Source organism: Streptomyces sp. CG4 (genome assembly GCF_041080655.1).
GTDB lineage: Bacteria > Actinomycetota > Actinomycetes > Streptomycetales > Streptomycetaceae > Streptomyces.
Genome location: NZ_CP163525.1, coordinates 5,354,335 through 6,268,033, shown reverse-complemented (window position 1 = coordinate 6,268,033; position 913,699 = coordinate 5,354,335). Strand labels below are relative to the sequence as shown.

Here is a 913,699-nt window from a genome sequence, read left to right as displayed (position 1 = left end):
CGTCCAACGCGCTCAGCACCGCGGGCAGGTCGGGTGTGGCATGGCGCGGATCCGGCACATAGGGAAGCTCGCCGGTCAGCAGGATCCGGTCCGCGATCTCCAGTTCCCGCGCGACGCGGAGCAGCGTCCGCTCCTGGGGCCCCGCCCCGATCAGCAGCAGCCGTACGTCCGCGGGCAGCAGCGCCAGCGCGCGTACGGCGACCTCGAAACGCTTGGTGGGGACGAGCCGGCCGACGCAGCCCACCACATACGCGTCCTCCGGCAGTGCGTAGAACGCGCGCACCTCCTTGCGGCGCACCTCGTCGAAGCGGAAACGACAGGCGTCGATGCCGTTCGGAACGATGCGGACGCGCCGGTCGGGCACGCCCCAGCCGCGCAGCAGCCCGGCCACCGTCGGGGACACGGCGACGGTGACCCGGCCGAGGCGTTCGGTGGCCAGGTACAGGGCCCGGATGCCCGCGTTCAGGGTCCGGCCCTCCAACTGCCGTGCGCCCAGGGAGTGTTCGGTGGCCACCACGGCCCGTACGCCCGCGAGGCGGGCCGCGATCCGGCCGTACACGCAGGCCCGGTACAGATGGGTGTGCACCAGGTCGTAGCGGCCGGCGCGGATGTGCCCGGCCAGGCGGAACAGGGCGGCGACGTCCCGGTTGCCGCCCATGCCGAGGTCGGTGACGCGGACGCCGTCGGCGACCAGCCCGTCGGCGACCTGTCCGGGCCGGGTCAGGGTCAGCACGTCGCACCGCGTGGGCAGATGGCGCAGCAGCAGGCGCAGTTGCTGCTCGGCGCCGCCCGCCTCAAGGCCGGTGATGATGTGCAGCACTCTCATGAGGCCTCCACGGCACGTCCCCAGGGGCGCGCCAGTCGCCGCTTCACTTCGAGCCGCACCCCGGTGTCGGCCCGTCCGATGTGGATACGGGGCAGCGCCAGGTCGCCGGCGTTCTCGGGGCCCGGTGCGACGGCGCAGGCGTAGCGGTAGCCGGCGGCGTGCACAGCGGCGCCGACCCGCGCGTCGAGCCGGCCGTACGGGTAGCAGAAGCCGCGGATGTCCTGGCCGGCCAGCTCGGCGAGCAGGGCGCGGCTGCCGTGCACCTCCGCGTGCAGCACGTCGTCCGGGAGCCGGGTGAGGTCGGAGTGGGTGAGGCCGTGCGAGGCGACCTCGATGCCCAGGGCCACCAGCTGCCGGATGTCGTCCGCGCCGAGCAGCCGCTTGCGCGGGCCGGACAGCTCCCAGTCGTTCTCGCCGCCGAGCCGCCCGGCCACCACGAACACGGTGGCCCCGCAGTGCCAGCGGCGCAGCACGGGCAGCGCGCAGGTGACGAAGTCCGCGTACCCGTCGTCGAAGGTGAGCCCGACCAGCCCGCGCTCCTGTCCCTGGGCGCGGGCGGCCAGCAGGTCACGCACGCTCACCCCGCGCAGGCCGCGGCCGCGCAGCCAGGCGAGCTGGCGGGCGAGGCGGGAGGCGGGGACGGTGATGTTGAACGGGTCGTCCCAGGAGTCCGAGACGGAGTGGTACATGGCCACCCAGGCGGCGGGCCCCCGCCGGGACCGTCCCCCTATGCCAGGGGCCTTCTGCCCGGCCGCACGGTGAGCTTCGGAAGCGTCAACGACCACGGCTCTTCCTTCGCGTCGGGAACCGTCGGAGGGTTCGGAGGGTGCGGAGTGCCGCGGGCGTCAGTGAGCGGGCTCCGGCCACGTCGAGGAGCCAGACCAGCGGCAGATAGACCGCGGTGACGCCCAGGCAGCCGGCGGCGAGGCCGGCCAGGGGCGAGGCGAACGGCAGCGTGCAGAGGTAGCCGGTGCCGGCCGCACCCAGCGCCGCGTCCACCGTCATGGCCAGTTCGGCCCCGACGCGCCGGATCCGCACGGCGACGCTGCGGCCGCCCAGCCCACGCAGCAGGAGCAGCGCGGTCACGGTGATGCCGACCGAGTTGGCCGCGGCGATGCCGGACGCACCCCAGGTCCCCACGGTGCACGCGCTGATGACGGCGGTGGCGACCATGCCCACGGCCATCACGCCCGTGGGGTACCAGGTGGTGCGGCCCGCCGAGAAGTACGACCGGACCAGCGCGCCCACCAGCGTGTGGCCGAGCAGCCCGAGCGTGTACACCCGCAGGACGGTGGCGGTCGCGGCGGTGTCCTGCGCGGTGAAGGCGCCGCGCTGGAAGAGGACTTGGACGATCTGCGGAGCACACACCGAGATGACCGCGGCCCCCAGCAGCACGATGCCGGTCACCATCACCAGATCCCGCTCGATCCGGTCCCGGGCCCGCACTGTGTCGCCATCGGCCATGGCCCGCGCCAGCACCGGGAAGGTGACGACGCACAGCATCAGCGCCACGGACATCGGCAACTGGCCGATCTTCTGCGCGTAGTTGAGGTGCGAGATGGCACCGGCGGGCAGCAGGGAGGCGAAATGGCGCTCGATGAGGACCTGCGACTGACGGCACAGGGCGAAGAGCAGGACCGCGAGGACCAGAGCGGGGGCGGGAGTGAGCGACTGCTCGCCGTCCCGGCGGAACGCGGCGGCGGGCTGGTCGGGGCACTTGGCGATCCGCCGCCACAGCGACGGCGCCTGCACGGCGCCCATGAGGCAGCCGCCGAGGGCCACGCCGAGGGCGGCGGACCGTACGCCCCAGTGCGCGCCGAGGGCGAACATCGTGGCGATGATCGTGGTGTTGTAGGCGACGTAGATCGTCGCCGGGGCGAGGTAGGAGCGGTGGGCCCGGAGTGCGGAACTGCAGTACCCGGCCAGCCCGAAGGTCAGCACGCAGGTCGCGGTCAGCCGGGTGCAGGCGATGGCGAGGGCGGGGTGCGGCAGGCCGGGCGCGAGGACGCCGACCAGCAGCGGCGCCCCGGCCACGAGTACGGCGGCCACGGCGGCGAAGGCGAGACTCAGCCGGGGCAGCGAGGCGGCGACCAGCGCGCGCACCGGATCCGGGGACCCGCGCCCGCCCGCCCGCCGCGCCAACGCCCCGCTGAACGCGGGCACCAGCAGGAACGCCATCCCGTCCTCGATCAGCAGCGTCGCCGCCATCTCCGGGACGGTCCACGCCACCAGAAACGCATCGGTGGCCACCCCGGCCCCGAACAGCCGCGCAAGCGCCTGATCCCGCCCAAGCCCGAGCAAGGCCCCGGCAACGGACAGCACGGCCGTGACGAGAGTCGCCCGCGCGAGAAAACCACCGGAAGAAGGGTGCGGGGACGCGCCGGGGGCAGGGGGTGAGGCGGGACCGGAGGAAGGGACGGGGGAAGGGACGGGGGAAGGGACGGGGGAAGGGACGGGGGAGGCGGTTGCGGTGGAGCCCGGGGAAGGGGCGGGGGGAGCGATCGAGGGCGCGCTCGGGGAAGCGCCGGAGGAAGAGGCCGGGGCAGCGCCGGGGGAAACGGGCAAGGACGCGCTCGCGTCAACGACCGGGCAGGCGCCCGAGGAGCCGTCCGAGGAAACGACCAAGGTCGCGCCCGGGGAAACGCCTGACGAAACGTCGGAGGAGACGGCCGAGGCCGCCCCCGCAGAAGCACCTGAGGAAACGACCGAGGTCGCGCTCGGGGAATCGACCAAGGTCGCGGGCGCCGGAACGCCGGGGGAAACGGCCGAGCTCGCCACCGCGGAAGCGCCTGAGGAGGCTCCGGAGGAAACACCGGAGGAAACAGCCGAGGCAGTGCCGGGGGAAGCGGTCGAGGACGTGGCCGAGGAAGTCGTCGAGGCTGCGGACGAGGAGGTGCCGGGGGAAGCGGACGAGGAAGTGTCCGGGGAGGCGCTCGAAGTCGCAGCCGGGGCAGTCGTCCCGGGCGTGGGTGAGGAAGCGTTCGGGGAAGCCGCCGCCGCTGTGCCCGAGGCTGTGTCGGTCGTCTCGGTCGTCTCGGTCGTCGTCGGGGCTTGGTCGGCCTTGGTCGGGTGCCCGCCCTCCGCGCCGGGCTCGTCATCGGCGGTCCCTCTCGGCGCAGCGGATGGGGATCTCATCGCACGCCCGCCTCCGCAGCCGGAGTCGTGGTCGCCCCGCGGGCCAGCGCCCACCAGGCGCCGAGGCCGAGGCACACGCCCGTCAGCACGGTGGAGGGTCCGCCGATGTCGGCGTAGAGGTAATCCACGTACTGCCACAGCAGCAGCCCGCAGGCCGCGACCGCGCAGTCCCGGGCCCGCCCGGCCCGGCGCAGCCGCCTGGTCGCGCACACCAGCAGGGCCAGCCAGCTGCCGACCACGGTGAGCGCGCCCAGCAGGCCCTCCTCGCTGAGCACCAGCAGATACATGTTGTGCGGGCTGAGCAGGGGCCGCCGCCGAAAGCCCCAGCCCGCCGCGTCCGTGTCGCTGCCCGAGGACAGCGCGACCGAGGCGTGCCCGTCCCGGTACGCGGGAAAGGCCTTCAGCCCGACGCCCGTCATCGGGTGCCCGCGCCACATGTCGGTGGCCGCCGCCCACAGGCTGTAGCGGTCCACGACCGACTGGTCCGGCGCGTCGGCGATCCGCGTGATGCTGGTCAACCGTTCCTGCAGTACCGCCGCGCCCACGCCGACGCCGCCCACCAGCACCACCACGGCCGCGACTCCGACCGCGAAGGTCTTCGCCGCACGTCGTGGGCCGGCCGTGAGCAGCTGCGCCCCGCACGCCACGGCCGTGGCGATCCAGGAACCCCGGCTGAAGGACACGACGAGCGGCAGAAACAGCGCCAGCGCACAGGCGGTCGCCACGAGCCGCTGCCGCCGGGCCCCCGACCCGAGGGCGATACCGACCGCGGCCACCAGACCGAGCGACACAGCGGTGGCCATCCCCATCACGTCGGCCGGCCCGAACGTACCCACCGCCCGGATCTCGGCCCCCTGGTACGAGGCCCCGGTCCCGGTGAGGTACTGGTGCACCCCGACCCCGCCCTCCCACAGCGCGAGGCCGACCAGCGACCAGAGCACCAGCCGGGCGTCGCGCCGGTCCCGCACCAGCAGCACCACGGCGACCGGGACGAGCACGAACACCTGCAGATAGCGGGCCAGTCCGGTGACGGCGTCGGCGGGCGTCATCGCCCCGCTCGCGGATACGGCGAGGCCCACGACCGGCAGCCCGAGCACGAGCGCGGCCGTCCGCGTCAGCGGGCGCCGCGCCTGCCGCACGGTGTGGACGACGGCCCACAGCACGACCAGCGCCGACATCGCGTCGGCGGGGGTGGCGTTGCTCTCCGGTGCCACCGGCAGCCCCAGCAGGACGACGATCGCCACGACGGGCAGAACCGGCGCGAGCCGGCGCAATGCCGGCGGCGCCAGGGACAGCACCAGCGGAGGCGAGGCCGTCGAGGGAGCGCTCACCTGCTCAGCTCCCCGTGGGCCGTACGAACAGCATCGCCGTACGCGTCAGGATGCAGATGTCCTGCCACAGCGACCAGTTGTCGATGTAGGCGTTGTCGAAGCGGCACCGGTCCTCGATCGAGGTGTCGCCGCGCAGACCGTTGATCTGGGCGAGTCCGGTCATGCCGGTCGGCATCCGGTGGCGCGCCGGGTAGCCGGGCAGGGTCTGGCTGAACTTGGTGACGAAATAGGTGCGTTCGGGCCGCGGTCCGACCAGGCTCATGTCGCCGCGGAAGACGTTCCACAGCTGCAGCAGCTCGTCCAGCGAGGTACGGCGCAGGAATTGGCAGAAGCGGCTCATGTCCTCCGCGTCCGCCACGCTCCAGCGGGTCGCGGCCTCGTGGTCGCTGGCGGGCCGGAAGGTGCGCAGCTTCAGCATCGTGAACTGCCGCCCGTCCTTGCCGATCCGCTCCTGCCGGAACACCACGCCCGGCCCCTCGGTGATCCGCAGCACGGCCGCGCACACCCCGAGCACCGGTGCGGCGAGCAGCAGCAGCACGCCGGACAGGACCAGGTCGAGCAGCCGCTTGCCGATCCTGCCGCCGCGCGGCCCGGAGCCCGGCCACAACAGCCTGCGGGAGAAACCCACGAGGTGCCCCGCCCGGCTGCGCCGCCCGCGCAGTCCGTACGCCGGGGTGTCCGCGTCGAGCTCCCACAACACGCAGCCGAACGCGGCCAGTTCGCGCAGCATCGGGGCCTTCTGCACGCGTGTCGCGGGCCCCACGACGAGTACCGTCTCCACACCGTTCTGAATGAGCGCGCGATGTGCCTCCTCGCGCGAGGTGAGGACCGGCAGCGCGGGCCGGTCCCCGGGGACGGGGACGGGCTCCGGTGCGTCGGTGACCAGGCCCACCGGCCGCGTTCCGCACTGCGGGCTGCGCTGCAACGCGGCCGCGACCCGCAGGGCCGCCGGGAACGGCCCCACCACCAGAGCGGGACGAGGACGGCGACGAAACGCCCTGCGCCGCCGTCCGTGCACTGCCTCGCGGCCCACGCAGGCCACCAGGCAGTGCACGGCGCACGCGGTGCCGAGCACCGTCATCGGCAGCTGCCGCAGCGAGGTGAGCGCCGCGACGACCGCCCAGCCGACGGCGACGCGCCCGCAGACGGCGGGGAGTTCCTCCAGCACGCCGGGGACGTCCGGGGTGTCGTAGAGCAGGGCCTGTCGGTTCAGAGCCAGCACGGACAGGCCCAGGAAGGCGATGAGCAGCGGATACCGCTGGGCCTCCGGCACGGCCAGGGCGCCCAGCAGGGTGCCGCTGAGGTCGGCGATCAGCAGGGGGGTCCAGGAGATCCGCCGCGCGCGACGGGACGGCCGCCCGGTGGACGGTGTGGTCCCGGTGGCGGCACCGGGCGGCGCGAGGAGGGAGACGGCACCGACCGCCGCCCGGGACCCCCCGGCAGGAGGAGGAACAGTGCTTTCCGCAGTCATGTGGTGATGGACTCTCTGCTCTGGTTGGGTACCACGACCGGCGTGGTGACGATGCCGAGCAGTTCGCGGTACACATCGGTCACGGCGTCCGCGGTCTGCTGTACGTCGTGGGCGGCGAGCACATGGGCGCGGCCCTGAGCGCCCAGTGCCGCGCGGAGCGGTCCGCGGAGCAGCAGCGCCGTCAGCGCGCGTGCCAGCGTGTCGGGGTCCTCCGGCGGCACCACGCAGTGCGGCAGATGGCCGGGGGGCAGGCTCTCGCGCGCCCCGTCCACGTCCGTGACGAGGATCGGCCGGGCGCACGCCATGGCCTCCAGCGGGACGAGCGCCATGCCCTCCCAGCGGGACGGCAGGACCACGACGTCGGCGGCCCGGTACCAGGGGGCGGCGTCGACCGCCGGGCCGGCGAACTCCACCGACGCGGGTGCGCCGGCCCGCAGCCGGCCCGCGTCCGGACCGTCGCCGACCAGCACCAGCCGGGCGGTGGGCAGTTGCCGCAGCACCGCGGGCCAGGCCTCCAGCAGCACGTCCTGGCCCTTCTGCCGGCACAGCCGTCCCACGCACACGACGAGCGGGCCGGGCGCGGACCGGGCCACGCTCCCTTCCGGCTGGAACCTGATCGTGTCGACGCCATTGGGGATCACATGCCAGCGGGCGGCGATGCCGTGCTGCTCCCCGGTACGCCGTTCGGCCTCGCTCACGCACAGCACGCGCGTGGCCCAGCGGGCCGCGAACTGCTCCCACTTCAGCGCCGCGTGGGCCGTTACGCCGTCCACGGCCTCGAACGACCAGGCGTGCGGCTGGAAGACGGTGGGGAGCCGGCCGCGCAGCGCGAGCCGCGCGGCGAGCCCGGCCTTCGCGCTGTGCGCATGCAGGACATCGGGCCGCACCTCGCGCACGAGCCGCGCCAACCGCCCGACCTCACCGGGGAGTCGAAGCCCGGGAGAGCGGGTCGCTTCCCAGGGCAGCACCCTGCAGCCCGCCGCGCGCAGTGCGTGCGTCAGCGTGCCGCCCCGCGGGCAGGCCACGGTGACGCGCAGCCCCGCGGCGAGCTGCGCCGTCGCCAGGTCCGTCACGAATCTGGCGACACCGCCGTCGACCGGCTGGGCTACGTGCAGGACGTGCGGCTCGCGTGCGGCGGACCGCGTGGCACGGTGGGGGACGGAACCGAGGGGAATGCGCATGACCGAGGCTTCCCTTCCGAAGAAACATTCCGAACCCAGCACCATGGGTGTGATCGTAGGTTCGGCATAAAACGCGTCGGATTCGGATGCAACACTAGCCGCTTATCCGTCTTTTTCTACTAACTCGTCACCTGTGTCGGAATGCGGGCCGTCATCAGAGTGATATTTCCCGTACCGATTCACCCACTTGGCTCCACCGCACACCCATGAGCAGCCTGACAGATAATCCGATGAGAATTCCGCACGGCCTTTCAGGATGTATGAGTTCCGAGAACTTGTCAGCGGCGGAGTTTCCCGTGGCGTCCGTCTCTCGTTAGCCCAGGAGAAGCGAGAGCCCAGACACTCGCGATGCCTCGAGGTGCGAGTCCCCTCCGGTGACCCGAGCTGCGTACGAAAGGAACACAATGAAGAATCTGAAGGCTGCCGCCCTCATGGTCGGCACCCTGGCCATCGTCGGTGCCGCGGCGGCGCCCGCCGTCGCCGCGGACGTGCCGGCACAGGGCCTTCTTGAGGACGGGAAGTCGGTCGCCCACTCGCTCCCCAACGCAGCCGCGATTCCGATGGGCGGCGTGTCCGACAACGTCAGGAGCACGGCGGAGGGCGTGAAGGAATCGGGCATCATCCAGACCCCCGTCTTCGGCCGCACCCTGCCGAATCCGCTGAACGGCAAGAGCCCCGCCAAGCTTCCGAGCAAGCTCCCGGCCAAGCTCCCGGCCAAGCTTCCGGTCGTCAGGTAAAGACGCACACCTCGCTGGGCCATTCGGGTCGGCTCCGTTCCGCGGAGCCGACCTTCGGCGTTCTCCGGGCCCACACCCGTATGCAGAAATGCAGACGTACGCAGAAATGCAGAAAAACAGCTGGCGGCCCGCCGTAGTTCGGCGGGCCGCCAGCTGGGGACTGCTCAGAACAGCAGGCCACCGGTGTAGGGAGCCTGCTGCGACTGGTCGACCTTCTCGGTGTTGCAGGCAGCGTAGTGCGAGTTCGGCACGACGGTCCCGGCGCCGCCGAGGACACCGACGGCGCCGTTGGACCACGGCGCGATGCAACGGCCGTCGACCAGCACGCCGTTGGAAACGACAAGGCCCTGCTGCGGCGAGTTCACGACGACCGGGGACTCCGAGAAGCCGTTGCCGCCTGTGGCGGTGGTGGTGTTGTCGTCTGCCGCAGCGGTGCCACCGGCCGCCAGGACGAGACCCGCGGCCAGGACGGACAGGGCCGTAACCTTCTTACGCATAAGATGCGCCTTTCGGGTGGGAGGGGCGGTTCGGGCGGGGGTCGTCGGCCGACGGCCCCCGCCCTACTCCGGATGGACCGGAGCAAGGGGGGGTCAGAAGAGCAGGCCGCCGGTGTACGGAGCCTTCTGCGACTGGTCGACCGCCGCGGTGTTGCAGGCGGCGTAGTGCGAGTTCGGCACGATGGTCGCGGCGCCGCCGAGGACACCGACGGAGCCGTTGGACCACGGCGCGACGCAGCGCAGGTCGGCGAGCGTGCCGTTGGAGACAACGGCGCCCTGCTGCGGGGCGTTCACGACAACCGGGGCCGACGAGAAGCCGTTGCCGCCGGTGACCGTCGTGCAGTTGTCGGCTGCGGCAGTGCCGGCGGCCGCAAGGACGACGCCCGCGGCGAGGGCGGAGACGGCCGTAACCTTGTTACGCATGGAGTGTCCTTTCCGGACTGCAAGGGGGTTCATCTGCTCGGAATGACTCGAAGCAGGGGTCAGAAGAGCAGGCCGCCCTGGTAACCGGCCTTCTGCGACTGGTCGACCGCCGCGGTGTTGCAGGTGGCGTAGTGCGAGTTCGGCACGATGGTCCCGGCGCCGCCAAGGACACCGACGGAGCCGTTGGACCACGGCGCGATGCAACGGCCGTCGACGAGCGCGCCGTTGACGACAAGCACCCCCTGCTGAGGGGCGTTCACGACGACCGGAGACTCCGAAAAGCCGTTACCGCCAGTGGCGTTGGTCGTGTTCCCATCATCGTGGGCGGAGGCAATGCCGGCGCTGCCGCAGAGTGCGCCAAGGGCGAGTGCAGTGACGACCGCGAACTTCCTGGTCAACTCGGTTCCTTCCTGGATTCACGGTAAGCCGCGCTTACATAGCAAGAAACCGAAATATGTGGCGAAAAGTCACGCGGACACTATCTATACCGCACGGATTCCACCGGATGGCGGAACGATGCTGCGCGCTCTTTCACCTGGGTCACACGCAGCCGGAAGGAGCGCCGACGTGCGTCCGGCCCACTGGCAAGGAGGAATCCAGTGGGCCGGACAGGTCTGTGCGATCGAGGCGCCGGACGTGGGTCGTACCAGGAGGGACACCGCGGGTCCGTCCCGCGGTGCCGCCGTGTCGGTCTGCGGCGGACGAGAACCGGATCAGAGTGTCAGAATTCGGGTCACCTCTGGTTGAGCAGGCTACCGAGACCGGCACTCGTCGGACCGTTCAGTGGGTGAAGCTGGACGGCACCGGATCCCACGGGATTCTTCAGCGGAATTGCAGGCTTCTTATTGCTGCCCCGGCCCATCCCGTCCAGGTATACACCGGAGACTTTCGCCGCCTTGTTGGTGCCGGTGACCGTCGACGACTGGTTCTGGTCGAACGCATTGCCCTTGGTGAGGCTTCCCTGCTTGGCCACTCGCATCACGGTGTCTGCCGCCGGCACGAGAGCCGGGGTCACCTCGGTCTGGGACATGAGGCCGAGCGGGCCGGTTTCGTGGGCAGGCGCCTTGCCGGCGCCCGTAGCCGCGACGGCGGAGCCACCCACGAGACTCGCGCCGATAGCCAACGCCGCAGTTGTGAAAACTGCCTTCTTCATGATTCACCTCACTTGAAGTTACCTCTGATCCGACAGACGCAGAACATAGCAGTCCGCAGTGCGCCCAAAGCGATGCACTACTCCATACGCATGAATGCCGCGGGAGTGAAGAAGCGCATTTCACGGAATTCCCCAGAGGGATTTGCATCCGGTCGGCGAATCGATTGATCGTATGGTGTTCCAAGCGTGAGAAAGTCAATGTGCCGGACGAAAAGCAGCTGACCGGAAAACTAGGACACCACGTCCTTGCGGGCGAATCCCCGGAAGGCCAGGGCGAAGAGCACGCATGCATAGGTGAGGGATATCGACATCCCCTGGACCATGCCGGACCACTCGGGGTGCGGCTGGACGATGTCGGCCCAGGCGAACTGCCAGTGCGCGGGCAGGAAGTCACGCCAGTGGCCGAGCGCGGTGACGGCGTCCAGGACATTGCCGACGATGGTCAGGCCGACCGCGCCGCCGACCGCGCCCAGCGGGGCGTCCGTCTTCGTCGACAGCCAGAACGCGAGCCCCGCGGTGACCAGCTGGGACACGAAGATGTACGCCACGGTCACCGCGAGCCGCTGCACCGCCGTCCCGGAGTCGAGCGCACCACCGGTGGGGATCTGCAGCGGGCCCCAGCCGTAGGCCGCCGTACCGACCGCGAGGGCGACCACCGGGAGCAGGACCATCGCGGCCAGGCTCAGCCCGAGCGCCACGACCAGCTTGGACCACAGCAGCCGGGCGCGCGGCACGGGTGCGGCGAGCAAATAGCGCAGGGAGGACCAGCCGGCCTCCGAGGCGACCGTGTCCCCACAGAACAGGGCGACCGGGATCACCAGCAGAAAGCCGGCCGAGACGAACAGGTTCACCGCGACGAAGTTGGCGCCGGACGCGGTCGCCGTGTTCATCAGGGTGATCTGGCCGTTGCGGGCGGCCGGATCGCCGCCGATCGCGAAGGCGATCAGCAGCACGAACGGCAGCAGGACCAGGACGGCGCCCATGATCAGCGTGCGCCGCCGCTTGAGCTGGCGCACCAGCTCGACCCGCAGGGGCAGCGTGTGCCGCGTCTGGTATCCGGAGGCGACCTCGGTGAGCACGCTCATGCGGAACCTCCTATCAGGGTGAGGAAGGCGTCTTCCAGGCGCCGGTGCGGGCCGACCGAGGCGACGGGCACCTCCAGCCGCACCAGCTCCACGACCAGCCGCTCGGCCGTACCGCCGGCCTCCAGCCGGACCAGCAGCCCGTCGTCGGTGCGGACGGCGGAGGCGACGCCGGGCAGCGCGGCCACCTTCTCCGCGACCGGCTCCTCCACGGGTGTGGCGGTGCCCACGAGCAGGGTGTCGCCGGAGCCGATGATGTCCCGGACGGGACCCGCCTGGACGAGCCGGCCGCGGTCCATCACCACCAGGTGCGTGCAGGACTGCTCGACCTCGGCGAGGAGATGGCTGGAGACGATCACCGTACGCCCGGCGGCCGCGTAGCGGATCATCACCTCGCGCATCTCGCGGATCTGGGGCGGGTCGAGGCCGTTGGTGGGTTCGTCGAGGATGAGCAGGTCGGGCAGGCCGAGCATGGCCTGGGCGATGGCGAGGCGCTGGCGCATGCCCTGGGAGTAGGTGCGCACCGCGCGGGCGAGCGCGTCGCCGAGCCCGGCGATCTGCAGGGCCTCGTCCAGGTGGGCGTCCTCCGGCGGGCGGCCGGTGGCCCGCCAGTACAGCTCCAGGTTCTCCCGGCCGGACAGGTGGGGCAGGAAGCCCGCGCCCTCCACGAAGGCGCCGACCCTCGACAGCACGGGCGCGCCGGGCCGGATGGCGTGGCCGAAGACACGGATCTCGCCGTCGTCCGGGGTGATCAGGCCCATCAGCATGCGCAGGGTCGTGGTCTTGCCCGCGCCGTTGGGTCCGAGCAGGCCCAGCACCTGGCCCTTCTCGACGCGGAAGGACAGCTCGCGCACCGCGTACCGGTCGACGGACTTCGCGTACCGCTTACTCAAGTCCTGGATCACCAGCGGGACTTCGGCGAGATCGGGGTCCGGCGCGGGGGTGGCCGTGCGGCGGCGGGCGGTGAACAGCAGGGCGAGCGCGGTCGCCGCGCCGGCCGCCGGCAGCCACCACACCCAGGCGGGCAGGGGGACCGCGGCGGTGGTGACGGCGGGCGCCGTCGGCACGCTCAGGTCTCCCTTGAGGGAGACGGTGTAGGTGGCCGGGGCGGCCGGTGAGGCGTAGCCGAGGTCGGTGGCGGCGAGGGCCAGGCGGAGCCGGTGGCCCTTCTGCACCTCGTGGTCGATCGCCGGGAGGGTGACCGTGACGTCCTTGCCGGCCCTGGCGCCGGTCACCCGGAACGGGGCGACGAGCTGGCTGGGCAGCACCTGCTGGGTGCCGTCGGGCCCGACGTCGTAGACCTTGCCGAACAGGACGGCGTCGTCGGTGGTCGAGGTGACGTGGACGGTCGCGGTCGGGGTGCCGGTGATCTGCAGATCGCGGTGGAGCGGTGCGGAGTCGAATCTCGCGTACTGGCCGGGGAAGTCGAGGGAGACACCGACACCGAGCGCGGACAGCTGCGTCAGGCCGCCGCTGCCGCCGAGGCCGGGCAGCGCGGAGACGCCGGGCGGGCTGGCCCCGGCCGGGTTGGTGACGTGCTGGGTGCCGCCGGTCAGGGCGATGGCGCGCGGGTGGTCGCGCAGGCCGGGGTAGCCGGCGGCGCTCGCGCCGCGCAGCTGGGCCGTACCGTCGCCCGAGTTGACGCCGCCGGTGCGGGTGATCCGGAAGGCCGGGCCGGTGGCGGCGCTCTCGTCGCCCCGCAGATAGCGGTCGAACCACGCACGCACGCGTGCCTGGACCCGGCCGGCCTCCATGTCGCCGCCGTCATGGCCGCCCGCGATCCAGTCGACGTCCACGGGGGCGCCGTTGGCCCGGATCGCCCGCTCGGCCGCGTCGGACTGGGCGAAGGTGAACAGGGAGTCCGTCTGGCCCTGCAGCAGCAGCGTGGGCACCTTGATGCGGGAGCCGACGGCAGACGGTGAGCGCTCTTCGAGGAGTGCCCGGGCGGCCGCGTCCGGGGTGCCGGACTCGGCGACCCGGTCGTACATCCGGCACAGCGCGGGCTCGAAGCGGGCGCAGCCGCCGCCGGTGTTGAAGAAGATGCCGGTCCACAGCTTCTTGAACACGCCGTTCGGGAACAGGGCGTCCGCGAGGTTCCAGTAGGTGATGGCCGGGGCGATGGCGTCGACCCGGTGGTCGTACCCGGCGGCGAGCAGGGAGATCGCGCCGCCGTAGGAGCCGCCGGCCAGCCCCACGCGCGGGTCGCCCGGTTTGTCGAGCCGGACCTCGGGGCGCTTCGCCAGCCAGTCGATGAGCCGGGAGACGTCGGCGACCTCGGCCTTCGGGTCGTTGAGCCCGATCTTGCCGGTGGACCTGCCGAAGCCGCGCGCGGACCAGGTCAGGACCGCGTACCCGTCCCGGGCGAGGTCCTCGGCCTGGCCGCGCACGTCGTTCTTGCTGCCACCGAAGCCGTGCGCCAGCAGCACGGCCGGGTGGCGGCCGGCGCCCGCCGGGGTGAAGAACGAGGTGTCCAGGCGCACGCCGTCGACCGCCATGACCTGGTCGCTCACGCGGACCGTGGGAGTGTCGGCGGAGGCGACGGCCGCGGTCCATGTCCCGGCGCCGACGAGCACCACGGCGGCGGCCGCGGCGGCGACCAGCCTGCGCGGCCCCTTGAGCACCCCCCGCACCGAGGGCAAGCGCTTCCTCAAACGCCCCCGGAGGGGCGGGCGAAGATCCATGCCTCAACGGTACGGGCCGCCACCGACAACCGATGGCGCCGCTGGGCTGAACGCCCGCCCCTCCTCCAGGCGTACGGGGTCTGCCCGGTGTACACCAACCGTGGTACGAAGACGCATGGACATCCGCCGGGCCGCCACCGTCGCCGAAGTCGTCGCCGCCGAGCACCTGTTCGACAACCCGGCGCGCTCCGCGTGGGCGGAGCGTTTCCTCGCCGCTGCCGGGCACCATCTGCTGCTGGCGTACGCCGACGGCGGGCCGGTCGGCTTCGTCAGCGGGGTCGAGACGGTCCACCCCGACAAGGGCACCGAGATGTTCCTGTACGAGCTGGCCGTGGACGAGCCGTACCGGCGCCGGGGCATCGGGCGGGCGCTGGTGGAGCGGCTGGCCGCGCTGGCCCGGGAGCGGGGCTGTTACGGCATGTGGGTCGGTGTCGACACCGGGAACGACGCCGCCCTTGCCGCCTATCGCAGTGCGGGCGGCAAGGACGACGGGACGTGCACGGTGCTGGCGTGGGACTTCGCTTCGGCTGAGGCCTGAGAGCGAGCCCCGCACCCCGCCCGGGGCCTACGCCTGGGCCGGCTCGCTGGTCCGGACGTCCTCCGGGAGGGAGACCAGCCAGCGGGTCGCGCGGCGCGGGCGGAGGTAGAAGGCCCAGTAGAGGGTGGCGACGGCGGTGATGCCGCCGGTCCACAGCAGGTACGAGGGGTCCTGCTCGACCAGGATGTAGAGAAGGACGGCGATCAGCAGGATCGGCATCGCCGGCCACAGCGGCATCCGCCAGGCCTGCTTGCCGCCGTGCGCACCGCGCCGGCCGAGCAGCGCGGCGATCGCGACCAGCAGGTACAGGCCGGTGACGGCGACGCCGGTGACGCCGTAGAGGGTGTCCAGGTTGACGAAGCAGAGGAACGCGCCCGGGACGCCGACGACGAGGGTGGCGACCCACGGGGAGCCGAACCGGCCGAGCTTGGCGAGGGCGTTGTTGACCGGGGCGGGCCAGGCCTTGTCGCGGGCGGAGGCGAACAGGACGCGGGAGTTCTGGATGACCATGACGATGCCCGCGTTGATGATCGCGAGGGCGACGCACAGGCTGACGAAGGTGCCGACGGCCGAGTTGCTCCAGGCGATGACCATGCTGGAGATGTCGCCGCCGGTCAGGGCCTTCAGGTCACCGGCGCCCAGAGTGATCGCGACGACCGGCACCAGGATGACGACGCTGGAGATGGCGAGCGTGGCGAGGACGGTGCGGGCGACGTTGCGGCGCGGGTTCTCCAGCTCCTCGGAGAGGTAGACGGCGGTGGAGAAGCCCTGGGTGACGAAGAGGGCGATGGCGAGCCCGGAGACGACCATCATGGCCGTGACGGCGCCCACGTGCGCGTGTTCGCCGGCGACCTGCAGGGAGCCGAGGCTGCCCATGCCGCGGTGCGCGTGGCTGAAGCCGAGGAGGGCGACGACTCCGGCGGCGACGACCTCCAGGACCAGGAAGATGCCGGTGATCCAGGCGTTGGCGCGCAGGTCCAGCAGGCCGGCGAGGGTGGCCGCGAGCATCACGCCGGCGCCGGTGAGGGACGGGTCGAGGTGGATGACCGGGGCGAGGTAGTCGGCGGTGCCCATCGCGATGACCGGAGGGACGATCATCACGACGAGCAGCGACATCACGAAGGCCAGCCAGCCGGCGAGCCGCCCGGCCAGGGTGGAGACCATGGCGTACTCGCCGCCCGCGCTGGGGATGAGGGTGCCCAGCTCCGAGTAGCAGAACGCCACGGGGATACAGAGCAGCGCGCCGATCGCGATACAGAGCGCGGTCGCCGTGCCCAGGCTGGAGAACAGGTCGGGCACGATCACGAACAGCGTGGAGGCGGGCGTGACGCACGACAGTGTCAGCAGGGTGCCGCCGACGACACCGATGGAACGCTTCAGGCCCGGCGCAGCGGCGGGCGCGGTTTCGACCACGGACTTCGGGAGCGTGTCGGTCATGCGGCGGTTCCGATCGTCGTACGGCTGAGGGTGGGGTCGGGAGCGCTATCGCCTCCGGCGGATCGTCGTGCGTTCGTCTCGTCCGCTCCCGGCCCGCATAGAGAACCCCGACGAAAACCGACACGTCAATGGCCGTTTACCTTCGAAATCCGCACCTGCGGAAACCCTTACGCCGCATCACATTCCCAGGCCGTGAAGCCCTATAGGTGCATCCATCAAGCCCTGGGTGAATGTGACCTTGCTTTCAAAGGTCATCTACATGTAGCCCCTTCGTCATCCGTTTCGTCCGGGCTGAACGGGAACCGAAGCCGGCGCGTCAAAAAAATGTCAGGCCGTCCGGACTCCGGACGGCCTGACGACGGGTTCTGGCTGCGGTCAGTGGTTGCGCGGGAAGCCCAGGTCCACGCCCGTGGGGGCGTCGGCCGGGTCGGGCCAGCGGGTGGTCACGACCTTGCCGCGGGTGTAGAAGTGCGTGCCGTCGTTGCCGTAGATGTGGTGGTCGCCGAAGAGCGAGTCCTTCCAGCCGCCGAAGGAGTGGTAGCCCACCGGCACCGGGATCGGCACGTTCACGCCGACCATGCCCGCCTCGATCTCCAGCTGGAAGCGGCGGGCCGCGCCGCCGTCCCGGGTGAAGATCGCGGTGCCGTTGCCGAACGGCGAGGCGTTGATGAGGGCCACGCCCTCGTCGTAGGTGTCCACGCGCAGCACGCACAGCACCGGGCCGAAGATCTCGTCCTGATACGCCTTGGCGCTGGTGGGCACCTTGTCGAGCAGCGAGATGCCGATCCAGTGGCCGTCCTCGAAGCCCTCGACCGTGTAACCGGTGCCGTCGAGCACGACCTCCGCGCCCTCGGCGGCCGCGCCCTCGACGTAGGAGGCCACCTTGTCCCGGTGGACCTTGGTGATCAGCGGGCCCATCTCGGAGGTCGGGTCGTTGCCCGGACCGATCTTGATCTTCTCGGCGCGCTCGCGGATCTTCTCCACCAGCGTGTCGCCGATCGCGCCCACGGCCACGACCGCGGAGATGGCCATGCAGCGCTCGCCCGCGGAGCCGTAGGCGGCGCTCACCGCGGCGTCCGCGGCCGCGTCCAGGTCGGCGTCCGGCAGGACCAGCATGTGGTTCTTGGCGCCGCCGAGGGCCTGCACGCGCTTGCCGTGGGCGGAGGCGGTGGTGTGGATGTAGCGGGCGATCGGGGTCGAGCCGACGAAGGAGACGGCCTTGACGTCCGGGTGCTCCAGCAGCCGGTCCACGGCCACCTTGTCACCGTGGACGACGTTGAAGACGCCGTCCGGCAGACCCGCCTCGGACAGCAGCTCGGCGATCTTGATCGACGCCGAGGGGTCCTTCTCGGACGGCTTGAGCACGAAGGTGTTGCCGGTCGCGATGGCGATCGGGAACATCCACATCGGGACCATCGCCGGGAAGTTGAACGGCGTGATGCCGGCGACGACACCGAGCGGCTGGCGGATCGCGGCCACGTCGACGCGGCTGGCGACCTGCGTGGACAGCTCGCCCTTCAGCTGGACGTTGATACCGCAGGCCAGGTCCACGATCTCCAGACCGCGGGCCACCTCGCCCAGGGCGTCGCTGTGCACCTTGCCGTGCTCGGCGGTGATCAGCTCGGCGATCGCGTCCCGGTTGGCGTCCAGCAGCGCGCGGAACTTGAAGAGGATCGAGGTCCGCTGCGCCAGCGAGGACTGACCCCAGGTCGCGAAGGCGTCCTTGGCCGCCGCGACGGCCGCGTCCACCTCCTCGACCGACGCGAACGCGACCTTCGTGGTGACCGCGCCGGTCGCCGGGTCCGTGACCGGCCCGTACGTGCCCGACGCGCCTTCGGCGGTCTTGCCGCCGATCCAGTGGTTGACGATCTTCGTCATGCCCAGAGACTCCTTATTACAGATGGCGGCGTCGGGTCGAGACGTGCCGTTCGTACAGCTCACGTGCCTTGACCGCCGACGGTCGGGTCGCGGTCTCGGCCACAGGAACATCCCACCAGGCCTGCGCCGGGGGCGCGCCCGACACAGTGTCGGACGTTTCGGTCTCCACGTAGACACATGTGGGAGTGTCGGCGGCGCGTGCCTCGGCGAGCGCCGCGCGCAGCTCCCGTACGGTCTTCGCGCGCAGTACCCGCATACCCAGGCTGGCCGCGTTGGCGGCGAGGTCGACGGGCAGCGGGGCGCCCGTGTACGTCCCGTCCTCGGCCTGGTAGCGGTACGCGGTGCCGAACCGCTCGCCGCCCACCGACTCCGAGAGCCCGCCGATGGAGGCGTACCCGTGGTTCTGCACCAGCAGGATCTTGATCGCGACGCCCTCCTGCACGGCGGTCACGATCTCGGTCGGCATCATCAGATACGTGCCGTCGCCGACCAGCGCCCATACGTTCCGCTCCGGCGCGGCGAGCTTGACCCCGAGCGCGGCCGGGATCTCGTAGCCCATGCAGGAGTAGCCGTACTCCAGGTGGTACTGGTCGCAGGACCGTGCCCGCCACAGCTTGTGCAGATCGCCGGGGAGCGAGCCGGCCGCGTTGATGATGATGTCGGACTCGTCCACCAGGGCGTCCAGGGCGCCGATGACCTGCGGCTGGGTCGGCCGTACGTCGATCTCCGCGGCCTCGAAGCAGGCGTCGACGCGCTGCTCCCAGCGCTCCTTGTCCTCGGTGTACTCGGTGACGTACGGCTCCGGCACCCGGTGACCGTGCATCACCAGCGCCTCGGTCAGCTCGCCCAGGCCGCTGCGGGCGTCGGCGACCAGCGGGAGGCCGGACAGCTTGTGGCCGTCGAAGGGCGCGATGTTGAGGTTCAGGAATCGGACGCCCGGATGCGCGAAAAGAGTGCCGGAGGCCGTGGTGAAGTCGGTGTAGCGGGTGCCGACGCCGATCACCAGGTCCGCCGTGCGGGCCAGTTCGTCGGCGGTCGCGGTGCCGGTGTGGCCGACCCCGCCGACGTCCTGCGGGTGGTCGTAGCGCAGGGAGCCCTTGCCGGCCTGGGTGGAGGCGACCGGGATGCCGGTGGCCTCCGCGAACTCGGCGAGAGCCGCCTCGGCGCGGCTGTGGTGGACGCCGCCGCCCGCGACTACCAGCGGCCGGCGCGCGCCCCGAATCGCCCGGACCGCCTCGGCCAGCTCGACGGGGTCCGCGCCGGGCCGGCGTACCGTCCACACGCGCGTCGAGAAGAACTCCTCCGGCCAGTCGAAGGCCTCGGCCTGCACGTCCTGCGGCAGGGCGAGCGTGACCGCGCCGGTCTCGACCGGGTCGGTGAGCACCCGCATGGCCTGCAGGGCCGACGGGATCAGGGCCTCCGGGCGGGTGACGCGGTCGAAGTACCGCGACACCGGGCGCAGGCTGTCGTTGACCGACACATCGCCCGCGTACGGCACCTCCAGCTGCTGCAGGACCGGGTCGGCGGGGCGGGTGGCGAAGACGTCGCCCGGCAGGAGCAGGACCGGGAGGTGGTTGATGGTCGCGAGGGCGGCGCCGGTGACGAGATTGGTGGCGCCGGGGCCGACCGACGTCGTCACCGCGTGCGTGGACAGCCGGTTCGCCTGGCGGGCGTAGCCGACGGCGGCGTGCACCATGGACTGCTCGTTGCGGCCCTGGTGATACGGCATCGCCTCGGCGTACTCGATCAGGGCCTGGCCGAGCCCCGCGACATTGCCGTGGCCGAAGATGCCCCAGGTGGCACCGATCAGCCGCCGGCGCTCGCCGTCGCGTTCGGTGTACTGGGCGGCGAGGAAGCGGACGAGCGCCTGGGCGACGGTCAGCCGGATGGTCATCGGTACCCCCCTGTGCCTTCTACGTGATCCGGGTGGAAGCAGATCCGCCACTCCCGGGTCGCGCCCGGACCCGCCATGACGTTCAGGTAGTACATGTCGTGCCCGGGCTGGGCGATGGACGGTCCGTGCCAGCCGTCCGGGACGAGGACCGCGTCACCGGACCGGACCTCGGCGAGCACGTCCGAGCCGCCCTCCCGCGAGGGGAAGACGCGCTGATAGCCGAGACCGCTCGGGCCGTCGATCTCGAAGTAGTAGATCTCCTCCAGCTCGGACTCCTGGCCCGGCCGGTGCTCGTCGTGCTTGTGCGGCGGGTACGAGGACCAGTTGCCGCCCGGGGTGATCACCTCGACGGCGATCAGCCTGTCGCAGTCGAAGGAGTCGGCGGAGGCGAAGTTGCGCACTCTGCGGGCGCAACTGCCGCTGCCGCGCTCCTCGACGGGGACCTCCGGCGCGGGGCCGTAGCGGGCGGGGAGTCGTCGCTCGCACTTCGCTCCTGCCAGGGCGAAGCGGCCTCCCGCGCCGGAGGCGATCTGGACCCGGGCGTCCCGGGGAACATACGCGAAGTCGGAGACGTCCGCGAACACGCTGTCCCGGCCCAGGAGTTGGAACTCGGCCTGCTCGGATGACGCCGTCTCAATTTGTACGGTACATCCGCCTTGCAACGGAAGCACGATCCACTCACTGTCGCCGGTGGTGAACGTATGGCTGCCGCCGGGCGCCAACTCGACGACACGCAGGCTGCTGTGTGTCCAGCCGGCCAACTTGGGGTCGATGTCGACGACGTACTGGGCGTTCGCGGTCGCGCCCTTGGGCAGATGCAGGTCGGTGCTGGTCATGCGGCCCTCACAGCAGTCCTACGGCGGTGTCCACGGCGGCGGCCACATCGCCGTCCGCCGGGTACAGCAGCGAGCGGCCGACCACCAGACCGCGCACGGTGGGGAGTTGGAGCGCGCCGCGCCACTTCTCGTACGCGGCGACCTGGTCCTCGGGCGAGTCCCCGATGTCGCCGCCGAGCAGCACGGCCGGCAGGGTCGAGGTCTCCATGACCCGGGCCATGTCGTCGGGGTTCTCGGTGACGGGCACCTTCAGCCAGGTGTAGGCGGAGGACCCGCCGAGGCCGGAGGCGATGGCGATGGACCGGGTGACCGCCTCGGCGGACAGGTCGTTCCGCAGCCTTCCCTCGGGGGTGCGGCGGCTGATGAACGGCTCCACGAAGACCGGCAGCCGGCGTGCGGCCATCTCGTCGATGGCGCGGGCGGTGGACTCCAGGGTGGTCAGCGAACCGGGGTCGTCGTAGTCGATGCGCAGCAGCAGCTTGCCCGCGTCGAAGCCGAGCCGCTGGATGTCCTCGGGGCGGTGCCCGGTGAAACGGTCGTCCAGCTCGAAGCGGGCGCCCTGCAGACCACCGCGATTCATCGAGCCCATGACGACCTTGTGGTCGAGGGCCCCGAGCAGCAGCAGGTCGTCCAGGATGTCGGCGGTGGCGAGGACGCCGTCGACGCCGGGCCGGGACAGCGCCAGGCAGAGGCGTTCCAGCAGGTCGGCGCGGTTGGCCATGGCCAGCTTGCGGTCGCCGACGCCGAGCGCGCCCCGGGCGGGGTGGTCGGCGGCGACGATCATCAGCTTGCCGTTCTCCTTGAGGAGCGGCCGGCGGGCCCGGCGGGCGGCGGCCTCGGCGATCGCCTCGGGGTGATGGGTACGGACCCGGACGAGCTCGGCGACGTCGACACGGGGGCTCCGGCCGGCGTCCCCGCCCTCGGTGTGCGTGCCCGTGACCCGGCCGGCCCTCACAGCACCGCTCCCGCCTCGAGCGCGGCGGCCACCTCGTCCGGGGTGGGCATCGCCGAGGAACATTCCAGGCGGGAGGCGACGATGGCACCGGCCGCGTTGGCGTGCCGCATGATCGTCTCCAGGTCCCAGCCTTCGAGGAGGCCGTGGCAGAGGGAGCCGCCGAAGGCGTCTCCGGCGCCGAGTCCGTTGAGCACGGTGACCGGGAGGGGTGGCACCTCGGCCGAGTCACCGTTGCGGCTGACGGCGAGGACGCCCTTGGGGCCCTGCTTGACGACGGCGATCTCGACCCCGGCGTCGAGGAGCGCGCGGGCGGCCGCATGGGGCTCGCGCACGCCGGTCGCGACCTCGACCTCGTCGAGATTGCCGACGGCGACGGTGGTGTGCCTGAGGGCCTCGGCGTAGTAGGGGCGGGCCTCGTCGGGGTGGGCCCAGAACATGGGCCGCCAGTCGAGGTCGAAGACCGTCGTGCCCGTCTTCGCCCGGTGGGCGAGGGCCGCGAGGGTGGCCGTACGGCTGGGCTCCTCGCACAGGCCGGTGCCGGTGACCCAGAAGATACGGGCCGCACGGATGGCGTCGAGGTCCAGGTCGTGGGCGTCGATCTCCAGGTCGGGCGCCTTGGGCTGCCGGTAGAAGTAGAGCGGGAAGTCGTCCGGCGGGAAGACCTCGCAGAAGGTGACCGGGGTCGGCAGCCCGGGGACGGGAGTGACCCAGCGGTCGTCGACACCGAAGCCGCGCAGCGCCTCGTGCAGGTAGGTGCCGAACGGGTCGTCGCCCGTCCGGGTGATCACGGCGGTGCGCCGGCCGAGCCGGGCCGCGGCGACCGCGACGTTCGTCGCCGACCCGCCGAGGAACTTGCCGAAGGACGCCACCTGGGCGAGCGGCACACCGGCTTGCAGCGGGTAGAGGTCCACTCCGATCCGCCCCATGGTGATCAGGTCGTAGGCCATCGGCTTCCCTTCGTCACGACTCTCCCCGGTGTTGTAGTCCCGCATGCCGAGCCCTGTCAATAGTTTGTCCAGACATTCGGACCAGTGAGGTCGCTTCGCCCCGGCCGCCTCCTCCTCACTGTCCCGTATCCGGATCGCATCGGCGCCTGGCAGCCGGGGCGGGGGCGCCTGCCGGGGGGCCGGGTTCCGCGGGTGCGCGCGTGCGGATCGTTCGCGGGCATGGCGTCGCGGGACAGGAGGGAGTTTGACGACAGGGCCTAGGGGGTTGCCCGCGTCGCTCGTAGCATGAGAGCCGTGTTGACCGTGCCGGCTCGGCCGCATCCGGCGTTGCGGCCGGGAGTGATCAGTTATCGCGGGATACGGGTGGCCCTCGACCGGCCGCGGCGACGGCTGGAGACACCGATCGGTGCGGCCACGCTGCTGCTGGGCTTCGAGGCGCCGGTGCGGATCACGCGGGCGGGGCGGGCCCCGGTGAGCCTGGTATCCGTGGTCAACGGGCTGACCACCGCACCCGCCGTCGGTGAACACGGGGGCCGGCTCTCCGGGATCGAGGTGCTGCTCGCGCCGTGGGCCGCGTTCACGCTGTTCGGCACCCCGCAGTACGAGCTGGCCAACCGCTCGCTGGATCCGGCCGAGTTGGCCGACTCCGCGGGCGTACCGCTCGGCGAACTCGCCGCCGCGCTCGCCGCGTTGCCCGGCTGGCCGCAGCGGTTCGCCCTGCTCGACCGGGTGCTGCTGGCGCGGCTGGACGCAAGCGTGCCGGCGTCCGACCGGGTGGTGCACGCCTGGTCACTGCTGCTGCGCACGGCCGGCCGGATCCCGGTTCCCCGGCTGGCCGAGGAAGTGGGCTGGAGCGTACGGCACCTGGAGAACCGCTTCCAGGAACAGATCGGCCTCCCGCCGAAGGCGGCGGCCCGGGTGCTGCGGCTGCAACGGGCACGGCGACTGCTGGCTGCGGGCCACGGGCAGGCGGAGACCGCGGCGATGTGCGGGTACTACGACCAGGCGCACTTCAGCGGCGAGTTCAAGACCATGACCGGCTGCACGCCGGGCGAGTTTCTGGCGGCCCGGCGGCTGCCGGACGCGAGCTCCGCTACCGACCGTCTGACGGGCGAGCCGACGAGCCTGCTGCTCAACTCCGGCCGCGGTGCGCTTTTTTCCAAGACCCGCAGGCCCGGAACCGGGCACGCTGATCGCCCGGCCGGCAGGTTCCCAGGGCGAGCGGGGGCGTCCGGCGGCCAGGGGGAACCGTCCCGGGAGGCGCCCTGACCGGGGCGGTGGCCCCCCTGGGGAGGCGGCCGTCGGGGATGCGGGGAGGCCGGCGGGCCGGGTCCGACGCAGCGGACCCGGCCCGTCCTCGGATGTCGATGCGCCCTGTTCCCAACGGCCCTGGATCGACTTGGGAGCAACGCATCGACTCGGGAGCAACGCGCCGTGCCGACGCACCGGCGTGCGCCTTTGTGGTGGCTGTGTCACAAACACCCTCTCCGTGTCACGTGTGTCCCGTGTGCGCGGGTTGTGCGTCACACCATGTCGACAGGCCCTGTCCTCTGGTCACTGTGAGTCGTTCACCGGACACAGGCTTGGTGATCGCCAGCGCTCGTCCGGCTCCCCCGACGGCCACCCCCGGCCGCCGCTGTGGCGCGCGCAGGGAGGTACGACTCATGACCGACCAAAGACTCTGGTCCTACAAGGAGATCGCGGCACACATCAAAGTGCAGCCGGACACCGTACGGTCCTATCGCAAGCACGGGCTGCTGCCTCCGCCCGACCATGTGGAGGGCGGCAAGCCCTACTGGTACGCCGACACCGTCCGCGCCTGGGTCGCCTCCCGGCCGGGCAACCGCGGCCGCCAACTGGACTGACCCCGGCCGGTCCCCCGGCCGGCGGAAGAAGTCCTCTGTGCCCCACCGACCGTGTGGGGCACAGTCGTTCCATGAGCTTGGGCCGCTCTCAGGTCCACGGCTCGACGACCGTGACGCCGGCCTCTCCTGCCCTACCCATCGCCGCGAGGGCCGCCGGTGTCGCGTCGAGTGTGATCGTGGACGTCACCAGCAGTTCGGGGCGCAGGACGCCGGAGCGGACCAGGCGGAGCATGCCGGAGTAGGCGTGGGCAGCCATGCCGTGGCTGCCGAGGAGTTCCAGCTCCAGGGCGATGGCGCGGGCCAGCGGGACGGCCGTGGTGCCGTCCGGTGAGGGCAGCAGGCCCACCTGGACGTGCCGGCCCCGCCGGCGCAGGCCGTGCACGGAGGCCGCACAGGTGGCGGGCGAGCCGAGCGCGTCGAGGGAGAGGTGGGCGCCGCCGTCGGTCAGCTCACGGACGGCGGCGGCCGGGTCGGCCACACCGGTGGCGTCGACGCACTCCGCGGCGCCGAATGTCCGTGCCAGGTCGAGGGCTCGGGGTGCCACGTCGACGGCGACGACGCGGGCCCCGGCCGCTACCGCGATCATCACCGCCGACAGCCCGACCCCGCCGCAGCCGTGCACCGCGACCCACTCCCCCGCCGCCACCCGGCCCTGCTGCACCACCGCGCGGAAGGCGGTGGCGAAACGGCAGCCGAGGGCGGCGGCGGTGGCGTACGCCATCTCGTCCGGGACCGCGACCAGGTTGACGTCGGCGTGGTCGAGCGCCACGTACTCGGCGAAGGAGCCCCAGTGGTGGAAGCCCGGCTGGGTCTGGCGTTCGCACACCTGCTGGTCGCCCGCCACGCAGGCCGGGCAGGTGCCGCAGGCGCAGACGAACGGCACGGTGACCCGGTCGCCCGGCCGCCATCCGGTCACCCGGGACCCCACCGCCTCGACGACACCGGCCAGTTCGTGCCCCGGTACATGCGGCAGCGTGATGTCGGGGTCGTGGCCCATCCAGCCGTGCCAGTCGCTGCGGCAGAGGCCGGTGGCCTCCACCCGGACGACCACGCCGTGCTCCGCAGGTTCCGGGTCGGGGACGTCACGCACCTCGGCCGGCTTCCCGAACTGCTCGAACACCAGGGCTCTCATGGGCCCACCCTGCCACGGCGGCCGACGACCTCACACCCCCGCCGGCTCCTTCTTCTCCACCGGTGCCACCGGCTCGCCCTCGCTCAGACCGAACCGTGCGTGCAGCCGCCGCAGCGGCGCCGGCGCCCACCAAGTCGCCCTCCCCGTCAGCCGCATGATCGCCGGGACCAGGAGGCTGCGGACCACCATCGCGTCCATCAGCACGGCGAGCGCGATGCCCAGGCCGAGCATCTTGGTGTTGGTCACCCGTGAGGTGCCGATGGCGACCATCACCACCGCGAGGATGACCGCCGCCGCGGTGATCAGCCCGCCGGTGCGCTGCAGTCCGTGCCGTACCGCCGCGTCGTGGTCGCCGGTGCGGTCGTACTCCTCCTTGATGCGGGAGAGCAGGAACACGCCGTAGTCCATCGAGAGCCCGAAGGCCACGCAGAACATCAGCACGGGCAGGGTGGTCTCGATCGAGCCGGGGCTGGTGAAGCCGAGGGGGCCGGACAGATGGCCGTCCTGGAAGACCCAGACCACGGCGCCGAACATCGCCGTCAGGCTGAGTGCGTTGAGGACCACCGCCTGGACCGGTATCAGCACGCTGCCCGTCAGCAGGAAGACCAGCAGCAGGGTGACGACGGCGATGAACACGGCCGCCCAGGGCAGGCGCTCGGCTATCGCGTGCTTGGTGTCGACCAGGACGGCCGCCGTGCCGGTCACCTTCGTGGCGAAGGGCGGGTGGAGGCCTCGTACGGCGCCCACCAGGCGCTGGGCCGCGCCGTCCACGGCCTCCCCCTTCGGCTGCACCGTGAAGTAGGCGGCGTCGCCCTTGACCAGCGGGCCGTCGACGCGGACCACCTCGGGCAGGGCGGCCAGCCGCTGCTTGTAGGCGGCGTACTGGGCTGCGGTGGCCCTGCCCTCGGCGAGGACCTCCAGACCGCCGCCGGGGCTGCCCGGGAAGCCCTCGCGGATCTGGTCCTGCACCACATGGGACTGGGCGGTCGAGGGAAGCTGGCGGTCGTCGGCGGTGCCGAACTTCACCCCCAGGAAGGGCAGCCCGAGGACCACCAGCAGAACGGTGGTGCCGAGGGCGAAGAGCGGGGCGCGGCGCATCACCAGGCGGGCGGTCCGTGCCCAGGCCGTCCCCTCGGCGGGCTTCGGCTCGCGGCCCCGGCGGAACAGGCGGCGCAGGTCGAGGGAGTTGACCCGGTGGCCGAGCAGGACCAGGGCGGCCGGGAGCAGGATCAGGGCGGCGGCCGCGGCGAGCAGGACCACGGCGATGCCGGCGTAGGCGAAGGAGCGCAGGAAGTACTGCGGGAAGACCATCATGGCGGCCAGGGACACCGCCACGGTGAGGGCGGAGAACAGGACCGTGCGGCCGGCCGTGCGCAGGGTCGCACCGACCGCCGTCAACGGGTCGGCGCCCGTGGACAGTTCCTCGCGGTAGCGGCGGACGATGAACAGGGCGTAGTCGATGGCCAGGCCGAGGCCGAGGGCCGTGGTGAGGTTGAGCGCGAAGACGGAGACGTCGGTGAAGGTCGTCAGACCGCGCAGGACGGCGTTGGTGCCGAGGATGGCGACGATGCCGATGCCGAGCGGCAGCAGGGCGGCGACCGCGCTGCCGAAGACCATCACCAGCAGCACGAGCGTGATCGGCAGGGCGATCATCTCGGCGCGGGTCAGGTCCTCCTTGATGATCGTCTGCATGTCGTGCCGGACGGCGACGATGCCACCGACCTTGACCCGGACCGAGCCGTGCGTGCCACGGTAGTGGGGCGCTATGCGGTCCAGGGTCTTGCCCATCGCGTTGTCGTCGCCGGTGATGCGGGCGGCGATCAGCGCCTCGTGGCCGTCCTTGGCACGCAGGGCCGGTGACCCGCTCTGCCAGTAGGAGCCGACGCCGGTCACGCCCTTCTCCCGCGCCAGCCGGCCGGCCAGGTCGCGGGCCTGGGCGGCGACCGCCGGATCGTCGACCGAGGCGCGGCCCGAGTCGACCAGGAGCAGCAAGTTCGGCTGGGAATCGGGGAATTGCCGCTCCAGGGCCTTGGTGGCATACGTCGACTCGGCGGCCGGGTCCTCCCAGCCGCCGCCGCCGAGACGGTCCGCGACACCGCTGCCGGCCAGCACGGCGAGCGCGGTGAGCACCAGGGCCACCAGCAGCGACAGGCGGGGACGGGCCGTCACGAATCGGGTCCAGCGGCCGGTCCGGGGCGGCGCCCCCTCCGGCGCCCTGCCCCCCGTCGACAGTGGCGTGTTGACTTCGGTCATCCTGCGGTGTCCCCTTCACCAGGAGCCGTGCCCGCACAGACAGGCGGCACGGAGGAGCCGTTGCCATAGACTGGCAAACACGAGAGATCGCTCGCGTTTCTCCAGAATGCGAGCGACCACTCGCGTTTGTCAATCGCCTTCTGGAGAGCTGGGGATAACGCGTGTCCGACACCTCGGAGCAGGAGCAGCCGCAGGCGAAGGAGCAGCCGCGCCGCCGGCAGGCCCGCGGGGAGCGCCGCATCGCCCAGCTGCTCGAAGCGGCCGCCCGGGTCTTCTGCACCACCGGCTACGCCGCCGCCAGCACCAACGCCATCGCCCGCGAGGCCGGCGTCTCACCGGGGACGCTCTACCAGTTCTTCCCGAACAAGGAGGCGATCGCGGTCGAGCTGGGCGACCGGCTCGTCCACGAGATGCGGGAGACCTACGGCGAGGCACTGGCCCCGGTCGCCCCCGCCACCCCGCTGGAGGAGGCGATCGGTTCCGCCATCGACCGGTTCATCACCTTCAACACCGAGCACCCGGTGTTCTTCACGCTGATGCACGGCCCCGACATCCCGGGCCGGATGGCCGAGACGCACGACCAGCTGCACACCACGCTGGTCAGCCGGATCGAGGGCCTGCTCGCCTCCCTCATGCCCGGGGCCACCCCGGCCGACGTCACCCGCACGGCGCACGTCTGCCTCGGCATCTACAAGGCCGGACTTGAGCTGGTCCTCGCCCACGACGGCATCGAGCGCACGGCCTATGTCCAGGAGATCAAGGACGTCCTGATCCGCTACCTGGAACCGCTGGTGGGCGCCCGACTCGGCCACGAGTGACCCGGCGAGCCCCCCGGACAGCGCCCCGGATCCAGGTCATCGACGGAACCCTCCCGGACTGCGACACCCGGCACATCTGCCTACAGTGCGGATAAATCGCCCAGCAGCTGTCCGAGGGGACCGACGTGAGCCACTCCCCGCCTCCCGGCACGCCCAAGGCCCGCATACCCGGCCCCCAGCAGCCGCCACCGCCGTACCCCCGCATCGGGGCCGGCCTGTGGCGGCGCTGTCTGGGCGGTGGGCTCGCCCTGTGGTCGCTGATCGCGTGGGTCACGTACGAGACACGGAACAGCGCACTGCTGCCGACCCTGGTCCTGCTCGGCAGCTTTCTCGTACCGGTCGCCTTCGTGCTGTGGGCGTACGAGCGGCACGGCCGCGACCTGGGCGTCAGCGCGGTTCTCGGCTGCTTCCTGGCCGGCGGGACCCTCGGAGTGCTCGGCGCCTCGCTGACGCGGCCGTATCTGCTGCACCCCTCCCCCGGGATGTTCGTCGGCGTCGGCCTGATCGAGGAGGCGGCCAAGCTCGCGGCGCTGGTGTTCGTGCTGCGCCGGCAGCCGTACCTGCGCGGGACGCGCGCCGGACTGGCGCTCGGGGCGGCCGTCGGCTTCGGCTTCGCGGCCCTGGAGAGCGCCGGGTACGCCTTCGAGGCGGCCGTCTCCGGCGAGGGCATCGGGCTGCGCGCCCTGCTGCAGACGGAGCTCCTGCGCGGGGTGCTCGCGCCTTTCGGGCACGGTCTGTGGACCGCGATCGCCGGCGGAGCGCTGCTGTCCCGGCGCCGCCTGAACGGGGACTTCCGTCTCACCGCGCCGGTACTCGGCACGTGCCTGGGCGTGTCCCTGCTGCACGCCCTGTGGGACTCCACGCACAGCCTTGCGATCTGGATGGTCGCGCGGCTGACCGGCACCGGCGCGCAAGGGCGGCCGTTCGCCCAGGAGTACCTCGTCCGGCCGAGCGCCGAGCAGGAATACCTGTTCACGCTGTTCTCGGTCGGCGGGCCGGCCCTGGTGGCACTGGCCGGGGTCGGCTGGGTGCGGTCGCTGACTCGCCGGGGCACCTCTTGGAGAAATACCCCCTAGGGGTATAGTGTTTGAAGAACGTGGGGTTCCCTCGCGGGCCCCACCGGCCCCACACGCCTCGACGAGGAGTAACGACATGACCGCCCACACCGACACCCAGGGCTCCGTCACCACGGTCTACAAGGTGACCGGCATGAGCTGTGGCCACTGCGAAGGCGCCGTCTCCGGCGAGATCTCCGAGATCCCCGGCGTCAGCTCGGTGAAGGCCGTCGCGTCGACCGGCGAGGTGACCGTGGTCTCCGAGGCCCCGCTGGACGACGAGGCGGTGGGCGCCGCCGTGGACGAGGCCGGCTTCGAGCTGGCCGGCCGGGTCTGAGCCGCAGCGGCCCGTACGACCGGTCCCGCACCCGCGCGCGGGAACCGAAACCTTTCCCCGATCGGGCCGTGCCGACCAGCTGATACTGGATCCGCACGGCCCGGTCCGATGTCTGGAGTCCGGACATGACCAGCACCACCACAGAGACCGGGCCGGCGAGCCCGATAGGCGACACCTCCGAAGCCGGCACGTCCCGGGTCGAGCTGCTCATCGGCGGGATGACCTGCGCCTCCTGCGCCGCCCGCGTGGAGAAGAAGCTCAACGGCATGGACGGCGTCAGCGCCACCGTCAACTACGCCACCGAGAAGGCGAAGATCGCCTTCGGTGCGGGCGTCGGGGTGGCCGACCTGATCGCCACCGTGGAGAAGACGGGCTACACCGCCGAGGAACCCGCGCCGCCCGCGCCGGAGCCCGAGGCGGCCCCGGAAACCCCCGAGCGGGATCCCGAACTCGGCGCCCTGCGCCACCGGCTGCTCGTCTCCGCGCTGCTCGCCGCGCCCGTGGTGCTGCTCGCGATGATCCCGGCGCTGCAGTTCGACAACTGGCAGTGGCTGTCGCTGACCCTCGCCGCGCCCGTCGTCGTCTGGGGCGGCGCGCCCTTCCACCGGGCCGCGTGGAGCAACGCCCGGCACGGCGCCGCCACCATGGACACCCTGGTCTCGGTCGGCACACTGGCCGCGTTCGGCTGGTCGCTGTGGGCCCTGTTCTTCGGCGACGCGGGCATGACCGGCATGCACGACGAGTTCCGCTTCACCGTCGCGCGCAGGGACGGCGCCTCCACCATCTACCTGGAGGTCGCCGCCGGAGTCGTCGCCCTGATCCTGCTCGGCCGCTATCTGGAGGCCCGCTCCAAGCGCCGCGCGGGCGCGGCCCTGAAGGCGCTGATGGAGCTGGGCGCCAAGGACGTCGCGGTGCTACGGGACAGCCGTGAGGTACGCGTGCCCGTGTCGGCCCTGGCCGTCGGCGACCGGTTCGTCGTACGGCCCGGCGAGAAGATCGCCACCGACGGCACGGTGATCGAGGGCGTCTCCGCGGTCGACGCGTCGATGCTGACCGGCGAGTCGGTGCCGGCGGACGTCGGTCCGGGCGACCGGGTGACCGGTGCCACGGTCAACGCGGGCGGCCGGCTGGTCGTGGAGGCCACCCGGGTCGGCGCGGACACCCAGCTGGCCCGGATGGCGCGGCTCGTGGAGGACGCGCAGAACGGCAAGGCCGAGGTGCAGCGGCTCGCGGACCGGATCTCCGCGGTCTTCGTGCCCGTGGTCATCCTCATCGCCGTCGCGACCTTCGGCGTCTGGCTGGGCTTCACCGGCGACACGGTCGCCGCGTTCACGGCCGCCGTCGCGGTCCTGATCATCGCCTGCCCCTGCGCGCTCGGCCTCGCCACGCCGACCGCGCTGATGGTCGGCACCGGACGCGGCGCCCAGCTCGGCATCCTCATCAAGGGCCCCGAGGTACTGGAGTCCACGCGCCGCGTCGACACCGTCGTCCTGGACAAGACCGGCACGGTCACCACCGGCCGGATGACGCTCCAGGCGGTGTACGTCGCCGAGGGCGAGGACGAGCAGGAGCTGCTGCGCCTCGCCGGCGCCCTGGAGCACGCCTCGGAGCACCCGGTCGCCCGCGCGATCGCCGCCGGCGCCGAGGAGCGCGCCGGAGCACTTCCCGCGGTCGAGCGTTTCGAGAACGTCCCCGGGCGAGGCGTACGCGGGCGCGTGAACGGCCGCGAGGTGGCCGTGGGGCGCCTCTACGACGTGCTGCCGCAGGAGGTGGTCCGGGCAGCCCGCGAGGCCGAGCAGGAGGGTCGTACGGCCGTCGTGGCCGGCTGGGACGGGCGGGCCCGCGGGGTCCTCGCCGTCGCCGACGCGATCAAGGAGACCAGCGAGGCGGCGGTGGGCGAACTGCGCGCCCTCGGGCTCACGCCGGTGCTGCTCACCGGCGACAACCGGACGGTCGCCGAGGCGGTCGCGAAGACCGTCGGCATCGACGCCCGGAACGTGTACGCCGAGGTGCTCCCCGAGGACAAGGTGGACGTCGTACGACGGCTGCAGCGCGAGGGGCGGACCGTGGCCATGGCCGGCGACGGCGTCAACGACGCGGCCGCCCTCGCCACCGCCGATCTGGGCCTCGCCATGGGCACCGGCACGGACGCCGCGATCGAGGCGGGCGATCTGACGCTGGTGCGCGGGGACCTGCGCGTGGCCGCGGACGCCATCCGGCTGTCCCGGCGGACGCTGGCCACCATCAAGGGCAACCTGGCCTGGGCCTTCGGCTACAACGTGGCCGCGCTGCCGCTGGCCGCCGCCGGGCTGCTCAACCCGATGATCGCAGGGGCGGCGATGGCCTTCTCCTCGGTGTTCGTGGTGACCAACAGCCTGCGGCTGCGCCGCTTCCGCTGAAGTCCCGCGGGGTTACCGGCGGTTCGCCACAAGCCGAAGTGAGAGACCCCCTAGAGTCCGGCGCGAGCCTCACATAAGCTCTTCACAAGGCTCGCGCATCTTCCTTACGCTTGGGCTCCGATCGCCGTATCGGGGCTCTTGCGTACCTAAAGGACATATGCAAGAGACGCAGATCACAGTGATGCGAACGTAACCATCGAAGGGGTTCGAAGGTCTAAGTTGGCGATGTCGGTTCGGCGTCTTGGGGGGCGTCGTCCGGCGTCTGGGGATGTCTTGGGGGACTTCCTCAGAGATGCGTTGCCGGGGCACGTACACCGGGGAGCTTTGAGCGGCCCTCCCAGCGTGCGTTGTCCCGGCAGATCGCACCGCATCACTGGGGCAGGACGAGTTTTGCTCATTCTGCTCACCGACAGCGATTCAGGCGCTGTCCTCTCCGAGCGCCCGGCCGGATCCCGTGGGGGGAATCCGCACCGGGACATGGGAAGGCGCCCTGATCGTCGGCCCGTGGGGGGACCGGCGACAGGGCGCCTTCCGCTTTTCGCTTGTCGGCTTTCCGCGTCTCAGCTGCCAGCTTTCCGCGTGTCAGCGCCGATTCCCGGCGCTGCTACCGGGCCCGCCGACCGGGCAGGCCCTTTGGCACTCGGCGCGCTCAGTGCTCCTCGACCGGCAGGAAGTCGCGCCGGGCCGTGCCCGTGGGACGCGGCATCCGCCCGTGGGGCGCGGCATCCGGCAGCGGCTCAGCCGGCGGCCGGACCCCCGGCCGGACCCGGGGCCGTCGCCGACCCGAGCCCAAGAGGCCGACCGACGCCACCGGCGAGGGCAGAACTGGCCCACCGAGCACCGGTGAGAGCCCCCACCGGCAGGTGTCAGCGCTCCTCGACCGGCACGAAGTCGCGCTCGACGACGCCCGTGTAGATCTGGCGCGGGCGGCCGATGCGGGAGCCCGGCTCCTTGATCATCTCGGTCCACTGGGCGATCCAGCCCGGCAGCCGGCCGAGGGCGAACAGGACCGTGAACATCTCGGTCGGGAAGCCCATGGCCCGGTAGATCAGACCGGTGTAGAAGTCGACGTTCGGGTAGAGGTTGCGCGAGACGAAGTAGTCGTCGGAGAGGGCGTGCTCCTCCAGCTTCAGCGCGATGTCCAGCAGCTCGTCGGACTTGCCGAGAGCGGACAGCACGTCGTGCGCGGCGGCCTTGATGATCTTGGCGCGCGGGTCGAAGCTCTTGTAGACCCGGTGGCCGAAGCCCATCAGACGGACGCCGTCCTCCTTGTTCTTCACCTTGCGGATGAAGGAGTCGACGTCTCCGCCGTTGGCCTGGATGCCCTCGAGCATCTCCAGCACGGACTGGTTGGCACCGCCGTGCAGCGGGCCCCACAGGGCGCTGATGCCGGCCGAGATCGAGGCGAACATGTTCGCCTGCGACGAACCCACCAGGCGGACCGTCGACGTCGAACAGTTCTGCTCGTGGTCGGCGTGCAGGATCAGCAGCTTGTCCAGCGCGGAGACCACGACCGGGTCCAGCTCGAACTCCTGCGCCGGGACCGAGAAGGTCATGCGCAGGAAGTTCTCGACGTAGCCGAGGTCGTTGCGCGGGTAGACGAACGGGTGGCCGATCGACTTCTTGTACGCGTACGCCGCGATCGTCGGGAGCTTCGCGAGCAGCCGGATCGTGGAGAGGTCGCGCTGCCGCTCGTCGTGCGGGTTGTGGCTGTCCTGGTAGAAGGTGGACAGCGCCGAGACGACCGAGGACAGCATGGCCATCGGGTGGGCGTCGCGCGGGAAGCCCTTGTAGAAGTTCTTGACGTCCTCGTGCAGCAGGGTGTGCCGCGTGATCTCGTTCTTGAACGTGGCCAGCTCGTCGACGGTGGGCAGCTCGCCGTTGATCAGCAGGTACGCCACCTCGAGGAAGGTGGAGCGCTCGGCCAGCTGCTCGATGGGGTAGCCACGGTAGCGGAGGATGCCCGCCTCGCCGTCGAGGTAGGTGACAGCGGATTTATAGGCGGCCGTGTTGCCGTACCCGCTGTCCAGAGTCACCAGACCGGTCTGGGCGCGGAGCTTCCCGATGTCGAAGCCCTTGTCGCCGACGGTGCTGTCGACCACCGGGTAGGTGTACTCGCCGTCGCCGTACCGCAGTACTACAGAGTTGTCGCTCACGTCTTCCCTCACCGACGTAGTGCCTCATCTTCGAGGTGCCCTGACTGTCTCTACCATCCCCCATTTGGCTCAGGAGAGTGCACTCGGGGTCGACCATTGGGCTCATTGGCGGCACTGAGTGCCGCCAACTTGCCCATCCTGCCCCCTCCGAACGGCATCTGGAAGTGCTCTGTGACCTTCACGACTCATTTGATCGATCATTTTTTGTGATGCAGGTCGCCACGTCTGCCCAGCGCCAGGTCAGGCGCCATGCAGCCGGAAGTCCAGTGCCGTGCAACGCCGCCCCGCGGACACCGTGCGCACCGCCTGTCCGATCGCTTTGCGTGAACCGACGAGGACGACCAGCCGTTTCGCCCGTGTCACCGCCGTGTACAGCAGGTTCCGCTGCAACATCATCCATGCGCTGGTGGTGACGGGGATCACGACGGCGGGATACTCGCTCCCCTGCGAACGGTGGATGGTCACCGCGTACGCATGGGCCAGTTCGTCCAGTTCGTCGAATTCGTACGGAACCTCCTCGTCCTCGTCCGTCAGCACCGTCAGGCGCTGGTCGACCGGATCCAGCGACGTGACGACGCCGACGGTGCCGTTGAAGACACCGTTCTTCCCTTTCTCGTAATTGTTGCGAATCTGGGTGACCTTGTCGCCGACCCGGAAGACCCGGCCGCCGAACCGCTTCTCGGACAGGTCCGGGCGGCCCGGGGTGATGGCCTGCTGGAGCAGCCCATTGAGGGCGCCCGCCCCGGCCGGCCCCCGGTGCATCGGCGCGAGGACCTGCACGTCCCGCCGCGGATCCAGCCCGAACTTGGCCGGAATCCGACGAGCCGCCACGTCCACGGTGAGCCGCCCGGCCTCCTCCGTGTCGTCCTCCACGAAGAGGAAGAAGTCCTTCAGCCCGTCGGTGAGCGGATGCTGCCCGGCGTTGATCCGGTGCGCGTTGGTGACGACACCGGACTGCTGGGCCTGCCGGAAGACCCGGGTGAGCCGCACGGCGGGGACGGGGCTCCCGTCGGCGAGCAGATCGCGCAGCACTTCGCCGGCACCGACGCTGGGCAGCTGGTCGACGTCCCCGACGAAGAGCAGATGGGCGCCGGGGGGCACGGCTTTGACCAACTTGTTGGCGAGGAGCAGATCCAGCATGGAGGCCTCGTCGACGACGACCAGGTCGGCATCGAGCGGCCGATCCCGGTCATAGGCGGCATCGCCACCCGGTTTCAGCTCCAGCAACCGGTGCACGGTGGAGGCTTCCGCCCCGGTCAGCTCGGCGAGTCGCTTGGCGGCCCGCCCGGTCGGCGCGGCGAGCAGCACCTTGGCACGCTTGGCGCGGGCCAGCTCCACGATCGACCGGACCGTGAAGGACTTGCCGCAGCCGGGCCCGCCGGTGAGAACGGCGACCTTCTGGCTGAGCGCCAGGCGTACGGCGGCCTCCTGTTCGGGCGCGAGATCGGCCCCGGTGCGCGTCTTCAGCCAGCCGAGGGCCTTGTCCCAGTCGACGTCCTGGAAGCCCGGCATACGGTCCTGGTCCGTGCGGAGGAGGCGGAGGAGCTGGGCGGAGAGGGAGAGTTCGGCCCGGTGGAAGGGCACGAGGTACACGGCCGTGACGGGCTCGGAGTCGCCACCGTCCACCCCGGGCACCTTCTCCCGTACAACGCCCGGGTCCGCGCCGTCCTCTCCCGGCTGGGCCAGCTCGGCGAGGCACTCGATGACAAGTCCGGTGTCGACGGCGAGCAGCTTCACGGCGTCGGAGATCAGCCGCTCCTCGGGCAGGAAGCAGTGCCCTTGGTCGGCGGACTGGGACAGCGCGTACTGCAGACCGGCCTTGACCCGCTCCGGGCTGTCGTGCGGAATCCCGACGGACTGGGCGATCTTGTCGGCGGTGAGGAAGCCGATGCCCCAGACGTCGGCGGCGAGTCGATAGGGATGGTTCTTGACGACGGCGATCGAAGCGTCCCCGTACTTCTTGTAGATCCGCACGGCGATGGACGTCGACACCTCGACGGTCTGGAGGAAGAGCATGACCTCCTTGATCGCCTTCTGCTCCTCCCAGGCGTCGGCGATCTTCCTGGTCCGCTTGGGCCCCAGCCCCGGCACCTCGATGAGCCGCTTGGGCTCCTCCTCGATGATGCGCAGGGTGTCGGTGCCGAAGTGCTGCGTGATCCGGTCGGCGAAGACCGGCCCGATCCCTTTGACCAGACCGGACCCCAGGTATCGCCGGATGCCCTGGACGGTGGCGGGCAGGACGGTCGTGTAGTTCTCGACGTGGAACTGCTTGCCGTACTGGGGGTGCGAGCCCCAACGGCCCTCCATCCGCAGCGACTCCCCGACCTGGGCACCGAGCAGCGCACCGACGACCGTGAGGAGATCGCCGGCCCCTCTTCCGGTGTCGACCCGGGCGACCGTGTAGCCGTTCTCCTCGTTGGCGTACGTGATCCTCTCCAGCACACCTTCAAGCACGGCCATCCGCCGCTCGCCACTCGTGGGGGTCCCCGCCTGTTGAGCCATGATCCGACGGTACCGGTGGGGTGTGACAGCGGGGGCGTCACGCTGCACCCGGTCCTCCGGATCAGCGGCAACGATCAGACGAAGTAGTCCTCCGCGTCGGGATCCGGCAGTCCCTGCAAGAACCGCGAGAATGCGTCGAACGCGCTGTCCCCCAAGTAATACCCACCGGTGTGGTGAAGGTGGAAGAAACGACCGTTCTCGTCCACCAACAGAATTCCGCACTCCGAGGCCTCATGTCCCACAGGGAACAGAGCCGTTCCGAGTCCCGCGGCCAGCTCCATGACGGCCGTCGCGTCTCCGTCCTAACCCACGGTCGGATCCATGACCCACGCGACACCCGGTGTATTCGGCCGTAGGTATGGATGACATGAAGTGCGGGCGGAACCGGGGACAGCGGGACACCTTGCCGCTCGGAGTCCTGCACCCGCGCCAGGACCAACTCTTCGGCCTCCTCGCCGATGTCACGGCCAGGAGACCAACCATGCGCCGTGAGCCATTTCCGTACGTCTTGCGCCAGCCGCAGCGAAGTCATGTCCCTCGTCGGTCGGTCCAACACTCCACCCTCGTCAAGCAGAAGGGCTCTGCGGGTTCGTGTGCATCGCTCGAATGTTTCCACCGCGCTCTTGGATCCATTTCTGCGGGTCCGCGCCCGACAGCTCCCGCGAGATCCCTTCCCCCCCCTCGACGCGGAGTGACTTAGATCTGCGGAGCGGAAGTCAACCCCCCAGCAGTGAGGATCCCATGATGCGCGTACCCCCAGGCTTGGCGTTCATCAGCTTGACGCCGTTGCACCATGATCCGGAGAAAACAGCGTGCGAGAGGTCCGCCCCGCCGAAGTCAAGGCCCATAGCGTCCAGACCACCTTCGCTGACGCCACCCCAATCCCGCAGTCGCTGGGCTGCGACGCCACCCGAAGGAAATAGAGCGGGAACCCATACGGGACACGAGACCGCCGGCCGATTTCACCATCTAGCTTCGACGAAATCGAGCACTTCCAGAAGTCGAGAATTCTCTACTGTCGGCACAGAATAAGCATTATCCCGGATTCTACGAAGGAACTCGTCCGGAAGCAGAACATGGTGAAGGTGCACGTAGCGCCAGAGATCAGCCCTCCACAGCCATTCCCCGTCTGTCAGGAGGGAATCCCCGCTAAGAAATTCCCGGTCAGGGTCGAGGACATCAGCAGCAGCACCCATAACGCTAAAGATTTCATGACCAGAGCGTAGATATTCGATAATCTTACCCTCGTCATCGTACGGAGCTGACGCCAGGAATCCATGGATGCTCCCGATCCGGGCACCAAAGGCCGGGGTCCATAGCTCTTGGAAGAATCCTGCAATCTTCACGGTGTACACCTGCCCTAATGACTGATGGGGAAGAAGGTTCGCCAGTAGCCGTTGTCAAAGATCTTCGGGGTCTGTCCTGGGCCCCTCAATCTGGACACCCCTACCTTATTCGTGGGCGCCATGACCGGGACGCCAAGTTCATTGGCCAACGCTTGCGCAGCAGGCACATCCAGAGATCCCTCGGCCACTGTCCCACTATGGCAGGAAATCAGCCTGACAGGTCCACCATCGTAGCCGGGGTTGTTCCTGATGGCTTCAGCAATGTGCGTGGGATGCGTCTCGCCGGCAGGGAAGCTCACGTCGGAGTGGTTCACCCGGCCAGGCACGAAGTGCCCCCGGTTGTTTCCATGCACCACAACATCGTGGTAACCCTCCAAAGGCTTGACCTTTTCAAAATTGGTCAACGTGCTGTCGTCATAACCAACCGCTGTTGAACCTTCCCGGAAGTACACATGGTCACCCGTTTCCAACACAATATCGCCCGGCACCTTGGGCGGGGCAGGGACCGTCGAATCCGTGCCCCATTTCGCCTCGTAATCCCGCCCATTCGCCATGTGGATCGGATCATCACCCGACATGGTTGGAGAGCCGCCCTCATGCGCAGCGGTCCCGTCATGGCTCATGCCGTCCGACACGTTTTCCGTGTGGTCGTGGCCTGGCGCCCCATCCGGTTCCGGATGATGGCTGGGCTCGCCTCCCGGGTGCGATCCGTGCGCGGCGTCACTGCTTGAATGTGACGTGTCGGGCACTCCATGACCGCTGTGTCCTCCACCGCCGACGGCATCGTGAACAACGTTCGTCGACGCATGCGAGGCATGTGCAGAGTGTGCTCCGTCAGTGATGAGGTTATCGGCGGAAGTTGCAGTCCCTCCGGCGGCGCTTTCACCCATGTGCCCAGAGTCGTCCCCGACGTGGGGGACTGCGCCGACCAGGGCGGGTTCCTTGGCTGGGGAGCCGGTATGCAGGACGTCCGAGCCATCCGGGGACTGCTTTGCGATGTCCTGGGAGCCGCCCTCGCGGTGCATCAGCGTGTTGCCGTGGTGATCGACGATGTTGCCGTGTTCGTCGGCGAACAGTGCCGGTTCGCCCTCGGGTGTGTGGAGGGGTTCGGTGCCCGCGGGATGCAGTGGGGCGTTGTCGGGCAACTTGACGTTGCCGTTCGGGAGTTCGACGCCGCCCTTGGGGATGTCCACCCCTTCGGGGAGGTGGACGGTCCCGTCGGGCAGGTGCACCGTGCCCTCGGGCAGGGTGATCGCGTTGTCGGGGATCTTGGGGATGTCGATCTTCCCGGCGCCCTTCAGGGCCTTGCCGATGTCGCCGATCTTGGACAGTCCGGCGCCGGCGCCCTTCATCACGTACGTCATCGGGTCGATGACCCTGCCGACCTTGCCCGCCACCGAGATCGCCTTGGCCACCGCGCCGGCCTTGCCCGCACCCGCCACCGCCGCACCCTCACCACCGGTGAACACCGTCGTCAGCACATTGAAGGTGACCCCACCCGCGGCGCGCGCGGGGTTCTTGCCCCACTCGTCCCACGCCAGCAACGCCTTACCGGTCTGCTTCATCGTGTTGCGCGACTCACGCAGCCACGAGGGCATGTACTTGTCCGGCACCAGCAAGAACGCCGCCGCCGTCACCGGATTGGCCATGAACTCCAGCGCCGTCGCCAGCTGCGCCAGACCCTTCCAGGCCTGCTTCATCGCATCCCAGCCATCGACACCCACCAGGGTCCCCAGACCCTTGATCGTGCCCCAGATCCCGTCCACACAAATGCCGTCCCACAGGAACGACTTCGCCCAGTGCCCGAACTCGTACCAGTGGTGCTTCTGCTCCACCGGATCACCCCACGGCAACCCCTTCGCACCCTTCAGGTCCGAAGCGTTGTAGCCGTACATGTCCGACCTGTTGGAGCCATCCCCGGCGACCATCTGCGTCCCGTGCCAGATCGCCGTGATCTTGTTGTGGCACGTCCGCTCCGCCGCCCAGAACGCCGCCACCGCCGCCGTCACATCATCACGCAGCTGGTTGTTCTTCTTGACCTTGTCCTCGTCGTACTCCCAGTCGTGATCACCCTTGACCGAGTCGACGAACGCCACCGCGTCATGCCTGAGCTGCTTCAGCTTCGCCACCAGCGGACGGATCTCCGCCGCATACCCCGACAACGCCGACGACACCGTCTCCAGATGCGTGGCGAACGCATCCGAACGGTCCGCCACCGGCCGCGTCGAGCCGAACAGCTTCTCCGCCTCCGGAGCCTGATAGAACCCCCGCAGCTTCTGGAACTGCCCATGCACATCCGCACCCGTGGAACGGACCAGCCCGGCATCCTTCTTCAGCGCACCGTAATCCTTCTCCAACTGCTCCAGATCACCAGTGAACTCAGGAATCTCCTCCGGCTTGATCACGCCTGGCCCACTCCCGGCATCTTCACCCCGGGCATCGACGCATCACGCTGCGCACGCGCGGCCATCGCCTCGTCCCCGTCCATGTACGCCTTCGTCGCATCCACCGCACCCTGCAACGACTTACCCGCCCGCGCCGCGATGAACTGCAAGTCCTTCGTCGCACGCTCCGCATACTGCGACAACGCCAACGCCACCAGACCGCCCGACGACTTCCCGCCGTCCTTGCCCTGGCCACCCTGACCGCCATGACCGCCATGACCGCCATGACAGCCATGACCACCGTGACCGCCGGAGCCGCCGTCCGCGGAGATCGTGCCCGCACTCGACGCCGCCGACTGCAGATGCGTACCGAAATCGTTCGCGTACGTCTCCAGATGCGACGCCGTCTTCTCCGTCGTCGTCAGCACATGATTGATGCCCTGCGGATGCAGATCCCAGCCCGTCATACCCACCCCCGTGAACCCGGCACCCAGCCGTCACGAACCATCAAGAACAAGCGATCAGGAACACACGGCCAAGACCGCCGTTCAGCCGATGTTGTCCACCGCGGACTTCGCCCTCGCCAGCGTCGAATGCGCCGTCGAGTCGTTCTTCTCCATCGTCGTCTTCAGCAGATGAATGATGTTCCGCACCTCCTGCGACGCATGATTCCAACGACGCTCCTTGCCGTGGTACTCATCCGCCACACCATCCGCCGTGAAGTCCGCCATCGCCTTCTTCACCTGCTTGTCCCGCGCCCCGATGACCGTCTCCAACTGAGCGATCACCCCCGCGAGATTCCCCTGCACATCCGCCGACGCCGACGTGTCGTACGACCGACGATCCGCATTCGCACCCGCCATCACACACCACTCCCCGAAAAAGTTCCGAAACGCACAGACACTCAGCGGCCCGAGAAACGCGCCGCGTCGAAGTTGGCCGAACCCATCTGCCGCTTCGCGTTGTCACCCTGCTCCTGGTCACCCGTACTGAACGCACTGTCCATCCCGGACTGACCACCCAGGATCGCCCCCAGCGACCCATTCAGCTCCTTCGCGATCCCGTCCGCCCGCGCCTTGAACTGATCGAACGCCGCACGACCCGCACCGTTGAACTTCCCCTCCAACGGCTCCGCCGCCTGCACCAACTGCCGGATCAACGTCCCCAGATCCTGACTCGACCCACGCGAATCACGCATCAACGTCGACAACGTCTGCGCACCCATGTCGAACTTCATATGGCCTCCCCCGGTACGGGCTGATAAGAAACGTTTCCGCCCTTGCCATGCTCACAGCTGGCGATCGCACCTGCAACCGTCTAACGTCACAGCCCCGCCACAGAGCCCTCGGCGCAAGCGAGTCCCTCCACACGACCGACGGTACTGGTGGGGTCTGACAATGGCACTGTTACCGTGCCTGCCCATGTGGGGAGCCAACAGGACCGACGCCGTCGGGGAGTTCCAGGCCCGTATCGAGGCCGCCGTCACGGACACGCCGTATCGCATGAGCCGTACAGGGCAGGGATTCGAGCTGACCGTTGACGTCCCCAGCCGGGAACGGCAACGGCAGGTGCACACCTACCGCGTCGTGCTGCGCCGGCAGGAGCGGGCATTCACCATGACGGACATCGTCCGCACCGTCGGATACGGGGCCGGCCCGGGCGGTGTCCGCCTGGGCAAGACGGTGTCCGCCGGGCGGATCCTGTATGTCGTCAAGGGCGGGACGCCGGACGGCACCGGGCGATACCGCTTCTCGTCGGCCGACGGCCATCGCCTGATCCGGGGCGTGGCCCAGGAACTGGGGTGGCAGGAACTGCGGCCCACGAGCGTGAAGGTTGGCATCGGCTTCGGCATCTTCGGCGGCCTCGTCGTCCTCGGCACGCTGATCGGCCTGGCCGTTGCCTTCTGGCCCTGAACAGGGCGATACGGCTGAGGCCTCGCGCCGGTGCGGGCGCAGTCGCAGGCGCTACGGTGTCACGTCCCGCTTCTTCAGGGCCCCGAGGAACGCGGTGAAGGAGGGGGCGGGGAAGGTGAGGGTAGCTCGGGTGGGGGTCTTCGAGTCACGTATGGCTATGTGGGTGGGGGTGGCGGCGATCTCCACGCATTCGTTGCCGTCGCCTTCGCCGGAATAGGACGACTTCCGCCAGTTGTCGAGTGGGCTCATGGGAGGCTTCACAGCTCCTTGGTCAGATCGCGCATGAAGTCCCGCGACCGGTCGGGGTCGAGCGATACGCGCTCCACCTTACGGAAGCGCGTTCGATAGGTACCGAGCTGAGCTTCGGAGTCGATGAACACGGAACCGTGAGGTGCATCCCGTACCACGGTGTCCAGCTTGGGCAGGGTGCCGCCCACATACGTCATCGCGCTGGAGGCTCTGGCGAAGCCGTCCAGATCGAAGGGGATGACGCGCACGGTGATGTGGTCGGCTTCGGAGAGCTCAAGGAGCCGGGTGAGTTGAGCCCTTGCGGTGGCACGGTCGCTGACTCTGATCCGAAGGGCCGCCTCATGGATCACCGCTTCGTACGGGATGCTGAACTCCTGGCGGGCCCTACGGTGCTGGATGCGCAACTCGACTTCCTCGCCGGTCAGTTCCGGCAGCCTGGACAAGAAGACGGCACGCGAGTAGTCCTCCGTCTGCAGCAGGCCCGGCACATAGAGGATTGCTACGTGGCGCAGGAATCGGGCGTGGTGCTCCAACTCGGACAGGTCCAGGAATGACGTAGGAAGCCGGCCCCGGTACTCCTCCCACCAACCTCGTGTCCGGTCCGTGGCCATCTCGACCAAGGCATCGATGAACTCCGCGTTTGTACAGGCGTAATGGGACGCGAGTCGACGCAGCCGCTCTTCACTGACTCCCGTGAGGCCTGATTCGATGTGGCTCATCTGGACCCTGTTCACCCCGAGTAGCGCCGCCGCTTGGACGGCGGTGAGTCCTGCCGCCTCGCGCAGCCTGCGCAATTCGACTCCCAGGCGCAGCTGACGGGCTGTTGGTTCGCGCCTCTGGACCATGGGGGGGTTGCTCCTCCTCTTTCGGGGGCGGATCGCGCGATCAGCTTGCCACGGGTTACACGTTACCCCTACCTTCGGTGACGTAGCGCACACGTAGCGGAAGCGCACCGCGCTGTCCTCCCATGACGGCTGCAAGGCCACCGCGCGCCAAATCCCTCTCTGTGTACTGGAGTTGATGACGCATGCCCGAAAACGAAGCCTGGGACTACACGCTCTACGTCCCCAACGACCTCAGAGCCGTCACGGTGTGCCGCCGCACCCTGCGCCTGATTCTGACCCTGCATGGGTTGATCGGGATCGTGGACACGGCGGAGTTGCTGGCGGCTGAGCTGGTGTCCAATGCCGTGCGGCATACGAAGGGGCCGGCGGCGTTGAGGGTGCGTCGTACCCCGGAGGGCACGGTGTGGATCGGGGCGTGGGACACCGATCCCGCTCCGCCGGATCCGCCGCGTCCGCTGGAGCAGGTGGCGGAGCTGGAGGACGGGCGGGGGCTGGGGCTGGTGAAGGCCTGTGCGGAGTACTGGGGGTGGCAGCCCACGGCACGGTTCGGGGACCGGGGAAAGTACGTGTGGTGTGAGCTGGGGGCCGCGTGATGGTCGGCTCGTCGCATGAGGCGTTGCATCGGATCTTTCAGAAGGATCCGACGCTGCTGACGAAGGCGTTACAGAAGGTGCTGCACGTGCCCTTCCCCGAGCCTCGGGAGATCGCCGCGCTGAACGTGGACCTCACCGAGATCGAACCGGTCGAGCGCCGGGTGGACACCCTGCTGCGGGCGGAGACGGACAAGGGCACGTACCTGCTGGTGGTGGAGTCGCAGGGGAAGGCGGACGAGCGGAAACGGGGCAGCTGGCCTTATTACCTCTCGTACTTGCATGAGAAGTACCGCTGCGAGCCCGTGCTCATCGTCATCACCCAGAGCAGCAGGACGGCGCAGTGGGCATCGAAGCCGATCCGGTTCGGCTTCCCGGGCTGGGACTCGATGACGGTACGGCCGCTGGTGCTGGGTCCGGACAACGTGCCGGTGATCTCGGACGAGCGGCAGGCCGAGCGGGACGTACCTCTTGCGGTGCTCTCGGCCATGACACACGGGCGTGGCCCGCAGGCTCCGGCCATACTGGAATCCCTGGCCGCCGCCCTGCGGACCATCGACCCCGACAGTGCCGCAGTCTTCGTGCAGTTTGTCGACTCCTGCCTGGCCGACCCCCAGGCGAAGCAGATGTGGAGGGACCTGATGACCGCGATCCAGTACTTCTGGCGACACCCGCTCGCGGAACAGGTACGCGCGGAAGGCCGCGATCAAGGCCTGGAAGAAGGTCTGGAACAAGGCCTGGAGCAAGGCCTCGAACAGGGCCGGGCCGAGGCCAAGGCCGAGATGGTGCTCCAGATTCTGGAATGGCGCCGCATCCCGGTACTTGACGCCGACCGCAAGCGAGTGGCGGCGTGCAGGGACCTCGCCCAGCTGGAGGCCTGGGCCCAGCGCGCCGTACACGCCACGAGCGCGGCGGAGCTGTTCGACGCGGAGTGACGAGGATGGCGATCCAGTACTTCTGGCGACACCCCCTGGCGGAGCAGGTGCGCGCGGAAGGCAGGGAACAAGGCAGGGAACAAGCCAGGGAAGAGGGCAGAGCCGAGGGCCGTATCGAGGGTCGCAGGGAGATGATCCTGCGCATCCTGGAGTGGCGGGGAATCCCGGTGGCAGATGGGACCCGCGAGCGAGTCACCGCCTGTACGGACCTCGCCCAGCTGGAGGTATGGGCCCAGCGCGCCGTACACGCCACAGACGCGGCGGGGTTGTTCGGCACGGAGTGAGCAGCCCGGTCCCTTGGGTATGCCGAAGGCCCGCGTCCGGGAAGACGCGGGCCTTCGTCCCTGGAAGCGGACGATCAGGGGCTCGGGTCAATGGGCCGGTGACAGTCCCTTCCGCAAGGGGCGGCTGACGGAAAAGGGGTGTGTCAGGCCGCCGCCTGGGCCATGACCAACGGGATCCGGGGAGAGCTGGGCGGCACGGGCGTCCTGGTCGTCGGCGTGCACTGCGGGTACATCGACACGGACATGGCCGCCCATGTCACCGGCTTGAAGAACACCCCGGAGTCGATCGCCGCGCAGGCCTTCGACGCCGTGGAGGCGGGCCGTACGGAAGTCCTCGCCGACGAGCGCACCCGGCGGGCCAAGGCGGATCTGAGCCGGCCCGGGCCCGGCACCGACCCCGCCTAGACCTCGCCTAGACCCCGCCCAGACCACGTCTAGACCCCGGTGCCGGCCCTTCCTGGCCTCCGGTCACGATTAGGTTTCGGTCAACGTTCAACCTCTTGCCTTCGCCCTGTGTAATCGATTCCAATCCTTCCTGCGGCACAACGTGGAATCGATTACACGCCTGGCCGCCAAGGAGTCTCACGAGGAGGTGAGTCCGGGGATGGCGAGCATCAAGGACGTCGCCGCTGCAGCCGGCGTGTCCGTCGCCACGGTCTCGCGTGTCCTGAACGCGCATCCGTCGGTCAGTGCCGACGCACGGGCGCGTGTGCTGGCCGCCGTCGAAGCGCTGGGGTATCGGCCCAACGCCGTCGCCCGGTCGCTGCGTACCGACCAGACCCACACCCTCGGGCTGGTGATCAGCGATGTGCTGAACCCCTACTTCACCGAGCTGGCCCGCTCCGTCGAGGAGGAGGCACGGGCGCTCGGGTACAGCGTGATCATCGGGAACGCCGACGAGCGGCCCGAGCTGCAGGACCACCACGTGCGGAATCTGCTCGACCGGCGGATCGACGGGCTCCTCGTGTCCCCCACCGATGGGGGGTCGCCGCTCATGCTCGACGCCGCTCGGGCCGGGACTCCCATGGTGTTCGTGGACCGGTGGATCCCGGGCCTGGACGTGCCCGTCGTACGCGCCGACGGGCGGGCGGCCGTACGGGATCTGGTCGCGCATCTGCATGGGCTCGGGCATCGGCGGCTCGCCATCATCGCCGGGCCCGCCGCCACCACGACCGGCAGTGAGCGTGTCGAGGCCTTCCGGGCCGCGCTCGCCGAGCACGGGCTTCCGCTTCCCGATGCCTACATCGGCCAGGGCGACTTCCAGGCCGAGAGCGGGCGGCGGGTCACCGAGGGGTTTCTGGATCTGCCTCGGCCGCCGGAGGTCGTCTTCGCCGCCGACAATCTCATGGCACTCGGTGCGCTCGACGCGGTACGCGCGCGTGGACTGCGCGTTCCGGACGACATCGCGCTCGCCGCGTTCGACGACATCCCCTGGTTCGTGCACACCGATCCGCCCGTCACCGCGATCGCCCAGCCGACCGGTGAGCTGGGGCGGGCCGCCGTACGGGCCCTCGTCGACCGCATCGAGGGGCGGGCGGCCGCGTCCGTCACCCTCTCCGCCCGGCTCGTCGTGCGCCGCTCGTGCGGCGAGCATCCCCAGAAGAACAGGAGCACGTCGTGAGCGACCCGGACGAGTTGCTGCGCATCGAGGGCATACGGAAGACCTTCCCCGGCGTGGTCGCGCTCGACGGCGTCGACTTCGATCTGCGCCGGGGTGAGGTCCATGTGCTGCTCGGTGAGAACGGCGCCGGCAAGAGCACGCTGATCAAGATGCTCTCCGGTGCCCATACGCCCGATGCCGGGCGGATCTGGGCAGGCGGCCGCGAAGTGCGTATTCATGGCGCCCAGGACGCCGAGCGGCTCGGGATCGCCACCATCTACCAGGAGTTCAACCTCGTACCGGACCTGACCGTCGCCGAGAACATCTTCCTCGGGCGGCAGCCCCGGCGCTTCGGGATGATCGACCGGAAGCGGATGGAGGCCGAGGCCGAGGCGCTGCTGCAGCGGGTGGGGGTCGCCGTGTCCCCACGCGCGCGTGTGCGTGAACTCGGCATCGCGCGACTGCAGATGGTCGAGATCGCCAAAGCGCTCAGCCTGGACGCGCGCGTGCTCATCATGGACGAGCCGACCGCCGTGCTCACCGCGGAGGAGGTCGAGAAGCTCTTCGGCATCGTGCGCCAACTGCGCGCCGACGGGGTCGGGATCGTCTTCATCACCCATCATCTGGAGGAGATCGCCGCCCTGGGGGACCGGGTCACCGTCATCCGGGACGGGCGTAGCGTCGGGCAGGTCCCGGCGTCGACTCCCGAGGACGAGCTCGTACGGCTCATGGTCGGGCGGTCCATCGAGCAGCAGTATCCGCGGCAACGGGCCGACCGCGGCGCCGCGTTGCTGTCCGTCGAGGGGCTCACCCGGGACGGGGTGTTCCATGACGTGAGCTTCGAGGTGCACGCCGGGGAGGTCGTCGGGATCGCCGGGCTGGTGGGCGCCGGGCGTACCGAGGTCGTACGGGCCGTGTTCGGAGCCGATCCGTACGACGGCGGGGCCGTCACCGTCTCCGGGACGCGGCTCAAGCGGCATGACGTGAACGCCGCCATGGCCGCCGGGATCGGGCTCGTGCCCGAGGACCGCAAGGGTCAGGGGCTGGTGCTCGGCGCCTCCGTCGAGGAGAACCTCGGGCTCGTGACGATGCGCGCCGCCACCCGGGCCGGGCTCGTCGACCGCAGGAGCCAGCGCGCGGCCGCCGAGCGGATCGCCGCGCAGCTGGGCGTGCGGATGGCCGGGCTGGGGCAGCAGGTGCGGACCCTGTCCGGTGGCAATCAGCAGAAGGTCGTCATCGGCAAGTGGCTGCTGGCCGACACCAAGGTGCTGATCCTCGACGAGCCGACGCGCGGGATCGACGTCGGCGCGAAGGTCGAGATCTATCAGTTGATCAACGAGCTGACCGCCGCCGGGGCCGCCGTACTCATGATCTCCAGCGATCTGCCGGAGGTGCTCGGTATGAGCGACCGGGTGCTGGTCATGGCCCAGGGCCGGATCGCCGGCGAGCTGCGAGCGGCCGACGCCACGCAGGACGCCGTCATGGCGCTCGCCGTCTCCACTCCCACCACTGACGACAACACCGCGAAGGAGGCCTCCCGTGGCCACTGACACGCTGGGGAGCCGGGCGGGCGCGAATGGCGCCCCGGGCGGCCTGCGCCGGCTGCTCCTCGACAACGGCGCGCTCACCGCGCTGATCGTCCTGGTCATCGCCCTGTCGGCGCTGTCCGGGGACTTCCTCACGACCGACAATCTGCTCAACATCGGCGTCCAGGCGGCCGTTACGGCCATCCTGGCCTTCGGTGTGACCTTTGTGATCGTCTCGGCCGGTATCGATCTCTCGGTCGGGTCCGTGGCCGCGCTGTCGGCGACCGTGCTGGCCTGGAGCGCCACGCAGCACGGGGTGCCGGTGGCGGTCGCCGTGCTGCTCGGGCTCGGCACGGGCGTCGTGGCCGGTCTGGTGAACGGATTCCTCATCGCCTACGGCAAGTTGCCGCCGTTCATCGCGACGCTGGCGATGCTGTCCGTGGGGCGCGGTCTGGCCCTGGTGATCTCCCAGGGCTCCCCCATCGCCTTCCCCGGCTCGGTCTCGCACCTCGGGGACACGCTCGGCGGCTGGCTGCCGGTGCCCGTGCTGGTCATGGTCGTGATGGGGCTCGTCGCCGCGCTCGTGCTGGGGCGGACGTACATCGGGCGCTCCATGTACGCCATCGGCGGCAACGAGGAAGCCGCGCGGCTGTCCGGGCTGCGCGTGCCGCGGCAGAAGCTCGCGATCTACGCGCTGTCCGGGGTGTTCGCGGCCGTCGCCGGTGTCGTGCTGGCGTCCCGGCTCTCCTCGGCGCAGCCGCAGGCCGCCGACGGCTACGAGCTGGACGCGATCGCGGCGGTCGTCATCGGCGGGGCCTCCCTCGCGGGCGGCACCGGCAAGGCGTCCGGCACGCTGATCGGCGCGCTGATCCTGGCGGTGCTCAGGAACGGCCTCAACCTGCTGAGCGTCTCGGCCTTCTGGCAGCAGGTCGTGATCGGTGTGGTCATCGCGCTGGCGGTGCTGCTGGACACCGTGCGCCGCAGCGCCGGGGCGACTCCGGTGGCAACCGGGCCCGGCGGAGGCGGCAAGGGCAAGCAGGCCGCCACGTACGCCCTCGCGGCCGTCGCGACCGTGGCGGTCGTGGGCGCGACCTCCTTCCTGCACGGCGGCTCGTCGTCCTCCACGACCCCGCGCATGGGCCTGTCGCTGTCCACCCTCAACAACCCGTTCTTCGTGCAGATCCGGGCCGGTGCCCAGGCCGAGGCGAAGCGGCTGGGCGTGGACCTGACCGTCACCGACGCGCAGAACGACGCCTCCCAGCAGGCCAACCAGCTGCAGAACTTCACCAGTTCGGGCCTGGGCGCGATCATCGTGAACCCGGTGGACTCGGACGCGGCGGGCAACTCGGTGAAGGCCGCCGGCCAGGCGAAGATCCCGGTGATCGCCGTCGACCGGGGCGTCAACAAGGCCGACGTGGACACGCTGGTGGCGTCCGACAACGTGGCGGGCGGTGAACTGGCCGCGAAGACGGTCGCCGAGAGGCTCGGTGGCAAGGGCAAGATCGTGATTCTGCAGGGCCAGGCGGGCACGTCGGCGGCCCGGGAGCGGGCGCAGGGCTTCGCGAACGGGCTGAAGGCCTACCCGGGCATCCAGGTGCTGGCCCAGCAGCCCGCCGACTTCGACCGCACCAAGGGCCTCGACGTGATGTCGAACCTGCTGCAGGCTCATCCGGACGTGCAGGGTGTCATCGCGGCCAACGACGAGATGGCGCTCGGCGCGATCAAGGCGCTCGGCTCCAAGGCGGGCAGCTCCGTGCAGGTGGTCGGTTTCGACGGCACCCCGGACGGGCTGACGGCGGTGAAGAACGGCACGCTGTACGCGTCGGTCGCCCAACAGCCGACGCAATTGGGGAGGATTGCCGTGGACAACGCGCTGAGCGCGGTCCAGGGCAAGAAGGTGGAGCCGACGGTGAAGGTACCGGTGAAGGTGGTCACGAAGGACAACGTGGCCGGTTTCAGCGGCTGACGACGGTCAGCCGGCAACGCACAGGTGTCCATGGGCGGGTCATCTCTCAGGGGAACAACAGGGGAACAAGGGGAGTCAACTGATGTACGGCTACGACCTGTTGGTCGTGGGTTCGGCCAACGCCGACCTGGTGATCGATGTCGAGCGGCGGCCGGCCGCCGGTGAAACGGTGCTCGGCGGCGACCTGGCCGTCCACCCGGGCGGCAAGGGAGCGAACCAGGCGGTCGCCGCCGCCCGGCTCGGCGCGGGTACGGCCCTGCTGGCCCGGGTCGGTGACGACACCTACGGCCGGCTGCTCCTCGACTCCCTGCGCGCGGACGGTGTCGACACGGTCGGCGTGCTGGTGGGCGGGGCGCCGACGGGCGTGGCGCTGATCACCGTGGACCCCTCGGGCGACAACAGCATCGTGGTGTCGCCCGGCGCCAACGCCCGGCTCGCCCCGGCGGACGTCCGGGCGGCGGTGAGCCTGTTCCTGGCCTCCCGGGTGGTGTCGGCGCAACTGGAGATCCCGCTGGAGACGGTCGTGGAGGTCGTACGGAATCTGGCCCCGGACAGCCGCTTCGTGCTGAACCCGTCGCCGCCGAGGCCCCTGCCCACGGAGGTGCTGGCGGCCTGCGATCCGCTGATCGTCAACGAGCACGAGGCACGGGTGATCCTCGGCGAGTCCTGTGTGAGCGAGGACCCGGCGGACTGGGCGCGGCTGCTGCTGGCCAAGGGCCCGCGCTCGGTGGTGGTGACGCTGGGTGCGGAGGGGGCGCTGGTGTGCGACTCCAGTGGTGTCCTTGCCGTGCCGTCGGTGAAGGTGGACGCGGTGGACACGACGGGCGCGGGCGACGCGTTCACGGCCGCGCTGGCCTGGAAGCTCGGGTCGGGTGCGCAGCTGCGGGAGGCGGCGGCCCATGCGGCCCGGGTGGGCGCGGCGGCGGTGACGAGGCGGGGCGCGCAGGAGTCGTATCCGACGGCGGAAGAGGTCGAGGAGCTGTGAAGAAGGCGGGGATCCTCAACCGCCATCTCGCGGGTGCCCTGGCCGAGTTGGGGCACGGTGACGGGGTGCTGGTGTGCGACGCGGGCATGCCGATCCCGGCCGGGCCGCGCGTGGTGGACCTGGCGTTCCGCGCCGGCGTCCCGTCCTTCGCCGAGGTCCTGGACGGCCTGCTGGCCGAGCTGGTGGTGGAGGGCGCGACGGCGGCGCGGGAGCTGCGCGGTCCCCATCGGGTTCTCCTGGACAGCCACTTCCCCGGGCTGGAGCTGGTCCCGCACGAACGCCTGAAGCAACTCTCGGCGGACGCCCGCCTGGTGGTCCGCACCGGGGAGGCCCGGCCGTACGCGAATGTGCTGCTGCGGTGCGGGGTGTTCTTCTAGGCGAGCGGGGCGCGGCGCGGGCCTGCGGACGGGCGTCGCCGCCCTCCGCGTGCAGGGCGGCGCGCTGTCGGCATCTCTGCCGGCGAGACACCCATGACCTTCGCCTCCTCAGAATCAGGTGAGATCCAGGGTGACGCGCAGGGCGGCGGAGATCCGGTCCATGGTCTCCGTGTCGACGGTGCCGAGAAACTCCCCGGCCTGAAGGCGCTTGTCGGTCAGCGCGGTGAGGTCAACTGCGACGGCCGCGCCGCGCACCGGGTGGGCCACAGGGATGGTGACGACGGTGTCCGGGGCACCCCGAGTCTCGTCAATCATCATGCACACGGCGGTACCGGGCAGGGCATCCAGAGCGGCGTCCGACTCGACGATGACCACCGCTCGGCTCTTGGTGGCCAGCTGGACACGCCAGACCTGGCCGCGAGCCAACGCCATCACGCGACATCCTCACCGAAGATGTCGGCGAGTTCCTCGGTGTCGTTCGCGGCCTGCTCGCGCCAGGCTCGCACGGCGGGCGCCGCGTCGCGCAGCTGCTGGGCCCGAAGCGCGTGCTCGACGTAGGCCGACAGGTTGCCGCCGGAGGCGGCACGGGCGTGGGCAACGAGATCGGCCGGCAGGCTGACCGTGGTGCGCATACGAGTCTTCATACAAACCAGCATACTCCTGTATGACGCACCCCGGGACCATTGACCCTGCGCGGCAGCGGGTGGGACAGTCACCGACTACTCTCGGCCGAGCCGTGCACCCCTGCTCTCCGCGACCCGCTTGACGTCCGTCAGGGACTCGCTGAGCCGTCGGGCGAGGTAGCGCAACTCGTCGCCGGTCAGCCTTTGCTCGGCGGGGAGTTCGGTCGCGTGGTCCAACAGACCCGCCGCCATACCGAGTTGCACGCTCTCGATCTGGTCCGCGAGCCGGGAGACGTATCCCGTGCCGTCACCCATCAGGTAGCAGGGCTTGCCGTCCGCACCGGTCCAGGGAAGCAGGCGCCCGCTCATGCGTAGGTCTCCACGAGGTCGAGATAGGGCCGGAGCAATGGCTCGACCAGCCGGGCGAGGAGATGTGTCATGCCGACCTGCTTTCTCACCTGCGGTGACTGCGTTCTGTGGCGAATTCCTCACAGAGTGGGGTCGGGGCTGGCTACGCTGCCAGGGGCGGGGACTTGACAGCGCCTTTGTCAGGAACGGGAGTTGGCCGGATGAGCGAGCGCCAGAAGCCTCGGACGCAACGCGAGAAGTACGGAGAGGAGCTGAGGCTGCGGCGGATCGCGGCCGGTCTCACCCAGGAACAACTGGGCGAACTGATCGTGTGCTCGCCCACGTTGATCAGTCATTACGAGGCGGGGAGACGGCTGCCGAGTCCCGATGACGCGCGGCGGATCGACCAGGCATTGTCGACGGACGGATTCTTCTCGCGGTGGCTGGAGGACCTGGAGTCGAAGTACATCGACCACTTCGCAGCCGTGGCCGAACTGGAGAAACAAGCCACGCTGATCCAGCAGTTCGCGCTCTCTCTGGTACCAGGCGTGCTCCAGACCGAGGGCTACGCGCGCGCCCTCTTCCGGGCGTACCGGCCGAATCACACGGCGGAGGAACTTGACGAAGCCGTTGTCATTCGAACAAAGCGTGCCCGGATTCTCGACGGGCCGTCGAAGCCGGTCGTCTGGACGTTGCTCGACGAGTCCGTGCTGCGGCGCCGCGTCGGTGGCCCGCAGATCATGGCCGAACAGCTGCACAAGATCGCGGACATGGCCGAGGCCGGGCGGCTCCGGCTGCATGTGCTTCCGTACGGTGTCGGGGCACACTCGCTTCAGCAGAGCCTGCTCACGCTCATGAGCTTCGAGGACTCTGCTCCAGTGGCCTATGCCGAAGGCTTTCTCACCGGCAATCTGATGGACGATCCGGCGCTGGTGGCCGCCAGCCAGACCGCCTACGCTCTTGCGCTGAGCGACGCGTTGTCGCAGCAGGAATCACTGGCCGCAGTCAGGGCGGCAGCGGAGGAACACGCACATGGTCAGCAGTGAGCACACCGTCTCCGACTCGTCCATGCTCACCGGGTGGTACAAGTCCAGCTACAGCGGCGGCGACCAAGGTGAATGCCTCGAAGTCGCACGCGGTCACGCCGTCGTCCCCGTCCGCGACAGCAAAGCCGTAACCGGCCCGGCACTGCTCTTCTCCACCGACGGCTGGCAGTCATTCGTGACCGCCGTCAAGGACGGTCGGATCGGCGACAGCTGAGAGAGGCATCTCGAACCCGAACATGATTGGATCTTCGCCGTCGCCCTTCGCGACAGGAAACCGATCAGGGAACGGGGAACATGCGTAGGACAGTTACCGGTGCGGCCGCCCTCGCCACGGCGGTGCTGCTGCTGACGGGATGCGGCGGCAGCGGCAAGGACTCGGGCCAGGGCCAGGGCAGCGACAAGGCGGCCTCGCCGAGCGCGCCGTCGGCGGCCAAGACGGCCGACAAGGCCACCCACACCGTGACGCTGCAGGTCACCGGCGAGGGCAGCACCATGGTGATGTACAACCTGTCGAGCGATGGCTCCGGGACGCAGAAGCTGCCGTGGACGAAGACGGAGACCATCCATCTCACCCCTGCTGAACAGCGGGTGGGATACCTGGTGTCGGTCGTCCCGGGCTCGGTCCAGGGCACCGGCGGAATGCTGAAGATGGCATCCTGCGTGATCAAGGTCGATGGCAAGCAAGTCGCCGACAACAACGGCGGCAAGACCAACAAGCCCTGCGAGTACAAGGTCAAGTAGGGCGAGCCCTGGCTCGACCCGGTGTGCCGGGTCGAGCCGCGGACTACGAGCGGATCACCCGCTCCACGAACCGCTCCGCCGTCTCCGCCAGCACTTCCCGGCCGTCCCTGGCCCATAGATCGTCGTTGAAGAGTTCGACCTCGATGGGACCGGCGTAGCCGGCCGCCTCCACATAGCCCCGCCACTCGCGCAGGTCGATCGCACCGTCGCCGATCTGGCCCCGGCCGGTGAGGACACCCTCGGGCAACGGGGTGATCCAGTCGGCGAGTTGGAAGGTGTGGATACGGCCGCCCGCGCCCGCCCGGGCGATCTGCGCCGGAGCCTGGTCGTCCCACCAGATGTGATACGTGTCCACCGTCACCCCGACCTGGTGCGCCGGGAAGCGTTCGGCCAGGTCCAGGGCCTGGGCCAGGGTCGAGACCACGCAGCGGTCGGCGGCGTACATGGGGTGCAGGGGCTCGATGGCCAGACGGACGCCATGGTTCTCGGCGTACGGCGCCAGTTCGGCGAGGGCGTCGGCGATGCGTTCGCGGGCCGCCCGCAGGTCCTTGCTGCCGGGCGGGAGGCCGCCGGAGACCAGGACCAGGGTGTCCGTGCCGAGCGTGGCCGCCTCCTCGATCGCGCGCCGGTTGTCCGCCAGCGCCGCCGCGCGGGCCTCCGGGTCGATCGCCGTGAAGAAGCCGCCGCGGCACAGGGTCGTCACCGTCAGGCCCGCCTCGCGGATCAGCTTCGCCGTCTCCGTCAGGCCGTACTCCTGGACCGGTTCCCGCCACAGGCCCACCCGGCCCACACCCAACTGGCCGCAGGCATCAACGAGTTCCGGCATCGACAGCTGCTTCACCGTCATCTGGTTGATGCTGAAGCGCGAGAGATCGGCCGTCATGAGGTCACCCCGTACAGCGACAGCAGCGTCTTCATCCGCTCCTCCGCGAGCTTCGGGTCCGGGAACAGGCCGAGGCCGTCGGCGAGTTCGTAGGCGCGGGCGAGGTGCGGGAGGGAGCGGGCCGACTGGAGGCCGCCGACCATCGTGAAGTGCGTCTGGTGGCCCGCGAGCCAGGCCAGGAAGACGACGCCCGTCTTGTAGAAGCGGGTCGGGGTCTGGAAGAGGTGGCGGGACAGCGCGACCGTGGGGTCCAGCAGGTTCCGGAAGCCGGCCGTGTCGCCCGTGTCCAGGACCCGTACCGCCTGCGCCGCCAGCGGGCCCAGCGGGTCGAAGATGCCGAGCAGGGCGTGGCTGAAGCCGTGCTCGTCGCCCGCGATCAGCTCGGGGTAGTGGAAGTCGTCGCCGGTGTAGCAGCGGACCCCACGGGGCAGTCTGCGGCGCAGGCCGATCTCGCGCCGGGCGTCCAGCAGGGACACCTTGATGCCGTCGACCTTGTCGGGGTGGGCGGCGATGACCTCCAGGAACACCTCCGTCGCCGTGTCCAGGTCCGTCGCGCCCCAGTAGCCCGTCAGCGCCGGGTCGAACATCGGGCCCAGCCAGTGCAGGATCACCGGCTCGGCGGACTGGCGCAGCAGCCGGCCGTAGATCTCCAGGTAGTCCTCGGGGCCCGAAGCCGTAGCGGCCAGGGCCCGGGACGCCATCAGGATCGCCTGGGCGCCCGACTCCTCCACCACCGCGAGCTGTTCCTCGTAGGCCGCGCGGATCTCCGCGAGCGAGCCGCCCGTGAGCTGGTCGGTGCCGACCCCGCAGGCGATACGGCCGCCGACCGACCGCGCCTCGGCGGCGCTACGGCGGATCAGCTCGGCCGCGCCCGCCCAGTCCAGGCCCATGCCGCGCTGGGCGGTGTCCATGGCCTCGGCGACACCGAGTCCGTGCGACCACAGGTGGCGGCGGAAGGCGAGGGTGGCGTCCCAGTCGACGGCGGCGGGGGAATCGGGGGACACGTCGGCGTACGGGTCGGCCACGACGTGGGCCGCCGAGAAGACCGTACGGGAGGTGAAGGGGGTGCCCGACGAGCACACCAGGGGCTCGCCACGGGGCTCGTAGGTGCGCAGGGTGCCGTCGGCGGACGGGAGGCGGACGGTCACAGGGCGATCTCCGGTACCTCGATACGGCGGCCCTCGGCCGAGGACTTCAGGCCCAGCTCGGCGAGCTGGACGCCACGGGCGCCGGCCAGCAGGTCCCAGTGGTACGGGGCGTCGGCGTAGACGTGCTTGAGGAACAGCTCCCACTGGGCCTTGAAGCCGTTGTCGAAGTCCCCGTTGTCCGGCACCTCCTGCCACTGGTCGCGGAAGACCTCCGTCGCGGGGATGTCCGGGTTCCAGACCGGCTTGGGGGTCGCGGAGCGGTGCTGGGCGCGGCATCGGCGCAGGCCGGCGACGGCCGAGCCCTCGGTGCCGTCGACCTGGAACTCGACCAGTTCGTCGCGGTTGACCCGGACCGCCCAGGAGGAGTTGATCTGGGCGACGGCGCCGCCTTCGAGTTCGAAGATGCCGTACGCCGCGTCGTCCGCCGTCGCGTCGTAGGGCTTGCCGCTCTCGTCCCAGCGCTGCGGGATGTGGGTGGTGGCGAGGGCCTGGACGGACCTGACGCGGCCGAACAGCTCGTGCAGGACGTATTCCCAGTGCGGGAACATGTCGACGACGATGCCGCCGCCGTCCTCGGCGCGGTAGTTCCAGGAGGGGCGCTGGGCCGGCTGCCAGTCGCCTTCGAAGACCCAGTAGCCGAACTCGCCCCGCACGGACAGGATCCGGCCGAAGAAGCCGCCGTCGATGAGCCGCTTCAGCTTCAGCAGGCCCGGCAGGAAGATCTTGTCCTGCACCACGCCGTGCCTGATGCCCTTCTCCTGGGCGAGACGGGCGAGTTCGAGGGCGCCCGCCAGTCCCGTCGCCGTCGGCTTCTCGGTGTAGACGTGCTTGCCGGCGGCGATCGCCTTCTTGATCGACTCCTCGCGGGCGGAGGTGACCTGGGAGTCGAAGTAGATGTCCACGGACGGGTCGGCGAGCACCGCGTCCACGTCCGTCGAGATCTCCGCCAGGCCGTGGCGCTCGGCGATCTCCCTGAGCGCGTGCTCGCGGCGGCCCAGCAGGACCGGCTCGGGCCACAGCACGGTGCCGTCGCCGAGGCCGAGCCCGCCCGCCTCGCGCAGGGCGAGGATCGACCGGACGAGGTGCTGGCGGTGGCCCATGCGCCCGGTCACGCCGTTCATGGCGATACGCACCGTCTTGCGTGTCACGTCAGTCCCCTCTTCAACACTGGCAGCAAGCGCTTTCTATCGTGAGAAGCTAGCCTCTTCACACTGGTCTGTACAAGACCGTGTCCCCTTCGAGTTGTTCGAGGGGGCGAACACCCCGGGTCCATGGCTTTAAGGTCTGGTCGACAGTTTCTCGGAACCAGTGGGCTGGCCTGGCTGTCTACGAGGGCGTACGACACGATGCGCGACCGGAGGACGACGACATGACGGTGACCCTGGCGGATGTGGCGGCCCGCGCCCAGGTCTCACCCGCGACGGTGTCGCGCGTGCTGAACGGCAACTACCCGGTGGCCGCCACCACGCGCGAACGGGTGCTGCGAGCGGTGGACGAGCTGGACTACGTCCTCAACGGCCCTGCCAGCTCCCTCGCGGCGGCCACCTCGGATCTGGTCGGCATTCTCGTCAACGACATCGCCGACCCGTTCTTCGGGATCATGGCGAGCGCGATCCAGGCCGAGATCTGCGGTCCGGGCGGCCGGGCGGGCGGTGAGCGGCTGGCGGTCGTGTGCAACACGGGCGGCTCGCCGGAGCGGGAACTGACGTATCTGACCCTGCTGCAGCGGCAGCGGGCGGCGGCCGTGGTGCTCACCGGCGGGGCCGTGGAGGACGCGTCGCACGCGGCGGCGATGACCGCGAAGCTGCGCCGGCTCACGGAGGCCGGCACGCGGGTGGTGCTGTGCGGACGGCCGCCGGCGCCCGAGACCGGCGCGATCGCCCTCACCTTCGACAACCGGGGTGGCGCCCGCCGGCTCACCGAGCATCTGCTGGGCCTCGGCCACCGGCGGCTGGGCTACATCGCGGGCCCGGAGGAGCGTACGACCACCCGGCACCGCCTGGAGGGTCATCGGGCGGCGCTGGCGGCGGCGGGCGTCGAGGAGGACCCTCGCTGGACGGTGCACGGGCGGTACGACCGCCAGTCGGGCTACGAGGCCACGCTGGAGTTGCTGCGCCGCGATCCCTCGCTGACGGCGGTCGTGGCCGCGAACGACTCCGTCGCGCTGGGGGCGTGTGCGGCGCTGCGGGAGTCGGGGCTGCGGATTCCCGAGGACGTGTCGGTGGCCGGGTTCGACGACCTGCCGTTCAGTGTGGACACGGTGCCTTCGCTCACGACGGTGCGGTTGCCGCTGGCGGAGGCGGGGGCCAGGGCCGGGCGCATCGCCATGGGGCGGGAGGAGGCGCCGCCCGGGGGTGTGGCCGCCGTTCGGGGGGAATTGATGGTGCGGGGGTCCACAGGGGTGCCGTCAGCCGGGAAGTGACCTGCCCAGCAGCGGCAGCGGGGCCTCGCCCCTGCGACGGTCGCGGTACCAGCGCCGGCCCGTGTCGTAGGCCCGCCGGGCCCTGCGGACCACGTCGATCTGGGTGGCCAGGTGGACCTGGTATTTCCAGGGGCTCTGCTGGCCGGTGCGGACCGACATGGCGTAGGCGAAGGAGACCGGGTCGCGGTCCAGGTAGTCGTCGAGCTGCTCGAACCAGGCCATGCTGGAGCGCGCTCCGGCCTGTACGGTGTGCAGCTCGGCGCGGCGGTGCCGGTCGTACTCGCGCAGCGCCGTGGGCAGGTCCGGGAACCGGGAGAGGCTGTGGGCCAGCACGATCGCGTCGATCATCGCCAGCCGGGTGCCGGAGCCCAGCGTGAAGTGGGTGGTGTGGGCGGCGTCGCCGGCCAGGACGACATTGCCGTCGACCCAGGTCCGGTTGGTGATGTGCCCGAACCGCTGCCACTTGGCCGGTTCGCCGCGTGATCGGCTGATGAGGGAGTGGCCGTCGAGGGCGCGATGGAAGATCTTCTCCAGCAGGGGTACGGCGTCCTCGGTGTCCAGCGTGTCGAGCCCCAGGCCCTGCCAGGTCTGCGGCGAGCACTCCACGATGCAGGTGCTGATCCGGCCCTTGATCGACGGGTAGGCGTGGAACCAGATCCAGCCCGCGGGGGTCTCCTCGAAGTCGAAGACGAAGCTGTCGAACTGCCGGTCCGTGCCGAGCCAGATGTAGGGATTGCGGCCGGTCTCCACGCGGGTGCCGAAGTGCTCGACGCGATGCTGGCGGATCCGGCTGTTCGCGCCGTCGGCGGCCACGATCAGGTCGGCCTCCGGCAGCTCGGCGGGGTCGTCGAGCTTCTGGCCGTGCCGGACGTCGACGCCGAGTGCCCGGGCGCGCCGGGTCAGGACGTCCAGCAGGGCGGCGCGGCCCATGCTGTAGCCGTAGCCGCCGAAGTACGCGGTGCCGTCGTGCCGGCCGCCGTGCAGGCGGATCTCCTGCTGCTGCCAGAGCACGGAACCGGCGCTCACCGCCCGCGCGCTCTCGGGGTCGGTGCGGTGCAGGATGTCCAGCAGATCGTTCCAGTACACGACGCCCCAGCCGTACGTCGCCTCGGGCGGGTCCCGCTCGATCACGGTGATCTCGTGCCCGGCGTCCCGCAGTTTCGCGGCGATCGAGAAGTACAGCCCGGCCGGGCCTCCACCCACGCAGACGATCCTCATCCGGTCACCGCCTCACCGTGTGGTCACATGGATCCGGGTGCCCTGGGGTCGGGCACCCGGATCCACCCTTTGCTCTCAGTGGGTGTCGATCACACCTGCTGACCTTCAGTCGCAGCCGCCATCGCCCCAACCCCAGCCGCCTTCGTCGCCCCAGCCGCCGCCGTGGTCTCCCCAGCCCCAGCCGCCGTGGTCGCCCCAGCCGCCGCCCCAGCCGCCTTCGTCGCCCCAGCCGCCGTCTCCCCAACCACCGCCGTCGGTGTGCGCGGAGGCAGTGACGTGGGTCGGAGCAGCGGTGGTGGCGGCGTGGGCGGCTCCGGCTCCGGCCGCGATGGCCAGGATCGGTGCCGAGCAGACCGCGATGGCCACTCTCTTGATACGGGTCGCGTGCGCGCGCATGATGAGCCCCTCTCCGAGGGTGTGATTGATTTTCCGGCGGCCTCGACGGGCCGACCGTTTGCGCCCCAGAGCCTGCGCGTAGCTCTGTGCGCCGTCGCCTCCCGCGATGCCCTGCGGGGGCGGCTCGTCACTTCCGTTGAATATCGGACTTATGTGACGTTTGTTTACAAACCTACGATGCGATCGCGCGGATGTCAAAAGCAGGGCCCGACGGAGAAAGAAAGAACCAGCAAAGGAAGTTGGGGCGCCGAAGAGGGGCGGACCGTGGACGCGGGCGGGCGCCGGGCCTAGGCTCGGAGAGACGGTATCTCTGACTGAGTCAAGCATCCGGGGGCGATCATGACCGTCCAGGACGTCCGCGCCTTCAACCGCTTCTACACGGGCCTCATCGGCGCCCTCGACTACGGTCGCCGGCTCTACGCCCCCTACACCCTCACCGAATCCCGCGTGCTGTACGAACTCGCCCAGGTGCCGCACCTCGACGCGGTCGATCTGCGCACCGGGCTCGACCTGGACGCCGGGTATCTGAGCCGCATCCTGAACAAGTTCGAGGACGCCGGGCTGATCGAGCGCGGGCCCTCGAACACCGATCCGCGCCGGCGGCGGGTGCGGCTGACCGCGCGGGGACGGGAGGCCGCCGGACTGCTGGACGAGCGGGCCCGGGACACGGTCGGGGCCCTGCTCGACACCGTGCCCCCGGCCGACCGGCCCCGGCTGGCGGAGGCCATGCGGACCATCCAGGACATCCTCGGCGAGCGGCGCGCCGGGTCCCACGAGGCCGTGCTGCGCGAGCCGCGCGCCGGCGACCTCGGCTGGATCGTGCAGCGCAACGCCGCGCTGTACGCCGCCGAGTACGGCTGGAACACCGACTACGAGGGGCTGATCGCCCGGATCGTCGCCGACTTCGCGCAGGACCACGACCCGCATCTGGAGCGGGTGTGGATCGCCGAGCGGGGGAGCCGGCCGGTGGGGTGTGTGATGTGTGTACGGGACGACGCGCCGGGTGCCGCCCGGCTGCGGCTGCTGCTCGTCGAGCCCGAGGCGCGCGGGCACGGCCTCGGCGACCGGCTGGTGCGGGCCGTGATCGACTTCGCGCGCGGGGTCGGCTACCGCGAGCTGGTGCTGTGGACCAACGACGTGCTGAGCGGCGCCCGCCGCATCTACCAGCGGCACGGCTTCGTGCTCGTCGCCGAGAAACCGCACCGCTCCTTCGGCAAGGATCTCGTGGGGCAGGACTGGCGACTGGATCTGCACGGATCGGGCGAGTGACAAGCGGGGCGAGGGGCGGGCAGGGCGAGTAGGGTCCGAGCCATGAAGCTGGCCTTCTCCACCCTCGGTGTCCCCGGCCTGCCCCTCCCGGAGGTCCTGACACTCGCCACCGAGCACGGCTACCACGGCGTCGAACTGCGCGCCCACCCCGAGGAGCCGGTGCACCCCGGCCTCTCCCCCGCCGAACGCACCGGGACCGCGGCCCTCTTCAAGGAGGCCGGGGTCGAGGTGCTGGGCGTCGCCGGGTACGCGCGCGTCGCCGCGCCCGGTGCGGACGCTCCCGTGCTGACGGAGGTCCGGGATCTCCTCCAGCTCGCCCATGACCTCGGCGCCCCCTTCGTCCGGGTCTTCCCCGGCGCCGACCCGGACCTCCCCCGCGCGGAGTCCGACGCCATCGCCGCGCGGCGGCTCGGCACCGCGGCGGAGGACGCCGCCGCGCTGGGGGTGCGGATCCTGCTGGAGACGCATGACTCGCACCGCACCGGTGCCGCCGCGATCCGGGTCCTCGGTCCGGTCGGGCATCGGCAGGTGGGGGCGCTGTGGGATGTGATGCACACCTGGCTGGGCGGTGAGCAGCCGTCCGACACGTATGCGGCGCTCGCCCCGCACCTGGGGTATGTGCAGGTCAAGGACATCGCCTCGGCCGAGGACCCGGAGCCGCTGCCGCTGGGCTCGGGGGTGCTGCCGCTCACCGAGTGCGTGGATGTGCTCTGCCGGCACGGGTGGGACGGGTGGCTGTGCTGGGAGTACGAGAAGCGCTGGCACGAGTCGGCTGCGCCGCTTGCGGGGCTGCTCGGTGCCGGGCGGGATCATCTGCTGCGGCTCTTGGGCGAGGCGGCCTAGTTCGGCTGCGGGCTCGGGAGTGCCGGCCGTTGCCGAGTGCGGGTGCGTTGGGGCTGGTCGTGCTCACGCGGCGGAGCCGCATATCGATACAGCCCCGCGCCCCTAGGGGGCGCAGCCGCCGCCCGCCCGGGGCGTCAGCGGGGTGGTTGCGGTCAGGCACCAGTCCAGGACCGCCGGCCAGGGGCCGTAGCCCGCGTCGAGGTCGAGGTGGGCCGCGGCCGGGAGGATGTCGGCGGGGATGCCCAGCGGGGCGGCGTAGACCTGGTTCGCGCCCTCGGGGCAGTAGGGGTCGTCGGCGCCGGCGACCAGCCGCGTGGGGGTGGGCAGGGGCGGGTTCGGGGCCGGCGGGGCGAAGGCCGCGATCTCCGGGATACCGGCGACGGTGGCCGGGGACGGCGGGGCGACCAGCAGGACCCGGTCCGCGTGGCGCAGCTGCTTCATGCTCCGGGCGGCGGCATGCAGCCACAGGACGGCGGACAGGCTGTGGGCGAGCACGACCCGCTCGCTCGCGCCGGGTTCGTTCAACTCCTCCAGGTGACCGGCGAGTTCGGCCAGCCACACCTCCAGCTCCGGCTCGTCCGGGGCGGGCAGCTGGGGATAGGAGACCCGGTGGCCGAGCTCGGTGAGGCGGGCGGCGAGCCAGTGCTGCCAGTGGCCCTCGGGGCGGCGGTTCTGCCAGCCGTGCAGGATCAGGTACGAGCGCGTGGTCATGGTGGCGATGATCGCCTGGGTCCAGTCCCTCGGTCCAGTTAATGTTTCCGGGTGGAACACTTAAGTGGGAACTTCACGATGGATCTGCGGCGGCTGACCGTGCTGCGCGAGCTGGAGCGCCGGGGCAGCCTGGCCCGTACCGCCGAGGCCCTGCACCTGACCCCGTCGGCGGTGTCCCAGCAGATCGCGGCGCTGGCCCGGGAGTTCGGCGCGCCGCTGACCGAGCGTGAGGGGCGGGGCGTACGGCTGACCGGGCAAGCCCGGATCCTGCTCGGCCACGCCGAGACCATCGCCGCCCAACTGGAGCGGGCGCGGGCCGACTTGGTGGCGTACGGGTCGGGCGGGCGCGGGCAGGTCACGATCGGCTGCTTCGGCAGCGGCATCCTGGGGCTGGTGCCGCCGGCCCTGCGCGCGCTGGCCGAGCGGCTTCCGCAGGTCCGGGTGGACGTGGTGGAGGCCGAACCCCCGGACGCGTTCACGGCGCTCGACGCGGGCCGGCTGGACGTGGTGGTGGCCGTCGACTTCGCGGCGACACCCCCGCACACCGACCGCCGTTACACCCGTACCGATCTGCTGACGGACCGCCTCGATGCGGCGCTCCCGGAGGACCATCCGCTGGCCGCCCGCGAGCGCGTCCCGCTGCGCGAACTGGCCGCCGCCGACTGGATCGTGGGCGCGGCCGGGAGCTGCTGCGGCGCGGTGGCCCGTGCGGTGTGCGCGGCGGCGGGCTTCACCCCGGACATCCGCCACCCGGTGAACGACTGGGGCGCCCTGATCGCCCTGGTGGAGGCGGGTGCCGGGGTGGCGCTGGTGCCGCGGCTGGTCCGGCCGCTGTACGAGCGGCGCCGCCTCGCCGTCCGGCCGGTCGCGGGCCAGCCGCCGTCCCGGAACGTGTTCGCCGCGGTCCGGGCGGGAGCGGAAAGGGATCCGGTACTGGCGGCGGTGCGGGATCAACTCCGGGTGTCCGCAGCCGAGTTGGCCGAGACCGGCTGAGCCGCACCGACACCGTGGACAACTCCCCCTGGTGTGACGCAAGTTGCTCCGATAGCTTCCGGCGCACATGTGTCTCACAAAAGTCACACAGGGGAGAGTGCGCATGCGCAAGGTGCTCAGATGGCTGCTGACGCTCGCGGTGCTCATCGGCACGCTGAGCGGCACGGCGGCGGGTGCGGCCACCGCCGCCCGGTCCGAGCCGACCGACATCAAGGACCGGCTGCTGTCCATACCGGGCATGAGCCTGGTCGAGGAGAAGCCGTACCCCGGCTACCGCTACTTCGTCCTGAACTACACCCAGCCGGTCGACCACCGGCACCCGGACCGCGGCACCTTCCAGCAGCGGATCACCGTGCTGCACAAGGACGTGAGCCGTCCGACGGTCTTCTACACCAGCGGCTACAACGTCTCCACGAACCCGTCCCGCAGCGAGCCCACCCGGATCGTGGACGGCAACCAGGTTTCCCTGGAGTACCGCTACTTCACGCCGTCCCGCCCCGACCCGGCCGACTGGTCCAAGCTCGACATCCGGCAGGCGGCCGACGACCAGCACCGCGTGTTCGAGGCCCTCAAGCCGATCTACGGTGGCCACTGGATCGCCACCGGCGGCTCCAAGGGCGGCATGACGGCGACGTACTACGAGCGTTTCCATCCGCGCGACATGGACGGCGTGGTCGCCTACGTCGCCCCGAACGACGTCGTCAACGACGAGGACTCGGCCTACGACCGCTTCTTCACCACGGTCGGCACCAAGGAGTGCCGGGACCGGCTGAACGCCGTCCAGCGGGAGGCGCTGGTGCGCCGGGAGCCGCTGGAGAAGCGGTATGCGCAGTACGCCGCCGGGAAGGGGTACACGTTCGACACCATCGGCGGGCTGGACAAGGCGTACGAGGCGGTCGTCCTCGACTATGTGTGGGGCTTCTGGCAGTACAGCCTGCTGAAGGACTGCGGCACCGTCCCGGCCGACGCGGCCACGGCGAGCGACGACGCCATCTGGAAGTCGGTCGACACCATCTCCGGTTTCTCCGCCTACACCGACCAGGGGCTCGCGCAGTTCACGCCGTACTACTACCAGGCCGGCACCCAGCTGGGCTCGCCGACCATCCACTTCCCGTACATCGAGCGGAAGTTGATCCGCTACGGCTACCAGCCGCCGCGCAACTTCGTGCCCCGCGCCATCCCGATGCGTTTCCAGCCGTACGCGATGCGGGACGTGGACACATGGGTACGGCACCACGCCACGCACACGCTCTTCGTGTACGGCCAGAACGACCCCTGGGGCTCGGAGCGGTTCCGGCTCGGCGCGGGCGCCCGTGACTCGTACGTCTTCACCGCGCCCGGCATGAACCACGGCGCGAATGTGGCGGGCCTGGTGCCGCGGGAGAACACCCTCGCCACGGGGCGCATCCTGCAGTGGGCGGGCGTTTCCGCGGCCGACACCGCCCGGGCCGAGCCCCTGGCCCGCTTCGACGCCAAGCTGGATGCCGGGGACACCGAGCGCGAGCCCGCGTCGAGGCCGTAGGAACTCATACCCGGCTTGCGCAACCCACCGGATCGCTCCCGCCCAGCCGGACGTACAGGGTCGTCGACGCGGGGCAGTCGTCCCGCGTCGGTGCCGCCTTGGTGATCCGGTACTGGGGCCGGTGGTCGCCGGAGCCGTCGCACGCGGTCTCGCGGACCTGGCCCTCGCCGGAGGTGTAGACGCAGTCGCCCGGGATCGTGCGGGGACCGCCCCCGCCGCCGGGGTCGCCGGGATGCGGGGGTTCCAGGTTGCGCATGCAGGCGTAGCCCGGGGTGATCGCGCGCTGGGCGCTGATGTGGAGGACGAAGTCGGTGGTCGCCGGGCACAGGGGGCCGTCGGTGACCGCGCCGTCGTAGCGGGCGACGACCCTGGCCGCCGCCCGCTCGCTGGTGCAGGGCACCTCGGTGAAGCTGACCGTGCCGAAGGAGCTGCACGCGCCGGTCTCCAGGAAATCGGCGCCGTAGTCATCGGTCGTGGCCGGGGTGGGGCGGGCGTCGCCGACGGGGGTGCCCGCCTGGCCCCGGCAGCCGGTCAGCAGGGCGGCCGGCAGCAGGCAGGCGAGGCACACCGCTGCGACGGCACCTTTCCCACGCATCGCCATCCCCCCTGACACACCCCGGTCCAGCGTGGCCCTGGGCGGCGTGGCCACGCCAGTCATTGGGGCGGGTTTCCTCCTGTTGGGGGTAGTACGCCGGGTGTGTGGCGTACGGCTAGTACGTCAGCCCGTGCCCGATCGGATACAGCACCTGCGTGGGGTCGTCGGCCCGCTGCACCGGCACCGGCAGCCTGCCGCGCGGCGCCACGCGTCCGGCGATCACCCGGGCGGCGGCGCGCACTTCGACGTCCGTCCAGCCGTAGGACGTCAAACACGCCTTCACGGAGGGGAATTGGGCCACGTCGTAGGGGTTGCGGACGGCGAGAGCCGCGAGGGGCCGGCCGGTGGCCAGCAGGTGTGACACCAGCGTGCGCTGCGCGTTGTCCGCCGTCACGTTGTACGTCGCCACGACCACCGCGTCCGCGTCCCGTGCGGCCGTGACCGCCTGGGCGACGGCGGCGGCGGTGGGCGCGGTGCCCGTGGACAGGGCGGTGGCGGTGAAGCCCAGCTCGGTGAGGGCGGCGGCCAGTACGCCGGTGGGCGGGCCGGTGGTGCCGGAGGGGGAGTCCGGGTCGGCGCCGACGACCAGGACGCGGCGCTCGGTGCGGGGGTCGAAGGGCAGGGTGTGGTCCTCGTTGACCAGCAGGGTCGTGCCGCGCTCGGCGATCCGGTCGGCGGCGGCCAGGTGCGCCGCGGTGCCCACCGTGCGCTCGATGCCCGCCCGGCTGGTGTGCGGGTGGCCGAAGAGTCCGAGCCGGGCCTTGAGGCGCAGGATGCGCAGGATCGATTCGTCCAGCCGGGACTCGGTCAACTCCCCGTCCTGTACGGCCTTCAGTACGGCGTGCCAGGCCACGTCGATCGAGGGCGGGTTGAGCAGTTGGTCGACCCCCGCCTTCAGCGCGAGCACCGGCACCCGGTCGTCGCCGTACTTGGTGCGGACGCCCTGCATGCCGAGCGAGTCGGTGATGACGACGCCGTCGTAGCCGAGTTCGCCGCGCAGGATGCCGGTGAGGATGGGGTGGGAGAGGGTGGCCGGGTCGCCGGAGTCGTCCAGGGCCGGGAACTGGATGTGCGCGGTCATGATCGAGTCGATGCCCGCGGCGATCGCCGCCCGGAAGGGGACGGCGTCCAGCTTCTCCCACAGGTCGCGGCTGTGGGTGATGACCGGGAAGCCGGTGTGGCTGTCGACGGCGGTGTCGCCGTGGCCCGGGAAGTGCTTGGCGGTCGCCGCGACCCGGGCGGCCTGATAGCCCTTCACCTCGGCGGCCACCAGTGCGCCGACGGCCTTCGGGTCGGCGCCGAACGACCTTACGCCGATGATGGGGTTGGCCGGGTTGACGTTGACGTCGGCGTCCGGGGAGTAGTCCTGGTTGATGCCCATCGCGCGCAGTTCGGCGCCGGAGATCCGGCCGAGGGTGTGCGCGTCGGAGCGGGAGCCGGCGGCGCCGACGGCCATGGCGCCGGGGAAGAGGGTGGCGGGCCTGCCGACCCGGCAGACCGCGCCGTGCTCCTGGTCGGTGGAGATGAGCACCGGCAGGCCGCGCGGCTGTTCCAGGGAAGCCTGCTGGATGCCGTCGGAGAGGTCCGCGATCTGGTGCGGGTCGCGGGTGTTGTGGGCCCAGGTGAAGTAGATGATGCCGCCGACGCGGTACTTCGCGATCAGCTCGGCGGCCGTACCGACGCCGAGTTCCTTGCGGTTGGCGTCGATGTCGGCCTGGTCGGGGGCGGTGGCGGAGTGGCCGTAGACCCGCATCACGAAGAGCTGGCCGACCTTCTCCTCAAGCGTCATCCGGGAGATCAGGGCGCGCAGCCGGCGGGGGTCGGGGGGTGCGGCGGGCTGCGCGCCGGCCGGGACGGTCAGCGCGGCGGTGAGGCCCGCGGTGGCGGCGAGGACGGCGCGTCTGGACGGTCTGCCGGTGTCGGACACGTGCGCTCCTTCCAGAGGAGAACCGTGAAGGAAACTTCCGAGGAGTCACCAATATCCGGGAGGTTTCTTTCCGTCAAGGGAGAGCACAGTAACCGGAAGAGGGGCCGCCACCGGCGCATTGAGGGGGGCGCGCCGATGGCGACGGGCTGCCGGCCGGATGCGGCGGAGAGGGTGAGTCGGCGCTCGCCGCCAGGCGTGCGGGCCGACACCGCACCACGGGGATTCGTCCGGCAACCCGCCGTTGGACGACCGCGGAACCGGTCCGGTTCCCGGCGCCCCGCCGGCCGTCAGGGACGCGGACGCCTCAGCAGAGGATCCAGCCCGAGCTGACCGACCCCGAGCCCACCGAACCCCTGATCCATACGCAGCGCTGGCCGGCGTGGACGGTGACCGGGCCCGCGTGGTGCACGTAGCGGCCCTGGTCGACGACCGGCCGGCCGCCGCGGGCCTGCACGCTGACGGCCATCGTCTGGGTGGTGCCGGGCTTGCGGGCGAGGGTGACGGCGCAGACGTAGCCGTCGCCGGTCCTGTACACGCGTGTGATCCCTGTGCTGAACGGCAGGGTCCGCACCTGGCTCCCGGCACAGCCGCCGCCGGCCGTGTCCGCCGCGGCGGTGCCGGATGTCACGAGGCCGAGCACTCCGGCCGCGGCCAGCACGGCCGCGCCGAGCGCCAGCCGCCTGCCTATTGCGCCACTGTCCACTGTTGTCCTCCCCCAGCCATGATCCTGTCCCCCGATTGCCGTACTGCTGTACGGACGCACGACGTATGTCGGATGGTTGCACGACCGTCAGAAGTACAGGTCGAGGCGCAGGTGACGGCAGGGGCGTCAGCGGGACGCGGTGACCGGCTCCTCGGGTTCGGGGCGGCCGACGAAGGTGCGCCACAGCTCGGCGTACCGGCCGTCGAGGGCGAGGAGCTCGTCGTGCGTGCCGTCCTCCGCGACCCGGCCGTGGGCAGAACCTCCCTCGGTCGCCCTCGCACTCCTCGGCCCTGGCGGGCCTCAAAGCCACGCCGCGGAAGCGGCATATCGATACTGCGGACGACTGGCCGGACTCCGTCCGGCACGCAAGTGGCCCGAGTCATGCCACGGCTTCGGCCTCTCCCACGAAGGTCCGCCACAGCGCGGCGTACCGTCCGCCCCTCGCCAGGAGTTCCTCGTGCGTACCCTCCTCCGCGACCCGGCCGTGGTCCATCACGACCACCCGGTCCGCGCGGGCCGCCGTGGTGAGGCGATGGGCGACCACCAGCGTCGTACGCCGCCCCGCCAGCCGGTCGGTGGCCTGGTTGACCTGCGCCTCCGTGGCCAGGTCCAGGGCGGCCGTGGCCTCGTCCAGCAGGAGTATGTCCGGGTCGACCAGTTCGGCGCGGGCCAGGGCGATCAGCTGGCGCTGGCCGGCCGAGAGGTTCCGGCCGCGCTCGGCGACCTCGTGCAGATAGCCGCCGTCGAGGGTGGCGATCATCTCGTGCGCGCCCACCGCCCGTGCCGCCGCCTCCACCTCGGCGTCCGTGGCGCCCGGCCGGCCGTAGGCGATGGCGTCCCGGACCGTGCCCGGGAAGAGGTACGCCTCCTGCGGGACGACCCCGAGGCGGTGCCGGTACGAGGTCAGGTCCAGGGCGCGCAGATCCGTGCCGTCGACCGTGACCCGGCCGCCGCTGGGGTCGTAGAACCGGGCCACCAGCTTGACCAGCGTGGACTTGCCGGCGCCCGTCTCGCCGACGAAGGCCACCGTCTGCCCGGCCGGGATCGTCAGGTCGATGCCGGTGAGAGCCTCTTCGTCGTTCCCGTACGCGAAGCGCACGTCCTCGAAGGCGAGGTCCCCGCGCAGCGACAGCACTTCCAGCGGCTCGTCCGCGGACTTCGTGGAGGTCGGCTCGCGCAGCAGCTCCTGGATGCGGCCCAGCGAGACCGTCGCCTGCTGGTAGCCGTCGAAGACCTGGGACAGCTGCTGGACCGGGGCGAAGAACAGGTCGATGTAGAGGAGGTAGGCGACCAGGGCGCCCGTGGTGAGGGTCTGCGCCTCCACCCGGTGTGCGCCCGCGATCATTACGGAGGCCGCCGCGACGGAGGACAGGAGCTGCACGAACGGGAAGTAGACCGATATCAGCCACTGGCCGCGGATCCGGGCGCGCCGGTAGCTGTCGCTGCGCTCGGCGAACCGCCGCCCGCCGTCCCGCTCGCGCCGGAAGGCCTGCACGATCCGCAGCCCGGCGACCGACTCCTGCAGATCGGCGTTGACCGTCGACACGCGTTCGCGGGCGAGTTCGTACGCCTTCACGCTCGCCCGGCGGAAGAAGAAGGTCGCGACGATCAGCGGGGGCAGCGTCGCGAAGACGACGAGGGCGAGCTGGACGTCGATCACCAGCAGGACGACCATGATGCCGAAGAAGGTGACGACCGAGACGAACGCGGTGACCAGGCCGGTCTGCAGGAACGTGGACAGCGCGTCCACGTCGGTCGTCATCCGGGTCATGATCCGGCCGGTCAGCTCGCGCTCGTAGTAGTCGAGCCCGAGCCGCTGCAGCTGGGCGAAGATCTTCAGCCGCAGCGCGTACAGCACCCGCTCACCGGTACGGCCGGTCATCCGGGTCTCGCCGATCTGCGCGGCCCACTGGACGAGGACGGTCAGCAGACCGAGCAGCGCGGCCGCCCACACGGCGCCGAGGGCCATCTTCGTCACGCCCGCGTCGATGCCGTGCCGGATCAGCACCGGCAGCAGCAGGCCGGCGCCCGCGTCCACGGCGACCAGCAGCAGGCTGAGCAGGAGGGGCAGGCCGAAGCCGCGCAGCAGGCGGCGCAGGCCGTAGGAGTCCTCGCGGCGGACCGCTCGGGCCTCGTCTATGTCCGGGGTGTCGACGGCCGGGGGCAGCGCCTCGACCTGGGCGAGCAGCTCCGGGGTGGCCGGGGTGCCGGAGAGCGCCTGCTCCTTCGGCTGCCGGTCGCCCGTCCACAGCCTCGGGGTCACGCCCCGCTCGGCGTCGAACTCGGCGTCCAGCTCCTCGCGGACGGAGGTGTCCTCCCGCGGTACGGCGGGCTCGACATGGCCCGGGGAGACCCCGCCCAGCTCGTCCGGGTCGGTCAGCAGCCGCCGGTAGAGCGCCGAGCGCTGCTGGAGTTCCTCGTGGGTGCCGAGGTCGGCGAGCCGGCCGCCGTCGAGGACGGCGATGCGGTCGGCGAGGTTGAGGGTGGAGCGGCGGTGCGCGATGAGCAGGGTCGTACGGCCCTGCATCACCTGCTTGAGCGCCTCGTGGATCTCCTGCTCGACCCGGGCGTCCACGGCCGAGGTGGCGTCGTCCAGGACGAGCAGGCGCGGGTCGGTGAGCAGGGCGCGGGCGAGCGCGATGCGCTGGCGCTGGCCGCCGGAGAGGGTCAGGCCCTGCTCGCCGACCTTGGTGTCGTACCCGTCGGGGAGTTCCCCGATGAAACGGTCCGCCTGGGCGGCGCGGGCGGCGGCCTCGATCTCCTCCCGGGTGGCGTCCGGGCGGCCGTAGGCGATGTTGCTGCGGACGGTGTCCGAGAAGAGGAACGAGTCCTCGGGGACGAGCCCGATCGCGGCCCTCAGGCTGTCCAGGGTCAGCTCGCGTACGTCGTGGCCGCCGATCAGGACGGCGCCGTGGGTGACGTCGTAGAAGCGCGGGAGCAGCAGGGAGAGGGTGGACTTGCCGGAGCCGGAGGAGCCGACGACGGCGAGGGTCTCGCCGGGGCGTATCTCGAAGGTCAGTCCTCGCAGGACGGGGCGCTCGTCGTCGTAGCCGAAGGACACGTCGTCGAACTCGACGGTCGCGGGCGCGTCGGCGGGGAGCGTCTTGGTGCCTTCGTGGAGCGTCGGCTCGGTGTCGATCAGCTCCAGGACGCGCTCGGTGCCGGCCCGGGCCTGCTGGCCGACCGTGAGAACCATCGCGAGCATGCGGACCGGGCCGACCAGCTGGGCGAGGTACGAGGAGAAGGCGACGAAGGTGCCGAGCGTGATGTGGCCGCGCACGGCCAGCCAGCCGCCGAGCGCCAGCATGGCGACCTGGCCGAGGGCCGGGACGGCCTGCAGGGCGGGGGTGTACGTGCTGTTCAGCCGTATGGTGCGCAGGCGCCCCGCGAAGAGCTTGCGGCCGACCTCCCTGAGCTTCCCGGTCTCCTGCTCCTCCTGCCCGAAGCCCTTCACCACGCGTACGCCGCTCACCGCGCCGTCGACCACGCCCGCGACGGCGGCGGCCTGCGCCTGGGCGTACCAGGTGGCGGGGTGCAGCTTGCTGCGGCTGCGCCTGGCGATCCAGGCGAGCGCGGGCGCGACGGCGAGCGCGACCAGGGTCAGTGGCAGTGACAGCCACGCCATGATCACCAGGGAGATCAGGAAGAGCAGGACGTTCCCGATGGTCATCGGGAGCATGAAGAGCAGGCCCTGGATGAGCTGCAGGTCACTGGTGGCCCGGCCGACGACCTGCCCGGTGGACAGCTCGTCCTGACGGCGGCCGTCGAGGCGGGTGATCGTGCCGTACATCTCGGTCCGCAGGTCGTGCTGGACGTCGAGGGCGAGGCGGCCGCCGTAGTAGCGGCGGATGTAGGTGAGGGCGTAGACGAGCAGGGCAGCGGCGATCAGGGCGCCGGCCCAGGGCGCCATCGAGCGGGTGTGGTTCCCGATCACGTCGTCGATGATCACCTTGGTGATCAGCGGTACGACGGCCATGACGGCCATGCCGACGAGCGAGGAGCCGAGGGCGAGGATCACGTCCTTGGGGTAGCGCCAGGCGTATCCCGCCAACCGTTTCGCCCATCCCCGTTGCGTTGCCACGCCGGTGCCTCCCTGTTGAGCTGCTCTGCCGGAAGGCACCAACGCACGCGTGAGCGGATTTCATCCCTCCGTAACAGAACGAGGGCGCGAGTCAGACCCGTACCCGCAAGTAAGAGAACCTCGTCGTCTGCGCCTGGTTCTGGTTGTCGTCGCTCACCAGCACCACCTTCAGGCGGCCGGTGCGGTCACGGCCGGTGATCGTCATCCCCTCGATGTTGTCCAGCAAGGGGTTCGGCTGGGGCTGCTTCGCCGTGGCGCCCAGGGACGGGCAGGCGGCGATGTCCGTCAGGAGGGTCTTCCTGATCAGGCGGACGTCCGGCTGACCGGTGAGCTTCTCGACGGTACTGGTGTCCGTGGCGTGGCGGGGGTCGGCGAGGTAGAGGCGGACGGTGTTGCCGACGCCGGCGGTGAAGCCGCGTTCCAGGACGAGGAGGCGGCCGTCGGGGGTGGCCTGGATCTCGGGGACGCCGAGGCCGGCGTCGATGCGGTAGGCGTACTGGTCGGCGAGCCGGAAGTGGTTGCCCCGAGTGCGGGTCCAGGTCTGGAAGCGGACGAGGTCCTTGGCGTCGCCCGAGAGGGGCTCCTCCATGGACGCGAGGAGCGTGTGCCCGCCGGGCAGCAGGGTCAGGCCCTCGAAGGTCTGGTTGGCGGTGGCGCGGCCGGCCGGGGCGACGAGGAGGGCGGGCGGGACCGGGAGGCGGTCGAGGATCCTGCCGTCGGCCGAGTAGCGGCGGACGGACGGCTCGGTCTCGGAGGTGATGAGCCGGGTGCCGTCCCGGTCGATGGCCAGACCCTCCGAGTCCAGGTCGGCGCCGTTCTCGTCGGCGAGGTGGACGGCGGACCTCGGCCGGAGGGTCCACGGGTCCAGGCGGAAGAGGGAGGAGCGGTCCTCCAGCGCGGCCAGGGAGCCGTCCCGGTCCACGGCGAGGGCCGAGAAGTTGCCGACGAACGTGCCGTCGTACGTCGTCTTGTCGAGCGCGTCGGAGAAGCGATCGATCGAGACCGACGGCGAACAGGCGTGGCCCTTCGCGGAGTTGGCGTCGGCGGGCCCGGCGGCGGCCAGCGAGGCGGCCGCCGCCAGGCCGGCGGTGAGGGTGGCGAGTACGGTTCTCAGGCGCATGCGCGTCACCGTAGGACGGGCGGGTGTCCTGCGGGAGGCCGCCTCGTGAAGCGAGCCCTGCGTCAGCCCCGCCTCAGCCCTGCGTCAGCCCTGCGGGGGCACCGCCACGAACGCCTCGCTCGGCCTGTTCGTCGGGACGTAGACCGCGGTCGACGGGGTGATCGGTACGAGGTCCTTGTGGATGACCCTGGCGACGTTCTGGATGGTGGTGACGCCGTAGTCCATGGTGCTGTTGTCCTGCGTGAGCACGGACATCGTGTAGTCGTGGCCGGCGCCGTCGAAGGTGCCGAGGCTGTGCACCCGCCAGCCGTGCGTCGCGCGCTGCAGCCAGCCGTTCTTGACGTGCACGGAGACGGTGGACGGCGCGCCGGCCGGGGTGCCCCAGCGCTGCGCCGGGACGACCTGGCCCATCAACTTCAGGATGTAGGCACGGGAGTTGTCGCTCAGCACGCCGTTCTTGGCGGTGATGAGCCCCAGCAGCCTCTGCTCGTCGGTGACGTTCTCCTGGGTCAGGCCCCAGTAACCGTTCGCGCCAGGCACGGTGTTCGTCATCCCGGCGGCGGCCAGGAAGCCCTTGATCTTGGCGAGGCCGAGCTGCTTCCACAGCCTGGTCGTCGCGTTGTTGTCCGACTGAGTGATCATGGCCTTGGCGAGCGAGGCCTCGGTGTCCGTCAGATAGCGGTTGTCCTTCTTCGCGTCCCACAACAGCGCCGCGAGCACGGTGACCTTGACGGTGCTCGCCGAGTCGTAGGAGCTGGTGGCGCGCAGCGTGCAGGTGGTGCTGGTGGCGCGGTCGTACACGCCGAGGGCGACGGTGCCCCGGCGGCCCGCGAGGACGGCCGTGATGTCCTTCTGCAACTTGGCGGCGAGCCCCGCCTTGCCCGACGTACAACTGACGGCGGGCGTGGCCGCGGCGGCCGGGGTGGCGGCCATGACGGCGGGTACGAGCGCCCCGGCGCCGACGGCTGCCGCCAGCACTTTGGCACGCCGGGATATGCGGTGGGTCATACAGGTCCCCCTCTTGGAACGTCACGTGGGCGCATTCCTGCGCCGACTGCTTGACGCGCCGGAGGGGCGGGGAGTTGTGCGCGCCGCCGGGTCTCGCTTTCTGTAGTGATCCACGGACAGGGAGTTCGCCGTCTGAGTACCCTCGGGCCGGCCGGGGCCCGAGGGTACTGTCACGCGGAAGCGGTGGCGTCAACCGGCCGTGGGCGTGCTCTTGAAGAACCATCCGCCCACTTGATTGGTGAGCAATTTGGCGCCCGCCCCCGTCCAGCCGCCGATGTTCTCTCCCAATTGCGCGTCGGCAGCGGCCCGTTCGGCCTTTCCTGCCTCGGTCTGTTCGCCGTAGACGTTCGGACCGACGGTGTAACGGAAGTCGTGCTGAGCGCAGGCGTCCGTGGTCCGCTGCGAGACGAATGAGCTGGGCACTCCCGTGCAGCCGTTGGAGTAGAAGCTTCGCTGCAGCTCCTGCTCCCGCTGCCGCAGCTCCGGATTCGACTCGTCGTCCGGATTCTGGCTCATCAGCGCGTTTCTGACCGTGTTGAACGACTGATTGTCCATCCCCGCGAAGGTCTTGTAGAGACCCTCGTCGAACTTCGCACCCGGGTGGGCCGCGTCAGGCGCGCCGGGCCCCTCGACGAACTGCCCGGCAGCGGGATCCACGGCGTCGTTCGTCGCCGCCTGCGCGGAGGTCGCGCTGAGGCCGAGGCCGGTGAGCCCGAGGGTCACGGTGGCGACGCCCATACCCACTCGCCGTCCAGTTGGCGAATGCGACGGCCTGCGGTGCTTTCCCATTTCTGGTCTCCGTTCGGTTGGTTGCGGGGGTGCTCCCCGTACCACCGAACGGCACCGCCGCCCAGCCCCACAACGATTTGTCGCTATTACTGCAGTGAAATCCACGGATCCGCCGGCGAATACCTACGGCACCCTTTGGCTCTTCACAGCCGAGCGCCAGCTTCGCCACAGCGGCCACCTACGCGCGCCGTGCAGGCTGCGCCCGTGACATCTGCCACCGATCCCCTCCCCCACACGACAGCCGTGAGCCCCGACCCACACCCCGCGACCGCGGCACCGGGCCCGGCACCACGCTGGTCGCCCCCCGCGCTGATCGCGATCATGCTCCTGGCGGCGGTGCTGTACTGCTGGAACCTGTCGGGCAACAGCCTCAACAGCTTCTACAGCGCGGCCATCTACAGCGGCACGCAGAACTGGAAGGCCTGGTTCTTCGGGTCGCTCGACGCCGGGAACTTCCTGACGGTCGACAAACCGCCGTTCGCCGACATGGTCATGAGCCTGTCGTGCCGGATCTTCGGCTTCGGGACCTGGCAGATGATGCTGCCCGAGGTAGCGGCCGGGCTCGGCGCGATCTGGATCCTGCACTCCTCCGTGAAGCGGACGTTCGGGCACGCGGCAGCCGCCGTGGCCGCGCTCGTCCTCGCGCTGACCCCGATCACGGTCGCCATCAACCGGGACAACAACCCCGACACGATCCTCGTCCTGCTGATGGTCGGCGGCGCGGCGCTCGCCCTGCGCGCCACGCGCAAAGGCACGCTGCTGCCGCTGCTCGGCTCGGCGGTGTGCTTCGGCCTCGCCTTCAACACCAAGATGCTGGCGGGCTACATCGCGCTGCCCGCCGTCTTCGCCGTCCATCTGCTCGCGGCAGGGCCGAAGCTCGTGCGGCGGATCGTGAACCTGCTGATCGCCGGCGTGGTCCTGGCGGTCGCCGGCTTCTGGTGGGCCGTCGCCGTGTCCCTCGTGCCCGCCTCCGAGCGGCCGTACATCGGCGGTTCGACGGACGGCACCGCCTGGAACCTGATCATGGGCTACAACGGCCTCGGCCGGATCTTCGGCGGCGAGGGCAACGGCGGCGGAGGCGGGGGCGGCGGCTTCTCCGGCTCCGCGGGGCTCGGCCGGATGTTCAACGACATCCTCGGCGGCCAGATCTCCTGGCTGATCCCGTTCGCGGCCGTCGCGCTCGTCGCCGGCCTGATCCTGTGCGGCCGTGCCCCGCGCACCGACCTCACCCGGGCCGCCCTCATCCTCTGGGGCGGCTGGACGGTCCTGCACTACGTCACCTTCGCGACCGCCGAGGGCACGATGCACCCGTACTACACCACCGCCCTCGCGCCCGGCATCGCGGCGCTGTGCGGAGGCGGCGGCGTCCTGCTGCTGCGCGCGTTCCGCGCCGACAAGCGCTGGGTGTGGGTGCTGCCGGTCGGCCTCGCCGGCACGGCGATCTGGGCCGTCGTGCTCCTCCGCCGGGCCTCCGGCTGGCACACCTGGCTGTGGCCGGCCGTCGGTGTGGTCATGGCGGCGGCGATCACCGGCCTGTTCGTCTTCCGCTCCGGCAACCACGTACGGCTGTTCGCGGCCTCCGTGGCGGCGGCGGTCGTCGCCGCGGTCGCGGGCCCGGCGGCGTACGCCTGGTCGGTGCCGTCCGGTTCGGGCGGCGGCATGAGCGGCGTGAACCCGACGGCCGGCCCCTCCACGGGAGGCGGCTTCGGCGGCCCCGGCGGAGGCGGCGGCCGGGGCGGCTTCGGCAGCGGCCGGAGCGGCTTCCCGGGCGGCGGTACGGTGCCGGGCGGATCGGCGAACGGCATGCCGGGCGGGGCGGCCGGTGGTGCGCCCGGTGGTGCGCCCGGCGGGGAGATGCCGGGCGGCGGACAGCAGGCCGGCAGCTTTCCGGGTGGTGCGCAGAACGGTGAACTGCCCGGCGGGCAGGGCGCGTTGGGTGGTACGGCACCGGGCGGTACGACTTCCGGCGGCGAGGGCGACCGCACGGGCGGTCGTACCGGCGCGGGCATGGCCGGTGGCGGCCCTGGCGGCATGGGCGGTGGCATGGGCGGTGCGAACAGCGAGCTGATCGCGTACCTGAAGAAGCACCGGGACGGCGCCACCTGGCTGCTCGCGGTCTCCCACTCGCAGAGCGCGGCCCAGATCGAGCTGAGCGCCAGGATGCCGGTCATCTCCATGTGGGGCTTCACCGGCACCGACCAGGCGATGACCGTCGCCAAGCTGGAGGAACTCGTGAAGAAGGGCGAGCTGCACTACGTCCAGATCGGCGGCGGTGGCATGGGCGGCGGCCCCGGCGGCGGCAACAGCCTCAGCACCGAGGTGTCGAACTGGGTGAAGAAGCACGGCACGGCGGTGAAGGAGAGCGCGTACGGCAAGACCGCAAGCTCTTCGAGCTCGAAGTCCTCCTCTTCCTCCTCCGCCAGCCAGTCCACGCTCTACCGACTGGACCCGTCGGACGTGAGCTGAACCCGCCTCGGCACCCTCGGGGCGGCGCCGCGACCGTCAGCCGAGGTGCGTCGGCGCGAACATGCGCAGCAGCGCCGGGAGTACGACCACCGAAGGGCCCGGCGTCGCCAGTGCCTTCGCCAGGTCCTCCTCCAGGGTCTCGGGGGTCGTACGGACCCCGGGCACGCCGAAGGACTCCGCCAGCGCCACATAGTCCGGGCGCGTCAGTTCCGTCGCCGTCGCCCGGCCGAAGGCGTCCGTCATGTACTCGCGGAGGATGCCGTAGCCGCCGTCGTCGACGATCAGCCAGGTGACCGGCAGGTCGTACTGCTTGGCCGTCGCCAGCTCGGCGATGGAGTACAGCGCGCCGCCGTCGCCGGAGACCGCCAGGACCGGGCAGCTGGCGTCAGCCACCGCCGCGCCCAGCGCCGCCGGGAAGCCGTAGCCGAGGCCGCCGGCGCCCTGTGCGGAGTGCATGGTGTTGGCGCCCCGGGGATCGAAGGCCGACCAGGCCCAGTACGCCAGGATCGTCATGTCCCAGAAGGACGGGGAGTCGGCGGGCAGGGCGCGCCGGACCGCCGCCAACACGTCCTGTTCCAGGGTGAGTTCCTGGGCCTCGATACGGGAAGCGACCTTGGTCAGCAGCTCCCGGACCCGCTCCGGCGCCGACGCGTCGTTGCGCTCCTCCACCGTCTCCAGCAGGGCCTGGAGCGCGAGGCGGGCGTCCGCGTGGATGCCGAGCGCCGGGTGGTTGGACTCCAGCTTTCCGAGGTCGGCCTCGATCTGGATCACCCGGCCGCGGGGCTTGAACGTGTGGTAGTTGGAGGAGAGTTCACCGAGGCCCGAGCCGACGACCAGGAGGACGTCCGCGTCCTCCAGGAAGTCCGTCGTATGCCGGTCCTCCAGCCAGGACCGGAGCGACAGCGGGTGCTCCCAGGGGAAGGCGCCCTTGCCGCCGAAGGTCGTCACGACCGGAGCGTCCAGCTTCTCGGCCAGCTGACGCAGCTTGCCCGAGGCGTCCGCTCGTACGACGCCGCCGCCCGCGATGATCGCCGGGCGGGCCGCACACGACAGCAATTCGGCCGCCACCGCGGTCAGTTCGGGGCGCGGGACCAGATCCTCCGGGGTCGCGTCCGGCGCCGTCACCACCGGCAGCGCGGTCTTCGCGAGGAGCACGTCCTGCGGGATCTCCACCCACACCGGGCCGTGCGGGGCCGTCAGCGCCGACTTCCAGGCTTCGGCGATCGCGGACGGGATCTGCGACTGCGTGCGGACCGTGTGCACGGACTTGACCACGCCCCGGAACGAGGCCGACTGGTCGGGGAGTTCGTGCAGATAGCCGTGGCGGCCGCCGCCCAGGCCCGCCGTCGGGATCTGGCTGCTGATCGCCAGCACGGGTGCGGAGGCCGCGGCCGCCTCCTGGAGCGCGGCCAGTGACGTCAGGGCCCCCGGGCCCGTCGACAGCAGCAGTGGCGCGGCCTCGCCGGTGATCCGGCCGTACGCGTCCGCCGCGAAGCCCGCGTTGTTCTCCACCCGCAGGCCGACGTACCGCAGGGACGACCGGCGCAGGGCGTCGAACATGCCCAGCGCGTGCTGGCCGGGCAGACCGAAGACGGTCGTCGCGCCCAGCCCGGCCAGGGTCTCCACGACCAGGTCTCCGCCGCCCCGCCCCGGGGGAGGGTTCAGGGCCGCGGTGATCTGCGCCTGTGTCGGGCGGAGTACCAGGTCGTGGTCGTGAGTCACTGCGCTTACGCGTCCTTCCGGGCCGCCGCGATCTGGCGGCTCATGATGGTGGTCAGCTCGTAGGCCGTGTGCGAGGCCGCGACCGAGGTGATCTCGGCGTGGTCGTACGCCGGCGCCACCTCGACGACGTCCGCCGAGACCAGGTTGCAGGAGGCCAGGCCGCGCAGGATCTCCAGCAGCTCGCGCGAGGTCATGCCGCCCGCCTCGGGCGTGCCCGTGCCGGGCGCGTGGGCCGGGTCGAGGCAGTCGATGTCGATGGAGATGTACAGCGGGCGGTCGCCGATGCGCTGGCGCAGCTGGTCGGCGACCTCGTCGGCGCCGCGGCGGTAGATGTCCGCGGAGGTGACGATGCCGAAGCCCATCTTCTCGTCGTCGGTCAGGTCCTGCTTGCCGTACAGCGGGCCGCGGGTGCCCACGTGGGACAGTGCCGAGGTGTCGAGGATGCCCTCCTCCACCGCGCGGCGGAACGGGGTGCCGTGGGTGTACTCGGCGCCGAAGTAGGTGTCCCAGGTGTCCAGGTGGGCGTCGAAGTGCAGCAGGGCCACCGGGCCGTGCTTCTTCGCGACGCTCCGCAGCAGCGGCAGCGCGATGGTGTGGTCACCGCCCAGGGTCATCAGCCGGGCGCCGGTGCCGAGCAGCTCGTCGGCCGCGGCCTCGATCGTCTCGACGGCCTCGTTGATGTTGAACGGGTTCACGGCGATGTCGCCGCCGTCCGCGACCTGGGCGAGGGCGAACGGGGAGGCGTCCTGCGCCGGGTTGTACGGGCGCAGCAGCCGGGACGCCTCGCGGATGGCGTTGCCGCCGAAGCGGGCGCCCGGCCGGTACGAGACGCCGGAGTCGAACGGCACGCCCACGACGGCGACGTCGGCGGTGCCGACCTCGTCGAGGCGGGGCAGCCGGGCGAAGGTCGCGGGGCCGGCGTACCGCGGGATGCGGGAGGAGTCGACGGGACCGCGGGGCGTCTCGTTGCTGCTCATGATGAAATGCCTTCTTTCTTGCGCTTCGTCGCGCATGCACTGCTTTCCCTACGACTCTACTGGTGAGCCGGGGCCGGTTCGGACGCGAGTTCGGGGGTGCGGCCGGCGAGGCGTTCGCGCCAGGTGGCGAGCACGGTCTCGTCGGTGGGCCTGGTCGCCAGGGAGACGGCGACGTAGGCGGCGAGGGAGGCGAGCAGGCCGTAGTAGACGGGCTCGCCCGCGAGGATGCCGTAGCCGGCCATCAGGCCGATCACTGCGAGGCCGCCGACGAGCACCGACGCGAGCGCGCCCTGGGCGGTGCCGCGCTTCCACAGCAGGCCGCCCAGGATGGGCACGAGCAGGCCGCCGACGAGCAGGTTGTACGCCACGGTCAGCGCCTCGACCACGTTGTTCAGGGCGATCGCCGTGCCGATCACCGCGACGCCCATGATCAGGACGAAGGCGCGGTTGCCGGCGACCTCGTCATGATCCTCGGAGGGCTTCTTGGCGATGCCCCGCAGCCGCGACCAGATGTCGTTGTTGGCGACCGTGGCGCAGGCGATCAGGGCGCCGGAGGAGGTGGACATCACGGCGGCGAGGGCGGCGGCCAGCACCAGGCCGCGCACGCCGACGGGGAGTTCGGCCTTGACGATGGTGGCGAAGGCGTCGTCGGGGCTGCCGAGCCTGGGGTAGAGCACCTTGGCGGCCGTGCCGATCACCGCGCCGGCGAGGGCGTAGGCGAGGCAGTAGGTTCCGGCGACCGTGCCGCCCCACCTGGCGGTCCGGTCGCTGCGGGCGGTGAACACGCGCTGCCAAATGTCCTGCCCGATCAGCATGCCGAACGTGTAGATCAGGACGTAGGTGAAGATCGTCTCGCCGCCGATGCCCAGTGGGTCGAAGTACGAGGTCGGCAGCTTGGCCTTCATCTCGGAGAAGCCGCCGGCCTTGACGACCGCGATCGGCAGGAGCAGGAGCAGCACGCCGATCGTCTTCACCACGAACTGCACCATGTCGGTCAGGGTGATCGACCACATGCCGCCCAGGGTGGAGTAGGCGACGACGATCGAGCCGCCGAGGACGATCGCGAGCGTCCGGTTCATGTCGAAGAGGACGTCGAAGATCGTGGCGTAGGCGATGGTGGAGGTGACGGCGAGCATCAGGGTGTACGCCCACATGACGATGCCGGAGACGACGCCGGCGCGGCCGCCGTAGCGCAGGTCCAGCATCTCGGAGACGGTGTAGACCTTCAGCCGGGCGATCCGGGCCGAGAAGAGGACCGACAGGGCGAGCAGCCCGAGCCCGATGGTGAAGACCATCCAGGCGCCGGAGAGGCCGTACCGGTACCCCAGTCCCACCCCGCCGATGGTGGACGCGCCGCCGAGGACGATCGCCGCCATGGTGCCGGAGTACATGGCGGGCCCGAGGCGGCGCCCGGCCACCAGGAACTCGCTCTTCGACCTGGCGCGGCGCATGCCCCACCAGCCCATGGCCAGCATCCCGGCGAGATAGACGACGATCACGGTGTAGTCGACGGCCATGAGGCCCTCCTTCACTCGAAGTCGCACTGGGGGTCGCCGGCGGGTGACGTGCATCGACACTAGGTGGCCGGAAAGCGACTGCGAAGTGTACGTTTCATCCATATGAACGGGGTGGAGTGGAGGAAACGCACACCATGCCGGAGACGACCGCCCCAGCAGTCCCACCGACCCCACCCGTACCGCTCTCGGCGCTGCTGGCCCGAGAGGATCTCGCCCTGCGCCAGATCGCGGGCCCGGCGGACCGGGGGACCGTGATCCACTGGGCGCACACCTCGGAGATGGCCGACCCGTACCCGTATCTGCTGGGCGGCGAGCTGCTGCTGACGGCCGGGGTGCACGTCCCGGAGGCGGCGGGCTCCGGCACGTACTTCGACGACTACGTCTCGCGGATCGTCGCGGCGGGCGGTGCGGCGCTCGGCTTCGGGTTGGCCCCGGTGCACGACACGGTGCCGCGCGCGCTGGTGGCGGCCTGCGAGCGCCATGGCCTCCCGCTCCTGGAGGTCCCGCCCCAGACGACGTTCTCCGGTGTGGCCCGCGCGGTGTGGCAGCTGATGGCTCAGGCCCGCCTGGCCGAGCTGCGGCGCGTCACGGAGGCGCAGCAGAGCCTCGCCTCCGCGGCCGCCCGCCCGGACCCGGTGCCGTCGGTGCTGCGGCGCCTCGCCCAGCACCTCTCCGGCCACGCGGTGCTCTTCGGCCCCGACGGCACGGCCCTCGCCGGCGCGGGCCGGGAGCCGTCCGAAGAGGTCCGCGCCGCACTGACCGACCTCACCGCGGTGGTACGCCCCACCGGCGCGCCCGCCCCCGGGGCACCGGCCATCGCCGCGGGCGGGCGCACGGCTGGCGGGACCGGCACGGACACCGCCGAGAACTCACCCACGGCCCCGGACCCCTCACACCCGACCGACGACCACTCCCCCACACCCCGGCCCGCCCCGGCGCCAGCCATCGCCGCGAGCCGACGCACAGCAGGCGGAACCGACACGGACACCGCCGAGAACTCCCCCACGACCCCGGACCGCTCACACCCAGCCGACGACCACTCCCCCACACCCCGGGCCGCTCCGCCGACCAACGCCGCAAGCGGGCGCACGGCGGGCCGGACCGGCACGAACACGGCCGAGGACTCACCCACGCCCCCGAACCGCTCACACCTGACCGACGACCACTCCCCCGCACCCCGCCCCGCCCCGGCGCCGGCCATCGCCGCCGGCGGCAGCACCGTCCCGGCGAGCGCGCGCCAGGTCGTACCCCCGGCCACCAGCCGCCCCGCCGCCACCCCGGCCGGATCCTCCCCCGCGCGGCCGCTCCCCGCCTCCGCCACCGCCACCGTCGGCTCCACCCACCTCGCCGCCTACGCCCTCGGCTCCGGTGAGGGATTCGTGCTCGGGGTCGCCACCGCGCGGCGCGAGCCCGGCGACCACACCATCGCCTCCGTGGCCTGTGTGCTGCTGTCGCTGCTGACCGGGGAGCATCACAGCGGGGCCGGGGCCGCGCGGTCCTCGGCGCTGGTGCGGCTGCTGCTCGGCTCGGTGCCCGAGGAAGTCGCTCCGCTGCTCGGCGCGGAGGCCTGGGTCGTCGTACACGCCCGGCCCGAGGCGCAGGTCCCGGACGCGGTCGCCGCCTCGGCGCTCGGCGCCGCGCTGGGCTCGCCGCTGGTCGACCTCGGGCGGGACGTCGTACGGGTGCTGGTGCCGGGCGGGCGGGTACCGGAGCCACAGCCCGGCTGGACGCTCGGGGTGAGCGCCGCCGTGCAGCCGCGCGAGTGGCCGACCGCCGACGCCCAGGCGGCCCGCGCCCTGGCCCGCGCCCGCGCCACCCGCACCGCGCTGATCCGGCACGGTGCCCGCCCGGGCCTCACGGACCTGGTGCCCCGCGCGGACGCCGAGGCCCACGCCCACGCCCTGCTCGCCCCGCTCGCCGACCGCCCCGAACTCATCGACACCCTGCGCAACTGGCTCGCCCTGCACGGCAGTTGGGACCGTACGGCGGTGGCGCTGGACGTACACCGCAACACCGTCCGCCAGCGCATCGCCCGCTGCGCCGCCCTGTTGGCCACCGACCTGGACGATCCGGACGTACGCATGGAGCTGTGGTTCGCCCTGCGCCACGGCTGACGGGGCGCGTGAGCCCCGTCCCAGCGGGCGATATGCCCGGGACGGTCGCCGCGGGCTGCCTCACAATGGGGGGCATGCCGATATCCGGGACGCCCAGCCGCGCTCAGCTCGTCGACCATCTGGTGAGGACCCGTATCGCGGGGGACGTCGCCACGCCCCGCGAGAACAACCTCTCCCACTACCGCCAGCTCGCCAACGGTGTCCGTAATTTCTGGCTCGGCCTGGAGCTGGGCGACCGCTGGACGGACGAGCAGGACGTGCTCGCGGTGATGGCCGAGCGGGTGGGGGTCAGCGACGACCCGGGGTACCGGTACGGGCAGGACACCATCGACCCCGAGCTGACCGTGGCCGCGCTGGAGCGGATGGCGGCACGGCTGCGCAAGGCGGCCGAGGGGCAGCAGCGGGTGCTGTTCGCGACCGGGCACCCGGGCGGTCTGCTGGACGTGCACCGGGCCACGGCCGCCGCGCTGCGCACCGCGGGCTGCGAGATCGTCGTCATCCCGGACGGGCTGCAGACGGACGAGGGTTATGTCATGCAGTTCGCGGACGTGGCGGTGCTGGAGCACGGGGCGACGCTGTGGCACACCCACTCCGGGGAGCCGATGCGGGCCATTCTGACGGGACTTGAGCGGGAGGGACGGCCGCTGCCGGACCTCGTCGTCGCCGACCACGGATGGGCCGGGTACGCGGGGCAGCGCGGCGTCGATTCCGTCGGGTACGCCGACTGCAACGACCCGGCGCTGTTCCTCGCCGAGTCCGAGGGCACGGTCCAGGTCGTCGTACCGCTGGACGACCATGTGCCCAGCCCCCGTTACTACGACCCGATGACGGCGTATCTGCTGGCGGCGGCCGGACTTTCCTGAGCGGCCGGGCCGGCGCCCGAACGGCACGTGCGGCCCCGCGTCGCGGAGCCGCACAGTGTGGGCGCTGCCGGCGCCGGATCAGCGACCGCCGTTGTCGCCGCCCTTGCCGTTGTCGTTGCCCTTGCCGTTGTCGTTGCCCTTGCCGTTGTCGTCGCCCTTGCCGTTGTCACCACGGCCGTTGTCGTCGTGGCCGCCGCGACCGTGGTCATGGCAGTGGTGGTGGCTGTGGTGATGACGACAGTGATGACGGCCATGGTGGTCGTGGGCAGGTGCTGCCGAGGCGGTGCCCGCCGCGCCGATGGCGGCTCCGCCCGCCAGCAGGAAGCCTGCCGCGGACATCACGACATAACGCCTGATGCGCTGTGCTCGCATGGGAAATTACCCTTTCGTTTCCATCATCCCTCGCTGGTTCATTGGGGACGCGCGGGATGGATGGCCGACGCCGTGCTCACAGAAGGGGGAAGGCACGGCGCGCTCTTCAGGTGGCACCGCAGAAGGTTGACCACACGGCTGTCACCGCCGACGTCTGCCGTTCCGGGGGCCCGGAAACCCATCGGCCGGTTACGCCGTGTGCTGCGGCTTTCACTCTTAGAGATTAGTGCCCCATGTGTCACTCGGCATCTCGGCGAGTCAGGCACGCGGAACGCGGACCACACCCTCCTGGATGACGGTGATGGCGAGCTGCCCGTCCTGGGTGTAGATCCGGGCCTGGCCGAGGCCGCGGCCGCCGTGCGCGGACGGGGACTCCTGGTCGTAGAGCAGCCATTCGTCGGCGCGGAAGGGCCGGTGGAACCACATCGCGTGGTCCAGGGAGGCCCCGACGACGTCTCCGACGGCCCAGCCGCCGCGGCCGTGCGCGAGCAGGATCGAGTCGAGAAGGGTCATGTCGGAGACGTAGGTGGCGAGGACGACATGCAGCAACGGGTCGTCGTCCAGCTTGCCGTTGGTGCGGAACCAGACCTGTGAGTGCGGCTCGCGCGGCTCGCCGAACTGCCCGTACGGCGGCTCCTCCACGTACCGGAGGTCGATCGCCTCGCGGGCCTCGAGGAACTTCTCGACGACCTCGGGGGCGAGGTGGTCGTAGCCGCGCAGCCGCTCCTGCGAGGTGGGCAGGGTCGCCGGGTCGGGCGACGGCGGCATCGGGGCCTGGTGTTCGAGGCCGTCCTCGGCCGTCTGGAAGGACGCCGAGAGATGGAAGATCGGCTTGCCGTGCTGGACGGCGACCACGCGGCGGGTGGTGAAGGAGCGGCCGTCGCGGATGCGGTCCACGGTGTAGACGATCGGCGCGCCGGGGTCGCCGGGGCGCAGGAAGTACGCGTGCAGGGAGTGGGCGGGGCGGTCGGCGGGGACCGTCCGCCCGGCGGCGACCAGCGCCTGTGCCGCGACCTGCCCGCCGAAGACCCGGGGGACGACGGCGGAGCGGGATGGGCCGCGGAAGATGTTCTCCTCGATCTGCTCCAGGTCGAGCAGATCGAGGAGATCCTGAAGTGCCTGGCTCATGGCGTCAGTTGTACCGGCCAGTGATTGCGGAGACCTTACAGACCCATGTCCTTGGCGATGATCGACTTCATGATCTCGCTGGTGCCGCCGTAGATGCGGTTGACGCGGTTGTCCGCGTAGAGGCGGGCGATCGGGTACTCGTTCATGTAGCCGTAGCCGCCGTGCAGTTGCAGGCAGCGGTCGATGACGCGGTGGGCGACCTCGGTGCAGAACAGCTTCGCGGAGGCGGCCTCGGCGGGGGTCAGCTCGCCGGCGTCCAGGGCCTCGGTCGCGCGGTCGGCGACGGCCTCGGCGGCGTCGACCTCGGCCTGGCAGGCGGCCAGCTCGAACTTGGTGTTCTGGAAGTGGGCGACCGGCTTGCCGAAGACGGTGCGCTCCTGGACGTACTGCTTGGCGAACCGGACGGCGGCCTTGGCCTGCGCGTAGGCACCGAAGGCGATGCCCCAGCGCTCGGAGGCGAGGTTGTGGCCGAGGTAGTAGAAGCCCTTGTTCTCCTCGCCGAGCAGGTCCTCGACGGGCACCTTGACGTCGACGAACGCCAGCTCGGCGGTGTCGGAGGTCTTCAGGCCGAGCTTGTCCAGCTTGCGGCCGACGGAGTAGCCCTCGGACTTGGTGTCCACGGCGAACAGGGAGATGCCGTGGCGGCGGTCCTCGGCGGTGGGCGCGGAGGTGCGGGCGCACACGATCACGCGGTCGGCGTGGACGCCGCCGGTGATGAAGGTCTTGGCGCCGTTGAGGACGTAGTGCGTGCCGTCCTCGGAGAGCTTGGCGGTGGACTTCATGCCCGCGAGGTCGGAACCGGTGCCCGGCTCCGTCATCGCGATGGCCCACATCTCCTCGCCGGTGACGAACTTCGGCAGGAAGCGCTTCTTCTGCTCGTCGGTGGCGAGCATCTTGAGGTACGGCAGGGCGAGCAGCACATGCACGCCGGAGCCGCCGAACTGGACGCCCGCGCGGGCGGTCTCCTCGTAGAGGACGGCCTCGAACTTGTGGCTGTCCAGGCCCGCGCCGCCGAACTCCTCGGGGACGTTGATGCCGAAGATGCCCAGCTCACCGAGCTTGTAGTAGAAGTCGCGCGGCGCCTGGCCGGCGGCGAACCACTCGTCGTAGACCGGGACGACCTCGGCCTCGATGAAGGCGCGCAGGGTCTCCCGGAACGCCTCGTGATCCTCGTTGAACACCGTACGGCGCACGGCTACCTCCACGTACCTCGGGACATCGGCGACATCGGCATGTCTAAGCGCTTGCTCAGAGCCAACCGTACCGGCGAGTACGGAATGCGTCCAGAGACGCAGGTCACTCCTCGCCCGCCGCCTCGAACGCCCCCCGCGCCATGCGGTGCAGCAGCGCCGCCGTGGCGCCCCGGCCCGGCAGGGTGCCCGCGCGGCCCAGGTGCGGGGTGGAGTTCAGCAGGCCGAAGACCGAGTGGACGGCCGAGCGGGCCGAGGGCTCGGAGAGGGCCGGGTAGACCTCGCGGACCACCTCCACCCACAGCTCGACGTACTGCCGCTGGAGCTGGCGCACCAGCTTGCGGTCGCTGTCGCGCAGGCGGTCCAGCTCGCGGTCGTGCAGGGTGATCAGGGGACGGTCGTCCAGGGCGAAGTCGATGTGCCCCTCGATGAGGGAGTCCAGCACGGACGAGGCACCGGTCTGGCCGTCCGCCTCCGCGAGGCGCCGCTTCGCCCCCGTCAGCAGCTGGCCGCTGATGCCGACCAGCAGCTCGGCGAGCATCGCGTCCTTGCCCGGGAAGTGCCGGTAGAGACCGGGGCCGCTGATCCCCACCGCGGCGCCTATCTCGTCGACGCCCACGCCGTGGAAGCCGCGCTCGGCGAAGAGCCGGGCGGCCTCCTTCAGGATCTGCTCGCGGCGGGTCGGGGCGTCGGTTCTGGTGACCATGCAGGCAATTCTAGACAGCGAGGTTAGCGGTCGTTAACCTGAAGGAAATGGTTAACGCTCATTAACAGCGGATCACAGGTTCGATCACCGGGTGAGGGGACCGCAGAATGCAGGAGGCACCGGAGCTGACGAGCGCGGCAGATCCCGCGTCGGAGGCCTGGCGGGCCAATGAACAGGCGCATCTCGCGCTGGTCGGGGAGCTGCGCGGCAAGCTGGCCGCGGCGGCCCTCGGCGGCGGCGAGAAGGCACGGGCCCGGCACACCGCGCGGGGCAAGCTGCTGCCGAGGGACCGGGTGGACACGCTGCTCGACCCCGGGTCGCCGTTCCTGGAGCTGGCCCCCCTCGCGGCCGAGGGGATGTACGACGGGCAGGCCCCGGCCGCCGGGGTGATCGCCGGGATCGGGCGGGTCAGCGGGCGCGAGTGCGTGATCGTCGCCAATGACGCGACCGTCAAGGGCGGCACGTACTACCCGATGACCGTGAAGAAGCACCTGCGCGCGCAGGAGGTGGCCCTCGACAACCGGCTGCCGTGCGTCTATCTCGTGGACTCCGGCGGCGCCTTCCTGCCGATGCAGGACGAGGTCTTCCCCGACCGGGACCACTTCGGGCGGATCTTCTACAACCAGGCCCGGATGTCCGGGGCCGGCATCCCGCAGATCGCCGCCGTGCTCGGGTCCTGCACGGCGGGCGGGGCGTACGTCCCGGCCATGAGCGACGAGGCCGTGATCGTCCGCAATCAGGGGACGATCTTCCTCGGCGGCCCGCCCCTGGTGAAGGCCGCCACCGGCGAGGTCGTGACGGCGGAGGAGCTGGGCGGCGGCGAGGTCCACTCGCGCGTGTCCGGTGTCACCGACCACCTCGCCGAGGACGACGCGCACGCGCTCAGGATCGTGCGGAACATCGTCGCCACGCTCCCGGCCCGGCAGTCCCTCCCCTGGCAGGTCGCGCCCGCCACGGAGCCCAAGGCCGACCCGTACGGGCTGTACGGCGCCGTCCCGGTCGACTCCCGCACCCCCTACGACGTCCGCGAGATCATCGCGCGCGTGGTCGACGGCTCGCGGTTCGCCGAGTTCAAGAGCGAGTTCGGGCAGACCCTCGTCACCGGCTTCGCCCGGATCCACGGCCACCCGGTCGGGATCGTCGCCAACAACGGCATCCTGTTCTCCGAGTCAGCCCAGAAGGGCGCCCACTTCATCGAGCTGTGCGACCAGCGCGGCATCCCGCTGGTGTTCCTGCAGAACATCTCCGGGTTCATGGTCGGCAAGGACTACGAGGCCGGCGGCATCGCCAAGCACGGCGCCAAGATGGTGACGGCGGTGGCGTGCACGCGCGTGCCCAAGCTGACCGTCGTCGTCGGCGGCTCGTACGGCGCGGGCAACTACTCGATGTGCGGCCGGGCCTACTCCCCCCGCTTCCTGTGGATGTGGCCCAACGCCAAGATCTCCGTCATGGGCGGCGAACAGGCCGCGAGCGTCCTCGCCACGGTCAAGCGCGACCAGCTGGAGGCGCGCGGCGAGCAGTGGCCCGCCGAGGACGAGGAGGCCTTCAAGGCGCCCATCCGTGCGCAGTACGAGCGCCAGGGCAACGCCTACTACGCCACCGCCAGGCTTTGGGACGACGGGGTCATCGACCCGCTGGAGACCCGTCAGGTGCTCGGCCTCGCGCTGACGGCCTGTGCCAACGCGCCGCTGGGAGACCCCCAGTTCGGCGTCTTCCGGATGTGAGGAGGGGAACCGTGTTCGACACAGTGCTGGTCGCCAACCGGGGCGAGATCGCCGTACGCGTCATCCGTACGCTCCGCTCGCTGGGCGTGCGCTCGGTGGCGGTCTTCTCCGACGCCGACGCCGACGCGCGGCACGTCCGGGAGGCCGACACGGCGGTACGGATCGGCCCGGCACCGGCCGCCGAGAGCTATCTGTCGGTGGAGCGGCTGCTGGCGGCCGCCGCCCGCACGGGTGCACAGGCCGTGCACCCGGGGTACGGCTTCCTCGCCGAGAACGCGGGCTTCGCGCGTGCCTGCGCGGAGGCGGGGCTGGTCTTCATCGGCCCGCCGGCGGACGCGATCGCGCTCATGGGCGACAAGATCCGCGCCAAGGAGACGGTGAAGGCGGCCGGGGTGCCGGTGGTCCCCGGCGGCCGTGACCCCGAACTGGCCGAAGCGGCCCGCGAGTTGGGCGCACCCGTGCTGCTGAAGCCGTCCGCCGGCGGCGGTGGCAAGGGCATGCGGCTGGTGCGGGACCTGACGGCCCTGGAGGAGGAGATCGCGGCCGCCCGCCGCGAGGCCCGCGCCTCCTTCGGCGACGACACCCTGCTGGTGGAGCGGTGGATCGACCGGCCCCGGCACATCGAGATCCAGGTGCTGGCCGACGGCCACGGGAACGTCGTGCACCTCGGCGAGCGCGAGTGCTCACTGCAGCGGCGGCACCAGAAGATCATCGAGGAGGCGCCCTCAGTCCTGCTGGACGAGCGGACGCGCTCGGCGATGGGCGAGGCGGCCGTGCAGGCGGCGCGCTCCTGCGGGTACCGCGGCGCGGGCACGGTGGAGTTCATCGTGCCGGGCAACGACCCCACCCAGTACTTCTTCATGGAGATGAACACCCGCCTCCAGGTGGAGCACCCGGTCACCGAACTCGTCACGGGCCTGGACCTGGTGGAGTGGCAGCTGCGGGTGGCGGCCGGGGAGAAACTGGGCTTCGCCCAGGACGACGTACGGCTCACCGGGCACGCGATCGAGGCCCGGATCTGCGCCGAGGACCCCACGCGCGGCTTCCTCCCCTCCGGCGGCACCGTCCTGCTGCTGAACGAGCCGCAGGGCGACGGCGTCCGCACCGACTCCGGGCTCAGCGAGGGCACCGAGGTCGGCAGCCGGTACGACCCGATGCTGTCCAAGGTGATCGCCTACGGCCCCGACCGCGCGACGGCGCTGCGGGGGCTGCGGGCGGCGCTCGCGGAGACGGTCACGCTGGGCGTGCCGACCAACGCGGGCTTCCTGCGGCGGCTGCTGGCGCATCCGGCGGTCGTGGCGGGCGAGTTGGACACCGGGCTGGTGGAGCGAGAGGTGGACGGGCTCGTCGGGGACGGGGTGCCGGCCGAGGTGTACGCGGCCGCGGCACTGCTGCGGCAGACCGCGCTCGCGCCCGCCGCCGGCTCCGGCTGGACGGACCCGTTCGCCGCCGCCGACGGCTGGCGGCTGGGCGGGGAGCGGGCCTGGACACCGCATCATCTGCGGGTGCCGGGGCACGAGCCGGTGACGGTGCGCGTACGGGGCACGGCGGACGGCGGGACGGAGCTGCTGCTGCCCGGGGCGGACGAGCCACTCCGGGGGGCCGGGGTCATGCCCCCGCGTCCGGGCGCCGAGCACCGGTTCTCCTTCCTGCTCGACGGCGTCTGCCACACCTTCACGGCCACACCGGACGGCACCTGGCTCGGCCGGGACGGTGACGCCTGGCAGGTGCGGGACCACGACCCGGTGGCCGCGTCCCTCGGCAGGTCCGGCCACGCGGGCGCCGACTCCCTCACCGCGCCCATGCCCGGCACGGTCACCGTGGTCAAGGTGGCCGTAGGCGACGAGGTGGCCGCCGGGCAGAGCCTGCTGGTGGTGGAGGCGATGAAGATGGAGCACGTCATCTCCGCCCCGCACGCCGGCACGGTCGCCGAACTGGACGTGACGCCGGGTTCGACGGTCGCCATGGACCAGGTGCTCGCCGTGATCGCACCGCACGAGGAAGAGGAGGTGGCGGAGTGACTGCCGAGGGTCTCCCCATGGTCGTACCGGCCTCGGACCTGCCCGCGCGGGTGCGGATCCACGAGGTCGGCGCGCGCGACGGGCTGCAGAACGAGAAGCGGGCCGTTCCGACCGAGATCAAGGCGGAGTTCATCCGCCGGCTCGCCGACGCGGGCCTGACGACGATCGAGGCGACGAGTTTCGTGCACCCCAAGTGGGTGCCCCAACTGGCCGACGCCGAGCAGCTGTTCCCGTTGATCAGCGGCCTGCCGGGGGTCGAACTCCCGGTGCTGGTGCCCAACCAGCGAGGCCTGGACCGGGCGCTGGCGCTCGGCGCCGACCGGGTCGCCGTCTTCGCCAGCGCCACCGAGTCCTTCGCGAAGGCCAACCTCAACCGCACGGTGGACGAGTCGCTGGCCGTGTTCGCGCCGGTGGTGCGGCAGGCGAAGGACGCGGGCGCGCACGTACGCGGCTATGTGTCCATGTGCTTCGGCGACCCCTGGGAGGGGGCGGTCCCGCTCCACCAGGTGGCCCGCGTCTGCACGGCGCTGCGCGACATGGGCTGCGACGAGCTGAGCCTCGGCGACACCATCGGGGTCGCAACGCCGGGCCACGTACTCGAACTGCTCTCCCTCCTCAACGAGGAGCGCGTGCCGACGAACATGATCGGCGTCCACTTCCACGACACCTACGGCCAGGCGCTCGCGAACACCTACGCGGCCCTGGAGCACGGCGTGACCACCGTCGACGCCTCCGCCGGCGGCCTCGGCGGCTGCCCGTACGCCAAGTCCGCCACCGGCAACCTCGCCACCGAGGACCTCGTCTGGATGCTGCACGGCCTCGGCATCGAGACCGGGGTCGACCTCGGCCGTCTGACCGCCACCAGCGTGTGGATGGCCGCCCATCTGGACCGGCCCAGCCCGTCCCGTACCCTCCGCGCTCTCTCCCACAAGGACCAGTGATCAGCATGGACCACCGTCTCAGCCCCGAGCTGGAGGAACTCCGCCGTACGGTGGAGGAGTTCGCGCACGATGTCGTGGCGCCGAAGATCGGCGACTTCTACGAGCGGCACGAGTTCCCGTACGAGATCGTCCGCGAGATGGGCCGCATGGGCCTGTTCGGGCTGCCGTTCCCGGAGGAGTACGGCGGCATGGGCGGCGACTATCTGGCACTCGGCATCGCCCTGGAGGAGTTGGCGAGGGTCGACTCGTCCGTGGCGATCACCCTCGAAGCGGGCGTCTCCCTCGGCGCCATGCCCCTCCACCTCTTCGGCACGGAGGAGCAGAAGCGCGAGTGGCTCCCCCGCCTCTGCACGGGCGAGATCCTGGGCGCGTTCGGCCTGACCGAGCCGGACGGCGGCAGCGACGCGGGGGCGACCCGTACGACGGCCCGCCTGGACCCGGACACGAACGAATGGGTGATCAACGGCACGAAGTGCTTCATCACCAACTCCGGTACGGACATCACGGGACTGGTGACCGTCACCGCCGTGACCGGCCGCAAGCCGGACGGCAGGCCGGAGATCTCGGCGATCATCGTCCCGTCAGGCACCCCCGGCTTCACGGTGGCGGCTCCCTACTCGAAGGTCGGCTGGAACGCCTCCGACACCCGCGAGCTGTCGTTCGCCGACGTCCGGGTGCCGGCGGCGAATCTGCTCGGCGAGGAGGGCCGGGGCTACGCCCAGTTCCTGCGCATCCTCGACGAGGGCCGCATCGCCATCGCGGCGCTCGCGACGGGCCTGGCGCAGGGCTGCGTCGACGAGTCGGTGAAGTACGCGAAGGAGCGCCACGCCTTCGGTCGCCCCATCGGCGCCAACCAGGCCATCCAGTTCAAGATCGCCGACATGGAGATGAAGGCCCACACGGCCCGCCTGGCCTGGCGCGACGCGGCGAGCCGCCTGGTGGCGGACGAGCCCTTCAAGAAGGAGGCGGCCCTGGCCAAGCTGTACTCCTCGACGGTCGCCGTGGACAACGCCCGCGACGCCACCCAGATCCACGGCGGCTACGGCTTCATGAACGAGTACCCGGTGGCCCGCATGTGGCGCGACTCCAAGATCCTGGAGATCGGCGAGGGCACGAGCGAGGTCCAGCGGATGCTGATCGCGCGGGAGCTGGGGCTGGTGAGCTAGGTGAGCCAGGGGTACGGGGGCGTCGTCGGACGAGTCGGTCCAACGACGCCCCCTGGCCCCTTCTGACGCTGCTGGGCGAATCAGGTGGTTCTCTCGCGGCCGGGCATTGCGTGACGGGTGTGCGGGACGTTGATCAGCGCGTCCGTCATCTGCCTGGAGGTAACCGTGAAAGCCGCGAAGTATGCGACCGGACTGACGTTGGGACTGGCGGTGACGGCCACGCTGGTCACCACAGCCGCTTCCGCCGCACCGCACTCCGCTCCGCCCGACCCTCACGTCCTCACCGAATCCGACAACGGCCACATCGTGGCCCGGTCGGTCGGTGACGACACCGTGATCCGCCTGAAGGCCACCCGCGACCAGGGCTTGACGTACACATGGAGCATGCCGAGCGCCGGCGACGCCCACGTCCTGACGCGGACTGTCGGCGGCACGAAAGCGGCCGGTGACTCATACGCGGTCCTGCACGCGCAAAACCCGGGCACCAGCACCGTCTCCGCCGTGCGTCAGTGCCACCCCGACCCCGGGCACAAGTGCCCCCGCGCCATCGCGCCATGGACGGCCACCATCAAGGTGAGCTGAGACCGTGCACTGAGACGCCGCGCGGCGTCGGCATTCAAGACGCGCTGATGCCTTGAAGTCCGACGCCGCGCATCGCTCTCCGCCGCTCCCTCCATGCCTGCCGCGGGCGCCGGTCAGCGGATGGGGCGGAGCATCACCGCGAGGACCGGCTCACTCGCCACGTCCTGCTCGACACGACGGGAAGGGCGTTCGAGGGGTGCGACCCTGCCCCTGAGGTCGCCATGAGGGTGCGTCAGCCGGACGTCCGCGCCGGCACCAGGGCGAGGACTCATGGCTGCTCGGCGCGCAGGTTCTCGTAGTGGTCGCACAGGGCTTTGACGCAGCGGGCGAGCTTCCGCGCCACGGCAACACGGACGGGCGGCGTGCAGCCGTCGCCGAGTCGCAGCTTTCTGGTCGCCTCGCCGACGCAGGCGAGCGCGCAGTAGCGAGGGACACGTGGCTGCCGCTCGTCTGGCCGAGCCGTACCCCGAGCTGCTGGCGGCGAGTTCACATCTCCTGGCGGTCGGCCGACGACCGAGATGAGCGGCCCAGCCGACTGCGGAAAAGCGAAATCCCCCGCCCGCACCGTGTGCGTCGGCGGCGTGACGTACTTCTCGCGGGAGAGCCCACTCGGGTCAGTGCTGCCCGACATGTTCCACGAAGACCACTGGCGGCCCGAGTTCTGCTCCCCGAGGCGGACTCCACGCGCCACCAGGTCGACCACGCCCTGACCCTCGCGAACAAGTACCGGGACCGGCCGCTGTTCCTGTTCCTCAACTCTCGGCCACCCACGTCCCCCACGGGCACCTGTGGCCGTCGCTGTCATACGCCGTTCCGCTGCCGGAGGGTGTCGTGGAGCCGGTCGACGAGGTGGCCCTTGCGCTCGATGGTGAGGTCGAAGTAGGCGGCGCTCGATGGTGAGCGGCACACACGGTGCACGGCCTCCTTCGCGGCGCGCTTGCGTTCCACCGCCTCGGCCGCGAGGGCGAGCAGCGTGCGGTCGAGGTCCGGGTGGCCGAGGGCGTGAGCGCGCAGCCGTTCGCCGGACGGGGCGTGGCGGGTGTCGGGCGGTGCGGAGTCGAGGAGTTCCAGCAGGACGCGGTTGCTCAGCGCGTCGAAGTCCTCGTGGGTGTTGGCGCCGCCGAGTTCCGGTACGAAGTCGGTGACGTCGTTGAACAGCTGGCTGGCGAGCCCGAGTTGGCGCATCGCCTCCTCCAGGGCGGCGCGCTCGTCGGCGACCACGCGGAGGGCGGCGAGCGCCGCGTCCAACGGCATCCGGAACAGCGTGCCCGTCTTGAGCGCGGCCATCGACTCCCAGAAGCCGATCCGCTCCGCGTGTGGGGCCCCGGTCAGCTCGGCGCGGGTGCGGTCGGAGCGGGTCGCGAGGTCGACGGCCTGGCCGGTGAAGCCGTTCGTCACCGCCGTGAGCAGGCTCTGGGTGACGGCCGGGTCGGCCGCGTGCGCCAGTGCGGCCGTGATCAGCCAGGAGCCGGTGTTGAGGGCGAGCGGGACGCCGTGGGTGAGGTGCAGCGCGGGTTCGCCGTAGCGGACGGCGCTGCCGTCCTGGATGTCGTCGACCACGACCGCGGCCTTCAGCAGAACCCGCACGGCCACGGCGGCCCGGCGCACGGCGGCGAGGGAACCGTCACCGGCATCGCCTCCCGCGGAGGCCACGGTCGCCTCGGAGATGTCCCCGAAGCCCCGGTAGTTGCGGTACGCCCAGTACACCATCGAGGGCCGCAGCGGAGCCCCGCCCCCCGGCGCCCCGGGCCGCGGCCGCAGCGCCTCCTGGCCCGCCTTGGAGCCGAGGGCGTCGGCGGCCGGCAGGTGCAGCGCGCGGTCGAGCGCGGCGGCGTAGGCCGAGCCGTATCCCGCGGCGCCGGGCGGCCGGCCGGTCAGCGCCCCGAGGAACCGGGCCAGATCCTCCTCCAGCAGCGCGGCGTCCGCACGGACGACACCCTCCACCGCGCTCACGTCTCCAGCCACCGTCGCGGTCACTCCTTCCCCGTGCTCGATCGTCTTCAAGCAGCGGTCAGCGCGCGGATCAACATAACCGCGCGTGATCACAACAGCCAGGCGGAGAAGGGGGGTTGAGAGGCGCGAGCGAGGCGAATGGCCGATTCCGCCCCCGTGGCGCCGGACGCCCGGGGCCGCCCCCGACCCTGGACGCCGAGTGAGGTTAGGCTAACCTACTTTCGAACCTGTCCGGCGGGCACCCGCCCCCGTTCGAAAGCAGTCATACCCATGTCCCAAGCCCGTGCCACCCACCTCACTCGCCGCGGCCTCCTCGCCGCGGGCGGCGCCGTCGGACTCGGTGCCGCGCTCGCCGCCTGCGGGGACGACAAGGGCAAAGGCAGTGGCTCGGGCAGCGGGGCGAAGGCCGCCAAGTCCGGCCCGTGGTCCTTCAAGGACGACCGCGGTACGGCCGTGAAGCTCGACAAGGTCCCGGCGAACATCGTCGCCTTCACCGGCGTCGGCGCGGCCCTCTTCGACTACGGCGTCCAGGTGAAGGGCGTCTTCGGACCGACGAGGACCAGCGCAGGCAAGCCCGATGTCCAGGCCGGTGACATGGACATCAGCAAGGTGACGATCCTCGGCAACACCTGGGGCCAGTTCAACATCGAGAAGTACGCCTCCCTCGCGCCGGACGTGCTGATCACCACGATGTTCGACGGCGCCGGGACGCTCTGGTACGTCCCCGAGGAGTCGAAGAAGAAGATCGCGCAGCTCGCGCCCAGCGTCGGCATCTCCGCCTACGACCGTCAGCTCACCGAGCCGCTGCAGCGGATGTGGGACCTCGCCGAGTCGCTCGGCGGCGACATGAAGGCCGCCAAGGTGACGGACGCGAAGAAGCGCTTCGAGGCCGCGGCGGCCCGGCTGCGCGCCGCCGCCAAGGCCAAGCCGGACATCAAGGTGATGGCCGGCAGCGCGAGCGACCAGCTCTTCTACGTCTCCGGCACCAACCTCTCCGTCGACCTGGAGTACTTCAAGGCCCTCGGGGTGAACTTCGTGGAGCCCCCGGAGAGCGCGAAGAAGCAGGGCGGCGGCTGGTTCGAGTCGCTGAGCTGGGAGAACGTCGACAAGTACCAGGCCGACATCATCATGATGGACGACCGGTCCTCGGCTCTCCAGCCCGCCGGCATCGCCAAGCCGACCTGGAAGAAGCTGCCCGCGGTGAGGGCCGGTCAGGTCATCCCCCGCTCCCCCGAGCCGATCCTGTCGTACGACAAGTGCGTGCCGCTGCTGACGAATCTGGCGGAGGCCCTGGAGAAGGCCAAGAAGGTCGGCTGACCCTCCCGCACGGAAAAGTCCTGAATCCCACCCCCCCTTCAGGAGTCACCCATGACGACGGCCGTAGCCGCCCCGTTCCGGTTCTTCGCTCTGCAGGTCGTACGGACGAGGCGGCTGGGGCCGTCTCTCGTCCGACTCACCTTCGGCGGCGCCGAACTGCGGGACTTCCACTCCGACGGGCGCGACCAGTCCCTGTCGCTGTTCCTGCCGCACCCGGGCCAGCCCGAGCCCGTCGTCCCGCTGGAGCTGGGTGACGGCTGGTGGCAGGGCTGGCGGGAACTGCCGGACGACATACGGGCGGTGATGCGCTCGTACACGCTGCGCGCCCTGCGCCGGGACGCCCTGGGCCACACGACCGAGATCGACATCGACTTCGTACTGCACGGCGTCGAGCCCGGTACGTCCGCCGTCGCCGGCCCCGCCTCCCGCTGGGCCTCCCGGGCCACTCCCGGCGACCGCGTCCTGCTGCTCGGACCCGCGCTCGCCGACAACCGCGCGATCCGCTTCCGCCCGCCCGAGGACACCGACCTCGTCGTGCTGTGGGGCGACGAGACCGCCGTACCGGCCGCGACCTCGATCCTGGAATCCCTGCCGGCCGGCACCCGCGTGCACGCCTGGCTGGAGGTGCCGCAGGCCGGCGACATCCAGGACATCGCCACGGACGCGGACGCGGAGATCACGTGGCGCGTACGGCACGACGGCGCCCCCATGGCCGTCGACGCCGTACGGGCCGCGCGACTGCCCCTCGCCGAGCGGCCGTACGTATGGATCGCGGGCGAGTCGGGGCAAGTGAAGGCGCTGCGGCGGCACTTCGTCGGTGAGCGCGGGGTCGACCGGCGGCGGGTGACCTTCGTCGGGTACTGGCGGCAGGGGATGACCGAGGAACAGCTGCGGGCCGCGGAGTAGCTCCCCGGGCGTGACACCGCTCACGGGTGACGCATGCCTTGATCCAGAAAACTTAGGTTAGGCTAACCTTAGTTGAACGAGGAACCCGTTCACGCCCGAAGCGGTTCACACCCCAAGCCGTTCACACCCGAACCCGTTCAAACCCCGCACGGACTGTCCCCTCGGAGGACCCCCACATGCGTTCGCACCTGCTCAATGGCCTCACCACGGAGCACTACCGCAGCTCCGTGACCGAAGGAGTCGAGCGGGTGGCGGCCAAACTCGCCACCACCGAACGTCCGTTCACCGGCATCACCGTCGACGCCCTCACCCCTTGCGTCGACGCCATCGACCTGGACCGGCCGCTCGGCGACACCGCCGCCGTCCTGGACGAGCTGGAGGACGTCTATCTGAAGGACGCGGTCTACTTCCACCACCCCCGCTATCTCGCCCACCTCAACTGCCCGGTGGTCATCCCGGCGGTGCTCGGCGAGGCCGTGCTCTCCGCGGTCAACTCCTCCCTCGACACCTGGGACCAGTCGGCCGGCGGCACCCTCATCGAGCGCAAGCTCATCGACTGGACGACCGCCCGGATCGGCCTCGGGCCCGCCGCCGACGGCGTGTTCACCTCCGGCGGCACCCAGTCCAACCTCCAGGCGCTGCTCCTCGCGAGGGAGGAGGCCAAGACGGACTCGCTCGCGAAACTGCGCATCTTCGCCTCCGAGGTCAGCCACTTCAGCGTGAAGAAGTCCGCGAAACTGCTCGGCCTCGGGCAGGAGTCCGTGGTCGCCCTCCCCGTCGACCACGACAAGCGGCTGCAGACCGTCGCCCTCGCCCGCGAGCTGGAGCGCTGCGCGCGGGACGGCCTCGTCCCCATGGCGGTCGTCGCCACCGCCGGCACCACCGACTTCGGCTCCATCGACCCGCTCCCGGAGATCGCCGAGCTGTGCGCGCAGTTCGGCGTGTGGATGCACGTCGACGCGGCCTACGGCTGCGGACTGCTGGCCTCCCTGAAGTACCGGGACCGGCTCGCAGGCATCGAGCGCGCCGACTCGGTCACGGTCGACTACCACAAGTCCTTCTTCCAGCCGGTGAGTTCGTCCGCTCTCCTGGTCCGGGACGCGGCCACCCTGTGCCACGCCACCTACCACGCCGAGTACCTCAACCCGCGCCGCATGGTGCAGGAACGAATCCCCAACCAGGTCGACAAGTCCCTGCAGACCACCCGCCGCTTCGACGCCCTCAAGCTCTGGATGACACTGCGGGTGATGGGCGCCGACGGCATCGGCGCGCTCTTCGACGAGGTCTGCGACCTGGCGGCCGAGGGCTGGCGGCTGCTCGCCGCCGACCCCCGCTTCGACGTCGTCGTCGAACCCACCCTGTCCACCCTGGTCTTCCGCTACATCCCGGCGGCCGTCACCGACCCGGCCGCGATCGACCGCGCCAACCTGTACGCCCGCAAGGCCCTGTTCGCCTCCGGCGACGCCGTGGTCGCGGGCACCAAGGTCGGCGGCCGCCACTACCTGAAGTTCACCCTGCTCAACCCCGAGACCACGCCGGCCGACATCGCCGCCGTCCTCGATCTGATCGCCGGCCACGCCGAGCAGTATCTGGGAGAGTCCCTTGACCGCGCTTCCTGAAGCCAGCCGCACCCATGACTTCGTGGGGATCGGGCTCGGCCCCTTCAACCTCGGCCTCGCCTGCCTGACCGAGCCCATCGACGGCCTCGACGGCGTCTTCCTCGACGCCAAGCCGGACTTCGAGTGGCACGCCGGAATGTTCCTGGACGGCGCCCATCTGCAGACCCCGTTCATGTCGGACCTGGTCACCCTCGCCGACCCGACCTCGCCGTACTCCTTCCTCAACTACCTGAAGGAGAAAGGCAGACTGTACTCGTTCTACATCCGCGAGAACTTCTATCCGCTGCGGGTCGAGTACGACGACTACTGCCGCTGGGCGGCGGGCCGGCTGAGCAGCGTCCGGTTCAACACGACCGTCACCGAGGTGACGTACGAGGACGAGGACGAGCTGTACGTCGTCCGCACCGAGCGCGGGGAGACGTACCGCGGCCGGCGTCTGGTCCTCGGCACCGGCACGGTCCCCTTCGTCCCCGAGGCCTGCCGGGGGCTCGGCGGCGACTTCGTGCACAACTCCCAGTACATGCACCGCAAGGCGGAGCTGCAGGCGAAGAAGTCCATCACGATCGTCGGCAGCGGCCAGAGCGCGGCCGAGATCTACCACGAGCTGCTCGCCGAGATCGACTCCTACGGCTACCAGCTCAACTGGGTCACCCGCTCCCCGAGGTTCTTCCCGCTGGAGTACACCAAGCTGACCCTGGAGATGACGTCCCCGGACTACGTCGACTACTTCCGCGCGCTGCCCGAGGAGACCCGCTACCGGCTGGAGAAGCAGCAGAAGGGCCTGTTCAAGGGCATCAACTCGGATCTGATCGACTCGATCTTCGACCTGCTCTACCAGAAGAACGTCACCAGCGGCGACCGTCCGGTCCCCACGCGGCTGCTCACCAACTCCAGCTTGACGAGCGCCCGTTACGACGCCGACGGCGGCTACACCCTCGGCTTCCACCAGGACGAGCAGGACAAGGACTTCGAGATCGGCACCGAGGGCCTGCTGCTGGCCACCGGCTACCACTACGAGCCGCCGGCCTTCCTCGCCCCGATCCGCGACCGGCTGCTCTTCGACGGCCACGGCCGCTTCGACGTCGCCCGCAACTACGCCGTCGACGTCACGGGCCGCGGCGTCTTCCTGCAGAACGCCGGCGTCCACACCCACAGCATCACCAGCCCCGACCTGGGCATGGGCGCGTACCGCAACTCGTACATCATCCGCGAGCTGCTCGGCACCGAGTACTACCCGGTCGAGAAGACCATCGCGTTCCAGGAGTTCGCCGTATGACGCGTATGACCCGCATGACCTTCACCTTCCGTGCCGTGGATCCGCTGCGGGACGCCGAGCTTCTGCACTCCTGGGTCACCCACCCCAAGGCGGCCTTCTGGATGATGCAGGACGCGAAACTGGAGGACGTCGAGCGCGCGTACATGGAGATCGCGGCCGACCCGCACCAGCACGCGCTGCTCGGGCTGCGGGACGGCGAACCCGCTTTCCTCGTGGAGCAGTACGACCCGGCGCACCGCGAGCTGGTCGGCCTGTACGAGGCACAGCCCGGGGACATCGGCATGCACTTCCTCACCCCGGCGACCGACACGCCCGTGCACGGGTTCACCAGGTCCGTCATCACCGCCGTCATGGCCCACCTCTTCGAGGATCCGGCGACCCTGCGGGTCGTCGTCGAGCCGGACGTGCGCAACCAGGCCGTACACGCCCTGAACGAGGCGGTCGGGTTCGTGCCCGAGCGGGAGATCCAGAAGCCGGAGAAGACGGCGCTGCTGAGCTTCTGCACGCGTGAGCGGTTCGTCGCCGCGACGGGGGTGGCCGCATGAGCCCCGCCGACGCCGTGGCCCATCTGTCCCCCGAGCGCTGGGCGAGGGCCAACCGGCTGCTGATACGCAAGGCGCTCGCGGAGTTCGCCCACGAGCGCCTGATCACGCCCGAGCAGGACGGTGACGGGTACGTCGTCCGCAGTGACGACGGACTGACCTCCTACCGCTTCTCCGCCGTCCGGCGCGCCCTCGACCACTGGCAGATCGAGACCGACTCCCTCACCCGGCACCGCGCGGGCGACGAACTCCCGCTCGCCGCCCTGGACTTCTTCATCGAACTGAAGACGTCCCTGGGCCTGAGCGACGAGATCCTGCCGGTCTATCTGGAGGAGATCTCCTCCACCCTGTCCGGCACCTGCTACAAGCTCACCAAGCCCCGCATCACCTCCGCGGAGCTGGCGGGCAGCGGCTTCCAGGCGATCGAGACCGGGATGACCGAGGGCCACCCCTGCTTCGTCGCGAACAACGGGCGGCTCGGGTTCGGCATCCACGAGTACCTGTCGTACGCCCCGGAGACCGCGAGCCCCGTCCGGCTGGTGTGGCTGGCCGCGCACCGCTCCCGGGCCGCGTTCACGGCGGGCGCCGGGATCGAGTACGAGGAGTTCCTGCGGGAGGAGCTGGGCGAGAAGACGCTGGACCGTTTCCGCGCCACGCTCACCGAGCAGGACCTCGACCCGGCCGACTATCTCCTCATCCCGGTCCACCCCTGGCAGTGGTGGAACAAGCTCTCCGTCACCTTCGCGGCCGAGGTGGCCCGCCGGCACCTGGTCTGCCTCGGCGAGGGCGGCGACGAGTATCTGGCCCAGCAGTCCATCCGGACCTTCTTCAACTCCTCCCACCCGGAGAAGCACTATGTGAAGACGGCCCTGTCCGTGCTCAACATGGGCTTCATGCGCGGTCTTTCGGCCGCCTACATGGAGGCGACGCCCGCCATCAACGACTGGCTGGCCCAGCTGATCGAGAACGACCCGGTGCTGAAGGCGACGGGCCTGACGATCATCCGCGAGCGGGCGGCCGTCGGCTACCGGCACCTGGAGTACGAGCAGGCCACCGACCGCTACTCGCCGTACCGCAAGATGCTGGCCGCGCTGTGGCGGGAGAGCCCGGTGCCCTCGCTGCGGGACGGCGAGTCCCTCGCGACCATGGCCTCCCTGCTGCACGTCGACCACGCCGGCGCCTCCTTCGCGGGCGCGCTGATCGAGCGGTCCGGTCTCACGCCGGTGGAATGGCTACGGCAGTACCTCCGGGCGTACTACACACCCCTCCTGCACAGCTTCTACGCCTACGACCTCGCCTTCATGCCGCACGGTGAGAACGTCATCCTGGTGCTGGAGGACGGGGTCGTACGACGGGCGGTCTACAAGGACATCGCCGAGGAGATCGTGGTGATGGACCCGGACGCCGTACTTCCGCCGGAGGTCCGCCGGATCCGGGTCGAGGTCCCCGAGGACACGAAGCTGCTGTCCATCTTCACGGACGTCTTCGACTGCTTCTTCCGCTTCCTCGCCGCGCATCTCGCCGCCGAGGGGATCCTGGCCGAGGACGACTTCTGGCGCACGGTCGCGGAGGTCACCCGCGCGTACCAGGACGCGAACCCCGAACTCGCCCACAAATTCCGGCAGTACGACATGTTCGCCCCCGAGTTCGCCCTGTCCTGCCTCAACCGGCTCCAGCTGCGCGACAACCGGCAGATGGTGGACCTGGCAGACCCGTCGAGCGCCCTCCAGCTGGTCGGAACCCTGAAAAATCCCATCGCGGGGTTCTGATCCGGACCGACGGGCACCCCGGAGTACGGTCCTCCGGGGTGCCCGTCCGCAGGGGGCGGCTGGTCGTGGTCAGCTGGTCGGCCAGGGGACCTGCGGCGACTTGTAGTAGCCGATTCCGAGGGCGTCCCAGCGTGGGGCCTGGGCGGCCAGCCGGACCTTGTAAGCGTTCCAGTCGTGTGTGGCCGCCGGGGACCAGCCCAGTTCGGCGGCGCCCGGCAGGCGCGGGAACGCCATGTAGTCGATGTCGGCGTTCGTCTTCAGGGTCTCCGACCACAGGGGCGCCTCCACACCCCGGACGGCGGAGGCCGGAGCGCCGGGCAGATAGGCGCCCGGATTCCAGTCGTACGACCGCTGCACCTCGACCAGGCCCGCCCAGTCCAGGCCCAGCTTGGTGTCCTTGGTGTACTTCATGTCGAGGTAGATGCGGTCGGCCGGGGACAGGATCAGCCCGGTGCCGTTCTGGGCGGCCTTGGCGACCTGGGCCTTGTCGGCCGCGCTGGTGCTGTCCAGGCCCCAGTACTGGGCGACGGCCCCCTTGACCGGGTGGGCGCCGGTGAGCTGGTGCCAGCCGATGACCGTCTTGCCGTACTTGGCCACGATGGGCTGTACCCGGTCCATGAAGGTCACGTAGTCGGTGTGGCTGGTGGAGTGGGCCTCGTCACCTCCTACGTGGAGGTAGCGGCCGGGGGTGAGGGCGGCCAGCTCACGGATGACGTCGTCCACGAAGTCGTACGTCGCCTGCTTGGGCACGCACAGCGAGCTGAAGCCGACCTCCGTGCCGGTGTACAGCGGGGGTGCCTGGCCGTTGCAGTTGAGCTGGGCGTAGGAGGCGAGGGCCGCGTTGGAGTGGCCGGGCATGTCGATCTCGGGGACGACCTCCAGATAGCGGGAGGCCGCGTAACGGACGATCTCCCGGTAGTCCGCCTTGGTGTAGAAGCCGCCCTTGCCGCCGCCGACCTCGGTGGAGCCGCCGTAGTCGGCGAGACGCGGCCAGGAGTCTATGGCGATGCGCCAGCCCTGGTCGTCGCTGAGGTGCAGGTGCAGCTCGTTGATCTTGTACATCGCCAGCTGGTCGATGTACCGCTTGACCTGGGCGACGGTGAAGAAGTGCCGGGAGACGTCCAGCATGGCGCCCCGGTAGGAGTAGCGGGGGCGGTCCTCGATGGTGCCGCCGGCGATCTGCCAGGGGCCGCTCTGCACGGTCTTCTTCTCGATGGCGGCCGGGAGGAGCTGACGCAGCGTCTGGACGCCGTGGAAGAGGCCGGCGGGGGCGCTCGCGGTGAGGGTGACACCGCCCGCGTCACTGTGCAGCCGGTACCCCTCGGCACCGAAGTCGCCCCGGGCGAGGTGGAGCCGGATGCCGCCGGTGCCGTGGTCGGTGAGCGGCAGCGGGTAGCCGGTGGCGGGCCGCAGGATGCCGGTGAGGTAGCCGCCGATGCGGCGTACCTCGGCGGAGTCGTCGACACGGACCCCGGTCGCACGGGTGATGCGGTACGGCAGCCCGCCGGGTGCGACCGAGGCGGGGGCCGGGACGACCTGGTCCAGAGGTGTCGCGGCCGCGGCGTGTGCGGCGGGGGCCGCACCGAGGGTGAAGACGCCGGCCGCCGCGACGAGCAGCAGCGATCCCAGAATGCTCGGTGTTCGGGGAGTCTTGCTGTGGTTCCGTCTCACATGCGCTCCCTTCAAACGTGGTCGAGACCACTCTCCCGCAGATCCGATGAAACAATCCCTCCATGGCAGAAATCATCCAGAAGGACGGCACCTGGACCTTCGAGGGTGACGCCCTGCGGCTCACCCCGGGCCGGGACAAGAACGTGAGCCCCCTCCGCCGGGAGCTGGGCGAACTCGTCGTTCCCCTGGGTGCGTTGGCCGGTATCTCCTTCGAGCAGGGGAGAAAGTCGGGGCGGCTGCGGCTGCGGCTGCGCGACGGCGCCGATCCGCTGACCCAGGCCACCGGCGGCCGGCTCGCCGAACCGAACGACCCGTACCAGCTGGCGGTGGAGTCCGACCGGTACGGCGTCGCCGAGTACTTCGCGGACGAGGTGCGCAACGCGCTGCTGCTGGACGGGGTTTCACCGGATCCGGTCGCCGAGTATCTGCTGCCGGGACCCGCACTGCCGGTGTCCGCCTCCGCCGGGGACGGCACGGCGGGCTTCGACGGGGAACGGTTGCGGCTGGAGTGGAACTGGAAGACCGAGGACGCCAAGGCCGCCGGCGGCCCTCGCACGATCCCTCTCGCCGACGTCCTCGGCGTGGAGTGGCAGCCCGCGGCCGGGCTGGAGAACGGCCATCTGCGCTTCCTGGTGCGCGGCGCCCCGGTCACGGCACCGCCCAAGTACGACCCGAACGCGGTCGAGCTGTGGGGCTTCAAGAAGGACCCGCTGATGGCCCTGGTGGCGGCCGCCGTACAGGCGCGGCTGCCGCATCCCGCGGCGGCGGAGCAGGAGGTACGGCAGGATCCGCCGGTGCTCGGCAAGGCAGACGGTGGGGACGGCCACGACGCCCTGCTGCGCCGCCTGCGCGAGCTGGGCGACCTGCACCGCGACGGGATCCTGACGGCCGAGGAGTTCGCGCTGGCCAAGCAGGCGGTCCTCAAACGCTTGTGAGGACCGCCTGTGGCTCTCGTCCGGGTGCGCCCGCCTGCCGAGCACACCGGTGACTACTTCGCCGTGCGGGACACCGTGAAGTGGTCGATGCGGTCGCCGGTCTCGGCGATGCCCGACACCGTCAGCGTGGTCTGCCGGCCCTTCGGCGCGGGGGTGACGTCCACGCGCAGGAAGGAGTAGTTGAGGTAGCGCACCCGGGACCAGGTGACGGTCTCGTTGACCTTGCCGTCCTTGGTGTTGATGAAGGACGCGACCGAGTCGACCTCGTGCTCGTGGCCCTCGTAGGAGTCCGGGGCACTGAACGCGTACAGGCTGCGACCCGCCGCGCCGGCGGTGACGTAGACCACACCCTCGGTCTCGGGGTAGGCGGTGCCGCCGATCGGGAGCTTCTTGGTGACGGCGCCGGCCTTGATGACGTCGGTGCGCTCGTACTGGTGGTTGTGGCCGTTGATGACCAGGTCCACCTGGTACTTCTCGAACAGCGGCACCCACTCCTGGCGCACGCCCCCCTCCGAGGCGTGCGCGGTGGAGGTGCAGTACGCGCAGTGGTGGAAGAACACGACGACGAAGTCGATGTCGTCGCAGGCCCGGAACTTCTTCAGCTGAGCCTCGAACCACTTGGTCTGGGTACCGCCGGATATGCCCAGGTTCGCCGGGATCTCGAAGGAGATGTCGTTCGGGTCCAGGGAGATGACCGCGGTGTTGCCGTAGACGAAGGAGTAGACGCCGGGCAGGTTCTTCGGGTCCGGGCCGTTGTCCGGGAGGGTCCAGCGGGCCTCCTCGCCGCCGTAGCCGTTGGGCGAGTACCAGGCCTCCATGTCGTGGTTGCCGTACGAGACCATCCACGGGACCTGCTTGGCGACCGACTCGGTCTGGTACAGGAACTGGTCCCAGGTGCGCGAGTCGAAGCCGGTGTCGGTGGACTTGCCCTGGCCGGCCGGGTCGCCGTAGGCGATGTCGCCGGCGTGCAGGTGGAAGGCCGGGTTCTGGCCGAGGATCAGGGCGTTGTTGGCCAGGCCGTGGTAGCCCACGCCCTCGTCGCCGAAGGCGGTGAAGGTGAACGGCGCCTTGCGGGCGGGAGCGGTGGTGAAGGTGCCCAGGGTGCCCAGCAGGTGCCGCTCGGCCGGGTCGAAGCCCTCGTGGCCGACGCCGTAGTAGTAGGTCCTGCCCGGGCGCAGATGGGTGAGCTGGGCGTGCAGGTAGTACTGCGTGTGGTCGCCGCTCGCGCCGACGCCGGCCGGGGTGTAGAGGCTGCGGACCTCGGCCTCGATCTTGCGGGAGAGGTCCCAGGGGTGGGCGCCGATCCGGATGAACGGGTTCTTCACGGCAACCGGGACCTGCCAGGAGACGGTCATCTCCCTGCTCGGGTCGTTGCCGTAGGCGAGGTGGCGGCCGAAGGGGGCGACGAGGGCGCCGTCGACCGTCTCGGCGGCCGGGGCGGTGCGCTGCGTCGGCACCGCCGCCTGGGCGGTGGCGCCCGGCACGAACGCGCCACCCGCGACGGCGCCCAGCGTGACGGCGCCGCCCCTGATCATGGTGCGCCGCGAGAATCTGGCGCGCAGGTACTCATGCTGCTCGGCCATGCTCATGCGCTCGGCCAGCTTCTCGGGTACTCCCATACGAGGAATGTCCATGGCGTCTGAAAATGGTCCACATCTCCAACGAGACGCAAGACACAGGATGGACAGCCGGAGAACAGAGATCCACGAGAGACCCTCACCAAGGGGTTGCCCGAAATCGGGCAGGATTCTTGCGAAACCCGCGCCGGTACCCCAGGATCTACCGGGTGCACGACGAACTCGTTGATCATCTGACGCGGTCCACGCCCCTGAACCGGGGCGAGGCACTGCGGGTGGTCCAGGACGTGCTGGCCTACTTCGACGAGTCGACGGAAGCCTACGTCCGGCGCCGCCACCGCGAGCTCCAGGCCCAGGGCCTGGTGAACGCGGAGATCTTCGAGCGGATCGGAGCGGACCTGCACTACCGAGCGGTGGCACCGCCCGAGCTGACGCTCAGGCAGCTGCGCCGCATCGTCTACGGCTAGGAATACGGAATACCTATATATGTGCGGAATTGTCGGATACATCGGAAAGCGTGACGTGGCCCCCCTCCTTCTGGAGGGCCTGCAGCGGCTGGAGTACCGCGGCTACGACTCCGCGGGCATCGTCGTCACCTCCCCGAAGACGCCCGGCCTGAAGATGGTCAAGGCCAAGGGCCGGGTGCGCGACCTGGAGGCCAAGGTCCCGGCGCGCTTCAAGGGCACCACCGGTATCGCCCACACCCGCTGGGCCACCCACGGCGCCCCCTCCGACGTCAACGCCCACCCGCACATGTCGGCCGACAGCAAGGTCGCCGTCGTGCACAACGGCATCATCGACAACGCCGCCGACCTGCGCCGCAAGCTGGAGACGGACGGTGTCGAGTTCCTCTCCGAGACCGACACCGAGGTCCTCACCCACCTGATCGCCCGCTCCTCGGCCGAGAAGCTGGAGGACAAGGTCCGCGAGGCCCTCCGGGTGGTTGAGGGCACCTACGGCATCGCGGTCATGCACGCCGACTTCTCCGACCGCATCGTGGTGGCCCGCAACGGCTCCCCGGTGGTCCTCGGCATCGGCGAGAAGGAGATGTTCGTCGCCTCGGACATCGCCGCCCTGGTCGCCCACACCCGGCAGATAGTGACGCTGGACGACGGCGAGATGGCCACCCTCAAGGCCGACGACTTCCGCACCTACACCACCGAGGGCACCCGCACCGCGGCCGAGCCGACCACCGTGGAGTGGGAGGCCGCCTCCTACGACATGGGCGGCCACGACACCTACATGCACAAGGAGATCTTCGAGCAGGCCGACGCCGTGGACCGCGTGCTGCGCGGCCGCATCGACGACCGCTTCTCCACCGTGCACCTCGGCGGCCTCAACCTGGATGCCCGCGAGGCCCGGCAGATCCGCCGCGTGAAGATCCTCGGCTGCGGCACCTCGTACCACGCGGGCATGATCGGCGCCCAGATGATCGAGGAGCTGGCCCGCATCCCCGCCGACGCCGAGCCGGCCTCGGAGTTCCGCTACCGCAACGCGGTCGTCGACCCCGACACCCTGTACGTCGCCGTCTCCCAGTCCGGTGAGACGTACGACGTCCTCGCCGCCGTCCAGGAGCTGAAGCGCAAGGGCGCGCGGGTCTTCGGCGTCGTCAACGTGGTGGGCTCGGCGATCGCCCGCGAGGCCGACGCCGGGATCTACGTCCACGCCGGTCCCGAGGTCTGCGTGGTCTCGACCAAGTGCTTCACGAACACCACGGTCGCCTTCGCCCTCCTCGCCCTGCACCTCGGCCGCACCCGTGACCTCTCGGTCCGCGACGGCAAGCGGATCATCGAGGGCCTGCGCAAGCTGCCGGACCAGATCACCGAGATCCTCAAGCAGGAGGAGCAGATCAAGGAGCTGGCCGAGCTGTACGCCGACGCCCGCTCGATGCTCTTCATCGGCCGCGTCCGGGGCTACCCGGTGGCCCGCGAGGCCTCCCTGAAGCTCAAGGAGGTCTCCTACATCCACGCCGAGGCCTACCCCGCCTCCGAGCTGAAGCACGGCCCGCTGGCCCTGATCGAGCCGGCCCTGCCGACGGTCGCGATCGTCCCCGACGACGACCTCCTGGAGAAGAACCGCGCGGCCCTGGAGGAGATCAAGGCCCGCAGCGGCAAGATCCTCGCGGTGGCCCACCAGCACCAGGACAAGGCGGACCAGACGATCATCGTCCCGAAGAACGAGGACGAGCTGGACCCCATCCTGATGGGCATCCCGCTCCAGCTCCTCGCCTACCACACGGCCAAGGCCCTGGGCCGGGACATCGACAAGCCGAGGAACCTGGCCAAGTCGGTGACGGTGGAGTAGGAAATCCACCCGACCACCGAAGCGATAATTGAGCAACCCCCGCGGCGAGCAACCCCGTCCGCGAGAGCGGCGCCGGTTCAGGCGCGAAAAAAGGGACCCCCACGTGTGCCACCAAGCACGTGGGGGTCCCTTCGGTGCCGCTGGGAATCAGCCGGTGGCCGTCACCCCCCGGCCGGCGGCACGCCCCGGAAGCGTCGTCGGCCAGTGCGCCAGCACAGCCGTGGCCGCGTACCAGGCCACCGCACCGGACACCGCCGCGACCCAGCCCCCGACCTTGGCCAAAGAGGAACTGTCGGCGAAGGACGCCACGGCCAGCACCAGCATCGCCAGGAACAGCAGCCCGTGCATGACCTGACCGAGGCTGTCCCCGCCCGCGAGGGTCAGGGTGAGCGCCACGAGGGCGAACAGGAGAAGGAAGAGTCCGGCCGCGTCGGCCGACGCGTGGTCCCCGACAGCCCAGGTGAACCACAGGGCGCCGAGAGCCACGAAACCCGTACCGGAGGACTTGTCGCCGCCCCGGAAGGCCAGCAGGCCGACGAGGAACAGAGCGACTCCGCCCACATAGTGGGCCACTGACACGGCGTCGGACGCTGCCACGCCGTGAATCACGCCAGTCGTACCGAGGCCGAACGCCAACAGGGTGATTCCCAGGGCGAGTCGTCCGACCACGGTGGTGCTTCCGCTTCCCGCAGAGACTTCGCTGTCCACGGCGGGCTCCCTTCGTGCTGCAGTTGCGCGGTGACCGATATATGCCCTTCACAAGGGCACAAACCACCTCTACGCGCGAGTAGTTTCGCGCTGCACAAAGGGAGTTGGAGCAGTCAGGGAAGGACGATCACGGGATGACCATCACGGGATGACGATCACGGGCCGTTGCGCCCGCTTGGCGAGCCGCCCCGCGACGGAGCCGAAGATCCGGCCGACGATGCCGTGCGTGGATCCGACGACGATCGCGTCGGCCTCGTACTCCCGGCCCACCTCTTCGAGTTCGTGGCAGATGTCCCCGCCCCGCTCGACCAGGATCCACGGCACCTCGGCCAGATAGTCCGCGCACGCCAGCTCCAGCCCGAGGACCTCGGTGCGATGGTCCGGCACGTCGACGAAGACGGGCGGTTCGCAGCCGGCCCACACGGTGGTCGGCAGCCGGTTGGCGACATGGACGATGATCAGGCCCGACTGGGAGCGGTGGGCCATACCGATGGCGTAGGCGAGGGCGCGCTCACTGGAGGTGGAGCCGTCGAAGCCGACGACGACTCCGTGCCGGAAGGCTGGGTCGCAGGAGGGGCGTGACTCTTCCGCCGCCAGGGGCTCGGACGCCGTGGGATCGGCGACGGGCCGCTTGCGGTCCGCGGGTTCGAAGAATTCGTGACCGGCCATGGCTGTCTCGGCGTTGTGATCCTTTATGGGTGGGACGACAGTGTGCGCGGAACTGTGTCACGGAGCTGTGTCCGGGAAACATCTTCCCAACCCCATACCCCCAAGGGTACGGCGGCACGCCTCCTGAGCCCAGATCCCGCGCACGCTCCGTAAGCGGTCCCCCGACGTCCGTAGGGGTTCACCGGAGCATGCACGAGCGGCGCCCGTAACGCAATGGTTGCTGCCCCGTACAGGCGGTTTGCACAGGATTCACAGACGTACGGCCGGTGACCGACGGGTCGAACAGACGTTGAACCCGGGTGACCCACCGCCACAGGGAGTACGAGTGATGCCCGGTCCCCGACCCACCTCCGAGTCGCATTCCGCGCCGGACACCGTGAGCGATGTGATCCGCTGGGCCGCCTTCAGCTGCGTTCTCGTCCCCGTGGTGCTGGTCTGGTACGGCTCCTCGCTGGCCGGCGCGGCGGGCGCCGCACTGGGCCTGGCCGCCGTGACGGCGGTGTGCCGGATCCTGCTGCGCCGCTCCGAGCGGTGTGCCGAGCGGCACGTGTGTTCCGCAAAGCGTTGCGCGGTGCAAAGAGGGGGACGTCACACCCGCCGACGGACACCGGTCGACTGACCTGTTTCCATACCCCACACCGCTTGTTTTCAGCCAACTTCTCAATGCCGCCCCAGGAGGCCCCCGACCACCCCTCAACCCCCGTTTGACCTGCACGGAAAGGGTCCAGGGGCGGCTGCGCACCCTACGCGGTTCGGCCACCGCCACAAGGCGCACTTCCCTACACCCCCCACGAGTGCAACGCTTCGTGATCGAATGCTTCACGCCAAGTTGTCATGTCGACAATCAGGGGCGTGTGGAACTGGTCACCGTGAGACCGCGGGAGCCAGTAGATTCGATCTTGACTGTCTTACGGCGGGGGACTCGTGCAGGACCGAGGGGAAACGTGCAGGAGCGACACAACCGAGGAGCCGCGACCACCGAGGGGGGCTTAGCAGTATGAGCCACGACTCCACTGCCGCGCCGGAGGCCGCCGTCCGGAAACTTTCCGGACGCCGCCGCAAGGAGATCGTCGCGGTGCTGCTGTTCAGCGGCGGCCCCATATTCGAGAGTTCCATTCCGCTGTCGGTGTTCGGAATCGACCGCCAGGACGCCGGAGTGCCGCGCTACCGGCTGCTGGTGTGCGCCGGCGAGGAAGGCCCGCTGCGGACCACAGGGGGCCTGGAACTCACCGCGCCGCATGGACTGGAGGCGATCTCGCGCGCCGGGACGGTCGTCGTACCGGCCTGGCGTTCGATCACCGCGCCACCACCGGAAGAGGCGCTCGACGCGCTGCGCCGGGCGCATGAGGAGGGGGCCCGCATAGTCGGGCTGTGCACCGGGGCCTTCGTCCTCGCGGCGGCGGGCCTGCTGGACGGCCGCCCGGCGACCACCCACTGGATGTACGCACCGACGCTGGCCAAGCGCTATCCGTCGGTGCACGTCGATCCGCGTGAGCTGTTCGTGGACGACGGCGACGTGCTCACGTCAGCCGGCACGGCGGCCGGAATCGATCTCTGTCTCCACATCGTGCGGACGGACCACGGCAACGAGGCGGCCGGCGCGCTCGCCCGGCGCCTGGTGGTCCCACCGCGCCGCAGTGGCGGTCAGGAGCGCTATCTCGACAGGTCTTTACCAGAGGAGATCGGCGCCGACCCGCTCGCCGAGGTCGTCGCCTGGGCGCTGGAACACCTCCACGAGCAGTTCGACGTGGAGACCCTGGCGGCACGCGCCTATATGAGCCGCCGTACGTTCGACCGCCGGTTCCGCTCGCTGACCGGCAGTGCGCCGCTGCAGTGGCTGATCACGCAGCGGGTGCTGCAGGCACAGCGGCTGCTGGAGACGTCGGACTACTCCGTGGACGAGGTGGCGGGCCGGTGCGGCTTCCGCTCCCCCGTCGCGCTGCGCGGCCACTTCCGCCGCCAGCTCGGCTCGTCCCCGGCCGCCTACCGGGCCGCCTACCGGGCCCGTCGGCCGCAGGGCGACAAGCCGGCCGACGCGGAGCCGGCGCTGCCCGCGCCCGGCCAGCCGGGCCCGCCACCGGGCCTGCCGGGCGTCGGCTCGATAGGTCACCCACCCACGATGCTGCACCCGGACCGCGACAACGGTGTCCCGATGCAGACCCGCCGCCAGGCGGCGGGCGCGGTGGGACTGCTGCCGGGGCCGCGGAGCGGTAGCTGAGAGAGATGGGAGGGGGCGAGCACACTCGCCCCCTCTGTCCTTTCAGTCTGTCTTTTCAGCACAGGCCGGCCCTTTCAGCACAGGCCGGAACCAGTACAGGGGCATCCAAAAGCGCAGGCCCGCTTTAGGGTGGTCGCATGAACGATCGCATGGTGTGGATCGACTGCGAGATGACCGGCCTCTCGCTGTCCGACGACGCTCTCATCGAGGTGGCCGCCCTCGTCACCGACTCCGAGCTGAACGTACTCGGCGAGGGGGTGGACATCGTCATCCGCCCGCCGGACCAGGCCCTGGAGACGATGCCGGACGTGGTGCGTCAGATGCACACCGCTTCCGGGCTGCTCGCCGAGCTCCCGAACGGCACGACGCTGAAGGACGCCGAGGACCAGGTCCTCGCGTATGTGAAGGAGCACGTGAAGGAGCCCGGCAAGGCCCCGCTGTGCGGCAACTCCGTCGGCACCGACCGCGGCTTCCTGGAGCGGGACATGTCGGCCCTGGAGAGCTTCCTCCACTACCGGATCGTGGACGTCTCCAGCATCAAGGAGCTGGCGCGCCGCTGGTACCCGCGGGCGTACTTCAACAGCCCGGAGAAGAACGGCAACCACCGGGCCCTCGCCGACATCCGCGAGTCGATCGCCGAACTGCGCTACTACCGCGAGGCCATCTTCGTCCCGCAGCCCGGCCCCGACTCCGACACGGCGAAGGCCATCGCCGCCAAGCACGTCCTGCCTGCTCAGTAAGTCTTCGGAGGTCCCGCGCAAGGGTGCCGTAAAACGTGTGCGCGAGCACCCCTGCGGACCCTGTAGACTTCTTCTCGGCCGGTCGGGGAAACGACTTCCACCGCCGGTCATGGTGGGTGTAGCTCAGCTGGTAGAGCACCTGGTTGTGGTCCAGGATGTCGCGGGTTCGAGTCCCGTCACTCACCCTGATGATCAAGGCCCCTGACCTGGGAAAAGGTCAGGGGCCTTGTCGTTTGCCGCCTCGGCTGAGGGCGAAGAACTGCCGCCGGGGCACGAAGCTGCCGAGGGCGGAGGACCACGTCGTCCAGGATGCGGCATGGTGTGGTTCGGCACACGGCCGACGGGACCAATCGGTAACTCGACGTCGCCGCAGGGGTGTCAGACGTCCGGATGCTGTTCACGGCTGGGCCGGGCAGAGTATGGCCGTCGGCCTGCCCGCTTCCGGCACCCCCCTGACGGACGTCAGCGCGGTGCATGCCCACAAGAGAACCGCCGCGTGTCGCGCGACGGCGGTTTCCGTCTGCCAGGCTGGGGCGATGACCATGACGACCACGCCGGAGTGGGAACAGCGGTGCGCAGCCCTGTGGGACGCCTTCGAGGACTGCGACCCGGCGGAATTCCGCTCGAGGATCGAGGCGTTGGCCGCCGAGCTGCCGGCGGGGCACGCCGTCGCCGCCTTCGAGCTGGCCTCCGCCTACGACGCCACCGACCTCGGCGAACGCGCCGTCGCGCACTACCGGAAGGCGCTGGACGGCGGACTGGACGGCGATCGCCGGCGACAGGCCGTCATCCAGCTGGCGAGTACGCTGCGCGCGCTCGGCGACCCGCAGGCCGGCGCCGACCTACTGCTCGCGGAGCGCGAGCAGACCTCGGACCACCTCGACGACGCGGTCACCGCGTTCCTCGCCCTGGCGCTCGTCGACCTCGGCCGGGAGCGGGAGGCCGCGGCGCTCGCGCTGGGCGCACTCGCCCGGCACCTGCCGTGCTACAACGTCTCGCTCGCCCGTTACGCCGCGGCCGTGGCCGACCCGGCCCCGAACGGCTGAGCCGGGCGGGACCGGCCCGGTTCGCCCTCCGGCGACAGGGGCCGGTCCCTCCACCGATGCGGCATACCGGCCGGCCCGGGCTCGCGCGCGGTCAATGCTGCGCAGGGTGTCCCGGGCCCTCCCCCTGGGCCACGGTGTGCGTCGCGCCCTCGGGTCCGGCCAGGGCGCCTGCCCCGAGCGCCAGCGCCAGTGTCATCGCGAGAGCCCCGGCCAGCTTGATCACTTTGCTGAGCATGCCCCACCCCTTTGTCACGGTCTACTCGGGTCGCTTTCGACATCTCCGATGCTGCCCGCCCCGGTTCCCGCGGCCCTCCTCCGGCCCTCCCGTGCGACGGGAACGGCGCAGGAACCGCATCTCAGGAGAGAACGGGCGCCATGAGTGTCAGGCCACCGGGGGCGCCGCCACCTGGGACTCCCTCCGTTCGGGCGCCGGCGCCCCGGCCGTTTCCACGGTCTGCCCCGGCGCTGCCTGCTCCCCGGCCTCCCCCGGCGGCTTCAGCGCGGTCAGGTCCACCCACCGCAGCGTCGCCAGTGTCAGCAGCACCGGCAGCGTCCCGCCGAGCACGAAGAGGGCCGCCACGAACGCCCGGCCCGAGCCCACACCCGCGAGCACCGCCGACAGCGGGACGAGCGCCAGCGAGCCCAGCCAGTCGATGCTGATGACGCGGCCGCGCACCGCGCTCGGCACGGAGGTCTGGATGAGCGTCGACCAGTACACGTTGCCGACGGTCGAGAAGTAGCCGTACACCGCCGCCATCGGGAGCAGCATCCAGAACGCCGGCACGAAGACCATCAGCGCGAGCGGCGCGGCGCCCACCGTCCAGGCGAGCAGCATCTTGCGGGCGTAGTCCCGGGGGGCCTGGCGCGCGCCCAGCACGAGGGACGCCACTACGGCCGCGACCCCGGTCACCGCGATGAGCAGGCCGTAGTCGCGGGCGTCGCCGTGGAGCCGGTCGCTGATGAGGAAGGGCAGGAGCACCTGCCGGGGGCCGGACTGGAGCAGCAGCACCACGCCGGACCACACGATCAGCACCCACAGCCACCGCTCCCCGAACAGATAGCGCAGCGCCTGACGGTACGGGACGGGTTCGGCCGGCTCGGCCTCCTGCGCCTTCTCGGGTACGGCACCGGCGGACGCGCCCGGCCGGATGAGGGCCACGCACATCGCCGCCACCCCGAAGCTGACCGCGTTGAGCACGATGACGCTGAGGGAGTCGAGCAGCGAGATCAGCATGCCGCCGAGCGCGGGGCCGATCATCCTCATGGTGAGCGAACGCACCGTGGATTCAAGGGCGTTGGCGGAGTGCAGCTCTTCCTCGGGTACGAGGTCGGGTGTGAAGGCGTCCGCGGCGGGACCGCTGATGGCGGCGGACGCGCCGAGCACCAGGGCGGCGCCGACCAGGTGCCACACCGTCAGACGACCGACGGCATGGACGACGACGAGCACACCCAGGGCGGCGAAGCTCGCCGCGAACGACCAGCCGATGACCCGCTTGCGCGGGAAGCGGTCCGCGAGCACACCGCCCACCAGGACGCAGGAGATCAGGCCGACCGACTCGGCGCCCACCACCAGGGCGAGTCCGGAGCTGTCACCCCCCAGCTCCATGGCCACCCAGGGCAGGGCGACCAGCCAGACACCGTCGCCGAGCATGCTGATGAGGTACGAGACGAAGAGCAGCCGGTAGTCGCGGTGCCGCAGGGGCGCCAGCGAGCGGGACAGGGAACGGGACAGGGACGACATCGGATTCCCAACTCCGGATACGGCAGGGGAAGGAAGTGAGAGGAACGGAGGACGTGCGGATACGACACCGGTGCGGCGGCCGGGGTGGCCGCCGCACCGGTGGAGCTCGCTCAGGAGCCGGTCATCGCCACCTTCTTCCGCAGCGCGACCCTGATCTCCTTGCCGTCCTTGCCCTTGATCATCATCACCGAGGGGGTGGAGTGGGTGACGGGCAACGCCCGCAGGGCCTTCTGGTCCGAGACCCGGGCCTCGTAGTACTCCCGGCTCGCTGGAACGGTGTTGGCCCGCAGCGACGGGATCGGCCGCTTGGCGACCGGCCAGTCGATGACGTCGTTGCCCGGCTGGTACTCGCTGCCGTCCTCGGGCAGCAGGGTGCGCGGCCGGTTGACGGTGTACACGTTCTCCAGGTGCTCGAAGGCGTGGCCCACGCCCGGCGGGATGAGCAGATACCGCTCGGGGTCGGGGCGGAAGGTGTACGTGACGTCCGCGCCGTAGGTCGGCGAGTCCACCCGGGTGTCGATGAGGTGGAGGGTGACGTCCTGGTCGCGCGGTCCCACGAAGGTGAGCCGGTCCTCCTGGCCGAGGTGGATGCCGTAGGCGTCGTGCGTGTAGCCGGTCTCGCCGTGGTCGATGAAGTAGAGCGGGTGGCGGTCCAGGAGCGCGGAGAAGCCGGACTCGGCGCCGCTGCGGATCACCGGGTGACGCACCCAGCCCATACCGAAGACGTCTGCCAGCGGCTCCCAGTTCCTCCGGTCCTCCTTGGGCAGCGGGCGGCGCAGTTCGACTCGGCGCACGGTGCCGTCGGCGAGCTTCACGTCCCGGGTGACGGGGTATTCGTAGGCAACCTTCGGGATCATGGCGCGCTGCTGGGCGGCGACCATGTCGTACCAGAGTTCGCTGGCGGGGTGGGAGTTGGGCCGGTAGCGGGGGACGTCCTCGTCGGTGATGTCGAGGGGGATGTTGATGATGTCCGCATCGGGCTGCCAGTCGAGGCTGCCGTGGACCCATTCGGTGGGGTCGGGCAGGAACAGTTCGTAGGAGTTGATGGTGTTGACGAACTCCAGGCCGTCGAAGGTGTGGGCCACGCCCGGCGGGACGTACAGGGCGCGGGCCGAGGTCGGCGACCAGGTGTGCTTCTCACGCACCCCGGCGGTGGGCGAGCCCTCGCGGCAGTCGATGAACCAGCCGGTGATCGTGCCGTTGCTCGGGCCCAGGAAGGTCAGGACGTCCGCCTGGCCCAGGTGGATTCCGTAGTGACCGTAGCTGAATTCGGTTTCTCCATGGAAAACCAGGGTGGCCGGCCGCAGTGTCGGGAAGGGGACGACGTAGGAATCGTTCCCGTTCTCGATCCGCCAGTTCTCACGCCAGCCGAGCCCCTCGATGGAAAACGACTCACTCACGACTTTCCCTTTCCTTTTCTGCGTGACGGTGGGAGCGGGGCGGGGTTTTTCCACGGGGCGGTCCGGTCCCCGGAGACGAGTTCCGGGGACCGGACCGCATCGCCCCGCGTCGAAGGTCAGGCGAGGATCTCGACCTCGTAGCCGGCGGCCTCGGCGGCGGCGCGCAGGTCGTCGATCGAGGTGGTGGGCAGCTCCTCGAAGATCTCCGCGACGGCCGCCTGCTTGATGCCGGCCAGCGAGGCGGAGAGACGCGCGGCCTGCTCGGCGCCCTCGAACTTGGTGAACGCCAGGCTGGTGAGGAGCGACTGCAGCGCCTCGTCACCGGAGGCGGCGGCCTCGCGCAGCTGGGTGAGGGTGGCGTCGTCGACCTTGCTCCAGTCGGCGTCGAACTGGGCGCCGTCGGCGTACAGGCTGTTCATCATCTGCTGGGCCGGGGTGACGGAGACGTTGCTCATATCCAGCTCCTTTTGATTGTCCGCCCCCTTGTCTCGCTTTTCCGGGGGCTTCTCTGTTGGTGATTTGATTTCATCAGGCCCAGTCGACACGGTCAATGAATTCCCGATCGGCTTATCTGTCACGGGAATTCGGACAAGCCGATGGGTCGGCTCTCATCAGGCCGCGAGCTGGTCGTTCTCCTCGGCCATCAGGGTGCTGACCCGGTCGATGAAGAGCCGCATCTCGCGGCTGAGCGGGGTGCGCCGGCGTCGTACGAGCTGCGTGTACACGGCGGACGGCGGGCGCCAGTCGAGCGGTACGAGCACACCCGCCGCGATGTCCTCGACGACGGCGACCTCGGGCAACAGCCCCACGCCCAGGCCGGCCGCGGCCCACCGCTTGGTCGACTCGACCGTGCCTGACTCCAGCAGCGGCGCGGTACGGCCGTTCCACTCGCGCTCCAGGAGCCGCCGGTAGCCGCGGCCGGACTCCGGCGCCAGGATGGGCACGTCACGCAGCCGCTCACCGGTGCCGGACCGCAGACCGGCCAGTGCGTGGTCGGGTGCTACGACGGCGACGAGCGGCTCCGGTCCGAAGACCGTGCTCTCCAGGCCGGGATGACGGGTGTCGGTGTCGATCAGCAGCACCAGGTCCAGGGCACCCTGGCGCAGGCCGTCGAGGATCTCCGCCCCGCTGCCCGGCCGCAGGACCAACTCCAGCTGCGGGCAGCGGTGGTGGAACAGCTCGAGGAGCGGTGGCATGCGGTACGTCGCGATGCTCTCCATCGTCCCGATCACCAGCCGCCCCGACGGCTCGGGGGAGCCCAGGGTCACGCTGCGCGCCTCGTCGGCCAGCAGGAGCAACCGTTCCGCGAACGGCAGCAGCCGCAGGCCGGCCGGTGTGAGCCGCACCCTGCGGCCGGAGAGCCGTTCGAACAGCGCCACACCCAGGGCGTTCTCCAGGCCCTTGATCTGCCCGGTCACACTTGACTGCGCGTAGTTGAGCTCGGCTGCCGTGCGGCTGAAGCTGAGCAGAGTGGCGGCCTTGTGAAACGTCCTGAGCTGACGCATGTCCACGTGTCCTGTCCTCCTGGTGCGGGAGATGGGGTTCACCGGCGGCGCGTACGAGCGCGTGAGCCGTGCGGTGACACGGGCGCTCGGTGGGTGGGGGGGGTCAGGGTGCGGGTTCGACCTCGACTCCGGTGTGCAGCAACTGCCGCGCGGTCGCCAGGCGTTCGGCGGTCGCGTCCGCGTCCGCGCCGTCGACGACGACATAGCCGTGCCGGGTCGCGCTGTTCGTCGTGGCGCGGACGACATCCCCGGGGCGGAACGGGAAGCGCACCGCGTGCACATGGGGCAGAGCGCGCAGTTCGTCCAGAGCGGTCACGGCAGTCAGGCGGCCGGGCGGCAGCCGGAAGAAGCCGGTCGCGGCGATGCCCGCCGGGTCGGCGTGCGGCAGACATCGGCCCAGCGCGAGGCTCTGGAAGAACGCCGCCTCCAGGTCGATCCCGCAGGTGACCCGGAGCAGCAGGGGTATCCCGTCCCGGGCGAACCGGGGATGCGAGGAGACGATGCGCGGGCCGGTGGCGGTCAGCACGACGGTGGTGTCGGCCGGGCCGCACTCGAATCCCGCGAGGTCCAGCAGCGCGCACACCGCGGACCGGATCTCGGCGCCCGCACGCGCGCCGAGCCGGGCCGGGTGCACATGCTCCGTCGCCACGAAATGCGGCGGCCCCCCGGTCACCGTGGCCGTGATGCCGACGACTTGGTGCATGCCGTCGACGCTGAGGGTGGTGACGTTGTACTGCGGCCCGGCCAAGAACTCCTCGACGAGGTAGGGCCCCGGGGTGCGTAGGGCCCAGGCCGTCAGGGCACCCAGGTCGGGGGCGAGGACGGGACGGCGGTCGGCGTCCCGGGCCAGGGAGCAGACGACGGCCGGATGACCGCCCGACTCGCGTACGGCGCCCGGGAGTTCGGACCTTCGCTCCACCCGCCGGTAGCGCACGCTCAGCCGGTCGTGGCCGCTCAGCAGATCGCGCAGGGCGCCACGGTCCTCCAGGAGCCGGTGGGTGTCGGGCGAGTTGACGCCGAGGCCGAGCTTGTGAGCCTCTTCCAGTACCGGCCGCCTGCCCGCCCCGCCGCCCAGGTACAGCACGTGCCCGATGCGATGCTCCTCGGCGGCTCGTACGACGAGTGCGCGCAGAGCCGGCTCGTCGGTGAGGTCGGCGGTCAGCACCTGTGCGGAGTGCCGGACCACGTCGGCGTGCTCGGTCGCCGGGCGCAGCGCCGGGTCCCACACGGACCAGACCCGATACCCTGCCGCCACGGCCTTGCGGACCGTCCGGGCGCGTGGCAGAACCATCAGCAGGCGGTCGGGTCGGGTCTGCATGGCGAGGCTCCTCGTGGACTGAACGTTGCCTGCCGGGAGCATCCACGCATCAGTTCCCGTTGAGTTCCCGCGCACGTCCGCCGGTGCGGGAACCGGGTCCTCCGCCGAATCGTTACTCCGCTTCGCTCTCCCCTTCCGTCTTGCCTTCTCTCTCCCCGATCCCCAGCTCCGCCGCCAGGACCCGCGCTCGATCCCGGTACTCCGCCGCCGCCTCCTTCTCCCCCAAGTCCGCCGCTGCGGCGCTCAGCCCGGTCAGGGCGTCGAGGATCTCGGCCCGGTAGTCCAGGGCGGTCGCACGGTCGAGGGCGAGCCGGTGCAGGCGCAGGGCCGCGGCGGGGTCGCCGGCCCTGCGGTGGACCCGGCCGACGATGTTCTCGATCTCCGAAGCGCGCAGTCGTACTCCGGAGCGGCCGACGGTCTCGCGGGCGTGGTCGGCGTCGCGCAGCGCGCGCTCGTCGTCGCCGAGGAGCTGGCGGGCCTCCGCCGAGAGGGCGAGGGCCAGGGCGTGGTTCTCCGTGGCCCGGGCCTCGTCACCGGGTGTGAGGCAGGCGTCGAGGACCGCCAGCGCCCGTTCGGGTTCGCCCATGCCCAGCAGCCCGGCGGCCAGGTCGTTCAGGACGAGTCTCTCCTTGTCGAGGACGCCGAGGCGGCGGTTGATCCGCAGCGCCTCCTCGGCCGCCGCGACGGCCTCGCGGTGGCGGCCGAGCCGGCGGTATGCGGAGGACAGGTTGGCCCAGCTGTCGGCTTCGCCGGTCGCGTAGCCGCTCTCGCGCCGCAGCACCACGGCTCGCTCCAAGTGGCTTACCGCTTCGGCCAGTTGACCGGTGTCCAGGTAGAGCAGCCCGAGCCGCCCGATGCTCATCGCCTCACCGACCTCGTCACCCAGCGAACGGGCGATCCGCAGAGCCTCGGAGACGCTGTCGATGCCGTCGTGGAAGCGGCCCGCCCGCCACTGTGCCACGCCGAGGTTGTTGAGGCTGAGGCACAGCAGCCGCTGGTCCCCGAGCCGGCGCGAGGCACGTACGGCGGTGATCCCCTGCGCGAGCTGTTCGTCCGGTTTGCTGCGCGAGTACAGGTAGAAGGCCAGGTTGCGGGACAGGTGCACCACACAGGCCGGGTCGGCGGTGTCCCCGTCCCGGTCGATGAGGAACTGGATCGTGTGGTACTCGCGGTCGAACCAGTCCATGGCCTGCGCCGCCGTCCGCAACGCGGGCAGTTCGGTCGCCGACGGGACCGCGACGTCGAACGCCATGGGCAGCCGGTCCGGGAACAGCGTCGCACAGGCGGCCTCGGTCGCGCCGAGGTAGTACGGCAGCAGCCGCTCGGCCGGTGCCCCGTTCTCGGTGTCGTCGCCCGGCAGCGAGCGGGCGAAGCTGCGCACCAGGTCGTGGAAGCTGTACAGGCCCAGCGTGTGCTGCTGCAGCATGTGCGCGTCCAGGAGGTGTTCGAGGAGATCCTCGGCCTCCTGCACGGTGGTTCCCGCCAGGGCGGCCGCGGACCAGACGTCGATCTCGGTGCCGGGGTGCTGCCCGAGGAGCCGGAATCCGCTGCGCACGCTCGCGCTCAGCGCCTGGTACGAGAGTTCCAGGGTCGCCGTGACGCTGCGCCGGCCGGTGCTCAGCTCCTCCAGCCGGCGCGTTTCGTGGCTGAGCCGCTCCACGAGGTGCGCCACCGTCCAGCGGGGCCGGTTGCGCAGCCGGGCCGCCGCGATGCGCAGGGCGAGCGGCAACCGGCCGCACAGCTCTCCGAGTTCGGCCACCGCGTCCGGCTCGGCCGCGGTGCGCTCGGCGCCCAGCGTCTCCGCGAGGAGGGTGGCGCTCTCCGCCGCGGTGAGCATGCCGAGGCCGATCCACTCGGCGCCGTCGAGGTCGACCAGCCGGCCCCTGCTGGTGATCAGCACCAGGCAGCCGGAGGAGGCGGGCAGCAGCGGGATCACCTGGCTCGGGTCGGCGGCGTTGTCGAGCAGGATCAGCACCCGCTTGCGCGCGACCGTGACCCGCCACAACGCCGTCCGCGCCCCGGTGCCCTCCGGTATCTGCTCGTCCGGTACGCCCAGCGACCGCAGCAGGCTCTCCAGCGCCACGGCGGGCCGCAGCGGCTCCTCACCAGGGGTGAAGCCACGCAGGTCCAGGAAGTGCTGGCCGTCGGGGTAGTGGTCGGCGAGCCGGTGCGCGGCCCGTACCGCGAGGGTGGTCTTGCCGGAGCCGCCCATACCGTCCAGAGCGAGGATCCGGGTGCCCTCGCCGCCGGGCTCGCGGGCTTTCGCCAGCAGCAGCCGAAGTTTGTCATCCCGGCCGGTGAAGTCGGTCACGTCGTACGGCAGTGTGCACACGCCCCGGTCCACCGGACCCGGCTCGGCCACCGAGGTCAAGGGGGCCGCCGGGGGCACAGTGGTCGCCGCGGTCGCCTGGGCGGGCTGCGGAGCGGTGGCCGGCGGGGCCAGTTCGGGGTCCTCGCGAAGGATGCCCTCGTGCAGGCGCATGAGCGGGGCGCCCGGGTCGATGCCCAGTTCCCCGGCGAGGAGGGAGCGCGCGGCCGCGTACTCCTCCAGCGCCTCGGCGCCGCGCCCGGAGCGGTACAGGGCGAGCATGAGCTGGCCCCGCAGGGTCTCGCGCAGCGGGTGCCGGGAGACGAGGTCGCGCAGGTCACCGACGAGTTCGGGGGCCGCGCCCTGCGCCAGGCGCAGTTCGAAGTACTGCTCGGCCGCGGTCAGCCGGCGTTCCTCCCACGCCGTCGCCGCCGCCTCGATGATCCGGCCGCCGCGGCCGGCCAGGACGGGGCCGCGCCACAGGGCGAGCGCCCGTCGCAGGACCGACACCGCCTCGGCCGTACGGTTCGCGTCGGCCGCGGCACGGGCGGTGCGCAACAGGTCGGCGAATTCGTCGAGGTCGAGTCGGCCGTCACCGAGCTGGACGCGGTAGCCGTAGTCGTCCGTGACAACGGCGCAGGCGCCGCCGGGTATCCGTCGGCGCAGCTCCGACACGGCCTTGCGCACCTGGTGTTCGGCGCTCGTGGGCGGTTCCTCGTCCCAGGCGGCCTCGACCAGACGGCTGACCGGTACGGCCTTGCCGGGCTCCAGGAGCAGGGTGACGAGCACGCGTTCCTGGATCGCTCCCCCGAACCGCAGCAGGGTCTGCCCGGCCCAGACCTCCAGCGTGCCCAGGATGTTGAACCGAAGCCGGTCCGGCTCTTCCCCCATCACCGCGCCCCCTCCGTCAGGCAGAGCCCTCGCTCCGGGCGCTGCCTCGACAAACGGGCGCAGGGCAGTCGTTCTGAAGCCGTTGCAAGGTACCTCTGCTCCCAAGAGATTATAAAAGTTTTACTCCGCAACAAGCCCGAGTCGGAGGAACACCAGCCCCCTCCCCAATCGAGTCACCGGCGATCAAGCAAAGTCGTCGCTCACGATCGTGTCGCGGTTCCGCACTCCCCTTGCCTGGCCTCCCGCATGCGGGCGTCCATCGGCGTGCTCCGGTCGTACGGGTCGACCTCGGGGCCGTCTTGCAAGCCTGTCGCGGCGCGCTCGGCTCTGAACGCGGGGGTGAAGTAGCCGGTGAAGGTGTTGCAGCCGCCGTTGGTGGTGTCTGCCTTGTAAGAGACAAGGGAGAACGTCCCCGGTTCAATGTCCACCTTTGCCGGGTTGTCCCAGCTCATCACGATCTCGCGGCGCACGATGGTGCGCGCGACTTCGTCGCTTCCCGTCGCGGCGCGTACGACCGGATAGACGTAGGTGACATCGGCCGTCACCTCGAGCGCGCCGCGCGCACCCTCTCGGTAGGTGATCCGGCCCCGCGTCTTGACCACGTTCCCGACAAGCCGCACCTTCGCCTCTGCGAAACGGCTGAACAGCAGCAGGGGATCGTTCTCCCGGCTGGGCGTGCGGAACGCGGCCGCCAGGTAGTCCTGGACGTCATGCTGACGCGGATTGATCAACGCGATCGCCTTGCTGGGGTGCTCCCCACGCAGCACACCGGGATCCAGGCTGGACCCGGTCAGGAAGTCCCGGCTCCGGGCAAGCGCCTGCGCGACCTGCTCCTGGCTCATCCAGCCGGTCGCCCGCGCTCCGGGCAGGTGGATCCCTGCCGCCCCGTCGCCCCACCGGGCCGCAGGTGATCCCCTGAACGGCTCCTCCATGGTGGGCTGTTGCCCCGGAGCCTCCGCCGTCGGCGGCGCCTTCGTGCTGCTCCCGTCGCCGAACCAGCCGACCACCCGGCCCGGGGCCAGCGCCACGACCAGCAATCCGACCGCAGCCAGCAGGCCGACCACGGTCCAGCCGGTGCGCCGTCGTCGCCGGGCCGGCCGGTACGTCCGCCAGCCCTCCGGTTGGCCGCTCTGCTCGCGCAGCTGCCGTGCCACCATCCGGGCCCGTGCCGATGGTTCCTCGGGCGCTCCCGCAGTCCCGGCCTCAGCCTCCTTGAGGAAGCGTTCCCACTCCTCGTCCGGTATGGACGCCCCGTCCTTGCTCACGATCCTTGTCCTTACTTCCGTGCCCGTACCTGTTCAGGGACGGGTATCACTCGTACGTCCGCACCGCTCCGCCGCACCCTCACGACCCCAAGCCCCGCATGGCCCATCCCTCAACCCGCTGATCCTTTCGGTAGGTCCGGTCGAGCCAGCGTTCGCAAGGTGATGTGAGGGGAGGGCCGGGCGGCCCGGCACTCCTGCTTGACCCGGCCTTCGCTGTAGAAGTACATGGCGCCGAGGTCATCTCGGCCGTCACCGCTGTAGTCACCGGGGACGACACGCCCTGGCCGAGGCGATCGCCGTCGTCACCGGCGCCCCCGCCGACGACCCCGCCTGCGCCGCCCTGACCCATCTCGCCCTGGAGGCCCGGGCCCTCGCGGCGACGGCCCCGGACCGGGTCGCCGCCGTCAACGCGGCCTTCGACCTGCTGGAGCGGGGCTGGGAGGCGGTACGGCCGTAAGCCTCAAAGGCCTCAAAAGACTTTAAAAGATCTCAAGAGGCCTCAAGAGGCCTCAAGAGCGGCCGTCGTCACCTCTTCGGCAGGCGGGCAATGTCCGACACCGGGCCGAGGTGGCCGAGTTTGTCGGGGTTGGACACCGAGTGGATCGCCCGGATCGCGCCGTCGGCGATGTCGAGTTCGACCACGCTGGCCACGCGGCCCTCGGCGTCGTGGATCACGGCGCCCGGCCGGCCGTTGATCCAGGCCGCGCGGAGGGAGGCGCCGAGTATCCCGACCCGGCGGAGGCCGCCGACCATCAGCTGTGCCACGTGGCGCGGCTCGGTGACCGACCTCGCGAGCGCCCGCGCCTTGCCGCCGCCGTCGCCCTGGAACACCACCTCCGGGGCGAGCATGCCGAGCAGCGCGTCCATGTCACCGCCCTCGGCGGCCGCGAAGAACTTACGGGCCAGTTCCTCGCCCTCGGCCCGCCGCACCGGGGGCGGCGGCGCGAGGTCGGCCGGCTGCCTGCCGGGGGCGATGCGCTTTCCGGCGCGGGCGAAGATCTGCCGGCAGTTCGCCTCGGACTTGCCGACGATCCTCGCCACGTCCGGATAGCCGTACCCGAACACCTCGCGCAGCACGAACACCGCGCGCTCCGCCGGGGCGAGGGTCTCCAGCAGCACGAGGAACGCCATCGACAGCGAGTCGGACAGCTCGGCGTGCTCGGCCGGTCCGGGCCGTTCGGTGGACACCACGACCGGCTCGGGCAGCCAGTCGCCCACATAGGTCTCCCGCCGTACCCGGGCCGAACTCAGGTGGTTGATGGCGAGCCGTGTCACCGACGTGGTCAGATACGCCTTCAGATTCCCGACTGTCGTCCCGGCCTGGCGCGCCCGGGTCAGGTTGAGGAAGGCGTCCTGCACGAGGTCCTCGGCGTCGCCCACCGACCCGGTCATCCCATAGGCGATGGAGAAGAGCAGCGACCGGTACCGGTCCGCGTCCGTCCCCACGTCCGTCCCCACTGCTGATCCCGCCACGGATTCCCCCTTCACACATCCGCACGACGTCCAGCAGCGTATCCGCTCGTGTCACAGCGCGCCGGGCTGCCCTGTCTCAGAGGGGTGACAGCGAACGACACAACGAACGACAGCGAACGACAGGAACAAGGAGACAGCGGATGAACCTCGCTCTGTGGACCGTCACCGGACTGCTCGCCGTCGCCTATCTGCTCGGCGGTGGCGGCAAGGTGGTCATGGCGAAGGAGAAGATCGCGGCGTTCGGGCCGAGTTCGCGATGGGTCGACGACTTCGGCGACGGCAGCGTGAAGGCCATCGGCGCCCTGGAGGTGCTGGCCGCGGTGGGGCTGATCCTGCCCGCCGCGCTCGACGTCGCGCCGGAGCTGGTGCCGCTGGCCGCAACCGGCCTGGTGCTCCTCATGATCGGGGCGGCCATCACTCGATACCGGCGGCACGAACTCAAGTTCATGGCGGTGGACGTGCTTTACATCGTCCTGGCAGCCTTCGTGGCGTGGGGCCGCTTCGGCCCGGAGTCCTTCGTCCACTGACAACAGTCCGCTGACGAGAGTCCACCGGCAAGAGGAGATCGCTTCATGGGCTTGTCTACGGCCTTCACGCGGCTGTTCGGTGTGGAGCATCCGATCGCGCTGGCGCCGATGGGCGGTTCGGCGGGCGGAGCCCTGACGGCAGCCGTCTCGCGCGGTGGCGGGCTCGGGCTGCTGGGCAGCGGGAACGGCGACCGGGACTGGCTGGCCCGCGAACTGCCCGTCCTGACCGCCGAGAACGCCGGACGGCCCTGGGGCGTCGGCTTTCAGGCGTGGGCGACCGATGTCGGTGCGGTGGAGTGGACGCTGGAGCGCGGTCCGGCTGCCGTGATGCTGTCCTTCGGTGACCCGAGGCCCTTCGCGGAGCGCGTCCGCGACGCGGGTGCGGCGCTGATCGTGCAGGTCACCGATCTGGAGGAGGCCCACAGGGCGGTGGACGTCGGCGCCGACGTGATCGTGGCGCAGGGCACCGAAGCGGGCGGGCACGGGGCCCGGCACGGGCGGTCCACGCTGCCGTTCGTGCCCGTCGTGGTGGACCTGGCGGCGCCCGTCCCGGTGCTCGCGGCCGGCGGGATCGCCGACGGGCGCGGTGTGGCCGCCGCCCTGGCCCTGGGCGCGGCGGGGGCGCTGCTCGGCACCCGGTTCCAGGCCACCACCGAGGCCCTGGTCGACCGCGCGACCGCCCATGCCATCGTGGCCGGCCGCAGCGAGGACACCGAGCGCAACCGCGTGCTGGACATCGCCCGCGGCTCGCGCTGGCCAGCGAAGTACACCGCCCGCACCCTCCCGCACCCCTTCCTCGACCGCTGGCGGACCCGGGAGGCGGAACTCGCGACCGACGCCCAGGCCCGGCAGTCGTACCAGGAAGCCGTCGCACGCGGCGAGATCCCCGCGCTCCCGCAGTGGGCCGGCGAGGCCGTCGACCTCATCGACGACCTGCCCTCCGCCGCCGGCCTGGTCGCCGACCTGGCCGCCCAGGCCGAGGCGGCGCTGAAACGGGCCTGCGGGGGCTGACGGGTACGAGCGCTACGACGACGCTCGCGCCACCAACTCCGTCGGCAGTACCGCGTGTTGCCGCTCCAGCCCCCGCGACACGGGCGGGCGGCGGTCGGCGATCTCCGTGAGGAGCAGGTCGAGCATCGCGCGGCCCATCTGCTCTATGGGCTGGCGGACGCTGGTCAGCGGCGGGTCCATGTGGCGGGCGATGGCGGAGTCGTCGTAGCCGACCAGCGCCACGTCGGCCGGGATACGGCGGCCCGCCTCGCGCAGCACCTGCCGGGCGCCGGCCGCCATCACGTCCGAGCCGGCGAAGACGGCGTCCAGGTCCGGGTGCCGGTCCAGGAGTACGGACATCGCCCGCCGGCCGCCCTCCTCCGTGAAGTCCCCCGGCTCCACGAGGAGTTCGTCCACCTCGCGGCCCGCGTCGCGCAGGGCGTCGCGGTAGCCGTCGACGCGGCACTGGGCGCCGTACACGTCGAGGCGGCCGGTGATGTGCGCGATGCGGGTGCGGCCGCGGGAGAGCAGGTGCTCGACGGCCGAGCGGGCACCGCCGTAGTTGTCCGAGTCCACCGAGGTGAGCGTCTCGCCGGCCGAGCGGGGGCCGCTGATCACGGCCGGGATCTCCAGCTGGGCCAGCAGGTCGGGCAGGGGGTCGTCGGCGTGGACGGAGACGAGGAGTACGCCGTCGACCCGGTGGGCCGCCAGGTACTGGGCCAGGCGCCGGCGCTCCCGGTCGCTGCCCGCGAAGATCAGCAGCAACTGCATCTCGGTGTCGGAGAGCTGGGAGCCGACACCGCGCAGCATGTCCGAGAAGTAGGGCTCCGCGAAGAAGCGGGTCTCCGGCTCGGGGACGACGAGGGCGATGGCGTCGGTGCGGTTGGCGGCGAGGGCGCGGGCGGCCGTGTTGGGGACGTAGCCGAGTTCCGCGACCGCCGCCTCGACCGCGGCGCGGGTGGCGTCGCTGACCCGGGGCGAGCCGTTGATCACCCGCGAGACCGTGCCCCGGCCGACCCCGGCCCGGGCGGCGACCTCTTCGAGCGTGGGCCGGCCTCCGCTGCGGCCCCGCGCTCCCTGGCTTGCCATGGGCTCCGCCTCTCTCGACCGACTCCTGGTGCCGGCCTGGAATGTAACAGCACCGTTCGCCGTCCTCGCCCACCCTGCGGCTGCCGCCCCCGGACAGGCTCAGGCGGGTCCAGCTAACGACCCAATAAACGAACGCGGTTGCCGTCGTCCGCTCCCTTGACACCCCGCCCCGCACCGACGACTCTTCAACACATCACTTATGGGAGCGCTCCCACACTACCTGACACCTACACATCCCGCACGTTCCCCGCCCGAGCCGCAGCGAAGACGAACGGGCCCGATTTCCATGCAGTTGGCCGGGGGGTCGGCACGTCAGGCAACAGGAGGACGCAATGCGCACGAGCATCCGCCGGTCCCAGCGGCTGATGGCCCTCGCGGCCGTGGCCGCCCTGACCACGGGGCTGCTGGCCGGCTGCGCCAAGGACTCGAACGACGGCTCGTCGGACAACTCCGGCGGCGGCGACGGCAGCGGCAAGGGCAAGATCACGCTGACCATCGGCACGTTCGGCGTCTTCGGCTACCAGCAGGCCGGCCTCTACGACGAGTACATGAAGCTGCATCCGGACATCAGCATCAAGGAGAACGTCACCACCCGTACCGATGTGTACTGGCCGAAGGTGCTCACCCGCCTCCAGGCCGGCTCCGGCACGGACGACATCGAGGCCATCGAGATCGGCAACATCACCGAGGCCGTGCAGACCCAGGCCGACAAGTTCGTGGACCTCGGCAAGGACGTCGACAGGTCACAGTGGCTGGACTGGAAGAACGCCCAGGCCACCACCAAGGACGGCAAGCTCATCGGGCTCGGGACCGATGTCGGGCCGATGGCCGTCTGCTACCGGAAGGACCTGTTCCAGAAGGCCGGGCTGCCGACCGACCGGACCAGGCTCGCGCAGCTGTGGAAGGGCGACTGGTCCAAGTACGTCGATCTCGGCAAGCAGTACATGCAGAAGGCACCCCAGGGCACCAAGTTCGTGGACTCGGCCTCGTCCGTCTACAACGCGGCGGTGGGCGGCGCGAGCGAGCGGTACTACGACAAGGGCGGCAATGTCGTCTGGGACAGGTCCGAGGGCGTGAAGAAGGCCTGGGACGCCGCCATGACCGTCGCCACCAGCAATATGTCGGCGAAGCTGAAGCAGTTCGACCCGACCTGGGACCAGGGCTTCGCCAACGGCAGCTTCGCCAGCGTCGCCTGCCCGGCCTGGATGATCGGCTACATCGAGCAGAAGTCCGGCGACTCGGGCAAGGGCAAGTGGGACGTGGCGGCGGCGCCGGCGGCGTCCAACTGGGGCGGCTCCTTCCTCGGTGTGCCGACGGCGACCAGGCACCAGAAGGAGGCCGTCGCGCTGGCGAAGTGGCTGACCGCGCCCGAACAGCAGGCGAAGGTGTTCGCCAAGCAGGCCAGCTTCCCGTCCACCCCGTCGGCGTACCCGGGTCTGCGGCCGCAGGCCGACACCACGGCGTACTTCTCGAACGCGCCGCTCACCCAGATCTTCTCCGACGCGGCGAAGACCATCCCCGCGCAGCCCCTCGGCCCCAAGGACAAGCCGATCGACAACGCGATCAGCGACATCGGCATCCTCCAGGTGGAGCAGAAGGGCAAGTCGCCGTCCCAGGGCTGGGACGCGGCGAGCAAGGAGATCAAGGACGTGCTCGGCCAGTGACCAGCCCCAAGCAGGTTCTCGCGCACTCCGCGTCGAGCACCGGTGCCGCGTCCGGCAGCTCGCCGGGCGCGGCACCGGGCGCTCACGGTCGCGGTTGGCCGGCGGGCGCCGACTCCTGGCGCAGCCGGCTGTACCGCTGGGACATGAAGGCGTCGCCGTACGCGTTCGTGTCCCCGTTCTTCGTCCTGTTCGCGGCGTTCACGCTGGTCCCGCTGCTCTACACGGCCTGGTACTCGCTGCACCATGTGCAGCTGTCCGCGCTGGACCACCAGACCTGGGCGGGCCTGGACAACTACAAGAACCTTCTGTCCTCGGACTTCTTCTGGAACGCGCTGCGGAACACCCTGGCCATCGGCGTCATCTCGACCGTGCCGCAGCTGCTGGCCGCGCTCGGGCTCGCGCACCTGCTGAACTACCGGCTGCGCGGCTCGACCGTGTGGCGGGTGGTGATGCTGACCCCGTACGCCACCTCGGTGGCCGCGGCGACCCTGGTGTTCACGCTGCTGTACTCGTGGGACGGCGGCATGGTCAACTGGATCCTGCACTTCTTCGGGGTGGATCCGGTCAACTGGCGTGAGTCCGACTGGGGTTCACGGTTCGCGGTGTCGTCGATCGTGATCTGGCGGTGGACCGGCTACAACGCGCTGATCTACCTGGCGGCCATGCAGGCGATCCCGGCCGACCTCTACGAGTCGGCGGCGATCGACGGTGCGAACCGCTGGCAGCAGTTCCGGCATGTGACGGTTCCGCAGCTGCGGCCGACCATCCTGTTCACGGTCGTGGTCTCGACGATCGGCGCGACCCAGCTCTTCGGTGAGCCGCTGCTGTTCGGCGGGGTGAGCGGGTCCAAGGGCGGTTCCGAGCACCAGTACCAGACGCTCGGCCTGTACATGTACGACCAGGGCTGGATCATCGGCAACCTCGGCAAGGCGTCCGCGATCGCCTGGTCGATGTTCCTGGTCCTGCTGCTCGTCGCCGCGGTCAATCTGCTGCTCACCCGACGGCTGAGGAAGGCCCAATGACGACCGGTGAACTGACGCTGCCCCCGAGGACGGTCCGGCGCCGGGGGCGGACCGGCGCGGGAAAGCAGCTGCACGCGGGCCCGGTGACGTACGTCGTGCTGACCGTCTTCGCCCTCGTCTCCCTCGCCCCGCTGGTGTGGACGGCGATCGCCGCCTCCCGCACCGACCGGCGGCTCGCCGAGACCCCGCCGCCGCTGTGGTTCGGCGGCAACCTGTTCAAGAACCTGCGGAGCGCCTGGGACCAGGCGGGGCTCGGCACCGCGATGCTCAACTCGGTGATCGTGGCGGGCACGATCACCGTGAGCACGGTGCTCTTCGCCACGCTGGCCGGCTTCGCCTTCGCCAAGCTGCGGTTCCGCTTCTCCGGCCTGCTGTTGCTGCTCACCGTCGGCACGATGATGATCCCGCCGCAGCTGGCCGTCGTACCGCTGTACCTGTGGATGTCCGACCTCGGCTGGTCGAATCAGCTGCAGACGGTGATCCTGCCCAGTCTCGTCACCGCCTTCGGCACGTTCTTCATGCGGCAGTACCTGGTGCAGGCGCTGCCGACCGAGCTGATCGAGGCGGCCCGGGTGGACGGGGCGAGCAGCCTGCGGATCGTCTGGCATGTCGTCTTCCCGGCCGCGCGTCCGGCCATGGCGGTGCTCGGCCTGCTGACGTTCGTGTTCGCCTGGAACGACTTCCTGTGGCCAATCATCGCCCTGAACCAGCAGAACCCGACCGTGCAGGTGGCCCTGAACTCGCTCGGCACCGGCTATGTCCCGGACCAGGCGGTGATCATGGCGGGCGCACTGCTCGGCACGCTGCCGCTGCTGGCCGCCTTCCTGCTGTTCGGCAAGCAGATCGTGGGCGGGATCATGCAGGGGGCGATCAAGGGCTGACGCCCCGCCTCCCGGGGGCCGGATCACCGCCGCTCCGGCCCCCTGCCCCTCGCCTCGCCTGCCCTCCCCTCACCTCTCCGTTTCGCCGGTCCGGCTACGACCTCTATGGGAGCGCTTCCATGTCCGAACCCGATGTCTCCGTCACCTTTCCCCCCGCCTTCCTCTGGGGCACCGCGACCTCCGCCTACCAGATCGAGGGGGCGGTGCGGGAGGGCGGCCGTACCCCCTCGATCTGGGACACCTTCAGCCATATGCCAGGCCGGACGGCCGGCGGTGAGACCGGTGACATCGCCGCCGACCACTACCACCGCTACCGCGACGACGTGGCGCTCATGGCCGAGCTGGGCGTGAACGCGTACCGCTTCTCGGTGTCCTGGCCCCGGGTGCAGCCCACCGGGCGGGGCCCGGCGATCCAGGTGGGCCTGGACTTCTACCGCCGCCTGGTGGACGAACTCCTCGCCCACGGCATCAAACCCGCGCTCACCCTCTACCACTGGGACCTGCCGCAGGAGCTGGAGGACGCGGGCGGCTGGCCGCAGCGGGACACCGCGTTCCGGTTCGCCGAGTACGCACAGCTGGTCGGCGAGGCGCTGGGCGACCGGGTGGAGCAGTGGATCACCCTCAACGAGCCCTGGTGCAGCGCCTTTCTGGGCTACGGCTCCGGTGTGCACGCCCCCGGCCGTACCGAACCGGAGGCCGCCCTGCGCGCCGCCCACCACCTCAACCTCGCCCACGGGCTGGCGGCTTCGGCGCTGCGCTCGGTGATGCCGGCCCGCAACGAGATCGCGATCAGCCTCAACTCCTCGGTGGTACGGCCGCTTTCCCAGGACCCGGCCGATGTCGCGGCGGCCCGCCGGATCGACGACCTGGCCAACGGCATCTTCCACGGCCCGCTGCTGCACGGGGCGTACCCGTCGTCGCTGCTCGCGGCGACGGCCCCGGTCACCGACTGGTCGTACGTCCGCGAGGGCGACCTCCGCGCGATCAACGTGCCGCTGAACGCGCTGGGCCTGAACTACTACACCCCGTCCCTGGTGTCGGCCGTGGCCGGCGAGGCACAGTCGGGCCCGCGGGCGGACGGGCACGGCGCCAGCGACCACTCCCCCTGGCCGGGCGCCGACGACGTACGGTTCCACCAGACGCCGGGCGAGCGCACCGAGATGGGCTGGACGATCGATCCGACGGGCCTGTACGACCTGATCACGCGGTACACGAGGGAGGCACCCGGCCTGCCGCTGTACGTGACGGAGAACGGCGCGGCCTACGACGACAAGCCCGACCCCGACGGCCGCGTCCACGACCCCGAGCGCATCGCGTACCTGCGCGGCCATCTGTCCGAGGTCCGCCGCGCCCTCACCGACGGCGCCGACGTGCGCGGCTACTACCTGTGGTCCCTGATGGACAACTTCGAGTGGTCGTACGGGTACGGGAAGCGGTTCGGGGCGGTGTACGTGGACTACGGGACGCTGGAGCGCACGCCCAAGTCGAGTGCCAGGTGGTACGGGGAGGCGGCGCGGACGGGGGTGTTGCCGGAGGTGTGAGGGACGAAGGGGCGCGGCACCCGACTGCGGTGCCGCGCCCCTTCAGGGGGGTGGCGTCAGTTGAAGGCGGCGAAGGCCTTCGAGAAGGCGTACTTGTCCTGGACGATCGAGCTGCAGGTGGCGTCGGCGGTGGGCTTGGCGCCGCCGTCGCACTGCTTGTCGCGGGTCGCGGACCACATCGACAGGCCGCCGAGGCCCTTGGACTTGGCGAAGTTCGCCAGCTGGGTGGCGTCGTCCACCTTGAAGATCTCGGAGGAGACGTCGTTGACGCCGATCATCGGGGTGACCGCGACCGCCTTCCAGGCGGCGGAGTCGGACAGGCCGAGGACGCCCTTGACCTGGGCCTGGGTGGCTGTCGCGGCCTGCTGGGCGTAGTCGCCCATGTCGCCGCTGTACGAGGCGCCGTAGTCCATCGCCATGATGTTGACGGTGGAGATCTTCGCGCCGTTGGACTTGGCGTTGGACAGCAGGTTCACGCCGTCCTGGGTGAGGCCCTCGGGCATCACCGGAAGGGTGAAGGAGACGTCCAGGTCCGGGTGGAGCGCCTGGAGCTTCGCTATCGCCTTCGCCCGGAGGGTGTTCGCCGCCGTGTTCGGCAGCGCCCCGCCCTCGACGTCGAAGTCGACCTTGGTCAGCTTGAACGCGTCGACCGCCTTGCCGTACGCCGCCGCCAGCGCGTCCGCGGAGGAGCAGGTGGTGGCGAGTTCGGAGCCGGAGGCGCCGCCGAAGGAGACCCGGACGTCACCGCCCTTGGCGCGCAGCGAGCCGATCTGCTGGGCCACGGCGTCGCCGGTCAGGTCGGTCACGCCGCCCCACTTGGGGGTGCAGCCGCCGCCGTCGGTGACGAAGGCGAGGTTGTAGTTCTTCACGCCGGTCGCGTCGGCCGCGCCCACCAGGTCGAAGGCCGGGTAGAGAGAGGTGTCGACGTACGGGGCGAAGCCGGCGGCGGCCTTGGTGCCGCTGCCGGTGCTCTGGGAGGTGGTCGGCGTCGGGGTGGCGCTCCTGGTCGGGGTGGGGGTGGCGCTCTTGCTCGGGGTGGCGGTCGGGGCCGGCGACTGGGTCCCGGTGGGCCGGCCGCTCGGCTCGGGGGTGGCGCCGCCGTCCGCGGAGCACGGGGAGTTGTCGATACGACAGCCGGTCGGGGCACCGCCGCCGTCGACCACGAAGCCGACGGTCACCGACTTGCCGGGGGCGAGGCCCGCGGTGTCCCACTTCGGGGGCTTCACGGTGACGTGCGAACCGCTGACGGTCGACTCGCCGTTCCACAGCGAGCTGAGCTTGGCGCCCGCCGGGAGGTCGAACTCCAGGGTCCAGGTCTTCTCCTGCTGGCCGCTGTTGTTGGTGACGACGTACTGGCCGGTGTAGCCGGTCGACCAGTCGCTGGTCCTCGTGTACGCGGCGTTCACGTCGGCGGCGTTGGCGGTGCCGGTGAGCAGGACCGCGCCGCCGCCCACGACGGCCGCGGCGACGAGACCGCCTATCGCCTTGTTCCTGCCACTGATCCTGCGCCGGTGCGTGCTCATGCGCGTGCCTGCCTTCGCTGTTCACGGGGTGGGGGTGTGGCAGCACGCTAGCGATCCGGAATCGGGCAAATCACTTCATCGGGACGGCCGTTGCAGACCTTAGGGTTCGCTTAAGGAAGGGATCGGGGACGATTAATGGTCGAGACCAGCCGGGACCGTTTTGCCCGTTCGGCGTCTTCGCATCGACCCCCGGTGCCCGCGCCCTACCGGCTTGCGCCCGTCCAGCTGGAACCAGATCCGCACCTCCGTGCCGCCCAGCACCGAGGCGCCGATGCGCACATCACCGCCGGTGGCCTCGGCGAGCCGGCGCACGATGTCCAGGCCGAGACCGGTGGAGCCGGCGCTCCCGGAGCCGCGGCCGCGGGCCATCGCCGCGTCCGGGTCGGGTATGCCGGGGCCCGCGTCGGAGACCAGCACGATCACCGCGTCCTCGCCGTTGTGCACGTCGACCGCGAAGGCGGTGCCCTCGGCGGTGTGCCGGAAGACGTTGCCGAGCAGGGCGTCCAGGGCCGCGGCCAGATCGGCGCGGGCCACGGGTATGCGCACCGGCCGCTCGACGCCGGCCACCCGCCATTTGCGGCCCTCGTCCTCGGCGAGCGCGGACCAGAACTCCATGCGCTCACGGACCACTTCCGCCGCGTCGCACCCGGCGCCGGGTCCGGCCGCGGCGGTCTGCGGTTTGGCGTCCCGGGCGGTGCGGATGATGGTGTCGACCTCGCGCTCCAGCTGGGCGACGGCGGCCCGGGTCTGGTCGGCGGCCGGACCGGCGCCGAGGGAGGCCGTGTTCAGCCGCAGCACGGTCAGCGGGGTGCGCAGCCGGTGGGAGAGGTCCGCGGCCAGCTCTCTCTCGTTCGCGAGGAGCTGGACGACCTGGTCGGCCATGGAGTTGAACGCCACGGCCGCGAGCCGCAGTTCGGTCGGGCCGTCCTCCGGCACCCGGGCGCCCAGCTTGCCCTCGCCCAGTTCGTGCGCGCCCCGGACCAGCCGCTGGGCGGGCCGCACCATGCGCACCCCGAGCCGGTCGGCGATCGCGACCGAACCGAGGATCAGCCCGAGGCCGACGGCCGCGAGGACCGCCCAGGCCGTGCCGACGCCGTTGGTCACCTCGGACTCGGGGACGTAGACCTCGACGACCGCGATGTCACCGGAGCCGAGGGCGACCGGCTGGAGCAGGGTCGATCCGCCGGTCACGGTGGTCGTGGAGGCCCGGCCCAGTTTCCGCACGGCCTGGATGTCACGGCCGGCGGCGCGCTGCCGGCCGAGGTCGAGCGCGGACCGGCCCTCACCCGCGGGCAGATGCACGGCCATCCCGGAGTCGGCGCCGGCGGCGGCCACGACCCGCTCCAGTTTGTCCCGGTCGGTGGTGATGGACAGCGCGGGCGCGACCGCGGCGGCCTCCCGCTCGGCGTTCGAGAACGCGCGGTCGCGGGCCATCTCCTTGACGACCAGGCCGAGCGGCACGGCGAAGGCGACCACGACCATCGTGGTGACCGCCAGGCAGACCTTGACCAGAGCCCATCTCATCGCGCCGGCTCCCCGTCCATGGGCGGCTCCAGTTTCACGCCGACCCCCCGAAGCGTGTGCAGATAGCGGGGCCTTGCGGCGGTCTCTCCCAATTTCCGGCGCAACCAGGACAGATGGACATCGATGGTCTGGTCGTCGCCGTAGGACTGCTGCCAGACCTCGGCGAGGAGTTCCTTGCGCGGGACGACCACCCCGGGCCGGCCGGCCAGGAAGGCGAGCAGGTCGAACTCGCGGCGGGTCAGGTCGAGGCGGGCTCCGTCCAGCTCGGCCTGGCGGCGCAGCGGGTCGACGGTCAGGCCGCCGACCCGGAGCACGGACGAGGGCGCGGCCTCGGCGCTCACCGAGCGGGACCGGCGCAGCACGGCCGCGATCCGCGCGGAGAGGTGGTCGACGGAGAACGGCTTGGTCAGATAGTCGTCCGCACCGGCGTTGAGCAGCCGGACGATCTCCGTCTCGTCGTCCCGGGCGGTGGCGATGATGACGGGCACGTCGGTGATGCCGCGGAGCATCTTCAGCGCCTCGGAGCCGTCCAGGTCCGGCAGTCCGAGGTCCAGGATGACCACGTCGAAACGGAAATGGGCGACCTCGCGCAGCGCCTCCAGTGCCGTACCGACGCTGCGCACGGTGTGTGCGGCGTCGGTCAGATGCCGGATGAGCGCCGAGCGTACGAACTGGTCGTCCTCGACCACGAGCACACTTGCCATGCGCCGCACCGTACGCCATGCGGCCCACACCGGCCGGGGCCTGTGGATAACTCGGGGGGTGTGCGTACGGCGGTGTCCCTGAGGCAGTATGGCCCGCGATGCGCAGAGGACTCGTACACGTACTGGCGTGGCTGCTCGCGACGGGAGCGGCGGTCACGCTGTCGTGGTGGGGTGTGCACACGGTCATGGCCGGGACGGCGTACGACCCGCCGCGCGCGCTGCCGGTCCGGGCCGCCGACGCGTCCACGCAGGGCACGCAGGCCCTGGGCTCGCCGACGCAGCGCCCGAACCCGTCGGAGCGGCCGTCGACCAGTCCGGCGGCACCGGCCCCGTCCCGCACCACCCGGACGCCGAGCCACTCGCCCTCCGCCTCCGCTCCCGCGTCGTCCGGCCAGGTCAAGTCCTACGACACCGACGGCGGCCGGGCGGTGTTCGAGCTGGGCGGGTCCAGCGCCACGCTCGTCTCGGCGACGCCGGGGGCCGGCTGGTCGATGCAGGTGTGGAAGACCGACACATGGATCCGGGTGGAGTTCAGCCGGGGCACCGGCCGGGTCTCGGTGATCTGCACCTGGCACGACGGGCCGCCGCACGTGGAGGTCGGGAACTACTGACCGCCGCCTGCCGAACCGTCGCCGCTCAGCGGAACACCGAGGGCGGCGGGGCCGGTGAGGCCACGGCCGCCGCGTCCGTGACGGGCGCGGCGCCGCCGGTGAAGTCCGTGAGCGCTTTGCCGTGTTCGACCCGGGCCGGGTGCGGGTCGGAGGCGGCGCGGCGGGTGAGTTCGGCGAGCGGGAGCGGGGCGTCGCAGGCCACGAGGATCGCGTTGCCGAAGCGTTTGCCGCGCAGTACGGCCGGGTCGGCGATCAGGGCGAGCTCGGCGAACCGGGCGGCCGCGGTGGCGATCTGGCCACGCAGATGGGCGAGTGGCGGGCCGTCGGCGAGGTTGGCGGCGTAGACCCCGGACGGTTTCAGAGCCCGGCCGACCTCGTCCAGGAACTCGGTGGAGGTGAGGTGGGCGGGGGTGCGGGCGCCGCTGAAGACGTCGGCGATGATCAGGTCCGCCCAGCCGTCCGGCACCTTGGCGAGACCCTCGCGGGCGTCCGCCGACCGCACCCGGATCCGGGCGTTCGGATCCAGCGGCAGTTCCCGGCGGACCAGTTGGACCAGGCTCGCGTCCCGCTCGACGACCTGCTGGGTGGAACGGGGGCGGGTGTGGGCGGTGTACCGGGCGAGGGTGAACGCGCCGCCGCCGAGGTGCACGGCGTGCACGGGCTTGCCGGGCGGAGCGACGAGGTCGATGACATGGCCGAGGCGGCGCTGGTACTCGAAGGAGAGGTGGGCGGGGTCGTCCAGGTCGACGTGCGACTGGGGCGCACCGTCGATCAGCAGTGTCCATGCGCGGCCCCGGTCGGGGTCGGGTACGAGCTGTGCGAGCCCGCCGTCGACCGCCTCCACGACCGCTTCGGCGGCGGCCGATCCGCGCCGCCTGTTCCGGGTATTCCTGGACCTGCCCACCGCATCATTTTCGCAGGTCGTCCGGGACCGCGCCGCACCGGCGGCGGGCCGGCGCCCGGCCGCTGCCGCACCTGCGGCTGCTGACCGCCTCGGTGCACGTGCGCCGGCCGGCCCGGTTCACTTGCAGTTGTCGGCCGCCTCGATCAGCCGGGCCGCCTCCCCGAGGGCCCGGCGCAGCACCACCGGGTCGGTGGCGAGGTCGGCGTCGCCGGGCGGCAGCAGCCAGTCGGAGCCCTCGACGGGTGGCTCGGGGGTCAGCGTGAGTCCGCGTCCGTCCGTCTCCGTGCAGGTGCTGCCGGGCACGTCCCAGCAGGCCGCCGTGCCGGCCGGGACCAGAAAGCCGAGGGTGGCGCAGCCGCCGTCGTGGAGCACGGGCCCCACCGCGTCGCCGGCGCCGCGCCGCAGGATGTCGACCGCCTCGAGGCCCTGCCGGGCCGGCACCGTCACGAGGTCGCAGCTCGCCGGGTCCTCCTCGGACGACGGCGGCGACGGCGACGTACAAGGTTCGTTGCTCTGGCTGGTCTCCATGCCCGCCTCCACCACACAGCCCTGTTGCGGTCCATGGAGTCCAACGCGTGAACGCGTCAACGGCTACGGCACAAGTGCGCCGCAAAGGATGGCACTTCATGGCAGATCTTGGATGAGATATCCGGTTTGTAGCCAAACACAGCGTGGCGGGTCCTTCACAGCAGGTACGTTCATGCCCGCCGGAACCAGGTCGTCACTCGGACAACTCGTCCCGAATCCGTCCCGGATCCGGCATGGTTCGACGGTTCGCACGAGAGGACCCGGCCATGGCGTCGTCAACCGTGACCTCGTCACAGCCCGAACGGCCATCCCGGCCCAACCTCGCCTTCCGGCAACTGCGCGGCAGGCGTTCACCGGCCGAGTTCGCGGCGCTCGTACGGCGCGCCGCGCGCGAGATCGGTGAGCGGGTGAGCTGTGACGCCCGTTACGTCGGCAGGGTCGAGGCGGGCGAGATCCGCTGCCCGAACTACGCCTACGAACGGGTGTTCCTGCACATGTTCCCCGGTCGCACACTCACCGACCTCGGGTTCGCGCCCCGCTCGTCCGTGCGCGGCCGCGCGGCGCGTACGGCGGCGGACGCGCCCGAGGCGCTCATCACCGGTGGGCGTCCACGGGCGGGTGAGACACCGGGGGCGTGCGAACCGTATGAGACACCGGATGTGCAGGACCCGCACGAGCCGTACGCGAAAGACCACCTGAACCACGAGGAGAGCGACGTGCTGCGTCGCGCATTCATGACCGGCGGAGGCGCCACGATGGCCGCCGCCACGCTGAGCCCGCTGGGGCTCACCACGGACGCCGCGGCCGCGGTACGGGCCGCGCGCCGGCCCGGAAGCCCCGAGGCGGCCGCCCTGGAGGAGGCGGTCCGCCGGATCCGGCTGCTCGACGACCGGCACGGCGCGGACGGCCTCTACCAGCGCGCGGCGGCTCCGCTGCGCGCGGCATACGCGCTGCTGGACGCCGGCGCGACCCGGCAGACCACCGCCGACCGGCTGCACTCCGGCGCCGGTGAACTCGCCATCTCCGTGGGCTGGCTGGCGCATGACTCCGGCCGCTTCGACGATGCCCGCTCGCACTATGCGGAGGCGCTGGCCACGGCCCGGATGACGGGGGATCCGGCGCTGGAGGCGCATGCGTTCTGCAACACCGCGTTCCTCGCGCGGGACGCCGGCCGCCCCCGGGAGGCGGTCCGCGCGGCACAGGCCGCCCAGCGCGCCGCCCGCCCCCTGGGCTCCGCCCGGCTGATGTCGCTGCTCGCGCTGCGCGAGGCGGGCGGCTGGGCGGGGCTCGCCGACCGCACCGGGTGCGAGCAGGCGCTCGCGCGGGCGCAGGCCCTCTTCGTGCGGGGCCGCTCGGACGCCGACCCCGAGTGGATGAGCTTCTACGGAGAGGCCGAGTTGGAGGGGCTGGAGGCGCAGTGCTGGTCCACACTGGGCGACTGGCGGCGCGCGTCCCAGCACGCGCGCCGGGCGGCGCATCTGCAGGATCCGCACTTCACGCGCAACATCGCGCTGTACACGGCGGAACTGGCGGACGACCTCGCCCGTGAGGGCCGCCCCGACGAGGCGGCTGCCGCCGGCCTGCGGGTGCTGTCGTTGCTGGACCAGGTCCAGTCCTCCCGCATCCAGGGGATGCTGGCGGGGACGGCGAGGGTGCTCTTGCCTCACCGGCGGGCTTCGGGGGTGTCGGAGTTCCTGGACCGGCACGCGTCCGTGCCGAGGACCGGGCGGACGTAGCGGTCCGGGGTGGGGCACCGGTGCGCCCGAGCGCCCCCACCCCGCCACCCGTCAAGCAGCCAGATGCCCGAGGTCGTTCCAGCTCTCGATCGCCGGCTCCCCGTAGGCCCAGCCGAGGACCGACAGCGAAGTGGGGTTGAGGCGTATCCGCGCGGCGAAGTCCAGGGGCAGGCCCAGCCAGCGGGCGCCTATGGAGCGCAGTATGTGGCCGTGGGCGAAGACCAGGACGTCCCGGTCCGCCGACCGTGCCCACGCCACCACCTCGTCCGCGCGCGCGGACAGCTCGGCGATGCTCTCGCCCCCGGGCACTCCGTCCCGCCAGATCAGCCACCCCGGCCGCACGGCCTGGATCTCGGCCGGTGTCATGCCCTCGTAGGCGCCGTAGTCCCACTCCATGAGCGTGTCCCACGCGGTGGCCCGGTCGCCGAAGCCGGCCAGTTCGCACGTCTCACGCGCGCGTGCCAGCGGGCTGGTGCGCACCTCCACGCCCGGCAGCCCGTCCAGCGGAGCGCGATGGAGGCGCTCGCCGAGCAGCTTGGCCCCGCGCCGGCCCTCCTCCAGCAGCGGCACGTCGGTCCTGCCGGTGTGCTTGCCGGACAGCGACCATTCCGTCTGCCCGTGCCGGGCCAGCAGGATGCGCGGTGCCATGAGGGACCTTTCCGGGAGCGGGACGCCACACAGACGTCACGGAAACAAAGAAAGAGGACTTCTCCATCATCGCTCACACCCGATCGGGCATCGGTCACACCCGGGCCCGGGCAACCCGGCGGGCGATCTCGGCGTCTTTGTGGGCCGGAGGGCCCGCATGGGCGAGATACGGACGCCGTAAAGTGGCACGGTCGCCCACCTGGGCGCACCGCAACAGCACAGCCGAAGGGGGCGGGCGATCGGATGCCGCAGACCGAGACACCGGGCACCGAGGGGGCCCCGCGTACCCGGCTGCGGTGGTGGACCGAGCTGCCCCTGATCCTCCTGGTCTACGGCTGTTACTCGGCCGGCCGGCTCCTCGCGCGCGGTGATGTGCACAGCGCCGTCGACCACGGTCTGGCGATCCTGCGCCTCGAGAAGGCCCTGCACCTCAACGCGGAGCACCCGCTCAACCGGCTGTTCACCCGCGAGCCCTGGCTCGGTGTGCCGGCCGACTTCTGGTACGCCTCGCTGCACTACCTGATCACGCCCGCCCTCCTGATCTGGCTGTTCCGGGCCCGCGCCGAGCACTACCGGCGGGCCCGCACCTGGCTGATGACCTCCACGTTCATCGGCCTGATCGGTTTCACGCTGGTGCCGACCTGCCCGCCCCGGCTGCTCGCCGCCGGAAACGGCTTCGTGGACACCATGGCGCACTACAGCTCGTACGGCTGGTGGGGCGGTGACGCGAGCGCGCCGCGCGGCATGGGCGGGATGACCAACCAGTACGCGGCGATGCCGAGCCTGCACGTCGGCTGGGCGCTGTGGTGCGGGGTGATGCTGTGGCGGCACGGCGGTACGCGCCTCGCGAAGGTGCTCGGCGTCGTCTATCCGCTGGGGACCGCGCTGGTGGTCATGGGCACCGCCAATCACTACTTCCTGGACGCGGTCGCGGGTGTCGCGGTGATGGGTGTCGGCTTCCTGCTGGCGCCGCGCGTGACGCGGGTCCTGGACCTGCTCCGGTCCCGTCTCTTCCCGCGCACCGCAGCCGTCGCGGGCGGCACCGCCGCCCCGATTGTCAGTGGCGGATGCCAGACTTCCCCGGGTGAGCGAATTCCACGGCAGCGCGAGTCGCAGCTCGACGCCGGGGCCGAACCGGACGCCTCCCCCAGCGACGCGGGAGAAGGGGCTGCGGCACCGGCTCGCTGAGCTGCGCGGTCCGGACGTACCGGCCAAGGCCCTGGACGCGCGCGCCCTCGCGGCCCTCGCCGCCAACCCGGGGTGCGCGCGACGGGCGCTCCTGGACGGCGCCGGAGTGGACAAGGCGCGCCTCGCGAGCGCGCTGGGCGCGCCGTCCGGTTTCGGGCAGTCACAGTTCGCGCTGACCCGGGGCAACGCGTTCGAGGCCCGGGTGAAGGCCGACGGCGGCGCGGAGCTGCTGCGCCTCGCGCACGCCCGCCTCGACCCGGGTGCCGAACCACCGGCCGGGGCCGCCGTGCCCGACCTGACCGCGCACGGCCCCGAGGGACGCACGGCCCGTACGGCGCTGGCGTTGCGCGAGGCCACGCACGCGGGCGGCTGGACGCTGCTCGACCATCCGATGCTGGCGCTGGACGTGGCCGGCTCGCTCGCCTTCCTGGAGCCGGACGCGGTGGTGGTGCACCCGGACGGCAGCTGGTCGGTGGTGGAGATCAAGTCCTTCCCGATGCTGGACGGTTCGGCGGACCCGGCCAAGGTCGGCGCGGCGGCCCGGCAGGCGGCGGTGTACGTGCTCGCGCTGGAGGAGGTCGCCGCCCGGCTCACCCGGGAAGAGGCTCCCGCGCGCGTACGTCACCAAGTGCTGCTCGTGTGCCCGAAGGACTTCTCCAACCTGGCCACGGGCTCCGCCGTGGACGTACGCAAGCAGCGCGCGGTCACCGCCCGCCAGTTGGCCCGGCTCACCCGGATCGAGGACATCGCCGAGGCGCTGCCGGAGGGCACGTGCTTCGCACCGGACCGGAGCGCCGAGGAGCTGACGGCGGCCGTGGCGGCGGTCCCGGCGAGCTACGCGCCCGAGTGCCTGTCCGCCTGCGAATTGGCCTTCCACTGCCGGGAACGCTCCCGCGAAGCGGGCGCCGTCACCCGCCTCGGCCGGCCCCTGCGGGCGGAACTGGGCGGTCTGACCACGGTCGAGGACGTCCTCGCGGCGGCCCGCGGCGAGCTGGGCGACCCGGACGACCCGGCGGTCGCGGCCCTGCGCCGGGCGGCAGCCCTGCGCGCGGAGGCCCTCGGGGCGGCCGAGGCACGCGCGCGTACGGAGGCGGAGGTGGCGGCCCCGTGTCCCTGATCGCCACCCTCGCCCGGCTCGAGGCCGTCAGCAGCGGCCGGGCCCAGCCCGCCGCGACCGTCCGGCACCGGCATGTGTCCGAGCGCCCCATGGTGTTCGTGCCGCTCACCACCGCCGGTGAGGCCGGCGCCCCGCTCGGCGCGCTGGTCGGCACCGACCGGGAGCGCCCGCGCCTGCTGGTCGTACCGCAGCCGCGCGACCGCGATCTGCGCTTCACGTTCCTCGCCGAACTGGCCGACACCGTGCTGCCGTACGTCGACTCCTACGCCGAGTCCGTGGAGGCGGCCGAGCGCACCGAGACCGACCCGGAGACCGGCAAGCGGGTCAAGGTCGAGGCGGAGCTGTGCGCGGACGCTCCCCAGCTGATCGTGCCGAGCCGCGCGGGCCTGGACTTCGTCCGGCTGCTCGGCCGCTCGATGCGGTTTCGCCGTACGGCCGAGCAGGACCCGCAGGCGCCCTATCCGGCGCCGCCCCGGGTGCCGCTGCTCGGCCGCTGGCTGACCCACTACGGCGAGCGGTCCCGGGTCCCCGGCTCCGCCCTGCTGCTGGCGCTGACCGATGTGCTCTCCCGGCACTGGGCGACCGGCCAGTCCGGACTGGAGGACCAGCATCTGGGCGCGCTGCTCGCCTGGATCGACCCACCGGAGGGCACCAACGGTGCCGAGGCGGCGCGCCGGGCCGAACTCGCCCGGGACGCCACCGGCCAGCTGCTGTGCCCGCCGGCCGGTCCCGCCACCGACCCGGCGTTCGACAACAAGCTGCTGGCCCCGGCGATCGAGCGCTACGACCGCGCGCGCACCGCCCTCGCCGCGGCCGAGGACGCCCTGGCCGCCGACGACCGGCTGGCCGCGCTCACGGCGGCCGAGCGGGAGATCCGCGACCTGGTGGCGAGCCACACCAGGCCCACCTGGGACGCGGTGTGGCGGGGCCTGGATCTGCTGCGGGCGCTCCCGGCGGGGGCACATGTCGAGGAGCGCTGGACCCGCGACCGCTGGTCCTTCACCGGCCACCGCGACCGGGTGCTGGCGGGCGAGCCCCCGCAGCCGCGCCGGGACGACGCGGTGACGGCGGCGAACAAACTGGCCACGCGGGAGCGCGAGCAGGCCCGGCTGGAGGCGCAGGAGGCGCTGGACGACCCGCTGGTGATGGCGGGACGGCGGCTGGCCGGAGAGGCGTTCGCGGGCGAGGTCACCGACGTCGTCCTGGCGTACAGCGAGGGCAAACGGCCGAGCCCGCGCCCGCTGGTGACGGTCCGCACGGACGACCGGCCGCATCTCGCGGAGCGCGCGAAGGTGTATCGCTCGCTGGGCGGCAAGCCGCAGTCGGCGGAGTTCGTCGGGTACGAGGACTCCCCGGACGGGGGCGTGCTGGTCCTCCGGGTCCTGGACAAGATGGGCCGGGGCAAGGAGCCGGAGCCCGGTTCGGTGCCGGAGAAGGGCGACCGGGTGTGCTTCACGCTCTTCGAGCACGCGCAGCGCGGCGGCGCGAAGCTGCCCGACCCGGAGGAGACACCATGGACGCACGGCGGCCCGCCGGGTGAGGCCGTACCGGAGGCCCCCGACACCGTGACCGAGGAGGACGTCCTGTGACGACGGTCGACTTCGACCCCGGAGCCGCTGCCGCCCGCGCCACCGACGCGATCCTCCACGACACGCTGCACGGCACCGAGCGGGGTGTGGTCGTGGACTCCCCGCCGGGCGCCGGCAAATCGACGCTGGTGGTCCGCGCGGCTCTCGAACTGGCCGACGCGGGGCGCCCGTTGATGGTCGTGGCGCAGACGAACGCCCAGGTGGACGACCTCGTCCTGCGGCTCGCCGAGAAGAACCCGGACCTGCCGGTGGGCCGGCTGCACAGCAGCGACACCGACGCCTACGACAAGGCGCTGGACGACCTGCCGCAGGTCCGCACGTCCGCGAAGGCCGCCGATCTGAACGGCCTGCCGGTCGTCCTGTCCACGGCGGCGAAGTGGGCGCACGTGAAGGCCGACGAGCCCTGGCGGCACGCGATCGTCGACGAGGCGTACCAGATGCGCTCCGACTCCCTGCTGGCCGTGGCCGGCCTGTTCGAGCGGGCGCTGTTCGTGGGCGACCCCGGTCAGCTGGACCCGTTCGCGATCGTCGGCAGCGAGCAGTGGGCGGGCCTGTCGTACGACCCCTCGGCCTCCGCGGTGACCACGCTGCTGGCCCACAACCCCGGCCTTCCCCAGCACCGCCTGCCGGTCTCCTGGCGGCTGCCCGCGTCGGCCGCGCCCCTGGTCTCCGCCGCGTTCTACCCGTACACCCCGTTCCGCAGCGGGACCGGCCATGACGACCGCCGCCTTTCCTTCGCCGTCCCGTCGGACGGTTCCGGCCCCGACCGGGTGATCGACGAGGCGGCGGAATCCGGCTGGGGTCTGCTGGAGCTGCCCGCCCGGCACACTCCGCGCACGGATCCCGAGGCGGTCCGCGCGGTGGCGACGGTCGTACGCCGCCTGCTGGACCGCGCCGGCGCGGCGACCTCCGAGCGCTCCCCCAGTCCGACCCCCGTCACCCCCGACCGCATCGCCGTCGGCACCGCCCACCGCGACCAGGCGGCGGCGGTCCGCACGGCGCTCGCCGAACTGGGCGTGGCGGACGTCACGGTCGACACCGCGAACCGCCTCCAAGGCCGGGAGTACGACATCACGGTCGTTCTGCACCCGCTCTCCGGCCGCCCCGACGCCACCGCCTTCCACCTGGAGACCGGCCGCCTGTGCGTCCTGGCTTCCCGCCACCGCCACGCCTGCATCGTCGTCTGCCGCGCCGGCGTCGGCGCCCTCCTGGACGACTACCCGTCCACGGAACCGGTCCAGCTGGGCACGCTGGTCAAATTTCCGGACGGCTGGGAGGCGAACCACGCGGTGCTGGCCCACCTGGCAGAACACCGCGTGAGCTGGCAACCGTGACCGGAGCTGCGGGTGGGCCGGTGGCGGCGAGCGCGCTTTCGGGGTGCGGCCGGTGGCCGGGGCCGCGCTTTCGCGGTCGTCGGTCTCGGCGGCCGGCCCCTTGCGGGGGCGCGGGACAATGGACGGTGGCCCACCTGAAGGCGGTGCCCAGCGAACCGTACGAGGAGGACAAGACATGGCGGAGCCCACGCCGCGTCGTCACGAACCGCGGCTACGCCCCGCGCCCCTGATCTTCGAGCCCGCGGAGGCGGCCGGCGATCCCGAGCACTTCTTCGACCTGGAGTCGATCGAGGATCCACGGACGCTGCTGGCCCGGGCCACGGAGCTGACCCAGGCGTTCCGCGCGGCCGCCGACCGGGCCGCGGAGTTCCAGGCCATCGCGGCGGCCCAGCTCGCCGACCCGCGCCGATTCGACCGGTTGACCCCGGCGGGTATCGCCGAGCAGGCGGAGTGGACCGAGGACTACGCGAAGAGGATGGTCGAGTTCGGGCGGGACCTGATGAAGGGGAACGCCGAGGGCCGGACCACGGCCGACCCCGTGTGACACCGAGGGGCCGGACCGCCGCCAGCCCCGTGTGACACCGGGGGCCGGACCGTCGCCGGCTCCGTGTGACGCCTGAGCCGGGTCGCTCCGCGTCGCTTTCCCCGCACGTCACCCCACCCCGCTCGTCCCCCACGCAGCGCGGCAACCCCACACGTAAGCCCGCCTGGCATATGCCAGGCGGGCAAGATACTCCTCCCCCACCGCCCCTGTCTCGTCTTTCCGCAACTCAGAAGAACGGTCCGCTCACCCCCGGTACATGTAGGTGTCATGAGCTGCGCACCGAACGTCACCCGAGTCACCTCCGACGGCGCCGACTGGCTCGCCTCGGCAGGAACGTATCCGCGGAGCACGCTGGCCCTCTGGGAGGAGCACCCGGACGCCCCCGTCGTCCTGCCCTGCGGCACCGTCTTCGACGTGGTGAGCGCGCCGGCGATCTTCGGCCGCCGGATGCTGGACCGGTTGTGGGACGACGGCCCGGGTTCGGGCCCGGTCGCGGTGTTCCGCGGACGTGTGCTGATGTTCGCCGCGCCGGGTACGGCCCAGCGGCTGCCCTCGCTGCTGGCGTGGGAGGAGTGGGGCTCACACCGTACGGAGGCGGTGCCGCCGCTGCTGTGTCACGGCACGGGGGACGCGGTGACCGTCCCGGCGCCGGCCGGCGGCGACAGCCCCGGCGCGGCCCGCTGGCTGGTCGCCCCGGACACCCGCCACCCCTGGCTGCCGGGGCCGGAAGTCGTGCTCTGGGCGGCCGTGCGAGCCGCCCGCACGGCGGTGCGGATATCGATTTTTCCTCCCGCCGACCAGGATGCTAAGGTCTACGACGTCAGCAGGCGCCGCTAGCTCAGTTGGTTAGAGCAGCTGACTCTTAATCAGCGGGTCCGGGGTTCGAGTCCCTGGCGGCGCACGCGCATGTAGGACGGCGGGTCCGATTCGAAAGAATCAGGCCCGCCGTCTTCGTATACACGGGCACGTGCACCGGCACTCGCACCGGCACTCGGCATCAGCCCTTCACCCCCGGCGTGATCCGCACCGTCCACGCCCCCGATGCCGTCCTCGCCTGCACCTCCACCCGAACGCCCTCCCCGGGCACGGTGAAGCTTTCGCCGAGGGCGACCGGCGCGTCGGCGAGGGGCGGGTAGACCGAGTTCTCCCAGCAGGCCTCGGTGTGCGGGTGGGCGTCGACGACCTCCACCGGGCCGCCGCCGGACTCCGCCCCGCTCCTGATCCGGTACACCAGCACTCCCTGCCGGCAGCCGTCGCGGTCGTTCCCCGCCGGGCCGCGCGCCTCGAAGCCCAGGGCGCCGTCGGGCCCGGTGCGCACGATCGCCAGCTTCACTCCGTGCCCGAGCCCGAAGGCCGGGGCGCCCGCCGCGCCCTGCACCGGGATCCCCGGCCCGGCCTCCAGCGGCTCCAGGGTCAGCCGCGTCGAGCCCACGCCGCGCACGCACACCACCTGGCGCGGATCCAGCCAGCCGAGGCGCCATTTGTGCCAGGCGAACATGTCGGGAGCCAAACCGAACTGACTGCCCATCAGATCCCAGTCGCCGACATAGGTGTCCCAGTCGCCCTTGCCGTCGTCCGGGCGGTGGTAGAGGTCGGGCAGGTCGAAGACATGTCCGGTCTCGTGGGCGAGGACCAGCCGGTCCGGGGGGTGTTTCTCGAACACGGTGACGACCCGGCGGATGTCCGTGCCGTCCACATGCGCGGGCGTGTCGAGGTTCACGACCTTCGTGGCGTCGGAGTCGACGCCGGGTGCCTCCGGGTCGGCGACGAAGTACACGACCTGGTAGCGGGAGAAGTCGACCTCCTTGTCGGCGACGGCGAACGCGTCGCGCAGATAGGCGGCCCGGTCCGCCGCGCTCCAGTCCCGCTTCATGGCGTACGCCGTGGATGGCCGGGGCATCCGCAGCCAGTGCCGCAGCGGGTGCGGGCGGAGGGTGAACCTGCCGTAGGAGGCCTGTTCGTAGTAGCGACTGGTGGCCGGGAAGTGATCGGCCGTCAACTCGGCGGGCGTGACGTTCGGGACGGCGTCCGGGAAGGAGAGGAAGATCAGCACGGCGTCGAGCGGGTGGGTCGGGCGGGTGTAGTCCGGGTTCCAGGTGTCCACGCCCTCGGAGTGGTGGGCGTCGGTGCGGTGCAGGGCGCAGGGGGTGGTGGAGAAGGGCTCGGCGGCCGAGCGGCCGGGGGTGAGGATCGAGGTGGCGGCGAGCGCCGACAGCGTGGTGCACACGGCGGCGGTGCTGCGCAGCTTGGGCACGGACTCGACCTCCCGATGCGGTTCGCGGGACCCACATCCAGGTTGGTGTCATGTGTTGCGCTTTGCCCTGTTTATCTGCACCACTAGGGTGAGTGCGCCGTAGGGCGCGCCCGCGCGCTCCGGCGCTCGACATCCCGTAACACTCACGGAACGTCACAACTGGTCGAGGGCTTGAAGAACGGGCCCACGCGCGGGCAGAAACGATCTGTCAGAAATGGTGTCCGGTCCGGGACACTGGAGAGTGGCTGGAAGGGCCCGGGGCCAGCCTCTATGATCGGCACACTTTCCGGCACGGACAGAGATCGAGTGCACTGCGGGAGCGAGCGGTGAGCGGAACGTCCGAAGGGCCGACGCCCGCGGCAGACCTCGACCGGTCAGCCGTAACAGACAGTGATCACACCACCTACCACCGTGTCTTCGCGACTGCCCCGCTCGCCATGGCCGTCGTGGACCGCACCGGACACGTCGCCGCGGCCAATGCGGCCTTCGGCGAGCTGCTCGGCGGCGATCCGGACACGCTCATCGGGCGGGTCGCCGCCGACCTGGTGGACCTGGCCTCGGACACCCGGAGCTGGCACGCCTACCGCGAGGTCCTGCGCGGCCGGCAGGCCCGGCTGCGCTGCACCCGCCGGCTGAAACACCCGGAGGGCCACTCGGTGTGGGTGCAGGTCACCGTCGGCCCGCTCGGCGACGGCGAGCCCGGGGTGCTGCTGTCCGCCGCCGACATCAGCACCCGCCGCGAACTCCAGGCGCGGCTGAGGCACTTGCAGATGCACGACCCGGTGACCCGGCTGCCCAATCGCACCCTGTTCTTCGAGCGGCTGACGGCCGCGCTGGAGGCGGAGTCGTACGAGCAGAGCGGCACCGGCCGGATCGGTCTGTGCTACCTGGACGTCGACGGCTTCAAGGCCGTCAACGACACCCTGGGGCACCGGGTCGGCGACCGGCTGCTCGCGGCCGTCGCCGAGCGTCTGACCCGGGTGGCCGACGAGGCCGGCTACGCCCGGGCCGTCACCCCGCTGGTGGCCCGGCTCGGCGGCGACGAGTTCGCCCTGCTCGTGGAGGACTCCACCGGCACCGAACAGCTCGCGGAGCTGGCCGAGTCGGCGCTCGTGGCGCTGGAGGCCCCCTTCGATCTGGCGGGCCAGCGGCTGTCCCTGACCGCCTCCATCGGTGTCGTGGAACGCCATGCGGCGGGTACGACGGCCACCGGTCTGATGCAGGCGGCCGATACGACGCTGTACTGGGCGAAGGCCGACGGCAAGGCCCGCTGGACCCTGTTCGACCCCGAGCGCAACGCCCACCGGATGACCCGTCAGGCCCTGTCGTCCACCCTGCGCCCCGCCATCGACCGCGGCGAATTCGCGCTCGAATACCAGCCGTTGGTCGGCATGGAGGACGGCAGGCTCAGCGGGGTCGAGGCGTTGATCCGCTGGAATCATCCTCAGTTCGGCACACTGACGCCGAATCGGTTCATCGGACTGGCCGAGGAGGACGGCTCGATCGTGCAGCTCGGGCGCTGGGCGCTGCACACCGCCTGCCGCCAGGCCCGCCGCTGGCAGCTCGACCACCCCGGGGAGCCGCCCATCTTCGTCAGCGTCAACGTGGCCGTGCGGCAGGTGTGGGACTCCGACCTGGTGGCCGACGTGGCGCAGACCCTCGCGGAGACCGGACTCGCCCCGCATCTGCTGCAGTTGGAGCTGACCGAGTCGGCGGTGATGGGCTCGGCCGGCCGGCCCCTGCAGGCCCTGCAGGCGCTCAGCGACACGGGCGTCCGCATCGCCATCGACGACTTCGGCACCGGCTACTCCAACCTCGCCTACCTCAGCCGACTGCCGGTCTCGACACTCAAGCTCGACGGGTCCTTCGTGCGCGGCTTCCAGTACGAGGGCGACGCGCGGGCGCTCGCGCCCAACCCGGCCGACGAGGTCGTCGTCGAGGCGATGATCCAGCTCGCCCACCGGCTCGGCATCACCGTCACCGCCGAGTGCGTGGAGACCTCGGCCCAGGCCAGCAGGCTGCGCAGGATCGGCTGCGACACCGGCCAGGGCTGGCTGTACTCCCGCCCGGTGCCGCCGGACCGTATCTCCGAACTCCTCGGCGCGCGGGCCTACGCGGTGGGCAATCCGTAGGCGTCCGCGATCAACTCGTAGGAGCGCAGCCGCAGTTCACCGCGGTGGGCGTGGGAGACGAGCATCAGCTCGTCCGCGCCCGTGCGCTTGTGCAGATCGTCCAGGCCGGAGCGGACCTCGTCGGCGGCGCCGTGCACGATGTTGGACGTCCAGGAGGTGATGAACTCCTCCTCCGCCGGGCTGAACTCGTGCTTCTCGGCCTCGTCCGGGTCGGGGAACAGGCCCGGCCGGCCGGTGCGCAGCCGGAGCATGTTCAGGGCCATCGCCCGGGTCTGCCGGGCGGCCTCGCGCGGGTCGTCGGTGGCGAGGGCGGAGACGCCGATGAGGGCGTACGGCTCGTCGAGGACCGTGGAGGGGCGGAAGGTCTGCCGGTACAGGTCCAGGGCCGGGATGGTGTTCTGCGCGGAGAAGTGGTGCGCGAAGGCGAACGGCAGGCCCAGCATCCCGGCGAGGCGGGCACTGAAGCCGGAGGAGCCGAGCAGCCAGATGGGCGGCCGGTGCGGGGACTGGACGCCGCCGGGGGCGGTGGCCTGCACCGGCCCGGGGATCGCGTGGATACGGCCGTACGGATGCCCGTCGGGGAAGTCGTCGTCGAGGAACCGGGTGAGTTCGGCGAGCTGCTGCGGGAAGTCGTCGGCGCCCTCGTTCAGGGTGTCGGTACGGCGCAGGGCCGCGGCCGTGGCCCCGTCCGTGCCCGGCGCCCGCCCGAGGCCCAGATCGATCCGGCCCGGCGCCATCGCCTCCAGCGTGCCGAACTGCTCGGCGATCACCAGCGGGGCGTGGTTGGGCAGCATGACGCCGCCCGAGCCGAGCCGGATGCGGTCGGTGTGGGCGGCGAGGTGGGCGAGGATCACCGCGGGGGAGGAGGAGGCGACGCCCGGCATGGAGTGGTGCTCGGCGACCCAGTACCGGTGGAAGCCGCGCGCCTCGGCGAAGCGGGACAGCGCGACGCTGGTGCGCAGCGCGTCACCGGCGGTACTGCCCGCGCCGACGGTCACCAGGTCCAGTACGGAGAGGGGGACGGGGGCGGTCCCGTGCGTGGTGCCCCGGATCTCGTCTGCCGACACGGTGTGGGCCTCCTGTTTCGCGGCGTGGGGTGTTCTGCCGGGGCTTAACAGGAGACAGTCTCCGCTTATTCCCGCCTCAGACCTGAATGATCGGTTCCCTGGTGAACAGCGCCCCCAGCGCGGGCGCGTTCACCCGCCGGTCGGCCAGCCTGAGCCCCTCCCACACCGTCACCTGGTTCGCCGTGAGCACCGGCTTGGACAGCGCCTTCTCCAGCAGCGGCAGATGCGCCGCCGTGTGCAGCGCGGTGTCCGGCAGCAGTACGGCCTCCGCGTCGGAGGCGTCCGCGGCCCGCGCCAGCGTCAGCACGTCCTCCTCCCCCCACGTGCCGACCTCCGCGGCCGTGATGATCCCCGAGGGGCGCACCCCGGTCACCTCCAGACCGCCGGCTCGCAGGAAGTCCGCGAACAGCGCGGCGATGTCCTCCGGATAGGTCGCCCCGACGGCGACCCGTCGTACCCCGATCTCCCGGGCCGCGTGCACGAAGGCGAAGGACGTCGAGGACGCGGGCATCCCGGCCAGCCGGGCGAGCGTGCGCACCTGCTCCTGCGCGCCCTCCCAGCCGTGCACGAACCCGCCGCTGGTGCAGGCCCACACCACCGTCTCGGCGCCGGTCAGCCGCAGCGTCTCCAGGCCCGCCGCGAGCCGCTCGGCGGAGCCCATCTCGCGCAGCGCCGCCACCCGGTGCGCGTCCTCGCCGATGTCGGTGTGGACCAGGTCCACCCGGATGTCGCTGCCCAGGAGCTGCTCGATGCGTGGATAGTCGTCCTCGGCGGAGTGGCCCGGGTAGAGGAATCCGAGTGCGGTCATGTCCAGCCTTCCTGCGTCTCTTCCGGCGACTCCGCCGGCATCACGGGGGGCCAGGCTCGTGCCGACTCGTCCAGCAGCGCCTGATAGGGCCCCACGGCTGGGGTACCCAGCCGGCGCAGCGCCGCCCACATCGTGACCTGGTTGGCCGACAGCACCGGGATGCGCAGCTCGGCCTCCAGCTGGGGGATCACGTCGTACGTCGGCAGATTGGTGCAGGAGATGAAGAGCGCGTCGGCGCTGCCGGGCCGGACCGCCTCCCGTGCCATGGCGACGACGTCCCGGTACGGCACCCGCCAGATCTCCCCGGTCAGCCCCATGAAGGCGCACCCGGTGACCTGGACGCCGGCCTCGGCGACGAACTCCTCCAGCGCCCGCGTGACGGACACCGTGTACGGCGTGACCAGCGCGAGCCGCTCGATGCCCAGTTCGGTGAGCGCGTCCAGCAGCGCCCCGGAGGTCGTCACCGAGGGCGGGGCGCCGGCCAGGCTCATCGCCGCGCGCATCGCCCGCTCCCCGGTGATCCCGCCGACGAAGCTGCCGGAGGTGCAGGCGTAGGCGACGACCTCGGGCGTGACGGCGGTCAGCGCGCGCACGGCGTCGCCGAGCGTCTCGTGCTCACTGACCAGCCGGGCCAGGTCCAGGCTCACCTCGACCGGTACGAACGGGGTGCGGGTCAGATGCAGCGACACGTCGTCGGGCACCCAGCGCCACAGCTCACGGTCGAGGGCGAAGTCAAAAGGGGCGACCACCCCGACACCGCGCTGGGGGCGGGGGCCGCCGAGAAAGGTGACGTCCATGGCAGGTACCGCCTCACACGGGAACGACCAGGGGCAAAGGGCGGCGAGTACGCCCGTGTTGACGAAGGTAGATTCGGGTGCGAGCGTGGTCAATCCGCGCATGTCACCGCGCACGTCATCGCGTATGTCAGACGCCGGGAGCCGCCCCGTATGACGTCCCTGCCCACCCTCCTCGTGCTGGACGCCGAGCCGCCGCCCCGGCTCGGCCGGCTCACCGGCCGCGCCCGGATCATCCACACGGACGCGGCGCACCTGGCCGAGCGGCTGCCGACCGCGGACGCCCTCCTGATCTGGGACTTCACCTCGCACGCGGTGCGCGAGGCCTGGCCGGGGGATGGACCGCGGCCGCGCTGGGTGCACACGGCGAGCGCGGGCGTGGATCATCTGATGTGCCCGGAACTCGCCGCGTCGGACACGGTGGTGACCAACGCGCGCGGGATCTTCGACCAGCCGATCGCCGAGTACGTCGCGGCGCTCGTGCTGGCGGTCGCGAAGGATCTTCCGCGCACCCTGGAACTCCAGCGGGAGCGGACCTGGCGGCACCGGGAGGGCCGGCGGGTGGCGGGCACGCGCGCGTGCGTGGTCGGCTCGGGCCCGATCGGCCGGGCGATCGTACGGACCCTGAAGGCGCTCGGCGTGACGACGGCGCTGGCCGGCCGGGTCCCCCGGACGGGCGTCTACGGCCCGGCCGACCTGGACCGGCTGATGTCCCGCGCGGACTGGGTGATCGCGGCGGCGCCGCTCACCGAGCAGACGCACCGCATGTTCGACGCCCACCGCTTCGGCGTGATGCAGCCCTCGGCGTTCTTCATCAACGTCGGCCGCGGTCAGCTCGTCGACGAGGACGCGCTCGCCCACGCGCTGACCCGGCGCTGGATCGCGGGCGCCGCACTGGACGTGTTCACCACCGAACCCCTCCCCGAGCACAGCCCGCTGTGGGGTCTGCCCGGACTGATCGTCTCCCCGCACATGAGCGGCGACACGATCGGGTGGCGGGACGAACTGGGTACGCAGTTCGTGGAGTTGTACGAGCGGTGGGCGGCGGGCAGATCACTGGTGAACGTGGTCGACAAGAAACGCGGCTACGTCCCCGGCCACTGACCGGGCCACTGAACCACCAGGAGGGTGCATGCAACTCACCGACCTGACCGCCGTCCAGCTCCTCGACGGCTACCGCAAGGGCGAGTTCAGTCCGGTGGAGGCGACCGAGCAGACGCTGGAACGGGCCCGGCGGATCCAGCCGGAGGTGAACGCGTTCGTACGGCTCACCGAGGAGGACGCGCTGGCACGGGCCCGGGAGTCGGCGGAGCGCTGGCGGCGCGGGGAGCCGGCCGGGCTGCTCGACGGGGTGCCGGTGACGGTCAAGGACATCCTCCTCATGCGCGGCCACCCGACCCTGCGCGGCTCGAAAACCATTGCCGAGCAAGGGAGTTGGGACGAGGACGCGCCCTCGGTGGCCCGGCTGCGCGAACACGGCGCGGTGTTCCTGGGCAAGACCACCACGCCCGAGTTCGGCTGGAAGGGCGTGACGGACTGCCCGCTCACCGGCGTCACCCGCAACCCGCACGACCCCACCCGCACCGCCGGCGGCTCCAGCGGGGGCAGCGCGGCGGCGGTCGCGCTCGGCGCGGGCCCGCTGTCGCTGGGCACGGACGGCGGCGGCAGCATCCGCATCCCGGCCGCGTTCTGCGGCATCTTCGGCCTGAAACCGACGTACGGCAGGGTGCCGCTGTACCCGTCGAGCCCGTTCGGCACGCTGTCGCACACGGGCCCGATGACCCGGGACGCGGCCGACGCGGCCCTGCTGCTCGATGTCGTCGGGAGGCCGGACGCCCGGGACTGGTCGGCGCTGCCGCCCGCACCGGGCTCCTTCACCGAGGGCCTCAAGGGCGGTGTACGCGGACTGCGGGTGGCGTACTCGCCCTCCCTGGGCGGCCAGGTCGCGGTCCGGCCGGCGGTCGCGGCGGCCGTACGGCGCGCGGTGGCCTCGCTCGCCGACCTCGGTGCGTACGTCGAGGAGACCGACCCCGACTTCAGCGACCCGGTGGAGGCGTTCCACGTCCTCTGGTTCACCGGCGCGGCCCGGCTCACCCAGCGCTTCTCCCCGCACCGACGGCAGCTCCTCGACCCCGGTCTGCGCGAGATCTGCGTCCAGGGCGCCCGGATGAGCGCGCTGGACTATCTGGCCGCGGTGGACGTCCGCATGGACCTCGGCCGCCGCATGGGCCGCTTCCACGAGCGGTACGACCTGCTGGTGACCCCGACGCTGCCGCTGACGGCGTTCGAGGCGGGGGTGGAGGTGCCACCGGGCGCGGCATACCAGCGCTGGACGGGCTGGACCCCGTTCACCTACCCGTTCAACCTGACCCAGCAGCCCGCGGCGACCGTCCCGGTGGGCACGGACGGGTCCGGCCTGCCGGTCGGCATGCAGCTCGTGGCCGCCCGGCACCGGGACGACCTGGTCCTACGAGCGGCACACGCGCTGTACGAGGCGGGAGCGGTGTGACGCGGCCCAGGCGGTGATCCCGGCATACCGCGATCCGGCTGCCCCGGTCGGATCGCGGTATGCGCGGTGTGTGCTAGGCGTATGCAGGCCGCCGCGAGGGTCGGCCGAGCCGGTGCACCGTCCATCCGGCACCGACCCACCGCTCCGCGTCCAGGACGTTGCGCAGGTCGACGGCGATGCGCTGGGCCGCGACCGCGGCGAGCCGGGCCGGGTCGACCTCGCGGAACTGCGGCCACTCGGTGCCCGTCACCACGACATCGGCGCCGCTCGTCGCCTCTTCCACGGTGTCCGCGCACTCCAGCTCGGGGTGCCGCCGCGCAGCCGTCGGCAAGGCGTGCGGGTCGTGCACGGTCACGTGGGCACCCCGCTCGTGCAGCCGGCTCGCGACGGCCAGCGCCGGGGACTCGCGTACGTCGTTCGTGCCGGCCTTGAAGGCGGCGCCCCACAGGGCGACCCGGGCCCCCGCCACCGGACGCCCGAGCGCGTCCTCGATGAGCCGCACGGCCATGCCCGGCCGGCTCTCGTTGACGGACTCGGCGGCCAGCAGCAGCCGCTCGGCCTCGGCCGCACCGAGCTGCCGCGCCGACGCGGTGAAGGCCCGGACGTCCTTGGGCAGACAGCCGCCGCCGAACCCGATGCCGGGCATCATGCCCTTCGCGCCGATCCGCGGATCGAAGCCCAGGGCCTCGACGAGCGTCAGCACGTCGGCATCGGCGGCCGCGCACATGTCCGCCACGGCGTTGATGAACGACAGTTTCAGCCCGAGGAAGGTGTTCGCCGCGCCCTTGATCAGCTCCGCCGTCTCCGGGTTCGTCACGATCAGCCGGACGCCGTCGCCGAGGAGTGGCGCGTACACCTTGCGGACGGCTGCCTCGGCGCGCTCGCTGGTGACGCCGGCGACGATCCGGTCCGGACACAGCGTGTCCTCGACGGCGTGGCCCTCGCGCAGGAACTCCGGGTTCCACACCACGTCGACGTCTGCCCCGACCGGGGCCAGGCGGTGCACGAGGGAGGTCAGCCGGGCTGTCGTACCCACGGTCACCGTCGACTTGCCCATGATCGTGCAGGGCCGCGCCAGATGGGGGGCCAGCGCCTGTGCGGCACCGAAGATCTGCCCGGTGTCGTACGACCGGCCGTCCTGGGCGATCGGCGTGCCGACGGCGAGGAAGTGGACATCGGCGAAGTCGGCGGCCTCTTCCATGCTCGTGGTGAACCGCAGCTGGCCGGCGCCGGTGTGTTTGGCCAGCAGCTCGGGCAGTCCGGCCTCGTAGATCGGGGCCTCGCCCCGGTTGAGCTGGGCAACCCGCTCGGCGTTCAGCTCGACACCGAGTACCTCGTGGCCGAGATGGGCCATGCCGACGGCGTGGGGGATTCCCAGATGTCCACAGCCGATGACGGAAACACGCATGGGGTGGTTGCTCCTTCGAGCTGGTCGGCCCCCGGGTGGAGCCGCACGCGATTCGCCCGACGCTAGGTGCGTCGCGCGCGGCTCGTGGAAGACACGCTGGTCGCTCGGACAGAAGAACCTTCATACCCCGCCGGCGAGCACGCGCCCGCACGACCCGCCAGGAAAGAACCGCACGACCACCAGCCGCACGACCGCCGGACCTCACGCCCGCCGGAAGGACAGCGTCTCCCCCGCCGCCCCCGCGCGCCAAAGGTCGTTGCAGGCCTCGGTCATGGCGTCGAGGCCCTCCACCACCTGGCCCCATACGATCCCCGGCACCCAGCCCACGTCGCCGTTGAGGAGGAGGTTGTTGCGCTCGTAGAACAGGGCCAGGTCGACCACCGTGCTGCCGGGGCGGACCTCGCGGTCGTAGCCGTAGGCCTTCGTGGCCAGTTCGGTGCCGGCGAAGGAGAAGTAGCAGAGGTCGCCGGGGATCGGGGTGACCGTCGGGTTTTCCAGTGGGGGTTCCGTGGAGGCGAATGGCGGGAAAAGGGCGTAGATCTCGTTGCGGGCGTACTTGGCGTGGTAGACGTCGCCCGCGAGGGGGAGCGCCTCCCATACCGCCGTGCAGGTCAGGGGCGCACGGTCGGCCAGCAGCCGGGCCGTGCAGTGCACATTCCGCTTGTCGAGCGAGACGGTGACGAATCGATCGGCCATGAAAACAAGGGTGCATAGCCGGGATGCGCTTGGGTAGCCGCGCCGCCATGGCTCCACCACTTGGGAACGACGTACACACATTTCGGTCGGAACACAGACCCACCCGGCGCTCGGTGCTGGCGGGTGCCGCCGCCCTCGGTGTACTGGGCGCGGCGGGCTGCACGCGGGTGGCTGAGGCCTCCGGCAAGAAGGGTGGTGACCTGCTGGAACGGCTTCGCGCGCAGGGCATCGTGCGGCTCGGGATCGCCGGTGAGATCCCCTTCGGGTACATCGACAAGGACGGGCAGCTCACCGGGGAGGCGCCCGAGCTGGCCAAGGTGATCTTCAAGCGGCTGGGGGTCGGCAAGGTGCAGCCCGTGCCGACCGAGTTCGGGTCGCTGATTCCGGGGCTCAACTCCCAGCAGTTCGACGTCGTGGCCGCCGGGATGTACGTCAATCCCGACCGGTGCCAGCAGGTGATCTTCGCCGATCCGGACTATCAGATGCTGGACTCGTTCATCGTGCGCAAGGGCAACCCGCTGGGGTTGCACTCCTACAAGGACATCGTCGCGAAGAAGGCGAAGTTCGCCACCGGCACCGGGTACGCCGAGATCCAGTACGCCGTCGAGGCCGGGTACCGCCAGGGCGACATCCTCATCGTCCCGGACCAGGTCGCCGGGCTGAACGCCGTGGAGGCGGGCCGCGTCGACGTCTTCGCCGGTACGGCGCTCACCACGCGTGAAGTGGTGAAGAAGTCGGCCAAGGCGGAGGCCACCCAGCCCTTCGCACCGCTGGTCAAGGGGAAGCCGCATGTCGACGGCGGCGCGTTCGCGTTCCGGCCGACCGAGACGAACCTGCGCGACGCCTTCAACGTCGAGCTGCACAAACTGAAGCAGAGCGGCGAGCTGTTCCGGATTCTTCGGCCGTTCGGCTTCACCAAGGCCGAGATGACCGGCCTCACCGCGAAGGAGCTGTGCGGCGGATGACCCCGGGGCTGTGGGAACTCGTACTCAAGGGCGTCTGGACCACGATCCAGCTGCTGGTGTTCGGCGCGCTGCTGGCCACGGCGGTGTCGTTCGTCGTCGGCATCGCGCGGACTCATCGGCTGTGGATCGTGCGCTTCGTCGCCGGCGTCTACACCGAGGTGTTCCGTGGCACCTCGGCACTGGTGATGATCTTCTGGGTGTACTTCGTGCTGCCGATCGTCTCCGGCTGGCAGCTGGTGCCGCTGTGGGCGGGCACGCTGGCGCTGGGCCTGACGTACGGCGCGTACGGCTCGGAGATCGTGCGCGGCGCGCTGAACGCGGTGGACCCGGCGCAGAAGGAGGGCGGAATAGCGCTCAGCTTCACGCCCTGGCAGCGGCTGCGGCTGATCGTGCTGCCGCAGGCGGTGCCGGAGATGATCCCCTCCTTCTGCAATCTGCTGATCGAGCTGCTCAAGGGCACCGCGCTGGTGTCGGTCATGGGCATGGGCGATCTGACGTTCAGCGCGAATCTCGTCCGGCTGGCGTTGCAGCAGAGCGCGGAGATCTACACGTACGTCCTGCTGATCTACTTCGTGATCGCCTTCGTGCTCACCCGGCTGATGCGCGGCCTGGAGAAGCGGCTGAAGGCCGGGGTGGGCAAGGATCCCGGGACCGGGCGGGCGGCGCGTGAGCTCAAGCGGGCCCAGACGACGGGCGTGGGCGTCGCGGGCGGCGCGGGCCTGGGCGGAGGTGCCGCATGAAGTGGGACTGGAATGCCGTGAGCGGCTTCATGCCGCACTTCTGGGACGGGCTGCGGGTCACCCTGGAGGCCCTGGCCCTCGGTTCGCTGCTGTCCTTCACCCTCGGTCTGGTGTGGACGCTGCTGATGCGGACGCCCACCCGGTGGGTGCGCTGGCCGGTCGGGGTGGTCACGGAGTTCGTGCGCAACACCCCGCTGCTGGTCCAGCTGTTCTTCCTCTTCTATGTGCTGCCCGAGTGGGGCCTGACCTTCTCCGCGCTGACCACCGGTGTCTTCGCGATCGGCCTGCACTACTCGACGTACACCATGCAGGTCTACCGGGCCGGTATCGAGGCGGTGCCCGTCGGCCAGTGGGAGGCGGCGACCGCGCTGAACCTGCCCCGGCGGCGGACGTGGACCGCGGTGATCCTGCCGCAGGCGATCCGCCGCGTGGTGCCCGCGCTCGGCAACTACGTGATCGCCATGCTCAAGGACACACCGATGCTGATGGTGATCACCGTGTTGGAGATGCTCGGCCAGGCCCGGCTCTTCTCCCAGCAGCACTTCCAGTTCACCGAGCCGGTCACCGTGATCGGTGTGGCCTTCATCCTCATCTCCTATCTGGCCTCCCTTCTCATGCGAGCCCTGGAGCGACGTCTTGTCCGCTGACACTCCCCTGATGAAAGACCCCGAGCCGGGCCCCGGCGCGTCCGCGGCCGGCGGTGAGCTGATCCGGCTGGACGGCGTCACCAAGCGCTTCGGCTCGAACACCGTCCTCGACCACCTCGACTTCACCGTCGACCCGGGCAAGCACGTGACCCTGATCGGCCCGTCCGGCTCCGGCAAGACGACGATCCTCAGGCTGCTGATGACCCTCACCCAGCCGGACGAGGGCACGATCACCGTCGACGGGGAGCAGCTGTTCCCGGCGCCGGAGAAGCAGACCCGGGAGGTCCGCAAGAAGATCGGGATGGTCTTCCAGCAGTTCAACCTGTTCCCGAACATGAGCGTGCTGCGGAACATCACCGAGGCTCCGGTGCAGGTCCTCGGCATGTCCAAGGACGAGGCCGAGGAGCGGGCCCGGGGGCTGCTGGAGCTGGTGGGGCTGGCCGAAAAGTGCAACGCGCGGCCGACGCAGCTGTCCGGCGGTCAGCAGCAGCGGGTGGCGATCGCCCGGGCGCTGGCGATGCGGCCGCGGGTGCTGCTGCTGGACGAGGTGACCTCCGCGCTCGACCCGGAGCTGGTCGCGGGCGTGCTCGACCTGCTCAGGGACATCGCGCGCAGCACGGACATCACGATGCTCTGTGTGACCCACGAGATGGGTTTCGCCCGCGACATCTCGGATCAGGTGCTGATGTTCGACGGGGGCCGGGTGATCGAGTCGGGTTCCCCGGAGAAGATCTTCAGCGAGCCGGAGCAGGACCGGACCCGGGAATTCCTGAGCGCGGTGCTGTGAGCACGCGGCGCGGATCCGGCAGATGCCGAGGTCCGAGCGCTGGGTCATGACCAAGGCATATGCCATGGGGTTCCGGCGCAGTTGGGAGGGGCACGGCGAGCGCAACATTCTCGCCAACCCCCTCTCCCCGCACCGGGTTTGCCCGTTATCGTGGAAGCGATCCGCAGACCGGGTCCCGCGGCCCACACAGGCGAGCGCAGGGGGAAAACCGTGGCGCTGATGCACGAGCCGACCGCCCCGAATCACTCCGCCCAGGACGCGCTGCGTGTGCTGGAGACCGTGGCCCGGCACTCCGCCGGCGTCACCGACACCGAGCTGGCCCGCCGCACCGGCCTCGGCTCCGAGCGGCTCACCGCCCTGCTGCGCATGCTGCGCCGCGAGGGCTATGTCGAGCAGATCACCGACGGGGCATACGTCACCGGCGACACCCTGCGCCGCCTCACCTCCGCGCACGACCGTGAGCAGGCCCTGCACGAGAAGCTCCAGCACACCCTGGACCGCCTGCGCGACTCGGTCGGCGCGGCGGTCTACATCAGCCGGTACGTCGACGGCGAGGTCAAGGTCACCCAGTACGCCGCCGGGCCGACGACCCCGGCGGTGAACGAGTGGGTCGACTTCCGCTACTGCGCCCACGCCACGGCGGTCGGCAAGAGCCTGCTCACCCAGCTCGACCACAACGCCCGCCGCGACCATCTCTCCCGGCACCGGATGGCCCGCCTCACCTCGCGCACCATCACCAGCGACAAGCTGCTGCTGTCCCGCCTGGAGTCCCAGCCGCCGACGGTGCCGGTCCTGGACCTCCAGGAGTACGCGGTCGGCACGGTCTGCGCGGCGGTCCCGATCACGGCGGGCGCCTCGGTGGGCTGCCTGGCGCTGTCCCTCCCGGTGGAGCACGCGCACCGCCTGAAGCAGGCCGCGGACGCGCTCAACCGCAACGCGGGACCGGTGCTGCTGTCCCTGACGATCTAGGTCCGAGGGGGTGGTCACGACCACCCCCTCGGACCAGGTAGTATTTTCTTCGTCGCCAGCCGCGGAAACAAAAATCCGGGGAAGGCGAGAGTCATGCGCCGCTAGCTCAGTTGGTTAGAGCAGCTGACTCTTAATCAGCGGGTCCGGGGTTCGAGTCCCTGGCGGCGCACAGATGAAGGGCCCTTCGCAAAGGCGAGGGGCCCTTCGGCATCCCCCTCCGCAAGCCTCCGGTAGGTCCGCTCCCCCGGTGGCCGCCACCACACCGGATCGGCGCACCCGTATCCCTCCCGCCTGAGCAGCGCCCGGTGGATCTTGTTCGTGGCCGTCACCGGCATCCGCTGCACCACCCGCACGAACCGGGGCGCCATCTTCGTGCCGAGATCGGGCTGGGCGCGCAGAAAGGCCGCGAAGCCGTCGGGGTCGAAGGAGCCGGCGATGGCCGCCATCACCTGGTCCCCGGTCACCGGGTCCGGCACCCCGTACACGGCGACGGCCAGCGCACCCTCGTACCGGGCGACGATGTTCTCGATCACCGCGGCGGCCAGGTTCTCCCCGTCGACGCGGATGCGGTCGTCGCCGCGACCGGCGAAGTAGAGGTATCCCCGGGCGTCCCGGTAGAAGAGGTCGCCCGTCCAGTAGGCGCCGTCCCTGCGCCGCTCGGCCTCCGCCGCCGGATTGCGCCAGTAGCCCTCGAAGGGGTTCGGCGCCCGGTTCACCAGCTCGCCGATCGCCTCCTCCCCGTTGAGCAACCGCCCCGCGGAGTCGAAGACGGCCGGCGGGCACTCGCGCCCGGTGGCGGGATCGAGCACCGCCAGCCCCGGCCCGGCCGGTCCCACCGCGCCCTGCGGGGTGCCCGGCGCCCACTGGATCGCCGCGCCGCCCTCCGAGGAGCCGTACCCCTCCACCAGCCGCACCCCGAAGCGCCGCTCGAAGGCCGCCGCGTCCACCGCGCCCGCCTCGGTGCCGAAGCCCATGCGCAGCGGGTTGTCCCGGTCGTCCGGGCGCTCCTCGGTGGCGAGGACGTACTGGATGGCCCGGCCGACATAGGTGAAGTACGTCGCCCGGTAGCGGCGTACGTCGGCGAGGAACCCGGACGCCGAGAAGCGCCGGCGCAGCGCCACCCCGGCGCCGGCAGCCAGCGCGGGCGCCCAGTCGGCGATCACCGCGTTGCCGTGGAACATCGGCATGCAGATGTAGTGCACGTCGTCCGCGCCGACCCCGAACTGCCGGACCAGCGCCTGCCCGGCCGCCGCCAGCCGGCCCTGGGAGCACAGGGCCGCCTTCGGGGCACCGGTCGATCCGGAGGTGAAGTACAGCAGCAGCCGGTCGGCGGGGGCGGCCCGGGACGGGTCGGGCACGGCGTCGGCGTACGGGGCGAGGAGGGCGCCGTACTCCTCGTCGTCGGTCACGAGGATCCGCACCCCCGGCAGCTCCAGGCCGGCCAACAGGGGCAGCCGGGCCCGCTCGGTGACCAGGAGCGGGCACTCGGTGTGCAGGATGTCCCGGGCCAGTTCGGGGCCCCGGCGGGTGGGGTTGAGGCCGGCGACGGCCGCGCCGGCGAGGGCGGCGGCGCCGAGCCACAGCGGGAACTCCTCGGTGTTGTCGAGGAGTACGCCGATGTGCGCCACGGCACCGGGGGGCAGCAGGTCGGCCAACAGCGCCGCGCGCGCCGCGGCACCGGAGGCGACCTCGTGCTGGGTCAGCACGCGGTCCTCGCACCACAGCCCGGGCCGGTGGTCACCCCAGCGTGCCGCCACCTGGTCGGCGACCGTGCGTTTCTTGGACTCCATGAGGGCGCACGATAATTGAGGCATCGTCAGATGTGGAGAGCATTACGGCGGGAAGCCGTCCGTCGCCGAGAACATCAGATGGGCGCTGACGATGAAGGCCACGCAGCCCGCGATGAACACGCCCAGGAAGGCCACCACGCACCCCGATTCGGCCGCGAGCCTGCCGCGCGCCGGGGCGTGCGCGGTCGCCCGCTCGGGATGCTCGGCCGCGTAGTGCACGGTGACGACGTCACCCTCGACGACCGTCCCCCGCCCGCCCCGCTCCTCGAAGCGGACGGCACGGCCCTCGCGGGTGGTGAACTCGTACACGTGGTGGAGCGTCGTGCGCACGGAGGTCTCACCGCCGCCGCTGGTCGTGGTGTACGTCCGCAGACACCGCGCCTCGGCCGTCAGGCCACTGCTCCAGGCGCGGCGCATCTCCCGGGTGCGGCCGAGGATCCTGACCAGGGCGAAGACCGCCATCGCGATCATGAGGCCGGGTACGAGGTAGAAGAACAGCTCGGACATGAGGTCCCCCGAGGTCGGTACGCCGCTCCGAGTGATCGGCGTGCCGGGAACGTACCCGGCGCGCGGGGCACCCGGCCTCAAGGGAACCTCAGTTTCCGTGCTGTGGCGGAACGGACCTCAGAAGGTGACGTCCGAGCAGGCGTAGAACGCGTTGCCCGTGTCGGCGATCGTCCACACCGCGACGATCACATGGTGTCCGCTCAGCCCGGACGGCAGGGTGCCGCTGTGGCTGAGGGTGGCCGGCGGACGCCGGCCGTTGTACGGGACCGTCAGGAACGGGGTGAGGTCGAGGTCCGAGCGGGACAGGGCGTGGTCCTGGTTCCAGCCCTGCTTGGTGACGAAGTACCTGAAGTCCGTCGTGGCGTGCATGGCGGTGAACTGCCAGCGGAAGGTGTACGTCTGGCCGCCCGTCACCCTGGTCGTGGGCCAGGCCTCGCCGGAGGGCGGGACCGGCGAGCTGAGCTGGGCGAACCGGCTCAGTCCGCCGTTGCAGATCTGGCCGTCGGCGGGCCCGGCGGCCGGGAAGCCCTTGGGGCCCTCGACGCTCTGCGGCTCGTACTGGATGTCACCGCAGTCCGTCACCGTGCCGTTGGCGCAGAGCTTCTGCCTGCTGATGGGGAGGTCGGTGTAGCCGTGTCCGCTGGCGCCGCCGGTGGAGAGCACGAACGCTCCGGCGGTCACCACCCCGAGCAACGCCGCGGACAACGCCGGAAATCTGGTCTTGGTGCGCATACTGCCGCTCCTGGAGAACGTGGGGAGTTCGGTGAGCTGTGCAGGTAGGTCTAGACCAAGTCTCAGATTATTGCCGTTAATTGACTGTGTCCATACAAAAGACGTGTCCATGCGCCTCACGAGCCGCGCTACGACGGCTCCCCGCGCCCCGAGCAGAAGGCCACCGTCAGGTCCCGTACCAGCGCCTTGCGTTCGTAGTCGTCGAGTTCGACCAGTCCGCGCACGGTCAGCCGGGTCACCGTGTCCTCCACCGAGTCGACCACCGAGCCGAGCATGCTGGCCCGCTGCCGGGCGTCCAGTGCGGCGATCCGGCGCCGGTGCATCACCGCGGCGACCTCCGGGGCGTACTCCACCCGGACCGGCCGCACCGAGAACACCTCCAGGCCGACCGGTGCGGTCTCCTCGGCCACCAGCCGGGTCAGCGCGCCCCCGGCCGCCGTCGCGCCGCCCCGCGTCCCGCCCGCCGGCTCCACCGGCACCCGGGCCAGCGCCGCCTCCACGCACTCGGTCAGATACGCCTCGTGGTCCTCGACGCCGAGCAGCGCCCGCGCGGTGTCCCGCACCCGCCACACCACCAGCACGACCACCCGCAGCGCCATCCCGTCGGGATCCGCCGCCGCCATCGCCTCGCTGCGCCAGTGCCGCAGCCGCACATCGACCCGGCGGCGCCGCATCAGCGGGTTCACCCAGAGCAGCCCGGTCCGCCGGACCGTCCCCCGGTACCGGCCGAACAGGCCGAGCACCCACGCCCCACCGGTCCGCCCCCGGGCCAGCCCGCCGAACCCGCACCACCCGAGCGCCCCGGCCCCGGCGTACGCCGCCCACTGCGCCGGGCCGAACCCCGCGCCCACGGACGCGGGCAGCCGTAGCGCCTCCACCGCGCCGGACGGCAGCAGCCCCGCCCACCACGAGGTCGCCAGGCACCCGGTGATCCCGCACGCCCCGGCGAGCACCCCGGCCGCCCCCGGCAGCACCCGCGCCGGGCGCTCGGCCAGCTCCGGGTCGACCTCCGGCAGCGGCCGGCGGCGCACCGGCGCCCGGCGCCTCGGGAGCGGCTGCTCGCCGGTGTCCTGCCGGCGGGCCACCACGGCGGGCTTGAGCGACACCGTCACCGGGCCGAGCCGGTCACGGAAGAGCAGATGGACCGGGATCTCGGTGGTCGCCTCGTTCTGGATCGGCCGGCCCGGTCGCCCGCCCGGCTCCGGGGCGTCCTCCGGCCGTCCCTCGGACTCGGGCGGTGTGTGTGACGTGGTCGTACTCATGTCTGCTTCCAGCCTCCGCGCCAGATGCGTGCTGAACAGGGGGTGGGGTGGAGCGGTCAGGCGCCGGTCGCCCCGTCCGGGTCCGCGGCCGCGGCCGCGAACAGCCGGCGCCAGGTCTCCGGCCCCGGATAGCCGTCCGCCGCACCGCCGCGCCAGCCCTGGGCGCGCTGGAAGGCCTCCACCGCACGCCGGTCCGCGTCGCCCCAGCGCGGCCCGGGAGCGGTGGCATAGAACCTGCCGAATCCTTTCTTCACCAGCTGGCGGCCCAGCTGTGCGATGTACGCGTTCTCCGCGCCCGGACGGAAGTAGTTCCGGCCGGGATAGCCGGCCACCCCGTGCGAGCCGGTCTGCGCGACGGCCCGCACCGCTCCGGCCGCCCCCGGCGCGAGGTCCTTGCGCTTGCCCGCGACGTCTTTGCGCTTGCCCCCGACGTCCTTGCCCTGGCCCGCGATCTCCTTGCCCTTCCGCTCGACGCCCTTGCCCCGACCCGCGACGTCCCTGCCCTTGGCCCCGATGTCCTTCCCCTTCCCCACGATGTCCTTGCCCTTGCCTGCGATGTCCTTGCCCTTTCCGGTGATCAGCAGCTCCCAGGTGCGCGGGCCGGGCAGCCCGTCGGCGTCGGCGCCGCTCCAGCCCTGGGCGAGCTGGAAGGCCCGGGTGGCCTGCCGGTCCGCCTCGCTCCAGGCCGGTCCGGGCCCCTGGGTGTAGTACGCGCCACCGCCCCGGGCCACCAGCAGCCGACCGAGCCGGGCGACGTACTCGTTCACGGCGCCCGGACCGAAGGAGCGGGCGCCCGGGTAGCCGTCCTTCGGCTCGGCGCCGGCCGCCTGCGTGCCCGCCGTGTCGGGGGTCACGCCCTTGTAGCGGTAGGGGACGTACTTGTCGGCGTGGCTCCAGTAGGGGTACGGCGTCGGCTGCCTGCGGGTGTGCGGGGGCGACTGCTCGTAGACCGTGTACTTGGCGTGCGTGTGGTCCGTCCAGCCGCCGAAGATCACCACGTGGGAGCCTCCCTGGGGGTTGTCCGGGTTGTGGTAGAGCAGGATGTCCCCGGGTTTCAGCTCGCCCTTGGTGATCTTCACGGCGAACTGGACGAGGGTGCCCGTCCATTCGTTGCCGGGCAGGCCCCAGGCCATGGAGACATAGCCCGAGCAGTCCTGCCGGTATCCGTCGGACCAGAAGTCGCTCATGCTGTACGGCACCTGTGCGGTCACCCAGGTCTTGGCCCGGTTGATGATCTGGGTCCGGGTGCTCGCGGGGATCGGGGTGGCGCTGGGCCTGGCCGGCTTGCCCGCCGGGCGGTGCAGCGGGGCCTTGGGCCCCTGGGGGGTCTGCGGGTCGTCGTCGCCGGAGGCGTGCGGGCGCTGCTCGGCGGGCCGGCCGGGGGTGAGCGCGGCGGCCGGGGCGACCGTGCCGAGCACGGCGGAGGCGGCGGCCACGGCCACGATTCCGCAGGCGGCGGCCGGGGGGCCGACCGGGCGGGCGGACATCGGGCGGGGACCGGACCGTCGCTCCTGCACGCAGCCGGGGCAGTCGCAGTCGCTCGCGGGGTCGCATTCCTCGAACACCGGAGTCGTCATGCGATCTGTCTCACATGTGGATGGGATTTGTCCGCTAGTGTGCACGTTGGTCAGTTTCCCAACTGTCCACTCGACCGCCACTTTGACGGTCCGAATGATGTGTGGCGGCGGCCGTCGTTGGTCCCGGAGGTTTCGGAGGCACCAACAGGTAGAGTTATCTCGACCTAGCCACTGGTTGACGGTCCGACTCTTAATCAGCGGGTCCGGGGTTCGAGTCCCTGGCGGCGCACGATGACGATGGCGAGCCACGTCCGCAGAGAATGCGGATATGGCTCGCCATCTCTGTTTTTGCCGGAGGTGGTCCACCGAGGCACGCCCCGAAAGGTCGGCACCGAGAGTTCCCCCCGATTGGCCGGTTACCCTCTGGCCATGGCAGCCCGGGACCTTCAGGAGCGGATCAAGAAGCTGATCGTGGACCGGCGGCTGCCCTCGGGGGCCCCGCTGCCGACCGAGCCGGAGCTGATGGACCACCTCGGCGCCAGCCGGAACTCGGTGCGCGAGGCCCTGAAGGCGCTGCAGGCGATGGGGATCGTGGAGATCCGGCACGGGTTCGGGACGTACGTCGGCCCGATGTCGTTCGCGCCGATGATCGAGGGGCTGGCGTTCCGCACCGTGACCGGCCACTACCGGGGCGAGGACTCGCTGCTGCAGCTGCTGGAGCTGCGCGAGGCCGTGGAGACCGGGCTGGTCTCAAGGCTGGCCGGGCGGCTGCCCGAGGCGGACCTCGTCGCACTGGACGCCCTCGTGAACCGCATGGAACGGGAGGCCGCCGAAGGGGCGGGCCTCGCCGAGACCGACCGGGCCTTTCACGCCACCCTCTACCGGGGGCTGGACAACGTCTTGCTGAGCGAGGTGCTGGAGGCGTTCTGGGACGCGTTCCACCGGGTGCAGCGGGATCTGGTGGACGTGCCGCAGGACCCCGGGGTCACCTGCCGCCAGCACCGGGAGATCCTGGACGCGGTCCGGTCCGGCGACTCGATGCGGGCGGAGAAGGCCATACGAGACCACTTCGGCAACATCCGTGCCCGCCTCTCCACCACCGGCGCGCCCCGGCCTTCCGGGACCACCGGCGCACCCCGGTCTCCCGAGCCCCACACGCGCCACAATGAACGGGTTTGACCGGTAAACACCGCGTTTCGCGTCTTGCGATCATGCGGATCACCGTAGAAACCTGGACGTCCAAGCTGCCGCCGTTCGGCGGGAGTTGGGGGGAAACAACCGGTTGCCGACCGGCGGGGAGGGGGCCCCGCCCATGAACCGGTGCCGAGGGGGGCATCATGCAACCGGAAGGTCGCCGTCCCGTGTCCATGAGGTGGGGAAGACGTGGGGACTGCGTACTGCCACCGACCCGTGCGCGCGGGCTCAAGGGGGGCTTGCCGCACGCGGCACAGGACCGACGAAACACGCGGTGACCTGCGTGTGGGGGGAATGACTCATGACGTCGACGCCGCCGGGCGCCGGACCGGGCCACGTTCACGACGACCCGTCACAGACCACACAGCTCCGGGTGATCGGCCACCGGACGGGCCAGTTCCGCCGAATAAGGAAGAGCCTGCCGAGATACGACTACGAGCACTACAGCCGGCTCGCGGGCCCCCTCACCCAGCCCGACCCGACGGGGCCCTACAAGGTGCAGTACCGCTCGCTGCTCTCGCAGGAGCCGCATCGCGTCCGCGCCGCGCTCATGCTGGGCGCGGCCCCGGTGCTCTCCCTGGTCCTGCTGTTCTGGCTGCTCCAGCCCGAGCACTGGACGCAACGCGACTATCCCGCCTACGACTTCCTGCCGGCCCTCGACACCGTCATGCTCGTCTCGATCGGTCTGATCGAGTTCTTCCGCTGCATGAACGTACTGTCCAACGCGCATGCCACGCTGGTCGCCCGCGACCCGGTCCCGGTCGTGCCCGAGACCGGCACCCGCGTCGCCTTCCTCACCTCCTTCGTGCCCGGCAAGGAGCCGCTGGAGATGGTGACGAAGACCCTGGAGGCGGCGGTGAAGCTGCGCCACCGGGGCCTGTTGCACGTATGGCTGCTGGACGAGGGCGACGACCCGGCGGTCAAGGAGGTCTGCGCGCGACTCGGCGTGCACCACTTCACGCGCAAGGGCGTCGCCCGGTGGAACCGGGCCAAGGGCCCGCACCGCGCCAGGACCAAGCACGGCAACTACAACGCCTGGCTGGAGGCGCACGGCGACGGCTACGACTTCTTCGCCTCCGTCGACACCGACCACGTGCCGCTGCCCAACTACCTGGAGCGGATGCTCGGTTACTTCCGCGACCCGGACGTCGGCTTCGTCATCGGCCCGCAGGTGTACGGCAACTACGACACGTTCGTCACCAAGGCCGCCGAGTCCCAGCAGTTCCTCTTCCACGCCCTGATCCAGCGCGCCGGCAACCGCTACGGCGCCCCGATGTTCGTCGGCACCTCCAACGCCGTACGGATCAGCGCACTCCAACAGATCGGCGGCCTGTACGACTCCATCACCGAGGACATGGCGACGGGCTTCGAGATGCACCGCGCCAAGAACCCGGCGACGGGGCGGAAGTGGAAGTCCGTCTACACCCCGGACGTGCTCGCCGTCGGCGAGGGCCCGAACGCCTGGACCGACTTCTTCACCCAGCAGCTGCGCTGGTCCCGGGGCACGTACGAGACGATCCTCAAGCAGTACTGGAAGGGCCTGTTCACGCTGGGGCCGGGCAAGCTCTTCAACTACACGATGATGATCATCTTCTACCCGATGTCCGCCCTCAACTGGATCCTCGCGGCGCTGAGTTGTGCCCTGTTCCTGGGGCTCGGCGCCTCGGGCGTGAACATCGACCCGACCGTGTGGCTGATGCTGTACGGCAACGCCTCCGCGCTCCAGATCGGCCTGTACGTCTGGAACCGGCGGCACAACGTCTCCCCGCACGAGCCGGAGGGCTCCGGCGGTGTCGCGGGCATGGTGATGTCCGCGCTGTCCGCGCCGGTCTACGCGCGCTCGCTCATGGACGCCGTACTGCGCCGCAAGAGCAAGTTCGTGGTGACGCCCAAGGGCGAATCGGCGAGCCCCGACACATTGTTCGGGACGTTCCGGATCCACTGGTTCTTCATCCTGGTCTTCGCCGGCTCGCTCGCCGCCGGCTTCACGCTCGGGCACTCCCACCCCGCGATGATCACCTGGGCGTCCTTCGCCCTGCTGATCACCGCGTCACCGATCTTCGCCTGGCGGTACACGCTGCGGCAGGAGAAGCGGAAACCGAGGCCCGCGGCGGCCATTGCCGGGCCGCAGGCCGCGGTTCCGTACCCGGCCCCCGCGCCGCACCTCCCGCAGCAGCGGCCCACCTGGGCGGCCGCGGGGCCCGGGGAGCGGAGCGCGGGCCGGAGCGCGGAGACCGAACAGACCATGCAGATCGCCCTTGGCGGGCTTGGGGGACGTAAAGAATGAAGGACCAGGCCGGCCGCCGTCGTGCCCGCAGGCTCGCGATCGGTACGGTGGTGGTACTCGCGCTGGCCGGGATGAACGGGCCGTGGCTGTACCGCTTCGGGACCGCGCAGTACCACCAGTACAAGATCAACAGACCCGAGTACAAGGCCGAGAACGGGCACTGGGACATCGTCGAGTTCCCGCCGGAGTACCGCCAGGACACCATCCACGCGGCGCTCCTGCACACCGGAAAGATCCTGCTGGTCGCGGGCTCGGGGAACAACCAGGACAACTTCAACGAGAAGAAGTTCGACACCCGGATCTGGGACCCGGTCAAGGGCACGATCAAGAAGATACCCACGCCCAACGACCTGTTCTGCACCGGCCATACGCAGCTGGCCAACGGCAATCTGCTGATCGCGGGCGGCACCAAGCGGTACGAGAAGCTCAAGGGGGACGTCAAGAAGGCCGGCGGCGTCATGATTCTCTACAACGAGAACCCGGACAAGCCGATCACCCTGCCCGCGGGCACCAGGTTCACCGGCAAGTCCAACGGCAGGACGTTCGCCTCACAGGACTCCGTGCTCCTTCCGCGCGCCCGGAAGGTGTTCGACAGGACCGGCAAGTGGCTGCGGAACAACCCCGGTTACGGCCGTGTCTACGTCGAGGCGCCGCAGGAGGGCACCCAGTACGAGACCGGCACCCAGGACAACTACCGGATCCAGGGCCTGACCGGCGCCGACGCGCGCAACACCTATGGCATCGCGCAGAAGCTCGCCCTGGACAAGAAGGACTTCGAAGGGATCAAGGACTCCTACGAGTTCGATCCGGTCGCCGAACGGTACATCAAGGTCGACCCGATGAACGAGGCCCGCTGGTACCCGACGCTGACGACGCTGTCGGACGGGAAGATCCTCAGCGTCTCCGGTCTGGACGACATCGGCCAGCTGGTGCCGGGCAAGAACGAGATGTTCGACCCGAAGACCAGGACATGGACGTACACCCGGGCGATCCGGCAGTTCCCGACGTATCCGGCGCTGTTCCTGATGCAGAACGGGAAGATCTTCTACTCGGGGTCCAACGCGGGATACGGACCGGACAACGTGGGCCGCGACCCCGGTGTGTGGGACGTCGACACCAACACGTTCACCAAGCTGCCCGGACTCAGTGATCCGAACATGATGGAGACGTCCGGGACCGTGCTGTTGCCTCCGGCGCAGAACGAGACATTCATGGTGGTCGGGGGCGGTGGCGTCGGTGAGTCCAAGCTGTCGAGCAGGAAGACACGGATCATCGACCTGAAGGACCCGCATCCCAGGTTCGCGGACGGGCCGGAACTGGAGAAGGGGACCCGCTATCCGCAGACCTCGATCCTGCCCGACGACACCGTTCTGGTGAGCGGCGGATCGCAGGACTACCGGGGGCGTGGCGACTCCAACATCCTGCAGGCGCGGCTGTACCACCCGGACAGCAACAGCTTCACCCAGGTCGCCGATCCGCTGGTGGGGCGGAACTACCACTCCGGGTCGATTCTGCTGCCGGACGGGCGGGTGATGTTCTTCGGGTCCGACTCGCTGTACGGGGACAAGGCGAACACGAAGCCGGGGAAGTTCGAGCAGCGGATCGAGATCTACACGCCGCCCTATCTGTACCGGGATTCCCGGCCGACGCTGGGCGGAGGCCCGCAGACGATTGCGCGGGGTGCGTCGGGGACGTTCACGTCGGATCACGCGGCCGGCATCAAGAAGGTGCGGTTGATCCGGCCGAGCGCGTCCACGCATGTGACCGATGTGGATCAGCGGTCCATCGCGCTGGACTTCAAGACCGCCGGGGACAAGATCACGGTGACGGTGCCGAGGGACCGGAATCTGGTGCAGTCGGGGTGGTACATGCTGTTCGTGGACGACGATCAGGGGACCCCGAGCACGGCGCAGTGGGTGAAGGTGCCGTAGCGCCCCGCGCCGCGAGGGTCAGGGTCACGGTGACCGACCCGGCCGCCATCAGCGTCATCGCCGCGGCCGGGGAGGTCAGTTGGGCCACCGCGCCCGCGAGCGCCGCGCTGACGCCCTGCAGGGTGGACATGCCGACGAAGTGCAGGCCGAGGGCCTGGCCCGCGAGGTCGTCGGGGGTGAGGGTCATCAGGCGTTCCTGCAGGACCAGGCTCGCGGCGAAGCCGACGGAGGCGGCGGTGACGGCCACGGCCGCCGTCGCCGCTCCCGGCCGCAGGACGAAGAGCAGGTAGGGCACCGCCAGCAGCAGCCGCAGCGGGGTCGCGAGCCGGGGGCGCAGCGCGGGCGGTACCAGGCGGCCCACCGCCATGTCGCCGGCGAACATGCCCAGCGCCCCGCACGCGTACAGCGTGCCGGCGGCCGAGGGGCTGTAGGAGACGTAGAGCGATTCGCCGCCGACCACCAGGCCGTTGGGGATCCACAGGCCCAGGTAGGTGAGACGGCGCGGGCGCGAGGACCACAGGACGGCGTTGGTGCGCCAGGTCGCCGAGACGGACGGGCGGCCGGCGGAGCGCGGCGGGCGGGCCGTGAGGCCGAGGCGGGTGACGAGGGCCGATGCCACGTACAGCGCCGCCGCCAGGAGCAGGCAGGTTCTCGGGGTCAGCAGCGTCAGCAGCGCGCCGCCCGTCGCGAACCCGGCCACCTGCGTCAGGCCCCAGAGCATGTTGTGGACCGAACGGCCCAGGACATACCCGTCCTTGGGCAGGATCTCGTTCAGCAGTCCCCCGCGCACTCCCCCGCCCAGCGAGGCGGCCAGGCCCTGCAGGAGTACGACGGCGAAGAGCGCCCGGACCGGCAGTGCGGGCAGCGCCAGCACCGCCGTGGCCGTCGCGAAGGCGAGGCTCATGCCGGACAGGATCGCGCGCGGGGGCAGGCGGTCGGCGCCCGAGAGCAGGAACGCGGCTCCCAGCAACTGCGCGAGCTGCGGGCCGTACATGCTCACCGCCGACAGGAACGGGGAGCCGGTGGCCCGGAAGACCAGCGTGCCGAGGGCCAGGCCGCCGATCGTCTGGGCCGCGGCGTGGGCGGCGAAGGAGAGCAGGAACGGGGTGAACTCCGGGATGCGGAACAGGGTTCGGTAGCTGCGCATGGGTCGAAGTCTCGGACCGGCCCCGGGCCCGTGTTTATTGTTTCGCCGGCATGCGAAAGGTCGTACGCATGGGCTTGTGGCAGATCGGCACCGACACCCTCGTCCGCAGCCGGTTCGTGCTCTCGCCGTTCGCCGAGACCTTCGCGAGCCTGAAGCTGCTGCACGTGGGGACCGGCGCCCATCCGGGCGAGGCGGCCTGGCTGGGCGCGCACCTGCCCGGCTACCGGGCGCGCCTCGCGGCCGACCCGGTGACCGCGCTGCTCGTGCGGGCGGGACTCGGCACGTCCTGGATCGCCGACTTCTTCTGCCCCACCTCGTGCGTCGGGGAGGGCTTCGAGGAGACCGTGGCCCGGGTGCGGGCGGCCGGTGCCGGTCGGGCGCGCGCCGACCTCCGTGTCTCCCTGCGGGGCCCGCTCCCCGCCGGCCTGGAGCGGGACGACCTGCCCGAGCGGGCGACCGCGCTCCTGACGTACGTCTGGGAGGAGACCGTACGGCCGTACTGGGAGCGTCGGCGGCGCGTCCTGGAGGCCGACATGGTCGCGCGGACCGCGCGGGTGAGCCAGGGCGGCTGGGCAGCCGTGCTGGACTCGCTGACGCCCTGGATGCGCTGGATCGGGGAGAGCCGGTTCCAGGTCAATCAGCACGCCTATCCGCCCAGGGAGATCGCCGCCGGGGCCGAGCTGCTGTTCATGCCGGTGACGCCGAGGACCAGTTGGGTGTCGTGGGAGGGGCGGGAGCGGTACGCCGTCGTCTACCCGTGTCTCGGGGTACTCGCCGAGGACCACGACCGGCGGCCCGTCCCGGCCGGGCTCGGCGCGCTCGTCGGGACCGCGCGGGCCGGAGTGCTGGTGCTGCTGGGGACTCCCCTCAGCACGACCCAGCTGGTCGCCGTGACCGGACAGGGGCTGGGGTCGGTGGGCCGGCATCTGCGGGTGCTGCTGGACGCCGGGCTGGTGGAGCGGCGGCGGGCCGGGCGCTCGGTGCTGTACATGCGGACGGCGGCCGGGGAGGTGCTCGTGGAGGCGTCGGGAGCCGGTACCGGTGACCGGGAGCCGGAACCGGAGATGGGCTAGTCAGGGCCGGCTGTTCTTGGCGAGCGCGAGGGCGTACGTCGCCCACCAGTCCCCCGCCTTCGGCCCTCCCTTGCAGGTGCCGTCGGACTCGCCCGGGCGCTTGACCCACAGGTAGGCGTCCACCAGCGGATCCGCGGTCTTCGTCGTCGGGGTCTCGCCCAGGGCGCGGCCGGGCGGGTTGCACCAGCGCTGGCCCGGGTCGCCGGAGGTGTAGGGGCCGTTGCCGTTGCGGCTGGTGTCGATGACGAAGTGTTTGCCGCCCACCTTCGAGGCGAGCTGCCTGCCGTAGGCGAGGGAGTCCTGGGTGGAGTAGAAGTTGGAGACGTTGACGGAGAAGCCGTCGGCCCGGTCGATGCCGGCCTGCTGGAGGGGCTGGAAGATCTGGTCGGGGTGGCCCCAGCCGGCGTTGCCCGCGTCCAGGTAGACCTTGGTGTTCTTCAGGGACTTGAGCTTGGCGATCGCGCCCTTGAGGAGGTCGTAGCGCTCCTCGTGGAACTGGGCGGGCGTGCAGCCGTCCACGAGGTGGAGTACGGCGTCGGGTTCGAGGATCACGATGGCGGAGCGGTCCTCGATGCCCCGGGCCACGCCGTCGATCCAGGCGCGGTAGGCGTTGCCGTCGGCGGCGCCGCCCTGGGAGTACTGGCCGCAGTCGCGGTGCGGGATGTCGTAGAGGACGAGCAGAGCCGTGCGGTCGGACTTCGCGGCGGCCTCGGTGAAGCCGCGGGCCTCCTGCTCCGGGTTCTCCGGGCCGATCCACTCGCCCACCGGCTGCTCGGCGATCTTCCTGATCTGCTCCGCCCGCGTCGTGTCGCCGGACTTGGTGTAGGCGGCGAGCTGGCGGGCCGCGGTGCCGTCCGGGTTCACCCAGAACGGGTCGGCGGCCTTGGGCTGTTGGGTGATGCGGCCGCCGGAGTCCCCGTTCTTGTCCCCGCCGCCGGAGGAGCATCCGGCGAGCAGCAGTGCCGCCCCCAGCACCGCCGCCGCCGACGCTCGCGCGCAGGCACGGGCCCTCCTGCTGTCGTCCATGCGAAATCCCCCCTGGTCCCCCCTGGGCGAACTGGTCCCGGTGCCAATCGTGGCATATCCGGCCGGTCCGTCACGAGGTCGCGTGGTGGGGCGTACGAGGGTCAGCGGGTGGTTCCGGTGAGGTAGGCGGACACCACCACGTTGGCCGTGTAGCTGCGGCTGGCACGGTCGAAGGTGCCGCCGCAGGTGATGAGGCGGAGTTCGGCGCGGCCGGGCCGGTGCGGGCCGTAGGCCTGGCGGGCGTCGAAGCCGGCGCGGGGCAGGACGCGGACGTCGTCGACGGTGAACGCGGCGACCTGGCCGTCCGAGCGGACCACGCGAACCGTGTTGCCGGGCTTGAGGGTGCTGAGCTTGTAGAAGACGGCGGGCCGGGTCTCGGTGTCGACGTGCCCCACCAGGAGTGCCGCTCCCTCGGCGCCGGGTCTGGTGCCGGCGCCGTACCAGCCGACCACGCCCGGCTGGTCGAAGGGCGGCGGGTCCACGGCGCCCTGGGCGTCCAGGCCGCGGCTCACCACCGGTGCCTGCACGCCGAGCCGGGGGATGTCGACGCGCTGGGGCAGGGCGTCCCCGAGCGGCCGGGCGGCGCGGGGCAGCAGGGCGGGATCGACGGGGCCGAGGGCGAACACGCCGCCGGGGGTGGTGCTGTCCGCGCCCCGCGGTACGTCGGTCAGTGCGCGCCCCCACAGCCACAGCCCGAGCAGCAGCAGCGCCCAGGCGAGGCCGGTGATCAGCCGCGCGGTGCCGGTGGTGCGCGCGTGCTCGTCGGGCATGGTCCGCCCTCAGCGCGGGTCGCGGCCGCGGCGGGCGCGGAGCCCGACGGCGACCGCCGCGGTTCCGGCAAGGCCGAGCCCGGTCACCGCCTGGACGGTGTCGGGCCCGGACTCGGTGGTGGCCACGGTGGCGAAGTGCGCGGTGCCGCCGCCGCCCGCGCGGACGGGGGCGAAGGGCGAGGCGCCGTCGACGGGCTCACGGCCGGGCTTCTCGCTCTGCCCGTCCCCCCGGTCACTCCCTGTCCCCCGGCCGGTCCCCGCCCCCTGCACGGTGCCGGTCCCGCGGTCGCCCACCGTGATCCTCCCGCTGATCACGTAGTCGGCGCAGGTGACCCGGACGTCGTAGGCGCCGGGCTTGAGGGAGGAGCGGACCCGGGTCTCGCCGGACAGGCTGCCCTGGCCGCCGGTCAGCCGGGCGTCGGAGACGAAGGCGGGTGAGACGGCGGTGCCCTGCCGTCCGGAGCAGCCGCGGACCCGCAGGGCCACGTCGGCGCCGGGTGCGGGGGAGGCGGGGGTCACGGACACCGGGCCGGCGTCGGCCGCGTGGGCCGCGTGCGCCGCCGGGGCGAGGACGGCGGCGGCCAGGATTCCGGTACAGAGAGTGAGGCGTGCTGAGCCCATCGTGAACCTCCAGATACCAGGAGGCTCCCCCGGCCCGGGCGCCCCCGCATCCTCGGAGGGCGCCCGATTGCTCCGAATGGGTGGATCAGGGAATGAAAACCCCAGGTCAGACCAGGTCGACCAGATCGGCGATGGAGTCGACGACCTGGGAGGGGCGGAAGGGGTAGCGGTCGACGTCGTCGGGCTGGGTGACGCCGCTGAGCACCAGGAAGGTGCGCATTCCGGCCTCCAGACCGGCGAGGACGTCGGTGTCCATGCGGTCGCCGATCATCGCCGAGTGCTCCGAGTGCGCGCCGATCGCGTTGAGCCCGGCCCGCATCATCAGCGGGTTGGGCTTGCCGACGAAGTACGGCTTCTTGCGGGTGGCGGCGGTGATCAGGGCGGCGACCGAGCCGGTGGCGGGCAGATCGCCCTCGGTGGACGGGCCGACGTTGTCCGGGTTGGTGGCGATGAACCGGGCGCCGCCGTTGATCAGCCGTACGGCCTTGGTGAGGGCCTCGAAGGAGTAGGTGCGGGTCTCGCCGAGGATCACGAAGTCGGGGTCGTGGTCGGTGAGGATGTAGCCGATGTCGTGCAGTGCCGTGGTCAGACCGGCCTCGCCGATGACGTAGGCGCTGCCGCCGGGCCGCTGGTCGTTCAGGAACTGGGCGGTGGCGAGCGCCGAGGTCCAGATGTTCTCCACCGGCACCTCCAGGCCCATGCGGTTCAGCCGGGCGTGCAGGTCGCGGGCGGTGTAGATGGAGTTGTTGGTGAGGACCAGGAAGGGCCGCCCGGACTCACGCAGCTTCTTCACGAAGGCGTCGGCTCCGGGGATCGGCACCCCCTCGTGGATCAGGACGCCGTCCATGTCGGTGAGCCATGACTCGATGGGCTTGCGGTCTGCCATGTTGCGCGTCTCCTGGCATGCGTACGGTCAAGAAAGCGGGGGCGAGAAAGCGGGGGGCGCCGGAACCACGGCGTACCGACGCCCCCAGCCTAGCCATCACTGGCCTGATCCTGACCCCGGTCTGCTGCCGGTTGTCCAGGTCAGCTGCCGGTGGCCGACTTCCAGTCCTCGACGTACGACGTGAGGTTCTTGTTGATGTCGTTCCAGTCGGGCTCGAAGAAGTCGACGCCGTCCATGAGCTTGGTGAGGGCGATGGCGTTGGCGTCGGTGGCCTTGACGTCCTGGCGGGCCGCGAAGCCGCCGCCGATCCCGCTGACCTCCTGCTGCTGCTTCTGCGCGAGCATGAAGTCGAGCAGCTTCCTGCCGTTCTCGCTGTGCGGGGCCTTGGCGGCGAGGCCGGCCGCGTACGGCAGGGCGAAGGTGGTGCGCTTGCCGTTCTTGTCGGCCGGGAACCAGATACCGAGGCCCGGCATGGTCTTGGACTGGGCGTAGTTCATCTGCACATCGCCGTTGGCGACGAGCAGTTCGCCCTTGTCGACCTTGGGCGCGAGCTTGCCCGTGGAGGCGGACGGGCCGACGTTGTTGGCCTGCAGCTTCTTCAGGTAGGCGAGGGCCTGGTCCTTGCCGCCGAAGTCGTGCATGGCCTTGATCAGGACGGCGGTGCCGTCACCGGCGACGCCCGGGGTGGAGTACTGCAGCTTGTTCTTGTACTTGGCGTCGAGCAGTTCGTCCCAGGTCTTGGGGGCCTGCGCCAGCTCCTTCTTGTTGTAGACGAAGCCGAAGTAGTTGTTGACGACGGAGGTCCAGGTGCCGTCCGGGGCCTTGTCGGCGCCGCTGACCTGGTCGGAGTCCTTCGGCTCGTACTTCTCCAGCAGGCCCTTTTCGTCGGCCTGCTGGATGAAGGGCGGGAGGGTGACCAGCACATCGGCCTGCGGGTTGCTCTTCTCGCGGACGGCGCGCTGCACGATCTCGCCGGAGCCGCCCTCGACGTATTTGACCTTGATACCGGTCTGCCGGGTGAAGTCCGCGAAGACCTTGTCGTACCAGCCGTCGCCGTTCTCGCCCTTGAGGCCGTCGGCGCTGTAGACGGTGACTTCCTTGGCGTCGGAGGCGGAGGAGGAGCCGCCGCAGGCGGACAGCGCGGGGGTGGCGAGGAGAGCGAGGACTACGGCGAGCGTGATGCGGGTTCTGGGCATGGCGAGGCCAACTCCTGGCGTTCTCAAGGGGATTACAGGGGTTGTGGGGGGTGCGGGGGGGCTATTGCGGGGGGTGGGTCAGCGGTACGACGCCCGGGTGCGGACCCGGGAGACGGCGAACAGGACGAGCAGGGTCGCGGCCATCAGCACCACGGCGACGGCGGAGCCGGTGAACAGGGCGCCGCGGTCGGTGGCCGCGTAGATCAGGACGGGCAGCGGGGTCCAGTCGGGCGGATAGAGCATCATCGTGGCGCTCAGCTCGCCCATGGACAGGGCGAAGCAGAGGCCGGCGGCGGCGGTGAGCGAGGGCAGCAGCAACGGCAGCCGTACCCGCCACAGCACGTGGGACGGCCGGGCGCCGAGGGAGGCGGCGGCCTGTTCGTAGGCCGGGTCGAGGCGGGTGATCGCCGCCGACACGGACTGGTGGGCGAAGGCGGTGACCAGCACCGTGTGCGCGAGGATCACGATCCACCGGGTGCCGTTGAGCAGCATCGGCGGCTTGGAGAACGCCACCAGGACCGACAGTCCGACCACGACCGACGGTACGGCCACCGGCAGCACGAACAGCGCGTCCATGACCCTGCGGTACCGCTTCTTCAGCGCCGCCCCGGCCAGCGCGGCCCAGGTGCCGACGGCCAGCGCGAGCAGGCTGGCCGCGGTGGCGGTGAGCAGGCTGGTGGTGAGCGCCCGCAGGGCCTCGCCGCGGGTGGCGGCGCGGTAGTCGGCCATGGTCGGGCCCGAGGGCAGGACGCCGGACCAGTGCGTGGCGAAGGAGGCGCCGAGCACGACGAGGAGGGGAAGGGCGAACAGCGGCACGAAGAGCAGCAGGAACAGCGCCCATACGGCCCACTTGGTCCTGCGGCTATGCACCAGCACGACGGCTCACCACCCGGTAGAGGCCGTACAGGCCCACGGAGATCAGGACGTTGACGACGGCGACCACGCACGCGCCCGGATAGTCGGACTCCAGGATCGCCTTGCTGTAGACGAGCATCGGCAGGGTCGTGACCCCTTTCGCGCCGGTGAAGAGCACGATCCCGAACTCGTTGAGGCAGAGGACCAGGACGAGACTTCCGCCGGCGGCGAGCGCGGGCAGCGCCTCGGGAAGGATCACCTGCCGCACGATCCGCGGCGCCCGCGCCCCGAGCGAACTGGCCGCCTCCAGCTGTGCGGTGTCCAGCTGCGAGAACGCGGCGAGCAGCGGCCGCATCACGAACGGCGTGAAGTAGGTGACCTCCGCCAGCAGCACCCCCCAGGGCGTGGTGAGGAACTGGAAGGAGCCGATGATGCCCGTGGTGCCGTAGATGAACAGCAGCGCCAGCGTGATCAGGAAGGACGGGAAGGACAGGTAGACGTCGATGAACCGCGCCACCGCCTTCGCCCCGGGGAACGGCACGAACGCGATGACCAGCGACAACAGGAAGCCCAGGACCAGGCATCCGGCGGTGGCGGCCGGCGCCAGCCAGACCGTGGTCCACAGCGCGTTCCGGAAGCCTTCGGAGGCGAAGACGTCCGCGTACGGCTGCAGGGAGGTGCCTCCGCCGTCGGGCTGGAAGGACTGCTGGACGACGAGGGCGAGGGGATAGAGGAAGAAGAGGGCGAGGAGGGCCACGGGAGGAAGGGCCCACAGCAGTCGCCTACTCATGGCCGACCCCCGCGGGCAGCAGTACCGCGTCCTCGGCGGCGAAGTGCAGGCTCACCGGGTCCCCGAGCGCCGGTGGCTCCTTCAGCTCGCGCACGTCCGCCATGACGGAATGCCCGTCGACCTCGACGTACAGCCGATGTGTGGCCCCCCGCCACTGGATCTCCCGTACGACACCGTCGAGTCGGTTGGGACCCTGCCCCAGCCCGATGACATGCGGCCGTACACACAACGTGGCCCGCGCCCCCGCGACCACCTCCCCCGTGTCGACCTTCAGCTCGGTCCCCGCGAAGCCGACGCCCCCGGAACCCACGGTCACCGGCAGCAGATTCGCGCCGCCCACGAAGGAAGCCGTGAACTCGCTCTTCGGCGCCCGGTACAGCTCGCGAGGCGTACCGCACTGCTGAAGCCGCGCCGCGTCCATCACCGCGATCCGGTCGGCCAGCGTCAGCGCCTCGACCTGGTCGTGGGTGACGTACAGCATCGAGACGTCGGGCAACTCCCGGTGCAGCCGGGCGAGTTCGGCGAGCATCCCGGAGCGCAGCCGGGCGTCGAGCGCGGACAGCGGCTCGTCGAGGAGCAGGACGTCCGGCCGGATGGCGAGGGCGCGGGCGATGGCGACGCGCTGCTGCTGTCCGCCGGACAGCTCGCGCGGGTGGCGGCGGGCGTAGCCGGCCATGCCGGTCATCTCCAGCGCCTCGGCGACCCGCTGCCGTATCTCGCTCTTGGCCGTTTTACGGGCCCGGAGTCCGAAGGCCACGTTCTCGTCGACCCGCAGGTGCGGGAAGAGCGCGTAACTCTGCACGACCATGCCGATGCCCCGCCGGTACGGCGGCAGGTCCGTCACGTCCCGGCCGCCGAGAAGCACCCGCCCGGACGCGGGCCGGACGAACCCGGCGACCGCCCGCAGCGCGGTGGTCTTGCCGGATCCGGACGGCCCGAGCAGCGCCATGACCTCGCCCGGCTCGACGGTCAGGTCGAGCGAGTCGAGCACGATGTTGCGGTCGTAGGCGACGGTGACGGAGTCGAAGCGGATGCCCATCTCAGCGCGCTCCCGTAAGCAGGGCGGGCAGGCCGGCGACGGAGTCGAGGACGTGCGTGGCACCGGCGGCGCGGAACGCCTCGTCGCCGTGCGCCCCGGTGCGCACCCCGGCGACCAGCCCGGCCCCGGCCCGTACGCCGCTGAGCACGTCGTACGAGGTGTCCCCGACGACGGCGACCTGGCGTACGTCCTCGGCGGCCTTGGTGCGGACGAATGCCTCCAGGACCATGTCCGGGTACGGCCGTCCGCGCCCGCCGGCGTCGGCCGGGCACAGGGTGAGCGGGACGAGGTCCTGCCAGCCGAGGGCGTCGAGGATGGCGTCCTGGGTGACGCGGGCGAAGCCGGTGGTCAGGACGACGGTACGGCCACCGGCGGCGAGTTCCTCGACGGCCTCGCGGGCGCCCGGGACCGGGGCGATGAGACCGGCGTCGACGAGGTCGCCGTACGCCTTCTCGAAGGCGGTGTTGGCGCGCTGGGCGCGGTCCTCGGCGCCGAACAGGTGCCGGAAGACGGAGATCTTGGACTCGCCCATGGTGGCGCGGACGTAGGCGAGGTGTTCGGCGTGCTCGGCCGAGCCGGGTGCGACGCCCAGTTCGGCGGCGGCCGCCGCGAAGGCGCGCTCGACCAGTCCGCCGTCGGCGACGGTCGTGCCGGCCATGTCGAGGACGACGAGACGGATGTCGGTCAAGGTGGTCGAGGAGGTCGAGGAGGTCAACGTGCTCACCAGCCCAGTTCGTTCGCGGTGGTCTCGGCTATCGCGGGGGAGCAGGTCATGCCGCGCCCGCCGGGCCCGGTGACCAGCCACACACCGTCGCTCACCTGCTGCCGGTGGACGACCCGGCTCGTGTCGGTGCACTGCGCGTACACACCGGCCCAGCGGCGGCGGATGCGCGGCAGCGGCCGGCCGAGGAGCGACTCGACGACCCCGGTGAGGTGCTCGTACGGCTCCTCGACGGTGTCGAAGGCGAAGGGGTGCTCGTACTCGTGGGTGTCGCCGATGGTCAGTCCGCCGTCGGCGCGCTGCACCATGAGCAGCTGCATCTTGTGCTCGGCGGCGGTCCGCGCCTGAGCTTGGCCGGCGTTGAGCGCGTCCAGGGCCGGGGAGGCGTAGGCCGGGTAGTAGCGGAAGCTGTCGGCGTCCGCGACCGAGGTGGTGAGCGGCTCGCCCAGCGGGTCGGTCTGCATCATCTGCAGGCGCACGCGGCGCACGGGCAGGTCGGGCCCGGCCAGCTCGCGGACGAGCCCGCCGAGCCAGGCGCCGGTGCACAGGACGACGGCGTCGGCCTCGTGCACGTCCCCGTGATCGTCACGCACGCTTGCGGCGCCGGTCACCTCGCGCACCTCCCGCCCCGCCAGGAAGGTGTAGTTCGGGGACTTCAACAGTTCGGCGTGCAGGGCGAGTTGGGCGGTACGCGGCTCGACGGCCGCGTCCCGCTCGCAGTACAGGGCGGCGGTGAAGTCGCCGCGCAGAGCCGGGTTGAGGGTGCGGGCCTCGCCCGGGGTGAGGAGCTTGTAGCCGCGGGCGGCGGCGTCCGGGCGGGCCACGGCGGCCTCGGCGACGGCCAGTTCCAGGGCGCCGCGGACGGGGGTCAGGGACCCGTTCGCCCGGAAGCCCAGCGCCGGCACCCGCGCGCCGATGCCCTCCCACAGCTCCCGCGCCCGCAGCGCGGTCTCCAGCTCTTCTCCACCGGCGCGGCCGCTGACCCAGATCTGCCCGAAGTTGCGCAGCGAGGCGCCGCGCGCCTCGGCCTCGCGCTCGATCTGGACGACCTGGTGGCCGCGTTCCACTGCATGCCAGGCGTGCATGGTGCCCACCACGCCTGCTCCGACGACTGTCACTTTCACGACGTCAACGCTCCTCGGGATCGGGTAACCGGAAGGGTCCGGCTGACAACGAGAGCGTGAACGACCCATCACGTTTGGGCTAGACCCGTTATCTTTTCGTGATACTCATGATGACGTACGGGAGGTTGCCTTTCAGCCGCGCGGATGGGTGCGGATGGGTGGCGGTGAGGAGTGACGGTGAGGGGTGGCGGTCAGCCTTCGAGGTGGGCGGTGAAGGAGAACCGGTCGCCGCGGTAGAGGGTGCGCACGCGCTCCAGCGGCCGCCCCTCCGTGTCCCGGGACACCCGGTGGATCAGCAGCATCGGCAGGGCGGGCGGGGTGCCGATGAGCAGGGCCTCGCGGGGCGTGGCCAGCACGGTCTCGATGCGTTCGTCGGCGTCGCCGAAGTCGATGCCCTGGGCCTTCAGATAGGCGTAGAAGGAGGAGTCCGGGTCGAAATCGCGCTGCAGACCCGGCACGCGCCCGACGGAGACGTAGGTGCTCTCCAGCCCGACCCGCTCGTCGTCGGCGAGCAGCACCCGCTCCAGGTGCCAGACGGGTTCGCCGCGGGTGAGTCCGGTCTCGGCGGCGAGGGCCTCAGGGCAGGGGAAGCGGTCGAGGGTGACGAGCGTACGACCGGGCGTACGCCCCTGCCGCCGCACGCCCTCGGTGTAGCTGGCGAGGGACAGCGGCTGGGCCAGCTTGGGCCCGGCGACGACGGTTCCGCGCCCCTTTCGCCTCAGCCGCCCCTCCAGCACCAGCTCCCGTACGGCCTGCCGCACGGTCTCGCGGGCGACGTCGTACCGCTCGGCGAGGTCCCGCTCGGTGGGGATGACGCTGTCCTCCCCCAGTTCGTCCAGCAGCGCGGCGATCCGTGCCTTCACCGCGTAGTACTTGGGGATACGCCCGTGCTCGGGAATGCCGGAGCGGACGGGGGCGCCGGGGGCCTGGTCGTTCGGGTAGTCCACGCAGGGATCGTCGCAGACGGGGCGGGTGCCGGTCGTACGCCCCCTGGCTCAACGGCGCCTGCGGGCCAGCAACGCCACGCCCGCGCCGACACCGAACAGCACAGCCGTGGCCGCAAGCAGCCCGGAGGCGAGGCCGGGCCCGGTCCGGGCCAGCTCACCGGCCCGCCGCCCCTCCTCCGGCCCCGCCTCGACGAACGCCGGGGAGTCGGGGGTGGAAAGGGAGGTGGGGGCGGGGGTGGCCTGCGGGCTGCTGGATGCGCTGGGGGGCACGCTCGCGCCGTTCCGTGTGCTCTCCGGATCCGGCGTCGGGCCCGTCCCGTCCTCGCCGATCCCGAACCGATAGGGGTTGGACTCGCCGACCCAGTCCCCGTCGTCGCCCCGGCGCTGGACGACGGCCGCGTTGACGGTGACCCGCTCCGTCACGGCGTCGTCGGGCAGCGCGAGTCTGACCTTGACGCTGACGGTCCCGCCGGGCGGTACGGCGAACCCCTCGAACCCGGGGGCGTCCAGCACGCCGATCAACTCCTGCTCGTCGGTGCTCTCGAACTTCACCGGCCGGGCCGTGGAGCCGTCGTAGAAGTCCAGCCGGGGCTGGTCCGGGCGCAGCGCGCGCTTGTCGTCGACGAGCACGATCACCAGGTGGACGGCGGTGCAGGTCCGGCGGGTGGTGTTGGTGAGGTCGACATACCAGGTGCCGTATGCGCCGCCCGGCTCGTACCAGCCGGGTCCCCCGCGGATCCGGGTCGCGAGCGGGAAGGCGTGCGCGTCGGCGCCGACGCAGGCGGGGGGCGAATCGGCGCGGGCGGCGGCCGGCGACGCGGGAGCGAGTACGACTACGGCGACGGCGGCTGCGGTTGCCGTTGCGGTCGCAGTTGCGGCAAGGCAGGCGGGCAGAGATGTGCACAGTCGCATGAACATATGACCATGCCGGGTCTCCGGGGGTGCGCGGAGGTGCCACTCCGGAACCCCGGGGAACTCCGCTCGATCAGCGGAGCTCCCGGAGGGCGGGGGTGGTCAGCTGGTGTCATGCAGGCCGTCACCGGGTGCGGGTCCGTGGCGGGCTGGTCGCGCAGTTCCCCGCGCCCCTCAGGGAACTGCAGCCCCGTCGGCTTCACGGCACCGCCTCCGCTGCCACCGTAGCTGCGCCCAGCCACAGCACCGAGCAACTGCCCCCGCTGCAGCACAGCGCAGCGTCACGTATCGCCCCGTCCGAACACCGCCCCCAGCAACAACTGTGCCGCCCCCTCCGCCACGACCCGCTCCCCGCCGCCCGCCACCCGGACCGGCACCTCGCCGCCGAGCACGCCCTCGCGCCGGGCCCGGGCACCGAGCACGTCACCGACCCCCCGCACGAACACCTCCGGCGTCCGCGCGACCGTCCGCCCCCCGAGCAGCACCACATCGATGTCCAGCAGCCCCACCAGATTCGCCGCTCCCACCCCCAGCACCCGCGCCGCCTCCCGGGGCTCCCCGCGCCCCACCGCGGCCAGGCACAGCGCCTCCACGCACCCCCGGTTCCCGCACTCGCAGGGCGGCCCGTCCAGCTGGATCACCTGGTGCCCGAACTCCCCCGCCCCGGTCCGGGCCCCCCGATGCACGCGCCCGCCGATCACCAGACCGGCACCGAGCCCCGTACCGAGATGCAGATACGCGAAGGACCCGGATGCCGCCTCACCCCCGACGGCCAGCCCGAGCGCCGCCGCGTTGGTGTCCTTGTCCACCACGACCGGCACCCCCAGCCGCTCCCCGAGCGCGTCCCGCAGCGGAAACCCGTCCCATTCGGGAAACCCGGTCACCCGGTGCAACACCCCGCGAGCGTGATCGAGCGGTCCCGGAAGCGCCACGCCCACCCCGAGCAGCGTCCCGACCCCGGCGAGCCCCTCGTCCCCGAGGCCGAGGCCGTCCGCCACCAGCCCCTCCACGGCCCCGGCGACCACCCCGAGGACCGCCTCCGCCCCGGCCCCGAGATCCAGCTCCGCCCGCCGCTCCCCCACCACGGTCCCGTCCAGATCGACCAGCACCGCCCGCAGCTCGTCCCGGTCCAGATGCACCCCCACCGCATGCCCCGCCTCCGGGACCAGCCGCAGTACGGTCCGCGGCTTGCCCCCGGTCGACGCGCGCCGCCCGGCCTCCGCCGCGTACCCCTCCTCCCGCAGCCGTGCGGTGATCTTGCTGACGGCCTGCGGGGTCAGCCCGGTCCGCTCGGCCAGTTCCAGCCGGCTGATGCCGTCCGCCCCGGCGTCCCGCAGCAGCCCCAGCACCAGCGCGGCGTTGTGGCTGCGCACGACACCGAGATTGGCCCCCGCCGGCCCGCCGGGCCCACCGCCCGCCTGTCCCTGCACCGTCCGCGCCCCCGTCGCCGTCCTCGTCCTGTTCACGCCACCCATTCTCCCCACCACTTGCACTTTGGCAACAGCGTTGCGAAAGTAGGAGCCATGACTGCTTCCCCCCGCCGCGTCGGTCTGATCGGCTACGGCCTCGCCGGCTCCGTCTTCCATGCCCCGCTGATCGCCGCCGCCGAGGGCCTCGCCCTGGACACCGTGGTCACCTCCGACCCGGCGCGGCAGCGGCAGGCCCGCGCCGAGTTCCCGGACGTGACGCCCGTCGCCACCCCGGAGGAGCTGTTCGAGCGCGCGGACCGGCTGGACCTGGTCGTCATCGCCTCGCCGAACAAGACGCACGTCCCGCTCGCCACCGCCGCCCTCAAGTCGGGCCTGCCGGTCGTCGTCGACAAGCCGGTCGCCGGCACCGCGGCGGAGGCCCGTGACCTCGCCGCCCTCGCCGAGGAGCGCGGCCTGCTCCTGTCCGTCTTCCAGAACCGCCGCTGGGACAACGACTTCCTGACCCTCCGCCGGCTGATCTCCCAGGGGGATCTCGGTGACGTCTGGCGCTTCGAGTCCCGCTTCGAGCGCTGGCGCCCGCAGCCCAAGGGCGGCTGGCGCGAGTCCGGCGACCCGGCAGAGATCGGAGGTCTGCTCTACGACCTCGGCAGTCATGTCGTGGACCAGGCCCTGGTCCTCTTCGGCCCGGTCACCGAGGTCTACGCGGAGTCGGTCGTCCGCCGCCCCGGCGCCGAGACCGACGACGACACCTTCATCGCGCTCACGCACGCGAACGGCGTCCGCTCCCATCTCCACGTCTCCGCGACGGCCGCCCAGCTCGGCCCCCGCTTCCGGGTCCTCGGCTCGCGCGCGGGCTACGTCAAGTACGGCCTGGACCCGCAGGAGGCGGCCCTGCGCGAGGGCGACCGCCCCGGCACCACCGCCGACTGGGGCACGGAGGACGCGTCCCTGTGGGGTCGTATCGGCTCTGGGGAGTCCCCGGTGACCGGCGGCGGGACCGCCGTACCGACCCTGCCCGGCGACTACCCCGCCTACTACGCGGCCGTCGTCCGCGCCCTGGCCGGCGCCGGCCCCAACCCGGTGACCGCGCTGGAGGCGGCCGCCGCCCTCGACGTACTGGAAGCGGCTCGCCGGTCCGCCCGCGACAAGGTGACGGTGACCCTCCGATGACCCGGACCGCCCCTGAGTCAACCCCGTCCGTCGAGGAACTGGAGGCCCAGGAACGGCGCCTGGTCTTCCGGCAGTTCAGCCACGACGACGCCTGGGCCCTCGGCTCGCTCCTGGTCGAGCTGGCCCGGGACCGGCAGGCCCCGGTCGCGATCGACATCCACCGCGCCGGCCAGCAGCTCTTCCACGCGGCCCTGCCGGGCTCCACCCCGGACAACGACGCCTGGATCGCCCGCAAGCGCCGGGTGGTGGAGCGCTACGGCGCCTCCTCCTACCTGGTCGGCGCCCGCTTCCGCGCCAAGGGCAGCACGTTCGAGGACTCCTCCCGCCTGGACCCCGGCACCTACGCGGCGCACGGCGGCTCGTTCCCGATCCGTGTCGAGAACGTGGGCGTGATCGGCGCGGTGACCGTCTCCGGCCTGCCCCAGCTGCAGGACCACCGCTTCGTCGTGGCGGCGCTGGAGCAGTTCCTGGGCAGCTGACCGGGGATTACCCCGGGGCGCCCGCCGGTTGGCACAGATGTCACATGCGTCACGGCATCGCACCCGACCGGAGGAAGTCCCGCCCATGAGCGACACCGCAAGCCTTCTCAAGGAGTCCGTCGGCCGGTACGGCATCTGGAGCCACGGCCTGCGCGACGAGGATCCGTCCCGCCGGGCCGAGATCGGCGAGGCGGCGGCCGAGCTGGAAGAGCTCGGCTACGGCGCCGTCTGGCTGGGCGGCAGCAGTGCCGCCCGGCACGCCGTCCCCCTGCTGGAGACGACCTCGGCGCTTACCGTCGGCACCAGCATCCAGAGCATCTGGCAGTACGAGGCCGGCGCGAGCGCCGCGGCCTTCGCCGAGGTCGAGGCGGCCCACCCCGGCCGCTTCGTCCTGGGCCTCGGGATCAGCCACGCCAAGCTGCACGACCAGTACCGCCGCCCGTACTCGGCCCTGGTGGCCTACCTCGACGCCCTGGACGAGGCCGGGGTGCCCGCGCACCGCCGGGTGCTGGCCGCCCTCGGCCCGAAGACCCTCGGCCTCGCCGGCACCCGCGCGGCCGGCGCGATCCCGTACCTGGTCACCCCCGAGCACACGGCCCGGGCCCGCGAGATCCTCGGCGAAACCGCGCTGCTGGCCCCGGAGTTCAAGGTCGTCCTGGAGACCGACGCGGCGAAGGCCCGCGCCGCCGCCCGCGACACCCTCGCCCTCTACCTCGCCCTCCCCAACTACACCACCACCTGGCTGCGCCTCGGCTTCACCGAGGACGACTTCGCGGACGGCGGCAGCGACCGCCTGGTCGACACCTTCTTCGCCTGGGGCGACGACGCGAGGATCCGCTCCCGCATCGACGCCTTCCACAAGGCGGGCGCCGACCACGTGGCCCTCCAGGTCATCGACTCCGGCTCCCGCGAGGGCCTCCCCCGGGAGGCATGGAGGAGGCTCGCTGCCCTTTTGGAGGCGTAGCCGACAAAAAGGGGCGCGGGGAACTGCGCGACCAGCCACGAACCACCCGCAGCCGGCGACGAACCCGCAGTTCCCCGGCGCTCCCCAGCGGAGCGTCTACGCGTCCTTCAACTCCTGTCGCTGCCGACCGAGCCCAGCGATCTCCAGCTCGACAACATCCCCGGCCCGCAGATACGGCTTCGGCTCGGGCTGCCCCATCGCCACCCCCGCCGGCGTCCCCGTATTGATGACGTCCCCGGGATGGAGCGTCATGAACTGGCTGACGTACCGCACGACTTCCGCGACGGGAAAGATCTGCTCGGCCGTCGAACCGTCCTGCTTCAGCTCGCCGTTGACCCACAGCTTCAGCGACAGCCGCTGCGGATCCGGGATCTCGTCCGCCGTCACCAGCCACGGCCCGAGCGGGTTGAACGTCTCGCAGTTCTTGCCCTTGTCCCAGGTTCCGCCCCGCTCGATCTGGAACTCCCGCTCGGACACGTCATGGGCCACGGCGTACCCCGCGACATGCGCGAGCGCCTCCTCGGCCGACTCCAGATAGCGGGCCGTACGCCCGATGACGACGGCCAGCTCCACCTCCCAGTCGGTCTTCACCGACGCGCGGGGGACGAGCACGGTGTCGTTCGGCCCGACGACCGTGTCCGGCGCCTTGAAGAAGACGACCGGTTCGGCGGGCGGCTGGGCGCCCGTCTCGCGGGCGTGGTCGTGGTAGTTGAGCCCGATGCACACGATCTTGCCGATACGGCCGAGCGGCGGCCCGATCCGCAGCCCCGTCGGGTCCAGCGCGGGCAGCTCGCCGCTCTCGGCGGCCGCCCGTACCCGGGCGAGCGCGACCTCGTCGGCGAGGAGGGCGCCGTCGATGTCGTGCACGATCCCGGACAGGTCCCTGAGCGTTCCCCCGGCGTCCAGCAGCGCGGGCCGCTCCGCCCCCGCCGTGCCGACTCGCAGCAGCTTCATGGTCACATCTCCCTCGGTCGCGGGCGCCCGGCCGATGGGTGCAGCCATCGGAGGACTGGCCGATCCTCCAATCCCGCCGTCCACTCCGCAAGACCCTGTTCACGTACTGGACCGTAACCGGAGTTCTTTCGGCTGGTCAGCGGTAGAGGGCCGCCCTTTCCACCGCGCTCCATGTGGTGCTGGTGACGACGTACAGCGCGGCGGCGAGCGGTACGACCGCCACGGTGACGAGCGTGAAGAAGGACATGAACGGCATGACCTTGGTGACCGCGCCGAGCCCCGGCACCTGCTCGCCGTCCCCGGTGCCCAGGGTGACCGGGTTGTCCGCCGTCATCCGCCGGGTGCGCCGGTAGTTGAAGGCGGCGACGGCCGCGACGAGGACGAACAGCCCGAGGTAGACCAGCCCGGTGGCGCCGAACGGCCCGCCGGCGCCGAGTGCGTCGGCCCAGCGCCCGCCGAGCGGCGCCGAGAGCAGCTGGTGGGAGAGCAGGCCGTTGGTCTCACCGCCGATCGTGGAGCTGGAGAAGAGGTGGTAGAGCAGGAAGAACGCGGGCAGCTGGAGCAGACCGGGCAGACAGCCGGAGAGCGGCGAGACCTTTTCCTCGGCATGCAGTTCCATGACCGCCTTCTGCAGCCGCTCCGGATCCTTGCCGTGCTTCTTGCGCAGCTCGGCGATCTTCGGCTGGAGTGCGGTGCGGGCGCGCTGGCCGCGGGCGGCGGCGCGGGACAGCGGGTGGACGAGGAGTCGTACGAGCGCGGTGAACAGGACGATCGCGGCGGCGGCCGCGGAGGCGTGGAAGAACGGCTGGAGCAGGTCGGCGAGCTGCTCGACCAGGCGGGCGAAGACGGTGAAGACGGACATGGGTGAGCCCTCCGGGGGTCTCGTCGTGCCGGAAGCGTGCTGAAAGTGAGCAGGGCGGCATGACGACCCGCGCGGGGTCACGTACGAACCGTACGAGGCTGTACGAGGTGTGCGGTGAGACGTGTCCCTACGCGGCGGTCGCCGGAAGGGCGAGTCCGGGTGCCCTGGGCCGGCGTCGGCCGGCGGCGTCGGGATCGCGCTGGGGCAGGAAGGCCGTGCGCCGGGCCCGGTCGCGGATCGCCGTACGGACCCGGGTGGGCGGGACGGCGGGCGCGCTGCGGGCGGCGAGGACGGAGCAGAGGGCGAGCGCGGAACCGGCGGCGGCGGTCGCGGCCAGCGCCACGGTCGCGGTCAGGTTGCCGGTGTCGAGCAGCAGGAGCGGCAGCAGCAGAAGGAGCAGCGGGGCGAGCGCACGCGACCGCGCGAGACTGCGGACCACTCGGCTCCCCTCCCCACGGTCACAACGGCCACCATCCACCCGCCCTTTATACCTGACCAGCGCCGACACCGGGTACGGGGGCCGGTGCCGGCCGAAATCCACGGGTACCGCCCGCGCCCCTGACGGACAATGTGTGAGGCCGACCGGGCCGACCTCACCGCCGCCCCAGCCGAAAGGGCCCCGCGTGCCGCGCACTCCCACCTGCGTCCTGAGCGACTCCTCTCCGGCACACGTCGGTGACGGTCACACGCTGGACCGGTTCGTCGAGATCGGCTCCTTCACCAAAGTGCTCACCGGTACGGCGCTCATGCGCATGGCGGCCGCGGGCCTGCTCGACGTCGACGACCCCGTCGAGCGCTGGCTCCCCGCCGCACCGGGCACCGGCATCACCCTGCGGCACCTGGCCGCGCACACCTCCGGGCTGCCCCGCCTCCCACCCGGGACACAGGGCCGCGATCCGTACGCCGCGTTCGACGCCGACGCCCTGCGCCGGCTGCTCGGCCGGCTGGACGGGGTCGCGGTCCGGCCGCCGGGGCAGCAGGAGGAGTACTCCAACCTCGGGTACGCCGTGCTGGGCGCGGCGCTGGTCGTCGCGGCCGGCGCCTCGTACGAGGAACTGCTCGCCGAGCATGTGCTGCGGCCGCTGGACGTCCATGAGGTGAGCGCGCGCCCCGAGGCCGGCCGGCGGCTGCTCGCGCCCGGGTTCCTCGGCCGGGACCGCAGGCCCTGGACCATGGACGGGGCGATCCTTCCGGCAGGCGGCCTGTGGGCCACCCCGCGCGCTGTCGCCGATCTGCTGGTCCGGCTGGCGATGGAGCGCCGGCTGGGCGATCCCGCGCCCTCGTGGCAGACGGCCGGCCCGCTGCTGTGGCACAACGGCGCGACCCGCCACGCCTCCGTCTTCGCCGGGGCCATGGCGGACGGCCGGTGGGTGGTCGTCCACCGCCTGGGCGGCCGCTCGGACCACACCGACCGGATGGGGATCGACCTGCTCAGGGGCGACGGCTCACCGGCTTCCTGAGCGACACGGACCCGCGGTCAGGCGGGTTCCGTCTCCAGGGGCTCCAGCAGCCGCTTCGGCTTGAGCAGGGCCCGGCTGACCGGGTCCGCCGGGTCCTGGTCGAGGTCGGCACCGGGTTCCATGACGACGTCCTCGACCGGTACGACGGTCCGGCACGCGGGGCATTCGCCGTACGGGCCGAGTTCCGTGCCGCAGTCCACGTGCCGGAAGTACCGCAGCTGCGTCTCGGAGAAGTGCTCGCGCCCCCACAGGCCGAGGGAGCGCAGGGTGGGCCACAGGGCGATGCCGCGCTCGGTGAGGACGTACTCGTCGCGCGGCGGCGCGTGCTGGTAGCGGCGCTTTTCGAGGATGCCCTCGGCGGTCAGGGTCTGCAGCCGGGCGGCCAGGACGGCGCGCGGGATGCCGAGGTGGACCAGGAAGTCGTTGTAGCGCCGCACGCCGTACAGCGCGTCCCGGACGACGAGCAGCGTCCAGCGCTCGCCGACGATCTCGAGCGCGCGGGCGATCGAGCACTCCTGTGTCACGTAGTCCTTGCCCAGTGCCATGCCGTCCACTGTAGCCACTTTCCGACCTCTTGGTTCAGTGACCGAACCGATGGTGTTACGGTGGCCGGGACAGGTCGGTTCAATGACCGAACCCTCCCCTCGGCCGGCTGGGCGACCGCCGTACGTCGCCGCAGGCCCCGGAAGGACAGGACCACGCCATGACCGGGCTCGACTCCGCCACCACCCCCGCCGGCGCGGCCGTCCGCGGCGCCACCGCCCGGGACGCCCGCGCCCGCCCCCGGGCCACCCTCGCCCTGACCAGCGCGGCCACCGCCGTGACCCTGATGACGTACACCGCCCCGATGGTCACGCTCCCGGACACCGCGGCCGCACTGCACACCCCGCTCTCCGGCCAGGCCTGGCTGCTGAACGGCACCCCGCTCGGCCTCGCCGCCCTGCTGCTGGTGGCCGGCAGCCTCGCCGACGACTACGGCCGCCGCCGGATCTTCCTCGGCGGCACCCTGGCCCTCGGCCTCACCACCGCGCTCGGCGCCCTCACGACCTCGACCTGGCAGTTCACCCTCGCCCGCATCGCCCAGGGAGCGGCGAGCGCGGCCATCCTGGCCAGCAGTCTCGGCCTCCTGGTGGCGGCCTTCCCCGCACCGCGCGGCCGTCTCCACGCGACCGGCGTGTGGGGCGCCTTCGTCAGCGGCGGCATCGCGGTCGGCCCGCTGATCGCGGGCGCGCTGCCGACCTGGCGGGTGGCGTACGGCGTCCTGGGCGCCGCCGCCCTCGTGGTCGCCGCGCTCGGCACCCGTGCGCTCACCGAGTCCCGCGCCCCGCGCGGCGGCCGCCCGGACGTCCTCGGCGCCCTGACCTTCGGCCTGGCCCTGGTGGCCCTGGTCGCAGCCCTGACCCTGGGCCGCGACGGCTGGCTGCGCGCACCGGTCGGGCTCCTCTTCGCGGCCGCCGTCGTCCTGATGGCGCTGTTCGTCGCCGTGGAGCGCCGGACCGGCACTCCGATGATCGACCTCGGCCTGCTGCGCCACACCCCCTTCCTGGCCTCGGCCACCGGCGGACTGTTCACCGGCCTCGCCGTGATCGCCCCCTTCAGCTTCCTGCCCGCCCTGATCCAACAGACGCTCCGGCTGTCCCCCGTCGACACCGCCTGGCTGCTCCTGCTCTGGTCCGGGCTGAGCTTCACCGTCGCGCTCCAGGTCAAGCACCTGGCCGGCCGGATCGCCCCGCGCACCCAGCTCGCCGTCGGCTTCGCCCTGCACGCCGTCGGCGTCCTGACCATGCTCGGCGCCATCGGCTCCGGCTCCTGGACCCGGCTGCTGCCCGGCCTGATCGTCGGCGGAGTGGGCAGCGGTCTGCTCAACGGCGCGCTGCCCCTGCTCGCCGTGGACTCGGTCCCGCGCGAACGCGCCGCGATGGGCTCCGGCGCCCAGCAGACCTTCCGCTACATCGGATCCAGCGCCGGCGTCGCCCTGACCATCGCCCTCGCGACCTCGTCCGGAAATCTGGCCCACGGCGCGAACATCGCCCTGCTGGTGTCGGCGGGGCTGGCGGCGGTGGGGGCGGTGAGTGTGGTGGTGCTGCGGGAGCGGTGAGTGCGGGGATCCCCGGGCTCGCCTGAGCCGGTACCGGGTCGCTCACCTGGGCCGCATGGAGATGAGCTTCCCCCACACCACCATCCGGTAGCGCGAGGTGAACTCGGGGGTGCAGGTGGTCAGGGTGATGTAGTAGCCCGGCTGGTCGTACCCGTAGGACGGCCGGACGAGGGAGCGCGGGACGGGCCGGACGACCCCCGAGTCCGTCGCCGAGGTCTGCGGCAGGATCTGGTCGACGCCGTAGACGTACGTCGCCGTCCGCGTCTCCACCTCGATGTCGTCCCCGCGCCGCAGCCGGGGCAGGTACCGGAACGGCTCACCGTGCGTGTTCCGGTGCCCGGCGAGCGCGAAGTTGCCCGCCTGGCCCGGCTGTTGGGTGCCCCGGTAGTGGCCGACGTACCCCATGTTGAGGACGTCGGCCTTGCTCACGCCCTCGGCGACGGGGACGCGCAGCCCGAGCCGCGGGATGTCGAGGACCGCGTACGCCTGCGAGCGCCGGGGCAGGGAGGCGGGGACGTACGACGACTGCGGCGCGCGGGAGGCGGACCTGCCGGGGCCGGCCGCGGGAGCCGTGGCCGAGGCGGAGGGCGCGACCGCCGGACCACTGCCGGCACCCGCCTCCGGGTTGCCCCACTCCCGCTCCAGGGCCTCCACCTTCCGCTCAGCGCCGCGCCGGGCCTCCCGGTTGGTCCACCACAGCTGGTGCACGACCAGCAGCATGAGCAGCACCCCGACCGTGACGAGCACCTCGCCGCCGCCCCACAGCACCCTCCGACGCCGGACACGCCGACGCCGGTCGCCGTGCCGTACGACCCGCACGCCGGACCGAACCCGCATCCGCACCCACCTCCGCGCCGACCTCCGCGCCGACCCCCACGCCGACCTCCACGGGAGCCGCCCGCACCATAGGCCCGGAGCGCACAACAGGCCATAGCCGCACGCCGGAAGAAGAGCCACGCCTGGTTTCTCAACGGGTTAGAGAAAGGCCTGTCACAACCCTCGACAAGCCCACCCGCCACCCCCGATGCTTCCTGCTGCCGAAGCCGCAACGGAGAGGCCTCAAGGGAGAGGCGGAGAAGCCATGATCCGACGCAGAACACTGTTGGCCGCAGCGGGCGGCGGCCTCCTGGGCACCACCCTGGCCACGGGCACGGCACAGGCGGACGCGACGATTGCGATCAACCCGTCCACCACGTACGGCACTTGGGAGGGCTGGGGCACCTCGCTGGCCTGGTGGGCGAACGTCTTCGGCGCGCGGGACGACTTCGCGGACATCTTCTTCACGACAAGGACGACGACGTACAACGGCACGGCACTCCCCGGCCTGGGCCTGAACATGGCCCGCTACAACCTGGGCGGATGCAGCTGGAACAGCGTGGGCGGCGAGTCGATGACCGCCTCCCCGAACATCCCGTCCTTCAAGCAGATCGAGGGCTACTGGCAGGACTGGACGAACGAGGACCCGACCTCCTCGTCGTGGAAGTGGACGGCGGACGCGACGCAGCGCGCGATGCTGCAGAAGGCGGCCCAACGGGGCGCGACCACCGAGCTGTTCGCCAACTCCCCGATGTGGTGGATGTGCCTGAACCACAACCCGTCGGGCGCGTCGGACGGCGGCAACAACCTCCAGTCCTGGAACTACCGCCGGCACGCCTCCCATCTGGCGGCGGTGGCCCTGTACGCGGAGCAGAACTGGGGAGTGACGTTCTCGACGGTGGAGGCCTTCAACGAGCCGTCGTCCTCCTGGTGGACGGCGACGGGCACCCAGGAGGGCTGCCACATGGACGCGACGGTCCAGGCGGCCGTACTCCCGTACCTGAGAAGCGAGTTGGACCAACGAGGCCTGACGGCGACGAAGATCTCCGCATCCGACGAAACCAGCTACGACCTGGCCCGCACGACCTGGAACTCCTTCTCCTCGGCGACAAAGTCCTACGTGGACCGGGTCAACGTCCACGGCTACCAGGGCTCGGGCGGCCGCCGCGACCTCCTCTACACGGACGTGGTGACGACGGCGGGCAAGGGGCTGTGGAACTCGGAAACAGGAGACAGCGACGCGACGGGCCTGACCCTGGCCGGCAACCTCCTCTACGACTTCCGCTGGCTGCACCCCACGGCCTGGGTGTACTGGCAGGTGATGGACCCGAGCGCGGGCTGGGCGACGATCGCGTACGACGCCTCGACGCTCCAGCCGGGCGCAATACAGACGAAGTACTACGTATTGTCCCAATTCACCCGCCACATCCGCCCGGGAATGACCATCCTGGACACGGGGGTGAGCTACGCGGCGGCGGCGCTGGACCGACAGGCGAAACGCCTGGTGATCGTGGCGGCCAACACCTCGTCGTCGGCCACGACCCTGACCTTCGACCTGTCCCGCTTCTCGTCGGTGACCGGCGACTCGGCCGGCCTCGTCCCCCGCTGGAACACGGTGACGACGGGCGGAGCGGACCTCTACACACCGCACACGGACACCTACCTGTCGGGCAAGAAGGTGTCGGCGTCGTTCGCACCGAAGTCGATCCAGACGCTGCAGGTGGACGGAGTGACGGAGTGACGGCGGAGTGACCGTGTGACGACGGAGTGACCGTGTCACGACTTGAACGCCCGTTGACGCCCCCCGATGACGACCCCCTGACCAGCACTTACCCCCCTCCGTCCCGGCTCGGCAGTACGGTGTCCCCCATGCGCCCCGACACGCCTGCCGAGAACGTCGACCACGCCGCCGAAGCGGCACGCCTGGAGCGGACCGCCGGACTGTATCCCGAGGACGCCGAGGCCCTGCTGTTGAGGGCGGCGGCCCACCTGGAAGTCTCCGGCGACCGCACCGCGGCCACCGCGCTCTACGACCGCCTGCTGTCCACGACGGACGGCCTGGAGAACCCGCCCCTGATCCGCGCCCTGAAGGCGTCGAACCTCTGGGAGTACGGCCACGAGGCGGAGGCAAGGGCGATCATCGAGGGCATCCGCACGACGGCTCCCCGGGACCCGGCGCCGTGGGTGATCGTGGCGGAGTCCCTGGAGTCGCACGACGAGCTGGAGGCGGCGGAGGGGACGTTCACGGAGGGAGCGACCCTGCTCCTCCCGGAGGGCACGGAACCGATGCCCTCCATCCATCCCCTCCTCTACGGCCGCCACCGCGTCCGCCGCATGCTGGGCCTGCCGCACGACACCTGGGACACCCTGGCGGACTCGCTCCACGCATCCCCGGTATCGCTGGACGAACTCCACGACCCGAAACGCATCTGGTCCCTGGGCTCGGACAACCCGGCAGAACTCCAGGCCGAGATCTCCCGCCTCCGAGCCGAACTCGGCGCCTACCGCGAGGCCCTCTCCCGCCCCTTCCCGGTGGCGGTCCTGCACTGGCCGGCGGAGGAACTGACAGAACTACTGTCGGCGTACCCCACCCTGTCCTCGGAGTACCCGACCCACGAAACCCACCTCGCGACCATAGAGTCCTCCCTACGCGAGCTGTCCTCTTCCGGCACGGCCAACCTGGGCATCGTCACGGGCACGGTCCCGTCGTACGAGGCATTCGCAGCGTCGGAGGGCACGACACCGGAGGACATGACGCTGCTACCGCAGTATGCGACGACGCTGGCAGCGCGGGGGCGGGCGGTTGCCTGGCCGCCGCTGAGGGGGGCGGAGTGCTGGTGTGGGGCGGGCCAGGTCTACGAGGGATGCCACGGAGCATAAAGGCAGGGAGCCCTGGGCCCCACACTCCACCGTCAGCCGCCAGCCGGCCCGGCGTGCCGCCACGCGGCTGACGCACCCCTCACTCCGGCCCCCCTTCCGCCCCACCGAACGGCCATTTACCTGGATCCCCGCGTACCCGGGCCGCCCGCTCGCTTCTTCCCCGTGCTGGAGCGGCCCGGGTCAAGGGTGGCCCGAAGAGCCATCGGCGCCGGCCGACGCGGGAGTGAAGCGCAGCGGAACGGACGCGCCCTTGAGGCGGGCCGCGGAAGCACGACAATGCCGAGAAGCGGGCGGCCCTCACGGTACTTCCCAGTTCCGTCGACACGATCTACTGCGACCCCGGCGGCGTTGGAGAAAGAAGGCTCATGACTGATCACGCGGACCATAAGCAAGCGGGCGTCGCAGCCGCGATCGCGGTCCAGAGCGACGGCGTTCTCATGATTCGTCGTCGGGTCCCCGAGGGTCAGCTGTTGTGGCAGTTCCCGGCGGGTCAGATCGAGCCACGCGAGAGCCCTGAGCAAGCAGCCGTGCGCGAGACCCTCGAAGAGACCGGCATGTACGTGACTGCGCTCAAACTTCTCGGAGAACGGGTCCACCCCAAGACTGGCCGCAGGATGTCGTACGTAGCCTGCGCCGTGGAGTCGGGGACGCCATACGTCGCTGACGACGCAGAAGTGGCCGAGGTGGCGTGGGTCAGGCTTGCCCAGATCCCTGCGTACGTGCCGTATGGCCTTTTCGATCCTGTGCAGACTTATCTCGACGCCACGCTGAGCCAGTGACGCCTTGTCCAAGATCCGCCGTTGATCGGGGGGTACAGAGCGGAGTAGCCGGTCAGCTCCTACCGCTCCGCACCCACACGACGCAATGACCCCGGCTCTACTCAGCGCCGGGGTCAACCCGGCTCAGCCACCACTCGCGGTGATAGCGAATGTAGTCCAAGTGAATCTTGTGCTTCCGGTGCCTCTTGAGCTTCGGCCGAAGGTTCCCGCCCAAGGCTCCAGCCCGCACGATGATCGACCAATCGTCGTCAATAACGATGGCACCGATATCAAGTCGCACATGACAGTTGGGGCACAGGCACAGGACGTTCGGCTCCACGTCCGGGCCCTTGTGCGGCTTCCCCAGAGGACGGATGTGGGCACCTTCGCTATAGGGCTTCCCGCCTGGCCCCACCAGTCGGAGGCCGCACGCCTGGCACTCTCCATCGTGGAGCCTCTTGACGTTCCTTATCACCGCGTCGTCACGCACCAGGCGCTGGACCTCGGCACTACGCGTCTCAGGGAACCTCTCCCCCTCCGGTGCCTCCTCGTCCGAGTCCTCCTCGGCCTCTTCATCCCCCACTACCTCTGCATCTTCTTCCGGCGGCTCTTCCTGTGGGCGCTCTTCCCGCTGCTCCAACAAGTCGGATATCTGACGCTCTACCGAGGTTGGATCTTGGAGCTCATCGGGCAGACGCTTCAGGTCAAACTGGCAGATCTCGATCGGTGTGCCATCCGGTGCTGGCCACTTTGAGATGGCTGTGCGGATATCCGTGATCTCGTACAGGCCGTCGTACCTATAGCAGTTGATCGGGGAGTACCTCGAATCACCCTTCCATCCCCGTATGACCCGAATGAAATGCCCTCGGACATAGCTCCGCTTCAGCGCAGCATTGTCCTGATACTCCCAGGACTGACTACGCAGGAGCCTCTTAACCCCATCGACCTTCACCTTGTCCTTGTCAGGCGAGGCTCCCGTGTACCGGATCGTGGTCCAGTCATCGTGATCGTCCTCGTATCCCCCGTGCAGCACGATGGCGTCAGCGACTTCACTACCGTCCTCGTCATCGAGCCATGAGATGCCACGCACCGTGTCCCGATGGAGGTTGTTGTGCTTCACCTGTAGCCGTCGGTGGAACTCCGCGCCCGGGGCGATGCCATCGATGTGACCGATCTTTTGTTCTCCCACCCCGACATACTGAAGCGGCTCGATCAGTCATGTCACTTTCAAATCGCTACTTGACCGATTCGCTGCCGGTGTGCGATCGCGTTGGGCAGAGTCGGCAAGCTGCCACGGCTTGTCAGTGGTCCCTGTTACAACTGGTCATGCGGTCTGAGGGATCAAGGGGGGACACGCATGACTCAACCAGGGGATCTGTCGCAGCCCGTCTCGGGTGTGTACGAGCAGCTTGTTACCCGCCGCTTGCAGGCGCAGATGAGGCAGTTGGACGCACAGGGCTGGAAGGCCATCGATGCGGAGGTCAGTGAAGAGTCCACCCCACATGTGCTGGCCCGCCACATCGGTGAGGCCGTGAGGCTCAGACTGAGCCAACTGCCCCACAACAAGCAGGTTGCCCTCGCCAACGAGATCATGTGCTCGCTGGCCGCCAGCGCTCCGGATCCTGATATGGACGAGATGGGTAGCGCTATCACTGACGGCCCTCGGCAACTGCTCGCGCTTGCCGAGCGTGAAGCGCCAGGCGTCTACGCCATTCGTCCACTCACACCCCTGTCCGAGACGGCGTTGATCACGAACGCACCAGACGACCCCAGCCTGGGCGCAGAGTTGCGAGCGGAGCTGGCCACTGCGGACCGTATTGACCTGCTCTGCGCGTTCGTGAAGTGGTATGGCATACGGGTCCTCGAAGACTCACTGCGCGCGGCGAGGGAGCGCGGAGTCCCGATCCGGGTCATCACGACCACCTATATCGGCGCCACCGATCGTTACGCCTTGGACCGCCTAGTCCGTGAGTTCGGTGCCGAGGTGAAGGTCAACTACGAAGTCCGGTCCACGCGTCTGCACGCCAAGGCGTGGCTGTTCCGGCGCAACACCGGCTTCGACACGGCCTACGTGGGCAGTTCCAACCTGTCAAAGGCGGCTCTGCTCGACGGCCTGGAGTGGAATGTACGGCTGTCGTCGGTCGCCACTCCCAGGGTGCTCGACAAGTTTGAGGCAACCTTCGACGCCTACTGGGCCGACGCAGCATTCGAGACGTACGACCCCGTCCGCGACGGCGAGCGACTTGCGGAGGCGCTGGCCCAGGCGGGCGGTACCGGATCGGCTGGCGAGCTCAAGATCAGCCTGTCCGGCTTGGAAGTGCATCCGCTCCCGCACCAGAAAGACATCCTGGAGCGCCTCCATGTCGAGCGTCAGATCCGCGACCGTCACCAGAATCTCCTAGTCGCGGCTACCGGCACGGGCAAGACCGTCATGGCCGCCCTGGACTATCGGAACCTGCGCGACAAGTTCGGCGGAGCGCTCCCGCGACTGCTCTTCGTGGCCCATCGCAAGGAGATCCTGAGGCAGTCCTTGCGGACCTATCGTGAGGTCTTGGACAACGCGTCCTTCGGCGAGTTGCTTTACAACGGTCAAGAGCCCAGCGACTGGACACACGTCTTCGCCAGCGTGCAATCGCTCAACCTCCAACGCCTGGAACAGTGCGATCCCGAGCACTTCGACGTCATCGTCATCGACGAGTTCCACCACGCTACGGCGAACACGTACCGGAGGGTGATCGAGCACTTCAGACCAACCGAACTCCTCGGCCTCACGGCAACCCCGGAGCGCATGGACGGGCTTAACGTGCAGGACGAGTTCTTCGGCGGGCGCATCGCCGCCGAGCTACGGCTCTGGGAAGCACTCGAAAACGACCTACTCTGCCCCTTCCACTACTTCGGGCTCCCAGACGGCACCGACTTGACCAACCTTGGGTGGCGATCAGGCACCTACGACCGAGACGAACTCGGCAATCTCTACACAGGCGACCACGCGCGAGCTCGTATCGTCATCAAGCAGGTCAAGGACAAGATCGCCCAACCAGGCTCTATGCGCGCGCTCGGCTTCTGCGTAACCAAGGCGCACGCGCACTTCATGGCCAGGTGCTTCCGCGAGACGGGCTTCAAGGCCGAGGCCCTCGACAGCGACTCGGCTCCTGCCGTACGTGAACGCACGCTAGAGGATCTCAAAGCCGGACGCATCCAGGTGATCTTCTCCGTCGACCTCTTCAACGAGGGACTCGACGTCCCTGATGTCGACACCCTGCTCCTCCTGCGCCCCACGAACAGCGCGACGGTGTTCCTCCAACAGCTTGGGCGCGGACTGCGTCGTACGCCGAACAAGCCAGTGCTGACGGTGCTCGACTTCATCGGTCAGCACCGTGCGGAGTTCCGCTTCGAGGAGCAGTTCCGAGCGCTGATCAACCTGTCTCGCAACCGCTTGGTGGACAGCATCGAGCGCGACTTCCCCCAGCTGCCTTCCGGTTGCCAGATCCTCCTGGAAGGCAAATCCAAGGACCTCGTCCTCGACAACATCCGCACTCAGCTCAAGGCCACCATCACAACACTCGCGAAAGAGGCCAAGAGCTACAGCACACCCAGGTTGGCCGACTACCTGCGCGAGAGCCGTCGCGAGATCAGGGAGCTCTACAAGAGCGACAACTCATGGACCAAGGTGCTTCGCAAGGCCGGGTTCATCGAGGAGGCAGCACTGACAGGTGAAGCAGACCTCCTCAAACGTGTCCACGCGTTCCTCCACGTAGACGACCCCGACCGGGTCCGAGCCTATCTCCGCCTTCTTGAAGATGACGCCCCCGACTACGGCTCGTTGTCACCCCAGGACCAGGCGTACGCCCGCATGCTCTTTTTCAACCTGTGGGACAACGCCGGCGGCTTCAGCAGCTACCAACAGGGGCTCGAATCGTTGCGCACCCAGCGGCTTGTCCGGGACGAACTTCGACAGGTCCTGTCCTACGTGCTCGAAGAAGCCGACCACTACCCCATCCCTCTGGACAGCTCACTCAGCCACATTCCACTCAAAGTCCACAGCGCATACAACCGCTCCGAGATCCTTGCGGCCCTGGGAGTGGCACAGCTGGGCGGACAGATGCCGCGAGACTTCGGCCAAGGTGTGCGTTGGATCGAAGAGATAAAGACGGACGCACTGCTCATTACCCTGGAGAAGAACGAGCGGGACTTTTCACCCACGGTCCGCTACAGGGACTACGCACTCAGCCCCACCCGCTTCCACTGGGAGTCGCAGAGCACCACCCCGGAGAACTCCACAACAGGCCTGCGCTATCAACGACATGCCCAACAAGGCAGCCATGTCCTGCTATTCCTGCGCCGCTACAAGCGCAACAGCATCGGCAAGTCCGAGCCTTGGATGCTGCTCGGCCCAGCCACCTATGTGAAGCACACCGGCAGCAAACCCATGGCGATCACCTGGGATCTGCAGCATGACCTTCCCGCCGATGTGTGGTCGTACTCGGCCGCGATCTCTAGCGGATGAAAGTGCGGCCGCCTGTTACGCCGGGACGTCGGTCTCTGCCTCAAAGTGCACTTGAGCCCGGTCCAGCACATCGTCTGCATTGCGGCCGTGAGCGTGAAGCCAGTGGAGAAGGTCGGCGATGATGTTGATCGCCGCCTCCTCCGCGCAGGCCAGTCTCATCCTGCGTCCCCCGGCACTCGCCGCCCGCGGCGAGTGTTCGGCCTTGTAGAGGTCCAGCAATCCCTCTGCTCTGCTCAGGCGTGGACTGTCGTTCACAGGGCAGGGCGAGGCCGACTCGGTAGCGATCTCACACCACGTCGCCTTCCGATCGGCCCGGAGCTCAACACCCCAGCGGGCAGCGATGGACTCAACAAGTCGCATGCCACGGCCGCCTTCAGAGCCCAGTCCCGCCTCAAGCAAGGTGGGCAGAGCACAGGTGTCCGGATCGTGCACCTCGATCCGCAAGTGGGTGGCGTTCATGGAGACGGCCAGCGTGGTCGGGGTTCCGAAGCCCACATGCGTGATGACGTTGGTGACGAGCTCACTCACGCAGAGTTGTGCCGCCTCCACGACGTCCTCCAATCCCCACAGCCTCAGGTGAAGGCGCATCACTCGTCGAAGAGCCGCTACTTCCTCAGGTTCTGCCGTGAACTGGAGATCCCACGGTTTCCTCGGCGGACTGGCCTCGTTGTACCCCACGTCAACTCCCTCCCATGGATGCCACGTTGCGATCTGCAACTGATGATGCACCCAGAGTTGCAGTGGAACTCTCAAAATGGAACTCTCACATTGAGGTCATGGGGGCGCGAACGGAGCACACGCGCCCCCAGCGCACACCGTCTTGCCATGCCGTTACGGCACCAGGACGATCTAACGGATCGACGTGAAGGGCCAGGACATGCCAGTTGGACCGACTACTCGTAGGCGCCAGCTCGGCGCCGACCTCCGACGCCTTCGCGAGGTCAAAGGCCTAACCCTTGAAGAGGCAGGCGCCCGGGTCGGCATTTCGAAGGCAACGCTCAGCCGCTATGAGACAAAGGAAGGGACCGTCAAGTGGCCAACGGTAGATGCCCTTTGTCGTGAGTACGGCGCCTCAGACGAGGAACGCCTCGCGCTTGTCGAACTGGCCAAGGCGGCCAAGATCCAGGGCTGGTGGCGCTCGCTCGCCGACCCCATTCCCGAGTCCATGAACCTCATGCTGACCCTAGAGGACGAGGTCGTACGAGAAGACCACTACGCCTGCATGTACGTTCCCGGCCTCTTGCAGACCCGCGCCTACGCCGAAGCGGTCCACCGCGCCTCCGAAGTGGGCTGCCCTGAGCGGGAGGTGCAGCACATGGTCGACATCCGTATGAAGAGGCAAGAGCTCCTTGACCGCGATGAGCCTCCGCACATCTGGTGCGTGATCGACGAGGCCGCCATCCGACGCATCGTCGGCGGACGCGAAGTCATGCAGGAACAGCTACGGCACCTGCGGACGCTGAGCGAACGACCGCACATCACCGTGCAGGTGCTCCCGTTCTCAAGGGGCGCCCACGCAGCCGCCGTCGGCAGCTTCGCCGTCCTCCGTGGACCGAAGCGGGAACTGGACGTGGTCTACGTCGATCTCCTCGGCGGCGGGCTCTTCATGGAAAAGCCCGGGGAACTAGATCGCTACAGGTTGGCGTTTGAGTACCTGAGCGCCCAGGCGCTCGACCTGGAATCCTCAGCAGAGTTCATCACCCGCATAAGCAAGGAGTCCTGATGACCAGACCGTCCGCGCCCTCCTGGTTCACGTCGACTTACAGCGGGGGCAGTGGTACGGAATGTGTTGAATGCGCGCGGATGACTGAAAGCATCCTCATACGCGACTCCAAAGACAGAAGCTTGCCCGTGCTCTCCATCAGTGGCCAGGCCTGGCACGCGTTCACCGGGGCCTTGCGAAGGGGCCTGCTGGAAGGCTGACGGCCCTGTGCTCCGAGGCACCCCGGCACCCCACCCAGGCGGAGACACTCCCGGCTCACCCACCGCGCCTGCAAGGAGTTGCACATGACCGCCGGCCACCAGCCCGGTACCGCCCTTGTCTGGTTCAAGTCGTCGTACAGCGGCGGCAACACGACCGAGTGCGTGGAGACGGCCATCGTGCCGGGGAGTGTGCTCATACGGGACTCGAAACGCCCTGGCAGTCTCCGTCTCACTGTCTCAGCGTCCGCATGGACATGGTTTGTTGCGGGCGCTCGGTCTTCGTCTGGCAACGCTTCGGCGTAGCTTGACGGCGAGTGTCAATCCGTTGCGTCGTTGAAAGTCTTGATCAGTCCTGGCAGTTCCCCAAGGCTCTCGACTCTGAAGGTCGGGAGTCTCTCGGCTTCCGCCGAGCGCCACTGGATCGTGGCCCATGGTCCTCGATGGACCAAGGCAGTGTGCATGCCTGCAGCGGCGGCCGGCCGGATGTCGTTGTCGATGCGGTCGCCGGCGTAGAGGATCTCATCCTTGCTGAAGGGGACCACCTCGGCAACACGATGGAAGAAGGCCGGATCTGGCTTGCTGGCGCCCCAGTCATCCGAGGTTCCGATCAAGTCGACGTCCTCCGTGAACAGTTCCCGGAGGATCTCGCCGGCCCGGATCGTCTGGTTGCCTGCGATACCCAGCCAGGTGCCGTCCGCCCGCAGCCTGGTCAGCGCAGGCCGGACGTCTTCGTATAGGTCCTCTTCGCCGAACGCCTCCGGCTGCCCCGACGCGGCTCGCCTTTCGCGTTCCTCGTACAGATCGAAGCCGGGGCGGAACTCCTGGAAGACCTCTCGGTAGTCACGCCCCTGCGCGATGACTGCGCCGAACATGGCGTGGAAGGTGTGGCGGGCCACACCGAGCCAATCGGCCCAGGCACCGTACTCCCTGGTTTCGTCTACGAGGCACTCGCCGACGTCGAACACAACGGCACGAATCATGGGCGCAGCGTAGTAAGCAGGTCTTCTCGGCCGACAGTGCATCGGTAGGCACGGAGGCGGCAGCAGCCGAGCACAGGCCCGCTTCCTAGATCAACTACCCCACTACAGGAATATTCCCGTGGCGACATGGACGTCCTCCGCCCAGCCGTCCTAGCGTCGCCTCCGAGGCGGGGAACGTCCCTGCCCGACGCACAGGGGGCACAATGGCGCGTGGAGATCTGACCCGGTTGACCGGCAACGGGAACGGGAACGGGCAGTGCGGGGGCGACGACTGCCCCAACGTGTACCAGACCGGCTCGGGGTCGATCGTGGTCCAAGGGAACTTGTCACATGCCTTCGATCCGCCGGAGGGCGAAGCGCTCGTGGAGATCCCGGAGGCGGTCCTGAGGGAGGCTGTCCGTGCTCTTGGCTGGTGAGGACTGGCGGAGGGCGTTCGACGCCATGCAAAAAGAGGCGTGGCGTCTGGAAACTCTGCCCGTCTATCAAGTGCCGCAGGAGGAAGAGGCCGTGCGCCGATTCCTGGCCGGCGAGCCGGTGACGCGTGAAGCGACACAGCCTTGGTTCGATCGGGTCAAGGCGTACGTGGCGAGCGACCGCAGCGTTGGGCGAGTGCACATCGTCGCGCAGCCTCTCTCGGACTACCTGCGATTCGAGTTCGAGCACTACCGCCACAACGTCGAAGCCGGTGAGGCGATCCGCATCCTCGACGTGACCAACCGCCCCAACCCCCTGGACGGCGTTCAGGACTTCTGGATGTTCGACCGCTCTCGAATCGTGCTCATGAACTATGAGCCGGACGGGACTCAGATCAGTCGGGAAGTGTACGAAGGCGCCCCGGAGCCGTACCGGGAGTACCAGCGCATCGCCCTTGCGGAATCGGTGCCCTTCGAGGAGTACGTGAAGGGCCTTGACGCTTGATCCTGAGCAGCTGGGGCAGTCGAAGGCCGACCTGGCCGAGACCCTGAGAACGCTGCGCAAGCGAGCCGGACTGTCCCAAGTCCGGCTCGCCAAGCGTTGCAATGTTTCACAGTCCAAAATCAGTAAGATCGAAACTGCCGAGATTACGCCGAGCCTGGTCGATGTCGAACTCATCCTGCGGGCACTTGAAGCTCCCGAGCAACTAGTTGCCGAAATAACGTCGCTGGCACGGCTGGCGAACACCGAGTGGGAACCCATCCGATCGTCGTTCCGGCGTGGCCTGGAGAAGCGCCAGGCAGAGCTGGCCGGCCTGGAGGCTGAAGCCAAAGAACTCCGCTATTTCCTTCCTGCAATGATCACTGGGTTGTTGGCTACTCCTGAATACATCCGGGCCAGCCTTGAGTACTCACCAGGAGACACCTCAAAGACGGTGGCGCGGAAATTGGAACGGCAGGCCGCGCTCTACGACACCTCCAAGCACTTCACCTTCCTGATCACCGAGCAGGCTGTGCGCTGGGCTGTTCTCCCTCCGCCAGCCATGGCCGTGCAGATCGACCGCCTGGCTTCGCTGTCGCATCTCCCCAACATACGGATAGGGCTCATACCTATCGGGACGGTCATAAGCCGCGGCCCAATGAACACTTTCACGGTCTATGACGACAGGCTTGCCACGGTCGAGACCTTCACCGGGAGGACGGTCTTCCGTGACTCCCGTGACATTGCCGAACATCTTGACGTTTTCAAGCAGTACGAGCAGAAGGCCCAGTTCGGAGACGTATCCCGCACCCTTCTTCAAGAATGGGCGAGCCACTACCGTTGATCTTTAGTAGACAACGGGAATATGGCTCGGCTTCGCGCTCTCTTCGGTGAATCATGTGAGCGTCATGAAGCCAGGGAGGAGCAATGACGGGTATGCGCAAGCACGAGACGGAATTCGGGCTCTTTTCTAGTAGCCCGCTCATGACCATTCGTGTCTCGCGAGACTCCGGGAAGACCTGGGGGGCCGAGCGTGCGCTGTTCGCCACGGATGATCTTCCGCCCTTGACCACCACCGAGTGGCCGCCGTGTCTGTGTCGGCACTGCGGCGGGCGCGGTAAGGGCTCTGGGTTCTGAGGCGTCCGCCTTCCCCTCCCCCATGAACTCCCGCCCGTCGAGGGCGGCGGCGGTCGGTCATGGCCGCGATCAGTTGAGCAGAAAGGTGAAGTGATGCTGGACGGATCCAAGCTGTACGGGATCGACATCAGCGAGGCCTCCTTCGTGAAGGCGTGTGGAGGGCCCTGTACCGAGGGGTGCGTGACGCTCGCCCGGATCGGCGACGACGCCTGGGCGCTGGGTGACAGCAAGCGGCCGGATGTGGCGCCGCTGCGGTTCACGACGGAGGAGTTGGCCGTGGCGGGTATCGATCCGGCGAGGTTCGGGCTGTCCGTCTGATGTTCCCTGACCGGTCCCGGTTCCGGGTTGGGCCGGGGCCGGTCCCTCCGGCCTTCCACGTCTGCAGGGACCACTGGTGCACTACCACGGCTACCTATGGGTCGGGGCGAAAGAGCGTTTCGATCAGGAGGCTCTCCGGCGGCCTCCGTATCCCGAGCCGCCACCGGCCGGATGCAAGCCGGAGCTGATCCAGCGCTACCGGGAGGTCGCAGCGGAGTTCCCGATCGTGGACCTTCCTCCGCTGGAGACGGCGTACTGGCTCGTCAAACCGCGTTCCTTGGTACGGGGCACATGGGAGGAAGCCAAGGACGCGGGCGCCTGGCTCGGGGCGCGCGTGGCCGAGTATGCGCCCCGGTTCGCCTCCGAGTGGGAGCGGAACTTCGCCGATCCCGTAGGGCTGTTCAACTCTGTTGCTGCAAAACTGAATTCAGGTGGTGATGCGACGCTGGGGTTCTACCTCGAACGCCCCTCATACCTGTCCCTTGCTGTGGTGACGTGTTCTCCGAACAGTGCGAGACCTGAGCTGACATGTCCCGTCGAACGAGGAGAGACAGTATGACCAGCTTGATTCCCTGGCAGCAGCGGCTGTCCACCGGCACGGAAGACATCCAGGACGAAGTCATCCGCTGGTACCAGCAGACGCGGCACGGCAAGGCGTATGTGCCGCAAATGATCTGGGGCACGCTCCAGACCGAGGCCTACGCAAGCGTGATCCTCCGGAAGGTCGTCGATTTCCTCGACGTGCCGGATGACGTGGCGGCGGGTGTGGCCAAACGCATGGAGCGTCAGCAGGTCCTGTACGACGGGCAGCATCACTACGACGTGATCCTCGGCGAGCAGGCCCTGTACTCGAACGTCGGAGGGCCCGAGGTCATGCGAGGGCAGATGGAACGCCTGCTCCGCGACATCGAACTGCCCTCACTCACGCTCGGCATCCTCCCGACCACCGCCGAGACGATTGTGGTCCCGTTTCCCGGCTTCAGCATGTACGACGGCGGGCGAGCCCACTACGAACTAGTTTCGTCCGGCGCAGATATCACCGACGAGGACGAACTCGCCCTCCATGAGAAGGCGTTCGATGCCCTGAGCAGCACGGCCAGTTACGGCGATGCCGCCGGCAGTCTGATCAGCGAAGCCGTGGATTTCTGGAGCAGGGCCGACTGAAGCCCGCGCGGGACGTGGCGAAGCGGGTCATTACGGAGTTGGAGGGGCCGTCTCGGCGGTGTCGCGTCATTGCTCCAGTCGGGACATGTGCCGCTCGGTGCGGTCGCGCCGGCTGGGGGCGTCGTAGTCGATGGAGGCCGCCCGGCGGCACGGTGGGAGCGGCGGAGGCGGTGGGGTGGGTGGTGGGCTGGAGCAGGGATTATCGGTGTTATTACCTGCTTGTACTGGCTGTCGATGGTTTCGTCTTGCTTACATAACTTGATCACGAAATCGGCGTGCCTCTGTGATTTGCGGGGTATTTTCTCACTAATCTCCATAACTGCAAGCGGTCGACCTGACACTGACCGTATCCGTACGCACATCTGGAGATGACATGCACAAGCTTCACAAGACCGCCGTCCTGGTCGCCGCCCTCGGCAGCGTCGGGTTCCTGGCCTCGGGCACCGCCTACGCCGGCGGCCAGGGGGGCGGGGGCAGCAACAGCGTGCTGCAGAGCGCCAACTGCCGGTCGCACGACCTCAACCTCGACGTCATCGGCGAGCTCGGGATCCTCAACGGCGCGCTCGGCAACGCGCTCAACGGCGAGGGCGACCCGGGCGCTCAGGACACCCACATCGGCTCGACCATGGGCTGCAACAGCAGCGCCTGGTAAGCAGTCGGCCCGTACTCGCATACGGCGGACAGCGGCGGCCGGCCAGGCGTCCGGTGGGCCGGCCGGCTTGCCCGCCGCCGAGGCGGGAGACGCCGGCCTCGCCCTCGTACGGCCCGCGTCCCCGGTGAACAGGTGAACAACAGAACAGCCGACGAAGCCCCCCAGCAACGGGGGGCTTCTCGGCTTGGTCGGGGCGGGCGGGGCCGGCGGAGTCAGGGGAGTCAGAGGAGACTTGACTTGCCTCGACTCAAGTTTGAAACGGTCTCCCACCTGCGCGTTAGCCTCGGCGCAGACATAACGGACGCAAGGAGGCGCTCATGGCCAGGGTTCCCAGTGCGGTTGTTGCCGCTACCGGGCTCGTCGGTGGGTACGGCGTGGCCCGTTGGACCAAGAAGCGGCAGTTGGGTGGGGCCGTGCTGGCCGTCGCGGGGGTCGCCGCCGCTCAGCAGTGGCGTCAGCAGGCCGGCGGGAAGGCCGCGGGTGCGCTCAGCGCCGCCTATGTCGCCGCCTTCGCCGGATCCCACCCGCTCGCCAAGAAGGTCGGTGCCTGGCCGTCCGTCCTCGGTGTCGCCGGCGCCGTCGCCCTCGCCTCCTGGGCCGTCGCCGACCGCAAGGCTTAGGAACACCCGGCGCATCCCCGGCCGCAGAGTCCGCATCGCAAGGCCTGCGGACGTACCTGCCTGCTACCGCGCCCCCGCCCGGAACGCCCTGCGATACGCCTGCGGGCTCGTCCCCACGACCCTCCGGAAGCGTTCCCTGAAGGCCGTGGGCGAGCCGAAGCCCGTCTGGGTGGCGATGCACTCCACCAGGTACGGCGTTGTCTCCAGCAGATGTTGGGCCCGCCGTACCCGCGCCCGGTGCAGCCACTGCAACGGAGTCGTACCCGTCTGTTCGCGGAAGCGGCGGTTGAGGGTGCGGGTGCTCATGCCCGCCTGCGCGGCGATCTCGTCCACCGTCATGTCGCGGTCTTCGGGTTCGCCACCGCGAGCGAGATGGGCGTCCACAACTGGGGCCTGAGAAAGCCGAGTTACGGCCCCGCGGCCGTACCCTGCATCGCCTCCCTCACGCCCCCTCACGCCCTCCTCACGCCCTCCTCACGCCCCCAGCGTCCGCGTCACCACATAGATCAGCAGTCCCGCCAGTGATCCCACCACCGTGCCGTTGATCCGGATGAACTGCAGGTCGCGGCCGATGTGGGCCTCGATCTTCCGGGTGGTGTGCTCGGCGTCCCAGCCCGCCACGGTGTCGGTGATCAGCGAGGTGATCTCCCTGCGGTACGTCGTCACGACGTGCACCGCCGCGCCCTCGACCCAGCTGTCGACCTTCTCCTGCACCTTCGGCTCGCGCGCCATCCGCGTCCCGAGGGACAGCAGGGCGGCCCGCACGCGCAGCCGCAGCTCGCTGCGCTCGTCCTCGGCCGCTGCCACGATCATGGAGCGTACAGCCGTCCAGGCGGACGCGATCAGGTCCTGCACCTCGCCGCGGCCCAGCACCTCGCCCTTGAGCCGCTCCACCCGCGCCCGGGTGTCCGTGTCGGACTGCAGATCGGAGGCGAAGTCGGTGAGGAAGCGGTCCAGCGCGCCGCGCGCCGGGTGCGCGGGCATGTCCCGCATCTCGGCGCAGAAGCGCAGCAGTTCCTTGTAGACGCGTTCGCCGACCTTGCGGTCCACGAATCTCGGGGTCCAGCCCGGTGCGCCGCCCTCGACCGCCACCATCACCTCGTCCCGGTGCAGCACCAGCCAGTCGTGCGCCCGGGTCACCACCAGGTCCACCACCCGCCGGTGCCCGCCGTCGGCGACGATCCCCTCCAGCAGCTTGCCGAGGCCCGGGGCGATCTCCTGGGTGTTCGCCCGCCGGGTGACGGCCTCGGTCACGACCGCCTGCACGTCCGAGTCCCGCAGGACCGTCAGCGCGCCGCGCAGCGCGGTCGCCAGCTCCGCCGTCACGCGGTCCGCGTGCTCCGGTTCGGCCAGCCAGGCCCCGAGCCGGCTGCCGATGCCCACCGCGCGCAGCCGCTGCCGCACGACGTCCTCGGAGAGGAAGTTCTCGCCGACGAACTCGCCGAGCGAGACGCCCAGCTGGTCCTTCTTGGTGGGAATGATCGCGGTGTGCGGAATGGGCAGGCCGAGGGGGTGACGGAAGAGCGCGGTGACCGCGAACCAGTCCGCCAGCGCGCCGACCATGCCGGCCTCCGCCGCCGCGGCCACATAGCCGGCCCAGGGACCGGCTCCCTGGTGCCCGGCGAACTTGGCCAGGACGTAGACGAGCGCCACGAACAGCAGGAGGCCCGTCGCCATGAGCTTCATCCGGCGCACCCCGCGCCGGCGCTCCTCGTCGGCCGGAGTGAAGGCCGTCATGGTGCGGTACGACCCGCCCCGCGCCGGTGCTGTTTCCGTTTCGGTCGGTCCCATCAGCTCCACCCGTTCAGCTCCGCCCGTTCGGCTTCACCCGTTGAGCGATCCCATTCGCCTGTCCCGTCCAGTGATCCCATTCGGTGATCCCGTCCGGTGATCCCGCACACAATTGTCCCTGCCTGACCGACTCCCGGAACGGAACAAGAGTTCCCGGCGTCCGTGTGAACGGCGGTTTGGGCAGGGCCCCGACAGCTCTCCCCGGCCCATACCGCATCATGGGCTCATCGCGATCGGAGCCTCGGGCTCCATTCCCCGAGGAGAACACAACAGCGTGACCAGGCGACATGGCTATGCCGTGCTCAGTGCGCTCGTGGCACTGGTGGTGGCCGTGTCCGCCGCCATCTATCTCACCGTGGCGGCCGACCACGGCGGCGCGCGCGGCGCTCTCGCCGACGACCGCCCCCACCACGACTCCTCCGCCGCCCCCGCCTCGACCGGCACCTGGGTCGGCGCCTGGTCCACCGCCCCGGTCGGCGCCGAGCCCGGCACCGAGACCGAGGGCCTCGCGGGCCACTCGGTACGCAACATCGTGCACACGAGCACCGGTGGCACGAGCGCCCGGATCACGCTGTCCAACCTCTACGGCCAGGCTCCGCTGACCATCACGCACGCCTCGATCGCCCTGTCCGCGGGCGACGGCACCGCCGCCGCCGACCCCGGGTCGATGCGCCGCCTCACCTTCGCCGGCGCCACCAGCGTGGTGATCCCGGCCGGCGAACAGGTCGTCAGCGACGCCGCGCGCCTCGCCGTCCCGTACGACAGCGACGTGCTGGTCACCACGTACTCGCCCACCCCGTCCGGCCCCGTCACCTACCACCCGCACGCCCGGCAGACCTCCTACGTCGCCGACGGCGACCGCACCGAGGACGCCACGGGCACCCCGTACACCGAACAGACGCCGCACTGGCGGTACTTGACGGACCTGGACGTCCTCAGCAACGAGGCCGACGGCACGGTCGTCGTGTTCGGCGACTCCATCACCGACGGCATAACATCCACCATCGGCGCCAACCACCGCTGGCCCGACATCCTCGCGGGCCGGCTGCGCAGCGCGCTCCAGGGCGGACGGCCGGTGCCGCGCTACAGCGTCGTGAACGAGGGCATCAGCGGCAACCAGGTCCTCGCCGACGGGCTCGGCCGCCCCGCCGAGAACGAGAGCGGCCTCGGCCGCTTCGGCCGCGACGCCCTCTCCCACCCGAACGTCAAGGTCGTCGTCATCGACCTCGGCGTCAACGACATCCTGCGCAACCCCCGGCTCGCCGACCCGAACAGCATCATCACCGGCCTGCGCACCCTCGTCCGCGACGCCCACGCCCGCGGTCTGAAGGTCGTCGGCGCCACACTGATGCCGTTCCAGGGCCACCGCGACTACACCCCCGCCCGCGAGACGGTGCGCCGGCAGGTCAACGCGCAGATACGGGCCGGCGGCGTGTACGACGCGGTCGTCGACTTCGACAAGGCGCTGCGCGACCCCTACGCCCCGCGCCGGCTGCGTGCCGACTACGACTCCGGCGACCATCTGCACCCCAGCGACCGGGGCTTCGCGAAGATGGCCAAGATCTTCGATCTGACCGCCCTCAAGGGCGCCGGCCAGACAGAGCTGTAGCCGCTGTAGCCGCTGTAGCCGACGGGGGCGGGCGGTGCCGGTGACCGTGCGGGAGGAATACTGGCGGGCATGACCCGCCTGATCCTCGCCACCCGCAACGCCGGAAAGATCACCGAGCTGAGGGCCATCCTGGCCGCCGCCGGACTCCGCCACGAACTCGTCGGCGCCGACGCCTACCCCGACATCCCGGACGTCAAGGAGACCGGCGTCACCTTCGCCGAGAACGCGCTGCTCAAGGCACACGCCCTCGCGCAGGCCACCGGGCTGCCGGCCGTGGCCGACGACTCGGGGCTCTGCGTCGACGTGCTGAACGGCGCCCCCGGCATCTTCTCGGCCCGCTGGGCCGGCCGGCACGGCGACGACCGGGCCAACCTCGATCTGCTCCTCGCCCAGCTCTCCGACATCGCGGACGAGCACCGGGGCGCGCACTTCGCCTGCGCGGCCGCCCTGGCGCTGCCGGACGGCACGGAGCGGGTGGTGGAGGGTCAGTTGCGAGGTGTGCTGCGGCACGCCCCATCCGGCACGAACGGCTTCGGCTACGACCCGATCCTGCAGCCGGAGGGCGACGACCGGACCTGCGCGGAACTGAGCCCCGAGGAGAAGAACGCCATCAGCCACCGCGGCAAGGCATTTCGCGCACTGGTGCCGGTCGTACGCGAACTGCTCGGCTGACACACGGCAACCGCTCGGCCGGACTCTGGTGCGGCCGGAGGGACTCGAACCCTCACGGGAGTTACCCCACTGGGACCTAAACCCAGCGTGACTGCCAATTCCACCACGGCCGCGTGATGCTGCCCGGCCATGCTAGCGGCCGGGCAGCGGGTCCCGAAGGTCAGATGCCCAGATCCTTGATGATCTTGGCCACGTGGCCGGTGGCCCGGACGTTGTAGAGGGCCCGTTCGACCTTGCCCTCCTCGTCCACGACGATCGTGGAGCGGATGACGCCCAGGTACGTCTTGCCGTAGTTCTTCTTCTCGCCGTAGGCGCCGTAGGCCTCGGTGACCTTCTTCTCCGGGTCGGCGAGGAGGGAGACCTTCAGGGACTCCTTCTCGCGGAACTTCGCCAGCTTCTCCGGGCTGTCGGGGGAGATGCCGATGACGTCGTAGCCGGCGCCGGCCAGCAGCTCCAGGTTGTCCGTGAAGTCGCAGGCCTGCTTGGTGCAGCCGGGGGTCAGGGCGGCAGGGTAGAAGTAGACGATGACCTTGCGGCCCTTGTGGGCGGAAAGGGACACCTCATTGCCGTCGGCGTCCGGGAGGGTGAAGGCGGGGGCCACGTCCCCCGGCTGGAGTCGCTCGCTCATCGGGCCAGCGTAACCGGGGGGCCTTGCGGCGCGGTGCGGCCCGCAACTGACAAACTGTCCGGAACAGCATCAGGAGACTTCGGAGGCCGTACGGTGGCGGACACGTCGGACACCAGAACCCCGGCGCAGATCGAGGCGGACATCAAGCGCCGCCGTGAAGTGCTGGCCGAGACACTCGACGAGATCGGGGTGCGGGTGCATCCGCAGACGATCATCGGGGACGCGAAAGCCAAGGTCGCCGCCAAGGTCGACCAGACCGCGGGCCGGGCCTACGTGCAGGTCAACCGGGTGGTGAGTGAGGTCAGGGGGCAGTTCGTCGACGAGGAGGGCACCCTGCGGCTGGAGCGGGTCGTGCCGGTCGCGCTGCTGGCCGTCGGGGTCGTCGGGCTGCTCGCCCTGGGCTCCCGGCGGCGCAAGGGCTGACCCGGAGGCGTACGGGCAGGGCGAAGACAGGTAGGTTCGAGGCGTGAGCCCCAACAGAGACGAGCACCGCACCCCCCATCACGACAAGCTCCCCATCCGGATGCTGCACGACCGCGTTCTGGTCAAGCAGGACACCGGCGAGGGCGAGCGGCGGTCGGGGGGCGGCATCCTGATTCCCGCCACGGCCGCGGTCGGACGCCGGCTGGCCTGGGCCGAGGTCGTCGCGGTCGGCCAGAACGTACGGACCGTGGAGCCCGGCGACCGCGTCCTGTACGACCCGGAGGACCGGGCCGAGGTCGAGGTGCGGGGTGTGGCGTACGTGCTCATGCGCGAGCGGGACCTGCACGCCGTGGCCGCGGACCGCTTCGAGGGGTCGGAGGACTCCACGGGGCTGTATCTCTGAGCCCGTATCCCTGAATCTCCGAGTCCGTATCTCTGCGTCCGTATCTCTGCGACGGCATCTCTGCGTCCGTCTCGCGACAGGGGCCGGTGACCATCGTCACCGGCCCCTTTTGCGCTTCCTTTGCTATCTTCGAGAGCGAACCCGACGAGACGCGCCGTACCGGGATACAGGCAAAGACGACGCACCGAAGAAGAGTCGCCGAGTCTCGGAGGTGCCTGTCATGGCCTGGGTTCTGCTGATCGTCGCCGGTCTGCTGGAAGTCGGCTGGTCGATCGGGATGAAGTACACGGAGGGCTTCACCCGGCCGGTGCCCAGCCTGTTCACCGGCGCCGGGATCGTGGCCAGCATGTTCCTGCTGTCGTACGCCGCGAAGTCCCTGCCCATCGGTACCGCCTACGGCGTGTGGGTCGGTATCGGGGCGGCCGGTGCGGCGGTGCTCGGCATGGTGGTGCTGGGTGAGCCGGCCACCGCCGCCCGGATCTTCTTCGTCTGTCTGCTGCTGGTCGCCGTCGTGGGTCTGAAGGCGACCAGCGGTCACTGAGTCGTCGCCGAGCCGTCACCGGGGCATCAGACGCCCGGGTCGCCGCCTCCGGCGCCGGCGGCCGTGCCGGTCGTACCACCGGCGCCGCCGGTGCCACCGCCCGCGGCCGTGCCGCCGCCGGTGGTGTCCGTGCCGGTCGCACCGCCGCCCGTGGTGTCCGTGCCGGTGGTCGTACCCCCGCCCGTCGTGGTACCGCCTCCGGTGGTGGGGGTGCCGCCGGTCGTGGCACCGCCGGTGGTGGGGGTGCCTCCGTTGGTTGCCGTACCGCCGGTGGTGGGGCTGCCGACGGTACCGCCGGCCGGGCTCATGGTCGCACCGCCGCCGCTCGGGCTGGCCGTCGCGCTGCCGGTCGGGCTGCCGGACTTGCCCGGCTGGGCCGAGCCGGTCGCGGCGGGCGGCTGCGGTACCTCGGCGCCCTGCTCCAGCTGGAGGTCGAAGTCGGCGGCCGGCTGGTCCTGCAGCGCCTGCTGCGTGTACTGGGCCCAGATCTCGGTCGGCGGGCCGCCACCGTTCATCCGGTCCTGGCCGAGCGCGCCGTACAGCCCCATGTGCTTGGCCGTCACCGGGTCCTGGCCCATGACGGAGACCACCGTGGCCAGGTCCGGGGTGTAGCCCGCGAACCAGGCCGCGGTGTCGTTCTCGGCCGTACCGGTCTTGCCGGCCGCCGGACGCTCCGCGGCCTGCGCGGCGGTGGCGGTGCCGTTGTCGACCACGCTCTGCAGGATCGACGTGGTGGTGTCGGCGGCCTCCCGGCTGACGGCCTGCTGGACCGGCTGCTCGGGCAGCTTGACCTCGTTCGTGCCGTCCTTGGTGATCTTGTCGATCAGGGTGTACGTGCCGTGCTTGCCGTGGTTGGCGAGCGTCGCGTAGCTCTCCGCCATGTCCAGGACGCTGGCGGTCGCGGTGCCGAGCGCGATCGACGGGTACGGCTGCAGGTCCGGGGTGCCGGACGGGATGCCGAGGTCGATCGCGGTCTGCTTGACCTTGGACGGGCCGACGTCGACGGCCATCTGCGCGTAGACGGCGTTCACGGACAGGTCCGTCGCCTTGGTGACGTCGATCTGGCCGTACGACTTCTGGTCCTCGTTCTGCGGGGCGTAGGCGCCGCCGCTCCAGCCCTGTACGGGGCGCTCGTTGGTGCCGTCGTACATGGTGTTCGGGGTGATGGTGCGGCCGTCCTGGGTGGACGAGCCGTTCTGCACCGCCGAGGTGAACACGAACGGCTTGAACGTCGAGCCGACCTGGAAGTCACCGCGGGTCGCGCCGTTGGTGTACTGCTTCACGTAGTCGATGCCGCCGTACATGGCGACGACCTTGCCGGTCTTCGGATCGACGGAAGCGCCCCCGGCACGGACGTAGTTGTCCGCCTTGTTGTTCTTCTTGTCCAGCTTGGAGATCAGCTGGTCGTTCACCGCCTTGACGAAGGCGTTCTGCTTGTTCTTCTGGATGGTGGTGGTGATGCGGTAGCCGCCGGCCGCGAGCTGGTCGGAGTCGATGATGTTGTTCTTGGCCAGGTAGTCCTTGACCGCCTGCACGAGGTAGCCGCGCTGGCCGGACAGGCCGGTGGAGACCGTCTGCTCCTTCGGCATCGGGAACGTCAGGCCGGCGCGCTCGGACTGGCTGAGCCAGCCCTTCTTGACCATGCCGTCCAGGACGTAGTTCCAGCGGGCGACGGCCGCCGACTTGTTCTCGGGGTGGGCCACGACGTCGTACTCGCTGGGCGCGTTGACGAGCGCGGCGAGGTAGGCGGCGCGGGCCGGGTCCAGGTCCTTGGCGTCCTTGCCGTAGTAGGCCTGGGCGGCGGCCTGGATGCCGTAGGCGTTGCGGCCGAAGAAGCTGGTGTTGAGGTAGCCCTCGAAGATCTCGTCCTTGGACTTCTGCCGGTCCAGCTTGATCGAGATGAAGAACTCCTTGGCCTTGCGGGTGAGCGTCTGCTCCTGGGCCAGGTAGTAGTTCTTCACGTACTGCTGGGTGATCGTCGAGCCGGACTGCTTGCCCTTGCCCGTCGCGGTGTTCCACAGGGCGCGGACCATCGCCTTCGGGTCGACGGCCGACTCGGAGTAGAAGTCGCGGTCCTCGGCGGCCAGTACGGCGTGCTGGGCGTCCTTGGAGACCTGGGCGAGGCTCACGTTCTCACGGTTGATGTCGCCGTCGCGGGCCAGCTGCGAGCCGTCGGCGTACAGGTAGACGTTGCTCTGCTTCATGGCCATGGCGTTGGGCGGCGGGACGTTGACCATCGAGTAGCCCACGAAGAAGAGCCCGATGACGAGCAGCACACCGACGAAGAAGCCGCCGAGCACCATCCGCCAGGTGGGAATGACGCGCCGCCACCCGGTCCGCTTGGGCCGCTTCGGCTTCTTGCCGTCGCCGCCGGCGGGCTGGGCGGAGTCGCCGTGGGGGGTGTTGCGGGTGGCGTCGGTGCCGGGGCCGGTGCCGGTGCCGGGACGGGGGCCGCGGGTGGCGGCTCCGGCCGCGCCCGCTGCGGCTGCGGCTCCGGCGGGGCCCGCCGATGCCTGACCGGCGGCGCCCGCGGCACCGGCGGCGGCGCCGACGGCACCGACCGCGCCGGCTGCCTGGGCAGCGCGGTTCGCGCCGGTGCCGGTGCCGGTGCCGGTGCCGGTGGTACGAGACTGGCGCGGCGGGCGCGGAGTACTCGGGGTACGGCCGGTGGCGCCCGGCTCGGCCGCTCGGGGTGCGTTGACCCGCCGGAGGACCTGGGTGCTCTCGGGCGCCTGATCCGCACCGGAGCCCTGATCCGCCCCGGCCGCCTTGCCGGACTTGTCCTCCTGGGGCTCTCGGGGCGGCGTCACGCGCCGCAGCACCTGGGTGCTCTCGGCCGACTGCGCCTGCTCGGCAGCGTCCGACGCCCCCGGAACCTGCGGCTTCCCCGAGTCGCCACGCCGCGGGGTCGCCGCGCCGGCTCCCTCGGATGCCGCGGACGCCCCGCCCGCCGACACATCACTCGCAGCGTCAGTGGCCGCCGAGCCGTCACGAGCCCCCGGCACACCGCCAGCAGCCCCCGAGCCCGAGCCCTCGCCCGCACCGCCCGACGAAACACCACCGGAAACCGACGCACCGCGATCAGCTGAACCCTCACCAGAGCCCGAGGCCCCACCGGACGCCGAGCCCCCGCGAGCTGCCGGCACACCACCAGCCGCCCCACCAGCCGCCCCACCAGCCGCCGCAGCCTCGCCGGACGGCGTGTCGGCGCTCGACGCGGTCGTTCCCGGCTCCGTCCGGACGGCCTGGGCCGCCTGGCGGGCTCGGGCCATGGAGGCCGTCCGGTCCTGGGCGAAGGGGTCCGCCGGAGTCGACTGGCCGGCGGGAGCCGAGGGTGCCTGGGGCGCCGGACGATCACCCGTTCGGCCGACCCCGGCCTCCCGGTCCTGACCATCGCGCCCGTCCTGCCCGGCCCGTTCACCGGACCCTGCACGCTCGCCGGCTTCCTCGGATCCTGCACGCTCGCCGGCTTCCTCGGACCGTGCCGGTCTGTCGGCTCCCTCGGGCCGAGGCGGGTTGCCTGCGCCCTCGGGGCGGGACGGATCACCGGGCCCCTCAGCCTGCAGCGGCTCTGTCGGCGGCACGCCTTCGGTCGGCTGCTGCGGCTGCGGCTCGTCGCTCATCTCGTGCACGGACTCCTGTTTTCGCGTCGTACGTTCCCGTACGTCTCGTACGCTTCTGCGCCCCCGGTTGGAAGACTCTCGCACCTGGCGTTCCGTTCCCGGATTCCGGCACGCTTCGGGCACAAATTGCGTGGCCGGCGACCGGGCCTCCGGACTAGGCTCCTGCGCTTCGGTGTCGAGCGGTCTCGGGAGGTGGACTGGCGTGGGCGCGGGACGGTTGTACGTGGCCGTCGCGGCGGGGGGATTCAGACGGTACGCGACGTATCGGGCCGCCACTGCGGCAGGGGTGTTCACGAACACCGTCTTCGGCCTCATTCTCGTCTACACCTACCGCGCGCTGTGGGACGAGCGGCCGCATCTGGGCGGGTGGGACCAGGCGCAGGTCGTGACCTATGTGTGGCTGGGCCAGGCGTTCCTGTCGACGCTCGCGATCGGCGGCGGGGGCGTCGAGAACGAGCTGATGGAACGCATCCGTACGGGGGACGTGGCCATCGACCTCTACCGGCCCGCCGACCTGCAGCTGTGGTGGCTGGCGACCGACCTGGGCCGGGCGTTCTTCCAGCTGCTGGGCCGGGGCGTGGTCCCCTTCGTCTTCGGTGCCCTGTGCTTCCCGGCGTATCTGCCGACGAACCTGGGCACCTGGGCCGCCTTCCTCGTCGCCGTGCTGCTGGCGATGCTCGTCGGGTTCGGGATCCGGTATCTGGTCGCGCTGAGCGCGTTCTGGCTCCTGGACGGTGCGGGTGCGACGCAGATGGCATGGCTCGCGGGCTATTTCTGCTCGGGCATGCTGCTGCCGCTCAACGTCTTCCCGGGCGCGCTCGGCGAGGTCGTACGGGCCCTGCCGTGGTCCTCGCTGCTCCAGGCGCCGGCCCAGATCCTGCTGGGGCACGCGGATCCGCTGGGCACGTACGCGTTCCAGGGGGCGTGGGCGGTGGCGCTGCTCGGGGCCGGGCGGCTGGTGCAGGCGGCGGCGACACGGCGGGTGGTGGTCCAGGGTGGGTGACACGGGTGAGGTGCGTCACGTCGGCGGCAGCCGGGTGCGGGAGGGCGTGCGGGCCTATCTGCTGATCGCCGGGATGTGGGTGCGGTCCACGATGGCGTACCGCGCCTCGTTCGTGATGACGACGTTCGGCAACTTCGCGGCGAGCTTCTTCGACTTCGTCGGGATCATGCTGATGTTCTCGCGGGTGCACGCCCTGGGCGGCTGGTCGCTGCCCGAGGTGGCCTTTCTCTACGGCCTGTCCGGCGCGGCCTTCGGGCTGGCCGACCTGGTGATCGGGTCGATGGAGCGGCTGGGGCGGCGGGTGCGCGACGGCACGCTGGACACGCTGCTGGTGCGTCCGGCGCCGGTGCTGGCGCAGGTGGCGGCCGACCAGTTCGCGCTTCGGCGGCTGGGCCGGGTGGTGCAGGGCTCGCTGGTGCTGGGCTGGTCGCTGACCCGGCTCGACATCGACTGGACGCCGCTGAAGCTGCTGCTGATGCCGGTGATGCTGGTGAGCGGCTGCGGGATCTTCTGCGCGGTGTTCGTGGCGGGCGCGGCCTTCCAGTTCCTGGCGCAGGACGCCTCCGAGGTGCAGAACGCGTTCACCTACGGCGGCGGGACGCTGCTGCAGTATCCGCCGACGCTGTTCGCGAAGGAACTGGTGCGCGGGGTGACCTTCGTGCTGCCGCTGGCCTTCGTGAACTGGCTGCCCGCGACCTATGTGCTGGGGCGGCCGTATCCGCTGGGGCTGCCCGGGTGGGTGGCGTTCGCCTCGCCGCTGGTGGCCGTGGGGTGCTGTGCGCTCGCGGGGCTGGCCTGGCGGGCGGGACTTCGTTCGTACCGGAGCACGGGGAGCTGACAGATGGCGGACATCGACCGCGCCACGGACATCACCGCGGACATCAACACGGGCCTCACCACGGACTTCATCACGCTGGAGAACGTGGAGAAGGTCTTCGACGTGCGCAAGAAGACCGGGTTCCTGAAGCGGGAGCGGCGCGAGGTGCGGGCGGTGGACTCGCTCTCGTTCCGCGTGGCGCGCGGCGAGATGGTCGGGTACATCGGTCCGAACGGCGCCGGGAAGTCGACCACGATCAAGATGCTGACCGGCATCCTGACGCCGAGCGCGGGGCGGCTGCGGGTGGCGGGCATCGACCCGTCGCGGGAGCGGCGGCGCCTCGCGCACCGGATCGGCGTGGTGTTCGGGCAGCGTACGACCCTGTGGTGGGACCTGCCGCTGATCGACTCCTACCGGCTGGCGCACCGCATGTACCGGATCCCGGACGCCCGTTACCGGGAGAACCTGGACCGGTGCGTCGAACTCCTGGAGCTGGACGCCCTGTTGGACGTGCCCGTACGGCAGCTCTCGCTCGGGCAGCGCATGCGCGGCGACATCGCGGCGGCACTGCTGCACGACCCCGAGGTGCTGTACCTGGACGAGCCGACGATCGGCCTGGACGTCGTATCGAAGGCCAAAGTCCGGGGATTCCTGCGGGAGTTGAACGCCGAGCAGGGCACGACCGTGCTGCTGACCACGCACGACCTGCAGGACATCGAGCAGTTGTGCTCACGGGTGATGGTGATCGACCACGGCCGGCTGATGTACGACGGTCCGCTCACGGGACTGCACGAGGCCGGCGAGAGCGAACGCACGCTGGTGGTGGACCTGGAACGGGAGCTGCCGCCGGTCGAGGTGCCGGGCGCGCGGGTGGTGCGGGTGGCGGGGCCGCGGCAGTGGCTGGCGTTCCCGGCGGGGCAGTCGGCGGCGCCGCTCGTCGCGCATCTCGCGGCGCAGTACCCGCTGGTGGACCTGTCGGTGCGGGAGCCGGACATCGAGGCCGTCATCGCGAAGATGTACGCGGAGAAGGCCGTCTCGTAGGCTGCTGTCATGACCGACGACGCAGTCCCGGACCACCGGGCCTCCGCCCCCGCCCCGGACCTGCGGGCCTCCGACGCCGACCGTGAGCGGGTGGCCGAGGTGCTGCGGGACGCGCTGGCCGAGGGCCGCCTCGACATGGCGGAGTTCGAGGAGCGCCTGGACGCGGTGTACAAGGCGCGCACCTACGGCGAGCTGACGCCGCTCACCCGCGATCTGCCGACGGGCGGCACGGCGGCGCCCGCGCCGGTCTCGTTCACCAAGGCGCCTGTGGAGAGCGGGAGTTGGGCGTCCCGGATCGTCGGCGGCGAGGGGTCCTCGACCGGCGGGTTCGGGATCCTGTCCGGGTTCGAGCGCAAGGGCCGCTGGACGGTGCCGAAGCGGTTCAACTGCTTCGCGTTCATGGGCGGCGGCGAGATCGACCTGCGCGAGGCGAACTTCGCGGACCGCGAGGTCGAGATCAACTGCGTGGCGATCATGGGCGGGGTCCAGGTGATCGTGCCGCCGGGGGTCGAGGTCGTCGTCCGGGGCATCGGCATCATGGGCGGCTTCGAGCACCCTCGGGACGACGAGCCGTTCGAGCCGGGCGCGCCGCGGGTGATCATCGGTGGGTTCGCCTTCTGGGGCGGGGTCGGTGTGGAGCGCAAGGTCACCCGCGCCGAGCAGAAGCGTCTGAAGGAACAGCGCCGGCAGGAGCGGCTGGAGCGCAGGGAGACGCGGCACGAGCTGCTGCGTGAACGGCGCGAGGAACGGCGGGAGCTGTTCCGGGACCGGCGCGAGGAGCGGGAGCAGCGGCGCCGGGACCGCGGGTACTGAGCCGCTCCTGGGTTACTTGGTGCAGACCTTGGTCAGTTCGCCGGCGGCATCCGTCACCGGGCTCACGTCCGGTGTCTTGTCGCCGTTCTTGATGGACGTGCGGATATTGCCCACGGCCTGCTTCAGGTGGTCGACCGCCTTGTTGACGTCGGCGTTGTCGGTCTTGTCGCCGATCTTGTCGAGGTTCTTCTCGATGGAGTTCAGGGACTCGTCGGCCCGGGAGGGGTCGTTCGCGGCGTTCTCCACGGCCTGCTGCAGGCCGGTGACGCTGTCGGCGATGGAGTCGGCGGTGTGCACGCAGTCCAGGGCCTTGTTGACGGTGTCGCAGCCGGTGGTGAAGCCGGCGGTGAGCGCGGCGGTTGCCACGACGGCGACGGCGGTGAGACGGCGTCGGCTGACGGCGGCCATGGTGAAGGTCCCCTCCCCTGGTAAGGCTGTCCGTAGCTAGGACGCCGGGGAGGGCGCGCGGGTTGCCCGCGCGCGCCCGTCCTGTTGGCCTGCCCTTTACTTTCTCTCTTTCGCGTTGTGCCTTGTACTTTCGGCCCGTTGCTTTCCGCCCGTTACTTCCCGAGCGCGGCGTCCAGGGTCGCGCGCTGGATCGCGGCCAGCTCGTCGCAGCCGGTGACGGCGAGGTCGAGCAGGGCGTTCAGCTCCTCGCGGGCGAAAGGCTCGGCCTCGGCGGTGCCCTGGACCTCGACGAAGCGGCCGTCGCCGGTGCAGACGACGTTCATGTCGGTCTCGGCGCGCACGTCTTCCTCGTAGCAGAGGTCGAGGAGCGGGACGCCGCCGACGATGCCGACGGAGACGGCGGAGACGGTGCCGGTGAGCGGCTGCCGGCCGGCCTTGATCAGCTTCCTGCCCTGGGCCCAGGCGACGGCGTCGGCGAGGGCGACGTACGCGCCGGTGATGGCTGCCGTGCGGGTGCCGCCGTCGGCCTGGAGGACGTCGCAGTCGAGGACGATGGTGTTCTCGCCGAGCGCCTTGTAGTCGATGACGGCGCGCAGCGAGCGGCCGATGAGGCGGGAGATCTCGTGCGTACGGCCACCGATCTTGCCCTTGACGGACTCGCGGTCGCCGCGGGTGTTGGTGGCGCGGGGCAGCATGGCGTACTCGGCGGTGACCCAGCCCTCGCCGCTGCCCTTGCGCCAGCGCGGGACGCCCTCGGTCACGGAGGCGGTGCAGAACACCTTGGTGTCGCCGAAGGAGACGAGGACGGAGCCCTCGGCGTGCTTGCTCCAGCCGCGTTCGATGGTGACCGGGCGGAGCTGTTCGGGGGTACGGCCGTCGATGCGAGACATGGCGACGAGCCTAGCCGTACATGGTGAAGGGGCTCCTCCCGCCTCGGGAAGAGCCCCTTCACAGGTGAGCCGGCGGGGCTCACATCATGTCTTCGATCTCCGCGGCGATCGGGTCGGCGTCGGTGCCGATGACGACCTGGATGGCGGTGCCCATCTTGACGACGCCGTGGGCGCCGGCGGCCTTCAGGGCGGCCTCGTCGACCAGCGAGGCGTCGGACACCTCGGTACGCAGGCGGGTGATGCAGCCCTCGATCTCCTCGATGTTGTCCAGCCCGCCGAGCGCGGCGACGATCTTCTCAGCCTTGGTGGCCATGTCCTGTCTCCCTGACTTCCCTGATCCGAACCGCTATGTCGCAGTAACCCACAGTTGGCCCATCTTCGCGAGCGGTCCTGCCGTAGGTGCCGAATGATGGCGATCACGGCAGTGGAACCGTCCGCCGACTGGTCTACACCACCGTGGGGACGGTCGCCAAACCGCGTCCGACGAACCGCGTTCGAGCCGAGTGGCCGGAGGTCGCCCATGAGCGCCGGGAGCACACCCGCCGGCAGTACGGTCAGCCCGGTGCGGGAACGCTGGCACCATCTGTTCCAGGGCCTGCAGAAGATGGGCCGCAGTCTGCAGCTGCCGATCGCGGTGCTGCCGGCGGCGGGCATCCTCAACCGCCTCGGCCAGCCCGACGTGTTCGGCAAGGACGGCCTGGGCTGGACCGACGTCTCCAAGGTGATGATGGGCGCGGGCGGCGCCCTGCTCGACGGCTCGCTCGGCCTGCCGCTGCTGTTCTGCGTGGGCGTGGCGATCGGCATGGCGAAGAAGTCGGACGGTTCGACGGCGCTCGCGGCGGTGGCGGGCTTCCTCGTCTACTACGGCGTACTGCACCAGTTCCCCGAGTCCTGCCCCGGCGGCGCGAAGGCCGTCCCGCAGGTCGGCTGCCAGGTGACCGCCGGCACGGGCGCGGGTGCGGTGACGCCCTTCACCTTCCAGAACCCGGGCATCTTCGGCGGCATCGTCATGGGTCTGCTGGCCGCCTTCTTCTGGGCCCGCTTCCACCGCACCAGGCTGGTGGACTGGCTGGGCTTCTTCAACGGCCGCCGGCTGGTGCCGATCATCATGGCGTTCGTCGCCATCGTCTTCGCGGCGCTGTGTCTGTGGATCTGGCCGCCGATCGGCAGCGGCCTGGAGAGCTTCAGCCACTGGCTGCGGGACGCGGGTGCCTGGGGTGCGGGAGTCTTCGGGGTGGCGAACCGCGCGCTGCTGGTGGTCGGCCTGCACCAGTTCCTGAACGTGCCCATCTGGTTCCAGTTCGGCAGTTACACCAAGCCGGACGGCACGGTGGTGCACGGCGACATCAACATGTTCCTGGCGGGCGACCCGCATGCGGGCCAGTTCACCTCGGGCTTCTTCCCGATCATGATGTTCGCGCTGCCGGCGGCCGCGCTGGCGATCACCCACTGCGCCAAGCCGCACCGCCGCAAGGAGGTCGGCGGTCTGATGCTGTCGGTGGCGCTGACGTCGTTCGTCACGGGCATCACCGAACCGATCGAGTACTCCTTCCTCTTCATCGCGCCCCTGCTCTACGCCGCCCACGCCGTGCTCACCGGTGTCTCGATGGCGGTGACCTGGGCGCTCGGGGTGCATGACGGCTTCAGCTTCTCGGCCGGCCTCATCGACTACGTGATCAACTGGAACCTGGCGACGAGACCGTGGGCGATCATCCCGATCGGCCTGTGCTTCGCTGCGGTCTACTACGCCGTCTTCCGGTTCGCGATCACCAGGTTCGACCTGAAGACGCCCGGCCGCGAGCCGGAGGACGAGGTCGAGGACATCACCAAGGCGTGACCCCAGCAGGCCCGGGAACAGGGGCCGTTCGCCCCCTTAGCACATCGGCACGCCGCGTAGCGTGTCGGTAGCGGATTTCGTGGTTCCTTATCCCGCCTTCATCGTGCTACAACAGGTCTACACCACTGAGTGGTGTAGACCATCACCGATGGAGGACATCCACCATGACCACCGCGACCGCCACGGCGGCTCCCGCGAAGAAGCGGGGATCCGGCCTGTTCCAGGGCCTGCAGAAGGTCGGCCGCAGCCTGCAGCTCCCGATCGCCGTCCTGCCGGCGGCGGGCATCATGGTCCGGCTGGGCCAGGACGACATCTTCGGCAAGGACGGCCTGGGCTGGGACAAGGTCGCGACCGTCTTCAACGCCGCCGGCGGTGCCATCACCGGCAGCCTGCCGATCCTGTTCTGCATAGGCGTGGCCATCGGCTTCGCCAAGAAGGCGGACGGCTCCACCGCGCTCGCCGCGCTGGTCGGCTTCCTCGTCTACAGCAAGGTCATGCAGGCCTTCCCGGTGACCGAGGAGCACATCGAGAAGGGGAAGATCGTCGCGGCGACGTACAACGACCCCGGTGTCCTCGGCGGCATCATCATGGGTCTGCTCGCCGCCGTGCTGTGGCAGCGGTTCCACCGCACGAAGCTGGTGGACTGGCTCGGCTTCTTCAACGGCCGCCGCCTGGTGCCGATCATCATGGCCTTCGTCGGCACCCTCGTGGGCGTGCTCTTCAGCCTGGTCTGGGAGCCCGTCGGCAAGGGCATCACGCACTTCGGCGAGTGGATGACGGGTCTCGGCTCCGTCGGTGCCGCACTGTTCGGTCTGGTCAACCGTGGTCTGATCCCGATCGGCATGCACCAGTTCGTGAACACCGTGGCGTGGTTCCAGATCGGCGACTTCAAGAACTCCCACGGCGACCTGGTGCACGGTGACATCACCCGGTTCCTCGCCGGTGACCCGAGCGCCGGTATGTTCATGTCCGGCTTCTTCCCGATCATGATGTTCGGTCTGCCGGCCGCCGCCATCGCCATCGCGCACTGCGCCCGACCCGAGCGCCGCAAGGCCGTCCTCGGCATGATGGTCTCGCTCGCGCTGACCTCGTTCGTCACCGGCGTGACCGAGCCGATCGAGTTCACCTTCATGTTCATCGCCCCGCTGCTGTACGTGATCCACGCGGTCCTGACCGCCGTGTCCATGGCGGTCACCTGGGGGCTGGGCGTCCACGCGGGCTTCAACTTCTCGGCCGGCGCGATCGACTACGTCCTGAACTGGAACCTCGCGACCAGGCCCTGGCTGATCATCCCGATCGGCCTGGCGTTCGCGGCGATCTACTACGTGGTCTTCCGCTTCGCGATCACCAGGTTCAACCTCCCGACCCCGGGCCGCGAGCCCGAGGAGGAGATCGAGGACCTCACCAAGGCGTAGCGCGCCCCTTCGAAACGCGCAGAGGCCCCGGAACCCGACTGGTTCCGGGGCCTTCGTCAGGTGCGGACGCTAGACCTCGTACGTCGCCCGGGGCGCGGCCAGTTCGACGGGGCCGGTGAACACCTCGCGTGCGTCCCGGAGGTTGACCTGGGGGTCGGTCCACGGCGGGATGTGGGTGAGGATCAGGCGGCGGGCGCCCGCGCGGACCGCCGTCTCGCCCGCCTCGCGGCCGTTGAGGTGCAGGTCCGGGATGTTCTCCTTGCCGTGCGTGAACGCGGCCTCGCACAGGAACAGGTCGGTGTCCCGGGCCAGCTCGTCCAGCGCCTCGGTGACACCCGTGTCGCCGGAGTACGTCAGCGACCGCCCGCCGTGCTCGATCCGGATGGCGTACGCCTCCACGGGGTGCCGGACCCGCTCGGTGTGCACCGTGAACGGGCCCATCTCGAACGTGGACGGCTTGACGGTGTGGAAGTCGAAGACCTCGCTCATCGACGAGGCGGAGGGGGTGTCGGCGTAGGCCGTGGTCAGGCGGTGCTCGGTGCCCTCGGGGCCGTAGACCGGGATCGGGTCGGCACGGCCGCCGTCGTGGCGGTAGTAGCGCGCGACGAAGTACGCGAGCATGTCGATGCAGTGATCGGCGTGCAGATGGCTCAGGAAGATCGCGTCGAGGTCGTAGAGACCGCAGTGGCGCTGCAGCTCGCCCAGGGCGCCGTTGCCCATGTCGAGAAGCAGCCGGAAGCCGTCGGCCTCGACGAGGTAGCTCGAGCAGGCCGATTCCGCGGACGGGAACGACCCCGAGCAGCCGACGACGGTGAGCTTCATGAAGCAGAAACCTCCGTTGGCGGAAAGATCAGGCGGCGAAGATCAAAAGGGCAGGAAACGGGGGTCGTGCGGTTTGTCGAGCGTAAGGCGCGAAAGCACGGGTCGCTCCTCCGCAAAGGGCCGTTGTGGGCGAACTCACCTGTGCTGTCACCGGTTCGGCTGGACCCGGGGCGCAGAAGGTTCATCAGAGGGCGCGCGATCCTCGGCGCGCGCCGGTAACGTCGTCGTATGGACACGTCCTGGTGGCTGGCGCTCGCGGCGGTCGTACTGCTCGCGCTGGTCGCCACGCTCATAGACGGCTGGGGGCGCGGTCGCCGGCCCGCCGGACGCCGCCTCAGGCCGCTCGGCCGCGCGGGAACGCACCCGCGACAGGCCGCCCGGCCGGCCCCCGGGGACATCTGGTGGGCGGACGTCCCTTACGAGGACCACGCCGAGGTCAAGGACCGGCCCTGTCTGGTGCTGGCCGTGCGCGGGAACCGGGCCACGGTCGCGAAGATCACCAGCAAGTACCACGACGAACGCGCCGGGGTGATCCCGCTCCCGCCCGGCGCGGTCGGCGACGCCCGCGGCCGCCCCAGCTTCCTGGAGACGGACGAGCTGCGCGAAGTGCCCGTCGGCGACTTCCGGCGCCGGGTCGGGGTGGTCGACCCGGTGTTGTGGGACCAGGTGCGGCACCTGGCCGGCTGATCACTGCACGGTCACCGTGACTGTCCACTCCTGGATGCCCTTGCAGGAGAGCTGACCCGGAGCCGTCGGCTGGGCGCACAGGGGGCGGGAGGACGTCAGTTTCACGGTGCCGGCCGTCACGGCGTGGTACGCGGCGGTGGCGTCCCCGGGCTGGAGGACGAAGCCGGCGTTCATGCCCTTGAGCGCGCTGCCGCTCACCGCGACCGGCTTCCAGGGACGGGACTTGGTGCCCTTCAGGGTCAGGCGGACCTCGCCGCCCTTGGTCACGCACACGGTGCGGCCGCCGTCCGCGGCCTTCAGCTGCACGTCGGCCGCGCAGCCGCCCTTGGTCGGTGCGGGGGACGCGGGGGACGACGACGGCGACACCTTGCCGCTGCCGCTCGCGTTGTCCGAGCCGCTCTGCGAGCCGCAGCCGGCGAGGAGCAGTGCTGCCGCCGCGAGGGCGAGGGGGGTCGTGGTACGGCGCATGGGGTTCGCCTTTCTGCCGTGGCCGCGGGGGGTCGGCCGCCTGGTGCAGATGAGACGTAGCAGCACGACGAACGGATCCCGCACGCGGACTGTTTCCGCGTGCGGGATCACTGGGTGGTTCAGATGGTGGTTCGGACGGGACGGATCAGCTGGTCGTCAGGGCGGTGTCGTCCACGACGAAGCTGGTCTGCAGCGAGGAGTCCTCCACGCCGTTGAACTTCAGGGTGACCGTCTGGCCCGCCAGCGAGGACAGGTCGAAGGTCTTCTGCGCGTAACCGGAGCCCGCGTTGAGGTTCGAGTACGACGCCAGGGTGGTCGAACCGGCGGTCACCGTCAGCTTGTCGTACGCGGTGCTGCCGGTCTCCGCGGTGTCGATGTGCAGGTAGAAGCTGAGCGTGGCCTTGCAGCCGGCCGGGATCGTCACCGACTGGGACAGCGTGTCGGTGTGCGAGGAGCCGTAGCCGTCGAGCCAGGCGTAGTACGAGCCGCCGTGCGCCGCCTCACCGGTGTCGTTGGTGATCACGCCGCTGGTCGAGGTCCAGCCGGTGCTGCCCGACTCGAAGCCGGGGTTGGCCAGCAGCTGGGACGAGGTGCAGCCGCCACCGCCGGAGCCGACGGTCCAGGTGAAGGAGGTCGAACCGGAGGCGCCGGTGGAGTCCTTCGCGGTGACCGTGACCTGGTAGGTGCCGGCCGTGGACGCCGTACCGGAGATCAGGCCGGTGGAGCTGTTGATGGACAGGCCGGTCGGCAGGCCGGAGGCGCTGTAGGTGAGGGCCGCGCCCGCGCTGTCGCTGGCCTTGATCTGCAGGCTGACCGCGCTTCCGGTGGTGGTGGACTGGCTGCCGGGATTGGTGACGGTCACCGTGTTGCCGCTGCTGGAGCCGGCGGTGAAGGCGGCGGTGCCGTTCGGGGTGCCCCAGCCGGTCGGGCCGTCGTAGCCGGTGCCCGCGGTGCAGAAGTACGACGGGGAGCAGCTGCCGTTGTTGCCGCTGGTGACGTCGTACAGGTTGCCCGTGTGCTGGTACGGGTACTTCGCCGGGTAGTCACTGGAGCCCGGGGTGCCCGCGAGGGCGTAGACGCCGGCGACGATCGGGGCGGAGGCGCTGGTGCCGCCGTAGACCGCCCAGCCGGTGCCGCCGTAGGTGTCGTAGACCGCGACGCCGGTGGCCGGGTCGGCGACGGCGGAGACGTCGGCCTCCATGCGCTTGGAGCAGCCGCTGTCGGTCTGCCAGCTCGGCTTCGGGTCGTAGGCGGAGCAGCCGGAGCCGGTGCCCTCGGTGGAGCTGGTGTGCCACACCGACTCGCTCCAGCCGCGGGAGTTGGAGGAGGTGGTGAGCGCGGTGCCGCCGACGGCGGTCACGTACTGGGAGGTCGCCGGGTACTCGGCGCCGTAGGCGGAGTCACCGGAGGAGACGGTGATCGCGACGCCCGGGTGCTTGAAGTACTGGGTGTCCTCGCCGGTCTGGGCGGAGGACTCGGAGCCGCCCCAGCTGTTGGAGACGACCTTGGCGCCGAGCGCGACGGCCTCGTTCTCGGCGGTGCCGAGGTCGGAGTCGGTCGCGGAGTTGGCCTCGACCAGGATGATGTTGCAGTTCGGGCAGACCGCGCTGACCATGTCGAGGTCGAGGGCCTCTTCGCCGGCCCAGCCGGTGTCGTTGGTCGGCAGCGAGGTGGTGGAGCCGGTCTGGCTGACCTGCTTGAAGCAGCCGTTGGCCTTGGTGCAGGACGACAGGCCGTAGGTGGAGCGGTAAGTGCCCAGGTCCGACTCGGCGTTGGGGTCGTTGTAGGCGTCGACGATGGCGACGGTCATGCCGGAACCGCCCGTGGTGGGCAGGTTGTAGGCACTGTGCAGGTTGGCCGGGGAGAGGCCGGAGGGGGCCGCGGCGGCGAGCGCCGAGGCGAGGCGCTGCTTGATGTCGGTGCGGCGCTGGGCGAAGCAGGACGCGTGGCCCGGCTCGGCGGTGGCGCACAGGTGCGCCGTGGGCACCTTCTGGCCGGCCTTGCCGGTGGAGTGGTAGGTCTGCCGCTCGGGTGCGGTCAGCGCCTTGTTGTTCTGCGTGACCTTGGTGCCGTGCGGGTGGGCCGTGGCGCTCTGCGCGCCGGCCGTCGGTGCCGCGACGAGCCCGGCGACGGTGAGGGTGAGGGCGGGGAAGGAGACGACGAGGAGTCTTCGCAGGCTCCGTCTCCGCTTGCTCAGGCGTGACTCACGCATGGGGTACTGCCTCCGGTTGACGTGGGGATGCGCACTGGATTGGCAGCCCGTGACGCGCGTAGCGGCGGTGGAACCGCGCAGTCATGAGCATGACACTCACAGACACCCGTCATGGCACCGGGTGAGCGTGACATGACAGGGTGTGGGGAGGAACGTAGCTCCGGCTCCGGCACCACCGGCAGTACCGGGCGGTTTTCTTTGCCCTGCCATAGGAATGGTTTAGCCCCCTCATGAGAGAGGGGGCTGGATCACCGCTTGATGCGGAACGGACGGTTCTGATAACGGCGGCATCACGCCCAGAGCTGGCCCTGCAGCGTCTCGATGGCTTCCTCGGTGGTGGCCGCCGTGTAGACGCCGGTGGACAGATACTTCCAGCCACCGTCGGCCACGATGAAGACGATGTCGGCGCTCTCCCCCGCCTTGACCGCCTTCCTGCCCACACCGATCGCCGCGTGCAGGGCGGCGCCGGTGGAGACACCCGCGAAGATGCCCTCCTGCTGCAGGAGTTCACGGGTGCGGGTGACCGCGTCGGCCGAGCCGACCGAGAAGCGGGAGGTCAGCACGGAGGCGTCGTACAGCTCCGGCACGAAGCCCTCATCGAGGTTGCGCAGGCCGTACACCAGGTCGTCGTAGCGCGGTTCGGCGGCGACGATCTGGACGCCCGGCTTGTGCTCGCGCAGATAGCGGCCGACACCCATCAGGGTGCCGGTGGTGCCGAGGCCCGCCACGAAGTGGGTGATGGAGGGCAGGTCGGCGAGGATCTCCGGGCCGGTGGTGGCGTAGTGGGCACCCGCGTTGTCCGGGTTGCCGTACTGATAGAGCATCACCCAGTCGGGATGCTCCGCCGCCAGCTCCTTGGCCACGCGTACGGCGGTGTTGGAGCCGCCCGCGGCCGGCGAGGAGATGATCTCGGCGCCCCACATGCCGAGCAGGTCCCGGCGCTCCTGCGAGGTGTTCTCCGGCATCACGCACACCATGCGGTAGCCCTTGAGCTTGGCCGCCATGGCGAGAGAGATGCCGGTGTTGCCGGAGGTGGGTTCGAGGATCGTGCAGCCCGGGGTGAGCCGGCCGTCCTTCTCCGCCTGCTCGATCATGTGCAGCGCGGGGCGGTCCTTGACCGAGCCGGTGGGGTTGCGGTCCTCCAGCTTGGCCCAGATCCGGACGTCGGCGGACGGCGAGAGTCGCGGCAGGCGCACCAACGGGGTGTTGCCCACCGCGGCCAGCGGGGAGTCGTAGCGCATCGCTGCTCAGCGACCGGTCAGCGCATGCCGCCGGCGACGGCCGGCAGGATCGTCACGTTGTCGCCGTCGGACAGCTTGGTGTTGATGCCGTCCAGGAAGCGGACGTCCTCGTCGTTCAGGTAGACGTTCACGAACCGGCGCAGCTGGTCGCCGTCCACGATGCGGGCCTGGATGCCCGTGTGCCGGCGTTCGAGGTCGGCGAGCAGCGCGGCGAGGGTGTCACCGCTGCCCTCCACCGCCTTCTGACCGTCGGTGTACTGGCGGAGGATGGTCGGGATGCGGACCTCGATGGCCATGGCTCAGGGCTCCTGTCGGAAGGTGTCGTCGGTTCGGGCGTGCGGCGGCCCGCCGCGGCACACGGGCCGAACGGCGGCAGGGGGAATCAACAGATGGCGCTGTTCAGCCTGCACAGGTCGACGTGCAGCCGCGCCACGAGCAGCGTGCCCGGCGCCTTCTCGCTCACGTCGTACAGAACCATGGGCTCATCGTAACGATTCCCGGTCCCGGCATCGGAGTGTGATCTCGCATGCTGGATGAATTCTGACCGAATCGCGGGATCAGTACCCCTCTACGACCTTGACCTCCTCCTCGGTGACCTCGCCGTCCAGGATCCGGAACGAGCGGAACTGGAAATCGCCGAGGCCGTCGGTGTCGGCGGTGGAGACGAGGACGTAGTGGGCGCCGGGCTCGTTGGCGTAGGAGATGTCGGTCCGGGAGGGGTACGCCTCGGTCGCGGTGTGCGAGTGGTAGATGATCACCGGCTCCTCGTCGCGGTCGTCCAGCTCGCGGTAGAGCTTGAGCAGGTCCTGCGAGTCGAACTCGTAGAACGTGGGCGAGCGGGCCGCGTTCAGCATCGGGATGAACCGCTCGGGGCGGCCGGCGCCCGCGGGGCCGGCGACCATGCCGCACGCCTCGTCGGGGTGGTCCTCGCGCGCGTGGGCGACGATCTGGTCGTAGAGGGCCTGGGTGATGGTCAGCATGACGGTCAGGATAAGCAGAGGGGCCGCCCCGTACCGAGGTGTGGTACGGGACGGCCCACATGCTGGACGTCCTGAGCGGCGACCGGCGAGGATGCCACGAGTACCCTCGCCGGCCGGACGTCCTTTCCGTTGGCCTTATGGTGCTCAGCGCTTGCGGAAGGCCGCGGCCTCCGGGTTGCGGCGCTTGAGCGCCCAGTAGGAGACGCCGAGGATCGCGCCCCACAGCGGAGCACAGTACAGCGAGACCCGGGCATCCTTGTCGATACCCATGAGCACGATCACCATGAAGATGAACAGCAGCGCGAAGACGCTGGTGTACGGCGCGCCCGGCGCGCGGAACTCGCTCTGCGGCAGCTCCCCGCGGTTCGCCTTCGCCCGGTAGCGGATCTGGCAGATCAGGATGACGATCCAGGCCCACATGCCGGAGATGGTCGCGAAGGACACCACGTAGTCGAACGCCTTGCCCGGCCACTGGTAGTTGATCCAGACGCCGACCAGCATCAGCGCGGCGGAGAACGTGGTGCCGGCCAGCGGGGTGCCGCTGCGCGTCAGCTTGGTGAAGAACTTCGGGCCCTGGCTGTTGAGCGCCAGGTCACGCAGCATGCGGCCGGTGGAGTACATACCGGAGTTGCAGGAGGACAGGGCGGCCGTGAGGACGACGAAGTTCACGATGCCGGCGCCGGCGGCGAGGCCCATCTTCTGGAAGGCGGCCACGAACGGGCTGACACCCGGGTGGAAGTTGGTCCACGGCACGACCGACAGGATCATGATCAGCGCGCCGACGTAGAAGACGGCGATGCGCCACGGCACGGTGTTGATCGCCTTCGGCAGCACCTTCTTGGGGTCCTTGGACTCGCCCGCGGTGACACCGACCAGCTCGACGGCGAGGAAGGCGAACATGACCATCTGCAGGGTCATCAGCGTGCTGCCGACGCCGTGCGGGAAGAAGCCGCCGTCGTTCCACAGGTGGCTGACCGAGGCGGTCTTGCCGGCGTCGGAGAAGCCGATCGTCAGGATGCCGGCGCAGATCAGGATCATGCCGATGATCGCGGTGACCTTGACCATGGAGAACCAGAACTCCAGCTCACCGAAGAGCTTCACGGAGATCAGGTTGGCGGCGTACAGCACGATCGTGAAGATCAGCGCCGAGACCCACTGCGGGATGTCGAACCAGTACGTCATGTAGGCGGCCGCGGCCGTGACCTCGGTGATGCCGGTGACCACCCAGAACAGCCAGTACGTCCAGCCGGTGACGAAGCCCGCGAAGGGGCCGATGAACTCGCGCGCGTACTCGGAGAACGAACCCGACACCGGGCGGTACATCAGCAGCTCGCCGAGCGCCCGCATGATCAGGAAGATCACGAGACCCGCGATGGCGTACGCCAGGATCAGGCTGGGGCCGGCCTTGGAAATGCCCTTGCCGGCGCCGAGGAACAGGCCGGTGCCGATGGCACCGCCGATGGCGATCATCTGGATCTGGCGGGACCCGAGCCCGCGCTGATACCCCTCGCCGCCCTCGCCGTCCGCGGTCCGCACGGCCTCTTCGCCGTCGCGATGCTGGTCGACCTGCGCTGAGGTCATGTGTGGTGCGCCTTTCTCCATGCCGACCCGGGCCTTTCGTCGGCCTCGGATCGGGTTTCGATCCCCCCGGATGCTGGAGTTGTCTGCCTGGCCGACGGTCGTCGGCTCGGTGGCGCACCCGGCCGGACGTGGGTGGTGTCGGCCGGGCGATCGTGAAGATTTATCACGGCCGCAATACTGATCACCGGGACGGGTTGTGACCCATCACACAGGGAAAAGCGGACAAAGAACGCCCGAACGCGGCAAAACCGGCCGCAACGGTGACGGGATCGTTATCCGGATTTGAGCGTCCGCTGAGCGAACACTCGTGCACCGCAAAAGCCGTCTTCACGGCATCAGCGTGCCGACCAAGGTCTCCTGGAGCCCGCCCAGCCACAGATAGGCCATGACCATCGGCTTGCGGGGGTCCTCGTCGGGGAGCCGGTACAGGAGATCGGTGTCGTCCTCCTCGGTGATCTCCAGCCGGGTGCCGATCGCCAGCCGCAGGTCGTTGAGGGCGCTGAGCCACTGCCGGGACTCCTCGGGAGCCAGCTTCAGCACCGCCCCGCCCTCGTCCACCGGGGAGAGCGCGTCCAGGGTGCGGATCACCGCGAGTGCGTTCTCGCGCTTGCCGGCCCTCAGGTCGTTCTCGGTGTAGCGGCGGAACTCGGCGGAGTGGGCCAGCCGCTCCTCCGCGTCGGCGGGCGAGTCCGGGGCCTTCTCCGGGTCGCTGTAGGCATCCGGGAAGAGCCGGCGCAGCACCGGATCGGCGGGCGGCTCGCTCGGGCCCTCCGCGAACAGCTCGGCGAGCGGGTCCTTGGGGGAGTCGGCACCGGGGCCGGGACCGATCAGCTCCAGGAGCTGGACGGCCAGCGACCGGATGATGGAGATCTCGACGTCGTCGAGCGCGACGGCCGCGCCGCCGCCGGGGAGCGGTTCGAAATGTCCGGGCATGTAAATGGGTTCGCTACTTCCGGTCCTGCTGCAGGGTGGCCCACAGACCGTAGCCGTGCATCGCCTGCACGTCGCGCTCCATCTCCTCGCGGCTCCCGCTGGAGACGACCGCCCGGCCCTTGTGGTGGACGTCGAGCATGAGCTTGGTGGCCTTGTCCTTGCTGTAGCCGAAGTACGACTGGAAGACGTACGTCACATAGCTCATGAGGTTGACCGGGTCGTTGTGCACGATCGTGACCCAGGGGACGTCGGGTTCGGGTACGGCGAAGACCTCCTCCGCCGACTCGGTGCGTTCGATCTCTACGGGCGCGGGTGACGTCACAGTGCCCATGCTGCCACGCTCAGCGAAAATCGTCACACTGACGAAATGGGGGTAGCATCCTCGTCATGAACACAGCGGACCTTGGGCTGCCGGTGGATGTTCCCTCGACGGCGCTCTTCACGGACCAGTACGAGCTGACGATGCTGCAGGCCGCTCTGAAGGCCGGTACGGCCGAACGACGGAGCGTGTTCGAGGTCTTCACCCGGCGGCTGCCGAACGGCCGCCGCTACGGCGTGGTCGCCGGCACCGGGCGCGTCCTGGACGCGGTGGAGAACTTCCGTTTCGACGCGGGCGTCCTCGGCTTCCTGCGAGAGCGGAAGATCGTCGACGAGGAGACCCTGGCGTGGCTCGCCGGCTACCGCTTCAGCGGGGACGTCTGGGGCTACCCCGAGGGCGAGGTCTACTTCCCCGGCTCGCCGATCATGCGGGTCGAGGGCAGCTTCGCCGAGTGCGTGCTCCTGGAGACGGTCATCCTCTCCATCCTCAACCACGACTCCGCGATCGCCGCGGCCGCCTCCCGCATGGCCTCGGCCGCCGGGGACCGCCCGCTGATCGAGATGGGCGCCCGGCGCACCCACGAGCTGGCGGCGGTGGCCGCGTCCCGGGCGGCGTACGTCGGCGGCTTCGCGACCACCTCCGACCTGGCGGCCGGCTTCCGCTACGGCATCCCGACCGTCGGCACCTCGGCCCACGCCTTCACCCTGCTCCACGACCGCGAGCGGGACGCCTTCCAGGCCCAGGTCGAGACCCTCGGCCGGGGCACCACGCTGCTCGTGGACACCTACGACGTCGCCCAGGCCGTCCGTACGGCGGTGGAGGTGGCCGGCCCCGAGCTGGGCGCGGTCCGCATCGACTCCGGCGACCTGCTGCTCGTGGCGCACCGGGTGCGGCAGCAGCTGGACGAGCTGGGCGCCACGCACACGAAGATCGTCGTGACCTCCGACCTGGACGAGTACGCGATCGCCTCCCTCGCCGCCGCTCCCGTGGACGCGTACGGCGTCGGCACCCAGCTGGTCACCGGCTCCGGGCACCCGACCTGCTCCATGGTCTACAAGCTGGTCGCCCGCGCCGAGTCCGGCGACCCCGAGGCGCCGCTGGTGCCGGTCGCGAAGAAGTCCAGCGGCGGCAAGACCTCCATCGGGGGCCGCAAGTGGGCGGCGCGCCGGCTGGACGCGGACGGGGTGGCGGAGGCCGAGGTCGTGGGCACCGGGCCGGTGCCGGCGGAGCTGGCCGACCGCCAGCTGCTGGTCGAGCTGGTCAAGGGCGGCGACGTGGTCGCCCGTGAACCGCTGGACGTCCCCCGGGACCGGCACATCGCCGCCCGGGCGAACCTCCCGCTCTCCGCTACACAGCTCTCCCGAGGGGAACCCGTCATTCCGACGGAGTACGCCACCGGGAGGTCGGGTAGCTAGAGCGGGACCGCCCTCCGCCCCCTCGCCCGCCCCCTCCCGCGCGGGCCCGGAAGTCTCTAGGCTCAGTTACTTAACTCTTAGTCGAAGGACACCCGCCATGCGCCGCGCCTTGATCGTCGTAGATGTGCAGAACGACTTCTGCGAGGGGGGCAGCCTCGCGGTGGCCGGGGGTGCGGACGTGGCCGCCGCGATCACGGAACTGATCGGCCAGGCGGCGGGCACCGGATACCGGCACGTGGTCGCCACCCGGGATCACCACATCGCCCCCGGCGGCCACTTCGCCGACGATCCCGACTTCGTCCACTCCTGGCCCGCGCACTGCGTCGCGGGCACGGAGGGCGTCGGCTTCCACCCGAACTTCGCCCCGGCCGTCGCCTCCGGCGCGATCGACGCGGTCTTCGACAAGGGCGCGTACTCGGCCGCCTACAGCGGCTTCGAGGGCGTCGACGAGAACGGCGTCCCGCTGGCCGACTGGCTCCGCGCCCGGCACATCGACGAGGTCGACGTGGTGGGCATAGCCACCGACCACTGCGTACGCGCCACCGCCCTGGACGCCGCGCGCGAGGGCTTCCGCACCCAGGTCCTGCTGGACCTGACGGCCGGGGTCGCCCCGCAGACGACGGAGCGGGCGCTGGAGGAGCTGCGGGCGGCGGGAGTGGAGCTCACCGGCAAGCCGGTGGTAAGCGGTTAGAGCGGCCGGCCCGGGGGCGCGGGCCCCGGCACCGGACCCGCACCCCCCACCCGTCGACTTCGGCTAAACCACCGCTGACCTGCGAAGAAGCGCTCGGATGGGATGCCACAGCTCGTTCACGATGACACCGTTGTCGGCGGGAGCCGTACGCCATATCAGGCCGTCCGGATGGTGCAGCACCGCCGTGACCTCGTCGGGCGTCGGAGGCGCGGCGTTCCCCCGGAGGTAGATCGCGCGGAACCCCAGATTGCGGAGCCTGGTCAGGGCTCGGGCGCGGTTGTGGGCGTGCACCAGTACCCGCACCCCGACGGCGTCGTAGGGCAGATTCAGCGCCACCACGACCGTGCCGTTCGGCAGTTTGCAGAAGCCTCCAGCGGCCATGCGGTCACATCCCCGTTTCCGTCGGTGTCAATAAGCGATCCACAGGACGCACCTAAACACGATCGGCGGCAACCCGCCAAGGGGCTACCGCCGAAACGCGCGTGACCTGCGTAAATGTGGATTAGTTCACTGCTGGACCAATCTTGAGCATGATCGTCGAGCCGTTCTCGGCCTGCTTGACGATCGCGATCTTGGTGTTGGTGTCAGTGACCTTCACGCCCCCGGCGGGGTTCGCCGGGTCGTAGTAGGTGCTGGTGTGGTCGTTGAAGACCGGCACCCCCTTCGAGGCCCTGATCACCGTCGGGACGTCCGCCTTGTGCAGCGTGATGCCGTCCGTGCCGTACAGGCTGAACGGGGAGTCGTAGGCCTGCATGCGGTTGCGCAGCAGCGTGCCGTCGGACCACTTCAGAGCCTGCGGGTGGGAGTCGACCGGCAGGATCAGACCGGAACCCGGGTGGCCGTTGGTGCTGTTGGTGTTGTTGTCCGCCTGGGAGGTGTCCCACTTCCAGATCAACAGGCCGTTCTGGTACGGGTAGTGCTCCACCCAGCCGGGGCGCTGGGCCGAACCGTAGTTGTACGGGCCGGCCTTGAGCGTCTTGTCGTAGGACACGTACTGCCGGTTCTCGGCGAGGTAGTACTGCTTGTAGTCCTTGGTGAAGGACGCGCCGATGCGGGAGAAGCCGTTCGCGGTCCAACCGGCGTCCTGCGTCTCGGCGTTGTCCGAGAAGAGCGGCGTGCCGTCGGCGCTCACGGTGATCTCGTCGGCCGTGAAGCCGTTCTCCGCGACCCCGCTGTCGGTGGCGTAGCGGAAGCGCAGGTCGATCTTCTTGCCCGCGTAGGCGTCGAGCGCGTACGACAGTTTCTTGTGCGTCTTCGAGAAGCCGGTCAGCGCCGGCTTGCCGCCGCCGTCACGCGGGATGGCCTGGCCGTCCGCCGTGCCGTCCAGGGCGGTCCAGTTGGCGCCGCCGTCGGTCGACACCTCGGTGTAGACGAAGTCGTAGCCGTCCTCGGTGGCCCACCAGCCGTCCAGGTCCAGCTTGGCCGAGGACTTGCCGGTGAGGTCCACGGACCGGGTCAGCGTGTTCTTCAGGTCGTTGCCGCTGCCGCTCCACCACTGGGTCGCCCCCTGGGCCGGCTCGGTGATGGTGGTGGTGACCGCCTTGTCCGGCAGATCGACCAGGAGGGCCTGCTTGTCCCAGGTGTTGTACTCGGCGACGCCCAGCTTGTGCGTGGACTGCGTACCGGCCTTCGCGGTGTCGTAGTTGAGCCAGCCGAGCTGCAGCTTGTCCCAGGCGTTCATGTCGCCGGGCAGGTTGCCGATGGACTCCTTGCCGGTGCCGAGCCACGAGCCGGAGGACATCAGGGTCCAGAAACCGGTGGAGTTGTCGCCGCCGGCGGTGTCGTACTCGTCCGGCAGGCCGAGGTCGTGGCCGTACTCGTGGGCGAAGACGCCGAGGCCGCCGTTCTCCGGCTGGATGGTGTAGTCGCCGACCCAGATCCCGGTGTCGCCGATCTGGGCGCCGCCGAGCTTGTTGTCCGCGGGGCCGGTGACGCCCTTGTCGGTGCCGAAGGCGTACCAGCGGTGGGCCCAGATCGCGTCCTTGCCCTGCGCGCCGCCGCCCGCGGACTCGTCCTCGCCGGCGTGCACGATCTGGAAGTGGTCGATGTAGCCGTCGGGCTCGTTGAAGTTGCCGTCGTGGTTGTAGTCGTAGCGGTCCCACTGGTCGTACTGGGCGAGGTCCTTCTTGATGTCGGCGTCGGTCTTGCCGGCCGCCTTCTGCTGGGCGACCCAGGCGTTCAGGCCGTCGCTGACGATGTTCCACACGGCCGGGCAGTTGGTCTGGCCGCAGGCGTTGTTGCCGTAACGGGCCTCGTTGTAGGGGACCTTGACCCAGTCCGAGACCTCGCCGTCGACCGAGTAGCGGCCCGAGGACTGCTTCTCGTAGTACTTCTTCAGCGACTCGGTCTTCTTCCCCGTGCCGAAGTAGAGGTCCTGGTAATGCTTCTGGTTGTAGTCCTTCTGCCAGGCCGTGGAGTTGTTCTGCGTGCGGTCCGGCGCGGCGATCCGGTTGTGCAGCGGGCCCGCCGTGCCGCCGTACTTGGGGTCGGTCTTGTCCCCGAACTCCACCAGGATCGTGAAGATCTTGTCGGTCTTCTCGCGGCTCAGCTCGACGTACTTGCCCTTGCCCTTGCGGCTCTTGAGCTGGACCACCTTGGAGCCGCCCCGCTCCTGCGCCTTGGTCTTGCCCGATATGAGCTGGTTCAGCGCCTCCCGGCGCTGGGCTTCCTGGGTCTTGCTGAGCGGACCGTCCAGGTCGTCCGCCCGCTGTGTCACCGGAGCCGGATCGTGCCGGTGGACGGCGGCGGAGCGGGCCGCCTGGGTGCTGGCCTCCGCGACGGCGAAGGTGGCGAACGTGGCGGAAGCCGCCGCGAGCGTCACGCCGACCGCGGCCGCTCTGAACGTCCAGGATCTGCTGGTCACTTGAGTTCCCCTCTAGCGCTGCACGCAGGTGTGCATGGTCGTGCGCGTGTTTCAAGTGACGTAATTTGACTTGAGGTTTAGCAGAAAAGACAGACCTTGACTCAGCCACTTCGTGTGCACTATGCGGAGTTGACGTCCGCTTTACGTATGCCGTGCTTCCTGTGCGCCCCCCGTGCACCTGTACCGTGGGTTAGGTCACGCTTACCAGGGGGCCGGTTCGGGCATGCACGCGAAGAGAGTCGAATGGCACCCCCCACTCCGCCCGAAGACTTCCGAGGACACGATTGCCATGCCTCGTCCGACTGCCGCACAGCTCGTTTACGGTTCGTGCACCGTGATCTTCTCGACGCTCGCCATGCTGCTGCTGTCCCAGACGAGTTCGGGCCTCGGGGTCACCGTCATCGCCCTCGCCGCGCTGGCCCTGGGGCTGCTCGTCGCGATGACGGTGCCCTTGCCGAAGGCCCCGGCGGCCGAGGAACCGACCCGATCCGTCGAGTCCGCACCTCAAGAGCAGCCGGTGTCCACGGCGCTCTGAGCGGCTCATACGTGAGCGGAGAGCGGCGTCTCAATCGGTGGTGACCACCACCGTCTTGGCCGCCTTGTCGTGCAGGCCCTGTTTGTAGGGCTTGTCGAAGAAGCTCCAGCCGCCGCAGATCGCCGTCCAGATGCAGGCGCAGCAGAAGGCGAACGGCACCCAGAGCACCAGGGCGCGGATCAGGTTGGTCTGCACCGAGGGCGTGGCGCCGTTGTCCAGGTTCGCCACCCGCATGTTGAGCCACTTCTTGCCGAGGGTCTGGCCGTACTTGCTCATCATGGAGGTGTCGTACGCGACGTACAGCACGGCCGCGATCACGGACTGGCCCACGGACTTGCCGACCTCGACGTGGTCGCCGTTGACCTGGTACTCGCGCACGCCGAACGCCCAGGTGAGCAGCCAGACGACGATGCCGACGAGGATCATGTCGACGATCCGCGCGAGCGTGCGTCTGCCGCTGTCGGCGAGCGGGGGCATACCGGCCAGCGGGTCACCGGGATAGCCGCCCGGGCCACCGCCGTAGGGGCCGCCGCCGTAGGGAGGAGGCTGGCCACCGCCGTAGGGGGGTGGTGGCTGCTGGCCTCCGTAGGGGGGCGGGGGCGGTTGCGGGCCGCCGGGGGGCGGTTGCGGGCCCCCGCCGCCGGGTGGTGGGGGCTGCTGGGCGCCGCCGGACGGGGTGTCGTACGGCGAGCCCGACCCCTGGTCCGACGGGGGCCGCTTCCTGAACGGGTCGTCCTCGGGGGGCTGCTCTCCCGAGCCGGGGGGCGGTTCACTGCTCATGGCCCGAGTGGACCGCGAACGCCCCGGCTCCGCATCCGACGGGCGGCCGTACGGAGTACCGCCGCCTCGGAACCGCCGCCTCGTCCGGTCAGTCCGCGACGAAGGTGTGGGCCGCCTTGTCGTGCCAGCACTGGTGCCAGGGCCGGTCGAACAGGCACCACAGCACGCCCACGATCCCGATGCCGAGCAGGCCGGGCACGCTGTAGACCAGCCAGCGGCGCAGTGCCCGGCCGAAGGCCGGGGGCTCGTGCGCCTCGATGTCCCGCACCTGAAGCCCCAGCAGCTTCTTGCCGAGGGTGCGGCCCCACTTGGCGGTCGGCAGCACCTCGTACACCACGCCGACGAGCAGCAGGACGGCGAGCACGATGCCGAGGCTGGTGCCGGTCGTGCCGTCGAGCAGCCAGACGGTGACCTCACGGCCGGACAGCCTGGCCGCGTCGATCTTCTGCTGGACGTGGTCGACAGCCTTGGTGCCGAGCGGTACGGCGGCGGCGGCCGTCACCGCGCCCACCACCAGGGTGTCGATCAGCCGGGCGGCGAACCGCTTGCCGAGTCCGGCGGGACGGGCGGCGGCCTGGCGGCGCGCGGCCGCCTGGAACGGGTCCTCCACCACCGGCTTCCACGGCGCGACGGGCTGCTCGTCGGCGCCCCCGGCCAGCTGGTGCACCTGCTGCGCCCAGGACGTCTGACCGCCACCGGGTCCACTGGTCACCGGGGCGGCCGGGGCACCGCCCTGCGCGGGCACCGAGGGCACCACGGAGGCGGGCGCGGCCTGAGCGGACTGCAGGGGCTGCTGCACCCCTCGGGGTGCCTGCGCGGCCTGCGGCGCCTGGCTTGCCTGCGGCGCGCGGGCTGCTTGCGGTGCCTGCGCGGCGGCGGCACGTGACGCGGCGGCCTTTCCGGCACCGAAACCGGGACCCCCGGACTGCGGGGCGGGGATCGAGGGGTTCCCGGCGGCGGGCGGGGTGGGCGCGCCGACGGGCCCCTGCGGCCCGAAGCCACCGGACGGGCCGGGAGCGCCGGGCGTACCGGGAGCACCGGGAGTACCGGGAGCGCCGCCCGAGCCGTGCGGCCCGAAACCGGGGCCCGCCCCGGCCTCCGCACCGGCGGCCTGCGCGCCGGCCGAGGGCCGCGAGCCGTAGCCCGGGTCCACCGCACCCGGCCCTCCGGCCCGGCCGCCGGGCGCCTGCGCACCCGGCCGGCCCTGGCCCGGTACCGGGCGGAACGTCATCGTGCCCTCGTCCTGGACGGCCGCGGGCCCCGGGACCGGGCGGCGGAAGAGGAAGGTGCCGCTGGGATCCCGCTCGTCGTCCTCCGCCGGCGGGACCGAGGCCGCGCCGTCGGCATGCCCGGCCTGGCCGGCCTGCCCGGGCAGCTGGGCCGAACCCTCCGCCGGCACCCTGGGGTCGACACCCCAGGCGGTACGCCCGCCACTGTCGCCGGCGGCACCGGGCGGCCCGGCGGCCCGGCCTCCGGCACCGGCAGGAGGATGCTGACCGTCGGCGGACCAGGCGCCGGGCCGGTTCTGCCCGCCGGGCGTCGGCTGCGGGTCCTCGTCGAAGAAGTGCGGGCCCGTCTCCTCCACCGCGGGGGTCGCCGGGCGGACGCCGGGCGGCGGGGTGAGCGGTTCACCGTCCTTCGGCGCCGGCCGGCTGGTGCCGGGCACCCAGGAGGCGCCGTTCCAGTACCGGACGTAGCCGGGGATGGACGGGTCCGGGTAGTAGCCCTCGCGGGGCCTGTCGTCACCTGGGGCCGGGGTTGGGGCGCTCATGTCCGTCGTCCCGTATCTGCTCGGGGGTGGGAATAGGGGTCTCCACATCTATCAGACCCGGGCACCCCGCAGCGCCAGTCCCGCAGGACCCACTCCTTTCCGGGCAATGCCGTGCCCCACTCTCACAGGTCCGCGAAAGAAAATTCCCCGAACCCGCGTAATGGCGCAGCCCCTGCCCGCTCTCCCCTGGTGCGGGACCGTTCCGAGCGGCCCCGACCAGCGCGGACGAGGAAAGGAACGCAGGTCATGGAGCACACAGTGGTGGAACGCGAGCTGGAACTGAGGCTCATCCTGTCGCCGGAGCGCAGCATCCCGGTACCGGCCCGGCTGAGCTACCGCTCCGCCGATCCGTACGCCGTCCACATCATGTTCCACATCAACTCCGAGTCCCCCGTCAACTGGACGTTCGCCCGCGAACTGCTCGTGGAGGGGGTGTTCCGGCCGTGCGGGCAGGGGGACGTGCGGGTGTGGCCGACGAAGGTGGACGGGCGCAGCGTCGTACTGATGGCACTCAGCTCACCGGACGGGGACGCCCTGCTGGAGGCGCCAATCCCGCAGGTGTCGGCCTGGCTGGAGCGGACGCTGCGCGTGGTCCCGCCGGGAACGGAGGGCGGGCAACTCGGCATCGACGACGCGCTCGACCAGCTGCTCGCCCAGTGAGGGGCCGCGGTGAGAGACCGTACCGGGGAGGGCGAGCGGGCTTCAGAGGATGCCCGGATTGCTTCACAGGACCTTGCCGGGATTGAGGATGCCCAGCGGGTCGAAGGCGTGCTTCACGGCCCGTTGCATCTCGACGCCGACCGGGCCGATCTCCCGGGCCAGCCACTCCTTCTTCAGGACGCCGACGCCGTGTTCGCCGGTGATGGTGCCGCCCAGTTCCAGGCCGAGGGCCATGATCTCGTCGAAGGACTCGCGGGCCCGGCGGGACTCGTCCTCGTCCTGGGCGTCGAAGCAGACGGTGGGATGGGTGTTGCCGTCGCCGGCGTGGGCGCAGACGCCGATGGTCAGCCGGTATTTCCCGGCGATGCGCTCGACGCCCTCCAGCATCGCGCCGAGCTGCGAGCGGGGCACGCACACGTCGTCGATCATCGTCGTGCCCTTGACCGCCTCCAGCGCGGTCAGCGAGAGCCGCCGGGCCTGCAGGAGGAGTTCGGACTCGGCCGCGTCCTCGGCCGGGACGACCTGGGTGGCGCCGGCGGCCTCGCACAGGGCGCCGACGGCGGCGAGGTCGGCGGCCGGGGCCGGGGTGTCGAAGGCGGCCAGCAGCAGCGCCTCGGTGGTCTCCGGCAGGCCCATGTGGGCGAGGTCGTTCACCGCCTTGACGGTCGTGCGGTCCATCAGTTCGAGGAGGGAGGGGACGTGACCGCCCGCCATGATCCGGCAGACGGCGTCGCAGGCGGCCGCCGCGGAGGGGAACTCGGCGGCCAGCACCAGCTGCTGCGGCGGCTTGGGCCGGAGCGCGAGCACGGCCCGTACGACGATGCCGAGCGAGCCCTCGGAGCCCACGAAGAGCCGGGTGAGGTCGTAGCCCGCCACGCCCTTCGCCGTACGGCGGCCGGTGGACATCAGGCGGCCGTCGGCGAGGACGACGTCCAGGCCGAGGACGTACTCGGCCGTGACGCCGTACTTGACGCAGCACAGGCCGCCGGACGCCGTGCCGATGTTGCCGCCGATCGTGCACATCTCCCAGCTGGAGGGGTCCGGCGGGTAGTACAGGCCGTGTTCCTCGACCGCGCGGGAGAGGGTCGCGTTGATCACGCCCGGTTCGACCACGGCGACCCGGTCGACGGGGCTGATCTCCAGGATCCGGTCCATCCTGGTCAGGGACAGCACGATGCAGCCGTCGGTGGCGTTGGCCGCTCCGGACAGCCCGGAGCGGGCGCCCTGCGGGACGACCGGGACGCGTAGCTCGGTGGCGGTGCGCATGACGTGCTGGACCTGCTCGACCGTGCGGGGCAGCACGACCACGGCGGGCGCGCCGGCCGGGCAGAAGCTCGCCATGTCGTGCGCGTAGGAGGCGGTGACGTCCGGGTCGGTCAGGACGGCCTCGGCGGGCAGGCCGGCCAGGAGCCGGTCGGTGAGACCGCTCGTCTCCGCGGTATCTCTCGTCTCTGCGGTGTCTCTCGTCTCTGCGAGGTCTTCGGAGCGAGGCGCTTCGATACGGCTCATGATCACAGCTTGGCACTCGCGCCCATCGGTGTGAACCCCACCCATACCCGCCTTGGTCCGCCCGGATCAGCTGGTCGTACCGACGCAGAGTGAGGGCCATGGACAACCGAGTGCGCCGGCCGGGTACGGCCCTGCCGGCCGGGTCGCGGGCGCGGCGCCGCGCCCGGCGGTGGCCGCGCCGGGTCCTGGTGACGGCACTGGTCGCCGGTGTCGTCGCGGGTGCGGCGCTGACGCTGCTGTGCGAGAAGCCGCCGCACAGGACGGTCCGGCCGCCCGCCTCCGGTCCCCAGGCGCAGGCACAGACACAGGCGCAGGTGCTGACGGCGGTGGTCTCGGGGGAGACGGTCGCGCTGCCGCAGCTGATGGCGCTCGTCGGGCGACAGGAGGGCCGGGTACGGGCGCGGCCCCTGGACGCCGGGGCGTGGGCCGTGCTGGGGCGCGCGTATGTGGAGCGGGGGCGCCGGGCGGCCGACCCGGCGGACTTTCCGCGGGCCGAGCAGGCGCTGCTGACGTCCCTGCGGGTGCGGGCGGCGAACACCGAGGCGCTGCAGGGGATGGCCGCGCTCGCGCTGGCGCGCCGGGACTTTCCGGCGGCGAAGGAGTACGGCGAGCAGGCGCTGAAGGCGGCGCCGGACCGGTGGACGGCGTATCCGCCGCTGATCGACGCCTACACCGGGCTCGGCGACTACACGGCGGCCCGCACCGCCCTGGACAACCTGCTGGGGCTGCACGCCGACGCGGCGGCCCGGCCCGTGGTGATGGCCCGGGCGTCGGCGGTGTACCAGGACCGGGGCTGGCGCGAGGACGCGGTGGCCCAGCTGAGCGACGCGGCGGCCGCCGCCGGCACTCCCGCCGAGCGGGCCGCCTGCCTGGCCGGGCTCGGGCAGCTGGCCTGGGACCGCGGGGACCCGCAGGACGCGCTGCGGCACTTCGAGGCGGCCGTACGCCTCGATCCCGACCAGCGGGCGGCACAGGCCGGGCGGGGCCGGGCGCTGGCCACGCTGGGCCATACGGAACAGGCCTTCGCCGCGTACCAGGCGGCGCTCGCCCGGCATCCGAGCCCCCGGGACGCCTACGAGCTGGGCGAGCTGTACGAGGCACGGGGTATGACCCGGTCCGCGCGGGACGCGTACGAGCAGGTGAAGGCGCTGGTACGGCGGGAGGTGGCGGCCGGGGTCGACGAGGATCTGCTGATCGGCCAGTTCGAGGCCGACCACGGGGACCCGCGGGTGGCCGTGGCGCGGTTGCGGGCGGAGTGGCACCGCCAGCCGGGCACGGAGGTGGCCGACGCCCTCGGCTGGGCGCTGCACCGGGCCGGCGATGACAAGGAGGCGCTGACCTATGCCGGCGCCGCGACGGACACCTCCAGGGGCGGCGTCCGCAGCGCCCTGTACGCGTATCACCGGGCCCTGATCGAGCAGAGCCTGGGCCTGCCGGCCCCGTCCCGCCGCCACCTCCTGGAGGCCATCCGGATCAACCCGTACTTCTCACCCCTGCGGGCGCCGGTGGCAGCGGCGGCGTTGCGGGCGCTGGGCGACGTACCCGATGTGCCGCCGCCCGGCGCTGCCCCGTAGGCCTCACAGGTTCCCGCGCTTCTCCTGCTCCCTCTCGATGGCCTCGAACAGGGCCTTGAAGTTGCCCTTGCCGAAGCCCATGGAGCCGTGCCGCTCGATGATCTCGAAGAAGACGGTCGGGCGGTCCTGGACCGGCTTGGTGAAGATCTGCAGCAGATAGCCGTCCTCGTCGCGGTCGGCGAGGATCTTCAGCTCGCGCAGGGTCTCGATGGGCACGCGGGTGTCGCCGACCCACTCGCCGAGGGTGTCGTAGTAGGAGTCGGGGGTGTTGAGGAACTCGACGCCGGCGGCGCGCATGGTGCGGACGGTCTGCACGATGTCGTTGGTGTTCAGCGCGATGTGCTGGACGCCGGCCCCGCCGTAGAACTCCAGGTACTCGTCGATCTGGGACTTCTTCTTGGCGATCGCGGGCTCGTTGATCGGGAACTTGACCTTCAGGGTGCCGTCCGCGACGACCTTCGACATCAGCGCGCTGTACTCGGTGGCGATGTCGTCGCCCACGAACTCCTTCATGTTCGTGAAGCCCATGACCTTGTTGTAGAAGGCCACCCACTCGTTCATCCGGCCGAGTTCGACGTTGCCGACGCAGTGGTCGATGGCCTGGAAGGTGCGGCGGGCGGGGGGTTCGACCATCGGCGCGGCAGTGACGAAGCCGGGGAGGTAGGGGCCGTCGTAGCCGGAGCGGTCGACCAGGGTGTGGCGGGTCTCGCCGTAGGTGGCGATCGCGGCGAGGACGACGGTGCCGTGCTCGTCCTTCAGCTCGTACGGCTCGGCGAGCGAGCGGGCGCCGTGCTCGACGGCGTAGGCGTGGGCGGCGCGCGCGTCCGGGACCTCGATGGCCAGGTCGATGACGCCGTCGCCGTGCTCGGCCACATGGCGTTCGAGGAAGCGGCCCCAGTCGGTGCTCGGCTTGACGACCGAGGTGAAGACGAAACGGGCGGAGCCGTTCTCCAGCACGTAGCTGGCGGTCTCGCGGCTGCCGTTCTCCGGTCCGGAGTAGGCGGTCAGCTGCATGCCGAACGCGGTGGAGTAGTAGTGCGCCGCCTGCTTGGCGTTGCCCACGGCGAAGACGACCGCGTCCATTCCCTTGACCGGGAAGGGATCGGCCTGCCGGGCGGTCGTGACGGGAGTGTGGTGTGTGGTCTGCGTCATAGCGGAAGGGTGACCCCGCCCTGCAAGGTGCGCAATAGTTCGTGCTTTCACTGGGCAAACTGCTCAGTGGTACGCGCGTGCCGACGGTCTTTCTGTACAGGATGACCACCCCTGGAGGTGCCGTGGCGATCGATCATCTGGACGGGCGGATCATCGTGCTCCTCGCCCGGGAGCCGCGCATCGGCGTGCTGGAGATGTCCCGGCGGCTGGGAGTCGCGCGGGGCACGGTCCAGGCACGCCTGGACCGGCTTCAGTCGAATGGAGTCATCCGCGGATTCGGTCCGCAGGTGGAGCCGGCGGCCCTCGGATATCCGGTGACAGCCTTCGCCACGCTGCAGATCCGGCAGGGTCAAGGGCCCGATGTGCGGGCGCACTTGGCGACCGTTCCGGAGGTGCTGGAGCTGCTGACCACCACCGGCAGCGGGGACATGCTGTGCCGGCTGGTGGCCCGCTCGAACGCCGATCTTCAACGGGTGATCGACCGGGTCGTCGGTTTTGATGGCATCGTCCGGGCCTCCACGGCGATCGTCATGGAGAACCCGGTTCCGCTGCGCATCATCCCCCTGGTGGAACAGGCCGCCCGGGAGGCGAAGGGGACGTAGGGCGATCCGAGGTGAGTGCGGGTGACGTTCTGGGAGTACCTGGGCAATCGTCACCAGCAGCTGCTGGCGGACGCCTTTCAGCACGCCAGCGCGGTCTTCCAGTGCATGGTCCTGGCGACCGCCATCGGGGTGCTGACCGGGGTGGTCACCTACCGCTCGGACTGGGCGGGCAACCTCGCCACCACCGCCACCTCCACCATCCTCACCATCCCCTCGCTGGCGATGATCGGTCTGCTCATCCCGGTCGTCGGCCTGGGCGTGCCGCCCACGGTGGTCTCGCTGACGCTGTACGGGCTGCTGCCGATCGTGCGGAACGCGATCGTGGGCCTGCGCGGGGTGGACCCGACGCTGGTGGACGCGGCCCGGGGCATCGGCATGTCCCGTCCGGTGCGGCTGGTGCGGGTGGAGCTGCCGCTGGCCTGGCCGCCGATCCTGACCGGCATCCGGGTCTCCACGCAGATGCTGATGGGCATCGCCGCGATCGCCGCCTACGCCTCCGGTCCGGGCCTCGGCAACGAGATCTTCCGCGGGCTCGCCTCCCTGGGCAGCAAGAACGCGCTGAACCAGGTGCTCGCGGGCACCCTCGGGATCGTCATCCTCGCGCTCCTGTTCGACGCCGTGTACGTCCTCATCGGCCGGCTGACCATTCCGAGGGGGATCCGTGTCTGAGACGTCCGCCAGCCAGCGCCGCGAGAGCCAGGAGAGCCACGGCGCCTCCATCGAGCTGGAGAACCTGACCAAGCGGTATCCGGGCAGTCAGCAGCCCGCCGTGGACAACGTGAGCATGGAGATCAAGTCGGGCGAGACGGTCATCTTCGTGGGCCCGTCCGGCTGCGGCAAGTCCACGACGCTCAAGATGATCAACCGGCTGATCGAGCCGACCGGCGGCCGTATCCGGATCAACGGCGAGGACGTCACCGACATCGACCCGGTGAAGCTGCGCCGCAAGGTCGGGTACGCCATCCAGTCGGCCGGTCTCTTCCCGCACATGACCGTCGCCCAGAACATCTCCCTCGTACCGAAGATGCTCGGCTGGCCGCGGGCGCGGATCCGGTCCCGGGTCGAGGAACTGCTCGACCTCGTCGGGCTCGACCCGGGCGAGTTCCACGGCCGCTATCCGCGCCAGCTCTCCGGCGGCCAGCAGCAACGGGTGGGCGTGGCAAGGGCGTTGGCGGCCGATCCGCCGGTGCTGCTGATGGACGAGCCGTTCGGCGCGGTCGACCCGATCACCCGCGATCACCTCCAGGACGAGCTGATCCGGCTCCAGCACGAACTGCACAAGACGATCGTGTTCGTCACCCACGACTTCGACGAGGCGATCAAACTGGGCGACCGGATCGCCGTGCTGCGCGAACGCTCGCACATCGCCCAGTTCGACACCCCGGAGGCGATCCTCACCAACCCGGCCGACGACTTCGTCTCCGGTTTCGTCGGGGCGGGCGCGGCCCTGAAGCGGCTGAACCTGACCCGGGTGCGGGACGTGGAGATGCAGGACTACCCGACGGTGACCGTGGAGACCCCGCTCCAGGAGATCTTCACCGTGATCCGGGGCAGCGGCACGAACGAGATCCTGCTCCTCGACAAGCGCCGCCGCCCCTACAAGTGGCTGCGCCGCGGCGACCTGATGCGGGCCAAGGGCTCGCTGGCCCGCGCGGGCACGCTGGTGCACGACACGGTGACCCGGGACGCGACCCTCAGGGACGCGCTGGAGGCCGTACTCACGGACAACGCGGGCCGGGTCGCGGTGACCGGGCGGCGCGGCGAGTACATCGGCGTGGTCGACATGGAGACCCTGATGAACTCCGTGCACGAGCTGCTGGAGGCCGACCGGCTGGAGGCGATGGAGGCCCAGCACGAGCTGGAGGAGGCACGCGCCCAGCAGACCCACTTCGAGCAGGAGGGGCCCGGAGGGGTGACGAAGGCGTGAGCACCGAGCGACAGCCGCGGCCCGAGGGCGAGCACGAGGTCAAGGGGCTCGCCTTCCGCGACGAGGGCGAGGCGGAGCAGGAGGCCCCGCCGCCGGCCCCGCGCCCGCCCGCCCGGCGCCTGTCCTGGCCGCGGCTGACGGTCCTGCCCGGTTTCCTGGCGGCCGTACTCCTGGCGACCTGGCTGTGGTTCCGGCAGGCGCACCTGGACACGATCTCGCGCAACGCCCTGTCGGGCGGGCAGGTCTCCAAGGCACTCTGGCAGCACGTGGAACTGACCGTGATCTCCACGTTCTTCGTGCTGGTCATCGCGATCCCGCTGGGCGTCGTGCTCACCCGGCGGGCCTTCCGCAGGGCCACCCCGGTCGCGATGGCCTGCGCCAACATGGGCCAGGCGACCCCGGCGATCGGCCTGCTGGCCCTGCTGGTCATCTGGCTCGGCGTCGGCGTCAGGGCGGCCCTGATCGGCATCATCGTCTACGCGATCCTGCCGGTCCTCTCCAACACCATCGCGGGTCTCAAGGCCAACGACCCGACCCTGCTGGAGGCGGCCCGCGGCATCGGCATGTCCCCGCTCGGCGTGCTCGGCCGGGTCGAACTGCCGCTCGCCGTACCGCTGATCCTCGCGGGCGTCCGTACGGCCCTGGTCCTCAACGTCGGTACGGCGACCCTGGCGACCTTCGGCGGGGGCGGCGGCCTGGGCGTGCTGATCACCACCGGTATCACCACCCAGCGCATGCCGGTGCTGGTGCTCGGCTCGGTCCTGACCGTGGCGCTCGCCCTGCTGGTGGACTGGCTGGCCTCGCTGGCGGAGGTGCTGCTGCGCCCGCGCGGCCTGGAGGTGCGGGTATGAGACGCGGGGCATGCCTGCTGGCGGCGGGGCTGCTGATGGTCTCCGGCTGCGGCCTGACCAGCGGCTCCCCCATGGCCGACGCCGTCCGACCCGGCGCGGTCGGGGCGGGCGAGCCGCTGAAGGGGGCCCATCTCACCGTCACCTCCAAGGAGTTCACCGAGCAGCTGATCCTCGGCGCGCTCATGGGGATCGCCTTCCAGGCGGCCGGCGCGGACGTGCTGGACCGCACCGGCATCCAGGGCTCGATCGGCGCGCGGGAGGCGGTGAAGGGCGGGTCGGCGGACGCCATGTACGAGTACACGGGCACCGCGTGGATCACGTACCAGGGCAACAGCCACCCGATCCCCGACCCGGAGCAGCAGTGGCAGGCGGTGCGGGACGCGGACCTGAGGAACGGGCTGACCTGGCTGCCGCCCGCACGGCTGAACAACACCTACGCGCTGGCCATGAACCAGTCCACCTTCAAGAAGTACGGCACCCGGACCCTCTCGCAGGTGGCCGCGCTGGCCAAGAGGGACCCGGGCGCCGTCACCCTGTGCGTGGAGAGCGAGTTCGCCAACCGGGCCGACGGGCTGCCGGGTCTGGAGAAGGCATACGGGATGAGCGTGCCGGCGCGGAACGTCACGCAGATGGACACCGGGATCATCTACACGCAGGTGGCCACGGGGAAGTGCACCTACGGCGAGGTGTTCACCACCGACGGGCGCATCAGGTCGATGAACCTGGCGGTGATGGCGGACGACAGGAAGTTCTTCCCCAACTACAACGCGGCTCCCGTGATCAACACCAGGATCCTGCAGAAGTGGCCGGCTATCGCGAGCGTCATCGAGCCCGTCACGAAGAAGCTGGACAACACGGTGGCCCAGACCCTCAACGCCAAGGTGGACGTGGACGGCCAGGATCCCCACCAGGTGGCCCTGGACTGGATGAAGCAGGAGGGGCTGGTGAAGTAGGCGCGGGTACAAAGAAGTTGATGCAAAGGGAGCGTTGCAAAGGAGTTTTTGCATAGCTATCTTTGTACGCGTGACAGAGGAAGAGCAGCAGCCGGAACAGCGCGACATGCGCCAGCTCGATGCCCGTTCACTGCGCGGGCTGGCACATCCGCTGCGTATGGCACTGCTCGACGCACTGCGCCGCCACGGCCCGGCCACCGCGTCGATGCTCGCCGAACGGCTGGGCGAGTCCAGCGGAGCCACCAGCTACCACCTGCGTCAACTGGCCGCCCACGGCTTCGTCGAAGACGCATCGGAGCGCGGCAAAGGGCGCGAGCGGTGGTGGCAGGCGGTCAAGCAGGGCATCACCATGGGCGACACACTGCTCCAGGACACCAGCCCCGAGGTACGCGGCGCGGCCGACCTGCTCCTCCACGAGATCGCCGCCACCCGCGCCCGGGAGCTGACGACCTGGGTGGCGACGCGCGACGAGTGGCTCCCCGAGTGGGCAGACCACGCCACGGACCTGAGCGACTGGGAACTGCGGCTGACACCCGAGCGGAGCCGCGAACTCGTCCGCAGAATGCACGAGTTGATCCAGGAGTACGACGACCTCGAAGAGGTCGAGGACGACCCGGAGGCGGAGTACGTCCGCCTCCACTCGCACCTCTTCCCCATCAGGACGGACCGAAAGAGGCCCCGATGACCGACCCCAGGACCCAGCGCGCCCTGGCCCACATGCACATGACCGACCTACGAGCCCAGGCAGACGCTCACCGCCTGGCCACGGAGGCCAAGCCCCCGAGAAGTCTCCGCACCCGCGTCGGCTGGACCCTCGTCGAACTCGGCCTGCGCCTGGCGGCCGCCCCGCGGCCCGCACCGGCGATGGCCTAGGTCCTGACGCCGGGGCCTAGCAGCTCGGGACCGAGGCCTTGCCCTTCTCCAGGGCCTGTAGGGAGTTCACCGCGTCCTTCAGTGTGGTGACCGGGATCAGTCTGAGGCCCTTCGGCAGTTCCGCCTTGGCGTCGGTGCACTCGGCCTTCGGGACCAGGAACTCGGTGGCTCCGTCCCGCCGGGCGGCCTGTGTCTTCAGGGCCACGCCGCCGACCGCCCCGACCTTGCCTTCCGCGTCGATCGTGCCCGTACCGGCGATGGTGCGGCCGCCGGTGAGGTCGCCGCCGCTGCCGTCGCCGTGCAGCTTGTCGATGATGCCCAGGGTGAACAGCAGACCCGCGCTCGGCCCGCCCACGTCGGCGAGCTTCAGCGTGACCTTGACCTTGTCGGGGCTCAGCCCGAGATACTGCAGCGCCGCCTGGGTCGCGGCGTCCTGGGACTGCCGCATCTGCGCCACGTTGTGCTGCTCGATCTCCTTGACGGTGTCGCCGCTCGGGTAGACGGCGTCGTGCGGCATGACGGCCCGGTCGGTGCGGAACCAGTTGTGGAACACGTCGACCAAGGTGACCTTGGTGTCCGGGCCGGTCGCCACGATCGTGACCATCCGCAGCTGACCGCTGGTGCTCCGGGCGGTCGCGCCGGAGACGGTGATGACCTCGGTGCCCTTGTTCTCGCCGAGCACGTTCGCCGTCATCCCGGGCTGGGCCACCGCGAACGGCAGCGGCGCGAACGCCGCCGTGGCCAGCAGGGCCACGACGGGCAGCGCACAGACGGCTACGGCCTGGGAACGCGTGAGACGAGAGAGCACGACATCAATCTAACGTGACCACTGCCTGTGCCCTGTGCCGCGTACGGGTCAGGTCATCCCGTGTACAGGTCCCGTCGGTCCCGGGTGAACCGGCGCAGCGCCTCCGGAAGGGGCGCGATGCCGATGCCGGGGCCGGTCGGAACCGGCAGATGGCCCTCCCGCAGGACGAACGGCTCGGTGATGTCCTCGGCGAAGTAGCGGGACGAGGCGGAGGTGTCCCCGGGGAGGGTGCAGCCGGGGAGCGCGGCCAGGGCGAGGTTCGGGGCCCGGCCGATGCCGGTCTCCAGCATGCCGCCGCACCACACCGGGACGCCGTGCGCGTGCGCCACGTCGTGGACCCGGCGGGCCTCCAGATAGCCGCCGACCCGGGCGGGCTTGACGTTCACCACCCGGCAGGCGTCCAGCGCGATCGCGGCGGCGGTGTCGCGGGCGTGGTGCAGGGACTCGTCCAGGCAGACCGGCGTCCGCAGCCGCTGCTGGAGCAGGGCGTGGGCGTGCAGGTTGTTCTCCTCCAGCGGCTCCTCGATCAGCAGCAGCCCGAACTCGTCCAGCCGCCGCAGCCGCTCCGCGTCCGCGAGGGTGTAGGCGGTGTTGGCGTCGACCTGGAGGGGGAGCGCGTCGCCGAAGCGGTCGCGGACCGCCCGGACCGGGTCGACGTCCCAGCCCGGTTCGATCTTCAGCTTGATCCGGACGTACCCCTCGGCCAGGTAGCGCGCCACGTCGTCCAGCAGCTCCGGGACCGAGTTCTTGATGCCGACCGACACCCCGGCCGGCACCCGGTCCCGTACCGCACCCAGGTACGTCGCGAGCGGCATGCCGTACGACCGCAGCTCGGCGTCCAGGAGGGCCGTCTCCAGGGCCGCCTTCGCCAGCTCGTGGCCCTTGATCCTCGCCAGGGCGGGGGCGAGTGCGGCCGTGGTGAGGTGCGGCAGGGCGGCCGTGCGCGGGATCAGGAAGTCGCGCAGCACGATCTCGGCGCCGGCGACGAACTCCGAGCAGTACAGCGGCTCGGGGTCGGCGGCGAACTCCGACCAGCCCTCGGCCGCGTCCGTGACGACGTGCAGGAGGAAGGTGTCCTTCGTCGTCATCGTCCCGAAGGACGTACGGAAGGGAGTGGCCAGCGGAATCGCCACGTGCACGATCTCGACGCGCTCCAGCTTCATGCCCCGGCCTCCTCGGTCGGAAGGGTCAGCGTGTACCAGCCGTCACGGGACATCCCGGTGGCCCGGAACCCCTCCGCGAAGGCCGCCGACAGCACCTCGCGCACCGCGTGCCGCCAGCGCAGCGCCGGCACCGGGTCGGCGGCGCGCAGCTTCACCACGTCCTCGGGCACCCGGCACCACAGGTGCCGCCCGTCCCGGCGGGCCAGGGGATCGCCGTCGGGGGCGGTGGCGGTGACCGGCCCCCGCGGTGCGAGGTCGTACGACGGCCCCGGCGCGCTCGCCTCCCGGGTCGCACCCAGCTCCCAGGTCACCGTCAGCCGGTCGCTTTCGTCGCCGTCGTTCACCCCGTCGGTCATGGGGCCGTAGAAGTCGACCAGGTACTCCGTGCCGACGGCGCCCAGCTTGACCAGGTTGAAGCGGGCGTTGCGGCCGACCAGCGGGTCGAAGGTCCAGCGCATGGTGCGGGCGCCCAGGCCGACGGCCCAGTCCCGCTGGGCCAGCTTCACGGCGTGCCCGAGCCCCCGCCCGGCGGCGGCCACCAGCGAGTACGTGCCGTGGCCGGCGCCGAGCACGGCGACGGACGCCCCGGCGAGCCGCTGCCCGTCGTACGCCGCGTGCACCGCGCCGCCGGCGTGCACGAGGCTGCGCAGGACCTCGGCCGGGTAGGGCGGTGCGGTGCGGTGCGTCTGCCAGACGTCGCTGAAGTAGTCGGCGACGGCCGCGAGGGAGGCGACGTCGTGGACGGTACGGACGGTGACTCCTGCTGTCATGGCACGAGTCTCGAAGGAGCCGGGTGCCCGTGTGTTGTGCGAGCGGCCAAGGCATACGTAGGTTCGTTTCACCATCCGCCAACCGCCTGCTGGGGACCCTCATGGACGTCTGCACCCTCGGTGACCTCCTGGACGTCGTCGGCGGTCCCGCCCTGCGCCTGCACACGGCCCCCGCCGGACAGGCCGTACCGGTCACGGAGGCGGTCCTGTACGACGGTCATCTCCCGCTCCCCCGGCTGCCCGGCGCGCTGCTGCTGGCGGTCGGCGTGCCGGCGGCCCAGGCCGGGCCGCTGCTGCGGGCGGCGGCCGAGGCCGGGCTGACCGGGGTGGTGGTGCGCGGCGCGGACGGGCCGGTCGCGGAGGCGCGGGCGCACGGCGTGGCCCTGCTCTCCGTCGCCGAGGACGCCGCCTGGCATCACGTGCACCTGCTGCTGGCCTCGGCCATCGCCGCACGGCCCAGCGCCGCCGCCCCCTCCGACAGCGGGCTCGGCGACCTGTTCGCGCTGGCCGACGCGATCGCGACGGCGACCGGCGGGGCCACCGCCATCGAGGACCCCCGGCAGCGGATCCTCGCCTACTCGACCGTCCCCGGGCAGCCGGTGGACGAGGACCGCCGGCAGGGCATCCTCGGCCGCCAGGTGCCGGCCGGCGCGGAGAACACCGAGCAGTACCGGCGGCTGTTCGCCGCCGACCGCCCGATCGGGCTGCCCGCGCTGTCCGCCGGTGACCTGCCCCGCCTCGCGATGCCGGTACGGGCCGGCGGCGAGACGCTCGGCTCGGTGTGGGTGATCGACGGCGGCGCGCTCGCCCCGGACGCCGAGGACACCCTCGCCCAGGGCGCCTCCACCGCCGCCCTGCTCCTGCTGCGGGCGCGCGCGGCCCGCGAGCTGGCCCGGTACCAGGGCGGCGAACTGCTGCGCCGACTGCTGGACGGCACGGCGCCGGACGCGGCAACGGCCGCCGAACGGCTGGGAGTTGACGGGCCCGCCCGGGTGGCGGCCTTCGTGCTGGACTCGGCGGCGAGCGTCCCCGACACCGAGCGCACGGCGCTGCGCCTGCTGGACGTCGTACGACTGCAGTGCGAGGCCCGCTACGGGCGGCACGCGGGCGTACTGGTCGACGGGGTGGTGTACGCGGTGCTGCCCGGCCCCGGAGAGCGGCATCGCAGGCTCGCCGAGGACATCGTGGCGCGGGCCGGGCAGGCGCTGCGGGTGCCGGTGCGGGCGGCGCTCGGCGAGGTCGTACCGGACGCGACGGGCCTCGCGGACTCGCGGGCGGACGCGGATCTGGTGCTGCGGGTGCTGGACGCGGAGCTGCCGGTGGCCACGGTGGACGAGGTCCGGGCCCGCGTCACCCTGCTGCGCCTGTCCGAAGTGATGGGTGAGCGGCGGGAGTTGAGCGCGGGCGCCTGGCGGCGAGTGCTCGCGTACGACGCCGGGCACCGCACGGCATACGCGCGCACACTCGTCTCCTGGTTCGACGCGGGCTGCGACATGGCGGGCGCGGCGAAACTCCTCGCCGTGCACCCCAACACCTGCCGCTACCGCCTCAGACAGCTCCAGCAGCACGCCGGGGTCGACCTCGACGACCCCGACGAACGGCTGGTGCTGTGGCTGCAGTTGCGGGCGCTGGCCGGCCTCAGCTCAGCCACGCCCTGAGCCCGGCGTCACACCGCTCCAGGTGCGCGACCGGGACGTACTCCAGCGCCGTGTGGGCGAGGGACGGGTCCCCGGGGCCCTAGTTGAGCGCGGGCACGCCCAGCGCCGCGAACCGGGCGACGTCCGTCCAGCCGAGCTTGGGCCGCGGCTCGGCCCCGAGCGCGGCGACGAGCGCGCCGACCCGGTCGAGGTGGGGCAGCGCCCCGGCGACGGCTTCGGTGACGCGGACCTCGTACTCCGGGAAGAGCGCGCGCACGCGGGCCTCCGCCTCCTCCGTTGAACGGCTGGGCGCGAAGCGGCAGTTGACGGTGACGACACACTCGTCGGGTACTACGTTCCCGGCGATCCCGGACCGTACGGCGACGGCGCTGAGCCCCTCCCGGTACTCCAGCCCGTCGACCACGACCCGCTCCGGCCGGTGCGCGTCGAGCCGCCGCAGCACCTCACCGGCCTGGTGGGCGGCGTTGACGCCCTGCCAGGCGCGGGCGGTGTGGGCGCGGACGCCCCTGATCACGATGTCGGCGGTGAGGATGCCCTGGCAGCCCGCCTCCACGCCCGCGTCGGAGGGCTCCATGAGGATGGCCGGCCCGGCGTCGGCGAGCAGGTCGGGCCGCTCGGCCCCGATGCGGGCGAGCCCGTTCCGGTCCCCCTCGACCTCCTCGCACTCGTAGAAGACGTAGGTGAGGTCGCGGACGGGCGCGGCCACGGTGGCGGCCAGCCGCAGCGCCACGGCGACCCCGCCCTTCATGTCACAGGCGCCGAGCCCGTGCACCCGGCCGCCGGCGAGCCGGGAGGGCAGGTTCCCGGCGGCCGGGACGGTGTCCACGTGCCCGGCGATCAGGGCGCGTTCGGAGCGGCCCAGCCCGGTGCGGGCGACGACGGAGTTGCCGATCCGCTCGACGGTGAGGTGGGGCAGGGCGCGCAGGGCGGTGTCGACGGCGTCCGCGATGACGTCCTCCCGCCCGCTCTCGGAGGGCAGATCCACGAGGGCGCGGGTGAGGGTGACGACGTCGGCGGTGAGATCGAGGACGGGGGTGGCGGAGGTGACGGGGGTGGCGGGGGCGACAGGAGTGGTGGGGGCGGTCATGCGGGGTCTTCCTGGAGTGCGGGGTCTTCCTGGGGGCCGCTGAGGCTGGCTGTTGCGGCTGTTGAGGTTGGAGTGCCGGATGCCGTAGCCGCCGTAGACGACGAGTCCGGCCGCCAGCCACGCGCCGAAGGCGATCCAGGTGTCGGCGCCCAGGCTGCCCAGCATGTAGACACAGAAGCCGACGCCGAGGAGGGGCGTGACGGGCGAGAACGGCACCCGGAAGGAGCGCGGGGTCCCGGGACTGCGCCGGCGCAGCAGCACGACCGCCAGGTTGACCAGCATGAACGCGAACAGCGTGCCGATGCCGGTGGCGTCGGCGAGGCTGCCGAGCGGCACGAGGGCGGCGAGGACCGCGATGCTGCGGTGACGCCGGCCAGCACGAACGAGAGGACGACGGCGGGGCCGGCCTCCGGCACGGCCTGGCCGAGCACCACGAAGATCCCGGTGCCGAGGGTGGCACCCACGCTGAGCAGCGTGAGCTGAGCCACGCCCATGGTCCGCCGCAACCGGCTGCCGCCGGCTTCACCGGCCAGCGCGTCCACCGTTTGCCGCCGGGTGAGCCGACGTCTTGTTGCCTCCACCGCGCTGTTCCCTCCGCTCGGGGCTGTTTGGCCCCTGATGATGCGGAGGTATGGGTGCGGCGGGGTGAGCGGATCGGCCAAAGCTGCCGGTTGGCTTTTGACCGGATGAGCAAAGGGTGGGGTACCCCCACGGGGCCACGCGGTCAGCGCAGGGCCTCGGCGACCTCCCGGGCCGCTTCGACCACCCTCGCCCCCACCCGCTCCGGTACGGAGTCCGCCAGCATCACCACGCCCACGCTGCCCTCGACGCCCGTGACCCCGACCAGCGGTGCTGCCGCCCCGCTCGCCCCGGCCTCCAGTTCGCCGTGCGTGAGGGTGTAACCAGGTCCTTCGGACGGCGCCTGCCGAGCGGACAGGATCGCCCGCCCCGCGGCCCCCCGGTCCAGCGGATGCCGGAACCCGGCCCGGTACGCCACGTGATAGTCGGTCCACGTCGGTTCGACCACGGCGACGGCCAGCGCCTCCGTCCCGTCCACCAACGTCAGATGCGCCGTCGCCCCTATGTCCTCGGCGAGCGACCTGAGCGCCGGCAACGCGGCCTCCCGCACCAGCGGATGCACCTGGCGTCCGAGCCGCAGCACCCCGAGCCCGACCCGGGCACGCCCGCCCAAGTCACGCCGTACGAGCGCGTGTTGCTCCAACGTGGCGAGCAACCGGTACACCACGGTACGGTTCACGCCCAGCTTCATGGACAGCTCGGTGACGGTCAGCCCGTGGTCGGTGTCGGCCAGCAGCTTGAGGACGCGCAGTCCCCGGTCGAGCGTCTGAGAGGTCTCCGCGGTCACGACGCCCACTCCTTTGGTGGTGAGGCCGGCGGCCCCCTGAGCGACGGATGCGTCACCGAGTCCCGTCGGCGACGCGCTTCAGAGGCCGCCGATCGGCAGAACGGCCCGGCGGCTCCGGACCAAGTCGCTTCACGGCTGCGCTCCGCGGCGGCGCTGCCACGGGGCGTGTGCGTAGCGGGACAGTAGCGAAGCAGGTTCGCTGAGCGGAAGTCTCCGTCCAGAATCCGGGCAAGACCAGATCCGGCCTGCAGCAATTCGTCCGGATACGCACACGCCCCAGGAAGTGACACGCGCCATCCACCTGGGGGGTCCGGGGTGAAGCCCTGCGACAGCGAGCTCTCGCCTGCGGGTGTGCGGCTGGGCGGGTGGGCGGGTGGGCAAGTAATTCGCCGAACCCAGCGGAGCCTCACCGCATCCGCGTGGCCCACTCCTGCACCTTGGCGATCCGCTGCCGTAGCTGCCCCGCCGTGGCCTCCGCACTCGGCGGCCCCCCGCACACCCGCCGCAGCTCGGTATGGATCACCCCGTGCGGCTTGCCGCTCTGATGGACGTACGCGCCGACCATGGTGTTGAGCTGCTTGCGCAGCTCCATCATCTCCTTGTGGCTGACCACCGGCCGCCGCTCGGCGGGCAGCTCCAGCAGGTCGGCCTCGGTGTCCGGCTTCTTCCGGCTGTGCGCGATCTGCCGGGCCTGCCGCTTCTGCAGCAGCATCTGCACCTGGTCCGGCTCCAGCAGCCCGGGAATCCCGAGGTAGTCCTGCTCCTCCTCGCTGCCGGGGTGGGCCTGCATGCCGAATTCGGCGCCGTCGTAGAGGACCCGGTCGAAGACGGCGTCGGACTCCAGCGCCTCGAACGGCAGCATGTCCTGCTCGCCGGTGTCCTCGTCCTGCTGCTTGTTCGCCTCCTCCATCTCCTTCTCGGATTCGGCGTACGGGTCCTCCTCGCCCTCCTTCTTCGGCTTGTCGAGGGCGTGGTCCCGCTCCTTCTCCATCTCGTTGGCGAAGGTCAGCAGGTCAGGGACGGTCGGCAGGAAGACGGAGGCGGTCTCGCCGCGCCGCCGGGACCGTACGAAACGCCCCACGGCCTGAGCGAAGAACAGCGGGGTCGAAATGGTGGTGGCGTACACCCCCACCGCGAGCCGTGGCACGTCGACGCCCTCGGACACCATCCGCACGGCGACCATCCACCGGTCGGTGCTGTCGCTGAACTCGTCGATCCTCTTCGAGGCGCCGGCGTCGTCGGACAGCACGAGCGTGGCCTTCGTACCGGTGATCTCGCGGATCAGCTTGGCGTAGGCGCGGGCGGAGTCCTGGTCGGAGGCGATGACGAGAGCGCCGGCGTCCGGGATGGCCTTGCGGACCTCGGTCAGCCGCTGGTCGGCGGCGCGCAGCACGCTCGGCATCCAGTCGCCGCGCGGGTCGAGCGCCGTACGCCAGGCCTGGCTGACCGCGTCCTTGGTCATCGGCTCGCCGAGCCGGGCGGCGATCTCGTCTCCGGCCTTCGTACGCCAGCGCATGTTGCCGCTGTAGGAGAGGAAGATGACGGGCCGCACGACCCCGTCCGACAGGGCCGACCCGTACCCGTACGTGTAGTCGGCGGCGGACCGCCGGATGCCGGCGTTGTCCTCCTCGTACGTCACGAAGGGGATGGGGTTGGTGTCGGAGCGGAACGGCGTACCGGTCAGCGCGAGCCGGCGCGTGGCGGGCTCGAACGCCTCCAGACAGGCCTCGCCCCAGGACTTGGAGTCACCGGCGTGATGGATCTCGTCGAGAATGACGAGGGTCTTGCGCTGCTCCACGCGATTGCGGTGCAGCATGGGCCGCACGCCGACACCGGCATAGGTGACGGCGACCCCGTCGTACTCCCTGCCGAGCGGGCCCGCGCTGTACTCGGGGTCGAGCTTGATCCCGATCCGGGCCGCCGCCTCCGCCCACTGCTTCTTCAGATGCTCGGTCGGTGCGACCACGGTCACCTGCTGCACGACGTGGTGGTGCAGCAGCCAGGAGGCGAGCGTCAGCGCGAAGGTGGTCTTGCCGGCGCCGGGCGTGGCGACGGCGAGAAAGTCACGCGGCTGCTCCTGGACGTACTTCTCCATCGCCCCTTGCTGCCAGGCACGCAGCTTGCTGGCGGTACCCCAAGGGGCCCGCCCGGGGAAGGCGGGCGAGAGGTGGTGCGAGTGCGCGGAGGAAGCGGCGGTAGTAGTCACGGTCTCCGTTTTGTATGGGGTGCTCGGCTACGTATGACAACCGGGCCACCCTACCGGCGCCGCCCCACCCGCCACCCCCGGACGAGCCCGGGTACCCCACGGGTGGGACCCACGTCACAACCATCGGCCAGTGCACGCCTTTCATGAACGCCGTATGGCAGTCCCATTGCAGCCCCGCCGGTCCGCTTGAGCCGCCCCGCACCGGCCCCATAGCGTCGTTCCCACGAACACGGCCGTGTGCCCGAGTGGTTGAGGGGCTCGCCTGCAAAGCGAGTTACGTGGGTTCAATTCCCGCCACGGCCTCTGGTGGCTTGACCAGGCAAAACGAAAGGGCGGCATCCCTGGAGGGGTGCCGCCCCTTTCCTCGTCCGTCTCGGTTCCCGTCGCAGTCCCCGCGCGCCCAGGGCCGCTTCCTGGCTGACTGACTTGGTGACTGCGGCATTAGGGTTACCGCACATGTGGCCAGGACAGCAGCCGCCCGGGGGCGAGCAAATCCCGCAGAACCAGAACCCCTACCCGCAGCCGAACCCGTACCAGCAGCCGGGTTATCAGCAGCCGAACCCCTACCAGCAGCCCGGGCAGCCAGGGCAGCCGCAGTGGGGCGCACCCGCGCCCGTGGGGGCGCCCCAGCCGCCGAGCGGCGGAGGCAACCGGACCAAGGTCGTCGCGATCGGGGCGGCCATGGCCGTGGTGGTGGCCGCCGGCGTCACCGGTTTCCTGGTCCTCGGCGGCAACAAGGACGACAACGCCGCTGGCGGCAAGCCCAAGGCGTCGGCCGCGGCGCCGCAGAGCCCGACGGCCTCCGCATCCGGGTCGGACGACGACCCGCGCGGCTCCGGGGGCGAGAAGCCGACCATCCCTGGCTGGAAGGTCACCATCAACGCCAAGTGGGGCATCGCCTTCGACGTGCCGCCGGACTGGGAGGTGGAGCCCTCGACCGCCGCCATCGGTTACGCGGACAACAAGACGGGCAAGCCGATCGCCTACATGTCGGGCATAGCCTATGACAAGCCGAAGTGGTGCACGTCCGACGACGACAAGGACGGCCGGACGGACGACACGGCACTGGCCGCGACCGGCACCAAGGGCGCGGGCGGTGCCAAGAACACCGACGAGGTGGCGGTGCAAACCGTGGGCTGGTGGGTCTACGCACCTTATACACAGCCCGACAAGAAGAGCTTCACCGTCGACGAGAAGGCCCAGCCCTACAAGACCACCGCGGGAGTCCAGGGGAGCATCGCCTGGGCCCGGTCGACCAACACGCCCAAGAAGGGCAAGTGCGACAGCGACGGCAAGGCGCTCACGTTCGGCTTCAAGAACTCGGCCGGTGACTTCGTGGCGTGGACCTTCTACGGCGCCAAGGGTGTCCGCGACGAGGTTCCCACGGCCACCATCATGAAGATCCTCAGCACGGTCCGACTGCACGGCACCCCGACGGAGTCCTGAACCGCGGGGCATTGTCCGCAGGCGGGCACAGAGAACGGACCCGCGAGGCGAGTTACGTGGGTTCGATTCCCGCCACGGCCCCTGCAGAGGCGGCGCTCTCGGCAGGGTGTCGCCCTTCGGGGTTCAGAGGGCGCCGCCCGTCTCGTCGCGGAACTGTTCCGTCCAGTAGTGCCAGTCCGTCGCCGGGAGGGTGGTCGTGGGGTCGAGGGTGGTCAGGGTGTGGAGCATGGCGGCGGCCAGTTGGTCGTAGGCGCGGGTCGTCAGTTCGGCGCCGAGGTGCTCGTCGATCGTGCGCTCGTGGTGGAGGAGCCAGAGCGTGAAGGCGAGGGTGGAGACGTCGGTGTTGAGGGGGTGGAGCGTCGCCTCCGGCTCGCTGAAGGTCAGGACCGCGCCCGTTCTGCCGTCGATCACCAGGCTGTTGTCCCCGACCAGGCGGCCCAGGCGGATCAAGTGGTCCGCGTGGGCCGGGAGTTCGGCCAGAGGGACGGCGTAGTCCTCGGTGGCGTACTCCCGGAGCGTCGGCAGCGGGACGTCCGGGTCGGCGTGGAAGAGGACCGCCTCCTCCGGCAGCCCGGTCTCGCGCAGGAAGCGGCGGGTCGGCTCGTGCGTGAGCGTCGCGGGGAAGTCGACCTCCTCGAAGCGGGCCACCCGGCCGTGCCCGAACTCCTGGTCCAGCAGCCGGGCCGAGACGTCCAGGGTGAGCCCGGACGCCGTGCCGGGGCCCGCGACGAGGGCGAGCGGGCGGATCAGGGCCGCCGCCTTCCAGTACGGCGGGACCTTGCCGCCCGTGCCCTCCTCGAAGAGGGCGAGCAGTCGCCGGGTGGCCTCGGTCACCGTCCCGGGGCCGTACCGGCCCGCGAGGGAGGCGAAACGGCCGCGCAGGCCGGCCAGTTCCTCGGTGACCGCGGCGAAGCGCAGGAGGGCGTCCAGGGAAGGGGCGAAGGGGCGGGCGCCGGACGGGTCGAAGAGGTAGGCCGTCGTCAGCTCGCCGGTGCCACCGTCGAGCAGGATGGACTCGCGCCGCATGCCCGCCGGGTTGAGCAGCTCGCCTATCACCAGCCGGTCCCGCAGCTCGTCCGCGACGCGGAACGGGCCGTCCGCGGCGTCGGCGAGCGTGCGCAGGCCGTGCGTGCGGAGCGGGGAGAAGGTCAGCAGGTCGGTGGCCGCGGGCAGTCCGGAGCCGCCGAGCAGGCCGCGCGTCGGCGCGTGCGTGACATAGCGGTCCAGCTCCGCCTCGGTCAGCGTGATCGCCGGAACCCCGGCGTCGGTCGTGCTCATCGCTCCCCCGCGATCTTCCCGTGCGATCTGCGTGCGTGACCGCGTGCGTTGTCGTACGCGACCCACGCGACCCTGGCGGTTTCCCCCCACCGCTCAGCACACTACGCCGCCCCACTGACAACGGCCCTCACCAGGGAGGACGCCCGGCGCGTCGGGGGCGTTGCGCACCCGGGAGCATCACCCGCACCGCCGTACCGGGCACCTGTGAACAGGGCCCCGGTGCCCGCCGCTAGTCGCTCGTGCCGGGTGTGCTCACTGGGCCGTGACCACCGCTGCCTGCGGGCGGATCGGGAGCCGGTTGACCGGGCGGCCGGTGGCCGCGCGGACCGCGGAGGCGATCGCGGCCGGTGCCGTCACGACCGGGACCGCGCTGACGGACTTGGCGCCGAAGGGGGCGACGACGTCGCGTTCCTCGACGAGTCTGACGATCCGGATGTCCGGGGCGTCCAGCGCGGTCGGCAGGGCGTAGCCGGTCAGGTCGGGGTGGCGGATCAGGCCGCGGGGCGTCCGGAGGTTCTCCGTCAGCGCGATGCCCACGCCCTGGGTCACACCCGCCTCGATCCGGGCCGCCAGCTGCGTCGGGTTGAGGACCCGGCCCACGTCCTGGGCGACCGCCAGCTCCACCACGCGCACCGAGCCCAGCTCGATGTCGACATCCACCACCGCGCGGATCGCGCAGAAGGCCAGGCCCACGAAGGCGTCGCCCTGCCCGGAGGCGTTGAGCGGCTCGGTGGGATGGGGGCGGCACTGCGCGGTGGCCCACAGCTCCTTGCCGTCCAACGCCTCGGTGACCGTGGTCGACAGCACACCGTCGTACGAGGTGATCTTGCCGTCGGTGATCTGCAGCAGCTCGGTGGACATGCCGAACTTGTGCGCGAGGGGCTGCAGAAGCTGTGTGCGGACCATCTTCGCGGCCCGCTCCACCGCACCGCCCGACACCCACGTGTGCCGGCCCCGGCAGCCCCCGCCGGCCGGCGGCTGGTCGGTGTCGACGGGCGCCACATGGACTTCCTCGATGCCGAGGGTCTCCTGGACGATCTGCCGGGCCAGGGTGGTGAAGCCCTGGCCGGTCTCCACGGCGGCGCAGAGGACGGTCGCGACGCCGTCGTGGACCTTGACCGTCGCCGTGGACACCTCGTCGGCGCCCTCCGCGCCGAGCATGTGCACCATGCCGAGGCCGTAGCCGACGCCGCGGCGCACCGCGCCCGGCTCGCCCGCGCCCTCGGGCCCGCCGGGCAGCAGCCACTCCTCCTCGGGGGCGTCCTTGGGCAGCGCGGGCAGCGGGAAGTCCCGTACCGCCTGCAGGAGTTCGGCGACCGGCGCCGGGCAGGTCACCGTCTGGCCAATGGGCAGGACGTCTCCCGTCGCCAGGACGTTGCGCAGCCGCAGTTCGGCCGGGTCCAGGCCCAGCTTCTTCGCCAGCTTGTCCATCTGCGCCTCGTAGGCGGCGCACACCTGCATCGCGCCCTCGCCGCGCACATGACCGGAGGGCGGGTTGTTGGTGCGTACGGCCCAGCCCTCGATGAAGGCGTTCGGGACGACGTACGGGCCGCACGCGAAGGAGACCGCGGCGGCCAGGGAGTCGGCGGAGGTGTCCGCGTACGCGCCCGCGTCCAGCAGGACCTGCGCCTCCACCTTCACCAACTTGCCCTCGGCGTCCGCGTGGTGGCGGTAGCGCAGCAGGGTGGGGTGGCGGTGGGCGTGGCCGAGGAAGGACTCCTCGCGCGTGGCCGTGAGCTTGACCGGGCAGCCGGTCTTGAGGGCGAGCAGGCCGAGCGGCAGCTGGAAGCTCTGGTCCTCGCGGTCGGCGGTGGCGCCCGGCACCCCGGTGACCACGATCTTCACCCGATCCGGGGACAGGCCGTAGCAGGCCGCGGCCGTGTTGCGGTCGGCGTGCGGGTCGGTGGAGGCCAGGTACAGCTCGACGCCGCCGTCGGGACGGGGCACGGCGAGACCGGCCTCGGCACCGATCGGGGCCGGGTCCTGGCGCCCTATCCGGTACAGGCCCTCGACGACGACCTCGCCGACGGCGTCCTGATCGCCGTGGTGCAGCGGGATGTGCCGGATCAGATTGCCGTCGGGGTGCAGGGGTTCCGCCTCGAAGGCCTGCTCCGGGTCGGTGACGGGATCGAGTACTTCGTACTCGACGATGACGGCGGCGGCGGCCATCCGCGCGGTGTCCGGGTGGTCGGCGGCTACGGCGGCGATGGGCTCGCCGTGGTGCCGTACGACCTCCGAGGCGAACACCGGCCGGTCGGGGGTGCCCCGGCCGTAGCGCGGGGTGCCGGGCACGTCGTCGTGCGTGACGACGGCGCGTACGCCGGGCATCTCGCGCGCGTGGCTGGTGTCGATGGACACGATGCGCGCGTGCGCGTGCGGGGAGCGCAGCACGGCCGCCCACAGCAGGCCCTCGGCCCACAGGTCGGCCGCGTACGGGAAGGTGCCCTCGGTCTTGGCGCGGGCGTCGGCGTGCGGCAGGGAGGCACCGATGCCGTGCGGCGACGACTCCGCCTCCGGAGCGGGTTCCGCGGCGGTGGTCGCCGTGGCGGCTTCGTTGCTCACGCCTGGCCTCCGTCCTGGCCGTAGTGCGGGTCGTGCGGACCGTACTGGTCGCGCGGACCGTGCGGGTCGTGCGGTCCCGGTGTGCCGTGCGGGGGCGTGCCGTACGGGTCGGGCGCGCCGTACGCCTCCGGCGCGTCGCGGTAGCCGGCCGCGGCGGCCGGCGGCGTGTCGAACGCGCCCGGGGCCTCGAACGCCGACGGGTTGACGCCGCCGGAGCCGGGGCCCGCCTGGTGGGGAATACGGACCTCGTCCGCGTCCGTCTCGGCGTCGCCGGCGGCGGCGTGGGAGGAGGCGGCGTGGGAGGACGCCTCGCGTTCTTCGACGACCTCCTGGACGGCCTGCAGGACGCCCCGGTAGCCGGAGCAGCGGCACAGGTTGCCGCAGAGCGCCTGCCGGGTCTCCAGCTCGGTGGGCGCCGGGTTGCCCTCCAGCAGGTCGTGCACGGTCATCGCCATGCCCGGCACGCAGAAACCGCACTGCACGGCGCCGCACCGGGCGAGCGCGCGCTGCACGTCGGAGGGCTGTCCGTCGGCGGCCAGGCCCTCGACCGTACGCACCTCGCAGCCGGCCGCGGTGACCGCCGGGGCCAGGCAGGAGGCGACCAGACGGCCGTCGACCTGGACGTTGCAGGCCCCGCACTCGCCCTGCGAGCAGCCGTCCTTGGCGCCCGCCAGACCGAGCCGCTCCCGCAGGACGTAGAGCAGCGACTCGCCGATCCACGCGTCGGTGACGGGCCGGTCGACGCCGTTGACGCGCAGCACGTAGGACGCGAGCGGGTGGTCGTCGTGCGGCGGCAGCGGCGCGGAGTGCTCCTCGGCGGCGGCCGCCTCCGGCCGGGGCGCGGTGTCCTCGCCGGTGTCCTCGGCGCCGCTCCCGGGCGTGTCGTCAGCGTCCGGTACGGCTTCCGGTACGGCGGTCTCGGGCGCGTCGGCGGTGTGCTCGGCTACGGCTGCCGCGGCCGGGGGCCGAGGTTCCGCCGGGACGGCGGTCACCGGCGCGTCGGCCGAAGGCGGCGTGACGGGCGCGTCGGGCGCTGTGGCGCCCTGGGGGACTTCGGGGGGCCCTGCGGGGCCGTCGTGGCCCGCCGGGCCGTCAGCGGGGCGCCCAGGGGCCTCCGCGGGGCCATGGCCGTCCGTGTCCTGCGCCACGTCCGACACCGCGGCCGGTTCGGCACCCGGCTCCGCCGGCTCGGCGAACTCGCCCGGGTGACCGGCCTCGACGTGCGTATGCGCGTGCGCGGCGTCGGCGGGACCGGCGTCCGCCCGACCGGCCGGTGCGTGCCCGGCGTCCGCCGGGCCGGGCTCTCCCCGCCCGGCCGAATCGCGCCCGGCCGAATCGCGCCTGGCCGCCTCGTGACCAGCCCTCTCGTGACCGGCCGACTCGCGCCTGGGCTCTTCGTGGCCGACCTCGCGGCCGGCCTCTTCGCGACCGGTCAGGCCCTGCCCGTACCGCTCATCGTGGGCGTACTGCCTATTCAGCGCGTACTGGCCTTCGGCCGCGAACTGCCCATCCGGCGCGAACCGCTCATCGGACGCGAACCGCTCATCGGTTGCGTACTGGTCATCGGTTGCGTACTGGTCATCGGTTGCGTACTGCTCGTCCCGCGCGTACCCCTGCGCGGCCGCGCCGCCTGGCGCCTGTGCCCCCGTACCGCCCGGCGCCTGTGCGGCCGGAGCGCCCGCCGGGTGTGCGTCGGTGTGGTCGGGCAGGCCGGTGTGGTCGGTGTGGTCGGGATCCGCGGGGCGGCCCCAGGGGTGGCCCGCGCCCTCCGTCGCCCAGGGTGCGGGCGCGCCGCCGGGCAGCGTGGCCGGCGGGGTGCCGCCCCACTGCTCGACCAGGGAGGACGTGGTGAACTCGCCCGATTCGTCCGGAAGATCACCGCCGGCGACCGGGATGGACCACTGCCCGGTGACGTCGTGTCCGGGCGCGGCCGGGGCCGCCGCGGGCTCCTCGAAGGTCCACTGCTGGGTCGCGCCGGGCTGGTAGGTGAACCGGTCGTCGGCGGGCGGCGCCTGGGGCGTGGCGTTCGGGTCGGGCCACTCGACGCCGCTCGCGGGCGCCGTCCACGTGCCGGGCGCGGCGGGGTCGTCGGCGCCGGGGGCGACCGCTATCTGCGGCGGCACATAGCCGTGTCCGGGCGCGGCCAGCGGGCTGTCGCCGGACAGCAGGGCGTCGATGCCGCCCTCGGGGAGCTTGACGAACGCGGTGGCGCCGTCGTCGTAGTCGCCCTGGGGCAGCGGGTCCCAGCGCCCGCCGCCCCGGGGCGTGCCCTGTCCGTGCTGGTCGTCGGTCACGACAGCGCCCTCCCCAGTGCTCGTCGGGCCAGTGCGGCGACGGTGCGCCGCAGGTGCAGTACGGCGGGCGGAAGCGGGGCCACCGAACCGTCGGACTCCGGTGCCGGGTCCGGGATGCAGGCCGCGGCGACGTACTCGCCGAAGGCGTTCAGGGCCTCCGGCACGAGCGCGCGGTCGTTGTCCCAGTCGATCAGCTGCGCGACCCACTGCTCGGCCTCCAGGGGCCGCAGCGGCATCGGCGCTATGGCGCCCACGGCGCACCGCACTCCGCGCCGGGCGGGGTCGAGGACGAGCGCCACGGAGGCCAGTGCCCGGCCGGGGCCGGTGCGTCCGGTCGCCTTCAGGAAGACCTGCGGGGCGTGCAGCAGCGGCACGCGCACGTAGCCGATGAGTTCGCCGCCGCGCAGCATCTCCATGCCGGCCAGCAGGTGCGACACCGGGATCTCCCGGCGGGCTCCGCCCGAGCCCGCGATGATCAGCGTCGCCTCCAGGGCGGCGAGGACCGGCAGCGCGTCACCCGTCGGAGCGGCCGAGGCGATGTTGCCGCCCAGGGTGCCCGCGTTGCGGATGTGCGGCGGGCCCGCGGCGCGCGCGGCGGCGGCGAGCGCCGGAATCAGGGCCGCGAAGTCGGGGCGGCCCATGCGCGCGTGCGTGAGGCCCGCGCCGAGCAGCGCGTGGCCGTCCTGGTACTGCCAGCCGCGGATCTCGCTGATCCGCCCGAGGCCCACCAGGGCGGCGGGCCTGAGCTGGCCGGAGTTGACGGCGGCCATCAGGTCGGTACCGCCCGCGACGGGGACCGCGGCGGGCATCGCGGCGAGGGCCGCCACCGCCTCGTCCAGCGTCGTGGGCAGCGTGACGGCCTGCGCCGCCTGCGGTGCGTGCGTGGTCAAACCGGCTGCCCCTTCCCGCTGCCCCACCTGGTCCCACCTGTGTGGCCGTACGGTACGTGCTCACAGGGCGGACGTGGCAACTCTGGCACATCTTCGCAAGGGCCGAACGCGGGGGTCCGCTAGGAGGCATTCGCCCACCTCATCGCGGAGATGGTCCGTTTTCACACGGCATCACCGGTGCGCACCGATTGACACTCTTTGGTGATCCTTGGAGCGGTTTTCCGGCACTTGTTCGGGACAGGCGCCGGACGCCACGGTCACTTGTTCGGCGGCTGCCCCTCGATCGGGCGACCGGGCACACCGGGCCGCCGCTGCCACGGGCGGGGCCCGGTGGGCGGCCGGTAGGCGACGCCGAGGGCGTCAAGTCGCGGGTAATGGGCGGCCATACGGCGCTCGAAACCGGCGAAGTCCCGCTGCGCGGGAGCGGGCAGCCGGCTCCAGGCCACCTCGGCGAAGGCCGCGAGCCGGGGAAAGGTCTGGTAGTCCACGCGCGCGCTGTCCTCCAGCACCTCGGTCCAGACGTTGGCCTGCGTGCCCAGCACATGCCGGGCCTCCGCCTCGGTGAGGTCGTCCGGGACGGGTTCGAACCGGTAGACGTCCTCCAGGGTGCGCACGAACCCGATGGGCACCGGCTCGTCCTCGCCCGGGGCCTGACGGTGGTCCAGATACACGTACTGTTCGGGGCACATGACGACGTCGTGGCCGGCCCGCGCGGCCGCGATCCCGCCGCCGTAGCCGCGCCAGGACGACACCGCGGCGCCCTTCGCGAGCCCGCCCTCCAGGATCTCGTCCCAGCCGATGAGCCGCCGCCCGCGCGCGGCGAGCCACGCGTCGAAGTGGCCGATGAACCACGACTGCAGCGCGTCCTCGTCGGCGAGGCCGAGGTCCGCGATCCGGGTCTTGGCGGTCACCGACCCGGTCCACTGCTCCTTGCGGCACTCGTCGCCGCCGACATGGACGAACCGCGAGGGGAACAGCTCCAGGACTTCTTCGAACACCCCCTCGTAGAAGCGCAGGGTGGTGTCAGTGGGGGCGAGTACGTTGGCGGAGATCCCCCAGTTGTCCCAGACGTCGAGGGCGGTGGTGTCGATGACATCGGTGTTGCCGAGTTCCGGATACGCGGCGATGGCGGCCTGCGAATGGCCGGGTACGTCGATTTCCGGGACGACGGTGATATGCCGCTCGGCGGCATAGGCGACGATCTCCCGGATGTCGTCCTGGGTGTAGTAACCCCCGTGCGGTTTCTCCTCCCACAAGGGGGACGCGCGGTGACCGAATTTCGACCGCGCCCGCCAGGAGGCGGTTTCGGCCAGTTTCGGATACCGCCTGATCTCGATCCGCCAGCCCTGGTCGTCGGTCAGATGGAAGTGGAAGACGTTGAGTTTGTGCGCGGCCATCAGATCGAGATAGCGCAGCACGCCTTCCTTGGGCATGAAGTGCCGGGCCACATCGAGGAGAAGACCGCGCCAGCGGAATCTTGGGGCGTCGCGGACGGTGACGGCCGGGAACTCCCACTCGGTCCGGCCAGTGACCGGGGCGCGCCGGAAGGCCTCCGGGCCGAGCAGTTGACGGAAGGTCTGGGCGCCCCAGAACACCCCGGCCTCGCCGGCGCCGTCGATGCAGACGAGATGTCCGTCGGCACACAGCTGGTAGCCCTCGTCGCTGCCGAGTTCGTCCTCGAGCGCGGGGTTGATGCGCAGCAGGATGCGGGAGCCGCTGTGGCGGTGCGGGGCCAGCGGCAGCCCGGTCGCCGCGCCGACGGTCGCCCGCAGCCAGCGTGCGACCCGCTCGGTGCCTTCGGTGGCCTCGATCTCGGTGCCCGCGTCGATGACGAATCCGGTGCCGCCACCGGGCAGCGAGGCCGAAAGGCGACCCGGCGCGGGGATCAGTGCCACGTCGGGTTCCGGGAAGAGGGGTGTGTCGCTCATGTCGCCCGCCGCACCTCCGCCAGATGCGTTGCATCGAGTGCAACGACCGTTCCACCATGCACAACTGCGAGGGAGGCTACAGGTCTCGACCACTCATGGCCAGAGAACACGAAGGCCTCCGGCACGCGCGCACCGCGCACGCACCGGAGGCCTCACGACCTCGGACAGACGAATCCTCGACGGGTCCTCGACAGGTCCTCGACGGATCCTTACTTGTCGCCGCCCTTGCCGCCCTTGCCCTTGTCGTCGCCGCCGCTGCCCATGGACTCGTAGATCTCCTTGCACATGGGGCACACGGGGTACTTCTTCGGGTCGCGGCCCGGCACCCAGACCTTGCCGCACAGCGCCACGACGGGAGTGCCGTCGAGGGCGCTCGCCATGATCTTGTCCTTCTGGACGTAATGGGCGTAGCGCTCGTGGTCACCGTCGCCGTGGGACACCTGCGGCGTCGGCTCTACGAGGGTCCCCGTACCAGTCCCGCGCTCGGGCTCAAGAGTGCTCATACCAGCCAGGGTACTGAAGCGCCCACGTATCAGTTGAGTGAAGGGTCGTCCGGATATGTGGCCACCATCGCCAGTTCGTTGCGCTGGCGGCGCAGGACCTCGCGCCAGAGTCTTTCCGGGGCAGGCGAGGAGACGTCCCCGGGCTCCGACTCGACCACGTACCAGGCGCCCTCGACCAGCTCGTCCTCCAGCTGGCCGGGGCCCCAGCCGGAGTACCCGGCGAAGATCCTCAGGGAGCCGAGGGCCGCGGCGAGCAGTTCCGGCGGGGCCTCCAGGTCGACCAGGCCGATCGCGCCGTGCACCCGGCGCCAGCCGAGCGGGGCGAGGTCGCCGCCCGCGCCACCCGGGATGACCGCGACGCCGAGCGCCGAGTCCAGCGAGACGGGACCGCCCTGGAAGACCACCCCGGGCTCGCCGGCGAGGTCGGCCCAGCCTTCGAGGATGTCACCCACGTCCACCGGCGTGGGGCGGTTGAGGACGACACCGAGGGAACCCTCCTCGTCGTGGTCGAGAAGGAGCACCACCGCGCGGTCGAAGTTCGGGTCCGCCAGGGCGGGAGTGGCCACGAGCAGCCGCCCTGTGAGCGAGGACACCTCGGTCATGCCAGACATGATCCCGCATCTTCCCCCGAAGTGGGGAGCCGGTGAGGGGGCCGCAGTGAACGCAGCTCAGGGAGCACGGAAGCGCCCCGGGCGCACATCCGGGCACGGTGACCCCATGTGCCCGAAAGGGAACGGTTCGTGTTGTGACACAGCTATGACGTGGCTGGGTGGTACTTGGGCTTACGGGCCGGGGGTAATCGGCGATTACCCTGTCTTCCCGGCCCCTGCGCACAGTGATCGGCTGGCCGGCCCCTGCCCAACTCATCGGAACGCGAGATACATGACCGTCAACGACGATGTCCTGCTTGTCCACGGCGGAACCCCGCTGGAGGGCGAGATCCGTGTCCGCGGTGCGAAGAACCTCGTACCGAAGGCCATGGTCGCCGCCCTGCTGGGCAGCGCGCCGAGCCGACTGCGCAATGTTCCCGACATCCGTGACGTGCGGGTCGTCCGCGGCCTGCTCCAGCTGCACGGCGTGACGGTCCGTCCGGGCGAGGAGCCCGGCGAACTGGTGATGGACCCGACGCATGTCGAGAGCGCCAACGTGGCTGACATCGACGCCCACGCGGGTTCCAGCCGTATCCCGATCCTGTTCTGCGGTCCGCTGCTGCACCGTCTCGGCCACGCGTTCATTCCCGGTCTCGGCGGCTGTGACATCGGCGGCCGGCCCATCGACTTCCACTTCGATGTGCTGCGGCAGTTCGGCGCGACGATCGAGAAGCGCGCGGACGGGCAGTACCTGGAGGCTCCGAAGGGTCTGCGCGGTACGAAGATCCGGCTGCCGTACCCGTCCGTGGGCGCGACCGAGCAGGTGCTGCTGACGGCCGTACTGGCCGAGGGCGTCACGGAGTTGTCCAACGCGGCCGTCGAGCCGGAGATCGAGGACCTCATCTGCGTGCTGCAGAAGATGGGCGCGATCATCGCGATGGACACCGACCGCACGATCCGCATCACCGGCGTGGAGAGCCTCGGCGGCTACACCCACCGCGCCCTGTCGGACCGCCTGGAGGCCGCGTCCTGGGCCTCGGCCGCCCTCGCGACCAACGGCAACATCTACGTCCGCGGCGCCCAGCAGCGCTCGATGATGACGTTCCTGAACACCTACCGGAAGGTGGGCGGCGCCTTCGAGATCGACGACGAGGGCATCCGCTTCTGGCACCCCGGTGGCCAGTTGAAGTCCATCGCGCTGGAGACGGACGTACACCCCGGTTTCCAGACCGACTGGCAGCAGCCGCTGGTGGTGGCCCTCACGCAGGCCACGGGCCTGTCCATCATCCACGAGACGGTCTACGAGTCCCGCCTCGGCTTCACCTCGGCCCTGAACCAGATGGGCGCCCACATCCAGCTCTACCGCGAGTGCCTGGGCGGCTCCGACTGCCGGTTCGGTCAGCGCAACTTCCTGCACTCCGCGGTCGTCTCGGGCCCGACCCGGCTGCAGGGCGCCGACCTGGTCATCCCCGACCTGCGCGGCGGCTTCTCGTACCTGATCGCGGCCCTGGCGGCCGAGGGCACGTCCCGCGTGCACGGCATCGACCTCATCAACCGCGGCTACGAGAACTTCATGGAGAAACTCGTGGAGCTCGGCGCGAAGGTCGAGCTGCCCGGCAAGGCGCTCGGTTAACTGTTCTTACGGCCAACTGTTCTTACGACGATGGGGCGGCACCCGGAAATCAGGGTGCCGCCCCGTCGTCGTCATTCAGAATGTCCCCACACCGTCCCGTTGGCACAGAGACGGCAAGGTCACTTGCCCTTGGCCGCTTCCTTGAGCTTGCTGCCCGCGGTGACCTTCACGCTGTAGCCGGCGGGGATGTTGATCGGCTCGCCGGTCTGCGGGTTGCGCGCGGTGCGAGCGGCACGGTGGGTGCGCTCGAAGGTCAGGAAGCCGGGGATGGTGACCTTCTCGTCGCCCTTGGCGACGATCTCGCCGACGGTCTCGGCGAACGCGGCCAGCACGGCGTCGGCGTCCTTGCGGGTCACCTCGGCGCGATCGGCCAGCGCGGCCACCAGCTCACTGCGGTTCATGTTGTTACTCCCGTGTTTTTCTTGCCGTTGGGGTGTGCCACGCGGCGGATCCGCCCGAGGCACTGCGATGCCGATGCGCTCGCGCCCAGGGACGCATCCTGCCCCTACCTGCGGCGGTAAAGCCAATCCGGCACCCGTAGGAGTCGTGAGAACACCCTGGGGAGTCACACGAAAAGCGCCCGCTCGGCGTCACCCTAGAGCGCGCCCGGCATCAGCTGGTTCCACGACGCGCCGGTGCGGGGGCCGCCGTGGTGATCCTCACAGCCCCTGCACAGTACGACATGCCGTCATCTGGCGGACACGCGCCCGCCCCGACGGCGTCACCCGGCCGCCGCGGGGCGCCGCGGGCGGCACAGCCCCGGCGCACGTCCGCGACGGCTGCGACGACTCTGGGGGGCCTACTCGGCCGACGCCGACGCGCCCACGGCCTTCGCGGCCTCGCGGACCGCTCCGGCGACGGCGCCCGCGACCTTGTCGTTGAAGACGCTCGGGATGATGTAGTTCGGGTTCAGCTCGTCCTCGGTCACCACGTCGGCCAGGGCCTGCGCGGCGGCGAGCATCATCTCGGTGTTGACGGTGCGGGACTGGGCGTCCAGCAGGCCGCGGAAGACACCCGGGAAGACCAGCACGTTGTTGATCTGGTTCGGGAAGTCGGAGCGGCCGGTGGCCACCACGGCGGCCGTCTGACGGGCGATCGCCGGGTCCACCTCGGGGTCCGGGTTCGCGAGCGCGAACACGATGGCGCCGTCGGCCATCGCGGCCACGTCGTCGCCGTCCAGCACGTTCGGCGCCGAGACGCCGATGAAGACGTCCGCGCCGCGCACGGCCTCCTTCAGGGTGCCGGTGAGGCCCTCGGGGTTGGTGTTGTCGGCGATCCAGCGCAGCGGCGAGTCGGCCGGGGCGTTCACCAGGTCCTCGCGGCCCGCGTGGACGACACCGTGGATGTCGGCGACGACGGCGTTCTTCACGCCCGCGGCGAGCAGCAGCTTGAGGATGGCCGTACCCGCCGCGCCGGCGCCGGACATGACGACCCGGATGTTCTCGATGGCCTTGTCCGCGACGCGCAGGGCGTTGGTCAGGGCGGCGAGGACGACGATGGCGGTGCCGTGCTGGTCGTCGTGGAAGACGGGGATGTCGAGGGCCTCGCGCAGCCGGGCCTCGATCTCGAAGCAGCGCGGCGCGGAGATGTCCTCCAGGTTGATGCCGGCGAACCCGGGGGCGATCGCCTTGACGATCTCCACGATCGCGTCGGTGTCCTGGGTGTCCAGGCAGATCGGCCAGGCGTCGATGCCGGCGAAGCGTTTGAAGAGGGCCGCCTTGCCCTCCATGACGGGCAGCGCGGCCTTGGGGCCGATGTTGCCGAGGCCGAGCACGGCGGAGCCGTCCGTCACGACCGCAACGGAGTTGCGCTTGATGGTGAGGCGGCGGGCGTCCTCGGGGTTCTGGGCGATCGCCATGCAGACGCGGGCCACACCCGGCGTGTAGACCATGGACAGGTCGTCACGGTTGCGGATGGGGTGCTTGGACTGCATCTCGATCTTGCCGCCGAGGTGCATCAGGAACGTACGGTCGGAGACCTTGCCGAGGGTGACGCCCTCGATGCCGCGCAGCTTCTCGACGATCTCCTCGGCGTGGGCCGTGGAGGTGGCCGCGATGGTGACGTCGATACGGAGCTTCTCATGGCCGGACGCGGTGACGTCGAGGCCCGTGACCGAGCCTCCGGAGGACTCCACGGCGGTGGTGAGCTGCGAGACGGCGGTTCCGCTCGCGGGCACCTCCAACCGGATGGTCATCGAGTAGGAGACGCTGGGCGCCGTTGCCATGGCCGACTTCCTCTGCTTTCACCGTGTCGCGAGTTGTGCCGTCCGATCGTCGCACCTACCCGCGAGTACGTGATAGTCGCCCAGGGTTGTGGACGTTTTGTTCACAGGGATCGGCGAGCAGGTACGTGATTTCCGGAAGGTTTCGCAAGGTTTCGGAAAACTACTTCCACCATACGAGAAATGATCAGGCGGGAAAAGGGGTGCAGACCCCAAAGAAAGAGACCCACATCACGGTCGTGATGTGGGTCTCCCACAAGGTCATGACACCGACCCGCCATGCTCGCCTCGCGGCAAGTGGTCCCTCGCAGGGACAAAGGTTGGGCCCGGGGGCTTGGATCGGGCCGGTGCCACACCAAGGCTAACAAACCGATGCGGTACGGCCATTCCCCCACGGGATGTTCACAGGAAACTCAGTCGCGCAGCAGATCCGGCACCCCGGCCGCGTCCGGCTCGTCCCGCTCCCCCGACACCACCGTCAGCTGCTGGGTGGCCCGGGTCAGCGCCACGTAGAGCACGCGCAGCCCGGCCGGGGACTCGTCGGCGATCTCCGCCGGCGAGACGACGACGGTCGCGTCGTACTCCAGCCCCTTGGCCTCCAGGCTGCCGAGCGCCACCACCCGGTCGCCGAGCCCGGCCAGCCAGCGCCGGGCCTCCTCGCGCCGGTTCATGGCGACGACCACGCCGACCGTGCCGTCGACCAGGTCCAGCAGCCGCTCGGCCTCGGCCCGCACGGTCCGCTCGGCGGAATCCCGTACGACCGTGAAGCGCGGCTCGACCCCCGTGGACCGCACGGCGCGCGGCGACTCGGAGCCCGGCATGGCGAGCGCGAGCACCCGGGCGGCCAGCTCGGCGATCTCGGCCGGGTTGCGGTAGTTCACGGTGAGCTCGAAGCGGCGCCGGGGCCGGGTGCCGAGGGCCTCGTCGCGGGCCTCGGCCGCCTCGTCCGGGTCGGACCAGGAGGACTGGGCCGGATCGCCGACGACCGTCCAGGTGGCGTGCCGGCCGCGGCGGCCGACCATGCGCCACTGCATCGGCGTGAGGTCCTGCGCCTCGTCCACGATGACGTGCGCGTACTCGGTGCGCTCCTGCGCGAGCCGCTCGGCGCGCTCCCGCTGGCTCTCCTCGCGCACCGGCATCAGCTCCTCCAGGCCGGTGAGCTGGTCCAACGGGTCGAGCTCACGCTTCTTGCGCGGGCGGGCCGGGGCGCCGAGGACCGCCTGCAGCTCGTCCAGCATGGCGATGTCGTGCACGGTGTGGCCGTCCCGCCCGAGGGAGCGGGCGACCTTGCGGACCTCGCCGGGGTTGAGGATCCGGCGGGCCCAGCGGCCGAGCCGCTTCTCGTCGGCCATGGCGGCGAGGACCTGCTTCGGGGTCAGCTCGGGCCACCAGGAGTCGAGGAACGCGATGAAGGTGTCCTCGGTGGTGACGTCCTCGTCGAAGGAGGAGCGCAGCTCGGCGGCCAGCTCGGGGTCGGAGTGCCGGCCGGCCGCTCCGGACTTGGCCCACAGGGCGTCCAGGAGCAGCTTGCGGGCGCGCGGGCGCAGCAGGTTGACGGGCGCGGTGCCGCCGAGGGCGCTGCGGCGGATCCGTTCCAGCTCGGCGGCCTCCAGCTCCAGCCGGCGTCCGAAGGCGACGACGCGGAGCCGGGACGGCGGGCCGTCGAGGACCCGCGGCCCGGTGCCGGTGCCGCCGGTGGTGGCGTCGGTGGTGCCGTCGTCGATGTCGTCGATGTCGTCGTCGATGTCGTCGCCCAGGGCGAGCTGCCCGGCCGCGCCGGCGCCGGCCGGCCCCAGTTCCAGCGCGCCGCGGGCGGCCTTGCGCAGCACCTTCAGCATCCGGTACGAGCCCTTGGCACGGGCCACGGACGGGGAGTCGTACAGCGTGGCCTCGGCGCCGTCGACGAGCGAGCCGATCGCGCGGATCGCGACCTGTCCCTCCTCCCCGAGCGAGGGCAGCACGCCCTCGGTGTACGCCACGAGCAGCGGTGTCGGCGAGACGATGAGGATGCCACCGGCGTACCGCCGCCGGTCCTGGTAGAGCAGATAGGCGGCACGGTGCAGGGCGACGGCGGTCTTGCCGGTGCCCGGTCCGCCCTCGACGTACGTGATCGAGGCGGCGGGTGCGCGGATGACGAGATCCTGCTCGGCCTGGATGGAGGAGACGATGTCCCGCATGGTGTGGGTGCGGGCCTGGCCGAGGGCCGCCATGAGGGCGCCGTCACCGATGACGGGCAGTGTGCGGCCGTCCAGGCGGGCGGTCAGCTCGGGCCGCATCAGGTCGTCCTCGACGCCGAGCACCCGGCGCCCCTTGGACCGGATGACCCGGCGCCGTACGACCCGTCCCGGGTCCACGGGCGTGGCCCGGTAGAAGGGTGCGGCGGCGGGCGCCCGCCAGTCGATGACCAGCGGCGCGTAGTCCTCGTCGAGGACGCCGATGCGCCCGATGTGCAGGGTCTCGGCGATGTCGGCGGTGTTGTCGTCCCGCACGGCGCCTTCGGCGGGTTCCACGGCGGTGTAGGCCCCGTCGGGCCCCTTCTTCCCGTCCTTGCCGAGCAGCAGGTCGATGCGCCCGAAGAGGAAGTCCTCGAACTCGTTGTTGAGCCGGTTCAGGTGGATGCCGGCCCGGAAGACCTGCGCGTCCCGCTCGGCCAGCGCGCCCGGGGTGCCGACCTGGCCGCGCTTGGCCGCGTCGTGCATCAGGAACTCGGCCTCGTGGATCTTCTCCTCCAGCCGCCGGTACACCCGGTCCAGGTGTTCCTGCTCGACGCTGATCTCCCGGTCACGGACGGAATCGTGTGCGTCGTGTACCGAGCCGACCGCGGACTGCTGAACCTGAGCGGCCACCGGGCCCCCTTCTGACGTGCTGGGCAGCCGTCAACCGTACGCGAAGGGGGGCCTCAAAGCTACGGGACAGCGACACCCGAGGGTCGCGCGGCCGTGTCGATACGTGGCTCCGCCGCGTGGACACGACCAGCCACAACGCGACCAGCAGGTGTGTGCGGACCGGACCCACCCGGATCGGCGGGCCTGGGGGCGCAGCCCCCAGAGCCGCTACGCCTGCACCTGCACCAGCTTCTTCCCGTCGAAGGTCACGACCTCGAAGTGGTCGATCTCGTTCGGCTTGAAGGCCGCCGCGCCGCCGATGTACAGCGGCTTCCTGGCCTCCTCCGTCTTGGCGTTCGGGATGCCGTAGCCCCAGTCCGGCACGGACCACGAGGACATCGTCACGCGCTGCCCGTTCTTCGCGACGAGCACCAGCGAGCACTTGATCGGGCCCTTGGCGTTCTTCAGCTCCAGGACCGCCTGGGTGCCCCAGACCTTCTGCTGCATGCCGACGGTGGCGCTGATCTGGGACGACGGGTCGGTGGCCGACTTCTTGTCCGGCATGGACTCGAAGGTGGTCTGCGCGGCGGACGCGGTGACCTGGCCGCTGTCGCCCGAGGAGCCGCTGTTCACGGCGATCGCGGCGAGCGGGCCTGCGATGATCAGCGCGGCCGCCGCGGCGATCATGTAGAAGGAACGCCTTCGCTTCTGGGCGCGCTTCTCGGCGACCTCGTCGACCAGCTTCTCCACCAGTCGCGGGCTGGGCCTGGCGGACAGCGAGTCGCCGATCGCGGGGGTGCTGCCGGCGCCCGGCAGGTCCGCGAGCGCGGCCAGCATCGGCTCCATCCCGGCCAGCTCGTCCAGCTGCTGGGCGCACCACTCGCAGCCGGCGAGGTGGGCCTCGAATGCGGTCGCCTCGGCGTCGTCGAGAATGCCGAGGGCGTAGGCGCCGACGGTCTCGTGCTCGCTCGGCACCGAAGATCCCTGGTTGGGGCTCATGGGGCCAGACATACCCGGACCACCCGCGCCGAATCCCTGCATTCCCCCGTATCCGCTGCTCATCACGCCGTCACCCCCCGCTCTTCCAGTGCCAGCTTCATCGATCGCAGGGCGTAGAACACCCGGGAGCGCACCGTGCCGCTGGGTATGCCCAGCGTCTCGGCCGCCTCATTGACCGTACGCCCCTTGAAGTACGTCTCGACGAGCACTTCCCGGTGGGCCGGGGTCAGGTCGTCGAGCGCGTCCGACAGCGTCATCAGCCACAGCGCCTTGTCGATCTCGTCCTCCGCGGGGATGACCTCCAGCGGCGACGGATCGACCTCCTGCGGCCGGGCCTGCCGGCTGCGGTGGCCGTCGATGACGATGCGGCGCGCGACCGTCACCAGCCAGGGGCGTACCGATCCGGTCGCCCGATTGAGCTGACCGGCGTTCTTCCAGGCACGGATGAGCGTTTCCTGCACGACGTCCTCGGCGCGCTGCCGATCACCGGCGACCAGCCGCAGGACATACGCAAGCAAAGGTCCGGCGTGCTCTCGATACAGGGCACGCATCAACTCCTCGTCGGGTTCCGAGGGCTGTGAGGACATGCGATGTCGGGCCCTCGATCCACGTTCATTGGCCACGGCCGCATCCTTGCGCACGCCCACCTCCGGTGTCCGGGGGTTCCCCCAGTCGGTCGCTCGCCCACCCGTACGGAAAGGAACGGCGCGGTGTTCAAAGGGAGGTGACAGTTTTCTCGGGGACGACATGACGACCGGGACATGCGTGCACATTCCCCCCGCATGATCTTTGCATTTCCGACACATCGCCGAGGGGTGGGCCGGAGCGGCAGAACTGCCCGGCCGGGCCGGCCGGGAAACCGGGTGTTACGCAAATCACGCCCAGGCGCGTCGGGTTGTGCGGGTCGGGGCGGAGCTCAGGCGCGGGCGAGGGCGGCCCGCCGCCGATGCCGCGCCACCCGCTCCCGGTTCCCGCAGACCTCGCTGGAACACCACCGCCGGCGCCGCCCGCGGGACGTGTCCAGGTACACCAGCGGACAGTTGTCCCCTTCACACTCCCGTACGGCGGCCCGCGCGACGGGGTCGGTGAGCAGCTCCACGGCATCCCGGGCGACGAGGGCGAGCAGTTCGGCCAGCGTCGGCGGGCCGGCCAACTCCCTGACGAGGCGGCCGTCCTCTGCGGGTACGGCGAGCGGGGCCGGGGGCGCGGCGCGGGCGACCTCGTTGACGCGGGCGAGGGAGCGGTCCCGCGACGGAGGATCCACCGCGTGCGGAGCCCGCACCAACCGCCCGACGTGGGAGCGCAGTTCGCGGAACCCGACGAGCCACGGGCCGTCGGCGTGGACCAACGGCGTACCCTCCGGCACCAGCTCCGCCCCGCCGATCCACGCGCACAGCGCCTCGACGGAGTCCAGCCGTTCGGCCGGATGCGTGGTCGCGAGGAGATCGAGACAGATCCGTCCGGCGTCGAAACGCAGCTCGTACGCGGGCGTGGCCGTACCCAGTGCCATGTGCCTGTCACCGCCTAGGCAGGAAGCGCTCTTCTCTTCACAGTGCCTGCCCGGACGCCGGGCCGGAACCCCTCGTACCAGTGCTGGACGCACGCGTATGCGAACGCGCACCTCGACCATGTCCCCGCTGCCGCCGTACGGCCGCCCCGGCCGCCCCGCATGGCCGCCGACCGGTTGACGCAACCGATTGGTTGCCATAGCATCGCAATCAGTTGGTTGCTATACATACGGAGGCAGCTATGGGATTCCCCGATCGCATCGAGCGGACCGTCGAGATCGCGCACCCGCCGGCCAAGGTGTGGGCGGCGCTCACCACGGCCGAGGGGCTGAGCGCCTGGTTCGGCGACCAGGCCGGGATCGATCTGCGCCCGGGCGGCGCGGCATGGATGAAATGGGACGGCGGGCACTCCGCCGACATGCGGGTGGAGCGGGTGGAGGAGCCGAGGGTGTTCGGCTACACGTGGCGCATGGCCGGACTGCCCGAGGACGATCCGCGCCGCACCTATGTGGAGTTCACGCTCGAACCGGTCGCCACCGGCACCCGGCTGACGGTGGTCGAGACCGGCTTCGCCCAGCTGCCGGACGACGTCCACCGCACGGAGTACGACAGCCACACCGAGGGCTGGGCGCGCGAGCTGGGCGAACTGGTCGACCACCTCGATGCCGCAGCCTGACGTCGAGGCGATCGCCGAACAGGTCTTCGCCGCGCTGGCCGACCCGACCCGGCGCTCCATCCTGGCCGCGCTGGCCTCGGGGGGCCCGGCCACGGCCACGGACCTGGCCGCCCGGCTGCCGATCACCCGGCAGGCGATCGCCAAACATCTGGCCCTGCTGGCCGAGGCCGGCCTGGTGACGGCCGAACCGGGTGAGCGGCGCCGGGTGCGGTACCGGCTGCGGTCCGCTCCGATGCGGGTGGCGCAGCAGTTCCTGGCCGCGCTGGCGCGTGACTGGGACAGCCCGCTCGACGCCCTGAAGGATCACCTCGACGAGCAGGCACGCGGATCCGGGTGACGGGGTCCGGCGCCGCCCGCCATCGCGGAGGGAGCACCGACGGTGAACGCGGAATTCCACCGGCCGGCCGAGCCGGCGATCGCACTGGGGCTGACGCTCGCGACGGCCACGGCATGCTGGGCCGCCACGGTCCGGCTGATGCACGGCATGGACATGGGCGTGGCGACCAGCCCCGGTCCGCCGGGGTTCTTCGCCGCGACGTGGACGACGACGATGGCGGCGATGATGCTGCCGGGCGCGGCTCCGGCCGTCGCCCGGCACGTCCGCGCGACCGGTGGGCTGCGCACCGCGCTGCCGTTCGCCGCGGGCTACGTGGCCGTCTGGGCACTCGCGGGTGTCGTGGCGTACGCGCTGGACCGGCCGCACGGCTCGACGGCCGCCGGCGTCGTGGTGATCGCGGCGGGCGCCTATGAACTCACGCCGGTCAAACGGCACTTCCGGCGCCGCTGCCGGGCGGATGCCGGTTCCGGGCTCAGGTACGGGTGGTACTGCGCCGGCTCGACCGTCGGGCTGATGGCGCTGCTGGTGGCGCTGGGCGTGATGAGCCTGCTGTGGATGTCCGTGGTCGCCGTCCTCGCCTCCGCCCAGAAGCTGCTGCCCGCGAAGACCGCGGTCGACGTTCCCCTGGCGCTGGCGATCGCCGGACTCGGGCTCGTGATCGTGATCGCGCCTGCGCTGGTTCCGGGGCTGCTCATGCCACCAGGGACGTAACGACACCGAAGAGGAAACGGAACAAGAAACGGAGACGGGCCATGACCGGTCACAAGACGGGGACACGCGAGGAGTGGCTTGCCGCGCGGCTGGAGCTGCTCGAAGCGGAGAAGGAGCTGACCCGACGCGGCGACGAGCTGGCCCGGCGCCGGCAGGAGCTGCCCTGGGTCCGGGTGGACAAGGACTACCGCTTCGAGACGGAGGAGGGTACGGCGTCGCTCGCCGACCTGTTCCAGGGCCGCTCGCAGCTGCTCGTCTACCACTTCATGTTCGGGCCCGACTACACCGCCGGCTGCCCGTCCTGCTCGGCGATCGCCGACGGCTTCAACGGCTCCGTGGTCCATCTCGCCCACCACGACGTGATGTTCTGGGCGGTGTCCCGGGCCCCGCTCGCCAAGCTCCACGCCTACCGGCAGCGGATGGGCTGGAGCTTCCCGTGGGCGTCCTCCTACGGCAGCGACTTCAACTTCGACTTCGGGGTGGCACACACCGAGGAGGAGTGGGAAGCGGGAGTCGTCGCGTACAACTTCGGCGAGGAGGACCTGCGGCCGGCGACGGCCGACGAGCAGAGCTCCCGCGACGCCTTCACCCGGTCGATCGTCGGCACGGACTGGCGGACGTACCGGCGCGAAGGCCCCGGTGTGAGCGCGTTCGCCCTGCAGGACGGCGCGGTCCACCACACCTACTCGGCGTACGCGCGCGGGCTGGACGCCCTGTGGGGCATGTACCAGTGGCTCGACCGCGCACCCCTCGGCCGTAACGAGTCCGGCTTCTGGTGGCGCCGCCACGACGAGTACGACAGCCGGTGAGCGACGGGTGAGCGACTCGGTGCGCTACGCGTCCGCGTACTTCGCGTCCGCCGCCGGGTCCAGGGCCAGGCGGTAGCCCCGCTTCACCACCGTCTGGATCAGTTTCGGCGAACCCAGCGCCGTACGCAGGCGGGCCATCGCCGTCTCCACGGCGTGTTCGTCGCGGCCCGCGCCCGGCAACGCCCTCAGCAGCTCCGCCCGGGGCACCACCCAGCCGGGCCGGCGGGACAGGGCGCGGAGCAAGGACATCCCCGCCGGCGGGACCGGCCTGAGGTCGCCGTCGACCAGGACCGCGTGGCCCCGGATCTCCACCCGGTGCCCGGCGACCGGCAGCGAGCGGGCCCGGGCCGGGAGTTCCTGGCAGAGCAGCTGCACCAGCGGGCCCAGCCGGAAGCGCTCCGGCTGGATCGTGTCCACGCCGTGCGCCTGCAGCGGGATCGCCGTGACCGGACCCACGCAGGCCGGGAGGACGTCGTGGCACAGGGCCGACAGCAGGTCGGGCAGCAGGCCCCGGGTCTCCGCCCGGGAGAGCAGGGACGCGGCCGCCGGCGCGCTGGTGAAGGTGAGCGCGTCCACCGCTCGCGAGACGGTCGCGTCGAGGAGGCGGTCCAGCGGGGTGATGTCCTCCGGGGGCATCCACCGGTACACCGGCACCGGGACCACCTCCGCTCCCCCGGCCCGCAGGGACTCCACGAAGCCCGGGAGCGGTTCGCCGTGCAGCTGTACGGCGATACGGCGGCCGTCCACACCCTCCTCCAGGAGCCGGTCCAGGACCTCGGCCAGGGACTCCGAGCAGGGTGACCACTCCTCCGTCAGCCCCGCCGCGCGGATCGCTCCCTTGACCTTGGGGCCCCTGGCCAGCAGTTCCGCGCCGCGCAGCCGGCCGAGCAGCTGCTCGCCGAGACCCCAGCCGTCCGCGGCCTCTATCCAGCCCCGGAAGCCGATCGCCGTGGTGGCCACGACCACGTCCGGCACCTGGTCGATGATCCCCTTCGTGGCGGCGAGGAGTTCGCTGTCGTCGGCGAGCGGCACGATGCGCAGGGCGGGCGCGTGCAGCACGGCGGCACCGCGCCGCTGCAGCAGGGCGCCCAGCTCTTCCGCCCGGCGCGCGGCGGTGACGCCCACGGTGAATCCCGCGAGCGGACCGTGCTCGACGACTCCGGTTTGCTGCACTTCGTCGTACATGGGGCTCTCCTAGCTGACCGGCGCGCCGAACGAGCCTGTCAACGGCGCGTGACAGGCTCGGTTCGGCTTCATTGCGCCGGTGTTACGTCACACGTCGGCATAGCTGAGCTGCGGTTTTGTCTCCTGTACGGCCATGGTCTCAGCCTGCCGGGCCGGCCGGCGAAGGTATACGGCCCAGGTCACGGCGAAGCAGAGGCCGTAGAAGGCGAGGAAGGCGACGAACGCGCCGGTGCCGGAACCGTAGGAGAGGAAGGACTGGCGGAAGGCCAGGTTGATGCCGACCCCGCCGAGCGCGCCGACCGCGCCGATGAGCCCCATCGAGGCACCCGACAGCCGCCGCCCGTAGGCCACGGCCTCCTCCCCTTCCAGCCCCTTGGCCAGGGCCTTCGCCTGGAAGATGCCGGGGATCATCTTGTACGTCGAGCCGTTTCCGAGGCCGCTGAGCACGAACAGCGCCACGAAGACGCTGACGAACAGCGCCGGCGACTTCTGCCGGCTCGCGACGATGAGTACGGCGGTGGCGGCGGCCATGGCGATGTAGTTCCCCAGGGTGATGCGGGCGCCGCCGTACCGGTCGGCGAGCCGCCCGCCGAGCGGCCGGATCAGGGAGCCGAGCAGCGGGCCGATGAAGGTGAGGTAGGCGGCCTGCAGCGGCGTACGCCCGAACTGGATCGTCAGCACCTGCCCGAAAGCGAAGCTGTAGCCGATGAAGGAGCCGAAGGTGCCGACGTAGAGGAAGGACATGATCCAGGTGTGGGGGTCCCTGGCGGCGTCCTTGGCCGCGCCGGTGTCGTTCTGCACCGTCGCCAGGTTGTCCATGAAGAGCGCGGCGCACACGGCGGCCACGACGATCAGCGGGATGTAGATGCCCAGCAGCAGGCGCGGGCCGCCGCCGGCGCCGATGACCGCGAGGGCGACGAGCTGGATGACGGGCACGCCGATGTTGCCGCCGCCCGCGTTCAGGCCGAGCGCCCAGCCCTTCTTCCGTAGCGGGAAGTAGGCGTTGATGTTGGTCATGGAGGAGGCGAAGTTGCCGCCGCCGATACCGGCCAGCAGGCCGACGCACAGGAACGTGGTGAAGGACGTCCCCGGCTCCATGACCGCGTAGGCCGCGATCGTCGGGACGAGCAGCAGACCCGCCGAGATGATCGTCCAGTTGCGGCCGCCGAAGACGGCCACGGCGAAGGTGTAGGGGACGCGTACACCGGCGCCGACGAGGGTGACCATCGAGGTCAGCAGGAACTTGTCGGCGGGGGTGAGGCCGTACTTCGGGCCCATGAAGAGGACGAGGACGGACCACAGGGTCCAGATCGAGAAGCCGATGTGCTCGGAGAGGACGGAGAACCACAGGTTCCGGTTGGCGATCCGCTGCCCGGTCGCCTTCCAGAACGCCTCGTCCTCCGGGTCCCAGCGCTCGATCCAGCGGCCACTGCGCCGGGTTGGGGCTGGAGGGGCTGGTGTTGGGGCTGGGGCTGTCATCACGCCTCCACGGGGCTCCGGCTGCTCGGTCTGCCGTCGACCTGCCATCGACTGACTGAGCCCGAAGGTAGGGAGCACGCGTTTCCTGCCTGTGGCTGTGCATGACCGGAAGGGAACGTTGCTCTCACTCACGCGGAGGCGGACCGGTGAGGGGAGCCCGCCGGGGCCTCAGGACGCGATCCGGTACCGGTGCTCCGGACGGCCCGTCGCCCCGTAGCGCAGAATCAGCCGGACCATGCCCTCCTTGACGAGGTACGACAGGTAGCGCTGGGCCGTGGCCCTGGAGACGCCGGTCAGTTCCGCGGCCTCGGCGGCCGACAGATCGCCGTGGGCGGCCCGCAGGGCCTGCTGGACGAGGGCGAGCGTGGGCGCGGAGTGGCCCTTGGCCGGCACCCGGGGGACGGCCGGTGGCCGGACCGCGCTGAACAGGGCGTCCACATCGGCCTGTTCGGTGTCCGCGGTCTCCCCGAGGGTGTCGACGCGGTGCTGGAGTTCGCGGTACGAGGTGAGCCGCTCGGCCAGGTCGGCGGCGCCGAAGGGCTTGACCAGGTAGCCCACGGCGCCCAGCTTCATGGCGGTACGGACCGAGGCGATGTCCCGGTCCGCGGTGATCACGATGGCGTCGGGGCGGGCGCCGCCCGCGTCCCCGGTGAGCCGCCGCAGCACGTCCAGTCCGCTGCCGTCGGGCAGGAAGACGTCGAGGAGGAGCAGGTCGGGGCGGAGGTCGTGCGCCGCCGCCAGGGCCTCGGTCACGCTCGCCGCCTCGCCCACCACCTCGTAGCCCCGCACCCGGGACACGTAGTCGCAGTGGATGTGGCTGACCCGGAAGTCGTCGTCCACGACCAGGGTGCGGATCATCAGCGGTCGCCTCCCACGGGCAGCGCCTTCGTGAAACGTTCCTCGCCCGCCGGTGCGGGAACCGGCAGTCGTACGGTGAACACCGCCCCCGGGCCCTCGCTGACGGTGACCGTGCCGCCGTGCCGCGTCACCAGGCGGTGGACCAGGGCGAGGCCCAGGCCGCGCCGGGCGGTGCCCCGCTCGGGCCGGGTCGACCAGCCGTCCTCGAAGATCGACTCGCCGGCGCCGGGCGGGATACCGGGGCCGGTGTCCGCCACCCGCACGGTCGTGCCCTCCGCGTCCTCGGTGAGCATGAGCCGGACCGCGCGTCCCCCCGGCGGGGGCGGCCCGTCGCCCGCCGCGTCGATCGCGTTGTCCAGCAGGTTGCCGGCGATCGTCAGCAGCCGGCGCAGATGCGGCGGGTCCTCGCCCAGCGCCGAGTCGTCGTCGAGCACGACGCGCACCCCGCGTTCGGCGGCGACGGTGGTCTTGGCCACGACCAGGCCGACCATCAGCGGGTTGCCGATCCGCCCCCGCACCGCCTCGGTGAGCGCCTGCCCGGCGCCGGCCGACTCCACGGCCAGCTCGTACGCGTCGTCGTACGCCCCGATGTCCAGCAGCCCGGCGAGCGTGTGCAGGCGGTTGGTGAACTCGTGCTGCTGAGCCCGCAGCGCGTCGGTCAGGCCGCGCACGGAGTCCAGCTCCCGCAGCAGTCCGACCAGTTCGGTGCGGTCGCGGACGGTCACCACCGCGCCCAGTTCGCGCCCGCGCAGGGTCACCGGCATCCGGTTGACGACCAGACAGTGCCCGTCGGTCAGCACGCTGATGTCGGTGCCGGTCAGGGTCCCGTCCAGAGCCCGGCGCAGCCGTCCGTCGGGCAGCACCTCGGCCAGGGTGCTGCCGAGCGCGGTGCCGAGACCGAGGAGCCGGCGGGCCTCGTCGTTCAGCACCGTGATCCTGCCGTTCGGGGCGAAGGCGAGCACGCCCTCGCGGATGCCGTGCAGCATCGCCTCGCGGTCCTGGAGCAGCCCGGCGATCTCCTCCAGCTCCAGCCCGAACGTGATCCGCTTCAGCCGCCTGGCCAGCAGATACGCGGCCGCGGAACCGAGCGCCGTGGCGATCGCGGCGTACACGGCGAAGGTGGGCAGCTCGCGCCAGAGCTCGCCGAGGACGTCGTTCTCCGGGATGCCCACCGACACCTCGCCGACCAGCTCGCCCGTCGGCCCGTACAGCGGCACCCTGCCGTTGGCGGAGCGCCCGGTGGCGCCCTGGTCGGTGCCGACGTGCGGGCGGCCGTCCCGCGCCACGATCGGCTCGGTCACCGGCGAGCCGACCAGCTGCGGCATGGGGTGCGAGTGGCGGATGCCGTGCAGGTCGATCACCACGACGTACGACGCCCCCGACGACTGCCGGATGCGTTCGGCGACGGCCTGCACCACGTCCGACCCGCCTTGCTGCATGGCCCGCCGGATCTGCGGGTCCGCGGCCGTCGTCCGGGCGATGGCCACGGCCCGCTCCTCATAGGTGCGGTCGAGCGCGGAGCGCTGCGCGAAGGCGAACAGGAGGAATCCGATCACGCCCGTGAGCGCCAGGATGACGAGCTGGCTGGCCAGGATCCGCGCGGACAGTCTCCCCCTCCCGCCGCGCCCGATCCGTATGCGGATGGGTGTCACAGGTGCCTCATCGCCCCTGTTCTGGATGGTGCCGGGCCGGCCCTGCGCTGGACCCGTGGTGGCGTGATTGTGCCTGATGGCCGATTTTCTGCCCACCCCCGTATCGCTGAGCAGAACGAGCAGAACTCCGGTTTACGCGGCTATCGCGGGATACCTCGGAAACAGCGACGTAACAGGCGGTGGCTTCTAGCGTCTGCCTTCACCTCGACCTCCGAGGGCGAAAGGAGACGGCCCACCATGGCTTCGCGAAACGATGTCGCGACGAGCCCCATCGCCGGCGCAGCCGACCGCGAGGACGCGCGCATCGAGATATCCGGGCTCACCAAGCGATTCCTGACCCCCGCCGGTGAGGTGTTCACGGCGCTGCACGGCGTGTCGTTCACCGTGGAGCCCGGCCAGTTCTGCGCGGTGGTCGGCCCCACCGGCTGCGGCAAGTCGACCACGCTCGGCATGGTGTCCGGGCTCGACCGGCCCAGCGAGGGCTCGGTCAAGGTCGGCGGCCGCGAGGTGGACGGCATCACCGACGGCGTCAGCTTCATGTTCCAGGCGGACGCCCTGCTGCCCTGGAAGACCGTCCTCGGCAATGTGCTGATGGGGCCCGTCTTCCGTGGCGTACCCAAGCAGCAGGCCCAGGCCTCGGCCCGGGACTGGCTGCGCCGCGTCGGCCTCACCGGGTTCGAGGACCGCTACCCGCACCAGCTCTCCGGTGGTATGCGCAAGCGCGTGGCGATGGCCGCGGCGCTGATCAACGAACCCAAGATCCTGATCATGGACGAGCCGTTCGGCGCCCTGGACGTGCAGACCAAGGCGATCATGTCGACCGAGCTGCTGGGCCTGTGGGAGCAGATCCGTCCCTCCGTCATCTTCATCACCCACGACCTCGACGAGGCCGTGGCGCTCGCCGACCGGGTCGTCGTGATGACCTCCAGCCCCGGGTCGGTCAAGGCGGTCTTCGACATCGACCTGCCGCGCCCGCGCGGCTCCGTGCAGGAGATCCGCTTCCAGCCCCGCTTCATCGAACTCCAGCACCAGATCTGGGAAACGCTGCGCGAAGAGGTCGAGCGCGCGTACGCACGCACCGCAGGAGGCACGGCATGAGCACGCACGGCACGAGGACGACGCCCACCGCTTCCGCCGCGCCGGCCAAGGGCGGCGGGCGGACCTCGGCGGCGGCCGCCGCCAAGCGGGCCGCCCGGGGGCGCGTCATGCGGGTGTGGGCGGGCCGCATCGGCATCGCGGCCTTCGTCATCGGTGGCTGGCAGGCCTTCACCACCTGGGGCATCGTCGACCCGTTCTTCTTCGGGCAGCCGTCCGGAATCTGGCAGCGGCTGATCGATCTCTTCCAGAACGGCACCGAGTTCGGCTCCTTCTACGCGAACATCTGGACCACCATCCAGGAGGCGCTCCTCGGCTTCGCCGCCGGTTCCGTCGCCGGAGTCGTCGTCGGCGTGGCACTGGGCCAGAGCCGCTACCTGTCCGACGTCCTCGGGCCCTACATCAAGATGGTGAACGCGATCCCGCGGATCGTCCTCGGCTCGATCTTCATCGTCGCCTTCGGCATCGGCGTGACCCCGAAGATCCTGCTCGCCGCCGTGCTGGTGTTCTTCATCGTCTTCTTCAACGCCTTCCAGGGCGTCCGCGAGGTCGACCGCAACATCCTGGCCAACGCCCGGGTGCTCGGCGCCTCCCAGCTGCAGATCATCCGGCACGTCATCGTGCCCTCCGCGCTCACCTGGATCATCGCCAGCCTGCACAGCGCGTTCGGCTTCGCCATCGTCGGCGCGCTGGTCGGCGAGGTGCTCGGCGCGCAGAGCGGCCTCGGCCTCGTCATCAAGACCGCGCAGAACAACTTCGACCCCAACGGCGTGTTCGCGACGATGCTCGTCATCGCGGTCATCGTGCTGGGCGCGGAGTGGCTGATCGGCAAGCTCGAACACCGGCTGCTGGCCTGGCGCCCGCCGGCCCCCACCGAGGCCAACTCCCTCTGATTACCGCCCCGTTGCTCCCCTTCTGCTTCCCCTCCGCTTTCCCCGTCCCGCGAACGAAAGAGCCGCCATGTTCAAGAGAACCCTCACCGCATCGCTCGTCACCATCCTGTCCCTCGGCGCGGCCACCGCGTGTTCCAGCAGCTCCGGTTCGGGCGGCTCCGGCGGCACCCCGACCGTCAAGATCATGGTCGGCGGCATCGACAAGCAGATCTACCTGCCGTTCCAGCTCGCCCAGAGCCTCGGCTTCTACAAGAAGTACGGCGTCGACGTGACGCTGAGCACCGAGCAGGACGGCGGGACCGGTGCCGAGGACGCCATGGCCTCGGGGCAGGTGGACATGGCCGGCGCCTGGTACAACCACACGATCGACTTCCAGGTGAAGGGCAAGGCGGTCGAGGACATCGTCCAGCTGTCCGGCGCACCGGGCGAGCGGGAGATGTGCGCCACGAAGAGCGGCGTGCACTCGGCCTCCGACTTCAACGGCAAGACGCTCGGCGTGACCGACCTGGGCTCCGGCACCGACACCCTCACCCAGTTCCTGGCGGCCAAGAAGGGCGTCAAGACCAGCGACTTCCACCGGATCGGGGTCGGCGCGGGCTCCACCGCCATTGCCGCGCTGCAGAACGGCAAGGTCGCCTGTGTGATGACGACACAGCCGACGGTCGCCGCGATCCAGAAGAAGGGCGTCGGCTACTCCGCGGTCGATGTGGCCACCACCCAGGGAGCCACGACGGCGACGGGCGGTGCCTGGCCCGCCGCGGGTGTCATCGCCCGCAGCGACTGGGTCGACGCGCACAAGGACGCGGCCCAGAAGGTCGTCGACGCGCTCGTGGCCACCATGCACTGGATCAACACGCACAGCGCGGCCGACATCGCCGACAAGCTGCCGCAGTCGTTCGTGCAGAACCAACTCGTGACCAAGGCCGACTACATCGCGGCCCTGACCCAGGACAAGGGGCAGTTCCTCCCGGACGGCATCATGCCGGCGGGCGGCCCGAAGAACGTCCTCGCCACGGAGGAACTGGTCGGCCACGCCACCTCGAAGGTCGACCTCGGCACGACGTTCACCAATGACTTCGCCCTGGCGGCCAACAAGAAGGAGGGCTTCACCACCAAGACGGCACCGGCGGGTTCGGCGGGCTGATCCGCGGCACGCGCCCGCACGGGGCCGCCCGGGTGACCACCACCCGGGCGGCCCCGTGCCGTGAGCACATCACTGCCGGTCCGTCATCGTCGTCACGTCCGCCTCCGGGATCCAGCTCCCGCCCGGCCGCCGCAGCCAGCCCGCCGCCTCCCCGATCCCTCCCGCCGCCCGGCGCAGCGCGTCCAGCCCGGGATGGACCAGGCCCTTGCGCCACACCAGGGAGACCGGGGACAGCGGGACGGGCTCGACGAGAGGCCGGCGCACCGTGCGGGGCAGGGCCGGAAAGTCCACCACGGCCAGCACCGGATGGCCGGTCTTGGCCATGACCCGCTCGAACTCCTCGTCGCCGACGGCGAGCGGCAGGGGCGGCGCGAGCCGGATGCCGTGGCCCGCGAAGAGCCGGGACGCCAGATCGGTCCACTCCCGGGTACGCGGATTCCCGGCGCCGGCGTACACGGTCTCGCCGGCCAGCGCGGCCAGCGGCACCTCCGTGCGGTCGGCGAGCGGATGGTCTGCGGGAAGGACGACGGCCATGGGCTCGTAGCGCACCGGTTGCTGCTCCAGCCCCGAGCGCAGCGCCGGGTCCAGGCCGGCGAACCGGCCGAAGGAGGCGTCCAGCCGGCCGGCCAGCAGTTCGGCGGCGGCGCCGGTCAGGCCGCTCTCGTAGCGGGCCATCAGCTCGCAGTCGGGGGCGAGTTCGCGGGCCCGGTGCAGGACGCGGCGGCCGGTGACCAGGCCCGGGGAGTTGAGGTCCACGAGCAGGGGGCGGGCCTGGCCGAAGGAGGCGAGGAGTTCGTCCTGGGCGTCGAGCACGCGGCGCGCGAGCGGCAGCAGGCGTTCGCCGTCCGCCGTCAGCGTCACCTGCCGGGTCGTACGGACGAACAGCTCGGCGCCCAGCTCCCGTTCCAGCCGCCGGACGTCCCGGCTGAGCGCCTGCTGGGCGATGTACAGGCGGGCGGCGGCGCGGGTGAAGTGCAGTTCCTCGGCGACGGCGAGAAAGGCGCGCAGGAGGCGGGGGTCGATGGCGGAGGGGGCCGGCATGGCGGTGAATTTACAACGCGGGTGCGTGAATCGGCGCGGAGAAGGTGTTGGACCCGGTGATCCACTCCGGGCGACGGTAGGAACATGCCCCCGCACATATCAGCGACAACTCCCGGCTACCGCCGCCTCTTCAGCCTCCCCGGCACCCGTGCCTTCACCGCCGGCAACCTGCTCGCCCGCCTCCCCATGGGCATGTTCAGCGTCAGCGCGGTCGTGATGATCGCCGGTTCCCGCGGCTCGTACGCCCTGGCTGGTGCCGTCACCGCGACCGGGCTCGCGGCGACCGCGCTGGCCGGGCCCTGGGTCGCCCGGCTCGTGGACCGGCACGGACAGGCGCGCGTCGCCGTACCGGCCACGCTCGCCTCCGTACTCGGCAGCCTCGCGCTGCTGCTGTGCGTGCGCTACGGCGCCCCCGACTGGACCCTGTTCGCCGCCTACGCCCTCACCGCCACCACCCCCAACATCGGCGGCCTCTCCCGCGCCCGCTGGGCCCATCTGCTGCGGGAGGACCCCGCGGCGCTGCACACCGCGAACTCCTTCGAGCAGGCCGCCGACGAACTGTGCTTCATGCTCGGCCCGGTGCTCGCTTCCTTCCTGACCGGCACGTTCTTCCCGGAGGCCGGCACACTCGTGGGTGCGGTGCTGCTGCTCACGGGCATGCTGCTGTTCACCGGGCAACGGTCGACCGAGCCGCCCGTCCAGCGACGCGCCCGGGGCAAGGGGCCGTTGCGGGCGCCCGGGTTTCCCGCACTCCTGGCCGGATTCGTCGCCACCGGCACGGTCTTCGGGTCCATGGAGGTCGTCACGATCGCGTACGCCGACGCGCACGGGCACCGGTCGGCGGCCGGCGTGGTCCTCGCCCTGCAGGCAGCGGGCTCGTGCGCGGCGGGCCTGCTGTACGGCGCGCTGCGTCCGACCGGACCGGCCGAACGCCGGCATCCCTGGTGTCTGGCCGCGATGACGGCACTGATGACCCTGCCGCTGCTGGCCGCGCGCGGCATCGGGTCCCTGATCGCGCTGGCCGCCGCCCTGCTGGTCGCGGGCATGGCCACCGCGCCGACGATGGTGACCGCGATGACGCTCGTTCAGCGCCGCACCCCCGAGGGGCGCCTCAACGAGGGCATGAGCCTCGCCGTCACCGGCCTGCTGACCGGCATCGCCTGCGGCTCGGCGATCGGCGGCTGGACGGCCGACCACGCCTCACCCGAGTCGGGCTTCGCGGTACCGGTCGCGGCGGCCGGCACGGCGCTGGTCATCGGCGCGGCGGCCGTACTGCGGCCCTCGGGTCAGCGGGGACCGTAGCCGTGGGGAGGCTGCGGCTGCTGCGGGTACGGCTGCTGGGGCGCGTAGGGGCCGGGAGCCTGCTGGGGCTGCGGGTAGGGCTGGGGCTGGCCGTACTGCTGCGGCTGGGGGTGAGCCTGGGCCTGGGGGTACCCCTGGGGAGCGTACGGCCCCGGCGACGAAGGCTGCTGACCGTACGGACCCTGGCCGTAGGAACCCTGCTGGCCGGAAGGAGCATAGGCGCCCTGCTGGCCGTACGCCGCCGCACCGTACGGCCCCGCCTGGCCGCCGGCCCCGACTCCGACCCCCGGTACCTGAGCCCCCGGCGGCAGATACCGCACCCGCCCGGTCTCGTCCGTGACCGGTGTGAAGCCGGCGGCCTGGAGGCGGTTCGCGAACTTGGCGTTGCGTCCGCGTGTCACGGCGAAGCCGATGCCGAAGATCGCCATGAGGATCACCCACACGACACCGGCCACGAACATGGCGCCGACGCCTCCGCCCTTGCGCACCACGAAGAGGACGAGACCGACGGTGAGTCCGCCGGCCGCGAGCAGCATGCGCTTCTCGGCGCTCTTGCCGGTGAGGTCGAACTGGATGCGCGCCTTGAGGAGTTCGAACGCGTCGGGCACGACGGGCGGCAGCGACTCGCCGTCGGCCGCGTTCGGGTACTGGGCCCAGTTCTGCGCGGCCCGGTTGCGGGCCTCCGGGCTGGGATCGGGTACGACGAGCAGCTTGAGCACGTTGTTGCGCGAACCGGTGTACCGGGCGTCCGCGTACTCGTACCCGAACTGCTGGGCGACGAAGGCGAGCCGGGCGGCCTTCTTCACCGAGGCCCATGCGATGGTGAGCTCGGCGGGCTCGCCCCTCGCGATCAGGTCCAGCATCTTCCGTATCTGCCGCTTGCTCACGCAGCCCACTCCCCCTCGGACACATCACTCTGTTCACTTCAGCAACCGGGGCAGTCTTCCACGTCCACCACCACGCCGGAACAGCCACCCGACGGGTTGACCGGGGCTTGACCTGGCGCTACCGCCCGCCGGCTCCACCACCTGGCCTAGCGATTGACCGACTGGATCTCCTGGACCACGACGTCCTGGGTGGTCCCGAACGTGCCGTCAGGCAGGGGCTCGCCCGCGCCGTCACTGCCCTTCCAGCTGATCTTCCAGGTGATCGTGGCCCTGAGCTGATAGGAGCCATTACCGGAGGAGCGAAGGTACTTCACGCCGCAGGGCGGGGTGTCGTTGGCCCTGCCCGTGGCGTAGGGCTCGCCGATGTGGCCGTTGGTGATCTCGCAGACGCCGGAGGCCGGGTAGGTTTCGGCATCCGAGGTGCCGGGGTCGATCTTGAGCGAGACCGGTTCAGCCGTGGTCGTGGCAGAGATGCCGAGGACCGGAACCGATGCCGTCACCGAGACCGGCTTGAACTCGGCACCATCCAGCCAGGCCCAAGTGGGAAGGTTCACCTTGGTCTTGTCGGCCGGAGCGAGGGACACCTTCGTGCCGGGGACGCGGATCTCCTTGTACGCCAGTTCCCCGAGGATCTTCGTGGTGACGGCGTTCGGGACGTTCGCGGGCGGCGGATTGCCCTTGTCCACCCAGAAGATGGGCTCGTTGCACTTGTCCCAGCCCGGCGGGAAGCTCTTGTCGACGTACGAGTCCCACCAGTAGCCCTTGCCCGCCTTGTCCTTGTTGAAGTCCTTGTACGGGTGACCGTTCACATAGCGGTCCCGCTGCTTGGCGTCCCACTCGTACCCCGTCGACTCCGCCTCCCAGATCGGCTCCAGGTACGCCTTCAGCTGGTCGGGCGTGTACTTCGGGGCGTACCAGCAGGGCGGCGGGGTCCAGGTAGTGGCGGGGGTGACGGGACCGACCGAACTGCCGGAGCCGTTCTTCGAGCGGTCGTAGACGATCACGCCGACCGACGAGGAGAGGGTGCCGTCGTCAGAGGCGTTGCCCTGCTCCTGCGTCTGACCGCGGCTTCCATCGCCACCACGCCCGCCCGCGTAGGCCGGCGTGAAGCACCAAAGGGGAACGCAAGCGATGCAAATAATCGCCGCTCCCCTCACCACATTCCTTATGGCTGGCATTCTTTGGCCCCCCGGTTCGACACGACATCAGTGGTCTGCCATACACCCGCGGCGTTCTTGGTGAGCGCGGTGTGGTAAAGCACGTAACTGTCCGCAGTTGTCGGCGTGTTCTCGATCTTATTCGTCTTCTTGTGCTTGATGAAGGACTTGCTCTCGTCGGAGCAATAGGTGACGTACGCCTTGTCGGCCCCGGAGAGCGTCACACTTCGATCGAAGTATCGCGTCTCGCCGACCCACGTGTCGTGTTTGTTGATGTATCCCTGCGCGTAAGTGATCGATTCACCGAGCGCCTTGCCCGCGTTGTAGAAGCCGAGCGCCTTCGTGCTCGCACTCCCCTTGAAGATCGCCTCATCCACGGAATTGACACTCAAGGCACTGTCCGCGAGGACAGCATCCTTCGTCGCGTCACCTGTCTTCCCGCCCTCGAAGACGTTCTTGGCGTCGGACGGGAAGGTGATCTCAGGGCGACCGGTGGCCGCGGACGCCGAAGCGCTCGGCGACGCGGATGCCGAACCACCCGTGTCCGCGCCCGAGATCTTGTTCTTCGAGTTCGAGTCTCCGCCGCCGCCTCCTCCACACCCGGCGAGCAGAAGTGCGGCCGTCACACCGGCGGTGACTGTCGTGAGCAGACGAGAGCGGCGGGTCACGGTGGGCTCCTGGTGGGACGGTTGAGGTCTGAGAAGCAGCAAATACCGTATCGGGCTGGCCCGTAGGCACAAAGAGCGAATGGGGCTGCCCGCCTGGCACACAGCGCGCGCAATGGTGCAAAGAGGCACAACTGGCCGTGCCAGGACGGGCTTTGGTGCCGGGCCGTGACATGTCCGCCGGCTGGTGCACCTGAAGGGGGCGGCGATTGGCCTCTGCAGACCATGTGCCCAAGGGGACCACGGAACGCGTATACCTTGCGTATACTTGCGCCATGAGTGACGTCATGATCCGCGTCCCCGAAGAGGTACGCGACCAACTTGCCGCGGTTGCCGAGGCGCGAGGCACCAGCCTGCGGGCCCTCATGCAGGAGATCGCCGCACAGACCCTCACCCCCGATCAGATCCGCGAGCGGGGCGAGCGGGTCCGTGCGGTGCTGGCCGAGCTGTTCGGGCACGAGGTCACCGACGAGGAGTCGGCTGAGATACGACGCAGGGTGCGCGAGGCGGCCGCCGCCCATCGTGCGGCCCTGCAGGAGGCGGGGATCGGCCGGTGAGTCCGGTCGACGAACTCGTCCTCGACACCCCCACGCTCGTCACGCTCGGCGGGAACAAGCAGGTCTCCGGTCTCGTCCACACCGCTGCCACCACGGGCGACCTGCGGTTGTGGGTGCCGATGTTGTGCCTGCTGGAGGCCGAGCGGGAGCGCTCCGGGATCACCGAGCACGTCGGTCTCCTGCTCGACGCCCTGCATCTGGTCGACGACGACTACGCTCTCACCCTCACAGTGGCCGAACTCGGTCGGCGCGGGGTACCCCATGGCATGGCTGCCGCTGTACACATGTCCCGCCCGAACCCCGCCGTGCCTCTGGGAGCCCTGGTCGCAACGGTGGAGCCGGACGCCTACGGCGGGCTGGGCGTGCCGGTGTTCGACCTCAACCGCTGAGACGGCGCATGGCAAAGGCCCCGTCGCTCGAATCCAAAGAAGCGACGGGGCCTTTGCCCACATGGGGTACCCCCGGAGGGGTTCGTGGAGATGGCGGGAATCGAACCCGCGTCCAACGGTGCGGAATCAGGGCTTCTCCGTGTGCAGTTCGCTGCGATTTTCTCGGCCCCGGCGATCACGCGAACAAGTCGCCGACGGGCCCAGTCACTGTTAGGTTTCCCTTTTCACCCCGTGACCGGGATCAAGGTTTAGTTCCCTAGCTGATGCCAGGATCCGGGTCGGGAACAGCCCCGGGCTGACACTTCGCAAGTCGCTACTTAGGCAGCGAGGGCGAAGGAATCGCGCTTGGTGTTGGCGATTATTTTTTGCGACATATGGTTTACGAGATCATTGCCGCTTCCTCGACACGCTTCCCCTGCTTCGACAGCCGCTGTCGAAACCGATCATCCCCATGTTGTGTTTTCAATGCACACACCGGGTTCCACCGGTGTTGGTGCCATCGTACGTGACCAACGCACCCCGATGCCACCGTATTCCCGAGCTACGCGCCGCGCTGCCTCCGCTTCGCCGCCGCGATCGCGCGGTCCGACTCGCGCCGGTCCTGCTTCTCCCGCAGGGTCTGGCGCTTGTCGTACTCCTTCTTGCCTCGGGCGAGCGCGATCTCGGCCTTCGCGCGGCCGTCCTTGAAGTAGAGAGCGAGCGGCACGATGGTGTGACCCGTCTCCTGGGCCTTGGACTCCAGCTTGTCGATCTCCTCGCGGTGCAGCAGAAGCTTGCGCTTGCGGCGCGCGGAGTGGTTGGTCCAGCTGCCCTGGTGGTACTCGGGGATGTGGGCGTTGTGCAGCCACGCCTCGCCCCGGTCGATCTGGACGAAGCCGTCGGTCAGCGAGGTCCGTCCCTCGCGCAGCGACTTGACCTCGGTGCCGGTGAGCACGAGCCCGGCCTCGTAGGTGTCGATGATCGCGTAGTCGTGCCGAGCCTTCTTGTTCTGGGCGACGATCTTGCGCTTGCCGCCCTTCTCGCCGTCCCTGGCCTTGGCGGCCCCGCCGCCCTGCTTGGGCTGGGACTCCTTGGGTACGTACATTCCCTTGCTCATAATGCCGTCCATTTTCGCACTACGGAGGGGCTGTGCGTACAGCCGATTAAGGGGTTATGAAGGGTCGCCCAGACCGGTCAGGACCGTCTCGGCGCGGGTCAGGGCCTCCGGCCCCGCCTCCAGGTCCGGGGTGATGCCCCGGCCGTCGACCGCGTGGCCCGAGGGGGTGCGGTAGTGGCCGACGGTCAGCTCGGCCACCGAGCCGTCGGGCAGCGTGGTCGGCATCTGGATGGAGCCCTTGCCGAAGGTGCGCGAGCCGATCACCACCGCGCGGCCCCGGTCCTGCAGCGCCCCGGTGAGCATCTCGGCCGCGCTCATCGTGCCGCCGTCGACCAGCACGACCAGCGGCCGGGCGGTGTCGCCGCCGGGGCCGGCGTGCAGGGAGCGCGGGGCGCCGTCGACGTCGTACGTGGCGACCAGGCCGCCGTCGAGGAAGGCGGAGGCGGTCTCCACCGCCTCGGTGACCAGGCCGCCGGAGTTGCCGCGCAGGTCGAGGACGATCCCGGCGTCGGCCGGGGCCTGCCGCAGCGCGGCGCGCACGGCGTCGCCGGAGCCCTTGGTGAACGCGGCGATCCTGACGACGGTGACCCCGCCGACCAGTCTGCGTGCGGTGACGGAGTCGGTGGACAGGCTGGCCCGGCGCAGCTTCTCGGTCCACGCGCGCGTGCCGCGTTGCAGGCCGACGGTGACGGTCGTACCGGCGGCCGCGTCGTCGGCGTCGCCGCGCAGTAACGAGACGACCTCGGTGACCGGCTTCCCGTCGACCTTGCCGCCGTCGACGCTGCGCAGCCGGTCACCCCGGTGGATCCCCGCCACGGCGGCCGGCGAGCCGGGCTGCACCTTGGTCACCTCGATCCGGCCGTCCCGCTCACGCCCCGCCCACAGGCCGACGCCGGTGTACCGGCCGTCGAGGGCCTCCTGGAACTCCTGGTACTCGCCCTCGGAGTAGACGGCGCCCCAGCGGTCCCCGCTGCGGCTCACGGCCCGCTCGGCGGCCTCCATAGGGGACTTGCCGTCGGCCATCGCCTCGGCGGCGGCCTTCTGGACGTCCTCGTGCCGGGTGGCCGCGGGCGCCGGGCCGACGGCGGCCTTGCGCGCGGTGGCGTCGGGCTCCGGGAAGGAGCCGGTCGCCGCGCCGGTGACCAGGACGCCGGCGAAGACCAGTGTCAGGGCGGCCCCGCGGCGGATGCTGCGGGGCTGGGAAAACTTGTCACGGCCTGACATGGCGGTGAGTCTAGGACAAGGCGAAGGGCCGTACGGCCGGATGCCCGTACGGCCCTCTTGGGATGCGTCACACCTTCAGGTACTTGCGCAACGCGAAGAACGCCGCCAGCGACGGCATCAGCACGCTCGTGGCGAGGATCAGCGGCAGCTTGGTCAACACCGCGTCCCAGCCTACGAAGTTGATGAGCGTGAGCTTGTGGGACAGGTCCATGCCGTGGTCGATGGTGAAGTACCGCCCGACCACCAGGCCCACACAGGCGAGCCCACCGCCGATGAGCCCGGCGACCGCGGCCTCGGCGATGAACGGCGCCTGGATGTAGAAGCCCGAGGCACCGACCAGGCGCATGATCCCGGTCTCGCGCCGGCGGCTGAACGCCGAGACGCGCACCGTGTTGACGATCAGCAGCAGCGCGACGATCAGCATCATCGCCATCACGCCGAGCGCGCCCCGGTTCATCAGGTTCAGCAGCTGGAAGAGGTTGTCCAGAATGCCCTTCTGGTCCTGCACGGACTGCACACCGGCACGCCCGTTGAAGGCCGACGCGATGACCTGGTACTTCTGCGGGTCCTTGAGCTTGATCCGGTACGACTCCTGCATCTGGTCCGGCGTCAGCGAGCTGGCCAGCGGGGAGTTGCCGAACTGCTCCTTGTAGTGCTTGTACGCCTCGTCCTGCGACTCGTAGGACACCTTGTCGACGACCGGCATCTTGTGCAGGTCCGAGAGGATCTGGTTCTTCTGGTCCTCGGTGACCGCGCCCTTGGCGCAGTTCACGTCCGAGTCGGCGTCGTGCTTGTTGCACAGGAAGATCGAGACGTTGACCTTGTCGTACCAGTAGCCCTTCATGGTGCTCACCTGGTCGCTCATCAGCAGCGAACCGCCGAAGAGGGCCAGGGACAGGGCGACGGAGACGATGACGGCGAAGGTCATCGTCAGATTGCGGCGGAGACCGACACCGATCTCCGACAGGACGAACTGGGCGCGCATGGCGTCTGGTCGAGCCTTTCCGTCGTGAACTTGCTTAGTGCTGGTAGCCGTAGACGCCGCGGGCCTGGTCGCGGACGAGGCGGCCCTTCTCCAGCTCGATGACGCGCTTGCGCATCTGGTCCACGATGTTCTGATCGTGAGTCGCCATGATGACGGTGGTGCCCGTCCGGTTGATCCGGTCGAGCAGCTTCATGATGCCGACGGAGGTCTGCGGGTCGAGGTTGCCGGTGGGCTCGTCGGCGATGAGCAGCTTGGGCCGGTTGACGAAGGCCCGCGCGATGGCCACGCGCTGCTGCTCACCACCGGACAGCTCGCCGGGCATCCGGTCCTCCTTTCCGCCGAGCCCGACCAGGTCGAGCACCTGCGGCACGGACTTGCGGATCTCGCCGCGGGACTTGCCGATGACCTCCTGGGCGAAGGCCACGTTCTCCGCGACGGTCTTGTTCGGCAGGAGCCGGAAGTCCTGGAAGACCGTCCCCAGCTGGCGGCGCATCTGCGGCACCTTCCAGTTGGAGAGGCGGGCGAGGTCCTTGCCCAGCACGTGCACCTGTCCGTGGCTGCACCGCTCCTCGCGGAGGACGAGCCGCAGGAAGGTGGACTTTCCGGAGCCGGAGGACCCCACGAGGAAGACGAACTCGCCCTTCTCCACCTCCAGGGAGACATCCCTGAGTGCGGGGCGGGTCTGCTTGGGGTAGACCTTGGAGACGTTGTCGAATCGGATCACGGATGCACCACGGGTCGCCGGGGGTAGATGAGCGTGACCATACGCGAACCGGGTGTGCAAGTGCAGTCGCAGGTCGAGGTTGGGTAAGGCTTGTCGCTTTTGTGCCGGGCACTGCGGCCTGTCCGCCGGGCAGGACCCGGCGCGAGCTCCGCGGGAACCTGGCACAGTGGAGGGGGAACGTTCTCGTTCCCGTGAGCGTTGTACGACTGATGGCCGGAGCAAGGAGGGCGACCGCATGACGTACGACCGGTTGGTGTGCGCGAACTGCGCGGCGCCCGTGAGCGAGGGCCGGTGCCCGGTGTGCCGTGCCAACCGCGAGCGACTGCAGCAAGAGGGTTTTCTGGGCGGGGTGAACCCGATGGCGCTGATCGCGCTGCTGGCGGTGCTGATCGCCGCGGTGGCGCTGCTGGCGCACCAGACCGCGTGAGACGCGCGAAGAAGACGCCTCAAGGGCCCGGAGCGCCAAGCTCCGGGCCCTTAATGGTGCACATTGCGTGCGCTGTGTGACCTGACGGCTACGGTCAGGCGGCCGCGCCGCCCCGGCCGTTCACCAGCCGCGGCAGGACACGGAAGCCGATGCCGCCGGCGATCATCGTCGCGGCGCCGATGACCAGGAACATGGTCTCGCCGGCACCGGTTTCGGCGAGCTGCTTGTCGTGACCCTGGGGCTTGCTGTCGGAGCCCGTGTCGCTGAGGTTCGAGGAGCCCTGGTCCTGGGTGGCGTTGTTGTTGCCGCCCTGGGGGGTGTCGTTGTTGCCGCCGGTGCTGGAGGAGCCACCGGTGCTGCTGCCACCCGTGCTGCCGGAGCCGCCCGTGGTGCTGGAACCGCCGGTGGTGCTGCCACCGGTGGTGGAGCCGCCCGTGGTGGAGCCGCCGGTGGTGGAGCCACCCGTGGTGCTGCCGCCGGTCGTGGAGCCGCCCGTGGTGGAGCCGGTCGTGGAGCCACCCGTGGTGCTGCCACCGGTGGTGGAGCCGCCGGTCGTGGAGCCGGTGGTGGAGCCCCCGGTGGTGGTGCCGCCGGTGGTGCTGCCGCCGGTGGTGCTGCCGCCGGTGGTGCCGTTGTCTCCACCGGTGCCGTTGCCACCGCCGGTGGTGCCGTTGTCACCGCCCGTGCCGTTGCCGCCACCGGTCGTGCCGCCGCCGATGACGCCACCGATGGTGACGTCGCCGCCGGTGCCGTTGTCACCGCCGGTGGAGGCGCCACCGCCCGTGGCGTCGCCGCCGCCGGTGGTGTCGGTACCGCCGGTGGTGGAGGCGCCACCGGTGGCGTTGCCGCCGGTGCCGTTGGTGCCGCCGTCGGTGGTGCAGACGGCGATCGGGCAGCCGCCGTTGGTGCCACCGTCGTCCCCGGCAGTCGTGTGCACGCCCAGGTTGATCGGGCCCGCCTGGACATCGATGCCCGCGGCGGAGGCCGCGCCGGCGGCGGTCAGGGACGCACCGGCCGCGATCACGGTGCCCGCGGCTATCCGCGCGACCCGGATCCGCGTCTTCTTCGTCATATGGTTGCTACCCCCAGTAGCTGTTCGTCAATGAGGCGGCGCGTGGGGCGTTGCCGTGATCGACGGGAGGCAGCCGGTGACGAAGTCCGCGTCAACTCATTCCCCCGGTTCACATGCGCCCCTCTAAGTACGCATGCCGCGTGCCACCCTTCCGATTTTTCAAAGCAACGTCAAGGCCGTTGCGGGCGCAATGTCCCTTGGGTGGGCGTTTGGGGCGAGTTGAAGCCTGTGAGTGTGATGTAAAACCCAGACAAAAGACAAACTGCCGCCTCTCGGGCGGCAGTTGTCATGTCGACAAAGTTACTTCTCCTGCTGCTTGCGCCAGCGAATACCGGCCTCCAGGAAGCCGTCGATCTCGCCGTTGAACACGGCCTCGGGGTTGCCGACCTCGAACTCGGTGCGCAGGTCCTTGACCATCTGGTACGGGTGCAGCACGTACGAACGCATCTGGTTGCCCCAGGAGTTGCCGCCGTCGCCCTTGAGGGCGTCCATCTTGGCCTGCTCCTCCTGGCGGCGGCGCTCCAGCAGCTTGGCCTGGAGGACGTTCATCGCCGTGGCCTTGTTCTGGATCTGCGAGCGCTCGTTCTGGCAGGAGACCACGATGCCGGTCGGGAGGTGCGTGATGCGGACCGCGGAGTCGGTCGTGTTGACGCCCTGACCGCCGGGGCCGGAGGACCGGTAGACGTCGATGCGCAGGTCGGACTCGTCGATCTCGACGTGGTCGGACTGCTCGACCACGGGCAGCACCTCGACGCCCGCGAAGGAGGTCTGGCGGCGGCCCTGGTTGTCGAAGGGCGAGATACGCACGAGACGGTGCGTGCCCTGCTCGACGGAGAGGGTGCCGTAGGCGTACGGCGCCTGGACGGAGAAGGTGGTCGACTTGATGCCGGCCTCTTCGGCGTACGACGTCTCGATGAGCTCCGTCTTGTAGCCACGCTGCTCGGCCCAGCGCAGGTACATGCGCTGCAGCTTCTCGGCGAAGTCGGCGGCGTCGACGCCACCGGCCTCGGCGCGGATGTTGACCAGCGCCTCACGGGAGTCGTACTCGCCGGACAGGAGGGTGCGGACCTCCATCTCGTCCAGCGACTTCCTCACCGCGGCCAGCTCGGACTCGGCCTCGGCGCGGGTGTCCGGGTCGTCCTCCTCCTCGGCCATCTCGAAGAGCACGGCGAGATCGTCGATCCTGCCGCGCAGCGCCTCCGCCTTCCTGACCTCGGCCTGGAGGTGGGAGAGCTTGCTGGTGATCTTCTGCGCCTCGTCCGGGTTGTCCCAGAGGGAGGGCGCGGCCGCCTGCTCCTCGAGCACGGCGATGTCTGCCCTCAGCCTGTCGAGGTCCAGGACGGCCTCGATCGACTCCATGGTCGAGGAGAGGGACTTCAGCTCTTCGGATACATCGACGACTGCCACGCCTTCAAGCGTAACGGCTCCGCCGAGCGGCGAGGGTCTCCTGGGGGCTCTGCCCCCGGGCCTCCTGGGCGGGTCAAGGGGTCGAGGTGCTGTGGGTGTCCTGTGCCGGGTGATCGTCGCCGCCGGAAGAGGCCAGATACGCGCCGACGCCCACGACAGCCGCCACGGCCACCCCGGCCACGCCCAGCGTGATCCGGCGCCGTCGTACCGTCGCCCGGTGCCGGGCCGAGCCCGGTCGTGGCGTACCGGTGGGGCGGGGCGCGCGGGCCGTGCCGTGCGCGCCGCCCGCCAGCTCGTCCGCCCCCGGCACCCGCATCGACGTATGCGTGTCCCGGTTGGAGTCCGGCTTGGCCCCGGGGACGAGGGACACCGCGCCCCGCCGTCGTTCCGGCTCCCCCGCCGGTGCGTCCGTCGGTGCGGACTCCTCCACCGCCTCCTCGGCGAGGTCCGGCTCGTCCACGTCCAGCGGCGGCATCCCGGCCAGCATCGGCAGCTGCTCGCGCAGCCGCGCCGCCAGCTCCGAGGCGCGCAGCCGGGACGCGGGCGCCTTGGCCAGGCACTGCACGAGCAGCTGCCACAGCTCCTCGGGGATGCCGGGGAGGGGGACGACCGTCTCCGTGACGTGGCGGCGCAGGACCGCACCCGGGTGGCCCCCGCCGAACGGGGTGAAGCCCGCCAGCAGCTCGTACAGGACCGTCGCGAGGGCGTAGATGTCCACGGCCGCGCGCGGCGGCAGGCCCTCGACGATCTCGGGGGCCAGGTAGTCCGGCGTGCCGATGATCTTCGTGGCCCGGGTCCGCTTCGGCGAGTCGATCAGCTTGGCGACGCCGAAGTCGGTCAGCAGGGCGGGGTGGGCGCCGCCGGGGCCGAGCGGGCCCTGCATGTCGAGGAGGACGTTCTCGGGCTTGACGTCCCGGTGGACGACCCCGGCCGCGTGGGCCGCCGCCAGCGCGTCGGCGACGTCGGCGACGATCGCCACGGCCGCCTCGGGGGCGAGCCGCCGCTCGCGCTCCAGCCGGGTGCGCAGGTCGGTGCCGCGTACCAGGTCCATGACGAGGGCCAGGTCGTTGCCGTCGACGACCAGATCGCGCACGGTGACGATGTGCGGGTGCTCCAGTCCGAGCAGCGCGGTGCGCTCCTGGACGAAGCGCCCGACGAGCTCCTCGTCGGAGGCGAGGTCCTCGCGCAGCAGCTTGACCGCGACGGGGCCCTCGGGTCCCTCGCCCAGCCACACCGTGCCGGCGCTGCCCCGCCCCAGGATCTGGTTCGCGGTGTACCGGCTGCCGATCTTCCGTGCCAAGACTGCTCCTACAGACGCGTGTTGTCGCTAAAACTACGCGCCTGACGAGCCAACCTTCACTGCGGAGACGGAAATCACCCGTCAGATGTCGACAAAGCCGCAAACTCGCGGTCAGTTACCGCGAGTACGCCGGTTCGGTCGCCGCGAGTGCGCGGGGTCAGTTGCCGCCGCCTGAGGAGCCGCCCAGATCCTTGAGCCACTTGCTCGTCTGGCTGACCCAGTGGCTCACCTCGTGCCAGTAGCCCCGGCCCTGGCCGACCCAGGTGTGCAACGGGGTCAGCTCCCAGATCAGCCAGCTCGCCACGACGAGGATGACGATCGTGAACAGGCAGCCCTTCAGACAGCCGAGCCCCGGGATCTTCATGGGGTTGGCGCTGCGCTGCCGCGGCGCGCGGGGCTCGCGCGCGGGGCGCTGCGGCTCCGGGGCGGACGGCGCGTACCGCTGCGGCTGCTGCGGCGGGGCGTACTGCTGGGGCTGCTGCGGCGCATAGCCGTACCCCTGCTGGTATCCCTGCTGCCGGCCGCGCGGCTGCGGCTGCTGGGGGCGGGCCTGCGGGGCCTGGCGCGGCTGCTGTCCGGGCCTGGCGACCTGCCGCTGCGGCCGGTGGCGCAGCGGGTCGTCCTCCGGGGACAGGAACTGCTGGACCTGCGTCTGCTCGTTGCGGTCGCGGGCGGCGCGCAGCTGGGTCTGCCAGGGGTGCGGCTGCTCGGGCTGCTGCCCCGGCGGGCCGGTGTTCGGCAGCACCGCCGTCGGGTCCGCCGCGCCCGTGTTCGGCAGTACGGCGGTGGGGTCGGCGGCGCCGGCGGGACCGCCGGTGTGCGGCAGGAAACTGGTCGCGGCGTTCGGATCGTACGACCCCTGCGGCGCGTTCGTCGGCAGCACCTGCGTGGGGTCGGCGGCGCCGGGCACGCCCGGGACGGCGGTCGGGGCCGGGTCCGGGGCGAGCAGCGCGCCGACGCCCTCGGCGGCGGCGATCTGCGCGGCGTTCGCGTGCACCCCGATGCCCTCGGCGACGACCCGCAGACCGCGCGCGAGGTTCTCGGCGCTCGGGCGCTCGTCCGGGTTCTTGCGCAGGCAGCGCTCTATGACCGTCCACAGCGGGTCCGGGACGGTGGAGGGGCGGCGCGGCTCGGCACTCAGGTGCTGGTGCAGCACCTCGAGGGCCGTGCTGCCGGAGAACGGCGGACGGCCGGTGACCAGCTCGTACAGCAGGATGCCGGCGCCGTAGATGTCGACCGCGGAGGTCTGCGGGCGGCCCTCGGCGGACTCCGGTGCGACGTACGCGGGCGTGCCGACGAATTCCTGGGTGCGGGTCAGGCCCGGGGAGTCGGCGAGGCGGGCGATGCCGAAGTCGGTCAGCATCGGGTGCATCTGGCCGTCGTTCTGCGCGAGCAGTACGTTGGCGGGCTTCAGATCGCGGTGGACGACACCGTCGGCGTGGCTCGCGGCGAGCGCGTCGGCGATCTGCGCGGTCATCAGCGCGGCGGCGACCGGTGTGAAGGGGCCGCTCTCGCGCAGGTAGCGGTGCAGGTCGGGGCCGTCGACGAGGTCCATGACCAGCGCCAACAGATCGCCCTCGACGACCAGGTCGCGGACCCGGACGACGTTTGGGTGGGTCAGGCGCAGCAGGACGGAACGTTCGCGCAGGAAGCGCATCACGATGTCCGGATCGCTTGCCAGCTCCTCCTTGAGGACCTTGATCGCGACGGTCTCGCCGGGCTGCCCGGGTACGGCCGCCTCGGCGCCCGCGGTCTCGCGCTGGCGGGCACGCCAGACGGTGCCTGTGGCGCCGCGTCCGAGCGGCTCCTCAAGCAGGTACTTGCTGCCGACTGGCCGCACGTCACGCGCTCCCTGCTGCTTGCTGTTGCTTGCTTGCCTGCATTCCGGTGCTCCGCCCCACTGTAGTGCCGCCTTTCCAGGCACTACGCAAGCGTTACCGAGCCTGTTCGAGATGTCCGAAGGCTTCGGCGAGATGTCCGAAGGCTCCGGCCCGATTCGGCTTTTCCGGCCGTCTCCGACCGGAACGAACGGTTCGACGGGAAGACGCACGAGCCGGTCGGCTGGTTGCCGAAGCCGGACGTGACCGATCTCAACTGATCGCCCGCGGGTCATCGGTCAGGCACTTTTGGGGGCAGAGCCGACCAATCAAGATCACTTGTCACCGGGTCCCGGGCGCGTTGTCAGTGGCAGGTGCGAGGATGCCTTCCAGTACTGGCCGATGTGCTCGTGTGGGGTGGGGGGAAGTCCGTCCCGCGCAGACCCGCGCAGAAGGGACCGCTGACGCCGATGCAGATCCGGCTGACCGTCGTAGACCCGCTGGGCCCGTCCTCGCAGCGGGGCCGTGCCGCGAGCCGCGACGTGCTGGTCACGGCGCCCACCGGCACGGACCTGGGCGCGATCGCGTCGGCGCTGGCCGGGGCGGTCACCGGGGAGGGCGGCACGGGCCGCGACACCGGTGGCGCGGCCGTGGTGCTGTACGCGGGTGCCGAGCGCCTCGATCCCCGCCGCCACACCCTCGGCGAGCCTCCGCTGATCGACGGCGCCGTGCTGTCCCTGGCCGCCCCGGCGGCCCCCGAGCCGCATCCCGAGCTGGACGACGCGCCGGCCCAGCTGCATGTCGTCGCGGGGCCGGACGCGGGCGGAGTCCATCTGCTGCACGGCGGGCGGATCACCGTGGGCCGCTCCGGCGAGGCGGACGTACCGCTGGACGACCCCGATGTGTCCCGGCTGCACTGCGCGGTCACCGTCGGCGCGGACGGACGCGTCGCGGTCGCCGACCTCGGCTCGACGAACGGGACGGTGCTGGACGGGGGGCGGGTGGGGGAGCGGCCCGTGCGCTTCCCTGCCGGGGGCCTGCTGCGGATCGGGGAGTCCGCGCTCCGGGTTGCCGCGGTGGGGCCGGCCGCGGGGGCGCAGGTGCGGGTCGTCTCCGACGGGGAGGGGTGTGTGCGGGTTGTGCGGGGGGAGGTGGCGGGGGCGGGTGAGAGTACCGGTGCGGGTGCCAGTGCGGGTGCGTTGGGGGGCAACCGGCCTTCGGCCGGGTCTGGGTTCCCAGCCGTGCAGGCGTCGTCGTCGGGTGCGGGTGGCCCTGGTGGGGGCGGAGCACTGTCGGCGGCTGCCGGTGGTGTGTCCGGGGGGTACGAAGATGCTGCTCAGCACGGGTATGACTCCGGCGGGTGGGGGTCCTCCGGGGGTGGGGGGCTGGAGCATCGGCGTGGCGAGCCGGGGATCGTGCCGGGGCAGGGCGGGGCGCCGGCTGTCGAGAATCGGAGCGGCGGAGATACGCATGCCGGTCGCTTCGGCGTCGGAGGGGCGCGCCCGGCGGGATACGGGACCACCGACGGTGACCCGGAATCCGGCGGGGATCCGCTGGCGCACGGCCGCAAGGACACCCCCGGCCGAAGCGCCGAGGGCCCTCAGGGGGCACGGCGGCGCGGGCTCGGTGCGTGGGCGCGGCGGCTGGCCGGCGGGCGCGGGGAGCAGCCTGTCGCACCCGAGGTGTACGGCGGGACCGCGGCCCCGGCTCACGCCGCCCCGGCGGTCGTCGCGCCGCAGCAGCCCGAGACCTGGCCGGATCCGGCCGCACTGCTGCTGACGGCGCTCGGTCCCGGGCCCCGGCTGTGGGAGCGCGGGCCCGGTCACGCGGAGGCGCTGACCGTGCGCCTCGGCACCGCCGACCGGAGCGCGCCGGACGGCTCCGGCCTGCTGCCCGCGGTGCCTGTGACGGCGGCACTGCGCGAGGCGGGCGCGCTCGGCCTGGCCGGTCCGCGCCCCCGGCTGTCCGGTCTGGCCCGGGCCGTGGTCGCCCAGCTGGCCGCGCTGCACTCCCCCGACCAGCTGGAGATCGTGCTGATCAGCGCCGACCGCGCGCGTCCGGTGGCCGAGCGTACGGCCGAGTGGGCCTGGCTGGGCTGGCTTCCGCACGTCCGGCCCGGCCATGGCCAGGACTGCCGGCTGTTGCTGGCCTACGACCGCGAACAGGCGGCGGCCCGCGCGGAGGAACTGCTGCGCCGGGTGGACGACCACGCGACGACCGTCCGCAGCGCGGCCCACCCCGCCGCCCCCGCACACGGCGAGCCGCCCAGCACCGCCGCGCAGGGCTCCCGCCCGTCCGCCGCCGCCCAGGCTTCCGCGCGGGGAGCCACGGGCGCACTCGGCATGCCCGCCCCGGGCCCGGCGGCCCTCGGCAACCACGGCGCCGGTCCCGCCACCCCGGCCACGCCCGCCGAGGGGCACGTTTCCGGCCACCCCGGCACCACCACACCGGCCGGACCATTCGCCTCCGGCCACCCCGACAGCTCTGCCACACCGTCTCGGGTACCCGTCACCGGCCACCCCGGCAACTCCGCCGCCCCCGGGCTCGGGCACGCACCCGGCGCCCCCGGCGTTCCGCCCCGGACATCCGCCACGGGCCACCACAACCCCGGCCTCGGGCACGCCTCCGGCACTCCCGGCGCACCGGATCAGGCCCCCACCGCCGACCACTTCGGCGGCTACGGCAACTCCCCGCTGGGGCACACCCCTGGCACCCCTGGCGTACCGCCTCAGGCACCGGCCCCCGACCGCCCCGGCGGCTACGACAACTCCGCGCTCGGACACGCGCCCGGCACCGCTGGCCTACCGCCCCAAACACCCGTCACCGGCCACCCCGGCGTACCGCCCCAAAAACCCGCCCCGAGCCACCCCGGCACCCCCGCCGCGCCGCCCCAGGTACCCGTCACCGGCCACCCTGGCGGCTACGAGAACGCCGCGCTCGGGCACGCGCCTGGCACCCCCAGCCACCCGGGCAGCTCCGCCAACTCCGCACACCCGCACACCCCCGGCACCTCCAGCGCCCCCGGCACCCCCACCCAGAACCTCGCCCCCGTCCACGGCGCACACGCCGTCGCGGCCGCCCGGCGGCCCTCCTGGGCCAAGGGTGATGGTGAGGTCGCTGGGGGCGGTGGGTTCCCCGGGCCCTATACCGTCGTCGTAGTGGACGGGGATCCCGGTGGCGGTGCGCTGCGGGACGCTGTGGCGCGGCTTGCCGTGGCCGGGCCGCGGGTCGGGATTCATGTGGTGTGTCTCGCCGAGACGGAGCCGGCCTCGGCCGCCTCCCCCGTGGCGGGGACGTACGAGGCCGCGTGCGCGGCGACGCCGACGTTCCGGCACTGCGGTGCCGTGGCGCTGCTCAGCGGTGATGTGGCGACGGCTCTGCATCTGATGCGGGTGGCGCCCGGCGGGCCCGTCGGACCGGGCACGCTCGCCGCCGTGGACGCCGTCTCCCCCGCCTGGGCGGAGCGGTTCGCGCGCGCCTTGGCTCCGTTGCGGCCGGACGGCCCGGTCGGTGAGCGGGACACGCGTGTGGCCACGCCGTTGCCGCAGTCGGCGCGGTTGCTGGACGAGTTGGGGCTGGCCCGGGCCACCCCGGCGTCGCTGATGGCGCGCTGGGCGGACGCGGCCGACGACGCCCAGGCACTGGGCGGGCGGGCGCGGGCGGTGCTCGGCGCCGGGCCACGCGGGCCACTCGTCGCCGAGTTGGCGGCCGACGGGCCGCATCTGCTGGTCGAGGGGCCGGCCGGCAGCGGTCGTACGGAGCTGCTGCGGGCCGTGGTGGCCTCGTTGGCCGCCGCCGAGCGGCCGGACCGGCTGGGCGTGGTGCTGGTCGACGGCCGGGACGGGATCGGGACGGGCGCGGCGCGCGGCGAGGGTCTGCGGGTGTGCACCGACATACCGCATGTCACCACGCATCTCGTCGCCAACGACCCGGTGCGCATGCGGGAGTTCGCCCAGTCGCTGACCGCCGAGCTGAAGCGGCGGGCGGAGCTGCTGGGCCGCACGGACTTCGCGCAGTGGCACGCGGGGCGTGCCGTGCCGGGCCGGATCGTGGCGCAGCGCGCGCCCGGGAGCGGTGACATAGAGGCGCCGCCCAGCTCCACCCTGCGGCTGCGGCCGGGGGCAGCCGGGCGGCAACAGGCAGAGGCGGCACCGCCGTTGCCGCGGCTCGTGGTCGTCGTGGACGACCTGGACGCGCTGGTCTCGCCCTCACTCGGTTCACCGGGCCGGCCCGCCGCCGGGTCGGTGATGCGCGCACTGGAGGCGGTGGCCCGGGACGGCGAGCGGCTCGGGGTGCATCTGGTGGCGGCGGCCGGGATCGGCGGCCGTACGACGGAGACCGAGCCCGCGCGGCGGGCGTCCCTGCGGGTCGTGCTCGACGCCCCCGCCTCGGGTCCCGATGAACCGGCGCCGGGACGTGGGGTGTTGGCGTACGCGGACGGGCGGGTCGTCGGTTTCCAGGGTGGCCGGGTGACGGGGCGTATCCCGCGTACGGCGACCCAGCGGCCCACGGTCGTCCCGCTGGACTGGCAGCGCATGGGCGACCCGCCGGCCCGCCGGCCCGTGCGGGAGCTGGGCAACGGTCCCACCGACCTGGCCCTGTTGGCGAGCGCGGTGGAGCGGGCGGCCCGCGAGGTGTCGGCGGCACGGGTGCCGTCCCTCCTCTGACCGTCCCTCCTCAGACCCTCCCTGCGCCCCTCCCGACGGAACCGGCTCGCCCCTCTCACCGGAACCGGCTCGTCCCTCCCACCCGGAACCGGCCCGCATACACCCCCGGTCACGAGCCGGTCACGATGCGCGGGTTGACAGCGCAGGCGCTCTTGCCGCCCCTGAGCGGCCCGGCGTACACCGGACCGCACGGGACAGTGACACTCTTCTTGAGTTCGACGAGTTCGACGACGTACCACGACACACCGTGGCGTACCAGGCACGCACGGCGACATACCATGAGGTACCACGACGTTCAACGGAGAACGACGAACGGGGAAGTGATGCGCAGCAAGAGCAGCAGCACCATCCGGACACACAGAGCCGTCACCGCACTCGCCGCGCTGCTGGCCGGAGCCCTCGCGCTCAGCGCCTGCTCCAGCAGCGGCAACAAGAGCGGCACCAAGGAGCAGAGCGGCGGGGAGCAGACCCCGGCCGGCCCCTCCGTCACCCTGCCGAAGCTGAACGGCGCCCATCTGGAGGTGGCCGCCGTCTGGACCGGCGCCGAGCAGGACAACTTCAAGAAGGTCCTCGCCGAGTTCGAGAAGCGCACGGGCGCGACGGTCACCTTCGTGCCCGCCCAGGACCCGATCATCAACTTCCTCGGTTCGAAGATCGCGGGCGGCCAGCCGCCGGACGTGGCGATGCTGCCGCAGCCCGGCGCCATCAAGCAGGCCGTGCGGCAGAAGTGGGCCAAGCCGCTCGGCCCGGACGCCCTGAAGGAGCTGCAGCAGAACTACTCGCGGGGCTGGCAGGACATCGGCAAGGTCGACGGCAAGCAGTACGGCGTCTACTACAAGGCCGCGAACAAGTCGCTGATCTGGTACAACGCCAAGGTCTTCGAGAACGCGGGCGCCAAGGAGCCGGGGACCTGGCAGGACCTGCTGACGACGGCGCGGGCGGTGTACGACTCAGGGGTCACCCCGTTCTCGGTGCCGGGCGCGGACGGCTGGCCGCTGACGGACTGGTTCGAGAACGTCTATCTGTCCCAGGCGGGGCCCGAGAAGTACGACCAGCTCACCCAGCACAAGATCAAGTGGACGGATCCCTCGGTCAAGCAGGCCCTGACGACGCTCGCCCAGATCTGGGGCAAGAAGGACTATCTGGCGGGCGGTCAGGACGGCGCGCTGCAGACCGAGTTCCCGGCCTCGGTCACCCAGACCTTCACCGGCGGCGACCAGCCGAAGGCCGCGATGGTCTACGAGGGCGACTTCGTGCAGGTCAACATCGCCGAGACGAAGGCGAAGGTGGGCACGGACGCGAAGGTGTTCCCGTTCCCGGCCGTGGGCGCCACCGCGCCCGTGGTCTCCGGCGGTGACGCGGCGGTGATCCTGAAGGACTCCAAGGCCGCGCAGGCCCTGGCCACCTTCCTCGCCTCCCCGGACGCGGCGACGATCCAGGCGAGGCTCGGCGGCTATCTCTCGCCGAACAAGAGCGTGCCGATCTCGGCGTACCCGAACCCGGTGCAGCAGAAGATCGCCAAGGCGCTGATCGCGTCCGGCGACGACTTCCGCTTCGACATGTCCGACCAGGCCCCGCAGGCCTTCGGCGGCACCCCGGGCAAGGGCGAGTGGAAGGACCTGCAGGACTTCCTGAAGAACCCGGCGGACGTGGCGGGCGCGCAGGCGCAGCTGGAGAAGGACGCGGCAGCCGCGTACGGAAACGGGAGCTGATCCGGCGATGGCGTCGGCAGCGGCGGCCGGGGCCCCACCGGGCCCGGCCGCACCCCGCGGTCGCAGGAGCGTGACCGGCACCCGGAAGACCGTGGCAGCGCTGTTCCTGCTGCCCGCCCTGGTGCTGCTCGGCGCGCTCGTGGTCTACCCGATCGGGTACTCGGTCATCCGCAGCTTCTACGACTCCTCCGGCGACGGGTTCGCCGGCGTCGACAACTACAAGACCCTCTTCACGGACGACGGCATCCGCACCGCCCTGAAGAACAACGTCATCTGGGTGGTGTTCGCGCCCACGGTCTCCACCGCGCTCGGCCTGATCTTCGCGGTGCTGACCGAACGGGTGCGCTGGGGAACGGCGTTCAAGCTGGTCGTCTTCATGCCGATGGCGATCTCGATGCTGGCGGCCGGGATCATCTTCCGGCTGGTGTACGACCAGGATCCGCACAAGGGGGTCGCGAACGCGGTGTGGGTGGGGGTCCACGACACCTTCGCGCAGTCGTCGGCGTTCCCGAAGGCCCACCCGGGCCGCGAGTCGCCCCTCGTCGCGCAGAACGGCGGCTTCATCACCAGGGCCACCGTGCACGTCGGTCAGACCGTCACCCTTCCCCTTGTCGGCGTCGCCCCCGAGCAGATGCCGGGCAGTGCGAAGAAGGCCGTGGCGGCCAGGCCGGAGCCGGGGAAGATCACCGGCACCACCTGGCAGGACTTCACGCGCGGCAAGGGCGTGGGACAGCTCGGCGTGCCCGATCCGTCCGAACTGGGCTATGCCGGGATGCGGATCGAGGCGGTGAAGGACGGCAAGGTGGTCGCCGCCACCAAGGCGGCCGGTGACGGCACCTTCACGCTGCCCGCGTCCGCCGACGGGGCTCGACTGCGGCTTCCGGCAGACAACTTCAAGGAGCCGTACAACGGTGTCGAGTGGCTCGGCCCGGCGCTGGTCACCCCGGCGATCATCGGGGCGTACGTATGGATGTGGGCCGGTTTCGCGATGGTGCTGATCGCGGCCGGGCTCGCGGGCGTGCCCCGGGAACTGCTGGAGGCGGCGCGGGTGGACGGCGCCACTGAGTGGCAGGTGTTCCGCAAGGTCACCGTGCCGCTGCTCGCGCCGGTCCTGGCGGTGGTCACCGTCACGCTGATGATCAACGTGCTGAAGGTGTTCGACCTCGTCTACATCATCGCGCCGGGCTCCTCCCAGGCCGACGCGAACGTGCTCGCCCTGGAGCTGTACCGCAAGGGCTTCGCGGAGAACCGGCCCGGCGTCGCGAGCGCCATCGCGGTGCTGCTGCTGGTGCTGGTGATCCCGGTGATGGCATTCAACATCCGTCGGCTGAGGCGGGAGGTGCGGCGATGACGGCGACCGCCGGGAGCATCACGGAAGCCGGCCCCGGCCGGGCGGTGCGGGCACGGCAGTCGCTCGGTTCGAGGATCGCCGAGAGGCTGAGCGGCGGTCTGGTCCGGGCGTTCCTGATCGTGGTGGGCCTGTTCTGGCTGGTGCCGACGATCGGTCTGCTCATCTCCTCGCTGCGCTCGCCCGAGGACATGAGCGCGAGCGGCTGGTGGAAGGTGTTCGCCAAGCCGTCCCAGCTGACGTTCGACAGCTATCGGAAGCTCCTGGAGAACGGCGACATCACGCACTCCCTCTGGAACACCGTGCTGATCACGGTCCCGGCGACGGTGCTGGTCGTGGTGGTCGGCGCGCTCGCGGGCTATGCGTTCGCGTGGATGGAGTTCCCGGGCCGGGACTGGTGGTTCCTGGGCGTGGTCAGTCTGCTGGTGGTGCCGGTGCAGGTGGCGCTGATCCCGATCGCCGAACTGTTCGGAAAGGTCGGCCTGTTCGGGACGATCCTCGGGGTGATCCTGTTCCACACCGGCTTCGGTCTGCCGTTCGCGGTGTTCCTGCTGCGGAACTTCTTCGCGGAGATCCCGCGCGAGCTGCTGGAGGCGGCCCGGCTCGACGGGGCCGGTGAACTGCGGCTGTTCGCCCGGGTGGTGATGCCGCTCGGCGGGCCGGCGATCGCGAGCCTCGGCATCTTCCAGTTCCTGTGGGTGTGGAACGACATGCTGGTCGCGCTGGTGTTCACCAAGTCGGGCACCCAGCCGATCACGGTCGCGCTGCAGACGCAGGTACGGCAGTTCGGCAACAACATCGACGTGCTGGCGCCCGGCGCGTTCATCTCCATGGTGATCCCGCTGGCCGTGTTCTTCGCGTTCCAGCGGCAGTTCGTGTCGGGGGTGATGGCGGGCGCGGTCAAGTAGCCCGCGTACCCGTGTAGCCCGTGTGTGGTACGGCCCGTAGCCCGTATGGCCCTACGGGCCGTAACCAATTCACTCCATCGGCCGTTTCCGGTCAAAGTCCCCGCGCCGACCGACGACCCATGGATGTCCCTTGCCCAGGTTCAGTGTCATTGTCCCCGCGTACCAGGTCCAGGCGTATCTCTCCGAGTGCCTGGACTCGGTGCTCTCGCAGTCGTATCCCGATCTGGAACTGATCGCCGTGGACGACTGCTCGCCGGATGCCTGCGGCGCGATCATCGACGAGTACGCGGCCCACGACGCACGCGTGCGGCCCGTGCACCTGGCCGAGAACCAGGGGCTCGGCCGGGCCCGTAACGCGGGGATGGCCGTGGCGAGCGGCGACTATCTGGTCTTCCTGGACAGCGACGACACGCTCACCCCGGACGCGCTGCACTCGATCGCCGACCGGATCAAGGAGTCCGGCGAGCCGGACGTCCTGGTGTACGACTACGCGCGCACGTACTGGGACGGCAGCCAGGAGCGCAACCACCTCGCCGCCGAGCTCGCCGAGCAGGGCCCGGCGCCGTTCCGTCTGGAGGACCGGCCGGGGCTGCTGGAGGTGCTGATGGTGGCCTGGAACAAGGCCTACCGGCGGGAGTTCGTCGAGGAGTACGGCTTCGCGTTCCCGCCGGGCTACTACGAGGACACCCCCTGGACCTTCCCGGTGCTGATGACGGCGGGGTCGATCGCCACCCTGGACCGGGTCTGCGTGCACTACCGGCAGCGCCGCCAGGGCAGCATCCTCGGCACCACCAGCTCCCGGCACTTCGATCTGTTCGACCAGTACGACCGGGTGTTCGCGTATGTCGAGGAGCATCCCGAACTGGCGCGGTGGCGACCGGAGTTGTTCCGCCGCATGGTCGACCACTGTGCGACGGTGTTCACCAGGCCGGGCCGGCTGCCGCGCGGGAGCCACGGCGAGTTCCTGCGCCGGGCGCGCGCCCACTACCGCCGCTACCGTGTCCCGGGAGCCCGGCTGCGGCGGCGGAACGTCCTGGTCCGCTTCGGCCTGCACCGCACGTTCCGCGCCTGGCAGCTGTTCTCGGCCGCGCGGCAGCGCACGCTGAAGGCGGTGGTGAAGCTGGCCCGCGCCGTGCGTGCCGGCGCGCTGCGGCTGCACTACCGGATCCAGCTGCGGCTGCCCGTGCGCGCCGACCGGGCGGTGTTCGCCGCCGGCGGGGGCCGCGGCCACGGCGGCGATCCGGGCGCCCTGGAGGAGGCGTTCCGCACCCATGCCCCGCAGGTGCGGACCGCGTGGATCGCCCGCCCCGAGCACCAGCACGCGGTCCCGCCCGGCCCGCGCCGGCTGCGGCCCGGCACCGCCGCCTACTGGACGGCGCTGGCCCGCTCCAAGTACCTGGTCACGGACGACGTGCTGGACCGGCGGCTGCGCAAGCGGCGCGAGCAGATCGTGATCCAGACCCGGCAGGGCACCCCGCTCAAGCACATGGGCCTGGACCTGCAGGAGCGCCCGGCGGCGGCCCGCGGCACCGACTTCGCGGAACTGCTGCGCGGCGTCGACCAGTGGGACCTCGTCGTGTCCGGGAACCGGCACTCGACCCTGGTCTGGGAGCGGGTCTTCCCGGGCCGCTACACGACGCTGGAGTACGGCGCCCCGCGCAACGACGTCTTCCAGCGGGCGACCTCGGCGGACGTGACCCGGCTGCGCGAGGCGCTGGGTATCCCGGAGGGCGCGGTCGCGATCCTGTACGCGCCGACCTACCGCGACCATCTGCGCACCCAGCACCCGCAGCTGGACCTGGAGCGGATCGCGCTCCGGCTCGGCCCGCGCTTCGTGATCCTGGCCCGCCCCCACCCCACCCGCGGCGGCCCGCTCGGCACGGGCGCCCGGGTGATCGACGTCGGCGACCACCCGGACGTGGCGTCCCTCTGTCTGGCCTCGGACGCGCTGCTCACCGACTATTCGTCGATCATGTTCGACTACGCCGATCTGGACCGGCCGATCGTGGTGCACACCGGCGACTGGCAGGCCTTCCGGGCGTCCCGCGGGACCTACTTCGACCTGCGGGCCTGCCCGCCGGGCGCGGTCGCGCGCACCGAGGACGAGCTGATCGACATCTTCGCGACCGGCCACTGGCGCGGCTCGCGCTCGGCGCAGCTGCGCGCGGCGTTCCGGGACCGGTTCTGCCCGTACGACGACGGTCGCGCCGCCGAGCGGGTCGTACGGCATGTGGTGCTGGGCGAGCCGGGTCTGCCGTCGGTGGTGCCGGTGGCGGAGCGCAAGCCGGTGCCGTCGGCCTGTGCGCGCTCCCCGCTGGCCACCGTGCCGCAGCCTTCCGGTTCCCTTTCCGTCCCCGAGAGGCGGTGAACACCGTTGATCGCTTGGGGAGTTCCCCTGCCCCTCGGTTCGACGCGGCCCACCCCGAGCCGGCCGCCCACCTGGCGTCCGGCGGGACGGCCCGGCCGCGCGGCCGGCCAGGTCGGCCCGGTCGGCCCGGTCGGCCCGGTCGGCCCGGTCGGCCCGGTCGGCCCGGTCGGCCCGGTCGGCCCGGTCGGCCCGGTCGGCAAGACGACAGAAAGTACAGAATGCCCCGCTTCAGCATCATCGTCCCGTCCCCTGGGGCGGCCGCCCGGCTGTCCCAGGCGCTGGACTCGGTTCTCGGCCAGTCCTTCGGCGATCTGCAGCTGATCCCGGTCTGCGACGCCCCCGGCTCCCCGGCCGCCTCGGTGGCTGCCGGATTCGCGGAGCGGGACTGCCGGGTGACCCCGGTCGGCTCGCCGCCGTCCGCCGGCCCGAGCGGGGCGCGCAACGCCGGGCTGCGGGCGGCGACCGGAGCGTATGTGCTGTTCCTCGACGGCGACGACCTGCTGCTCCCGGGCGCGCTCGCGGCGCTGGACGCCCGGCTGACCGAGACCGCCTGCGTGGACGTGCTCTATGCCGAGCACGAGCGCGCCCCCTGGTGGGAGGGCGAGCCCACCAACCCGGCCGCGCCCCTGCTGGCCAGAGCCCCCAAGGGCGCCTTCACCCCGGCCGAGCTGCCGGAGCTGACCGGCGTCCGGCTCCCGGCGTGCAGCGCGGTCTACCGCCGCAGCTTCCTCACCGAGCACGAACTCACCTTCCCCGAGAGCCATTTCACCGACCTCGGCTGGGGCGGACTGACCACCGTCGCGGCCGGGCGGATCGCGGTGCTGCGCCGGGTCGTCGTACGGCACCGGCTGCGCCGGCAGGGCAGCCGGCTCCATCTGCCGGGGCCCCACCAGCACACCGTGCTCGACCAGGTGGACCTGGTGCTGACGACGGCCGCCGAGCGTGCGCTGCCCGCCGACCGGATCCGGGCGCTGTTCGAGCAGCTGTTCGCCGCTGTGCTGAAGACGGCGTCCCGGCCGGAGCGGCTGCCGTCCGGGCACCGGGCGTTCTTCCGCCGCGCGGCCCACCTTTACCGGCACCACCGGCCGCCGGGCTACCGGACGCCCGGTGGCAGCCTGGGGGTACAGCACCGGCTGCTGGCGTCCGGCGCGTACACCGCCTTCCGCGCGCTGCGCGGCGCCAACCAGGTGGCCACCAGGGCCGGCGAGCGGCTGCCCCGCCCGCGCGCGGTACGCAACCGGCTGCGCTACGCCCTCGCCCTGCGCCGCCCGCTCGACCCCGAACTGGCCGTGTACTGCGCCTACTGGGGCCGGGGTTATGCCTGCAACCCGGCCGCGATCCACGCCAAGGCCCGCGAACTCGCCCCGCACATCCGGTCGGTGTTCCTGGTCGAGGCCGGCCAGGCGCACACGATGCCGCAGGACGTGGACCACGCGGTGATCGGCTCCCGGCGCTACTGGGAGGTGCTGGCCCGCGCGAAGTACCTCGTCAACAACGCCAACTTCGCGGAGGGGATCGTCAAGCGGCCCGGCAGTGTGCATCTGCAGACCCAGCACGGCACCCCGCTGAAGACGATGGGCGTGGACCAGTCGACGTATCCGGTGGTGGCCGCCCGGTCGGGCAGCTACACCAGGCTGCTGGGCCGGGTCGACCGCTGGGACTTCAACCTCTCCGCCAACCGGCACTCCACCCAGATGTGGGAGCGCGCCTTCCCCGGCTCCTACGAGCACCTGGAGTACGGCTATCCGCGCAACGACGTCTACTGCACGGCGACCGGCGAGGACGTGCTGCGCATCCGGCGCGAGCTCGGCGTCCCGGAGGGCTCGACGGCCGTGCTGTACGCGCCGACCCACCGCGACCACCACACCGGCTTCGAGCCCGGCCTGGACCTGGCGGCGTTCTGCGACGCGGCCGGTGAGGACGTGGTCGTCCTGCTGCGCGCCCACTACTTCTACGACCGGGGCCGGATCCGGAGTTCCGGCGGCATCGACCGCATCATCGACGTGACCGCGCACCGCTCCTCGGAGGACGTCTGCCTGGCCGCCGACGCGCTGGTCACCGACTACTCGTCGATCATGTTCGACTACGCCAACCTGGACCGGCCGATCGTCGTGTACGCCGACGACTGGGACGTCTACCGGGAGACGCGGGGCGTCTACTTCGACCTGACGGCCGAGCCGCCGGGCCTGGTCACGCGCACCGCCGACGAGCTGGCCGCCGTCTTCCGCGACGGCTCGTACGCGGGTGCGGAGGCCACGGAGCTCAGGGCCGCGTTCCGGAAGAAGTTCTGCGAGTTCGACGACGGGCGGGCCGCGGAGCGCGTCGTACGGCGGGTGCTGCTCGGCGAGCCGCCGGAGGCGGTGCCGCCGGTGATCCCGCTCGCGGACCGCGTCCCCGCCCCCGCCGCCGCGACCCTCGTGAGGAGCTGACCCGCCGTGCCCCGCTTCAGTCTGATCGTGCCCTGTTTCCGGGCGCAGGGCTTTCTGCGCGAGTGCCTGGACTCGGTGCTGTCCCAGTCCTTCGGCGACTTCGAGCTGATCGCCGTGGACGACCGCTCCCCCGACGGCACCGGCGCGATCCTCGACGAGTACGCCGCACGCGACCCGCGCGTGCGGGTGCTGCACCTGCCGGAGAACGTGGGCCTCGGCCGGGCCCGCAACGCGGGCCTTATGCACGCCACCGGCGACTACCTGTTCTTCCTGGACAGCGACGACCCCCTCACCCCGGGCGCGCTGCGGGCCGTCACCGACCGGCTGGCGGAGGCCGCGGAGCCGGACGTGCTGGTCTTCGACCACGCGCGCACCTACTGGTGGGGCGGCACCCGGCGCGACGCCCTGGCCGAGGTGCTCACCGAGGCCGGCCCGGACACCTTCACCGTCGACACGTACCCGCGGATCCTGGACCTGCTGATGGTGGTGTGGAACAAGGTCTACCGGCGGGAGTTCGTGGCAGCGCGGGGCTTCGCCTTCCCGCCCGGCTCCTACGCGGACACCCCCTGGACCTTCCCGGTCCTGCTCAGCGCCCGGCGGATCGCCGCACTGGACCGGATCTGCCTGAACCACCGGCAGCGCCGGCAGGGCAGCATCCTGTCCACCACCAGCTGCGAGCACTTCGACATCCACGAGCAGTACGAGCGGGTCTTCGCGTTCGTCGAGCAGCGCCCGGAGCTGGCGCGCTGGCGGCCGTATCTGCACCGCAGGATGGGCGAGCACTGCCTGGACATCCTGGCCGAGCCGGACCGGCTGCCGCCCGCCGACAAGGCCGAGTTCTTCCGGCGTACGGCGGCGATGTTCCGCGCCCACAAGCCCGAGGGCGCCCTGGTCGACGGCGAGACCGGCGCGCTGGAGGGCTCCTGGACGGGGTACCGGATCCGGCGGCAGGCGGCGCGGGCCGGGCAGGAGACGGCACGCCGGGCCGGCCTGGTCCGCGACGCGGCCGGCGCGCGGGCCCGCTCCGGCTGGGCGGCCCTGCACGCGTGCCGCCCGCTGGACCCGAACCTGGTCGTCTACTCGGCCTCCTCGCACCGGGGCGTGCTCGGCGACCCGGCGGCCGTCCACGCCAAGGCCCGGGAGATCGCCCCGCAGCTGCGCGGGGTGTGGGTAGTGCGGGACGCGGAGACCGCCGCGCGGCTGCCGCCGGACGTGGAGCACGTGATCATGGGCTCGCGGCGCTATCTGGAGGTCACCGCGCGGGCGGCGTTCTTCGTCAACGACGTCAACTGGCCCGGCGCGCTGGCCAAGCGGCCCGGCAGCGTGCACATCCACACCCACCAGGGCACCCCGCTGAAGTACCTGGGCGCCGATCTGCGGGACAGGCCGGGCGCCCGGCTCGGCTTCGACGTGCCGGAGATGCTGCGCCGGGCCGACCGCTGGGACTACAGCCTGGTCGCGAACCGCCACTCCGAGCTGGTCTGGGAGCGGGCCTACCCCTGCCACTTCACCTCGGTGCGCACCGGCAGCCCGCGCAACGACGTGCTGGTGAACGGCGGCGACAGCGACTTCCGGCAGCGGCACGGCATCCCGGAGACGGACGTGGTGGTGCTGTACGCGCCGACCCGCCGGGACTACCGCCGCACCGGGCACGTGGAGCGCTTCGACCTCGCCCGGTTCGCGGCCGACCTGGGCAAGGGCCACACCCTCGTGGTCCGGCTGCATCCGTCGCTGGCGAACGGTCCGGCGCGCGGGCTGGGTCTCGCGGAGCTGGCCCGGCGCGGGATCGTGGTCGACGCGACCGACGAGCCGCACCTTACGGACGTGCTGCTCGCGGCGGACGTGCTGGTCACCGACTACTCGGCCGTGATGTTCGACTACGCCGGCCTGGACCGGCCGATCGTGGTGCACGCCGACGACTGGCCCGCCTACACCGCGAGCCGGGGCACCTACATCGACATCACCGCCGAACCGCCGGGCCATGTCACGCACTCCTACCGGGAGCTGGCCTGGCTGTTCGCCTCGGGCTGCTGGCGCGACGAGGAGTCGGCGCGGCTGCGGGCGGACTTCCGGGCCCGGTACTGCGAGTTCGACGACGGCCGGGCCGCCGAGCGGGTCGTACGGACGCTGCTGCTGGGCGAACCGATGCCGGAGCCGGGCGCGGTACGGATCCCGGGGCAGGCGACGGAGCGGGATGCGCTGACGTCGGCGTAGGGACGCGGGACGGACAAGGGGGCTGGTGCGGGCGTGGCACCAGCCCCCTCGGTATGCGCGTGTTACTCGATGACGAGGTCGACGTCGATGTTGCCGCGGGTGGCATTGGAGTAGGGGCAGACCTGGTGGGCGGTCTCGACCAGCTTGCGCCCGGTCTCCTGGTCCACGGTGTCGGGCAGCTCGACGCGCAGCGTCACCTTCAGCCCGAAGCCCTCGCCCTGCTTGCCGATGCCGACCTCGGCGGTCACGGCCGCGTCGCTGACGTCGACCTTCGCCTGCCGGCCGACGAGACCGAGGGCGCTGCCGAAGCAGGCGGCGTATCCGGCGGCGAAGAGCTGCTCGGGGTTGGTGCCCTCGCCGTTGCCGCCCAGCTCCACCGGCGGGGCCAGCTTCAGGTCGATCTTGCCGTCGGAGGAGACGGCGCGGCCGTCCCGGCCGTGGGTGGCGGTGGCGACTGCGGTGTAGAGCGCGTCCATGGTGACCCGTCCTTCTCGATCTTCTCGATGCGGTGTCCGTTGCGGGCTTGCGGGTACAAGTAGAGCACACAATTAAGTTGTGCACAACCAAATGGCTCGCAAGAGCTACCCTGGGAGGCATGACCGCCTCGCCCTCCTCTCCTTCCTCCCCCGCCGACACCGAGTGGCTGCGCCTGGACCGCCAGATCTGCTTCTCGCTGCATGCCGCGTCCCGCGCCTTCAACGGCGTCTACCGCGTGATCCTCAAGGACCTCGGGCTCACCTATCCGCAGTACCTGGTGATGCTGGTGCTGTGGGAGCACGGCGAGCTGCCCGTCAAGAAGCTCGGCGAACATCTGCGGCTCGACTCCGGCACGCTGTCCCCGCTGGTCAAGCGGCTGGAGGGGGCGGGTCTGGTGCACCGGGAGCGCAGCGCGCAGGACGAGCGCTCGGTACAGGTGCGGCTCACCGAGGAGGGCGCGGCGCTGCGCGAGCGGGCCCTTCGGGTGCCGCGCCGCATCATGGGGGCGACCGGCTTCGACCTCACGGAACTCGCCGACCTGCGCGAACGCCTCGACCGGCTCACGACGGCGCTGGACGCGGCGGCGGTGGCGGAAGCGGAGCGCGAGGCGGGCTGGGCCAGGGGTTAGGCCCTGTCGAAAGCAGTGGCCGGAGCATCTGCGTACGGACGTACAGCCGTACGACCGTCCCGTCCCGCAGGATCGTCTTCCGGCCGGTGAAGTCCCGGTTCAGCACGGCCAGTTCGGCCCGCTCGGCGGGCTTGCGCGGGGCCCGGTGCCCGGTGAGCAGATTCCCGTCCGCCACGACCCACACCCGGTCCAGCCGCCCCAGCCGCCGCCGCATCTCACGCACCCCGGCCTCGCGCCCGTACAGCGTCCCCGACTCGGACGCACTCTCCACCAGCGCCACATCCCGCAGCCCCCGGAAGGCCTCCGGATAGGCGAGGGCCGCATTGCGCACCTTGTCCGGCAGAAACACCACCGCGTCCCCACCCGCCGACTCCCGCTCCACGACCCGCGAAACCGCCCCCAGGTCATCGGCGCGGGCACCGGGGTCACGATCGGCCCGGAGAAGCGGCAGCTGGTGAAGGAAGCCGAGGGCGACGGCGAGGACACCGGTAAGGGTGACGAGAGACGACGGCGACAGGGGGGACCCGCTCGTCCGGCCACCGGCGCACAGCCGCCCCACCGCCCCCGCCACCCGCTCGGCCCCCGCCGCCACCAGCAACGGCGCCCCGCTCAGCGCGTACAGCACATACCGGTCGACATACAGCGGCGAGACCTGGGACGCCAGCATCAACACCGCAGGGGGGACCACCGTCAACGGCAACGCCACCCCCACGAGGGTGACTTCACCCCGCCGCCCCACCAGACCCACCAGCCCCACCAGGGCGAGCAGCAGACACACCTCGTACACCCCGCCCGCAGGCCCGAGGAACCTCCGCACCAGCTCTTGCGCCGTATCCGCCGTGGGCCTGCACAGCCACGCCACCTGCGCCGCCTGCCCCCGCGACACGAGCGCCATCGGCAGCAGCGAGACCCCGACCGCGCCCGCCGCACACAGCCAGCTCCGCCAGACCGGCGCCCGGGCCCGGACCAACGCCAGCGACACCGCGTGGGCGCACAGCAGCAGCACCGCGAACTCGTGCAGCCAGCAGGTGAGGCCGAGGACCGCGCCGTACGCCCGCCAGGCCCGCCGGGAGTTGCCCTGCACGGCCCGTACGAACAGCAGCGTCGCACCGGTGGCCCCGGCCGCCACCAGCGCGTACGAGCGGCCCTCCTGCGCATAGTGGCCGGCCATCGGCACACCGGCGTAGAGCAGCCCGGCCCACAGCCCGACGCACGGCCGGGCCAGCCGACTGCCGAGCGCCGCCACCAGGGCGGCCGTCACCGCCGCCGCGCACACCGACGGCAGCCGCAGCGCCACCTCGCCGGGGTGGACGGCGAGGACGGCGTGCATGAGGAGGTAGTAGAGACCGTGCACGGCGTCCACGTCGTGCAGCAGCCGCCAGATCTGCGGCACCGTACGCCGCGCGACCTGGAAGCTGACGGCCTCGTCGCGCCACATCCCGTCCCGGTCGAGCCCCCAAAGCCCGATCGTGAATATCACCGTTGCGGGTACGCCCACGGCAACCCGGCGGCGTGTCCGGGCCCGCCGGCTCTCCGGCACGTGCGTCGCCCCACCGGCCGGTGCGACGGCTGTGACGGCAGGCGCCCTGTGTGACTGCGGTTTCGGAGGAAGCCCGACGTTCACCACGGCCCGTTCTTTTACGATTAACCAACCTTTTAACCGCACCACGGCGTATCGGCATCGACACACCATCCCCGCCGCTTAGGCTGCCACGCGATGAACCGTCTCCGTGTCACTTCCGGTCCGGTCCGCGCCCTCGCCGCCCTCTGGGTCACCACGCGTGGCCTGATGCTGTGGCTGCTCCTCCACGACAGCGTCCCGCTGCTCGGCGGGGGCACGGTGGCGGGTGAGGTGTCACAGCTCTACTTCCACTGGTATGGCATCCTCGTCCACGGCTCCTTCCCGGTGCACGACACCCTGTGGCAGTACCCGCCGGGCGCGGGCGCGGTGCTGCTGGCGCCGGGCCTGCTGCCGTGGCTGACGTACTTTCAGGCGTTCGTGATGCTCACGCTGGCCACGGACGCCCTGGTCACGGCGGCTCTGGTGGCCGTGGGCACACGGCCCGGGCGCAGCCTGCTCGGCGCGGCCCTGTGGACGTGTGGTCTGCCGCTGCTGCTGCACATCCCGCTCGCCCGGTACGACGTGCAGGTCACCGCCCTGGCCGTGCTCTCCCTGCTGGTGCTCGGCCGCTCCCCGCGCGTCGGCGGAGTGCTCGCGGCGCTGGGCGCGCTGGTGAAGGTGTGGCCGGCGCTGGCACTGCTGGGCACGCCCCGGGGACGGGCCACGCGCGGGGCGTGGGGATGGGCGGCGGGCGCCGGATTCGCCACGCTCGCCCTCTTCGTCGTGACGTTCGGGCATCCGCTGTCCTTTCTGCGGGAGCAGGGCGGGCGCGGGGTGCAGATCGAGTCGCTCGGCGGTACGGCGCTGAGCCTGGCGCGGCACGCCGGCTGGTCGGGCGGGCCGCGCTTCCAGTACGGCGCCGTCGAGATGGTCGGCCCGCATGTGCACGCCGTCGCCACCGCCGCCCTGGTGCTGACGGCGGTCTCCTTCGCGCTGCTGGTGCTGTGGCGGGTGCGGGCGCGGCGCTGGAGTGCGGCCACGCCGTTCGACGCGGCGCTGTGCGCGGTGCTGCTGTTCACGGTGACCAGCCGGGTGATCAGCCCGCAGTACATGATCTGGCTGGTCGGTCTCGCCGCCGTGTGCGTGACCTCGCGCCCCACGAGCCAGCGGCCGGTGGCGGCGCTGGTCCTGGCGGCGACCGCGCTGACCACCCTGGAGTTCCCGATGCGCTACAACGATGTGATCGAAGCCACCTGGACCGGCTGTCTGCTGATGCTGGCCCGCAACGGGATCCTGGCGGCCGCGGCCGTGCTGTCGTTCGTCCGGCTGTGGCGGGCGACCCGGCCCGATGGAGAGGGCGCACAACTGACGGAACCCCGACCCGGTTCCGACCGCCTTCCGGACCGGGCGGCGCTGAGTCTCTCGTAACCTGGTAGTAGTAAAAATTCTCAGCAGCGTATGACCGAGTGTTTCTACGCTCCCGGCCCGTGGACCCGATGCGACCAGACCCGTCCGACACACCGGACACAACCGACACCCCCGATACAGCAGGTACCGCCGAGTCGAGCCCCGACACGGCGGGCGCCGCCGATGCGCCGCGCGCGGCGCAGGTCGGCGTCGTCGTCATCGGCTACAACGACCGCGCTCATGTGGGCGACGCCGTGCGTTCGGCGCTGGCCCAGGGGCCGGCGGTCGCCGAGGTCATCGCCGTGGACGACTGCTCCACGGACGACAGCGCCGACCTGCTGGACCGGCTGGCCGCCGACGAGCCCCGGCTGCGGGTGGTGCGCCGGGATGTGAACAGCGGCGGCTGCGGCAGCCCGCGCAACAACGGGATCGACGCGCTGACGACTCCGTACGTGATGTTCCTGGACAGCGACGACGTGCTGCCGCCCAGCGCGGTGGACGCGCTGCTGGCCGCGGCCACAGGGGCGCACGCCGAGGTCACGAGCGGGCTGTGCGTACGCCGGGAGCTGCCCTCGGGGCGCGAACAGCCCTGGCAGGAGCCCCTCTACACGGCGCACACCGTCCTCGCGCGTCCCGCCCAGCGCCCGCGCCTGGTCCACGACACGCTGTGCGTCAACAAGCTGTACCGCACCGACTTCCTGCGCGAGCACGGCATCCGCTTCCCCGACGGCCGCTTCCTCTACGAGGACATCGTCTTCACCGCGCGCGTGCTGGCCGCCGCGCCGCGCATGGCACTCGTACCGGACCGCGTGTATCTGTGGCATGTACGCAGGTCGGCCGAGCAGTTGTCGCTCTCGCTGGACCGGGATCGCATCGACAACTGGAAGGCGCGCGTCGCGGCGTGCACGCTGGCGTACGACACCCTGCTGGGCGCCGGGCAGAAGGAGCTGGCGCGCGCGGTGCGGGCCAAGTTCCTCGACCACGAGGTGCGGATGTACACGCGCGAGCTGGGGTTGCGCGACGCGGACTACCGGCGCGCGTGGTGGGAGCACACCCGTGAGTTCCTCGCGCGCTACGACGCCGCCGACTGGGAGCTGAACCCGAGCGCCCCGGGCCGGCTGCTCGGGCGGGTCGTCCTGGAGTCGCCCGAGCCCCGCGACCTGCCCCGCATGCGGGAACTGGCCGCGCGCCCGGCGCGCCTCCTGCCGCCGTACGCCCGCACCCCCGACGGCGTCCCCGTCTGGGCCGAAGACCTCCCCCAGATCACCCTCGCGCCGTACCTGACCCGGCCGATCGCCGAGCTCCCGCTCGCCTTCGACGCGGAACTGCAGCCACGCGCGCGTGCCTCGCGCCTGCTGCTGCGGCTGCACGAGCTGTACGGCAGGGTGGCCGAGGCGGACCCGCGCGAGGTGGACGTGGCGTGGCAGTGCCGGGACGACGAACGCGTCCGCGGGCGCACGACGGTCCCGCTCACGCCCTCCGGCACGGAGACAGGCACGGAGACAGGCACGAAGACGGGCCCGGAGACCGGCGCGGACAGCTGGTCGGCCGAGCTGCCCGTCGGCCTGGGCGCGCTCGGCGCGGGCACCTGGGACCTGCGGCTGACCGTGCGCTTCGCGGACGGCGCGGAGCGGGAGGTCACGGCGCACGCCCTGACGGGCGCCGGGCGGCTGCGCCGGAGCGCCGTCCCGAGCGCCCGGCACGGTGTGCTGCTGGTGCAGCCGTACGCCACGCACTCCGGTGCGCTCGCCGTCCGTGTGGCGTCCGGCGTGCGCGGGGTGGTACAGGTGGCACGCAGCCGGCTCCGCCGGTTGCTTCACTGAGAGAGCCCCGCTTCACTGACGCACGGGGACCGACTGACGAGGAGAGACGGGCCGCACCATGACCTGGCTGATCACCGGCGGTGCCGGATACATCGGGGCACACGTCGTACGGGCGATGACCGAGGCGGGCGAACGCACGGTCGTCTACGACGACCTGTCCACGGGCGTCGCCGAGCGCGTACCGGCGGAGGTCCCGCTCGTGCGGGGCTCCGTCCTGGACGCGGACCGGGTGGCCCGCACGCTCGCCGAGCACGAGATCAGCGGGGTCGTGCACCTGGCGGCGAAGAAGCAGGTGGGCGAGTCGGTGGAGCGCCCGCTGCACTACTACCGGGAGAACGTGGAGGGCCTGCGGGTCCTGCTGGAAGCGGTCACGGCGGCCGAGGTCCCGTCCTTCCTCTTCTCCTCCTCGGCGGCGGTCTACGGCATGCCGGACGTCGACCTGGTGACGGAGGAGACCCCCTGCGTCCCGATGTCCCCCTACGGCGAGACGAAGCTGGCCGGCGAATGGCTGGCCCGCGCGACGGGCAAGGCGACCGGGCTGTCGACCGCGTCGCTGCGCTACTTCAACGTGGCCGGCGCGGCGAGCCCGGAACTGGCCGACACGGGTGTGTTCAACCTGATCCCGATGGTCTTCGAGAAGCTCACCGAGGGCGCGCCGCCGCGCATCTTCGGCGACGACTACCCGACGCCGGACGGCACCTGTGTGCGCGACTACATCCACGTGGTCGACCTGGCCGAGGCCCATGTCACCGTCGCCCGCGCGCTGGCCTCCTCCCCCGGTACCGACCTGACCCTCAACATCGGCCGCGGCGAGGGCGTCTCCGTGCGCGAGATGATCGACCGCATCAACGCGGTCACCGGCTACGACCGCGCGCCGACCGTCACCCCGCGCCGCCCCGGCGACCCCGCGCGCGTCGTCGCCTCGGCCGACCGCATCGCCACCGAACTGGGCTGGCAGGCCAAGTACGACGTCCAGGACATGATCACCTCGGCCTGGGAGGGCTGGCTCCGCCACCACCCGGAGGCGGCCCGCTCGTAGGCACCCCGGAGTCGTAGGCTCCCCGGATGACCGGTCCCTCCCGCATCGAACGCGCCGTCGGCGCCGTGCTCGGTTCCGCCGTCGGTGACGCCCTCGGGGCGCCCTTCGAGTTCGGCCCCGAGGGCGCTCTCTCCGCCCGCTTCCCGTATCCGGGACACGGCGGGGAGATGTGCGGGGGCGGCGGCTGGGATCCGGGCGAGGCGACCGACGACACGCAGATGGCGGTCCTGACCGCCGAGTCTCTGCTGGAGCGCGGCGGGCTGGACCTGCCGGACGTCTTCCGCCGCTTCCAGCGCTGGGCGGCGTCCGGCCCGAAGGACATCGGCCTCCAGACGGAGGCGGTCCTGAGCGGCGGCGCCCCCTGGGACACGGCCGCCGCGCGCCACTTCCAGGTCAGCCAACGGGCCGCCGGCAACGGCGCGTTGATGCGGGCGGCCCCCTCCGCGGTGCACTTCGCCCACCGCGGCCGCGCCGCCACGATGACCGCCGCCCGCCGGCTGTCCGCCCTCACCCACGGCGACCCGGCCGCGTGGGAGGGCACGGCGGCGTTGCACGAGCTGATCCGCGTGGCCCTGACCGGGGCCGACCCGCTCACCGCCGTACCGGCGACCCTGACCGCCCTCCACCCCGACCACCGCGGGCGTTACGAGGCGGTCCTGTCCCCCGCCTGGCACCCCGACCAGGCGACCGAGTTCAACGGCGCGGTGTGGCCGTGTCTGGGCTCAGCGGTGTGGGCGCTGCGTACGACGGGGTCCTACGAGGAGGCGGTCCGCGCCGCCGTCGACCTCGGCGGCGACACGGACACGGTGGCGGCGGTCACGGGGGCGCTGGCGGGGGCGGTGTACGGGGCCGAGGCGGTACCGCTGCGCTGGCTCGAACCGTTGCATGTGCCGCTGCCGGGGTTCGGCGAACGTGTGCTGGGTGCGCAGGACCTGCGGGAACTCGCCGAGAGGCTTCTCGACAGTCCCGGCCGCGGGTAGCCGGAGGCCGGTCGCCCCCCGCGGCCCCTCCCCGGTGGTCGCTCCCGCGGCCCCTCCCCGGCCACGCCCTCACAGCGCCTTGAGCGCCCCCGCCGCGGCCCGGGCGAGGTTCTCCAGGTAGCCCTTGGGCAGCTTCGGGGAGCGGATCACCACCGCGCGCCAGTACAGGGGGCCCGAGATCAGGTCGAGGGCGAGGTCGGGGTCGACGCCCGGACGGACCTCGCCCCGCGCCTCCGCCGCCGCCACGATCTTGCTGGCCACGCCCTCCTGACCGTCCCGCAGGGCCTTCTGGAAGGCGTCGGCGATGTCGGGATTGCGGGCGGCCTCCGCCTGCAGGTCGGGGATGATCTGCGAGGCGACCGGATGGCGCAGGGCGCGGGACGTGACCTCGTAGAGCAGGCGCAGGTCGCCCTCCAGGGAGCCCGTGTCGGGGACCGGCAGGCCGAGCACCGCCATCGCCGAGACGACGTCCAGGACGAGGTGCAGTTTCGAGCGCCAGCGGCGGTACACCGCGGTCTTGCCGACCCCCGCCCGCCGCGCGATGCCCTCGATGGACATCCGGGCGTAGCCGACCGCCGCGAGTTCCTCGAAGACCGCGCCGCGAATGGCTTCGGTCACATCTTCCCGGAGTACGGCGGCCCCCGCGGGGGTCCGGCGGCGCTGGGGCGTCGGCGACTCGTCGGCGTTCGTCGTCATGACGTACAGCATAGGCCGTAACGACGATACGGTTGCGTTCCGACGTCGATTGGTTCTACTCTCACCGTTGCGACGATACGGTCCCGTCCCGGCGTAAGAGAACGTGAAGAGAAGCGTAAGGAAACGCGCGAAGCGGAGGAAACGCCGGACTTCGGACCGCAGGCGCACCCCGGCTGCTGCGGCCGGGGCGCGGCACCCCCTCCCCCCGAGCGAAAGCAGCGGATGTGAGCCAGGTCCTCGACACACCGCCCCCCACCCGGGCTCCGGCAGACGACGATCTCGCGGCGCTGGCCGCCCGGCACGGCCTGACGGTCAGCGGCGCGCGCCCCACCCTGCCCGAGTACGTCCGCCAGCTGTGGGCCCGGCGTCACTTCATCACCGCCTTCGCCACCGCCAAGCTCACCGCCCAGTACAGCGAGGCGAAACTCGGCCAGATCTGGCAGGTCATGACCCCGCTGCTGAACGCGGCGGTCTACTACTTCATCTTCGGTGTGCTGATGGGCACCAAGAAGGGCGTCCCGGACTACATCCCGTTCCTGGTCACGGGCGTGTTCGTGTGGACGTTCACCCAGAGTTCGATCCAGGTCGGCACCCGGGCGATCTCCGGCAACCTCGGCCTGGTGCGCGCCCTGCACTTCCCGCGCGCCGCCCTGCCGATCTCCTTCTGCATCCAGCAGCTGCAGCAACTGCTGTTCTCGATGGCCGCGCTGGTCGTCATCCTGCTCAGCCTGAGCGTGCCGATCTCCCTCTCCTGGCTGCTGGTGTTCCCCGCGCTGGTCCTCCAGTTCCTGTTCAACGCGGGCATGGCGATGATCATGGCGCGCATGGGTGCCAAGACCCCGGACATCGCCCAGCTGATGCCGTTCGTGCTGCGCACCTGGATGTACGTGTCCGGCGTGATGTGGAGCATCGGCCAGCTCACCAAGAAGGACCACCTGCCGCAGATCGTCACGATCCTGCTGGAGACCAACCCGGCCGCGGTCTACATCGACCTCATGCGGTACGCGCTGATCGCGAGCTTCCATGCCAAGCAGCTGCCCCCGCACGTGTGGTCGCTCGCCGTCGGCTGGGCCCTGGTCGTCGGTGTCGGCGGCTTCATCTACTTCTGGAAGGCAGAGGAGAGGTACGGCCGTGGCTGAGCAGACTCCCGAGACCCCCGAGATCCTCGACGAGACCGCCGAGGAGACCCCTGACGAGCGTGTGATGCGCGAGCGGCGCGAGCGCCTCGCCGACGCCGAGAAGATCCCCACCGTCGTCTGCGACGGCGTCGACATCGTCTACCGGGTCAACGGCACCGGCTCCGGCCGCGGCTCCGCGACCGCCGCCCTCAACCGCATCCTGCGCCGCAAGCAGGCCGAACAGGCGGCGGGCGTGCGCCGGGTGCACGCGGTGAAGAACGTGTCGTTCATCGCCTACAAGGGCGAGGCGATCGGCCTCATCGGCACCAACGGCTCCGGCAAGTCGACCCTGCTCAAGGCCGTCGCCGGCCTGCTGCCGGTGGAGAACGGCCACATCTACACCCACGGCCAGCCCTCCCTGCTCGGCGTCAACGCGGCCCTGATGAACGACCTCACCGGCGAGCGCAACGTCTACCTCGGCGGCCTCGCCATGGGCATGTCCCGCGAGCAGGTCAGGGAGCGCTACCAGGACATCGTCGACTTCTCCGGGATCAACGAGAAGGGCGACTTCATCACCCTGCCGATGCGGACGTACTCCTCCGGTATGGCCGCCCGGCTGCGCTTCTCCATCGCCGCCGCCAAGGACCACGACGTCCTGCTGATCGACGAGGCCCTGGCCACCGGCGACCGCCGGTTCCAGATGCGCTCGGAGGAACGGATCCGCGAGCTGCGCGAGAAGGCGGGCACGGTCTTCCTGGTCAGCCACAACAACAAGTCGATCCGCGACACCTGCGAGCGGACCATCTGGCTGGAGCGCGGCGAGCTGCGCATGGACGGCCCGACCGAGGACGTCATGAAGGAGTACGAGGCCTTCTCCGGCGACAACAAGAAGGCCGGCAACAAGAAGGCGGCCTAAACGTTACCGGGCGAGAAACCCCGGACCACGGAACCGCGTCTACCATCTAGAGCCCTCTTCTCTACCGCACGGGCGGTCATCCCTTTCACCCGCTGCGTGACAGTATGTTATGAAGAGTCTTTCCGCTTTGCCGAACCAAAAGGAGTCCCCTGCAATGCCCCAACTCAGCGTCATCGTCTACGGACCGAACGCACAGGGGCATCTGACAGAGCTGCTGGATTCCCTGGAGGCCCACCCGCTCTCCGACGCCGAGGTGATCGTCGCGGCGGTCGGCGACTGGGCGCGGGAAGCCGCCGCGGGCCACGCCCCCGAGACGATCGTCGTACCGCTGCCGGACGGCACCGGTGACGCGGCGGCCCGAGCCGCCGGCGCCGCCCGCGCGACCGGCCGCTGGCTGCACTTCGTGCACGCCAAGGACAGCCTTCCGGCCGGCACCCCCCGGCTGATCGTCGAGCGCACCGCCGAACTCGACGCCGCGGACGCCGAGGGCACCCCGGGGGCCACGGGCGCCGCCGTGGACGTCCTCCTCCTCGACCACGTCGCCACCACCTGGCAGACCGCAGCCAAGCCCTCCCGCGACGGCCGCCTCCTCGCCGCCGTCGGCCGCGAGGGCCTGCCCCTGGACGACTCCGCCGACCTGCTGCGCCTCACCCCGCTGCTCGGCAACCGCGCCGTGCGCACCGACTTCTGGCGCGCGCACGAGGAGCGGCTCACCACCGACGACGAGCCGTACGCCGCCCAGGCGGCGCTGCTGCGCGCCGGCCGTGTCGCCTGCCTGAACCAGGTGGCGTACGAGCACCGCGAGCTGCGCCCCGAGAGCCTGCCGCCGCGCGCCCCCGAGGACCGCTTCGCGCTGATCGAGCGCTACGAGTCACTGCTCGCGCTCGCCAAGGACCGCCGCGCCGCCCGCGTGGTGGTGTACGACCTGATGATGCGCGACCTCGTGCGCACCTTTGCCGGCGAGAACCTGCCGGACGCGGTGGCCCGCGAGTTCTTCCGCCGGGCCTCCCTCGCCGCGGTCCGCTGGCGCCCCGAACGCCACGAGCGCCCGGCGGGCGTGGAGGGCGTACGGCACGCCCTGCTGGAGGAGGGCGCGTACACCAAGTACCGCGCGTTCCAGGCCGCCAACCGCACCCGTCGCGCCGCCAAGAAGGCCGTACGGACGCGTAAGAAGCAGGTCGGCGCCAAGCTCCGCGACCAGCAGTACCACCGCGCCCTGAGCCGCCCGGTCAACCCCAACCTGGCCGTGTTCGCCGCCTACTGGGAGCGCGGAGTGGCCTGCAACCCGGCCGCGATCGCCGCCAAGCTCCGCGAACTCGCCCCGCACATCCACCCGGTGTGGGTGGTGTCGAAGAGCAACGAGGCCCTGCTGCCGCCCGGCACCGACCATGTGATCCCCGGCACCCGCCGCTACTGGGAGACCCTGGCCACCGCCAAGTACCTCGTCAACAACGTCAACTTCCCCAACGCGGTGGCCAAGCGCCCCGACGCGATCCACCTCCAGACCCACCACGGCACCCCGCTCAAGCGCATGGGCCTGGACCAGATGGAGCACCCGGCCGCCGCCAAGGGCCTGGACTTCGACGCCCTGCTGGGCCGCATCGACAAGTGGGACTACAGCGTCAGCGCCAACGGCCACTCCACCCGCATGTGGGAGCGCGCCTACCCGGCCCGCTACACCTCGCTGGACTACGGCTACCCGCGTAACGACGTCTTCTACTCGGCCACGGCCGACGACGTCCGCGCGGCCCGCGAACGCCTCGGCATCCCGCGCGGCAAGACGGCCGTCCTGTACGCCCCGACCCACCGCGACTACGAGGCCGGCTTCACCCCGCGCCTGGACCTGGCCGAACTCGCCGACCGGCTCGGCGAGAACACGGTCCTGCTGGTCCGCGCCCACTACTTCTACGGCGGCGCGGCCTCCCCGCTGACCGGGCTGCGCCGCTCCGGCCGGATCATCGACGTCTCCTCCTACGACCCCGTCGAGGAGCTGTGCCTGGCCGCCGACGCGCTGGTCACGGACTACTCGTCGATCATGTTCGACTACGCCAACCTCGACCGCCCGATCGTCATCTACGCCGACGACTGGGAGACCTACCGGACCACCCGGGGCGTCTACTTCGACCTGATGGCCGAACATCCCGGCCAGGTCGCGCGCACCCAGGAGGAGCTGACGGAGATCTTCGTCTCCGGCGCCTGGCGCAACGACAGCGCGGCCAAGGCACGAGCCGCCTTCCGGCGCCGGTTCTGCGAGTACGACGACGGACGCGCCGCCGAACGGGTCGTACGACGGGTGTTCCTGGGCGAGCCGGAGGAATCCCTGCCCCCGGTGCTCCCGCTCGAGGAACGCACCCCCGCCCCGACCCCCGAGGAGGCCTCGGCATGACGACCACGACCTCGACGATCCCTGACGTCACGGTCACGGTCATCGTCTTCAACGACGCGGAGCGCCTGCCCCGTGCCGTGGAGTCGCTGCGCGCGCAGACGCACGCGAACATCGAGATCATCATCAGTGACGACCACTCCACGGACGACACGCCGACGGTGGCGCGTCGGCTGGAGGCGCAGGACGACCGCGTCCGCTATCTCCGTCTCCCGGAGAACAGCGGCGGCTGCAGCGCCCCGCGCAACCGGGCCATCGACATCGCCCGCGCGCCGTATCTGATGTTCCTCGACAGCGACGACGAACTCCCGCCGAACGCGGTCGAGTTGCTGCTCGCCGCGCACCGCGAGCGCGACGTCGACTTCACCATGGGCGCGGTACGACGGGTACGGGTGGACAACGGCCGCCGTACGACGTGGATGCCGCACCTGGTGGCCGAGCGCCGCACGGTCGAGGGCATCGAGGCGGACCCGCGGCTGCTCTTCGAGCACCTGTCGACGAGCAAGATGTACACCCGCGCCTTCCTGGACCGGCACGAACTCCGTTTCCCGGAGGGCATCCACTACGAGGACCAGCTCTTCTCGGCGCAGGCGTACTGCCTCGCGAAGGCGTTCACGATCATCCCGGATCCGGTGTACATGTGGTACATCGACCCGTTCGCGGCCGCCGCCTCGGCGTCCATCTCCAACCAGCGGCACAAGGTCCAGAACGTGCAGGACCGGGTCAACGTCCAGCGCATGATCGACGACTTCCTGGTGGAGAGCGGACACGCGGGGCTGCGCGAGGACAAGGACTACAAGTTCCTCAAGCACGACTTCCGGATGTACGCCGGCGACCTGCCCTACCGCGACGAGGAATGGCTGCAGGCGTTCGCGGACATCATGAACCCCTACCTGGACACCCTGTCCCCCGGCGCGTACTCCCGCCTGCCCCGTGCGGAGCGGGTGGTCCTGGAGCTGCTGCGGGACGGCCGGCTGGAGGATCTCCGGCTCGCGGCGCGCGGGCTCGGGCACGGGGTGGCGCCGCGGCAGGTCACGGCCGACGCGTCCGGAGTGCCGTACTGGGGCGACAGCGTGCCGTCCACCGAGCGCGCCCGCGGCGAACTGAACGTATCGGACCTGGAGTTGGACACGCGTCCGTTCCCGAGCGCGCAGTTCCGCCACGAGATCACGGAGCTGACGCCCGGTCCCGGTGCCTCGCTCACCCTGGCGATCCGCACCTACGACCCGGGCCTGCGCCTGCCGGTCGGCCCGCAGCGTGCCAGCCTGCTCCTGTCCCCCGGCAACCGCCGGATGACGGTGCCCTTCCGCCTGAACCCGATCCGTCCCGGTCTCTTCGAGGGCGAGGTCCGCCTGGACCTGACCGAGGCCCCGCTCCCCCTCCAGGGTTTCGCGGGCGTACGGCACCCCCTGATCCGGCTCCAGCAGCAGGGCCTGTCCAACTCCGGCCTTCTGCTGGCCCCGCTGTCCTTCCCCACGCTCACGGCCCGCATCGAGTACCGCTCCGGCGTGGCCCCGCACGAGCTGACCATCGAACCGGAGAGCCGCAACCCCGGCCGCCTGCAGTTGCGCTGGCGCCCGGTGGGCGTCACGGCCCGCGTGATCCGTCCGGTGGTCCAGCGGGTGGCCCGCCCGAAGGTCCGCAAGGCGGCGAAGCTGCTGTCCAGCGTGCTCAGGTAGAACGCCACCGCGTTGCGAAGCGGCATGTGCGAAGGGCCCGTGGGTGACCACGGGCCCTTCGCAGTGGCATCCGGCAGACGCTGGTGGGCGCCCCCGGCCCCTCCCGGCTCAGTGCACGACTCGGTACAGGATCTGGTCGTCCGGACCGGCGGTCACCTTCTTGAGACCCGGGCCGGCCAGGCTGCTCGGCCCCACGACCCAGCGCACGCCGTACTTCCGCAGGATCCCCGCGCGCTCGGCCGCAGGCGTCCCCGCCGCGAAGTACCGCGTGACCGCCGCGTCCCTGCGCCCGGCGTCCGGAAGGAACACGTCCGGGTAGCCGGGCGCCACCGTGTACGCCCCGTACGCGGGAATCTGCCGCGCGGGAAACGTCCGGGCCATCACCACATCCCCGTACTTCACCCACGGCGTGATCCAGTGATACCCCACCCAGGGCTCCTGGTACTTCGCCGCCACCACGGACGGCAGCGCACCCTTCCCGGTGACGTACCCGAGCGTCCCGGCCTGCGTCCACGCCCCGACAGCCAGCGCGGCGCCCAGCACACACGCCCACCCCACGCGCACGGCCCGCCGCCCGGCCGCCACGGCCTCCAGCGCGGCGGCCAGCTGCGCCGGGATCAGCGCGGCCGGCATGGCACGGCCCCAGGAGTAGTGGCCGGTCAGCCCGCCCGCGGCGAACATCAGCGTCCCGAGGACGAAGAACAGGGCCAGGGGGTCCCAGCGGTCGCGCCGGAAGCGGAGCACCAGCGCCGCCACCCCGAGCAGCACCAGCCCGAACCGCGCGGCCAGATGCCCGTACAGCGGCCGGTGGATGGCCTCCAGATCCGCGCCGGCGGAGAAGAGCGAGAAGAAGTCGTAGTACGGCCACAGCCACAGCAGGGCCATGCCGAGGGCCAGGGCCGCGGCCAGGCGCAGCAGCACCGCTCGCGCCGGCCGCGCCGCGATCACCAGGGCCAGTGCCCCCAGCGACGCCACGACACCCGTGAACTGGTGGCACAGCAGGATCAGCGCCCAGAGCGCACCGAGCCACAGCCACCTTCCCCACGCGCTCTCCTCGCGCAGCGCCCGGGTGAGCCAGGCCCAGAAGTGGAAGGTGAGGCCGAGCGCGAGGGCGCTGGGGTACGACACCGTCAGCGCCAGTGAGTTCAGGCCCAGGAAGCCGGACCAGTTGAACAGCACCGGGCCCCAGAGGAAGAGCAGGCTCAGCAGGGCCAGCGCCGGTGCCGCGCGGTGCGCGCTCAGGGTGCGGACGTACCGCCAGACCCCGGTGACCAGCAGGGACAGCGCGACGAGCGCGCCGAGCCGCAGCACCACGAACACCGACAGGCCGGTCACCTTGGCGACCAGGCCCAGTACCAGCATCCACGGCGAGTAGTAGGGGCTCGGCGTGTCCGCGTCGACCAGCGGGTTGCCGGGATGGAACAGGTGGTGGCTCAGCCGCTGGATGGTGGCGGCGTGCATGCCGAGGTCGCCCGCCCACGGCAGACGGACGATCACCAGGAGCAGCAGCACCACGACGAGCGCGGCGGCCACCTGGGGCAGTACCCGGCCGGCCCGCGCGGCGCCGTCCTGCGGCTGTGTGCGGTTCACCGGCTCGGTGTCAGACGGTGCGATGCGCATCCTGCTGAAACACCCACGTGCGGTAGACGAGAAAACGGAAGGTGGAGGCGAGCACGACCGACGCCGCCTTCACCACGTTCGATTCCAGCACACTGTGCAGGCCGAGACCGTGGTACCCCACCCAGAAGAGGCCGGTTTCCATGACGACACCGAGGCCGCTGAAGACGAAGAACAGGATGATCTGGCTACGGGTGCGCGAGGTCCGGTCACGATAGGTGAAAAAACGGAAGCCCAGGTAATTGGTCCCCATCGCGACACAGCTGGCCAGGACGTTCGCCGTCATCGCCTGCCAGCCCAGACCGCGCAGCAGCAGGTTGAAGACCAGGAAATTGACGACGACACCGCTGCCCCCGACGATCCCGAACTTCACGACCTCCAGCGCGACGCGTGTGACGGGTCTGGCCGGAGCCGGCGCGGGGGGTGCTGCCGGGCGGGGCTCGATGAGGTCAACAGTCACAGCGCCGACCCTATCCGAATCCTGCCGATTAACAGGAAACGGTAAATTCAATGATCGTTTCGTACGAGGGGTCGGCAAGAAGCGGAACGCCCCGGGCCGTTTTCCCGTCGGCCCGGGGCGTTCTCACGGTCGGTACGGCTGCGGCCGCACGGTCGTACCGCTACGGCCGCAGCGTCGCACGGCTACGAGTGCGTGCGCAGCAGCGTCCGCATCGTGCGCATCGCCACCGAGAGGTTGGCGAGGTCGAACGTCTCCGAGCCGCGGATCTCCTCCAGGGTGGCGCGCGCCCGGCTCAGGATGGGCGCGTTCTTCTGCTCCCAGGACGTGAAGCGCTGCTCCGGAGTGGAGGTGCCGTTGCCGGCCGCGAAGACGTCCGCGGTGAGCGCCGCGTGCGCCGCGTACAGATCCTCGCGGATGGAGGCGCGGGCCATGGACTGCCAGCGGTCGGCGCGGGGCAGCTCGATGATGCGGTCCATCAGCTGGGTGATGTTGAGCCGGTCGGCGAGGTCGTAGTAGATCTCGGCGACGTCGAGCGGCTCCTTGCCCATGCGGTCGGCCACCGACACGATGTCGAGCGCCGGGAAGGCGGAGGAGAACCCGGCCACGCGCGTGGCGAGCTCGTCCGGGACGCCGGCCGCGGACAGCTCGTCATACACGTGCTGGTACCACTCCAGATCCGCGCCGCGCAGCAGCTTCGGCAGCTCCTGCCAGACCCGCTCGACCCGCTCGGCGAAGAACTCGACCGTCTTGGCGAGCTCCAGCGGCTGCGGCCGGTTGTTGAGCAGCCAGCGCGTGCCGCGCTCGACGAGCCGGCGCGAGTGCAGCCGGATCCGGGTCTGGACGGCCGCGTCGACCTTGTTGTCCAGTTCCTCCACCGCGTCCCACACCGGGGCCGAGCTGAAGATCGCGCGGGCCGCGGTCTGGGCCCGGACGATCTCCTCCAGGGAGGCGCCGGTCTCCTCGCGCAGCCGGTGCAGATACGTCGTACCGCCCGTGTTGACGGTGTCGTTGACCAGCACCGTCATGGTGATCTCGCGGCGCAGCGGGTGGTTGTCGATCGCCTCGGCGAACCGCTCGCGCAGCGCCGTCGGGAAGTAGGCGTGCAGCAGGCTGCGCAGGTACGGGTCGTCGGGCAGGGAGGTGGCCAGCAGCTCCTCGGCGACCGTGATCTTCGTGTACGCCAGGACGACGGCGGTCTCCGGGCCGGTCAGGCCCTGGCCCTGGCCGAGACGCTCGCGGATCTGACGGTCGGTCGGCAGGAACTCCAGCGCCCGGTCCAGATGGCCCTCACGCACCAGGTGGCGCAGGAACCGCTGCTGGGCGTGGAGCATGTCCTTGGCTTGGAACAGGGCGTTGGCCAGGGCGGTGTTCTGCGCGTAGTTGTTGCGCAGGACCAGCGCACCGACCTCGTCGGTCATCTCGGCAAGCAGCTTGTTGCGCTGCTTGACGGTCATGTCGCCGTCCCCGACCAGACCGTTCAGCAGGATCTTGATGTTCACCTCGTGGTCGGAGGTGTCCACGCCGGCGCTGTTGTCGATCGCGTCGGTGTTGATCTTGCCGCCGTGCAGAGCGAACTCGATCCGGCCGAGCTGGGTCAGGCCCAGGTTGCCGCCCTCGCCGACGACCTTGACCCTGAGGTCCTTGCCGTCGACGCGGATGGCGTCGTTGGCCTTGTCGCCGACGTCCGCGTTCGACTCCGCCGACGCCTTCACGTACGTGCCGATGCCGCCGTTCCACAGCAGGTCCACCGGCGACTGCAGGATCGCCTTCATCAGGTCGGCCGGCGTCATCTTGGCGACCTTGCCCTCGATGCCGAGGGCCTCGCGGATGTGGGCGTTGACCGGGATCGACTTGGCGCTGCGCGGGAAGATCCCGCCGCCCGCCGACAGCAGCTCGGTGTTGTAGTCGGCCCAGCTGGAGCGGGGCAGCTCGAACAGCCGACGGCGCTCGGCGTACGAGGTGGCCGCATCCGGGGTCGGGTCGATGAAGATGTGCCGGTGGTCGAAGGCGGCGACCAGGCGGATGTGCTCGGAGAGCAGCATGCCGTTGCCGAACACGTCACCGGACATGTCACCGATGCCGACGACCGTGAAGTCCTCGGTCTGCGTGTCCACGCCCAGCTCACGGAAGTGCCGCTTCACGGACTCCCAGGCACCGCGGGCGGTGATGCCCATGCCCTTGTGGTCGTAGCCGGCCGAGCCGCCGGAGGCGAAGGCGTCGCCGAGCCAGAAGTTGTACATGTTCGCGACGTCGTTGGCGATGTCGGAGAAGGTCGCGGTGCCCTTGTCGGCGGCGACGACCAGGTAGGTGTCGTCCCCGTCGTGCCGGACCACGTCCTGCGGCGGCACGACCTCGCCGGCGACCATGTTGTCGGTGATGTCGAGCAGCGCCGAGATGAACGTCTTGTAGCTGGCGATGCCCTCGGCCAGCCACGCGTCGCGGTCCTTGCCCGGGTCCGGCAGCTGCTTGGCGACGAAGCCGCCCTTGGCGCCGACCGGCACGATGACGGTGTTCTTCACCATCTGCGCCTTGACCAGGCCGAGGATCTCCGTGCGGAAGTCCTCACGCCGGTCCGACCAGCGCAGACCGCCGCGCGCGACCTTGCCGAAGCGCAGGTGCACGCCCTCGACACGCGGCGAGTACACCCAGATCTCGTACGCCGGGCGGGGCGCCGGGAGGTCCGGGATGGCCTGCGGGTCGAACTTCATGGAGACGTAGTCGTGCGGCCTGCCGTCGACCTTCTCCTGGAAGAAGTTCGTGCGCAGCGTCGCCTTGATGACGGTCAGGAAGGACCTGAGGATCCGGTCCTCGTCCAGGCTGGCCACCTGGTCCAGGGCCGCGTCCAGCTCCTCCAGCAGGGCGTCCGTGATCTCCAGTCCGGCCTTCTGCCGGTCCGGGGACATCCGCGCCTCGAACAGCGAGACCAGCAGCCGGGTGGTGTGGACGTTGTTGCGGAGGGTGTCCTCCATGTAGTCCTGCGAGAAGGTCGAACCGGCCTGCCGCAGGTACTTGGCGTAGGCGCGCAGCACCATCGCCTGCCGCCAGCTCAGCCCGGCGCTCAGCACCAGGGCGTTGAAGCCGTCGTTCTCCGCCTTGCCGGTCCAGGTGGCGGCGAAGGCCTCCTGGAAGCGCTCGCGGGCGTCGCCGCCGAGGTACTCCCCGCCGCCTGCCGCCTTCGGCACCCGCAGACCGAAGTCGTAGATCCAGGCGGTGGTGCGGTCCGAGCAGCGCAGCTCGTACGGCCGCTCGTCGGTGACCTCGACGCCGAGCCGGCTGAGCACCGGCAGCACGTGCGAGAGGGAGACCGAGCCGCCCTTCTGGTAGATCTTGAACCGGCGCTCCTCGGGACCCGCGCCCACCGGCTCGTACAGGCTCAGGCTGAAGGTCTTGTCCTCGCTGAGCTGCTCCAGATGGACCAGGTCGGCGACCGCGGCGCGCGGGGTGTGGTCGGCCTTGTAGCCCTCGGGGAAGGCGTGGTTGTAGCGGCGCAGCACCTCGGCCGCGCGCTCCTCGCCGCACTCGGCGGTCAGCGCCTCGGCGAACGCGTCGGCCCAGGAGCGGGCGGCCTCGACCAGGCGGGCCTCGATACGGTCCTTGTCGGCGTCGGACAGCTCGGGCAGCTCGGTGCCCGGCGGGACGCGCACGACGAAGTGCAGCCGGGAGAGGATCGACTCGGTGTTCCAGGCGGTGAAGTCGACGCTGACCCCGCCGAGCTCCTCCTTCAGGATGTCGATGATCCGCAGCCGGACACCGGTGGTGTAGCGGTCGCGCGGGAGGTAGACGAGCGCCGAGTAGTAGCGCCCGTACTCGTCCTGGCGCAGGTAGAGCCGCAGCCGCCGCCGCTCCTGCAGGTACAGGACGCTCGTGACGATGGACTGCAGTTCGGCGACGGGCGTCTGGAACAGCTCGTCGCGCGGGTACGTCTCCATGATCTGCAGCAGGTCGCGGCCGTCGTGGCTGTTGGGCGAGAACCCGGCGCGGTGCAGCACCTCGTCGACCTTGCGGCGGATGACGGGCACCCGGCGCACGGACTCCGTGTACGCGGCGGAGGAGAACAGTCCGAGGAACCGCCGCTCCCCCACCACATTCCCGTCCGCGTCGAACTTCTTGACGCCGACGTAGTCCAGGTACGACGGCCGGTGCACGGTGGCCCGGCTGTTGGCCTTGGTCAGCACGAGCAGCTTGTGCTCGCGGGCCTTGGCGCGGGCGTCGGCCGTCAGCCGCTCGAAGGAGGGGCTGACCGGGTGCTGGTCGTCCTCGGCGTGCTGCGGGTCGGAGCGCAGGATGCCGAGGCCGGTGCCGGGCACGGCGGCGAGCGTGTCGTCGTCGCGCAGCTGGTACTCGCGGTAGCCGAGGAAGGTGAAGTGGTCGTCGGCCAGCCAGCGCAGCAGCTCGCGGGCCTCCTCGACCTCGGGCCGGGGCAGGTCGCCCGGGACGGGCTCGCTCGCCAGATCGGTGCCGATCCGGGTCGCCGCCTCCCGCATCTTCTCCCAGTCCTCGACGGCCTCGCGGACGTCGGAGAGGACGCGCAGCAGATCGGCCGTGATCTGCTTCAGATCGGCGCGGTCGGTCTCCCGGTCGATCTCTACGTGGATCCAGGACTCGAAGTGCGCGTCGTGCGGCAGGTCGTCGCTCGACGAGGTCGGCAGGACCTCGATCAGCTTGCCGGTCAGGTCGCGCCGGACGACGAACTGCGGGTGGACGACGACATGGATGCCGCGCCCGCGCCGGGTCAGCTCATTGGTGACCGAGTCGACGAGGAAGGGCATGTCGTCGGTGACGACTTCCACGACCGAGTGGCTGCAGGTCCACCCGTTCTCCTCCACGGTCGGGGTGTGGACCCGTACGTTCGCCGTGCCCTGGGGGCGGTTCTCGGCCAGACGGTAGTGCGAGAGCGCGGCGCCGAAGACATCGACCGGGTCGCGGTCGGCAAGGTCTTCCGGTGCGGTGTGCAGGTAGTAGCGCTGGAGGAACGCGAGTACGGACTCGCTGTCCGGGGTGCCCGGGGAGCCCTCGCCCGCGGTCCCGGTCGGTAGGTGCCCCCCGACCGGGCTGTTCTCAGCTACCCGGGCAGCCCTCTCGAGCAGCTCGGCCTTGGCTTCGTCCAGCTTGGTCTGCATTGTCCTCTGACTCCTGTCGCGCGCCATTGCGTGACGTAGAAGGAAGTACGGTGTCTTTCCCTCCGGCTCGACGCCACGGCCCGGGGTGTCCGGTCCGCTCCGACGCTATGCCGCGAGGTGAGATACGCGGGGGGAATTCGGCCATTCTCGACACGCCTGTCGGATGTGACGCTGCTCTCGGCGCCGCCGTGTCCAGGGGTGTCCTCGGCGTCCCGGGGGCTTCTGTGGCCCCGCCCCGCCCGCGAAGAATCAGCGACTGCCGCCCGGTCACGGAGGTGCTCCGTGCAACCCGGGCGCAGGGCGGGGACAGGATCGCCCCCGCGGGATATCGCGCTGATCACGCCACAAGGCTATCGCTCCATACCCGGGGCCCGTCATGAGCCGTATGTGTACAAAACCCGGGTACGAAGTTTGACGTTCTGCACAGGGGCGGGGTGGGGGGTGGTGGCGTATTTGGTGGGGGTGGGGAGGGGGGCGGGGAGGGGGTTCGGAGGGGGCGGAGGGAGCCGATGGGGTGATGTGGCGCTTCAGGAGTGGGTTCAGTTGTGGTGGCGGTGGTGTGGGAATAGCCGGAGTGGCTGTGGCGTCCCGAGGGCCGGGTGCCAGTTGCGGGCGCGGTGGCGGGGGTGGGCGCCAGTTGCAGGGGGGCGGGGGTGGGCGTCACGTCCCGGGGGCTGGACGTGAGGTCTGGTCCGGGTTGGTCGGGGTTCCGGTGGGTGGCGGTGTGGGTTCTGGTGGGGCGACCAGCGGAGGCAGCCGGGTGGGGACTGGTGGAGGCAGACGGGTGAGGGCGTCCGGTCGCGGTGGGCGAGTCGTGACCGCACTCTGAGTACAGGGCACCCCGGCACCGGGTGGGGTCTCGGCGCCCCGGGCGGGCCGGAATCGCGACGGCCCTCTTGGCAAGCGGTCCCGGTGTTGGCACGTTGCCCTGGGACAGTGCGTCCCGCTCAGGAGTACAGGAGCACCTCGGAGTACCCGGAGGAGCCGACATGTCCGCGAAGATCCTGCTCGTCACCGGCGACGCGGCGGAGTCCCTGGAAGTCCTCTACCCGTACCAGCGCCTGCGCGAGGAAGGCTACGAGGTCCACATCGCGGCCCCCTCCCGCAAGACCCTGCGCTTCGTCGTCCACGACTTCGAACCCGGCTATGACACCTACACCGAGAAGCCGGGCTACACCTGGCCCGCCGACCTGGCCTTCTCCGACGTGGACCCCGGCGAGTACGTGGCCCTCGTCATCCCCGGCGGCCGGGCCCCCGAGTATCTGCGCAACGACCCCGAACTCCGCAAGATCCTCAAGGCGTTCTTCGACTCCGACAAGCCGGTCGCCCAGATCTGCCACGGCCCCCTGCTCACCGCGTCGATCGACAGCCTGCGCGGCCGCCGCGTCACGGCGTACCCGGCGCTGGAGCCCGACATGCAGGCGGCCGGAGCGAGTTTCCAGGACGCCGAAGCCGTGGTCGACGGCACCCTGGTCTCCTCCCGCGCCTGGCCGGACCACCCGGCCTGGATGCGGGAGTTCCTCAAACTGCTCCGAGCGAAGGCACCGGTGACCTGAGGGCCTGGGCGGCAGCGGTCGTCACCACGCGGCTGCGGGGAGCCGTATCGCTGTCGCTGGGGGCAGTCGTGTCTCCCCAGTGCCCAGCCACAGCACAGGGCACCTGTCCAACACAGGCGGCCCCCCATCACCCGGCACCCCGCACCCCGCACCCCGCACCCCGCACCCCGCACCCACGGCTATGCCGCTATTCGCTGTGCCTCCTCCACCGCTTCCGCCAGCGTGTCCACCACCGGCACCCCCACTTCCTCCAGGCTGGCCCGGCTGTGCGACCCCCCGGTGTAGAGAACAGCCCGCGCCCCGGCCCCCCGCGCCGCGACCGCGTCATCCGCCGCATCCCCGATCACCACGGTCCGCGCGGGCTCCACCACCCCGCTGAGCGCCTCCAGGTGCCGCACCATGTGCTGCGACTTGCTGCCCCCGGACGGCCCCGTACGCCCGTCGACCCGCAGAAAGTGCGGCTCTATCCCGAACCCCCGCACGAGCGGCACCAGTTCCTCGTGCACATACATGCTCAGCAGCGACTGGCTGTGCCCCGCCGACCGCCACCCCGCGAGCAGCTCCGCCGCCCCCTCGGTCAGCCCGCACCGCCCCCGATGCTCGGCGTAGTGCCGGTGGAAGACCGCGTCCATCAGCTCCCACTCGGCATCGGTCGGCAGGCGGCCGATCAGCCGCTCGTAGAACTTCGGCACCGGCACGCAGTACAGCGACCGGTACTCCTCCAGCGTGATCGGCGCGAGCCCCAGCTCGGCGAAGGCCGCATTCGTCGCCCCGATGATCGCGTCAGTGTCGTGGAACAGCGTGCCGTTCCAGTCCCAGACGATGTGCGAGCTTTCGTGCATCCCCATGCCAAAAACGTACCCGCCCCCACTGACAACGATGGCTGCCGGCCGATTTCACCAGGTCAGGCCAGGCCGGGCCGGGCCGGGTCGGGCCGGGTCGGGCCGGGTCGGGCCGGGTCGGGCCGGGTCGGGCCGGGTCGGGCCGGGTCGGGCCGGGTCGGGCCGGGCGAGCCAGAGGGTCGGCTCAGGTCAGGCACGTCACGCGAGCCCGACCAGGTTGGGGATCTCCTGCGTGGCGTACCACAGCAGCTCGTGATCGTCCGCACCGTCCACGACGAATTGCGCGTCGTCGTCCCCGCCGTCGGCCGCCTCCAGCACGTCCGCCGCCGCGGCCACGTCCCGCTCCGCGTCCTCGGCGTCGACATGCACCGCGGCCGCCTTGCCGAGCGGCACGCTCACCGTCACGGTCACCTCGCCGAGGGCGGACGGGTCGAGCCCACGGTCCGGATCGGCACTCGCGGCGCCGTCGGCCACGTCCACGGCGACCACGACCCGGCGCCGTACCGCACCCGGATCCGCCGCCAGCAGCCGCAGCGAGGCCAGCGCGGCCCGGCTGAGCGCGGCGTACTCCAGTTCCTCGATGTCCTCGGAGACGTACCACTCGCGCAGCGCGGGCGTGACGGCATACGCGACGAAGGGGCCGCTCCCCAGCTCACCCGTCTTGTGCGCCTCGGCGAGACCGGGAAGGGTCAGGGGGACGTAGACGCGCATGCTGGCCGCTCTTTCCTGTGCAAAGGCTCCGCTGTGGCCCCGGGGAGGCCGGCTGCCGCGTCTCCCGGAGGGCCTTCAGGATACGTGCGGCCGTCCCCTTTCGGGTCTGTGCCCACACCCCGGAAGCCGTCCACTTCGGGCCGTGGGTTCACCCGGTGCACCCGCCATATCGCGGGGACCGGCGCCCTCTTCATCCCTCTGATAGGTGAACCTCCGGACCCCTCCCGAGCACCTCCCGGCGTCCTTGCCACGCCGCTCCCGGCCCCCGTACAAGATCCCCATCAGCGAGTTACCGCCCGGTATCAGCCGGGCCCGCCGAACGGGGACCCCATGAACAAGGTCATGAGCCGCACCGCCCAGCCCCGCCCGCGTCACCGCCCGCCGACCCGCCACGACACCCGCCGCCCGGGCGGCGCCCCGCCCCGGAAGCCGTCCGTCAGGAGCAAGCGAGACATGCCACCAGCCGCACCCCGGGACGCAAGCACGGCCCGTACAGCGCCGGAGACCACCCAGCCGCCAGTACGCCCCACCGATGTCTTCGCCGAGCGTCTGCTGGCCGTCCTGAGCGGTCAGCGGCCCGTCCACTGGATGCTCCGGCACACCGTGGGCCGTGCCTATGACGACCTGGCCCTCCTAGCCGAACGCGGTCCCCTGCGCACCCGGGGCTCCCGCCCCGTCGTCCACGACATCGGCTACTACGTCCCCAGCGAGGGCACCCTCGAAGTCTTCGCCCGCATCGCCGCCGGAGACCGGCTCCGTGCCCTGGCCTTCCGCCTGGAGCTGGGCCAGGACCTCCGCTGGCGCTGCGCAGCAGTGGAAACCGGCCCTCGCCCCGCCGCAGCACAGGGCGTCTGAGGGCGCAGGGCACCTGAGGACTGGCCACGCAGAAGGGCCGGGTCCAGAACAGGAACCCGGCCCTTCGACACCGCTGGAGCGCCGCAGGCGGCCGCAGCGGCCTACTTCTTACGGCGCCGCCCGCCCTTGGCCTGCCGACGCCGCTCGGCCCGCGTCAGCCCGTCCGACTCGGACCGCACCGGCTCGTCGTCCTCGAGGTCGCGCTCGACGATGCCGCCCTCGCCGTCCACCGTCGGCGCCGAGAAGTGCAGATCCCGCCGCTGCGGAACGTCCAGCCCCTTCGCGCGGATCTCGGGACGCGCCCCGGCCTGCGCCGGAACCGTCTCCTGGACCCCCTCGCCGGCCGGCTCCGCGGCCTCGACCGGGACCTCCTCGACCTGCTGCTCGACTTGGACCTCCAGGTTGAACAGATAGCCGACGGACTCCTCCTTGATGCCCTCCATCATCGCGGTGAACATGTCGAAGCCCTCGCGCTGGTACTCGACCAGCGGGTCCTTCTGCGCCATCGCGCGCAGGCCGATGCCCTCCTGGAGGTAGTCCATCTCGTAGAGGTGCTCGCGCCACTTGCGGTCGAGGACCGACAGCACGACGCGGCGCTCCAGCTCACGCATGATCTCGGAGCCGAGCTGGGCCTCGCGGGCCTCGTACTGCTCGTGGATGTCTTCCTTGATGGACTCGGAGATGTACTCGGCGGTCAGACCGGCCCGGTCGCCGGCGGCCTCCTCCAGCTCCTCGATGGTGACCTTCACCGGGTAGAGCTGCTTGAAGGCGCCCCACAGCCGGTCCAGGTCCCAGTCCTCGGGGAAGCCTTCCGCGGTCTCCGCGCCGACGTAGGCGTCGATCGTGTCGTCCATGAAGTGCTGGACCTGCTCGTGCAGATCCTCGCCCTCCAGGACGCGGCGGCGCTCGCCGTAGATGACCTCACGCTGCCGGTTGAGGACCTCGTCGTACTTCAGAACGTTCTTACGGGTCTCGAAGTTCTGCTGCTCGACCTGCGACTGCGCGGAGGCGATCGCGCGCGTGACCATCTTGTTCTCGATCGGCACGTCGTCCGGCACGTTGGCCATGGACATCACGCGCTCGACCATCTGGGCCTTGAACAGGCGCATCAGGTCGTCACCCAGGGAGAGGTAGAACCGGGACTCGCCCGGGTCGCCCTGACGGCCGGAACGACCGCGCAGCTGGTTGTCGATGCGGCGCGACTCGTGCCGCTCGGTGCCCAGCACGTACAGCCCGCCGAGTTCCTTGACCTCTTCGAACTCGGCCTTGACCGCCCGCTCGGCCTTCTCCAGAGCGGCGGGCAGGGCCGCGGCCCACTCCTCGATGTGCTCCTCGGGGTCCAGGCCGCGCTGGCGCAGCTCGGCCTCGGCGAGGTCGTCGGGGTTGCCGCCGAGCTTGATGTCCGTACCACGGCCGGCCATGTTGGTCGCCACGGTCACCGCGCCCTTGCGGCCCGCCTGGGCGACGATCGTCGCCTCGCGGTCGTGCTGCTTGGCGTTCAGCACCTCGTGCTGGATGCCCCGCTTGGAGAGCTGCTGGGAGAGGTACTCGGACTTCTCGACCGAGGTGGTGCCGACCAGGATCGGCTGGCCCTTCTCGTGCTTCTCCGCGATGTCGTCGACGACCGCCTCGAACTTGGCGACCTCGGTGCGGTAGATCAGGTCCGACTGGTCCTTGCGGACCATCGGCCTGTTGGTCGGGATCGGGACCACGCCGAGCTTGTAGATCTGGTGGAACTCGGCGGCCTCGGTCATCGCCGTACCGGTCATGCCGGAGAGCTTGCCGTAGAGGCGGAAGAAGTTCTGCAGGGTGATCGTGGCGAGCGTCTGGTTCTCGTCCTTGATGTCCACCCCTTCCTTCGCCTCGATCGCCTGGTGCATGCCCTCGTTGTAGCGGCGGCCGGCGAGGATACGGCCGGTGTGCTCATCGACGATCATGACCTCGCCGTCGATGACGACGTAGTCCTTGTCGCGCTTGAACAGTTCCTTGGCCTTGATGGCGTTGTTCAGATAGCCGACGAGCGGGGTGTTCACCGACTCGTAGAGGTTGTCGATGCCCAGCCAGTCCTCGACCTTGCCGACGCCGGACTCGTGGATCGCGACCGTGCGCTTCTTCTCGTCGACGTCGTAGTCGCCGGTCTCCTCGATGCCCTTGAGCGGGTTGCCCGCCTCGCCCTTCTTCAGGCGCAGGACCAGCTTGGCGAAGTCGCCGTACCACTTGGTGGCCTGGTCGGCCGGGCCGGAGATGATCAGCGGCGTACGGGCCTCGTCGACCAGGATGGAGTCGACCTCGTCGACGATCGCGAAGTTGTGGCCGCGCTGCACCAGTTCGTCCTGCGACCACGCCATGTTGTCGCGCAGGTAGTCGAAGCCGAATTCGTTGTTCGTGCCGTAGGTGATGTCGCACGCGTACTGCTCTCGGCGCTCGGCCGGCGTCATGTTGGCCAGGATGCAGCCGACGCTGAGGCCCAGGAACTTGTGGACGCGGCCCATCATCTCGGAGTCGCGCTCGGCCAGGTAGTCGTTGACCGTGACGATGTGGACGCCGTCACCGGACAGGGCGTTCAGATACGCGGGGAGCGTGCCGACGAGGGTCTTGCCCTCACCGGTCTTCATCTCGGCGACGTAGCCGAGGTGGAGGGCGGCGCCGCCCATCATCTGCACGTCGTAGTGCCGCTGGCCGAGCACGCGCTTGGCAGCCTCACGGACGGTGGCGAACGCCTCGGGGAGCAGGTCGTCCAGGCTCTCACCATCGGCGTACCGCTGCTTGTACTCCTCGGTGAGGGCCCGCAGCTCGGCGTCGGAGAGGTCGACGAAGTCCTCTTCGATGGAGTTGACCTGGTCCGCGATGCGGTGCAGCTTGCGCAGGATCTTACCTTCGCCTGCACGCATGATCTTCGAGAGGACGGACACGGGGGTTTGTCTCCTTGCCGGTCGGGCCTGGGACGGTCGGTTTCCATTTGACTTACTGAGCAACGGCCATCGTATGCGAGGACCCGGCTGGGCCGGGAGGCCTGGCGGCCCGACGGCTGCCGTCATCCGGGACAACGGACGGCGCACGGCGATAGTGCCGCATCGGCGCGAGGAATTGCGCGAAATGTGATCGCGCGCTCACACGCAGCGAAAATCGATGGCCGCCACGCGGGCGGCCGAGCACAATCGGCCGATGGAACCCGTCACACTCACCACGGACCGCCTGGTCCTGCGCACGGTCGGCCCGCACGACACCCAGGCGGTGTACGGCGCCGCGCAGGACCCCGAGATCCAGCGCTGGACCACGGTGCCCTCACCGTATCTGCCCGAGCACGCGAGCGGCTTCACCGAGCAGCTGGTCCCCGACGGCTGGGCGCAGGGCTCGATGTTCACCTTCGGTGTCTTCCTGACCGGCGGGGAACTCGCCGGCATGCTCGGTCTCACCATGCGCTCGCTCGGCGTGGCGGAGGTCGGCTTCTGGGCGGCCAAGGAGCACCGCGGCCAGGGCTATGTCACCGAGGCCACGCTCACCGCCTGCCGGTGGATCTTCACCGAGTTCGGTGTCGACCGGGTCGAATGGCGTGCCGAGGTCGGCAACCACGCCTCCCGCTCGGTGGCCGAACGCGCGGGCTTCACCATGGAGGGCACCCTGCGCTCCGCGGTCAACAACAAAGGGGTCCGGCGGGACTGCTGGGTCGGCTCCCTGCTCCCCTCGGATCTGGGCCTGCCGTCCACGGCGCCGTACCTGCCCGCCCGCTCCTGACCGCCCGTTCCTGCCCGCCGAGAGGCGTTTTCCCAGGTCACCGCGGGCTGTCAGTGGCGCCGTCTATCGTCCGAGGCATGACGACCCTGCCGCGCCCGACCACCTCCCTCACCGCGGACGACGCCCGCCGTATCGCCCTGCGAGCCCAGGGCTTTCTCGGCGCCCCCGACCGGCGGGCCGGAGTCCGCGGAGTGCTGCGCCACCTGGGCGCGGTCCAGCTCGACACGATCTCGGTCCTCGCCCGCTCCCATGAACTCGTGCCCTACGCCCGGCTCGGCGCGGTAGGCCGCAAGACGGTCGAGTCCGCCTACTGGAAGCCCTCGTCCGTCGGCGTGTCGCCGGCCCGCCCGCACGCCTTCGAGTACTGGTCGCACGCGGCGTGCATCCTCCCCGTCGAGGAGTGGCCGCACTTCGCCTTCCGCCGCCGCGCCTACCGCGGCCGCCCGCACTGGAACCACGAGCTGCCCGACGGCACCTACGACCAGGTCATCAAGCAGCTGCGCGCCGAAGGCCCGCTGACCTCCACGGAGCTGGGCGGCGCGAAGAAGACCAGCGAGTGGTGGGACTGGTCCGGCACCAAGGTCGCGGTGGAGCGCGCGCTGATGTACGGCGAGGTGGTGTGCGTCGAACGCCGCGGCTGGAAGCGGGTGTACGACCTCGCCGAGCGCGCCGTCCCGGACGCGCTGCTGCACGACGAGCTGGACGACACCGAGTGCCTGCGCCGTCTGGTCCGGCTGGCCGGCGAGTCCCTCGGGGTGGGCACGCGCGCGGACATCGCCGACTACCACCGGCTCAAGGGCGAGCAGGTCGACGCGGTCATCGCCGACTCGGGTCTGGTCCCGGTCGAGGTCGAGGGCTGGGGCAGGCCGACCTGGGCCGATCCGGCGGCCCTGGCCACGCCGCCGCGCGGCCGTCACCGCACCACGCTGCTGTCGCCGTTCGACTCGCTGATCTGGGAGCGGGCACGCACGGAGCGGATCTTCGGCTTCGCCCACCGTCTGGAGGCGTATGTGCCCAAGCCGAAGCGGGTCTACGGCTACTTCGCCATGCCGGTGCTCGCGGGCGGCCGGCTGGTCGGGCGGGTGGACCCGGCGCGCGCGGGGCGCACACTGGTGGCCAAGCAGGTCAGCTTGGACGGCCCGAAGGCGGTTCCGGCGGTCGCCCAGGCCCTGGTCGAGGCGGCCACCTGGGTGGACTGCACGGACGTCCGCGTGGAGCGGGTGGATGCCCCCGAACTGCGCGATCCGCTGACGAGGGAACTGGCCCGCACGCTCGCCTAGCGAATCTCGAGGATCTTCTCCCGCATCGCATAGACCACGGCTTCCATCCTGGAGTGCAGCTGGAGCTTCTCCAGGATGTTGCGGACGTGGTTCTTCACGGTGTTCTCGGAGATGAACAGCTCCTTGGCGATGTCCCTGTTGTTCATCCCGGTCGCCACGAGTTTGAGGACCTCCAGCTCCCGGTCGGTCAGCCGCGGTGCGGGCACCAGCCGGCGCTCGTCGGTGCGCTGGATCATCGACTTGAACTCGGTGAGCAGCTTGGACGCCATGGACGGGCTGATCTGCGACTGCCCGTCGGCCACCGCGCGAATCGCGGTCGCCACCTCGTCCGTGGAGATCTCCTTGAGGAGGTAGCCGGTCGCGCCCGCCTTGATCGCGTCGTAGAGGTCGGCCTCCTCGTCACTGATCGTCAGCATGATGATCTTGGCGCTGGGGGCGACCTCCTTGATGGAGGTGCAGGCCTCGATCCCGCCGCGCTTGGGCATACGGACGTCCATCAGCACGATGTCGGGCAGCAGATCGGCGGCCTTGTCCACGGCCTCGGCGCCGTCCCCGGCCTCGCCGACGACCTGGATGTCTTCCTCGGCCGCGAGCACGATCTCCAGTCCCCGCCGGAAGAGGGCGTGGTCGTCCACCACCAGGACTCTGATCGGCTCCGGGCGTACGCAGTCGGCGTCCGGGCCCATGCCGATGACACCGTCGTCGCCATCCTCGTCCCGCATCGGTCCGAAGGTGTCCGCCATCGTTCCTCCCCCTGAGGCTGTGGCCTGTGGTCCTGTGCCATCGCCAACCCAAGGCAGCGGCCCACCGGTTGGGCCGGTCCGGCCATGATTTCATGCCCAGGCGACGCCGAGGTGACGTGCGGGGCGTGAAGTGGTCGCACACAGGTGCCCCTGGGGGCGCACAAGCGCTGCCAGGGGCACCGGCTCTACCTCGGCCGGGTGGGTCAGCCGCCCAGTGTGCCTCCCGCCTCGGGCGGCTGGGCCTTGGCGACCATCGGGTCCGAGTTGAGGTGGATCACGCCGTAGTCGTAGGCGTGGCGTCGGTAGACGACGCTCGGTTCCTTCGTCTCTGCGTCGACGAACAAGTAGAAGTCGTGGCCGACCAGTTCCATCTCGTAGAGGGCCTGGTCGAGGCTCATCGGTGCGGCGACGTGGGTCTTCTCGCGGACGACGAGGGGGCCCTCACCCTTGACCTCCAGCGAGCCGATCTTCTTCGTCGGCACCCCGTCGGTCTCTTCGTCATGGACGGGGAGGCCGTTGCCGTTCAGCGTGGCCGCGCCCGGGACGTGGTCGGGCACCTCGGCCGCCGAGATCCGCCGTGCGCCACGGCGCGAGAACCGCTTGTCGTGCTGCTTGCGCAGCCTGGCGTCCAGCTTCTCCGCCGCCAGATCGAGTGCGGCGTACGGGTCGCTGGCCGCCGCCTCCGCCCGGATCACCGGACCGCGGGAGCGGAGCGTGATCTCCACTCGGTCACAGCGGTCGGCCTGTCGGGGGTTGGGCTCCTTGGACACCTCGACGTCGAGGCTGATCACCTTGCCATCGAGCTTCTGGATCTTCTCCAGCTTCAGCTTCTCGGCCACGTGCTTGCGGAACCGCTCGGGCACCTCGGTCTTGCGGCCTTTGACGACGATGTCCACGCAGAACTCCGTTCCCGGATCGCTCCGCTCCAGCGGCGGAGCATCTCCCTTTTGCAGCAGGTCCGGTGAGCACCGGACCTCGGACTCGGTGACTTCCACCTCCTCCTCCCCCAACGGCGAGATCTCCACCCCACCGCCACAGGTTTGCGGAAAACCCGTGGCACGGCATTCCGATATGAGAGGTGTGGCCTGCGCCTTTCCTCACAACCGAACATATCTCGCCCGGACGGATGTCGTCACCCTCTACTCCGGCGTACCTCCGTTCAGGTGAATTACGCCTCTCGCTACCTGCAACGATGCAAGCGAGCAGTCAGTTCCTGTCTATTTCAAAAGAATCCCGCGGAGCGGCGATCACGGCCGCATGGAGAGCATGCCCGAGGGTGTTCAACGCTGCCTTTTCCGGTGCACCATGCACCCACTTCCTGCTCTCCGGTCGCGCCCCGATCCGTCGTTCATCCCTTCCTTCCCGAGTTACGGCCCCGTACACGGTGGTACCCCCTCCGGTTCGCTCTTCCGCCACCTTCCGTACAACTCTTGCCGCCTCCGCGAGGCTGGCGCCAGTGGTGATCAGGTCGTCGACGAGCACGACGTGTCCGGCGCGAAGCAGTTGGTCACCGCCTGCCGTCACCTCCAGCGCGCCCGCGAGGTTCGCAAGACGCTGCCGCGCGTCGAGCCCGGCCTGGTCCGCCACGGCCCGCCGCTGGCGCAGCACGGCCGCCACCCTGGCCGGCGTCCCCGTGCGCCGAAGCTCCCCGGCCGCAGCCAGCGCCATCCGCCGCACCGGGTCGTGCCCACGCGCCCGCACGGCCCACCGGGCGGAGGGGACGGGGACGAGCAGCACGGGCCGGAACCTCGCTGCGCCGCTCCGCCGGCCTCCGGTACTTGCACCGGCACAGCCGGCACCGCTCCCGTCGAGCCCCGCTCGCACGGCCCCCGCCAGGGCCGTACCCAGCGCTCCCGCGAGGGCCAATGCACCCCGTTCCTTGTGCGCGAGAAGCAGCGTGCGCACCTCCTCCGCGTACGGAGCGGCCGCGTGCACCACCGGCAGCCCGGCCGGCTCCGGCACCGGCCGAACCCGCCTCGGCCCACGCCCGGACAGCGCGGCCCGGCAGCGTGGGCAGAGCAGCGTACGAGGTGCTCCGCAGCCCGCGCAGTCGGTCGGCAGCACCAGGTCGGTGAGGTCCCGCCACCACCCCCGCATGGCACCACTGTGCCAACGCCGGAGCGGTCCGGCCACCCCTGTGGAAAACCCCCTGTGGACAACGCCGGGGAACCGCGCACGACCAGACGCTCGGACGCATGTCATCCACCCGCCCCTCACCCACACGAGTGAGCGGGGCGGTGCGCGGGGCGGTGCGCGCCGCGGCCCTCAGCCCGGCAGAGACGCGGTGTTCAGCCCGGACAGAGTCGTGGCACTCAGCCCGGACAGCAGCGCGGCACTCAGCCCGGATAGACGGGTGCCGTCCCGTCCTTGTCCACCTTCTGCCACTGCGCCCCGGACGGCAGCCGTACGATCCCGTCCTCCGAGCAGGCCACCAGCGGCACCCGCTCGTCCTCGGACGCGGCGATCGCCTTGACCCCGGGGAGCGCGCCCGGCGCCGGACCGTCGAGCGTGGAGCCGTCGACCTGGACGTACCGCATCTGCAGCACGCCGCCCTGCTCCCGGCCGGCGACGAGCAGCCTGCTGTCCCCGGCCCACGACAGGGCGCTGACCTGCTCCAAGTCGGGCGCGGCCGAGCGCAGTTCGACCACCGAGGTCCCCTGTCCGGTCCTGTCGTCGCGCTGGACGCGGCCGATGAGCAGGGACTGCTTGCCGCCCTTCTCCACGACCAGCGCGATCCGCACGCCGTCGGCCGCCACCCGCGCGTCCTGGATCTGGCCGGACAGGTCCGGGACCGCGACCTCCTCCGGTTTGCCGGCGCCCTGCTGCAGGGCGTACAGCCGCGGATGGCGTGGGTCGCGGTCGGCCACCCACAGGTCGCCACGGGCGTCCCAGCTCGGTGTCGTCAGCCGTTCGCCGACCGCGCCGTGGCTGGTCACCAGCGCGTCCCCGAGGGAAGCGCCCGCCACCAGCGACGTCATGTACAACGATCGGCCCTCGTCACCGACCCCGGCCGCGTAGTGCTCGTCCCGCGAGACCGCCACCGAATCGAGCGCCTTGGCGCCCTCACCCAGCGGGCCCGGCGCCGGCAGAGCGCTGGTGCTCGTGCTCCCCGTGGGTATCCGTACCAGCCGGTGCTTTCCGTCGAGGTAGTACAGGTTGTCGGGGGTCTTGGCCGACCCGTGCCAGGCGGCGGACTCGGCGCGCTCCTCGCTCAGGCCGCACAGCCGGTGGCCGCCGACGCCCTGCAGCTCGACGGACTCCAGCGTCGGCGCCAGGTTCCGCAGGGTGAACAGCACCTGCGTCGCCATTTCGGTGCACTTGGTCGGCGCGACCTGGGACTGCTTCAGGTTCAGCGGCACGGTCAGCTTGTTCTGGTCGTCCGGCGCCAGGCCCGACACGTCCTTCTGCAGGGCCGCGCCGGTCGGGAAGCTGGACCTGACGACCGGCCCGAGCCAGCCGGTGGGGCCGGTCAGCAGCGAGCGGACCATCTGCGTCATCGGGTCCACCTTGCTGCGCACGAACACCGGATCGGCGACCGCCACCGGCTGCCCCGTCGACCCGGCCGCCGTGCCGGAGGCGAAGTAGTACTTGTCGACGGGGGTGTAGTTGCGCTGGAAGTCGGACTTGCCCATGACGACGCCGTCGGACAGCTGGTCGATGCGCCACTGCCCGTTCTTGGGGTTCCGCGAGAGGTGCACCTTCTTGCGGTAGGCCCCGTCGGCCGGCTGGTACGCCTGCTGCCCGTCCACGGTCGCGACTTGGCTGCCCGCCAGGACGCAGGTGATGCTGCTGGGCAGGTCCGGGCTGCCACCGGCCCGGCAGCCGGGCTCGATGCTCGGCCCGCCCGCGAGGACCGTGGTCGACTGCTCCGGCCGCCACGCGCGTGCGGCGTCGTCCGTCAGGTACTTGCGGGCCGTGTCGTAGTCCGGGTCGTCGCTGGTCAGCGCCTCCAGAAAGCCCTGCATGATCTCGGCGGGCCCGGCGCCCTCGGCGGGCGGCATGGCGAACACCCGGACCGCGGTGTCCTGGCGCGGCGTGGACTCCACGTTCTTCAGGTCCCCGCTGTCGGGCATCGAGGCGCACCCGGCCAGCAGTACGGCCCCCAGGGCGGCGTACGCCACCGCGCGTCCCGGCCTGTGCCGGGCTCCCCCCTTGCGGTCAGCGCCCACGAAATGCCTCCCCTGGCTCCGTCGAGTCCTGCGCGCCGGTCGAGTCCGGCCGGTCCGCGCTCGCGCCCGCGCCGGGTGCCGGATCCGCGGCGGTCTTGTCGTCGGTGCGCCGCACGCCGCCGGTGGGCCGCGGCACCACGCGCGCGCCGTTGCCGTTACCGGGCAGTGCGGCCGGGTCGGCGGCGGGGGCGACGCCAGTGAGCCGCGGCGTGATCGGGGCGCGCGGCGGCAGCGCGGCCGTCTGGGCGCCGCCCTGCTGCACGGGCACGGTCGCCCGCTTCTCCTCGGCTCCGCCGGGCAGACCGGCCTCGTCGAGGCCGCGGTTGCGCCGCGAGTCCTTGGGCTCCAGCGGTATCGGCGAGCCTCGCAGCGGCTCGTCCGCGGTCCTGGGCAGCGTCAGCCGGAACTGGGAGCCACCCCCGGGCTCGCCCCAGGCCTGCAGCCAGCCGCCATGCAGCCGCGCGTCCTCCAGGGCGATCGACAGCCCGAGGCCCGTACCACCGGTGGTACGCGCGCGTGCCGGGTCCGCCCGCCAGAAGCGGCTGAAGACGCGCGTCGCCTCGCCGGGCTTGAGCCCGACGCCGTAGTCGCGCACGGCGACGGCGACCGCGCCGCCCGCCGAGGCGAGCTTGACGACGACGTCCTTGCCCTCGCCGTGCTCGACGGCGTTGACCACGAGGTTGCGCAGCACACGCTCCACGCGCCGGGCGTCGGCTTCGGCGACGACGGGCTGCTGATCACCGAGCACGCGTATGTGCGTGCCCTTGCGCTCGGCGAGCGGCTCAGCGCCGCTGACCACACGCCGGACGACCTCTCTGAGGTCTATCGCCTCGGCCTCCAGCGCCGCCGCGCCCGCGTCGAACCGGCTGATCTCCAGCAGGTCCGCGAGCAGCGACTCGAACCGGTCCAGCTGGTCGGCGAGCAGCTCGGCCGATCGCGCGGTCACCGGGTCGAAGTCCTCACGCGCCTCATGGATCACATCAGCGGCCATCCGGACGGTCGTCAGCGGCGTCCGCAGCTCGTGCGAGACGTCCGAGACGAACCGGCGCTGCATCCGCGACAGGTCCTCCAGCTGCTGGATCTTCACCTGGAGGTTCTGCGCCATCTTGTTGAAGGCTTCCCCCAGGCGTGCGATGTCGTCCTCGCCGGTGACCTTCATCCGCTCCTGCAGCCGCCCGGCGGAGAGCCGCTCCGCGATCCCGGCCGCCATCCGCACCGGCGTGACGACCTGGCGCACCACCAGCCACGCGATGGCGCCGAGCAGGACGACGACGAACAGCCCGGCGGTCGCGAGCGTGCCCTTGACCAGGCTGAGGGACTTCTCCTCCTGCGTGAGCGGGAAGAGGTAGTACAGCTCGTACGGCCGCCCGTTGGGGTCGTTGACCTGCTTGCCGATGACCAGCGCCGGCTGTGACTCCTTGCCGTTGGAGTAGACGATCCGGGTGTAGCTCTGCGCGGCGGTCGTACCGCTGTTGACCCGATCACGCAGGTCGGCGGGCACGCTGGAGGTCGGGTTGACGTTCCCGGAGCCGCGCGGGCTGCGTCCGCCGCCGCTGTCGTCACCGACAGGCAGCGTGACAACGTCGAAGGCGCCCGCGCCGCCGCTGGACAGCGACTCCACGAGGTCGCTCATCCACTGGATGACGTTCTGCGACTGGCGGCCGTCCGTGGTCGACGTGCCGTCCGCGGTGCCGCTCCCGGCGGCCGCGCCCGTACCGGCGCCACTGGCCGCCTCGTCGGCCTTCTGCTTGGCCACGGCGAAACCGCCGGTGGCCTGGCTCTGCGAGGCCTTCACTTTCGCGTCCAGCAGGCCGTTGCGCACCTGTCCGATCACGACGAAGCCCAGCAGCAGGACGACGCCCAGCGACATCACCAGCGTGGTGGCGACGACCCTCAGCTGGATGTTGCGCCGCCACAGCCGCATCACCGGCAGCAGCGGACGGCGCACCCAGCGCAGGAACAACCGGAGGACCGGGCTGCCCTGGACCCCGCCCTCGAGCAGCCCGCCCTCGAAGAAACTCCTGAACCGCGCACCCGCCGTCCGGCCGACAGCCCGCCCCGGACGGGCCCCGGACCGACCGGGGGCCGAAGCGGTGCTGTCCCCGGACATGTCAGCTCGGCCCGGCCTTGTAACCGACACCACGGACGGTCACCACGATCTCCGGCCGCTCCGGGTCCTTCTCGACCTTGGAACGCAGCCGCTGGACGTGCACGTTGACGAGCCGCGTGTCGGCGGCGTGCCGGTAGCCCCACACCTGCTCGAGCAGCACCTCACGCGTGAACACCTGCCACGGCTTGCGGGCGAGCGCGACCAGCAGGTCGAACTCCAGCGGGGTCAGCGCTATCGACTGCCCGTCCCGCTTCACCGAGTGCCCGGCCACGTCGATGACGAGGTCACCGATGGTCAACTGCTCCGGCGCCGGCTCCTCCGACCTGCGCAGCCGCGCACGGATCCGGGCGACCAGCTCCTTCGGCTTGAACGGCTTGACGATGTAGTCGTCGGCGCCGGACTCCAGGCCCACAACCACGTCGACGGTGTCGCTCTTCGCCGTGAGCATCACGATCGGCACCCCGGACTCAGCCCGGATCAGCCGACACACCTCGATGCCGTCCCGTCCGGGCAGCATCAGGTCGAGCAGCACCAGATCGGGCTTGGTCTCCCGGAAAGCGGCCAGCGCCTTGTCGCCGTCGGCTACAAAAGACGGCTCAAAACCTTCACCACGCAGCACGATGCCGAGCATCTCGGCCAGTGCGGTGTCGTCGTCGACGACAAGGACTCGTCCCTTCATAAACGACATCATCCCATTAGCTAATCGTTACCTGGCGTGACCTGGCACACAGCTCTGCGAGAGCCTCGGCCGTCACGGGTGAAACGGCTCCCTCCTCGGTGACGATGGCCGTCACCAGCTCGGGCGGCGTCACGTCGAACGCCGGGTTGTACGCCTGGGTCCCCAGGGGTGCCACCGGAATCCCGCCTCCTGCTCCCGTCACGGGCACCTGGGGTGCTGTGACCTCGGTCACCTCAAAGCCGGGTCGCTGCTCGACCTCGATGGACGCCCCGTCGGGGGTGTCCGGATCGACCGTCGTCACCGGCGCCACCACGATGAACGGCACATGGTGGTACCGCGCCAGCACTGCGAGCGGATAGCTCCCCACCTTGTTCGCCACCGAGCCGTCGGCGGCGATCCGATCCGCCCCGATCAGCACCGCGTCCACCTCGCCCGCCGCGAACAGCGATCCCGCCGCGTTGTCGGTGAGCAAGGTATACGCCATGCCGCTGCGGGCCGCTTCGTACGCCGTCAGGCGAGCACCTTGCAGCAACGGACGCGTTTCGTCCACCCACAGCCGTCGCAGCCGCCCCGCGCGGTGCGCCGCGAGGGCCACCGCGAAGGCCGTGCCCTCACCGCCGGACACCAGCGCGCCGCTGTTGCAGTGGGTGAGAATCCGGTGCCCGCCGCCGGGCAGCAACTCGTCCAGGAGCGCCAGACCGTGGGCCGCCATCCGGGCGCTGGCCTCGGCATCCTGCCGATGCAGCGTCCGCGCCGCGGCAAGAGCCGCCGCGGCCGCCTCGGTGGCGTCGCCGGTCTTCGCCAGCGCGGCCTGGTGCGCCGTCTCGGCCCGGCGTACACCGACGGACAGGTTCACCGCGGTGGGCCGGGCGCTCTCGAGCGCGCGGGCCGCCTCGGCGACGTCGAAGCCGCGTACGGCGGCGAGCGCAACGCCGTACGCCCCGGCGATCCCGAGCACCGGCGCTCCGCGCACGGCGAGCGAACGGATCGCCTCCACCAGCGCCGGCGCGTCCGTGCACACCAGCTCGACCTCCTCGGCCGGGAGCCGCGTCTGATCGAGAAGGACCAGCACAGGGCCTTCGGGTGGTTCCTCCCATCGAATCGTAGGTATTCCGGTCGGCCGCTTGTCCCCGTCGGTTCGCGCCTGCTGATCAGCCATGCGGTCAGTCTGCCCCGGATCCGGCGGACAATTGAAGGCATCCAGCGCCCATCGCGGCCGGTCTCCCCGTGACCACCCCATGGCACGATGGCTGCCAACCTGCCGCCGCGTCCGCGGAAGGGCACCGAGAAGGAGTTTCGATGACAGACACTCCGGGCTGGGCCTCGCCCGGATCCGCCCCGTCGAACGAGGGGCGGGAACCCGGCGCGTCCGGCCCCGCCGAACCCGCCGACCGCCCCGGCGACAGCGCACCCGCGCAGCAGCCGGACGCGGACGCGCAGCGCCCAGGCGTGAAGTGGGCCAAGGAGCAGCCGCCGGCCGGTCAATGGTCCGCACCCACCGGTGCCCCCAACCCGAACCAGGCCCCGCCCCCGCCGCCCGGCCCGGGCTGGGGCTCCCGGCCGCCCGCCGGCCCCGGCGGCGGGTACGGAGGTCCGCCCCCCGGCTACGGAGCCTGGGGCGGCGGCTGGGGCGGTCCCCCACCCGCGGCCAAGCCCGGCGTCATCCCGCTGCGCCCGCTCGGCGTCGGCGAGATCCTCGACGGCGCCGTCTCCACCATGCGCACCCATTGGCGCACGGTGCTCGGCATCTCGCTGGCCGTCGCCCTGTTCTCGGCGACCAGCCTCGTCCTCGTGCAGGGCTTCGTCCTGAACGACGCTCTCGGACAGATGCGGGTCAACAGCCCCGACGCCAACCCCGACGAGGTGTTCCGCGCCCTGCCCGACGTCGTGATCGGCACCGGCATCGTCTCTCTGATCTCCGGCATCGCAGTGGTCATCGCGACCGCTCTGCTCACCACGATCACCAGCCGTGCCGTTCTCGGCAGGCCGGTCAGCATCGGCGAGGCCTGGCGAGACGCCCGCCCGCAGCTCCCGAAGCTGTTCGGGCTGCTCATCCTGCTGGGCCTGATCGTCGTCGGTGTCATGTTCGCCGGGGCGCTGCCCGCCATTTTCGTCGTCCTCGCCGGTGGCAGCGACGCCGCGGGGGCGGGCCTGCTCGCGCTGGGCATCCTCGCCGGCATCGTCGTCTCTGCGTGGCTGGTGGTCCGCTTCTGCCTGTCGGCTCCCGCCCTGATGCTGGAACGACAGAGCATCGTCAAGGCCATGAGCCGCTCCGCGAAGCTGGTGCGCGGTTCCTGGTGGCGCACTTTCGGCATCCTGCTGCTCACTGGGCTCATCGTCAGGATCGTCCAGGCGCTCATCAGCATCCCCTTCACCGCCATCGGGGCCGCCGTGAGCGGCGACGGCATGGACAACCTGCTCGGCACCGGCGGTGGGCACATCGGCTGGGCATCCCTGATCATCCAGGGACTCGGCGCGCTGATCGGCAGCGCGCTCACCCTGCCGATCAGCGCGGGCGTCACGGTGCTCCTCTACATCGACCAGCGCATCCGCCGCGAGGCCCTCGACCTCGAACTGGCCCGCGCCGCCGGTGCCCAGGACGCCGGCACCGGCGCTCCCGGTCCCGTCACGGGGAGCTGATGCGGTGAGTCTCACGGGGGGAGTGCTCACGGCGGCGGCGCCGTCGGGCGTCGGCCGCACGGTCGTACACAGCCTGCTGCGCACGGCGTTCACGGCCGTGCGCGCAGCGGGCGGCTCGGGAGACGAGCCGCCCGCGACCCCGCCCGTGACGATCTCCCGCGACCCCGCACGGGAGGCGGCTCGCCGCGAGTTGTCCAAGCGGATGTACCACGAGAGCGACCCCGGGCTGTTCCAGCGCGCGCTGAAAGCGTTCTGGGACTGGCTCGACCGGCTGTTCAACTCGGCCGCCTCGGCGACTCCCGGTGGCACGGTCGGCCTGATCGTCGTGGTCCTGTTCGTCGCCGCCGTCCTGGCCGCCCTGTGGTGGCGCCTGGGCACCCCGCGCCGGCACCCTTCCGCCACCGCCGTCCTGTTCGACGACCGCCCCCGCAGCGCCGCCGAACACCGCTCGGCCGCCGAGGCGCACGCGGCCCAGGCGCACTGGAACCAGGCCGTACAGGAACGCATGCGGGCCATCGTCCGCTCCCTGGAGGAGCGGACCCTCCTCGATGTCCGCCCCGGCCGCACCGCTGACGAGGCGGCCGACGAAGCCGGCCGGGCCCTGCCCGCGCACACCGACCGACTGCGCGCCGCGGCCCGTGAGTTCGACGAGGTGACATACGGCGGACGCAGGGCGACCGAGCAGTCGTACCACCGCATCTCCGAACTCGACCGCGACCTGGAACGCACCAGGCCCGCGCTCGCCCACAGCACCACCAGCACGAACCACAACCCCCGCCAGGGGGCCGCCCAGTGACCGTCGAGGCCACGCTGCCGACGACCTCCACCGCGCCCACCGTCCGCCAGGTGTGGACCCGTACCCGGGGCATCGCGCTCGCCGTCGTACTGATCCTGGCGGGCGCCGTCGCCATGGCCGCCGTACGCTCCACCGCCCGGCACGGCGAACTCGACCCGCGCTCCGCCGACCCCTACGGCAGCCGCGCCGTCGCCCAACTCCTCGCCGACCGGGGCGTCACCACGCGCGTCGTCACCACGCTGGGCGAGGCACGCGCCGCCGCCGGACCGGACACCACGCTCCTGGTCGCCGTACCCGACCTGCTGACGGCCCGTCAACAGACCCAGCTGCACCAGGCCACCGCGGCCTCCGGCGGGCGCACCGTCCTCGTCGCGGCCGGCAGCCCGTCCGTCGAGCGACTCGCCCCGGGGGTCACCGCGGACCCCGCCACCAGCGCCGACGGCACACTCGCCCCCGACTGCACCCTGCCCGAAGCCCGGCGCGCGGGCAGCGCCGACACCGGCGGCATCCGCTACACCACCACCCACCTCGACGCCGACTCCTGCTACCCCAGCGAGCGACTCGCCACCCTGCTGCGCATCCCCGAGGCATCCAGGGACGGTGACACCGTCGTGCTCGGCGCGCCCGACATCCTCTACAACGATCGGCTCGACAAGCAGGGCAACGCCTCGCTCGCCCTCCAACTCCTCGGTTCCCGCCCCCATCTGGTCTGGTACCTCCCCTCGCTCTCCGACGCCTCGGCCACCGACCCCGGCGACCGGAAGAACTTCCTCGACCTGCTCCCCTCGGGCTGGCTCTGGGGCACCCTGCAGCTGTTCATCGCAGCGGCCCTCGCCGCCTTCTGGCGGGCACGCCGCTTCGGCCCCCTCGTGCCCGAAAGACTCCCCGTGGCGATCCGCGCCTCCGAGACCGCCGAAGGCCGCGCCCGCCTCTACCGCAAAGCCGATGCCCGAGACCGCGCGGCCTCCGCTCTTCGCTCCGCCACCCGCACCCGCCTCGCCCCCCTCATCGGCGTCCCCGTCACCCAGGCGCACACGCCCGAGGCCCTGCTCCCCGCCCTGTCCGCCCACCTCACGCAGGACGGACAGGCCCTGCATTCCCTCCTCTTCGGGCCGCCGCCCGGCGACGACACGGCCCTCATCGCACTGACCGACCAACTCGACGCCCTCGAAAGAGAGGTACGCCGTCCATGATGGACCCGACCACTGACAACGCCGGGACCACCGGGGACGCCGACAGCGCCCGTGCCTCCCTGGAAGCCCTGCGCGCCGAGATCGCCAAAGCCGTGGTCGGCCAAGACCCCGCCGTGACCGGCCTCGTCGTCGCTCTCCTCTGCCGCGGACACGTACTACTTGAAGGAGTCCCCGGAGTCGCCAAAACGTTGCTCGTCCGGACCCTGGCATCTGCACTCGAACTCGACACCAAGCGCGTCCAGTTCACCCCGGACCTGATGCCGAGCGACGTCACCGGCTCCCTGGTCTACGACACCCGAACCGCCGAGTTCTCCTTCCAGCCCGGCCCGGTCTTCACCAACCTCCTCCTCGCGGACGAGATCAACCGCACCCCGCCCAAGACCCAGTCCGCCCTCCTCGAAGCCATGGAGGAACGCCAGGTCACGGTCGATGGCACGCCGCACCCGCTCCCCGAGCCGTTCCTGGTCGCCGCGACCCAGAACCCGGTCGAGTACGAGGGCACCTATCCCCTCCCCGAAGCCCAACTGGACCGCTTCCTACTGAAACTGACGATCCCTCTGCCCTCCCGGCAGGACGAGATCGACGTCCTGACCCGACACGCCTCGGGCTTCAACCCGCGCGACCTGCACGCCGCCGGCGTACGCCCCGTCGCCGGCCCCGCCGAACTGGAATCGGCCCGCGCCGCCGTCGGCAAGACGGCCGTGTCCCCCGAGATCACCGCCTACGTCGTGGACATCTGCCGCGCCACCCGCGAATCGCCCTCCCTCACCCTCGGCGTCTCCCCGCGCGGTGCCACCGCCCTCCTGGCCACCGCCCGTGCGTGGGCATGGCTGACGGGCCGCGACTACGTCATTCCCGACGACGTGAAGGCCCTCGCCCTGCCCACCCTGCGGCACCGGATCCAGCTGCGCCCCGAGGCGGAGATGGAAGGCGTGACGGCGGACTCCGTCATCAACGCCATCCTCGCCCACGTCCCGGTCCCCCGCTGATGGCGCTCACCGGACGCGCCGCCCTCCTCGCGGCCCTCGGCTCGATCCCCGTCGGCATCCTGGAACCCGGCTGGACGGGCATCCTCGCGGTCAACGGTCCGCTGGCTCTGGCCTGCGCCTGCGACTACGCACTCGCCGCGCCCGTACGACGGCTCGTCCTGTCCCGCTCCGGCGACACCTCCACCCGTCTCGGCGAAACCGCCGACGTCACGCTCACGATCACCAACCCGTCCCGCCGCCCCCTGCGGGCACAGCTGCGGGACGCATGGCCGCCCAGCAGCTGGCAGCCCGGCACCGAGACCGGGGCCTCCCGCCACCGTGTGACCGTGCCCCCGGGCGAACGCCGACGCGTGACGACCAGGCTGCGCCCCACCCGCCGGGGCGACCGCCAGGCCGACCGCGTGACGATCCGCTCCTACGGCCCCCTCGGCCTGTTCTCCCGTCAGGGCACCCACAAGGTGCCCTGGTCAGTACGGGTTCTGCCCCCGTTCACCAGCCGAAAGCATCTCCCGTCGAAACTCGCCCGATTGCGTGAACTCGACGGCCGTACCAGCGTGCTGACACGTGGTGAGGGAACGGAGTTCGACAGCCTGCGCGAGTACGTCCCCGGCGACGACACCCGCTCCATCGACTGGCGGGCCACCGCCCGCCAGTCCGCCGTGGCCGTCCGCACCTGGCGCCCGGAACGCGACCGTCACATCCTGCTCGTCCTCGACACGGGCCGCACCTCCGCCGGCCGCGTGGGCGACGAACCGCGCCTCGACGCCGCCATGGACGCGGCACTCCTCCTCGCGGCACTCGCCTCCCGAGCCGGCGACCGCGTGGCGCTCCTGGCGTACGACCGCCGAGTACGCGCTCTGGTGCAAGGCCGCTCGGCAGGCGACGTATTGCCGGGCTTGGTGAACGCGATGGCTCCGCTGGAGCCGGAACTGATCGAGACCGACGCCCGCGGACTCACCGCGGCCGCTCTACGTACGGCACCTCGCCGTTCCCTGATCGTCCTGCTCACGACGCTCGACGCGGCTCCGGTGGAACAGGGTCTGCTCCCTGTGCTTCCACAGCTCACTCAGCGACACACGCTTCTGGTGGCCTCCGTTGCCGACCCGCACATCGCTCAGATGGCCAAGGCCCGAGGAAACACGGAAGCGGTGTACGAGGCCGCGGCTGCGGCTCAGGCACAGAGCGAGCGTCAGCGCACCGTTGAGCAACTGCGTCGTCATGGGGTGACGGTCGTGGACGCGACGCCGGAGGATCTGGCGCCGACACTGGCGGATGCGTATCTGGCTCTGAAGGCGGCGGGCCGGCTCTGATCCGCCTTGTCTCGCCCCTTTCGGGGAAGAGCACCTTCCCGTTGCTTTGAATTGCTTTGAGAAGTGCTCCAAAACGCAGAAAACCCCCGCACCATTCCCGGTGCGGGGGTTCCCTCAATATTTGTTCGGCGGTGTCCTACTCTCCCACAGGGTCCCCCCTGCAGTACCATCGGCGCTGTGAGGCTTAGCTTCCGGGTTCGGAATGTAACCGGGCGTTTCCCTCACGCTATGACCACCGAAACACTATGAAACTGTGAACGCCACACCACGCTGTGGCAACGTGGGGCTGTTCGTGGTTTCAGAACCAACACAGTGGACGCGAGCAACTGAGGACAAGCCCTCGGCCTATTAGTACCGGTCACCTCCACCAGTTACCTGGCTTCCAGATCCGGCTATCAACCCAGTCGTCTACTGGGAGCCTTACCCCATCAAGTGGGTGGGAGTCCTCATCTCGAAGCAGGCTTCCCGCTTAGATGCTTTCAGCGGTTATCCCTCCCGAACGTAGCCAACCAGCCATGCCCTTGGCAGAACAACTGGCACACCAGAGGTTCGTCCGTCCCGGTCCTCTCGTACTAGGGACAGCCCTTCTCAAGACTCCTACGCGCACAGCGGATAGGGACCGAACTGTCTCACGACGTTCTAAACCCAGCTCGCGTACCGCTTTAATGGGCGAACAGCCCAACCCTTGGGACCGACTCCAGCCCCAGGATGCGACGAGCCGACATCGAGGTGCCAAACCATCCCGTCGATATGGACTCTTGGGGAAGATCAGCCTGTTATCCCCGGGGTACCTTTTATCCGTTGAGCGACGGCGCTTCCACAAGCCACCGCCGGATCACTAGTCCCGACTTTCGTCCCTGCTCGACCCGTCGGTCTCACAGTCAAGCTCCCTTGTGCACTTACACTCAACACCTGATTGCCAACCAGGCTGAGGGAACCTTTGGGCGCCTCCGTTACCCTTTAGGAGGCAACCGCCCCAGTTAAACTACCCATCAGACACTGTCCCTGATCCGGATCACGGACCCAGGTTAGACATCCAGCACGACCAGACTGGTATTTCAACGACGACTCCACACACACTGGCGTGCATGCTTCACAGTCTCCCAGCTATCCTACACAAGCCGAACCGAACACCAATATCAAACTGTAGTAAAGGTCCCGGGGTCTTTCCGTCCTGCTGCGCGAAACGAGCATCTTTACTCGTAGTGCAATTTCACCGGGCCTATGGTTGAGACAGTCGAGAAGTCGTTACGCCATTCGTGCAGGTCGGAACTTACCCGACAAGGAATTTCGCTACCTTAGGATGGTTATAGTTACCACCGCCGTTTACTGGCGCTTAAGTTCTCAGCTTCGCCTGGACGAATCCAAGCTAACCGGTCCCCTTAACGTTCCAGCACCGGGCAGGCGTCAGTCCGTATACATCGCCTTACGGCTTCGCACGGACCTGTGTTTTTAGTAAACAGTCGCTTCTCGCTGGTCTCTGCGGCCACCCCCAGCTCACCGAGTAAATCGGATCACCAGGCGTGGCCCCCCTTCTCCCGAAGTTACGGGGGCATTTTGCCGAGTTCCTTAACCATAGTTCACCCGAACGCCTCGGTATTCTCTACCTGACCACCTGAGTCGGTTTAGGGTACGGGCCGCCATGAAACTCGCTAGAGGCTTTTCTCGACAGCATAGGATCATCCACTTCACCACAATCGGCTCGGCATCAGGTCTCAGACTTAATGGCGTGCGGATTTACCTACACACCGTCCTACACCCTTACCCCGGGACAACCACCGCCCGGGATGGACTACCTTCCTGCGTCACCCCATCACTCACCTACTACCAGATTGGTCCGGCGGCTCCACCACTTTCCATTCCCCGAAGGGTCCGGAACGGCTTCACGGCCTCAGCATCACTGGATTCGATGTTTGACGCTTCACAGCGGGTACCGGAATATCAACCGGTTATCCATCGACTACGCCTGTCGGCCTCGCCTTAGGTCCCGACTTACCCTGGGCAGATCAGCTTGACCCAGGAACCCTTAGTCAATCGGCGCACACGTTTCTCACGTGTGTATCGCTACTCATGCCTGCATTCTCACTCGTCAACCGTCCACGACTACCTTCCAGTGCCGCTTCACCCGGCAGACGACGCTCCCCTACCCATCCATACACCCGTTGGGGCTTACATATGAATGACACGACTTCGGCGGTACGCTTGAGCCCCGCTACATTGTCGGCGCGGAATCACTAGACCAGTGAGCTATTACGCACTCTTTCAAGGGTGGCTGCTTCTAAGCCAACCTCCTGGTTGTCTCTGCGACTCCACATCCTTTCCCACTTAGCGTACGCTTAGGGGCCTTAGTCGATGCTCTGGGCTGTTTCCCTCTCGACCATGGAGCTTATCCCCCACAGTCTCACTGCCGCGCTCTCACTTACCGGCATTCGGAGTTTGGCTAAGGTCAGTAACCCGGTAGGGCCCATCGCCTATCCAGTGCTCTACCTCCGGCAAGAAACACACGACGCTGCACCTAAATGCATTTCGGGGAGAACCAGCTATCACGGAGTTTGATTGGCCTTTCACCCCTAACCACAGGTCATCCCCCAGGTTTTCAACCCTGGTGGGTTCGGTCCTCCACGAAGTCTTACCTCCGCTTCAACCTGCCCATGGCTAGATCACTCCGCTTCGGGTCTTGAGCGTGCTACTAAAATCGCCCTGTTCGGACTCGCTTTCGCTACGGCTTCCCCACCCGGGTTAACCTCGCAACACACCGCAAACTCGCAGGCTCATTCTTCAAAAGGCACGCAGTCACGAGAACGTGCAAGCACGTTCCGACGCTCCCACGGCTTGTAGGCACACGGTTTCAGGTACTATTTCACTCCCCTCCCGGGGTACTTTTCACCATTCCCTCACGGTACTATCCGCTATCGGTCACCAGGGAATATTTAGGCTTAGCGGGTGGTCCCGCCAGATTCACACGGGATTTCTCGGGCCCCGTGCTACTTGGGTGTCTCTCAAACGAGCCGCTGACATTTCGACTACGGGGGTCTTACCCTCTACGCCGGACCTTTCGCATGTCCTTCGTCTACATCAACGGTTTCTCACTCGTCCCACGGCCGGCAGACCGCAGAAGAGAGATCCCACAACCCCGTATACGCAACCCCTGCCGGGTCTCACACGCATACGGTTTGGCCTCATCCGGTTTCGCTCGCCACTACTCCCGGAATCACGGTTGTTTTCTCTTCCTGAGGGTACTGAGATGTTTCACTTCCCCTCGTTCCCTCCACACTGCCTATGTGTTCAGCAGTGGGTGACAGCCCATGACGACTGCCGGGTTTCCCCATTCGGAAACCCCCGGATCAAAGCCTGGTTGACGACTCCCCGGGGACTATCGCGGCCTCCCACGTCCTTCATCGGTTCCTGGTGCCAAGGCATCCACCGTGCGCCCTTAAAAACTTGGCCACAGATGCTCGCGTCCACTGTGCAGTTCTCAAACAACGACCAGCCACCCATCACCCCACCAGAACATCCGGTGAGTGCACTGGGGCCGGCGAACTGAGGAAAGGTTCGTTCCCTCAGACACCCAACAGCGTGCCCGACACGACCAGCCGACCAGATCAGCGTTCCACGCCCCGAAGAGCAGTACTAGCGCCTGGTCCATCCTGGACCGTGCCGAATAATCAACGTTCCACCCATGAGCTGACCACCGCCAGACATTTGCTGGCGTAGTGGCTCTGGCTGCCTTGCGGCAGCTAGATGCTCCTTAGAAAGGAGGTGATCCAGCCGCACCTTCCGGTACGGCTACCTTGTTACGACTTCGTCCCAATCGCTAGTCCCACCTTCGACAGCTCCCTCCCACAAGGGGTTGGGCCACCGGCTTCGGGTGTTACCAACTTTCGTGACGTGACGGGCGGTGTGTACAAGGCCCGGGAACGTATTCACCGCAGCAATGCTGATCTGCGATTACTAGCGACTCCGACTTCATGGGGTCGAGTTGCAGACCCCAATCCGAACTGAGACCGGCTTTTTGAGATTCGCTCCACCTCACGGTATCGCAGCTCATTGTACCGGCCATTGTAGCACGTGTGCAGCCCAAGACATAAGGGGCATGATGACTTGACGTCGTCCCCACCTTCCTCCGAGTTGACCCCGGCGGTCTCCTGTGAGTCCCCATCACCCCGAAGGGCATGCTGGCAACACAGAACAAGGGTTGCGCTCGTTGCGGGACTTAACCCAACATCTCACGACACGAGCTGACGACAGCCATGCACCACCTGTACACCGACCACAAGGGGGACCCTGTCTCCAGGGTTTTCCGGTGTATGTCAAGCCTTGGTAAGGTTCTTCGCGTTGCGTCGAATTAAGCCACATGCTCCGCCGCTTGTGCGGGCCCCCGTCAATTCCTTTGAGTTTTAGCCTTGCGGCCGTACTCCCCAGGCGGGGAACTTAATGCGTTAGCTGCGGCACCGACGACGTGGAATGTCGCCAACACCTAGTTCCCACCGTTTACGGCGTGGACTACCAGGGTATCTAATCCTGTTCGCTCCCCACGCTTTCGCTCCTCAGCGTCAGTAATGGCCCAGAGATCCGCCTTCGCCACCGGTGTTCCTCCTGATATCTGCGCATTTCACCGCTACACCAGGAATTCCGATCTCCCCTACCACACTCTAGCTAGCCCGTATCGACTGCAGACCCGAGGTTAAGCCTCGGGCTTTCACAATCGACGTGACAAGCCGCCTACGAGCTCTTTACGCCCAATAATTCCGGACAACGCTTGCGCCCTACGTATTACCGCGGCTGCTGGCACGTAGTTAGCCGGCGCTTCTTCTGCAGGTACCGTCACTTGCGCTTCTTCCCTGCTGAAAGAGGTTTACAACCCGAAGGCCGTCATCCCTCACGCGGCGTCGCTGCATCAGGCTTGCGCCCATTGTGCAATATTCCCCACTGCTGCCTCCCGTAGGAGTCTGGGCCGTGTCTCAGTCCCAGTGTGGCCGGTCGCCCTCTCAGGCCGGCTACCCGTCGTCGCCTTGGTGAGCCATTACCTCACCAACAAGCTGATAGGCCGCGGGCTCATCCTTCACCGCCGGAGCTTTCCAGCCTCCACGATGCCGTGGAGGCTCGTATCCGGTATTAGACCCCGTTTCCAGGGCTTGTCCCAGAGTGAAGGGCAGATTGCCCACGTGTTACTCACCCGTTCGCCACTAATCCACCCCGAAGGGCTTCATCGTTCGACTTGCATGTGTTAAGCACGCCGCCAGCGTTCGTCCTGAGCCAGGATCAAACTCTCCGTGAATGTTTTCCCGTGATCGGGATGAACACCACGAGAGCGGAACAGTCGGATGGAATGACCCGACCGTTCACAGCGTCCTCGCTGTGTTTTTCAAAGGAACCTCGACCATCGGAATATTTCCGACGGACGGGGTATCAACATATCTGGCGTTGATTTTTGGCACGCTGTTGAGTTCTCAAGGAACGGTCGCTTCCTTTGTACTCACCCTCTTGGGCTTTCCTCCGGGCGCTTCCCTTCGGTGTTTCCGACTCTATCAGATCTTTTCTCGATCCGATTTCCTCGGTGCTTTCCAGGCTCCCGCGTTTTTCTCGCGGTTTCCTTTCCGGCGGTTCCGACTTTATCAGAAGTTCTTGGCCGGTCGAACCGGCCGCTCATTTCTGAGTAATCGGGGGTGCTCCTTCGAGATGTCATTCGCGACTTCTCAGGAAGCTTGTAGAGACTATCGGCTGCCCTGGATCTTGTCCACTTCTAGGCAACTGTTTGAATCTACCTCCCCACGCCATCCGTGTCAACGGCTTTGTGGGGCGAAGAGGAGACTAGCAGGTCACAGGGGTGGAACGCACATCAAGCGGCGGTGGGGACCGAGGCGCTGCGGTCAGCTGCTTCGAGATCGCCGGTCTCACCTGCGCGTACCGCTCGTCCGCCCAGGACATGGACGTAGGTCAGGAATGCCAGCTCGGCCAGGACGCCGATTCCTGTGCGGGCCCAAGTGGGCAACCCGGACGGGGTGACGAAGCCTTCGATGGCGCCGGAGACGAAGAGGACCAGGGCAAGGCCGATGGCCATGCCGACCGCTGCGCGTCCTTCCTCGGCGAGCGCGGTGCGTCGGGTGCGGGGCCCGGGGTCTATGAGTGTCCAGCCCAGACGCAGTCCCGTGCCGGCGGCGACGAAGACGGCGGTCAGTTCGAGCAGGCCGTGCGGAAGCACCAGCCCCAGGAACGTGTCGAGTCGGCCGGCGGAGGACATCAGGCCGAAACCGACGCCCAGATTGAGCATGTTCTGGAAGAGGATCCAGAGGACCGGCAGGCCCAGGAAGATGCCCAGGACCAGGCACATCGCTGCGGCCTGCGCATTGTTCGTCCACACCTGGGCGGCGAAGGCCGCCGCGGGATGGCTGGAGTAGTACGTCTCGTACTCTCCGCCGGGGCGGGTCAGCTCACGCAGCTGGCTGGGTGCCGCGATGGAGGACTGCACGTCCGGGTGGGTGCCTATCCACCAGCCCAGGAGGATCGCGATGGTGGTGGATATCAATGCGGTCGGTATCCACCAATGGCGTGCCCGGTAGACCGCGGCCGGGAAGCCCTGGACCAGGAAGCGCACGACATCGCGCCATGAGGCACGGCGGGTGCCGGTGACGGCGCTACGGGCGCGTGCGACCAGTTGGCTGAGCCGTCCGGTCAACTGCGGGTCCGGAGCGCTGGACCGGATGAGGGAGAGGTGGGTGGCGGTGCGCTGGTAGAGGGCGACGAGTTCGTCGACCTCGGCGCCGTTGAGGCGGCGCCGGCGACGGAGCAGTGCGTCCAGGCGGTCCCATTCGGCTCGGTGTACGGAGACGAAGACGTCCAGGTCCATCGGGTCTGCCTGCTCCTCGGCTGGTCGTCGGCTGCTCGTCGTGGATGCCCTTGATCGCTGTCAGCTTGTCGTACCAGGGCGCGATGCGCCCACAGCTTGGCAGACTTGCGCTTGCGGCGGCAGATCAGGGAAGGACGGCGGACGTGAGTGAGCTGGTGACGGGCGAGGCGGTGGCGCTCGAACTGCGTCCGGCGAAGTTGCCGAGCAGGGCGCTGGCTGTGTTGCTCGATGTCGTGGTGGCCGTGATCGGATACGTCGTCGTCACCACGGTGATGGTGATGTCGACCGCTTCTCTGGACGAGGCCGCGCAGGTGGCGCTGACGATCGCCACATTTCTGATGGTGCTGGTCGGCGGACCGATCGCGGTGGAGACGCTCAGTCACGGGCGTTCGCTGGGGAAGCTGGCGTTCGGTCTCCGGGTGGTGCGGGACGACGGTGGGCCGATCCGGTTCCGGCACGCGCTCGTGCGGGGCGCGATCGGTGTGATCGAGATCCTGCTGACGTTCGGTGTGGTCGCCTGCATCGCGTCGCTGGTGTCGGTACGAGGCCGGCGGCTCGGGGACGTGTTCGCGGGCACCCTGGTCGTGCGCGAGCGCATACCGGCCGACCGGGCCGCCTTCGTTCCGCCGCCGCCTCCGTGGCTCGCGGGGCGGTTCGCCGAGCTGGACCTGTCGGCTGTGCCGGACGGGCTGTGGCTCGCGGTCCGGCAGTACCTGACCCGGATGGGGCAGCTCGATCCGCAGGTGTCGCGGGGTTTGGCCCAGCGGCTCGCAGCCGACCTCGTGGCGTGTACGGGCGTTTCGGTGCCGCACGATCTTCCGGCGGCAGCCTTCCTGGCGGCGGTGCTGCACGAGCGGCAGTCGCGTGAGGCCCGGCGCGCGTTCGGCGCCGGTGGCTTCGCCCCGCCGGCGGCCGCGCCCGGCGCGCCGGCCGCGTATCAATCGCACGCTGCTGCGGCGGCCCGGCCGCCGCATCCCGGTGGGTCCGGCCACACCCAGGACTGGGCTGGGCAGCCGCAGGCGCCGCTCACGCCACCCGCCGTACCGCCGGGCGACCATCCGTCGGCCGTACCCCCGCACGATCACTCGCCGACCGACCGCCCGGCCACCGGTTTCGCGCCGCCGGCGTAGAACGGCGTCCGCTCGGCTCCCGCTCCGGCAGGCCCGTCGATCTCGTCTGGCCTGTCAGGCTCGTCGGCTTGTCCGTTCCGGCGCTCAGTCGAACCTCGACGGCGGTGACTGGAGGTCCTCCAGCTCGATTCCGGGTGCGGCCAGGACGACGTCGCCGGCGATGTGGACGGTGTGCCGCTCGCCGGTGTCCAGGGCTGTGACCTGGTACTCGTCCACGGTCAGGGGGCCGTTGTCAGTGGCGTGTGCTTCGCTGTTCACCAAGGCCCAGGACTGGTCCACGGTGAGGGGGGCGAGGACCGGGTCCGTGAACGCGACCAGGCGTACGCGGGTCGCATGGGAGGAGGGGGTGAGGCGCAGGAGACGGGCGGTGGCGACGAGGAACGCGGGGGACGTGCCGGTGAAGGCGTGGGCGCGCGCATTGCCTTCGGTGGCATGGGTTCCGGTGGGGTCGGTGCGGACCCAGGTGACGCCGTCGAGGGCGGCGCCGCGCACCTGCCAGTCGTTCGCGTGGAGTTCGAGACGGATGGGGCGGCCGAGGTCGTCCAGAGCGAGGTCGACCGAGCCGCGGTGATCGCCGGCGGGGCCGGTCAGCCGGGAGACGTAGCGCCAGCCGGAAGGGCCGGGCGCGCACTGGAAGTGTTCTTCGCCAAGGGGGGTGTGATCGTGCGGATCATGGAGCGAATAACGGCCTCGGGGCATGGGGGGTCCTGGGTTCTGACGGGGTGACGCTCCGGCCGGGCGCTGCTGGTGCGGTGCCGGTCGGAGACCAAAGGGGCAGGCCCCCGGCACGGGGGTGCGGGGGCCTGCCTCGGAGGACCTGCCGCCGGGGAGCGCTACGGTGCGCCGATGTGCTCCCCGGCGGGCGGGATCAGGAGATCGCCGGTTCAGTAGCGGTAGTGGTCCGACTTGTACGGGCCTTCGACCTCAACGCCGATGTACGCGGCCTGCTCCGGGCGCAGCTCGGTGAGCTTGACGCCGAGGGCGGCCAGGTGGAGGCGGGCGACCTTCTCGTCGAGGTGCTTGGGCAGCACGTAGACACCGGTCGGGTACTCGTCGGGCTTGGTGAACAGCTCGATCTGGGCCAGGGTCTGGTCCGCGAAGGAGTTGGACATCACGAACGACGGGTGGCCGGTGGCGTTGCCCAGGTTCAGCAGGCGGCCCTCGGACAGCACGATGATCTTCTTGCCGTCCGCGAAGGTCCAGGTGTGGACCTGCGGCTTGACCTCGTCCTTGACGATGCCGGGGATCTTGGCGAGGCCGGCCATGTCGATCTCGTTGTCGAAGTGGCCGATGTTGCCGACGATCGCCTGGTGTTTCATCTTCGCCATGTCCGACGCAAGGATGATGTCCTTGTTGCCGGTGGTGGTGACGAAGATGTCGGCGGTCTCGACGACCTCGTCCAGGGTGGTGACCTGGTAGCCGTCCATCGCCGCCTGCAGGGCGCAGATCGGGTCGATCTCGGTGATGATCACGCGGGCGCCCTGGCCGCGCAGCGACTCGGCGCAGCCCTTGCCCACGTCGCCGTAGCCGCAGACGACGGCGGTCTTGCCGCCGATCAGGGTGTCCGTGGCGCGGTTGATGCCGTCGACCAGAGAGTGGCGGCAGCCGTACTTGTTGTCGAACTTCGACTTGGTGACGGCGTCGTTGACGTTGATCGCCGGGAACAGGAGGACGCCGTCGCGCTGCATCTCGTACAGGCGGTGCACGCCGGTCGTGGTTTCTTCGGTGACGCCGAGGATCTCGGAGGACAGCTGGGTCCACTTCTGGGGGTTCTCGCCCAGGGTGCGGTGCAGCAGCTGGAGGATGACGCGGTGCTCGTCGGACTCGGCGGTGTCCAGGGCGGGGACCTCGCCGGCCTTCTCGTACTCGACGCCCTTGTGGACGAGGAGGGTGGCGTCACCGCCGTCGTCCAGGATCATGTTCGGGCCGCCGGTGGGGCTGTCCGGCCAGGTCAGCGCCTGCTCGGTGCACCACCAGTACTCCTCCAGGGTCTCGCCCTTCCAGGCGAAGACCGGGATGCCCTGGGGGTTGTCGGGCGTGCCGTTCGGGCCGACGGCGATCGCGGCGGCCGCGTGGTCCTGGGTGGAGAAGATGTTGCAGGAAGCCCAGCGGACCTCGGCGCCGAGGGCGACCAGGGTCTCGATGAGTACGGCGGTCTGCACGGTCATGTGCAGGGAGCCGGTGACGCGGGCGCCGGCGAGAGGCTGGGCCTCGGCGTACTCCTTGCGGATCGCCATCAGGCCGGGCATCTCGTGCTCGGCGAGGGTGATCTCCTTGCGGCCGAACTCGGCCAGCGAGAGGTCGGCGACCTTGAAGTCCTGTCGGTTGTCGACAGTCGTCATTGCGAGCTGCTCCTCGGGGTTGGGGCGAGGTGGGTACGGCTGGTCTGCGCGGCGGCGGACACACGGGTGCCCGAGAAGAGGACACAGGCATGCCCACGTACGCGCAGCGCAGTCCGTCGGAGGCCCTCTCTCCCTCGGTCGGCCCGCACGGGGACCGCCCGACCGCCATCAGCAGCGACGTCTGGCTCCGTCCCAAGCTACACCGGACGGCCCTGTCGGCCCCAGTCCGCATCGGCATGGTTCCCGGCGCACGGGAGGCGGTTTCGGGGCGTGGGGCGGGGGCAGAAGGGCGGCCGGTAGGGCCGCAGAATCCGTGGAGCGAGAGCCAACAAACCGGTGCGAACAGGAACTTTCGCACCTTGGGGCCGGGGGCGGGGTGGTGCAGGATGCACAAGGACCGGGGCCGTCCGGTTCCGTTCGCGAGGTGTCCGGGACGGTGCCTCGTGCGACTACGGCGTTAGGAGAACGACGTGACCAGTCCGGCCGGCCCTCCCTCCACGGGTGGCCGCGATGACGAGCGGCGGCAGCGGAAACTGGTGGCGGTGACCGCCTGCCCGACCGGCATCGCGCACACGTACATGGCGGCGGAGAAGCTCGCACAGGCCGCCGCGAGCCGTGGCATCGAGATGAAGGTGGAGACCCAGGGATCCATCGGGGCCGAGAACGTTCTCGATGACAACGATGTCGAAGAGGCGGACGGCATCATCATCGCTGCCGACAAGGACGTCGACCTGAGCCGTTTCGCGGGCAAGCGCGTGCTGATGGTGGGGGTCGCCGAGGGCATCCACCATCCCGAGCAGCTGATCGAGCGGGTGCGGTCGGCGCCGGTGCACGCGTCGGACGGGGCCGGAGGTAGGGCGGCGACCGCTTCCTGGGGTGGCGGCAAGGAGCGGGGGCCGGTGTACAAGGCGCTGATGAACGGCGTGTCGTACATGATCCCGTTCGTGGTCGTCGGCGGGCTGCTGATCGCGGTCTCGCTCGCGCTCGGCGGGCATGCGACGTCCAAGGGCTTTGTGATCCCGGACGGCACCTTCTGGGCACACGTCAACGCGATCGGCGGGATCGGCTTCCAGCTGATGATCCCGATCCTTTCCGGCTACATCGCCTACGCGATCGCCGACCGGCCGGCGCTGGTGCCGGGCATGATCGGCGGCTGGATCGCCAACACCGGCGAACTGTACGACTCCAAGGCGGGCGCGGGCTTCATCGGGGCGATCGTGACCGGGTTCCTCGCCGGGTATCTGGTGCTGTGGATCAAGAAGGTCCGGGTGCCGAAGTTCGTGCAGCCGATCATGCCGATCATCGTGATCCCGATCGTGGCGACGACGGCGCTGGGGCTGTTCTTCATCTACGTCATCGGCAAGCCGATCTCGTGGGTGTTCGAGCATCTGACGAGCTGGCTCGGCGGGATGACGGGGACGAGCGCGATCCTGCTCGGCGCGATCCTCGGGCTGATGATCGCGTTCGACATGGGCGGGCCGGTCAACAAGACGGCGTTCCTGTTCGGTGCCGGGCTCATCGCGAGCGGCAACCAGACCGTGATGGGTATGTGTGCGGCCGCGATTCCGGTGATGCCACTGGGGCAGGGGCTGGCCACGCTGATCCGGCGGCAGCTGTACACCGAGCAGGAGCGGGAGACGGGACTCGCGGCGCTGTTCATGGGGTGCTTCGGCATCTCGGAGGGCGCGATTCCGTTCGCGGCGGCGCGGCCGGCGCAGGTCATTCCGGCGAACATGCTCGGTGGGGCGGTGGCCGGGGCGGTTGCGGGGCTGGCCGGGGTGAAGGACGCGGTGCCGCATGGGGGGCCGATCGTGGCGGTGCTGGGTGCGGTGAGTGGGGTGCCGATGTTCTTCGTCGCTGTGGTGATCGGGGCGGTGGTCACTGCGGTGACGACCGTGGCGTTGGTGGATGTGAGTGGGCGACGGGGGTCGGCGAGGGCTGCGGGTTCCTTGTCGGAGGGTGCCGGGTCGGAGGGTGCCGGGTCGGAGGGTGCCGGTATGGCGTCTGCGGCGAGTTCGTCGGCGGCGGGCGCCAGTACGTCGTCGACGGCAGCTGCGGGGCTGTCGTCGGAGGCCGCGGGTTCGGCATCGAAGGGGGTCGGCGCGTCGTCGGCGGCGGCGAGTTCGTCGTCGGAGAGCGACAGGACGTCGGCGGCGGCTGCGGGTTCATCGTCGGAGAGTGCCGGTGCGTCGTCGGAGGCCGCTCGTTCGTCGTCAGAGAGTGCTGGTACGTCGTCGGGGGTGGTCGTGCCTGGGCAGGTGTCGCCCGCGGGTTCGAGTTCGGGTTCGGTGCTTGTTTCGCCGGATCGGGAGGCTGTGGCCGAGGGCGATCGGGCCGAGGTGCTCTCCGGGTATCTCACCGGGCGCACGGTGAAGGTTGGTCTCCAGGCCGGGGACAAGGGTGCCGCGATACGGGAGATGGCCGAGTTGCTCGGCCGCAGTGGGCGGGTCGGCGATGTGGACGAGTTGGTGGCCACCGCGTTGCGGCGTGAGGAGCAGGGGACTACCGGCCTCGGCGAGGAGATTGCCATCCCGCATGCCAAGACCGATGCGGTGACGGCGCCGGTCGTCGGGTTCGCGCGGTCCGACGAGGGCGTCGAGTGGGGGTCACTGGACGGTACGAAGGCCCGGCTGGTCTTCATGATCGCCGTACCGGAGGCGGCTGCGGGTGATGAGCATCTGCGGATCCTCGCGTTGCTCTCGCGCAAGCTGATGGATCCCGGGTTCCGGGAGCGGCTGCTGGCGGCGCAGGACGAGCGGGCGGTACTCGACGTGCTCGGTGAGGTCGGGTGAGCCGGCGCGGCTGACGGGGGTGGGGCGGATCCCGGTGGGGGTGGGGGCGCGAGTGCGGGTCCCTGGGCGGTGGGCCGGGGCCGCATCCCGCTCCTGCGGTCCGGGGGCATTCCTCCCCTGCCCTCGGCCCGGGGCGTGCCTTCCCTGCCCTCGGCCCGGGGCGTACCTCCCTGGCTTCTTCTCCGCGGACCACGGCGGGACCGTAGCGGTGGAGGCCGTGTGGGGCCGGGTGACGGGCGGGCGCTCGGCGGCGCTCGTGCTCGGTGCGGCCCTGCTGCCGGCCGTGGTGCTGGTCCTCACCGGCATCAGGCTCGGGATCGGGATCGGTTTCCTCGTCGTGCGGCGGCGGACGGCACCGTCCGCCGCCGCCGATGCCCTGGCCGGCGCAGCCGACGGGGAGCTGAACCAAGCCGCGGCGGAAGACCTCAGTGGCCGGCCGGATGCGGGGTCGGGCCGCCCGGGGTGGCCTCCGGGTCGGGGCCCTTGGCGGCCTCGGCCTCGCTGTAGATGTCCGGTTCGAGGTAGATGACGCGGGCGATCGGGACGGCGGCGCGGATGCGGGCCTCGGCGGCGTTGATGGCGTTCGCGACCTCGGCGGCCGTGTCGTCGTGCTGGACGGCGATCTTGGCGGCGATCAGCAGTTCCTCGGGGCCGAGGTGCAGCGTGCGCATGTGGATGACGCCGGTGACCGTGTCGCCGTCGACGATCGCGGCCTCGATGCTCTTGACCTCCTCGACGCCCGCGGCCTCGCCGAGCAGCAGCGACTTGGTCTCGGCGGCCAGGACGAGCGCGATGCAGACGAGCAGGACACCGATGCAGACGGTGCCGATGCCGTCCCAGACGCCGTCGCCGGTGAGCACGGCCAGGCCGACGCCGAGGAGGGCGAGGACGAGGCCGATGAGCGCGCCGAAGTCCTCCAGCAGGACGACGGGCAGCTCGGGGGCCTTGGCGCGGCGGATGAACTGCGCCCAGGACAGTCTGCCGCGCAGTTCGTTGGACTCCTTGATGGCCGTGCGGAAGGAGAAGCCCTCGGCGACGACCGCGAAGACCAGGACGCCCACCGGCCAGTACCAGTGCTCCAGTTGGTGCGGGTGGCTGATCTTCTCGTAGCCCTCGTAGATGGCGAACATGCCGCCGACGGAGAACAGGACGATCGAGACCAGGAAGGCGTAGATGAACCGTTCGCGGCCGTAGCCGAAGGGGTGCTGCGGGGTGGTCTCGCGCTGGGCTCTCTTGCCGCCGATGAGGAGCAGGAACTGGTTGCCGGAGTCGGCGAGGGAGTGGACGCCCTCGGCGAGCATCGAGGAGGAGCCACTGAACGCGAACGCCACGAACTTCGATGCCGCGATCGCGAGGTTGGCGCCGAGTGCCGCCACGATCGCCTTCGTACCGCCTGACGCGCTCATGTGTCCGCGTGTCCCTTCGCCTCTGTCGCCCTCGTACGCCCACGCCGGCCAGGCGTGCGCCCGGCTTTGCCCGGCCTTTGCCGGTGGGCCATTCTTGCAGCCCGGCCGGGCCCCGGCGCGTCAGGTATCCACAACCCCGGTCATATGATCCGCAGGCTGTCCACAGCCCTTGCGGTGCGAGCGGTCACACGAGCACAGTGGCACGGAAGACGGTGCCCGTGCCCGAGATCTCCGCCTTCTCGCCGGCCGGGAGGAAGACCGACTGACCCGCGTTCAGCTCCTGGTCGCCGGCGCGGACGGCACCGGCCGTGCAGAGCAGGATCTGCGGGGTGGCAAGGGTGACGTCGTGGGCGGTGCCGCCCTCGGGGAGGACGTACCGGGACAGCCGGAACTCGTCGATCGGCGTCTCGTAGACCTCCTCGCCGTCCGGGGAGGCCTCGGGGCGCAGCACGCCCGGGTCGCCCGCCTCGAAGCGGACGATGCGCAGCAGTTCGGGCACGTCGACGTGCTTGGGGGTCAGGCCGCAGCGCAGGACGTTGTCGGAGTTGGCCATGATCTCGACGCCGAGGCCGTTCAGGTACGCGTGCGGGATGCCGGCGCCGAGGAACAGGGCCTCGCCGGGCTGCAGGCGGACGTGGTTGAGCAGCATGGCCGCGATGACGCCGGGGTCGCCCGGGTAGTGGTGGGCGAGGTCGGCATAGGGGGCGTAGTCGCCGCCGAGGCGGGTGGCGGCGGCGGTGGCCTCGGCGACCGTGCGCGCCATGTCCTCCGGACCGGCGCTGAGGATCGCGGTGAGGACCTCGCGCAGGGCCGCGTCCTCGGGGTGGGCGTGCAGCAGGTCGACGTACGGCTTGAGGGAGTCGACGCCGAGTCCGGCGAGCAGGTCGGCGGCCTGGGCCGGGTCGCGGAAGCCGCACAGGCCGTCGAACTCGGTGAGCGCGCAGATGAGTTCGGGCTTGTGGTTGGCGTCCTTGTAGTTGCGGTGCGGGGCGTCGACCGGGATGCCGCGGCGCTCTTCGTCGGCGTAACCCTCCTTGGCCTGCTCGAGGTTGGGGTGCACCTGGAGGGAGAGGGGGGCGCCGGCGGCGAGGATCTTCAGCAGGAACGGCAGCCGCGGGCCGAACTTCGCGACCGTCTCGGCGCCCAGCTCGCCCTCGGGGTCGGCGTCGATGACGTCGACGAGCGTCCCGCGCGCGGTGCGCGAGGGGGCTCCGGGGTGCGCGCCCATCCACATCTCCGCCTGTGGTTCACCGGTCGGGTCGACGCCGAGGAGGTGCGGGATGGCGGTGGTCGAACCCCAGGCGTAGGGGCGGACGGTGTTGTCGAGGCGGTCCATGTGTCTTCTCTGTCTCCGTACGTACGGCTGCCCGGCCGGCGCCTGTGGTGCTGCCGGTCGCCGTGCTGGTGGTGGGCGGGGGTGTTCCGGCCCGTAGCCAGATCAGGCCCTCGAAGCGAGCGCCAGGTAAACAGCGGCGAAATCCGTGACGGCGATCAGTTCCGCGAGGGTCTCCAGCTCGCCGCCCTCCTCCGGTTCCAGCTCGCTGATCGGCGTGTCGTGGCTGAGGGCCAGGTCGCGGGCGGCGGAGGCGGCGGTGAGGCCGCTGCTCGGGCGGTCGCGAAGCAGCACCACGCGTGCGTGCAGTGCGGGCGGCTCCTCGACGCGGTCCCGGAAGAAGTCCTCGGGGTCGGCGCTGGCCGCCAGCGGGCCGGCCAGCAGCGCACTGTGCGCGGCGAGCGCCTCGGGTAGTTCGGCGACGAGTGCGGGGCGGCCGGCCAGCTCGGCGAGGGCGGCGGCGAAACGGTGCCCGGCGGGGCCCGCGGAGGGTCCCTCCGTCCACACCACGGGGAGCGCGTCGGCGAGTTCGGCGGCCAGGGTCTTGGCGGGGTTGCTGTAGGTCGCGATGGCGGGGCCGCAGCGCTCGGCGATGTGGTCGAGGCGGTCGGCGACCTTCTCCAGGACGTCCGGCGGCGCGCTGAGCAGGCCGATGCGGTCCAGCAGCGCCAGCAGTGGGGTGAGCAGCGCCCAGAAGACGCCCGGGGCGGACGCGGCGAGCGGTTCCTCCTGGTCGTACGGCGCTGTCGCCATCGGTACGAACATCCCGTGGGCGCCGGCGACCGCATCCGCGAGCGGGGTGCGGGGCGGGGCCACGGCGACCAGCGAGCAGCCGCGGCGGTAGGCCTGGTCGGCGAGGAGGGAGAGGCTGGGTTCGCTGCCGTCCGGGGTGGCGATCAGGAGCAGATCGACGGAGCCGGCCCAGCCCGGGAGCTCCCAACGCAGGGCGCCGGCGGCCGGGGCGACGCCGGTCGGGGTCAGCCGGACCACGGGGCTGCCGACACCGGCCAGGGTGTCGAGGAGGCCGGCGGTGTGGGTGGCGGCGGCGCCGGGTCCCGCGATGAGGACGGCGCGGGGGCGGCCGTCGGGCTTGAGGTCGGCGATGCCGGCCTCGGCGGCGTGCCGCGCGGCGGTGCGGACGCGGGCGCCGGCCTCGGCGGCGCCGCGCAGCAGGCCTCGGCGGTCGGCCTCGGCGAGGCCCTCCGGGGTGTCGAGCAGCGATTCATCCAGCATGGCGGCAGCCTCCGGTCGCCGGCGTCCTGTGCGGAGCCTTTCCAAGGGGGTGGGCGCCTCTTCGCTGCGCGGCGGGCGCCTTTTCGCTACGAGGGTTCTACGAGGGGATGGCCCCGTCACTGGGGGCGGCGGGCCTCGTCCACGAGGAGCACCGGGATGTCGTCGCGGACCGGGTAGGCGAGGCCGCAGTCCTGGCCCGTGCAGATCAGCTCGGTGTCCTGCTCCTTGAGGGGGGCGTGGCAGGCCGGGCAGGCGAGGATCTCCAGGAGGCCGGCTTCGAGCGGCATGAGGTGTCCCTTCGAGGGCGGAGTTTTCTTTGGCCGCTGGTCAGCGTACCGCTGCCGGGCGGGCTGAGCCGGGCCACGGGTACCGTCCAGGGGGCGGCGCCCCCTGGACTCCCGGGCCTGAGAAGTGGCCCCGTCGCCCGACTCGGTCGGCTGGTGGGGGCGGGTGTCAGGCCCTGATGATGGCCAGCGCCTCGTCCCTGATCCTCGCCATCGTGGCCTCGTCCTTCGCCTCCGCGTTCAGGCGGAGGAGGGGCTCGGTGTTGGAGGGGCGGACGTTGAACCACCAGTCGGCCGCGGCGACCGTGAGGCCGTCGAGGTCGTCCAAGGTGACGTCGGCGCGGCCCTCGTAGGCGGCGCGGATCGCGGCGAGACGGGCGGACTGGTCCGCGACCGTGGAGTTGATCTCGCCGGAGCCGGTGTAGCGGTCGTACTGGGCGACGAGGGCGGAGAGGGGGCCGTCCTGGGTGCCGAGGGCGGCCAGGACGTGCAGGGCGGCCAGCATGCCCGTGTCGGCGTTCCAGAAGTCCTTGAAGTAGTAGTGCGCGGAGTGCTCGCCGCCGAAGATCGCGCCGGTGCGGGCCATCTCGGCCTTGATGAAGGAGTGGCCGACGCGGGTGCGGACCGGGGTGCCGCCGTGCTCCTTCACGACCTCCGGGACCGTACGGGACGTGATCAGGTTGTGGATGATCGTGCCCTCGCCGCCGTGGCGGGCGAGTTCGCGCCGGGCGACCAGGGCGGTGATCGCGGACGGGGAGACCGGGTCGCCGTGCTCGTCCACGACGAAGCAGCGGTCGGCGTCGCCGTCGAAGGCGATGCCCAGGTCGGCGCCCTCCTGGGGCACCCGCTTCTGCAGGTCCACGAGGTTGGCCGGGTCGAGCGGGTTGGCCTCGTGGTTCGGGAAGGTGCCGTCCAGCTCGAAGTACATCGGGACGAGGGCCAGGGGCAGGCCGGCGAAGACCGTGGGGACCGTGTGGCCGCCCATGCCGTTGCCGGCATCGACCACGACCTTCAAGGGGCGGATGGAGGTCAGGTCGACGAGGGAGCGGAGGTGCGCCGCGTAATCGTCCAACGTCTCGCGGGTGCTCAGGGTTCCCGGCTCGGCGACCGGCTCGGGGGCGCCCGACTCCAGCCACCGCTCGACCAGTTCGCGGATCTGCGTGAGGCCGGTGTCCTGGCCGACCGGGGCGGCGCCCGCGCGGCACAGCTTGATGCCGTTGTACTGGGCCGGGTTGTGCGAGGCGGTGAACATGGCGCCGGGCAGGTTCAGCGCGCCCGAGGCGTAGTACAGCTGGTCCGTGGAGCACAGGCCGATCTCGGTGACGTCCACACCGCGGTCCGCCGCGCCGCGGGCGAAGGCGCGGGTCAGGCCCGGGGACGAGGGCCGCATGTCGTGGCCGACGACGATCGCCGAAGCACCCGTCACCTCCGCGAAGGCGGCGCCGAAGAGCCCGGCCAGTGACTCGTCCCACTGGTCCGGCACCACTCCGCGTACGTCGTACGCCTTCACGATCTGCGACAGATCAGCAGTCACGGCCAACCCTCCTGAAAGTCCTATGGGTGCCCACAAACTACCCGTTGGGGGTAAGGGCGAGGTGTGCGGACACCATGTGGACGCACAGTCGTGACCGGGGGCGGGGTGCTGTGCGGGGGCCGGCGAGGGTGCCGCGGGTGGTGCCGGGGCGTGACCCGCGGGGCGCAGGTCGCTTGTGCGGTGCGGGAGTTGGGCCGGTGGCCGGCTGTCCGGTGAGTCAGTTGTCCGGTGAGCGCAGGACGCGGAGGTGGCCGCGGCGGGCAACTTCCATGGGGTCCGCCGTACGGGCTCCGCCGCCGCCCGCCTCGGCCGCGCGCTCCTGGGGGCGGGCCGCCTCGCGTACCGCGTTGGCGAGCGCCTCCAGATCGTCTCCGCTGGGCCGCGCGGGAGCGGAGCCGTCGAGGAGGCGGACGACCTCCCAGCCGCGGGGGGCGGTGAGGCGTTCGGAGTGCTCGGCGCACAGGTCGTAGCAGTGGGGTTCGGCGTAGGTGGCGAGCGGGCCGAGGACCGCGGTCGAGTCGGCGTAGACGTACGTCAGCGTCGCGACGGCGGGTCGGCCGCAGGCGGTGCGCGAACAGCGACGTACAGGGCTCACGACGTTGGACGGTACCGCACTCTTGAGCGGGCCGCGACGACTCTCCACCACGTCACTCCACCGTGTCGTGCTGTGAAACACCCCACACACCCCTTCGGGGAAGCCTTGTTGACCTGCGAAGACAGGTTCTCGGCAAGTTTTGGGCGTGACTCGATAAGGTCATGAGTCCGTACAAACACCGTCAATTGCCTTGAGTACGGCGGTCTTGAACGGTTAGGGAAACGCGCCAGACGTTGGCCGGAATGGTCATCCTGCGACACGGGGGTGGAGGCGGCCGTTCGGGGCGGTGTGGGGCTGTTCGGGGGCGGGCTGATCGGTGGCGGGCCGATCGGCCGAGCGGGACCCTCCGGGGCCGTCCTGGGCCGTCCTGAACGCCGCTGACCGGCGGGGCGGCGGGCGCGGTGGGAAGTGGCTGGTTGGTACGGGGGTGCGGGGGCCGTCGCCGTGTGGGGCCGGGCGGGCCGGGCGTGCGGGGACTACGCTTCCCCAGTGATGGACAACCGTGTACCGCCCCTTGCCGCCGGCCCCGGGCCTCGTCGCCGTGATCGCCATGGGCGGGGCATGCGGGGGCCGATCGCACCGCCGCAGGTGCCGCTGGCGGCCAGCCGTGCGGATGTGTTCGCGGACCTGGTGCAGGACTCCGTGGAACGTCTGGAGCGGCGGTGGCCGCAGCTGGCCGACATCGATTTCCTCGTGCTGGAGGTGCCTCGGCTGGAGGGCCGGGGGGAGCAGGCGTGGAGCGACGAGGCCGTGCCGTTGGGCGGGGTCGTGCCCGCGCGGGACGGGCGGCGGGCGCGGGTGGTGGTGTATCGGCGGCCGGTGGAGATCCGGACGAAGGGGCGGGACGAGCGGGCCGCGCTGGTGCACGAGGTGGTCGTGGAGCAGGTGGCGGAGTTGCTCGGGTTGACTCCGGAGACGGTGGATCCGCGGTACGGGGAGGACTAGGCCAGGACTAGGCCGGAGCCTTGCGGGGATATGGGGGTGTGGGGTGCCGGGTGCTGCCGCTGGAGAGCAGGGCGATTCGCTCACCCGCGCTTGCCGAGTGCCCGCTGCTGCCACTGGACGTCGGGGCGATTCGCTCACCCGCGCTTGCGGGGTGCCCGCTGCGCCCACCCGTGCCGCCCCAGCGGCACGACTGCCCGCAGCTGGGTGGGTACGCAGGCCCGTAGCCACAGCGGCATGACGACCGCTACCAGGTCGGCGCCAGCCCAGCGGCACGGCGGACCGTAGCGGCGACCATGTGAGCGCCCGCAGCTACGCGGGCCCGGCGGACCGCAGCGGCATCAGTGAGAGCACCCGGGGCTGCGCAGGTGCGGCGGACCCTAGCGGCGACCGTGCGAGCACCCGAGGCTGCGTGGGTAAGGCGGGCCGTGGCTGCGGTGGCATGGCTGTCGCTGACGGGTGGGTGGTGGCCCGGCGGCGCGGTTGGCCGCCGGTGCAGGGGCTGCGGCGGGATACGGCTGCCCGCGGTCGCGGTGGTGTGTCGCCGCGGGCTGTTGTCGGAGGGGTGCGGGCTACTTCTGGAGGACCGACAGGTCTTGTGTCGTCTTCGGTACTGCGACCATTCCGCGGTCGTTCGGGAGGGTTTGGATGGTGAAGCCGGGGATGCCGGATTCTGTGGCGGAGAGGGTGCGGGCGGCGTAGACGGGGCCGCCGGAGACCGATTCGACGGTGAGGGCGTAGGTGCCCTGGAGGCCGGAGGGGACGGGGACCGGGACGTCCTCGGTGGTGCCGGATTTGATCGTGTACGTCTTTGTCGCCGGCGTGCCACCCTCGCTGCCCGCCGAGGCGGTGACCTTGACCGTGGCGGAGGCGGTGGGCGCCGTCAGGGCGAGGGACGTGCCCTTGGCGCTGTTGTCGGCCGAGGTCGCGCGCGTGCCGACGGGGGCGGTGGCCGGGATGAAGGCCATCTCCTGCTTGTCGCCCTTGCCGCGGACGACCTGGAGTGCCGCCACGACCGGGACCGACTGGTTGGTGGGGGTCAGGATCAGGGAGCCCGCCTCGCCGCGGGTCACGGCGCCGAGGTCGGCCGTGGTCGTCATGCCCGACTTCACGTGCAGCGTCTCGTTGCCCGCCGGGGTGATCAGGCCGTCCGGTGAGGCCAGGCGGAGCTTGAGGTCGGCGTCGTCGCCGCCTGGTGTGAAGGCGATCAGACGGACGTCGGTGGCGTCCTTCGGGATACCGGGCAGGACCAGGCTGCCCGCCGGGTCGGCGGCCGCGGCCAGCCAGTCGCCGCCCGCCTTGCCGTCCAGGGCCTGCACAGACGCACCGACCCGGCCGCTGCGCACGCTGACGTGCACGGTCAGGTCGGGCTGGCGTTGGTCGGTGAGCGTGGAGAGCAGGATCGGCTTGCTCGCGTGCGGCGGGACGGTGAGGTTCTCCCCCAGCGGGGACTTGATCGCGCCGTCCTTGCCGTAGAGCTCGATGTCGACGACCGCGGCGGAGCCGTCGGGGTTGGTCAGATGGACGTAGTCGGTGCGGCTCGCGGCCGTGCTGGCGCCCGGGAACCAGAACTCGGTGTCCGCTTCCGTGCAGGTGACGCCCTGCAGGCCACGGCCGGTGCCGGCGGCGACCGCGGTGGTCTCCTGCACGGTCCAGCCGGGCGCGAACTTCCCGTCTGCGGTGCCGATGAGCGCGGGGGTGTCGGCGCCGGAGCTGTCGCCGGTGACCGGAGTACCCGGCGCCTTCGGGGTGAGCAGCGGCTTGTCCGCCGTCTTCTTCGCGCCCTTGGCACCCTTGGGGTTCTTGGCGTCCTTGCCGGTCTGGGAGTTGTCCGTGCCGTCCACCGACTGCTCGTCTGCCGACTGGAGTTGGGCCTGGCCGCTGTTCGCCGTTCCCTCGGTGACGGGTGTGAACGACGTGTACGACGTGTCGGCGATGTCCGAGATGCTCGGCGCCGGGCACAGCAGACTGGTGCGCTCCACCGGGAGGTGCGCGGCTGCCTGGGTGGCGGCCCCGGAGGCGGACGGGCCGTCCAGTTGAGCGAACGCGGTGATGGCGGCCAGCCCGGTGGTGACGGCGATCAGGGACAAGGTGGTGCGGTTCACTGCTGGCTCCCGTCGGGGCGCTCACTGCCGGTGCCGTGGGGGTGCTGGGCCGGGTCGTAGCCCTGCTGGGCGGGGTCGTACGCCGGGTCGTAGCCCTGCTGGTAGGCCGTCGGGTCATAGGGCATCTGGTCGGCCGTGCCTCCGTAGGCGTACGGGTCGTACTGGCCCGTCTGGTACGGGTCGGCGGCCGGGTACGCCTGCTGGTCGTAGCCGGCGGGCTGGTATTGGCCGGTGTTCTGGTACTGGTCCGTTCCGTAGCCGGGGTACCCGGCGTTCATGTAGGCGGCCTGGTCCCACTCTTCGTAGGACTGCTGGTGCGGTACGGCGGCCGGGGGCTCCGTCGGCAGGGGCGCCGCGGCGGGCTGTTCGTCACCGGGCTGCTCGCCGGCGGCCTGTTCCTCGGCCTGGGCGCGCAGGCGGCGGGCGCGGCGGCCCTCGCCGGCGACGGCCTGGGCGGGCAGCGGCTCCTCGGCGGGCATGTCGTCGTCGACGTCGCGGCGGCGGCCGGGCAGGGCGAGGACGACCAGGACGACGGCGAGGGCGCCCTGGGCCCACAGCCAGGCGGTATGGGTGATCGGGTCGTCGTAGGCGACGTCCAGATTGCCGCCCGAGGAGGGCAGTTGGAAGCCCTGGGCCCAGCCGTCGACCGTGGTGCGGGTGAGCGGCTTGCCGTCCAGGGTGGCCGTCCAGCCGGCGGAGGCGGTGTCGGCGAGGCGCAGGATGCGGCCGTCCGCGCCGGACGGGACGGTCGTGTGGATCTCCACCGGTCCCGCGCTGACCGGCTGGGCGGTGCCCGAGCCGCCGGCGGGGACGATGGCGGCGCGGGAGACCTCCTGGTCGACCCGCCACAGCGCGCTGCCGTTCTGCTGGCTGAGCCGGGTCAGGCCGGGGGTGGTGTCGAGGACGCGGGTGATGTCGCGGGGCGCGCCCTTGTGGACGAGGACGTAGCGCACGGCGAAGCCGCCGAGTTCGTTCGCCTGGTCGGCGCCGGAACCGGCGATGAGGTTGGCGACGACCTTGTCCAGCCGGGTGTCCTGGCCGTCGGCGGCGCCGGCTTCGGCGTCGCCCATGCGGGCGCCGGAGCCGCGGACCAGGGTGTAGCGCACGCGCGCGGTGGAGTCGCTGTCCAGGATCAGGGTGCGGGCCCGGTCGCCGGTGGTGGAGTCCTCGGCGACGAACGCGGGCACCTGGGTCGGGTCGCGGCGCTTCAGGGGGCCGTCGGCGCCGCGGATCATCCAGCCGGCGGCGACCAGCAGCGGGCCCACGGCGCAGGCGAGGGCGATCAGGGCGGCGAGGGGCTGGCGCCAGCCGAAGCTCTGCTCGGCCACACGCGCGCGTGCGCCGTCCGCGCCGAGGGCGGCCGCGGCCAGCAGGGCGATGCCGTAGACGAGGGTGGCCGGTCCGGCCCAGACGGACCGGTTGGACAGGACGGCGAAGGCGAGGGCCACCAGGGCGACCGCCCAGGCGGTGCGGATGCCCAGCTGCCGCTGGGAGCGCAGCAGTGCGCCGAGGGCGGCGAGGACGATGCCGATGAGCATCAGGCCCTGCACGGTGCCGGGGCCGCCGGGGCTGGCGCCGAGCAGGTCGAGCGGGGAGGCGGCCGAGGTGCCGTAGGCCAGACCGGCTTCCTTGAAGAAGCCGGCCGGGAACAGGGTGAGTGACCAGGGGGCGAGGACCAGCAGCGGGGTGCCGACCTGGGCGAGGAAACGCAGGGCGTGGGCGACGAGGTCGCCACGGCGCAGGACGAGCACGCCGAAGCCGAGCAGCAGCGCGATCGGCCAGACGATCGGCGTGAAGGCCGTGGTGATGGTCAGCAGCAGTGCGTAGGCCCAGGTGGCGCGCCAACTGCCGCGCGCGCCGGACCGGTTCGCGAGGCCGCTCGCGGCGATGCCGGCGCGCGCGATGAGCGGCAGCAGCACGGCGAGGACGGCGGTGCCGATGCGGCCGCCGGCCAGGGCGCCGGTGGTGGCGGGCAGGAAGGCGTAGGCGATGGCCGCCCAGGCGCGCAGCAGCCGGGAGGTGACGAGCGGCCGGGAGGCGAAGTAGGCGGTGCATCCGGCGAGCGGCACCGAGGCGACCAGCAGGACGGTGACGGCGAGTCCGGTGGAGCCGAACAGGATCGCGGCGAGGGTCGCGATGAGCGCGAGGTAGGGCGGGCCGGACGGGGTGCCGCCCGCGCCGACCGGATGCCAGGAGTCGGCGAAGCGGGACCACAGCTCGCCGGTGCCGGCCGGGGCGGGCAGCAGGGCGCCGCCCGCGAGCGCGCCGCCGCCGAGCAGGGCGCGGCAGGCGATCAGGGAGATGACCAGCAGCGCGAGGAAGAGCACGGGTCCGGGCTTGCGGGCGATCCGCTTGAGCCGGGCGAACTGCTCGACCTCCAGGAACTCGGCGTCGTCGCCGCCGGGCCCGGACTCCACCGCGCCACCGTGCCGGCCCGCCGGGGAGGTGTCGTCGGAGCCGCTGGTGAAGTTGGCGGCGAGCTGTTCCACGGTGGCCCGGATGGTGGCGCCGGGCGGCGGGAAGAGCCGGCGCAGCTCGTCCTTGTCGATCTGCGCGGGTCCGCGGCGGCGGCGTGCGGCGAAGATCCGCTCGGGGCGCAGCAGGGTGCCGAGCAGGCCGCGGATCTCGTCGACGGCCTGGCCGGGCACCTTGCCGACGAGGTACGCGACGGTCCTCAGGAGGGTACCGAGGACGAGCCGCAGCATCACCCAGGGCAGTACGGCGCCGCGGGTGTTGACGAGGAGGGTGTAGACGGCGCCGGCCTTGTCGACCTTGTGCGGGGAGGCCGCGGTGCGGCCGACGCAGTCGACGGTGCGGCGCTCGCGGGAGGCGGCCTCGGCGTGCCGTACGACGGCGTCGGGGGCGATCAGGACGCGGTGGCCGGCGGTGTGGGCGCGCCAGCACAGGTCGACGTCGTCGCGCATCAGGGGCAGCCGGCGGTCGAAGCCGCCGAGCTGTTCGAAGACGTCGCGCCGGATGAGCATGCCGGCGGTGGAGACGGACAGCACGGTGCGGACGTGGTCGTGCTGGCCCTGGTCCTGTTCGCGGCGGTCCAGGCCGGTCCAGCGGCGGCCGGAGTTGGCGATGGAGACGCCGACCTCCAGCAGCTGCCGGCGGTCGTACCAGCCGCGCAGTTTGGGGCCGACGACCGCGACGTCGTCGCGGCCCAGTTCCCGTTCGTTGTCGACGACTCGCAGCAGCTCGGCGAGGGCGTCGGGGGCGGGGGCGCAGTCGTCGTGCAGCAGCCAGAGCCACTGGACGGGCTCGCCGTGCGGCAGTTCGGGCAGGTCGTAGGCGTCGTCGCGCCAGGAGCGGGTGACGGGGTCCCAGCCGCTGGGGCGCTTGAGATACGGCAGCTCTTCCGGGGTGAGGAGCGGAGCGGTGCGGCTCGCCTCCTCGACGGCCTGGCCGAAGCCGGTGCGGCGGGCGAGGTGCAGCACATTGGCGTCACCGAGGGCGTCGGTGAGCAGCCGGGCGGAGTCGTCCGCGCTGCCGGTGTCGGCGGCCACCGCGTACTGCACGGGGCGCTCCTGGCCGAGCAGCCCGGCGAGGGCGTCGGGCAGCCAGCGGGCGCCGTCGTGGGAGACGAGGACCGCGGTCACCACATGGCGCGGAAACTCAGGTGTGGCAGCGGGGTCTTGCTGGGCTGCCGTATGGCTGTGCACGGACATCGAGGTACGGGCCCCGGTTCGATGGACTGCGGTGGACGCCTGCGCCCTCTCGGGGGTCGAGGGGACAGCGGGGCGTCTCGGACGAGCGACCACACTATCGGCTGACCATGACGACGGCCCGCCCCCTGTGGATAACCCACCGGCGACGGGCCGTTCGTGACGTTTCGTGTGGATGTGTGGTCGGACGACCGCGGGACGTGAAGTCAGACGGCGGCCTTCTTCAGCCGGCGGCGCTCCCGCTCGGACAGGCCGCCCCAGATGCCGAATCGCTCGTCGTTGGCGAGGGCGTACTCAAGGCATTCGGAGCGGACCTCACAGGCGAGGCAGACCTTCTTCGCCTCTCTGGTGGAGCCGCCCTTCTCGGGGAAGAAGGACTCGGGGTCGGTCTGGGCGCACAGCGCGCGCTCCTGCCAGCCGAGTTCCTCGTCCGCGTCGTCGACCAGCAGTTGCTGCACCAGCTCGGTCATGTGCGCCCCTCGTCTGTCTTTCGCGTCCCCGTGCGTTGCCGTTACCGATTTCGGCTGAACGACACGAGTGAAATTACAAGTGTGCTGCTCCGGGCGAGTCAAGCCGAGATCTGCTATTGGGCCCGTTATTCACTCTGCGGAACCAAGGCCGTGCGGAAAGTGTTCAAATCGCCATAAACCTCAAGGCGCAGGCGAGACCCCCGGACCGGTCGGACCCGTACAGACCTCTGTACGAAGAAGGACGCCCCCGCGTTCGATCGCGTTGCACGGGGGCCGAGCGCCGGATGTGCGCCATGTGTCCCGGGATCCGCGTGAACAAACCTTTCGTCTGCGCGATCGACCGGAAGAGGTGAATCGCGTCCCACATATCGGGCGCCGAGTTGACAGCTCAAGTGTGAGCCGGTGTCCTTGTGGGCATGCTCGCGAACTTGGCACCCACCTCGACCCGCACCGCCGGGTCCCACGGTGCTGCCCGGTCTCGCTGTAGCTGTTGTCGCTGTTCCAGCTGTTGAGCCTGCCTCTCGCTCCGGCTGACGCCGAGTCCTCCCAGCCGACTCGGTCGCTCCCCCACGCAGAACCCTCCCTTCCGGGACCCTCTTCCGCTCTTTCGCAGAGGAACCACGCACCCCGATGAACAGCGACAACGACCTCCAGATCGCCGGCGACATCCTCGAAGTCCCGCACCTGCTCCAGCCGCCGCGCGAGCACCCGGCCACCGTTGCCGAGTTCGTGGGCCTGGCCCGCGCGATCGCCGCCGACCGCGCGCAGTGGGCGCACCTCGTCCGCTACGACGCGACCACCCGCTGGTACCACCGGCTGCGCACCGGCCCCGGCTACGAGGTGTGGCTGCTGAGCTGGGTACCGGGGCAGGGCAGCGGGCTGCACGACCACGGCCGCTCCTCCGGTGTCCTCACCGTCCTGGAGGGCACCCTCACCGAACGCACCGAGCGCGGCACGCGCGCGTTGACGGCGGGAACACAGCGGGTGTTCGCGCCGGGGTACGTCCACGAGGTCGTCAACGACGCGCTGGAGCCGGCGGTCAGCCTGCACGTCTACTACCCGGGCCTGACCGCGATGCCGATGCACACCGCGCAGCACTGCGAGGCACGCACCGAGCCGCGTCCGGTGACTGCCTGAGACCCGGGCAGTCCTGGTGCCCTGACCGCCTGAGACCCGGGCCGTCCGGATGCCGTGACCGCCCGAAATCCGATGGGCCCCGTCCGGTGACTGCCTGACGCGTTGTCGTACCCGCCTGCAAGACTTGTCCCCATGCACATTGTGGTTCTGGCAGGCGGCATCGGCGGTGCCCGTTTCCTGCGCGGTCTGAAGCAGGCCGTGCCCGACGCGGACGTCACGGTGATCGGCAACACCGGCGACGACATCCACCTCTTCGGGCTGAAGGTCTGCCCGGACCTCGACACGGTGATGTACACGCTGGGCGGCGGTATCAACGAGGAGCAGGGCTGGGGGCGGGTCGACGAGACCTTCCGCCTGAAGGAGGAACTGGCGGCCTACGGGGTCGGGCCCGACTGGTTCGGCCTGGGCGACCGGGACTTCGCCACGCACATCGTGCGCACGCAGATGCTCGGCGCGGGCTATCCGCTCAGCGCCGTCACCGAGGCGCTGTGCGACCGCTGGAAGCCGGGCGTGAAGCTGATCCCGATGACCGACGACCGCGTGGAGACCCACGTGGCGGTGGAGGTCGACGGCGAGCGCAAGGCGGTCCACTTCCAGGAGTACTGGGTACGGCTGCGCGCCTCGGTCCCGGCGGAGGCGGTCGTGCCGGTCGGCGCCGAGCAGGCCAAGCCGGCGCCCGGTGTGCTGGAGGCCATCGCCGCGGCGGACGTCATCCTCTTCCCGCCGTCCAACCCGGTCGTGTCCATCGGCACCATCCTCGCCGTCCCCGGCATCCGGGAGGCGATCGCGGACGCGGGCGTGCCCGTGATCGGCCTGTCCCCCATCGTCGGGGACGCGCCCGTGCGCGGGATGGCCGACAAGGTGCTCGCCGCGGTCGGCGTGGAGTCCACGGCCGCCGCGGTCGCCGAGCACTACGGCTCCGGCCTGCTGGACGGCTGGCTGGTCGACACCGTGGACGCGGCAGCGGTCGAGCGGGTCGAGGCGGACGGGATCCGCTGCCGCGCCGTACCGCTGATGATGACCGACGTCGACGCGAGCGCGCAGATGGCGCGGGAGGCGCTGGCGCTGGCCGAGGAGGTGCGGGGAGCGTGAGCGAGGAACGCTCCGAGCACACGGCGTACACGGTCCGGGCCCTGTCGGGCATTCCCGAGGTGCGGCCGGGCGACGATCTCGCCAAGCTGATCGCCGCCACCGAGCCGGGCCTGGCCGACGGGGACGTGCTGATCGTCACCTCCAAGATCGTCTCCAAGGCCGAGGGCCGGATCGTGCGGGCCGACGACCGGGAGGCGGCCATCGACGCCGAGACCGTCCGGGTCGTCGCCCGGCGCGGCACGCTGCGCATCGTGGAGAACCGGCAGGGCCTGGTCATGGCCGCAGCCGGGGTCGACGCCTCCAACACCCCCGCCGGGACCGTGCTGTTGCTGCCCGAGGACCCGGACGCGTCCGCGCGCGCGATCCGCGACGGCCTGCGCGCCGCCCTCAAGGTCGACGTGGGCGTGATCGTCACCGATACCTTCGGACGGCCCTGGCGCTCGGGGCTCACGGACGTGGCGATCGGTGCCGCCGGGGTGCGCGTACTGGACGATCTGCGCGGGGACACGGACGCGTACGGCAATGCGCTCCACGCGACGATCGTGGCCACGGCGGACGAACTGGCCGCCGCCGGCGACCTGGTCAAGGGCAAGGCGACGGGCCGGCCGGTGGCCGTGGTGCGCGGTCTCCCCCATGTGGTGACCCCGGCGGAGGACGGCGAGGGGGCGCGGGCGCTGGTGCGCGACGCGCGCGGCGACATGTTCCGGCTCGGCACGTCCGAGGCCGTCCGGGAGGCGGTGACCCAGCGGCGTACGGTCCGGGCCTTCACCGACCAGCCGGTGGACCCCGGATCGGTACGGCGCGCGGTGGCCGCGGCGGTGACCGCACCGGCCCCGCACCACACCACGCCATGGCGGTTCGTGCTGCTGGAGTCGGCGGAGTCGCGGACCCGGCTGCTGGACGCGATGCGGGACGCCTGGATCGCCGACCTGCGCGGGGACGGCAAGAGCGAGGAGTCCATCGCGAAGCGGGTGCGCCGTGGCGATGTCCTGCGCGACGCGCCGTATCTGGTCGTGCCGTGCCTCGTCATGGACGGTTCGCACCACTACGGGGACGCGCGGCGGGACGGCGCCGAGCGGGAGATGTTCGTCGTCGCGATGGGTGCGGGCGTGCAGAACCTGCTGGTCGCGCTGGCCGGTGAGCGGCTGGGCTCGGCGTGGGTGTCGTCCACGATGTTCTGCCGGGACGTGGTGCGCGAGGCGCTCGCGCTGCCCGCGGACTGGGAGCCGATGGGCGCGGTGGCGGTCGGGCATCCGGCCGAGGAGCCGAGACCGCGGCCGGAGCGGGATGCGGAGGCGTTCATCGATCTTCGGTGAGTTCGGCATACGCGGCCGTAGCTCTCGTACGACCGCCTAGTCTCGTAGGACGGCACCGGCACCACCGGCTTTCTGGGACCTGATTCGTGGCAGGACGATTCGTTCAGCAGCCCACGCGTACGACCGTGCGCGGCGGCCATGTCGGTGTGCCCGCGGGCCCGGCGGGCTCGGCGGCCGCCGGGATACCGCGGCAGGCGGCGGCGCCCGCGCGGGTGCGGCGGTGGGTGCCGGACGGGCCGCTCGACCTCGGGCTGGTCCTCGGACCGCTGCGGCGCGGACCCGCCGACCCCACCTTCCGCGCCACCGCGGACGGATCCGTGTGGCGGACCTGCCGTACGCCCGCCGGACCGGGCACCCTGCGGGTGCGGGCGTACGGCGGTGAGGTGCTCGGTGAGGCGTGGGGGCCGGGGGCGGAGTGGCTGCTGGACCGGCTGCCCGAATTGCTCGGCGCGGCCGACGAGCCGGAGGCGTTCGTGCCCCGGCACCGGGTGGTGGCGCTCTCGCGGCACCGGCAGCCGGGGCTCAGGCTGACGCGGACCGGGCTGGTGCTGGAGTCGCTGATTCCGTCGGTGCTGGAGCAGAAGGTCACGACCGACGAGGCGTATCGGGCGTGGCGGCTGCTGGTGCGGAGGTTCGGGGAGCCGGCGCCGGGGCCCGCGGGGGCGGGCGAGCGGCCGATGTTCGTGATGCCGGCGCCGCGTACCTGGGCGCTGATTCCGTCCTGGGAGTGGCACCGGGCCGGGGTCGACGACAAGCGGGCGTCGACGATTCTGCGGGCCGTGCGGGTCGCCGCGCGGCTGGAGCAGGCGGTGGGGATGCCGGCGGGTCAGGCACAGGCGCGGTTGGAGGTCGTGCCGGGGGTCGGGCCGTGGACGTCGGCGGAGGTGGTGCAGCGCAGTCATGGGGCGGCGGATGCGGTGACGGTGGGGGATCTGCATCTGCCGGGGATCGTGGGGTGGGCGTTGGCGGGGGACCGGGATGCCGACGATGCGGTGATGCTGCGCTTGCTGGAGCCGTATGCCGGGCAGCGGCATCGGGCGGTGCGGTTGATCTTGCTGAGCGGACGGGTGCCGGCCCGCCGTGCGCCGAAGATGCCTCGGGTGGACATCGGGTTGCTGTGAGGGGGGCTGGGCGGGGGCGGGTGCGCTTGCCCGCGCCTGCGGGGTGCCGCTTTCCGTGGGACGGGCGCCGCCTCAGCGGTACGACTGCCCGCAGCGGCGGCGGCACTGCGCAGCCGACGGCACCGCAGCTCCCCAAGGAGCGCGGGGAACTGCGCGCCCAGCCACTGCCGGACCCGCACGCGAACTGCTCGCGGCCCTGGCCCCAGCCCCGAAGTACCCCAGCCCCGAAGTATGGGGGCTGGGGGCGCAGCCCCCATGGGAGGGCGCCCCCAGCCGGCGTTACTGGTCGGACGAGAAGCGGAGCGAGGCCGGGGGGATGAGGGCGTCGCACCATACGCGGACTCCCTCGCGGAGTTCGTTGTCCGCGCCGATGGTCGCGCCGTCGCCGACGACCGTGCCCGTGAGGACCGTGCGTTCGCCGACGCGGGCCCGCGCACCGATGAGGGAGTCGGTGATGACGGCGCCGGACTCGATGACGGCGCCGGGGAGGATCGTCGAGCCGGAGACCCGCGCACCCTCGGCCACGAACGCCCCCTCGCCCACCACGGTGCCGCCCGTCAGCTTGGCGTCCTGCGCCACCGTGGCCGTGGGGAGGATCAGCCGGTCGCCGCAGCGGCCGGGGACGGCCGGGGACGGGACGCGGCCGAGGACCAGGTCGGCCGAGCCGCGGACGAACGCCGCCGGGGTGCCGAGGTCCAGCCAGTACGTCGAGTCCACCATGCCCTGGAGATGGGCGTCGGCCGCCAGCAGGTCGGGGAACGTCTCGCGCTCCACCGACACCGGCCGGCCCAGCGGGATCGTGTCGATGACCGAGCGGCGGAAGACGTACGCCCCCGCGTTGATCTGGTCGGTGACGATCTCCTCGGGCGTCTGCGGCTTCTCCAGGAAGGCGAGGACGCGGCCGGACTCGTCCGTGGGGACCAGACCGAAGGCGCGCGGGTCCGCGACCTTGGTGAGGTGCAGCGACACGTCCGCGCCGGTCGACGTGTGGGTGTCGACCAAGGCTCTGATGTCCAGGCCGGTCAGAATGTCGCCGTTGAAGATCAGCACCGGCTCGTCGGGACCGGAGTGCAGCCGCGAGGCGACGTTGCGGATGGCCCCGCCGGTACCGAGCGGCTCCTCCTCCGTCACGTACTCGATGTGCAGGCCGAGGGCGGAGCCGTCGCCGAAGTACGGCTCGAAGACCTCGGCCAGATAGCTGGTGGCGAGGACGATGTGGTCCACGCCCGCCGCCTTGGCGCGCGCCAGCTGATGCGTGAGGAACGGCACCCCGGCGGCGGGGACCATGGGCTTGGGCGTGTGCACCGTGAGCGGACGCAGCCGGGTGCCTCTGCCGCCGACCAGGAGGATCGCTTCTGTCACCTGTCGTCTCTGCTTCCTGCCGGGACCGGCCGAACTACTCGTATTCACTCGTATCACTCGTTTCGGCCGGTCAGTGTATGCAGACCGTAGCGGCGGCACCCTTGACGACCGCGCGGTTTCCCACGAGATCGGTAGGAGAACGGTGTGAGACCGGCGAGCCGCCTGGCGACGGCGCCGAACGCGCACCTCCCGACCGCTCAGCGCCCCTGAAAGTGCGCCGCGCTCGAACGAGCCGTACCGAGCTTGCCATAAAGCCGTGCGCCGGGGCACTCGGTGGCGAATCCGTCCCGATGGCCGGAGATTACGTTCAGTCGCACCTTCTTACCTTTGGCGTAACGGTTGCCTCCTGACGACGTGAGATATGTCTTGCCGCGTGGATTGCCCCCGTAAAGCCCGAGCTTCCACGCGGTGAGCCTGGCGATGGCCTTCACGGCGGCACCGGACGGCTTCGCCGTGCCGTAGGTGCCGATCACGGCGATACCCATGCTGTTGTTGTTGAAGCCGAGGGTGTGTGCGCCGAGGACCGCCTTCGCCACGCCGCCGGCCCGGCCCTCGTAGATGGTTCCGCACTTGTCGACGAGGAAGTTGTAGCCCATGTCCCGCCAGCCCATGCTCGTGACGTGGTAGCGGTAGATACTGCGGATGACGGAGCCGGCCTGGGAGCAGCTGTACTTGTTGCCGGAGGCCGTGTGGTGCACGAAGACCGCCTTGATCTTCTTCGTGTAGGCGAAGTCGCCGTCGCGCAGCGACTCGTCCGCGCCCCAGCCGCGGCGCGTGACGATCCGCGGCCGCGGCCCGATGTACGGCTTGCCCTTCACCGGCCCCTTCAGACGGGCGAGTTCCTGTTCGGTGGCCTTCTTGCCCAGCGCCGGAATCTCCCGGGCACCGAAGGGGGCGATGTCGGTGTTGGCGGTCGAGGCCGCCTTCGCCGCGTCCGTGTCCAGATCGGTGTGCGGCCTGTCGGCCGGTGCGCCGGCGGCCGACGCACCCGCGGGCGGCGCACCCGCGGACGGCACCTCCTTACCGGGGTCGACGAGTTCCAGGCGCAGCCCGGAGGGCAGCGGCGGCCTCGCCGACCCGGACGGATGCGACGCACCAGACGTCCCGAATGTTCCGGACGTCGCGGATGTTCGGGATGTCCCCGACGCCCCGGACTGCTGCGACGGCTTTGACGACCGGGACGGGTGCGACGGCTTTGCGGCCCTGACCGGGTACGACGACTTCGAGGCCCGAGCCGGGTGCGACGGCTTCGACGGCCGCGGTCCGCCCGTACCCGTGCTCCGCGCGCCCGTGTCGTCGGCGCGGACCCGCACGTCCACGCCCTCGGCGGCGCCCACCCACAGCGGTGCGGTCGCCCCGCGTACCCGCCGCGCGGTGCGTTCCGCCGTACCCGGGTCGGGGCCGTGGTCGGCGTTGTGCGTCTCGACGTCCTGCCAGCCGGACCACTCCCCCGTCGCGGCCGACCGGGTGCGCACCTGGACCCGGCCGCGCAGCTCGGTGTCCGGGTCGTTCCAGACGACCCCGAGCAGCGAGAAGTGCTCGCCGTCGGGCCGGTACAGCCCCTGCACCGGGGCGACGCCGAGAACGCGCCGGTCGGTGAGGGGGGCGAGGGGCAGTGAGCGGGTGCTCCCCCGGACCGTGCTCCGCGGGATCGCGGTCACCGCGGTCGCGAGCTTCGCGGCGGTCGCGAGCTTCGCAGCGGTCGCAAGGTTCGCAGCGGTCGAGGCATTCGCAGCTGTCGAGGCATTCGCAGCTGTCGAAGTCGAAGGCGCGGTCGCGGCATTCGCAGGTGTCGAAGTCGCGGTCGCGGCGGACGCGGTGGTCGCGGGCAGGGTCAGCGGAAGTGCGAGGGCCGTGGCGCAGGTGACGCCGATCGAGGAAGTCAGGAATCCACGCATGCTTATGATCTTGGACATAGTCCGACAAATCTGTCCAATGCTGAACTGATGGACCGTCGGCGACCGTTCCGCCGAACCGGTGGCGGCGGTGCGCGCGGCACGCGTCCGCCCGCGCGTACCCTTTTCCGGGTGAACGCCACCGATCGCACCCCTGCCGACCTGCTGGCTTCCGCGCTCGCCGCGGACCCCGGCCGCCCGCTGGTGACCTTCTACGACGACGCCACGGGCGAACGCGTCGAACTGTCCGTGGCCACCTTCGCCAATTGGGTGGCCAAGACCGCGAATCTCCTCCAGGGCGATCTCTCCGCCGGGCCCGGCGACCGGGTCGCGCTGCTGCTGCCCGCGCACTGGCAGACGGCGGTGTGGCTGCTGGCCTGTTCGTCGGTGGGCGTGCTGGCGGATCTCGGCGGGGATCCGGCCGCCGCGGATGTGGTGGTCAGCGGGCCGGACGCGCTGGACGCGGGGCGGGCATGCCGGGGGGAGCGCGTCGCGCTGGCGCTGCGGCCGCTGGGCGGGCGGTTCCCGCAGGCCCCCGAGGGGTTCATCGACTATGCCGTGGAGGTGCCGAGCCAGGGGGACCGGTTCGCGCCGTTCGCTCCGGTCGATCCCGAGGAGCCCGCGCTGATCGTCGCCGGGCGGGAGTTCAGCGGGGCGGAGGTCGTCGAGCGGGCCCTGGCGGAGGCGCCGTCGCTGGATCTGACCGGTCCTGGGTCGAGGTTGCTGTCGGGGCTGTCGTACGACACGTGGCAGGGGGTCAGCGCGGGGTTGTACTCGCCGTTGGCCGTCGGGGGGTCCGTGGTGCTGTGCCGGAATCTCGACCGGCTGGACGAGGACGCTCTCGCCCAGCGGATCGAGAGCGAGCGGGTGAGTTCGGTGCGCCGCTGAGCAGACCGCGGGTCCCTCTATTGGAGTAACAAAGGGCGCCTCCCGGCCCCTTCCGCCGCCATGGTCGTAAGAGCAGGACGTGACGCTCGTACGCCATGAGGGGGTGCCTCGGTCGTGAGCGACTCCGTGGGCAAGGCCCCCGGTCCTGGGCTCGGCGCCTCGGCCGCCGGGGAAGGGCTTCGGCTGCGGCGTCGGCGGCGGTGGGTGAAGGGGGCGGCGCTCGGGCTGGCCGTGCTCCTGGCGGCGGCCGGCGGAACCGGCTGGGCCCTCTACGCCAAGCTCAGCAACAACATCACCGCCGATGACGCGGCCGCCCGGGAACTGGCCCGGTACGAGCGGGAGCGGCCCACCGCGCTGGTGCGGGGCGCCCAGAACATCCTGCTGATCGGGTCCGACACGCGGGCCGGGGACGGGAACGCGCGCTACGGACGGGATCTGGGCAGTGAGCGCTCGGACACCACGATCCTGCTGCATCTGGCCGCCGACCGGCGCAGTGCCACCGCCGTGTCGCTGCCCCGGGACCTGATGGTGGACATCCCGGGCTGCCGGCAGCCGGACGGCAGCCGCAGCGAGCCGGTGTTCGCGATGTTCAACCACGCCTTCCAGGTGGGCGGTTCGGCGTGCACGATTCGGACCGTCGAGAAGCTGACGGACATTCGGATCGACCATCACGTGGTCGTGGACTTCAGCGGGTTCAAGGAGATGGTGGACGCCGTCGACGGGGTGCAGGTCTGTCTGAAGGAACCCATCGACGACAAGGCGGCCAGGCTCAAGCTGCCCGCGGGGAAGGTCGGGCTCGACGGGGAGCAGGCACTCGGTTATGTACGGGCCCGCAAGTCGCTCGGCGACGGCAGCGACACCGAACGGATGGAACGCCAGCAGCGGTTCCTCGCCGCGCTCGTCGACAAGATGCAGAGCAACGACGTCCTGCTGAACCCGGTGAAGCTGTATCCGGTGCTGGACGCGGCGACCTCCTCGCTCACCACCGATCCGGAACTGGCAAGTCTGCGCGGGATGTACCAATTGGTGCGCGGGCTGCGCGGTATCCCCACCGAACAGGTGCAGTTCCTGACCGTACCGAGGGAGTCGTACGTCTACGACGCCAACCGTGACCAACTCGTGGAGCCGGAAGCCGAGAAGCTGTTCGCGCGGCTGCGGGCCGACCGGCCCGTGGCGGTGGCCCGGAACACGCCGAGCAAGGCCCCACAGACGGGCGAAAAGGGCGAACTCTCCCCCGCGAAGGGCGATCCCGATCCCTCGAACGGCAGCACCCCGCCCGCGAAAGGCGATGCCTCCCCCGCGCCCACGTTCCACGGGAACACCGCCGCCGAACACACCTGTGAGTAATGCGCACATCAAGACGCCGAACTTCCCTCCAGGAAATGAGCCGGATTGCCCAGTTGTAGGCAAGGGAATTTGTCACCGGCGTCGCTTGGCGCTGAACTGGCCGGATAGTGTGAGCGATCCGGTGCACCCGGCCACGAGGTCCGTCCTGGGGCCGTGCACTGTTTCACCGAGACCCGAGCGCCTTTGAGGGGGAAGGCGCCGCGTGGCCCCGACGGAGGATTCGGACAACCGTGGACGCGCAAGGCCGTGGGCGGGCGGACAACATCGACCCCGCAGACCAGTGGGTACTCAATCCGAACACCGGCGAATACGAACTGCGACTGAGCCCTTCCGCACCGCAGTCGTCGGTCCCCCGCCCCCGCAGACCCGCCGCCCGGGACAACGCCGGCGCACCGCGCCGCCGTAAGGACTCGGCGCCCGGCGAGACCCGCGAGAAGGGCAAGGCGCGCGGCGGTACCGTACCGCCGCCACGGTCGGGCCGGCGCAAGGGCGGCGAGCCGGAGGCCGCGCAGGGGCGTCGGGCGACGCGGCGGCCGGTGAAGAAGAAGTCGAAGGCCAAGAAGGCCCTGGCGTGGACCGCCGGCGGCACGGCGTTCGTGGTGATCGCCGTCGGCACGGCCGGCTATCTGTACCTGAAGCACCTCGAGGGCAACGTCACCACGACGGACGTCGGCAGCGCGGCCAAGAACGGCTTCAGCAAGAACGACGCCTTCAACATCCTGATCATCGGCACCGACAAACGCACCGGCAAGGGCAACGAGGGCTACGGCGACAAGGGCAGCGTCGGGCACGCCGACACCAACATCCTGCTGCACGTCTCCAAGGACCGGACGAACGCGACCGCGCTCAGCATTCCGCGCGACCTGATCACGAACGTGCCGGACTGCCCCACCAAGCAGCCCGACGGCAGCGAGAAGGTCGTCCCCGGCACGGACAACGTCCGCTTCAACACCAGCCTGGGGCAGGACGGCCGGGATCCCGGCTGCACCATGCGCACGGTGCAGGCGGTCACCGGCATCATGCCGGACCACTTCATGATGGTGGACTTCAACGCGGTGAAGACGCTGACCTCGGCGGTCGGCGGGGTGGACGTGTGTCTCGCGCACGCGGTGGACGACAAGGAGTCGCACCTCAAGCTGAGCGCGGGCCAGCACAAGATCGAGGGCGAGCAGGCACTGGCCTTCGTCCGCACCCGGCACAGCTGGGGCAACCAGGGCGACCTCGACCGCATCAAGGTGCAGCAGCAGTTCATGGGCTCGCTGATGCGGAAGATGTCCTCCAGCGACACGCTCACCAACCCGTCGAAGCTGATCGACCTCGCCGAGGCCGCCACGAAGGCGCTGACCGTCGACCAGGGCATCGGCTCCGTGGGCACGCTCAAGGACATCGCGCTGGAGCTGAAGAAGGTCCCGACGAAGAACATCTCGTTCGTGACCGTGCCCGTGATCGACAACCCGGCCGACGGCGTCGTCCACAAGACGGTCGTCGTCAACCAGACCACCGCCCCCAACGTCTTCGACGCCATCAAGAACGACGTCTCCTTCACCGAGGTGAAGAAGAAGCAGAAGGCGGAGAAGGACGCGGAGGCCGCGCGCCTGAAGGGCAGCAGGTCCGCGCCCTCCGACGTACGGGTGCGGATCCTCAACGGCGGTGCCGAGGCGGGCAGCGCGCAGGAGACCCTCCAGTGGCTGCAGACCAAGGAGGGCGTGCTGAAGTCCGAGAACGCGGGCAACGCGGGCCCCGCGAGCAGGACCACGCTGGAGTACGCGCCCGACCAGGCCGCCCAGGCGCGGGAGCTGGCCCAGCTCATGGGGCTGTCCGGTTCCGCGCTCAAGCCGGGCAAGAGCGTGACCAACTCCCAGGGATTGCCGGCGATGACGCTGACCCTGGGCAAGGACTTCAAGGGTGCGGGTGCCTCGCTCACCGCACCGGCCAAGGCGCCCGCCGTCGACAAGTCCACGGCGGACACGGTGAAATGCGCCTCTTAGGAAATTCTTAGGTAACCAGGCGGGTCCGCCGTGCGTCTAACTGGACGCGGGGCGGGCCCGTTCGTACGCGCAAGGGTGGGGAGGGCAGGACGTTTGGCGCAGAGCGATGTACGCGGCAAGGAACCTGCGGTCGACGACACGATGTCACTCGCACCGCAGGACCGGGCGACGCCGGAAGAGGCCGGCCGGCACGGCGGAGGGCGGCGCACCGGCGGTCCCCGGACCGAGCGGCCGCCGCGCAGACGGCGGACGCTGCGCTGGTCGGCGATCGTCCTCACGGTGGTGATACTCGGCACCGCGGGCGCCGGTTATCTCTACTACCAGCACCTGAACGCCAACATCCAGAAGGGCCGGCGCAGCAGCGGCGACGACTCCAAGGCGCACAAGACGCCGGCGAACGCGGCCGGGCAGACGCCGGTGAACATCCTGCTGATCGGCTCGGACAGCCGTAACTCCGCGGAGAATCTGAAGCTCGGCGGCAGCAGGGACAGTGTCGGCGCCCCGGGGAACGCCGACGTGCAGATGCTCATCCACCTCTCCGCGGACCGCAAGAGCGCCGCCATGGTGAGCATCCCGCGGGACACCCGCGTCGACATCCCCAAGTGCACGGACCCGGACACCGGCAAGGTCTATCCGGCGACCAACGACATCATCAACACCACGCTGGGCCGTGGCGGTGCGGGCTGCACGCTGGCCACCTGGGAGAACCTCACCGGGGTCTACATCGACCACTGGATGACGATCGACTTTGCGGGTGTGGTGAGCATGGCGGACGCCATCGGCGGCGTCGACGTCTGTGTGAAGCAGAACGTCTGGGACCACTCGACGCCGGCCCAGCGCGGCGGCTCCGGGCTGAAGTTGACGGCCGGGACGCACAAGGTCCAGGGCGTGCAGGCCCTGCAGTGGCTGCGCACCCGGCACGCCTGGGGCAGCGACCTGATGCGGGCCCGCGCCCAGCACATGTACCTGAACTCGATGATCCGCACGCTGAAGCACCAGAACGTGTTCACCGACTCCGGTCGGCTGATGGACCTGGCCGAGGCGGCCACCAAGTCCCTGAAGGTCTCCGAGGAGATCGGCACGGTCAAGAAGCTGTACGACCTGGGCATGGAGATGAAGTCGGTGCCGTCGAACCGCATCACGTCGGTGACGATGCCCAACGTCAAGGACAGCGCGAACTCCGAGCATGTCGTGCCGGACCCGGCCGGCGCCGGCCGGATCTGGCAGATGCTCCGCGACGACGTGCCGTTCGACAAGAACGGCACGGCCTCGGACACGAAGCCGGTCGCGAGCAGGACTCCGGCGGCTGCGGCGGCCAAGTCGCCGTCCGTGGACCCGGGTCGGCTGGGCGTGCTGGTACGCAACGCGACCCAGAGTTCCACCGAGAGCGCGGTGCCGGGGCGGGCGAACGCGATCAGCCAGGTGCTGGCGCAGCAGGGCTACGCACGGGCGAGTGCCGACACCTCGGGAGCGGCGTCCGAGGACAGTACGGTCGTGCAGTACCCGAGCGCGGATCTGCAGGGGGACGCGCAGGCGGTGGCGAAGGCGCTCGGCATCCCGGTGAGCGCGGTGAAGAAGTCGACCGATGTGTCGGGGGTCACCGTGGTCGTGGGCGCGGACTGGCGCACCGGCACCGCGTTCCCCAAGCCGTCCAAGCCGAAGGCGGGCGACCTGCCCACCGGCTCCGACGCCCTCAACGGGTCGGACTCCTCGCAGTGCATGGACGTGTACCAGCCCTACCAGTGGTAGCCGCATGCCACAGCGGTAGCCGAAAGGCACAGTGGCCCCTCCCGGATCCGGGAGGGGCCGTCGAGGCCGGTGCGGTGCGCGCCTCAGTGCGAGCTGAGCACCGCGGGGCGCCGTGACGCGATGACCTTCTTGGCCAGCGACTTCGGGCTGGTCAGAAAGCCCCAGCCCCAGCACATGTGCATGGTGGCCAGGGCCACCGGGATCCGCAGCCGGGCCTTCAGGGGCAGCCCCCTGCCCGCCGGGACGGAGCCCGCGGCGATGGCCGCCAGATAGCCGCCGGGGACGACGAAGCCCCACGGGGTGAGCGCCGCGCCGACCACGATGCCGGCCGCTATCGCGCAGACCGCCGTGGGCGGGGCGAGATAGCGCAGGTTGATGGAGCCGGAGTGGTAGCGGGCGACGACGTGCCGCCAGCGGCCGTAGTCCTTGTACTGCTTGGCCAGCGCCCGCACCGAGGGCCGCGGCCGGTACGACACCCGCAGCTCGGGCGAGAACCAGATGAGCCCGCCCGCTTCCCTGATCCGGAAGTTCAGCTCCCAGTCCTGGGCGCGGATGAACTCCTCGTTGTAGCCGCCCTGTTGCTCCAGGGCCTCGCGGCGGAAGACGCCGAGGTAGACGGTCTCGGCGGGGCCCGCCTCGCCGCCGGTGTGGAAGGCGGCGTTGCCGACACCGATCTTCGAGGTCATCGCGGCGGCGACCGCGTGCTCCCAGTCGTTCTCGCCCTCGGCGTACATGAGGCCGCCGACGTTCTGCGCGCCGGTCTCCTCCAGGAGCCGTACGGCGGTGGCGATGTAGTTGGGCGAGAGCATGCCATGGCCGTCGACGCGGACCACGATCGGGTGCCGGGAGGCCTTGATCGCAGCGTTCAGCGCGGCGGGGGTGCGGCCGGTGGGGTTCGGGACGGTGTGCACACGCTTGGTGCTGGACGCGGTTTCCGCCACGAGCTGAGCCGCGATCTCGTCCGTGCGGTCCGTGGACGGACCGAGGGCGATGACGACCTCCATCTCGCCGGCGTACTCCTGCGCGAGGATCGCTTGGACGGCTCCGCGCAGATGCCGCTCCTCGTCGAGGACGGGCATGATCACGGAAACAGCGGGGAGTCGCACGTCGGGCTTGGCGTTCATAGGGCGCTCACGTTACCGCGAACGGGGGACACCGGTGCGCGCCGCCGGGGCGTATGACGCGGGCTGGAGATCGTATCGGCCTACGGTGCTCACGGATCCCACGTACGGCCTCGCCCGGAGGTGTCCTTCTTGGCCAGCCCGCCCCGGTCCCCTGCGCGTCCGCAGCGCCGACCGCAGCCGCCCCGCCGTGTGCCGCGCCCGCCCGAGCGGCCCGCGAGGTCCCTGCGGCCGCCGCGCCGGCCCCGCTGGGCGATGCGGGCGGCGACCACGCTGTCCGTCCTGGTGCTCGCCTCCGCCGGGATCGGGCACGCGGTGATCAGCAGCCTGGACGCGGGCATCGCCCGGGTCGACGCCTTCAAGGACATGAAGAACCGGCCCAGCGCGAGCCACGGCACGAACCTGCTGCTGGTCGGCACCGACGGCCGCGACAAGATCACCGAGCAGGAGCGGCGGCAGTTCCGGCTGGGCGGGGTGCCCTGCCACTGCACCGACACGATGATGATCGTGCACGTCTCGGAGAACCGGGACCGGGCCACGGTGGTGAGCCTGCCGCGCGACTCCTACGCCGAGGTGCCCGAGCACACCGACGACACCTCCGCGGAGCCGCACGCATCCCACCCGATCAGGCTCAACGCGGCCTACGCCGAGGGCGGCCCGGGGCTGACGATCCGCACCGTCGAGAACATGACCCATGTGAAGATCGACCACTATCTGGAGGTCGACTTCGCCAGTTTCATGAAGACCGTGGACGTCCTCGGCGGGGTCAGGATCTGTACGGCGACCCCGCTGAAGGACTCCTACACCGGCCTCGACCTCACGCCCGGCACCCACACCCTCACCGGCGGTCAGGCCCTGCAGTACGTACGGGCCCGGCACATCGACGGGGCGAGCGACCTGGGCCGGATGAAGCGGCAGCAGCAGTTCCTGGCCGCGCTGATCGAGCGGGCCACCTCCTCCGGGGTGCTGCTGAACCCGATGCGGTTCCGGGACGTGACCCGGGCGGTGCTCGGGTCGGTCCGCGCCGACGAGGGCTTCGGCGCGGACGAGCTGCTCGACCTCGGCCGGGCCATGCGGGACTTCTCCCCGTCCTCCTCCGAGTTCACCACCGTGCCCATCGCGCAGATGAACTACGACGTCAAGGGCATCGGCTCGACCCTGAAGTGGGACCAGACCAAGGCGGACCAGCTCTTCACGGCCCTGCGCGACGACAAGCCGCTCACCGCGGACCAGCCGCACCGCGCCCACACCCCCGCACCGGTGTCGGTGGACGTGGACCCGCGGCAGATCCGGGTCCAGGTGGCGAACGGCACCGCTACCGTCGGCCTCGCGGGACGCGTCGACGCGGCGCTCGCGGCGACCGGCTTCGCCACGACGCGCCAGCCGGTGACCGCCCCCGCCCATGTGCCGCACACGATGATCTTCTACGACCCCCGCTGGGACCGCTCCGCCCGCGCCCTGGTCGCGGCCCTGCCGGGCAGCGAACTGCACCCGGCTCCGGGCCAGGGCCCCCTGCTGAAGGTGACCGCCGGAGCCGACTTCAAGGACGTCCGCAAGATCCGCTTCGACGACCCGGCACAGCCCCAGCAGAACGTGCTGCGCGGGGACGAGGTGCTGTGCTGAACGCTTCGCTGTGAGTGCCGCGATCTGCCGTCGATCGTCTGCGGCGCCGTCGTGGCCGGTCGCGCAGTTCCCCGCGCCCCTTCCCGGCGCTGCCCCTCGGGGTGCTCAGTCCTGGAACCCCTCTGCCATCCTCTTCTCCCGCAGCTCGCGGATGGCGCGGCGGCGGGCCAGGCGGTGGGTGCGGCGGATCTGGGCCTCCTGGTGGCGGCGGCGGTCGCGGTCGGTCTCCGGGATCACCGGCGGTACCCGGCGCGGCGTGCCGTCGGCGTCGACGGCGGCGAAGACCAGGTAGGCGGAGCCGACCTGGGTGGCCGGGGTCGACTCGTTCCAGCGCTCGGCGAGGACCCGTACACCGACCTCCATGGAGGTCCGGCCGGTCCAGTTGACCTGCGCCTTCACATGGACCAGGTCGCCGACGCGGACCGGCTCCAGGAAGGCCATCTCGTCCATGGAGGCGGTGACGGCGGGACCGCCGGAGTGCCGGCCGGCCACCGCGCCCGCCGCGTCGTCGACCAGCTTCATGATCACCCCGCCGTGCACCGTCCCCAGCAGGTTGGTGTCACTGTGGGTCATGATGTGACTGAGGGTGGTGCGCGAGGCGGACGTCGGCTTGCCGGGGATGTCCGGTTCCGGGTCCGTGACCTGGTCTGTCATGCCGTCCACCTTATGCCGAGGTGACAGTCGCGGAATTTGTGTTGGCTTCGCAACAGGGCCGCTCCTATTTTCCGACAGCCCTTGTAAGGCATACGGCGGTGCCCTGCACACTGGGGCGCATGAATGACTGGCCCGAGGGATGGTCCGACAACAATGGCGGACCCCGGTACGGACGCGGTAGCGCCGGCGCGCAGCCGGAGGGCGCGCGTGCGATGCGTCAGGTGCGGCGCGGCCCGGCGGTACCGCCCGGGCAGCGCTCGTACGGCGACCCCGGCCCGGCGGCACCGCCGTACGGGACCGCTGTCCCGCAGCAGCCGTCCTACAGGGACGGCCAGGGATACGACGAGGGCGCCGACTACGACAGCGGCTACAACACCGGGCAGGTGTACGGCGGCGGCCGCCGCGGTGGTGGTGGCTTCGTGCCCAATGACAACGACCCGGACCCGGAGCTCGCCCAGTACCGGCCGCGCCCGAACTGGCGGCGCCGGATCAAGTGGACCGTGATCACGCTGGCGACCGTGCTCATCGTCACATCCGTCGCCACCTACTTCTGGGCCGACTCCAAGCTGCGCCGCGAGGTCGACCTGTCCCAGGTCATCGACCGGCCGGCCTCGGGCTCCGGCACCAACTACCTGATCGTCGGCTCGGACAGCCGCGAGGGCATGTCCAAGGCGGACGAGCAGCGGCTGCACACCGGTTCCGCCGAGGGCAAGCGGACCGACTCGATGATGATCCTGCACGTCGGTGACAACGGCGACACCCTGGTCTCGCTGCCGCGCGACTCGAACGTGACCGTCCCGTCGTACAAGGGCTCCACGTCCGGGAAGGTCTTCCCGGCGCGGGGCCGGCAGGAGAAGCTCAACGCGACCTACGCCGAGGACGGTCCGACCCTGCTGGTCCGCACGATCGAGGCCAACACCGGTCTGCACATCGACCACTATGTGGAGATCGGCTTCCAGGGCTTCGCGAACATCGTGGACGCGGTCGGCGGTGTCGACATCAACATCGACAAGGGCTTCAAGGACAAGTGGTCCGGCGCCGACTTCCAGGCGGGCGAGCAGACCCTGAACGGCCAGCAGGCCCTCGCCTTCGTCCGCACCCGGCACGCGTTCGCCACCTCCGACCTGCAGCGCACCAAGAACCAGCAGAAGTTCCTGTCGGCGCTGGCCCACCAGGTGGCCACCCCGTCGACGATCCTCAACCCCTTCACCTTCTACCCGGTGATGGGCGCGGGCCTGGACTCTCTGATCGTCGACAAGGACATGTCCCTGTGGGACCTGGCCTCGATGTTCTGGGCCATGAAGGGTGTCCAGGGCGGTGGCGGCACGTCCCTGAACATGCCGATCTCCGGCTCCGTCGGCGGCAACCTCGTCTGGGACAAGTCGAAGGTCAAGACGCTGGTGGACGAGCTGAACAACGACCAGAAGGTCACCGTCACCGGTAACTGACCGCTGTCGCAGCAGTCGCAGCATCGGTCGAGGGCACCCGCGCGGGTGCCCTCGACCGCGTTCAGGCGGGCCTCACATCTTGCCGGCGCCCGCCATGGCTCGGCACATCTCCGCCGAGCGGCGACACGCCTCCGCGCAGCGCATCATCTGCGGGTCGTCCGGCATCGCCATACACGCGTCGGCACACATGTCGCACGCCTTGGCACACATCGCGCACATGTCGCCCGCCATGGGCGAGCGGCGCATCATCATGTCGGCGCACATACGGGTCGTCTCGGAGCAGTCCATGAGCGCGCGCATGATCTGCATCTGGGCCTGGCCGCCCTTGTGCATGCAGGAGCTCATGGTCTCCTCGCACATGGTGTGCGCGGCCATGCAGGCGTTGACGCAGTCCTGCATCTGCTGGGTCATGGGCGTCATCGTTCCGGGCTGGGTCATGGCTCCTCCTCGGAGGCGGGGACCCGGGGCGGGCCCCGTGTGCTTCCGTCCTACGTCCCCGTGGCCCGCCCCGCATGTGACCGACCGGTCGGCAGGTACCCCCGGGCAGCGGAAAGGCGCCCCGGAGGGCGCCTTTCGACGAGCGGGTGACTCCCTTGCCGCTACGGCAGGTTGCGGGCCATGACGATCCGCTGCACCTGGTTCGTGCCTTCGTAGATCTGCGTGATCTTGGCGTCGCGCATCATGCGCTCCACCGGGTAGTCGCGGGTGTAGCCGTAGCCGCCGAGCAGCTGGACGGCGTCCGTGGTGACCTCCATCGCCACGTCCGAGGCGAAGCACTTGGCGGCGGCGCCCAGGTAGGTGAGGTCGGCGTCGCCGCGCTCGGAGGCGGCGGCGGCCTGGTAGGTGAGAGCGCGGGCCGCCGAGATCTTCATCGACATGTCGGCGAGCATGAACTGGATGCCCTGGAAGTCGGCGATCGCCTTGCCGAACTGCTTGCGCTCCTGGACATAGCCCTTGGCGTAGTCGAAGGCGCCCTGCGCGACACCGAGCGCCTGGGCGGCGATGGTGATGCGAGTGTGGTCGAGGGTCTTCATGGCCGTGGCGAAGCCGCTGCCCTCCTCGCCGATCATGCGGTCGGCGGGGATGCGGACGTTGTCGAAGTAGACCTCGCGGGTCGGGGAACCCTTGATGCCGAGCTTCTTCTCCGGGGCGCCGAAGGAGACGCCCTCGTCCGACTTCTCCACGACGAAGGCGGAGATGCCCTTGGTGCGCTTGTCCGGGTCGGTGACGGCCATGACCGTGTAGTACTCGGAGACGCCGGCGTTGGTGATCCAGCGCTTCACGCCGTTGAGGACCCAGTGGTCGCCGTCGCGCACGGCCTTGGTCTTCATGCCGCCCGCGTCGGAGCCCGCCTCCGGCTCGGAGAGGCAGTACGAGAACATCGCGTCGCCCTTGGCGAGCGGGGTCAGGTACTTCTTCTTCAGCTCCTCGCCGCCGGACAGGATCACCGGGAGCGAGCCCAGCTTGTTCACGGCCGGGATCAGGGAGGAGGAGACGCAGGCGCGGGCCACCTCCTCGATCACGATGACCGTGGCGAGCGCGTCGGCGCCGGCGCCGCCGTACTCCTCGGGGACGTGCACCGCGTGCAGGTCGTTGGCGACGAGGGCGTCGAGGGCCTCCTGCGGGAAGCGGGCCTCCTCGTCCACCGCCGCGGCGTACGGCGCGATCTTCGCCTCGACCAGGGAACGGACGACGTCGCGGAGCATGTCGTGCTCCTCGGACGGGCGGTACAGGTCGAAGTCAGCCGATCCGGCCACGGTGTCTCACGCTCCAAAGACGCAGTGATTCTGACGCTAATTACCGTTAAGTAACTCAAATTTTAGAGGCCGGCCCGCAGCACGCCTACGTGAGCTACGCGACAGCGGGGAAATTGCCCGGTGGACGGCCCGACTATGCTCGGCTCGGCATCCCCGACGTACCCGATCTGGAGCACACCCATGAGCCTGAAGATCACCGTGATCGGCACCGGCTATCTGGGCGCCACGCATGCCGCGGCCATGGCCGAGCTGGGCTTCGAGGTGCTGGGGCTCGATGTCGTGCCCGAGAAGATCGCCATGCTGGAGCGCGGCGAGACCCCGATGTACGAGCCGGGTCTCGAAGAGCTGCTGCGCAGGCATGTCGCGGGCATCGAGGGCGCCACCGGACGGCTGCGGTTCACCACCGACTGGGCCGAGGTGGGCGCGTTCGGCGATGTGCACTTCGTCTGTGTGAACACCCCGCAGAAGCACGGCGAGTACGCCTGTGACATGTCGTACGTCGACTCCGCGATCTCCTCGCTCGCCCCGCATCTGCACGGTCCGGCCCTGGTGGTCGGCAAGTCGACGGTGCCGGTCGGCTCGGCCGACCGGCTGGCCGGCTATCTCGCCGCGCACGCGCCGGCGGGCGGCGACGCCGAGCTGGCCTGGAACCCGGAGTTCCTGCGCGAGGGCTTCGCCGTCGAGGACACCCTGCACCCGGACCGGATCGTGGCGGGTGTGCGCAGCGAGCGCGCCGAGAAGCTGCTGCGGGAGGTGTACGCGACCCCGATCGGCGAGGGCACGCCGTTCGTGGTGACCGACTTCCCGACCGCCGAGCTGGTGAAGACGGCCGCGAACTCGTTCCTCGCCACCAAGATCTCCTTCATCAACGCGATGGCCGAGGTGTGCGAGGCCGGGGGCGGTGACGTGGCCAAGCTGGCGGAGGCCATCGGCCACGACGACCGGATCGGGCGGAAGTTCCTGCGGGCCGGGATCGGCTTCGGCGGCGGCTGTCTGCCCAAGGACATCCGGGCGTTCATGGCGCGGGCCGGTGAGCTGGGTGCGGACCAGGCGCTGACGTTCCTGCGGGAGATCGACTCCATCAACATGCGCCGGCGCGGTGCGATGGTGGAGATGACCCGGGAGGCGCTGGGCGGCGGCTCCTTCCTCGGCAAGCGGGTCGCGGTGCTCGGCGCCACGTTCAAGCCGGACTCGGACGACGTCCGTGACTCGCCCGCGCTGAACGTGGCCGGCCAGATCCACCTGCAGGGCGGTCAGGTCACCGTGTACGACCCGAAGGGCATGGCCAACGCGCGCAAGGTGTTCCCGACGCTCGGCTATGCCGACTCCGCGCGGGAGGCGGTGCGCGGCGCCGATGTCGTGCTCCACCTGACCGAGTGGCGGGAGTTCCGCGAGCTGGACCCGGCGGCGCTCGGCGAGGTCGCGTCGGCCCGCCTGATCCTGGACGGCCGCAACGCCCTCGACCCCGGGCTGTGGCGCCGCGCGGGCTGGACGTACCGGGCGATGGGCCGGCCCACCGCATAGCCGGGCGGACGGCGCCGGTTCGGCCGAGGCTCAGTCGGCCGAACCGGCGCCTTTCCGCATTCTGCACCACCGGACATGCGCGTGGCCGGTGAACTCCCTGTGTCTTATCGCTCTTTGGGCACCCGAATGGGGCACCCGAAGTGACGGCACCGCGGCTCCGTCAGCTTTCGCCGGCCGTGCGGATCACCTCGTCCAGGGTCTCCCGGGAGCGCTTGAGGTCGGCGATCATGCGGTCGATGCGGTCGCGTTCGGCGGTGAGGTCGGCGACCAGCCGGGGCGTGGCGATCGAGGAGGGTCCGCCGTTCCCGTCGCGCATGCAGGGCAGCAGCTGCCGGATCTTCTCGCTGTGCAGCCCGGCCGCGTACAGCTCCTGGATCCGGATGACCCGGTCGACGGCGCGCTCCGGGTAGTCGCGGTGGCCGCCCGGGGTGCGCTCGGCGGTGAGCAGCCCCTGGGTCTCGTAGTAGCGCAGCGAACGCTCGCTCACGCCGGTGCGCCGGGCCAGTTCACCGATCCGCATGTCCGCCTCCGCCGGGAAGAGGGCTCGAATCTGACATCAGTGTCAAGTTCTACCGTGCCGACATGACGCAGACAACGCACTCCACGGACTTCCTGGCCCCCGCCCGGCTCGGCCGGCTCGCCCTCCCCCACCACCTAGTAATGGCCCCGCTCACCCTCCCCCAGCTCTCGGCTTCGCTCGAGCCGGGGGGACCCCCATCCGCGCGGCGGCCGACGGCACCCCGACCGACCTCATGGTCACGCACTACGCCCAGCGCGCCTCGGCCGGGCTGATCATCGCCGAGGGCTCGACGCCGAACCTGGTCGGCCAGACGTACCCGGACATCACCGCGATCCACACCGACCGGCATCGAGAAGGCTGGCGACGGGTCACCGACGCGGTGCGGGCGGGCGGCGGGCGGATGTTCCTGCAGCTGCAGCACGGCGGGCGGGTCGGCCATCCGGCGACCACGGGACTCGACCCGGTCGCCCCGTCCGCGGTCCCGCTGCCGGAGACGATCTTCACGCCCGGCGGACACCAACGGGCCGTCGTCCCACGGGAGATGACCGGGGGCGACATCCGGTCCACGATCGCCGACTTCGCCGCCGCCGCGCGCCGGGCCGTCGAGGCGGACTTCGAGGGCGTGGAGGTGCACTCGGCCAACGGGATGCTGCTGCACCAGTTCCTCGCGGACAACACCAACCGCCGTACGGACGCCTACGGCGGCTCTGCCGGGCGGCGGGTGCGGTTCGCGGCGGAGGTGACCGAGGCGGTGGCCGACGCGATCGGCGCGGACCGGGTGGGCATCCGGATCTCCCCCGCCTCCACCGTCAACGGCGTCCGCGAGGACGACACCGAGAGCCTGTACGCCGCGCTCCTCGGCCGGCTGAAGGGGCTGGACCTCGCCTATCTGCATCTGGTGCGCTCCGACCCGGCCACCGGCTGGTACCGGCGGATCCGCGCCGACTGGCCCGGCGTCCTCATCGGCAACCCGGACCTGGCCGACCTGACCACCGAGGCCGTCACCCGGGCCGTGCGGGAGCTGCTGGCGGCCGGTGCCGACCTGGTCGCGCTCGGCCGGCCCTTCCTCGCCAACCCGGACCTGGTCGAGCGGCTGCGCCTCGGCGCACCCCTCAACCCGGTCCGGGACCGGTACTTCATGTACGTGGGCGGGGCAGCCGGCTACAACGACTACCCCGCCCTCGCGGATCAGGCCTCGCCGTCGAGCGACTCGATGGTCGCGTTGGACGGGCCCCGCGTGGCCTGAAGCTCGCGGGCCACGTCCTCCGCCGCGCCCAGCACCCGTACCGCGTTCTGCCAGGTCAGCTTGGCCAGGTCGGCCGTGGACCAGCCGCGGTCCAGCAGTTCGGCGAGCAGGTTCGGGTAGCCGGAGACGTCGTTCAGGCCGTCCGGGGTGAAGGCGGTGCCGTCGTAGTCGCCGCCGATGCCCAGGTGGTCGATGCCGGCCACCTCGCGCATGTGGTCCAGATGGTCCGCCACCGTCGACACCGTGGCGATCGGACGGGGGTGGCTCTCCTCGAAGGCCCGGTGGACCTTCATCGCCTCTTCCGTCGTGTCCAGGTGGTGGAAGCCGTGCGCGCGCATGTTCTCGTCGGCCGCCAGCGTCCACTCGACGGCCGCCTGGAGCACGAACTTCGGCACGAACGTCACCATCGCCATACCGCCGTTGGCGGGGAGGCGTTCGAGGACGTCGTCCGGGATGTTGCGGGGGTGGTCGCAGACAGCCCGGGAGGAGGAGTGGGAGAAGATCACCGGGGCGGAGGCCGTGTCCAGCGCGGCGCGCATGGTGGTCGCCGCCACATGGGAGAGGTCGACCAGCATGCCGAGGCGGTTCATCTCCCGCACGACCTCGCGGCCGAAGGCCGACAGGCCGCCGACGTTCGGCTTGTCCGTCGCCGAGTCCGCCCAGTCGTTGTTGTCGTTGTGGGTGAGCGTCATGTAGCGCACGCCCAGCTCGTACAGACCACGCAGGGTGCCCAGCGAGTTGTCGATCGAGTGCCCGCCCTCCGCGCCCATCAGGGAGGCGATACGGCCCTCCGCGCGCGCCGCCTCCATGTCGGCGGCGGTCAGCGCGGCCCGCAGGTCGGCGGGGTTGCGGGCGATCAACTGCCGTACGCAGTCGATCTGTTCGAGGGTCGCCGGGACCGCGCCCGGCAGATCCGAGCGCACATACACCGACCAGTACTGCGCCCCGACCTCGCCCTCGCGCAGGCGCGGGATGTCGGTGTGCAGATGGGCGTCCTGGTGTACGGAGATGTCGCGGGCGTCGAGGTCGTAGCGGACCTGTTCGCGCAGCGCCCACGGCAGGTCGTTGTGACCGTCGACGACGGGGAACTCGCGCAGCAGGGACCGTGCTTCGTCCAGAGAGGTCATTACGTCTTACTTCCCGAAGCCGAAGCCGCTCGACCCCTCGACCTTGGAGCGCAGCCGCTTGCCCTTCTCGGTGGCCTGGTCGTTGAGGTCCTGCTGGAAGTCGCGCATCTTGTGCAGCAGGTCCTCATCGTGGGTGGCGAGGATGCGGGCCGCGAGCAGGCCGGCGTTGCGGGCACCGGCGACGGAGACCGTGGCGACCGGCACGCCGGCCGGCATCTGCACGATGGACAGCAGCGAGTCCATGCCGTCGAGGTACTTCAGCGGCACCGGCACGCCGATGACCGGCAGGGGCGTGACCGAGGCGAGCATGCCCGGGAGGTGGGCGGCGCCGCCCGCACCGGCGATGATCACCTTCAGTCCGCGGTCGGCTGCCTGCTCGCCGTACGCGACCATCTCGCGGGGCATGCGGTGCGCGGAGACGACGTCGACCTCGTAGGCGATCTCGAACTCGTCCAGCGCCTTGGCGGCGGCCTCCATGACGGGCCAGTCGGAGTCCGACCCCATGACGATGCCAACAACAGGGCTCATTCGGTGATCGTGCCTCTCAGATAGCCGGCTGCGTGACGGGCGCGCTCCAGCACGTCGTCCAGGTCGTCGCCGTAGGTGTTGACGTGTCCGACCTTGCGGCCGGGCTTCACGTCCTTGCCGTACATGTGGATCTTGAGCTTGGGGTCGCGGGCCATGCAGTGCAGGTACGCGGAGTACATGTCCGGGTAGTCGCCGCCGAGGACGTTGACCATCACGGTCCACCGGGCGCGCGGGCGCGGGTCGCCGAGCGGGAGGTCGAGGACCGCGCGGACGTGGTTGGCGAACTGCGAGGTGATCGCGCCGTCCTGGGTCCAGTGGCCGGAGTTGTGCGGGCGCATCGCGAGTTCGTTGACGAGGATACGGCCGTCGCGGGTCTGGAACAGCTCGACCGCGAGATGCCCGACGACGCCCAGTTCCTTGGCGATGGTCAGGGCCATCCGCTCGGCCTGCAGCGCGAGGGCCTCGTCGAGGTCCGGGGCCGGGGCTATGACCGTGTCACAGACGCCGTCGACCTGCCGCGACTCCACCACCGGGTAGGCGACGGCCTGGCCGTGCGGGGAGCGTACGACGTTCGCGGCGAGCTCGCGGACGTAGTCGACCTTCTCCTCGGCGAGGACCGGGACGCCGGCCCGGAACGGGTCCGTGGCCTCCTCGGGGGTCTCCACGACCCACACGCCCTTGCCGTCGTAGCCGCCGCGGACGGTCTTCAGGACGACCGGGAAGCCGTCCCCCTCCGCGGCGAACCGGACGACGTCCTCCGGGTCGGTGACGATCCGGTGCCGCGGGCACGGGATGCCGATCACGTCGAGCTTCGCGCGCATCACGCCCTTGTCCTGGGCGTGCACCAGCGCGTCGGGCCCCGGACGGACGGGGATGCCGTCCGCCTCCAGGGCCCTGAGGTGCTCGGTGGGTACGTGTTCGTGATCGAAGGTGATCACATCGCACCCGCGCGCGAAGTCGCGCAGCGTGTCCAGATCGCGGTAGTCGCCGATGACGACATCACGCACGACCTGCGCCGCGGAATCCTGAGGAGTGTCACTGAGGAGCTTGAACCTGATGCCCAACGGGATGCCCGCCTCGTGCGTCATACGCGCGAGCTGCCCCCCGCCGACCATGCCGACTACCGGGAACGTCACACCCCTAGCGTATCGGCCACACCGGGGCGGCCGGATCGCGTCCCTTCGGCGATCTCTTACCCGCCACTTTCCGCCCTCTTCCCGACCTGTTTCCGGGTTATGACCCAGTCCCGGAGGCGTCGGCTACTCCGTCTGGTTAGCATGGCGGGGCTACGAAACCTACCGACGGGAGCTTGTACAGCCATGGAACCTCGTTCCTCGGGGCTACGACGGCTCGTACGCGAGGTGGCCAAGTTCGGCACCGTCGGCGTTGCGGGTATCTTCGTCAATCTCGGCGTGTTCAACCTGGTCCGGCACGTGTCCGATCTGCCGGTGGTGCGCGCCAGCATCATCGCGACGGTGGTCGCGATCGTCTTCAACTACGTCGGCTTCCGGTACTGGACGTACCGGGACCGCGAGAAGAGCGGCCGCACCAAGGAACTCACGCTGTTCCTCCTCTTCAGCGCGATCGGCCTCGTGATCGAGAACGGCGTGCTGTACCTGGCGACCTACGGCCTCGGCTGGGACAGCCCGCTGCAGAGCAACGTATCCAAGTTCGCCGGCATCGGCATCGCGACGCTGTTCCGTTTCTGGTCGTACCGCACCTGGGTCTTCCGTGTGCAGCCGTCGCAGGAGGCGGAGTCCATCCTGGTGGCCGAGTCGAAGCGGCCGCACGCCGAGCCCGAGCCGAAGTCCCAGCGGGTTCCGTAGCCCGGGGTTCCGCAGCCCGGCTCGCAGCCGGGCTCAGCGGACCGTCGGCCGGTCCTCCTCCGCCTTGCGCATCGGCGGCGTACGCGACAGGAACAGCCCGAACACCGGCGGCTGCGCCTGCAGCAGCTCCAGGCGGCCGCCGTCGGCCTCGGCGAGGTCCCGGGCGACGGCCAGGCCGATCCCGGTGGAGTTCCGTCCGCTGATCGTCCGCTCGAAGATCCGCGCGCCCAGGTCGGCCGGGACACCCGGACCCTCGTCGGTGACCTCGACCACAGCCTGGTTGCCGGTGACCCGGGTGCGCAGCGCGACCGTCCCGCCACCGTGCATGAGGGAGTTCTCGATCAGCGCGGCCAGCACCTGGGCGACCGCCCCCGGCGTGCCGACGGCCTGCAGATGCCGCTTGCCGGAGCTGACGATGGCCCGGCCCGCGCTGCGATAGGCGGGCCGCCACTCGGCGAGCTGCTGCTGGATGACCTCGTCCAGGTCGAAGGTGACGGCGGAGCCGGTGCGCGGGTCGCGGGAGTTCGTCAGCAGTCGCTCGACCACGTCCGTGAGCCGCTCGACCTGGGTCAGCGCGACGTTCGCCTCTTCCTTCACGATGTCCGGGTCGTCGGTGAGGGTGATCTCCTCAAGGCGCATGGACAGCGCGGTCAGCGGGGTGCGCAGCTGGTGGGAGGCGTCGGCGGCCAGCCGCCGCTCGGCGGTCAGCATGCGCCCGATCCGCTCGGCGGAGGAGTCCAGCACATCGGCGACCCGGTCAAGCTCGGGGACGCCGTAGCGCTTGTGCCGGGGGCGGGGGTCGCCGGAGCCGAGCCGCTCGGCGGTCTCCGCGAGGTCGGTCAGCGGGGAGGCGAGCCGGTTGGCCTGCCGTACGGCGAGCAGCACGGCCGCGACCACCGCGAGCAGCGCCACCAGGCCGATGATCAGCAGGGTCCGGCCGACCTCACGGGTCACCGCGGAGCGCGGCTCCGCCACGGTGACCGTCTCGCCCTCCTCGCCCTGCTGGGTGGCGTGAATCACGTCACCCTGCGGCTTGGTGCCGATCTCGATCGGGTCGTGGCCCGGCATGCGGATCACCGCGTACTGGTCCTTGCTGACCGGGTTGCTCAGCACCTCGGCGTTGATGTTCTCGGCGGCGAGGACCCTGCTGTCCACGATGCTGGCCAGCCGTACGGCCTCGGAGTCCACCCGCTCCTGGGCGCTGTTGCTGATCGTCCGGGTCTCGACGATCACCAGCGAGATGCCGAAGACAGCGATCACAACGAGGACGACGGCGAGGGTGGACTGGATGAGACGTCGACGCATGTTCCGTTACCTGGGGTGATCGCTGAGCCCCGGGGTGGGGCTCAGCTCTTTTCGAAGCGGAAGCCCACGCCACGGACCGTCGCGATGTACCGGGGGTTCGCCGCGTCGTCGCCGAGCTTCTTGCGCAGCCAGGAGATGTGCATGTCGAGGGTCTTGGTGGACGACCACCACGTGGTGTCCCAGACCTCACGCATCAGCTGGTCGCGGGTCACGACCCGGCCGGCGTCCCGCACCAGCACCCGCAGCAGGTCGAACTCCTTGGCGGTGAGCTGGAGTTCCTCGTCGCCCATCCACGCCCGGTGCGACTCGACATCGATCCGCACCCCGTGCGTGGCCGGCGGCTGCTGCGGCTCCGCGGCGCCGCGCCGGAGCAGGGCCCGCACCCGGGCGAGCAGTTCGGCGAGCCGGAAGGGCTTGGTGACGTAGTCGTCGGCGCCCGCGTCCAGGCCGACGACGGTGTCCACCTCGTCGGCCCGCGCGGTCAGGATGAGGATCGGCACGGTGTGGCCGTCGGCGCGCAGCCGGCGGGCGACCTCCAGGCCGTCCATGCCGGGCAGGCCCAGGTCCAGTACGACCAGGTCGACGCCGCCCTGCATTCCGGCGTCGAGCGCGCTGGGTCCGTCCTCGCGCACCTCGACCTCGTAACCTTCCCGGCGCAGGGCGCGGGCCAGCGGCTCCGAGATGGACGCGTCGTCCTCGGCGAGCAGTACACGGGTCATGAGGTGATGGTAGACCGCCCGCGTCCGGTGCTGGGGTGTGATCGCTTCCAGGACTTCTTACCTTCGTACGGCGCTGGTACGAACCATCACTCCGGGGATGCGATCGTAGAGAGACCTTCGAATCCGTTCCCGCGGTTCCCCCGACACCTGTGATCCGCGTCTCAAGTCCTTCCATATCCGGCAGTGTCCTGCCGTATGGTGACCTGAACGCCTGTAGTACACCGGGGACCTTTGGCGGGCAGTTGACGCTGAGGGTCTCTTTTGTGTGCGGGCTGGTGAACACCAGCCTTGAAAGGAATGACCTCTGGCCGGGCTCCGGACGCATCGTCGCGTCGGGGCGTGGATCCCGGTGGTCGCCGTCCGCCGCCTCCGTGATCCGGAGACGGACTCCCCCTGGGCGTGGGGGTGGGCGGCCGACCTGCCGGTGCCGGCCACACCCCCACCGGGCGCGCGACGCTCCAAACGCGCGTCCCGACCAGCAAGGAACGACCATGGCGTCCAGCCTGACGAAGGACTCGGTCCGCCCGGGCACCCCCGGCTCCGAGAAGACCTTCTTCGGCCACCCCCGCGGCCTGGCCACTCTCTTCATGACCGAGATGTGGGAGCGGTTCTCCTACTACGGCATGAGGGCCCTGCTCCCGCTGTACCTGGTGGCCCCGGGTGGCCTGCACATGAACGCGGGCACGGCGACCGCGATCTACTCGGTGTACGTGTCGCTCGTGTACCTGCTCGCGCTGCCCGGCGGCTGGTTCGCCGACCGTGTGCTCGGCCCCCGCAAGACGGTCGCCGTCGCGGGCCTGATCATCATGCTCGGCCACCTGTGCCTCGCACTGCCCGTGGCCGCCAGCTTCTTCGTCGGCCTGGGTCTCGTCGCCATCGGCTCGGGTCTGCTGAAGGCCAACATCTCCACGATGGTCGGCCACCTCTACAAGGGCCCCGAGGACCCGCGCCGCGACGGTGGCTTCACGCTCTTCTACATCGGCATCAACATGGGCGCCTTCGTCGCGCCGTTCGTCATCGGCACTGTCGGTGAGAACGTCAACTGGCACCTGGGCTTCGCGCTGGCCGCGCTCGGCATGGCGCTGGGTCTGGCCCAGTACCTGCTGGGCGGCCGCCACCTGAGCCCGAAGAGCAGCGAGGTCCCGACCCCGCTTTCGGCCCAGGAGAAGGCCGCCACGCTGCGCAAGGGCCTGATGTGGCTGGCCATCGCCGCGGTCTTCTACGGCGTCGTCGGCGGCACCGGCCACTTCACCCTGAACTGGGCGCTGATCCCGCTCACCGTCATCGGTCTGATCGTGCCGATCCTGGTCATCGCGCGGATGCTGCGCGACAAGGACCTGGACTCGACCGAGAAGTCGAAGGTGCGGGCGTACATCTGGTTCTTCGCCGCCGCCGCGGTGTTCTGGATGATCTACGACCAGGGTGGTTCGACCCTGTCGCTCTTCGCGAGCAGCTCGGCCAAGAACACGATCCTCGGCTGGGGCTTCCCCGTCTCCTGGTACCAGTCGGTCAACCCGGTCATGATCATGGCCCTTGCGCCGGTCTTCGCCTGGATGTGGCTGTGGCTGAACCGGCGCGGCCAGGAGCCGAGCACGATCGTGAAGTTCGCCTCCGGTCTGGTGCTGATCGGTGCGTCGTTCTTCGTCTTCCTCGCCCCGCTGTCGATCGCCGAGGGCGGTCACAAGGCCGCGGCGATGTGGCTGGTCGCGATCTACTTCGTGCAGACGATCGGTGAGCTGACGCTGTCGCCGGTGGGCCTGTCCGTGACGACGAAGATGGCGCCGAAGAAGTACGCCTCCCAGATGATGGGCGTCTGGTTCCTCGCCGTCACCGCGGGCGACTCGATCACCGCGCTGATGTCGAACCCGGCCGTCGGCGGGGTCAACCTCGACAAGATGGGCTTCGTCGCCCTGGAGGCCGTGCTCGCGGTGCTCGCGGGTGTCGCGGTCTGGATGTTCCGCAAGAACGTCAACAAGCTCATGGGCGACGTGCACTAGTCGCTGCCGCCCGGCTTGGCCGAGAGAGGGCCGCCGCATCCACGTGGATGCGGCGGCCCTCTTCCGTTCGTTGCTTCGTCCGGGCCGGATTCAGCGCGTCCTGCGTCCCGGCATGAACGTGAACACCGCGCCGCCCAGCAGGATGGCCGTGCCCGCCACCAGGCCCAGAGCCTTCAGGGCGCCGTGGTCGCTCGCGCCGGTCTGGGCGAGGCCGCCGGAGCCGCTGCCGCCGGTGCCGCTGCCGCCGGTCGAGCCGCCGGAGGTGGACGTGCCTCCGGACGAACCGCCCGGCTGCTGGCTGGTGTTCAGGGTGAGCGAGACCTCGGTCCTGGTCGGTGTGCAGGTCGTGGTCGTGCCGAGCGCCTTGACCGTCAGCACGCCCGGGGACAGGGTCGAACTGCCGCTCGCGCCGGGCTTGTAGGTGCCGGTGAGGTCCGGGATCTCGATCGGGTCACCGGACTTGATGGGCTTGGCGTTCGTCGGCCCCTCCACATGCACCGTGCCCTTGTCGGCGCCGCCCAGCACCACCTCCATGGACGGCTTCACGGAGTTCGCCGGGATGTCGGCGGGGCTGTTCATCACCGACTTCTTGAACTGCACGGTGATGCCGAAGTCCCCGCCGTTCTTCTTCGCGTTGATCTGCACCGGGGAGGTGGCGTTCTTGTCGCCGATCGGGGTCCTGCAGGCGTAGGGGATCTGCACCTCCTTGCCGGTGAAGTCGGTCTGGCCACCGCTGCCGCCGGAGGACGTGCCCGTGGGGGTGGCCGAACCGGTGGGCGTGCCCGACTGGGTGGGGGTGGTCGTCGGTGTCGGTGTCGGTGTCGGTGTCGTGGTGGGTGTACCGCCGCCACCGCCCGTCACCTGGATCGTCGCCGCCTTCTGCACGGTCTCCTTGGGCGTGCACTTGGTGTCCGTCGACATCGCGTTGACGGTGTACGCGTCCGGGGTCAGCGTCACCTCGCCGGCCGTCGTCAGCTTCAGGCTGCCCTTCATGTCGGACAGCACCATGTCGCCGCCCTTGGGGATCGCCGGGTTCTGCCGCGGTCCCTGCATCGCGATGTCGGCGACCTGCGCGCCGGCCGCCTTGAGCACGCCGGACGGCTGGACCGAGTTCGCGGGCAGGTCGATGATGTTCGGATTCTTGGACGCGGCCTGGACGAACTTCCACACGACGTCCACCGTGTCGCCCACCTTCGCGGTGGCCGGCGCGGTGATCTCGACCTTCGTGGTGCCGTCGACGGGGCTGATGCCGGCCGGCGGCACACAGTGGGTGGCGAACGCCACCTCGGCCGCCTGCGCCGGGCTCGCGGCGAGGCCCAGCAGGACGCCCGCACCGCTCAGCGCCAGCGCGGCGCCCGCGGCCGTACCTCTCCTTCGGATGCTCACGTGGGTCCCTTCCTGGTGGGAGTCGTAGGACTCGTCGGGCTGTCGGGGTGCGGTGCGGAGAGCCGGCCGGCCGGGTCGCCCGGGACGGAGCCCGGGGTGAACCACGGCAGGGTCGGGGTCGAGTGGGGCGTATCGGCGGTGCGGGAGCGCGGCAGCGGCAACCGCAGCCGCAGGGCGGGCCGGGGCAGCCGCCGGTGGGCGTTGCGGGAGGCGCCGCCCGGTCGGTGCGGCCGTACCCGGTCCACCACGGCCATGCCGATGCGGAACAGCGCGGCCGGTACGACCAGGCAGAGCAGGAGCCAGAACAGCGTCACGCCCCAGGGGCGGCCCACGCCCCATGGCTGTTCGGCGAGGACCTTGCCGTCGTACTTCAGGGACACGGTGTAGTCGCCGTGGGCCCCGGCGGACAGCTCGACGGGCAGTCTGACCTCGGCCTTCCTGCCGGGCGCCAGGGTGCCCTGCCACTGCCGGTCGTCCCACTGCGGAGCGAAGACGCCGTGCGCGGAGCCGACCTGGAAGACGGGGTCCTTGATCGTGCCGGTGCCGGAGTTGCCGACGGTGAAGACCAGGGTGCGGCTCGGCGGGGCGCCGAACCAGGTCAGCAGGGAGCCGGAGCCGGTCAGCCGGGTGTCCGACAGGACCGACAGCCGGCCCTCGGTGTCCTCGGCGGGCAGCGGGGCGACGGGATGCCCGGCGACCTCCAGGACGGCGTCCGCCTCCGCCTTCGCGCCGGTGACGGTGGCCACGTGCACCACACAGGGGCAGGGTACGGGCGGTTCGGCGACCGGGAGTTCCTTGCTGAAGGCGCCCTTGGCGTCGGTGGTCACGGCCCGGCCGTCGGCGTTGGCACAGGAGTTGGTGCCGCCGATGACACCCCGGGACGGTGTGGCCCGCCCACACACCAGCAGCATCAGCAGCGTGTGCGGCCGCCAGCCGGTGCCGCCGGCGGTGATCGAGCCTCCGGTGCCGGCCTGCGTCGCCGACAACGTCACGACCGGTCCGTCCGCCGCGGCCGCCGGGCCGACGAACGGCAGCAGGAGCAGCGCAAACACCGCCGCCACCGCCGCCCCCCGCAGAATCCGCACCTTCCCGCTCACGTCACCGCGCCTTCCGTGAACACACCACCGGGCCAGAGGTCCGCGGCAGCGGCAGCACCGCGAACTCCACCGGCCGACACGCCACGACTGCCGCCCACCTGGCCACCGGCCGTCCCACTGCCGTCAGCCGGAGCACCTTTCGTCACGCCACCGGTCGCCGGAGCACCGGCCGTCGGCCCGTCGGACCCCGAGCAGGCGGGGGTTGCAACACCGGCAGCGGCAGCGGCAGCACAGCGAACGCCACCAGCCGACACGCCACGACTGCCGTCCGCCTGGCCACCGACCGTCCCGCCGCCGTCCGCCTGGCCACCGGCCGTCCTACTGCCGTCGGTCGGGGCACCTTTCGTCGCGCCACCGGTCGCCGGAGCACTGGCTGTCGGGCCGTTGGACGTCGAGCAGGCAGGGGTTGCAGCACCGGCAGCGCCGCGAGCACCACCAACCGGCGCGCCACGGCTGCCGTCCAGCTGGCCACCGGCCATCCCGCCGCCGTCCGCCGGAGCACTGGCCGTCGGCCCGTCGGACGCCGACCGCGCGCCGGAGGCCGAGTCGTCCGGCGTCGGGTGCTCGGGCGTCGGGGTGTCCGGTCGTGTGCCGCGTCGGTGGCGGGCGGCGAGCAGCGCGGCCGTCGCGGTGAGCAGGGCGGCGGTCGCGCCCGTTGCCGTCGGCCACGGTATGAATCGGGCCGACGCGGTCGCCGTGGCGTGGGCTCCGCCGGGGGCCGTGACCGTCAGCCGTAGGTCGACGGCGTCCAGTGCGGGCCGGTCGGGCCAGGGTTCGGTGAGTTTCAGGCGGGCGCCGGGGCGCAGGTGCACGGGGAGGGTGCGGGGCGCGCGGTCCAGGACCCGGCCGAGCACACCGTCCGCGCGCACCGCGAGCTTCGGCACGAGGACGGTCGTACCCCGGTTGACCAGCTCGTACGTGATGCGGTCGGCGTGCACGGCGAGGTGCTCGACGGTCAGCGCGGCGAGCGCCGGGCCGCCGACCCGCAGCCGGATCGGCACGGTCGCCGTACGCCCCCGCGCGTCCCGCGCGACGACGGCACCCGAGCGGTCGCCGGGCGCGGCCCCGGCCGGCACCGTCACCGTGAAGGGCACCTCGGCGCGGGTGCGGGCCGGGACGCGTATCCCGTTCCCGGCCCGCTCGGCGAAGGCCGTCCGCAGGCCGGTGCCGGACAGCCGTACGACGACCGGCGCCCGCCCGGGATTGGTGACGGACACCGTGTCCTGCAGGACCGTTCCGGGCGGACCCTCGGCGTAGAAGGACGGGCGGCCGTCGCCCGTGGGCGCGACCGACCAGCCCGCGGCGGCAGCGGCATGGGCGAGGGGTGCGGTGCCCAGCACGGCGCACGACACGGCGCCCAGACACAGCGCCGCGGGCAGGGCGGCGCGGGCCGGGAGCGGTACGCGGCCCCGGGGCGGGCGCCGGTGGCGGATCAGGGCGCGGGCTGCGGACGGCATGGGCGGCTCCAGCGGTGGCCTGGGGGTTCGACGGGGACGACGGGGACGACGGCCGATGGTCGGTGGTCGGTGGCCTGAGAGGGGCGAGGGCCGAGGGCCTGGGCTCGACGGGTGTCGGTCCGGGGTCAGCGGCGGGCGGTCTGGCCGCGCCGGGTCAGCCAGAGTGCGCCCGCCGCGCCGGCGAGGAGCACCGTGCCGCCAAGGGTGCCGAGGGCGATCGCGGAGTCCTCCGGGCCGGTCTGCGGGAGCTGCCCGCCGGAGGACGACGTGGCGGAGCCGCCCGAGGACGACGAGGAGGACGAGGACGACGAGCCGCCGGCCGCGGTCACGTCCAGGGTCAGCCCCGGTTTCGGGTCGTTGGTCGGCGTGCACGTCGTCGTCGTACCGAGCGCCTTGATGACGAGCGTGCCCGGAGTGAAGGTGACCTTCCCGGTCTTCGCCGGCGTGTAGGTGCCGCTCAAGTCACTGATCTTGATGGGGGTGTTGGCGGGGATCGCGGCCGCGTTGGGCGGACCGCTGACCGGCAGCGTGCCGCTGTCGGCGCCGCCCAGCCTGATACTGGCGCTCGGGGTCATCGCCCCCTTGCCCAGCTCGACGGGGCTGGAGGAGACGCCCTTCTGCCAGGACATGGTGATCTTGTAGCCGCTGCCGCTCCGGACGCCCTGCATGTCGATGGGCGAGACGGCGCTCTTGACGCCGATCGGGGTCTGACAGCGGTAATTGACGTCGACGACATCGGCGTGGGCCGCCGGCGCGGCCAGCAGCACCGCCGCGCCGGCCAGCGCCGCGGCGGACGCGAGCGCGGCGGTTCGTTTCGGGTACGACACGTTCGGTCCACCCCATTCATTCCCGACGACAGTTCCTGACGGCGGCGCCGTACAGAATTCCTGACGACACATCAGATTTGGCCGTCAAGGTACGCCCGGCGTCGTGAGGAAGGAAGACGCGTCACACGCCGGAGTTGTGGCGATCCGGCGTGTGCGGCGGGTGGCTGGAGTGGAGGGTGGGCCCGGGGGCTACGGCCTGCGCAGCACCTCCGGCAGCCCCCAGCGCCGTAGCACCTCGGGGACCGCGACGGTGCCGTCGGGCCGCTGGTGCTGTTCCAGCAGCGCGGGTACCAGCCGGCTGGTGGCGAGGCCCGAGGCGTTCAGGGTGTGGACGTGGGCCGCCCTGCCGCCGCCGGCCGGGCGGTACCGGATGCCGCCGCGCCGGGCCTGGTAGTCACGGGCGTTCGACACCGAGCTGACCTCGGCGTAGGCGCCCAGGCTGGGCAGCCAGACCTCGACGTCGTACGTCTTGGCCTGCGCCGGGCTGGTGTCGCCGGCGGCGAGCCGGGTGACGCGGTGGTGCAGCCCCAGTCCGGCGACCAACTCCTCGGCGCGGGCGAGCAGTTCGAGCTGGGCCGCGTCCGAGTCGGCGGGCCGGGTGAGCTGGAACAGTTCGACCTTGTTGAACTGGTGGCCGCGCAGGGTGCCCCGCTCCGCGGTGCGGTAGCCGCCGGCCTCCTTGCGGTAACAGGGCGTGTAGGCCACGTACTTGAGCGGCAGCTCGTGCTCGTCGAGGGTCTCGCCCTGGTGCAGCGCGGCGAGCGCGGTCTCGGCGGTGGGCAGCAGGAACCGCTCGGGACGGCCGTCGGCCGCGCGGTCCGTGACGAAGACGTCGTCCGCGAACTTCGGGAACTGTCCCGCGGTGTACCCGGCCTGCCAGCCGAGCAGGTGGGGCGGCAGGACGAAGGTGTAGCCCGCCCGGCGGTGGGTGTCCAGGAAGTGGTTGAGCAGCGCCCACTCCAGCGCCGCGCCGTCGCCCCGGTAGACCCAGTGCCCGCTGCCGGCGAGCGCGGCACCGCGCCGGTGGTCGACCAGACCGAGGTCCTGGGTGAGCCGGACGTGGTCCCGGGGTTCGAAGCCGAACTCCGGGCGGGCGCCCGCGGTGCGGACGACCTCGTTGTGCTCCTTGCCGCCGGCGGGTACGTCCGGGTCGGGCAGGTTGGGCAGGGCGTCGAGGAACTCCCGGTGTTCCGCCTCCAGGCGGGTGTGCGCGGCGGTGGCCTCGGTGACCGCGTCGGCCAGGTCCGCGGCCAGGGCGAGCGGTCCGTCCACCGGTTCGCCCGCCCGGCGCCGGGCCGCGATGTCCGCCGAGACGCGGCGCCGCTCGCCGCGCAGCCGCTCCAGGGCCGTACGGGCCTCGCGCAGCCGTGCGTCGAGGGCGAGGAAGTCGTCGAGGTCCACGTCCAGACCACGTTTGCGCAGCCCGGCACGGACCCGCTCGGGGTGCTGCCGGATGAGGGTGACGTCGAGCATGGTGCTGTGCTCCGTGTGTGCGGCGGGGCGGCAGCGTCCGCCCCGGGGTCGTCCCTCGGGGCGCGGGCGAGAGGGTGCTCGCGGTGCCACCACGCCTTCGCCGTCGTACGACGGCCTCGTCGGGCCCGATGACGGGGGCCGGCCGGCGGGGCATGGGGGCCGCCATGGCGCGGCGGTCCGTTCCTCCCCGCACTCGGGAGGGGATTCACACCGGGGTGCGAGGCCGCCTTCACAGCGGCTGGCGGCTCTCTCGGCTCGCTGGCCCCGGGCTACTCGTCTCCGTCAGCGCGTTGCGCACAGCGTAGGGAGTGCCGCGTCGGACGGAAACCGGTTTTCCGCGCGCCGCCTGCGGGCGGACGCGCGCCACCTGCGGACTGGAGGCAGCAGGACAGACGCGGTGGGACCACCCCGACTACCCCGACTATCCCGGGGCGCCCAGCTCCGCCCACACCGTCTTGCCCGGCCGGCCCGTGGGGCGGACCACGCCCCAGTCCAGGCAGAGCCGCTGCACGATGAACATGCCGTGACCGCCGGGGCGACCGGCGCGGTGCGGGGTGCGGGGGGCCGGCTGACCGGCGCCGCGGTCCGAGACCTCCACCCGGATCACCTTGTTGTCGCAGGCCAGGAGCATTTCGTCGGGGCCTTCGGCGTGCAGGCAGGCGTTGGTGACGAGTTCGGAGACGACGAGCAGCACATCCTCGGCGGCGGCCCGCTGGTCGGCACCGGCCGCGGGCAGCCAGCCCCATGCGTACAGCGCCTGGCGCGTGAAGTCGCGGGCGAGCGGGACGACCCCGCTCTCCCCCTGCAGGCGGAGTCTGCGGACCTGCGGTCCGCCGATGTCCTGGGTGCCGTCGGCGGTCCCGGACGGCACGGACGGCGCGGCTGCCCCCGTGGGCACGCCGGCCGTCGGCGCACCCCCCTCGGACGCCCCGGAAGCGCCGCTCGGCTCCGGGCCGCGGTCGCCCGGCGAGCAAGGCCGGGTGGTGCTCATCAGCGCTTCACCTCACCGATTCACCGATTCACCAGTTCACGATTCAAAGGTCCGGCACCGCTCCGTGCCGGCCGGTCCGTACGTTGCCCGTACGTCCCACGGGCCGTCCGTCCGTCGTCCGCCCGTCGTCCGCGCGGGATGTGCGGGATGTACTGCTCGCCCGTCCGTCGCACGTACGTCCGTCCCGTCGTCGCGCCGGTCCCGGGGCGGTCCGGGCCGGCTGTCGTCAGGGTGTCGTCAGGGTGTGTCCCCCTTCCCCTGCCCTCTCCTGCCCGGCCGATCCGGCACAACACCCCTGATTTCGGCGTGCGGGATCCGGGCGGCCACGGCGGGCGGCGCGGGGAAGGCGGAGAAACACGGGGACGGCGGACTCAGTCGGCGCCGTCGGGCAGGGCCGCCTCCACGGAGTCGTGCACGGTGAAGACCGCCTCGGCACCCGTGATCTCGAACACGCGGGCGACCACCGGCTGCATGCCGGCCAGATGGACCCCGCCGCCGGCGGCCTCCGCCTTCAGCCGGGCGCCGAGCAGCACGTTCAGCCCCGTGGAATCGCAGAACTCCAGGCGTGTGCAGTCCACGACCAGGCGCGAGAAGCCTTCGGCCAGAAGGGCTTCGAGGGGTTCGCGCAAAAGATCGGCGGTGTGGTGATCCAGTTCACCCGCAGGTGTCACAACGGCGCTGGAGCCCGCTTCCCGCACCTCCACCAGAAGCCGGCCCGGAGGTGCGCTGCCGACCGTCCCGTGGTCCATGCCGTCTCTCTCCTGAGGTCGTGGACGCTGACTGCTCTCGAACATTACGCCTTCCATGCGCACTCCGGCACCCGAAGAAACTCACAGAATAGGACATACCTGAACAGAACGCACTTGCGATCGGCTCGGTGGAGCGGGTAGGGCTAGTAAGTACACCTGCCCCTACACGCCGGCTTCGGAGGCGCCGCACACCGCAGTGCACGTAATTGGCTTCGGCAGCCATATGCCGAGAACGATGGAGGACACCCATGTCACCCCGGCTCGACGCATCGCATACCCCGGTCGCGACGTCGACACCCCCACCGGAACCGCTGGATCATCCCATCGACGCCCTCGACCCCTTCGAGGGACTCCCGGAGATCCCCCCGTACGACGAGATCGGCCCGGTCGATGCGCGGGCCCTGTCCAAGACCCTCTTCGAGCGCCTCGAGTCGCTGGAGGAAGGGACGCACGAGTACGCGTACGTCCGTAACACCCTCGTCGAGCTGAACCTCGCGCTCGTGAAGTTCGCCGCCTCCCGCTTTCGCTCCCGCAGCGAGCCGATGGAGGACATCATCCAGGTCGGCACCATCGGCCTGATCAAGGCGATCGACCGCTTCGAGCTCGCCCGCGGCGTCGAGTTCCCGACCTTCGCGATGCCGACGATCATCGGCGAGATCAAGCGGTTCTTCCGTGACACCTCGTGGTCCGTGCGTGTGCCGCGCCGGCTGCAGGAGCTGCGCCTGGACCTGGCCAAGGCCGGGGACGAGCTGGCCCAGCGGCTGGACCGCGCCCCGACGGTCCCGGAGCTGGCCGAGCAGCTCGGCATCTCCAACGACGAGGTCGTCGAGGGCATGGCCGCGTCGAACGCCTACACCGCCTCCTCGCTGGACGCCCAGCCCGAGGAGGACGAGACGGAGGGCGCGCTCGCGGACCGTATCGGGTACGAGGACCACGGCCTTGAAGGCATCGAGTACATCGAGTCGCTCAAGCCGCTCATCGCCGAACTCCCGCCCCGGGACCGGAAGATCCTCTCCCTGCGTTTCGTGGCGAACATGACCCAGTCGGAGATCGGCGACGAACTCGGCATCTCCCAGATGCATGTGTCCCGGCTGTTGTCGCGCACGCTGGTACGGCTGCGCAAGGGGCTGACGCTCGAGGAGTGACCTCCGCGGTCCGGCGCCACCGACGGCGCCGGACCACCACCGCTTCCGAGCCGCGGGCGTCCCTCCGGCCAACCGGCCTTGTGGACACAACCGTTATGCGGTTACCCACAGTAACCTCTTTTCCCGCCCGTCCCCCTGGACCACCATGGGCCCCCAAACCGGCTGGTACGCCGGCCCGGGGCCGCAACGGCGCGACCGTCCGGGGGTACGAGGAGGCGGAACGATGGCTCAGGGGGACGGGGCCGGGACGGACGGAACCGGGGCGGGCGGAGCATACGGAGGCGGGAGGGGCGGAGCCGGGGCCGGTGGCGTCGGAGCCGGCGGACTCGGAGCCCACGGCACCGGGAACGGCCGAGCCGAGACGGGCCCAGCCGGGATGGACGGCCCCCGGCCAGACCGAACCGGGACCGGCGGAGCCGGAGCATACGAAGCCGGGACGGGCGGAGCCGGGGCCAGCGGAGTCGGGGCTGGTGGTGTCGGAGCCGGCGGAACCAGGGCCAGTGGCATCGAGGTCGGAGCCGACGGAGTCGGGATCGGCGGCCTCGGAGCCGGCAGAACCACAGCCGGCGGCATCGAAGCCGGCGGAACCAGGGCCAGTGGCGTCGGAGCCGGCGGAGTTGGAGCCGGCGGAGCCACGGCCCGTGGCGTCGGGGCCGGTGGAGTCGGGATCGGTGCGGTCCGGGCCGGTGGGGGCGAGGTGGGTGGGGCGGGTGAGGACGCGACGGACGTCCGGCTGGTCGATCTGCTGCGCTCCGCCACGCCGACGGCGTACCCCGCCCTGCAGGAACTGCGCCGCCGGCATCACCCGGCGGTCCTGGCCTATGCCCGGCTGTGTGTCGCGAGCGAGTCCGCCGCCCGCCGGCTGGCGGCCGAGGTCGTCACCACGGCGGCCCGCGAGTCGGCCCGGGGCGTCGACCCGGCCGTCCCGCTGCGCCACCGGCTCCTGCTGCTCACCGTCAGACTGGCGGCCGCCTGGGCACGCGACGAGCGCGCCGCAGGAATCGACCCAGGTCTCCTGCTCGTCCTGAACGCGTCCGGCCTGCCCGACGGCCCCACCCCGCCCCTCCTCCCCGCCTTCCGCTCACTGCCGTCCCGCACCCAGGGCCTGATCTGGTACGGCGTACTGGAGGAGGAACCGCAGGACCGGACCGCCGCCCTGCTCGGACTGAGCCGCACGGACGTGGCGTACGGCACCCCGCAGGCCCTCAAGGCCCTGGCCCAGGCCTGCCTCCGCGACCGCCTCGCCGCCTCGGACGACGCGCGCTGCGCCGACTTCCGCAGACTGATCGAGGAGGCGGTACGGCCGGACGGCCCGCGCTACAGCGCCGACCTGGACACCCACATGGCCGGCTGTCCGCACTGCGCGGCCGCGTTCGAGGACCTGCGGGCCCTGCGGGACACGCCCCGGCAGACCCTGGCGGAGGGCCTGCTGCCGTGGAGCGGAACGTCGTACATACGCGCCGAGGAGCCACCACCGGCCGCCCCCTTTCCCCCTGCCGCAGAGGCCTCAGACGCCGCGGGCGCGGCCTGGCCGCCCCGCCACCGCGTACTGCTGGCCTCGGCGGCCCTGGGCGTGGCCCTCACCCCGCTCCTGGTCTTCCTGCTCACCCCGGCGCACACCGACGACCAGCAGCCGGCGGCCGCGACCCCGGCACCTCCGCCAGTGACGGTGACGGCAACCGTCTCCGTCACCCCGTCCTCGTCCCCGTCCTCGTCCCCGTCCTCCACCCGTTCGCCGTCGAACTCCCCTTCCCCGACACCGAGTTCCCCGCACCCGACGACCACGCCCGCACCGTCCCCGCGCCCCACCCCCGACCCGACGCCGGCGTTCGTCCCCCCGGGCACCTCCTTCGCCCAGCTGGTGAACCTGGCGACGGGCCGTTGCCTGGACATCCGGGACGGCGACCTGTCGGAGGGCAACGACGTCGTCACGGCCCCGTGTTCCTCCGCCCCCACCCAGCGCTGGCGGGTCGACACCTATCTGGGCGTGCTGCGCTCGGGCGCCGACGACCACTTCTGCCTGGACAGCCGGGGCTCGGCCGACCGGGGCGTCGGCATCTGGGAGTGCGACGCGGTCTTCGGCGACAACGGCGACAACCTGCGTTTCACCGTCGACCCCGACGGCACGATCCGTCCGGACATCGCCATCGAAACGGCGGTGACGCCGGACGGCCGGGACGGGGTGGCCCTGTCCCCGCTGGGCGAGGGGCGGGACCAGCGGTGGCGGGCGGGGGCGCGCTGACCGCCGGCCGAGCGCCGAGCGGAGGCCTGCGCACCCGAGCCGACCCGTGGCGTCCGGGTCCGGTCATGGCCGGGCGCGGCCGTCGGGGAAGCGTTGTGCCGGGCGCCGCCGGGCAGAAGTCTGCTCTGCGTGACCACAACAGAGGCTGCGCAGACCGCAGCGTCCCCGCTCGTCCGTTCCTTCGGCCAGCTCGCGGACCTGGACCCCGACCGACCGGTCGTGACCCTGTTCAGCGGCGGGCTGGACAGCTCCTACCTGCTGCTCCGCCTGCGCCGCATGGGGCTGCGCGAGGTGCACGCCGTGAGCGTGGACATCGGCGAGGACGAGTCCGGGCCCTACAAACGCCAGGTGGCCGAGGCGCTCGGCGCCCGGCTCCACCTGTTCGACCGGCGCACGGAGTTCGCCGACCGCTTCGTCGCACCGGCCATCGCCGCGCAGGCCGTGTACCTCGGCATCCACCCGGTCAGTTCCACGCTCAGCCGCCCGCTCATCGCGGAGAGCGCCGTGCGGCTGGCCCGCTCGCTGGGCGCGCAGGCCGTCCTGCACACCGCCAACCGCTCCCAGAACACCCTGCGCCGGCTCAACGGAGCGCTGGCACTGCTCGGGTACGACGGCGCGTACGGCAGCCCGTACGACCTCGACCCCGTCACCCGTGAGGACAAGCTGACCGCCCTGCGCGCCGCCGGGGTCGATCTGCTGGCCGGACGGATCGTGAGCGGCGACTCCAACCTGTGGTGCCGGGAGTTCGAGTCGGGCATCCTCGACGATCCCGAACGGCACGAGGTGCCGGAGGAGATGTACGCGTGGAGCCGGCCCACCGCCGCGCCGGGCGCCACCGAACTGCTCACCGTCACCGTGGAGAACGGCCGCCCGGTCGCACTGGACGGGACCCGGCTGCCGCTCACCGAACTGATCGAGCTGCTCAACCGGCGCGTGGGCGCCTACGGGCTGGGCCGCTACTCGGGTCTGGAGCACCTGGACCACGGCGAGAAGGTCCTGGAGATCCGCGAGATGCCGGCCGCCTGGCTGCTGCTGAGCACCTACCGGCACATCGAGAGCGCCTGCCTCGACGCCGAACTCCTCCGCGAGAAGCGGCACCTGGAGCAGCTGTGGGTGCGGGAGGCGCTGGAGGGCCGGTGGTTCGGCGAACTGCGGCTGGCCGCCCAGTCGTTCGTCGACGCCTGCGCGTCCCGGACCAGCGGCAGCGTCACCTGGCGGCTGCGCACGGGCGGTGCCGACACCCGGTCCATCACCGCCGGCCGGCCGCTGTACCTGCGGGACCGGGAGGAGTGGGAGGAGCTGGCGATCGCCGCCGAGTCGGCACCGTTCGACTCCCCCACCGCCCCCGCGCCGCTGCCCGCGGCCGCCTGACCACACCCGCTTTCCCGACATCTACGGAGTTGCACCCCATGACCACGGCTCTCGCCCACCCCGCCGCCCTCGACGCCGTCGCCGCCCTGTCCGGGCCCGGCGGGCATCTGATGCCGTCGGCCGCGCTGTCCTCGCTGCTCGGCGCCGACGCCGCCGACTGGGCGCGGTTCGCCGCACACTGGGACGAGCTGACCCTGGACACCTACATGGCCGACGGGGGCACGTACCGCTTCCGCCGCTACGGCCAGTTCGACCTGGACCCGGCCGCCGGGGAGCTGACGCTGCTGCCGCACGAGCCGTACCGGCAGGAGACCGACGTCAATCCGCTCAACGGCGGCATCGAGCGGATCTTCGACCCGCTGACGGAGTCGTTCGTGAACGACCCGCTGCTGCGCTCGGTGCTCGTCGCGCTCGGCCGCATCTTCAGCGCCGCCCTCGGCCGGGACGCGGACGGCACCCGGCGCTGGAACGTCAAGCTGCACCCGTACCGGATCAGCGCCTCCGCCGGACAGGTGGGCCAGCCCGCGCCCGAGGGCCGGCACCGCGACGGGGTCACCTTCATCACCTCGCTGCTGATCGGCCGCACCAACGTCGGCGGCGGCGAGAGCGGGGTGTACGCCGACTCGGGCGCCCATCTGCTGACGACTACGCTGTCCGAGCCCGGTGACCTGCTGCTGGGCGACGACCGCCGCACGCTGCACTCGGTGACCCCGGTGCACCCGGTGGACCCCGCGCTGCCCGCACACCGTGACGTCCTGGTGATCGCGTACACGGCGCGCTGAGTGCCGACCGCCGCCCGCCCCCGACGCCTGTCCCCGCCGTAGCACCGCCTTCTTCGCAGCACCGCCTGCGCAGCACCGTCGTCCCCCGTTCCGTAGAGGAGTGCCCATGACCGCCACCGCCGCCCGCAGCGGCCGGCTGACCGATCTTCCCGTCCTGCTGGTGGCAGTGGTGTGGGGCTCCAGCTATCTGGCCGCCAAGGGCGTCACCACGGAACGGACGGTGCTGGCCGTACTGGTGCTGCGGTTCGCCGTGGCGCTGCCGGTACTGGTCGCCGCGGGCTGGCGGCGGCTGCGCGGCCTGAGCGCCGTGCAGCTGCGCGGGGCCGGGCTGCTGGGGCTGATCCTCGCCGGGATCTTCCTGCTGGAGACGTACGGCGTGGTGCACACCTCGGCGACCAACGCCGGGCTGATCATCAGCCTCACCATGGTCTTCACCCCGCTGGCCGAGAGCCGGGTGCGCGGCACCCGGCTGCCGGGCGCCTTCATGGCGGCCGCCGGGCTGTCGGTGCTCGGCGTGGCGCTGCTCACCCAGGGCGCCGGTTTCAGCGCCCCGACCGGTGGCGACCTGCTGATGCTGGGGGCCGCCGTCGCCCGTACCGTGCACGTCCTCGCCATGTCCCGCATGGAGTCGGTGCGCGGGGCGGACGCGCTGTCGCTGACCACGGTCCAGCTGGGCGGGGCGGTCGTCGTGTTCGCCGCGCTGGTGGCGCTGCCGGGCACCGGTGCCTCGCCCTGGGCGGCCGCGGCCGGCTTCGGCGCCGGGGACTGGCTCGGGCTGGTCTATCTGTCCGCGTTCTGCACCCTGTTCGCGTTCTTCGTGCAGATGTGGGCGGTGCGCCGTACCTCGCCGTCCCGGGTGAGCCTGCTGCTCGGCACGGAGCCGGTGTGGGCCGCGGCGGTCGGCATCGCCGTCGGCGGGGACCGGCCCGGCTGGCTGGGCCTGCTCGGCGCGGTCCTGGTACTCGCGGGCACGGCATGGGGGCGGTCGGTCGCGGACCGGGAGCGGGCGGCCGGATCGACCACGGAGGGGGCGACCGCGGAGGCAGCGACCGCGAAGACGGAAACCGAGGGCACGGAGGCCGAGGCCGCGGTGTGAGAGCAGGCCTGCGGTGTGAGATCAGGCCCACGGTGTGAGAGCAGGCCCGCCGTGTGAGATCAGGCGTCCAGCCAGCCGAGCCGGACGGCGCAGGCGCCAGCCTGGAAGCGGCTGGCGGCGCCCAGGCGTTCGGTGAGCTCGGAGACGAGACGGCGGACCGTGCGTTCGGAGACACCGAGCTTGCGGGCCATGGCCTCGTCGGTGAGGCCGCCCGCGAGCATCCGCAGCAGTTCCAGATGGCGCCCCTCGGGGCGCCATTCACCGTCCGGCCCGGCCGCCGCGTCGGTCAGTACGTTCGCCGCCGCCCAGCAGTGCTCGAAGAGCTCCCGGAATACCCCGACCAGCGTCTCTCCTCGCAGGATCACCGCCGTGATCTCGCCGATCGCGGACGGCGGCGCCGGCACCAGCGCGGTCGAGCTGTCCGCGACGATCAGCCGCAGCGGCAGCGTGTGCGCGGTGCGCACCTGCGCTCCGGCCGCGCTCAGCCGGCGCAGATAGGACGCCATGTGCGGCACGGCAGCCGCGGAACCCAGGTGGATCGTGCGCATGCGCACCCCGCGCCCGATCACGGCGAGGTCCCGCTCCAGGCCCGACTCGACCATCCGGGCGGGCAGCGCGCGTCCGGGGTGCAGCGACAGCACCTCCTCCTCGACGCGCCGGGACACGTCCTCCAGCGCCGCCGACACGTTCGCGGCACCGGTCACCACTTCCATCCGTACCGGGAGCAACTCCCGTGCGTGCACCGGCTGGAAGTCGGCGAGGATCCGCGTCAGCGCGGACCGCGTGCGCTGTACGGAGCTGAGCAGCGCGGACGTGTGCTGCTCCTCCTCCACGAGGAGGTTGCGCAGCGCGGTGTCGGGCGACAGTGCCGTCCACCCGTTCCCGCTGGCCGGAGCCGACACGAACAGCCTTAGCCTGTGGAGGAGTTGAAGGGCGTCGGCGAACTCCGCGTCGCTCCAGCCGCGCTCGCCGATCACGCTCTCGGGGTGCCAGTCCGCGTCCTCCAGCGCGATGCGATAAAGCTCCTGAGCACGCTCCTTCACATCCATCGGGCCCCCTCCAAGTCGTCCCCCGGCGCGACCTCCCCCGGCCGAGCGCCCCGTGGATCTTAGGAACGTCCCTGGTCAGCTGGCCAGACAAGGTCCGGCATACGGACGCGGCGGGCGCCGGACGGGCCGTCCGGGCCTGGCCATGGCCGGTCCCGGAACCAGCGCGGACATGGCCGTGGGTGACCGTTCCGGCACATGCTGACGGCGCACCTCGCGACTCGCGCACCGCACACCCAGCCCACCCTGATCCCGGAGGTTCGCCATGCCCGCTCCGTCCGCCATACCCGCTCCGTCCGCCGCGTCCGTCCTGTCCCCGGCGTCCGTCCTGTCCCCCGCGCCCGTCCTGTCCCCCGCGCCCGTCCGGCGTCGCGTCCGGCGTGTCACCTCAGCCGTCGCTTCCGCCGTCACCTCCGCCGTCGCCCTCGCCGCCCTGCTCGCGGCCGGCGCATCCGTCACAGGTGCCGCCCCGGCGGCCGGTACCACGGCCGTCGCCGCCGGCTCCGACTCCCTCATCTGGGGCTGACCGCCGTGCCCGTACCGGCCGTCGCCGTCGTCGCCCCGCTCACCGGGCCGCGGACGGCCGCGGGCACCGTCCTCCTCGCCGAGGTGGACCGGATCCGTGGCGGCGCCCCGGGAACGGCCGACTGGCAGGTGTTCCGCGAGACCCCGGATGTCGCGCACGCCGTGGCGGCCGGCGACTACTCCGCGGTCGTCGGCCACGCCGACCCGTCGGTCGCCGACGGCGCGCTGGACGTCTACCGGCGGGCCGGACTCACCTGCCTGCTGCCGCTGCTGCCCGGCCGCGCGCCCGCGCTGAGCTGGGCACCCGACGAGACCCGCCTCGCCCGCGCGCTGGCCGACGCCGCCCTCGCCCTCGGCGCGACGGCTCTGACAGTGGCGTACGACGACGACCACGGCAGCACCGCACTGGCCGGGCTGCTCGCCGCGCGGGCCCGGGCGACGGGGCTCGCGGTGCGCACCGACGGGGGCACGGCCGACGGGCCACCGGTGCCGTCGGCGGTGTCGGGCCATGACCCCGGCGGTGCCGGATCCGGTGCCGTCCTCGCCCTGCTCGCCCCGCAGCACCGGCTGCCCGCCCTCCTGCGCGCCCGGGAGGGGGAGCCGTGGCGGGCCGTGCTGGTGGTGGCGGACTGCGGGTTGCCGTCGTTCGACGCGCTCGTGGCGGCCGCCGTACGACTGCCCGTGTCGGCCGTCCATCCTGAGCCCTGTCTGGTCCGCCGTACCCGGGCGGCCGTGGCCGCGCTGGCCGCCGCCCTGGCCGAGGACCCCTCGCTGCGCGGCGCCCGGCTAGCCGCGCGGGTCCTGTCCCGCTCGGCGCTCCTGCTCGGTCCGGGCGGCGGCCTGCTCGGCGAGGGACGGCGCGTGTCACGGCTGTCCGCGGTGTGCCCGATCCGGGCCGCAGCCCGGGAGGACGCCCTGACCGCCCCGCACGCCCCGGCGCTCTGACTCCCGCTCAGACGACCCGTACGCCGCCGCGCCACACCCCGCTGACCAGGGGTACGCCCGGCCGGTAGGCCAGGTGGACGTGGCTCGGGGCGTCCAGGAGGGTCAGGTCGGCCCGGGCGCCGGGGGTGAGGCGGCCGATGTCGGTGCGGCGCAGGGCCGTCGCGCCGCCGGCCGTGGCCGACCAGACCGCCTCGTCCGGGGTCATCCGCATGTCGCGGACGGCGAGGGCGATGCAGAAGGGGACGGAGGAGGTGAAGGACGAGCCCGGGTTGCAGTCCGTGGACAGGGCGACCGTGACGCCCGCGTCGAGGAGACGGCGGGCGTCCGGCCACTCGGCTCGGGTGGAGAACTCGGCGCCGGGCAGGAGCGTGGCCACCGTGCTGCTGTTGGCCAGGGCGTCGACGTCGCCGTCCGTGAGGTGAGTGCAGTGGTCGGCGCTGGCCGCGTCCAGCTCGACGGCCAGCTGGACGCCGGGGCCGTAGGAGAGCTGGTTGGCGTGGATGCGGGGGTGCAGGCCCTTCGCCCTGCCCGCCGTGAGGATCGCGCGGGCCTGGTCGCCGTCGAAGGCGCCCTTCTCGCAGAACACGTCGATCCAGCGGGCGTGCGGCGCGCAGGCGTCCAGCATCTCGCCGGTGACCAGGGCGACATAGGCGGCCGGGTCGTCGGCGTAGTCGGGGGAGACGATGTGCGCGCCGAGGTACGTCACCTCGTCGGTGTGCCGCGCCGCGAGGCGCAGCGCGCGGGACTCGTCCTCGACGGTCAGGCCGTAGCCCGACTTCGTCTCGAAGGTGGTGGTGCCCTGGCGGAGGGCTTCCGCCAGGTAGTGGGTCAGGTTCGCCTCCAGTTCCGCGTCGCTCGCGGCCCGGGTGGCGGCGACCGTGGTGCGGATGCCGCCCGCCGTGTAGGAGCGGCCGGACATCCGGGCGTTGAACTCCTGCGTGCGGTCTCCGGCGAAGACCAGGTGGGAGTGCGAGTCCACGAAGCCCGGCAGCACCGCCCGGCCGCCCGCGTCGACCCGATTGTCAGTGGCGGGTGCTTTGCTGGATTCACCGGTCCACACGACGCGGTCGCCTTCGATGACGACGGCCGCGTCCTGGACCAGGCCGAGGGGAGAGCCGTCACCGAGGGAGGGGTCGTTGGTGACCAGCGTGGCGATGTTGGTGATGACGGTGCTGCTGCTCATGGTGTCCTCGTGGGTGGTGGTCAGGAGCGGAGGGCTTCGACTGCCCGCGCGAGGGCCTGAGGCACGTCGGGTACGAGCGTGTGCGCCCCGTCCCGTACGACATGCCGTCCGCCGACGACCGTATGCCGTACGTCCGCTGCCGTCGCGGCGAATACGGCCGTCTCGGCGCCCAGCCTGGGCAGCGGGCCCGCTGTCCTGACCGAGTCGAGGGCGACCGTCGTGAAGTCGGCGAGGGCGCCGGGTTCGAGGGTGCCGGCCTGGTCCCAGCCGAGCGCGGCGTGGCCGTCGGCGGTGGCGGCCCGCAGCAGGGCGGCGGCCGTCCAGTGGCCCCGGGTGCGGGTGCGCAGCCGCTCGTTCAGCTCCATCGCGCGCGCCTCTTCGAGCAGGTCGATGACGGCGTGGCTGTCGGAGCCGAGGGAGAGCGGGGAGCCGGCCCGCTGGAGGGCGGCGGCCGGGCCGATGCCGTCGGCCAGGTCCCGCTCGGTCGTCGGGCACATACAGGTGCCGGTGGCGGAGCCGCCGAGCAGGGCGATGTCCTCGTCCGTGAGGTGGGTGTTGTGCACACCGGTGGTGCGGGGCCCGAGGACGCCGTGGTCGGCGAGCAGCCGGGTGGGCGTGCGGCCGTGGGCGGCCAGGCAGGCGTCGTTCTCGGCGGTCTGCTCCGACAGGTGCACATGCAGCGGGGCCCGCCGCTCCTGCGCCCACCCGGCCACGGTCGCCAACTGGCTTGCCGGCACGGCCCGTACGGAGTGAATCGCCGCCCCGATCCGCGCGTGGTCCCGCTCCTTGAGAACTGCGCAGCGTGCGGCCCAGGCCTCCGCGCTGCCGTCGGAGAACCGCAGCTGGTGGGTGTTGGGGGCCTCGCCGAAGCCGGCGGACAGGTAGCAGGTGTCGAGGAGGGTGATCCGGATGCCGGCTTCGGCGGCGGCGGCGATCAGCGCCTCGCCCATCGCGTTGGGGTCGGCGTAGGGGGTGCCGCCGGGCGCGTGGTGCACGTAGTGGAACTCGCCGACACAGGTGATGCCGGCCAGGGCCATCTCGGCGTACACCGCGCGCGCCAGGGCGTGGTAGGTCTCCGGGGTCAGGTGGTCGGCGACGGAGTACATCACCTCGCGCCAGGTCCAGAAGGTGCCGCTGCCGACCTGGACGGTGCCGCGCAGCGCCCGGTGGAAGGCATGGCTGTGGGCGTTGGCGAGCCCCGGCAGCGTGAGCCCGCGCAGCACCTCGGCGCCGGGCGGCGGGGTGGGGACACCGGTGCGGACGGCGCTGATCCGGCCACCGTCCACATCGAGGGCCACGCCCGGCTCGACGTTGGTGTCGAGCCAGGCGTGCTCCAACCAGTAGGTCCGCGTGGTCACCTGCAGGCCAGCCCTTCCAGTACGTCGGCGAGCGCGCGCACCCCGGCCACGCAGTCGTCCTCGGCGGCGAACTCGGCCGGGGAGTGCGAGACACCGGTGGGGTTGCGCACGAACAGCATGGCGGTCGGAATGCTGCCGGAGAGGATTCCGGCGTCGTGTCCGGCACCGGTCCCGAGGACGGGGACCTTCAGGTCGGTGCCCTTGCCGAGGATGCGGCCGAGTTCGTCGCGCAGGGCGTGGTCGAACTCGACGACGGGGGTGAAGGACTCCCGTACGACGTCGAGATCGACGCCGTGGGCGTCCGCGTACTCCCGGGCCGCCTTCTCCACCCCGCCGACCACCGTGTCCAGTGTGTCCTGGTCGGCGGCGCGGGAGTCGAGCCAGCCGCGCACGAGGGAGGGGATCGCGTTGACCCCGTTGGGCTCCACGGCGATCTTGCCGAAGGTGGCCACGGCGCCGGCGAGCTGTGCCTCCCGGCGGGCGGCGAGCACGGTCTCGGCGTAGGACAGCATCGGGTCGCGCCGGTCGGCCAGCCGGGTGGTGCCGGCGTGGTTGGCCTCGCCCCGGAAGTCGAACCGCCAGCGTCCGTGCGGCCAGATGGCGCTGGCGATGCCGACCCGGTCGCCGGACAGGTCCAGCGCACGGCCCTGTTCGACATGCAGCTCGACGAAGGCGCCGATCCGGGCCAGCCGCTCCGGGTCGGCCCCGATGCCCTCGGGGTCGTACCCGGCGGCGGCCATGGCCTGCGGCAGGCTGACCCCGTCCCCGTCGGTGAGCCGATGCGCCTGCTCCACGGTCAGCTGCCCGGCGGTGAGCCGTGACCCGACACAGGCGAGTCCGAACCGGGCGCCTTCCTCGTCGCCGAAGTTGACGAGGGCGAGGGGCCTGGTGAACCGCACGTTCCTGGCGCGCAGTTCATCGAGCGCGGCGAAGGAGGACACGACCCCGAGGGGCCCGTCGAAGGCCCCTCCGTCCGGCACGGAGTCCAGATGCGACCCGGTGACCACGGCGTCCCCGGCGGCAGGATCCCCGAGCCAGGCCCACTGGTTCCCGTTCCGGTCGACCTCGTAGGTCAGCCCACGGTCTTCGGCCTGCTGCTGGAACCAGGCCCGGCATTCGGCGTCCGCGCCGGTCCAGGCGTAGCGCCGGTAGCCACCGGAGTCGGAGTGCCGCCCGATGGGAAGCAGCTCGCGCCACATCTCATGAAAGGAGGGCGCCTGCTGGGCGGCGGACCCGCCAGGCTGTGGGCAGTCGTTCCGCAGGGCGATGGGGGTCCCCCCGGTCGAGCGAAGCCGAGACTGGGGGCGGGTGGGCACAGCCGAACCCGCACCCGGCGACGAGACCTCAGCCTCCACCGGAGAGTTGCCGTGCCCAGCCTCACCAACGGTCACGCCTCGTCACCCTCACGCATAGGCACACGCACCCCGCGCTCCTGCGCAACGGACTCGGCACTGTCGTACCCCGCGTCGACGTGCCGGATGACACCCATACCCGGGTCGTTCGTCAGCACCCGCCGGATCTTCTCGCCACCCAGCTTCGTCCCGTCGGCCACGGTGACCTGCCCGGCGTGGATGGAGCGGCCCATACCCACACCGCCACCGTGGTGAAGGGAAACCCACGACGCCCCGGACGCCACGTTGACCATGGCGTTCAGCAGCGGCCAGTCGGCGATCGCGTCGGAGCCGTCGAGCATGGCTTCGGTCTCGCGGTACGGGGAGGCCACCGAGCCGCAGTCGAGGTGGTCGCGGCCGATGGCCAGCGGCGCGGCGAGCTCCCCGCTCGCCACCATGTCGTTGAAGCGCTCACCGGCCTTGTCGCGCTCGCCGTAGCCGAGCCAGCAGATCCGCGCGGGCAGGCCCTGGAAGTGGACGCGCTCGCCGGCCATCTTGATCCAGCGGGCCAGGGACTCGTTCTCCGGGAACAGCTCCAGGATCGCCTTGTCGGTCTTGGCGATGTCGGCGGGGTCGCCGGACAGGGCCGCCCAGCGGAACGGGCCCTTGCCCTCGCAGAAGAGCGGGCGGATGTACGCGGGGACGAAGCCGGGGAAGGCGAACGCCCGGCCGTAGCCGGCGAGTTGGGCCTCACCGCGAATGGAGTTGCCGTAGTCGAAGACCTCGGCGCCGGCGTCCATGAAGCCGACCATGGCCTCGACGTGCCTGGCCATGGACTCGCGGGCACGGGCGGTGAAGCCGGCCGGGTCCTTGGCGGCTTCGTCGGCCATGTCCTCGAAGGCCACACCCAGCGGCAGGTACGCCAGCGGGTCGTGGGCGGAGGTCTGGTCGGTGACGATGTCGATGGGGGCGTTCATCGCGAGCAGCTGCGGGAGCAGCTCGGCCGCGTTGCCGAGCACGCCGATCGACAGCGGGCGGCGGGCGTCGCGCGCCTCCACCGCCAGCTGGAGCGCGTGGTCCAGCGAGTCCGCCCTGACGTCGAGGTAGCGGTGCTCGATGCGGCGCTCGATGGCGCGCGGGTCGCAGTCGATACAGATCGCGACGCCGTCGTTCATCGTCACGGCGAGCGGCTGGGCGCCGCCCATGCCGCCGAGGCCGGCGGTGAGGGTGATGGTCCCGGCGAGGGTGCCGTTGAACTTCTTGGCGGCGACGGCGGCGAAGGTCTCGTAGGTGCCCTGGAGGATGCCCTGGGTGCCGATGTAGATCCAGGAGCCGGCGGTCATCTGGCCGTACATGGTCAGGCCGAGGGCCTCCAGGCGGCGGAACTCCTCCCAGTTGGCCCAGTCGCCGACCAGGTTGGAGTTGGCGATGAGGACGCGCGGGGCCCACTCGTGGGTCTGCATCACGCCGACCGGGCGGCCGGACTGGACCAGCATGGTCTCGTCCTGCTTGAGGGTCCGCAGCGTGCGGACCATCGCGTCGAAGGAGCGCCAGTCACGGGCGGCCTTGCCGGTGCCGCCGTAGACGACGAGCTTGTCGGGGTGCTCCGCGACCTCCGGGTCGAGGTTGTTCTGCAGCATGCGCAGGGCGGCCTCCTGCTGCCATCCCAGGGCGCTGAGCTCTGTGCCGCGCGGTGCTCGTACGGGGCGGGGTCCCGACATCGTCTGCCTCCTCCTGTTACTGCGTCTATTCACATCCTGTCCGCCTGAATAGAACTAGTCAACACCTCGGGGCGACCCTCTTCGCACGCCGGCGGTGTTTGGCTGGATGTACCGGAGGCGGAGACGAGGGGAGAGGCTGTGGAGCGGGACATCGAGGCCGAGGCCGAGGCGCGCGCCGCCCGGCGGGACGAGGCGGTGCGCGCCGCCGTGGAGCAGGGGCTGCTCGCTCCGGACGCGGCCGTGGTCGCGCTGCTGGACGTGACCGGGATCCGGGAGTCGGCACGAGCGCTGCGGGCGGCGTTCGACGCGGTCGTACCGTCCGGGACGCCGGTGCTGCACGCCTTCGCGGTGAAGGCGACCCCGCTGGTGCCGGTGCTGCGGCTGCTGCGCGAGGCGGGCCTCGGCGCCGAGGTGGCGAGTCCGGGCGAGCTGGCGCTGGCGCGGGCGGCCGGGGTGCCGGCGGAGCGGACGGTGCTGGACGCGCCCGCGAAGACCCCGGCCGAGCTGCGCGAGGCGCTGGCGCTGGGCATCGCCGTCAACGCGGACAACCCCCAGGAGCTGGACCGGCTCGACGCCCTGGCGCACGAGTCACCCACCCGGTCTCCGCTCGGCATCCGGATCAACCCGCAGATCGGCGGCGGCTCGATCGGGGCCACGTCCACGGCGACGGCGACCTCCAAGTTCGGGGTCGGCCTGCGCGACGAGGGGGCGCGCGAGTGGGTCGTACGGGCGTTCCTGGAGCGGCCGTGGCTGACCCGGCTGCATGCGCACACCGGCTCGCAGGGCATCCCGATGCCGCTGCTGGCGCGGGGCGTGGCGGAGACGTACGCGCTCGCGGAGGAGATCAACGCGCGGGCCGGGCGGCGGCAGGTCGACACGCTCGACATCGGCGGCGGGCTGTCGGTGGACTTCGCCTCGGAGGCGGCGGCGCCGACGTATGCGCAGTACGCGCGCGTACTGGCCGAGGAGGTGCCGGGGCTGTTCGACGGGCGGTACGGACTGGTGACCGAGTTCGGACGCTCGCTCATGGCCCGGCACGGGACGGTGGTGGCGCGGGTGGAGTACACCAAGAGCGCGGGCGGGCGGCGGATCGCGGTGACGCACGCGGGCGTGCAGGTGGCGACGCGCACGGTGTACGTACCCGAGGCGTGGCCGCTCAGGATCGCCGCGTACGACGCGAAGGGCCGGCCGAAGACGGGGCCGGAGACGGTGCAGGACGTGGCCGGGCCGGCCTGCTTCTCGGGCGACCTGCTGGCCGAGGGGCGCAGCCTGCCCCTGCTGGAACAGGGCGACTACGCGGCGGCGCTGGACACGGGCGCGTACTACTTCGCCCATCACTACGCCTACAACTCCCTTGTCCGGCCGGGTGTGTACGGCTTCGCGCCGGACGGTGCGGGAGGCGTGGCCTTCGCGGTCGTACGGGAGCCGCAGACCCTCGCCGAGGTGGTGGCGGAGTCCGGCGGGGCGCACGCGGACGCGCTCACCACGCTATGGGCGCCGGAGCACCGGTGACGCGCCCCGGCCGCCCTCTCGAACGCATACTTCCGATGCGGCTCGTCCACGAGGGGCCTGACGCCGATCTCAGCGTCGCATGTGGGTACGCGAATCGAATACGTGACCTTTTTGCAGGAGCGTCGTTGAACGGATGACGGCGCCACAGATGGGGAGAGGGGGTGCCGGTGAGCCGAAAACTGCCACTCGCCGACGGCGACACTTCCCGCACTGCCTGTGCCTGTGCCCTGATTCGGTCGGGCGTGGACGAGAAGACCGGCGAAGTCCTCACAGCTGCCGCCCTGGCGGAACGAATTGCCTGGTGCGTCGACTTGGTGGCTGGGATGGTCGGCACGCTGCTGGCCGAGCACTGGAACATCACCGATGTCGACACACTGGCCTCCGGCAAGGACGCCGGAGGTAGAAAGCTGCCGTCGAACGCGTGGATGGCGCTGCGTCGCCTGGGCTGGACAATCTCCCTGCCGGACGGTGTGAAGGTCAACGACCGGATCGTGCGCATGGCCCAGGAACAGGCCGGGCGCGCTCTGCGGTCGGCGAAATGGCGTGCAGACGCGGCCGCCGGGATCCTGGCCACCTGGCCTGCTGATCCGAACAAGCGCACCTCGCGAGAGTGGGATGCGGTACGCGAGGCGATACCGGGCGGCGAGCATCTGCCGTCCAGCATCATCCGCTCCCGCACGCGACAGATCACCGCTTTTGAGCGCGAGCACGGGCGTCTCGCGGCTGATCTGTGCGAGCTGGAATCAGCTCCGCGTGTTGCCCGCATGCTGCTACTGGCGGCCTGCGACGGGCAACAAGCGACCATCGGACGATCGGACGACGGGCAGCGAGCCCTGCTGCGCATACAGCTCCCCACCCGGGCCGACCCGCAGAAGTACGCGGACTGGACATGGGTTTCCTGCCCGATCATCCTGCCGCCGACCATCCCGGCGAACGCCGTGATCCACCTGCCTACCCTGCGCCTCGCAGGCGGCAAGGTGCGGGCCGACCTCGCCTACACCCACCCCGTACCCAAATCCCAGCGCACAGGACACACAGTCGCACTTGGCGTGGACTGGGGGCTGAATACCCTGCTCTCGGCCGGGGCAGTCCGGCTCCGCGACGACGGGCGCATCAGCGCCCTTGGTGCAGGCGCCGAGTTCCGGGCTGCTGGAGTACTCGCGAAGCAGTACCGGATACGCCGTCTCTCCGAGCGGCTGCACGGCAAAGCAGACCACTATGCCCGGCTCGCCGATCCCACGCTGAACGGAAAGGCGGAGGTGCTGGCCGAAGAGATACGACGCGTATCCGAGCGCCGCTGCAACCTCAACGACGCTCTTGCTTGGAGTGCGGCCCGGTGGGCTGTCGATCAGGCTATCGCTGCCAGGGCGACGGTGATCTATCTGGAAGACTTACGGTCAATGGAAGCGGGCGGCATGGGCCGCACCCACAACAGTCGCATGTCGCAGACTGTGCGAGGTGCGATTGCCCACCGCGTGCGGCACCTCGCCGCCGAGGTCGGTATCGCCGTAGTCACGGTGCCACCGCGCAACACCTCCAAGCACTGCCCCTACTGCTTGGTCCCACTGCGACACCGCAAGGCCCCCGACCGCCCCACCGTGGCAGGATGGAAGTGGGCTGTCTGCCCCAACCGTGAGTGCGGTTGGCAGGGCGACCGCGATCACGGCGCTTGGCTCCGCATCGCAGCACGCGGACTCGCCCACCAGTCCAACACTGTTGTCGACCGCAGCACTGGCACGATGGTGATCCGCTCGGTGGTCGACAAGTTCGAGTCCAAAGCCGTCATCGTGACGGACCGTAAAACCAGCCGGAAAGACCGGTCAAAGACCGGCGCCACCCGGCCTCACTCCAACCGCCTCGCGCCCAGGCGACGCGAGGTTCCCTCCCCAGCAGTCGGCCCGTGCGGTCCTGCTGGCCAGCGTCCGGAGGGACACGGACCAACGGGTCGGACCCGGCTGCCCCGAGCAGCCCACCGACACCAGGGCGTGATCACGTTCAGCAAACCCATCGCAGGCCATCGGCCACGAGGAGCAGTACTGGGCGCGGGATTCCATCTCCACGCTCATGCTTCCCCGCCCTGGTGGGCAGAACCCGCGCCGGACACCATGTCTCGCACGGGAACGCTTGGCTGATCAGAGACGCTCAGGGATGCGCTGGAGAGGCGCGGCGCTAGACCAGCGCCGCGGTACGGCGGCGGGCCCCGCCCGGGGCCGCGTCGCCGGCCGCGATGCCCGTACCGCGCAGGCCCTTCACGTCCTTGCCGGCCGGGCGCCCGCCGCGCCGGTCGAGCCAGTCGACGCGCACCCACAGCAGGGTCTGCGCGGCGCGCTCGCGCCGCCCGAGCCAGGCGGCCTTCAGCCACAGCCCGGCACCGAGTCCGGCCAGCAGCAGGCCGCCGGCCGCGGGCACCGCGAAGGACGAGCCGAGCGCGAGGGCGAAGGCCGACAGCAGCCACCAGCGGTGTCCCCGGCGCCAGGTGCGCACGGTCACCGCCCGGTCCTGCAGCACGTCGTACCTGCCCGCGCGGGCCGCGCCGTGCGCGAGGTCGGCGTACCGCGCCCGGTGCACCAGCGCCACGACCGCCGCGCCGAGCAGGAACAGTGCGGCCCCGGCGAGCACCCCGATCCGGCGGCCGGTCACCCCGGGCGGCAGCACCCCGATCCCCGCGGCGCACACCCCGGACCACCACAGCGGTGCGGCCCCGGCCCGTACGACGACGGCCACCCGGGCCAGGCCCTGCACTCCGCGTACTCCGCGCGCCACGATCCGCCTCCTCGCCGTTCCGGCACAGTGCTGTCGGCCGGGCACGGTAACGAGCGAACGTGAGACGAGTCTGAGAGCGCGCCGGGGCACGCGCGGGTCACTCGACGAACAGCCCGCGGGCCGCCGCCTTCGCGTCGAACTCCTCCAGCCGGGCCTGCGCCGCGGGCAGGTCGTCACAGACCGCCTCCAGCAGCACCCGGCCGAGCAGCATCGGCGCGCACGCGGTGTCGAAGGCGAGCCCGGTGCCGACGGCGGCGGGCAGCAGCAGGTCGGAGTACTTGGCGACCGGCGCGAACGCGGAGTCGGCGACGGTGACGGTGGTCAGGCCCGCGTCCTTGGCGTAGGCGAGGGTGTCGACGACCTCGCGCGGATGCCGGGGCAGCGCGAAGCACAGCAGCGCGGAGGCGCCCGCGCGGACGGCGGCGTCGATCCGGTCCTGGATCATCGTGCCGCCCTCGTTGAGCAGCCGGACGTCCGGGTGGACCTTGGCGGCGAAGTAGGCGAAGCCGTACGCCTGGGAGGCGGCCGCGCGCAGGCCGAGCACCGGCAGCGGGCGGGAGGCGGCGAGGATCCGGCCGGCCTTCTGCACCGGGCGCGGGTCGGCGAGCAGGTCGGCGAGGTGCCTCAGGTTCTCGATCTCGGCCTCGACGGCCTGCTGGTACTCGTTGAAGGCGCCCGCCTCGGCGGCCGGTTCGGCGGGGACGACCTCGCGCAGATGCCGGCGCAGCGCCGGATAGCCGTCGAAGCCGAGCGCGACGGCGAACCGGGTCACCGACGGCTGGCTGACCCCGGCCAGTTCGGCCAGCTCCACGCTGGACAGGAAGGGCACGTCGGCGGCCCGCCGCACCATGCTGTGCGCGATCCGGCGCTGGGTCGGCGTGAGCCGGTGCCCCTCGAACAGCGCCTGCAGCCGGTTCGCGGGACTGTCCGTGACGCCGAAGGCCCCTCCCGCAGCCCCGCCGGAAGCCGTACCCGGCGTCTCTTCGAAGGCCACACCGGTACTCCTGTCCACGCTCATGACGCGCTCCCCCTCCAGATGTCCGTGAACCGGTCGAGCAGTGCGGCCGCCTGTGTCACGTCGTCCGTGAGCGGCCGGTCGGCCGGGTCGGGGTCGAGGACCGACTCGGCGAGCGCGAACGCCTCTCCGGCCGGCAGCCCCTGGTCGGGCCGCAGGTCACGCTGGCGCAGCGCGCGGACGGCGGCGACGAGCTCGCAGCCGACCACCAGACGATACGCACCGCACGCGCGCAGGGTCTGCCGCGCGGCGAGCGAGGCGAAGCTCGCCTGTTCCTCGACGCCCCGGGAGAGTACAGCGTGGCCGAGCGAGGCGGGCGCGGAGAAGGCCCGTAGGTCGCCGAGGGCCGCGCCGGCCGCGTACTCCAGGATCATCACTCCGGAGGAGGCCGGCTCCTGGTCGGCGAGGAAGGGGCGCAGCCGGGTGTAGGCGGGCTCGTTGAGCGTGGACAGGCGGGACGTGGACAGCCGGGCCACCTGGGTCACCGCGAGCCTGAAGTGGTCGAGGGCGAGGGCCAGTTGGGCCTGGTAGAAGCCGCCGTGGTGGTAGGCGGCGAGATCCTCGGGGGCGATGAGCGGGTTCTCGGCGGCCGCGTTGATCTCCACGCACAGCACCTGCTCCAGGGCGTCGGCGGCATCGTGCGCGGGGCCGTGGATCTGGGGCAGGCAGCGGAAGCCGTACGGGTCCTGAATCCGGCCGAGCGGCGGGGTCGGCCGGTCGGCGGCGCCGATCAGCTCCCGCATCCGCCGGGCCGTCTCGGTGCTGCCCCGGTGCGGGCGGGCGGCGTGCACGGGGGCGGCGTAGGCCTCGTGGGAGCCGTCGACGGCGAGCAGGGACAGCGCCGCGACGACCTGGGTGGCGCCGATGAGCCCGCGCAGTTCGTGCAGGGCGAGCGCGGACTGGCCGAGGGTGAGGGCGTTGCTGCTGATCAGGGCGAGGGCGTCGTTGTTGTCGAGGGGCTGCGGCGCGGGGGCGCCGGGCGGTGATCCGGGGGCGCCGCGCCAGGGGTGCTCCCCGGCGAGCGCGAGCCCGAGCTGGGCCAGGGCGGCTATGTCGCCGGTGCCGACGGAGCCGAACTCGTTGACCACCGGGTACGCGCCCGTCTCCAGCGCCTCGCACAGGGCGGTGATCACGCCGGGCCTCAGGCCGGCGCCGCCGGCCAGCAGCTGGTTGGCGCGGACGGCGAGCATCGCGCGCACCTGGCGGGCCGGGAGGGGTTCGCCGACGGCACCGGCGTGGCTGCGCAGCAGCCGCAGGCCGTGGCCGGCGGCGGCCTCGGTGGGCACGTCCTCGTTCCGGTTGGCGCCGACGCCGGTGGAGCGGCCGTAGACGCGCCCGGTGGCCGCGATCTGCCGGGCGGCGTTCCAGGAGTGCTCCACGCGCCGCATCGCGTCGGCCGCGAGGACCGGATGCGCGGCGCGGTCGGCGAGCCGGACGACGTCCTCGACGCCGAGTCCGGACCCGTCCAGGACCACGGTCGCGGTCTGCGTGGCTGGAACGGACTGCGGCGCGTCCACAATGCGAGACGACATCACGTCCAAACTCCCCTCAACCCAGACATCCGATCTTGCCCTTCGGTCATCTGTTACAGCGGATTAACACCGACCCGTTGACAAGCTATTCACACACCAAGAACTCTGCATGACGTTATACAGCCGGGCAAGGGACATCTCATGATCCAGTTCGACGCGGTCCACAAGCGCTTCCCCAACGGCACCACAGCAGTCCACGACCTCAACCTGGAGATGCCGGAGGGCGGCCTCACCGTCCTGGTCGGATCCTCCGGTTGCGGCAAGACCACCACCCTGCGGATGATCAACCGGATGATCGAGCCGACGTCGGGCACCATCCGCGTCGGCGGCAGGGACGTCACCCGGCAGGACCCGGCCGAACTGCGCCGTTCCATCGGCTACGTCATCCAGCAGGCCGGCCTCTTCCCGCACCGCACGGTGCTCGACAACATCGCCACCGTCCCGCTGCTGCTCGGCTGGAACCGCCGGAAGGCCCGGGCCCGCGCCGCAGAACTCCTGGAGACCGTCGGCCTCGCCGCCGAAGCCGGCAAGCGCTACCCGCACCAGCTCTCCGGCGGCCAGCAGCAGCGGGTCGGCGTCGCCCGCGCGCTCGCCGCCGACCCGCCGGTGCTGCTCATGGACGAGCCCTTCGGCGCGGTCGACCCGGTCGTACGCACCCAGCTCCAGGACGAACTGCTCAGGCTGCAGCAGGAGTTGAGCAAGACCATCGTGTTCGTCACGCACGACATCGACGAGGCCGTCCGGCTCGGCGACCGGATCGCGGTCTTCCGCACCGGCGGCCATCTGGTCCAGTGCGCCCCGCCCGCCGAACTCCTCGCCCGCCCGGCCGACGACTTCGTGGCCGACTTCCTCGGCGCGGAGCGCGGACTGAAGCTGCTGTCCCTGAAGACCCTCGCCGACGTCCCGCAGGGCCCGGCACCACAGGGCGGCCCCTGGACCCTCGTCCGCGACGCGCAGGGCAAGCCCCTGCACTGGGCGTCGAAGGACGCCGAGATCCCCGTACGCCCGCTGACGGACGCCGACTCCCTGCTCTCCGCGCTCAACGAGTCGGTCGCCTCCCCCACCGGACTGATCGCCCGCGTCGACGCCGACGGCGTGCTCACCGGCGTCTCCTCCCGCAACGACATCCACGAGCACGCGGGACGCGCCCACGCCGAAGTGCGGGTGGCCGCATGACGATCGACTGGTCCTGGATATCCGCCCACACCGACGACCTGACGACTCTCACCCTCTCCCACCTCCAGGCCGCCCTGACGGCCGTAGCCCTCGGCCTGCTGATCTCGCTCCCGCTGGCCGTGATCGCCCACCGGCTCCCCCGCCTGCGCGGTGTGCTGCTCGGCGCTTCGAACGTCCTCTTCACGATCCCGTCGATCGCGATCTTCGTCCTGCTCCTGCCGGTCAGCGGCCTGACCCGCACCACCACCGTGACCGGCCTGACCGTCTACACCCTGGTCGTCCTGCTGCGGAACACCGTCGAGGGCCTCGACTCGGTCCCCGTGAAGGTGAAGGAGGCGGCGAAGGCGATGGGCACGCGCCCCCTGCGCACGCTCCTCACCGTCGAGTTCCCCCTCGCGCTCCCCGTGATCTTCGCCGGCGTCCGTATCGCCACCGTCATGTCGATCTCCCTGGTCTCCGTCGCCACCTACATCGGCGACGGCGGCCTCGGCCAGCTCTTCACCGACGGCTTCCAGCGCAACTTCGCGACCCCGGTGATCGCCGGAGTGGCCCTCACCCTGCTCCTCGCCGTCGTCGCGGACGCGGCGCTGGTCGCCGTCCAGTACGCCCTCACCCCCTGGACCAGGAGGCGAGCCTGAGATGTACGAGCTCCTCAAGAACCTCGGCGCCTGGCTGACCAGCGGCGCCCAGTGGACCGGCCCCGACGGCATCGCCCACCGCCTCGCCGAACACCTGCAGTACTCCCTGCTGGCCACGCTCATCGCCGCCGCCATCGGCCTCCCGCTCGGCCTGCTGATCGGCCACACCGGCAAGGGCGCGTTCGTCGCGATCAACCTCGCCTCCTTCGGCCGCGCGCTGCCGACGGTCGGCCTGGTCGTGCTGGTCTTCCTGGCCGGCGGTCTGTCGATGCTGCCGGTGTGCGTCGCGCTGGTGGCCCTCGCGGTCCCGGCGATCGTCACCAACACCTACGCCGGCATGACCGCCGTCGACCCGGATGTGAAGGACGCGGCGCGCGGGCAGGGCATGCGCGGCCACCAGGTCCTGTTCCGGGTGGAGTTGCCGCTGGCCCTCCCCCTGATCATGACCGGCCTGCGCCTGGCCCTGATCCAGGTGGTCGCCACGGCCACCATCGCCGCGTACGTCTCCTTCGGCGGCCTGGGCCGCTACGTCTTCGACGGCCTCGCCCAGCGGGACCTGGTCCAGGTGCTCGGCGGCGCGGTGCTGGTCGCCCTGGTCGCCGTCGTCCTGGACGTGGCCCTGGCCACCCTCCAGCGCTTCCTCTTCCTCCCCCACGCTCGACGGCTCGCGCGCGGGGGCACCCCCATCCGCACCGCGTAGGGAACTACCGACATGAACCGACGTACTCTCCTCGGCGGCCTGTTCGCGGTCGCCTCCGTCCCCGCCCTCTCCGCCTGCGCCAGCGGCATCACCTCCCTCAACGGCCAGGGCTCCGGCACCGGCGGCGGTGGCTCCAGCAAGGGCGGAGTCACCATCGGCACGGCCAACTTCACCGAGAACCAGGTGCTCGGCTACCTCTACGCGGCCGCCCTGCAGGGCGCCGGTGTGAAGGTGACCGTCCGCCCCAACCTCGGCACCCGCGAGATCGTCATCCCGGCGCTCAGGGGCGGCGACATCGACCTGCTGCCCGAGTACCAGGGCGCCCTCCTCAACTACCTCGCCCCGAAGGCCACGGCCTCCGAGTCCGGCGAGATGCAGAACGCCCTCACCCAGGCCCTCCCGGCCGGCCTCCAGGTGCTGCCCTACGGCATGGCGGAGGACTCCGACGCCTTCGTCGTCACCCGCGAGACGGCGAAGCAGTACGGGCTGACCTCCCTCGCCGACCTGAAGAAGCAGAACGGCAAGCTGGTCATCGGCGCCGCGCCCGAGGTGAAGAAGCGCCAGGTCGGCGCGGTCGGCCTGAAGGACGTGTACGGCGTGGAGTTCAAGGAGTTCAAGTCGCTGGACTCGGACGGGCCGCTGGTCAAGGGCGCGTTGAAGAAGGGCGACGTGGACGTGGCGAACCTCTTCACCACCGACACCGACATCCAGGCCAACGGCTGGGTGGTCCTCACCGACCCCGCGCACCTCATCCCCAGCCAGCACATCGTCCCGCTCATCGCCGACCGCAAGGCCGACGACACCGTCCGCAAGGCCCTCGCCGGGCTGGGCAACCTGCTGACCACGGCCCAGCTCACCGAGCTGAACCGGCAGGTGGACAAGGACAAGAAGGACCCGGAGGACGTGGCGAACGCGTACGCCAAGCAGCACGGGCTGGTGAAGTAGGGGGGTTGTCCCCAGTGCGGTGGGCGTGAGCGCTTCCTAAGGTGGAGCCATGAGCGCACTGGACTCTCGGGACACCGACCTGAGAAAAGAACTCGACGCCACCCTCCAGACCCGCAGGGAACTGGGCGAGGAGTACGAGCCGGCGCTGGTCGACTCCTTTCTGGAGAAGGTCGGGCAGCGGATCGACGAGGCGGTGGACCGCCGGGTGCGGCGGCAGCTGGCCGAGCAGCAGATGGCGAGCGCGCGCGGCACCCGGCGCCCGAAGGACGCCGACACCTGGCCGGAGCGCTTCGGGTTCGCGATCATCTCGCTGGTCCTGGCGATACCGCTGACCGCCGTCGGCGGCGGCATCGCGGGGACGACCGGGACGATCGTCACCTGGGTCGGCATCGTCGGCGTCAACTTCGCCCAGGCCGTGCGGCTCAACCCGGACCTGCTCGGCGGCCGCCGCGACCGCTCCCGCGAGGACGGCTGAGCCGCACGCCCGCCGGGTCGGCAGGACGATGATCTGGCGGAGGCCGGCGTGCCGGGGCCGGCTGGTGGCGTAGTCGACGAGGTGCGCGACCAGCAGGTCGGCGCCGAAGGCGCGTCCCCGCCGGCCACGGGAGCGACGGCAGCCGACCGCACCCCGTGTGCGCCCAGCGCCCAGATCCCGCTCGACGGCATGGAGCACAGCCCGGCGCGGCCGAACGCCTTGCGCTGCTGGGGAGTTGGGGATCCGGTACCGCCCACTGAGCCCCGCCGAGCCCCGCTGAAAAGGCTTGCGCGGGGACCGCCGCACCCCCGTTGCCGGGGGGCGGGACGACGGCGGTCCCCGCGAGGGACGCGGGCCGGGTCAGGGCCGGGCTTGCGCGTCCATGGCGTCCATGGAGGTCCGGGAGCCGCTCCGGAGGTCCTTGGCGCCGTTCGGCGCCGGCTTGGGCGGGAAGTCTCCCCAGTGCTCAACGCCTGGGAGGTACCCCCCTCGCCCCTGCCGACACCCACTACTGTGCCGGACCCGTGTTAAGCGGGTGCTGCGCGCACGTGACACGCTCGTACCACTTCCGCGAACCCCGCCTCACCTCAAGTGACTGCCGTAAACCCCCAGTTCACCGGGGGGTTGCCGCTACTTTCCGCCCTTGGCCAGGAAGGCCAGCAGGTCCTGCCGGCTGACCACGCCGGTCGGCTTGCCCTCGACCAGGACGATCGCCGCGTCGGCCGAGCCGAGCACGGACATCAGGTCGCCGACCGGCTCGCCGGAGCCGACCTGGGGCAGCGGGGCGGACATGTGCTTCTCCAGCGGGTCGTCGAGGGAGGCGCGCTTGTTGAACAGGGCGTCCAGCAGCTCCCGCTCCACCACGGACCCGACGACCTCGGCGGCCATCACGTCCGGGTGGCCGGCGCCCGGCTTGACGACCGGCATCTGCGAGACGCCGTACTCGCGCAGCACCTCGATGGCCTGGCCGACGGTCTCCTCGGGGTGCATGTGCACCAGGGAGGGGATGACGTCGCCCGCCTTGTGGCTCAGGACGTCGGCGACGCGGGCGCTCGGGCCCTCGTCCTCCAGGAAGCCGTAGTCGGCCATCCACTCGTCGTTGAAGATCTTGCTGAGGTAGCCGCGGCCGCTGTCGGGCAGGAGCACGACCACGACATCGTCGGGCCCGAGCCGCTCGGCGACCCGCAGCGCGGCCACGACGGCCATACCGCAGGAGCCGCCGACGAGCAGGCCCTCCTCCTTGGCGAGGCGGCGGGTCATCTGGAAGGCGTCCTTGTCGGACACGGCGACGATCTCGTCGGCGACGGTGCGGTCGTAGGCGGTCGGCCAGAAGTCCTCGCCGACGCCCTCGATCAGATACGGCCGCCCGGAGCCGCCGGAGTAGACGGACCCCTCCGGGTCGGCGCCGATGACCTTGACCTTGCCGTCGCTGGCGTCCTTCAGATAGCGGCCGGTGCCGGAGATGGTGCCGCCCGTGCCCACGCCCGCCACGAAGTGGGTGATCTTCCCCTCGGTCTGCTCCCACAGCTCGGGGCCCGTGGAGTGGTAGTGCGAGAGCGGGTTGTTGGGGTTGGAGTACTGGTCGGGCTTCCACGCGCCCGGGGTCTCACGGACGAGCCGGTCGGAGACGTTGTAGTACGAGTCCGGGTGCTCGGGGTCCACGGCGGTCGGGCAGACGACGACTTCCGCGCCGTAGGCACGCAGCACGTTGATCTTGTCGGTGGAGACCTTGTCAGGGCAGACGAAGATGCACTTGTAGCCCTTCTGCTGGGCGACGATCGCCAGCCCCACACCGGTGTTGCCACTGGTCGGCTCGACGATCGTGCCGCCCGGCTTCAGCTCCCCGCTCTGCTCGGCGGCCTCGATCATGCGCAGGGCGATGCGGTCCTTCACGGAGCCGCCCGGGTTGAAGTACTCCACCTTGGCCAGGACGGTCGCCTGGATGCCCTTGGTCACGTTGTTGAGCCTCACCAGCGGGGTGTTGCCGACGAGGCTGATCATCGAGTCGTGGAATTGCACCGTTGTCTCCGGTCGCTGCAAAAGATGTGGTCGTAGTGGTGTCGCCAGCCTAAGGCCAGCTGTGTGGCGGAGGCGGCCGTTCACTCCCCGTTGAGATTGGCGTACGGGTTGTACGGGGCAAGGAGTGGGTGTACGGCTACGAGGAGGTGGCGGCGACGCATGACGAGTATGTCGAGGGCGAGAGTGGCCCGGCGTATCGCGGCCGGAGCGGCGTACGGCGGTGGCGGGGTCGGGCTGATCGGGGCGGCCGCGGTCGGCGTGCTGCTGGCGGAGGTACGGCTGGCCCGCCGTCATGTGGGCAACGGCGGCGGCGACCGCGTCCCGGTGGCCGACGGGGTCTACGGCCTTGGGTACGACGTCCCCGGTGAACCTCCCCTCCGGCTGGCCATGCTCGGCGACTCCACGGCGGCCGGGCAGGGCGTGCACCGGGCGGGCCAGACGCCGGGCGCACTGCTGGCCTCGGGCCTGTCGGCGGTGGCGGAACGCCCCGTGGAACTACGCACCGTCGCCCAGCCCGGGGCCCAGTCCGACGTCCTCGACCGCCAGGTGGCCCAGGTCCTGTCCGGGTCCGCGCCCGTCCCCGACATCTGCGTGATCATGGTCGGCGCGAACGACGTGACGCACCGGATGCCGCCGACCCGTTCGGTACGGCATCTGGCGGCGGCGGTACGACGGCTGCGCACGGCCGGTGCGGAGGTGGTGGTCGGCACCTGTCCCGACCTCGGCACGATCGAGCCGGTGCAGCAGCCGCTGCGCTGGCTGGCCCGGCGGGCCTCCCGCCAGCTGGCGGCCGCCCAGACGATCGGGGTCGTGGAGCAGGGCGGGCGCACGGTGTCGCTGGGCGACCTGCTGGGCCCCGAGTTCGAGGCGAACCCGCGGGAGCTGTTCGGCCCCGACAACTACCACCCCTCCGCGGAGGGCTACGCGACGGCGGCGATGGCCGTACTGCCGACGGTGTGCGCGGCGCTTGGTCTGTGGCCGGCGGAGGAGGAACGGCCGGACGTGTCCCGTCGCGAGGGCTTCCTGCCGGTTGCCCGCGCCGCCGCCGAGGCAGCGTCGGAGGCGGGTACGGAGGTTACGGCGGCCATGCCGACGGGGCCGCGGGGACCGTGGGCGCTGCTGAAGCGGCGTCGGCGGCGCAGGGTGCCGGAGGCCGAGCCCGCGACTCCGTCGGTCTGATCCACCTGATCCACCGGTCACCAAGCAAGCGCTTAGTAAATTGCGGTCAGTGTCACACCACCACACCCGTGACCTGGACCATACGGAGCGGTAACTTCCCAAGCGGCCCTGCCCGAAAAACACCGCACTGGAGCCGTGATGCCCGAAGCCGTCATCGTCTCGACCGCCCGCTCCCCCATCGGCCGCGCCGTCAAGGGCTCCCTGAAGGATCTCCGCCCCGACGACCTGACCGCCACGATCATCCAGGCCGCGCTCGCCAAGGTCCCCGAGCTGGACCCCAGGGACATCGACGACCTGATGCTCGGCTGTGGCCTCCCCGGCGGCGAGCAGGGCCACAACCTCGGCCGTATCGTCGCCGTACAGATGGGCATGGACCACCTGCCGGGCTGCACGATCACCCGCTACTGCTCCTCCTCGCTGCAGACCTCCCGCATGGCCCTGCACGCCATCAAGGCCGGCGAGGGCGACGTCTTCATCTCGGCCGGTGTCGAGACGGTCTCCCGCTTCGCCCACGGCAGCTCGGACATGCCCGGCACGCACAACCCGCTGTTCGCCGAGGCCGAGGCCCGCACCGTGGCCACCGCCGAGTCGACCGGCTCCACCTGGCACGACCCGCGCGAGGACGGCCTGCTGCCCGACCCCTACATCGCGATGGGCCAGACCGCGGAGAACCTGGCCCGCGCCAAGGGCATCACCCGTCAGGACATGGACGAGTTCGGCGTCCGCTCGCAGAACCTGGCCGAGCAGGCCATCAAGAACGGCTTCTGGGAGCGCGAGATCACCCCGGTGACCCTCCCGGACGGCACGGTCGTCAGCAAGGACGACGGCCCGCGCCCCGGCGTCACCCTGGAGGGCGTCTCGGGCCTGAAGCCGGTCTTCCGCCCCGACGGCCTGGTCACGGCCGGCAACTGCTGCCCGCTCAACGACGGTGCCGCCGCCGTCGTCATCATGTCCGACACCAAGGCCCGCGAGCTGGGCCTCACCCCGCTCGCCCGCATCGTGTCGACCGGCGTCTCCGGCCTCTCCCCCGAGATCATGGGCCTCGGTCCGGTCGAGGCGAGCCGGCAGGCCCTGCGGCGGGCCGGCCTCACCATCGACGACATCGACCTGGTCGAGATCAACGAGGCCTTCGCCGCCCAGGTGATCCCCTCCTACCGGGACCTCGGCATCGACCTCGACAAGCTGAACGTCAACGGCGGTGCCATCGCCGTCGGCCACCCCTTCGGCATGACCGGCGCCCGGATCACCGGCACGCTCATCAACTCCCTGCAGTGGCACGACAAGCAGTTCGGCCTGGAGACGATGTGCGTCGGCGGCGGCCAGGGCATGGCGATGGTCATCGAGCGCCTCAGCTGACCCACCGTCCGTAGCGGGACGAGCACATCCCGTCAGGAACCGGCCCGGAACCGAGGAATCTCCGAGGTTCCGGGCCTTTTCGTGATCCAATCTCCCCCAGGATGTGACCTATCTCGCTCGCCGGACACATCCATGCAGGTCAGCGCGGGTCAGCACGGTGCACAGCAACATCACGAGCTCAAAGTCCTGTCCGTTTCGTGACGTTACGCACTGACAGCCTTCTAGTCCACCCTTCAAGCTGATGTAGGAAGTCGGGGGTCGACTTTGAACCGGGAGTACGTCAGTGAGCGCCATGCCGATCGCCCTGCTGCTCACCACGGCCGCCACCGGCGCCGTGGGCGTCGCCGTCCTGCGCACCGTTCTGAAGCTGCGCCGCCAGCTCGCGGACCTGCAGCAGCAGCTCGCCGACAACCAGGCGGCCACCACCCGTGCCCTGCTGCCGAGCGCCCGCACCCACGCCGACGCCGACCAGATACGCGCGGCCGTGACCGAGGCGCTCGCCGAGGAGCGGGAGCGGGAACTGGCCGAGGCGCGTGCCTTCTGGGCCGCGCAGGAGACCCGTGACGCCGCCGACTCCCCGTCGCTGCTGGGCCTGCCCGAGGCCGACCTGTTCCTGCCCCGGCAGAGCGACTTCGTCGGCCTGGAGCCGGTGTCCGAGCCGACCGCCGACACCGACGAGTTCGCCGGAGAGTCCCCCGAACTGGCCGCGGCCCGCCGCCGCCACCCCTCGCACCCCGACTTCGTCCCGGTGCAGTCCCCGGCGGTGAACGACCACGAGCGCACGGTGACCACGCTGGAGCAGCTGGCCGCCGGCCGCATCGAACTCTCCGACGTCCGCCCGGGCCCGCTCGGCACCCTCGACGTCTACGTCTTCGCCGACGGCACCACCCTGTGCATGACCCCGGGCCACCGCGAAACCGCCGAACGCCTGGCAGCAGCCGTGGAAGCGGGCGACTCCCCCTACCTCCTGGGCGGCTCCGGCATCTCCGGCGCCTACACCCTGACCTTCGCCTGCGGCGAGGACACGGTCTACATCCTGGCCGACAGGGTCATAGCTTCTCTCTGACGGCGCACCCGCACCCGTCCACGCACCTCACACCCCCGCCCGCTCCCGCGCCTCCTCCACCACCCGCACCGCGTCGGCGACTTCAGCCTCGCTCTTCAGCACCACGGCCAAGTCGTGCGCGGCCACCAGAATCTGATCAGCCGCGGCGAACATCCCGGCATCCGGCATCTCCCGAGGCTCGGCTCCGGGCTCGTCCACCAACTGAGCCCGCCGGGAAAGCTCCCTGGCCAGCGCCAGCGCCTCCGCGGCAGCGCCCCGCTGAAGCCGGCTCTGCGGCGCCGCTCGCAATCTGTCGGCGAAGTGATCCACTGCTTGGGTCAAGGGCGTCGTATCAACCACGCGCCGAGCGTAACGTGCCGCACTGTTGCCAATACGCGAACGCTCAGGCACGGTGACGTGAAGGACCGGCCTACATCCCCTTTGCGTTCGGAGGTGCCGATGTCCCAACTCTTCTCCGAGGAGACCCACCGCAACCTGCTCGCCCGCATTCCCCACTGCACCGGTCGTGAAGTCTCCGACTGGCTGCGCACCGTAGAAGAAGGCCCCGCCCTGTTCCGCTTCGAGGAGAAGGTCAGCTGGCTCCGGCACGAGTACGACCTCGCGTACGGCCACGCGAAGGCGATCGTCCACGAGTACGACCTGAGGAGGGCAGCCCGCAAGCTGCTCTAGACGACGAGGGGCCCCGGGTCGAAACCCGGGGCCCCTCTCACGTCACGGCCGGCGCGTGCGCTAGTCGTTGTTGGTGAAGATCGCCACCAGCCGCAGCATCTCCACGTAGATCCACACCAGGGTCATGGTGAGGCCGAAGGCGGCCAGCCAGGACTCGTTGCGCGGGGCGCCGTAGGCGATGCCGTCCTCGATCTGCTTGAAGTCGAGGGTCAGGAAGAACGCGCCGAGCAGGATCGCGATGATGCCGACGAGCGCGCCGAGCGGGCCGAAGCTGCGCAGACCGCCGTTCTCGGCGACGCCGAACACGACCAGCAGCAGGTTGACCGCCATGACCACCATGAACGCCATGGCGATGGCGATACCGATGCGGGCGTAGCGGGCGGTGACGCGGATCCAGCCGGCCTTGTAGACCAGCAGGGTGGCGCCGGAGACCGCCATGGTGCCGAGCACCGCCTGGAAGGGGGCGCCGCTCCAGCGGCTGTTGTACATCTCGCTGATGACGCCGAGGAAGACGCCCTCGAAGGCGGCGTACCCGAGGATCAGCGCGGGCGACGGGGTGCGCTTGAAGCTCTGGATCATCGCCAGGACGAACGCGACGATCGCGGAGCCGACGGCCAGGCCGTAGCTGGTCGTCGAGACCGGCAGCAGCGCCCAGGCGAGGACGGCGCCGACGGCGACGGTGCCGAGCGTGATGGCCGAGCGGACGACCACGTCGTCCATGGTCATCCGGTCGGTGGTGACCGGAGCCTGCGGCGGGGCGCCGTACTGGACGCCGCCCTGTGCGTACGGGTTCTGGGCGTAGGGGTTCTGCGCGTACGGGTTGCCCTGTGCGTACCCGGCCTGCGGTGCGGTGTTGAAGCCGGCGTAGCCGCTGTCGCGGCTGAACCCCCGTCGCGAGAAGACCGGGTTACTGCTCCTCATTTCACTCCTCCATGGCTGCCGTGCGCAGCCTTGGCTCAAGAGTAATGGATTGGCAAAGGACCGACCATGATACTTGAGGAGGATCTTTCCCCTGCCGTGCTTCCCAACACGCTACGCGTAACGGCGATTCCCGGCCAAGAGTGATCGCATTCCATGACGAACCTGCTACCCGACCGAGACGTGGCGCTACCCCAACGGAAACCCGGTGTACGCCTCGGCCAGCTCGGTCTCGGCCGCACGGGAGGAGGCGATCCGTTCCAGCCGGGCCCGTTGGAGGCGGTCGTCGAAGGGAGTGGCGTCGGGGGCCGGATGGAGCATCGCCGTCATGTCGCAGGAGAACCGCTGGGCCTGCCAGATGCGGCGCAGGCAGGTCGCGGAGTAGGAGTCGAGCAGTTCCGGGGAGCCGGTGTCCCTCTCGTGGACGAGGGCACGCGCGAGGGTGACGACGTCGCCGACGGCGAGGTTCATGCCTTTGGCGCCGGTCGGCGGGACGATGTGGGCGGCGTCGCCGGCCAGGAAGAGACGGCCGTGGCGCATCGGCTCGTGGACGAAGGACCGCATGGGCGTGACCGACTTGTGGGTGATGGTCCCGCGCTCCAGCCGCCAGCCGTCGTCGGTGTCCAGGCGCCGCTCCAGTTCCGACCAGATCGCGTCGTCCGTCCATGCGTCGGCGTCCGTGTCGGGGGGCACCTGGAGATAGAGGCGGGAGACGGACGGGGAGCGCATGGAGAGGAGGGCGAAACCGCGCTCGTGGCGGGCGTAGACGAGTTCGTCGTGCGAGGGCGGGACGTCGGCGAGGATGCCCAGCCAGGCGTAGGGGTACGTCCGCTCGAACACGCGGGACAGGGCGGCCGGGAAGGCTCCCCGGGACACGCCCCAGAAGCCGTCGCAGCCGACGGCGTAGTCGCATTCCAGCACGTCCTCGCGGCCCTGGTGCCGGAACCGGATGCGCGGCCGGTCGCCGTCCGCGCCCTCGACCGCCAGCGCCTCCGCCGCGAAGAGCAGGGGGCCGCCCTCCTTCAGCTGAAGGGCGATCAGATCCTTGCAGACCTCCGTCTGGGCGTACACCGTCACCGACCGCCCGCCGGTCAGGCCGGGGAAGTCGATGCGATGGCGGCGGCGGTCGAAGCGCAGCTCGATACCGTCGTGCCGCAGCCCCTCCCGGTCCATCCGCTCCCCGGCGCCGACGGCGTGCAGCGCGTCCACCGTGCCCTGCTCCAGGATCCCGGCGCGCTGGCGATGCTCGACGTAGGCGCGGTCACGGCTCTCCAGGACCACCGAGTCGATGCCGGCGCGGTGGAGCAGGCGCGCGAGCAGCAGTCCGGCCGGTCCCGCTCCGATGATCCCGACGGTGGTGCGCATCGGCTCTGCCCCTTCCCGCGGCGTCGTTGCCTCAGACCGAGATTCCCTGTTCGCCTGGTGAAGTTTTTTTCACCTGCTGGCGGCCGAGTCTGCGCCGGGGGGTATCCGATGTCAATGGGTAGGGCTGCGGCCAAGGCGCGGTTGGTGCCCGGAGCCGGACTTGAACCGGCACGCCCGCGAAGGGGCAGCGAGGTTTAAGCTCGCCGTGTCTGCATTCCACCATCCGGGCAGGCCATGGGCTCCGCTTCGAGGTTCGAGCCTATCGGGACGCATCCCCCGAACAGCGGAAGGGCGGACCGATGTTGTCTTATTTTATTGACGTCTGAGGGTGCATCAGCCCATGGAACGAGCCATCCGCACTTGCCAACAGCGTGACGTGACGTGGATACGCCCGTACGTGGAATGACGGAATTTCACCGTCCGAAGGAGGGTGTTCCACCCGTTCTTGACGCGGTTCGACACCGGTTCGACCGCGCCGTCCGCCAAGCCGTCCGCCAAGCCGTCCGCGGCGCCGTTCTCCACGCCCCTCGCCGCGCCGTCCGCCACGCCCTTCGCCGGGCCGTTCTCAGGGGCGGGTGTCCTCCCCAGGTATGACACGGCGCCCTTCCGTCCGACCCCAGTCGCGCCCCGGAACCGGAACAGCGACTGACTACACGGCGTCCCGGCGCCGGGACGATGGATCCGTCCCCATGGAACACGTCGTCCCGACAGGAGCACCTTCCCGTGACCACCACACCCACCGCCGCCCGGGCCACCGCCGTGGCCGCACGCGCCACGGAGCTGTCGAAGATCTACGGGCAGGGTGAGACCCGGGTGGTCGCCCTGGACCGGGTCTCCGTCGACTTCCGGCAGGCCGAGTTCACCGCGATCATGGGCCCGTCCGGTTCGGGCAAGTCCACGCTGATGCACTGCGTGGCCGGCCTCGACACCTTCTCGTCCGGGTCGGTGCGCATCGGCGACACCGAGCTGGGCTCCCTGAAGGACAAGCAGCTCACCAAGTTGCGCCGGGACAAGATCGGCTTCATCTTCCAGGCCTTCAACCTGCTGCCGACGCTGACCGCCCTGGAGAACATCACCCTCCCGATGGACATCGCGGGCCGTAAGCCCGACAAGGCGTGGCTGGACCAGGTGATCTCGATGGTCGGCCTGTCCGGGCGGCTCAGCCACCGGCCCGCACAGCTCTCCGGCGGCCAGCAGCAGCGCGTGGCCGTCGCCCGCGCCCTGGCCTCCAAGCCGGACATCATCTTCGGCGACGAGCCGACCGGAAACCTCGACTCGCGCTCCGGCGCCGAGGTGCTGGGCTTCCTGCGCAACTCGGTGCGCGAACTGGGCCAGACCGTCGTCATGGTGACCCACGACCCGGTCGCCGCAGCCTACGCGGACCGCGTGGTCTTCCTCGCGGACGGCCGGATCGTGGACGAGATCCACGGTCCGACGGCCGACTCCGTCCTCGACCTGATGAAGCAGTTCGACGCGAAGGGCCGTACCAGCTGATGTTCCGCACCGCCCTGCGCAACGTCCTCGCGCACAAGGCCCGGCTCCTGATGACCGTGCTCGCCGTCATGCTCGGCGTGGCGTTCGTGTCCGGGACGCTGGTCTTCACCAACACCATCTCCGACGCCTACCAGAAGAGCTCCGCCAAGGGCTTCGACCAGGTCGACGTCGCCGTACGGCCCACGTACCAGGACTCCACCGGCGACAAGGTCGGCAGGACGCCGGATCTGACCCAGGCCCTGCTGGACAAGGCCGCGAAGGTCCCCGGCGCCGCCTCCGCGACCGGTGTCGTCAGCGGCTTCACCGCCGTCGCCGACAAGGACGGCAAGCTGCTCGGCGGCGACTGGCAGTCCGCCGGCGGCAACTACTGGGGCGCCAAGGACGCCCGGTACCCGCTGGTCAGCGGCCACGCCCCGCACGGCAAGGGCGAGGTGCTGCTCGACTCCAAGACCGCGAAGCGGGCCGGCTACCAGGTCGGCGACACCGTGCGGCTCTCCGTCGACGGCCCGGTCCTCACCCCGACCATCAGCGGCATCTTCACCACCGACGACGGCAATGTCGCCGCGGGCGGCAGCCTGGCCCTGTTCGACACGCCGACCGCGCAGAAGCTGTTCGGCAAGAAGGGCGGCTACGACGAGATCGACGTGAAGGCCGCGGCCGGCACCAGCCAGTCCGCGCTGAAGTCCGCGCTGGACTCGGCGCTGCCCTCGCACCTGGTGGAGACCACCACCGGCAAGCAGCTCGCCGACGCCCAGGCGAAGCAGATCGCCGACTCGATGAGCGGCCTGAAGCAGTCCCTGCTGGTGTTCGCCGGTATCGCGCTGTTCGTCGGCACGTTCATCATCGCCAACACCTTCACCATGCTGGTCGCCCAGCGCACTCGGGAACTGGCCCTGCTGCGCGCGGTCGGCGCCTCCCGCCGTCAGGTCACCCGCTCGGTGCTCATCGAGGCGTTCGCGGTCGGTACGGTCGCCGGTGTGACCGGTCTCGCCGCCGGTATCGGCATCGGCGCGGGACTGCGCTCCCTGCTGGGCTCGTTCGGCGCGAGCGTGCCCGACGGGCCGCTGGTGATCAGCCCCGGCACCGTGGTGTCCGCCCTCGCGGTCGGCATCCTCATCACCATGCTGGCCGCCTGGCTGCCCGGCCGCCGCGCCGCGAAGATCCCGCCGGTGGCGGCGATGAGCAGTGTGCACGCCAAGGCCACCGCCAAGTCGCTGGTGCTGCGCAACACGCTCGGCTCGCTGTTCGCGGCGGCCGGCGTCGCGACGGTCGTCGGGGCCACGACGATGGACGCCGACTCCGCCCAGGGTCCGATGGGCCTCGGCGCGGTCCTGCTCATCATCGGCGTGTTCATCCTGACCCCGCTGCTGTCCCGGCCGCTGATCGCGGCCGCCGCCCCGGTGCTGCGCGTCTTCGGTGTCTCCGGCAAGCTGGCCCGCCAGAACTCGGTGCGCAACCCGCGCCGTACGGCGGCCACCGCCTCCGCGCTGATGATCGGCCTGACCCTGATCACGGGCATGACGGTGATGGCGGGCAGCCTGCAGACGGCGATCGACAAGATGGCCTCCTCGGCGATCCGCGCGGACTACGTCGTCTCGATGGCCAACCGCTCCCCGCTCTCCCCGGACGTGGCGCGGAAGGTCGCCGCCTCCGACGGTGTCACCGCCAGCAGCCCGCTGCGCAACGCCGTGTCCCGCATCGACGGCAAGTCCGAGTACCTGACCGGTGTGAACGGCTCAGCCATCGGGAAGCTGACGAACCTGAAGGTGGACAACGGCACCTTCAAGGTGGGCGGCTCGCAGGTCGTCGTGGACAAGGACCGGGCCAAGGAGTACGGCTGGACGCCCGGTTCGCACTTCACCGCGCACTTCGAGGACGGCAAGGCACAGACCCTGACGGTCGCCGGTGTCTACGAGGGCAACGACATGATCCACGGGATCATGCTCGACAACAAGGTCCTCACCCCGCACCTGAAGGACCCGGCCGACATGCAGGTCATGGTCAAGACGGCGAACGGCGCCTCCGAGGCAGCCAAGGACAAGCTCGTCCAGGCCCTCGGCGCCAACCCGGCGATCAAGATCCAGGACAAGCAGGACATCTCCAACAGCATCGCGCAGATCTTCACGACGATGCTCAACATGCTCTACGGCCTGCTCGGCATGGCGGTGATCGTCGCGATCCTCGGCGTCATCAACACCCTGGCCATGTCGGTCTTCGAGCGCTCCCAGGAGATCGGCATGCTCCGCGCGATCGGCCTGGACCGCAAGGCGGTCAAGCGGATGGTCCGCCTGGAGTCCCTGGTGATCTCCCTGTTCGGCGGGGTGCTCGGCATCGGACTGGGCGTGTTCTTCGGCTGGGCGGCCGGACAACTGCTGGGCACGAAGATGCCGACGTACGAACTGGTCCTGCCCTGGGGCCGGATGGCGATCTTCCTGCTGCTGGCGGGCGGGGTCGGCGTCCTGGCCGCCCTGTGGCCGGCCCGGCGCGCGGCGAAGCTGAACATGCTGGCGGCGATCAAGGCCGAGTAGCCGTACGGCATGAGCAGGGGGGCCTCGCGGTGGCGGGGCCCCCTTTGCCGTACCCGCTGTCAGGCGTTCCAGGTACGGGTGCGCGGCGGCAGCCCGGAGGCGCCGGACTCGGGAGTGCGGACGGCCAGGACCTGGTTCACGCCGATCCGGTTGCGTTCGAAGGCGAGCGCGCAGGCGGCCATGTACAGCTGCCAGACGCGGGCCCGGCCGGGGCTGGTGAGGCGGACGGCGCGGTCCCAGTCGGCCTCCAGATTGGCGACCCACTGGCGCAGGGTGCGGGCGTAGTGCTCGCGGATCGACTCCACGTCCCGGACCTCGAACCCGGCGCGCTCCAGTTGGGTGACGGTGGTCCCCAAGGGGGCGAGTTCGCCGTCCGGGAAGACGTAGGCGTCGATGAACTCGTCCACCTGGTACGCCGATTCGTCGCCCTGCGGGCGGCGCGCGATCTGGTGGTTGAGCAGCCGTCCGCCGGGGACCAGCAGCCCGTACAGCCGGCGGGCGTACTCCAGATACGGTTCGGCGCCGACGTGTTCGGCCATGCCGATGGAGGAGATCGCGTCGAAGGGGCCGTCCTTGACGTCCCGGTAGTCCTGGACCCGGATCTCCACCCGGTCGGTCAGCCCCTCGTCGGCGACGCGCTTGCGGGCGTACGCCGCCTGCTCGTGCGAGAGCGTGACCCCGACGACGTTCACGCCGTGCTCACGGGCCGCGTGGATGGCCATCGAGCCCCAGCCGCAGCCGACGTCCAGCAGCCGCTGACCGGGCGTCAGGCCGAGCTTGGCGCAGATGAGTTCGAGCTTGTCGCGCTGGGCGTCCTCCAGCGTCGCGCCGTCCTCCCAATACGCGCAGGAGTACACCATGGACGGGCCGAGGACGATCTCGTAGAAGTCGTTGCCGACGTCGTAGTGGTGGCTGATGGCCTGCCTGTCGGTGCGCCGGGTGTGCAGCCGCCGGCGCGGCCTGCGCACCTCCTCGCGCGGCGGGGCGGGCGGGATCGGCGGCCCCGCCAGCCTCAGCAACTCGCGGACGGCGGCCCGTACGGCGGGGTCGCGCAGGCTCTCGACGACACCGCGAGCGTCGTCTCCGCGCTCCCACACCAGTCCCGCCAACGCGTCCAGCGCGGCGTACAGATCACCCTCGACGCCCAGGTCGCCGGAGACCCAGGCGCGGACGAGGCCCAGCTCGCCCGGCTTGAACAACATACGGCGCAGGGCGCGGCGGTTGCGTACGACGAGCGCCGGTGCGTCCGGCGGCCCGGCCTGAGATCCGTCCCAGGCCCGCAGCCGGACCGGGAGCGGGGCTCCCAGTACCTGCTCGGCAAGACTCCTCAGCCGCGACGCGGCGTCGGTCATGGCGCACACCTCCAAGACGACGATCCCGGATGCCGGTAATCACGTAAACACCGTCTGCTGCCATGCGCAGTCCCGCAAAGGAGTCACAACTCGGCAAAACAGCTGTATGTGACACGTAGATGGCGGCCCAGAACGCCGAAAGACCCCCTGCACCACGGATGGCAGGGGGTCTTCCGGCTGGATCAGCGACCGGTGCGGATCAGGAAGCCTTGGCCTTCGCCTCGGCCTTGCTCGCGGCGGCGACCGGCGCGGGCTTGGCCGCCTCGTAGAACTCCTCGCGCGGGTTCTCCATCGCGCCGAGGGACACGACCTCGCGCTTGAGGAACATGCCGAGCGTCCAGTCGGCGAAGACGCGGATCTTGCGGTTCCAGGTCGGCATCGCCATGCCGTGGTAGCCACGGTGCATGTACCAGGCGAGGCGGCCCTTGAGCTTGATCTTCATCTTGCCCATGACGATCATCGCCACGCCCTTGTGCAGGCCGAGACCGGCCACCGCACCCTTGTTGGCGTGCTCGTAGTCCTTCTGCGGGAACCCCCGCATGCCGGAGACCACGTTGTCGCCGAGGACCCGGGCCTGGCGCAGCGCGTGCTGGGCGTTCGGCGGGCACCAGGCGTTCTCGTTGCCCGCCTTGCGGCCGACGAGGTCCGGGACCTGCGCGTTGTCACCGGCGGCCCAGATGTAGTCCGTGCCCTTGACCTGGAGCGTGGGCTCGCAGTCGACGTGGCCGCGCGGGCCGAGGGGCAGACCGAAGCGGGCGAGGGCCGGGTTCGGCTTGACGCCGGCGGTCCACACGATCGTGTTGGAGTCGACCTCCAGGCCGTTCTTCAGCACGACGTGGCCGTCGACGCAGGAGTCCATGGAGGTGGAGAGGTAGATCTCCACGCCGCGGCCCTCAAGGTGCTCCTTGCCGTACTGGCCGAGCTTGGGGCCGACCTCGGGGAGGATCTTGTCGGCGGCGTCGACGAGAACGAAGCGCATGTCCTCACGGGACACGTTCTTGTAGTACTTGGCCGCGTCCCGGGCCATGTCCTCGACCTCGCCGATGGTCTCCGCACCCGCGAAGCCACCGCCGATGAAGACGAAGGTGAGCGCCTTGCGGCGGATCTCCTCGTCGGTCGTGGAGTCGGCCTTGTCCAGCTGCTCCAGCACGTGGTTGCGCAGGCCGATGGACTCCTCGATGCCCTTCATGCCGATGCCCTGCTCGGCGAGGCCGGGGATCGGGAAGGTACGGGAGACCGCGCCCATCGCGATGACGAGGTAGTCGAAGGGCAGCTCGTACGCCTCGCCCACCAGCGGGGCGATCGTGGCGACCTTGCGGTCCTGGTCGATGGTGGTGACCCGGCCGGTGAGGACCTCCGCCTTCGGCAGCACGCGTCGCAGCGGGACGACGACATGGCGAGGGGAGATGTTGCCGGCGGCGGCTTCGGGGAGGAAGGGCTGGTAGGTCATGTACGACCGGGGGTCGACGACCGTGACGGTCGCCTCGCCGTAGCGCATCTTCTTGAGAATGCGCCGAGCTGCGTACAGGCCTACGTACCCACCGCCTACTACGAGGATCCTGGGACGCTCCGTGGTGCTCATGCCATCGAGTATCCACCCGCTCCCAGGGGGTCGCTCGTGCGCCCCTTCACAAGGTCCGGTAGGGCCTGTGCTACACTCCGCGACTCGCGTGACGCAGATCATGACCGGCCAGGGGAACCACAGCCCCCTTTGAGTCGTTGTCAAGGCCGCGTGAGCTGCCCCTCTCGGTGCCGGGCGAAGACGTGAGCCGCCCGGAACACGGTCGCCGGAACGCGATCCGCAGGTGTGGTACGACCCCCATCTGAACATGTTCAACGGCCTCTTCGCCCCCCGAAAGGGCCAACGGGCCGCCTTCCGTACGCCGGCCGGACCGAAATCCTTGTGAAGAACTTCACGAAGTTTTCCGGCGCCGCGTCATCACGGAGCCCAAAAGAGCCCCCGGAGGGCGCTCAAACGTTATCCGACCTGCTCAGCCAGAGGCTACCCACAAGTAACAAATGAGAGCCGGGCAACAGCCCGCGCCGGGAAAAACCACCCGGACGGATCGTTGGACGCCGCATCGTTCACCCATCAGCCACACACCGCGCGATATCGGACACGAGCGCCCATAACGTGCAGGCATGAGCACTTCACAGACGGCCTCCAAGAAGGCCCTTTCGCGAATATGCGCGGTCAGCGCAGTCCTGAGCATCGCTCTTGCCACGGGGACGGCCACGGCCGCGTCCGCCATGGCGACGACGCCCACGTCCCACATCACCAGAGCGGCCGCCCCTGCCGGCGGCCATGGCGAAGACGACGACGACGGCAACAACGGGTGCATCGCCCTCATCGCCCTTCTCTGCTGACTGACGGCCGGCCCGGGCTCAGGCGACGGCCCCGGTTCCTCGTGGGAGGAACCGGGGCCGCTCCATGTCACCGTGGGTCAGCGGCCGCCCTTGCCCGCTTCCGCCTCTTCCGCCACCTTGAAGGCGATGCCGTCGAGGATGTCGTGCTCGCTCACCACGACCTCCGCCGCGCCGATCCGCTCCATGATCGCGAGCAGCACGAGGGCGCCCGCGCCGATGACGTCGACCCGGCCGGGGTGCATGGACGGGATCGCGGCGCGCTCGGCGTGCGTGGAGCGCAGCAGCCACTCGGTGATCTCGCGGACGCGGTCGTGCGAGATCCGGGAGTGGTGGATGCGCGCGGAGTCGTACTCGGGCAGCTCCTGGGCGATCGCCGAGATGGTGGTGACGGACCCGGCGAGGCCCACCAGGGTGTGCGCCTCGCGCAGCGGCACCGTCTGCTCCGCGAGGTCCAGGGCGGCCTCGATGTCGGCCCTTATCGCGGCGATCTGCTCCGCGGTGGGCGGGTCGGAGACCTTGCCGTCCCGCACCAGGTGACGTTCCGTCATCCGCACACAGCCGACGTCCACCGACCGCGCCGCCCGGACGTGCTCCTCGCCCACGACGAACTCGGTGGAGCCGCCGCCGATGTCCACGACGAGATACGGCTCGGTCATCTCGCCCGCCCGTCGCCCACCACCACCCTCAATCGAAGGGCGCTTCGCGCCCCCCTCGTTGTGTCCCGCCAGCTCTCTGGTCGCGCCGGTGAAGGAGAACTCGGCCTCCTGGTCGCCGCTGATGACCTCCGGCTCGACCCCGAGGATGTCCAGCACGCCGCGCACGAAGTCGTCCCGGTTCGAGGCGTCGCGGGAGGCGGAGGTGGCCACGAAGCGGAGCCGCTCGGCGCCGTGCTCCTTGATGATCTCCGCGTACTCGCGGCAGGCGGCGAAGGTCCGCTCCAGTGCCTCCGGAGCGAGCCGGCCGGTACGGTCGACCCCCTGGCCGAGCCGCACGATCGTCATCCGGCGGTCCAGATCGACGAGTTCACCGGTCTCGGGGTGCACATCGGCGACGAGCAACCGGATGGAGTTGGTGCCGCAGTCGATGGCGGCGACGCGGGTCATGGTCAAGCCCTTCTTCTCTCTGCTACTCGCCGGCGGCGTCTACTCGCAGGCGGCGTCGGCGCCGGGAACGACACACGCCCCCTTGGCCCACCACTCCGGCAGCATCGCGATCGCCTCGTCCCCGAGCGGGTTCACACCGGGCCCGGCGGCCAGCGAGTGGGCCACCAGGACATGCAGGCACTTCACCCGGTCCGGCATACCCCCGGCGCTCGGAAACCCCGTCAGCTCCTCGATCTCGTCCCGCCGCCGGATGTAGTCCTCATGCGCGGAGCGATACGCGGCGGCCAGCTCAGGATCCGTCTGCAGCCGCTCGGTCATCTCCTTCATCACGCCGTTCGCCTCCAGCGTGCCGATCGCGGAGGACGCCTTCGGGCAGGTGAGGTAGTACAGCGTCGGGAAGGGGGTGCCGTCGGGCAGCCGCGGCGCGGTCTCCACGACGTCCGGCTGGCCGCAGGGGCAGCGGTGCGCGATGGCCCGCAGGCCGCGGGGCGGACGGCCGAGCTGCTGCTTGAAGGCCTCGACGTCCGCATCGGTGGGCTCGGTGCGCGGGGTGGGCGGCGGGGGCGTTTGCATGACTGCTTCAGGTTGGCTTTCTATCGATTGCTACTGGTCGGAGGCGTCGGACTTGTCGACCCCGTCCCAGATGTTCGCGTACCAGGGCCGGTGGGCGGCCTTGAGGTCGTAGCGGGACTGCCTGGCCGTGCCCGGGTCGACGACGATGAACCCGGTCTCCCCGGGCATCACATAGTGCAGCCGGAGCCGGATCTGCTGCTCGGCGTAGGAGTCGTCCTGCCAGCGCGCCTTGAGGTCGCGCAGCTGCTCGACCCGCTTGCGGGCCTGCTCCTGCTGCCGCTGGAGGTCGGAGATCTGCGCGCGCTGGGTGACGTACTGCCGCATCGGATAGGCGAGCGCGACGATCATCGAGCACAGCACGAGCGCGAGCAGCGCCGCCCGGCCGGTGAGCCGGGAGCGGCGGTCCTGCCGCTTGCTCTGCGAGCGGTAGACCCGGGCCGCCGTCTGCTCGCCGAGCAGCCGCAGCCTGGTCGCGGTGGAGAACCGGTCCCGGTCCTTCACGGCCATGTCCCGCCTCCCCTTGTCCTGTGCGCTGCACACATCGTCCCGTGTACGGCACACGCGCGTACGTCCCCGCACACGGTACGGGACCGGGTACGGGGACGTACGTACGACTGGCTAAGCCTTACCCTCTACGGGCTCAGCCTTTGAAGCGCGGGAAGGCGCTGCGGCCTGCGTACACCGCGGCGTCGTCGAGGATCTCCTCGATGCGCAGCAGCTGGTTGTACTTGGCGACGCGCTCGGAGCGGGCCGGGGCGCCGGTCTTGATCTGGCCGCAGTTGGTGGCGACGGCCAGGTCGGCGATGGTGACGTCCTCGGTCTCGCCGGAGCGGTGGGACATCATGCACTTGTAGCCGTTGCGCTGGGCCAGCTCGACGGCGTCCAGGGTCTCGGTCAGCGAGCCGATCTGGTTGACCTTGACCAGCAGGGCGTTGGCGGTGCCCTCCTCGATGCCGCGGGCCAGGCGCTCCGGGTTGGTGACGAACAGGTCGTCGCCGACGAGCTGGACCTTGTCGCCGAGCTTGTCGGTGATGACCTTCCAGCCGGCCCAGTCGTCCTCGAACAGCGGGTCCTCGATGGAGACCAGCGGGTACGCGGCGACGAGCTCCTCGTAGTACTCGGTCATCTCGGCGGCCGAGCGGGACTTGCCCTCGAACTCGTACTTGCCGTCCTTGTAGAACTCGGACGCGGCGACGTCGAGCGCGAGCGCGATCTGCTCGCCGGGTACGTATCCGGCCTGCTTGATGGCCTCGATGATGAGGTCGAGGGCGGCGCGGTTGGACTCCAGGTTCGGGGCGAAGCCGCCCTCGTCGCCGAGGCCGGTGGACAGGCCCTTGTTCTTCAGGACCTTCTTCAGCGTGTGGTAGACCTCGGCGCCCCAGCGCAGGGCCTCGGAGAAGGACTCCGCGCCGATCGGGGCGATCATGAACTCCTGGATGTCCACGTTGGAGTCCGCGTGCGAGCCGCCGTTCAGGATGTTCATCATCGGCACCGGCAGCAGGTGCGCGTTCGGGCCGCCCAGGTAGCGGAAGAGCGGGAGGTCCGAGGCTTCGGAGGCGGCGTGGGCGACGGCGAGGGAGACGCCGAGGATGGCGTTGGCGCCGAGCGAGCCCTTGTTGTCGGTGGCGTCCAGGTCGAACATGGCCTGGTCGATCAGGCGCTGCTCGGTGGCGTCGTAGCCGACCAGCTCCGGGCCGATCTGCTCGATGACGGCGAGGACGGCCTTCTCGACGCCCTTGCCCTGGTAACGGTTGGAGTCACCGTCGCGCAGCTCGATGGCCTCGAAGGCACCGGTCGAGGCGCCGGACGGGACGGCGGCACGACCCGTGCTGCCGTCGTCGAGGCCGACCTCGACCTCGACCGTGGGGTTGCCTCGGGAGTCCAGGATTTCCCGGGCTACGACGACGTCGATGGACGGCACGAGCATCTCCTTCTTGGATGTGACGCTGGAAGTGCGAGGTGGTGTGCCTTACGGCTGTGCCTTGCGACTAGAGCCTAACCGTCTCCGGGGGATCGGCCACCGACCGACCGACCCGTGGATGGTGAGGGACATGCAGACGGTACCCATTGTTCACCGACGGAACAAATGGGGGCTCCGGTGATGCCGGGCTGAAGAGTGGGGAAACGGGGCGAGACACAAAAGACCCCGCCCCGGCGCGTACGGGGGAACACGCGCCGGGGCGGGGGGCCCGTGGGGACGGGGGGACCCTCACGGGAGCCTCAGTGTGGGGGGGTGGGGATGTGAGGGCGCTGCGGATCCGGCCGGAGCCGGATGTGTCACTTCAGGTGCAGCTGCTGGCCCGGGTAGATGAGGTTGGCGTCCTCGACGATGTCCTTGTTCAGCTGGAACAGCTTCTGCCAGCCGCCGGCCACGTGGTGCTTCTCGGCGATGGAGCTGAGGGTGTCACCCGTGACGACCTTGTACTCGCCGTCGCCCTTCTTGACCTTCTTGCCGGTCGGGGTGGTGACGGTCTTGCTCTTCGCCGGGGCCGTGCGCTCGGTGGAGCGGGTGGCGGCCTGCTGGTCGGTGGAGCGGGTGGTGGTGCCGGTGCCCTGGCTCGACGAGGTGGTGCTCGGGGCGGAGCCGTTGTAGGCGGCGCTCGACAGGCCCGTGCCGCAGACCGGCCAGGCGCCCTTGCCCTGCGCACCGAGGACCTTCTCGGCGACGGCGATCTGCTGCGCCTTGGTGGCCTGGTTGGCGGTCGAGGCGTAGGCGGTGCCGCCGTACGCGGCCCAGGTGGAGGCGGAGAACTGCAGGCCACCGTAGAAGCCGTTGCCGGTGTTGATGGACCAGTTGCCGCCGGACTCGCACTGGGCGACGGTGTCCCACTCGGAGGCGGTGGCGGCAGAAGCGTTGCCGGCCGCCATCAGCGGCGCGGCGACGGCGGCACCGGTGACACCGGCGAGCGCGACGACGCGGACAGCCTTGGACGGACGACGGTGCTTGCCCTTGCCGGAGAACAGCATGGAGATCCCCTCACCGACGCCTGCGAGGTGAGCTGTCGGGTTCGGGCCGGTTGAGTTGCCCGGCCGCACGCCCGCTGTCGCGGGCCTGCGGCTTCACCCCAAGCCGGTTCCGGCATCAACTGCCGGTTCCGGCGCCTACCTTGGGTCCCCCGCTCCTGCCTACGGCGCATGACGCGACGACTGTTCCCGGGCAACCGCTGGCAGGACTCGGCGTTGCGGATGCCGGGGCTCGTGGTGACGAGCGGTCCTGACCGTAGACAGGTGATCGGCGGAATTTCAAAGACGATCAGGGCTTCTGAGACTCATCCCACACTTTCGCCAAACCGGACATTAAGCGCGAAGTGGGGCGCCAACTGCCGTTATTCGGCGTCCTTTTCGCCCCCGACTTTCAGGGTCTGACCGGCGGTGATGTGGTTCGGGTCGGCCCCGATGACGTTCTTGTTGCCGTCATAGAGCGCGTGCCATCCGCCGTCGACGCCAAGGGAGTCGGCGATCGAGGCGAGGGAGTCGCCCTCGCGGACGGTGTACGTGTCCCGTTCGCGCCCGGCGTGACGGCCGGACTGTGCGTCGTTCTGACCGTTTGCCGCGCTTTCGTCCGCACTCCCGCCACGGTGACGTCCACCGCTGCTGAGCGCGCCGGTGTCAATCAGGCTCCAAGAGCCGTCGGACTGCCGGGAATTGTCCGACTCGTCCGCGCCGGGCGTCGCCGTGGGCGAGCCCTCGCTCCCTTGCCGGCTCCCGTCGCCGTTCGAGTCGGACTTGTGAGCCTTGTCATCCTTGTCGGACTTGGGGGTGCTCGCACCTGTGGAGCCGTCGGTCGCCTCCGGGGTCCCGGTGGCGTCCTTGCCCGGGGTCGAGCCGGGGGCCGGCGTGGCGCTCGCGCCGGACGAGGAGGAGCCGGAGGCATCCGAACCGGGGGAATCCGAACCGGATCCGGAGCCCGAGCCCGAGCCTGCGCCCGACTCGGAGCCGGTGCCGGACGTGGAGCCGGTGCCGGAGCCGGAACTGGAACCGGAACTCGACCCGGGCGAGGACGAGTCCGCCAGACCGGACGGGCCGGAGCCGCCGGCGGAGCCGGACCCGTCACTCGCGCCACCCGACCCACCGGAGCCGCTGACGCCGGGGTCCACGTCGACCGAACCGGAGTGGGAGGTCAGACCGGCGGTCAGCGCACACATGGCCCATGGCGTGGTGCCCTGGTCGGCGAGGATCTTCTCGGCGACGGCGATCTGCTGGGAGCGGCTGGCCTGGTCGGCGCTGTCGGCGTACTGCGTGCCGCCGTACTTGTCCCAGTCGTCCTGCGAGATCTGCAGTCCGCCGTAGTACCCGTTCCCGCTGTTCGCGCTCCAGGAGCCGCCGCTCTCGCACTGGGCGACCCTGTCCCATGTGGTGCCGTCGGCCGCGTTGGCGTTCGCGGCGCCGAGCAGCGGGATGGCGATCGCGGAGCCGGTCACTCCGGCCGCGACGAGGAGGGCCGGAGCCTGACGGGGGCGACGGTGACGACCGTTCCCGGAGAGCATGCGGATGCCTTTCGTGCGACAGCGGGACCGGCGCGGCGCCGTGATGCACGTCGCCACGCCGATGGGTGAACGTATCGGCAGACGATCACTTGTCACAAGTTAATGCCGCGCAGATCACGTGAAGATCACAGAGTTGAACCCGCTTCGTGTTAACCCTGCTACGGCTTTGCCGGTTCTACGGCTGTGCCCGTGCTACGACTGTGCCCGTGCTACGGCTCTGCCGGCGGCCGGGGTGAACTCCACGGGCAGGGTGCGCAGGCCCCGCATGATGAGCCCGCCGCGCCAGCGCAGCTCGGCCTGATCGCCGGCGAGCCGCAGGTCGGGCAGGCGGGTGAGCAGGGTGGCGAGCGCGGTCTGGCCCTCCAGCCGGGCGAGCGGCGCGCCGAGGCAGTAGTGGATGCCGTGGCCGTAACCGAGGTGCTGGTTGTCACGCCGGGAGAGATCCAGCACGTCCGGGTCGGCGAACCGCTCCGGGTCCCGGTCCGCCGCCGCGAGCACCACGAGCACCGGATCCCCCTGCGCGATGTCCTGCCCGCCGACGGTGAGCGGCTCGGTGGCGAACCGCCAGGTCGCCAGCTCCACCGGGCCGTCGTAGCGCAGGAGTTCCTCCACTCCGGTCTCCAGCAGATCCTTGTCTCCGCCGGCCAGGGACCGCTGGAGCCGGGCGCGCTGCTCGGGGTGGGTGAGCAGGGCGTAGGTGCCGTTGCCGATCAAGTTCACGGTGGTCTCGAAACCGGCGAAAAGCAGGATGAAGGCCATCGCGGCGGCCTCGTTCTCGGTGAGGTGCTCGCCGTGGTCGGAGGCGCGGATGAGGCCGGAGATGAGGTCCTCGCCGGGCGCGGGCTCGGCGGGCAGCGCCTCGCGCTTCTTGTGGATCAGCTCGGCGAGGTAGCCGCGCATCTTCTTGACGGACCGTGCGACTCCGCCGCGCGGCCCGCCGCCGTGCCGGATCATCATGCCCGCCCAGTCCCGGAAGTCGTCCTGGTCCTCACGGGGGACGCCGAGCAGGTCGCAGATGGCGTAGATGGGCAGCGGGAAGGCGAACTCGTGGATGAGGTCGGCCGAGCCCCGCTCCGCGAACCGGTCGATGAGCTGGTCGGTCAGCTCCTGCACCCGGGGCGCGAACTCGGCGACCCGGCGCGGGGTGAACGCCTTGCTGACCAGTCGGCGCAGCCGGGTGTGGTCCGGCGGGTCGATGTTCAGCAGATGCGTCATCAGCTCGGCCTTGCGCTCGCCGGGAATGCCGGTCTTGCCCTTGGCGTGCGCGGGCTCGTCGTGATGCGCGGGATTCTTGCTCAGCCGCTGGTCGGCGAGGGCCTGCTTGGCATCGGCGTACCGGGTGACCAGCCACGCCTCGACCCCGCTGGGCAACCGCGTCCGATGCACCGGCGCGTGCTCCCGCAGCCAGGCGTAGGCCGGGTAGGGGTCGGTGGCGAACTCCCACGTGAAGAGGGCGGGCGCGGAGTCCGGCGCGGCGTCCGGCGCGGCGTCGGCGGCGGTCGGCGTGGCGTCGGCGGCGGTCGGCGTGGCGTCGGCGGCGGTCGGGGGGTGGTGCTGGTCGGTCACCCCTCGACGGTATCCGGCCACACCCGCTCCCCCTTTCTCCGGTACCGCTCCCCGTTTCGCCGGTACCGCGCCCTCGGCACCTGCCCGTTCCCTAGGCCTGCTCCGGCGCTCTCTTCTCCGTGCCCTCCGCCTGGCGTATCGCGTCCCGGTACGCGCGAGCCGCCGCTCGCAGTGCGGCCTCCGGGTCGACGCCGGAGGCTTCGGCGCGGACCGCGAGGGCGAGGAGTGCGTAGCCGACGTCCTCGCCTTGGGGGAGGGGGACGTCCAGGCCCGCCGTGCGGGCGCGGGAGGCGAGCTTGGCGGCGAGGGCCAGGCCGGGCTGGCCGAGCGGGACGCCCTCCGTGACCGAGGTGCGCCGCTTCTCCTCGGCCTTGGTGCGCAGCCAGTGCTCCTTGACGTCCTCCGGTGTCTCGGCCGTCTCGTCGCCGAAGACATGCGGGTGGCGGTGGACGAGCTTGGCGACGATGCCGCCGGCCACGTCGTCGATGGAGAACGGGGCGTCCGGGTGCTCCTCGGCGATCCGGGAGTGGAAGACGACCTGGAGCAGGACGTCGCCCAGTTCTTCGCGCAGTTCCTCGCGGTCGCCGGCCTCGATCGCCTCGACCAGCTCGTAGGCCTCCTCGATGCCGTACTTGGCGAGGCCCTCGTGGGTCTGCCGGGACGACCAGGGGCATTCCACGCGGATGCGGTCCATGACCTGCACGAGGTCCAGCAGCCGGGCGCCGGGCAGGTCGTACGAGGCCGGCAGGAGCTCCAGCTCCGGCATCGAGACGCGCCCGGAGCCGGCCAGCCGGGCCAGGCCGTCGGTGAGCACGGGCTCTCCCTCACCCGTGGCCACGACCACCACCGTCCGCCCGCCGGCGCAGGAGTCGACCAGCTCCTGTGCAGTGGGGGACGCCTCCGCCACCGCTATCCCGGCCTCGCGCAGATACGGCAGCTGCGGATGCGCTCCGTCGGCGCACAGCACGGCGTCGGCGGCACGCAGGGCCTGCCAGGCGGGCCAGGACAGCAGGCCGGGGGCGACGCGGTGGCTGGTGGTGAGCAGGACGATGCGACCGGGGTCGGCGGCAGGGGCGAGGTCGGAGCGGGATGCGTTCACGATCCGAACGTAACCCACGGCGGCAACGGACGGATTCGGTTATCCACAGGCCGGGGTGGATCGTGTGATCGTATGACCGGAGTTCGCTCGGTCACCCCGTCCCGCGCCGTGTCGCCGTACCGTTCCGGCGTCCGGCGCCGGGCCCGGCCCCGCGTCAAGCCGTGACCGGCTGCCCGCCGGCCGCCGACGTCGTGACCTCCCGCACCCAGGGCGTCTTGGTGTCCACGCGGCTGCTCTTCTGCACATCCCAGGCGCCGTAGCGCGGGTTGAGGTCGACGTGGAGCTCCTGGGAGGCCTTGGACAGGGCCTTCCAGAAGGCGGGCTGGCTGGTGTCGGTGCCGAGTCTCTTGGCCAGCTTCTGCGCCTCCAGCTGGAGCTGGAGGTTCTCGTCGAGGTGGGCGGGGGCGATGCCGTACTTCTGCAGCCAGGCCGTCTCCAGCCCCTTGGCGCCGCCGGCCTGCTGTTCCAGGCCCGTGCGCAGCTGCTGGACCTCCTTGCGGGTGACCGAGACGCCCGCGTCCTGTGCGGCGCGGTGCAGCACCCGGTCGAGGACCAGGTTGTGCAGGGTGTCGCGGGTGAGGCTGCTGGTGGAGGCGAGCACCTGCTGGTACTGGGTCTCGTCCGGTACCGCGGCCCGCTGTGCCCTGCGGATCTCGTCGACCCTGTTCTGCAGCTGGGCGACGGTGATCCGCTGCCCTCCGACGACGGCCGCGGCGCCCGGGTGCGCGTCGTCTCCGCAGGCGGTCAGCAGGGGTGCCGCGGCGGCGATCGCGGCGGTGAGGACGAGCGCGGTGCGACGGCGGCGGTGCAAGGGAACCTCCAAGGGGAGATTGTGCGACGGTGCACAAAGTCTTGCGGTGATCGATGGTAGGCAGTGGGCAGCCCGCGGCCAACCCATTCGACCAACGATTCGCACGCTCTTCGGGCACCGCCCCGCCCCGTGAGGTCACCGGCCTGGCCGCCGGATCAGCCCGCAATGGCCACCGGCGCCTCCCACACGTCCCGGTCGACGGTGAGCGTGACCCCGCCGTACGTCTCCTTACTGTTGACCAGGTACTGGCTGTTGACCAGGTACTGGTGGCCGCGGCGGTGCCAACCGCCCCCGCTACCCCCGCACCTGGCCCAGCCACTGCAGGGTGCGCCGGATCTCCAGGGCCATCGGAAAGCCGGGGCCGTGCAGTCGCTCCACGTCCATCAGCAGCCGTGCGAGGGTGTCGTGGGCGGACGGACGGTCGCCGACGGCGAGCAGGAGATGGCCGATGCGCCGGCGGACCTCGTGGGCGAGCTGCGGGTCGCCGGAGACGTACTGGTTCTCGTAGTACGGCAGCAGCGCGCGGTACCCGGCGAGCGCCGCGGCCGGTTCGCCGAGCTGTTCCAGGCACTGCGCGGCCTCGTAGCGGTAGCGCAGGCACTGCGGGTCGGCCTGGCCGGCCTCGGCGGCGCGTTCGTCGGCGAGCCGGCGCAGTTCGGGCAGCGCGCGCCGGTACTGGCCGTCGTCCATGAGCGTGGCCGCGTACTGCTTGCGCAGGGTGCGCACGACCGGGGAGTGCGCGCCGTGCTGTTCGGCGGCAGCGGGCAGGATCGCGCCCAGTGTGTCCACGGCCTGGGTGATGCGCCCCTCCCCCAGCAGCCGCTTGACCTCGTCCACGGCCGCGGCGACGTCGGGCCTCCCGGCCACCGGTGGCGCCGGCGCGACGGGGGCGGGCTGGGGCGCGGGGGTCCGCGCGCGGTCCGGCCAGGGAGCGTGCGGGCGCAGGAAGGGGCGCGTGGGGTCCAATGGCGCCCCGGTGGGCGTTCCGCGCGCGGGCAGGAGCAGCGCCAGGTCCTCGTACACCTCCTGCGCGGAGCCCGGGCGGTGCTGCGGGTCCTTGGCGAGCAGCCGCAGCACGAGGCGCTCCAGCGCTTCCGGGACCTCGGGGCGGGTCCGGCGCACGGGTACGGGAGGCTCGTACAGATGCCGGTGCAGCACACCGAGCGCCGTCGAACCCGCGAACGGCACGTCACCACTGAGCAGTTCGTGCATCAGCACACCGAGCGCGTACAGGTCGGTGTACGGGCCGACCGCGCCGCCCATCGCCTGCTCCGGCGCCATGTAGGCGGGCGAGCCGATCGGGGAGCCGGTGTGCGTGAGGCGGGTGGTGTCGGTGTCCATGACCGAGGCCACGCCCAGGTCGAGCACGGTGACCGTGCCGTCCTGCTTCACCATCACGTTGCGCGGCTTGAGGTCGCGGTGCACGATCGGCACGGCGTGCACGGCGCTCAGCACGGCGCACAGTTGCGCGACCACCGCGACCGCCCACGGCCACGGGTACGGGGCATGCTCGGCGAGATGGGCGGCGAGGTCGACGCCGTCGACGTACTGCATGACGAGGAACAGTTCCTCGCCCTCGCTGCCCGCGTCGTGCACGGTCACCAGACCGGGGTGATCCACCTGCGCGGTCACCCGGCACTCGCGCAGGAAGCGGCGGCGCAGCTCGTCCGCCTCCTGGCCCGCCACCTTGTCGGGGCGCAGCAGCTTCACTGCCACGCGCCGGTCCAGCCGCCGGTCGTACGCCGTCCACACCTGGCCCATGCCGCCCTGTCCGACGAGCGTGGACAGTTCGTACCGGCCGGCGACGACACGTCCTGTCGCCACGGTCACCTTCCGCTCTCGTGGCTGTCGTGCCGGCTGTCGTGCCGTCCGTCGTGCCGGCGCAGATAGTCGCTCAGCTCGTCCAGTTCGGCGCGCACCTGGTCGATGTGGGTGGGCGCCGGGCGCTGCGGCGGCGGGGGCACGGGCGTGTGCGGCACCGGGGGCGGGGTGTGCGGGCCGACCGGCATGGCCGGCGCGGGCGGTACGGTCGCCGTGGTGTACGGGCTCGCGGGACCGGGACAGGCGTACGCGGCCTGCGCCGGGCGCTGCGCCGCGTACGCCTGCCGGCGCCGCATGAAGTGGCGGGTCTCCGCGGTGAGGTAGTACACGATGGTGGCCACGAGCGTGCCGAGCAGCAGGAACATGGCGAAGTTGCCGGCCGCTGTGTGGATCTCGGCGCCGGGCTCGACGGACAGCAGCGTGATGCTGAGGATGTCGGCGGCCAGCACCGCGATGAACAGGCCCCAGTCCAGCGACCGGCGCGTGACGGCCGCCAGCCGCAGCATCATCGCCCAGGCCAGGAAGCCGATGCTGAACAACCCGATCGCCACGAACAGCACCCGCAGCAGAACCAGCCACGCGGTGTGCGGCGGCTGCTTCACCGGCTGTCCGTAGCCGTGGCCTTGCATGGCTGCTCCCGATGCGAATGTGGGCGTACGTGTCCGCCCGGCGTTCCGGAGAGCGGACAACGCCGGTCGTGCGGTGGTCGCTTCGAGCATATGACCCGCCACGGACAAGCGTCCCGGTTGTACCGAACCGTTGTCCGCCCCACGCACGAGACCGCCGGCCGGTCGACGGCCGGTCCGCGCTCGGCCCGTGCTCGGCCGGCGCGCGAACAGCCCTCGGCCGACGATCAGTCGGGCGCTTCAGGGCCGCCGCGCGACGGTCCTGCGCTCACAGCGGGTGCCGCATCCATACGTTGGGCTCGACGTAGACGGCGTATCCGCGCTCCGGTTCACAGCGCACCGGGACCAGTGCGCCGGGCACCTCGACGTCCTCGGCGGTGTCGAACGGCATCCCCGTCCAGCGGCGCCACTCCTCCAGCGAGGCGCCCACGGTCATGGAGGCCGGGGCGATGGAGTCGATGCGGGCGCCGGCGCGGGCGTGGACACGCAGCCACGGATCCTCGGGCAGGCCGTCGGGGCGGACCCGGTGGGCGTACTCGGTCATCGGGGTGTGCGGTTCGCGGTGCTTGGCGCTGGGGCGGACGGGGGCGACGACCTCCCGGAAGCCGTGCGCGCGGGCGCACGCACGCATCGCCGCGAGCATGACGGTGGACAGGCCGTGCCCCTGGGCGTGCGGGGCGATGGTGACGGAGACGGCGCTCACCGTGTCGGGGCGGGTGCCGCGGCGCAGGTCGGCGAAGGCCCAGAGCAGGATCTGGTCCCAGCCGCGCGCGGGCAGGGTGCGCCGGCCGTCGACGTCGAGGGCGAAGGGCACGCTGAAGGCGTGGGCGACGATCTCGCCGTGCTCGTCCTCGGCGAACAGCACGTACTCCGGCAGTTCGGTGGCGATCCGGCCGTAGTGGGCGGTGCCCACGGGGTCGTTGGTCACGAACTCGGGCCATGTGTCGGCCATCTCGAACACCGCCGGCAGCCGGTCGGGCCGCTCGGCGATGCTGCTCACCTTGACGTCCATGCCGTTCACGGTAGGTGGCGCGCACCGGCTCCGGTATCGGATTTCGCCGGTCAGCGGGCGCGGAAGCGGTCCGGTGCCTTCGTCGGGTTGCCGCCCGTGGGGAGCTTCTGGGCGGGGCAGCCGGCGAGGACCTTCTTCATGGCGGCCTTCTCGGCGTCGGTGACCCACAGGCCGTACTTCTTCTTGACGGCGACCTGGGCGGCCACATAGGTGCAGCGGTACGCACCGTTGGGCGGCAGCCAGGTGGCCGCGTCGCCGTCTCCCTTGCCGCGGTTGGTGCTCGCGTCGACCGCGATGAGGTTCAGCGGGTCGTTGGCCAGGGCTATGCGCTTGCTCGCGTCCCAGTACTCGGCGCCCTTCTGCCAGGCGTCGGAGAGGGGGACGACATGGTCGATGTCGACCTGGCTGGCGCCGCGCCGGTACGTGATGTCCTTGCCGGAGTAGGGGTCGGGTTCGAGCAGGCCGTAGGAGACCCTGCAGGTGCCGCCGGTGAACTTCACGTCCTTCAGGTCGCGTTTGAGTATGTCGTCGCGGGTGTCGCAGGAGTTGGAGTCGGTGTCCGCCCAGGCGGTGCCGAACCGTTCCCGCGAGTAACCGGTCTTCGGCGCCCGGCCCTTGACGGGCAGCGAGTCGACGGCGGCGAGCACCGCGCCGTTGCCGCCGCTCGGCTCGGGCCCGGAGGCTCCCTTCGCCTTGTCCTTGGTACAGCCGGCCACGGCGACCAGCACGACCGCGGCGGCGACCGCCCCGCCCCTCAGACGCGTCACGGTGCGTCCCCCCTCACTCGCCCTGGTCCGCCCTCGGACACAGGCGGAATCGTTCCGTCCCTCACGGTAACTGCCCCGCGGCCGACTGCAGATGAGGACCAAACCTACCTTTTCGGGCATATAGCTGCCGAGTTGGGGCATGCGGTGCCGAGCAGGGGGAGCACGGCCGACGCGCGTGTGCGCCCGCTCACATCGTGCCGCCGGGAGCTTGACCCTGACACCGGCGTCAGGGTCCGACGATCCCGGTATGAACGAGAGCGCGAACGAGACTGCGAAGAAGACTGCGAACGAGACCGGGGAGACGGCCCGGAAACCCCGTACGGTCCTTGAACCTCGTACCGTCCTTGTGACCGGCGCCGGCACCGGGATCGGCCGGGCCACCGCGCGCGCGTTCGCCGCCGAAGGCGCCCGGGTCGTCGCCGTCGGCCGCCGGGCAGCACCCCTGGCCGAGACCGCCGACGGGCACCCGGGGATCACTCCCGTGTCCGCCGACCTGACCGCCGAGGACGGCCCCGAGACCGTCGTACGGGCCGCACTGGAGCGGTACGGCCGGATCGACGTGCTGGTCCACAACGCGGCGGTCGTCAACTCCGAGTCCCTGCGCACCTACACCCGCGCCTCGGTACGGCCGCTGCTGGAGACGAACCTGCTGGCCCCGGTCCTGCTCACCCAGGCCGCGCTGCCCGCGCTGGAGGAGAGCCGGGGTGTGGTCGTGAATGTGACGACCGCCGTCGGCCAGCGCGGCTGGCCCGGGAACTCGCTGTACGCGGCCGGGAAGGCGGCCCTGGAGACGCTGACCCGGAGCTGGGCGGTCGAACTGGCACCGCACGGCATCAGGGTCGTCGCCGTGGCGCCGGGCGCCATCGAGACGCCGATCGCCGACCACTCCGGCTACACCCCGGAGCAGCGCGGAGCGATCCGCGCGTGGCAGCTCGCCCACACCCCGCTCGGCCGGATCGGCCGCCCCGAGGAGGTCGCCTGGGCCATCACCCGGCTGGCTTCGCCCGAGGCGTCGTTCGTCACGGGTGTCGTGCTGCCCGTGGACGGTGGTGCGGTCGTCGCCTGAACGCCGGGCCCCGACTCTCACAGGGGCTCAGAGGATCTCAACGGCCGCCTCCCGCAGTGCCGCCGCGAGGCGATCCCGTATCGCCGTCTGGGCCGCTATCCGGGCTTCGAGGACCGCCAGCCGGTCCTGGGCGACCCGTACGCCCTTGGCGGAGACGGGACCGGCGGAGACATCGCCGTCCAGGCACGGGAGGAACACCCGTACGTCGTCCAGGGTGAGCCCCGCGTCGAGCAGATACCGGATGTTGCGGACGCGGACGGCCGTACCGGCGTCGTAGACGCGATAGCCGTTGGCGGCGCGCTCGGACGCGATCAGGCCCGCCTGCTCGTAGTGGCGCAGGGCGCGCGGTGTCGCCCCCGTCGCCTCCGCCAGTTCACCGATCCGCACGCCGAGCGCCCCCCTCCTCGCCCTGACCGACCTTCTTCTTCTCCCTGCTTCTACGACCCCAGGACGGAGGCGAGGAACTCGCCCACCCAGCCCAGCAGTTCGCGGCCGACCAGCGGCTTGCCGCCCACCTTCGCGGTCTTCGGGCGCGGGACCAGTACCTGGTGCACGGCCGGCTTGATGACCGTGCCCGGGTAGAGCCGCTTGACCCGCAGCTCCTGCGACTCGCGCAACTCCACCGGTGCGAAGCGGATGTTGGTGCCCTGCAGGACGATCTCGCCGACGCCGCACGCGCGCGCGAGCATCCGCAGGCCGGCCACCAGCAGCAGGTTCTCCACCGGCTCGGGCAACTTGCCGTAGCGGTCGGTGAGTTCCTCGCGGACGGCCTTGATGTCCTCCTCGCTGTTGGCGGAGGCGATGGCCCGGTAGGCCTGCAGGCGCAGCCGCTCGCCGGGCGCGTAGTCGTGCGGGACGTGCGCGTCGACCGGCAGCTCGATCTTGACCTCGAGCGGCGGCTCCTCCTCCGCCTCGCCGGTCTCCAGCTGGCGCCGGTAGTCGGCGACGGCCTCGCCGACCATGCGGACGTACAGGTCGAAGCCGACGCCCGCGATGTGCCCGGACTGCTCGCCGCCGAGCAGGTTGCCCGCGCCGCGGATCTCCAGGTCCTTCATCGCCACGTACATGCCCGCGCCCATCTCGGTGTGCTGGGCGATGGTGGCGAGCCGTTCGTGCGCCGTCTCGGTCAGCGGCTTCTCGGGCGGGTACAGGAAGTAGGCGTAGCCGCGCTCGCGGCCCCGGCCGACGCGGCCGCGCAGCTGGTGCAGCTGGGACAGGCCGAAGGTGTCGCCGCGCTCCACGATCAGGGTGTTGGCGTTGGAGATGTCGATGCCGGACTCGACGATCGTGGTCGAGACGAGCACGTCGAACTTCTTCTCCCAGAAGTCGACGACCACCTGCTCCAGCGCGGACTCCGACATCTGGCCGTGGGCCGTGGCGATACGTGCCTCGGGGACGATCTCGCGGAGCCGGGCCGCGGCGCGGTCGATCGACTCGACGCGGTTGTGGATGTAGAAGACCTGGCCCTCGCGCAGCAGTTCACGGCGGATGGCCGCGCCGATCTGCTTCTCCTCGTACGGCCCGACGAAGGTGAGCACCGGGTGGCGCTCCTCCGGGGGCGTGGTGATCGTGGACATCTCGCGGATGCCGGTGACCGCCATCTCCAGGGTGCGCGGGATCGGCGTGGCGGACATGGTCAGCACGTCGACGTTGGCGCGGAGCTTCTTCAGCTGCTCCTTGTGCTCGACGCCGAAGCGCTGCTCCTCGTCGACGATGACCAGGCCGAGGTCCTTGAACTTCGTCTCGGAGGAGAACAGGCGGTGGGTGCCGATGACGACGTCCACCGCGCCTTCCTTCAGGCCCTCCAGGACACCCTTGGCCTCGGTGTCGGTCTGGAAGCGGGAGAGCGCCTTCACACTCACCGGGAACTGCGCGTACCGCTCGGAGAACGTCCCGAAGTGCTGCTGCACCAGCAGGGTCGTCGGTACGAGGACGGCGACCTGCTTGCCGTCCTGTACGGCCTTGAAGGCGGCCCGCACGGCGATCTCGGTCTTGCCGTAGCCGACGTCGCCGCAGACGAGGCGGTCCATGGGGACCGACTTCTCCATGTCGTCCTTGACCTCGGCGATGGTGGTGAGCTGGTCCGGGGTCTCGGCGTAGGGGAAGGCGTCCTCCAGCTCGCGCTGCCAGGGCGTGTCGGTGCCGAAGGCGTGGCCGGGGGCGGCCATGCGCGCGCTGTACAGCTTGATGAGGTCGGCGGCGATCTCCTTGACCGCCTTCTTCGCGCGGGCCTTGGTCTTCGTCCAGTCGGCGCCGCCGAGCCGGTGCAGGGTGGGGGCCTCGCCGCCGACGTACTTGGTGATCTGCTCCAGCTGGTCGGTCGGGATGTACAGCCGGTCGCCGGGCTGGCCGCGCTTGGCGGGGGCGTACTCGACCACCAGGTACTCGCGCGTGGCGCCCTGGACGGTGCGCTGCACCATCTCGATGTAGCGGCCGACGCCGTGCTGTTCGTGGACGATGTAGTCGCCCGCTTCCAGGGTGAGCGGGTCGATGGTCTTGCGGCGGCGGGCCGGCATCCGGGCGCCCTCGCGGCCGGTGGCGCGCTGGCCGGACAGATCGGTCTCGGTGAGAACCGCGAGCTTCAGGGCCGGGTCGACGAGGCCGTACTCGATCGAGCCGCAGGAGACGTGCACCACGGAGGGGCTCAGCTCGCCGAGGTCGGCGTCGAGGCGGGCGGCGATGCCCTCGCCGCCGAGCACCTCGACCGTGCGGGCGGCCGGGCCGTGGCCCTCGGTGACGAACACCGTGCGCCAGCCGTCGGCGAGCCAGCCCTTGGTGTCGGCGAGGGCTCGCGCGGTGTCGCCGCGGTAGGTCTCGGGCGCGTGCATGCCGAGCTTGAGGGTGTCCGCGTCGAGTTCGAGATCGGCCGCGAAGGGCGACACCGACCACCACATCATGTCCCGCTCGCGCGCGCGGTCGCGGACGTCGGCGATGGACCACAGGGAGGCGGCGCCGACGTCGATGGGGGCCTCGCCGCCGCCGGCGGTGGCCGCCCAGGAGGCCTGCAGGAACTCCTGGGAGGTGGCCACGAGATCGGCGGCGCGCGTGCGGACCCGCTCCGGGTCGCAGACGACGGCCATGGCGCCCTTGGGGAGGACGTCGAGGAGCAGCTCCATGTCGTCGACGAGGACGGGGGCGAGGGACTCCATGCCCTCGACGGCGATGCCCTCGGCGATCCTGTTCAGGAGTTCGCCCAGCTCCGGGTGTTCCTCGGCGAGGGCACGCGCACGTGCCCGCACGTCCGCGGTGAGCAGCAGCTCGCGGCACGGCGGGGCCCACAGGCCGTGCTCGGCGACTTCGAGGGAGCGCTGGTCGGCGACCTTGAAGTAGCGGATCTCCTCGACGTCGTCGCCCCAGAACTCCACGCGCAGGGGGTGTTCCTCGGTGGGCGGGAAGACGTCCAGGATGCCGCCGCGCACGGCGAACTCGCCGCGCTTCTCGACCAGCTCCACGCGCGCGTAGGCGGCGGCCGCGAGGGCTTCCACCACATCGTTCAGGTCGGCGGTCCGGCCGGTCTTCAGGGACACCGGTTCCAGGTCGCCGAGCCCCTTGACCTGCGGCTGCAGTACGGAGCGCACCGGGGCCACGACGACGGAGACCGGGCCGGTCTCGGGGTCGTCGGGGGTGGGGTGGGCGAGGCGGCGCAGGACGGCGAGGCGGCGGCCGACGGTGTCGCTGCGCGGGCTGAGCCGCTCGTGCGGGAGGGTCTCCCAGGAGGGGTACTCCACGACGCCCTCTGCGGGCAGCAGGGAGCGCAGGGCGGCGGCCAGGTCCTCGGCCTCGCGGCCCGTCGCCGTGACCGCGAGCACCGGGCGGCCTGCCTCGCGGGCGAGGGCGGCGACCGCGAAGGGGCGGGCAGCCGGGGGGCCGACGAGGTCGACGTGCATGCGGTTGCCGTCTGCGGCCGCCGTGATCGCTTCCGCGAGGGCGGGGTCCTTGACGACGGCGTCGAGCAGACCGTGCAGGCTCATGGGGGCTTTCCGTCCGGGGGATGGGCAACGCAGACCAGCCTACGACTCCGGCGGCCGTGCCGTCGGGCCTGTGGATAACCTCCGCATGCCGGTGCCCGGTGGCACGGCGGGCCTGCCACAGAGCGTCGGCTGAAAGGTGACCAAGCAAAGAACCCGGTGCCGGGAAGTCCCCCAAGACTCCCCGGCACCGGGTTTCCCCCGCAACCCCCGTATGCGGTGGTCGTCGGCCGTACGCCCCCTGTGCGGTGGCCGTCGGCCCAGCCTGCGCGGCTAGTCGGTGGCGATCGCGTTCAGGACGTTCATCCGGCCCGCCCGGAACGCCGGGATCAGTGCGGCGAACAGGCCCACGAAGGCCGAGGCGATGAAGACCGTGATGATCGTCGGCCAGGGGATGTCCAGGACGTTGAGGCCCTGCAGGGCGAGGAGCTTCTGGGCGGTCGCGCCCCAGCCCATGCCGAGGCCCAGGCCGAGCAGGGCGCCGAAGAGGGCGATCACGACGGACTCCAGGCGGATCATGCGGCGCAGCTGACGGCGGGAGAGGCCGATGGCCCGCATGAGGCCGATCTCCCGGGTCCGCTCGACCACCGACAGGGCCAGGGTGTTCACCACACCCAGGACCGCGACGATGATCGCGAGGGCGAGCAGGCCGTAGATCATGTTCAGCAGCTGGCCGATCTGGTCCTTCAGCGCCTTCTTGAAGTCGGTCTGGTCCCGCACGGTCAGCGCCGGGTCGTCCCGCAGCGTCGACTTCAGCGCCTTGTAGGCGGCCGCCTGCTGCCCGTCCTTGGCGCTGGCGAACACGATCTGGTCAAGCGGCATCCGGTCGGCCGGCACGTACTTCGCGGCCGTGGAGACGGCGGCGTACAACGCGCCCTTGTCGACCACGGCGTCGTCGCTGGTGATCGCGCGGACCGTCAGCCTGGCCGTGGCGCCGCCCTTGAAGGCGACCGAGACCGTGGAGCCGAGCTTGATGCCGTGCTTCTTGGCGAAGCCCTCGAAGACGGACATCGAGTCGGGCTTGTAGGCGTCGGCGAGATGGCCGGCGACCGTCTTGGTGCGCACGTCCTGCGCGTAGGTCGGGTCGGCCGCGTCGATGGTCCCGTCCTTGGTGACCCGGCCGTCCGGCGTCGTCAGGGAGGCGTCCACGAGCTTGTACTCGGTGACGCGCTCCAGGCCGGGCGTGTCCTTGATCTTCTTCACCATCTGCGGGTTGACGAAGCTGTACTGCTGGTCGCCCTGGATGATGAAGTCCGCGCCGACGGTCTTGTCGAGCTGGGCGGTGGCCGAGGCCACCATGGAGGAGCCGACCACCGACAGGCAGGCCACCAGGGCCAGGCCGATCATCAGGGCCGCGCCGGTGGCGCCGGTGCGGCGCGGGTTGCGCAGCGCGTTGCGCTCGGCCATGCGGCCGACCGGGCCGAAGATCCGCAGGATGACCGCGCCGAGGACGCGGACCAGGCCACCGGCGAGCAGCGGGCCGATGACGACGAACCCGATCAGTGTGGCCACCACGCCGAGGCCGAGCCAGCCCGAGCCGGCCTTGGCCTTGTCGGCCGTGGCGGCGACGTACAGGCTGAGGCCGCCGGCGCCGGTGAGGAGCAGGCCGATCACGGCCCGGACCACGCCGGCCTTGGCGTCGGCCGGGGCGCCCGCGTCGCGCAGGGCCGCCATCGGGGAGACCTTGCCGGCCCGCCGGGCGGGCAGGTAGGCGGCCAGGACGGTGACCAGGACGCCGAGGAGGATGCCGACGGCGGGTGTCGTCCAGGCGATGGTCAGGTCGTCGGTGGACAGGTGCATGCCCATCTTGCCCATGAGCTTCATCAGGCCGACCGCGATGCCGACGCCCGCGCCGACGCCGAGCACGGAGCCGATCAGGCCGAGCAGCAGCGCCTCGACCAGCACGGAGCGGTTGATCTGCTTGCGGGAGGAGCCGATGGCGCGCATCAGGCCGATCTCGCGGGTGCGCTGGGCGACCAGCATGGAGAAGGTGTTGATGATCAGGAAGATGCCGACGAGGAAGGCGATCCCGGCGAAGCCGAGCATCGCGTACTTCATGACGTTCAGGAAGCTCTTGATGCTCTTCTGGTTGGCGTCGGCGACCTCCTTGGCGGTCTGCACCTTGTAGCCGTGGCCGAGGGCGGCCGTGACGTTCTTCTTCAGCTGGTCGTTCGTCACGCCCTGGGCGGCGGTGACGTTGACGTTGGTGTAGACGCCGGTCCGGCCGACCAGCGTCTGCTGGGCCGTTTTCGTGTCCAGGTAGAAGATGGCCGCGCCCGGGTTGGTGACCTTGAAGGCGGCGATGCCGGACACGCGTGCGTGGTGCGTGCCGACGACCGAGATCATGCCGATGTCGGAGCCGATCTTCAGGTGGTGTTTGCCGGCGGTGTCCTCGTCGACCATGACCTGGTCCGGGCCCCCCGGCGCCGTACCGGAGGCGATCTTCATGGTGCGGGCGTCGTTGCCGTTCCAGCTGCCGACGATGGTGGGCGCGCCGCTGGACGGCGACAGCTTGTCCTTCTTGGCGTCGATGACGGTCACCGAGGTGGAGAAGACCGTCCCCTCGGCCTTCTGCACGCCCTCGGCCCCGCGGACCTTGCCCACGACGGAGGCCGGCATGACCGGCGGCTTGCCGGTGCGGGAAGTCGTCTGGCCGGTGTCGGAGGAGCCGTTCGCGCTGACCGTCACGTCCGAGGACGTGGCCTGGAACAGCTTGTCGAAGGTGGTGTTCATGGTGTCGGTGAACACCAGCGTGCCGCACACGAACGCCACCGACAGCAGCACCGCGACCGCCGACAGCGCCATACGGCCCTTGTGAGCGAAGAAGTTGCGCATCGAGGTCTTCAGGACGGTCATGACGTACGTCCCCGGGCGTCGAAGTCCTTCATGCGGTCCAGGACCTGATCGGCCGTCGGCTGGTACATCTCGTCGACGATCCGGCCGTCGGCGAGGTAGAGCACGCGGTCGGCGTAGGAGGCCGCCACAGGGTCGTGCGTGACCATCACGATGGTCTGGCCGAGTTCGTCGACCGAGCGGCGCAGGAAGCCGAGGACTTCGGCGCCGGCGCGCGAGTCGAGGTTTCCGGTCGGCTCGTCCCCGAAGATGATCTCCGGGCGGGCGGCGAGGGCGCGGGCCACGGCGACGCGCTGCTGCTGGCCGCCGGAGAGCTGGGTCGGCCGGTGCTTGAGCCGGCCGGCGAGGCCGACGGTCTCCACGACCCGGTCCAGCCACGCCTTGTCCGGCTTGCGCCCGGCTATGTCCATGGGCAGCGTGATGTTCTCGAGCGCGTTCAGCGTCGGCAGCAGGTTGAACGCCTGGAAGATGAAGCCGATCCGGTCCCGGCGCAGCCGCGTCAGCTTCTTGTCCTTCAGGCCGGTGATCTCGGTCTCGTCCAGATAGATCTGACCGCCGGTCACGGTGTCGAGCCCGGCGAGGCAGTGCATCAGCGTGGACTTGCCGGACCCCGAGGGGCCCATGATCGCGGTGAACTGACCACGTGCGATGTCCACGTCGACGTGATCGAGGGCGACGACACGGGTCTCACCGGACCCGTACGCCTTCACGACCTGCCGCGCCCGCGCGGCAACGGCCGTACGCCCTCCAGTACCCCCGTGCCTGGGAATGGTCACAGCCGATGTCACGGTATGTCTCCTATATCGGTTGGCAAGTCAGTGAGTGGCACCCGGCGCGGGCCGAGGTGCCGGGTGTCGGGTGCCGTCCTGAGTACGTCGTCGAGTCTCGCGGCCGGCGGGGTCGTCGCGCGCTGGTGCGAAGCCCCCTCTTTCCGGGGGGTAAACCCCACCCCGCCGGTGCGGTCGGCCGCCCCTCAGCGGCGTAAAGCCAGGTTAAGGAGCGGGGCCCGCCCTGCTCGTCCTCCGCCGGAACGAACCCTCCCCGAGCCGGAGTACGGAGGGCCCCCTAGGGGTCCTCCACCCTCGGGCGGAGCCTTTTCGGGGTCGTCTCCACCCTTCGACCCGGAAAGCGTCCACCCTCCGGTCGCGTCAGGGTCAAGTTCACGGGCGCGTGGCAAGCTGTCGTGGCGGAGATAGATGCAAGGGGCACGGGGCAGGGCCGGGCGGGGAGTCACAGGGAGGGGTTCGGGGTGGGGAGTACGACACCCGCGATACGCGGCGGCACGGCCGGGCGCGAGGACACCCGGCGGCGGGGCGCGGTGGTCGCCGCGCTGATGCTGGCGATGGCGCTGGCCGCGCTGGACTCCACCGTCGTCTCCACGGCCGTCCCGCAGATCGTCGGCGACCTCGGCGGGTTCTCGGTCTTCTCCTGGCTCTTCTCCGGCTATCTGCTCGCCGTGACCGTCACGCTCCCCGTCTACGGCAAGCTGTCCGACACCTTCGGCCGCAAGCCGGTGCTGGTGACGGGCGCGGCCGTGTTCCTGCTGGGCTCGCTGCTGTGCGCGGGGGCCTGGAACATGGCGGCGCTGATCGCGTTCCGGATCGTCCAGGGCCTGGGCGGCGGCGCGTTGCAGGGCACCGTGCAGACGCTGGCCGCCGATCTGTATCCGTTGGCGGAGCGCCCGAAGATCCAGTCCAAGCTGTCCACGGTGTGGGCGGTGTCGGCGGTGGCCGGGCCGGGACTCGGCGGAGTGCTCGCCGCCTATGCCGACTGGCGCTGGATCTTCCTGATCAACCTGCCGATCGGCGCCGCCGCGCTGTGGCTGATCGTCCGTCATCTGCACGAGCCCGAGCGGGAGAAGACGAAGCAGCCGGCCGAGGCGGAGAAGCCGGAGGACTCGGAAACCACGGCACGCGCGCGTGTGGACTGGGCCGGCGCGCTCGCGGTGTTCGCGTGCGGCGGGGTGCTGCTGACCGCGCTGGTCCAGGGCGGGGTCGCCTGGCCGTGGCTGTCGGCGCCCTCGCTGACGCTCTTCGGCACCGGTCTGGCGCTCGCCGGTGTGGTGGTCGTCGTGGAGCGGCGGGCGGCGCAGCCGATCATCCCCGGGTGGGTGTGGCGGCGCCGGACGATCGCGGCGGTCAATCTGGCCCTCGGCGCGCTGGGGCTGCTGATGGTGGCGCCGAGCGTGTTCCTGCCGACGTACGCGCAGTCGGTGCTCGGACTCGCACCGGTGGCCGCCGGTTTCGTGCTGTCGGTGTGGACCCTCAGCTGGCCGGTGTCGGCGGCGTTCAGCCAGCACATCTACCGGCGCATCGGCTTCCGGGACACCGCACTGCTCGGCATCGGCCTGGCCACGCTGATCCTGTGCGCGTTCCCGTTCCTGCCGTACCCCGGCTCGTGGTGGCAGCCGACGCTGCTGATGCTGCTGCTGGGCGGGGCGCTCGGGCTGTTCCAGCTGCCGCTGATCGTCGGGGTGCAGTCGACGGTGGGCTGGTCGGAGCGGGGCACCACGACCGCGTCCGTGCTGTTCTGCCGGCAGACCGGACAGACCGTGGGCGCCTCGCTGTTCGGCGCCGTCGCCAACGGGGTGCTGGCCGCGCATCTGGGCGGGGCGAGCGATCTGGACTCCGTCACGCGCGCGCTCGACGCCGGTACGGCTCCGGAGGCGACCCGGCGCGCCATCGCCGACGCGGTGCACGCGGTGTACCTCGGAGCGGCGGGCGCGGCGGCACTGGCCTTCCTGGTGCTGCTGCTGGTGGCGCCGCGACGGTTTCCGGTGCGGCAGGAGTGACGGCGCCGCGGCCTGCGCAAGGCCCGCTCCTGGTCAACGCGGGCAACGCCCGGGCCCGGACTGCGATTTCGCGTAGTAAGCGCATACCGACCGGCCAGTTCGGTGAAAACGCCGCGCGATCCCGAACTCGCGAGTAGCGTGCGTGGCTCCACTTCCCACCCCCCACCTCCCTGCGGTCCGCCGCCACGGACCCGAGCCACGCAAGGAGCCCCGGGATGTCCTACGACCCGCCGTACCCGCCGTACGACCCACCCCATCCGTTCTACGACCCACCCCGTCCGCCCCACGACACCCCGCGCCCCTCCTACGACGCCCCGCACCCGGCCTACGCCCCGCCCCACCCCGCCGTCGGCCCACCGCACCCCGCGCGCCTCACCTACCCCTGGCAACCCGCGCCTTCGCAGCCGGCGCCCCGGCCGGAGCGCCGGCCGTCCCGCGAGCCCCTCGGCCACCACAGCGACCTTCGCGTGCTGCGCGGCGCCTACCGCTGGCAGCGGCGCACGGCGACGCTCACCGCGCTGGGCTACTTCACCCTGTTCCTGGTCCTGTCCGCGAGCGCGCCCGGCGTGATGACGCGCACCGTCGCCGACGGCATCCCCGCCGGTCTGCTGCTCGCCCTGCTCCAACTCCCGGTCACCTGGCTCGCGATCGCCCTGTACGAGCGCACCGCGCGCCGGCACGTCGATCCGCTCGCGGACCGCATCCGCAAGGTGGCCGAACTGGACGCACGCCGAGGAGCGACCCGATGACCGGCGCCGCGGGCACCCCGGCCGTGGGCGGCTTCACCGGTTTCAGCGGCTCGGCCCAGTCCATGTCCCTGGTCGCCTTCTCCTCCGTCGCCACGGTGACCCTGCTGCTGTGCGTCATGACCGGCCCCGACCGCGACGACCTCGACGAGTTCTACACCGGCTACGGCTCCCTGTCCCCGCTGCGCAACGGCCTCGCCATCGCCGGGGACTACATCTCCGCGGCCACCGTCCTCGGCACCGGCGGAGTGATCGCCCTGTGCGGCTACGACGGAGTCGTCCTCGCCCTCAGTACGGCACTGTCGCTGATGCTGCTGATGTTCCTGCTGGCCGAACCGCTGCGCAACGCGGGCCGGTTCACGATGGGCGACGCGCTCGCGCGCCGGCTCCCGGGCCGCTGCGTGCGCATCACGGCCTGCGCGGTGACGATCGCCGCGCTGCTGCCGCTGATGGTGGTCCAACTCGCCGGAACCGGCCAGCTGATGGCGTTCATCCTGGGCTTCTCCAACGCCTCGCTGAAGACCGGATGCGTCGTGGGGCTCGGCGCCCTGATGATCGCCTACGCGGCGATCGGCGGCATGAAGGGCACCGCGCTCATCCAGATGCTGAAGATCGTGATGCTGGTCGGTTCGGGCGCCGTGGTCGCCGTACTGATGCTGCACCGCTTCGACTGGGACCCGGGCGCCCTGTTCACCGCCGCCGCGCGGCAGAGCGGGGCCGGGCCGGCCTTCCTGCACTCCGGGCTGCAGTTCGGCACCGGGCCGCGGTCCCGGCTCGACATGATCGCCTCGGAGTTGACCGTGGTGCTCGGCGGCGGCGTCCTGCCGCACGTCACCATGCGCATGTACACCGCCTCCAGCGCCCGCCAGGTGCGCCGCTCGATGTCCTGGGCGGTGTCCATCGTGGCCCTGTTCGTGCTGGTCATCACGGTGGTCGGGTTCGGCGCCACGGCCCTGGTGGGCCGCGCCGCGATCGCCGGCGCCGATCCGCAGGGCAACACCGCGTATCTGCTGGGCTCGCGGGCGGCGTTCGGCGCCGACGTGTCCACGGCGGAGACCTTCCTGTTCACCATGGTCACCACCGCGATCTTCCTGACCCTGCTCGCCTCGGTCGCCGGGATGATCCTCGCCTGCGCCAACTCCCTCGCCCACGACGTGTTCGCCGCGCGCGTGCAGGAGATGCCGGCCCGGCGCGAGATGGCCCTGGCCCGTGTCTCGGCGCTCGCCATAGGGGTGCCGACGATCCTGCTGGCCACGCTGGTGCAGCACCACAGCCTGCAGCCCTTGATCACGCTCTCCTTCTGCCTGGGCGCCTCGGCCATCGCGCCCGCCCTGGTGTACGGGCTCTTCTGGCGCCGCTACACCCGCAGCGGGCTGCTGAGCACGCTGATCGGGGGCTCGCTGACCGTGCTGCTGCTCATGCCGGGCACCAATCTGGTCTCCGGCTCCCCCGTCTCGGCCTTCCCGCACGCCGACTTCAACTGGTTCCCGTTCACCACCACCGGCATCGTCTCCATCCCGGCCGGCTTCTTCTTCGGCTGGCTCGGCACGGTCGCCTCCGGCCGCGCCAAGGCGGAACAGCAGCGACGCCAGTACGAGGCGGTGGAGGGGTGGATCCTGGCGGGGGCTGCGCGGAAGGGGGGGTGAGCGGGGGCGGGGCCGAGTAGGTGCGCGCGGGCGCGGGGCGTGCAGGTGCGCGTGGGCGCCGTGCGTGAGGGTGTTCGCGCGGGGCGACTCGGGGTGACTGAAGGAGTGTTATTCCAGGACCGCTCTGCCCGTCAGCGAGATCAGGCGGCTGCGGACGTGGTCCATGTGCGCCTGTACGTCGTCCCAGGTCTCGCCGTGCTCGCGCAGCACCTGTTCCGTCTCGCCGGCGATGCGTTCCTCGCGCACGCGCGCGTCGGCGACGATTTCGGCGGCACGCGCCTGTGCCTCCTCCTCGCTGCGGCGCGCGAAGTCCTCGGCTTCGGCGAGGGCCCGCTTGGCCTCGGACAGCGCGGCCTCGGCGAGGCTCGCCCGCTCGACGTGCCGGGCGTCCATCGCGGCGATCCGCTCGGCCTCCTCGCGCTCGGCGTCGGCCCACCGCTCGGCGTGCTCCCGGGACTGCTCGGTGAGCATGCCGGTGGTGCGCTGCCGTACCTCGCGCAACGAGCCGAGCGCCGTTCCGCGCGCTTCCTTCACTTCGCGCCGGGCGGCGACACGGAGGGCGTCGGCTTCGGCGCGCGCGGCCTGGAGCACCTGGTCGGCGTATTCGTCGGCTTCCGCGCGGAGCGCGTCCGCGGCTTCCTGCGCCTCCCGGCGCACGTCGGCGGCGCGCGCTTCGGCCTGCGCGACCTGCTCGCTCGCTTCGCGCCGGGTGCGCTCGCGAAGGTCCTCCGCCTCCTCCAGCACATGCTGGAACAGACCCTGCGCGCGCTCCCCGAGCGCCTCGTACGCCTGCGGTGCGATCTGCTCGACGACCTCCCGCAACCGCTCGGCTTCCGCCTCCATGTCCTTGGCCAGCACGGTCAGCCGTGCGGCCCTCTCCCACGCGGCGTCACGGTCGTACGACAACGCCTCCAGGGTGGCGTCGACCTGATCGGGGCGGTAGCCGCGCCCTCGGGCGGTCATGAAGCCGTCGGGCGAAATCGATGCGCTGCTCACCCTGGGAACCCCTCTCCACCGGACATACACGACACGACGATTTCGCGCACATCTTGATGGATCGGACGTAAGTGTTCATAACGCGACACTCCGCAGTCACATCACGCTCGAAATCCCGCACTTCGTGATCGGCGTGAACAAACTGGGGGCCGCCAGACCTTTCTTCTCCCTCAAGGGTGATGGCCGTACTCCAAACGGGCGTCACCCGCCCGGGAAAGGCCCTGGGAAGGACCTGGGAAGGCCCCGGGAAGGCAGCGCGTGACGCATGGCTCCCACCGGGACGTCGCCGGAAACGGCGCCGGCCCATCGTGTTCCTCACGCACGCGCGGAGGACACGATGGGCCGGCATCAGGGCGACACGACTACAACAGCCCGTCCCACATCTGCTCCAGCAGCACCGACCACCAGCTCTCCGGCGAGCCCAGCGCCGCCGGGTCCAGAGCGGCGAGCTGCGACTGGAAGTCGACGGTCCAGCGGCCCGCCTGTTCCTGGTTCAGCCCATACCTGAGGCGCCACATACGGCCCAGCAACGCCAGGCAGCGAGCGAACTCCGGCAGCCCGGTGTTCACGAACTGCGGCGGCACCGGAGCCCCGCCCGGCCCCGCCTCCACGGGCACGGCCACGATGTTCGCCGTCCCGTACTGCACACAGATCGCCTTGCCGAAGTCGGTCCCCATGACGAGGTACGAGCCCGCGTCCGACGCCGGCTGCACCCCGCGCTCGGCCGCCAGCTCCGCCAGCGTCGGCACCGGACGGCCCGGCTGGGCCTGCGCCCAGAAGAACGGGCTCATGTCCAGCGGCAGACCGGACACGACCAGCGTGTGCGCCACGATCGGCGGCACACCCTGCCGCGACACCGCCTGCTGGTCGAACCGGAAGATCCCCGGCCCGAACGCCGCCGCCAGTTCCTGCGCGATGCCCTCCGGCGGGACCGGCGGCGCGGCCTGCACCGGCTGCAGCGGCGCCCGCACCGGCGCGGGCCGCGCCGGCCCGTCCGCCACCTGGTGCAACTCGCCCTGGTGCACCAGCAGTTGCTGCATGCCCTGCTGCCGGCTCGCGTGGTCCGTGCCGTACGGCGCGATGCTCGTGATCCGCGCCTGCGGCCACTGCTCCCGCATCATCCGCGCGCAGTAGGCGCCCGGCAGCGCGCACGACTCCAGCTCCGTGTGCAGCTCCAGCACCTGGTCCGGCGGCACGTTCATCGCCCGCAGCTCGTGGAAGATCTGCCACTCCGGGTGCGGCATACCCGGAGCCGACCGCCGGATCAGCTGCTGCTCCGAACCGTCCTGAGCGCGGTAACGCAGCACGGCCTGATAACCCGGACCGACCGTCGGCTGCCCCTGCTGGGGATACCCGTACGCCGACGGCTGCCCCGGCATGGGCGCACCCGGAGCCATCGGCTGCGGTCCACCCGGGACGCCCGGCGGCATCCCGGGGGCACCCGGAGCGCCGAGTGCGCCGGGGGCGGGCGGCGGCGGAGGTGCGCCGGGACCGGCCACGGGGGGCGCGGCCAGCATGGTCTCCGCGTGGTGCACGGCCCCGCGCCCGCCCCCCGGAACGCCCGGGGCACCAGGCGCACCGGGACCGGCGGGAGCGCTCGGCGGCTGCGGCGCGCCGGGGACACCGGGCCCCGCGGGGGCGCCCGGAGGCTGTGGTGCGCCAGGCACGGGCGGCATGCCCGGGGCGCCCGGAGCCATGGGAGCGCCGGGCGGGTTCGGCATGCCCGGGGCGCCCGGAGGCTGTGGCACGCCCCCGCCCATCTGGCTGGGATCGGCCAGCATCGTGGCCGCGTAGTGCACGCCACCCGGAGGCGTGGCAGGCGGGTTGGGGGCGCCCGGAGCATGCGGCGCACCCGGCGCCTGCACCCCTTCCGCACCACCGGGACCAGCCGGACCACCCGGACCAGCCGGCGCGCCCGTACCGCCCTGCCCCTCGGGCCCCTCCGGCCCGAGCGCCGACATCAGCTGCGTCGGCACGTACCCACCTGCGGACGAACCTGGTGCGGGCGGCGTCGGTGCACTCCCCGGGCGCGCGCCCGGCGCGCCAGGGACGCCCGGCGGCGGAGGCGGCGTACCCACACCGCCACGGGCCTTCTTCGGCGGCGGCGCCGCCCTGCTGGTCGCGGCATCCGCGATGTCACCGGCGTTCGGCGCGAGCTGCCGCGCGGACGCGCCCGGGTCGGCCGGAGGCTGCGGCGCACCCGGCGCACCACCCGGCGCCTGCGGGTAGCCGTAACCCGGAGCAGCCTGGGGAGCGCCGGGCCCCTGCGGATAGCCGTACGTCGGGGCAGCCGGAGGCGGCGGGGGCGTACTGCCCTGCGCGACGCCAGGCGCTCCCGGCACACCCGGCGTACCGGGAGCAGCGGGGGGCGGGAGCGGAGCGCCGGGCGCCGCCGGCGGGTACGCGGGTGCGCCCGGCGGAGGCGTGCCGGGAGCTGCCGACGGCTGCGGGTAGCCGTGCGGGGGCGTGCCGGGCGGAGGAGGCGTGCTGCCCTGCGGCGTGCCCGGCGCACCAGGAGCGGCGGGCGCCCCGGGCACTCCAGGCACACCAGGCGCGTGCGCAGCGTCGGGCGCACCCGGCGCACCACCAGGGGCGGACGGCCCACCCGGCGCGCCCGGCGGAAAGCCCTGCGCGCCCTGTGAACCCGGCGCGCCCGGCGGAAAGCCCTGCGCGCCCTGTGAACCCGGCGCACCCGGCGCACCCGGCGCGCTCGTAGGGTCGAGCGCCGGCGCGACCGCAGTCCGCGGCAGCTGGCTGCCCCCCGACATCAACGCCGTCTTCGCATCCGGCGTGCTCGCCGGCTGCCGCGGAGCCTCGCCGCCGGGATCGCTCAGCGGTGGTGCGAACACCGTCGCGGGCAGCGGCACGGAACGGTCGTCCTCACCGGGGCCCGCGTTGGTGTCGGTACCGGCCCAGGGCGTCGCCCCCACCGGCACATCCGCGGGCGGCGCAGCCCCGGGAACAGGCGCCCCGGGAACAGCGGACGCGCCCGGCGCACCCGACCCACCCTGTGCCCCAACGGACCCAGCGGACACGCCGGGCGCCCCGGACACCCCAGGCGCCCCCGAAGCCCCCGCCGGCACCCCGGCCTGCGTCTCCGCCAACCCCGCCCCACCGGACGAAGCCCCGCCACCAGCACCAACACCGGCACCGGCACCGGAACCGGCACCGTGTCCAGAACCCGACCCGGCCCCCGAACCGCTCGCGCCCTCGGTCCGCCGCTCGCCCCCGATGCCCAGCTTGTCCGCCGCCTCCTGCAGCCACTCCGGAGGAGTCAGCAGGAACGACGTCTGGTTGAGGTCCATCCGGGCAGGTGCAGGCGCCGGAGCGGCGTCGCGTGGCACGTCGGGACGGCCGTACTCCTCCTCGTACCGGCGGATCACCTCGCCCACCGGCAGACCGGGCCACAGCGTCGCCTCCCCGCTGTCCCGGGCGATCACCAGCCGCTGCGCGCCCGCGTCCGAACGCGGGCCCTCCGCCCGGTCCTCGCCCCACACCACGAAGCCCAGCTCGAACTCCCGCACCCGCACCTCACGGTGCTGGTACGCGGGCACGTCACCGTTGATCCACTCCTCGGCACGCTCCTGCGCCTGCGCGTAGGTCACCATCGCCTGAAGCTCACTCCCCCACCGGGCCGGAAGACGCCGAGCCGGCGGACACCGGAACGACATGGGCGAAACCGCCGTCGACCATCAGATTCGCCACCGTCTCCAACTCCGGCGGATTTCCCGCCAGCCGCGACAGAAAGGCGTCGAAGTCGTCGCCGCACGGCAGCAGCAGACGCTCCACCCGCTCCGCCGGCGACCACGACGGATCCACGTCACGCACGTCGTCGTACGCACAGAACCACATCGAACCCGGCCGCTCGCCCTTCACCTTCACCGCGAGCAGACCGCCCTGCACGAACGCCACCGCGAGGTAATCCTTCGTCAAGTGGTCGCGCAGGCACTTGTTGACGTACACGAGGTCGTTCACGGCCGCCTCGTCCCGCACCGTGAAGAACGGCTGGTCCACCAGCAGACCCAGCTCGGCGTCCAGCGCCGTACCCACCGGCGCACAGCCGCCCGCCACCTTCAGGAACGAGCGATACGCGCCCGGAAGCCGGTAGCCGAGATCCTCCTCGACCCCCTGCACCTGCGCCTCCGTCACCGCCACACCCGACTTCGGCAGCCCGAAGTGCGCCGGTCGCGTCTCCTGCAACGGCCGCGTTCCCCGCTTGGCATGGTCCACCGGCGCCGTCGCCACGCCACCGTGATGCCGCAGCAGCGCCTTCACCTCGACCGGAATCAGCTCCAACCGCCGCGTACCGGCCACGTGGTGCCACGTCCAGCCGTGCGGCGTCGCCACGTCCGGCACCGTGTCCCACAGTTCGTGCCGCTCCGCCGCCAGTGCCGCGTTCGCCGAGACATGGTCCGTCAACCGCAGCTCGTCGACGCCGAAGCCGTCCGGCGGTTCGGCGATCTCCACCGCCACGCGCGCGTACGGAGCGAAATCCGGGTAACCATGCTCGTCGACCCGTACTCCTCTCGGGTGACGCGCCGCCCGGACCGGATCCGGGAAGTGCACGACCTGCCCGGCATAGGCCGCGTTCGGCGGCGCGGCTTGCTGCCCGAGCCGACCTGTCGTCATGGCGGTAGCCCCCTGCGGCGTTCTCTCTGGCCTCAATCGGCGGTGTCGATCGCGGATGGCGACAGCCTATGCGGTACGCGAACCCCGGTCACCGGCCCATCGCATCCCCGCGGAAACCACCCCTCCGCTTGCGTCACCAGCCGTCACCCCACCGTGACGACCTGCCCCTACTAGGGCGTGTCGCGCCGCCCCAGCTTCCGCACCGGCCACGGCATTTGGCACCCTGTGTCCTTCGAGGGGATGCCCGGGGAGGGAAAAACGATCATGAATGCCTTGCGAACCGGAGGTGCGGACGTGCGGGCCGGCGACCCTCGCATCGGCTGGAGCGGCACCGACACACCTCCCGCCCCCACCCTGCGCCACCGCCGCGACGGCATCCTGCCCACCGTCGCCGCCGCGCTCTCCGTGCGCGGCGCCACCCTCACCGGCACCGCCGCCCGCGGCGACCAACCCCCTCCCCTGCACCCCCTCGTCCAGGACTTCCTCGACACCCTCACCAGCACCCAACGCGACCGCTTCACCGGCCGCTGCGCCGAGACCATCCTCGTCTCCCGGCACATCACCGCCGCCGACGCCGCCCGCAGCAAACGCGCCGCCCGAAAACCCATGACCAACAGCGAAGCGCGCAAAGCCCTCAAACACGCCAAACTCACCGCCCGCCGCATACGCGAGGACGGCGACCCCCTGCACGGAAGCTTCGCCACCCCCTGCCGCGCCTGCACCGCCCTCAGCGCCCACTTCGGCGTCCGCATCGTCGACCCCACGGCAACCGACGGCTGAACACCACCGTCCACCCCAGTACGCCCCCGCCGGCACGACGAACGAAGGGCAGATGCACCCCGACCACGCCACCACCCCCAAGCCCCCTGCCCGCCACGAGCACGGGGCCACCCCGGCCCGCTTCCCCGTACTCGTCGACGCCGCCCTGCGCGCCGCCGGCTGGCAACCCGGACGCTGGGACATAAAGCAGGCCGAGATCTGGGCCGACGCCCTGCGCGAGCACGCCTCACCCGCCGGACACCGGCACACCGTCTTCCCCGCCGCCGTCGAGGCCTGGGCCGAATTCGGCGGCCTCCGCATCACCCCCAGCGGACCCGGCCGGCAGATCGCCCCGGCCACCCTCCACCTCGACCCCCTGCACGGCCTCCACCACGCCCGCACCCTCGGCGACCTCGGCCGCGCCCTCGGCACCGAGATCTGCCCCCTCGGCGAGGAGACCGACACCGCCGCCATCCTCGCCATCGACAACGAAGGCCGCGTCTACACCCTCGACCACACGGGCGACTGGTACGCCGGCCCCGACATCGACCACGCCCTCGCCACCCTCATCACCGGCATCGAACCGGTACGCCTCACCGCCGGCTGACCCCCAGGACCGCTACGACCCCGCCCCCGGCCGAAACACCCGGCACCGGAAGCAGAGCGGACCCGCGACCGCAACCCTCAACACACCCGGAGCGCACCCGGAACGCCCCCGGAGCCACGCGGAGCACACCCGGAGGGGCGGACAGCCCTACGCCGCCGGAATCACCGCCGACACCCGGAAACCCCCCGCATCCGTCGGCCCCGACACAAACACGCCCCCCAGGGCGACGACCCGCTCCCGCATCCCCACCAGGCCGTTCCCGCCCGACGGCAGCCTCGCCGCCGACGCCGAACCCGGCTCCGGCGGCGGCTCGTTCTCCACCTGCATCGCGATCTCCGACACCCGGTGCGCAAGCCGCACATGTGTCTTCGCACCCGCCGCATGCTTGTGGACGTTCGTCAACGCCTCCTGCACCACCCGGTACGCCGTCTGCTCGATCTGCGCCGCATACGACCGCACCTCCCCCTCCACCGACAGATCCACGACCATCCCCGCCGCCGCCGACTGCCCGATCAGTTCGTCCAGCTCCGACAAGCAGGGCCCGTCCTCCGCCACCGCCCGCGAAGCCGCCGCCTCAGCCGCCTCCCGGACCGCCGCCAACGGCACTCCGGCGGCACGCCGCACCAGATCCTCCCCGGCCCGCAGCACCCCGAGCATCTCCCGCAGCTCGGTCAACGCCTGCCGCCCCATGTCCCCCACCAGAGCAGCGTTCCGCACCGCCTTCTCCGGATCCTTCCGGGCCACCGCCTGCAACGCCGCCGAATGCACCACCATCAGACTCACCCGATGCGCGACGACGTCGTGCATCTCCCGGGCGATCCGCGTCCGCTCCTCGTTGCGCGCCCACTCGGCCCGCTCCTCCGCCCGCTCCGCGAGCAACTGAAGCTCCCGCTCCAGCGAGTCCGCCCGCTCCCGCAGGCTCTCCATCAACCGCCGCCGCGCCCCCACATACAGCCCCAGCAGTACCGGCGGAGCCGTCAGCCCGAGCGCCGTCGTCACCGCGGCGAACGGCACGAACCAGTCACCGAGCGTCAGATCGCCCCGCGCCATGTCCTGCCGCACCCGTACGAACGTCACGACCGCCGTCCCCACCAGCGACATCCCCGCCAACGCCCCGATGATCCGGCGCGGCAACTCGAACGAGGCGAGGGTGTACAGGCCGACGACGCCCAGCAGAAACCCCATCTGCGCGGGTGTGATCGCGATGGCGACGAGCACGACGGCGATCGGCCACTTCCGCCGCACCAACAGCACCGAACCGGCGATCAGGCCGAAAACGATCCCCACCGACACGGGGATCCCGGCATCCCGGGCGAACGGAACCCCCTCCGCACCGCACTCCACGGCGGACACCAGCGCGAGACTCCCGTCGAGCACCGCACTGCGCCACCTCCCCCACCACCACGGGCCGGTCAGGCCCCTGGCGTGGTCTTCCCCCGTCGTGGTCATGCATCCAGCCTACGGGCCACCGCCGGGGCTTTTCCGGTGACTTTCACCTACTGCCGTACACCACACTCCGTAACCGTACGGCCTCGAAACCCACCGGTATCACTCGAACTGGCGAACCCATCCCGTTCGACCCCGGAACGTTTCATTCCGGCCAGACGGTATGCCCATGGCACATCCATCAGGCAAATACGCCGACTTAGAGAGCCTCCGTGAGCAGGCTGTGGCCCTGCGCCGGGCCGGCCACAGCCTCCGGCAGATCCGCGACGAGCTGAAGATCTTCAACAACGACATCCTCAACCAGCTGGTCAAGGGCGAGCCCCCACCGGAGTGGACCAAGCGCCCGAACGCGAAGGACGACCTCCGGGCAAAGGCCCGGGAGCTACGGCTCCAGGGCTGGACCTACGACCAGATCGAGGCGGAGCTGGGATGCTCGCGCAGTTCTGTGTCGCTGTGGGTACGGGACCTTCCGAGGCCCGAACCCCGGTACACGCCGGAGGAGCAGCGGGCACTCATGCGAGAGGGCCTGACGAGGCGCCGCGCCACAGAGAGGGAAAAGCTCGAAATGACCAAGGTGGCCGCGCTGCGAGAGACCGGAGAACTCACCGATCGCGAGCTCTTCATGGTGGGCGTCGCGCTCTACTGGGCAGAGGGGTCGAAGAGCAAGCCGTACGACCGCCGAGAGCGCGCGATCTTCGTCAACAGCGACCCCGGAGTGATCAAGACCTACTTGGCTTGGCTGGACCTGCTCGAGGTGGACCGCGAGCGCCTGAACTTTCGGCTGCTCATCCACGAGTCGGCGGACGTCGATGCGGCGCACCGCTTCTGGGCAGCCGTCGCCGACGTCGACACGTCAGTCTTCGCCAAGCCGACCCTGAAGAAGCACAACCCCAAGACCGTCCGCAAGAACACCGGGGACGACTATCACGGCTGCCTGGTCATCGGCGTAGCCCGAAGCGCCCACTTGTACAACCGCATCGAAGGCTGGTGGGCCGGAATCGTGGCTCAAGCCGAGACACGTCTCGGGTAAGGTCTGAGGCGCTGTCCCCCGTGGTGTAACTGGCAGCACACTGGTTTTTGGTACCAGCAGGACAAGGTTCGAATCCTTGCGGGGGAGCCACAGCACACAAGACCTGGGTTCGGGCCCTGACCTCCCCGTCAGGGCCCGCTCTCATGTCCCCCACGAAACGCCCCGGTATCCTGCGGCTGTCACCCCCACTCACCCACAGCCGAAGGGCAACCCCGTGAGCGCCATCCGCCCGGCCGCCGTCGTCGTTCTCGCAGCGGGTGAGGGCACCCGTATGAAGTCGGCCACACCGAAGGTCCTGCACGAGATCTGCGGCCGTTCCCTGGTCGGTCATGTACTGGCCGCCGCCCGTGAGTTGGACCCGCAGAACCTGGTCGTGGTCGTGGGCCACGCCCGTGAGCAGGTCGGTGCCCACCTCGCCGAGATCGACCCGGCCACCAGGACCGCCGTACAGGCGGAGCAGAACGGCACCGGGCACGCCGTGCGCATGGGCCTGGAGGAGCTGGGCGGGGCCGTGGAGGGAACCGTCGTGGTCGTGTGCGGGGACACTCCCCTGCTCACCGCCGACACCCTGAAGCAGCTGGCCGAGACCCACGCCACCGACGGCAACGCCGTGACCGTGCTGACGGCCGAGGTGCCGGACGCGACCGGTTACGGCCGGATCGTGCGGGACGAGGCGATGGGTGCCGTCACCGCGATCGTGGAGCACAAGGACGCGACCGACGCCCAGCGGGCGATCCGGGAGATCAACAGCGGGGTGTTCGCGTTCGACGGGCAGTTGCTGGCGGACGCGCTGAAGAAGGTGCGGACGGACAACAGCCAGGGTGAGGAGTACCTCACGGACGTGCTCGGGATTCTGCGGGAGGCCGGGCATCGGGTCGGTGCGTCCGTCGCCGCCGATCACCGGGAGATCGCCGGGATCAACAACCGGGTGCAGCTCGCCGAGGCCCGCCGGATTCTCAACGACCGGCTGCTGACGGCCGCGATGCTGGACGGGGTCACGGTCGTGGACCCTGCCTCGACCTGGGTGGACGTGACCGTGACCTTCGAGCGGGACGCCGTCGTGCTGCCGAACACGCTGCTGACCGGGTCGACGCACCTCGGTGAGGGTGCCGAGGTGGGGCCGAACTGCCGGCTGAAGGACACGCGGGTGGGTGCGGGGGCGCGGGTGGACAACACCGTGTCGGATTCCGCTCACGTCGGTCCGGACGCGACCGTGGGGCCGTACGCGTATCTGCGGCCCGGTACGCGTCTGGGTGCGAAGGGCAAGATCGGGACGTACGTGGAGACGAAGAACGCCTCGATCGGCGAGGGGACGAAGGTGCCTCACCTGTCCTACGTCGGTGACGCGACGATCGGTGAGTACACGAACATCGGTGCGGCGAGTGTGTTCGTGAACTACGACGGTCAGGACAAGCACCACACCACCGTGGGGTCGCACTGCCGGACCGGTTCGGACAACATGTTTGTGGCTCCTGTCACGGTCGGGGACGGTGCCTACACCGCCGCCGGGTCGGTGATCACGAAGGATGTGCCGCCCGGCTCGCTGGCCGTGGCCCGTGGTCAGCAGCGGAATATCGAGGGTTGGGTGGCCCGTAAGCGTCCGGGGAGTTCGGCCGCGAAGGCGGCCGAGGCGGCCTCGCGGCGGGGTGAGGGCGAGGAGTGACCGGAAACGGGTGCGCCAAACACGGCGTACCGTGATAAGTGCACATCCGCACGTGTGCACCCCCGCACCCTTACCAGCTGATACGGCCTCTCATGCCCAGCCGAGAGGTCGCCGAGCAGCCGGCTGGCTGGCTGAGACAACCTCTGAGGAGACTGTGCTGTGACCGGGATCAAGACGACCGGCGAGAAGAAGCTGATGTTCTTCTCCGGCCGCGCCCACCCCGAGCTTGCCGAGGAGGTCGCCCAGCAGCTGGGTGTCGGGGTCGTCCCGACGAAGGCCTTCGACTTCGCGAACGGCGAGATCTACGTCCGTTACCAGGAGTCGGCGCGTGGTGCCGACTGTTTTGTGATCCAGAGCCACACGGCTCCGATCAACCAGTGGATCATGGAGCAGCTGATCATGATCGACGCGCTGAAGCGTGCGTCGGCTCGCTCCATCACGGTGATTGTGCCGTTCTACGGTTACGCGCGGCAGGACAAGAAGCACCGGGGTCGTGAACCGATTTCGGCGCGTCTGATCGCGGATCTGATGAAGACGGCGGGTGCGGACCGCATCCTGACCGTGGATCTGCACACGGATCAGATCCAGGGTTTCTTCGACGGTCCGGTGGACCATCTGTTCGCGCTGCCGCTGCTCGCGGACTACGTGGGCACGAAGGTGGACCGGGACAAGCTGACGATCGTGTCGCCGGACGCGGGCCGGGTGCGGGTGGCGGACCGGTGGTGCGACCGGCTCGGTGCGCCGCTGGCGATCGTGCACAAGCGGCGTGACAAGGACGTGGCGAACCAGGTGACCGTCCACGAGGTCGTGGGTGAGGTCAAGGGCCGGGTGTGTGTCCTGGTCGACGACATGATCGACACGGGTGGCACGATCTGCGCGGCCGCCGACGCGCTGTTCGCGCATGGTGCGGAGGACGTCATCGTCACCGCCACGCACGGTGTGCTGTCCGGTCCGGCGGCGGACCGGTTGAAGAACTCGCGGGTGAGCGAGTTCGTGTTCACGAACACGTTGCCGACGCCGGCGGAGCTGGGCCGGGATCTGGACAAGATCACGGTGTTGTCGATCGCTCCGACCATTGCGAGCGCGGTGCGTGAGGTCTTCGAGGACGGCTCGGTGACCAGCCTCTTCGACGAGCAGTGAGGATTCTGCGACCTCTCTTGGTGAGGTAGCGGAAGATCCTTTTGGGTGCGGCCTCCCTGTCCGAGTAAACTGGCGAAGTTGCTCGGCGAGGGAGGCCGTACGCGTGTGTACGGCGGTCCGTTATCGACGCGCTCTTCGTAGCAGGCCGTTCGTGGCCGGGTGACCACGTCCGTTCCGTTCCTGCGAGGAGTGATCGATATGTCCGAGGTGAAGCTCGCCGCCGAGACCCGTACCGAGTTCGGCAAGGGTGCGGCCCGTCGCATCCGCCGTGAAAACAAGGTTCCGGTTGTTCTCTACGGCCACGGCACCGAGCCGGTGCACCTGACCCTGCCGGGTCACGACCTGACGCTGGCGCTGCGTACGCCGAACGTCCTGATCTCCCTGGACATCGACGGCAAGACCAACGAGCTGGCGATCCCGAAGGCCGTCCAGCGTGACGCGATCAAGGGCTTCCTGGAGCACGTGGACCTGCTGCTGGTCAAGCGTGGCGAGAAGGTCACGGTCGAGATTCCGGTGCACACCGAGGGCGAGCTGGCCCCGGGTGGCAACCTGCTGGAGCACGTCCTGAACACGCTGCCGGTCGAGGCCGAGGCCACGCACATCCCCGAGGCCGTCACGGTCTCCGTCGAGGGTCTGGAGGCCGGTGCCTCCGTCCTCGCGAAGGACATCGCCCTGCCGAAGGGTGCGACCCTGGCCGTGGACGCGGACGCCGTCGTTCTGCAGGTCCTGCAGGCCCAGGCCGAGGAGGCCGCGGGCGAGGAGGCCGCGGGCGAGGAGGCGGCGGAGGCCTGATCCTCCCCGTCGTCATCGGCTGTTCAGCCGCTGCTTCCCTCTCCGGGGGCAGCGGCTGGCGCGTATCAAGGAGACATGGACGTGACCACCCCCGCCAGCGGTGACCCCTGGCTGATCGTCGGGCTCGGGAATCCCGGGCCGGAGTACGCCATGAACCGGCACAACGTCGGTTTCATGGTGGCGGACCTGCTCGCCGAGCGGATCGGGGGGAAGTTCAAGCGGGCGGGCAAGGCGCAGGCGCAGGTGCTGGAGGGGCGGATCGGTCCGGCGGGCCCGGCCAGCCGGCGGGTGATCCTGGCGAAGCCGATGTCGTACATGAATCTGTCCGGTGGTCCGGTGAACGCGTTGAAGGACTTCTACAAGGTGCCGGTGGCGAACATCGTGGCCGTGCACGACGAACTGGACATCGACTACGGGGTGCTGCGGCTGAAGCTGGGCGGCGGTGACAACGGGCACAACGGTCTGAAGTCGATGACGAAGGCGATGGGTGCGGACTATCACCGGGTGCGGTTCGGGATCGGCCGGCCGCCGGGCCGTATGCAGGTCGCGGATTTCGTGCTGAAGGATTTCTCGTCGGCGGAGCGCAAGGAGCTCGACTACTTCGTGGACCGTGCGGCGGACGCGGTGGAGTCTTTGGTGATCGAGGGCCTGGAGCGGGCACAGAGCACGTACAACTCCTGACCCCCGGCGCGTACAACTCCTGATCTGGCCCGTACAACTCGTGACTTGTACGGCTTTGGCTCCCGGGCGAGTTGACCGGTCGTGGCCGTATGGCCAATGATCCCGGCCATGCCTGCCACAGCCTCCGCCTCCGCTCGTCGCGCTTCCGTGACCGCTCTGCGGTTCGGGCGGGTCGCGGCGATGGGCACGGTCGCCGCGCTGATCCTGTTCGCCGGGGTGTGGGGTTCCTGGGGAACCGCGCAGCACGTGATGCTGGCGAAGGGGCGGGAGGCCGGCACGGTGCGGGTGACGCGGTGTGCCGGGGGCACCTGTACGGGGCCGTTCACGCCGACGTCGGAAGGAGCCCGGGCACGCGCGCGTGTGGAGCTCACGAAGTCCGTGGCGGTGCGTGAGGGGCAGACGTACGACGTCGTTTTGAAGCCGGGTACGTCGGACGCGGTGCGTTCGGGGCCGGCGGGGATCCTGTACGCCTGGGTGCCGCTGGGCGGGGCGCTGCTGCTGGCTTCGGTGGTGGTGGCGGGCGGGATGCGGCTGACGCGGGTGGCGTGGGTGCTGGGGCTTTCCGGCGTGGGGCTGCTGACGGCGGCTTTCGTGGCCTTGCAGTAGCCGGAGACGGGGGTGCCCCCGGGGTCGTACGACCTCGGGGGCACCCTTCTTGGTGTGGTGGGTGTCAGCCGGTGTTGCGCAGGCCCGCCGCTACGCCGTTGACGGTGAGGAGCAGGGCGCGGGAGAGCAGCGGGTCGGGGGTGACGTCGGCCGCGGCGGCGTCGCGCTGGCGCTTGAGCAGGGTGACCTGGAGGTAGGAGATCGGGTCCAGGTAGGCGTCGCGGATGGCGAAGGTCTGCTTCAGGTCGGGTTGGGCGTCGAGCAGTTCCTGCTCGCCGGTGACCCGCAGGATCTCGCGGACGGTCAGCTCGTGTTCGGCCTTGATGGTGTCGAAGACGTGCTTCAGTTCGTCGGGGACGAGGGTGTCGACGTAGTGCTGGGCGATGCGCAGGTCGGTCTTCGCGAGGGTCATCTCGACGTTGGAGATGAAGTTCTGGAAGAAGTGCCACTGCTGGTGCATCTCGTCGAGCACGGTGTCCAGCCCCGTCTCGCGCAGGGCCTTCAGGCCGGAGCCGACGCCGAACCAGCCGGGGACGATCTGCCGGGACTGGGTCCAGCCGAACACCCAGGGGATGGCGCGCAGTCCGTCGAGGCCGGCGCCGCTGTCGGGCCGGCGTGAGGGGCGCGAGCCGAGGTGCAGGTCGGCGAGCTGGTCGACGGGCGTGGAGGCGAAGAAGTACGCCGGCAGGTCGGGGTCCTCCACGAGGCGGCGGTAGGCGGCGTGGGCGGCGTCGGAGACGACGTCCATGGCGGCGTCCCAGCGGGCGAGGGCCTCGTCGGACTGGCGGGGGGCGGTGTGCAGGGCGGAGGCCTGCAGGGTGGCCGCGACCGTCAGTTCCAGGTTCTCCCGGGCCAGGGAGGGGATGAGGTACTTGTCGGAGATGACCTCGCCCTGCTCGGTGACCTTGATCTCGCCCTCCAGGGTGCCCCAGGGCTGGGCGAGGATGGCGTCGTGGGAGGGGCCGCCGCCGCGCCCGACGGTGCCGCCACGGCCGTGGAAGAGGCGCAGCCGTACGCCGTAGCGGTGCGCGACGTCGCGCAGCCGGCGCTGGGCGCGGTGGATCTCCCACTGGCTGGTGGTGATGCCGCCGAACTTGGAGGAGTCGGAGTAGCCGAGCATGACCTCTTGCACATCCCCGCGCAGCGCGACCAGGCGCCGGTAGGAGGGGTCGGAGAGCATGTCTTCGAGGATGGTGTCGGCGGCGCGCAGCTCGTCGGTGGTCTCCAGGAGCGGCACGATGCCGATCTTGGCCCAGCCGGCGTGCAGGTCGACGAGGCCGGCCTCGCGGGCGAGGACGGCGGCGGCGAAGACGTCGTCGGCGCCCTGGCACATGGAGATGATGTAGGACTCGACGACCTCGGGCCCGAAGACCTCCAGGGCCTTCTTGACGGTCTCGAAGACGCCGAGGGTCTTGGCGCCGGCCGCGTCGACGGGTGCCGGGGTGGAGGCCAGCGGACGGCGGGACCGCAGCTCCTTGGCGAGGAGCTTGCCGCGGTAGTCGCGGGGCATGTCGGCGTAGCGCCAGGATTCCTCGCCGAGGCGGTCGAAGAGCTGGCCGAGGGCCTGGTGGTGGGCGTCGGCGTGTTCGCGGACGTCCATGGTGGCGAGCTGGAGGCCGAAGGCGGCCAGGGTGCGGATGGTGCGGTTGAGGCGTCCGTCGGCGAAGAGTGCGCCGCGGTGTTCCCGCAGGGAGGTCTGGATGAGCCGCAGGTCGGCGAGGAGTTCGGCGGTGCCGAGGTAGTCGCGGCCCGCCTCGTGCGGGATGCCCTTGGCGAGGCGCTCCTTGGTGTTGACCAGCTTCTGCCGGATGCAGGTGGCCTTGAGCCGGTAGGGCTCCTCGGCGTTGAGGCGCTTGTAGCGGGGGCTGATCTCGGGGAGCAGTTCCAGGTCCTGTTGCAGGGACTGCAGCAGTTCCTCGGTGGCGCCGGTGTAGCGGATGGAGTTGGAGAGCAGTCCGCGCAGTTCGTCGATCATCTCCAGGGCGTCGTTGATGCCGTGTTCGTGCTGGAGGATGAGGACGTCCCAGGTCACCTGGGGGGTGACGTTGGGGTTGCCGTCGCGGTCGCCGCCGATCCAGGTGCCGAAGGTGAGGGGGCGGGTGTCGGCGGGGAGCTTGACGCCGACGCGCTCCAGTTCGGCGGTGAGGTCCTCCAGGACGTCGCCGACGGCGTCGGCGTGCAGCTCGTCGAGGTAGTAGATGGCGTTGCGGGCCTCGTCGGCGGGCTCGGGGCGTACGACGCGCAGTTCGTCGGTCTGCCACACCAGGTCGATGTTCTCGGCGAGGCGGACGTCGTGGCGGCGGCGGTCGGAGTCGAGGACGGGCAGTTCCAGGAGCGCGGCGATGCGCCGGAGCTTGTTCAGGACCGAGCGGCGCGCGGCTTCGGTGGGGTGTGCCGTGAACACCGGGCGGACGTTCAGGTGCTGGACGGTCTGCTGGAGGTGTTCGGGGTCGGCGTCCTTGAGCCGGTCGGCGGTGCGGGCGAGGAGTCCGCCCTCGGCGGCGCGCCGGGCGCGCAGCTCGCGGCCGCGGTGCACCTGCTCGGTGACGTTGGCGAGGTGGAAGTAGGTGGAGAAGGCGCGCACCAGCTTGGCCGCGGTCTCCAGTTCGGTGCCGCGCAGCAGCTCGGCGGCGGCCTCGCCGTCCTCGCGGGTGAGGCGGCGGACCTTCTCGACCAGGTCCAGGAGCTCGGGGCCCTCCTGCCGTACGAGGGTCTCGCCCAGGAGATCACCCAGCCGGCGGATGTCGGCGCGCAGCTCGCTGCTGGTCGTGGTGGTCTGGTCGTCGGCACTGCTCACAGGTGCGGCTCCTTGCAGTGTTGAAGCTCGACTAGGAGGGAACCCGGCCGGCCGGCAGGCGGCGGGCGCCGCATACGGGCCGGAGCGTCCGGGAAGGAAACTTCAGCGGACCGCGCTGTCCGACCGAGACCAAGGATAGGTGGCCATGTGGACGCGCAGGGTCTGGGGCTCTTGCCGCCGCACGCCACGCTGCCATACTTACGTCGCCGTAGGTTACGGAACCGTAGGGAAGTACCGCTCGCTTCCCGTCCCGTTCCGGCGGCCCGGCATCTGCCCCGACCCTCGACCCCACAGGGGACGCGCATGACCTCCAGTTCCGATGTGATCGAAGAAGCGCCCAAGGCCAACGACACGCCCTACCCCTCCGCCACGCTGGGTGGCGAGCAGAAGCGTTCGATCGAGCAGATCACGCTGCTCCTGTTCATCACCGTGCCGTTCCTGGCACTCGTGGCGGCTGTGCCGCTGGCCTGGGGCTGGGGGGTGAGCTGGCTCGATGTGGGCCTGCTGGTCTTCTTCTACTACCTGGGATGCCACGGCATCACGATCGGTTTCCACCGGTACTTCACCCATGGTTCGTTCAAGGCCAAGCGGCCCCTGCGGATCGCACTGGCGATCATGGGCTCGCTGGCGGTCGAGGGTCCCCTGGTGCGCTGGGTGGCCGATCACCGCAAGCACCACAAGTTCTCCGACGCGGAGGGTGACCCGCACTCTCCGTGGCGGTTCGGGGAGACGGTCCCGGCGCTGATGAAGGGCCTGTGGTGGGCTCACATCGGCTGGATGTTCGACGAGGAGCAGACCCCGCAGGACAAGTACGCACCGGATCTGATCAAGGACCCGGCGATCCGGACCATCTCCCGCCAGTTCGTCTACTGGACGGCTCTCTCCCTGGGTCTGCCGCCGCTGATCGGCGGTCTGGTGACCATGTCCTGGTGGGGCGCGGTCACCGCGTTCTTCTGGGGTTCACTCGTACGAGTGGCGCTGCTGCACCATGTGACATGGTCGATCAACTCGATCTGCCATGCGGTGGGCAAGCGGCCGTTCAAGTCGCGGGACCGTTCGGGCAACGTGTGGTGGCTGGCGGTGCTGTCGTGCGGCGAGTCGTGGCACAACCTGCACCACGCCGACCCGACCTCGGCGCGGCACGGGGTGATGCGCGGCCAGATCGACTCCTCGGCCCGCTTCATCCGGATCTTCGAGCTGCTCGGCTGGGCGTACGACGTGCGCTGGCCGTCACGCTCGCGTATCGATTCGCGCCGTAACACCCCGGATGACGGCTCCCGGCGCCGGAAGGTGGGCGCCGAGACGGCATGATTGACGCCGTGGCGACCGACTCCAGCAGCACCTCCAGCACCGACAAACCGCGGCGGACCCGCCGGACCCGTATGACCGGCGCCGAGCGCCGCCAGCAGTTGCTGGAGATCGGTCGCACCCTCTTCGCGGCGAAGGGTTTCGAGGGCACCTCGGTGGAGGAGATCGCGGCCAAGGCCGGGGTGTCCAAGCCGGTGGTGTACGAGCACTTCGGCGGCAAGGAGGGCTTGTACGCGGTGGTGGTCGACCGCGAGATGCGGCGCCTGCTGGACATGGTGACGAGCAGCCTGACCGCCGGCCATCCGCGCGAGCTGTGCGAACAGGCGGCCTTCGCGCTCCTCGACTACATCGAGGAGTACACGGACGGCTTCCGCATCCTGGTCCGCGACTCCCCCATTCCCCAGTCCACGGGCTCCTTCGCCTCGCTGATCTCGGACATCGCCACGCAGGTGGAGGACATCCTGGGCCGCGAGTTCAAGTCCCGCGGCTTCGACCCGAAGCTCGCCCCGCTGTACGCCCAGGCGCTGGTCGGCATGGTCGCGCTGACCGGGCAGTGGTGGCTGGACGTACGCCGCCCGAAGAAGGCGGAGGTGGCGGCGCACCTGGTCAACCTGGCGTGGCACGGGCTGGACGGCTTGGAGCCGAAGCCGCGGTTGATAGGGCACAGGAAGAGCTGAGGTTCACCGGAAAAGGTGCCGCTGAGGGGGGACTTGTACTCACCTGCGGAATCATGGCCGCATGACGCGGATCGCGATCAGCGCAGCCCGTTCCCCGCTCGGCGACCTGGTCCGCCGTGTGGCCCACAGCCGCGAGACCATCGCTCTCACCGAGCAGAGGTAGGCAGGCGACTGGGGCTCGAAACCGGCTCCAGGAACTCCAGCCGGTTGCCCACCGGGTCCTGCGAGTAGAAGCGCAGATGGCCGGGGAGGTTGTCGCCCCAGGTCACCGGGGCGCCGAGCGAGGTCAGCCGGGTCGCGTACGCCTCGATGTCCGTCACCCGCAGCCCCGGGTGCGCCTTCTTGGCCGGTCTGAAGTGACATTTTCCGCCTCCGGCGGGGGCGTCCTCGATGCCGAGGTGGAGCTGGACGGCACCGGCCTGGAACCAGCAGCCGCCGCGCGCGGCCAGTACTGGCGGCTTGGGGATCTCGGTCATGCCGAGGACGTCGACGTAGTACGACCGAAGGGCCGGCTCGGACCCGGGTGGCGCCGCCAGCTGCACATGATTGACCGCGGCCGGCATCCTCAGGCCTCCTTCACGGCGACCGCGAACAGCCGGCGGAACGGCATGACCGTGCCGTACGGCGCGCTCGGGTAGGCCTGCCGCAGCAGGTCCCGGTACTCGGCGAGGAACGCGTCCCGCGCCTCGGGGTCGTCGGCGAGCGCGGTCAGGGCGGGCCGCAGACCGGTCCCCTTCACCCAGTCCAGGACCGGGTCCTCGCCCCGCAGGACGTGCAGATACGTGGTCTGCCACACGTCGGTCGCGCAGCCGAGGCGCGCGAGGCGGTCCAGATAGGCGCCGGGGGTGTGCACCGAGTCGGTGTGGCGCAGGACGTCGGCGAGGCGGGACTTCCAGCGCGGGGTGCCGGCGAGTTCGCGCATCAGGGCGTGCAGCGGGGCGTCGATGTTGTCGGGCACCTGGAAGGCGAAGGTGCCGCCGGGCGCGAGGCCGGCGATCCAGTCGGCGAAGCGGTCGGCGTGCCCCGGCACCCACTGGAGCGTGGCGTTGGAGACGATCAGGTCGTACGGCTCCTCGGGCGTCCAGGTACGGACGTCGGCGTGAGCGAAGTCCAGCCGGCCGCCCCCGGCGGTGGGGCCCTCGTACTGGGTGTGGGCCCGGTCGAGCATCTCGGGCGAGTTGTCGTAGCCGGTGACACGGGCGGCGGGCCAGCGTTCGGTGAGCTGGACGGTGACATTGCCCGGGCCGCAGCCGAGGTCGGCGATGCGGGGCGCCTGCGCGGGCAGGCCCGGGACGCGGGCGAGGAGATCGGCGAAGGGACGGGCCCGGTGATCGGCGTGCCGCAGGTACTGACCGGGATCCCAGATGGCGTTCGTCATGTCTGCCACTTTCCCCGCCCAGATATCTCGATGTCAAGAGACTCGACATCAAGAGACTTCATGTCGACACAACCACTACACTGATCTCCATGGAGGACGAGGTCGATCGGCTGGTCGCAGCGTGGCGCCGGGAACGTCCGGACCTCGACGTCGAGCCGCTGGAAGTGCTCAGCCGGGTGAGCCGACTGGCCCGGCATCTGGACCGTGCGCGCCGGCTCGCCTTCGCCGAGCATCAGCTGGAGCCGTGGGAGTTCGATGTGCTGACCGCGCTGCGGCGCGCCGGCACGCCGTATCAGCTCTCGCCCGGCCAGCTGCTGACACAGACCCTGGTCACCTCGGGCACGATGACCAACCGCATCGACCGGCTGGCCAAGAAGGGCCTGGTGGAGCGGCTGCCCGACCCGAGTGACCGGCGGGGCGTGCTGGTCCGGCTGACCGACACCGGCCGGGACCGCGCGGACCAGGCGCTGGCGGGCCTGCTGGAGCAGGAGCGAGCGATCCTCGCGGAACTCTCCCGCGCCCAGCGCGCCGAACTCGCGGGCCTGCTACGCCAGTTGACCGCCCCGTTCGACAACATCCCCGGATAGGTCGGCCGGCCCGACCCCCGCGCGGCGGGCGAGCGCCACGGCGGCCAGCGTCGAGTGGACGCCCAGCTTGCCGAGGACGTTCTGCATATGGGTGCGCACGGTGTGCGGGGAGAGGAACAGCCGCTCGGCGACGGCCTTGCGGCCCAGCCCCGCGACCATGCAGCGCAGCACCTCCCGCTCCCTGGGCGTGAGGGACTCCACCAGCCGCTCGCTCTCGGTACGGTGCCGGCGGGCCGCGGTGAGTTCGCGCAGGACGCCCGTGAGGAGAGCGGGCGGCAGATGCGTCTCGTCGCGCAGCACGCCCCGGATCACCGTCAGCAGCCGGGACAGCGAGCAGTCCTTGGCGACCCACCCGGAGGCACCGGCCTGCAGCGCGAGCGCCGCCCGCCGGGGATCGTCCTTCTCGGCGAGCACGACGGTCCGTACGGCCGGCTGGGCCGTGCGCACGCCCGCGACCAGCGAGATCCCGTCGACCAGGCCCTCCTCGTCGCCGTCGTGCACGGGCACGGCCGGGCGGGTGCCGGGCACCGTGCCGCCGAGGTCGGCGTCGACCAGGAGGACGTCGAAGCGGCGACCCTCACCGGCCGCCCGCTCCAGGCAGCGCAGCGCGGCGGGGCCACTGCCGGCGGCGGAGACGTCCACGTCCGGCTCGGCGGCCAGAGCGGCGGCGAGCGACTCGGCGAAGATGCGGTGGTCGTCCACGACCAGGACTCGGATACGAACCACGAAACCTCCTTCCCCAGGCTCCGCGCGGAGCCGGGGCAACCAAGGTCCGGAAGAGCGTGTACGACACCCACGGAGCGTGTACGACACCCACGGCGAGGAAGCGCGCCGCACGGCCGCCGCCGTCGCGGAAACTGCTACCCCCACCGCGGGCGACGTACCCGCCTGTCTCGCCCCCTGATCGGCACCGGCCCCCACCGGTGCTGTTCCACAGAGTACGGATGAGAGCACGCAGCGGAAGCGGATTTACAGAACTGGCCGTCCGGCGCGTTTATCGTGTGCCGCATGTTTCGTATTGAGGCGGAAGTCGACAAAGGCCGACGTGATCTGCTCCGCGCGCGTCTCCGTGACACGAACACGGCGGCGTCCCCGGTCCTGGCGGCCCTGCGCGGCACGCCCGGCGAACGCGAAGTCCCCCTGCACGTCTGGGCCCTGGACTCCTCAGGAGACCTGGCGGGCGGCCTGGTCGGCCACACCTGGACGACCTGGCTGCACGTCACCTACCTGTGGGTCGACACCCCCCACCGCGGCACGGGCCTGGGCTCCCGGCTGCTGGCCGAGGCGGAACACCTCGCCACCACCGCCCGCGCCTGCACCGCCGCCCGCCTGGAGACCTGGGACTTCCAGGCCCCGCGCTTCTACGAGAAACAGGGCTACGACGTGGTGTGCGTGATCCCCGACTATCCGCCGGGGATCACGGAGTACACCCTGACGAAGCGCCTCGTCCCCCAGGGGGTCGTGTCGACTCCCTAGGAGGTGGTGTCGAGCCGCCGCGCCCCCGCCGAAGGCACCGCCTCGAAGATGCGCGGAGTCGTGAAGTCGGCCTTGAGGAAGGCCTCTTCGATGGCCTTCGTCAGGGTGTCCACCTCGGTGGCCTCCGTCAGGACGATCGCCGAGCCGCCGAAGCCGCCGCCGGTCATGCGGGCGCCCAGTGCCCCCGCCCCCAACGCCGTGTCGACGACCAGGTCCAGCTCCGGGCAGGAGATGCGGAAGTCGTCGCGCAGGGAGGCGTGGCCCTCGGTGAGGACCGGGCCGATGGCGCGGGTGTCGCCGGCCGTGAGGAGTTCCACCACCCGCTCCACCCGGTGGTTCTCCGTCACGATGTGGCGGACCAGACGGACGGTCTCCTCCTCCTCGTCGTCCTCGTCGCCGAGCCGGGCCAGCGCCGCGTCCAGGTCCGCGTACGGGATGTCCCGCAGGGCGTCGACGCCGAGCAGGGCGGCGCCCTTCTCGCAGCCGGCCCGGCGCTTGCCGTACTCACCGCCGCTGTGCGCGTGCTTGACCTGGGTGTCGACCACCAGCAGGCGCAGGCCTTCGGCCGCGAGGTCGAAGGGGATCTGCCGCTGGGACAGGTCGCGGGTGTCCAGGAAGAGGGCGTGGCCCTGCTCGCAGCAGGCCGACGCCGTCTGGTCCATGATCCCGGTCGGCGCGCCGACGTAGACGTTCTCGGCGCGCTGGCACAGCCGGGCCAGCTTCCAGCGCCGCAGGCCGAGGTCGTACAGGTCGTTCAGGGCGAGGGCGATCACGACCTCCAGGGCCGCGGACGACGACAGGCCGGCGCCGGTCGGGACCGTGGAGGACAGGTGGACGTCTGCGCCGGTGACCTCGTGGCCCGCCTCGCGCAGGGCCCAGACCACGCCCGCCGGGTACGCGGTCCAGGCGTCGTCGCTCTGCGGGGCCAGGGCGTCCAGGCGCAGCTCCACCACGCCGCCCTCGACGTCCGCCGAGTGCAGGCGCAGGATGCCGTCGTCCCGGCGCGAGACCGCCGCGACCGTCTCGTGCGGCAGCGCGAACGGCATCACGAAGCCGTCGTTGTAGTCGGTGTGCTCGCCGATCAGGTTGACCCGGCCGGGCGCCGCCCACACCCCCTCCGGCTCGGCGCCGTACAGCTCGGCGAAGCGCTCCGCGACCTGCTGTGCCCCCACTACCGCTCCCTTGTGATGTGCTGCGCGAACTCCCAGGCGTCCGCGACGATGCCCGCGAGATCCGCGCGGGTCGGGTTCCAGCCCAGTTTCTCGCGGGCGGTGTCCGCCGAGGCGACCAGGACGGCCGGGTCGCCGCCGCGGCGCGGGGCCACGATCTCCGGGATCGGGTGACCGGTGACCCGGCGGACCGTCTCGATGACCTCGCGGACGGAGAAGCCCTCGCCGTTGCCGAGGTTGCAGATCAGGTGCTGGCCCGGGAGCGCGGCCGTCAGGGCCAGCAGATGGGCCTCGGCCAGGTCCGCGACGTGGATGTAGTCGCGGATGCAGGTGCCGTCGGGGGTGGCGTAGTCGTCGCCGAAGACCGAGATCGCCTCGCGGCGGCCCTGGGCGACCTGGAGGACCAGGGGGATCAGGTGCGACTCGGGGTCGTGGCGCTCGCCGTAGGCGCCGTACGCGCCCGCCACGTTGAAGTAGCGCAGCGAGACCGCCGCGAGGCCGTGGGCGGCGGCCTCGCTGGTGATCATGTGGTCGACGGCCAGCTTGGAGGCGCCGTAGGGGTTGGTCGGCCGGGCCGGGGCGGTCTCCGGGATCGGGACCTGCTCCGGCTCGCCGTACGTCGCCGCCGTGGAGGAGAAGACGAGCGTGCGGACGCCCGCGTCGCGCATCGCGCCGAGCAGGGCGAGGGAGCCGGCGACGTTGTTGTCCCAGTACTTCTCCGGCTTCACCACGGACTCGCCGACCTGCGAGGACGCGGCGAAGTGCAGCACACCGTCGTAGGAGGCGTCGAGCCACTTGGCGGCGTCGCGGATGTCGCCCTCGACGAACGCGGCGCCGGCCGGGACGCCCTCGCGGAAGCCGGTGGAGAGGTTGTCGAGGACGGTGACCTCGTGGCCGGCCTCCAGCAGATGCTGGGCCACGACACTGCCGACGTAACCCGCGCCGCCCGTCACCAGGTACTTCATGAACTCGCTACCTCTCGCAGTCGCTCGGCCGCGCGCTCCGGCGGCACGTCGTTGATGAACACACTCATGCCGGACTCGGAACCCGCGAGAAACTTCAGCTTGCCGGAAGTGCGGCGGATGGTGAAAAGCTCTAGGTGGAGCGCGACGTCGTCCCTCGTCACTCCGTCGAACTCCGCCAGCGCGCCGAACGGGGCCTGGTGCCAGGCCGCGATGTACGGCGTCGGAGGCTCACCGGTGCCGAAGATCCGGTCGAAGCGCCTCAAGAGTTCCAGATAGACCTGGGGGAATTCTGTGCGTGCCGCCTCGTCGAGGGCGAGCAGGTCGGGGACCCGGCGCTTCGGGTACAGATGGACCTCGTACGGCCAGTGCGCCGCGTACGGCACGAACGCGACCCAGTGTTCACCCTCAAGGACGACCCGCTCGTCGGCCAGCTCCCGCTCCAGAACGGCGTCGAACAGGTTCTCCCCGCCGGTCGCCTCCTTGTGCGCGGCGAGCGAGCGGAGCATCAGCGCGGTGCGCGGGGTGGTGAAAGGGTAGGCGTAGATCTGTCCATGCGGGTGGCCGAGGGTCACGCCGATCTCCTCGCCCCGGTTCTCGAAGCAGAAGACCTGCTCGACGGAGGGCAGATGCGACAGCTCCGACGTACGGTCAGTCCAGGCGTCCAGCACGAGGCGCGCCTGCTCGGCGCTCAGGTCCGCGAAGGACGCGTCGTGGTCGGAGGTGAAGCAGACGACCTCGCAGCGCCCGGAGTCGCCGGCGAGCGAGGGGAACCGGTTCTCGAAGACGGCGACGTCGTACGACGAGTCCGGGATCTCGCTGAGCCGGTCGCCGTGTGTCGGGCACAGCGGGCACTCGTCGGCCGGCGGATGGTACGTGCGGCCCTGCCGGTGCGAGGCGATCGCGATCGAGTCGCCGAGCAGCACGTCCTGGCGGATCGCGGAGGTGGTGACCGTGCGGTCCAGGGGCCGCCGGTCGACCGCGTCCCGGACGGTGTCGTCCCGAAGGTCGTAGTAGATCAGCTCACGACCGTCGGCCAGCCGGTTCGAGGTCTTCTTCACGCCGGACTCCTCTACGTCCCGCAACCCAATCACTCAACACAATCAAACATAACAGACCACAACTCGACAACACTTCGGATCATCACAATCAAACAAAGAACACCAACAGAAGTGTTCAATTACTGAACGCGGAGACGTAGGTTCCGCTCAGGATCAGTTCGCGCAACGAAGCGAGTTCTCATGCAAACCCCCACAGACACCCCGCTCCAACTGGCGGCGGAGCTACGGCTCCCCACCAACTGGCTGGACTACACGATCCTGGCGATCTACTTCGTCGTCGTCCTCGGCATCGGCTTCGCGGCCCGCCGCTCGGTGAAGACCAGCCTCGACTTCTTCCTCTCCGGACGCTCGCTGCCCGCCTGGATCACCGGCCTCGCCTTCATCTCGGCGAACCTGGCGGCCACCGAGATCCTGGGCATGGCCGCGAACAGCGCCCAGTACGGCGCCTACACCGTGCACTGGTACTGGATCGGCGCCATCCCGGCCATGGTCTTCCTGGGCCTCGTGATGATGCCCTTCTACTACGGCAGCAAGGTCCGCTCGGTCCCCGAGTTCCTGCTGCTGCGCTTCGACCGGGCCGCTCACCTGCTCAGTTCGATCCTGTTCGCGTTCGCCGCCATCCTGATCGCGGGCGTCAACCTCTACGCCCTCGCGATCGTCGTCGAGGCGCTGCTGGGCTGGCCGCAGTGGGTCGCGATCGTGGTCGCCGGCGCGTTCGTGCTGGCGTACATCACCCTCGGCGGCCTGTCCTCGGCGATCTACAACGAGGTCCTGCAGTTCTTCGTGATCCTGGCCGCCCTCATCCCGATCACCGTCCTCGGCCTGAAGAAGGTCGGCGGCTGGGGCGGGCTGACCCACAAGCTCACCGCGACCCACGGCCACAACTTCACGACCGCCTGGGGCGGGACCGGCATCGGCAGCGTCAACCCGCTCGGCGCCAACTGGCTGACCATCGTCCTCGGCCTCGGCTTCGTGCTCTCCTTCGGCTACTGGACCACGAACTTCGCCGAGGTGCAGCGCGCCCTGTCCGCGAAGAACCTCTCCGCCGGGCAGCGCACCCCGCTGATCGCCGCCTACCCGAAGATCTTCATCGTCTTCCTGGTGATGATCCCGGGCCTGGTCGCCGCCGCGCTCGTGCCGAAGATCGGCTCCTCCGGCTCCGGCCTGCAGTACAACGACGCCATCCCGTACCTGATGCAGGAGCTGCTCCCCAACGGCGTGCTCGGCATCGCGGTCACCGGTCTGCTGGCGGCCTTCATGGCGGGCATGGCGGCGAACGTGTCGTCCTTCAACACCGTGTTCACGAACGACATCTGGGCCAAGTACGTGGTGCCGGGCCGCGAGGACGCGTACTACGTCCGCTTCGGCCGCCTGATCACCGCGATCGGCGTGGCCGCCTCGGTCGGCACGGCGTTCCTGGCGTCCTCGTTCTCGAACATCATGAGCTACCTGCAGACGCTGTTCTCCTTCTTCAACGTGCCGATGTTCGTCGTCTTCATCGTCGGCATGTTCTGGAAGCGCGCGTCCGCCAAGTCCGGCTTCTGGGGCCTGCTCGCCGGCACCGTCACCGCGATGGTCAACTACTTCGTGCTCTACAAGAAGGGCATCATCTCGATCCCCTCCGACCAGGGCGCCAACTTCGTCTCCGCGATCGCGGGCTTCGTCGCCGGCGCGGTCGTGATGGTCGCGGTGTCCCTCTTCACGAAGCCCAAGCCGGCCGAGGAACTCCAGGGGCTCGTCTACGGCACCCGCTCCCCCGGCATGGCCGAGCCGCCCGCGCCCGGTGACGAGGCCTGGTACCGCAAGCCGGCCCTGCTGGGCTGGGGCGCGGTCGTGCTGGCCGCCGCCTGCTACATCCCGTTCTCGTTCTGACGCGGAAGGACCGAGGAACCATGAGCGACCACTCCGAGCACCACCCCGACCGTCACGAGCACTGGACCGAGGAGGAGGTCGCGCGCGAGGTCACCGAGCTGGAGACCAAGTCCGCGACCGCGGCCCGCATCTTCGACCTGCGCCGCATCATCGGCGGCCTGTTCCTGGTGTACGGCGTCATCGTCACGATCACCGGCATCACCGACTCCCAGTCCGCCATCGACAAGGCCCAGGGCGTCAACATCAACCTGTGGACCGGCATCGGCATGCTGCTGCTGGGTGTCTTCTTCCTGGCCTGGCTCAAGCTCCGGCCTGCGGCGCCTCAGCCGCTTCCTCCGGAGGGTTCGCCGGAGAAGTGACCGTCGGCCGGGGGCCGGTGTCGCCGTAGAGGTGCGGGCCGTCCCCCGGCTGCGGGTAGGTGGGGGCTGATCGCGCAGTTCCCCGCGCCCCCAAGGGAGTTGCAGCCGCCGCACCCGCATCCGCGCCGCCGCGGATGCGCCCAAACGTGACCAGCCGCAGCACAGTGCGCCTACTCGGGCCCGGAACCCAAGGGACCCGCTCGGTCCAGGAGTCCCGTCCTCGCGGCCAGCGCCGCCGCCTCCAGCCGCGACCCCACGCCCAGTTTCATCAGCACCCGCTGCACATGCGTCCGTGCGGTGCTCGGTGCGATGCCCATCCCGGCCGCGATCAGCCGCGTGTCCTCCCCGTCGGCCACCCGCACCAGCACCTCCACCTCCCGAGGCGTCAGCATCCGCAGCAACCGCTGAGCCTCGTCATCCGGCTGCGCCGACGGATTGAGCAGCTCCCCGAACGCCCCCTGCAACAACTGCGGCGCCACCGCGGCCTCCCCGGCCCGCGCCTTCATGATCGCCCGCTCGACACCCTCTATACGCTCGTCGTGCCGCACGTAGCCCGAGGCCCCCGCGGCGAACGCCGCCGCGATCCCCCGCGGCGACGGCACGGGGCCGAGCACCACCACCGCCACCTGCGGCCGCTCCCGCTTGATCTTCGCCACCGGATCGAAGACCCCCGGTTCGGCCGGCGCCGCCGTACCCAGCAGACACACCTCCGGCGCCCGCGCGATCACCAGGTCCGCCGCGCCCGCGGCCGGCGCCGCCGCGGCGAGCACCCGGTGTCCGCGCAGCTTGAGCGCCGATGCCAACGCCTCCGCGAGCAGGCGATGGTCGTCGACGACCATGAGCCGTACTCCCATAGAGCAACCCCCCAGTCCCCCCCATGGATGCCCCACTATGGACGTCCACCGGTCCGCAAGGACAGAGGGCCCCCCGGCACCTCGTCCTTCATGCCCCCGGAAGCTACACGCTTGTTCGACGTATCGCTGCCCCTCTTGATGAGAAGTGCCCCGGATCGATGAAATCCGGGGCACTTCTTGGTAAGTCACCCATTCGGGCGAGAGGTGCGACGGCGTCGGCCGGCGGTCAGCCGTTCGTGCCGTACGCGACCGCCAGGTCCTCCTTGCCGTCCGACGACCAGCCCTTCTCCTTGGCGTAGATCTGCGACATGAACAGACGCCCGTCGCCGAAGAGGATCTCCGAGTCCTCCGGCAGCATGTTGGCCTCCGCGTTCTTCGAGTCGTCCACGGCCGGGTTCTCCAGCAGCTTGGTCGCCTTGAAGGACCCGCCGTCGATGCTGACGACCTGCCCGCCCTTGTCGTACGGCGGCTTCTTGTACGCGAGCAGGTTGCCGCCGTCAATGCGCAGCGGGCTCAGCAGATAGCCGTCGCCGGCCTCCAGGCGCTGGCCGGTCGGCTTGCCGGTGTTCAGGTCGAAGGAGACGATCTCGTTGGTGCTGTTCAACGCGCCGCTGGTGCCGTCGTGCTCCTCGGTCGGCACGTACAGCTTGCCGTTGCCCGCGACGATCGACTTGCAGGCCTCGATGCGGTAGATGCCGTCGCACTTGCCGCCGTAGGTCTTGCCCGGCGCGGAAATGTGGGCGAGCAGCTTGCCGGACTTGTTGTCGATGGAGAAGTAGTCCGAGACCTCACTGCCGTCACCGGCGCTCTCGCCCACGTCGGCGGCCACCACCAGCGGGTCGGTGGAGACGATGGAGGCGTACTGGATGCCCGAGTCCATCTTGTACTCGGAGATCACCTTCCCGGTCTTCGGGTCGAGCGTCTGGATGAGCAGCTGTCCGTTGGCGGAGTCACCGCATTTGCGCACCGCGACCAGCTTGTCGCCACCGCCGTAGCCCGCGTCGTAGCAGTTGTCGCCCGGCTTCGGCAGCCACAGCGGCTTGTCCGAGTCGATGTCGAAGGCGGCGCCGCCGTTGCTGTCGCCGAGCGCGACGGTGCGCTGAGCGACCGTCACATTCTGGTAACTGATGGGAGAATCACCGGACTTGACCGACTGCGTCCACAGCTTTTTGCCCGCGTTGAGATCGATCGCGGCGATCTGTGTGCACCCGGCGATGTCCTTCTTCGTGTTCCACTTCGGCTGGTAGACGATCGCGGTCTTGCCGTCGGCCGTGGCGTGCGGGCTGGCCGCACAGACCGGGCCGGGCAGCGGGATCGTCCACAGCTTGGTGCCCTTGGCCGGGTCGTAGCCGACGATCTCGGCGAGGCCGCTCTTGGCGTACACCTTGTCCGTCAGCCACGAACCCGCCGTGCTGACCGCGCCGTCCGCGGTGGGCAGCGGGACCTGGAACAGCACGTGGGCCGCGGGGTTGGCCGGGACCTTCTCCTTCCCGCCGCCCGTGCCACCGGTCCCACCGCTACCGCCGCTGCCGCCCGTGCCACCGGTGCCGCCGCTGGAGGAAGCGGTGTCGTGCTGCTTGTCGCCGCCTCCGGAGGAGTTGGCGTACCAGAAGCCTCCGGCCACGATCAGCGCGATGGCCACGACCGCCGCGACGACGACGAGCAGCGTGGTGTTGTTCCGCCCGCCGCCGCTCTGCCCCGGCTGCGGGTGCATCGGCACGGTCGGCGGCTGGCCCGGATAGCCGTAACCCGGCTGCGCGGGCTGCCCGTACGGGTTCTGCGGCTGGCCGCCGTAGGGAGCGGCGGGCTGCTGGCCGTACGCCGGCGGCTGCCCGCCGGGGTAGCCGTAGCCGGGCTGTGCAGGCTGCTGCGGCTGCGGAGGCTGAGGGGCCGGTGCGGGCTGCGGGTAGCCGTAGCCGGGCTGCGGCTGAGGGGCCTGCGGGGGCTGCTGCGGCTGAGGCGGCTGCTGCGGGCTCGGGGGGCCGAAACCTCCCTGCTGCGGGGGCTGGTTCGGCGGCGGAGGGGGCGGCTGGGTCATGGGACGGGTACCTCGATGAGGCTCGAAAGCCGGACGGCGAAGGGGACAAGGGACAGGGGACACGGGACAGGGGTATGGCGAACGGATTCGCCACGGACAGAACGGGCGACGGAAGGGAAGCCGGGACGGCGGCTCGGTCGGCTCAGTTGCCGAAGGCCATGATCAGCTTCTCCTTCGACTGGTCGGTGCCGTTCAGCCGGCCGGCGGAGATGAAGAACCGCCCGTCGGCCCAGTCCACGTCGGCGTCGAAGAAGGTGTTCTCGATCTCGGCCGTGCCCTGCGGGTTCTGCAGCAGCTTGGTGGTCTTGTGGGAAGAGCCGGTGACCGGGATCGACACCACCTGGCCGCCCGCGTCGTACGACGGCTGCACATACGCGACGAGCTTGCCGCCCCCGACCCGCATGGGGTACATCGGCTCGTCCGCCGGGGACTTGGCCCGCCACCGCGCCTTGCCGTCGGCCAGGCTGATCGCGACGATCTCGTTGGCGCTGCTGGTGGTGTCCGTCGGCAGATACAGCGTGTCGGCGTCCACGGCGACGCCCCGGCAGCCCTGCAGATCGCGTTCGAGAACCGCCCAGCCGCACCGCGGGGCGAACTTCTCGTCGACCTTGACCTCGGAGCGGAACGTGCCGTCCTTGGTGAGCGTCGAGATGTTCCAGGCCTTCTTGTCCGAGTTGGTCATATAGACCACCAGCGGGTCGACGGAGAACGCCCGGGTGACCTGCCAGCCCTTCTTGACCGGCTGCGTCCAGCGCACCTTGCCGGTGGCCGGGTCCAGTTCCTGGATCTCGTCGTGCGCGTCGCTGCCGCCCGCGCCGCAGGAGGCCACCTGGATCAGCCGGTCGGTGCCGCCCGCGAACGCGGCCGGGAAGCAGTCCGCGCCGTACTTCTCCTTGTCGTACAGCTTCCTGCCGCTGTCGATGTCGTACGCCGTGCCCGACTCCGAACGCCCCACCATCAGCGTCTTGCCGCTCACGGTCAGCTCGACGTTGAGCGCGCTGTCGAACAGCCCCGCGTCGGCGACCTCGTGCGTCCAGCCCTTCTGGCCGGTGGCCAGGTCGATCTCCTGCAGCTGGTTGCACTTGGCGTTGTCGCCGGCACCGCTCATGTACGCCACGACGGCCTTGTCGTCGGCCGACTTCTGCCGGGTGACCGCGCAGATCTTCTGCGGGAAGGAGATCGGGCCCCACACGGGCTTGCCGTCGCCGACGCCGTAGGCGAAGACCTGCTTGTACGCCGCCTTCACCGCCGCCTTGTCCGTGATCCACATACCGGGCGCGTCGGCGCCCGCACCCGGGGCGTCCGGTGCCGACTGGTACCAGAGCACCTTCGCCTCACCGGCCTTCCGGCCCTTGTTGAGGTCCTCCGGGTCGTCGCCCGCGCCGGTCGAACTCGACGCGCTCGGCGTGCCGGTGGCGGAGTGCTTGGGGTCGTCGCTCTGCTGGGCGACCGGCTTCTTCTTGCCGCCGCCACCGCTCGTGACCGCGTACACCGTGCCGCCGATGACGAGCAGCGCGGCCACCGCCGCGCCGATGATCAACGCGGTCCTCGTCTTGGGCTTGCCGCCCGGCGCGGCGCCGGGCATGCCCGGGTACGGGGGCTGCGGCCGGCCGAATCCGGGCTGGGGCGGCGCACCGTAGGGACCTGGCTGCTGCGGATAACCGTAGGCGCCCGGGGCGCCGTACGGGCCTGGCTGCTGGGGGTAGCCGTAGCCCGGCTGGGGCGGCTGCGGCGGGGCGGCGGGCGGCTGAGCCGGGGGCGGGGGCGTGGGAGGGACGCCGGGAGCGGCGGGGGTGCCAGGGGTGCCCGTCGGGGCGCCGAATCCGCCCTGGGCCGGAGGCGGTTGGGGGGCGCCGAATCCGCCGCCCGGTGGCGGCTGGTCCTGTGGTGGCTGGTCCTGCGGCGCTCCGAAACCGCCGTGCGGCGGCTGGTTGGGCGGCTGAGTCATCAGCGCTCTTCCCCCTCGTTCACTGATTTTTAGCCACGCCCTGAGGTTCTTGACGGACCCTGGGTCGTTTCTTAGACAGTTCTCAGACGGCCCTTTCTATCACCCGGTACTGACAGCGCACGGGCCCGGATCGACCGCTGTTCCCAAGGGACGACCGGCCCGTGATGCCGCCGTTACGCGCCTTCACGCCCCCTTCACGCGGCGCACGCAACAGCCCCGCGCGCCGTGCGAGGACACGGGCGCGGCGGAGGGGTGGAGAGGTGAAGTGCCGTCGCACGGTGGCTGATTCACGTCGCGGGGGCGGTGCGGGCGCGGGGCACAGCGCGCCTCACGCCGGTCGGCGCCCGCTCCCCGCGCTCGCGCCCCGGTCTCGCTACGCGTCCTCCGCCAGCTCCAGCCAGCGCAGTTCCAGGTCCTCGCGCTCGCCTGCGAGGTCGCGCAGTTGGGCGTCCAGGTCGGCGACCTTGGCGAAGTCGGTGGCGTTCTCGGCGATCTGGGCGTGCAGCTTGGTCTCCTTCTCGGAGATCTTGTCCAACTGGCGCTCGATCTTCTGGAGTTCCTTCTTGGCGGCGCGCTGGTCGGCGGCGCTCTTCTCCGGGCCGGCCGGCTTGGGGGCCGCGGCGGCGGCCTGCGCGGCGACCGCCTCCTCCATGCGCTGCCGCCGCTCCAGATACTCGTCGATGCCGCGCGGCAGCATCCGCAGGGTGCCGTCGCCGAGGAGGGCGAAGACGCGGTCCGTGGTGCGCTCGACGAAGAACCGGTCGTGGGAGATGACGATCATCGAGCCGGGCCAGTTGTCGAGGACGTCTTCGAGCTGGGTGAGGGTCTCGATGTCGAGGTCGTTGGTGGGCTCGTCGAGGAAGAGGACGTTGGGCTCGTCCATGAGGAGGCGCAGCAGCTGCAGGCGCCGGCGCTCACCACCGGACAGGTCACCGACCGGCGTCCACTGCTTCTCCTTGTTGAAGCCGAACGTCTCGCACAGCTGCCCGGCGGTCATCTCGCGCCCCTTGCCGAGGTCGACGCGCTCACGGACCTGCTGCACCGCTTCCAGGACCCGCAGGGTGGGGTCCAGTTCGGCGACCTCCTGGGAGAGGTAGGCGAGCTTGACGGTCCTGCCGACGGCGATACGACCGCCCGCGGGCTGCTCCTCGCCCTCGGTGCGGGCGGCCGAGGCCATGGCGCGCAGCAGGGAGGTCTTGCCGGCGCCGTTCACACCGACGAGGCCGATCCGGTCACCGGGTCCGAGCTGCCAGGTGACGTGCTTGAGCAGCACCTTCGGTCCGGCCTGCACGGTGATGTCCTCGAGGTCGAAGACGGTCTTGCCGAGCCGCGAGGAGGCGAACTTCATCAGCTCGCTGCTGTCCCGGGGCGGCGGCACGTCCGCGATCAGCTCGTTGGCGGCCTCGACCCGGAAGCGCGGCTTGGACGTACGGGCGGGGGCGCCGCGGCGCAGCCAGGCCAGCTCCTTCCTGATCAGGTTCTGCCGCTTGGCCTCCTCGGTGGCGGCGATCCGCTCGCGCTCGGCACGCGCGAAGACATAGTCGGAGTAGCCGCCCTCGTACTCGTACACGTCGCCGCGCTGCACGTCCCACATGCGGGTGCAGACCTGGTCGAGGAACCACCGGTCGTGCGTCACGCAGACCAGCGCCGAGCGGCGGTTCTGCAGGTGGCGGGCGAGCCAGGCGATGCCTTCGACGTCGAGGTGGTTGGTGGGCTCGTCGAGGACGAGGAGGTCCTGTTCCTCGATGAGCAGCTTGGCGAGCGCGATCCGGCGCCGCTCGCCACCGGAGAGCGGTCCGATGACGGTGTCGAGCCCCTTCGGGAAGCCCGGCAGGTCGAGCCCTCCGAAGAGCCCGGTCAGTACGTCCCTGACCTTGGCGTTTCCGGCCCACTCGTGGTCGGCCAGGTCGCCGATGACCTCGTGCCGGACGGTGGCGGCGGGGTCCAGGGAGTCGTGCTGCGTGAGTACGCCGAGCCGCAGGCCGCCGGAGTGGGTCACCCGTCCGGTGTCGGCCTCCTCCAGCTTGGCGAGCATCCGGATGAGGGTGGTCTTGCCGTCGCCGTTGCGTCCGACGACACCGATCCGGTCCCCTTCCGACACGCCGAGCGAGACGCCGTCGAGCAGGGCACGGGTGCCGTACACCTTGCTGACGTTCTCGACATTGACCAGATTGACGGCCATTTCACTCCTGCGTGCGGGGGTCGGTCAGCCTTCTAGCGTAGGGCCTCGGAGGGTGGGGGCGGGGCGCGAGGGTGTTGTCACTCTTTGTGATGACGTGATCGGGAAACGGCCGCTACCGTGGAGGGCAGGCAGCAGGATCCCGTCCATGGGAGGAACCATGACCGCCGAGTCCGTAGAGCACCGCGTCCAGTGGCCGGTGCCGCCGCTGGACGGATACACCGTGGACGACCTGTTCACGCTGCCGGATCTCCCGCCGCACACCGAGCTGATCGACGGGAGCCTGGTTTTCGTGAGTCCGCAGCGCGCCTTTCATGCCGATGCGATCGACCTGCTGGTCAACGGCCTTCGCCAGAGCCTGCCGATCGAGTTCAAGGTCAAGCGTGAGATGACCATCGTCCTCAACGAGCGCAACGGTCCGGAACCCGACGTGAGCGTCATCCGCGCCGACGCCATCAGCGGCCCTGGCCAGACAAAATACGAGGCCAAGGACGTAGTTCTCGCCATCGAGGTCGTCTCCCCGGACTCGGAGTCCCGCGACCGCACGACCAAGCCCCAGAAGTACGCCGCCGCCGAGATCCCGAACTTCTGGCGCGTCGAGGAAAACGGGACGAGCGGCAGGCCCGTCATCCACGTCTACGAACTCGACCCGATCACCAGGGCATACATCCACACCGGCATGCACCGCGACCGGATCAAGGTCGACAAGCCCTACTCCATCGACATCGACCTGACCGCCATCGACGCCCTCTGAAGCCCCTCAGAGAACCGTCGCCCCCGCCACCGGCCCCGCCGCCGTCCGCACCGACCTGCACGTGCCGGACGCCCGCAGGGCCGCCGCCACCTTCTCCGCCGACTCGGCATCGCGCGCGAGGAACGCCGTCGTAGGCCCGGAACCGGAGACCAATGCGGCCAGCGCGCCCGCTCCGCGTCCCGCCTCCAGCGTGTCCGCCAGCTCCGGGAACAAGGACAGGGCAGCAGGCTGAAGATCGTTGGAGACGGCCGCCGCCAGCGCGTCCGCGTCCCCCTTCGCCAGCGCCTCCAGCAGCTCCGCCGAGGCCACCGGCTCAGGAACGTCCCGCCCCTCCGCCAGCCGGTCGAACTCCCGGAAGACCGCCGGGGTCGACAGCCCGCGCTCAGCCATCGCGAAGACCCAGTGGAAGGTGCCGACGGTCTCCAGGACCGTCAGTCGCTCTCCCCGTCCGACGCCGAGAGCCGCGCCGCCCGCCAGGCTGAAGGGCACGTCACTGCCCAACTCGGCGCAGATGGCGAGAAGTTCGGCCCGCGACGCACCCGTACCCCACAGCGTGTTGCAGGCGAGCAGCGCGCCCGCGCCGTCCGCGCTGCCGCCCGCCATGCCGCCGGCGACCGGGATGTCCTTGGCGATGTGGATGTGGACGTTCGGTTCGATGCCCCGGCGCCCGGCGAGGGCGATGGCCGCGCGCGCGGCGAGGTTGGTGCGGTCCAGGGGGACCTGGGCGGCGTCGGGGCCCTCGCAGGTGATCCGGAGTTCGTCCGCGGGGGTCACCGTCACCTCGTCGTACAGGCCGACGGCGAGAAAGACGTTGGCGAGGTCGTGGAACCCGTCGGGGCGCGCGGCGCCGACCGCGAGCTGGACGTTGACCTTGGCCGGTACCCGTACCGTGACGCTCACTTGGCGCTCTCCTCGTGGTCGTTGATCCGCTCGCGCTCGGTCGTCCGCCCGGGCTCGGTACTCCGCGCGGCCTTGTGCTCGGCGATCCGTGCGAACTCCTCCACCGTCAGCGACTCGCCGCGCGCCTGCGGCGAGACACCGGCCGCGACCAGGGCGGCCTCGGCGGCGGCGGCCGACCCGGCCCAGCCGGCCAGTGCGGCCCGCAGGGTCTTGCGGCGCTGTGCGAAGGCGGCGTCGACGACCGCGAAGACCTCCTTCTTGGAGGCCGTCGTCCTGATCGGCTCGGTCCGCCGGACGAGGGAGACCAGCCCGCTGTCGACGTTCGGCGCGGGCCAGAAGACATTGCGGCCGATGGCTCCGGCACGCTTGACCTCGGCGTACCAGTTGGCCTTCACGGACGGCACGCCGTACACCTTCGAACCGGGCGCGGCGGCCAGCCGGTCGGCGACCTCGGACTGCACCATGACGAGGGTGCGCTCGATGCTCGGGAAGGTGTCGAGCATGTGCAGCAGCACCGGCACGGCGACGTTGTAGGGGAGGTTCGCCACCAGCGCCGTCGGCGGGGGGCCGGGCAGTTCGGCGACGTGCATCGCGTCGCAGTGGACCAGCGCGAACCGGTCTGCGCGCGCCGGCATGCGCGCCCCGACGGTCGTGGGGAGGGCCGCGGCGAGTACGTCGTCGATCTCGACGGCGGTGACCCGGTCGGCGACCTCCAGCAGCGCGAGCGTGAGGGAACCGAGCCCCGGGCCGACCTCGACGACCACGTCGTCGGGGCGGACCTCCGCGGTGCGGACGATACGGCGGACCGTGTTGGCGTCGATCACGAAGTTCTGGCCGCGCTGCTTGGTGGGACGGACACCGAGCGCTGCCGCGAGCTCACGGATGTCGGCGGGGCCGAGAAGGGCGTCGGGGGTGGGGCTGCTCACGGGACAAGGGTACGGGGACGAAGGTGGCTGGGTTGCCAGGTCCCGGTGCCGTGACCGGCCGGGGGTGGGATCGCCCACCGCCGCCGGCCGGGTGCCGCGCGCCTGCAGGTGCGGCGGCTGCACCCCCTGGGGGCGCGGGGCTGTATCGATATGCGGCTCCGCCGCGTGGGCGCGACAAGCCACGACGGACCCGCACTCGGCAGACGGGCCCGCAGGCCAACGGCGCAGTGCCGCAGTGGCCCGGGCTGCGCCGACTACCGGTCCTCAGTGGCCCAGGCAGCGCCGACTACCCGTGCCGCAGTGGCCCATGCAGCGCCGGCTACCCGTGCAGCCGCGAGCCGCAGGACGGCCAGGGTGTCGCCCCCCGCCGCGTGTACAGCTTCTTCGCGCGGAAGGTCTGTTCCTCCGCCGGAGCGTCCTGGGGGCGGCCGTTGCCGCCGAGGCTGTGCCAGGTGCCCGCGTCGAACTGGTACAGGCCGCCGAACGTGCCCGAGGGGTCGACCGCGTCCGGGCGACCGCCGGACTCGCAGGTGGCGAGACCGCGCCAGTTCAGATCGTCGGCACCGGACACGGACTGCGGCAGCGGCTTGGTGCCCACCTTCACGATCTGCTTCCGCGGTTTGCGCACCACCTCGGACTTCTCCCGGCGCGGCTTCTCCCGGACCCCGTTGACGATGCGCAGCAGATAGGTGTCGCGCCGCACTCCGGGCTGCCCGGCCTGCGCGACGACCTCGGTGCCCTTGAAGAGGGTGGGGTCGTCGGTGCGCTCGACGTCGAACGGGATCTGCTCCTCGCGGACCTCCCGGCTGCCCTTGACCCGCAGCACCGTCACCGTCTGCCCGTCGCGCGGGAAGCTGTCGGGCGGGACGGAGGTGGTGTCCTCGCCGTGCAGGCCGATCCCGGCCTCCGCCAGGGCCTCGCGGACGGTCGCCGCGTTGGTGCGGAGGGCCCGGCTGTGACCGTCGGCCATGATCGTGACGGCGCGTTCGGTGCGCACGTCGAGCGCGAGTCCGGCGCGTCCGATGCGCCGCGAGCCCGAGACGGACAGATACGCGCCCTCCGCGCGCACCCCCAGCTCGTCCAGCGCGCCCGCCACGGTCTGCGCCGTCGTCCACACCTCGTGCCGCCGGCCGTCCAGGGTGAGCCGGACAGGGCGCCCGTAGCGCACGGCGACCGCGTCCCCGCTGGCGAGTGGCGCGCCGGGCGCGGGCGCGATGATGTCGTGCGCCCCCGTGCTGACGCCCTCATCGGCGAGCAGCTCGCTCACATCGTCGGCGAAGGTGTGCAGGGTGCGCTGCTTGCCGTCGACGGTGAGCTCGACCGCTTTGTCCTTGGCGACGAACGCGGTGGTGCCGCCGGCGAGGAAGGCCACGACCAGCGCCTGCGGCAGCAGACGGCGCACGGCGGACTCGGGGCGCTCGGCGCAACGCGCCCTGCGCCGGCGCGCGGCCCTCCCGCTCGCTCCGGCGGGCTCCCCGGCGCCGTACGCCCTGCCGCCTCCGTCCGGCACACTCCCCGCGTCCAGCGCGCCCCCGGCCTCCGGCGCGCTGCGGGCCCCCGGCACGCTCGGGGCTCCCGGCCCGCGCCCGGCCTGCCGGGGCAGCACCGGCTCGGTGACGTAGTACGCCTGCGCTTCGTAAGCGGGCCGGTAGGTGTCCTCGTACCGCCCGTGCGGCAGGGTATCCGCGGTGTGCACGGAGGTTTCGGGGCCGTACGACTCGTACAGCCCATACGGCCCGTACGGCTCATACCACTCGTACGGTGCGTGTGCCTCGAACGTCTCGTACTGCGACTTGCTCACGCCGACACACTCCAGAGGTGCCAGAGGGGTCCGGATCGGGCCCCCAGAACCTAGCGGAGCGATCGTCACTCTCCAAAGCGACGCGACTACGCACTGTTGCCCGTCGAGTGTGCGCCCAGCAGTCGAACTGAGGGCTCAGTAGCCGAAGGCGCGGGCGGTGTTCGCGGCGAGGGCCGTGGCCAGGGCGTCCTCGTCGATGCCGCGCACGGCGGCCATCGCACGGACCGTGACCGGGACGAGATAGGGCGCGTTGGGCCGGCCACGGTACGGCGCCGGGGTCAGGAAGGGCGCGTCGGTCTCCACGAGGACCAGCTCCAGCGGGGCGACGGCGAGCGCGTCCCGCAGATTCTGGGCGTTCTTGAACGTGACGTTGCCGGCGAAGGACAGGAAATAGCCCTCGCGTGCGCAGATCTCCGCCATCTCGGCGTCGCCGGAGTAGCAGTGGAAGACGGTGCGCTCGGGGGCGCCTTCCTCCTTCAGGACGCGCAGGACGTCGGTGTGGGCGTCGCGGTCGTGGATGACGAGCGCCTTGCCGTGCCGCTTGGCGATCTCTATGTGGGCGCGGAAGGACCGCTCCTGGGCGGCCTTGCCCTCCGGCCCGGTGCGGAAGTAGTCCAGCCCCGTTTCGCCGACGCCCTTCACCTGGGGCAGTGCGGCGAGCCGGTCGATCTCGGCGAGCGCCTCGTCCAGCGCGGCGTCACCACCCGGCTCCCGGGCACCCTGCCGCGACCAGCCGTCGGGATCGCCGTGGACGATGCGCGGGGCCTCGTTCGGGTGGAGGGCGACGGCCGCGTGGACGCTGTCGTACGCGGCCGCGGTCTCGGCGGCCCACCGGGAGCCCTTGATGTCGCAGCCGACCTGCACGACCGTCGTCACACCGACCGCCGCGGCCTTCGCGAGGCCTTCCCCGACCGTGCCGGACTGCATGTCGAGGTGGGTGTGCGAGTCGGCGACCGGAACCCGCAGCGGCGGCGGAAGCGGCGGCGCTGCGTTCTTGTCGCCCTGGGCGTTCTGGCCGGCGTTCGAAGGCATGCCCCGATCCTACGAAAGGGGCACGCCCTCGGCGGACGCCGATCGGCTCAGCCGGCCTTGCGCTGGAACGCGTGCAGGAGATCGGACAGGTGCCAGTGGTGCGGCTCCTTGGGCTGCGCGGGCTGCACCGGAACCTCCGGCGCCTCGACCGGTCCCGCCAGCGGCACACTGTGGTGCTGGTGCGCGGTGCCGCGCACGGACGAGACCTGCCCCGCGCGCATGATCCGCACGACGTGGCCGTCGCAGTTGTGGCAGCTGGGCCGGCTCAGCGGCGACGGCACGACCCGGCCGTCGGCCACGTAGAGCACGAACTCCTGCCCGTCGGCGTCCGTGTGGTGCTCTATCTCGTACGACTGCTCCCAGCCGTGCCCGCACCTCATGCAGGCGAATGAATACGACTCGTGAACAACGGCTGTGGGCGTGCCACGGAGGCCGGTCTGCCCTGCGATCTCACTCATGCCAGCTCCTCTTGTCCGCTGGACAAGCGCCCCGCACGGGGTTCCCCCCGGAATCCCTGGGGCGAGGGACGGGTGCGTCCCTTCACCCAGTGGACGCCTTCACCAGCGCGAACGCAGCAGGGCTGTCGAGTGTTGGAAGCGATTTGAGCCTTCCTTGCCGAAACCGCCCCGTTCGGCCTCGTTTCCCTTTGCCATCGGCGACAGCCCTTTGCCCTCCCATGGCCCGTCTGCTCACCCGAGAACAGCCCTGCTCAGAGGCGGTGTGAATGCCGGTCGGGGGCAACGCCCGAAGGGCCGCGGGGAACTGCGCGAACAAGCCCCACAGACCCGCGGTCGCCGAACGACGCACGCCGCCGAGCTGTTGGGCGAGCAAACCCCTGTCACTCACCGGCTCGCTTCGCTGCAACCACCGCGTCGAAGACAACCCGCTTCGGAATACCCGCTTCCACCGCCACCGCGGCGATCGCCTCCTTACGCCGCTCCCCGGCCTCCTCCCGCACCCGCACCCGGCGCACCAGCTCCTCCGCGTCGAGCTCCTCCGGCCCGGCCTCGGGCGCCCCCTCGACCACGACGGTGATCTCCCCGCGCACGCCCTCCGCGGCCCACCGCGCCAGCTCGGCCAGCGGCCCGCGCCGCACCTCCTCGTACGTCTTGGTCAGCTCGCGGCAGACGGCGGCCCGTCGGTCCGCGCCGAAGACCTCGGCCATCGCGGCGAGGGTGTCGTCGAGCCGGTGCGGGGCCTCGAAGTACACGAGCGTGCGCCGCTCGTCCGCGACCTCCCGCAGCCGGGACAGCCGCTCGCCCGCCTTGCGCGGCAGGAAGCCCTCGAAGCAGAACCGGTCGACGGGCAGCCCGGACAGGGCGAGCGCGGTGAGCACGGCGGACGGCCCGGGCACGGCGGTGACCTTGATGTCCTTCTCCACGGCCGCCGCGACCAGCCGGTAGCCCGGGTCGGACACGGAGGGCATCCCCGCGTCGGTGACGAGCAGCACGCGCGCGCCACCGAGCAGCTCCTGGACCAGCTCCGGCGTGCGGGCGGATTCGTTGCCCTCGAAGTACGACACCACGCGGCCCTTGGGCGTGACGCCGAGCGCCTGGGTGAGCCGGCGCAGCCGCCGGGTGTCCTCGGCGGCGACCACGTCGGCACCGGCCAGCTCCTCGGCGAGCCGGGGCGGCGCGTCCGCGATGTCGCCGATGGGGGTACCTGCGAGGACAAGGGTTCCAGTCACGCCTCCATCCTCGCAGGGACCACTGACAGCCCGGCCGGCGACCGCGGCGGCGGGCCGGCCCCGGCAGCCCCGCCAGCCCCGCCGGCCCCGGGAAATCGGCCGCATCCCGACCGGTGGCGCCCATGCACGGGACTCGCACAGAACGGTTCCCTACGATGGCGCGGTGACCAGTACCGCGTCCTCCATGGACCTCCGGCAGGGCCAGGCGCCGCACGACCAGCGGCCGTCTTGGCAGCAGCGGCTGCGCCGATTCGGCTACGTACCGGCCGAGGACGCTCCCTCGGGCGACGTACGCGACCGGCTGGTACCCCCGTATGCCGAGCCGAGCCCCCGGCTGTGGCAGGCGCTCGGCGTGTCGCCGCTCCTCGCCGAGCGGATCACGCGCTGGTCGGGCTGGGGCGGTCCGCTGCTGGTGACGCTGATGGCGGGCCTGATGCGGTTCTGGAACCTGGGCAGCCCGCGCGCGGTGATATTCGACGAGACGTACTACGCCAAGGACGCCTGGGCGCTCGTCCACCGCGGTTTCGAGGTCAACTGGGACAAGAACGCCAACGACCTGGTGCTGCGGACACACGGTCACCTCACGATCCCGACGGACGCGGCGTACGTGGTGCATCCGCCGGTCGGCAAGTACGTCATCGGGCTCGGCGAACTGGTCTTCGGGTTCGACCCGTTCGGCTGGCGGTTCATGACCGCGCTGCTCGGCACGCTGTCCGTGCTGCTGCTGTGCCGGATCGGGCGCCGGATGTTCCGCTCGACGTTCCTCGGCTGTCTCGCGGGCACGCTGATGGCGGTGGACGGCCTGCACTTCGTGATGAGCCGGACCTCACTGCTCGACGGCGTGCTCATGTTCTTCGTACTGGCCGCGTTCGGCTGCCTGGTCATCGACCGGGACCGGGCTCGGGAGCGGCTGGCCGCCGCGCTGCCGGCCGACCCGGACGGCCGGGTCCGCCCGGACGCGCGCGTGGCCGACACGTTCCGCTTCGGCCTGCGCCCCTGGCGCTGGGCGGCCGGGCTGATGCTGGGCCTGGCCATCGGCACGAAGTGGAACGGCCTGTACATCCTGGCCGCGTTCTGTGTGATGACGGTGCTGTGGGACGTCGGCACCCGCAGGACGGCCGGTGCCCGGCACGCGTACGTGGCGGCCCTGAAGTACGACACGGGCATCGCCTTCCTCGCGACGGTCCCGGTGGCGATCGCCGTCTATCTGGCGTCCTGGACCGGCTGGATCCTTTCTCCGGCGGACGGCACCGGCGGCTACTACCGCAACTGGGCCGCCACCGACGGCAAGGGCGGCAGCTGGGCCTTCCTGCCGGACTGGCTGCGCAGCCTGTGGCACTACGAGCACGAGGTCTACAAGTTCCACATCGGGCTCACGCAACCGCACACGTACCAGTCCAACCCGTGGAGCTGGATCGTGCTGGGCCGCCCGGTGTCGTACTTCTACGAGTCCCCGAACCCCGGTGTCGACGGCTGCCCTTCGGACGCCGGGCAGAAGTGCGCCCGTGAGGTGCTGGCGATCGGCACGCCGCTGCTGTGGTGGGCGGCCTGCCTCGCGATCCTGTACGTGCTGTGGCGGTGGGCCTTCCGCCGCGACTGGCGCGCCGGTGCCATCGCGTGCGGGATCGCGGCCGGTTACCTGCCCTGGTTCATGTACCAGGAGCGCACGATCTTCCTCTTCTACGCGGTCGTCTTCCTGCCGTTCCTGTGTCTGGCGGTGGCGATGCTGATCGGTGCGATCGTCGGCCCGGCGGGCTCCTCCGACACCCGCCGGGTGGTCGGCGCCTCGTCGGCGGGCGTACTGGTACTGCTGATCGCCTGGAACTTCATCTATTTCTGGCCGCTCTACACGGGCACCGCGATCCCGATCGACAGCTGGCGGTCACGGATGTGGCTGGACACCTGGGTGTAGCTGGGCACAGACGCCATGAGGGCGCGGCCGGCTGCCGCACCCTCATGGTCGTTGTTGGTCGTCAGTGGTCATCGTCGGTTCCCCTCGGAGCGTCGACCTATGATCTCGGGCGAGGGAGACACCCAGAGCGGGAGGCAGGCGAGCGGTACGCATCGGCCCCCGAACACGGCATGCAGCGGGACCACACGTCAGGATCGCTTGACCTCGAATACGTCGACCTTGTCGTTCCAGTTGCCACCGCCGGGGTAGGCCATGTTCTTGAAATTGGCCCAGCCGTGCGGCGGAAGAAGGTCCCGCTGCCGGTCGTGCAGCAGCCCCGAACGGGAATCCCAGATCTTCGCGTACCCGTAGTTGATCGTCCAGCGGCCCACCCAGTAGTAGACCGAGCTGAGCTTGTCACGGAACCCGTAGTCGCCGAGGTTCTTCTTGCCACTGCTGGAGAACTGGAGTCGCCGGCCCCGGTAGTTGGCGTCCTGGTACAGGCACCAGTAGTCGGCGGCACAGTTGCCACGCGGGTCAGAAGCCCGGAGCGTGGACGCCTTGAGAGATTCCTGCCGGACCTTGGCGGGAAGATCTGGGTCCGCCAGGGACTCCTCGGTCGTGTCGTGGCAGTGAACCTCCCCGTTGGGAAGTTCGGTGCAGACGTCAGCGCCTTCCCAGGACTCGGCGAGGTTGATCTTCCTCCCGTCGTAGTCGGCGATCACCGGATGCACCGGCCCCGTCGACGGCTCTGCCGACGGCGTCGGATCCTGGCTCGCGGTGGCCGAAGGCTCCACGCCGGGTTCAGCCGCGAGCGCCGGCGGAACAGTCCCCACAAGGACGGCGCCGGCGCAGGCCACGGTCACGAAGGCGGAGGCAAGGGTCCTGCGTATCAAGAGTTGTTCTCCACGGTGGTGTCGAAGTGATGCAGTCTGGTCCCGTCAGGGCCATACACGTTCAGCACATAGCCCTGAGCGAGGCTGACACCCTCCCTGGTCAGGAGGGACGCCAGCGTCTTGTCGAAGGTGTCGATGCCACCGCCGTAGCCGGACCTTTTGCGGGTCCACACGGTCAGGGCCAGCACACCTTCCCGGTTCTTCGTATGCGTGAGCCCGTACACGTCGGCGTCTCCGCCGGCCTTTCGGTAGCGCGCCGCCAGGTCGCGGCCCGCACCTGCAGGGGACGCGCTGATGGTCGGCGGGCCGTCGGACGGCCGCGGACTCCTACTCTTCGCCGAGGGCTCCGTACTGCACCCCGTCAGCAGGATGAGCGCGGCCAACACGACTGAGGGAAGCGTTCGTTTCATCACGGCGGCCCGTCAAGCCTGCCGGCGGGCAAGCCGGTCCACTGCACGCTTACGAGCCGGCTGATACGGGTCCGGGCCGGTTCCCGCTCCCTCGCCCGGCGTCTCGTTCCAGCCACGTATCCTGCCCGCGATCTTCGCCAGCCGGACATCTCCGGGCTTGACGTCGATGGAGAACAACCCCTCGTAGGGGCGGCGGTCGTCACCACCCCAGCGGACAACGCCTTCGCATTCGGCGAGGATGTCCCGGACCGTGTCCTTCTGCACGTCGGTGAAGCCACCCTGCGCACCGGGCGTGTACCAGGTGGGGCGGCTCACGACCGCTGTACCGGAGGCCTGGTTGCTCTCCGGAAGAGCACTGTTGCGTACCTCGCCGGGGTGAGTCCATCCCAGGAGTGCCGGGGCTTCGTTCTTGGTGCCGAGTCCGTCGATCTCGTAGTTGAAGCGGCGGATCACGTGGGTAAGGACGGTTGCCACATCACCAGCGCGGACCGCCACGGTGAGCGGGCCTGGGGTGCCCGCGACGTCACAGGTCCAGATCGATCCGCCGGCGTCGGTCTCCTTCTCCATCTCCCACCCGTTGGCGGACGGGCGGCCCGTGAGGAGTCGTCGCCGCCGGGCTTCGAGGCTGCGCAGTGCCTCCTTCAGCTCATCGTTCTTCACGGGATCGGGGCCGGGCTGGGATGCGGCCACGGCCGGGACGGACAGGAAGCCGGCGGAGGAGAGGGTTGCGGCCGCGGTGACGCCCATCGCCGTGGTGAGGGCGTGTCTGCGGGTCGGTTAGGTGTGACTCAACGGATCAGTCCTTGGCCGATGCGCTGCGCTCGCCGGGACAGCAGGACGGAGACGGCTCCGCAGGTCAGGCCGAGCAGCAGCAGGACGAGAAGGGTCGGGTTGACGTAGTGCGGAATGAGGATGGAGTAGTCGCGGCCGTCCGCTGCCCGGCATACGAGCCGCAGGGGGACGAAGTCGCCTCGCATGCCGACGAGGTGCCGCACGTCCGGAGGGCGAGCCACCTCGCACGCCTGGCCTTCCTCCTCGCGGTCCATGAAGATGACGTGCAGACATCCCCAGAGGTAGAGCGCGAGTGACGCGGCAGCCGTCAGCAGGGACGCATCCCGCCAGACAGCCGGCGGAGTGCAGGAACGCAGGTTCCGCGGTGTGAGTCGCGAACACAGGTAGACGAGGAGTGCGAGCAGCGCCGCCGCTCCGCAGAGCGCGATGGCGAAGAGCGCTGGGAAGTTGTGCCCCTGCCATGGATCGGATGCGGTGATCATGGCCGGTCAGGACTCGCGGATGATGCGGTTGTACTTCTCGAAGATCGCGTACAGCGGCACACGCAACTTCGCGTCGGCCTCGGCCTGGTCGCCGAATCCCTGGTAGCGGCGGAGGATTTGACAGGTCTCGGCGTCGGTGTAGTCGAGTGCGGGGTGGCGGATCGGGGTCTCGTCGTGATCACCCTTCTTCCCGTCCGCCGCCCAGATGTGCATGTGTGGGACGGTTCCCACGTTGAATGAGGCCGGACTGGATGATCCTGCAGAAATCCGCCGACGGCATCGTGGACGCGTTCAGCTTCGGGTGTTTCGAGGCCGGCGTGGACAGCGTGGTGGGGCCGAAGCTGTTCGACAGGCTCTTGATGCCCAGTTCTCACTGAAGCGCCCTGGTGAGGCTGTACATCGTGGTCCAGCCGGTCTTGCCGTCTTCCTTGACGGTCATCCCGATGCGGGAACCATAGACTTTGTTGACGAACTGCCGGGCTTTGAGCACCATCGCATCGGCCATGCGTAAGCGTCCTCGTTCCCCCCGGTCGCCGGCTGACCTGTACGCACGACAGACAGGGTCAAGATCCGCCCATGTGCGAGTAAATACTAGGCATAGATCAACCAATTGACGCAAGGCGGGCTGGGCACGCTCGATATCGGCGATGTTCCCGGTGATGTCGATCTCGGATTCGCTGCCGTCCGCGTCCAGCTGGTGCCGTACCCGATCGGAGCGGGCACGAGATGTCGGGTGCGGCAGGCTTGGTCCTTCCTAACGTCGGTGTTCGAAAGGGAAGGAGGCCGGGGTTGCTGGATCGGCTGAACCAGGCCATGGAGCACATCGAGGGTCACCTCGACCAGCCCATCGAGGTGACCGCGCTGGCCCGGATCACGGTCACGTCGGAGTACCACTTCCGGCGGCTGTTCTCCTCGCTGGCGGGGATGCCGCTGTCGGAGTACATCCGACGCCGGCGGCTCACCGTGGCGGGGGCCGAAGTGCTGGCCGGGGAACCGACGTTGCTGGAGATCGCGATCCGGTACGGCTACACCTCGGGGGAGGCCTTCGCCCGGGCGTTCCGCGCCGTGCACGGTGTGGGTCCCGGCGAGGCCAGGCGTACCGGCGCGGCTCTGAACTCGCAGCCCCGGCTGTCCTTCCGCCTCATTGTCGAAGGGAACAGCACCATGCGGTACCGCATCGTGGAGAAGGAAGCATTCCGGGTCGTCGGCAAGAAGGCCCGCGTCCCGCTGATCTACCAGGGCATCAACCCGCACATCGCCGAGCACATCCAGAGCATCTCGCCGGAGACGATGCTGCGGATCGTCGGCCTCTCGGACCAGGACCCGGAGGGCGTGGTGTCGGCGACCGTGCGCCTGTCGGACGGCTTCGAGGAGGGCAGCGCACTCGACTACTACCACGCGGTGGTGACCACGGCCGCCGAGTTGCCCGAGGACCTCGACGTGCTGGACTGCCCGGCGGGCACCTGGGCCGTGTTCGCCAACACCGGGCCGTTCCCGCAGGCGCTGCAGCAGATGTGGGGTGACGTGGCCGCCCAGTGGATCCCGTCCAACCCGTACGAGTACCGTCCGGGGCCGGAGATCCTGCGCACCCGCCCGTCGCAGGACGACCCGACGCAGTCCGACGCGCAATTGTGGATCTCGGTGACCCGCACCACGGTCTGAGCAGCGCGGTCAGGGGCGGGGCGGCCACCGTCCGCCCCGCTTCGGCGTCCGGTCCGGCGGCAACGGCTCCGTCCGCGCCCACTGCCTGGTCAGGACCGTGGAGAGGCGAGGCAGCGGGCGGCGACTTCATCTCATTCCGGCTGCTTTGCACCGGTACCGCGTCGGGACACTGTTGACTCACCGGGTGGACGCTGTGCGGATTGTCGCAAGCTTGCTACGGATCGTCCGCAGACATCACCCTCGTAGGTGGGGACTTTATGGTGGGTGGCGTCGTTGAGGAGTGTGTGGGCCACGGGGACCCTGGGGAAGGCACGGAGGAACTGAGGCTGTGGGCAACAGAAGGCGCGTCGCCGAGCGACGGAAGACCACCAGGCCCGCCGTGGTCGGCGGCATGATCGCCGTGTTCGTCGGCGGCGTCGGGTTCGGTGCCTACGCACTGACCGACGGCGGCGCGGCGGCCGACGAGCGCACGTCCGCCTCGGCCGACCACAAGGCCGTCAAGTCCGGTCCCCTCAGTGCCGCCGAGGTCCGTACGGCCTCCACCCAATTCCTCACGGCGTGGCAGCAGGGCAGGATCGACGAGGCGGCCGCCGCCACAGACGACGCCTCCGCCGCCACCACACTCCTCGGCGGCTACGCCAAGGATGCCCGTCTGAAGGACGTCACGCTCACGCCCGGCACGCCCGCGGGCGCCAAGGTGCCGTTCACCGTCAAGGCGACGGTGTCGTACAAGAGGCTCAGCAAGCCGCTGGCGTACGGCAGTTCGCTCACCGTGGTGCGACGGGCGAGCGACGGCAAGCCGCTGGTCGACTGGCACTCCGCCGTCGTCCACCCGGATCTGAAGGACGGCGACACGCTCGTCACCGGCGAGTCCGGCACCCCGCCGATCAAGGCGCTGGACCGTGACGGCGACGAGCTGACGGCCGCGAAGTACCCCTCCCTGGGCCCGGTGTTGGACAGCCTGCGGGAGAAGTACGGCAAGACGGCGGGCGGCAAGGCCGGCATCGAGCTGCGCGTGGTGCGCGGCAAGGCCTCGCAGAAGGCCCAGCTGTCCGACAAGACCCTCGTGGAACTGAGCAAGGGCACGCCGGGCACGGTGAAGACGACGCTGAACCCGACCCTCCAGGCGGCCGCCGAGCAGCAGGTCGGCAAGCAGCAACAGGCGTCCGTGGTCATCGTGCGGCCCTCGACCGGCGAGATCCTCGCCGTCGCCAACAGCGGGCACGGCTTCAACGTCGCCTTCCAGGGCTCCCTCGCGCCCGGCTCCACGATGAAGGTCGTGACGTCGACGATGCTGTTCGAGAAGAACCTCATCACCCCGGACGCGTCGCACCCGTGCCCCAAGACGTACAAGCTGGCCGGCTGGACGTTCCACAACGACGGCGACTCCGAGATCAAGAAGGGCACGTTCAAGCAGAGCTTCGGCGCGTCCTGCAACAACGCCTTCATCGACTTCGCGCCGAAGCTGTCGAACGACGACCTGACCAAGGAGGCCCAGCAGGTCTACGGCCTCGGCATGGACAACTGGTCCATCGGCGTCCCGTCGTTCGACGGCTCCATCCCGGTTGAGAGCGGCGCGCAGATGGGCGCCTCGCTGATCGGGCAGGGCGGCGTGCGGATGAACCCGCTGAACATGGCGTCGGTCGCGGCGACGGTGGAGTCGGGTGTCTTCCACCAGCCGTATCTGGTGTCCCCCACGGTGGACAACCGCACGCTGGCGAAGGCGGCGCGCACCATGTCCGCCAAGACGCAGTCCGAGCTGAAGGACGTCCTGCGGTTCACCGCGGACTACGGCACCGCGGCCAAGGCGATGGCCGGCATGACCGGGGACTACGGCGCGAAGACGGGCTCCGCCGAGGTGGACGGGCAGAAGAAGCCGAACGGCTGGTTCACCGCCTACAAGGGCGACCTGGCCGCCGCGGGCGTGGTGCAGGCGGGCGGGCACGGCGGCGACACGGCCGGACCGATCGTGGCGGCTCTGCTGAAGACGGGCGGCTGATCAGCCCCGCACGGGCTCTGCGGTGTAGGTACGGCGCAGGAATCTGAGCAGCGCCTTCGACTCGAACTGCACCACCTCGACACCGTGGTCGGAGTGGAACTCCACGACCGCCTGGACGCGTCCGCACGGCCACACCCTTACGGCACCGCTCTCGGCCGGTGCCCGCAGTCCTCGTTCCAGCAGTGTGCGCGAGAAGGTCCACTCGTGCGTGCCGGGCACGGGCAGGTCGACCCGGACGGACCGTGGATCGGAGTCGGGGTCGTACCGAAGCAGCACCGGTACGGCCCCCGGGTCCTCCTCGTCCGTGACGATATGGGCGCGCGCGTACTGCTCGACCACAGACATCGGAACGCCCTTTCACGCTGAGTGACATATGCGAAAGCTGCGCTTCCGCTTTCTCTCCAATGTCGCACATTTCCCGGTTCACGCCCTCGGGAACACCCTGCGCACCGCTCTGCGACGAGGAGCCGATGCGAGCGCACAGGCTGGAGCTGCCGTTCGGTTTCGATCCGAAGTCCGTGACAATGGGCGCGTGACGAACGAGGACCGCACCGTCGAGGGGTCGCTGCTGCTGGACGACCAGCTGTGCTTCGCGCTGTACGCCGCACAGCGCGCCGTGACCGCCGCATACCGTCCCCTGCTGGACGACCTCGGCCTCACTTACCCGCAGTACCTCGTACTGCTGGTGCTGTGGGAGCGCGGCGAGACCAGCGTGAAGGAACTGGCGCGCGCCCTGCGTCTGGACTACGGGACCGTATCGCCGTTGCTGAAGCGGCTGGAGGGGGCGGGTCTGGTGCGCAGGGAGCGCGCGGCCGGCGACGAGCGCTCGGTGCTCGTCGCGTGCACGGGGCGCGGGGAGGAACTCAGGGAGCGCGCGACGCGCGTGCCCGGCGCGCTGCTCACGACTACGGGCCTCGGTGCGCAGGAGGTCGCGCGGTTGCGCGAGGAGTTGTGGAAGCTCACCGAGCGCGCCGACACGGTGGCCGACCGGCACTGACCGCGCGAGCCCCACGGCACCGGTCACTCGGTACCACGCCCTGATCTCGCGTTACCCGCGGTTGCCACCCCCGGGTACCGCCTGCTGACCTACCAGCCAGTACCTTGTGCACGATGTACTTGTGCGCCACTTTTCCCGGGGGAGGCCGGCCATGGCCGAGGACACCGCTGTCGACGCCCGTCCGACGAAGATCATGTATGTCGCCGAAGCCACCGCGCACGGCGGCCGCGACGGCTACGTCACCAGCCAGGACGGCCGGCTGGAACTGAAGGTCGCGATGCCCGTGGAACTGGGCGGCGACGGCAACGGCACCAACCCGGAACAGCTGTTCGCGGCCGGCTACAGCTCCTGCTTCCACAACGCGCTGATCCTGGTCGGCAACCGCGCGGGCTACGACCTGACCAGCTCGACGGTCGCCGCCAAGGTCGGCATCGGCCCGAACCGGCAGCGCGGCTACGGCCTCGCGGTCGCCCTCAGCGTCTCCCTGCCGGTCCTCGACGCGGACCTGGCGGCCCGGCTCGTGGACGCGGCGCACGAGGTCTGCCCGTACTCCAACGCGACGCGCGGCAACATCGATGTAACGATCCTGCTGGGCTGATCCCACCGAGGAATCCCAGGCACGCGACCCGTGTTCCACCCACTGTCGCAGGCGATGGGACAGCGAGAGAAAGGGCGGCGGGCGTGGACGTGAACGGCACAGTGGCCGAGGGCTTCGAGCCGGTCGAGGAGGCGTTCGCGGCGAACTTCGCGCTGCTCGGGGAGCGGGGCGCGGCCGTCGCCGTGTACCGCGACGGGCACAAGGTCGTCGACCTGTGGGCCGGCGCGAAGGACGTCGACGGCATGGCCGGTGCGCCCGGTACGGCCCCGTGGGAGCCCGGGACCGCGCAGATCGTGCGCTCCGCGACCAAGGGCGTCGCGGCCGCCGCGCTCCTGCTCCTGCACCAGCGCGGCGAACTGGACCTGGACGCCCCGGTCGGCACGTACTGGCCGGAGTACAAGGCGGCCGGCAAGGAGCACACCCTCGTCCGGCACCTGCTCGCCCACCGCGCGGGCGTGCCCGTGCTGGACCGCCCGCTGACCCCCGCCGAGGCCGCCGACCCCGACCTGGGCGCCGCGGCGGTCGCCGCGCAGGCGCCGGTGTGGGAGCCGGGCGCGGACCACGGCTATCACGCCCAGACCTACAGCTGGCTCACCGGCGAACTGATCCGGCGGATCACCGGCCGCCCGGTCGGCGAGTGGATCGCGCAGGAGATGACCGGCCCCGTCGGCGCGGACCTGTGGCTCGGCCTGCCCGGGTCGGAGCACGCGCGCGTGGGTCGCGTCGGCCCGGTCGAGGCGCCAGAGACGGCGGGCGGCCTGAAGACGCGCCCCAAGCGCGCGGTGGCCGAGGCGTACGCCGACCCGGAGTCGCTGACCCGGCGCGCGTTCGCCGCGATCACCCCGCTCCCCGACGAGAACGACCCCGCCTACCGCGCGGCCGCCCTGCCCGCCTCCAACGGCATCGCCACCGCCGACGGGCTGGCCCGCTTCTACGCCTCGCTCATCGGCGAAGTGGACGGCGGCACCCGGCTGTTCACCCCGGAGACGACGGAGCTGGCCCGCGCCGAGCAGTCCGCCGGGCCGGACCGGGTCCTGGTCGTCGGCACCCGGTTCGGCCTCGGCTACATGCTGCACGGCGCCGCGTCCCCGCTGCTCTCCCCCGGCTCCTTCGGCCACCCGGGCCGGGGCGGCGCCCTCGCCTTCGCCGACCCGGAGACCGGCATCGCCTTCGGCTATGTCACCAACGGCTTCCGGAAGAGCGTGACGGCGGACCCGAGGGCACAGGCGCTGGTACGGGCGCTCCGCACAGCGCTCGCGTAGCACCGCGCACCCCGAAGTGCACGCCTTGGCGCCCCGCGCGACATCACCGGCCGCGCGACCTCACACGTTGATCGCGACCTCACACGTTGATGGTGTGCGAGGTCCGCCCTGACTCCGCGTCGATCTCGTCGTGGGCCTTGGTCAGCAGTTGCATGGCCAGTTCGTTGAGGGCACGTGCGCCGGCTATCTCCTCGCCGACCCGGGGCTGGTTGGCGTCGACGCGGTGCCGGGTGGCGTGGCCGTGCGCCCGTACCTCGGTGCCGTCGGGCAAGCGCACTAGGGCCGCCGCATCCGTGTGCTGATCGTTCTCCTTGAACTCCAGCTCGACATGCCATCCGACAGCGGTGTGCATCATGACGATCACCTCCGAAAACCACTGCTTCCAGGGTGCGCCCCGACGCGCGGAACGTCACGTGGAGGCCTGGCGGCGGCCCTGCCGCTCGCCTGGCCGCTCGTCGAAGCTGGCGAAGTAGGCCGCCGCCATGTCCTCGTCGGCGTGCCCCTGGGCGGCGGCGCGGGCGAACCGTTCGGCCGCCGCCTCGGCGACGTCGAGCCGTACGCCTCCCTGCTCGGCGGCCTGCACGATGAGCCGCGCGTCCTTCTCGGCGGTGGCCACGGCGAACGACGCCGGGGTCAGCTTCCCGTCGAGTACCAGCGCGGACTTGGCCCGCAGGTACCCCATGTCGAGCGGTCCTCCGTCGATGAGGTCGAAGAAGCCCTGCGGGTCGACGCCGAGGCCCTTCGAGAGGGCCAGCACCTCACCGGTCGCCGCGGTGACGGCGAGCACCCAGCTGTTGGCCACCAGCTTCAGCCGGCTGGCGCTGCCCGCGGCCCCGTCCTCGCCGGTCCACACCGTCTTGGCGCCGACGGCGTCGAAGACCGGCGTGACCGTCTCCCGGCCGTCCTCGGGCCCGGCGGCCAGCACGGTCAGCCGACCGGCCTCGGCGGGCTGGCGGGTGCCGAGGACCGGGGCGTCGTAGAACACCAGGCCGTGCTCGCGGGCGAAGCCGGCCAGGTCGGAGACCAGCTCGATCCCGGCGGTGGTGCACTGCGCCCACACGGTGCCCGGACGCAGCGCCGGTGCGGCCTCGCGCATCACGTCCAGGACGGTGTTGCCGTCGTAGAGCATGGTCAGTACGGCATCGGCGCCCTCGACGGCCTCGGCGGGCGTGCCGGTGACCCGGATCCCGTCGACGGCCAGCGGTTCGGCCTTCTCGCGGGTACGGTTCCAGGCCCGGACCCCGAGCCCGGCGCGGGCGAGGTTGCGGGCCATGGCGGCACCCATGATGCCGGTGCCCAGGACGCTGACGGTCGGTTTGTCGGTCATGACGGCTCCCTCGTACGGTTCGTGACGGCCCCACGTCATCCTGCTACCCGGCGTACAGCATCAGTCCTATCCCCACGACCAGCAGTCCCGCCGCCGCGATCCGGGGCGCCCCGAAGCGCTCCTTGAAGAAGAGGGCGCCGATGGCCGCGCCGACGATGATCGAGGACTCGCGCAGCGCGGCGACGGGGGCGAGGGCGGCGCGGGTCTGGGCCCACAGGACGAGGGCGTAGGCGGCGACGGAGAGGAAGGCGCCGAGGAGACCGAGGACGGCATACGGCCGCAGCAGCCGTACGGTCCCGCCCCGCACGCGCGCGTACATGTACGCCGGGACGACGGCTCCCTGAACGGCCATCAGCCAGGCGATGTAGCCCAGCGACGACGGGGAGGCGCGTACGCCCAGGCCGTCGAGCACCGTGTACGCGGCGATCGTCAGCCCGGTCGCCAGGGCGGCACCGATCGCGGCCCAGTTGGGCCGGTGGCCGCGCAGTCCCCACAGGCTGACGCCGCCGAGCCCGAGGCACGACACCGCGATGCCGGCCGCCGACCACGCCCCGGGCACCTCGTGCGCGAACACCGCCGCCAGCACGGTCACCACGAGCGGTGCGCTCCCGCGCGCGATCGGATAGGCCTGCCCGAAGTCGCCCAGCCGGAACGAGGTCATGAGCAGCGCGTAGTAGGCGACGTGCACGGCGGCGGAGGCGAGGAGGTACGGCCAGGCCGCTGCCGCCGGAAACGCCACGAACGGCACCAGCGCGAGCCCGATGAGCAGTCCGCCGCCGGAGATCAGCGTGAACCCGACCAGCTTGTCGGTGATCTTGTGCGCTATGGCGTTCCAGCTGGCGTGCGTGACCGCGGCGAGCAGGACCGCGGCGGTCACCAGTGGCGTCACAGCGAGCCTTCGGGGCGGGCTCCGGACTCTTCGGCACCGGTGGCGGCTGTCGTGATCATGCAGGCACGGTAGCGGTCGTTGTACAGCGCACGCGACTGGGTTGCCGCGCCCGCGCGAGACGCCACGAACCCATACGGCCGCCGCACGACTGGCACGCGAATCGGGGCCTGAGGATGCTTGAGCGTGTGGTGTACGGCGCGACGGTGAGGGGAGCGGCTCCATGAGAGCAGCGAGCGGGAGGCGCACCACCGTCCGCGGCTGGTGTGTGCGCCACCTTCGGCTGCTGCCCGTCCTCCTGCTCGTCGGAGGCGCCCTCTTCGACTACAACACCGCTCCGCATGTCAGTGGAGAGGCCTTCTACACGGCCGCGCCGATGGCAGCCGCCGCGCTGCTGTCGCTTCGCGCGACGGTCCTGGCGGGCATCGGTGCCTGCGCCACCGACATCGCGCTGCTCGTCCACTTCGGCCTCCTGGGGGATTCCGGTGGGCAGAGCGAGCTGGCCGCGGTCGCGACGGTCTCGGCCCTCGCCGTCGTCGTCAACCGTCTCATGCACTACAGCAACCTGCGTCTGGAGTCCGCACGAAGAATCGCCCTGGCCGTCCAGCGCGCCGTGCTGCCGCAGCTGCCGTCCTCGATGGGCTCCCTGCGGATCGCCGTGCGCTACCAGGCGGCGGTGAAGGACGCGCAGATCGGCGGCGACCTGTACAGCGCCCAGGACACCCCGTACGGCGTGCGCTGTCTGGTCGGGGACGTACGGGGCAAGGGCCTGGACGCGGTCCATGCGGTGGACGTGGCCATGGGGGTGTTCCGGGAGGCCGCCGAGGAGGAACCCACGCTCGTCGCGATCACCGCCAGACTGGAGCGGGCACTGCTACGGGAAAGAGGGCGGCGGACGGGACCCGAGCGGACCGAGGGGTTCGTCACCGGCGTTCTCGTCGAGATCCCGCACTGCGGCGATGAACTGCGGCTGGTCAACCGCGGCCATCCGGCGCCCCTGGTCCTGCACGCCGGCCAGGTGCGCAGCGCGGAGCCGTCCGAACCGGCCCTCCCTCTGGGACTGGCGGAGCTGAGCACCGGCCAGGACCGGACCGACACGGTGCCCTTCCCTCCGGGAGCGACTCTCCTGCTGTACACGGACGGGCTGAACGAGGCACGCAACCGCGCCGGGGACTTCTACGACCCCGCGGCCGGGCTCACCGGACGCGACTTCGCCGGACCGGACGCACTGCTCGACACCCTTCTCACCGAGGTGAACCGCCACACCGGCGGCCGCATCACCGATGACCTGGCCCTGCTCGCGGTCACCCGAGACGGATGAGGAAATCGGCCCAGGCGGCCGGGGTGACCTTCAGCTGCGCGGTGTCGGGGGTTTTGGAGTCGCGGATGTGGATGGTGGTGGGGGTGGTGGCGACTTCGACGCAGTCGCCAGGCGCACTGCTGTCGCTGCAGCTGCTCTTGAACCAGTGAAGTTCGGAGGTGCTCATAGTCTCCCCAGCGTTCGCTCGATGAAGGCCAGTGACTCCCCCGGCGTGAGAGCCTTCCCCGTGCCATCGATGAACTTCAGCACCTGGACCAGGCCATCCATCCCTGCATGGCCCTCCCTGTCAGTCGGCATGACCTGAAGCGAAACATTCCGCAACTCCCTCACCTCCAGAAGGTGTTCGAGCTGTCGGCGCAGCACCTGAGCGTCGGGGCGGGCTCCCTCTCGAAGATCGGTTTACGTGCCATACGTGCAGCCGTCTCCCGCTCCACGTCGTCCGGCGAGTACGCGGGCTGGCGCGTCTCGTACAGTGCCCGCGCGTACTCCGGCGTCTGAAGCAACCCCTGGATGTTGTGGTTGCTGTACTGCATCAGCTCAACCGCCCCGGCCGCTTCCCGGCAGACCTTGAGCAGGCGACCCACCGCCTGCACCATCGGCTCGATCTCGTCGCCGGGTTCGACGTCCCAACCCGCCTCGTCCACGCCCTCGTTCACGCTCACGCACCTCCAACGCGCACCTTTACCCGTACAACGCCCGAGACAGCCAAGACAGCCGGGACAAACCCGGGACAGAAAAAGGCCGGTGAGAGTGCAAGCCCCGTCCCCACGGGCACTCTCACCGGCCGGTCCGCTACCGGAAGCGGTGCGTCAGGCGCGTACCAGCTCCCTCTCCTCGTCCGGATCGGCGTTCTTCTGGAGGCCCTCGCCCTCGACGTCCACGTTGGGCAGCGCGCGGTCGAGCCACTTCGGCAGCCACCAGGCCCGCTTGCCGAGCAGCGCGAGCACCGCCGGGACGATGGCCATGCGGACGATGAACGCGTCGAAGAAGACGGCGATCGCGAGGCCGAAGCCGATCATCTTGATCATCGCCTCGGTGGAGCCGATGAAGCCGGAGAAGACGGCGATCATGATGACGGCGGCGGCGGTGACGACCCGTGCGCCGTGCTTGAAGCCGGTGACGATGGCCTGGTTGGGCTTCTCGCCGTGGACGAACGCCTCCCGCATCCGGGTCACGAGGAAGACCTCGTAGTCCATCGCGAGACCGAAGACGACACCCACCATGAAGATCGGCATCATCGACATGACCGGGCCGGTCTGCTCGACGTTCATCAGGCCCGACAGCCAGCCCCACTGGAAGACCGCGACCACGGCGCCGAGGGCCGCGAGCACGCTGAGCAGGAAGCCGAGGGCCGCCTTCAGCGGGACGAGGACCGAGCGGAAGACCACGATCAGGAGCAGGAAGGCCAGGCCGACGACCAGCGCCAGGTACGGCAGGAGCGCGTCGTTCAGCTTCTGCGAGACGTCGATGTTCATCGCCGTCGAACCGGTGACCAGGACCTTGGAGTCGGTCTCCTTCGCGATGTCCACGCCCTTGTCACGGATGGTGTGCACCAGGTCCTGGGTCGTCTGCGAGGACGGCTTGGACTTGGGTACGACCGTGATCGTCGCGGTGTCGCCGGCCTTGTTGGCCATGGCCGGGGTGACCGTGACGACGTCCTTCAGGCCCTTGATCTCGTCGCCGACCTTGGTGAAGGCGGCCTTGGGGTCGTGGGCGTCCTTGGCATCGACCACGACCATCAGCGGGCCGTTGAAGCCGGGCCCGAAGCCCTCGGAGAGCAGGTCGTAGGCGCGGCGCTGGGTGGTGGAGGTGGGCTGGGAGCCGTCGTCGGGCAGGCCCAGTTCCAGGGAGGTGGCCGGGATCGCCGCCGCGCCGAGGCCGAGCACGCCGAGCAGCAGGACGGCGACCGGGCGTCGTACGACGAAGCTCGCCCAGCGGGTGCCCATGTTGGGCCGGCCCGGCTTCTTCGGCGTACGGCCGCCGCCGAGCAGCTTGCTCTTCTCGCCGGCCGGCTTGACCTTGCGGCCCGCGTAGCCGAGCAGCGCGGGGATCAGCGTCAGCGCGATCAGGACGGCGATGGCGACCGTGCCCGCCGCCGCGATGCCCATCTTGGTGAGCATCGGGATGTTGACGACCGACAGGCCGACCAGGGCGATGACGACGGTGAGGCCGGCGAAGACCACCGCCGAGCCCGCCGTACCGACGGCCCGTCCGGCCGCTTCCTCGCGTTCGCGGCCCTCGGCCAGTTCGGCGCGGAAGCGGGAGACGATGAAGAGGGCGTAGTCGATGCCGACGGCCAGGCCGATCATGGACGCGAGGGTGGAGGTCGTGGAGCCGAGGTCCAGGGCGCTGGCGAGCGCGGTGATCGTGGAGACGCCGATGCCGACGCCGATGATCGCGGTGAGCAGCGGGAATCCGGCCGCGAGCAGCGAGCCGAAGGTGATGACGAGGACGACGGCGGCGATACCGATGCCGATGACCTCGCTGGAGCCGGTCTTCGGGGCCGCGCTCAGCGCGTCACCGCCGACCTCGACGGTCAGTCCGGCGTCCCGCGCGTGCTGTGCGGCCTGCTTCAGGGCGTCCCTGGAGGAGTCCTTCAGCTGCATGCCGGAGACCTTGTACTTCACCGAGGCGTAGGCGATCGTGCCGTTCTTGCTGACGGCGTGCCCGGTGTAGGGGTCGGCGACGGAGGTGACCTCGGAGCCGCTGCCGAGTTCCTTGACGGTCTTCTCGACGGCCGCCTTGTTGAGTTGGTCGGTCATCTTCTCGCCGGCCGGCGCCTTGAAGACGACGCGCGCGGTGGCACCGTTGGCACTCATCCCGGGGAAGCGCTGTTCCAGCAGGTCGAAGGCCTTCTGCGCCTCGGTGCCGGGGATCGAGAAGGAGGTGTTGCCGGCGGCCGGCGCGGAGGCGGCGCCCACCCCGGCGAGGGTGAGCAGCGCGACCCATATCAGGGCGATGAAGTGCCGTCGCCGGAAGGCGAGACGGCCGAGTTTGTAGAGCATCGTGGCCACGGAGACGTACTCCCGGTCAGGTCGTGGGGTTCATCAGGGCAGGGGTGATCAGCCCGACGACGTGAGCGGTGACGTCAGGTGGTGGGCTTACTCGGGGATCAGAAGGTGATCAGGGTGATCAGGATGATCGGTTGGTGATCGGGTGGTGATCAGGTGGTGATCAGGTGGTGGGAGCGCCGAGGGCGGGGAGGACCACGGCGTCGATGTACGACAGAAGGAAGGCCTGCGTCGGCGGCTGCTCGTCGATGAGCGTGCGGGCGGCGAACCCGCCGATCATCATGTGCATCACGTAGTCGATCGCCGGGTTGTCCGCGCGGACCTCGCCCCGGTCGATCGCCCGTTGCAGCACCCGGCGGAACGCCGCCATCTCCGGCTCGATGAGATGGTCCTTGAACGCGCGCAGAAGGTCCGGGTTGCCGTGCATGGCCATCGCCAGACCCCGCATCAGCGCGGAGTTCTGCTCCATCTCGCAGTCGTCGGAACGCAGGGTGAGGGCGTGCAGATCGCTCCTGAGCGATCCGGTGTCGACCTCGTCGGCGGAGCCGCCCGGCTTGCTGTGCCGCACCGCCTTCGCCACCAGCTCGGCCTTGCCGCCCCACTGGCGGTAGAGCGTGGCCTTGCTGGACTTGGTGCGCGCGGCCACGGCGTCCATGGTGAGGGCGTCGTAGCCGACCTCCCGGAGCAGGTCGAGCACGGCCTCGTACAACTCGGCCTCACGCTCGGGCGTGATCCGGCTGCGGCGCCCCGGTGCAAGCACCGGCTCCACCGGAGCGGCCGACGCCGCGCCGCTGACCGACGCCTCGGTCATGCCACTCACCTTCCCACTCCGTCGCCTTCCGGTTTCGTACCACCATGAACATACCCTGAGAGCGTGCGAAACGAAACCGTTTCGTACGTGCTTTGGGTCACGAACGTGAGGGGCGCATAAGTTGCTGGGTCCCAGCGGGCGGAAAAGCATGGGGAGGTGAGCTATCTGCGCCTTCCCCACCTGAGCGGCGATCTGCTGTGCTTCGTGGCCGAGGACGACCTCTGGCTGGCCCCTCTCGACGCCCCGGGCCGGGCCTGGCGGCTCACGGCGGACCGTACGAAGACCGGGCACCCGCGTTTCTCGCCCGACGGCCGCCAGATCGCGTACACGACCTGGCGCAGTCTCGTGCCCGAGATCCACCTGGTCGGCGTCGACGGCGGACCGACGCGGCAGCTGACGTACTGGGGCAGCGCCGACACCCAGGTCTGCGGCTGGACGCCCCCGGAAGAGGACGGAAGGTGCCGCATCCTGGCGGTGGCCTCGCACAGCCAGCCCTTCTCCTACTTCACCTGGGCCTACAAGGTCCCCACCGACGGCGACCCCGGCGGGCGGCTGCCCTGGGGCCCGGTCGCCGACATCCAGGTCGCCGACGTCGCCGGCGAGCACAAGACCCTCCTGCTCACCGGCACCCCGCCGCACGAACCGGCCTCCTGGAAGCGCTACCGCGGCGGCGCCATGGGCCGGCTCTGGCTGCACGGGCGGCAGCTCGTGCCCGACATCGGCGGCCATCTGGCCTGCCCCATGTTCGTCGCCGGCCGGATCGCCTTCCTCTCCGACCACGAGGGCGTCGCCAACCTCTACTCCTGCGCCCATGACGGCACCGACCTGCGCCGTCACACCGACCACGACGCCTTCTACGCCCGGCACGCCTCCAGCGACGGCACCCGGGTGGTCTACCAGTGCGCGGGCGACCTGTGGCTGGTGGACGACTTCGCCCCGGATGCCGTACCGCGCAAGCTGGACGTCCGCCTCGCCGGGCCGGCCACCGGGCGCCGCCGGTACCAGGTGCCGGCCGCGCAGAACGTCGACGGCATCTCCGTGGACGAGACCGGCCGGGCCAGCGCCGTCGTCGTACGCGGCAGCCTGTACTGGCTCACCCACCGCGACGGCCCCGCCCGGACGATCTCCGACACGCCCGGCGTGCGGGTACGGCTGCCGGAGATGCTGGGCACGACCGGTCAGGTGGCCTATGTGACGGACGCCGAGGGCGCGGACGCCGTGGAGATCGCCCAGCTGCCCCGCGCGACGGGCGACCGCACGCCCCGCCGGCTCGCCTCCGGCGCACTGGGCCGCGTCCTGGAGATGGCCTCCGATCCGGAGGGCGAACGACTCGCGGTCGCCTCGCACGACGGGCGGTTGCTGCTGATCGATGTGCTCGATGCGTCGGAGGGAGAGGCTGGGGAGGATGGGGACGCCGCGCGCAGCGACGAGGCCACCGCAGCCGCGGCGGATACCGGCGAACAGGACACGGGAGCCACGGCAGGCGCGGGCGGACAGGGCGCGAGCGCCGCGGCCGTAGCCGACGGGCCGGGCGCCGGACCCGCGGAAGCCGCCGGAGGCCACGTCACCGAGCTGATCCGGTCCGTCAACGGCCCCGTCCGCGACCTCGCCTTCTCCCCGGACGGGGCGTGGCTCACCTGGTCCCATCCGGGCATCGGCCGTTCCCTGCGCAAGATCAAACTGGCCCGGATAAAGGACCGGCTGATCGTGGACGTGACCAACGGCCGCTTCGAGGACGAGAAGCCGGTCTTCACCCGCGACGGCCGGTATCTTGCCTTCCTCTCCTGGCGCGGCTTCGACCCGGTGTACGACGTCCACACCGGCGACCTGTCCTTCCCGCTCGGCTGCCGCCCGTACCTCGTCCCGCTGAACTCGGTGACCCCCTCCCCCTTCGCCCTCAACCCCGAGGGCCGTCCGGCGGCCGGCGGGCTGGACCCGGTCGAGGACGAGGAGACGGGCGAGGCCGGCACGGTGACGGTGGAGGTGGAGGGCCTGGCGAACCGGGTCACGCCGTTCCCCGTGATCGCCTCGAAGTACTCCGCGCTGTGCCCGGTCGCGGGCGGCGGACTGGTCTGGCTGCGCTGGCCGATCTCCGGCGCGCTCGGCGAGACCTTCGTCAACCCGGCCGACATCAGCGGTCGTCCCACTCTGGAGTACTTCAACATCACCAAGGCGAAGAAGGCCGAACTGGTCGACCACCTGGACTGGTTCGCGGTCAGCGGCGACGGCACCCGGCTGGTCGTCGTGGACGAGGGCGACCTGCGCGCGGTGCCCTCCACGGAGTCCGGCGACGCGGACACGACGGTCTGGATCGACCTGCGCCGCATCCTGCACGAGGTCGACCCGCCCGCCGAATGGCGCCAGGCCTACGACGAGGCGGGACGGATCATCCGCGCCTACTTCTGGGACCCCGGCATGTGCGGCATCGACTGGGACGCGGTGCTCGACCAGTACCGCCCGCTCGTCGAACGGGTCGCCTCCCCCGACGAGTTCGCGGATCTGCTGCGCGAGGTACTCGGCGAACTGGGCACCTCGCACGCCTACGTCACCGCCGCCCGCCGCAACGAGGGCCCGCCCCACTACCAGCGCTGGCAGGGCCTGCTCGGCGCCAACCTCGTACGCCGGGACGAGCACTGGATCGTCAAACGCATCCTGCCCGGCGACTCCTCCGACTCCAAGGCCCGCTCACCGCTGGCCGGCACGGGCATCCGCGAGGGCGCCGCCCTCACCCACGTCGACGGCCGCCCGGTCGATCCGCTGACCGGTCCGTTCCCGCTCCTCGCCGGTTCCGGGGGTACGACCGTGGAGCTGACGTTCGTCCCGGCGGACGGGGAGTCGGGCCGGGCCCGCCGGGTCGCCGTCGTCCCGCTCATCGACGAGCGTCCGCTGCGCTACCAGGACTGGGTCGCCAAACGCCGCGAGGTCGTACGGGAGTTGAGCGGCGGCAAGTGCGGCTATCTGCACATCCCCGACATGGGCGGCTCGGGCTGGGCCCAGTTCAACCGCGACCTGCGCATGGAGGTGTCCCGGCCCGCCCTGATCGTGGACGTGCGCGGCAACGCGGGCGGGCACATCAGCGAACTCGTCATCGAGAAGCTGACCCGGACGATCCTGGGCTGGGATCTGACGCGGGACGCCCAGCCGGTGTCGTACACCTCGAACGCGCCGAGGGGCCCGATCGTGGCCCTGGCCGACGAGGCGACGTCGTCCGACGGCGACATGATCACGGCCGCGTTCAAGCTGCTGAAACTCGGGCCGGTGGTCGGGCAGCGCACCTGGGGCGGTGTGGTCGGCATGACCGGCCGCCACCGGCTGGGCGACGGCACGGTCATCACGGTGCCGATGAACGCCGCCTGGTTCGACGCCTACGGCTGGTCCGTGGAGAACCACGGCGTCACCCCCGACCTGGAGATCATGCGCACCCCCCTGGACTGGGCGGAGGGCCGGCACGCCCAGATGGACGACGCGATCCAACTGGCCCTGGACCTCCTGGAATCCATCCCCGCCGCCATCCCCCCCGACTACACCGACGCCCCCAACCGATCCCGCCCGGAGCTTCCGCCTCGGGAGAAGCGGGGGGAGGAGTAGGCACCACCCCGAACAAACAAAAAACGTGGGGCGCCCTCCACAAGGAAGGGCGCCCCACACCGACCGGCCAAAGCCGAGCGCAGCGACTACGCGTCGTAGTCCCGGTTGAAACGGTCTTGCATCTCCCGGTCCGTGTCCTCGATGTCGCGCATGTTCTCGTGCTTCTGACCACGCTGAGGCTGCTGACCACGCTGGGGCTGCTGGCCCCGCTGAGGCTGCTGGCCACGCTGGGGCTGCTGGGGCTGCTGGGGCTGCTGGCCACGCTGGCCGGCCCGCTCACGCGCCTGGCCCGGCTTGTCCTTGCCCTTCTGCTGCGCCTCTTTGGCCTGGTCCTTGAACTGGTCCTTCATACCCATGTGGGTTCACTCCCGTGGTGAGTGAGGGTGGGGGTGGCCCTTGGCGAAGCCCCCTCGACGGGGCCCGGCGGGGCCTCGACCAGATTCACACGGGCGACCAGGGAGCGCATGTGGATCAGTTACGGCGCGTAGCCCGCGCCGCTTCGTCGGCCGCACCACCCGCGCCCACGAGCCCCGAACGCATCCCCTGCAGCCGGGGCGCGAACCGCTTCATCTCGCGCTGCCCGACCGTCCCGATGAGCCCCGGCAGATAACCGCGCACGCCCTGCATACCGCGCAGCCACCACTGTCCGTACACATGCGCCGAGCGCCGCTCGATCCCGGCGACCAGCCGGTCCACCGCCGGTCCCAGCGGGTACGTCTTGTTGGACGGCCACGGCAGCCGCTGCCGCAGCTCGCGCATCACGTCGTCCTGGTCGGCGCCGCGCACCATGTCGGTGTCGGTCCAGGACAGGTAGCCGACGCCGACGCGCACGCCCTGGTAGCCGACCTCGGCGCGCAGACAGTGCGCGTACGCCTCCACGCCCGACTTGGACGCGCAGTACGCCGTCATCATCGGCGCCGGGGTGATCGCGGCGAGCGAGGCGATCTGGAGCAGATAGCCCCGGCTCTCCGCCAGCACCGGCAGGAACGCCCGCGCGGTCACCGCCGAACCGATCAGGTTCACCTCGATCACCCGCCGCCAGGCCTGCGGATCGGAGTCGGCGAACGGCCCGCCCGTCGCCACACCGGCGTTGGCCACCACGATGTCGACCTTCCCGAACCGCGCCTTCACCTCCTGCGCGACCCGGCTCATCGTCTCGTGGTCCGTGACATCGGCGTACCAGTAGGCGCTGTCGCTGTGCAGACGCGAGGAGACCTCCTTGAGCGCCTCCTCCTCCAGCCCGACCAGCGCGACCTTCGCGCCGCGCGCGGAGAGCTTGCGCGCCAGCAGCTCACCGACACCGCGCGCCGCTCCGGTGACGACCGCGACCTGCCCTTCGAGGCTGACCCTGCTCATGCGCCCTCCTTGATCTGCGCGGGGGTGGCCCCCGTGACATACGTGGTGACGAGTTCCCGGATCCTGGCGGTCACCAGGTCGGGGGCCTCGATCGGGGTCATGTGGCCGACGCCGGTCAGCTCGGTGAGGCCGACGCAGTGCGGCAGCGCGGCGACCAGCGCGCGGGCGTGTACGGGGGGCGTGAGCCGGTCGGACGAGCCGTGCACGATCGCGGTGGGCGCGTGCAACTCCCGTACGCCGTGGTCGAGATCGAGCCCTTCGAGCACGTTGGCCCAGGCATGGCGCACGGCGCGCGGACAGGCGTGCACGATCCGCGCGCACGCCGCCACCATGTGCGGGGCGGAACCGGCACCCATGGTGGCGTACTTGAGGATGCTCTTCGCGACCGGCGTGACCGGCCCGAGCGGAGCACGCGAACCAAGAACGCGCCCGGTGATCCAGGTGCGCACGCGCCCCGCGCGCAACGGCACCACGAGCGCCTCCGCGACCAGCCGCGAGCTGCCGGTGCTGCACAGCAGAACGGCGGCGGCGTGTTCACGGAAGCGGGGGCGGGTGGCCGCGGCCATGACCGTCATCCCGCCCATGGAGTGGCCGACGATCAGCGCCTTCTGTCCGGGTGAGAGTGTCTGCGCGAGGACCGCTTCGAGGTCGTCCGCCAGCGCGTGGGTGGTGCACGCGGAGCTCGCGGGACTGCGCCCGTGCCCCCTCTGGTCGTATGCGATCACGCGGTGATCGGTGGCCAGGTCCCGTATCTGTGCGGCCCAGAAGGCGGTCGAGCAGGTCCAGCCGTGGGAGAGGACGACGGGGGGCGCGTTCTCGGGCCCGTGCACCTCGACATGCAGCCGCGCGCCGTCGGCGGAGACGACGGTGAGTTCGCGGGCGGGGGCGGGCGGGGCGTACGGTCCGGAGGCCACGGAGGCGGGACGGCTCATGCGGCGCCCTCGCTCTGCGCAGCGGCGGCCACCGTCTTCTGCTGCACGGCCGTATCGGCCGGCTTGCTGTCGGCCTTGCGGATGACCGTGTACTCCCCCAGATCCACCCGCCGGGTCGCGCGCCGGAACTCGGACGTCGTACCGGGCCAGATGGTGGTGTTGCGGCCGCTCGCGTCCAGGTACCAGCTGGTGCAGCCGCCGGTGTTCCACACGGTGCGCTTCATGCGCTCCTGGACCTTGCGGTTCCAGTCCTCGACGGCCGCGGGCTGGGCATCGAGGGCCGTACGGCTGCCCAGGACGTCCAGTTGCCGCAGGTAGTCGGCCATGTAGTTCAGCTGGGACTCGATCATGAGGATCATGGAGGAGTTCCCGAGGCCGGTGTTGGGCCCGATGATGGTCATCCAGTTCGGGAACCCGGCGGCCGCGGCGCCGCGCAGCGCCCGCATGCCGTTCTTCCAGGAATCGGCGAGGGTGATGCCCTCCGCCCCGATCACCCGCTCGGCGATCGGCATGTCCGTGACGTGGAAGCCCGTACCGAAGATGATCGCGTCGACCTCGGCCTCGGTGCCGTCGGCCGCGACGACGGTCGAGCCGCGGATCTCACTGAGCCCGCCGGCGACGACGTCCACATTCGGCCGGGCCAGCGCCGGGTAGTACTCGCTGGACAGCAGGATCCGCTTGCAGCCGATGCGGTAGTCGGGGGTGAGCTTGGCGCGCAGGGCCGGGTCCTTGATGGCGCGGGCCATGTTGCGCTTGGCGAGTTGCTCGACGAGTCCGAGTTCGTCGGGGTGCTTGGTGAACGCCTGCACCTGCAGCTCGCGGATGCCCCACAGCAGGCCCCGCCTCAGCCGGGTGGTGAACGGCAGCGACCGGTGCACCCAGCGCTCGGCGCCGCTGATGGCGCGGTCGACGCGGGGCATCACCCACGGCGGGGTGCGCTGGAAGAGGGTGAGCCGGCCCACCTCGCGCTGGATCGCGGGCACGATCTGGATGGCGGACGCGCCGGTGCCGACCATGGCGACGCGCTTGCCGCGCAGGTCGTAGTCGTGGTCCCAGCGGGCGGAGTGGAACACCTTGCCCGGGAAGGACTCCAGGCCCGGGATCTCGGGGATCTTCGGGTCGGACAGCGGCCCGGTCGCGGAGACGACCACGTCGGCGGAGAGCGACCCGCGCGTGGTCTCGATGTTCCACCGCAGGTTCTCCGCGTCCCAGGTCATCAGCTTGACCTCGGAGTCGAAACGGATGTGCCGACGCAGTCCGAAGAGGTCGGTGATGTGCTCCAGGTAGGCGCGGATGTGCCGCTGCCCGGAGAACGTGCGCGGCCAGTCGGGGTTGGGCGCGAAGGAGAAGGAGTAGAGATGGGAGGGCACGTCACAGGCGCACCCGGGATAACTGTTGTCCCGCCAGGTGCCGCCGACGCTGTCCGCCCGTTCCAGGACGACGAAGTCGGTGATCCCTTCGCGGCGCAGCCGCACCGCGGCCCCCAGACCGCCGAACCCGGACCCGATCACCGCCACCCGTACATGCTCGTGCTCGGCCATCCCGAAGCCTCCACGCATCACCTTGGACCCTGCCAGTGAACACTGGCGCAATGGGACTGTAGAGCAGCTCCCTACCGAGCGGTAGGGGTCGGCAAGGGAAAGTTACCGGCGGTACAACATAGGCTGCGGGCGTGGCAGAGGACGCAGAACACCCGGAGGTACGGCCGCAGGCACCGCGCGAGTACCGCATGGAGGAGCTGGCGCGCCTGGCCGGCATCACCGTGCGCACGCTGCGCTTCTACCGCGAGCGCAAGCTGATCCCGCCGCCCCGCCGTGAGGGCCGTATCGCCTGGTACGACGACCATCACCTGGCCCGTCTGCGCACCATCGCCGCCCTGCTGGAGCGCGGCCACACCCTCAACGGCATCGCCGAACTGGCCGAGGCCTTCGACCACGGCCGCGATGTCGCCGACCTCCTCGGCGTCGGCGGCCCCACCGAGGAGGAGCCGGTCCACCTCACCCCGGAGGAACTCGCGGCCCGCTTCGAGGGCGAGGTGACCCCCGAGAACCTCGCCGCCGCCATGGAACTGGGCTACCTGGGCACCGACGGCGACGAGATCGTCCACATCAGCCGCCGCCTGCTGGACGTCTCCTCCGCGCTGGTCCGCGAGGGCATCCCGCTCGGCGAGGTCCTCACGGCCGCCGCCCGCGTCCGCGAACACGCCGACGCCTTGGCTGCGCTCTTCTCCGACCTGATCCTGCGCCACGCTCCCGAAGAGGACCTCCACCGCCTGCGCCCCCTGGCCCGCAGCGTGGTGGAGGCGGAACTGTCCCTGGCCATGGACCGCCGCCTCAACAAGGAGACAGGCGCGCAGAACTCTTGAACGCGCCCCGGCGCATCGGACGAGGCGCACGTCTACAGCACGTATCTACAGGTCGTAGACGACCGTCACGGGCGCATGGTCGGACCAGCGCTCGGCGTGCGTGGCCGCGCGCTCGACCAAGCCCTTGACGGCCTTGCCGGCGAGACCGGGCGTGGCGACGTGGTAGTCGATGCGCCAGCCGGAGTCGTTGTCGAAGGCCCGCCCGCGGTACGACCACCAGGTGTACGGACCCTCGGCCTCGGGGTGCAGGGCGCGTACGACGTCGACGTAGCCGCCCTCCTCGGCGGCGAACACCCGGCCGAGCCACTCCCGCTCCTCGGGCAGGAAGCCGGAGTTCTTGGTGTTGCCGCGCCAGTTCTTCAGGTCGGCCTGCTGGTGGGCGATGTTCCAGTCGCCGCAGACGACCACCTCGCGGCCGTCGGCGGCGGCCCGCTCGCGCAGCGCCTGGAGATGGGTGAGGAACTCCCCCATGAAGCGGATCTTCTCGTCCTGCCGCTCGGTGCCCACCTCACCGGAGGGCAGATACAGGGAGGCGACCGTGACGCCGGGCAGGTCGGCCTCGACATAGCGTCCACTGCCGTCGAACTCGGCCGAGCCGAACCCGACCCGGACGCGGTCGGGCTCGCGCCGCATGTAGAGGGAGACGCCCGCGCGCCCCTTGGCGGCGGCCGGGGCGTGCACGACGTGCCAGCCGTCGGGCTGCCGCACCTGCTCGGGCAGCTGGTGCGGTTCGGCCCGCACCTCCTGCAGGCAGACGACGTCCGCGGAAGTCCGCGCGAGCCACTCCACGAAGCCCTTCTTGGCGGCGGCTCGCAGTCCGTTCACGTTCACCGAGGTCACAGTCAGCACCAGGGCACGATACCGGCACACTGGACCAGGTCCACCCGCACAGCCCGACGATCACGTCCTGCATAGAAGTACGATGCCTCGCATGAATATACGCCCGGTTCGCTTCGATCACCCCGACGCCGTCAAGCTCAACAACGAGGTCCAGGCCGAGTACCACGTGCGCTACGGCGACGGCGGCGACGCCACGACCCTCGACGCCACCGACTTCGACCCACCCCGGGGCGTATATCTGATCGCGTACGACGAGCACGACCGCCCCGTCGCGACCGGCGGCTGGCGCAGCCAGGACCACAACGGCGAGGGCAACAGGGACGGCGACGCCGAACTCAAGCGCATGTACGTGGTCGCCGAGATGCGCGGACGGGGTCTCGCGCGCCGCATGCTCACGGCCCTGGAGGAGGACGCCCGCGCCGCCGGCCGCCTCCGCATGGTCCTGGAGACGGGCACCAAGCAGCCGGAGGCCATCGCCCTGTACACCTCCAGCGGCTACGAACCCTGCATCAAGTTCGGCTATTACCGCCACTACGAGGAGAGCCGTTGCTTCGCGAAGGCACTCTGAGTCTGTAACTCGGATCACACCGGGCCCGCTTGAACCCCGGCGGGCCCGCCCCACGAGCCGCGAGCGAGCGCACAAACGATGGAGCCCCTGTCGGCTACTGCCGACAGGGGCTCCATGCTGCGTGGACCTGAGGGGATTTGAACCCCTGGCCCCCTCGATGCGAACGAGGTGCGCTACCGGACTGCGCCACAGGCCCTTGCAACGAGTGAAACTTTAGCATCCCGATCGGGGTGCTTGGAAATCCGCTCCCTCACTGGTCACGGCGAGGGTTTGCGCAGGGGGCACACGGTCCGGGGCGCACCGGGGAGGGCGGGAGCGGGGTCACTCGTTGGCCGCGCGCGGGCGGTCACCGTCCTCGTACTGATCGAAGAGGGGCGTGCGTCCGCGCTCGCGCGCCCGGCGCGCGGAGGCCGAGCGGCGCGCGTCGCTGCGGCCGCCGGCCGGGTTGCCCCCGGCCGCGGGCGCCTGCCCGTCCGCCTCGCCCGCCGGCGCCCGGCTCGCCTCGCGCTCCGGCACGACCGAGCTGGACCGCGCCGAACTCCATGTGTCGGGCGCCCCCAGATCCACGTCGGAGCTGGCACGCGGCGCGACCGGCGCGGTCACGTACGTCGGCAGCGGCACCGGCACCGGGTCCCAGCTGTCCCCGCCGGGCCGCCGCTGCCGCTCGCGCTGCTGGTCGACCCACTCCGCATGATCCGTCTGCTCGACCAGTGCGCGCCGGTCCGCGGCGAGCGCGGCCAGACCGGTGTCCGTCTCGGCCTCCGAGACGTCCTCCGATTCGTCCGCGCCGGGGCGCGTGTCGAGGGACGCGCGCCGACGCGGCTGACGCTCACGCTCCCGCAGCCGCTGGGCCGCCACCTCGGCGCGCCGGCGGTCCATCTGGTAGGCGAAGCGACGGCGCTCCTGGGAGCGCAGGTACGCGATGTACACGCTGAGCAGCACGGCCGGCACCGCGGGCACCCACAGGAAGGCGAGCCCGCCGACGGCGGCGACGACGGCGCCCAGTGTGAAGGCGAAGAAGAGCATCACGGTGGTGCGCCTACGGCGTGCGAGGACCTTCGAGCGCCGGGCACGCGCTGCGGCCGCCTGTGCCGAGGAAGCGCGCCGCTCGGACGGCACCTGCTTCGCCGCGGGCGCGGAGCCGGACGCGGACGCGGGGCCGGATGCGGACGCGGGGCCGGATGCGGACGCGGACCTGGGCGCCGGCGAGGCGGCCTGTTCGCGTGCCGGTTCCGCCCTCCCGGGCGCCTCCGGTTCGCCGTCCACGTGCACCTGACGGCGGGTCGGAGGCATGGCGAACGCCCGGACGTCCACCGAATCGGTGACGGCGTCCGGGTCACCGGTTTCCGGCTCCCCCTCCTGGGCGGAGCGCGCCCGCAGGTCCTTGGCGTACCGGCGCTCCATTCCCGCCCTTCCGGACAGCAGCCGGATGGCGGTGCTGAAGCGTTCCGTCGGACGGGCCTCGTTCAGCTCGTCCTGCCTACGGAGCCACATCGGCACCAAGTAGGCGGCCCAGGCCCCGACAATGACTGCGTAGATGAGGCCGCTGCTGCTCACGCCTCACACCGTAGAGGGGTTTGCGCGAGGCCATCCGCCAATTGGGCCGGTGTGTCGCACGATCTGGCTGATATTTCCAGCTTTTTTTGCGATCGATGCGATCAACGGGCTGCCGCAGCCGCCAATTCAGTGCCCCGAGACGGTCGACATCCGATCAATTTCGAACACATATTCAATTTCCGGGGCTAGGCGGGATTCCCCGGCGTGTTCTGCGGATTGCGCGCCGGGCCGGGTGCGCCCGGCGCCCCCGAAGCACCACTCGTGCCCCCTCCGTCGTCCGTACGCCCGGTGCGCCGCTCTCCCCGAGAGCGTGCCCGCTGCCACCGCGCGAGCAACCCGTCGGGCACCTCTTCCGCGGTGAGCGCGAACACCACGTGGTCGCGCCACGCCCCGTCGATGTGGAGATAGCGCGGCCGGAGCCCCTCCTCGCGAAATCCGAGTTTCTCCACGACCCGGCGGCTGGGCCGGTTCTCGGGACGAATGCAGACCTCGATGCGGTGCAGTCCCACGGTGTGGAAACAGTGGTCCACCACGAGCGCGACAGCCGTCGGCATCACCCCGCGCCCGGCCACCGCCTCGTCCACCCAGTAACCGATGTGCCCCGAGCACATCGATCCCCAGGTGATCCCGGCGACCGTCAACTGCCCGACGAGCCGCCCCTGGTATTCGATGACGAACGGCAGCATCCGGCCCGCGTTGGCCTCGGAACGCAGGTGCCGGACCATCTGGCGATAGGTCGGCCGGTGCGTTATCGGTCCGCTCGGCGTGGGCGGCGGAATGGTCGCCTCCCAGGGGCGCAGCCAGTCCCGGTTGCGCCGGTTCACCTCGCGCCAGGCCCGCTGGTCGCGCAGCCTTATCGGCCGAAGGACGACATCACCGTCCGCCAGCACGACGGGCCAGGATGGGGTGTTCAGCTCGCACCCCCGCTACTGGGTCTGGGGTGGTCGCCGCCGCGGATCTGGTCGACGGCGTGGATCAGCAGGGGTTCCAGCACGGCGAGGCCGTCCTTCACCCCGCCCGTGGAACCCGGCAGATTGACGATCAGGGTCCGCCCGGCCACCCCGGCCAGGCCTCGCGAGAGCGCCGCGGTCGGGACCTTCTCCCGCCCGAACGCCCGGATGGCCTCCGCGATGCCCGGCACCTCGCGGTCGATCACCGCGCGGGTCGCCTCCGGCGTGCGGTCGGTGGGCGAGATCCCGGTGCCGCCGGTGGTGACGATGGCGTCGTACCCGGCGTCGACCCCCGCGCGCAGGGCCGCCTCCACAGGGTCCCCGTCCGGGACGACCTGGGGGCCGTCGACGTCGAACCCGCAGCCCTTCAGGCCGCGGGCGATCAAGGGGCCGCCCTTGTCCTCGTAGACGCCCGCGGCAGCCCTGTTCGAGGCGGTGACCACCAGAGCACGGTAGGTCATGCCCGGCTCCAGTCGCCCGACTTGCCGCCCGTCTTCTCCTCCACCCGCACGTCCGTGATGACCGCTCCCTTGTCGACCGCCTTGACCATGTCGATCACGGTGAGCGCGGCGACCGTCACAGCGGTGAGGGCCTCCATCTCGACACCCGTACGGTCCGTCGTCTTCACGGTGGCCTGGATCTCCACAGCGTCGTCCGCGACCGACAGGTCCAGTTTCACACCGGACACCGACAACGGGTGGCACAGCGGGATCAGATCCGGGGTGCGCTTGGCGCCCATGATGCCGGCGATACGCGCCGTGGCGAGGGCGTCCCCCTTGGGCACTCCTCCGCCGCGCAGCAGCTCGACCACGCGGGGTGAGACGAGGACGCGCCCGCTGGCACGGGCGGTGCGCGCGGTCACGTCCTTCTCGGATACGTCGACCATGCGGGCCGCGCCCGCCTCGTCGATGTGTGTCAGTCCGTCCTGCGTACTCATGCTGTGTGCCGCTCCCGGTCCGGGCCCGTCACGGTGCGGTGCACGGGCCTGTTGTGCGCGACACGGTACCGCCATGTCCGCGCAGGCACCGGCCCAGGACCCCGGCGGGGGCCCGACGCACGCGCGCGTGCCTCAGCCGAGCAGCACGACCTCCACCTCGGCGCCGGGCTCGACACAGTCCACGTCCTCGGGGACGACGATCAGCGCATCGGCATGCGCCAGCGCCGCGATCAGATGCGAGCCGGAACCGCCGACGGGGGTCACGTCGCCGTCGGCGTAGGCACCACGCAGGAACTGCCGGCGCCCCTTGGGCGAGCGCAGCGCCTTGTCCGCCTTCAGGGTGGCCCGGGCCCTGGGCCGGTGCACCTCCGGCAGGCCCATCAGGGCGCGGATGGCGGGACGGACGAACAGCTCGAAGGACACGTACGACGACACCGGGTTGCCCGGCAGGGCCAGCAGCGGTGTGTGGTCGGGGCCGACGGAGCCGAAGCCCTGCGGCTTGCCGGGCTGCATGGCGAGCTTGCGGAACTCCACGCCGCTGCCCGCCTCGTCCTCGTCGCCGACGTGCGACAGCGCTTCCTTGACGACGTCGTACGCCCCGACGCTCACCCCTCCCGTGGTCACCAGCAGGTCGGCGCGGACGAGCTGGTCCTCGATGGTGGCGCGGAGGGTCTCGGCGTCGTCGGCGACCGCGCCCACGCGGTAGGCGATGGCGCCGGCGTCCCGCGCGGCGGCGGTGAGGGAGAAGCTGTTGGAGTCGTAGATCTGGCCGTGGGCCAGTTGCTCGCCGGGCTGGACGAGTTCGCTGCCCGTGGACAGGACGACCACGCGCGGGCGCGGGCGCACGCGTACCGTGCCGCGGCCGATCGCGGCCAGCAGCGCGATCTGCGGCGGGCCGAGGACCGTCCCGGCCTCCAGGGCGCGGTCGCCGGCCTTCACATCGCTGCCCTTGGCGCGCACGTGCGCGCGCGCCTCGGCGGGGCGGTGCACGCGCACGTGTCCCGCGGCGCCCTCGGGGGCCAGGCTGCCGGCCCGCATGCCGGTGACCGGACCCTCGCCGAGCCCGCCGTCGGTCCACTCGACGGGGACCACGGCCTCGGCGCCGGGCGGCAGCTGGGCACCGGTCATGATGCGGGCGGCCTGGCCGGGGCCGACCCGGACCGGGTCGGCCGCGCCCGCCGCGACGTCGCCCACGACCTCCAGGACGGCCGGGAACTCCTCGCCGGCGCCCGCGACGTCCGCGACTCGCACCGCGTACCCGTCCATGGAGCTGTTGTCGAACGGCGGCAGGGACACCGGCACCGTGACGTCGTCGACCAGGACGCAGCCCTGGGCGTCGAGCAGTTGCAGCTCGATGGGTTCGAGGGGGCGGACGGTCTCGAGGATGTCCTCCAGGTGTTCGTCCACCGACCACAGGTGGTCCGGGCCGGCGGGGCGGGTCGCGGCGCTGCTCAAGATTGCTGCATCTCCTCGGCTACGAAACTGCGAAGCCAGGTCCGGAAGTCCGGGCCCAGGTCTTCACGTTCGCACGCGAGTCTGACAATGGCACGCAGATAGTCGCCACGGTCACCGGTGTCATAGCGGCGGCCCTCGAAGACGACGCCGTGCACCGGGCCGCCGACCTTCTCGTCCGTCGCGAGCTGCTGGAGGGCGTCGGTGAGCTGGATCTCGCCGCCGCGGCCCGGCTCGGTCTTGCGAAGTATGTCGAAGATGTGCGGGTCCAGGACGTAGCGGCCGATGATCGCATAGGCCGACGGGGCGTCCGCCCGGTCCGGCTTCTCGACCAGCCCGGTCACCTTGACCACGTCGCCGTCGGCGGTCGTCTCCACGGCCGCGCAGCCGTAGAGGTGGATCTGCTCGGGCGCGACCTGCATGAGGGCGATCACACTGCCGCCGTGCCGTTCCTGGACCTCGATCATGCGCTGGAGGAGCGGATCGCGCGGGTCGATCAGGTCGTCACCCAGGAGCACCGCGAAGGGCTCGCGGCCGACGTGCGGGGCGGCGCACAGCACGGCGTGCCCGAGACCCCTGGGGTCGCCCTGGCGCACGTAGTGCATGGTCGCCAGGTCGCTGGACTCCCGCACCTTGGTCAGCCGGTCGGCGTCGCCCTTCTTCTGCAGGGCCGACTCCAGCTCGTAATTGCGGTCGAAGTGGTCCTCGAGCGGGCGCTTGTTGCGTCCGGTGATCATGAGGACGTCGTCGAGCCCCGCCGACACGGCCTCCTCGACCACGTACTGGATCGCGGGCTTGTCGACGACCGGCAGCATCTCCTTGGGAGTGGCCTTGGTGGCCGGCAGAAACCGAGTCCCGAGACCTGCTGCGGGAATGACAGCCTTACTGATCCTGGGGTGCGACTGAGTCATGTCCGCCACCATATCCGGTGTCTTTGTAGGAAAACTGTGACTCCGGTTGGTTGACCCTTTATGACCGCATTGAACAATCAAGAAGGGCGCGAGAAACGACCCGTGGAACACAACGGACGCACGAGCGAGCCTGACAAGCGCATGTTGCGGCGGGAGTTCCTCTCGGTGAGGAACAGGTTGACACAGGATGACGTCGACGCGACAGGGCGCGCACTGGCGGAGCGTGCGCTGGAGCTGCCCGAGCTGGCACGTGCGCGCACGGTGGCGGCGTACGTCTCCGTGGGGAGCGAGCCCGGCACGCGGGCGCTACTGGACGCGCTGCGCGCGCGGGGCGTACGGGTCCTGCTCCCCGCGCTCCTGCCCGACAACGACCTGGACTGGGGCGAGTACACCGGCCCGGACTCCCTCGCGCGGGTCCAACACGGCGGGAAAATGGCGCTTTTCGAACCCTCGGGCGCGCGCCTCGGCCCTGACGCCGTAACGGACGCGGACGTCGTCCTGCTGCCCGGGCTCGCGGTCGATGCACGCGGGATGCGCCTGGGGCGCGGCGGAGGGTCGTACGACCGCGTGCTGGCTCGTCTGGAGCGTGCGGGCGCACGCCCCCGGCTCGTGGTGCTCCTGTACGACGCGGAGGTCGTCGCGCACGTCCCGGCGGAGGCGCACGACAAGCCGGTGCACGCGGTGGTGACGCCCTCCGGCGTGCGCCGCTTCCCCAGCGCCTGACCGGACGCGGCAGGAAAACGGCCCTCCACGCGTGCGCGTGGAGGGCCGTTTTCCGAGCTGTGCCGTCAGTGGCTCATGGCTTGAGGACGAGTGTGTCGCTCGTGCTCTGGTCGACCGCCTGGCTCGAGAACGACCAGGGCAGCAGCTCGCCCTTGACCCACAGGCTCGTCTGGTCCGTGTAGTGCGCGCTGAAGGCGTGTCCGGAGGCGCCGGTCAGGTTGATCCACTTGGACTTGTCGAGGTCGGCGAGGTTGACGACCATCCGCATGGAGGGCACCCAGACGACGTTGTAGCCGCCGGCGGCGTTCCAGCCGGTCGCGTTCACCGTGGCCTCGCCGCCGCTGAGCTTCCAGGGACCGCGGTTGAGGATGTACTGCAGGACCTGGGGACCGTCGGTGCCGAGCGTCTGGTTCTTCAGGAAGAGGCGGTGCAGCCGGCCCCAGCTCCAGGTGTCGATGTCCTTGCCGAGCTTGGCGGTCAGCTCCCAGCGGGCGTCGATCATCGCGCGGGCGAAGAGCTGGTCCACGTTGTTCGCCGCGGGACGGGTGCGGGACTCGGGCGTCTTCCACCAGTCGCTGTCCGGCTTGTCCATCAGGGTGCGCACGACCTCGAACCAGCGGTCCCCGCCGTCCGGCTGCGCCTGGTCGGTGTCGCGCTCGCCGCACTCGCGCACCTTGGTCTTGTCGTCGACCGGGCCGGTGCTGTCGATCTTGGGGACGGACAGGCACTGTCCGTTGACGCGCAGCTCCTTGGGGAGCTTGTTGCCGAAGGCGAGCTTGAGGATGTTGCGCCAGACGGCGTTGAAGTAGGCGGCCGCCGCGGAGTCGGCGTCCTGGGTGTAGTCCCAGCCCTCCAGCAGCTTCTGCGCCTCGCGGACGTTCTTGTCCTTGAGGTTGATCTTCAGCAGCTTGGGCACCAGGAGCTTGGCGATCTCGCTGCTGTTGTCCAGCTGCATCTGCCGCATGTCGTCGGTGGAGATCTTGCCGCCGTCCTTGATCTTGGACTCGATCAGGTCGGTGATGCGCTGGCTGCGGGTGCCGTAGCCCCAGTCGGCGGTGAGCGCGTACGGGTACTTGTCCTTGTCGACCACGGCCTGGTTGGCGGTGACGATGTAGCCGCGCTCGGGGTCGAACTCGTAGGGCAGCTCGTTCTGCTTGACGAAGCCCGTCCAGCGGTACTTCGAGTCCCAGCCGGGCGCGGGGATGGAGCCGTCGTCGACGGAGGAGCGGGTGGGGATCTTGCCGGGCAGCGTGTAGCCGATGTGGCCGGCGGTGTCGGCGTAGACGAGGTTCTGCGAGGGCACGTCGAAGAGGGCGGCGGCCTGGCGGAACTCGCTCCAGTCGGCCGCCCTGTCGAGGGCGAAGACGGCGTCCATGGCGGTGCCCGGGTCGAGCGCAGTCCACCTCAGGGCGATGCCGTAGCCGTCGCCACGATCGGGCGCGGCGGTGTTGACCGTGGCCCGCTTGCCGACCTGGACGAGTTCGTCGTCACGGTCGGAGAGCAGTGGCATGCCGTCCTGGGTCTGGCGCACGACGATCGTCTTGGGCGAGCCGCCGGCGACGTTGATGGTCTCCTCGCGGGTCGTGAACGGCCGGACCTTGCCGTCGTACAGGTAGCCGTTCGCGCTCACCTTCTCCAGGTAGAGGTCGGTGACGTCGACCCCGGAGTTGGTCATGCCCCAGGCGATGTCGGCGTTGTGGCCGATGACCACACCGGGCATGCCGGCGAAGGTGTAGCCGGCCACGTCGTACTGGCACTTGCTGGAGACGCTGCGGCAGTGCAGGCCCATCTGGTACCAGACGGACGGCAGCGACGCCGACAGGTGCGGGTCGTTGGCGAGCAGCGGCTTCTTGGTGATGGTGTACTTCCCGGACACCACCCAGGAGTTGGAGCCGATGCCCTGGCCGTTCACGCCGACGGCGGTCGGGACGTTGTCCAGGACCTTGTAGAGGCCCGCCAGCTGGCTTGTGAGCGCCGATCCGGTCTTGGAGGAGGCGGAGGAGCCGGTCGCGCCCTTCGTGCCCCCAGAGGCGCTCGTGGCGCCGCCGGTCGTACCGGTCGCGCCCGTCGTACCGGTGTGCTGGGAGGTGCCCGTGCCGCCGCTCTGCTGGAAGGACTTGGCCAGCCGGCTGTACTGGCCTTCCTGGACGATCGGCTTGTTGCGGCTGTACGGGTACTCCGGGTACAGGTCCTGGATCTGCTGCGGGCCGAGCCGGCTGGTCATCAGCGCGCGGTCGATCTCGTCCTTCATGTTGCCGCGCAGGTCCCAGGCCATCGCCTTCAGCCAGGAGACGGAGTCGACCGGGGTCCACTTCTGCGGCTTGTAGTCGTTGGTGAAGCCCAGGGCGGCGTACTCCAGGGAGATGTCCTTGCCGTCCTTGCCCTGAAGGTAGGCGTTGACCCCCTTGGCGTACGCCTGGAGGTACTTCTTCGTGGAGGCCGACAGCTTGGTGTCGTACTCCTGCGTGGCGATCCGGTCCCAGCCGAGGGTGCGCAGGAACTCGTCGCTCTTGACCTGGCTCTTGCCGAACATCTCCGACAGGCGCCCGGACGTCATGTGCCGGCGCACGTCCATCTCGTAGAACCGGTCCTGTGCCTGCACATAGCCCTGTGCCATGAACAGGTCCTCGTCGGACGACGCGTAGATCTGCGGGATGCCGTTGCCGTCCCGCTTGACGTCGACCGGCCCCGACAGGCCCTCGATCGTGATCGTGCCCTTGGTCTGCGGGAAGGAGGCGCGCACGGTGCTGATCGACCAGTAGGCGCCGTAGGCGATGCCCCCGATGATGGCCAGTACCAGTACCAGCACGATCAATCGGGCTTTGCGCCCCTTCTTCCTGCCGGACTTGGCGGGCTTGTCACCCGTTGTGGCGGTGGTGTTGGGGGGCATCGCTGTCCTTGCTGTCCTAACGCGAGCGGCAGGTCGGGCTGTGACTTTGAATGAGCGCTGGAGCAACCATAGGCGCAGGGCCCTGTGCCGCTTGACGCGGAGTGGGGAACCAGCGCGTACGAGCGTTCGATCTTGCCTCCATGAGCGTCAAGAAAGCGTCAAGACTTAGGTAAGGTAACGAAGTACTTGGGTGCGGTGCGCCGCAGCCTCGGGTCTTGTGTACGTGAGCTCGCGCGCCCGGCGCGCGAGCCAAGGAAGGGAACCGCCGCTGACTGTTCACCACCTCAACCAGCTCTTGCTCGTCTGCTCCGTGGTCCTGCTCGTCGCCGTCGCGGCCGTACGGATCTCCTCCCGCAGCGGGCTCCCCAGCCTGCTCGTCTACCTGGCGATCGGCGTCCTCATGGGCCAGGACGGCCTCGGCGAGATCCACTTCAACAGCGCCGCGGCGACCCAGGTCATGGGGTACGCGGCCCTGGTCGTGATCCTCGCCGAGGGCGGTCTCGGCACGAAGTGGAAGGAGATCAAGCCGGTCCTGTCGTCCGCCTCGGTCCTGGCGACCCTCGGCGTCGCCGTCAGCGTGGGCGTCACCGCGGCCGGCGCGCACTATCTGGTCGGGCTGGAATGGCGGCAGGCACTCATCATCGGCGCGGTGGTGTCGTCGACGGACGCGGCGGCGGTCTTCTCGGTGCTGCGCAGAGTTCCCCTCCCCGCGCGCGTGACGGGCACGCTGGAGGCGGAGTCCGGCTTCAACGACGCCCCGGTGGTCATCCTGGTCGTCGCCTTCTCCACGGCCGGCCCGGTCGAACACTGGTACGTCCTACTGGGCGAGATAGCCCTGGAGCTGGCCATCGGCGCGGCCATAGGACTCGCGGTGGGCTGGTTCGGCTCCTGGGGGCTCAAGCGCGTGGCCCTGCCCGCATCCGGCCTCTACCCGATCGCGGTCATGGCGATCGCCGTGACCGCGTACGCCGCCGGCGCCCTCGCGCACGGCAGCGGCTTCCTGGCCGTCTACCTGGCCTCGATGACGCTCGGCAACGCCAAGCTCCCGCACTGGCCGGCCACGCGCGGCTTCGCCGAGGGGCTCGGCTGGATCGCCCAGATCGGCATGTTCGTCCTGCTCGGCCTGCTGGTCACCCCGCACGAGCTGGGCGACGACATCTGGCCGGCTCTCGTCATCGGGCTGGTCCTGACCATGGTGGCCCGGCCGCTGAGCGTGGTGCTCAGCCTGGCGCCGTTCCGCGTGCCGTGGCAGGAGCAGACGCTGATGTCGTGGGCGGGACTGCGCGGCGCCGTGCCCATCATCCTCGCCACCATCCCGATGGTGAACGGCGTCACCGACAGCCGTCGCATCTTCAACATCGTCTTCGTCCTGGTCGTGGTCTACACCCTCGTCCAGGGGCCGACCCTGCCCTGGCTGGCGCGCACGCTGCGCCTCGGCGAGGAGGGCGAGGCCTCCGACCTCGGCATCGAGTCGGCGCCTCTGGAGCGGCTGCGCGGGCACCTGCTGTCCATCGCGATCCCCGAGGGCTCCCGCATGCACGGCGTGGAGATCAGTGAGTTGCGCCTGCCGCCCGGCGCCGCCGTCACCCTCGTCGTCCGCGAAGCAAAATCGTTTGTTCCGCTCCCCACGACGGTGCTGCGCCAGGGCGACGAGCTGCTCGTCGTCGCCACCGACCCGGTACGCGACGCGGCGGAGCGACGCCTGCGCGCGGTCGCCCACGGCGGCAAGCTGGCGGGCTGGCTGGGGACGAACGGGGTGGGCAGCCCGCGTTAAGGGAGCGTTCACCAGATTCACATTCCGTGAAATCCCAGGTTGCCATCCCCATGGTGCTCGTTTTCACAGCTGAGGGACGCGATGCTCCCTGTAGCATGAAGGCGCATTCTGATCGAACCAACTCTGCCTGACGCAGAGCTGGCGCGACCGTATGGCGGCCGTGTCGCCCCACCCGCAGTGGGCGCCGGTATCTACCGCAGTCCGCGCAAGAGGACAGCTCTCGGCGCCTTGGCCCACACGGGGCCCGCGCTACCAGGCGGCAGAAAGGCACGGGCCGTGGGATCCACGGTCACCACCACCGAGCCGGAGAAGAACTCGCCGGTCTCGTCCCGCCCGGGATACGGACAGCTGCTGCGCACCCGCGGCGCCTGGACCTTCCTGGTCCCCGGCTTCGCGGCACGCCAGCCGTTCGCGATGCTCACCCTCTCCATCGTGCTGCTGGTGCAGCACACCACCGGCTCGTACGGCGCCGCGGGCGCCACCGCGGCCGCCACCGGCGTCTCCATGGCGCTGTTCGCGCCGTACAGCGGCCGCCTCGCCGACCGCTACGGCCAGCGCGCCGTGCTGATCCCCGGCGTTCTGGTGCACACGCTGGCGGGCCTGTCGCTGACGGCGCTCGCGCTGGCACACGCGCCCCTGTGGGCGCTGTTCCTGGCGGCCGTCCCCACCGGTGCCTCGGTGCCGCAGGTCGGCCCCATGGTGCGTGCGCGCTGGGGCGTGAAGCTGCAGGGTTCACCCCTGATGACCACGGCGGCGGCGTTCGAGTCGGTCACGGACGAGCTGACCTTCGTCTTCGGTCCGCTGCTGGCGACCGCGCTGTGCACCGCCGTGGCACCGGCGGCCGGCCTGATCACCGAGGGCGCGCTGACCCTCGTCGGCGGCCTGCTGTTCGCCGCACAGAAGGGCACGCAGCCGCCGGTAAGCGGTGAAAGCGGGCACGCACGCGTGCAGCACGCCTCGGCGCTGCGCGTACCGGGCGTGCGCGTGCTGGTGGTGACCTTCCTCGGGATCGGATCCGTCTTCGGCGGCATGCAGGTGTCGCTGGCGGCGTTCACGGAGTCGATCGGCGAACCCGGCCTGAACGGTGTCCTGTACGGCGTCTTCGCCGCCGGAAACATGCTGTCCGGCGTCGTCTGCGGCGCGATCGCCTGGAAGACCGCCCCCCAGCGCCGCCTGGTCGTCGGCTACACGGCGCTCGCGGTCATCGCGTCCGCTCTGTGGACGGCGCACTCGGTGCTGCTGCTCGCCGGGCTCGGCCTGCTGGTCGGCATGTGCATCGCGCCGGCGCTGATCACCGGTTACACGCTGGTCGAGGGCCTGGTCCCGGCCGGTGCCCGCACGGAGGCCTTCACCTGGCTGACCGGTGCGGTCGCGCTCGGGCAGGCGGCCGCCGTCACCGTCGCCGGACAGCTGGAGGACCGGCTGTGGGGCGGCGCGGGATTCCTGGTGCCGATGGCCGGCACCGTGCTCGCGCTGGTGACCCTGCTGGCGCTGCGGTCGCGGCTGGTCACACGGCAGCAGAACCGCACCGTTGCACGTGGCGTCGGTCACCGAGTGCCGGTGACGGTGGACTGATCCCCGGGAATGCGTCACTATGGACCGTCGTTAGCACTCATTGAGTGAGAGTGCCAGGAGGAAGACAGTGCCGACCTACCAGTACCAGTGCACCGAGTGCGGCGAGGGCCTCGAGGCGGTGCAGAAGTTCACCGATGACGCCCTGACCGAGTGCCCCAACTGCGCTGGCCGCCTGAAGAAGGTGTTCTCCGCGGTGGGCATCGTCTTCAAGGGCTCCGGCTTCTACCGCAACGATTCCCGCGGCTCCACGTCGAGCAGCAGCCCGGCGTCGAAGCCGTCGAGCACGGCGTCGTCGGCCGGCTCCTCCTCGTCCGACTCGAAGTCGTCCTCGTCGTCGTCCTCGTCGAGCTCCGCCAGCAGCTCCGCGGCCTGACATCTCCTCCCCGGGACCCTGCCGTCGTACGACGGCAGGGTCTTCGGCGTTCCCGGCACCGGCTCCCCCGCTGTTCCGCCGCCCGCTAGTGTGCTGGTCATGGCGAACGCAGAGATCGGCGTAATCGGCGGTTCGGGTTTCTACTCGTTCCTCGACGACGTGACCGAGGTCCAGGTGGACACCCCGTACGGACCGCCCAGCGACTCCCTCTTCTTCGGCGAGATAGCGGGCCGGCGGGTCGCCTTCCTGCCCCGGCACGGCCGCGGCCACCACCTGCCGCCGCATCGCATCAACTACCGCGCCAACCTGTGGGCGCTGCGCTCGGTCGGCGTGCGGCAGGTGCTCGGCCCCTGCGCTGTGGGCGGCCTGCGGCCCGAGTACGGCCCGGGCACTCTGCTGGTGCCGGACCAGTTCGTGGACCGTACGAAGTCCCGGGCGCAGACGTACTTCGACGGGTTGCCGCGTCCCGACGCCACCGTGCCGAACGTCGTGCACGTCTCCATGGCCGACCCCTACTGCCCCACCGGTCGGACGGCCGCCCTGAAGGCCGCCCGGGGACGGGACTGGGAACCGGTGGACGGCGGCACGCTGGTCGTGGTCGAGGGGCCGCGCTTCTCGACGCGCGCCGAATCGTTGTGGCACCAGGCGCAGGGCTGGTCGGTCGTGGGCATGACCGGTCACCCCGAGGCGGCGCTCGCCCGGGAACTGGAGCTGTGCTACACGTCTCTGACCCTGGTCACCGACCTGGACGCCGGCGCCGAGAGCGGCGAGGGCGTCTCGCACGAAGAGGTGCTGAAGGTCTTCGCGGCGAACGTGGACCGGCTGCGCGGCGTGCTGTTCGACGCGGTGGCGGCACTGCCGGAGACCGGGGCGCGGGACTGTCTGTGCGTGAACGCGCTCGGCGGGATGGATCCGGGCTTCGAGCTGCCGTAGCGCACCCGCGAGAAGTTCCCGTGGTGCTGTGCACCAGCACCCTGTGGAAAAACAGCGGACGAGCCGGTGGACGACCACGCGGAACTCCCCGTTCGGGTGGGCGAGTTGTCCACAACCCGTCCGTGATCCACCGGCTCCGGCAGGATTCGGCGCGAGGCCTCATCGTGGCACCGCAAGCCGAATTCCTCGTCGCAGGCGGTGATTCCCATGCCTCGGTCCGCGTCGCCCTCGCATCCTTCTCCGACTTCACCCTGGCCCTCTCCCCCTTTTCCACCTTCTCCGCGCTCTCGTCCCTCCCCCTCGCCCACCCGCTCTCCTTTCCCGCCTCCCCTCCGGCTCCCGCGCCCGCTGGGTACGGACGCCCCCGCCACCTGTGAGGTCCCGCAGTTCCCTCCGGTGCGTGTACGCGGCGGGCGTTATCAGCTGCAGCGGCTGGTACGGCACCGCAGGCGGGCCATCGCGGCCGGCCTTGCGGTGACCGCGGCCGCACTCGTCGCCGCGGGGCTACGCACCACGCCCGAAGCGCACCACGCGGAACAGGCCCGGGGCCACCCGATCACGGAGCCCGTACGCCGGCACGCGGCCGTGGAGACGGTGACGGCGCCGGTGCGGATCGCCGACGCGGCCGCGGTCCGGCTCCTGCGGCCCGGCGACCGCGTCGACGTCATCGCCGCCGAGGACCCGTCGGCCGGCGGCGTCGCCCGGGTGCTCGCGCGCGGTGCGCGGGTGACCAAGGTGCCCGAGCCTCTGGAGGGAGGAGCCGCCGAAAGCGGGGCGCTGGTCGTGCTGTCGGTGCCGCGTGCCACGGCAGCACGGCTCGTCGGTGCAAGCGCCACGGCGCGTCTGGCGGTGACGCTGTGCTGAACCGACTCGGACGCTTTCCCGGCGACTTGCGGTCAAGTCGCCGGATCGAGCGCAGGGACTGGACACAAGGGCCTCACCGTGCCGTAGGTTGCGGAGCGTTTCGTTCCACAACCTGTGCATGCGAGGAGAGTCCCCTAGGTGAGCGCAAAGCAGGAACCGAGCATCTGGCAGGGCTTCAAGGCCTTCCTGATGCGCGGCAACGTCGTCGATCTGGCAGTCGCGGTGGTCATCGGTGCGGCCTTCACGAACATCGTGAACGCGATGGTGAAGGGGATCATCAGCCCGTTGGTCGGCGCGATCGGCACGCAGAACCTGGATCACTACAGCTTCTGTCTGAAGGACCCGTGTCAGGTGGCCGCGGACGGCACGGTCAAGAGCGGTGTGCCGATCCTGTGGGGCTCCGTACTCGGTGCCACGCTGACCTTCCTGATCACCGCGACGGTGGTGTACTTCCTGATGGTCCTGCCGATGTCCAGGTATCTGGCCCGGCAGGCGGCCCAGAAGGCGGCGCAGGAGGGCACGAAGGAGGTCATCGAGGTGACCGAGCTGGAGGTGCTCAAGGAGATCCGCGACGCCTTGGTCGCGCAGCGCGGGTCCGGTCACGACGAGCGCTAGCCGCGCTCCTGCGGGCTGCTCAGAGGTGGTGGGGCGGCTTCTCGTCGAGGAATCGCTTCAGGTCGGCGGCGCTGTCGCCCTCCGTCCGCTCGCCCCACCCGCGATCGGTGTCGTCCGAGGACTGCTGGTCCAGCGGGTCGTCGAAGACCAGCGCGGGCTTCGGGCCGCGGGGCTCGGATTCGGGGGCGGTGCTCATGCCTCAAGGGTACGGCCCTGACCCGAGCGTCCGGGCGGAGTGCTCGGGCCAGGGCCTCTGCTCGACCTGTCCGGGGTTGTCGGCAAAGACGGAGCTTTGGACCCCCATGTTTTGTGAATTCGTTCACAAGATTTCGGGGCGGTTTTCTGCTGTTCTGGGAGGCATGACGTCGAGTTCCGCTCCGGCGCCCGCCTCCCCGGGCGCACCACAGTCGTCCGGACCGCTACGGCGGCTCACCGCGCGGGGGCGCGACGAGGCGCACCGGGTCTCCTCGCCGCTAGAGCTCTTCTTCGACCTGTGCTTCGTCGTGGCGATCGCGCAGGCCGGTGTGCAACTGGTGCACGCCGTCGCGCAGGGGCACGCGGGCGGCGGCATCCTCAACTACGCCATGCAGTTCTTCGCCATCTGGTGGGCCTGGATGAACTTCACCTGGTTCGCCTCGGCGTACGACAACGACGATGCGCTCTACCGGGTCGTCACCCTGGTGCAGATCGCCGGCGTCCTGGTGCTGGCCGCCGGAATCTCCGAGGCCTTTCAGCACCACGACTACCTGGTGGTCTGGCTCGGCTACCTGATCATGCGGCTGGCGATGGCCGCGCAGTGGCTGAGAGCCGCGAGATCGGCCGAGGGCACCGAGAGAACCATGGCGTTGCGGTACGCGTGCGGCGTGCTGCTGTGCCTGGTCGGCTGGCTCGGGCTGGTCGTGTTGCCCGGGCCCGCGCGGCCCTGGGTGTTCCTCCTGATGGCGATCGTGGAAATGTGCGTGCCGCTGTTCGCCGAGAAGAACTATGAGACCGCCTGGCACCCTCACCACATCGCCGAACGGTACGGCCTGTTCACCATCATCGTGCTCGGCGAGACGGTCGCCGCGGCGACCGTCGCCGTGAAGTCGGCGGTGGACGAGCACGACGCCCTGGGCGAGCTACTCCCGATCGCGGCAGGCGGGCTTCTGATCGTCTTCTCCGCGTGGTGGATCTACTTCGTCGTACCCATCCACGGCCATCTGCGCTCCAACGGTCAGGCGTTCCTGTGGGGCTACGGGCACTACCTGATCTTCGCCTCCGCGGCGGCGATCGGCGCCGGCCTGGAGGTGGCCGTGGAACACGCGGTCGGCAAGACACATATCTCCACGCTGTCCGCGTCCGCGGCCGTGACGCTGCCCACGGCGCTGTACCTGCTGACCGTCTGGGCGCTGCACTCAAGGCACTTCAAGGTCGGCATCGCTCAGCAGCTGGTGCTGCCGGTCACTGCACTGCTGGTGATCTGCTGCACCTTCCTCGGCGATTGGGCAGTGCTCGCGGCGGGCCTCGTGACCGCGGCCGCAGTCGCGACCGGAGTGACGCTGACGGCGCGCATGGCCGGCCGGGAGCGCGCGGCGAGCGCCACCGCGCCGGCCGGATGAGTCCTCGGCGGCGCCTGCGCGGGTGAGACTGGCGTACATGACAGTTGACGCAATCACGGACGTCGCCGGAGTGCGGGTGGGGCACGCCACCCGCAGCGGGGACGGCTGGCTCACCGGCACCACGGTCGTCCTCGCTCCGGACTGCGGCGCGGTCGTCGCCGTGGACGTGCGCGGCGGCGGCCCCGGCACCAAGGAGACCGATGCGCTCGACCCGCGCAACGTCGTGAACCGGGTCGACGCGGTGGTGCTGACCGGTGGCAGCGCGTACGGGCTCGACGCGGCGTCCGGTGTGATGGCCTGGCTGGAGGAGCAGCGGCGCGGGGTGCGGGTAGGGGCGGACCCGGCACACGTCGTGCCGGTCGTGCCCGCCGCGTGCGTCTTCGATCTGGGGCGCGGCGGAGACTTCCGCGCGCGGCCGGACGCGGGCACAGGACGCGCGGCCGTGGAGGCCGCGGCGGTGACTGCGCCGGGGGCGCGGGTGCCGGAGGGGTGCGTCGGGGCCGGCACGGGAGCCGTGGCGGGACGGGTCAAGGGCGGGGTGGGCACCGCGAGTACGGTGCTCGGCTCGGGGATCACCGTCGCCGCACTGGCGGTCGTGAACGCAGCGGGATCGGTGATCGAGCCCGAGACGGGGGCGCTGTACGGGGAGTTGTGTCAGGGGCGGGTGGAGTATCCCGAGGAGCGCGTGCACGAGGCCGCGCGCCGGCGCCTCGACGAAGCCGCCGCCGGACACGCGCCGCCCCCGCTCAACACGACCCTGGCGGTGGTCGCGACCGACGCGAACCTCTCCAAGGCGCAGGCGCAGAAGCTGGCGGGCACGGCGCACGACGGGATCGCGCGCGCTGTTCGGCCGGTGCACCTCTTGCACGACGGGGACACGGTGTTCGCGCTGGCGACCGGTGCGCGTTCCCTCGCCGGGCAACCGCTGGAGCTCAATGAGATCCTCGCCGCCGGCGCGGATCTCGTGACGCGGGCGATCGTGCGGGGGGTGCGCGCCGCCGAGTCGGTGGACGGGCCGGGCGGGACGTGGCCGTCGTACGGGGAGTTGTACGGGGTGCCGTAGGGGGTGCGGTAGGAGTGGTGAGGGCGCGGGGTCGCGGCCTCACCCCTGCGCGCGTCGCCCGCCGGGCCCGTCAACGGTCCGTGCGGCGGGCCACGTTGGGGCGGCGGTGTGCTCGGGCGGGAGCGGAACCTGCCCGACAGGCTTGAATTGTCGCGGTTCTGTCACGTGATGGCGTTCACGGGAGCGGCAGGGAACCCTCCCCGGCTCCAGTGCCCTCTTTCTCCACGCACTGGAACGGATCACGCACATCACACGAACCTGGAGCAGCCCGTGACAACGCCGGACATTACAGCGCGGCGCGCACTGGGGGCCTGTGCCGCCCTGATGGTCGGCGCCCTCACCCTGACCGCTTGTGGTGGCAGCGCCAATGCCACCAGCGACGGCAAGGGCGGCAAGGACTCCCCCAAGACGTCGACGGCGAACATCACGATTTCGGCCAAGGACGGTTCGACCGACGCGTCCATCAACGCGACCGGCGTGAAGGTCAGCGGCGGCAAGCTGACCGACGTGAAGATGACCGTGGCGGGTTCGGGGCAGGCCGTGGCCGGTGCGGTCTCGGCGGACGGCAGCAACTGGAAGCCGAAGCAGCAGCTGGACCGCGGGACGAAGTACCAGATAAGCGCGACCGCGAAGGACGCCGACGGGCGCACCGCGGCGGCCAACTCCATCTTCACCACCGTCACCTCGGCGAACAGCTTCATCGGCACGTACACGCCGGACAACGGCGCCACGGTGGGCGTGGGCATGCCGGTGTCGTTCACGTTCGACAAGTCGATCACTGATAAGAAGGCCGTGCAGTCGCACATCACGGTCGACTCCAGCGGTGGTCAGCAGGTGGTCGGGCACTGGTTCGGGGACCGCCGGCTGGACTTCCGGCCGCAGGAGTACTGGAAGGCCGGCTCCAAGGTCACGATGAAGATCGACCTGGACGGGGTCGAGGGCGCGAAGGGCGTCTACGGGGTGCAGAAGAAGACCGTCTCCTTCACCATCGGGCGGTCGCAGGTCTCCACGGTCGACGCCAACACGCAGACGATGACGGTGGTGCGGGACGGCAAGACGATCAAGTCGGTGCCGATCTCCGCGGGCAGCGCGCAGCACACCACGTACAACGGGCAGATGGTGATCTCCGAGAAGTTCACGCAGACCCGCATGAACGGCTCGACGGTCGGCTTCGGCGGCGAGTACGACATCCCGGACGTGCCGCACGCGATGCGACTGACGTCGTCGGGGACGTTCATCCACGGCAACTACTGGTACAGCCAGGGCAACCCGCCTTTCGGCCGTGAGGGCACCAGCCACGGCTGCATCGGCCTCGCGGACGTGCAGGGCGCGCAGGGAGCCACCTCGGCCAAGTGGTTCTTCGACAACACGCTGGTCGGGGACGTCGTGATCGTGAAGAACTCCCCCGACACCACGGTCTCCCCGGACAACGGGCTCAACGGCTGGAACATGTCGTGGAGCGCCTGGACCGCCGGAAGTGCCGCCTGAACGGGAGCTTTTACGGCAGCTTTTGAGGCCACGCGGGGCCGCGCGGGAATTTTTCGCGCGGCCCGCGCGTTTTCTCGCCATACGTTTTCTCGGTTCACGGACATGATGTCCGACCGAGGGGCTACGGTATGCACCCACTAGGTGACATGCAGCAACGCCGGGAGATGCCTTGAGCGTTCCGTACGAGACAGCAGCGTACGAACCAGCCGAGTCGCCCGAGTCTCCGGAGGAGCATCTCGCGCGGCTCCTCGGTCGCGCCCTGAACTCCTTCGAGCTGCCCGATGACGTGATACGGCGGCTCGACTGCGCGCTGGCGCACGACAGTTCGCTGCACTCGGCGTACCACAGCGCGGGGCTGCACCGGGAGACGTACCGGCACACCTGGCTGCTCGCCGACGGCAGTGCGGTCACGCTGTGGGAGCTCGTGCACAACCCGACGCCGGGCGCCGCCCCGGAGCACGAGGTGTACGTCGACGAGGAGGAGCTGCAGACGGCCACGGCGCGGCTCGGGCTGCCGCCGGACACGCCGGAGTTCGAGCTGCCCGCGCTGATGCGGCTGTGGGCGATCCCGGAGCCCCGGCACGTGTTCGCCTCCGACGACTCGGCGGACCACGCGCGCCGGCTTCTGCGCCGCGCGGAGAATCCGGACCGGCCCGGCGCGGAGACCGCGGCACTGCTGGCGACGGCGACCGCGCACGAGATCACCCAGGCATTCGGGCGCCCGGGGCGCGCCGGGCGCGCGGGACTGAGCTACACGCTGTACGAGCACGCGTTCCTGCTGCCGGACGACCGCGAGGTCTCCCTGTGGGAGGTCGAGCACACGGCGACGCCCGACGGGCGGCACATGTGCGAGGTGTACATGTCGGAGGACGCGGCCCGGGACGCCATGGAGCGGCGCGCGGCGCGGCAGGGGTAGCGCGCGCAGCGGTGTGCGCTCGGCGCGGAGTGCGCCCGGTGCAGTGTGCGCCCGGCGCGAAGGGCGCTTCGGCGGGCGTTTCGCCGTCAGCCGTTGGCGAGTTGCCGGGCCAGTCCTGCGAAGGCGTCCTGTTCCGCGGGGGTCAGCTCGACGGACTCCAGCGCGGGGCCCGACCGCCTCTGGCGCGGCAGGGCAGGGAGCGCGGTGGTGGTGCGCCGGACGGAGGCCTGGAGGCCCGTGCGGTGCAGCAGGCGCATCAGGACGACGACCCAGACGACGGCGGCCACGGCGAGGACGGCCATGCCGATCAGCTGGAGAGTCGGAGCGTGCTCAGGCATGCGTCCCAGTACACACCACGGTCCGGGACTTTGATCCCGGACCGTGACGTATCTCGCAGGTGCCGTGAACAACTCACAGCGAACTAAAGGGACAAGGCGTGACGGGGGTGGTGTGCCGGTCAGGCCGCCACGGGCTGCTTGGTCTCCTTCGTCGTGGTGGTCGCGTTCGTGGCGGGGTCGGTGGCCGGGCTCTCGGGAGTCTGCTTGCGCATGCCCTTGAGCAGGACGACCAGGGCCGTGGTGGCGCAGACGCCGGCCGCGATGGCGATGAGGTACAGGAAAGGGTTGCCGATCAGCGGGACGACGAAGATGCCGCCGTGCGGAGCGCGCAGGGTGGCGCCGAAGGCCATCGACAGCGCGCCGGTGAGCGCGCCGCCCACCATGGCGGAGGGGATGACCCGCAGCGGGTCCGCCGCGGCGAACGGGATCGCGCCCTCGGAGATGAAGGAAGCGCCGAGGACCCAGGCGGCCTTGCCGTTCTCGCGCTCGGTCTGCGTGAACAGCTTGCCGCGTACGGTGGTGGCCAGGGCCATCGCCAGCGGCGGGACCATGCCGGCCGCCATCACCGCGGCCATGATCTTCATCGCGGAGTCGCCGGGGTTCGAGACCGCGATGCCGGCGGTGGCGAAGGTGTAGGCGACCTTGTTGACCGGGCCGCCCAGGTCGAAGCACATCATGAGGCCGAGCAGGGCGCCGAGCAGGATCGCGTTGGTGCCCGTGAGGCCGTTCAGCCAGTCGGTGAGGCTCTTCTGGGCGGTGGCGATGGGCTTGCCGATGACGACGAACATCAGGAATCCGACGATCGCCGAGGAGATCAGCGGGATCACCACCACCGGCATGATGCCCCGTAGGGCCGCCGGGATGTCGATCTTCTGGATGGACATCACCACGCCGCCGGCGATGAGACCGGCGGCCAGGCCGCCGAGGAAGCCCGCGTTGATGGTCAGCGAGATCGCGCCGCCGACGAAGCCGGGGACCAGGCCGGGGCGGTCGGCCATGCCGTAGGCGATGTAGCCGGCCAGGACCGGGACCAGGAAACTGAAGGCCACGGCGCCGATCTGGAACAGCAGGGCACCCCAGCTGTCGGCCTGGGTCCACACGAAGTGGTCCATCACCGACGGCGCCTTGTTGATCTTGTAGCCGCCGATCGCGAAGCCCAGGGCGATGAGGAGGCCGCCCGCGGCGACGAACGGGACCATGTAGCTCACGCCGCTCATCAGCCACTTGCGGAGCCTGGTGCCGTATCCCTCGGTGGAGTCGCCCGCGCGCTCGACCGGCGTGCCGCCCGACGCGGGTGCCGGGGCGCTCGTCTCGCCGCGCGCCGCCTTCCCACGCACCTCCGCGATGAGTTCGGCAGGTCGGTTGATGCCCGCCTTCACTCCGACGTCGACGACGGGCTTGCCGGCGAAACGGTCCTTGTCGCGTACGGGGACGTCGTGCGCGAAGATCACGCCGTCCGCCGCCGCGATCACCGCCGGGTCCAGCCGGGTGAAGCCGGCCGAGCCCTGCGTCTCGGCGATGAGTTCGACGCCTGCCTCACGGCCGGCGTTCTCCAGGGACTCGGCCGCCATGTAGGTGTGGGCGATGCCGGTCGGACAGGAGGTGACAGCGACGATACGGAAGGGGCGCTCGCCGGCGTCCGAAGCGGGGCCGGCGCCCGCCGAGGTTGCCTGCGCCGGGGCGGATGCGCCCGGCGCAGGCGCGGTAGTGGCCGCTGCGGCGCCGGCGGAGGCCGCCACCGGCGCCGCAGCGGTGTCTTCGGAGGCGCCCGCCACGCCCGCGGCGCTCACGGCGCCCTGAGCAGCGCTCGCCGCGGCATTCGGACTCGCGCCCGAGTCCGCGCGTCCGGGGCTCGTCGAGCTGCCCGAGTCCGCGCTCACGTCTGCGTCCGCGCCCTCCCCCGAGGCCGCCGCCGGTGCCTGCGGCGCGCTCGGTGTCTCGTCCCCGCGGATCAGCGCCGCCGCCGTCTCCACGTCGGTCGCCGCGCGCAGCGCCGAGGTGAACTCGGTGTTCATCAGCTGGCGGGCCAGGGAGGAGAGGATCGTGAGGTGGGCGTCGTCGGCGCCGGCCGGTGCCGCGATCAGGAAGATCAGGTCGGCCGGGCCGTCCGGGGCGCCGAAGTCGATGCCTGCGGCGCTCCGGCCGAAGGCGAGGGTCGGCTCGGTGACGTGAGCGCTGCGGCAGTGCGGGATGCCGATGCCGCCGTCGAGGCCGGTGGGCATCTGGGCCTCGCGGGCGGCCACGTCGGCGAGGAAGCCGTCCAGGTCGGTCACCCGGCCCCGGGCCACCATGCGTTCGGCGAGGGCTCGAGCCGCCGCTTCCTTGGTGTCGGCGGACAGGTCGAGGTCGACCAGGTCCGCGGTGATCATGTCGCTCATCGCGGGCTCCTATGCACGCGTATCGCCCGGGGAGAGGGGTGGGCGGAGGTGGGGACAGGGGTGCTGTGGGGGGAAGCGGTGAGGGTGGCGGCCGTGGTGAGCGACGGGGAGTCTCGCCATGGTCGCGGCGGGGTGGGCGGACGGCGCCGGGCCAGGGCGGTCATGGCACGGGCTCCGTCAGTTCGCGGTCGAGGGGGATCTCGGCCGTGACGGTGACCGCCGCCGGGTCCAGGTCGGCGGGGGTCGGCATGACGCTGCCGGGGAGCTGGACGGCGGCGGCGCCATGGGCGACGGCGGAGGCGAGAGCCTCGGGGCCGGTGCCGCCGGCGATCAGGAAGCCGGCCAGGGAGGAGTCGCCGGCGCCGACGTTGCTGCGGACGGTGCGCACACGGGCGGTGGCGAACCAGGCGCCCGCGTCCTCCACGAGGAGCTGTCCGTCGGCGCCCAGGCTCGCGAGCACGGCGCGTGCGCCCATGCCGCGCACCTCCTCGGCGGCCTTCAGCGCGTCGCCCACGGTCGACAGGGGGCGCCCGACGGCTTCCGCGAGCTCCTCGGCGTTGGGCTTCACCACGTCCGGCCGCGCGCGCAGCGCCTCCAGCAGCGCACGGCCCGAAGTGTCCAGCGCGATGCGCGCGCCCCCGGCGTGCGCCTCTGCGACGACATCGGCGTACCAGGAGGGCGCGAGGCCCCGGGGCAGGCTCCCGCAGCACGCGATCCAGTCGGCATCGCGGGAGTGCTCGCGGACGGTGACCAGGAGCAGGGCCTGCTCGGCCGCGGACAGTTCCGGACCCGGCGCGTTGATCTTGGTGAGGACCCCGTCCGACTCGGCGAGTGCGATGTTGGAGCGGGTGGCTCCGGTGATCGGGACCGGCGCGACCTCGATGCCCTGCGCGTCGAGCAGATCGGCGATGAGCGCCCCCGGCGCACCCCCCAGGGGCAGAACGGCGACCGTGCGCCGCCCGGCGGCCGCGACGGCGCGCGAGACGTTCACGCCCTTGCCGCCGGGGTCCATGCGCTCGGTGTCGGCACGGATGACCTCGCCGCGCTTCAGGGCCTGGACCTCGTAGGTGCGGTCGAGGGAGGGATTGGGGGTGACGGTGAGGATCATGCGCGCACTACTTCCGTGCCGCCGCGCTCGATGGCGGCGGCGTCTTCGGGGCTCAGCCCGCTGTCGGTGATCAGCAGGTCCACGTCGCTCAGGTCACCGAAGCGGGCGAAGTGCTCCTGGCCGTGCTTGGAGGAGTCGGCCAGCAGCACCACGCGGCGGGCGGCGGCGACCGCGGCCCGCTTGACCGCGGCCTCGGCGAGGTCCGGGGTGGTCAGACCGTGCTCGGCGGAGAAGCCGTTCGCCGCCACGAACAGTACGTCCGCGCGGATCTCGCCGTACGCGCGGAGCGCCCAGGCGTCCACTGCGGCGCGCGTGCGGTGCCGTACGCGCCCCCCGACCAGGTGGAGCTGGATTCCAGGGTGGTCGGCGAGGCGGGCGGCGATGGGGAGGCTGTGCGTGACGACGGTCAGGGAGGACTCCAGCGGGATGGCGGCAGCCAGCCGTGCCACCGTCGTGCCGGCGTCGAGGATCAGCGTGCCCTCGCCCGGCAGTTCCGTGAGGGCCGCTTTGGCGATGCGGTCCTTCTCGTCGGCGGACGTGCCCTCGCGTTCGGCGAGGTCCGGCTCGAAGTCGAGGCGGCCGACCGGGATGGCACCGCCGTGCACCCGGCGGACGAGACCGGCGCGGTCGAGGGCCTTCAGATCGCGGCGGATCGTTTCCGCGGTGACCTGGAACTCCTCGGCGAGCGACAGCACGTCCACCCGGCCGCCGTCACGGGCGAGCCGGAGGATCTCCTGCTGCCGTTCCGGTGCGTACATGTCGTTGGCCTCCGCCTCGATGTCCGGTCCCGCTGTCCGTTCACTTCCGAGTAATGCCCGAACGTGTGGTTTCACTGCGAGGCTACGCCCAGATATCCGGAAAGTAAACGGGTTCGGATCCCAATCGGGCATGAACGGACTTCCGGCCCTGTGGAGCAGAGACCTGTGACACGGACTCACGGACAGCGCGAGGGCCCGGCACCTGGTCGATGCCGGGCCCTCGTCGTGTCTGGTCACGGAACCAGCTCGGGTTCCCTCTCCCACACCGGCGGCTCGGCGTCCGCCGCCCCCTCCATGTGCTGCGCGGGCCGCTTCGGCAGGGCTGACATCAGCAGGAAGATCGCGCCCATGATCCCGGCGACCCACCACAGCGCGTGCTGGAAAGCATGCACGAAGGCGGGGCCGACCTGCGCCGGGGCCAGCCGGTCGCCGATCTCGCCGAAGAACACCACCGACACGAGTCCCAGGCCGAGCGCGTTGCCCATCTGCTGCACCGTGTTGATCAGCCCGGACGCGGACCCGGCGTGCTCGCGGGGCACCTCCGAGAGCACCGCGTCGGTCAGCGGGGCGACGATCAGCCCCATGCCGACGCCCATCACGACCAGCGGCAGGGCCATCTGCCAGGAGGCGATGGCGAGGCCGTACCGGTGCGCCTCCCACAGGTAGAGCAGTACGCCCGCGCCCATCACCAGCGCGCCCGCCTGGAGCACCTTCCGCCCGAACCTCGGGACCAGTTTCTGCACCGACATCCCGGCCGCCGTCGACACCGCGAGCGAGAACGGCACACCGGTGAGCCCGGCTCGCAGCGGGCTCCAGCCCAGGCCGATCTGCATGTACAGCGTCCAGACCAGGAAGAAGATGCCGAGCGCGACACCGAAGACGGTCTGTACGGCGATGCCCGCGGCAAAGCTCTTCACCCGGAAGAGGGACAGCTCGATGAGCGGGGAACCGTCCTGGGCCGCCTTCCGTTTTTCGTACGACACCAGCGCCACGAAGACGACGAGCGCGCCGGCCATGCAGATGTACCCCCACAGCGGCCAGCCCAGCTCACGGCCTCGCGTGAGCGGGTACAGCAGCATCAGCAGACCCAGCGAGACCAGGGCGACACCGACGAGGTCCAGCTTCAGCGCCTTGGGGGCCTTCGATTCCGTGATGAAGCGACGGCCCAGGATCCAGGCCATGACACCGACAGGGAGGTTGATGAGGAAGATGGGCCGCCATTCGAGGCCGAACAGGTTCCACTCCGTCAGCAGCGCGCCCAGCAGCGGGCCGGAGACCGCGCCCAGACCGACGATCGCGCCGAACATGCCGAACACCTTGCCGCGTTCGTGGGCCGGGAAGGTGGCGTGCACGATCGACAGCACCTGCGGCACCATCATCGCCGCCATACCGCCCTGCAGGATGCGGGAGGCGACGAGCATCTCCGGGTTCGCGGCGAAGCCGCACAGAGCGGAGGCGAGGGTGAAGCCGCCGATACCGATCAGGAACAGCCGCTTGCGGCCGTGGATGTCGCCGAGACGGCCACCGGTGATCAGACCGGCGGCGAAGGCCAGGGCGTAGCCGGCGGTTATCCACTGGATCTGGCTGACCGAGGCGTTTGCGCTGCGCTGGATGGACGGGATGGCGATGTTGACGATCGTCACGTCCACCAAGTCCATGAAGGCTGCGGTCATGACGATGGCCAGGGCCAGCCAGCGAGCCCTGTCGGGGGGAGCCGTGGGAAGCGCCGTGGGAGCGTCGGCCGGTGTCCGGCCGCCTGTCGCTCGTAGCTGGTCGAGCTGGTCGTGCCCCGCGGCGGAGCCGCTGATGGACGCGGTCCCGCGCCCCTTGAGGGTGTTGTCGTCGCCGTAGGTCATGGCCTCACGCTAAGACCGCATTAGGTCAGATCGTGTCCTAGTCGTGCGGCATTCTCGTACGTATGACTACCGACACACCCGGCCGGGTGTTGCAGTTGCTCTCGCTCCTCCAAACCCCTCGCGAGTGGCCCGGTGGGGAGCTGGCCGAGCGGCTCGGGGTGTCGCGGCGTACCGTGCGGCGGGACATCGACCGGCTGCGGGAGCTGGGCTATCCGGTGCAGGCCACCAAGGGCGCGGACGGCGGGTACCGGCTGGTCGCGGGCAAGGCGATGCCACCGCTGGTGCTGGACGACGAGGAGGCAGTGGCGATCGCGGTGGGCTTGCGGGCCGGTGCCGGGCACGCGGTGGAGGGCGTGGAGGAGGCGTCCGTACGGGCCCTGGCCAAGCTGGAGCAGGTGCTGCCGGCCCGGCTGCGTCACAGGGTGTCCACGCTGCAGGCGGCGACCACATCGTTGACCAGCGGCGACGGACCGAGCATCGCGCCCGAGACGCTGACCGTGATGGCCTCGACAGTGGCGGGGCACGAGCGGCTGCGGTTCGCCTACCGCGACAAGGACGGCGGCGAGTCGCGGCGGCTGACCGAGCCGCATCGGCTGGTGTCGACCGGGCGGCGGTGGTATCTCGTCGCCTACGACCTCGACCGCGCCGACTGGCGCACCTTCCGGGTGGACCGGGTGAGCGAGCCGTTCGCGACCGGAGTCCGGTTCGCGCCACGGGAGTTGCCGACGGGGAGCGCCGCCGAGTATCTGCGGCGGTCCATCCACCGGCGGCAGGAGACGTACGAGTTCGCGGTGCGGTTCGCCACGACGGCGGCCCAGGTCGGCACGCGGGTTCCGGCCTGGCTCGGAGTGCCGAAGGACGACGGCGAGGGCGGTTGTGTCCTGCGAGGCACCTCCGGCGACCCCGTGGAGTGGCTGGCGGTGCGGCTGGCGATGGTGGGGTGTGAGTTCACGGTGCGAGGGCCGCGTGAACTGGTCGATTGTGTACGGGAGTTGGGGGGACGACTGAGTCGAGCGGGCGGTTGAGGCAGGCGGGAAGCAGGCAGAGTGAGGGGGTGAACAGGGCGGGGGGCGGGTCGGGCGGGCGCCCGACTGAGGCGAGCGGGGGCGGGTCGGGCGGGCGCGCGACTGAGGCGAGCGGGGGCGGGTTGGGCCGGGTGGCCGACCTTGGGGGTCCCCGGTAGTGGCGGCCTGGGGGGAGGTCCTCGGCGGTCGCGGCCTAGGTGTCGCCCTGTGCTTCCCCGCCCCAGCTGAAGCCTCGCAAGGACTTGAGGTTGTGCAGTGCCAGGGCCGCGGGGCCTTCGGGGCCGGTGGGTGGGGAGGAGGTGGCGGCCCAGGACTCCACGGCCACGCGGATGGCTGCGCCGGCGACGGCCGCGGCGAACCGGAGGTCCGGGGTGACCGGTGTGGGGGGCGTGGGGGGCGTGGGGGGCGTGGGGGCTACGGAGGCTATGGAGTGCGCGGCAACGTTCTCGGGCGCTTCGGCTCCTTCGTCCTGTTCGGAGCCTTCACGTCCCTCGCCTGCCTCGGCTCCAGCGGCCCCAGCGGCTCCTTCGCCTCCATCGGCTCCGCTGCCGCTGACGCCAACCCCGCCTCCCTTGAGGCCCGTTGACCGGGTCGTCAGGATCTCGGCCAGGGTCTGGTCCGACTCCTGGCACACCTCGGCCCAGACCTTGCGCAGGGCGGGGCTGGCGTCGGCCAGGCGGATCAGGGTGCGGACCCATTCCCAGGACGCCGCCGAGACGCCGAGACCGGGGGTGAGGGTGTGGTGGACGGCGTGTTCCAGAGCCTCCGGGACGGTGAGGTGGGCCGGGGCCGAGCGGACCGCTTCCGCCCAGCACTGGGCGCCCGCCGCGTAGAGAGGGGCGACCGCTTCCTCCTTGGTGGCGAAGTAGCGGTAGAACGTGCGCGGTGCGATGCCCGCGGCCTGCGCGATGTCCTCGGCACGGGTGGCCCGCAGACCCTGGCGGACGAACAGGGCGGCCGCCGCGCGGGCGATCTCCGTCCGGGTCTCCGCCTTCCGGCGCTCGGTCAGCGAGACCGGCGCGGAGGCGGAAAACTGCTGGTGGGCGGGGCTGGGGGTGGTGCTCATCCCGGCAGGCTATGCCCATGTGGCAGAATCTGCCATCCGGCGGTCCACCCCGGGGTTCAGGTACGGGGTGGGCCGCCTTTCCAGGTTCCGGCAGCGCCCCCTCACTCGCGATCGCCCACAGACTTGAGTCGCCCGTAAAGCTTGAGTCTCCCGTCAGGGGAGACCGGAAGGTGGGGCTCATGCACGGTGGCATCTCTCACTCGCACGGCGGCAGTTTGCCCTTCGGCGCCTCGTACTCGATCGGTGAGCCGGCCCGGTGTACCGGCCGCCTGACCGGGCCGGCCGGCCGCCGGGCTGGATGGGTCGGGTGCCTGGCTGGATGGGTCGGGTGCCTGTCGAATACGGTCCGCAACTTTGAGGCAGCGTTGGGAAGTTGGCCAGTAAGCCTTCCCTGGCCGACCGTTGTCCCCCTTGGCCGCCCCCCTGGCCGGACCTGGACCGACCGCGCAGAAGGAGTCGGGCTTCGGCGCCCGGGGGGACAGGCGCCGAAGCCCGACTCGGGAAGGTCCCGGCGCCGGGGGGGGGATTGCGTCGGGACGTGGCTGTGGGGGTAGGGGTAGAGCCGGCGGTGGATCGTGCAAGGGTGAGCGCGTGGGTCGACCGGTCTGTGTGATGCGGGGGGAGTGCGGTTCCCGGGGCCTGGCTGCTAGTGGGCCCGGAAGGGTTGTTCCCGTGGGTCCGGGACTTGAAGCGATGGGACCACGCCATGTTTGCGCCGTCTTTCGCCACCGGCGTGCGCGGCCCCCAGGCACCGTACGCCGCACTGTACGCCCACAGACGCCGCCCACCCCCGAGCACCGTAACGACACACCGCACGCCCACTGACGCCACAGCCGGCCGGGCACAGCGCACCCGCTCGACCACGGAGTCCCGGTCCCGGCGCCTCACATGCCCAACACACCGTCACCCGGCGTCCCGCGCGCACAGCCCACCACCCCTCCAGCGACAACCCACCCATCCGGCAACCCGCACACCCGGCGGGCCCGCCCCATCCGGCCGCTGCGACGCCGTGCCCATCCAGTCACTACGCCACCGCGCTCATCCGGCCGCTACGCCACCGCGTCGAACCCCGTGTCCCGCGCCAGCTTCTTCAGTTCGAGGAGCGCGTGCTTCTCGATCTGGCGGATGCGTTCGCGGGTCAGGCCGTGTTCCTTGCCGACCTCGGTCAGGGTGCGTTCGCGGCCGTCCTCGATGCCGTACCGCATCTTGATGATGGAGGCCGTGCGCTGGTCCAGGCGGCCGATCAGGTCGTCCAGCTCCTCGCTGCGGAGCAACGTCAGCACCGACTGCTCCGGCGACACCGCCGACGTGTCCTCCAGCAGGTCGCCGAACTGGGTGTCGCCCTCGTCGTCCACCGACATGTTCAGCGAGACGGGGTCGCGGGCCCAGTCGAGGACGTCGATGACGCGCTCCGGGGTCGTGGCCAGCTCCGCGGCGATCTCCGCGGGCTCCGGGTCGCGGCCGTTCTCGCGGTTGAACTCGCGCTGGACGCGGCGGATGCGGCCCAGTTCCTCCACCAGGTGGACGGGGAGCCGGATCGTGCGGGACTGGTCGGCGATGGAGCGGGTGATGGCCTGACGGATCCACCAGGTGGCGTACGTCGAGAACTTGAAGCCCTTGCGGTAGTCGAACTTCTCGACGGCGCGCACCAGGCCGGCGTTGCCCTCCTGGATCAGGTCCAGCAGGGGCAGGCCGCTGCGCGGGTAGCGGCGGGCGACGGCGACGACGAGGCGGAGGTTGGAGCGGATGAAGACGTCCTTGGCCCGCTCGCCGGCGGCGACCAGCGCTTCCAGTTCCTCGCGGGTGGCGTCCGAGGCGGACTCCTCCTCACCGTCGAGGACCTGCTGCGCGAAGACACCCGCCTCGATGGTCTGGGACAGCTCGACCTCCTTGGCGGCGTCGAGCAGCGGCGTGCGCGCGATCTCGTCGAGGTACATGCCGACCAGGTCGCGGTCTGCGATCTCGCCGCCATGAGCGCGAACACTGCTTGCCGAGTCGGCCGTCTCGCCGGTGGCGGACTGACGACGGGCGACGGCACGGGTTGCCATGCGTGCTCCCTTGCGATGGTGGGCTGGCGGGTGGTCCTGACGAACGCTCGGCACCGGGGGGAGTGTCTCTGGGACTCTGGACTCTCTCCGAGCACCCTGCATCCGTGGGAAACAACGACTGGAATCCGGACAGAATTCCCAACCCGCCCCCCGATTTTTCTGATCATGCAGTACCCTGTCCGCCACCCGGGGAGGCGGCATGCCGACAGAACGCACAGAGGTGCAGGTCAGGGCGGGAATCGAGGGGGATCTCGACGCCCTCACGGCGATCTACAACCACTACGTACGTGAGACGGCCATCACATTCGATACCGCGATCTTCACTTCGGAAGGGCGCCGTCCTTGGCTGCTCTCCCACCCGGAAGACGGCCCGCACCGGCTCTTGGTTGCCACGGAAGCGGAATCACAGCAAATCCTGGGGTACGCCACATCCAGTCCTTACCGACCGAAGCCCGCGTACACGACATCCGTGGAGGTTTCGGTGTACGTCGCTCCGGATTCCGGCCGGGGCGGCATCGGGACGCTGCTCTACGACGCCCTCTTCAAGGCGCTGGCCGACGAGGACGTGCACCGCGCCTACGCCGGGATCGCCCAGCCCAACGAGGCCTCGGAGCGGCTGCACGCCCGCTTCGGCTTCCGGCACGTCGGCACGTACCGCGAGGTTGGACGCAAATTCGGCCGCTACTGGGACGTGGCCTGGTACGAGAAGGAGCTGTAGCCCCGCCGAGAGCCACACCCTGCCTCGTCGAAGAGCCACAGCCCGCCTCGCCGAAGAGTCACACCCCGCCCCGCCGCGGCTCAGCCGAACTGCACCGACCGCTTCGCCATCCCCATCCAGAACCCGTCGATCACCGACTTCTGCGCGTCCAGTTCGGCGCTCGCCTCGGCCGCGCCCATGGTGACGAAGAGCGGGGCGAAGTGTTCGGTGCGCGGGTGGGCGTAGCGGCCGGCCGGGGCCTTGTGCAGGAAGTCCAGCAGGGCGTCCCAGTCGCGGGCCTCCAGGGCCCGTCGGCCCCAGTCGTCGAATTCGGCGGACCAGCTGGGGACGCCGCTGCCCGCGTACCGCAGGGCGGCCAGATTGTGGGTGAAGAAGCCGGAGCCGACGATCAGCACGCCCTCGTCCCGCAGTGGCGCGAGCTTGCGGCCGATGTCCATGAGGCGGACCGGGTCGAGGGTGGGCAGGGAGATCTGGAGCACCGGGATGTCGGCGTCGGGGTACATCTCGACGAGCGGGACGTAGGCGCCGTGGTCGAGGCCGCGGTCCGGGATGTCCTGGACGGGGATGCCGGGGGCGCGCAGCAGCTTGCGGACGGAGGCAGCCAGTTCGGGGGCGCCGGGGGCGGCGTACCGCACCTGGTAGTAGTGCTCGGGGAAGCCCCAGAAGTCGTAGATGAGCGGGACGGTCCGCACCGCGCCGAGGGCGAGCGGGGCCTCCTCCCAGTGGGCGGAGACCATGAGGATCGCCTTGGGGCGGGGCAGGCCGGCGGACCAGGCGGCGAGCTCGCCGGGCCAGACGGGGTCGTCGGCGAGGGGAGGCGCGCCGTGGCTGAGATAGAGGGCGGGCATGCGCTCCTCGGTGGCGGACATGGCTGTGGCGGCGGACATGACTACGGCTCCCGGTCATCCGAATGCTTTAACTCTCAAGCTCTACGGCGAACCGTACGCCCGACTTGTTCAAGTTTCAAGGAGCCGACTCGTACAGTGGGACACATGAACACGGCATCCGACTCCGCCGCACAGCCTCGCTGGCTCACCGACGAGGAACAGCGCGTCTGGCGCGCCTATCTGCACGCCACCACCCTGCTGGAGGACCACCTCGACCGGCAGCTGCAGCGCGACGCGGGTATGCCGCACATCTACTACGGCCTGCTCGTCGGCCTCGCCGAGGCGCCGCGCCGCCGGCTGCGGATGACCGAGCTGGCGATGCAGGCGAAGATCACCCGCTCCCGGCTCTCGCACGCGATCGCGCGGCTGGAGAAGAACGGCTGGGTGCGCCGCGAGGACTGCCCCTCCGACAAGCGCGGCCAGTTCGCGGTGCTCACGGACGAGGGCCTGGAGGTGCTCGAACGCACCGCGCCGGGCCATGTGAACGCCGTGCGGCAGGCGATGTTCGACCGGCTCACCCCGCAGCAGCAGAAGGCCCTCGGCGAGATCATGGAGATCGTCGCCGAGGGCCTCCAGCCCAACGAAGCGGGTGCGGACCTGCCCTGGCTCCGCTAAGCGGTCACCTGAGAGGTCGCCGTCAGTGGGCCACCACCGGGACCGGCACCTCATCCTCGACGCCCTCGCCGCGGATCACCTCGGTGCCACCCGGGCGGCCGGCGTTGACGAACGTGAAGGCGATCAGGGCGGCGAGCCCGAGGATGCCGACGGCGAACCAGATCGCGGTGCTGTAGCCGTGCACCATGGCCTGGAGCCCGACCAGCTGCTGCTGCGGCTTGCCGACCGCACCGGCGATGTGGTCCTTGAAGTACGACGTCTTCGCGGACGAGGCGATGGTGTTCAGCAGAGCGGTGCCGATCGCGCCGCCCACCTGCTGCGAGGTGTTGACCATCGCGGAGGCGACACCGGCGTCCCGGGGCTCGACGCCCATGGTGGCCAGGGACATGGCCGGCATGAACGCCGTACCCATGCCGAGGCCGAGCAGCAGCATCGCGGGCAGCAGGAGCATGCCGTACGAGGAGTCGATCTTCAGCTGGGTCAGCAGCAGCATGCCGACGCCGGCGACCAGGAAGCCGGGGCCCATCAGCAGCCGGGGCGCGACCCGGGTCATCAGGCGGGTGCCGATCTGGGTGGAGCCCGTGATCATGCCGGCGATCATCGGCAGGAATGCGAAGCCCGTCTTGACCGGCGAGTAGCCCTTCACGACCTGCAGGTAGTAGGTCAGGAAGAGGAACAGGCCGAACATGCCGATGATGGCGAGGCCGAGGGAGAGGTAGATACCGCCGCGGTTGCGGTTGCTGACCACGCGCAGCGGCAGCAGCGGGGCCTTGACCCGGGACTCGACGACCACGAAGGCGAGCAGCAGCACCGCGGAGGCCACGAACATCGAGACGGTCACGGTGTCGCCCCAGCCGTCGGACTCGGCACGGGTGAAGCCGTAGACGAGGGCGACCAGGCCGAGGGTGGACAGGATCACGCCGGGGATGTCGAGCGGGGCGCGGTTGCGGCCGCCCTCGGGCTCACGGATGACGAAGTAGGCGCCGGCCGCGGCGACGACGGCGAACGGGACGTTCACGAAGAAGGTCCAGCGCCAGTTCAGGTACTCGGTGAGGAAGCCGCCGAGGATCAGGCCGACGGCACCGCCGCCGCCGGCGATGGCGCCGTAGATGCCGAACGCCTTGGCGCGCTCCTTGGCGTCGGTGAACATCACCGCGAGCAGGGAGAGCGCGGCCGGGGCGAGCAGGGCGCCGAAGACGCCCTGGAGGGCGCGGGCACCGAACATCATCGGGCCGGTGGTGGCGGCACCGCCCAGCGCGGAGGCGAGGGCGAAGCCGGCCAGGCCGGTGACGAAGGCGCGCTTGCGGCCCCACTTGTCGGCGATACGGCCGCCGAAGAGCAGCAGACTGCCGAAGGCGAGGGCGTAGGCCGTGACGACCCACTGCCGGTTGCCGTCGGATATGCCGAGGTCGGTCTGGGCGTGGGGCAGGGCGATGTTCACGATGGTGGCGTCGAGGACGACCATCAGCTGGGCGAGCGCGATGAAGACGAGCGCCTTCCAGCGGTTGGCGTCGCCGCTCGGTGCGGCGGCGCCGGGAGCCTTGAGGGCTGTTTCGGACATGGGGATACCCACTTCGGGACTTCGTGACGGAAAACGTGCCGGAAAGATCTAGAAAGATCTAGAAGAGTTGAGAAAAGAGGGAGTCGGACGAAAAAACGGAAGACAGTGGACGTGGCTCGTCGACGGTGACGGCCGCGGCCGGCGGTCGGGCGTTGTGGTGGACTGTGGACTGGGGTGCGGGGCCGAACTAATCGGTCAGGACGCGCGCAGCTCCTCGATCGTCACGGCTTCTCCGGGCAGGGCCGAGCGGGCGGGTGCCCGCAGCCCGTCGAGGAACAGCTGCAGATGACGGTGGACGAAACGGTCGCCGCGCAGACAGTCCGTGCCGACCGGGGGCCGGCTCAGCTGGGCCACGACGATCATCAGGTCGCCGACGCCGACGTCCGGCCGGAGCTGCCCGGCCGCCTCGGCCCGGCCCATGACCTCCTCGATGAGCCGCTCGACGCGCTCGCGGGAGGCCTGCAGGTCGGGATGGTCCTGGTCGAAGGTGCTGGAGATCATCGGGCACAGCGCGCTGATCCGCTCGTCGGCGGAGGCGTGCACGAAGCGCTCCAGGGCGGCGAAGGCGTCCCCGGTCTCGGCGAGGGCCACTTCGGCCGCCTCGGCCGTACGGTCCATGACGCAGCAGACGACCTCGCGGACGAGGGCGTCGCGGTCGGGGAAGTTGCGGTACACCGTGGCGTTGCCGACGCCGGCCCGGCGGGCGATCTCGTCGAGCGGCACATCCGGCCCGTGCTCGACGAACATCTCCCGGGCGGCGGTGACGATCCGCTCCCGGTTGCGCACGGCGTCGGCGCGGGGCCGGGTCACCTTGCGCGGTGCGGGGGTGGTCGCGGTCGGCACGGCGTACTCCTCGGAGGCGATGAGGGTGATCCGGGGATTCGGTCCCCGTTTCGCTCGGACACAGGTCTAAACGGGGAGGGGCTCCCCGGTTATTTCCCGCCCGCGAAAAGAATTCCTGTGACCTGAGACACACTCGTCTTCCGTCGGGATTCATCCTTCTGCGGGCCGGCTTTCCCACGATCGGTCTCCTCCAGCGCGCGCCCCGCACCCCGCCGACACAGGGTGAGCGCAAGGGGGCAGCCGGAGACCGGCGGCTGCCGTGGAGCGAGAGGTCCATGCATGCACCCGCAGCCGGAACCGGAGTCGCCGCGCCCGATATCCCGCTCCCTATCCGACGGGCGCACGTCCGGCGGGCGCACGTCCGGCGGGCGCCGGCGGATACGCGGGCGCCGGGTGGCCGCTCTCGCCGCGGTGACCGCGCTGACCCTCGCGGTCAGCACCTCGGCCGGGACCGGACACCTGTCGGCGCCCACCACCGCCGGGCCCATCGGCCTGGCCCGTTCCTCCGCCCTCGCCCCCTGTACCGTCCACGCCGGTCTGGACGTGCAGATGACCGAGGGCCTGCCCACCCCGCACGGCTACGCCCGCTCCACCGGAACGGTGCACGCGCTGACCCTGATGATCGACTTCTCCGACGCCCCCGGAGAGGGCGCCGCGATGGACCGCTTCCACGAGTTCTTCCCGCAGACCGAGCAATGGTTCCGCACCGCGTCGTACGGCCGCCTGCGCTACGAGGCGAAGGCACCGGTCAGCGGCTGGCTGCGGATGCCGAAACCCTTCAAGGCGTACGGCATCGGACGCGGCGCGCCCTTCGACCCGGGCTACCGGGAACTGGTGCGCGACCTCGTGGCCGCGGCCGGCCCGACGGTGGACTTCCGCTCGTACGACATCCTGAACGTCCTGGTCACCCCGAACGCCGGGCCCTCCGCGCTGGACACGGTCCTGTCCGTGACCTTCGCCGGGAACACCGACGCCCCGGTCGCCGACGGAGTCCCCGTCGCCAACGCGTCGTTCATCTACTCCCGTCAGGACGACGGCTCCGGCACCTACGCCCGGACCGGCTACCGCGTCCTGCCGCACGAGAACGGCCACACCTTCGGCCTCCCCGACCTGTACACGCAGGAGGGCGGGGGCGCGGTCGGGCACTGGGACATCATGAGCGAGGACTGGGGGGCCGACAATGATCTGCTCGGCTGGCACAAATGGAAGCTGGGCTGGCTGGACAGCTCCCAGGTGGCCTGCGCGGCGACCCGGGGCAGCGCCGAGTACCAGCTGACACCGCTGTACAGGGCCGGCGGCGGGAAACTGGTCCTGGTGCCCGTCAACGCGCAGAGCTCCTACGCCCTGGAGGTGCGCGCACAGGGCGGCAACGACGAGGCGGTCTGCCGGCCGGGCGTGCTGATCTACAAGGTGGACGGCACGATCGACACCGGACGCGGTCCGGTCACGGTCTACGACAGCCACCGGGCCAGCAGCGGCTGCACCCGCAGCCCCAACGTCCAGGCCGAACTCTCCGACGCCACGTTCACCTCCGGCGAGACCTTCAAGGACCCGCGCCATGACATCACCGTGGAGGTGCTGGACACGGACGCGGACGGGAACTACCGGGTGCGGGTGACCCGGGGGTAGGGCCGGGGGAAGGGAGCGAGGGGACGGGCGGGGGCGGGGTTTACCGTAAGCGTGCCCGTCTGCCCTACCGGAGAGCCGATGCCCGCGAAGACCGCACTGGATGCCGACGCCCGTGGTGAAACGGGGGAAGCGGTCGGGCCGTTGGTGCGTGGGGTCGGTGTGCTGCGGCGGCTGACCGAGGCGGGCGGCACGCTGAGTCCGAGCGCGCTGGAGCGGGCCACCGGGCTCGCCCGGTCCACGGTCGACCGGATCACCGCGACCCTGGCCCGCATGGGGTACGTCCGGCTCGACGGCCGGGATGTCGTGCTCACCGCCGGTGTGATGGAACTGGGCAACGCGTATCTGGCTGCCCTGCGGCTGCCCGCGCTGCTCGGCGCCCACGCCGACGCCCTCGCCGACGAGCTGGACGAGTCGGTGTCGCTCGCGGTCGCCGACCTCGACGGCATCCGGTTCATCCACCAGGCCACCCGCCGCCGCGCGATGTCGGTGAGCTTCCGCATCGGCGACCTGCTGCCGGCCGAACGCACGGCGCCGGGGCCGCTGTTCGCGACCGGGTGGGCCGAGGGCGACTGGGCGCGGTGGCGGGCCCGCCGGGCGGCGGATCCGGCGGACGCGGCCTTCCCCGCCGTACCGCCCCGGCGGACGCCCACCGACGACTCCGCCTTCCCGCGGCGGGTGGAGCGGGCGCGCCGGGACGGCTGGGCGGTGGACGACCAGCTGATCGAACCGGGTCTGGTCGCCGTGTCCGTACCGGTACGGGATCCGGGCACCGGCCGCCCGGCCTGCGTGGCGAGCGTGGTCAGCCACACCAGCCGGCACTCCGCGGCGGGCCTGCGCACCAGCCTGCTGCCGCGCCTGCGTACGGCGGTGGCGGCGATGGAGGCCGAGCTGCGTACGGCGCCGCCGCCCGAACCGGGGCCGCCGCCCGCGGGTCTGGCGGCCTGGACGGCGGCCTCCAAGCACGAACTGGGCCGGGAGTTCGTGGAGTCGCTGGCCCGTGGCCTGACCGTGCTCACCGCCTTCGGCGCGGACCGCCCGGCGCTGACGCCGGCGGAGGTCGCGCGCGCGACCGGGCTCAGCCGGGCCACCGCCCGGCGCGCCCTGCTCACCCACGAGCAGCTGGGCCTGGTGACCGCGCCCGCCGGCCGCACCTTCACGCTCACCCCGCGCGTCCTGGACCTCGGCTTCCCGCCGCTGTCGCGCACGACGCTCGCCCGGCTCGCCGAGCCCCGGCTGCGGGCCCTCGCGGACCGGGTGGCCGAGCCGGCGGCGCTCGCGGTGCTGACGGGGGACGGTACGGAGATCCAGTACACGGCCGGGGCGGGCACGCGCCGGGTGCTGACGGTGGACGTCACCGTGGGCGCCCGCCTGCCCGCAGCCGCGACCTCGCTCGGCCGGGTGCTCCTCGCGGACGCCGACCCTCGGTCTCCTGAGTTCGCCGAGGTACGCGCCCGGGACTACGCCCTGGTCGACGAGGAACTGGAGTCGGGACTGCGGTCGATCGCGGTACCGGTGCGCGACCGTACGGGCCGCACGGTGGCCGCGCTGAACGTGGCGACCCACCCGGCCCGCCGCACCCTGGAGGACTGCGTGCACGGCCTGCTGCCCGAACTGCGCACCACCGCCGGTGAGATCGAGCGGGACCTGCACACGGCGTCGCGGTTCACGCGGGTGGCGCTGCGGTGAGGGAGACGAGAGGGGCGCAGGCCCTGGAGGGCACGGGCGAGCTGTTCGCCTTCGCCTCCTGGTTCGCCTCAGCCGGAGGCGGCGCTCCCGGCCGACCAGCGCTCGGGGGCACCGCCGAGGCACCGGATACGGTCCGTCTGCGCCAGCCACACCAGGTGGGCATGGGTCTCGGCGGCTGCCGAGCGCTGGTTGAAACCCGACAGCACGTCGAAGGGGCGGGACCAGCTCAGCCGGGCGGCGATCTGCCAGCAGGTCCGCTCCACGCCGTCCGCGAGCAGTGACTCGATCTCCGCCAGCCGCGCGGTGTTGTGCGAGGTCAGCTCGTCGACCCGGTTCCGCAGCCCCTCGAACCGGTACTCGTGCCCGGGCAACACCTCGGCCGCCTCGACCTCGGCCACCCTGCGCAGCGAACCAAGGTAGTCGGCGAGCGGATTGGGCCGCTGCTGGGCGGTGACGGATATCGGAATGCAGATGGAGATCGTCCGCCGCGCGCAGCAACGCACGCTGTCGCCGGGTCCAGGCAGGATGGTCCGCACCCTCGGCGATCCGTTCCAGGATCGCGGGCTCCAGCCCGCCGCGCAGAGCTGTCCCGGCGTGCTGCGCCCATGCGTAGCGGGCTCCGCAGCGCCAGGCCGTCCGCAGGGTCAGCAGTTCACGGTCGGCGAAGGCGAGCTCGCCGTGGGCCAGCAGGTGGCGGGCGAGCGGCAACCAGGCCGCGAACAGGGCGGGATGGCGAGCCAGAGTTGCGCCCACGTTCATCTCGCCCAGCCGTGGTTTGCCCGGCCGGGCCCGGGTGAGCTGCGGCGCGATGTCCTCGGCCCACTGTGCGGGCGGCTGCGGCGGTATACGGGGTCCGGGCCGACGCGTCATGACAGTGTCCCCCTGCGTGATGTGGACGGGCGGAGTGCGGTGGTCCCCCTCGGACCCGGGACCTGCGAGCACCCGCTGCCAGGACACCGTCGCACCCGTCCGACCCGCACAGTCGCCGTGTGAAAGAGGGGTGCGACGGCACCTGGGGTCAGGAGTTGAGTTTGATCTCGGCCGTGCCGACGCGCTCTCCCGGAGTGAAGGTGACGTGCAGGCCACTGCTGACCCGGTCCTCCCAGCTGCGGGCGTGCCGCTTCTCCTCCGCCGCGGTCTGCTCGTCGGCGTCGTCCAGCCAGGTGTCCCCGACCAGACGGAAGTCGGGGATGCGCCGCAGTACCTGTTCGACCATGGCGCTCGCCTCGGCCCGGCCCAGGACCGCCCCGATGCAGAAGTGGATGCCGTGTCCCAGCGCCAGATGCCGGTTCGGCGTGCGGCCCACCCGGATCTCGTCGGGCTCGTCGAAGACCTTGGGATCACGGTTGGCCGCGGCGAAGCCCAACGCCACTCGGTCCCCCTTCTTGATCTGCTGGCCGCCCAGGCACACGTCGCGGGTGGCCGTGCGGGACAGGAACGGCACGGGGCTGAAGGAGCGGAGCATCTCCTCCACCAGGTCGCCCATCAGACCGGGGTCGTCGGCTATCAGGTCGTCACGGCGTTCCGCCTTGCGGGCGATGATCGCCTCGGTCGTGCGGCTCAGCAGTATCGACCAGGCGCTGTTCATCTCGAACCGGTCCTCGCCCCGCACATGCACGGCGTCGGCGATGATCGCGGCGTCCTCCACCGGGCGGCCGAGGATGTGCATGGTGGTCATGGCCGGTACGAGCTTGGCGAGCTGGTGGAAGAGCTCGGCCCTGCCGGTCTCGATCCACTGGTCGATGCACCAGGTCGTGTACTCCTCGAACTGGAGCCGCAGCTTCCTGACCGCCGCGGGTGAGAAGAGCGGGCTGAGCAGGGAGCGGTAGGCCTGGTACTCCGGCGGGTCCAGCTCGATCGGCACGGCGCGGACCGGCGTGGGCGGTGTCATCACCCCCAGGGAGCCGGTGCCGTTGGGCAGTTCGGGCCGGGACGAGAAGGTCTCGGGGTCCCTGGCCGCCTCGCAGACCTCCTGGTAGCCGGCCACCATCCACCGCCCCCCTGGTGGTCCCACCAACTGACGGGGGTGTCCCGGCGGTGGAACCGGCTGTAGCGATCGTCCAGGACGAAGTCCGCCAGGTGCTCTTCGACCAGGTCGCCGTCGAACTCTTCATTCATGGGCATCTCCTTGTGCTGATCGAGGACGGCCGGGGTCGGCCGCGGCCGTCCCGGGACTGCGCCGGCTGAGCCAGTCGGCCAGGTCGAGCAGGGAGGGAACGACCGCCGCGCCACCGGCGCCGACCAGCTGCTCGGCCCGGTGGGAGCCGGTCAGCACTCCGATGCCGGGCACCGAGGCGGCGGTGGCGCCGGCCATGTCGAGAGGGTGGTCGCCGACATAGCCGGCCAGCCCGTTCGCGATCATCGCGGGGCTCTTGCCGAGGCCGGTGACGCCGCCCGCGGCCACCGGTACCGGCAGCCCGCACCGCGCCAGGCACGCGGTCGCCGTCTTCGTGCTCCGGCCGGTGATGACGGCGGACCGGCCGCCGAGCCGCGTGACGGCGCCCAGCAGCTCGGCCGCGCCCGGCATCGGTGTCACCAGGTCCAGCGCCTCGGTGAGAAAGGCGCCGGCGAAAGCGGCCAGGCAGGCCTCCAGCCGCTCCGACGCGATCCAGGCGCCGAGTTGCCTCCGGAAGGGCACACCCAGGTCCGCCAGTACGGCGTCCGCGTCGACCCGTACGCCGCAGCGGCGATTCATCACCCGCAGGGCGTGGGAGGTGGCCGAGCGCAGATCGAGGAGGGTCAGGTCGAGGTCGAGTCCGAGGACCGGAGCGGCCGGCAGTTCGAGCGTGCCGAGCCCATGGCCGCGGTCGGCCCCGGCAGCGGAGACCCGCGACCGCGGGAGGCCGGCGGGGCCCCCTTTGGCCTCACGGCACCCGCCGTACCCGGCGCAGAGTACGGCCCAGTGCTGCCCAGGCGGTCGAGGTCCCCGGGTTCCCGGCCTTTCACGGCTCGGTCAGGGTGTCGAGCATGCGCTGCACCGCGAGCGCCTGCGGGGTCTGCAGGATGGGCAGCAGGGAGAGGGCGTAGTTCTGGTCGCCGGTCACGATGATCTGGCCGCGCAGGACTCCCACGACCGGATCGAGATGGCCGCGGATCAGGGCCAGTTCGTCGCGTCGACCGTCATGGCGATCTCGACGTCCGGCTCCGGATGCACGCCGAGGCCGCTCGCGGTGAGCCGGCCGTTCTCGATGACGTCGTAGTAGGGGACGACCCTGCCGTCGGCTTCGGTGACCCGGTGCTGCAGCCGTGCGCTCGCCCCCGGCAGTTCGGGCAGGTCGTCGACGAGCGTCATGCGGACCTCGAACCACTCGCTGGTGAGAAACCGCGTCATCGTGGTGTCTCCGCCCCCTCAGCTCGCCCGGTCCGCGACAGCCGAACACAGCTGGTCCAGCGCTTCTCGGACCGGGGAGTCGGGCACGTGGTCGAGGAGTTCGCGAGCGCTGTCGGCGTAGCGTCGGACCTCCTGCCACACCGGGGGTGCCGAACGTGCTGCGCGTGGTGCTCGTCGAGCCGGTCGCCGCCCGGCCCCGGGCCGTCGTGCTGATCGAGGCCAACGTGGACGACATGGATCCGCGTGTGTGGCCCTCCGTGCTGGAGGAACTGATCGAGCGAGGAGCGCAGGACGCCTGGCTCACCCCGATCCTGATGAAGAAGGGCCGCCCCGCGCACCAGTTGTCCGTGCTCGCCCCGGAGCACCTTGCCCACGAGCTGCGGCAGGTGGTGTTCGCCCACACCTCCACCATCGGGCTGCGCACGATCGACGTGGCCAAGACGGAACTGGCCCGGTGGGAGGCGACGGTCGAGGTCGAGGGAGCACGGTACGCGTGAAGGTGTCCCACGCCGACGGGAAGGTGCTGACGGTGCAGCCGGAGTACGACGACGTCCGGGCCGCCGCGCGGCTGCTCGGACGGCCGGTGCGCGCGGTCCTGGCCGACGCCCGCGCCGCAGCCCGGGCCGTGGGCGCCGACCGCGGAGTCAGTCCTTCGTGGCCACGATGATGTCGCGGTTGATCGCCTGGTCGACCCGGTGGGTGAAGCCCAGGTAGGCCTCGGAATCGCGCACCCGGAGACCGTTGGCCTGAAGGATCTCCGCCAGCTCCTCGCGCCGGGCCACGAAGGTGTTCCAGGAGATGCCGAGGGCGCCGCCGCGCCGCAGCAGCGGCTCCCACACGGGCACGGCCGCGGCCAGGAGTTCACTGGGGCTGCGGGAGAGACGGCCGGCGTTCCCGCCGCCCTGCGGACGGCTGCCGTGCTGGACGCCGTAGGGCGCGTCGGTGACGATCAGGTCGAACTCGCCACGGCGGAAGAAGTCACCGCTCTTGAGGGTGTCCGCGTTGACGACCGTGACGTCGATGGTCTCGCCCTCCCGGTACAGGTCCTTGGACGCCCCCAGGCTGACCTGCAGCCGTCGTCCCAGCGTCACCTTCTGACGGCGGACGGGGCCGACCTCGGCCTTGTGCTTGAGCCGGTTGTTCTTCAGCCAGGTCCGGAAGAACGCCGAGTAGGCCTCGAAGTCCTTGGCATCGACGTCGAGGCCGGCCGCGTCCATGCCGTACATGACCGCCTGGTTGAGCGTGGTGCCCCGGCCGCACATCGGGTCGAAGAGCCGCATGCTGCCCGCCAGCAGGTCGGCGGGCGTGTCCGTCGCCAGCGCGGTCACGTTCACCAGCAGCTTGGTGAAGTCCTCGTTGGTCTTCCCGGCGTACTTCTGGATCGTGAGCAGGTCGCTGCCGAACAGATCGAGCGGGTGCTTGGCCAACGGCCGCAGCAGGTCGGCCTCCAGGGCGAACAGCGCGTACACCGACGACATGTTCGACAGCAGGCGGATGTCGGTCTCCGTCAGCGCGTCGGCCGTGAAGGTGACGTAGGGAACCCCGCCGATCTCGGTGACCTCGATGTCCCGTACCCCGCCGCCGACGGCCCGCTCGCCGAACACCGCGAGCTCGGCCATGGCGAGCGCGGGAGCGGACTGGGCGTACACGCGGTTGTGCGAGGGCGAGACGAGGAACCCGTACCGGCTCATGTGCTGGGGACCCTGCTTTCCACTGGCTTCGGGTGACGGCCGCAGACGTACTGGTGATGGTGGGGCAGCCGCGGCGGGAGCCCGGTCAGTACCCGCCCGACTCTACCCGAGTGCACATCACCGCCCCGGAGCTGCGGCCGCCCGTACGGGGTCAGCCGGCCGCGCGTCCGCGAGCAGCGCCGCCGTCATCGACAGGTACCGCTCGTCCGGCACCGGCACCAGGCCGTCCATCGCCACCGCGAACGCGCAGTCCATGCTCGGCACGGCTCCGGCCACGCAGACCCAGGCGTAGCGCAGCCCGTCCTCGGCGAGGGTCAGTACGGCGCCCTGGGCACCGAAGCCGTCCGCCGGGACCGTCCACTCGAAGCCCTGGTCGTGCAGCAGGTGCGGGAGGAACTGCCACAGGGAACAGGCCAGCAGGTAGCAGTCGAGAAGGGCGAAGACGGGGCGGCGGCGGACGATGTCGTCCTTGAGAGCCCCGCGGAGCTGGTCGTTCGGCCTGCTGTGCATGCGGACGAAGCCCCGTAGCGCGCTCCATGGCCCCGAGACGCGCCCTACGGCGCGGCTGTGCACGCCATAGGACCACACCTTCGCCGGCAGGATGGCGAGAGTCTCGCGGTGGTCGTGGCCCACGGAAGCGGCGGGCTCGTACGCCAGGTTCGCCCCCGCCTGCCGGACCCGCCGGAAGAAGTCGACGTCCTCGTACGCGACGGCGAGCTGCCGCTGGCCCGCGGACAGATTGCCGCCGCGGACACCCACCGCGTGGTCGTACCCGCGGGAATGCGCGCACTGACCTCCCGCAGCGCGTCGGAGGGTGCGCCGTCGTAGCGCACGCTCACCCCGTCGAGCTCGATCTCGCCGCGCAGCGGCCCGGGTGTCGCACCCGGTGCCTGGGGTTTCGCGTCGGCCAGGAAGCCGCGGACCCGTGACGACCTCCTGTTCCCGGCCGAGCAGTTCCAGTACGCCCTCGGTGGTCAGCGTGCCGAGGTCGCCGGTGTCGACCCAGCGCACGGTCGTGGGGTACGGAGGCCCGACGGGACCGTCCGGGGCGTAGGCGAGCTGGATGTGTCCCGCCGTACCCGCGGGTGTTTCCGCGCCCGTGGCGTCGACCACCCGCACGAGCGTGCCCGGCAGCGGACGGCTCGCGGGCCTGCCGGAGCCGGACGAGCGGATCACCACGCCGGCGGGCCATGCCTCGGTCGTGGTGTAGACGTCGCGGATCACCGCGGAGGGCAGGGCGGCTGCGAGCGCGTCGACGAGTCCGGGAAACGCCGGAGCCATGCCGAGCCGGACCGAGCGGACGCCGGCCAGTCGCTCGGAGGAGAAGGACGGGTGCCGTACCAGCGTGTGGGCCATGGCGGGCGCGAGCAGCACCGCACCGGCCGCCGTCCGCTCGACCAGGGTGACGAACTCGGGCGGCGACCAGTGGCCGAGGCAGGCCAGGCCGCCGCCGGGGGTCAGCAGTGCCTCGGCGAGGACCGTCTGGGCGGCGTTGCTGCCGGGCGGGACGGCCAGGGCCGTCACCCGGGGCGGCGCGCCGGCGCCGGGCGTGGCGCCGGGGTGGTGCGCGAGGCGGTTGCGGTGGCTCACCGGGACGATCTTCGGCAGGCCGGTGGACCCGGATGTGGCCAGGTACTCGGCGGGTGGCGGCCCCGCGGGCGCGTCGGCCGAAGGGACGTCGGGCGAACGGACGTCGGGCGAACGGACGTCAGCCAGAGGAACGTCGGCCGGAGGAACGTCGGGCGATTCCTCCGGGCGGTGGGTGAACGGCGGTTCCTGGAAGTGGAGGGTGCCGTGCTCACCGCCCTGGCCGGCGGGACCGCCGTCGGTCCCCGGGCCGTCGCTGATCCACAGCCGCACCGGAAGGGTCCGGACGATCCGGTACCGCAGCAGCTCGCCCGCGCCGGCCGGGACGACGACGGGCGTGACGCCGGCGAAGTACGCGCCCAGGTAGGCGCTGACGAACAGCGGCCACGCCGCGCCTGTGAACTCCAGGACGACCGGAGAGCCGTCGGCGAGGTGCCTGCTCCGCAGCCGGCCGGCGACCCGTTCGGCGTCCCGGAGGACCTCGCCGCGGCTGCGGACGGCGCCCGAGGGAAGGTGCAGCAGCACGCCCTCCGGGTCGGCCTCGAGTGCGGTTCGGTAGGCGGTGGGCACGTCAGTGGGCACGGCGTGGGTCTCCGTCCTCTCGTGGCAGTGGGACAGGGGCTGACGGACGCGGTGGTGTCATGCCGAAGCCCGCACGCGCACAGTCTCCTTGCGGAGCCGGTCCAGGTCCTCGAGGCCGGCGAGCGCGTCGTCGAGCGGGACGCCGAAGTCGATGAGCGCGGCGATCTCGTCCACGCCCGCGGCGGCCAGCCGCTCGACCAGGGGAACGGCGTCGGCCACCATGCCGAAGAGCCCGGCCGTCTCGACGTACCGGTCGACCGAACGGGCCAGCAGCGCGGCCTTCGCGCTCGCGGACACACGGTCCATCGGCACCCGCGCGCCCTGGGCTCCGTTGGCACCGCCGACCAGCGTCAGCGAGGTCGACAGGTACTCGGTCAGCAGCAGGCGGACCACCTCGCGCACGGCTTCCCGGTCCGCGCCCAGCAGGGTGTGCACCATCAGCGTCACATGGCCGGTGCGGTCCGGGCCGAGCGCACGCCGGTAGGCGGCGATGTTGCGGGTGAGCCGGTCGACGTCCTGGCGTACCAGGTGGGTGAGGACCCCGGCACCGATCCGGCCGGCGGCCTCGAAGGTCTCCGTAGTGCCGGTGCTCGTCAGCCAGACCGGCAGCTCGCCTGGGCCGGGCGCGGGTACACGGAAAGCTCGACCGGCCGTCCCTCGCCGTCCGGCAGGGTCAGCGCCTCACCACGCCACAGCCGCCGGACGGCCTCCACCGTGCCGAGCGTGGAGTAGCGCCGCTCGTAGTACTCGCCCGGGTTGAGGGCGAAGTCGCTGGGATGCCAGCCGGAGGCGAAGGAGACCCCGACCCGGCCGCCCGAGAGCCGGTCCACCACGGCCCACTCCTCCGCGACGCGCAGGGGTGAGTGCAGCGGGGCCACGACGCTGCCCGCCCGTATGCCGACCCGTTCCGTGATCGCCGCGATCGCGGCCCCGGTGACCGACGGGTTCGGGTACACGCCGCCGAACGGATGGAAGTGCCGTTCCGGTGTCCACACCGCACGGAAGCCGTGCTCGTCCGCGAAGCGCGCACCGTCGAGCAGGAGCCGGTACAGCTCCTGTCCGGAGTCCTCCGTCGCCTCGGCTGCGAAGTAGAACAGGCTGAACTCCACGTACTGGCCTCCACATGACCGGTTCCTGCCGCAGCCGGGGCTGCGACGACCACAGGGGACGTCACCGTCGGCACTCCGTCGTCCCGCGCCGTGTGTGTGCCGGGCACGTGGTTGCGACTCGGCGGGACAGGAGAACGCTGGGAAAGGGGTGTTCCACGGGGGTAAAGGGGTGCTCCACGGGGGTCGCGGAGCGGCGGGCGTCGCGTCGCTTCCGCCCGGCGTCCATGTCTCTCAGCGCCATGTCTAGTCGCCGCCTCACAGACCGTCAACGATGCTCGGACCGGCGGCCGTCGAGGAACTCGCCGCACGCCCCGGGCGGTGCCGCGAACGGCCGGGAACCGACCCCGCCACCTGCGGCGTTCCTGCTCCGGTGTCCCGCCGGCGGGACCGGCGCGGCACCGCGCGGCGGCTACCTCGGCCCGTTCGTGTCGTCCGCCGTCACGGCCGATACATCAGGGGCGACGAGACCGACGAAGACCGCCAGATCGATCTGAAGAGGAGACCCGAAGAGGAAGAAACAGCACTTCAACCGCACCGAACACCTCCGGCAGGTTCCGCCCGACACCCCAGCCGGCCGCCGCCTGAAAGGCTTCCGCCAGGACGGCGAGTCCACCCGCTCCCGCCTCGACGCCCGCTTCGACTCCCTCTTCGACCAGAGCCACCCCCACAAGCGGGTCCAGGCATACGGCGCCCGCGGAGCCCTGCTGATCCACCTCGGACACGCCTGGCCGAACAGCTCCATCACCCGAGCACTCGACACGATCTTCCCCTGCCGCCCCCACCAGCTCCCCCCTCGGCCACCCCCAGCACCCTGCGCGAGATCGCCCAGCAAGCCACATCCCCCGTGCGTCGAGCGCGCCACCCGCTACACTGGCGACGGCGAGAGGCCCTCACTGGTCGATCACCAACCTGTCTAAAACATGTCAAGAACGGCCACGTGTACGGCTTCGTTTCAGACACGTTTTTCGACAGATCCCCGCCTTCGTGGGATGTGTCTAAAACAGAGAATCCCCAGGCCGCGGCGGGTCCACCTCGGAACCTCAAAACGAGGATCCCGATTCTCCAAACGCCGAGATCAGGCAGTACGTCACCGCCTCAGTCACCCTTGAGTCAGCTCGTCGACGCAAGCCGCGAGCGATCCGCACTGACGACCCGAGTTCCGCCGCCCACAAGTGCAAGCCTCAAGCCTGACTCCGGCATCGCGACACAGGTCGCCCCTCACCACACCGCCTGCGGCTGTACACCCCGCGCCACATTTACCACTCCCATGCTTGCTATTTAAGTAGCAACAGGGGAAGGTGTAGAGGTGAATATTTGCCACATCCCCAACGCGCAGCAGGATCGACGAGCACTCCTGCTGCTCGTGAGTGACGATCAGCAGCTACTGCTCTGCGGCGCCTGCTGCGGGGACTGGACCGTCCCGTCCATCCACCTCGGAACGTATGACGAGCCCGCCCACCAGGCCCGTGTACATCTCGCGCAAGCCTTCGGTATCGACACCCCACGACTCGCCGCTGTCCGTGGAGTCCACACTTCCGGAAGGGACCAGGCGTGGGAGTACGAGCGGGTGACGGAGACCCACGCCCTGATCTCCCGTATCAGCAACGCGGACGCGCGAGCAGCATGCAAAAGCGGAAGTCGGCACACCCTGTTCACCTTGGACGACCTGCGCCGTCACCGCAGACGCGTGACCCCTCAGGGGGTCGTCACTCTTCTTGCCGGGTTCCTCGAAGGTTGGCTTCCTGACGGCTCCCACACACTCTACTGACCCATATCCGGGCACGCGCCCCGCATTGCCAGCCCGTCCCGTGTCTCGGTCAGGCTATGGCAGTTGCACGCGACGGCCTGTGGGGCACATGTCACGGTTCTGGCTACGACAACGGTCCCAGGACGTCCTGGGACTCGACGAGCCCTTGCCCGCTAGGCGCCTTCCCGTCGTCGAAGACGCGCTCGGCCTGCTGGGCCCGGAACTCGAGATGGACTTCGGCCGAGTTGGCGTAGCCGTAGCGGGCACGGGCCTCCGCCGGGGTGAGGACTTCCTCGTTACGGGGAGGAACGCCGAGCGTGATCGGGGCGATCACCTCTCCGGCGACGAGGGAGAGCCGTTCCAGCCGGCGCAGTTCGACGTCGGATTCAGGTCGGCGAGGGCGAAGGCCGCCTTCATGACGGGCACGATGAGTATGTCGATACGACGTGATTGGCAGATCCCTACCATCTCGAGTATCCAGTGGGGGCAAGGTGGCGATCGTCGCAATCGCTGTGCTTCCGCCGCGGCCAGGCTTGCCAGCTTTGCCCAGCGTGGTATCGGCGGCTGGACGAGTTCGCTCCTGAAGGTGGCGCATGGCCTGCCGGGCGATCAGCAGACAGCTGCGGTTGCAGGCCACGCACCACCACGGCAATCCGCGACCTCCGGATGAAGCGGCCGGTGATCTGTGCCGCAACGCTCATGGCTGCCCGAGACCGAGATCTGGATGACAAAGCGCTCAGCTCCGGAGCCGACGCTCGCACCCAGGGCTACTCTCACACGGGTGTCCACAGGGCCGATGAGCTCCCTGAACGAGGACGGCGCCACCTGAAGTCAGGACGCCCACGCCATCTCTGGCACCTCGGTGGCGGAACTGCGCGATGTCCAGGACCCGCTCAGTGAAAGGCTGTCACGGACAAAAGGCAGCCTCACCCGGGGAACACGAAGCCCCTTCTCCCACCGGTAGACCTGCTACCGGTCGCACAACCCCGTCCCCCAGCGCGCCATCGCCAGCTCGTCCGCGAGGTTCTCCTGAGTGCACCTGGGCCGCCGTGCTTCGCGTGCGCGCGGATGCGCTCCCCAAGTCGACGACCGGCCGGTCAGCACAGACCTGGCAGGGCTGGACTCCACCATGCTCGCCTGCGTGGCCACCCAGCGCGGCCCGGTGGCCGCGGTAGCGTTCGCCGACGAACGGCTGCGTGACGACGACCTCGCGTTCACGGTCCGCACCGCGGCCACCTGCCGGGCCTCGCCCACCATACGGTCCGCGGAGCGGCAGGAGGATGCAATGCCTGTTGCCCCGCCCTGCGGTGGGGTCGTACTTGCCTCTAGGCCGTGTATCGAAAGCGCGGACAGGCCGGGCTGGGTGATGCCCCGGTCCGGCCTGTCCGCTCTCTGCTAGAGGTCGAGCTGATGCTGGTGTGTCGTGTGCGTGGGTGTGTAGCCGAGACCGTCGTTGATCTGTCTCATGTGCGTGTTGCTGTCGGCGGTGTCGGTCAGGAGGCCACCGAGGTCCGGATAGTCCCTACGGGCCTGTCGGATCGACTCGGCCTTCATCCACCGGCCGAGGCCGTGTCCACGGTGCTCGGGCAGCACACCGGTGCCGTAGTGCTGGCCGTCACCTGTGCCGTTGCCGGGGATGACGAGTTCGGTGAACCCGGCGATCGAGCCGTTGGAGGTGTCGATGGCGACGACGGTGTGCAGGTGGTCGCCGCGCTGTTCGACGGCCTTCGCCGCGGCCCGCACGCGGTCCACGTCCCATGTCACGATGCCGTAGTCGGTGTCGTCCATGGGCATGTCGTCCATGGCGCGGCGTGAGGCGGCGAACGTCTGGGCGAGGTCGTCGGGAACGGTTCCCTGCCATGACATCAGCCGGTAGCCGGAATGCGGACGCTCGATGATCTCGGTGAGGACGGCGGTGTCCACGTCGGCCAGCGGCAAGCGGGTGTGCCTCAGGGCAAGGACCTTCCGGAAACCGCGCGCTGCCAGGAAGTGGTCGCCGGGCGATCCGGCTTCTGCCTGCGCGACGACGCAGCGTCGGGCGTTGTCCCGGGCGGTGGCCACGGCGCTGTCGAGGAGCCGGGAGCCCACGCCCTTGCGGCGCTCCGCGGGATGAACACGGAGATCGAGCTCGGCCAGGTGCTCTTGTCCGCCATCGAACAGGCGCAGAAAGGCCGTTCCGGCAGGGATGGAATCCGCGTCCGACGCCAGCCAGGCAAGACGCCGGCCGTGCGGCCCGTGAGCGGGGTCGGTCAGTGGGGTGATGCGAAGGGACAAGGTGTCTCCGTCGTGTGGAGGTGGCAAAGGTCAGTACGCGAGCTCAACTCCTGGGCACTCCTGCGCATGTGCTCCACACCTCCTCGTCGACGGCGCCGGCCTGCACCGATGCAGGCGGCTGGGTGAACCTAGCTGGCCGATCGGCTCCTGGGCAACGGGTTAACGAAAAGGCCGTGCGCGTGTGTGGTCACAGCCACTCGTTGATGGCCGCGACGAGGACGGTCGCCTCATAGCGGACTGCGAGCTTGTCGTATCTCGTGGCGACAGCCCGGTTTCTCTTGAGTCGGTTGATCCCGCACTCGACCGCATGGCGCTCGCGGTAGTCAACCGGGTCAAAGCGCGGCGGCCGGCCGCCGCGAGAGCCCAGCTTCTGACGGTTGCGCGCCTGGTCGGCCTTGTCCGGGATGGTGCAGCAGATCCCACGTCGGCGCAGATATGCGCGGTTTCTGCGGGAGGCGTACGCCTTGTCAGCCCGAACCCGATCGGGACGAACGCGTGGCCGGCCCCGCCCGATGCGGGGCACGCGGACCTTCTCCAGCACCGGTTCGAACTGCGGCGAGTCTCCACGCTGCCCGGCCGTCACCACGATCGACATGGGCTTCTGCCTCTGCTCGACGGCCAGATGCAGCTTGGTGGTGAACCCGCCACGCGACCGTCCCAGCCCGTGATCACGAGGCTCGGTGAACACACCACCCGGCGGTTCCTTCTGCAGATCACCCTGCTTACGGGCCCCGGCCGCATGCTGATGGGCGCGACAGACCGTGGAGTCAACGCTCAGGTCCCAGACGATCGCACCCTCCGCGTCGGCCAAGGACTGGAGAAGGGTCAAGATTCGCTGCCAGGTGCCGTCCCGCTGCCACCGGCGAAACAGGTCGTAGACCCGACCCCACGGCCCGTACTCGACGGGCACGTCCCGCCACGGAACACCGGTCCGGACCCGGAACCGAATGCCGTCGATCAACTGCCGCCGAGGCCAGACGGGCGGTCGCCCCGCCTTCGCCCCCTTCGGCAACAGCGTCTCCAGCATCGCCCACTGCTCGTCTGTGAGATCTCCCCGCCCCATGAACCGTGATCATTCACAGGCCAAGATCCACTTTCGATACACGGCCTGGCACCGACTGGGTGGTGCTGCTCCACCTTCAGCCGTCAGCGGTTTCGTGGAGGTGACCCCCGCCTCCCATTGAGCCAGTGTGGAGGCTCCCCCGCACGGCGCCGTGAACAGGATTGTCACGCGGTAGTCGCCCCGGACAGGCCGGCGTAGCCGCCGACCAGGCACGGGCTGCGCCGATCAAGTCACTTGAAGACGAGAGTTACCCCGCCCTTCCGTCCAGATACCGGCCAGCGTTTCGCGCAGGAGCGGGACAGGACCGGCACGGGAAGCACCAGAGGAATCATGAGTGCAGGGGCGCGGCCGAGAGCCGCCGACGAAGTGGCCCACTCGACGACCGGACGCGATGCCTATCAACTGCTGCTGACTCATGGAAAGGCTGGCGAACTGCGGTCAGCAGCCCACTGATTCGGTGCTGCGATGCGCCGGATCTATGCCCCAGACCGATCACCACCCCCGATGACCGTAGACCGATGGCGTAACGGCCTACCGAAGGGTGCGTCGCCGGATGGCGGCGAAAGTGGCAGAAAAGGAAGAGGAATGGCTGACGAAGCAGCAGGGACACCTGCCTCTGCCGGACAAGAGCGAGTATGGCTGGCCGAGCAGGCTGTTCCCGGTTCCCCCGTGTTCAACGTGCCGAACATCTTGTCGGTGCAGGCGCCTGACGCTGAGGCCATTCGGCAGGCACTGCAGCGTGTAGTCGAGCGACACGACGCACTACGCACGTCCATACGCGAGGTGGACGGCACCCTGAGGCAGGTCGTGCACCCCGCCGTGTCGTTGGAGATGCCGGAATACGACGTGCGCAGCGAACCGGACCGGGCGGCAGCGGCGCGGGACCTCGTGAGCGGTCTGATGACCGATCCTCTCTCGACGGACGGAGTCCCACTCTGGAGGTCAGCCGCGATCCGGGTTGGGGACGAGGACTGGCTGGTCGCGTTCATCGTCCACCGCATCGTCTTCGACGCGGAGTCTGCCGCCGTCTTCCGTGAGGAGTTGCAGGCTCTGTGCGTCGCCCCCGAGGCGGAGCTGCCCGGCCCGAGCCTTCCGTGCACGGAGTTCTTGGCTGGCCGACATAGCTATGACCGAGCGGAGCAGGTCGCGTACTGGCAGGAAACGCTGGTGGGGCTGCCCTTGGTGCACTCCCTCCCAACCGACCGGCCACGCCCGCCGCAGCTGACCTACGACGGCGGCGAAGTCCGCTTCGAGGTACCGCAGGATGTACCTGCCCGGGTGGCCGAGCTGGCCCATCGGCACGCTGCGACGCCGCCGGCGGTGTTGTTGGCCGCGTACGCCGCTCTACTCGCACGGCTTTCCGGTGAACCGGAGGTCGTCGTGGGCCTGACCGTGTCAGGGCGTGATCGGCAGAAGTCCCCCGCCATGATCGGCATGGTCGACAATCAGGTCGTCGCGCGTCTGCACGTCTCCAGCGACCTGTCTTTCGCGGAACTAGTCGCGCGGGTCGAAAGTACGTTGGCCGACGCTCTCCGGCACGCCGATGTGCCGTTCCAGACGGTTGTGGAGGCAGTCGCCCCGCCGCGGGTTCCCTCTGTGCAGCCGCTGCACCAGATCGGCTTCGACTACCACCCGGAGTCGGAACTGACAGGCGCCTCCTGCCGGGGTACTACCCACGATCTGGCGATCGAGCTCACTAACGGCGAGGGCCGTCTGCTCTACCGGGCTGATCTCTTCGACCATGCCACCGTGCAGGCTGTCGCCGCCCGTTACCTCCGCCTGCTGCGCGCCGGCCTGGATGCCCCAGAGAGCCGCACAGAGGATCTGGAACTGCTGGACGACGCCGAGCGTGCTCGTTTCTTGGACGCACAGCCGGCCAATGCTCCTCACACGACTGTGCTCGGCCTGTTTGAGGCGCAGGCCTCGCGCACGCCAGATGCCGTCGCGGTGATCAGCGGCGACCGGCGACTGAGTTACCGGGAACTGGACGCCGCCGCCACGCGTGTCGCAGCGCGGCTGCGTGCTGCCGACGCACCGGCTGTGGTGGGCGTGTCCGCAGAACCCTGCATTGAACTGCTGCCCGCGCTACTGGGCATCTGGAAAGCGGGCAGCGCCTGGGTCCCAGTCGATCCCGGCCATCCGGCCGACCGAGTGGCCTACGTGCTGCGCGACGCTGGGGCACGACTGGTACTGGCCGGGCCGGTCGGGGCGTTCCCCGAGAAGGTCCTGCCAATCGGCGATGAGCTGGGCATAGACGTCGCTGGCGACCCGGTGCCGGGTTCACCCGGCGAGGTGGCCTACGTGCTGTACACCTCTGGGTCGACCGGTCGACCCAAGGGCGTGGTGGTCGAGCACGGCTCGCTCGCCGCCTACCTGACCTGGGCGACCAATGCTTACCCGGGGCTGGCGGGACAGTCCCTGGTGCACTCAACGCTCTGCTTCGACCTGACGGTCACTGGACTGTTCGGTCCTCTTCTGGTGGGCGGCTCAGTGCGCCTGGCCCCGCTGACCTGCAAAGTGCCGGAGCGTCCCACCTTCTTGAAGGTCACGCCGAGCCATCTGCCTCTATTGGAGGCCATCGGAGACGCTGCATCGCCCAGTGAGGACCTTGTCGTGGGCGGCGAGGCACTGCCTGCTGACGCCCTGGAGGCCTGGCGGATCCGCAATCCGCAGGCTCGCGTTACCAACGAATACGGTCCCACAGAGGTCACCGTCGGCTGTGTCGCGTTGACCATCGAGCCCGGCGCCAAGCCGCCGGTCGATGCCTCCGGGGGAGTCGTGATCGGGCGTCCGGTGCCGGGACATGCCGCCTACGTTCTGAGCCTCTCGGGTCGACCGGTTCCGGACGGGGTCCCCGGGATCCTGCACATCGCGGGGCCGCAGGTGAGCCGCGGGTATCTGGGTCGTGAGAGCGAAGCGTACACGAACAGCCCCTTCCACCCCGGCCACCAAATGTACGCTACCGGTGATCTGGTGCGGCGCAGGGGAGACGGGCTGCTGGAGTACCTGGGGCGTAACGACCAGCAGATCAAGCTTCGCGGATTCCGCATCGAGCCCGGCGAGATCGAGACCCTGCTGCGCGCGCAGACTGGTATCGAGCAGGCAGCTGTCGCCGTCCGTGCGGATCAACTTGTGGCCTATGTTGTTGGGACAGCCGAGCCGAACCGTGACGCACTCGCGCGCGAGTTGCCCGACTACATGGTGCCTCGGACCTTCGTAAAGCTCGACGCGCTGCCGTTGACTCCCAACGGCAAGTTGGACAGCGCTGCTCTGCCGACGCCCGAGATCGCGGCTGAGCCGGAGTACATCGCTCCGCGCACGGACGCCGAACGACTAGTCGCCGAGGTCTTCGCTGATCTGCTCGGCCTGGAGCAGATCGGTGTGGAGGACGACTTCTTCGCACACGGCGGCAACTCGTTGACCGCCATCCGCACCATCGCCCGTATCCGCTCGCAGCTCGATGTGGACATTCCCGTCGGAGGGATGTTCCGGTTCACGACGGTGGCAGCGCTCGCTGCGGAGATCGAGCGGCTCATCATGGCCGAACTCGAGGCCCTCAGCGATGAAGACGCGGAGGAGCTCCTGAGCCACGGAGCCGCCTGAACCCGCAACCATGCCCGGCCGGCGCGCTCACCATCACGCCCGGCGGCTCCACGACTTCCCCTTGATGCGCTCATTCGAGGCAGAACAGGAACCCATAGCCATGCGACTCATCGGTAATGAACACACGCGTGTCGCCGTCTTCGACGACGTCACAGGACTGGATGACTGCCGGAATCTAGTAGGCGAGATGGACGCAGCACTCCACGACCAGGGAGCGGTGCTGCTCCGCGGACTTCCCGCCGATCTGGGAATCTTCGACGAGATCACCCGCCTGGTGGGTGGCTCCCCGTTGCAGTACACCGAACGGTCCACGCCGCGGACCGAGGTCCAGGGCGCCATCTACACGTCCACGGAATACCCGGCCGACCAGTCGATCCCGATGCACAACGAGAGTTCCTACTCGGAGAACTGGCCCAGGTTGCTGTTCTTCCTGTGTGCCATTCCCGCGGAAACCGGCGGGGCGACGCCGGTCGCCGACAGCCGTGCGGTGTACCGCCTGCTGCCGGCTGAGCTCCGCGAGCGGTTCGCCGACGGCGTCGTGTACGCCCGCTCGTTCCGTGAGGGAATCGGCCTGTCCTGGCAGGAGGCTTTCCAGACCGACGACGCGGCAGCTGTGGAGCAGTACTGCACGGAGCACGGGCAACAGTTCGAGTGGACCGCCGAGGGACTGCGGACCTCGCATCGCCAGCCGGCGTGGCAGGTGGAACCACGCACGGGGGAGACGGTGTGGTTCAACCAGGCGCATCTCTTCCACGCCACAAGCCTTGAGCCGGACGTGCTGGAAGCGCTCCTCTCCCTCTACACCGAAGAGGACCTGCCCCGGCACGCCTACTACGGTGACGGCTCCGCGATCGACAAGGCGGACCTGGATGTCGTCCGGAAGGTGTACGAGCAGGTCACGTTCGACTTCCCGTGGCAGACCGGCGACGTGATGATCATCAACAACATGCTGGCAGCGCACGGTCGGCAGCCCTTCACTGGGGCTCGCCGGACCCTCGTCTCCATGACGGACTAGGGGCGCGACTCATGACGATCCCCGCAATGACGGGCCACTCCTCCACCGACGACAATGTACGGCGCGACCAGAAGGCTGCCCACGCGCCTCTGGACTCCCTGTCGCAGGCGAAGCGCGAGCTGTTCGCGCAGCGCCTGGCCGGCCGCCGGAACGAATCCGGTAGCCCGGCATCCCGCATCCAGCCGATGCGGGACCGGAAGTCCGTCTGGTCCAACTCGCTCAGCCCTGCGGAGGAACGCTTCTGGATGGCGTACTCCTTCGAGGACCAGTCATCCGCCTACCACATCCCGATCACCTTCCGTCTCACCGGACACCTGGACATCCCCGCCCTGAACGCGGCGCTGCAGAATGTCATGGCACGCCACGACATTCTGCGCACCCGCTACACGCTCCTTGACGACGGGGAGCTGACCGCGGTGGTCGAGGAGCCTCGGGCCTACGCTTTCGAGGTCATCGAGGCTGAAGGCGACCTACAGGAGTTCCTCGTACGGTGCACGGAAGCGCCGTTCGACCTGTCCACCGGCCCGATGCTGCGCCCGGTGCTGGTGCGACGAGGTGACAACGAGTACGTCGTGCACATCACCGTTCACCACATCATCACCGACGGATGGTCGATCGGAAACCTCATCGACGAACTGGCCGCCGCGTACAACGCCAGCATCCAGGGGGTCAAGCCGGACCTTCCCGATCTCGTCTTGCAGTACCGGGACCACGCGATCTGGCAGCGAGCGCAGACCGAAATGTTCGCCCGGCAGGCGGAATACTGGAAGCAGGCTCTCTGCGGGGTGCCGCGCGAACTCGGTCTGCGGACCGACCGGCCCCGGCAGTCGCGGGTGACGGTGCCAGGAAAGTCCGTGACGGTCACCTTCCCCAAGGCCCCGGCCGTGCAACTCGCCCGAGAGACCAGGACCACCCTGTTCATGGTGCTCCTGGCGGCGTACTCAGTTGTCCTTGGGCGGCATGCGAACCGTGAGGACGTAGTGGTCGGGACGCCGATTGCCGGCCGGCAGGATCCGGCGACAGAGCCGCTCATGGGCTGCTTCATCAACACCCTGGTGATGCGGACAGACCTGTCCGGGGAGCCCACCTTCCGGGAACTGCTCAAGCGGGTTCGCAAGTGGACGCTCCACGCCTACGAGAACCAGGACGTTCCCTTCCAGCAGGTCGCAGACGCTGCGATCGAACGTACCGGCGTCCGCAGCACCCTCATTCAGGCATGGCTGGCGTTGCAGAACATGCACAACCCTACGCTCGACCTGACGGGGCTCGCCTCCGAAGACGTATTCGTCACCACTGATGCGACTAAGTTCGACGTCACGTACTACATCACGGAATTCGACAAGGACTTGGAACTCGAAGTCGAGTACGACAGTTCACTCTTCAATGAAAGCACGATACGGGCCTTCGCCGAGGAGTTCGCCAACCTTCTCGAGGCTGCAGCCTCTGATCCGGAGCGTCGACTGTCCGAGATGCCGGGGACTATCCGATGACGGCGTCTATCAGGGAGCCATCGATCTTCCGGCAGGGGAATTTCCTGCTTCTCTGGTCAAGTCAGAGTATTTCGCTTTTCGGTACGCAGCTGACCTACGTGGCGTTGCCTCTGACCGCCGTGGTCATCCTGCATGCCACGCCGCTCGAATCCGGAATCCTGGGCGCTCTCACCACCCTTCCTTTCCTCCTGTTTGGCCTGGGAGTCGGGGCTCTGTTGGACCGGCGCACACGCCGCCCCGTCCTCATCACTGCCGATGTGGTGCGTGCCGTCGCGCTTGCCTGGATTCCCATCGCTTACGGCCTCAATGTGCTGTCGATCCCTCAACTCTTCGCCGTCGCATTTGTCGTCGGTACGATGAGCGTGCTCTTCGATCTCGCTTACCAGTCCTACTTGCCGACCATGATCGGTCGGGCAAGACTGATGGAAGCGAATGCGAAGATGCAGGTGTCGGAGTCGATGGCGGAGGTCGTCGGCCCCGGCGCCGCCGGAGCCCTGATCGGTCTGCTCAGTGCACCGCTGGTGATCGCAGCGGATGCCGTGAGTTTCGTCCTGTCCAGCGTGGCGGTGCTCAACCTGCCGCCGGACAAGTCGCCGGCCGGATACCAGGAGGAAGGTGAGGCAGCCCCTTCGCTCTGGACGTCCATCCGCGAAGGCATCGACGTGGTCAGGCGTCACCCGATCCTTCGGTGGTGCACAGCTGCAGCCGTCCTAGCAAACCTCTTCGAAAGCATCCTGCTCTCGGTGTTCTTTCTGTTCCTTGTCCGGGAGGTCGGCCTCGGATCGACGGAGATCGGTCTGATCGTCGCGGTCGGCGGTGCGGGTGCAGTCGTCGGTGCGCTACTCGTGGAGCGGCTGACCCGTCTGCTCGGAGCCGGCCCCATGCTCGTCGCTGCCATGGCCTTGCCCGGAATCGGCTATCTGATCCTTGGGGCGGTACACGGAACATCCGTATGGACGGTCGGCGTTGCGGCCACGGCGAACTTCATTGCCCTGTTCGGGCTGCCCATCTTCAATGTGACCGTAATCAGCTTCCGTCAAGTTGTGACCCCAGATCGCCTCTTGGGTCGGGTGAATGCAACCGTGCGCACCTTTGCCTGGAGCGCGCTTTCTCTGGGTTCCCTGGTGGGCGGCGCACTGGGCACGACGCTAGGTCTTCGAGAGACGGTCCTGGTTTCCGCGTGCGGCGGGTTCCTCGCCTCACTGCTGCTGCTCTTCTCACCTTTGCGCAGCGTCCGTCAACTTAATGAGGCCGAAGCAGCGGAAGCAGAGTCCGATACGGGTCTCGCGCTCCGGGCAGACACTGAAGAATTTTCCGAGTCCTTGGGAGGTCCGCGATGACCGCAGCAGGTACCGAATCGGCCAACATGCTCAAGCCGTCAACGTTCGTACCCTTCATGTCGCCGGTCGGTGTGTGGGACGAATACGCGACCCCGGAGACCCTGACGGTGCCTCTCCAGGAGCCCTTGGTGCAGCGCCTGCGTGAGGTGGCCGGTGAGCTCTCTGCGAGCGAAGCGGCGATCTTGCTGGCGGCCTGGCGGTCCCTGTACGCGAGGTACACGCAGAACCGTGACGACCAGATGCTGGTGATGACCGAAAGCCCGGTGCCGGTGCGCCTACAGCTGTCTCCGAGCGCGCCGTTCACCGACGTCGTTCGGGCGGCGGCCACCGAGCTGCAGGCCGGCACGGAGGCAGGCAGCCGAACGGGGACTGCTGGCACGGCAGCGGCCGGCGCCGATCTCGACCGCGGGCCGGTACTGTCCTTCCAGTTCCGGCGCAGCCTCACGGAGCCGAGCGTAGGTCACGATGCCCTGTCCGGGGCCAATGTGCCGGGCATCCTCCATCTGGACTGTGCCCGGGAGATGGAGCATCTGAGGCTCACCCTTGCCGGTACCCACGGGCGCGTCGCCAAATCCGACCTGGTTCTGATCGCGGAGGCGTTCGAGCAGCTGCTGACCGACGCGCTGGCGGAGCCGGAAAAGGCGGTCGGTGTGCTCCGGCTGTGTCCGCCGCGGGCTGCCGCGGCACCCCGGAAGGGCCAGTACCTGTCGGTGCTGCACCGCTTCCTTCAACACGCCGAACGCCATCCCAGCCAGCCCGCGGTCCGTTGCGGAGACGAGGTTCTGTCCTACAAAGAACTGAGAGACCGTGCAGCCGCGGTCGCCGCTCTGCTGGATGAGCGTGGCGTCCGTGTTGGGGACAACGTGGCCGTCCTCGCCACGGCCTCACAGGACACGCTGGCCGCGATGCTCGGGACCTGGATGGCGGGGGCGGCGTTCGTCCCATTCGACGCGGCGTGGCCGGCGGCGCGGACCGCATCCGTAATGCAACAGGCGGCGCCGCTGCTCGCGCTCCTTCCCAGTGCCGCCACGACCGTCGACTTGGCGGTGCCCGCGGCATCGGTACCGTCCCCGGTCGGCCCCGGTCGGCTCGAGGTGCCGGCACCGGACGCAACCAACGCGGAGGGTACCGCCTACACGATTTTCACCTCAGGCACCTCGGGCACGCCCAAGGGCGTCGTCATCGGTCATGCTCAGCTGGCCCACTACGCCTCGGCGGTTCTGGAAGAACTGCGGCTGCCCGAGGGATCCGAGTTCGCGGCGGTGTCCACGCTGGCCTCGGACCTCTCCTACACGGCGATCTTCCCTGTGCTGGCCGCCGGTGGATGCGTCCGGCTGCTCGACCTGGACGATGCCACCAGCCCGCAGGCCCTTGCCGAGCGATTCCGGGCGCATCCGGTGGCCGCGATGAAGCTCGTGCCGTCGCACCTGAGGGCACTGCTCGACGAGGCAAGCGACCCGGCGGAGCTGCTACCGAAGGAAGCGCTCGTGCTGGGCGGTGAGCTCCTGCCCCGCTCGCTGCGGGACCGGCTGCGCGAACTCGCCCCCCACCTGCGGGTCTACAACCACTACGGCCCGACCGAGACCACGATCGGTGCCTCCTGTCTGTCCCTAGATGCGGTGCCCGACGAGCGGTGCGCCTCGCTGCCGGTGGGTACGGGCCTCGGCGAGAATGTCCTCACCGTCGTCGACGACGGGGACAACCCGCTCCCGCCGTGGTGCCCCGGAGAGGTCCTGATCAGCGGCCCCGGAGTAGGCATCGGTTACCTGTCGGAGCTGCGCGCGGGACGGTCCGGCTTCGCGGAGCGCGGGACCTCCGGGTCGTACCGAACCGGCGACCTGGGCCGTCTGGTGCCCGGCGTGGGCGTCGAGATCATCGGCCGGCTGGACGACCAGGTGAAGCTGCACGGCTACCGTGTCCAGCTCCGTGAGATCGAGTCGCTGCTAAACCAGCAACCCGGCGTGTCCACGTCTGCTGTGATCGCCCGCGCGGACGACAGCGGTCTCGTTTCCCACCTGGACGCCTACCTGGTGGGGGCCGGGGACCTGAGCGGCGAGACGCTCTCGCTCCCGGACGTCCAGGCTGTACTGGGCCGTCGACTCCCCGCTGCCATGATGCCGACGGGGTGGCAGATCCTCGACCGGCTGCCGCTCACGCCCACCGGCAAGGTCGACCGCGAGGCGCTGCGCCCCGTCGAGACCCGTCAGACCCGGGCCGGCCGTCCCCGTGACTCCGTGGAGCAGCGGCTGCTGGCTCTGTGGGCTTCCGTCCTCGAAACCGATGCCCTCGCACCGGAGGACGACTTCTTCGAGTCTGGCGGCCACTCGCTGCGGGCGATCAAGCTAATCTCCCTCGTGAACAACGCGTTCGGATGCAAGCTGCCCATGTCATCGATCTTCAGCGCCCGAACGGTCGCGGCAATGGCGTCGCTGATACGCACCAGTGAGCGACACGACTCGAACCTGGTGCCCCTGCGGGGTGCGCGGGGCGGGAAGCCCGTCTTCTGCCTGCACGCCGGGGGCGGGAACACGCTGAGCTACTGGGAACTGGCCCGCCTGCTGCCGGACGGTGTGCAGGTCACCGGCGTCGAGTCCTGGGGACTGCATGGCCGGGACCCGCAGGAGAACTACGCGGAGATGGTCGAGGGGTACGCCACTGCCATCGCCGCCGCGACCCAGGAGCCACCCGTACTCATCGGCTGGTGCTTCGGCGGGGCCATGGCCTTCGAGACGGCTCAGGCACTACGCCGGGCCGGTACCGAGGTGGACAGGCTGATCCTGATCGACAGCTCCGTTCCGGGAGCTGACGAGGAGGAGGCCGACGATGCGGCCCAGGAGCCCACGCTCATCAGCCGCTTCGCCTGGCACTACGAACTGGACCTGCCCGAGGAGACGGTTCGTGCTCTCACCTACGAGGACCTGCTCACAGCGATGCAGAACAAGGGGCACCTGCCGCCCGACGCGGGCGAGGACGAGCTGCGCACCCTGCTGGCTGTGTACACATCCAACATGACGGCATCGGAACGGCACTTCGACAAGGAGCCGGAATTCCACACGCCCGACTTCCTCGTCATGCTGGTCCGCGCCGAGCCGTCCGGGCAGCCTCTGGACCGGGACCGGACTTGGGGCTGGGGGGCCGTGGTCGGTCCGGACCTCCGCTTCGCCTCTGTGGACGCGGACCATCACAGCATCATGCGTGAACCTGCTGTCTCCGAGCTCGCCGGTCACATCGGGCAGGCCCTGAAATGAACGAGTTGATCCCGCACAACGAACCCCGTCCCGGGCTCACGCTGCCTGGTCTGGTCACCGCGGCTGCGACTCGCCGGCCGGACCGCCGGGCGCTGGTCCAGGGTGACCAGTCGCTCAGCTACGCCGAGCTGGACCGGCGCTCCGACGTCGTGTGCGCCCACCTGACGGCGCGCGGCATCGGCCCCGGAAGCATCGTGGGCGTCTGGATGGACCGCGGACTGGCGTGGCCGACGGCGCTGCTCGGCATCCTGAAGGCCGGGGCGGCGTACCTGCCGCTGGACGTCAAACACCCGCGGGACCGCGTCGAGTACGTACTCGGTGACGCCGGAGCCGCCCTCGTCCTCGGGTCACGGGACGGCGGGGCACCTCCTTCGGACCGGGTGCCGTTCTCCGTCGTGGAGGATGTCCTCGACATTGATACGGACGCAGTACCGCGGCCAACTGATGCGGATCCTTCGGCATTGGCCTACATCCTCTACACCTCCGGTACCACCGGGCGTCCCAAGGGCGTGTGCGTCGACCACGGCAACCTTGTGCACACGCTGCAGGCCGTCGCCGAGTGCTATGGACTCGTTCCGGACGACCGTGTGCTGCAGTTCTCGGCGCTGACCTTCGACGTAGCGGCCGAAGAGCTGTTCGCCACCCTCATCCGCGGGGCCACCGTGGTCCTCAGGGACGCCGGCCCCGTGCCCGATGTCGGGGAACTGATGTCCCTCGTGGAGCAGCACGGCGTCTCGGTGCTCAATCTGCCCGCGTCCTACTGGCACGAATGGGTCTCCGTTCTGTCCGAGTACCCGCCGTCGCAGTACGCCCAGGTCCGCCTGGTCGTCGTCGGCAGCGAAGCCGTCGACGCCGGAAAGCTGGCGACCTGGCAGGCCTCAGTACCCTCGGACGTGAGGTGGCTCAACGCCTACGGGCCGACCGAGACGACGATCACGGCAACCGTGTACGAGCCGCACACCCCCGGTTCGGGCCCGGCGAACCAGCCTTCCAGCGGGGTCGTCCCCATCGGCCGACCGCTGCCGGGAGTGCGCGCCTACGTGCTCGACGCCTCGCTAAATCCTGTCGCGCCAGGTGAACCGGGAGATCTCTTCATAGCCGGCCCAGGCGTGGCACGTGGCTACCTGGGGGATCGCGCGCGCACCGAGGCGTCCTTCCTCCCCGACCCCTGGGGTGAGCCGGGCGACCGGATGTTCGCGACGCGGGACCGCGTGCGCCGTACGGCCGCGGGCGTCCTCGAGTTCCTGGGCCGCAGCGACGATCAGGTCAAGCTCCGCGGCTTCCGTATCGAACTCGCCGAGATCGAGCACGTCCTCCGGACGCATCCCCGGGTCACCGACGCGGCCGTGGTGCTGCGCGAGGACCGTCCCGGAGACCAGCGACTCGCCGCCTATGTGACGCCAACAGCGGACGCCCGTGCGGGGACCGAAGAACTGCCGGCACACCTGATCACCCTGATGCAGGACAGGCTGCCGGACTACATGGTGCCTGCGAATCTCGTCGTACTGGACGCGCTGCCCCGGAACGCGAACGGCAAGGTCGACCGCCGTGCCCTGCCTGCGCCACCGGCACCCGCTGAGCCGCGCGACGCGGCGTCAGCGCCGCAGACGGGGACGGAACAGAGGCTGAGCGCCATCTGGGCCGATGTGCTCGGCGTGCCGGCGATCGGCGTGGAAGACGACTTCTTCCGCCTGGGCGGGCATTCGCTGCTGGCCACTCAGATGGTGACCCGGGTGCGCCGGGAGTTCCGGGTCGAGGTGTCCTTGCGCCGGCTCTTCGATCACCCAACTCTGGCCGGCTTCGCCGGTGTGATCGAGCGTGCCACCTCTGGCGGCGCGGCACAGTCGGCCGAACCGATACCGGTGACGGCGCGACCGGTACGCACTCCGCTGTCCTTCTCCCAGCAGCGCATGTGGTTCATGGATCAGCTGGTTCCGGACAACGCGTTCTTCAACGTCGCCGAGGCGCTCCGGCTGACCGGCCTCGTCGACGTCGAGGCGCTGCAGGGCGCCCTGAACGCGATCGTCGAACGGCATGAGGTGCTGCGCACGTGCTATCCGAGCCCTGTCGGCCAACCGCACCAGGCGATTGTCCCCAACGCCTCCGTACCGCTGGATAAGGTTGCCGCCGCGGACGAGGAACAGGCGCGGGCCATCGTTGTGGAGCGCATCCGCCAGCCGTTCGACCTGAGCCAGGGCCCGGTCATACGTGCTGGCCTGATCCAGCTGGGAGGGTCGGACGCAGATCACGTCCTGTGGATATGCGTCCACCACATCGCCTACGACGAATGGTCCAACAACCAGCTGCTGCAGGAGCTGTCCGCGCTCTACACAGCACTGACGACGGGGCGGCCTGCCGAGTTGCCCTCGCTCCCGGTGCAGTACGCCGACTTCGCCATGTGGCACCGTGAGTGGATCTCCACGACGGTTCGCGAGCAGCAGCTGGGCTACTGGCGGAAGCAGCTGGCCGGTTCGCCGCCCGCGCTGCCGTTGCGCACCGACCTGCCTCGCCCCAGGCGCCTCAGCCAGCGAGGGGCCGCTGTCACTTTCGACCTCGGCTCCGAGGTCACCGCCGGGCTGCGCAGCCTCGCCGACGCCCAGGGCTGCACGCCGTACATGGTGCTCCTCACCCTTTTCGGAGTGCTGCTGCAACGCTACGGGGCCGGCGAGGACATCCCTGTCGCGACGCCGGTCGCCAACCGGACCCGTCAGGAGACCGAGGCGCTGATCGGGCTCTTCTTCAACACGCTTGTCCTTCGGCTCAACCTGTCCGGTGAATGGGACTTCGGCGAACTGCTGCGCCGCACCAGGGACGTGGCCGTGGGAGCGTACGAGCACCAGGACGTACCGTTCGAGCAGCTGGTGGAGGAGCTGCGGCCGCCCCGGGACCCGAGCCGCAATCCCCTGGCACAAGTGCTGTTCCAGCTGCACAGCAGGCGACCAGGAGCGGGAGAGCTGACGCTGCCCGACGTCACCACCGAGCGGTTCCACTTTCCGTGGACGACGGCCCGGCTCGACCTGGAGTGGCATCTGCGGGAAACGGATGACACCTGCACCGGCATCGTCACCTACTCCACCGACCTCTTCGCACACGACACCGTGGCGCGCATGGTCGACGACTTCGAGACGCTGGTGGCCGCGCTACTCGACACTCCGGACACGCTGCGCACGGTACGGCTGGCCGGTGCCGCGACAGCCACTGGCGAGGACGCCAGAGGGTCCGGCGGCAGCCCGTCGTCCGACGACGAGAACGCGGTAACCGTGTCACCCACCGCGGGGCTTGAAGACATACGGCAGAGCATGTGCGCGGTCTGGAGCGCGGTGCTCGGGCTGAACGAGGTCGGCCTCAACGACGACTTCTTCGACTTGGGGGGCCAGTCCCTGCTCGCCACCCAACTGATCGCGCGGATCGCTAAGACCTTCGGTGTCCAGATCCCGCTGAGCGAGCTGTTCGATCAGTCGACCGTCGGTGACCTGGTCAACGTGGTCGCCGAAGCAAAGGGAATCGCTGCCAAGGACATGTCGCAGCCGGATGCGGAGCGACGAGGAGAGACATGCTGAACACGATCGAAAGCTCCACGAATGGAGCGCTGGAGCAGCTGCGCACCGGACTGTCCTACACAGGTACCGCTCAGTTCGGCAGCTGCGTCCAGCAGGCGACCTGCAACGTCCTGACCGCGCAGGGCCTGGCGGAGGCATCTGATCGGATCGGAGTGAGCTGGGGCTTCGGCTACGGGCCCGATGCCGACCGGCTGCGGTGTGGCGAACGATGGCTCGCCGGGGTCGCGCGACTGTCGGGACTGAACATCCAGCGACAGCGGTTCAACTCGGCGACGGCCGCCTTTACCGCCGAGCAGACCGTGTTGGAAAGCGGTGCGCCGGTGGTGGTCGCGGTTGACTCCTTTGACATCGCCTCGCCTTACCTGGGACGTACCCATCTGATGCACGCGCTGATCGTGGTGGAGTGGGGCTCGGAGTCGGTGACCGTACTCGACCCGATGAACGAGCCGAGGCCGTCGTTCCTGTCCCTCGACACCTACCGTCGTACCCGGGCCAGCGCGGTGGCCAGGAACTTCGAGCTGATCGCTTTCGAGGGGACGGTCAAGCACGCCTACTCCGCGGTCGAGGCGCTCGCTGAGCTGCACACCGACGCTCTCACGCACCGAGAAGCCGGACTGGCCGACCTGGACGCGTTCATCCGTGCGGTGGAGTCCGGGCAGGCTGTGCCTGACGTCGCGGACGTGGCCGCGGAACGCACCTATGCGCAGAAGGTGATCGCAGCTGCTGCCCGAGAACTGCCCGGTCTGGAGCCACTGACCGCGAACGCCGACGCTCTGGCACGTCGCTGGTACTTCGCCCACACCGTGGGGATGGAGGCCGGCGGGCAGGCGCCGCAGCGGATGGCCAAGATCCTGCGAGACCTGCGGGAGCGCGAGATACGGCTGCTCGACGAGCTGGCAAGCACGGTGGAGGCGGCCGGACTCGCACCCGCTGGCAGCTCGGCCGTGCAGGCGCCGCCGCATCTGATCAGTCTCATCTCGTCGATCCTCGCCCAGCAGACCAACGTCGCAACCGAGCGCCTCCGACCCACTGACGATCTCTGGGCGGCCGGACTCACCTCCCTGGAATCCGTCCGCGTGATGATCGGGCTGGAGGACGAGCTGGGCATCGAATTCCCGACATCTCTGCTGGCCCGGAACACCTTTGGGAGCATCGCCGCGATCGCAGAGGCCATCAGCAGGCTGTTGGCTGGAACGTCGAACACCACGGAAGGTCAGGTCGGACGATGACCCTTCAACTGACGGAGCAGCCGGGGCGGGAGCTGGTAATCACTGCCGCGGAAACCGCCGCCCGAACCCTCGCGGACCACGCGGACCAGGTAGACCAGGACGGAATCTTCCCGGAAGCATCCGTCGCCGCGCTCGCCCGGACCGGTCTCCTCAACGCCGTGCTCCCCCACCACTTGGGCGGCATGGGCCTGAGCACTGCCACCCTGGCCCAGGTCGCCCGCACTTTGGGCCGTGCGTGCGGATCGACGGCAATGATCTGGACCATGCACCAAGTGCAGTTGGCTTGCGTCGCGCGAAACCTCGACACCGCGGATGCGGTGCTTGCCGAACTCTTCACCTCGACCGTCGGCAGCAACGGGCTGATCGCCTCGGTCACCTCGGAGCTCGGCGTCGGCGGGAATCTCCGGGAGAGCCGCGTCTCCTGCAACCGTGAAGGAGACCGGGTTTCTTTCGTCAAGCAGGCACCCACCATTTCCTATGGCCTCATGGCGGATGCGTTCCTCATCACCGCACGGCGGAACGAGGAGGCCGCTGCGAGCGACCAGGTGCTGGTGCTGGCGTCCAAGGACCAGGTGGAACTGCAGGACGTCGGGGAGTGGGATGTCATGGGAATGCGCGGCACGCGCAGCCCGGGCTGTCGCATCACCGTCGACGTGCCGTCCACCCAGGTGCTCGGCACCCCGTTCGCCGAGGTCGCGGCCCAGACGATGGTGCCGCTCTCCCACATCCTGTGGAGCGCTGCCTGGATCGGCATCGCTGAAGAAGCCACTCGACGGGCCACACGCCGTCTGCGGCAGGCCGGTCGGCTCGGGAAGTCGGGTGCCGCCCCGGATCTGCGGCTTGCCTCCATCGGACAGCGGCTCGATGCATTGAACGGCCTGCTGCAGAGAGTGATCCGCGGCTATGAGCAACTGGACGAGACGAACACGGGCGTCGTGACCACCGACTTCGCCGTCGAGGCCAACAGCCTGAAGCTAGCTGCCTCCACCGAGACCGTGGAGATCGCTGAGACCGCTCTGGAAATCTGCGGGATGCCGGGCTATCAGGAGCGCGGTGCGTACTCCGTGGCCCGCATGCTCCGCGACCTGTACTCCGCCAGGCTGATGATCTCCAACAGCCGACTGCAAGAGACCAATGCAACTGCGATGCTGATGAGGCGTTATGGCTGACATCATGACCCGTCCCGCTACCGTTCCCGTCGACGAGACCGTGGTGCTGGACACCGGCGTACCCGGACTCGTAGCGTTCGGCTCCACCTTCGAAACACTGATCGACGCGCTGCAGAGGTCCATCGGCCGCCTTGCGGCCGACGACCGCGCGACGAGGATCGGCGTCCCCCCTGTGATCTCACGCCAACTGCTGGAACGGCTCGGCTACGTCGAGACCTTCCCGCACCTGCTGGGAACCGTGCACACCTACGAAGGTGACGACCGACAGTGGCGCGAACTGGCATCGGCCCTGCGCCAGGGGGAGTCCTGGACCCAGCGGCACGAACTCAGCGATGTCGCGTTGCTCCCCGCAGCCTGCTACCACCTGTATCCGCAGCTGGCTGAGGCGGAGTTCACCGCACCGGCGGTATTCGACCTGACGGGGCACTGCTATCGGCACGAGCGCACGGCCGAGGCGGGCCGGATGCGTTCCTTCCGAATGCACGAGCTCATCCGCGTCGACACGCCTGCCTCGGTACTCGGCTGGCGTGACGACTGGATCGAGCGTGCGTCCGGCTGGCTGAGGGCACTGGGACTGACGGTCGCCGTGGAGCCAGCCAATGACCCCTTCTTCGGAGACGCGGGCCGGATGATGGGCAGGATGCAGCGTGCCGATCAGCTGAAGTGGGAGCTCGTCGTCGAGGTGGCGGACGGACTCAGCCAGGCAGTCGTCTCGTGCAACTGCCACAAGGACCACTTCTCGGCGGAGTTCGGGTTCAGGATGGCCGAGGGCGAGGCGCACACTTCGTGCGTCGCATTCGGACTGGAGAGGATTGCGCTGGCCATTCTTCACCGGCACGGCTCGGACCGCCGTAGCTGGCCCGAAGAACTGAAGCGCTAAGCAGACAGAGCGTCAGCCAGCAGGCAAAAAGCCCTCGGTGGAGGACGGCTTCACCAGTGGAGGACTCGTCCACCGGGGGCTTCGTCGTAATACCAGCTCAGATTGCCGATGGCGGGGAGAGATGGATGTCAAGGTCGATTCTGACGAGGGATCCAGTGAAGACAGCGATGAACGGGGCGGCTTCGGTGCTTGGCGAGGACCGAGGTAGGAGCTTCGCCTTCATGCTCGGTGGGCCGCACACAGGAGGTGCAACCGAGTCGCTAGCGCGCCGCGCCGCCGGGGGTCTTCCCGTGACGGTCGAGCGGAGTTGGCTACGTTTGAGTGAGCTCTCGTTTCCCGTGCAGACGGTTCCCGAGACCGAGGCGGCGGAAAAGAGGATGCTCGACGCCACTCTGGAGCACACTGACATCGTGGTGGTGTCTCCGCTGTACTGGTATAGCGTTTCCGCGCAGACCAAGCTGTATCTGGACTACTGGGCGTCCTGGATGACTCGACCCGGCCTGGACTTCCGGGCTCGGATGGGCGGCAAGACGCTGTGGGCAGTCAGCACGTTTGCCCGTGGCGAGGCTCAAGACGCCCAGCCTCTCGTCGGTATGTTGGAGCGGACCGCCCAGTACCTGGACATGACGTGGGGAGGCGCCCTGCTCTGCCGAGCGCACCGCACCGGCCAACTGGCAGGTCACGACGCCAGCCGTTATGCCGATTTCTTCGCCACGGCACCGAAGGACCCCTTTCTGCGAACCAAACGAGTTGGTCCACTACGCCACGCAGAGGAACTTGAGGCATCTTGAAAATCGCGGGCCCCGCCCCTTGATTGCCCCCTGCTGTGGGCTTAACAGGGGTGCGGGCCCGCCACGCGAACACCAGGGACGTCGCGGCGCGTGGAACAAAATCAGTTTACAAAGTTACCGCGAAAACGGGGGTGTGAAATTTCAAGAATCCTCATCAGAACGAAATTCTGTCTTCGAAAAATCAGCCCCTGCGGCCAGTAACTTACAGAAAGTTCTCCACGTGAAACCCTTAAACTCGTACACAAGTGGCGGTATGGAGCCATACGCACCCCTCGACGAGATCGCCGCCATGGAACGATTGGCCGAGCGAGTCGAGGTCGCGAGCAATTCGCGGTCATACGCCTCTGAGGAGATGCTGGACGGGCCCATGTTCAGCGTTACGACCTCCAGCAGCGAGGGCATGCACCACATTCTCGACATCTCCCCGCAGCAGCCAGTGGATAGCCAGGAGTCTGTCCACCCAGGGGCGACCGAGTCCGAACTCACCCTGCTGCGCTCAGCTGTCAGAGCCGCGCTTGACGTCATGGGCCACGAGTTCGGTGCTGCCCGCACTACGGTCGCCATTACTGACAGCGGCCCCCGGATCGCCACGATCCAGCTCGATGACGTCTCCCCGGACGCCGCCGGATAACTCGACGAGACGGACGTTCCCAGCCGAGGTATCGCCGCAGGAACGATATAGGAATGCTTGCCCTGAGGATGGGTGATGTCAACAGCGGACGACACACGAAGGGCCCTGACATGGGACGCAGGCTGGCTACATTGATCGGGATCACCACCGCAATACTGGCTTTCGGTCTGACTTCCGCGGCGGAAACGGGGCATGCCCAGTCGCATCACGCGGAACGGCACTCTCTTGCCGAGGGCAAAGGGCCGACGAGTGCCGGGGCATAGTGGCTTCGGCACCATGGTGGATGCTGGCCATATTGGCCGATTCGTGGCAATCAATCCGCAACAGTGCTCACCGGGATATGACGTCGAGCCCCCAACCCGGTGCACGTATCGGGACCTCTCACAAGGAGCGCTGTCCAGCCGCAGCCGTCCTCAGCTGCGCCAGCGCCCCTCGGGTACGTTCATCGAGGCGAACAACTCCTCACATGCCGCTCGGTGTTCGGCGGCAGTCACGGCATCGTGCAGGGCCTCTGCAGCCCGAGCTATGCCGAGGCGCGAATACGCCTCTTCAGGGCGGTATCGGAGCCTGGCGGCTAGCTCATGGGCCTGCCTGTGGAGGTCGAGCGCTCGGCGGTGATCTCCGTGCTTGTGAAGCACCCGTCCGATCACGTTCTTGACCTTGACGGACCGCAGCAGTGACACGCTCGACGTGATGCGGTCCAACGAAGCCTCGACGTAGTCTGCGGACTGCTCCTGTTCGCCCAGACGGTAGGCGACCTCCGCAGACAAGGCCAGAGCGAGAGAGACGATCCCTGCCTCTCGGGTGTCGTCGCACAGGTCTCGTGCCTGAGTCAATGCGGCGTCCGCGTCCGTGTACCGACCCAGACCTACATATGCGAGGCCCAGGTCGATGAGTGCTACCAACTTGTTCTCGTGTTGGTCGAGTTGCTGGGACAACGCCACCGCGCGCCTTGCCGCATTGGCGGCCTCCTCGTGGCGGCCCCACTGCTCGTACAGCGTGCTGAGGATGGTCAGGCTCTCCGACTCAGCTCGGAAGAGCCCCATCTGTCGCTCCTGCGCGATTGCTCTCTCCAAGTGGGCCAAGGCCTCCGGAAACTCCCCCAGCAGGCTCTTGTAAAGCCCCAGTGTGCTGTCACTGTGGGCCTCGGTACCCCGGTCTCCAAGGCGTTCAGCGAGACTGCGGGCTTCCTGCGCCACATCGACTCCCTCGGCGAAGTCCCCCAGTTCCCAGCAAGCAACCCCCAGGTTGGCAAGGCTCACCCCAAGCAGGGCATCGTCTCCTAGGCGACGAGCGGCCGTTACGGCGGTGCGTGCCAGCTTTTCGAACTCATCCAGGAGCCCATGCGCGTTGAGATAGAAGATGACGTTGCGCGCCAGGCACACGGCATGTCGGTCATACCCGCGGCGAACGGCCAGTGCGACGGCGGAGAGCAAGGTGTTTTGCTCCCTGGCAAACCACATCTGGGCCTGTTCAGCGGTCTTCACGGCGGGTAGTTCAAACGGAGAGTCGCCGATGCCGGTAGATATGCTCCGCCGTCCGGGGAAGAGGACATCGCACGCGGCCTCGGTAACGGTGAGGTAGTGGCTGAGCAGACGCTCCACTGCCGCTTCGTCAGTGGATGCCGGATCGCTGCCGTGCAGACCTCGGGCGAAGCTGCTCACCAAGTCGTGGAAGGCGTAGCGGCCGATCTCCGGCTGTTCGACGAGATGCACGTCGAGGAGGAGCTCCAGCGCCTCCTCACCGTGGTGTGGCGGCGTCCCGAGCAGGGCACCCGCGGCGTACACGTCAATGCCGCCGCCAGGGTGTAGGGCCAGCGTCCGAAAGGCGACGCGGTTCTTCTTGTCGAGAGCCTGATATGACAGCCGCAGGGTCGCGGCGACACTGCGTTCTCCCGTACTGAGCTCTTCCAGTCGCCTCGTCTCGTCTTGGAGCCGGTCGACCATGTACTGCAGGGTCCAGCGGAACCGTTTACCGAGCCGGGCAGTGGCGATGCGGAGGGCGAGCGGTAGGTAGTCGCAGAGCCGGGCCAATTCGGCGGCTGCGGCTGATTCCGCAGTAACACGCCGTTCACCCAGCGTTTCCCTAATTAGGGTGAGGCTTTCTTCAGGTGTCATCACCCCCAACGAGAGCCAGTGGGCACCATCCAGGTCGATAAGGCGGGCCCGGGTGGTGAGTAGAACAAGGCATCCGGGTTCGGTTGGCAGTAGCGAGCGGACATCCGTTGTGTCCGAGGCATTGTCGAGGAGGACCAACAGTCGTTTGCCAGCGAGCGCCGTACGCCACTGTGCGGTCCGGCCGGCGAGGTCCTCGGGTATCCGGTCGTCGGGCAGACCGAGAACCCGCAGCAGAGTTCCCAAGGCGCTGACAGAGCTCGTGGGTTGTTGGCCGGGAGCGTAACCACGCAGGTTGATGTAGAGCTGTCCGTCCGGGAAGGAGTCGGCAAGCCGGTGTGCGGCCCGCACCGCCAGCGACGTCTTACCGCTCCCACCCATCCCATCGATAGCAATGATCTGAGTGCCTGCGCCCCCTACTTGGCGTGCTCGATCAAGGATCTCATCCAGTTGATGTTCACGTCCGGAGAAGTCCGAGATGTCATAGGGCAGTGTGCACGGCGAGTCGACGGCAGACAGCGGCTGAGCGGAAGTACTCCGGGGCGACCAAGGAGCAGCCAACTCTGGGCTTTCCCGGAGAATGTCCTCGTACAGTTTGGTCAAACTGGGACCTGGATCAATGCCCAGTCCTTCCACGAGTAGCTCGCGGACCTTGCTGTACTCGGCGAGGGCTTCCGCCTGACGTTCCGACCGGTGCAGGGCGAGCATCAACTGTCCCCGCAGTGCCTCCCGTAGTGGGTACTGGGCGACGATCTCGCGAAGATCGCCCACCAGTTCGGCGGCTTCTCCGCGATCAAGTCGAACATCGAACAATTGCTCGACAGCTCTCAGTCGACGTTCCTCCAGCGCTGCGGCGGTAGCTTCGATTGTCGGGCTCGCAGACCCGCCCAGCACCGGGCCGCGCCACAAGGCGAGTGCCTCCCCCAGCGCTCTGGCGACTTCTGTCGTGTTACCGACCGCTGCAGCGTCCCTGCCCCTTGCGAGCAGCGCATGGAACATGCCCAGATCGAGCTGATCGGGTGACACCGCAGCCCGGTATCCGGGGCCATCGGTGACCAGGATTTCCCCGCCCCCGACGAGCCGACGGCGGAGGTCGGCCACTGCCTTGCGTACCTGGTGCGTCGCGGTGGCGGGCGGAGCCTCGGCCCAGGCCGCTTCCACCAGCCGGGCGACAGGCAGCATCGTGTCGCTTTCAAGTAGCAAGGCGACGAGGATCCGTTCCTGGATCAACCCGCCGAGGCGGAGGCGTTCAGTACCGACCCATACCTCCAATGGCCCCAGCACGTTAAATCGGAGCTTTCCATGGGGGATTGCCCCCATTCCTTCGTTGTCGTGCCCCATACAGTCTCTCCCCCGTACTTGCAAACCGCATCGATCCTAGGTGGTTTCGCACAGGCCAACCAGTGCGATGTTCGCCGCTGTGGGGCTCGGAACAACATCATCGCGGTGTCTGATTTGCCAGCTGACGTAGCTTTGCCCGGTTTCAGATCAGGTTACCTGGGGTCGTAACGGCCAACCGCCAGTGGTCGGCTTGTCAAGCATTGCGGGGCGGAGTCTCCGGCCACACCAAGGTGCGCTCTGGGTTTCTATGGCTTATAGGTCACTTGACATGGAAGCTATGGGCGTCCAGCAACGGCGATCTCTGGCCGCCGTACCGCCCGAATCGACTTCGCCATTACTCTGTCTGCATGACCCCAGCCGATCTTGCTGCGCTAGTCACCGACTGTGTGCACGCCGCGATCTCAGACGCACGCATCCCTGCTGATCCGCCCACCTCCGTCCGGGTCGAGCGACCCCGACACCGCAGTCACGGAGACTACGCAAGCAACGTCGCGCTGCAGCTCGCCAAGTCCGCCGGACGACCCGCACGCGAAATCGCCGAGGCGCTCGCGCCCTACATCAACGCTGCGCCGATGGTGCACTCTGTGGAGGTTGCGGGACCCGGCTTCCTCAATATCACCCTCACGTCGGCTGCAAAAGGCATCCTGGCCCAGAACATCGTTCAAGCCGACGGTGCTTACGGTCGTACGGACCGGCTCGCTGCCCTTCGGCTCAATCTCGAATTCGTTTCCGCCAACCCAACCGGACCGGTCCACATCGGCGGGGCTCGGTGGGCGGCGGTTGGTGATGCTCTGGCCCGGCTGCTCGAAGCGGCGGGTGCGCAGGTGACGCGGGAGTACTACTTCAACGACGCTGGAGCACAGATCGATCGCTTCGCCCGGTCCTTGTTCGCCACCGCCCAAGGCGTCCCTGTGCCCGAAGACGGCTACAGCGGCGCATACATCCAGCAGATCTCGGATGAGGTACTCAAGCAGCGACCGGACGCCCTTGGATTGTCCCCCGTCGATGCCTTGGCCGTCTTCAGGGACGTTGGGACAGGGTTGATGTTCCAGGAGATCAAGACTTCCCTCGCCGGCTTCGGTACCCGTTTCGACGTCTACTTCAACGAGAAGGACCTGCATGATGCGGGTGAACTTGAGGCGGCCGTGGCCCGGCTGCGTAAGAGCGGTCACGTCTATGAAGCGCAGGGCGCGGTGTGGTTGCGTACCACCGACTTCGGGGATGACAAGGACCGGGTACTGGTCAAGGGTGACGGCAGTTGGACCTACTTCACCGCCGACTGCGCGTACTACCTGAACAAGCGGCAGAGGGGTTTTGACCGAGTCGTGATCATGCTCGGTGCTGACCATGTCGGTTACGTGGGTCGGATGCGGGCCATGGCAGCCTGTTTCGGCGACGACCCGGACGCCAACCTCGAGATCCTCATTGGCCAGTTGGTCAATCTTGTCCAAGATGGCCGGCCGGTGAGGATGAGCAAGCGGGCCGGCACGGTGCTGACTTTGGACGACCTTGTGGAGGCGGTCGGAGTGGACGCCGCCCGGTACGCACTCGCCCGCGCCAGCGTGGATGCGGCCATTGACCTCGATCTCGACCTGTTGACCCAGAAGACGAACGATAACCCCGTCTATTACACGCAGTACGCCTACGCCCGGCTGTGTGCCGTACAGCGCAAAGCTGCAGCGATTGGTGCCGAACGAGGCAAGGCCGAGGACTTCGACCCAGCACTTCTCACGCACGAGCGCGAGGTCGATCTGCTTCGTATGCTGGCCGAGTTTCCCAGCGTCGTGTCCACAGCCGCCGAGTTGCGTGAGCCACACCGGGTTGCGCACTACCTGGAGCAGTTGGCGGGTACTTACCATCGGTTCTACGACAATTGCCGGGTGTTGCCCCGAAATGGTGAGCAGCCCACCTCGCTGACCCAGGCCCGGCTTTGGCTCACCGACGCCAGCCGGGTGGTACTGCGTAATGGGCTACACCTTCTCGGGGTTACTGCGCCGGAACGCATGTGAGCGCGTGCCCTGCCATGAGTTGGATCCCGACGCACTCGAAGTGGAGCCCGCGCCGGTGGCGGCAGGCTGCCCAGTGCTGTCTTCCACCTGACAAGGAACGCGGGCAATGCGGTCGCTGAGTGAGTCAGCGGGTGTTCCGCGAGTGTGCAGTAGTCTCAGCACGCTTGTGGGAGAGTTGTCAGGCTCCGGGGCTCCACTGGTCGATGAGCGACGTCATGCTCGCTACGGGGCGTTCGTCGTGCCCATTTACCCACCCCACAGCGGGCGGCGAAGCCGCCCTGCCTCGCTGGCCTGCGGATTCCGGTGTCTTGATCCCCTACACCACCTGGCGGGACACCGCCAGCAACGGTTACTTCCGCTGGAGTGGTGTATCGACGACCACTCGGTGATCTCGTTTTGTGGCTATGCGGTGAGTTCGGTGGGCAGAGCGATCCCGTCGGTTTCTGACTCGATCGGGTGGGGGCGGGCTTTGGCCAGTAGGTCGAGTCCCATGTAGCGGCGGGCCTCGGTCCATTCGTCGTTCTGCTCGGCCAGGACCGCGCCGACCAGGCGGATCAGGGCAGTGCGGTCGGGGAAGATGCCGATCGCGTCGGTGCGAAGCCGGATCTCCTTGTTCAACCGTTCCTGCAGATTGTTCGACCAGATCTGCCGCCAGATCTCGCGCGGGAAGGCGGTGAAAGCCAGCAGGTCGTGCTGGGCGGAGTCCAAGTGGGTCGCGGTCTTGGGGTACTTGGCGCCCAGCGCGTCCAGGACGTGCTGCATCTGGGCCTGAACTGCGTCGGTGTCGGGTTGTTCGAAGACGGTCCGCAGCAGGGTGGCCACCCATGGCTGGGCCGACTTGGGGACCTGGCTGAGCAGGTTTCTGGCGTAGTGGGTGCGGCATCGCTGCCACGATGATCCGGGCAAAACCACACCGACCGCGTCGACGAGGCCGGCATGGGCGTCGGGGATGACGAGCTGGACACCGATCAGGCCGCGGGCGATGAGCGAGCGCAGGAAGGCGAGCCAGCCAGCGCCGTCCTCGCAGGTGGCGACGTCGATGCCGAGGATCTCGCGGTGCCCGTCGGCGTTCATGCCGACCGCGATCAGAGCGTGGACGTTGATGATGCGGCCGCCCTCGCGGACCTTCTGGGTCAGCGCGTCCACCCAGACGAACGCATACGGCCCGGCATCCAGGGGTCGGTTGCGGAACGCGGCGACCTGCTCGTCCAGGTGCCGGGCCATCGCGCTGACCTGGGACTTCGACAGCTGGGTCACGCCGAGGGACTCGGCGAGCTTCTCGACCCGGCGGGTGGAGACACCCAGCAGATAGGCGGTCGCGACCACCGAGACGAGAACCTGCTCGGCCCTCCGGCGGCGTTCCAGGAGCAAGTGCGGGAAGTAACTGCCCTGGCGGAGCTTGGGGATGGCCAGTTCGACCGTTCCCGCGCGGGTGTCCCACTCGCGCGAACGATAGCCGTTGCGATGGTTGACGCGTTCGTCGCTGACCTGCCCGTATTCGGCGCCGCAGACGACGTCGGCCTCGGCGGACATGAGCGTGTCGGCGAACGTCTTGACCATCGCGCGCAGCAGATCGGGACTCGCCGCGGCGAGGTTGACCTCGGCGAGGGGGTGCCGGGGCACACTGCCAGATGCGGTCATCGTGCTGATCTCCTTCGGGCTTCGACACCTCGAAGATCAGCCGGTGGCCGTTCGTCTATGCGGTCCTCGTCCAGGCGCCGGAGCAAACCCCCGGATCAAGTCGAACCCGTACGCCACTGCCTTGGACGCAACCGGACCGCGCCTCTCCCGAGCCGATAGCACCGTTTCAAGGTGCGCACACCTGGTCTGTCACCTGAGCTCCCTCTAGCCGCTCTAATGGATGACAAGAGCTTTCGGGGGCTGGGCAGGACGGAGCAGGAGTCCTGGATGAGCCGTCGCAACCCGTACTGCAGGCTGCCCCGGTACGAGGCGGGTCAGGTCGTGTTCGGCTTGTCCGGGTGGGGGGATTCCTGCCTCAGCTGACCTGCGGCAGGAACTGCCGACGGAGCAGTCACGTTGCGGGCGCCATCTCCTGTCTTACCTAGGAAACGTGGGGTGACACAGCCCTCCTGAACGTCGCTCGACGACTGGGCTGCGGTCGGGTTCCTAAGGCACTCCGCACGGGCGACGTAGCAATTCCCTCAGGCCGTCACACGTGGTCAGAGCACCATGCTCTGGCGGGAATCAAGAGTCTAGGGAGGGCGCCCTCCCTACCCACCTGACACTCCTCGTACTCCTGCCGGATCGGGCTGGATCGAGGCAGCGCGTACGCGCCTGCGATGGCAAGGCCCTATGGTGATCGCCATGCAGCCCACCGACGGTGCCACTGCCTCCGCCAACCCCAGCTGGATCATGGCGGACATGGGTGCCCTGATCCACCAGTGCGATGCCAAGCTGGCCGAGCACGACGCCCAGCTCGACCGACTGATGTCGGGAATCGCCGCGCTGGAATCCCAGTGGGAAGCAGTTCGCTCCGAGCGCGAACAGGTCGTGGTCACCCGCGAGCGGGCGGTACACGTCCAAGAGGCGCTCCTCGCGGCGGCGCATGCCGGAGCCGCTCTTCGAAACGGGCATCTCGATGCAGACGCCAGCTTCAAGGTCGCGCCTGATTCCGACGAACGGGATGACACCGTCAGCGGCACGGATAAGTCCGCAGGCCCGACGGAGACGGCGGCCGCCGGGCCAGCCGAAGAGAGCGGCCACCAAGCACCGGCCGATGCGCCGACGGCGGCTGACGCTTCGAAGCTCGGCCCGCGCGGCATGCAGGTCCTGCAGATCATCAACAGCGTCCCCGGCCATCAGTGGACTCCGAAGCTGCTCGCGGTGCATCTGGAGGGCCAGGAGGCCGAGGCTGACGAGAAGGCGCACAACCGCGCTCGGGCCCTCTTGGATGATCTAGCCAAGAAGGCGTTCCTGGTGAAGAAGCACCGGGATAACAGCCGACGCTGCTACTTCGTAGCGGCCACAGCAACGGAGGCGGCTTAGAAGAGCCCCCAAGGCGACCGCCTCCCGCGCTGCCAGCAAGGTTCCGAGGCCGACGCAGCACGCGCGGGGGCGGTCTGAACGACTCTGGGCCGCACCCCAACGCTACCGGGTCATTCCCGGACGATGGGGCGTTCGGCCTGCTTTTCCCCCGATCGGGAGGTCGACCCCCATGCGACAGACACATCATCAGACTTTCCCAGGCCGTCCGCCCTGGCCGTCAACTATCCCTCCCCGCTGCGCCGGTGCGAGGGAATGGGCTGGTGACGGGCACCGTCATCACCCGTTGGCCATTCGGTATGACGCGGCCAGAGCATCTCATCCAGCGCCACCTCGAGGCTCGCGAGCGTAAACATGTCCGGCCACACGGTTCCGGCGAGGATGTTGGAGATGACCTGCCGGTTGACGCCGGAGGCTTCGGCCAGCGCATTGGCTGAGAAGCTTCGTCGCTCCATCGCCTCTGATAGAGCCCGGGCGACGGCCTGCCCCACCTGCGCCTGCCGGACGCTGTCCATCACCGCGTACGGCCAGTCACCGGACACGGCATACTCGCGCGGCTTCTTTCCACGTCTCGTTCCTCCGGGCATGCGACCAGTGTGACGGACGGGATGCCGACTTGCGCACCCCGCCCAACCATGGGTTGCTACCAGAGTAGCAACCCGATGGCTGGTCACACCTCTGTCCCGGTCCGCCTGAAAGGTGTGGTGTCAACAGTGTCAACTCAACAGACGGGAACGCCGCCGGTCACCGGCCGCGCCAAGCTAGGGCCTGAGGAGCGGCTGATGCCGTCGCCCAAACTGCGGGCAGATCAGCAACTGCTGGTCATCGTGGCCGCCTGCTCGGCAGTCGACCCGGTCGGAGCGGTGGAACTGGCAAAGACGACAGGGCTCTCCGCCAAGAACTGCGGGCTGGTCCCGGTGTTCGCCATGAACACCGGTCTGCTCGCCAAGGGGCACAGGCGGGCGACCTATCTGCCCAGCGACAAGGGCCGGTACGTCGCCCGGGCCTTCGCGCGCGGCGAATCCGAGGGGCTTGAGGCCCTGCGGACCAAGTGGAAGGGGCAGTGGTTCGCACGGACTGCCAGAGAGCGCTGCCGCTACGGCCCCGTCTCCCGCGAGGGTCTGGTGGCCAAGCTCCTGGCGGCCGCACGCGCCGAGCACGAGCGCATCAAACAGGCCCACGTCCTGCTCGACCTAATGGTCGCGGTCGGCCTGCTCACAGTGGAGCAGGCCGGCGAACTGCACTGGTTCGAAGGCACCTGCCACACGGGCACCCCGCCCACAACCACCCAGGACACCGACGCTCCGGACGAAGGAGCACCACCGGCCGGCGGGCATGACGAGCCCGGTCTCTGGGAGGAACCGCCCGACCTGGTGGACAGCGGGCCCAGTGACCCTGGACAGGCAGACAGCCCAAGCGGGCAGGACGGTCCCGAACAGCCTCAAGCCGAGGTACCCCGCCCTCGCACCGAGACGCCCGGAGGCCGGGCCCCCGGGGGAACAGGCCCTGAACAGGATCTTCTGTCTCTGCTGCTGCCGCCCGTCCTGCTGGCGGACCTGACCCGCTTGACCCCGACGGAGGTCCTGGAACTCCACAGTCACCTGAAGGCCGTCACGGCCCTCACTGCCAAGCTCCGGGGCCACCGCGTCGCCTAGAGACCCCGGGCACAGAAAACAGTCCGGCAGCGCCTGATTCCTTGGCCGGGACGGCGCTGCCGGACTTCCTCCTCCACCCGACAACCAGCGCGGCAACGCTGCGCAGGAAGGGGGCTTCGGCATGCCCTCACACAAGGCGAGGCACTCCCACCGTAGCGCGACGGTTCCCCTGCACACCCGCATTTGCGCCCGCCCCCGCCCCCTTCGGGGGGTGATCCGGCATGCCTAGGACAACCATCCGCCAGGCCCTGCTGCAAGTCAGCCGCCGCTGGCTTCAGCAGGCCGCCGACGGTGACATGGCCATCGAGACCGTCGACCTCTACATCCAGATCAGCGAGCGGTTCGGCCTCTTCGCCGACGCCCACGGAATCCACCGGATGGATGACGTCACCGGACAGCTGACCGAACGCTTTATCGGCGCTCCCGGCCGGGACCGCCGCGACAACATCACCCTCGACCCGAAAACCAGCACCCGCCGCCAGCGTCGGTCCGCCCTCGCCTCCTTCTTCGCACACGCCCGGGCCCTCGGCATGACCCAGGCCGCACCTCTGCTCGACTCCTCTCCCATCCCGCGTCCGCCCCGCAGCACCGGCGCCGAACTGACCGATGCGGAGATCGAGACCCTCCAGTTCCACTCCGAGCGCGGCATGCCCGCGACCCGCCACTCCGCCCTACTGGCCCTGCTTCTGTCTGGACTCACCAGCGCCGAGACCGCCCAGGCCACCACCTGCGACCTGGACCTCACTCATGCCGCCGTCACCACCGCGGGCGCCACCCACACCCAGTCCAGGACCTGTCCGCTCAGCCCCTGGGCCGTCCATGTGCTTCGCCTGCGCGCCGACTACCTGGGCGAGCACCGGCCCAGACAGCACCGCCTTGTCACCAGCGACACCTCCACCCGGTACACGGCCCAGGCCAGCGTCGGCGCTGGCTTCAACGAGATCGCTCGCCGCTCCGGCCTTGCGACCACCGCCCGGAAGGTGGAACCGCGCGACATCACCCGCTACGTCGCCCGCCAACTCCTCCTGGAAACAGGCCAGGTCTCCGAAGTCGCCCGTCGGCTCGGCCTGTCCTCCCTCGACAGCGCAGCAGCCCTTGCCGGGCTGGCCTGGAGCACCTGCGAGGACACCCAGTGATCTCCCGCAAGGCCGCCCTTCCACGTCCCACGGACACCTCCGGCGGCAAGAAACGCGCCCGCAAAGCCGCCAAGAAGCCCCCGCCGTACGTGTACGGTCCGATCCCCGACGACACCTTCGGCGCAGCGAGCGCCCCACCACTCCCCAAGGGCCCGCAAGCTCCGCACCTGATCCCCACCGTCCGCTTCGCCCACCTGATCAACAACCCGGACGTATACAGTGCGGCCGCCACCCTGCCAGGCTCCAGCCCTGTCGGCCGGCGCCCCCACCACCCGCCCGTCGTCTATCTGATCTTCCTCTGCTCGATCTCCATCTTCGGCTCCGCTCGCTCCACCGCCAGCCACTTTCAGCACGAGGACTGGTGGGAGCCCGTCCGCGCGGCGATCCGCACCCACATGGGCGACGAGGCTGCCGACGCCCTGAAGCCCGCCGGCCCCACCCGAAGCAACTGGAACCACTACTTCCGACGGCACCTCAAGCCCGCCCACGACAAGATCCGCGACATCAGCAGCAAGCTATGGATCGAGCAGGCCCTGGCTCACGGCATGCTCAGCGAAACCGGCAAGAGGACCAGCCGCGTCCGCCCCGAACGCCAACAGGTCATCCACGGTGACGCCACCGTCGCAAAGCCTCAGTCCGGGCACTCCGCACACAAAACAGTCGACAAGAAAACCGGCGAGGTACGCCACCACCGCGTGCACGAAGACGCCGGCGTCACCGTCGAGGGAGGCGGCAACCTCGTCTACGGCAACAAGTTCCTCTCCACCGCCGTACGCCTGGCCGACACCGCCCACAGCCGCGTGATCCTCGCCCTGGAATCAGTCCGCCACAGGTCACCGGAAGACGACCCCCAACGCGAGTCAGAAGGCATCGCCCTGGTCGAGATGGTCAAGCGCATCATCGCCCGCGCCCCCGGCACCAAGGCCGTCACGTACGACGCCGCCCTGCGCGGCAAACACCGTGCCCCCCTGATCTCCCAAGGCCTCCTCGTGTTCACCCCACAGCACGACGGACTCACACCGCAGTCGCTCCTGCGCCACAAGGAAGGCCCCTGCGCCCACGACCTCTACGTCGCAGAGGCCAGGGTGTGCGAGCGCCGCATCACCGTCGATGGAAAGACGACGCACTACACGCCCCTCCCCGTCGAGGAACTCGAACACCGCGAGGGAAAGAGCAGCACCCGCTTCTACCACCGGATCACCATCAACTGCCCCGTCAAGACGCACACCCTCCACATCAGATGCGACGAGACCGACGAAGACCGGCAGATCGATCCGAAGACGAAGAAGCAGCGCTTCAACCGCACCGAACACCTCCGGCAGGTACCTCCCGACACCCCGGCCGGCCGCCGCTTGAAGGGCTTCCGCCAGGACAGCGAGTCCATCCACTCCCGCTTCGACCAGAGCTACCCCCACAAGCGAGTCCCGGCATACGGCGCCCGCGGAGCCCTGCTGATCTACCTCGGATACGCCTGGCTGAACAACTCCATCACCCGAGCACTCAACGCGATCTTCTCCTGACGCCCCCACTAGGCCACCACTCCAGGCCGCCACTCCCAGCACCCTCCGCAGGATCCCCCGCCTGGCGCATCCCCAGTGCGCCGAGCGCGCCACCCGCTACACTGGCGTCGGCGAGCAGACCCTCACCGGTCGATCACCAGCCTGTCCAAAACATGTCAAGAACTGGCCGCGTGCGCGTCCTCGTTTTAGACACGTTTGTCGACAGATCCCCGCCTTCGTAGCTCAGGGGATAGAGCACCGCTCTCCTAAAGCGGGTGTCGCAGGTTCGAATCCTGCCGGGGGCACAACGCATTACCGCTCTGACCTGGGGTTTATCCCCCAGGGAGGGGTCCTATTCGGCCTCGGACTTCTCGTCCGGGGCCGTTTGCGTGAGCGGTGCGTGAGCGGACGGGGTGCCAGGCCCCGATATTTCTCCGGACGGATCAGCACCGTCCGGCACGTTCGCCTCCGCCGCCTCGGCCTCGCCCTGGGCTTCCGGAGCGTCGTTCTTGGAGGCGGCGCGGGCGCGCGGTACGAGCCGGGCTGCGGCCTCGGCGATCGCCAGGTCTGCCTCCGGGAGCAGGCTCGTGTACGTGTCGGCCGTGATGGTGATCGAGGAGTGGCCGAGCATCTCCTGGATGTCCTTCAGGTCGGCCCCGGCCGCGTGGGCGAGGGTCGCAGCACCGTGGCGGAGGTCGTGGAGCCGGACCGGTGGGAGGCCGATCTCCTCGTACAGCTCGACGAACCGCCGTGTGACGTTGGCGGGGTGGAGCATCTCGCCGTTCTCCTTGGTGAAGACGCGTCCGGTCTCCACCCAGGCGCTCTCCCACTCCTTGCGGTCCTTGTCCTGCTGGGCGCGGTGCCGCTTGAGAGCTTGGACCGTGTCGGAGTCGAGCGCGATGGTGCGGGCGCCGGCGTCAGTCTTGGGGTCGTCCTCGTACACCTCCCAGCCGTCCACGACGAGTTGCTTGGCGACGGTGGTGAGACCGGCGTCCAGGTGGGTGTCGGTCCACTTCTGGCCGCATGCCTCACCGCGTCGCAGCCCGCGGAAGGCGATCAGGTGGAACAGCGCGTACAGGCGGTCCTCCGCGACGTGGTCGAGGAAGAGGCCGGTGTGCTCCGGCGTCCAGACCATCACGGGTGAGGGCTTCTCGCCGGTGCGCTTCCAGTGGAGGATGCGCTCGTCCGTCCACACCAGCGCCTTGGGCCGCTTGCCCGCCTCCAGCTCGACGTGGGCCGCCGGGTTGAAGGTGATGAGCTGCTGGGCGATCGCGGCGTTCAGCGCGGCCCGTAGGGTGGAGCGGACACGCTGGCGGGTAGCCGGGCCCACGATGCGGCGGTAGGTCTCCATCTCCTCGATGGCTGCCTTCATCACCTTGCGGCGGGCGCGGTGGGCGCGCCCTTTCCAGGGGATCTGGGCGAGGTCTTTGAACGCCTTGCGCCGTGCGGCGTTGCCTTCGGCGATCTCGACGTTGGCCTCAGCGATGGCCTCGAACATCTCCGACAGGTGGGTGACCCGGAGCCGGTCGAGCCGGTAATGCCCGATCCTCGGTTTGAGGTGCACCCGGATATTGCTCTCATCGCGGCTGATGGCACTCTGCCTGCCCTTCTTGCCGGCCAGCCATATGTCCAGCCACTCGCCGACCGTGAGGCGGCTGGTCAGGTCCAGGCCGTGGCTGAGGCGCCTGCGGGTCGCCTCGATATCCGGCAGTGGCGCCTTCTCGTCGGCCACCTTCTCCAGCAACTCGGCGATCTGGGCCAGGCTCTCGGCGTCGTCGGCCTCGGCGAGGCCGAGAAGCGCGCGGACATGGTCGAGGTCCGCCTGGGCGGCCTTGAGGGACTCGTAGCCGGCGCGGCTGAAGGAGCGGCGGGTGCCGTCCTCGCGGGGTGGCAGCTCCTGGCGTATGGAGTATGAGCCGTGCTTGCGGCTGGAGAGCTTGGGGCAGTTCTTGCCGAGCGGCTTGCCGGTCTTGGGGTCACGGCAGTAGCAGCGGCGGTGGGTGGAACCCTTCAAAGATCATTCTCCTCGGCGGTGCTGTCGACGTCGGCGAGTTCGGGTGGCAGGTAGGGGAGCAGGCCGCGGTCGCGGCGGATGAAGGAGCGAGCTACGCGGAGGCGTTGCTTGGCCTTGTCGATGCGCTCCAGGCAGGTGGCCTGGTCTCGCAGGGCCTCCGCCCGTTCTGTGGCACTGGTTGCGTGCTCGACGGCGTATTGCGCGTAGCTTTCGCTGGCCATCGCGGCGTGGGCTTCGCCGAGGGCCTCGATGTGCTCGCGCTGGTAGCGGAGCATGTCGCGATCGGCCAGGGAGCCGCTGTCCTGAGCGGTGAACCAGCACATGGCCTCCCACGGAGCGGTGCGGTGCTCGTACGGGAGCCGCTGGACCTCGGCGATGTAACCGATCGGGTAGATGAGGCAGATCGGATTCGTGCGCAACGCCCTGGCCAGGACCATGACGTCGACCAAGGGCAGGTTGGCGCGGCGGCCGGATTCCATATTGGCGATGACGTTGCGGGGGATCGGGTGGCCGATCTCCTCGCACCGGTCGGCGAGGTCCTGGGCGCTCATGCGCAACTCCTTCCTTCGGCGTCGGACCTCAGCGGCCACGGTGGCCATGACGTGGTCGGCCCACTCGGGGACGTCGTCCTCGTCCTCGTCGTCGAATCCAGCATCGGAATCGTGTTGTGTCATTAGGACACATTAGCTTCGCCATCCTGGATTTAGTGGCCTGGAGCCGGGCGTGATCGTCACGTTCGCCGAGGGCTCAGTCGTGGATGGAGTGCGTATGCACGAGACCGAACCCGCCGAGCAGGCGAAGGGCATGAGCAGGGAGGAGCTGCTGGGACTGCCGGTGTCCGTTGACCTGGAGACTGGCAATCGCGCCTTGGGGCTGGGGCGGAGCAAGGGGTACGAGCTGGCCAAGCGTGGCCAGTACCCGTGCAAGGTGCTGCGGCTCGGCAACGCCTACAGGGTCGTGACGGCGGATCTGCTGGAACTGCTCGGCCTGGCCGCGTGAGAGGGCGGGTCCGTAGCAGACGGTTCTGCGCTGAGCTGACACAGAAACGCTGGACTGTGCCAGGGGGTGGACGTACTGTCCGTGTTCCCTCAGGGAGCGCCCCGGGTGTTCAGTCACGGAACAGCCCGGATGTCCCCCCACGGGACAAAGCGAGCCCCCGGCGCGGCAACGCCGGAGGCTCAGCACACTCCCGCCGCCCGTATCCACTGAACGACCCGCGTGCGCTGGGCCGGTATGCCCGGTGCCGCAGTATGAGGAGCTGCCCTGTGCAACATCCCGGAGCCGAGTCCCATTCCGCCTCCGACAAGCCTTCCTGGCCGCCGGTCGCCATCCCCGGCCAGCCCGGTGACCACCCCGCCGAACCCGCGACCCCCGACAACGACGGCACGCCAGAGGCCACTTCGGCGGCTCAGTCTGCCAAGGAGGAGGTGCCACATTCCGAGCCGACCGTCGCCTCGGCGCTGCTGGATGATCTGCGGGCGCAGATAGCGAAGTTCGTGATCCTGCCCTCGCCCGAGGCGCTGGACGCCGTCACGCTATGGGTGGCGGCGACGCATCTGCAGCCTGCCTGGCAGCACGCGCCGCGCCTGGCGGTGGTGGGGCCGGCGAAGCGGTGCGGCAAGTCGCGGCTGCTGGACGTGCTGACCGAGACGGTGCGCAACCGCCTGATCACGGTCAACGCCAGCCCGGCGGCGATCTTCCGCTCGATCACCGACGAGGACCCGCCCACGCTCTTGGTCGACGAGGCCGACACCCTCTTCGGCACCGCCAAGGCGGCGGAGAAGAACGAGGATCTGCGCGGCCTGCTCAACGCCGGCCATCAGCGCAACCGGCCCACGCTGCGGGTGTCCGGGCCCGAGCACAAGCCGCAGGCGTTCCCCACCTTCGCCATGGCGGCGCTCGCCGGGATCGGCGACCTGCCCGACACGATCATGGACCGGTCCGTGGTCATCCGGATGCGCCGCCGGGCACCGGGCGAGAAGGTGGCGGCCTTCCGCACCGGCCGGGACACCCCCGCACTGCACGCCGTCCGGAACCGGCTCACCGCCTGGCTCACACCACTGCACGCGCGGGCGATGGACATGGAACCGGTCATGCCGGTCGAGGACCGTGCGGCGGACACGTGGGAACCGCTGGTGATCGTGGCCGACCTCGCCGGAGGCGAATGGCCCACGCTCGCCCGCGCCGCCTGCCGCGCGATGACCGACTACGAAGCGGGGCATGACGAGGAGGGCGGTCTGCGCACCCGCATCCTCATCGACATCCGCCGGGCCTTCACCGCTGTCGGCGATCCGGCAGTGCTGCGGACGAGCAGCCTGCTGGAGTACCTCAACGGGGACAAGGAGGCGCCGTGGGCCGAGTACGGCGCCAATGGGCTGACCCCGCGCGGCCTGCAGGTGCTGCTGAAGGACTACGGCATCGGCTCGGCCAACCGCCGCTTCCCCGACGGCGTCCAGGCCAAGGGCTTCGCGCGCAACCAGTTCCTCGACGCCTGGGCGCGCTACTGCCCCGAGCCGAAGCCTCCGGCCGGGCCCGCCCAGCCTATGACGGCCCCCGGCACCGCAGCCTGACCCGACTCCACTCGTCACACTCGTCCCCGCGCAGGTCAGCGCGGGGACGAGTGAGCGGCCCGCAACGAGTCGTCTCGGCATCACCACTTCTCTCGTACCTGCCCTGACCAGGCGCGCAACGAGTGGTACGAGTCACCGCACCTCACGGCGGCCACGCCGCACCCCCTGCCGCGTGGCCGTCGACCGATCCCACCTGGAGTGCCCCCGCTTGACCTCCCGCACCACCGTCACCAAGCCCTCCGACATACCGGGCGGCAAAGCGATTCGCTTCGGCATCGTCGTGCTCGCCGCGGTGGCCTTCGTTCTCTCCTATGACGCCCTGCGTCAGATGGCCGTCGCCACCCACATCCGCGGGTTGCTCACCTACGCCTTCCCGCTCGTGATCGACGGCTTCATTGGCATCGGTATTGGCGCCCAGCTCGTGCTGCGCAGCGCCCCACCGCGCTCACGGCGGTACGTAGGGACACTCGTCGGTCTGGCCACTGGGGTGAGCATCTGGGCCAACGCCCTGCACGCCATCCGCCTCAACCAGCAGACCCGCCCAGGCGGCGGCCTTCGGCTTGGCGACCTCACCGTCGGCGCGCTCTCCGCCCTCGCCCCGCTCGCCCTGGCCGGCGCCGTCCACCTCTACCTGGTCATCCGCCGCCACGCCCAGGAGGCCAGCACCCCCAAACGCCCTGAAGTCCCTGGCCCCAGCGATAGCGGCGACGGCATCCGGCCCGCGATTCCTGCCGAAAGCCAGCCCGACCTGCCGTCCGGTACCGCCCCCGAACCCCAGCCGGATTCCGGCCATGACATTCCTGCACAGGCCGCACCAACTCCCCGGCGTACCGGTCGGCCGCCGAATGCCTCGCATGAAGAGCTGCTGGCCATGGCACGCCCGGTGGTCGAGCGCACGGGCGAAGTCGACCGTGACGCGATTGCGGAGGAGATCCGGGACGTACAGGGGCGCAAGGTCGCCAACCAACGCCTACAGAAGGTGATCGACGTCCTCACGAAGGAGCACGAAGCGGCGTCGGCCTCGTCCATACCTTCCGCCTGACGTCCCCGCAGCCCGGGCTTGCTGGAAGTCCGGAACTACTTCCGGACTTCCGGTAGCCCGCTGATCCCTGCTGCTGCCTGCACGGCAACCACAACACCCCGCCGAGCCACCTCCAAGGCCCCAAGACGGTACGCGCCGACACAGTCCACCCAGCCTGATCCCCCACGCACCACGGAGACCCGTCCTATGCACGACCCGCACTACGAACTGCCGACCGCCCAGCAGGAGATGACCGCGCCCTCTAACAGCGCAGCAAGTTGTCGGGTAAGGAGTCCTTACCCGGCCCCGGCCCCAGGGGAGGCGGAGGCATCCGGCGCCGAGGCGGCACCGGAGTCGGCCGGCCCTGGGGAGCCGACCGAGGCAGGGGTCACCAAGCCGTCGTCGAACCCACCACACCAGTCCGCGCCGCGCCGTCGACTGCGTGACAAGCAGCTGCGCGAGCACCGCGTCCACCCCCGCTACAGCGACAGCGAGTTCGACCTCGTCCGACAAGCCGCCGCCTTGAGCGGCATGGCACTCGGCGGCTACGTCGCCGAATGCTCACTCGCCGCCGCCCGCGCAGACGACCCCACCGCTGCCGTCGCCGACTACCGCACCATGGTAAAGACGCTGATGGCCGCCAACGGACAGCTCGGCAAGATCGGCAGCAACGTCAACCAGCTCACCCACCACCTCAACAAAGACGGCGCCTGGCCCCACCACGACACCGTCCAACAACTCCTGGACCGCGTCGAGGCAGCGGTGGCCGAAGTGGACGCCGCCATCGACCAAGTGACCGAGGGGCGATGAGTCGGTGATACCCAAGATCATCCTCGGCAAGGGTCCGAAGGCCACGCGCCGCACAATCGGCTACCTCTTCGGCGAAGGCCGCGCCAACGAGCACATCGACCCGCACCTGGTGGCGTCCTGGAACGGCTTCGCCCCCGACCCCGGCCGCAGCCCCCACCGCGACCCGAAGGAGGTGGAGGATCAGCTCGCCGCACAGCTCGACCAGCCCGTGAAAATGCTGGGCGACAAGGCACCCAAGTACACGGTGTGGCACTGCCCCGTCCGTGCCGCACCCGAAGACCCGATCCTCACCGACACCCAGTGGGCGGACATCGCCCGCCGCATCGTGGCAGCCGCCGGCATCGCCCCCGACGGGGACGAGGAAGCCTGCCGCTGGGTGGCCGTCCGCCACGCCGACGACCACATCCACATCGCCGCCACCCTCGTGCGCCAGGACGGCCGCCGGCCCAAACGCGACTACGACCAGCGCGCCGTCCAGCGCGAGGCCCGCAAGATTGAAATCGACTACGGGCTGCGGCGGTTGAAGCCGGGCGACGGCACTGCCGCCAAGCGCCCCACCAGCAAGGAGCACTTCAAGGCCAAGCGCCTGGGCCAGGACGCCACCTCCCGCGAGATCCTCCGCATGCGGGTGCGCCGCGCGGTGGCCGCCGCGGCGGACGAGGCCGAGTTCTTCGCGCTGCTGGAGGCGACAGGTGTGACCGTGCGCCTCAAGCACGGCCCCTCTGGTGACGCGCTCGGCTGCAATTTCGCCCTGCCCGGGGACACCAACGACAAGGGCGAGCCGGTGTTCTACGCGGGCTCCACCCTCGCCCCCGACCTCTCCCTGCCCAAAATCCGCGAACGCCTCGCCACCACCAGCCCCGAACCGGTCGCCGTCCGACCGGGCAACCCGTGGCATCAGGCCACCGCCGCCACCGAACGCATCGCCCACCACCTCACCCACGGCGACGAGCACGCCGCCCAGGGCCAGCTGGTCGCGCTCGGCGCCGCCCTGGACCTGCTGCCGGTCACCGCACCGGCCGCGCTCAGGGCCGAACTCGAACAGGCCGCTGCCTTCTTCGAGCGCGCCACCCGGTCCCGCATCACTGCCGATCTCGACAGCACCCGCGTGCTCCGTCGCAGCATCCAGGCGATCTGGCGCGAGAGGCCCCAGGACAGGGACGGGGCCGGATTCGCCATGCTCCTGGACGCCGCACTCACCGCAGTGGCCTTCGCGATGCACTGGCACCGCACCCGCCAGCACGCCCAACAGCAGGCAGCAGCCGAGCAAGCCCTCGTCCACCTGCAGGTCGCGTACGCGCAGGTCTCCGGACCAGTCCTGGCAGGCATCGCGCAACGCTCTCCCAGCCTCCAGGCCAAGTGCCGCTTCACCCAACACCTACAGGAGGCGGTGCCAGAGCACGCGGAGCGCATCCTGGCCGACCCTGCCTGGGACGCACTCGCCACCGTGCTCGCCGAGGCGGAGACCGCAGGGCACAACGCGACCACCGTCCTCGACCAGGCCCTCGGACAGCGCACCCTGGACGACGCCCACAGCCCCGCCCGTGCGCTGACCTGGCGCATCCGCCGCCTCGGTGAGCGCCACGCACCCAGTCCCCGAGCCGAGGCAGCCAGGGCCCACAGCACCACGCAGCGCCACGCCTCTCCGGTCCCCCCAGCGGCAGCTACGCCGTCGCCGCAGGCGTCGCCGGCGCGGCGACGCTGATCACGGCGATTCAGGGATACGCCGGTGCCCTCTGCCAAAGCCAGGCAGAGGGCACCGATGAGACAGGGCGCTCAATGGGCGGCCTCGGCCTTGGCAAGCGCCTTCTCCAAGTTGGCGTCCACGAGCCCCGGCGAGCCGGAGACGATCACCAGGACGTTGCCGGTGCGGATCGCCGTCTGCTTGACGACGCTTCGCTGCCCACCGGTCAGGTAGGTGAGCAGCTGGCTCCACTGCTCGTCCCCCAGGTCAGGGGCGGCCGTCTCCTGGGTTTCCATGTCGATGACGGTGCTGCCCGATACCACCTGGTAGGTGGGGCAAGAGGCCATCGCGTCGAAGATCTTGCCGATGCCGTTGGACAGCTTCGCGGCGGTGTCGCTGTACAGCTCCTCGGAAATCTCTGAGGAGCTGCCGTCGGCGTAGGTGAAGGACGTCTTCGCCTTGCGGGAGAAGTCGAGGCCCGTGCCGGTCGCCGCTTCGGCGCCGAGCTTCTCCAGCACCGGGCAGCCGGCCGGTGCCGCCGCACCGGAGGCAGGGTCCGGCAGGGGCCACTCGGCATGCATTTGCAGGAGCGCGTAGCCCGCGCGCTGGGCTTCACGGAACGCACGATCGGCACGGCGTCGAAAGAACAAGATCTTCTTCCTCTCTGTCGACTGGTGGCACGGAGCGCGTGCCACGAACGATTGACCTGCATCTCAGGGGGTCGGCGACGAGCAGCACCCCAGCCCTCCTCTAGAGACGCGGGGCGTCAGCTGCGGCGGGCAACGGTGAGCCGACCCTCCGCGGTCTTGGGCAGGGTGCGACGGGGCACCGGGACCGGTGAGGCGAGTGACCAAGCGAACGCGGCCACCAGGTCGTGAGGGACGCTGGCGCTGAAGCTGGCGCACCACAGGTACGGCTCACCGAGAACGGGTTCCGCCCACGCCTGCCAGCCCACCAGGTCAGGGCGCGGATCAGCGTCCTGGATAAGCGGCGGCATCATCTCCAAGGAGATCCAGGAGGAGAACCCAGGGTCCGTGGCTGTCGTACGGGGGCGGTCCACGTCTCGATGCCAGCCCCGGGCAGTGAGCGCGGCAAGGACGGCCTCCGGGCCCGCGACGCCGCCGTCGGGCGCCTCGCGGGCGTCGAGCGCCACGAGGAGATCAGCGAGCGCCTCGTACGGGACGCCAGCAGTGAAGTACGCGTTCCACTCCGCCATCGCGGAAGCGGCATGCCGGCGAGCGCTCAGCTGCCAGGCGACCGGCAGTCCGCCCAGCTCGAACGGGTAGGCCGCGAGAATCCACTCGGCGCCGCACAGGCCGTCCGGACTCACGTACAGCAGGGTGTGGCGGGCGGTGGGCCACATGCGCCAACCCAGGCCGGCCAGAGTGTCGCCGATCCGCTCGGCGAGCGCGTCGTCGTCTCCGGCCAAGTGGCGCGGGGTGACCCAGTACACCGGGTCCGGCGATTCGGGTTGGAAGGGCTCGCTGGGGTGGTGCGGTTGCAGGGGCGCCTCCGTAAGCTCGGGGACATGTCTCAGACCTTCGTTGACCTGGGGTTTCGGAAGGTCGTCCACGTTGACATGCCCGTTCGCGATGCACCAGTGGTTTCGGGATCTTCCCTGTCTGCCTCCGGCGAACTGGTGAACCGTCGAGGCGAGCTGCGTCCATGCGCCCGTGCACCGTCGCCCAGGCTTTCCTCTCGGGGCGCCGACGGAAAGGCCCGGCAAGTTTGGGCAAGTTCCTGGCCCGACAGCGCAGTTGTGGGCAAGCTCTGGCATAGGAAGGATCACCGGCAACCGAGGAGGACATCATGGCCTTGCGCATGCTCGGTAAGGACCCCAACAGCCCTAACGGCAACTCGCCCACCATCTACATGGACGAGGAGACGGACAGGTACCTCGTCCAGGGGTTCAAGGTTCTGGACGCGGGGCAGCTGGGGCAGATGGACATCCCCGAGCACGAGACGGTGGTGGAGATCCCGCGCTATATGGTGCGGTTCTTCCTGCCGAGCGACAGGAAGCACGACGCCGACAACGCCGAGCCGAAGGTGCAGAAGGATGCCGAGTCCCCCGAAGTTTGAGGAGTTGTTCCGCGACTGCCAGAGGACGGCCGTCCACCTGGAAACGCGGGACGCCTACATGAAGTCGGACGCAGCCTTCATCGACTGGCAGGCCGGTAAGTCCTTCGACCCCGCCGAGCGCTGGGCCGACTGGCTCTCCATCGTCTCGGAATCGGTCTCGCGGGGTGTCGAAGTGCGTCGGGCACGCATCGTGTCGACGCCCGTCAGCGAGTACATCCGCTTCGAGTACGACGTCACCGAGGGTCTCAACATCGCAGCGGGTGAACAGGTGCGATGGCTCCCCCGGCGAAACGCCTCGGATCTACTCCTTCCGGGTAACGACTTCTGGGTATTCGACTCCCGACTGTTGTACCTGAACCACTTTGACGGAGAGGGCGAGCCGACGGAGCCAGAGATCACAGAAAACCCGGAGCTTGCGAAACTCTGCGAGTCAGCCTTCGACGCCGTCTGGAAGAGGGCAACGCCACACGCAGAGTTCGAAGCGTACTGACACTTCACATAGGATCATCGCCCCCATATGGAACCGCCGGCATCTTCGAGCGCACAGGAAGCCCGCAAGGCGCTCGGGAAACGCCTAGCAGAGATCCGGATAGCGGCCGGACTCACCAAGCGAGCCTTGGCCAATAGCCTAGGCTGGCATGAATCGAAGGCTTCGCGCTTCGAGAGCGGCACACGCGTGCCCTCGGAGCGCGACCTTCGCGATTGGTGTAGGGCATGCGGCGCAGACAACCAGGCGGAGGATCTCGTTACGACGGCCCGCGGTATCGAGGGCATGTACGTCGAGTGGCGCAAGATGGAGCGCCACGGGCTCAAGTGGGCTCAGGAGTCCGCCCTCCCGCTGTGGGAGCGCACGCAGCACTTTCGCTTCTACTCACCGTGGCTCATCCCCGGCCCCGTGCAGACGGCCTCATACATCACAGCGCTGTTGACCTCCATCCGTGACCGACGTGGCCTGATCGACGACGTGCCCTCGGCTGTTGAGGTCCGCGTAGAGAAGCAGAAGATCGTTTACACGAACCGCACGTTCGCCATCCTCCTGGAGGAGGGCGCCCTCTATAACCGCATCGGTGGGGCAGAGGTGATGGCTGGCCAGCTTGGCTACTTGCTGAGCGCTATGGCTTTGTCCAGGGTGAGCATCGGCATTATTCCCCGAGACATCAACCGCCCACTCATGCCCGTCGAGGGCTTTTTTATGTTCGACGATCACACCGTCACTGTCGAACTGGTCTCGGCTCACCTCACGGTCATCCAAAGGCACGAACTTGCCATGTATGCCAAGACGTTCAGCGAACTGGCCGAACTTGCCGTCTACGGCGCCGCCGCGCGTGAAATCATCACCGCTGCCATCGAATCTCTAGGGTGAACGTCTGGCAAGTTCGGGCACACTCGTGGAGCCCAAACTCCCCTCTCTCCTAGCTTTATTGCACGGCTAAAGGCGTGCACCGGAGGGGCCAGTGATGACTGCGGCAAGTACGGGCAAGGCGATGGAATTGGCCGAGGACTCTGAGGTCGACGACTTCCCTATCGACGTGGAGGCGATCTCCTCCCGCACGGATGCCGTCCTCGGCCTGTCGATGGGCAGCACGACCCGCGCGACAATGAACCGGCACTTGCCCGGGATCGCCGCGGAGTTGAACCGGCTGCTCGGCGAGGAGTTGGGCGCGGAGGATGACAGCGAGGTGCGGGAGCTGGTCCGCGAGGGGACCAGGCTGATCGACCTCACGAACCGGCCGACCGCCGAAACGCCTGCGTTCGGGGCTTTCATATACCTCCGCGATGTCGCTCTTGTGACGCGGCGGCTGCTGTGGATCTACACCGAGCGGAACGGGCTGGATGCGCCGTGAGCGTCGGAGAAGACCAGATCATCCGGGAGCTGTCCCACTACATCCACGAACACCCCGCCGAGGAAATGGTGTTGATGCCTGTTTATGACGCGGCAGTCGACCACTCGCGGCGCCGAGCCTGCACCCACGACCGGCGCTGCCCCCTCGTCATGACGGGAGCCGTAGTCGTCGATGAGCACAATCGTGTCCTCTGCCTGCGGCACGAGGGACGCTACGCGCTCGCGGAGGCCGAACCGGAGCCTGAGGACGAGTCGCTCAGCGAGGCGGCCCTGCGGCTGCTCGCCGAGGAAGCCGGCATCCAGGACGTGTGGACACAGCCCGGCGCAGAAAGCCCCTTCCTGGTCGACGTGACCAGGCCAGGTCAGCACCGGTACGGACCCCGTCTCCGGGTTGGCATCCGCTACCTCTTCCGAGCCCATTCGGGCGCGGTCTTCCCCCCAGTGATCGATACGGGGGCGGCAGCCTGGGTGCCCCTCGCGGAAATCGGCATCCCGTCACTCCGCGGCCGCGCGGAACGCCACCTCATCGGAACCCGATGAGTCCCCGAAACCAGCAACTCGCCTACGTGGTCAGCCTCATCGTGATCGGCGGCTCCCTTCTGCTGGGCATCTGGAGAGACTGAATGTACGAGCGCACAGTCCAGGAGCAGCCCTCCATACCCCCTCCGCCGGTCGGAACGATAGGGGCCACCAGGCCGCCGACCGACGTCCGCATCGGCGACTTCCTACTCCTCGACGGCCAGTACCAGCGGGTTCAGGACATGAGGTCCGCCGGCGGCGCCTCGGCCCGCATCCTGCACTTCGCCGGACGCGCCCCGCTGATCATGCGAGAAGCCCGCACCACCTACCGGCCCCTCGAACGCCGCTGATCCCGGCCCGCTCGGGCTTTCGCACCACCCTCCACCTCACAACACGAGGAGCTTCGCCATGCCCCTGCACTTTCGGAAGATCCACGGAGCGGGCAACGACTTCATCCTGTTCACCAACCCCGAGCCCAGAGACAACACAGCCTGGGCGAAGGAGGCGGAACGCCTGTGCGCCAGGCGTACCGGCGTGGGCGCAGACGGCCTGGTCGTCAGCCGAATCAACGACAACCGCCCCACCGAGTACGACGTGCAGTGCTTCAACGCGGACGGGTCAATCGCAACCATGTGCGGCAACGCGTTGCGCTGCGCGGCGTGGGCCGCCCACCACGACGACGACCTCCCCGTGAAAAGGCGGCTGAGGCTGCGCATGGCGGGCGTCATGCACGAGGCATTCGTCGACCCGGCGTCCGTCTGGGTCACAGCCGAGGTGAACGCGATCCGGCCCCGCGTCTTACAGGCCCTCATCAACGGCCGGCCGACGTGGTTCGACTGCGTGCACACCGGCACCGAGCACGTCGTCGCCATCGTGAACGACGTGGATGCCATCGCCACGGAAGCGGTAGGCCGGATCGTCCGGCACCACGAGAACGCCGCGCCGCTCGGCACGAACGTCAACTTCGTCCAGTGCCTCGGCGGCCAGGCGCTCAAGATCCGCACCTACGAGCGCGGCGTCGAAGCCGAGACCCTCTCCTGCGGCAGCGGGGCCGTCGCGGCCGTCGTCATCGCCACTCTGCGCGGCCTGGTCGCCAGGCGCGAGGTCACCGTCCACAACCAGGCCGGCGAGCCACTCACCGTGCGGCCACACGAGGACCAACCGAACGGGACCGCATGGGTAGGCGGGCCGGTCACCCACACCTTCGAAGGGGTACTCGCATGACTCTGTTCCTCAGCCCCAGCTCGGACCTCGCGGTGCAGAAGGCCGCCGAGGAGCTTCGACAGTGGGGGCGAAGCCGCCAGGGTCTCGGCGTCGCCCTGATCTACGGGCCGGTGTCCGCCGAAGACCGGCTGTACCACTCGAAGTGCCCCGTCGAGCAGCGATCCGTCACCGCCCTGGCCGAGGCACTCGACGAGATCGGCGCACGGTGGAAGGTGCTGGACCCCACCGAGCCCGACTTCATCATGGAGCTGGCCGGGTACGACGTAGCCCTCTCCAACCTGCACGGCCCCTACGGTGAGGACGGGAGGTTGCAGGGCCTACTCGACTACCTTCGCGTGCCTTACTGCGGCAGCGGGGTCGGGGCATCCGCGGTGGCGGCCGACAAGATCCTCTGCAAGCGGGTGATGCTGACCCTCGGCGTACCAACGCCCGGCTGGCGCGTCTGGTCCGGCGGCCCGGCGAACTGGGGCGGGAAAACCGTCATGGTGAAGCCGCCCCTCGGCGGCTCCAGTGTGGGCATGAGCCTCGTCCGCGGCGCCGCGGAACTGCCGCGCGCGCTGGTGGACGCCGCCGGCGAGGAGGGCGCGGACGTACTCATCGAGGACTACGTGATCGGTACATCGCTGACCGTGGGCCTGCTGGAGCTTCCGGGCGGCTCGGTCGTCGTCTTCCCGCCGCTCGCCACCGAGGCGACCGAAGCCGAGTTCTACGACGCCCACACCAAACTCGACATGGACTCCCGAGGCACCGTAACCGTCCGCGCCGCCGAACTGGCTCCCGATGTGCTGGACAGGATCACCAGGGACGCCCAGACCCTGTGGGCGGGAATCGGGCTGCGCGGCTCGGCGCGTATCGACTTCATCCTCACCGAGGACGGCGACGCGTACGCGCTGGAGGTCAACAGCACGCCGGGCATGTCCCGTGACAGCAACTTCGCGGTCGGGGCGGCGATGGTCGGACTCACGCACACGGATGTCGTGTTGGCGATGTTGCACGAGGCCCTGGCCCGGCGGCCATACGATGTTCCCCTGCCCGCTCCCGTGTTCTCCAGCACCGCCGCGACGCGGGAGGCTGCCGTCTCGCCGTAGGAGCCTGCCGCTGTGCCGCGCGTCCACGATGTCCCCCTGTGCCGACAGCTCATCGACCCCGCCGAGTGGGATCTGCATGGCGGTTGGGCACTGGGAGACAGGATCGTTTGGTCCAACCGGGCGTGCGGCCTGGCCTCGCTGAGAATGATCCTGCTCGCCTACGGGCGCGAGGCGCCCACGGTGACGGAACTCCTGAAACTCGCGGTCAAGCAAGACGTTCTGACCCCGCGTGGCGCGCTCCACGCGGGGATCGCGAACATGGCAAGCGACCTCGGAGTGCCGTCTCGCGCGGAGCCCGTGCCCGTCGAGGACCTACTCACCCGGCTCGAGGACGCCCCGCTCATCGTGTCCGTGACCGAGCAGCTCCCGGACGACGGCCGCGCCGGCGGCCACCTCGTCATCCTGCGCGGCTACGAGGACGGCCCCGACCCGGTGATCCACTTCCGGGACCCATCGGCTTGGGGCCAGACGCATGACCGAGTCCCCCTCAGCCGTCTCTCCCCTTCTTACACGGGCCGCGCCATCGCCTTCGCGCCCCTGATCCCCAACGGAGAATGTTGATGACCGAGACCGACGGCGAAACGACAGAGGCCGCAGGAGGCCGGAGGATCGCCGTACTCGGAGAGATGCTGGAACTGGGTGACGAGGCCGTTGAAGCCCACCGCGAGGTGGGGCGCATGGCAGCCGAGAACGGCGTCGACCTCGTTGTGGCAGTCGGCGGGGACCTCGCCAAGCAACTGGCTCTCTCGGCAGGCGCGGCAGGGGTTCCGGACATTGCGATGGTGGGCGACAACGCCACCGCTGCCGCCTACCTCCAATCCATCCTCCGACCCGGTGACGTTCTGCTCGTGAAGGCATCCCGCAGCGGGCAGCTTTGGCAGATCGCCCAAGCGCTCACCGGGCAGGCCGTCACGAGCCTGTGAGCAGGCTCCGGGCCGCCGGAATCTTTGCCGGATCAGGTCGACCCCGTATGACAGGGCCTGCGAACCGCGAGACCCCGGCCCGATCCGGACTGGGGATGACCATCAGTTAGGGAATAGCGTCAGCACCTCAGTGGCGGCTGGCATCTCACCCTCCTCGGACGCGTCCAGTGCAAGGCGCGGCCTCGTCATGGTCGCGGTTGTGTAGACCTCGTTCGCGAGCTCGAAGGGCAGGCCCGAGCGGGAGACAAGTTCATCGAACGAAACGCCCGTCTCTTCACAAAGGCGGACCGCCTTTTCAAGTAGGAGGGGCGCTTCGCGGGGGCCGAGGTCGCAAGGTTCCGGATCGCCGTGCTGAGAGAGCATCATCATGGCGCGCTTGTACGTTGTCTCTCGGAAGGCACCGAGGGCATGGGCACGGTAGACGAGGGCTTTAAGGGAAGTGCCCCAGCGTCGCTTCAGCGCGTAGAGCGCCTCCCAGTCAAGTCTCTGCGGCAGCTCCGCGAGGATCTCAGCGCTTGGCATCAAGAACTCGGCAGCGAAGTCATGCGCCTGGTTCTCGACAATGCGGCTGCCAGGCTCAGCGTCAAGGTGCATGACCAAGTGCCCGGCCTCGTGCGCTGCGTCGAATCGAGACCGAGCCTTGTCGTTCTTGGCAGGGTTCCGGAAGACCAGCGGCCTGCTCCCGTACCAATGCGAGAAGGCATCCACCCGTTTGGACATGGCTGGTAGCTCCAGGACCACGGCGCCATGAGCTTCGAGTAGTCGGGTCACATGGGGGATCGGGCCGCTCGGGACCCCCATGGCGTCGCGTGCATCGCGAGCCACGGCCGCGATGTCCGCCCGGCTCGGCTCGACCGGCAGGGCCAGGCGCGGCAGTGCTGCAGGCGGGAGCTCCACGTAGTGCTCGACTGTCGTGACGAGCCGCCAGACGATCTTGCCGAACGCGACAGCCTGATCCCGCTGCAGCTGCGTCGTCGCCCTAAGACTTCGGAAGTGAGCAGCGCTGGGCACCGTCGGATGCGGGTGCCCAGTAGCGAAGAACGTGGCCGGCACCCCCAATGCCATAGCCAACTGCGCAACGACCGTGGCCGAAGGACGACTCTGTCCCAGCTCGTACTGGCTGACCGCTGCCGGTGTGAGCCCGACCTTCCTGGCGAGCTCGTTCTTGCGGAGTCCTCGAAGCTGACGAGCTGTGCTCAGAGCTTCAGGTTCGAAGGAGCGGGAGGCGAGTTCAGCGCCTCTCGATCCTCGCAGCGGTGTCGGCATGGATATCTCAGTCTGTGTTCGCGCGCTTGTCGCGCGTCTCTTCGGTGCGCCGGCGAAGCGGCAGCTCGTTCTCTTCGAGGTCGGTGTAGTCGGGTGCCTTCGGCGCCTTCCCTGCAGCGGGTCGACCCTCATCGGACTCCGATTCAGACGGCAACTCGTCGTCTCGATCCGGAAGCCCCTCTGGGGGCAGCCCACCCGGGCCGACGAGCGCATCCTCTGTCGACCGCGGAGCCGGAAGGCTCAACTGGAGATCATTGTGGATCTCGACGGTGCCATCAAGCCAAGGCGAGCCGCCTTCGCGGTTGTCGCGCGGAAGGCCCACTTCAATGACGCAGTTCCCCGTCTCCGGGTCACCCGTGTGCATGATCCGGACGTGCCCCTGTTGAACAACTTCAGCAAAGCTGTCAGCCCAGTCCGGGTCATGATCGAACGCCAACTGCCCTTTCGTCGCGCTGTTCAGCACGGCACCTCGGAGCCGAGCGGAGCTGCCGTCCCAGCTGAGCTGTTCGAGCTTGTCCCGCACCTTGTCAGGGGCTGTCAGCGGGAACTTGTAGATCCTCACGACCCACGATCCGGATATGACCTCGATGGCCCCGCCAGCCACCCTTCGGACGGGAATCCCTGCCTGGTTGAGCTTCTGGAACGTGAGGTTGGCAATGTTCCGCCAGACCAGCTGAGCGAAGGTGCCGTTGTCGTCCCCGTGCGACGGGTCATGACGGTCGGCGTTGGTCGCGTACACCTCGCGCGCGACATCCCGGACGATCTCCAGCACCCGCTGGAGATCACTCACTGCTTGCTGCAGAGCGATTTCCACGCTAGGACGATACCAGGAAGCCCCGAACTATGCGTGAAAATCAAGCAGATGGGTGCGCTGAGGCTCACATCTCAAGAGCATGGGGGCGTCCGCAGCTCAAGTTGCCACTCACTGCGCCTTAAGGCGACGGTCCACAAGTGCCACTTGGCGGTTCGAAGCGGCAGTAACCTCAAGTCAAGTGGCGATTGCGGCCTTTCGGGTGCCTGCATCCGGCGGCCCGCTCAATTCAATGGGGCCTGCCGCACTGCTTGTTCTTGCGGCGGGCAGGCCAGCCGTTGCCTTACACGGTCGTCACGACGGATTGGGGCGTCTTCGCCGCAGCATCGGTGAGGGCTGCGAGGTACCGCTCGGCGTCCAAGGCCGCCGCGCAGCCGCTGCCGGCGGCCGTGATGGCCTGACGGTAGATGTGGTCGACGACATCGCCGGCGGCGAAGACCCCGGGGATGTTCGTACGCGTGCTCGGGGACTGCACCTTCAGGTAGGCCGTCCTCGTCCAGGTCCAGTTGGTCCTTGAACAGCTCCGTGCGCGAGTCTGGGTGCTGAGTGGGCTGGGTCGTGACGGTGTGATGCGGGCATGCGGGCATGCGGCAGGCCCGGCGCGGTGGCCGGCTGCTCCAGGAGTCCTCGGGGTCGTGGTCGGGCGGCATCGCGAAGCGGCTGGTCAGCAGATGGCCGGACGGGGCAACGCGGCCAGGCGGGCGAAGGCGGTGACGAGGTCCCGGGCCCAGGGCCAGTGTTCGGCGATCCGCAGCCAGGTCCGTCTGCCGCCGCGGGTGATGCGAGCGGCGGTGTGCAACAGTCGGTAGCGCAGTCGCTTGGGCTCGGCCTTGGCCAGTTCGCCGTCAAGGAGCAGGATCTGGGTCCAGGCGATGAGGTCGATGCCAGCCAGGGCGAGTTCCAGCCAGGCGGCGTTGATGTTCGCCTGGCGCGACGGGAAGCGGCCGAACCCGGTGTCCTTGCCGCACCGGATGCGGTCCTCGACGCGGGCGTGGGCGCGGTGGCGGGCGTCGATGAAGGCCAGAGGTCCGGTGCTGGGAGGGCTGTCGGTGGCGATGAGCTGGTGTCGGAAGCCTTCGACGGTGTCGAACAGATCCAGGGCAGCGCCGGGGTGCGGGCGTTCTCGCCGCACGATGAACCGGGTGCCTTCGGGAAACCCGGCGGCGTCGAGCAGACCGGTCAGCTCGGCGACCTGCGCGCCGTCACGGGGTTCGTCGTCGGCGTCAACCGCGGCCGACCACGCGGAGGCCGGCAGCGCGCTGATGGCGTCACGGACCTCGGCGTCGATGGGGGCGCCGACGGAGAACCGGGCGTCCACCCCGTCGGCGCGCAGTGCCCTGATGTGTGCCAGGAACGCTTTGGTGCAGCCGGCGGTGTCGGTGCGGACCAGGATCGGGACCCCATACCGCCGGTCTTCAGGGATCTGGGCAAGCGCGTGGTCCAGGACGGTGATGTGGTCGGCGGCGGTGGTGGACCCAGCCCGCCCGGGGCGCAGGATCCCGGCCAACCCCTCGCCGGTGTTGTCCAGGAAGGCCAGGATCGGGTGATAGCCGAAGGTCTTCTTCCAAGTCGGTGTCGCCTGCTCCTTCTCCGAGTGACAGATCACGATGGTGGCGTCGATGTCCACCACCAGCCCCGGTATCACCCGCCCAGCGGCTTTGGCCTGCGGGAATTCTCACGGGTGTCGGCATGCTGCGCCCAGGCGATCTCGCGGGCCGCAGCTCTGGCCGCCCGCATCCGGCCCAGGGCCGCCTCATCGATTCGGTTCAGCACCCGCCATGCCGTGGCCGGGGAGGCCACCGGCCCGAACAGCTCGGCCTGGTCCCGCAGCACGGCGAGATCCGAGATGGTCTCGCCACCATCGGCGAGCATCACCGCCATGTCCGTGATCACCTGGCCCGGATCGTGGCCGCCGGTGCGCTGTCGTCCTCCGGCCAGCGCGTCACCGAAGGCACTGGTCAGCGTGGTCACCTCCACCAGATCGGACAGCAGCCGGGCCCCGGCATGCGAGACGACACCTCGCCCGTCGGACGTTACGGACAGCCTCGAACGAGACGTTGTAGAGCTCACCTGAAACTGCTCCCGGCTGCGGCGCTTTGATCCTCGACAAGTCGGATCATCGCAGCTCAGGGTGCACTTCTGCGTTCCGCTATCAAGATCCAGACTTACTCGGTGAGACTGGTCGAGATCGAGCAGGCAACGCCTGACCCACGCCGCTGATCAGCCCGGCCCTGCTGCGCGATCGGCAAGGTGTTGAAACCGGATGTTGCGAAAGGAGCAGGGGCGCTAGCGTGCGCGCATGGATCTTGAACCTGGAAAGACCGTGCCCGCCGTTCCCGTTCCACTCGATGCCGAACTTCAGGTCGCTTATGACGCCTACCTGGCGGAGGAACCGGACTTGGCGCTGATGAGCCTCGAGAAGCTGTCGGTGATCCGCGCGGAGGTCGACGCCGCAGTGGCGGCGCTCGAGGACCTCAGCCATGGCGGGCGCTTCACCGTCTTCCAGCCTTCGGTGCCCGGCCTGGACGGCGCCCCCGAGATCCCGCTGCTGGTGTGCACACCCTCCGGCGCGCCCGCATCGCGGCCGGCGCTCTACTTCATACACGGCGGCGGCTTCTACGGTAGCGATCACCGCACCGGGCTCGACCAGATACTCGAGACGGCCGAGCGGTTCGGGGCGACGCTGATCTCGGTCGGCTACCGGCTCGCGCCCGAGCACCCCTACCCCGCCCAGATCAACGACGCTTACGCCGGTCTGCTGTGGGTCGCCGACCACGCGGACGAGCTCGGCATCGACTCGGAGCGCATCGTCGTCACGGGCTTCAGCGCCGGCGGCACCCTCAGCGCCGCGCTCGCTTTGACCGTGCGCGACAAGGGCGGTCCCCGCCTGCTCGGCCAGCTGCTGATTGCCCCGCTGCTCGACGACCGCAACGACAGCGCCTCGGCCCTGCAGATGGACGACGTCGAACTCTTCGACCGCAGCCGCAACAGGTTCGCCTGGAGCTCGCTGCTCGGCGACGTCCAGGGCGGAGCTGACGTGCCGCAGTACGCTGCGCCCGCCCGCGCCACTGACCTGGCCGGCCTGCCGCCCACATTCCTCGACGTCGGCTCCGCCGAGTGCCTGCGCGATGAGATCCTCGCCTACGCCGACCGGATCTGGCAGGCCGGCGGCGAAGCCGAACTGCACGTGTGGCCCGGCGGAATCCACGGCTTCGACCGGAAAGCCCCCGAGTCGCGGATCAGCAAGGCCGCTGTCGCGGCACGCCGCAACTGGCTGGAGCACCTTCTCGCCACCAACTGACGGTCTGGCGGTAGTCGGTCGCGGGATGGAAAACGTGCCGGCCAGGCGGCCCGTAGCAACGAGGTCGAGGAACCTTGCGACGGAACTCAGGCGGATAGCTGCGTGACACGGAGCCCTCCAAGGTTCTGGACCAAGAAGTGTCCAGCATCCCGGCTCCGTCAAACCCCGAGCGCATCAGACAGCCTCGAACGAGACGTTGTGGAGTTCACGTGGCAAGTGCTCCCAGCTGCGATGCTTTGATCTTCGATAAGTCGGATCATCACAGCTCAGGGAGTACTTCTGCGTTCCGACATCAAGATCCGGACTTGCCCGGTGAACGCGTCAGGCTAGGCGGCTTCGGGGCCCAACTACCACCCACCAGCACGATGGGCAGGCGTGATCCAAATACGGACGCTGTTGTCGTCACCAACCGCTGCAAGGAGGCCGCCATCCGGAGAAAACGCAACGTCGTACGTCTCGCCGAAGGAGGCATCGAGAGAGCCGGGAAGTGGCTGGCCATCAACCGGATTCCACAGGCGCACTGTGAATCGAGCGGCAGATCCTCCTCAAGCTGTACGACCTCCTGGCCCTGGGCAACCACGGCTGGCCCCGCCACCCCGAACCCGACCTCCACCAGCGCACGGTCTGTGCCAACGCCATCGATGCCAGTACCGGTGACGCGATCTTCCGCCGACTGCACATCGCCGACATCGGTGATCGACGCGTGGGCGTGACCGCCATGATCGGACAGCAGGCTTTCCACTCGATCCCCGCAGCGCAGCGAGCTGGCCACGCGGTCACGGATCTCGTGCAGGCCCTGCATGAGCTGGCGCTCGCCACCGGCACCAGAAGGACAGTCCTGTTGAGCTGCGGCTTCGAGGAGGATCTCAAGCTGGCGGCATCCTGCCCGTCCCTTGACGTGATCTGCGCCGGGCACTGCCACAGCGACCGGTACGGTCCCGTCCGCGTCGGTGACACCCTCGTCGTCAAAGGCCGCGACGATTGCGAAGCCTGACGTCAGTTTTCGCCATAACCAGACATCGTTCATCGCGGACCGTAGCTGCCGTTCGGTCCGCCCGCGAAGCACGCACGGGGGCTCACGCGGTCTGTCGTCCTGGCTATCAGGCTGTTCCCGATGGTCTCTCCACATTGCCTCCCACCTGTGCAGAGGCACATGAAAGGACCGTCGAGGACGCTTCCGGCCGGGCCGATCAGCACGTCCGCGACCAGGCCATTCAGCGACGCGCACAGTGTCGAAGCTTGTGAAGCAGATCCGGTCATCCTGCCTGGAGCCCGTTGCTGGCACCTCGACCGACCCTCATTCTGGAACGTTCGTCAGCGGCCGAGAAGGAGAATGGTGAACGTTCCGCGACGCCACGCGAGTGATCCAGACGTCATCGGGCAGACGGCAGGGTTGGTCAATTTCCTGCGTGATGTGGTCCACAGCAGCCATCAGCGGCAGCGTGACGACCAAAGTCGTGACCGCCTCTGGCTGGCCCGGCTGCCCGAGCCCGTCCGCAGGCCGGCACCGCGCGACGACGGCGTGCTGCTGATTCTCGACCATGTGCCGCAGAGCGCGCCGCCCGACCTGCCCGCCTCGCTCGACGGCTGGGTGGAGCCGACGCGCTGCCTGGACCCAGATGGGGGTGATCCGCCTCTTGCGGAGGAGGGGCCGGGGCGCGAGCTGGTGCGCGTCGCGGACGAGCGGGAACGGCTGGAGGAGGAAGGCACCCTGCGCCGTGAAGAGGCCGGTGACGTGCTGCGGGCCTATGGCACCTGGCTGGACCGCTGGCGCAGGTGGGCGGAGCGGGAGCGCGCGGAACGGCCGCTCCGGGAGCTCTACGACCGGGTCTACGCGTGGCACCAGAAGCTGGCCCAGGAGGACGACCAGACAGAACTCATCCTGGGTATAGGGCTGTTGACCTGGGCTGGTCCGAACGAGGACACGGTGCACCGCCATCTGTTCACCCATCGGGTCGAGACGTCGGTGGACCGCCGCACGGCAAAGCTGACGGTGAGGCTGTCGTCGGAGAGCGCCCTGCGTCTCGAAGACCAGGACTTCCTGGACAGCGACGACGGATGGGTTCGCGAGCGCGGGGCCGCTCTCTCGGAAGAGATCACCGCTCGTGGGATGGATCCGCTGGGGCCCGAGGCACTGGAGCAACTGGCGCAGTGGCAGGAGAGGGCGATCACACGTCCCATGGGCTTCAGCGCGGCGTGGGAGCCGCCCCGCGCACCTGAGCCGGGGGCGCGCCTCACATACGCGCCCGCCCTGGTCATGCGCCCCCGCAACCTCAACTCTCTGCTGCGGTTCTACGACCAGATCGCGGAAGCGGTGGCCTCGGAGGGCCGTGCGCCGCTCGGCCTGGCCCAAATGGCCATGACGATCGAAACCGACGACCGATCGGCCTGGGACGGAACCCAAAGGGCCCCGCTCTTCGGTGACGATCCTCTCTTCCCTGGTAAGACGAACGCACAGCAGCGCAGCGTGCTGGGGCGCCTGGAGCGCGACACCGGCGTGGTGGTCCAGGGGCCACCCGGCACGGGCAAGACCCACACGATCGCCAACCTTGTCTCCGCGCTGCTCGCTCAGGGCCAGCGGGTGCTCGTCACCAGCGCCCGCGACCAGGCTCTGACCGTCTTGCGGGACAAACTTCCCACGTCAGTAAGGGACTTGTGTGTCCTGCTGCTCAGCTCCACTCGCCACGACGGCGCTGGCGAGCTTGAACGCACCATCAACGCGCTCACCGACCAGGTAGCCACCAGCGACCCTGACGAACTACGTGCCGAGATCCGCCGCCTCGCCGGCGAACGGGACGAGGTACGAGGACGGATCGAGACGCTCACGGAGCAGGTGATCTCGCTCCGAGAGGCTGAGTATCGGCATCGGAGCGTGGCACCGGGATACGCGGGAACGCTCGCCGAGATCGTGGAGCGGGTCCACACCGGGACCAAGGAGTTCGAGTGGATCAGCCCTCTCCCGGACACCGCCGAGGACTCCCCTCCGCTGGCCTCCGAGCAAGCCCAGGAACTCCTCCTGCTGCTGCGTGACGGCGCGGGTCAGCCGCGGGTGGGCGGGGTGTTGCCTGCCCCTGACGAGCTTCCTTCGCCCCGGCACATCGCGGACGTCTTCGTGGCCAGCCGCCTCAGCGACGAGGGTCTGTCCGCGGAGGCCGTCGAGATCCGGAACGTACTCGCTCATCTCGACGCGTCCGTGACCGCCGAACTGGCCTCGCTGCTGGATGGCTGCGAGACGGCCCTTCATCACCTCGGGGTGCCTGCCGACGCCACACGCTGGGATCCGGATTCCTGGATCACTCGGGCGCTGACGGACCGGCTCTCCCGATCCGACCTCGGGCTGTGGCAGCGCGTGGCAGCTGTCACCGACGACATCCGCGAGGTCGCGCGGGACCTGGACGCGCTGGGCCTGCGCTTGGTGACCGTGCCCGAGGACCTGACCGCCCAGAAGGCCAGCCAGCTGGCGACCGTCGGCGCCGCGCTCCGGGCCCATCTGGCCACAGGCAAGACTCTGCGCCCGCGGTTTCCGAGCAAGGCGCAGAAGAACGCCCGGGAGTTGCTGGACTCCTGCACCGTCGACGGCCGTGGGCCGCAGACGGCGGAGGACCTGGACGCCGTACTGGCACACCTGCGGGCCCACTCCGCCCTCGCTGGCGCGGCCACACGCTGGCAACAGGCAAATGCCGCGCTCCCCCCGGGAGACGTGGAGGTACGGCTGGCCGCACTGAGCGCACGCACCGAGTGCCTAGAGCACGTACAGGCATTCGGCTCGGCACGGGACCGCGTCGACGAGCTTCTCGTACGTCACGGTGTGCGCCTGGCGATCGCCTCCCGCCGGACGTGGCAGAACTTCAACGCCGGCGTCGCTGCGCTCCATGGCCGACGCGCCGCCGATGAGGCGGTGGCGCAACTTGCCGCGTGGGACGAACTCCTTCGTACCCCCGTCAATGGCGCCCAGCCATCAACGGAGTCCATGGCTCTCGCACAGGCACTTCGCGACCAGGACGTGGACACCTATACCGAGGCCATAGATGCACTGGCCGCAGCGCACCGGCGGGAGCACCGCACGCGTCGGTGCACCGAACTGCTGGGCGCCCTACGCGCCGACCACCCTTTGCTCGCAGGCCGCCTCGTCGACAGCACCGACGATCCCTACTGGGAGGAACGGCTGGGGTCCCTGGAACGGGCGTGGGCATGGGCAAAGGCTTCGCAGTTCATGGACAAACAGCGCACGCCCGGTCTGGAGCGCAAACTCGAAGGCGACCTCAGCGAGCACGAAGCCCGGCTGGAGCATGTGACCGGTGAACTCGCCGCGGCTTGGGGGCGGTTGCACTGCTTGGAGCGGATGACACAGGAACAGCACTCGGCGCTCCAGGCGTACCGGACGCACATGTCGTCCGTCGGCAAGGGCAAGGGGCGGCATGCAGGACGCTTCCGAGCCGCGGCGCGCGATGCGATGTCCGTGGCCCAGGGCGCGGTTCCCGCATGGGTCATGCCCATCCCACAGGTCGCCGAGATGGTGCAGGCGAAGCGGGACGCCTTCGACGTCGTCATCGTCGACGAGGCCAGCCAAGCGGGCATGGACGCGTTGTTCCTCCTGTGGCTGGCTCCCCGAGTAATCGTCGTCGGTGATGACAAGCAGTGTGCGCCCGCCGTCACGGGCCAGGGCCGTCTGCAGGCCATCCAGGACAAGCTGGCCGCCCATCTGCCAGACATGCCCACCCGGCTGCGCCAGCTCTATATGCCGCACGCCAACCTCTACCAGTTGCTGTGCAACTTCTTTCCGCAGGTGATCCGCCTCGAAGAGCACTTCCGCTGTGTGCCCGAGATCATCAACTGGTCCTCCAGCACCTTCTACGACCACAAGCTTCTGCCCCTGCGCCAGTACGGCGCCGAACGCCTCGACCCATTGCGTACCCACTTCGTCGAAGGCGCCGTGGTTGCGGGCCGAGACAGCCGTGTCCACAACCCCAAGGAGGCCGAGGCGATCGTCGACTGCCTGGCCCGCCTGGCCAAGGACCCCGTCTACCAGGACAAGACCATGGGCGTGATCGTGCTCCAGGGCTTCGGACAGACCAAGTTCCTGGAGGCCCTCATCGAGCAGCGTCTGCCGGCCACCGTGCGCGAGCGCCACCAGATTCGCGTGGGTAACGCGGCCTCGTTCCAGGGGGACGAGCGCCACGTCATCCTGCTGTCCATGGTCGTGACGAACCCGCCGCGCGCAGCGGGTGGGAACAAGAGCGAGCAGCAGGCGTACAACGTCGCCGCCAGTCGGGCTCAGGACCAGATGTGGCTCTTCTACTCGGTCCCACCCGACCGTCTCAAGCCGCACGACCTGCGGCTCAACCTCCTGACGTACATGGAGAACCCACCCGCTGCTCTGGAGGCCACCGACGACATCGGACCGGTGCTGCCCGATGTCCGGAGGGCTCCCTTCGACTCGCTCTTCGAACAGCAGGTGTACCTGGAGATCAAGGAGCGGGGTTACCACGTGGTCCCGCAGTTTCCGGCCGGCAGCAAGCGCATCGACCTGGTGGTGGTGGGGGCCCGCGGTCGGCTGGCCGTGGAATGCGATGGCGACGCCTTCCACCACGCCACGCGGGAGCAGATCGAGAGCGATCAACGGCGGGACCGCGAACTGAAGCGCGTGGGATGGAAGTTCTGGCGGATACGTGAGAGCGACTTCCGCTTCGATCCCGCCGCGGCACTCGACGGCCTGTGGGAAGAACTCAACCGCCAGGGGATCCGGCCCGCGAACTACACGCGGTCCGCGACAGCCACCCAGCCGGTCGGCTCCAACGCCGCGTGGAAGCCACTCGATCTCTCCTCGGACGACGGGCTCACCGATGACGAGGGCACCGGGGACGAACAGACCGACGACAGTTACGACGACCAAATCGACAACGACACCACGGAGGACAACGCCGCATGACGCAGGAAACCGTTCTGGGCCCACTCGACGGCAACACCTTGAAGGAGCTGGCCCGCGTCATCTGCGGCGACGACCATCTCTACTACCGCAGGGGCTTCGAGATCACCCAGTTCCTGGAGGACGCCGGGTGGCGCAACGTGCCTGAGTACGACGGCGAGTACCGGGGCGAGTGGGCACTTCAGCTACTCATGGAACGTCGCGAGAACCCCACCGAACTGGAGAAGGTGCTCCTCAGACTCGCGGACGCACGCGAGTACCTCGAAGAACCCGACGTTCTCCCGGCCGTCGTCAACGCGGTCAACGCCTTCTTGGTCCACGAAGGCTTCCGCCTGGAGAACCCCGGAGGCCGACCCAGGGTCGTCGTCTGCGATCCGGCCATGGCACACCCGGGCCAGCAGGCGCCGGTAGAGCTCAAGGCCACCATGGCCGAGATCATCCGTGAACCACAGATGGCCGCGCTGCTCCAGCGCCGTCTGGACGAAGCCCGCACCTGCTACGCCAACGGGGCTCACGTCGCGGCCATCATCATGCTGGGCAGCCTCCTCGAGGGCGTCTTGCTTACGGTGATCGAGGAGCGCGACGCCTCCCTGCTGCGCAACAAGGACCCCGACTTCATCGGCCTCAAGGCCCTCATCGACATCTGTCACAAGGCGGGCTGGATCGACGTCGACATGGAACGCCACAGCCAGACCCTGCGCGAGTACCGCAATTTCGTCCACCCACGGCGTGAGTTCCGCGAGGCGCACACTCCCGACCGCGACACGCTCACCGTGTCCTGGTACGTCGTGAACGGCGCCCTCAACGACCTCGCGGCAACCCAGCCCGAAGCCAGCGCGTAGAGCGGGCACGGGCGAAAGCCACTGCGTGACTACCGGGCCACGCAGTCAGACCAGGGACAACAGATCACGAGGGAGAGCAGGTTGAAGCTCACGGCAGAGGTGCTGAGAGACCTTGCGCAGCCGTCGAACGTCGCAGTCCACTCAAACTCGGAGCTGGCCGGGGACTTGAGCGCCTCGGCGGCGGACGACGACAAGCAGAGAAAGGGGAAGGAGCTCGACCCGCTTCGCCGAAAGCCGGAACTGCAGCCCATACCGGCGAAGGATCTCAGCCGACTCGTGCAGCTCACGCCCTGGGAGGTGCTGCACACCTTGGGACGGTCGATTGCCTTGGCCCGACGCGGAGCGGGACGCGGCCTCGCCGAGCACTGGGGCTGCCTGAAGTACAACCAGGCTCTGACCGGGAACTCGGACTCCTTCATGGCCCTCTCGCCCGAGGGCCGGGAGACCGCGGACTACTACAAGGCGCTTCAGTCGGGAGAACTCGGCACCGGTTTCGCGCTGGCACTCGCCACACGACTCCTGAACAGGCGCTATCCGGATCACTTCGTCTCGATCGTGCCGGCCGACACGGCCCTGCGTGCAGGGTGGGCCCTGACCAGTAGGGACTCCGGCCCGAGGTCGGGCTACCGGTACCGCCCGCAGTTCTTCGCCGAGGTATGGAGGCCCGGCGAGCCCTCTCGCGTCTTCCCGATCGCGTGCAAGGGCAACCACAGTGGGCTCTCCACCTCGCACACTCAGCTCGCATCGGCTTCCGCTCACGTTGAGGCGGTGCACATCGGAGCATGGGATGAGACACCGTGTCTGGTGTTCAGCACGGAGCTCCCTCTCGACGGACCACTGACAGTCCACACACTGGAGGCAGGAGGAAAGGGAGGTTGGCTGGACACACCCGGCCGCGATCTTGATCACGCGTTGGAGGACGAGAACGTCTACCCCGGTATCCAGCCGCCCGCGCAAGGCGACAAGCCCATGGAGCCAGAACCTGGCTATCACGTGAGCCCGGACCTCTACGCGTGGTTCCAACACGCCCTCGCCCGCACAACCGCAGCCGGACTCACCGCCTTCGCTGGGGACGGAAGCGCAACCGCCCCGTACCTGACGAAGCGGCAAGGGCAGCGGCACTTCACGGGCTTGACGCACGCGGCCACGGACAGCGTCCAGGACGCACGCCACCGGTTCCTCGGCATCGACTTCGTCGGCACGGACCACGTCTTCCGACTTAACCGGAAGCGAGTCGAGGCATTCTCCGGAGTCGCGGAGGATCTCTTCCGTCACCTTGAGGAGGGGCGGGTGGAGCAGTACCGCCGGGAGATCTACGCACGCCGGTCCACCTGGCCGCGCGACACCTGGGCCCCACGGTGGAACGGTCCCGTCTCCATACATCCTGACGGTTCCGTGCTGGCTATGCGCCTACTGCGCGATTAACCCGCGTCGTGCACTTGTGCGGTGCGGCCCTTCACCCTCGCGACGCCGAGAAGACGGGCTCGGTGCGTGCGCGATGCGTGAGCGGGCTGTCCGGCACGGCGCGTCATGAGCCGGATGGAATACCCAGCCGCATGGCGCTGACCAGGCAAAACAGCATCACGCGGTGGCGCCAGTCACCACCCGGCAAGGATTCGATCGCACTCGCTCACCAGGGCAAACGAAGGACCCGACCACGCTCAGCGGGCGAGGGCTTCCACGGGTGAGCCGATCGCGCGGCTCACCCGGCCGACGGGTGGGCGGCACAGGTGGCCCCGGCAGCTGTCGCCGAGGCCACCTGCCGGGCGGTCAGATCAGCTCGCGGGCCCGGCGCTCCCAGTCAGCGATCCGGGTCATCGCGGCACTCACCTGCTTGACCGCGGCCGAGATGTCCCGGCCGGGCGCCCGCAGCTCCCGGCTCATCTTCGCCACCCATCGCATGCAGACCTCAACCTCGCCAAGCACGCCGACCACCTCGTGGGTGGACTCGGCGATGCCGACCATCTGCTCCAGAAACCCAGTCGGCGGCCCGGTGCGCTGTTCGGGCGGCATCGTCGCGATGACGTCGAACGCCGTTTGGGCTGCCGCGTCCATCTCCACCATCTGCCCGGCGAAACGGGTGCACGCCTCCCGGAGACCGGAGGCCGGCTCAGCCATCGCCTTCCCCAACTCGGTCATGGCCGGCAGCCACGCGCCCATCGGCACCCCTGGCTGGGAGGCCCGCTCCATCACGGGACCGATCTGCACGACGGCGTCGGTGATCACCGCCATGAACCCGGTGATCGCCTCCGTGGTCTCGGTCATCGCCTCCATCTGCTCCTCCACCCGGGCGAACTGGTCGATCAGCCCGGGCGCCTCCGGATCGTCCGGCTCCGCCTCGACCACAGCCGGCAGCGCCGCCGGCAGCCCGAACAGGATCCGGGCCGGGGTCAGGGGCTCGAACCCATTGTGCAGAGCACCCTCCAGTGCGCTCTCCAGGTCCCGCCGCGCCCTGACCAGCCCGCTCCGGCTGCGCTTGAACATGATCGTCCGGATCAGCGAGAGATCGAGCGGCAGCTGCCCGTTCTCGCCGATGTGGATGATGGGCTTGCCGGTCAGGTGCCGGATCCCGAGCTCATAAGCGACATTGGCATTGCCCCCGGTGAGGTCGGCGATCACGAGGTCGTCCTGCAAGAGGTGCCGGCAGACCTGCTCGGTGATCTCGCCCGGGTCGGCGATCCCGTCCGCCCGGACCGGGACGATGCCCTTCTTGGCGCAGGCGGGAAGGATCACCTTCTCGTAGATCTCCAGGTTCTCCTCGAACGCCAGGAGCTCCGGACTCCCGTCCGGGGCGTGCTCGTTGCCGATGGGCGCGATGACGAAGCAGGTCGTCATCGGCGCCTCGTCGGACTCCGGACCAGCGACGGCCACGATGCTCATGCGTAGTCCTCCGTTTCGAACTGCGTTGCTTGGTGGTGCTGTTCCGCGAACTCGGCGCCGGCTCGCATATCGGCCGGGTAGACGGGGCGCTCCTCGATCCCGAGCGCCCGCAGCAGGTCAGCGGTGGGAATCCGGTACTGCCGTCCGAAGCGCAGCACAGAACAGGGGAAGCCGCCCTGGTGGATGAGCTTGTACGCGGTGGCGGGGCAGAGCCCGAGCGCGCGGGCGGCGGTGCGCAGGTCGACGACCAACGGCAGGTCGAACGCCTCGCCGAACGACAGCCAGGTGCCGGAGCGCGGAGTCAACCCCTCCCTCCGACCGGACGCAGCGACAGGGCGCCGATCCGGCTGCCCTCACTCGGACGCCGCGCCCGGTGCACGATCTCCCCGAGGCCCAGGTGCCCTGCCAGTTCACCCAGTCGAAAGCTCTCCAGCCGCTCGGGTGAGACGCTGAACCGCACTGTCGCCGACAGGCCGTCAGGCCGGGCAGGCGGCGACACCCGCAGCTCCCAGCCATCCCGCCAGTCGCCGACCGGCGACTCCGCGGGTGCCTCCACGGCCAGGTGGGCGGCGGCCAGCGCCGCGACGTCCGCCGCCGGTCGCTCCCGGATGCGGGCCCGGGCGAACGCCCACACCCGGTTACCGGCGGGGTGCAGCAGTGCGAGGCCAACCTCGTGGGCTTGCAGATCGACGTCCGCGAGCACTGCCAACAGGGTGCACAGTGACTCGGATTCGAGCTCCCGCCGGTCGATCGGCCACCGGATCGCGATCCGGTAGAGGGTGGCCCGCATCGCGGGCAGGGCCAGCCAGAGCGCCAGAAGCCGGTCAGCTCCGGCCGCGTCGGTGTCGCGCTGCGCCGCGCCGATGGCCTCGCGCCAGATCTCCTCGCGGAGCTGCGGGTCCGCCGACCTGCCATACAGCGCCCGCCGGGCCGCCAGGGCGGAGATCCGGGCCGGACCGTCGGCCGTGGTGACCGGGAAGGGCAGGTCGGCGGGCCGGAACAGGTGCTCCAGCACGTCGAACATCCGGTTGTAGGGGATCAGTCCCATGGCGAACCTCCCGAGTCGTCGGTGTCGTCACGCAGGTCGTCCACGATGCGTGAGCAGGCCCGGACGATCCGGTGCAACTCCTCACGCAGCGTCTCGTAGGGGACCGGCGAGAAGCCGGCCATGCGCCGCCGCGCGCTCGCGGCGGAATGGTGATCGCAGGCGGCGGCGTAGTAGTGCACATCGCCGGTCCGGCCCTGGACGGAGAGGCCCCGGGTGCCCTCCTGGCGGTTGTGGCCCGCCGCGTTCTCGCACGATGTGCAGCCTCCGGCAGGCGGGTCGTCGCTCATCGGATTGCCCCGCCAGGCACCGCCCCGTGGACGACGGATCCATGGATCACGCCCTGGATGGCGGTGCCGTGAACGTCGTTCTGCACGAAGCTCGGCTGCCCCCGCTCCTCCGCTCGCGCCGGGGGGCGCGGCCCGTCCTCCGGCGCACCCGGCCAGGGGTCCCGCGCGTCCTTCGGGTCCACTCCGGGCAACCGGAGCCAGCCGTACCCAGCGAACTCCTTCTGCCGCACATGGATGCGGCGGTAGTGCTCCGGGGCGAGCCCGTGGAATCCCGAGCGCACCACGTCCTGGTAGAGCCGGTCGGAGACCACCACGGCCAGGCTCGCCGACCTGGCGGCCGCCAGGGCCTCCTTCACCTCGGGTGCGTTCAGGTAGCGGGCCACCGCGATCGGGGCGGGGCCGGAGAAGCCCAGGGCTGCCGTGGTGGCCACGCCGGTGTCGATGGCCAGCCGAAGCCGCATCCGCTCGGCGGGCCGGCGGGTGGCGTTGTAGCCGCCGAGCTCGGCCGCCAGGTGCGTGACGTACGCGCCCAACACCAGTTGCTCGGGAGTGCCGGGCGGGAGAACCGCGAACTCCAGGTCGCCCTGCGGCTGGGTGGACCACCTGCCGTGGTCCAGCCCGCTGCGCTCGGCCGCCATCCGCAGCACCCTGGCGAGTTGGGCCTGCGCGGCCCGCTGGTCCGGAGTGTCGAAGCGGCTGTACTGCTCGATGTCCGCCGCCAGGCAGAGGCGGCTGGTGACGTCCGGCCGGGGCTTGCCCCAGGGACGGACGGTCGGGTGCGACGTCATGTGAACCATCACCTGCTCGATGAGAGTGGACAGTTGCTTGCGTTGCACGCCCACTGTGCGGCCGGTGGGCCGGAACCTCCGAGCAGGCCGCAAAAATGCGGTTTCCAGGTCCCGTCAACGACCGGTCATCGGCAGGCGTCCGATCGCCCGGAGGCGGTCCAGTTTGATCACTCCCATCTCGCCGCCGCGGGTGCGGACGATCCCCTGGTCGCGAAAACCCGCCAGCGCCTTCTGTACCGCCCTCAGCTTCGCTCCGATGAGTGCGGCGAGTTCGATCTGTGTGAGGTCGAGACAGATCACGGTGTCCGAGCCGATGCATCGGCCGTAGTTCTCGGCCAGTTCAGCGAGCGCACGGGCCAGCCGCACTCGAACGGGGAACTCACCGAACGCGATGCGCCAGGAATTCGCCGTACGCAGGCGGCGGTTGCTGAGCCGCACGATCTGAATGGCGGCCTCGGGACACTTGTCGAGGAAGCTCCGCATCGCTCGGCCTTGGACGACGTGCGCGTCGACGTCGTCGCACGCCGTCACCGTGGCCGACCTGGGCATGTCGTCGAGCACGGCCATCTCCCCGACCACGTCTCCGCCGACCCGGATGGCGATCAGGGTTTCATGCCCGTTGCCAAGCGTGCCGGTGACCTTCACGCAGCCGGCCCTCAGGAGCACCAGATGATCGCCCGCCTCCCCTTCCACCAGGATCTTCTTCCCGGGCGGATACTGCTTGGGGAAACCGATACTCAGCAGTTCCTCCCGGACCGGACGTGACAGGCTCCAGAGGAAGCGGACAGGCCGCCGCTCGCCGATGCCATCCGTGCAGCTCCGTGCCGTCCCATGGGTCGCGCGCTCCATACCCCACCTCGTGGTCGAACCCAGGTGCCTTCCCGGTCAGGGAATCAGAGCCGGATCCGAGCAGATAGAGCGTGTGCACGGACAGCTACTGCACCAGCGGCTCACGTGGTCTCCGATATATGACCGAGGCGGCTGGTCTGCGACGACAGCGTGACCCGCGTATCCCCGCTATACACCTATCTCGGCATCCACAACGTCACCCCTAAAGCGAAACGTTCAGTGCCATGCTCGCTAGGGCATTGATGGTCAGGCGCCGACACGACGTATGCGGGAGTGGATACTGAAGGCTCGCCGAGGTCGCACAAACTCCACTTCGGGCCGAAGGTCGAGCCGCGCTAGACGGAGCGAACGCACTGGTCAGCAGCCTCCTCTGCGTGAGCGATGCGTGAGCGGATGGTCCGGCACAGGGTGTCATGAGCGGGATCGGTCACGATGCCGCGTGGCGCTGATCAGGTAGAACAGCACCGCGCGGCATCGTCGAACACTCCCCGGCAAGGATTCGATCCCACTCCTAAAGCGGGTGTCGCAGGTTCGAATCCTGCCGGGGGCACAGAGAAACACCAGGTCAGGGCCCCTTCCGTCCAGCGGACGGGAGGGGCCCTGCGCTTGCAGCACACATATGGCACACATGCCGTGCGCGCGGATGGTGGGGAGCTGTGCAGGATGCCCGTCAAGGGTGAGCTGGCCCGGCGCCGGTACGAGAACCTGGTCGAGCGTCTTGAGTCGCTGATGCGGGCCGCTCTGAAGCCGGAGTACGAGGGCCACTACGGGCAGCTGGTCCTGAGCGGCGACGATCTCGCAGAGATGGGTGAACTCAAGGACGTCCGGCGGGCCGCTCGGGCGGCGGGGCGCCGTCTCGGCTGGAAGACGACCACACACCCGACCGGCAGCCGGTTGTTCGTCCTCGACGAGCGAGAGCCGCCGCAGGAGATCAGGCAGCTCGCCGCGGATGCTGCTGCCGAGGCCCTGGATCGGGCCCGGCGCGAAGCTCGCTGAGGGCAGGGCGAGCCGCTCTACGCGCCGCGTCGGAGAGGGAACGCGTCCGCGTTCCCTCTCTCGCCGGGGACCACCCGGGGATTGGTATGTGGATGCTGTCGCCCCGGTCACTGGGCCGTAAGGAGCGAGGCGATCACGGAGGGTGCGGGAGGACCGTCAAGGAGGTGGCGCAGTTCCGCCACTCCTGCGCGCCGCTGTTCTGGTGGGAGGAAGAGGTACTGCTCGATACGTTCGTTGAAGGTGCTGCGGAACCGCGCGTACAGGTCGTCGTTCTCCAGGATCTTGCCGGCGACGGCCACGAGGGCCTGGGTGCCGGAGTAGTCGTCCTCGGGCAATGCGTGGCCGGGCAGGACATCGGCGAACCGGGCCGCCAGGCGTCCGAAGAGAGTGTCCGCGAGGTTGCGGATGGTGAACGTGTGCGCGTAGTGCTGGTCGGGGAGTGCCAGAGGCAACTGGCCCAGGAGCGTGGTCTCGTGGAGCGCCGACAGGCCGGGAGCCAGCAGAGAGTGCGGTGTTCTCGCCACCTGCCGCAGCAGTTCGCGCTGAGGGACGAAGCGGCGGTCGACACGTCGTGCGGAGGTCTGGTGGCTGCCGGCACGGTGTCCGGCGTACGGGCCTCCGCAGACCAGGACGCGGGTGAACCGGGGCCAGTCGGTGAGCAGATCCGGGATCCAGCGGTCGATGAGCCGGAGGTAGTCGTTGTTGACCTCGAAGTCGAGGAGGAAGTTCTTGAAACCGCCGGTGTTGATCAGCAGGTCGTAGTCCGGTCCGCCGGCCGCCCGTTCACCTGCTGGCGCTTTCGCCAGGCCGTCCAGGTCGACCAGTGGGCCGGTCAGCAGCATCGTGCGGCCCGTGCCGGCGTCGGTGAACTCGGCCATGCGCCGGGAAACGCCGGGGAAGTTCTGGACCACGCTGTGGTCGGCCAGCAGGTGGGCGGCGAGGACGCGTTCGTGCGGCGAGAGGCGGGACAGGTGACGGCTCGCCGCGGGGAAGGAGGTGCGGGGAACGGTCACGCACAGCTCGTGGATCCGTGTCAGGGGGGTGCGGTGCTGCCAGAAACTGAACAGGCAGTCCACCAGGACCACAGGCCGGCCTGCTACGACCGCGCGCAGGACGAGGTCGGCGTCCATGGCGGAGACGACGTGGTCGCTGTCGGCGAGCAGACGGTCCAGGAGTACGGATCCGTTCCCGGACGGTTCGCTGAGCTCGTGGACGGCATCGAAGGCGCTGGCGTTGCGGCGGGCGAACGCTGCCGCAACGCTGTCTCCCACGAATACTCGCTCGTGTCCGCGGAGCAGCCGGGAGACGGCGACGAGCACGGAAGCCGGGCCGAAGCCGCAGTTCTGGGCTCCCATCAGGATGCGCACGGCGCGTCAGCAGGCCGCGGGCCGTGGTGCAGCCAGAATCCCCGCGAGTTGCCGCGCGAACGTGGCGGGGTGTTTGGCGTAGCCGACGTGCCCGCCGGGGAACTCGACCAGTTCCCGGCCGAGATGCTGTGCGAGGAAGGCCGCCGGCTGGTGCACGTCGTAGGTGCGCGACTCCCGGCCGCCGGCCATGACGATGCGGTCCGCCACGGCCGCCAGCGCGGTGAGGTCGGGCACGCAGCGGGAGGAGGGCAGCATCACGTGGGAGAGGAAGAACTCGCTGTTGTCGGCCGCTTCGCGGAGCTTCGGGGCGGGCCTGCCGCCGAAGAGGGCCCGGAACCCGTCCAAGGCCGCTGGGACGCCTTCCCGGCAAAACGTCGTGTACACCTCGTCGAAGAAGGCGGCGTGCCGTGCCGCGTCCGGCAACAGCCCCACGGCGGGAGGCTCGTGGACGACGGCCAGCCGGACCCGTTCCGGATCGCGGACCATGAGTTCCAGGGCGATGAGCCCGCCGGCGCAACTGCCGAACACCTGCAGAGTCTCACCGTTGCGGGCGAGGTGGTCGAGCAGCCGTGCGGCGTCGTCGGTCTGGATGTCGAGCCATGGTTCGGGCGGCGGCCCGTCCAGGCGGCTGCGGGAGATGCCGCGTGGGTCGTAGGTGACCACGCGGTGGCAAGCCGCGAGCTCGTCGGCCAGGTCGCGGAAGACCTCGGCGTCGGAGGCGCCACCCGGGATGAGCAGCAACAGCGGTCCGGTGCCGCGCACTTCGAAGTACAGCCGCGCCCCCGGCACTGCCAGCGTGGCGCTCTCCAGGGTGTGCAATCTCTCTCCAGCTCACTCCGGCCCAGGACCCTGCGGAAGGCGGTCAAGGGGCGGCACGAGACTATGCGCGAGACGATCGGTGCGGGTAGGCGCGCGCGAAGCGCGTCGTGCGCACTTCCCCGGTACGCGAACCCGTCGAATGCTCCCGTGCGCCGGTCTCCGGACTGTGCAAGCGGGGCACGGTGTGCCCCATGGTCCTCAATGTGAAGAGATCCTCCGTGACGGCGGGTGAGAAGTGGTCGCGTGCAATCGCTCTGGCGGCCACCGTGGTGTTCAGCGTGGCCGCGCCCGTGGTGCCGGCGTCCGCCCACCCCCAAGGCTCAGGGCTGCTGCAGTGTGAGGGAACCGAGTCCATCAGCTACTCCCCGGGACTCACCCTCCAGGCGCGACCCGTCCACGTCACGATCGACGGGCGCTTCGCCTCTTGTGCCGGGGGCAACGGCGCGGTGCGCAGCGGCAGCTATCACGAGGAGTTCACGCTCTCCACGGGCTGCAACAACCTGCTCGAAGGCTTCCGGGCCCGCCGGACCTATGTCTGGAACACGGGCGACTCCAGCACCGCCGACATCAGCGGCAGCAGCACGGCTGTGGCCGGCCAAGTGGTCACCCCAGTCACCGGCACCGTCACCCACGGCCCCTTCCACGGCCGAAAGCTGCTCCAGGTCATCCCGGTGCCCCAACCGAGCGCGCTGCATTGCCTAGCGGGCGGCGTGACTGGCGCGACCGGGGTGACGACGTTGACGATCCTGTAGGCCGGGCTGGATGGTTCGGCGCCTAGGAGGCTCCCCGGGGCAGCCCGGTCATGTGATTTCGGTGACTGAAACCATGACCGAGGCAACCGTGAGCGCCACCGTTTCCAGCGCCGATCACCGGCCCATCGGACAGACCCCCGGAGAAACCGCAGGGGCCGCGCCATCGTTCACACACGACGGCGCGGCCCCTGCGACTACGGCTCCCGACACGGATCAGGCACACATCACGCGGCATCTTCCTCCAGGGCAGCCACCTCCTCGGCGGCCCTGCGGGCCTTCTTCTCCGCCTTCTCCAGCTTGGCCTTCGCCGCCGGACTACGGCAATTCACATGGATCACCACCGCACCCGCCCTGCACGCTCGGTACCGTCTGGAATGGCGGTTCCGGGCGCGGCCCGAAGGCGAAGCAGATCAAGGGAGTTCAGGTGACTGACGTGCGGCCCAGCCAACGCATGCGAGACCTCGGCGTCGTCCAGCACGGGGCCGGCATCCTCGCCGAACCGGCCCGCGCCTTCGACCTGCCCGCCGAGCGCGACGAGGCCGAACGCATCGTGGACGAACTCTTCGCCGCCATCGAGCGCATCGGTCAGGTCCACCCCTTCGCCAAGGGCATGGGCATCGCCGCCCCGCAGATCGGCATCGCGCGCGCCGCCGCAGTCGTCATGCCGGCCGACGACGCCCCGGCCGTCATCCTGCTCAACCCCCGGATCACCAACCGTTCCGAGGAGACGGACGAGCAGTACGAGGGCTGCCTCAGCTTCTTCGCGTCCGCGGCCTCGTCCCCCGACCGCTGAAGATCACGGTGAACGCCACCACCCTGAGCGGTGATACCACGACCACCGTGTACGAACGCGGCCTCGCCCGCCTCATCCACCACGAAATCGACCACCTCGACGGCCTGCTGTACACCGCCCGCATGCGAACCGGCGTCGACCCGATCCCCGTGGAGGGCTACCGGCAGACCGGACGAGCCTGGGCATACGAGTAGGCCCTGAGAGCTTTCTGCGTGAGGAAGAGGCAGTTCAAGCACCACTCTCCTGACCAACAAGTTCTACTGCACCCGCGACCGCGGCCTCCTGACCGACGTCCGCAACGCTTTCCGTGGACTCGCCTTCGGCTGAGAGCCCCTCGCGCAGCACCACCTCGATCCAGTGCCCGGTCAGGGGATTGCGGGAACGTGCCCTCCAGGCTCGGATGCGCAGTGTCGCAGCAGCGCGGAAACCGGTCCGTCGACGAGTCGGTAGCGCACGATCCGGCCGTCCTTCTCGCCCTCGACGATGCCTGCCGTGCGCAGGAGGCGCAGGGCCTGGGAGACGGCGGTGTCCCGCATCCCGGTGGCGACGGCGAGGTCGGACACGGCGATGGGGCCGGCCTCGTGAAGGGCGAGCAGCAGGGACAGGCGTCGGGGATCGGAGAGCAGGGAGAAGCGGTCGGCCCAGGCGCGTACGTGCTCGGGCTCGCCGACGGCGGCGATGGCGTCGCAGACTCGATGGCCGTCGATGGTGCGCTGCCCGGCACGTTCCGCGGGGACGAGATGCATGGGGGCATCATCGCAGCCCACGTTTCACCCTCCATACCCCTCTATACCTGCTCAGATATGCAGCCTTGCAGCTGACACTGGCCGCCTTCTAGGCTGAGCAGGCCGTGGTGTTCGGGAAGACCGGTGACAGCCCCCAGGGGCTCAGTCCGGAGCGGCCCTCGCCACTGTGATCGGGGAGTTCCCGCCCCATGCATTGCCACTGGCCTCGCGGCCGGGAAGGCAGGGGCGGGCGCGGTGACCCGTCAGCCAGGAGACCGGCCACGGCAGCACGAAGCTGATCCACGAGGTGCTGGAGCGTGACCGTATGACCCTGTCCGAAGGCGTGCCCGAAACCGATGCCGCCCCTTCCTTCCGCTGGCGCCGCGAGGACACCGTCCGAACCGTCGGCCTGCTGGCCGTGATCGTCGCTCTGCACGTGGTCGCCTTCGGGATCCTCTTCCTGCTCGTGGTCCCGCACCACTACGAGGTCGGCACCAAGGCGTTCGGCGTGGGGCTGGGCATCACCGCCTACACCCTCGGCATGCGGCATGCCTTCGACGCGGACCACATCGCCGCGATCGACAACACCACCCGCAAGCTCATGGCCGACGGCAAGCGGCCCGTGTCGGTGGGCTTCTGGTTCGCGCTCGGGCACTCCAGCGTGGTGGTCGTCATGGCCGCGCTGGTCGCCGGGGGCGCCAAGCTCGCCGGCACCCTGATGAACGACAGCTCCCGAACCCATCAAGTCCTCGGCACCGTCGGCACCACGGTCTCCGGCAGCTTCCTGTACCTCATCGCCGCCCTCAACCTCGTCGCGCTGTTCGGCATCATGCGCGTCTTCAAGGCCATGCGCGCCGGACGTTACGACGAGGCGGAGCTGGAAGCGCACCTGGACTCGCGCGGCTTCATGAACCGCCTCCTGGGCCGGTTCACCAAGTCGATCCGCCGACCGGGGCAGATGTTCCCGCTCGGCTTCCTCTTCGGCATCGGCTTCGACACCTCGACCGAGGTTCTGCTCCTCGCCCTGGCCGGCAACGGCGCCGCCGCCGGCCTGCCCTGGTACGCGGTTCTGTGCCTGCCCCTCCTCTTCGCGGCGGGTATGAGCCTGTTCGACACCCTCGACGGCACCTTCATGAACTTCGCCTACCAATGGGCGTTCTCCAACCCGGTGCGCAAGGTGTTCTACAACCTCACGATCACCGGCCTGTCCATCGCGGTGGCCTTCTTCGTCGGCACGATCGAGCTGGTCGGCGTGCTGCACGACAAGCTGGGCCTGAGCGATGACGTATCCGGCTGGATCGCGGGCCTGGACCTGGACAACGTCGGCTACGTGATCGCCGGCCTGTTCGTGGTCGTCTGGGCCGTGGCCGTCGCCTACTGGCGTCTGGCCAAGGTCGAGGAGCGCTGGAGCACCCGCGCCGCGGACACCGGCTGACGGCACAGTGGCTGTCGCCGTGACCCCGGCCTGATCAGTTGTGCACGAAGTGGCTGGGCCTGCCGTCCTGTTGGATCAGATGGCCCAGCCGAGCCGCCGCCGCTCGGGGCATGAGCGTCCAGGTGCCGTCGGCGCGGTGGAGTGCGGCGGAGTGCCAGGGGGTGGTCCAGGCGTCGGGGGCATCGAGGAGGCGGATGCCGAATTTCGGGCCGCCGACGGGTTGCGGGTGGATCGAGAGGCGTACGGCGTGGGCGTGGTGTTCGGCGATCAGGTCGCCCCAGGCGCGGCTGCGCTGGATGACTCCGTAGGCGCGTTGCCGGCAGCTGCGCTGGAGGGCGGAGCGGGTGCCGGTCCAGTCGGCGGTGTCCTCGACGAGGAAGCGCGTGATGCCCCGGTAGAGGGCGAGGGTCTGGTCGTCGGTACGGGCCTCGGCACGCAGAGCGTCCAGGGCAGGGGCGTACCGGTCGTGGACTCGGGCGCGTTTCATGTCGTGCGGGAGGTCGCCGAGGATGTTGCGGAGGTCGAAGACGGACAGTCTGTCCAGGCCCAGTTGGGCTATCTGTATTCGAAGGTCGTCGGCGTACGCGTCGATGTGGTGGTCGGGGACGTGGATGAGGTCGCCGAAGACGTGGCCGTCGGAGCAGATGATCACGCGTGCCCCGGGCGGATAGATCCGCTCGATCTCGGTGCACAGGGTGTTCAGGAACGTCAGGGAGAGGCGTTCGCCCTGGTCGGGGAGGTGACCGAGGACCTTGGCGGGGTTGGGTGACTTGCAGGGGAAGCCGGGCAGGGTGAAGACGACCGGGGCGCCCTGGTGGACGAAGTCGGCGATGCGGCGCAGCTGATGGTGGAACGCTTCCGCTGGGGCGGGAACGGGAGCGCGATCGGTTGTGCGGTGATGCGGCAGGAGCAGGTTGAGGATCTCGGTGCCGATGCGGGTGGGGAGGGCATCTGACGGGATCGTCAGGGGCATGTCGTTCCTCCTGGAATACGAGGGCATGTCGACATGGCGCCGTGGCGGGAATGCACGCCAGGCGCCAGTGGTCAGCGGGTTTGGGTCAGCCGAGACCGGTCCGGCCGGTGTGGCCGGACACGGTCAGCGTTACGTCGGTGTCAGAGGCGTCGGTCGTAGCCGACGGGCAGGCTGTTGGTGCCGCGGCCGAGGACGGCGGGGATCCACTCGATGTCCTCGACTTTGATGGCGAGATGTAGGCCGGGCAGCCGGGTGAGCAGGGTGCCCAGGGCGATCTGGAGTTCGGCGCGGGCGAGGGCGGCGCCGGGGCAGAAGTGGATGCCGTGGCCGAAGGCGAGGTGGGGGTTGGGGCTGCGGTCGAAGTCGAGGGTGTCGGGGTCGGGGAAGCGGCGCGGGTCGCGGTTGGCGGCGCACAGGGAGACGATCACGGAGTCGCCGGCCGGTACCCGGGTGCCGTGCAGGTCGCTGTCCTTGTCGAAGAAGCGCCAGGTGGTGAGTTCGAAGGCGCTGTCGTAGCGGAGGAGTTCCTCCACCGCGCGGGGCAGTACGTCCGGTTCGTCACGCAGGCGGGCCAGCTGGTCCGGGTTACGGAAGAGCGCGATCAGAGCTGTGGTGATCTGGTTGGTGACCGGTTCCTGACCCGCGACGAGGAGCTGGAAGATCATCGAGTCCAGCTCTTCCTGGGACAGTTCACGGCGGTCGCGTGCCACGACGAGGCGGCTGAGCAGGTCGTCGTCCCAGTGTTCGCGCTTGTGGGCGACGACGTCGGCGATGTAGCTCTGCAGGCCGTGCAGACGCGCCTCATACAGCGGGCGTCCCGGGTCGGTGGGGCCGACCGGTTGGACGACCTTGCCCCAGTCGCGGTCGAAGCGGGCCGCCATTTCCTGCGGAAGACCGATGACTTCGGCGAGGACCTGGAAGGGGAAGTGAGCGGCGAAGCCGGTGACGAGGTCGGCGGGCCCGCTCTCGGGCAGGGCGTCGATCAGCGCATCCGCCAGCTCCTGGAAGCGGGGGCGCAGGCTCTCGATCCGACGTGGGGTGAAGGCGTCGGTGACGAAGCGGCGCATGCGCGTGTGCTTGGGCGGGTCCTGGTGGAGGAGGTGGACCTGGAGCTGGGAGTGCTGCGGCTCGGGCATGATCGAGGCGCGGGCGCGCCAGCGGTCGTTGCCGCGGTCGTGGTTCTTGCCCAGGCGCTCGTCGTTCAGCGCGGCGTGGGCGGCGTCGTAGCCGGTGACGAGCCAGGCTTGCACTCCGCTGGGGAAGAGGACGCGGTGGACCGGGCCGGCCTCGCGCATCTGCTCGTACAGGGGGTAGGGGTCGGCCTTGTAGGGGCAGCCCATCAGCGGGACCGGGTCGGGTACCGGCTTGGCCGCCGGCTCTTGGATGGTCATGAACGGGGCTCCTCAGAGGGCGAGTTCGGGCCGGTGGTGGTCCAGCCACAGGGCAAGGTCGACGACACGTTCGAGGCGCAGGCGGTGGCCCCACTCCAGCCGGTCGGGCGGGGTGTCCAGGCAGGGCTTGATCCGGGTCTCGTCGGCCAGCGCGCGGACCTGTTCGATGGCGAGCGCGTCGCGGGCCATGTCCTGCAAGCCGCGGTTGTAGTCGGGGTGGTGGGTGGCCGGGTAGTGGTTCTTGGGCCGGTACAGCACCGAGTCCGGGGCAAGGCCCGTGCCGACGGCGCGCAACAGGCTCTTCTCCCGGCCGTCGAAGCTCTTCAGCGCCCAGGGCGTGGAGAAGGCGTACTCGACGAGCCGGTGGTCGCAGTACGGGACACGCACCTCCAGCCCCTGTGCCATGCTGAGGCGGTCCTTGCGGTGCAGGAGCTGGCGCAGCCAGCGGGTGAGGGACAGGTGCTGCATCTCGCGTTGCCTGTGTTCGGCGGGGCTCTCGCCGTCCAGGTGGGGTACGGCGGCCAGCGCGCTGCGGTAGGTGTCGTTGCGGAACTCGCCGATGCACAGATCGAGTTCGGGATTGAGCGGCATCGCGGCCTCGTCGCCGGTGACCAGCAACCACGGGAAGGTCTGCGCAGCGAGCGCCTTGGGGTTGTGGAACCAGGGGTAACCGCCGAACACCTCGTCGGCCGCCTCGCCGGACAGGGCGACAGTGGAGTGCTGCCGTATCTCGCCGAACAGCAGGTACAGCGAGGTGTCCATGTCGCCCACGCCGATCGGCGAGTCGCGCGCCACGACGACCGCCTTGCGGTGCTCGGGGTCGAGCAGAGCACGCGGATCCAGGACGACGGTGCTGTGGTCGGTGCCGATGAAGGCGCCGGCCTCGGTGGCGTACGGGGTGTCGTGCCCGGTGCGCAGGACGTCGCCCGTGAACTGTTCGGCCTGGTCGCTGTAGTCGACGGCGTAGGAGCGGATCCTCGCCTCCGTCCCCTCCCGCAGTCGTAGTTCGTCGGCGAGCAGCGCGGTCAGGACGGTGGAGTCGATGCCGCCGGACAGCAGGCTGCACAGCGGGACGTCGGCCTCCAGCTGGCTGCGGGCCGCCGCGCCGACCAGCGCACGGACCCGCTCCACCGTCGTGTCCTGGTCGTCGGCATGGTCCTTGGCGTCCAGTTGCCAGTAGCGGCGTTCGCGGATGCCGTCCCGGTCGAGGACCAGCAGTCCGCCGGGCTCCACCTCGCGCACGCCGGACCAGACGGTCGGCCCGGTGTTGAACAGCAGGCTGTATGCCTCCCGCAGCCCGTCGGCATCCACCCGGGGCCGGATCTCGGGGTGGGCGAACAGCGCCTTGGGTTCGGAGGCGAAGGCCACACCGCCGTCGACGGCCGCCCAGAACAGCGGCTTCACGCCGAGCCGGTCACGCACCAGAAGCAGCCGTTGCACCCGCTCGTCCCAGACGGCGAAGGCGAACATGCCCTCCAGGTGGTCAGCCACCGCCTCGCCCCATTCGGCGTAGGCCCGCAGTACCACCTCGGTGTCGCTGCGCGTGCGGAACACATGGCCCCGGCCACGCAGCTCGGCCCGGAGCGCGTGGTGGTTGTAGACCTCGCCGCTGTAGGTGAGCACGATGTCCGGCTGCTCGGGGCGATCCGGCATCGGCTGTACGCCGCCTTCGAGGTCGATGACGGCCAGGCGGCGATGGCCGATCGCGGCGCGTTCGCCGAGCCAGATGCCTCCGGCGTCGGGGCCGCGGGGCGTGAGGGTGGCGGTCATGGCCTCGATGACCGGAGCCTGGGTGCGGGCGTCGTGGTGGAAGCTCGCCCAGCCGGTGATTCCGCACATACGGGTGACTCCTTGCTCAACGATGGGCGGCGGACGCCGCGTCGGTGGTGTTCTCCGGCACGGCGGCCGGCCGTCGTGCGGGCAGTGCCAGCAGAGGTACGGCGAGGCAGGCGGCGGTGGCGGCCACGGCGAGCCCGGCGTGCACGCCGTCGGCAGCTCCGGCAAGGCCCCAGGCGGCGGTGGCCAGGGCTGGGCCCAGAGTGAAGCCGAGGCTGCGGGCGAGCTGGACGGTCGAGCCGACGGTCGCGGTCCGCTCCGGCGGGGCGGCACCCATGACCAGGGCCTGGGTCGGGCCGCCGTTCAGGCCCATGCCGATGCCGGCCAGCGCCAGCCGCCAGGCGAGGGCCAGCGGTGACCAGTCGCCGCCCAGCGGAACGAGGAGGAGCAGGCCGGCGGCGGTGAGCGCGGCGCCGGTGACCGCTGTCGGGCGGGCGCCGTACCGGTCGGCGAGGCGTCCGCCGAGCGGTCCGGCCAGGCCCATGCCGAGCGGGAAGGCGAGCACGGTGAGCCCGGTGGTCGTGGCGCTGACGCCGTCGTCACGCTGGAGGTGCAGGGCGACGACGTAGTGCATGGCGGCGAAACCGGCCGCAAGCGCCAGTACCGCAGCGTGTGCCCGGAACAGCCCCGAGACACGCAGCACGCCGGTCACCGGACGCCCGCCCGGACCACGCAGCCACCACCACAGCGGCGGGACTGCCGCGAGCGCGAGTACCAGCCACGCCGGACGGTCCGAGGCCAGGGTCAGCGCCAGCAGCAGGGCCGCCACACCGGTGGCCACCAGGAGGACGTCTGCTGCCGAGCGCCGGTCGGGTCGGCGCAGGGCGCCGTCCGGCGGCATCGCACGCCAGGCCACCACCAGGGCAAGCACGCAGAAGGGGATCTTGACGAGGAAGACGGCGTGCCAGCCCAGATGGTCCAGGAGCAGCCCACCCACGGCCGGCCCGGTCACCGCCCCCAGCGGGCCCAGGGTCGCGGGCACGCTCATCGCCCGCCCTCGCTTTTCCGGCCGTACGGAGCGGAGCGCGAGGACCGGCATCAGCACGAACAGCACTGCCCCGAAGGCGCCCTGCGCGATGCGGGCGGCGATCAGCCAGGCAGCCCAGGGAGCGGCGGCCGCCAGCGCGCTGCACAGGGCGAAGCCGGCGGTCGCGGCGAGTACGGCGGAGCGCATCCCCACGCCGTCCAGCCAACGTCCGACGGGCAACAGCAGTGCGACGACGGCAAGCTGGTATCCGAGCACGGCCCACTGGGCGGTCGCCGCAGAGACGTGCAGGCCATCGGCGATGTCCGCGAGCGCCACGTTGACGATGTTCATGTCGAGCATCGCCACGAACGACAGCATGCCCGCCACGGCCACCAGCAGCCAGCGGTCCTCGCCGGCAGAGCCGTCGGGTATGTGCCCGGGCTGTTCCGAGCCGGGTCTGTGGTCTGTCACCTTTCCGCCCCTCACCTTCGTGGGCGGGCTACCGGAAGGCAGCCTCGTCCCACATGTCGGGAGGGATCGCACGTGAGTTCCCGGACCTGTCCCAAAAAATGTGGCGGGAAGGCTGGAAGTAGCCACGTCGGCCAGTTGAGCCCCACGAGGACCATCGGAATCAGCTTGCTCACGGAGGAACTTCAGGCTCCGCTCATCCGACTACTGAGGTGACGTCGACAGCCTGAACCTCCGCGTTCGCGCGAACGTACGTCACGCCAAACCCCCATCGGCTTCCAGGAGTTGCGCCATGACCCAGAAGCAGTACCACGTCACCGGAATGAGCTGCGAGCACTGCGCGGCGAGCATCAGGGAAGAGGTCTCCGAGGTGCCCGGGGTGAGCGAGGTCGTGGTCGACCTCTCCGCCAACGCCGTCACCGTGCACGGCACGGACCTCGACGACGAACGGCTGCGCGCCGCGATCGTCGAGGCCGGTTACGGCGTCGCGGACTCGGTGGCCGCCTGACCGGAACCCGGAGAGCAGGAAGGACGGCACCACCCCCGCCGTCCTTCCCTCACCGTGTTCACGCGCCGGTGTGCGTCTCCACTGCCAGAGCCGGCTCCGCGTCGGCGGGTGCCCGGTGGTCGAAGGCGATCAAGGGATCCCCGGTGAGGGGGTGGTCGACCACGGCCGCCCGCACCCCGAAAACCTCCGCCATCAGGGCGGGCGCGAGAACCTCGCGCGGCGGGCCGGAGGCGACGACCGATCCGGCGTGCAGGACGTGGAGGCGGTCGCAGACGGAGGCAGCCGCGTTGAGGTCGTGCAGCGACACCAACGTCGTACGGCGCTGGGCACGCAGCAGGGCGAGCAGTTCGACCTGGTGGCGGATGTCGAGGTGGTTGGTCGGCTCGTCGAGGACCAGGACGTCGGGGTCCTGGGCGAAGGCCCTGGCGAGCAGGACGCGTTGGCGTTCCCCTCCGGACAGGGCCGTGAACCGGCGACCCGCCTGTTCGTCCATGCCGACGTCGGCCAAGGCACGGGCGATGATGTCCCGGTCGGCGGCGTCCTCACCGGCGAAAGCTCGCTTGTAGGGGGTGCGGCCCATGGCGACGACCTCGCGCACACTCAGCTCGAAGTCGCTCCCCCGCTCCTGCGGGAGGGCGGCCACGTGCCGCGCCGACTGGACGGGGCTCAGCTCGCGCAGGTCGGTGCCGGCCAGAAGTACTCGCCCGGCGGTGGGCTTCAGGTGCCGGTAGACGGTGCGCAGGAGCGTGGACTTGCCGCTGCCGTTCGGCCCGACCAGGCCGGTGATCTCACCCTCGGCGGCGATCAGGTGGGCGCCCGCGACGACCGTACGGCCGGCGTAGGCGACGTGCAGGTCCTCGATGTCGATCCTCAACTGCCGCTCCCCAGGCGCCGGTCCAGCAGGTACAGCAGGGCCGGAGCCCCGAGCAGCGAAGTGACCACGCCCACCGGCAGCTCCTGCGTGTCCATGGCCGTACGGCAGACGATGTCGACCACCACCAGCAGCACCGCCCCGAACAGGGCCGAGACCGGCAGCAGGCGCCGGTGGTCGCCGCCGACGACCAGGCGGCAGACGTGCGGCACCATCAGCGCGACGAAGGCGATCGCGCCGGAGACGGCGACCAGGACGCCGGTCAGCACGCTGGTGACGGTGAACAGCTCGCGGCGCAGCCGGGCGACGTCGATGCCGAGGCCGGCCGCCGTCTCGTCGCCCATCAGCAGGGCGTTCAGTCCGCGGGCGCGCGCCTGCAGCCAGAGCAGAGCGATGGGCACGGCGACGGCGGGGACCGCGAGCATCTGCCAGTTCGCTCCGCTGAGGCTGCCCATGAGCCAGAACAGCACGCTGTGCGTCTGCTGCTCGTCCCCGGCCTGGAGCACCAGGTAGCTGGTGAAGCCGGACAGGAACTGGCCGATCGCGACCCCGGCCAGCACCAGCCTGAGCGGCGCGAAACCGCCGCCCCTGCGGGCCACCGCCCACACCAACGCGAAGGTGGCCAGGGCCCCGGCGAAGGCCGCGCCGGACAGGCCAAGACCCAGCGCCCCGCCCGCCCCGACCCCGAGCACGATCGCGGCGACCGCCCCGAGGGAGGCCCCGTTGGAGATCCCCAGCAGATACGGGTCCGCCAGCGGGTTGCGCACCAGCGCCTGTACGGCCGTACCGACGACACCGAGCCCGGCGCCGACGAGCGCGGCGAGCAGGGCGCGCGGAACGCGAAGTTGCCAGATGATCAAGTCGTTCGTGCCGGGCCGCGGCGCCTCACCGGACAGTCTTCGCCACACCACGCCCCACACCTCGCCGGGCGGAATGGACGTCGAGCCCCAGGCCACCGCGGCGGTCAGCGCGGCCAGCAGCACCACTGCGAGGACCACCGCCAGCGGTGTCGCGGGCAGACTGCGCTCTTCCGAAGCTGAGGCTTTTGGGCGCACCAGCGTGGAGGGCATGGTCAGCCGACCTTGCCCGGGTAGAGGGCCTTGGCGATCTCCTCGACCGTGTCGGCGTTCTCGACTCCCGCGATGGTCGTCTGTTCGGAGCCGACGCGCAGGAGGTGACCCTGCTTCACTGCCTTGAGGCCCTTGGTCGCCGCGTTGGACTTCAGCCACTGTTCGGCCTCGTCGAACGCCTTCTTGTTCGCCGCCTCGCTGCCCCGGTCGCGGACCCCGAGCTGGATCCAGTCCGGGTTCTTGGCGATCACGTCCTCCCAGCCGACCTGCTTGTAGTCGCCGTCGCAGTCGGCGAAGACGTTGCGGGCCCCGGCCAGAGTGATCACCGCGTTGGCGACCTGGCGGTTGCAGGTGACGGAGGGCTGCTTGGTGCCGGCGTCGTAGTCGAAGAAGAAGTACGTCGGCCGCTTGTTCTTCGCCGTGCCGCCGACCGCCTTCTGGACGGCGTCCACCTTCTCCTTCATCCCGGTGACGAGTTCCTTCGCCCGCGCACTCGTACCGGTGACCGCGCCGAGGGAGGTGATGTCGGCTTCCACCGCGGACAGGTCGGTCACCGGGGTCTTGCTCTGTGCGGCGCAGGCGGTGGACTTCAGGTAGATGTGCTGGATTCCGGCGGCCTGGAACTCCTCCGCCGTCGGCGCGTCCCCCATTCCTCCGCCGCCCATGCTGCCCATGGAGGCGAAGGTGTCGATGTACAGGTCGGCGCCGGAGCCGAGCAGCTTCTCCTTGGGGATGACGCTCTGGCTGAGCACCTTCACCTTCTGCGCCTGGGCGTCGAGCGTGCCGGGCAGGGTGCCCTTGCCCGGCGGGAAGCCGGTGCCGATCACCTTGTCGCCGGCGCCGAGGCGCAGCAGCAGCTCCAGGCTGGAGGCGTTGCTGGTGACGATCTTCTTCGGGGCGGCGGAGAAGGTGGTCTTGGCGCCCATGCAGTCGGTGACGGACACCGGGTAGGCGCCCGAGACGGAGTCCTTGGCCTTCCCCGCGCTCTCGCTCCCCGTGTTCTTCTCCCCGCCGCCGCAGCCCGCCGCCAGCAGGCCGCCGAGCACGACGGCCGCCGCAGAGCCCCACACTCGAGAACGCATCGAACATCTCCCGGATCCACTCGGTACGCGGGCGAACCTCCGTCACCCGCTCCAGAAGTCGGAGCGAACGTCACGCGAGTTCCCGTGAGTTCCCGAAAAGTTGGCGGCACGGCTCAGGAGAGCCGTTCCCAGGTGCTGACGAGGGTGTCGGTGCCGGGGTTTTCCCGGTCGGCACCGACACCCTCCCGAAGCATCAGGCTGCCAGCGCGGCGGGCCTCTCCGCCTCGTCGAGCAGGTCCATCAGAGCCGCGCGGGCGCGGGCCACACGGGAGCGGACCGTGCCGACCGGGCAGTCGCTGACCTCGGCGGCCTCCGCGTAGGGCAGGCCGAGCAGCTGCGTGAGGATGAACGCCTCCCGCCGGTCATCGGACAGCGAAGTCAGCAGATCGAGCAGTGCGATGCCGTCGTCGAAACCGGGCAGGTCGCACGACTGAGCCAGCTCAATGGCTGCACACCAGTCCGGTACGTCCGACTGACGCGGCCGGGCTGCGGCGTAGCGGTAGCTGTCGATCACCGCGCGGCGGGCGATGGACAGCAGCCAGGCCCGGGCCGAGGAACGCCCCTCGAACCGGTGCAGGCTGCCAAGTGCTCGCAGGAACGTGTCCTGTGCCAGATCGTCCGCAGCCTGGGGATCGCCGCAAAGGTGGGCGACGTAGCGCTGGACGTCGCGGTGCAGGGCGCCCACGAACTGCTCGACCGCGTCCGCGTCACCGCCTCGGGCGGCCAGCGCCCAGGCGGTGATCGATTCGTCGAGTGCTGCCGCTTTGTCGCTTTTGACGCGCGACGTGGGCAGGGCAGAGGTAATCACCTGGTGTCCTTCTAGGGTCAACCGTGATCCGGACCAGCGGCCGGCAAAAGCGCGCGGTCCGGTGAAGAGGGGAGACGGCCCTACGGCGTCGCTGTGGCGCTACAGCGCCTGCGCGGTCGTACGGCCGTGGCCCGAGGCGCAGACGGGCGGCCTCGGGAAACCAGCTGTCCTCAGACGACAGCCGTCCCCACGGGCGGACCCCGAGAAGTGATCGCGTGGCCGAGAAGGAGCAGACGCGGCGCCCGGTCCGAGCGACGGCGCCGCAGGTGGACGCGCGGGCGGTCCGGGGTGATGGGCGAGGCGAACAGGAGTCGCAGCGGCGCCGCCAGCCATCCGGCCACCGCCCGCAGGATCCGGAAGGCGGCCTTCTCGCCGTACGCCAGCCACAACCCGCACAGCACCGCGGCAAGCAGGTGGGCCGCGAGCATGCCGAACGACGACGAGCCGCCGTCCATGGAGTGCCCCATGTGTCCCGCGTGGCCCATCTGGCCTGCGTGGTCCATGTGGCCTGCGTGGTCCATGTGGCTCATGCTCGTGTGCCCCATGGCCATGGAGCCCATGCCGCTCACGTCCGCGGAGGCCGAACCGCCGGATGCCGACTGCGCGCAGGAGAACGCCTCGTGCAGCCCGGCCTGGGCGGCGACCACAGCCGTCACGATCAACGGCAGCCCGCGCTCACGCCCTGCCAGACACCAGCCGGCGGCACCGGTCACGGCCACGCCTGCGGCCAACGCCCACGCGGGCACGTCGCTTCCGGACATCAGGACGTGACCCAGGGCGGCGAGCAGCACGCACATGGCCGCGAACACCGCGGCCCGTATCGTGCGAGCACACCACCCTGCTGTCATGGCGCCTCATCCTCGCATCCGGGCTTCGGCCGTCATGCGTGGGTACGGAAATCCACCGGGCACCACACTCAATACCCAGCCTGTGATCCAGACCACGACGCCACGCCGGAACTGACGAGGGTTCCTACCCGACATCTCTCCGGGAAGCACTTTTCGGCCGCGGATTTCCTGCAACAGCAAACCCGTCAAGGCCGAACTGCCCCCGGAGGCATGATCAGGAGACTCCGTCGCCGGAGCGGATCACCACCGCGATCGTCCTGACCGGCGCGCTGCGCTCGAAGTTCAGCGTGAACGGCACCAGGTCACCCGCCCGCCACCCAGCCCGCGCCCGCAGGGTCAGGTCCATGCCCTGCGGGGACATGGACAGCTCACCACCGGCAGGGACGGTCACCGAGTTCACGTCGGCCTTGTACGCGGCCCCACTGTCGGTGGCGCGGTGACGGCTCAGGGTGATCTCTCCGCGCGTGTCGGTGGACGTCACCTTCACCAGCCGGTCGTCCGCTCCGCCGAGGTTGGAGACGTTGAAGAACGCCGCGGTCTCCGTGCTGCCGCCGTAGGGCAGGAACACCCGCCCGGACGTGACGGCGATCCGCGCCGGGCTGCCCGCCTTCCCGGCCCCCACCCAGGTGGTCAGGCCGCCCAGGGCGAGGCTGCACGCGGCCACGGGCACGGCCGCGGCGAGCAGGGCGTCGGTCAGCCGGCGGCGCGACGGCCGCCAGGGGTTCTGCTCGGTCATCGGGTACGCCTCCGGGCGGACGAGGGCTGCCAGGCGCGCAGCCGCAGGCTGTTGCCGACCACCAGCAGCGAGCTGGCCGACATCGCGGCCGCGGCGAACATCGGGTTGAGCAGGCCGACCATGGCGAGCGGCACGGTGACGACGTTGTAGCCGAACGCCCAAACCAGGTTGGAGCGGATGGTGCCCAGCGTGCGCCGAGCCAGCCGGACCGCGTCAGCGAGGGCCTCGATGTCGCCGCGCACCAGCGTCACGTCGGCCGCTCCGATGGCCACGTCGGTGCCGCTGCCCATGGCGATGCCGAGGTCGGCACCGGCGAGTGCGGCGGCGTCGTTGACGCCGTCGCCGATGACCGCGACCCGGTAGCCCTGCTCCTGCAAGTCCCTTACGAGGCCGGCCTTGCCCTCGGGGGTGCAGCGGGCGCGCACCTCGTCGATGCCCAGGGCCGACGCCACGGCCTGCGCGGGCGCTTCCCGGTCACCTGTGGCGAGCACTGGGCGGACGCCGAGCCGCCGCAGGCGCTCCACTGCACGGTAGCTTCCGGGGCGTACGACGTCCCCGACCTCGATCAGGGCCTCGGCCACGCCGTCGACACGGACCAGGACGGGTGTGTGGGCAGCGGCCTCTGCCCTGGCCATGGCGTCCGTGAGGACCGTGGGCAACGCATCCTCCGGCGCCAGGACTTCGACCATGCGGCCTTCGACCCGTCCGCGCACCCCCTGCCCCGGTGTGGCGCCGAACTCGGTCACGTCCGGCGTCGGCTGTCCCTGCGCGGCCCGCCCGGCATACGCGGCGATGGCCCGGCCCAGCGGGTGCTCCGAGCCCCGCTCGACCGCGCCCGCCAGCCGCAACACCGCCTCCTTTCCGAGCCCGCCGGGCACAGCGGTCACCCGGGCGACGCTCATATGGCCGGACGTGAGGGTGCCGGTCTTGTCCAACACAACCGCGTCGATGTGCTGCAGCCCCTCCAGAGCCTGCGGCCCACTGACCAGAACGCCCAGCTGAGCGCCCCGGCCGGTCGCGGCCATCAGCGCGGTCGGGGTCGCCAGGCCGAGTGCGCAGGGACAGGCGACGACGAGGACCGCCACGCACGCGGTGACGGCTGCCTGGGGATCGGCTCCCGCACCGAGCCAGAAGCCGAGCGCCGTGACGGCCAGCGCCAGCACGACGGGTACGAAGACACCGGCCACCGAGTCGGCCAGCCGCTGCGCCCGCGCCTTGCCCGCCTGCGCCTCGGTGACCAGGCGGGTGATCCGAGCGAGCTGGGTGTCGGCGCCGACGGCGGTGGCACGGACGAGCAACAGGCCGCCGGCGTTGACGGCCCCGCCGACCACGGCCGATCCCGTACCCACTTCAACCGGCTCACTCTCACCGGTGACCAGGGACAGGTCCACGGCCGAGGCGCCCTCCACGACCTCGCCGTCGGTGGCGACCCTCTCTCCGGGCCGTACGACGAAGACCTGTCCGGCACCCAACTGCTCGATGGGAACCAGCCGTTCGGTGCCGTCCTCGCGTACCGAGACTTCCTTGGCAGCGAGCTGGGCGAGCGACCTCAGCGCCGCCCCCGTCCCGCGCCGGGCCCGCGCCTCCAGGAAACGGCCGGCCAGGACGAACAGCGGTACGCCCACAGCCGCTTCGAGGTAGATGTGCGCGGCGCCCTCCGAGGCCGAGGGCACGAGGGTGAACGGCATCCGCATCCCTGGCTCACCGGCGCCGCCGAGAAAGAGCGCGTACACCGACCAGGAGAAAGAGGCCACCACACCCAGCGACACCAGGGTGTCCATGGTCGCCGCCGCGTGCCGCAGCCCGCGCACCGCCCGCACATGGAACGGCCAGGCTCCCCACACCGCGACGGGCGCCGCGAGCATGAAGCACATCCACTGCCAGTTCCGGAACTGAAGGCCGGACACCATCGACAGCACCAGCACCGGCAGCGCGAGCAGCGCGGTGATCACCAGCCGGTCGCGCTCCTGCCGGGCGCCCTCGCCCTCGGCGTCGTCCTCGCGCTTCTGCTTCTTGGGCGGCTCGGGCAGGGCAGCCGTATAGCCCGCCTTCTCGACGGCCGCGACGAGGTCCGCAGGACTGATCTCCGCCGGATGACTCACCCGGGCCCGCCCGGTGGCCAGATTGACGGTCGCCGTAACCCCGTCCAGCTTGCCGAGCTTCTTCTCGACCCGCCTCACGCAGGCCGCGCAGGTCATGCCGCCGACGGTCAGGTCGGTCGTGACGAGGGTGCCCACGGGTTCCGCTCTCATCAGTGGCCTCCCCCGTGCATGTCGCCCATGTCGTCGACGCCTCCGCCTGCGCTGCCGTCGCCGCCCGGCCGTGCGCCGGTGCCGTGCATACCGGGGGCGACGGGTCCGGCGGCGGCACCGACGGCGTACGACACCGCGAACATCAGTGTCAGCAGGAGAAGGAACCCGCACAGGGCAGGCGGTGGGACCAGCTTCCGCAGTACCGCACCTGCGTTGGAGGAGGATTGCCGGGATTCGTCCATCAACCGCGTCTCCAGATCACGTCGTACGGCGCCATTCGGATCGAGCCGTACCGCTTCAGGAGTCGGGCCACCGGACGCCCGAGTTCCGGAGCACGCCTATGGCGCACGCCACATAACAAACAACCGTTCTCCGATGTCGCGCGCCGACCGACAGACGCCCTGCCGACGGGTTTCCGGGTTCCGGCTGTCGGCAGGGCATCTGCGCTATTCGGCCCGGGATCCCGTGGAGCGGCCGCGCAGGACGGCGAACACGGCCGCTGCCAGGCCCAGCACGCCCACGACAAGCCCGGCGATGCCAAGGCCACGGGCGGTCGAGTCGCTGCTCGAAGCGGTCGACTTGGCGCTCGCGGAGCTCTTCGAGTTCGCCGGCGAGCCGGTCGAGGTGCTGCCGCTCTCGTCCGCGCCCTTGGCGGTGAGCTTGAGGACAGGCGCCGGGTTCTCCGGCTCCTGGCCGCCGGAGGGCGTCTCGATCCAGCGGACGGTCTTGCCGTCGGAGTACGTCTGGAGGGTCTTGAAGGTCAGCTGGTCGGTGTCGTCGGGCAGCTGCCCGAAGGCGACGTTGAAGTCCTCGTACTGGCCCGGCGCGATCTTGCCGCCGGTGAAGGTGATCTCGGAGACGGCATCGGTGATGGTGCCGTCGTCCGTCTTGACGGGCGTCTTGAGCTTGGTGTTGGTCACCTGAGCGGTCCAGCCGTCCTGCGGGTGGACCAGCACGCCGAGAACGGGGTGGTCTGTGGGCAGGAAGACCTGGACCTTGTTCGTGCTGGCGTTGTCCTCCTCGTTGGGCACGCGGAAGGTCAGCACGCCGTCGGTGGCGCCCTTGGCATAGCTGTCGGGGTGGATGGTGACGTGGGCGGAGGCGATCCCGGCGGCGGCGAGGAGTCCGGCGGCGGTCAGCGCGGTGACAGTGCCGGCGCGGCGCAGGGCGATGCGGTTCGGGGACATGAGGTGATGAATCTCCGTACTGGGGAGGGATGTCGGGGGTCAGATCGCGGACGACATCCCCATCGGTGGCCCCCGCCGGTGAACGGCATACCTCAGCCGCACCTGTCTCACCGACCACAGCTCACCGACGGCCCGCCCCACGAGCCCTGGCGCGTCCGACACGCTCCGCACCGCACCGGCCACCTGCCACCAGGCGGCGAGCCCCGGCACGAACGCGACGGCCCGCCGCAGCAGCGACCACAACGCGGCCTCACCGCGCCGCAGCCACCAGGTCAGCAGCACGGCCGCCCCGACATGGGCGGCGGTGGCGTGCGGCGTGAGCGCATGGTCATGGACCATCCGCATGCCGCGCATGGCCATCGCGACGTGCTGTGGCCGCGCGGCGTGGAAGGCGAGGTGCAGCCCGCACTGGGCGGCCAGCGTCCCGAGGCCGATGGCAGCCAGCGACCGCTCCCGCCCGCCCAGCAGACAGCCGGCCCCGAAGACCGGCACGAACACGGCGACCTGCACCCACACCGCCGGGGCGGCACCTGTGGCCAGTGCATGCCCCCCGGCGGCGAGCAGCACGCACAGCACGGCGAACACCGCCGCGCGCACGCTTCGCACCGCCCAGGACACACTCACGGCACCTGATGCTGCCACGAGACTGAGGGACTTCACCGCCCCCTGTCCACGCACATGCATCACCGCCCACGAACTACCTGGTCATTGCGCCCCCTCCTTATGAGTCGGACGCACGTGCGGTTCAGTTCCCGGCCACCCTGGCGAATTCGAAGCACTGGAAGCAGCCCGAGGAGCACGAGCGCACACCGGCCACCCTCTGCGCCTCGGCACACGACGGGGTCACGCGTCCGCCATGTCCGCTCCGGGTATCCCCGGGACAGTCCCCTGCGGCCACCGGACTGGTCCGGGCATCGGGCACCGAAAGGCCGCACCCCCTGTCCACGGAGGTGGAGCAACATGACCGACATCAGCGGGCTGGAACCCGTCGCCACGTTCTGCGGCGAGTGCGACTGCGGCTGTCCCCAGCTGTTCGTCGACCCCGGCGCCTCGGCCGACCGCCGCATCGTCCTGACCGACGACTTCGGCCAACGCGTCCAGATGAGCGCCGACCAGTTCTCGTCCCTCGTCGCCGACGCGAAGAACGGCAAACTGGACGGCATCGCATGACCCACCGCCGCAGGTCACTCTCCGGCTCTGGTGAACCGACGCTGGGACCGCCCTGCGCGGAAGCCGACCCGCGTCAGCGACCGCCTGCTTCGATCGCTGCACGCGGGCCGCAACCGACGGGGTGTGTCAGGCCACACCAACGAGGCGGAACTCACCGACCTGCTCAGCCGACTGCTGAGGTGACACCCGCATCTGGTCGGCGGGGCCGAACAGGACGCTCGTGTGGGCGTCGATGCCTCACCGGGTCAGCTGGGCCAGCGGCGGATAGTCGGCGAACCGCAGCACGTCGGTCACCTTGCCGGAGGCCGGGTCGACGGCGATCGAGTCCTGCTCCTGCGGCGTACCTTCGGGCGGCCCTCGGCCGAAACGCATTCAGCACACATGAGGCCGGGAAAGCCCGTGAACACATGAGAACTACGGAGGGGTGTTTTCCCAGGCCAGGCACCACACAGTCAACGTTTCCGCAGGTCACAGCCCCGCCCAGAGAAAACTCCTAAAGCGGGTGTCGCAGGTTCGAATCCTGCCGGGGGCACTGGAAAATTGCAGGTCAGAGAGCACATGGACCCTCCGCAGGGGCTGCGGAGGGTCCATTTCTCGCCCGATGGGAACATCCCGGGAACAGGGCAGCGGGCAACTCAGGCACTCTTGATCTAATCGCTTGATGCGGAAAATTTATGCCGATCTGTCGCGCCCTCTGAGGTGTCGCTGCGAGCCCAACAGGCTGTTTTCTGCGAGTTGCTGAAGGTGCCGCCCGGGAAGCGGGCCTCGGAGCCGGAGTAGCTGAGGACCGGGCCGGTCGGGGTGGCAGGGACGCCGAGTGGCGGGCGGCCTTGGTGTCCCGGTACGGCGCGGTGCGCGGCCTCATTCGGCCGCTGGTCGGCACCTGGACTCCGGAGCGGTCCAGGTCGGGGCGCCGGCGGTGAAGGCGCTCAAGCAGCGGGTGCGGTTCGGTTCGAGTGACGGCCGCGATCACGCAGTGAGGGCGTAAGTTCGCCGGTCGGGGGCGGGCCAGAGACGCTCGTGCTCGCGGGCGCCGTGGTAGCGCCAGTAGGGGTTGAGGTCTCCGTTGGAGACGACGGCGCGAAGTCGCAGGACGGCTTCGGTTCCGGGCAGGCCCCAGCGGACGCCAGTGATGTCCATCCGGTCCTTCAAACAGAGCCGCGCCCATCCCCGCTGACGCAAACGAACTCGCCACGCCCGGCCCCAGCCACGCAAACGAACTCGCCACGCCCGACCTCAGCCACGCAGACACCCTCGGGCACACCTCGCCCCCCGGTAACACAAACGGATTCGGGCGCGCTGGTTAACGCGCGTAGCGCGGGCCCGCGCGCATGCCGCGCGCAGGGTCAAGTTTCAGCCAGTCAACACCCATCCCCCGCCCATTGATCAGTAAGCACTCAACCCCCTTGAGCAATGCGGCAGTCAGGATTCCACCAGGCTTCTTGTTGTCGCGTACTCAACAAAGCGATGGTCGTCGCGGGCCGCCGCCCCCACCGGTCACCCATCGGTGGAACCCCCACACCCGCAGGCCTCTGTCCACCACTTCCAGGAGGCTGTACCTTGCGTACGACCACCCCCAGCTCCCCCCACATACGCGGCAGATGGCGCCGCGTCGGCTCGGCAGCAGCGGCCACCGCCGCGCTCGTCATCGCCGGACTCGGCACCGCCGGCCACGCAAGCGCGGACACCGCCGTCACGAGCCACAAGGTGAGCGCCAAGGCGATCGCCGCCCAGGTCGCCAAGGCTCACGTGCAGTACACGCGGGCATGTGGCGCCACCCCGAAGAAGGGCTACGCCGCCTGCAACGCGCTGCGCGTCACCGGCGGCACCACCGCCTTCATGGAGAAGCAGGCGGCCCTGAAGGGCATCACGCCCAAGACCATCAAGCCGAACGCCTCCTCCGCCTCCCCCACCGGATACGGCCCCTCGGACATCCAGTCGGCCTACGGCCTCACCTCCGCCGCCTCCTCGGGCGGCTCCGGCGAGACCGTCGCCATCGTCGACGCCTACGACGACCCGAACGCCGAGTCCGACCTCGCGACCTACCGCTCGCAGTACGGCCTCCCGGCCTGCACCAGCGACAGCGGCTGCTTCAGCAAGGTCGGCCAGGACGGCTCGTCGTCCAACCTCCCCACCGCCGACAGCGGCTGGGCCGGTGAGGAATCGCTCGACCTCGACATGGTCAGCGCGACCTGCCCGAACTGCAACATCCTCCTCGTCGAGGCCAACTCGGCCTCCGAAGCCGACCTCGGCACCGCGGTGAACGAGGCCGTCTCCCTCGGCGCCAAGTTCGTCTCCAACAGCTACGGCGGCGCCGAGTCCTCCTCCGACACGACGTTCGACGCCCAGTACTACAACCACCCGGGCGTCGCCATCACCGCCAGCGCGGGTGACAGCGCCTACGGCGCCGAGTACCCGGCCGCGTCGCAGTACGTGACCGCCGTCGGCGGCACCGCCCTCAAGACCGCCTCCAACAGCCGCGGCTGGGACGAGTCCGTCTGGCACACCTCCAGCACCGAGGGCACCGGCTCCGGCTGCTCCGCCAACGACCCCAAGCCCAGCTGGCAGACCGACAGCGGCTGCTCCAAGCGCATGATCGCCGACGTCTCGGCCGTGGCCGACCCCGCCACCGGCGTCTCGGTCTACGACACCTACCAGGCGAGCGGCTGGAACACCTACGGCGGCACCAGCGCCTCCGCGCCGATCATCGCCTCGGTCTACGCGCTGGCCGGTACCCCGGGCAGCAGCGACTACCCGGCGCAGTACCCGTACGCCAAGGCCGGCACCTCCGCCCTCAACGACGTGACCAGCGGCAGCAACGGCACCTGCTCCACGTCGTACTTCTGCACCGCCGGGCCCGGCTACGACGGCCCGACCGGCTGGGGCACCCCGCAGGGCACGTCCGCCTTCAGCGCGAGCTGAGTGACACCAGCACACATCACGCATGCAATGACCGCCCCGTCGGGTCACGGGGAGCCGCCAGTGTGAGGGGGACGTGGGGTCCCCTCGGCGGCACGGAGAAGGAAAACGGGCCCCGGCAGCCGGCCGGGGCCCGTTTTCCCTGTTCTGCCTCGGTGCGGCTCGGTTTGAGGGACGCTGATCGCGAGGAGTTCCCGGCCGCCGAGAGGGCCACCTGCGGGCCAAACTCCCCCACCTCGGCTACGACAACGCGCTCACCGAGCGCTGACCGATCGCAACCGGCGTGATGGGGGGGGGCGTGCCGGCACCTGGTCAAGGACCGGATGGACATCACCAGCGCCCGCTGGAGCCTGGCCGGGGCCGAGGCCGTGCCCAAGCTCCGCGCGGTGGTCATCAAGGGCGACTTCGAGGAGTACCGGGAGTTCCACGTGCAACGCGAGCACCTGCGGGTTCATGCAGTCCGCTACCGCGACGCCCCGTACTCGCCGCACGACGATGTTCTTCGCGTCCGCCGACCCGATCACCCTGTACCGCGACAGGTACGTCCTCGCCCAGCACCTCAACAGGACCTCAACAGGACGTCAACCGGCTCCGCAGAACCCCGCCTGCTGCCCGCCCACACGCCGCTGGTCGCATTCTCCGAGGACTGAGACATGGCAAGGGCTGGGCTCGCGCCGCACCAATGCGACGTGGCCCAGCCCTTGCCGGCAGGAAAGCGCCGTCAGAAGGCGCCGGTGCCGTTGGGCGTGCCGAGGCCGGTCGGCCCGTCGTATCCCGGACCCGCGGTGCACAGGTAACTGCCGCCGCAGAAGCCGTTGCTGCCGCTGGTCACGTCGTTGAGCGCCGACGTGTGGGTGTACGGGTACGAGCCGTTGGCGACCTGAGAGGTGTTTCCGGCCAGTGCGTAGACGCTTGCGACGATCGGCGACGAGACGCTGGTGCCTCCGACTTCGACCCATCCGTCGGCACCCTGTGCGAGACCGAGTTGCAGCTCGGTGTCGCACAACAACGCGCCGCCGCAGCTGTTGTATGTGTCGTAGACCGCCACCGCGGTGTTGGGGTCGGCGACCGCGGACACATCGGCGACGCTGCGCTTGGCACATCCGGAGTCGTGCTGCCAGGACGGCTTGGCCTCGTACGCCGAGCAGCCCGAGCCCGCGCCGCTCCACGCGGTCTCGGTCCAGCCGCGCGAGTTGGACGCCTTGCTCAGCGAGGTGCCGCCCACGGCGGTGACGTACGGGGAGGAGGCCGGCCAGGAGACGCCGTAACCGGAGTCACCCGAGCTCGCCGTGATCGCGACGCCGGGGTGGTTGAAGTGCGAGTCGACGGAGGTGATGGTGTTGTCCTCGGACCCGCCCCAGCTGTTGGAGACGGAGACGACGCCCGATGTGGTGGCGGCGGTGTCCTCGGCCGTCATGAGATCCGGGACGTTCGCCGAGTTCGCCTCGACCAGGAGGATGTGGCAGCCAGGGCATGTCGCCGAGACCATGTCGAGGTCGAGGCTGATCTCCTCGGCCCATCCGTAGTCACCGGAGGGCAGCGGCGATGCGTGGCCACTCTGATTCACCTTGCGGAAGCAGCCGTTGGCGGTGGTGCACGACGGCAGACCGTAGGCGCTGCGGTAAGCGGCCAGGTCGGACTCGGCGTGCGGATCGTCCATGGCGTCGACGATGGCCACCGTGCGGCCGGATCCCGAGGTACCGCCCAGGTTGTAGGCGGAACGCAGATCGGACGGCACGTACCCCACCGTGGTCGGGGACCCGGTGGTGAACGGTGACATGCGGCCCGAGGCGGTGCGGTGGGCCTTCAGCACGCCGAAACAGTGGGCCTGTCCCGCTTGCAAGGGATGGACGCAGCCGAAGCCCGTCGTGCCCGCGGAGGCGGACGCGCGCGGGGCGGACGAGAGAGCGGCGGCCTGGACACCGGTGGCCAGGCCGATGGTGAGGGCAGTGACGGCGAAGGTGAGCATCGCGGTGAGGGCAGCTGCCATCCGCCGCACCCGCCGTCTCGGTCGGTGGTGGTGGATCACCAGGGATCCGGAGGGTATCTCGCGTCGTTGCATCAAGCCTCCGTGCGGTTGCAGACGGTTCAGGCGGTTCAGGCGGTTCGGAAGGGACGCATGACGAAAAGCCGCCTTGACAGACGGCATGTCAGATCGGCTGCGGGTCGGATGGTTTCACCATGCGGCCGCCGTCTTCCACCGGTCAAGGCCACGTCAATGCAGGTCTTGTGGGGCTGCCGCGGTGAGCGAGTGAACCGTCGGTGGCGCTGGTGTGTCCGCGGTAGTGCTCATTTCAGGACAACGAAAACGCCTGCACCACCTGCGTGATGAGGCCCCACTCAGAACGAACCGCTGAGCTTGTTCCGCTTTGACGGACACCAGAGTGCATCCCGTGCGCGCCGATGACGCCGACGCCGGGCGGCCGCGACGTCCTCGCGGCCGCCCGGCTCGACGAAGCCACCGCCGCCTCCGTCGCCACGACACTCCAGGCCCTCGCCACACCGTCCCGCCTGCTGATCCTCACCACCCTGCGGCAGCGCCCGCACCCCGTCGGCGAACTCACCTGCGCCGTCGGCATGGAACAGTCCGCCGTCTCCCACCAACTGCGCCTGCTGCGCGCCCTCGGCCTGGTCACCGGCCGCCGCGACGGCCGCCGCATCGTCTACAGCCTCTACGACGACCACGTCGCCCAGCTCCTCGACCAGGCCGTCCATCACATCGACCCCTGCGCATCGGCGTGCGCGACCTCGGCTGACGCGCACCTCATCCGTCACGTCGGCATGCCCAGAAGCAGCCCGTCAGTTGAGGTGGGCGACCTGCCGTGGCGCGGGTTCTGCTCGGAGCCGATCGGGCAGCGAGCCGTCGTCGGGCATCCCGGCCCGCAGCCACGCCCCGACCACCTCGGCGTCGGCTTCCGTCACCAGCGGGCCGAGGCGTACGACGACCCCGCCCGGCCTTCGGTCGGCCCCACAGGGCTGCACGGCGGCATGCACCCCACGGCCGCTCCGGCAGTGCAGCACACTCCCCAGACAACCGGTGGAGACCATGACCCCGTGTGGGCAGCCCCGGACCGCGCGCCGCAGCCCGTCCATCAGCCGCCCGGTCGCGGCGGCATCGCATGAGCCGCAGACGACAAGGGTGAAAGGGCGGCCCCGACGGCCGCCTGCGGCATCGCTCATCTCCGCGTCTCCTCCGTATGGGTCAAAGGGGTCTCCTGTTTGCGCCAGATGCGACCGAACTCGCTTGGGAGAAAAGCGAGTTGGGAAACGAGCGATTTGACACCACCCTGTCGCATCCCCAGCATATGCTCATGAAATCCATTTCCAATAGAGGTGGCTAGCCATGCGCGTCGCATTCGTCGGCAAGGGCGGCAGCGGCAAGACGACGCTGTCCGCGCTCTTCTCCCGTCATCTGGCGCGTTCGGGCGTGCCGGTCGTCGCCATCGACGGCGACATCAACCAGCACCTGGCATACGCCCTTGGCCTCGACGAGGACGAACTGTTCACCGCGCCGCCGCTCAGCGCGCGCACCGGCGAGATCAAGGACTACCTGCGGGGCACGAACCCGCGGATCCCGTCCCGCGAAGCCATGGTCAAGACCACACCGCCGGGCCGCGGCTCCCGACTGTTGCGCCTGCTGGGCGACGACGAGATCCACAGCCACCACGCCCAGGAGGTCGGCGGCGTACCGCTGATGGTGACCGGGGCCTTCGACGAGAGCGATCTCGGCGTGGCCTGCTACCACTCCAAGCTCGGCGCGGTCGAGCTCTACCTCAACCACCTGATCGATGGCCCCGGTGAATACGTCGTCGTCGACATGACCGCCGGCGCCGACGCCTTCGCCTCGGGTCTGTTCACCCGTTTCGACATGACGTTCCTGGTCGTCGAACCGACCCGCAAGAGCCTCTCCGTCTACCGCCAGTACCGCGACCACGCCGCCGAGTTCGGCATCCCGGTCGCCGTCGTCGGCAACAAGGTCACCGGCGCGGACGACCTGGCCTTCCTGCGCGGCCACGTCGGCATGGATCTGATCGCCCACTGCGAGCAGTCCTCGTACGTGCGCGCCCAGGAGCAGGGCCGCGGCGGTCACGGCGAGCTGGAGGAGCACAACGCCCGCACACTGGACCGGCTGCGCGCGGTCGTGGACGCCCGCACCAAGGACTGGGCCGCCTTCCAGAAGCACGCCGTCGACTTCCATCTGCGCAACGCCGCCGCCTGGGCGAACGAGGCCACGGGTCAGGACCTCGCCACCCAGGTCGACCCCGACTTCCGGCTCGGCCCCGCAGCCCTGGCCGCCTTCGCCTGACGCCACCCCCTCAAGAACAGAACCACAGAACAGGACAGCCCTTCATGTCGCTCGACGTCTCCCCGCAGCTGCTCGCCGAAGCCGAGAACGGCGAAGTGCGGGAGCAGGACTTCGTGGAAACGGTCCGCATGTCCCTGCCGTACGCCTACGACCTCGTCGCCCGCCTGGCCACGGAACTTCGTTCCGGCACAGCGGAGTTCGCCGACAATCAGACCCCGCCGCCCTCCGAGCAGGAGCGCGGCCAGCTGCTGCGCGCCCTGTCCAGCGACGCCATCAGGGGCAGCCTGGAACGCCACTTCGGCATCACCCTCGCCTTCCAGAACTGCCACCGCGTCGCCGCCTTCCACCCCGAGGCGCGCGGCGGCGAGACCCACACCCGCTTCACCTCCCTGCGGGCGCAGATCCTCAACCAGTCGCCGGAGTTCCGCGACTGCTGAACCACTGACGGTCGCGACCGCCGACTGCCGGAACCGGCGTACGGCAATCAGGCCGGCCACCTCGCCCCCTCGGCGGCCGTCGCCCACCAGGACCCACCAGTCCTCGTTGAGCGACGGCCGCCGACGCTTGTCCCGCCTGCATCCGGCGCGCCCCCTGGCTGCCAAGCCCTGAGCAGTCGCACGCCCGGTCAAGAGATGGCAACGGTTTTCATCTTGCATTGATCTGAAAATCATTCCCATCTAGCGTCGGAGGTGTCGCCACACGGCTCGGTGCGTGTCCGCCGCGTGCCTGGCCATCGCCCGAAGGAGCTCCCGCATGTCCACCTCCCCCGCCTCCCGTACTCCCCGGCCCTCCGCGAGGATCGCCCTGGTCACCGCGACGGCGGCCCTGACGGCCGTGACGGCGACCGCCTGCTCGACCTCCTCTTCGCACACAAGCAACACCGCCGCGACCGGAGGCGGCAGCGGCTCGGGCAAGACGATCCAGGTGGTGGCCGCGGAGAACTTCTGGGGCAGCATCGCCTCCCAGCTCGGCGGCAGCCACGTGAAGGTGACCAGCATCATCAACAACCCGGACACCGACCCGCACGCCTACGAGCCGACCGCCGCCGACGCCCGCACCGTGGCCGGCGCCCAGTACGCCATCGTCAACGGCATCGGCTACGACGCCTGGGCCGACAAGCTCCTCGCCTCCAACCCCGGCAGCGACCGCACCGAGCTGAAGGTCGGCGACCTGGTCGGGATCAAGCCGGGCGGCAACCCGCACCGCTGGTACTCCCCGGACAACGTCCGCCAGGTCATCGAGAAGATCACCGCCGACTACAAGAAGTCCGACCCGGCCGACGCCTCCTACTTCGACCAGCAGAAGACGACCTTCGAGACGAAGACGCTCGCCGGCTACAACAAGCTCATCGCCGACATCAAGGCGAAGTACGCGGGCACCCCGATCGGCGCCTCCGAGTCCATCGTCACGCCGCTCGCCGAGGGCCTGGGGCTGAAGATGCTCACCCCGGAGACGTTCCTGGACGCGATGAGCGAGGGCTCCGACCCCACGGCCAAGGACAAGGCCACCATCGACCAGCAGATCAAGAACAAGCAGATCAAGATCTACGTCTACAACTCCCAGAACTCCACGCCCGACGTGCAGGCACAGGTCAAGGCGGCCAAGGCGCAGGGCATCCCGGTCGCCACGGTGACCGAGACCCTCAGCCCTGCCGGGGCCACCTTCCAGCAGTGGCAGACCACGCAGTTGCAGGGCATCGAGCAGGCCCTGGCCAAGGCCACCGGGAAGTGAACTGACCCATGAACCCGATAACGAAGGCCCGCGAAGCCGTTACCCACACCGTCCCTACCCGCCGTAGTAGCAGCCACGACAACACGGCCGAAGGAACCGGAAGCGGCCCGGTGGTCGCCCTGCGCGGCGCCGCCGTGCGGGTCGGCGGCCGGATGCTCTGGTCGGGGGTGGACCTTCGCATCGGGGCCGGCGAGTTCACCGCGGTACTGGGTCCCAACGGCGTCGGCAAGTCCACCATGATCAAGGTCCTGCTCGGCACCCTGCCCGCCGCGGCCGGTGACGTACGAGTGCTCGACGCCCGGCCGGGGCAGGCCAACGACCGCATCGGCTACCTGCCGCAGCGTCGCAGCTTCGACGCCAACCTGCGCATCCGCGGCATCGACGTGGTGCGTATGGGGCTGGATGGTGACCGGTGGGGCGTGCCGCTGCCGTTCCCGAGTGCGCGGCGGCGGGCCGAGCGTGCGCGGGTGGACGAGGTGATCGAGCTGGTCGGGGCGTCGGCGTACGCGCACCGGCCGATCGGGCAGTGTTCCGGCGGCGAGCAGCAGCGCCTGCTGATCGCCCAGGCGCTCGTCCGCAGGCCCGAACTGCTCCTGCTGGACGAGCCGTTGGACAGCCTCGACCTGCCCAACCAAGGCGCGGTCGCCGCGCTGATCGGGCGGATCTGCCACCAGGAGGACGTCTCCGTGGTCATGGTCGCCCACGACGTGAACCCGATACTCCACCACCTGGACCGCGTGGTGTATCTCGCCGAGGGCGGGGCCGCCACCGGCACCCCGGGCGAGGTCATCACCTCCGAGACGCTGACCCGGCTCTACGGCACGCCGGTCGAGGTACTGCGGGCCTCGGACGGGCGGCTGGTCGTGGTGGGCCAGCCGGAGCCGCCCGCGATGCACACCGACCGGCACGACACCCCCGGGGAGCGGTCATGACGCTCGCTGAGACGGGGGCACCGGTCTGGTCGTGGAACCTCCTCGCCGACTTCCAGGAGATGTGGTCCTACCCCTTCATGGTCAACGCGTTCCGCGCCGGCGCGGTCGTGGCCGTGGTCTCCGCGCTCGTGGGATGGTTCGTGGTGCTACGACGCCAGACGTTCGCCGCGCACAGCGTCTCCGTGGTCGCCTTCCCGGGCGCTGCCGGAGCGGTTCTGCTCGGGGTCAGCGCGGTCTACGGGTACTTCACGCTGTGTGCGGCCGCCGCACTGGTCATCGCGACCCTGCGCGGCGGCGGAGACCACCACGAGTCCGCACTCACGGGGACCGTGCAGGCGTTCCTGATGGCCTCCGGGTTCCTGTTCATCGCCCTGTACAAGGGGCTGCTGGAGGGGCCGCAGACCATCCTCTTCGGCACCTTCCTGGGAATCACGTCCTCGCAGGTGACCGTGCTGATGGTGGTCGGTGCGGTGGTACTCGCGGTGCTGGCGGTGATCGGGCGGCCGCTGCTGTTCGCGTCGGTCGACCCGCAGGTCGCCGCCGGGCGCGGGGTGCCGGTCCGGGCGCTTTCGGTGCTCTTCCTCGTCCTGCTCGGTGCCGCCACCGCCGAGGCAAGCCAGATCACCGGCACCCTCCTGGTCTTCGCCCTCATGGTGATCCCGGTCGCCACCGCACAAGTCCTCACCGCCCGCCCTGCGTTGAGCCTGGCTCTGGCCGTCCTGCTGGCGTTCGCGGCCACGTGGCTCGGCCTGACCGCCGCCTACTACTGGCCCTATCCCCTGGGCTTCTTCGTGACGACCATCGCCTTCGCCGGATACGTACTCGCCCTGGGCCGGCGCTCGCTGCACACGCTGCTCGGCAGCCGGACCGGCGCCCGGCTCACTTCCGTGGAGGTGGGGGCATGACCGTCCTGCTGGCCGCATCCCCGCTGTCCCAGCCGTTCTTCCAGCATGCGTTCCTCGCCGGGACCGCCATCGCCGCCGCCTCCGGGCTGGTGGGCTACTTCCTCGTCCTGCGCGCCCAGGTCTTCACCGGTGACGCGCTCAGCCACGTCGCCTTCACCGGCGCGATGGCCGCCCTGGCCTTCGGCGCGGACCTGCGCCTGGGACTGTTCGCCGCGACCATCGCCATGGCGCTGCTCTTCGGCACGCTCGGCCGCCGTGCCCGCCCCGACGACGTGGTCATCGGCAGCGTCTTCTCCTGGATCCTGGGCCTGGGCGCCTTCTTCATCACCCTCTACACGACCTCCCACAGCACCACCAACGGAACCGCCGGCGTCAGCGTCCTGTTCGGCTCCGTCTTCGGCATCTCCTCCGCCGGCGCGGTCGTCGCCGCCCTGGTGGCCGCCGGAGTCGGGCTGCTGGTGGTAGTGATCGCCCGGCCGCTGCTGTTCGCCACGCTCGACGAAGCCGTCGCCGCAGCCCGCGGAGTACCGGTCCGGCTGCTCGGCTACGGCTTCCTCGCCCTGGCCGGGATCAGCGCCGCCGAGGCCACCCAGGCGGTCGGCTCCCTGCTCCTGCTCGGCCTGCTCGCCGCCCCCGCGGGCGCCGCGATCCGCCTCACGGACCGCCCCTACCGGGCACTCGCCCTCGCCGCCGCACTGGCGGTACTGGAGATGTGGGCCGGTCTGTTCGCCTCCTACGCGGTGCCGAGCATGCCACCGAGCTTCGCCATCATGGCCGTCGCCACGGCCGTCTACGCCGCGACGTTCCTGATACGACGGCCGGTCCCCGGTCCTCGTACGAGAACCGCAACCGCCGTCCCCGCCGGCACATGAGCGAAGGCACCCGATGGAGCGCAACCGACCCCCCGCCCCCACACCGTCGGCCGACGTCACGCTGATCGGCCGCCACACCCAGCAACGCACCGTCGTCGTCGAGGCATTCATCCGGGCCGAGGGCTTCGTCGGCGCCCAGGCACTCCACAACCGGCTCGCCGCCGACGGCTCACCGGTCGGCCTGTCCACGGTCTACCGCACCCTCACGGCCCTGGCCGCAGCCGGCCGGGCCGACATGGTCCGCGACACAGGCGGCGAACGCCTCTTCCGCTACCGCCCCGGCCCCGACCACCGCCACTACCTTCTCTGCACCGAATGCGGCCTGAGCCAGCCCGTCGACTCCGGCCCGGTCGAGGACTGGGCGGACACCATCGCACGGACCTCCGGCTTCGCGAACGTCCGGCACACGGTGGAACTGTCCGGAGTGTGCCCGGACTGTGACCGACGACGAGCGACGGCCGGACGGCCATGAACAAACAGCGCAACCACCCTCTGGGGCAATGCAGTTAGCAAAGGTATGGAGAACACAGGCAGTACACATGTCACCCGCCGGGCCCTGCTGTCAGTCGGCGGATTGATGTTTCTCAGCGCCTGCACAGCCCCTGGCCGTACGCCTGAACACACAGGGACGTCGACACCCGACACCGTGAAGCCCACTCATCCGGGCGACTCTCACGCCAGCGAGCCGGCCTACGTCGAGCTGCCGGGCAGGCCGGAGTTCTACGTTCACCAGGGCCCACGAGCGATCGCGCTGACCATCGACGACGGTCCGAACCCCGAATGGACTCCGCAGGTGCTGGACATCCTGCGCCGCTACGCCGTAACCGCCACGTTCTGCCAGGTCGGCGCCCGTGTCAGCGCGTACCCCAGCCTGGTGCGGGCGGTCGCCGCCGAAGGCCACCTGATCGCCAACCACACCTGGACCCACGCCGACCTGGCCCGGGCGTCCGCCACGACCGTCCGCTCCCAGCTGGAACGCACCAGCGACACGATCGAGAAGGTCACCGGCCGGCGCCCCACGATCTTCCGCGCCCCCTACGGAGCCTGGTCGGAGCCGACCCTGGCCACCTGCCGCGAGCTGGGCATGCGGCTCCTGGACTGGTCCGTCGACCCCCACGACTGGTCACGACCGGGCATCTCGCGCATCGTCGAGCGAATCATGGCCCACGCCCATCCCGGCTCGATCATCCTCGAACACGACGGCGGAGGCGACCGCTCCCAGACAGTGGCCGCCCTACGCCTCGTACTTCCCCGCCTGCTCGACGCCGGCTATCACTTCGTCACGCCCTAGGTGTGGTGTTGGGCGCAGTGCTGTCTTCACTGACGCGGAGGTCTTCTCGCATACGCGCCCGAAGCACAGCAAGAGCATCGTCATAAGTTCGGCGCCCCTCCAGGTACACGGGATCAGTGACCAAGACTCCCTCCATCACCCGATCGCGGAGGTCGCGCAGACGGCGGAAGGCATCCTCCGAGGCCTCTACGACGCGGCTGGGTGCGCTGATGGTCATCTGATACCTCAGTCCGATGCACGGCCCGAACGCTTCGCGAGCTGTGGCGCGGCGCGTCGAGGGTTCCATGTCCGGGTCACGAGCCATGTTGCCGCAGGCGTGACGGGACTCGGACAGGCCGGCCAGGTAGTCCCCATACAGGGCACGACGCGCTTGCGTCTCACGATCCAAGCGTTCCCGCTTCCACCGTTGACGGTCCAGAAGCATGGCGGATCCTGTGGCGATCGCCGCTCCAACTACGGTGCTGATCAAGGTGAACCACTGCATAGACCGACCGTAGCCACTGGTGCGACGCCCGTCGGCCCCGCACCACAACCGCACCAGATCGAGCAGGGAACCACGGGAACGATGGTGAAAGCAGTCGAGCCCCAAGAAGCCACAGCCCAGCCGTTCGCTCAGCTCAGCGCCAAAACATGACCACGACCACGCAGCAGGCCAGGGCGGCCAAAGTCGCGGGCAGCGTCTGGTCGTACGACGTGACGGCCACCGGAGCGAAGATCGAGAGCCTCGCCTCGCTCACCGACGAGCAGGTGATCGTGCCCAAACTGTTCCGCCGCCTCGCCGACTACATCCGGGTCTTCGGCCTGCTGCTGCACTGACCAACGGCGAGAGCACCCAGCATGCGCAGCTGCCCCTTCTTCGCGTCCTCGTTGATGACCAGCCGCGCGGAGATGTCGTGCAGGGGCCGTAACCGCGCTGTCGTTGCGCCCGGTTGCCCCCAGTCCGGCTTCTTCGGGCCCATGGTGTACGTGATGGTCGCGACCTCGGCATCGACGGGCGCGAGTGTTCCGCCTCGACGAGCCGCGCAGGCCCGTCAGCGCGAAGACGGCGCTGAAACGAAGCGGCCCGCCTACCGGTATTCGCGCTGGTGATCGGTATTGTCCGTCCCGATGCGCCGGGCCTTCGGCACAGCGGCCCGCAAGGAGGAGGACCACCATGGCCGATCGCCGGCAGGGGAACGGAGCGGATGACGGATTGCCACCCCCGGGGGCGCTTGAGGCTCGTCGCGCGAGCGCGCATGACACGGCACGCCTCGCGCTGGTGATCGGTGCCCTCGGTGTGGTCTTCGGGGACATCGGAACCAGCCCGATCTACACCCTCCAGACCGTTTTCAACCCGAGCGACCCGCACCCCGTCCCGGTCACCACGCAGAACGTGTACGGGGTGGTGTCGCTGGTGTTCTGGTCGGTCGTGATCATCGTCCTGGTCACCTACGTGCTGCTGGCGATGCGCGCCGACAACGACGGCGAGGGCGGCATCATGGCACTGATCACCCTGGTACGGCAGTGGAGTTCGCGCCGGGCCGGACGGACCGCTGCCGTGCTGACCGCGCTGGGCATCTTCGGTGCGTCGCTGTTCTTCGGCGACAGCATGATCACCCCGGCGATCTCGGTGCTGTCCGCAGTCGAGGGACTCAAGGTCGTCCAGCCGTCGTTGGACAGTGCGGTCGTGCCCATCACCGCGGTGATCATCGTCCTGCTGTTCCTGGTGCAACGCCGCGGAACCGCCGCGGTGGGCCGGGTGTTCGGACCGGTCATGATCGCCTGGTTCGTGGCCATCGGCGCCTGCGGTGTCGCCGGGATCGCCGACCATCCGGCCATCCTCAGGGCGCTGTCGCCGACCTACGCACTGGGCTTTCTGTTCGGCCATTTCGGTACCGCCTTCTTCGCGCTGGCCGCGGTCGTGCTGGCGGTCACCGGCGCCGAGGCGTTGTACGCCGACATGGGGCACTTCGGCCGCCGGGCGATCACCCGCGCCTGGATGTTCCTCGTCTTCCCCGCCTGCATCCTGAGCTACCTCGGCCAGGGCGCCCTGATCCTCGCCGACCCGCACAACATCAGCAGCCCCTTCTTCCTGCTCGCACCGGACTGGGGACGGCTGCCGATGGTCGTGCTGGCCACGGCGGCCACAGTGATCGCCTCCCAGGCCGTGATCACCGGCGCGTACTCGGTGACCTCCCAGGCCGCCCAGCTCGGCTACCTGCCGAGGCTACGGATCGCGCACACCTCCGAATCCACCATCGGCCAGATCTACGTCCCCTGGATCAACTGGCTGCTGATGGTCTCGGTCCTCACCCTCGTCTTCGCCTTCCGCAGCTCCGCGGCCCTGGCCTTCGCGTTCGGCATGGCGGTCACCGGCACCATCACCATCACCACCCTGCTGTTCCTTTACGTCGCCCGCGCGAAATGGGGCACGCCCCGGTGGCTGGTCGCCATCGGCGCGGCGGTCCTGCTCTTCGTGGACTTGCTGTTCGTGGCGGCCAACATGACCAAGCTCGTCCACGGCGCGTGGCTGCCGCTGCTGATCGGCGTCACCGCGTTCACCGTCATGACCACCTGGCAGCGCGGCCGCGAGCTCGTCACCGCGGAACGAGCACGGCTCGAAGGTCCACTGCCCGAGTTCATCGAAGACCTCCGCTCAGGGAAGGTGTCGACGCTCCGGATCCCCGGCACGGCCGTCTTCCTCAACCGGGGCAAGCAGACCGCGCCCCTGGCCATGCGGGCCAACGTCGAGCACAACCACGTACGCCACGACCAGGTCGTGATCCTCTCCCTGAAGACCGAGCCCGTGCCCCGCGTCCCGGCCGGCCGGCGGATCACCGTCGACGACCTCGGCTACACCGACGACGGGATCATCCATGTCACCGCCCGGTTCGGTTACATGGAGACACCGGACGTGCCCAGCACCCTGGCCATGCTCACCCCGGCTCAGACCGAGGGGCCGTTGGACCTCGACCAGGCGTCCTACTTCCTGTCGAAGATCGAGCTCCGGCGCGGAAAGGCGCCGACGATGGCGCCCTGGCGCAAGCGGCTGTTCATCGCCACCTCCTACATCACGGCCGACGCCGCCGAGTACTTCGGCCTGCCCCGCGACCGCACCGTCATCATGGGCTCGCACATCGAGGTGTAATCGCGCGCCGGTCACTGATGGCCGGACCGGTGGTCGGGGAATCTTGACGGAGTCATGACGTCGGGGCCGCATCCTTTCGGCCGTCGGTGGTGTCCTTGCCGATGTCCGTGCCGGTTGCGAGGAAGGGAGTGCCATGGAGGGCACCGTGGTGGCGGTCGTCGTGGTGGCGCTGTTTGCGCTGCTCGTGCTGAAGAGCGGTATGCGCGTGGTCAACCAGGTGGAGCGTGGGGTCGTGTTCCGGTGGGGCAGGGCCCTGCCGCACCACCGGCAGCCCGGCATCACCTTCCTGATCCCCTTCGCCGACCGTATGCGCAAGGTGAACGTGCAGGTCGTGACCATGCCCGTACCCACGCAGGAGGGCATCACCAAGGACAACGTGTCGGTGAAGGTCGACGCGGTCGTCTACTTCCGTGTGACCGACCCGGTGCGCGCGGCCATCGAGGTGCAGGACTACGTCTTCGCCGTCGGGCAGGTCGCCCAGTCCTCCCTGCGGTCCATCATTGGCAAGAGCGACCTGGACGACCTGCTGACCGATCGGGAGCGGCTGCACGAGGGGCTGGCGCTGATGATCGACAGTCCGGCCGCAGAGTGGGGCATCCACATCGACCGGGTCGAGATCAAGGACGTCCAGCTGCCCGAGTCGCTGAAGCGCTCCATGTCCCGGCAGGCCGAGGCCGAGCGGGAGCGGCGGGCCCGGGTCATCACCGCCGACGGCGAGTTCCAGGCCGCGCAGCAGCTCGCCAACGCGTCCCGGATCATGTCCGACACCCCGGAGGCCATGCAGCTGCGGCTGCTGCAGACCGTCGTCGAGGTGGCCGCCGAGAAGAACTCGACCCTCGTGATGCCGTTCCCCGTCGAGCTGCTGCGCTACTTCGACCGGGCCGCGCAGAAGATCGACGCCGACGTCAACAAGGCGGCGCAGGCGCAGAGCGGGGTGCACGAGGCTCCGACTCAGGCGGCTCCGGCTCAAGGAACTCCGGCTCCCGGGGCTCCCGCCCCGGCCCAGCAGCCCCAGCCACAGCCCCAGCCACTGCCGCAACCCCAAGCCTGGCCGCAGCCCCAGCCGCAGCCCCAGGCCTGGCCGCAGCAGGGACACGTCGAGGGGCCGTAGCCGGCGCCGGGAGCCGCCGGACCGGCCGTCCCGGCACCCCTGTGGGCGCATAGCATCCAGGCATGACCAACGTGCTGAATGTAGAAATCGACGCCCTCACCGGCGGCTCCGCCGACCTCCCCCAGTACGCGGGCAAGGCCGTGCTGATCGTGAACGTGGCCTCCAAGTGCGGCCTGACCCCGCAGTACACCGGCCTGGAGAAGCTCCAGGAGCGGTACGCCGCGCAGGGCTTCACCGTGCTCGGTGTGCCCTGCAACCAGTTCCTCGGGCAGGAGCCCGGCTCCGCCGAGGAGATCGCGGAGTTCTGCTCGGCGACGTACGGCGTGACCTTCCCGCTCACCGAGAAGGTCGAGGTGAACGGGGCGGGGCGGCACCCGCTGTACGAGCGTCTCGTCGGGTTCGCCGACGGCGAGGGGCACAGCGGCGACATCCGCTGGAACTTCGAGAAGTTCCTGATCGGGCGGGACGGCACGGTCGTCGCCCGGTTCTCGCCGCAGACCGAGCCGGAGTCCGCCGAGGTCGTGGCGGCCATCGAGGGGCAGCTGGCCTGACCATCGCTTGACCTTGCCCCTGGGGCAGGGCCGAGCCTCTCCGTCACCGGGCGGGGATAAGGATCCGCCCGGTGACGGAGGATGGCATCGTGGACGACGACCTGCTCACCATCGGCGCGTTCGCCGCGCGGGCCCGGCTGTCGGCCAAGGCGCTGCGCCTGTACGACCGGCTCGGCCTGCTTGCGCCGGCACATGTCGACGACACCAGCGGCTACCGCTACTACCGCGCCGACCAGGTCGAGCGCGCCCGGCTCGTGGCCCTGCTGCGGCAGCTGGACATGCCGCTGGCCCGGATCGGCGAGGTGCTCGGGGCCCAGGGTCCCGAGGCCGCCGACCGGCTCGCCGCCTACTGGGCGGACGTGGAGAGCCGGGTGGCCGGGCAGCGGACGCTCGCCGAGTACCTCCGTGGACGACTGTCGGGGAGGAGCTCCGAGATGTACGAGAAGTTCGTGATCGAGACCGTGGACGTACCGGCGCAGGTGGTGATCACCGAGTCGCGGCACACGCTGGCCGACGAGCTGCCGACGTGGATCGGTGCGTCGCTGGACCGGCTGACGGCCGCCGCGCGGGAGTGCGGGGGCGTCACGGGCGCACCGTTCGTCGTATACCACTCCGAGGTGTCGATGGAGAGCGACGGCCCGGCCGAGTCCTGTGTGCCGGTGGCCGACGAGGCGGCCGCCCGGGCGTGGGCCGCCGGGCGCGGGCGGGCGTGGGAGACGGCGGTACGGGTGGAGCCGGCGGCCCGGCTGGCGTACACCCGGATCACCAAGGCCCAGGTGGCACACCCGCAGATCCTGGCCGCCTTCGAGGCGGTGGAGCAGTGGATGGCGGGCGAGGGCCTGGAGATGGCCGGCCCCTGCCGCGAGATCTACTTCGCGGACTGGGACGCGGCGGGCCCGCAGGACGCGGTGTGCGACGTGGCGTTCCCGGTGCGTTGACCCACGCACGGACCCACGCACGGCCCCACGCACGGCCGAGCCCCCTCGGCAAGGACGGCGACTGGTCGAGAGGGCTCTTCTGGTGGTGCTTGTGAAGTTGTGTTCGTCGGGGGTTCTTTACGGACGAAGGTCAGGGAGGACCCCCTAGGCCTTGACCGAGGTGACGAAGGCGTTCCACGCGTCGGCGGGGAAGGCCAGGACCGGGCCCTCGGTGACCTTGGAGTCGCGGACGGCGAGTTCGGCGGCGGTGGGCGACTTGACCTCGACGCAGGCGCCGTTGCCCGCGGAATAGGAGGACTTCATCCACGTCTCCGAAGCGCCCTGAATCAGTGCCATGTCCACTCCTGTTGCGAGTTGCGGTAGTGCGGTTCACGCCAACCTTGTCGGCTGATTGGCGTGATCGACGCTACCTGGCAACTGCCTCTGCTGGAGTAGTCGTTCACTCAACCGGATGGCATATTCCAGGTGGGCCTTCCGCAAAGGCGGACCGACGGTGTAAGATCCGGCGCCCTCCGTGACAACGGCTCATTCCGCGTAGTCCTTGGCCACCTTCGCAATGAATTGCCGGGATTGCTCCACGTTGAGGGACTGTGCCCGCAGATGCTCGTACATCACGGCGTACTTCTGTACGTCCTGGGCCTTCTCCAGGTACAGATCGCTGGTGACGCCCTCCAGGTACACCACGCTGGAGTCGGCCGCGTCGGTGAACTCCAGGATCGCGTACTGGCCGTTGAGCCCCGGATGCGCGCCCACCTCGAACGGCAGCACCTGCACGGTGACATGCGGCAGCTGGGACATCTCGATGAGATGGTCCAGCTGTTCGCGCATCACCAGCTTGCTGCCGACGACCCGGCGCAGCGCCGCCTCGTCGAGCACCACCCACAGCCGGAGCGGGTTGTTCTCGGCGGTGATACGTTCCTGTCGGCGCATGCGCACCTGCACACGCTTCTCGATCTCGTTCGTCGACGTCTCCGGCAACGCGCCCTGCACCAGGGCCTCCGCGTAGGCGTGGGTCTGCAACAGACCCGTCACCAGCTGGGGTTCGTACACCCGCAGCGACTCGGCGTCGGTCTCCAGCCCGATGTACACGCTGTACGGGATGTCCCCGAAGGTGTGCCACCACCCCTGCTGTCTCGAATCGCGGGCCATCTCCATCAACGAGTCGACGATCCGCTGGTCCTCGACCTCGTACACGCCGCACAGATCACGCACGTCGCGCTGACTGATACTTCTGCGGCCGTTCTCCAGCCGGCTGATCTTCGACTGCGACACCAGCAGTCGTTCCGCCACTTCCTCGGCCGTCATGCCCTTGAGCTCGCGGAGCCTGCGCAGCTCCTGGCCCAGCCGGCGCCGCCTGACAGTGGGATTGACATTGGACGCCACGGGACGTGCACCTCCGGCTGCCTGCCTGTTGCTTAACACTTTCCGTATCTGCTGTTGAGCAGACTGCCACCAAGGTGCTTTCTACCGCTGGGAAACGGCGGATATGCGGCGCGTACGCGTCAGTTCGCCACGGGACGCCACCCGATGGGGTGCCATGGAGTGCCGTGGAGTGCCTTGGACGCAGTCGAGCGGGGCGGTGAGACCACAGGGGTCTCACCGCCCCGCTCTGACCAGCGGCTCCCGAACCGGGTCTGTAGGGACCGGGGTGAGGGCCTGCCGGACCGGCCCCACGGGGGCCCGCCGGACCTGCCCTACGGCTCAGTGGGCTACGGCGCGCGCCATGGATCCGCGGTGCGGCTGCATCGGAACCCCGCGTGCGGGTTCCGCGGCGGACCGGGCGGCGGCAGCCGCGCCCTGCCGGCCGGTGGCGGCCGGACCCCGGCGTGGCTGCGCGACCGCGCCGTTCTGCACGTCCATCACGGCATGCGCGACAAGACCGCCCATGGGGTCGTGCCGGATGAGATCCCGCAGCCGGGAACGGGACGAGCGCCCCTCGTTCCCCGGATACAGGTGCTTGCCGAGTCCGACGGCGTGCGCCAGGGCGGCGAGCGCCGCGGTCCGCGGGTCCGGCGGTACGCCGGTGCGGATCGCGGAATCCAGCCGGGAACGGATTTCCCGGCTGATGGCGGTGTCCGTCGCCTGATAGCGCGTCGTCGGCAGCACCCCGCACATCTGTCCCGGCACGGCGGCAACCATGCCGCACCGCTCCAGATGCGAGAGGTAGACCTGCCTGAGCCCCAACCGGGGCCCGCCGATCCAGTGGACGGCCCGTACCGGAGCGCCGCGCCTGCGCAGCAACTCCAACGCACAGTCCAGAGTCGGATCTCCTGTGGGCCGTGGCACCACCACGGCGATACGATCCCCGTCTGGGGCTATCCGTCCGGCCAGCGCCAGCTCCACTAGCTGTGCACCGGCCAGACCGAGGTCGAGCGACTGCGGCTGTGCAGTGGTACCCGTGGCCGGGTCCAGCGCCAGCAACAGAAGCTCCTCCGGAAGTGTTCTGCGGCTCCTGCCCATCCATGCCTCCCCGCGTGGATGAATGACAGGGTGACCCCTCTCACATCGGTCTGTCGAGGGTGCGTGACCGGTTCGTGAGGGAACCGGTAGGTATGTCGTTCTCGTCTACCGCAGGGGCCAAGCCCTCACACAGGACACTGGTACATGGTTCGGACAGGGCGCGCGCGTGGGCGTGCGGCGCATGGAGGAGGCATCGGTGGCGGGCGAGTCCCCCGACAGGTCGAAGCAGCGCGAGTCGTCGGCAGAACCGACGTCGGGGAGCGCGGATCCGGTTCCCGAGACGCGCGATCCGCGACTCGCGGTCACCCGCGAAAAGGATTCCGCGCCGGGGAGTGTGGACACCGCGACCAAGATCCTCTCGATACCCGACGCGAAGCCGACCCCCGCGAAGCCGGACACCGAGGAAGCCCCGGCCCAGGACGCCGCCCTCCGCAAGGCGGTCTCGGCCTGGGTCCGCAAGGCGGCGCCCGCAAACAACACCGACACACCTGCAAACACCCCGACCACGGGTCCGACCGCTACCGCCGACGCGAAGGCGGACACGGAGAACGAGGCGGAGAACGGTACGGCCGAGGAGCGGAAGGCCGATACCGAGGCGGCGGGCGCCGATGCGAAGGCGAACGCGGGGACCGCGGGGGCGAAGGCAGGCACCGGCGCCGGTGCGCGGACGGACGGCGACGGCGAGACGGCTGACGCGGGCGTGACGGCGGAGTCGAAGGCGGACGCGGACACGAAGGCGAGCTCGGCGCAGGCGGACAGTGGCTCCGGCGCGAAGGCTGCGGCCGGGGCCGATGTGAAGGCCGACGAGGAAGCCGAGACCCCCGACGCCGAAGCGAAGTCGGACGCGGGCAGCGAGACGGCTGACGCGGAGGCGGCCACTGGCGCGGACGCGAAGGCGGAAGCCGGCGAGGACGGCGAGACCGCACACGCAGAGGCTGGGGCTGCTGCCTCTGACGCCGGCGTGCAGGCCGACGCGGCCGCGAAGGCGGGCAGGGGCGCCGCCGCGGAGGCCGAGGCGGAAGCCGAGGCCGACGTGGACGCGGAGGCCGACTCGGACAGCGACACCGAGGGGCAGCCGAAGGCGGCGGCCGACGAAGCCGAAGGAAAGACGGAGGAAGCCAAGGACGGGCGGAAGACCGGAGACGGGACGAAGGCCGGAGACGGGGCGGAGAGCCAGGCCGGGCCCGAGGACGCCGACGGCGGGGACGACCCGCAGGGGCCACTCGCGGCCGACGACGAGACCCGCACGGGTGGTGCGGGTGGGAACCACGCGGCCGAAGCGCCGCAGGCGCAGGCCCAGCCCATAGATCAGCCCACCGCCGTCTTCAAGGCCGTAAAGCCCAAGCAGGTCGATCAGCCGACGACCATGCTCAAGCTCGGCGGCAAGCCGGGGCCCAGGACCCCGGAGTCCGAGTCCGAGCGGACCAGCAAGTTCGTCGCGCTCAAGAACGACATGGCCCCCAAGCCGGAGGCCAAGCCTGCCGCCAAGCCGGAGGCCAAGCCCGACGTCACCACCCCCGTCCCCCAGGTCGGCCCCGAGCGCACCACCCAGCAGCCGCTTCCCCCGAAGCCCCCGCTGGACCTCCTGGCGGAGCTGACGAACACGCCCCCGCCCCCGGAGACCGCGGTCCGTACGATCGTGCGCCGGGTCAAGATCTGGACCCCCCTGGTCCTGATCCTGGCGATCATCTTCGCGGTCGTACAGGCGGTGCGCCCGCTGCCGTCCCCCAGCCTCGTGCTGTCCGGCAAGGACAGCTACACGTTCGACGGCGGCGCGGCGAACCTGCCCTGGCCGGGCGAGGGCCAGGGCTGGATGGACGTCGACGGCATCGGCACGATGGGCACCTTCGGCAAGCAGACGCCCGTGGCCATCGGCTCGGTCGCCAAGACCATGACCTCGTACATCATCCTCCGGGACCACCCGCTCAAGCCGGGCCAGGAAGGCCCGAGGATCAAGGTGGACCCGCAGGCCGAGAAGGAGGGCGGCTACGACAAGCACGGCGGCGAGTCCACCCTCAACACCATCAAGGCCGGTCAGTACCTCACCGAGAAGCAGGCCCTGTCGGCCGTCATGATCCCCTCCGCCAACAACATCGCCCGGCTCCTGGCGCGCTGGGACGCGGGCTCGGAGGCGGCGTTCGTCGAGAAGATGAACGCCACCGCCAAGGAACTGGGGATGACCGACACGACGTACACCGATCCCTCGGGCCTGAAGGAGACCACCGTCTCCACGGCCGCGGACCAGGTGAAGCTCGGCCACAAGGTCGTCAAGAACCCGGCCCTGGTCGCCATCACCAGCGCGGCCAGCTGGACGGACCCCTCCGGCCGCAACTGGCCCAACGTCAACACGCTGCCGTACCTCATCGGCGCGATCGGCATCAAGACCGGCAGCACCACCGCGGCCGGCGGCAACCTGCTCTTCGCCGCCCGCAAGACGGTCGGCGGGCAGACGGTGACGATCGTCGGCGCGATCCTCGGCCAGCACAAGCCGTACATCATCGAGACGGTCAACGCGGTCAGCAAGACCGCGCTGCTCGCCGCCCAGTCCGCGCTGACCTCGGCGAACATCCTGAAGAAGGGCGACGTGGTCGGCTATGTGGACGACCAGCTCGGCGGCCAGACCCCGATCGTGGTCACCAAGGACGTCACCGCGGTCGGCTGGTCGGGCCTGAAGGTGAAGCTGTCCTTCACCTCCGGCACCGTCCCGCACACCGCGGCGGCCGGCACCACCGTGGGCACCCTCACCGTGGGTGACGGTTCGGGCGGCGCCGTCAAGGTCCCGGTGGCCCTGCAGCAGAACCTGTCCGAGCCCGGCTTCGGCGCGAAGCTGACCCGTCTCGGCTGATCGCATCACGCCCTGTCCCGCCCCGCGCACCCCGTCGACGGAAGCCCCACCCGGGAGCCCCGTGACGGGGTGCGTGCTAGCGTCACGAATCGGGGCAGGTCGCCGGTCAAGGGACAGGGCCGCGAACTGAACGGAAAGCGGCCGGGAACACCATGGAACACTGCCGAGAACAGAAGACGGGACACGGGGAGTGCCTTCAGGTGGCCACAGCGGAGCCGACACGCGCTGACGACGCCGATCCGGGCCCGGGATCCGGCCCGCGAATACGCGTGTCCGAAGCCGGCCCGGAGGGGCACACGGATCACACCGATCCCAGCGGTCACACCGGTCACACCGGCCCCTCGGACGGCCCTGCTGACAGTAAGCGTCCCGGCCCGCCCGACGGCCCCGATGCGCACCCGGGACGACTCGCGCGCCTGCTCGCCGCCGCCGAGCCCCTGCGCCGGCGGCTGCTGCGGCACCCCGTGCTGTCGATAACGGCCCTCGCGGGGGTCCTGCACATCATCTGGTTCTTCACGTTCGCGAACAGTGGTGGCGATCTCGCGGCGCAGGACGCCTGGGCGGAGTTCGTCGGCCGGCACCCGGACTCGGCGTACAACCTCGCCTGGTACGGCGGTATGCACCCGGTGTCGTACAGCGTGGTGTCGCCGTATCTGATGGCCGTCCTCGGTGTCCGTACGACGATGATGATCGCCGGGACGGTCTCGGCGGGCCTGCTGACGCTGGTCCTGATCCGCAGCCGGGTGGTGCGGAACCCGCTGTGGGCATCGCTCGCCGGGGTCGTCGCGCTGCTGTGCAACGCGATCTCGGGCCGGGTGACCTTCGGGCTCGGCACGATGTTCGCGCTCGGCGCCGTCGCGGCCGTCTTCTGCTGGCCGTACCGGTGGCGGCACAGACGCTGGGCGAAGGCGGCGGTGGCCGCCCCGCTGGCCGGTCTGTCCACCATGGCCTCGCCCGTGTCGGGGCTGTTCGTCGGCCTGGTCGCGGCGGCGTTGTTCCTGCAGAAGCGGCGGCCGGGTGCCTGGGCGCTGGGGATCGCCCCGACGGTGGTGGTCGCCGCCTCGTACTTCCTCTTCCCGTTCTCCGGTACCCAGCCGATGACCATCGGCTCGGTGATCCTTCCGCTGGCCTCCGGCCTGGTGTGCCTGTTCCTGGTCCCCAAGGAGTGGGTGACGGTCCGGCTGACGGCCGCCGTGTACAGCCTCGGCGTGGTCCTGGTCTGGCTGATCAACTCGCAGATCGGGTCGAACATCTCCCGGCTGCCGATGCTGTTCGCGGGTGCGACGCTGGTGGCCGCGCTGCCGTTCACGGTGCGCAAGTCCCGCAAGTGGTACACGGCCGTGCTGGCGCTGGTCGGCTTCGCGGGCTGGATCGGCTTCAAGTCGGTGGACGACATCATCCACACGACCCCGGCCGCGTCCTGGGCCCGTGAGCTCGCCCCGCTCGTCCACCAGCTGCAGAAGGCCGGCGCCGAGAAGGGCCGGGTCGAGGTCGTCCCGGCGCGCTCGCACCGGGAGGCGTCCGCGCTCGCGCCGTACGTCAATCTGGCCCGCGGCTGGAACCGGCAGGCGGACATGGAGCGCAACCCGCTCTTCTACGACGACACCCTCAACTCGGCGAACTACCACGAGTGGCTCCAGCGCTGGGCCGTCCACTTCGTCGTCCTGCCGAAGGACAACCCGGACGGCGACGGCGGCGAGCGCGAGCGGCAGCTGCTGCGGCGCGGGATGCCGTATCTGAAGCAGGTCTGGGGCGATGCCAACTGGCAGCTGTTCCAGGTCACCGATCCGACGCCGCTCGCCGAGCCCGACGCGGTGGTGGACCACGCCGGGCAGGGCGAGATGACGCTGCGGGTGAGCAAGGCCGGGCGGATCCTGATCCGGATCCCGTACTCGCCGTGGCTGAGCATCGTCGACGAGCACGGCAAGAGCCTGAAGGCTCCGCAGCAGACGCCGGCGAAGACGTACGTCAACACCAACGGCTGTCTGATGGAGACGCCTCAGGACGCCAAGGGCGACAAGTGGACGATGTTGCTGGCGCCGAAGGCGGGGACCTACCGGTTGGCGGCGCCGTACCAGCTTCCCCGGGGCACGCCCTGCCCGGACGCGTTCAAGACGCGCTGACGCCCTGAGCCTCGGCGGCCTCAGCCGCCTCAGCGGAGCCGGTCCACGTAGGTGTCGGTGCCCGGAATCGTCGGGACGAACGGCGCCACCAGCTCCACCCGCCCCAGCCCCGAGCCGGAGACGTCCGCGTCCAGGCCGGTGAAGTGCTCCTCCCAGCACTCCCGCGGGTCCCGTTCCAGGAACCACAGCAGGGTCAGCCGGGTGTCGACTCCCTCGACCTGCTTGACGTAGGTCATGCGGTCGCCGGGCAGCGGGGTGGGCCGGAACACGGTCACCAGCGCGGCCGGGGAGCCGGCCAGGCGCTTCGGCAGGTGCCGGCCGCGCAGCCACCGCAGCAGCTCCGCCCGCTGCCCGGCCGACTCGCTGTCGATCACCTCCAGCACCAGCCCGGCGTAGGGGTGGTCGAGGGCGTGGAAGTCCCTGGGGCCCGCCGCGCCGTCCCGGTACACCGTCGTCTCGTGGTCCTGGAAGGCCGTGAAGACGTGGGTGCGGTCGTGGTAGACGCGGGCGTCGCGGTTCAGACGCTTGTTGATGGCGACGGTCCACTTCATGTGGTCGTCGTAGCGGCCGTCGGTGATCCAGTACGTGGAGAGGTAGCAGCCGGCGGTGACGGGCTGGGCGATCGCCGACTTCTCGGGGTGACGCAGGAGTTGCAGGTCCCTCGTCGCCACCCAGCGGCGGCCCGCGTACATCCAGGGCATGGCCATCGCACCGGCGTAGTAGTGGTCGTCCTCGTACCAGCGGTTGTAGGCGAACTCGTGGCCGGGGTGCGGCTCGACCATGGTGATCAGGGCGTGGCCGGGGCGGACGCCGTACGGTCCTACGGCGGCCAGTTCGGCGTACTGCTCGCTGCGGGTCTCCTCGCTCATCAGCCTTCCTCTTCCTTCCGCCATCGGTCGCCCATACTCTGACGCTCCGTCAGATAATGCGCCAGAGTCCGGGAGGTCGCCTTCATGTCACTGCTCACCGGCAGACCGTGGTCGTCTCGGGAGTCGGGGCCGGCCTCGGCCATCAGGTCGCCGCGGCCGTCGTACGGGACGGCGGGAACGCGGTGCTCGGGGCGCGCACCGAGGCGAACCTCGCCAAGAGCGCGGCCGAGATCGACCCGGAGGGTGCGCGTACGGCGTACCGGGCGACGGACATCACCGACGAGGGGCAGTGCGACGCGCTGGCCGCGCTCGCGCGGGAGAGGTTCGGCGGCATCGACGCGGTGGTCCATGTCGCGGCCTGGGACTCCTGCTTCGGCGGGCTGGCGGACGCGGACTTCGCGACCTGGCAGTCGGTCATCGACGTGAACCTGCTGGGCACCCTGCGGATGACGCGGGCGTGCCTGCCGTCGCTGAGGGCGGGCGGGGGCGGTTCCGTGGTCTTCATCGGGACGCAGTCGGCCGTCGCCGCGCCCTCGCAGGTGAAGCAGGCCGCGTACGCCGCGTCGAAGGGGGCGCTGACCAGCGCGATGTACTCGCTGGCCCGGGAGCTCGGGTCGCACCGGATCCGGGTCAACACCGTGCTGCCGGGCTGGATGTGGGGGCCGCCGGTGCAGGCGTACGTGCAGTTCACCGCGCAGACGGAGGGGGTGCCGGAGGCGGAGGTGCTGGGGCGGCTGACGGAGCGGATGGCGCTGCCGGAGCTGGCGACGGACGGGGACGTGGCGGACGTGACGGTGTTCCTGTCCTCGGACCGGGCGCGGGCCATCACAGGACAGTCGCTGCTGGTCAACGCGGGGGAGCTGATGCGGTGATCCGGCCCGCGCCTCCACCCGTACGTTCAGGTAAGTGAACTCGAATCATCAAGTCGAACATTTTTACGGCGACTTGACCTTACGCTTGCTTGTCGCGTTCATGTGACCGCACTCACGATCGAGCACATGAACAGTCTCGACTGGGCCGTACTCATCGGCTACTTCGGTGTGATGGTGGCGATCGGCGTCTGGTCGCACAAGCGCGTGGACGACGTCTCCGACTTCTTCACGGCCGGCGGCAAGATGCCCTGGTGGCTGTCCGGCATCTCGCACCACATGTCGGGCTACAGCGCGGTGATGTTCACGGGGTATGCCAGCATCGCCTACACCTACGGCGTTACTTCCTTTGTGACCTGGTCCTTTCCCATCGCGCTCGGCATCGCCATCGGATCGAGGCTGTTCGCGCCCCGGATCAACCGGCTGCGTTCACGGCTCCATGTGGCCTCCCCGCTGGAGTACCTGAAGAACCGTTACAACCTGTCCACCCAGCAGGCGCTCGCCTGGTCCGGCATGCTGCTGAAGATCGTGGACGTGGGCGCCAAGTGGGCGGCCATCGCCACCCTGTTGTCGGTGTTCACGGGTGTGTCGCTGAACCAGGGCATTCTCATCACCGGCGCGATCACGGCCGTGTACTGCACGATCGGCGGCCTGTGGGCGGATGCGCTCACCGAACTCGGCCAGTTCGTCATCCAGTTGCTCGCCGGGGTCGCGATGTTCGTGGCGGTCGTACTGAAGCTGAACGACAAGCACATCGGCTTCCTCGACGCCTGGAACCAGCCGGCCCTGCACGGCCACGGCAAGCCGCTGGTCGGGCCGTACGGCACCGTCTTCCTCCTCGCGTTCCTGTTCATCAAGCTCTTCGAATACAACGGCGGCATGCTCAACCAGGCCCAGCGGTACATGGCGACGGGCAGCGCACACGAGGCCGAGCGCGGCGCCCGGCTGTCGGCGATCCTGTGGCTGGTCTGGCCGGTGGTGTTGTTCTTCCCGATGTGGATGTCCCCGCTCCTCGTCCACGCGCACAAGCCCGACGGCTCCGACTCCTACGGCCTGATGACCGAACAGCTGCTGCCGCACGGGCTGTTGGGACTCGTTGTCGTCGGCTTCTTCTCGCACACGATGGCCATGTGCTCCTCCGACGCGAACGCGATCGCGGCGGTGTTCACGCGGGACGTGGCGCCGGTGCTGTCCGCTCGGGCACGGGCCTGGAGCGGGCGCTCGGGGCTGATCGCGGCGCGGGTGACCACGGTCGTCTTCCTGGGCTTGTCGATGGCGGTGGCCACGCAGGTCAACTCCCCCGCGTTCAAGGACATCATCACCGTCGTCATCAAGTGGGTGGCCGGTCTGATGGGGCCGATCGCGATTCCGATGATGCTGGGCCTGCTCCGGCCGTTCCGCCGCTCCGGTCCTACGGCGGCGCTGACCAGCTGGGCGGCGGGGCTGCTGGCGTTCTGGCTGGTGAACTACCCCGTCGACTGGAACGTCTCCGGCGGAGTGCCCCTCCAGTACCAGGTCTCGATCCCCCTGGCGGTCTCCCTGGTCCTGTACATCGTCATCGGTTACGTGAAGCCGGAGGAGACGCCGGAGCGGCTGGCGATCATCGAGGAGGTCAACACAGACGGGGGCGGCACGACAGCGGTCCCGGTACCGGCCGGGGCGGGCGACGACATCGTGGGGGCACCCAACCAGCACCTGTAGCCTGCCCGTTGACAAGACCGAGGGGCACGGGCGAGGGCGACAGCGGACCGCCTCCGCGTCCGACGTTCCGGCGACGGTGGCCGACCACGTGTGAGTACGCACCTCTGCCGCAGGGCGTGAGGGAGTGAGCGCGCCCGCCGCTCAGGCCCGCGGATAGCGGGCCAGCCAGCCCGGCGCGGAGCCCGCCGGACCGTGCAGCGCCGGTCCCTGGGTCATCTCCATCGCGAAGTCGTCGGCGAGTTCCAGCATCGTCGGCCGACCCTCCAGCTCCGTCAGCCAGCCCGGCGGGAGGGCCGTCTCGCCGTGCAGGGCGCCGAGCAGGCCGCCGGTCAGGGCGCCCGCCGCCGCCGACGGCCCGCCCTGGTTCACCGCGAGACACAGCCCGTGCCGTACGTCCTCCCCGACCAGCGCGCAGTACACGGCCGCCGCCAGCAGCCCGTCCGCCGTACCGTCCCCGGCCAGCTCCTCCACGCGGGTCGGGCCGGGTATCCCCTGCCGCACCGCCCCGAGGGCGTGCTGCAGGGCGTCCGAGACGGGCTGGTGGCCGGGTCGGGCGGAGAGCAGGGCGAGGGCCCGCTGCACGGCGCCGTCCAGGCTCTCGCCGCGGGCCAGCGCATGCACGATCACGGCGTACGCGCCCGCCGAGAGGTAGGCGATCGGGTGCCCGTGGCTCTGCGCCGCGCACTCCACCGCCAGCTGCGCGACGAGCTGCGGCTCCCAGCCGACCAGCAGCCCGAACGGCGCGGACCGGGCCACCGCCTCCGGGCCCAGCTCGCCGGGGTTCTTCGGTGACTCCAGGGTGCCGAGCGTGTCGTCGCCGAAGCCGACGAGCAGGGCCCGGGTCGGCTCGCGGCGGGCGTAGAGCCACTCCTCGCGGGCGAGCCAGCCGTCGTCCTTGCGGCGCTCGTCGGGCCCCCAGTCCCGCTGGGTGGCCGCCCAGCGCAGATACGCCCGGTGCAGATCGGTCGGCGGATGCCAGGCGCCGGTGTCGCGGCGCACCTGGGCGCGTATCAGCCCGTCCACCGTGAAGAGGGTGAGCTGGGTGTGGTGGGTGACCGTGCCGCGCCGGCCCTGCCCGAAGGCCAGGTCGAGCAGCCCCTCGGGGCCGTAGGCGGCCCGGATCTCCTCCAGGGACAGCGCGTCGGCGGGCCCGCCGAGCGCATCGCCCACGGCGGACCCGAGCAGGGTGCCGCGCACCCGGCTGCGGAAGTCCTGTTGTTCGGCGCGGCCCCAGACGGCGCCGGATGTCGCACCCATGCAGACCTCCTCACGGCACCGTCCGTCCGTACGACGTTCAGCACTGTAATCGACAGCGAACGGCCCGTTCACGGGGGCAAATCACCCGGCGCGGGTCATTCCCGGCCCTTCGAGGCTCTCTCAAGGGTGCACCAAGCGCTAGCCACTGCTGGAGTCGATCTCCTGCCGGTTCACCCCGGACCTCGTCCCGGCCGCCGGGAGCTGAGCCCGGCGCCGAGAGGTGCGCCCCGGCGTGGCGTGCGCCCGGCGGCGCCTGTCCGCGGCTGCCGTCAGATGCCTCCGGCAACTGCCTTCAGCAACTGCCGGGCAGCATCTCAAAACGTTTATTTGAGGATGCGCATACCGAGGCCGCCTGCCAACGCCGCGCTGACGACAGCCAGAACGAGCGGGGGCGCACAACCCGAGGCGTACGGATTGTGCCTATTATCCGACCTTCACCCGGGCCCTTGCCTTCGCCTCACGCTCTGCAGCTAGCTATGTGCTGCGTCCACTTCGTGGCCCCGGCTCCCGACGAGCCCGGGCCGTTGGTCAAGGGAAGTGGTCGGAAACCCGCATGTGAGGAGTAGTCATGAAGAAGGCCTATGAGGCGCCGACGCTCGTCCGGATCGGTACGTTCCGGAAGCAGACGGGACTCCTTGGGCAACACGGCAACGACCGGCTGATCCTGAGCAAGAACGGATGACCGACGGTCGCTGACCGACGTCATGACTGAACTGCACGAAAGTGCGGGGACGGGCCCCGGCGACGCGCACTTCGCGGTCTTTCCGGACCGCGCGGACGCGGCCGCCGTGGCCCGCTCCTTCGCCCGCCCCGGTAGCCGGACCCTCGCGCACGCGTCGGGAAGGCCCTGGCTGGTCGGCCACTGGCACGACGACGAGGTCGTCACGGCGGGCGCCGACGGCGCCTCCGTCGCCGTCGTCGGCTGCTGCCCGGCCGACGCCGACGAACTGCGGCGCCGGACCGCACGGTTGCGTGATCTCGCGGAACTCGATGCCCTGGCCCGCTCCCTGCCCGGCAGTTTCCACCTCGTCGGCGCCCTCGACGGACGGATCAGGGTGCAGGGCACCGCCTCCGGACTCCGGCTCGTCTTCCACGCGGAGATCGACGGCGTGCGGGTGGCCGCCACCCGCGCCGACACACTCGCCGCCGCCCTGGGCCTCGACCCCGACGTCGAGGAACTGGCCGTACGACTGCTGTGGCCCGCCCCGTATCCGCTGTTCGAGACATCGATGTGGCGGCCGGTCACCGCCGTCGCCCCGCAGGACGCCGTGGTCGTCGCCGCGGACGGACGCACCGTACGGCACACCCGTTGGTGGACGCCGCCGGAGCCGGTACGGCCGCTCGCCGAGGCGGCGCCCCTGATCCGGACGGCGCTGGAGGAGGCCGTCGGCGCGCGTACCCGGCAGGGCGGCGTGGTGAGCTGCGACCTGTCCGGCGGCCTGGACTCGACCTCCGTCTGCTTCCTGGCCGACCGCTCCCCCGCCCACGTGGTGGCCAGCACCTGGCCGGGACGCGATCCGGCGGACACCGACCTGCACTGGGCCGAGCGGGCCATGGGGCACCTCCCGGACGTCGAGCACGTGGTCTGGGACGCCGACGCCTCGCCACTGGTCTACGAGGACCTGCTCGGCATCGACGACCTCCTCGACGAACCCACCATCGGCGTCATGGACCGCTCCCGGGTCCTGCACCACCTGCCCGGCCTCGCCGCGCGCGGCAGCCGGCTGCACCTGACCGGCATCGGCGGCGACCACGTGGCGTGGTGCTCCGACGCGTACTACCACCGGCTGCTGCGCACCCGTCCGCTGTTCGCCCTGCGCCAGTTGCGCGGGTGCCGGGCGCTGTGGCACTGGCCGCTCGGCGGCACGGTCCGGGCTCTCGCCGACTCCCGGCCGTACGGGAAGTGGCTCGCCGACGCCGCAAGCGGGCTGCGTGGCCCGCTGCCCCCGTCCGTCGCCACCGGTCTCGGCTGGGGCATGGCCCCGCGCCTGTTCGACTGGGTGACTCCGGAGGCCGAGGACATGGCCCGCCGGACACTGCTCGCCGCCGCGCCGACGGCCTCGCCGCTGCATCCGGACCGCGGACTCCACGCCGACCTGGAGCAGATCCGCTCGTGCACCCGCATCATCCGGCAGTGGGACCGGATGGCGGCGCGCGCCGGTCTGCCGATGGCCTCGCCCTTCCTCGACGACCGCGTCATCGAGGCGTGTCTCGCCGTTCGTCCGAGCGAGCGCGTCACACCCTGGCGGTACAAGCCCGTCCTGACCGCCGCGATGCGCGGGATCGTGCCCGAGGAGTGTCTGCGGCGGGCCAACAAGGCGACAGCCGCCATGGACGCCGCCAACGGACTGCGCGACCACCGAGCCGACCTGCTGGCCCTGTGGGAGGACTCACGGCTGGCGGAGCTGGGCCTGGTGGACGGCGCCGAGCTGCGCCGCCTCGCCCAGCGCCCCGCCTCCAAGGGACTGTCCGACGCCATCCTGTACTCCACGATCGCCGCCGAGGTGTGGCTGCGGGGCATGGACCGCAGCCGCACCCGTGCCGCACACCCCTGACCGGATCCCCCTTGACCGCATCCCCCCATCAGAAAGGCCCTCACATGCCTCTGCGGTTCGGCGACAACGTCTCCACGGCCCAGACCGACTACGGCACCGTACTGCTGGACGAACAGGGCGGCACCTACTGGGAGTTGAACCCGACGGCCACGCTGGTGGTGCGGACCCTGCTCGACGGCGGCGAGGAGACGGACGCGGCCGCCGCCCTGGTCCGGGAGTTCGACATCGACAAGGCGCAGGCCCTGCGGGACGTCGAGGACCTCGTACGGCAGCTGCGCGACTCCGGGCTGGCCTCATGACGACGCCCAGCGCGCTGGAGCGGCCGACCGGTGTGCCCCTGTCCCGGCGCCTGGCCGCCCGCCTCGTCCTGCTCCCCGCCCTCGCCGTCGCCCTGCTGCCGCCGCGCCGCATCCGCGCCGTACTCGGCGTCCTGCGGCGCGGTGCCGGACCGGCCACCACCGCGCAGGCCCAGAACGCGCGCGACGCGATGTGCGCCGTCAGCCTGCGCTGCGCCGGGCCGAAGGGATGCCTGCCGCGCTCCCTGGGGGCCGCCCTGCTGTGCCGGCTCGGCGGAACCTGGCCGACCTGGTGCACGGGGGTGAGCGTCGTCCCGCCCTTCACCGCGCACGCCTGGATCGAGGCGGACGGCGGTCCCGTCGGCGAGGGCCTGCCGGAGGGCTACTTCGCCCGGCTGGTGGCGGTCGGCCCGCCGCCCCGGCCGGCGCACCGATGACCGGCACGGCGGCCCCGCACGCCGACCGGGCCGAGGCCGCCGGGGGTGACAGCTCCACCCTGGCCGCGGTGGCCACGATGTACCGGCTGACCGCGGGGCACCGCGGCGCCGTCGCCGTCGCCACCGTACTGACCCTCGTGGGCTCCGCCCTGGGCCTGGCCCAGCCGCTCGTCGCCAAGGACGTCGTGGACGCGAGCGGCCGCGGACAGGTCGTCTGGCCGCTGCTGGGACTGCTGGGCGCGCTGTTCACCGTCGAGGCGGCGGCGGGGGCCGCGGGACGCTTCCTGCTGGAACGGATGGGCGAAGGCGTCGTACGGCAGCTCCGGCACGGGCTGGTGGGGCGGCTGCTGCGGCTGGAGATGCGGGAGTACGACCGTCACCGGGGCGGCGACCTCGTCTCCCGGGTGACGACCGACACGACCGTGCTCCGGGAGGTCGTGTCCCAGGCGCTGGTCGATCTGGTGACGGGCAGCGTGGTCTCCGCCGGGGCGATCGTCCTCATGGCGTGGCTCGACCCCCTGCTGCTGTTCCTGGTGGCCGTCACCGTGGCCGCGGCGGCCGTGGTCGTCGCCTCGCTGCTCACGGGCATCAGGGGCGCGTCGGCGCACCTGCAGGACGCGGTCGGTGCCGTCGCCGCCGATCTGGAACGCGCCCTCGGCGCACTGCCGATGGTCCGTGTGCACCGCGCCGAGCAGCGCGAGGCGGCCGGCATCGGCGCCCGTGTCGACGCGGCCTACTGTTCGGGCGTGCGCGCAGCGAAGCTCGCCTCCGTCATGAGCTCCGCCGTCGAACTCGCCGTCCAGGGCTCCTTCCTGATCGTCCTGGTCGTCGGCGGCCTGCGGGTGAGCGGCCACACCGGATCCCTCGGCGACCTCGTCGCCTTCCTGCTGTACGCCTCGTACCTCGTGCTGCCGCTGTCCTCCGTCTTCCGTGCGGTGGGTCTCGTCCAGCGCGGGATGGGCGCCTACCAGCGCATCGAGGAGGCGCTGCGCCTGCCGGTGGAACCCACCGCACCCCGGATCCCGGCGGACCCCGCGCCCGCACCACGACCGACCGCACCACCCGTCACCCGCGAACGGCCCGCCCTCGCCCTGCACGACGTCCACTTCGGCTACGACCCGCGGCGCCCGGTGCTCCGCGGTGTCTCGTTCACCGTCCCGCGGCGCCGGCAGGTGGCCCTGGTGGGCCGGTCCGGAGCGGGCAAGAGCACCGTGTTCGCCCTGGTGGCGAGGTTCTACGAGCCGGACGCGGGCACCGTGCTCTTCGACGGGCGGCCCGCCGCCGAACTCACCCGAGCGGCATGCCGGCAAGGCATCGCCGTGGTCGACCAGAACACGCACGTCGTCCACGGCACCCTGCGCGACAACATCACCTACGCCGTGCCCGACGCCACGGAAGCGGAGATCCGGCGCGTCGTCGAACTGGCCCGGCTCGAAGAGGTCGTCGACCGGCTGCCCGGCGGTCTGGCCGCCGTCGTCGGCGAACGCGGCGGCACGCTCTCCGGCGGCGAACGCCAGCGCGTCGCCCTCGCCCGCGCGTTGCTGGCCCGCCCCGCGCTGCTCCTGCTGGACGAACCCACCTCCCACCTCGACGCGATCAACGAGGCGGCGCTCACCACCGTCATGAAGGACGTCGCCCAGGAGTGCGCCCTGCTGGTCATCGCCCACCGTCTGTCCACCGTGCAGCACGCGGACCACATCGTGGTGCTGCAGGACGGCCGCACCGCGGCCGTCGGACGCCACGAGGAACTGCTCACCGGCAGCGCCCTCTACCGTGAGCTGGCGGCGAGCCAGATGCTCCGGCCGGGCGAGCTACGCCCCCCACCTGCGGGAGGACGGTGAACCCAGTTCGGCGTCGGGCATCGCCGGGGCATGGGCCGCTGCGACCCGGTGCGAGTTCAGCCCGGACCGTCCTGGCTCCGCCGCCTTCCGCGTCCTCGGGTGCCGGGTCCGGGATACGCGGGATCCGGTCACCCTGCTCACCCGAGTTCCTGGGCTTCGCCGCTCACTCCGTGTAGCGCGCTCGCAGTGCGTCCTGGGCCGCGGTCACCCGTGCCAGGCGGGGCGCGAGTCTGGTCCGGTCCATGCCGGGGCTGTGCAGGAGGGCGGTGAGGCAGTCGGCCAGGGTGGCCAGCCCGTCGTACTCGGCGGGGCCGAGGAGGAGCGTGGTGTCCAGGCGAGGCCAGTCCTGGACGGCCGCGCCGGTCGTGGCCTCGGTGATCCAGCTCACCCGCCGGTCGGGGTGCCGGGCCGAGCGGGCCAGACGTGTCCACAGCGAGTGGGCGGCCGCCGTGCCCTCCGCCCCACTCACCGCCAGGGCCAGGTGCAGCAGTCCGAAGTTCTCGTCGGCCGCCAGCTCCTGCTCGGCGGCCTGCCGGGCCAGGGACCAGTTCCGCGTGCGCAGGTGTACGGCGCACCGGGTCGCGGCGGAGCCCGCGGCAAGTGCCTCCCCGAGCCGGCCGCTCAGGAGATGCACGGTGGCCGATGTGCGCTGGGCCCAGCAGGGATCTCCGCCCAGCGAGACGAGTCGCTCCAGGTCCGAGCGGGCCCGGTCGAGCCGGCCGACCGCGATGTCCGTCTGGATCTTGTGCCCCAGCGCCCAGGCGCCCTCGGGGTCCAGTTCCACCGCGCGGTAGACGTCGGCGAGGGCCCTGCCGTGGGCGCTTTGGCGGCGGTGGACATGGGAGCGGTGCACCAGGGCCCAGGCGTAGTCCGGCGCCAGGCTCAGCGCGCGGTCGAGGTCGGCCAGCGCCTCCTCGTCACGGCCGTGTTTGCAGTGCAGGGCACCCCGGCTGGCGTGGACGGAGGGGTAGTCGGGGTCAAGGTCGATGGCCTTCCGGTAGTCGGCGAGGGCTTCTTCCTCGCGGCCCACGGCGCTGAGCGCGTCGCCCCGCTCGCACAGCACCCAGGGTGCCTCCGGGTCGAGCGCCACCGCGCGGTCGAGGTCGGCCAGTTGCTGCTCGCGGTCGCCCCGTGACCGCATCAGACGGGCCCGGCGGACCAGGCCCCAGACGAAGTCCGGGGCGATCTCCAGCGCCCGGTTCACGTCCGCCAGCGCGAGGTCGTACCGGGCGAGTGCGTGCTGCGTGGCCCCGCGCGAGGCCCAGGTACCGGGCATCGTCGGGTCGAGTCCGATCGCCCGGTCCAGGTCCCGCAAGGCTGCGTCGCAGTGCCCGACCCTGCGGTGGTACTCGCCGCGGAACGTCAGGTTCGCGGCGTTGTCGGGATCCCGGGCGAGCGCCTGGTCCAGATCCTCGATCGCCCCCGCGAAGTCCTGCAGCAGAACGCGGGTCGCGGAACGGCTGACGTAGGCGCGGGCCGACTCGGGGTCGAGGGAGACGGCCCGGTCGTACTCGGTCATCGCGCGCTCGTACTCGTCACGCGCCCGGAAGGTGTTGCCGCGGACGACATGAGCGAGGGCCCGGGACTCCGTGTCGAGCGCGGCCCGGTCGATCAGCAGGGCCAGCGCACCCGCGGCGGTCGAGGCCTGGAACGCGTGCAGCAGGTCCCTGCCCCAGCGGGACACCACCTCGGTCCCGGTGTCCGCTCCGGCCTGCACCAGCATCTCGGCCCACCGGCGAGCCTCCTCGTCACCGCGCTGACAGGCCCGTACCAGACCCGCGAGCACCGGCGGCAGCTCGGCCCGCTCCCCCGCACACAACCGGTGATACGCCTCCGCCAGCCGCAGTTCCCGCCACCGCTCGTCCGTCCAGGGATCGTCCAGCCCCGCCTCCCGCTCCTCCCGCCACCCCGCGAACGTCTCGGCGAGCCGCCTGTGCCGTTCCGCCCATCCCCGCGGGGACCGCCGGCGCTGCAACCGCAGCATCGGCGCCCGTACGACATCGTGATACTGCACCCGATCGCCCCGCTCACTGACGAACGGCATCCCCCGCAGCCAGTCGTACAACGTGTCGGCTTCGTTCTCCTCGCAGTCCACCACCGCCCGGAACACGTCGGCGTCCAGGCGCCGGGGCAGCGCGCAGGCCAGGGCCACCGCCCGTCGCACCGGATCCGGCTCCCACTTCAGAAACCGTTCCACCGCGGTGGCGCTCGGGTCGCCGACGTCGTCCGGGTCGGCGGGGCGGGCCTCGGCGAGGGTGGAGACGAGGACGGGCAGGCCGCCGGTCAGCCGCAGCACCTCCGCCACCACAGGCTCGGCCACCACTCCACGGTCGGCGAGCAGGCCCCGCGCCTCTGCCTCCGTGAACGGACCGAGCGGCAGGTCGGTCATGAAGTCCGCGAAGCCTCCCCAGCGGGCGGTGTCGAAGGGACGCTGGCCGGCGGTGACCACGACGACGTTGGCGGGGAGCGCGCCGTACCGGTCGGTCGTCACCAGCTCATGCAGCCAGGCGTCGAGGAAGGGGCCGGTGCGCTCGTACGTGTCGAAGAACAGGATCAGCCAGGGGACCGACGACGTCATCTCCGACAGTTCGTCCAGCAGCCTCGGCGTCAGGACCCGCTCCGGGGACAGGACCAGCTGCACGTCCTCCTGATTACGGAAGCGCGCGCTGAGTCTGGCCTTCAAACGGGCCGCGCCCTCGGCCAGTTGGCCCGCGTCCATCGCACCGACGAACGCGCCGGCGCCGGGGACGAGTGCGCCCACGCCCGCCATGCCCAGCCGTACCGCCGTCGTCGTCAGCGGGGACGGGCCCTCCGGCGCGGGCTCCAGCGTCGCCACCTCGGCCTCCGCCTCGTGCCGCCGCTCCCGGTGGGCGACCAGCGCCTCCTCCAGCTTCTTCAAGCGGCGTCCCTGACCTGCCAATTGGCCGCAGATCGCCGTCATCGCCTCCGGCACGCTCCCCGCGCCCTCGTCCACATACGCCGTCAGCGCCCCGCGCTCCCGCGCGATCTGCTCCAGCTCCCGGACCAGGAAGGTCTTTCCGACACCGGCGTTGCCGTGGATGTGGAAGAGGAAGCGGTGCCGCTCGTCCTCAGGCGGAAGGTCCAAGTTGGACCGGAACGCGGCCCGTTCGTCGCCTCGGCCGACGAGGCCCGCCCGTCTGCGCCGTCCGATCAGCTCCTGCATCGACGGCCGTGCCTGCGCCATCCGAACGCCCCTCCCGCAGTTCGCGTTCCCATTCTGGCGCAATGGCCACGCGCTCACCCGCCCTGAGGTGAGGGAGAATTCAGCCATGACCACCACCCCCACACGTCACTCCGGTCTCAGACTGGCCGCCGGTGTACTCACCGGCATACTCGCCCTCTACATCGCCCTCGTCGCCTTCGGGAACATCACCGACTTCGGCACGAACCAGCAGTTCGTACGGCATGTGCTGGCGATGGACACGACGTTCAAGGACCACGACCTGATGTGGCGGGCCGTCACCAGCAGCGGTCTTCAGGACACCGCGTATGTCCTGATCATCGTGTGGGAGACCGCGTCCGCCCTCGTGCTGATCTGGGGGGCCTGGCTGTGGGCATGGCGCAAAGACGACCTCGCCCGCCGCATCTCCACCTACGGCCTGCTGATGCTGTTGCTGCTCTTCGGTGCCGGGTTCATCGCGATCGGCGGTGAGTGGTTCTCGATGTGGCAGTCCAAGACCTGGAACGGGCTGGAAGCGGCGACCCGGATCTTCACCCTCAGCGGGGTCGCCCTGATCGTCAACCAGCTTCCCTCCCGCCGGGGAGAGGCCCACGAGGACGCTAGTTGACCACTGCCACGCCGGTGCCCTGATCGCCGAAGGACCACAGCGCGGCGCCGTCCTCCTTGTGCATACGGATGCCGCCCAGCTTCTTGCCGTCCGCCGGCGGCGGCGAGGAGCCGTCCAGGGCGTTGGAGAAGGCTATGTTCACGCCGGACGCGACGGTGAAGTACATGACGTGCTCGATCTCCACGCCGTCCGAGCCCTTGAGGGACTGGATGCGCTTGATGACCGAGTAGTGGCCGGGCTGCGGGTTCACCGTGCCCGGCCACACCGTGAACGTACGCGTCGCCTTGCCCGTCGCGTCGACCAGCCACACCCGCTTCTGCCCGACCGAGTAGACGATCCGGCGGCCCTCGCCCGAGCCGTCCGGCAGCGCGGGCGGGGCCGAGGGCTTCGCGCCGGTGGACGGGTGGGCGCCGGCGGACGCCGACGCGCTGGGGCTCGCCACGGCGGCGGTGGGATGCGGCCCGTGGTCCGCCTGTACGGCGAGGGCCACGACGACCGCGGTCGCTCCCGCCGTCAGACCGGTGACCCAGGCCCACGAGGGCAGTCGGGCAGCCACGGGTACGCATCTCCTCCGCTAGGGGGCGCTCGGGGGCCCCTTCTCGGTCCAGGGTCGGATCATCGTACTCAGTCCAGGACCGGCAGCAGTTCCGGCAGGTGCCCGTCGGAGGCCTCGGCCGCCCGCCGCCGCTCCGCGGAGACCTCGCCGTAGAGCGTGGTGCGCGGCTTCGCCGGGCGGCCGGCCGCCTCGGCCACGGCCACCAGATCGCGGACCGACTTGTACGAGCCGTACGACGAGCCCGCCATCCGGGAGATCGTCTCCTCCATCAGCGTCCCGCCCAGGTCGTTCGCCCCGGAGCGGAGCATCTCCGCCGCACCCTCCGTGCCCAGTTTCACCCAGCTTGTCTGGATGTTGGGGATCCAGGGGTGCAGCAGGAGGCGGGCCATGGCCGTCACCGCACGGTTGTCCCGTGTCGTCGGGCCAGGCCTGGAGATGCCCGCCAGGTACACCGGCGCGTTCGTGTGGATGAACGGCAGCGTCACGAACTCGGTGAAACCGCCCGTCTCGCGCTGGATCCGGGCCAGCGTGCGCAGATGGCCGAGCCAGTGGCGGGGCTGGTCGACATGGCCGTACATCATCGTCGAGGACGAGCGGATGCCCAGCTCATGCGCCGTCGTGATCACCTCGATCCAGGTGGCCGTCGGCAGCTTGCCCTTGGTCAGCACCCAGCGGACCTCGTCGTCGAGGATCTCCGCCGCCGTCCCCGGGATGGTGTCGAGACCGGCCTCCTTGGCGGCGGACAGCCACTCCCGGATCGGCATCCCCGTCCTGGTCGCACCGTTGACGACCTCCATCGGCGAGAAGGCGTGGACGTGCATGCCCGGGACCCGCTCCTTCACCGCTCGCGCGATGTCGAAGTACGCCGTGCCCGGCAGATCGGGGTGGATGCCGCCCTGCATGCACACCTCGACCGCGCCCACGTCCCAGGCCTGCTGGGCGCGGTCCGCGACCTGCGCCAGGGACAGCGTGTACGCGTCCGCGTCGGTGCGGCGCTGGGCGAAGGCGCAGAAGCGGCAGCCGGTGTAACAGACGTTGGTGAAGTTGATGTTGCGGGTGACGATGTACGTCACGTCGTCCCCGACCGCCGCCCTGCGCACGTCGTCGGCCACCCGGCACAGCGCGTCCAGCGCCGGGCCGTCCGCGTGCAGCAGGGCCAGGGCCTCGGCGTCGGTGAGCTTCGTCGGGTCGTCCGCCGCCGTCGCCAGCGCCTGCCGTACGTCCGTGTCGATGCGCTCCGGCGCCATGCCGGGGGCGGCCGCCTCGCGCAGCGCCGCCCAGTCGCCGTACACCTCGTCGAAGTCGTCGCGCCGGTCGGACGTACGGCCCGCGGTGTCGATCGTGCGGTGCAGGTCCGTCCGGCCGGTCGGCACGAAGGCCTCCTCCGGCTCCTGCCACGGGTGCCCCTCGACCACCGCGCCCGGGAGGGCGAGCCCGGTCTCCGGGTCGGCGAGCGCGCTCACGTGCGGGCGCAGCCGGGGGTCCAGCCAGGGCTCGCCGCGGCGCACGAACTCCGGGTAGACGCACAGGCGTTCACGCAGCTCGAAACCGGCCGCCCGGGAGCGTGCGGTGAGTTCCTCGATCTGCGGCCAGGGGCGCTCGGGGTTGACATGGTCGATGGTCAGGGGCGACACCCCGCCCCAGTCGTCGATGCCGGCGCCGATCAGCCGCTCGTACTCGGAGTCGACCAGGTTCGGCGGGGCCTGCAGGCAGCCGGCCGGGCCCATGATGAGCCGGGCCACGGCCACCGTGGCGACCAGGTCGTCCAGTTCGGCGTCCGGCATGCCGCGCATCGCCGTGTCCGGCTTGGCGCGGAAGTTCTGGATGATCAGTTCCTGGATGCCGTGGTAGGCCCGGGAGACCTTGCGGAGCGCGAAGAGGGACTCGGCCCGCTCCTCGTGGGTCTCGCCGATGCCGATGAGAAGACCCGAGGTGAAGGGCACCGAGGAGCGGCCCGCGTCCTCCAGCACCCGCAGCCGTACGGCCGGTTCCTTGTCCGGGGAGCCGTAGTGCGGGCCGCCGGGCTCGGACCACAGGCGGGTGGCCGTGGTCTCCAGCATCATGCCCATGGACGGCGCGACGGGCTTGAGCCGCTGGAAGTCCGTCCAGGACATCACGCCCGGGTTGAGATGGGGCAGCAGGCCCGTCTCCTCCAGGATGCGGATGGAGATGGCGCGGACATAGGCGATGGTGTCGTCGTAGCCGTGCGCGTCGAGCCATTCGCGCGCCTCGGGCCAGCGGTCCTCCGGCTTGTCGCCGAGGGTGATCAGGGCTTCCTTGCAGCCGAGGGCGGCGCCCTTGCGGGCGATGTCCAGCACCTCGTCCGGGGACATGAACATGCCGTGCCCGGCCCGGCGCAGCTTGCCGGGGACGGTCACGAAGGTGCAGTAGTGGCACTTGTCCCGGCACAGCCGGGTGAGGGGGATGAAGACGCTCTTCGAGTACGTGATGACGCCGGGCCTGCCCGCCTGTTCGAGGCCCGCGTCACGCACCCGGGCGGCGGACGCTGCGAGGTCGGTCAGGGCCTCGCCGCGGGCCTGCAGCAGCACCGCCGCCTCGGCGACATCGAGGGCGACGCCGTCCCGGGCACGTTTGAGGGCGCGACGCATGGAGTTCTCGGTCGGGCCGGTTCCGGGGGTCGCGGAAGTCGTCATTCTTTGAGCATATGGCTCCGCCGGTTCAGCGGGTCGGGCGCGGGGAGGTATGGAGTGCTGCCGGGTGCGGGTACGTTGTGGCTGGTCGCGCCCCTGGCCGAGGCCAAGAGTGCTGTGCTTTCCGGGGGGCACCCCCAGACCCCCGGGCCGCCGGATACGCATGGATCATCCGTACCGGGCACCGCCTCACTCGGCCATACCAACCGGTCGGGAGGATCTCCGCGACCCGCCTCACTGGCTGAGTGACAGCTGTCGATTCCCTTCTGGTGCACGGGAGTTCACGCAAGAGGAGCAGAGTGGCGGTATGTGCGAAGACACTCACGACACCGGACACGCTCCCGCCAGACGCGCCGTGCTCGTGACGGGCGCCGCCGTCGCGCTTACGTTGGGAGGCGTGACCTTCGCGAGCGGCGCCCAAGCCGCGGACGGCGAGCAGGAGACCCAGACGGTACGCGGGACGCTGCCGCCCGGCTCCCCCGACTTCGTGTACGTACCGGTCGAAGTCCCCGCCGGCGTCCAGGAGATCAAGGTCTCCTACACCTACGACAAGCCCTCGGTCCCGGCCGGCACCATGGGCAACGCCCTCGACATCGGCCTCTTCGACCGGCACGGCACCGAGCTGGGCGGCCGGGGCTTCAGGGGCTGGTCGGGCGGGGCCCGGACAGAGTTCTTCGTCCGGGCCGACGATGCGACCCCCGGCTACATCCCCGGCCCGGTGCGGGAGGGCACCTGGTACGTCGCGCTGGGCCCTTACACGGTGGCGCCGCAGGGGCTGCCGTACGAGCTGACGATCACGCTGACCTACGGCGACCCCGGCGAGACCCCGAGGCCCGTGTATCCGCCGTCCCGGGCGAAGGGCCGGGGCCGGGACTGGTACCGGGGCGACTGCCATCTGCACTCCTGGTACTCCGACGGCCGCCGCACCCCGGCCGAGATCGCGGCCCTCGCGCGGGCGGCGGGCCTGGACTTCATCAACTCCTCGGACCACAACACCCACTCCGCCCACCCCCACTGGGCGGACCAGGCGGGCGACGACCTGCTGATCATGCTCGGTGAGGAGGTCACCACCCGCAACGGCCATGTGGTGGCGCTCGGCACGGAGCCCGGCACGTTCGTGGACTGGCGCTACCGCGCCCGGGACAACCGCTGGGCCCGCTTCGCCCGGGACATCCGCCGGGCCGGCGGCCTGGTCGTCCCCGCCCATCCGCACGCCACCTGTGTGGGCTGCGGCTGGAAGTTCGGCTTCGGGGAGGCGGACGCCGTGGAGGTGTGGAACGGCCCGTACACCCCGGACGACGAGGTCACACTGGCCGACTGGGACAACCAGCTGGTCGCCTCCGTACGGCAGGGGCGGGCCTGGCTCCCGGCGATGGGCAACAGCGACGCCCACCGCGACCCGGACACGGTCGGCAGCCCGCAGACGGTCGTCCTCGCCGACGACCTGACCCGGGAGGCGATCCAGGAGGGCATCCGCGCGGGACGCTCGTACGTGGCCGAGTCGAAGAACGTCGTCCTCGGCTTCACGGCGACGGGCGGGCGCGGACAGCAGGCGGGTATCGGGGAGCGGCTGGAGGTGGCCGACGACACACCGGTGACCGTACGGCTGGAGGTCTCGGGCGCCCCGCGCTGCTCGGTCCGCTTCGTCACCGACCAGGGCGTGCTGTACACCAGCGATCCGCTGCCGGTGTCGGGCGCGGGCACGGTCGAGTGGCGCACGACGCCCGCCTACGCGGCGTACGTGCGCGCCGAGGTACGGCACGAGACGGCGCTGGGGCCGGTGCCGGGGGCGCTGGCGGCGTTCACCAACCCCGTCTTCCTCGGGGCCGCCCGCTCGGCTTGATCCGTTCCGCCGCCGCTCAGGCGACCCGCTGAACGCCTCGCCTCCTACACTGCTGCCACAGCTTCCCCCCGAGTTGTGCCGGGACGGCACCGAGAGCAGGAGAGATGGCAGGCCGCAGCGACCTCAAGCACCGCCTCGTGACCCGTTTCCAGCGGTACCTCGCCAATCCGCTCAACCGGCGGCTGCCGTTCCAGGTCCTGCTGGAGACCACCGGCCGCACCTCGGGCCTGCCCCGGCAGACGCCGGTCGGCGGGCGCCGGACCGGCGAATCCTTCTGGCTGGTCTCCGAGTTCGGCTACAAGTCGCAGTACGTGCGCAACATCCAGGCCGACCCGAAGGTCCGCGTCCGGATCGCCGGCCGCTGGCACCACGGCACCGCCCATCTCCTCCCCGACGACGACCCGGTCGCCCGCCTGCGCTCCCTGCCCCGCTTCAACAGCACGGCGGTGCGCGCCTTCGGCACCAGCCTGCTGACGATCCGGGTGGACCTGGAGGACTGAGCGCGGGACCCCCGAGTGCCGCCATGCGGCCGCCGGACCCGCGCTCGGCTCAGCCGACCCGCTCGAACAGGTCGGTGATCACCCGCACCACCGTCCTGGGAGCCCGCAGGGTCGGCAGATGGTCGCTCTCCGGGACCCGGACGAGCCGGCAGCCGGGGATGCGGGCGGCCATCGCCTCGTTGCAGGCGACCAGCCGGGGCGTGTCCTGCTCGCCCAGCAACAGCACGCAGGGCACCCGGATTTCGGAGAGCCGGTCGAAGGCGGGCCGCTCCGGCTGCTCGTGGCCATAGGTGGAGAACCAGCCACGGAACGAGTCCCGGACCAGCTCGGCGGCCCGGGCGTCCGGCGCGCTGCCCGCCGCGGCGAAGGTGCGCAGGGACAGGGCGAGCAGACCGTCCATGTCTCCCGCCTGTGCCAGCCGGACGATCTCCGCGCTCAGGTCCGGGGACTCCAGCTTCGGGTAACCGCTGACGCCCGGCACCAGCAGACCCAGGGCGGCCACCCGCCCCGGATCACTCAGCGCGAAGTCGATCACGGTCCTGCCGCCCATGCTGCTGCCGGCCAGGACCGCGCGGTCCACCCCGAAGTGATCCAGCACCCGCCGCAGGTCCCCGGTCTGCGTGTACGGTCCTGTCGGCATCGGGGACTTGCCGAAACCCCGGGCGTCGTACCGGATCACCCGGTACCACGCCGTCAGCTGGGGCAGCACCGGCTCCCACACCCGTGAGTCCGCGATCCCCGGGTGCAGCAGCACCAGGGGGAGCCCCGAGCCTCCCGAGTCGTCCGCCCAGACCTCGCCGCCCTCGACCTTCACCGTGTGCTCCATGGAGCAAACGGTGCCAGAACTCAGCCCGGCCACACGATGGCCTGTACCTCGCTGTAGGCGTGCAGGGCATAAGAGCCCACGTCACGGCCCACACCGCTCTTCTTGAATCCCCCGAACGGCGCTTCCATGTTCCGGCCCACCGTGTTGATCCCGACCCCGCCGGCCCGCAGCCGCCGGGCCACCCGGAAGGCCCTGGCCACGTCGCCGGACCAGACGTAGTCGAGGAGCCCGTAGTCGGAGTCGTTGGCGAGGGCGACGGCCTCCTCCTCGTCGTCGAAGGGGAGCACCACGACCACCGGGCCGAAGATCTCCTCCCGGGCCACCCGCATGTCGTTGGTGCAGTCGGCGAGGAGGGCGGGGGTGAGATAGAAACCGGCGTCCATCGGCGGGCGTTCGCCGCCCGCGACCACCGACGCGCCCTCCTTCCGGCCGAGTTCGATGTACGACTCCACCCGCGCCCGGTGCTCGGCCGAGATCAGCGGGCCCACGACCGTGTCCCTCTCCCGTGGATCCCCGACCTTCAACCGGGCGGCGTATGCGGCCAGTTGCTCCACCAGCCGGTCGTACACCCCGCGCTGGGCCAGCACCCGCGTCGGTGCCGTGCAGATCTGCCCGCTGTAGAAGGAGAAGGTGGTGCCGATGCCGGCGACGGCCGAGGCGAGGTCGGCGTCGTCGAAGACGAGCGCCGCGCCCTTGCCGCCCAGCTCCATCAGCTGGCGTTTCATGTCCCGCCCGCACACCTCGGCGATGCGCCGGCCGACGGCCGTGGAGCCGGTGAAGCTGACCATGTCGACGTCGTCGGAGGCCACCGCCGCCTCGCCCACGGCCACGTCCCGCCCGGAGACGACGTTCACCACGCCGGGCGGTGCACCGGCCGCCTCCAGCGCCTGCGCCATCCGGTAGACGGACAGCGGGTCCTGCGGGGCCGGTTTCACCACCACCGTGTTGCCCATGGCCAGGGCCGGGGCGACCTTGCCGGCCGGGTTGGCCCAGGGGTTGTTGTAGGAGGTGATGCAGGTGACGACGCCGACGGGCTGCCGTACCGCCAGGGCGCCCAGCACCCCGGCCTTCCCCATCGGTCCGGCCTCGTTGATCTGCGGGGCCACGGGCCACTCGGCGGGCTCCACGCGCGCGTACCGGCGAAACCGGGCGGCGGCCACCCCGACCTGCATCGCCCGGGCGGTCCCCGTGGTCGCGCCGGTCTCCGCGCGGGCCAGCTCGGCGTACGGCTCCATCGACCCCCGGATGATCTCCGCCGTCCGGCCCAGCACCGCCGCCCGCTCCTCGGGCCGGGTCCCCGACCACGCCGCGAACGCCTCCCGGGCCGCCGCGCAGGCCGCGCGCACCTGCGCCGCCGAGGCTTCCGGCGCCCAGCCGACGGTCTCCTCGGTGGCCGGGTCGGTCACCGGATAGTGCCCGCCGTCGGGTTCCACCCACGCGCCGCCGACGAACAGCCGCTGCCCTTCGCTCACCGGGTGCTCACCGTGCGGGTGTCGGCCCCCGAGCGCAGCACCTTGCCCGGTACGGCCCCGGTCACCACCTCGTCGCGGATCGCCTCGACCCCGTTGACCCACACGGCCCGCACCCCGATCGCCCGGGAGTCCAGGCGCGGGCTGTCACCCGGCAGGTCGTGCACCAGCCGGGCCTGCCCGGCGTCGATCCGCTCCGGGTCGAAGAGGACCAGGTCCGCATGCCAGCCCTCGCGCACCTGCCCGCGCTCCCGCAGCCCGAAGAGCTGGGCCGGATCGTCGGTCAGCATCTTCACCGCCTGCTCCAGACCGACCAGCTTCCGCCGCCGCAGACAGTCCCCGAGGAAGCGCGTCGTGTACGGCGCCCCGCACATCCGGTCCAGATGCGCCCCGGCGTCGGACCCGCCCAGCAGGACGTCCTCGTGCTGCCAGGTCTCGGCGCGCAGCGCCCAGGACGCCGGGTCGTTGTCGCTCGGCATCGGCCACAGCACCGTACGCAGCTCGTCGTTCGCGCAGATCTCCACCAGGCAGGCGAAGGGGTCGAGCCCCCGCTCCTCGGCGATGTCCCGCACCACCCGGCCGGTCAGGCCCCGGTTGGCCTCGCTGTAGGTGTCCCCGATGACGTAGCGCCCGAAGTTCGCCAGCCGCCGGAAGACGCCCGCCTCCTTCGACTCGGCCCGCCGCAGCATCTCCGCCCGCACGTCCGGGTCCTTCAGCCGGGCGATCCGCTCGGGAACCGGCAGCCCGAGGACCGGCCCCCACCCGGGGATCAGGTTGAGGGCGCAGAAGGTGCCGAGGGACATGTTCATCGGGGTGAGGATCGGCATGGTGAGCGCCACGATCCGCCCGCCGGCCTTCCGGGCCCGCTCGCTCGCGCTCAGCTGCCGGGGCACCCGCTCCGGAACGGCCGCGTCGACGGTGAGCACGTTCCAGTTCAGCGGCCGTCCGGCCACCGCGCTGATCTCCACCAGCAGATCGATCTCGTCGTCGCTGAACTGGTCCAGACACCCGGCGACGATCGCCTCGATCTGCGTCCCCTCGTGCTCGCCGACGGCCTTCGACAGCGCCAGCAGCTCCGCCGGCCGCGCGTGCCGCGAGGCGACCGGCTGCCCGTCCCCGTCGGAGTGCGTACGGGACTGCGTGGTGGACAACCCCCACGCGCCGGCGTCCATGGCCTCGTGCAACAGCCGTACGATCTCGGCCAGTTGCTCCGCGCTGGGCTGCCCGCCGACGGCGTCGGGTCCCATCACGTAGCGGCGCAGCGCGCAGTGGCCGACCATGAAGCCCGCGTTGACGGCGATCCGCCCGTCGAGGGCGTCCAGATAGTCCCCGAAGGAGTTCCAGCTCCAGGGCGCCCCCTCCTCCAGCGCCACCAGGGACATCCCCTCCACCTTGGACATCATCCGCCGGGTGTAGTCGGCGTCGTCGGGACGGGAGGGATTGAGGGGCGCGAGCGTGAACCCGCAGTTCCCGCCGGCGACGGTGGTCACCCCGTGATGGAGGGAGGGGGTCGCGTACGGGTCCCAGAAGAGCTGGGCGTCGTAGTGGGTGTGGGGGTCGACGAAGCCGGGGGCGAGGACGAGACCGCGCGCGTCCTCGGTCGTACGGGCGTCTTCGGTGACGGTGCCGATGACGGCGATCCGGCCGTTGTGGATGCCGACGTCGGCGACGTAGGCGGGCGCCCCGGTCCCGTCGACGACGGTGACGCCCTTGATGAGGTGATCCAACATGCCGGGTACCCCCTCTCAGACGGCCTGACGGAACCGCGACGTCCGGTGCACGGGATCCGTGTCGATCTTCGGAATGACGTGCTCCCCGATCAGCTGAATGGTCCGCAATGTCTCCTCCTTCGGCACCCCCACCGGCAGCCCGAAGCTCAACTGGTCCGCCCCGGCCTGCTCCCACCGCTTGCACTGCCGCAGCACCTCGTCCGGATCCCCGCAGATCAGCAGCTCCTCCTCGACGAGCAGCTCCACGAACTCCGGCGTGTACTCGGGCAGGGTCTCCGGCCACACCGGGAACCCCTCGGGGCGAGGGAACGTGTCGTGATACCGGAAGACGAGCGAGGGCAGATAGTGCAGCCCCCCGTGCACGGCGATGTCGATCGCCTCGGCATGCGTGGGCGCACAGATCGCCGTCGTCGTCACCATCACGTTGTCGTTCACGAAGTCCCCGACGGGCTCCGCGTTCACGACCGCCGTCTTGTACTGCTCCAGCACCCACTCCATGTCGGAGACCTTCTGGATGCTGAAGCCGAGCACCCCGAGCCCCTTCTTCGCGGCCATGGCGTACGACGGCGGCGACCCGGCCGCGTACCACATCGCCGGATGCGACTTCCCGTACGGCTTCGGCAGGACCTTGCGCGGCGGCAGCTGCCAGTGCTTGCCCTGGAAGCCCGCGTACTCGTCCTGGAGCCACATCTTCGGGAACTCGGCGATCGTCTCCTCCCAGATCTCCTTGGTGTAGTTCATGTCGGTCACCCCGGGTATGAACCCGAGGATCTCGTGCGATCCGGCGCCCCGCCCGCTGCCGAACTCGAAGCGGCCCTCGCTGAGGTGGTCCAGCATGGCGACCTTCTCGGCGACCTTCACGGGATGGTTCACCTGGGCGAGCGGGTTGAAGATTCCGGAGCCCAGGTGGATGCGCTCGGTCGCGTGGGCCAGATAGCCGAGGAAGACGTCGTTGGCCGACAGATGCGAGTACTCCTCCAGGAAGTGGTGTTCGGAGGCCCAGGCGTACTTGAAGCCGGACTTGTCCGCCTGGATGACGTACTCGGTCTCCTCCATCAGCGCCTTGTGCTCGGCGAGCGGGTCCGTCTCGGCGCGCTTGCCCACGTATCCCTGTACAAAGAGCCCGAATTCCAAGGCGGTTCACCGTCCCGGTTCGTTCGAAGATTTCTGACGTATCGTCAGTTTTGACGACTGTGGCACCGGCCACCCGACGGGTCAATAGCTGATGAGCCGTCAGATGATGGAGACGCCCGCCAGCCATCCCCCGTCGATCACGAACGGCTGCCCGGTGATGTACGAGGAGTCCTCCGAGGTGAGGAAGAGGGCGAGGCGTGCCACCTCCTCCGGCTGCCCGACCCGCCCGAGCGGCACGAGCCCCCGGTACAGCTCGTCCAGGGCCCGGCTCGTCTCCTCCGGGTCGGCGTCCGGGTCGAGCCGCGACGGGTTGGACATCGCGGTGTCGATGGCGCCCGGACAGATCGCGTTGACCCGGATGCCCCGGCCCGCCAGCTCCAGCGCGGCCACCCGGGTCAGCCCCAGTACGGCGTGCTTGGTCGCGGCGTACGTGCCCACGGCCGCCATGCCGGTCATGGCCGTGTAGGAGGCGGTGTTCACGATCGTGCCCCCGTCGGCCAGCTCCGGCGCCACCGTCTTCATGCCCAGGAAGCAGCCGACCTGGTTGACCTGCACGACCTGCATGAACTCCTCCAGCGGGGTGTCCACGAGGGCGTTGAAGCGCAGGATGCCGGCGTTGTTGACCAGCCCGTCGAGGTGCCCGTACGCCGCCTTGGCGGCCGCCACCGCATCCCGCCAGCCGTCCTCGGTGCCGACGTCGAGATGGACGTACAGCGCGCCTATCTCCTTGGCCAGGGCCTCCCCCTGGTCGTCCAGTACGTCGCCGACGACCACCCGGGCGCCCTCCGCCCGGAAGAGCCGCGCCTCCTGCTCGCCCTGCCCGCGGGCCGCCCCGGTGATGATGACGACCCGCCCGTCCAGCTTGCCCATGGCTTCCTCCTCACTGCAGCCGGGGTGCGACCTGAGCCCCGAACAGTCCGATCTGCTCGACGAGTTCGGCCCGGCTCCGGCTGCGGAACCGCACCTGGATCTGGTCCACGCCCATCGCCCGGTAGGCCCGCAGCGACTCGGCGATCTCCTCCGGCGCCCCGGTGAGGGTCCGCCGCCCGACCTCCCAGCCGGCCCGTCCGACGTACAGCGGCTCGGTGATCGCGCCGACCGTGAACGGCCCCTCGGCGCCGGCCTCTTCCCGCAGCCGCCGCAGCCGGGCGATCTGTGCGGGCAGCCGCTCCCGCGGATCCCCCTGCGGCAGCCAGCCGTCGCCCTTCAGCGCGGCTCGGCGAACGGCGGCGGGCGAGGAGCCGCCGACCCACAGCGGGACGTCCGGCTGCGCGGGCCGCGGCCGCTGCCCCAGCCCGGCGAAGTCGTAGAGCTTGCCGTGGTGTTCGGGGAACTCCTCAGGCCCGAGGGCGGCCCGGAGCGCGTCGATCGTCTCGTCCAGCACGGCGCCGCGCCGCTCGAAGTCGGCCCCGAGCACCTCGAACTCCTCCCGTACGTGCCCGGCCCCGACCCCGAGGATCAGCCGGCCGCCGGAGAGATGGTCGAGGGTGGCGTACTGCTTGGCGGTGAGCAGCGGGTGCCGCAGTCCCACCACCGCGACATGGCTGAGCAGCCGGACGCGCTCGGTGACGGCGGCGAGGTGGGCGAGGGTGGCCACCGGGTCGTACCAGACCGTGCTCATGGCCGGGGCCAGCCGGCGCGGGACGGCCACGTGGTCGCAGGCGGCCAGGTAGGCGAACCCGGCATCGTCCGCGGCCCGGGCGAGCGCCACCAGGTCCGCCGGCCCGGCGCCCGCCTCCCAGCCCTCCGCGAACAGGGCGCTCTGCGCCTGCACGGGCAGCTGGATGCCGTACGCGAGGCTCACTTCGCCCCCCGCCAGAGGCCGTCCTTGGTCAGCCCCAGCAGCTCGATGGCGTTGCCGCGCACGATCCGCTCGACCACGTCCGCCGGCAGATGCCCCATCTGCGCCACGCCGACCTCACGGGACTTCGGCCAGGTGGAGTCGGAGTGCGGGTAGTCCGTCTCGTACAGGACGTTGCCGACGCCGATGGAGTCGAGGTTCCTGAGGCCGAAGGCGTCGTCGAAGAAGCAGCCGTAGACGTGCTCGGCGAACAGCTCGGACGGCGGCCGGGTGACCTTGCCGGCGACCCCGCCCCAGCCCCGGTTCTCCTCCCAGACGACGTCCGCGCGCTCCAGGATGTACGGAATCCAGCCGATCTGGCCCTCGGCGTACATGACCCTGAGGTTGGGGAAGCGCTCGAACTTGCCGCTCATCAGCCAGTCGACCATCGAGAAGCAGCAGTTGGCGAAGGTGATGGTGGAGCCGACGGCGGGCGGGGCGTCGGCGGAGGTGGACGGCATCCGGCTGCTGGAGCCGATGTGCATGGCGACGACCGTGCCGGTCTCGTCGCAGGCCGCGAGGAACGGGTCCCAGTCGTCGCCGTGGACGGACGGCAGGCCGAGGTGCGGGGGTATCTCGGAGAAGGCGACGGCCCGTGCGCCGCGCGCGGCGTTGCGCCGTACCTCCGCGGCGGCAAGTTCTGCGTCCCACAGCGGTATGAGCGGGAGCGGTATCAGCCGGCCCTGCGCCTTGGGCCCGCACCACTCCTCCACCATCCAGTCGTTGTAGGCGCGCACGCACAGCAGGGCGAGTTCCTTGTCCGAGGCCTCGGAGAAGGTCTGGCCGCAGAAGCGGGGGAAGGTGGGGAAGCAGACGGCGGACTGGACGTGGTTGACGTCCATGTCGGCGAGCCGGGCGGACACGTCGTACGATCCGGGCCGCATCTGCTCGTACGTGATGACCTCCAGCTTGACCTCGTCCCGGGCGTAGCCGACGGCGGTGTCGAGCCGGGTGAGCGGGCGCCGGAGGTCTCCGTAGACCCACCAGTCGCCGAGGGGGCCCTCGGTGCTGCCGGGTTCGCCCATGACGGGCCTAAATCGCCCTCCCAGGAAGGTCATCTCCTTGACGGGGGCGCGCACGATCCGGGGCCCGACGTCCAGGTACTTCCTCGGCAGCCGGTCCTGCCAGACGGTGGCGGGCTCCACGGTGTGGTCGTCGACGGAGATGATCAGCGGGAACTGTGTGGTCTCCATGGCCCTCACGGTAGCGCCGATCTGACGGTCCGTCAGCTATCGCGTATCGGACGACTGCGTGCGAAGAGGTGTGAGTGATTTGCGGATCGAGGTGTGAGGGCTTTGTGTACTGAAATGCGCCTCCCTGTGATCGGCGTCTCCCGTGGCTGACGGAACCTGCCGGAACAAGGCAAACTGACGGGGTTGTTCGATGCCGAGGGGGACGAACGCATGGACGGTGGGCCGCGAGTGCCTGAGCAGCGGCGTCCCGGTTCCGTGACCGTCACGGAACAGGCGGCGCTGCGCTTCGGCGTGCTCGGTCCGGTACGGGCCTGGCGCGGCGAGGAGCAGCTCAGCACGGGCTCCCCCCAGCAGCGCGCCCTGCTGGCCGCCCTGCTGCTGCGCGAGGGCCGTACGGCGACGGCGGCGGAGCTGATCGACGCCCTGTGGGGCGCCGAGCCCCCGTCGCAGGCGCTGGCGGCGGTACGCACGTACGCGTCCCGCCTGCGCAAGATCCTGGACGCCGGTGTCCTGGTCAGCGAGTCCGGCGGCTATGCGATCCGGGGCCTCGGCGAGGGCGCCCTGGACCTGGCCGCCGCGCAGGACCTCGCGGCACAGGCGGAGAAGGCACGGGCCACCGGCGACCTGTGCCGGGCCCGCACGCAGCTGAACCAGGCCCTGACCCGCTGGGAGGGCGAGGCGCTGGCCGGCGTCCCCGGCCCCTACGCCGAGACCCAGCGGGTCCGCCTGGAGGAATGGCGCCTCGGCCTGCTGGAGTCCCGCCTGGACATGGACCTGGAGCAGGGCTGCCACGCCGAGGCGGTCTCCGAACTGACGGCCCTGACGGCGGCCCACCCCCTGCGCGAGCGCCTGCGTGAGCTGCTGATGCTGGCGCTGTACCGCAGCGGCCGCCAGGCGGAGGCCCTGGCGGTCTACGCCGACACCCGCCGCCTGCTGGCCGAGGAACTGGGCGTCGACCCCCGCCCCGGCCTGCGGGAGCTGCAGCAACGCATCCTCCAGGCCGACCCGGCACTGGCGGAACCGTCGTCCCCGGCCACGGAATCGCCGGTGGTGGCGGTCCGTCCGGCCCAGCTCCCCGCCTCCGTCCCCGACTTCACGGGCCGCTCGTCCCTCGTCGAGGAGCTGAGCGAGGTGCTGGCGTCGGCCTCGGAGGCGGCGGGCCGGGTCATGGCCGTCTCGGCCCTGGCCGGCATCGGTGGAGTGGGCAAGACGACCCTGGCCGTGCACGTGGCCCACCGGGCACGGCGGGCCTTCCCGGACGGCCAGCTGTACGTCGACCTGCAGGGCGCGGGACCGAGGCCGGCGGAGCCGGAGACGGTACTGGGTTCGTTCCTGCGGGCGCTGGGCACGGCGGACACGGCGATTCCCGACTCCCTGGACGAGCGGGCGGCCCTCTACCGCTCGGTCCTCGACGACCGCCGGGTCCTGCTCCTGCTGGACAACGCGAAGGACGCGGCCCAGGTGCGCCCGCTGCTGCCCGGCACCGGCGGCTGCGCGGCCCTCGTGACCTCCCGCGTCCGCATGGTCGACCTGGCCGGCGCACATCTGGTCGACCTGGACGTGATGTCCCCGGACGAGGCCCTCGCACTCTTCACGAAGATCGTGGGCGAGGAGCGGGTGGCCTCGGAACGCGAATCGGCCCTGGACGTGGTGGCGGCCTGCGGCTTCCTGCCGCTGGCGATCCGTATCGCGGCGTCCCGCCTCGCGGCCCGCCGCACCTGGACGGTCTCGGTCCTCGCGGCGAAGCTGGCGGACGAACGCCGCCGGCTCGACGAGCTGCAGGCCGGCGACCTGGCCGTGAAGGCGACCTTCGAGCTGGGGTACGGGCAGTTGGAGCCGGCCCAGGCCCGGGCGTTCCGGTTGCTGGGATTGGCCGACGGCCCGGACATCTCCCTGGCGGCTGCGGCAGCGGTCCTCGATCTGCCGGTGGAGGACACGGAGGACCTCCTGGAGTCCCTGGTGGACACGTCCCTGCTGGAGTCAGCGGCACCCGGCCGCTACCGCTTCCACGACCTGGTCCGCCTCTACGCGCGTGCCTGCGCGGAACGCGACGAACAGCCCCCGAGCGAGCGGGAGGCGGCGATGTCGCGGCTGCTGGACTTCTACTTGGCCACGGCAGCTCAGGTGTATGCCATCGAACGTCCCGGGGACCGGCTCGTGGACCACCTGGAACCGACGGAGTATCCGGGCCTGAGCTTCGAGGATCGTCACCGCGCTCAGGACTGGCTGTACGGGGAGGCGATCTGCCTGCTCGCGTGTGTGCGCCAGTCGTCGGCACCCCATCATGTGCGGCGTGCCGTCGACCTGTTGTGGACTGCTGTCGATCTGACCGAGTCGGGCGCCAACTCCCGGGAGTACGTCGACACAGCGGCCTCCGTACGCGCCGCGGCACAGGCGGCCGGCGATCAGAAGGCGGAGGCACGTGCCCTCGTCACCGTGGCCAACGGCCACCACCTGACGGGCCGATTCGAGCTGGCCGGCGAGGAAGCCACCCACGCCCTGCTGCTGGCCGACGCCGCGGGAGATCCCCTGCCCCCATGCTGGGCCTCCAACATGCTCGGCATCATCGCGCTCTACCGAGGTCGTTTCGAAGAGGGCGAGAAGCATCTCACGCGTGCCATCGACAGCTTCCGTTCGTGCGGAGACCGCCCCGGAGAGGCCAGCGCCCTGTGCAACCTCTCCCGGATCCGGCTGGCGATGGGCCAGACCGCGAGCGCCGTGTCCCTGGCTCAGCAGGGAACCGACATGTACGACGCCATGGGACACGCGCTGAAGGGCGCCAACGGACGCTATGCGCTGGGCCTCGCGCTCACCCAATGCGGCCAGTACAAGCATGCTGCCGAGCGCCTGGAGGAGGCTCTCTCCGTCTTCCGGGACAGCCGGATGCGTCTGTGGGAGGGGATGACCCTTTTCCGTCTCGCGGAACTCGACCTGGCGGCCGGCCGTCCGGCGGAGGCCGCGACCAACGCCGAGACGGCGCTGGCCCTTCTGCGCGGGGTCGGCGGTGACTGGCGACGCGGCAACGTACTCACCGTGCTGGGTCGCGCCTTGAGCGGCATCGGGCAGTCCGGCCGCGCACAAGTCTGCTGGCAGGAAGCTCTTGAGATCTTCGATGCGCTGAAGGTCTCGGAAGCCGAGGAAGTACGGGCCCTTCTCAAGCCCGGTGCCGTCGTCTGACGCAGCGCGCGTGTACGCGTTCATCGTTCGTTTATCGCCCCACGGCAGGCTCTTTCCTGTCGATCCGTCGCGTCGGGGGGCAGGCGGGCCGACCGGCAGCCGCACCGTAAGGTGTAGCGGCCGTCAGCACCCGTCCGGCGGCTCTCGGGGGAGCTGCCGGACGGGCCGCGCCGGCGCATCGCATCCACGTACTTTCAGGGGAGCAGAGTCATGAGCAACGAGAACACGGCCACGGCACCGGCTGCGAACACCGAGCCGACCGAGGTGACCACGCTGAACAGCCACGCCACCATCGAGCCGGCAAAGATCACCACCGTCGCCGCCGGCGAGACCACCGGCGAAGTAACGCCGGACAACTCTCACGCCACCGACGAAAAGGCCTGACGAGACCTTCCAGCACGGGGGACACGGCCGCGACGGCACCGAGGGGGAGCCGTCGCGGCCGACGTGTGTCCGGGGGGGCTCCGCCTTCCTCGGGTCTCTCAAGGGCTGATCAGCGGTACACCTTCACGTAGTCCGCCTGCATGGTGATCGGTGTCGAGCCGGTGGGCGCGGAGTGGTACTGGCCGGCGCTGAGCGACAGGTTGAGGATCAGGTACGCGGAGAAGGCGCTGCCCACGCCGTGGCCGTCGGAGTAGACCTTCTGCCCGTTGACGTACCAGTCCACCGAGTTGGCGCCGTAATAGGTGCCGATGGTGACCCACTGGCCCGGCGCGACCGCGCCGGAGTTGGCGTAGTCGTCGGAGCCGGGGGTGATGCGGTTGCTCAGCTCCAGCAGGTTCGGGTTGTCCGGGTGGTACTCGAAGGAGTCGATCTCGCCGTTGCCGTCCTTCCAGGTCCACAGGGCCGGCCAGGCACCGGTGCCGGAGGGCAGCTCGACCCGCGTCTCGGCGTAGTCGCCGGTCTTCACCTGGAAGCCCTCGCCGGATCCCTCGGTGGTGAGCAGACCCGTGGTCCATGCCTGCTTGCCGCTCTCCAGGGTGTGCGAGGAGGGCTGGGCGGTGAACGTCGCGACGCCGTTCGAGGTCGTGACGTCGCTCGGGTCCAGCCAGTCGAGCTTGTTGTCGTCCGGGTTGTGGTTGCCGTAGCGGTAGGACGAGGACTTGTCGCCGACCCACTTCGAGCCCCAGGCGATGCCACCTGAGAAGTCGTCCGACCAGACCACGGACTGGCCGGCGATCGGCGAGCCGCCGCCACCGGAGGGCGACGGGGCCGGGGCGGGTGTGGCCTTCGGGGCCGGAGCGGTCGAGCCCGAGGCGACGGTCAGCCGGTGCTTCGGCAGGCTGTGCCAGGCCCCGCCGGAGTCCTGCCAGAAGCCGAAGATCGTGTACGCGCCGGCCGGCAGCGCGCGGGGGGCGCTGGTGAAGCGCGCACCACTCGGGCATATTCGGACATGTGAGGCGTTACCCGGGAAGTCAAGGTTCTTGCCGGCCGCGTCCCGCACGCCGACACCGAGGGTCTTGGCGGTGAAGCAGCTGGACGCGCGCACGGTCAGCTGAGCCGAGGTCGCGACGCCCGCGGTCATCGCGGTCGGGGTCAGCCGGTCCTGGGTGACGGAGGTGGCGGCGGCGGCCCGGTTGGCGAGCGGCAGGAGCAGCAGCGCGGCGGCTGCGCCGGCCACGCCCACGCGGGCAGGGGAGACGGAAAGGCGCATGGTGGGGGCTTTCTTACGACGCCTGCGAGATGAGCTGTCCCGCTCGGACCGCTGTCCGGTCCCCGCAGGACTCGGCGTTCCGGCGACGGAGTCCGTCCGATGCGGACTTCCGCAGGCTAGGCAGACCCGCCGCGCCCCCACAACGAGATCTGACTCACACCAGATGATCAACAGGGCGTCAAGGTGAACCCGTTCACATCAGGCCCCCCGCAGAACCCCCTTGATCACCTTCCCGCTCGCATTACGCGGCAGTTCCGCCACGAACTCGACCATTCTCGGCACCTTGTAGTTCGCCATCTCGCGGCGGGACCAGGCGATCAGGTCGTCCGAGGTCAGGGTCGAGCCCGGCCTGCGCACCACGAACGCCTTGGCGACCTCGCCGAGGCGGGGGTCGGGGACGCCGATCACGGCGGCGTCGGCCACATCCGGGTGCATGCCGAGCAGTTGCTCTATCTCCGCGGGGTAGGCGTTGAAGCCGCCGACGATGAACATGTCCTTGATGCGGTCCGTGATGCGCAGATTGCCCGCCTCGTCGAGGGCACCCACGTCTCCCGTGCTCAGCCAGCCCTCCGCGGAGATCACTTCGGAGGTGGCCCCGATGTCCTCGTAGTAGCCGCGCATGACGTGGAAGCCGCGGACCAGGACCTCGCCCGGGGTGCCGGTGGGCACCGGAGCGCCGGAGACGTCCACCACCCTCACCTCCGTGCCGGGGATCGCCCGGCCCGACGTCGACGCGATCACCGACGGGTCGTCGCCGCGCCGGCACATCGTGACGATGCCGCTCGCCTCCGAGAGACCGTAGGCCGTGAGGACCGTCTCCACCCCCAGCTCCCCCCTCAGCCGCTCCACCAGCCGCAACGGCACCACCGCCGCTCCCGTCACCACCAGCCGCAGCGCCGAGAGGTCATGGGCGTCCCGGGACGGGTGGTCCAGCAATGACTGGTGGAGCGTCGGTGGACCCGGGAGGACCGACACGCGCTCCGCCGCGATGTTCGCCAGCGCCGTCTCCACGTTGAACACCGACTGCGGGATCATCGTCGCCCCGCGCATCAGGCAGGCGATCACCCCGGCCTTGTAGCCGAAGGTGTGGAAGAAGGGGTTGATGATCAAGTAGCGGTCACCGACCCGCAATCCCGCCAGGTCCGCCCAGATGTCGTACGCCCGCAGGGTCTGCTCGTGCGTGATCATCGCGCCCTTGGGGCGGCCCGTCGTACCCGACGTGTAGATGATGTCCGACAGCGACCGGCCTTCCAACTCCCCTGCCCGTCCGCGCACTTCGGCCGCCGACACGCCCTCCCCTCCCGCCAGGAAGTCCTTCCATGTGCGGAAGTCCGGTGGCGCGTCCTCCGACAGGACCACCACCTGCAGAAGTTCCGGCAGGCCGGGCAGTGGACCCGGGCCCGTCGGGGCCCCGTCCCCCGCCGCTCTGCGCAGGCTCGCCACGTACGACGTGCCCAGGAAGGTGCCGGTGACGAAGAGCAGCCGGGCTCCGCTGCGGCGCAGTACGTCCGCCGCCTCCGTACCCTTGAAGCGGGTGTTGAGCGGGACGAGGACCGCGCCCGCCGTCACCGCGCCCAGGGCCGACACGATCCAGTCGAGGGAGTTGGGAGCCCAGACCGCGACCCGGCCGCCGGTCTCCACTCCGCTCGCCAGGCAGGCCGCCGCCGCTCGCTCCACCCTCGCGCCCAGTTCCGCGTACGTGATCCTCGTACGGCCCTCGACCACGGCCTCGGCGTCGGCGTACCGCTCGGCCGACCACCGGACCAGATCGGGGATGGTGTCCCAGTCGCTCATCACAGGCCCCCTGCCACAGCTGACTGACCGTCAGATTAGCTGTAATCTGACACTCTGTCAGGAAGCCGTGAGGGGGACGCCATGGCAGCAACCGGGCTCAAGGACGCCACCGCCATCGTCGGGATCGGGCAGACCTCGTTCGCCAGGCAGCTGGCCGAGGATGAGAAGACGCTTGCGTGCCGGGCGGTGATCGCCGCCCTCGACGACGCGGGGATCGCGCCCAGTGAGGTCGACGGTCTCGCCTCCTACACCATGGAGGAGACCGACGAGGTCGAGCTCGCGAAGGCCGTCGGGTTCGGGGATCTGACCTTCTTCAGCAAGGTGGGGTACGGGGGTGGCGGTTCCTGTGCCACCGTCGGGCATCTCGCCGCCGCCATCGCCTCCGGGCAGGCCTCCGTCGGCGTCGCCTGGCGGTCGCGGAAGCGGGGCAGCGGGGCGCGGCCGTGGACCAACACCCACGTGCAGCTCCCGACTCCCGGCCAGTGGACCCGGCCCTTCGGGCTGCTCCGGCCCGCCGACGAGATCGCCATGCTGACGCGGCGGTACATGCACGAGTACGGCGCCACCCGGGATCACCTCTTCAACGTCGCCCTCGCCTGCCGCAACCGGGCCAACCAGAACCCGGCCGCCGTGATGTACGAACGGCCGCTGACCCGCGAGATGTACATGACCTCCCGGTGGATCAGCGAGCCGCTCTGCCTCTTCGACAACTGCCTGGAGACGGACGGGGCCCTCGCCTGTGTCCTCGTGTCCGCGGAGCGCGCCCGGGACTGCCGTCGCACCCCCGTCTACGTCCACTCCGCCGCCCAGGGACTGCCCGCCCAGCACCACGGCATGGTCAACTACTGGAACGACGACCCCCTCACCGGGCCCGCCTGGACCGCCGCCAGGCACCTGTGGAAGCACGCCGACTTCACCCCGGACGACGTGGACGTGGCGCAGATCTACGACGCCTTCACGGCCCTGATACCCCTGTCGCTGGAGGGATACGGCTTCTGCGGGAGAGGGGAAGGGGGTGCCTTCACCGAGGGCGGGGCGCTGGAGATCGGGGGGCGGCTGCCCGTCAACACCAGTGGTGGTGGGCTCAGCGAGGCCTATGTGCATGGCTTCAACCTCGTCAACGAGGGCGTCAAGCAGCTGCGCGGGACCAGTACCGCCCAGGTCCCCGGCGCCGCCACCTGTCTGGTCACCGCCGGTGAGGGCGTGCCCACCTCCGCCCTTCTCCTGCGGAACTGAGGAGTCAAGGAGTTGAGGAGGAGCTGATCATGCTGAAGCCCGTCACCGATACCGACGGCGCGCCCTTCTGGGAGTACGCGGCCCGGGGTGAACTGCGTGTCCAGGTCTGCGGCGAGTGCGGTGAGCCGCGGTTCCCGCCCCGGCCCTGCTGCCCGCACTGCCAGTCCTTCGCGAGCGAGTGGCGGGCGGTGTCGGGGCGCGGTCGCGTGTGGTCGTACGTCGTGCCGCATCCGCCGCTGCTGCCCGAGTACGCCGAAGTGGCGCCGTACAACGTGGTCGTGGTGGAGCTGGAGGACGCGCCGCGGATCCGGCTCGTCGGCAATGTGGTCCGTCATGCGGGCGCCCCTCTCGACTCCCTCGATCCGGGGCGCCTCAGGATCGGCGCGCGGGTGCATGTCGTCTTCGGTGACGGCGGGTTGCCGCAGTGGGTGCTCGCGTGAGCACCGTGCGGCTGGCGGCCGACAAGGACAGCGGGGTCGCCATCGTCACCCTCGACCGGGCGCACCGCCTCAACGCCATCGACATGGACATGGCTCGCGAACTCACCGAGGTCTGGCGGGCGTTGCGGTTCGACGACTCGGTGCGGGCCGTGGTGCTCACCGGGAGCGGGGAGCGGGCGTTCTGCACCGGGATCGACCGGGACGTCGTCGTACCGCAGCCCTCGTCGCCGTACATGCTGGACGATCCGCTGCTGACCGTCGGGCCGAAGGCGAACGACCTGTGGAAGCCCGTCGTCGCCGCGGTGCGCGGGATGGCCTGCGGGGGTGCCTTCTATCTGCTGGGGGAGTGCGAGTTCGTCGTCGCCGATCCGACGGCCGTCTTCTTCGATCCGCATACGACGTACGGCATGGTCAGCGCCTACGAGTCCATGCTGATGGCGGCGCGGATGCCGTACGGGGAGGTGGCCCGGATGATGCTCATGGGCGCCGCCGAGCGGATCTCCGCACGGCGGGCCCATGAGATCGGGCTCGTCTCCGAAGTCACCGAGGAGGGCGGCGCGTTGGCCGCCGCGGTGCGCTGTGCCGCCGTCGTCGCCGGGTATCCGGCGGAGGGGGTGCAGGGGACCGTGCGGGCGCTGTGGGCGGCCAAGGAGGCGGGCCGGGCCCAGGCGTTCGCGCAGGCCCCGCAGCTCATCGCGCTCGGCAGTCTGCCGGCCGAGCGGCAGGCGGAACTGTTCCGGGGCAGGGACCGTACCGAGCCGCGGACACGGTGAGTGACCGCGTGGCGAGGAACGCGCACCGGGGGTAGCGTCAGCCCTGGGACGGCCGCCGTCTGGAGCCCTTCCGTGACACACCGGTACGACGGCCGTCGCACTCCCCCGTCAGGCCCTCACGTCCTCACACCGTGCGGGCCGTGCCCGTCCCCTTCTCCGCGTCCAGCGCGTACACGCAGCGGTCCTTGCTGCACGCGTACACCACGCCGTCCTTGACCACCGGCGAGCCGGTGATCTCGCCGCCGGTCGCCAGCTTCCAGCGCAGCCGGCCGTCGTCGGCCTTGAGCGTGTACAGCAGATGGTCGGTGGAGCCGAAGTGGATCCGGCCCTCCGCGACCGCCGGGGCGCCCACGACGTCGCCGCCCGCCTGGAAGCGCCACTTGGGCGTGCCGGTGACCGCGTCCAGGGTGTACAGGCCCTTGCCGCTGCCGACGTGGACATGGCCGGCCGCCACCAGCACCGGTTCGATGGAGGAGCGCGCCTCCGTCGCGATGCGCCAGCGGTCGCGGCCGTCGGTGGCGTCGAGGGCGTAGACCGTGCCGAGGTAGTCCGCCAGGTAGACCCCGCCGCCGGTCACCGCGGGGCCCGGGGTGAAGGCGGGCGGCGACAGGAAGACCGCCGGTGCCTCGAAGTGCCAGCGGACCATCCCGCTCGCCGCCTCGATGGCGAGGACACGGGTGCCCGCGGAGACGTAGACGTAGCCGTCGGGGGCCGGGGCGAGCCGGACGGGCACACCGCCGCAGGAGGCCGCGTCGCCGACCGGGTACGACCAGCGCTCCTCGCCGGTGCGGGCGTCCAGGGCGCGCAGCCGGGCGTCCTGCCAGACGTAGACCGTGCCGTCGTGGACGAGCGGGCCGGCCTCGGGGGACTCGAAGTCGGTCTGGCAGCCGGCGATCTCCCACAGCTTCTGCCCGTTCGCGGCCTCCCAGGCCTGGACGCCGCCGCCGCGGGTGCCGGTGACGACCGTGCCGCGGTCGGCCTTCAGCGAGTACACCCAGGCGTCCGTGGACAGCCGCCACAGGTCGGTGCCCTCGCGGGCGTCCAGGGCGAACAGGGTCGGGCCGTCGGAGGCGTGGATACGGCCGTCCGCCACCGCCATCGACCAGGCGACGTCCCGCGTCTTGAAGCGGCGCCGGCCGGTGGCCACGTCCAGGGCGTGCACCTCGAAGGAGGTGACGTAGACCAGGTCGCCGTCGACGGCCGGGGTGCCCCAGACCTCGTTGGACATGCGGAACCGCCAGGGCCGCCAGCCGCTCGCCGTCTCCGGGGGCGCGGGCGGGACGGGCGGTACGGCAGGGCCTACGGCAGGGTCCGTGCCGGCGACGCCGGGGCGCGGGCGGGACCAGTTGGCGACCAGGCCGGCCTCCGGCGGGGGTGCCTTGACGGCGGCGGCGCGGGCGTCGGCGACGCGTGGGCCGGGGCCGATGGGCACCTGGGCGCCGGCCAGCCGGACCGGGCCGTTGTCGGGGGCGCCGACGGGGACGGGCGGGTCGTACGCGGGCGGCGGGGGGATCGCTGAGCGGCCACCGCTGCGCGGGCCGCCGGTGGTGACCGGGGCGGGCTTGGCGGCGGGGCGGCCGCCGCGGCGGGCCTCGATGAGGGCGACGGCCTTCTCGGGCAGCCAGGCGGAGGCGGTGCCGCTGTCGTCCGATCCGGAGCCGAAGAGGTGCGGGGCGAGCTGGGCCTGGAGGTCGGCGGGGTTGGGCCGGCCGGTGGCCTCCATCTGCATACAGGACTCGATCAGCGGGCGCAGCTCGTCGGGCAGGCCGGTGAGGTCCGGGCCCTCGCGCAGCAGCATGAAGACCGTCTCGACCGGGTTGGCGCCGTGGAAGGGCGGGTGGCCGGTGGCCGCGAAGACCAGCATGGAGCCGAGCGAGAAGACGTCGCTGGCGCCGGTGACGCTGCGGGAGTCCTTGGCCTGCTCGGGGGACATGTAGGCGGGGGTACCGACGGCGACGTTCGTCATGGTCAGGCGGGTGTTGGAGACGCCCGACGCGATGCCGAAGTCGATCACCCGGGGGCCGTCCTCGACCACGAGCACGTTGGACGGCTTGAGGTCGCGGTGGACCAGTCCGGCGCCGTGGATGGACTGGAGGGCCTCCGCGACGCCCGCGGCGAGCCAGCGCACGGCCTGGGCCGGGAGCGGCCCGCAGTCGTTCACTATCTCCTCGAGGGAGGGCGCGGGGACGTACGCGGTCGCGAGCCACGGCACGGCGGCGCGCGGGTCGGCGTCGACCACGGCGGCCGTGTAGAAGCCGGAGACCGCGCGGGCCGCTTCCACCTCACGGGTGAAGCGGACGCGGAACAGCTGGTCCTCGGCCAGCTCGGTGCGCACCGTCTTGATCGCCACGCGCCGGCCGGACGCCGAGCGCGCCAGATAGACCAGCCCCATGCCGCCGGCGCCCAGCCGCCCCAGCACCTCGAACGGCCCGATCCGCCTCGGATCGTGCTGTGTCAGCTGATCCACCACTTGCCTGCCACCTCCCCGTACGAGCCGCGCCACCCATCTATGTACGCGGCCGAAGTGCAGCGTCTCACCACCGCACCGCCGTGGCGGCACGCACCCCGATTCTTCCTGGCCGGGCGCCCGGTTGCGAACCCGGTGAGGATAGGGGTGTCTCATGCCCAACCATCACAAAGGGGACAAAGCTCTGGCATATCGGCGGCGAACCCGTGCGGATCAGCGCTGCAGCAGTGCGAACGACGCCCCCTGATTGTCGGTGACGACGGCCACCAGTCCGTACGACGTCTCGAAGGGTGGCGCCTGCACCCGGCCGCCGAGCCGCTGTACGACCCCCAGGGCGCCGTCGAGGTCGGCGACCCGGAAGTGGGCGAGGAAGTGCGGGGGCATCTCGGCCGGGAAGACCTCGGTGACGTCGGACCGGCCGAAGTCGGGCCGGGCGCCCGCGCCGAACAGGGCGTCGTGGAAGAGACCGCCGTAGAAGGTGTTGGCGGTGGCCGTGTCCCGGGTGTACAGCTGGGCCCAGACGAAGGTGCCGGGCTCGTGCCGGCGCCCGAAGCCGCGATGGCTGCTCGCCTGCCACAGCCCGAACACCGCGCCCTCGGGATCGGTGGCGAGGGCGGCGACCCCGAGGTCGCCCACCGGGAACGGGGCCATGACCACGTGCCCGCCGGCCGCGGTGATCCGCCGGCCGAGGGCCTCGGCGTCCGGAGTGGCGAAGGAGACCATCCAGACGGTGGGCATACGGCCGTCCAGCTTGGGGGCCAGTGAGGCGACCGGCGCGCCGCGCAGCAGGGCCCACACCGAGGAGCCGTAGGCGTCCTCGAAGGACCACCCGAAGAGCGCACCGTAGAACCGCTTGCCCGCCTCGACGTCGTTGAGCTGGGCGTCCACCCAGCAGGGCACACCCTCCCCATACGCCTCTTCCGCCCCCTCCGCCTCGACCACTTCCCCCTCGACCACCTCTTCGGCCTCTATCACGCCTTCTGCCACTTCCGCCTCTTCCGCGTCTTCGTTCGCGGATGCCCTGTTTTCGGCCATGCCGCCAAAGTAACCGGGCCGCGCGCACCGCGCAGACCAGGCACACCACCCTCAGAGCACCCATGCACCCCATTTGCACTCGGCCGAATCGCGCTCCGATCACCCCTCGGTAAGCTGACGGCATGACAGGACAAGTGCGTACCGTCGACGGTCGCGTGGCCGGCCGACGCGGGCAGGCGACCCGGCAGAAGCTGCTCGACTGCCTCAGCGAGATGCTCAGCTCCTCCCCCTACCGGGACGTCAAGGTCATCGATGTCGCCCGGAAGGCGGGTACTTCACCCGCGACCTTTTACCAGTATTTCCCGGACGTCGAAGGCGCCGTCCTGGAGATCGCCGAGCAAATGGCGGCCGAGGGCGCGGGTTTGACCGAACTGCTCGAAGGCCGGTCCTGGGCCGGTAAGTCCGGGTGGCAGACCGCGCAGGAACTCGTGGACGGCTTCCTGGAGTTCTGGCGCAAGAACGACGCGATTCTGCGCGTCGTCGACCTCGGCGCGGCCGAGGGGGACAAACGGTTCTACAAGCTCCGCATGAAAATTCTGAACTCGGTGAACAACTCCCTGGCGGACGCCATCGCCCAATTGCAGGCCAAGGGCAGGGTCGACAAGGACGTGAACCCGGCGGCGGTGGCCGGCTCGCTGGTCGCGATGCTCGCGGCGGTGGCGGCACACCAGAAGGGCTTCCAGTCCTGGGGTGTGAAGCAGGCCGAACTGAAGCCGAATCTGGCGCTGTTGGTCCACCTGGGCGTGACCGGAAAGAAGCCGACCAAGTAACACCCGGCTCTTATTCCAACACCCCAGTCCCCAAGTCCTGTCTGGCAGGCGGTGGTTCACCCGCGTGAGCGGTCGAGCCACCGCCTGCGCTGCTGTGCACTGCCGTGCGCTGTCATGCGCCGTCACGCGGGCAGCGGACGGTCCCGTACGACGTGCTTCATCACCAGCGTCGAGGTCAGCCGCTGCACTCCGGGCAGGGTCGCGAGCCGCTCGTCGTACAGCCGCTGGAAGGCCGCGAGGTCGGCGGTGGCGATCCGGAGCAGATAGTCGGGCTCGCCGAACAGGCGCTGGGCGTCGAGGACGTGCTCCAGCTCGCCCACGGCCCGCTCGAACTCGACGACCGTGTCCCGGTCCTCCTGCCGCATGGACACGAAGACCAGCGCCTCGAAGTTCAGGCCGAGCGCGGTCGCGTCCACGACCGCCCGGTAGCCCTGGATGGCCCCGGAGCGCTCCAGCTCGCGCAGCCGCCGGTGGCAGGGCGAGACGCTGAGCCGCACCCGCGCGGCCAGCTCGGTCACGGTCAGCCGCCCGTCCTGCTGCAGCTCGGCAAGGATCTTTCTGTCTACGTCGTCCACGAGGAAGATTCTTCCCCAGAACCCCGGATCATGGGCAAACTTCGGAAACACTTTCGGGCCATTCACGCCTAATGTCCCCAGTATGGATTCGGGACTGCTCTTCTCCTTCCTCGCCGTGGATCTGCTGCTGGTGTGCGTACCGGGCGCCGACTGGGCGTACGTCATCACGACCGCCCTGCGCGGCCGCTCGGTGCCGCGCGCGGTCACCGGTCTGGTCTGCGGCTACGCCCTGCACACGGCCTTGGCGACGGCGGGCCTGGCGGTCCTGGTCGCGGGCTCCCCGAAACTGCTGACGGCCCTGACGGTGGCGGGCGCGGGATATCTCCTCTGGCTCGGCTGGAGCGTCCTGCGCCGTCCGGCGGTGCCGGGTGCGGACGGCACCCCCACGGCCGGTGCGTGCCGGCTGTTCCTCCGCGGCGCCACGATCAGCGGCCTGAACCCCAAGGGCCTGCTGCTCTACTTCTCGGTCCTCCCCCAGTTCCTCACCCTCAAGGGCGCCCACCTGCCCGTCCCCGTCCAGACCGCGACCCTGGGCCTGCTCCACATGGCGTGCTGCGCGGCCGTGTACCTGAGCGTCGGCGCCCTGTCCCGCGCGCTGCTCGCCGCGCGGCCCGCGGCGGCTCGGGCGGTGACGCGCACGTCGGGGGCGGCGATGCTGGGGATCGGGGCGTTCTTGCTGGTGGAGCGGTTGGCGACGCTGTAGCTGCGCGAGGGCCGGAACCACTCGCCTAGCCCTCCGCGCGCGTCAGCCGGAAGAGGCGGATCTCCCGGTCCACCCGCGCCTGGTACGTGGCGTACGGCGGCCAGAACGCCAGCAGTGCCGTCCAGACGGCGGCCCGCTCCCGCCCCTCCAGCAGCCGGGCCGTGACGCGGACGTCCCGCCCCTTCCAGCTGATCGAGGCGTCGGGATGGGCGAGCAGATTGTGCGTCCAGGCCGGATGGGCCGTGCGGCCGAAGTTCGAGCCGACCAGGATCCAGCTCTTGCCGTCCGCCTCCGGCATGCAGGCCAGCGGGGTCCGGCGGGGCAGGCCACTGCGGGCGCCGGTGGAGGTGAGGACCACCCCGGGCAGCATCCGGGCGCTGAGCAGGAAGCGGCCGCCGGTGAGCCGGTGCACGCTCCGGTCGAGCGCGGGGACCATATGCGGGGCGACCTTCGCGAAGGCGCGGGTGGCCGACACCCGCTGCACGAGGCGGACGCCGAGGCCGGCCATCAGACGGCCACCTCGCCGCCCGCGAAGAGACCGGCGACCTCGGCGGCCCGGTCCCGCAACCGGTGCACCGGCCCGAACAGCAGCTCGTCCCCCGCCGCCCGCTTGAAGTACAGCTGCGCGTCATGCTCCCAGGTGAACCCGATCCCGCCGTGCAACTGAATCCCCTCGGCAGCAGCCCCCCGCAACGCCTCCAGGGCCTGCGCAAGCCCCAACCCACCAGCGCCCCGCTCCTCCTGCCCCTGCCCCTGCCCCTGCCCCTGCCCCTGCCCGAGCGTCGGCGGCGTCGGACCGGACCGCGGCCCGGCGCCCCGGCCGGAGGCCCACGCCGCGTAGTACGCCGCCGACCGAGCCGCCTGCACCCCCACATACGCATCGGCCAGCCGATGCTTCACCGCCTGGAAGGAGCCCACCGGCCGCCCGAACTGCTCCCGTTGCCCGACGTACTCCACCGTCCGCTCCAGCACCCGCTCGGCCGCCCCCACGGCCTCACAGGCCAGCACCGCGGCAGCCGAGTCCCCCACCGCGGCCAGCGCGGGCAACACGTCCACCCCCTCGTCCCCGAGCAACTCGCCCCGGACATCCCGGAGTTGTACCCGCCCCTGTGGCCGAGTGGCGTCCAGCACGGTCTGCCGGGCCCGTACGACACCGGCCGCATCCCCCGCCACCAGGAACAGCCGGGTCCGGGACCGCGCAAAGCCTCCGGTGTGCGCGGCGACGAGCAGCAGCCCCGCACTGTGCCCGTCCAGCACCTGGTCCACCTGCCCATAGAGCTGCCAGTCACCGTCCACACGCCGGGCCTGCACCCCCCCGGCCCGTCCGCCACCCGCCGTGAACCCGGAATTTCCGCAGGTCAGAGCCAGGACGGCGGCAAGGGCAGGACCGGGGACGGCCAGCGCGGCGGTCAGGCTGCCGGCGGCCAGCCGGGGCAGCAGCTCGGCACGCTGCGCCGCCGTCCCGAGGGCGAGGATCAGCGGGGCGGTGAGGACGGACGTGGCGAACAGCGGTGAGGGGGCAAGCGCCCGGCCGATCTCCTCGCAGGCGAGGGCCAGTTCGGTGACCGAGCAGCCGACACCGCCGTACCGCTCGGGCAGCGCGAGCCCCGGCAGGCCGAGCTGGTCGGCGAGGGCGGACCACAGGAGGGGATCGTGTCCGGCCGGGCTGTCGACGGCGCTCCGCAGCTCCGCCGGCCCGCACCGCTTGTGCAGCAGCTCGCGCAGGGTGCGGCGGATCTCGTCCTGCTCGGCGGTGAGGCGCGTGTCCATGACTCTTCCCTCCGCATCTGACGGACCGTCATATTAGGAGTCCGGAAACGATATGCACAGGGGAAGGTGGGCTCTCATGACTCCGGGAGGCCGGAAAGTCGCCGTGGTGGGTGTCGCGCTCTCCGACTGCGGGCGCGTCGACGACGCCACCGCCTACACCCTGCACGCGCAGGCGGCCCGTCGCGCCCTCGCGGACGCCGGGCTGGACCGCGCGCTGGTGGACGGCTTCGCCTCGGCCGGCCTCGGCACGCTGGCCCCGGTGGAGGTGGCCGAGTATCTGGGCCTGCGCCCCACCTGGGTGGACTCCACCTCGGTCGGCGGCTCGACCTGGGAGGTCATGGCGGCGCACGCGGCCGACGCGATCGCGGCGGGCCACGCCCATGCCGTCCTCCTCGTCTACGGCTCCACCGCCCGGGCCGACATCAAGGCCGGCAGGAGGACCGGCGACCTGTCCTTCGGCGCCCGCGGGCCCCTCCAGTTCGAGGTGCCCTACGGCCACACGCTGATCGCCAAGTACGCGATGGCCGCCCGCCGGCACATGATCGAGCACGGTACGACCATCGAGCAGTTGGCTCAGGTGGCGGTCCAGGCCAGGGCCAACGCGGCGCTGAACCCGGAGGCGATGTTCCGCGCACCGATCACCGTCGACGACGTCCTGGCCGGCCCGATGATCGCCGACCCCTTCACCAAGCTGCATTGCTGTCTGCGCTCGGACGGCGGTGCGGCGGTCCTGCTGGCGGCCGAGGAGTACGTACGGGACTGCCGTACGGCCCCGGTCTGGATCCTCGGCACCGGCGAGCACGTCTCGCACGCGGCGATGTCGGAGTGGGCGGACTTCACGGTGTCCCCGGCGGCGGTGAGCGGACGCCTCGCCTTCGAGCGGGCGGGGGTGCGCCCGGCCGAGATCGACTTCGCGGAGATCTACGACGCCTTCACCTATATGACCCTGGTGACCCTGGAGGACCTGGGTTTCTGCGGGAAGGGCGAAGGCGGGGCGTTCGTGGAGAAGGGCCGGCTGCTGGTCCGCGGCGGGGAGCTGCCGGTGAACACGGACGGCGGCGGACTGTCGGCCCAACACCCGGGAATGCGGGGGCTGTTCCTGCTGGTCGAGGCGGTGCGGCAGCTGCGCGGGGAGGCCGGGGAGCGGCAGGTGCGGCGGCCCGGCGGAGAGCTGCCGCGGCTGGGCGTGGCGTCCGGGACGGGCGGCTGGTTCTGTTCCTCCGGGACGGTGGTGCTCGGCCGGAACTGATCGGCCCGGGAGCCGTACGGGAAGACGGCTCGTACCGGCCGGTGTTGCCGCCGGCCACGGACGAGCCGCAGGAGGAGACCGACATGGCGTTGACCCGCGAAGAGCGAGAGGCGTTCCTGGCCGAGCCGCACATCGCCGCGCTGGCGGTGGACGCGGGCCCCGGGCGCGCACCGCTGGCCGTGCCCATCTGGTACTGGTACGAGCCCGGCGGCGACGTGTGGATCATGACCGGGCGGGAGTCCCGCAAGTACGCCCTGATCAGCGCGGCGGGCCGGTTCACGCTGATGGTCGAGCGGGTGGAGCCGACGGTCAGGTACGTGTCGGTGGAGGGACCGGTGGTGAACACGGCTCCGGCGACGCTCGAAGGGCTGCGGGCGATCTCGGCGCGCTATCTGCCGGCCGAGAAGGTGGACGGCTACGTCGACTTCGCCCGGAAGAACCACGGGGAGCAGGTGGTGGTCCACATGCGCCCCGAGAGGTGGGTGTCGTCGGATCTCGGCCAGGTGTGAGCGCGCGGGCCGGATGTGAGCGGCAGGGCCGGATGTGACCATTGGGGGCATGGGAACTGATCTCCCGGCGCTGCTGAGGTCGCTGCGGGTGTGGGACGCGGGGGCGACGACGCTGCCCGCCTTCGACCCGGACACCGCCCCGCCGACCCCGCTGGCCCTGTTCACGAGCTGGTTCGCGGACGCGGTCGCGGCCGGGCAGCCGGAGCCGCACACGATGTCGCTGGCCACGGTGGACGAGGAGGGGGAGCCGGACGTACGGATCGTGATGCTGCACGGCGCCGACGCGGACGGCTGGTCCTTCGCCACGCACGCCACGAGCCGCAAGGGCCGCGCCCTCGCCGCCCACCCGTACGCGGCGCTGGCCTTCTACTGGCCGGCGCTGGGCCGCCAGGTGCGGCTGCGCGGGCCGGTGACGTCCGCACCCTCCGAGGAGAGCCAGGCGGATCTGCACGCCCGCTCCACGGGTGCCCTGGCCGCCGCCCTCACCGGCCGGCAGAGCGCGGAGCTGTCCTCGCTGGACGAGCTGCGGCAGGCGTCGGAGACGGCCTGGGAGCGGGCCCGTGAGAACCCGGCCGAGCCGTCCCCGACCTGGACCCTGTACCGGCTGCGCCCGCGGACGGTGGAGTTCTTCCAGGGCGACCCGGACCGGCGGCACGTACGCCTGGAGTACCGCAGCACGGAGTTCGGCTGGAGCCGCGGCCTGCTCTGGCCGTGAGCCGCCCCTCCCGCCGGACGCGCCTCGTCACGCGAACCGGACGCGCCCCGGTCACTCGAAGACGTGACGGTTCTGTCGTACGAAGTCGGCGAACCCCAGGGGTGCGCGGCCGGTGAGGTCGGTGACGGTCGACGTGACGGTGTCGGCGCCGCCGTAGCGGTAGGCGCGGGCCACCTCGATCAGGGCGTCGGCCTGGAACTCCGGCATCCCGCGGCCGAGCATCATCGCGCGCGCCTCGTCGTCGGCCGGACCCACGTAGCGCACCGGCTTGCCGAGCACGTCGGAGAACTCCGCCGCGGCTTCGGCGTAGGTCAGTGCCTTCGGCCCGGTGAGGTCGTAGACGCGGCCGTCGTGGCCGTCGGTGGTGAGGACGTGCGCGGCGACGCGAGCGATGTCGCCGGTGTCGATGAAGCTGATGGGTGCGGTGACCAGGGGCAGCCGGAGCTCCCCGGCCTCGCGGACGGAGGGCTGGCGCAGGAAGTTCTGCAGATGGAAGTTGGGCCGCAGGAAGGTCCAGGGCAGCCCGGACGCGATCAGTGCCTCTTCGACGGGCCGGTGCAGCCGGGCGATCGGCGTGAGTTCCTCGTCGGCCCGCCAGACCGACAGCTTGACCACCCGGGCGCCCGCCTTGCGGGCGGCTTCCACCATGTTGAGTTCGAGCGTCGTCTGGGCGGGGCCGGTCGCGCCGAGAAGGAACACGGTGTCGACACCGTCGAGTGCGGGGCCGAGCGTGTCCGGCACGGCCAGGTCGAGCGTCACCGCCCGGCCGCCCGACTCGATCACCCGGTCGGTGGTGCGCGGATCGCGGTACGCGGCCCGCGTGGCCGCGCCGCAGGCTTGGAGACTCTCCAGGAGAGCCCTGCCGACGTTCCCGCTCGCCCCGGTCACCAGAATCATGGTCGCCTTCCCCCGTCAGTCTTCTTCGGGCCGTCGGCGCCGAAGCGCCACACCGCGAAGTCCGCCACCGGACGGTAGCCGATCAGCTGGTACAGGGCGTTGCTCGTCGGGTTGGCGAGGTCGGTGAAGAGGAGGATCTCGGCGGTGCCCGCCGCTCGTGCGGCGCGGCTGACCTCCGCCGTGGCGGCGCCCGCGTAGCCGCGCCCGCGCAGGCCCGCCGGGGTGTAGACGGGGGCGACACGGACCTGGCCGGCGGTTTCCGGGGTGACTCCGGCCAAGGAGACGGGGGTGCCGTCCGGGGTCTCCCATAGGGTGACGCCGCCATGGGCGATACGGGCGTCGGCCCATGCGGCCGGATCCCGGCCGGCGCCGTTGCCCACGGCCTGCGCGAACTCCCCGTACCAGCGCTCCAGCAGCGCACGGTCCCCGTCGTCCGCGATCCGCGCGCGCCCCTCGGGCCTGGGCTGTGGGACCGTCAACTCCGCCAGGCGGTACAGCCGTTGCCGCTGCTGGACCGTCCCTGTCGCGCCGGTCCGCCGCCGCCAGGCCGCGGCGACGGCCTCCGCCGTCTCCCGCGGTCCGGAGATCCCGGAGACCGTGTGGTCCAGCTCCGCGAGCCGGTCCGCCAGTGCGTCGGCAGCGACGGGGGTGAGCGCGGTGACGTGCGCGGGGAAGGGCGGGGTGTGCAGCAGGGCCGCGCGGACCCTGCCGTCGCCGTTCCCCTCCAGAACACCGAAGACGGGGTCCTCGGGGCCGTAGAAATGCCGGCCGCGGCGGCGCAGTGCGTCCGTCGTCGTCAACAGCACCGTGTGCAGGGCCGGTTGGGCGGACAGGAAGTCGCCCGCGCGGGCGAGGAAGTCGTCCAGGTCTTCGGTGAGATACCAGTTCTCGGGGCTCATGCACCCCAATGATCGGGCTCACCCACCCGGCTGGAACACCGGTTTTCCGTCCCGGAACGTCACCCGCAGGGCCATCCCCGCCGCCAGGGCTCCCGCCGCGCAGTTCACGACCTCCGTCATCATCCGCGGCCCCTCCACCAGGTCGACCACCGCGGCCACATAGGGCGTACGGTCGCCGAAGGGCGGCAGGTCATTGCGGTGGACGGTGGACCAGGTGTAGAGCGCGGCACGGCCGCTCGCCTCCTCCCAGGTCACCCGCTCGCTCCAGCAGTGCGGGCAGAACTCGCGGGGGTAGTGGTGGGCCCGGCCGCAGGCCCCGCAGCGGCGGATCAGCAGCCGGCCCCGCGCGGCCGCCTCCCAGTAGGTGCGGGTGAAGGCGTCGGGCTCGGGGACGTCGTACCGCACCGCTCCCATCAGAACCAGCCCAGCCAGGCATCGAGCGACCAGGTCTGCCAGGACATGCCGAAGAACCCGACGAGCGAGATCAGCGCCATCATCGAGTTCTGGCCCTGCTCCGCCCAGTCGTGGATCATCAGGACGAAGTAGGTCGCGTTCAGCAGCAGACCGCCGAGCAGCGCGACCGGGGTCAGGAAGCCGAGGATCAGGCCGAGGCCCAGGGAGAGTTCGGCGTAGGCGACGAGGTACGCCATCAGCTTCGGATGCGGCTTCACCATCGTCTCGAAGCCGGTCCGCACCGGCGCCCAGCGGTGTTTCTCCGCGACGCCCGCCGCCCAGGCGATGCCGCTGCCGCGCTCGAACCAGGCCTTCTTGTCCTTGTGCCGCCAGCTCTCCAGCCACCACAGCCCGAGACCGATCCGCAGCACCGCCAGCCATTCCGCGCCGTCGAGCCATATCGAGTCCATGGATCTGACGGTACGTCAGCTTGCCTGAGTACGTCAGATGGCCGGAGAGAAATAGCGCACACTTTCCCCTGATCCACGTGGGCTACGTCACTTGTAGCGCATACTTCTCCACACGCGTGATCAATCCGCAACCAATTCCGGTCTTGACCGAGACCCATCAACCGGGTGGGTGATTACGCTCCGGAGTATGGCCGTCTCCCCCTGTGCTTCCGTGCATCTCTCCGCGACGCCCGCCGCCCGCCCGGTCTACGTCATAGGCGCCGGTCCGGGCGGTCTGGCCGCCGCGCACGCGCTGCGGAGCCGGGGCATACGGGCCGTGGTCCTCGAAAAGGCGGACCGCGTCGGCGCCTCCTGGCGCGGCCACTACGACCGCCTGCGGCTGCACACCACCCGGCGGCTGTCCGCCCTGCCGGGCCTGAAGATCCCCCGGAGGTTCGGGCGCTGGGTCGCCCGGGACGACGTGGTGCGCTATCTGGAGACGTACGCCGAGCACCACGAACTGGAGATCGTCACCGGTGTGGAGGTCTTCCGCGTCGAGCGCGCCGGGGACGGCGGCGGCTGGCTGCTGCACGCCTCCGGCGGGCGCGAGCTGACCGGCAGCGCGCTGGTCGTCGCCACCGGCTACAACCACACCCCGCGCATCCCCGACTGGCCGGGCCTCGCCGACTACGGCGGGGAGTTCCTGCACGCCGGCGGCTATCGCAACGCAACCCCGTACGCCGGCCGGGACGTCCTGGTCGTCGGCGCCGGCAACACCGGCGCCGAGATCGCCGTGGACCTGGCGGCGGGCGGGGCCGCGCGGGTGCGGCTGGCCGTGCGCGGCGCCCCGCACCTCGTGCGCCGCTCGACGCTCGGCTGGCCCGCGCAGTACTCGGGCGTGCTGGTACGGCGACTGCCGGTGGGGCTGGTGGACCGGCTGTGCCGGATCCAGGCGAAGGTCGGCGTGCCGGACCTGTCCGCCCAGGGGCTGCCCCGCCCGGACACCGGCCTGTACAGCAGGGCCCTGGAGGGTGCCATCCCGGTGCAGGACGTCGGCCTGATCGACGCCGTGCGCAAGGGGAAGGTGGAGGTCGTGGCCGCCGTCGAGTCCTTCGAGGGCGGGAATCCCGGAAAGGTCGTCCTCGCCGACGGCAGCCGCATCGAGCCGGACGCCGTGATCGCGGCGACGGGGTATGTGCGGGCGCTGGAGGGGCTGGTCGGGCATCTCGGGATACTGGACGAGCGCGGCAGGCCGGTCGTGCACGGCGGCCGTACGTCCGCCGAGGCGCCCGGCCTGTACTTCACCGGGTTCACCAACCCGATCAGCGGGATGTTCCGGGAGATGGCGCTCGACGCCGGGAGAATCGCGAAGGCGGCGGCCAGGCAGCTCCGCGCCCGTCCGTGATCTTGCGGAACCGCTCGTCCCACGACTCCGCGGTTCCCACCCATCGGTAACTTTGCGACTCCGACCCATTCCTGACATTGCGTCAGTTCAGTAATCTGACAGAGCGTCAGTTTACTTGTGCTGTCTCACAGGAGCGGGCGGACCGATGCTTGGATCAACCCACGGCACCCTCACCACCGACTCCCGCCTGGCCCGGGTGATCGCCTGCGGCGAGCAGCGGCCCGGACCCGTCGTCCATGACCGGGTCGACGACCTGGACGTCAGCGGGCGGCCGCTGTACGCGGACGTACCGGACCTGACCCGCTTCTTCCGGCCCGAGTCGGTCGCCGTGATCGGCGCCTCGGACGCGGAGGGACGGCCCAACACCGGGATCACCCGGCAACTGCTGGCATGGGCCGAGCGGGTGGGCGCACGGGTGCACCCGGTGCACCCGACCCGCCCGTCGGTCTTCGGCATCCCCTGCACCGCCTCCGTCGCCGACCTGCCCTCCGGACAGATCGACCTGGCCGTACTGCTGGTGACCGACCCACTGCCGGTGGTCGAGGAACTGGCGGACGCCAAGGTGAAGTTCGCGGTGGCCTTCGCCTCCGGGTTCGCCGAGACCGGGGAGGCGGGCGCCGAGGCCCAGCGGCGGCTCGCGGAAGCGGTACGGCGCTCGGGCCTGCGCCTGCTCGGTCCGAACACCAACCTGAACGCCTTCGAGCACTTCCGCGAGGACCTGACCGGCCCGGCGATCGCCCTGATCACCCAGTCCGGCCACCAGGGCCGCCCGGTGTTCTCGCTCCAGGAGCTGGGCATCCGGCTCTCGCACTGGGCACCCACCGGCAACGAGGCCGACCTGGAGACCGCCGACTTCCTCTCCTGGTTCGCCGAGCGGCCCGAGGTCGGCGCCATCGCCTGTTACGTGGAGGGCCTGAAGGACGGCCGCGCCTTCCTGCTGGCCGCCGACCGCGCCGCCCGCCGCAAGGTGCCGGTGGTCGCGGTCAAGGTGGGCCGCACCGAGACCGGTGCCCTAACGGCCGCCTCGCACACCGGCAAGCTCACCGGCGCCGACGACGTGGTGGACGCGGCGATGCGCCAGTTCGGAGTCGTACGCGTCGACGGCCTCGACGAACTCCAGGACACCGCGGCCCTGTTGGCGCGGGCGCGGGCTCCCCTGGCGGACGGTGTGGCCGTCTACTCGATCTCCGGTGGCACCGGCGCCCATGTCGCGGACCTCGCCACGGCCGCCGGGCTGCGGCTGCCCCGCCTGCCGGAGGCCAAGCAGGCGGAGCTGCACCAGTGGATACCGGAGTACCTGAGCGTGGCCAACCCGGTGGACAACGGCGGGCATCCGGTGGGCGACCGGCGCGGCCGCAAGATCCTCGACGCGCTCCTCGCCGACCCGTCGATCGGGGTGCTGATCTGCCCCATCACCGGGCCCTTCCCGCCCCTGAGCGACAAGCTCGTGACGGACCTGGTCGCGGTCGCCGAGGAGACGGACAAGCTGGTGTGCGTGGTGTGGGGCTCACCGGTGGGGACGGAGCCGGCGTACCGCGAGACCCTGCTCGGCTCGTCGCGCGTGGCCACCTTCCGCACGGTGGGCAACTGCCTGACGGCGGTCCGGGCCTGGCTGGACCACCACGCGTTCGTCAGCGACTACCGCTCGCCCTTCGACGAGGCCCCGCGCCTCCCGTCCCCCTCCTTCCGCAAGGCGGAAGCCCTGATGCGTCCGGGCCGGCAGCTGAGCGAGCACGCGGCCAAACAGCTCCTGCGCGCCTACGGCATCCGAGTGCCGCGCGAGCAACTGGTGACCAGCGCGGCGGCGGCCGTACGGGCGGCCGCCCAGGTCGGCTACCCGGTGGTGATGAAGGCCTCCGGCGCGCAGATCGCCCACAAGACCGAACTGGGCCTGGTCAAGATCGGGCTGACGTCCGCCAGCCAGGTCCGCGACGCCTACCGCGAGCTCACGGACATCGCCCGCTACGAGGGCGTCCCGCTGGACGGGATCCTGGTGTGCCAGATGGTCGAACAGGGCGTGGAGATGGTCGTCGGCATGACGCACGACGACCTGTTCGGCCCGACGGTGACGGCCGGCCTCGGCGGCGTCCTGGTGGAGGTCCTGCACGACGCGGCCGTCCGCGTCCCGCCGTTCGGCGAGGAGCAGGCCCGCGCGATGCTCGCCGAACTGCGCGGCCGCGCCCTGCTGGACGGCGTCCGCGGCCGCCCGCCGGCCGACCGGGACGCACTGGTGGAGGTCGTGCTCCGGGTCCAGCGCATGGCCCTCGAACTGGGCGACCACATCGCGGAGTTGGACATCAACCCGCTGATGGTGCTGCCGCGGGGGCAGGGGGCGGTCGCGCTGGACGCGCTGGTGGTGTGCCGGTGAGCGGGATCGGCCATGAGGTGCGGGAACAGGTCTCGTACCTGACGCTCGACCGCCCGGACGCCCTCAACGCCCTCACCCCGGACATGCGGGACGCCCTCATCGACCGCCTGTCGGAGGCGTCGGCGGACCCGGACGTACGGGCGGTGGTCCTGACCGGCACGGGTCGCGGCTTCTGCGCGGGCGCGGACCTGCGCGGTGGAGCGGGCTCCGGCGAGCGGATCCCCGGCGACGTGGCACGGATGCTGCGCCTCGGCGCCCAACGCCTGATCACGGCGGTCCTGGACTGCGAGAAGCCGGTGCTCGCCGCGGTGAACGGCACGGCGGCGGGCCTGGGCGCGCATCTGGCGTTCGCCTGCGATCTGGTCCTGGCCGCCGAGTCGGCCCGCTTCATCGAGGTGTTCGTACGGCGGGGCCTGGTACCGGACGCCGGCGGCGCCTACCTCCTCCCCCGCCTGCTGGGCCCCCACCGGGCGAAGGAGCTGATGTTCTTCGGCGACGCCCTGCCGGCGCCGGACGCGGAGCGCCTGGGCCTGATCAACCGGTCCGTCCCGGACGACGAGTTGCGGAAAACGGCCCACGCATGGGCCACCCGCCTGGCCGCCGCCCCCACCCGCGCCCTGGCCCTGACCAAGCACCTGCTGAACACCTCCCTGGAATCGGACCGCGCCACCGCCTTCGCGGCGGAGTCCTGGGCCCAGGAGATCAACATGACGACCGAGGACGCCCGGGAGGGATTGCGGGCATTCGTGGAACGCCGGGAGCCGGAGTTCCGGGGCCGGTGAGGGTCACCGGTCGCCGGGCTTCCTATCTGACACACCGTCAGCTTCAATGGGGGACGTGATGGGACACGCAGGGGCGGCGGCCGCCGCCGTCCGGTATCTGAGGCCGAGGGCCGTGGAGCCGTTGCCGCGGCCGGAGTTGCGATGCGTACGGCAGGACGAGCGGGCCCCCGTCGACCCGGCCGAGTTCCGGCGGGTGCTGGGGAACTTCGCGACCGGGGTCACGGTCATCACCGCCCCGGCCGCCGAGGCCGATGCGGGCCCCGCCGGCTTCGCCTGCCAGTCCTTCGCCTCCCTCTCCCTCGACCCGCCCCTGGTCTGCTTCATGGTCGGCCGTACGTCGACCACCTGGCCCCGCATCGCCCGCGCGGGCGTCTTCTGCGTCAACGTGCTCAGCGCCGACCAGGGCGAACTGTGCCGGGCCTTCGCGGTGAGCGGCGCGGACAAGTTCGCGGGCGTGCCGTACGACGCGGCGCCGGCCTCCGGTTCCCCGCGCCTGACCGGCACCGCCGCCTGGATCGACTGCACGATCCACGCCGTACACACCGGCGGCGACCACCTCATCGTCGTGGGCCGGGTGACCGCCCTCGGCACGGAGGAGCCGGCCGACCCGCTCCTCTTCCACCGGGGGCGGTTCGCCCGACTTGCTCCCCAGGCGTGACGGTCAGCGGGCCACGGGCCACCGCGGGGAGGCGCCCTTCACTGCCGCGTGCGAGACCTACGCGAACTGCTGGAGGAAGGCCTGCCAGCTGTCGCGGGAGACGGTGAGGAGGGGGCCGGCGGGGCGCTTGCTGTCCCGGACGGCTCGGCCGTTGTCGGCGGTGTCGGCGACCTCTACGCAGTTTTGCTCCGGCTGGGAGTACGACGACTTCCGGAAGGGACTTACAACCTCGGTCACGATGCGTCATCCTTCAGGCTCCGCAGTATGCCCCGGATGAGCTTCGCGCTCGCGTCCGGTGCCAGTGCCGACGATCGTAGTAGGTCGTACATATTGGCGTAAGCGGTGAGGTCTTCAGGGCCTTCGAGGACCGATGCTCCTCTCAGGTTCTCCAGGGTCACTGCTTCGACCACCGGCTCGGAATCGAAGCTGAAGGCGGAGAAGGCAGACGTCACGGATCCCAGTACGCCCGCGCTGAACGGCAGCACCTGCACGGTGACGTTCTTCCGCTTGCCGATCTCGAGGATCGCGGCGAGCTGCTCCTGGTGAATTCCGGTGCTCACCAGTGGGTGTGCGATGACTGATTCCCAGAGGATGGTGGAGTACGTTGCCCCGCCTTCCTCGATCTTCGCCTGCCGACTCTCGCGCACCTTTTCCAACTGAGCGATCCGCTCCGGGGCGATGTAGTGGGGATTTCCCGTGGCGATCGCCTGTGCGTACGAGGGAGTTTGCAGGAGCCCCGGGATCAGGGCCGGCTGCCACTCCCGAATGTAGGTCGCGTCGTCCTCCAGCGCGATGTGGTCGAGATAGTCCGGCCGCAGGTGCGCTGCATGCTCAAGCCACCAGCCCCGGCGCTTCGACTGACGAGCCAACTCCTCCAGTTTCTGCCGGACTTCGGTGTCATGCACCCCGTACGCGTCCAACATCGCCCGGATTTCGAGCGGGCGAGCAGAAACATGTCCGGTCTCGATGCGGCTGACCCTGGTCTGGTGGGCGGCGATCACCTCGGCAGCCTGAAGCTGATCCAGCTTCGCCGCCAGCCGATACGTCTTGAGCGCAGCGCCAAGTCGCCTGCTACGCACGGTCGGTCGTCCAGCTACAGGCATTCTGGCCCCTCTCTATCGCAACGAAACTGTAGAGCATGCCGCGCTCGAACATATACCTAACAGCATGTATGCACCTCAATCGATTGCGCCTTCCTTCATTGCGGCCCTAGCCTCATGAGTACACGCTGCTTGCAGCAACGCATCTTGACGACACGTCAGGAGGTACGGCACCCCCATGCCCGAAACCGAAACCTTCCGCATCCCCAAGCGCAGACAACACGTGTCAACCGCCCGTCAGTACATCCGCAAAGCCCTCGCGGACTGGGGGATCACGGGTGAACTCGCCGACGCCGTCACCCTGTCGGTGAGCGAACTCGTCACCAACGCCGTGACCCACTGCCGAACGCCCTACGCCCAGGTCGAGGTCACGCTCACCCTCCGGGAAGCGGAGCTGATGCTGGAGGTCTCGGATCCGGACAGGGACGCGCTTCCCCGGTGCCACGACTCCGGCCCGGACGAGGAAGGCGGACGCGGACTGGCACTCGTGGAGGTATTGGCCGATGCCTGGGGTTGCCGACGAGAGCCGTACGCAAAGTGCGTGTGGGCCCTCTTCGCGCTGGTCAAGATAGAGGGAGCCCATGCTCCGGCTGGTTTATGACGCTCTCGCCCGCCTGTTCATCAAGCCGCGCCCCCGTCACACAGGGACCGACTTGGAGATCGCGCGGGAGCTCCGGACACCTGACCCGTACGTGTGGCAGCTCCCGAGCCCTTACGACGCCCGCTGGCGCCGCTGGTCCAAGCGCTCCCGCGCGGCTGGCCGCTACCTGCCGTTTCCGCACGACGAGGAGTGCTGGCAAACCCCTTCCCCGGCACGGGCGTCCCCCTGGGACACCTCCGACGACGTGGTACGCCGCTACGTATTCACATGCTGACGCTTCCGGATCAGCGGATCTCGTACATCTCGTGCGGGATGGCGCGTTCCCAGACCGCCCCAAAGGCGTCCGAGCACTGCTTGACGAGGCTCGGCTCCGTGCGCAATTCCTTGGCCGGGTCGGCCCATTCGCCGACGCCAGTGAAGTGGTTGAAGAGGACCTGCTTCCCATCGAAGATCCACAGGTCAGCGCCTGGCAGCATCAGGTCGACCGCCCGCAGGCGGGGCAGCCATCGCACCTGCTCGCCGGCCGCGACGTTGACGAGTGTGCCCGCATGCTCGTAGCGGATGTAGTCGGTGACCGGTTCTGAGACGATGCGGGCACGTCGTACGACGACGCCGCGGGCGACCGTGCGGGAGATCAAGCTGACCCAAGGTGCCCAGTATTCTGAGGCGGGATCAGTGTCTATCCGGCCCGTGCTCAGCCACGTGTTGAAGTCATCCGCCTCGTCGCCCACGGCGTACTGGTCACGCATTTCGAGGTGCACGGCGCAGCATTGTGCAGCTTCCATGAGGTCGTCAAAGCTGGGCAGGTTCTGCGGCATGCCAGGCCTCCTTGAGCGGGTACTCACACACGTATACTCCGGCGGACGCGGGCGATCACCTGCTGGGCGTCGGCGCCGAAGACGGCCGACTCCGCGAAGGTGTCCCAGACGCGGCGGTAGAGAGCGATCGTTTCGGCGTCGTCCAGCCAGAGTTCGGCGTGCCAGTCCTCGACCACGACGAGGCGCTCGTCCAGCATGCAGAAGGAGTTGCCCAGCGCCAAAGGCAGGTTGGCATCCAGCGGCAGGATTCCCATGCGCACGGTGTCCATGCCCACCACGCCGAGCAAACGGTCAAGTTGGGCCGCCAGTACCTCTGGTGGGCAGATGCGAGCCCACAGCACGCTCTCATGCATGAGCAGGTTCAACCGCTTGCCTGGACGGTACAGCCACTCCTGCCGTTTCATGCGAGCCCGCACAGCGGTTTCCGTGTCCCGCGGCGCATCCTGAAGCGCGGAGTGGCCCTCGAAGACGTACCGGGCATAGTCGGCTGTTTGGAGCATCCCGCTGACAGCGGCGTTGCTCAACGCGTGCATCGTCTGGGCGTCGGAGACGAGAGTGTTCCAGGTTTCCTGAACCGGGCCGTGCCCTTGCGCGAGCTGGCGTCGCCAGGAACGGATATGGCTCTCAAAACCCTTCAGCCGGGCGCGCAGCTCCGGGAACACGGCAGGCTGCCCCACAGCCTCGACCCATGCCCGGAGGTCGTCGTCCGTGGGTGTCTGTCTGCCGTTCTCCAGCTTGCTGACCTTCGACTGCGGCCACCCCAGCCGTTGGGCCAGTTCCGTACCGGTGAGCCGACCATCAGGGCTGTCGACGCGGAGTTCCCTGAGCCTGCGGCCCAGTTCTGCACGCGCCCTCTGATAGTCCGTGCTCACCGGTACCCGCTCATGCTCCTACGCGTTGCTGTCCATCTCCGCCGTGAACTGCTTCCACGGTACGGCGTGATGCCAAGCAGCATCCCGGATCATGGCGCAACGCACCACCTCTGCCGGTTCCGTGATGAGGTCCACGTGGGTGAGTTGGTCGTCGTCATCGAACCGCAGGAGCGCGATGAGGCGGCTGTCGAACAGCCAGAAGTCCTCGGCGGGGAGGCGGAGCCGATCTGCGTCGGCACGCCACATGTTGCGGATGTCCTCACCGGTCGCGATGTTCCACCTGGCGCCGTCGAGGAGGTAGCTCTGCCCGGTGGTGGCGGGTTGGTCCACGATCCGCACCCGCTCGACGCGCTTTCCCTGTGCGGTCTGCGCACGGATCGTGTCGCGGAACCCCTTGGCCGGCGAGCCCTCCGGCCAGTCCTCGACGACGCTCCCGGTCTCGATGAACCGCTCCCAGCGGTCGCTGGCCTCGTCACTCGCGTACCGACGACGGGTCTCCAACCTCCATGCAGTGTGCTCGAACTTGGCGAACAAATCACTGAACTCGTCCAGATCGATCGTCCGCACCTGCCGCGCCCTCTCCTTCGGCGCCCAGTCCACCAGCAGCTCACGTGGGACCACCACGGCAACCTCTCCATCCGAGAGGTGCTGGAGCTGCGCCACGTCTTCTGTGCCGGTCAGCGGAGGCCCGTGCACGATGATCTCCCCGCTGTCCAAGTCCTCGTGTAGGGACGGGCATCCGCCGATGTCGCTGCCCGTCCCGTTGAACCGCAACCTGCGCGCCATGTACGACCCCCTTGGGGCTCGACGATGTTGGTAGACACAGCCTGTCGGTGCCACTGAGTGAATGTCCATGCATCCAGCGTTACCGCGTGAGAATAATGGAGAATATTCCCGGCCTTGCGCTTCTCCCCCCTCCTACGGTCATCTCCCGAAGCCACACCAACTCGGGGAGACACGGTGACAGCCATGGCCAAGGCGAAGCAGAAGCGCTCGGCGACGCAGTTGCCCAGCGGCTACGACGTCTGGCTGTTGGACTGCGTACCGGCCACCGGCTGTGACGTGTGTGCCGCCAACTGGCGGCAGCTGGCCGCTTGCAAGCAGTCCGGTGACGTCGCGCAGGCCGCGCGCCACGCCACCGAGATCCGGGACCACACCTCGGGCGTGCACGGAAAGCCGTGATCCGGGCACCCGCGCCCGACTCCCCTCCCTTGAACTCCCGCCCGCCAAGGGCGGCGGCGGTCAGTCATGGCCGCGACAGCGAGCAGGAAGGTGCAGTAATGCTGAACGGAATCGATCTGTACGCGCTCGACCTCAGCGGTCCCTCGTTCGTGAAGGCCTGCGGGGGCAACACCCACCCGGACGGCGAGTCGTGCGTGACCCTGGCCCGGATCGGAGACGACGCCTGGGCCCTCGGTGACAGCAAGCAGCCGGAGGCGCAGCCGCTGAGGTTCACCACGGAGGAACTGACCGTGGCCGGGATCGACCCGGCACGGTTCGGCCTGCCCGTCTGACGCAACCCCTCACCCCCCGGCCGGTCCTGGCCAGGCCCGGCCGGATTCACGAACACCGACGCCCCGAACTGGACGACCGACCCGTGCACCACCACGGCTACCTGTGGACCGGCCCCAAGGCCCGCTTCGACCAGGAAGCGCTACGACGCCCACCCCACCCCGAGCCGCCGCCGGCAGGCAGCAGACCGGAACTGATCCAGCGCCATCGCGAGGTGGCCGCGGAGTTCCCCACGTCGGATCTGCCGCCGCTGGAAACGGCGTACTGGCTCGTCAAACCACGCACGCTGGTGCGCGGCACATGGCCGGAACCGAAACCGGCGACGGCATGGCTGAGTGACCGTTTGACCGAGTACGCGCCCCGGTTCGCGTCCGAGGCCGAGCGCGACGGCAGACGCCTGGCCGCCCTCGTCGCCTCCGCCCGCGAGCGGCTGGCATCAGGCGGTGACGTATCGCTCGGCTTCTACCTCGAACGCCCCTCCTACCTCTCCCTGGCCCTGGTGACCTGTTCCCCGAACCACGAGAGCCGCGATCTCCCCTGCCCTCTGGCCAGGGGTGATCCGCCAGCACGCCCCTTCGCTCCCCTTCACTCCCCATTTCAGGCCGCCGCCGGCACGGGAACCACCGGTCGCCGCCTGATCACCAGGGACATCAGCGCCGCCGCCGCGCACAGCGTGCCGGAGGCGTACCAGACGAGGTCGTAGGAGCCGAAGACGTCGCGGGCGAGTCCGCCGAGGTAGGCGACGAGGGCCGCGCCGACCTGGTGGGAGGCGAGCACCCAGCCGAAGACGATGGCGCTGTCCTCGCCGAACTGCTCCCGGCACAGGGCCAGGGTGGGCGGGACCGTGGCCACCCAGTCGAGGCCGTAGAAGACGATGAAGAAGAGCATCGGGGGGTGGACGGCGGGGCCCAGCAGCATCGGGAGGAAGAGGAGGGAGAGGCCGCGCAGGGCGTAGTACACCGCCAGCAGGCGGCGGGGTTCGAAGCGGTCGGTGAACCAGCCGGAGGCGATCGTGCCGACGACGTCGAACACGCCGATGACCGCGAGCAGCGAGGCCGCCGTGGTGACGGGCATGCCGTGGTCGTGCTCGGCGGGCACGAAGTGGGTCTGGATCAGGCCGTTGGTGGAGGCGCCGCAGATCGCGAAGGTGCCGGCGAGCAGCCAGAAGGTGCCGGTGCGGGCGGCGGTCGAGAGGACGTTCAGCGTGCGGCGGGCGGCGCCCGTCACCGGCGGCGGCTTGGGTATGAACTCCCTTGCGCCGTACGGCTTCTGGCCGATGTCGGCCGGGTGGTCGCGCAGCAGGATCCAGACGAAGGGGACCACGGCCAGGGCGGCCAGCGCCACGGTCACGGCCGCCGGGCGCCAGCCGTGGTGCTCGACCATCCAGGACAGCAGCGGCAGAAAGATCAGCTGGCCGGAGGCGGACGCGGCGGTGAGGATGCCGCTGACCAGTCCGCGCCGCTCGGTGAACCAGCGGTTGGTGACCGTCGCCGCGAAGGCCAACGCCATCGAGCCGGAGCCCAGGCCCACCAGCAGGCCCCAGCACAGCCACAGCTGCCAGGCCGCCGTCATCCACACGGTCAGGCCCGAACCGGCCGCGATCACGAGCAGCGCCACGGCCACCACCCGGCGGATGCCGAAGCGGTCCATCAGCGCCGCGGCGAAGGGGGCGGTCAGGCCGTAGAGCGCGAGGTTGATGGAGACGGCCGCGCCGATCGTGCCGCGCGACCAGCCGAACTCCTGATGCAGGGGGTCGATGAGCAGGCCGGGCAGGGAACGGAAGGCGGCCGCGCCGATGATCGTGACGAAGGTGACGGCGGCGACGAACCAGGCGCGGTGCACCCGGCGGCGCCGGGCGGGCGGGGCGGCCTGGACGGGGGCTGCGGACGAGGCTGCGGCTGGGCTTGTCTGAGTCACGTCATCAAGCGTCCGGTTTCCGGCTCCGCGCATCGAGTGGCCCGAAGGACAGTATCCGCTAGGATCGGGCCATGAGTGTCGTAGCTGAAGGATCCGAGGACTTCCGGCCGCATCGGGTCGTCGTGCTCGCCCTCGACGGCCTGCTCCCCTTCGAACTGGGCATCCCGCACCGCATCTTCGGCCGCCCGAAGGACGAGCGGGGCAGGCTGCTGTACGAGGTGGTGACCTGCTCGGTACGGCCGCCCGGCGCGGTCGAGACGGACGCCGACTTCGCCGTGCACGTCCCGCACGGCCCGGAGGCGCTGGCCGAGGCCGACACGGTGATCGTCCCGGCGTCGTACGAGCTGGGCCCGGTCTTCGAGGAGGGCCGGCTCACCGAGGAGTTGGCCGCTGCGCTCGCCCGCATCCGGCCCGGTACCCGGCTCGCCTCCATCTGCACCGGTGTCTACGTCCTCGCCGCCGCCGGCTACCTCGACGGCCGCCCGGCGACCACGCACTGGGCCGACGCCGAGCGCTTCCAGCGGATGTTCCCGAGGATCAGGGTCGACGCGGACGTGCTGTTCATCGACGACGGCGACGTGCTGACCTCGGCCGGCGTGGCCGCCGGGATCGACCTGTGTCTGCACATGGTGCGCCGCGACTTCGGTACGGCGGTCGCCAACGACGTCGCCCGGCGTACGGTCGTACCGCCGTACCGGGACGGCGGCCAGGCCCAGTACATCCACCGCCCGGTCCCGGACCCGCAGCTGGCCACGACGACCGCGGCCCGCGCCTGGGCGCTGGGCCGCCTCCACGAGCCGATCCAGCTGCGCGACATGGCCGGGCAGGAGGCCATGTCGGTACGCACCTTCACCCGCCGCTTCCGCGAGGAGGTCGGGGTCAGCCCCGTCCAGTGGCTGACCCAGCAGCGCGTCGAACGCGCCCGCCATCTGCTGGAGACCACGGACCTGTCCATCGACCAGGTGGCGCGCGAGGCCGGCTTCGGCACGGCCCAGTCGATGCGCCAGCATCTCCAGCAGGCGCTCGGGGTGACACCGACGGCGTACCGGAGGACGTTCCGGACGGGCGCCGGGGTGTGCGGGCCGGCGGTCAGAACGTGAGCACCGCCCGCGCCACCCGGCCCGCCTCCGCGTCCGCGCGGGCCTTGGCGAAGTCCTCCACCGGGTAGACGGCCGTCACCAACTCGTCGAGCAGCAGGCGCCCTTGGCGGTACAGCTCGGCGTACAGGGCGATGTCCCGCTGGGGGCGCGAGGAGCCGTAGCGGCAGCCCAGGACGGACTTGTCGAGGTAGAGGGAGGAGACCAGGAAGGACGCCTCCGCGGTGGCCGCGGGGACGCCGAGCAGGATCGCCTGGCCGTGCCGGTCGAGAAGGTCGATGGCCTGCCGGATCAGCTCCACCCGGCCGACGCACTCGAAGGTGTGGTCGGCGCCCGCGGGCAGGATGTCCCGCACGCCATCCGTCGAGGTCAGGAAGTCGGTGGCGCCGAACTGCCGGGCCACCTCCGCCTTGGCCGGATTGGCGTCCACGGCGACGATCCTGAGCGCCCCCGCGAGCCGGGCGCCCTGCAGCACGTTCAGCCCGATGCCCCCGGTCCCGATGACGACGACACTGTCCCCGCGGTCCACCCGGGCCCGGTTCAGCACCGCGCCCACGCCCGTGAGCACCCCGCACCCGATCAGCGCGGCGGACTCCAGGGGGATGTCCTTCGGGATCGGCACCGCCTGCACGGCCTTGACGACGGTCCGCTCCGCGAACGCCGAGTTGGAGGCGAACTGATGGACCGGTCCGGTGCCCCGGCTGAACGGCTTCCCCGGGCGCCCGATCGCCTGCCGGCACATCGTCGGCCGGCCCCGGTCGCACTCCGGGCAGGTGCCGCAGTTGGCGAGCGTGGACAGCGCCACATGGTCACCGGGCCGGACATGGGTGACCCCCACGCCGACCGCCTCGACCACCCCGGCCCCCTCGTGCCCCAGCACCACCGGTACCGGGAAGGGAATGGTGCCGTCCACCACGGACAGATCGCTGTGGCACAGTCCCGCCGCCGCGATGGCCACGAGCACCTCGCCGGGCCCCGGCCCGCGCACCGCCAGGTCGTCCACCACCTGGACCTGCTTGCCGTCGAACACCACACCACGCATCACACGGCCCCCTTGGGCTCTCTGGGCAGACCGAGCACGCGCTCGGCGATGATCGTGCGCTGGACCTGGTCGGAGCCGCCGTAGATGGTGTCGGCCCGGGAGAACAGGAACAGGTGCTGGTCGGCGTCGAGTTCGTACGGCACCGAGGGCGACCAGTCCGTGGGGCCGACGGTGGCCGCCGCGCCCCGGACCTGCATCGCCAGCTCGCCCAGCCGCTGGTGCCAGCCGGCCCACAGCAGCTTGGCCACGCTGGGCGCGCCGGGGTCGGCCGAGCCGCCGAGGGTCCGCAGGGCGTGTCGGCGCATGGTCCGCAGCTCGGCCCACTGCCGTACGAGCCGCGACCGTACGACGGGATCCCGCACCGCCCCGTTCCGCACGGCGGTCCGGATGATGCCCGCCAACTCCTCGGCGAACCCGATCTGTTGGGAGAGGGTCGACACCCCGCGCTCGAACCCGAGCAGGCTCATGGCCACGCGCCACCCCTGCCCCTCTCCCCCGACGACGTGCTCCGCGCGCGCGTGCGCCCCGTCGAAGAAGACCTCGTTGAAGTCGCTGGTGCCCGTCATCTGCCGGATGGGGCGGACCTCGATACGGCCGGGCTGGTCCATGGGGACGAGCAGGAAGCCGAGCCCGTGGTGGCGGCGGGAGTCCGGGTCGGTGCGGGCCAGCACGAAGCACCAGTCGGCCTCGTGGGCGAGCGAGGTCCAGATCTTCTGCCCGCTGATCCGGTACCCCTCCCCCTCCCGCACCGCCACCGTCCGCACCCCGGCCAGATCCGAACCGGCGCCGGGCTCGCTGTACCCCTGGCACCACAGCTCCTCCCCGGCCGCGATCGGCGGCAGAAACCGGGACTTCTGCTCCTCGGTGCCGTGTACGAGGAGCGTGGGGGCGAGCAGGTTCTCGCCGATGTGGCCCGAACGCGGGGGTGCGGGAGAACGGGCGTACTCCTCGGCCCAGGCGACCTGCTGGGTGAGCGTGGCGGTCCGGTTGCCGTATCCGGACTCCGGCCAGCCGATCCCGATCCAGCCGGCCCGACCGAGGGTGCGTTCCCAGGTACGTCTGCTCGTCGCCGGGTTGGCGTGCGCGGCCAGCCATGCGCGGGCCTCGGCCCGAAATTCGTCATCCTCATCACTGAACCCGAAATCCATGGTGGACCACCTCCGATTGGGGGCCGAATGTGGGCGCTGCCAGCTGCAACCCCCTAGGGGCGCGGGGCTGTGTCAGATATGCGGCTACCGCCGCGTGCGCGCGATCAACCACGACGAACCCGCAGCCGCGACACCACAACGCGCCCCGAACTATTAGGCGTTCGGCCGAGACCCACTCCGCGCCGCCGCTTCCATCGCCAAAAGCTGGGACAGCATCGGCATCGGATCCACCCCCACCTCGCCCGGCAGAACCTCGGCAATCCGCTCCGGCGTCCACGCTCCCTCCCCGTGAACCGAACGGAGTTCCCTCGGCTGGGCCCACACCGCGATCTTCGGTCCGGCGACCGTGTACACCTGCCCGGTGATGTCCAGCGCGGCGGCCCGGTCCGACAGCAGGTACACCACCAGCGCCGCCACATCCTCCGGCTCGCCGATCTCCGTCAGTTCCATGGGCACGTGCGCGGACATCCGCGTACGCGCCACCGGCGCCACCGCGTTCGCGGTCACCCCGTACTTGTGCAGGCCCAGCGCGGCGCTGCGGACGAGCGAGATGATCCCGCCCTTCGCCGCGCTGTAGTTGGCCTGGGACACCGAGCCCTGGTGGTTGCCGCTGGTGAAACCGATCAGCGTGCCGGAGCGCTGCCCGCGCATCACCGCGGACGCCGCCCGGAAGACGGTGAACGTGCCCTTGAGGTGGGTGGCGATCACCGGATCCCACTCCTCCTCGGTCATGTTGAACAGCATCCGCTCGCGCAGGATCCCGGCCACGCACACGACCCCGTCGAGACGGCCGTACGACGCCAGGGCCGCGTCGACGACCCGTTGCCCGCCCGCCATCGTGGAGATGTCGTCGGCCACCGCGACCGCGTCCCCGCCCGCCGCCTCGATCTCCTTGACGACGGCCTCGGCGACCTCGCTGGTGGGCGAGGCGCCGTCCATGGCGACGCCGTAGTCGTTGACGACGACCCTCGCCCCCTCGGCGGCCGCCGCCCGCGCGACCGCCCGGCCGATGCCGCGTCCGGCACCGGTCACGGCGACGACCTTTCCTGCCAAGAAGTTCCCCACGCCCGGCCCCTTCCCGCGGTTTCTGACGGTCCGTTAGATTCTATGGCGCGTCGGATGCGCGGACACAAGCCCCGGGGAGGCACCGGATGGCACTGCCCAAGGAGTTCCACGAGATCGCGGGGCGCGTGAACAACTGGGGGCGCTGGGGAGCGGACGACGAGATCGGGACCCTGAATCTCATCACCGACGAGGTCGTACGCGCGGCCGTCGCCGAGGTCCGCACCGGGCGCCGGATCCCGCTCGCCCTTCCCCTCCGGCAGGGCGGGGTGCAGACGGGCCTGATCCCCGGGCGGGTCGATCCGCTGCACGCGATGGTGCAGATCAACCAGGAGCTGTTCGGGCCGGGCACGGTGGCGTGCAGCGACGACGTGGTGACCATGGGCCTGCAGGCGGGCACGCACTGGGACGCGCTCACCCATGTCTCGCACTCGGGGAAGGTCTACAACGGCCGCCCGGCGCACACGGTCACCGCGCACGGCGGCGCGGAGTTCGCCGGGATCGACAAGGCGCGGCACATCGTCTCGCGCGGGGTGCTGCTGGACGTGGCACGCGCGCGGGGCGTGGACCGGCTGGACGGCGGGCACGCGGTCACGCCGGAGGATCTCGACGCGGCCGAGGAACTCGCCGGGACCGCGGTCCGGTCCGGGGACGTCGTGCTGGTGCGGACCGGGCAGGTGCAGGTGTGCCTGGCCGGGGACAAGCACGGGTACGGCTATCCGTCGCCGGGGCTGTCCATCCGTACACCGGAGTGGTTCCACGCGCGCGATGTCGCGGCGGTCGCGAACGACACGCTCACTTTTGAGATATTTCCGCCCGAGTCGGAGAATCTCTGGTTGCCCGTGCACGCCCTGCATCTGGTGGAGATGGGGATGCTCCAGGGGCAGAACTGGAATCTCGAAGAGTTGTCCACAGCCTGTGGAGAAGCGGGGCGGTATGCGTTCCTGCTGTCGGCGATGCCCGAGCCGTTCGTCGGCGCGACGGGTACCCCGGTGGCCCCCGTGGCCGTCCTCTGAGAGGCTCCCGAGCATTGACCGGCTGGCGGCGCGCTCCCCCTCGGTCCCGCGCACGCGCCGCCCACCGGGTGCGACCCACACTCGACGAGGACCGCCGTCTCCGATCCTCGTCGTCCCCTCGCGGCGAATCGTCGCCCACAAGCCTGTTCAGGCGGTGACGGGTCGTCAACGCCGGTACGGGGGTTTGTTACGTACGCCCTGCTCAGGGCACCCGCGCACGGAGGCACCCCCGGCGCACCACCGCGCCGGGTGCTACACCGCCTCGAAGGCGAGACCCTCGTACGCGGACAGTCCGCCCCCGTACGCCATCGCTGCGCTCTCCCGGGGCTGCGAACAGCGGTCCAGTTCGCACCAGATGCTCTTGCCGGCGCCTTCCGGGCTCCAGCCCCAGCGATCGGCCAGGCAGTCGACGAGGGCCAGGCCACGGCCGCCGGTGGCGTCACCGCCGGCGCAGCGCGGCACGGGGGCGCGGGAGCTGCAGTCGGCCACCTCGACGCGCACGGTGACCGCCGCGGGCGGGTCGGCCGTCTCGGACCACTCGGCGGCACCGCACCGCACGGTCCCCTCGGCCCGCTCGGCCTGTGCGGCCCGCTCAGCCTGTGCGACCTGTGCGGCCTTTTCGAGACGCACTGCCTGCTCGGCCCTCTCGACCGCCTCGGCCCGTTCGACAGCCTCAGCCCTCTCTGCCGACTCGGTCTCCGTGCTCGGCAGGGAGAGCCTCAACACGGCCGTGCGGCCGGTGTGCACGACCGCGTTGGTCACCAGCTCGGAGACGAGCAGGATCAGGGTCTCGGCCAGCGGCTCGTCGGCCGCTATTCCCAGCCCGGCGAGCCGCGCGCGAGCCCATCTCCTCGCCCGCCCCACCTCCGTGGGGTCGGGCCGGATCTCCAGCTGCACTTGAAGCACCTGCACCGCTCACACCATCCGAACCGGCGGACACATGACCCCACGCCACCAGGCCGCCACGGCCGAAGCCGCGACGGCGATCACGAGGGCCACGATCGTAGCCATTTTCTGCATGGCCAGAACAACGGCCAGTGCAAGGGTCACGGAACGTGATTCCCTTTGGAGCCAGCATGGTTGACGTACAGTCACCCCAACAAGCGCTTCGGGCATATTCCAGCGCGAAGGAGTACGCGTGAGGCATACTGTGCGACGCTCGTGCCGGGGCATCGAACAGGCGACGGTCGAAGCCGTCACCACACCGCGAGCGGCGCTGCGCACCGCACGACCCGGCACCGCCCCAGGGGCATCGCCGGCCCGGCCCGCGCTCGCAGCCACTCGCATCCCACACAAGGTACCGGAGCGGACAGCCGACTCCGGGTCGTGACGAGTCCCGCGAAGGACACAACCGGGTATCGACGCAAAGTGATACCGGCATGCCACGATCCGCGACATCTTGGGCCAGGGCTTTCCCGCCGCCGCAGCCCAGAGGGTTGCCGGTGGCTCAGGCAACCAGTCGCGCCGCGAGAAGTTCCTCACTCTCCGTGCTCCCGCCGCCACGACGGGCCCGCACCCAGGCCCGCTTCAGATGCAGGTGTACGTCCGCCTCCCAGGTGAAACCCATGCCGCCGTGCACCTGGAGACAGTCGCGGGCACCTTGGACGGCGGCCTCGTCGGCGAGCAGACGGGCGGCGGCGATGTCGGCGGGGTCGGCGGTGACAGCGGCCGCGTAGACGGCCACGCGTGCGGTCTCGGTCCGTACCAGGAGGTCCGCGCAGAGATGCTTGACGGCTTGGAAGGCGCCGATCGGCTGTCCGAACTGCGTCCGGTTCCGGGCGTGTTGCACGGCGAGCTCGCCGACGCGTACGGCGGTGCCGAGCTGCTCGGCGGCGGTGAGCAGGACGGCCACGGGGTCCTGGGTGCCGGTGCCGGTGGCACCGGCGGCGGGAGTCCGGTGCAGCGGCGTCAGTGGGTCCAGTGAGCGCAGGGCTACGGCGCCCGACGCCTGACCTCGTACGACGTCCGCCGCCTCCAGCCACTCCACCAGCTCTCCGTCGACCGCCGCCACGACCGTCTCCCCGGTGGCCGCGCCCGGCACCGCGCCGGCGGCGAGATGCGTGGCCGCGAGCGGTCCGGGCAGCAGGGCGCGTCCCGCCTCCTCGAAGGCCAGGACCGCCTCCGGGAGCCCCAGCCCGACCCCGCCGTCCGCCTCGGGCAGCCGCAGCGCGAAGAACCCGGCGTCCCCGAGCGCCCGCCACAGCTCCCGGTCGAGCCGTCCCGGCGCGTCGACGGCCGCCCGCAACGCCTCCCGCCCGAACCGCCGCTCCAGCAGCTCCCGCATGCCCGCCCGCAACGCCTTCTGGTCCTCGGTGAGTTGGAACCGCACGCTCATCTCCCCTTCGGCAGACCCAGGATCCGCTCGGCCACGATGTTCCGCTGGATCTGCGAGGTCCCGGCGGCGATGGTGTACGACAGGGCGGACAGGCGGTCGAGGACCCACGGCCGGTCCAGGTCGAGGGCGGCCGGGCCGAGCACGTCGGCCGCCGTGTCGTACAGCTCCTGGCGGGCGTGCGAATAGCGGAGTTTGAAGACCGAGCCCCCGGCCCCCGGCACCCCGCCGTTCGCCTCCGCCTCGCTCACGTTCCACTGGGTCAGCCGCCACAGCGCCCGGAACTCCGCCTCCAGCCGGCCGAGCCGGCGGCGCAGCACGGGATCGTCCCAGCAGCCGTTCTCCCGTGCGGCGCGGGCGAGTTCGGCCAGTACCCGGCGGCAGGCGACGACCTCGCCGACGAAGGCCGTGCCGCGCTCGAAGGACAGGGTCACCATGGTCACGCGCCAGCCGTCGTTCTCCGCGCCGACCCGGTTGCCGGCCGGCACCCGGACCTCGTCCAGGAACACCTCGGCGAACTCCGCCGACCCGGCGAGCGTGCGCAGCGGCCGTACGGTGATGCCGTCGGCGTCCATGGGCATGGCCAGCCAGGTGATGCCCTTGTGTTTGGGCACGTCCGGGTCCGTGCGGACCAGCAGTTCGCACCAGTCGGCGACCTCGGCATGCGAGGTCCAGATCTTGGACCCGCTCACCACGTAGTCGTCGCCGTCGCGCCACGCGCGCGTGCGCAGCGCGGCGAGGTCGGAGCCGGCGCCCGGCTCGCTGAAGCCCTGGCACCACACCTCCTCGCCGCGCAGGATCGGCGGCAGCCAGCGCGCCCGCTGCTCGGCGGTGCCCTCGGCGGCGACGGTCGGCCCGGCGTGCAGCAGCCCGACGAAGTTGGCCCCCACGTAGGGCGCCCCCGCACGCTCCGTCTCCTCCAGGAAGATCAGCCGGGTGGTCGGCGAGGCGTCCCAGTGGACGTCGGCGTACCCGGCGTCGTACAGCATCCGCTGCCAGCCGAGGTCGTAGGCCCGCCGGCCGGGCCAGTCGGCCGGGGACGGCTTGGCCGGCAGGGTGGGCAGCGCCTTGGCGAGCCAGTCCCGCAGCCGGGCCCGGAAGTCCTCCTCCTCCGGCGTGTACGAGAGATCCACTAGCGGTCCAGGTCCAGGCCGAGCATGCGGATGGCGTTGCCCCGCATCAGCTTGTACACGGTCTCGTCGTCCAGGCCCTTCACATGGTCGAGGGCGACCTCCTTGGTGTGCGGGAAGGTCGAGTCGACGTGCGGGTAGTCGGTCTCGAAGGTGGCGTTGTCGCGGCCGACGACGTCGATCGAGGCGACGCCGTGCTTGTCACGGAAGAAGCAGCAGAAGATCTGCCGGTAGTAGTACGTCGAGGGCGGCTCGGGGACCAGGTCCCTGACCCCGCCCCAGGCCCGGTGCTCCTCCCACACGTCGTCGGCGCGCTCCAGGGCGTACGGCACCCAGCCCATCTGGCCCTCGGAGTAGGCGAGTTTGAGCTGCGGGAACTTCACCAGGACCCCGCTGAAGAGGTAGTCCATCATCGAGGCCATCGCGTTGTTGAAGCTGAGCGAGGCCTGGACGGCGGGCGGGGCGTCCGGGGAGGCCGCCGGCATCTGGGAGCTGCTGCCGATGTGCATGTTGACGACGGTGCCGGTCTCCTGGCAGACGGCGAAGAAGGGGTCCCAGTAGCCGGAGTGGATGGAGGGCAGTCCGAGGTGGGTGGGGATCTCGGAGAAGGTCACCGCCCGCGCCCCGCGCGCGGCGTTGCGCCGGATCTCGGCGACGGCCAGGCCGACGTCCCACAGCGGAATGAGACACAGCGGGATCAGCCGGCCCCCGCTGCCCCCGCACCACTCCTCCACCATCCAGTCGTTGTAGGCGCGCACACAGGCGAGGGCGACCTCTTTGTCGTGCGCCTCGGCGAAGGTCTGCCCGCAGAAGCGCGGGAAGGTCGGGAAGCAGAGGCTCGCCTCGACGTGATTGAGATCCATGTCCTTGAGGCGCTCGACGGGATCCCAGCACCCGGGCCGCATCTGCTCCCGGGTGATCCCCTCCAGCGTCATCTCGTCCCGGTCGAAGCCGACGGCGGCGATGTTGCGCTTGTACGGGAACTTCAGGTCCTCGTAGATCCACCAGTCCGTCGGCTGGCCCGCCGGGTCCATGGTGATCTGGTACTTGCCGCCGACGTAGGCCAGTTCCCCGATGCCGGCGGTCAGCGGTTGGGGCCCACGGTCCCGGTACCTGGCAGGCAGCCAGGTCCGGAAGAGGTGGGCGGGCTCGATCACATGGTCGTCGACGCTGATGATGCGGGGCAGTTCGGTCATGGTTCCCCTCGCGTTCCCCTCCGCCGGGCGGTGCTCGGACCGTACCTATCTGATGACCCGTCAGATAGCATGGCACCTGACGGTTCGTCAGCCAAGCCGGTCAGGGGGCCTACGTGAACGAGACTCCGCATTCCCTGAGTTCCGCGCGCACCCTGTGGGACCTGATCGTCCGCCGCGCCGCCCTGACGCCCGACCGCCCGGTCCTCCTCCAGGGCGACCGCCGGCTCACCTTCGGCGAACTGCGCGCGCGTGCCGAGCGGGTGGCGGCCGGCCTGTACGACAGGGGGGTGCGCCCCGGCACGGTGGTCGCCTGGCAGCTGCCGACCCGCATCGAGACGGCCCTGCTGTCCTTCGCGCTGGCCCGCCTGGGCGCCGTGCAGTCCCCGGTGATCCCCTTCTACCGGGACCGGGAGGTCGGCTTCGCGCTCCGGGAGTCGAAGGCGGAGTTCTTCGCGGTGCCGGGCGTGTGGCGCGGCCACGACCACACGGAGATGGCCCGCCGCCTGGGCGCGAGGGGGATCTTCGAGGCGTACGACGACGGCTCCTTGCCGGACGGCGACCCGTCGAAGCTCCCCGCCCCGCCCGCCGAGGGCACCTCGGTCCGCTGGATCTACTGGACCTCGGGCACCACCTCCGACCCCAAGGGCGTGCTGCACACCGACCGCTCCCTGATCGCCGGCGGCTCCTGCCTGGCGCACGCACTGCGGCTGACGGCCGACGACGTGGGCTCGATCGCCTTCCCGTACGCCCACATAGGCGGCCCCGACTATCTGGTGATGCTGCTGCTGTACGGCTTCCCGGCGGTGATGTTCGAGCACTTCGCGCTGCCGGACGCGCTGCCGGAGTACCGGCGGCACCGGGTGACGGTGGCCGGCGGCTCCACGGCCTTCTACTCCCTGTTCCTGACCGAGCAGCGCAAGCAGCCGGGCGAGAAGGTGATCCCGTCCCTCCGGCTGCTCGCGGGCGGCGGCGCGCCCAAGCCGCCCGAGGTGTACCACTCCGTGGTCCGCGAGATGGGGGTCCAGCTCACCCACGGCTACGGCATGACCGAGGTCCCGATGATCACCATGGGCGATCCGCGGGACACCCCGGAGCACCTGGCGACGACCGAGGGCCGCCCGCCGGCCGGCATGGAGATCCGGATCGTGGACGGCGAGATACGGCTGCGCGGCGAGGCCGTCTGCCAGGGCTACCTGGACCCCGCCCAGACGGCCGCCGCCTTCGACGCCGACGGCTTCCTGCGCACCGGCGACCTGGGCCGGGTGACGGACTCCGGCCACCTGGTCCTGACGGGCCGGCTGAAGGACGTGATCATCCGCAAGGGCGAGAACATCTCGGCCAAGGAGATCGAGGACCTGCTCGCCGCCCATCCCGCGATAGGGGACGCGGCGGTCATCGGCCTGCCGGACGCCGAGCGCGGGGAACTGGTCTGCGCGGTGCTGGAACAGCCGCCGGGCGCGGGCGGGTTGACGCTGCCGGAGATCGTCTCCTACCTGCGCTCGGCGGGCCTGTCCGTCCACAAGCTGCCGGAACGGCTGGAGGTGGTGGAGGCGCTGCCGCGCAACGACACGCTGCGCAAGGTGCTCAAGTACAAGCTGAGGGAGCGGTTTTCACGACCGTTTCCCTAGGCCAGTCGGGCAGCCGTCACCGCTCCTTGATCGTGTCCGCGCAAGTGGAGGCGGAAGTGGCGGCGGACGTTGCGGCGGAAGTTGCGGCGGCCTGTACGAGGTTCTGCTCCAGGCGTTCCAGGGTGCGCAGGGCCGCGGTGGGCTCGATGAGCGAGGCGCGCTGTCGCGGCACCGTGGGCCGCTCGTGACGACGGCGCGCCGGCGGCCGCGTGTCCCGTCCGGGCCCGCCGCTACATCCGGCTCAACCCCGCCGTGGCGAACAGCACGTCCCTGATCGCCTCCCGGTCGCCGACCTGTCCCACCGCGGCCTCCTCCGGAGGAATGTGGCCCGCGGCCAACTGGCAGAACTCCGTGTCGTCCAGCGCCACATGGGCCACCTCAAGGTCCGCGGAGGCGACCGCCGCAGGTGAGTCCAGCGGGATCAGCCACTCGCCGCCGGCCGCGCCCTCGATCTCCAGGCGCAAGCTGCGGCCGGGCTCGCCGGCCAGGCCGAGGTGGCGGCCGCGCGCCGGGGCCGCCAGCCCGCTCTGCCGGCGTCTGGCCAGCGCGGTGGGCAGCATGCGGGCCGTGAGGTCGATCATCTTGTTCAGATGCCGCGGCGCGGGCGGCCGGTACGGATAGTCCACCGCCTCCGCGATGTCCTCGGCGTGCACCCAGCAGGCGAAGGCGCGGTCCAGCATCGCGTCGTGCAGCGGCAGCTCGAAGTCGCCGTACGACACGGTGAGTCCGCCGGTGTGGCCGCCGGTGAAGCACACCGTGCGCACCAGGCTGTGGCTCTGCTCCCGCCAGGGTCCCCGTACCGAACGGGTCGGCGGGAAGTGGGAGGTGCGCCAGAACGCCTCGGTGCGTTCGGCCGGGCCCGGTGCCCGCCGGTCCGGCTTGCGGTCCCGGTCCGGCTTCTGGTCCGCCGCTCCGGTGACCTCGGCCAGCGGGTCCTCCAGGCCGAGCGCAACCGCGATCAGCCCGTCCACGGACAGCAGATGGGCGATCACCCCGGCCACGGTCGTGCGCCGGCTTCTCGCCCCGTCGGCCTCGAACCACCGCAGCCGCACCGGCGCATGCCACTCCGCGTCCCCGATGTCCTGCAGCAGGGCGTCGAGGCGCGCGGTCTCGGCATCGTACGCCGCCGCCCAGTCCGGGACGGGGATGCGCGGCGGCCGGCGCTCCAGGCAGCTCTCCAGGACGCGGGTGCGCAGCCCCGGGTCCAGGTCGAGGCTCTCCGGCTGGTGCAGCAGGCCGACCGCCTCGCGCAGCCGGCGGGCCTCGTCGGCGCAGCCTCCGCAGGAGCCGAGATGCTCCTCGACGGCCGCCGTCTCGGCGGCCGAACAGGCGGCCAGCGCCCAGGCGCCGAGCAGTGATTTCAGGACGTCGTGCGGCAGGTCGAGCGGCACGGGCGCGAGGTCGGCGAGGTCGGGCAGCGGACGCCCGGTGTCCTCGACGGAGGCGCGGGGTGTCGGTATGCGCGGCGGCCCGTCCGGCTCGGGCCCGCCGGTCCCGGCCGGTGTCCGCCCCGAGCCGCCGCCGGCACCGTCGCCGAAGCGGCCGTGTCCCTCCCGGCCGCCGGGACCCGCGTGCCCCGCGTGGTCCCCGTACGGCGGCCCCTCGCGCCCCTCGTCTCCCTGTCCGGCGCCGTGCCCTTCGCCGTGTCCTTCGCCGTGTCCTTGTTCTTCGCCCCGTCGCTCGTGGTCGTCATGTGCCTCGAACCGTCCCGCTCCGCTCACCCGGCACCTCCGTGGTCCGGCGGTGTCCCGGCGTCGTGGGCGGTGGAGAGCAGTTGCAGGCCGAGGCGGAGCCGGCGGCGGGCCTCGTCCTCGGTGACGCCGAGGTCGACGGCGGTCTGGCGGTAGTCCCGGCGCTGGAAGTAGGCGAGGTCGAGGGCGGCGCGCAGCGGGGTGGGCATGGAGTGGACGATGTAGTCGGCGCGGGCGGCGACCGAGGCGTGGCGCACCTTGCGCTCCAGCTCCGCCAGGGAGCCGCCGCCCGCCGGCAGCGCGGCGGTCTCGCTGGCGCGCAGCCGCTGCACGGCGAGCCGGTGGGTGACCCCGGCGACCCAGGTGCGCAGCGGGCCCTGCTTCGGGTCGTAGGTCTCGGGGTGTTCCCAGACGTGGGTGAAGACCTCGCGGGTGAGGGTGTCGGCGGCCTTCTCGTCACCGAGGACGCGGTGGGCGAGGCCGTGCACGAGCGAGGCGAACCGGTCGTACAGCTCGCCCAGGGCGGCCGCCTCGCCGCGGGCGAGCCGCTGCTGCATCTTGCGGTCCCAGCGGGGTGGTATGTCCTTCTTGGCCACGCGGTTCCCTCCCCTCACCCGTGTCCGGCCCGTCCAGCCTGTCTGCACCGTCTTCTCGAATGTAGTCGGCACCTCTGACAGTGCACGCCCCTTTGTGTCAATGTGCGCCCCTCGATGCGCCGCAGGTGATAGTGCCCCTTTCACATAACCTTCACGTAAGGAGTGTGCATCTCTGATCGAACAGGATCGGTAGTGACCGAAACAAGCCTCTTGTCGATCACGTCCAGTTTGCCGCTCGACGTTTCAGGGAACCGCCGCTGGGCAGCCGCGCAGGAAGCAAACGTAGGAACTGCTTCCGTTTCCGGGCGGTTCCGGGCTTTCCGGCGAGCGGAGGGGCATGGCCGTGGCATTCAGCGTGACCGGCGTCGAACAGGGCGAGTGGGCCGTGCTCCGGGTGTCCGGGGAACTGGACCTGATGACCTCGCCGATATTGCGTCAACGTGTGCACGACGTCGTCGCCGAGGGGAACCACAGCCTCGTCGTGGACCTCTCGGACGTGTTCTTCTGCGACTCCAGCGGGGTCGGTGTCCTCGTCGCCGCCCGCAGGCTGATCCGCTCCTGTCAGGGCCGGCTCCGGCTCATCCTGCCGGACCGGGGTGCCGACGACGGCTCGCATGTCAACCGGGTCCTCGGCGCGCTCGGCGTACGCCGGCTCTTCGACGTCCGGCCCGACCTGGAGACCGCGACGGCCGACGAGGCGGGCCCGCTCTCCGCCTGACCCGCGCCGCCCGAGCCGCACCGCCCGACCCAGCGCCGCCCGACCGGAGCCCGCTTCTTCGCGACAAGGCCACACGGTTGTCGCAGAATTCCCCCGGTCTTGGCACAACCGCCGGATTTCCGCCGTCCGACGGCCACCCGCGTCATACGCTCCCTGCCAGGTGAGTCACGCACACGTACGCCCCACCCGTACGACGCACACGTAAGGCGGTCCGAACACATATGGTCAGCACCGAGTACGAGCGCAGGATCGCCGCCCGGTTCGCCACCTTCGACCAGGACGGCAACGGCTGGATCGACCGCGAGGACTTCAGCGCGGCGGCCAAGGCGCTCCTCGCCGAGTTCACCGTGACCGCACGCTCCGACAAGGGGCAGGCGCTGTACGCCGGCGCGGAGGCGTTCTGGCAGGGCATGGCCGGCATCGCGGACCGGGACGGCGACCAGCGCATCACCCGCGAGGAGTTCGTCACCGGCGCGGTCAAGCGGCTGCGCGACAACCCGGGCCGCTTCGCCGAGATCGCCCGCCCGTTCCTGCACGCGGCACTGGCGGTGGCGGACGAGGACGGGGACGGCCGGATCAGCGTCGCCGACACGGCCCGCGTCCTGCGTGCCCTTCACGTCCAGCCGGACACCGCTCGCACCGCGGCCGAGTCCCTGGACGCGGACACCGACGGCACGATCACGGAAGCCGACCTGGTCCCGGCCATCGCCCGCTACTTCACCATCGCCGAGTAGCCGAGACTGCGCAGCCGCGACTGCGCAGCCGCTACGTGCGCAGCCGCTACCGCTGTCAGGCGAAAACGACCGTACGGCGCCCGTTGAGCAGAATGCGCCGCTCCGCATGCCACTTCACGGCCCGCGCCAGTGCCTGGCACTCCACATCGCGCCCGATGGCCACCAGCTGGTCCGGGGTCACGTCGTGCGCCACCCGCTCGACCTCCTGCTCGATGATCGGCCCCTCGTCGAGGTCGGCCGTCACATAGTGGGCCGTGGCGCCGATCAGCTTCACACCGCGCGCGTGCGCCTGGTGATAGGGCTTCGCGCCCTTGAAGCTCGGCAGGAAGGAGTGGTGGATGTTGATGATCCGGCCGCTGAGCTGCTTGCACAGGTCGTCCGAGAGGACCTGCATGTAGCGGGCGAGGACGACCAGCTCGACGCCCTCCTCACGGACGAGCTCCAGCACCTGGGCCTCGGCCTGCGACTTCGTGTCCTTCGTCACCGGGATGTGGTGGAAGGGGATGTTGTAGGAGCCCACCAGCTCCTCGAAGTCGGTGTGGTTGGAGACCACGCCCACGATCTCCACCGGGAGCGCGCCGATCCGGGCCCGGAACAGCAGGTCGTTCAGGCAGTGCCCGAACTTGCTGACCATCAGCAGGATCCGCATCTTCGCGTCGGCCCGGTTGAGCTGCCAGTCCATGTGGAAGGAGTCACCGATCGCCGCGAAGCTCGCCCGCAGCTTCTCCACCGTCACCGGCGCCTCGGCCGAGAAGTGGACGCGCATGAAGAACAGACCCGTGTCGTGGTCGCCGAACTGCTGGCTGTCCTCGATGTTGCAGCCGGTCATGAAGAGGTAGCTCGACACGGCGTGCACGATGCCCTGCTTGTCCGGGCAGGAGAGGGTGAGGACGTACTGGTCGGCCGGTGCGGCGGCCGCGGACTGCTCGCTCATGCGCTACAGGTTCTCATGGCGGCGGCCGCCGCGGGTGCTCGTTCCGCAAGGCGGGACTACGCCGTCCGCGTCATGATCTGCAGTACTTCCAGGCTCCGCGGCGGTGTGCCGGGATCCTCGCCGTCACTCGTGGCGAGCCGTATGTGCGCGTCCCGCGCCGCCCGCACCGCGTCCGGCCACCCCTCGTGCTCGAGGTACGCGGCGACCGGCGCGTCGGGGCCGACCTGGTGCATGATCCGCAGCACCCGCAGCACGGCGGTGTCCACGAGCGCCGCCTCCTGCGAGTCGCGGAAGATCGTGCCGACGTACTTCTCCGCGGACCAGTTGTCCAGCCAGGTGTCCTCCACCAGCCGGTAGACGGCGTCGGTGACGTCGCCGTACCCGTCCACGCCGGCCAGCCAGACGTTCCGCTGGAAGTCCTGGTCGGAGAGCATGTGCAGCGCCGAGCGCACATTGCTGCGCCAGCGCCACCACGGCATGTCGCTTAGAGGCATGCCGCCCATGGTGGAGGAGCGACGGCCGCGACGGGAAGAGTTCTCCGAACCTTGCACAGTCGTCGATCGTACGTTCCCCGTCACACCGGCCTCACCGACCCCCGCAATTCACCCGGGCGTCACCTTTCATTGACCCGAGGTCACTCCTCGGTTCGCGGTGTGAGGGAATCGTGCGGAGGCATGACCGGCCGGCGACGCACGATCAGTACCTTCCTCCACTCCGCCTCCCGCTCCGGCAGAGCCACCGCCCTGACCGCGGGCGCCGTGGTCCTCTGTGCGTCGCTCACCGCCGGATGCGGGGTCATCCCCGGTGCCACGGGGGGCTCCGGGGACGACTCGGTCAAGGTCATGACCTGGGCGCCGGAGGACACCAACTCGACCAACAAGCCCGGCATGCCCGCGATGGCCCTCGCCTACGCCAAGTGGATCAACGCGCACGGCGGCATCAACGGCCACAAGCTTGAGGTCCTGACCTGCAACGACCACAACGACGCCGTGGCCGCCGCCAAGTGCGCCCGGCGCGCGGCCGACGAGAAGGTGGTCGCCGTCGTCGGCTCCTACAGCCAGTTCGGCGACTCCTACCTCGCCCCGCTGGAGGGCGCCGGCATCCCCTACATAGGCGGCTACGGCGTCACCAACTCCGAGTTCACCGGCCAGCTGTCGTACCCGGTCAACGGCGGCCAGCCCGCCCTGCTGGCCGGACTCGGCAAGGCCCTCGCCGCCGCCTGCGGCAACGTCTCCCTGGTCCGCCCGGACAGCATCGCCGGCGACCAGCTGCCGGTGCTGCTCGACTCCGGGCTGAAGGCGGGCGGGCACGCGAACGCGGACGACCATCTCGCCGCCGAGGACGCCACCGAGTACAGCGACCAGTCCAATCAGGCGCTGGCGGGCGCCACCAAGGGCGCGCTGAAGAAGGGCTGTGTGGTGCCCGCGCTCGGGGACCGCACCGACACCTTCATGGACTCCTTCCGCCGGGCCCGCGAGACCTACCCCGCCGTACGGCTCGGGACCGTGCTCGGCAATGTCGACCAGACGGTGATCAACGCCACGGGCGGCGCGTCCGGGCCGTACGAGGGGGCGTACATCACCGGCTGGTACCCGCCGGCGTCCGATGCCCGCTGGGACGCGATGAAGAAGGTGATCAACGAGGAGGCCTTCGGCGACAACCGCATCGACCCCGCGGACGCCGGAGTGCAGACCACCTGGATCGCCTACACCGTGCTGAAGGCCGCCCTGGAGAAGATCGGCGACGGCGACGTGTCCGCCGACAGTGTGCGCAAGACCCTCGACGGCGGTCTGCGGGTCTCCACCGGCGGTCTCACCCCGACCCTGCAGTGGCCCTACGAGGGCAAGCTCGCCTCGGTCGGCTTCCCGCGGATGGTCAACGCCGACGTCACCCTCCAGGTGGTGCAGGACGGCCAGCTGGTCGCGGCCCGCAACGGCATCGGGGGACGGACCGGCATCAGCGACATGACCGGCACATTGGACGGCGCCGACGTGCAGTGACGCCGGCACCGGCGCCGGTCCGGCGGCCGGTGGCGCCGGCGCCTGCCGTCACAGCTGGGTGGGCTGGCGCTGGGTCAGTCCGTACTTCTGGGCGATCGCGTTCCACAGCGCCGCCGCCTTCACCTTCTGCGCGCTGGCGTTCCCGCTCTCCCGGTTGCCGGCCTCGGCCTCTTTCGTGCTGCGGGCGTGGCCCTTGCGACAGACCTTGGGCTGCTTGGCCTGGTCGGCCCAGGCCGCGTAGTGGTTGTCGGCCGCGGCGGACGCCTGCCATGCCTTGGTCAGCGCGGCGGTGAGGGCGCCGTTGTCCGGCAGCTTGTCCACGGACAGCCGACCGAGCCGGGTGACCAGGTCGCCCCGCTGCCTGGCCGCGGCGCGCAGGTCGGAGGCGGCCCCGTCGAGGTTTTCGCACTGCTTGACGCCGGCCACGGCGTTGATCACGGAGGCGCGGCTGCTGCCGCTGTCGGAGAGCAGCTTGTCCAGCTCGACCGCCTGCGCCCGGGCGGCATCGCCGCCCGCGGCGGAGCCCCCGGGGACCGGGGACGTGGCCGCGACGGTCTTGCCGTCATTGCCCTGGTCCGTGCCGCCGCCGTCGCTGAGCAGCACACCGGCGCCCACCCCGACGACGACGATGCCGACGCCGATGGCGGCGATCAGCGGTACCCGCGACTTGCCGCGGGGCGGGTCGTCGTCGTAGGCGGGCTCGTACGACGGCTGCGGCGCGCCGTACGCGGGCTGCTGCTGCCGCCCGTACGGCGGCTGCGCGGCGCCGGGGCGGGCGTCCGGCTGCTGGAGGCGCGGCAGCTGCTGGGTGGATCCGGCCGGGCCGTCACCGCCCGCCGGGCCGCCGCGGAAGAGGTTGTCGAACTCGGCCGGCGGCTGCCGGTCCCCGCCCTGCGCCTGGGCGGCGTACGGCGGGATGTACTGGGTGGCCTCCGCGTCGGACGACGCGGGCGCCGGTGCCTGCTGCCGGGGCGCGTGGCCGAGGTAGCGCGTCTCCTCGCCGGCCGACTCGGGCGGCAGGGCGCCGGCCGCCACCGGCGGGATGTACTGGGTCGCGCCCTCGTCGGCCGGGACGGCGGGTACGGGCGGTATGTACTGCGTCGCGCCCTCGGCGGCCGACGGCGCGGGGGCGGCCGGGACCGGCGGGAGGTACGGGGCGGCGCCGTCGGCCGCCGGGGGCAGCGGGGCGCGGGCAGGCGGATACGCGCCCGGCAGCGCCTGCGGCGGCGGAGCCGCGGAGGCCGCCGGAAGCGGCGCGGCGGAGCCGGGCGGCTGGGGGTACTGCTGCTGCTCGTGCTGCGACTGGTGCTGCTGGTACGGGTCGGGTGCCGCGCCGTACCCGGGCTGCTGACCGGCGCCGTAGCCGCCGTCCTGGACCGCACCCTGGGTGCCGTGCTGGTCGTACGACGGGGCCGGGCCGTACGACGAGGCCGCCGGGGTGCCCTCCGGGGGCAGCGGGCCGGGGTTCCCGGCGGACGGCTGCCCGCCCGGGGCGTCCGGAGTCTGCCACTGCTGGGCCGCCGCCGGGGGCCAGCCCTGGCCCGACTGCGGCGGCTGCTGCTCGGGCCCCCACGAACCGCCCCAGGCCTGCCCGCCGGCCGGGGCGGCGGGGGCGGGCGCGCCGGTCATGCCCGGCAGCAAGGGCTCGCCTCCGTCGGAGGGCAGCACGATGCCTTCGCGCGCGGGCTGGGCCGCGGCCTCCTCGCCCTGTCCACTCTGCGTCACCGGGACTCCTACTAATGGGGGACCTTGTGAATCGGGCTCACGCTACCGGGTCCCCCGAGCCAGGTGCGAGGCAGCTCAGGGCGCGATGTTTTTGCCTGTGACAGCGGTAACAAAACCGTCCCGCGGCGCGCTGTTGTATGGCACCCTCGTGCGCCCCCGCGCGCCTCCGGATGCCGTTCGCCTGGTGTTCACGCAACCGCGGGGCCGGTGTTCAGGCTGCCTGCTGGAGATCGAGGCGCGCCCCGAACTCCCTTACCACCGCCTCCTCCCGGAAGGGTTCCAGGCGCTGCTGCAGGTCCTCCAGATATTCGGCGCCCCGGTTGGAGCGGAGCGTCTCCAGCAGCTCCACCGCCTTCAGACCGGTGTTGCAGGCCTGTTCGATCTCCCGCTGCTGCACCTGGGCCGTGGCGAGCAGCACATAGCCGATGGCGCGGCGGCGGGCCCGGGTCTCGGGATGCCCGGCCAGCGACCGCTCGGCGTACCGGGCCGCCTGCTCGGGCTGCCCGAGATCGCGGTGGCAGTGCGCCAACTCGTCGGCCAGATAGGCCTCGTCGAAGTGCCGGATCCACACCGGGTCGTCGCCGGAGGAGTCGTCCGCCTGCTCCATTGCCGCCACCGCCCGCCCGGTGGACGCCTGTGCGGCGCGTACGTCGCCGAGCAGGGCGTGCCCGCGCGCCTCCGCCGCGTGGAACATCGCGTCCACGCGCGGGGTCACCTGGCCGCGCGCCCCCTCCTGCGCCGCCCGCGCCAACTGGGCGATCTCGCGGGGGTTTCCGAGCTGCGCGGCGAGGTGGCTCATGGACGCGGCGAGGACGTAACCGCCGTAGCCCCGGTCCCCGGCGGCCTGGGCGAGCCGCAGCGACTGGATGTAGTAGCGCTGGGCCAGCCCCGGTTGCCCGGTGTCCACGGCCATGTAGCCCGCCAGCTCGGTCAGCCGGGCGACCGCGGCGAACAGTTCCCGCCCGACCGTCTCCCGGTACGAGCCCGCGAGCAGCCCGGAGACCACGCTGTTGAGGTAGTGCACGACCACGGGGCGGACATGCCCGCTGCCGAACTGGTGGTCCAGTTCGGTCAACGCCTGGGTCATGGACCGTACGGCCGCCACGTCGGCCTGTCCCACGCGCGGGCCCGCCTGCCGGGCCACCTGGGCGTCCGGCGCCGAGATCAGCCAGTCCCGGCTGGGCTCGACCAGCGCGGAGGCGGCGACGGAGGAGCCGGACAGGAAGTCCCGCCGGCCCACGTCACTGCGCCACAGCTCGCAGACCTGCTCGATGGCCCCCAGTACCGTCGGCGAGAACTGGAGACCGACCCCCGAGGCGAGGTTCTTGCCGTTGGCCATGCCGATCTCGTCGATCGTGACCGTACGGCCGAGCTTGCGCCCGAGCGCCTCCGCGATGATCGCCGGGGCCCGGCCCCGCGGCTGCTGTCCGCGCAGCCAGCGGGCCACGGACGTCTTGTCGTAGCGCAGGTCGAGCCCGTGCTCGGCGCCGCACATGTTGACCCGCCGGGCCAGCCCGGCGTTGGAGCACCCCGCTTCCTGGATGAGTGCCTGCAGCCGTTCGTTCGGCTGCCTCGCCACGAGAGGCCTTGCGGCCATGTGCTACCCCCTGCGTTGCGATCCCCTGGAGCAGACGATCAGTTCAGGAAGACCACTGCCCAGCTGACATACCGCCAATGCGCGACATGTGCCGTTTGCCGGGGTAGCGGCGGATGCAACCCCTCCCCTGGCTACCCACCTCACCCCGTACTTCCCCCTGCGCGCCCCCGGACGTGCATCCATGCGCCCCGACTGCGGAATCGATGCTCCACCCCCGCGCATGCCCCAGCCGTAACTCCAGGTGGGCGTGGGAGTTGAGAGGAGCGTGGAAGAGACGATCGCGGGCGCCCAGAACAGTCAGATTGCCGGTCAGATTCCGCAGCAGCGCGGGGAATCGCTGCTGGAGACGGCCGTACGCTACGCCGAGGAGCGGCACTGGGACGTGTCCCCGGGCACCTGGCTGGAAGCGGTCGCCGGAATGCAGCGCTGCTCGTGCGGCGATGCCTCTTGCCCTGCGCCGGGTGCGCACCCCGCGCGCCCCGACTGGGCGACGCAGGCGACGGGCAGCGCGACCGTCGCGCGCCGGATGTGGCAGAAGCAGCCGACGGCGTCGATCCTGCTGCCGACGGGGCGGACCTTCGACGCGCTGTCCGTCCCGGAGAGCGCCGGGTTCCTGGCGCTGGCCCGTATGGAGCGGATGGAGCTGACACTCGGGCCGGTGACGCTGGCTCCCGACCGGCGTATGCAGTTCTTCGTGCTGCCGGGCGGGTCCGCGAAGGTGCCGGATCTGGTGCGCAAGCTCGGGTGGTCGCTCGCGTCCCTGGATCTGGTGGCGCTGGGCGAGGGGGCGTATGTGGCCGCTCCGCCGACTCGGTTCGGGTCTCGTGGGGCCGTGCAGTGGGCTTGCCGGCCCACCCCGGCGAATCGGTGGCTGCCGGATGCGGAGGAACTGATCTCGCCGCTTGCCTACGCGTGCGGCCGGGATCGCTGACGTGCGCCCACGCGGCGTCAGCCGCACATCGGGCACAGCCCCGCGCCCCTGAGGAAACTCGGCCTCACCTACTGTGCATGCATGACCGAAGCTGCAGTACGCGTGCGTGGGCTCTGGAAGCGGTTCGGGCAGCAAGTCGCTGTCGGGGGGATCGATCTTGAGCTGCCCGCCGGGAAGTTCATAGGACTGGTCGGGCCGAACGGGGCCGGGAAGACCACCACGCTCTCCATGGTCACCGGGCTGCTGCGGCCCGACGAGGGCACCGTGGAGGTCGTCGGGCACGACGTGTGGCGGGATCCGGTGGCCGTCAAGGCACGGATCGGGGTGCTGCCCGAGGGACTGCGGCTGTTCGAGCGGCTGTCGGGGCGGGAGCTGCTCGGCTACTCGGGGCGGCTGCGCGGGCTGCCGGGGGCCGAGGTCGACAAGCGGGCCACCCAGCTGCTGGACGTGCTCGACCTGGCCGGGGCCCAGCACAAACTCGTCGTCGACTACTCGACCGGCATGCGCAAGAAGATCGGGCTCGCCGCCGCGCTGCTGCACAACCCCGAGGTGCTCTTCCTGGACGAGCCGTTCGAGGGCGTCGATCCGGTGTCCGCGCAGACCATCCGGGGCGTACTGGAGCGCTACACCGCCTCCGGGGCGACCGTCGTCTTCTCCTCCCACGTCATGGAACTGGTCGAGTCGCTGTGCGACTGGGTCGCGGTGCTGGCGGCAGGCCGGATCCGCGCGACCGGCACGCTGGCAGAAGTCCGCGGCACCCATCCCACTCTCCAGGGGGCGTTCCTGGAGCTGGTCGGGGCGAGCGGGCGGGACGCCGGGTCCGATCTGGACTGGCTGGGCGGCGGGGCGGCCCGATGACGAACCTCACCTCCACCGTCGTACGGCTGAAGCTGTCGCTGCTGCGGAACGGGCTGCGGCAGTCCGGAGGCCGGCGGGCCGCGTTCGTCGTCTCGGCGGTCGTCGCGGTCCTGTTCGCACTGCTGCAGCTGCTGGGGCTGCTCGCGCTGCGCGGGCACGCGCACGCCGAGGCCGTCGCCGTACCGGGTACGGCCGTGCTGGCGCTGGGCTGGGCGGTGCTGCCGCTGTTCTTCCCGACCGGCGACGAGACGCTGGACCCGACCCGGCTGGTGATGCTGCCGCTGCGGCCCCGGCCGCTGGTGCGGGCGCTGCTCGCGGCCTCCCTGGTCGGCATCGGCCCGCTGTTCACGCTGCTGGTGCTGGCGGGGTGCGCCCTGGCCGTGGCGCACGGGGCCGCGGGGTACGCCGTCGCGGTGCTCGCCGTCGCCCTCGCGCTGCTGGTCTGCGTGGCGCTCGCACGGGCCGTGGCCGCCGCCAACGTACGGCTGCTGACCAGCAGGAAGGGCCGCGATCTGGCGGTGCTGAGCGGGCTGGTGATCGCGGTCGGGGCGCAGCTGGTCAACTTCGCCGCGCGGCAGCTGGGTTCGGCGGGCCTCGGGCAGCTGCAGCCGGTCGCGGACGCGCTGGGCTGGGTGCCGCCCGCGTCGGCGGTGGCGGCGGTGCGGTCGGCGAGTGACGGGGCGTACGGCATGGCGATCGCCCAACTCGCCGTCACCATGGCCGGGTTGGGGGCGCTCGTCGCCCTGTGGGCGCGCAGCCTGACCCGGCTGATGACCGCGCCCGATGGCTCCACGCTGCAGGCCGCCGACGCCGGCGCCCAGGGCCGCACCCCGGACGGGCTCGGACGGCTGCTGCCGGGCGGGCGCACGGGTCCGGTCATGGAGCGCGCCCTGCGCTACATCTGGCGGGATCCGAAGACCAAGGCCGCCTGGGTGACCTCGCTCGCGATCGGGCTGATCGTGCCGGTGTTCAACGCGGCGCAGGGCACCGGGTCGATCTACTTCGCGTGCTTCGCCGCCGGGATGCTCGGCATCCAGATGTACAACCAGTTCGGGCAGGACACCTCCGCGTTCTGGATGGTGGCCACGACCATCTCCTCACCGCGTGATGCCTACGCCGAACTGCGCGGCCGCGCCCTGGCCCTGCTGCTGGTCACCCTGCCCTACGCGACGCTCGTGACGGCGGTGACCGCGGGCGTGCTGGGCGCGTGGTCGCGGCTGCCGGAGGTGCTGGGGCTGTCCTTCGCCCTGCTCGGCGCGATGCTCGCGACCGGCGCCTGGACCTCGGCCCGTTTCCCGTACTCCATCCCCCAGGAGGGCCACAAGAACGTCGCCCCGGGCCAGGCGGGCCTCGCCTGGATCGGCATCTTCGGCGGCATGATCTCCGCAGCCCTGCTCTGCGCCCCGGTCATCGCCGTCGCCATCTGGCTCCATGTGAGCGCGGACGGGGAGGACTGGAGGTGGCTGCTCCTGCCGGTGGGGGCGGCGTACGGCGCGGGGGTGACCTTCCTGGGCCTGCGCCTGGCAGCTCCGAGGACAGCGGCGCGACTTCCGGAGATCCTGACGGCGGTGAGCAAGGGTTAGCAAGGCTGCGGCCCCTGGCGGCGCGGCGAGCTGCAACCCCCAGGGGCGCGGGGAACTGCGCGATCAGCCACGACAGACCCGCAGCCGCCGACGAACCACCGACCCGGCAGACGACATGGCGCCCTCAGTCCCCGAGCACCCCGTCAAGAAACGGCAGCACAGAAGCCCGCCAGGCCAGCGGCAGCTCATAGTGGGCGAGGTGCCCGGCATCGGCGACCTCCGCATACGCCCCCGCCGGAAGCACCCGCACCATCTCCTGCGCCTCCGCCCGCCCCAGCTCCCCGTCCACCCCACGCACCACCAGCGTCGGGCAGCGCACCTGCGCCAGCTCCTCCCAGTGCGCGTCGTACACCCAGCTCTCCCGGGTCCGCAGCATCAGCTCCGGCTCGAAGACGGGGCGCCAGCCGTCGGCGGACTCGTGCATGACCTCGGCGTAGAACGCGCCGCGGGCCGGGTTCGGCCGCTCCACCCACGGGTCGTCCTCACCGAACCACTTGCGTACGTCGGCCAGCGTGGCGAAGGGGACGGGCCAGGCCCGGAACCACTCCGCCCACTCCCGCTGCGAGGCCGCGCCCAGCGCGGAGGCCCGCATGTCGCAGATGATCAGGCCCCGGACCAGTTCGGGACGCTTCGCGGCGAGCTGCCAGGCGGTCAGCGCGCCCATGGCGTGGCCGACGAGGACGGCGGGGGTGAGACCGAGCTGTTCGAGGGCGGCCTCGGCGTCCTCGACGTAGGCCTCGCGGGTGTAGGCGGACCGGGGGGACTTCTCGCTCTGGCCGTGCCCGCGCTGGTCGAGGGCGACGGCGCGGTGGCGTGCGGCGAGCCAGCGGGCCGTCGAGGCCCAGTGGGAGGCGCGGCCCATCAGGCCGTGCAGTAACAGCACGCCCGGAGCGCCGGGCTCCGCCTCCGCCCGGCCCTGCACCGGATCGGGACCCGTCTTGGGAGGGTCGGCGAACTCCCAGGCAGCCAGGCGCACGCCACCCGATCCCGTCACGTCGATACGCCGTGCCATGGGCCTGGCACCCCCAGCTCCGCCTGCCTCGTACCGGTGTACTGCCGTACTCGCTCGTACTCGCTGCTGTCGCTGTCGTGCTCGTCCTGCCGCCGCAGACTATCGAATACCCATTCGAAAACGCTGCCTCTGCGGACAACACCCCTCATTCGAGTGACACCCCTCAAGGAATGATCGCCGCCGCGCAGGGGATCTGTACTGGCGGGAGGCGGACCGCTCGGGGAAAAACGGTCCGAGGGGATGACCCTGAGAGCTCGGGGCTCCGGGTCAGCACAGGGGAGGACAGGCCCCGGCGCCACACGGCGCCGGGGCCCTCACCTGTTCAGCGCTTGGCGACGAACACGTGCGAGGCGACGTCCGCCTCCAGCTCGGCCGCCTCGCCACCGCTGCCCACCAGGACACCGCCGGCCGACTCCGTCACGCTCACCACGGAGCCGGGCTGCACACCCGCGCGCCGCAGCGTGTACATCAGCTGCGCGTCCGTCTGGATCGGCTCGCCGATCCGGCGGACGACGACCGTCTTGCCGTCCGAGCCCGGGTCGAGGTCGGCCAGCGAGACCATGCTCTCGTCCAGGAACGGGTTGGCGCCGTCCTTCTCGCCCAGCTCCTCCAGGCCCGGGATCGGGTTGCCGTACGGCGACTCGGTGGGGTGCCGCAGCAGCTCCAGGACGCGGCGCTCCACGGCCTCGCTCATCACGTGCTCCCAGCGACAGGCCTCCGCGTGCACCTGCTCCCACTCCAGGCCGATCACATCGACGAGGAGGCACTCGGCCAGCCGGTGCTTGCGCATCACGCGCGTGGCGAGCCTGCGGCCCTCGTCGGTCAGCTCCAGATGGCGGTCGCTGGCCACGGACACCAGGCCGTCGCGCTCCATGCGCGCCACCGTCTGGCTCACCGTCGGCCCGCTCTGGTCCAGCCGCTCCGCGATGCGGGCGCGCATGGGGACGACGCCTTCCTCTTCGAGCTCGAGGATGGTGCGGAGATACATCTCCGTGGTGTCGATCAGTCCGGACATACGTGCCCCTCGATTACCTCTGCCGGAAGCCCGGCGCGTGCGCTGGCCCTGGCACCAATTCTGCCGGATCCCACTGACAATCGGGGGCCGGCGGGAAAACGGGGGGCCACCGTGGGGATTCCGGCCGTCGAGGTGCCGTATTGACACCGCACTGGTCCAGACCGCACGGTGATCCGCGACACAGACGCTGCGAAGGGGCACCGCATGAGCGACGGCACGCCTGCCGACCTGTTCTTCGACGCCGCCATCGGCCTGCTGCGACGGGTCCGTGAGGAGGAGGCCGAGCCGATCGCCGCGGCCGGCACCCTGCTCGCCGACACGGTCGCCGCCGGTGGCCGGCTGTTCGCCTTCGGCGCCGGGCACTCCTCGCTGGCCGCTCAGGACGTCGTCTACCGGGCGGGCGGCCTCGCCCTGATGAACCTGCTCGCCGTGCCCGGCGTCGTCGGTGTCGACGTCACCCCGGCCACCCTCGGCTCCGCCCTCGAACGCGTCGACGGCCTCGCGAGTGCCGTCCTGGACACCTCACCGGTGCGCGCCGGCGACGCCCTCGTGATCATCTCCCTGTCCGGCCGCAACGCCCTGCCCGTGGAGATGGCCCGCGGCGCCCGCGCCCTCGGCCTCAAGGTCATCGGCGTCACCTCGGTCGCCTACGCCGCGCAGACCAGGTCCCGGCACGCCTCCGGCACCTTCCTGAAGGACCACTGCGACATCGTGCTGGACTCGAAGATCGCGGTCGGCGACGCGGAACTCACCCTCGACACCATCCCGGCACCCTTCGCGCCCGCCTCCACCGTCGTCACCACCGCCCTGCTGCAGGCCGTCATGGCGACCACCGCCGCCACCCTCGCCGACCGGGGCATCGAGCCGCCGCTGCTGCGCTCCGGCAACGTCGACGGCGGCCACGAGTGGAACGGCCGCGTGATGCAGGAGTACGGCGACCGGATCTTCTACCGGCGCTGAGCCCCATAGACCTCTGTGCAGGCCCTCTGCGCGACGTAAGCCCCTGCTCAGGCCCCATGTTCAGGCCCTGTTCAGGCTTGCTTCTCGCCGTGCGCCGCGTCCGCCAGGTCGAGGGCCGCCGCGATGCGGACGGCCACGTCCTCGGCGTAGGCCGAGTCGGACCGCTCGAAGCGGTGCCGGCCGGAGCCGCGCAGGAAGGTCACCACACCCAGCGTCCGCCCCCGGCTGCGCAGCACCGCGCACAGGGCGTGCACCGCGTCGCCGGGCCACTGCCGGGCGAGCGCCCACTCCCGCGCCTGTTCCGCCGGAATCGACCCGGCGTCCGCGCGCACGGCACCGGCCCGCTCCACGCACTGCAGCGCCGGATGCCCCGTCTCGTAGCGCAGCGGCAGCCCGGCCGCCCCCGTGAGCAGGCTCGGACCGGGCGCACCGGCGGGCGTCGCGGCGAGCCGGACCAGCCGTACCTCGGTGTCGTCCCCGTTCTCGCGGTCCTCGCGCTCCTCACGGTCCTCACGGTCCTCGCGTCCGGCCACCCTCGGGGCGGGCACGACCCGGTCGATCATCGCGTGGTCGGCGAAGCCGGCGAGTGCGAAGTCCAGGTGGACGGTGGCCGCCTCGGTCGGGTCCTCGCACTCGGCGGCGGCCCGCGCGGCACGGTGCAGCTGGTTGGTGCGGAACCGCAGCAGGGCCGCCTCCTGCTCGGTCTGCTTGGCCTCGGTGACGTCCTGGAAGAGCCAGCCGACGCCGAGCGGCACCGGTTCCTCCGCGAGCGGCGAGGCCAGCCGGACGAACCCGCTCCGCCAGCAGCGCCGCTTCTCGCCCTCCGCGGTGCGCAGGCTCACCCACAGCTCGGCGGGCGCGGGCGGCGCGCCCTCGGACAGCACATGGGTGAGCGCGGCCTCCAGCTCCTCCACGCCCTGCGCGAGCAGCTCGCCGAGCGGCCGGCCCAGCGCGGACGTACGCCCGATGCCGAGGACCCGGGCCGCGTGCGCGTTGACGACGGCGGGCCGCAGATCGGCGTCGATGAGGACGACGCCCCAGGCGGCGTCCTCGAACAGCGCCTCGCTCAGCGCGATCGACCGCTCCAGATCGATCTGCGCGTGCACCTCGCTGAACGCGCAGTACAGCCCGGCGGGCTTGCCGTCGGGGCCTCGTACTGCGGCGGACTGGGTGCGTACGAGCACCCGGCCGCCGTCCTTCGTGACCAGCGCGAACTCATGCACCTGCCGGCCCTGCGCGTGCATCGCCGACATCAGCCGGGACTGCACCTCCTCGGCGTCGGCGCTGCGCACCGCCCAGCCGGCGAAGCCGTGCCGCCCGACCGCCTCGGCGGCCGTCCAGCCGAGGATCCGCTCCGCCTCCCGGTTCCAGTGCGTGACGACCCCGTCGGCGTCGAAGGCGCACAGGGCGGCGTCCATGCCGTCGAGCAGCGCGGCGAGCAGATCGGAACCCCCCGACTCACCGGGGTCGTCCGGCCCCAGTTCATCGGTGGTCCCACTCCGCCGGGAAGCACTCACCTGGACCCCCTGAAGGCTGCGTCGGCGCGCATCCGGCGCGCGGTTCGCTTCACTGGCCTCTCACTGGCCTTCATTCAACTGGAACGTGACTCAGCCCACATCCTGTTCCCGAGAAAAAAGAGCTTGAGCGTCTCGCGTCGGCTTCCTAAGGTGTCGGTTACACGAGAAGGGAGGTGGTTCGGCAGATGTATGAGAACCGGACGCGTGAGGTGGCTGCGGGCTAGCGGTCCGCCACCACATCCAGTGCGGTGCCGGACCAGCACGTGACAGACGCGTGCAGCCGGCCCAATCCCAAGCAGTCACCCGACCCGCGAGCTCGCCGGTACGTCCGGCCGGCTTCTCCGCCGAGCGGCGGAGGACCCGAGCTCGCGGGTCGTCTGCGTTTCCCCGGGCCCACAGGTGTCCAGGGCCCACAGGCGTCCCGGGCCCACAGGCTTCCCGGGCCCCTCAGGGGCTGAGGCGCTCCACCGTCCAGTGGCCGTCCGGCCGGGCGACGTAGCGCAGACGGTCGTGGAGGCGGTTCTCGCGGCCCTGCCAGAACTCGACGGTCTCCGGGGTGATGCGGTAGCCGCCCCAGTGCGGGGGGACCGGGACCTGTTCGCCCTCGGGGTAGCGGGCCTCCAGGTCGGCATAGGCGGCGTCGAGTTCGGTGCGGGAGGCGATCACCGAGGACTGGGCGCTGGCCCAGGCGCCCAGCTGGGAGCCGTGCGGGCGGGTGCGGAAGTAGGCGGCGGTCTCGTCACGGCCGGTGCGGCGGGCGGTGCCGGTGACGATCACCTGGCGGGCGAGCGGGTGCCAGGGGAAGAGCAGGCAGATGTGCGGGTTCTCGGCGAGGTCGCGGGCCTTGCGGGAGCCGTAGTTGGTGAAGAAGACGAAGCCCTCGGTGTCGAACTGCTTCATCAGAACGGTGCGCGAGCTGGGACGGCCTGCCGCGTCCGCCGTGGAGACGACCATCGCGTTGGGTTCGTAGACCGTGCCGTGCAGGGACGCCCGGGCGGCGTCCTCGAACCAGCGGGCGAACTGGTCCATGGGGTGGCTGGCGAGGTCCTGTTCGGCGAGGCCCTCCGCCCGGTACTGCTTGCGCATGGCGGCGGGATCGAGGACGGGGTCCAGGAGCGGGTCGCGGTCGGTCACGCGGTCATCTTGCCGTACCGGCCGGGCGTCCCGTGCGGGCCGTATCGGACGGGACGAGGCCGCACCGCATACGAACGGAGCTGGCACTCAGTGCCGTATGGGGTCCCCAGAGCTGGCACCGGGGGATATCGTGCTGGTTCCCGCCGCGGTTTGGGTGACCACCGGCCGTTCGGGGCATCACGGGGGTGACCGCCGCCGACACATCACGAGGAGCCGCCTGATGTCCGATTTCGTACCCGGACTCGAGGGAGTCGTCGCGTTCGAGACGGAGATCGCCGAGCCGGACAAGGAGGGCGGCGCCCTGCGCTACCGGGGCGTCGACATCGAGGATCTGGTCGGCCACGTCTCGTTCGGGAACGTGTGGGGGCTGCTCGTCGACGGCGCCTTCAACCCCGGTCTGCCGCCCGCCGAGCCGTTCCCGATCCCGGTGCACTCCGGGGACATCCGGGTGGACGTGCAGTCGGCGCTCGCCATGCTGGCGCCGGTGTGGGGGCTGAAGCCGCTGCTCGACATCGACGAGCAGCAGGCGCGGGACGACCTCGCGCGGGCCGCCGTGATGGCGCTGTCGTACGTCGCCCAGTCCGCGCGCGGGCAGACGCTGCCGATGGTGCCGCAGCGGGAGATCGACAAGGCGAAGTCGGTCGTGGAGCGGTTCATGATCCGGTGGCGGGGCGAGCCGGATCCCAAGCATGTCGCGGCCGTGGACGCGTACTGGACGTCCGCCGCGGAGCACGGCATGAACGCGTCGACGTTCACGGCGCGGGTGATCGCGTCGACCGGCGCGGATGTCGCCGCCGCGCTGTCCGGCGCCGTCGGGGCCATGTCCGGGCCGCTGCACGGGGGTGCGCCGTCGCGGGTGCTCGGGATGATCGAGGAGATCGAGCGGACCGGGGACGCGGAGGCGTACGTCAGGCAGGCCCTGGACCGGGGTGAGCGGCTGATGGGGTTCGGGCACCGGGTGTACCGGGCCGAGGATCCGCGCGCGCGGGTGCTGCGGCGTACGGCGCGGGAGCTGGGCGCGCCCCGCTTCGAGATCGCCGAGGCGTTGGAGAAGGCCGCGCTGGAGGAGCTGCACAATCGGCGGCCGGATCGTGTGCTCGCCACCAACGTGGAGTTCTGGGCCGCGATCATGCTGGACTTCGCCGAGGTGCCGGCGCACATGTTCACCTCGATGTTCACGTGCGCGCGTACGGCGGGGTGGTCCGCGCACATTCTTGAGCAGAAGCGCACCGGTCGCCTGGTGCGGCCTTCGGCGCGGTATGTGGGACCGGGAGTGCGCAGTCCGCAGGACATCGAGGGGTATGCGGATATCGCCCACTGAGAGGGGTGGTCGGGGCGCGTGGGCGGCAGCGGGTCGTGCCTGGTTGCTCGCGCCCACGCGGCGGAGCCGCACATCGATACAGCCCCGCGCCCCTGAAAGATTTCAGGCCACCGGCGTCAGCAAGTCCCCGTGGTGCCTCTCCGCCACCAGCGGATGTGCCCTCAGCTTGCCTTTCAACTCGTTGTAGCCGTACTCGGCGTACAGCGGGTTCGAGGGATCCGTCGTGACGCCCGGGGCCTGCGCGGCGTGGGGGAACGGCAACGGGTCTATGCGGGCGTCCAGGCGGGGGTTGTAGAAGAACGGGACCGAGAAGCGTTCCGTCGCTCCCGCCGGGCTGACCACGCGGTGGTTGGTGGCGAGGAGGTAGCCGTTGGTGGCGACCTCCAGGAGTTCGCCCAGGTTGACCACGAAGGCGCCCTGGAGGGGCGGCACATCGTGGAAGCGGCCGTCCTCGCGGTGGACCTGGAGGCCGCCGACCGTGTCCTGGAGCAGGAGGGTGAGGAAGCCGTAGTCCTTGTGGGCGCCCACGCCCTGGTCGGTGCCGTCGCCCGCGCTGCCGGGGTAGCGGACGAGTTTGAGGTGCGGGTGGGCACGGGCGCCGAAGACCGGGGCGTAGAAGTCGGCGGGGGCGCCGATCGCGGTCAGCAGTTCGCGCAGGAGGCGCTCGGCGACCGCGCTCAGCTTGTCGATCCAGGCCAGGGCCGCCGTGCGCAGCTCGGGGAGGGCGACGGGCCACTGGTTGGGGCCCTGCAGCCACCAGTACGGGGGCTCGCCGGGGCCGGGGATGCGGGCGGGGCGTTCGGCGCCGATGTCGAGCTGGTCGCGCCAGTCGCGGGCGCCGGCGGTGCGTTCGTCGCCGGTGCGGGTGTAGCCGCGGAAGTGCGGCGAGTTCACGTTGTCGAGGGCGAGCCGGTCGGCCTCGGGGAGGGCGAAGAAGGCGCGCATGGCGGTGATCAGCGCGTCGGTCTCGGCCTGGGTCACGCCGTGTCCGACGAGCTGGAAGAAGCCGACGTCGTGTGCCGCGCTGTGCAGTTGGGCGTGGAGCAGGGCGCGGGCCTGGGGGCCGCGGTCGGCGGCCGACAGGTCGATGATGGGGAGCTGGTCGTACGACGGGGTCGCCGTCGAGGTGTGCAAGGTCATGGATGCGTCCACAGGGGTGTGTGGGCCACGGGCAGGCCGCCGAGGGTAGGGCGGCGCCCAGGATGCCGTAAGAAGAGGGAGAAAAAAGGGGCTGAATCAGGCCGAAAGCCGACAGCCCATGCTCGTGACGCGCACGTAGTCCACGTGGCGTCGGCGAACGAGCATCGGAAGCATGCGGCAAGAGTACTGCGCCCCGCGGGACAGGGATGTGGCCTGCTTCACCAGCTCAGCACTTGCCCCACACCCGCACCGTGCGGTGGCCGCCCGGCGTCCGCGCGATCAGCGTCCGGAACTCATCGATCCAGCGCCGCGCCGTACGGCTCCCAGGCCGTCTCGATCCGGTCGTACGGCGGTGAACAGGTGGCGGCGCCGGCGTCGAGGTCGACGATCGTCCGCAAGGTGTCGCCCGAGCGGGAACCGTAACCGGCCGCACCGACAACGGCTCAGCCGAGCGCCTGCTCCAGCAGGGCGGCCCACTGGGCGACGACGCGTGCGCGACGGGCGGTGTCGTCGGTGAGGAGGTTGGCGAGGCCGAGGCCGCGGGCCATGTCGAGCAGGCCCTGGACGGTCTCGCGGACGCCGGGGCGGGACTCGTCGGCGCCGAGGAGGTCGACGGCGATGCGGTGGGTCTCGCGGCCGACGCGGGCCTCCAGCTCGGTCACGCGCGCCCGGAGCTGGTCTTCGTTGCCGGCGGCGACCCACAGGTGCAGGGCGGCGCGGAAGAGGGGGCCGGTGTAGAGGTCGACGAGGGCCGCGACGACGGCCCGGCGGTCGGCGGGCCCGCCAGGGAAGAGCGCCCGGAGCGCGGTGGAGCGCTCCTCGGCGACGTACTCGACGGCGGCCGTGAACAGGTCCTCGCGGGTCGGGAAGTGGTGCTGGGCGGCGCCGCGCGAGACTCCGGCGCGTTCGGCGACGACGGCGACGGTGGAGCCCGCCCAGCCGTGTTCGGCCAGGCAGGCCACGGCGGCCTCCAGGAGCCGCTGCCGAGTGGCCCGGCTGCGGTCCTGTTTGGGCGCGCGGTCGCGTTCCGCCGTCGTGCTCATCCGGTCACACCACCCATGCCGCGTCCCGTTTCTCCAGGAAGGCCGTCATCCCCTCCCGGGCCTGGTCGGAGGCGAACAGCCGGGCCGAGAGGGCGGTCAGGTCCGCCGCGTCCCGGTCGAATGTCTCCAGCACCCTAGCCGTGAGCAGCCGTTTCGTCTCGGCCAGGGCCTGGGGGGAGGAGCGGCGCAGTCCGTCGAGGATCGGGGCGAGGGCCTCGTCCACGTCGTCGGCGGTCGCCGTGAGCAGGCCGAGCCGTACGGCTTCCGTCGGGCCGAAACGTTCGCCGGTGAGGTAGTGGCGGGCCAGGGCGCGGGGGTCGGTGCGCGGAAGGATCGGCAGGGAGATCACCGCCGGGGCGACGCCGATGCGGACCTCGGTGAAGGCGAAGGTGGCCGCGGTGGTGGCGGCGGCGATGTCGCAGGCCGCGAGCAGGCCGAGGCCGCCCGCGCGGACGTGGCCGGTGACCCGGGCGACGACCGGCTTGGGCAGTTCGACGATCTGCCGGAAGAGGCCGACCAGGGTGTCCGGGGCGGGCGGGTCCCGCAGGTCGGCGCCCGCGCTGAAGGTGGTGCCGGTGTGGGTGAGGACGACGGCCCGTACGTCCTCGTCCTTGGCACAGTCGGCCAGGGCGCTCGCCAGGTCGGTGACCAGGGCCGACGAGAGCGCGTTGCGCGTGTCGGTCGCGTCGAGGCTGAGGGTCTGCACGGCACGCGCGCGTGTGCGGCCGATCAGTGTGCTCACGTGTGCTCCCTGAGTTCCCGGCGCAGGATCTTGCCGGAGGCGGCGCGCGGGACGGTGTCGATGAAGGTGATCCGGCGGACGCGTTTGTAGGGGGCGACCCGCTCGGCGACGTAGAGGAGGATCTCGTTCTCGGTGAGGTCGTCGGGGGCGCCGGCCCGGCGGACGACGAAGGCGTGCGGGACCTCGTTGCCGTCTTCGTCGCAGGTGCCGATGACGGCGGCGTCGGCGATGCCGGGGTGAGTGAGCAGCAGGGCCTCCAGTTCGGCGGGGGCCACCTGGAAGCCCTTGTACTTGATGAGTTCCTTCACCCGGTCCACGACGAACAGCCAGCCCTCCGCGTCCACATGCCCGACGTCTCCCGTGTGCAGCCAGCCGTCGGCGTCGATCAGGGCGGCGGTGGCGTCGGGGCGGCCGAGGTAGCCCTTCATCACCTGGGGGCCGCGGATCAGGATCTCGCCGGACTCGCCGGTGCCGAGGTCCTTGCCGGGGTCGTCCAGGGACACGATCCGCATCTCGGTGCCGGCGATGAGCCTGCCGACGGTGCCGGCGGGGGCGTCGTGCAGCTGGTCGAGGGGGACGACATGGGTGCCCGGGGACAGTTCCGTCATGCCGTAGGCCTGGCCGATCGGGGGCAGGCCCAGTCGCTCGGCGCAGGCGCGGGCGAGCCGGGCGTCCAGCGGCGCGGCGGCGCTGAGGACGTACTTCAGCGAGGAGAGGTCGTAACGGGTGACCGCCGGATGCTTGGCGAGGGCGAGGACGATCGGCGGGGCGACGTACAGGCCGGTGATGCGGTGGTTCTCGATGGCGGCGAGGAAGGTCTCCAGGTCGAAGCGGGGCAGGACGACGACCGTGGCGCCCTTGCGCAGTGGCGCGTTCATCAGGGCGGTGAGGCCGTAGATGTGGAAGAACGGCAGGACGGCCAGGATGCGGTCGCCGGGCGCCATGGTGACGGCGGGCTCCAGCTGGGCGAGGTTGGTGGCGATCTGCCGGTGGGTGAGCATCACGCCCTTGGGGACGCCGGTGGTACCGGAGGAGTACGGCAGTGCGGCGATGTCCTCGGCCGGGTCGAAGGCGAGCTGCGGCTCGGGGGCGGTGGTGGCGAGCATGTCGATGAGCGACCGGTGACCGGTCGCGCTGTCGCAGACGAAGATCTCCCGTATTCCGCCCGCGAGTTCGGCGGCGCGGCGGGCCGTCCCCAGCAGGGGTGAGACGGTGACGATCCAGTGCGCGCCGCTGTCGCCGAGCTGTTTGGCGAACTCCGCGGGCGTGGCGAGCGGGTGCACGGTGGTGACGGAGGCACCCGCGCGCGTGGCCGCGTAGAAGGCGGTCGGGAAGGCGATGGTGTTGGGGCTGTGCAGGGCGAGGACGTCGCCCTTGCGGACGCCCGCGTCGGCGAGACCGGCGGCGATGCGCCGGTGGAACCGGTCCACCTGCTCGTACGTGAGGATGGTGCCGTCCGTGCCGTCGATCAGGGCCGGACGCTCGCCGAAGGCGGCGGCGTGACCCAGAACGGCCTTGTGGATGGGGAGTTCTACGGGCGGGACGTCTGCGTACTCGCTGCGGAACACGGTTCCTCCAAGCGGCTGCCGGTGGTGGCCTAGTACGACTTGGGCAGGCCCAGGGTCTGGTGGGAGACGTAGTTGAGAATCATCTCCCGGCTCACCGGAGCAATACGAGCCACGCGGGCGGCCGTTATCAACGAGGCGAGACCGAACTCGCGCGTGAGGCCGTTGCCGCCGAGGGTGTGCACGGCCTGGTCGACGGCCTTCACGCAGGCCTCCCCGGCCGCGTACTTGGCCATGTTGGCGGCCTCGCCCGCGCCGATGTCGTCGCCGGCGTCGTAGAGATGGGCGGCCTTCTGCATCATCAGCCGCGCCAGTTCCAGGTCGATGTGCGCCTGCGCCAGGGGGTGCGCGATGGCCTGGTGGGCGCCGATGGGCGTCTTCCAGACGGTGCGGTCGCGGGCGTACTCGATCGCCTTGGCGAGGGCGTAGCGGCCCATCCCGATCGCGAAGGCAGCCGTCATGATGCGCTCGGGGTTCAGCCCTGCGAACAGCTGCAGCAAGCCCGCATCCTCGTCGCCGACGAGTGCGTCGGCGGGCAGCCGTACATCGTCCAGGATCAGCTCGAACTGCTTCTCCGCGGCATTGAGTTCCATGTCGATGGGCCGCTTCTGGAAGCCCTCGGCGTCCGTCGGGACGATGAAGAGGCAGGGCTTGAGGCGTCCGGTGCGGGCGTCCTCCGTGCGGCCGACGATGAGGACGGCGTCCGCCATGTCGACCCCGGAGATGAAGACCTTGCGGCCCGTGAGCAGCCAGTCGGCGCCGTCGCGGCGGGCCGTGGTGGTGATGCGGTGGCTGTTGGAGCCGGCGTCGGGTTCGGTGATGCCGAAGGCCATGAGGCGGGTGCCGTCGGCGATTCCGGGGAGCCACGTCTGCTTCTGGGCGTCCGTGCCGAAGCGGGAGATCACGGTGCCGCAGATGGCAGGGGACACGACGAGCATGAGGAGGGGCGAGCCGGCGGCACCCAACTCCTCCAGGACAAGGGAGAGTTCGGTGATACCGCCGCCTCCGCCTCCGTATTCCTCCGGGAGGTTGACGCCGAGGTAGCCGAGTTTGCCCGCCTCGGACCAGAGTTCGGTGAGGGGCTTTCCCTCGGCGACGGTTCGCATCAGGTAGTCGCGGCCGTAGCGTTTGCCGAGGGCGGCTACGGCGGAGCGGAGCGCTTTGTGCTCTTCGGATTCGATGACGGCAGTCATGGGGCTCCTAGGAAGAGGTTTCCTGCACTACGGCGAGCAACATGCCCGGCTCGACCTGCTGCCCCGCCTTGGCATGCAAGGCGCTGAGCGTTCCGGTGACCGGCGCTGAGATCTGGTGCTGCATCTTCATCGCCTCCAGCCATATGAGTCCTTGGCCGGCCTGAACCGTTGCCCCTTCGGTCAGGCCCTCGGCGATGCGTACGACCGTGCCCGGCATCGGGGCGAGCAGGGAGCCCGGGGCGAGCTGGGCGGTGGGGTCGGGGAAGCGGGGCAGGGCGGTGAGGCGGGCGGAGTTGACGTAGACCTGGTCACCGTGGCGTGCGACCGCGAACTTCCTCTCCACACCGTCCACTTCGAGTACGACCAGACGCGCGTCGGCGTGTACGACCCGGACGCCCTCGGCGCTGAGCCCGGTGCGCGTGTGCCGGTAGCGGACCTCGTGCTCCTGCCCCGCCAGCTCGTACCGCTTGACCTGCGGCTGTGCGGGCAGGTTGCGCCAGCCGCCGAAGCGGGAGCGGCCGTGGGCGTCGGCGAGGGCGGCGGCCAGGGGGGCGAGGGGGTCGGGAGCGGACCCGGTGAGTTCGTCGAGGTGGCGGTCGTAGAAGCCGGTGTCCATGCGGCCGCTCGTGAACTCCTCGTGGCGCAGGGAGCGCACGAGCAGGTCCCGGTTGGTGAGCGGGCCGTGCAGTTCCGCCCGCTCCAGGGCGCCCGTGAGACGACGGACGGCCTCCGCGCGGGTGGGTGCGTGGGCGACGACCTTGGCGAGCATCGGGTCGTAGTGGACGCCGATGGTGTCGCCGTCGGTGTAGCCGGTGTCCAGGCGGACGCCGTCCGGTACGGCGAGGTGGTGCAGGGTGCCGGTCTGCGGGGCCCAGTCGCGGGCGGGGTCCTCGGCGTACAGGCGGGCCTCGATCGCGTGGCCACGCGCGCGTGGCGGGTCTTCCGGGAGGGCGTGGCCCTCGGCGATCCGGATCTGTTCGGCGACCAGGTCGATGCCGAACACCGCCTCTGTGACGGGGTGTTCGACCTGGAGGCGGGTGTTCATCTCCAGGAAGTGGGCGCGGCCGTCGGCGACAAGGAACTCGACGGTGCCGGCGCCCTCGTAGGCGACGGCGCACACGGCCTGCACGGCCAGCGCGTGCATGTCGCTCGTGAGCGCCTCGGAGATGCCGGGCGCCGGGGCCTCCTCGATGACCTTCTGGTGGCGGCGCTGCAGGGAGCAGTCGCGGGTGCCGAGTGTCCAGATGGTGCCGTGGGTGTCGACGAGGACCTGCACCTCTACGTGGCGGCCGTGCTCCAGGTACGGCTCCACGAAGACCTCGCCGTCGCCGAAGGCGCTCGCTGCCTCGGCGCGCGCGCCCTTCAGCGCGGCACCCAGCTCCTCCAGGCGGCGCACGATCCGCATGCCGCGCCCCCCGCCGCCCGCGGCCGCCTTCACCAGCACCGGCAGGTCGGCCTGGGTGACGTCGGCCGCGTCGAGGGACGCGATGCCCATCAGGTCCTTCGCGCGGGTCTTGGACGCCATCGTCTCGATGGCCTCCGGGGACGGGCCGATCCAGGTCAGGCCGGCGTCGAGGACGGCGCGGGCGAAGTCGGGGTTCTCGGAGAGGAAGCCGTAGCCGGGGTGCACGGCGTCCGCGCCGGCGGCCAGCGCCGCCTTCACGATCAGGTCGCCGCGCAGATACGTCTCCGCGGGCGCGGCGCCCGGCAGCCGTACCGCCGTGTCGGCCACGCGCGCGTGGAGCGCGTTCGCGTCGGCGTCCGAGTGCACGGCGACCGTCCGGATTCCCAACTCACGGCAGGTACGGATGATCCGGCAGGCGATCTCGCCGCGGTTGGCGACCAACAGAGTCTGGATCATGGACCTCACTGGACCTCACATCCGGAAGACGCCGAAGCCACCGCGCGCGCCTTCGTAGGGCGCGGTGTGGATCGCGGACAGGCACAGGCCGAGGACGGTGCGGGTGTCGCGCGGGTCGATGACGCCGTCGTCGTACAGCCGCCCGGACAGGAACATGGGCAGCGACTCGGACTCGATCTGCTGCTCCACCATCGCGCGCAGGGCGGCGTCCGCGTCCTCGTCGTACGGCTGTCCCTTCGCCGCGGCCGACTGGCGGGCGACGATGGACAGCACCCCGGCGAGCTGCTGCGGGCCCATGACGGCGGACTTGGCGCTGGGCCAGGCGAACAGGAAGCGCGGGTCGTACGCCCGCCCGCACATGCCGTAGTGCCCGGCGCCGTACGACGCGCCCATCAGCACCGACAGATGCGGCACCCGGCTGTTGCTGACCGCGTTGATCATCATGGCGCCGTGCTTGATGATCCCGCCCTGCTCGTACTCCTTGCCGACCATGTAGCCGGTGGTGTTGTGCAGGAAGAGCAGCGGGATGTCGCGCTGGTTGGCGAGCTGGATGAACTGGGCGGCCTTCTGCGACTCGGCGCTGAACAGGACCCCCTGGGCGTTCGCCAGGATGCCGACCGGGTAGCCGTGCAGGGACGCCCAGCCGGTGACCAGACTGGTCCCGTACAGCGGCTTGAACTCGTCGAAGTCGGAGGCGTCCACGATCCGGGCGACGACCTCGCGCGGGTCGAAGGGGATCTTGAGATCGCCGGGGACGATGCCGAGGAGTTCCTCCGGGTCGTACTTGGGCGGGGCCGCCGGGCCCGGATCGTCGTAGGCCTTGCGGTGGTTGAGACGGGCCACCACCCGGCGCGCCTGCCGCAGCGCGTCCGGCTCGTCCACGGCGAAGTAGTCGGCGAGACCCGACACGCGCGCGTGCATCTCGGCGCCGCCCAGGGACTCGTCGTCGCTCTCCTCACCGGTGGCCATCTTCACGAGCGGCGGCCCGCCGAGGAACACCTTCGCGCGCTCCTTGACCATGATCACGTGGTCGGACATGCCCGGGATGTAGGCGCCGCCGGCGGTGGAGTTGCCGAAGACGACGGCGATGGTGGGGATGCCGGCGGCGGAGAGGCGGGTGAGGTCCCGGAAGATGGCGCCGCCCGGGATGAAGATCTCCTTCTGGGAGGGCAGGTCCGCGCCGCCGGACTCCACCAGGGAGATGCAGGGCAGCCGGTTGGCGAGGGCGATGTCGTTGGCGCGCAGGGCCTTCTTCAGGCTCCACGGGTTGCTCGCGCCGCCGCGCACGGTCGGGTCGTTGGCGGTGATGAGGCACTCCACGCCCTCGACCACCCCGATGCCGGTGACGAGCGAGGCGCCGACGGTGTAGTCGCTCCCCCAGGCGGCGAGCGGGGACAGCTCCAGGAAGGGCGTGTCCGGGTCGAGGAGCAGCTCGATCCGCTCCCGGGCGAGCAACTTGCCGCGCTCGCGGTGCCGTTGGACGTACTTCTCCCCGCCGCCCGCGAGCGCCTTGGCGTGTTCGGCGTCGAGTCCGGCGAGCTTGGCGAGCATGGCCTCGCGGTGCGCGCGGTAGTCGGGGCCGCTCGGATCCAGGGCCGAGGTCAGGGTCGTCACAGCAGGACCTCCGGGATGTCCAGGTGGCGGGAGCGCAGCCATTCGCCGAGGGCCTTGGCCTGCGGGTCGAAGCGGGCCTGCGCGGCGACGCCGGCGCCGAGGATGCCCTCGACGACGAAGTTGACCGCACGGAGGTTCGGCAGCAGGTGCCGGGTGACGGGCAGGTCCCGGCTCTCGGGGATCAGCTGCCGGAACCTTTCGGCGGTCAGCTCGTGCGCGAGCCACCGCCAGGTGTCGTCGGTACGGGCCCACACGCCGACGTTGGCGTTCCCGCCCTTGTCCCCGCTACGGGCCCCGGCGACCAGCCCGAGCGGCGCACGCCGGGCCGGCCCGGACGGGAGCGGATCCGGGAGGGCCGGCTCCGGTACGGCGTCCAGGGGTCGGGTGTCCTGGGGCGGCGCCACGGGGATACGGCGTCCGTCGTGGAGGACCGCCATATGGTCTACGGCGCCATGGGGGACGTACACATCCTCGAAGACCCCATAGGGGGCGCCCTTTCCGGGTGGGGACAGCACATGGAAGCCCGGGTAGCTGGCCAGCGCCAGCTCCACGGCGGCTCCGCTCAGCGCACGCCCGACGACCCGTTCGTCCGCGTCCCGTACGACGAGCCGCAGCAGCGCGCTCGCGGTCTCCTCGGTGTCGGCGTCGGCGCGCTCGGTGCGGACCAGCTCCCAACGGACCACTGTGGGCGGTGACTTGGCGAGCGCGGCGGTCAGCTGTGCCCGCACGAGATCGGCCTTGGCCTCGATGTCGAGTCCGGTGAGGACGAAGACGACCTCGTTGCGGAAGCCGCCGAGCCGGTTGCGGCCGACCTTGAGCGTCGGTGGCGGTGCCTCGCCGCGCACCCCGTCGATCCGCACCCGGTCCGGCCCGTCCTGGCTCAGCCGTACGGTGTCCAGCCGGGCGGTGACGTCGGGCCCGGCGTACCGGCCGCCGCCGGTCTCGTACAGCAGCTGAGCGGTGACCGTGCCGACGTCGACCAGACCGCCGGTGCCGGGGTGCTTGGTGATGACGCTGCTGCCGTCGGCGTGGATCTCGGCGAGCGGGAAGCCGGGCCGGTGTACGTCGCCCTCCCGGAAGAAGGCGTAGTTGCCGCCGGTGGCCTGCGTCCCGCACTCCAGCACATGTCCGGCGACGACCGCGCCCGCGAGCCGGTCGTACTCCCCCGGCCGCCAGCCGAAGTGGGCGGCGGCCGGTCCGGTGACGAGCGCCGCGTCGGTCACCCGCCCGGTGACGACGATGTCCGCACCGGCGCGCAGACATTCGGCGATGCCGAAGCCGCCGAGGTAGGCGTGGGCGGCGAGCGCGCCGGGGTGGGAGGCGGTGAGGTCGTCGCCCTCGACATGCGCGACTTTGGCCGGAAGGCCGAGCCGGTCCGCCAACTCCCTTACGCGGGTGGCCAGTCCGGCCGGATGGAGCCCGCCGGCGTTGGTGACGATCTTCACCCCGCGCTCGTGGGCGAGGCCGAGGCAGTCCTCCAGCTGGCGCAGGAAGGTGCGGGCGTATCCGGCGGAGGGGTCCTTCAGCCGGTCGCGGGCGAGGATCAGCATGGTGAGTTCGGCGAGGTAGTCGCCGGTGAGGACGTCGAGTTCACCGCCGGTGAGCATCTCGCGCAGGGCGTCGGAACGGTCGCCGTAGAAGCCGGAGAAATTGCCGATGCGTAGGGGCGGGGGCAAGGGCAGGGGCGGGGGCTTCACCGGCCGGGCTCCTTCGGCGGGCGGCCGGTGCCGGGCGAGCCCGCGAAGGCCTGCGCGATGTCCAGCCAGTGGTCGGCGTCCGGGCCGACGGCGGTCAGGGCCAGATCGGCTCGGTGGGCGCGCTGCGTGACGAGGAGACAGAAGTCGAGGGCGGGACCGGTCACGCGCTGCGCGGCGCCTTCGGGGCCGTACGTCCACGACTCGCCTGTGGGGGAAGTGAGTTCCACACGGAACTCCTCGGCGGGGGGTGTGCTCCCATGGACGGTGTAGGCGAAGTCCCGGGTGCGGACCCCGAGCCGGGCCACATGCTTGAGCCGGTCAGTGGGTGCACGCACCACACTCAGCGCGTCGGCGATGTCCAGGCCGTGGGCCCAGGTCTCCATAAGGCGGGCGGTGGCCATAGAGGCGGCGGACATGGGCGGGCCGTACCAGGGGAAGCGGGCACCGGGTGGTGCGGCACGCAGCGCCCGGTCGAGGGCCTCGCGCCCTTCGCGCCACGTCCGCAGCAGTTCGGCGGGCGCGAGCCGGGCGCCGTCCGCCGCGCCCTCGTCCACGAACGAGTCCGGGGCGGTGAGCGCCTTCTCGACCAGCGCCCGGAAGGCGTCCGCGTCGGTGACGGCCAGCAGGGCCGAGCGGTCGGTCCAGGCGAGGTGCGCGATCTGGTGGGCGACGGACCAGCCGGGCGCGGGGGTGGGCAGGGCCCACTGCGCGGGGCTCGACTCGGCCACGAGCAGGTCGAGTTCCTCGCTCTCGGCACGCAGGTCGTCGATGACGGGCGTCGGGTCGGCCATGGGGGGAGCATGGCAGTGGGGCCGGAAACAATCAAGCGTGCTTGCATTAATTCGGCCGGCGGGGTGGGCGGGGTGTCCTACGGGTGGGCCCGAGTGGTCGGTGTCGGGCGTGGGCCCGGGTCGTCAGGCCTCCGGTGCCGGTTCCACCCGGGCCCTGCCCCGGCCCACCTGGGTGCGTACGGCGCCGATGCTCGCCGCGATGACCAGGGCGATCGCGGCGGCCTCCGTCGGGGACAGGGACTGGCCGAGGACGAGGAAGCCGGCCGTTGCCGCCAGCGCCGGTTCCAGGCTCATCAGGATGGCGAAGGTGGAGGCGGGGAGGCGGCGCAGGGCGAGGAGTTCGAGGGTGTAGGGCAGGACCGAGGAAAGCACGGCCACCGCCGAGCCGAGGGCGATGGTGGTGGGGTTCAGGAGGCGGGTGCCGGCCGAGGCCATGCCGACGGGGAGGAACAGGAGGGCCGCGACCGCCATGGCGAGGGCGAGGCCGTCCGCCTGGGGGAAGCGGCGGCCCGTACGGGCGCTGAAGAGTATGTAGATCGCCCACATGGCACCGGCGCCCAGGGCGAATGCGACACCTATGGGGTCAAGGTTGCTGAAGCCTCCGCCGCCCAGCAGGAAGACACCGAGCAGGGCCAGGCCCGCCCACACCGCGTTGATCGCACGGCGGGAGGCCAGCACGGACAGGGCCAGCGGGCCGAGGACTTCCAGGGTGACCGCGGGGCCCAGCGGGATACGGGCGACCGCCTCGTAGAAGAGGCCGTTCATCGCGCCCATCGCGACGCCGAAGGCGAGCACCGTGCCCCAGTCGGTGCGCGAGTGTCCGCGCAGCCGGGGGCGGCAGACCAGGAGGAGGACCACGGCCGCCGCGAGGAGGCGGATGGTGACGACACCCGGGGCGCCGGCCCGGGGCATCAGGGTCACCGCGAGGGCGCCGCCGAACTGGACCGAGACACCACCGGCCAGCACCAGGCCGACCGGGCCGAGTGAGCCGAGGCGGTGGTGATGCCCTTGTGCGGGCGCGACCTGGGGCGGGTTGGCGGTGCTGGGGGTGGCGGTCACGGGCGGTCCTGGTGCTTGATGGGGCTCGTTCATCTCGATGTACTACCAGGTCCAGGGTAATGGACTTCGACAGGAGCGTGAACCCTTTTAGGAGCTGTCCCGGATGGTGGGATCCTCGGTGTTCGGATGCCGGGCCAGGCCTCGGGCCAGGCCTCCTCTTCGCGGAACAGGGGACGGCCGTCGGGAGGTGCGAAGGAACGGTTCCGTAGGGGTCGCGGGTGGGCTGGGCCCAGGTCCCCGCCGCCCACAGCGGCATGCGCAGCTCGCCCGTGTCCATCACCGCGTTGTTCTGGGAGCGGTGCAGACGGGCGGGCGCGCCGCCCCGGGCGAGGAGTTCGGCATGGTGGCCGGTCTCCACGATCCGGCCCCGGTCCACGACGAGGATGCGGTCGGGTGCCGTAGCCGTCGGGGAGGCGGACGATGAAGTCGTGGGCGTCGGCCGCCCGCGCCGCCTCCTCGATCGCCCGGTCGCCGGCGCCGGGCCGGCCGCAGGCGATGTTGGCGCGCACCGTGTCGTGCAAGACGGACGAGGGTCTCCTGGGGCAGGAGCGTCACGTACTCGCGCAGCCGGGCCAGGGGGAAGTCGCGCAAGGAGAGAGAAGCACTCGAAGCCCCATGGAAGCCGAGAGTTCTCTTATGAACCTGAGCGTTTCCTCATGAGCCGGCCTTCGGTCCCCACGCCGCCAGCACCTCGGTGTCCGTCGCCCGGGCGTGCAGGTAGTAGTCGGCCCACTCGGCGATGTCGGGGTAGGCGCACTCCGCGGTGAGCCGGGCTACGGCCGCCGGAATGTCGTACGGCGTCACGCGCAGGTCGGTGCCGGGGCCGAGGAGGCACCAGTGGGCGCCGGGGCGGCCGTAGGGCATGCCGACGCTGCCCGGGTTGACCACCAGGCGGCCGTGTGCGAGGCGGACGTAGGGCATGTGGGTGTGGCCGCAGACGACCGTGCCGATGTCGGGCGCCAGGCCGGTGAAGACCTCCGCCCAGCGGTCGGGGCGGGAGTCCACCAGCACCAGTTCCTCGTCGTCGCGCGGGGTGGCGTGGCAGAACAGGACCGTGCCGAGGCCGCGGACGCGCAGGGTGAGGGTGCGGGGCAGGCCGGCGAGGAAGTCCACCTGGTCCTCGCGCAGCGCCCGCGCCGCGAACGGGCCGATGGGGTCGGGGATTTCGGCCCGCTCACCGCGCCGGTACTCCACCAGCTCCCGGTCGGCGTTCCCCGCCAGCCACAGCACCCTCTCGCCCTGCTCGCGCAGCAGGTCCAGGACCTCGGCCGGCTGGGGGCCCGCCGTGATGTCGCCGGTGACGACGATCCGGTCGGCGGCGGCCACCTCGGGCTCCGCGAGGACTGCCTCCAGGGCGGGCAGTACCCCGTGGATGTCGGACAGGACCGCCAAGCGGGTGTGTGAGCGGCTGCGGACGTCAGCGGCGGTGACGCCCGCAGCGGCTCCCGTCGACATGCTCAATGCCCCATGCTCAATGCTCAGTTCGAGTGGGTCCGACTGGCACGGACCCACGTCACCACGATGAGCGCCGCGGTGACGTACATCACGACGCTGGCGGTCGCTACGGATTCCACGTACGGCTCGTAGCCGTCCGCGCGGAGCTGGACCGCAAGGAAGGCGAGCGCCGTGCCGAGCGCCGCGATCGCGGCGGACAAGGAGATGAACGGGACCTTGGTCATGGGTAGTTCCTCCGAGCTGCGAGACGACTGGTCGATCTCGAGTCTACGTATGCGTTGCCGATCCCCGCATGCGCCGCCAACTGCCCTTTCTCATTCCTGACACCTCTCAACTCCCCGATTCCTTCCCCGATTCCTTCCCCGATTCCTTCCCCGATTCCTTCTCCGGCTCCTGCTCCAGTGCCTCCGCCAGTACCTCCGCCAGATGCCGTCCCCGTACGCCGGCCAGCTGGTCCAGCTGGGTGCGGCAGGAGAAGCCGTCGGCCAGGACCACGGTCTCCTCGGGTGCCTGCCGGACCGACGGAAGGAGTTGTTCTTCCGCGCACGCCCTGGACACCTCGAAGTGGCCTTTCTCGAAGCCGAAGTTGCCCGCGAGTCCGCAGCAGCCGCCGCTCAGCTCGCCGGTGAGGCCGGCCGCCTCGCGCAGCCGGCGGTCGGCGGTGTCGCCGAGCACCGCGTGCTGGTGGCAGTGGGTCTGGCCGGCGACCGGGCGGTTCACGGCGGGCGGGGTCCAGTGCGGGGCGTGCCGCCGCAGGGCCTCGGCGAAGGTGAGGACGGCCGAGGAGAGCCGGGCGGCTCGCGGGTCGTCGTGCAGCAGCTCGGGCAGGTCGGTGCGGAGGGCCGCCGCGCAGCTCGGTTCCAGCACGACGACCGGGACCCCGGCCCGCAGCACCGGTTCCATCAGGTCCAGCGTGCGGCGCAGGACCGCGCGGGCGCGGTCGAGTTGCCCGGTGGAGATGTAGGTGAGGCCGCAGCAGACACGGGCTCGGCGGGCGGTGAGCAGCGCACCGGCCGACCTGGCCCGGCCGGCACCGATCCCTCCCCCGCGCACCAGCAACGTCGGCGGCAGCGCCACCCGCAGCCCGGCGGCCTCCAGCACCCGAACGGCGGCCCGCCCGACGGACGGGGACAGATGCTCGGTGAAGGTGTCGGGCCAGAGCACCACGAGACCACCTGAGCCCGAGCCACCCAAACCCACGTCACCCGAACCCAAGCCGTCTGAGCCCGGACCCCCCGCCCCCGCCATCTCCCCAACCCCCCGCGCAGGCCTCCTCGTGCGCCACCACCCCGTGAACGTCCGCGGCGCCAGTGGCGGGATCTCGCGCTCGGGCGCGATCCCGCCGAGCCGCTTGGCCACGCGCGCCAACGGGCCCACCCCGGCAAGGGCGTTGAGCAGTGGATCGGTGTGGGTGATGGCGATCCAGTGCAGCCACTGTGGCAGTCGGCCCATGCTGAGGTGGGCGGCGGGGCGGCGGCGGTCGGCGTAGTGGTGGTGGAGGAACTCCGCCTTGTAGGTGGCCATGTCGACGCCGACCGGGCAGTCGGAGCGGCAGCCCTTGCAGGACAGGCACAGATCGAGGGCGTCGCGGACCTCCGTGGAACGCCAGCCGTCGGTGACCAGTTCACCGGCGAGCATCTCGTGCAGCAGCCGGGCGCGGCCGCGGGTGGAGTGCTCCTCCTGGCCGGTCGCGCGGAAGGACGGGCACATCACGGCCGGGCCGGACACGGTCGTCGTACGGCATTTGGCGACGCCGACGCAGCGGCGCACGGCGGCGCGGAAGTCGCCGTCGTCCGCCGGGTAGCCGAAGGTCACGTCGACCGGGTGGCGGGGCAGCACGGCGAAGCGGAGGTTCTCGTCCAGCCGCGCCGGGCGGACCAGCATCCCCGGGTTCAGCAGGTCGTCCGGATCCCAGACCGCCTTGGCCCGCTCGAAGAGCCGGACCGTCTCCGTGCCGTACATGCGCGGCAGCAGCTCCGCGCGGGCCTGACCGTCGCCGTGCTCCCCGGACAGCGAGCCGCCGTGCGCCACCACCAGGTCGGCCAGTTCCCCGGAGAAGCGGCGGAAGCGGCCGATGCCGGCCCCGGTGAGCAGGTCGAAGTCGATACGGACGTGGATGCAGCCGTCGCCGAAGTGGCCGTACGGCGTGCCGCGCAGCCCGTGGGACGCCAGCAGCGCGCGGAAGTCCCGCAGATACGCGCCGAGCCGGGCGGGCGGCACCGCGCAGTCCTCCCAGCCGGGCCAGGCCTCGGAGCCGTCCGGCATGCGGGTCGCCGTACCGCTCGCGTCCTCGCGGATGCGCCACAGCCCCCGTTGGGCGGCCGGATCCGTGACCACCAGCGAGTCGACCACGTCGGCCGCGCGGACGATCGCCTCCGCACGCGCGCGGGCCTCGGCCGCGGACTCCCCGCCGGTCTCCACGAACAGCCAGGCACCACCCTCGGGCAGCCCGGCCGGAGCGCGCACCAGGTCGGCCGCCATGCCCTCGACCGTCAGGGGCCGGTGCGGCAGCAGACCGGCGGCGGCCTCCGCGGCGGCGCTCTCGTCGGCGTACCCCAGGACCGCCAGGGCACGCGCGCGTGGGGCCTGCACCAGTCGCACGACCGCCTCGGTCAGCACCCCGAGCGTGCCCTCGGAGCCGCAGAAGGAGCGGGCGACATCGGCGCCCTTCTCGGGCAGCAGCGCGTCCAGCGCATATCCGGAGATACGGCGGGGCAGCTCCGGGAAGCCCGTGCGCAGCCGGGCCAGATCGCCCGCCACCAGTTCGCGCAGCCCCTCGGGCGCGCCCGCCCAGTCCGGCCCGAGCCGCAGCCGCGCCCCGCGCGCGGTGAGGACGGACAGCTCCCGCACGCTGTCCGCGGTCGTCCCCCAGGCCACCGAGTGCGAGCCGCAGGAGTTGTTGCCGATCATCCCGCCGAGCGTGCACCGGCTGTGCGTGGACGGGTCCGGGCCGAAGCGCAGGCCGTGCGGGGCGGCGGCCTCCTGGAGCCGGTCGAGGACCAGACCGGGCTGTACGACCGCCGTCCGCGTGCCCGGGTCCAGCTCCAGCAGGCCGTTCATGTGCCGGGTGAAGTCCAGCACCACACCGACGCCGGTCGCCTGCCCGGCGATCGACGTACCTCCGCCGCGCGCCACCACCGGCACCCCGCGCGCCCGGCACACCTCCAGTACGGCGGCCACGTCGTCGGCGTCTTGGGGGGCGACCACGCCCGCGGGGACACGCCGGTAGTTGGACGCGTCCATGGTGACCAGCGCCCGGGAGGTGACGTCGAAGCCCACCTCGCCCCGGACGACCTTACGAAGCTCGCCCGCAAGATCTGCCATGGGTCCAGCAAACCAGGCGACCGGGCCGGGCGGGTGGACGGGCGGGCGGACGGACAGCCAGACGGAGACACGGGGCTGAAAGCGGAGCCCCGGGGCGGTGCCGACACCACGTCTCACCCGACGGACGACGTTTCGCCCGACTTACCCCCACCGGCTAACCTCGCCTTCGTGGCCGACATCCAGATTCCCGCTGACATCAAGCCCGCCGACGGACGATTCGGCGCGGGCCCCTCCAAGGTGCGCACCGAGGCGCTGGACGCCCTCGCCGCGACCGGTACGTCCCTGCTGGGCACCTCCCACCGCCAGGCGCCCGTCAAGAACCTGGTCGGCGAGGTCCGTCAGGGCATCTCCGAGCTGTTCCGGCTCCCCGAGGGCTACGAGGTCGTCCTCGGCAACGGCGGCTCCACCGCTTTCTGGGACATCGCCACCCACGGTCTCATCGAGAACAAGTCCCAGCACCTCAGCTTCGGCGAGTTCTCCTCCAAGTTCGCCAAGGCGGCCAAGCTCGCCCCCTGGCTGGCCGAACCCACCGTGATCAGCACCGACCCGGGCACCCACCCCGAGGCGCAGGCGGAGGCGGGCGTCGACGTCTACGCCTTCACCCACAACGAGACCTCCACCGGTGTCGCCATGCCCATCAAGCGGGTGACCGGTGCCGACGAGGGCGCCCTGGTCCTCGTGGACGCGACGAGCGGCGCCGGCGGCCTCCCCGTCGACGTCGCCGAGACCGACGTCTACTACTTCGCCCCGCAGAAGTCCTTCGCCTCCGACGGCGGCCTGTGGATCGGCGTCTTCTCGCCGGCCGCGATCGAGCGCGCCGAGCGCGTCCACGCGTCCGGCCGCCATGTCCCGGAGTTCTTCAGCCTCCCCACGGCGATCGACAACTCCCGCAAGAACCAGACGTACAACACCCCGGCGCTCGCCACCCTCTTCCTCCTCAACGAGCAGCTGAAGTGGCTGAACGGCCAGGGCGGGCTGGCCTGGTCCACGGCGCGTACGAAGGACTCCGCCACCCGCCTGTACACCTGGGCCGAGGAATCCAAGTACGCCACCCCCTTCGTCACCGACCCGGCCAAGCGCTCCCAGGTCATCGGCACCATCGACTTCGCCGACGAGATCGACGCGGCCGCCGTCGCCAAGGTGCTGCGCGCCAACGGCATCGTGGACACCGAGCCGTACCGCAAGCTCGGCCGCAACCAGCTGCGCATCGCGATGTTCCCGGCGATCGACCCGGCGGACGTCGAGGCGCTGACGACGTGCATCGACTACGTCATCGAGAAGCTCTGACGTCTCGCGTACGACGGTGATACGACGCTGAAAGGCGCCCCGCGGAATCGGCGCGGGGCGCCCTTCAGCCCCGGCGCCGCAGCAGCCGCACCCCGAAGAGGGCGACCACCCCGGCGGCGACGATGGCGGCACCGATCGTCACACTCCCGCCGACCGAACCGATCCCGGAGCCCGAGCCGGTCCTGGAACCCGAAGCCGAACTCCCGCTCCCGCTCCCGGACGGCGACTTGGCCGCGGGCAGGCCGGGCGCGTCCTTCGCCACGACCTCGCTGTCGGCGCCCTCGCTGCTGTACAGCAGCTTGGTCCCGTCGGCGGAGTAGCTGACGCCCTCGCCCTGTCCCTGCAGGGGTACGTCGAGCTGGCCCGTGCGCCTGATCCGGCCGCCGTTCCAGTCGTAGGAGATCCCGCCGAAGTAGCCGCGCACGGCGAGCTGCCGGCCGTCGGGTGAGAACGCCGCGTCGGTGGCCCAGAGGTCGACGGGGGCGATCGGCTCGAAGATGTTCGTGCCGGAGGTGGAGAGAGTGGCCGGGCCCTCGTACAGATGCCCGCCGTCCTCCTTCTTGTCGATGATGTAGACGCGCCCGGTCCTCGGGTGGACGATCAGCGACTCGGCGTCGCGCGGCCCGTTCGCGTACTTCACGACGTACTGCGTGGCGTTGACCGTCTGGTCCTTGAGTTCTTTCGGCTCGGGCAACCGGTAAATCCACACATACGGCCATTTACCACCGAAGTTGTCGCCGATGTCGCCCAGGTAGATCTCGTTGTCCGGCCCGATGGAGATGGCCTCGACGTCCCGCGGGGACCCGATGCCGCGCAGGGTGATCCGGGCGACGGTCTTCCCGGTCCGGCTGTCCACGGCGTAGACGTACGGCCCGTCGCCGCTGTCGTTGTGCGTCCAGTAGACGCCGGGGTGGAGACGGGACGCGGCGAGCCCGCTGGACTCGGTGATCCGCGGGTCCTTGAGGGTGAACCCCTGGTCGCCGTCACCGTCGGTGGCGGAGGCGGGCAGCACGCGGCCCGCGGCGAGCAGCACCCCGGCAAGGACGGCGAGGACGGCGAACGATCGACGCATGACCCAAGCCTGCCACTCCCTCCGGGGGTTCACCGGGGTTCACCGGGGGCGCTCCCGTGGCGGCGCACCGTACGTGGCAGGCCTCACACCCCACCACCGCGCGTGATCGTCCATCATGAGCGGATGCTCAGGTTCATGCCCGTAGGTGACTCCATGACGATCGGGAGCGCCGGCGAGCACACATGGCGTTACCGGTTGTGGCGGCACCTGCGGGACACGCACGACGGCCCGTTCACCTTCGTCGGCCCGCGCGAGGAGCTGTACGACAAGTCGGCCGAGGCCCCGACGTCCTGCGCGTACGCCGACCCCGACTTCCCGCGCCGGCACCTGGCGGGCTGGGGCGAGGGCTGGCTGCACATGGCCCCGCTGATCGGCGAGGCGGTACGCGCGCACCGCGCGGACGTGCTCCTCGTCTCCCTCGGCCTGATCGACCTGGGCTTCTACACGAACGCCGAACAGACGGCGGAGAACGTACGGGCCTTCGTGGCGGGCGCCCGGGAAGCGCGGCCGCGGGTGCGGATGGTGCTGCTCCCGGTGATACCCAACATCCGGGCCGAGGCGGACGCGTCTTTCGCCGAGCAGGTGGACCTCTTCAACGTCCTGCTGGCGAAGACAGCCGCCGACCTGGACGAACCCCGCTCACCGCTGCTGCTGGCCTCGCCGCCCGAGTCGTACGACATCCACGCCGACACCTACGACGGCACGCACCCCAACGCGAGCGGGGAGCACCGGATCGCGGCGGCGTTCGCGGGGGCCATGTGGGAGGCGTGGGGGGTTGGACAGATGTACGTGGCTGGAACAGGTTGACTCGATCCCGGCGTCTCCCGGTCACGGTGCGTATCGTTGTACTGCGCGGCTGCACCTGTCCGTGGGGCAGCCGGGGAGGAGCGCCACGATGACCGTCCTTGAAGACAGGATCGAGATGGCCGACGCCGACGCCAACACCATGGGCTTGGACGAGTGGTTCGAGCGCCTTGAGCGGATGCCCGTCCCCGAAGGATTCAGGGTCGAGATCGTCGGGGGCAACGTCTTCATGACGCCACAGCGGGACACTCACTGGGTAATCATCCGCCGAATCGTGCGGGCTCTGGAGGACAGGTTCGGGATGGACGTCACAGTGTTCTCGGACGTCCGGATCGACTTCCCGGGCCATGACAACGGCTTCTGCCCGGACGTCGCGATGCTCAAGGAGTCGGCAAAGAAGGACGACAAGGGCCACTGGCGCTACGAGGACGTCGAGTTCGTCGCCGAGGTCATCTCCCAGGGGACGGCCGCCAACGACTACGGCCCGAAGAAGACCGCCTACGCCGTCGCCGAGGTCCCCGTCTACCTCATCGCCGACCCCTACCAGGGACGCTGCCACGTCTACACCCACCCCAAGGGCGACGACTACGCCGTGACGACATCGGTGGACTTCGGCACCGACGTCGACCTCACCGACACAGTCGTCGACCTCACCCTCAAGACCGACGCGTTCCCCCGCGGCCAGTGAGCGAAGCGGCTACGCCAGCAGCCGTCGCCTGATCAGCTCCATCACTTCCGCGCGGCTGTGCTTGCCGTCGTCGCCGGCGTAGAGGTGGTTGCCGATGCGCAGCGATACGGCGATCAGACAGCGGATCTCCACCTCCTCCTCGTCGGGGCAGAAGCAGGAGAACAGCGAACGCAGGTAGTTCATACGGCAGTTGTCGACGCGGCGCAGGCGTTCGGCGACGGCCGCGTCGCGGCGGGCCCAGTCGCGGATCGCTATGTCGGCGTTGACCCCCCGCACCGGCCCGTCGGCGGCGGCGACGATGCCGAACAGCCGCTCCAGCCGGACCCTGGCGTCTCCCCCGCCGCTCTCCACCTGCTCGATCACGCTCTCGGCGACCTCGTACTCCCAGGTGTCGAGCATTTCGGTGAGCAGCGCGTCCCGGTTGCGGAAATACCCGTAGAAGCCGCCCTTGCTGACGCCGAGCGCCTGCGCCAGCACCTCGATCCGGACCGCCTCGGGGCCGCCCGCGACGAGTGCCCGCAGGCCTTCCTCGATCCACTTGCCCCGTGGTGTACGGGTCGCGCCCATCGTGTGTGCCTCCTCACGCCCCGTATCGAGTATACGGCGGCGTATAGAAGGCCGTACGCTCGATCTATACGCCACCGTATAGACAGGGGTCTGCTCATGCGACTTCCCCGTACCGCCCACACCGACCGCCCCTGGCGGATCCACGAGATCGCCGGCGACTTCACGGTGGAAGACGTGTGGGCGCTGCCCACCCCCGGCGGACCCGGTGATCTCCCGTGGCTGGTGCGCCAGTTCGCCGAAAAGGTCAGCGGCGGGGTGACCGGAGAAGGTCCCGTCTCCCGCGTGCTCTTCGCCGTCCGCTGGAAGCTCGGAGCGCTGCTCGGCTGGGACAAGCCCGCTACCGGCATCGGCGCCCGACTGCCCTCCCTGCGCGACCGGTTGCCGGCGGACCTTCGCCAGGGTCCGCAGGGTCCCGACCTCGGCTCGTCCAAGTTCATCTCCCTCTACCAGCGGGACGACGAGTGGGCCGCCGAGATGGGCAACAAGACCGTGCACGCGGTGATGCACATCGGCTGGGTCCCCGACGGATCCGGCGGCTACCGCGGTCAGATGGCCGTCCTGGTGAAGCCGAACGGGCTGTTCGGAACCCTCTACATGGCCGCCATCAAGCCCTTCCGTTACCTCGGGGTGTACCCGGCGCTGATGCGCTCCATCGGCCGTACGTGGCAGGCGAATTCCGCCCTGCGGAGCGCGCACAGGCCCTAGGGGCGGCATCACCCGTTCGGCCCACAGCGCTCGCTGTCGCACCCGGGGCCGGTTTCGATGGGAGGGAGCCCGGGTTGAGACCGGGTCTCACCCCCCCATCGAGCGAAAGAGACGCAGGCATGTCTACAGGCAAGATCGAGCAGTGGAGCCCCGGCCCGGGCGAGGGCATGATCAAGGACGACCAGGGTGAAAGGCTGGCATTCTCCGGGCAAGACCTCCGGAATCCCACCGAGCGCCAGAACCTGCGTCGAGGGGACAAGGTCCAGTTCGAGATAGACGCGCCCGGGCACGCGGCAGACGTCAAGAAGGCCTGAGCCTCGACAGCACCGCAGGCACCACCCGTTGGGCAGAGGGTGGTGCCTGTCGGTGTTCTCGGCGTTCACGGCGTTCATCACGACCCTCGCGTCGCTTGCATAGAGCGCACTCCAAGCCGTTGGCTAGTGGACCATGGAGTACACGCAGCTAGGACGCACGGGGCTCAAGGTCGGTCGGCTCGTCCTCGGGACGATGAACTTCGGGCCGCAGACCGACGAAGCCGACAGCCACGCCATCATGGACGCGGCGCTGGACGCCGGTATCAACTTCTTCGACACCGCCAACGTGTACGGGTGGGGTGACAACAAGGGGCGGACCGAGAGCATCATCGGCAACTGGTTCGCCAAGGGAGGCGAGCGCCGCGACAAGGTGGTCCTCGCCACCAAGGTCTACGCCAACATGTCCCCCGACGGCCAGGCCGCCTGGCCCAACCACGACAAGCTCTCCGCGCTGAACATCCGCCGGTCCGTGGACGCCAGCCTGAAGCGGCTGCAGACCGACCACATCGACCTCTACCAGTTCCACCACATCGACCGGGTCACCCCGTTCGAGGAGATCTGGCAGGCGATCGACACCCTGATCCAGCAGGGCAAGATCCTCTACGCGGGGTCCAGCAACTTCCCCGGCTACAAGATCGCCCAGGCCAACGAGATCGCCGCCCGCCGCGGCGGCACCATCGGCCTGGTCAGCGAGCAGTGCCTGTACAACCTCGCCGAGCGGCGCGCCGAGATGGAGGTCATCCCGGCCGCGCAGGAGTACGGCCTCGGTGTCATCCCGTGGTCGCCGCTGCACGGCGGACTGCTCGGCGGAATCATCAAGAAGGAGGTCCAGGGCGGCCGCCGCGCCTCCGGCCGGGCCGCCGACACCCTCAAGGATCCGGCAGGGCGCGCCCAGATCCAGGCGTACGAGGACCTGGTCGACAAGCACGGCCTGCAGCCCGGCGAGGTGGCCCTGGCCTGGCTGCTGACCCGCCCGGGTGTGACCGGTCCCATCGTCGGCCCGCGTACGGCCGAACAGCTGGAGTCGGCGCTCAGGGCGGTGGAGCTGGAGCTGAGCGAGGAGCTGCTGGCCGGCCTGGACGAGGTCTTCCCGGGCCCGGGTCCGTCCCCGGAAGCCTTCGCCTGGTAGTTCCAGAGGAGCAACCGGCTCAGGGGCGCGGGGCCGCATTCGACATGCGGCCCCGCCGCGATGGGGGTCCCCCCGCTCGATCGAAGCCGAGAGTGGGGGAGCGACCAGCCACAACCGGCTCGCAGCCGGAATCCCGGCCGCAGTTCCCCGGCCCTACCTGACAGCCGCAGCCACAGCCACAACCACCAGCAACAACACAAGCGCACCGGCCATGATCCGGTTCCGACTCTTCGGGTCCACGTGACCGAGCCTAACCAACCCCGCCAAACTCCCAGCGGGCGACCGCCTCGTACCGCGGCTGCTCCCCCGCCACGCCCGACCTCGGCAGGTTGCTGCGCACCAGCACCAGCTCGCGCACCGTCCAGGTCCCGCTGGTGAACTCCCGAAGCAGCTCGACATACGGCCGTACGTTCACCGCGTCCCGCCCCCGCGCCACCGTCAGGTGAGCCTTGAACTGCCGGTGCTCCCCCATCCGTACGCCCGCCTTCCGCCCCGCCGACTCCGCCCGGTCGGCCAGCAGCCGCAGCGCCTGTACGTCGCCGTAGCCGCCCGTCCACAGGGCCCTGCCGTGTCCGAACTGGCCACCGCCGGAGAGGGCCAGGTCGAAGGGGGTCGTGCGGTGGGCCGCACGGGCCAGGCGGTCCGACAGGTCCGGTACGAGGTCGTCGGCGACCTCGCCGTAGAAGGCCAGGGTGAAGTGCCAGCCGGGGCGGTTGGTCCAGCGCAGCTTCTCCGAGTCGGGCAGCCGCTTCAGCTTGGCGACCTCGACGGCGAGCTCATGGACGACGTGCTCCGGCGGGAGCACCGCGGCGAAGAGTCTCATGCCTTCACCTTCGCAGACACCGCCGGGCAGGATGACCTTCATGACGATCACCATTCGCGAAGGCGGACCCGACGACATCCCCGTGATACTCGGTATGCTCGACAGCAGTGTGGAGTGGCTCGTCGCACAGGGCCGCACCGGCCAGTGGGGAACCAAGCCGCTGTCGGAGAACCCGAGGGTGGCGGAATCGGTCGCCGGGTACATGGACCGGGGCCGTACGTACATCGCCGAGGTCGACGGCGTACCGGCCGCCACCCTGACCCTCAGCGACGCGCCCGGCGACTACCTGTCCCATCTGCCGTCACCCGGTGAGCCCGAGCGGTACATCCACTGGCTCGCCTCCGACCGCCGCTTCAAGGGCGAGGGTGCCGGGGCCGCCCTGCTCGCGCACGCGGCCGAGGTGACCCGGCGGGCCGGGGTCGGCCTGCTGCGCGTGGACTGCTACGCCGGTGACGACCGCAAGCTGGTCGCCTTCTACGAGGCCAACGGCTTCGCCCCGACGGAGACGTACACCTCCGGCGAGCAGCACGACTGGCCGGGCCAGGTGCTCGCCCGGCGGGTCTGACCGCCCGGCGAGCACCCGGGGTGGGTGAGGGGTCAGCGCGCGGCGCGCAGGGTGCCGAGCAGCCCGTTCTGCTCGTCGTTGATGCCCGCGGCGAACCAGACGCTGTCCTCGCCGCCGGACCTGGCGGTGCCCCGTTGCAGCCCCCACAGGCCGGGGATCACGATCGGCTGCCCGTTGGGTTGGTCCAGGGTTCCTTCGAACCGGCCGGTCCGCAGGTCGAACACGTTGATGCGGCCGTCGCCGAAGTTGCCGACGAGGAGGTCGCCGGCGAACCTCCCGAACCCCCTGGGCGCCACCTCCAGACCCCAGGGCGAGTTGAGCACGCCCCGGCGCGCGAAGTGCTGGAGCAGCTTGCCCCTGGTGCTGAACACGTCGATGAAGCCGTTGCCCGGTCCGGCGACGTCGTCGTGCTTCTCCGCGTTCTGGAGGGCGTAGGTGACGAAGATCCTGTCATCGATGTTCTTGACGTCGAAGGGCGCGAAGCCCGCGGGGATGCTCGGGTCCCGGAACGCGCCGGCGGGCTGCCTCACCAGCCTGAAGCGGGTGTCGAAGGCGTCGATGCGCGCGTCACGGAAGTTCGCGACCAGGATGCGCGGCTGCCGACGCGCACGCGCGTCACCCTCGCCGCGCCTGTCGTCGTCCTTCGTGTCGTCCTTCGTGTCCCGCTTCGCGCAGTCCACCAGCGTCAGGCCCTTGAAGACGGCGTCGTCCTCCTGGGCGACCTGGACGCCGGTCGTCGGGAGCACACGCGGGTTGAAGGCGAAGAGGCCGCCGTTCTCCCCGGCGTAGAGGAAGCGCGCGGGGCCGGATCTTCCGGAGGCTCTGAAGCGGAACTCGTCGGTGTCGTTGCGTACGACCCCGGTCGGGTCGGCGTTGGCGGGGAGCTGCACGACGGGCGTGAGGAAGGTGACCGGCCGGTCGTCCCGGGCGCCCGCGTACACCGTGGACGTACTGGTTCCGTTGTTGGAGACCCTGATCGCGCCGTTCTCCGTGCGCACCAGCCCCCAGGGGTTCACCAGGTTCGGGTCCTGCCGTTCCGCTCGGCCCTGGAGGTCGGAGACGAGGTCGCGCTCCCGGAAGCCGTGGCCGAACCTGCTCGACCCGTCCGCGGCCCCGGACGGCGCGGCGACGGCGAGCGCACCGACCGTGCCCAGGGTCAGCGCGACCGCCGCCAGCAGCCGTACACGGGAGCGGGGTCTGGGGGTCGACGGCGGTGATGCCTGCGAAGCCTTCGATCTCTTCGACGCCTTCGATGTCTTCGGTCTCATGCGGATGCTCCTGACCCATGCGTTCCAAAGGGGACGTATCGGCAGAAGTCATCTCATAAGATGCCAATCGCACCCGCGATCGACACGCAGACACACATCCGTGGACACACATCCGTACGGGGACACGCCACCGCGCGTCCCGCGTCTCCTACGCCGCCGTGGCGAGGTCCTCCCGCTCTCCGCGCGGCACGAACCGCACCCGCGGGTGGCCGTGGTGCCAGCCCACCGACAGGCGCAGGCCGCCGATCCGGGTCAGGACCAGGCCGATCGCGCCGGCCGCGGCGGTCGAGACGATGCCGCCGGCGGCGAAGCCGACCCGCGCGCCGTAGGTGTCGGTGATCCAGCCGACGATCGGCGCGCCCAGCGGCGTGCCGCCCATGAACACCATCATGAACAGGGCCATCACCCGGCCGCGCATGGCCGGGTCGGTGGCCATCTGGACCGCGGTGTTCGCGGTGACGTTGACCGTGAGCCCGAAGATCCCGATCGGGACCATGAGCAGCGCGAACAGCCAGTACGACGGCGCCAGCGCGGCCACGGTCTCCAGCGCGCCGAAGGCCAGCGCGGCGGCGATCAGGATGCGCAGCCGGGCCGTGCCGCGCCGGGCGGCCAGCAGGGCGCCGACCAGGGAGCCGGACGCCATCAGGGTGTTGAAGAGGCTGTAGCCGCCGGCTCCGGCGTGGAAGACGTGCTCGGCGTAGGCCGAGAGCCACACCGGGAAGTTGAAGCCGAAGGTGCCGATGAAGCCGACCAGGACGATCGGCCAGATCAGCTCCGGGCGGCCGGCCACATACTGCAGGCCTTCCCGCAGCTGGCCCTTGCCGCGCGGAGTGCGCCGGACGACATGGAGCTCACGGGCGCGCATCAGGAGCAGGCCGGTGATGGGGGCCGCGAAGGACAGGCCGTTGGCGAGGAACGCCCAGCCGGTACCCACACCGGTGATCATCAGGCCGGCGACGGCGGGCCCGACCAGGCGGGCGGACTGGAAGTTCGCCGAGTTCAGGCTGACCGCGTTCTGCAGCTGCTCGGGGCCGACCATCTCGGAGACGAAGGACTGGCGGGCCGGGTTGTCGAGCACCGTGGCGAGGCCGACGGCGAAGGCGGCGACGTAGACGTGCCAGACCTGGACCTGCCCGGTGAGGGTCAGCGCGGCCAGCGCGAGGCCGGCGACGGCCATCGAGGCCTGGGTGACCAGCAGAGTGGGGCGCTTGGGGAGGCGGTCGACCAGGACACCGCCGTAGAGGCCGAAGAGGAGCATCGGCAGGAACTGCAGGGCTGTCGTGATGCCTACGGCCGCGGAGGAGCCGGTGAGGCTGAGGACGAGCCAGTCCTGGGCGATGCGCTGCATCCAGGTGCCGGTGTTGGAGACGACCTGGCCCAGGAAGAACAGGCGGTAGTTCCTGACCTTCAGCGAGCTGAACATCGAGGACTTGCGGGAAGCGGGGGTCGTAGGTGCGGTCGGTGCGGGGGCGGAAGGTGCTCCGGGTCCCGTACTCAAAGTGCGTTCGCCTCCTCGTTGCGGGGTTTTACAGGTGTGCGAGCTTCTCCAGCACGGGGGCGGCGGCGCGCAGTGCGGCCCACTCGTCCTCGTCGAGGCCCTCGACCAGGCCGGCCAGGAAGGCGTTGCGCTTGCGGCGGCTCTCCTCGAGCATCGCCTCGGCCTGCTCGGTCTGGGTGACGACCTTCTGGCGCCGGTCCTCGGGGTGCGGCTCCAGCCGGACCAGCCCCTTGGCTTCGAGCAGCGCGACGATGCGGGTCATCGACGGCGGCTGGACGTGCTCCTTGCGGGCGAGCTCGCCCGGGGTGGCCGAGCCGCAGCGGGAGAGGGTGCCGAGCACCGACATCTCGGTGGGGCTCAGCGACTCGTCGACCCGCTGGTGCTTGAGCCGACGGGACAGCCGCATCACGGCGGAGCGGAGGGAGTTCACGGCGGCAGCGTCGTCGCCATGGGTAAGGTCCGGCATGTTCTTTAGAGTAACTCATTACCCTCGCTAAGGACCACGGAAAACACGCCGTATGCCCGTGACCCTGGCCACTGAACCCGGATATCACTCATATGGGTGATCGATGCGCGGAACGTGACGCACTGGCCGGATCAGTACAGAGACCCTCGTGTCCATGGGGACCAGCGTGCTCAGCCTGCGCATGGACGGAGAGCTGCTCGAACGGCTCCGCCGTCACGCGGCGAAAAGAGGAATGAGCGTGCAGGACTATGTGGTCCGCACGCTCATTCGGGACGACTTCGACCAGCGGTTCCAGACCGCCGTCGAGGAGACGGAAAAGTTCTACGGCGTCAACTGAGACCTCATGTCAGGCCCAGGGCCGGCATCAGGTAGTAGAAGGCGAAGACCGCCGAGACGAGGTACATCGGGACCGGGATCTCCCGGGCCCGGCCGGCGGCGAGGCGCAGCACCGTGAAGGTGAGGAAGCCCATGCCGATGCCGTTGGTGATCGAGTACGTGAACGGCATCATCAGCATCGTCACGAACGCCGGGATCGCGATGGTGTAGTCGGCCCAGTCGATCTCCTTGATCGAGTTCGACAGGATCAGGAAGCCGACCGCGATCAGCGCCGGGGTGGCCGCCTGCGAGGGGACCATCGTGGCGACCGGGGTGAGGAACAGCGCGGCGGTGAAGAGGCCGCCCGTGACGACGTTCGCGAGGCCGGTCCTGGCGCCCTCGCCGACACCGGCCGTGGACTCGACGAACGCGGTCGTGGCCGAGGAGGAGCTGGCGCCGCCCACCGCGACCGCGAGGCCGTCGACGAAGAGGACCTTGTTGATGCCGGGCATGTAGCCCTGGGCGTCGGTCAGCTTGGCCTCGTCGCTGACGCCCATGATCGTGCCCATCGCGTCGAAGAAGCACGACAGCAGCACCGTGAAGACGAACAGGATGCCGGTCAGCAGGCCGACCTTGGAGAAGCCGCCGAACAGGCTGACCTGGCCGATCAGGCCGAAGTCCGGGGTGGCGACCGGGTTGCCGGGCCACTTCGGGACCGTCAGGCCCCAGGACGGGACCGTGGTGACCGCGTTGATGATCAGCGCGAGGACGGTCATGCCGACGATCGAGATCAGGATCGCGCCCGGCGTCCTGCGGACGATCAGCGCGAAGGTCAGCAGCGCGCCGAGGATGAAGACGAGCACCGGCCAGCCGTGCAGATGACCGCCCGTGCCGAGCTGCAGCGGGACGGTGGTGTCCGCCTTGTCCGGGATACGGGAGACGAAGCCGGAGTCCACGAGGCCGATCAGCATGATGAACAGGCCGATACCGATCGAGATCGCCTTGCGCAGCCCGAACGGCACGGCGTTCATCACGCGCTCGCGCAGGCCCGTGGCGACCAGCAGCATGACCACGAATCCGGCCAGGACGACCATGCCCATGGCGTCCGGCCAGGACATCCGGGGTGCCAGCTGGAGCGCGACGACGGAGTTCACGCCGAGGCCGGCGGCGAGCGCGATCGGGACGTTGCCGATGACACCCATCAGCAGCGTGGCGAACGCGGCCGTCAGCGCGGTCGCCGTCACCAGCTGGCCGTTGTTCAGGTGGTGCCCGTACATGTCCTTCGCGCTGCCGAGGATGATCGGGTTCAGCACGATGATGTACGCCATCGCGAAGAAGGTGGCGAAACCGCCGCGGACCTCGCGGGCGACGGAGCTGCCGCGCTCGGAGATCCTGAAGTAGCGGTCGAGCGCGCCGTGGGGCCGTACACCGCCCGGTATCTCGGGGGTGGGGACCTTGGCGGGGGCCGGGGTGGACATGCGGGACCTCATCACCAATGGGGTTCCCCCGAGCCCTCTTGGAGTTTCGTACGAGCAGAAGTGGTCAAAGACAAACGGTTTCAGTATGAAGGTATGAGTGCGAGATCGCTATCTCCGCGCGTAGACAGTCACGGCGCTTAAGCTGTGCGTCATGACCAAGTGGACCCCGAAGCACGAGGCGCCGGAGCCCCTGGAGGGGCCCGTGGTCGCCACCATCACCGGCGGCACGATCGTGTGGTTCGTCCTCTTCCTGGTCCAGCTCCCGTTCTACGGCTGGTTCGCCGGCCACGGGCATCTGTGGTGGCTGTGGACGTGCCTGGCCGGAGGTGGGCTCGGGCTGATCGGTGTCTGGTACGTGCGCAGGCGGGACGCGGCGCTCAAGCGGGCGGCGGAGCCTCAGTCGACGCCGGCCGAATAGCGCGGTCGGCGCGGTCGGCCGCAGTCGGCCCCCGGGGGGCGCCGGAGCTCGCCTCCGAACGTTCCCCTTCCCGCCGACCGGGTCGGGTGGGCGGGTAGGCAAAAGCGCACGTACCGTCGAATGCATGACCCATATAGACGCGGGCGCCGAGCTCGACCCCGTGCATCCCGTGGCCCTGCCGAAGAGTCCGTCGGCCGGGCTGACCGGTGCCGAAGTGGCGGACCGCGTCGCCCGCGGCCAGGTCAACGACGTACCCGTGCGCAGCAGCCGGTCGCTCGGGGAGATCGTCCGGGCCAACGTCTTCACCCGGTTCAACGCGATCATCGGCGTGCTCTGGGTGGTCATGCTGTTCGTCGCCCCGATCCAGGACAGCCTCTTCGGCTTCGTGATCCTCGCCAACACCGGCATCGGCATCGTCCAGGAATGGCGGGCCAAGCAGACCCTCGACTCGCTCGCGGTCATCGGCGAGGCCCGGCCGACCGTACGCAGGGACGGCGCGGCCGTCGAAGTCGCCACCCACGAGATCGTGCTCGACGACCTGATGGAGATCGGGCCCGGGGACAAGATCGTCGTAGACGGTGTGTGTGCCGAGGCCGACGGGCTGGAGATCGACGAGTCGCTGCTCACCGGTGAGGCCGACCCCGTCGTCAAACGCCCCGGTGACCAGGTCATGTCCGGCAGCTTCGTGGTCGCGGGCGGCGGCGCCGTCCAGGCGACCAAGGTCGGCCGCGAGGCCTACGCCGCCCGGCTCGCCGAGGAGGCCTCCCGCTTCACCCTGGTCCACTCCGAGCTGCGCACCGGTATCTCCACGATCCTCAAGTACGTCACGTGGATGATGGTCCCGGCGGCCGTCGGACTCGTCATCACCCAGCTCGTCGTCAAGAGCAACGGAATCAAGGACGCGGTCGCGCGGACCGTCGGCGGGATCGTCCCGATGGTCCCGGAGGGGCTGGTGCTGCTCACCTCCGTCGCCTTCGCGATCGGCGTGATCCGGCTCGGCCGCAGACAGTGCCTGGTCCAGGAGCTGCCGGCGATCGAGGGGCTGGCCCGCGTCGACACCGTCTGCCTGGACAAGACCGGCACCCTCACCGAGGGCGGCATGGACGTCACCGAGCTGCGGATGCTGGACGGGGCGGACGAGACGTACGTACGCAAGGTGCTCGGCTCGCTCGGCGAGTCCGATCCGCGTCCCAACGCCTCCCTCAAGGCGATCATCGACGCCTGCCCGGACAGCGAGGACTGGCGCTGCGTCGAGTCGCTGCCCTTCTCCTCGGCCCGCAAGTACAGCGGGGCCGCGTTCAGCGAGGCCGACGGCGAGATCAGCACGTGGCTGCTCGGCGCCCCGGACGTCCTCCTCGCCGACCGCGACCCGGCCCTGGCCGAAACCGAGCGCCTCAACGAGCAGGGGCTGCGGGTCCTGCTGCTGGCCCGCGCGAGCCGCGACCTGGACGACACCGAGCCCGCGCACGGCGCTCACCCCACCGCCCTCGTCGTCCTGGAGCAGCGGCTGCGCTCCGACGCGGCGGACACGCTGCGCTACTTCGCGGACCAGAACGTCCGTGCCAAGGTCATCTCCGGCGACAACGCCGTATCGGTGGGCGCCGTCGCCGCCAAGCTGGGCCTCAAAGGTACGGCGGTGGACGCGCGGCGGCTGCCCGCCGACCCGGCCGGGATGGCGAAGGCGCTGGACGAAGGGACCGTCTTCGGGCGGGTCACCCCGCAGCAGAAGCGGGACATGGTGGGCGCGCTCCAGTCCCACGGGCACACCGTCGCGATGACCGGCGACGGCGTGAACGACGTGCTCGCGCTGAAGGACGCCGACATCGGCGTCGCCATGGGCTCCGGCTCGGAGGCGACCCGGGCGGTGGCGCAGATCGTGCTGCTGGACAACAGCTTCGCCAGCCTGCCGTCGGTGGTCGGCGAGGGGCGCCGGGTGATCGGCAACATCACGCGGGTGGCGACGCTGTTCCTGGTGAAGACGGTCTACTCGGTGCTACTGGCGGTGCTGGTGGTGTGCTGGCAGGTCGAATACCCCTTCCTGCCAAGGCACTTGACCCTTCTCTCCACCCTCACCATCGGCGTCCCCGCGTTCTTCCTGGCCCTCGCGCCCAACAAGGAGCGGGCGAAACCCCACTTCGTGCGCAGAGTCATGCGGTACTCGATCCCGGGTGGCGTGGTGGCCGGAATCGCGACCTTCGTGACGTACCTGATCGCCCGTCACTACTACACCGGGCCGGTCCGGTTGAACGCGGAGACGAGCGCGGCCACCCTGACGCTCTTCCTGATCTCCATGTGGATCCTGGCGATCATCGCCCGGCCCTACACCTGGTGGCGGGTGCTGCTGGTGGCGGCGATGGGCCTGGCGTTCGTCCTCATCCTGGCCGTACCGGCGATGCAGGGCTTCTTCGCGCTGAAGCTGGTGGGTATGGCCATGCCGTGGACTGCCGTCGGCATCGCGGTGGTGGGGTCGGCCGCCCTGGAGTTTCTGTGGAAGTGGGTGGACCGGCGGTTCCCCGACTGAGGCCGGTGGGGAACTGCGGGTCCGCCGTGGCTGGTCGCGCAGTTCCCCGCGCCCCTTCGGGGCGCTGCCCTACTTCACGCCGACGTACACACCCGTGGCGCTGACGCCCGGGGTGGTGGAGATGCCGGCGTAGCTGTAGCGCCAGTAACCGCTGTAGTTCGCGGTCGCGGTGGTCTTGAGGTTGCCGTACGAGTCGGTGGTCACCGTCTTGACGGTGGTGTACGTGCTGGTGCCCGCCTTGCGGAACTGGAGGTTGACGGACTGGCCGCCGACCGCGTTGTACGTGTGCTTCTCCCAGTCGGCGCGGGTCAGCCTGCCCGAGACCGTGAACGTCCTGCCCTTGTAGACGGAGGTCGCGCTCACGGTGGTCGTCAGCGCGGAGTTGCGCTGGACCAGGGTGGTGCCGAGGCCGCTCTGGTCCTTGTAGCCGACCTTGCTCATGTCGGGGCTGGTCTGGCTCTGGCCGTTGAAGGCGACGGCCTCGGCGGCCACGCTCCAGCTGCCGGCCCAGGCGTTCAGCAGGCCGCCGTCGGACGGGGAGTTGGCCGGGTAGATGTTGATGGCGCCCTTGCAGGTGGCCGTCGTCGAGGAGGTGGCGGTGCAGGTCGCCGGGTTGTCGCCGTACAGCTCGGGGGAGGTGTCGCTGTAGGCGCCGTGGTAGAGGAAGGCGTCCGTGATGAAGTCCTTCGCGGCGATGTTCACGTCGGCGCCGTGCGTCAGCGTGTACGCGTACGAGACGCTGACCATGTTGGTGGTGCCCACCTTGATCGCCTTGGCGATCGAGACGTTGGAGAAGCTCGCGTTCAGCGTGTAAGGCGCGCCCGAGTCGGTTGCGGCCTGCGCGGCCGGGACTGCGAGGGCGGTGAGGGCCAGGGCGCCGGAGACGGCGGCCACGGTGGCACGTATGCGCATGTGCGTTTCCCCTGGAGGGAGAAGTGATCGTGGAGTCGGTCGACTCGCGCGATCAGATCCGCGACCCCCGCAGTGGGTTGTACGGCAAGAGCGATTGTCGGCCACATTTGGGGCGGGCATTGCCTGTTCATGGCGCAGGCAATGCCCGCCTCCTGCCGTCAGTCGAACCAGCGGTCCCGGGCCAGTTCCGCCGTGCGGGACGGGTCCTCCAGCAGGGCCGCCACCTCGAAGCGGCGCGGCCACTGGCCCGCCGCCCAGGCGAGGCCGGCGGCGACGCCCTCCAGAGTGGCCGCGTGCAGGACGCCGTCGTCGGTGAGCCGCCAGTCGATCTCCACGCCGTCCACGAGCAGTTCCTCGTGCTCGACGTAGGTCTCCGGCGTGCGCGGCCCGAGCAGCACCCGCACCGGCTCCGGTACGTCGTGCACGGCCCCCTCGGAGTGCACCTCGCCGGTGACGGACTCGCTGAGGCGCCGCACCTGGAACAGCTCCGCCAGCTCGGCCGCGCGGGCCGGCCGGACCGGCAGCAGCGGCACGCCCGAGGTGAAGGGCAGCAGGTCCGGCGAGTCGACCACGACGGCCTCGCCCGCGTCGACGACCGCCACCTGCCCGTCGACCACGGCCCGCAGCTCGTCCGGCAGGGTCACCTGCTCGGGATCCAGCTCGGCCAACGCCCCGTAGAGTCCGTGGAGTTGGGCCGGGGTGACCGGCCGCTCGGGGTCGGCCAGCCGGTCCAGCAGCTCGGCAGCGCCGCCGGGCTCGTCCAGCAGGGCGGCCACGGAGGTCCGTACGCCCAGGGCGCGCAGCACCTGCTCGTCCTCGAAGCCGGTGGCGTCGGCCTCGTCGTACAGCCCGTGCAGCAGCGGGTCGCCGCCGGCCGCGAGGAGGCCGGCGGGCCGGCGCCCGTCGAGCACCGGGTGCCCGCGCAGCCACCAGGCGGTGTACGGCCGTACGACCTCGTGGGTGCCGTCGGGCAGCAGGATCCGCACGGGCTGGGTGAGGGCGTCCCGCAGCGGCGGCTGGGCGAGCAGCGCGAGCGCCTCGGGCCAGTGCGCGTCGTCCACCAGGTCCAGATCGCGTACGGCGACCAGCTCGGTGGCGACCGGCGGCACCGGGCTGTCCGGGAAGCGGTCGAGGAGGTCCTCGCTCCACACGTCGACGGCGTCGAGCAGGCCGGCGTCGTCGGGCTCGGCGAAGTCGCCCTCCCGGGGCTCCAGTTCGTCCGGGTCGAGGACGACGTCGGTGGCGCGGACGAGCGCGAAGTTCGCGAGCACGCCACAGGCGGCCAGCGGCTGCTCGCCCCACTTCTCGGCCAGGTCGTGGTCCACGGCGGCCAGTTCGTCCTCGCGGATCACCCGGGTGAAGGGGCTGCCGGGGAGCACCAGCTCGCCCGCCGGGGCGAGTTCGCCGTCCTCGTCGGGCAGGGCGAGGGCGCCCAGCCAGGGCTCCTCACCGGGTTCGAGGCCCGCGTCCCGTACCAGCCCGAGGACGGTGTCGGCGAGTTCCTCGGCGTCCGGGGCGTCCTCCTCCCAGCCGATCCCCTCGTCGTCCAGCGAGGCGGCGACGGCGGCCCGCACCTGCGGGGTGGTGAGCACCGCGCGCGGGGTGGCGGGCAGCGCGCCCAGCTTCTCCAGCAGGGGATGCGCGGCGTCCGCGTGGGCGACCTTCAGCCCGAGCCGCCCGAGCACGTCGGCGTCGATGCGGGCGGCGTCCGGGGTGGGCAGCAGCACCTGCCGGGGCCCGATGGTCGTCCTCCCTCCCCCAGTGCCGAAAGCCTGGGAGGTGCCCCCAGCGAGCGGCACCGGCAGGCCCGAGAGCCGGTCGGGGTCGATCCCGGCGAGGCTGTCGTAGAGCCGCCACCACCACTCGGGGTCCTTCTCCAGCCCGGCGAGCCGGTCGACGGCGTCGGCGAGCGGCAGCCGGGCGACCCCGAGGGTGCGCAGCTCGGCCCGCCGCTCAAGACCGGCGGGCAGCAGCGTGGGCAGGACCTCGGCGAGCACCCGTACGGTGTCCGCGCCGGCGCCTTCCACCACCTCGGCGTCCCGGGGCCGGAGGGCCTCCGGCAGCTCGTCCTCGCCGCCCGGCCCCTGAACGGCGGGCGGCAGGAAGGCGGTTCGCGGCAGCCGCGCCAGCACGGCCTGGCGCAGCGCCCCGTCCAGCTCGCCCTTGCCGAGCGGCCCGGGCACGAGGTCGATGATTCCCTCCGTCACCGGCCGCCAGCCGGCGAGCAGCTCGGCGTAGGCATCGGCCGCGCGCTGCACCAGGAAGTCGGTGAGCGGGCCGGGGGCCGTGTGCCGGCGGGTGGTGTCGAGGGGGAAGGAGGCGATGAGCAGAGCGGGCACGCCGAGGGGCTCGTCGCTCGGGGTGGGCGCGTGCACGACGGCGGTCGTCCGCGGGCGGGCCGGACGCCCGTCCTCGTCCTCGGGTACGGCCCAGGTCACCGACCAGTGGGGCCGCAGCCGCTCCTCCACGGGCCGGTCGGCGAGCAGGTCGGGGGTGAGCGGCCCGTGCGCGGCGACGGTACGCCAGCGCGTGGTCCCCTCCCGCGAGTCCTCCACGACGGTGATCGCGCCCTCGCCGCGCCGGCGCAGGGTGCGCGGCGCCCCGTCGCCGGCCTCCACGACGACCTCCTCCAGCCCCGGCAGGGCGAGGAGCAGCGCGTCGTCGACGGCGTGCAGCAGCCGCTCGGCGAGATCGGCGGCGGCCGTGTCCCGCAGGGGCAGGATCACGGCGGTGTCGTACGGGTCGGGAGCGGTGCCCTCGGCGGCGAACGGCAGCCGGAGCAGCGGCACATGCCCGTCCCGGCGCCGGACCTCGTCCCCCAGCCCCGGGCTGTGCCGGGCGACGTCGGCGGCCAGCTCCCGCGCCTCGGCGAGGGACCAGCGCACGCCTCCGTGCCGCCCCACGATCGCGGGTTCGTCGGTCACCGCGAGCACGGCGGCGAACCCGACCCCGAACCGCCCGACGGCACCCTGGGTGACCTCGGCGTCCCGCTTGGCGGAGGCCCGCAGCGTGGACAGTGACTCGACTCCGGTCGCGTCCAGCGGGGCACCGGTGTTGGCCGCCACGAGCACGCCGTCGCGAAGGGTGAGCCGCAGCCGCCCCGGCACCCGGGCCCGCGCGGCGGCGTCGGCGGCGTTCTGGGCCAGCTCGACGACGAGCCGGTCCCGGTAGCCGCCGAGGACCAGGTCCTCCTCGGCGTTGGCGTCCTCACGGAACCGGGCGGCGCTGGTGGCCCAGGCGTCGAGCACGCCACGGCGCAGACGGGCCGTGCCGAAGGGGTCGGCGCCCTCGGCCGCCGGCCGCACGAACTTGCTCACGTTCACTCTCCTCGTCGACGTGAGGTCGAAGGTACAGCGCCGACGGCCGGTGGTGCCGTCCGCGGCGTTCTAGGTCGGTGTAGCCGGCGAGCCCAGCAGGGCAGCGGCTATGCCGAGGCGTTGTCCCATGCCCAGGGAGAAGCCCTTGGCCCCCTTCTTCGCGACGCTGGTCAGCCCCACCGTCTCCAGTACCTCGCCGACGCGTGCCGCGGGCAGGCCGTTGCTGGTGGCGAGGGCTCTCAGATGGCCTTCGGCGCTGCGCTTGCCGTGTACGGCCTTGGCGTCCAGCAGCGCTCCGACCTGGACGAGGGGCGCTCGATCTGCCGGTAGGGCACGCCGTTGACCAGGGCGGTGCCCGAGGTGGGCTGGTCCAGGCCGAGGATCATGCGCATGGTGGTGGACTTGCCCGCGCCGTTCGGCCCGAGGAAGCCGGTCACTTTGCCGGGTGCGACGCTGAAGGTCCAGGTCGGCTGCGGTCTTGCGGATGCCGTCGGCGCCGACCATGTTCAGCACCACTTCATCGACGCCGGCTGCGGCGAACCGGGCGATCCCGTCGTGGATGTCACGTGGTGTGCCGTACAGGAAGAGGCCGGCGTCCGTGATCTTCTGTACGTCGTCCTCGCTGCCGGTGACGGTGTGTCCCGCGTGCCGCAGCGCGTCCTGGTAGTGCGCGGCGGACATGTGGAGCCCGCAAGTCCGTCCTTGACGGCCGGGACGAGAACGTCGTGCAGATAGTCCGGGGGACACATCCACATCACGGCCTCGTCGGCGATCTCCCCGGCCAGGCGCGCCATCTTCGGACGCAGCACGCCGATACCGATACGGATCGGCGGGCACGGGACCGCGGGCAGCCCGGCGGTGATCGGGAAGTACTCGGCCTCGGGCTGCTCGACCGACTCGCCGCGCACCAGGCCGCGCACCGCCTGGACGAACTCCCGGGTCCTGGTCAGCGGGCTGGCGTACGGCTTGCCCGTCACCCTCTTCTGCAGCGCCGGGTAGCCCGGACCGAAGGAGGCAAATCTCCACCCCCATCCCCCACTTCACCGCCCAGCTGTCCGCCACCCCGCGCGGCGCCCGCCTCGCCCGGCTGCTCGCCGCGGAACAACTCCGCTCCTGGGGAATCCCGTTGGACCCGGCGGAACTGATCGTCGCGGAACTCGCCGCCAACGCCGCCACGCATGGCCGGGTCACAGGCCGGGACTTCCGGCTGACGCTGTACGCCGTCGCCGACACCCTCCGTATCGAGGTGGCGGACACGCGCGGTGACCGCCTCCCTCTGACCACGCACCCCGCCCCCGACGCCGACTCCGGCCGGGGCCTCCTCCTCGTGGAGGCGCTGGCCGACAAGTGGGGAGTGGCGCCGGGGTTGCCACCGCGCAAGACGGTGTGGGCCGAGGTGCGTGTCACACAGGAAACTCACTCACGAGAGTGACTCGCTTCAGCCGCCGAGCACGGGCAGCGTGACGGTGCACTCGACCGGCTTGGCGTGGGCCGGGTCGAGGGCGTTGCGGACGAGTTGGGCGGCGTTGGAGTCGTAGGCGAGCGAGACGTGTTCGGAGAGGTCCCGGGGACAGATGTCCTGGATCGTGATGTTCTTGACGGTCGCCTTCGGGCCCGCGGTCAGGAACTGGTGCGTGTAGGGGGTGACGACCTCGTCGAGCTTGGTGGCGATGACGGTGTAGTCGACCCCCGGCTGGGTGTCCCCGTCCTTGTCCAGCGTCGTGTTCACCTCGGAGCCGACCAACTGGTCCTCGTACGCCTCACCGAGGACCGCCGACACGGGCTTGTTGAGACCCAGCTTCGTGGTGAGGGTGCCGAGGCCGGAGGCGGTCGTGCCGTGGTTGGACGGTGCCAGTCCGATGAGGCTGTGCACCTTGTTCTTCTCCGGGTGCGCGGAATCCGTACCGCCCCCGAACCGCAGGTACCAGCGGGGCGTCACACCGCCGCCCTGGGAGTGCCCGACGAGGTCGACCTGGTGGGCGCCGGTGGACTTCAGGACGCGGTCGACGAAGTCGGCGATCTCACCGGCGGACACCGGGACATGGGCGGTGGCCTTGACCGGGTTGCCGGGCGTCCCGCCGTACTCGGCGGCGAAGACGCAGTAGCCCAGCTGCTTCAGGTACGGGGACATCACGCCCCAGTTCTCGTAGGCGTTGGCAAAGGTTCCGTGGAGCAGGACGACCGGGCGCGGATGCTCCTTCGTGGGCTTGCAGCTCCAGTCGTTGGCCCCGGCCGGCGGGTCGTCCGGGTGGACGAGCCCCCCGATCAGCGCCGCGGGGCCAGCGAGGAGCTGCCCCCGCGGCGCCGGGGGGTCGGGGGTGGTCGCCGCGGCCGCCGTACCCTGTGCCACGCCCAGCGCGAGCGCGAGCCCCGCACAGGCCGCGGCCCATCTTGCGGCCCGCCGGTTCGACCGTCTCGGGGAAACGCCCACGCTCTGGGAAACGCTCAGGCTCCGGGAAACACGCTGATCCGCCATCGGGCCACTCCTCGCCTCGCGGCCGGCCCAGCGCCGGCCCCGGCGATGATCGAGGAGCGGACACCCCGCGGTGGCAGACGAACGCGCGCGGCACTCCTTATGGAGCAGCCCGTTTCATCCGGTCAGCGGTGGGCGGCGGAGGCCGTCAGCGGAAGGGGGGTGGAGGCGGGTACGGCGCCTCACCCGCTCGGCCGGCGCCACCGGGCAACTGCGGGCCTGGGGGCCGCCGTTGGCCCGGGTGCAGGATTCGCCCCGTTCCGCTCAGGAGCGGTCAGGATTCACTCAGGAGCAAACCGGCTCCGCGCAGGAACGACTCGGCTCCGCTCAAGAGCGACTCGGCTCCACTCAGGAGTGGCCCAGTTCCGCCGTCTCCTCGTCGCCCGCCTCCGGGACCGAGCCCGAGTCGCGGGCCGGGCGGAGCGGGAAGGGGTCGACCCGCGTCTCGTCGATGACCGGCGCGGCCGGCTGCGGGGGCTTCGGCATGACCGCGGCCTCCGAGTGGCCGCCGCAGCCGTAGGCCAGGGAGACCACGCGGCCGTCGGCCGGGGAGAACTCGTTGGCGCAGACGCCGAAGGCCTGGCCGAGGGAGCCGCCGATGGGGCTCAGGAAGCCACAGGTCAGACAGGTCGCCGGGGCGGCCTGGGCCATCGCGGTCTTGGGGCCGTACGACTCCTCCCAGCGGTCCGCCGCGACATGGAGGCCGTAGCGGGAGAGCACGCGGGCGCGGCGCATGCCCAGTTCCTCGGCGACGGCGGCGATCGAGCCCCGGGTGGGGACCACGGGCTGCACGGCCGGGGTGCCCGGGGTGACGTCGGCGTCCTCCGCCTCCGCCAGTTCCGCCATCTCGTGCGAGACCGCCGAGGTCGGCAGCGGCTCCTCCTCGCCGCTGTAGCCGGGCTCCAGGCGCAGGTCCTCCTGGTCGGTGGGGAGCAGATCGCCGGGGCCGAGGTCGCCGGGGCGCAGCCGCTCGCTCCACGGGACCCACTCGGGGGCGAGCAGGGCGTCGGGGCCGGGGAGGAGGACCACCTCATCGAGCGTGACGATCTTGGCGCGGGAGGCGCGGGCCACGGTCACCGCCCAGCGCCAGCCGCGGTAGCCCGGCTCCTTGCACTCGAAGAAGTGCGTCACAACGCGGTCGCCCTCGGACAGCACGCCGGCATGCTCGCCGACCACGCCGGGCGCGGCGGCCTCCTCGGCGGCACCACGGGCGAGGTCGACCGCCTCGGCGCACAGACGGTCGGGGGTGCGGCTTCGCGTTGTCGCTGCGCTCACAGGTATCGCTTCTCTCCTACGCCGTCTCGTCGAGTGCGGCTGCCTCCGGCGGGTTGGCCGACGGAGCGGACCGGGGGACCGCATCGACGTCAGGCATCCGCGCGCTCGGGCGCACCTCTGCCATCCATTCTGCGTTATGGCTGAGATACGCACGCTACACCGAACGAGATTCGTCGCCGCTACGCGGCATTCTCTCCCACCCGCCCACCCATGACGTACGTGCCGTACCGCACTATCCGCCCCCTTCTCGGGGCACTATGAAGCACGTGGCGACCGCGGACAGGCGTCGTGTTCGGGGTGGCGGTGCGAGCCGGGTCGGCGGCGCCGTCCGCTCCGTCGGGCGTGCCCTGCACTTTCCCCTCACCGGGGCCGCCCGGGGCATCCGCAAGGCCACGCACGCGCATGGTGCGGGCGAGTCGGGGCTGGGCAAGCTGATCGAGCTGCACGCGGTGAACGGCGCCGGCGATGTCATGATCACCGTGGCGCTCGCCTCCACGGTGTTCTTCTCGGTGCCGACCGCCGAGGCACGCGGGCGGGTCGCGCTGTACCTCGCCATCACGATGGCGCCCTTCACCGTCCTCGCGCCGGTCATCGGGCCCCTCCTGGACCGGCTGCCGCACGGGCGGCGCGCCGCGATGGCCGGGGCCATGCTGGCCCGTGCGCTGCTCGCGCTGGTGATCTCGGGCGCCGTGGCGAGCGGCAGCCTGGAGCTGTATCCCGCCGCGCTGGGGGTGCTGGTCGCCTCGAAGGCGTACGGGGTGGTCCGCAGCGCCGTCGTACCGCGGCTGCTGCCGCCCCGGTTCTCGCTGGTCAAGGCCAACTCGCGGGTCACCCTGGCCGGGCTGCTGGCCACGGGGGTCGCCGCGCCGGTCGCGGCGGGGCTGCACAAAGTCGGCGATCCCTGGCCGCTGTACGGCGCCTTCGTGATCTTCGTCGGGGGAACGTTCCTGTCGTTCTCCCTGCCGCCCAAGGTGGACTCGGCGCGGGGTGAGGACGTGGCGCTGCTCGCGGCCGACGAGCAGCATCTGCACGGGCCGCGCAGAAAGGAACAGGCGGCGAAACGGCCGGGGCTGCGGACCGTGGGGCCCGCCGTCACGCACGCGCTCGGCGCCAACGCCGCCCTGCGCTGTCTGTCCGGCTTCCTGATCTTCTTCCTGGCCTTCCTGCTGCGCGAGCATCCGCTGACCGGGGAGAGCGCGGCGGTCTCGCTCGGGATCGTGGGCGTCGCCGCCGGGGTGGGCAACGCGCTGGGCACGGCCGTGGGGGCCTGGCTGAGATCCCGCGCCCCGGAGATCATCATCGTGACCGTCGTCGCGGTGGTGCTCGGTACGGCGATCGTGGCCGCCGTGTTCTTCGGGGCGTTTCTGGTGGCCTGTCTGGCCGCCGTCGCCGGGTTCGGCCAGGCGCTGGCCAAGCTGGCGCTGGACGCGCTGATCCAGCGGGACGTGCCGGAGCTGGTGCGCACCTCGGCGTTCGCCCGCTCGGAGACGCTGCTGCAGATGGCGTGGGTGTTCGGCGGCGCCGTCGGCATCGTGCTGCCGCTCAACGGGACCGTCGGTCTGCTGATCGGCGCGGCGTTCGTGGCCGTCGGCTGGCTGACCACCCTGAAGGGCCTGCTCGCCTCGGCCCGCCACGGCGGCCGCACCCGGCCCCGCGTGGCCTGACGTTCCCGCCCTCGCGCGGCCTGACGTTCCCGGAGTTCCGGGGCCGGCCAGGACACTGGGGCCCGGCCGGCGAGTTCCGAGGCTGGCCCGGACACCGCGGCCGGGCGGCGAGTTCCGAAGCCGGCCGGGACTCCGGGACCAAGCCGGCGAGTCCCGAGGCCGACGGGGACACCAGGGCCGCGCCCGGCCCCGCGTGGCCTGGCGTTCCCGGAGTTCCGGGGCCGACCAGGACACCAGAGCCAGCCGGCGAGTCCCGAGGCCGGCGGGGACACCAGGGCCGCGCCCGGCCTCGCGTGGCCTGACGTTTCCGGAGTTCCGGGGCCGACCAGGACACCAGAGCCCGGCCGGCGAGTTCCGAGGTCGGCCCGGACACCGCGGCCAGCCAGCGCGTCCCGGGGCCCGGTCGGTCCGGTAGCGGTCTGACCTGGCCCGGCGTAACGAACCGGACACGTTTTCCCGGTGGTGGGCACGGCTGGCGTAACGAACCAGGCACGCCGCACCCCACGTGGGGGGAGGGGTCCGGGCGCCCGATAGCCTTCCGCCATGACCACGCTGCCCCGCGGCGAAGCCGCTGATGTACCACGCGCTGTGCGACGCCGCCGCGCCGTCGCCGCCGCCGGCGCCGTTACCGCCGGACTGCTCGCCCTCACGGCCTGCGAGAAGCCGTCGCCCGTCGCGACGGTCACCGTCGGCACGGGCTCGGTCAACTCCGAGGCCATGTGCTACAACGACGGCAACGCGCTGGACGCCAAGTCGCTGACGAACTGCGTCAAGAACGTCGGCAAGGCCAAGTCGATCAAGGTCGACCAGGACGAGACGGTCCGCTTCGGCGTCGACCCGAAGATCGCGGACGCCGGCTGGGTCCTCCTGGTGAACGGCCAGCAGTTCACCGACGTCAGCAAGAAGACCTACCGCACCATCCCGGGCAGCGCGTTCTTCAACCAGCAGTACGGCACCCAGGGCGACACCAACACGGTCACGATCCGCATGGGCGACAAGTCCAACCAGGGCATGTGGTCGTTCAAGCTGACGAAGGCCTGACCACGGCCTCCGTACGCATCCTCGTCGCCACCGCGGTCCCGGCCGAACGGGACGCGGTGGCACGGGCGTTCACCGGCGCCGCGACCGAGATACGGCTGCCCGGCGCGCCGCTGAGCCGTACCGCCGGCGGCTGGGATCTGCTCGCCGCGGGCGTCGGCCCGGCCCGCGCCGCCGCCTCCACCGCCGGTGCCCTGACCGCCGCCGCCCTCGACGGCGCCCCGTACGACCTGGTCGTCTGCGCCGGGATCGGCGGCGGCTTCCAGCCCGGGGCGCCCGTCGGCTCGCTCGTCGTCGCCGACGCGATCACCGTCGCCGACCTGGGCGCCGAGACCGCCGACGGCTTCCTCCCGGTCACCGAACTGGGCTTCGGGACCATCACCCACCGCCCGCCGGACTCGGCCGTGCGCGCCGTCGCCGAGGCGACCGGCTCCCGTACCGGCACGATCCTCACCGTTTCCACCGTCACCGGCACCGCCGCCCGCGCCGCCGCCCTGCGCGAGCGGCACCCCGGCGCGCTCGCCGAGGGCATGGAGGGCTTCGGGGTGGCGGAGGCGGCCGCCGCGCACGGGGTGCCGGTGCTGGAGATCCGCGCGGTCTCCAACCCGGTCGGCCCGCGCGACCGCGCCGCCTGGCGCATCGGCGACGCCCTCACCGCCCTCACCGAGTCCTTCGGGAAGCTCGCGCCCGCATTGGAGAGTTGGACACCGTATGACCAGTGAACCGTTGCAGATCGCGTACTCGCCCTGCCCCAACGACACCTTCGTCTTCGACGCCCTCGCCCACGGCCGCGTCCCCGGCGCCCCCGCGCTGGACGTGACCTTCGCCGACATCGACCTCACCAACGGCATGGCCGAGCGCGGTGAGTTCGACGTGCTGAAGGTGTCGTACGCCGTCCTGCCGTACATCCTCGGCGAGTACGCGCTGCTGCCGTGCGGCGGTGCGCTGGGGCGGGGCTGCGGGCCGCTGGTGCTCACACGGGAGGCCGGGGTCGACCTGACCGGCCGTACGGTCGCGGTGCCCAGCGAGAAGTCGACGGCGTATCTGCTCTTCCGGCTCTGGGCGGCCGACACCCTCCCCGGCGGGGTCGGCGAGATCGTGGTCCTGCCGTTCCACGAGATCATGCCGGCCGTGCGGGACGGCAAGGTGGACGCCGGACTGGTCATCCACGAGGCCCGGTTCACGTACCAGGACTACGGCCTGCACAAGCTGGCCGACATGGGCGAGCACTGGGAGCGGACCACCGGACTGCCCATCCCGCTCGGCGCGATCGTCGCCAAGCGCTCGCTGGGCGCGGACACGCTGACGCGGCTCGCCGACGCCGTCCGGGCCTCCGTGCGGGCCGCCTGGGACGAACCCGAGGTGTCCCGGCCGTATGTCATGGCCCACGCCCAGGAGATGGACCCGGCCGTCACCGACCAGCACATCGGGCTGTACGTCAACGAGTTCACCGCCGACCTCGGCGAGGACGGCTACGCGGCGATCCGCGGGCTGCTCACACGTGCGGCGGCCGAGGGGCTGCTGCCGCCCCTCGGCCCGGATGCGCTCGCTTTCCCTTGACGGGTTTGCTGCCTGCGGCTACACGTCCAGCTGGTCGGCGACCGCCCGCAGCAGGCCGGCGATCTTCTTGCCGGAGGCCTTGTCCGGGTAGCGGCCCTTCTCGAGCATCGGCGTGATGTTCTCGAGGAGGGTCGTCAGATCCTGCACGATCGAGGCCAGCTCGTCGGGCTTCTTGCGCTGGGCGGCGGCGACCGACGGGGCCGGGTCCAGCACGGTCACCGACAGCGCCTGGTCACCGCGCTGACCGGCCACGACGCCGAACTCCACGCGCTGTCCCGGCTTGAGTTGGTCGACTCCGGCGGGGAGAACAGAGGAATGGACGAAGACGTCACCGCCGTCGTCGCGGGAGAGAAAGCCGAAGCCCTTCTCGCTGTTGAACCATTTGACACGCCCGGTCGGCACCGTCTGTCCTCGTCCTCGTACTAGTTGGGAGCTGCTGCTTCTGCTGCTCGGAAAGTGCTCTTGATAGCAGTAGAGCGGGTCGACCGTGACCCGCCGCTACCAAGCGTAATGGTCTCGGGGCGGGTGACAAGACGTCCCCCGGTTGTTCTCTCGCGCTGGGAACTACCCTGGTCCGGTGCGTGACAAAACCCAAACGAATTCCGCCGCGCCCGGTGACCGACTGATCCGTGCCGGTGCGATCGTCTTCTTCGTCGGCGCCGTGGCCACGCTCGTCACGGTGACACCGCTGTTCCTCGGCGCGAAGCCGTTTCCGACGTACATGTACTGCATGAGCATGCTCATGGGTGTCGGTTTCCTGCTGGCCGGCGCGGGTGTGCTGCGCTCGGTCGCCTCGGGCCGCCGTCAGGCGCGGGCCGCCGCCCGGTAGCCGGTCAGCCAGGCCGGGAAGGCGGACAGGTCATCGAGGACGACGTCCGCTCCGGCGGCGCGCAGTTCGTCGGCGGGACAGGGGCCGGTCGCCACGGCGACCGACAGCGCTCCGGCCGTACGGGCCCCGCGTACGTCTCCGACGTGGTCGCCGACGTAGACGCCCGCGCCGTACTCGCGCAGCGCCTCCGCCTTCCGCTCGGCCCACAGGTCGCCCACGACCACGTCCGGCTCGATGCCGACGTGGGACAGGTGCAGCTTGGCGCTGGGCTCGTACTTCGCCGTGACCACCATCGTCCGGCCGCCGGCCGCGGCCACCGCGGCTATCGCCTCCCGTGCGCCTGCCATGGCGGGCGACGCGGCGATGGCGATCGACGGGTACATCTCCCGGTACAGCTCGACCATCGCGGGGAGCTGCTCCTGCGGGAACCAGTAGGCCAGTTCGTCCAGGAGCGGCGGGCCGAGCCGGGTCACCGCCAGATCGGCGTCGATGTACGTCCCGGTCCGCTCCGCCAGAGCCACGTAGCAGGCGTGGATCCCCGGCCGGGAGTCGATCAGGGTCATGTCGAGGTCGAAGCCGACGGTGAGAGTCATATCGGCCATTGTGCCGGGTGCCTCCGGCGGTTCGGCCGGGCGGGTTTGCGGCGCCGGGGGTGGGGGTGCGTTGCCGGGTGCGGGTGCGTTGCCGGGTGCGGGTGCGTGGTGGCTGGTCGCGCAGTTCCCCGCGCCCCTGGGGGGGTGCAGGCGCCGTAGCTGCATCGCGCCGTAGCTGCGGGCGAGCTAAACCCGCCCGGGGCGGGGCCTACCTGCGGCGTTGGGAGCGCCAGACCAGGTACAGGGCCGAGGCCACTGCCGCGCCTCGGACCACCCAGGGCCACGTCTCGGCGATCGCGTCGTTCATGTGGCCCTGGGCGATGGGGGTGCCCCAGCGGCCGTTGTCGCGGCCCCACAGCCAGACCAGTCCGGCGGCGATCGCGGTGCCGGGCAGCACCATGACGGCCAGCTTGGTCTCCGCGGGGGTCAGCCGCCGGGAGCCGTAGGCGATCACCCAGCCGAGCAGCAGAGCGAACCAGTTCCCGAGCACCGCCCCGGCCACCAGCGCGGCGGCGGCCAGCAACAGGAGCGGGTTGGTCCAGCCCGCGGCGGGACGCGGCATCAGACGGCGGCGACGCCGGGCGGGCGTGGCTTCGAGCTCGGGCTCGGGCTCGGCCTCGACCGCTTCCGCCTTCTCCGGGCCCGGCCCCGCCGTCTCCTCCGTCGGCCTGGGCGGCCGCTTGAGCAGTTCCGGGATCTCCACACCGCCGACGAACCCCGGCACCGAGTCGGTCGTCTCGGCGGCGCCCCCGAAGGGGTTGCCGGCCACCCGCCACCAGTCGGGCTGTACGGCGCTGTCCCCGAGTTCGTGCGCAGCGGCGAGGTGCGGCGGGGACGGGGTGTCGCGCGGGACGGCGGGCTCGGCCTCGGCGGCGCGCGAGCGGGGGCGGGGGAAGGAGCGGGGGGAACGGGAGGAACGGGGGACGACTCCGCGTAGGCCCCTGCCCTTCGTCCCGTCGCCGTCTCCGTCCGCCGGCTCCGGCCTTCGCTCGCGCGGCGCGGGCCGCACGGGCACGGCCGCGGCGGACGACTGCGCCCCCCAGCCCGCGCCGGACGTACCCGACGTACCCGACGTACCGCCCGCCGCCGAGACCACCTCGTCGGGAGTGCCCAGGCGGTCCAGGATGCGGCGGACCGCGGCGGGGCTGTCGGCGGTCGCCTCGGCCCGGTGCCGGTCGATCTCGTTGCGCAGCTCGGTCACGAGCCGCATCCGCGTGCCCGACGGCAGCTGCCGCTGCTGAGCGATGTCTCCGACACGGCTCAGGTACTCGTAGACGACCTGGTCGCTCTCGATCCCCAACGGAAACCCCTCCGGGGTGACGGTGATGAAACCCCGCTGAGGACGGTACCGCTTCTTCTCCCCCGCCCGGCGCCGGAGTTACCCCCACCGCGCGCCTCTGCCCCGAGCCCCCGTCACCGCCACCGCGCGCCCTCCGCCCCCGACCCCGTCTCCGTCACCGCCGCACCCCGGCCCCGTCGCCGCCGCCCTCCACTCCGGCCTCTGTCTCCGCCGCGCCCCGCCCCCGACCCCCGTCACCGCCGCCCTCCACCCCGAGCCCCCGTCACCGCCGCCACCAACCTCGTCTCCACCGCACCCTGCCCCCGCCCTCGTCTCCACCGCACCCCGCCCCGGCTCCGTCACCGCCATCCTCCGCCCCGGGTCCCCGTCTCCACCGCACCCCGCCCCCGCCCTCGTCACCGCCGCCCCCCGCCCCGGCCCCGTCACCGCCACCCTCCGCCCCCGGCCCCGTCACCGTCGCCTTCCGCCCCCGACCCCCATCACCGTCGCCCTCCACCCCGGGCCCCGACCTCGTCTCCGTCTCCGCCGCACTCCGCCCCGACCCCGTCTCCGCCGCACTCCGCCCCGACCCCGTCTCCGCCGCATCCCACCCCGACCCCGTCACCGCCACCCTCCACCCCCAACCTCGGCACCGCCGCCCCCCCACCCCGGCCCCGGCACCCGCGCCTCTGCCCCCGTCTCCCCCACGGACCCCGCCCTGACACCCGGCCCCGGCACCCAGCCCCCGGCACCCGCCGCCCCTGCCCGACCTCCCCCACACTCGGCTTCGCTTTCGCTCGCGCGTGGGGAGACCCCCAACGCGGCCCACTCGGCTGGAACGTGCTCACCCGCTACCGTGGGTCAGATGAGCCAAGCGGCCCGCCCAGCCCCCCGTTCCCTCGCGGAAGCACTTCGCGCGCGGGACGACGTTTCCCTGGCCGCGCTGCTGCGCAGCCGCCCCGACCTCATCACGCCCGTACCGACCGACCTCACCCAGCTGGCCACCCGCGCCGGCACCCGCGCCTCGGTGCTGCGCGCGCTGGAGCGGCTGGACCGGTTCGCGCTGCAGACGGCGGAGGCGCTGGCCGTGGCGCCGGACCCGGCGTCGTACGACACGCTGCTCGGGCTGATGGCGGGCGACGCCGCGGACCAGACGGTCGTCGCCGCGCTGCCGCGGGCCCTCGCGACCCTGCGCGAACAGGCGCTGGTGTGGGGCGACGACGAGCGGCTGCGGCTGGTGCGCACGGCCCGCGAACTCCTCGCGCCGTCCCCGCAGCACCCCTCCCCGACCGGGCTCGGACCCGGCGTGCAGGAGGCCGCTGCGGGCATGTCGCCGGGCCGCATCCAGGAGATCGTCGCGACGGCCGGGCTGCCCTCGACACACGACTCGGTGTCCGCCGTGACCGCGCTCACCGGGCTGTTCGCCGACCGGAAGGCGATGGCCGAGCTGCTCGACGGCGCCCCGGAGCCGGCCCGCGAGGTGCTGTCCCGGCTGATGTGGGGGCCGCCGTACGGACAGGTCACCGCGGATCCGGCCACGCATCTGCGCTGGCTGCTGGACCGCGGTCTGCTGCTGCCGGCCACGCCCGGCACGGTCGTCCTGCCGCGCGAGGTGGCGCTGCATCTGCGCGAGGGCCGCGCCCACCGCGTGCCCGAGCCGCTGCCGCCCGCCGTCGAACCGGCCGCGACGCACAGCCCGCAGGTGGTGGACGCGACGGCGGCCGGGCAGGCGTACACCGCGCTCGCCACCGTCGAGGAGCTGCTGAAGGACTGGGACGAGGGCGGCCCGGCGGTGCTGCGGGCCGGCGGTCTGAGCGTGCGCGATCTGAAGCGGACCGCCGTCGCCCTGGACGTGTCCGAGCCGGTCGCCGCGTTCTGGGTGGAGCTGGCGTACGCGGCCGGCCTGATCGCCTCCGACGGCGAGGCCGACGAGCGGTACGCGGCCACGCCCGCCTACGACGAGTGGCTGGAGCGGCCCGCCGCCGAACGCTGGGCCCACCTCGCCGAGGCCTGGCTCGCGGCCACCCGGACACCGGGAGTGGTCGGCGGGCGGGACGCGAAGGACCGTACGTTGTCCACGCTGGGTCCGGGACTCGACCGGTCCGCCGCGCCCGAGGTACGGCACCGGGTGCTGACCCTGCTGGCCGGACTGCCGGCGGGCGCTGCCCCGGACACCGAGTCGCTGCTGGCCCGGCTGCGCTGGGAACGGCCGCTGCGCGGGCCCCAGCGCGATGCCCGACGGGACGGCGAGGAGGACCTGCGCTCCCGGCTCGCCCGCTGGACCCTGTCCGAGGCCGAGCTGCTGGGCGTCACGGGCCGCGCCGCCCTGTCGCAACACGGCCGGGCCCTGCTGGGCACCCCGACGACGGGTACGGACTCACCCGCCGGATCGCGCGCCGCCTCTGCCACCTTGGCCGCCTCGACCACCCCGGGCTCCCCCGACACCCGTGCCATCGCTCTGTCGTCCGCTCGCTCATCCCGTTCCCCCTCCCCCGGTTCCTCGCATTCCTCGGCCGGCCTGAGCGCGGGCCCGTCCGCCGCGCCCCTCGGGCCGGGTGACAAGTTGCCCGTGCACCATCACCATCGGCCGGCCGCCGTCCCCGCTCCGCTCTCCGCCGCCGAGCAGGCCGTGGCGACGGCCGCCGCCGGGCGGCTGCTGGCGCCGCTGCTGCCCGAACCGCTGGACCACGTACTGATCCAGGCCGATCTGACGGCGGTGGCGCCCGGACCGCTGCGGCGGCCGCTCGCCGATCTCCTGGGCGTGCTCGCGGACGTCGAGTCCAAGGGCGGTGCGACGGTGTACCGCTTCACCCCGGCCTCGGTACGGCGCGCCCTGGACGCCGGCCGGACCGCCGCCGACCTGCACGCCTTCCTCACCGAGCACTCCCGCACCCCGGTCCCGCAGCCGCTCGCCTATCTGATCGACGACGTGGCCCGCAAGCACGGTCACCTCCGGGTCGGCGCGGCCTCGGCGTACGTCCGCTGCGACGACGACACCCTGCTGAACGAGATCCTGGCCGACAAGCGCGCCGCCGCCCTGCGGCTGCGCCGCCTCGCCCCGACCGTGCTGGCGGCCCAGACCGACCCGGCCACGCTGCTGGAGGGCCTGCGCGCGATGGGCTGTGCACCGGCCGCCGAGTCCGCCGAGGGCGACGTCCTGATCGCCCGCGCGCACGCCCACCGCACCCCGCCGCGCAGTGCCCCCGAACCGGTCCCGGACGGGCCGCCGGCGCCCGACGCCACACTGCTCGCGGCGGCGATCCGCGCGATCCGCGCGGGCGACCTGGCCGCCACCACCCCGCGCCGGCCCGTCGGCGAGTCCGGCAGCGCGCCCGGCGGCGCATCGCCGGCCGGGGGCGGCCTGCCCCGCACGTCCTCCGCCGAGACCCTGGCCACCATGCAGGCCGCCGTCCTGACCGGCGAGTCCCTCTGGATCGGCTACGTCAACGCCGAGGGCACCGCCAGCCAGCGCGTCATCGCCCCGGTCCGGGTGGAGGGCGGCTTCGTCACGGCCTACGACCACACGGCGGACGAGGTCCGCACCTATCCCCTGCACCGCATCACGGGGGTGGCGGAGCTGGCGGAGGACTGACCGGGACCGACCCTGATCATCGGCCAATAGGGCACACTGGACGTTTGGCCGTAGGGAAAGGGTGTACCGCGCGTGAATGGTCCACTGATCGTCCATACGATCAGGCGCGATGCACACACTAACGGATAGGTCCGAGCTGTGGGGTGGTTCACCTGGTCAGTATGGTTACGCAGACCCGTCAAGGAAGGCCACCGACGTCGTCACGGAGCGAACGGGAGGTCTGCCTTGGATGGGGAACGGTGATCACTGACCAAGCCATCACCACCTGATCCGTAGAATCGGGCAGGCTGATAGGCAGGGGCTCCGCCTTCCTCCCGGCTGATCGCTGATGATCGCGATCAACGGTCTGTGTGTGCCGTCGTTGCCGTCAGGGTCGTGTCCGGATCTGGTTGCGCGAGGACCACCGATCGGCTGTCCGTCTGTGCCAGGCCGTGCAAGTGTGACGCCATGGATGCGGCAGTGATTGGCGCGGTGAGCGCCTTCGGTGGGGCTGTCATTGGTGCCCTTGGCTCCTACCTGGGACCGGCCCTTTTACAGCGTCGGCAGCAGCAAAGAGACGATGAGACGAGCGCGCAGGAGCGTACGGCCCAGCTACTGAAACTCGCCGCCGATGCCCGCCTCGCCAGTGCTCTGTGGCTACGGCACCTTGAACAGGTGGCTGACGACTTGGGGGACGGCGGCCGGTGGGGTCTGAGTCGATACGACAAAATCTCTGCCGAGCGCGAGGGCGCGTTTCGCGTGGCCTTGATGAGCATGACGATGCACGAGTACTACATCTACTCCGGGGCTATCGACTGGTTCACCAGACCGGCACATTCGGTCGATCGCATCTTCCGCGCTGCCATCAGGGCAGACCGGTCGCTGACTGTGGAGGAGAACAGCGAGGTCCGAGGGCACCTCGCCGACCTGACCAGGAACCGCAGAAAACTGGACCGCGAGCTCGTACGTCATCTACTCGCCCATGTTTCGGACCCCTCTGCCAATGGCCGGGGGGATCTGCTTTCCTTCGGCTCGCATGAGGCCGAGCGTAATCCTGAGGATGCCATGGATGCTGAAACCAGCCACACCGACAACGTCCTCGGGAGCGAAGCGGAGCGTGGCGGGTGACAACAAACCTGCCTATAGGACGTAGCGACGCCGGGTGGCTCGCCCGAGGCCACCCGGCGTCGCTACGGGAGGTGAAGATCCGCCTAGGCGGGTTCACGTCCGCCACTGGGCCTGCTCGCAGGCGCCCGATGCGTCATGGGCCCACACCCCTTGGTCCCAGGGCGATTGCAAAGTCGCGGTGGTCTCGTGAGTGTGCAGGTCACGGCGGTGTGACGATGGTGGATGGATGCGCGACCGGACGCAACGAAGCTCCGTTGTGGAGGTGACCTTGCCAAGTCGCCTGCGCCCAACGGAGCTTCGATGTGCCGTCAAAGGCCCAAGCGAGAGGCGTGGTAAATCAGTAAGCCACGTAGAGAAACCACTCGCCCCACCATTCGTCTTCGCAGTACCACGCGTCCCATTTGCCCTGGGACTGCCCTACCCCTCCGCTTAACTCGCACCATGCCTTGTCGCGGTACGATGCGTAGAGACTCCATGGGCCCGACCGCGGTTGAGCTTGTGCTGCGATGGAGCTAGTCGTACGGGCCGTCGATTTTGCGCCCACTGCACTGCTGGCCACGGGGCTGTTGTGTTCGACCGCTCCCGCCGGCCCGGCCAGCGCAACGGTTCCGCCCATCAGCGCGGCTGTTACCGCCGCGCATACAACCCATCGCCTTGCCTTCACTGAACTCTCCCTTCGAATACTCTCAGTCGCGGAACTGGCGCCCGCTAACTCCAGTTCGTGGATGTCGATCGCTGTCATGGCTCCACCCTCCCGCCTCGGGAACCGGTCGCGCTTCCCTCGACCGGGGGGTTGGTCTCCCCCGTGCGGGGGAGGTCCGGTGCACCAACGCGCCTTCGAAACTCAATCTCGTATGGCCTGGTCGCCATCGCCGAACTCGACCAGGCCATGGGGGCGTTCCTGCCCGCAGGCGCGCTGACCATGGGCTCATACGTCGGACCGGTTCGTCGAGCGCGGCTGTGGGCAAGACTGACGACGGTGAGGTGGTGCTGACCGACGGGGGCCGACGGGCACACCAGCACCATCCACGACGCCTAGAAGGCGAACCGATGCCTTGCTCCGTAACACCCAGGTCATGACGCTGGGAGCGACGCGGCCAGGTCATGGAGGTTTCCCCGCGCGTACGCGTAAGCCCCCGAGCAGTGGCTTGCTCGGGGACTGTTCATCGTCTACCTACTGTTTCGCTAGATCCATTCAGGAGTCGCGTCCTGCCACCCCTCCTTTTTGGCCTTTTCAACGCGCTCGGCGAGGTGCGCGCGGTACCACTCCACGCCAAGGTCGTACGGGTATCGCCAGGGGGCTGCCCGGATGAACCACACCCGGCGTTTGGGGTCTGCTATCTCGGCTGCAACCGTGTCGAGGCCATCGAGCAGCCCCAGCACTCCTTCATGTACAGATAGGTACATGTCCCGAAGGCTTGTGCCGAGGATGTCTGACTTCTGGGCTGTGCCGTTCCCGCTCCACCGGTGGCGCAGATCCCATCCAATGAACAACTCGGCCGGAGTCTTGTCGCCCTTAAGCAGGGAAAACCTGGTCGGGGGCCATTCTCGTTCCCGATCACCGCGCCGCCGCGGCTGACCGACGAAACGGATCACCGAATCAGTCGGCGGGCCGTCGCGGGAGATGAGCGGTTGAGGGCTGGAGGCAGGGATCAACGGCTCTGTGAGCCGCCGTTGCCGTCAAGACGCGGGAAGGACTACGCGGCCGGAAGCTCACCGTGTTCGAGGTACACAGTCTGGCCGTCGCTGCGCGCAGCAATTGCGCGCTTCACACGGCGGGCAAGGCGAGGGATCAGGAGCTGGTCAAGGTCTTCGGTGGGATGGAACTCGGCGGCCAGCAGCTCGTCAGAGGCGAGCTTGATCGACGCTGCGGCGTCCGTGGTGAGTTCGCCGCCATCGAAGACGTACAGGACCTTGTCGCCCTCGGCGGGGGCAGGCGCCCAATCGATCACGAGCAGGGGACCGATGGCCGGTGTGATGCCCAGCTCCTCTTCGATTTCGCGTCGGCACGCAACCAACGGGGATTCGCCCGTCTCGACGTATCCGCCAGGGATCTCCCACATCGGCTTGTACGAGGGACGGACCAACATGACGCGGCCGTGTTCATCGAAGAACAGGGCGCCTGCTGCCATGCGCGGTCGCGCCATCCGCTGCTCGTGCTCGTTCTGGTCCATGCCACGAGCCTACTGACCATGACCCCATGCGCTTGAGTCGACCGTTCCACTGCCGGGATGCCGCGACTCGTGTGACACTCGGTCTCACAGAGTGAGGGGGTCAGATAGTGCGTGGCATGGCTAACCATCTCCCGTTCGGCAAGCGCGTGCGGTTCTACCGGGAGCGGCGGGGCCTCCATCAGTGGCAGCTCGGTGAGCTGCTGAACCGCTCTGAGGACTGGGTGTACCGGGTCGAGTCCGGCCGCATACCAGTGAACAACGTCAAGATGCTGGCCGACCTGGCGGATGCCCTACGGGTGCACGTCGAAGATCTCCAAGGCGCTCCGGCTCTCCTGGACGATCACAACAACCACGAGGGCAGCGTTCCCGCCATCCGAGCCGCGCTCATGCAGTCTCGACGGCTGGCCGGCGCACTGTACGACGCGCGGGAGCCGCTGCGCCTCGAACGCCTCAGCGTGGAAGTCGATGACGCCTGGGACCTGTATCAGTCCTCCGAATACGCCAGGCTCGCCAAGCGTCTTCCGGCGCTGCTGGCAGACGCGCGTCTGGCCACGCACGAGCAATCCACGCCGCAGGAGCGGATCCAGGCGCTCAAGCTCTTTGCCCTGACCTGCCATGTCACAGCGGCATTCCTCCGCAAGCTGGGTGAGACGAACCTGGCCTGGACAGCTGCCGATCAAGGTGACGTTGCCGCGAGCGACACCGGGGATCCGGCCGTCACACTGGCGCTGCGTCGGTGCGTCGCTCACGTCCAGCTCGGGGCTGGGATGGCGTCGGAGGCAGTAAGCGTCACGCGCGACGCTGCAGACGGCCTTCCGAATGGCTGGTGGGAGAGTTCACCAACCGCGCTGTCGTTGTACGGAACGCTCTTCCTGAACGGTGCGGTCGCGGCGGCACGACTGCGCGATCGGGCTGCTGCCGACGACATGATCGGGAAGGCGCAGCAGGCGGCCGATCGGCTCAGGGCCGACGCCAACGAGATGTGGACCTCGTTTGGTCCGACGAACGTCGAGATTCACCGCCTGGCGCTGGCCCTTGAGTTCGAAGACGTACAGCTGGCTGTGGACATAGCTCCAGGGATACGGCCCGGCCGGAACCTGCCGGTAGAGCGACGGGCGCGGGCGCGTCTTGACGTCGCTCGGGCATACGGAGAAGCTGGTCGCACCGATGACGCGGCAGACCACCTGAAGCGAGCCTTCAGGGCCGCCCCCGAGCAGATGCGAGCGCATGAGTTCGCCCGTGACCTGGCACGGCGGCTGCATGAGCGAAGCCGACGAAGTGACGTTCGCGAACTCGCCTTGGGTCTCGGCGCTCTCAAGTAGCACACCCCAAACATTGCAGGGCGGACCCGGAATTTCCTTCCGGGTCCGCCCCTTGTTTTGCCCCTACGGTCTCCCCGTTCACGCTGCACGAGCCCAGGGAGGAAGGCCGACCGGTGGACACGGACGAGATCAAGGCGACGATCACCAGAGCCCTGGCGGAGCGTTCGGCGTTGCCCCCGTACGAGGATCTGTGCGCGTTGCACCAGGACTTGGTGCGGCACATCGGGGCGCTGACACCGTTGGCAGCAAAGCATGTTGATGGTCTGTGGCGTGGCTCGGTGGAGTGGTACCAGAAGCGCCGCAGGCTGGACACCATCCCGCATGAGGTGGGTCGAGGGCTGGGCCCTGGGTTGCAGTCGGCCACATGGCACGTGAAGAGCCTGGGCTACACCCTGCGGTTCCTTCTGGAGAACTCCGGACTGCTGGACTCCGGGAAGGGCGTGCGGTCTTCGGATGGCTCCAGGACGGCGGTGCGTGATGGGCAGGCGTAAGACGGCCTGGGTCGGGCGCGAATCGGAGATCGTCGCGGCTTACCGAGGCGGGGAACCGGTGGTGGCGATCCGCAAGCGGTACGGCATCTGTCTCAGCTCGCTGTACGAGCTGCTGGATCGCCACCGTGTGCCGAGGCGGCTGGTCCACGAACACAGGCCCTGGTAGATGCGCGCCTGATGGCCGGCGGGAGTCGGCATGAGAGCTGAGACAACCTCAGAGTGATGACCGGACCACCCCTCGCCTGGCAGCTACCGGGGTGGTCCGGTGGAGAGTCCCTGTTCAGGACCCCGGTGCCGATGGTACCGGGGCCGTTGGCGTGCTCGGATTCGAGCGCTGCCCAAACCCCGGCTTCACGTGATCGAGTTGGAGAGGGGTGTCTGACCTGAGCTACAGAAAGTCAGCCACGATGGTGGGTGCGCCGAACGAGCACCCGTCACGTGTGTTGCAGCAATCCCCCACCGTCCTCAGCCACGCTGCCATGCTTTTGATCTCTAACCCGCAGACGCCTCCGCTCCGCCCCCACCGGCTACTCAGCGATGGCGCGACCGGTCCGCATGCCGCGACGAGACCCGGCGCCGCGCCATGGATCTTGTCGGCGTCGTGCGCTTGGTTGTGCCGGTACTGGAGGCCATGTGACCTGGAGCGGTGGCCAGTTGGGTGGCGTGGTCGTGCTTGGCGTACGCCGGCCTGGTCCTGGTGCTCGGAGCGGTCGGGTTGCTTCCTGCTCTGGCTGTCCGCCCCGGCGATTCTGCGCGCTGAGCGGCGGGGGGCCGCCGGAGCGGTGGCGGAGACATGGAGCGGTGGCGGCCACGGGCCGCCAGCGCGCGCGGGCCGCCGTAGGCGGGCCGCCTTGATCCAGTAAAGAAACTTTGAACAGCTCCGCTGTGCTGGGCCCGTGGCCGGTCATGCGGTCATGCGTCGCCCTCGTCTCCCACCCGTTCCGCAGCTTCACTGCCGCAATAGGCCATGTATAGCCGCATTGCTGCCTATTCGTTCCGGCGGTCGGCGAAATCTATCCACAGGCTGGGGGTCGCATAGTTCTCGCGATGGACGAAGCGGCACCCGCTAGCTGTCGTTATGAAGCTGTGACCAAAGTGTGGTCACGCGGACCGATTCGGCGGTCCCCTTCCGTATGCGAGTGGGGCTCAGGGTCGAGTGACCCAGTTCACAGAAGGGGGTGTCACACGGATAGGGGTCGCGTCACCTGTAGCAGGTGAGACCCCCGGAATCTGGGCCGTGGTCCAAGTCATGGAGAAGGAGACAGGCGGATGCGAAATCCGGCATTTCTGCGGGTGCCCCTCGGAACAGGGCGGGTGAACATAGCCGACGATCGGCATTTGGCCAAATGGCCGCTTCTCCGGACTATTGCTGCTCCCCGCCGGACGAAGGGAAATGTGTGATTGGCGCGCGACGGTGGGGCTTATACCACGGGATCCCCGGTTACCGAAACCGGCGTTTCTCCGGACCATGGGTGTCCTCGGCGGACGAAGGGAGGCATGTGATGTGCGCTGCACGAGGCTGGGTCGGCTGCGGACTCAAGCGGATTGAGCGGGATCGAGCCGGGTGCAGGCAGGACCGAGCGGGATTGAACCGGGCGCAACTCACCTGGTTGACCTTCGGCGGGTCCGGACTGCGCGGTTCGCTTTGTCCGCGAGAAGTACGGATGCTGGTCTTCGAGCCCGTCACGCGGGACGGAAAGAAAGGTTGTTTCCCGCCTGGCGGGAGCACGGGACCATGCGCCTCGTACGTGTCCGGTCTGGCCGGTAGACCTGATTCGGCAGTCGCGTTGACGTCGCGCCGGGCGGCTCGGGCAAGTCCTGATCCGGCGGCAGCTGACCCCTGGGCAAGCCTTCGGGCGATCCCTGGGCATCGCGATGGAGCACGTGGAACTGGCACGGACGTAAGGCGGGGAAACGGGAAATGACCGAGCATGAAATAGCCGCGTTGGACGCGGAGTTCACCGACATCTGCGCGGCGGTTGCCCGGTTGGACGCGAAGGTGCGACGGCTGGCTGCGGCTATTTCCGCTGCTGAGCTTCCAGGATCGTCAGAAGCTGAGACACCGTGTTCTCAAGCCGCTTGATGTCGGCCTTCATGGCCTGCATGTCCCGGGCGAGTGATTCCGCGCTGGGGCCGGGAGCATCGCCGGCCATTTCGGTCTGCTCCTCCTGGCCCTGCTCGCCGGGGGCTGCCTCGGCCGGCACATTGGCGGCGCTGTTGCGGACGAAGCTGCCCCGGCCCTGAACGCTGTAGACCAGCCCCTCACTCTTCAGCAGCCGCAGCGCGTTCTGCACGGTGCTGCTCGCGATGCCGTACCGGTCCTGGAGGGCGCGGGCCGAGGGGAGCCTGTCTCCGGGCTTGAGATGCCCGGTGCTGATCTCTCTGCGCAGGACTTCGGCGGCCTGGATGTAGGGCGGCCGGGAGTCGTCTTCGAGCGGCAGTGTCATGCCCGCAGGATACGGCGATTACCCCACACGCGATACACCCGCATCACCCTTGTGTCTCGTGTGTAGCGCTTCACTCGGTGTGCGGGTGTTGCGTGTGTAGCGGGTGTTGTGGTTATGTAGTGGTGCGGCCGGAGCTACCGGCCCAAGATCGAAAAGGAAGTGACACCCATGGCTCGAATCCGTGTTGGCCTGCTCCCGTCCACGTCGTTCATGACTGGCAACCAGGCGGTGCCGAAGTACGCGGACGCCGAGAAGACCCAGTTCGCGACCGACCGCGAGACCGGCGCGAAGCTCTACACGATCACCCTCTTCCTCATGGAGGAGGACCGCGCCGAGGCCATGAAGATCACCGTTCCGGAGACGGGCCTCCCCAACGGCCTGAAGCCGGGTGTGCAGGTGATGCCGGTGGAGCTGTTCGCCACTCCGTGGGCGCGGATCTTCAACGGCTCGCTGTCGGACGGCATCGCCTACCGCGCGGAGCGTCTGGACCTGGTCGGCGCACCCGCCTCGACCGCCGAGGCCGCGTGAGCGGCACCGCTTTCCGGTCCGGCGTCGAGCGCAGCTACCCGCTGGCTCACGCCGGGCCGGAGGCCCTGCTCACCGAGCCTCTCGTGAACTCGGTGGCGGCCGTGCTCGTCGGCTACGGCTTTCCCCGCCTTTCCGCCCCGGCTGACCGGGCGGCTCTCAAGTCGGCCCTTGTGGCCTTCCTCTACAACTCTCAGGAGAACGAATCGTGAAGGATCTCAACGGCGCCGTGGAAGGGGCCTTGGGCTTCTGCCGTGTGGTGGTCGGCGTGGCTCTGGTCGTGCTGGTGTGCTGGTCGGTGTGGTGGGTGGTCCGCTATGTGCGTGCCGATGCCATGACCCGGCAGTCCATCCGGCAGGCCATGCGGGTGCGGCGGACCTGGAAGCGGCTCGCGCCGATGCTGAAGCTGTCGGCCACGGACAAGACGCCGACTGCGCTCGCGTCGATGTCGAACACGGGCAACAAGCCCATCAAGCCCCGGGTCCTGGTCCCCGCTCTGAAGGTCACGCATGACGCGTACGGGGTGATCGCGCGGGCGGGCTGCCTGCCGGGCGTCGGCCTGGAGCAGTACCAGAAGGCTGCCCCGCATCTGGCGGACGCCTGGAGGTGCACGCGGGTCGCGGTCACCCAGGATGAGCCGGGGTCGGTCGTCATCCGTGGTGTGCGGCTCGATCCGCTGAAGTTCCCCACCGAGCACCGCCCCACGGGTGAGGAGCCGGAGGAGGCGGCCCGGTGGGATCTGGGCGTGGATGAGTACGCACAGCCGGTGTCCGTCGACCTGCGGCAGGTGCCTGGTGTCACCGTGGGCGGCCTTCCCGGCAAGGGCAAGACCTCGTTGATCAACCGGCTTCTGTCGGACTGGGCGCCGGCGCCGTGGGTTCAGTTCGCCTGCGCGGACGGCAAGGTGTCCGCTGCGTACGAGGGGGACTATGCCGACTGGGTACAGCGCATGTTCGCCTTCGTCGGTGATGACCTGGAGGAAGCCAACAAGCTGTTCCGGCGGCTGGTGGACCTGCGGCGTGTGCGCTCGACCCTCGTGCGCGATGTGCTCGGGGTGAAGTCCGTGTGGGATGTGGGCCCGTCCGAGAAGTGGCCGCTCGTCGTGCTGATCATTGATGAGGCGCACACCTACTTCCGCGACCACAAGGGCAGCGACCCCAAGACGAAGAAGCTCGCCGCGCTGGCCGCCGAGAACGCCCGGCTGGTGGAAGACCTGGTCAAGAAGGGCCGCTCTGTCGGAATCCTCGTCATCCTCGCCACGCAGAAGACCACCGGGGACGCGATCCCGACCTTCATCCGCGACGTGTGCCCCGTGGGCCTGAGCTTCGCTCAGAAGACCGCCGAAGCCGCCGTTGCGGCGCTCGGTGAGGACATCCGGGAGTGGCCGGATGCCAACCCGATCAACCTTCAGGACCCGGCCTACATCGGCGTGGCCTCGATGAACCACCAGTCCCAGCCCGGCTTCACCCGCATCCGCACCCCGTACGTGCCGGACGAGTGGGCGTCCGACATCGCCCATGCCACCAACCACCTGACCGCCGACCCGGCCGACCTGCTCCCCTCCGTCGACCTCACCAAGATCGACCCGGACGACGACGGCTCCACGCCGCTCGCGGCCTGATCCATCGGGAGGACAGATGCGTCCCCGCATCCGAAAAGCCGTCCGCGCCATGCGGCAAGCCGTCCGCGAACAGCGTTGGGCAGACGCCTCGGCAATCGGCGTCGCCGCCTACCGCGTCGCCAACGGCAAGGAACGTCGGCTGCTCGAAACGTACCTCGGACCCAGCGCGGCCAAGCTCGTGGGCCGGAAGCACTGACCACCGGCGGTCAACGCCCCGTCACCTGCGAAAGGAGGTGAACTCCCAATGTCTGAGGACCGGATCACCCAGCGCACCGTGACCGTGGTCATGGGCATCATCGCTCTCCTGGCGTTCGTCTTCTCCTTCGGCAACGTCTGGGCCCTGGCCCTGCGCCTGGGCGTCCCCGCCCCCATCGCACCACTCATCGCCCCGATGGTGGACCTGTCCGTGGTCGGGCTCCTGGTCGCCCTGCGCTACCTGTCCCTTCGCGGCGTCCCGGCCGAGCACATGAAGGCGGCCACCCGCCTCATGCACGTCTCCGGTCTGCTGACCCTGGCCCTCAACGTCGCCGAACCCGTCGTCGCCCGGCATTACGGCCGCGCTGCCATCGACGCCGTAGCCCCGCTGCTGCTCCTGGGCTGGGGAGCGGTCGGCCCGCAGCTGCTGCGCTCCTTCCACACGGTCACCACCGAAGCAGCCGCCCCGGCGGTCACTGCCGAGATGGCACCGGCCCATGAGCCCGCCCCGGCCTCCGTCGAACCGGAACCCGCCCCGCCCGCTATGCCGGAACCGGCCCCGGCTGCGCCGCTCACCATCCCGGCCCCAGCCGTGCCTGCGCCTGCGCCTGTGGTGACAGTGCCTGAGCCGCTGCTCGCCGAAGCACGCTCCATCGCCGCGTCCCATCACGCGGAGCACGGCGACAACATCACACCGGCCCAGCTCAAGAGGCGACTCGGTATCGGCCTTCCCATGGCTACCGCTCTCCACGCCGCCCTGTAGGGCCGCACCCTCCGCCGGCCTTCCCGGCACCTCCCACCCTCGCCCGCCCCTGGGCCCACCCCGTCATGCCTGCGGGCAGCAGCCGACTCGTTCCGTCCCGTCTGCTGCCCGCAGCTTTCACCGCGAGCGCACGCGCAACGCACCCGTCGCTCTCATCCTCGTGCCAGATAGGAGACCCCGCCACTCATGCGCCGCCCCCTCGACCTGCGCCACGTCGTCAGCCCCGGCCTGCGGGACCTGATCGAACTGGCCAACACCCACGACTTCGACCGCGTCACCGAACAGGTCCGCAACCTGCGCGGCTGCACCCACCCCGTCAATCTCCACGGTTGGAGCACCACCACCGACCCGGCCACCAAGGAAGTCGTCCGCTCCTACCGCTCCGAGGACGAGCCTTCCGGGCGCCTCCTCACTGTCTGCGGCAACCGCCGCGCCTCCCGCTGCCCCGCCTGCTCCCGCGTCTACGCCGCCGACACCTACCACCTCATCAAGGCCGGACTCTCCGGCGGGAAGAACGTCGCCGAAACCGTCCGCGACCACCCCCGCGCCTTCGTCACCCTCACCGCCCCCTCCTTCGGCCCCGTCCACAACCGCCCCGCCACCGACGCAGGCAAGCCCCGGCCCTGCGCCTGCGGCGACACCCACGCCGAAGACGCCCCACTCGGCACCCCACTGAACCCATCCACCTACGACTACTCCGGCGCCGTGCTCTGGAACGCGCACGCCGGGCAGCTCTGGGCACGCTTCACCACCTATATGCGCCGAGCCCTGGCCGAATACCTCGGCATGACGCAGAAGGCACTGAACGCCGCCCTCCGCGTCTCCTTCGCCAAGGTCGCCGAGTACCAGAAACGTGGCCTGATCCACTTCCACGCCGTGATCCGCTTCGACGGCCCCGACGGCCACACCAGCACGCCCCCGCCCTGGGCCACCTTCGATGCCCTGAAAACCGCGGTGGGCCTGGCGCGCGAGCGAGCCCGGCTCACCATTGAGTCCGACTCGATCGGCGAACGTGTCATCGCCTGGGGCGGCCGGTACAAGGTCGATCCCATCTCGGCCCTGGGCGACGGTGAACTCACCGACGCCAGGGTTGCCGAGTACACAGACGCCAAGGTCGCCGGATACATCGCCAAGTACGCCACCAAGAACGCCGAAGGCGCGGGCACCGTCGACCGCACCCTGATGTGCCGCCCTTGCGCCGGACGCGGCTACGTACGCGGCCCTGACCACTTCCACGACCGGTGCGCCGACTGCGACGGCACCGGACAGGCCGAACCCATCAAGGCCCTGCCAGTCCAGCAGCACGTACGGCAGATGATCCGTACCGCCTGGGCCCTCGGCCATCTGCCGGAGTTCGCCGAACTCAAGCTCTGGAAGTGGGCCCACATGCTCGGCTTCCGCGGCCACTTCTCCACGAAATCCCGCGCCTACTCCACCACCCTCGGCGCCCTCCGCGACGTACGCCGCGCCTGGCGCCTCGCCCAGGCCGACGCCGCCCGCGCCCGCGCCGGCCTCCCCACCACCGACGAGAACACCACCCTCGTCACCGCCTCCTCCTGGACCTACCTCAGCAGCGGCTACCGCCCCGGCGAAGAACTTCTCGCCGCGCAAGTCCGCCACGACATCGCCCACACCCAACGCCTCAGGCAAGAGGGGGAGTTCTAAATGACCAACCGCACCACGACGTTCGTCGGCCGCTTCCAGTGCGGCCAGGGCTCTTGGCGCGTCTCCACTGGGACTGAGGAAGTCGCCGCAGCCATCGGGAAGCTCTTCGGCAGGCAGTTGCCGACCCGGGCCAGCAACGAAGCCGACTACTTCGAACTGCTGCCCCGATCAACCACCATGCGAGTCGTCATCTCCGGCCCCGAATCCATCAGGGCCGGCCTGCTGACAGCCGCACCTCGCTATGAGCCGAAGCCCAGTATTCGCCTCTCGTTCCGTCTCGCCGACGCATACGCCCTCGGCGGCTTCCGCCTCAGTTCCGCCTCATGGGACCTGGCGGAATCCGTCCCAGCGCTAAGGGCCGCACTATCCGGGATAGGCGGGGATGCCCTCTGCGAACTCGCCGCAGAGACGGTTGAGTTCACAACCCGCGATGGCGCCGCACTGTCCTATTGCCGCCCCTCTATCAAGGTCATCGGCCCCTGGCACGACCCCGACCAGGGCACTGCCTGAGCTGAACAGACGCAAGGGCGCCCCCACCTCGTCCGGTGGGGGCGCCCTCTCGTCTGTCTGGTGGCGTCGGCGTCAGCCCCGGCTGTCGGTCGTCTCGATCTCCTGTCCGCTCTTCTTCGCCGCTGCCGCCCGTCGCATGTGCCCCTCCTCGCCGAAGTACACCGACAGGCGTGAGGTGTCCAGCTTCTTCCCGCCCCGCCGCGCGGGTGCCACCTCCACGTAGCCGCCCGCGTTCAACAACAGGTCTCGCTTACCGGCCACGTCCGAGCGCTTCCACTGCTCGGCATGCGTCTCGCCGGTCGGCTCCGCCTTTACGCCGCCCGGCTTCGCCGTTCGCTGCCTCTCCTTCAGGGAGGCCAGACGCTCCTCCAGCTTGGCGTACTGCTCCGCGTACCGGATCGCTCCGTCGTCGCCCTTAAACAGGCCCCGGTCGTAGCGATCTTTTTGCAAGTCGGCCAACGCTTCCTCAGCCTGCCTGATCTGCGGGCGGAAGTCCTCGCCCGCCTCCTGGACCGTCCGCATCACGGAAAGGTGCCCGTACTTCGCAAGGAACTGCTCGGTGACATGCTCCTCGGTGGTCACCCCCGCCACGGTCGGCCCGTAGCACTTCTCGCCCGGCTTCTCCTCCCCCTTGGCCGCCCGCTGGCGGTACTTCAGGGGGCCGATGCACCGGTACCGAAGCTGACCGTTGCGCCCGCTGAAGGTGTACATGCGCTCACCACAGACTCCGCAGTGCATGATGCCGCGCAACAGCGACGTCCCCTCCCGGCGCTTCTCACCAGGATTGGCCCGGCGCTCCAACTCGTCCTGGAGCACCTGCCAGGTGTCCGTTTCGAGGATCGGCGGGCGGTTGACCAGGGGCAGACCGTCCGTCCGCAGGATCGGCTTTCCATCCTCGATGACCTGGCCGAGCAACTGGGGATTGCCCAGCAGGCTGCGTAGCGTCGTCGTGTACCACTGCTTGGAGTCGCTGCGCTTGCCCGTGGTCTGGCGTGAGGTGTGGCCGGGCGACGGGACGCCCTCCTTGTTGAGATCGTTGATGATCTGCATGAGGGAGTCCTTGGCCAGGACCCTTTCCACGATCTTCCTGATCGTCTTGGCCTCGTCCTCGTTGACCGCAAGGACCTTGCCCGCCCCGTTGGGGTTGGGGACGACCATGTAGCCGTACGGGACGCGGCCGCCGGTGTAGCGGCCCTCGCGGCGCAGGTGCTCGTGGGCACTGGACACCCGCATGCCGATGGTGTCGGACTCCAGCTCGGCGAAGACCGCGATGACCTTTGCCATGGCCCGGCCCATGGACGACGTGAGGTCAAGAGGTTCCGTGGCCGATGCGAGCGCAACGCTCTGGTGCTCGGCGAGTCGCATGATCTCCGCGAAGTCGACCGTCGAGCGTGCAAGCCGGTCGATCTTGAAGAACACGATCACGTCCAGCTCGGCGAGCCGGGTCAGGATGCGTTGCAGACCCGGCCGGTCGAGGCCCCGCGAGAAGCCGGAGACATCGATGTCTTCCTCGACGACTATGACGTCCCAGCCACGTGCCTCACACAGCGCCTCGCACGCTGCGCGCTGGCGCTCTGGAGAAGTCGTCTCGTCCGTTTCACGCGATAGGCGAACATAGATAGCGGCGCGCATCCCCGGCGCGCTGGCCGGTACGCCCTTCCGGCGCCGGGCACGGGGCATGGCCCGAGCAGTGGCAGGTGCAGTGTCTGTCACGCTGACGATCCTATCTGCGGAGGTATGCGTGTCCTGCCTAATCGTCCAGTCCGACAAGACCCTGCTCCTGGAAGTCGACCACGAGCGGGCCGATGACTGTCGTCGGGCCATCGCGCCGTTCGCCGAGCTGGAGCGGGCGCCGGAGCACATCCACACCTACCGGGTCACCCCGCTCGGGCTGTGGAACGCGCGCGCCGCCGGGCACGACGCCGAGCAGGTGGTGGACGCGCTGGTGCAGTACAGCCGGTATCCGGTGCCGCACGCGCTGCTGGTCGACATCGCCGAGACCATGGACCGCTACGGCCGCCTGTCCCTGTCCAAGGACCCGGCGCACGGGCTGGTCCTCACCACCACCGACCGGCCGGTGCTGGAGGAGGTGCTGAAGTCCAGGCGGATCGCCCCGCTGGTGGGGGCCCGGATCGATCCGGACACGGTCGTCGTGCACCCTTCCGAGCGCGGGCAGATCAAGCAGGTGCTGCTGAAGCTGGGCTGGCCGGCCGAGGACCTCGCCGGGTACGTCGACGGTGAGGCGCATCCGATCGAGCTGCTGGAGGACGGCTGGGCGCTCCGGCCGTACCAGAAGCAGGCCGTGGAGAACTTCTGGCACGGCGGCAGCGGTGTCGTGGTGCTGCCCTGTGGCGCCGGGAAGACGCTGGTCGGCGCCGGGTCCATGGCGCAGGCCAAGTCGACCACCCTCATCCTCGTCACCAACACCGTCTCGGCCCGGCAGTGGAAGCACGAGCTGGTGAAGCGGACCTCGCTGACCGAGGACGAGATCGGCGAGTACAGCGGGACGCGCAAGGAGATCCGGCCGGTCACCATCGCCACCTACCAGGTGCTGACGACCAAGCGGAAGGGCGTCTATCCGCACCTGGAGCTGTTCGACTCCCGGGACTGGGGGCTGATCGTCTACGACGAGGTGCATCTGCTGCCGGCTCCTGTCTTCAAGTTCACCGCCGATCTGCAGGCGCGGCGGCGGCTCGGTCTGACGGCGACCCTCGTCCGCGAGGACGGCCGGGAGTCCGACGTGTTCTCGCTGATCGGGCCGAAGCGGTTCGACGCGCCGTGGAAGGAGATCGAGGCGCAGGGGTACATCGCGCCGGCCGACTGTGTCGAGGTCCGGGTGAATCTCACCGACTCCGAGCGGCTGGCGTACGCCACCGCCGAGACGGAGGAGAAGTACCGCTTCTGTGCGACGACGGACACGAAGCGGAAGGTGACGGAGGCGATCGTGCGCCGGTTCGCCGGGCAGCAGATCCTTGTCATCGGTCAGTACATCGACCAACTCGACGAACTGGGCGAGCACTTGAACGCCCCCGTGATCAAGGGCGAGACCTCCAACGCCCAGCGCGAGAAGCTCTTCGACGCCTTCCGCGAGGGCGAGATCAGCGTGCTGGTCGTCTCCAAGGTCGCGAACTTCTCCATCGACCTGCCGGAGGCGACGGTCGCCGTCCAGGTGTCCGGCACCTTCGGTTCCCGGCAGGAGGAGGCCCAGCGGCTCGGCCGGGTGCTGCGCCCGAAGGCCGACGGCCATCAGGCGCACTTCTACTCGGTCGTCGCCCGCGACACCATCGACCAGGACTTCGCCGCCCACCGCCAGCGCTTCCTGGCGGAGCAGGGGTACGCGTACCGGATCATGGACGCGGACGAGATCCTGGCGGGGGGCTAGGCCGCCAGGGCCTGGGGCAGGCCCTGGGGCGAAGGTGTGTGGCTGGAGGGGTTCGGCCTAGAAGAAGGCGTGCTCCTCCATCCAGCCCGTGGTCTTGCCGGACTTGCCGTAGTACCAGGAACCGTGATCCGCCGTGCAGTACACGCGCACGCTGTTGCCCGCGAACACGGACTTCTCCACCTTGGACTTGAAGCTGGGGCTGGTGTACATGTCGGCGTGGT

The 913,699-nt window shown here is 70.7% G+C and carries 793 protein-coding genes, 9 tRNA genes, 3 rRNA genes, 1 other RNA gene, 23 pseudogenes and 3 riboswitches (2 of these 832 running past the window's edge); of the genes and pseudogenes, 379 read left to right on the top strand and 450 right to left on the bottom strand.

Going from position 1 to position 913,699, the window contains the following annotated elements; translation table 11 throughout:
• From AB5L52_RS28560 to AB5L52_RS28535, 6 genes are all read right to left on the bottom strand, one after another.
• Positions 1-826, bottom strand: partial view of a glycosyltransferase gene (locus AB5L52_RS28560; RefSeq protein ID WP_369366993.1) — the 5' portion only. It extends 317 nt beyond the left edge of the window; the window shows 826 of its 1,143 coding nt (coding positions 1-826); it begins with the start codon at positions 824-826; its stop codon lies beyond the left edge, outside the window.
• Entirely contained in the window at positions 823-1,515 is a 693-nt protein-coding gene (locus AB5L52_RS28555) for a polysaccharide deacetylase family protein (protein WP_369368988.1), read from the bottom strand. The genes AB5L52_RS28560 and AB5L52_RS28555 overlap by 4 nt, the downstream gene beginning before the upstream one ends.
• Before the next feature lie 85 nt (positions 1,516-1,600).
• Complete coding sequence (gene murJ, locus AB5L52_RS28550; protein ID WP_369368987.1) at positions 1,601-3,328, bottom strand: murein biosynthesis integral membrane protein MurJ; 1,728 nt, start codon at positions 3,326-3,328, stop codon at positions 1,601-1,603.
• Between the two features lie 629 nt (positions 3,329-3,957).
• The gene (locus tag AB5L52_RS28545) at positions 3,958-5,262 is read right to left on the bottom strand and encodes an O-antigen ligase family protein (protein ID WP_369368986.1); all 1,305 of its coding nucleotides are present in this window, start codon (positions 5,260-5,262) and stop codon (positions 3,958-3,960) included.
• A gap of 34 nt (positions 5,263-5,296) precedes the next feature.
• A complete protein-coding gene (locus tag AB5L52_RS28540; protein WP_369366991.1) occupies positions 5,297-6,763 on the bottom strand; it encodes an exopolysaccharide biosynthesis polyprenyl glycosylphosphotransferase in 1,467 nt (488 codons plus the stop codon).
• Positions 6,760-7,944, bottom strand: a complete 1,185-nt coding sequence (locus tag AB5L52_RS28535) for a glycosyltransferase (protein WP_351579955.1) — start codon at positions 7,942-7,944, stop codon at positions 6,760-6,762. Before AB5L52_RS28535 ends, AB5L52_RS28540 begins: the two co-directional genes overlap by 4 nt.
• A gap of 404 nt (positions 7,945-8,348) precedes the next feature.
• Here AB5L52_RS28535 and AB5L52_RS28530 point away from each other — a divergent pair, with 404 nt between their 5' ends.
• On the top strand, positions 8,349-8,681 hold the full coding sequence (locus AB5L52_RS28530; protein ID WP_369366989.1) for a hypothetical protein: 333 nt from the start codon (positions 8,349-8,351) through the stop codon (positions 8,679-8,681).
• 164 nt (positions 8,682-8,845) lie between these two features.
• Here AB5L52_RS28530 and AB5L52_RS28525 read toward each other — a convergent pair whose 3' ends face one another.
• The 6 genes from AB5L52_RS28525 to AB5L52_RS28500 all read right to left on the bottom strand — a co-directional run bounded on the left by AB5L52_RS28525 (position 8,846) and on the right by AB5L52_RS28500 (position 14,517).
• On the bottom strand, positions 8,846-9,178 hold the full coding sequence (locus AB5L52_RS28525) for a hypothetical protein (protein ID WP_351026708.1): 333 nt from the start codon (positions 9,176-9,178) through the stop codon (positions 8,846-8,848).
• Positions 9,179-9,271: 93 nt separating this feature from the next.
• Complete coding sequence (locus AB5L52_RS28520; RefSeq protein ID WP_351026709.1) at positions 9,272-9,601, bottom strand: hypothetical protein; 330 nt, start codon at positions 9,599-9,601, stop codon at positions 9,272-9,274.
• Positions 9,602-9,660: 59 nt separating this feature from the next.
• Positions 9,661-9,999, bottom strand: a complete 339-nt coding sequence (locus AB5L52_RS28515; protein WP_351026710.1) for a hypothetical protein — start codon at positions 9,997-9,999, stop codon at positions 9,661-9,663.
• Positions 10,000-10,334: 335 nt separating this feature from the next.
• Positions 10,335-10,754 (bottom strand): hypothetical protein, encoded by a 420-nt coding sequence (locus AB5L52_RS28510; protein ID WP_351026711.1) that lies wholly within the window; start codon positions 10,752-10,754, stop codon positions 10,335-10,337.
• Between the two features lie 230 nt (positions 10,755-10,984).
• Positions 10,985-11,839: an ABC transporter permease gene (locus tag AB5L52_RS28505; RefSeq protein ID WP_351579408.1), complete on the bottom strand. Its 855-nt coding sequence runs from the start codon at positions 11,837-11,839 to the stop codon at positions 10,985-10,987.
• Positions 11,836-14,517, bottom strand: a complete 2,682-nt coding sequence (locus AB5L52_RS28500) for a CocE/NonD family hydrolase (protein WP_369366986.1) — start codon at positions 14,515-14,517, stop codon at positions 11,836-11,838. Before AB5L52_RS28500 ends, AB5L52_RS28505 begins: the two co-directional genes overlap by 4 nt.
• Positions 14,518-14,632: 115 nt before the next feature.
• On the opposite strand from AB5L52_RS28500, the gene AB5L52_RS28495 reads away from it, so the two are divergent.
• Complete coding sequence (locus AB5L52_RS28495) at positions 14,633-15,055, top strand: GNAT family N-acetyltransferase (RefSeq protein WP_351579402.1); 423 nt, start codon at positions 14,633-14,635, stop codon at positions 15,053-15,055.
• 27 nt (positions 15,056-15,082) lie between these two features.
• Here AB5L52_RS28495 and AB5L52_RS28490 read toward each other — a convergent pair whose 3' ends face one another.
• The 6 genes from AB5L52_RS28490 to iolC all read right to left on the bottom strand — a co-directional run bounded on the left by AB5L52_RS28490 (position 15,083) and on the right by iolC (position 23,002).
• Entirely contained in the window at positions 15,083-16,492 is a 1,410-nt protein-coding gene (locus tag AB5L52_RS28490) for an APC family permease (RefSeq protein WP_369366984.1), read from the bottom strand.
• Between the two features lie 375 nt (positions 16,493-16,867).
• Positions 16,868-18,370, bottom strand: coding sequence for a CoA-acylating methylmalonate-semialdehyde dehydrogenase (gene mmsA, locus AB5L52_RS28485; protein ID WP_351026718.1), 1,503 nt, complete (start codon positions 18,368-18,370; stop codon positions 16,868-16,870).
• A gap of 16 nt (positions 18,371-18,386) precedes the next feature.
• Complete coding sequence (iolD, locus tag AB5L52_RS28480; RefSeq protein WP_369366982.1) at positions 18,387-20,264, bottom strand: 3D-(3,5/4)-trihydroxycyclohexane-1,2-dione acylhydrolase (decyclizing); 1,878 nt, start codon at positions 20,262-20,264, stop codon at positions 18,387-18,389.
• Positions 20,261-21,100 carry a 5-deoxy-glucuronate isomerase gene (gene iolB, locus AB5L52_RS28475; RefSeq protein WP_369366980.1) on the bottom strand — a complete coding sequence of 280 codons (840 nt, stop codon included), beginning with the start codon at positions 21,098-21,100 and terminating at the stop codon, positions 20,261-20,263. The genes iolD and iolB overlap by 4 nt, the downstream gene beginning before the upstream one ends.
• 7 nt (positions 21,101-21,107) lie before the next feature.
• Positions 21,108-22,118: a deoxyribose-phosphate aldolase gene (locus AB5L52_RS28470; protein ID WP_351579390.1), complete on the bottom strand. Its 1,011-nt coding sequence runs from the start codon at positions 22,116-22,118 to the stop codon at positions 21,108-21,110.
• The gene (iolC, locus tag AB5L52_RS28465) at positions 22,052-23,002 is read right to left on the bottom strand and encodes a 5-dehydro-2-deoxygluconokinase (RefSeq protein ID WP_369368985.1); all 951 of its coding nucleotides are present in this window, start codon (positions 23,000-23,002) and stop codon (positions 22,052-22,054) included. The genes AB5L52_RS28470 and iolC overlap by 67 nt, the downstream gene beginning before the upstream one ends.
• A gap of 294 nt (positions 23,003-23,296) precedes the next feature.
• Between iolC and AB5L52_RS28460 the strand changes: the two genes are divergently transcribed.
• Entirely contained in the window at positions 23,297-24,271 is a 975-nt protein-coding gene (locus AB5L52_RS28460) for a helix-turn-helix domain-containing protein (RefSeq protein ID WP_369366977.1), read from the top strand.
• 395 nt (positions 24,272-24,666) lie between these two features.
• Positions 24,667-24,867, top strand: coding sequence for a MerR family transcriptional regulator (locus tag AB5L52_RS28455; protein WP_351026725.1), 201 nt, complete (start codon positions 24,667-24,669; stop codon positions 24,865-24,867).
• Positions 24,868-24,955: 88 nt separating this feature from the next.
• Here AB5L52_RS28455 and AB5L52_RS28450 read toward each other — a convergent pair whose 3' ends face one another.
• Entirely contained in the window at positions 24,956-25,999 is a 1,044-nt protein-coding gene (locus AB5L52_RS28450; protein ID WP_369366976.1) for a zinc-dependent alcohol dehydrogenase family protein, read from the bottom strand.
• A 30-nt stretch (positions 26,000-26,029) separates the two neighbouring features.
• Positions 26,030-28,252, bottom strand: coding sequence for an MMPL family transporter (locus AB5L52_RS28445; RefSeq protein ID WP_369366975.1), 2,223 nt, complete (start codon positions 28,250-28,252; stop codon positions 26,030-26,032).
• Positions 28,253-28,413: 161 nt separating this feature from the next.
• Between AB5L52_RS28445 and AB5L52_RS28440 the strand changes: the two genes are divergently transcribed.
• The 4 genes from AB5L52_RS28440 (at position 28,414) to AB5L52_RS28425 (ending at position 32,861) form a co-directional block, all read left to right on the top strand.
• Positions 28,414-29,070, top strand: a complete 657-nt coding sequence (locus AB5L52_RS28440) for a TetR family transcriptional regulator (protein ID WP_351026729.1) — start codon at positions 28,414-28,416, stop codon at positions 29,068-29,070.
• 125 nt (positions 29,071-29,195) lie between these two features.
• On the top strand, positions 29,196-30,146 hold the full coding sequence (locus AB5L52_RS28435; protein ID WP_369366974.1) for a PrsW family intramembrane metalloprotease: 951 nt from the start codon (positions 29,196-29,198) through the stop codon (positions 30,144-30,146).
• 76 nt (positions 30,147-30,222) lie between these two features.
• Positions 30,223-30,462, top strand: a complete 240-nt coding sequence (locus tag AB5L52_RS28430) for a heavy-metal-associated domain-containing protein (protein ID WP_351579377.1) — start codon at positions 30,223-30,225, stop codon at positions 30,460-30,462.
• A gap of 125 nt (positions 30,463-30,587) precedes the next feature.
• Positions 30,588-32,861 (top strand): heavy metal translocating P-type ATPase, encoded by a 2,274-nt coding sequence (locus tag AB5L52_RS28425; protein ID WP_369366973.1) that lies wholly within the window; start codon positions 30,588-30,590, stop codon positions 32,859-32,861.
• A gap of 866 nt (positions 32,862-33,727) precedes the next feature.
• Here the strand turns inward: AB5L52_RS28425 and AB5L52_RS28420 are convergent.
• The 9 genes and pseudogenes from AB5L52_RS28420 to AB5L52_RS28380 all read right to left on the bottom strand — a co-directional run bounded on the left by AB5L52_RS28420 (position 33,728) and on the right by AB5L52_RS28380 (position 42,486).
• Positions 33,728-35,017, bottom strand: a complete 1,290-nt coding sequence (locus AB5L52_RS28420) for a citrate synthase (RefSeq protein ID WP_351026735.1) — start codon at positions 35,015-35,017, stop codon at positions 33,728-33,730.
• Positions 35,018-35,257: 240 nt separating this feature from the next.
• Positions 35,258-37,519: an ATP-dependent RecD-like DNA helicase gene (locus tag AB5L52_RS28415; RefSeq protein ID WP_369366971.1), complete on the bottom strand. Its 2,262-nt coding sequence runs from the start codon at positions 37,517-37,519 to the stop codon at positions 35,258-35,260.
• Between the two features lie 74 nt (positions 37,520-37,593).
• Positions 37,594-37,800: an SUKH-3 domain-containing protein gene (locus tag AB5L52_RS28410; RefSeq protein WP_351579369.1), complete on the bottom strand. Its 207-nt coding sequence runs from the start codon at positions 37,798-37,800 to the stop codon at positions 37,594-37,596.
• 116 nt (positions 37,801-37,916) lie between these two features.
• Positions 37,917-38,051 (bottom strand): annotated as a pseudogene (locus tag AB5L52_RS28405) (SUKH-3 domain-containing protein); the annotation flags it as partial.
• 430 nt (positions 38,052-38,481) lie between these two features.
• Positions 38,482-38,865: a hypothetical protein gene (locus tag AB5L52_RS28400; protein WP_351026740.1), complete on the bottom strand. Its 384-nt coding sequence runs from the start codon at positions 38,863-38,865 to the stop codon at positions 38,482-38,484.
• A 14-nt stretch (positions 38,866-38,879) separates the two neighbouring features.
• Complete coding sequence (locus tag AB5L52_RS28395; protein ID WP_369366968.1) at positions 38,880-41,270, bottom strand: hypothetical protein; 2,391 nt, start codon at positions 41,268-41,270, stop codon at positions 38,880-38,882.
• Positions 41,267-41,716 (bottom strand): DUF6507 family protein, encoded by a 450-nt coding sequence (locus AB5L52_RS28390; RefSeq protein ID WP_369366967.1) that lies wholly within the window; start codon positions 41,714-41,716, stop codon positions 41,267-41,269. The genes AB5L52_RS28395 and AB5L52_RS28390 overlap by 4 nt, the downstream gene beginning before the upstream one ends.
• A gap of 81 nt (positions 41,717-41,797) precedes the next feature.
• Positions 41,798-42,112 (bottom strand): pore-forming ESAT-6 family protein, encoded by a 315-nt coding sequence (locus tag AB5L52_RS28385; protein ID WP_351026754.1) that lies wholly within the window; start codon positions 42,110-42,112, stop codon positions 41,798-41,800.
• Between the two features lie 41 nt (positions 42,113-42,153).
• The gene (locus AB5L52_RS28380) at positions 42,154-42,486 is read right to left on the bottom strand and encodes a hypothetical protein (protein WP_351026556.1); all 333 of its coding nucleotides are present in this window, start codon (positions 42,484-42,486) and stop codon (positions 42,154-42,156) included.
• Positions 42,487-42,670: 184 nt separating this feature from the next.
• Between AB5L52_RS28380 and AB5L52_RS28375 the strand changes: the two genes are divergently transcribed.
• Complete coding sequence (locus tag AB5L52_RS28375) at positions 42,671-43,162, top strand: hypothetical protein (protein ID WP_369366964.1); 492 nt, start codon at positions 42,671-42,673, stop codon at positions 43,160-43,162.
• Between the two features lie 51 nt (positions 43,163-43,213).
• Here the strand turns inward: AB5L52_RS28375 and AB5L52_RS28370 are convergent, their stop codons facing one another.
• Complete coding sequence (locus tag AB5L52_RS28370) at positions 43,214-43,411, bottom strand: DUF397 domain-containing protein (protein ID WP_351026747.1); 198 nt, start codon at positions 43,409-43,411, stop codon at positions 43,214-43,216.
• A gap of 8 nt (positions 43,412-43,419) precedes the next feature.
• Positions 43,420-44,256 (bottom strand): helix-turn-helix domain-containing protein, encoded by an 837-nt coding sequence (locus tag AB5L52_RS28365; RefSeq protein ID WP_369366963.1) that lies wholly within the window; start codon positions 44,254-44,256, stop codon positions 43,420-43,422.
• 182 nt (positions 44,257-44,438) lie between these two features.
• Between AB5L52_RS28365 and AB5L52_RS28360 the strand changes: the two genes are divergently transcribed.
• The 9 genes and pseudogenes from AB5L52_RS28360 (at position 44,439) to rbsD (ending at position 52,519) form a co-directional block, all read left to right on the top strand.
• The gene (locus AB5L52_RS28360; RefSeq protein ID WP_369366961.1) at positions 44,439-44,849 is read left to right on the top strand and encodes an ATP-binding protein; all 411 of its coding nucleotides are present in this window, start codon (positions 44,439-44,441) and stop codon (positions 44,847-44,849) included.
• On the top strand, positions 44,849-45,781 hold the full coding sequence (locus AB5L52_RS28355) for a hypothetical protein (RefSeq protein ID WP_369366959.1): 933 nt from the start codon (positions 44,849-44,851) through the stop codon (positions 45,779-45,781). The genes AB5L52_RS28360 and AB5L52_RS28355 overlap by 1 nt, the downstream gene beginning before the upstream one ends.
• Positions 45,782-45,789: 8 nt before the next feature.
• A pseudogene (locus AB5L52_RS28350) lies at positions 45,790-46,065 on the top strand (hypothetical protein); the annotation flags it as partial.
• Positions 46,066-46,227: 162 nt separating this feature from the next.
• On the top strand, positions 46,228-46,470 hold the full coding sequence (locus AB5L52_RS28345; protein WP_369366957.1) for a hypothetical protein: 243 nt from the start codon (positions 46,228-46,230) through the stop codon (positions 46,468-46,470).
• A gap of 199 nt (positions 46,471-46,669) precedes the next feature.
• On the top strand, positions 46,670-47,686 hold the full coding sequence (locus AB5L52_RS28340; protein WP_369366955.1) for a LacI family DNA-binding transcriptional regulator: 1,017 nt from the start codon (positions 46,670-46,672) through the stop codon (positions 47,684-47,686).
• Positions 47,683-49,215, top strand: a complete 1,533-nt coding sequence (locus AB5L52_RS28335; protein WP_351031123.1) for a sugar ABC transporter ATP-binding protein — start codon at positions 47,683-47,685, stop codon at positions 49,213-49,215. Before AB5L52_RS28340 ends, AB5L52_RS28335 begins: the two co-directional genes overlap by 4 nt.
• Positions 49,205-51,157, top strand: a complete 1,953-nt coding sequence (locus tag AB5L52_RS28330; protein ID WP_369366952.1) for a substrate-binding domain-containing protein — start codon at positions 49,205-49,207, stop codon at positions 51,155-51,157. Before AB5L52_RS28335 ends, AB5L52_RS28330 begins: the two co-directional genes overlap by 11 nt.
• Before the next feature lie 82 nt (positions 51,158-51,239).
• Positions 51,240-52,142: a ribokinase gene (locus AB5L52_RS28325; RefSeq protein ID WP_351031119.1), complete on the top strand. Its 903-nt coding sequence runs from the start codon at positions 51,240-51,242 to the stop codon at positions 52,140-52,142.
• Complete coding sequence (rbsD, locus tag AB5L52_RS28320) at positions 52,139-52,519, top strand: D-ribose pyranase (RefSeq protein ID WP_369366950.1); 381 nt, start codon at positions 52,139-52,141, stop codon at positions 52,517-52,519. Before AB5L52_RS28325 ends, rbsD begins: the two co-directional genes overlap by 4 nt.
• A gap of 114 nt (positions 52,520-52,633) precedes the next feature.
• Here rbsD and AB5L52_RS28315 read toward each other — a convergent pair whose 3' ends face one another.
• The 3 genes from AB5L52_RS28315 to AB5L52_RS28305 form a co-directional block, all read right to left on the bottom strand.
• The gene (locus AB5L52_RS28315) at positions 52,634-52,951 is read right to left on the bottom strand and encodes a type II toxin-antitoxin system PemK/MazF family toxin (RefSeq protein WP_351031114.1); all 318 of its coding nucleotides are present in this window, start codon (positions 52,949-52,951) and stop codon (positions 52,634-52,636) included.
• A complete protein-coding gene (locus AB5L52_RS28310) occupies positions 52,951-53,163 on the bottom strand; it encodes a type II toxin-antitoxin system CcdA family antitoxin (protein ID WP_351031112.1) in 213 nt (70 codons plus the stop codon). Before AB5L52_RS28310 ends, AB5L52_RS28315 begins: the two co-directional genes overlap by 1 nt.
• A gap of 75 nt (positions 53,164-53,238) precedes the next feature.
• A complete protein-coding gene (locus tag AB5L52_RS28305; RefSeq protein WP_351031111.1) occupies positions 53,239-53,511 on the bottom strand; it encodes a hypothetical protein in 273 nt (90 codons plus the stop codon).
• 200 nt (positions 53,512-53,711) lie between these two features.
• On the opposite strand from AB5L52_RS28305, the gene AB5L52_RS28300 reads away from it, so the two are divergent.
• The 3 genes from AB5L52_RS28300 (at position 53,712) to AB5L52_RS28290 (ending at position 55,277) form a co-directional block, all read left to right on the top strand.
• Positions 53,712-54,536, top strand: a complete 825-nt coding sequence (locus tag AB5L52_RS28300) for a Scr1 family TA system antitoxin-like transcriptional regulator (protein ID WP_369366947.1) — start codon at positions 53,712-53,714, stop codon at positions 54,534-54,536.
• On the top strand, positions 54,523-54,750 hold the full coding sequence (locus tag AB5L52_RS28295; RefSeq protein ID WP_351031106.1) for a DUF397 domain-containing protein: 228 nt from the start codon (positions 54,523-54,525) through the stop codon (positions 54,748-54,750). The genes AB5L52_RS28300 and AB5L52_RS28295 overlap by 14 nt, the downstream gene beginning before the upstream one ends.
• 80 nt (positions 54,751-54,830) lie before the next feature.
• Complete coding sequence (locus AB5L52_RS28290) at positions 54,831-55,277, top strand: hypothetical protein (protein ID WP_351031103.1); 447 nt, start codon at positions 54,831-54,833, stop codon at positions 55,275-55,277.
• A 43-nt stretch (positions 55,278-55,320) separates the two neighbouring features.
• Here AB5L52_RS28290 and AB5L52_RS28285 read toward each other — a convergent pair whose 3' ends face one another.
• From AB5L52_RS28285 to AB5L52_RS28275, 3 genes are read right to left on the bottom strand one after another with little or no spacing between them, the layout of a single operon-like run.
• Positions 55,321-56,160: a sugar phosphate isomerase/epimerase family protein gene (locus AB5L52_RS28285; protein WP_351031100.1), complete on the bottom strand. Its 840-nt coding sequence runs from the start codon at positions 56,158-56,160 to the stop codon at positions 55,321-55,323.
• The gene (locus AB5L52_RS28280; RefSeq protein ID WP_369366945.1) at positions 56,157-57,308 is read right to left on the bottom strand and encodes a dihydrodipicolinate synthase family protein; all 1,152 of its coding nucleotides are present in this window, start codon (positions 57,306-57,308) and stop codon (positions 56,157-56,159) included. Before AB5L52_RS28280 ends, AB5L52_RS28285 begins: the two co-directional genes overlap by 4 nt.
• Positions 57,305-58,456 carry a Gfo/Idh/MocA family oxidoreductase gene (locus AB5L52_RS28275; RefSeq protein WP_351562919.1) on the bottom strand — a complete coding sequence of 384 codons (1,152 nt, stop codon included), beginning with the start codon at positions 58,454-58,456 and terminating at the stop codon, positions 57,305-57,307. Before AB5L52_RS28275 ends, AB5L52_RS28280 begins: the two co-directional genes overlap by 4 nt.
• Before the next feature lie 221 nt (positions 58,457-58,677).
• Here AB5L52_RS28275 and AB5L52_RS28270 point away from each other — a divergent pair, with 221 nt between their 5' ends.
• A complete protein-coding gene (locus AB5L52_RS28270; protein WP_351031093.1) occupies positions 58,678-59,730 on the top strand; it encodes a LacI family DNA-binding transcriptional regulator in 1,053 nt (350 codons plus the stop codon).
• Here AB5L52_RS28270 and AB5L52_RS28265 read toward each other — a convergent pair.
• Together AB5L52_RS28265 and AB5L52_RS28260 are read right to left on the bottom strand one after the other, a co-directional pair.
• Positions 59,716-60,933 carry an FAD-dependent monooxygenase gene (locus tag AB5L52_RS28265; RefSeq protein ID WP_351031089.1) on the bottom strand — a complete coding sequence of 406 codons (1,218 nt, stop codon included), beginning with the start codon at positions 60,931-60,933 and terminating at the stop codon, positions 59,716-59,718. The genes AB5L52_RS28270 and AB5L52_RS28265 overlap by 15 nt on opposite strands.
• A 120-nt stretch (positions 60,934-61,053) precedes the next feature.
• Positions 61,054-61,344 (bottom strand): hypothetical protein, encoded by a 291-nt coding sequence (locus AB5L52_RS28260; protein WP_351031087.1) that lies wholly within the window; start codon positions 61,342-61,344, stop codon positions 61,054-61,056.
• A 339-nt stretch (positions 61,345-61,683) separates the two neighbouring features.
• Here AB5L52_RS28260 and AB5L52_RS28255 point away from each other — a divergent pair, with 339 nt between their 5' ends.
• Positions 61,684-62,613 (top strand): GNAT family N-acetyltransferase, encoded by a 930-nt coding sequence (locus AB5L52_RS28255; RefSeq protein WP_369366942.1) that lies wholly within the window; start codon positions 61,684-61,686, stop codon positions 62,611-62,613.
• 42 nt (positions 62,614-62,655) lie between these two features.
• Positions 62,656-63,456: a sugar phosphate isomerase/epimerase family protein gene (locus AB5L52_RS28250; protein WP_369366940.1), complete on the top strand. Its 801-nt coding sequence runs from the start codon at positions 62,656-62,658 to the stop codon at positions 63,454-63,456.
• A gap of 102 nt (positions 63,457-63,558) precedes the next feature.
• Here AB5L52_RS28250 and AB5L52_RS28245 read toward each other — a convergent pair whose 3' ends face one another.
• Positions 63,559-64,167 (bottom strand): alpha/beta hydrolase, encoded by a 609-nt coding sequence (locus AB5L52_RS28245; protein WP_351031080.1) that lies wholly within the window; start codon positions 64,165-64,167, stop codon positions 63,559-63,561.
• A gap of 51 nt (positions 64,168-64,218) precedes the next feature.
• On the opposite strand from AB5L52_RS28245, the gene AB5L52_RS28240 reads away from it, so the two are divergent.
• Together AB5L52_RS28240 and AB5L52_RS28235 are read left to right on the top strand one after the other, a co-directional pair.
• Complete coding sequence (locus AB5L52_RS28240) at positions 64,219-65,160, top strand: LysR family transcriptional regulator (protein ID WP_369366938.1); 942 nt, start codon at positions 64,219-64,221, stop codon at positions 65,158-65,160.
• A gap of 103 nt (positions 65,161-65,263) precedes the next feature.
• The gene (locus tag AB5L52_RS28235; protein WP_369366936.1) at positions 65,264-66,682 is read left to right on the top strand and encodes a S28 family serine protease; all 1,419 of its coding nucleotides are present in this window, start codon (positions 65,264-65,266) and stop codon (positions 66,680-66,682) included.
• Between the two features lie 4 nt (positions 66,683-66,686).
• On the opposite strand, the gene AB5L52_RS28230 is transcribed toward AB5L52_RS28235, so the two are convergent.
• From AB5L52_RS28230 to AB5L52_RS28200, 7 genes are all read right to left on the bottom strand, one after another.
• Positions 66,687-67,277 carry a hypothetical protein gene (locus tag AB5L52_RS28230; protein WP_369366934.1) on the bottom strand — a complete coding sequence of 197 codons (591 nt, stop codon included), beginning with the start codon at positions 67,275-67,277 and terminating at the stop codon, positions 66,687-66,689.
• Between the two features lie 115 nt (positions 67,278-67,392).
• A complete protein-coding gene (locus AB5L52_RS28225) occupies positions 67,393-69,204 on the bottom strand; it encodes a glycoside hydrolase family 3 protein (protein ID WP_351562935.1) in 1,812 nt (603 codons plus the stop codon).
• 304 nt (positions 69,205-69,508) lie between these two features.
• Positions 69,509-69,907: a hypothetical protein gene (locus tag AB5L52_RS28220; protein ID WP_351031070.1), complete on the bottom strand. Its 399-nt coding sequence runs from the start codon at positions 69,905-69,907 to the stop codon at positions 69,509-69,511.
• 379 nt (positions 69,908-70,286) lie between these two features.
• A complete protein-coding gene (locus AB5L52_RS28215) occupies positions 70,287-73,988 on the bottom strand; it encodes an ABC transporter ATP-binding protein (RefSeq protein ID WP_369366931.1) in 3,702 nt (1,233 codons plus the stop codon).
• Positions 73,989-74,079: 91 nt separating this feature from the next.
• Positions 74,080-75,108 carry an esterase-like activity of phytase family protein gene (locus AB5L52_RS28210; protein WP_369366928.1) on the bottom strand — a complete coding sequence of 343 codons (1,029 nt, stop codon included), beginning with the start codon at positions 75,106-75,108 and terminating at the stop codon, positions 74,080-74,082.
• A gap of 84 nt (positions 75,109-75,192) precedes the next feature.
• Positions 75,193-76,116 carry a serine hydrolase gene (locus AB5L52_RS28205; protein ID WP_369366925.1) on the bottom strand — a complete coding sequence of 308 codons (924 nt, stop codon included), beginning with the start codon at positions 76,114-76,116 and terminating at the stop codon, positions 75,193-75,195.
• A 189-nt stretch (positions 76,117-76,305) separates the two neighbouring features.
• Entirely contained in the window at positions 76,306-76,854 is a 549-nt protein-coding gene (locus tag AB5L52_RS28200; protein ID WP_351031061.1) for a hypothetical protein, read from the bottom strand.
• 255 nt (positions 76,855-77,109) lie between these two features.
• Here AB5L52_RS28200 and AB5L52_RS28195 point away from each other — a divergent pair, with 255 nt between their 5' ends.
• Positions 77,110-79,371: an ArnT family glycosyltransferase gene (locus AB5L52_RS28195; protein ID WP_369366922.1), complete on the top strand. Its 2,262-nt coding sequence runs from the start codon at positions 77,110-77,112 to the stop codon at positions 79,369-79,371.
• 36 nt (positions 79,372-79,407) lie between these two features.
• Here AB5L52_RS28195 and AB5L52_RS28190 read toward each other — a convergent pair whose 3' ends face one another.
• Genes AB5L52_RS28190 through AB5L52_RS28180 form a run of 3 tightly spaced genes read right to left on the bottom strand, consistent with a single transcriptional unit; the run spans position 79,408 to position 83,587 of the window.
• Complete coding sequence (locus AB5L52_RS28190; protein ID WP_369366920.1) at positions 79,408-81,093, bottom strand: thiamine pyrophosphate-binding protein; 1,686 nt, start codon at positions 81,091-81,093, stop codon at positions 79,408-79,410.
• Between the two features lie 5 nt (positions 81,094-81,098).
• The gene (speB, locus tag AB5L52_RS28185; RefSeq protein WP_351031056.1) at positions 81,099-82,070 is read right to left on the bottom strand and encodes an agmatinase; all 972 of its coding nucleotides are present in this window, start codon (positions 82,068-82,070) and stop codon (positions 81,099-81,101) included.
• 56 nt (positions 82,071-82,126) lie between these two features.
• A complete protein-coding gene (locus tag AB5L52_RS28180; RefSeq protein ID WP_369366918.1) occupies positions 82,127-83,587 on the bottom strand; it encodes a sodium:solute symporter in 1,461 nt (486 codons plus the stop codon).
• Positions 83,588-83,721: 134 nt separating this feature from the next.
• On the opposite strand from AB5L52_RS28180, the gene AB5L52_RS28175 reads away from it, so the two are divergent.
• Positions 83,722-85,701 (top strand): PucR family transcriptional regulator ligand-binding domain-containing protein, encoded by a 1,980-nt coding sequence (locus tag AB5L52_RS28175; protein WP_369366916.1) that lies wholly within the window; start codon positions 83,722-83,724, stop codon positions 85,699-85,701.
• Positions 85,702-85,775: 74 nt separating this feature from the next.
• Positions 85,776-86,564 carry a phosphatase gene (locus AB5L52_RS28170; RefSeq protein WP_351031049.1) on the top strand — a complete coding sequence of 263 codons (789 nt, stop codon included), beginning with the start codon at positions 85,776-85,778 and terminating at the stop codon, positions 86,562-86,564.
• A gap of 78 nt (positions 86,565-86,642) precedes the next feature.
• Here AB5L52_RS28170 and AB5L52_RS28165 read toward each other — a convergent pair whose 3' ends face one another.
• The 4 genes from AB5L52_RS28165 to AB5L52_RS28150 form a co-directional block, all read right to left on the bottom strand.
• Positions 86,643-86,936, bottom strand: a complete 294-nt coding sequence (locus tag AB5L52_RS28165; protein ID WP_369366914.1) for a hypothetical protein — start codon at positions 86,934-86,936, stop codon at positions 86,643-86,645.
• Positions 86,937-87,194: 258 nt separating this feature from the next.
• On the bottom strand, positions 87,195-88,064 hold the full coding sequence (gene tesB, locus AB5L52_RS28160) for an acyl-CoA thioesterase II (RefSeq protein ID WP_351031043.1): 870 nt from the start codon (positions 88,062-88,064) through the stop codon (positions 87,195-87,197).
• Between the two features lie 35 nt (positions 88,065-88,099).
• The gene (locus tag AB5L52_RS28155; protein ID WP_351031041.1) at positions 88,100-89,257 is read right to left on the bottom strand and encodes an acyl-CoA dehydrogenase family protein; all 1,158 of its coding nucleotides are present in this window, start codon (positions 89,255-89,257) and stop codon (positions 88,100-88,102) included.
• A 103-nt stretch (positions 89,258-89,360) separates the two neighbouring features.
• Complete coding sequence (locus AB5L52_RS28150; RefSeq protein WP_351031038.1) at positions 89,361-89,960, bottom strand: TetR/AcrR family transcriptional regulator; 600 nt, start codon at positions 89,958-89,960, stop codon at positions 89,361-89,363.
• A 107-nt stretch (positions 89,961-90,067) separates the two neighbouring features.
• On the opposite strand from AB5L52_RS28150, the gene AB5L52_RS28145 reads away from it, so the two are divergent.
• The 5 genes from AB5L52_RS28145 to AB5L52_RS28125 all read left to right on the top strand — a co-directional run bounded on the left by AB5L52_RS28145 (position 90,068) and on the right by AB5L52_RS28125 (position 96,394).
• Positions 90,068-91,684: a carboxyl transferase domain-containing protein gene (locus tag AB5L52_RS28145; protein WP_369366911.1), complete on the top strand. Its 1,617-nt coding sequence runs from the start codon at positions 90,068-90,070 to the stop codon at positions 91,682-91,684.
• A gap of 11 nt (positions 91,685-91,695) precedes the next feature.
• On the top strand, positions 91,696-93,705 hold the full coding sequence (locus AB5L52_RS28140) for a biotin carboxylase N-terminal domain-containing protein (RefSeq protein ID WP_369366909.1): 2,010 nt from the start codon (positions 91,696-91,698) through the stop codon (positions 93,703-93,705).
• Entirely contained in the window at positions 93,702-94,646 is a 945-nt protein-coding gene (locus tag AB5L52_RS28135) for a hydroxymethylglutaryl-CoA lyase (RefSeq protein WP_369366907.1), read from the top strand. Before AB5L52_RS28140 ends, AB5L52_RS28135 begins: the two co-directional genes overlap by 4 nt.
• 5 nt (positions 94,647-94,651) lie before the next feature.
• Entirely contained in the window at positions 94,652-95,812 is a 1,161-nt protein-coding gene (locus AB5L52_RS28130) for an acyl-CoA dehydrogenase family protein (RefSeq protein WP_351031028.1), read from the top strand.
• 165 nt (positions 95,813-95,977) lie between these two features.
• A complete protein-coding gene (locus AB5L52_RS28125; protein ID WP_351031025.1) occupies positions 95,978-96,394 on the top strand; it encodes a hypothetical protein in 417 nt (138 codons plus the stop codon).
• Between the two features lie 268 nt (positions 96,395-96,662).
• Here the strand turns inward: AB5L52_RS28125 and AB5L52_RS28120 are convergent, their stop codons facing one another.
• Positions 96,663-96,779: a hypothetical protein gene (locus AB5L52_RS28120; protein WP_369368984.1), complete on the bottom strand. Its 117-nt coding sequence runs from the start codon at positions 96,777-96,779 to the stop codon at positions 96,663-96,665.
• Between the two features lie 50 nt (positions 96,780-96,829).
• Here AB5L52_RS28120 and AB5L52_RS28115 point away from each other — a divergent pair.
• Both AB5L52_RS28115 and AB5L52_RS28110 read left to right on the top strand, forming a co-directional pair.
• Positions 96,830-96,916: pseudogene (locus tag AB5L52_RS28115) on the top strand (SAM-dependent methyltransferase); the annotation flags it as partial.
• A gap of 38 nt (positions 96,917-96,954) precedes the next feature.
• Positions 96,955-97,056: pseudogene (locus tag AB5L52_RS28110) on the top strand (esterase); the annotation flags it as partial.
• A gap of 139 nt (positions 97,057-97,195) precedes the next feature.
• Here the strand turns inward: AB5L52_RS28110 and AB5L52_RS28105 are convergent.
• Positions 97,196-98,359: a polyprenyl synthetase family protein gene (locus AB5L52_RS28105; protein ID WP_369366905.1), complete on the bottom strand. Its 1,164-nt coding sequence runs from the start codon at positions 98,357-98,359 to the stop codon at positions 97,196-97,198.
• Positions 98,360-98,617: 258 nt separating this feature from the next.
• On the opposite strand from AB5L52_RS28105, the gene AB5L52_RS28100 reads away from it, so the two are divergent.
• From AB5L52_RS28100 to AB5L52_RS28075, 6 genes are all read left to right on the top strand, one after another.
• Positions 98,618-99,664 carry an ABC transporter substrate-binding protein gene (locus AB5L52_RS28100; protein ID WP_369366903.1) on the top strand — a complete coding sequence of 349 codons (1,047 nt, stop codon included), beginning with the start codon at positions 98,618-98,620 and terminating at the stop codon, positions 99,662-99,664.
• Positions 99,665-99,715: 51 nt separating this feature from the next.
• Positions 99,716-100,570 carry a siderophore-interacting protein gene (locus tag AB5L52_RS28095; protein ID WP_369366901.1) on the top strand — a complete coding sequence of 285 codons (855 nt, stop codon included), beginning with the start codon at positions 99,716-99,718 and terminating at the stop codon, positions 100,568-100,570.
• A gap of 176 nt (positions 100,571-100,746) precedes the next feature.
• Positions 100,747-102,189 (top strand): lysine decarboxylase DesA, encoded by a 1,443-nt coding sequence (desA, locus tag AB5L52_RS28090; RefSeq protein ID WP_369366899.1) that lies wholly within the window; start codon positions 100,747-100,749, stop codon positions 102,187-102,189.
• A complete protein-coding gene (locus AB5L52_RS28085; protein WP_369366897.1) occupies positions 102,173-103,465 on the top strand; it encodes a lysine N(6)-hydroxylase/L-ornithine N(5)-oxygenase family protein in 1,293 nt (430 codons plus the stop codon). Before desA ends, AB5L52_RS28085 begins: the two co-directional genes overlap by 17 nt.
• The gene (locus AB5L52_RS28080; RefSeq protein WP_351031006.1) at positions 103,462-104,010 is read left to right on the top strand and encodes a GNAT family N-acetyltransferase; all 549 of its coding nucleotides are present in this window, start codon (positions 103,462-103,464) and stop codon (positions 104,008-104,010) included. Before AB5L52_RS28085 ends, AB5L52_RS28080 begins: the two co-directional genes overlap by 4 nt.
• Positions 104,007-105,776 (top strand): IucA/IucC family siderophore biosynthesis protein, encoded by a 1,770-nt coding sequence (locus AB5L52_RS28075; RefSeq protein WP_369366895.1) that lies wholly within the window; start codon positions 104,007-104,009, stop codon positions 105,774-105,776. Before AB5L52_RS28080 ends, AB5L52_RS28075 begins: the two co-directional genes overlap by 4 nt.
• 69 nt (positions 105,777-105,845) lie before the next feature.
• Here AB5L52_RS28075 and AB5L52_RS28070 read toward each other — a convergent pair whose 3' ends face one another.
• Positions 105,846-107,447 (bottom strand): beta-N-acetylhexosaminidase, encoded by a 1,602-nt coding sequence (locus AB5L52_RS28070; RefSeq protein WP_369366893.1) that lies wholly within the window; start codon positions 107,445-107,447, stop codon positions 105,846-105,848.
• A 62-nt stretch (positions 107,448-107,509) separates the two neighbouring features.
• Here AB5L52_RS28070 and AB5L52_RS28065 point away from each other — a divergent pair, with 62 nt between their 5' ends.
• Entirely contained in the window at positions 107,510-108,382 is an 873-nt protein-coding gene (locus AB5L52_RS28065) for a DUF4429 domain-containing protein (RefSeq protein ID WP_351562982.1), read from the top strand.
• Positions 108,383-108,435: 53 nt separating this feature from the next.
• Here AB5L52_RS28065 and AB5L52_RS28060 read toward each other — a convergent pair whose 3' ends face one another.
• Positions 108,436-110,001, bottom strand: coding sequence for a metallophosphoesterase family protein (locus AB5L52_RS28060; RefSeq protein ID WP_351030996.1), 1,566 nt, complete (start codon positions 109,999-110,001; stop codon positions 108,436-108,438).
• A gap of 167 nt (positions 110,002-110,168) precedes the next feature.
• Here AB5L52_RS28060 and AB5L52_RS28055 point away from each other — a divergent pair, with 167 nt between their 5' ends.
• Positions 110,169-110,426, top strand: a complete 258-nt coding sequence (locus tag AB5L52_RS28055) for a hypothetical protein (protein WP_351030994.1) — start codon at positions 110,169-110,171, stop codon at positions 110,424-110,426.
• 19 nt (positions 110,427-110,445) lie between these two features.
• Positions 110,446-112,263 carry a glutamine--fructose-6-phosphate transaminase (isomerizing) gene (gene glmS, locus AB5L52_RS28050; RefSeq protein ID WP_351030992.1) on the top strand — a complete coding sequence of 606 codons (1,818 nt, stop codon included), beginning with the start codon at positions 110,446-110,448 and terminating at the stop codon, positions 112,261-112,263.
• Between the two features lie 147 nt (positions 112,264-112,410).
• Here the strand turns inward: glmS and AB5L52_RS28045 are convergent, their stop codons facing one another.
• Together AB5L52_RS28045 and AB5L52_RS28040 are read right to left on the bottom strand one after the other, a co-directional pair.
• Positions 112,411-112,971 (bottom strand): GPR1/FUN34/YaaH family transporter, encoded by a 561-nt coding sequence (locus AB5L52_RS28045; RefSeq protein WP_351030990.1) that lies wholly within the window; start codon positions 112,969-112,971, stop codon positions 112,411-112,413.
• A 141-nt stretch (positions 112,972-113,112) separates the two neighbouring features.
• A complete protein-coding gene (locus tag AB5L52_RS28040) occupies positions 113,113-113,640 on the bottom strand; it encodes a universal stress protein (RefSeq protein ID WP_351030988.1) in 528 nt (175 codons plus the stop codon).
• A gap of 328 nt (positions 113,641-113,968) precedes the next feature.
• Here AB5L52_RS28040 and AB5L52_RS28035 point away from each other — a divergent pair, with 328 nt between their 5' ends.
• From AB5L52_RS28035 to AB5L52_RS28015, 5 genes are all read left to right on the top strand, one after another.
• Entirely contained in the window at positions 113,969-114,259 is a 291-nt protein-coding gene (locus AB5L52_RS28035; RefSeq protein ID WP_351030985.1) for a hypothetical protein, read from the top strand.
• A gap of 378 nt (positions 114,260-114,637) precedes the next feature.
• Positions 114,638-115,858: a helix-turn-helix domain-containing protein gene (locus tag AB5L52_RS28030; protein WP_351030982.1), complete on the top strand. Its 1,221-nt coding sequence runs from the start codon at positions 114,638-114,640 to the stop codon at positions 115,856-115,858.
• Between the two features lie 137 nt (positions 115,859-115,995).
• Entirely contained in the window at positions 115,996-116,598 is a 603-nt protein-coding gene (gene orn, locus AB5L52_RS28025) for an oligoribonuclease (RefSeq protein ID WP_351562987.1), read from the top strand.
• Positions 116,599-116,710: 112 nt separating this feature from the next.
• Positions 116,711-116,783 (top strand) — tRNA-His (locus AB5L52_RS28020).
• Between the two features lie 351 nt (positions 116,784-117,134).
• Positions 117,135-117,644, top strand: coding sequence for a tetratricopeptide repeat protein (locus tag AB5L52_RS28015; RefSeq protein WP_351562989.1), 510 nt, complete (start codon positions 117,135-117,137; stop codon positions 117,642-117,644).
• Between the two features lie 91 nt (positions 117,645-117,735).
• Here the strand turns inward: AB5L52_RS28015 and AB5L52_RS28010 are convergent, their stop codons facing one another.
• The 9 genes from AB5L52_RS28010 to sigJ form a co-directional block, all read right to left on the bottom strand.
• Positions 117,736-117,879 (bottom strand): hypothetical protein, encoded by a 144-nt coding sequence (locus AB5L52_RS28010; protein WP_351030977.1) that lies wholly within the window; start codon positions 117,877-117,879, stop codon positions 117,736-117,738.
• 147 nt (positions 117,880-118,026) lie between these two features.
• Complete coding sequence (locus AB5L52_RS28005) at positions 118,027-119,385, bottom strand: MFS transporter (RefSeq protein ID WP_369366885.1); 1,359 nt, start codon at positions 119,383-119,385, stop codon at positions 118,027-118,029.
• Between the two features lie 110 nt (positions 119,386-119,495).
• Complete coding sequence (locus AB5L52_RS28000; protein ID WP_351030972.1) at positions 119,496-120,785, bottom strand: dTDP-4-dehydrorhamnose 3,5-epimerase family protein; 1,290 nt, start codon at positions 120,783-120,785, stop codon at positions 119,496-119,498.
• 116 nt (positions 120,786-120,901) lie between these two features.
• The gene (locus AB5L52_RS27995; RefSeq protein WP_351562992.1) at positions 120,902-121,240 is read right to left on the bottom strand and encodes a hypothetical protein; all 339 of its coding nucleotides are present in this window, start codon (positions 121,238-121,240) and stop codon (positions 120,902-120,904) included.
• 156 nt (positions 121,241-121,396) lie between these two features.
• Complete coding sequence (locus AB5L52_RS27990) at positions 121,397-122,290, bottom strand: LysR family transcriptional regulator (protein WP_351562994.1); 894 nt, start codon at positions 122,288-122,290, stop codon at positions 121,397-121,399.
• 103 nt (positions 122,291-122,393) lie between these two features.
• Entirely contained in the window at positions 122,394-123,608 is a 1,215-nt protein-coding gene (locus AB5L52_RS27985; protein ID WP_351765678.1) for a phosphoribosylglycinamide synthetase, read from the bottom strand.
• 112 nt (positions 123,609-123,720) lie between these two features.
• A complete protein-coding gene (locus tag AB5L52_RS27980) occupies positions 123,721-126,807 on the bottom strand; it encodes a BTAD domain-containing putative transcriptional regulator (protein WP_369366882.1) in 3,087 nt (1,028 codons plus the stop codon).
• 200 nt (positions 126,808-127,007) lie between these two features.
• Positions 127,008-128,072 (bottom strand): hypothetical protein, encoded by a 1,065-nt coding sequence (locus AB5L52_RS27975; RefSeq protein ID WP_369366880.1) that lies wholly within the window; start codon positions 128,070-128,072, stop codon positions 127,008-127,010.
• Between the two features lie 525 nt (positions 128,073-128,597).
• Positions 128,598-129,545, bottom strand: coding sequence for an RNA polymerase sigma factor SigJ (gene sigJ, locus AB5L52_RS27970; RefSeq protein WP_369366877.1), 948 nt, complete (start codon positions 129,543-129,545; stop codon positions 128,598-128,600).
• Between the two features lie 140 nt (positions 129,546-129,685).
• Between sigJ and AB5L52_RS27965 the strand changes: the two genes are divergently transcribed.
• Together AB5L52_RS27965 and AB5L52_RS27960 are read left to right on the top strand one after the other, a co-directional pair.
• Complete coding sequence (locus AB5L52_RS27965) at positions 129,686-130,072, top strand: DoxX family protein (protein ID WP_351025769.1); 387 nt, start codon at positions 129,686-129,688, stop codon at positions 130,070-130,072.
• Positions 130,073-130,117: 45 nt separating this feature from the next.
• Positions 130,118-131,083, top strand: a complete 966-nt coding sequence (locus tag AB5L52_RS27960) for a nitronate monooxygenase (protein WP_351025766.1) — start codon at positions 130,118-130,120, stop codon at positions 131,081-131,083.
• A gap of 12 nt (positions 131,084-131,095) precedes the next feature.
• Here AB5L52_RS27960 and AB5L52_RS27955 read toward each other — a convergent pair whose 3' ends face one another.
• A complete protein-coding gene (locus AB5L52_RS27955) occupies positions 131,096-132,151 on the bottom strand; it encodes a LacI family DNA-binding transcriptional regulator (protein WP_351025764.1) in 1,056 nt (351 codons plus the stop codon).
• Between the two features lie 332 nt (positions 132,152-132,483).
• Between AB5L52_RS27955 and AB5L52_RS27950 the strand changes: the two genes are divergently transcribed.
• The 4 genes from AB5L52_RS27950 to AB5L52_RS27935 all read left to right on the top strand — a co-directional run bounded on the left by AB5L52_RS27950 (position 132,484) and on the right by AB5L52_RS27935 (position 137,259).
• Positions 132,484-133,815 carry an ABC transporter substrate-binding protein gene (locus AB5L52_RS27950; RefSeq protein WP_369366874.1) on the top strand — a complete coding sequence of 444 codons (1,332 nt, stop codon included), beginning with the start codon at positions 132,484-132,486 and terminating at the stop codon, positions 133,813-133,815.
• Positions 133,812-134,837: a sugar ABC transporter permease gene (locus AB5L52_RS27945; RefSeq protein ID WP_351563004.1), complete on the top strand. Its 1,026-nt coding sequence runs from the start codon at positions 133,812-133,814 to the stop codon at positions 134,835-134,837. The genes AB5L52_RS27950 and AB5L52_RS27945 overlap by 4 nt, the downstream gene beginning before the upstream one ends.
• The gene (locus AB5L52_RS27940) at positions 134,834-135,718 is read left to right on the top strand and encodes a carbohydrate ABC transporter permease (protein WP_351025755.1); all 885 of its coding nucleotides are present in this window, start codon (positions 134,834-134,836) and stop codon (positions 135,716-135,718) included. Before AB5L52_RS27945 ends, AB5L52_RS27940 begins: the two co-directional genes overlap by 4 nt.
• 119 nt (positions 135,719-135,837) lie before the next feature.
• Positions 135,838-137,259, top strand: coding sequence for a GH1 family beta-glucosidase (locus tag AB5L52_RS27935; RefSeq protein ID WP_369366872.1), 1,422 nt, complete (start codon positions 135,838-135,840; stop codon positions 137,257-137,259).
• Positions 137,260-137,315: 56 nt separating this feature from the next.
• Here AB5L52_RS27935 and AB5L52_RS27930 read toward each other — a convergent pair whose 3' ends face one another.
• From AB5L52_RS27930 to AB5L52_RS27920, 3 genes are all read right to left on the bottom strand, one after another.
• Complete coding sequence (locus tag AB5L52_RS27930; RefSeq protein WP_369366871.1) at positions 137,316-138,782, bottom strand: cellulose binding domain-containing protein; 1,467 nt, start codon at positions 138,780-138,782, stop codon at positions 137,316-137,318.
• A gap of 132 nt (positions 138,783-138,914) precedes the next feature.
• Positions 138,915-140,306 carry a sensor histidine kinase gene (locus AB5L52_RS27925; RefSeq protein ID WP_369366869.1) on the bottom strand — a complete coding sequence of 464 codons (1,392 nt, stop codon included), beginning with the start codon at positions 140,304-140,306 and terminating at the stop codon, positions 138,915-138,917.
• On the bottom strand, positions 140,303-141,010 hold the full coding sequence (locus tag AB5L52_RS27920) for a response regulator transcription factor (protein ID WP_351025746.1): 708 nt from the start codon (positions 141,008-141,010) through the stop codon (positions 140,303-140,305). Before AB5L52_RS27920 ends, AB5L52_RS27925 begins: the two co-directional genes overlap by 4 nt.
• 98 nt (positions 141,011-141,108) lie before the next feature.
• Here AB5L52_RS27920 and AB5L52_RS27915 point away from each other — a divergent pair, with 98 nt between their 5' ends.
• Positions 141,109-141,621 (top strand): hypothetical protein, encoded by a 513-nt coding sequence (locus AB5L52_RS27915; RefSeq protein WP_351025744.1) that lies wholly within the window; start codon positions 141,109-141,111, stop codon positions 141,619-141,621.
• 25 nt (positions 141,622-141,646) lie between these two features.
• Here AB5L52_RS27915 and AB5L52_RS27910 read toward each other — a convergent pair whose 3' ends face one another.
• Both AB5L52_RS27910 and AB5L52_RS27905 read right to left on the bottom strand, forming a co-directional pair.
• Entirely contained in the window at positions 141,647-142,525 is an 879-nt protein-coding gene (locus tag AB5L52_RS27910) for a fused MFS/spermidine synthase (RefSeq protein WP_351025742.1), read from the bottom strand.
• A 117-nt stretch (positions 142,526-142,642) separates the two neighbouring features.
• Positions 142,643-143,053 (bottom strand): hypothetical protein, encoded by a 411-nt coding sequence (locus tag AB5L52_RS27905; protein WP_369366867.1) that lies wholly within the window; start codon positions 143,051-143,053, stop codon positions 142,643-142,645.
• 266 nt (positions 143,054-143,319) lie between these two features.
• Here AB5L52_RS27905 and AB5L52_RS27900 point away from each other — a divergent pair, with 266 nt between their 5' ends.
• A complete protein-coding gene (locus tag AB5L52_RS27900) occupies positions 143,320-144,789 on the top strand; it encodes a hypothetical protein (protein WP_369366865.1) in 1,470 nt (489 codons plus the stop codon).
• Between the two features lie 51 nt (positions 144,790-144,840).
• On the opposite strand, the gene AB5L52_RS27895 is transcribed toward AB5L52_RS27900, so the two are convergent.
• Entirely contained in the window at positions 144,841-145,437 is a 597-nt protein-coding gene (locus AB5L52_RS27895) for a histidine phosphatase family protein (protein WP_369366863.1), read from the bottom strand.
• Positions 145,438-145,680: 243 nt separating this feature from the next.
• Between AB5L52_RS27895 and AB5L52_RS27890 the strand changes: the two genes are divergently transcribed.
• The 7 genes from AB5L52_RS27890 to AB5L52_RS27860 all read left to right on the top strand — a co-directional run bounded on the left by AB5L52_RS27890 (position 145,681) and on the right by AB5L52_RS27860 (position 152,110).
• Positions 145,681-146,625, top strand: a complete 945-nt coding sequence (locus AB5L52_RS27890; RefSeq protein WP_351025732.1) for a phosphatase PAP2 family protein — start codon at positions 145,681-145,683, stop codon at positions 146,623-146,625.
• Positions 146,606-147,742, top strand: coding sequence for a hypothetical protein (locus AB5L52_RS27885; RefSeq protein ID WP_369368983.1), 1,137 nt, complete (start codon positions 146,606-146,608; stop codon positions 147,740-147,742). The genes AB5L52_RS27890 and AB5L52_RS27885 overlap by 20 nt, the downstream gene beginning before the upstream one ends.
• Positions 147,733-149,331 (top strand): hypothetical protein, encoded by a 1,599-nt coding sequence (locus tag AB5L52_RS27880; RefSeq protein WP_369366860.1) that lies wholly within the window; start codon positions 147,733-147,735, stop codon positions 149,329-149,331. Before AB5L52_RS27885 ends, AB5L52_RS27880 begins: the two co-directional genes overlap by 10 nt.
• A complete protein-coding gene (locus AB5L52_RS27875; protein WP_369366858.1) occupies positions 149,328-150,665 on the top strand; it encodes an AAA domain-containing protein in 1,338 nt (445 codons plus the stop codon). The genes AB5L52_RS27880 and AB5L52_RS27875 overlap by 4 nt, the downstream gene beginning before the upstream one ends.
• Before the next feature lie 175 nt (positions 150,666-150,840).
• Entirely contained in the window at positions 150,841-151,209 is a 369-nt protein-coding gene (locus tag AB5L52_RS27870; RefSeq protein ID WP_369366856.1) for a hypothetical protein, read from the top strand.
• Between the two features lie 267 nt (positions 151,210-151,476).
• Complete coding sequence (locus AB5L52_RS27865) at positions 151,477-152,046, top strand: bifunctional DNA primase/polymerase (RefSeq protein ID WP_369366854.1); 570 nt, start codon at positions 151,477-151,479, stop codon at positions 152,044-152,046.
• Positions 152,037-152,110 (top strand) — tRNA-Lys (locus tag AB5L52_RS27860). The genes AB5L52_RS27865 and AB5L52_RS27860 overlap by 10 nt, the downstream gene beginning before the upstream one ends.
• Positions 152,111-152,206: 96 nt before the next feature.
• Here the strand turns inward: AB5L52_RS27860 and AB5L52_RS27855 are convergent.
• Positions 152,207-153,463 (bottom strand): M6 family metalloprotease domain-containing protein, encoded by a 1,257-nt coding sequence (locus tag AB5L52_RS27855; RefSeq protein ID WP_351563028.1) that lies wholly within the window; start codon positions 153,461-153,463, stop codon positions 152,207-152,209.
• A gap of 326 nt (positions 153,464-153,789) precedes the next feature.
• On the opposite strand from AB5L52_RS27855, the gene AB5L52_RS27850 reads away from it, so the two are divergent.
• Entirely contained in the window at positions 153,790-155,595 is a 1,806-nt protein-coding gene (locus AB5L52_RS27850; RefSeq protein WP_351025715.1) for a bifunctional diguanylate cyclase/phosphodiesterase, read from the top strand.
• Here AB5L52_RS27850 and AB5L52_RS27845 read toward each other — a convergent pair.
• From AB5L52_RS27845 to AB5L52_RS27835, 3 genes are all read right to left on the bottom strand, one after another.
• Positions 155,574-156,662, bottom strand: a complete 1,089-nt coding sequence (locus AB5L52_RS27845) for an LLM class flavin-dependent oxidoreductase (RefSeq protein ID WP_351563030.1) — start codon at positions 156,660-156,662, stop codon at positions 155,574-155,576. The two genes, AB5L52_RS27850 and AB5L52_RS27845, sit on opposite strands and share 22 nt — an antisense overlap.
• A gap of 76 nt (positions 156,663-156,738) precedes the next feature.
• Entirely contained in the window at positions 156,739-157,470 is a 732-nt protein-coding gene (locus AB5L52_RS27840) for a decarboxylase (protein ID WP_351025710.1), read from the bottom strand.
• The gene (locus AB5L52_RS27835; RefSeq protein WP_351025708.1) at positions 157,467-158,267 is read right to left on the bottom strand and encodes a decarboxylase; all 801 of its coding nucleotides are present in this window, start codon (positions 158,265-158,267) and stop codon (positions 157,467-157,469) included. The genes AB5L52_RS27840 and AB5L52_RS27835 overlap by 4 nt, the downstream gene beginning before the upstream one ends.
• A 150-nt stretch (positions 158,268-158,417) precedes the next feature.
• On the opposite strand from AB5L52_RS27835, the gene AB5L52_RS27830 reads away from it, so the two are divergent.
• Positions 158,418-159,368 carry a D-2-hydroxyacid dehydrogenase gene (locus tag AB5L52_RS27830; RefSeq protein ID WP_351025705.1) on the top strand — a complete coding sequence of 317 codons (951 nt, stop codon included), beginning with the start codon at positions 158,418-158,420 and terminating at the stop codon, positions 159,366-159,368.
• Positions 159,369-159,396: 28 nt separating this feature from the next.
• On the top strand, positions 159,397-160,773 hold the full coding sequence (locus AB5L52_RS27825; protein ID WP_369366850.1) for an amidase: 1,377 nt from the start codon (positions 159,397-159,399) through the stop codon (positions 160,771-160,773).
• Between the two features lie 73 nt (positions 160,774-160,846).
• Here AB5L52_RS27825 and AB5L52_RS27820 read toward each other — a convergent pair whose 3' ends face one another.
• Entirely contained in the window at positions 160,847-162,181 is a 1,335-nt protein-coding gene (locus AB5L52_RS27820; RefSeq protein WP_351025700.1) for a UDP-glucose/GDP-mannose dehydrogenase family protein, read from the bottom strand.
• Positions 162,182-162,382: 201 nt separating this feature from the next.
• The gene (locus tag AB5L52_RS27815) at positions 162,383-162,877 is read right to left on the bottom strand and encodes a DUF3830 family protein (protein ID WP_351025697.1); all 495 of its coding nucleotides are present in this window, start codon (positions 162,875-162,877) and stop codon (positions 162,383-162,385) included.
• 47 nt (positions 162,878-162,924) lie between these two features.
• On the opposite strand from AB5L52_RS27815, the gene ehuB reads away from it, so the two are divergent.
• The 6 genes from ehuB to AB5L52_RS27785 all read left to right on the top strand — a co-directional run bounded on the left by ehuB (position 162,925) and on the right by AB5L52_RS27785 (position 167,154).
• On the top strand, positions 162,925-163,842 hold the full coding sequence (gene ehuB, locus AB5L52_RS27810; RefSeq protein ID WP_351025694.1) for an ectoine/hydroxyectoine ABC transporter substrate-binding protein EhuB: 918 nt from the start codon (positions 162,925-162,927) through the stop codon (positions 163,840-163,842).
• Positions 163,839-164,582: an ectoine/hydroxyectoine ABC transporter permease subunit EhuC gene (ehuC, locus tag AB5L52_RS27805; protein ID WP_351025691.1), complete on the top strand. Its 744-nt coding sequence runs from the start codon at positions 163,839-163,841 to the stop codon at positions 164,580-164,582. Before ehuB ends, ehuC begins: the two co-directional genes overlap by 4 nt.
• A complete protein-coding gene (gene ehuD, locus AB5L52_RS27800; RefSeq protein ID WP_351025688.1) occupies positions 164,579-165,229 on the top strand; it encodes an ectoine/hydroxyectoine ABC transporter permease subunit EhuD in 651 nt (216 codons plus the stop codon). The genes ehuC and ehuD overlap by 4 nt, the downstream gene beginning before the upstream one ends.
• A 10-nt stretch (positions 165,230-165,239) precedes the next feature.
• Complete coding sequence (gene ehuA / locus AB5L52_RS27795; RefSeq protein WP_369366847.1) at positions 165,240-166,016, top strand: ectoine/hydroxyectoine ABC transporter ATP-binding protein EhuA; 777 nt, start codon at positions 165,240-165,242, stop codon at positions 166,014-166,016.
• A 210-nt stretch (positions 166,017-166,226) separates the two neighbouring features.
• Complete coding sequence (locus AB5L52_RS27790) at positions 166,227-166,985, top strand: IclR family transcriptional regulator C-terminal domain-containing protein (protein ID WP_351025682.1); 759 nt, start codon at positions 166,227-166,229, stop codon at positions 166,983-166,985.
• 95 nt (positions 166,986-167,080) lie between these two features.
• Positions 167,081-167,154: transfer RNA gene (locus tag AB5L52_RS27785), tRNA-Lys, on the top strand.
• Here AB5L52_RS27785 and AB5L52_RS27780 read toward each other — a convergent pair.
• From AB5L52_RS27780 to AB5L52_RS27760, 5 genes are all read right to left on the bottom strand, one after another.
• Positions 167,120-168,775 (bottom strand): AMP-binding protein, encoded by a 1,656-nt coding sequence (locus tag AB5L52_RS27780; protein WP_369366844.1) that lies wholly within the window; start codon positions 168,773-168,775, stop codon positions 167,120-167,122. The two genes, AB5L52_RS27785 and AB5L52_RS27780, sit on opposite strands and share 35 nt — an antisense overlap.
• A 42-nt stretch (positions 168,776-168,817) precedes the next feature.
• A complete protein-coding gene (locus tag AB5L52_RS27775) occupies positions 168,818-169,282 on the bottom strand; it encodes a DUF3592 domain-containing protein (RefSeq protein ID WP_351025678.1) in 465 nt (154 codons plus the stop codon).
• A 117-nt stretch (positions 169,283-169,399) separates the two neighbouring features.
• Positions 169,400-170,014: a lytic polysaccharide monooxygenase gene (locus AB5L52_RS27770; protein WP_369366842.1), complete on the bottom strand. Its 615-nt coding sequence runs from the start codon at positions 170,012-170,014 to the stop codon at positions 169,400-169,402.
• A 128-nt stretch (positions 170,015-170,142) separates the two neighbouring features.
• Positions 170,143-171,276: an SPFH domain-containing protein gene (locus tag AB5L52_RS27765; protein ID WP_369366841.1), complete on the bottom strand. Its 1,134-nt coding sequence runs from the start codon at positions 171,274-171,276 to the stop codon at positions 170,143-170,145.
• Positions 171,277-171,332: 56 nt separating this feature from the next.
• Positions 171,333-172,853, bottom strand: a complete 1,521-nt coding sequence (locus tag AB5L52_RS27760) for a peptidoglycan-binding protein (RefSeq protein ID WP_369366839.1) — start codon at positions 172,851-172,853, stop codon at positions 171,333-171,335.
• 369 nt (positions 172,854-173,222) lie between these two features.
• Here AB5L52_RS27760 and AB5L52_RS27755 point away from each other — a divergent pair, with 369 nt between their 5' ends.
• The 3 genes from AB5L52_RS27755 (at position 173,223) to AB5L52_RS27745 (ending at position 178,205) form a co-directional block, all read left to right on the top strand.
• Positions 173,223-173,972 (top strand): FadR/GntR family transcriptional regulator, encoded by a 750-nt coding sequence (locus tag AB5L52_RS27755; RefSeq protein WP_351025667.1) that lies wholly within the window; start codon positions 173,223-173,225, stop codon positions 173,970-173,972.
• A gap of 316 nt (positions 173,973-174,288) precedes the next feature.
• Complete coding sequence (locus AB5L52_RS27750; protein WP_369366837.1) at positions 174,289-176,274, top strand: glycosyltransferase family 2 protein; 1,986 nt, start codon at positions 174,289-174,291, stop codon at positions 176,272-176,274.
• Positions 176,271-178,205, top strand: coding sequence for a kelch motif-containing protein (locus AB5L52_RS27745; RefSeq protein WP_351025661.1), 1,935 nt, complete (start codon positions 176,271-176,273; stop codon positions 178,203-178,205). Before AB5L52_RS27750 ends, AB5L52_RS27745 begins: the two co-directional genes overlap by 4 nt.
• Here the strand turns inward: AB5L52_RS27745 and AB5L52_RS27740 are convergent.
• The gene (locus AB5L52_RS27740) at positions 178,093-179,352 is read right to left on the bottom strand and encodes an MFS transporter (RefSeq protein ID WP_369366835.1); all 1,260 of its coding nucleotides are present in this window, start codon (positions 179,350-179,352) and stop codon (positions 178,093-178,095) included. The two genes, AB5L52_RS27745 and AB5L52_RS27740, sit on opposite strands and share 113 nt — an antisense overlap.
• A gap of 68 nt (positions 179,353-179,420) precedes the next feature.
• On the opposite strand from AB5L52_RS27740, the gene AB5L52_RS27735 reads away from it, so the two are divergent.
• Positions 179,421-180,425: an ArsR/SmtB family transcription factor gene (locus AB5L52_RS27735; RefSeq protein WP_369368982.1), complete on the top strand. Its 1,005-nt coding sequence runs from the start codon at positions 179,421-179,423 to the stop codon at positions 180,423-180,425.
• On the opposite strand, the gene AB5L52_RS27730 is transcribed toward AB5L52_RS27735, so the two are convergent.
• From AB5L52_RS27730 to AB5L52_RS27670, 13 genes are all read right to left on the bottom strand, one after another.
• Entirely contained in the window at positions 180,426-181,451 is a 1,026-nt protein-coding gene (locus AB5L52_RS27730; protein ID WP_351025653.1) for a glycoside hydrolase family 6 protein, read from the bottom strand. It lies immediately after the preceding gene.
• A 101-nt stretch (positions 181,452-181,552) separates the two neighbouring features.
• Positions 181,553-182,221, bottom strand: a complete 669-nt coding sequence (locus tag AB5L52_RS27725; RefSeq protein ID WP_369366833.1) for a class F sortase — start codon at positions 182,219-182,221, stop codon at positions 181,553-181,555.
• Between the two features lie 9 nt (positions 182,222-182,230).
• Complete coding sequence (locus AB5L52_RS27720) at positions 182,231-182,842, bottom strand: hypothetical protein (RefSeq protein WP_351025648.1); 612 nt, start codon at positions 182,840-182,842, stop codon at positions 182,231-182,233.
• Between the two features lie 106 nt (positions 182,843-182,948).
• A complete protein-coding gene (locus tag AB5L52_RS27715; RefSeq protein ID WP_351563072.1) occupies positions 182,949-183,728 on the bottom strand; it encodes an HAD-IIA family hydrolase in 780 nt (259 codons plus the stop codon).
• A gap of 140 nt (positions 183,729-183,868) precedes the next feature.
• Positions 183,869-184,924, bottom strand: a complete 1,056-nt coding sequence (locus AB5L52_RS27710; protein ID WP_369366830.1) for a 2-aminoethylphosphonate ABC transporter substrate-binding protein — start codon at positions 184,922-184,924, stop codon at positions 183,869-183,871.
• A gap of 78 nt (positions 184,925-185,002) precedes the next feature.
• Positions 185,003-185,800, bottom strand: coding sequence for an ABC transporter permease subunit (locus tag AB5L52_RS27705; protein WP_351765540.1), 798 nt, complete (start codon positions 185,798-185,800; stop codon positions 185,003-185,005).
• Positions 185,787-186,569, bottom strand: a complete 783-nt coding sequence (locus tag AB5L52_RS27700; protein WP_351563078.1) for a 2-aminoethylphosphonate ABC transporter permease subunit — start codon at positions 186,567-186,569, stop codon at positions 185,787-185,789. Before AB5L52_RS27700 ends, AB5L52_RS27705 begins: the two co-directional genes overlap by 14 nt.
• The gene (locus AB5L52_RS27695; protein WP_351025634.1) at positions 186,562-187,608 is read right to left on the bottom strand and encodes an ABC transporter ATP-binding protein; all 1,047 of its coding nucleotides are present in this window, start codon (positions 187,606-187,608) and stop codon (positions 186,562-186,564) included. Before AB5L52_RS27695 ends, AB5L52_RS27700 begins: the two co-directional genes overlap by 8 nt.
• A 1-nt stretch (position 187,609) precedes the next feature.
• The gene (locus tag AB5L52_RS27690) at positions 187,610-188,266 is read right to left on the bottom strand and encodes an HAD family hydrolase (RefSeq protein WP_369368981.1); all 657 of its coding nucleotides are present in this window, start codon (positions 188,264-188,266) and stop codon (positions 187,610-187,612) included.
• Positions 188,267-188,328: 62 nt separating this feature from the next.
• The gene (locus tag AB5L52_RS27685; protein WP_351765535.1) at positions 188,329-189,453 is read right to left on the bottom strand and encodes a TIGR03364 family FAD-dependent oxidoreductase; all 1,125 of its coding nucleotides are present in this window, start codon (positions 189,451-189,453) and stop codon (positions 188,329-188,331) included.
• A gap of 191 nt (positions 189,454-189,644) precedes the next feature.
• The gene (locus tag AB5L52_RS27680; protein ID WP_351563084.1) at positions 189,645-190,400 is read right to left on the bottom strand and encodes a GntR family transcriptional regulator; all 756 of its coding nucleotides are present in this window, start codon (positions 190,398-190,400) and stop codon (positions 189,645-189,647) included.
• Between the two features lie 48 nt (positions 190,401-190,448).
• Complete coding sequence (locus tag AB5L52_RS27675) at positions 190,449-191,318, bottom strand: hypothetical protein (RefSeq protein ID WP_369366827.1); 870 nt, start codon at positions 191,316-191,318, stop codon at positions 190,449-190,451.
• 275 nt (positions 191,319-191,593) lie between these two features.
• The gene (locus AB5L52_RS27670) at positions 191,594-192,742 is read right to left on the bottom strand and encodes an ROK family transcriptional regulator (protein WP_369368980.1); all 1,149 of its coding nucleotides are present in this window, start codon (positions 192,740-192,742) and stop codon (positions 191,594-191,596) included.
• 93 nt (positions 192,743-192,835) lie between these two features.
• Between AB5L52_RS27670 and AB5L52_RS27665 the strand changes: the two genes are divergently transcribed.
• From AB5L52_RS27665 to AB5L52_RS27655, 3 genes are all read left to right on the top strand, one after another.
• Positions 192,836-193,912 (top strand): Gfo/Idh/MocA family oxidoreductase, encoded by a 1,077-nt coding sequence (locus AB5L52_RS27665; protein ID WP_351765531.1) that lies wholly within the window; start codon positions 192,836-192,838, stop codon positions 193,910-193,912.
• Entirely contained in the window at positions 193,909-194,391 is a 483-nt protein-coding gene (locus AB5L52_RS27660) for a heme-degrading domain-containing protein (protein ID WP_351765529.1), read from the top strand. The genes AB5L52_RS27665 and AB5L52_RS27660 overlap by 4 nt, the downstream gene beginning before the upstream one ends.
• An 85-nt stretch (positions 194,392-194,476) precedes the next feature.
• Positions 194,477-195,355, top strand: coding sequence for an LLM class F420-dependent oxidoreductase (locus AB5L52_RS27655; RefSeq protein WP_351765527.1), 879 nt, complete (start codon positions 194,477-194,479; stop codon positions 195,353-195,355).
• Between the two features lie 96 nt (positions 195,356-195,451).
• Here AB5L52_RS27655 and AB5L52_RS27650 read toward each other — a convergent pair whose 3' ends face one another.
• The 3 genes from AB5L52_RS27650 to AB5L52_RS27640 form a co-directional block, all read right to left on the bottom strand.
• Positions 195,452-196,309, bottom strand: coding sequence for a fumarylacetoacetate hydrolase family protein (locus AB5L52_RS27650; RefSeq protein ID WP_351765525.1), 858 nt, complete (start codon positions 196,307-196,309; stop codon positions 195,452-195,454).
• 136 nt (positions 196,310-196,445) lie between these two features.
• A complete protein-coding gene (locus tag AB5L52_RS27645; RefSeq protein ID WP_369366824.1) occupies positions 196,446-197,171 on the bottom strand; it encodes a YidC/Oxa1 family membrane protein insertase in 726 nt (241 codons plus the stop codon).
• Positions 197,172-197,298: 127 nt separating this feature from the next.
• Entirely contained in the window at positions 197,299-197,610 is a 312-nt protein-coding gene (locus AB5L52_RS27640) for a DUF6412 domain-containing protein (RefSeq protein ID WP_351765521.1), read from the bottom strand.
• Between the two features lie 184 nt (positions 197,611-197,794).
• On the opposite strand from AB5L52_RS27640, the gene AB5L52_RS27635 reads away from it, so the two are divergent.
• The gene (locus tag AB5L52_RS27635) at positions 197,795-198,631 is read left to right on the top strand and encodes a serine hydrolase domain-containing protein (RefSeq protein ID WP_369366821.1); all 837 of its coding nucleotides are present in this window, start codon (positions 197,795-197,797) and stop codon (positions 198,629-198,631) included.
• 17 nt (positions 198,632-198,648) lie between these two features.
• Here the strand turns inward: AB5L52_RS27635 and AB5L52_RS27630 are convergent, their stop codons facing one another.
• Positions 198,649-199,185, bottom strand: coding sequence for a helix-turn-helix domain-containing protein (locus tag AB5L52_RS27630; protein WP_351765693.1), 537 nt, complete (start codon positions 199,183-199,185; stop codon positions 198,649-198,651).
• A 149-nt stretch (positions 199,186-199,334) separates the two neighbouring features.
• Here AB5L52_RS27630 and AB5L52_RS27625 point away from each other — a divergent pair, with 149 nt between their 5' ends.
• Positions 199,335-200,729: an MFS transporter gene (locus tag AB5L52_RS27625; RefSeq protein WP_369366820.1), complete on the top strand. Its 1,395-nt coding sequence runs from the start codon at positions 199,335-199,337 to the stop codon at positions 200,727-200,729.
• Between the two features lie 42 nt (positions 200,730-200,771).
• On the opposite strand, the gene AB5L52_RS27620 is transcribed toward AB5L52_RS27625, so the two are convergent.
• On the bottom strand, positions 200,772-201,566 hold the full coding sequence (locus tag AB5L52_RS27620) for a class E sortase (RefSeq protein WP_369366818.1): 795 nt from the start codon (positions 201,564-201,566) through the stop codon (positions 200,772-200,774).
• Positions 201,567-201,810: 244 nt separating this feature from the next.
• On the opposite strand from AB5L52_RS27620, the gene AB5L52_RS27615 reads away from it, so the two are divergent.
• From AB5L52_RS27615 to AB5L52_RS27605, 3 genes are all read left to right on the top strand, one after another.
• Positions 201,811-203,286: a glycoside hydrolase gene (locus AB5L52_RS27615; RefSeq protein WP_369366816.1), complete on the top strand. Its 1,476-nt coding sequence runs from the start codon at positions 201,811-201,813 to the stop codon at positions 203,284-203,286.
• Between the two features lie 128 nt (positions 203,287-203,414).
• Positions 203,415-204,425, top strand: coding sequence for a hypothetical protein (locus AB5L52_RS27610; protein WP_369366813.1), 1,011 nt, complete (start codon positions 203,415-203,417; stop codon positions 204,423-204,425).
• A gap of 365 nt (positions 204,426-204,790) precedes the next feature.
• Positions 204,791-205,204, top strand: coding sequence for an NUDIX hydrolase (locus tag AB5L52_RS27605; RefSeq protein WP_351025591.1), 414 nt, complete (start codon positions 204,791-204,793; stop codon positions 205,202-205,204).
• A 97-nt stretch (positions 205,205-205,301) separates the two neighbouring features.
• On the opposite strand, the gene AB5L52_RS27600 is transcribed toward AB5L52_RS27605, so the two are convergent.
• On the bottom strand, positions 205,302-206,372 hold the full coding sequence (locus AB5L52_RS27600) for a YDG/SRA domain-containing protein (RefSeq protein ID WP_351563106.1): 1,071 nt from the start codon (positions 206,370-206,372) through the stop codon (positions 205,302-205,304).
• 168 nt (positions 206,373-206,540) lie between these two features.
• On the opposite strand from AB5L52_RS27600, the gene AB5L52_RS27595 reads away from it, so the two are divergent.
• Complete coding sequence (locus AB5L52_RS27595; protein WP_369366810.1) at positions 206,541-209,690, top strand: DUF3427 domain-containing protein; 3,150 nt, start codon at positions 206,541-206,543, stop codon at positions 209,688-209,690.
• A 15-nt stretch (positions 209,691-209,705) separates the two neighbouring features.
• Here the strand turns inward: AB5L52_RS27595 and AB5L52_RS27590 are convergent, their stop codons facing one another.
• Positions 209,706-210,368 carry an ATP-binding protein gene (locus AB5L52_RS27590; protein WP_369366809.1) on the bottom strand — a complete coding sequence of 221 codons (663 nt, stop codon included), beginning with the start codon at positions 210,366-210,368 and terminating at the stop codon, positions 209,706-209,708.
• A 199-nt stretch (positions 210,369-210,567) separates the two neighbouring features.
• On the opposite strand from AB5L52_RS27590, the gene AB5L52_RS27585 reads away from it, so the two are divergent.
• The 3 genes from AB5L52_RS27585 to AB5L52_RS27575 all read left to right on the top strand — a co-directional run bounded on the left by AB5L52_RS27585 (position 210,568) and on the right by AB5L52_RS27575 (position 211,916).
• A complete protein-coding gene (locus tag AB5L52_RS27585) occupies positions 210,568-211,413 on the top strand; it encodes a helix-turn-helix transcriptional regulator (protein ID WP_351025784.1) in 846 nt (281 codons plus the stop codon).
• The gene (locus AB5L52_RS27580; protein WP_351563110.1) at positions 211,413-211,613 is read left to right on the top strand and encodes a DUF397 domain-containing protein; all 201 of its coding nucleotides are present in this window, start codon (positions 211,413-211,415) and stop codon (positions 211,611-211,613) included. The genes AB5L52_RS27585 and AB5L52_RS27580 overlap by 1 nt, the downstream gene beginning before the upstream one ends.
• Before the next feature lie 84 nt (positions 211,614-211,697).
• Complete coding sequence (locus tag AB5L52_RS27575; RefSeq protein ID WP_351563112.1) at positions 211,698-211,916, top strand: DUF397 domain-containing protein; 219 nt, start codon at positions 211,698-211,700, stop codon at positions 211,914-211,916.
• Positions 211,917-211,930: 14 nt separating this feature from the next.
• Here the strand turns inward: AB5L52_RS27575 and AB5L52_RS27570 are convergent, their stop codons facing one another.
• Positions 211,931-212,593, bottom strand: coding sequence for an HAD family hydrolase (locus AB5L52_RS27570; RefSeq protein WP_351563114.1), 663 nt, complete (start codon positions 212,591-212,593; stop codon positions 211,931-211,933).
• 203 nt (positions 212,594-212,796) lie between these two features.
• Between AB5L52_RS27570 and AB5L52_RS27565 the strand changes: the two genes are divergently transcribed.
• The 8 genes from AB5L52_RS27565 (at position 212,797) to AB5L52_RS27530 (ending at position 217,378) form a co-directional block, all read left to right on the top strand.
• Positions 212,797-213,009, top strand: a complete 213-nt coding sequence (locus tag AB5L52_RS27565) for a hypothetical protein (RefSeq protein WP_351025573.1) — start codon at positions 212,797-212,799, stop codon at positions 213,007-213,009.
• Complete coding sequence (locus AB5L52_RS27560) at positions 212,993-213,511, top strand: DUF6879 family protein (protein WP_351025571.1); 519 nt, start codon at positions 212,993-212,995, stop codon at positions 213,509-213,511. Before AB5L52_RS27565 ends, AB5L52_RS27560 begins: the two co-directional genes overlap by 17 nt.
• Positions 213,501-214,331 carry a helix-turn-helix transcriptional regulator gene (locus tag AB5L52_RS27555; protein ID WP_351025568.1) on the top strand — a complete coding sequence of 277 codons (831 nt, stop codon included), beginning with the start codon at positions 213,501-213,503 and terminating at the stop codon, positions 214,329-214,331. The genes AB5L52_RS27560 and AB5L52_RS27555 overlap by 11 nt, the downstream gene beginning before the upstream one ends.
• A 386-nt stretch (positions 214,332-214,717) precedes the next feature.
• Positions 214,718-214,942 carry a DUF397 domain-containing protein gene (locus AB5L52_RS27550; protein ID WP_369366805.1) on the top strand — a complete coding sequence of 75 codons (225 nt, stop codon included), beginning with the start codon at positions 214,718-214,720 and terminating at the stop codon, positions 214,940-214,942.
• A 76-nt stretch (positions 214,943-215,018) separates the two neighbouring features.
• Positions 215,019-215,501, top strand: a complete 483-nt coding sequence (locus AB5L52_RS27545; protein WP_369366803.1) for a hypothetical protein — start codon at positions 215,019-215,021, stop codon at positions 215,499-215,501.
• Complete coding sequence (locus AB5L52_RS27540; protein WP_369366801.1) at positions 215,498-216,106, top strand: DUF5753 domain-containing protein; 609 nt, start codon at positions 215,498-215,500, stop codon at positions 216,104-216,106. Before AB5L52_RS27545 ends, AB5L52_RS27540 begins: the two co-directional genes overlap by 4 nt.
• A gap of 373 nt (positions 216,107-216,479) precedes the next feature.
• Positions 216,480-216,758 carry a hypothetical protein gene (locus AB5L52_RS27535; RefSeq protein ID WP_351025558.1) on the top strand — a complete coding sequence of 93 codons (279 nt, stop codon included), beginning with the start codon at positions 216,480-216,482 and terminating at the stop codon, positions 216,756-216,758.
• Between the two features lie 317 nt (positions 216,759-217,075).
• Positions 217,076-217,378 (top strand): hypothetical protein, encoded by a 303-nt coding sequence (locus tag AB5L52_RS27530; protein WP_369366800.1) that lies wholly within the window; start codon positions 217,076-217,078, stop codon positions 217,376-217,378.
• 63 nt (positions 217,379-217,441) lie between these two features.
• Here the strand turns inward: AB5L52_RS27530 and AB5L52_RS27525 are convergent.
• Both AB5L52_RS27525 and AB5L52_RS27520 read right to left on the bottom strand, forming a co-directional pair.
• A pseudogene (locus tag AB5L52_RS27525) lies at positions 217,442-217,726 on the bottom strand (helix-turn-helix domain-containing protein); the annotation flags it as partial.
• Positions 217,727-217,852: 126 nt separating this feature from the next.
• Positions 217,853-219,115, bottom strand: a complete 1,263-nt coding sequence (locus tag AB5L52_RS27520) for a DUF445 domain-containing protein (protein WP_351025781.1) — start codon at positions 219,113-219,115, stop codon at positions 217,853-217,855.
• A gap of 328 nt (positions 219,116-219,443) precedes the next feature.
• Here AB5L52_RS27520 and AB5L52_RS27515 point away from each other — a divergent pair, with 328 nt between their 5' ends.
• Positions 219,444-220,778 carry an SGNH/GDSL hydrolase family protein gene (locus AB5L52_RS27515; RefSeq protein ID WP_351025553.1) on the top strand — a complete coding sequence of 445 codons (1,335 nt, stop codon included), beginning with the start codon at positions 219,444-219,446 and terminating at the stop codon, positions 220,776-220,778.
• Positions 220,779-220,847: 69 nt separating this feature from the next.
• Positions 220,848-221,450 (top strand): RdgB/HAM1 family non-canonical purine NTP pyrophosphatase, encoded by a 603-nt coding sequence (gene rdgB / locus AB5L52_RS27510; protein ID WP_351025551.1) that lies wholly within the window; start codon positions 220,848-220,850, stop codon positions 221,448-221,450.
• Positions 221,451-221,476: 26 nt separating this feature from the next.
• On the opposite strand, the gene AB5L52_RS27505 is transcribed toward rdgB, so the two are convergent.
• Positions 221,477-221,563: transfer RNA gene (locus AB5L52_RS27505), tRNA-Leu, on the bottom strand.
• 47 nt (positions 221,564-221,610) lie between these two features.
• Positions 221,611-222,078, bottom strand: a complete 468-nt coding sequence (gene bcp / locus AB5L52_RS27500) for a thioredoxin-dependent thiol peroxidase (RefSeq protein WP_351025548.1) — start codon at positions 222,076-222,078, stop codon at positions 221,611-221,613.
• A 93-nt stretch (positions 222,079-222,171) separates the two neighbouring features.
• Between bcp and AB5L52_RS27495 the strand changes: the two genes are divergently transcribed.
• The 3 genes from AB5L52_RS27495 to AB5L52_RS27485 all read left to right on the top strand — a co-directional run bounded on the left by AB5L52_RS27495 (position 222,172) and on the right by AB5L52_RS27485 (position 223,445).
• Positions 222,172-222,501: a DUF3618 domain-containing protein gene (locus tag AB5L52_RS27495; protein ID WP_351025546.1), complete on the top strand. Its 330-nt coding sequence runs from the start codon at positions 222,172-222,174 to the stop codon at positions 222,499-222,501.
• A 43-nt stretch (positions 222,502-222,544) separates the two neighbouring features.
• Entirely contained in the window at positions 222,545-222,904 is a 360-nt protein-coding gene (locus AB5L52_RS27490) for a co-chaperone GroES (RefSeq protein WP_351025544.1), read from the top strand.
• 117 nt (positions 222,905-223,021) lie between these two features.
• A riboswitch (guanidine-III (ykkC-III) riboswitch) is annotated at positions 223,022-223,090 on the top strand.
• Positions 223,091-223,124: 34 nt separating this feature from the next.
• Complete coding sequence (locus tag AB5L52_RS27485; protein ID WP_351025541.1) at positions 223,125-223,445, top strand: SMR family transporter; 321 nt, start codon at positions 223,125-223,127, stop codon at positions 223,443-223,445.
• 26 nt (positions 223,446-223,471) lie between these two features.
• On the opposite strand, the gene AB5L52_RS27480 is transcribed toward AB5L52_RS27485, so the two are convergent.
• Positions 223,472-226,255, bottom strand: coding sequence for a transglycosylase domain-containing protein (locus AB5L52_RS27480; RefSeq protein WP_369366798.1), 2,784 nt, complete (start codon positions 226,253-226,255; stop codon positions 223,472-223,474).
• Between the two features lie 1,015 nt (positions 226,256-227,270).
• Between AB5L52_RS27480 and AB5L52_RS27475 the strand changes: the two genes are divergently transcribed.
• The 4 genes from AB5L52_RS27475 to AB5L52_RS27460 are packed head-to-tail and all read left to right on the top strand — an operon-like array spanning position 227,271 to position 230,742.
• Positions 227,271-228,071, top strand: a complete 801-nt coding sequence (locus AB5L52_RS27475; RefSeq protein WP_369366796.1) for an ABC transporter permease — start codon at positions 227,271-227,273, stop codon at positions 228,069-228,071.
• Positions 228,064-228,909, top strand: coding sequence for an ABC transporter permease (locus AB5L52_RS27470; RefSeq protein WP_351563132.1), 846 nt, complete (start codon positions 228,064-228,066; stop codon positions 228,907-228,909). Before AB5L52_RS27475 ends, AB5L52_RS27470 begins: the two co-directional genes overlap by 8 nt.
• A 3-nt stretch (positions 228,910-228,912) precedes the next feature.
• On the top strand, positions 228,913-229,929 hold the full coding sequence (locus AB5L52_RS27465; protein ID WP_369366794.1) for an ATP-binding cassette domain-containing protein: 1,017 nt from the start codon (positions 228,913-228,915) through the stop codon (positions 229,927-229,929).
• 9 nt (positions 229,930-229,938) lie between these two features.
• Entirely contained in the window at positions 229,939-230,742 is an 804-nt protein-coding gene (locus tag AB5L52_RS27460) for a DUF1707 domain-containing protein (RefSeq protein ID WP_369366792.1), read from the top strand.
• 12 nt (positions 230,743-230,754) lie between these two features.
• Here AB5L52_RS27460 and AB5L52_RS27455 read toward each other — a convergent pair whose 3' ends face one another.
• From AB5L52_RS27455 to AB5L52_RS27445, 3 genes are all read right to left on the bottom strand, one after another.
• Positions 230,755-231,150, bottom strand: coding sequence for a hypothetical protein (locus AB5L52_RS27455; protein WP_369366790.1), 396 nt, complete (start codon positions 231,148-231,150; stop codon positions 230,755-230,757).
• Positions 231,151-231,302: 152 nt separating this feature from the next.
• Positions 231,303-232,040: a ribonuclease PH gene (rph, locus tag AB5L52_RS27450; protein ID WP_351025522.1), complete on the bottom strand. Its 738-nt coding sequence runs from the start codon at positions 232,038-232,040 to the stop codon at positions 231,303-231,305.
• Positions 232,041-232,119: 79 nt separating this feature from the next.
• Positions 232,120-232,353 carry a glucose PTS transporter subunit EIIB gene (locus tag AB5L52_RS27445; RefSeq protein WP_076088988.1) on the bottom strand — a complete coding sequence of 78 codons (234 nt, stop codon included), beginning with the start codon at positions 232,351-232,353 and terminating at the stop codon, positions 232,120-232,122.
• Between the two features lie 207 nt (positions 232,354-232,560).
• Between AB5L52_RS27445 and AB5L52_RS27440 the strand changes: the two genes are divergently transcribed.
• Together AB5L52_RS27440 and AB5L52_RS27435 are read left to right on the top strand one after the other, a co-directional pair.
• Complete coding sequence (locus tag AB5L52_RS27440) at positions 232,561-233,877, top strand: PTS transporter subunit EIIC (protein ID WP_351025519.1); 1,317 nt, start codon at positions 232,561-232,563, stop codon at positions 233,875-233,877.
• A gap of 164 nt (positions 233,878-234,041) precedes the next feature.
• Positions 234,042-235,292: a PTS transporter subunit EIIC gene (locus AB5L52_RS27435; protein ID WP_351025516.1), complete on the top strand. Its 1,251-nt coding sequence runs from the start codon at positions 234,042-234,044 to the stop codon at positions 235,290-235,292.
• Between the two features lie 69 nt (positions 235,293-235,361).
• Here the strand turns inward: AB5L52_RS27435 and AB5L52_RS27430 are convergent, their stop codons facing one another.
• Positions 235,362-236,114 (bottom strand): MBL fold metallo-hydrolase, encoded by a 753-nt coding sequence (locus AB5L52_RS27430; protein WP_351025513.1) that lies wholly within the window; start codon positions 236,112-236,114, stop codon positions 235,362-235,364.
• Between the two features lie 228 nt (positions 236,115-236,342).
• On the opposite strand from AB5L52_RS27430, the gene AB5L52_RS27425 reads away from it, so the two are divergent.
• Complete coding sequence (locus AB5L52_RS27425) at positions 236,343-236,801, top strand: type II toxin-antitoxin system PemK/MazF family toxin (RefSeq protein WP_351025511.1); 459 nt, start codon at positions 236,343-236,345, stop codon at positions 236,799-236,801.
• On the opposite strand, the gene AB5L52_RS27420 is transcribed toward AB5L52_RS27425, so the two are convergent.
• The 9 genes from AB5L52_RS27420 to clpS form a co-directional block, all read right to left on the bottom strand.
• On the bottom strand, positions 236,802-237,269 hold the full coding sequence (locus tag AB5L52_RS27420) for a hypothetical protein (protein WP_351025508.1): 468 nt from the start codon (positions 237,267-237,269) through the stop codon (positions 236,802-236,804).
• Between the two features lie 145 nt (positions 237,270-237,414).
• On the bottom strand, positions 237,415-239,481 hold the full coding sequence (locus tag AB5L52_RS27415) for a putative Ig domain-containing protein (protein ID WP_351025505.1): 2,067 nt from the start codon (positions 239,479-239,481) through the stop codon (positions 237,415-237,417).
• A 290-nt stretch (positions 239,482-239,771) separates the two neighbouring features.
• Positions 239,772-240,722 carry a cysteine synthase gene (locus tag AB5L52_RS27410; RefSeq protein ID WP_351025503.1) on the bottom strand — a complete coding sequence of 317 codons (951 nt, stop codon included), beginning with the start codon at positions 240,720-240,722 and terminating at the stop codon, positions 239,772-239,774.
• 17 nt (positions 240,723-240,739) lie between these two features.
• The gene (locus AB5L52_RS27405; protein ID WP_351563150.1) at positions 240,740-241,018 is read right to left on the bottom strand and encodes a MoaD/ThiS family protein; all 279 of its coding nucleotides are present in this window, start codon (positions 241,016-241,018) and stop codon (positions 240,740-240,742) included.
• 86 nt (positions 241,019-241,104) lie between these two features.
• Entirely contained in the window at positions 241,105-241,200 is a 96-nt protein-coding gene (locus AB5L52_RS27400) for a putative leader peptide (RefSeq protein ID WP_351025498.1), read from the bottom strand.
• A 79-nt stretch (positions 241,201-241,279) separates the two neighbouring features.
• A complete protein-coding gene (locus AB5L52_RS27395; RefSeq protein WP_351025495.1) occupies positions 241,280-241,702 on the bottom strand; it encodes a M67 family metallopeptidase in 423 nt (140 codons plus the stop codon).
• 144 nt (positions 241,703-241,846) lie between these two features.
• Positions 241,847-243,283, bottom strand: a complete 1,437-nt coding sequence (locus AB5L52_RS27390) for an amino acid permease (RefSeq protein WP_351025491.1) — start codon at positions 243,281-243,283, stop codon at positions 241,847-241,849.
• Between the two features lie 327 nt (positions 243,284-243,610).
• On the bottom strand, positions 243,611-244,216 hold the full coding sequence (locus tag AB5L52_RS27385; RefSeq protein WP_351025488.1) for a DUF2017 domain-containing protein: 606 nt from the start codon (positions 244,214-244,216) through the stop codon (positions 243,611-243,613).
• A 13-nt stretch (positions 244,217-244,229) separates the two neighbouring features.
• Entirely contained in the window at positions 244,230-244,547 is a 318-nt protein-coding gene (gene clpS, locus AB5L52_RS27380; RefSeq protein ID WP_158921259.1) for an ATP-dependent Clp protease adapter ClpS, read from the bottom strand.
• Positions 244,548-244,603: 56 nt separating this feature from the next.
• On the opposite strand from clpS, the gene AB5L52_RS27375 reads away from it, so the two are divergent.
• Complete coding sequence (locus AB5L52_RS27375) at positions 244,604-245,950, top strand: nicotinate phosphoribosyltransferase (RefSeq protein WP_351025484.1); 1,347 nt, start codon at positions 244,604-244,606, stop codon at positions 245,948-245,950.
• A 97-nt stretch (positions 245,951-246,047) separates the two neighbouring features.
• Entirely contained in the window at positions 246,048-246,641 is a 594-nt protein-coding gene (locus AB5L52_RS27370) for an isochorismatase family protein (protein WP_351025482.1), read from the top strand.
• 63 nt (positions 246,642-246,704) lie between these two features.
• Here the strand turns inward: AB5L52_RS27370 and AB5L52_RS27365 are convergent, their stop codons facing one another.
• Both AB5L52_RS27365 and AB5L52_RS27360 read right to left on the bottom strand, forming a co-directional pair.
• Complete coding sequence (locus AB5L52_RS27365; RefSeq protein ID WP_351025479.1) at positions 246,705-247,022, bottom strand: hypothetical protein; 318 nt, start codon at positions 247,020-247,022, stop codon at positions 246,705-246,707.
• A 121-nt stretch (positions 247,023-247,143) separates the two neighbouring features.
• Positions 247,144-249,504: an immune inhibitor A domain-containing protein gene (locus AB5L52_RS27360; protein ID WP_369366783.1), complete on the bottom strand. Its 2,361-nt coding sequence runs from the start codon at positions 249,502-249,504 to the stop codon at positions 247,144-247,146.
• Between the two features lie 289 nt (positions 249,505-249,793).
• Here AB5L52_RS27360 and AB5L52_RS27355 point away from each other — a divergent pair, with 289 nt between their 5' ends.
• Positions 249,794-250,039, top strand: coding sequence for a hypothetical protein (locus AB5L52_RS27355; RefSeq protein WP_351025474.1), 246 nt, complete (start codon positions 249,794-249,796; stop codon positions 250,037-250,039).
• Positions 250,040-250,069: 30 nt separating this feature from the next.
• On the opposite strand, the gene AB5L52_RS27350 is transcribed toward AB5L52_RS27355, so the two are convergent.
• Positions 250,070-250,819: an RDD family protein gene (locus tag AB5L52_RS27350; RefSeq protein WP_351025471.1), complete on the bottom strand. Its 750-nt coding sequence runs from the start codon at positions 250,817-250,819 to the stop codon at positions 250,070-250,072.
• Positions 250,820-250,907: 88 nt separating this feature from the next.
• Complete coding sequence (locus tag AB5L52_RS27345) at positions 250,908-252,590, bottom strand: RDD family protein (RefSeq protein ID WP_369366781.1); 1,683 nt, start codon at positions 252,588-252,590, stop codon at positions 250,908-250,910.
• 246 nt (positions 252,591-252,836) lie between these two features.
• On the opposite strand from AB5L52_RS27345, the gene AB5L52_RS27340 reads away from it, so the two are divergent.
• On the top strand, positions 252,837-253,250 hold the full coding sequence (locus AB5L52_RS27340; RefSeq protein ID WP_351025466.1) for an SsgA family sporulation/cell division regulator: 414 nt from the start codon (positions 252,837-252,839) through the stop codon (positions 253,248-253,250).
• Positions 253,251-253,313: 63 nt separating this feature from the next.
• Here the strand turns inward: AB5L52_RS27340 and AB5L52_RS27335 are convergent, their stop codons facing one another.
• Positions 253,314-254,765 carry an FAD-linked oxidase C-terminal domain-containing protein gene (locus AB5L52_RS27335; protein WP_351025464.1) on the bottom strand — a complete coding sequence of 484 codons (1,452 nt, stop codon included), beginning with the start codon at positions 254,763-254,765 and terminating at the stop codon, positions 253,314-253,316.
• 92 nt (positions 254,766-254,857) lie between these two features.
• Here AB5L52_RS27335 and AB5L52_RS27330 point away from each other — a divergent pair, with 92 nt between their 5' ends.
• Positions 254,858-256,333, top strand: coding sequence for a tetratricopeptide repeat protein (locus AB5L52_RS27330; protein ID WP_369366778.1), 1,476 nt, complete (start codon positions 254,858-254,860; stop codon positions 256,331-256,333).
• Positions 256,334-256,336: 3 nt separating this feature from the next.
• Here the strand turns inward: AB5L52_RS27330 and hppD are convergent, their stop codons facing one another.
• Positions 256,337-257,485: a 4-hydroxyphenylpyruvate dioxygenase gene (gene hppD / locus AB5L52_RS27325; RefSeq protein ID WP_351563170.1), complete on the bottom strand. Its 1,149-nt coding sequence runs from the start codon at positions 257,483-257,485 to the stop codon at positions 256,337-256,339.
• 122 nt (positions 257,486-257,607) lie between these two features.
• Between hppD and AB5L52_RS27320 the strand changes: the two genes are divergently transcribed.
• The 7 genes from AB5L52_RS27320 to AB5L52_RS27290 all read left to right on the top strand — a co-directional run bounded on the left by AB5L52_RS27320 (position 257,608) and on the right by AB5L52_RS27290 (position 262,691).
• Positions 257,608-258,087, top strand: coding sequence for an Lrp/AsnC family transcriptional regulator (locus AB5L52_RS27320; protein WP_351025455.1), 480 nt, complete (start codon positions 257,608-257,610; stop codon positions 258,085-258,087).
• 21 nt (positions 258,088-258,108) lie between these two features.
• A complete protein-coding gene (locus AB5L52_RS27315) occupies positions 258,109-258,756 on the top strand; it encodes an ABC transporter permease (RefSeq protein WP_369366776.1) in 648 nt (215 codons plus the stop codon).
• Positions 258,749-260,014 (top strand): betaine/proline/choline family ABC transporter ATP-binding protein, encoded by a 1,266-nt coding sequence (locus AB5L52_RS27310; RefSeq protein ID WP_369366775.1) that lies wholly within the window; start codon positions 258,749-258,751, stop codon positions 260,012-260,014. Before AB5L52_RS27315 ends, AB5L52_RS27310 begins: the two co-directional genes overlap by 8 nt.
• Positions 260,011-260,865: an ABC transporter permease gene (locus AB5L52_RS27305; RefSeq protein ID WP_369366774.1), complete on the top strand. Its 855-nt coding sequence runs from the start codon at positions 260,011-260,013 to the stop codon at positions 260,863-260,865. Before AB5L52_RS27310 ends, AB5L52_RS27305 begins: the two co-directional genes overlap by 4 nt.
• The gene (locus AB5L52_RS27300) at positions 260,862-261,818 is read left to right on the top strand and encodes a glycine betaine ABC transporter substrate-binding protein (protein ID WP_369366772.1); all 957 of its coding nucleotides are present in this window, start codon (positions 260,862-260,864) and stop codon (positions 261,816-261,818) included. The genes AB5L52_RS27305 and AB5L52_RS27300 overlap by 4 nt, the downstream gene beginning before the upstream one ends.
• A gap of 106 nt (positions 261,819-261,924) precedes the next feature.
• Entirely contained in the window at positions 261,925-262,503 is a 579-nt protein-coding gene (locus tag AB5L52_RS27295) for a helix-turn-helix domain-containing protein (protein WP_369368979.1), read from the top strand.
• Entirely contained in the window at positions 262,500-262,691 is a 192-nt protein-coding gene (locus AB5L52_RS27290; RefSeq protein WP_369366770.1) for a hypothetical protein, read from the top strand. The genes AB5L52_RS27295 and AB5L52_RS27290 overlap by 4 nt, the downstream gene beginning before the upstream one ends.
• 16 nt (positions 262,692-262,707) lie before the next feature.
• Here AB5L52_RS27290 and AB5L52_RS27285 read toward each other — a convergent pair whose 3' ends face one another.
• Genes AB5L52_RS27285 through AB5L52_RS27275 form a run of 3 tightly spaced genes read right to left on the bottom strand, consistent with a single transcriptional unit; the run spans position 262,708 to position 265,432 of the window.
• Complete coding sequence (locus AB5L52_RS27285) at positions 262,708-263,499, bottom strand: S16 family serine protease (RefSeq protein ID WP_369366769.1); 792 nt, start codon at positions 263,497-263,499, stop codon at positions 262,708-262,710.
• A gap of 53 nt (positions 263,500-263,552) precedes the next feature.
• On the bottom strand, positions 263,553-264,662 hold the full coding sequence (gene menC / locus AB5L52_RS27280; protein WP_351025439.1) for an o-succinylbenzoate synthase: 1,110 nt from the start codon (positions 264,660-264,662) through the stop codon (positions 263,553-263,555).
• Entirely contained in the window at positions 264,659-265,432 is a 774-nt protein-coding gene (locus AB5L52_RS27275) for a chorismate synthase (protein ID WP_369366768.1), read from the bottom strand. Before AB5L52_RS27275 ends, menC begins: the two co-directional genes overlap by 4 nt.
• 101 nt (positions 265,433-265,533) lie before the next feature.
• Between AB5L52_RS27275 and AB5L52_RS27270 the strand changes: the two genes are divergently transcribed.
• Positions 265,534-267,090, top strand: a complete 1,557-nt coding sequence (locus AB5L52_RS27270; protein ID WP_351025433.1) for a helix-turn-helix domain-containing protein — start codon at positions 265,534-265,536, stop codon at positions 267,088-267,090.
• On the opposite strand, the pseudogene dapE reads toward AB5L52_RS27270, so the two are convergent.
• The 4 genes and pseudogenes from dapE to AB5L52_RS27250 all read right to left on the bottom strand — a co-directional run bounded on the left by dapE (position 267,071) and on the right by AB5L52_RS27250 (position 271,749).
• Positions 267,071-268,177: pseudogene (gene dapE, locus AB5L52_RS27265) on the bottom strand (succinyl-diaminopimelate desuccinylase). The gene AB5L52_RS27270 and the pseudogene dapE sit on opposite strands and share 20 nt — an antisense overlap.
• 63 nt (positions 268,178-268,240) lie before the next feature.
• Positions 268,241-268,528, bottom strand: a pseudogene (locus tag AB5L52_RS27260) (amino acid permease C-terminal domain-containing protein); the annotation flags it as partial.
• A 373-nt stretch (positions 268,529-268,901) separates the two neighbouring features.
• On the bottom strand, positions 268,902-269,543 hold the full coding sequence (locus tag AB5L52_RS27255) for a helix-turn-helix domain-containing protein (protein ID WP_351025428.1): 642 nt from the start codon (positions 269,541-269,543) through the stop codon (positions 268,902-268,904).
• A gap of 406 nt (positions 269,544-269,949) precedes the next feature.
• Positions 269,950-271,749, bottom strand: coding sequence for a DEAD/DEAH box helicase (locus AB5L52_RS27250; protein ID WP_351563190.1), 1,800 nt, complete (start codon positions 271,747-271,749; stop codon positions 269,950-269,952).
• 231 nt (positions 271,750-271,980) lie between these two features.
• Here AB5L52_RS27250 and AB5L52_RS27245 point away from each other — a divergent pair.
• Together AB5L52_RS27245 and AB5L52_RS27240 are read left to right on the top strand one after the other, a co-directional pair.
• Positions 271,981-272,052 (top strand) — tRNA-Cys (locus AB5L52_RS27245).
• 153 nt (positions 272,053-272,205) lie between these two features.
• Positions 272,206-273,195: a hypothetical protein gene (locus AB5L52_RS27240; protein ID WP_369366765.1), complete on the top strand. Its 990-nt coding sequence runs from the start codon at positions 272,206-272,208 to the stop codon at positions 273,193-273,195.
• A 123-nt stretch (positions 273,196-273,318) separates the two neighbouring features.
• Here AB5L52_RS27240 and AB5L52_RS27235 read toward each other — a convergent pair whose 3' ends face one another.
• The 7 genes from AB5L52_RS27235 to AB5L52_RS27205 form a co-directional block, all read right to left on the bottom strand.
• Positions 273,319-274,473, bottom strand: coding sequence for an SUKH-4 family immunity protein (locus AB5L52_RS27235; RefSeq protein WP_369366763.1), 1,155 nt, complete (start codon positions 274,471-274,473; stop codon positions 273,319-273,321).
• Positions 274,474-274,725: 252 nt separating this feature from the next.
• Complete coding sequence (locus AB5L52_RS27230; RefSeq protein ID WP_351025418.1) at positions 274,726-277,035, bottom strand: molybdopterin cofactor-binding domain-containing protein; 2,310 nt, start codon at positions 277,033-277,035, stop codon at positions 274,726-274,728.
• A complete protein-coding gene (locus tag AB5L52_RS27225; protein WP_369366762.1) occupies positions 277,032-279,329 on the bottom strand; it encodes a 2Fe-2S iron-sulfur cluster-binding protein in 2,298 nt (765 codons plus the stop codon). The genes AB5L52_RS27230 and AB5L52_RS27225 overlap by 4 nt, the downstream gene beginning before the upstream one ends.
• Positions 279,326-280,219, bottom strand: a complete 894-nt coding sequence (locus AB5L52_RS27220; RefSeq protein ID WP_351025414.1) for an FAD binding domain-containing protein — start codon at positions 280,217-280,219, stop codon at positions 279,326-279,328. Before AB5L52_RS27220 ends, AB5L52_RS27225 begins: the two co-directional genes overlap by 4 nt.
• A 257-nt stretch (positions 280,220-280,476) precedes the next feature.
• Complete coding sequence (locus AB5L52_RS27215) at positions 280,477-282,147, bottom strand: beta-N-acetylhexosaminidase (protein WP_369366759.1); 1,671 nt, start codon at positions 282,145-282,147, stop codon at positions 280,477-280,479.
• 209 nt (positions 282,148-282,356) lie between these two features.
• The gene (locus tag AB5L52_RS27210) at positions 282,357-282,650 is read right to left on the bottom strand and encodes a DUF3039 domain-containing protein (protein WP_121791220.1); all 294 of its coding nucleotides are present in this window, start codon (positions 282,648-282,650) and stop codon (positions 282,357-282,359) included.
• 29 nt (positions 282,651-282,679) lie between these two features.
• Positions 282,680-283,252, bottom strand: a complete 573-nt coding sequence (locus tag AB5L52_RS27205; RefSeq protein WP_351025408.1) for a YqgE/AlgH family protein — start codon at positions 283,250-283,252, stop codon at positions 282,680-282,682.
• 280 nt (positions 283,253-283,532) lie between these two features.
• Here AB5L52_RS27205 and murA point away from each other — a divergent pair, with 280 nt between their 5' ends.
• Complete coding sequence (gene murA / locus AB5L52_RS27200; protein WP_351025405.1) at positions 283,533-284,873, top strand: UDP-N-acetylglucosamine 1-carboxyvinyltransferase; 1,341 nt, start codon at positions 283,533-283,535, stop codon at positions 284,871-284,873.
• A gap of 119 nt (positions 284,874-284,992) precedes the next feature.
• Here murA and AB5L52_RS27195 read toward each other — a convergent pair whose 3' ends face one another.
• The 6 genes from AB5L52_RS27195 to AB5L52_RS27170 all read right to left on the bottom strand — a co-directional run bounded on the left by AB5L52_RS27195 (position 284,993) and on the right by AB5L52_RS27170 (position 292,428).
• Entirely contained in the window at positions 284,993-285,274 is a 282-nt protein-coding gene (locus tag AB5L52_RS27195; protein ID WP_023550134.1) for an HU family DNA-binding protein, read from the bottom strand.
• A 398-nt stretch (positions 285,275-285,672) separates the two neighbouring features.
• Positions 285,673-287,097 (bottom strand): NAD-dependent malic enzyme, encoded by a 1,425-nt coding sequence (locus tag AB5L52_RS27190; RefSeq protein ID WP_351025402.1) that lies wholly within the window; start codon positions 287,095-287,097, stop codon positions 285,673-285,675.
• A gap of 410 nt (positions 287,098-287,507) precedes the next feature.
• On the bottom strand, positions 287,508-289,940 hold the full coding sequence (locus AB5L52_RS27185; RefSeq protein ID WP_369366756.1) for a UvrD-helicase domain-containing protein: 2,433 nt from the start codon (positions 289,938-289,940) through the stop codon (positions 287,508-287,510).
• 207 nt (positions 289,941-290,147) lie between these two features.
• Positions 290,148-290,918 (bottom strand): zf-HC2 domain-containing protein, encoded by a 771-nt coding sequence (locus AB5L52_RS27180; RefSeq protein WP_351025397.1) that lies wholly within the window; start codon positions 290,916-290,918, stop codon positions 290,148-290,150.
• Between the two features lie 62 nt (positions 290,919-290,980).
• Positions 290,981-291,565: a sigma-70 family RNA polymerase sigma factor gene (locus AB5L52_RS27175; protein ID WP_030167252.1), complete on the bottom strand. Its 585-nt coding sequence runs from the start codon at positions 291,563-291,565 to the stop codon at positions 290,981-290,983.
• Positions 291,566-291,834: 269 nt separating this feature from the next.
• A complete protein-coding gene (locus AB5L52_RS27170) occupies positions 291,835-292,428 on the bottom strand; it encodes an ABATE domain-containing protein (RefSeq protein WP_369366753.1) in 594 nt (197 codons plus the stop codon).
• 239 nt (positions 292,429-292,667) lie between these two features.
• Here AB5L52_RS27170 and AB5L52_RS27165 point away from each other — a divergent pair, with 239 nt between their 5' ends.
• From AB5L52_RS27165 to AB5L52_RS27150, 4 genes are read left to right on the top strand one after another with little or no spacing between them, the layout of a single operon-like run.
• Positions 292,668-293,102, top strand: a complete 435-nt coding sequence (locus tag AB5L52_RS27165; RefSeq protein ID WP_351563209.1) for an SRPBCC domain-containing protein — start codon at positions 292,668-292,670, stop codon at positions 293,100-293,102.
• Complete coding sequence (locus AB5L52_RS27160; RefSeq protein ID WP_351563211.1) at positions 293,089-293,439, top strand: metalloregulator ArsR/SmtB family transcription factor; 351 nt, start codon at positions 293,089-293,091, stop codon at positions 293,437-293,439. The genes AB5L52_RS27165 and AB5L52_RS27160 overlap by 14 nt, the downstream gene beginning before the upstream one ends.
• Before the next feature lie 42 nt (positions 293,440-293,481).
• Positions 293,482-294,150, top strand: coding sequence for a DUF2182 domain-containing protein (locus tag AB5L52_RS27155; protein ID WP_369366750.1), 669 nt, complete (start codon positions 293,482-293,484; stop codon positions 294,148-294,150).
• Between the two features lie 41 nt (positions 294,151-294,191).
• Positions 294,192-294,959, top strand: a complete 768-nt coding sequence (locus tag AB5L52_RS27150; protein ID WP_369366748.1) for a DUF899 domain-containing protein — start codon at positions 294,192-294,194, stop codon at positions 294,957-294,959.
• A 24-nt stretch (positions 294,960-294,983) separates the two neighbouring features.
• Here AB5L52_RS27150 and AB5L52_RS27145 read toward each other — a convergent pair whose 3' ends face one another.
• The 4 genes from AB5L52_RS27145 to AB5L52_RS27130 all read right to left on the bottom strand — a co-directional run bounded on the left by AB5L52_RS27145 (position 294,984) and on the right by AB5L52_RS27130 (position 300,133).
• Entirely contained in the window at positions 294,984-296,144 is a 1,161-nt protein-coding gene (locus tag AB5L52_RS27145) for a uroporphyrinogen-III synthase (protein WP_351025382.1), read from the bottom strand.
• Between the two features lie 87 nt (positions 296,145-296,231).
• On the bottom strand, positions 296,232-297,623 hold the full coding sequence (locus AB5L52_RS27140; RefSeq protein ID WP_369366747.1) for a nitrate/nitrite transporter: 1,392 nt from the start codon (positions 297,621-297,623) through the stop codon (positions 296,232-296,234).
• A 168-nt stretch (positions 297,624-297,791) separates the two neighbouring features.
• The gene (locus AB5L52_RS27135) at positions 297,792-298,481 is read right to left on the bottom strand and encodes a response regulator (RefSeq protein WP_351025378.1); all 690 of its coding nucleotides are present in this window, start codon (positions 298,479-298,481) and stop codon (positions 297,792-297,794) included.
• Entirely contained in the window at positions 298,481-300,133 is a 1,653-nt protein-coding gene (locus AB5L52_RS27130) for an ATP-binding protein (protein WP_369366745.1), read from the bottom strand. Before AB5L52_RS27130 ends, AB5L52_RS27135 begins: the two co-directional genes overlap by 1 nt.
• Before the next feature lie 237 nt (positions 300,134-300,370).
• On the opposite strand from AB5L52_RS27130, the gene AB5L52_RS27125 reads away from it, so the two are divergent.
• The 3 genes from AB5L52_RS27125 to AB5L52_RS27115 all read left to right on the top strand — a co-directional run bounded on the left by AB5L52_RS27125 (position 300,371) and on the right by AB5L52_RS27115 (position 303,265).
• The gene (locus tag AB5L52_RS27125) at positions 300,371-301,231 is read left to right on the top strand and encodes an ABC transporter ATP-binding protein (RefSeq protein WP_351025373.1); all 861 of its coding nucleotides are present in this window, start codon (positions 300,371-300,373) and stop codon (positions 301,229-301,231) included.
• Positions 301,228-302,121, top strand: a complete 894-nt coding sequence (locus tag AB5L52_RS27120; RefSeq protein ID WP_351025370.1) for an ABC transporter permease — start codon at positions 301,228-301,230, stop codon at positions 302,119-302,121. Before AB5L52_RS27125 ends, AB5L52_RS27120 begins: the two co-directional genes overlap by 4 nt.
• 67 nt (positions 302,122-302,188) lie before the next feature.
• On the top strand, positions 302,189-303,265 hold the full coding sequence (locus tag AB5L52_RS27115) for an ABC transporter substrate-binding protein (protein ID WP_351025367.1): 1,077 nt from the start codon (positions 302,189-302,191) through the stop codon (positions 303,263-303,265).
• A 69-nt stretch (positions 303,266-303,334) separates the two neighbouring features.
• On the opposite strand, the gene AB5L52_RS27110 is transcribed toward AB5L52_RS27115, so the two are convergent.
• Complete coding sequence (locus AB5L52_RS27110; protein ID WP_351025364.1) at positions 303,335-304,306, bottom strand: LysR family transcriptional regulator; 972 nt, start codon at positions 304,304-304,306, stop codon at positions 303,335-303,337.
• Positions 304,307-304,390: 84 nt separating this feature from the next.
• On the opposite strand from AB5L52_RS27110, the gene AB5L52_RS27105 reads away from it, so the two are divergent.
• Positions 304,391-305,608 carry an MFS transporter gene (locus tag AB5L52_RS27105; RefSeq protein WP_369366742.1) on the top strand — a complete coding sequence of 406 codons (1,218 nt, stop codon included), beginning with the start codon at positions 304,391-304,393 and terminating at the stop codon, positions 305,606-305,608.
• Here AB5L52_RS27105 and AB5L52_RS27100 read toward each other — a convergent pair.
• The 3 genes from AB5L52_RS27100 to AB5L52_RS27090 all read right to left on the bottom strand — a co-directional run bounded on the left by AB5L52_RS27100 (position 305,593) and on the right by AB5L52_RS27090 (position 308,263).
• Positions 305,593-306,495, bottom strand: a complete 903-nt coding sequence (locus AB5L52_RS27100; RefSeq protein WP_369366739.1) for a hypothetical protein — start codon at positions 306,493-306,495, stop codon at positions 305,593-305,595. The genes AB5L52_RS27105 and AB5L52_RS27100 overlap by 16 nt on opposite strands.
• Before the next feature lie 146 nt (positions 306,496-306,641).
• On the bottom strand, positions 306,642-307,673 hold the full coding sequence (locus AB5L52_RS27095) for a hypothetical protein (protein WP_369366737.1): 1,032 nt from the start codon (positions 307,671-307,673) through the stop codon (positions 306,642-306,644).
• Complete coding sequence (locus tag AB5L52_RS27090; protein ID WP_369368978.1) at positions 307,661-308,263, bottom strand: hypothetical protein; 603 nt, start codon at positions 308,261-308,263, stop codon at positions 307,661-307,663. Before AB5L52_RS27090 ends, AB5L52_RS27095 begins: the two co-directional genes overlap by 13 nt.
• Positions 308,264-308,592: 329 nt before the next feature.
• On the opposite strand from AB5L52_RS27090, the gene AB5L52_RS27085 reads away from it, so the two are divergent.
• Together AB5L52_RS27085 and AB5L52_RS27080 are read left to right on the top strand one after the other, a co-directional pair.
• Entirely contained in the window at positions 308,593-308,874 is a 282-nt protein-coding gene (locus AB5L52_RS27085) for an Arc family DNA-binding protein (RefSeq protein ID WP_369366735.1), read from the top strand.
• Complete coding sequence (locus tag AB5L52_RS27080; RefSeq protein ID WP_369366733.1) at positions 308,871-309,263, top strand: hypothetical protein; 393 nt, start codon at positions 308,871-308,873, stop codon at positions 309,261-309,263. Before AB5L52_RS27085 ends, AB5L52_RS27080 begins: the two co-directional genes overlap by 4 nt.
• 82 nt (positions 309,264-309,345) lie before the next feature.
• Here the strand turns inward: AB5L52_RS27080 and ssrA are convergent.
• The 5 genes from ssrA to ftsE form a co-directional block, all read right to left on the bottom strand.
• Positions 309,346-309,714: a transfer-messenger RNA gene (gene ssrA, locus AB5L52_RS27075) on the bottom strand.
• Positions 309,715-309,804: 90 nt separating this feature from the next.
• A complete protein-coding gene (gene smpB, locus AB5L52_RS27070) occupies positions 309,805-310,347 on the bottom strand; it encodes an SsrA-binding protein SmpB (RefSeq protein ID WP_351025778.1) in 543 nt (180 codons plus the stop codon).
• Between the two features lie 66 nt (positions 310,348-310,413).
• Complete coding sequence (locus AB5L52_RS27065; protein WP_351025346.1) at positions 310,414-311,583, bottom strand: S41 family peptidase; 1,170 nt, start codon at positions 311,581-311,583, stop codon at positions 310,414-310,416.
• Between the two features lie 67 nt (positions 311,584-311,650).
• Positions 311,651-312,568, bottom strand: a complete 918-nt coding sequence (gene ftsX, locus AB5L52_RS27060; protein ID WP_351025344.1) for a permease-like cell division protein FtsX — start codon at positions 312,566-312,568, stop codon at positions 311,651-311,653.
• A 34-nt stretch (positions 312,569-312,602) separates the two neighbouring features.
• The gene (gene ftsE, locus AB5L52_RS27055; RefSeq protein WP_031159396.1) at positions 312,603-313,292 is read right to left on the bottom strand and encodes a cell division ATP-binding protein FtsE; all 690 of its coding nucleotides are present in this window, start codon (positions 313,290-313,292) and stop codon (positions 312,603-312,605) included.
• A 235-nt stretch (positions 313,293-313,527) separates the two neighbouring features.
• Between ftsE and AB5L52_RS27050 the strand changes: the two genes are divergently transcribed.
• A complete protein-coding gene (locus AB5L52_RS27050; RefSeq protein ID WP_023550109.1) occupies positions 313,528-313,719 on the top strand; it encodes a hypothetical protein in 192 nt (63 codons plus the stop codon).
• A 94-nt stretch (positions 313,720-313,813) separates the two neighbouring features.
• Here the strand turns inward: AB5L52_RS27050 and AB5L52_RS27045 are convergent, their stop codons facing one another.
• The 4 genes from AB5L52_RS27045 to AB5L52_RS27030 all read right to left on the bottom strand — a co-directional run bounded on the left by AB5L52_RS27045 (position 313,814) and on the right by AB5L52_RS27030 (position 319,338).
• On the bottom strand, positions 313,814-314,791 hold the full coding sequence (locus AB5L52_RS27045; RefSeq protein ID WP_369366730.1) for a hypothetical protein: 978 nt from the start codon (positions 314,789-314,791) through the stop codon (positions 313,814-313,816).
• 300 nt (positions 314,792-315,091) lie between these two features.
• On the bottom strand, positions 315,092-316,198 hold the full coding sequence (prfB, locus tag AB5L52_RS27040) for a peptide chain release factor 2 (RefSeq protein WP_351025337.1): 1,107 nt from the start codon (positions 316,196-316,198) through the stop codon (positions 315,092-315,094).
• Between the two features lie 73 nt (positions 316,199-316,271).
• On the bottom strand, positions 316,272-317,498 hold the full coding sequence (locus AB5L52_RS27035; protein WP_369366727.1) for a serine/threonine-protein kinase: 1,227 nt from the start codon (positions 317,496-317,498) through the stop codon (positions 316,272-316,274).
• 157 nt (positions 317,499-317,655) lie between these two features.
• A complete protein-coding gene (locus tag AB5L52_RS27030) occupies positions 317,656-319,338 on the bottom strand; it encodes a serine/threonine-protein kinase (protein ID WP_369366726.1) in 1,683 nt (560 codons plus the stop codon).
• Positions 319,339-319,785: 447 nt separating this feature from the next.
• On the opposite strand from AB5L52_RS27030, the gene AB5L52_RS27025 reads away from it, so the two are divergent.
• From AB5L52_RS27025 to AB5L52_RS26995, 7 genes are all read left to right on the top strand, one after another.
• A complete protein-coding gene (locus tag AB5L52_RS27025) occupies positions 319,786-323,982 on the top strand; it encodes an FHA domain-containing protein (RefSeq protein ID WP_369366724.1) in 4,197 nt (1,398 codons plus the stop codon).
• A 323-nt stretch (positions 323,983-324,305) separates the two neighbouring features.
• Complete coding sequence (locus AB5L52_RS27020) at positions 324,306-325,694, top strand: ABC transporter substrate-binding protein (protein WP_351025326.1); 1,389 nt, start codon at positions 324,306-324,308, stop codon at positions 325,692-325,694.
• A 7-nt stretch (positions 325,695-325,701) separates the two neighbouring features.
• The gene (locus AB5L52_RS27015) at positions 325,702-327,045 is read left to right on the top strand and encodes a sugar ABC transporter permease (protein WP_351563243.1); all 1,344 of its coding nucleotides are present in this window, start codon (positions 325,702-325,704) and stop codon (positions 327,043-327,045) included.
• Positions 327,042-327,950, top strand: coding sequence for a carbohydrate ABC transporter permease (locus AB5L52_RS27010; RefSeq protein WP_369366722.1), 909 nt, complete (start codon positions 327,042-327,044; stop codon positions 327,948-327,950). Before AB5L52_RS27015 ends, AB5L52_RS27010 begins: the two co-directional genes overlap by 4 nt.
• A 130-nt stretch (positions 327,951-328,080) precedes the next feature.
• Positions 328,081-330,318, top strand: a complete 2,238-nt coding sequence (locus AB5L52_RS27005) for a CDP-glycerol glycerophosphotransferase family protein (RefSeq protein ID WP_369366721.1) — start codon at positions 328,081-328,083, stop codon at positions 330,316-330,318.
• Between the two features lie 218 nt (positions 330,319-330,536).
• Positions 330,537-332,747, top strand: coding sequence for a CDP-glycerol glycerophosphotransferase family protein (locus AB5L52_RS27000; RefSeq protein ID WP_369366719.1), 2,211 nt, complete (start codon positions 330,537-330,539; stop codon positions 332,745-332,747).
• A 6-nt stretch (positions 332,748-332,753) separates the two neighbouring features.
• Positions 332,754-334,961 (top strand): CDP-glycerol glycerophosphotransferase family protein, encoded by a 2,208-nt coding sequence (locus AB5L52_RS26995; protein WP_369366717.1) that lies wholly within the window; start codon positions 332,754-332,756, stop codon positions 334,959-334,961.
• A gap of 62 nt (positions 334,962-335,023) precedes the next feature.
• Here the strand turns inward: AB5L52_RS26995 and AB5L52_RS26990 are convergent, their stop codons facing one another.
• Complete coding sequence (locus AB5L52_RS26990; RefSeq protein WP_351025311.1) at positions 335,024-335,437, bottom strand: organic hydroperoxide resistance protein; 414 nt, start codon at positions 335,435-335,437, stop codon at positions 335,024-335,026.
• Positions 335,438-335,556: 119 nt separating this feature from the next.
• Here AB5L52_RS26990 and AB5L52_RS26985 point away from each other — a divergent pair, with 119 nt between their 5' ends.
• The gene (locus AB5L52_RS26985; RefSeq protein ID WP_351025308.1) at positions 335,557-336,066 is read left to right on the top strand and encodes a MarR family transcriptional regulator; all 510 of its coding nucleotides are present in this window, start codon (positions 335,557-335,559) and stop codon (positions 336,064-336,066) included.
• Here AB5L52_RS26985 and AB5L52_RS26980 read toward each other — a convergent pair.
• On the bottom strand, positions 335,999-337,546 hold the full coding sequence (locus AB5L52_RS26980; RefSeq protein ID WP_369366713.1) for a glycosyltransferase family 39 protein: 1,548 nt from the start codon (positions 337,544-337,546) through the stop codon (positions 335,999-336,001). The two genes, AB5L52_RS26985 and AB5L52_RS26980, sit on opposite strands and share 68 nt — an antisense overlap.
• A 237-nt stretch (positions 337,547-337,783) precedes the next feature.
• Here AB5L52_RS26980 and AB5L52_RS26975 point away from each other — a divergent pair, with 237 nt between their 5' ends.
• The 4 genes from AB5L52_RS26975 to AB5L52_RS26960 all read left to right on the top strand — a co-directional run bounded on the left by AB5L52_RS26975 (position 337,784) and on the right by AB5L52_RS26960 (position 342,876).
• Positions 337,784-339,055 carry a glycosyltransferase family 87 protein gene (locus tag AB5L52_RS26975; RefSeq protein ID WP_369366711.1) on the top strand — a complete coding sequence of 424 codons (1,272 nt, stop codon included), beginning with the start codon at positions 337,784-337,786 and terminating at the stop codon, positions 339,053-339,055.
• A 68-nt stretch (positions 339,056-339,123) separates the two neighbouring features.
• Complete coding sequence (locus tag AB5L52_RS26970) at positions 339,124-340,857, top strand: glycosyltransferase family 2 protein (protein WP_369366709.1); 1,734 nt, start codon at positions 339,124-339,126, stop codon at positions 340,855-340,857.
• Between the two features lie 58 nt (positions 340,858-340,915).
• Positions 340,916-341,896, top strand: a complete 981-nt coding sequence (galE, locus tag AB5L52_RS26965; protein WP_351025297.1) for a UDP-glucose 4-epimerase GalE — start codon at positions 340,916-340,918, stop codon at positions 341,894-341,896.
• Between the two features lie 26 nt (positions 341,897-341,922).
• Entirely contained in the window at positions 341,923-342,876 is a 954-nt protein-coding gene (locus tag AB5L52_RS26960) for an ADP-ribosylglycohydrolase family protein (protein WP_369366707.1), read from the top strand.
• 69 nt (positions 342,877-342,945) lie between these two features.
• On the opposite strand, the gene AB5L52_RS26955 is transcribed toward AB5L52_RS26960, so the two are convergent.
• A complete protein-coding gene (locus AB5L52_RS26955) occupies positions 342,946-343,572 on the bottom strand; it encodes a TetR/AcrR family transcriptional regulator (protein WP_351025292.1) in 627 nt (208 codons plus the stop codon).
• 224 nt (positions 343,573-343,796) lie between these two features.
• Here AB5L52_RS26955 and AB5L52_RS26950 point away from each other — a divergent pair, with 224 nt between their 5' ends.
• The 4 genes from AB5L52_RS26950 to AB5L52_RS26935 all read left to right on the top strand — a co-directional run bounded on the left by AB5L52_RS26950 (position 343,797) and on the right by AB5L52_RS26935 (position 349,668).
• Positions 343,797-344,711: an ABC transporter permease gene (locus AB5L52_RS26950; protein WP_369366705.1), complete on the top strand. Its 915-nt coding sequence runs from the start codon at positions 343,797-343,799 to the stop codon at positions 344,709-344,711.
• A gap of 64 nt (positions 344,712-344,775) precedes the next feature.
• Positions 344,776-345,606 carry an ABC transporter ATP-binding protein gene (locus AB5L52_RS26945; protein WP_351563295.1) on the top strand — a complete coding sequence of 277 codons (831 nt, stop codon included), beginning with the start codon at positions 344,776-344,778 and terminating at the stop codon, positions 345,604-345,606.
• Between the two features lie 154 nt (positions 345,607-345,760).
• The gene (locus AB5L52_RS26940) at positions 345,761-347,992 is read left to right on the top strand and encodes a CDP-glycerol glycerophosphotransferase family protein (RefSeq protein WP_351025286.1); all 2,232 of its coding nucleotides are present in this window, start codon (positions 345,761-345,763) and stop codon (positions 347,990-347,992) included.
• Positions 347,989-349,668: a glycosyltransferase family 2 protein gene (locus AB5L52_RS26935; protein ID WP_351025283.1), complete on the top strand. Its 1,680-nt coding sequence runs from the start codon at positions 347,989-347,991 to the stop codon at positions 349,666-349,668. The genes AB5L52_RS26940 and AB5L52_RS26935 overlap by 4 nt, the downstream gene beginning before the upstream one ends.
• Positions 349,669-349,776: 108 nt before the next feature.
• Here the strand turns inward: AB5L52_RS26935 and AB5L52_RS26930 are convergent, their stop codons facing one another.
• From AB5L52_RS26930 to AB5L52_RS26920, 3 genes are all read right to left on the bottom strand, one after another.
• The gene (locus tag AB5L52_RS26930; RefSeq protein WP_369366703.1) at positions 349,777-351,258 is read right to left on the bottom strand and encodes a hypothetical protein; all 1,482 of its coding nucleotides are present in this window, start codon (positions 351,256-351,258) and stop codon (positions 349,777-349,779) included.
• A gap of 10 nt (positions 351,259-351,268) precedes the next feature.
• On the bottom strand, positions 351,269-351,745 hold the full coding sequence (locus AB5L52_RS26925) for a GtrA family protein (RefSeq protein ID WP_369366701.1): 477 nt from the start codon (positions 351,743-351,745) through the stop codon (positions 351,269-351,271).
• Between the two features lie 182 nt (positions 351,746-351,927).
• The gene (locus AB5L52_RS26920; RefSeq protein ID WP_369366699.1) at positions 351,928-356,865 is read right to left on the bottom strand and encodes an NAD-glutamate dehydrogenase; all 4,938 of its coding nucleotides are present in this window, start codon (positions 356,863-356,865) and stop codon (positions 351,928-351,930) included.
• Positions 356,866-357,854: 989 nt separating this feature from the next.
• On the opposite strand from AB5L52_RS26920, the gene AB5L52_RS26915 reads away from it, so the two are divergent.
• Complete coding sequence (locus tag AB5L52_RS26915) at positions 357,855-358,421, top strand: DJ-1/PfpI family protein (RefSeq protein WP_351025275.1); 567 nt, start codon at positions 357,855-357,857, stop codon at positions 358,419-358,421.
• A gap of 179 nt (positions 358,422-358,600) precedes the next feature.
• Here AB5L52_RS26915 and AB5L52_RS26910 read toward each other — a convergent pair whose 3' ends face one another.
• Entirely contained in the window at positions 358,601-359,269 is a 669-nt protein-coding gene (locus tag AB5L52_RS26910; RefSeq protein WP_351025273.1) for an HAD family hydrolase, read from the bottom strand.
• Between the two features lie 192 nt (positions 359,270-359,461).
• The gene (locus AB5L52_RS26905) at positions 359,462-359,974 is read right to left on the bottom strand and encodes a hypothetical protein (RefSeq protein WP_351563266.1); all 513 of its coding nucleotides are present in this window, start codon (positions 359,972-359,974) and stop codon (positions 359,462-359,464) included.
• A gap of 330 nt (positions 359,975-360,304) precedes the next feature.
• Here AB5L52_RS26905 and AB5L52_RS26900 point away from each other — a divergent pair, with 330 nt between their 5' ends.
• Positions 360,305-360,829 (top strand): Rv3235 family protein, encoded by a 525-nt coding sequence (locus AB5L52_RS26900; RefSeq protein WP_369366696.1) that lies wholly within the window; start codon positions 360,305-360,307, stop codon positions 360,827-360,829.
• A 101-nt stretch (positions 360,830-360,930) separates the two neighbouring features.
• Here the strand turns inward: AB5L52_RS26900 and secA are convergent, their stop codons facing one another.
• On the bottom strand, positions 360,931-363,741 hold the full coding sequence (secA, locus tag AB5L52_RS26895) for a preprotein translocase subunit SecA (RefSeq protein WP_351034006.1): 2,811 nt from the start codon (positions 363,739-363,741) through the stop codon (positions 360,931-360,933).
• Positions 363,742-363,994: 253 nt separating this feature from the next.
• Between secA and AB5L52_RS26890 the strand changes: the two genes are divergently transcribed.
• Together AB5L52_RS26890 and AB5L52_RS26885 are read left to right on the top strand one after the other, a co-directional pair.
• Positions 363,995-364,564, top strand: a complete 570-nt coding sequence (locus AB5L52_RS26890) for a GNAT family N-acetyltransferase (protein WP_351034008.1) — start codon at positions 363,995-363,997, stop codon at positions 364,562-364,564.
• Between the two features lie 77 nt (positions 364,565-364,641).
• The gene (locus tag AB5L52_RS26885) at positions 364,642-365,844 is read left to right on the top strand and encodes a winged helix-turn-helix domain-containing protein (protein WP_369366694.1); all 1,203 of its coding nucleotides are present in this window, start codon (positions 364,642-364,644) and stop codon (positions 365,842-365,844) included.
• On the opposite strand, the gene AB5L52_RS26880 is transcribed toward AB5L52_RS26885, so the two are convergent.
• The 7 genes from AB5L52_RS26880 to mtnA form a co-directional block, all read right to left on the bottom strand.
• Positions 365,841-366,587, bottom strand: a complete 747-nt coding sequence (locus AB5L52_RS26880; RefSeq protein ID WP_351034013.1) for a response regulator transcription factor — start codon at positions 366,585-366,587, stop codon at positions 365,841-365,843. The genes AB5L52_RS26885 and AB5L52_RS26880 overlap by 4 nt on opposite strands.
• Before the next feature lie 203 nt (positions 366,588-366,790).
• The gene (gene raiA / locus AB5L52_RS26875) at positions 366,791-367,516 is read right to left on the bottom strand and encodes a ribosome-associated translation inhibitor RaiA (RefSeq protein WP_351034031.1); all 726 of its coding nucleotides are present in this window, start codon (positions 367,514-367,516) and stop codon (positions 366,791-366,793) included.
• A 277-nt stretch (positions 367,517-367,793) separates the two neighbouring features.
• Positions 367,794-368,684 (bottom strand): ComF family protein, encoded by an 891-nt coding sequence (locus AB5L52_RS26870; protein ID WP_369366692.1) that lies wholly within the window; start codon positions 368,682-368,684, stop codon positions 367,794-367,796.
• A gap of 239 nt (positions 368,685-368,923) precedes the next feature.
• Positions 368,924-370,756 (bottom strand): LpqB family beta-propeller domain-containing protein, encoded by a 1,833-nt coding sequence (locus AB5L52_RS26865; RefSeq protein ID WP_369366690.1) that lies wholly within the window; start codon positions 370,754-370,756, stop codon positions 368,924-368,926.
• The gene (gene mtrB, locus AB5L52_RS26860) at positions 370,746-372,866 is read right to left on the bottom strand and encodes an MtrAB system histidine kinase MtrB (protein WP_369366688.1); all 2,121 of its coding nucleotides are present in this window, start codon (positions 372,864-372,866) and stop codon (positions 370,746-370,748) included. Before mtrB ends, AB5L52_RS26865 begins: the two co-directional genes overlap by 11 nt.
• Position 372,867: 1 nt before the next feature.
• Complete coding sequence (mtrA, locus tag AB5L52_RS26855) at positions 372,868-373,557, bottom strand: two-component system response regulator MtrA (RefSeq protein WP_191870552.1); 690 nt, start codon at positions 373,555-373,557, stop codon at positions 372,868-372,870.
• Positions 373,558-373,561: 4 nt separating this feature from the next.
• Complete coding sequence (gene mtnA, locus AB5L52_RS26850; RefSeq protein WP_369366685.1) at positions 373,562-374,704, bottom strand: S-methyl-5-thioribose-1-phosphate isomerase; 1,143 nt, start codon at positions 374,702-374,704, stop codon at positions 373,562-373,564.
• Between the two features lie 140 nt (positions 374,705-374,844).
• On the opposite strand from mtnA, the gene AB5L52_RS26845 reads away from it, so the two are divergent.
• From AB5L52_RS26845 to AB5L52_RS26825, 5 genes are all read left to right on the top strand, one after another.
• Complete coding sequence (locus tag AB5L52_RS26845) at positions 374,845-376,185, top strand: glycerophosphoryl diester phosphodiesterase membrane domain-containing protein (RefSeq protein ID WP_369366684.1); 1,341 nt, start codon at positions 374,845-374,847, stop codon at positions 376,183-376,185.
• Positions 376,186-376,282: 97 nt separating this feature from the next.
• A complete protein-coding gene (locus AB5L52_RS26840) occupies positions 376,283-376,981 on the top strand; it encodes a DUF4129 domain-containing protein (protein ID WP_369368977.1) in 699 nt (232 codons plus the stop codon).
• Positions 376,978-378,174, top strand: coding sequence for a DUF4350 domain-containing protein (locus tag AB5L52_RS26835; RefSeq protein ID WP_369366682.1), 1,197 nt, complete (start codon positions 376,978-376,980; stop codon positions 378,172-378,174). Before AB5L52_RS26840 ends, AB5L52_RS26835 begins: the two co-directional genes overlap by 4 nt.
• Positions 378,174-379,163, top strand: coding sequence for a MoxR family ATPase (locus AB5L52_RS26830; protein WP_351563300.1), 990 nt, complete (start codon positions 378,174-378,176; stop codon positions 379,161-379,163). Before AB5L52_RS26835 ends, AB5L52_RS26830 begins: the two co-directional genes overlap by 1 nt.
• Complete coding sequence (locus tag AB5L52_RS26825; RefSeq protein WP_369366680.1) at positions 379,163-380,473, top strand: DUF58 domain-containing protein; 1,311 nt, start codon at positions 379,163-379,165, stop codon at positions 380,471-380,473. Before AB5L52_RS26830 ends, AB5L52_RS26825 begins: the two co-directional genes overlap by 1 nt.
• Before the next feature lie 123 nt (positions 380,474-380,596).
• Here the strand turns inward: AB5L52_RS26825 and rrf are convergent.
• From rrf to AB5L52_RS26805, 4 genes are all read right to left on the bottom strand, one after another.
• Positions 380,597-380,713 (bottom strand): 5S ribosomal RNA (gene rrf, locus AB5L52_RS26820).
• Between the two features lie 88 nt (positions 380,714-380,801).
• Positions 380,802-383,920 (bottom strand): 23S ribosomal RNA (locus AB5L52_RS26815).
• A gap of 305 nt (positions 383,921-384,225) precedes the next feature.
• A 16S ribosomal RNA gene (locus AB5L52_RS26810) occupies positions 384,226-385,751 on the bottom strand.
• Together the 16S, 23S and 5S rRNA genes form the textbook arrangement of a ribosomal RNA operon.
• A 561-nt stretch (positions 385,752-386,312) precedes the next feature.
• Positions 386,313-387,320: a stage II sporulation protein M gene (locus AB5L52_RS26805; protein ID WP_369366678.1), complete on the bottom strand. Its 1,008-nt coding sequence runs from the start codon at positions 387,318-387,320 to the stop codon at positions 386,313-386,315.
• Between the two features lie 143 nt (positions 387,321-387,463).
• Here AB5L52_RS26805 and AB5L52_RS26800 point away from each other — a divergent pair, with 143 nt between their 5' ends.
• Positions 387,464-388,450, top strand: a complete 987-nt coding sequence (locus tag AB5L52_RS26800) for an RDD family protein (RefSeq protein ID WP_369366676.1) — start codon at positions 387,464-387,466, stop codon at positions 388,448-388,450.
• Positions 388,451-388,534: 84 nt separating this feature from the next.
• Here AB5L52_RS26800 and AB5L52_RS26795 read toward each other — a convergent pair whose 3' ends face one another.
• On the bottom strand, positions 388,535-389,149 hold the full coding sequence (locus AB5L52_RS26795) for a hypothetical protein (RefSeq protein WP_369366674.1): 615 nt from the start codon (positions 389,147-389,149) through the stop codon (positions 388,535-388,537).
• A gap of 185 nt (positions 389,150-389,334) precedes the next feature.
• The gene (gene ahcY, locus AB5L52_RS26790; RefSeq protein WP_369366672.1) at positions 389,335-390,792 is read right to left on the bottom strand and encodes an adenosylhomocysteinase; all 1,458 of its coding nucleotides are present in this window, start codon (positions 390,790-390,792) and stop codon (positions 389,335-389,337) included.
• Between the two features lie 470 nt (positions 390,793-391,262).
• Here ahcY and AB5L52_RS26785 point away from each other — a divergent pair, with 470 nt between their 5' ends.
• Complete coding sequence (locus AB5L52_RS26785) at positions 391,263-393,584, top strand: fructose-specific PTS transporter subunit EIIC (protein ID WP_369366670.1); 2,322 nt, start codon at positions 391,263-391,265, stop codon at positions 393,582-393,584.
• A 425-nt stretch (positions 393,585-394,009) separates the two neighbouring features.
• On the opposite strand, the gene AB5L52_RS26780 is transcribed toward AB5L52_RS26785, so the two are convergent.
• From AB5L52_RS26780 to AB5L52_RS26755, 6 genes are all read right to left on the bottom strand, one after another.
• Positions 394,010-394,990, bottom strand: a complete 981-nt coding sequence (locus AB5L52_RS26780; protein ID WP_369366668.1) for a cation diffusion facilitator family transporter — start codon at positions 394,988-394,990, stop codon at positions 394,010-394,012.
• 184 nt (positions 394,991-395,174) lie between these two features.
• Positions 395,175-396,326 carry a mannose-6-phosphate isomerase, class I gene (manA, locus tag AB5L52_RS26775; protein ID WP_369366667.1) on the bottom strand — a complete coding sequence of 384 codons (1,152 nt, stop codon included), beginning with the start codon at positions 396,324-396,326 and terminating at the stop codon, positions 395,175-395,177.
• Between the two features lie 102 nt (positions 396,327-396,428).
• Positions 396,429-397,556, bottom strand: a complete 1,128-nt coding sequence (locus AB5L52_RS26770; RefSeq protein ID WP_351032662.1) for an SIS domain-containing protein — start codon at positions 397,554-397,556, stop codon at positions 396,429-396,431.
• A gap of 116 nt (positions 397,557-397,672) precedes the next feature.
• A complete protein-coding gene (locus AB5L52_RS26765; protein WP_351032664.1) occupies positions 397,673-397,843 on the bottom strand; it encodes a Trm112 family protein in 171 nt (56 codons plus the stop codon).
• A gap of 166 nt (positions 397,844-398,009) precedes the next feature.
• Positions 398,010-399,374 carry a phosphomannomutase/phosphoglucomutase gene (locus AB5L52_RS26760; protein ID WP_351032665.1) on the bottom strand — a complete coding sequence of 455 codons (1,365 nt, stop codon included), beginning with the start codon at positions 399,372-399,374 and terminating at the stop codon, positions 398,010-398,012.
• A gap of 217 nt (positions 399,375-399,591) precedes the next feature.
• On the bottom strand, positions 399,592-400,017 hold the full coding sequence (locus AB5L52_RS26755; RefSeq protein WP_031225760.1) for a DUF3499 domain-containing protein: 426 nt from the start codon (positions 400,015-400,017) through the stop codon (positions 399,592-399,594).
• Positions 400,018-400,530: 513 nt separating this feature from the next.
• Here AB5L52_RS26755 and AB5L52_RS26750 point away from each other — a divergent pair.
• Positions 400,531-400,914: a metallopeptidase family protein gene (locus AB5L52_RS26750; RefSeq protein WP_351032668.1), complete on the top strand. Its 384-nt coding sequence runs from the start codon at positions 400,531-400,533 to the stop codon at positions 400,912-400,914.
• 569 nt (positions 400,915-401,483) lie between these two features.
• Here the strand turns inward: AB5L52_RS26750 and AB5L52_RS26745 are convergent.
• The 3 genes from AB5L52_RS26745 to AB5L52_RS26735 form a co-directional block, all read right to left on the bottom strand.
• Positions 401,484-403,016, bottom strand: coding sequence for a DUF5719 family protein (locus AB5L52_RS26745; protein WP_351579280.1), 1,533 nt, complete (start codon positions 403,014-403,016; stop codon positions 401,484-401,486).
• Positions 403,013-406,687: a glycosyltransferase gene (locus AB5L52_RS26740; protein ID WP_369366663.1), complete on the bottom strand. Its 3,675-nt coding sequence runs from the start codon at positions 406,685-406,687 to the stop codon at positions 403,013-403,015. Before AB5L52_RS26740 ends, AB5L52_RS26745 begins: the two co-directional genes overlap by 4 nt.
• Positions 406,688-406,890: 203 nt before the next feature.
• Complete coding sequence (locus AB5L52_RS26735) at positions 406,891-407,154, bottom strand: WhiB family transcriptional regulator (RefSeq protein WP_003975777.1); 264 nt, start codon at positions 407,152-407,154, stop codon at positions 406,891-406,893.
• A 630-nt stretch (positions 407,155-407,784) separates the two neighbouring features.
• On the opposite strand from AB5L52_RS26735, the gene AB5L52_RS26730 reads away from it, so the two are divergent.
• The 4 genes from AB5L52_RS26730 to AB5L52_RS26715 all read left to right on the top strand — a co-directional run bounded on the left by AB5L52_RS26730 (position 407,785) and on the right by AB5L52_RS26715 (position 411,820).
• Positions 407,785-408,291: a cysteine dioxygenase family protein gene (locus AB5L52_RS26730; RefSeq protein WP_351767006.1), complete on the top strand. Its 507-nt coding sequence runs from the start codon at positions 407,785-407,787 to the stop codon at positions 408,289-408,291.
• 132 nt (positions 408,292-408,423) lie between these two features.
• A complete protein-coding gene (cofD, locus tag AB5L52_RS26725; RefSeq protein WP_351032680.1) occupies positions 408,424-409,383 on the top strand; it encodes a 2-phospho-L-lactate transferase in 960 nt (319 codons plus the stop codon).
• Positions 409,380-410,699 (top strand): coenzyme F420-0:L-glutamate ligase, encoded by a 1,320-nt coding sequence (locus AB5L52_RS26720; protein WP_369366659.1) that lies wholly within the window; start codon positions 409,380-409,382, stop codon positions 410,697-410,699. Before cofD ends, AB5L52_RS26720 begins: the two co-directional genes overlap by 4 nt.
• A gap of 86 nt (positions 410,700-410,785) precedes the next feature.
• Positions 410,786-411,820, top strand: coding sequence for a DNA-3-methyladenine glycosylase (locus tag AB5L52_RS26715; protein ID WP_369366657.1), 1,035 nt, complete (start codon positions 410,786-410,788; stop codon positions 411,818-411,820).
• 279 nt (positions 411,821-412,099) lie between these two features.
• Here the strand turns inward: AB5L52_RS26715 and AB5L52_RS26710 are convergent, their stop codons facing one another.
• Both AB5L52_RS26710 and AB5L52_RS26705 read right to left on the bottom strand, forming a co-directional pair.
• A complete protein-coding gene (locus tag AB5L52_RS26710) occupies positions 412,100-413,182 on the bottom strand; it encodes an NDP-sugar synthase (protein WP_351032686.1) in 1,083 nt (360 codons plus the stop codon).
• 197 nt (positions 413,183-413,379) lie between these two features.
• Positions 413,380-415,098, bottom strand: a complete 1,719-nt coding sequence (locus AB5L52_RS26705; protein WP_369366655.1) for a peptidoglycan recognition protein — start codon at positions 415,096-415,098, stop codon at positions 413,380-413,382.
• A 111-nt stretch (positions 415,099-415,209) separates the two neighbouring features.
• Between AB5L52_RS26705 and AB5L52_RS26700 the strand changes: the two genes are divergently transcribed.
• The 4 genes from AB5L52_RS26700 (at position 415,210) to AB5L52_RS26685 (ending at position 421,049) form a co-directional block, all read left to right on the top strand.
• Positions 415,210-415,965 carry a TIGR03089 family protein gene (locus AB5L52_RS26700; protein ID WP_369366654.1) on the top strand — a complete coding sequence of 252 codons (756 nt, stop codon included), beginning with the start codon at positions 415,210-415,212 and terminating at the stop codon, positions 415,963-415,965.
• Positions 415,966-416,079: 114 nt separating this feature from the next.
• The gene (locus AB5L52_RS26695; protein WP_351767017.1) at positions 416,080-417,312 is read left to right on the top strand and encodes an LCP family protein; all 1,233 of its coding nucleotides are present in this window, start codon (positions 416,080-416,082) and stop codon (positions 417,310-417,312) included.
• 230 nt (positions 417,313-417,542) lie between these two features.
• Complete coding sequence (locus AB5L52_RS26690) at positions 417,543-419,300, top strand: LCP family protein (protein ID WP_351579259.1); 1,758 nt, start codon at positions 417,543-417,545, stop codon at positions 419,298-419,300.
• A gap of 141 nt (positions 419,301-419,441) precedes the next feature.
• Positions 419,442-421,049, top strand: coding sequence for an LCP family protein (locus AB5L52_RS26685; protein ID WP_351032706.1), 1,608 nt, complete (start codon positions 419,442-419,444; stop codon positions 421,047-421,049).
• An 83-nt stretch (positions 421,050-421,132) separates the two neighbouring features.
• On the opposite strand, the gene AB5L52_RS26680 is transcribed toward AB5L52_RS26685, so the two are convergent.
• The gene (locus AB5L52_RS26680) at positions 421,133-422,173 is read right to left on the bottom strand and encodes a glycosyltransferase family 2 protein (protein ID WP_351032699.1); all 1,041 of its coding nucleotides are present in this window, start codon (positions 422,171-422,173) and stop codon (positions 421,133-421,135) included.
• A 252-nt stretch (positions 422,174-422,425) separates the two neighbouring features.
• On the opposite strand from AB5L52_RS26680, the gene AB5L52_RS26675 reads away from it, so the two are divergent.
• The gene (locus tag AB5L52_RS26675) at positions 422,426-423,793 is read left to right on the top strand and encodes an LCP family protein (RefSeq protein WP_369368976.1); all 1,368 of its coding nucleotides are present in this window, start codon (positions 422,426-422,428) and stop codon (positions 423,791-423,793) included.
• Between the two features lie 105 nt (positions 423,794-423,898).
• Here the strand turns inward: AB5L52_RS26675 and AB5L52_RS26670 are convergent, their stop codons facing one another.
• A complete protein-coding gene (locus tag AB5L52_RS26670) occupies positions 423,899-424,447 on the bottom strand; it encodes an acyl-CoA thioesterase (protein ID WP_351032701.1) in 549 nt (182 codons plus the stop codon).
• Positions 424,448-424,566: 119 nt separating this feature from the next.
• Here AB5L52_RS26670 and AB5L52_RS26665 point away from each other — a divergent pair, with 119 nt between their 5' ends.
• Positions 424,567-425,895, top strand: a complete 1,329-nt coding sequence (locus tag AB5L52_RS26665) for an LCP family protein (protein ID WP_351032703.1) — start codon at positions 424,567-424,569, stop codon at positions 425,893-425,895.
• 72 nt (positions 425,896-425,967) lie between these two features.
• On the opposite strand, the gene AB5L52_RS26660 is transcribed toward AB5L52_RS26665, so the two are convergent.
• Together AB5L52_RS26660 and AB5L52_RS26655 are read right to left on the bottom strand one after the other, a co-directional pair.
• Entirely contained in the window at positions 425,968-426,333 is a 366-nt protein-coding gene (locus AB5L52_RS26660; RefSeq protein ID WP_351027592.1) for a four-helix bundle copper-binding protein, read from the bottom strand.
• Between the two features lie 161 nt (positions 426,334-426,494).
• Complete coding sequence (locus tag AB5L52_RS26655; protein WP_351027590.1) at positions 426,495-427,652, bottom strand: acyl-CoA dehydrogenase; 1,158 nt, start codon at positions 427,650-427,652, stop codon at positions 426,495-426,497.
• Positions 427,653-427,832: 180 nt separating this feature from the next.
• Here AB5L52_RS26655 and AB5L52_RS26650 point away from each other — a divergent pair, with 180 nt between their 5' ends.
• Positions 427,833-429,176: a UDP-glucose/GDP-mannose dehydrogenase family protein gene (locus tag AB5L52_RS26650; protein WP_351027589.1), complete on the top strand. Its 1,344-nt coding sequence runs from the start codon at positions 427,833-427,835 to the stop codon at positions 429,174-429,176.
• Between the two features lie 160 nt (positions 429,177-429,336).
• On the opposite strand, the gene AB5L52_RS26645 is transcribed toward AB5L52_RS26650, so the two are convergent.
• The gene (locus AB5L52_RS26645) at positions 429,337-429,696 is read right to left on the bottom strand and encodes a MerR family transcriptional regulator (RefSeq protein ID WP_369366650.1); all 360 of its coding nucleotides are present in this window, start codon (positions 429,694-429,696) and stop codon (positions 429,337-429,339) included.
• A 62-nt stretch (positions 429,697-429,758) separates the two neighbouring features.
• Between AB5L52_RS26645 and AB5L52_RS26640 the strand changes: the two are divergent.
• A pseudogene (locus tag AB5L52_RS26640) lies at positions 429,759-430,942 on the top strand (alkene reductase).
• Here the strand turns inward: AB5L52_RS26640 and AB5L52_RS26635 are convergent.
• The 3 genes from AB5L52_RS26635 to AB5L52_RS26625 are packed head-to-tail and all read right to left on the bottom strand — an operon-like array spanning position 430,885 to position 433,733.
• Positions 430,885-432,069 carry a dipeptidase gene (locus AB5L52_RS26635; protein WP_369366648.1) on the bottom strand — a complete coding sequence of 395 codons (1,185 nt, stop codon included), beginning with the start codon at positions 432,067-432,069 and terminating at the stop codon, positions 430,885-430,887. The pseudogene AB5L52_RS26640 and the gene AB5L52_RS26635 sit on opposite strands and share 58 nt — an antisense overlap.
• A gap of 6 nt (positions 432,070-432,075) precedes the next feature.
• Positions 432,076-432,597 carry a 5-(carboxyamino)imidazole ribonucleotide mutase gene (purE, locus tag AB5L52_RS26630; RefSeq protein WP_351027585.1) on the bottom strand — a complete coding sequence of 174 codons (522 nt, stop codon included), beginning with the start codon at positions 432,595-432,597 and terminating at the stop codon, positions 432,076-432,078.
• Entirely contained in the window at positions 432,594-433,733 is a 1,140-nt protein-coding gene (locus tag AB5L52_RS26625) for a 5-(carboxyamino)imidazole ribonucleotide synthase (RefSeq protein ID WP_351027584.1), read from the bottom strand. The genes purE and AB5L52_RS26625 overlap by 4 nt, the downstream gene beginning before the upstream one ends.
• 183 nt (positions 433,734-433,916) lie before the next feature.
• Between AB5L52_RS26625 and AB5L52_RS26620 the strand changes: the two genes are divergently transcribed.
• Positions 433,917-434,423, top strand: a complete 507-nt coding sequence (locus AB5L52_RS26620; RefSeq protein WP_351027583.1) for a GtrA family protein — start codon at positions 433,917-433,919, stop codon at positions 434,421-434,423.
• A 33-nt stretch (positions 434,424-434,456) separates the two neighbouring features.
• On the opposite strand, the gene AB5L52_RS26615 is transcribed toward AB5L52_RS26620, so the two are convergent.
• Positions 434,457-435,728: an ATP-binding protein gene (locus AB5L52_RS26615; RefSeq protein WP_351027581.1), complete on the bottom strand. Its 1,272-nt coding sequence runs from the start codon at positions 435,726-435,728 to the stop codon at positions 434,457-434,459.
• Between the two features lie 41 nt (positions 435,729-435,769).
• Complete coding sequence (locus AB5L52_RS26610) at positions 435,770-436,447, bottom strand: response regulator transcription factor (RefSeq protein WP_023550006.1); 678 nt, start codon at positions 436,445-436,447, stop codon at positions 435,770-435,772.
• 491 nt (positions 436,448-436,938) lie between these two features.
• Here AB5L52_RS26610 and AB5L52_RS26605 point away from each other — a divergent pair, with 491 nt between their 5' ends.
• On the top strand, positions 436,939-438,444 hold the full coding sequence (locus tag AB5L52_RS26605) for a peptide MFS transporter (RefSeq protein WP_369366645.1): 1,506 nt from the start codon (positions 436,939-436,941) through the stop codon (positions 438,442-438,444).
• A gap of 90 nt (positions 438,445-438,534) precedes the next feature.
• Here the strand turns inward: AB5L52_RS26605 and AB5L52_RS26600 are convergent, their stop codons facing one another.
• The 7 genes and pseudogenes from AB5L52_RS26600 to AB5L52_RS26570 all read right to left on the bottom strand — a co-directional run bounded on the left by AB5L52_RS26600 (position 438,535) and on the right by AB5L52_RS26570 (position 446,424).
• Positions 438,535-439,830, bottom strand: a complete 1,296-nt coding sequence (locus AB5L52_RS26600; RefSeq protein ID WP_369366644.1) for a hypothetical protein — start codon at positions 439,828-439,830, stop codon at positions 438,535-438,537.
• Positions 439,827-440,927: a hypothetical protein gene (locus AB5L52_RS26595; RefSeq protein WP_369366642.1), complete on the bottom strand. Its 1,101-nt coding sequence runs from the start codon at positions 440,925-440,927 to the stop codon at positions 439,827-439,829. The genes AB5L52_RS26600 and AB5L52_RS26595 overlap by 4 nt, the downstream gene beginning before the upstream one ends.
• 614 nt (positions 440,928-441,541) lie before the next feature.
• Positions 441,542-442,279 (bottom strand): annotated as a pseudogene (locus AB5L52_RS26590) (hypothetical protein); the annotation flags it as partial.
• Positions 442,280-442,509: 230 nt separating this feature from the next.
• On the bottom strand, positions 442,510-443,211 hold the full coding sequence (locus tag AB5L52_RS26585) for an LPXTG cell wall anchor domain-containing protein (protein ID WP_351564184.1): 702 nt from the start codon (positions 443,209-443,211) through the stop codon (positions 442,510-442,512).
• 189 nt (positions 443,212-443,400) lie between these two features.
• Positions 443,401-444,684, bottom strand: coding sequence for a serine--tRNA ligase (serS, locus tag AB5L52_RS26580; protein WP_369366639.1), 1,284 nt, complete (start codon positions 444,682-444,684; stop codon positions 443,401-443,403).
• 421 nt (positions 444,685-445,105) lie between these two features.
• Positions 445,106-445,675: an ATP-binding protein gene (locus tag AB5L52_RS26575; protein ID WP_351027573.1), complete on the bottom strand. Its 570-nt coding sequence runs from the start codon at positions 445,673-445,675 to the stop codon at positions 445,106-445,108.
• Between the two features lie 371 nt (positions 445,676-446,046).
• Positions 446,047-446,424, bottom strand: a complete 378-nt coding sequence (locus tag AB5L52_RS26570) for an STAS domain-containing protein (RefSeq protein ID WP_351027572.1) — start codon at positions 446,422-446,424, stop codon at positions 446,047-446,049.
• Between the two features lie 248 nt (positions 446,425-446,672).
• Here AB5L52_RS26570 and AB5L52_RS26565 point away from each other — a divergent pair, with 248 nt between their 5' ends.
• The 5 genes from AB5L52_RS26565 (at position 446,673) to AB5L52_RS26545 (ending at position 453,060) form a co-directional block, all read left to right on the top strand.
• Positions 446,673-447,569: an RNA polymerase sigma factor SigF gene (locus tag AB5L52_RS26565; RefSeq protein ID WP_351027571.1), complete on the top strand. Its 897-nt coding sequence runs from the start codon at positions 446,673-446,675 to the stop codon at positions 447,567-447,569.
• A 697-nt stretch (positions 447,570-448,266) separates the two neighbouring features.
• Positions 448,267-449,811, top strand: coding sequence for a ricin-type beta-trefoil lectin domain protein (locus AB5L52_RS26560; protein ID WP_369366636.1), 1,545 nt, complete (start codon positions 448,267-448,269; stop codon positions 449,809-449,811).
• Between the two features lie 129 nt (positions 449,812-449,940).
• On the top strand, positions 449,941-451,182 hold the full coding sequence (locus tag AB5L52_RS26555) for an argininosuccinate synthase-related protein (RefSeq protein WP_369366634.1): 1,242 nt from the start codon (positions 449,941-449,943) through the stop codon (positions 451,180-451,182).
• A 38-nt stretch (positions 451,183-451,220) separates the two neighbouring features.
• Positions 451,221-451,964: a 2OG-Fe dioxygenase family protein gene (locus AB5L52_RS26550; RefSeq protein ID WP_369366632.1), complete on the top strand. Its 744-nt coding sequence runs from the start codon at positions 451,221-451,223 to the stop codon at positions 451,962-451,964.
• Between the two features lie 106 nt (positions 451,965-452,070).
• Positions 452,071-453,060: a DMT family transporter gene (locus AB5L52_RS26545; RefSeq protein WP_369366630.1), complete on the top strand. Its 990-nt coding sequence runs from the start codon at positions 452,071-452,073 to the stop codon at positions 453,058-453,060.
• A gap of 59 nt (positions 453,061-453,119) precedes the next feature.
• Here AB5L52_RS26545 and AB5L52_RS26540 read toward each other — a convergent pair whose 3' ends face one another.
• Positions 453,120-454,109: a helix-turn-helix transcriptional regulator gene (locus AB5L52_RS26540; RefSeq protein ID WP_351765911.1), complete on the bottom strand. Its 990-nt coding sequence runs from the start codon at positions 454,107-454,109 to the stop codon at positions 453,120-453,122.
• Between the two features lie 262 nt (positions 454,110-454,371).
• On the opposite strand from AB5L52_RS26540, the gene AB5L52_RS26535 reads away from it, so the two are divergent.
• Complete coding sequence (locus AB5L52_RS26535) at positions 454,372-454,632, top strand: hypothetical protein (protein WP_369366628.1); 261 nt, start codon at positions 454,372-454,374, stop codon at positions 454,630-454,632.
• A 5-nt stretch (positions 454,633-454,637) separates the two neighbouring features.
• Positions 454,638-455,576: a hypothetical protein gene (locus AB5L52_RS26530; protein WP_369366626.1), complete on the top strand. Its 939-nt coding sequence runs from the start codon at positions 454,638-454,640 to the stop codon at positions 455,574-455,576.
• A gap of 7 nt (positions 455,577-455,583) precedes the next feature.
• Here AB5L52_RS26530 and hutI read toward each other — a convergent pair whose 3' ends face one another.
• The 4 genes from hutI to hutU all read right to left on the bottom strand — a co-directional run bounded on the left by hutI (position 455,584) and on the right by hutU (position 461,169).
• Positions 455,584-456,759, bottom strand: coding sequence for an imidazolonepropionase (hutI, locus tag AB5L52_RS26525; protein WP_369366624.1), 1,176 nt, complete (start codon positions 456,757-456,759; stop codon positions 455,584-455,586).
• A 20-nt stretch (positions 456,760-456,779) separates the two neighbouring features.
• A complete protein-coding gene (locus tag AB5L52_RS26520; RefSeq protein ID WP_351765903.1) occupies positions 456,780-458,117 on the bottom strand; it encodes a formimidoylglutamate deiminase in 1,338 nt (445 codons plus the stop codon).
• Positions 458,114-459,316: an allantoate amidohydrolase gene (locus AB5L52_RS26515; protein WP_351564208.1), complete on the bottom strand. Its 1,203-nt coding sequence runs from the start codon at positions 459,314-459,316 to the stop codon at positions 458,114-458,116. The genes AB5L52_RS26520 and AB5L52_RS26515 overlap by 4 nt, the downstream gene beginning before the upstream one ends.
• A 188-nt stretch (positions 459,317-459,504) precedes the next feature.
• The gene (hutU, locus tag AB5L52_RS26510; RefSeq protein ID WP_369366622.1) at positions 459,505-461,169 is read right to left on the bottom strand and encodes a urocanate hydratase; all 1,665 of its coding nucleotides are present in this window, start codon (positions 461,167-461,169) and stop codon (positions 459,505-459,507) included.
• Positions 461,170-461,307: 138 nt separating this feature from the next.
• Between hutU and AB5L52_RS26505 the strand changes: the two genes are divergently transcribed.
• Entirely contained in the window at positions 461,308-462,681 is a 1,374-nt protein-coding gene (locus AB5L52_RS26505; RefSeq protein WP_369366621.1) for a diaminopimelate decarboxylase, read from the top strand.
• 242 nt (positions 462,682-462,923) lie between these two features.
• Positions 462,924-464,813, top strand: coding sequence for a zinc ribbon domain-containing protein (locus tag AB5L52_RS26500; RefSeq protein ID WP_369366619.1), 1,890 nt, complete (start codon positions 462,924-462,926; stop codon positions 464,811-464,813).
• 37 nt (positions 464,814-464,850) lie between these two features.
• Here AB5L52_RS26500 and AB5L52_RS26495 read toward each other — a convergent pair whose 3' ends face one another.
• From AB5L52_RS26495 to AB5L52_RS26485, 3 genes are all read right to left on the bottom strand, one after another.
• The gene (locus AB5L52_RS26495) at positions 464,851-465,444 is read right to left on the bottom strand and encodes a hypothetical protein (RefSeq protein WP_369366617.1); all 594 of its coding nucleotides are present in this window, start codon (positions 465,442-465,444) and stop codon (positions 464,851-464,853) included.
• A 97-nt stretch (positions 465,445-465,541) separates the two neighbouring features.
• On the bottom strand, positions 465,542-466,462 hold the full coding sequence (locus AB5L52_RS26490; RefSeq protein ID WP_351027540.1) for a MurR/RpiR family transcriptional regulator: 921 nt from the start codon (positions 466,460-466,462) through the stop codon (positions 465,542-465,544).
• A complete protein-coding gene (locus AB5L52_RS26485) occupies positions 466,459-467,991 on the bottom strand; it encodes an aromatic amino acid ammonia-lyase (RefSeq protein ID WP_351027538.1) in 1,533 nt (510 codons plus the stop codon). Before AB5L52_RS26485 ends, AB5L52_RS26490 begins: the two co-directional genes overlap by 4 nt.
• Positions 467,992-468,132: 141 nt before the next feature.
• Here AB5L52_RS26485 and AB5L52_RS26480 point away from each other — a divergent pair, with 141 nt between their 5' ends.
• From AB5L52_RS26480 to AB5L52_RS26460, 5 genes are read left to right on the top strand one after another with little or no spacing between them, the layout of a single operon-like run.
• The gene (locus AB5L52_RS26480; protein WP_369366614.1) at positions 468,133-469,167 is read left to right on the top strand and encodes an ABC transporter ATP-binding protein; all 1,035 of its coding nucleotides are present in this window, start codon (positions 468,133-468,135) and stop codon (positions 469,165-469,167) included.
• Entirely contained in the window at positions 469,164-469,805 is a 642-nt protein-coding gene (locus tag AB5L52_RS26475) for an ABC transporter permease (protein ID WP_369366613.1), read from the top strand. The genes AB5L52_RS26480 and AB5L52_RS26475 overlap by 4 nt, the downstream gene beginning before the upstream one ends.
• Before the next feature lies 1 nt (position 469,806).
• A complete protein-coding gene (locus AB5L52_RS26470; RefSeq protein ID WP_369366611.1) occupies positions 469,807-470,505 on the top strand; it encodes an ABC transporter permease in 699 nt (232 codons plus the stop codon).
• A gap of 12 nt (positions 470,506-470,517) precedes the next feature.
• Positions 470,518-471,450 (top strand): ABC transporter substrate-binding protein, encoded by a 933-nt coding sequence (locus AB5L52_RS26465; protein ID WP_369366609.1) that lies wholly within the window; start codon positions 470,518-470,520, stop codon positions 471,448-471,450.
• A gap of 49 nt (positions 471,451-471,499) precedes the next feature.
• A complete protein-coding gene (locus tag AB5L52_RS26460) occupies positions 471,500-471,925 on the top strand; it encodes a hypothetical protein (RefSeq protein WP_351027529.1) in 426 nt (141 codons plus the stop codon).
• Between the two features lie 630 nt (positions 471,926-472,555).
• Here AB5L52_RS26460 and AB5L52_RS26455 read toward each other — a convergent pair.
• Positions 472,556-473,944, bottom strand: a complete 1,389-nt coding sequence (locus AB5L52_RS26455; protein ID WP_351027525.1) for a cystathionine beta-synthase — start codon at positions 473,942-473,944, stop codon at positions 472,556-472,558.
• 159 nt (positions 473,945-474,103) lie between these two features.
• Between AB5L52_RS26455 and AB5L52_RS26450 the strand changes: the two genes are divergently transcribed.
• The 3 genes from AB5L52_RS26450 to AB5L52_RS26440 all read left to right on the top strand — a co-directional run bounded on the left by AB5L52_RS26450 (position 474,104) and on the right by AB5L52_RS26440 (position 477,545).
• A complete protein-coding gene (locus AB5L52_RS26450) occupies positions 474,104-475,123 on the top strand; it encodes an SGNH/GDSL hydrolase family protein (protein WP_351027524.1) in 1,020 nt (339 codons plus the stop codon).
• A gap of 138 nt (positions 475,124-475,261) precedes the next feature.
• Positions 475,262-476,479: an acetyl-CoA C-acetyltransferase gene (locus AB5L52_RS26445; RefSeq protein WP_369366607.1), complete on the top strand. Its 1,218-nt coding sequence runs from the start codon at positions 475,262-475,264 to the stop codon at positions 476,477-476,479.
• A 283-nt stretch (positions 476,480-476,762) separates the two neighbouring features.
• Entirely contained in the window at positions 476,763-477,545 is a 783-nt protein-coding gene (locus AB5L52_RS26440) for a hypothetical protein (RefSeq protein WP_369366606.1), read from the top strand.
• Positions 477,546-477,572: 27 nt separating this feature from the next.
• Here AB5L52_RS26440 and AB5L52_RS26435 read toward each other — a convergent pair whose 3' ends face one another.
• Positions 477,573-477,884: a hypothetical protein gene (locus AB5L52_RS26435; protein WP_369366605.1), complete on the bottom strand. Its 312-nt coding sequence runs from the start codon at positions 477,882-477,884 to the stop codon at positions 477,573-477,575.
• Positions 477,885-477,983: 99 nt separating this feature from the next.
• On the opposite strand from AB5L52_RS26435, the gene AB5L52_RS26430 reads away from it, so the two are divergent.
• Positions 477,984-478,214 (top strand): DUF4287 domain-containing protein, encoded by a 231-nt coding sequence (locus AB5L52_RS26430; protein ID WP_020940491.1) that lies wholly within the window; start codon positions 477,984-477,986, stop codon positions 478,212-478,214.
• A gap of 60 nt (positions 478,215-478,274) precedes the next feature.
• Here AB5L52_RS26430 and AB5L52_RS26425 read toward each other — a convergent pair whose 3' ends face one another.
• The 3 genes from AB5L52_RS26425 to AB5L52_RS26415 form a co-directional block, all read right to left on the bottom strand.
• Positions 478,275-479,135 (bottom strand): Bax inhibitor-1/YccA family protein, encoded by an 861-nt coding sequence (locus tag AB5L52_RS26425; protein WP_351027517.1) that lies wholly within the window; start codon positions 479,133-479,135, stop codon positions 478,275-478,277.
• A gap of 186 nt (positions 479,136-479,321) precedes the next feature.
• Positions 479,322-480,497, bottom strand: coding sequence for a 4-hydroxybenzoate 3-monooxygenase (locus AB5L52_RS26420; RefSeq protein WP_369366603.1), 1,176 nt, complete (start codon positions 480,495-480,497; stop codon positions 479,322-479,324).
• A gap of 142 nt (positions 480,498-480,639) precedes the next feature.
• Positions 480,640-480,726 (bottom strand) — tRNA-Leu (locus tag AB5L52_RS26415).
• A gap of 494 nt (positions 480,727-481,220) precedes the next feature.
• On the opposite strand from AB5L52_RS26415, the gene AB5L52_RS26410 reads away from it, so the two are divergent.
• Together AB5L52_RS26410 and AB5L52_RS26405 are read left to right on the top strand one after the other, a co-directional pair.
• Entirely contained in the window at positions 481,221-481,991 is a 771-nt protein-coding gene (locus AB5L52_RS26410) for an ABC transporter ATP-binding protein (protein ID WP_351027513.1), read from the top strand.
• Positions 481,991-484,519 (top strand): ABC transporter permease, encoded by a 2,529-nt coding sequence (locus AB5L52_RS26405; protein WP_369366602.1) that lies wholly within the window; start codon positions 481,991-481,993, stop codon positions 484,517-484,519. Before AB5L52_RS26410 ends, AB5L52_RS26405 begins: the two co-directional genes overlap by 1 nt.
• A gap of 59 nt (positions 484,520-484,578) precedes the next feature.
• On the opposite strand, the gene AB5L52_RS26400 is transcribed toward AB5L52_RS26405, so the two are convergent.
• Together AB5L52_RS26400 and AB5L52_RS26395 are read right to left on the bottom strand one after the other, a co-directional pair.
• Positions 484,579-485,871: a class I SAM-dependent methyltransferase gene (locus AB5L52_RS26400; protein ID WP_369366600.1), complete on the bottom strand. Its 1,293-nt coding sequence runs from the start codon at positions 485,869-485,871 to the stop codon at positions 484,579-484,581.
• A gap of 199 nt (positions 485,872-486,070) precedes the next feature.
• Positions 486,071-487,453 (bottom strand): NAD(P)/FAD-dependent oxidoreductase, encoded by a 1,383-nt coding sequence (locus AB5L52_RS26395; protein WP_369366598.1) that lies wholly within the window; start codon positions 487,451-487,453, stop codon positions 486,071-486,073.
• Between the two features lie 560 nt (positions 487,454-488,013).
• Here AB5L52_RS26395 and AB5L52_RS26390 point away from each other — a divergent pair.
• Complete coding sequence (locus AB5L52_RS26390) at positions 488,014-488,238, top strand: hypothetical protein (protein WP_351027506.1); 225 nt, start codon at positions 488,014-488,016, stop codon at positions 488,236-488,238.
• A gap of 77 nt (positions 488,239-488,315) precedes the next feature.
• On the opposite strand, the gene AB5L52_RS26385 is transcribed toward AB5L52_RS26390, so the two are convergent.
• The 14 genes and pseudogenes from AB5L52_RS26385 to AB5L52_RS26320 form a co-directional block, all read right to left on the bottom strand.
• Positions 488,316-489,341, bottom strand: coding sequence for an exopolyphosphatase (locus AB5L52_RS26385; RefSeq protein ID WP_369366595.1), 1,026 nt, complete (start codon positions 489,339-489,341; stop codon positions 488,316-488,318).
• Between the two features lie 39 nt (positions 489,342-489,380).
• Entirely contained in the window at positions 489,381-489,914 is a 534-nt protein-coding gene (locus tag AB5L52_RS26380) for a DUF501 domain-containing protein (RefSeq protein WP_351027504.1), read from the bottom strand.
• Positions 489,915-489,944: 30 nt separating this feature from the next.
• Positions 489,945-490,421 carry a septum formation initiator family protein gene (locus tag AB5L52_RS26375; RefSeq protein WP_351027502.1) on the bottom strand — a complete coding sequence of 159 codons (477 nt, stop codon included), beginning with the start codon at positions 490,419-490,421 and terminating at the stop codon, positions 489,945-489,947.
• A 133-nt stretch (positions 490,422-490,554) separates the two neighbouring features.
• Positions 490,555-491,841, bottom strand: coding sequence for a phosphopyruvate hydratase (gene eno, locus AB5L52_RS26370; RefSeq protein WP_351027500.1), 1,287 nt, complete (start codon positions 491,839-491,841; stop codon positions 490,555-490,557).
• 350 nt (positions 491,842-492,191) lie between these two features.
• Positions 492,192-492,881: a transglycosylase family protein gene (locus tag AB5L52_RS26365; protein ID WP_369366593.1), complete on the bottom strand. Its 690-nt coding sequence runs from the start codon at positions 492,879-492,881 to the stop codon at positions 492,192-492,194.
• A 2-nt stretch (positions 492,882-492,883) separates the two neighbouring features.
• Positions 492,884-493,058, bottom strand: a riboswitch (cyclic di-AMP (ydaO/yuaA leader).
• Between the two features lie 182 nt (positions 493,059-493,240).
• Positions 493,241-494,401: a transglycosylase family protein gene (locus AB5L52_RS26360; protein ID WP_369366591.1), complete on the bottom strand. Its 1,161-nt coding sequence runs from the start codon at positions 494,399-494,401 to the stop codon at positions 493,241-493,243.
• Positions 494,402-494,593: 192 nt separating this feature from the next.
• The gene (locus AB5L52_RS26355) at positions 494,594-495,967 is read right to left on the bottom strand and encodes a cytochrome P450 (protein WP_369366589.1); all 1,374 of its coding nucleotides are present in this window, start codon (positions 495,965-495,967) and stop codon (positions 494,594-494,596) included.
• Positions 495,968-496,058: 91 nt separating this feature from the next.
• Positions 496,059-497,066: a nucleoside triphosphate pyrophosphohydrolase gene (locus AB5L52_RS26350; RefSeq protein WP_351027493.1), complete on the bottom strand. Its 1,008-nt coding sequence runs from the start codon at positions 497,064-497,066 to the stop codon at positions 496,059-496,061.
• A gap of 154 nt (positions 497,067-497,220) precedes the next feature.
• Positions 497,221-497,877: a SurA N-terminal domain-containing protein gene (locus tag AB5L52_RS26345; RefSeq protein ID WP_351564593.1), complete on the bottom strand. Its 657-nt coding sequence runs from the start codon at positions 497,875-497,877 to the stop codon at positions 497,221-497,223.
• 155 nt (positions 497,878-498,032) lie between these two features.
• Positions 498,033-498,125: pseudogene (locus AB5L52_RS26340) on the bottom strand (peptidoglycan-binding protein); the annotation flags it as partial.
• Between the two features lie 46 nt (positions 498,126-498,171).
• Positions 498,172-499,665: a protein kinase gene (locus tag AB5L52_RS26335; protein WP_369368975.1), complete on the bottom strand. Its 1,494-nt coding sequence runs from the start codon at positions 499,663-499,665 to the stop codon at positions 498,172-498,174.
• 38 nt (positions 499,666-499,703) lie between these two features.
• On the bottom strand, positions 499,704-500,327 hold the full coding sequence (locus tag AB5L52_RS26330) for a hypothetical protein (RefSeq protein WP_369366587.1): 624 nt from the start codon (positions 500,325-500,327) through the stop codon (positions 499,704-499,706).
• 265 nt (positions 500,328-500,592) lie between these two features.
• The gene (locus tag AB5L52_RS26325; RefSeq protein WP_351564259.1) at positions 500,593-501,336 is read right to left on the bottom strand and encodes an N-acetyltransferase; all 744 of its coding nucleotides are present in this window, start codon (positions 501,334-501,336) and stop codon (positions 500,593-500,595) included.
• A gap of 50 nt (positions 501,337-501,386) precedes the next feature.
• Positions 501,387-502,103, bottom strand: a complete 717-nt coding sequence (locus AB5L52_RS26320; protein WP_369366585.1) for an HNH endonuclease family protein — start codon at positions 502,101-502,103, stop codon at positions 501,387-501,389.
• Between the two features lie 247 nt (positions 502,104-502,350).
• On the opposite strand from AB5L52_RS26320, the gene AB5L52_RS26315 reads away from it, so the two are divergent.
• Complete coding sequence (locus AB5L52_RS26315; RefSeq protein WP_369366583.1) at positions 502,351-503,169, top strand: SDR family NAD(P)-dependent oxidoreductase; 819 nt, start codon at positions 502,351-502,353, stop codon at positions 503,167-503,169.
• A gap of 27 nt (positions 503,170-503,196) precedes the next feature.
• Here AB5L52_RS26315 and AB5L52_RS26310 read toward each other — a convergent pair whose 3' ends face one another.
• From AB5L52_RS26310 to AB5L52_RS26295, 4 genes are all read right to left on the bottom strand, one after another.
• Positions 503,197-503,556 carry a MerR family transcriptional regulator gene (locus tag AB5L52_RS26310; protein WP_369366581.1) on the bottom strand — a complete coding sequence of 120 codons (360 nt, stop codon included), beginning with the start codon at positions 503,554-503,556 and terminating at the stop codon, positions 503,197-503,199.
• A gap of 50 nt (positions 503,557-503,606) precedes the next feature.
• The gene (gene mfd / locus AB5L52_RS26305) at positions 503,607-507,140 is read right to left on the bottom strand and encodes a transcription-repair coupling factor (RefSeq protein WP_369366579.1); all 3,534 of its coding nucleotides are present in this window, start codon (positions 507,138-507,140) and stop codon (positions 503,607-503,609) included.
• Positions 507,141-507,410: 270 nt separating this feature from the next.
• On the bottom strand, positions 507,411-509,993 hold the full coding sequence (locus AB5L52_RS26300; RefSeq protein ID WP_369366577.1) for an ABC transporter permease: 2,583 nt from the start codon (positions 509,991-509,993) through the stop codon (positions 507,411-507,413).
• The gene (locus AB5L52_RS26295; RefSeq protein WP_351027480.1) at positions 509,990-510,778 is read right to left on the bottom strand and encodes an ABC transporter ATP-binding protein; all 789 of its coding nucleotides are present in this window, start codon (positions 510,776-510,778) and stop codon (positions 509,990-509,992) included. The genes AB5L52_RS26300 and AB5L52_RS26295 overlap by 4 nt, the downstream gene beginning before the upstream one ends.
• Before the next feature lie 461 nt (positions 510,779-511,239).
• Between AB5L52_RS26295 and AB5L52_RS26290 the strand changes: the two genes are divergently transcribed.
• The 3 genes from AB5L52_RS26290 to AB5L52_RS26280 all read left to right on the top strand — a co-directional run bounded on the left by AB5L52_RS26290 (position 511,240) and on the right by AB5L52_RS26280 (position 515,173).
• Positions 511,240-512,781 carry an MFS transporter gene (locus AB5L52_RS26290; RefSeq protein ID WP_351027478.1) on the top strand — a complete coding sequence of 514 codons (1,542 nt, stop codon included), beginning with the start codon at positions 511,240-511,242 and terminating at the stop codon, positions 512,779-512,781.
• A 215-nt stretch (positions 512,782-512,996) separates the two neighbouring features.
• Complete coding sequence (locus AB5L52_RS26285; protein ID WP_351027476.1) at positions 512,997-513,530, top strand: DUF485 domain-containing protein; 534 nt, start codon at positions 512,997-512,999, stop codon at positions 513,528-513,530.
• The gene (locus AB5L52_RS26280) at positions 513,527-515,173 is read left to right on the top strand and encodes a cation acetate symporter (protein WP_351027474.1); all 1,647 of its coding nucleotides are present in this window, start codon (positions 513,527-513,529) and stop codon (positions 515,171-515,173) included. Before AB5L52_RS26285 ends, AB5L52_RS26280 begins: the two co-directional genes overlap by 4 nt.
• A gap of 108 nt (positions 515,174-515,281) precedes the next feature.
• Here the strand turns inward: AB5L52_RS26280 and AB5L52_RS26275 are convergent, their stop codons facing one another.
• The 3 genes from AB5L52_RS26275 to AB5L52_RS26265 all read right to left on the bottom strand — a co-directional run bounded on the left by AB5L52_RS26275 (position 515,282) and on the right by AB5L52_RS26265 (position 520,798).
• Positions 515,282-516,136 carry a cellulose-binding protein gene (locus AB5L52_RS26275; RefSeq protein WP_369368974.1) on the bottom strand — a complete coding sequence of 285 codons (855 nt, stop codon included), beginning with the start codon at positions 516,134-516,136 and terminating at the stop codon, positions 515,282-515,284.
• A 395-nt stretch (positions 516,137-516,531) separates the two neighbouring features.
• Positions 516,532-519,777 (bottom strand): SUKH-4 family immunity protein, encoded by a 3,246-nt coding sequence (locus AB5L52_RS26270; protein WP_369366574.1) that lies wholly within the window; start codon positions 519,775-519,777, stop codon positions 516,532-516,534.
• Positions 519,778-519,787: 10 nt separating this feature from the next.
• Positions 519,788-520,798, bottom strand: a complete 1,011-nt coding sequence (locus AB5L52_RS26265) for an SMI1/KNR4 family protein (protein ID WP_351027471.1) — start codon at positions 520,796-520,798, stop codon at positions 519,788-519,790.
• Between the two features lie 264 nt (positions 520,799-521,062).
• On the opposite strand from AB5L52_RS26265, the gene AB5L52_RS26260 reads away from it, so the two are divergent.
• Entirely contained in the window at positions 521,063-521,578 is a 516-nt protein-coding gene (locus AB5L52_RS26260) for a YwqJ-related putative deaminase (protein WP_351027469.1), read from the top strand.
• A gap of 52 nt (positions 521,579-521,630) precedes the next feature.
• On the top strand, positions 521,631-522,164 hold the full coding sequence (locus AB5L52_RS26255) for an SUKH-3 domain-containing protein (protein ID WP_351027467.1): 534 nt from the start codon (positions 521,631-521,633) through the stop codon (positions 522,162-522,164).
• A gap of 147 nt (positions 522,165-522,311) precedes the next feature.
• Here the strand turns inward: AB5L52_RS26255 and AB5L52_RS26250 are convergent, their stop codons facing one another.
• A complete protein-coding gene (locus tag AB5L52_RS26250) occupies positions 522,312-523,613 on the bottom strand; it encodes a sensor histidine kinase (protein ID WP_369366570.1) in 1,302 nt (433 codons plus the stop codon).
• Between the two features lie 166 nt (positions 523,614-523,779).
• On the opposite strand from AB5L52_RS26250, the gene AB5L52_RS26245 reads away from it, so the two are divergent.
• The 7 genes from AB5L52_RS26245 (at position 523,780) to AB5L52_RS26215 (ending at position 529,522) form a co-directional block, all read left to right on the top strand.
• Positions 523,780-524,640, top strand: coding sequence for a hypothetical protein (locus tag AB5L52_RS26245; RefSeq protein WP_369368973.1), 861 nt, complete (start codon positions 523,780-523,782; stop codon positions 524,638-524,640).
• Between the two features lie 14 nt (positions 524,641-524,654).
• Positions 524,655-524,730: transfer RNA gene (locus AB5L52_RS26240), tRNA-Gln, on the top strand.
• 124 nt (positions 524,731-524,854) lie between these two features.
• The gene (gene glmU, locus AB5L52_RS26235) at positions 524,855-526,303 is read left to right on the top strand and encodes a bifunctional UDP-N-acetylglucosamine diphosphorylase/glucosamine-1-phosphate N-acetyltransferase GlmU (RefSeq protein WP_369366568.1); all 1,449 of its coding nucleotides are present in this window, start codon (positions 524,855-524,857) and stop codon (positions 526,301-526,303) included.
• A 159-nt stretch (positions 526,304-526,462) separates the two neighbouring features.
• On the top strand, positions 526,463-527,443 hold the full coding sequence (locus AB5L52_RS26230) for a ribose-phosphate diphosphokinase (protein WP_076090371.1): 981 nt from the start codon (positions 526,463-526,465) through the stop codon (positions 527,441-527,443).
• 198 nt (positions 527,444-527,641) lie between these two features.
• Positions 527,642-528,235: a 50S ribosomal protein L25/general stress protein Ctc gene (locus AB5L52_RS26225; RefSeq protein ID WP_369366566.1), complete on the top strand. Its 594-nt coding sequence runs from the start codon at positions 527,642-527,644 to the stop codon at positions 528,233-528,235.
• A 75-nt stretch (positions 528,236-528,310) separates the two neighbouring features.
• Positions 528,311-528,916 carry an aminoacyl-tRNA hydrolase gene (gene pth, locus AB5L52_RS26220; RefSeq protein ID WP_369366564.1) on the top strand — a complete coding sequence of 202 codons (606 nt, stop codon included), beginning with the start codon at positions 528,311-528,313 and terminating at the stop codon, positions 528,914-528,916.
• A gap of 96 nt (positions 528,917-529,012) precedes the next feature.
• Positions 529,013-529,522 (top strand): hypothetical protein, encoded by a 510-nt coding sequence (locus tag AB5L52_RS26215; RefSeq protein ID WP_351027598.1) that lies wholly within the window; start codon positions 529,013-529,015, stop codon positions 529,520-529,522.
• 64 nt (positions 529,523-529,586) lie between these two features.
• Here the strand turns inward: AB5L52_RS26215 and ppc are convergent, their stop codons facing one another.
• The gene (gene ppc, locus AB5L52_RS26210) at positions 529,587-532,319 is read right to left on the bottom strand and encodes a phosphoenolpyruvate carboxylase (RefSeq protein WP_369366562.1); all 2,733 of its coding nucleotides are present in this window, start codon (positions 532,317-532,319) and stop codon (positions 529,587-529,589) included.
• A 303-nt stretch (positions 532,320-532,622) separates the two neighbouring features.
• Here ppc and AB5L52_RS26205 point away from each other — a divergent pair, with 303 nt between their 5' ends.
• Positions 532,623-533,630, top strand: coding sequence for a fatty acid desaturase (locus AB5L52_RS26205; RefSeq protein WP_351027454.1), 1,008 nt, complete (start codon positions 532,623-532,625; stop codon positions 533,628-533,630).
• Positions 533,627-534,304, top strand: coding sequence for a TetR/AcrR family transcriptional regulator (locus AB5L52_RS26200; protein ID WP_351027452.1), 678 nt, complete (start codon positions 533,627-533,629; stop codon positions 534,302-534,304). The genes AB5L52_RS26205 and AB5L52_RS26200 overlap by 4 nt, the downstream gene beginning before the upstream one ends.
• A gap of 146 nt (positions 534,305-534,450) precedes the next feature.
• On the opposite strand, the gene AB5L52_RS26195 is transcribed toward AB5L52_RS26200, so the two are convergent.
• Positions 534,451-534,867 (bottom strand): VOC family protein, encoded by a 417-nt coding sequence (locus AB5L52_RS26195; RefSeq protein WP_369366560.1) that lies wholly within the window; start codon positions 534,865-534,867, stop codon positions 534,451-534,453.
• 2 nt (positions 534,868-534,869) lie between these two features.
• Complete coding sequence (locus AB5L52_RS26190; RefSeq protein ID WP_369366558.1) at positions 534,870-535,682, bottom strand: trans-aconitate 2-methyltransferase; 813 nt, start codon at positions 535,680-535,682, stop codon at positions 534,870-534,872.
• Positions 535,683-535,771: 89 nt separating this feature from the next.
• On the opposite strand from AB5L52_RS26190, the gene tamR reads away from it, so the two are divergent.
• Entirely contained in the window at positions 535,772-536,269 is a 498-nt protein-coding gene (gene tamR, locus AB5L52_RS26185) for a MarR family transcriptional regulator TamR (protein ID WP_069780386.1), read from the top strand.
• Here the strand turns inward: tamR and AB5L52_RS26180 are convergent.
• A complete protein-coding gene (locus AB5L52_RS26180; RefSeq protein ID WP_351027448.1) occupies positions 536,228-536,995 on the bottom strand; it encodes a response regulator transcription factor in 768 nt (255 codons plus the stop codon). The two genes, tamR and AB5L52_RS26180, sit on opposite strands and share 42 nt — an antisense overlap.
• Positions 536,996-537,277: 282 nt before the next feature.
• Here AB5L52_RS26180 and AB5L52_RS26175 point away from each other — a divergent pair, with 282 nt between their 5' ends.
• A complete protein-coding gene (locus AB5L52_RS26175; protein ID WP_369366555.1) occupies positions 537,278-537,745 on the top strand; it encodes a GNAT family N-acetyltransferase in 468 nt (155 codons plus the stop codon).
• On the opposite strand, the gene galK is transcribed toward AB5L52_RS26175, so the two are convergent.
• From galK to galT, 3 genes are read right to left on the bottom strand one after another with little or no spacing between them, the layout of a single operon-like run.
• Entirely contained in the window at positions 537,742-538,917 is a 1,176-nt protein-coding gene (gene galK / locus AB5L52_RS26170) for a galactokinase (RefSeq protein WP_369366553.1), read from the bottom strand. The two genes, AB5L52_RS26175 and galK, sit on opposite strands and share 4 nt — an antisense overlap.
• Positions 538,917-539,879 (bottom strand): UDP-glucose 4-epimerase GalE, encoded by a 963-nt coding sequence (galE, locus tag AB5L52_RS26165; protein ID WP_369366551.1) that lies wholly within the window; start codon positions 539,877-539,879, stop codon positions 538,917-538,919. The genes galK and galE (AB5L52_RS26165) overlap by 1 nt, the downstream gene beginning before the upstream one ends.
• Complete coding sequence (gene galT / locus AB5L52_RS26160) at positions 539,876-540,937, bottom strand: galactose-1-phosphate uridylyltransferase (RefSeq protein ID WP_369366549.1); 1,062 nt, start codon at positions 540,935-540,937, stop codon at positions 539,876-539,878. The genes galE (AB5L52_RS26165) and galT overlap by 4 nt, the downstream gene beginning before the upstream one ends.
• A gap of 180 nt (positions 540,938-541,117) precedes the next feature.
• Here galT and AB5L52_RS26155 point away from each other — a divergent pair, with 180 nt between their 5' ends.
• Together AB5L52_RS26155 and AB5L52_RS26150 are read left to right on the top strand one after the other, a co-directional pair.
• Positions 541,118-542,809, top strand: coding sequence for a sodium:solute symporter family protein (locus AB5L52_RS26155; RefSeq protein ID WP_351027429.1), 1,692 nt, complete (start codon positions 541,118-541,120; stop codon positions 542,807-542,809).
• 20 nt (positions 542,810-542,829) lie between these two features.
• The gene (locus tag AB5L52_RS26150; protein ID WP_351027427.1) at positions 542,830-543,168 is read left to right on the top strand and encodes a hypothetical protein; all 339 of its coding nucleotides are present in this window, start codon (positions 542,830-542,832) and stop codon (positions 543,166-543,168) included.
• A 170-nt stretch (positions 543,169-543,338) separates the two neighbouring features.
• Here AB5L52_RS26150 and AB5L52_RS26145 read toward each other — a convergent pair whose 3' ends face one another.
• From AB5L52_RS26145 to AB5L52_RS26130, 4 genes are all read right to left on the bottom strand, one after another.
• Positions 543,339-544,022: a response regulator transcription factor gene (locus tag AB5L52_RS26145; protein ID WP_351027426.1), complete on the bottom strand. Its 684-nt coding sequence runs from the start codon at positions 544,020-544,022 to the stop codon at positions 543,339-543,341.
• Between the two features lie 226 nt (positions 544,023-544,248).
• The gene (locus AB5L52_RS26140; RefSeq protein ID WP_351027424.1) at positions 544,249-546,060 is read right to left on the bottom strand and encodes a PQQ-binding-like beta-propeller repeat protein; all 1,812 of its coding nucleotides are present in this window, start codon (positions 546,058-546,060) and stop codon (positions 544,249-544,251) included.
• A 142-nt stretch (positions 546,061-546,202) separates the two neighbouring features.
• Positions 546,203-548,008 carry a PQQ-binding-like beta-propeller repeat protein gene (locus tag AB5L52_RS26135; protein WP_369366546.1) on the bottom strand — a complete coding sequence of 602 codons (1,806 nt, stop codon included), beginning with the start codon at positions 548,006-548,008 and terminating at the stop codon, positions 546,203-546,205.
• Positions 548,009-548,381: 373 nt separating this feature from the next.
• Positions 548,382-550,190 (bottom strand): ABC-F family ATP-binding cassette domain-containing protein, encoded by a 1,809-nt coding sequence (locus AB5L52_RS26130; protein WP_369366544.1) that lies wholly within the window; start codon positions 550,188-550,190, stop codon positions 548,382-548,384.
• 157 nt (positions 550,191-550,347) lie between these two features.
• Between AB5L52_RS26130 and AB5L52_RS26125 the strand changes: the two genes are divergently transcribed.
• The gene (locus tag AB5L52_RS26125) at positions 550,348-550,941 is read left to right on the top strand and encodes a Uma2 family endonuclease (RefSeq protein WP_351027419.1); all 594 of its coding nucleotides are present in this window, start codon (positions 550,348-550,350) and stop codon (positions 550,939-550,941) included.
• A 6-nt stretch (positions 550,942-550,947) separates the two neighbouring features.
• Here the strand turns inward: AB5L52_RS26125 and AB5L52_RS26120 are convergent, their stop codons facing one another.
• From AB5L52_RS26120 to rsmI, 6 genes are all read right to left on the bottom strand, one after another.
• Complete coding sequence (locus AB5L52_RS26120) at positions 550,948-551,841, bottom strand: 4-(cytidine 5'-diphospho)-2-C-methyl-D-erythritol kinase (RefSeq protein ID WP_369366542.1); 894 nt, start codon at positions 551,839-551,841, stop codon at positions 550,948-550,950.
• The gene (gene rsmA / locus AB5L52_RS26115) at positions 551,838-552,767 is read right to left on the bottom strand and encodes a 16S rRNA (adenine(1518)-N(6)/adenine(1519)-N(6))-dimethyltransferase RsmA (RefSeq protein ID WP_351027416.1); all 930 of its coding nucleotides are present in this window, start codon (positions 552,765-552,767) and stop codon (positions 551,838-551,840) included. Before rsmA ends, AB5L52_RS26120 begins: the two co-directional genes overlap by 4 nt.
• A 319-nt stretch (positions 552,768-553,086) precedes the next feature.
• Positions 553,087-554,568 carry a ubiquitin-like domain-containing protein gene (locus tag AB5L52_RS26110; protein WP_369366540.1) on the bottom strand — a complete coding sequence of 494 codons (1,482 nt, stop codon included), beginning with the start codon at positions 554,566-554,568 and terminating at the stop codon, positions 553,087-553,089.
• A gap of 135 nt (positions 554,569-554,703) precedes the next feature.
• Entirely contained in the window at positions 554,704-555,600 is an 897-nt protein-coding gene (locus AB5L52_RS26105) for a TatD family hydrolase (RefSeq protein WP_351027413.1), read from the bottom strand.
• Positions 555,601-555,647: 47 nt separating this feature from the next.
• Positions 555,648-556,058 carry a hypothetical protein gene (locus AB5L52_RS26100; protein WP_351027411.1) on the bottom strand — a complete coding sequence of 137 codons (411 nt, stop codon included), beginning with the start codon at positions 556,056-556,058 and terminating at the stop codon, positions 555,648-555,650.
• A gap of 380 nt (positions 556,059-556,438) precedes the next feature.
• Positions 556,439-557,287 (bottom strand): 16S rRNA (cytidine(1402)-2'-O)-methyltransferase, encoded by an 849-nt coding sequence (gene rsmI / locus AB5L52_RS26095; RefSeq protein WP_351027410.1) that lies wholly within the window; start codon positions 557,285-557,287, stop codon positions 556,439-556,441.
• Between the two features lie 163 nt (positions 557,288-557,450).
• Here rsmI and AB5L52_RS26090 point away from each other — a divergent pair, with 163 nt between their 5' ends.
• Positions 557,451-559,199: a phospholipid carrier-dependent glycosyltransferase gene (locus AB5L52_RS26090; RefSeq protein WP_351027408.1), complete on the top strand. Its 1,749-nt coding sequence runs from the start codon at positions 557,451-557,453 to the stop codon at positions 559,197-559,199.
• A 188-nt stretch (positions 559,200-559,387) separates the two neighbouring features.
• On the opposite strand, the gene AB5L52_RS26085 is transcribed toward AB5L52_RS26090, so the two are convergent.
• From AB5L52_RS26085 to AB5L52_RS26065, 5 genes are all read right to left on the bottom strand, one after another.
• Positions 559,388-560,074 (bottom strand): peptidase inhibitor family I36 protein, encoded by a 687-nt coding sequence (locus AB5L52_RS26085; protein ID WP_369366537.1) that lies wholly within the window; start codon positions 560,072-560,074, stop codon positions 559,388-559,390.
• On the bottom strand, positions 560,071-560,298 hold the full coding sequence (locus AB5L52_RS26080) for a hypothetical protein (protein ID WP_369366535.1): 228 nt from the start codon (positions 560,296-560,298) through the stop codon (positions 560,071-560,073). Before AB5L52_RS26080 ends, AB5L52_RS26085 begins: the two co-directional genes overlap by 4 nt.
• Before the next feature lie 198 nt (positions 560,299-560,496).
• Positions 560,497-561,231 carry a hypothetical protein gene (locus AB5L52_RS26075; protein ID WP_369366533.1) on the bottom strand — a complete coding sequence of 245 codons (735 nt, stop codon included), beginning with the start codon at positions 561,229-561,231 and terminating at the stop codon, positions 560,497-560,499.
• A 41-nt stretch (positions 561,232-561,272) separates the two neighbouring features.
• Positions 561,273-561,758 (bottom strand): hypothetical protein, encoded by a 486-nt coding sequence (locus AB5L52_RS26070; protein WP_369366531.1) that lies wholly within the window; start codon positions 561,756-561,758, stop codon positions 561,273-561,275.
• 6 nt (positions 561,759-561,764) lie between these two features.
• Positions 561,765-561,971 (bottom strand): hypothetical protein, encoded by a 207-nt coding sequence (locus tag AB5L52_RS26065; RefSeq protein WP_369366529.1) that lies wholly within the window; start codon positions 561,969-561,971, stop codon positions 561,765-561,767.
• Positions 561,972-562,009: 38 nt separating this feature from the next.
• Between AB5L52_RS26065 and AB5L52_RS26060 the strand changes: the two genes are divergently transcribed.
• Positions 562,010-562,135, top strand: a complete 126-nt coding sequence (locus AB5L52_RS26060; RefSeq protein WP_369366528.1) for a hypothetical protein — start codon at positions 562,010-562,012, stop codon at positions 562,133-562,135.
• On the opposite strand, the gene AB5L52_RS26055 is transcribed toward AB5L52_RS26060, so the two are convergent.
• The gene (locus tag AB5L52_RS26055; protein WP_369366526.1) at positions 562,129-562,263 is read right to left on the bottom strand and encodes a hypothetical protein; all 135 of its coding nucleotides are present in this window, start codon (positions 562,261-562,263) and stop codon (positions 562,129-562,131) included. The genes AB5L52_RS26060 and AB5L52_RS26055 overlap by 7 nt on opposite strands.
• A 284-nt stretch (positions 562,264-562,547) precedes the next feature.
• Here AB5L52_RS26055 and AB5L52_RS26050 point away from each other — a divergent pair, with 284 nt between their 5' ends.
• Positions 562,548-563,420, top strand: coding sequence for a GyrI-like domain-containing protein (locus AB5L52_RS26050; RefSeq protein WP_369366524.1), 873 nt, complete (start codon positions 562,548-562,550; stop codon positions 563,418-563,420).
• A 328-nt stretch (positions 563,421-563,748) separates the two neighbouring features.
• Positions 563,749-565,419, top strand: coding sequence for a penicillin-binding transpeptidase domain-containing protein (locus AB5L52_RS26045; RefSeq protein ID WP_369366522.1), 1,671 nt, complete (start codon positions 563,749-563,751; stop codon positions 565,417-565,419).
• Here AB5L52_RS26045 and AB5L52_RS26040 read toward each other — a convergent pair whose 3' ends face one another.
• Complete coding sequence (locus AB5L52_RS26040; protein WP_351027396.1) at positions 565,420-565,764, bottom strand: SsgA family sporulation/cell division regulator; 345 nt, start codon at positions 565,762-565,764, stop codon at positions 565,420-565,422.
• A gap of 107 nt (positions 565,765-565,871) precedes the next feature.
• Here AB5L52_RS26040 and AB5L52_RS26035 point away from each other — a divergent pair.
• The 4 genes and pseudogenes from AB5L52_RS26035 to AB5L52_RS26020 all read left to right on the top strand — a co-directional run.
• Positions 565,872-565,955 (top strand): annotated as a pseudogene (locus AB5L52_RS26035) (cobalt ABC transporter ATP-binding protein); the annotation flags it as partial.
• Positions 565,952-566,416, top strand: coding sequence for a MarR family transcriptional regulator (locus AB5L52_RS26030; protein ID WP_351027395.1), 465 nt, complete (start codon positions 565,952-565,954; stop codon positions 566,414-566,416). The pseudogene AB5L52_RS26035 and the gene AB5L52_RS26030, both read left to right, overlap by 4 nt.
• 151 nt (positions 566,417-566,567) lie before the next feature.
• Positions 566,568-567,014 (top strand): organic hydroperoxide resistance protein, encoded by a 447-nt coding sequence (locus tag AB5L52_RS26025; RefSeq protein ID WP_351564333.1) that lies wholly within the window; start codon positions 566,568-566,570, stop codon positions 567,012-567,014.
• Positions 567,015-567,097: 83 nt separating this feature from the next.
• A complete protein-coding gene (locus tag AB5L52_RS26020; RefSeq protein WP_369366519.1) occupies positions 567,098-568,276 on the top strand; it encodes a serine hydrolase domain-containing protein in 1,179 nt (392 codons plus the stop codon).
• Positions 568,277-568,355: 79 nt separating this feature from the next.
• On the opposite strand, the gene AB5L52_RS26015 is transcribed toward AB5L52_RS26020, so the two are convergent.
• From AB5L52_RS26015 to AB5L52_RS26005, 3 genes are read right to left on the bottom strand one after another with little or no spacing between them, the layout of a single operon-like run.
• Positions 568,356-568,631, bottom strand: coding sequence for a DUF1876 domain-containing protein (locus AB5L52_RS26015; RefSeq protein ID WP_351027389.1), 276 nt, complete (start codon positions 568,629-568,631; stop codon positions 568,356-568,358).
• Positions 568,632-568,685: 54 nt separating this feature from the next.
• Positions 568,686-569,603, bottom strand: coding sequence for an NAD(P)-dependent oxidoreductase (locus AB5L52_RS26010; protein ID WP_369366517.1), 918 nt, complete (start codon positions 569,601-569,603; stop codon positions 568,686-568,688).
• Between the two features lie 43 nt (positions 569,604-569,646).
• A complete protein-coding gene (locus AB5L52_RS26005) occupies positions 569,647-570,492 on the bottom strand; it encodes an EamA family transporter (protein ID WP_369366515.1) in 846 nt (281 codons plus the stop codon).
• A 220-nt stretch (positions 570,493-570,712) separates the two neighbouring features.
• Here AB5L52_RS26005 and AB5L52_RS26000 point away from each other — a divergent pair, with 220 nt between their 5' ends.
• Complete coding sequence (locus AB5L52_RS26000; protein ID WP_369366513.1) at positions 570,713-571,810, top strand: PP2C family protein-serine/threonine phosphatase; 1,098 nt, start codon at positions 570,713-570,715, stop codon at positions 571,808-571,810.
• On the opposite strand, the gene AB5L52_RS25995 is transcribed toward AB5L52_RS26000, so the two are convergent.
• From AB5L52_RS25995 to AB5L52_RS25980, 4 genes and pseudogenes are all read right to left on the bottom strand, one after another.
• Positions 571,794-571,976 carry a DUF397 domain-containing protein gene (locus AB5L52_RS25995; protein WP_369366511.1) on the bottom strand — a complete coding sequence of 61 codons (183 nt, stop codon included), beginning with the start codon at positions 571,974-571,976 and terminating at the stop codon, positions 571,794-571,796. The genes AB5L52_RS26000 and AB5L52_RS25995 overlap by 17 nt on opposite strands.
• Positions 571,973-572,406, bottom strand: a pseudogene (locus tag AB5L52_RS25990) (Scr1 family TA system antitoxin-like transcriptional regulator). Before AB5L52_RS25990 ends, AB5L52_RS25995 begins: the two are co-directional and overlap by 4 nt.
• A 213-nt stretch (positions 572,407-572,619) precedes the next feature.
• Positions 572,620-574,824 carry an MMPL family transporter gene (locus AB5L52_RS25985; RefSeq protein WP_369366509.1) on the bottom strand — a complete coding sequence of 735 codons (2,205 nt, stop codon included), beginning with the start codon at positions 574,822-574,824 and terminating at the stop codon, positions 572,620-572,622.
• Positions 574,825-574,984: 160 nt separating this feature from the next.
• The gene (locus AB5L52_RS25980) at positions 574,985-575,632 is read right to left on the bottom strand and encodes a TetR/AcrR family transcriptional regulator (RefSeq protein ID WP_351027376.1); all 648 of its coding nucleotides are present in this window, start codon (positions 575,630-575,632) and stop codon (positions 574,985-574,987) included.
• A 156-nt stretch (positions 575,633-575,788) separates the two neighbouring features.
• On the opposite strand from AB5L52_RS25980, the gene AB5L52_RS25975 reads away from it, so the two are divergent.
• The gene (locus AB5L52_RS25975; RefSeq protein ID WP_369366506.1) at positions 575,789-579,220 is read left to right on the top strand and encodes a S41 family peptidase; all 3,432 of its coding nucleotides are present in this window, start codon (positions 575,789-575,791) and stop codon (positions 579,218-579,220) included.
• A gap of 86 nt (positions 579,221-579,306) precedes the next feature.
• Here the strand turns inward: AB5L52_RS25975 and AB5L52_RS25970 are convergent, their stop codons facing one another.
• The 4 genes from AB5L52_RS25970 to AB5L52_RS25955 all read right to left on the bottom strand — a co-directional run bounded on the left by AB5L52_RS25970 (position 579,307) and on the right by AB5L52_RS25955 (position 583,049).
• Complete coding sequence (locus AB5L52_RS25970; protein WP_369366505.1) at positions 579,307-579,576, bottom strand: hypothetical protein; 270 nt, start codon at positions 579,574-579,576, stop codon at positions 579,307-579,309.
• A 115-nt stretch (positions 579,577-579,691) separates the two neighbouring features.
• Positions 579,692-580,576: an SDR family oxidoreductase gene (locus tag AB5L52_RS25965; protein WP_351027371.1), complete on the bottom strand. Its 885-nt coding sequence runs from the start codon at positions 580,574-580,576 to the stop codon at positions 579,692-579,694.
• Positions 580,573-581,508 (bottom strand): alpha/beta fold hydrolase, encoded by a 936-nt coding sequence (locus tag AB5L52_RS25960; RefSeq protein ID WP_369366503.1) that lies wholly within the window; start codon positions 581,506-581,508, stop codon positions 580,573-580,575. The genes AB5L52_RS25965 and AB5L52_RS25960 overlap by 4 nt, the downstream gene beginning before the upstream one ends.
• Positions 581,505-583,049: a flavin-containing monooxygenase gene (locus AB5L52_RS25955; protein ID WP_369366501.1), complete on the bottom strand. Its 1,545-nt coding sequence runs from the start codon at positions 583,047-583,049 to the stop codon at positions 581,505-581,507. Before AB5L52_RS25955 ends, AB5L52_RS25960 begins: the two co-directional genes overlap by 4 nt.
• Positions 583,050-583,237: 188 nt before the next feature.
• Between AB5L52_RS25955 and AB5L52_RS25950 the strand changes: the two genes are divergently transcribed.
• Entirely contained in the window at positions 583,238-583,873 is a 636-nt protein-coding gene (locus AB5L52_RS25950) for a MerR family transcriptional regulator (protein ID WP_369368972.1), read from the top strand.
• Positions 583,874-583,918: 45 nt separating this feature from the next.
• Here the strand turns inward: AB5L52_RS25950 and AB5L52_RS25945 are convergent, their stop codons facing one another.
• A complete protein-coding gene (locus AB5L52_RS25945; protein WP_369366499.1) occupies positions 583,919-584,722 on the bottom strand; it encodes an exodeoxyribonuclease III in 804 nt (267 codons plus the stop codon).
• 82 nt (positions 584,723-584,804) lie between these two features.
• Here AB5L52_RS25945 and AB5L52_RS25940 point away from each other — a divergent pair, with 82 nt between their 5' ends.
• Positions 584,805-585,281, top strand: a complete 477-nt coding sequence (locus AB5L52_RS25940; RefSeq protein ID WP_351027364.1) for a GNAT family N-acetyltransferase — start codon at positions 584,805-584,807, stop codon at positions 585,279-585,281.
• Between the two features lie 122 nt (positions 585,282-585,403).
• Here AB5L52_RS25940 and AB5L52_RS25935 read toward each other — a convergent pair.
• The 7 genes from AB5L52_RS25935 to galU all read right to left on the bottom strand — a co-directional run bounded on the left by AB5L52_RS25935 (position 585,404) and on the right by galU (position 591,088).
• Positions 585,404-585,477: transfer RNA gene (locus tag AB5L52_RS25935), tRNA-Ala, on the bottom strand.
• Between the two features lie 125 nt (positions 585,478-585,602).
• On the bottom strand, positions 585,603-586,838 hold the full coding sequence (gene glpR / locus AB5L52_RS25930; RefSeq protein WP_369366497.1) for a gephyrin-like molybdotransferase receptor GlpR: 1,236 nt from the start codon (positions 586,836-586,838) through the stop codon (positions 585,603-585,605).
• 185 nt (positions 586,839-587,023) lie between these two features.
• Positions 587,024-587,728 (bottom strand): GNAT family protein, encoded by a 705-nt coding sequence (locus tag AB5L52_RS25925; protein ID WP_351027360.1) that lies wholly within the window; start codon positions 587,726-587,728, stop codon positions 587,024-587,026.
• 20 nt (positions 587,729-587,748) lie between these two features.
• On the bottom strand, positions 587,749-588,249 hold the full coding sequence (locus tag AB5L52_RS25920) for a molybdenum cofactor biosynthesis protein B (RefSeq protein WP_369366495.1): 501 nt from the start codon (positions 588,247-588,249) through the stop codon (positions 587,749-587,751).
• Entirely contained in the window at positions 588,246-588,725 is a 480-nt protein-coding gene (moaC, locus tag AB5L52_RS25915) for a cyclic pyranopterin monophosphate synthase MoaC (RefSeq protein ID WP_351027356.1), read from the bottom strand. The genes AB5L52_RS25920 and moaC overlap by 4 nt, the downstream gene beginning before the upstream one ends.
• Positions 588,726-588,857: 132 nt before the next feature.
• Complete coding sequence (gene glp, locus AB5L52_RS25910; protein WP_369366493.1) at positions 588,858-590,180, bottom strand: gephyrin-like molybdotransferase Glp; 1,323 nt, start codon at positions 590,178-590,180, stop codon at positions 588,858-588,860.
• The gene (gene galU, locus AB5L52_RS25905) at positions 590,177-591,088 is read right to left on the bottom strand and encodes a UTP--glucose-1-phosphate uridylyltransferase GalU (RefSeq protein ID WP_351027352.1); all 912 of its coding nucleotides are present in this window, start codon (positions 591,086-591,088) and stop codon (positions 590,177-590,179) included. Before galU ends, glp begins: the two co-directional genes overlap by 4 nt.
• A gap of 141 nt (positions 591,089-591,229) precedes the next feature.
• Here galU and AB5L52_RS25900 point away from each other — a divergent pair, with 141 nt between their 5' ends.
• Positions 591,230-591,811 carry a 5-formyltetrahydrofolate cyclo-ligase gene (locus AB5L52_RS25900; protein ID WP_369368971.1) on the top strand — a complete coding sequence of 194 codons (582 nt, stop codon included), beginning with the start codon at positions 591,230-591,232 and terminating at the stop codon, positions 591,809-591,811.
• Positions 591,812-591,884: 73 nt separating this feature from the next.
• On the opposite strand, the gene AB5L52_RS25895 is transcribed toward AB5L52_RS25900, so the two are convergent.
• Complete coding sequence (locus tag AB5L52_RS25895) at positions 591,885-594,701, bottom strand: penicillin acylase family protein (RefSeq protein WP_351027859.1); 2,817 nt, start codon at positions 594,699-594,701, stop codon at positions 591,885-591,887.
• A gap of 217 nt (positions 594,702-594,918) precedes the next feature.
• Here AB5L52_RS25895 and AB5L52_RS25890 point away from each other — a divergent pair, with 217 nt between their 5' ends.
• The 6 genes from AB5L52_RS25890 (at position 594,919) to mscL (ending at position 600,835) form a co-directional block, all read left to right on the top strand.
• On the top strand, positions 594,919-596,475 hold the full coding sequence (locus AB5L52_RS25890) for a potassium/proton antiporter (RefSeq protein ID WP_369366490.1): 1,557 nt from the start codon (positions 594,919-594,921) through the stop codon (positions 596,473-596,475).
• A gap of 276 nt (positions 596,476-596,751) precedes the next feature.
• On the top strand, positions 596,752-598,050 hold the full coding sequence (locus AB5L52_RS25885; RefSeq protein WP_351027863.1) for an MFS transporter: 1,299 nt from the start codon (positions 596,752-596,754) through the stop codon (positions 598,048-598,050).
• A gap of 67 nt (positions 598,051-598,117) precedes the next feature.
• A complete protein-coding gene (locus AB5L52_RS25880; protein ID WP_351027865.1) occupies positions 598,118-598,423 on the top strand; it encodes an FmdB family zinc ribbon protein in 306 nt (101 codons plus the stop codon).
• A 99-nt stretch (positions 598,424-598,522) separates the two neighbouring features.
• On the top strand, positions 598,523-599,356 hold the full coding sequence (locus AB5L52_RS25875; RefSeq protein WP_351027867.1) for an S-methyl-5'-thioadenosine phosphorylase: 834 nt from the start codon (positions 598,523-598,525) through the stop codon (positions 599,354-599,356).
• Positions 599,357-599,563: 207 nt separating this feature from the next.
• The gene (locus AB5L52_RS25870) at positions 599,564-600,220 is read left to right on the top strand and encodes a hypothetical protein (protein ID WP_369366487.1); all 657 of its coding nucleotides are present in this window, start codon (positions 599,564-599,566) and stop codon (positions 600,218-600,220) included.
• A gap of 138 nt (positions 600,221-600,358) precedes the next feature.
• Positions 600,359-600,835: a large conductance mechanosensitive channel protein MscL gene (gene mscL, locus AB5L52_RS25865; protein ID WP_351027870.1), complete on the top strand. Its 477-nt coding sequence runs from the start codon at positions 600,359-600,361 to the stop codon at positions 600,833-600,835.
• Between the two features lie 19 nt (positions 600,836-600,854).
• Here the strand turns inward: mscL and AB5L52_RS25860 are convergent, their stop codons facing one another.
• Positions 600,855-601,031, bottom strand: a complete 177-nt coding sequence (locus AB5L52_RS25860) for a hypothetical protein (RefSeq protein ID WP_351027872.1) — start codon at positions 601,029-601,031, stop codon at positions 600,855-600,857.
• 163 nt (positions 601,032-601,194) lie between these two features.
• Between AB5L52_RS25860 and AB5L52_RS25855 the strand changes: the two genes are divergently transcribed.
• From AB5L52_RS25855 to AB5L52_RS25840, 4 genes are all read left to right on the top strand, one after another.
• A complete protein-coding gene (locus AB5L52_RS25855; RefSeq protein ID WP_369366484.1) occupies positions 601,195-602,433 on the top strand; it encodes a low temperature requirement protein A in 1,239 nt (412 codons plus the stop codon).
• A gap of 37 nt (positions 602,434-602,470) precedes the next feature.
• Positions 602,471-603,496 (top strand): P1 family peptidase, encoded by a 1,026-nt coding sequence (locus AB5L52_RS25850; RefSeq protein WP_369366483.1) that lies wholly within the window; start codon positions 602,471-602,473, stop codon positions 603,494-603,496.
• A gap of 270 nt (positions 603,497-603,766) precedes the next feature.
• The gene (locus AB5L52_RS25845; protein WP_351564379.1) at positions 603,767-604,984 is read left to right on the top strand and encodes an Ig-like domain-containing protein; all 1,218 of its coding nucleotides are present in this window, start codon (positions 603,767-603,769) and stop codon (positions 604,982-604,984) included.
• A gap of 169 nt (positions 604,985-605,153) precedes the next feature.
• A complete protein-coding gene (locus tag AB5L52_RS25840; protein WP_351027880.1) occupies positions 605,154-605,900 on the top strand; it encodes a DUF6227 family protein in 747 nt (248 codons plus the stop codon).
• Between the two features lie 86 nt (positions 605,901-605,986).
• On the opposite strand, the gene AB5L52_RS25835 is transcribed toward AB5L52_RS25840, so the two are convergent.
• The 5 genes from AB5L52_RS25835 to AB5L52_RS25815 form a co-directional block, all read right to left on the bottom strand.
• Entirely contained in the window at positions 605,987-606,238 is a 252-nt protein-coding gene (locus AB5L52_RS25835) for a hypothetical protein (RefSeq protein ID WP_351027882.1), read from the bottom strand.
• Between the two features lie 119 nt (positions 606,239-606,357).
• Entirely contained in the window at positions 606,358-608,616 is a 2,259-nt protein-coding gene (locus tag AB5L52_RS25830; RefSeq protein ID WP_369366479.1) for a fructose-specific PTS transporter subunit EIIC, read from the bottom strand.
• A 160-nt stretch (positions 608,617-608,776) separates the two neighbouring features.
• Positions 608,777-609,724: a 1-phosphofructokinase gene (gene pfkB, locus AB5L52_RS25825; RefSeq protein WP_351027886.1), complete on the bottom strand. Its 948-nt coding sequence runs from the start codon at positions 609,722-609,724 to the stop codon at positions 608,777-608,779.
• Positions 609,721-610,482, bottom strand: coding sequence for a DeoR/GlpR family DNA-binding transcription regulator (locus tag AB5L52_RS25820; RefSeq protein WP_351027888.1), 762 nt, complete (start codon positions 610,480-610,482; stop codon positions 609,721-609,723). Before AB5L52_RS25820 ends, pfkB begins: the two co-directional genes overlap by 4 nt.
• Positions 610,483-610,715: 233 nt before the next feature.
• On the bottom strand, positions 610,716-612,155 hold the full coding sequence (locus AB5L52_RS25815) for an MFS transporter (RefSeq protein WP_351028173.1): 1,440 nt from the start codon (positions 612,153-612,155) through the stop codon (positions 610,716-610,718).
• 245 nt (positions 612,156-612,400) lie between these two features.
• Here AB5L52_RS25815 and AB5L52_RS25810 point away from each other — a divergent pair, with 245 nt between their 5' ends.
• On the top strand, positions 612,401-613,363 hold the full coding sequence (locus AB5L52_RS25810; RefSeq protein WP_351027890.1) for a YafY family protein: 963 nt from the start codon (positions 612,401-612,403) through the stop codon (positions 613,361-613,363).
• A 193-nt stretch (positions 613,364-613,556) separates the two neighbouring features.
• On the opposite strand, the gene AB5L52_RS25805 is transcribed toward AB5L52_RS25810, so the two are convergent.
• Together AB5L52_RS25805 and AB5L52_RS25800 are read right to left on the bottom strand one after the other, a co-directional pair.
• The gene (locus tag AB5L52_RS25805) at positions 613,557-614,429 is read right to left on the bottom strand and encodes a TetR/AcrR family transcriptional regulator (RefSeq protein ID WP_369366476.1); all 873 of its coding nucleotides are present in this window, start codon (positions 614,427-614,429) and stop codon (positions 613,557-613,559) included.
• 1,049 nt (positions 614,430-615,478) lie between these two features.
• Entirely contained in the window at positions 615,479-616,477 is a 999-nt protein-coding gene (locus tag AB5L52_RS25800) for a sigma-70 family RNA polymerase sigma factor (RefSeq protein WP_351765879.1), read from the bottom strand.
• Positions 616,478-616,676: 199 nt separating this feature from the next.
• Here AB5L52_RS25800 and AB5L52_RS25795 point away from each other — a divergent pair, with 199 nt between their 5' ends.
• Positions 616,677-617,195: an N-acetyltransferase family protein gene (locus AB5L52_RS25795; RefSeq protein ID WP_351027896.1), complete on the top strand. Its 519-nt coding sequence runs from the start codon at positions 616,677-616,679 to the stop codon at positions 617,193-617,195.
• A gap of 80 nt (positions 617,196-617,275) precedes the next feature.
• On the opposite strand, the gene AB5L52_RS25790 is transcribed toward AB5L52_RS25795, so the two are convergent.
• The gene (locus AB5L52_RS25790) at positions 617,276-618,064 is read right to left on the bottom strand and encodes a dioxygenase (protein ID WP_369368970.1); all 789 of its coding nucleotides are present in this window, start codon (positions 618,062-618,064) and stop codon (positions 617,276-617,278) included.
• Positions 618,065-618,187: 123 nt separating this feature from the next.
• Here AB5L52_RS25790 and AB5L52_RS25785 point away from each other — a divergent pair, with 123 nt between their 5' ends.
• Positions 618,188-618,697, top strand: coding sequence for a MarR family transcriptional regulator (locus AB5L52_RS25785; protein WP_351027898.1), 510 nt, complete (start codon positions 618,188-618,190; stop codon positions 618,695-618,697).
• Between the two features lie 22 nt (positions 618,698-618,719).
• On the opposite strand, the gene AB5L52_RS25780 is transcribed toward AB5L52_RS25785, so the two are convergent.
• Positions 618,720-620,258, bottom strand: a complete 1,539-nt coding sequence (locus tag AB5L52_RS25780) for an MFS transporter (protein WP_351027900.1) — start codon at positions 620,256-620,258, stop codon at positions 618,720-618,722.
• 195 nt (positions 620,259-620,453) lie between these two features.
• Positions 620,454-621,101, bottom strand: a complete 648-nt coding sequence (locus AB5L52_RS25775; protein ID WP_351027902.1) for a helix-turn-helix domain-containing protein — start codon at positions 621,099-621,101, stop codon at positions 620,454-620,456.
• Positions 621,102-621,494: 393 nt separating this feature from the next.
• Here AB5L52_RS25775 and AB5L52_RS25770 point away from each other — a divergent pair, with 393 nt between their 5' ends.
• Both AB5L52_RS25770 and AB5L52_RS25765 read left to right on the top strand, forming a co-directional pair.
• Complete coding sequence (locus tag AB5L52_RS25770; protein ID WP_351564401.1) at positions 621,495-622,730, top strand: M6 family metalloprotease domain-containing protein; 1,236 nt, start codon at positions 621,495-621,497, stop codon at positions 622,728-622,730.
• 78 nt (positions 622,731-622,808) lie between these two features.
• Complete coding sequence (locus AB5L52_RS25765) at positions 622,809-624,416, top strand: IclR family transcriptional regulator C-terminal domain-containing protein (RefSeq protein ID WP_369366473.1); 1,608 nt, start codon at positions 622,809-622,811, stop codon at positions 624,414-624,416.
• A gap of 68 nt (positions 624,417-624,484) precedes the next feature.
• Here the strand turns inward: AB5L52_RS25765 and AB5L52_RS25760 are convergent, their stop codons facing one another.
• The 6 genes and pseudogenes from AB5L52_RS25760 to AB5L52_RS25735 all read right to left on the bottom strand — a co-directional run bounded on the left by AB5L52_RS25760 (position 624,485) and on the right by AB5L52_RS25735 (position 627,747).
• Positions 624,485-624,952: a hypothetical protein gene (locus tag AB5L52_RS25760; RefSeq protein ID WP_369366471.1), complete on the bottom strand. Its 468-nt coding sequence runs from the start codon at positions 624,950-624,952 to the stop codon at positions 624,485-624,487.
• A 4-nt stretch (positions 624,953-624,956) separates the two neighbouring features.
• Positions 624,957-625,175: pseudogene (locus AB5L52_RS25755) on the bottom strand (carboxymuconolactone decarboxylase family protein); the annotation flags it as partial.
• A 259-nt stretch (positions 625,176-625,434) separates the two neighbouring features.
• Positions 625,435-626,406: a cytochrome P450 gene (locus AB5L52_RS25750; RefSeq protein WP_369366469.1), complete on the bottom strand. Its 972-nt coding sequence runs from the start codon at positions 626,404-626,406 to the stop codon at positions 625,435-625,437.
• Between the two features lie 120 nt (positions 626,407-626,526).
• Complete coding sequence (locus AB5L52_RS25745; RefSeq protein WP_369368969.1) at positions 626,527-627,159, bottom strand: HAD family hydrolase; 633 nt, start codon at positions 627,157-627,159, stop codon at positions 626,527-626,529.
• A gap of 199 nt (positions 627,160-627,358) precedes the next feature.
• Positions 627,359-627,487, bottom strand: coding sequence for a hypothetical protein (locus AB5L52_RS25740; protein WP_351564409.1), 129 nt, complete (start codon positions 627,485-627,487; stop codon positions 627,359-627,361).
• Between the two features lie 23 nt (positions 627,488-627,510).
• Positions 627,511-627,747 (bottom strand): hypothetical protein, encoded by a 237-nt coding sequence (locus tag AB5L52_RS25735; protein WP_369366466.1) that lies wholly within the window; start codon positions 627,745-627,747, stop codon positions 627,511-627,513.
• A gap of 137 nt (positions 627,748-627,884) precedes the next feature.
• On the opposite strand from AB5L52_RS25735, the pseudogene larC reads away from it, so the two are divergent.
• Positions 627,885-628,244 (top strand): annotated as a pseudogene (gene larC / locus AB5L52_RS25730) (nickel insertion protein); the annotation flags it as partial.
• Positions 628,241-628,414 (top strand): hypothetical protein, encoded by a 174-nt coding sequence (locus AB5L52_RS25725; protein WP_369366464.1) that lies wholly within the window; start codon positions 628,241-628,243, stop codon positions 628,412-628,414. The pseudogene larC and the gene AB5L52_RS25725, both read left to right, overlap by 4 nt.
• On the opposite strand, the gene AB5L52_RS25720 is transcribed toward AB5L52_RS25725, so the two are convergent.
• The 6 genes and pseudogenes from AB5L52_RS25720 to AB5L52_RS25695 all read right to left on the bottom strand — a co-directional run bounded on the left by AB5L52_RS25720 (position 628,392) and on the right by AB5L52_RS25695 (position 637,800).
• Positions 628,392-629,438: an SAM-dependent methyltransferase gene (locus AB5L52_RS25720; RefSeq protein ID WP_351564413.1), complete on the bottom strand. Its 1,047-nt coding sequence runs from the start codon at positions 629,436-629,438 to the stop codon at positions 628,392-628,394. The genes AB5L52_RS25725 and AB5L52_RS25720 overlap by 23 nt on opposite strands.
• 117 nt (positions 629,439-629,555) lie before the next feature.
• A complete protein-coding gene (locus AB5L52_RS25715; RefSeq protein ID WP_369366462.1) occupies positions 629,556-631,607 on the bottom strand; it encodes an AMP-binding protein in 2,052 nt (683 codons plus the stop codon).
• A gap of 57 nt (positions 631,608-631,664) precedes the next feature.
• Positions 631,665-632,716: pseudogene (locus AB5L52_RS25710) on the bottom strand (MupA/Atu3671 family FMN-dependent luciferase-like monooxygenase).
• 1,871 nt (positions 632,717-634,587) lie between these two features.
• The gene (locus AB5L52_RS25705) at positions 634,588-634,797 is read right to left on the bottom strand and encodes a hypothetical protein (RefSeq protein WP_351564417.1); all 210 of its coding nucleotides are present in this window, start codon (positions 634,795-634,797) and stop codon (positions 634,588-634,590) included.
• Between the two features lie 1,061 nt (positions 634,798-635,858).
• A complete protein-coding gene (locus tag AB5L52_RS25700) occupies positions 635,859-636,737 on the bottom strand; it encodes a GNAT family N-acetyltransferase (RefSeq protein ID WP_369366460.1) in 879 nt (292 codons plus the stop codon).
• Between the two features lie 187 nt (positions 636,738-636,924).
• Positions 636,925-637,800, bottom strand: coding sequence for an IS5 family transposase (locus AB5L52_RS25695; protein WP_351564421.1), 876 nt, complete (start codon positions 637,798-637,800; stop codon positions 636,925-636,927).
• 585 nt (positions 637,801-638,385) lie between these two features.
• Between AB5L52_RS25695 and AB5L52_RS25690 the strand changes: the two genes are divergently transcribed.
• The 11 genes from AB5L52_RS25690 (at position 638,386) to AB5L52_RS25640 (ending at position 656,756) form a co-directional block, all read left to right on the top strand.
• The gene (locus AB5L52_RS25690; RefSeq protein ID WP_351564425.1) at positions 638,386-641,403 is read left to right on the top strand and encodes an amino acid adenylation domain-containing protein; all 3,018 of its coding nucleotides are present in this window, start codon (positions 638,386-638,388) and stop codon (positions 641,401-641,403) included.
• A gap of 100 nt (positions 641,404-641,503) precedes the next feature.
• A complete protein-coding gene (locus AB5L52_RS25685) occupies positions 641,504-642,418 on the top strand; it encodes a TauD/TfdA family dioxygenase (protein WP_351564426.1) in 915 nt (304 codons plus the stop codon).
• Positions 642,419-642,429: 11 nt separating this feature from the next.
• Entirely contained in the window at positions 642,430-643,908 is a 1,479-nt protein-coding gene (locus AB5L52_RS25680; protein ID WP_369366459.1) for a condensation domain-containing protein, read from the top strand.
• Positions 643,905-645,248, top strand: a complete 1,344-nt coding sequence (locus AB5L52_RS25675; RefSeq protein WP_351564428.1) for an MFS transporter — start codon at positions 643,905-643,907, stop codon at positions 645,246-645,248. The genes AB5L52_RS25680 and AB5L52_RS25675 overlap by 4 nt, the downstream gene beginning before the upstream one ends.
• A complete protein-coding gene (locus AB5L52_RS25670; protein ID WP_369366456.1) occupies positions 645,245-648,496 on the top strand; it encodes an alpha/beta fold hydrolase in 3,252 nt (1,083 codons plus the stop codon). The genes AB5L52_RS25675 and AB5L52_RS25670 overlap by 4 nt, the downstream gene beginning before the upstream one ends.
• Positions 648,493-652,056, top strand: a complete 3,564-nt coding sequence (locus AB5L52_RS25665; RefSeq protein ID WP_351564432.1) for an amino acid adenylation domain-containing protein — start codon at positions 648,493-648,495, stop codon at positions 652,054-652,056. Before AB5L52_RS25670 ends, AB5L52_RS25665 begins: the two co-directional genes overlap by 4 nt.
• Positions 652,050-653,285, top strand: coding sequence for a phosphopantetheine-binding protein (locus tag AB5L52_RS25660; RefSeq protein ID WP_369366454.1), 1,236 nt, complete (start codon positions 652,050-652,052; stop codon positions 653,283-653,285). The genes AB5L52_RS25665 and AB5L52_RS25660 overlap by 7 nt, the downstream gene beginning before the upstream one ends.
• Positions 653,282-654,454: an acyl-CoA dehydrogenase family protein gene (locus AB5L52_RS25655; protein WP_351564436.1), complete on the top strand. Its 1,173-nt coding sequence runs from the start codon at positions 653,282-653,284 to the stop codon at positions 654,452-654,454. The genes AB5L52_RS25660 and AB5L52_RS25655 overlap by 4 nt, the downstream gene beginning before the upstream one ends.
• Positions 654,455-654,497: 43 nt before the next feature.
• Positions 654,498-655,334 (top strand): aminoacyl--tRNA ligase-related protein, encoded by an 837-nt coding sequence (locus tag AB5L52_RS25650; protein ID WP_369366450.1) that lies wholly within the window; start codon positions 654,498-654,500, stop codon positions 655,332-655,334.
• 125 nt (positions 655,335-655,459) lie between these two features.
• On the top strand, positions 655,460-656,125 hold the full coding sequence (locus AB5L52_RS25645) for an NAD(P)H-dependent oxidoreductase (RefSeq protein WP_369366448.1): 666 nt from the start codon (positions 655,460-655,462) through the stop codon (positions 656,123-656,125).
• Between the two features lie 253 nt (positions 656,126-656,378).
• Positions 656,379-656,756, top strand: coding sequence for a hypothetical protein (locus AB5L52_RS25640; RefSeq protein WP_369366446.1), 378 nt, complete (start codon positions 656,379-656,381; stop codon positions 656,754-656,756).
• Positions 656,757-657,169: 413 nt separating this feature from the next.
• On the opposite strand, the gene AB5L52_RS25635 is transcribed toward AB5L52_RS25640, so the two are convergent.
• Complete coding sequence (locus AB5L52_RS25635; protein WP_369366445.1) at positions 657,170-660,211, bottom strand: BTAD domain-containing putative transcriptional regulator; 3,042 nt, start codon at positions 660,209-660,211, stop codon at positions 657,170-657,172.
• Between the two features lie 347 nt (positions 660,212-660,558).
• On the opposite strand from AB5L52_RS25635, the gene argS reads away from it, so the two are divergent.
• On the top strand, positions 660,559-662,220 hold the full coding sequence (argS, locus tag AB5L52_RS25630) for an arginine--tRNA ligase (protein WP_369366443.1): 1,662 nt from the start codon (positions 660,559-660,561) through the stop codon (positions 662,218-662,220).
• Between the two features lie 402 nt (positions 662,221-662,622).
• Here argS and AB5L52_RS25625 read toward each other — a convergent pair whose 3' ends face one another.
• The gene (locus tag AB5L52_RS25625) at positions 662,623-663,861 is read right to left on the bottom strand and encodes an IS256 family transposase (RefSeq protein ID WP_369366441.1); all 1,239 of its coding nucleotides are present in this window, start codon (positions 663,859-663,861) and stop codon (positions 662,623-662,625) included.
• A gap of 684 nt (positions 663,862-664,545) precedes the next feature.
• Here AB5L52_RS25625 and AB5L52_RS25620 point away from each other — a divergent pair.
• On the top strand, positions 664,546-665,226 hold the full coding sequence (locus tag AB5L52_RS25620) for a hypothetical protein (RefSeq protein WP_369366440.1): 681 nt from the start codon (positions 664,546-664,548) through the stop codon (positions 665,224-665,226).
• A gap of 221 nt (positions 665,227-665,447) precedes the next feature.
• On the opposite strand, the gene AB5L52_RS25615 is transcribed toward AB5L52_RS25620, so the two are convergent.
• Positions 665,448-665,810 (bottom strand): helix-turn-helix domain-containing protein, encoded by a 363-nt coding sequence (locus tag AB5L52_RS25615; RefSeq protein WP_369366438.1) that lies wholly within the window; start codon positions 665,808-665,810, stop codon positions 665,448-665,450.
• A gap of 195 nt (positions 665,811-666,005) precedes the next feature.
• Between AB5L52_RS25615 and AB5L52_RS25610 the strand changes: the two genes are divergently transcribed.
• The 4 genes from AB5L52_RS25610 to AB5L52_RS25595 all read left to right on the top strand — a co-directional run bounded on the left by AB5L52_RS25610 (position 666,006) and on the right by AB5L52_RS25595 (position 669,818).
• Positions 666,006-666,878: a hypothetical protein gene (locus AB5L52_RS25610; RefSeq protein WP_351564448.1), complete on the top strand. Its 873-nt coding sequence runs from the start codon at positions 666,006-666,008 to the stop codon at positions 666,876-666,878.
• A gap of 221 nt (positions 666,879-667,099) precedes the next feature.
• The gene (locus AB5L52_RS25605; RefSeq protein WP_351564450.1) at positions 667,100-668,014 is read left to right on the top strand and encodes a site-specific integrase; all 915 of its coding nucleotides are present in this window, start codon (positions 667,100-667,102) and stop codon (positions 668,012-668,014) included.
• On the top strand, positions 668,011-669,534 hold the full coding sequence (locus tag AB5L52_RS25600; protein WP_369366436.1) for a hypothetical protein: 1,524 nt from the start codon (positions 668,011-668,013) through the stop codon (positions 669,532-669,534). The genes AB5L52_RS25605 and AB5L52_RS25600 overlap by 4 nt, the downstream gene beginning before the upstream one ends.
• 211 nt (positions 669,535-669,745) lie before the next feature.
• Positions 669,746-669,818: transfer RNA gene (locus tag AB5L52_RS25595), tRNA-Arg, on the top strand.
• A 47-nt stretch (positions 669,819-669,865) separates the two neighbouring features.
• On the opposite strand, the gene xerC is transcribed toward AB5L52_RS25595, so the two are convergent.
• Together xerC and AB5L52_RS25585 are read right to left on the bottom strand one after the other, a co-directional pair.
• On the bottom strand, positions 669,866-671,527 hold the full coding sequence (gene xerC / locus AB5L52_RS25590) for a site-specific integrase (protein ID WP_351564454.1): 1,662 nt from the start codon (positions 671,525-671,527) through the stop codon (positions 669,866-669,868).
• A complete protein-coding gene (locus tag AB5L52_RS25585; RefSeq protein WP_351564456.1) occupies positions 671,524-672,201 on the bottom strand; it encodes a helix-turn-helix transcriptional regulator in 678 nt (225 codons plus the stop codon). The genes xerC and AB5L52_RS25585 overlap by 4 nt, the downstream gene beginning before the upstream one ends.
• 94 nt (positions 672,202-672,295) lie before the next feature.
• Here AB5L52_RS25585 and AB5L52_RS25580 point away from each other — a divergent pair, with 94 nt between their 5' ends.
• From AB5L52_RS25580 to AB5L52_RS25560, 5 genes are all read left to right on the top strand, one after another.
• On the top strand, positions 672,296-672,526 hold the full coding sequence (locus AB5L52_RS25580; RefSeq protein ID WP_351564458.1) for a hypothetical protein: 231 nt from the start codon (positions 672,296-672,298) through the stop codon (positions 672,524-672,526).
• A 266-nt stretch (positions 672,527-672,792) separates the two neighbouring features.
• Positions 672,793-674,097: a DUF3631 domain-containing protein gene (locus tag AB5L52_RS25575; protein ID WP_351564460.1), complete on the top strand. Its 1,305-nt coding sequence runs from the start codon at positions 672,793-672,795 to the stop codon at positions 674,095-674,097.
• Positions 674,098-674,305: 208 nt separating this feature from the next.
• Positions 674,306-675,139 (top strand): DUF2637 domain-containing protein, encoded by an 834-nt coding sequence (locus tag AB5L52_RS25570; protein ID WP_351564462.1) that lies wholly within the window; start codon positions 674,306-674,308, stop codon positions 675,137-675,139.
• A 186-nt stretch (positions 675,140-675,325) separates the two neighbouring features.
• Positions 675,326-675,928: a plasmid mobilization relaxosome protein MobC gene (gene mobC, locus AB5L52_RS25565; RefSeq protein WP_351564464.1), complete on the top strand. Its 603-nt coding sequence runs from the start codon at positions 675,326-675,328 to the stop codon at positions 675,926-675,928.
• 4 nt (positions 675,929-675,932) lie between these two features.
• Positions 675,933-677,633 carry a mobilization protein gene (locus tag AB5L52_RS25560; RefSeq protein WP_369366433.1) on the top strand — a complete coding sequence of 567 codons (1,701 nt, stop codon included), beginning with the start codon at positions 675,933-675,935 and terminating at the stop codon, positions 677,631-677,633.
• Positions 677,634-677,704: 71 nt separating this feature from the next.
• On the opposite strand, the gene AB5L52_RS25555 is transcribed toward AB5L52_RS25560, so the two are convergent.
• Both AB5L52_RS25555 and AB5L52_RS25550 read right to left on the bottom strand, forming a co-directional pair.
• Positions 677,705-678,193, bottom strand: a complete 489-nt coding sequence (locus tag AB5L52_RS25555) for a hypothetical protein (RefSeq protein ID WP_369366432.1) — start codon at positions 678,191-678,193, stop codon at positions 677,705-677,707.
• Positions 678,194-678,378: 185 nt separating this feature from the next.
• Entirely contained in the window at positions 678,379-679,065 is a 687-nt protein-coding gene (locus AB5L52_RS25550; protein ID WP_351564619.1) for a DUF317 domain-containing protein, read from the bottom strand.
• Positions 679,066-679,421: 356 nt separating this feature from the next.
• Here AB5L52_RS25550 and AB5L52_RS25545 point away from each other — a divergent pair, with 356 nt between their 5' ends.
• The 10 genes from AB5L52_RS25545 (at position 679,422) to AB5L52_RS25500 (ending at position 685,288) form a co-directional block, all read left to right on the top strand.
• A complete protein-coding gene (locus AB5L52_RS25545; protein ID WP_351564470.1) occupies positions 679,422-679,691 on the top strand; it encodes a hypothetical protein in 270 nt (89 codons plus the stop codon).
• The gene (locus AB5L52_RS25540) at positions 679,669-680,181 is read left to right on the top strand and encodes a DUF6879 family protein (protein ID WP_351564472.1); all 513 of its coding nucleotides are present in this window, start codon (positions 679,669-679,671) and stop codon (positions 680,179-680,181) included. The genes AB5L52_RS25545 and AB5L52_RS25540 overlap by 23 nt, the downstream gene beginning before the upstream one ends.
• 27 nt (positions 680,182-680,208) lie before the next feature.
• Positions 680,209-681,054, top strand: coding sequence for a helix-turn-helix transcriptional regulator (locus tag AB5L52_RS25535; RefSeq protein ID WP_351564474.1), 846 nt, complete (start codon positions 680,209-680,211; stop codon positions 681,052-681,054).
• Positions 681,055-681,175: 121 nt separating this feature from the next.
• The gene (locus tag AB5L52_RS25530; protein ID WP_369366429.1) at positions 681,176-681,535 is read left to right on the top strand and encodes a hypothetical protein; all 360 of its coding nucleotides are present in this window, start codon (positions 681,176-681,178) and stop codon (positions 681,533-681,535) included.
• Positions 681,532-682,074: an NUDIX domain-containing protein gene (locus AB5L52_RS25525; protein ID WP_369366427.1), complete on the top strand. Its 543-nt coding sequence runs from the start codon at positions 681,532-681,534 to the stop codon at positions 682,072-682,074. Before AB5L52_RS25530 ends, AB5L52_RS25525 begins: the two co-directional genes overlap by 4 nt.
• 83 nt (positions 682,075-682,157) lie before the next feature.
• On the top strand, positions 682,158-682,403 hold the full coding sequence (locus tag AB5L52_RS25520; RefSeq protein ID WP_351564477.1) for a hypothetical protein: 246 nt from the start codon (positions 682,158-682,160) through the stop codon (positions 682,401-682,403).
• A 58-nt stretch (positions 682,404-682,461) separates the two neighbouring features.
• On the top strand, positions 682,462-683,277 hold the full coding sequence (dapF, locus tag AB5L52_RS25515; RefSeq protein WP_369366424.1) for a diaminopimelate epimerase: 816 nt from the start codon (positions 682,462-682,464) through the stop codon (positions 683,275-683,277).
• Positions 683,274-684,365, top strand: coding sequence for an ATP-grasp domain-containing protein (locus AB5L52_RS25510; protein WP_369366423.1), 1,092 nt, complete (start codon positions 683,274-683,276; stop codon positions 684,363-684,365). The genes dapF and AB5L52_RS25510 overlap by 4 nt, the downstream gene beginning before the upstream one ends.
• 12 nt (positions 684,366-684,377) lie before the next feature.
• Entirely contained in the window at positions 684,378-684,926 is a 549-nt protein-coding gene (locus AB5L52_RS25505; RefSeq protein WP_351564482.1) for a C39 family peptidase, read from the top strand.
• Entirely contained in the window at positions 684,926-685,288 is a 363-nt protein-coding gene (locus tag AB5L52_RS25500) for a UDP-N-acetylmuramoylalanyl-D-glutamate--2,6-diaminopimelate ligase (RefSeq protein WP_351564484.1), read from the top strand. Before AB5L52_RS25505 ends, AB5L52_RS25500 begins: the two co-directional genes overlap by 1 nt.
• A gap of 102 nt (positions 685,289-685,390) precedes the next feature.
• On the opposite strand, the gene AB5L52_RS25495 is transcribed toward AB5L52_RS25500, so the two are convergent.
• The 4 genes and pseudogenes from AB5L52_RS25495 to AB5L52_RS25480 form a co-directional block, all read right to left on the bottom strand.
• Positions 685,391-686,554: an XRE family transcriptional regulator gene (locus AB5L52_RS25495; protein WP_351564486.1), complete on the bottom strand. Its 1,164-nt coding sequence runs from the start codon at positions 686,552-686,554 to the stop codon at positions 685,391-685,393.
• Between the two features lie 7 nt (positions 686,555-686,561).
• On the bottom strand, positions 686,562-687,368 hold the full coding sequence (locus AB5L52_RS25490) for a hypothetical protein (RefSeq protein ID WP_369366420.1): 807 nt from the start codon (positions 687,366-687,368) through the stop codon (positions 686,562-686,564).
• A 280-nt stretch (positions 687,369-687,648) separates the two neighbouring features.
• Positions 687,649-687,901 (bottom strand): annotated as a pseudogene (locus tag AB5L52_RS25485) (FAD-dependent oxidoreductase); the annotation flags it as partial.
• A 128-nt stretch (positions 687,902-688,029) separates the two neighbouring features.
• Positions 688,030-689,435: pseudogene (locus tag AB5L52_RS25480) on the bottom strand (IS1380 family transposase).
• A 229-nt stretch (positions 689,436-689,664) separates the two neighbouring features.
• Here AB5L52_RS25480 and AB5L52_RS25475 point away from each other — a divergent pair.
• Positions 689,665-690,666, top strand: a complete 1,002-nt coding sequence (locus tag AB5L52_RS25475; protein ID WP_351564490.1) for an alpha/beta hydrolase — start codon at positions 689,665-689,667, stop codon at positions 690,664-690,666.
• Between the two features lie 347 nt (positions 690,667-691,013).
• Here the strand turns inward: AB5L52_RS25475 and AB5L52_RS25470 are convergent, their stop codons facing one another.
• Entirely contained in the window at positions 691,014-691,187 is a 174-nt protein-coding gene (locus AB5L52_RS25470) for a hypothetical protein (protein WP_351564492.1), read from the bottom strand.
• Positions 691,188-691,375: 188 nt separating this feature from the next.
• On the opposite strand from AB5L52_RS25470, the gene AB5L52_RS25465 reads away from it, so the two are divergent.
• From AB5L52_RS25465 to AB5L52_RS25450, 4 genes are all read left to right on the top strand, one after another.
• On the top strand, positions 691,376-691,660 hold the full coding sequence (locus AB5L52_RS25465) for a hypothetical protein (protein WP_369366418.1): 285 nt from the start codon (positions 691,376-691,378) through the stop codon (positions 691,658-691,660).
• Positions 691,661-692,080: 420 nt separating this feature from the next.
• Positions 692,081-696,595, top strand: a complete 4,515-nt coding sequence (locus AB5L52_RS25460; RefSeq protein ID WP_351564496.1) for an AAA domain-containing protein — start codon at positions 692,081-692,083, stop codon at positions 696,593-696,595.
• Positions 696,592-697,434 (top strand): hypothetical protein, encoded by an 843-nt coding sequence (locus AB5L52_RS25455; protein WP_369366416.1) that lies wholly within the window; start codon positions 696,592-696,594, stop codon positions 697,432-697,434. The genes AB5L52_RS25460 and AB5L52_RS25455 overlap by 4 nt, the downstream gene beginning before the upstream one ends.
• A 276-nt stretch (positions 697,435-697,710) precedes the next feature.
• Positions 697,711-698,859: a hypothetical protein gene (locus AB5L52_RS25450; RefSeq protein ID WP_351564498.1), complete on the top strand. Its 1,149-nt coding sequence runs from the start codon at positions 697,711-697,713 to the stop codon at positions 698,857-698,859.
• A gap of 345 nt (positions 698,860-699,204) precedes the next feature.
• On the opposite strand, the gene AB5L52_RS25445 is transcribed toward AB5L52_RS25450, so the two are convergent.
• The 6 genes from AB5L52_RS25445 to AB5L52_RS25420 form a co-directional block, all read right to left on the bottom strand.
• Positions 699,205-700,314 carry a hypothetical protein gene (locus AB5L52_RS25445; RefSeq protein ID WP_351564500.1) on the bottom strand — a complete coding sequence of 370 codons (1,110 nt, stop codon included), beginning with the start codon at positions 700,312-700,314 and terminating at the stop codon, positions 699,205-699,207.
• A complete protein-coding gene (locus AB5L52_RS25440) occupies positions 700,311-700,619 on the bottom strand; it encodes a helix-turn-helix domain-containing protein (RefSeq protein WP_351564502.1) in 309 nt (102 codons plus the stop codon). Before AB5L52_RS25440 ends, AB5L52_RS25445 begins: the two co-directional genes overlap by 4 nt.
• Positions 700,616-701,362 carry a hypothetical protein gene (locus tag AB5L52_RS25435; RefSeq protein WP_351564504.1) on the bottom strand — a complete coding sequence of 249 codons (747 nt, stop codon included), beginning with the start codon at positions 701,360-701,362 and terminating at the stop codon, positions 700,616-700,618. The genes AB5L52_RS25440 and AB5L52_RS25435 overlap by 4 nt, the downstream gene beginning before the upstream one ends.
• The gene (locus AB5L52_RS25430) at positions 701,353-701,649 is read right to left on the bottom strand and encodes a hypothetical protein (RefSeq protein WP_369366412.1); all 297 of its coding nucleotides are present in this window, start codon (positions 701,647-701,649) and stop codon (positions 701,353-701,355) included. Before AB5L52_RS25430 ends, AB5L52_RS25435 begins: the two co-directional genes overlap by 10 nt.
• On the bottom strand, positions 701,646-702,437 hold the full coding sequence (locus AB5L52_RS25425; protein ID WP_351564508.1) for a hypothetical protein: 792 nt from the start codon (positions 702,435-702,437) through the stop codon (positions 701,646-701,648). The genes AB5L52_RS25430 and AB5L52_RS25425 overlap by 4 nt, the downstream gene beginning before the upstream one ends.
• 114 nt (positions 702,438-702,551) lie before the next feature.
• Positions 702,552-703,286, bottom strand: coding sequence for a Crp/Fnr family transcriptional regulator (locus AB5L52_RS25420; protein ID WP_351564510.1), 735 nt, complete (start codon positions 703,284-703,286; stop codon positions 702,552-702,554).
• Positions 703,287-703,949: 663 nt separating this feature from the next.
• Between AB5L52_RS25420 and AB5L52_RS25415 the strand changes: the two genes are divergently transcribed.
• A complete protein-coding gene (locus AB5L52_RS25415) occupies positions 703,950-704,282 on the top strand; it encodes a hypothetical protein (RefSeq protein ID WP_369366409.1) in 333 nt (110 codons plus the stop codon).
• A gap of 107 nt (positions 704,283-704,389) precedes the next feature.
• On the opposite strand, the gene AB5L52_RS25410 is transcribed toward AB5L52_RS25415, so the two are convergent.
• Together AB5L52_RS25410 and AB5L52_RS25405 are read right to left on the bottom strand one after the other, a co-directional pair.
• Complete coding sequence (locus AB5L52_RS25410; RefSeq protein WP_369366407.1) at positions 704,390-705,649, bottom strand: hypothetical protein; 1,260 nt, start codon at positions 705,647-705,649, stop codon at positions 704,390-704,392.
• 6 nt (positions 705,650-705,655) lie between these two features.
• Entirely contained in the window at positions 705,656-706,468 is an 813-nt protein-coding gene (locus tag AB5L52_RS25405) for an alpha/beta fold hydrolase (RefSeq protein ID WP_369366405.1), read from the bottom strand.
• Between the two features lie 218 nt (positions 706,469-706,686).
• Between AB5L52_RS25405 and AB5L52_RS25400 the strand changes: the two genes are divergently transcribed.
• The 3 genes from AB5L52_RS25400 to AB5L52_RS25390 all read left to right on the top strand — a co-directional run bounded on the left by AB5L52_RS25400 (position 706,687) and on the right by AB5L52_RS25390 (position 708,207).
• On the top strand, positions 706,687-707,220 hold the full coding sequence (locus AB5L52_RS25400) for a hypothetical protein (protein WP_369366403.1): 534 nt from the start codon (positions 706,687-706,689) through the stop codon (positions 707,218-707,220).
• Between the two features lie 424 nt (positions 707,221-707,644).
• Complete coding sequence (locus tag AB5L52_RS25395; protein WP_369366402.1) at positions 707,645-708,013, top strand: peptide deformylase; 369 nt, start codon at positions 707,645-707,647, stop codon at positions 708,011-708,013.
• Positions 708,014-708,021: 8 nt separating this feature from the next.
• Positions 708,022-708,207, top strand: coding sequence for a peptide deformylase (locus tag AB5L52_RS25390; RefSeq protein WP_369366400.1), 186 nt, complete (start codon positions 708,022-708,024; stop codon positions 708,205-708,207).
• Between the two features lie 171 nt (positions 708,208-708,378).
• Here the strand turns inward: AB5L52_RS25390 and AB5L52_RS25385 are convergent, their stop codons facing one another.
• Positions 708,379-708,759, bottom strand: coding sequence for an ArsR/SmtB family transcription factor (locus AB5L52_RS25385; protein ID WP_369366398.1), 381 nt, complete (start codon positions 708,757-708,759; stop codon positions 708,379-708,381).
• Between the two features lie 88 nt (positions 708,760-708,847).
• A riboswitch (cobalamin riboswitch) is annotated at positions 708,848-709,037 on the top strand.
• Positions 709,038-709,063: 26 nt separating this feature from the next.
• On the opposite strand from AB5L52_RS25385, the gene AB5L52_RS25380 reads away from it, so the two are divergent.
• Positions 709,064-710,173 (top strand): HoxN/HupN/NixA family nickel/cobalt transporter, encoded by a 1,110-nt coding sequence (locus tag AB5L52_RS25380; protein WP_369366396.1) that lies wholly within the window; start codon positions 709,064-709,066, stop codon positions 710,171-710,173.
• A gap of 34 nt (positions 710,174-710,207) precedes the next feature.
• Here AB5L52_RS25380 and AB5L52_RS25375 read toward each other — a convergent pair whose 3' ends face one another.
• The 4 genes from AB5L52_RS25375 to AB5L52_RS25360 form a co-directional block, all read right to left on the bottom strand.
• Positions 710,208-711,146, bottom strand: a complete 939-nt coding sequence (locus AB5L52_RS25375) for an L-tyrosine/L-tryptophan isonitrile synthase family protein (protein WP_369366393.1) — start codon at positions 711,144-711,146, stop codon at positions 710,208-710,210.
• 140 nt (positions 711,147-711,286) lie between these two features.
• Positions 711,287-712,537: a cytochrome P450 gene (locus tag AB5L52_RS25370; protein ID WP_369366392.1), complete on the bottom strand. Its 1,251-nt coding sequence runs from the start codon at positions 712,535-712,537 to the stop codon at positions 711,287-711,289.
• A 12-nt stretch (positions 712,538-712,549) separates the two neighbouring features.
• Complete coding sequence (gene asnB / locus AB5L52_RS25365; protein ID WP_369366390.1) at positions 712,550-714,376, bottom strand: asparagine synthase (glutamine-hydrolyzing); 1,827 nt, start codon at positions 714,374-714,376, stop codon at positions 712,550-712,552.
• A gap of 16 nt (positions 714,377-714,392) precedes the next feature.
• Positions 714,393-715,811: an MFS transporter gene (locus tag AB5L52_RS25360; protein WP_369366388.1), complete on the bottom strand. Its 1,419-nt coding sequence runs from the start codon at positions 715,809-715,811 to the stop codon at positions 714,393-714,395.
• 289 nt (positions 715,812-716,100) lie between these two features.
• On the opposite strand from AB5L52_RS25360, the gene AB5L52_RS25355 reads away from it, so the two are divergent.
• Positions 716,101-716,316, top strand: a complete 216-nt coding sequence (locus AB5L52_RS25355) for a heavy-metal-associated domain-containing protein (protein ID WP_351564533.1) — start codon at positions 716,101-716,103, stop codon at positions 716,314-716,316.
• 58 nt (positions 716,317-716,374) lie between these two features.
• Here AB5L52_RS25355 and AB5L52_RS25350 read toward each other — a convergent pair whose 3' ends face one another.
• The 10 genes from AB5L52_RS25350 to AB5L52_RS25305 form a co-directional block, all read right to left on the bottom strand.
• Positions 716,375-717,190, bottom strand: a complete 816-nt coding sequence (locus AB5L52_RS25350) for an ABC transporter ATP-binding protein (RefSeq protein WP_369366386.1) — start codon at positions 717,188-717,190, stop codon at positions 716,375-716,377.
• Entirely contained in the window at positions 717,187-718,257 is a 1,071-nt protein-coding gene (locus AB5L52_RS25345) for a FecCD family ABC transporter permease (protein ID WP_369366384.1), read from the bottom strand. Before AB5L52_RS25345 ends, AB5L52_RS25350 begins: the two co-directional genes overlap by 4 nt.
• Before the next feature lie 2 nt (positions 718,258-718,259).
• Complete coding sequence (locus AB5L52_RS25340; RefSeq protein WP_369366382.1) at positions 718,260-719,339, bottom strand: ABC transporter substrate-binding protein; 1,080 nt, start codon at positions 719,337-719,339, stop codon at positions 718,260-718,262.
• A gap of 193 nt (positions 719,340-719,532) precedes the next feature.
• A complete protein-coding gene (locus tag AB5L52_RS25335) occupies positions 719,533-720,147 on the bottom strand; it encodes a sigma-70 family RNA polymerase sigma factor (RefSeq protein ID WP_369366380.1) in 615 nt (204 codons plus the stop codon).
• Positions 720,148-720,317: 170 nt separating this feature from the next.
• On the bottom strand, positions 720,318-720,995 hold the full coding sequence (locus tag AB5L52_RS25330) for a hypothetical protein (protein WP_369366379.1): 678 nt from the start codon (positions 720,993-720,995) through the stop codon (positions 720,318-720,320).
• Positions 720,996-721,209: 214 nt separating this feature from the next.
• A complete protein-coding gene (locus AB5L52_RS25325) occupies positions 721,210-721,731 on the bottom strand; it encodes a copper chaperone PCu(A)C (RefSeq protein ID WP_369366377.1) in 522 nt (173 codons plus the stop codon).
• Complete coding sequence (locus tag AB5L52_RS25320) at positions 721,728-723,983, bottom strand: heavy metal translocating P-type ATPase (RefSeq protein ID WP_369366375.1); 2,256 nt, start codon at positions 723,981-723,983, stop codon at positions 721,728-721,730. Before AB5L52_RS25320 ends, AB5L52_RS25325 begins: the two co-directional genes overlap by 4 nt.
• A complete protein-coding gene (locus AB5L52_RS25315; protein ID WP_351564557.1) occupies positions 723,983-724,225 on the bottom strand; it encodes a hypothetical protein in 243 nt (80 codons plus the stop codon). The genes AB5L52_RS25320 and AB5L52_RS25315 overlap by 1 nt, the downstream gene beginning before the upstream one ends.
• 204 nt (positions 724,226-724,429) lie before the next feature.
• Entirely contained in the window at positions 724,430-725,170 is a 741-nt protein-coding gene (locus AB5L52_RS25310) for a YcnI family protein (RefSeq protein WP_369366373.1), read from the bottom strand.
• Between the two features lie 39 nt (positions 725,171-725,209).
• Positions 725,210-725,755 (bottom strand): hypothetical protein, encoded by a 546-nt coding sequence (locus AB5L52_RS25305; protein WP_369368968.1) that lies wholly within the window; start codon positions 725,753-725,755, stop codon positions 725,210-725,212.
• Between the two features lie 375 nt (positions 725,756-726,130).
• On the opposite strand from AB5L52_RS25305, the gene AB5L52_RS25300 reads away from it, so the two are divergent.
• Entirely contained in the window at positions 726,131-726,340 is a 210-nt protein-coding gene (locus AB5L52_RS25300) for a hypothetical protein (RefSeq protein ID WP_351564566.1), read from the top strand.
• 237 nt (positions 726,341-726,577) lie between these two features.
• Here the strand turns inward: AB5L52_RS25300 and AB5L52_RS25295 are convergent, their stop codons facing one another.
• Both AB5L52_RS25295 and AB5L52_RS25290 read right to left on the bottom strand, forming a co-directional pair.
• Positions 726,578-726,712: a hypothetical protein gene (locus AB5L52_RS25295; protein ID WP_351564625.1), complete on the bottom strand. Its 135-nt coding sequence runs from the start codon at positions 726,710-726,712 to the stop codon at positions 726,578-726,580.
• Between the two features lie 597 nt (positions 726,713-727,309).
• Positions 727,310-727,492 (bottom strand): annotated as a pseudogene (locus AB5L52_RS25290) (ISKra4 family transposase); the annotation flags it as partial.
• A gap of 408 nt (positions 727,493-727,900) precedes the next feature.
• Here AB5L52_RS25290 and AB5L52_RS25285 point away from each other — a divergent pair.
• Together AB5L52_RS25285 and AB5L52_RS25280 are read left to right on the top strand one after the other, a co-directional pair.
• On the top strand, positions 727,901-729,262 hold the full coding sequence (locus AB5L52_RS25285; protein ID WP_369366371.1) for a peptidase S8: 1,362 nt from the start codon (positions 727,901-727,903) through the stop codon (positions 729,260-729,262).
• 265 nt (positions 729,263-729,527) lie between these two features.
• A pseudogene (locus AB5L52_RS25280) lies at positions 729,528-729,714 on the top strand (ISKra4 family transposase); the annotation flags it as partial.
• A gap of 266 nt (positions 729,715-729,980) precedes the next feature.
• On the opposite strand, the gene AB5L52_RS25275 reads toward AB5L52_RS25280, so the two are convergent.
• Positions 729,981-731,249 (bottom strand): peptidase S8, encoded by a 1,269-nt coding sequence (locus AB5L52_RS25275; protein ID WP_369366369.1) that lies wholly within the window; start codon positions 731,247-731,249, stop codon positions 729,981-729,983.
• Positions 731,250-731,662: 413 nt separating this feature from the next.
• Between AB5L52_RS25275 and AB5L52_RS25270 the strand changes: the two are divergent.
• A pseudogene (locus AB5L52_RS25270) lies at positions 731,663-732,015 on the top strand (ArsR/SmtB family transcription factor).
• A 43-nt stretch (positions 732,016-732,058) separates the two neighbouring features.
• On the opposite strand, the gene AB5L52_RS25265 reads toward AB5L52_RS25270, so the two are convergent.
• The gene (locus AB5L52_RS25265) at positions 732,059-732,439 is read right to left on the bottom strand and encodes a hypothetical protein (protein WP_369366367.1); all 381 of its coding nucleotides are present in this window, start codon (positions 732,437-732,439) and stop codon (positions 732,059-732,061) included.
• A 163-nt stretch (positions 732,440-732,602) separates the two neighbouring features.
• On the opposite strand from AB5L52_RS25265, the gene AB5L52_RS25260 reads away from it, so the two are divergent.
• The 8 genes from AB5L52_RS25260 (at position 732,603) to AB5L52_RS25225 (ending at position 739,296) form a co-directional block, all read left to right on the top strand.
• Positions 732,603-733,565, top strand: coding sequence for an ATP-binding protein (locus tag AB5L52_RS25260; RefSeq protein ID WP_369366366.1), 963 nt, complete (start codon positions 732,603-732,605; stop codon positions 733,563-733,565).
• A 44-nt stretch (positions 733,566-733,609) separates the two neighbouring features.
• The gene (locus AB5L52_RS25255; RefSeq protein WP_369366364.1) at positions 733,610-734,002 is read left to right on the top strand and encodes an SCO5389 family protein; all 393 of its coding nucleotides are present in this window, start codon (positions 733,610-733,612) and stop codon (positions 734,000-734,002) included.
• A gap of 316 nt (positions 734,003-734,318) precedes the next feature.
• Entirely contained in the window at positions 734,319-735,296 is a 978-nt protein-coding gene (locus AB5L52_RS25250; RefSeq protein ID WP_369366362.1) for a metal ABC transporter solute-binding protein, Zn/Mn family, read from the top strand.
• Positions 735,297-735,304: 8 nt separating this feature from the next.
• Positions 735,305-736,228: a metal ABC transporter ATP-binding protein gene (locus AB5L52_RS25245; RefSeq protein ID WP_369366360.1), complete on the top strand. Its 924-nt coding sequence runs from the start codon at positions 735,305-735,307 to the stop codon at positions 736,226-736,228.
• Positions 736,225-737,133: a metal ABC transporter permease gene (locus AB5L52_RS25240; protein WP_369366358.1), complete on the top strand. Its 909-nt coding sequence runs from the start codon at positions 736,225-736,227 to the stop codon at positions 737,131-737,133. Before AB5L52_RS25245 ends, AB5L52_RS25240 begins: the two co-directional genes overlap by 4 nt.
• Entirely contained in the window at positions 737,130-738,005 is an 876-nt protein-coding gene (locus AB5L52_RS25235) for a metal ABC transporter permease (protein WP_369366356.1), read from the top strand. The genes AB5L52_RS25240 and AB5L52_RS25235 overlap by 4 nt, the downstream gene beginning before the upstream one ends.
• A 13-nt stretch (positions 738,006-738,018) precedes the next feature.
• On the top strand, positions 738,019-738,477 hold the full coding sequence (locus AB5L52_RS25230) for a Fur family transcriptional regulator (RefSeq protein ID WP_369366353.1): 459 nt from the start codon (positions 738,019-738,021) through the stop codon (positions 738,475-738,477).
• Between the two features lie 174 nt (positions 738,478-738,651).
• Positions 738,652-739,296, top strand: a complete 645-nt coding sequence (locus AB5L52_RS25225) for a polysaccharide deacetylase family protein (protein ID WP_369366351.1) — start codon at positions 738,652-738,654, stop codon at positions 739,294-739,296.
• Here AB5L52_RS25225 and AB5L52_RS25220 read toward each other — a convergent pair.
• Positions 739,286-739,780 carry a hypothetical protein gene (locus tag AB5L52_RS25220; protein ID WP_369366349.1) on the bottom strand — a complete coding sequence of 165 codons (495 nt, stop codon included), beginning with the start codon at positions 739,778-739,780 and terminating at the stop codon, positions 739,286-739,288. The genes AB5L52_RS25225 and AB5L52_RS25220 overlap by 11 nt on opposite strands.
• Before the next feature lie 146 nt (positions 739,781-739,926).
• On the opposite strand from AB5L52_RS25220, the gene AB5L52_RS25215 reads away from it, so the two are divergent.
• The 5 genes from AB5L52_RS25215 to AB5L52_RS25195 all read left to right on the top strand — a co-directional run bounded on the left by AB5L52_RS25215 (position 739,927) and on the right by AB5L52_RS25195 (position 745,023).
• The gene (locus AB5L52_RS25215; protein WP_351028954.1) at positions 739,927-740,112 is read left to right on the top strand and encodes a hypothetical protein; all 186 of its coding nucleotides are present in this window, start codon (positions 739,927-739,929) and stop codon (positions 740,110-740,112) included.
• A gap of 337 nt (positions 740,113-740,449) precedes the next feature.
• A complete protein-coding gene (locus AB5L52_RS25210) occupies positions 740,450-742,423 on the top strand; it encodes a potassium transporter Kup (protein WP_369366347.1) in 1,974 nt (657 codons plus the stop codon).
• A gap of 133 nt (positions 742,424-742,556) precedes the next feature.
• Positions 742,557-743,534, top strand: a complete 978-nt coding sequence (locus AB5L52_RS25205; protein ID WP_351028950.1) for a slipin family protein — start codon at positions 742,557-742,559, stop codon at positions 743,532-743,534.
• A 62-nt stretch (positions 743,535-743,596) separates the two neighbouring features.
• Positions 743,597-744,085 carry a glutathione peroxidase gene (locus AB5L52_RS25200; RefSeq protein WP_351028948.1) on the top strand — a complete coding sequence of 163 codons (489 nt, stop codon included), beginning with the start codon at positions 743,597-743,599 and terminating at the stop codon, positions 744,083-744,085.
• Between the two features lie 71 nt (positions 744,086-744,156).
• On the top strand, positions 744,157-745,023 hold the full coding sequence (locus tag AB5L52_RS25195) for a MerR family transcriptional regulator (RefSeq protein WP_351028946.1): 867 nt from the start codon (positions 744,157-744,159) through the stop codon (positions 745,021-745,023).
• Positions 745,024-745,167: 144 nt separating this feature from the next.
• On the opposite strand, the gene AB5L52_RS25190 is transcribed toward AB5L52_RS25195, so the two are convergent.
• From AB5L52_RS25190 to AB5L52_RS25180, 3 genes are all read right to left on the bottom strand, one after another.
• Positions 745,168-745,359, bottom strand: coding sequence for a DUF397 domain-containing protein (locus AB5L52_RS25190; RefSeq protein WP_351571875.1), 192 nt, complete (start codon positions 745,357-745,359; stop codon positions 745,168-745,170).
• Positions 745,360-745,548: 189 nt separating this feature from the next.
• Positions 745,549-746,406 carry a helix-turn-helix transcriptional regulator gene (locus tag AB5L52_RS25185; protein ID WP_023549527.1) on the bottom strand — a complete coding sequence of 286 codons (858 nt, stop codon included), beginning with the start codon at positions 746,404-746,406 and terminating at the stop codon, positions 745,549-745,551.
• 318 nt (positions 746,407-746,724) lie between these two features.
• Entirely contained in the window at positions 746,725-747,483 is a 759-nt protein-coding gene (locus AB5L52_RS25180) for a GPP34 family phosphoprotein (protein WP_351028942.1), read from the bottom strand.
• A 196-nt stretch (positions 747,484-747,679) separates the two neighbouring features.
• On the opposite strand from AB5L52_RS25180, the gene AB5L52_RS25175 reads away from it, so the two are divergent.
• Positions 747,680-750,328, top strand: a complete 2,649-nt coding sequence (locus AB5L52_RS25175; RefSeq protein WP_369366344.1) for a D-alanyl-D-alanine carboxypeptidase — start codon at positions 747,680-747,682, stop codon at positions 750,326-750,328.
• Positions 750,329-750,528: 200 nt separating this feature from the next.
• A complete protein-coding gene (locus AB5L52_RS25170; RefSeq protein ID WP_369366342.1) occupies positions 750,529-752,451 on the top strand; it encodes an MFS transporter in 1,923 nt (640 codons plus the stop codon).
• 29 nt (positions 752,452-752,480) lie between these two features.
• Here the strand turns inward: AB5L52_RS25170 and AB5L52_RS25165 are convergent, their stop codons facing one another.
• Positions 752,481-753,320: a hypothetical protein gene (locus AB5L52_RS25165; protein WP_351028937.1), complete on the bottom strand. Its 840-nt coding sequence runs from the start codon at positions 753,318-753,320 to the stop codon at positions 752,481-752,483.
• 56 nt (positions 753,321-753,376) lie between these two features.
• On the opposite strand from AB5L52_RS25165, the gene AB5L52_RS25160 reads away from it, so the two are divergent.
• On the top strand, positions 753,377-754,192 hold the full coding sequence (locus tag AB5L52_RS25160; RefSeq protein ID WP_369366340.1) for an SDR family oxidoreductase: 816 nt from the start codon (positions 753,377-753,379) through the stop codon (positions 754,190-754,192).
• A 126-nt stretch (positions 754,193-754,318) separates the two neighbouring features.
• Positions 754,319-755,890 (top strand): sodium:solute symporter family protein, encoded by a 1,572-nt coding sequence (locus tag AB5L52_RS25155; protein ID WP_369366339.1) that lies wholly within the window; start codon positions 754,319-754,321, stop codon positions 755,888-755,890.
• A gap of 141 nt (positions 755,891-756,031) precedes the next feature.
• Here the strand turns inward: AB5L52_RS25155 and AB5L52_RS25150 are convergent, their stop codons facing one another.
• Positions 756,032-757,147, bottom strand: a complete 1,116-nt coding sequence (locus AB5L52_RS25150; RefSeq protein ID WP_369366337.1) for an ADP-ribosylglycohydrolase family protein — start codon at positions 757,145-757,147, stop codon at positions 756,032-756,034.
• A gap of 568 nt (positions 757,148-757,715) precedes the next feature.
• Between AB5L52_RS25150 and AB5L52_RS25145 the strand changes: the two genes are divergently transcribed.
• The 5 genes from AB5L52_RS25145 to AB5L52_RS25125 are packed head-to-tail and all read left to right on the top strand — an operon-like array spanning position 757,716 to position 762,276.
• Positions 757,716-757,829 carry a keywimysin-related RiPP gene (locus AB5L52_RS25145; RefSeq protein ID WP_369366335.1) on the top strand — a complete coding sequence of 38 codons (114 nt, stop codon included), beginning with the start codon at positions 757,716-757,718 and terminating at the stop codon, positions 757,827-757,829.
• 22 nt (positions 757,830-757,851) lie between these two features.
• Positions 757,852-759,702 carry a lasso peptide isopeptide bond-forming cyclase gene (locus tag AB5L52_RS25140; protein ID WP_369366333.1) on the top strand — a complete coding sequence of 617 codons (1,851 nt, stop codon included), beginning with the start codon at positions 757,852-757,854 and terminating at the stop codon, positions 759,700-759,702.
• A 44-nt stretch (positions 759,703-759,746) separates the two neighbouring features.
• Positions 759,747-760,001: a lasso peptide biosynthesis PqqD family chaperone gene (locus AB5L52_RS25135; RefSeq protein WP_351028925.1), complete on the top strand. Its 255-nt coding sequence runs from the start codon at positions 759,747-759,749 to the stop codon at positions 759,999-760,001.
• Positions 759,998-760,435 (top strand): lasso peptide biosynthesis B2 protein, encoded by a 438-nt coding sequence (locus AB5L52_RS25130; protein ID WP_351028923.1) that lies wholly within the window; start codon positions 759,998-760,000, stop codon positions 760,433-760,435. The genes AB5L52_RS25135 and AB5L52_RS25130 overlap by 4 nt, the downstream gene beginning before the upstream one ends.
• Positions 760,432-762,276, top strand: a complete 1,845-nt coding sequence (locus tag AB5L52_RS25125; RefSeq protein ID WP_369366331.1) for an ABC transporter ATP-binding protein — start codon at positions 760,432-760,434, stop codon at positions 762,274-762,276. Before AB5L52_RS25130 ends, AB5L52_RS25125 begins: the two co-directional genes overlap by 4 nt.
• A 163-nt stretch (positions 762,277-762,439) precedes the next feature.
• Here AB5L52_RS25125 and AB5L52_RS25120 read toward each other — a convergent pair whose 3' ends face one another.
• Positions 762,440-765,481 carry a tetratricopeptide repeat protein gene (locus AB5L52_RS25120; RefSeq protein WP_369366329.1) on the bottom strand — a complete coding sequence of 1,014 codons (3,042 nt, stop codon included), beginning with the start codon at positions 765,479-765,481 and terminating at the stop codon, positions 762,440-762,442.
• 85 nt (positions 765,482-765,566) lie between these two features.
• Between AB5L52_RS25120 and AB5L52_RS25115 the strand changes: the two genes are divergently transcribed.
• Positions 765,567-766,085 (top strand): DUF2165 domain-containing protein, encoded by a 519-nt coding sequence (locus AB5L52_RS25115; protein WP_369366327.1) that lies wholly within the window; start codon positions 765,567-765,569, stop codon positions 766,083-766,085.
• On the opposite strand, the gene AB5L52_RS25110 is transcribed toward AB5L52_RS25115, so the two are convergent.
• On the bottom strand, positions 766,078-766,641 hold the full coding sequence (locus AB5L52_RS25110; RefSeq protein WP_369366325.1) for a hypothetical protein: 564 nt from the start codon (positions 766,639-766,641) through the stop codon (positions 766,078-766,080). The genes AB5L52_RS25115 and AB5L52_RS25110 overlap by 8 nt on opposite strands.
• Before the next feature lie 68 nt (positions 766,642-766,709).
• A complete protein-coding gene (locus AB5L52_RS25105) occupies positions 766,710-769,295 on the bottom strand; it encodes a bifunctional FO biosynthesis protein CofGH (protein WP_369366323.1) in 2,586 nt (861 codons plus the stop codon).
• A gap of 304 nt (positions 769,296-769,599) precedes the next feature.
• On the opposite strand from AB5L52_RS25105, the gene AB5L52_RS25100 reads away from it, so the two are divergent.
• Together AB5L52_RS25100 and AB5L52_RS25095 are read left to right on the top strand one after the other, a co-directional pair.
• Positions 769,600-771,135 (top strand): CehA/McbA family metallohydrolase, encoded by a 1,536-nt coding sequence (locus AB5L52_RS25100; protein WP_369366321.1) that lies wholly within the window; start codon positions 769,600-769,602, stop codon positions 771,133-771,135.
• Positions 771,136-771,239: 104 nt separating this feature from the next.
• Positions 771,240-771,635, top strand: coding sequence for a nitroreductase/quinone reductase family protein (locus AB5L52_RS25095; protein ID WP_351571923.1), 396 nt, complete (start codon positions 771,240-771,242; stop codon positions 771,633-771,635).
• 49 nt (positions 771,636-771,684) lie between these two features.
• Here the strand turns inward: AB5L52_RS25095 and AB5L52_RS25090 are convergent, their stop codons facing one another.
• The 7 genes from AB5L52_RS25090 to AB5L52_RS25060 form a co-directional block, all read right to left on the bottom strand.
• Complete coding sequence (locus tag AB5L52_RS25090; RefSeq protein WP_369366318.1) at positions 771,685-772,461, bottom strand: alpha/beta fold hydrolase; 777 nt, start codon at positions 772,459-772,461, stop codon at positions 771,685-771,687.
• Between the two features lie 20 nt (positions 772,462-772,481).
• Positions 772,482-773,933 (bottom strand): aldehyde dehydrogenase family protein, encoded by a 1,452-nt coding sequence (locus AB5L52_RS25085; protein WP_369366316.1) that lies wholly within the window; start codon positions 773,931-773,933, stop codon positions 772,482-772,484.
• Positions 773,930-775,660, bottom strand: coding sequence for an amidohydrolase family protein (locus AB5L52_RS25080; RefSeq protein WP_369366315.1), 1,731 nt, complete (start codon positions 775,658-775,660; stop codon positions 773,930-773,932). The genes AB5L52_RS25085 and AB5L52_RS25080 overlap by 4 nt, the downstream gene beginning before the upstream one ends.
• 15 nt (positions 775,661-775,675) lie before the next feature.
• Positions 775,676-776,794: an LLM class flavin-dependent oxidoreductase gene (locus AB5L52_RS25075; RefSeq protein WP_369366313.1), complete on the bottom strand. Its 1,119-nt coding sequence runs from the start codon at positions 776,792-776,794 to the stop codon at positions 775,676-775,678.
• Positions 776,795-776,893: 99 nt separating this feature from the next.
• A complete protein-coding gene (locus tag AB5L52_RS25070) occupies positions 776,894-777,664 on the bottom strand; it encodes an SDR family NAD(P)-dependent oxidoreductase (RefSeq protein WP_369366311.1) in 771 nt (256 codons plus the stop codon).
• Positions 777,665-777,674: 10 nt separating this feature from the next.
• Complete coding sequence (locus tag AB5L52_RS25065; RefSeq protein ID WP_351571937.1) at positions 777,675-778,598, bottom strand: LLM class F420-dependent oxidoreductase; 924 nt, start codon at positions 778,596-778,598, stop codon at positions 777,675-777,677.
• Entirely contained in the window at positions 778,595-779,827 is a 1,233-nt protein-coding gene (locus tag AB5L52_RS25060; RefSeq protein ID WP_369366308.1) for an amidohydrolase family protein, read from the bottom strand. Before AB5L52_RS25060 ends, AB5L52_RS25065 begins: the two co-directional genes overlap by 4 nt.
• 210 nt (positions 779,828-780,037) lie before the next feature.
• On the opposite strand from AB5L52_RS25060, the gene AB5L52_RS25055 reads away from it, so the two are divergent.
• Entirely contained in the window at positions 780,038-783,004 is a 2,967-nt protein-coding gene (locus tag AB5L52_RS25055) for a BTAD domain-containing putative transcriptional regulator (RefSeq protein ID WP_351028960.1), read from the top strand.
• Positions 783,005-783,214: 210 nt separating this feature from the next.
• On the top strand, positions 783,215-783,388 hold the full coding sequence (locus tag AB5L52_RS25050; protein WP_351028901.1) for a hypothetical protein: 174 nt from the start codon (positions 783,215-783,217) through the stop codon (positions 783,386-783,388).
• 109 nt (positions 783,389-783,497) lie between these two features.
• Here AB5L52_RS25050 and AB5L52_RS25045 read toward each other — a convergent pair whose 3' ends face one another.
• A complete protein-coding gene (locus AB5L52_RS25045; RefSeq protein ID WP_369366306.1) occupies positions 783,498-784,658 on the bottom strand; it encodes a hypothetical protein in 1,161 nt (386 codons plus the stop codon).
• A gap of 198 nt (positions 784,659-784,856) precedes the next feature.
• Complete coding sequence (locus AB5L52_RS25040) at positions 784,857-786,452, bottom strand: FadD3 family acyl-CoA ligase (RefSeq protein ID WP_369366304.1); 1,596 nt, start codon at positions 786,450-786,452, stop codon at positions 784,857-784,859.
• Between the two features lie 81 nt (positions 786,453-786,533).
• Between AB5L52_RS25040 and AB5L52_RS25035 the strand changes: the two genes are divergently transcribed.
• From AB5L52_RS25035 to AB5L52_RS25025, 3 genes are read left to right on the top strand one after another with little or no spacing between them, the layout of a single operon-like run.
• Positions 786,534-787,688, top strand: a complete 1,155-nt coding sequence (locus AB5L52_RS25035) for a lipid-transfer protein (RefSeq protein ID WP_369366302.1) — start codon at positions 786,534-786,536, stop codon at positions 787,686-787,688.
• 29 nt (positions 787,689-787,717) lie between these two features.
• The gene (locus AB5L52_RS25030; protein ID WP_369366300.1) at positions 787,718-788,128 is read left to right on the top strand and encodes a Zn-ribbon domain-containing OB-fold protein; all 411 of its coding nucleotides are present in this window, start codon (positions 787,718-787,720) and stop codon (positions 788,126-788,128) included.
• Positions 788,125-788,901, top strand: a complete 777-nt coding sequence (locus tag AB5L52_RS25025) for an enoyl-CoA hydratase/isomerase family protein (protein WP_369366298.1) — start codon at positions 788,125-788,127, stop codon at positions 788,899-788,901. The genes AB5L52_RS25030 and AB5L52_RS25025 overlap by 4 nt, the downstream gene beginning before the upstream one ends.
• 124 nt (positions 788,902-789,025) lie before the next feature.
• Here the strand turns inward: AB5L52_RS25025 and AB5L52_RS25020 are convergent, their stop codons facing one another.
• Together AB5L52_RS25020 and AB5L52_RS25015 are read right to left on the bottom strand one after the other, a co-directional pair.
• Positions 789,026-791,371, bottom strand: a complete 2,346-nt coding sequence (locus AB5L52_RS25020; protein ID WP_369366296.1) for a PQQ-binding-like beta-propeller repeat protein — start codon at positions 791,369-791,371, stop codon at positions 789,026-789,028.
• Positions 791,372-791,581: 210 nt separating this feature from the next.
• Positions 791,582-792,256 carry a VOC family protein gene (locus AB5L52_RS25015; protein WP_369368967.1) on the bottom strand — a complete coding sequence of 225 codons (675 nt, stop codon included), beginning with the start codon at positions 792,254-792,256 and terminating at the stop codon, positions 791,582-791,584.
• Between the two features lie 269 nt (positions 792,257-792,525).
• Between AB5L52_RS25015 and AB5L52_RS25010 the strand changes: the two genes are divergently transcribed.
• The gene (locus AB5L52_RS25010) at positions 792,526-793,173 is read left to right on the top strand and encodes a TetR family transcriptional regulator (protein ID WP_369366295.1); all 648 of its coding nucleotides are present in this window, start codon (positions 792,526-792,528) and stop codon (positions 793,171-793,173) included.
• 122 nt (positions 793,174-793,295) lie between these two features.
• On the opposite strand, the gene AB5L52_RS25005 is transcribed toward AB5L52_RS25010, so the two are convergent.
• On the bottom strand, positions 793,296-793,748 hold the full coding sequence (locus AB5L52_RS25005; protein ID WP_351028890.1) for an Lrp/AsnC family transcriptional regulator: 453 nt from the start codon (positions 793,746-793,748) through the stop codon (positions 793,296-793,298).
• Between the two features lie 82 nt (positions 793,749-793,830).
• Here AB5L52_RS25005 and AB5L52_RS25000 point away from each other — a divergent pair, with 82 nt between their 5' ends.
• Complete coding sequence (locus tag AB5L52_RS25000; protein WP_369366292.1) at positions 793,831-794,451, top strand: LysE family translocator; 621 nt, start codon at positions 793,831-793,833, stop codon at positions 794,449-794,451.
• Positions 794,452-794,476: 25 nt separating this feature from the next.
• On the opposite strand, the gene AB5L52_RS24995 is transcribed toward AB5L52_RS25000, so the two are convergent.
• Both AB5L52_RS24995 and AB5L52_RS24990 read right to left on the bottom strand, forming a co-directional pair.
• Complete coding sequence (locus tag AB5L52_RS24995) at positions 794,477-794,959, bottom strand: nitroreductase family deazaflavin-dependent oxidoreductase (protein ID WP_369366290.1); 483 nt, start codon at positions 794,957-794,959, stop codon at positions 794,477-794,479.
• On the bottom strand, positions 794,959-796,221 hold the full coding sequence (locus AB5L52_RS24990; protein ID WP_369366288.1) for an acyl-CoA dehydrogenase family protein: 1,263 nt from the start codon (positions 796,219-796,221) through the stop codon (positions 794,959-794,961). The genes AB5L52_RS24995 and AB5L52_RS24990 overlap by 1 nt, the downstream gene beginning before the upstream one ends.
• Before the next feature lie 76 nt (positions 796,222-796,297).
• Between AB5L52_RS24990 and AB5L52_RS24985 the strand changes: the two genes are divergently transcribed.
• From AB5L52_RS24985 to AB5L52_RS24975, 3 genes are all read left to right on the top strand, one after another.
• Complete coding sequence (locus AB5L52_RS24985; RefSeq protein WP_351571970.1) at positions 796,298-797,470, top strand: acetyl-CoA acetyltransferase; 1,173 nt, start codon at positions 796,298-796,300, stop codon at positions 797,468-797,470.
• 83 nt (positions 797,471-797,553) lie between these two features.
• Positions 797,554-797,979: a pyridoxamine 5'-phosphate oxidase family protein gene (locus AB5L52_RS24980; protein ID WP_351028881.1), complete on the top strand. Its 426-nt coding sequence runs from the start codon at positions 797,554-797,556 to the stop codon at positions 797,977-797,979.
• A 49-nt stretch (positions 797,980-798,028) separates the two neighbouring features.
• Positions 798,029-798,694 (top strand): pyridoxal 5'-phosphate synthase, encoded by a 666-nt coding sequence (locus tag AB5L52_RS24975; protein ID WP_369366287.1) that lies wholly within the window; start codon positions 798,029-798,031, stop codon positions 798,692-798,694.
• 51 nt (positions 798,695-798,745) lie between these two features.
• On the opposite strand, the gene AB5L52_RS24970 is transcribed toward AB5L52_RS24975, so the two are convergent.
• From AB5L52_RS24970 to AB5L52_RS24955, 4 genes are read right to left on the bottom strand one after another with little or no spacing between them, the layout of a single operon-like run.
• A complete protein-coding gene (locus AB5L52_RS24970; protein WP_369366284.1) occupies positions 798,746-799,591 on the bottom strand; it encodes an SDR family oxidoreductase in 846 nt (281 codons plus the stop codon).
• Positions 799,588-800,490 (bottom strand): GNAT family N-acetyltransferase, encoded by a 903-nt coding sequence (locus AB5L52_RS24965; protein ID WP_369366283.1) that lies wholly within the window; start codon positions 800,488-800,490, stop codon positions 799,588-799,590. Before AB5L52_RS24965 ends, AB5L52_RS24970 begins: the two co-directional genes overlap by 4 nt.
• Before the next feature lie 18 nt (positions 800,491-800,508).
• Positions 800,509-800,904 (bottom strand): Zn-ribbon domain-containing OB-fold protein, encoded by a 396-nt coding sequence (locus AB5L52_RS24960; RefSeq protein WP_369366281.1) that lies wholly within the window; start codon positions 800,902-800,904, stop codon positions 800,509-800,511.
• Positions 800,904-801,353: a DoxX family membrane protein gene (locus AB5L52_RS24955; RefSeq protein WP_351028872.1), complete on the bottom strand. Its 450-nt coding sequence runs from the start codon at positions 801,351-801,353 to the stop codon at positions 800,904-800,906. Before AB5L52_RS24955 ends, AB5L52_RS24960 begins: the two co-directional genes overlap by 1 nt.
• Positions 801,354-801,540: 187 nt before the next feature.
• On the opposite strand from AB5L52_RS24955, the gene AB5L52_RS24950 reads away from it, so the two are divergent.
• The 4 genes from AB5L52_RS24950 to AB5L52_RS24935 all read left to right on the top strand — a co-directional run bounded on the left by AB5L52_RS24950 (position 801,541) and on the right by AB5L52_RS24935 (position 806,545).
• A complete protein-coding gene (locus tag AB5L52_RS24950) occupies positions 801,541-802,737 on the top strand; it encodes a flavin-containing monooxygenase (protein WP_369366279.1) in 1,197 nt (398 codons plus the stop codon).
• A 145-nt stretch (positions 802,738-802,882) separates the two neighbouring features.
• On the top strand, positions 802,883-805,105 hold the full coding sequence (locus AB5L52_RS24945) for an acetate--CoA ligase family protein (RefSeq protein ID WP_369366277.1): 2,223 nt from the start codon (positions 802,883-802,885) through the stop codon (positions 805,103-805,105).
• Entirely contained in the window at positions 805,096-805,887 is a 792-nt protein-coding gene (locus AB5L52_RS24940; protein ID WP_351765803.1) for an enoyl-CoA hydratase-related protein, read from the top strand. The genes AB5L52_RS24945 and AB5L52_RS24940 overlap by 10 nt, the downstream gene beginning before the upstream one ends.
• Before the next feature lie 58 nt (positions 805,888-805,945).
• Positions 805,946-806,545: a flavin reductase family protein gene (locus AB5L52_RS24935; RefSeq protein ID WP_369368966.1), complete on the top strand. Its 600-nt coding sequence runs from the start codon at positions 805,946-805,948 to the stop codon at positions 806,543-806,545.
• A 57-nt stretch (positions 806,546-806,602) separates the two neighbouring features.
• On the opposite strand, the gene AB5L52_RS24930 is transcribed toward AB5L52_RS24935, so the two are convergent.
• Both AB5L52_RS24930 and AB5L52_RS24925 read right to left on the bottom strand, forming a co-directional pair.
• Positions 806,603-806,782 carry a DUF397 domain-containing protein gene (locus AB5L52_RS24930; protein ID WP_351765807.1) on the bottom strand — a complete coding sequence of 60 codons (180 nt, stop codon included), beginning with the start codon at positions 806,780-806,782 and terminating at the stop codon, positions 806,603-806,605.
• Positions 806,779-807,648, bottom strand: a complete 870-nt coding sequence (locus AB5L52_RS24925) for a helix-turn-helix domain-containing protein (protein ID WP_369366275.1) — start codon at positions 807,646-807,648, stop codon at positions 806,779-806,781. Before AB5L52_RS24925 ends, AB5L52_RS24930 begins: the two co-directional genes overlap by 4 nt.
• A 175-nt stretch (positions 807,649-807,823) precedes the next feature.
• Here AB5L52_RS24925 and AB5L52_RS24920 point away from each other — a divergent pair, with 175 nt between their 5' ends.
• Complete coding sequence (locus AB5L52_RS24920; protein WP_351028862.1) at positions 807,824-808,246, top strand: ATP-binding protein; 423 nt, start codon at positions 807,824-807,826, stop codon at positions 808,244-808,246.
• 284 nt (positions 808,247-808,530) lie between these two features.
• Here AB5L52_RS24920 and AB5L52_RS24915 read toward each other — a convergent pair whose 3' ends face one another.
• The 3 genes from AB5L52_RS24915 to AB5L52_RS24905 are packed head-to-tail and all read right to left on the bottom strand — an operon-like array spanning position 808,531 to position 810,722.
• Positions 808,531-809,064 (bottom strand): DUF6879 family protein, encoded by a 534-nt coding sequence (locus tag AB5L52_RS24915; protein WP_351028860.1) that lies wholly within the window; start codon positions 809,062-809,064, stop codon positions 808,531-808,533.
• A gap of 23 nt (positions 809,065-809,087) precedes the next feature.
• Complete coding sequence (locus AB5L52_RS24910; protein WP_369366273.1) at positions 809,088-809,936, bottom strand: helix-turn-helix domain-containing protein; 849 nt, start codon at positions 809,934-809,936, stop codon at positions 809,088-809,090.
• An 18-nt stretch (positions 809,937-809,954) separates the two neighbouring features.
• Positions 809,955-810,722 (bottom strand): DUF6879 family protein, encoded by a 768-nt coding sequence (locus tag AB5L52_RS24905; protein WP_369368965.1) that lies wholly within the window; start codon positions 810,720-810,722, stop codon positions 809,955-809,957.
• A 183-nt stretch (positions 810,723-810,905) separates the two neighbouring features.
• Between AB5L52_RS24905 and AB5L52_RS24900 the strand changes: the two genes are divergently transcribed.
• From AB5L52_RS24900 to AB5L52_RS24890, 3 genes and pseudogenes are all read left to right on the top strand, one after another.
• A complete protein-coding gene (locus tag AB5L52_RS24900; protein ID WP_369366270.1) occupies positions 810,906-811,118 on the top strand; it encodes a hypothetical protein in 213 nt (70 codons plus the stop codon).
• Between the two features lie 98 nt (positions 811,119-811,216).
• The gene (locus AB5L52_RS24895) at positions 811,217-811,450 is read left to right on the top strand and encodes a DUF397 domain-containing protein (protein ID WP_369366269.1); all 234 of its coding nucleotides are present in this window, start codon (positions 811,217-811,219) and stop codon (positions 811,448-811,450) included.
• An 83-nt stretch (positions 811,451-811,533) separates the two neighbouring features.
• Positions 811,534-811,995, top strand: a pseudogene (locus tag AB5L52_RS24890) (hypothetical protein); the annotation flags it as partial.
• Positions 811,996-812,045: 50 nt separating this feature from the next.
• On the opposite strand, the gene AB5L52_RS24885 reads toward AB5L52_RS24890, so the two are convergent.
• Complete coding sequence (locus AB5L52_RS24885) at positions 812,046-813,365, bottom strand: MFS transporter (protein WP_351765823.1); 1,320 nt, start codon at positions 813,363-813,365, stop codon at positions 812,046-812,048.
• Between the two features lie 71 nt (positions 813,366-813,436).
• Between AB5L52_RS24885 and AB5L52_RS24880 the strand changes: the two genes are divergently transcribed.
• Positions 813,437-814,465, top strand: coding sequence for a GlxA family transcriptional regulator (locus AB5L52_RS24880; protein WP_369366267.1), 1,029 nt, complete (start codon positions 813,437-813,439; stop codon positions 814,463-814,465).
• Here AB5L52_RS24880 and AB5L52_RS24875 read toward each other — a convergent pair.
• From AB5L52_RS24875 to AB5L52_RS24865, 3 genes are all read right to left on the bottom strand, one after another.
• Positions 814,455-815,504: an alcohol dehydrogenase catalytic domain-containing protein gene (locus tag AB5L52_RS24875; protein ID WP_369366266.1), complete on the bottom strand. Its 1,050-nt coding sequence runs from the start codon at positions 815,502-815,504 to the stop codon at positions 814,455-814,457. The genes AB5L52_RS24880 and AB5L52_RS24875 overlap by 11 nt on opposite strands.
• On the bottom strand, positions 815,504-816,652 hold the full coding sequence (locus AB5L52_RS24870) for an acyl-CoA dehydrogenase family protein (RefSeq protein WP_369366264.1): 1,149 nt from the start codon (positions 816,650-816,652) through the stop codon (positions 815,504-815,506). Before AB5L52_RS24870 ends, AB5L52_RS24875 begins: the two co-directional genes overlap by 1 nt.
• Before the next feature lie 153 nt (positions 816,653-816,805).
• Complete coding sequence (locus AB5L52_RS24865) at positions 816,806-817,717, bottom strand: SDR family NAD(P)-dependent oxidoreductase (protein ID WP_369366262.1); 912 nt, start codon at positions 817,715-817,717, stop codon at positions 816,806-816,808.
• 86 nt (positions 817,718-817,803) lie between these two features.
• On the opposite strand from AB5L52_RS24865, the gene AB5L52_RS24860 reads away from it, so the two are divergent.
• Complete coding sequence (locus AB5L52_RS24860) at positions 817,804-818,730, top strand: cyclase family protein (RefSeq protein ID WP_369366261.1); 927 nt, start codon at positions 817,804-817,806, stop codon at positions 818,728-818,730.
• 252 nt (positions 818,731-818,982) lie between these two features.
• On the opposite strand, the gene AB5L52_RS24855 is transcribed toward AB5L52_RS24860, so the two are convergent.
• The 5 genes from AB5L52_RS24855 to AB5L52_RS24835 form a co-directional block, all read right to left on the bottom strand.
• Positions 818,983-819,627: an ATP-binding protein gene (locus tag AB5L52_RS24855; RefSeq protein ID WP_369368964.1), complete on the bottom strand. Its 645-nt coding sequence runs from the start codon at positions 819,625-819,627 to the stop codon at positions 818,983-818,985.
• Positions 819,628-819,645: 18 nt separating this feature from the next.
• Positions 819,646-819,780, bottom strand: a complete 135-nt coding sequence (locus tag AB5L52_RS24850) for a hypothetical protein (protein WP_351028840.1) — start codon at positions 819,778-819,780, stop codon at positions 819,646-819,648.
• Between the two features lie 397 nt (positions 819,781-820,177).
• Positions 820,178-821,059, bottom strand: coding sequence for an acyl-CoA dehydrogenase family protein (locus AB5L52_RS24845; RefSeq protein ID WP_369368963.1), 882 nt, complete (start codon positions 821,057-821,059; stop codon positions 820,178-820,180).
• A gap of 2 nt (positions 821,060-821,061) precedes the next feature.
• Positions 821,062-822,195 (bottom strand): acyl-CoA dehydrogenase, encoded by a 1,134-nt coding sequence (locus tag AB5L52_RS24840; RefSeq protein ID WP_369366260.1) that lies wholly within the window; start codon positions 822,193-822,195, stop codon positions 821,062-821,064.
• Entirely contained in the window at positions 822,195-823,388 is a 1,194-nt protein-coding gene (locus AB5L52_RS24835; protein WP_369366259.1) for an amidohydrolase family protein, read from the bottom strand. The genes AB5L52_RS24840 and AB5L52_RS24835 overlap by 1 nt, the downstream gene beginning before the upstream one ends.
• 113 nt (positions 823,389-823,501) lie before the next feature.
• Between AB5L52_RS24835 and AB5L52_RS24830 the strand changes: the two genes are divergently transcribed.
• The gene (locus AB5L52_RS24830) at positions 823,502-825,016 is read left to right on the top strand and encodes a class I adenylate-forming enzyme family protein (protein ID WP_369366258.1); all 1,515 of its coding nucleotides are present in this window, start codon (positions 823,502-823,504) and stop codon (positions 825,014-825,016) included.
• 16 nt (positions 825,017-825,032) lie between these two features.
• On the opposite strand, the gene AB5L52_RS24825 is transcribed toward AB5L52_RS24830, so the two are convergent.
• From AB5L52_RS24825 to AB5L52_RS24815, 3 genes are read right to left on the bottom strand one after another with little or no spacing between them, the layout of a single operon-like run.
• The gene (locus tag AB5L52_RS24825) at positions 825,033-825,188 is read right to left on the bottom strand and encodes a hypothetical protein (protein WP_369366257.1); all 156 of its coding nucleotides are present in this window, start codon (positions 825,186-825,188) and stop codon (positions 825,033-825,035) included.
• Positions 825,189-825,246: 58 nt separating this feature from the next.
• Positions 825,247-826,737: a zf-HC2 domain-containing protein gene (locus AB5L52_RS24820; protein ID WP_369366255.1), complete on the bottom strand. Its 1,491-nt coding sequence runs from the start codon at positions 826,735-826,737 to the stop codon at positions 825,247-825,249.
• Positions 826,734-827,303 (bottom strand): sigma-70 family RNA polymerase sigma factor, encoded by a 570-nt coding sequence (locus AB5L52_RS24815; RefSeq protein ID WP_369366254.1) that lies wholly within the window; start codon positions 827,301-827,303, stop codon positions 826,734-826,736. The genes AB5L52_RS24820 and AB5L52_RS24815 overlap by 4 nt, the downstream gene beginning before the upstream one ends.
• A gap of 337 nt (positions 827,304-827,640) precedes the next feature.
• Between AB5L52_RS24815 and AB5L52_RS24810 the strand changes: the two genes are divergently transcribed.
• Both AB5L52_RS24810 and AB5L52_RS24805 read left to right on the top strand, forming a co-directional pair.
• Entirely contained in the window at positions 827,641-828,021 is a 381-nt protein-coding gene (locus AB5L52_RS24810; RefSeq protein ID WP_369366252.1) for an STAS domain-containing protein, read from the top strand.
• Between the two features lie 221 nt (positions 828,022-828,242).
• Complete coding sequence (locus AB5L52_RS24805) at positions 828,243-828,755, top strand: EF-hand domain-containing protein (protein WP_351028829.1); 513 nt, start codon at positions 828,243-828,245, stop codon at positions 828,753-828,755.
• Positions 828,756-828,810: 55 nt separating this feature from the next.
• Here AB5L52_RS24805 and purU read toward each other — a convergent pair whose 3' ends face one another.
• Together purU and AB5L52_RS24795 are read right to left on the bottom strand one after the other, a co-directional pair.
• Positions 828,811-829,689, bottom strand: a complete 879-nt coding sequence (purU, locus tag AB5L52_RS24800) for a formyltetrahydrofolate deformylase (RefSeq protein WP_351028828.1) — start codon at positions 829,687-829,689, stop codon at positions 828,811-828,813.
• 56 nt (positions 829,690-829,745) lie between these two features.
• Complete coding sequence (locus AB5L52_RS24795; protein WP_351028826.1) at positions 829,746-830,192, bottom strand: hypothetical protein; 447 nt, start codon at positions 830,190-830,192, stop codon at positions 829,746-829,748.
• 171 nt (positions 830,193-830,363) lie between these two features.
• Here AB5L52_RS24795 and AB5L52_RS24790 point away from each other — a divergent pair, with 171 nt between their 5' ends.
• Entirely contained in the window at positions 830,364-831,689 is a 1,326-nt protein-coding gene (locus AB5L52_RS24790) for an ABC transporter substrate-binding protein (protein ID WP_351028824.1), read from the top strand.
• 48 nt (positions 831,690-831,737) lie between these two features.
• Here the strand turns inward: AB5L52_RS24790 and AB5L52_RS24785 are convergent, their stop codons facing one another.
• The gene (locus AB5L52_RS24785) at positions 831,738-833,414 is read right to left on the bottom strand and encodes a hypothetical protein (protein WP_369366249.1); all 1,677 of its coding nucleotides are present in this window, start codon (positions 833,412-833,414) and stop codon (positions 831,738-831,740) included.
• A gap of 211 nt (positions 833,415-833,625) precedes the next feature.
• Complete coding sequence (locus tag AB5L52_RS24780) at positions 833,626-835,011, bottom strand: transcriptional regulator (protein ID WP_369366247.1); 1,386 nt, start codon at positions 835,009-835,011, stop codon at positions 833,626-833,628.
• 265 nt (positions 835,012-835,276) lie between these two features.
• On the opposite strand from AB5L52_RS24780, the gene AB5L52_RS24775 reads away from it, so the two are divergent.
• From AB5L52_RS24775 to AB5L52_RS24765, 3 genes are all read left to right on the top strand, one after another.
• The gene (locus AB5L52_RS24775) at positions 835,277-835,942 is read left to right on the top strand and encodes a bifunctional DNA primase/polymerase (RefSeq protein ID WP_351028819.1); all 666 of its coding nucleotides are present in this window, start codon (positions 835,277-835,279) and stop codon (positions 835,940-835,942) included.
• Positions 835,943-836,023: 81 nt separating this feature from the next.
• Positions 836,024-836,800, top strand: coding sequence for an ABC transporter ATP-binding protein (locus AB5L52_RS24770; protein WP_351028818.1), 777 nt, complete (start codon positions 836,024-836,026; stop codon positions 836,798-836,800).
• Positions 836,797-838,383, top strand: a complete 1,587-nt coding sequence (locus tag AB5L52_RS24765; protein WP_369366244.1) for a transporter — start codon at positions 836,797-836,799, stop codon at positions 838,381-838,383. Before AB5L52_RS24770 ends, AB5L52_RS24765 begins: the two co-directional genes overlap by 4 nt.
• 124 nt (positions 838,384-838,507) lie before the next feature.
• Here the strand turns inward: AB5L52_RS24765 and AB5L52_RS24760 are convergent, their stop codons facing one another.
• Together AB5L52_RS24760 and AB5L52_RS24755 are read right to left on the bottom strand one after the other, a co-directional pair.
• Entirely contained in the window at positions 838,508-839,395 is an 888-nt protein-coding gene (locus AB5L52_RS24760; protein WP_351028814.1) for an alpha/beta hydrolase, read from the bottom strand.
• A 322-nt stretch (positions 839,396-839,717) separates the two neighbouring features.
• Positions 839,718-840,410, bottom strand: coding sequence for a metal-dependent transcriptional regulator (locus AB5L52_RS24755; RefSeq protein WP_351028813.1), 693 nt, complete (start codon positions 840,408-840,410; stop codon positions 839,718-839,720).
• A gap of 204 nt (positions 840,411-840,614) precedes the next feature.
• Between AB5L52_RS24755 and AB5L52_RS24750 the strand changes: the two genes are divergently transcribed.
• A complete protein-coding gene (locus tag AB5L52_RS24750) occupies positions 840,615-841,370 on the top strand; it encodes an SIS domain-containing protein (protein WP_351765831.1) in 756 nt (251 codons plus the stop codon).
• Positions 841,371-841,441: 71 nt separating this feature from the next.
• On the opposite strand, the gene AB5L52_RS24745 is transcribed toward AB5L52_RS24750, so the two are convergent.
• Together AB5L52_RS24745 and pdxH are read right to left on the bottom strand one after the other, a co-directional pair.
• Positions 841,442-842,887 (bottom strand): PAS domain-containing protein, encoded by a 1,446-nt coding sequence (locus tag AB5L52_RS24745; RefSeq protein ID WP_369366242.1) that lies wholly within the window; start codon positions 842,885-842,887, stop codon positions 841,442-841,444.
• Between the two features lie 447 nt (positions 842,888-843,334).
• Entirely contained in the window at positions 843,335-844,021 is a 687-nt protein-coding gene (gene pdxH, locus AB5L52_RS24740) for a pyridoxamine 5'-phosphate oxidase (RefSeq protein ID WP_351028808.1), read from the bottom strand.
• A gap of 220 nt (positions 844,022-844,241) precedes the next feature.
• Here pdxH and AB5L52_RS24735 point away from each other — a divergent pair, with 220 nt between their 5' ends.
• Entirely contained in the window at positions 844,242-845,342 is a 1,101-nt protein-coding gene (locus AB5L52_RS24735) for a citrate synthase 2 (protein ID WP_351765835.1), read from the top strand.
• Positions 845,343-845,444: 102 nt separating this feature from the next.
• Here the strand turns inward: AB5L52_RS24735 and AB5L52_RS24730 are convergent, their stop codons facing one another.
• The 14 genes and pseudogenes from AB5L52_RS24730 to AB5L52_RS24665 form a co-directional block, all read right to left on the bottom strand.
• Complete coding sequence (locus AB5L52_RS24730; RefSeq protein ID WP_369366239.1) at positions 845,445-846,482, bottom strand: isopenicillin N synthase family dioxygenase; 1,038 nt, start codon at positions 846,480-846,482, stop codon at positions 845,445-845,447.
• 443 nt (positions 846,483-846,925) lie between these two features.
• Positions 846,926-847,525 (bottom strand): TetR/AcrR family transcriptional regulator, encoded by a 600-nt coding sequence (locus AB5L52_RS24725; RefSeq protein WP_351028803.1) that lies wholly within the window; start codon positions 847,523-847,525, stop codon positions 846,926-846,928.
• 4 nt (positions 847,526-847,529) lie between these two features.
• A complete protein-coding gene (locus AB5L52_RS24720; RefSeq protein WP_351028802.1) occupies positions 847,530-848,267 on the bottom strand; it encodes an enoyl-CoA hydratase family protein in 738 nt (245 codons plus the stop codon).
• Entirely contained in the window at positions 848,264-849,835 is a 1,572-nt protein-coding gene (locus tag AB5L52_RS24715) for a 4-coumarate--CoA ligase family protein (protein WP_351765837.1), read from the bottom strand. The genes AB5L52_RS24720 and AB5L52_RS24715 overlap by 4 nt, the downstream gene beginning before the upstream one ends.
• A 29-nt stretch (positions 849,836-849,864) precedes the next feature.
• Positions 849,865-851,025 (bottom strand): acyl-CoA dehydrogenase family protein, encoded by a 1,161-nt coding sequence (locus tag AB5L52_RS24710; protein ID WP_351028800.1) that lies wholly within the window; start codon positions 851,023-851,025, stop codon positions 849,865-849,867.
• Positions 851,026-851,032: 7 nt separating this feature from the next.
• Positions 851,033-852,886, bottom strand: a complete 1,854-nt coding sequence (locus AB5L52_RS24705; RefSeq protein WP_369366235.1) for a biotin carboxylase N-terminal domain-containing protein — start codon at positions 852,884-852,886, stop codon at positions 851,033-851,035.
• A 15-nt stretch (positions 852,887-852,901) separates the two neighbouring features.
• On the bottom strand, positions 852,902-854,500 hold the full coding sequence (locus AB5L52_RS24700; protein WP_369366233.1) for an acyl-CoA carboxylase subunit beta: 1,599 nt from the start codon (positions 854,498-854,500) through the stop codon (positions 852,902-852,904).
• The gene (locus tag AB5L52_RS24695) at positions 854,497-856,197 is read right to left on the bottom strand and encodes an acyclic terpene utilization AtuA family protein (RefSeq protein ID WP_369366231.1); all 1,701 of its coding nucleotides are present in this window, start codon (positions 856,195-856,197) and stop codon (positions 854,497-854,499) included. The genes AB5L52_RS24700 and AB5L52_RS24695 overlap by 4 nt, the downstream gene beginning before the upstream one ends.
• Entirely contained in the window at positions 856,194-856,988 is a 795-nt protein-coding gene (locus tag AB5L52_RS24690; protein WP_369366229.1) for a TIGR03084 family metal-binding protein, read from the bottom strand. The genes AB5L52_RS24695 and AB5L52_RS24690 overlap by 4 nt, the downstream gene beginning before the upstream one ends.
• A 123-nt stretch (positions 856,989-857,111) precedes the next feature.
• Positions 857,112-858,047 (bottom strand): EamA family transporter, encoded by a 936-nt coding sequence (locus tag AB5L52_RS24685; protein WP_351572109.1) that lies wholly within the window; start codon positions 858,045-858,047, stop codon positions 857,112-857,114.
• 29 nt (positions 858,048-858,076) lie between these two features.
• Positions 858,077-858,638 (bottom strand): annotated as a pseudogene (locus AB5L52_RS24680) (hypothetical protein); the annotation flags it as partial.
• A 63-nt stretch (positions 858,639-858,701) separates the two neighbouring features.
• Positions 858,702-859,502: a metallophosphoesterase gene (locus AB5L52_RS24675; RefSeq protein ID WP_369366228.1), complete on the bottom strand. Its 801-nt coding sequence runs from the start codon at positions 859,500-859,502 to the stop codon at positions 858,702-858,704.
• A 23-nt stretch (positions 859,503-859,525) separates the two neighbouring features.
• Positions 859,526-859,726, bottom strand: coding sequence for an SCO3870 family protein (locus AB5L52_RS24670; protein WP_351028791.1), 201 nt, complete (start codon positions 859,724-859,726; stop codon positions 859,526-859,528).
• Between the two features lie 106 nt (positions 859,727-859,832).
• Positions 859,833-862,826, bottom strand: a complete 2,994-nt coding sequence (locus tag AB5L52_RS24665) for an FAD-binding and (Fe-S)-binding domain-containing protein (RefSeq protein ID WP_369366225.1) — start codon at positions 862,824-862,826, stop codon at positions 859,833-859,835.
• Between the two features lie 168 nt (positions 862,827-862,994).
• On the opposite strand from AB5L52_RS24665, the gene serC reads away from it, so the two are divergent.
• Positions 862,995-864,113 carry a phosphoserine transaminase gene (serC, locus tag AB5L52_RS24660; RefSeq protein WP_351028787.1) on the top strand — a complete coding sequence of 373 codons (1,119 nt, stop codon included), beginning with the start codon at positions 862,995-862,997 and terminating at the stop codon, positions 864,111-864,113.
• Between the two features lie 64 nt (positions 864,114-864,177).
• Here serC and AB5L52_RS24655 read toward each other — a convergent pair whose 3' ends face one another.
• Positions 864,178-865,185, bottom strand: a complete 1,008-nt coding sequence (locus AB5L52_RS24655) for a WD40 repeat domain-containing protein (protein WP_369366223.1) — start codon at positions 865,183-865,185, stop codon at positions 864,178-864,180.
• A 123-nt stretch (positions 865,186-865,308) separates the two neighbouring features.
• Between AB5L52_RS24655 and AB5L52_RS24650 the strand changes: the two genes are divergently transcribed.
• Together AB5L52_RS24650 and AB5L52_RS24645 are read left to right on the top strand one after the other, a co-directional pair.
• Positions 865,309-865,992, top strand: coding sequence for an SGNH/GDSL hydrolase family protein (locus AB5L52_RS24650; protein ID WP_351028784.1), 684 nt, complete (start codon positions 865,309-865,311; stop codon positions 865,990-865,992).
• 88 nt (positions 865,993-866,080) lie between these two features.
• On the top strand, positions 866,081-866,677 hold the full coding sequence (locus AB5L52_RS24645) for a Uma2 family endonuclease (protein ID WP_351028782.1): 597 nt from the start codon (positions 866,081-866,083) through the stop codon (positions 866,675-866,677).
• Positions 866,678-866,686: 9 nt separating this feature from the next.
• Here AB5L52_RS24645 and AB5L52_RS24640 read toward each other — a convergent pair whose 3' ends face one another.
• Positions 866,687-867,244, bottom strand: coding sequence for a TetR/AcrR family transcriptional regulator (locus AB5L52_RS24640; RefSeq protein ID WP_369366220.1), 558 nt, complete (start codon positions 867,242-867,244; stop codon positions 866,687-866,689).
• Between the two features lie 96 nt (positions 867,245-867,340).
• Between AB5L52_RS24640 and AB5L52_RS24635 the strand changes: the two genes are divergently transcribed.
• The 3 genes from AB5L52_RS24635 to AB5L52_RS24625 all read left to right on the top strand — a co-directional run bounded on the left by AB5L52_RS24635 (position 867,341) and on the right by AB5L52_RS24625 (position 869,392).
• Positions 867,341-867,949 (top strand): DUF2867 domain-containing protein, encoded by a 609-nt coding sequence (locus AB5L52_RS24635; protein WP_351028779.1) that lies wholly within the window; start codon positions 867,341-867,343, stop codon positions 867,947-867,949.
• 119 nt (positions 867,950-868,068) lie between these two features.
• Positions 868,069-868,263, top strand: a complete 195-nt coding sequence (locus tag AB5L52_RS24630) for a hypothetical protein (protein WP_351028777.1) — start codon at positions 868,069-868,071, stop codon at positions 868,261-868,263.
• Positions 868,264-868,396: 133 nt separating this feature from the next.
• Entirely contained in the window at positions 868,397-869,392 is a 996-nt protein-coding gene (locus tag AB5L52_RS24625; RefSeq protein ID WP_351572139.1) for an aldo/keto reductase, read from the top strand.
• A gap of 250 nt (positions 869,393-869,642) precedes the next feature.
• Here AB5L52_RS24625 and thpR read toward each other — a convergent pair whose 3' ends face one another.
• Positions 869,643-870,215, bottom strand: coding sequence for an RNA 2',3'-cyclic phosphodiesterase (gene thpR, locus AB5L52_RS24620; protein WP_369366217.1), 573 nt, complete (start codon positions 870,213-870,215; stop codon positions 869,643-869,645).
• Positions 870,216-870,255: 40 nt separating this feature from the next.
• Between thpR and AB5L52_RS24615 the strand changes: the two genes are divergently transcribed.
• The gene (locus AB5L52_RS24615; RefSeq protein WP_351029106.1) at positions 870,256-870,780 is read left to right on the top strand and encodes a GNAT family N-acetyltransferase; all 525 of its coding nucleotides are present in this window, start codon (positions 870,256-870,258) and stop codon (positions 870,778-870,780) included.
• 32 nt (positions 870,781-870,812) lie between these two features.
• Here the strand turns inward: AB5L52_RS24615 and AB5L52_RS24610 are convergent, their stop codons facing one another.
• From AB5L52_RS24610 to AB5L52_RS24600, 3 genes are all read right to left on the bottom strand, one after another.
• Entirely contained in the window at positions 870,813-872,048 is a 1,236-nt protein-coding gene (locus AB5L52_RS24610; RefSeq protein ID WP_351029107.1) for a TIGR03118 family protein, read from the bottom strand.
• Positions 872,049-872,196: 148 nt separating this feature from the next.
• Positions 872,197-873,546, bottom strand: coding sequence for an MFS transporter (locus AB5L52_RS24605; RefSeq protein ID WP_369366214.1), 1,350 nt, complete (start codon positions 873,544-873,546; stop codon positions 872,197-872,199).
• A 28-nt stretch (positions 873,547-873,574) separates the two neighbouring features.
• The gene (locus AB5L52_RS24600) at positions 873,575-874,012 is read right to left on the bottom strand and encodes a MarR family transcriptional regulator (protein ID WP_351029110.1); all 438 of its coding nucleotides are present in this window, start codon (positions 874,010-874,012) and stop codon (positions 873,575-873,577) included.
• Positions 874,013-874,166: 154 nt separating this feature from the next.
• Here AB5L52_RS24600 and AB5L52_RS24595 point away from each other — a divergent pair, with 154 nt between their 5' ends.
• Complete coding sequence (locus AB5L52_RS24595; RefSeq protein WP_351029112.1) at positions 874,167-874,349, top strand: ribbon-helix-helix protein, CopG family; 183 nt, start codon at positions 874,167-874,169, stop codon at positions 874,347-874,349.
• A 4-nt stretch (positions 874,350-874,353) separates the two neighbouring features.
• On the opposite strand, the gene AB5L52_RS24590 is transcribed toward AB5L52_RS24595, so the two are convergent.
• Positions 874,354-875,805 carry an NCS2 family permease gene (locus tag AB5L52_RS24590; RefSeq protein ID WP_351029114.1) on the bottom strand — a complete coding sequence of 484 codons (1,452 nt, stop codon included), beginning with the start codon at positions 875,803-875,805 and terminating at the stop codon, positions 874,354-874,356.
• Between the two features lie 151 nt (positions 875,806-875,956).
• Here AB5L52_RS24590 and AB5L52_RS24585 point away from each other — a divergent pair, with 151 nt between their 5' ends.
• Together AB5L52_RS24585 and AB5L52_RS24580 are read left to right on the top strand one after the other, a co-directional pair.
• On the top strand, positions 875,957-876,223 hold the full coding sequence (locus AB5L52_RS24585; protein WP_351029116.1) for a DUF2530 domain-containing protein: 267 nt from the start codon (positions 875,957-875,959) through the stop codon (positions 876,221-876,223).
• 124 nt (positions 876,224-876,347) lie between these two features.
• The gene (locus tag AB5L52_RS24580; RefSeq protein WP_351029117.1) at positions 876,348-878,744 is read left to right on the top strand and encodes a cation-translocating P-type ATPase; all 2,397 of its coding nucleotides are present in this window, start codon (positions 876,348-876,350) and stop codon (positions 878,742-878,744) included.
• Between the two features lie 69 nt (positions 878,745-878,813).
• Here the strand turns inward: AB5L52_RS24580 and AB5L52_RS24575 are convergent, their stop codons facing one another.
• From AB5L52_RS24575 to AB5L52_RS24560, 4 genes and pseudogenes are all read right to left on the bottom strand, one after another.
• Positions 878,814-879,656: a hypothetical protein gene (locus AB5L52_RS24575; protein ID WP_369366210.1), complete on the bottom strand. Its 843-nt coding sequence runs from the start codon at positions 879,654-879,656 to the stop codon at positions 878,814-878,816.
• Positions 879,657-879,814: 158 nt separating this feature from the next.
• A complete protein-coding gene (locus tag AB5L52_RS24570; protein WP_369366208.1) occupies positions 879,815-882,973 on the bottom strand; it encodes a sacsin N-terminal ATP-binding-like domain-containing protein in 3,159 nt (1,052 codons plus the stop codon).
• A gap of 84 nt (positions 882,974-883,057) precedes the next feature.
• Positions 883,058-883,410: pseudogene (locus AB5L52_RS24565) on the bottom strand (ATP-binding cassette domain-containing protein); the annotation flags it as partial.
• 69 nt (positions 883,411-883,479) lie between these two features.
• Positions 883,480-883,950 carry an LLM class flavin-dependent oxidoreductase gene (locus AB5L52_RS24560; protein WP_369366206.1) on the bottom strand — a complete coding sequence of 157 codons (471 nt, stop codon included), beginning with the start codon at positions 883,948-883,950 and terminating at the stop codon, positions 883,480-883,482.
• A gap of 41 nt (positions 883,951-883,991) precedes the next feature.
• On the opposite strand from AB5L52_RS24560, the gene AB5L52_RS24555 reads away from it, so the two are divergent.
• Positions 883,992-884,405, top strand: coding sequence for an ATP-binding protein (locus tag AB5L52_RS24555; protein ID WP_369368962.1), 414 nt, complete (start codon positions 883,992-883,994; stop codon positions 884,403-884,405).
• A gap of 6 nt (positions 884,406-884,411) precedes the next feature.
• On the opposite strand, the gene AB5L52_RS24550 is transcribed toward AB5L52_RS24555, so the two are convergent.
• Both AB5L52_RS24550 and AB5L52_RS24545 read right to left on the bottom strand, forming a co-directional pair.
• Complete coding sequence (locus AB5L52_RS24550) at positions 884,412-885,323, bottom strand: esterase/lipase family protein (protein WP_369366204.1); 912 nt, start codon at positions 885,321-885,323, stop codon at positions 884,412-884,414.
• A gap of 471 nt (positions 885,324-885,794) precedes the next feature.
• Positions 885,795-886,721, bottom strand: coding sequence for a DUF3027 domain-containing protein (locus AB5L52_RS24545; RefSeq protein ID WP_351568647.1), 927 nt, complete (start codon positions 886,719-886,721; stop codon positions 885,795-885,797).
• Between the two features lie 266 nt (positions 886,722-886,987).
• Here AB5L52_RS24545 and AB5L52_RS24540 point away from each other — a divergent pair, with 266 nt between their 5' ends.
• From AB5L52_RS24540 to AB5L52_RS24525, 4 genes are all read left to right on the top strand, one after another.
• A complete protein-coding gene (locus AB5L52_RS24540) occupies positions 886,988-888,385 on the top strand; it encodes an MFS transporter (protein WP_351029141.1) in 1,398 nt (465 codons plus the stop codon).
• Between the two features lie 543 nt (positions 888,386-888,928).
• Positions 888,929-889,426 (top strand): DUF2771 domain-containing protein, encoded by a 498-nt coding sequence (locus AB5L52_RS24535; RefSeq protein ID WP_351029142.1) that lies wholly within the window; start codon positions 888,929-888,931, stop codon positions 889,424-889,426.
• A complete protein-coding gene (locus tag AB5L52_RS24530) occupies positions 889,399-890,145 on the top strand; it encodes a futalosine hydrolase (protein WP_369366202.1) in 747 nt (248 codons plus the stop codon). Before AB5L52_RS24535 ends, AB5L52_RS24530 begins: the two co-directional genes overlap by 28 nt.
• Positions 890,135-890,983 carry a 1,4-dihydroxy-6-naphthoate synthase gene (locus tag AB5L52_RS24525; RefSeq protein ID WP_351029146.1) on the top strand — a complete coding sequence of 283 codons (849 nt, stop codon included), beginning with the start codon at positions 890,135-890,137 and terminating at the stop codon, positions 890,981-890,983. Before AB5L52_RS24530 ends, AB5L52_RS24525 begins: the two co-directional genes overlap by 11 nt.
• 18 nt (positions 890,984-891,001) lie before the next feature.
• Here the strand turns inward: AB5L52_RS24525 and AB5L52_RS24520 are convergent, their stop codons facing one another.
• Entirely contained in the window at positions 891,002-891,385 is a 384-nt protein-coding gene (locus tag AB5L52_RS24520) for a cold-shock protein (RefSeq protein WP_351029148.1), read from the bottom strand.
• Positions 891,386-891,560: 175 nt separating this feature from the next.
• Between AB5L52_RS24520 and AB5L52_RS24515 the strand changes: the two genes are divergently transcribed.
• The gene (locus tag AB5L52_RS24515; RefSeq protein ID WP_351029149.1) at positions 891,561-891,812 is read left to right on the top strand and encodes a hypothetical protein; all 252 of its coding nucleotides are present in this window, start codon (positions 891,561-891,563) and stop codon (positions 891,810-891,812) included.
• Here AB5L52_RS24515 and AB5L52_RS24510 read toward each other — a convergent pair.
• Positions 891,788-892,414: a haloacid dehalogenase-like hydrolase gene (locus AB5L52_RS24510; RefSeq protein WP_351029150.1), complete on the bottom strand. Its 627-nt coding sequence runs from the start codon at positions 892,412-892,414 to the stop codon at positions 891,788-891,790. The two genes, AB5L52_RS24515 and AB5L52_RS24510, sit on opposite strands and share 25 nt — an antisense overlap.
• A gap of 199 nt (positions 892,415-892,613) precedes the next feature.
• Entirely contained in the window at positions 892,614-893,705 is a 1,092-nt protein-coding gene (locus AB5L52_RS24505; protein ID WP_369366200.1) for a hypothetical protein, read from the bottom strand.
• A gap of 844 nt (positions 893,706-894,549) precedes the next feature.
• On the opposite strand from AB5L52_RS24505, the gene AB5L52_RS24500 reads away from it, so the two are divergent.
• Together AB5L52_RS24500 and AB5L52_RS24495 are read left to right on the top strand one after the other, a co-directional pair.
• The gene (locus tag AB5L52_RS24500; protein WP_369366198.1) at positions 894,550-897,276 is read left to right on the top strand and encodes a helicase-associated domain-containing protein; all 2,727 of its coding nucleotides are present in this window, start codon (positions 894,550-894,552) and stop codon (positions 897,274-897,276) included.
• A gap of 447 nt (positions 897,277-897,723) precedes the next feature.
• Complete coding sequence (locus AB5L52_RS24495; protein WP_369366196.1) at positions 897,724-898,383, top strand: hypothetical protein; 660 nt, start codon at positions 897,724-897,726, stop codon at positions 898,381-898,383.
• A 1,185-nt stretch (positions 898,384-899,568) separates the two neighbouring features.
• Here the strand turns inward: AB5L52_RS24495 and AB5L52_RS24490 are convergent.
• Together AB5L52_RS24490 and AB5L52_RS24485 are read right to left on the bottom strand one after the other, a co-directional pair.
• On the bottom strand, positions 899,569-899,979 hold the full coding sequence (locus tag AB5L52_RS24490) for a hypothetical protein (RefSeq protein ID WP_369366195.1): 411 nt from the start codon (positions 899,977-899,979) through the stop codon (positions 899,569-899,571).
• A gap of 101 nt (positions 899,980-900,080) precedes the next feature.
• Positions 900,081-900,557, bottom strand: a complete 477-nt coding sequence (locus AB5L52_RS24485; protein ID WP_369366193.1) for an NUDIX domain-containing protein — start codon at positions 900,555-900,557, stop codon at positions 900,081-900,083.
• 116 nt (positions 900,558-900,673) lie between these two features.
• Here AB5L52_RS24485 and AB5L52_RS24480 point away from each other — a divergent pair, with 116 nt between their 5' ends.
• Complete coding sequence (locus tag AB5L52_RS24480; RefSeq protein ID WP_369366190.1) at positions 900,674-901,879, top strand: helix-turn-helix domain-containing protein; 1,206 nt, start codon at positions 900,674-900,676, stop codon at positions 901,877-901,879.
• 113 nt (positions 901,880-901,992) lie between these two features.
• Positions 901,993-902,370 carry a DUF6415 family natural product biosynthesis protein gene (locus AB5L52_RS24475; protein WP_369366188.1) on the top strand — a complete coding sequence of 126 codons (378 nt, stop codon included), beginning with the start codon at positions 901,993-901,995 and terminating at the stop codon, positions 902,368-902,370.
• Between the two features lie 2,018 nt (positions 902,371-904,388).
• Here AB5L52_RS24475 and AB5L52_RS24470 read toward each other — a convergent pair.
• The gene (locus AB5L52_RS24470; RefSeq protein WP_369366187.1) at positions 904,389-904,817 is read right to left on the bottom strand and encodes a GntR family transcriptional regulator; all 429 of its coding nucleotides are present in this window, start codon (positions 904,815-904,817) and stop codon (positions 904,389-904,391) included.
• 168 nt (positions 904,818-904,985) lie between these two features.
• On the opposite strand from AB5L52_RS24470, the gene AB5L52_RS24465 reads away from it, so the two are divergent.
• The 7 genes from AB5L52_RS24465 (at position 904,986) to AB5L52_RS24435 (ending at position 910,096) form a co-directional block, all read left to right on the top strand.
• A complete protein-coding gene (locus tag AB5L52_RS24465) occupies positions 904,986-905,345 on the top strand; it encodes a hypothetical protein (protein WP_369366185.1) in 360 nt (119 codons plus the stop codon).
• Positions 905,342-905,554: a hypothetical protein gene (locus AB5L52_RS24460; RefSeq protein ID WP_369366183.1), complete on the top strand. Its 213-nt coding sequence runs from the start codon at positions 905,342-905,344 to the stop codon at positions 905,552-905,554. Before AB5L52_RS24465 ends, AB5L52_RS24460 begins: the two co-directional genes overlap by 4 nt.
• Positions 905,551-906,963, top strand: a complete 1,413-nt coding sequence (locus AB5L52_RS24455) for a cell division protein FtsK (protein WP_369366181.1) — start codon at positions 905,551-905,553, stop codon at positions 906,961-906,963. The genes AB5L52_RS24460 and AB5L52_RS24455 overlap by 4 nt, the downstream gene beginning before the upstream one ends.
• A 16-nt stretch (positions 906,964-906,979) precedes the next feature.
• Positions 906,980-907,159, top strand: coding sequence for a hypothetical protein (locus tag AB5L52_RS24450; RefSeq protein ID WP_369366180.1), 180 nt, complete (start codon positions 906,980-906,982; stop codon positions 907,157-907,159).
• 48 nt (positions 907,160-907,207) lie between these two features.
• Positions 907,208-907,921 (top strand): DUF2637 domain-containing protein, encoded by a 714-nt coding sequence (locus tag AB5L52_RS24445; protein WP_369366179.1) that lies wholly within the window; start codon positions 907,208-907,210, stop codon positions 907,919-907,921.
• Between the two features lie 186 nt (positions 907,922-908,107).
• Positions 908,108-909,586 carry a replication initiator gene (locus tag AB5L52_RS24440; RefSeq protein ID WP_369366178.1) on the top strand — a complete coding sequence of 493 codons (1,479 nt, stop codon included), beginning with the start codon at positions 908,108-908,110 and terminating at the stop codon, positions 909,584-909,586.
• Positions 909,587-910,096, top strand: a complete 510-nt coding sequence (locus AB5L52_RS24435; RefSeq protein WP_369366176.1) for a hypothetical protein — start codon at positions 909,587-909,589, stop codon at positions 910,094-910,096.
• 72 nt (positions 910,097-910,168) lie between these two features.
• On the opposite strand, the gene AB5L52_RS24430 is transcribed toward AB5L52_RS24435, so the two are convergent.
• Positions 910,169-911,866 carry a recombinase family protein gene (locus AB5L52_RS24430; RefSeq protein ID WP_369366174.1) on the bottom strand — a complete coding sequence of 566 codons (1,698 nt, stop codon included), beginning with the start codon at positions 911,864-911,866 and terminating at the stop codon, positions 910,169-910,171.
• Between AB5L52_RS24430 and AB5L52_RS24425 the strand changes: the two genes are divergently transcribed.
• Positions 911,838-913,478 (top strand): DNA repair helicase XPB, encoded by a 1,641-nt coding sequence (locus AB5L52_RS24425; protein WP_369366172.1) that lies wholly within the window; start codon positions 911,838-911,840, stop codon positions 913,476-913,478. The genes AB5L52_RS24430 and AB5L52_RS24425 overlap by 29 nt on opposite strands.
• 57 nt (positions 913,479-913,535) lie before the next feature.
• On the opposite strand, the gene AB5L52_RS24420 is transcribed toward AB5L52_RS24425, so the two are convergent.
• On the bottom strand, positions 913,536-913,699 hold the 3' portion of the coding sequence (locus AB5L52_RS24420) for an SH3 domain-containing protein (RefSeq protein ID WP_351029155.1). Its footprint extends 166 nt past the window's final position; the window shows 164 of its 330 coding nt (coding positions 167-330); its start codon lies beyond the right edge, outside the window; its stop codon occupies positions 913,536-913,538.

What these genes read in the sequence shown, in the direction of transcription:
- AB5L52_RS28555 (WP_369368988.1), bottom strand. Translation starts at nt 1,515, where the DNA reads ATGTACCACTCCGTCTCGGACTCCTGGGACGACCCGTTCAACATCACC.
- AB5L52_RS28540 (WP_369366991.1), bottom strand. Translation starts at nt 6,763, where the DNA reads ATGACTGCGGAAAGCACTGTTCCTCCTCCTGCCGGGGGGTCCCGGGCG.
- AB5L52_RS28535 (WP_351579955.1), bottom strand. Translation starts at nt 7,944, where the DNA reads ATGCGCATTCCCCTCGGTTCCGTCCCCCACCGTGCCACGCGGTCCGCC.
- AB5L52_RS28530 (WP_369366989.1), top strand. Translation starts at nt 8,349, where the DNA reads ATGAAGAATCTGAAGGCTGCCGCCCTCATGGTCGGCACCCTGGCCATC.
- AB5L52_RS28525 (WP_351026708.1), bottom strand. Translation starts at nt 9,178, where the DNA reads ATGCGTAAGAAGGTTACGGCCCTGTCCGTCCTGGCCGCGGGTCTCGTC.
- AB5L52_RS28520 (WP_351026709.1), bottom strand. Translation starts at nt 9,601, where the DNA reads ATGCGTAACAAGGTTACGGCCGTCTCCGCCCTCGCCGCGGGCGTCGTC.
- AB5L52_RS28510 (WP_351026711.1), bottom strand. Translation starts at nt 10,754, where the DNA reads ATGAAGAAGGCAGTTTTCACAACTGCGGCGTTGGCTATCGGCGCGAGT.
- AB5L52_RS28505 (WP_351579408.1), bottom strand. Translation starts at nt 11,839, where the DNA reads ATGAGCGTGCTCACCGAGGTCGCCTCCGGATACCAGACGCGGCACACG.
- AB5L52_RS28500 (WP_369366986.1), bottom strand. Translation starts at nt 14,517, where the DNA reads ATGGATCTTCGCCCGCCCCTCCGGGGGCGTTTGAGGAAGCGCTTGCCC.
- AB5L52_RS28495 (WP_351579402.1), top strand. Translation starts at nt 14,633, where the DNA reads ATGGACATCCGCCGGGCCGCCACCGTCGCCGAAGTCGTCGCCGCCGAG.
- AB5L52_RS28490 (WP_369366984.1), bottom strand. Translation starts at nt 16,492, where the DNA reads ATGACCGACACGCTCCCGAAGTCCGTGGTCGAAACCGCGCCCGCCGCT.
- mmsA (WP_351026718.1), bottom strand. Translation starts at nt 18,370, where the DNA reads ATGACGAAGATCGTCAACCACTGGATCGGCGGCAAGACCGCCGAAGGC.
- iolD (WP_369366982.1), bottom strand. Translation starts at nt 20,264, where the DNA reads ATGACCATCCGGCTGACCGTCGCCCAGGCGCTCGTCCGCTTCCTCGCC.
- iolB (WP_369366980.1), bottom strand. Translation starts at nt 21,100, where the DNA reads ATGACCAGCACCGACCTGCATCTGCCCAAGGGCGCGACCGCGAACGCC.
- AB5L52_RS28470 (WP_351579390.1), bottom strand. Translation starts at nt 22,118, where the DNA reads ATGTTCCTCGGCGATGCCCACCCCGGACGAGGTGGCCGCCGCGCTCGA.
- iolC (WP_369368985.1), bottom strand. Translation starts at nt 23,002, where the DNA reads ATGGCCTACGACCTGATCACCATGGGGCGGATCGGAGTGGACCTCTAC.
- AB5L52_RS28455 (WP_351026725.1), top strand. Translation starts at nt 24,667, where the DNA reads ATGACCGACCAAAGACTCTGGTCCTACAAGGAGATCGCGGCACACATC.
- AB5L52_RS28450 (WP_369366976.1), bottom strand. Translation starts at nt 25,999, where the DNA reads ATGAGAGCCCTGGTGTTCGAGCAGTTCGGGAAGCCGGCCGAGGTGCGT.
- AB5L52_RS28445 (WP_369366975.1), bottom strand. Translation starts at nt 28,252, where the DNA reads ATGACCGAAGTCAACACGCCACTGTCGACGGGGGGCAGGGCGCCGGAG.
- AB5L52_RS28430 (WP_351579377.1), top strand. Translation starts at nt 30,223, where the DNA reads ATGACCGCCCACACCGACACCCAGGGCTCCGTCACCACGGTCTACAAG.
- AB5L52_RS28425 (WP_369366973.1), top strand. Translation starts at nt 30,588, where the DNA reads ATGACCAGCACCACCACAGAGACCGGGCCGGCGAGCCCGATAGGCGAC.
- AB5L52_RS28415 (WP_369366971.1), bottom strand. Translation starts at nt 37,519, where the DNA reads ATGGCTCAACAGGCGGGGACCCCCACGAGTGGCGAGCGGCGGATGGCC.
- AB5L52_RS28410 (WP_351579369.1), bottom strand. Translation starts at nt 37,800, where the DNA reads ATGGAGCTGGCCGCGGGACTCGGAACGGCTCTGTTCCCTGTGGGACAT.
- AB5L52_RS28390 (WP_369366967.1), bottom strand. Translation starts at nt 41,716, where the DNA reads ATGACGGGCTGGGATCTGCATCCGCAGGGCATCAATCATGTGCTGACG.
- AB5L52_RS28385 (WP_351026754.1), bottom strand. Translation starts at nt 42,112, where the DNA reads ATGGCGGGTGCGAATGCGGATCGTCGGTCGTACGACACGTCGGCGTCG.
- AB5L52_RS28380 (WP_351026556.1), bottom strand. Translation starts at nt 42,486, where the DNA reads ATGAAGTTCGACATGGGTGCGCAGACGTTGTCGACGTTGATGCGTGAT.
- AB5L52_RS28375 (WP_369366964.1), top strand. Translation starts at nt 42,671, where the DNA reads ATGTGGGGAGCCAACAGGACCGACGCCGTCGGGGAGTTCCAGGCCCGT.
- AB5L52_RS28370 (WP_351026747.1), bottom strand. Translation starts at nt 43,411, where the DNA reads ATGAGCCCACTCGACAACTGGCGGAAGTCGTCCTATTCCGGCGAAGGC.
- AB5L52_RS28365 (WP_369366963.1), bottom strand. Translation starts at nt 44,256, where the DNA reads ATGGTCCAGAGGCGCGAACCAACAGCCCGTCAGCTGCGCCTGGGAGTC.
- AB5L52_RS28360 (WP_369366961.1), top strand. Translation starts at nt 44,439, where the DNA reads ATGCCCGAAAACGAAGCCTGGGACTACACGCTCTACGTCCCCAACGAC.
- AB5L52_RS28355 (WP_369366959.1), top strand. Translation starts at nt 44,849, where the DNA reads ATGGTCGGCTCGTCGCATGAGGCGTTGCATCGGATCTTTCAGAAGGAT.
- AB5L52_RS28345 (WP_369366957.1), top strand. Translation starts at nt 46,228, where the DNA reads ATGACCAACGGGATCCGGGGAGAGCTGGGCGGCACGGGCGTCCTGGTC.
- AB5L52_RS28340 (WP_369366955.1), top strand. Translation starts at nt 46,670, where the DNA reads ATGGCGAGCATCAAGGACGTCGCCGCTGCAGCCGGCGTGTCCGTCGCC.
- AB5L52_RS28325 (WP_351031119.1), top strand. Translation starts at nt 51,240, where the DNA reads ATGTACGGCTACGACCTGTTGGTCGTGGGTTCGGCCAACGCCGACCTG.
- AB5L52_RS28315 (WP_351031114.1), bottom strand. Translation starts at nt 52,951, where the DNA reads ATGGCGTTGGCTCGCGGCCAGGTCTGGCGTGTCCAGCTGGCCACCAAG.
- AB5L52_RS28310 (WP_351031112.1), bottom strand. Translation starts at nt 53,163, where the DNA reads ATGAAGACTCGTATGCGCACCACGGTCAGCCTGCCGGCCGATCTCGTT.
- AB5L52_RS28305 (WP_351031111.1), bottom strand. Translation starts at nt 53,511, where the DNA reads ATGAGCGGGCGCCTGCTTCCCTGGACCGGTGCGGACGGCAAGCCCTGC.
- AB5L52_RS28300 (WP_369366947.1), top strand. Translation starts at nt 53,712, where the DNA reads ATGAGCGAGCGCCAGAAGCCTCGGACGCAACGCGAGAAGTACGGAGAG.
- AB5L52_RS28295 (WP_351031106.1), top strand. Translation starts at nt 54,523, where the DNA reads ATGGTCAGCAGTGAGCACACCGTCTCCGACTCGTCCATGCTCACCGGG.
- AB5L52_RS28290 (WP_351031103.1), top strand. Translation starts at nt 54,831, where the DNA reads ATGCGTAGGACAGTTACCGGTGCGGCCGCCCTCGCCACGGCGGTGCTG.
- AB5L52_RS28285 (WP_351031100.1), bottom strand. Translation starts at nt 56,160, where the DNA reads ATGACGGCCGATCTCTCGCGCTTCAGCATCAACCAGATGACGGTGAAG.
- AB5L52_RS28270 (WP_351031093.1), top strand. Translation starts at nt 58,678, where the DNA reads ATGACGGTGACCCTGGCGGATGTGGCGGCCCGCGCCCAGGTCTCACCC.
- AB5L52_RS28260 (WP_351031087.1), bottom strand. Translation starts at nt 61,344, where the DNA reads ATGCGCGCGCACGCGACCCGTATCAAGAGAGTGGCCATCGCGGTCTGC.
- AB5L52_RS28255 (WP_369366942.1), top strand. Translation starts at nt 61,684, where the DNA reads ATGACCGTCCAGGACGTCCGCGCCTTCAACCGCTTCTACACGGGCCTC.
- AB5L52_RS28250 (WP_369366940.1), top strand. Translation starts at nt 62,656, where the DNA reads ATGAAGCTGGCCTTCTCCACCCTCGGTGTCCCCGGCCTGCCCCTCCCG.
- AB5L52_RS28245 (WP_351031080.1), bottom strand. Translation starts at nt 64,167, where the DNA reads ATGACCACGCGCTCGTACCTGATCCTGCACGGCTGGCAGAACCGCCGC.
- AB5L52_RS28235 (WP_369366936.1), top strand. Translation starts at nt 65,264, where the DNA reads ATGCGCAAGGTGCTCAGATGGCTGCTGACGCTCGCGGTGCTCATCGGC.
- AB5L52_RS28230 (WP_369366934.1), bottom strand. Translation starts at nt 67,277, where the DNA reads ATGCGTGGGAAAGGTGCCGTCGCAGCGGTGTGCCTCGCCTGCCTGCTG.
- AB5L52_RS28210 (WP_369366928.1), bottom strand. Translation starts at nt 75,108, where the DNA reads ATGCGCCTGAGAACCGTACTCGCCACCCTCACCGCCGGCCTGGCGGCG.
- AB5L52_RS28205 (WP_369366925.1), bottom strand. Translation starts at nt 76,116, where the DNA reads ATGACCCACCGCATATCCCGGCGTGCCAAAGTGCTGGCGGCAGCCGTC.
- AB5L52_RS28200 (WP_351031061.1), bottom strand. Translation starts at nt 76,854, where the DNA reads ATGGGCGTCGCCACCGTGACCCTCGGGCTCACCGGCCTCGGCCTCAGC.
- speB (WP_351031056.1), bottom strand. Translation starts at nt 82,070, where the DNA reads ATGAGCAGCAACGAGACGCCCCGCGGTCCCGTCGACTCCTCCCGCATC.
- AB5L52_RS28180 (WP_369366918.1), bottom strand. Translation starts at nt 83,587, where the DNA reads ATGGCCGTCGACTACACCGTGATCGTCGTCTATCTCGCCGGGATGCTG.
- AB5L52_RS28175 (WP_369366916.1), top strand. Translation starts at nt 83,722, where the DNA reads ATGCCGGAGACGACCGCCCCAGCAGTCCCACCGACCCCACCCGTACCG.
- AB5L52_RS28170 (WP_351031049.1), top strand. Translation starts at nt 85,776, where the DNA reads ATGCCGATATCCGGGACGCCCAGCCGCGCTCAGCTCGTCGACCATCTG.
- AB5L52_RS28165 (WP_369366914.1), bottom strand. Translation starts at nt 86,936, where the DNA reads ATGCGAGCACAGCGCATCAGGCGTTATGTCGTGATGTCCGCGGCAGGC.
- tesB (WP_351031043.1), bottom strand. Translation starts at nt 88,064, where the DNA reads ATGAGCCAGGCACTTCAGGATCTCCTCGATCTGCTCGACCTGGAGCAG.
- AB5L52_RS28150 (WP_351031038.1), bottom strand. Translation starts at nt 89,960, where the DNA reads ATGGTCACCAGAACCGACGCCCCGACCCGCCGCGAGCAGATCCTGAAG.
- AB5L52_RS28145 (WP_369366911.1), top strand. Translation starts at nt 90,068, where the DNA reads ATGCAGGAGGCACCGGAGCTGACGAGCGCGGCAGATCCCGCGTCGGAG.
- AB5L52_RS28130 (WP_351031028.1), top strand. Translation starts at nt 94,652, where the DNA reads ATGGACCACCGTCTCAGCCCCGAGCTGGAGGAACTCCGCCGTACGGTG.
- AB5L52_RS28100 (WP_369366903.1), top strand. Translation starts at nt 98,618, where the DNA reads ATGTCCCAAGCCCGTGCCACCCACCTCACTCGCCGCGGCCTCCTCGCC.
- AB5L52_RS28095 (WP_369366901.1), top strand. Translation starts at nt 99,716, where the DNA reads ATGACGACGGCCGTAGCCGCCCCGTTCCGGTTCTTCGCTCTGCAGGTC.
- desA (WP_369366899.1), top strand. Translation starts at nt 100,747, where the DNA reads ATGCGTTCGCACCTGCTCAATGGCCTCACCACGGAGCACTACCGCAGC.
- AB5L52_RS28080 (WP_351031006.1), top strand. Translation starts at nt 103,462, where the DNA reads ATGACGCGTATGACCCGCATGACCTTCACCTTCCGTGCCGTGGATCCG.
- AB5L52_RS28075 (WP_369366895.1), top strand. Translation starts at nt 104,007, where the DNA reads ATGAGCCCCGCCGACGCCGTGGCCCATCTGTCCCCCGAGCGCTGGGCG.
- AB5L52_RS28065 (WP_351562982.1), top strand. Translation starts at nt 107,510, where the DNA reads ATGGCAGAAATCATCCAGAAGGACGGCACCTGGACCTTCGAGGGTGAC.
- AB5L52_RS28060 (WP_351030996.1), bottom strand. Translation starts at nt 110,001, where the DNA reads ATGGGAGTACCCGAGAAGCTGGCCGAGCGCATGAGCATGGCCGAGCAG.
- glmS (WP_351030992.1), top strand. Translation starts at nt 110,446, where the DNA reads ATGTGCGGAATTGTCGGATACATCGGAAAGCGTGACGTGGCCCCCCTC.
- AB5L52_RS28040 (WP_351030988.1), bottom strand. Translation starts at nt 113,640, where the DNA reads ATGGCCGGTCACGAATTCTTCGAACCCGCGGACCGCAAGCGGCCCGTC.
- AB5L52_RS28035 (WP_351030985.1), top strand. Translation starts at nt 113,969, where the DNA reads ATGCCCGGTCCCCGACCCACCTCCGAGTCGCATTCCGCGCCGGACACC.
- AB5L52_RS28030 (WP_351030982.1), top strand. Translation starts at nt 114,638, where the DNA reads ATGAGCCACGACTCCACTGCCGCGCCGGAGGCCGCCGTCCGGAAACTT.
- orn (WP_351562987.1), top strand. Translation starts at nt 115,996, where the DNA reads ATGAACGATCGCATGGTGTGGATCGACTGCGAGATGACCGGCCTCTCG.
- AB5L52_RS28015 (WP_351562989.1), top strand. Translation starts at nt 117,135, where the DNA reads ATGACCATGACGACCACGCCGGAGTGGGAACAGCGGTGCGCAGCCCTG.
- AB5L52_RS28010 (WP_351030977.1), bottom strand. Translation starts at nt 117,879, where the DNA reads ATGCTCAGCAAAGTGATCAAGCTGGCCGGGGCTCTCGCGATGACACTG.
- AB5L52_RS28005 (WP_369366885.1), bottom strand. Translation starts at nt 119,385, where the DNA reads ATGTCGTCCCTGTCCCGTTCCCTGTCCCGCTCGCTGGCGCCCCTGCGG.
- AB5L52_RS27995 (WP_351562992.1), bottom strand. Translation starts at nt 121,240, where the DNA reads ATGAGCAACGTCTCCGTCACCCCGGCCCAGCAGATGATGAACAGCCTG.
- AB5L52_RS27990 (WP_351562994.1), bottom strand. Translation starts at nt 122,290, where the DNA reads ATGCGTCAGCTCAGGACGTTTCACAAGGCCGCCACTCTGCTCAGCTTC.
- AB5L52_RS27985 (WP_351765678.1), bottom strand. Translation starts at nt 123,608, where the DNA reads ATGCAGACCCGACCCGACCGCCTGCTGATGGTTCTGCCACGCGCCCGG.
- AB5L52_RS27980 (WP_369366882.1), bottom strand. Translation starts at nt 126,807, where the DNA reads ATGGGGGAAGAGCCGGACCGGCTTCGGTTCAACATCCTGGGCACGCTG.
- AB5L52_RS27965 (WP_351025769.1), top strand. Translation starts at nt 129,686, where the DNA reads ATGAACCTCGCTCTGTGGACCGTCACCGGACTGCTCGCCGTCGCCTAT.
- AB5L52_RS27960 (WP_351025766.1), top strand. Translation starts at nt 130,118, where the DNA reads ATGGGCTTGTCTACGGCCTTCACGCGGCTGTTCGGTGTGGAGCATCCG.
- AB5L52_RS27955 (WP_351025764.1), bottom strand. Translation starts at nt 132,151, where the DNA reads ATGGCAAGCCAGGGAGCGCGGGGCCGCAGCGGAGGCCGGCCCACGCTC.
- AB5L52_RS27950 (WP_369366874.1), top strand. Translation starts at nt 132,484, where the DNA reads ATGCGCACGAGCATCCGCCGGTCCCAGCGGCTGATGGCCCTCGCGGCC.
- AB5L52_RS27940 (WP_351025755.1), top strand. Translation starts at nt 134,834, where the DNA reads ATGACGACCGGTGAACTGACGCTGCCCCCGAGGACGGTCCGGCGCCGG.
- AB5L52_RS27935 (WP_369366872.1), top strand. Translation starts at nt 135,838, where the DNA reads ATGTCCGAACCCGATGTCTCCGTCACCTTTCCCCCCGCCTTCCTCTGG.
- AB5L52_RS27930 (WP_369366871.1), bottom strand. Translation starts at nt 138,782, where the DNA reads ATGAGCACGCACCGGCGCAGGATCAGTGGCAGGAACAAGGCGATAGGC.
- AB5L52_RS27925 (WP_369366869.1), bottom strand. Translation starts at nt 140,306, where the DNA reads ATGAGATGGGCTCTGGTCAAGGTCTGCCTGGCGGTCACCACGATGGTC.
- AB5L52_RS27920 (WP_351025746.1), bottom strand. Translation starts at nt 141,010, where the DNA reads ATGGCAAGTGTGCTCGTGGTCGAGGACGACCAGTTCGTACGCTCGGCG.
- AB5L52_RS27915 (WP_351025744.1), top strand. Translation starts at nt 141,109, where the DNA reads ATGCGCAGAGGACTCGTACACGTACTGGCGTGGCTGCTCGCGACGGGA.
- AB5L52_RS27905 (WP_369366867.1), bottom strand. Translation starts at nt 143,053, where the DNA reads ATGGAGACCAGCCAGAGCAACGAACCTTGTACGTCGCCGTCGCCGCCG.
- AB5L52_RS27900 (WP_369366865.1), top strand. Translation starts at nt 143,320, where the DNA reads ATGGCGTCGTCAACCGTGACCTCGTCACAGCCCGAACGGCCATCCCGG.
- AB5L52_RS27895 (WP_369366863.1), bottom strand. Translation starts at nt 145,437, where the DNA reads ATGGCACCGCGCATCCTGCTGGCCCGGCACGGGCAGACGGAATGGTCG.
- AB5L52_RS27890 (WP_351025732.1), top strand. Translation starts at nt 145,681, where the DNA reads ATGCCGCAGACCGAGACACCGGGCACCGAGGGGGCCCCGCGTACCCGG.
- AB5L52_RS27870 (WP_369366856.1), top strand. Translation starts at nt 150,841, where the DNA reads ATGGCGGAGCCCACGCCGCGTCGTCACGAACCGCGGCTACGCCCCGCG.
- AB5L52_RS27865 (WP_369366854.1), top strand. Translation starts at nt 151,477, where the DNA reads ATGAGCTGCGCACCGAACGTCACCCGAGTCACCTCCGACGGCGCCGAC.
- AB5L52_RS27840 (WP_351025710.1), bottom strand. Translation starts at nt 157,470, where the DNA reads ATGACCGCACTCGGATTCCTCTACCCGGGCCACTCCGCCGAGGACGAC.
- AB5L52_RS27835 (WP_351025708.1), bottom strand. Translation starts at nt 158,267, where the DNA reads ATGGACGTCACCTTTCTCGGCGGCCCCCGCCCCCAGCGCGGTGTCGGG.
- AB5L52_RS27830 (WP_351025705.1), top strand. Translation starts at nt 158,418, where the DNA reads ATGACGTCCCTGCCCACCCTCCTCGTGCTGGACGCCGAGCCGCCGCCC.
- AB5L52_RS27825 (WP_369366850.1), top strand. Translation starts at nt 159,397, where the DNA reads ATGCAACTCACCGACCTGACCGCCGTCCAGCTCCTCGACGGCTACCGC.
- AB5L52_RS27820 (WP_351025700.1), bottom strand. Translation starts at nt 162,181, where the DNA reads ATGCGTGTTTCCGTCATCGGCTGTGGACATCTGGGAATCCCCCACGCC.
- AB5L52_RS27815 (WP_351025697.1), bottom strand. Translation starts at nt 162,877, where the DNA reads ATGGCCGATCGATTCGTCACCGTCTCGCTCGACAAGCGGAATGTGCAC.
- ehuB (WP_351025694.1), top strand. Translation starts at nt 162,925, where the DNA reads ATGGCTCCACCACTTGGGAACGACGTACACACATTTCGGTCGGAACAC.
- ehuC (WP_351025691.1), top strand. Translation starts at nt 163,839, where the DNA reads ATGACCCCGGGGCTGTGGGAACTCGTACTCAAGGGCGTCTGGACCACG.
- ehuD (WP_351025688.1), top strand. Translation starts at nt 164,579, where the DNA reads ATGAAGTGGGACTGGAATGCCGTGAGCGGCTTCATGCCGCACTTCTGG.
- ehuA (WP_369366847.1), top strand. Translation starts at nt 165,240, where the DNA reads ATGAAAGACCCCGAGCCGGGCCCCGGCGCGTCCGCGGCCGGCGGTGAG.
- AB5L52_RS27780 (WP_369366844.1), bottom strand. Translation starts at nt 168,775, where the DNA reads ATGGAGTCCAAGAAACGCACGGTCGCCGACCAGGTGGCGGCACGCTGG.
- AB5L52_RS27775 (WP_351025678.1), bottom strand. Translation starts at nt 169,282, where the DNA reads ATGTCCGAGCTGTTCTTCTACCTCGTACCCGGCCTCATGATCGCGATG.
- AB5L52_RS27770 (WP_369366842.1), bottom strand. Translation starts at nt 170,014, where the DNA reads ATGCGCACCAAGACCAGATTTCCGGCGTTGTCCGCGGCGTTGCTCGGG.
- AB5L52_RS27765 (WP_369366841.1), bottom strand. Translation starts at nt 171,276, where the DNA reads ATGAGTACGACCACGTCACACACACCGCCCGAGTCCGAGGGACGGCCG.
- AB5L52_RS27760 (WP_369366839.1), bottom strand. Translation starts at nt 172,853, where the DNA reads ATGACGACTCCGGTGTTCGAGGAATGCGACCCCGCGAGCGACTGCGAC.
- AB5L52_RS27755 (WP_351025667.1), top strand. Translation starts at nt 173,223, where the DNA reads ATGGCAGCCCGGGACCTTCAGGAGCGGATCAAGAAGCTGATCGTGGAC.
- AB5L52_RS27750 (WP_369366837.1), top strand. Translation starts at nt 174,289, where the DNA reads ATGACGTCGACGCCGCCGGGCGCCGGACCGGGCCACGTTCACGACGAC.
- AB5L52_RS27745 (WP_351025661.1), top strand. Translation starts at nt 176,271, where the DNA reads ATGAAGGACCAGGCCGGCCGCCGTCGTGCCCGCAGGCTCGCGATCGGT.
- AB5L52_RS27740 (WP_369366835.1), bottom strand. Translation starts at nt 179,352, where the DNA reads ATGCGCAGCTACCGAACCCTGTTCCGCATCCCGGAGTTCACCCCGTTC.
- AB5L52_RS27735 (WP_369368982.1), top strand. Translation starts at nt 179,421, where the DNA reads ATGGGCTTGTGGCAGATCGGCACCGACACCCTCGTCCGCAGCCGGTTC.
- AB5L52_RS27730 (WP_351025653.1), bottom strand. Translation starts at nt 181,451, where the DNA reads ATGGACGACAGCAGGAGGGCCCGTGCCTGCGCGCGAGCGTCGGCGGCG.
- AB5L52_RS27725 (WP_369366833.1), bottom strand. Translation starts at nt 182,221, where the DNA reads ATGCCCGACGAGCACGCGCGCACCACCGGCACCGCGCGGCTGATCACC.
- AB5L52_RS27720 (WP_351025648.1), bottom strand. Translation starts at nt 182,842, where the DNA reads ATGGGCTCAGCACGCCTCACTCTCTGTACCGGAATCCTGGCCGCCGCC.
- AB5L52_RS27715 (WP_351563072.1), bottom strand. Translation starts at nt 183,728, where the DNA reads ATGGCAGACCGCAAGCCCATCGAGTCATGGCTCACCGACATGGACGGC.
- AB5L52_RS27710 (WP_369366830.1), bottom strand. Translation starts at nt 184,924, where the DNA reads ATGCCCAGAACCCGCATCACGCTCGCCGTAGTCCTCGCTCTCCTCGCC.
- AB5L52_RS27700 (WP_351563078.1), bottom strand. Translation starts at nt 186,569, where the DNA reads ATGAGTAGGCGACTGCTGTGGGCCCTTCCTCCCGTGGCCCTCCTCGCC.
- AB5L52_RS27695 (WP_351025634.1), bottom strand. Translation starts at nt 187,608, where the DNA reads ATGGGCATCCGCTTCGACTCCGTCACCGTCGCCTACGACCGCAACATC.
- AB5L52_RS27690 (WP_369368981.1), bottom strand. Translation starts at nt 188,266, where the DNA reads ATGGCCGGCACGACCGTCGCCGACGGCGGACTGGTCGAGCGCGCCTTC.
- AB5L52_RS27675 (WP_369366827.1), bottom strand. Translation starts at nt 191,318, where the DNA reads ATGTTCATGCGACTGTGCACATCTCTGCCCGCCTGCCTTGCCGCAACT.
- AB5L52_RS27665 (WP_351765531.1), top strand. Translation starts at nt 192,836, where the DNA reads ATGACTGCTTCCCCCCGCCGCGTCGGTCTGATCGGCTACGGCCTCGCC.
- AB5L52_RS27660 (WP_351765529.1), top strand. Translation starts at nt 193,909, where the DNA reads ATGACCCGGACCGCCCCTGAGTCAACCCCGTCCGTCGAGGAACTGGAG.
- AB5L52_RS27655 (WP_351765527.1), top strand. Translation starts at nt 194,477, where the DNA reads ATGAGCGACACCGCAAGCCTTCTCAAGGAGTCCGTCGGCCGGTACGGC.
- AB5L52_RS27650 (WP_351765525.1), bottom strand. Translation starts at nt 196,309, where the DNA reads ATGAAGCTGCTGCGAGTCGGCACGGCGGGGGCGGAGCGGCCCGCGCTG.
- AB5L52_RS27645 (WP_369366824.1), bottom strand. Translation starts at nt 197,171, where the DNA reads ATGTCCGTCTTCACCGTCTTCGCCCGCCTGGTCGAGCAGCTCGCCGAC.
- AB5L52_RS27625 (WP_369366820.1), top strand. Translation starts at nt 199,335, where the DNA reads ATGACCGGGCTCGACTCCGCCACCACCCCCGCCGGCGCGGCCGTCCGC.
- AB5L52_RS27620 (WP_369366818.1), bottom strand. Translation starts at nt 201,566, where the DNA reads ATGCGGGTTCGGTCCGGCGTGCGGGTCGTACGGCACGGCGACCGGCGT.
- AB5L52_RS27615 (WP_369366816.1), top strand. Translation starts at nt 201,811, where the DNA reads ATGATCCGACGCAGAACACTGTTGGCCGCAGCGGGCGGCGGCCTCCTG.
- AB5L52_RS27610 (WP_369366813.1), top strand. Translation starts at nt 203,415, where the DNA reads ATGCGCCCCGACACGCCTGCCGAGAACGTCGACCACGCCGCCGAAGCG.
- AB5L52_RS27605 (WP_351025591.1), top strand. Translation starts at nt 204,791, where the DNA reads ATGACTGATCACGCGGACCATAAGCAAGCGGGCGTCGCAGCCGCGATC.
- AB5L52_RS27595 (WP_369366810.1), top strand. Translation starts at nt 206,541, where the DNA reads ATGACTCAACCAGGGGATCTGTCGCAGCCCGTCTCGGGTGTGTACGAG.
- AB5L52_RS27585 (WP_351025784.1), top strand. Translation starts at nt 210,568, where the DNA reads ATGCCAGTTGGACCGACTACTCGTAGGCGCCAGCTCGGCGCCGACCTC.
- AB5L52_RS27580 (WP_351563110.1), top strand. Translation starts at nt 211,413, where the DNA reads ATGACCAGACCGTCCGCGCCCTCCTGGTTCACGTCGACTTACAGCGGG.
- AB5L52_RS27575 (WP_351563112.1), top strand. Translation starts at nt 211,698, where the DNA reads ATGACCGCCGGCCACCAGCCCGGTACCGCCCTTGTCTGGTTCAAGTCG.
- AB5L52_RS27570 (WP_351563114.1), bottom strand. Translation starts at nt 212,593, where the DNA reads ATGATTCGTGCCGTTGTGTTCGACGTCGGCGAGTGCCTCGTAGACGAA.
- AB5L52_RS27565 (WP_351025573.1), top strand. Translation starts at nt 212,797, where the DNA reads ATGGCGCGTGGAGATCTGACCCGGTTGACCGGCAACGGGAACGGGAAC.
- AB5L52_RS27550 (WP_369366805.1), top strand. Translation starts at nt 214,718, where the DNA reads ATGCTGGACGGATCCAAGCTGTACGGGATCGACATCAGCGAGGCCTCC.
- AB5L52_RS27540 (WP_369366801.1), top strand. Translation starts at nt 215,498, where the DNA reads ATGACCAGCTTGATTCCCTGGCAGCAGCGGCTGTCCACCGGCACGGAA.
- AB5L52_RS27535 (WP_351025558.1), top strand. Translation starts at nt 216,480, where the DNA reads ATGCACAAGCTTCACAAGACCGCCGTCCTGGTCGCCGCCCTCGGCAGC.
- AB5L52_RS27530 (WP_369366800.1), top strand. Translation starts at nt 217,076, where the DNA reads ATGGCCAGGGTTCCCAGTGCGGTTGTTGCCGCTACCGGGCTCGTCGGT.
- AB5L52_RS27520 (WP_351025781.1), bottom strand. Translation starts at nt 219,115, where the DNA reads ATGACGGCCTTCACTCCGGCCGACGAGGAGCGCCGGCGCGGGGTGCGC.
- rdgB (WP_351025551.1), top strand. Translation starts at nt 220,848, where the DNA reads ATGACCCGCCTGATCCTCGCCACCCGCAACGCCGGAAAGATCACCGAG.
- bcp (WP_351025548.1), bottom strand. Translation starts at nt 222,078, where the DNA reads ATGAGCGAGCGACTCCAGCCGGGGGACGTGGCCCCCGCCTTCACCCTC.
- AB5L52_RS27485 (WP_351025541.1), top strand. Translation starts at nt 223,125, where the DNA reads ATGGCCTGGGTTCTGCTGATCGTCGCCGGTCTGCTGGAAGTCGGCTGG.
- AB5L52_RS27465 (WP_369366794.1), top strand. Translation starts at nt 228,913, where the DNA reads ATGGCGGACATCGACCGCGCCACGGACATCACCGCGGACATCAACACG.
- AB5L52_RS27460 (WP_369366792.1), top strand. Translation starts at nt 229,939, where the DNA reads ATGACCGACGACGCAGTCCCGGACCACCGGGCCTCCGCCCCCGCCCCG.
- AB5L52_RS27455 (WP_369366790.1), bottom strand. Translation starts at nt 231,150, where the DNA reads ATGGCCGCCGTCAGCCGACGCCGTCTCACCGCCGTCGCCGTCGTGGCA.
- rph (WP_351025522.1), bottom strand. Translation starts at nt 232,040, where the DNA reads ATGTCTCGCATCGACGGCCGTACCCCCGAACAGCTCCGCCCGGTCACC.
- AB5L52_RS27445 (WP_076088988.1), bottom strand. Translation starts at nt 232,353, where the DNA reads ATGGCCACCAAGGCTGAGAAGATCGTCGCCGCGCTCGGCGGGCTGGAC.
- AB5L52_RS27440 (WP_351025519.1), top strand. Translation starts at nt 232,561, where the DNA reads ATGAGCGCCGGGAGCACACCCGCCGGCAGTACGGTCAGCCCGGTGCGG.
- AB5L52_RS27435 (WP_351025516.1), top strand. Translation starts at nt 234,042, where the DNA reads ATGACCACCGCGACCGCCACGGCGGCTCCCGCGAAGAAGCGGGGATCC.
- AB5L52_RS27430 (WP_351025513.1), bottom strand. Translation starts at nt 236,114, where the DNA reads ATGAAGCTCACCGTCGTCGGCTGCTCGGGGTCGTTCCCGTCCGCGGAA.
- AB5L52_RS27425 (WP_351025511.1), top strand. Translation starts at nt 236,343, where the DNA reads ATGGACACGTCCTGGTGGCTGGCGCTCGCGGCGGTCGTACTGCTCGCG.
- AB5L52_RS27420 (WP_351025508.1), bottom strand. Translation starts at nt 237,269, where the DNA reads ATGCGCCGTACCACGACCCCCCTCGCCCTCGCGGCGGCAGCACTGCTC.
- AB5L52_RS27415 (WP_351025505.1), bottom strand. Translation starts at nt 239,481, where the DNA reads ATGCGTGAGTCACGCCTGAGCAAGCGGAGACGGAGCCTGCGAAGACTC.
- AB5L52_RS27410 (WP_351025503.1), bottom strand. Translation starts at nt 240,722, where the DNA reads ATGCGCTACGACTCCCCGCTGGCCGCGGTGGGCAACACCCCGTTGGTG.
- AB5L52_RS27405 (WP_351563150.1), bottom strand. Translation starts at nt 241,018, where the DNA reads ATGGCCATCGAGGTCCGCATCCCGACCATCCTCCGCCAGTACACCGAC.
- AB5L52_RS27400 (WP_351025498.1), bottom strand. Translation starts at nt 241,200, where the DNA reads ATGGTTCTGTACGACGTGAGCGAGAAGGCGCCGGGCACGCTGCTCGTG.
- AB5L52_RS27395 (WP_351025495.1), bottom strand. Translation starts at nt 241,702, where the DNA reads ATGCTGACCATCACCCAGGCCCTCTACGACCAGATCGTCGCCCACGCG.
- AB5L52_RS27390 (WP_351025491.1), bottom strand. Translation starts at nt 243,283, where the DNA reads ATGACCTCAGCGCAGGTCGACCAGCATCGCGACGGCGAAGAGGCCGTG.
- AB5L52_RS27385 (WP_351025488.1), bottom strand. Translation starts at nt 244,216, where the DNA reads ATGCCCGGACATTTCGAACCGCTCCCCGGCGGCGGCGCGGCCGTCGCG.
- clpS (WP_158921259.1), bottom strand. Translation starts at nt 244,547, where the DNA reads ATGGGCACTGTGACGTCACCCGCGCCCGTAGAGATCGAACGCACCGAG.
- AB5L52_RS27375 (WP_351025484.1), top strand. Translation starts at nt 244,604, where the DNA reads ATGAACACAGCGGACCTTGGGCTGCCGGTGGATGTTCCCTCGACGGCG.
- AB5L52_RS27370 (WP_351025482.1), top strand. Translation starts at nt 246,048, where the DNA reads ATGCGCCGCGCCTTGATCGTCGTAGATGTGCAGAACGACTTCTGCGAG.
- AB5L52_RS27365 (WP_351025479.1), bottom strand. Translation starts at nt 247,022, where the DNA reads ATGGCCGCTGGAGGCTTCTGCAAACTGCCGAACGGCACGGTCGTGGTG.
- AB5L52_RS27355 (WP_351025474.1), top strand. Translation starts at nt 249,794, where the DNA reads ATGCCTCGTCCGACTGCCGCACAGCTCGTTTACGGTTCGTGCACCGTG.
- AB5L52_RS27350 (WP_351025471.1), bottom strand. Translation starts at nt 250,819, where the DNA reads ATGAGCAGTGAACCGCCCCCCGGCTCGGGAGAGCAGCCCCCCGAGGAC.
- AB5L52_RS27345 (WP_369366781.1), bottom strand. Translation starts at nt 252,590, where the DNA reads ATGAGCGCCCCAACCCCGGCCCCAGGTGACGACAGGCCCCGCGAGGGC.
- AB5L52_RS27340 (WP_351025466.1), top strand. Translation starts at nt 252,837, where the DNA reads ATGGAGCACACAGTGGTGGAACGCGAGCTGGAACTGAGGCTCATCCTG.
- AB5L52_RS27330 (WP_369366778.1), top strand. Translation starts at nt 254,858, where the DNA reads ATGGACAACCGAGTGCGCCGGCCGGGTACGGCCCTGCCGGCCGGGTCG.
- hppD (WP_351563170.1), bottom strand. Translation starts at nt 257,485, where the DNA reads ATGACGCAGACCACACACCACACTCCCGTCACGACCGCCCGGCAGGCC.
- AB5L52_RS27300 (WP_369366772.1), top strand. Translation starts at nt 260,862, where the DNA reads ATGAGACGCGGGGCATGCCTGCTGGCGGCGGGGCTGCTGATGGTCTCC.
- AB5L52_RS27295 (WP_369368979.1), top strand. Translation starts at nt 261,925, where the DNA reads ATGCGCCAGCTCGATGCCCGTTCACTGCGCGGGCTGGCACATCCGCTG.
- AB5L52_RS27290 (WP_369366770.1), top strand. Translation starts at nt 262,500, where the DNA reads ATGACCGACCCCAGGACCCAGCGCGCCCTGGCCCACATGCACATGACC.
- menC (WP_351025439.1), bottom strand. Translation starts at nt 264,662, where the DNA reads ATGAAGCTGGAGCGCGTCGAGATCGTGCACGTGGCGATTCCGCTGGCC.
- AB5L52_RS27275 (WP_369366768.1), bottom strand. Translation starts at nt 265,432, where the DNA reads ATGACAGCAGGAGTCACCGTCCGTACCGTCCACGACGTCGCCTCCCTC.
- AB5L52_RS27270 (WP_351025433.1), top strand. Translation starts at nt 265,534, where the DNA reads ATGGACGTCTGCACCCTCGGTGACCTCCTGGACGTCGTCGGCGGTCCC.
- AB5L52_RS27240 (WP_369366765.1), top strand. Translation starts at nt 272,206, where the DNA reads ATGTGGCCAGGACAGCAGCCGCCCGGGGGCGAGCAAATCCCGCAGAAC.
- AB5L52_RS27235 (WP_369366763.1), bottom strand. Translation starts at nt 274,473, where the DNA reads ATGAGCACGACCGACGCCGGGGTTCCGGCGATCACGCTGACCGAGGCG.
- AB5L52_RS27215 (WP_369366759.1), bottom strand. Translation starts at nt 282,147, where the DNA reads ATGAGCGACACACCCCTCTTCCCGGAACCCGACGTGGCACTGATCCCC.
- AB5L52_RS27210 (WP_121791220.1), bottom strand. Translation starts at nt 282,650, where the DNA reads ATGAGCACTCTTGAGCCCGAGCGCGGGACTGGTACGGGGACCCTCGTA.
- AB5L52_RS27205 (WP_351025408.1), bottom strand. Translation starts at nt 283,252, where the DNA reads ATGACCGAGGTGTCCTCGCTCACAGGGCGGCTGCTCGTGGCCACTCCC.
- murA (WP_351025405.1), top strand. Translation starts at nt 283,533, where the DNA reads ATGACCGTCAACGACGATGTCCTGCTTGTCCACGGCGGAACCCCGCTG.
- AB5L52_RS27195 (WP_023550134.1), bottom strand. Translation starts at nt 285,274, where the DNA reads ATGAACCGCAGTGAGCTGGTGGCCGCGCTGGCCGATCGCGCCGAGGTG.
- AB5L52_RS27190 (WP_351025402.1), bottom strand. Translation starts at nt 287,097, where the DNA reads ATGGCAACGGCGCCCAGCGTCTCCTACTCGATGACCATCCGGTTGGAG.
- AB5L52_RS27180 (WP_351025397.1), bottom strand. Translation starts at nt 290,918, where the DNA reads ATGAGCCCCAACCAGGGATCTTCGGTGCCGAGCGAGCACGAGACCGTC.
- AB5L52_RS27170 (WP_369366753.1), bottom strand. Translation starts at nt 292,428, where the DNA reads ATGGCACTGGGTACGGCCACGCCCGCGTACGAGCTGCGTTTCGACGCC.
- AB5L52_RS27165 (WP_351563209.1), top strand. Translation starts at nt 292,668, where the DNA reads ATGGGATTCCCCGATCGCATCGAGCGGACCGTCGAGATCGCGCACCCG.
- AB5L52_RS27160 (WP_351563211.1), top strand. Translation starts at nt 293,089, where the DNA reads ATGCCGCAGCCTGACGTCGAGGCGATCGCCGAACAGGTCTTCGCCGCG.
- AB5L52_RS27150 (WP_369366748.1), top strand. Translation starts at nt 294,192, where the DNA reads ATGACCGGTCACAAGACGGGGACACGCGAGGAGTGGCTTGCCGCGCGG.
- AB5L52_RS27145 (WP_351025382.1), bottom strand. Translation starts at nt 296,144, where the DNA reads ATGTACGACGAAGTGCAGCAAACCGGAGTCGTCGAGCACGGTCCGCTC.
- AB5L52_RS27140 (WP_369366747.1), bottom strand. Translation starts at nt 297,623, where the DNA reads ATGACAGCCCCAGCCCCAACACCAGCCCCTCCAGCCCCAACCCGGCGC.
- AB5L52_RS27135 (WP_351025378.1), bottom strand. Translation starts at nt 298,481, where the DNA reads ATGATCCGCACCCTGGTCGTGGACGACGACTTCCGGGTCAGCCACATC.
- AB5L52_RS27125 (WP_351025373.1), top strand. Translation starts at nt 300,371, where the DNA reads ATGGCTTCGCGAAACGATGTCGCGACGAGCCCCATCGCCGGCGCAGCC.
- AB5L52_RS27120 (WP_351025370.1), top strand. Translation starts at nt 301,228, where the DNA reads ATGAGCACGCACGGCACGAGGACGACGCCCACCGCTTCCGCCGCGCCG.
- AB5L52_RS27115 (WP_351025367.1), top strand. Translation starts at nt 302,189, where the DNA reads ATGTTCAAGAGAACCCTCACCGCATCGCTCGTCACCATCCTGTCCCTC.
- AB5L52_RS27110 (WP_351025364.1), bottom strand. Translation starts at nt 304,306, where the DNA reads ATGCCGGCCCCCTCCGCCATCGACCCCCGCCTCCTGCGCGCCTTTCTC.
- AB5L52_RS27105 (WP_369366742.1), top strand. Translation starts at nt 304,391, where the DNA reads ATGCCCCCGCACATATCAGCGACAACTCCCGGCTACCGCCGCCTCTTC.
- AB5L52_RS27095 (WP_369366737.1), bottom strand. Translation starts at nt 307,673, where the DNA reads ATGCCAGCCATAAGGAATGTGGTGAGGGGAGCGGCGATTATTTGCATC.
- AB5L52_RS27085 (WP_369366735.1), top strand. Translation starts at nt 308,593, where the DNA reads ATGAGTGACGTCATGATCCGCGTCCCCGAAGAGGTACGCGACCAACTT.
- smpB (WP_351025778.1), bottom strand. Translation starts at nt 310,347, where the DNA reads ATGTACGTACCCAAGGAGTCCCAGCCCAAGCAGGGCGGCGGGGCCGCC.
- AB5L52_RS27065 (WP_351025346.1), bottom strand. Translation starts at nt 311,583, where the DNA reads ATGTCAGGCCGTGACAAGTTTTCCCAGCCCCGCAGCATCCGCCGCGGG.
- ftsX (WP_351025344.1), bottom strand. Translation starts at nt 312,568, where the DNA reads ATGCGCGCCCAGTTCGTCCTGTCGGAGATCGGTGTCGGTCTCCGCCGC.
- AB5L52_RS27050 (WP_023550109.1), top strand. Translation starts at nt 313,528, where the DNA reads ATGACGTACGACCGGTTGGTGTGCGCGAACTGCGCGGCGCCCGTGAGC.
- AB5L52_RS27045 (WP_369366730.1), bottom strand. Translation starts at nt 314,791, where the DNA reads ATGACGAAGAAGACGCGGATCCGGGTCGCGCGGATAGCCGCGGGCACC.
- AB5L52_RS27025 (WP_369366724.1), top strand. Translation starts at nt 319,786, where the DNA reads ATGCAGATCCGGCTGACCGTCGTAGACCCGCTGGGCCCGTCCTCGCAG.
- AB5L52_RS27020 (WP_351025326.1), top strand. Translation starts at nt 324,306, where the DNA reads ATGCGCAGCAAGAGCAGCAGCACCATCCGGACACACAGAGCCGTCACC.
- AB5L52_RS27015 (WP_351563243.1), top strand. Translation starts at nt 325,702, where the DNA reads ATGGCGTCGGCAGCGGCGGCCGGGGCCCCACCGGGCCCGGCCGCACCC.
- AB5L52_RS27010 (WP_369366722.1), top strand. Translation starts at nt 327,042, where the DNA reads ATGACGGCGACCGCCGGGAGCATCACGGAAGCCGGCCCCGGCCGGGCG.
- AB5L52_RS27000 (WP_369366719.1), top strand. Translation starts at nt 330,537, where the DNA reads ATGCCCCGCTTCAGCATCATCGTCCCGTCCCCTGGGGCGGCCGCCCGG.
- AB5L52_RS26990 (WP_351025311.1), bottom strand. Translation starts at nt 335,437, where the DNA reads ATGGACGCGCTCTACACCGCAGTCGCCACCGCCACCCACGGCCGGGAC.
- AB5L52_RS26985 (WP_351025308.1), top strand. Translation starts at nt 335,557, where the DNA reads ATGACCGCCTCGCCCTCCTCTCCTTCCTCCCCCGCCGACACCGAGTGG.
- AB5L52_RS26975 (WP_369366711.1), top strand. Translation starts at nt 337,784, where the DNA reads ATGAACCGTCTCCGTGTCACTTCCGGTCCGGTCCGCGCCCTCGCCGCC.
- AB5L52_RS26970 (WP_369366709.1), top strand. Translation starts at nt 339,124, where the DNA reads ATGCGACCAGACCCGTCCGACACACCGGACACAACCGACACCCCCGAT.
- galE (WP_351025297.1), top strand. Translation starts at nt 340,916, where the DNA reads ATGACCTGGCTGATCACCGGCGGTGCCGGATACATCGGGGCACACGTC.
- AB5L52_RS26960 (WP_369366707.1), top strand. Translation starts at nt 341,923, where the DNA reads ATGACCGGTCCCTCCCGCATCGAACGCGCCGTCGGCGCCGTGCTCGGT.
- AB5L52_RS26955 (WP_351025292.1), bottom strand. Translation starts at nt 343,572, where the DNA reads ATGACGACGAACGCCGACGAGTCGCCGACGCCCCAGCGCCGCCGGACC.
- AB5L52_RS26945 (WP_351563295.1), top strand. Translation starts at nt 344,776, where the DNA reads ATGCGCGAGCGGCGCGAGCGCCTCGCCGACGCCGAGAAGATCCCCACC.
- AB5L52_RS26940 (WP_351025286.1), top strand. Translation starts at nt 345,761, where the DNA reads ATGCCCCAACTCAGCGTCATCGTCTACGGACCGAACGCACAGGGGCAT.
- AB5L52_RS26935 (WP_351025283.1), top strand. Translation starts at nt 347,989, where the DNA reads ATGACGACCACGACCTCGACGATCCCTGACGTCACGGTCACGGTCATC.
- AB5L52_RS26920 (WP_369366699.1), bottom strand. Translation starts at nt 356,865, where the DNA reads ATGCAGACCAAGCTGGACGAAGCCAAGGCCGAGCTGCTCGAGAGGGCT.
- AB5L52_RS26915 (WP_351025275.1), top strand. Translation starts at nt 357,855, where the DNA reads ATGTCCGCGAAGATCCTGCTCGTCACCGGCGACGCGGCGGAGTCCCTG.
- AB5L52_RS26910 (WP_351025273.1), bottom strand. Translation starts at nt 359,269, where the DNA reads ATGGGGATGCACGAAAGCTCGCACATCGTCTGGGACTGGAACGGCACG.
- AB5L52_RS26905 (WP_351563266.1), bottom strand. Translation starts at nt 359,974, where the DNA reads ATGCGCGTCTACGTCCCCCTGACCCTTCCCGGTCTCGCCGAGGCGCAC.
- AB5L52_RS26900 (WP_369366696.1), top strand. Translation starts at nt 360,305, where the DNA reads ATGAACAAGGTCATGAGCCGCACCGCCCAGCCCCGCCCGCGTCACCGC.
- AB5L52_RS26890 (WP_351034008.1), top strand. Translation starts at nt 363,995, where the DNA reads ATGGAACCCGTCACACTCACCACGGACCGCCTGGTCCTGCGCACGGTC.
- AB5L52_RS26885 (WP_369366694.1), top strand. Translation starts at nt 364,642, where the DNA reads ATGACGACCCTGCCGCGCCCGACCACCTCCCTCACCGCGGACGACGCC.
- AB5L52_RS26880 (WP_351034013.1), bottom strand. Translation starts at nt 366,587, where the DNA reads ATGGCGGACACCTTCGGACCGATGCGGGACGAGGATGGCGACGACGGT.
- AB5L52_RS26870 (WP_369366692.1), bottom strand. Translation starts at nt 368,684, where the DNA reads ATGCGGGGGTGGTGGCGGGACCTCACCGACCTGGTGCTGCCGACCGAC.
- mtrB (WP_369366688.1), bottom strand. Translation starts at nt 372,866, where the DNA reads ATGTCCGGGGACAGCACCGCTTCGGCCCCCGGTCGGTCCGGGGCCCGT.
- mtrA (WP_191870552.1), bottom strand. Translation starts at nt 373,557, where the DNA reads ATGATGTCGTTTATGAAGGGACGAGTCCTTGTCGTCGACGACGACACC.
- mtnA (WP_369366685.1), bottom strand. Translation starts at nt 374,704, where the DNA reads ATGGCTGATCAGCAGGCGCGAACCGACGGGGACAAGCGGCCGACCGGA.
- AB5L52_RS26845 (WP_369366684.1), top strand. Translation starts at nt 374,845, where the DNA reads ATGACAGACACTCCGGGCTGGGCCTCGCCCGGATCCGCCCCGTCGAAC.
- AB5L52_RS26830 (WP_351563300.1), top strand. Translation starts at nt 378,174, where the DNA reads ATGGACCCGACCACTGACAACGCCGGGACCACCGGGGACGCCGACAGC.
- AB5L52_RS26825 (WP_369366680.1), top strand. Translation starts at nt 379,163, where the DNA reads ATGGCGCTCACCGGACGCGCCGCCCTCCTCGCGGCCCTCGGCTCGATC.
- AB5L52_RS26805 (WP_369366678.1), bottom strand. Translation starts at nt 387,320, where the DNA reads ATGGACCTGGACGTCTTCGTCTCCGTACACCGAGCCGAATGGGACCGC.
- AB5L52_RS26795 (WP_369366674.1), bottom strand. Translation starts at nt 389,149, where the DNA reads ATGCCCCGAGGCCGTTATTCGCTCCATGATCCGCACGATCACACCCCC.
- ahcY (WP_369366672.1), bottom strand. Translation starts at nt 390,792, where the DNA reads ATGACGACTGTCGACAACCGACAGGACTTCAAGGTCGCCGACCTCTCG.
- AB5L52_RS26780 (WP_369366668.1), bottom strand. Translation starts at nt 394,990, where the DNA reads ATGAGCGCGTCAGGCGGTACGAAGGCGATCGTGGCGGCACTCGGCGCC.
- manA (WP_369366667.1), bottom strand. Translation starts at nt 396,326, where the DNA reads ATGGACCGCCTCGACAACACCGTCCGCCCCTACGCCTGGGGTTCGACC.
- AB5L52_RS26770 (WP_351032662.1), bottom strand. Translation starts at nt 397,556, where the DNA reads ATGCTGGATGAATCGCTGCTCGACACCCCGGAGGGCCTCGCCGAGGCC.
- AB5L52_RS26765 (WP_351032664.1), bottom strand. Translation starts at nt 397,843, where the DNA reads ATGCCGCTCGAAGCCGGCCTCCTGGAGATCCTCGCCTGCCCGGCCTGC.
- AB5L52_RS26750 (WP_351032668.1), top strand. Translation starts at nt 400,531, where the DNA reads ATGCGGGGGCCGATCGCACCGCCGCAGGTGCCGCTGGCGGCCAGCCGT.
- AB5L52_RS26740 (WP_369366663.1), bottom strand. Translation starts at nt 406,687, where the DNA reads ATGTCCGTGCACAGCCATACGGCAGCCCAGCAAGACCCCGCTGCCACA.
- AB5L52_RS26735 (WP_003975777.1), bottom strand. Translation starts at nt 407,154, where the DNA reads ATGACCGAGCTGGTGCAGCAACTGCTGGTCGACGACGCGGACGAGGAA.
- AB5L52_RS26730 (WP_351767006.1), top strand. Translation starts at nt 407,785, where the DNA reads ATGAACAGCGACAACGACCTCCAGATCGCCGGCGACATCCTCGAAGTC.
- cofD (WP_351032680.1), top strand. Translation starts at nt 408,424, where the DNA reads ATGCACATTGTGGTTCTGGCAGGCGGCATCGGCGGTGCCCGTTTCCTG.
- AB5L52_RS26705 (WP_369366655.1), bottom strand. Translation starts at nt 415,098, where the DNA reads ATGTCCAAGATCATAAGCATGCGTGGATTCCTGACTTCCTCGATCGGC.
- AB5L52_RS26685 (WP_351032706.1), top strand. Translation starts at nt 419,442, where the DNA reads ATGTCACTCGCACCGCAGGACCGGGCGACGCCGGAAGAGGCCGGCCGG.
- AB5L52_RS26680 (WP_351032699.1), bottom strand. Translation starts at nt 422,173, where the DNA reads ATGAACGCCAAGCCCGACGTGCGACTCCCCGCTGTTTCCGTGATCATG.
- AB5L52_RS26675 (WP_369368976.1), top strand. Translation starts at nt 422,426, where the DNA reads ATGCGGGCGGCGACCACGCTGTCCGTCCTGGTGCTCGCCTCCGCCGGG.
- AB5L52_RS26670 (WP_351032701.1), bottom strand. Translation starts at nt 424,447, where the DNA reads ATGACAGACCAGGTCACGGACCCGGAACCGGACATCCCCGGCAAGCCG.
- AB5L52_RS26665 (WP_351032703.1), top strand. Translation starts at nt 424,567, where the DNA reads ATGAATGACTGGCCCGAGGGATGGTCCGACAACAATGGCGGACCCCGG.
- AB5L52_RS26660 (WP_351027592.1), bottom strand. Translation starts at nt 426,333, where the DNA reads ATGACCCAGCCCGGAACGATGACGCCCATGACCCAGCAGATGCAGGAC.
- AB5L52_RS26650 (WP_351027589.1), top strand. Translation starts at nt 427,833, where the DNA reads ATGAGCCTGAAGATCACCGTGATCGGCACCGGCTATCTGGGCGCCACG.
- AB5L52_RS26645 (WP_369366650.1), bottom strand. Translation starts at nt 429,696, where the DNA reads ATGCGGATCGGTGAACTGGCCCGGCGCACCGGCGTGAGCGAGCGTTCG.
- AB5L52_RS26635 (WP_369366648.1), bottom strand. Translation starts at nt 432,069, where the DNA reads ATGACCTCTCTGGACGAAGCACGGTCCCTGCTGCGCGAGTTCCCCGTC.
- purE (WP_351027585.1), bottom strand. Translation starts at nt 432,597, where the DNA reads ATGAGCCCTGTTGTTGGCATCGTCATGGGGTCGGACTCCGACTGGCCC.
- AB5L52_RS26620 (WP_351027583.1), top strand. Translation starts at nt 433,917, where the DNA reads ATGGAACCTCGTTCCTCGGGGCTACGACGGCTCGTACGCGAGGTGGCC.
- AB5L52_RS26615 (WP_351027581.1), bottom strand. Translation starts at nt 435,728, where the DNA reads ATGCGTCGACGTCTCATCCAGTCCACCCTCGCCGTCGTCCTCGTTGTG.
- AB5L52_RS26610 (WP_023550006.1), bottom strand. Translation starts at nt 436,447, where the DNA reads ATGACCCGTGTACTGCTCGCCGAGGACGACGCGTCCATCTCGGAGCCG.
- AB5L52_RS26605 (WP_369366645.1), top strand. Translation starts at nt 436,939, where the DNA reads ATGGCGTCCAGCCTGACGAAGGACTCGGTCCGCCCGGGCACCCCCGGC.
- serS (WP_369366639.1), bottom strand. Translation starts at nt 444,684, where the DNA reads ATGCTCGACGTCACCCTCATCCGGCAGCACCCCGAGCGGGTCCGTGCC.
- AB5L52_RS26575 (WP_351027573.1), bottom strand. Translation starts at nt 445,675, where the DNA reads ATGAGCACCACCCGGCCTTGCTCGCCGGGCGACCGCGGCCCGGAGCCG.
- AB5L52_RS26570 (WP_351027572.1), bottom strand. Translation starts at nt 446,424, where the DNA reads ATGGACCACGGGACGGTCGGCAGCGCACCTCCGGGCCGGCTTCTGGTG.
- AB5L52_RS26565 (WP_351027571.1), top strand. Translation starts at nt 446,673, where the DNA reads ATGTCACCCCGGCTCGACGCATCGCATACCCCGGTCGCGACGTCGACA.
- AB5L52_RS26550 (WP_369366632.1), top strand. Translation starts at nt 451,221, where the DNA reads ATGACCACGGCTCTCGCCCACCCCGCCGCCCTCGACGCCGTCGCCGCC.
- AB5L52_RS26545 (WP_369366630.1), top strand. Translation starts at nt 452,071, where the DNA reads ATGACCGCCACCGCCGCCCGCAGCGGCCGGCTGACCGATCTTCCCGTC.
- AB5L52_RS26540 (WP_351765911.1), bottom strand. Translation starts at nt 454,109, where the DNA reads ATGGATGTGAAGGAGCGTGCTCAGGAGCTTTATCGCATCGCGCTGGAG.
- AB5L52_RS26535 (WP_369366628.1), top strand. Translation starts at nt 454,372, where the DNA reads ATGCCCGCTCCGTCCGCCATACCCGCTCCGTCCGCCGCGTCCGTCCTG.
- hutI (WP_369366624.1), bottom strand. Translation starts at nt 456,759, where the DNA reads ATGAGCAGCAGCACCGTCATCACCAACATCGCCACGCTGGTCACCAAC.
- AB5L52_RS26515 (WP_351564208.1), bottom strand. Translation starts at nt 459,316, where the DNA reads ATGTGGCGCGAGCTGCTTCCCATCGGGCGGCACTCCGACTCCGGTGGC.
- hutU (WP_369366622.1), bottom strand. Translation starts at nt 461,169, where the DNA reads ATGTCGGGACCCCGCCCCGTACGAGCACCGCGCGGCACAGAGCTCAGC.
- AB5L52_RS26490 (WP_351027540.1), bottom strand. Translation starts at nt 466,462, where the DNA reads ATGAGCGTGGACAGGAGTACCGGTGTGGCCTTCGAAGAGACGCCGGGT.
- AB5L52_RS26485 (WP_351027538.1), bottom strand. Translation starts at nt 467,991, where the DNA reads ATGTCGTCTCGCATTGTGGACGCGCCGCAGTCCGTTCCAGCCACGCAG.
- AB5L52_RS26480 (WP_369366614.1), top strand. Translation starts at nt 468,133, where the DNA reads ATGATCCAGTTCGACGCGGTCCACAAGCGCTTCCCCAACGGCACCACA.
- AB5L52_RS26475 (WP_369366613.1), top strand. Translation starts at nt 469,164, where the DNA reads ATGACGATCGACTGGTCCTGGATATCCGCCCACACCGACGACCTGACG.
- AB5L52_RS26470 (WP_369366611.1), top strand. Translation starts at nt 469,807, where the DNA reads ATGTACGAGCTCCTCAAGAACCTCGGCGCCTGGCTGACCAGCGGCGCC.
- AB5L52_RS26465 (WP_369366609.1), top strand. Translation starts at nt 470,518, where the DNA reads ATGAACCGACGTACTCTCCTCGGCGGCCTGTTCGCGGTCGCCTCCGTC.
- AB5L52_RS26460 (WP_351027529.1), top strand. Translation starts at nt 471,500, where the DNA reads ATGAGCGCACTGGACTCTCGGGACACCGACCTGAGAAAAGAACTCGAC.
- AB5L52_RS26450 (WP_351027524.1), top strand. Translation starts at nt 474,104, where the DNA reads ATGACGAGTATGTCGAGGGCGAGAGTGGCCCGGCGTATCGCGGCCGGA.
- AB5L52_RS26445 (WP_369366607.1), top strand. Translation starts at nt 475,262, where the DNA reads ATGCCCGAAGCCGTCATCGTCTCGACCGCCCGCTCCCCCATCGGCCGC.
- AB5L52_RS26430 (WP_020940491.1), top strand. Translation starts at nt 477,984, where the DNA reads ATGTCCCAACTCTTCTCCGAGGAGACCCACCGCAACCTGCTCGCCCGC.
- AB5L52_RS26425 (WP_351027517.1), bottom strand. Translation starts at nt 479,135, where the DNA reads ATGAGGAGCAGTAACCCGGTCTTCTCGCGACGGGGGTTCAGCCGCGAC.
- AB5L52_RS26420 (WP_369366603.1), bottom strand. Translation starts at nt 480,497, where the DNA reads ATGCGCACCACCGTCGGGATCATCGGAGCGGGACCGGCCGGACTGCTG.
- AB5L52_RS26405 (WP_369366602.1), top strand. Translation starts at nt 481,991, where the DNA reads ATGTTCCGCACCGCCCTGCGCAACGTCCTCGCGCACAAGGCCCGGCTC.
- AB5L52_RS26400 (WP_369366600.1), bottom strand. Translation starts at nt 485,871, where the DNA reads ATGACCGACGCCGCGTCGCGGCTGAGGAGTCTTGCCGAGCAGGTACTG.
- AB5L52_RS26395 (WP_369366598.1), bottom strand. Translation starts at nt 487,453, where the DNA reads ATGAGCACCACGGAGCGTCCCAGGATCCTCGTAGTAGGCGGTGGGTAC.
- AB5L52_RS26390 (WP_351027506.1), top strand. Translation starts at nt 488,014, where the DNA reads ATGAGCACTTCACAGACGGCCTCCAAGAAGGCCCTTTCGCGAATATGC.
- AB5L52_RS26385 (WP_369366595.1), bottom strand. Translation starts at nt 489,341, where the DNA reads ATGACCCGCGTCGCCGCCATCGACTGCGGCACCAACTCCATCCGGTTG.
- AB5L52_RS26380 (WP_351027504.1), bottom strand. Translation starts at nt 489,914, where the DNA reads ATGCAAACGCCCCCGCCGCCCACCCCGCGCACCGAGCCCACCGATGCG.
- AB5L52_RS26375 (WP_351027502.1), bottom strand. Translation starts at nt 490,421, where the DNA reads ATGGCCGTGAAGGACCGGGACCGGTTCTCCACCGCGACCAGGCTGCGG.
- eno (WP_351027500.1), bottom strand. Translation starts at nt 491,841, where the DNA reads ATGCTCGTGCCGTCCATCGACGTCGTCGTAGCCCGGGAAATCCTGGAC.
- AB5L52_RS26365 (WP_369366593.1), bottom strand. Translation starts at nt 492,881, where the DNA reads ATGCTGTTCTCCGGCAAGGGCAAGCACCGTCGTCCGTCCAAGGCTGTC.
- AB5L52_RS26360 (WP_369366591.1), bottom strand. Translation starts at nt 494,401, where the DNA reads ATGCTCTCCGGGAACGGTCGTCACCGTCGCCCCCGTCAGGCTCCGGCC.
- AB5L52_RS26330 (WP_369366587.1), bottom strand. Translation starts at nt 500,327, where the DNA reads ATGCAAGGCCACGGCTACGGACAGCCGGTGAAGCAGCCGCCGCACACC.
- AB5L52_RS26325 (WP_351564259.1), bottom strand. Translation starts at nt 501,336, where the DNA reads ATGGACGTCAAGGTGAGCAGCATCGCCGAGCGGCCCGACCGGCTGCCG.
- AB5L52_RS26315 (WP_369366583.1), top strand. Translation starts at nt 502,351, where the DNA reads ATGAACGAGAGCGCGAACGAGACTGCGAAGAAGACTGCGAACGAGACC.
- mfd (WP_369366579.1), bottom strand. Translation starts at nt 507,140, where the DNA reads ATGAGCCTGCACGGTCTGCTCGACGCCGTCGTCAAGGACCCCGCCCTC.
- AB5L52_RS26300 (WP_369366577.1), bottom strand. Translation starts at nt 509,993, where the DNA reads ATGACCGTCCTGAAGACCTCGATGCGCAACTTCTTCGCTCACAAGGGC.
- AB5L52_RS26285 (WP_351027476.1), top strand. Translation starts at nt 512,997, where the DNA reads ATGTCCTACGACCCGCCGTACCCGCCGTACGACCCACCCCATCCGTTC.
- AB5L52_RS26280 (WP_351027474.1), top strand. Translation starts at nt 513,527, where the DNA reads ATGACCGGCGCCGCGGGCACCCCGGCCGTGGGCGGCTTCACCGGTTTC.
- AB5L52_RS26275 (WP_369368974.1), bottom strand. Translation starts at nt 516,136, where the DNA reads ATGACCGCCCGAGGGCGCGGCTACCGCCCCGATCAGGTCGACGCCACC.
- AB5L52_RS26270 (WP_369366574.1), bottom strand. Translation starts at nt 519,777, where the DNA reads ATGGTGACCTACGCGCAGGCGCAGGAGCGTGCCGAGGAGTGGATCAAC.
- AB5L52_RS26265 (WP_351027471.1), bottom strand. Translation starts at nt 520,798, where the DNA reads ATGACGACAGGTCGGCTCGGGCAGCAAGCCGCGCCGCCGAACGCGGCC.
- AB5L52_RS26260 (WP_351027469.1), top strand. Translation starts at nt 521,063, where the DNA reads ATGAATGCCTTGCGAACCGGAGGTGCGGACGTGCGGGCCGGCGACCCT.
- AB5L52_RS26255 (WP_351027467.1), top strand. Translation starts at nt 521,631, where the DNA reads ATGCACCCCGACCACGCCACCACCCCCAAGCCCCCTGCCCGCCACGAG.
- AB5L52_RS26250 (WP_369366570.1), bottom strand. Translation starts at nt 523,613, where the DNA reads ATGACCACGACGGGGGAAGACCACGCCAGGGGCCTGACCGGCCCGTGG.
- AB5L52_RS26245 (WP_369368973.1), top strand. Translation starts at nt 523,780, where the DNA reads ATGGCACATCCATCAGGCAAATACGCCGACTTAGAGAGCCTCCGTGAG.
- AB5L52_RS26225 (WP_369366566.1), top strand. Translation starts at nt 527,642, where the DNA reads ATGTCCGAGGTGAAGCTCGCCGCCGAGACCCGTACCGAGTTCGGCAAG.
- pth (WP_369366564.1), top strand. Translation starts at nt 528,311, where the DNA reads ATGGACGTGACCACCCCCGCCAGCGGTGACCCCTGGCTGATCGTCGGG.
- AB5L52_RS26215 (WP_351027598.1), top strand. Translation starts at nt 529,013, where the DNA reads ATGATCCCGGCCATGCCTGCCACAGCCTCCGCCTCCGCTCGTCGCGCT.
- AB5L52_RS26205 (WP_351027454.1), top strand. Translation starts at nt 532,623, where the DNA reads ATGACCTCCAGTTCCGATGTGATCGAAGAAGCGCCCAAGGCCAACGAC.
- AB5L52_RS26200 (WP_351027452.1), top strand. Translation starts at nt 533,627, where the DNA reads ATGATTGACGCCGTGGCGACCGACTCCAGCAGCACCTCCAGCACCGAC.
- AB5L52_RS26195 (WP_369366560.1), bottom strand. Translation starts at nt 534,867, where the DNA reads ATGCCGGCCGCGGTCAATCATGTGCAGCTGGCGGCGCCACCCGGGTCC.
- AB5L52_RS26190 (WP_369366558.1), bottom strand. Translation starts at nt 535,682, where the DNA reads ATGACGAACGCCATCTGGGATCCCGGTCAGTACCTGCGGCACGCCGAT.
- tamR (WP_069780386.1), top strand. Translation starts at nt 535,772, where the DNA reads ATGGAGGACGAGGTCGATCGGCTGGTCGCAGCGTGGCGCCGGGAACGT.
- AB5L52_RS26175 (WP_369366555.1), top strand. Translation starts at nt 537,278, where the DNA reads ATGTTTCGTATTGAGGCGGAAGTCGACAAAGGCCGACGTGATCTGCTC.
- galE (WP_369366551.1), bottom strand. Translation starts at nt 539,879, where the DNA reads ATGAAGTACCTGGTGACGGGCGGCGCGGGTTACGTCGGCAGTGTCGTG.
- AB5L52_RS26155 (WP_351027429.1), top strand. Translation starts at nt 541,118, where the DNA reads ATGCAAACCCCCACAGACACCCCGCTCCAACTGGCGGCGGAGCTACGG.
- AB5L52_RS26150 (WP_351027427.1), top strand. Translation starts at nt 542,830, where the DNA reads ATGAGCGACCACTCCGAGCACCACCCCGACCGTCACGAGCACTGGACC.
- AB5L52_RS26145 (WP_351027426.1), bottom strand. Translation starts at nt 544,022, where the DNA reads ATGGGAGTACGGCTCATGGTCGTCGACGACCATCGCCTGCTCGCGGAG.
- AB5L52_RS26140 (WP_351027424.1), bottom strand. Translation starts at nt 546,060, where the DNA reads ATGACCCAGCCGCCCCCTCCGCCGCCGAACCAGCCCCCGCAGCAGGGA.
- AB5L52_RS26135 (WP_369366546.1), bottom strand. Translation starts at nt 548,008, where the DNA reads ATGACTCAGCCGCCCAACCAGCCGCCGCACGGCGGTTTCGGAGCGCCG.
- AB5L52_RS26130 (WP_369366544.1), bottom strand. Translation starts at nt 550,190, where the DNA reads ATGGCCGTCAATCTGGTCAATGTCGAGAACGTCAGCAAGGTGTACGGC.
- AB5L52_RS26125 (WP_351027419.1), top strand. Translation starts at nt 550,348, where the DNA reads ATGACCGCCGAGTCCGTAGAGCACCGCGTCCAGTGGCCGGTGCCGCCG.
- AB5L52_RS26105 (WP_351027413.1), bottom strand. Translation starts at nt 555,600, where the DNA reads ATGCCTTCGAACGCCGGCCAGAACGCCCAGGGCGACAAGAACGCAGCG.
- AB5L52_RS26100 (WP_351027411.1), bottom strand. Translation starts at nt 556,058, where the DNA reads ATGAGTGAGATCGCAGGGCAGACCGGCCTCCGTGGCACGCCCACAGCC.
- AB5L52_RS26075 (WP_369366533.1), bottom strand. Translation starts at nt 561,231, where the DNA reads ATGGGCGTCACCGCGGCCGCAACCCTCTCCTCCGCCGGCTTCCTGTCC.
- AB5L52_RS26070 (WP_369366531.1), bottom strand. Translation starts at nt 561,758, where the DNA reads ATGATCACCGCATCCGATCCATGGCAGGGGCACAACTTCCCAGCGCTC.
- AB5L52_RS26065 (WP_369366529.1), bottom strand. Translation starts at nt 561,971, where the DNA reads ATGCACATCTGGGCGGCGGACGGGAAGAAGGGTGATCACGACGAGACC.
- AB5L52_RS26060 (WP_369366528.1), top strand. Translation starts at nt 562,010, where the DNA reads ATGATCCTGCAGAAATCCGCCGACGGCATCGTGGACGCGTTCAGCTTC.
- AB5L52_RS26055 (WP_369366526.1), bottom strand. Translation starts at nt 562,263, where the DNA reads ATGGCCGATGCGATGGTGCTCAAAGCCCGGCAGTTCGTCAACAAAGTC.
- AB5L52_RS26040 (WP_351027396.1), bottom strand. Translation starts at nt 565,764, where the DNA reads ATGTCTGTGGTCGAGCAGTACGCGCGCGCCCATATCGTCACGGACGAG.
- AB5L52_RS26025 (WP_351564333.1), top strand. Translation starts at nt 566,568, where the DNA reads ATGGCCGAGGACACCGCTGTCGACGCCCGTCCGACGAAGATCATGTAT.
- AB5L52_RS26015 (WP_351027389.1), bottom strand. Translation starts at nt 568,631, where the DNA reads ATGATGCACACCGCTGTCGGATGGCATGTCGAGCTGGAGTTCAAGGAG.
- AB5L52_RS26010 (WP_369366517.1), bottom strand. Translation starts at nt 569,603, where the DNA reads ATGACCGACAAACCGACCGTCAGCGTCCTGGGCACCGGCATCATGGGT.
- AB5L52_RS26000 (WP_369366513.1), top strand. Translation starts at nt 570,713, where the DNA reads ATGAGAGCAGCGAGCGGGAGGCGCACCACCGTCCGCGGCTGGTGTGTG.
- AB5L52_RS25995 (WP_369366511.1), bottom strand. Translation starts at nt 571,976, where the DNA reads ATGAGCACCTCCGAACTTCACTGGTTCAAGAGCAGCTGCAGCGACAGC.
- AB5L52_RS25980 (WP_351027376.1), bottom strand. Translation starts at nt 575,632, where the DNA reads ATGACCGAGGCGTCGGTCAGCGGCGCGGCGTCGGCCGCTCCGGTGGAG.
- AB5L52_RS25970 (WP_369366505.1), bottom strand. Translation starts at nt 579,576, where the DNA reads ATGGGTATGAAGGACCAGTTCAAGGACCAGGCCAAAGAGGCGCAGCAG.
- AB5L52_RS25965 (WP_351027371.1), bottom strand. Translation starts at nt 580,576, where the DNA reads ATGAGCAGGGTCAGCCTCGAAGGGCAGGTCGCGGTCGTCACCGGAGCG.
- AB5L52_RS25960 (WP_369366503.1), bottom strand. Translation starts at nt 581,508, where the DNA reads ATGAGCCGTCCCGCCTCCGTGGCCTCCGGACCGTACGCCCCGCCCGCC.
- AB5L52_RS25955 (WP_369366501.1), bottom strand. Translation starts at nt 583,049, where the DNA reads ATGGCCGAGCACGAGCATGTACGGGTGGCGGTGATCGGGTCCGGGTTC.
- AB5L52_RS25950 (WP_369368972.1), top strand. Translation starts at nt 583,238, where the DNA reads ATGGAGGAGCTGGCGCGCCTGGCCGGCATCACCGTGCGCACGCTGCGC.
- AB5L52_RS25940 (WP_351027364.1), top strand. Translation starts at nt 584,805, where the DNA reads ATGAATATACGCCCGGTTCGCTTCGATCACCCCGACGCCGTCAAGCTC.
- AB5L52_RS25920 (WP_369366495.1), bottom strand. Translation starts at nt 588,249, where the DNA reads ATGACCTACCGTGCTCTGGTGGTCACCGCCTCGAACAGGGCTGCCGCG.
- moaC (WP_351027356.1), bottom strand. Translation starts at nt 588,725, where the DNA reads ATGAGTACGCAGGACGGACTGACACACATCGACGAGGCGGGCGCGGCC.
- galU (WP_351027352.1), bottom strand. Translation starts at nt 591,088, where the DNA reads ATGACTCAGTCGCACCCCAGGATCAGTAAGGCTGTCATTCCCGCAGCA.
- AB5L52_RS25900 (WP_369368971.1), top strand. Translation starts at nt 591,230, where the DNA reads ATGTTGCGGCGGGAGTTCCTCTCGGTGAGGAACAGGTTGACACAGGAT.
- AB5L52_RS25895 (WP_351027859.1), bottom strand. Translation starts at nt 594,701, where the DNA reads ATGCCCCCCAACACCACCGCCACAACGGGTGACAAGCCCGCCAAGTCC.
- AB5L52_RS25875 (WP_351027867.1), top strand. Translation starts at nt 598,523, where the DNA reads ATGGCGAACGCAGAGATCGGCGTAATCGGCGGTTCGGGTTTCTACTCG.
- AB5L52_RS25870 (WP_369366487.1), top strand. Translation starts at nt 599,564, where the DNA reads ATGCCTCGGTCCGCGTCGCCCTCGCATCCTTCTCCGACTTCACCCTGG.
- AB5L52_RS25860 (WP_351027872.1), bottom strand. Translation starts at nt 601,031, where the DNA reads ATGAGCACCGCCCCCGAATCCGAGCCCCGCGGCCCGAAGCCCGCGCTG.
- AB5L52_RS25855 (WP_369366484.1), top strand. Translation starts at nt 601,195, where the DNA reads ATGACGTCGAGTTCCGCTCCGGCGCCCGCCTCCCCGGGCGCACCACAG.
- AB5L52_RS25850 (WP_369366483.1), top strand. Translation starts at nt 602,471, where the DNA reads ATGACAGTTGACGCAATCACGGACGTCGCCGGAGTGCGGGTGGGGCAC.
- AB5L52_RS25835 (WP_351027882.1), bottom strand. Translation starts at nt 606,238, where the DNA reads ATGCCTGAGCACGCTCCGACTCTCCAGCTGATCGGCATGGCCGTCCTC.
- AB5L52_RS25830 (WP_369366479.1), bottom strand. Translation starts at nt 608,616, where the DNA reads ATGAGCGACATGATCACCGCGGACCTGGTCGACCTCGACCTGTCCGCC.
- pfkB (WP_351027886.1), bottom strand. Translation starts at nt 609,724, where the DNA reads ATGATCCTCACCGTCACCCCCAATCCCTCCCTCGACCGCACCTACGAG.
- AB5L52_RS25820 (WP_351027888.1), bottom strand. Translation starts at nt 610,482, where the DNA reads ATGTACGCACCGGAACGGCAGCAGGAGATCCTCCGGCTCGCCCGTGAC.
- AB5L52_RS25815 (WP_351028173.1), bottom strand. Translation starts at nt 612,155, where the DNA reads ATGACCGCAGCCTTCATGGACTTGGTGGACGTGACGATCGTCAACATC.
- AB5L52_RS25810 (WP_351027890.1), top strand. Translation starts at nt 612,401, where the DNA reads ATGACTACCGACACACCCGGCCGGGTGTTGCAGTTGCTCTCGCTCCTC.
- AB5L52_RS25805 (WP_369366476.1), bottom strand. Translation starts at nt 614,429, where the DNA reads ATGAGCACCACCCCCAGCCCCGCCCACCAGCAGTTTTCCGCCTCCGCG.
- AB5L52_RS25800 (WP_351765879.1), bottom strand. Translation starts at nt 616,477, where the DNA reads ATGGCAACCCGTGCCGTCGCCCGTCGTCAGTCCGCCACCGGCGAGACG.
- AB5L52_RS25795 (WP_351027896.1), top strand. Translation starts at nt 616,677, where the DNA reads ATGCCGACAGAACGCACAGAGGTGCAGGTCAGGGCGGGAATCGAGGGG.
- AB5L52_RS25790 (WP_369368970.1), bottom strand. Translation starts at nt 618,064, where the DNA reads ATGTCCGCCACCGAGGAGCGCATGCCCGCCCTCTATCTCAGCCACGGC.
- AB5L52_RS25785 (WP_351027898.1), top strand. Translation starts at nt 618,188, where the DNA reads ATGAACACGGCATCCGACTCCGCCGCACAGCCTCGCTGGCTCACCGAC.
- AB5L52_RS25780 (WP_351027900.1), bottom strand. Translation starts at nt 620,258, where the DNA reads ATGTCCGAAACAGCCCTCAAGGCTCCCGGCGCCGCCGCACCGAGCGGC.
- AB5L52_RS25765 (WP_369366473.1), top strand. Translation starts at nt 622,809, where the DNA reads ATGCCCGCGAAGACCGCACTGGATGCCGACGCCCGTGGTGAAACGGGG.
- AB5L52_RS25750 (WP_369366469.1), bottom strand. Translation starts at nt 626,406, where the DNA reads ATGGTGGCCGGCTACCAGGAGGTCTGCGAGGCGGCCAGGGACCCCGAG.
- AB5L52_RS25735 (WP_369366466.1), bottom strand. Translation starts at nt 627,747, where the DNA reads ATGACGCGGTTTCTCACCAGCGAGTGGTTCGAGGTCCGCATGACGCTC.
- AB5L52_RS25720 (WP_351564413.1), bottom strand. Translation starts at nt 629,438, where the DNA reads ATGAGCCGGTACGGGTTCCTCGTCTCGCCCTCGCACAACCGCGTGTAC.
- AB5L52_RS25695 (WP_351564421.1), bottom strand. Translation starts at nt 637,800, where the DNA reads ATGGGGCGGGGAGATCTCACAGACGAGCAGTGGGCGATGCTGGAGACG.
- AB5L52_RS25690 (WP_351564425.1), top strand. Translation starts at nt 638,386, where the DNA reads ATGGCTGACGAAGCAGCAGGGACACCTGCCTCTGCCGGACAAGAGCGA.
- AB5L52_RS25685 (WP_351564426.1), top strand. Translation starts at nt 641,504, where the DNA reads ATGCGACTCATCGGTAATGAACACACGCGTGTCGCCGTCTTCGACGAC.
- AB5L52_RS25680 (WP_369366459.1), top strand. Translation starts at nt 642,430, where the DNA reads ATGACGATCCCCGCAATGACGGGCCACTCCTCCACCGACGACAATGTA.
- AB5L52_RS25675 (WP_351564428.1), top strand. Translation starts at nt 643,905, where the DNA reads ATGACGGCGTCTATCAGGGAGCCATCGATCTTCCGGCAGGGGAATTTC.
- AB5L52_RS25670 (WP_369366456.1), top strand. Translation starts at nt 645,245, where the DNA reads ATGACCGCAGCAGGTACCGAATCGGCCAACATGCTCAAGCCGTCAACG.
- AB5L52_RS25665 (WP_351564432.1), top strand. Translation starts at nt 648,493, where the DNA reads ATGAACGAGTTGATCCCGCACAACGAACCCCGTCCCGGGCTCACGCTG.
- AB5L52_RS25660 (WP_369366454.1), top strand. Translation starts at nt 652,050, where the DNA reads ATGCTGAACACGATCGAAAGCTCCACGAATGGAGCGCTGGAGCAGCTG.
- AB5L52_RS25655 (WP_351564436.1), top strand. Translation starts at nt 653,282, where the DNA reads ATGACCCTTCAACTGACGGAGCAGCCGGGGCGGGAGCTGGTAATCACT.
- AB5L52_RS25645 (WP_369366448.1), top strand. Translation starts at nt 655,460, where the DNA reads ATGTCAAGGTCGATTCTGACGAGGGATCCAGTGAAGACAGCGATGAAC.
- AB5L52_RS25640 (WP_369366446.1), top strand. Translation starts at nt 656,379, where the DNA reads ATGGAGCCATACGCACCCCTCGACGAGATCGCCGCCATGGAACGATTG.
- AB5L52_RS25635 (WP_369366445.1), bottom strand. Translation starts at nt 660,211, where the DNA reads ATGGGGCACGACAACGAAGGAATGGGGGCAATCCCCCATGGAAAGCTC.
- argS (WP_369366443.1), top strand. Translation starts at nt 660,559, where the DNA reads ATGACCCCAGCCGATCTTGCTGCGCTAGTCACCGACTGTGTGCACGCC.
- AB5L52_RS25625 (WP_369366441.1), bottom strand. Translation starts at nt 663,861, where the DNA reads ATGACCGCATCTGGCAGTGTGCCCCGGCACCCCCTCGCCGAGGTCAAC.
- AB5L52_RS25620 (WP_369366440.1), top strand. Translation starts at nt 664,546, where the DNA reads ATGCAGCCCACCGACGGTGCCACTGCCTCCGCCAACCCCAGCTGGATC.
- AB5L52_RS25615 (WP_369366438.1), bottom strand. Translation starts at nt 665,810, where the DNA reads ATGCCCGGAGGAACGAGACGTGGAAAGAAGCCGCGCGAGTATGCCGTG.
- AB5L52_RS25610 (WP_351564448.1), top strand. Translation starts at nt 666,006, where the DNA reads ATGCCGTCGCCCAAACTGCGGGCAGATCAGCAACTGCTGGTCATCGTG.
- AB5L52_RS25605 (WP_351564450.1), top strand. Translation starts at nt 667,100, where the DNA reads ATGCCTAGGACAACCATCCGCCAGGCCCTGCTGCAAGTCAGCCGCCGC.
- AB5L52_RS25585 (WP_351564456.1), bottom strand. Translation starts at nt 672,201, where the DNA reads ATGACACAACACGATTCCGATGCTGGATTCGACGACGAGGACGAGGAC.
- AB5L52_RS25580 (WP_351564458.1), top strand. Translation starts at nt 672,296, where the DNA reads ATGCACGAGACCGAACCCGCCGAGCAGGCGAAGGGCATGAGCAGGGAG.
- mobC (WP_351564464.1), top strand. Translation starts at nt 675,326, where the DNA reads ATGCACGACCCGCACTACGAACTGCCGACCGCCCAGCAGGAGATGACC.
- AB5L52_RS25555 (WP_369366432.1), bottom strand. Translation starts at nt 678,193, where the DNA reads ATGCATGCCGAGTGGCCCCTGCCGGACCCTGCCTCCGGTGCGGCGGCA.
- AB5L52_RS25545 (WP_351564470.1), top strand. Translation starts at nt 679,422, where the DNA reads ATGGCCTTGCGCATGCTCGGTAAGGACCCCAACAGCCCTAACGGCAAC.
- AB5L52_RS25540 (WP_351564472.1), top strand. Translation starts at nt 679,669, where the DNA reads ATGCCGAGTCCCCCGAAGTTTGAGGAGTTGTTCCGCGACTGCCAGAGG.
- AB5L52_RS25535 (WP_351564474.1), top strand. Translation starts at nt 680,209, where the DNA reads ATGGAACCGCCGGCATCTTCGAGCGCACAGGAAGCCCGCAAGGCGCTC.
- AB5L52_RS25530 (WP_369366429.1), top strand. Translation starts at nt 681,176, where the DNA reads ATGGAATTGGCCGAGGACTCTGAGGTCGACGACTTCCCTATCGACGTG.
- AB5L52_RS25520 (WP_351564477.1), top strand. Translation starts at nt 682,158, where the DNA reads ATGTACGAGCGCACAGTCCAGGAGCAGCCCTCCATACCCCCTCCGCCG.
- dapF (WP_369366424.1), top strand. Translation starts at nt 682,462, where the DNA reads ATGCCCCTGCACTTTCGGAAGATCCACGGAGCGGGCAACGACTTCATC.
- AB5L52_RS25510 (WP_369366423.1), top strand. Translation starts at nt 683,274, where the DNA reads ATGACTCTGTTCCTCAGCCCCAGCTCGGACCTCGCGGTGCAGAAGGCC.
- AB5L52_RS25500 (WP_351564484.1), top strand. Translation starts at nt 684,926, where the DNA reads ATGACCGAGACCGACGGCGAAACGACAGAGGCCGCAGGAGGCCGGAGG.
- AB5L52_RS25495 (WP_351564486.1), bottom strand. Translation starts at nt 686,554, where the DNA reads ATGCCGACACCGCTGCGAGGATCGAGAGGCGCTGAACTCGCCTCCCGC.
- AB5L52_RS25475 (WP_351564490.1), top strand. Translation starts at nt 689,665, where the DNA reads ATGGATCTTGAACCTGGAAAGACCGTGCCCGCCGTTCCCGTTCCACTC.
- AB5L52_RS25455 (WP_369366416.1), top strand. Translation starts at nt 696,592, where the DNA reads ATGACGCAGGAAACCGTTCTGGGCCCACTCGACGGCAACACCTTGAAG.
- AB5L52_RS25445 (WP_351564500.1), bottom strand. Translation starts at nt 700,314, where the DNA reads ATGAGCATCGTGGCCGTCGCTGGTCCGGAGTCCGACGAGGCGCCGATG.
- AB5L52_RS25435 (WP_351564504.1), bottom strand. Translation starts at nt 701,362, where the DNA reads ATGGGACTGATCCCCTACAACCGGATGTTCGACGTGCTGGAGCACCTG.
- AB5L52_RS25430 (WP_369366412.1), bottom strand. Translation starts at nt 701,649, where the DNA reads ATGAGCGACGACCCGCCTGCCGGAGGCTGCACATCGTGCGAGAACGCG.
- AB5L52_RS25425 (WP_351564508.1), bottom strand. Translation starts at nt 702,437, where the DNA reads ATGACGTCGCACCCGACCGTCCGTCCCTGGGGCAAGCCCCGGCCGGAC.
- AB5L52_RS25420 (WP_351564510.1), bottom strand. Translation starts at nt 703,286, where the DNA reads ATGGAGCGCGCGACCCATGGGACGGCACGGAGCTGCACGGATGGCATC.
- AB5L52_RS25415 (WP_369366409.1), top strand. Translation starts at nt 703,950, where the DNA reads ATGCCCGTCAAGGGTGAGCTGGCCCGGCGCCGGTACGAGAACCTGGTC.
- AB5L52_RS25385 (WP_369366398.1), bottom strand. Translation starts at nt 708,759, where the DNA reads ATGCATCTCGTCCCCGCGGAACGTGCCGGGCAGCGCACCATCGACGGC.
- AB5L52_RS25380 (WP_369366396.1), top strand. Translation starts at nt 709,064, where the DNA reads ATGACCCTGTCCGAAGGCGTGCCCGAAACCGATGCCGCCCCTTCCTTC.
- AB5L52_RS25375 (WP_369366393.1), bottom strand. Translation starts at nt 711,146, where the DNA reads ATGCCCCTGACGATCCCGTCAGATGCCCTCCCCACCCGCATCGGCACC.
- AB5L52_RS25370 (WP_369366392.1), bottom strand. Translation starts at nt 712,537, where the DNA reads ATGACCATCCAAGAGCCGGCGGCCAAGCCGGTACCCGACCCGGTCCCG.
- asnB (WP_369366390.1), bottom strand. Translation starts at nt 714,376, where the DNA reads ATGTGCGGAATCACCGGCTGGGCGAGCTTCCACCACGACGCCCGCACC.
- AB5L52_RS25355 (WP_351564533.1), top strand. Translation starts at nt 716,101, where the DNA reads ATGACCCAGAAGCAGTACCACGTCACCGGAATGAGCTGCGAGCACTGC.
- AB5L52_RS25345 (WP_369366384.1), bottom strand. Translation starts at nt 718,257, where the DNA reads ATGCCCTCCACGCTGGTGCGCCCAAAAGCCTCAGCTTCGGAAGAGCGC.
- AB5L52_RS25340 (WP_369366382.1), bottom strand. Translation starts at nt 719,339, where the DNA reads ATGCGTTCTCGAGTGTGGGGCTCTGCGGCGGCCGTCGTGCTCGGCGGC.
- AB5L52_RS25330 (WP_369366379.1), bottom strand. Translation starts at nt 720,995, where the DNA reads ATGACAGCAGGGTGGTGTGCTCGCACGATACGGGCCGCGGTGTTCGCG.
- AB5L52_RS25325 (WP_369366377.1), bottom strand. Translation starts at nt 721,731, where the DNA reads ATGACCGAGCAGAACCCCTGGCGGCCGTCGCGCCGCCGGCTGACCGAC.
- AB5L52_RS25320 (WP_369366375.1), bottom strand. Translation starts at nt 723,983, where the DNA reads ATGAGAGCGGAACCCGTGGGCACCCTCGTCACGACCGACCTGACCGTC.
- AB5L52_RS25315 (WP_351564557.1), bottom strand. Translation starts at nt 724,225, where the DNA reads ATGGACGAATCCCGGCAATCCTCCTCCAACGCAGGTGCGGTACTGCGG.
- AB5L52_RS25310 (WP_369366373.1), bottom strand. Translation starts at nt 725,170, where the DNA reads ATGTCCCCGAACCGCATCGCCCTGCGCCGCGCCGGCACTGTCACCGCG.
- AB5L52_RS25300 (WP_351564566.1), top strand. Translation starts at nt 726,131, where the DNA reads ATGACCGACATCAGCGGGCTGGAACCCGTCGCCACGTTCTGCGGCGAG.
- AB5L52_RS25295 (WP_351564625.1), bottom strand. Translation starts at nt 726,712, where the DNA reads ATGCGTTTCGGCCGAGGGCCGCCCGAAGGTACGCCGCAGGAGCAGGAC.
- AB5L52_RS25275 (WP_369366369.1), bottom strand. Translation starts at nt 731,249, where the DNA reads ATGGCAGCTGCCCTCACCGCGATGCTCACCTTCGCCGTCACTGCCCTC.
- AB5L52_RS25265 (WP_369366367.1), bottom strand. Translation starts at nt 732,439, where the DNA reads ATGAGCGATGCCGCAGGCGGCCGTCGGGGCCGCCCTTTCACCCTTGTC.
- AB5L52_RS25260 (WP_369366366.1), top strand. Translation starts at nt 732,603, where the DNA reads ATGCGCGTCGCATTCGTCGGCAAGGGCGGCAGCGGCAAGACGACGCTG.
- AB5L52_RS25255 (WP_369366364.1), top strand. Translation starts at nt 733,610, where the DNA reads ATGTCGCTCGACGTCTCCCCGCAGCTGCTCGCCGAAGCCGAGAACGGC.
- AB5L52_RS25250 (WP_369366362.1), top strand. Translation starts at nt 734,319, where the DNA reads ATGTCCACCTCCCCCGCCTCCCGTACTCCCCGGCCCTCCGCGAGGATC.
- AB5L52_RS25245 (WP_369366360.1), top strand. Translation starts at nt 735,305, where the DNA reads ATGAACCCGATAACGAAGGCCCGCGAAGCCGTTACCCACACCGTCCCT.
- AB5L52_RS25240 (WP_369366358.1), top strand. Translation starts at nt 736,225, where the DNA reads ATGACGCTCGCTGAGACGGGGGCACCGGTCTGGTCGTGGAACCTCCTC.
- AB5L52_RS25235 (WP_369366356.1), top strand. Translation starts at nt 737,130, where the DNA reads ATGACCGTCCTGCTGGCCGCATCCCCGCTGTCCCAGCCGTTCTTCCAG.
- AB5L52_RS25230 (WP_369366353.1), top strand. Translation starts at nt 738,019, where the DNA reads ATGGAGCGCAACCGACCCCCCGCCCCCACACCGTCGGCCGACGTCACG.
- AB5L52_RS25220 (WP_369366349.1), bottom strand. Translation starts at nt 739,780, where the DNA reads ATGCAGTGGTTCACCTTGATCAGCACCGTAGTTGGAGCGGCGATCGCC.
- AB5L52_RS25215 (WP_351028954.1), top strand. Translation starts at nt 739,927, where the DNA reads ATGACCACGACCACGCAGCAGGCCAGGGCGGCCAAAGTCGCGGGCAGC.
- AB5L52_RS25210 (WP_369366347.1), top strand. Translation starts at nt 740,450, where the DNA reads ATGGCCGATCGCCGGCAGGGGAACGGAGCGGATGACGGATTGCCACCC.
- AB5L52_RS25205 (WP_351028950.1), top strand. Translation starts at nt 742,557, where the DNA reads ATGGAGGGCACCGTGGTGGCGGTCGTCGTGGTGGCGCTGTTTGCGCTG.
- AB5L52_RS25200 (WP_351028948.1), top strand. Translation starts at nt 743,597, where the DNA reads ATGACCAACGTGCTGAATGTAGAAATCGACGCCCTCACCGGCGGCTCC.
- AB5L52_RS25190 (WP_351571875.1), bottom strand. Translation starts at nt 745,359, where the DNA reads ATGGCACTGATTCAGGGCGCTTCGGAGACGTGGATGAAGTCCTCCTAT.
- AB5L52_RS25180 (WP_351028942.1), bottom strand. Translation starts at nt 747,483, where the DNA reads ATGGGCAGGAGCCGCAGAACACTTCCGGAGGAGCTTCTGTTGCTGGCG.
- AB5L52_RS25165 (WP_351028937.1), bottom strand. Translation starts at nt 753,320, where the DNA reads ATGAGCGAGGAGACCCGCAGCGAGCAGTACGCCGAACTGGCCGCCGTA.
- AB5L52_RS25160 (WP_369366340.1), top strand. Translation starts at nt 753,377, where the DNA reads ATGCGCCAGAGTCCGGGAGGTCGCCTTCATGTCACTGCTCACCGGCAG.
- AB5L52_RS25155 (WP_369366339.1), top strand. Translation starts at nt 754,319, where the DNA reads ATGAACAGTCTCGACTGGGCCGTACTCATCGGCTACTTCGGTGTGATG.
- AB5L52_RS25150 (WP_369366337.1), bottom strand. Translation starts at nt 757,147, where the DNA reads ATGGGTGCGACATCCGGCGCCGTCTGGGGCCGCGCCGAACAACAGGAC.
- AB5L52_RS25145 (WP_369366335.1), top strand. Translation starts at nt 757,716, where the DNA reads ATGAAGAAGGCCTATGAGGCGCCGACGCTCGTCCGGATCGGTACGTTC.
- AB5L52_RS25140 (WP_369366333.1), top strand. Translation starts at nt 757,852, where the DNA reads ATGACTGAACTGCACGAAAGTGCGGGGACGGGCCCCGGCGACGCGCAC.
- AB5L52_RS25135 (WP_351028925.1), top strand. Translation starts at nt 759,747, where the DNA reads ATGCCTCTGCGGTTCGGCGACAACGTCTCCACGGCCCAGACCGACTAC.
- AB5L52_RS25130 (WP_351028923.1), top strand. Translation starts at nt 759,998, where the DNA reads ATGACGACGCCCAGCGCGCTGGAGCGGCCGACCGGTGTGCCCCTGTCC.
- AB5L52_RS25125 (WP_369366331.1), top strand. Translation starts at nt 760,432, where the DNA reads ATGACCGGCACGGCGGCCCCGCACGCCGACCGGGCCGAGGCCGCCGGG.
- AB5L52_RS25120 (WP_369366329.1), bottom strand. Translation starts at nt 765,481, where the DNA reads ATGGCGCAGGCACGGCCGTCGATGCAGGAGCTGATCGGACGGCGCAGA.
- AB5L52_RS25115 (WP_369366327.1), top strand. Translation starts at nt 765,567, where the DNA reads ATGACCACCACCCCCACACGTCACTCCGGTCTCAGACTGGCCGCCGGT.
- AB5L52_RS25105 (WP_369366323.1), bottom strand. Translation starts at nt 769,295, where the DNA reads ATGACGACTTCCGCGACCCCCGGAACCGGCCCGACCGAGAACTCCATG.
- AB5L52_RS25100 (WP_369366321.1), top strand. Translation starts at nt 769,600, where the DNA reads ATGTGCGAAGACACTCACGACACCGGACACGCTCCCGCCAGACGCGCC.
- AB5L52_RS25095 (WP_351571923.1), top strand. Translation starts at nt 771,240, where the DNA reads ATGGCAGGCCGCAGCGACCTCAAGCACCGCCTCGTGACCCGTTTCCAG.
- AB5L52_RS25090 (WP_369366318.1), bottom strand. Translation starts at nt 772,461, where the DNA reads ATGGAGCACACGGTGAAGGTCGAGGGCGGCGAGGTCTGGGCGGACGAC.
- AB5L52_RS25080 (WP_369366315.1), bottom strand. Translation starts at nt 775,660, where the DNA reads ATGTTGGATCACCTCATCAAGGGCGTCACCGTCGTCGACGGGACCGGG.
- AB5L52_RS25070 (WP_369366311.1), bottom strand. Translation starts at nt 777,664, where the DNA reads ATGGGCAAGCTGGACGGGCGGGTCGTCATCATCACCGGGGCGGCCCGC.
- AB5L52_RS25060 (WP_369366308.1), bottom strand. Translation starts at nt 779,827, where the DNA reads ATGGAGACCACACAGTTCCCGCTGATCATCTCCGTCGACGACCACACC.
- AB5L52_RS25055 (WP_351028960.1), top strand. Translation starts at nt 780,038, where the DNA reads ATGGACGGTGGGCCGCGAGTGCCTGAGCAGCGGCGTCCCGGTTCCGTG.
- AB5L52_RS25050 (WP_351028901.1), top strand. Translation starts at nt 783,215, where the DNA reads ATGAGCAACGAGAACACGGCCACGGCACCGGCTGCGAACACCGAGCCG.
- AB5L52_RS25045 (WP_369366306.1), bottom strand. Translation starts at nt 784,658, where the DNA reads ATGCGCCTTTCCGTCTCCCCTGCCCGCGTGGGCGTGGCCGGCGCAGCC.
- AB5L52_RS25040 (WP_369366304.1), bottom strand. Translation starts at nt 786,452, where the DNA reads ATGAGCGACTGGGACACCATCCCCGATCTGGTCCGGTGGTCGGCCGAG.
- AB5L52_RS25035 (WP_369366302.1), top strand. Translation starts at nt 786,534, where the DNA reads ATGGCAGCAACCGGGCTCAAGGACGCCACCGCCATCGTCGGGATCGGG.
- AB5L52_RS25030 (WP_369366300.1), top strand. Translation starts at nt 787,718, where the DNA reads ATGCTGAAGCCCGTCACCGATACCGACGGCGCGCCCTTCTGGGAGTAC.
- AB5L52_RS25010 (WP_369366295.1), top strand. Translation starts at nt 792,526, where the DNA reads ATGACAGGACAAGTGCGTACCGTCGACGGTCGCGTGGCCGGCCGACGC.
- AB5L52_RS25000 (WP_369366292.1), top strand. Translation starts at nt 793,831, where the DNA reads ATGGATTCGGGACTGCTCTTCTCCTTCCTCGCCGTGGATCTGCTGCTG.
- AB5L52_RS24995 (WP_369366290.1), bottom strand. Translation starts at nt 794,959, where the DNA reads ATGGCCGGCCTCGGCGTCCGCCTCGTGCAGCGGGTGTCGGCCACCCGC.
- AB5L52_RS24990 (WP_369366288.1), bottom strand. Translation starts at nt 796,221, where the DNA reads ATGGACACGCGCCTCACCGCCGAGCAGGACGAGATCCGCCGCACCCTG.
- AB5L52_RS24985 (WP_351571970.1), top strand. Translation starts at nt 796,298, where the DNA reads ATGACTCCGGGAGGCCGGAAAGTCGCCGTGGTGGGTGTCGCGCTCTCC.
- AB5L52_RS24980 (WP_351028881.1), top strand. Translation starts at nt 797,554, where the DNA reads ATGGCGTTGACCCGCGAAGAGCGAGAGGCGTTCCTGGCCGAGCCGCAC.
- AB5L52_RS24975 (WP_369366287.1), top strand. Translation starts at nt 798,029, where the DNA reads ATGGGAACTGATCTCCCGGCGCTGCTGAGGTCGCTGCGGGTGTGGGAC.
- AB5L52_RS24970 (WP_369366284.1), bottom strand. Translation starts at nt 799,591, where the DNA reads ATGATTCTGGTGACCGGGGCGAGCGGGAACGTCGGCAGGGCTCTCCTG.
- AB5L52_RS24965 (WP_369366283.1), bottom strand. Translation starts at nt 800,490, where the DNA reads ATGAGCCCCGAGAACTGGTATCTCACCGAAGACCTGGACGACTTCCTC.
- AB5L52_RS24960 (WP_369366281.1), bottom strand. Translation starts at nt 800,904, where the DNA reads ATGGGAGCGGTGCGGTACGACGTCCCCGAGCCCGACGCCTTCACCCGC.
- AB5L52_RS24955 (WP_351028872.1), bottom strand. Translation starts at nt 801,353, where the DNA reads ATGGACTCGATATGGCTCGACGGCGCGGAATGGCTGGCGGTGCTGCGG.
- AB5L52_RS24950 (WP_369366279.1), top strand. Translation starts at nt 801,541, where the DNA reads ATGGCCGTCTCCCCCTGTGCTTCCGTGCATCTCTCCGCGACGCCCGCC.
- AB5L52_RS24945 (WP_369366277.1), top strand. Translation starts at nt 802,883, where the DNA reads ATGCTTGGATCAACCCACGGCACCCTCACCACCGACTCCCGCCTGGCC.
- AB5L52_RS24935 (WP_369368966.1), top strand. Translation starts at nt 805,946, where the DNA reads ATGGGACACGCAGGGGCGGCGGCCGCCGCCGTCCGGTATCTGAGGCCG.
- AB5L52_RS24925 (WP_369366275.1), bottom strand. Translation starts at nt 807,648, where the DNA reads ATGCCTGTAGCTGGACGACCGACCGTGCGTAGCAGGCGACTTGGCGCT.
- AB5L52_RS24920 (WP_351028862.1), top strand. Translation starts at nt 807,824, where the DNA reads ATGCCCGAAACCGAAACCTTCCGCATCCCCAAGCGCAGACAACACGTG.
- AB5L52_RS24915 (WP_351028860.1), bottom strand. Translation starts at nt 809,064, where the DNA reads ATGCCGCAGAACCTGCCCAGCTTTGACGACCTCATGGAAGCTGCACAA.
- AB5L52_RS24905 (WP_369368965.1), bottom strand. Translation starts at nt 810,722, where the DNA reads ATGGCGCGCAGGTTGCGGTTCAACGGGACGGGCAGCGACATCGGCGGA.
- AB5L52_RS24900 (WP_369366270.1), top strand. Translation starts at nt 810,906, where the DNA reads ATGGCCAAGGCGAAGCAGAAGCGCTCGGCGACGCAGTTGCCCAGCGGC.
- AB5L52_RS24895 (WP_369366269.1), top strand. Translation starts at nt 811,217, where the DNA reads ATGCTGAACGGAATCGATCTGTACGCGCTCGACCTCAGCGGTCCCTCG.
- AB5L52_RS24880 (WP_369366267.1), top strand. Translation starts at nt 813,437, where the DNA reads ATGAGTGTCGTAGCTGAAGGATCCGAGGACTTCCGGCCGCATCGGGTC.
- AB5L52_RS24875 (WP_369366266.1), bottom strand. Translation starts at nt 815,504, where the DNA reads ATGCGTGGTGTGGTGTTCGACGGCAAGCAGGTCCAGGTGGTGGACGAC.
- AB5L52_RS24870 (WP_369366264.1), bottom strand. Translation starts at nt 816,652, where the DNA reads ATGGATTTCGGGTTCAGTGATGAGGATGACGAATTTCGGGCCGAGGCC.
- AB5L52_RS24860 (WP_369366261.1), top strand. Translation starts at nt 817,804, where the DNA reads ATGGCACTGCCCAAGGAGTTCCACGAGATCGCGGGGCGCGTGAACAAC.
- AB5L52_RS24835 (WP_369366259.1), bottom strand. Translation starts at nt 823,388, where the DNA reads ATGACCGAACTGCCCCGCATCATCAGCGTCGACGACCATGTGATCGAG.
- AB5L52_RS24810 (WP_369366252.1), top strand. Translation starts at nt 827,641, where the DNA reads ATGGCCGTGGCATTCAGCGTGACCGGCGTCGAACAGGGCGAGTGGGCC.
- AB5L52_RS24805 (WP_351028829.1), top strand. Translation starts at nt 828,243, where the DNA reads ATGGTCAGCACCGAGTACGAGCGCAGGATCGCCGCCCGGTTCGCCACC.
- purU (WP_351028828.1), bottom strand. Translation starts at nt 829,689, where the DNA reads ATGAGCGAGCAGTCCGCGGCCGCCGCACCGGCCGACCAGTACGTCCTC.
- AB5L52_RS24795 (WP_351028826.1), bottom strand. Translation starts at nt 830,192, where the DNA reads ATGGGCGGCATGCCTCTAAGCGACATGCCGTGGTGGCGCTGGCGCAGC.
- AB5L52_RS24790 (WP_351028824.1), top strand. Translation starts at nt 830,364, where the DNA reads ATGACCGGCCGGCGACGCACGATCAGTACCTTCCTCCACTCCGCCTCC.
- AB5L52_RS24780 (WP_369366247.1), bottom strand. Translation starts at nt 835,011, where the DNA reads ATGGCCGCAAGGCCTCTCGTGGCGAGGCAGCCGAACGAACGGCTGCAG.
- AB5L52_RS24770 (WP_351028818.1), top strand. Translation starts at nt 836,024, where the DNA reads ATGACCGAAGCTGCAGTACGCGTGCGTGGGCTCTGGAAGCGGTTCGGG.
- AB5L52_RS24765 (WP_369366244.1), top strand. Translation starts at nt 836,797, where the DNA reads ATGACGAACCTCACCTCCACCGTCGTACGGCTGAAGCTGTCGCTGCTG.
- AB5L52_RS24760 (WP_351028814.1), bottom strand. Translation starts at nt 839,395, where the DNA reads ATGGCACGGCGTATCGACGTGACGGGATCGGGTGGCGTGCGCCTGGCT.
- AB5L52_RS24755 (WP_351028813.1), bottom strand. Translation starts at nt 840,410, where the DNA reads ATGTCCGGACTGATCGACACCACGGAGATGTATCTCCGCACCATCCTC.
- AB5L52_RS24750 (WP_351765831.1), top strand. Translation starts at nt 840,615, where the DNA reads ATGAGCGACGGCACGCCTGCCGACCTGTTCTTCGACGCCGCCATCGGC.
- AB5L52_RS24735 (WP_351765835.1), top strand. Translation starts at nt 844,242, where the DNA reads ATGTCCGATTTCGTACCCGGACTCGAGGGAGTCGTCGCGTTCGAGACG.
- AB5L52_RS24730 (WP_369366239.1), bottom strand. Translation starts at nt 846,482, where the DNA reads ATGACCTTGCACACCTCGACGGCGACCCCGTCGTACGACCAGCTCCCC.
- AB5L52_RS24725 (WP_351028803.1), bottom strand. Translation starts at nt 847,525, where the DNA reads ATGAGCACGACGGCGGAACGCGACCGCGCGCCCAAACAGGACCGCAGC.
- AB5L52_RS24710 (WP_351028800.1), bottom strand. Translation starts at nt 851,025, where the DNA reads ATGACTGCCGTCATCGAATCCGAAGAGCACAAAGCGCTCCGCTCCGCC.
- AB5L52_RS24705 (WP_369366235.1), bottom strand. Translation starts at nt 852,886, where the DNA reads ATGATCCAGACTCTGTTGGTCGCCAACCGCGGCGAGATCGCCTGCCGG.
- AB5L52_RS24690 (WP_369366229.1), bottom strand. Translation starts at nt 856,988, where the DNA reads ATGGCCGACCCGACGCCCGTCATCGACGACCTGCGTGCCGAGAGCGAG.
- AB5L52_RS24675 (WP_369366228.1), bottom strand. Translation starts at nt 859,502, where the DNA reads ATGTCGACGGGAGCCGCTGCGGGCGTCACCGCCGCTGACGTCCGCAGC.
- AB5L52_RS24670 (WP_351028791.1), bottom strand. Translation starts at nt 859,726, where the DNA reads ATGACCAAGGTCCCGTTCATCTCCTTGTCCGCCGCGATCGCGGCGCTC.
- AB5L52_RS24665 (WP_369366225.1), bottom strand. Translation starts at nt 862,826, where the DNA reads ATGGCAGATCTTGCGGGCGAGCTTCGTAAGGTCGTCCGGGGCGAGGTG.
- AB5L52_RS24655 (WP_369366223.1), bottom strand. Translation starts at nt 865,185, where the DNA reads ATGCGTCGATCGTTCGCCGTCCTCGCCGTCCTTGCCGGGGTGCTGCTC.
- AB5L52_RS24650 (WP_351028784.1), top strand. Translation starts at nt 865,309, where the DNA reads ATGCTCAGGTTCATGCCCGTAGGTGACTCCATGACGATCGGGAGCGCC.
- AB5L52_RS24645 (WP_351028782.1), top strand. Translation starts at nt 866,081, where the DNA reads ATGACCGTCCTTGAAGACAGGATCGAGATGGCCGACGCCGACGCCAAC.
- AB5L52_RS24640 (WP_369366220.1), bottom strand. Translation starts at nt 867,244, where the DNA reads ATGGGCGCGACCCGTACACCACGGGGCAAGTGGATCGAGGAAGGCCTG.
- AB5L52_RS24635 (WP_351028779.1), top strand. Translation starts at nt 867,341, where the DNA reads ATGCGACTTCCCCGTACCGCCCACACCGACCGCCCCTGGCGGATCCAC.
- AB5L52_RS24630 (WP_351028777.1), top strand. Translation starts at nt 868,069, where the DNA reads ATGTCTACAGGCAAGATCGAGCAGTGGAGCCCCGGCCCGGGCGAGGGC.
- AB5L52_RS24625 (WP_351572139.1), top strand. Translation starts at nt 868,397, where the DNA reads ATGGAGTACACGCAGCTAGGACGCACGGGGCTCAAGGTCGGTCGGCTC.
- thpR (WP_369366217.1), bottom strand. Translation starts at nt 870,215, where the DNA reads ATGAGACTCTTCGCCGCGGTGCTCCCGCCGGAGCACGTCGTCCATGAG.
- AB5L52_RS24615 (WP_351029106.1), top strand. Translation starts at nt 870,256, where the DNA reads ATGACGATCACCATTCGCGAAGGCGGACCCGACGACATCCCCGTGATA.
- AB5L52_RS24610 (WP_351029107.1), bottom strand. Translation starts at nt 872,048, where the DNA reads ATGAGACCGAAGACATCGAAGGCGTCGAAGAGATCGAAGGCTTCGCAG.
- AB5L52_RS24600 (WP_351029110.1), bottom strand. Translation starts at nt 874,012, where the DNA reads ATGCCGGACCTTACCCATGGCGACGACGCTGCCGCCGTGAACTCCCTC.
- AB5L52_RS24595 (WP_351029112.1), top strand. Translation starts at nt 874,167, where the DNA reads ATGGGGACCAGCGTGCTCAGCCTGCGCATGGACGGAGAGCTGCTCGAA.
- AB5L52_RS24590 (WP_351029114.1), bottom strand. Translation starts at nt 875,805, where the DNA reads ATGTCCACCCCGGCCCCCGCCAAGGTCCCCACCCCCGAGATACCGGGC.
- AB5L52_RS24585 (WP_351029116.1), top strand. Translation starts at nt 875,957, where the DNA reads ATGACCAAGTGGACCCCGAAGCACGAGGCGCCGGAGCCCCTGGAGGGG.
- AB5L52_RS24580 (WP_351029117.1), top strand. Translation starts at nt 876,348, where the DNA reads ATGACCCATATAGACGCGGGCGCCGAGCTCGACCCCGTGCATCCCGTG.
- AB5L52_RS24575 (WP_369366210.1), bottom strand. Translation starts at nt 879,656, where the DNA reads ATGCGCATACGTGCCACCGTGGCCGCCGTCTCCGGCGCCCTGGCCCTC.
- AB5L52_RS24535 (WP_351029142.1), top strand. Translation starts at nt 888,929, where the DNA reads ATGACCACGCTGCCCCGCGGCGAAGCCGCTGATGTACCACGCGCTGTG.
- AB5L52_RS24525 (WP_351029146.1), top strand. Translation starts at nt 890,135, where the DNA reads ATGACCAGTGAACCGTTGCAGATCGCGTACTCGCCCTGCCCCAACGAC.
- AB5L52_RS24510 (WP_351029150.1), bottom strand. Translation starts at nt 892,414, where the DNA reads ATGGCCGATATGACTCTCACCGTCGGCTTCGACCTCGACATGACCCTG.
- AB5L52_RS24500 (WP_369366198.1), top strand. Translation starts at nt 894,550, where the DNA reads ATGAGCCAAGCGGCCCGCCCAGCCCCCCGTTCCCTCGCGGAAGCACTT.
- AB5L52_RS24495 (WP_369366196.1), top strand. Translation starts at nt 897,724, where the DNA reads ATGGATGCGGCAGTGATTGGCGCGGTGAGCGCCTTCGGTGGGGCTGTC.
- AB5L52_RS24485 (WP_369366193.1), bottom strand. Translation starts at nt 900,557, where the DNA reads ATGGACCAGAACGAGCACGAGCAGCGGATGGCGCGACCGCGCATGGCA.
- AB5L52_RS24480 (WP_369366190.1), top strand. Translation starts at nt 900,674, where the DNA reads ATGGCTAACCATCTCCCGTTCGGCAAGCGCGTGCGGTTCTACCGGGAG.
- AB5L52_RS24470 (WP_369366187.1), bottom strand. Translation starts at nt 904,817, where the DNA reads ATGACACTGCCGCTCGAAGACGACTCCCGGCCGCCCTACATCCAGGCC.
- AB5L52_RS24465 (WP_369366185.1), top strand. Translation starts at nt 904,986, where the DNA reads ATGGCTCGAATCCGTGTTGGCCTGCTCCCGTCCACGTCGTTCATGACT.
- AB5L52_RS24450 (WP_369366180.1), top strand. Translation starts at nt 906,980, where the DNA reads ATGCGTCCCCGCATCCGAAAAGCCGTCCGCGCCATGCGGCAAGCCGTC.
- AB5L52_RS24445 (WP_369366179.1), top strand. Translation starts at nt 907,208, where the DNA reads ATGTCTGAGGACCGGATCACCCAGCGCACCGTGACCGTGGTCATGGGC.
- AB5L52_RS24440 (WP_369366178.1), top strand. Translation starts at nt 908,108, where the DNA reads ATGCGCCGCCCCCTCGACCTGCGCCACGTCGTCAGCCCCGGCCTGCGG.
- AB5L52_RS24435 (WP_369366176.1), top strand. Translation starts at nt 909,587, where the DNA reads ATGACCAACCGCACCACGACGTTCGTCGGCCGCTTCCAGTGCGGCCAG.